A 902357-nucleotide genomic window follows, 5' to 3' on the forward strand; every position below is an offset into this window, starting at 1 on the left:
GTTCGCCGAGGAATACGGCCTGCCGATCGCGATCAAGGCGGCGTACGGCGGTGGCGGCCGCGGGATGAAGGTCGCGCGCACGCTGGAGGAGGTGCCGGAACTGTTCGAGTCCGCGACGCGTGAGGCCGTCAGCGCGTTCGGACGCGGCGAGTGCTTCGTCGAGCGGTACCTGGACAAGCCGCGCCACGTCGAGACCCAGTGCCTGGCCGATGCCCACGGCAACGTTGTGGTGGTGTCGACGCGGGACTGCTCGCTGCAGCGCCGGTACCAGAAGCTGGTCGAGGAGGCTCCGGCTCCGTTCTTGTCGTCGGAGCAGATGGAGACTTTGTACTCGGCGTCGAAGGCGATCCTGCGGGAGGCCGGGTACGTCGGGGCCGGCACGTGTGAGTTCCTGGTCGGGCAGGACGGGCTGATCTCGTTCCTCGAGGTGAACACCCGGCTGCAGGTCGAGCACCCGGTCTCCGAGGAGGTCACCGGGCTGGACCTGGTCCGCGAGATGTTCCGGATCGCCAACGGCGAGGAGCTCGGGTACGACGATCCCGTCGTGTCGGGGCACTCGATCGAGTTCCGGATCAACGCGGAGGACGGCGGGCGAGGATTCCTGCCCGCGCCGGGTACGTTGACCCGCTGGCACGCGCCATCCGGTCCCGGCGTACGGCTCGACGGCGGCTACGACCAGGGCGAGACCGTGCCCGGCGCCTTCGACTCCTTGGTGGCCAAGCTGATCGTCACCGGTCGCGATCGGACCCAGGCGCTGGAACGGTCCCGCCGGGCCCTGCGCGAGTTCGTCGTCGAAGGCATGCCGACGGTCATCCCGTTCCACGCGGCCCTCGTGTCGGACCCCGCCTTCGTGGGCACCGACGGCTTCAAGGTCCACACCCGCTGGATCGAAACCGAGTACGACAACCAGCTCACGCCGTACGAAGGCCCGACCGCCGAGGCCGAGGAGACCGGCGAACGCGAGCGGGTCACCGTCGAGGTCGGCGGCAAACGCCTCGAGGTCGTCCTGCCCGCCGGCCTCGGCGCCAGTGCCGCACCCGCCGCCGGCAAGAAGAAGCCGGCCCGCCGAGCCGGCAGCTCGGGCAAGGGTGCCGCCGCCTCTGGCGACTCCCTCACCTCGCCCATGCAAGGCACCATCGTCAAGATCGCCGTCGAGGAAGGCGCCACCGTCGCCGAAGGCGACCTCATCGTCGTCCTCGAAGCCATGAAGATGGAACAACCCCTCAACGCCCACAAATCCGGCACCATCACCGGCCTGACCGCCGAAGTAGGAGCCACCGTCTCCGCCGGCGCCACCCTCTGCGAAATCAAGGACTGACAACCAGGCACCTGAACACCTCCAAACCACCGCTCCGCGGCGGCAGTCCTTCAGCGGCGCGCGGCCGGATCACGAACCATTGTGACGGGCGCCGAGCAATGCCGACAGGTGCGTGGGAACACACAAAGGACACCACTCCGCGGCGACTGTTCCTTTCGCCGCCTTCAGCGTGGCGCAGACCTTCATCCCGGGCCAACGCGGTGTCGCCAGAGACTGCCACAGGTGCTCACCCGGACGACGCACATCCGGTGAGCGCAGGTTGGTGCCGAACTAATTCAAGCCGTGCGCGTGGAGCACAAGTGTTAGTCGGCTGATGACAGGGTGGGTTTCGAACCCGTTGAGGATGCCTGGAGACCGAAGTCGAAGGTGTTGTCGTGCTCGGCGGCGTACTGGGTTGCAGCTACGGTGTCGAGCGCCAGATTGTGGTCGTCGGACCGGAACTTCCAGCCCCGCAAGCAGGTGACTCCCGAACGCCTGCCCCAGCCACGGATGCCGAGTGAGCCTCCCGTGCAATCCGACCGCCATTGCCGTCGCCGCTGTCCGCCAGTCCAGCGGCCTCGAGATCGGACAACTCGATCTCCGTCCAGACCGCGTCCCCCGCCAACTGCACCAACTCGTCCTTAGTCTTGACATGCCAGTAGATCGCCGTCGCCGCGGTACCCAGCCGCTGCCCGAGCGCCCGCATATTCAGCCCGTCGAGCCCATCGCTGTCGAGCAGTCGATAGCAGCCGCCAGATCTGTTCGACCGTCAACACCGCCACAAGCGACGGCACGTCCAGTAGCAGCCCGATGCAACATCGAAGCCCCCGCACAAGTAATGCTTGCTTGAGGCAACGTCTGACCGTTGTCCACAACATCTGACGCTTGTGGATAGTCGCAGCGCATCTGTGGATGACTAGAATCCCTTCAAAACAAGGGTTTCTAGGTTTGAGAACTGTCGGTGGCTGTGTCTAGAGTTGACGGCATGGAACTCCTCGGCGAGCGACCGGTGTGGTCGATGAGCGGCAGCGAAAAGCTGGCGGCTCTCGACGCCCTCGAGGCCGACCTCGCCCGCCGACAGACCTACCGCCTGCACCTCATCGCCGGCCTCGACCACGACGGCTACGCCCAAGAAATCGGCGCCCACGACACCACCCAACTCGTCGCCTTCCGCTACCGCCTCGACCGCCCCCAAGCCCGCCGCGACGTCCGCCTCGCCCAAACCCTGTCCAAGTACGCCGCCGTGTCGGCCGCCCTCCCCGCCACCAACCGCCCAACCGCCGTACGCAACGCCTCGCCAGACCCAACCGACGACACCCCAGAGCCAGCCGACGACGCGCGAGAGCCAACTGACAACGCGCGCGAACTGGCCAACGCTCCAGATGACCCGGCCGAGGCGAATGGCGCGGGTACGGCGGACAGGTTCCTGCACCCGGCTCAGGCCGAGGCGATCGTGACCGCGCTCGAGAAGGTCCCCGACACCGTCCCGGTCGAGGACCTCGACGTGGCCGAACGCGAACTCGTCGGCCTGGCCCGCCACCTGTCCCCGGCCGAACTGCGCAAGGCCGGCCAACGCGTCCGCGACGTCCTGGACACCGACGGCCCCGAACCCGACGAACACCAGGCCTACGCCCGCGAATCCCTGACCCTGACCGGAGCCGACCGAGGCGTGAAGTTCCGCGGCTACCTGGCCAACGAAAACGCCGAACTCCTCCGCTCCCTCATCCACGCCGGCGCCCGCCCCCACCGCACCCGCACCGGCGACCTCGACCCCCGCCCCCGCGACAAACGCCAAGCCGACGCCCTCACCACCGCCCTCACCCTCGCCGCCACCGCCTACGACACCGGCACAACCCCACCCGCCACGACCCCAGCACATACGGCTGGTGCCGATCTGGCGGGCATCGGTACGACCGGTGCCGATCCGGCCGGGGCTGGTACGGCGGACGTGGTCGGGGCGGCCGGGACTAGTACGGCGGCTGTGGTCGGGGTCGGTGGGTCTGGGCGGATACCGGGGTTTGGGGCGAAGGCGAACATCACTGTGACCATTGACCTGCAGGATCTGAAGTCGGCGACCGCCGACGCCATCGGCGACGTGGTGTATGGCGACGGGCTGTCGGCGGCCACGATCCGGCGGCTGGCGTGTGATGCGAAGGTCATTCCGTTGGTGTTGGGGTCGAAGTCGGAGCCGCTGGATGTCGGGCGGGCCGAGCGGCTCGTCACCGGCGCGATGCGCCGCGCGTTGAACGCCCGCGACAGGGGTTGTGTCGTGTGCGGTGCGCCGCCGGTGCAGTGCGACGCTCACCACTTGGAGTCCTGGATCGACGGCGGTGCAACCGCCGTGCACAACCTGTGTTTGCTGTGCCGCCGCCACCACGTCGACCTGCACGCCGGCGACTGGATCATCACCATCACCGACGGGGAGGTCCACGTCGCCCGCCCCACCTGGGCCGACCCACCACCACAACACACCGCCCGACCAGCCCGCCAAACTCACAGGATCCGCCAGACTCAAGCGGAGCCCGGCGCGGCATCATCACCAATGCCCAAGCCACAACGCGGCACAGCATCACCGCCGTTGTCCGACGTCGAGCGCAGCATGGTATCGCTCGGCGGCCCTGGCGTGCCGGCTCCGCTCGCGCTGGTTGCCGCGTCTAATGCGGTCAGTTCCGCGAGCCGTCGTACGGCAACCGGGGCAGAAGTTCTTCAGCGTCTGCTTGCAGCCAAGGGCGAGAGCACCGGATCCATCGCAGCCTTGCCACTTCGCGAGGCGGCCAACCTCGCCATCTGGGGCGAGCCCTCCACCCCACCTGGCACACGTTCGACCAAGGAGGCCCGCACCTCCGACCGCGATGAACCACTCAGCCCCATGGCGATCAAACCATCCGAATCACGGCATGGACTTCATGACGATCAACGGACCGAAGGCTCCCGGGCCTTGACCACCTCCGGACCTGCACAGTGGCCCGATGCTCAATCGGGGAAGACCGAGTCAATTGATGCTCGGCCGAGTGCTGACGTCTCGCGCTTGAAGTGGCCGGCCTGAAGTCGCCCGCGCTGTCAGGTCGAGGTCACTCAGATAGATGAACACCGGCGGGGCCTGCCGATTCAGTGCGTCTGTCCCGCCTGCCGTAGACGACGAAGTCTCCCAAGGCTCGATACGTTGGGGCATTTCGTCGTTGGTCTACAGGTCGCCGGTCTGGTCGGTGCAGAGGTTGTGGATCGCGGCGAAGGCAACCACCCTTGCCGTCTTGATCTGCTCCGCGGTCTGGCCAGACTCGTCATGTTGTCGACCAGGAGCTGCACCGACCCCCGCTTGTCTCGGAACGCCTGGCATGTGGCCGGCGCCGGGGATTCAGCTCACCCTGCCAGGTCTAGGGCACACGGCGATTGCTGTCGCAGGCGCTGGATACGGCGAACATGCAGATGGGCCGTGGTCAGCGCTGTTGGGTCGAGGTCGCTCTGTTGTTGGGGTTGTCCGCGGCGGCCTTGGGGGTGGCTAGTTGGAGTGGAGGGTCGTTATCAGGGACTCGATGTGGGTGCGGATCTCGTCGCGGATCTCGCGTACGGCGGGGAGGGGTTGGCCGGCTGGGTCGGGGAGTTCCCAGTCTTCGTAGCGTTTGCCTGGGTAGAAGGGGCAGGCGTCACCGCAGCCCATGGTGATGACGACATCGCTGGACTGGACGGCTTCGGTGGAGAGGCGCTGCGGGACGGCGGCGGTGATGTCGATGCCGACCTCTTGCATCGCCTGGACGGCGACCGGGTTGAGCTGGTCGCCGGGTTCGGATCCGGCGGACAGGACGGTGACCGTGTCGCCGGCCAGGTGGCGTAGCCAGCCGGCGGCCATCTGGGAGCGGCCGGCGTTGTGGATGCAGACGAACAGGACGCTGGGCTTGTTCACGAGGTAGCTCCAGCAGGTCTCAGTGCGCGGTCGCCGGTACGGCGAGAAGAGTCGAGATCCACTGGATCCGTTCGGGCACGGGCCAGTAGTAGACCCACGTGCCGCGGCGCTCACAGTCGACCAGACCGGCCTCGCGCAACACCTTGAGGTGATGGGAGATGGTCGGCCCACTGACGTCGAACTGCGGTGTCAGCTCGCACACGCAGACCTCCCCATCGGCGGACGTGATCATCGACAGCAGTCGCAGCCGGATCGGGTCGGCGAGGGCTTTGAAGACCGCGGCGCCCGCGACCGCTCCGCCCGAGTCGAGGGCCGCGTCGGAGATCGGCGTACAGCAGGTACCACCGGGGGCCGGCGTCAGCGTGATCTCCTGTTTCGACATGTTTCTATCTTGACGGCTATCTAATCAAGAGGCAAGGTAGACATCGCTGATTAGATGAACTTCAAGATAAGGAGGGATCGTGAGCGAGCCAACAGCAGCCCCGGTCGTGGTCATCGGCGCCGGTCCGGTCGGGCTGGCCGCGGCGGCGCATCTGGCTGAGCGCGGCCTGGACTTCGTCGTGCTCGAGTCAGGTCCGAGCGTGGCCGCGGCGATCGAGGAATGGCGGCACGTGAAGCTCTTCAGCCCGTGGCGCTACGACCTCGACAGCGCGGCGCGGCGCCTGCTGGAAGGTGCCGGCTGGACCGAACCCGACCTCGGCGCCCTGCCGACCGGCGGAGAGCTGATCGACGCCTACCTGGAGCCGTTGACCAAGACTCCGCAACTCAACGACCGGATCCGGTACGGCGCTCAGGTCGCAGCGGTGACGAGGATCGGCTTCGACCGGATCCGCACGGCCGGGCGCGAGGCCGCGCCGTTCCTGATCCGCCTCGCCGACGACACCGAGCTGCTCGCCTCGGCCGTGATCGATGCCGCCGGCAACTGGCGCACACCGAACGTCCTCGGCGGTTCCGGCATCCCGGCACGCGGCGAGACAACCGCCGACGGCATCGCGCACGCGCTGCCCGACGTGCTCGGCGCCGACCGGGATCGCTATGCAGGTCGTCGTACGGCGATCGTCGGCGCCGGCCACTCGGCGGCGACCACCCTGCTCGACCTCGGCGTACTCGCTCAGGACGCGCCCGGCACGGAGATCGTCTGGGTCGTCCGTGGCACCGACCAGGCCCGCACCTACGGCGGCGGTGAAGCCGATGAGCTTCCCGCACGTGGCGCGCTCGGCTCTCGGCTCAAGAAGCTCGTGCAGTCCGGCCAGGTGGAGCTCGTCGGTTCGTTCCGGATCGAGGCAATCGGCCGCACCGCCGACGGACGCGTCGAGCTGACCTCCGGCGAACGGACCGTCGTCGCCGACACCGTTGTGAACTCCACCGGATTCCGCCCCGACCACGAGATGGTGTCCGAGCTGCGCCTCGACCTCGACCCGATCCTCGGCTCCACCCGCGCGCTCGCCCCGCTGATCGACCCGAACAAGCACTCCTGCGGCACAGTCCCACCCCACGGCGTCGACGAACTCGCTCACCCCGAGCCCGGGTACTACGCCATCGGTGCGAAGTCCTACGGCCGGGCACCGACGTTCCTGCTCGCCACCGGGTACGAACAGGCCCGATCCGTGGTCGCCGCACTGGCCGGAGACTGGACCGGCGCCCGCGACGTCCAGCTCGACCTGCCGGAGACGGGCGTCTGTTCGTCCAATCTCGCGTACGGCGACAACACCGACGAGACAGGCGGTTGCTGCGGCCCGACACCCGTCGCACCGCCGACCGGCCGCCAACTCCTGACCATCACTGAAAACACCCGCGCGTCCTGCTGAGCCCCCACAACCTCTTGAACAAGGTGCAGGACGGCTGCGGAGTTCGGCATGCCTGGGGTGTCGCTCACCAACGCCGGCCCGGACGGGTACAGCTTCAACCAGTCGGTGGTGCGACCGTTCGGTAGCACGGATTGACAGACAGTTCTCAGGTTGAGGCTGTAGGTTCCCTGCAGGCATCTCGGTGAGGAGGGTACTGCATGTCCAAGAAGACCCATCAGCATCAGCTGGCGCAGCGCAAGGCCAAGCGGCAGGCCGAGCGGGAAGCTGAGCGGCGACGGCAGCGGCGAAACCTGGGGATCACCATCACGGCGATCGCCGCGGTGGTGGTGGTCGTGGTCGGGGTCTTCGTGGTGATCGGGACCGGCGGCGGCAGCGATACCCCGGCGGCCGCGCCGACTGAGCTGCCCTCGTCGGCCGGGCCGGACAACAAGGCGACGAACATCCCGACCGCGCTCGCGGCGCCGCTGAAGCGGCCGACGCCGTTGCCGGCGCAGGTGAGCTGCACGTACAAGAAGAGCGCCGAGCCGGCCAGCAAGCCGGTGAACCCGCCGGCCAACGGCAAGACCAAGGCGTCGGGAACGTCGAAGGTCAGCCTGAACACCTCGATCGGCGACCTGCAGCTCACGCTGGACAGCGCGCTGGCGCCGTGCACGGTGAAGAACTTCCTCAGCCTGGTCGGGCAGAAGTTCTTCGACAACACCAAGTGCCACCGGCTCACGGTCGGCGAAGGCCTCCAGGTCCTGCAGTGTGGCGACCCGACCGGCACCGGTGGTGGCGGCCCGGGGTACAGCTTCGCGGACGAGGTCTTCCCGACGCTGAAGTACGGCCGCGGTGTGCTCGCGATGGCGAACTCCGGGGCGAACACGAATGGCAGTCAGTTCTTCATCGTGTACGGCGATGCGTCCGGACTAGGCCCGCAGTACACAGCCTTCGGCACCGTCGACGAGGCCGGCCTCAAGCTGATCGACAAGGTCGCGAAGACGGGCGTCACCCCGCAGAACGGTCCCACGGACGGGACGCCCATCACGCCTGTGGAGATCAAGACGGCAACTGCGGCTGCCTGACAAACAACAACAACAACAACAACAACCGCGCCGCCCATCCCCTGCCGGGGACGGGCGGCGCGGTGCGTTCCGGATGGGTCAGGCCAGGAGGTTGTACTTGGAGCGGGGCCAGGATAGGAGGGCGTGGACTTGGGTGATGCCGGCTTGCTGGAGGAGTTCGACGGAGCCGTCCTTGAAGTGGTACAGGTTCGTGGCCGGGTCGCGGGTGGTGTTCCAGTTGTAGTCGGCGTACGCCTGCATGGCCTTCCGGTAGCGCGGGTCCGGCGCCACCGAGTCGAGGATCAGCAGGTTCTTGAACCAGATCGAGTTGAAGGCCGCACCCTGCTTGGCCAGCATCTCCTGCGTGCTGTAGAACGCCAGCGACGCCTTCGCGACGGACTTGGCGTCAGCCAGGTACTGCCGGTTGCCGGTCGCCTTGAACAGCAGGACGCCCGCACCGAGCATCACGCCCTGGTTGTAGCTCCACTGCGTCTTCTCGACATTCCCGGCCAGGTCGATGTGGTCCCAGTACAAACCGTTCGGCGCCAGCATGCAGTCCTGCGCCCACTTGTACATCGTCTGAGCCCAGGTCAGGTACGACCGGTCCCGCGTCAGCAGGTACAGATGCGCACCGAGCTCAGCACCCGGCCCGTTCGACACCGTGTTGCGGTCCTGGCTCCACGGCGCCTGGGTCCAGAACACGCCACCGGCACAGGGGTGCGACGGATCCGTGTCCCACCCGTGCACAACGAGCGTGAAGATGTCTTTGGCCCGAGCCAGCGCAGCGCGGTCACCAGTCCGCTTGTATCGCTGGATCAGGTTCAGTCCGATCCACTCGTTGTCGTCGTAGAACTTGTCCCCGCCTTGACCCAGCGGCGGGCGGACATACGAGTCGTAGCCCGTCGGCGTCGTACCGGCGTTCCAGTACGGCTCGTACGCCGCGATCCGCCGGTCGGCCTCCTCGGACGCCTTCCGCCCGGCGCCCGGCACACCCGCCAGGTCCTCCGCGGCGATCGCCGCCTGCGAGTACGGCCAGACATACGAGTACGGGTTGGTCTGCGTGTTCGGGTACTCCTCGAGCAACAGTCCGTTGCCCGCGTCGAAGTACTTGTTGATCGCGTCGTACGACGCCTGCGCACGAGCCGCCGGATTCGTCCCGGCGTCGGCCGCGGTCATGGTCAGTGACCCGAGGACGGCGACCGCGAGCACCCCGGCCGCGACCCGAGTTGATATACCAATTTTCCTGCGCATCGACTGTGATCCTCCTGGGCGGTGGTGATTGACATCGATGTCACGTTCTAACCGGCCCAGCGATGCGCCGTCAATGGCTCAGCGACCGGTGTCCGCGACGGGATCAGTTGGCATACCAAGAGGACTGACCGGGAACGCGATCCAGGCCGACCGCAGATGCAGCCGGATCCGCACCTGATCGGCGGTCAGCACCCGCCGCCCCTTCGACCCGACCGCCTCCACCGTGAGGGCCCGGCCGCCCGGCGGGCCGACGCCGGTTCGCTTCAGCACCCGCAGGCTCCGGATCGACCCCACGTCGAAGACCGCCTGCACCTCCGCCGCCGTCCGGGTCACCGTCCAGGTCACGTTGGGATTCCCGTTGTTCGGATACGCGTCCCAGCCGTCCGCCTTCAGCACCTGGTACGGCACGTCGCCGACCGCCGTCGCCCCTCCGTTCGAGGAGGAGAACTCGGCGATGATCGGCTTCCCCTTGTACAACCTGATCTGCCCCGCGGTCGCCGCGACGGCCGTATTCGTCGACGCCTTCTCCGAGTCGTACCCGCCGTACACCTGGCACGACGTGGTGTCGCACAGGTCGTACGCCTTCCGCGCGGCCCGGCTCCGGTGGAAGGCCGAATAGGTGCGTGCGGCAACGGCCTGCGCCTGCAATGCGGCCGGACGCCAGCTGGACAAGGCTTCTCGCGGTACGACGCCACGTAGGTAGTAGTCGAGCGACACGACATTCACCGTGTCGAGGTGTGCACCGGAGACGTCGATGGCCCGGAGCGCGCCGCGATACCGGCGTACCGCTCCACTCGGCAGGATCAACCCGGTCACGGCCGCACCCTCGAACTGCGTCATGCCGGTGAACGTCTTCCACAGCGTCCATTTCCGGGTCTTCGCGTCGAACGAGCTGACCTTGGTGCCGTGATCGCCGTACGGATCGATCGACCACTGGTTCCGGGTCGATGCCTTGGGCAACGTGTAGACCTTGCCGGCGGTCAGGTCACGGACGCGCAGGTGGTTGACCGTGCCGACCCGGACGCCGTCAGTGGTGTCCGCGCTGATCCGGACCCGGATGCTGCCGGTCGCCTTGCCGGTCGTCGTGCCGGGGTAGTAGAAGTCGAGGATCTGCCGGACCGACTTCCCGGCGATGGCCGCGCCCTGGGCGCCGTACTGCGACATCCCGCGGCCGTGCCCGAATCCGCGGCCGCTGATGGTCGTGCCGGCGGTAGCCGCCTTCGGCTCGACCGGACTCGCCTGCGCGCTCGCGCTGATCAGGGCGGAGGACAGGACGACGGCGGCGATCGCACGCTTCTTCATGACGCTCTCCCGTACTGGACGTAGATCTTGCCCTGGGGTTGGTTGTAGATGAGCCAGCCGCGCTGGAACTTCTGCTTCAGGCCGCCCTTGACCGCGTACAGATCAGTGACCGGCAGTCCGAGCCGCGCGCTGCCGGCGCCGAGCCGCCGATAGCGTGTCCGGAACACACCGGCCGTGGAATGCGTGCCGCTGGCAACGGAAAAGAAGACGTCGCGGGTGGCGAAGTACGTCGCCCAGCCGGTCCTCGTCCGGTGCTCACCCCAGAACGGCTGCCCCAGATACGTGAAGCCGATCCCCCGCGCGTACCGGTAGATCGGGGTCGAGACGCTGCCGCCGATCAACGTGTTGATTCGTTGCTTCAACCAACCGAGTTTGCTGTAGAGCTGCTGACCCGGGCACGCGGTCGCCTTGGTGTCGCGGTGCCCCGAGACCGTGTGCAGCCGGCTGCCGTCGAGCACGATCGTCGCATGCGGCGACCGATAGTTCGCGTCCAGCTTCCAGGCGATCACGCGGGCCGTCATCTCCAGCATCGCCGCCGGTGGCGCGGTGTTCTCGAAGTTGCCGATCACCGCGACACCGAAGGAGTTCGAGTTGAACGCAGCAGTGTGCGCACCGAGCACCGGCAACTGTGCACCGCCGTACCGGCCCTCGAAGGCGCGGCCGAAACGGTCGACCAGGAAGTTGTAGCCGAGGTCGCACCAGCCGCGGCTCTTCACGTGGTACGTGTACATCGCCCGCACCATCGCCGGGACCTGAGTCCGCGTGTAGTCGTTCCGATCGGCGGTGTGGTGCACGAACGCCGCCTGCACGGTGGTCGTGTACTTCGGTCGCGCGCAGGCCGCGCCGTTGTGACTGCGCAGCCGCTCGTCGGCACCCCACCGCTTCCGGCTCACCATGGCCGGCATCGGGTACGGCGCTCTGCTCGCCTCGGGCTGGATCACACCGGACGCCCGGGGCTCGTCGGCGTCGGTGTCGAGGACGCCGGGCTGGATCAGGATCACCTTGGCGTCGCTGACCGTCGTACCGCTGCTGGTCACGGCACTCGCCTGCACACCGGTCGCGTTGCCGACCCACAGCGGGTCGGTGCCGGCGCGCTCGATTCCTTCAGGAGCCGATGGATCGGGGCCGTGGTCGTCCTCGACCTGGAGTGCCTGCCAGTCGGTCCAGGAGCCGTCGCGCTGGACGCGGACCTTCGCCGACACCGGCTGCGTGCCCTGCGGCCAAGTGCTCTGTGACCAGGTGATGGCCACCATCGAGAACGGCTTCGTTTCGGCCTGGATCGAGGGCCCGTCGAGCGCGAGTTCCTGGTACGACGGCTGCGCCGGGGGCGACTGTGGTTGCGGAGTGGGAAGGACCAGGCTGAGGCCCGTCGCCGCGAGGGTGAGGAGTCGGGAGGTCTTGCCCATGGAACAGCCTTCCGGCGGGGATACGACGGTTCGCTGGGCGGCGCTCATCGATTATGCGCGCTGGGTGATCGCTTTCCCGGCATTGCGTCACCCTGCGTGGCGAGGATGCCTTGCGGAGGTGGATAAGCTCTCCCTAAAGCCATTGAGAGAGGCCCGACATGGACTTCATCCTGATCATCGCCATCGTGGTGATCGCGGTGCTGGCGTATCGCTCGTACCGTCGGACCCAGCTGCAGTCCCGCAAGCAGCACGAGATCACCGCCGGTGAACTCGAGTCGGTGAAGCGCACCGCCGACGAGGACATCACCCGGTTCGGCGAGGAACTGCAGGACCTCGACCTGGAAATGGTCGGCAAGGACCTCGGTGACGGAGCGCGGCAGGACTACCAGCGCGCGCTGGACTCCTACGAGTCCGCCAAGCAGGCGGTCGGTCAGGTCACCCACGCCGATCAGATCAAACACGTGATCGAGATCCTCGAGGACGGCCGGTACGCCGCGACCTGTGTGCGCGCCCGCGTGGCCGGTGAGCCGCTCCCGCAGCGTCGCCCGTCGTGCTTCTTCAACCCGCAGCACGGTCCGTCCGTCGAGGACGTGATGTGGTCGCCGCCCGGTGGCGCACCGCGTGAGGTGCCGGCCTGTGCGGCAGACGCCGAGCGGGTGAAGGCCGGCGCCGAGCCGGACGTCCGCAAGGTGATGGTCGGCCCGCAGCGGGTGCCCTACTGGGAGGCCGGCCCGGCCTACTCGCCGTACGCGCAGGGCATGTTCGGCGGCATCGGCGGGATCGCCACCGGTCTGTTCCTCGGTACGGCGCTCGGCGGGATGTTCGCCGGCGGCGGCTACGGCGACTACGCGGCCGGCTACGACGCCGGCATGGCGGACGGCAGTGACGGTGGCGGTGACGGTGGTGGCGACGGCGGCGACTTCAACATGGGCGACTCCGGCGGCGACTCCGGCGGCTGGGACTTCGGCGGCGGCGACATGGGCGGCGGCGACTTCGGCGGAGACTTCTGAGCCCTGACGTCCAGAGCCCCGGCAATCAGATGATGGATGCCGGGGCTCTGTCATTCCGCCGAGCTCAGTCGCCGTTGAGGGGTGGGTTTCCTTCGGCGGTGTTGAGGTAGTAGACGGGGTCTTTGTAGGTGCCGGGGACTTTGCCGAGGCCCTTGATGACGGTGGCGGTTCCGTTGGCGTGACTGACGGCGTACAGGTACGCCGCGCCGGTGTCCTTGTCGATCGCGGTCAGCAGGGTGCTCTGGTTGCCGCAGCGTTCGGCGACGAGCGACTCGAAGGTCTGCCAGGTCGAGGTGCGGACCTGCTTCACGATCGGCTTCATCGGCGAGGTGCGCGGAATGCGGATGGTGTAGAGCGCACCGCCGCGGGTGTTCGCCAGGAAGGTGTCGTAGGCCTTGGTCTCACTGATCAGCGCCATCGTCTTGACCGCGGCGAACCCGCCGGCGACCTGGCTGTGCCAGACCCCCTTGCTGTCCAGCACCCAGCGATAGAGGTCGCCGCTCCCGCCCTTCAGGCCGTACCGCGCGCCGGCCCCCGGATAGCCCGGGCCGGGCTGCCAGAACGAGTCTTCGACCATGGTGAAGTACGTCCAGCCGGAACCGATCTTCTTGAGACCGGTCGGCGGGACCCCGGACGTGTCGGAGTAGTACGCCGAGTACAACGTGTCGTTCAGTACGACGCGGCCGGTCGTCGTACTCCCCGCGGGGACGTCGAGCGACTCGGTCCAGGTCGAGCTCGCCTTCGCGATCCCCGGGGTGAACAGATGCGGGCCGGTGCCCTGCTTGGCCGTCGGCGGCGCCGAGGCGGTGATGTTCGAGTAGCCGATGTCGCCACCACTCGTGACGGATCCCACGGTCAGCTGGCATGCCGCGGTGGTCGCCGCGGTCGCGGTGCCGGCCGGCACCGTCGCGAGGCCGGCCAGCAGTACGGCGGAAGCCGCAGCAGCGGAGGCTCGTTTCACACTCATTCGGGAAGTTCCTCTCGTAGGGACTCTCGACGAGCTTGATACGGCCCCCGCCGCGGAAGTTGCGGCTATCTGGTGATCTTGATGGGGACGGACAGGGCGGACGGAGCCGTGGTCGGGCCGAGGAGCAGCTCGCCGTTGTAGCTCTGGCCGGGTGTCATCGCCTTGTTGTAGTCGACGTGCAGCGTGACCGTGGTGCCGGCCGGGACCGGACCGGTGGGCACACCGCTCACGGTCAGGTCGTTGCCCTGGATCGCGTTGACGTTCAGCGTGAACGACGGCGTACCGGAGACCGAGAAGCCGTGCACCCAGATCTGGTAGTTGCCGTCCGGCGGGTTGACCAGATCGACCGCTTCGTTCGCCGTACCACCGGCGGACGAGGCAACGATCTCGGACGGCGAGAACACGCCGTCGTTGTTGGCGTCCCGGAGCACGTACAGGTCCAGGTCGTTGCTGTCCAGTGCCGTGCTCACGCTCAACCGGGACGCGTGCGCGAGCGTGATGTTCTTCTTCACACTCGCCGTGGACGGGTCGTTCGGGTCGTCCTGGTGGGCGACCTCGGTCGTCGTACTCGGCTGGCTGAGACCGTAGGCGGACGCCTTCAGCCCGTCCAGCGCCACGCTGGAGTCGAACTTCACGTCGAACCCACCGGTGTCCCCGGTCGCGGTCTGCACGACCGACGACGGCGAGACGGACGCACTGCCCAGTTGCACCTTGAACGGGGTGTTGAACTTGTCACCCTGCCAGCTGACCTGGTGCAACGCGAGCGCCTGCAGGCCTTCCTGCGCCGGCGCGGTCACCACGTCGGCCGGACCACCGGTCGCCGTGTCGAACCGCCAGACACCGGTCCGGACGTTGGTGTTCGGACTCTTCCCGACCGTGTCGATCGTGTACGGCGCGCCGTACACGGAGTCCGGCTCGAGCTGGAAGTGGTTCACCGAGCGCCCCATGATCAACGTGTCCAGGTCGGTGTACGGACCGGAGTCCTCCCAACTGGTGTTGGCCAGGAACTTGGTGCCTTCCGCGGGTGTCTTCGGTACGTCGAGGTAGAAGAACCGCCAGTCACCGGACTCGGCCCGCCAGGTCCAGTCGTTCGCACCGAACACCGAGCCGTTGTTGTAGGTCAGGTTACGTTGCGACTGAGCGACGTCGTCACCGCCGAAGGTGATCGCCCCGGTGATCTTGCCGGTCGCGTCCTGCGCCGCCTTCGCCGCGACCGCCACGGACACCGGCACCACCATCGAGTCCGAGCCCCGGTTCAGCACGACGGCGCCGGAGTACATCCCGTACGGCGTGCTGGTCGGCACCTTGATCGACGCGGTGAACGAGCCCTTCGCGGTCTTCGGTGTGCTGACCCACTTCCAGTCGCTGTTCTTGTACCAGTCGATCGAGACCTTGAAGTCGGTGACCGGGATGGCCGTGTTCTTCGCCGAGTGCTGCAGACCGAGGAACAGGCCGTCGGCCATCCGCTTCGCCGGGTCGGCGACGTACGACTGCAGCGCGTTCGAGCCGGCCCGGTGGTACATGAACCGCTCGTACTCGCCCTGCTCCATGTCCGACTTGGCGAAGTCCAGGTCGAGGAAGCCGTCGATGTTCGAGCTGGTCGTCTTGTCGGTGTGGTTGACGACGCCGTTGTGGTTCTTGTCGGTCCACAGCTTGCCGTCGTGGTTGACGTCGGTCCAGTTGTAGGTGAGCAGCCGCCAGGCCTGGTCCTCGGTCAGGTTGTTGTCACCGTCGAACTCGGACCGTGGGTACTCGAGCTTGACCACCATCAGATCGGCGTCCCGATGCTGTTTGACCTGTTTGGTCAGGTCGATCAGGTAGTCCGGCGCGTTGAAGTTCGACGTGCTCTCCTGGCTCAGATCCTTGCTGCTGAAGGAGAGGGTGTCGGTGTCGGTCCGGACGAGTTGCCGGTCGCTGACCTGCCACGTGCCGGGGCCCTTGAGGTCGAACTTCTGGGTGTCGATGCCACCGGGCGAGATGATGTTCGCGAACACCGGGTACTCGGTGCCGCGGTAGTCACCGACCCGCCATTCCGTCGGCGACACGGTCGCACGGCTGCCGAGAGCACCCGCCACCGCCTTGCCGGCGTCGATCGAACCCGAGCCCTGGACGTTGGCATCGTACCCGAGGTCCTTCGAGGTCGACTTCAGGATGTCCTGCGCGGTCGAGTAGAAGCCCACCGGCACGGAGCCGCCGTGCGCCTTCTCGTAGGCCTGGTAGACCAGGGCCGTCGCGCCCACGGCGACCGGGGTCGACCGGCTGGTGCCACCCCAGGTGACCCAGGCGTTCCGTCCGTCCAGGATGGTGTTCAAGGTGGCGTCACCCGGTGCATAGGCGCCGTCGGCAACGACATCGACGCCGTTGGTGGCGTTCGCGCCGAAGCCCCGGTTGGACCACACCATCACGTCGTTGTCGGTGATCTGGCTGGTCCGCACGATCGAGTCCCAGCCGGTTCCGCCGAACTGGGTGGACGCGCCGACCTCGATCGCGGTCGACGGCGCCGCGGCCGTCGCCGTACCGAAGCCCGGAGCGCCGTTGCCGGTGGAGAACAGTGCGGTGGTCTTGTGGCCGTCGTGGATCACGTCGGCTTCCTGGCTCGCGGCGTCCCAACCGTCGTTGTCGGTGGTCGACTCGCCGTAGGAGTTGGACGTGACGTCGACCCCGCCCCGGGTGGACAGGAAGTACCCGAACTGGGTGGAGAAGTCGAAGCCCATGTAGATGTCGCCGAACGGCGCCAGCTTGGCGTGCGGAGCACCACCGAGCACGGCACCGGCGTACTTGCCACCCGGGATGTCCTTGAAGGTCGGTGCCTTCCCGTTGATCACCGCCTGGCCGACGATGTTCGACGCGGTCAGTGTGCCGTGGCCCTCGATCCCCGGGTCGAAGTCACCGGTCCACGCGACCAGCGCGCCGGGTCCGTACGACGTGTCCTCGACGCCGAACGCGTCCAGGCCACCCGGGATCGGGGTCTTGCCGTCGGAGATGTAGTACAGCAGGCCACCGGACAGGTCGGTGTAGCCGTCGCCGTTCATGTCCCGGTACGACGCCGGCGACGACTTGGTCACCGGCTTCTCGTCGGCGAACGAGTAGTCGTCGTCCAGGTCGACGTACGCGGTGTCGTAGACGCCGGCGGTGTGCGGGTCGGTGAGCAGGAATCCGGGCCGCTCGCCGTACAGCTCGAGCATGTAGTCGTCCGGGTGGCTTCCGAGCATGACCTTGCCGGACTTGCTCCACTTCGCCGGGAACGTGTAGGTGTGCTGCTTGGTCCCGGCCGGCAGGTTGAAGTTGCGCGACGGACCGGTCTTCGTGGCGAAGTCCACCGAGCAGGTCGCGCCGGACTTGGCGCAGGTCGCGGCGGTGGTCTTGGTGTACCAGGACAGGCCCTGGTCGACCTGGCTGGGGTCGGCCAGCCACTGCAGTGTGCCGAACGGGTCGAACGCCTTCGGCCAGCCGTTCCAGCCGGCCTTCGCGCCGGTCTGGCCGGTCCAGGTCTGCCAGGTGTTCAGCAGGTCCGGGTGGCCCCAGTCGGTGCCGCCGTCGAGGACGCCGACGGTCACGCCCTGACCGGTGAAGCCCGCGTTCCAGGCGCCGGTGAAGTTGTGCGTCTTGGCGTCCAGCAGGTTCTGCTTGCGCAGCTTCTCGAAGTTGGAGCCGCGCAGTGGCGGGGCTTCGGTGTAGGGGACGTCGTCCGCCTTGACCTTCGTGAGCGCGGCCTTCTTCTCGGCCGCGGTCGGGGCCTTGTGCAACTCGGGGTCAGGATCGTTCAACGGCTGGCCGGTCTTGGCCAGCTCGATCGGCTGGATCGCGACGACCCCGGGTACGGCGGCCAGCTTGGGCAGCGCCTGGACCGGGATCGATCCGAGCACCAGGGCGGCGTCACCGGACTTCGCCACCCGGGCGTTGTCGAGTACCGCGCGGGCCCGGGTGGTGTCGCCCTGGACGGTCGCGAACACGGCCACCGGGGCGGTATCGCCCTTCTTGACCTTCGCTTCCAGCTTGGGGTCCAGCTTCGACAGGACGGCGTCGGTCGCGGACTGCACCTGCATCGTGCCCGGCCCTTGGCCCGGCGGCGGATCCTTCTTGGCGGCGGCCTGCACCGGCGCCGACAAGGACGCGAGGAACAGGCTGGTCAGGGCAACGAGCGCAGCAGAGTGCTTCAGGCGTCGTCTCATGCTTCCCCTCCGGACACGGGCGGTCCCCCCTCGACCGCAGGCTGAACATCCGGAGCGTATGACTGTCCCCCACCTGTGCGGTAGCGACTGTGCCGACCGATTTCCGGACCCTCCCGCTGGTTGCTTCAAGCAACGGTAACTATTCGTCACCGATGTAAATCCGGCCGTAGCCGGCGGCTGCCGTTTTCCGCCGGAACGACGCTCAACCGGGCCTCACCGGACCCGGTCACACCCCGTGTCCACCCACCCGCTGCGGACGTGCAGGTTTTCCCGTGTCTTCGGGCCTTGCCGGGCCCGGACGGCCGCACCTACCGTCGAGAGCGTGCACGAGCTCGCCATCACGGAGAGCATTGTCGATGCGATCGTCGAGAAGATCGGCGACGGACCGGTCGCCGCCGTCCGGCTGGAGATCGGCCGGCTGTCCGGGGTGGTGACGGACTCGATCCGGTTCTGCTTCGGGATCGTGGCCGACGGCACCGGGCTGGCGGGCGCCCGGCTGGACATCGACGAGCCGCCGGGCCGGGCGTACTGTCGGGACTGCCGGCGGGAGTTCGCGCTCGACGATCCGATCATGCTGTGCGACTGCGGCAGCGCCGATCTCGAGATCCTGGCCGGCCGCGAGCTGCGGATCGTCTCGGTGGAGGTGCAGTGACATGTGCAGCACCTGCGGCTGTTCCGACGAGGCCGCCACCCGGGTATCCCTGGTCGACGGTCCGGAGCCGGTCCACACGCACGACCATCCACACGACCACGAACACGAGCACCCGCACGAGCACGAGCACGGGACCAGGACAGTGCTGCTCGAGCAGGACATCCTGGCGAAGAACGATCTGCTCGCCGCGGCCAACCGGCACCGGCTGGCCGAGCACGCGGTCACCGCGATCAACCTGATGAGCTCACCGGGCTCCGGAAAGACGACCCTGCTGGAGCGCACCGTCCGCGACCTCGCCGGTCGCCGCGAGACCCTCGTCATCGAGGGCGACCAGGAGACCTGGCTGGACGCCGAGCGGATCCGCGCGACCGGCAGCAGGGTGGTGCAGATCAACACCGGCGCCGGCTGTCACCTGGACGCGGAGATGCTCGACCGCGGCCTGCTCGAGCTCGCCCCGCCCGACGGTTCGCTGGTCTTCGTCGAGAACGTCGGCAACCTGGTCTGCCCGGCCCTGTTCGACCTCGGCGAGTCGGCCCGGGTGGTGATCATCTCGGTCACCGAGGGCGCGGACAAACCGGCGAAGTACCCGTACATGTTCCGCACCGCCGACCTCGTCCTGCTGAACAAGATCGACCTGCTCCCGTACGTCGACTTCGACGTCGACCTGTGTCTGGACCTGATCCGGCGGCTGCAGCCGGACGTCGAGCTGCTCCCCATCTCCGCGACCCGCGGCGACGGCCTCGACGCCTGGCACAGCTGGCTGGCAGCCCGCTAACAGATCCTCGGCAGCTGTTCCCCGATCGGTGTGTCGACCACCCGAGTCGCACCGAAAGCCGTCTTCGTCACGACCATTCCCGGATGCGCCTCCACGCACTCGCCGATCACCGCTGCGTCCGCACCCAGCGGGTCCGCCCGCATCGCCGCGAGTACGGCGTCCGCGTCGTCCCGGGCCACGATCGCGAGCAGCTTGCCCTCGTTCGCGACGTACAGCGGATCCAGCCCGAGGAACGCGCAGGCGTTGGCGACCGTCTCCGGCACCGGCAGCGCGCTCTCGATCAGCTCGATGCCGACCCCGGCCGCCTTGGCGATCTCGTTCAGCGAGGTCGCCACGCCACCCCGGGTCGGATCGCGCAGGACGTGCAGATCGGTGCAGGCAGCGAGCATCGCCGCCACCAGCCCGTTCAGCGGGGCGCAGTCGCTGACCACCTCGGTGCCGAACGAGATCCCCTCGCGCACGCTCATGATCGCGATCCCGTGGACGCCGATCTGGCCGCTCACGATGACGACGTCACCGGGGGCCGCCCGCTGCGGGCGGATGTCCACGCCGGCCGGGACCAGCCCGACGCCGGCGGTGTTGATGTACACGCCATCGCCATGACCCGCGTCGACGACCTTCGTGTCGCCGGTCGCGATCGTGACGCCCGCCCGGCGCGCGGCGGCCCCGAGGTCCGTCGCGATCCGGCCGACCACCGTCAGCTCGACGCCTTCCTCGAGGATGAAGCCGCAGGACAGGTACGCCGCCTGCGCGCCACTCATCGCGAGATCGTTGACCGTGCCGTTGACGGCGAGGTCACCGATGCTGCCGCCCGGGAAGAACAACGGCTGCACGACGAACGAGTCGGTCGAGAATGCCAACCTGGCCTCGCCGAGCGTGAACACGGCAGAGTCCGTCAGTCCCCCCAGTACCGGATTCGCGAACGCGGGCAGGAAGAGATGCTCGACCAACTCGCCCGACATCTGTCCGCCGCCCCCGTGGCCCATCACGACCGCAGGGTGATCGCGTAACGGCAGCGGACAGGTCCATCCGTCGAAGTCCGGCGGATGGGGCATCGCGGGATCCGGCAACATCACCTGTTCAGCCACCGGTCGTCACCACCTCGGCAGGCATCTCGAGCCGGCGGTAGAGGTAGTACGCCGCACACGCGCCCTCACTCGACACCATCGTCGCGCCGAGCGGATTGCGTGGTGTGCACAGCGTCCCGAACGCCGAACACTCGTGCGGCTTGATCAGCCCTTGCAAGACCTCACCACTGCGACACACCGTCGACTCCTGCGTGGCGATGTCGCGCACCTGGAAGCGGTACTCGGCGTCGTACTCGCGGTACCGCTCGGACAACCGCCAGCCGCTCTGCGGGATCATCCCGATCCCCCGCCAGGCCCGGTCGGTGGTCTCGAACACGTCGGCCAGCATCGCCTTCGCGGCCGGGTTGCCCTCGTCGCGGACGGCGCGCCGGTACGCGTTCTCGACCACGTGCTCGCCCTTCTCGAGCTGGCTGACCGTGCGCAGGATGCCGGCCAGGATGTCCAGCGGCTCGAACCCGGTGACCACGATCGGTACGCCGTACCGGTCCGCGAGCTCGGGGTATTCCGCCGTACCCATCACGCTGCAGACGTGGCCGGCGGCGAGGAAGCCCTGAACCCGGCAGCTCGGCGACTGCATGATCGCCTCGATCGCCGGCGGCACCCGGACGTGCGAGACGAGCAGGCTGAAGTTCGGGATGCCGAGCTTCTTGGCCTGGTAGACGGTCATCGCGTTCGGCGGCGCGGTGGTCTCGAAGCCGATGCCGAAGAAGACCACCTGCTTGTCCGGGTTCTGCTGGGCCAGCCGGAGCGCGTCGAGCGGCGAGTACACCACCCGGACGTCGCCGCCCTGGCTCTTGATCCGGAACAGGTCGCGGCCGCTACCGGGCACCCGCAGCATGTCGCCGAAGGAGCAGAAGATCACGCCCGGCTGGGAGGCGATCTCGAGCGCCTTGTCGATGATCTCCAGCGGGGTGACGCAGACCGGACAGCCCGGGCCGTGGATCATCTCGACGCCGTCCGGCAGCAACTGGTCGATGCCGTGCCGGACGATCGTGTGCGTCTGGCCGCCGCAGACCTCCATCATCGCCCACGGTTTCGTCGCCGTGGCGTGGATCTGGTCGACCAGCTTCCTGGCCAGGACCGGATCGCTGAACTCGTCGAGGTACTTCATCCCGGCACCTCCCCCAGCTCGTCGGCGCGCTGCCACTCGGTTCCGGGCGGGCGGCGCTCGCCGGCCTGCCGCGCCGCCAGTCCCCACTGGTCGCCGAACTCCTCCTCCAGCGCGCCGAGCTTGCGGTACAGCTCGAGCGACTGCATCGCGGATTCCTCGTCCAGGCGCTGCAACGCGAAGCCGACGTGGACGATGGTGTACTCACCCACCTCCAGATCGGGCAGATACTCCAGGCAGACGTCCTTCAGCACACCGCCGAAGTCCACCCGGCCCATCCGGGTACCGTCCTCCTCCCGGATCTCCACGACCTTCCCCGGTACGGCTAGACACATGATGTCCCCTCCCTGCGGGCGCGGGCCGCGACCGCCAGCTGTCCCAGCGCGAGTCCGGCGTCCGTCGGGGGCACCCGGCGGTGGCGCAGGACGGTGAAACCGGCCGCGGTCAGTGCGGCGGTAGTTGCCGATAGCAACACTCGGTTGACGAACACACCGCCGGACAGGGCGACGGTGGACAGATCCCGGGCGGCGCGGGCCCGCTCGGCCAGCGTCACCATCAGTTCGGCCAAGGCCCGGTGGAAGCGGGCGCCCACGACGCCCGGCGCCACCCCGGCCAGCACATCTCGGACGACGCCGGCCAGCACCGGCGCCGGATCGATCTCCTCCCCCGCGATCGCGAACTCGTACGCACCGAGCCCCCGACCGGCCGAGGTCAGTCCCTCCAGTTCGATCGCGGCCTGCGCCTCGTACCCGGCCCGGTGACACACCCCGGCCAGCGACGAGACCGCGTCGAACAACCTGCCCATGCTGGACGTCGGCGCACACGCGATGTCCTTGGTCAGCTGGGCGTCGAGCAACTCCAGCTCCGGCCCGCCGCAGGCGCGCACCGACGGCAGACGGGGATCCCAGGGCAGCGCGGCGGCGCGCAGATGCGACAACGCCATCCGGCACGGATTGCGGACCCCCGCGTCGCCGCCCGGTAGCGGCACGTACTTGAGGTGTGCGTCCCGGACGAATCCGTCATAGTCGGCCAGCAGTACTTCGCCACCCCAGACCGCACCGTCGTCCCCGAACCCGGTCCCGTCGAAGGCGAACCCGATGACCTTGCCAAAATGGCGATGCTCAGCCATCACCGACGCGAGGTGCGCGTGATGGTGCTGGACCCCGATCACCTCTCGACCGGCCGCGTTCAGCTGTGCCCACTGCCGGGACCGGTACGACGGATGCTTGTCGGTCACGAGCACCTCAGGCCGGACGCCGGTCAGTTGCTCGAGATGCTGCTCAGCCCGTTCGAAGGCCTCCAGCGTGGCCAGGTTGTCCATGTCTCCGACGTGCGCCGAGAGCCAGGCGTACTGCCCGTCGCCGAGGCAGAACGTGTTCTTCAGATCCCCACCGACCGCCAGCGCGGGCCGGACCGGGACCGGGAGGTCGATCGGGAACGGCGCATACCCGCGCGACCGCCGAACCGGCAGCTCGGTCCCGTCCACGATCCGTACGACGGAGTCGTCGCACGGCACGTGGATCGGGCGGTCGTGACCGAGCCAGGCGTCGGCCAGGCCGGCCAGCCGGGTCTCGGCTTCCTCGTCGTCCGTGACGATCGGCTCACCGGACAGGTTGCCGCTCGTCATCACCAGCACACACGGGCCGGGCTGGTCGAACAGCAGCTGGTGCAACGGGGTGTACGGCAGCATCACTCCGAGATCGGGGTTGCCGGGGGCAACGGCTTCGGCGACCGCCGCACCCGGCCGGCGCCGCAGCAGCACGATCGGGTGCCGGATGCCGGTGAGCAGTTCCTCCTCCGCGGCGTCGACCAACGCGATCCGCCGGGCCGCGTCGAGATCGGCGGCCATCACGGCGAACGGCTTGTCTCCGCGGTCCTTACGCTTCCGCAGCGTGGTCACCACCGCCTGGTCGCCGGCGTCGCAGACCAGGTGGTAACCGCCGAGCCCCTTGACCGCCAGGATCGCGCCGTCGATCAGCAGCGCGTGTGCGGCCGCCAGCGCATCCTCGTCGTACGCCGTCTCGAGGCCGGGCTGGACCAACTGCAACTGGGGCCCACAGGCGGGGCAGGCGATCGGCTGGGCGTGGAACCTGCGGTCGGCCGGATCGGCGTACTCGCGGGCACAGTCCGGGCAGAGCGGGAAGTCGGCCATCGTGGTGGCCGGCCGGTCGTAGGGCAGACCGGTGATGATCGTGAAGCGCGGACCGCAGTTCGTGCAGCTGATGAACGGATGCCGGTAGCGCCGGTCGGACGGGTCGGCGAACTCGGCCAGGCAGTCCGCGCAGGTGGCGACATCAGGCGAGACCAGCGTCCGGCCGGGGCCGGCAGTGGAGTCGAGGATGACGAAGTCGGTCCCCCCGGCGGGCGGCAGCGGCTCCGGCGTCACGGTCGAGACCACGGCGAGCGGCGGGGCGTCGGTGCGCACGCGCCGGCCGAACGCGGCTACCGCGCCCGCGGGTCCCTCGACCTCCGCGATCACTCCGCCCGCGGTGTTGGCGACCTGGCCGGACAGCCCGAGCTCACGGGCCAGCGAATAGACGAACGGTCGGAAGCCGACGCCCTGGACGACGCCGGTGACCAGCACGCGGCTGCGAACACGCTCTGAATCGTTCGTTAGACCCACCCCGGCGGGCGAATAAATGACGAATTCCACGATCAGCGGATAATTCGCACACTAAACCCGGACCCGGACGCACGCCAGATCACGGACCGAAGATCTCGTGCACCCTGCGGAGGTCCCGCAACCGCGGTTCGGTGTCGCCGCGCAGCCACCGGCTGATGGTCCGCACCGACACCCCGATCCGCTGCGCGGCCGCCTGCTGGGACAGTCCCTGACCGCGCAGGACGCCGTTCAGCCAGTCGGCGAACGGCTCCGAGGCGGGCTGCACCCGGCGGACGCCGGCCCCGTGCAGCACCTCGACCTCCACGCCGTCGGGGAAAATCCGCACGGTCACGTCGAAGACGCCGTCCTTCGGCCCGGCGGCGGCCAGCAGCGCGGTGGTGATCGCGTCGTACAGGGCCCGGTTCTCCTCGGGTTCGAGGGTGACCGGGTCGAGGGCCTCGCGGACGAACTGCTCGGCGTCCGGGATCGAACCCGGGCGCGCCGGGAACGCGTGCGACACGACGACCACCGGCGAGACGAACACCTCACGGCCGGGATCGTCCATTGATCAAGAATACGGGCCGGAACGGTGCCTGAAAGCCGCTCAGAAATGTCCTGGAATCGGGGAATCCCGGATTTCCGGACACCGCCATAAATACCTGACACAAGTGTCTGTCGGACCGATCGTGACCGACGTACGGTCGAAAAGGGCCGGGCTGTCCCCGGCCGAGGAGGGCGGGTCGTGTCCACCACACTGGAACCGGATCAGGCGCAGGAGACCGACGAGGGTGTGGTGCACATCCTCTGGATGAACGGCGGACTGAGCTGCGACGGAGACTCGGTCGCACTGACCGCGGCCACCCAGCCCAGCATCGAGGAGATCGTCCTGGGCGCCCTGCCCGGGCTGCCGAAGATCGCGGTGCACTGGCCGCTGATCGACTTCGAGTGCGGCCCGGAGACCGGCGCCGACAACTTCATCGCCTGGTGGCACAAGGCCGACCGCGGTGAGCTGGAGCCGTTCGTCCTGGTGGTCGAGGGCTCGATCCCGAACGAGGCCATCCACACCGACGGCTACTGGGCCGGCTTCGGCAACAACCCGGCCACCGGGCAGCCGATGAAGACGTCCGAGTGGCTGGACCGCCTCGCCCCGAAAGCCACCGCGGTGGTCGCCGTCGGCACCTGTGCGACGTACGGCGGGATCCACGCGATGGCCGGTAACCCGACCGGCGCAATGGGCGTGCCCGACTACCTGGGCTGGAGCTGGAAGTCCAAGGCCGGCCTGCCGATCGTCTGTGTGCCAGGTTGCCCGATCCACCCCGACAACCTGTCCGAGACGCTCGTCTATCTCCTGTACCAGGTGGCCGGGCAGGCCCCGATGATCCCGCTCGACGCCGAACTGCGACCGCAATGGCTGTTCGGCCGGACCGTGCACGAGGGCTGCGACCGGGCCGGGTACTACGAGCAGGGCGACTTCGCCAAGGAGTACGGCTCGCCCAAGTGCCTGGTGAAGCTGGGCTGCTGGGGCCCGGTGGTCAACTGCAACGTGCCCAAGCGCGGCTGGATCAACGGCGTCGGCGGCTGCCCGAACGTCGGCGGCATCTGCATCGCCTGCACGATGCCCGGCTTCCCGGACAAGTTCATGCCGTTCATGGACGAGCCGCCCGGCAGCAAGGTCTCCACCGCCGCGAGCATGGTCTACGGCACGGTGATCCGCCGGTTGCGCAAGTTCACCCAGAACACCAGCAACAAGGAACCCAAGTGGCGGCGCAAGGGGTCCGACCTCGCCACCGGCTACGAGAAGGTCTGGTGACGCCATGACCACCACCGACCCGAAGGTCAAGCCCGCCGCGAGTGACTCGAGGAGCTCCGACGTCGTCGAGATGGCGTGGGACCCGATCACCCGGATCGTCGGCAGCCTGGGCATCTACGCCAACGTCGACTTCAAGCAGAAGACCGTCCAGGAGTGCCACAGCACGTCGTCGATCTTCCGCGGCTACAGCATCTTCATGAAGGGCAAGGACCCGCGCGACGCCCACTTCATCACCAGCCGGATCTGCGGGATCTGCGGCGACAACCACGCCACCTGTTCGGTCTACGCGCAGAACATGGCGTACGGCGTCGCGCCGCCACACCTCGGCGAGTGGATCATCAACCTCGGCGAGGCCGCGGAGTACATGTTCGACCACAACATCTTCCAGGAGAACCTGGTCGGGGTGGACTACTGCGAGCGGATGGTCAAGGAGACCAACCCGGGCGTGCTGGAACTGGCGAACCGGACCGAGGCGCCGCACGCCGGCGACCACGGCTACCGGACCATCGGCGACATCATGCGCTCGCTGAACCCGCTGGAGGGCGACTTCTACCGCGAGGCGCTGCACGTCAGCCGCTACACGCGCGAGATGTTCTGCCTGATGGAGGGCCGGCACGTCCATCCGTCGACGCTCTACCCCGGCGGGGTCGGCACGGTCGCCACGATCCAGCTCTTCACCGACTACCTGACCCGGCTGATGCGCTACATCGAGTTCATGAAGAAGGTCGTGCCGCTGCACGACGACCTGTTCGACTTCTTCTACGAGGCGCTGCCGGGCTACGAGCACGTCGGCGAGCGCCGGATCCTGCTCGGCTGCTGGGGCAGCCTGAACGACCCGGCGATCTGCGACTTCAAGTACCAGAACATGGAGGCGTGGGGCCGGCGGATGTTCGTCACCCCAGGCGTGGTGGTGGACGGCAAGCTGGTCACCAACAGCCTGGTCGACATCAACCTCGGCCTGCGGATCCTGCTCGGCAGCTCGTACTACGACGACTGGGCCGACGGCAGCCACGAGAAGTTCGTCGACATCGACCCGCTCGGCAACCCGATCGACGTCCGGCACCCGTGGAACCAGCACACGCTGCCGAAGCCGCAGAAGCGCGACTTCTCCAACGCCTACAGCTGGACGATGTCGCCGCGCTGGTTCGACGGCAAGGACCACCTCGCGCTCGACACCGGCGGCGGCCCGATCGCCCGCCTGTGGTCGACGGCGCTGTCCGAACTGGTGAACACCGACTACATCCAGGCCACCGGGCACAGCGTCAAGATCCAGCTGCCGCGGACGGCGCTGAAGCCGGCCACGGAGTACGAGTGGAAGATCCCGCAGTGGAGCAACGCGATCGAGCGGAACCGGGCCCGGACCTACTTCCAGGCCTACGCGGCCGCGCTCGCGCTGCACTTCTGCGAGAAGGCGATGGCCGAGGTCCGGTCGGGCCAGACCGAGACCTGGACGCCGTTCAAGGTTCCGGACGAGGCGATCTCCTGCGGCTTCACCGAGGCGGTCCGCGGGGTGCTCTCGCACCACATGGTGATCCGCGACGGCAAGATCGCGAACTACCACCCGTACCCGCCGACGCCGTGGAACGGCAGCGTCCGGGATTCCTACGGCACGCCCGGCCCGTACGAGGACGCGGTCCAGAACACGCCGATCTTCGAGGAGAACCCGCCGGACCGGTTCAAGGGCATCGACATCATGCGGGCGGTCCGCAGCTTCGACCCCTGCCTGCCGTGCGGTGTGCACATGTTCGTCGGCAACGGACGGGAGAAGACCCACCTGCATTCCCCCTCGATCGCGGTCAAGCCTTACTGACCTGGAGCTGATATGGACCGGCACGACGTCCAGGAGCTGAGTGAACGGATCGACGTCCTGCTGGACGAGGTCCAGCGGCGCGCCGATCCCGCCCTGGCCGCGAAGGTGGAGGAACTGGTCCGCGCGGTGCTCGCATTGCACGGCGCCGGCCTCGAACAACTGCTGAACCTGCTTGACGAGCCGCAGGTTCGGCAGTTGGTCGGGGACGACCTGGTCGCCGGGCTGCTGTTGCTGCACGACCTCCACCCCGACGACGTCGCGACCCGGATCCAGGGCGCGCTTGACTCCGTCCGGCCGTACCTCGGCTCGCATGCCGGCGGCATCGACTACCTCGGCATCGACGACGACGGCGTCGTCCATCTGAGCCTGCAGGGCAGCTGTGACGGCTGCCCGGGTTCGACCGCCACCGTCCGGCTGACGGTCGAGAACGCCGTCCTGGACGCCGCGCCGGAGGCCGTCGCGGTCGACGTCGCGGGCATGGTCAAGGAGAAGCAGAGCCTCCTGACCATCGAGCCGTTCCGCCCCCACCGGGACGGCTGGCACCAGCTGGACCTGGTCCCACCCCTCGACCAGGTCCAGCATCTGTCCGTCGGTGGACTCGACGTGCTGGTGGCCAACCTGGCCGGCACATTCTTTGCCTACCGCAACAATTGCCCGATGTGTTCGTCCGCCCTGCACCACGGGGAGTTGGACGGCGACCGGCTCACCTGTCCACGCTGCACCGCCGAGTACGACGTACGCCTGGCCGGGCGGGCGCTCGCACCTGAGGGGGCGCCGCCACTCGAAGCGCTGCCGCTGCTGCCGGAAGGCGCGGGCTGGAAGGTCGCGATCCCGGGGGTGCAGCCGGCGTGAGACCGTCGCCGACGCTGCGATCACTCGCGCAGAAGAAGCAGCGGCCGACTGTCGATCCGGTCGCGGTGCTCCGTGAGTTCACCGGTGGGGTGCGCGAGCAGGCCGCGCCGGGTGAGCAGTGCGAGATGTGCGCCGTACCGATCGGACCTGAGCACTCGCATCTGGCCGACGTGCCGGGGCACCGGCTGCTGTGCACCTGCCGCGCCTGCTACCTATTGTTCACCGAGGGCGGCGCGTCGCACGGGCACTACCGCGCGGTCCCGGATCGCTACCAGTCCAACCCGGACTTCACGCTGTCCCCGGCTCAGTGGGACGCGATGGGGTTCCCGGTGAACTTGGCCTTCCTCTTCTACCAGTCCGATCAGTCCCGGTACGTCGCCTTCTACCCGAGCCCCGGGGGTGCCACCGAGTCGCTGCTCGACCTGGCCGGCTGGGACGAGGTCGTGGCCGGCGATCCCCGGCTGCAGGAGCTCGTCCCGGATGTCGAGGCCGTACTGTTGCGCCGGCTGGACGACGGGTTCGCGTGCTACCTGGTCCCGATCGACGCCTGCTACGAGCTGGTCGGGCTCGTGCGCCAGTACTGGGAGGGCTTCGCCGGCGGCGAGGACGTCTGGCAGCGGATCGACGACTTCTTCGCGCGGATCCAGGAGCGCAGCCGTGGTTGACCTGGACTTCACCTGCACCGGCGCGGAGGCCGACCGGTACGCGGCCACCCCGGCCATCCGGATGCGGCTGCGGATCGAGGAGACGACCGGTACGCCGGTGCACGCGCTGGCGTTGCGCTGCCAGATCAGGATCGAGCCGATCCGCCGTCGCTACAACGACGAGGAGGCCGAGGGGCTCGCGGATCTGTTCGGCGACCGCGCTCGCTGGGGCGAGACCTTGAAGCCCCTGCAACTGGCGTTCGTCACCCAGATGGTGCCGGGCTTCACCGGCGCGACCGAGGTCGACCTGAATCTGCCCTGCAGCTACGACTTCGACGTCGCCGCGAACAAGTACCTGTACGCCGTGCGCGAAGGCGGCGTGCCGCTGCTGATGTTGTTCAACGGGACGATCTTCACCGGCCGTCCCGGCACTCTCTCCGTGACGCCGGTCGCCTGGCAGAAGGAGACGACGTACCAGCTGCCGGTGGCGGTGTGGCGGGACGCGATGGACCAGCACTTCCCCGGTGCCGCGTGGTTGCGGTTGCGGCAGGACGTTTTCGACCGCTTGTACCGCTACCGCGTCCAGGAGGCGTTGCCCGGTTGGGACGACGCGATCGAGCGGCTGCTGAAGGAGCAGCTGGAATGAACGGGTTCGACGCGGTCCAGCAGATCGCGGACGCGTTGTTGTTCGAAGGCTATGTGCTGTATCCCTATCGCGCGTCGGACGGGAAGAACCGGGTGCGCTGGCAGTTCGGCGTGCTGATGCCGCCGGACTACTGCGTGGTGGATCCGTCCGAGCGGGGCTGGTCGCAGACCGAGTGCCTGCTCGACGGCGACGCGGCCGTGCTCTCGGTGCGCGTACGGTTCCTGCAGGCACAGCGCCGTACGGTCCTCGATGCCGACGAGGTCGAGGTCGCCTCGCTGCAGACCGATGAGGCGACCTACCTGCCGTGGGACGAGGCCGTGGTGCGGACCGTCGATCTGCGGGTGGACCTGACGGAGCTGCCGCAGCTGGTGCCGTTCCGGATCCCCGGCGGCACCGAGACCGAGGCCGTCGGGACGGCCGGCTTCCTCCGCCGGACCCGGTTGCCAGTCACCGGGATCGTTGCCTTGAGCATCGCACAGCTGCCCGGCCCGTACGGCGCCGCGCGGCTGCGGATCCGGGTCGAGAACAGCACGCCGGACAGCAGCTCGGAGCGCGTCGGCGCGCTGCGGCAGGCCTTGATCGCCCACCACGTCCTGGTGGCCGCCGAGGGTTGCCGCTTCCTCTCGCTGCTGGAACCACCCGAGTGGGCCACCGCCTACGCGGCCGGTTGCGACAACGTCGGCCTGTACCCGGTGCTGGCCGGCGACCTGCTGCTTTCGTCGCCGATCATCCTGTACGACCACCCGCGGATCGCGCCGGAGAGTCAGGGCGATCTGTTCGACGCCACCGAGATCGACGAGATCCTCAGCCTGCGCGCGATGACGCTGACCGACGACGAGAAGCGCGAGGTCCGCGGCACCGACCAGCGCGCGGCCGAACTGCTGGCCCGGGTCGACTCGATGCCGCCGGAGCTGATGGACCGGCTGCACGGCACGATCCGCTACCTGCGCAAGGTGACCGAGCCGGAGCCACCGCCGCCCGACACGCCGTGGTGGGATCCGGGCAACGACAGCACGGTCTCGCCGGAGACGGACACGGTGCTGGTCGGCGGGGTTGCCGTTGGCAACGGTTCCCGGGTGCGGCTGCGGCCCGGGATCCGGCGGGCGGACGCCCAGGACATGTTCCTCACCGGCCGCCTCGGCACGGTGGTCGCCGTACTGTCCGACGTCGACGGTGAGACCCACGTCGCGGTCGCGCTGGACGGCGAGGAGGGCGAGGTCCAGCGGTCGCACGGCCGCTACCTGTACTTCAGCCCGGACGAACTCGAGCCCTTGGTAGGTGCAGGATGACGATTCTCGTGGCCGGACTGGGCAACGTGTTCTGCAGCGACGACGCCTTCGGTGTCTCGGTCGTCGAGGAGCTGGCCCGGCGGACTCTGCCGGCCGGGGTAGAGGTGCGGGACTTCGGGATCCGCGGCATCCACCTGGCCTACCAGCTGCTCGAGCCGTACGACCTTGTCGTCCTGATCGACGCGGTCGAGCGGGGCGGCCCGCCGGGGACGTTGTACCAGATCGAGGCCGAGCCGGCTGCCGAGCCGGCTGCCGAGCCCGGGCCGGAGGTGAGCATGGACGCCCACGACCTCGGTCCGGACGCCGTGCTCTCGCTTGTACCGCGACTCGGTGGCACCGTGGGACCTGTGGTCGTGGTCGGGTGCGAGCCGGCGAGCATCGACGCCGGGATCGGGCTGTCACCGTCCGTGCAGGACGCGGTCGGGACCGCGGTACAGCTGGTGATCGACCTGGTCACCGGACACGTCGCCGTACCGGCTGACGGGCCGGTCGGCGTGACGGAGGGGAAGTTGTGATGCGCTGGATGCTGTTGGCAGTCGTCGTGGTGATTCTCGTCGCCGTCGGGTACTACGGGATCGAGGATGTCCGCCGCTACCGCCGGTTGCGGGGCATGTAGTCCGATGTGCCTGGGCATCCCGGGCCGGGTGGTCGACTGCCCGGAAGGCGCGGACCTCGGCCAGGTCGAGGTGGCGGGCGTCGTCCGGGAGATCAACCTGTCCCTGCTCGACGGCCCGTTCGTCCCCGGTGAGTACGTGCTGATCCACAGCGGCTTCGCGCTCGAGCGGATGTCGCGGGAGCGGGCCGCCGACGCGCTGGCGTTCTTCGGGGCCGAGCTGTGACCGGACCGGCGCTGTTCGTCCGGTACGCGTTCGCGCCCAACCGGCTCGGGTACTGCGGCCCCGCCGACGCCGGCGCCCTGCTCGAGTACGGCGCCCTGGGCCGGGCGGACAACGGCTTCCGCGCACTGGCGCAGCAGTTCGAGGGCGCCTGGCCACAACTGCGCCTGATCGCCGCGGCCACCGGTACGGCGGATCCGCTCGACCGCGAGGTGGTCGAGGCGTACTGGATCGGCAACCGGCTGCTCGACCGGGCCGGCGACGCCGGTGGCGGCCTGCCGCATCACAGCTTCGCGGTGTTCTGCCTGTACCCGTGGGCAGACCTGCTCGACGACGAACGCAGTACGGCGCAAGCCCTGCGCGTGCTCGACCAGTGCCGGATCCGCTGGGGAGAGGTGGTCGCGGACACCGGCGAGCAGGTCGTGGTCGAGTCGCGCCCGCTGGAGTGGGACGGGTTGCGACTCCTCCTCGGTCCACCACGCCAGGAGACCGCGATCCGCGGCTTCGACGGCGTCGACCTGATCGAGCCGCTGGCCCCGGGCGACTGGGTCTCGCTGCACTGGGGCTGGGTCTGCGACCGGCTGACGCCGGCCCAGTTGGTTGCTCTACGCCACTATTCGGGCCACCACCTGCGGCTGGTGAACGAGCGGTTGGGTCAGCGGCGCGGTGGGCGCGCGGGGATATCCGGGCCAAGAATCCAGTGACTGTCCGGCTGGCCGACGACGCCCGCTGAGTTCAGCACGGCGGGCCGGGCCACCGATCGGTTGGCCGGCAGGCTGGACCGGTCGGGCTCCCAGCGGGCCGGATCCTCGGTCAGGCCGAGCAGGTAGGTGACCGTGCAATCGAGTGCGACGGCGAGCTCGGGCAGCCGGACCACGTCGACACCGGCGCCGTGCTCGAAGCTGGACAGGGTCTTGTTGGTGGTGCGGATGCCGCGGCGGGCCAGTCGGCTGACCAGTTGCTTCTGGGTCAGGCCGAGTTGTAGCCGGCGGGCACGGAGCCGATGGCTGACGACCAGATGCCGGTCGACTGCGACCTCGCTGCGATCCTCGAACATGGGCTACCCCCTGCAGCCACGATCCACCGGCCCCCGCGACCGCGTCAATCGCCCGGACGCCCGGAATCCATCTCGGCGAGGGCATGCACGGTGTAGCGGGCGAAGTTGAACACCGGCGCCCGGCCGAGCAGGCGCTCGAACTCCTCGTGCGAGTCCACCTCGTAGATCCACGCACCACCATGCGATCCGACCACGTGATACCGCGCCAGCACCTTCCCCTCCCGCTCGAGGCGCTCGCCGTACTCCGGCATGGCACCGACCGCCCGGGCCATCTCCGGGGAGAGCAGGCTCAGCTCCATCTGCCAGAGCACCAGGAACTTCATGAGCGGAGGTGCAGCCTTCGGGCGGCCTCGGCGACCGAGCCGGAGACGGACGGGTAGACGGTGAAGGCCTGGGCGACCTGGTCCACGGTGAGGCGGGCGCCGACGGCCAGCGAGATCGGGTGGATGAGTTCGCTGGCGCGCGGGGCGACCACCACGCCGCCGACCACGATGCCGGTGTTGGGCAGGCAGAACAGCTTCACGAAACCGTCCCGGACGCCCTGCATCTTGGCCCGGGCGTTGTCGGCGAGCGGCACCTTCACGACCATCGCCGTACTGCCGCCGGCGTCGACCACCGCCTGGGTCAGGCCGACGGTGGCGATCTCCGGGGCGGTGAAGACGTTCGCCGACACGGTCGACTGGTCCAGCGGGGTGACCGCGTCGCCGAGCGCGTGGGCCATCGCGATCCGGCCCTGCATGGCCGCGACCGAGGCGAGCATCAGTACGCCGGTGCAGTCGCCGGCCGAGTAGACGCCACGGGCCGTGGTCCGGGACACCCGGTCGACCTGGACGAAGCCGCCCTCGGTCAGCGACACGCCCGACTCGACGAGATTCATGTCGTCGGTGTTCGGCAGCGATCCGACCGCGAGCAGCGCATGCGAGCCCTCGACCGTCCGGCCGTCGGTCAGGGTCACCACGACGCCGTCGCCCCGCCGCTTGACCGACTCGGCCCGGGACTTGCTCAGCACGGTCAGGCCACGCCGCTTGAACACATCCTCCAGGACCGCCGCCGCGTCGGCGTCCTCGCCTGGGAGCACCCGGTCCCGCGACGAGACCAGGACGACGTCGCTGCCGAGAGCGTCGTACGCGCTGGCGAACTCCGCGCCGGTGACGCCGGAGCCGACCACGATCAGCCGCTCGGGCAGCTCGTCGAGCTCGTAGACCTGCTCCCAGGTCAGGATCCGCTCGCCGTCCGGCTCCGAACCCTGGAGGATGCGCGGCCTTGCACCGGTGGCGATCAGGATCACGTCCGCGTCCAGCCGCTCGTCGCCGACCACCACGGCCTCCGGCCCGTCCAGCCGGCCGCGGCCCTTGACGATCCGAACCTTGTCGCGGTCCAGCCGGCGCTCGATGCCCTCCGACTGGGCGGTGGCCAGCGCCTTCACGCGCTTGTTGACGACGGACAGATCGACCCGCACCGAGTTCGCCGGGTCTGCATTGTCACTGGCCCCGTCGCCTGTAACTCTGACGCCGAGCTCGCCGGCCTCCTCCACCTCGGTCATCACCTCCGCGGTGGCGATCAGGGTCTTGCTCGGGACGCAGTCGGTGAGCACGGCGGATCCGCCGATCCCGTCGGAATCGACAACCGTCACCTCGCCCCCGAGCTGGGCGGCCGCACTGGCCGCTTCGTACCCGCCGGGACCGCCTCCGATGATCACAACTCGCGCCACGGGAGGTCATTCTTCCGTATCCTGTGTCTCCGTGACCCTGTACGCCGCGTTTGCGTCGAATCTGGACCCGAACCTGATGGCCGAGCGGTGCCCGTACTCGCCCCTGCGCGGGACCGGCTGGCTGCACGGCTGGCGCCTCACCTTCGGCGGCGAGGAGCTCGGCTGGGAGGGCGCCATGGCCACCGTCGTCGAGGACCCCTCCGACCCGGCCAACCAGGTCTTCGTCGCGCTGTACGACGTCCACCCCAAGGACGTCGAGCGGCTGGACGAGTGGGAGTGGATCGACCAGGACGTCTACAGCAAGATCCAGGTCCGGGTGCAGACCCTCGACGGCGAGCAGCTGGCCTGGATGTACGTGCTGAACGCCTACGAGGGCGGCCTGCCGTCGGCCCGCTACCTCGGCATCCTCGCCGAGGCCGCCGAAGCTGCCGGCGCCCCGGACGACTACGTCGCCGACCTCCGCGCGCGCCCCTGCCAATCGTCAGGTCATTAGCTATCGTGCGGAGGTGACCGTTGACCTCCGTACTGCGGCCGAAGCCTGGCTGAGCGAAGATCCCGACCCCGACACGCGCGCCGAGCTCCGGCAGTTGCTGGAGGCCGGTGACACCGCCGAGCTGGCCGACCGGTTCGCCGGCACCCTCGAGTTCGGTACGGCGGGACTCCGCGGTGCCGTCGGCGCCGGACCGAACCGGATGAACCGGGTGGTCGTGATCCGCGCCGCCGCCGGTCTCTGCGCCTATCTGAAGGGCAAGGGCCTCACCAACGGCCCGGTCCTGATCGGGTACGACGCCCGCCACAAGTCGGACGTGTTTGCGCGGGACACGGCCGCCGTGGTCCGGGGCGCCGGGCTGGACGCCGTACTGCTGGACCGGCCGACGCCGACCCCGGTGATCGCCTTCGGGATCAGGCATCTGAAGGCTGTGGCCGGAGTGGTCGTGACGGCGTCGCACAATCCGCCGCAGGACAACGGCTACAAGGTTTACCTGGGCGACGGGTCGCAGATCGTCCCGCCCGCAGACGCGGAGATCGCGGCCGCCATCGCGGGGGTCGGCCCGCTGGACTCGGTGCCGCGCGGCAAGGACTGGCAGACAACCGGCGACGACCTCCTGAACGCCTACCTGGACCGGATCGCCGAGCTGGTGCCGGTGGACGCGCCGCGGGACCTGAGCGTCGCCTACACGCCGCTGCACGGGGTCGGCCGGCTCCTGGTCGAGGGCGCGGTCGCTCGCGCGGGGTTCGCCGTACCGGCGGTGGTGGCGTCGCAGGCGGACCCGGATCCGGACTTCCCGACCGTCTCCTTCCCGAACCCGGAGGAGCCGGGCGCGATCGACGCGGCGCTCGAGCTGGCCCGGTCGATGAACGCGGACATCGCCGTCGCGAACGACCCGGACGCCGACCGGTGTGCGGTCGCGATCCCCGATGCCTCGGCCGAGGCCGGTTGGCGGATGCTGCGCGGGGACGAGCTGGGCGCGCTGCTCGGTGAGTTCCTGCTGTCCGCACGGCCCGACGGGGTCGCCGCGTGCTCGATCGTCTCGTCGTCCCTGCTCGGCAAGATCGCGGCGTCGTACGGCGTGCGGTACGTCGAGACGCTGACCGGGTTCAAGTGGATCGGGCGGGTGCCGGACCTCGTCTTCGGCTACGAGGAGGCGCTCGGGTACTGCGTCGACCCGGCCGCGGTGAAGGACAAGGACGGGATCTCCACACTGGTCCGCGTCCTGCAACTGGCCGCGCGGGCCAAGTCCGAGGGGCGCACGTTACAGGATCTGCTGGACGACCTCGCGGTCAAGTACGGCCTGCACGCGACGGACCAGCTGTCCGCGCGGGTCGAGGACCTGTCGCTGATCAAGACCGCGATGGACCGGCTCCGCGCCACTGCGCCCGCGTCGCTGGGCGCCTACACGGTCGAGCGGATCGACGATCTCGGCCAGGGCTCGGAGTCACTGCCCCCGACCGACGGACTGCGGTACACGCTGTCGGATGGCGCCCGGGTCGTCGTCCGGCCGTCAGGCACCGAGCCGAAGCTGAAGTGCTACCTGGAGGTGGTCGTCCCGGTCACCACCGACGTGGCCGCCGCGCGCACCCAGGCGGCCGTCGCCTTGGCCGGCATCAAGGCCGACCTGGCCACCGCGGCAGGTATCTGACAACGCGTGAAACGCCAGCCGCTGGCCGTCGTGGTCAGCGGCTGACGTTCGAAGGAACGAGAGCACCTGGCGGGTGGCTCCCGCGGTGGGTCAGCGGGCGGCGGCCGCCGCGGCCTCGGCCTCCTCGCTGCGCAGCGAGCTCTGCAGCGAGGAGTGCAGGATCCGCAGCGTGCTGGTCGACTGCATCAGCGCGTCCCGCTCGTCCGGGTTCCGGTTGGCGAGGTTGGAGATGTCGTTGATGCTCGCCTCGATCCGGGCGATCCGGTCCGCGACCGAACCCTCCTGGCTGCTGGCCTTGCGGATCGCGTCGGACGTGACCGTCCAGACGTCCTCCTTGTCGTTGGTCCGCCGGGACATGTCGACCATCTGGGCCAGCGCGGCCAGGTCGTGGTCGACCTGGGTCCGCTCCACCGGCACGATGATCCCGGCAGTCGCCTGGCGCAGGCGGGTGACGTGACCGGACAGCTCCGACCAGCTGCACCGACCGCTCTTGATCTTGTCCAGCACCTTCGCGTACTCGGTGTTGAACTCGTCGTAGTTCACTGTCCTTGACTCCTGCCGTTCGACGCTCGACTCGGAAACTCTACGGCGTGCGTCCCGAAACAAGTAACCACACGATCGCAGATCGTGCAGGTGTCTCCAAAACGCAACAGCCGCCCGGTACGCCAACGCGCACCGGGCGGCTGAGTTACGAACCAGCGGACGGGCGCCTGGTCAGGCGACGTACGCCGAGCTCGCGTTGAAGGTGTTGCAGTTGCCCGCGACGGTGTAGCTGTGCTTCGCGTTGAAGCCGGCGGTCGACCAGAACGCGTGGTTCTTCGTCGAGCCGTGGTCACGAACGCCGCCCGGCTGGTCGCCCATGTGGCTGACCAGGTAGTTGAACTGCACCAGCAGGCCACCGCTCATCGGGTAGTACCGCTTGTTCGCGCCGATGTAGGCCGCGCCCAGGCAGGAGGCCTGCAGCTCGCGGCGACGGCTCTCCTCGAGCCGCGCGGCGTTGGTACTGAAGGCGTTCTGACGCGTCCACGAGGCGTTCAGGATGCCGGTCAGGAACTGGACGTGGTGACCGTACTCGTGCGCCATCATCTGCGTCGCCCACGCCCGCGCGTAGGTCGGGTTCGACTTCCACTGCGCGATGATCTGGGACGCCGGGATGTAGATGACGCCGTTGTTGCCGCTGCAGTAGTAGCCGGTCGTGTTGCTCACCGTGCCGCAGAGGGTGGCGATCTTGGTGGCGGTGGTGACGACCAGCTTCGGCTTCACCTTGTAGGCCGCACCGGCCGCCTTCAGCGGGACGGCCCAGGCCGCGTACATGCAGTTCCACAGCTGGGTGTCGTAGGCCTGGACGCCCGCCAGGGTGCGGAGCGAGACGTTGACCTCCTTGCACTTCGACGGCGTGATCGCGGGGGTCTTGTAGAGCCGGTTGTAGCGCACGATGTTCGTCGTCGAGGACTTCGTCGTGAGGGCGTCACCGGCCGGCGGCGTACCGACCACCTGGGCGGGCGTGTCGCCCGGGGTGGGCGTCGCGACGGTGGCGGCCGGCGCAGCCTGCGCGTTCGGCAGCGCCAGAGCTGCGAAACCGGCCAGCGCGGCGACGCCGGCCAGGCCACGCAAGGTGGTGCGGGAGAGGTTGAACATGAGCTCCACTCTCGATGATGAAGGGACTGTCAGAAGTCATCCTGGGGCGAACAGGGGTTCATTCCCGGGCTGGACGAGGGCTCTGACGCCGAACATCTCGCGCCAGTTCCCGTCACCCCGCAAGTTCCCCGCCGAGAAACCGCAAGTGGTCAGGAAGCATGCGCCGCCAGTAACCGGCGGTGTGCGCCCCCGCCTGCTCTCCACCCGCCGCCCGCAACTCCACCCGCAGGTCCTCAGCCGCCCCGGCGAACGGATCGTCCCGCCCACAATCGATGCGCACAGCAACATTCTTGAAGTCGTCCGGGTGACCCAGAACCTGGTTGTCGCCGAAGTCGCCGGCCCCGTCGAACGCACCCGGGGCAGCGTCGCCGAAGTGATGCCAGAGCGCCGGACTCAGCGCACCGACCGCAACCGCCGTCCGATCCACCGGAACCTCTCGCTGGAAGAAGTCGCGCGCGGCGAACAGCAGGGCGCCGAAGCCGCCCATGGACCAGCCGAGCAGGCCGTATCGCTCGGTGCGTAGTCCGCGCTTCGCCAGCAACGGCAGCAACTCCTGGTCGAGCATGACGATCGGGTCGTCCCCGGTGAGCCGCGCGTGCCAGTAGTTGTCCTGCCCACCGTCCACGGTCGCCAGCGCGAACGGCGGAGCACCCGCCTGGACGGCGGCGGTCAGGTAGCGGTCGATGCCGAGGTCGTTGATCGCGGACGTATGGTCGCCGCCACGACCGTGCAAGACGAGTACGACCGGCAACTCCGCCGTCGGACTCTGGCCGCGGGGATAGATGACGCTGTAGCCGACCGTCGTACGGCGAGCAGCGGACGCGAACGTGTCCGACACGACCGGTCCTGCCGGAACGTCCGGGACTGTGCCGTCGGGGCCGGTCAGGCCGAGGGTTCTGTGGATGCCGGCTCGGCCTGGGAGGGCTCCTGTTTCCAGGGCGGTGACTGCTGCGGCGCCGGTGACGGCAGCGGCGGCTGCCGTGCGGAGGAGCGCACGGCGGGACAGCAGCGGCATCAGCGCAGCAGCGCCGCCACCACGGCGACGACCGCGAGGACTCCGATGGCGATCAACTCCGGGCGGGCCCAGGTGGTGACCACCTCGCCGCCGGCCTGTTCGCCGTACTGGCTCATGTGGGTCTCGATCCGGTCGACGACGAAGTCGGCACGGGAGATCGAGCTGTCTTCCGGGAGCCTCGCGCCGCCGACCCGTTGCTTGCGAACGTCACGCATGACGAGTACGACGCCAGGAGCCCGGAACTTGTTGTCGCCGGCGTGCACCCGCAGGATGTCGGCGACGTCGACCCCCGTCACCTTCGACCAGGGGATCTCGTAGTCGCGCAGGTGGTTACGCAGCAGGATGTGCTCGGGGCTGAGGGTGACCGACGGGCGGATCAGGAAGACGTAGGCGAGCACCATCAGGATGCCGATCACACAGGCGACCAGGAGACCGCTGGCGCTCCGCCACTCCACCACGATGTCGATCAGCGCCAATGCGCCGATCCCGACCACCAGGAACCCGGTGATCCGGTTCGACGTCGACAGGTACCGCTCGGTGTCCGATGACTTCGACTTCACCAGCACAAAATAACCGGCTGTCTGGAACAGCACTAGACTGCCCAGGGTGACCACTCTCGACAGCGGCGTCGACTCGTTGGCCGACGTGACCTCGTCCGAGGACCGGCTGCGCCGGTTCCTGCTCGGCCTGCCGGGCGTCGACCAGGTCGGCGCCGAGGCCAGGGCCGCCACCCTGAGCACCCGGTCGATCAAGACGACCGCCAAGGCCTACGCACTCGACCTGGCGATCCGGATGATCGACCTGACCACCCTCGAGGGGCAGGACACCCCGGGCAAGGTGCGGGCCCTGTGCGCGAAGGCGAAACGGCCCGACCCGGCCGATCCGACCGCGCCGCCGGTCGCCGCGGTCTGTGTGTACCCGGACCTGGTGGCCACGGCCAAGCACGAGCTGCGCGGCTCGGGGATCAACGTGGCGAGTGTCGCAACCGCCTTCCCCAGTGGGCGTTCCAGCCTCCCGATCAAGATCCAGGACACCAAGGACGCGGTCGCGGCCGGCGCCGACGAGGTCGACATGGTGATCGACCGCGGCGCCTTCCTGTCCGGGCGGTACGCCCTGGTCTTCGACGAGATCGCCGCGATCCGCGAGGCGGCCGGCGACGCGCACCTGAAGGTGATCCTGGAGACCGGCGAGCTGGTCACCTACGACAACGTCCGGCGCGCGTCCTGGCTGGCGATGCTGGCCGGTGCGGACTTCATCAAGACCTCGACCGGCAAGGTGTCCCCCGCGGCGACCTTGCCGGTGACGCTGGTGATGCTGGAGGCGGTCCGCGACTACCACGAGGCCACCGGGCTGCACATCGGCGTCAAGCCGGCCGGCGGCATCCGGACCGCTAAGGACGCGATCAAGTACCTGGTCACGGTCAACGAGACGGCCGGACCGGACTGGCTGGATCCGGAGCTGTTCCGCTTCGGGGCGTCCAGCCTGCTGAACGACCTGCTGATGCAACGCACCAAGCTGGCCACCGGGCACTACCCCGGCCCCGACTACTTCACGCTGGACTGAGGCATGAGCAGATTCGAGTACGCACCGGCCCCGGAATCGCGGGCCATCGTCGACATCAAGTCGTCGTACGGGCTCTTCATCAACGGCCAGTTCGTCGACGCGACGGACGGGAAGCCGTTCAAGTCGATCAGCCCGTCCTCGGAGGAGGTGCTCGCGGAGATCAGCGAGGCCGGTCCGGCCGATGTCGACAAGGCGGTGAAGGCGGCCCGCAAGGCGTTCGAGAAGGTCTGGGGCCCGATGGCCGGGCGGGACCGGGCGAAGTACCTGTTCCGGATCGCGCGGCTGATCCAGGAGCGCGCGCGGGAACTGGCGGTGCTGGAGTCGCTGGACAACGGCAAGCCGATCCGCGAGTCGCGTGACGTCGACATCCCGCTGGTGGCCGCGCACTTCTTCTACTACGCGGGCTGGGCGGACAAGCTCGAGTACGCCGGGGCCGGCGACGACCCGCAGCCGTGGGGTGTCGCGGGCCAGGTGATCCCGTGGAACTTCCCGATGCTGATGCTGGCGTGGAAGATCGCCCCGGCGCTGGCCGCCGGCAACACCGTCGTGCTGAAGCCGGCCGAGACGACGCCGCTGACCGCACTGGCATTCGCGGAGATCTGCCAGCAGGCGGACCTGCCGCCGGGCGTGGTGAACATCGTCACCGGCGCCGGCCGGACCGGTCAGGCCCTGGTCGAGCACGAGGGCGTCGACAAGGTCGCGTTCACCGGGTCGACCGAGGTCGGCCGGGCGATCGCCAAGGCGGTCGCGGGCTCGGACAAGGCGGTCACGCTCGAGCTCGGCGGCAAGGCGGCGAACATCGTCTTCGAGGACGCGCCGATCGACCAGACCATCGAGGGCATCGTCAACGGCATCTTCTTCAACCAGGGCCACGTCTGCTGCGCGGGTTCGCGGCTGCTGGTCCAGGAGAGCGTGTACGACGAGGTGCTGTCCCGGCTGAAGCGCCGGATGGGCACGCTGCGCGTCGGCGACCCGCTGGACAAGAACACCGACATCGGCGCGATCAACTCGTCGGCCCAGCTGGCCAAGATCCGCGAGCTGTCCCAGATCGGCGAGGACGAGGGCGCCGAGCGCTGGTCGCCGGAGTGCGAGCTGCCGCCGCAGGGCTACTGGTTCCCGCCGACCGTGTTCACCGGCGTGACCCAGGCGCACCGGATCGCCCGGGAGGAGATCTTCGGCCCGGTGCTGTCCGTGCTCACCTTCCGCACCCCGGCCGAGGCCGTGGAGAAGGCGAACAACACGCCGTTCGGGCTGTCCGCCGGGGTCTGGACCGACAAGGGCTCCCGGATCCTGTGGATGGCCAACCAGCTGCGCGCCGGCGTGGTCTGGGCCAACACGTTCAACCGCTTCGACCCGACCTCGCCGTTCGGCGGCTACAAGGAGTCGGGCTACGGCCGCGAGGGCGGTCGCCACGGTCTGGAGGCCTATCTTGCCCACTAAGGACAATTCGAGGCTCGAGGTGCGCAAGACCTACAAGCTCTACGTCGGCGGCGCGTTCCCGCGCAGCGAGTCCGGCCGGTCGTACGTCGTGAACGATGCCAAGGGCAAGTTCCTGGCGAACGCGTCGCAGGCCTCCCGCAAGGACGCCCGGGACGCGGTGGTCGCGGCCCGCAAGGCGTTCGGCGGCTGGTCGGCGCGCACGGCGTACAACCGCGGCCAGGTGCTCTACCGGATCGCCGAGGTGATGGAAGGACGGCACGAGCAGTTCAGTGCCGAGGTGGCGTCGTCGGAGGGCCTGTCGATCAGCAAGGCCCGCGCGGTCGTGGACGCGTCGATCGACCGCTGGGTCTGGTACGCCGGCTGGGCCGACAAGCTGGCCCAGGTGGTCGGATCCAGCAACCCGGTGGCCGGCCCGTACTTCGACTTCTCGTTGCCCGAGGCAACCGGTGTGGTCGCGGTGCTGGCGCCGCAGGACTCCAGCCTGCTCGGCCTGACCAGCGTGATCGCGCCCGCGATCGTCTCCGGCAACACGGTCGTCGCGGTCTCGTCGTACGCGCGTCCCTTGCCGGCCGTGACGCTGGGCGAGGTGATGGCGACGTCCGACGTACCGGGCGGCGTGGTGAACATCCTCACCGGCTCCGCGTCCGAGGTCGGCCCGTGGCTGGCGTCGCACATGGACGTCAACGCGATCGACCTGTGCGGGATCGAGGAGCCGGACGAGGCCCGCGACCTGGAGGCCGCGGCCGCCGACAACCTCAAGCGGGTGCGCCGCCCCGCCGAGGAGGACTGGACCGGATCCCCGGGCCTGTCCCGCCTCACGCAGTACCTGGAACTGAAGACGGTCTGGCACCCGATCGGCGTCTAAATCGATCCCGTCCGGGCCGGAAGCGTCGTACAGTCGCCGCATGGTTCAGCCTGGTGACAAGGTCGCGATCGTCTCACCGTCCCGTGGGCTGCCGGAGATCTTTCCGGGGCCCTACGAGCTCGGCCTGCGGCGGTTGCGCGACGACTTCGGCCTGATTCCGGTCGAGTATCCGACGACCCGTGTGCTCGGGGCGTCCCCGCAGGCGCGGGCGGCCGACCTGCACGCGGCCTGGTCGGACCCGTCGATCCGGGCCGTGATCGCGTCCATCGGCGGCGACGACCAGCTCACTGTGCTGAAGCACCTCGATCCCGGGGTGTTCCAGGCGGACCCGAAGCCGTTCTTCGGGTACAGCGACAACACGAACCTGCTCAACTTCCTGTACTCGTTGGGCTTGCCGGCCTTTCACGGCGGCAGCGTGATGGTCCAGTTCGGCCGCGGCGGCGCGATGCACCCCGACTCCGAGCGGTCGCTGCGGGCCGCGCTCTTCACGCCCGGCGAGTTCGAGCTGACGCCGGCCGCGGAGTGGACCGACCACGACCGCGACTGGGCCGATGCGGCCACCCTGGAGACCGAGCCGCCGATGTTCCCGGGCACCGGCTGGACCTGGCAGGGCACGGAGCCAGTCAGCGGGAAACTCTGGGGCGGCAACCTGGAGATCCTCGACTGGCAACTGTCCGCCAACCGCTGGATGCTGCCCACGAACTCCTACGGCGGCGTGCTGTTCCTGGAGACCAGCGAGGAGATGCCCGGCTCGGAGATGGTCTACCGGATCCTGCGCAATCTCGGTGAACGCGGCCTGCTCGAGCGCTTCGACGCCGTCCTCTGGGGCCGCCCGAAGTCCTGGTCGCTGGAGAACCACTGCACGCCCGAGCAGTCCGTCGCCTACATCACCGGTCAGTACCTCGCGGTCGACCGGGCCTTCGCCGAATACAACCCGAACGCGCTCGTGGTCAAAGGCCTCGACATCAGCCACACCGACCCGCAGCAGGTCCTCCCGTACGGCGGCCAGGTCCACATCGACCCCACCGCCCAGCGCATCACCGTCACCTACTAACGGACGGCCGTCCTCGTCAGGGCCGCTCCCCCGTCTCACCGACCGAACAGGAACCAGCCGCCGACGCTCGCTGCCACGAAGACCACCGGCAGCGAAAGCAGGAACCAGGCCCGGTTGCGGCGCCGGCGGCGTACGGGCGGGTCGGTGGCGACGGTCGTCGGGGGGTCGTCGTCGGTGATGCTCGTCCGCTCCTCGGCGCGCAGCGGCGCTTCCTGCTCCAGCCGGTAGGCCTCCGCCTCGAACCGCTCGGCGAGCGTGTCGGCACGCTCCCAGCGGTCGGGGACCCGGTACGCGAGTGCCCGGGTGAGGATGTCGTCGAGCTGACCGACCGCGTCGTGCAGCATCGGCCGCAAACTCGGCGGCGGCAGGTCCGGATCGCGGTTGAGCACATCCCCGATCGAACCCGCGGAGTACGGCGGATGCCCGGTGAGCAGCGCATACGTCACCGCACCGACCGCGTAGATGTCCGCCCGCTCGTCGAATCCACCGTCACCGCGACCCTGCTCAGGAGCCATGTACGACGGTGTGCCGACGGCCTGGGTCAGTCCGGACGCCTCCGCGGCGCGCTTGGCCAGGCCGAGATCGGCGAGCACTATGCGGTGCGTACCGCCGCCGGACTCGTCGCCCTGGCTGGGCCGGAGCAGCAGGTTCGCCGGGGTGACATCACGGTGGACGACGCCCTCGCTGTGCAACGCGGCGACCGCCCGCGCCAGGTCCGCTCCCCACCACAACGCGTCGACGGCATCGAGCGGCCCCTGCCTCAGGACATCGCCCAGCGTGCCACCGCCGACGTAGTCCATCACGAAGTACGGACGGCCGTCCGGGAGCTTGCCCAGGTCGAACACCCGGACCACCCGGTCGCTGGCGATCCGGCGCATCAGCCGCGCCTCGGACAGGAAGCGTTCCCGCACGTCGGCGCGCGACGCCCAGTTGTCGGCGAGGACCTTGACGGCCACGTCCACGTCGAGGTCGTCGTCGTACCCACGCCAGACGGTGGCGAACGCGCCCGCGCCGATCTTGTCCTGCAGCCGGTACCTCCCGATGGCATCCATCCCGGCTATTGTCGTGCACAGTCGAGCCAAGCGACGACACATACACTCTGGGGGAGCATGAACGAGGATCTGGAGCATCTGGCGACCCGCGCCGCCGCGGGTGACCAATCCCTGCTTCCACAGATCCTGCAGGCGATCCGGCCGCAGGTGCAGCGCCGGGTGGCCAAGTTCCTGCCGTACCGCGAGGACGCCGAGGAGGCGGTCCAGGACACCCTGCTCCAGGTGGCCAACAAGATCCACACCTTCAGAGGCACCGGCACCTTCGCCGGATGGGTCACGATCGTGGCCACCAACCAGGCCCGGCAGACCTACCGATCGCTGAAGCGGCGCGCGGTCGAGCAGTCCGCCGAGGTCCTCCCGGAGTCCGTCGACCCGCGGACGACGTCGGTGATCGCGGGCTCCCGCCTCGACCTGCTCGAAGCGCTTGAGTCACTCGAGTCCAGCCATCCCCAGCTGGTCCAGCCGCTGGTCCTGCGCGACCTGGGCGCGCTGTCGTACGCCGAGATCGCCGACGAGCTCGATGTCCCGCTCGGCACGGTCAAGGCCCGCATCCACCAGGCCCGCAAAGCCGTCGCCGAACACCTCACGGTGACCTGACCCGAGGGTGAGCGGTTCGAGCAGCGCTAGCCGAACGTACGGCGTACCTCCACCGCGCGCCGGAGATCGTCGAGGAAGTTCGCCGTCTGCCGGCGGATGCCCGGGACCACGCTCTCGTCCGCGATCAGCGCCTCGGCCGGCCCGATCAGCTCGGCGTCGATCGCGAACCGCGGCGCGATCCGGTGCACGGTCAGCGAGACCACCATGCCGGCCCGGATCTCCCCGGTCTGCGCGATGTCGGTGAAGAACCGCCGGACGTACGGCGCGGTGATCGCGGCCTGACCCGGATGCCAGAAACCCTCGGCCGCGGCCAGCAGTTCCTTCACCCCGACCGACGCGTCGGTCATGATCCGCGTCCAGGCCGCTTCCTTGCCGTCGGGCAGAGCCGCCCGGCAGCGTGCGGCCTGGTTGACACCTTCGGTCGACTTGTCGCGCGCCAGCTCGGCATCGATCTCCTCCGCCCCGAGCGCGTTCAGCCGCACGAGTCGCAGGACGAGCGACCACCGCAGATCCGCGTCGATCTCCAGTCCGGCCGGGATGCCGGCACCGTCGAGCCACGACGTCAGCAACTCCGCGTCGTCCGTGGTCGCGATGAATCCGCGGGCGGTGACCAGCTGCAGGCTGCTGCCCGGTGCGGTGCTCGCGAGCTTGTTGCGCAGGGCATCGGCGACGCGACCGCGGTACTCGTCGTAGTCCAGGTAGCCGCCGAGGACCCGCTCCTCCAGCCAGCGCACGAGCGAGCCGACGGCGATGTCGCTGTCCTCGTGCTGGATGGTGGCGAGGAACAGGTCGAGCGCCGCCCGCGGATCGAGCTGCGCATCCGCGGTCGTGTCGCGGATCGAGTTCCAGATCACGGCCCGCGTGGTGCCGTCGTCGATCTTCGGGAGCACCGCCGGGAGATTGGCCAGGCTGGTGGCGTCGAGCCGGATCTTGGCCCAGGTGTCGTCGTTGGCATCCGGCACGATCACGGCGCTGTCGTCGCTGAGGGCAACTTCTACGGTGTCCTGGTCGAGCACGACGTCGACCAGGGTCGCCGCGCCGGTTCCGTCGTACCCGCCGATGCTCAGCTTGTGCAGGCGGCGCGAGGCGTCCGGGCTAGTGCGGTGCAGGACGACTCCACTCGCCGTACGTTCGACCGTGATCGTGTCCAGGCCGGACGTGCGCAACCACTGCTGGGACCAGGTGTCCAGGTCGTCGGCGCCGGCCTCGGTGAGCTTCTCGATGAACTCGTGCAGGTCGGCGTTGCCGTACTCGTGCGCCTCCAGGTGCGCGTTGACGCCCTTCAGGAACACGTCGTCGCCCAGGTACTTGGCCAACTGCTTGAGGACCGCGGCACCCTTCGCGTACGAGATCCCGTCGAAGTCGTCGAGCGACTGGCGGGCGTCCTTCAGGCTGTCCGGCGCGACCGGATGCGTCGAGCTGCTCTGGTCGGTCTGCAGGCCCCACCACTTGCGGACGAACGCGAAGTCGGTCCAGTTACCGCCGTAGCTGGTCACGTCCTCGGACACCCGGTGCGCCATGTACTCGGCGAACGACTCGTTCAGCCACATGTCGTTCCACCACTTCATGGTGACCAGGTCGCCGAACCACATGTGCGCCATCTCGTGCACGATGATCCGCGCCCGCGTGCTGCGTTCGGCCTCGGTGGCCTGGCTGCGGAAGACCAGGTGGTCGGCGAACGTCACGCAGCCCGGGTTCTCCATCGCGCCGAGGTTGAAGTCCGGCACGAACGCCTGCCAGTACTCGCCGAACGGGTACCGCTGCCGGAACATCCGGTGGTACTCGTCGAACGCCTCCCGGGTGGTCCGGAACAGGTCCTCGGCGTCGCGGTCGAGGTGCTGCTTCAGCGACTGCCGGCAGGCCAGTCCGAGCGGGATCCCGTCGTGCTCACTCCGGATCAGGTGATACGGGCCCGCGACGATCGTGACGAAGTACGTCGACAGCGGCTTGGTCTCCGCCAGCGCCCACTCCCCCGGGGCGACCTCCGTGGCGGCGCCGTTTCCCAGCACCACCCAGTCCTCGGGGCACTTCACAGTGATCGTGTACGGCGCCTTGAGGTCAGGCTGGTCGAAACACGGGAAGTAGCGCGGCGCCGACTCAAGTGACGACATGCCGTAGGTGTAGACCCGCCCGTCGGCCGCGTCGACGGACCGCTGCAGTCCCTCCCCATCTGCGGAGTACTTCAGTTCAGCGGTCACCACCAGTTCGTTCTCCGCCTGCAAACCGCTCAGCGGAAACCGGCCGCCGTCCAGCAGGGCGACGTCGAGCGATGCGCCGTTCAGCTCGACCGCGTGCAACCGTTCGGGTTTCACGTCCACCCAACTGCTGTCACTCGCCGCGCCGAAGCGGATCCGGCTGGTCGCCACGAACGTGTCACCCGATCCGGTCAGGTCGAACTCCACCTGGTACGACCGCACGGTCAGGTCCACCGCCCGTCGCCGGGCCTCCTCAACAGTCAAAGCGCGCATGCGGAGAACGCTATCTCTCCGACCCAATCACTGGTTGCGAACCGCGGCCGCCGCCAGTGTCGCCACCGCCCGGATCTGCTCGTCCTCGGTGCTTTCCAGCACCTTGGCGATCAGCTCCGCATCCTCCGGCTCCGCCAAGCTCGTCAACACATTCAAGGCACTCAGATGATCGAACCCGGCCCGGATCTCCTCGTCCGCTTCGACCGGTGGCCGCGACAGGATCTCCCGCGCGACCACCCGCACCTCACCACCGAGCGGCTCGAGTGGATTCCCACCACTCAACCGCGTGTACGACGCCGCCACCTGGTACATGTTCAGCGCTCGGCACACAGTCGCCACGTTGTCGCTGTGCAACAACGCCGCAAACGCCTGCAGCGGAATATCCGGCCCACTCATGCTTGCACCGTATTCGACGGCTACCCCTGGAAGAACTTCAGCATCTGCTGCGCCGCGTCCGGTCCGCTCATCAGCTGCGCCACGGCAGCCGACCGCTTGGCGACCGCGGCGCAGCGGGTCTGCATGACCGGCTCGTAAACGGCCACCGCCTTGTCCAGATCGTCAGGGTTCGCGGCGACGGCACGGCCGAGCTCGGCCGCGTCGAGCATTGCCTGGTTCGCCCCCTCTCCGACCGGTGGCATCAGGTGCGCGGCGTCGCCGAGCAGAGTGATCCCGGGCCGCGGCGCCCAGGTCATATCGATCGGCAGCACGTGGGTCTGACGGAGCACGAACGGCAGCTCACAGGCCTCGATGAGGCGGTGGAAGCGCGGATGCCAGCCGTCGAGCAGCGCGGCAATCGTCGCGGGATCGGCGTCGAGCACCGGCTCCGAGCGATGCACCACCAGGCCGACCCGGATGGTGCCGTCGCCGTTGCGCTGGGCCGCAAGGGTCTGGCTCGAACCGACGGCCCAGTAGTTGCCCCGCCCGACCATCGCCGCCAGCTCCGGCTGGGTCCGATCGGCATCGCGGATCAGGCTCTCGAGCGCCGTCGTACCGGCGTACGTGGGACGTACGTCGGTGAGCAGGGCGCGGACGCCGGAGTTTGCGCCGTCGGCGCCGACGAGGAGATCGCACTCGGCGGACGTGCCGTCGGCGAACCGGACGACGTACCCGCCACCGGGTCGCGGGTCGGCGCCGGCGAAGCTTCGGCCCCAGCAGATCGCGCCGGCCGGAAGCGAGTCGAGCAGCAGGTCGCGCAGGTCGCTGCGATCGATCTCGGGCCGCGCCATCGGCGCATCGTCCGGAGTGTCCTCCTGCAGCAGCAACGTGCCGGTGTGATCCAGCAGGCGAAAGTCCTGGCCCTCCCGGCGGGCGACGGCGAGGAACTGCTCTTCCAGACCGGCTTCGCGGAGCGCGAGCTGCCCGGTGTCCGTGTGCAGGTCGAGCATCCCGCCTTGAGTCCGTGCGGCCCGGGAGGCGTCGCGTTCGTACACCACCGCGTCGATGCCGTGGACGTAAAGGGTCCGCGCGAGGGTGAGACCGCCGGGACCGGCCCCGATGATCGCGATCATGCCTCTTCCTTTCGATACACCGTATCTGACCGATACACCGTATCGCACGATGCGATGTATCGTCTCCGTGTGACGAATGAACCGGTCTGGGAGCGGCCCGAGCCGGCCGAGCGGCGCGCCCTGAGCCCGTTGAGCCGGGAGCGGATCGTGCACGCCGCGCTGACCCTGGCCGACGCCGAGGGTCTGGAGGCGGTGTCGCTGCGCAAGGTGGCCGCCGCCTTGGACGCCGGCCCGATGCGTCTCTACCGGTACGCCGGCACCAAGGAGGAGCTGCTCGAGCTGATGGCCGACGCGGTGTACGCCGAGATCCCGGCACCGACCGGTTCGACCTGGCGGGACATCTTCCGCTCCATCGCCCACAGCAGGCGGCAGGCCGCCCTCCGGCACGAGTGGTTCGCGGACCTGCTCGGCGGCCGCCCGCAGCTCGGCCCCGCCGCCCTGGCCAGCCTGGAAGCATCCCTCGCAGCCCTCCGCGCGACTCGGGCGTTTCCTGATGCGACCGCGGTCATGAATGCCCTCGAAGCCCTGTCCTGCTTCCTGGTCGGCGCCGTCCGGAAGGAGATCACCGCCCTGCGCGACGAACGCGCCACCGGCCTCGACGAACACGGCTGGCGGGTCTCGACCGGCCCTTACCTCACCCGAATGCTTGCCACCGGCAATTACCCGGCGCTGGCCGGGACGATCCGCGAGGCCGGCCACCTCGACGCCGCCGCGGCCTTCGAGCTCGGGCTCGACTACCTCCTTGACGGCATCGAGGCCAACCTGTCTTAGGTCGTCTGTCTTAGGTCGTCGCGGCGGCGTGCAGATGGGTCGCGAGCAGGTGGGCGGGCTCCGGGGTGTTCGCGGCGTAGCAGAGTAGATGCTGGCGGATGGACCAAGAGTCCTGGAGCGGGCAGATGTCGAGCGGGGCGATCGCCGCGACGGCTCGGCGCGGGACGATGGCCAGGCCGGCGCCGGCCGTGGCCAGCGTGATCAGGGTGTGCAGGTTCGGTACGACGGTGCGATAGCGGGGTGCCGGGGCATGCGGGCCGAGGCGTTCGTCCATCCACTGGGTGAGTGGTGAGGTGCGGTCGAGACCGACCAGGGGATGTTCGGCGACTTCGGCGTACGCGATGGAGGTGCGGCCGGAGAGGGTGCCGCCGGCCTGGCCGATCACGACCAGGGAGTCGTCGGCGAGCGGTTCGGTGCGGAGGTCGGTGGGTTCGTCGTCGAGGATGACGCCGAGGTCGGCCTCTCCGGCGGCGAGGATGCGGACGCTGCGGACGGTCCGGCGTTCGCTGACGTTCACGTCGTACTCCGGATGGTCGCGGAGGAACGTGGCGAGCGCGACCGGGACGAGTTGATGCATGGCCGAGCCACCCGCGACCAGGCGGATCGGCGCGGACCGGGAGACGGCGTACGACGCGACGGCGCTGTCCAGGCGGGTGGTCTCGGCGAGCACCTCGCGGGCGTGCCGGGCCAGGGTGGCGCCCGCGGGAGTGAGCCGGACGCCACGGCGCTCGCGGACCAGCAGGGCGACGCCGGCCTGCGCTTCGAGAGCTCTGACCCGCGCACTGGCCGAAGGCAGACTGAGGTGCATCACCCGCGCGCCGCCGGTGATCGAGCCCTCTGCTGCGACATGTGTGAAGAGCCGGAGGTCGTCCAGGTCGTACCGCATGGGCTCAGCCTACGTCTCCGCCTTAGGCTGGCTACGGGGATCGCGCATTGTGGAGTGCCGGCTGAGCCGTGATCCTCGAAGGGTGCTGCTGATCCTTCTGGCCGGTGTCGCGGCCGGCGCGCTGAACGCCGTCGGTGGCGGCGGGAGCTTCGTGGCGCTGTCCGCCCTGGTCGCGGCCGGGATGCCGCCGGTCACCGCGAACGCGACCACCACGGTCGCGCTGCTACCCGGGAACGCGACCAGCGCGTGGGTCTACCGGCGCGAGGTGGAGGGCTTCGCCCGGCCGTCCCCGCTCCGGCTGACCCTGGCGAGCGTGCTCGGCGGGGCGATCGGCGCCGGGTTGCTCCTGTTGTTGCCGTCGGCATCTTTCGAGGCGGCGGTGCCGTGGTTGCTGGCGTTCGCGACCGTGGTCCTCGCGTTCGGCAAGCGGCTGACGCAGGCACTGCGGCTCGGCACACCTGAGCCGGCAGCGATCCTGGCCGGGCAGTTCGTGCTGTCGATCTACGGCGGGTACTTCGGTGGCGCGGTCGGGCTGATGATGCTCGCGTTCTGGACCGCGACGACGACCCTCGACCCGGCCCGCGGCAACCCGCTCCGCGTCATCCAGGTCGGGGCCGTCTACCTGACCGCGGCCGTCATCTTCTTGTTCGCCGCCGACGTCCTGGCCCAGCCCTTGCACCTGGTCGCCCTCCTCGCCGGCGCCATCCTCGGCGGCTACACCGGAGCTCACCTGGCCCGCAGGCTTCCGTCCGCCATGCTCCGCGCGCTCGTCCTCACCACGGCCGTCGCGATGACCGCGCTCTTCTTCGTCCGGGCGTTCCGATGAACCGGGCCCAGCTCGCGATGGCCTACCAGGCGTGCGAAGTGGCTGACCTGGCCCGGGACGCCGTCATGCTCGACGATCCCGCCGAGGCGATCGCCCAGGCCGAGCTTGTCCTCGCCGCCGCACAACAGCTGTTGAGGGCTGCGACTCGGCTCGCCCAGTCCGGGCGTCCCACCGACGCCTTGCAGCTCTTCGCCTACGAGCATCCCGAGGAGGCGGCCGCCGACATCACCGACTGGCTCCGCCGCTCCCCGGCTCACGACCCGGCAGACGGTCCCGCTCATGGCGGAGGTAGAGACCCGTCGCCGTCGACACACTCGTGAGCAGCCACACCGCCACACCCGCGTCGTCGGCCACCCCGAGAACGGGCAGCAGGTCCGGCAGGATGTCGATCGGCGACACCAGGTACACCAGCGCCAGTACCCACAGGAACATCCGGCGCTGCGGCAACTCCCCATAGGTCCCCCGCCGCGCGGCCCGGATCAACCGCGGCAACGCCTTTGCCCGGTCGACCACGTTCCCGACTGGCACCGGCTCGCCGCGGGCGATCTTCCGCCGCCGCACCTGCCGCCGCCGGACCACCCCCAGCGCACCGATCACCAGGCCCAGCACCAGCAGGCCCACTCCGACCCCGACAGCCGGCAGCCCGACGACATCCCCGTCCTCGAACACGAGCGTCAGGAGCCCGAGCAAGGCCAGCAGTCCACCGAAGTACGCCATCCACCAACTGTAGGGGTCCTCGGCCTTACAAGCCCGTCACGACGGAGCCAGGGGCTCAGGGTAGGCGTGAGAACCACAGGAGGGAGGCGAGGGCGGCGAGGAGGGCTGCGGCCAGGGCGGCTCCGGCGACCAGGTTGGTGATCTCGCGGGCTTCGGTGGTCCAGCCGATGGAGGACTGGAGGTCGGAGTAGACGTCCCGGAGTTGCTGGTCGCTCGCGGCGGAGTACGACGAGCCGTCGGTCGCGTCGGCGAGGCCCTGGAGCGCCTCGGTGTCGGCGGGGACCTGGATGGCGCGGCCGCCGAGGTTCACGGCGCCCTGCGGTGTCCCGTACGCGATCGTCGAGACCGGTACGCCGGCCTGCTTCGCCTCCTGCGCCGCCTCGTCGATCGGACGGCCGGCGGTGTTCCCGCCGTCCGAGAGCAGCACGATTCGGCTCGGCGGCGGGTCATCCGGGTCGATCGACCGAACGGCCTGCAGGCTCGTGAGGACGGCTTCCCCGATCGCGGTGCTGTCACTCAACTGCAGCCCGTTGATCGCGTCGACGGTCGCCTGGTGGTTCGTGCTCGGCGTCGCAACGACCGTCGCCGTACCAGCGAAGGACACCAGCCCAACGTTGAACTTCGCCGGCAGGTCCTGGACGAACTGCACCGCCGCCTGCTTCGCGACCTCGAACCGGTTCGGCGCCACGTCCGTCGCCGCCATCGACTGGGAGACGTCCATCGCGACCAGCACGGTGGCACGCTCCCGCGGAACCCGGACGTCGGCGACCGGGCGAGCGATCGCGGTCGTCAGGACCGTCAGCGCGGCGAGAAAGGCCACGGCCGGCGCGTGCCGGCGCCAGCCGGGCCGCTTGGGAGCGACCTTCTCCAGCATCGGGAGGGTCGCGAACCGTACGGCGTACTTGGTCCGGCGGCGCTGAACGACCAGGTACGCCGCGACCAGGGCGGCGACCAGCACCAGCAGCCAGAGCCACAGTGGTTGCTCGAATCTCATCGGATACCGGTCCTCCCGGTCGGGTGCCGCCGGACGCCGGCCCGGCGACGGGCGGTGGCGAAGGCGGCGACGTCGCGGACCCAGTCGGTGTCGGTGCGCAGTACGAGGTGCGCGGCGCCGGCGGTCCGGATGGCTTGAGTGGTCTGGTCGCGGTGGGCAGTCATCGCCTCGGCGTACCTGCGCCGCAGTTTGCGGCTGGCGGTCTGTATCTCTCGCCGCCGGCCGGTCTCCGGATCGACCAGGGTCAGCAGTCCGACCTCGGGCAGCTCGAGCTCCCGCGGGTCCAGGACCTCGACCGCGAGCACCTCGTGCCGCGCGGTCAGCCGGCGGAGTGGATCCGCCCAGCCGTCGTCCTGGAAGTCGGACACGACCACGCGCAGACCGGGGCGAGGGTGCTCACGGTTCAGCCGCGTGATCGCCCGACTGAGGTCGGTGCGCGGATACTGGCCTGGTGTTGCCCTAGGCAACGAGAGCAAGGTGCGCAGGGATCGGCGGAGCTGCATCGCGCTGGCGGCGGCCGGGAGCCGGCGCAGTTCGTTGCCGATCGCAACGCGAACACCCAGGCGGTTGCCAGGACGATCGGCCAGCAGACCGACCGCGCCGACCACTGCGATGGCGAGATCGCGCTTCTCACTCAGCGCGGTGCCGAAGTCCATGCTCGCGGACGCGTCGAGCAGCGCCCAGGTCTCCAGTTCGCGCTCCGCCAACGGTGCCCGGACATGCGGTTCCAGCGACCGCGCGGTGACGTTCCAGTCCATCCGGCGTACGTCGTCCTGGCCCACCTGATACGGCCTTGCCTCGTTGGGTTCGCTGCCGGGACCGCTGCGCAGGCCGGTGATCTCGCCGTGCAGGAACCCTTCCAGCTTGCGCTTCACCGACAACTCCAGCGCGCGCAACGCCCGCTCCCGGCCCGCCAGCAGATCCATCACGCGGCCGATCCCTGCTCGTTGTCCGAGGGGACAACGTGTGGTTGCTCGATGGTGTGCAGGATCCTGGCGACGACCGCCCGTGGGTCGACGCCGTCGGCGAGGGCGTCGAACGTGAGGACCAGCCGGTGCGCCATCACATCGAGGGCGACGTCGTACACATCGGCCGGCAGCACATAGTCGCGTCCGCGCAGCAACGCCAGCGCCCGCCCGGCCGCGACCAGCCCGAGGGTGGCGCGTGGGCTCGCACCGAACTCCAGTACGCCGGCCAGATCGTCGATGCCGTACTGCCGCGGCTCCCGGGTCGCGTGCACCAGGCGTACGACGTACTCCGCCACCGCGTTGTGGACGAAGACGTCATCCGTTGCCTCCTGCAACTGAGCGACCTGCTCCGGGGAGAGCACAGCGCCGGCGTGCGGCCGGTGCGCGCTCATCCGGTGCAGGATGGTCAGCTCCTCGATCGGACTCGGGTAGTCGACCGTGATCTTCAACAGGAACCGGTCCCGCTGGGCTTCGGGCAGCGCGTAGACGCCGTCGGACTCGATCGGGTTCTGCGTCGCGAGGACCAGGAACGGCTCAGGCAGCTGGTAGCTGGTGCCGCCGATGCTGACCTGCTGTTCGGCCATTGCCTCCAGCAGAGCGGATTGCACCTTGGCCGGCGCGCGGTTGATCTCGTCCGCGAGGACCAGGTTGGCAAAGACCGGGCCGAGCTCGGTGTCGAAGCCCTCGGTCGACGGCCGCCAGATCCGCGTACCCATGATGTCGCCTGGAACCAGGTCGGGGGTGAACTGCAACCGGGCGAACTTCCCGCCGATCACCTCCGCCAGCGTCCGGACCGCCAGCGTCTTCGCGACGCCAGGCACTCCTTCCAGCAGACAGTGCCCACGTGCGAGCAGGCCGACCAGCATCCTTTCGACCAGGTGATCCTGCCCGACGACGACCTTCTTCACCTCGAACAGCGCCTGTTCGAGAGTTGCCGCGGTCATGCGTCACCAGACGGGTTGCCGCCGCTCTTCTCCGGGCAATCAGTCGTCGGCGACGGCGTGGTGGCGTCGTTGTCGACCCTGACGTAGCCCTGCTCGGGTGCCGGGTCGTCGGTCGCGGCGTACGCGACTCCGCCCGCGCCGAGCGCCGCGACCACTATTGCCCCGCCGAGAACCAACCGCTTGACGTTCATCGCAGCTCCTTCGATCGATGGATCCACAGCTCATCAAGAAGGTGCGAAAACGACCGGAAAGGAGAGCGAAAGTCCGCCGAAAGAGCAGACCTGACCTCGAGGATCGCCCCGCTACCTTGGTTGCGTGCGACTACTGGTGGTGGAGGACGAGGAAGGTCTGGTCAGTGCGCTGCGCTCCGGACTCGGCCGGGCCGGGTACGCCGTCGACGCGGCGACGACTGGGGCCGAGGCGATGGAGAAGCTCGCGACCACGGCGTACGACGTGGCGATCCTGGACATCACGCTGCCGGACACCAGCGGCCTGGACCTGTGCCGCGCGGTCCGCCGGGGCGAGATCGAGGTGGCCTCCGGCCGGGAGCTACGGGTGCTGATGCTGACCGCGCGCGCCTCGCTGGCCGATCGGGTCCGCGGGCTCGACGAGGGCGCGGACGACTACCTGACCAAGCCGTTCGCACTGGTCGAACTGCTCGCCCGGATCCGCGCGCTGCTCCGTCGCGACGTCACGAACGGCAGCACGCAGTTGCACGTCGGCGACCTCGTCCTGGACTCGTCCCGCCACCTCGCGACCCGGGGCGGCCGCGAACTCCCGCTGACGTTGAAGGAGTTCGGCGTACTGCGTTATCTGATGTCGCGGCCTGGACACGTCGTCTCGGCGGAGGAACTGCTCGAGCACGTCTGGGACGAGAACGCGGACCCGTTCACCCAGAGCGTCCGGGTGACCGTCGGCACCCTTCGCCGCAAGCTCACCCAGAACGGCGAGGAGCCCGTCCTGGAAACCGTGATCGGCCGGGGCTACCGGCTCCGAGGTGACTCATGAAGCTCAAGCGCCCGCCGTGGACCCAGACGATCCGGTTCCGCCTCACGCTGACGTATTCCGCCGTACTGATCGCGTTGTCGGCGTTGCTGCTGGGTGGGGTGTACCTCGCGCTGTCGCAGATCCTCGATCCCAAGCCGCTGAACCAGATCGAGGTCCAGAAGTACTACAAGGACCACGAGGGCAACCTTCATCTCAAGCAGGGTCAGGTGATCCAGGCCGCCGAGATCTCCAGCTTCCAGTCCGCGGTGAACTACCAGACCCTGCAGAGCCTGCGGAACTACTCGGTCGCGGGCATGGCCGGTCTCTTCCTGGTCAGTCTCGGCACCGGCTGGTGGTTGTCGGGCCGAGTACTCCGGCCGGTACGACGGATCACCACGACAGCGCAGGAGATCTCGGCGACCGACCTGTCCCGCCGGATCGCTTTGGACGGACCGCATGACGAACTGCGGAACCTGGCCGACACCGTCGACGACATGCTCGGCCGGCTCGAGTCGGCGTTCGTGGCGCAACGCCAGCTGGTCGACGATGCGTCGCACGAGTTGCGCAATCCGCTGGCGGTGATCCAGGCGAACGTCGACGCCGTACTCGCGCACGACGACACGCCACCGGAGGATCGCGCGCAGGCGACCGCGATCGTGAGCCGGGCGATCCAGCGGATGACGCGGCTGGTCGAGGATCTGCTCGCGTCGGCGCGACGGTCGTCGCCGGCGTTCGTCGACGCGGACGTGGACCTCGCCGCGATCGCGGGTGAGGCTGCCGAGGAGTACGAACTGCTCGCGGCCGATCGCGAGCTTCACGTCGTACGACGGCTCGCACCCGGACCGACCGCGGCCGGGGACGCGTCGGCGCTCCGGCGCGCGGTCGACAACCTGCTCTCGAACGCGGTCCGGCTCGCCCGCGGCGGAAGCGAACTCGTCCTCGCCGTGGGGAGTCGCAACGGCTGGGCGTGGATCGCCGTCCGCGACGAGGGCCCGGGGATCGCCGCTGACGATGCCGATCGCGTGTTCGACCGCTTCTTCCGCGCCGGCCACCGGCAGCACCCGGCGACCGTCCCCTCTACCGGCGAACGCCGAGCCGGCCTCGGCCTGGCGATCGTCCGCCAGATCGCCGAATCCCACGGCGGCACCGTCGCCCTGCACTCCGAACTAGGCGTCGGCAGCACCTTCGTCCTCTGGCTCCCCGAACGCTCCCTCACCAACACCACCCGCCGATCCCCCACCCCACCCCCCGAAGACCCCCTCGGCCCCCGCTCCTAACCCGATCTCCGCGGCCGTCTGGCGTGGTTGGTAACGCTCGGGCGCGGTGGGCCGATAACCGGGCACACCGCCCGATCACCTGGAGACCGCGTGCCGAAGCTGAAGTTGGGTGCTGTGGTCTATGGGATCGTGGCTGTCGTCTGGGCCGTCGGTATCGTCCTGACCCTTCGGCACTACGGCCCGTATGCCGAGGTCGATGGCGCACCAATTGCCGCAACGGTCGTCGTGCTCGCGGCAACGGCTTTGCTGTTGGCGGTCGGCGCGGTGACCCGGCGTGGCCTCATCGCCGACGACGGACCGTGGATCTGCCGGAACGGCTGGATGGTGCTGTTCGGGTTGACCGCCGCTGGTTGGGTCGTTGCGTTTCTGAGCAAGCAGGACGTCCCGATGTGGCCGACAGGCCCTACCGCGTTCCTCCCCCATTTCATCCGCAGGCTGCAGGAGTCGTACTACGACGGCGTTGCCGAGGCGGAGCGGGAACTTACAGCAGCGCCTGACGAAGTGCGTGGGCCTGGGTCTTGAACCAGTGGTTGGTTCGGTCGGTGAGTTCGGCTTCGCCGGTCGTCCAGCGTTGATGAAACCACGGGTGGCCGGTCTCGGCGCCGTGGCGGACGTAGTCCATGCACCAGATGTGGTTGTGCGCGGCCGCGTCGACCAGGCGGAGGCGGTCGGATCCGGTCAGCCCGTAGGCGTCGGCGAAGCGCCGGAGGCGGATCAGCGTGCGGCCTCGTCGTACGTCCGCGATGTCGGAGTCGGGCCGCAGCGGAGCCCACAGCCGGACTGCCGTGGCGACGTCCCACAGCGCCGACCCCGGGCCGGCCAGGTCGAAGTCGATCAGCGCGACCGCGACGCCGTCCCGGAAGACGACGTTGTCGAGGTTCGGGTCGTTGTGGCTGATCAGGCCGGACACGTACGCCGGCGGCACGGGCTCGGCCCACTCCAGCCCGGACGGCGTGAAATCGGCGACCGCTTCGTGGTACGAGCGCAGCAGAACGGCGACGCTGTCGAGTGCATCATCGGTCATCGACCACGCCGGGTACGGCGCGGTCACCGTCTCTCCAGGCAGATAGGACAACACCTCGCGCCCCTGCGAATCGACGCCCAGGAACGTCGGCGCACCGGTGAATCCGACGTGTTCCAAGTGCTGGAGCAGCGCATGCGTGGCGGCGCTGCTGGCGCGCAACGGCCGGCGGACGGTATCGCCGACCCGCACGACCAACCCACGGTTCGCGGTACCGCCGAGCAGCAGAGTCTCGACCTCGGATGGCATCGCCGGTCAGTGTGTCTCGTCCAGGAGCGCGTTCGCCAGGGGTGAGTGGGTAACGATCCCGTTGACCAGGCCGCTACGCACCGCGGCCCGAACCGCCTCGACCTTCGCCAGGCCGTACGGAATCGCGATCACCTCGTCGATCTTGTCCATCTGCTCCGCGTTGATCGCGATCACCCGGTCGGTCACCCGGCTCTGCACCGCTTCGCCGGCCGCATCCACGAACACCCCGGAGATGTCCGCGACCACCCCTTGCTTGCGCAACTGATCACAGGCCTTCTCGTCCATCGCGTCATACAGCGTGGACTGTCCGGCCGCCCACGACCCGAGCCCGACGACGGCCTTGGTCACCGAGTCGAAGTGGCCGATCGCCGCGGCCACCTCCGGCTGCTGACGCAATGCGCGCGCGGTGGCCGCGTCCGGCACGACCAGCGGCGCGTAGAAGAGGTACGCCGGTCCGCCCGACAACCGAGCCGTGTGCCGAACGAGCTCGACCGAGTTCGCCTCGACATCCGGCCGGGTCAGCGCACCGGTCAACTGCACAACGGGAACGGGAGCCAGCGTGGTCAGCTCCTCGGTCATCGCCGTGACCGCCCTGGCCCACGCGAGCCCGAGGACGTCTTCGGCCGTGACGATCTCGGACAACAGATCCGCGGCCGCCTTGCCGAGCTGGGTGCGCAGCGCGGCCTCGTCCGCCTCCGGGGTGTCGACGACGATCGCGCGGCGAAGACCGAGCGACTCCTGCAGCCGCGCCGACAGGTCGAGGTCGATGGCGCCCGGGTGGCTGATCTCGATCCGCACGAGCCCGCTACTGCGGGCCTGGTCGAGCAACCGCGCCACTTTGAAGCGACTCAGCCGGAACTCGTCGGCGATCTCCACCTTCGACCGGCCGTCGACGTAGTACCGCCGCGCGATCGACGCCGTCAGCACCAGCTGCGCCGGACCGACGCTACCCCCACTCGGCTCCATTCTGCCTCCACAGATTCAGCCCGCTCATATGAGCATGCCTGCGCCCTAGTGTTGCACACACTCTTGACAAGGCGCTCGGGCAACAGTTCACTCATGTATGAGCAGCGTGATGCTCATCTGAGCGAGGAAGAGCCATGCCCGAGAAGACGCGCGCGGCCTTCGCGAGAGATCAACATCAGGTGGAGGTAGCGGCTATGCGCAGCAAGGTCACGAAGTTGTGGACAATCGCCCTGGCCCTGCCGGCGGCTGCTGGGCTGGCGCTGTCCGGCTGCGCAGGTGCCGGTGGCGGTGGCAATGACAGCGGTGGTGGCGGCGGTGAGAAGTCCATCAACGTCCTCATGGTCGGCAACCCGCAGATGGTGGACATCCAGAAGCTCACCGCGGACAGCTTTACCAAGGACACCGGCATCAAGGTCAACTACACCGTCCTGCCCGAGAACGAGCTGCGTGACAAGGTGACGCAGGACGTCGCGACAGGGGCCGGCCAGTACGACATCGCCACCGTGGGCGCCTACGAGGTACCGATCTGGGCGAAGAACAACTGGCTGCACGAGCTCGACTCCTACGCGGACGGCGACGCCGGCTTCGACAAGGCCGACCTGCTCAAGCCGATGGTGCAGTCCCTGTCCGGTGAGGACGGCAAGCTCTACGGCCTGCCCTTCTACGGAGAGTCGTCGTTCCTCATGTACCGCAAGGACATCTTCGCGAGCAAGGGCATCACGATGCCCGAGCGGCCGACCTGGCAGCAGGTCGCCGACATGGCCGCGAAGGTCGACGGCGCGGCGCCCGGCATGAAGGGCATCTGTCTGCGCGGTCTGCCTGGGTGGGGCGAGCTGGGCGCCGCCCTGACCACGGTGGTCAACACGTTCGGCGGCACCTGGTTCACCAAGGACTGGCAGGCACAGGTGAACAGTCCCGAGTTCACCGAAGCGACCAGCTTCTACGTCAACCTGCTCAAGGCGCATGGCGAGGCGGGTGCCTCGCAGGCGGGCTTCACCGAGTGCCTGAACGCGATGAGCCAGAGCAAGGTCGCGATGTGGTACGACGCGACGTCGGCCGCCGGCTCGCTCGAGGACCCCAATGTCAGCAAGGTCGCCGGCAAGGTCGGCTACGTCTTCGCCCCCGTGAACAAGACCAAGGTCTCCGGGTGGCTGTGGACCTGGGCGTGGGTCATGCCGAAGACCACGAAGAAGGCTGACGACGCCGCGAAGTTCATGCTGTGGGCGTCGGGCAAGGGCTACGAGCAGTTGGCGGGCCAGAAGCTGGGCTGGTCGCGTGTTCCGGCCGGAAAGCGGGCCAGCACCTACCAGATCCCGGAGTACCAGAAAGCCTCCGCCGCCTTCGGACAGATGACGCTGAAGTCGATCGAGGAGGTCGACCCGACCAACCCCGGCGTGCAGCCCCGGCCCACGATCGGCATCCAGTTCGTCGACATCCCGGAGTTCCAGGACCTCGGCACCAAAGTGACGCAGGACGTCGCTGCGGCCATCGCCGGACGAGGCACGGTCGAGCAAGCGCTCGCGAACGGTCAGAAGCTCGCCGAGCAAGCGGCAGCCAAGCAGAAGTAGACCGCCCGGGGCGGACCGCGCCATCCGGTCCGCCCCCAGCCCGGGACCTCCGTCATCTGCGGAGGTCCCGCACCTGGAGGAACCATGACGGCTCTGGCATCTGAAGTGGCGCCTACCGCGCCGACGACCCAGCCCCCCACCGCGCGCGACAGGTGGCGTCGTAGGGGGCCGCTGCTTCCCGCGCTGGTCTTCACCATCATCATCACGCAGATCCCGTTCCTGCTGACGATTGCCATCTCGACGCTCCACTGGAACATCCTGCAACCCGGCGAGAAGAACTTCCTGGGGCTGGGGAGCTACCAGTCGTTCGCCGGGCTGCAGAACTATGCCACTGTCTTCAGCGACGCCAGGCTGAGGAACGCGGTGGTCAACACCGTCGTCCTGACTGCGTCGGTGGTGGTCATCAGTGTGCTGCTCGGGCTCGGGCTGGCAATCCTGCTGGACAAGCGGTTCCCGGGACGCGGGCTGGCGAGGACGCTGCTGATCGCACCGTTCCTGGTGATGCCGGTGGCTGCGGCGCTGCTGTGGAAGCACGCGTTGTACAACCCCGACTATGGCCTGTTCAACGGTGTCCTCAACTGGATCTGGCAACTCTTCGGTGCCGAGCAGGGGCCGACCGTGGACTACGTGTCGCGCTGGCCGATGCCCTCGGTGATCGCGGCGCTCGTGTGGCAGTGGACGCCGTTCATGATGCTGATCCTGCTGGCCGGGCTGCAGTCACAGCCCGGCGACGTGCTCGAGGCTGCGAAGATCGACCGTGCCGGCAGTTTCCAGACCTTCCGTTTCATCACGCTGCCGCACCTCCGGCAGTACATCGAGCTCTCCGCCCTGCTCGGCTCGATCTACGTCCTGCAGACGTTCGACGCCATCTACACGATCACCCAGGGTGGACCCGGGTCCGCCACGACCAACCTGCCGTACGAGATCTACCTGACCACGTTCCGCAAGTTCGAGTACGGCGAGTCCGCTGCCGCCGGCGTCGTGACGGTGATCGCCACCATCATCGTCGCCACCTTCGCCCTTCGCACCATCTCGTCGCTGTTCAAGGAGGAGATCTCCCGATGACCACCATGGTGGACAAGCCTCAGACGACCGGGCCAAGGACCAGCCGGCGCGGCCGGCGACGCGTGCACCAGGCCGAGCCGAGGAGATCGGGGTTTCCGTGGTGGGCAGTGGGCACCTGGATCGTCACTTTGATCTTCTTCCTGCCCGTTGCCTGGATGGTGCTCACCTCGTTTCACCACGAGGCCGACGCGGCAACGAACCCGCCGTCCGTGTTCGCCCCGATCACCTTCTCCAACTACAGTGACCTGTTCAGCCGTGATATCGGCCCGTACCTGATCAACTCGGCGACAGCCAGCATCCTGTCGACGATCCTGGTGCTGGTCCTGGCGGTGCCGGCGGCGTACGCGTTGTCCATCAGGCCGATCGAGAAGTGGACCGACGTGCTGTTCTTCTTCCTGTCGACCAAGTTCCTGCCGCTCGTCGCCGCGCTGCTGCCGATCTACCTGATCGTCAAGTACCTCGGGATGCTGGACAACATCTACACCCTGGTCATCATCTACACGTCGATGAACCTGCCCATCTCGGTGTGGATGATGCGCTCCTTCCTGGCCGAGGTCCCCTTCGAGATCCTCGAGGCCGCGCAGGTGGACGGCGCGGGCTTCACCCGCACCGTGGTCTCGATCATCACGCCCATCACGATGCCGGGGCTCGCGGCCACCAGTCTGATCTGTTTCATCTTCAGCTGGAACGAGTTCATGTTCGCCGTGAACCTCACCGCGGTGCGTGCCGCGACCTCCCCGATCTTCCTGGTGGGGTTCATCTCCAGCCAGGGCCTCTTCCTCGCCAAGCTCTGCGCAGCCGCGACCATCGTGTCGCTCCCGGTCCTCATCGCCGGCTTCGCGGCTCAGGACAAGCTCGTCCGGGGACTCTCGCTGGGAGCGGTCAAGTGACGGCGCTGACACAGGAGACGCTGGACAAGCTCGAGGTCGCCGTCCCGGAGTACGACCGTGCCCAGGTCCGACCCGGCATCGTGCATTTCGGGGTCGGCGGCTTCCACCGGGCCCACCAGGCGATGTACCTCGACCGGCTGATGAACGACGGCAAGGCGCTGGACTGGGGCATCGTCGGCGTCGGCGTACTCCCGCAGGACCAGCGGATGTACGACGTTCTGGAGGCGCAGGATCACCTGTACACACTGGTGATCAAGCACCCGGACGGGACCCTCGAGCCGCGGGTGATCGGGTCGATCGTCGACTACCTGTTCGCGCCCGACGACCCGTCCGCCGTGCTGGACCGGCTCGTCGACCCGGCCACCCGGATCGTGTCACTGACGATCACCGAGGGCGGGTACAACGTGAACCAGGTGACCGGTGAGCTCGACACCTCCGATCCCGGGCTCACCGCCGATCTCGTCCCCGGCGCCGTGCCGGTCAGTGTCTTCGGGTTCATCGTCGAGGCACTGGCCCGGCGGCGGGCGGCCGGGATCCCGCCGTTCACGGTGATGTCCTGCGACAACATCCCCGGCAACGGTCACGTCGCGCGGAAGATGCTGGCCGGCTTCGCCCGGCTCAAGGACCCGGAGATTGCCGACTTCCTCGAGACCGAGGTGCGGTTCCCCAACTGCATGGTCGACCGGATCACGCCGGTGACCACGGACGCCGACCGGTCCGCGCTGGCCGAGCGGTTCGGGGTCGAGGACGGCTGGCCGGTGGTGTGCGAGCCGTTCACACAGTGGGTGCTCGAGGATGACTTCGGCGGCGATCGGCCGCCGTACGAGGATGTCGGCGTACAGATCGTCGGCGACGTCGAGCCGTACGAGCTGATGAAGCTGCGGCTGCTGAACGCGAGTCACCAGGCGCTGTGCTACCTCGGGTATCTGGCCGGCTACCGGTACGCGCACGAGGTGTGCCAGGACAAGCTGTTCGTCGACTTCCTGCTCGGCTACATGGACGACGAGGGGACGCCGACGCTGCCGCCGGTCCCCGGGGTGGACCTGGACCGCTACAAGCACCAGCTGATCGAGCGGTTCGCGAACCCCGAGGTCCGCGACACCCTCGCGCGGCTGTGCGCCGAGAGCTCGGACCGGATCCCGAAGTGGCTGCTCCCAGTGGTCCGTGAGCAACTGGCGGCCGGGCGGGAGATCAAGCGCTCGGTCCTGGTGGTCGCGTCCTGGGCCCGGTACGTCGAGGCCGTCGACGAGGACGGGCAGTCGATCGAAGTGGTGGACCGGTTGCGCGACAAGCTGGTGGAGCGGGCCCAGCACAACCGCGAGGACCCGCTGGTGTTCGTCTCCGACCCGGATCTCTTCGGTGATCTCGCCTCCGACGATCGGTTCGTCACGCGGTACAAGGCCGCCCTCCAGTCGCTCCACGAGATCGGCGCCCGCGCCACGCTCGAGGCGATCTAGTCTGGGAGCCATGACTGAGCAGAGACTGGTGGCCGGTGTGGACTGCTCCACCCAGGCGACCAAGGTCGTCGTATGCGATGCCGAGACCGGAGCCGTACTGCGGGAAGGCCGGGCACCGCACCCGGACGGGACCCAGGTGGATCCGGCCGAGTGGTGGAAGGCGTGGGAGATCGCGTCCGACGGGCTGCTCGACGGAGTCGAGGCGATCTCGGTCGGCGGCCAGCAGCACGGCATGGTCCTGCTGGACGAGGCCGGCGAGGTCGTCCACCCGGCGGTGTTGTGGAACGACACCAGCTCGGCGGACGCGACGGTCGAGCTCGTCGACGAGCTCGGTGGCCCGGGCGCATGGGCCGAGGCGGTCGGTTCGGTGCCGGTGCCGAGCTTCACGGTGACCAAGCTGCGCTGGGTGCGCGACAAGGAGGCGGCCGCCCGGGCGGCGGCCGTCGTCCTGCCGCACGACTGGATGACGCAGCGCCTGGCGGCAGACCGGCACGGTATCGAGGGCATCACCACCGACCGTGGCGACGCGTCCGGGACCGGCTGGTGGTCCCCGGCCACGAACAGCTACCGACCCGACCTGGTCGAGCTCGCCTTCGGCAGGCAGCTCGCCCTGCCGCGCGTCGCCGGCCCCGCCGAGATCGTCGGCCGGACCGCTTTCGGTGCGGCCATCGCGGCGGGCACCGGAGACAACGCGGCCGCCGCCCTCGGCCTCGATCTGCAGCCTGGTGACGTGGCCGTCTCCCTCGGCACCAGTGGTACGGCGTTCGCCCGGTCGGCGCACCCGACCGCCGACCCGACCGGCCTGGTGGCCGGCTTCGCCGACGCCACCGGCGAGTACCTGCCGCTGGTCTGCACCCTGAACGCCGCCCGGGTGCTGTCCGCCACCGCGGAGCTTCTCGGCCTCGACCTCGATGCCTTCAACGACGCCGCCCTAGCCTCCCCCGGGAGCAACGGTCTGGTCCTGCTGCCCTACCTCGACGGTGAGCGCACACCTGACCTGCCCCACTCGACCGGCCTGATCTACGGCCTCACCCGCGCCACGATGCAACCCGCAACGATGGCCCGCGCTGCCGTCGAAGGTCTGCTCTGCGGTCTCGCCGACGCCGTCGACGCGCTCCGCGCGCAGGGCCTGCCCGTCCAGCGGGTCCTCATGCTCGGCGGGGCAGCCAAGTCACGTGCCGTTCAAGCGCTCGCTCCGGCGCTGCTCGGAGCGGAGGTCACGCTCCCTGAGCCGGCCGAGTACGTCGCCTTGGGCGCCGCCCGGCAGGCCGCCTGGGCGCTGTCCGGTGCGGACGCCCCGCCGACCTGGCACGTCCCGGTCGGCAAGCCCGAGCCCTCGGTCATGACGGACGCCCAGGCCGCCGAGGTTCGGGCCCTGTACGAGCAGGTCCTGACGAACACCCGGCCGTTGCTGTCGGCGCCGTACCACCAGTAGCCGGGGCGAGTGTCAGAATGCTCCGGTGAGTTCACGGGTGGTGCTGCTGGCCGGGCCGTCGGGGGCGGGGAAGTCCCGGCTGGCCGAGCAGGTGGCCCTGCCCGTGGTCCGGCTGGACGACTTCTACCGCGACGGCGACGACGAGGCGATGCCGCGCTCACCGCTCGGCATCGTGGACTGGGACGACCCGCGCTCGTGGGACGGTGACCGCGCCGTCGCCGCGCTCGAGCAACTGTGTACGACGGGCACCGCGGAGCTGCCGATCTACGACATCGCCGCCGACGGCACGGTCGGTCACCGGCCGGTCACCACCGCGGGATCCCCGCTGATCGTTGCCGAGGGCATCTTCGCCGACCAGATCACCGGTGCGCTGCGCGAGCGCGGCCTGCTCGCCGCCGCCATCTGCGTCCGGCACCACCGCCTGGTCACCTTCGTCCGGCGGTTCCAGCGCGACCTGCGCGAACACCGCAAGCCGCCGCTGACGCTGCTCCGGCGCGGTCTGCTGCTGCTCCGCGACGATCCGCAGGTGGTCCGCCGCTGCGTCGAGGCCGGCTGCGAACCCCTGCATCCCAAGGCCGCCCGCCGCCGGATAGAGACGCTTGTCACGCAAGCCCGGTCGGGCTGATTCCGGATCGTTCTCCTGGTGTTCACCTTGCTCTGATGGCATCTGGCTCGCAACCAGCTGTTGTCCTCGGGGCGAGTAGCCGGACGGAGAGGGACCGTGACGCGGACTGCGCCAGGAATCGCCGCTGTAGTGGCCGCGCTCTTGCTCGGCGCGACGGCCTGTGGGAACGACACCGGCGCCACGGGCGGCAGCCTGCAGACTCCCACCGCGAAGAAGTCGGCCCTGGCCGCGCCGGCGGACAAGAAGCCGAAGAGCGCCCTCGCCGGCCTGGTCGTGCTGCCCCGCGGATACGTCGACGACACCCAGAACTCCACCGGCCCGTTCACCGCGACCGCCTTCCTGGCCAGCTGGTCCGCCGAGCCCGCGACCGACCGGGCGCTGCTGCTCAACGCTGCCTTCACCGAGGGCTACCGCGCGACCCGGCTCAGCCCGGACAAGAAGAAGCGGTTCACCCTGCAACTGTTCAAGACCGGCTCCGTGGCCAAGGCGAGAGTCCTGCAGCGAGGCTTCTGGAGCCAGGAGACCCACGAGCGCTCGTTCGACGTACCGAACGCGCTCAGCGACGCCCGGGTCGCGTACGACGGCGGTCTCAACCAGTCCGTGGCCATCGCCGAGGTCAGCTTCGTCGTCGGCGCCCTGGTCGCCGAACTCAGCGTCCAGCAGACCGGTGCCCTCGGCACCGACCTCCGGCCGGACACCGGCCTGCTCACGAGCCTCGCCAAGGAGCAGCGCGCCCGCCTCACGGCGACCTCGAGCTGAGCTCAGCCGATCCGCTCGATCACCAGCGGCCCGTGCTCGTACGCCGTTGACACCTCGACGGCATCGGTCAACGCCTCCAGGGCTCGCTCGAAGCGGGCCGGGTCATCCGCGTGCAGGGTGAGCAACGGCTGCCCCTCCCGGACCTCGTCGCCCGGCTTGGCGTGCAACTCGACGCCGGCGACGGCGGATACCGGGTCCTCCTTGCGAGCCCGGCCGGCGCCAAGGCGCCAGGCCGCGACGCCGACCGCGAGCGCGTCCAGCTTCGAGAGCACTCCGGAGGCAGGAGCCGGTACGACGTGCTGCTCGGGGGCGACCGGGAGTTCGGCGGACGGGTCGCCGCCCTGGGCCGCGATCATCGTGCGCCAGACGTCCATCGCCGTACCGTCGCGAAGCTTCTCGGCCGGATCCGCGTCGGTGACGCCCGCTGCGGCGAGCATTTCGGTGGCCAGGGCCAGGGTCAGCTCGACCACGTCGGCCGGACCACCGCCGGCCAGGACCTCGACCGACTCGCGGACCTCCAGGGCATTCCCGGCGGTCAGGCCGAGCGGAACCGACATGTCGGTGAGCAAGGCAACGGTCTTCACGCCCGCGTCGGTGCCCAGGGCAACCATGGTCTCGGCGAGCTCCCGCGCGTCGGCCAGGTCCTTCATGAACGCGCCGGAGCCGACTTTCACGTCCAGCACCAACGCGCCCGTGCCCTCGGCGATCTTCTTGCTCATGATCGAGCTGGCGATCAGCGGGATCGCCTCGACAGTGCCAGTCACGTCCCGGAGCGCGTAGAGCTTCTTGTCGGCGGGCGCGAGACCGTCTCCGGCCGCGCAGATCACCGCGCCGACCTCGTCCAGCTGGCGCATCAGCTCGTCGTTCGAGAGCGCCGCCCGCCAGCCGGGGATCGACTCGAGCTTGTCCAGCGTGCCGCCGGTGTGACCGAGACCGCGACCGGACAGCTGCGGCACCGCCACGCCGCACGCGGCCACCAAAGGGGCCAATGGCAACGTGATCTTGTCGCCGACACCGCCGGTCGAGTGCTTGTCGGCGGTCGGCCGGGACAGCTTGCCGAAATCCATCCGCTCGCCGGACGCGATCATCGCCGCGGTCCAGCGGGCGATCTCGCGACGGTTCATCCCGTTCAGCAGGATCGCCATCGCCAGTGCCGACATCTGCTCGTCCGCGACACCGCCGTGGGTGTACGCGTCGATCACCCAGTCGATCTGGCCGTCGCTCAGCTCGCCCCGGTCCCGCTTGGTGCGGATCACGTCGACAGCGTCGAAGCTCATCAGTTCTCCAGATCGTCCGGCCCGAACGCGTCGGGCAACAACTCACGCAGCGGCCGCGGTCCGGCCGGCGTCTCGAGCAGGAGGCCGGGCCCACCGTTCTCGTGCAGCAACTGCCGGCAGCGCCCGCACGGCGTCAGCAGATCACCGTGCCGATCCACACAGCTGAACGCGACCAGCCGCCCACCCCCGGATCGGTGCAGCTCGGACACCAACCCGCACTCCGCACACAGGGTCAACCCGTACGACGCGTTCTCTACGTTGCACCCGGCAACAATCCGGCCGTCGTCGACCAGCGCCGCGGCCCCTACCGCGAACCCGGAGTACGGTGCGTAGGCGCGGCCCATCACCTCGACGGCGACGGCCCGCAACGCTTCCCAGTCGATCTCATTCGGTGACGTAGGGCTCACCATCCGCCTTCGGGGCTCTGACGCGGCCGACCAGGCCGGCGACCGCGATGATCGTCGCGAGGTACGGCGCCATCAGCAGGAGCTCGCCCGGGATCGGGGTCTGGATGATCTGCAACTGGGACTGCAACTGGGTGGCGAAGCCGAAGAACAGCGCCGCGACCATCGCGCCGATCGGGTGCCAGCGGCCCATGATCAGAGCGGCCAGCGCAATGAACCCGTTGCCAGCGGTCATCTCCTTGCTGAACGAACCGGCGTACCCGACCGTGAAGAACGCACCGCCGAGCCCGGCCAGCACACCGCCCCAGAGGACCGCGGAGTACCGGACGCGCTTGACCTTGATGCCGACCGTGTCGGCCGCCTTCGGGTGCTCGCCGACCGCACGGACCCGCAGGCCCCACCGGGTCTGGAACAGCACGAAGGTGACCACCGCGACCGCGAGGTAGGTCAGGTAGACCAGGATCGTCTGGTTGAACAGGATCGGCCCGATGAAGGGGATGTCGCCCAGACCGGGGATCTTGATCGCGGACAGCACGGTCGGCGTGTTCAGCTTCTCCGCGTTCGACTGCAGGAACTGGTCGAACAGATAGCCGGTGATACCGGTCGCGAACACGACCAGGACGACGCCGAGCACGACCTGGTTGACCAGGTACTTGATCGAGAACACCGCGAGCAGCCAGGCCATCACCACGCCGGTCACGGCCGCCGCGATCAACGCCAGCGCGGCGCTGTTCGTCGTACTCGAGACCACCGCGGCCGTGAACGCGCCGACCAGGAACTGGCCCTCGATGGCGATGTTGATGACACCGGACCGCTCGCACAGCACACCGCTGAGCGCGCCGAGGATCAGCGGGGTCGCGAAGTTCAAGGTGCCCTGGAACTGGTTGGCCAGCGGGAACGTCTTGCCCGCGGCGGCCCAGCACAGGAACGAGCCGATGAAGCAGATCCCGAGCAGGGCGGCCAGGTAGCCGGAGTACGACTGCGGGACGCGGCGCAGCAGGTACGCGCCGGCGGCGATCACACCGAGGATGCCGAGCACCAGCGCGGCGAACTGGGCGGGAATGCCGAGCAGGTTGTGCTGCAGGTCGCCGGAGGTCAGCTGGAACGTCGCCTTGCCGCCCTTGGTGAAGATCGCCAGGGCGAGCCCGATCAGCGCGAACACCACCATCAGGCCCCCGACGCGCAACCGCCGGGTTCGTTCGGCCGGCGCCTCGATGACCTGAGGCTTGGCCGGCGCCGCCGGTACGGCGTCGGGTGTCGTCTCGGTCATCCGTTCCAGCCTTTCGCGAGGACGGGCCCCGTTCCGCGTTCCTTCGGCAGGAACCGGAAGATCGAGCGCACCAGCGCCGGAGCCGCGACGAACAGCACGATCACGGCCTGCAGCACCGTGGTCAGGGTCAGCGGGGTCTGCGTGATCAGCTGCATCTGCAGACCGCCCGCGTTCAGCGCGCCGAAGAGCAGACCGGCCAGCACGGTGCCGACCGGCGTACCGCGACCGAGCAGCGCGACCGTGATCGCATCGAATCCGATCGACGCTGCCACACCGTCGGTCAGCGGCAGGTCGGTGCCCAGCACCTGCTGGGTGCCGGCCAGACCGGCCAGCGCGCCGGCCACGACCATCGCGACGATGTACGCGCGGCCCACCGACATCCCCGCGGTCCGGGAGGCGTCCGGGTTCGAGCCCACGGCCCGCAGTTCGAAGCCAATGGTGGACCGGTTGAGCAGCCACCAGACGAAGATCGCGGCGAGCACCGAGAGGATGAAGCCGCCGTGCAACCGGGTGTCGCCGAACTGCGGGTACTGCGCGTTGTGGTCGACGATCGGCGAGATCGGGTCGGTCCGTCCCGGTCGCCGGAAGGTCGTGGTGGTGAGCAGCCAGGCGAGCAGGTAGATCGCGACGTAGTTGAGCATGATCGTCACGATCACCTCGTGCGCCCCGGTCCGGGCCTTCAGCAGGCCGACGACACCGCCCCAGAGCGCGCCGCCGAGCAGACCGGCGATGATCGCCACGATGAGGTGCAGGACGGGCGGCAGATGCCAGGCGAAACCGACGTACGCGGCGAGGATCGCGCCCATGATCAGCTGGCCCTGGGCACCGATGTTGAACAGACCGGTGCGGAACGCCAGCGAGACCGCCAGGCCGCCGCAGATCAGTGGTGTTGCCTGGGTCAACGATTCGCTGATCGGGGTGATCCCGCCCAGCGCGCCGACGGCGAGCGCCTTGTAGGCCTCGCCGACCGCGGACGCGGCCGCGGTGACCGTGTCCATCGGCGCGGCGCCGAAGTACCCGACGGCCGCCTTCACGCCCTCGTCACCGATGATGATCAGCACGGCGCCGACGATCAGCGCCAGGACGATCGCGCTCAGCGAGACCAGCCCCTGGACCGCCCAGTTCGGCAGGCCGGAGAGCCGCTCCTTCGGGGCGGGGGCCGGTGCTGGCGCCGGTGGCGGGGCCGGCTCGGTGGTTGCGTCAGTGCTCATCTAGATGGTTCCCAACGTGGTCGGGTTCTCGATCGCGACGTCGTGCGCCTCGGACCTGGAGGCGCCGGCCATCATCAGGCCGAGTTCGTCGCGCGGGGTGTCGGCCGGTACGACGCCGACGACCTTGCCGCGGTACATCACCGCGACCCGGTCGGTGAGCGAGGCGATCTCGTCCAGCTCGGTGGACACGATCAGGACGGCGGTCCCGTTGTCGCGTTCCTTCACGATCCGGGCGTGCAGGAACTCGATCGAGCCCACGTCCACCCCGCGGGTCGGCTGCGACGCGACCAGCAGCTTCAGCGGCCGGGACAGCTCGCGGGCCAGCACCACCTTCTGCTGGTTGCCGCCGGACAGCGACGAGACCGGCAGTTCGATGCCCTGGGTGCGGATGTCGAACTCTTCCACCCGGGCCTGCGCGTTGCTGGCGATCTCGTCCGTCCGCAGGGCCAGCCCATTGCCGAACGGTGCCTTGCGGAACAGGTCGAGGACCAGGTTCTCGGCGACCGTGAACGAGCCGACGAAGCCGTCGTGTGCGCGGTCCTCCGGGACGTAGCCGATCCCGGCGTCCAGCCGCTGTCTGGTCGTCCGCCCGGTCAGATCCACGCCGTCCAGCGAGATCTTGCCGGCCGCGATCTCGGTCAGCCCCAGCAGCGCCTCGGCGAGCTCGGTCTGACCGTTGCCCTGGACACCGGCCACAGCGAGGATCTCGCCGGCGCGCACCTCGAGGCTGACGTCGTCGACCGCGGTGAAGCCACGCTCGTCGATCACGGTCAGGCCCTCGACCCGCAGGACGACGTCCTGCGGCTGGGCCGGCGCCTTGTCGACCACCAGATCGACCGCGCGGCCGACCATCAGCTCGGCGAGTTGCTCCTCGGTCTCGGACGGCTCGGCCTGGCCGACCACCTTGCCGCGGCGGATCACGGTGATCTTGTCCGCGATCGCCTTCACCTCTTTGAGCTTGTGGGTGATGAAGACGATCGACGTGCCGCTCTCCTTGAGCTGGCGCATCACGCCGATCAGCTCGTCGATCTCGGCCGGGGTGAGCACCGCGGTCGGCTCGTCCAGGATCAGCACGCTGGCCTCGTTGGCGAGCGCCTTGATGATCTCCACCCGCTGCTGCACGCCGACCGGGATGTCCTCGACCAGCGCCTCGGGGTCGACCTCGAACCCGTACCGGTCGGACAGCTCGGTGACGAGCGCGTGCGCCTTCTTCCGGTCCAGGACGCCGCCGGCGTGGGTGTTCTCCCGGCCGAGCATGATGTTCTCGGCGACGGTGAACACCGGGACCAGCATGAAGTGCTGGTGCACCATGCCGATCCCGTGCTGGATCGCATCGCTCGGCGAGGTGATCCGGACCTTCTCGCCGTCGATCACGATCTCGCCCGAGTCGGGCTGCAGCAGCCCGTAGAGCATGTTCATCAGCGTGCTCTTGCCGGCACCGTTCTCACCGAGCAGGCAATGGATCTCGCCCGGTTCGATGACGAGATCGATGTGGTCGTTGGCGACCAGCGAGCCGAAGCTCTTGGTCAGGCCGGACAGCTCCAGGTGCATGCGGGCAGCCTCCCCTTCAGACGGCGAGCCAGGAAGGCGGACCGTAGGTCTGCTGCCTTCCTGGCTCGCACCGTACTACGCGAATGCGCCGTGGTTCAGGACGCCTTGGGCTGTACCTTCGACTGAATCATGATCTTGCCGCTGATGATGTCGGCCTTGATCTGGTCCAGCTCGGACTTCACGTCCGCCGGGACCTTGCTGTCGAAGTCGTGGAACGGCGCGATCGCCGTACCGCCGTTCTGCAGCGTTCCGGTGAACTGGGTGTTGTCGAACTTGTTGTCGACGACCGAGAGGACCGCGTCCTTGACCGCGACGTCCATGCCCTTCTCGACGCTGCTCATCAGCACCGGGCAGTACTCTTCCGCGCTCACGCAGCCGTCGGTGTCGACCCAGATCGCGTTCACCTTGCCGTTGCTGGCCTTGGCCGCCTGCAGACCGCCCAGACCGGACGGGCCGGCCACCGGGAAGAGAACGTCGGCGCCCTGGGTGATCAGGTTCTGCGCGTTGTTCTGGCCCTTGGCCTTGTCCTCGAAGTCGCCGGTGAACAAGCCCTTCTGCTTGGCGTCGTCCCAGCCCAGCACCTGGACGTTCTTGCCCTTCTGCTGGTTGTAGTAGCGCACACCCTCGGCGAAGCCGTCCATGAAGATCGTCACGGTCGGGATGTTCAGACCGCCGAACGTGCCGACCTTGCCGGACTTCGTCATCGCAGCGGCCAGGTAGCCGGCCTGGAAGCTGGACTGCGCGGTGTTGAACAGCAGCGGCTTCAGGTTCGCGATCGGTGCCTTCGGCGCCGAGTCGACGATCGCGAACTTGATGTCCGGATTCGCCTTGGCGGCCGCCTCGGTGGCGTCCTCGAGCTTGAAGCCGACGGCGACGATGACGTTGCACTTGGCGTTGACCATCGCGGTCATGTTCGTCGTGTAGTCGTTGTCGGACTTCGACTCGGCCTTGACCTCGGTCAGGCCGCGCTCCTTGACGGCGTCCTGCAGACCCTTGTACGAGGTCTGGTTGAACGACTTGTCGTCGAAGCCACCCGAGTCGGAGACCATGCAGGCCTTGAAGTCCTTGTTGGCGCTGCTGCCGCCAGAGCTGCTCTCGGTCGGCTTGCTGCCACACGCGGCGACGGCGAGCGTCAGTACGCCCACGATCGCCGTACCCCGCACGTACTTCTTCACCGGATGTCTCCTTCGTCAACCAGAGTTGTTCCCGGCACGCCTTCCCCCACGTGCCGCATCCGCAGACTATAGGGTGCGGTCCGACCTTCTTTGAACGTCAAGAGGGCCTCGATACCGGAAAGTGACCGGCAGTTCCGTCACATTTCGACAACTCCTCCGGTCTGGTCACCGCCTGCTGAGCGGGCGTCACGGTGTGCACGCTCCGTGCTTGCGTTCACGGTCCGTGGTCGTCGCGGTCGGTGATCGGCGTGGACACCTCCCGGAGTACGTCGTACCTGGATGTCACAATCGCGGGATGAGTCATCAGCTGCTGGTCGCCGACGTCCTCGCCCGCGTCGAGGCCGTGCGCGAGGAGATGGTCGAGGTACGGCGGGATCTGCACGCGCACCCGGAGCTCGGCTGGCGCGAGGTGCGTACGACGGAGATCCTCGAGCGGAGGCTGGTCGAGGCGGGGCTGTCGCCGCGGGTGCTGCCGACCGGGACCGGACTCATCTGCGACGTCGGCTCCGGCGACAGCTGTGTCGCGCTGCGGGCCGACATCGACGCGCTGCCGGTGCCGGACGCGGTGGAGGCTCCGTGGCGGTCGACGATCGACGGAGTCGCACACGCGTGCGGCCACGACGTACACACCTCTGCCCTGCTGGGCGCGGGCCTGGCGCTGGCGGGGATGGCGCGTGACGGGCAACTGGACCGGCGGGTGCGGCTGATCTTCCAGCCCGCGGAGGAAGTGATGCCGGGCGGAGCACTCGGCGTCATCGCGGCCGGCGGACTCGACGGGGTCCGCCGTATTTATGGGCTGCACTGCGATCCGCGTCTGCAGGTCGGCCAGATCGGCCTGCGTGTCGGCGCCCTGACCGCGGCCGCGGACCGGATCCTGGTCCGGCTGACCGGGCCGGGCGGTCATACGTCCCGACCGCATCTGACCGGCGATCTCGTCTACGCGCTCGCGACCCTGGTCACCGAACTTCCGGCCGCCCTCTCCCGGCGTGTCGACCCCCGCGCCGGCATGTCCCTCGTCTGGGGCCGCATCACCTCGGGCTCCGCCGCCAACGCGATCCCCGCCCGCGGCGAGGCCGAAGGCACCCTCCGCTGCCTCGACGTCAACGCCTGGCGCCTCGCGGCCGAGCTCATCCCCTCGCTGGCTTCCCAGCTGGTCGCGCCGTACGGCGTCGAGGTCGACACCGAGGTCACCCACGGCGTGCCCCCGGTGATGAACGACGCCACCGCGATCGACGTCCTCCACAACGCCGTCCACCAGACCCTCGGCTCCGGCGCGATCGCCCCGACCGACCAGTCCCTCGGCGGCGAGGACTTCGCCTGGTACCTGGAAGACACCCCCGGCGCGATGGCCCGCCTGGGCGTCCGCCCACCCGCCCAGGAAACCGCCGCCGACCTCCACACCCCCGGCTTCGACCCCTCCGAAGAAGCCATCTCCCTCGGCACGACAATCCTCACCTCGGCCGCCCTGCTGGATTGACTTGTCCACAGGACGAGCTCAGCGCGGTTGCCCGCGCGCAGCTGCCCAGGCAGGCTGACGACACGATCAGCCGTGGTGGATATTGGTGGGATAAGAGTAGGATGATGGTGTGACAGAGAAGAACAAGCTCTCGGTGACGGTTGACCAAGAGGTCGTGGAGGCCGCACGGGTTGCTGTGTCTTCGGGGCGGGTTGGCAGTGTGAGCGCCTGGGTGAACGAGGCTTTGCACCGGCAGATGGATCACGAGCGGAGGCTTCGAGGGCTGGACCGCTTCCTGGCCGCCTACGAAGCCGAGCACGGGGAGATCGAGCCGGCAGAGATGGCGGAGGCTGTCCGCTCGACGCGAGCTGGGGCGACCGTTGTCCGAGGCAAGCATTCGCACGGCGCCGCATGACCCTGATTCTCGACGCGGGCGCGTTCGTGGCCGTTGAACGTCGCGACCGGACAGTCATGGCTCTCCTCAAAGCCGAACTGCTGGCCGGGCGTACGCCGGTGACGCACGGCGGTGTGGTCGGACAGGTCTGGCGTGGAGGCTCCGGCCGTCAGGCACCAATAGCCCAACTACTTGACGGCGTCCGGGTCGAGCCGTTGGACGACGGCCTCGGCCGGAGAGCCGGCGTACTCCTGAAGCTCACCGGTGGACGAGACGTGATTGACGCAGCCGTAATTCTCCTGGCACGGGACGGCGACCTCGTCCTCACGTCCGATCCCGGCGACCTCACCACGCTGGCTGCTGAGGCGGACATCCACCTGGATCTTGCGACTGTCTGATCAGAAGGTGTCGGCGGGGACGTAGGTGCCCCAGACGTCTCGGAGGGTGTTGCAGACTTCGCCTACGGTGGCTCGGGCCTTGAGGGCTTGTTTCATGGGGTAGAGGCAGTTGTCGGTGCCTTGGGCGGCCTTCTTCAGGGCGGCCAGGGCTTCGTCGACGGCGGACTGATCGCGGTCGGCGCGGAGAGCGGCGAGGCGGTCGACCTGCTGGGCCTCGATGGCGGGGTCGACGCGGAGGGGTTCGTACGGCTCCTCCTCGGCGATCCGGAACTTGTTCATCCCGACGACGACCCGCTCGGCCGAGTCGATCTCCTGGGCGATGCGGTACGCGGACCGCTCGATCTCCTGCTTCTGGAAGCCCTTCTCGATCGCGGCGACGGCACCGCCGTACTCCTCGACCTGGTCCATCAGCTCGACCGCGGCCGCCTCGACCTCGTCGGTCAGCGACTCGACGACGTACGAACCGGCGAAGGGGTCGACGGTCGCGGTGATATCGGTCTCGTACGCGAGCACCTGCTGAGTACGCAGCGCGAGCCGGGCCGCCTTCTCGGTCGGCAGCGCGATCGCCTCGTCGTACGAGTTCGTGTGCAGGGACTGCGTGCCCCCGAGTACGGCGGCCAGCCCCTGGATCGCGACCCGGACGAGATTGATCTCGGGCTGCTGCGCGGTCAGCTGCACGCCGGCGGTCTGGGTGTGGAACCGCAGCATCAGCGACTTGGGGTTCTTGGCAGCGAACGTATCCCGCATCACCCGCGCCCAGATCCGCCGCGCGGCGCGGAACTTCGCCACCTCCTCGAGCAGCGTGGTCCGGGCGACGAAGAAGAACGACAACCGCGGCGCGAACTCGTCCACGTCCAGCCCGGACGCGACCGCGGCCCGGACGTACTCGATCCCGTCGGCGAGCGTGAACGCGATCTCCTGCGCGGGCGTCGCCCCGGCCTCGGCCATGTGGTAGCCGGAGATCGAGATCGTGTTCCAGCGCGGCAGTTCCGCCTGGCAGTAGGCGAAGATGTCGCTGATCAGCCGCAGCGACTCCTTCGGCGGATAGATGTAGGTGCCGCGGGCAATATATTCCTTCAGTACGTCGTTCTGGATCGTGCCGGTGAGCTTGTCACCGGCCACCCCCTGCTCCTCGGCGACCAGTTGGTACAGCAGCAACAGCACCGAGCCGGGCGCGTTGATCGTCATCGAGGTGGACACCTGGTCCAGCGGGATCTCGTCGAACAGCACCCGCATGTCGTCGATCGAGTCGATCGCCACCCCGACCTTGCCGACCTCACCGTGCGCGATCGGCGCGTCGGAGTCGTACCCCATCTGGGTGGGCAGGTCGAACGCGACCGACAGGCCCATGGTGCCGTGGTCGATCAGCTGGTGGTACCGCTGGTTCGACTCCGCCGCCGTCCCGAAGCCGGCGTACTGGCGCATGGTCCAGGGCCGCTGGGTGTACATCGTCGGGTACACCCCGCGGGTGTACGGGAACTTCCCCGGCTCGCCCAGCTTCTCGTCCGGCGCGAACCCGTCCTGCGCCTCGGGTCCGTACACCGGCGCGATCTCGAACCCCGACTCACTCCGATGACTCATCCTCCAACCGTAGGCCGAACCACACCACCACTGGTATGCAACAGCCTGGTGAGATCGAGCACGCCGTGTGACCGTCGTCTCCAGTTCGCACAGGACTCACCAAGTACCGCCCCGTGGTCACCTGACGGCCATCCCCCGGCCCCGGACCCGTCGACAGGGCATCGACGCCGTGTCACGAGAGTGTCGCCGAGGGTTCATGCGCGCTGGGGAACCTCCGAGGTGTGCGCATCGTGATGGTGGCTGAGACCTTCCTGCCGCAGATCAACGGCGTGGCGAACACGGCTCGCCACGTCGCCGATCGGCTGCGTGCCCGCGGGCACGAACTGCTGATCATTGCCCCCGGCCCCGGACCCGGCAGCTACGCGGACGTGCCCGTGATCCGGGCCCGCAGCTTCCGGACCCCCGGCTACAAGGAGTTCCCGGTCGGTCTGCCCGATCCCTCGATCGAGCGGGCGATGGCCGAGTTCAGGCCGGACCTCGTGCACCTCGCGTCGCCGTTCATCATCGGCGCGTACGGGCTGCGCAGTGCGCGCAAGCTCGGGCTGCCGACGGTCGCGATCTTCCAGACCGACATCGCCGGCTTCGCCCGCCAGTACCCCTGGTTCGCTGCCGCGGACCGCGGGATCTGGCGCTGGGTACGGCGTACGCACTCGCGGGCCGACCGCACACTCGCACCGTCCACCGCGTCGGTCGAGGCGCTGGTCCAGGGCGGCGTACCCCGGGTCCATCTGTGGGGCCGTGGCGTGAACCTGGACCTCTTCGATCCCAAGCACCGCGACGAGAACTGGCGCCGGGAGATCGCCCCCGACGGCGGGCCGATCGTCGGGTACGTCGGCCGGCTGGCCGCGGAGAAGAAGGTCCGCCGGCTCGCCGAGCTGACCGACCTGGGCTGCCGGATCGTCATCGTCGGCGACGGCCCCGACCGCGCCTCCCTGGAGAACTCCTTGCCTGACGCAACCTTCCTGGGAATGCGCCGGGGTGCCGACCTGGCCGCGATCTTCGCCGGGCTGGACGTCTTCGTGCACACGGGCGAACACGAGACGTTCTGCCAGACGATCCAGGAGGCGCAGGCGTCCGGTGTCGCGACCGTCGGCCCGGCCGCGGGCGGCCCGCTCGACCTGATCAAACCCGGCGAGAACGGCCTGCTGTTCGATCCGGGTCGGCCCGGATCGCTGCGGCAGGCGGTCAAAACCCTGCTCGACTACCCGACGGCCCGCGGCCGGATGGCGGCGAGCGGCCTGGAACGCGTGCAGTCCCGGACCTGGCCGGCGGTGGTCGACGATCTGGTCGACCGGCACTACGCCGAGGTCCTGCGCGAGGCCGCAGCCCTCCGGCGGGTCGCATGAATGGGTTGCGGATCGCCCAGCTGGCCAACTTCGTCGGCCCGACGTCCGGCGGGATGCGGACCGCGATCGAGCATGTCGGTCAGGGGTACGTCGAGGCCGGCGCCGAGCGGATCGTGATCACCCCGGGCGAACGGGACGTCGTGATCGAGACCGAGTTCGGCACCGTGGTCCGGATGAAGGCCCCGAAGGTCGGCGGCGGTTACCGCCTGATCACCGACCCCTGGAAGGTGATCGAGACCCTCGAACGCTTCCGGCCGACCACCGTGGAGATCTCGGACAAGTCGACGCTCCTGCCGGTCGCCCGCTGGGCCCGCAAGAACGACATCGGCTCGATCCTGTTCAGCCACGAACGCCTCGACGCGATGCTCTCCCTCCGCACCGGCCGCCAGCTCGGCGTGGCGGCCGGCGTCGGCGCGCTCTACAAGCTCCTCAGCCGCACGTACGACGCGGTCGTGGTGACCTCGCGGTACGCCGCGGCCGAGTTCGACGAGGTGACCACCCCGCTCGTCCGGATCCCGCTCGGGGTCGACCTCGACACCTTCCACCCGTCACTCGCCGAGCCGGCGGACGACGGCGTACTCAAGCTGGTGCACGCCGGCCGGTTGTCTCGCGAGAAGAGCCCCCACCTGGCCGTCGCCACCGCCGCGGAGCTGTACCGCCGCGGGGTCCGGATGCGGATGGACGTCTACGGCACGGGCCCGCACCTCGACGAGCTGGTTGCGATCGCCGGATCCGGGCCGATCACCTTCCACGGGTACGTCGACGGCCGCCGTACCCTCGCCCGTCACCTCGCCGAAGCAGACATCGCCTTGTCCGTCTGCCCCGGCGAGACCTTCGGCCTGGCCGTCCTGGAGGCACTCGCCGCGGGTACGCCGGTCGTGACGGCGAACACCGGCGGCGGCCGCGAACTGGTCGACGAAACCTGCGGCCGCTGGGCCCCCGCCAACCCAGCCGCCCTGGCGGACGCCGTCCTCCAGCTGGCCGAGCTCCCCGGCCGCCGAGCCGCCGCCCGCCGCCGCGCCGAGCTCTACGACTGGAACTCCTGCATCCACCACATGCTCGCCCTCCACACCCGCCTCGCCGAGGCCCGCCTCGCCGCCTGATTGCACGAAGCTGCAGCCGGGTTGCGGTGAAGACCGCAATCGCGATATCTCTTTCCTTTCTCGTCGGTGTGTCTCGGGGCGCGCCGGAATCCCCTGCCTGGAGATTTGATGCGCCGCGCCCGCATGCCCGCCCTGTCCCGCCCTGCCCTCTTCCGCACCGCCCTGGCCGCCGCTCTCGCGGCCATCACCATCCCCTTCATCGCCCACGCCGCCTTCGGCGAAGAGGCCGTCACCGCCCCTACCGCCCAGGTCTTCCCGACCCGCACCGGCATCGGCGTCACCTGGGACACCACCGATGCCACGTCGTACCGCGTCGAACGCAAGACAGCCACCGACTGGCAGGACGCGAGCGGTCCCCTCACCGGTACGACGACCTGGGTCGACGACACCATCGCGGCGGGCGCCGCCGCCGACTACCGGGTCGTCGCCAGCTCCGATGCCGAGTCCGCCACCAGCCCCGAGGTCCACGCCAGCCGCCCCACCGAAACCCCGGCGACGGGTGACATCGACGTACTCGCCCTCGATGCCGGCCACGCCGGTGAGGTGACGTGGCTCCAGGACGAGACTGGCGGTCCGGTGACCGCATCCGCCGCCGCGGATGGCTCCCGGACGCTGTCCGCCGGGTCGCTCAAACTCAGGATTCCGGCGTACTTCGCCGGCCCGGGGTACTACAACCTGCCCGCGCTGAACGCCGTCACGCTGACCCAGGGCGAACGCAGCTGTGAGTCCGCCGCCACGTTCCGCGTCTCGGCTGTCACGTACACCGCCGACGGGCAGCTCGAGACCCTCGCTGCCTCACTCGCTGCGGGCACCTGCTCCGGCGCGGAATCGGTTGCCTGGTACGAGATCCGCTACCGGAGTGCGGTCGACTACCAGACGCTGGTCCTCACACCGAAGACGCTCGACGCCGGCCGGGTACCGGTCGGTACCTCCAAAGCCCTGACCCTGACGCTGAAGAACACCGGCACCGAGCCGATCCACTTCGGCAACATGACGCTGAACGCCACGAATCCGTGGACGATCACGCGCGATTGCGATCCGGACCTTGCCGCCGGCGCATCATGCCGGCTGACCCTCACGTTCGCACCGGTCCGCAGTGGCGACTTCGGGGCCAGACTGACCATCCTCGACCCCACCGCATCGCAGTCGCATCAGGTGCTGATGACCGGCACCGGTACTTCGCTACCGCCAGATCCGGGGATGCCGGCGCTGGCGAGCACGTACCGGGGCGTCACGCTCTACTGGCCGTCCTGGAAGACCGCCGGTGGCACCGCGGTGAAGGGGTACTTCGTCCACCGGTACGTCGGCGGCGTCGAGACCACGAAATGGGTCGACGAGGACGCCACCCACACCACCACGTCATGGGCGGAACTCGAGCCCGCAGCAGGTACCGAGTACGCGCTGTCCATCGTCAGCGAGCTCGGCGAGGGACCGGTCGGCCCGCGCACTGCCCTGCCCCGGCCGACCCAGCAGATCGCTCTCACCGACGGCGTCAAGACCGAACTGATGGCGGCCGGCCTCGGCGGATACGCCGTACCGCAGGATCTGGACAACCCACTTCCGCGGGCGGCTGTCGCCGCGTCGCCGGACGGGCGGACGCTCGCCTTCGTGACGGCCGGTTCCGGCATGGCTCTGTGGACGCAACGCGTCGAGCCGGCCGGAGTCGGCACCCCGGTGCAGCTGTGGACACCGCCGGCAGCGCTCACGCACCTGTCCTGGTCACCGGACGGCACCCGGATCGCGTTCCAGGCATCCGAGAACGGGACGCCGTGTGTGTATGTGATCGCATCCTCCGGTGGCACGCCGGAGAAGGTCGCGTGTGACCTCAGCAGCCCGAGCTGGACGCCTGATGCGAGGACCCTCGTGGTGGTCGACCGCCGGTTCGACGGCGCCGACCGGTTCGCCCGGGTGGAGGCCGCTGCCGGCGGCGCGCGGGTCGCGACCCTGCCCGTTCCGGCCGCCGCCGCGGACGGGATGCCGGTCCGCGTGTCGCCCGACGGGCGTACGGTCGCCTACGGGGACGGGTACACCGTGAAGTACGTCGGCTTCGGGTCGGACAAAGTGACAACCAGCCGGCCGCTGAACGCCTCGGTACGCTCACTCAGCTGGAACCCGGACGGCCGCGTGCTGTACGCGACGACCGCCGCCGGCCAGCTGGTCCGCCTGGACAGCGAGCAGCCGGGTCTCGAGCCACAGGCCCAGCCGCTCAACTCGCTGCTCCGCGGCGAGCTCGACCTCGCCTGGCAGCGGCTCGGTGTCACGATCGCGCCGACGCCGGCCGCCGTCGGCACCTCGGCCTCGGTCGCGTTCGACGGTTCGGCATTGCTCCCCGGTACGACGTACACCTGCTCGTCCACGTACACACCGGCGACGCCGTGCACGTCGCCGTATCAGGTCAGCGGCCTGGCCACTGGAGAGAACCTTGTCCGGATCACCGCCACCGAGCCCGACGGGCGGGTGACGACGGCGTACCGGACTCTGGTCGCCGACGCGACCGTGCCGGTGGCTCGGGTGACCGGGCCGAACTACCAGTCATCCGTTGCGGCGACGGCGAACATCACGGTGTCGGCTACGGATGCGTCCGGCGTGGCGTCGTACGACGTTCGGTATCGGCGGGCGTCGTTCGCGGGGCCGTACAGCGCCTACGTCCAGCCGTGGACGAACACCACCACGACCTCGATGAGTCTCGCGGTCGCGGCCGGGAACGAGTACTGCGTGTCGGTGCGGGCGAAGGACAAGTTCGGGAATATCGGGGACTGGAGTGCGGAGCGGTGTTTCTCGCGGCCGTTGGATGACCGGTCGATGACGATGGCAACGACCGGGTGGGCGCGGGGTGCGTCCTCGAAGTTCTACTTCGGGACTGACACGCAGACCACGGCGTCCGGGAAGGCGCTGACGCGGACGGTGCAGGGCAAGCGGTTCTTCCTGATCGCGACCCGCTGCCCCACCTGTGGATCGGTCGCGGTGTACGCCGGCAACCGGCTTCTGACCACCGTCAACCTCGCCTATCCGACGACCCACTACCAGGTCGTCCTCGGGCTGCCGGTGCAGAGCACACTCTTCAGCGGCACGCTGACCTTCAAGACGGTCTCAACCGGCAAACTCGTCCAGATCGACGGCCTCGCGGTAGGTCGCACCTGACGTGCAGCTCGACAGGACGTATACGCCCACTCGGGCCCTTCGGCAGCGCATCCTGAGCGTGCCTGCCGGCCCAGTGGGCGTATACGTCCTGTCCTCCTGCACAGGATCAGGTCAGGTGGTCGTAGTCGCCGCGGACCCAGGCGGCGTGGCGGTCGGCGGAGCGGCGGACGACGGCCTTGGCGTCGACCGGGATCACCGAGCCGAAGTTGTTGTAGAGGCGGTCGTAGGCGAACGGGTCGAGTGACTTCGCGACCCGGTCGACGACCGCGCCGGACAGGGGGATGCGGTTCGGGTAGCTGCGCATGAAGCTGACCGAGGTGCGGTCGGGGTTGGCGAAGATGGTGTCGCCGGACAGGATCACACCTTTGCCGTTGGCACCGTTCGCCCAGTGCACCACCGCGCTGCCCGGGAAGTGCCCACCCGGCTGGATCAGGGTCACACCGGGCAGCGGGGTGAGCTTGCCCGACCAGGTCCGGATCACCGGGTCCTGCCGGGCCACCCACCCGGCATCCGCCTCGGACACGTAGACCGGCACATCGCCGAGCCGGTGGCTCCACTCGACCTGGACGCCGTACATGTGCGGGTGGCTGGCGACGATCGCGACCACGTCGCCGAGCTCGCGGACCCGGCGTACGGCGTCGTCGTCGACGTACCCGATCGGGTCCCAGAGCAGGTTGCCCTCGGCGGTCCGCACCAGCATCGACTGCTGGCCGATCCCGACCGGCGGCTTCGACCGGACGCCGTACAGGTCCGGCTCCACCTCCTCGATGGTGACCTCGGTACCGGCCGCGGCCAGCTCCTCGAGCGTGGTCCAGTGCTGGCCGTCGGCCGGCACCCACTGCCGCTCGTCGGCGCAGATCGCGCAGACCTCGACCTGCTCGGAGTGCTCGACCGCACAGGTCGCACAGATCCAGAAACTCACCGTAGTTCTCCCCTCAGTCACGCACCGACGCGACCGACATCACACACATCGCGATCGATGTCACATCTGTCAGGACATTTCACCTCAAGGAGCGGGTCTAGCATCAAGACGACCTGGTGTTTGCGAGGAGGAGGATCTGGTGCCCAGCAAACCAGCCGGCACGCTCTACCGCGGCCGGGAGGGTATGTGGTCATGGGTCGCGCACCGGATCACCGGCGTGGGGATCTTCTTCTTCCTGCTGGTGCACGTGCTGGACACCGCGCTGGTGCGGGTCTCCCCGGAGGCCTACAACGAGGTCATCGGCACCTACAAGAACCCGATCGTCGGCCTCCTCGAGGTCGGGCTGGTGGCGGCGATCCTGTTCCACGCGTTCAACGGCATCCGGTTGATCCTGGTGGACTTCTGGGCCAAGGGCCCGCGCTACCAGCGGCAGCTGATGATCGGCGTCGGGGTGATCTGGGTGGTGCTGTTCGTGCCGTTCGTCATCCGGCATCTGACCCACGTGTTCGGAGGCTGAGATGTCTGACAGCTCGGGCATCGCGGCCCCTCGATCCAGCACCCGCAGCCGTTCGCTGAAGGGCGGCGGCCGGAACCGGTCCGGCCAGACCAACTTCGAGCTGTACAGCTGGCTGTTCATGCGGCTGTCCGGGCTCGCCCTCGTGATCCTGGTGCTCGGCCACCTGTTCGTGAACCTGATGCTCGGCGGCGGGATCACCGCGCTGGACTTCGGCTTCGTGGCCGGCAAGTGGGCCAACCCGCTCTGGCAGGTCTGGGACCTGCTGATGCTGTGGCTGGCGATGCTGCACGGCAGCAACGGCCTGCGCACGATCATCAACGACTACGCCGAGAAGGACCAGACCCGATTCTGGCTCAAGGCCCTGCTGATCACGGCGGCGCTCGTGATCGTCGTCCTCGGCACGCTGGTGATCTTCACGTTCGACCCGTGCCTGGACCCCAACTCCACATTGTCTGTCTGTAAGTAAGGAAGTCATGCAGCAGCATCAGTACGACGTCATCATCGTCGGAGCAGGTGGCGCCGGCATGCGCGCCGCCCTCGAGTCGAGCAAGCGGACGCGCACCGCAGTACTGACGAAGCTCTACCCGACCCGGTCGCACACCGGCGCGGCCCAGGGCGGCATGTGCGCCGCGCTGGCCAACGTCGAGGAGGACAACTGGGAGTGGCACACCTTCGACACGGTCAAGGGTGGTGACTTCCTGGTCGACCAGGACGCGGCCGAGGTGATGTGCCGCGAGGCCGTCGACGCGGTCCTCGACCTGGAGAAGATGGGCCTGCCGTTCAACCGGACCGCCGAGGGCAAGATCGACCAGCGGTTCTTCGGCGGCCACACCCGCAACCACGGCGAGGCCGTCGTACGGCGTTCCTGCTTCGCGGCGGACCGCACCGGCCACATGATCCTGCAGACGCTGTACCAGCAGTGCATCAAGCAGAACGTCGAGTTCTTCAACGAGTACTACGTCCTCGACCTGCTGATGACCGACGGCAAGGCCAGCGGCGTGGTCGCGTACGAGCTGGCCACCGGCGAGCTGCACGTGTTCTCGGCCAAGTCGGTCATCTTCGCGTCCGGCGGGTTCGGCAAGGTGTTCCGGACCACGTCCAACGCGCACACGCTGACCGGCGACGGGATGGGCATCGTCTGGCGCAAGGGCCTGCCGCTGGAGGACATGGAGTTCTTCCAGTTCCACCCGACCGGCCTGGCGGGTCTCGGCGTACTGCTGTCCGAGGCCGCGCGTGGTGAGGGCGGCATTCTGCGGAACAAGGACAACGAGCGGTTCATGGAGCGGTACGCCCCGACCGTGAAGGACCTGGCTCCGCGGGACATGGTCGCCCGCGCGATGGCGAACGAGGTCCGCGAGGGCCGCGGCTGCGGTCCGGACGGCGCGTACGTGATGCTCGACCTGACCCACCTGGAGCCGGCGCACATCGACGCGAAGCTGCCGGACATCACCGAGTTCGCGCGGACCTACCTGGGCGTGGAGCCGTACACCGAGCAGATCCCGGTGTTCCCGACCGCGCACTACGCGATGGGCGGCATCCCGACCAACATCAAGGGCGAGGCGCTGGCCGACAACGACACCGTGATCCCCGGCCTGTACGCCGCGGGTGAGGTCGCCTGCGTGTCCGTGCACGGAGCGAACCGCCTGGGCACGAACTCGCTGCTCGACATCAACGTGTTCGGCCGGCGGGCCGGGATCGCGGCCGCCGAGTACGCCGGGACCGCGGTCTTCGAGGAACTGCCGGACGACCCGTCGGCGTACGTCGTCGACCTGGTCGAGGGACTGCGCAACTCCACCGGGGGCGAGCGGATCGCGGCGATCCGGGCCGACCTGCAGGCGACGATGGACCTGAACGCCCAGGTGTACCGGACCGAGGGCTCGCTGAAGCAGGCGCTGGTCGACATCGAGGCGCTCAAGCTGCGGTTCACCCAGGTCGGCGTCCAGGACAAGGGCAAGCGGTTCAACACCGACCTGCTGGAGGCGGTCGAGCTCGGCTTCCTGCTCGACCTGGCCGAGGTGCTGGTGGTGTCCGCGCTGGCCCGCAAGGAGTCCCGCGGCGGTCACTTCCGGGAGGACTACGCGACCCGCGACGACGTGAACTTCATGCGGCACACGATGGCGTACCGCGAGATCGATGGCGAGGGCAACGAGAACATCCGGCTCGACTACAAGCCGGTCGTCCAGACCCGTTACAAGCCGATGGAGCGGAAGTACTGATGGACGTCAAGGTCAAGATCCTCCGCTACAACCCGGAGGTCGTCGACGAGGCCGAGTGGAAGACGTACGCCGTCACCCTGCAGCCGACCGACCGCGTGCTGGACGCGCTGCACAAGATCAAGTGGGAGCAGGACGGCACGCTGACCTTCCGGCGGTCCTGCGGGCACGGTGTCTGCGGCTCGGACGCGATGCGGATCAACGGCCGCAACCGGCTGGCCTGCAAGACGCTGATCAAGGACCTGAACCCGGACAAGGAGATCACCGTCGAGCCGATCAAGGGCCTGCCGGTGCTCAAGGACCTGGTCGTCGACATGGAGCCGTTCTTCGACGCATACCGCGCGGTGATGCCGTTCCTGGTCACCAGCGGCCACGAGCCGACCCGGGAGCGGATCCAGTCGCAGGCCGACCGGGACCGCTTCGACGACACCACCAAGTGCATCCTGTGCGCCGCCTGTACGACGTCCTGCCCGGTGTTCTGGTCCGACGGCCAGTACTTCGGCCCGCAGGCGATCGTCGGCGCGCACCGGTTCATCTTCGACAGCCGTGACGAGGGCACCGAGCAGCGGCTGGAGATCCTGAACGACAAGGAGGGCGTCTGGCGCTGCCGGACCACCTTCAACTGCACCGACGCCTGCCCCCGCGGCATCGAGGTCACCAAGGCCATCCAGGAAGTGAAGCGAGCGCTCATTTTCCGACGGGTGTGACGGGACACTAGACTTCACTGCGCAACCAGCCTCTGGCCCCGCGACGTCGAAGGGTCGGAGGCTGATCGCTACCCCGGGGGTGACATTTGCTGCGTCTGCGCGAGTACTTCGACCGCTCCTACCCTCGCTTGATCGAGCGGTTGGAGCGCCTCGGCGTACCTCGGCGCTGGCCGCCGTTGCTCATCGTCGGCGTCGTGGCGGCCACGATGTCCGTCGTCCTCGCGGCTGGCGTCTGGATCACCGGCCGGAGCGGGCCCAGTGATCCGCCGATCGCCATCCTGCCCGCGGCCGCGGTGAAGGACGGGACCTCCGTGGTGACCGCGGGGACGGCACAGCTGCGGTCGGTCGCGATGGTGACGCGGAACCGCTGGGCGGCCGGCTGGGCCGAGTGCGCAACGGGTCCGCAGTGCCGCTACTCGGCGGTGCTCGACCGCGACGGCGTGAAGGCCACCGCGCCGGAGTGGCCGGTGCCGTACGCGACGCTGCGGACCGGGGACGAGGCGATCGCGGTCGCCCCGCCCGCGGAGGGCACCCTGACCGGGGACGCGACCTTGCTGTTCCGGTTGACGTACGACGGTCCGGTGACGTCGAGACTGCAGTACGTCCTGCCCACCCGGACCTTCCGCAGCGGCGAGATCCTCACCGATCGGATCGTGCCCGGCCGGATCGTCGTGGTGAACGTCGAGGACTCGACCGTCCGGATGCTGGAGACCGCGGCGACGAGGTCGCCGGTCTGCGACACCGGCGGACGGTGCTGGGCGCTGACCGGGATCGGCCGGACGGACATCGTCTGGACCGACGACGGCGGCGCGACCTGGGGCTCGGCGCCACTGGACGCGAAGAACCAGCGCGGGCGGCTCGCGGTCAGCCCGGACGGCAAGACCCTCGTGGCGACCGCGGTCACCATCGGCAGTCTGTCCGAGACGGTCTCGACGATGCGGATCTCGACCGATCGGGGCGCCCACTGGACGACGGTGCGGAACACTCCGTGGAGCCTGAACGCCGGCCCCGTCGTCTTGAACGACGGCACTGCCATGGTGCTCGGCGGCCGCTTCGGCGACCCGACACCGCACCTGTACCGGATCAGCGACGGCCTGGCGCGCCCCGACCGCGGATCCCCCGGCGTGCTCGCCCACCTGGCCGGCGACGCCCACCTCCTCTACGGCCCCGAGGTCTCCAAGCGCCACACGACCCGCCTCGCCCTCAGCACGGACGGCGGCACCACCTGGGAGTACGTCGTACCCCGCTAGCTGTACTGACCAGGCACGTTGGTTGAGAAAGTGTGACGACACGCGGTGAGTGTTGTTGAAGGGTGAAGACCTCCCGGCGTGGAGTGGAGCTGTCTAGGAACCAGTTCCAGCACTCAGGAGGTCTTCGTGTCCCACGCTAACGCTGCCTTGACTCCTCGCGCGCGTTTACGGCTGGCGCGTCTGGTGGTGGACGACGGCTGGCCGATCGCGCGGGCCGCGGAGTTGTTCCAGGTGTCGTGGCCGACCGCGAAACGCTGGGCCGGCAGGTACCGTCACCTCGGCCCGGCCGGCATGGGTGACCGCTCGTCTCGGCCCCACCACCAACCCAACCGGACCCCGCCACACCTGGTCCGCCGGATCGTCAGCCTGCGCCGCCGTCACCGGCTCGGGCCGGTCCAACTCGCCGATCGACTCGGCCTGGCGTCCTCGACCGTGCACGCCGTCCTGACCCGGTGCCGGCTGCACCGGCTGTCCCACCTCGACCGGTACTCCGGCGAGCCGATCCGCCGCTACGAACACCCATACCCCGGCGCCCTGCTCCACGTCGATGTGAAGAAACTCGGCAACATCCCCGACGGCGGCGGCTGGCGCTACCTCGGCCGCGCCCAGGGCAACAAGAACCGGGTCGCCACCGGTGGCAAGCCCCGCAACGCCTACTACAACAACAAGATCGGCACCGCGTTCGTCCACACCGTCCTCGACGACCACTCCCGCGTCGCCTACGCAGAAATCCACGACGACGAAACCGCCACCACCGCGACCGCCGTACTGCGTAACGCCGTCGCCTGGTTCGCCGACCGCGGCGTCACCACCGAGCGGGTCTTGTCCGACAACGGCTCGGCCTACCGCTCCCACCTGTGGCGCGACACCTGCCTAGCCCTCGGCATCACACCCAAGAAGACCCGCCCATACCGGCCCCAGACCAACGGCAAAATCGAGAGATTCCACCGCACCCTCGCCGACGGCTGGGCCTTCAAACAGCTCTACCCCACCGAACAAACCCGCCGCGACGCACTACCCGCCTGGCTCCACCACTACAACCACCACCGACCCCACACCGCAATCGGCCAACTCCCACCCATCACCCGCCTAACCAACCTCCCTGGTCAGTACAGCTAGCTCAGGGGTGTTTGGTGGCGCCCTTGAGGACCTTGTCGACGGCGTTCTTCGGGCCGTAGACGGCGATCCCGACCAGGTCGAGCTCACTGGTGGACACTGCCTTCACGGCGGCGCGGTTGTCGCGGTCGTTGCCGGTAGCAAACAAGTCCTGGGTGAAGACCGAGTGCTCGATCTCCCGCTGGAGCGCCCGCTGATGCGCCGTCGCCATGAACTCCTTGCTGCCCTCGAACACCATCACCGGCTGCCGGAACATGGGCAGATACCGGGTCCCGTCGGCGTCCTCGTAAGGCTCCCCGACCACCTCGGGACGAGTCCCGGCGATCCCACTCACCAGGAACGCGGCGACGTTGAGGCGCTGCCACACCGCCAGGTCGTCACGCAGCAGCACCGCGATCTTCGTGTCGAACCGGATCGACTCAGCTTCGTCAGTCATAACACCAGCCTGGCCCGGCACCCCACCGGTCGGCTTGTACGTTCTTGACCAATGTCGCTCACCCGGACGCCTTCCGCAGGAGCTTGAGCAGCGTAACCCGCTCTGCAGGCGACAATCCGCCGACCGAAGCGGTCAGGACGGTGTCGAGGATCCGGTCACCCGCCTTGCGGATCCGCTCACCGTCCGGGGTGAGCCGATGCCGGACCGCCCGGCCGGATCCCTCCAGGCGCTCGAGCAGGCCGCGCGCCACCATCCGGGCGGCCAGCGAACCCATCGACTGATCGGTCTGGAAGGTCAGCTGGGCGAGCTCGTGCAGCGAGGCATCGGGACGTTCGTGCAGCCGGCGGAGCACGTCCCACTGGGGCAGCGAGACACCGAGCTCGGCCAGACCTTTGCTCGCCTCGGTGTGATGCCGCCACTGCAGCCGCTTCACCGCGATCCCGACGTCCTGTACGGAAGGTTCCACCCCCGCACCCTACCATTGCTTATATAAGCTTCCTGATCTAAGGTTCCTTATATGACACCTTCGATCGTCCAGTACGGCACCGGCCGGCCAGTCCTTCTGCTCCACGGCGGAGGCGGGCCGCAGACGGTCAGCGAGTTCGGCGCCCGGCTCGCCGCGGAGCTCCCGGCGCACGTCGTCGTACCCACTCACCCAGGGTTCGGCGGGACGCCCAGGCCGGACGAGCTGACGACCATCTCCGGACTCGCGAAGGTGTACGCCGAACTGCTCGACGAGCTCGCGCTCGACGACGTGACGGTGATCGGCAACTCGATCGGCGGGTGGATCGCGGCCGAGCTGGCACTGCTCGGGTCACCACGGGTCGGGTCCGTGGTGCTGGTGGATCCGGTCGGCATCGTCGTACCGGACCATCCGGTGGTGGACTTCTTCGCCCTGACGTTCCCGGAGATCGCCGAGCTCAGCTACTACAACCCCGACGGCTTCCGGATCGATCCGGCGGCGCTGCCACCGGCGGCCCAGGAGCAACTGGCGGCCAACCGCGCCGCGCTCGCCGTCTATGCCGGCGAGATGGTGGATCCGGCCCTGCGCGGCCGGCTGGCCGCGATCACGCAGCCGGCGCTGGTGATCTGGGGTGACAGCGACCGGATCGCCGACCCCGGCTACGGGCAGGCGTACGCGGACGCCATCCCGGGCGCCGACTTCGAGGTGCTCCCGCAGACCGGCCACCTCCCACAGTTGGAGAGCCCAGACCTGCTGCTCTCAGCCTTGCGGAGTTTCAGCAGTACGGCGGGTTCGAGGTGACGGCGGTCGCCACGCGGAGGAAGAGGTTGAAGAGGCGGTAGAGGTGGAGCATGTCGCCCTCGACGGCGACCGTGCGGTCGTCGCGGCGGGTGACGCCGGGGATGGCGGTCAGGTGGGAGGCGACGGAGGCCGATTGCCAGCGGACCGCCAGGTGACGGGTCGTGGTCGAGTCGGTGGTGATGCCGGGGAGGTTGCGGAGCGCTTCGCTGGTGGTGCCTTCGATCGCGGCACGGGCTTCGGCGATAGGGACCAACTGGGCGGCGAAGCGATCCTTGGCGAACTTGACCGGGACGGTGGCGACCGCTGGGTCCCACGCCTTCATCTCGGCGCACGCGGTGTCGTCGCCGGTGAGGAGGGCGACGGGTACGCCGTACGCGGACGAGGCGGCGTGGAGGAGGCCGATCTCGCCGGTGGGGTCGTCGTCCAGCCAGATGTCCTCGATCTCGTGGCCCATGAAGCTGTGGCTCAGTACGCCGAGGACGCCGGCGCGGGCGTGGAAGCCGACGCAGAGGACGGCGTCGTACTCGCCGGTCAGGCCCTCGATCATGCCCATCGGCTTCGGCCGGCCCTTGATCAGCGTCGCGCGCGGGTCGAGCAGGTCCGGGAGGATGTTGCGCATCGGGCCGTGGGCGTCGTTCACCAGGACGGCCGTCGCGCCGGCGTCGTACGCTCCCCGGACGGCGGCGTTCACGTCCTCGGTCATCAGCACGCGGCCGCGTTCGTAGTCCCGGCCGGGCGGCTGGACGTCCTCCGCGTCGACGAGTCCGGTGATGCCTTCCATGTCCGCGCTCAGGTAAACCTTCACGGGACGCAAGCGTATGTTCTTGGGTATGAGCGGCGGCGCTGAGGTCCGGGCGTGGCGGCCCGGGCTGAGCGGGGTCGTCGAGGTCCTGCACGCGCATTTCCCGTCGCATGCGTACCCGAGCCACACCCACGACGCGTGGACCGTGCTGATCGTCGACGAGGGTGTCGTCCGCTACGACCTGGACCACCGCGAGCACGGCTTGGCGCAGGCGCAGGTCTCACTGTTACCGCCGCATGTGCCGCACGACGGGCGGTCGGTCCGGCCGGAGGGGTTCCGCAAACGGGTGCTGTACCTCGAGCCCGATCGGCTCGGCGACAACCTGATCGGCGCGGCCGTCGACCAGCCCGAGTACGTCGATCCGCTGCTCAGGCACCGGATTCATCAGTTGCACGGCGTACTGCTCGACGGCAAGGAGGACATGGAGGCGCAGAGCCGGCTGACGCTGATCGAGGAACGCCTGACCCAGCACCTCCGCCGGAACGTGCTCGATCCGCCGGATCGGAGTGATCCCACGGTCGCCTCACGGCTGCGCGACGTACTGGATGCCAACGTGCCGGCCGGGATCACGCTGGACGACGCGGCCAAGTTGGTGCACGCGCACCCGGCCCATCTGGTCCGGGCGTTCAGCCGCGAGTTCGGGATGCCGCCGCATCGGTATCTGACCGGGCGGCGCGTCGATCTGGCCCGGCGATTCCTGCTCGACGGCTGTCCGGCCGCCGAGGTCGCCGCGCTGGCCGGCTTCTACGACCAGTCCCACCTGAACCGGCACTTCCGGAAGATGCTCGGGGTCACACCGTCGAGTTTTGTGAAGCGTTGACCCGTGCCGCCTTGTAGGCCCGGACACCCCAGGTGCCGAGCAGGGCGGCGATCAGCAGGTTGACGACGATCAGGATCGTGTGGGCCACGTAGTACCCGGTCGGACGGCCCTCGGTGTCGGCCAGCGCCTTGATGAAGCGCAGGTACGTGACCACGTTCCAGACCGCGATGCCGAGCAGGATCAGTGCGTGCTTGCGTTCGAGTTTCACCCACTCATTGTCCCCGAGCGTGAGAACGGGGCGGCCGCGCCTCACTCGGTCGCCCCGCCGGAGCGGAGATCTCACCCCACCGACCCTCGTCCATGGCTCGTCGAGCAGCAAGACATCGCAAGCTACTCCCGGGTCACCACAAGGGTTTCCCTGCGGACTCAGGGGTTGGGGCGGTCGACCATCCGGAGGAGCTGGGTGCGGTTGGCGACACCGAAGCGGCGGTAGAGGCGGGTGAGCTGGGACTCGACCGCCTTCACCGACAGGTACAGCGCGGCGGCGATCTCGCGGTTCGTGGAGCCGTCGCGGACCATCGCGACGATCTGCTGCTCGTTGTCGGTCAGCTCCGACGGCTGCCGGCTGCGGCTCGGTACGTCGAGACGGGCGAGCTCGGTCTCGGCGACCTCGCGCCAGGCGGGAGCGCCGTACGCCTCGAACTGCTCGATGGCGTCCAGGAACGCCGTCCGCGCGACCGAACGGCGGCGGGCCTGCCGGGCGACTCGCCCGCGGGTGAGCTCACAGCGGGCCAGGTCCAGCGGGTAGACGCGGTCGCCCGCCGTACTGATCGTTTCCTCCAGCAGGTCCAGGGCGGCGGCTGGATCGCCCTGCTTGGCGATCAGCAGCGCCTCGGACCGGGCCAACCCCACCCGCACGACCGCGCGGTCCAGGTTGTCCGCGCGGGTCCGGATGTCGGCGATCAACGCGGCGGCGTCCTCCAGCCGGCCGGCCGCGACGAGCGCCTCCGCGTAGTCCGCGTGCCACGGGATCACCGCCGGGTCGAACGGCATCGCCGCCTCCCCCGACTCCGCGATCGCGTCGAACGACTCCACCGCACGCTGCGGATCCCCGGTCAGTACGGCGATCAGCCCGAGGCTGGCCAGCGCCGGGCCGGTCCATTCGTCGTTCCCGACCAGTCGGACACCCTCGAGCGCCGCCTCCGCCAGCTGCCGGCCCATCGCCGCCGCACCACCGGCCCACTCGGCGCGGCTCGCGATGATCATGCCGACCTCGGCCTCTTCGCCGATGTCCTGCATCAACTGGTAGCACTCGTGCCCGGCGGCCAACGCGTCCGCACCGCGCCCGCTGCGCTCGTAGATCGCGGTCGCGGAGATCAGGACGGACGCCAGCCACCGCATCGCGCCGTTGTCGCGGACCTCGTCGACCAGTGCGGTGATCGCGGCGATCGCCTCGTCCGTGCGGCCGCGGAACAGTTCACGCATCGCGGCCATCTGCCGCGCGTTCACCACGGTCTTGGTCAGCGGCAGCTCACCGGCCAGCTCGGCGGCCTGCTGCAGCAACGCGTCCGCGGTCTGCTCGGCGTCGCGCGCGATCTGCACCGAACTCGCGGCGCTCAGCGCGTCCACCAGCGCCTCGGTGTCATCGGACGCGCGGGCCAGAGCCTCAGCGACGCGCGCGTCCTCCTGCGCCTCGTCGAGCCGGCGATCGAAGTACTCGCTGTGGCTGCGCATGATCCGCACCCGCGCCTCGAGCCGCTGGTCGCCGAGCGACGCCTGGAAGGCCTCGTCGAGCAGTTCGACGCGACGGTCCCGGTCGGGCCAGGCCGCGTCCGCCAGCAGCAACAGCGCGAGCACCTTGTTCTCCGGTGTGGTCGCCGCCTGTACGGCGAGCCGCGCCATGTCGGCCGACTCCGCGAGATGACCGGCGGCCGCGGCGTCGTCAGCGGCCCGGGTCAGTCGTCGGGCCCGCTCGTCCGGCAGCGTGCTCGGCGTACGCTCCGCCGCCAGGCGCCACAGCGTCGCGGCAGCGCCGGGCGCACCTCGGCCGGCTGCGACCGTCGCGGCCTCTTCGATCGTGGCGGCGAGTTCCGGGTCGGCCTCCTGGGTGGCGAGCGCGCGGTGGGTCGCGTTCTCCACCGGCTCGTCGACCACGGCCGCCAGCTGGGCGTGGGCCTGACGACGGGCTGCTGACGTGGCTTCGGCGTACACGAACTCCCGGAGCAGCGGGTGGGAGAACCGCAACCGCTCGGAGGAGACGTCGATCAGTCCGAGCGCCTCCGCCTCCGCGAGCTCGGTGTCGATCGGCCGGCCCAAGGACTGCGCGAGCTGGGTCGTGGTCGGGCGTGGCGACGACGCCGCGTGCAGGAGGAGCTCATGCGTGGCGGTGCTGAGGTCGGACAGACGGTCACCGAGGAGAGTCTTGAGCCGGCTCGACACCGGCAGCGGGTCGTTGGGCGAGACGCCTTCCGGATGACGCAGTACGGCGCGTCCGAGCTCGAGCGCCATGAACGGGTTGCCGGCACTCGCGGTGAAGATGCGCCGCGCCGTACGCACCGGGAGCGGGCTGGACAGGCGCTGCCGGAGCAGGCCGAGCACGTCAGGCTCGGTGAGCGGTGGGACCTCCAGCTGGAGGACCGGCTCAGGGCAGGCCTCGGCCATCATCGGGAGGTCGCCGTCGGCCACCTGCTCAGTGGCGAGCATGTGCACGCCCTCGGACAGTCGCCGGGCACAGAACGTCAGCACTTCCAGGCTCGACGGATCCACCCACTGGATGTCGTCCACGACGAGCAGGACCGGTCCGCCCGCGGCCAGGCGGCGGAGGACATGCAGTACGGCGAGGCGCACAGCCAGCTCGTCACGGACGGTGTCGGGCGCACTGGCCTTGAGCAGGGCGACCTCGAGCGGCTGGCGGAGGTGGTCGGGCAGCACCTGCCAGGCGAGCTCGAGCTGGTTGGAGAGGAGGTCGAGGAGGGTGACGTACGGGAGGCCGGCTTCGGACTGGGACGGCGCGGCGCTGAGAATCCGGCAGCCGGCCCGGGCCCGGTCCGCGACGAGGGCGCGGCCGAGGGCCGACTTGCCGATCCCGGTCGGGCCGTAGAGCAGCACACTGCCGCTGGTCTCGAGCTGCTTGTTCGCACGCTCGACCAGCCCGGCGCGCCCGACCAGCTCGTCGTCAGTCATCGATCACTAAATCCCCTCGAAGGCCGCTCGACCTTTTTGTTGGCCCTCGCCGATTATCACAGTCAACGACCGTCCGACACGGCGAGTGTCACATGAGGAAACCATCCCGTCACCATCCTGTCACCCGACGCTGCCCAGATCAGAGCAGTCAGGGCGGCACGATCGTGCCGGGGCACTGATGGCCCACGTGGTTGCGACAAAGTTCAACCGCCTGCCACGCAAGAGCACGACAAGCGATTGAAAGTTGCTGGAATTGAGACGGATTCGAGATCGCACGCGATGGTGCCCGGCCAGATCGCGTTCGTTGGCGTCCGGTCCGGTGGTTGATCTTGTGCCAGAACGACGACCCCGCAGCCGGTGAACCAGGACCATCAGGCGAGGAAGGCTCTCAACAGGGTGGCGGTTCCGGACAGGTGCTCTTGCATCGCGTGGCGTGCTGCCTCGGGATCGTCGGCGAGGATGGCGTCGACGATCGCCTGATGCTGGTCGTTCGAGTGCTGGATATTCCTTTCCAGCAAGGGGATCGCGTCCAGGAGTTCGTTCAGGCGCATGCGGACGTCGGCGGTCGCGGACGTCAGCGACGGAGAGCCGGTCACCTCCGCGATGGCCAGATGCAGCCGGGAGTCGAGCCGGCGGTAGTCGGCCAGCGTCGCGGCGGACGTCTCCGCCAGGCAGCGGCACAAGTGCTCCCGCTCCGCCTCCGACAACGCCCGCGCGGCGGCGGCTTCGGCGGCACCGGTTTCGAGCGCGGAACGCAGTACGAGCGCGTCCTCCAGCCCATCGCCCAACTCCCGGGCCAGACGTTTCGCCGGGGTACGGCGGGGCTTCGGCAACCGCTCGTTGACGAAGGTACCGCCGTACCGGCCACGCCGGGATTCGACGTACCCGGCCTCCGCGAGCACGTGGATCGCCTCGCGGAGGGTGACCCGGCTGACGTTCAGGCGGGCGGCCAGGTCGCGTTCGGACGGCAGCCGGTCGCCCGGCACGACGACGCCGAGCTTGATTGCCTGCAGCAACCGCTCGACCGCCTCCTCGAACGGGTTCCCGGTCCGCACCGGCCGGAACACCGCGTCGTCTGCCTGGCCAATCATGACCGCAGCCTAGAGCGGAGTCACGTAGGCGCCCGAGATTCCCCCGTCGACGAGAAACGTGTTGGCGGTGATGAAGGAGGCGTCGTCGCTGGCCAGGAAGGCGACCGCGGCCGCGATCTCCTCCGGCTCGCCGAACCGGCCCATCGGGACGTGCACCAGCCGGCGCTGCGCCCGCTCCGGGTCCTTCGCGAACAGCTCGGCCAGCAGCGGCGTGTTCACCGGTCCCGGGCAGAGCGCGTTGACCCGGATCCCCTGCCGGGCGAACTCGACCCCGAGCTCCCGACTCATCGCCAGTACGCCGCCCTTGGACGCGGAGTACGAGATCTGTGACGTCGCCGCGCCCATCACCGCGACGAACGATGCGGTATTGATGATCGAGCCCTTGCCCTGCCGTTGCATGTAAGGGATCGCCGCCTTGCAGCACAGGTACACCGAGGTCAGGTTGACCTCCTGGACCTTCCGCCACGCCTCCAGCCCGGTGTCCAGGATCGACGCGTCGTCGGGCGGCGAGATACCCGCGTTGTTGAACGCGATGTCCACACTGCCATAGGTGTCGAAGGCCTGCTTGAAAAGGTTGTCCACCGCGGCCGCGTCGGTGACGTCGGTCGCGACGAACAGCCCGCCGGCCTCGTCCGCGGCGGCCTTGCCCGCGTCCGGGTCGAGGTCGCCGACCACGACCTTGGCTCCCTCGGCGGCGAGCCGCCGTACGGTGGCCAGGCCGATCCCGCTCGCGCCGCCGGTCACCACCGCGACGCGGCCCTCGAGCCGGCTCGCCTTCACGTCACTCATTCAGTCCTCCGTGCTGATGAAGATGTTCTTGGTCTCGGTGAACGCGGCCAGCGCGTCCGGCCCGAGCTCGCGGCCGAGCCCGGACTGCTTGTAGCCGCCGAACGGCGTCGAGTACCGGACCGACGAGTTCGAGTTGACCGACAGGTTGCCGGCCTCGACGCCGCGGCTCACCCGCAGCGCTCGGCCGACGTCCCGAGTCCAGATCGAGCCGGACAGCCCGTACTCGCTGTCGTTCGCGATCCGCACCGCGTCCGCCTCGTCCGCGAACGGGATGACCGCGACCACCGGCCCGAAGATCTCCTCCCTGATCGCACGGTCGCCGGCAGGTGCGAGGACGGTCGGTGGGAACCAGAACCCCGGGCCAGTCGGCGCCGTCCCTTGGATCGCAGGATTGTCGACAAAGGACGCGACCCGCTCGAGCTGACCTCTGGAGATCAACGGCCCCATCTCCGTCAACGGATCACTCGGGTCCCCGACCTTGAGGTTCTTCACCGCCGGCTCCAGCAACTCCATGAACCGGTCGTACGCCGACCGCTCGACCAGGATCCGCGACCGCGCACAACAGTCCTGCCCGGCGTTGTCGAACACGCCGTACGGCGCCTGGGCCGCGGCCTTCTCCAGATCCGCGTCGGCGAAGACGATGTTGGCCGACTTCCCGCCGAGCTCCAGCGTCACCCGCTTCACCTGGTCGGCGCAGCCCGCCATGATCTGCTTCCCGACCACGGTCGACCCGGTGAAAACCACCTTGCGTACGGCGGGATGCGTGACGAACCGTTGCCCGACCACCGTTCCCTTCCCCGGCACGACCTCGAACACACCCGGCGGGAGTCCGGCCTCCACCGCGAGCTCCCCGAGGCGGATCGCGGTCAACGGTGTGAGCTCGGCCGGCTTGAGGACAACAGTGTTGCCGGCGGCAAGGGCCGGGGCGAATCCCCAGCCGGCGATGGGCATCGGAAAGTTCCACGGCGCGATCACGCCGACCACGCCGAGCGGCTCCTGGAAGGTGATATCGATGCCCCCGGCAACAGGTATCTGCCGGCCGAACAGGCGTTCCGGCGCGGCCGAGTAATACGTCAGCACGTCGCGGACGTTGCCCGCTTCCCAACGGGCGTTGCCGATGGTGTGACCGGCGTTCTCGACCTCCAGTGCGGCGAGGTTCTCCAGGTCGGCGTCGACCGCGTCGGCGAACCGGCGGAGCAGCCGGCCGCGATCCGCCGGGGTGACGTCCCGCCAGGTCTCGAAGGCCCTGGCGGCACGGGCGATCGCCTCGTCCGTCTCCTGCTCGGTAGCCAGGGCGATCGTGCGGACCACTTTCTCGGTGGCCGGGTTGATCACGTCGTACGTCATGCTGTGCTCCTGGTTGCGGCGATCAGTGCGGTGAACAGCCGCAGATCATCGGGGTTCTCCTCCGGGTGCCACTGCACTCCGAGGGCGAAGGCGTGGCCGTCCACCTCGACCGCCTCGACGGTCCCGTCACCGGCGCGGGCGGTGACGGTCAGGCCCGGCGCGAGTACGTCGATGGCCTGGTGGTGATAGCAGCGCACGCCGGCGCGGTCGCCGAGGATCCGGCCTGCGAGCGAGTCGGGCTCGAGCTTGACCTCGATCGTGCCGAAGACCGCGGGCGACGGGCGGTGCTCGTCGTGCGTGATCACGTCGGGCAGGTGCTGGTGCAGCGTCCCGCCGAGCGTGACGTTGAGCATCTGCAGGCCGCGGCAGATCGCGAGGAGCGGGAGATCCCGGTCGAGTGCGCCCTGGATCAGCGTGCGCTCATGCTCGTCCCGGCCGGGCCTGGTGTCGACCGTTTCCGGATGCGGCGTCGCGTCGTACGACGCTGGATCGACGTCGCACCCGCCGGCGATGATCAGGCCGTCCAGGAGATCCAGGACGGTCGGATCGGTCCCGACCGGCGGCAGGAGCAGCGGCACCCCTCCGGCCGCGGCCACCGCATCCAGGTAGACGCGCGGCAGCAGCGCGGCGTCACGCTCCCAGATCCCCCAGATCGTCGGCTCCAGGTACGTCGTGATGCCGATCCTCGGATGGCCGACGGTCCTGTTGTCGACGGGCAGATTGTCGACAACAGGACGATCAGAGTCGTTCGAAGCCACGGATCCGCTCCCAGTCGGTGACGGCGGCGTCGTACGCGTCGAGCTCGACCCGCGCGGTGTTGGTGTAGTGGTCGACCATCTCGTCGCCGAATGCCTCCCGGGCGAGCTTCGAACCGGTGAACAGCGCGGCCGCCTCGCGCAGCGTGGACGGGACGTGGTCCTTGTCGGACTCGTACGCGTTGCCCGCCAGCAGCGGCTCGAGCTCGAGGTCGTTCTCGATGCCGTGCAGGCCGGAGGCGATGATCGCGGCGACCGCGAGGTACGGGTTCACGTCGCCGCCGGGGAGGCGGTTCTCGACCCGGAGTGAGTCGCCGTGACCGACCACGCGGAGCGAGCAGGTCCGGTTGTCCAGCCCCCAGGCGACCGCGGTCGGCGCGAAGCTGCCGCGGACGAATCGCTTGTAGGAGTTGATGTTCGGCGCGAGCAGATAGGTGAACTCGGGCAGGCAGGCGAGCTGGCCGGCGATGAACCGCTCCATCAGCTCGGAGAACCCGTGGTCGCGGTCTCCGGCGAGGACGGCGTCACCGTCGGTGGAGCGGAAGCTGAGGTGGATGTGACACGAGTTGCCCTCGCGTTCGTCGTACTTCGCCATGAAGGTCAGGCTCTTGCCGTGCTTCGCGGCGATCTCCTTCGCACCGGTCTTGTAGATCGAGTGGTTGTCGCAGGTCACCAGGGCCTCGTCGTACCGGAAGGCGATCTCGTGCTGGCCGAGGTTGCACTCCCCCTTCGCGGACTCGACGTACAGGCCGGCGCCGGTCATACCTTTGCGGATGTCTCGCAGCAGTGGTTCGATCCGCGCGGTGCCGAGGAGGGAGTAGTCGACGTTGTACTGATTCGCCGGGGTGAGGTCGCGGTAGCGCTTGTCCCAGGCCGACTCGAACGTGTCGTCGAAGACGATGAACTCCAGTTCGGTCCCGACGTACGCCCGCAGATTCTTCTCGGCCAGGCGCTCCAGTTGCTTGCGCAGCACCTGCCGGGGCGACGCCACCACGGGCGTCCCATCCAGCCACTGCACGTCACACAGCACCATCGCCGTACCTTCGAGCCACGGCACCAGCCGGAGCGTGTCGAGATCAGGCCCCATCACCATGTCGCCGTACCCCCGCTCCCAGGACGCCATCGCGTAACCGCCCACGGTGTTCATGTCCACGTCGACCGCGAGCAGGTAGTTGCACCCCTCGGTCCCGTGCTTCAGCACCTCCTCGAGGAAGTACCGCCCACCACACCGCTTCCCCTGCAACCGCCCCTGCATATCGGTCATGGCCACCAGCACGGTGTCGATCCGGCCGGTGCCGACCAGATCCCGCAACTCCTGCACAGTCAACTTCCCAGTCGCCACGGCCACTCCCGAATCTATTGGTCTACACCCAGCCCATTGACTCAAAGCCCAGGTATCGCTGTCAACAGCCTCACCCGAGCCAGGCAGCCACGGAAGACGCGGCGTGGTGGTGCCTTGGCACTGGGGGGACAGGGAACGGCTAGGCGGGGTGCGGGATCGTGGGGAAAATCGCGGGATTCGGCCGCACCGCCCAAGCGGCCCGATCTCGGAGGACGCATCATGCGGTTTTCAATTCCTTCCCCGCCCCACCGCCCCGGTCCTTTCATCACCCGTCCCCGCGCCCTGGCTGTGTTGATGGCCGGTACGGCGCTCGCGTTCAGCCCACTCGGAGGCCAGGCAACCGCGCAGTTGCCGGCCGACCAGGTGGGGAAGCCGTGTCTCACGCCGGCCGAGGGTCCCTCGGCGCGTGGTGGGTTCGGCGCCGACCACCGGGAGTTGTCGGCGGCCGAGCAGAAGGCGATCGATGCCAAGACGGCGGAGATCCTCAAGGCCAAGGCGGCCCGTGGACTGGCTCCCCAGGCCGGCAAGCTGGCCGCGGCGAGCGTTCCGGTCTACATCCACGTGATGCGGAGCAGCTCCGGCGCCGGCGACGTGACCGCGACCCAGATCAACCAGCAGATCGCCGAGCTGAACCAGGACTTCGCCGGCGGCGAGTCGTCGCAGGCCGCGAACACCGGCTTCACGTTCTACCTGGCCGGCACCGACCGGTTCAACAACAACACCTGGCACCGCGACGGCCAGAGCACGACGTACCGGTCACAAACGCGCAAGGGTGGCAAGAACGCCCTGAACATCTGGCTGGTCGACTTCTCCTACCTCGGCATCGCGACGTTCCCGTGGGACTACGCGAGCAACCCGTCGATCGACGGCATCCGGGTGCAGTACAGCTCGCTGCCCGGCGGTTCGGCGACCAACTTCAACCTCGGCAAGACCGCGTCCCACGAGGCCGGTCACTGGTTCGGGCTCTACCACACGTTCCAGGGCGGTTGCACGAGCACGAACGACTCCGTGTCCGACACGCCGGCCCAGAGCAGCGCCAGCAGCGGCTGCCCGACCGGCCGGGACTCCTGCTCGCTGCCGGGTGTGGACCCCATCCACAACTACATGGACTACTCCTACGACTCCTGCTACAACCAGTTCACTCCGGGCCAGAGCACCCGCATCAGCACCATGTGGACTGCCTATCGGGCATGAGACCCGACTGTGACATCTGCCCCACGAGGCAACTAGAGTGCGGCCGATGCGTTTGCTTCTGACGGGCTGCGCGGCCGCCGCACTGGTGGTCACCGGACCTCTGACAGCGACCGCCGCCGACCAGGGCTCACAAGGCCCGGTCGGCGGCGACCTGCTGACCGCGAAGCCGACGGTCGTCGCCGACGGGGCGGCACCGCCGGCCGTCCAGGCGTCGGCGTACGTCGTCGCCGACCTCGACACCGGCGCCGTACTCGCCGCCAAGGCACCGCATGCCAAGCTGCGGCCCGCCAGCACGCTCAAGACCCTGACGGCCCTGGTCCTGCTGCCGCGGCTGAAGAAGACCGACCAAGTAGTCGGTACAGACGCCGACGCCGGGATCATCGGCAGCAAGGTCGGTGTCTACCCGGGACTGACCTACACGGTCGACCTGCTCTTCCAGGGCATGTTCCTGGCCTCCGGGAACGACGCGGTGCACGCACTGTGTGCGCACGACCAGGGCGGCATACCGGCGACCATCCAGCGGATGAACCAGAAGGCCGCCGAGATCGGGGCCCTCGACACCCACGTGACCGACCCGACCGGCCTCGACGCCGACGGGCAGTACTCCAGCGCCTACGACCTGGCCCTGTTCGCACAGAACGGCCTGGGCCGCCCGGACTTCGCGAAGTACGCGTCGACGAAGTACACGGCCTTCCCGAACGCAGGCAAGGGCAAGGGGACCTACCAGGTCGCGAACCAGAACAAGCTGCTGTTCAGCTACGACGGCGCACTGGGCGTCAAGACCGGCTACACCACGCTCGCCCGCAACACGTTCGTCGGAGCGGCCCGACGCAACGGGCACACGCTGGTGGTGACCATGATGAACGCGCCACATGGCATCACCGAGGACGCCAGCAACTTGCTCACCTGGACGTTCGACAACTACGGCAAGCTCAGCCCTGTCGGCAGCCTGGTCAAGCCCGCGGTGAAGCCCAAGTCCGCTCCCGAGCCCGCCGCCGGCAAGAAGACCCAGTCCTCCGGTACGACGCACCCGCCGCGCAGCCGCACAGTCCTGAACCCTGGCCAGGCCGTGCAGTCCCTGGCCTTCCGAGTCCCCGCCTGGGCGTACGCCGGCCCGCCCGTACTGCTCCTGGGTCTCTTCCTCCGCCGCCCACGCACCCTGCGCCGGCGCCGTCACTGAGGCCTAACGCCGAAGCGAGCGAGCGGCCCTGCCGACCTGCGCGGCCAGAATGGACACGGTGACGCCCAGCACTGCACCGGCGGCGACCGCCACGGTGTCGGCTTTCCGCTGCGGCACCGGCACCACTTTGTAGCGCTTCCCAGGCGGCCCCAGCAGCAGTGGCTCCTCCACCAACTCTGGCTCCGCCGGCTCCGGCTCGGGCTCGGCCTCGCCCGGAGCCTGGGCGTCCAGGGTCGCCTCCTTGGTCCACGCCGCGATGACCATGATCGCGCGCGTCAGCAGGTAGATCCACACCAACAACGCCAGCGGCAGGGCCAGAGTGCCGTACGCCGCGTTCGTCCCGATGACGTGGGTCACATACAGACTGCCGAGCTTCTGCGCGAGGTAATACAGGATGCCGCCGGCCAGTGCCGCGATCAGCGCGACCTTCCCTGGCAGGATGATCCGCGGCAGGGCCGTCTGCAGGTAGAGGATCAGGATGGCACCTGTCACGATGCCTAGCACGACGCTGAGGACGGTCAGAAAGCTCCCGTCCAGATTCGTCCGGTCGACGATCCGCTGCGTCAGCGCGGACAGGACCGACGAGGCACCGGCGGAGATCAGTCCGATCAGGCCCAGCCCGACGAGGGCAACGAAGTCCCAGAGCTTCACCAGCACGAAGTTGCCGGGCTGGTCGTCCAGTTCGTGCATCGACCGGATCGAGGCCCGCATCGAGTCGATCCAGCCGAGCCCGGTGAACAGCAACGTGACCGCGGAGATCAGTCCGATGGTGCCGGCGTGGGCGATCAGCGAGTCGATGTCGATCTGGTTGTCGATGCCGGGGAGGTTCTGGTGCAGAGTGTCCTTCAGCGTGTCGACCGCTTCGTCGCCGAGCAGCGCACCGGTGATCGCCGCGGCCAGCACGATCAGCGGGAACATCGACAGGAACCCGAAGAAGGTCGTTGCCCCGGCCAACCGGTTGCCCCGGCAGTTGCCGTACCGCTGCCAGGCCCGCCACACCTGGGTCTTGCCGAACCACTGCCACGCCGCCTTGATGGTCCCCATACCGCTCCTGTACCCGAGAGTGCCGGACCTAGCCTGCCAGCGAGCTAGGCCGCGAGTGGGAAGGCGCGCTGCGGCCGCCACACGCCGTCGGCGCCGTGCTCGTAGCGACTGAAGAACTCGACGTCGAACGAGCAGTCGTATTCGGCCAGGGCGTCGTACGCGCGGTCCAGCGCATCCTTGTCCAGGTCATGGGCGATCGTGACATGGGGGTGGTACGGGAACCGCAGATCGACCTGGAGCGGGCCGGACCGGACCTGGGACTGCAGCACCTCGCAGGACGAGATGCCCTCGGCCAGCGGGACGAACACGACCGGCGAGATCGGCCGGAAGGTCGCCGTACCGCGCAGGCGGATCCGGAAGCTCGGGAACCGGGCCGCCACCGCGAGCAGGTGCTCGTCGACCCGGCCCAGGTCCGCGTCGTCGATCTCGGTCGGCGGCAGCAGGGTCACGTGGGTGGGGATCGACGCGGCCATCGGATCGCCGAACTCGGCCCGGTACTTCTGCAGCTCCGAGCCGTAGGGTTCCGCGATCGGGATCGCGACACCGATCGTCGCCATCCGGGGCCTACCGGCCCACTGCCGGACCGGGTACGAAGCCCAGCCGGTCGTAGACCCGCTGCAGGGTCGGCTCGGTGACCGCGCGGGCACGTTCGGCGCCGGCGGCCAGGATCCCGTCCAGCTGCGCCGTGTCGTCGAGATAGCCCAGCGTCTTCTCCCGGAACGGCGTGACGAACTCGACCACGACCTCGGCCAGATCCTTCTTGAAGTCGCCGTACCCGCGGCCGGCGTACTCGTCCTCGAGTTCGCTGATCTTGCGGCCGGTCAGGGCCGAGTAGATGGTCAGCAGGTTGGCCACGCCGGCCTTGTTCTCCGGGTCGAACACGACGTCGCGGCCGGAGTCGGTGACGGCGGAGCGGATCTTCTTCGCGCTCACCTTCGGGTCGTCGAGCAGGTCGATGATGCCCGCCGGTGAGGACGAGGACTTACTCATCTTGGCGCTCGGGTCCTGCAGGTCCGCGATCTTCGCGGTCTCCTTGACGATGTACGGCTCCGGCAGCCGGAAGGTCTTGCCGAACCGGTGGTTGAACCGCTGGGCCAGGTCGCGGGTCAGCTCCAGGTGCTGGCGCTGGTCCTCGCCGACCGGGACGCGGTCGGCCTGATAGATCAGGATGTCCGCGGCCTGCAGGATCGGGTACGTGAACAGGCCGACGGTGGCGCGGTCGGCGCCGCCCTTGGCGGACTTGTCCTTGAACTGCGTCATCCGGCTGGCCTCGCCGAACCCGGTCAGGCAGCCGAGCACCCAGGCCAGCTGGGCGTGCTCGGGCACGTGCGACTGGACGAACAGGGTCGAGCGCTCCGGATCGATGCCGGCCGCGAGCAGCTGCGCGACCGAACGACGGGTCCGATCCCGCAGCGCCTTCGGCTCGTACTCCACCGTGATCGCGTGCAGGTCGACGACGCAGTAGAACGCGTCATGGTCGTCCTGCAGGGCCACCCACTGCCGCAACGCGCCGAGGTAGTTGCCGAAGTGGAAGGAGTCCGCCGTCGGCTGGATCCCGGACAGCACCCGAGGGCGACGCTGGGAACCGGCTGCGGAGGGGTCAGACGCAGCTAGGGACATACCCCAGATTCTGCCAGCGTCGTCAGTCCACCCCACACCGGGGCGGGTCCCCCCGACTCATAGACTGCGGCCTATGACTTCGCGCACAGCCGTGGTCCTGCCCGGCGGCCAGAACGGCCCGGCCGCCCCGCTGCCGATGTTCGCCTCCGACGCGGCCGAACAACGTGGTGCCCGCGTCCTGCCGGTGTGGTGGGACGAGCCCGACCGCCCGCCCACCCTGAAGGAGGAGGAGCGCGGCCCCTGGGTCCTGCCACAGGTCGCCAAGGCCCTCGACGGTGTCACCGGCGACGTGGTGCTGATCGGGAAGTCACTCGGCACCTTTGGCGCCGCCCTGGCCGCCGAGCGCGGACTGCCGGCGATCTGGCTCACACCTCCGCTGACCAGCGACTGGGTGATCGACAGCCTGCGCCGGTCGACCGCGCCGTTCCTCCTGGTCGGCGGTACGGCGGACGGCCTCTGGGATTCGGCGCTCGCTCGTGAGCTCACGCCGTACGTGCTGGAAGTGCCGGACGCGGACCACGGGATGTATGTGCCGGGCCGGCTCGCGGAGTCGGCTGCCGTGCTGGGCCAGGTGGCGACCGCCGTCGAGGACTTTCTCGACCAGGTCATCTGGCCTTAGGTCACCAGGACCAGCCGCGGGACGCCAGCTCCTGTTCCTCGAGCCAGCGTTTCGCTTCGCCGCGCTTCAGGTCGGCCTCCTCGGAGACGCCGGCCATCCGGCAGGCCTCGTCGAGGAGGTCGTCGTACGCGGCCTCGAGAGCCATCAGCTTGTGAGCTTTCGCGTACATCCGGGTGGCCTCGACCCGGCGGATCTCCCCGGCGAGATGACCGAGCCTGGTCTGCAGACGCAGGGTTTCGAACGGATCGGGCTCAGGGACGGGCCGAGGGCGGATCCGCGCCGCGAGACCGTCCACCGACCGCCGCAGACGGCGGCGCCAGCGCGAGGGCGGCGGCTGCGGCAGCAGGAGGTTGAGCAGCACGCAGAGCCCGAGGAACACGAGCAACACCACTACCCACGCCATCGATTTCACCTACCCTCTTCGAGAGTAGTTCGACTCGCCGCCGACGGCGAGATCTTTTGCCTGGTCAGAGGCAGGTTTGCGGGGTTCCGTCGCTCGCCGTGTCGGAGCCCTACGGGCTCGTAGTCAGAGGGCCCTGAGCCCTTCAGTCCCGGCGGTACTTGGTGACACTTTTGTCGTGTTTGGTCCGGTCGGCGGCGGACTGGATGCGGGCGGTCCACTCGGACAGTTGCAGGCCGCCGGCGAGGAACTGGCCGGTGGCCTGGGCGGCGGTTTCGGCGAAGGCCGGGTACCAGGTGTCGAAGTACCAGGTGATGACCTGGTCGCCGGCCGCGCTGAGCAGGTCGCGGGCCGAGCGGAGCGCCGTACCGATCTCCAGGCCGTCGGCCGCGCCGCGGACGATCGTGAGCTGGTTGGACTCCGAGGTGACCTGGGCCGCGACGTCCTTCGAGAGCGTGGCCCGCAGGTACTCCAGGCCGCCGGCCTTGTTCTTCGCCTGCTCCGGCACCAGGTACGGCGCGGTCGCCGCGACGTGGAGACCCCGGCCCAGCGCCGCCGACCCGTCCAGGGCTGGTACGGCGATCAGGGTCAGCCCGAAGTTCTGCGGGATCAGCGCCTTCATCTCGTTCTCGAGCCAGTTACCGCACGGCAGCAGACCGGCCTTCGAGGCGAGGAAGCGCTTCTGTGAGCCGATGTGGTCGAAATCGGCGCTGCCCGGCGCGATCAGCCCGCGTTTCACGAGCTCGCCGACCGCGGTGATCGCGCGGGTGAGACTCTCGTCCCTCCAGGCGCCGTCGTCGAGGTTGTCGATCCGCTTCACCACGTCATGGCCACCGGCCTTGGCGGCGAGGGTGAGCACCATTTCGAGTACGTAGTACGGATGCGCGCCCGCGTAGACGAACGGGCCGAGGCCGGCCGCCTTCATCTCGGTGCCGAGGGCAAGCAATTCCGGCCAGGTTCGCGGCACGTCCCAGCCGTTGCGTTGGAACAGACTGGCCGAGTACCACACGCCGTACACGGTGGCGACGTAGTTGACGGTCCGCTGGGTCCCGTCGTACTGCCCGGCGGCCAGCATCCCCGGGAGCAGGCTGTCCTCGACCGTCGCGTTCGCGTTGTCCCAGGCCGGTGCGTTGAGCAACGATCGCAGATCCGCCAGCTGGTTCTCCTTCACCAGCCGGCCGAGCTCCAGCGCCTGGTCCCCGGTGCTCAGCACCACATCCGGCGGATTCCCCGCCGCGAACCGCGGCAACAGCGCATTCGCGAGCTGCGCGTTCACCGTCGGCGACACCGTAGTGCTCGCGTACTTCTTCCGGTACGCCGCGGCCGCGAACCCGCCGTACTCCTCGCCGATCGCGACGTCGACGGGCGCGGATCCGTCGACCATGAACGGGTTGCCGGGCGACACGGCCGGGCGGGTGCTCGCCGTACCCGACGAGCACCCGCTCAGGACCGCTCCGGCCAGCGCGCTCTGCAACAACGTCCGCCGTGTCAGCACCACGGCAGGCTATTACGTCCGGTTACTTCACGCCTCCGGCGGTGACGGAGACCTGCAGTTGACGCTGGAAGATGATGTAGACCACCAGAACCGGCGCCACAGTGATCACCACGGCCGCGAACAGGGCGCCGAAGTCCACCGCATAACCGGCCTGCGATGCGAACGAGGCCATGCCCTGCGAGAGCACGTAGTTTTTCGAGTCGGTGTTCAGGGCGACGGGGAGCAGGAACTGGTTCCACAACCCCAGGAAGTTGAAGATGGCGACCGACGCCATCCCTGGCCGCGCCATCGGCAGCATCACCGAGAAGAACGAGCGCCACTCACCTGCCCCGTCGATCTGCGCCGCCTCGTAGACCTCGCCCGGCAGCGCCTTGAAGAAGCTGTGCAGGAAGAAGACGGTGAACGGCAGGGCGAACGCGACGTAGGTGATGATCAACCCGGGCAGGGTGTTGAGCAGCGCGAGGTTCTTCAGCACGAAGAACAGCGGCACGATCGCCAGGAAGACCGGGAACGTCAGCCCGGCCAGCATGGAGTAGTAGATCAGCCGGTTGCCGCGGAACGAGAACCTGGCCAGCACGTACGCGCACATCGCACCCAGGATCATCACCAGCACCAGCGCGGAGCCGACGACGACCACCGTGTTCGCGAAGTAGCGACCGATGCCGGCCGTCGTCCAGGCGCTGGCGTAGTTGCTGAATTGCAGTTTGCCCGGCAGCGACAGTGGGTTGCCCAGGATCTCCTGCGTCGTCTTGAACGAGGACAGCAGCGTCCACAGCAGCGGCAGGATCACCAACAGGGACCACAGGATCAGCGCGATGTGGGCGGTCGTGGCAACGCGCCTGCCCTCTGGTGCCTGCTTGTCGGGCGCGCGGGACCCGGCGACGAATTCGGCCCGGTCGGCGGTGGTTGTCATCGGCGTACCTTCACCTTCCGCTCACGTCCGCCGGTCAGGGCGTTCACCACGAAGACCACGAGCGCGAACAGCAGCGTCACCGTGGCCAGGACCACGCCCATCGCCGTCGAGTAGCCGAACTGCCCCTTGGTGAAGGCCGTGGTGAACAGTTGCTGGGGCATGACCAGCGTCGAGTTCTGCGGGCCGCCGCCGGGGTTCAGCGCCTGCATGTAGACGAAGGCGTCGAGGGCGGCGATGCCGAGATAGATGTACGCCGTCTGCACGTTGTCCCGGATCAGCGGCACCGTCAGGAACACTGCGGTACGGAACCGGCCGGCGCCGTCGATCCGGGCCGCCTCGAACACCTCGGGGTCGATGCCCCGGATGGCCGCGATGAACAGCACCATGTAGAAGCCGACGAAGCCCCAGATCATCACGAACATCGACACCGGCATCGCGGTCCGCGCGTCACCGAGCCACGCGTAGTTCTCGAACTGGTGCAGCCCGATCTTCGACAGCACCGCGTCCAGCAAGCCCGAGCCCGGCGTGAACACCTGGGCCCAGATCAGGCCGATCACGATCGCGGGGATCACGTACGGGAAGAACGAGACGATCCGGTAGAAGCCGGAGTTGCGCAGTCCGCGGACGGTCCCGGTGCCCGAGCCGCCGATCGTCACCAGCGTGGCCAGGGTCAGCGCCAGCACGATCGTCACCAACGGCACGACGATCGCGAGCTCGACGTTGTTGCGCACGGCCTTCAGGAAGATGTCGTCGTGAAACAGCTTGACGTAGTTGTCGAAGCCGACGAAGTTCATCCCCGAGCTGAACCCGGACCAGTCGGTCAGCGAGTAGTACAGCGCCTGCACGAACGGAGAGATCACGAAGATCACGAAGATCGCCAGCGGCAGGCCGAGGAACACGACCATGAAGCTGACCCGGTCGAAGGTCAGCGGCCGGCGGCGCCGCCGGGCGGCGGACCGCTGGGGTCCGCCGCCCGGCACGACATCTGGCGTCATGGTCACTTGGTGACCGGGATCTTCTTGACGGAGCTGTCGTTCCGCACCTTGTCCGTGATCTGCTGCAGGCCCTTCGTCAGGCCCGCTGCGTCGATCTGGCCGGACAGGAACGAGTTCCAGACCACGAGCTGGTCGGTGTTCATGCCGTACAGGCCGAAGACCTGGTAGTCGAAGACGTTCGTGCCGGCGGCGTCCAGCATCGCGGTCTGCGACTGCAGCGCGGTCGAACCGAAACCGTCCGCGGGCACCAGGCCCTTGACGATCGTCGGCGCCAGCCGGGTCTTGGCGAAGTTGGTCGCCGCCTCCTTGGACAGCATGGCCCGCAGCAGCTCCTTGCCGCCGGCAACGTTCTTGCCCTTGGACGGGACGATGAACGGCTCACCGGCCGCGCTGCGCAGCGACTCGTATGGCAGCTTCGGGCTCTCGGTGAGCGTCGGCTCCGGGACGCCCTTCATGTCGAAGCCCGACTTGGTGGCCTTCTTCATCTCGTTCTCGATCCACGAGCCTGAGGGGTAGAGGATGGCCTGCTGGTCGTTGCTCCACTTCGCCTGCGCGGCGGTGAACTGGGTACCGGCGCCACCGGGGACGAAGTACCCGTTCTTGACCATGGTCTCCAGGGCCTTGAAGATGCCCTGGAACTGCGGCATCGACCAGCAGTTCTCCTTCAGGTTCTCCAGCGCCAGCCGGACCTCGTCGCCGCCCTCCTTGATCGCGCCGTCGACGGCCATCGTGTGGTAGTAGGTCGCGGCTTCCTTGCCCCAGACGAACAGGTACTTGCCCTTCGCCTTGGCCTTGGCGCCGAGGTCGAGGAGCGCGTCGTACGTCTTCGGCGGCTCCCAGCCGTTCTCCTTGAACAGGCTGTCGGAGTACCAGATGCCGTACAGGGTGAGGACGTAGTTCATCGCGACGAACTTGCCGTCGAACGTGCCGGGGTTCTTGGCGCCCGGGTACAGGGTGTCGGCGATCTTCGTGCCCTCGTAGTTGTTGGCCTCGAAGACGTCGTCCAGCGTCGCCAGCTGGTCCAGGATCGTGTTGAAGCCGATCTGGTTCGCGCCGGAGTTGTCGATCAGGTCCGGCGGGTTGCCGCCGACGAAGCGCGGCTGCAACTGCTGGGCGATCTGGGTGGACGGCGCGACCTTGAACGTCGAGCCCGCGAACTTCTTCTGCGCGATGTCGGCCGCGAACTGCACGTAGTCGTACCCGTAACCGCCGTTGAAGATGACCGCGTCGACGGTCGCCTTGTCGGCCATGCCGAACGGGTTGTCCGCGGTCTTGTCGGCGCCGCCACCGCTGGAACCGCTGTCGTCGCCGCCGGTGCTGGCACAGGCGGCCAGCAGCGTGCTGCCGCCGGTCGCCAGCAAGGTGCCGACCGCTGCGCGCTGCAGGAACAGGCGCCGCGACAGGTTGTTGGGAGTGGTCATTGTCCTGCCTTCCAAGGAGTGTTTCACGCAGTACGCCGGATGCGACCGGCATACCGTGCTTCAAGGGCGTGGTTGTGTTCGTCGCCACCGGGGATGTTCGCGGACAGGTAGACCGGCGGCGCCTCGCCGGCGTCGGTCATCCGGCGCAGTACCTCGGCGACCAGCATCTGGGCGATCAGCGCGGCGGTGATGGACGACACGCCGCAGACCTTGCCACCGCCGTCGGGCAGGTCGAGCACGGAGTCGCCGTACGGCGCGTGGTTGTCCAGCACGACGTCGGCGAAGTCGATCAGCTTCTTGCCGGACGGGTGGCGCGAGTCCATCCCGCCGGTGTGCTGCAGCGACGTGATCGCGATCAGCGGGTGGCCCTTCTCCTTCACCACCGACGCCAGCTCGACGATCGAACCGTTCACGCCGGAGTTGGAGGCGATCACGAACAGATCGCCCGGCCGAGCCGCGGACAGCTCATAAAGCTTGCGGGAGTACGACGGGTCACGCTCGAGCTCGGCGCTGCGGAGCAACTCGGGGGGCTCGCCGCCGAGCAGGACCAGGTCGCGCAGCGCGATCCGGTTGGTCGCGATCAGGCCGCCGGCGCGACCGGCGATCTCCATCGCCAGCGCCTCGGAGTGGCCGGAACCGAACGCCTGGATGACGCCGTCGGCGCGCAGTGCGGTGGTCATCAGGTCCGCGGCCTGCTGGATCGGTCCGTCGATCTGCTCGGTGACCGCGGCCAGGATCGGCGTCAATGTGTGCACATAAGCCTGCGCGCTCACACCACCGGGCTCTCCCGGTCCCCCGTGCTTACTGCTGGCCATCAGCGGCCCCACCCCTCGATTAATCTGTTCGCTACGACACTCCTGGTGCCGACAAGTGCGCAAGTTTGCGGTTTGCTGGACAGAACTTTTCTTACCTGGCAGCTAAAGTCAAGGCTCATCTCACCCTTCTCGCCGGATCGGAACCGTTGCGTGACCTTGTTCTCTTGTGCTTGCTAAGAGGCTCTTTTGAGCAGTTTGGAGCATTGCGTATGTCCGTCGAACGCCCGCTGCCGGAACCTGCCGACCCAGTGGTCTTGATGCCAGCTACCGCACTGGTGCTGGGCGGCGACCTCGGCGGCACCTCCACCCGGATCGTGATCGCGGACCCTGACGGCAACGTAGTCGGCCGAGGTGCCGCCGCAGGCGGAAACCCGACCAGTCATCCCGCAAGTGCGGCGGCCAACTTCGGTCAGGCGCTTCACGCGGCACTGGCCGGACTGGACCCGACCGCGGTCAAAGCAGCGGTGGTCGGTGTCGCCGGCGGCTCGGCGCTGGCGCGGCCCGACGTGGCAGCACAGTTCGACGCCGCCTGGTCCGGCGTAGGTCTGACCGTCAAGCCCGACTTCATCGGCGATCTCGAGGTGGCCTTCGCCTCCGGTACGGCGGAACCGGACGGGACCGTGCTGATCGCGGGGACCGGGAGCAACGCCGGTCTGATGCGCAACCACCAGCTGGTGCGGACCGCCGACGGGCACGGCTGGCTGCTCGGTGACGACGGGTCCGGATTCTGGCTCGGCCGGGAGGCAGTGCGCAGTGTGCTGCTCGCACTGGATCTGGGCGAACCACTCGGCCTGCTCGGGCAGTCCGTCGTACAGGCGATCCTGCCGGATCGGGATGAGCACGCGATCGCGCTGCGCGAGGGATACGACGTACTGCGTGACGATTTGATCCGCACAGTGAACAGCCGGCCACCGGTCCTGCTCGCAGAGTTGGCACGGACCGTGGTGGCGGCGTACGAGCAGGACGACGAGACGGCACGCGCTCTGGTGAAACGCGCAGCCGAACTGCTCACAGCGACAGTCGGCCGGCTCAGGACAACGTCGGACAAAGGTCCGATGGTGCTCGCGGGCAGTGTCGCGGGCGAAGCCTCACCGGTCGGCCGGCTGATCCGGGAGGCCATCCATCAGCACTTCTCCGGTGAGGTCCTGACCGCCAGGGACGGGGTCGGTGGCGCCACCTGGCTGGCCCTCGGCGCCCTCGACCCCGCCCTCGCGACCGGGCCCAACCACACCCGGCTGGTCAGTTAGTCGAAGACCGAGGCCGGGCGGACCTCCACCGCGACGAACTGAGCCTCCGGGATGGTCGCTGCGATCTCCTCGGCCCGCTCAGGGGTGGCGACATCGATGAGGAAGACGCCGGCGAGTTGCTCCTTGGCCTCGGAGTACGGGCCGTCGGTGGTCGCCCGGACGCCCTTGCGAACCCGGACGACCCGAGTGCTCGACGGCGGCTCGAGCGGCACGGCCGTGACCAGCTCACCGGAGGTGTCCAACTCGTCGAGAAGGCTGTTGAGCTGAGCCTCCAGGGCATCGCGGGCCTTCTTCGGCAGCGCCCGGCCCTCGTCGGTGTACAGGAACGACGGGTGTCCCCAGGTGATCGGGTTGCTGTGGATGAGCAGCAGGTACTTCATGACTGGTTCCTTTCGGAGTCTGAGTGGATCTTCGCAGCAGAGGTCGGAGGCGGCCGGCAGGACTCGACATTTCACCTCCGGCCAAAACTTCGCCCGGAATGTCGACTCCGTCCGCGGGCCTCCGACGTACCGCTCGCCAAGACCCCGACGAACCTAAGGTGAGCGATATGGACGAGACGGACCTCCAGTTGGCGGACGGCCGGACCCTGCACGTGTACGACAGCGCGCCCGGCGACACCGCCCGGCTGACGGTGGTCTGGCACCACGGCACGCCGAACCTGGGCGTCCCGCCGGAGCCGCTGTTCGAAGCCGGCGACTGGCTGGGCATCCGCTGGGTCTCGTTCGACCGGCCCGGATACGGCGGTTCGACGCCGGCACCCGGACGCACGATGGCCTCGGTCGCGGCCGATCTGACCACAGTCGTGGACGCACTCGACGTCGGCACCTTCGCGCTGATGGGCTACTCGGGCGGCGGCTCGTACGCCCTCGGCTCGGCCGCGGTCCTCGGCGAGCGGATCGAGGCCGTCACCACCTTCGCGGCCATCGCGCCGTACGACGCCGAAGGTCTCGACTGGTACGACGGGATGATCCCGTCCGGACTGGCGTCACTCCGGGCCGCGGCCGCGGGGCGTTCGGCGAAGGAGCGCTACGAGACGTCGGGAGTGGAGTACGACCCCGAGTTCACCGAGGCGGACCTGGCCATGTTCGACGGGCCGTGGGGCTGGCTGGGGTCGGTCGCGGGTGAGAAGTCGATGCCGAACGGTCCGGACGGGCTGATCGACGACGACTGTTCTTATGTAGTGCCCTGGGGCTGCGACCCGGCCACGATCACCGCTCCGACCCTCCTCGTCCACGGCACCGACGACGGCATCATCCCCAGCTCCCACGGCCGCTGGCTGGCCGATCACCTGCGGACCGCCGGCCTCGACCTCCGTCCCGGCCTCGGCCACATCTCCGTCCTGGCCCACGCCGAGGACGCCCTCGAGTGGATCCGCGAACAGACCGGCTGACATTCCAAGCAACGGCTTGACATCTGATTCATCGCGGCGCATATTCCAAGCATGTCTTTGGAGAAGGATCCGCGGCGGACGCGGTTGCTGGCCGATCCGCTGGCTATTCGGGCGATGGCCCATCCGGTCCGGCTGGACCTGCAGTCGCTGCTCGGGCGGGAAGGACCGATGACCGCGGCCGACGCGGCCCGGCGGCTCGGCATCAGCCAGGCGCTCGCTTCGCATCACCTGCGGCAGCTGGCGAAGTACGACTTCGTCGAACCGGCGCCGGGCAAGGACAACCGGGAGCGGCCGTGGCGGCTGGTGTCGACCTCGCAGTCGTGGCGCGACGCCGCCACGACTCCCGAGGGTGCGGCGGCAGCCGACGTCCTCGAGCAACTGCTGGCAGAGCGGGCGTTGGAGCGCCTCAGCCAATGGCAGCAGGAACGCACGACCGAGGACGCGGTCTGGCGGGACAACTCGGGCATCGGGCAGAGCGGGTTCTACCTGACCGCCGAGGAACTGTCCGAGCTCGTCACCCAGATCGACGCCTTGCTGCAGCGGTACGTCGACGAGCGGCCGATCGACGACAAGTCCACCCGCCCGCCGGGCAGCCGCCATGTCTCGATCACGCAGATCGTCACCATCACACCTGAGGAGCAGTGATGAAGGACTTGTGGGGCGTCCTCGCACGGCAGCGCGACTACCGGCTGATGCTGAGCGCCGGGCTGATCTCGCTGATCGGCGACTGGCTGCTGCGGACCGGGCTCGCGTTCCAGGTGTACGTGCTGACCGGATCCACGCTGGCGTCCGGCGGGCTGCTGCTGGCATCGTTCGTGCCGCCGGTCGTGCTCGGTTCGCTGGCCGGGGTCTTCGTCGATCGCTGGGACCGGCGGACGACAATGATCGTGACGAACGTGCTCAACGCGCTGGTGCTGCTGCCGTTGCTCGCCGTCCGCGACGAGAGCGCGATCTGGATCGTGTACGGCGTCGTCCTCGCGCAGAGCTGTTTGCAGCAGTTCTTCAGCCCGGCCGAGCAGTCGTTGGTACCGGTGCTGGTCGACTCCGAGCAACTGGTGACGGCCAACGCCTTGAACGGGCAGATCCGCGACATCGCCCGGTTGGTCGGCGCCGCCCTCGGCGGTGTGCTCGCGGCGCTCGGTGGTCTCACCCTGCTCGCGTTGGCCGATGCGGGCACCTTCTTGATTGCCGTCGTACTGATCGCCGGCATGCGGCACCGCCGCGGCTCGACACCCCAGCACGACGAAGCGACCGCGGCCGAGGAGGCCGGCGGGGCGATCCGCCGCCTGCGGGCCGAGTGGACCGAAGGTCTGCGGCTGTGCGTCGCGGGCCAGGCGATGCGGCTGTTGTTCGTCTTCTGCCTCGTCACCGGTGTCGGCGAAGGGATCATGAGCACGCTGTTCGCACCCTTCGTCAGCTCCGAGCTGGGTGGTGACGGTACGGCGTACGGCCTGATCGTCTCGTCGCAGGCGATCGGCGGCATCGTCGGCGGCCTGGTCGCCGCGGCGATCGGGTCACGGTTGCCTGCAGCAACAATGTGGGGTGTCGGCGCGTTCTTCTTCGGCCTGGTCGACCTGACGCTGTTCTGCTACCCGCTGATCTCGGACAGCCTGATCCCGGCCTTCGTCTGCATGATCGTCGTCGGACTGCCTGGAGCCTTCACGGTCGCCGGCATGATGACGGTGTTCCAGAACCTCACCCAGGACGGCACCCGCGGCCGCATCTTCGGCGCGATCACCGCCACCGAGTCCGTGGCCGTCCTGGTCGGCATCACCTCGGCCGGCTTCCTCGGCGACGCCGTCGGCATCATCCCCGTCCTGGTCTTCCAGGGCCTCGGCTACGTCGTCGGCGGCCTGGTCATCCTCAGTCGGCGGCAGGTGCTGGCTCCTCGACCGGAACCGGCTCCTCCCCTGACGGTTTGATGCGATGGATCCGGACCCGGGCGACCCGGCGGCCGTCCATCTCGATGACGGTGAGCGTGTGACCGTCGACCCGGGCCTCGTCACCGGTCGACGGCACCTTGCCGAGCTGGGCGGCGAGGAAGCCGCCGACGGTTTCGTAGGGGCCGTCAGGCAGCTCGACGCCGGTCTCGTCGGCGAAGTCGTCGAGGTTGAGCAGACCGTCGACTTCGATGTCGCCGCTGCGCAACCGGGTGGTCTCGCCGGACTCCTCGTCGTACTCGTCCTTGATGTCGCCGATCAGTTCCTCGACCAGGTCCTCCAGCGTGACGATGCCCGCCGTACCGCCGTACTCGTCCAGGACGATGGCCAGGTGGGTCGACACCCGGCGCATCTCGGTCAGCGTGGGCAGCAGCTTCGCGGTGTCCGGCAGCATCAGCACCTCGCGGGCCAGGTCGCCGACCCGGACCGAGCGGGACGCGACCGCCGGGTCGAACAGGTCCCGGACGTGCACGAAGCCGACGATGTCGTCGGCCGAGCCGTTCATCACCGGGTACCGCGAGTGCGGCCGCTCGGCGGCGAACTTGACCGCCTTGTACGCCGGCATCTCCGCGTCGACGAAGTCCACCTCGGTGCGCGGCAGCATCAGCTCGCGGAGCTGCCGCCCGCCGGCCTCGAACACGTCGTCGACGATCCGGCGCTCCTCCTCGCCGAGCGACTCGTGCGCGGAGACCAGGTCGCGCAGCTCCTCGTCGGACATCACCTCGCGGTTCGCGTTCGGGTCGCCGCCGAGGGCGCGGACCACCAGGTCGGTCGACCTGGACAGCAGCCAGATGACCGGGCGGGCCCCGGACGCGATCTTGTCGACCAGCGGCGCCAGGCCGAGCGCGAACGTCTCGGCCCGCTGCAGCGCGAGCCGCTTGGCCGCGAGCTCGCCGATCACGATCGAGACGTAGGAGATGCAGATCGTGATCAGCACGAGGGCGACCGTGTTGGCCACCGACTCGGGCAGGCCCAGCTTCTGCAGGTGCGGGGACAGGCCGTCGGCGAGCGTCGCGCCACCGAAGGCGGCGGACAGGAAGCCCATCAGGGTCACGCCGATCTGGACGGCGGACAGGAACCGGTTCGGGTTGGCGGCCACCTTGGCCACGATCTCGCCGCGCCGGCCGCGGTGCGACAGCGACTTGAGCTGGCTCTCGCGCAGCGAGACCAGCGCCATCTCGGCCGCGGCGAAGACCCCGCCGATCAGCACGAAGACCAGGATCAGGACGATGTTGAGCAGGGTTTCGTTCATGGTTCGGAGTTCCTAACGCCCTCTCGTCGTACGTCGAGAGGGCGTGCGTTGGGCGTAGTCGTCCATCCAGTAAGCCTAGCGGTGGCCCGTATCATGCTGCATGTTCGAGTTTGTTGGTTTACGATGATTCCTGGCCGTCCATGTCGTACGGCCGGGAGGGTCAAACGATGAAGACACCGCGCGGGGTACGCCGGACCGACACCAGACTGTCCGACGGACGCGAGCTGATCTACTACGACCCGGCCGACGCGCCGGCCCGGGTGCCGCTCGATGACACCCGCGGACTGCCCGCCCCGCAACCACAGGTCGAGCTGCGGACCGATCCGCTGACCGGTGATGTGATCACCTACGCGACCCACCGCAACACCCGAACCTACCTGCCGCCGGCCGACCAGTGCCCGCTGTGCGCGAGCAAGCCGGGCAACCCGACCGAGATCCCGGACCACGACTACAACGTCGCCGTGTTCGAGAACCGGTTCCCCTCCTTCGCCGGCCCGGGCCGAACCGAGGTGGTCTGCTTCACCAGCGACCACAACCAGTCGTTCACGCACCTGTCCCAGGGCCAGGCCCGGCTGGTGGTCGACACCTGGGCCGACCGGACCGCCGAGCTGGGCGCCCGCGACGACGTCGAGCTGGTCTTCCCGTTCGAGAACCGCGGCCGTGAGATCGGCGTGACGCTCAGCCACCCGCACGGCCAGATCTACGCCTTCCCGTTCCTGCCGCCGCGGATGCGCACCCTGATGGCGCGGGCCCGGCAGCACCAGGAAGTTGCCGGCAGCAACCTGTTCACCGACGTCCTGGCCGCCGAGCGGAAGGAGGGCAGCCGGGTGATCGCCGCGAACGGCAACTGGACCGCGTTCGTGCCCGAGGCCGCCCGCTGGCCGGTCGAGGTGCACCTCTACCCGCACCGCCAGGTCTTCGGCATCGACGAGTTGTCGGTCGGCGAGCGCGACGACTTCGCCGAGCTGTACCTCGACGTACTCCAACGACTCGACGGCCTGTACGGCGATCCGCTGCCCTACATCGCGGCCTGGCACCAGGCCCCGGTCCGGATCGACCGCGAGCTCGGCTACCTCCATCTCGAGGTGTTGTCGATCCGCCGGGCCGCGGACAAGATCAAGTACCTGGCCGGCTCGGAGTCCGGGATGGGCGCGTTCATCAGCGACACCCGGCCCGAGGACGTGGCCGAGACCCTGCGGAAGGTGGGTTCGTGAGTTTCCAGGACGTTTTCGGTACGGCGCCGGACGGCAGTTGGAGCGCTCCCGGCCGGGTCAACCTGATCGGCGAGCACACCGACTACAACGACGGCCTGGTCTTGCCGATCGCCCTGCCGAACCGGATCGTGGTGACCGCCTCGCAGCGCGACGACGGCCGGATCGCGGTCGCGTCCAGCGGGCACAAGGGAATCACCGAGTTCGCCATCGACGAACTGACTCCGGGCTCCGTCAGTGACTGGGCGGCGTACCCGGCCGGTGCGGCCTGGATACTGCGCGAGTCCGGCTACGCGATCGGAGGCGCCAACCTGCTGGTCGACTCCGACCTGCCGTCCGGCGCCGGCCTCTCGTCGTCCGCGGCACTCCTCTGCGCGACCTCCGTCGCCCTGCTCGGCCTGCGTGGCATCGAGGTCGACCCCGCCGAGGTCGCGCGGCTCGCCCAGCGCGCCGAGAACCAGTACGTCGGCGCCCCGGTCGGCCTGATGGACCAGATGGCGTCGATGTGCTGCACCGCCGGTCATGCCCTGTACTTCGATATCCGCGCGATGTCCACCGACCAGATCCCGTTCGACCCGGCGGCCGACGACCTCGCGCTGCTGGTGGTCGACGTGAAGGCGCCCCACCGGCACGTCGACGGCGAGTACGCCGCCCGCCGGAAGAGCTGTGAGCAGGCCGCGGCCGAGCTCGGCGTACCGGCCCTGCGGTCGATCGCGTACGACGACCTCGACGACGCACTCGCCCGGTTGAGCGACGACGTCGTACGGCGAAGGGTGCGGCACGTGGTCACCGAGATCCGCCGGGTCGAGGACGCGGTGGCGTTGATGCGGGCCGGTCGGCTGCAGGAGGTCGGGCCGTTGTTCACCGCGTCGCACGCGTCGTTGCGGGACGACTTCGAGATCACCGTGCCCGAGCTGGACGTCGCGGTCGACACCGCGCTCGAGGCCGGTGCGCTCGGCGCCCGGATGACCGGCGGCGGCTTCGGCGGCTGCATCATCGCGCTGGTCGCGGCGGACGCGGCCGAGTCCGTCCTCGCGGCGATCGAGAAAGCCTTTGCGGAGCACGGTTTCACCCCACCCAGCGCCCTCGCGGCAACCCCTTCAGCCGGCGCGTCCCGCCTCACCTAGGTGGCGATGACGAGCTCGCATCCCGTGTCCCGCATGGCTTTGCGGGCGGCGGTGGACAGGCCGTTGTCGGTGACGATGACGTCGAGGTCGGCCCAGGTGGCGAACGTGCTCAACCCGACCGTTCCCCACTTGGTGTGGTCCGCGACCACGACCACCTCGCGGCTCGCGGCGATGAAGGACCGGTTGGTCTCGGCTTCCATCAGGTTAGGCGTACTCAGTCCGTGCTCGGCGTCGACGCCGTGCGCGCCGAGGAACAACAGATCCAGATGCAGCGAGGCCAGCGCGGCGGTGGCGATCGGGCCGACCAACGCGTCCGAAGGAGTGCGGATGCCGCCGATCAGGACCACCGTGCGATCCGAGCGGCTGTTGCCGTGGAACACATCCGCGATCCGCGCCGAGTTCGTGACAACTGTCAAGTTCTCCACCCGCAGCAACTGACGAGCCAGCGCGTACGTCGTCGTACCGGCACCGATCCCGATCGCACTGTCCGGCTGGACCCGGCCGGCCGCCTCGGCCGCGATCGCCTGCTTGGCCGCGGACTCCTGCGTCAGCTTGGCGTCGAACCCGGGCTCGTGCGCACTGCGCAGCCCGACCGACGTGGCGCCGCCGTGCACCTTGTGCAGCAGCCCGCTGGAGTCGAGCGCGTCCAGGTCGCGCCGGATCGTCATGTCCGACACCCCGAACCGATCGACCAGCTCGGCGACCGTGATCGCGCCGCGACTGTTGACCTCGGCAACGATCGTGGCCTGCCGCTGGGCGGCCAGCTGCCCACCCCGGCCCCGCGACGGCTCCGTTCCGGCTGCGTTCACGTCCACAGCCTAGTGTCGAAACCGGCCGCTGTCAGGGAAATGACGTTGCCTCGCCGGTGGCACCGCGTCACCCTGAAGCATGCGATTTCCCGAGGACGTTCCGGTCCTGACCGACGGGGTGGTGACCCTGCGTGCGCACACGAACGACGACATCGAGTGCGTCTACGACATGTGCCAGGACCCGGAGATGCAGCGCTGGACCACCATCCCGGTGCCCTACGACCGCCAGAACGCGGTGAACTTCGTGACCGAGATCGTGCCGATGGGCTGGCGGGACGGTGGCTCCTGGGCCTGGGCGATCGAGTACGACGGTCGCTTCAGCGGCACCGTCGACCTGCACGACGGGCAGGGCGGGGTCGGTGAGATCGGGTTCTCGGTCGCGCCCTGGGCCCGGGGCGCCGGGGTGATGACGCGGGCGGTCAAGCTGGTCGTGCGGCACGCGTTCGACGTCTTCGGCTGGGACCGGGTGATCTGGCGGGCGTTCACCGGCAACTACGCGTCGCGCCGGGTCGCGTGGAAATGCGGGTTCCGCGGCGTGGTCGTCGTACCGGGTGGTGGGCTGGCGCGAGACGTCCGGCGGGACGAGTGGATCGCCACGATCGGCCGCGACGACGAGCTCGAGCCGCAGGGCAACTGGTGGTCGGTGCCGGAGCTCGAGGGCGGCGGGATCCGGTTGCGTGCGTTCCGGCCGGCGGACGCACCGCGGATCACGGAGGCGTGCAACGACGAGCGGACGCAGTACTGGCTGGCCGGCATGCCGTCGCCGTACCAGCTGAGCGACGCCGAAGGGTTCATGCGGAGCCGTCTGGACAACCTCGCAGCCGGCGAAGGAGTGTCGTGGGCTATTACCTACGCACCCACCCCACCGCCCCGGTCAGGCGCCGATGCGGCCTCGGATCAGCTGCTCGGGTGCGTGAGTGTCTTCGATCTGAACAACCGGATCGACAAGACGATGGGCGAGATCGGCTACTGGCTGCACCCCGATGCGCGCGGCCGCAAGGTGATGTCGACCGCGGTCGGGCTGGTGATCGAGCACGCGTTCCGGCCGGTCGCCGACGGCGGTCTGGGCCGGCGCCGGCTGGTGCTGTTCGCTGCCGAGGGCAACACCGCGTCGGCGCATGTTGCCGAGGTCAACGGCTTCACCGCGGTGAGCACCGAGCGACAGGCCTCGCCACGGCGCGACGGCGAGTTCCTGGACATGCTCGGCTTCGACCTGCTCGCCACCGACCCGCGGCCCTGACCGCACGTCCCCCTTTCAGGGGTCGACCCCCGACCTGGTGGGTTGGCCCCCGAAAATACGGGTCCGCAACCCACCGCTTGAGGGGTTGACCCCTGAAAGTGGTTTGGCGGGGCCTGGGGGTTGCGGCGGACGGGAGCGGTCGTGGTGACCCCTTGGAAGCGACGGAATACGGCCAGTTGGTGACAGACGACACAAGTTCCCCTCGCCGTGGCGCGATCCGGCTGCTTGAATCGACGGGTGAGAGATCGTGAGGAGCTCGTCCGCCGCTGGCAGGCCGGGTGGTCGGTTTCGAGGGGCTGGACCACCGTGGAGGACGACAACGACGGCATTCTGACCGTCCGTGCGGGTGAGGAGAACCGCCCGACGGAGTACGTCGTTCTGGATGCCGATGACAAACCCGAACGAGTCGAGCGTGCCGCCGAGCTGGCGCAGGCCGGCGGCGGCGGTCGCGGGGCCGGCTGGATCACGCTGGCCACCGACGACAAGGAAGCCCGGATCGAGCAGCTCGAGGATCTCGGTCTCGAGGTCCAGCAGGACCAGGACTGGCTGATGACGATCCAGCTGTCGGAGCAGCCGGCCCTGAAACTGCATGAGCGCTATGCCCTGCACACCGAGCTCGAGTCCGACCTGATCATCACCCGCGCGACGTTGCACGGCGGTGTCGTGTCGAGCGGACGGATGGCCGTGGTCGGCGAGGACGCCGTCGCGGACCGGATCGAGACCGACCCGGCGCACCGGCGGCGCGGTCTCGGTAGTGCCGTGATGGCCTCGCTGGTCGAGACGGCCGCGGCCCAGGGCGCCAAGCGCGGCATCCTGATCGCGTCGATCGACGGCCTGCGGCTGTATCGCAGCCTGGGCTGGAAGGTCGTCGCGGACATCGTCATCGCGCGCTCACGCTGACACGCAGGCGTTTCAAACGGCTGAGATAGTCAAAGGTTCGTGAAGTGCGGCCCGGCCCGGGAGTGCGCAAGCGCCGACCTGGGCAAGGCTGCTCACCATGACGAACCACAAGCGGTCACTTGGTAGTGGGGTGGCCGGACCTCTCATCGCTTCGCTGTCGGCCTTGGTCCTGTCGGCGGGCATCGGATGGTTCGTCCTGCGTGACACCGGCGGGCGTCAGGTCACCAGCCAGGCGAGCCCGGTGACGTCGGTCACCTCGGCATCCGACGACGCCCCGCTGTCGACCCCGGTGACCCCGATCCGTCCGACCACTCCGTCGTCCACACCTCGCCGTACGACGCCGACGCCGACACCCACCCGGTCGAAGACGAAGAGCCCGACGCCGACACCGACCCGATCGAGTACGGCGCCGAGCCGGGGCGGCACACGGACCCCGAAGCCGTCGCCGAAGCCGAGCCACACCGCCACCCCGCCACCGAAGCCGAGCAACCCTTCCGGTGGGTCGGGCACCGCCGAGGCGCAGGTGCTTGACCTGACCAACCAAGAGCGCGCCAAGTCCGGTTGTGGGCCGCTGCGGATGAACAGCGCACTGACGAAGGCGGCCGAGGCACACGCGGCCGACATGGTCGACGAGCACTTCTTCGCGCACGACAGCCTGGACGGCCGCAGCCCGTTCGACCGGATGAAGGCGGCCGGATTCAAGGGCGGCGCGATGGCCGAGAACATTGCCGTCGGCTACTCCAGTGCCGCGGCGGTCGTGAAGGGCTGGATGAACAGCCCGGGCCACCGCCAGAACATCCTCAACTGCACCTACACGATGATCGGCATCGGCTACGACAGCGGCCAGGTGAAGCCCGAGTGGGGCAACGGCAGTTGGGTGCAGGACTTCGGCGGCTGACCGCCGTACCAGCAGTGTTCGTCAATCGTTGGCGGAAAACCTTCGGGGAACGTTAAGAGCCGTCGTGTACCTGTAACAGTGACCTTACCCATCGGTTAAGGTCGCTGTTCGGTGACCAGGGGGGACCTGGCAGCAACCACGGGGAACGACGAAGAAGCGCTCGGTACGACGAAAACGAAGAGGATTCGCCCACCCATGACGGATTCGCCTACCCCCCGGCGACACCGCGGCAGCCGACGCGCTCCCCGACGCAGTCGTGGCCTGATCGGCCCGACCGTCAGCGCGCTGTCCGTGCTGCTCGCCATCGGCCCGGTGGTCTGGCTGATGTCTCGCGACCACTCGACCGTGGACGACGCGGCCAAGGTGCTGAACGTCTCCGAGGACACACGCAACGACTCCGCCCCGTCTGAGGTCGACGGCACCACGACCTCCGCCGTACCCGGTGCCACTGTGACGAAGACTTTGCCGAACGGCGTGGTCACTTCCATCGTCGGTACGCCGGCCCTCGGGTCGGCGGCGTCCACGTCCACATCGGGCACCCCGGCCACCAGCGGCACCCCGCGCAACACCCCCACGAGTGTCGTCACCACCCCGGTCCCGACCGGCGGCGTGCCGACCGTGACGCCGACGGCGCAGCGGACCCCGAACAGCACCAGGACGAAGCCGAAGCCGTCGCGCAGTACGCCGACGACGACGCGGACCACCGAGCCGACGCCGAGGGACACCACGCAGCCGCCGACCAGTGGTGGCGGCACCAGCGCGCAGGAGCGCCAGGTGCTCGACTACACGAACCAGATCCGTGAGCAGCAGGGCTGCGGCCCGCTCCGGCTGGACAGCGCGCTGGTCAAGGCGGCCGGGAAGCAGGCGTCGGACATGGTCCGTCGCCACTACATGGACCACACGAACCCCGACGGGCAGGATCCGGGCGACCGGATGGCGGCCGCCGGGTACCGCGGTTCCAGCTGGGGCGAGAACATCGCCGCCGGGTACGACACCGCACAGAAGGTCGTCGCGGCCTGGATGCAGAGCGACGGCCACCGCAAGAACATCCTGAACTGCCGGTTCACCTCGATCGGCATCGGCTACGACCCCGGCCAGGTCAAGCCGGACTGGGGACCGGGCAGCTGGGTCCAGGACTTCGGGCGCAGTTGAGTGGATGCGCCCGATGAGCCTTCGAGATTGTCATTGTGCCGAACACACCGAGTGTGGCGGAGATGTTGTCTCACGGCCACAATGTCCGGCCGGTTCATGGTCGGTCACTGCGGGTAGATCCGTCCTTGTCATGTCGCCGGACCGTCCTGGGGGGCTCCGGTGAGACGAATGACGAGGCACGTCTTGGGGGCGAGACAGTGAAGGGAACAACGAAATAATGTCCGACTCCGGCAGCAGCCGGTACAAGCCACGCAGGAAGGCGACCCGCGCCGCCTCGCGCTCGTCGCGGTCCGGCAACCGGTCCACCCCTGCGGCGGAAACCCCGCCACCGGCCCCGCCCGAACCACCCAGGTACGCACCTCGCGGCAGTGACGAGTCCCCGTTCTGGGCGACCGCACAGTCCGCGGGCGCCGCCAACGAGTCCCCGTTCTGGGCCGACGCCCAGTCCCGCCCGGCCACACCGCAGTACGCGCCGCGACCGTCCATCCCCAGCTACACCCCACCGGACGCGGACTCCGGCCTGGGCGCCCGCTCCCGCCCCGCCGGCGGCAGCCCCTCCTGGGTCGCTCAATCCATCGCCGGCACCGAGCCCAAGCAGGCCCCCCGCCCGGGCCGCCGAGCCGCCGGCCGCCGAAGCCGGGGATCAGCCGACGCGGACGCCCCAGCAGGCCTCGGCGAAACCGCCGGCACCTGGTCCTCGCGCCGCGCCGGTACGCCCGACCCGCAGAGCTCCGGCCTCGGCGACGCACGAACCGCAGGCCTCGGCGACACCGCCGGCACCTGGTCCTCTCGCCGCGCCAGTACGCCGGAGACCGCCGGCCTGGGCGACACGGCTGGGACGTGGTCGTCGCGTCGTGCTGATAACGCGGCTGACGGTCGGAGCTCGCGACTCGGTGGTGTGAGCGACGACTGGGCCTCGCTTGACAGCCCGACTGCTGGTGCTGCGTCTGCCCTAGCCGCTGCGGGCACGGCCGACGCGTCCGGCCTCGACAGTAGGTCGGCCTCGACAGGCGACGGCCGGACCTCGGGTTCCTCGGGTGATGCTTGGTCCGCTGGGCTCGGCACCGCTGCCGGCACCGGGATCGCCGGTGCTGAGTCGGCGACCGCGGCGGCCTCGACCGGCGGCCGGACGGCTGCTGGTCTGACGACTGGTTCGGCTGCAGGTTCGACGGGCGGCTCTGGTAGTCGCGCGGGTGGTCGTGGTGGGTCCGGCGGCGGTTCTGGTTCCGGCGGGCGTGGGCCTTCCGGGCCCGGGCGCGGTGGATCGCGCGCGGCCGCGAGGTCGGCGGCGGCCGGGAAGTCGGCGCGGACCCGCCGGACGGTGATCGCGATGGCGTCCGTGGTACTGGTCATCACGCCGATCTCGTGGATCCTCCTGCACCAGCCGCAGAACGACCCGGCCGACGCCTCGGTCCCGATCGTCACGCGCACCGACGACACCTACATCACGCCGACCACCAAGCCCGTGGTCGCTCCCCCGACCACCCACCCCAGCACCCCACCCACGGCGACCCCGACAGCGACGCCAACCCCAACCCCGACGGACTCGGCCACCCCCACCGAAACCCCGTCCACCGCCGGCCCGACGGACGACCCGACCGCAACCCCCACCGGGGGCCGCAAAACCACAGAACCAACCACAGGCCCAACCTCCCCGGACCGCACGGTCAGCACCAAGCGGCCGACCACCCCGCCAACCACCACCGCCCCACCGCCGCCGCCTGTCGCGGACGGCGGGATGAACCCCGATGAGCTGCAGCTGTTCAACCTGATCGACAACGCCCGCGTGAACAACGGTTGCGCACGTCTCGAGCAGGACCCCGGTCTGACAAACGGTGCGCGCGCCGACGCCGGCAACCGTGCCGAGTCCGGGTCGACCAACAGCTTCAGCGGGTCGGTGTCGACAGCGGGCGGCGACAACTGGAGCGCTCAGCAGGCCTTCAACCAGATGATGACCCAGAGCAGGAGCACGGTGCTGAACTGCGGCCTCACGACCTTGGGAGTGGGCAGAGACACCGCGAAGTACTGCAAGGGTGGTCTCAACCTGCTCGGCATCTGCCTAGGCTCCAAGCCGACGCGCGTCGCCTGGGTGGCTGACTTCTCGTAAGACCGGCGGACTTTCGCGCAGGGTTGGTGCGACCATGGGGGGACAGCTCATGGTCCACCTACCTGCGGAGGCTGGATGTTCGGGGAACGTGATGATCTGGATCCGGCTCTCCCCGCGCACTTCGGGATTCCGCCGGACGCGTTGGCGGACGAGCGGCCGGATCCGCGCCCGGAGGAGGCCCGCAAGATGGGCTTGAGCCGGCACACCGAGGAAGGCGCCGTCCTGTACTTCGCGTCCTCGCTCGACCGCGACAAGCCCCGGCACCGGATGATCGCCTGGATCCTCCTGATCACCTTCGCGGCCCCGGCCGTCTACATGCTGCTCCTGCTGCTATAGCGCGCCGAACTCCTGCCGGTGCCGCTGCGGCGTCGTGCCCAGCAGCGCGTGGAAGTGGTGCCGCAGCGCCGCGCTGCTGCCGAACCCGCTCTCGCCGGCGACCCGCTCGACCGGATGGTCGGTCGTCTCCAGCAACAACCGGGCCCGGTCCAGCCGCTGGCGCAGCAACCACGCCTGCCCGGAGATCCCGGTCCGCGCGCGAAACTGCCGAGTGAACGTACGCCGCGACAACGCGACCGCAGTCGCCCATTCGTCCAGTGTCACGGGCTGATCGAGCCGCGCGCGAGCCCACACCATCGCCTTCTCGATCACGTCGTCGCTGGGATCGGGCGGCACCGGAACCGGGATGTACTGCGCCTGCGAACCACTGCGATGCGGCGCGACCACGATGTCCCGGGCCAACCGCTCGGCCACCTCGACCCCGTGGTGCGTCCGGACGAGGTGCAGACAGCAGTCGAGCGACGCCGCCGTACCCGCGGACGTGATGAGGTCACCCAGATCCGACCACAGCACGTCGGCCCGGACCGTGAGCTCCGGATGCCGTGCTTGCAACTCGTCCGCCCACCGCCAATGCGTCACCACCTCCCGCCCGTCCGCGATCCCACTCGCCGCGACCAGGAACGCCCCAATACACAGACCGACCACAGTCGCTCCCCGCGCGTGCGCCCGGCGGATCGCGTCGATCAGTACGGCGGACGGCTCGCGACCGGGATGCCAACTCGGCAGCACCACCACATCCGCCTCGTCCATCACGTCGAGCCCGCGATCGACGGTGACCCCGAAGCCGGCGTTCGTCCGCAGCGATCCCGGCTCCTCGGCACAGACGAGTACGTCGTACTGACTCGGCGGACCGTGGCGATCGCCGAGGACCAAGCAGGGCACGGACAGGTGGAACGGACTGATCCCGTCGTACGCGAGGACGGCGACTGTGCGCATGGGACCAGTATGGCCCGATCTTCAGGAACTGTGGCTCGCGGGCCAATGGTGGATCGGCGCGCCGGAACCGAGGATCGTGGACATGAAGATCACGCACATCGGCGGCCCGACCGCCGTCATCAGCCTCGGTGGGCTGACGTTCCTGACCGACCCCGCCTTCGACGAACCCCGGGACTACCAGCTGCCCGGCCGGGTGATGACCAAGCTGACCGGCCCGGCGATCCCGGCCGCGGAGCTCGGTCCGGTCGACGTCGTCCTGCTCTCGCACGACCAGCACAAGGACAACCTCGACGACGCGGGCCGCGCCCTGCTCCCGTCGGTCCCGACGGTGCTGTCGACCCCAGGGGCGGCCACCCGGATTCCCGGCGTACGAGCGTTGGAGAACTGGGAGTCCATCGACCTGCCGCGTCCGGATGGCGGCGTCGTCACGGTGACCGGCGTACCCGCGCTGCACGGACCGGAGGGTGCCGAGGCGGTACTCGGTGTCGTGACCGGATTCGTGTTGAGCGGCGAGGACCTGCCGACCGTGTACGTGTCCGGCGACAACGCGTCGATCGGCCTGGTCAAGGAGATCGCCGATCGCTACGCGCCGATCGACGTGGCGGTCCTCTTCGCCGGTGGCGCCCGGACCACGCTGCTCGACGGCGCGGCGCTCACGCTGACCTCGGAGTCCGCGGTCGAGGCCGCACGCCTCCTCGGCTCCGCGACCATCGTCCCCGTCCACACCGAGGGCTGGGCCCACTTCACCGAGGGCCCGGACCAGTTCCTCAAAGCCTTCCACGAAGCCGGCCTGACCGCCCGCGTCGCACTACTCGACCACGGGGTCGCGACAACGGTTGGTTGAGCCCTTGACGAGCACGCAGCGTGACGACTACCGTGCGACGGCCGGGGGGAACCGGCAGCCATGTTGATCGGGCCCGGGGGGAATTCGGGCCCACTGCCCAGGGGGAATCTTTTGTTCGCACGACGCTTCAGCCTGCTCGTTTCCGGCTTCGCCGCTGCCGCGGTGACCGTCGCCGCGGCGGTGGTCGCACCGTTGTCCGCGTCGGCGGCGATCACGGTCGTGCTGAGCGGGATCCAGTACGACCCGCCCGGTCCGGACTACCGCACCAACGCGCAGCTGAACCAGGAGTTCTTCACGATTCGCAACATCAGCAGCAGGCCCATCAACCTGTCCGGGTTCCGTGTGCTGGACGTCGCGAACCACGTCTTCGTCTTCCCGCGCGGCTACGTTCTGGCCGGCCGGACGACGGCGATCGTCCGCACCGGCAAGAACCGCAACCGCGCGCAGACTCTGTACTGGAACCAGGGCAACTACATCTGGAACAACACCGGCGACACCGCCCGGTTCCAGACGCCGGCCGGCAAGACGTTCGACACCTGCACCTATAAGGCTGTCACCGGCCGCGCCCGCGTCGCCTGCTGAGCTCAAGTCCGCGGGCTAGCGGCGGTTCGGGGCCGGGTCGGGGCCGGCCGGGATCCATTCGTGCACGCGGATCTCGTCGCCGACGTGAAGGGTGCCTTCGGCAAGCACCGCGGCCTTCATACCGAAGCTGACCCCGCCGCCGTAGTCGGGCTGCCGCCGGTACGACGCGAGCGTCCGGGTCGGCTCGGGACCACGTTTCTCGCCGGTCGACTGGTCGACGGTCGGAACCGCGCAGCGGATCGAGCGGGCCGAGTAGCCGATCTCGACCGAGCCCGCGGACATCCGCAGGACCTTGTCCTCGGTATGCGGTTCCGGCCAGCCGGCCACGACGATGTTCGGGCGGAAGCGGTTCATCGGGATGGCGTCGCCACCTCGCTCGACGATCCGCTCGTTCAGCCCGTCCAGCGACGACAGGGACGTGATCATCAGCGCGTGCGCGTCGCCGAACCCGGTCTGGCCGCGATGCACACCCCAGCCGGGCCGATCGTGCTCGGGCGTCACCCGGACCAGCGCGGCCGGCTTGCCGAGCCGCTCGGTGAACCACTCGTCCGCGGCCGGGTCCTGGACGACACCCAGCCCGAACCATTTGCCGAACAGGCTGACGTCGCGCCGCTTGCCGTCGTACTGGATCGGGATCTCGAGGTCCGGGGCGCCGGGGCCGGATAGCCGGATGACATCGCCAGCGAGCTCCGCGCGCAGTGCTGCCATCATGGGCAGGCTGCGTTGACTGAGGAACGTGCCGTCGGGCTCGACGAGCATGAAGCTCCGGTCGTTCCGCAGTCCGGCCGGCCCCACCTCGACCTGATCCACGGACACCCCGGAGAGCCCTTTGACGGGGTAGTAGGTCAGTGCGGCAACCCTCGCGACGGACATTGGCCAATCGTAACTTGACTACTGTCACTTGATTTGTTTGTTCATGTTGAATTATGTTTGATCGCGAGGAGGTCGCCATGGACCTGGAAGCATTCGCGAGCGCCCTGCAGCGCGTCCGGCGGCAGGCCGGCCTGACCTATCGAGAGCTTGCCGATCACGCGCACTACTCACACGCGCACCTGGTCCGCGCGACCAGCGGCCGGCAGTTGCCGTCCTGGGACGTGACGACCGCGTTCCTGACCGGTTGCGGTGTGCCGGACGAGCTGCTCCCGCTGTGGCGACGGCACTGGGAGGCCGCGAGCCGCGATCCCCAGGACGTGAGCGAGCTACTGCGAACAGCACAGACACCCGAGCACCTCGGCGCAGCCCTGACCGCTCTCGCCGGGCCGCGATCGCTACGGACCCTGGCGCGGCTCACCGGCATCCCCCGGGCCACCATCCAGGCGTGGCTCCGCGGCACGCGGCTGGCTCAGCGCGACCGCCTCGACCAACTCGTCCGCGCGCTCGGCGCGACGGCGGAGGAGCGCGCCGCGTTCGCCGGCACCCTCGACCGGCTCAGCTCCGGAAGACTGCGGGCGGCGCCTGCGGCGTGACGAACCCTTCGGCATCACTCAGCGGCGCCGCCTTCCCGGCTAGCTCGCTCAGCGGCATCACGTCGTACGGCGGCTGGGCCCGGCCGCCGGCCGTGGTCAGGTCGGGGACGGGCTGGGGCGACGCGACCAGGATGACGTTCCCGAATCCCTTGCCCCGCAGGATCTTCCGCTCCGCGAGCACGACACCGTCTCCGATCACGGCCCGCACGGTCGCCGCCGTACGACGGATGAACGGCAGGCCGGCGGTTCCGTCGATCAGGTTCGCGACCAGTACGCCGGTGGGCCGCAGGACGCGGGCGCATTCGGTGAAGAACTCGGTGGTGACCAGGTTCGCCGGGACGGCCTCGTGCTCGAACGCGTCCAGGATCAGCAGGTCCATCGAGTCGTCGTACAGCTCGGTGATCCCGGCCCGGCCGGTGACGCCGCGCACCTTGATGCCGGAGCGCTTCGGCAGCGGCAGCACCTCGCGGACGAACTCGGTCAGGTCCTCGTCGGGTTCGAGGACGATCTGCCGCGAGCGGGGGCGCGTCGTGGCGACGTACCGCGGCAGGCTGAGCGCCGCGCCGCCCACGTGCACGACGGCGACCGGCTGACGCCGGGGCGCAACCGCGTCGACGACGTCGCCGATCCGGCGCATGTACTCGAACGACAGATGGGCGGGATCCGCAAGGTCGACCTGAGACTGCAGGGATCCGTCGACCCGCAGCACGAACGTGCCGTCGGCCGCTGCCTCGACGCTGGCGATCCCGGAGCCGACCCTGTGTTCCACCCGCCCATCCTTTCAGCTAGCGGGCCTCAGCCTCCTGCGCCACCGCGATGTCGGTGTTGTCGGTGAACAGCCCGTCGACCCCGGCCTTCCGGTACGCCGCGATCTCGCCGAACAGATTGCCCGAGTCGGTCTGCACCGCGGAGCTGTCGAACTCGGCCGGGAGGAAGGAGTTCTCGACCCGGAACGTGTACGGGTGGACGACCAGGCCGGCCCGATGCGCGTCGGCGACCAGGCTGGTCGGCTGACCGAGCTTGCCGGCCGCGTCGAGCGGGATGATCTGGTCCTTCGAGGGACCGAGGCCGTAGGCGTACTTCGCGACCTCGCGGAGACCGGACGCGCTGACGATGTCGGCGTACGTGCGCTTGTCACCCGCAGCGACGAAGTCGTACGGCGCTCCGGCGGAGCTCGTCAGCTGGACCAGCGGGACACGGAGTTGCTTGTGCAGGGCCTTGAGGTTCGACACCTCGAAGGACTGCACGAACACCTTGGCGTCCTTGCGGTTGAGGCCGTTGCGGTCCAGGACCTTCACCAACTCGGGCTCGAGCGCCAGGCCCTGCTGCTGGAAGTAGGTCGGATGCTTGGTCTCCGGGTAGATCCCGATCGGGCGGCCGAGTTCCTTGCTGAGGCGACGGCTGAGGTCGATCACTTCCTGGAAGGTCGGGATCTGATAGTGCCCGTCGAAGACCGTGTTGTGCTGCCGGATCGCCGGGATCCGCTCCTTGGCCCGCAGCGTCCTCAGCTCGGCCAGCGTGAAGTCCTCGGTGAACCAGCCGGTCACCGCGACGCCGTCGAGCAGCTTCGTCTTCTTCCGGCCGGCGAACTCCGGGTGCGCCGCGACGTCCGTCGTACCGCCGATCTCCGGCTCGTGCCGGGCGACCAGCACCCGGTCCTTGGTGGTCACCAGGTCGGGCTCGATGTAGTCGGCTCCCATCCGCGCCGCCAGCTCGTACGACGCCAGCGTGTGCTCAGGCCGGTAGCCGGAGGCCCCGCGATGCCCGACGATGACGAAGCTGTCGCGGTGATGGGTGGCTTCGACGGTCTGGGACTGTGGGACGAGGAACGAGGCGGCGAGGGCGAGAGCCGAGGCCGCTACCGGTACGAACCGGCGGGGCAGCACCGTTCGCTTCATGAAAGTCTCCTTACCTGTCAGGAATTGGAGTCAATCTCGGGTACGGCGGCGGCCCCTCGACGTACGCCGAATGGACGCTCGATGAATGATGCATCGGGATGTGAGCTATTCCGCGCGGCCCCAGCGTTGGGCTGGGGCGCGGGGCTTGCTAGCGTCCGAAGCACACAGTCGATGAGTTCTAGGAGCGTGTCGTGAGCACTACACCGGTGAAGGTGGCCGTTACCGGGGCCGCTGGTCAGATCGGCTACAGCCTGCTGTTCCGGATCGCGAGCGGCGCACTGCTCGGGCCGAACACGCCGGTCGAGCTGCGGCTGCTGGAGATCACCCCGGCGCTGAAGGCGCTCGAGGGGGTCGTGATGGAACTCGACGACTCCGCGTTCCCGACGCTGGCCGGCGTGGAGATCGGCGACGACCCGAACGTCATCTTCGACGGTGCGAACGTCGCGCTGCTGGTTGGCGCGCGGCCACGGACCAAGGGGATGGAGCGCGGCGACCTGCTCGAGGCGAACGGCGCGATCTTCACCGTCCAGGGCAAGGCGCTGAACGAGCACGCCGCGGACGACATCCGGATCACCGTCACCGGCAACCCGGCCAACACCAACGCGCTGATCGCGAAGAGCAACGCGCCGGACATCCCGGCCGAGCGGTTCGCCGCGCTGACCCGGCTGGACCACAACCGCGCGCTGGCCCAGCTGGCGAAGAAGACCGGTACGCACGTCACCGACCTGAAGAAGATGACGATCTGGGGCAACCACTCCGCGACCCAGTACCCGGACATCTTCCACGCCGAGGTGGCCGGCAAGAACGCGGCCGAGGTCGTGAACGACCAGAACTGGCTGGAGAACGACTTCATCCCGACCGTGCAGAAGCGCGGCGCCGCGATCATCGAGGCGCGCGGCGCGTCGTCGGCCGCCTCCGCCGCGGCCGCCACCATCGACCACACCCGCGACTGGCTGCGCGGCTCGGCCGACGGCGACTGGCTGTCGATGGCGGTCGTCTCCGACGGCTCGTACGGCGTCCCCGAGGGCCTGATCTCCTCCTTCCCGGTCACCACGAAGGACGGCAACTGGGAGATCGTCCAAGGTCTCGAGATCGACGACTTCTCCCGCGGCCGCATCGACGCCAGCACCACCGAGCTCGGCGAGGAGCGCGACGCAGTCCAGGCGCTCAACCTCCTCGGCTGACCAAACAACACACCGCGTGCCCCGGGCTTTTGCCCGGGGCACGCTGGACCTCCGGGGTTGCGTCTGCCCTGCTATCGGAGCGGGTAGGCGCCGATGACGGTCAGGTCGGTGATGTTGCCTGCGGCATCGATCAGCCGGTCAGCCACTCACCGTTTGATGTCTGGACCAGACCCAAAGGTTGCGGGAACCGGCTGCCACGGCATGAAGTTGCCTGCTTACTCGCTGTGGCTATCGTTAAAGCGCCGCGGGTGGTGCGACCGACGCGTCCGCCTGGCCGGAACGGACCAGTGCGTCGGCGACGAAACCGTCGGCCTTGAGCTCCTCGACCAGACCGTGGAGGTAGGCAACCGTCTCGGGAGTGCGCGTCTTCGTGGTGCCGACGGCCTGCCGGATCTCCATGAATCGTTCGTCGATCAGCCGGACATCTGGGTTCTCGGCAACGAACCGCGCGATCGGCTGCCGGATACCGGCGGTCGCCTCCAGCCCCTCGGTGCGGAAGATGTCGACCCCTTCGTCACCTCGCACAACCGTTGCCTGCTGCAGCGTCCGGGTCAGGTACAGGTCGTACGCCGATCCCTGCTTGACGCCGATCCGGACACCAGGGCTGTCCACCTCGGCGACCGCAGTCAGCGCAGAGTCCGCCGGAACGGCGAAGACCCCTTCGATCACGACGTACGGCGCGGTGAACGCGACCTCGCCGGCCCGTGCGGGGTCGATCGCCAGGAAACAGATGTCCGCCTGCCCGGAGGTCATTGCCTCGAAGGACTTCCGGGCCGCGTCGAAGCAGACCAGCTCGAGCGGAACGTCGAGTCGCCGCGCCAGCTCCCGCGCGATATCGACGGTCACGCCGGCCGGCTCCTCCGGCGTCCCCTGCGCCAGCACCGGATTCCCGAGATTGATGGACGCCCGCAACACCCCGGACGGCGCCAGATCCTCACGAACACTCGTCATACCCGCGACCTTAGTCGGCGGTGAGGAGGCGTACGCCGAGGGTGGCGACCAGGAGCTCAGTTCGGGACGATGAGGCCGAGGGTGGCGATGGACAGGCCGACCAGGACGAGGAGCGCGGTGTCGAACATGCGGCTGCGGACGTGGAGGAGGCCGGCCGCGTTGTCGCTGAGGAACGCGCGGAGGAAGCCGGCGAGGACGACGCCGCCGGCGAACACGAGTACGCCGTTGCGCCAGTCGTAGAACGTGAGTACGACGAGGCCGGTCAGGCCGACCAGCAGCGACAGCGCCAGAGGCCATTCGCTCCGGCGTCGAGCCTCTCCCGCCATCAGCACGTCACGCCCGCTTCGGTCGGCCGGGTCATCAGGCCAGGCTCGCTTCGGCGGCCTCGACGACGTTCGTGAGCAGCATCGCGCGAGTCATCGGGCCGATGCCGCCGGGCATCGGGGCGATCCAGGCCGCCTGCTCGCGGGCGGCGGGCTCGATGTCGCCGACGATCTTGCCCTCGGCGCTGCGGCTGGTGCCGACGTCGAGCAGTACGGCGCCCGGCTTCACCATGTCCGCGGTGACCAGCCCGGCCGATCCGGCCGCTGCGATCACGATGTCGCCGGTGCGGACCACCGCGGCGAGGTCGGTGGTGCCGGTGTGGCACTGCGTCACGGTCGCGTTCTCGGACTTGCGGGTGAACAGCAGCCCCATCGGCCGGCCCGCGGTCACCCCGCGGCCGACGACGACCACGTGGGCTCCGGCGATCGGTACGTCGTACCGCCGCAGGATCTCGACACAGCCCTTCGGGGTGCACGGCAGCGGACCGTCCTGGCCGAGCACGAGCTTGCCGAGGCTGACCGGGTGCAGACCGTCGGCGTCCTTGGCCGGGTCGATCAGGCCGAGGATCTCGTTGGTGTCGACATGCTTCGGCAGCGGCAACTGGACGATGAAGCCTGTGCACTCCGGGTTCTCGTTGAGCTCGCGAACCTTCGCGGCGATCTCGTCCTGGGTCGCGGTGTCCGGCAACTCGACCTGGATCGACGAGATCCCGACCGCCGCGCAGTCGCGGTGCTTGCCGGCCACGTACGCCCGGCTGCCCGGGTCGTCCCCGACCAGGATCGTGCCGAGCCCGGGCACCACACCCTGCTCGGCCAGCTTCGCGACCCGGACCTTCAACTCGTCCTTGATCGCCGCCGCCGTGGCCTTACCGTCCAGAATCTGCGCCGTCACGCCATCAGAGTCTGCCATGCGGCGGCCGGCCGTCCGACGCAGGTCCTGCAGACACCCGCCGATGTCTGCAGGACCTGACTGTCAGCTGATGAGTTTGTAGACAGTCGTACTGCCGACGGTTGTCGCGGTGTAGGTGGACTCGACCCAGGACTGGATCTGGCCGGCGGCGGACGAGTGGCCGCCGGCGCCGCCGCCTTGGCCGCCGGAGATGTAGTAGGCGATCTTGCCTTCGGCGACCCATTCCTTGAACTGAGCCAGGGTCGGCGCGTCGTCGCTGCCGCTGAAGCCACCGATCGCGATGACGGCCTTCCCGGTGGCAAGCTCGAGCGACGCCGCCGACTGAGACCCGCTCGTCGCCGCAGCCCAAGTCGTCGTGGTCTTGGCCAGTAGGGCAGTCAGCTCGCTGCTCGCAGAGGCGTCACTACCCTGCGGCTGGGTCGTTGTGGTTGAACCTGAGCGGCTGGGTGGGGTCCCACCAGATCCGCCGGGGCCACCGCCGTCGCCGGCGCGCATGCCGCCGCCCATAGCGCTGGTGCTCGGACCCGACGTCGGGATCGAACCGCTGTGCGTCTGCGAAGCCGTCGACACCGCGTACGCCGTACTCCCCAGACCGACCGACACCACGAGCGCGAGCACCACGGCCGGGAGCAACCGCCGCACGTACCGGCCGGCGATCACGAGCGCCGCACCGATCACGCCGGCCGCGAGTACGACGTACTTCGCCCACGGGACGAAGTCCGCCGTACGGGCGAGCAACACGTAGTCCCACGCGCCTGTTGCCAGCACCATCGCGGCCAGGGTCAGCCGCGCCGGCAGCAAGGCCCGTTGCTGCCAAGCGATCCACACACCCATGGCCACCAGCCCGGCGATCGCCGGTGCCAGCGCGACCGCGTAGTACGGATGCACCGTCCCACTCATGAAGCTGAAGACCGCCGCGGTCACGAGCAACCACCCGCCCCAGAGCACAATCCCGGCCCGCACGCGATCTGTCCGCGGTGCCCGACGTGTCAGCCACAAGCCGCCGACCAACGCGATCAATGCCGCAGGCAACAACCACGAGATCTCGGACCCGAACGCGTCACCGAACATCCGCGTGATCCCCGCGCTCCCACCGAAGCCGGTGTTCCCACCACCCCCGCCCCCGCCACCACCGTTGCCCTCGCCACCCAACAGTCGCCCGAGCCCGTTGTAGCCGAGCGCAAGCTCCAGTAGCGAATTGTTGGTCGACCCACCGATATAGGGGCGACTCGACGCGGGCCACAGTTCCACCAGCGCGACGTACCAGCCGGCACTCACGATCACCGCGCCCAACGCACCCAGCAGATGCAGCAACCGGCGACGCAGCGACGTCGGCGCCGCGATCAGATACACCAGTCCGAACGCCGGTAGCACCAGGAACGCCTGCATCATCTTGGTCAGGAACGCGAACCCGATCGCCACCCCGGCCAGCGCGAGCCACCGCGCCGACGCCTTGTCCAGCGACCGTACGACGAAGTACGCCGCCGCCACCATGAGCAGCACGAGCAACGCATCGGGGTTGTTGAACCGGAACATCAGTACGGCGACCGGAGTCAACGCGAGCGTGGTCCCGGCGATCAGCCCGGCCGCCGGCCCGGCGAGGCGCTTCACCGTCAGATAGAGCAGTCCGACGGCGGCGATCCCCATCAGCGCCTGCGGTGCCAGCACAGTAAAGCTGTTGAACCCGAAGATCCGGGCGAACGCGGTCGCGACCCACAGCGCAGCCGGCGGCTTGTCGACCGTGATCGCGTTGCCCGCATCGAGCGACCCGAACAGCCACGCCTTCCAGCTCTGCGTCCCGGCGAGCTCGGCCGCGGCGTAGAAGCTGTTGCCGTCACCGGAAGCGGTCAGATTCCAGAGGTAGAGGAAGGCCGTGCCGATCAGCAGGCCGAGTGCGGCCGGCCGGACGTACGCCGCTTGTCCGGCCGGCCCGCGGATGACCCGACGGACGCGACCCGGTGGACGCGCCGGCGGGTCGGGGCTCACGCTGTGGGTGCGGGGTGGGTCGAGCAGGCTCGTCATCGGTCGTCTCCAGTCACGTCGAGGGGTTCCACTGGAACGATGGCAAGCGGGTCTTCGGTCACCCTGCGCGTTCGCTGGGAGGTCGCTGTGAGCCGGGAATGCCCGCAGTCTTGCCGCGGTTGGGCCAGATAGTTTATTCTTGAACTACCCGAGCGAGGAGAAGACCATGCCCGCCGTGACCGTCAGCGACATCACTGTGCTGCCCCGCGTCCATCAGCCCGATCCGGCCGTCGCGCACGAGCGCGCGGTGAAGTCGGTGACGTCGGCGCCGAGCGGCTACGAGGGCGAAGGATTCCCGGTCCGGCGGGCGTTCGCCGGAGTCGATCTGCGCGACCTCGACCCGTTCATCCACATGGACCAGATGGGAGAGGTCGAGTACGCGCCGGGTGAGCCCAAGGGCACGCCGTGGCACCCGCACCGGGGCTTCGAGACAGTCACGTACATGCTCGACGGAATCATGGAGCACCAGGACTCCAACGGCGGTGGCGGTGTCATCTCCAACGGCGACACCCAGTGGATGACCGCCGGCAGTGGGCTCCTCCACATTGAGACCCCGCCGGAGCATCTGGTGCTGAGCGGTGGCCTGTTCCACGGCATCCAGCTCTGGGTGAACCTGCCGAAGGCACTGAAGTGGGCTCCGCCGCGCTACCAGGACATCCGCGGTGGTGACTCGGCCCTGCTGTCCACCCCCGACGGCGGTGCGCTGATTCGCGTGATCGCGGGCTCGGTCGACGGCCACGACGGCCCCGGCTCGACCCACACCCCGATCACCTTGGTGCACGCGACCGTCAGCCCCGGCGCCGAACTGGTGCTCCCGTGGCAGCCGGACTACAACGCGCTCGTCTACGTCCTCGCCGGTCAGGGCACGGTCGGCGCCGAGCGGCGCCCGATCCGCAAGGGCCAACTCGCCGCCTTCGGGCCCGGCGACACGATCCGTACGGCGGCCGGTACGACGCAGTCCCAGGCCGAACCGAATCTCGACGTACTGGTCCTCGGCGGCCGCCCGATCCGCGAGCCGGTCGCGATGGCCGGTCCGTTCGTGATGAACACCCGCGCCGAGGTCATCCAGGCCTTCGAGGACTTCCAGGCCGGCAAGCTCGGCAGCATCCCCGCCGTCCACGGCGCCCCGACGGAACTGCGCAGCACCGACTAGTCGTTGGCTGGACAACCTGAAACCCCGGATCTACCTTCAAAACAAGGGGATCCGGGGATTTCAGGGGGCATCATGTGGCGTTTCGGGAAACTTGCGCTGATCGTGTCCGCAGTGGCACTGACGGTCGCCGCGGCCGCACCGTTCCCGGCATCGATTCCGGTGCCGGTCGACTTCCAGCCCGAAGGCATCGCCACCGGGCCGTCGCACACGTTCTACACCGGCTCGCTCACGACCGGTGACATCTATCGCGGCAACCTCCGCACCGGAAAGGGAGCGCTCTTCGTCGATGCTCCGCCGGGGCGGTCGGCCACCGGGATCAAGGTCGAGCGGTCCGCCCACCGGCTCTGGGTGGCCGGCGGTGTGACCGGACACGCGTACGTCTACAGCACCCGGGACGGCTCGACGCTCAAGGATCTGGTGCTCAACCCGGCCGGCGACAGCTTGATCAACGACGTGATGGTGACCAAGTACGGTGCGTTCTTCACCGACACCTTCCACTCGGTGATCTACAAGGTCCCGCTCGGTCCGGGCGGCCGGATCGGCAGCCCGCGGACGATCCCGCTCAGTGGACCGGCGGCGGTCGTCGGCGAATTCCCGAACCTGAACGGCATCGCCGCCCCGAGTGACGGCCACGTGCTGATCCTCGGCCATTCATCGCGCGCCGAGCTGTACCTGGTGAATCCGTGGACCGGCTCGAGCCGGACCATCGCGCTGAGCGGCGGAGCCCTGACACCCGGTACCCCGGACGGCATCCTGCTCGACGGCCGGACGCTGTGGGTGGTGCAGAACTTCGCCAACCAACTGGTCGAGATCAAGCTCAGCCCGGATCTGAGTCGCGGCCGGATCGTTTCCACGACGTCCAATGCGCTGTTCCGAGTGCCGACCGCGGTCGCCGAGGACGGCCACCGGCTCGCCCTGATCAACGCCCGCTTCGACCTCGGCTTCCCGCCGCCGTTCGGCCCGGGCGCTCCGCCCGGCACCGACTTCAACGTGGTGCAGCTCGACAAGCCCTGATCAGCCCTCGGGGTAGAAGAGGAACAGGGTGCAGCCCTGGGTCGTCTGCGGGACGTGGGTCGACCCGGCCGGGCAGTGGATGAAGGAGCCGGCCGGGTAGTCGCGCGTACCGTCGTTGAACACGCCGTCCACGACGAAGACCTCCTCCGGTCCGGGGTCGTGGACGTCGATGCCCTCCCAGCTGGTCCCGGGGTCCATCTGCAGGACGTACGCCGCGGCGACCGGGCCGCGCCACAGCGGACGCAACCGGATCCCGGGGAAGAGCTCGCGTACGGGCGCATCGTGGACAGAGGCCGATTCGAAGGTCTGCATACCTCGATCATGCAGTTGTCCACAGGCTTGTCCCCAGTGTCTGGATAGTCCTGATCGGGTACTTTTCTGCCATGGGTCCGCATCGCGTCGTCGCCCTCGTGACGGCACCCCAGGCGAGCTTCGAGCTGGGGTGCGCGGCCGCGGTGTTCCGCGACGAGCGCTACCGCTTCAGCGTGTGCACCGACCGGCCCGGCGCGATCCGGACCACCGAGGGCTTCGACATGCTGGTCGCGTCCGGCCTGCGCGCTCTCGACCGCGCGGACACGATCATCGTGCCGGGCTGGTTGCCGATCGACCGGGAGCCGTCGATCGCCGTACTGCGTGCACTCGGCCGGGCGCATCGACGCGGCGCGCGACTGGTGAGCATCTGCTCGGGGGCGTTCGCGCTGGCCGCGACCGGGTTGCTCGACGGCCGCCGGATCACCACCCACTGGCGGATGGCCGACGACCTGCAGCGCCGGTTCCCCGCCGTCCAGGTCGATCCGGACGTGCTCTACATCGACCACGGCGACATCGCCACCAGCGCCGGCTCCGGCACCGGGATCGACCTGTGCCTCCAACTCGTCCGCAACGACCACGGCGCCGCGTACGCCGCGCAGGTCGCGCGGCGGATGGTGATGCCGCCGCATCGCGAGGGTGGCCAGGTCCAGTACCGGACCGAGGCTCCGCAGTCCACCCAATCCCTGGGCGTCGTGCTCGACTGGGCCACGGACCACCTCGGCGACCCGATCACCGTCGACGACCTGGCGGCGCGGCTCAACGTCTCACCACGCACCCTCGCACGCCGCTTCGACGAGCAACTCGGTACGGCGCCGGGCCAATGGCTCCTCGCTCAGCGCATCGCCAGAACCCGTGTCCTGCTGGAGGAAACCGAGCTTGCGGTGGAGACCATCGCGGCCCGCGTCGGGTTGTCCTCGGCAACCAACCTCCGCCGCCGCTTCCGGGCCGCCCTGCGGACGACGCCGAGCGCCTACCGCCGGGCGTTCCGGGCTCAGAAGTCACCGGAGTTGTCGAGGTCGATGTAGTAGGCGATCCGCGGGTCGTCCGGGTCGGCGCCGTACGTCTCGACGAAACGACGGGCGGCCGGCAGTCCGCCGTACTGGGGATTGAGCTCGCCGCGGAGGCTCTTGAACATCAGCGCGAGGTCGAGGTAGCGATCCCCGGTGCCGAGGCGGCTGAGGTCCAGGATGCCGGTGAAGCGCAGCGTCGACGGGTCGATGAAGACGTTGGGCGCCGCGTAGTCGCCATGCGTGACAGCGTCGCCGGCGCCCGGGAACGGCGAGCTGAAGGGGCAGTCGGTCAACTGGTCCAGCGCGCGCAGTCCGTCGGCGATCGCAGTCAGCACGCCCGGCCGATCGCGGGCCGGCCACGGCTGCGACGCATCGCGACCGCTGAGCTCGGTGGTCAGCAGCCAGTTGTTGCCGCGGTCAACGATCCGCGGGCACGGGAAGCCGGTCGCACCGAGCCAGGCCAGCCGGTCGGCCTCGGCGTCCAGGCCCGGGCCGGCCTTGTAGAACAGGCGTTCCGGGCCGCGATCGAGCCGGACGACGGTCGCCGCGGAGTTACCGAGGTGGATCGGCTCGGCCCTGTCGGCACCGAACCGATCCACCAGAGCATCAAGATCCACTCACCGAAGGTTACGGTGCAATGCCGAGATCAGCTCCCCATTTCCGGTGTCACCATCGAGCGACCAGATCATCGCGCCGCCGAGATCGCGCTGCGAGATGTACTGCGCCTTGCGCTTCATCTCGACCGGGTCGTCCCAGGTCCAGAACGTCGTACCGTCGAACAGCCAGGCGAACCCGGCCTTCTGGTCGCGGTAGACCGTGAAGTCGGCCAGCTTCGCCTTGAGCAGGCGGTAGTCCTCGGTGCCGGCTTCGTACGTCGCCGGTGCGGGACCGGTGGAAGGCTGGAACAGGCCGTGGTTCTGGTCCGTGACGCCGGTCCAGCCGTGGGAGTAGAACGGCACGCCCATCACGAGTTTGCTCCGCGGCGCACCCCGGGACAGGTAGGAGTCGATCGTCACCTGCGAGCTGAACTCCGGCGTGGTCGGATCACCCTTGGGTCCGTCGATCGCGGACTGCTGGTTCGTCAGCTGCTCCCACGGACCGTGGTAGTCGTAGCCCTGCGTCGTACCGAAGGTCAGGTCCTTGAACAGCTGGCGGACCTCGAAACCCTTGTCGATCATCGTGGGATTCGCCGGCAGGAACGCGGTCAGGTTGTAGAGACCGGGCCGCGACAGGCGGTCCAGCTGCTTGCGGTACTCGTGCACCAGGGCGGTGAAGTTCTGCTTGTCCTCGGGCCGGATCACGTTGCCCGGGTTGCCCTCGCTGGCGGGCCACTCCCAGTCGAGGTCGACGCCGTCGAAGATCCCCTTCGCCGCGCCCGCGGGCAAGCCGGGCAGGTTGCCCTTCAGCCACATGTCCAGGCAGGACTTCACGTGCGCGGCTCGCGACGCCGGCGTGAGTGCCGCGTCGGAGAAGTGCGCCGAGCCGGTCCAGCCGCCGAGCGAGATGCTGATCCGCAGCTTCGGGAACTTCTGCTTCAGCTGCTTGAGCTGGTTGAGGTTGCCGTTGAGCACCTGACCGGGCTCGTCGGCCGTGCCGTTCACGCTCTGCTCGGCGCTGAACGGGCGCTGGTAGTCGGCCCACGGATCGCTGCTCACGCAGTTCCCCTGGGCGTCGAGGAATCCGAACGCGTAGTTGATCTGGGTCAGCCGGGCGGCGGACCCGTTCTTGACCAGATCGCTGACCAGGAAGTTCCGGTCGTACCCACTCCAGTTGGTGTAGTACCCAACGACTCGCCTGCTGCTGTGCGCTTCGGCCGGTACGGCGATGGCCCCCGCCATCACGACCGCGGCCGTCACCAGCAGCCCCACACTCCGACGCTTCATCGAACCCCCATCGGACCACCTCAGCGGGACAGATGCGGTCACCCTAGGCCCGTTCCGATGATTTACACAATGTCTCTGCGAAAACTAGTCTGACCTGGTGATCAGACCCGCCACCGAGGCCGACGCCGACGTCGTCACAGCCATCGCCCAAGCGGCCTTCGAGCACTACATCCCACGCATCGGGGTCCCACCGATCCCGATGCTGCTCGACTACCCAGCTGCGATCCGCGCCGGCAAGGTCTGGGTCGCGACCGACGACGCCGTAGTCGCCGGCTTCGTCCTCCTGGAAGACGAGCCGAACGCCCTGCTACTCGACGTACTCGCGGTCTCCCCGGCGGCCCAGGGCCGTGGCATCGGCACGCACCTGCTCACCTTCGCCGAAACCGAGGCCCGCCGCCGCGGCTACACCCGCATCACCCTCTACACCAACGAGGCCATGACCGAGAACCTCACCTACTACCCCCGCCACGGCTACATCGAAACCACCCGAGAAACCATCGCCAACCGCCACCGCGTCTTCTTCCAAAAGACCCTGTGAGGCCCTTGCGTTAGTGGAAGAAGTGGCGGGTGCCGGTGAAGTACATGGTGATGCCGGCTTTTTGGGCGGCTTCGATGGCTGCTTCGTCGCGGATGGAGCCGCCGGGCTGGACTACTGCTTTGACGCCGCCTTCGATGAGGACCTCGAGGCCGTCGGGGAAGGGAAAGAAGGCGTCGGAGGCGGCGACGGAGCCGGTGGCGCGGTCGCCGGCGCGGGAGACGGCCAGGCGGCAGGAGTCGACGCGGTTGACCTGGCCCATGCCGACGCCGACCGAGGCGCCGTCCGAGGCGAGCAGGATCGCGTTGGACTTGACCGCGCGGCAGGCCTTCCACGCGAAGGCCAGGTCGGCCAGGACCTCGGGCGAGGCCGGTGAACCGGCCGCGAGCGTCCATGCGGACGGGTCGTCGCCGGGAGCCTGGAACCGGTCGGTGTGCTGCAGCAGCAGGCCGCCACTCACCGCGCGCATCTCCACCTGCTCGGCCGAGGACAGCGCCGGGGCGACCAGCAGCCGGATGTTCTTCTTGCCCTGCAGGATCTCGACCGCACCGTCCTCGTACGCCGGCGCCACCAGCACCTCGGTGAAGATCTCCGCGACCTGCTTGGCCATGTCCACCGAGACCGGCCGGTTCGTCGCGATCACACCGCCGTACGCCGAGACCGGGTCGCACTCGTGGGCCCGCCGGTGTGCCTCGGCGATGTCCTTGCCGATCGCGATGCCACACGGGTTCGCGTGCTTGATGATCGCGACCGCCGGCTCGCTGAAGTCGTACGCCGTACGGCGAGCAGCGTCGGCGTCGACGTAGTTGTTGTACGACATCTCCTTGCCGTGCAACTGCTCCGCGGCCGCCAGACCACCCCGGCCGTTCACGTACAACGCGGCCGGCTGATGCGGGTTCTCGCCGTACCGGAGCACGGCCGCCTTCTCCCAGGTCGCGCCGACCCACTCCGGGAAGCCGGTGCCCTCGGAGGTGTCGGTCAGCGAGCTGCCCATCCAGGACGCGACGGCAACGTCGTACGACGCCGTGTGCACAAAGGCATCCACCGCCAGCCGCTGCCGCTGCTCCAACGAGAAGCCACCCGCGGCCAACGCCTCCAGAACCTCGCCGTAGCGCGACGGAGACACCACAACCGCGACGTTGGCGTGGTTCTTCGCGGCACCGCGGACCATCGAGGGACCGCCGATGTCGATCTGCTCGATGCACTCGTCCACCGACGCGCCGGACGCGACGGTCTCGGTGAACGGGTACAGGTTGCTCACCAGCAGATCGAACGGCTCGACCCGCATCTCGGCCAGCTGCTCGACGTGCTCGGTCTTGCGGACGTCGGCCAGCAGACCGGCGTGCACCTTCGGGTGCAGCGTCTTGACCCGCCCGTCCAGGCACTCCGGGAACCCGGTCAGCTCCTCGACCTTGGTCACCGGTACGCCGGACGCCGCGATCCGGGCCGCCGTGGAACCGGTCGACACGATCTGGACGCCGGCCTCGGACAGTGCCTTCGCGAGCTCCTCCAGACCGGTCTTGTCGTAGACGCTGATCAGCGCCCGGCGGATCGGCCTGCGGTCGGTGCTCACTTCAGTCGAACCTTTCGTCCGGTGATGGTCCAGCCCTCGCGGACGAGGCGGCCGACCCACTCCACCAGCTGGCGGCGTTCGACCTCCTTGATCCGCTCGGTCAGGGTCTCTTCGGTGTCGTCGTCCTCAACCGGTACGACGACCTGCGCGATGATCGGCCCGGTGTCGACGCCGCCGTCCACGAAGAACAGCGTCGCCCCGGCCACCTTGACGCCGTACTCGAGCGCGTCCCGGGGCCCGTGGATCCCGGGGAACGCGGGCAGCAGCGCGTTGTGGGTGTTGATGTAGCGGTCGCCGAAGGCGGCCAGGAAGTCGTCACCGACCAGCTTCAGGAACCCGGCCGACACCACCAGGTCGGGCTTGTGCTCGGCGACCGACGCGGTCAGCGCGCGGTCCCAGTCGGACCGCTCGGCGTACTCCTTGACCTTGTGCACGAAGGTCGGCACCCCGGCGTTCGTGGCCCGGTCCAGCCCGGCGATCCCGTCCCGGTCGGCGCCGACGCCGACGACCTGAGCGCCGTACGCCGGATCGGCGCAGGCGTCGAGCAGGGCCTGCAGGTTCGACCCCGAGCCCGACACGAGCACGACGAGGCGCGCAGGATCGGGAGTGGGCGCAACGGGGTCTGTCACGCGGGAAACCTTATCGCTCGGCGTCGGCCTCGCTGTCGGCCGGTCGGCGGGACGCGGCCACCGCGGCCGTGATCGAGGCCCCGATCGCCATCCCCGCGGCCAGTACGCCGGCCGCCGCCAGCGCCCCCGGGATCCCGACAACAGACATCCGGCCGGGCCCCGCCGAGCCACCGGACAGCGCCATCAGCACGTACAGCAACACGGCGGCGAGCAGGGCTGCCATACCGCCACGCAGGGCGAACGCATCCCAGCCCAGCGCCTCAGCGTCCTGATCCGCGAGTCCACGCCGGACCACGACCAGTCCGGCGACCGCACCGGCGACCAGCGGCACCCCAGCAGTCAGGACGAGCAGGTACGACGGTGTCGCCCCATCCGCGGGTACGGCGGCCAGCAGCGGAAGCGCAGGCAGGTTCCCGACATCCACGCCGGTCGGGGCGATCGTCGTACCCACTCCCAGCTGGAATCCGGGTCCGGCGAGGAAGGCGACGACGTACAGGATCATGTTCGGCACCAGCATCAGGCAGATGGCGAACAGCACCACCGACCCGATCACACCGGCGTCCAGGAGCTCCAGCATCCCGGTGATCCGGGAGAAGTGGATCGCCAGCAGTACGGCGTACAGGATCGAGGCGATTGCGATCACGGTCAGTACGGCGGCGACCGCGGCCGGCACGGCGTCCCGCAGACCACTGGGAGTCGCGTCGGCGAGGTCGGCGCCCGCACCGGACTCGACCAGTACGCCGATCGTCCCGGCCACCAGCGCGATCGACCCGGCACCGAGGAACGCGGACAGCGGACTGACCTTGAGCGGACCGTCCGCCGTGAGCAACGCCACCACGAGCGCGCCGAGGCCGTAGACGACGGCGAACGTCCCGGACAGCAGGATGAGGTCGCGGGTCCGGTCCGCGGCGCTCGTGCGGGCGGCGGACTTGCCGCCGCGATACAGACACCAGCCGAAGAACAGGGTCAGGCCGAGCGGCGCGACGGTGAGAGAACCGGAGCCGAGTGTCACACCGGCCTTGTGGGCGACCAGCCAGGCCGATGCGCCCGCGCGGATCGCTCCGGAGGCGCCGCCGAAGGTCGCGGCCAGCCAGCCGATCACAGCGACCGCGGCACAGGTCAGCAGGCCGGTCAGCAGGCAGGCGCCGGCGGAGATCACGGCCGACACGACCACCGGCTTGGTCGGGGCGGCGACCGGATCCGAAGCGGGGGCGGGCCCGGGCGCCTGGTGTGGTCCGCCGTCACGGGCGCCCGGACGGCTCAGCATGTCGGTCATCTGACTCCCATCGTCACCCCGGCGCTGGACACCACTCGTCCTGACACGCCGGATATGGAAGACTTCAGCCCGCTTGTTCACGCTCGGTTCGCAGGCCTCGGCTGCGAGTAGCTGACTGTGGGCGGCGAGGGTCCACCGGGTACTGTCGGGTGGAATCAGTCAGGAGGTCGAGCTTTGGCCGGTTCCCACCGCGCACAGCGCGGCGGCGGTCGCGCCGCTGCACGGGAAGCGCGCCGGCAGAAGGCGCGCAAGCGGAACCAGACGATCGCCGCGGGAGCAGCGGTCGTGGTGCTGGTCGGCGGCGGCGGAGTCGCGGCGCTGAACGCGTTCGGCGGCGACAACTCGCCCGGCCAGAAGGTCGGCAGCGGCCCGTCCGACGACAAGTCGTCCGACGCGAACGTGCTCGCCGACGCCAAGGTGCTGCTCGACGCCGCCACCGCGAAGCCGCTGGCCGCGACCGGCGCCTGGGCGGTCGCCAAGACCTCCGACGGCAGCACCGCGCCGGAGAAGGCGTTCGTCTGCCAGTCCCAGCGGTTCGCCGACCCGGCCGGGCTGCGCACCTGGGTGCGCACCTTCCAGAACGCGACCACCAAGGACACCGCGGTGCAGTACGTCGAGGTGTCGAACGACAAGGCCGCCGCGAGCAAGGCGTACACCTCGGTCGTCGGCTGGCTGAGCCAGTGCTCGGTCCCGAAGACCCGGCTCACGACCAGCTACGTCACGACGGGGGTCGGTGAGCGCGGCGTGATCGCGGTGTTCGGCCAGCCGTCCGGCACCAAGACGCGGTACAAGACGATCGCGGTCACACTGGCCGGTCAGGCCACGATGGTGCTCGAGCACGACACCCTCGCGGCCACGCCGCCCCCGCCAGGGCCGATCCTGGCCACGGCGAACGTCGCGGCCAAGCGCATCTGCGCCCAGTCCGGCGGCTGCGGCACCGGGGCGGCGGTGGCGAGACCCGGCCTGCTGCCGAGCAACGAGGCGCCCGGGTTCATGGCGCCGGTCGACCTGCCGGTGCTGGACGGGATCGACAAGCCCTGGGTGAGCGCACCGGCCAAGTCCGGCGGCGGCACCGGCTGCGAGCGGATGAACTTCACGAAGGCGAAGGCGACGAAGTACGGCTCGCTCACCTACGTGACGCCGGAGGCGGACGTGCCGACGGAGTTCGGCCTCGACGACACGATCGCGAAGTTCGCCACGCCGACGGCGGCGAGCGCCTTCGTCGCACAGGTCCGCAAGAACGTGGACGGCTGCGAGAAGGACGTCTCGACCGCGAAGGTGAAGTCGACGGGCTCGATCGCGACCACCACGATCAAGGGCGAGAGCTGGCAGGCGTCGTACGACACCGGCGGTGGGAAGAAGTTCACCTACCGGATCGGCATCGCCGGGTCCGGGGACCGCGCGGTCTACCTGGTGTTCCCGGTGCTCAAGGACCTGGACATCTCCGACACGGCGTTCAACGAGACGCTGACCCGCGCGGCCGAACGCTCCTTGACGTACAAATAGACAACGGGACCCGCGCCGCGGGTCCCGTTCTCTGAATACCTGGGGTTACTTGGTCAGGCCCTGCATGATCTCGCGCATCAGGTTGGCGGTCTCGCTCGGCGTCTTGCCGACCTTCACGCCGACGGCCTCGAGGGCCTCCTGCTTCGCGGCCGCGGTGCCGGACGAGCCGGACACGATCGCGCCCGCGTGACCCATCGTCTTGCCCTCCGGCGCGGTGAACCCGGCCACATACCCGACGACCGGCTTGGTCACGTTCTCCTTGATGAACGCGGCCGCCCGCTCCTCGGCGTCACCACCGATCTCACCGATCATCACGATCGCGTCGGTGTCCGGGTCGTCCTGGAACGCCCGCAGCGCGTCGATGTGCGTCGTCCCGATGATCGGGTCACCACCGATCCCGATCGCGGTCGAGAACCCGAAGTCCTGCAGTTCGTACATCATCTGGTAGGTCAGCGTGCCCGACTTCGACACCAGGCCGATCCGGCCCTGGCCGGCGATGCTGGCCGGGATGATGCCCGCGTTCGACTCGCCCGGCGTGATGATGCCGGGGCAGTTCGGCCCGATGATCCGGGTGGTGCCGGACGCCTGCGCGGCGGCGAAGAACGCGGCGGTGTCGTGCACCGGCACGCCCTCGGTGATCACCACGACCAGCGGTACGGCGGCCTCGATCGCCTCCAGCACCGCGTCCTTGGTGAACTTCGGCGGCACGAAGACGACCGACACGTTCGCGCCGGTCTCCTTGACGGCGTCCGCGACGGTGCCGAACACCGGTACCGGCTTGCCGTCGAAGTCCTGGCTCTGGCCGGCCTTGCGCGGGTTCACGCCGCCGACGATGTTGGTGCCGGAGGCAAGCATCCGGGTGGTGTGCTTGGTGCCCTCGGAGCCGGTCATGCCCTGGACGATGACCTTGCTGTCCTTGGTCAGGAAGATAGACATTGTTCGGCGATCCCTTACTTCGCAGCCAGCTCGGCGGCGCGCCTGGCGGCGCCGTCCATGGTGTCGACCCGCTCCAGACCGGCCAGGCCGGCCTCGTCGAGGATCCGGCGGCCCTCCTCGGCGTTGTTGCCGTCCAGCCGGACGACCAGCGGCTTGCCGACGTGCTCGTCGCGACTGGCGAGCAGCTCGAACGCCTGCACGATGCCGTTCGCGACCGCGTCGCAGGCGGTGATGCCGCCGAAGACGTTGACGAACACGCTCTCCACCTGCGGGTCGGAGATGATGATCTCCAGGCCGTTCGCCATCACCTCGGCGCTCGCACCGCCGCCGATGTCCAGGAAGTTCGCCGGCTTCACGCCGCCGAACTCCTCACCGGCGTACGCGACGACGTCGAGCGTGGACATGACCAGGCCGGCGCCGTTGCCGATGATCCCGACCGAGCCGTCGAGCTTGACGTAGTTCAGGCCCTTGGCCTTGGCCGCGGCCTCCAGCGGGTCGGCCGCCGAGATGTCCTCGAACTCGGCGTGGTCCGGGTGCCGGAAGTCCGCGTTCTCGTCCAGGGTGACCTTGCCGTCCAGCGCCTCGACGTTGCCGTCCTCGAGCTTGACCAGCGGGTTCACCTCGACCAGCGACGCGTCCTCGGCGAGGAAGACGTCGTACAGCTTGACGATCTCCGGTACGACGGCGTCGATCACGTCGGCCGGGTACCTCGCGGCCTCGGCGATCTCACGGGCCAACGCCGCGTCCACCCCGGTGGCCGGGTCGATCGAGATCTGCGCGACCGCGTCTGGGTTGGTGTGCGCGACCTCCTCGATCTCCATGCCGCCGGCGGCCGACGCGATGCACAGGTAGTTGCGGTTCGCCCGGTCGACCAGGAAGGAGAAGTAGTACTCCTCCGCGATCGCCGCGGCCGGGACGATGTTCAGGATCTTGACGACGTGACCCTTGATGTCCAGGCCGAGGATCTCGCGGGCCTTCTCCTCCGCCTCGTCCGGGCTGCTCGCCAGCTTGACGCCGCCGGCCTTGCCGCGGCCGCCGGTCTTCACCTGGGCCTTCACGACCACCCGGCCACCGATCTTCTCGGCCGCCGCGCGGGCTTCCTCCGGAGTCGTCACGACCTCACCCACGGTCGTCCGCACTCCGTGCTTGGCGAAGACCGTCTTCGCCTGGTATTCCATCAAGTCCACGACTGTGGTCCCTCTCTCGCACCTGTTCGAGTAGGCCGCGGCAGGCGGGCTGTTCCCGGAAGAGGGCACGGTCGCCGGCGCGTTCCGTCGGCCTGAGACTAGCCACCTCGGCGGCCGCGGCAACAGCCGGGGTACACGCTGAGACGACCGTCACAGCAAACGTCGCGGCCCGTGCGAGGCTTGGACGCATGACTGATCCCGCAACCAGACCAGCTGACGACTGGTGGCGTAGCGCCGTCGTCTACCAGGTGTACCCGCGATCCTTCGCCGACGCCACGGGTGACGGCACCGGTGACGTGAACGGCATCCGGGCCCGGCTGCCCTACCTCGCCGACCTCGGCGTCGACGCGATCTGGATCAGCCCCTGGTACCCGTCCCCGCTGCTCGACGGCGGGTACGACGTGTCCGACTACCGGGACATCAACCCCGAGTTCGGCACCCTGGCGGACGCGGACGCCCTGATCACCGAGGCGCACGCGCTCGGGCTCCGGATCCTGATCGACCTGGTGCCGAACCACTGCTCCTGGGAGCACCCGTGGTTCAAGGCCGCGCTGGCGGCCGGCAAGGGTTCCGTGGAGCGCGACCTGTTCTGGTTCCGCGACGGCAAGGAGGGCGGGCTGCCGCCGACCAACTGGCCGGCCGCGTTCGGCGGCGGCGCCTGGCAGCAGATCGAGGACGGGCAGTGGTACCTGCACCTGTTCGACATCTCGCAGCCGGACTGGAACTGGGACAACCCGAAGGTGGTCGAGGAGTTCGACTCGATCCTGCGGTTCTGGTTCGACCGTGGCGTCGACGGCTTCCGGATCGACGTGGCCGACTCGATGGCGAAGGACCCGGCGCTGCCCGACGTACCGCTGCACAACGGTCAGCCGACGCGGGAGAAGTACGTCGGCAACCCGTTCTACGACCAGCCGGGTGTGCACACCATCCACCAGCGGTGGCGGGCCATCGCCGACGAGTACGCCGATACTCCGCAGGGCCCCCGGGTGTTCGTGGCGGAGGCGTGGTTGTCGCCGGCCGAGCGGCTGGCGCGGTACGTGCGGCCGCACGAACTGCACTCCGCGTTCAACTTCGACGTTCTGCGCTGTGCGTGGGACGCGAAGGAGTTGCGCGAGGTCATCGACCACACCACCGAGAACCTGTGGGCCGTCGGTGCACCGGCGACCTGGGTACTGAGCAACCACGACACGATCCGGCACCGCACCCGGTACGGCCGGGACCAGCGGGATGCGTTGGAGGGTGCGGGCGTCGTACCGACCGATCTCGAGCTCGGCCGCCGCCGCGCCCGGGCCGCCGCGCTCCTCGAGCTCGCTCTTCCAGGCGGCGCCTACATCTACCAAGGCGACGAGCTAAGCCTGCCCGAGGTCGAGGACCTGCCCGAAGACGTCCTCGACGACCCCAGCTGGGAGCGGTCCGGCCACACTGTCCGTGGCCGCGACGGCTGCCGAGTCCCGATCCCGTGGTCAGGTTCGGAGCCGCCGTACGGCTTCGGTCCCGGCTCCGGCCAGCCCTGGCTCCCCCAGCCGGCCGACTGGTCCGCCCTGACCGCCGAGGCACAGGCACCCGAACCGGACAGCCACCTCAACCTCTACAAGACGGCCCTGCGCATCCGCCGCGAGCACCCGGCCCTGGGCGAAGGCCGCCTGGCGTGGGACGAGGAGGCCACTCCCGGCGTCCTCTCCTTCACCCGCAACCCGGGCTTCCGCTGTGTGGTCAATCTCGGCGACACCCCGGTCGAGCTGCCGGCCCACCAACGGATCCTGCTCAGCAGCGAGCCGGTCCCCGACGGGCAGCTGCCAACGGACGCCGCCGTCTGGCTCGAGCTCTGAAACGCGCTGAAAAACAAGAAAACGGCCGCAGGGACCCGGCCGTTTTCTTGTAGCTGCTAGCGGAACCGAGCGCGATCCTCACGATCCCATCGGTCCCGGTCCTCCCGGTCGCGGCGGTCCCGCTCCTCGCGGTCCCGCCGATCCCGGTCTTCGCGATCCCGCCGGTCCCGGTCCTCCCGGTCCCGGCGGTCGCGCTCCGCCGCCTGCCGGCGGAACCAGCTCACTTCACGCCACCTGCCGTGAGGCCGGCCACGATACGGCGCTGGAACAGCAGTACGGCGATCACCAGCGGAATCGTCACCACCACACCGGCGGCCATCTGGCTGCCGAACGGTTGGTCACGTCCCGACGCACCGGTGAACTGCGAGATCACCACGTTGGCGGTCTGGTACTCCTTCTTGTTCACCATGCTCAGCGCGATCAGGAACTCGTTCCAGGCCGCGATGAAGGTGATGATCGCCGTGGTGAACACACCCGGTGCGGCCAGCGGGAGGATCACCTTCCGGAACGCCTGGGCCGGCGTGCAGCCGTCCACCATCGCGGCCTGCTCGAGCTCTCGCGGCATCTGCCGGAAGAACGCGGTCAGGAGCCACACCGCCAGTGGCAGCGCGAACGACAGGCTGGGCACGATCATCGCCTGGTAGGTGTTGATCCAGTTGATGTTGACGAACAGCTTCTTCAGCGGGATCACCAGGGCGATCCCCGGGAACATCGAGGTGACGATGATGATCCCCAGCACCAAGTTCTTGCCCCGGAACTCGAGCCGGGCCAGCGTGTAGGCCGCCACCATCCCGATGACCAGCGTCAGGACCGTCACCGTCCCGGCCACGATCAGGCTGTTCAGCAGACCACGCTGGAACCCGGTGCCGGGCTTGAAGACGTCCGAGTAGTTGGTAAACGAAATGGGCGACGGAATGACCGAGTTGTCGAACTGGTCGGTCGGCCGGCGCAGCGACGACACCACCATCCAGAAGAACGGCAGCAGGCAGTAGAGCACGATCAGCGCTACACCGAGCAGCGGCAGCCAGCGCCGCCACCACGGCGCCTCGGCCGCCTTGACGTCGATCACCCTTGGGGCCTTCTCAGCAACAACAGTCATCATTCACCTCCTAGGCCGCCACCGGCGGTCAGTCCGGCCACCGGGGCGCCTGGGTCCGCCTGCTTGGCCCGGCCTCGCCCGGTCCTGCCGTTCTTCTTCGGCTTCCGCTGGATGTTGTCACCGAACACGTCGGCACCGAGCAGCTTCACGAACACGTACGCGACCACGGCGACGTAGATGAACAGCAACGTCGCGTACGCCGCCGCCGGCCCGTACCGGGTCTGGTTGGCTTCGAGGTATGCCAGGATCGACAGCGTCTCGACCGACTCCTTGTTCGGGCCGACCAGCACGAACGGCAGGTCGAAGATCCGCAGCGTGTCGAGGATGCGGAACAGCACTGCCACCAGCAGTGCCGGCTTCACCAGCGGCATGGTGATCCGGCTGAACGTCTGCCAGACGGAGGCGCCGTCCACCTTCGCCGCCTCGTACACGTCGGTCGGAATCGTCTGCAGGCCCGCGAGCACCAGCAGCCCGATGAACGGCGCGGTCTTCCAGGTGTCGGCGACGATGACTGACACCACCGATTGCCAGCCCTCGGTGGACCACAGGATCTGGGTGCCGAGCACGTTGTTGGCGATACCGTCGGCCTGGAAGATCCACTTCCACAGGATCGCCGAGACGACGGTCGGGATCGCCCACGGGACGAGGATGCTGGCGCGCACGACGCCGCGGCCCCTGAACGCCTTGTGCATCACCAGGGCCATCGCGACACCCAGCACGGTCTCCAGGACCACACACGCGACGGTGAAGAACGTGGTGTTCCAGAAAGCGTTCCAGAATCGGGTGCCGGTCTCGCCGGAGAAGATCGCCGTGTAGTTGTCGAGACCCACGAATTTGGAGCCCTGGACGATGAAGCCCGACGCGTCGATCTGTTGACCGCTCGTGTACAGCGACTCACGCAGCGCCGCGAGGATCGGCAACCCGACGACGAGGATGAGCACGATCATGGTCGGCGACAACAGCAACGCTGCCAGCCGGCCGGTGCCCTCGTTGAACGAACTCCGCTTGGGCTTCTTGGTGGTCTCCGGTATCGGTCGCTTTGCGACCGGTGCGGATGTAGTCACCTCTGCCTCCTTCTTCCTGCCCGCCTCCGGCGGGCAGCGACAGGCCGGGGCCGGCACGTAGCTGTGAAGCTGCGCGCCGGCCCCGCCGCTTCGGTCATTGCGTGATGAGCGAGCTCAACTTGGTCTGCAGCTGGGTCAACGCGTCCTTCGGCGTCGTCGTGCCGGTCAGAGCGCCGTACGCCGCCTCTTGGATCGCGGTGGTGACGTCGCCGTACTTGACCACCTTCGGCCGCGACTTCGCGCCCTCGATCGAGGCCTTCAGCGGAGCCAGGTACGGGAACTCCTTGTTCAGCGTGGGGTCGTCGTACAGCGAGGCCCAGGTCGGCGCCTGCGACGTCTTCTCGATGTTCGCCTTCTGCCGCTCCTCGCTGGACATGAACTTGATGAAGTCCGCCGCGGTCGCCTTGTTCTTGGCGAACTCCGAGATCGCGTAGTTGTGACCACCCAGGGTGGACACGCCCGGACCGGTCTGGCCCGGCAGCGGCGCGACCGCGAACTTGCCGGCGACCTTCGACGAGCCGTCGGTCTTGCCGGCCAGCGCGTACACGTACGGCCAGTTGCGGTGGAAGAGCAGGTTGCCCTCCTGGAACGCCCGGCGGCCTTCCTCTTCCTTGTAGGTGATGGCGGCCTTCGGGATGAAGCCCGTCTTGAAGCCCTCGGTCAGCGCGGTCAGACCGGCCAGCGCCTCCGGGGTGTCCACGTTCGGCTTGCCGTCGTCACCGACGACGACTCCACCGGCACCGTTGACGGCCTCGGAGAAGTTGACGGTCAGGCCTTCGTACTTCTCGAACTGGCCCGAGTAGCAGCCGATGTTCTTGCCCTCCGGTAGTGCCTTCACCTTGGCACAGGCGGTGACCATCTCTTCCCAGGTCTTCGGCGGCTGCAGACCGGCCTTGTCCAGCAGGTCCTTGCGGTAGTACAGCAGACCGCCGTCGGACGTGACCGGGATGCCGTACAGCTTGTCGCGGTACTTCGCGGTGTCGACCGTTGACGGCAGCAACTTCCCCAGGTCCGGGAACTGGCTCGGCTGCAACTCGGTGACCCAGCGGTTGGCCGCGAACTCGGCGGTCCAGACCACATCCAGGTTCAGCACGCTGAACGCGTCGGACTTGTTCTGCGCGTTCGAGATCATCTGCGCGCGCTGCTGGTCCGCGGACTCAGGCAGCTCCGACACAGTGACCTTCTCGTCCGGGTGCTGCGAGTTCCACGCGTTGACCTGGTTCGTCAGGTTCCCGGACGTGTCCTTGCCGGTGGCAAACGTAATCGGGCCGCGACCCTCAAGCGCTCCCCCGGTCGAGGTACCTCCGCTGCTCTCATCGTTCCCGCCACCACACGCGGACGCCAGCAGCACCAGGCTGCTCGCGGCGGCCACGAAGGCCACCCTGCGTGTGTGTGATCGTTCAAACCTCATCGTTTACCTGCCCTCTCCGATGGGACATCGCTTGGTCCTGCGTCAGTGGGCCCACAGTTCCCCACCACACTGCGATCCGCCCTGTCCGGACAGTAACCGAGATCGGGGCCGATGTGTTCTGAGCCACACACACGTTCCCTGCTCGCGGTCTCTGAAACGGACAGCCGCATGGCTGTATGCGACCGCGATTCGACAGTCCGCACAACCGGGTAATTCTTAACGATTCGGTATTACCGACAAGTAACCTAGCTGAACACCCCGTAACCGTTCAGAACGACTCCGGGCAGTCGCCATCACGCTCCGGAGCGGATCCGCGCCCCCGGTCCGACTCAGCCAGGACTCAGGCAGGCGAGGCCGATGCGTCGCCGACGTTGCCGCGGACCCACTCGACGATCTCGGTGGTCGTGGCGCCGGGGGTGAAGATCTTGTGCACGCCGAGCTCGGCCAGCGGCGCCAGGTCGGCATCCGGGATGATGCCGCCGCCGAACACCACGATGTCCTCGGCCTCGCGCTCGACCAGCAGCTCGCGGACCCGCTTGAACAGGGTCATGTGCGCGCCGGACAGCACCGACAGCCCGATCGCGTCGGCGTCCTCGGCGATCGCGGTCTCGACGATCTGCTCCGGGGTCTGGTGCAGGCCGGTGTAGATGACCTCCATGCCGGCGTCCCGCAGCGCCCGGGCGACCACCTTCGCGCCGCGGTCGTGGCCGTCCAGGCCAGGCTTGGCGACGACGACGCGCAGAGGACTCGTAGCAGGCATGTTGGCAGGCTAACCGGTCCGTACCTCACGGATAAGACACGGAGGTGTGTGTTCCCCGCCACGCGCGAAGGGATCCGGTTACCGTGGAAGAGATCGGACCGTTCGGGGGGTCTGGTTTTGGTGTGAGGAGTCGCCCATGACTACCTGGCAGGACGACGTCCGCGGCGCGCTCGACGGACTCGCGTACGGCGCCCGCTCCGCCCTCTCGCCGCGCGTGCTGCACGGCGCGGCCGTGGAGATCGGATGGCTCACCACCCACCTGGCGATGTATCCGCTCGGCCTGGTCGGCAGCTCCGGCGCCCCGGCCCAGCGACTCACCCTGGCCGGCCTGACTCCGGCCCAGCGCAGCCTGCTGGTCAGCGACGTCCGCGCCGCCGGTACGCCGATCCTGCTGGCCCACGGGATCATCGACAACCACACGATCTTCGCGCTGATGCGCCGGCAACTCCACCGGCGCGGGTTCAGTCGCATCCACACGTTCTCGTACTCACCCCTGACGCTGGACGTACGCCGTACCGCCGAGCGGATGGGTGAGGAGATCGAGGCGATCTGTGCGGCGTCCGGGTCGGACCAGATCCACGTCATCGGGCACAGCCTGGGCGGACTGATCGCGCGGTACTACGTCCAGCGGCTCGGCGGTGACGAGCGGGTGCACACCTGCGTCACGCTCGGGACGCCGCACCAGGGCACGATGGCGGCCCGGCTGCTGCCGTGGCCGCTGGTCAAGCAGGTGCGGCCGGACAGCGACCTGATGGCCGAGCTGGCCGAGCCGGCGCCGGCCTGCCGGACCAGGTTCGTCGCGTTCTACAGCGACGTCGACCAGTTGATCGTGCCGCAGCGGCGGGCCCGGATCCGGCACCCGGATCTGGTCGCGAGCAACGTGCGGGTCCACGGCGTGGGCCACCTGTCCCTGCCGTTCCACGGCGACGTCGTACACCAGATCACCGCGGCACTGGCCCACCTGGACGAGGTCGAGGCACCTGACCGAACCGCCTGACCAACTTTCCTGACCAGGCAGCCAACCGGCCGCCAAGAGCCGATGCACGTGCAGGCGCTCATGCAAAAGTTTCGTGAAGGTGGCGAGGAAAAGTGGGCGGCGGGGTTTGTGGCCTCGTGACTGATCCGTTATCGTGCGTGAGTCCCCAGCGGGAATAAACCCCCGCCGAGGACGGACGAAGCCCCTCCCCTGTGACCGAAAGGCCACGTTGTGTCCCAGCACGGTGTCGCGGGAGACCGCGTCACGCCCGGCAACGCTGCGCGCAAACCCGGCGCAGGACGTCACAGTGCCAAGCATCGCGTCGCCAGGCGTAATACTCCGAGTAGTACCCAGATCGTCGGTCTGACCGCAGCGCTTGCTGCGGCGGCGGGAGCTGTCGGTTTCAGCCACAGCACGCTCGCCTCGCCGACCCAGGCGAACTCGGCGGTGAACCTCGCCGCATCGAGCTTGGACAACGGGCAACTGTCCGGCATCACCACCGCGCGCATCCAGGCCCGTCAGCTCGCCACCCGGGACTCCTCCCGGGTCCAGCTGGCCGGCAACGACACGAACAAGAAGCAGGCCGCGGCCGCCCAGCTGGCGAAGGCCCGGGCCGCCAAGCTCACCGCGACGCAGGCCCTCACCACCAAGCGCGCGACCGCGCTGGCCGCCGCGAAGGCCAAGGCCGACGCCGCCGAGAAGAAGGCCCGCGAGTCGGCCACCCGCTGCGAGATCATGGTCACCGGCTACCACATCACCGCCACCTTCGGTCAGGGCGGCAGCCGCTGGGCCCACAACCACACCGGCCTGGACTTCGCCGCCCCGATGGGCACGCCGATCCACAGCGTGATGAAGGGCGTGGTGATCTTCGCCGACTGGGCCGGGCCTTACGGCCGCCAGGTCCAGGTCCGGCACGAGGACGGCACCGTCACCTGGTACAACCACATGTCGAAGTTCAGCGTGTCGGTCGGCGAGACCGTGTACGCCGGTGACCAGGTCGGCGCGATCGGGATGACCGGCAACACCACCGGCCCGCACCTGCACTTCGAGGTCCACCCGGACGGCGGCGACGCGATCGACCCGACGCCGTGGCTCCGCAACCACTGCGGGCTGGACCCGTACACCGCGGGCTGACCCGGTAAACCTCAGCGCTACCACGTCGTACCTGACTAAGCTGCGGCGCATGCGTCCGGCACCTGGCGAGGTCCTGCATTTCTCCGAAGACCCGACCATCGAGGTCTTCCGGCCGTACGTCGCGAAGACGGCCGGGCAAGTCACTCCCTACGTGTGGGCCGTCGGCCACGACCGAGCCCCCGACTACTGGTTCCCGAGGCAGTGCCCCCGCGCAATGGCCGGTGTCCAGCTCCGTCTGCTGAATCGGCTGCACGACTTCTGGGCCGAGACCGTCGCCAGCACCCTCGAGTGGAGCGGCATCCGGCTCCGCAACGCCCGGCCATGACGTCGTACGCCGGACTCGCCGAAGTCGCGTGGACCTGGGTGCTCGACCAGGTGCAGTGGGACGACGACGGCCCGTGGATCCCGGAGGCGGCCGGCGGCGAGAAGCCGGACGAGTACCGCGACGGCATGCACAGCGGCATCGGCGGGCTCGCCCACACCCTCGCGGAGATCAGACTCACCCGCCCGTGGTCACCCGGCGAACAACACCTGGCCGACGCCATCGCCGACCGCCTCCGCACCACCATCCCGCGCGATACGAGCATCACCTACTTCGACGGTCTGGTCAGCGCGATCGGCGTACTGACCGCGCTGAACGAGCCCGGCTCGGCCGCAGCCGTGGAGCGGTCCGCCGAGATCGCCACTCCCGACGGCTGGCCGGAGAGCTTCCTCCAGAAGGACACGTACCTCCCGGATGCCGTCGCCAACGACGCGACGCTCGGCACCGCGGCCGCTTTGCTCGGCGGTCTCTGGGCGCACCGCCACGGCGAGGACGCACAGCCGCTGGCCGATCGGGCCGCCGACCTCCTGCTGGGTGAGCAGGAGGAGCTGCCGACCGGTCTCAACTGGCAGTTCGTGTCCCGTCGGTTCCTTCACGAGGAACCCCTGCAGATGCCCAACTTCTCGCACGGGCTGGCGGGGGTTGCGGCTGCTCTGGCGGTGGCTGGTGTGGAGCTCGAGCGGCCGGAGTTGGTGGACGCGGCCGGGCGAGGAGCCGAGCACCTCGTCACTCTGGGAATCCTTGACGACAAGGGATTCCGGGTGCCGCGGGTGATTCCATGGTCGGAGCGGCACGGCGACGAGTTCACCTACAACTGGTGCCATGGCGGCGCTGGTACGGCGTTGCTGTTCAGCGCACTCGAGTACGCCGGAGTCGACCAAGTGGCTGGTGAGTCGCCGCTGACCTGGCGCCGGCGCTGCCTGGACAGCGTCCGGTACTCCGGGATCCCAGAACGCCTCCACCCGGGCTTCTGGGACAACGACGGACGCTGCTGCGGTACGGCGGGAGTCGGCGATGCGTTCCTGGACGTGTGGCACCGCGACGGCGATCCGCAGGACCTGGAGTTCGCCGTCCGGCTCGCGGATGCGGTGGTGGAGCGGGCGATCCAGGACGGCCCGTCGGCGTACTGGCGTTTCATCGAGCACCGCAATGACGAGCCGCTGTTGCCGCCGGGCGTCGGGTGGATGCAGGGCGCGGCCGGGATCGCGGCGTTCCTGTTCCGGATCGAGCGGGTGCTCGACGGCAGCCACGAGGCGGTCGAGCGGATGGACAACTGGTGGGCACTCAGACGGTGAGGACCACCTTGGCCCGGGCGTGCTCGGCTTCCAGATAGCGGAGCGCGTCGGCCGCGGCCGACAGCGGGTAGGTCCGGTCGATGGCCGGGACGAGCTTCCCGGACTCGGCCAGTTCGGACAGCGCCACGAGGTTGGCCTTGGTGATCGTCGGCTTCAAGAGGACCACGCGCTGGCTGACGAACGGGGCCGAGACCATGCCTTTGACCATCAGGCCGACCGGGCCGAACAGGCTGCCGCCGGTGAACACGCCACCGCCGGACAGCACGAGGGTGCCGTTCCGGACCAGAATCCGCCGGAGGGCGGTCAGGGACCGATTGCCGACGAGATCGAGCACCACGTCGTACCGGCGGCCGGTGCGGCTGAAGTCGGCGGTGGTGTAGTCGATGACGTCGTCGGCACCGATCGACCGGAGGAGCTCCACATTTCTGGTGCTGCACACGCCGGTCACCTCGGCGCCCAGTGCCTTGGCGATCTGGACCGCGAAGGTGCCGACGCCACCCGAGGCACCGTTGATCAGGATCTGCTGCCCTGGCTGGAGCTTGGCAGCGTCACGCAGGCCGACCAGCGCGGTGGTCGCGGCCAGCGGAATCGCCGCCGCCTGCTCGTAGCTGAGGTTGGCCGGCTTCACCGCGACCGCATCCTCCGGTACGGCGACATACTCGGCGAAGGCGCCGATGGCATCGCCGTAGACCTCGTCGCCGACGCGGACGCCGGTCACCGACGGGCCGACCGCCTCGACCCGGCCGGCGAAGTCGGTCCCCCGGATGCGGACGTTCGGCCGGCGCCAGCCCAGGTCGGCTGACGGGCGGACGATGTACGGGTCGCCTCGCAGGACGTGCCAGTCGCGGGCGTTGAGCGCCGCGGCGTGAACCCGGACCAGCACCTGCCGGTCGCCCGGTACCGGCTGGTCGACGTCGGTGAACTCCAGGACGTCTGGTGATCCGTACTGGTCCTGAACGATAGCCTTCATGTCCGCCCCTTACGTTGTAAGTCTTACGTCGTAAGGCTGACTTACGGCGTAAGAATCGTCAAGGGCTCGGGGTGGGAAGTTCAGCGGAGCCGGTCGAGACCGTCGAGGATGAGATCGAGGGCGAACTCGAACTCGGCCTGGTCGTCACACCAGCCCAGGGTGGAGTCCGGATCGTCGTGGGCGATCTCGCCCAGCATGCCGACCAGGTTCGGGAGCTGATCGGCCAGGTCCACGAGCATCCGGTCGGACTCCGCGCCGGCGCCGGCGGACGGATCGAACAGTTCCTGCGAGAAGCCCAGAGCCCTGCTGCCCAAGGCATGCAGCGCGTGGTGGACGAGGTCGTAGGAGAAGCCGCCGGCGTGCATCAGCCCGACCAGCCGGTCGTGGTAGCGGACGACCTCCGGACTCATCGTCGTCCGCGTCTCGAAGAGCCGTGGGGCCCACGGGTGCCGCAGCATGATCTCGCGCGCGGACAGGATCCGCCGGCGCATGGCCGCCTTCCACTCCGCCGCCGGAAGGTCGATGCGGTCCACGACGTCGTTGATCTGCGTCATCACCAGCTCGACGATGCCGTCCAGCAAGGCTGCCTTGTTGGACACGTGGTAGTACAGCGACATCGCCTCGGCGCCGAGCGCGTCACCGATCCGGCGCATCGTGACGGCGTCGATCCCGTCGGCGTCGGCGATCGCGACCGCGGCCCGGAGCACCCGGTCCCGGCTCAGCGGAGTCCGCGGCTCAGACGCCTGGGTTGCCACCGGTATCCCCTTCCCACGCTGGATTCGTACAGCGTAAGGCAGGGTCAGCGCTGCCAGACCTCGGCGGTGGTCAGGAACGCGGACGAGCCGGGCTTGTCCGGGGAGCCGTCGACCTGGACGAAGCCGGGGACCGAGGCGCCGCCGATCGAGACCGTCGCGGAGCGGACCGGGGCGATCACCAGGCTCAGGCTGTGGTTGCCGTCGGCGAGCGGGAAGTTCTCGGTCGCGAACAGCCGGCGGTCGAGGACGCCGCCCATCTCGATCTGGATGTCGGCCGCCTTGGCGCTGAGGCCGACGGCGAGGTTCATCGAGACCTGGACCAGGTCGCGCTCGACCGCGGGCTCGTGCCAGGGCAGGCCCTGCACCTCGAGGAACGAGCGGACGAAGTACCGCTCCAGCCAGGACGCCAGGTCGACGTCCTCGGACACCACCCGGACGATCCCGTCGAACCAGAGGACCACCGCCGTACCGGAGCCGCGGATGGACCAGTCGACCATCCAGATCGACGCGTACGCGGTGACCTTGCCGGTCTCGTCGAACAGCCGCAGCCCAGGATTGGACCCCGCCAGGATGATCCGGCGGTTGCTACCCGAGGACTTCGACATGAGGGAGGACGCTTCCGGGAGGGACCGAAGAGCCTTGATTGTCTCAATCTCCGGCCGGGACGCAATGTAAACTTCCAAAACCTTGACGGAGATATGCCCCGGCCGTCAGATCTTCTCCACGGGTGCGTACCGCAGCAGCAGTCGTTTGACACCCTCGGACCCGAAGTCGATGTCTGCCTGGGCCTGCTGACCGTCGCCGCGGACCACCACGACGGTGCCCATGCCGAAGGTGTCGTGGACCACGCGGTCGCCCGGGTTGAGGCTGATCACCGGCTTGTCGGACGCCGTCCGGCGCGGTGGCTCGTAGCGACTCGAGATGCCGCTGCCCCGGGTCGTCCCGGTGCCGGACCACCGCGTGATCGCGGACTCGTCGCGGCGCCAGTCGAGCAACTCGGCCGGGATCTCCTCGAGGAACCGGGACGGCGGGTTGTGCTGCGGAGCGCCGTACGCCGAGCGCACAGCGGCTCGCGAGATCGCCAGTCGCTGCCGGGCCCGGGTGATGCCGACGTACGCGAGCCGGCGCTCCTCCTCGAGCTCCTTCAGGTCGGTCAGCGACCGCGAGTGCGGGAAGACGCCGTCCTCCATCCCGGTCAGGAACACCACCGGGAACTCCAGGCCCTTCGCGGTGTGCAGCGTCATCAGCGTGACCACGCCGCCGTCGTCGGCCGCGTCCGGGATCTGGTCCGCGTCGGCGACCAGCGCCACCCGCTCCAGGAACGCCTGCAGGTCGGCGGCCTCGCCGGCCGCGGTCCGCTCCTCGACGAACTCGCGGGCCACCGAGATGAATTCGTCCAGGTTCTCCAGGCGGGTCTCGTCCTGGGGATCCGGTGACTTCTGCAGCTCCTCGTAGTACCCGGAGCGGTGCAGTGCGACGTCCAGGATGTCGTCCGGCGGGGCGCCCGAGTCGACCATCGCGGTCAGCTCGTCGACGATGTCGATGAAGGACTGGACGGCGTTCACCGAACGCGAAGCCATCGCCGGGGCATCCTCGGCGCGGCGCAGCGCCTGGGCGAACGAGATCCGGTCCCGCGCGGCGAGCGCCTCGATCGCGGCCTCGGCCCGGTCGCCGATGCCGCGCTTGGGCACGTTCAGGATCCGGCGCAGCGAGACGGTGTCCTCGGGATTGGTGAGGATGCGCAGGTACGCGAGCGCGTCGCGGACCTCCTTGCGCTCGTAGAACCGGACGCCGCCGACCACCTTGTACGGATGGCCGGTGCGGATGAAGACCTCTTCGAAGACCCGGGACTGTGCGTTGGTCCGGTAGAAGACCGCGACGTCGGACGGCTTCACCCCGTCGGCGTCGGTCAGCCGGTCGATCTCGTCGGCGACGAACTGGGCCTCGTCGTGCTCGTTGTCGGCGACGTACACCGCGATCTGCTCGCCCTGGCCCTGGTCGGACCAGAGGTTCTTCGCCTTGCGGCCCTCGTTCCGGCTGATCACCGCGTTGGCGGCGGTCAGGATGGTCTGGGTGGAGCGGTAGTTCTGCTCCAGGAGGACTGTCTCGGCGCCGGCGAAGTCCTCCTCGAAGGCGAGGATGTTGCGGATCGTCGCACCGCGGAACGCGTAGATCGACTGGTCGGAGTCGCCGACCACCATCAGCTCGGCCGGCGGCGCGGTCGGGCCGTTGTAGTTCGGGTCGTCCTCGCCGCAGAGCTCGCGGATCAGCGAGTACTGCGCATGGTTGGTGTCCTGGTACTCGTCGACGAGCACGTGGCGGAAGCGGCGGCGGTAGTACTCACGAACTTCGGGGAAGGCCTGCAGCAGGTTGACCGTGGTCATCAGCAGGTCGTCGAAGTCCAGCGCGTTCGCCTGGGCCAGCCGCTCCTGGTAGATCCGGTAGCACTCGGCGTACGTCTCCTCGAGGTGGTTCGAGGTCTTCGACGCGGCCGTCTCGTGGTCGATCAGCTCATTCTTCTGGGTGCTGATCCAGTTCAGCACGGCACGCGGGTTGTACCGCTTCACGTCCAGGTCGAGCTCGCGGCAGACCAGCGTCATCAGCCGGCGCGAGTCGGTGTCGTCGTAGATCGAGAACGTCGAGCTGATCCCGAACCGCTTGATGTCGCGACGCAGGATCCGGACGCAGGACGAGTGGAAGGTGGAGACCCACATCAGCTTCGCCCGCGGACCGACCAGCTCCACCACGCGCTCGCGCATCTCGGCGGCGGCCTTGTTGGTGAACGTGATCGCGAGGATCGACCCGGGGTGCGCGTCGCGGGCCGCCAGCAGGTAGGCGATCCGCCGGGTCAGCACCCGGGTCTTGCCGGATCCCGCACCGGCCACCACCAGCAGCGGCTTGCCGGAGTGCACGACGGCGGCCCGTTGCTGCGGATTGAGCCCGTCCAGCAGCGATTCCGGGTCGGTCCGATGCTTGGTGGGCTCCTCCAGCGGCACCGGGAGCTCGTCAGGCGAGAACAGCGTAGTCATCACCCAACACCTTAGGCGCTCGCTCCGACAGTTACCGAACGCCGGTTCGAACCGCGCGTCACACCCCCTATCGTGGGTGTTCATGGCGCACCCGGTTTTCGCTCGGTTGTACGCGCGAGTGCGGCCGACGCTGGACGAGCAGGGCGTGGCCGAGCACCGGCGGCGGCTGCTGCGCGACCTGGCCGGCCGGGTGCTCGAGGTCGGCGCCGGCGACGGCGGCAACTTCGCCCACTACCCGCCGGAGGTGACCGAGGTGGTGGCGGTCGAGCCGGAGGCGTACCTACGCGCCAGGGCCGAGCGGCACGCGACAACGGCGCCGGTCCGGGTGGAAGTCGTCAACAGTACGGCGGAACGGCTGCCGCTCGACGACGGCGCGGTCGATGCCGTGGTCGCTTCGCTGGTGTTGTGCTCGGTACCGGACCAGGCGGTCGCGCTCGCCGAGGCCTTCCGGGTGCTGCGACCGGGTGGCGAGCTGCGATTCTACGAGCACGTCGTCGCCACATCCGGCCGGCTGCGCGGCGTACAGAAGGTCCTCGACGCGACCATCTATCCACCCCTGTCCGGCGGCTGCCACCTGCACCGCGACACCGCCGCCGCCATCACCACGGCCGGCTTCACCATCACGACCCTCGACCGCTTCAACTTCCCACCTACCGGCCCCAATCCGGCCGCCCCGCACATTCTCGGCCGCGCACTCCGCCCGGACAGCTGAGCGGGATCTTCTGTGGGCAGACTTGCCGTCAGCAGAAAAGCTGGGGTGAGGCCGGTCCGCCCGGTCAGGGTTGAGGACATGGCAGAAGACAACAAAGCACCGCTGTTCAACGAGGCGGCCCGGCAACGGTTGTTCGGGCAGCGGATCGTTGTACTGGACGGAACCCTCGACGACGACAACGGGACCTTGCTGGCGACCCAGATCCTGACCCTGGCCGCCGAGGACCCGGACGCCGACATCGCGCTGTGGATCCACTCGCTCGGCGGTTCGGTGCCGTCGATGCTCGCGATCCGGGACGTGATCCGGCTGGTGCCGTGCGACGTCTCGACGCTGGCGATCGGACTGGCCTGCAGCGCCGGGCAGTTCCTGCTGTCGGCCGGTACGCCGGGCAAACGCTACGCACTGCGTCACGCCAGGGTGCTGATGCACCAGGGATCGGCCGGGATCGGCGGGTCCGCGGTGGAGATCGAGATCCAGGCCAACGACCTGCGGCACATCCGGGACACCGTCCTGGCGCTGATCGCCGAGGACACCGGGCAGCCGTTCGACATCGTGCACGAGGACTCCCTGCACGACCACTGGTACACCGCCGAACAGGCCCGTCAGTACGGCTTCATCGACCACATCGTCGAGTCGTTCGACCAAGTGATGCCCCAACCGAAGGCGGCCGCGTGATGAGCTCCTACACGATTCCCAACGTGATCGCCCAGCACCCGCGGGGCGAGCGGATCATGGACGTCTACTCGCACCTGCTCAGCGAGCGCATCATCTACCTCGGGACGGCGATCGACGCCGGCGTCGCGAACGCGTTGATCGCCCAGCTGCTGCATCTCGAGGTGGACAAGCCGGAGCAGGAGATCAACCTCTACATCAACTGCGAGGGCGGCGACATGACCGCGATGCTCGCGATCTACGACACCATGCAGTACATCCAGTCGCCGGTCGCGACGTTCTGCGTCGGTCAGGCGATCGCGGCCGGTGCGGTCCTGCTGGCCGGGGGTGCCGACGGGCGTCGCGCCGTACTGCCGCATGCCCGGGTCGTGCTGCACCAGCCGGCGGCCCGGGGGCAGGGCACGATCCCGGATCTGATCCTGCAGGCCGACGAGGTGGTCCGGGTCCGCGGGCAGGTGGAGTCGATCCTGGCGCGCCACACCGGGCAGACGGTCGAGCGGCTGCGGCACGACACGGACCGGGACCATGTGCTGACGGCTGACGAGGCACGGGAGTACGGCATCGTCGACCATGTGATCGTGGAGCGGGCGCCGATCGCGGCGCTCGCGTGATCAGCCGGCCGCCGGCGTGATCAGCCGGCGGCGGCGAGGACCTTGTCGGCGACGGCGGCGTGGTGGACGTGGTCGGCCTGCGGGCGGCCGACGCGATTGGTGAGGTAGGCGTAGGCGATCCGCCGGTCGGGGTCGGCCCAGCCGATGCAGCAGTAGCTGCCGTTGTGACCGAACGTCCGCGGGCCGCTCGTCGTCCCGAGCGGTGTGGTCCCTCCGGGGACCGACCGCGGGCCGCCGAGCTGGAATCCCTGTGACCACCGCACCGGTGCCCGCGCGGTCCGGTCGATCTCACCATCGCTGCTGGGCTCGACCGCGAGCGCGATCGACTCCGGTCGCAGGATCTGGCCGGCCGGCCCGACTCCGCCGTACAGCAGGGCCTGGTACAGCGCGGCCAGGTCCCGTGCGGTGGTGGAGATCCCGGCCGACGGTATGACGGCCGCGCGCGTGCTGTAACGGTTCACGACGGACTGCACGAACGGGCCGACGGGTCCGCCGGCCCGCACCGGGACATGCCGGGGCCACTCGTCGGAGGGGAGCCCGAGGAACGTGTCGGTGACGGCGAGTGGTTCGAGCACTGAGCGCCAGAGCAGCTCGTCGATCGGTTGGCGGCTGCAACGCTGGGCGACCTCGCCGAGGATGAAGCCGAAGGCCAGCGGGCTGTACGCGACCGTGTCGATCGGCCACTGGAGGCGGGCCTCCTCGATCCGCTGCAGTGACCGATGCCAGTCGGCCATCGCGCGGGCTTCACCCAGATACGAGCCCGCATGGGACAGGCCGGACCGGTGCCGCAGCACCTGGCGGACTGTGATCTCCCGCTTGCCGTTGTCCGCGAACTCGGGCCAGTACGCCGCCACCGCGTCGTCCAGGTGGAGCAGACCGGACTCGACGAGCTGGTGGATCACGATCGCGACGTACGGCTTGCTCGCGGAGAAGAGCCAGAACAGTGCGTCCGGCGGACAGCCGAAGCTCCGGTCGATCACCACCTGCCCGTCGCGGAGGACACACAGCTGGGCGATCGCGCCACGGGCCTCGACCAGCTCGATCGCCTCATCCAGCCGGGCAGCGTCCAGCCCGACGTCTTGTGGTTCGCACGCGCCGCCGAGTTCCATCGATCCCTCCCACGAACCAGCTTGCCGTGCCAGGCAAGCGGCTAGGGTCGGTCACGTGAGTGTGCCTGAGGGGAATCCGCGACCGGACCATGAGATCGAGCGAGTGCTGGCGGTGGTCGCGCACCCGGACGACATCGACTTCGGCGGGGCCGGCACGGTCGCGTTGTGGACCAAGGCCGGGATCGACGTGCACTACTGCATCGTCACCGACGGTCAGCAGGGCGGCTTCGAGCCGGAGCGGGACCGGGCCGAGATCCCCGCGGTCCGCCGGGCCGAGCAGACCACGGCCGCGAGGCACGTCGGCGTCACCGACCTGCACTTCCTCGGGTACGCCGACGGATCGGTCGAGCCGACGCGCGACCTGGTCCGGGACATCAGCCGGCTGATCCGCCAGGTCCGCCCGCAGCGGCTGCTGACCCAGTCACCGGATCGCTGGTGGGCCCGGCTCCCGGTGTCCCACCCCGACCACCTCGCGACCGCGGAGGCGACCGTCCGCGCGTTCTACCCGGCAGCCGGGAACCCGTACGCCTTCTCCGAGCTCACCGAGGAGGCCTGGGACGTCGGCGAGCTCTGGATGTTCGGGCACCCCGAGCACAACCACTACGTCGACATCACCGACACCTTCGACCAGAAGATCGCCGCCCTGATGTCCCACACCAGCCAGCACCGTGACCCCGCCACCCTTCCCGGCCACATGCGCTCCTGGTCCGCCCAGACCGCCGCCAGCGCCGGCCTCCCACCGAGCCACTACGCCGAAGCCTTCACCGTCATCCGCCTGCCCTAATCCCATTTGCACCCGCACGCCGGACCAGCGAGGGTGCGTGCATGACGATTTCTCATGCGGTGGTTGGTGACGGGCCTGCGGTGTTGCTGGTGCATGCCGGCGTGGCGGATGCGCGGATGTGGGCTCGGCAGGTGGCGGAGCTGCAGCAGGACCACCGGGTGATCACGGTCGATCTGCGGGGGTACGGCGAGACCCCGTTGGAGGCCGGCGCCAAGTACTCGGACGCGGGTGATGTGCTTGAGCTGCTCGACGAGTTGGGCGTCGACTCGGTGCAGGCCGTGGGAGCGTCGTTCGGCGGATACGTCGTGCAGCAGATGGCCAGCCGGGCGCCGGAGCGGTTCAGCCGGCTGGTGCTGATCTGCGCGCCGACCGACAACGTCGAGCCGACCGAGGACCTGCGCGCGGTCTGGGCCGAGGAGAACAAGCTGATCGAGGCCGCCGATGTCGACGGCGCGACCGACCTGATGGTGCGGAGCTGGATCGGGCCGGACGCGGATGACGACGCGCGAGAACTGCTCCGGACGATGCAGAAGCGGGCCTACAAACTCCAGCTGGCCGCTGGCGACGACGTGGAGAACGAGGAGTACGCCGTCGAGCCGGAGAAGATCAGCGCGCCCGTGCGATTGATCACGGGCGCGCATGACTTCCAGTTCTTCGCGGACTGTGCGACGTACCTCGCCGAACGCCTGCCGGACGTCGAGCGGATCGATCTCCCGTGGGCCGGCCATCTGCCGACCCTCGAGCGTCCGGACGAGGCGTTGCGGCTGATCCTCTAGTCGGCCAGGGCGCCCATCGGATCCCAGGCCGGGAGCACGATCGGCTCGTCGTCGAGTCGCGCCTGCAACTCGGCCGGCAGGGCGGACCGCCGTACGGCGATCTCGAAGACGTGCTCGCCGAACCACGAGTCGTTCATGGTCCAGAAGCCGCTGTCCGCCTTCTCGTCACCCCAGCTGTTCTCCACCCGCCAGCGCCGCGGCTCGCCGTCGACCACGTCGACGCCGGTGAACAGCATCGCGTGGGTCATCAGCGTCTCGTGGTGCACCAGGCGCTCGGCCTTGTTCAGGCTGAACTCGGTGTCGTAGACCGAGCCGTAGTCGTAGAGCTTGGCGTCCCAGTAGCCGAGGTCGGCGTTCATCTGCTTGCCGACGTCGCACCCGAACCAGACCGGCTCGCCGCCGACGATCGCGTCCTGGGTGAGCTGCTTCATCAGCTCGATGTCGACGTTGAGGTACACCACGGGCGGGGCGTCGATGACGTTGCCGAGGTAGTCCACGGTGAAGGTCCGGCCGATCGGGCTGGTCTCGCGCGGGTCGTTCACCAGGCAGACGTACTCGTCGACCGGCAGTTGCACGTACGCCGCGGCGAACTCGGCCGGCGTGGTCCAGCCGTCACGGTGGAAGCCCTTGTCGCTGTCCTTCCACTGCCACAGGAACTTCTGCGGCGGCGTGCCGAGGTGGATGCTGAGCACCCGGTGCACCGTGGTCAGGATCTCCTGCTTGCGATCGCGCCGCGCCTCCGCGCCGTCCAGCGCCCGGAGGTCACGCGCACCCTGCCTCAGCACCTTGCGCAGGATGTCGTTCATCTGCGCGGTCGAGGACGAGCTCTCGGTCTCCGGCATCGCCGTCTTCGGCACCAGGCCGTGCTTGCGGACGACCGCGATGAACATGTTCCACTGGCCGCCGTCACCGATCGGGTCGGACAGCAGGTGTGCCACCGTCCGGTCGTCGGCGTCGCGGTCCGCGGTGTCGATGATCGCCTCGAGGAAGAAGTTGGCCCGCTCGAACTTGTCCCAGAACAGCACGTAGTTCTGGGAGAACTCGAAGTCCTTGACCCCGAGCTTCGCGGCCGCGCCGGCGCGCAGCAGGTTGAGCCCGGCGAACAGCCAGCAACGGCCGCTCTTCTTCTGGTGCGTCACCTTCCAGTCATCCAGCAGGTGTGACACCGAGTGGTCGATCGAGGTGACCACCTGACGGTCCAGGGCGATGGCGTTGACCGGCGTCTGCGTGACGGCGTTCTGCATCACCCGGTACTGCGGGTTCGACGCGAACTCCTTCTCGAAGAGCGCGAGCTGTTCGGCTGTGAGATTCCGCTCCATAGCAGTCGACGGTATAACAGCGACCAAGCCGGTACCGCTTCAGCCGGGGTGGCGAATCCACGCCCTGTCCGGAACCCGCCACCGGCGAGCCCTTGCGTTATGCTAAATGAAAACGACATTCAACAAAGGAGAGGTGTCCCATGCCTCGTCGCCCGGCCCCTACCGGCAAGCGCAAGCCGAAGCAGAATCCGCTCGATCGCGACGGCATCACCTACATCGACTACAAGGACACCGCGCTGCTGCGGAAGTTCATCTCCGACCGCGGCAAGATCCGGTCCCGGCGGGTGACCGGGTTGTCGGTGCAGCAGCAGAAGCAGATCGCGCGCGCGATCAAGAACGCGCGCGAGATGGCGCTCCTGCCCTACACCTCAGCGAACCGCTGACCGATCAGACCAGCCGGCGGTCGGTGGCCCACCGGGTGAGCTCGTGGCGGTTGGAGAGCTGGAGTTTGCGTAGCACCGAGGAGACGTGGGTCTCGACCGTCTTCACCGAGATGAAGAGCTCGCGGGCGACCTCCTTGTAGGCGTAGCCGCGGGCGATCAGGCGCAGGACCTCGCGCTCGCGCTGGGAGAGGCGGTCGAGGTCCTCGTCGACGGAGGCGATGTCAATCGCACCGGAGAAGGCGTCGAGGACGAAGCCGGCCAGCCGCGGCGAGAAGACCGCGTCACCGTCGGCCACGCGATTGATCGCGTCGACGAGCTCGGTGCCGCTGATGTTCTTCGTCACATAGCCGCGCGCGCCGGCCCGGATCACGCCGATCACGTCCTCGGCCGCGTCCGACACCGACAGCGCCAGGAACTTGATGTCCGGGTGCCGCTGGTGCACCTGCTTCATCACCTCGATGCCACCGCCGCCGGGCAGGTGCACGTCCAGCAGTACGACGTCGGGCTCGGTACCCACGATCGCCTTCACCGCGGTGTCGACGTCTGATCCCTCCCCGACGATGTCGACCGACGCGCCGATCTCGCTGCGCACCCCGGCCCGGAACATGTCGTGATCGTCGACGACGACAACGCGCCTGCTGCTCATCTGTCCATCTCCAGTCGCACTTCGGTCCCTGTCTCCGGATCGGACCGCACCGTTGCGCGGCCGCCGTGCCGTTCCATCCTGCCCATCACACTGTGCCGCAGTCCGAGCCGATCGTCGGGCACCTCGTCGACCTCGAAGCCCTTGCCCCGGTCCCGGACGAACATCTCCGCCCGGTCGCCGTCCACCTCGACGAACACGTCGATCTTCGCCGCACCGGAGTGCTTGGCCGCGTTCACCATCGACTCCCGCGCGGCCCGGACCATCGCCGACAGCCCTTCGGTCAGGTCGCAGTCCCCGACCGTGACCACTTCGACCGGTACGCCGTGTGAGTCCTCGACCTCGGCAGCGGCCCGCTTGGCGGCGCCGGCGAGTGTCTGGTCGGTGTTGTCGTCCTCGTCGTACAGCCAGGACCGCAGTTCACGCTCCTGCGAGCGCGCCAGCCGGGCCACGGCGCGCGGGTCGTCGGCCTGCTTCTGGATCAGCGCCAGCGTCTGCAGCACCGAGTCGTGCAGATGGGCGGCCATGTCGGCGCGCTCCTGCGACCGGACCCGCTCGGCACGCTCCGTGTTCAGGTCGCGGGTCAGCCGGTGCACCCAGGGCCCCGCGATGACACCGATCCCGACCACGGCCAGCAACAGCGCGACCAGGACGTCGCCGACCATCGAGAGCCGGCCGTTCTGCACCAGGAACACGGTGATCGCGGTGCCGATCAGGATCAGGCCGACGGCGATCCGGATCAGCGACTTCCAGCCGCCCTTGCCGAGCACGACGCCGAGGATCGGGACGCGGACGTCCCGGGCCCACTGGGCCTTCTGGCTCTCGTCGGCCTGCCGCCAGATCAGGGCCAGACCGGTGCCGGCGAACACCAGCGGCCAGAACAACTTCCCGGCGATCCCGAGCCCGGCGACCTGCAGCAGGAGCAGCAGCCCGATCCCGATCGCCACCAGGGCCGTCACCTGGCCGCGGCTCTTCTCCCGCTTCCGCGCCTTGGCCTCGGTCACCGGCGGCGGCTCGTCGGAGCGCATCCCGCTCCGGGTGTGCGCGGCCAGCCCCGGCGCGGCCGGCACGGTCGCCGGCGCGAGCGGCATCAGGAACCACAACGCCGCATAGATCAGTACGCCGAACCCACCGAACACCGTGGTCGCGATCAGCACCAGCCGGACGACGGTGTCGGACACACCCAGGTGATCCGCGACCCCGCCGGCCACACCGGCGATGACCCGTCCCTCGGTACGGCGATACGCCCGGCGGACCGGTGGCGCTTCGGACGGCTGCCGCGGTTGCCCAGGTTGACCTGGTTGCCCGGCCGGACCGGAGTACGCCGGCCCAGTCGGCCCGCCGTTCGCCTGCCCGGCGGATCCCTGTCCGGGCTGGCCGCCGAAAGCCTGACCACCGGCACCTTGTCCCGTCTGAGCGCCGGCTGCGGCCTGGCGGGCGGCGTACGCGGCGTATGGGCCCTGGTACTGCCCAGGTCCCTGCGGACCCCACCCCTTGTACTGCCATGGGCTCGCGTCGGGCGTGCCCTGCCCAGGCGGCGACGCGGGAGGGCCTCCGTTCGCGGAGGTCCCGCCCGAAGGCGCGGCTGCTGGCTGGCTCATCACAACGATCGTCACACGCCGCGAGGGCCGACACCAGCAGGCTTGTCCCCGGCTGTCTCCTCAGCAGCCGTCCGGCGCGGTCAGGGTCCCCTCGGGGAGAACCCCGAACCGAGGGTCTCGTGGCACCTGTCAGGCCCAGGACTCCGGGGTGCTCAGGGGGCATCCCCGATGTGATCAGGCCGCCGAACGCGCCACTATCGATGACATGGAGCAGAACCAGAATGAACCCGGTGGGTTCGACCGCAGCCGCCTGCAGAACGTGCAGAGCTGGCAGCGGAGCCGGTCGGACCGGTGGGTGGCCGGCGTCTGCGGCGGTATCGGCCGCGCGCTGAACATCGACCCGGTCCTGGTCCGCGTGGTGATGGCGGTTCTCATCATCAGCGGTCCCGGGGTCATCTTCTACATCGCCGCCTGGGTGCTGATGCCCGACGAGGGCAGTGAGCGCTCGGCGGCGCAGGGTCTGCTCGGCGACCGGGTCCGGCCCGACCACCCGTGGCTGTGGCCGATCGTGATCGGCGTCTGTGTGTTCGTCGCCATCGCGATGATGTCGTCGTTCAACGTCGGCCGGTTCGTCCCCGGCCCGCTGATCGTGCTCGCCGTGATCTGGCTGGCCGCGAAGCATCGCAAGGGCGAGCGCCGCCGCGGCCAGGGGAACGGTCCGGGCACCACCTGGACCGCTCCTGGGACGAACTGGACCGGCCAAGGCCCGAACTGGACCGGTCGCCCGCAGGACACCGCACCGTCGACCGGTGCCTCCCCGGCCGGTCAGCAGCCGGCCGCTTCGGCGTACACGACTCCCCAGAACGGCCCGTCAGCTCCCCCGGCGGGCCCGTCGTCCTCGGCCACACAGAGACCCCAGGACCGCACCGTCGAACCGGTCCAGGCTGTGTGGACCGAGGACGACCCCCTCGGCCTGTACGTCGACGAGCCGCCGACCGCACCGCCGACGCAGGCGAGGACCGCCGAGCCGCCGGCGAAGGGTGTCCGCGGGATCAAGTCGATCATCGTCGTACTGACCGGGATCGCGATCGGGATCGCCGCGCTCGCGGGTGCCCCGACGGCGACCATGCTGATCATCGGACTGGCCACGCTCGGCGCCGGCATGCTGCTCGGTGGGTTCGTCGGCCGCACGCTGGCTCTGCTGCCGCTGGGCATCCTGCTCGCGATCGGTGCCATGGTGAGCACCGTCTTCCCGAACGGCCCGCGTGACTTCGCCGACGTGAACTTCACCGCGACGAGCACGGACACGGTCACGGCGACCAGCAACAGTTACAACTTCGACGCCGGGCAGGTGACGCTCGACCTGACCAAGGCGACTTTCGCCCAAGGTGCCAGAGTGGACGTGAACGGCGGGGCCGGCGAGGTCATCGTCAAGGTCCCGCCGAACGTGGACGTCGAGGGCCAGATGTCGGCCGACCTGGGTGAGCTGGTCGGGCTGAACAACCAGAGCAAGGACGGGCATAATGTCCAACTGACGTTGGACGACCTGGGCGCGGATGCCAAGCCCGGCCCGTCGACGGTCACCCTCGACCTGCACCTGAAGCTCGGCAGCATCACAGTGGAGCGCGGATGAGACAGCCTCGACGCACGACGAAGGCGGATGTCCCGGGCGTCGTCACGGGGACCATCCTGACCGGCGCCGCGACCATCTGGATGCTGAACGACAGCGGCGTCCTGCAAACCGACGACCTCGGGGTCACCGGCGCCCTCCTGCTGGTCACCGCCGGCGTCATCGGCCTGGCCGCCTCGCACCGCGGCTGACTCCGGCGGACCGCGCGTAGTTGCCAGCGGCATCTTGTCGCCGGCAACCTCCGGACCGGCCGGGCCCGGGCCCTCGGCTAGGCTTGTGGACTGCCTGCCGGCGTCTGCCGGGGGGCGAGTACCCGAGGGGTCCGGGTGAAGCGGGCCCCGTGGTCAAGGAGTTTCGATGGTGCGCGGCACCGTGAAGTGGTTCAACGCCGACAAGGGCTACGGCTTCCTCGCCGTCGACGGCCAGGACGACGTGTTCGTCCACTGGAGCAAGATCGTCTCCGACGGTTACAAGACCCTGGAGGACGGCCAGCAGGTCGACTTCCAGATCGTCGACGGGCCGAAGGGCCGCGAGGCCGACACCGTCACCCCGATCTGAGGGGTTCTCCGCCGCAGCAATCGGTTGCCACCGGACCCGGGTTTCCGGACTGCACCGGGAGTCGGCAACCGGTAACCTGTCGTCTCACCGTGTGAGGGGTGGAGATGTGACAGAGCCGGTACCCGTGATCCGGAAGCTCGAGCAGGCGCTCGCCGACGACGACTTCGCCTGGTCGCTGCTGCTCGTCGGCGAGGACCAGACCGACAAGCTCGCCACGCTGACCGGCGACCTGCGCGGCCCGTTCTCGAAGACGGGCGACGGCAAGCAGATCACCTCGGGTTTCTCGTACTGGGGCATCGGGCCGACGATCGCCTGGGCGAACGCCACCAACGACCCGTTCTACCTGGTCATGAAGGTCGGCGCGGAGTCATTCCTGCGGCACTGGCGCAAGGTCCTGCCACACGTCGAGAACGGCGGCTTCCACCTGGTCAGCCTCGGCGTCGGCACCGGCGTGAAGGACCGCACAATCCTCGGTGACATGCGCCGGCACCACCGGGAGATGTACTACATCCCGGTCGACATGAGCTCGGAGATGCTGCGGATGGGCACGCTGGAGCCGGTCCGCGGCGCCCGGTTCCCGATGTCGCAGGTGCTGCCGGTGCAGCTGGACTTCTCCATCGCCGACAACATGGACGAGCTCGCCCAACTGCTGGCCCGGCTGATCGGCGACGATCCGATCCTGTTCACCTTGACCGGCAACACGCTGGCCAACTTCGAGAGCGACGAGGAGCTGCTCAGCACCCTCACCCGGGTGCTGCGCCCGCAGGACCGGCTGCTGCTGGAGGTGGCCACCACCAGCAGCCTGGACGCCGACGCCGCGAAGGCCGCCGCCGACGAGTACCACCAGACCCGGGCGTTCGCGGAGTTCGTCACGAGCGCGCTGCGCTACAACACCGACCTGACCATCGACAACGACCGGATCGACTTCCGCGGCGAGGTCGAGAACGACGACGCCCTGCGCGTGAAGATCGTCTGGCAGAACAACACCGGTGCGCCGATCGTGATGGGCCTGCCGGACCACACCGAGGTGGTGCTCGAGCCGGAGGACACGATCCTGCTCTACACCACCCGCAAGTTCTCCACCGAGCGGCTGAAGAAGCTCACCGCGGCCTGCGAGCTGACCCCGATCGAGCACGCCCACTCCGCCTTCCGCCACACCCGCCGCCCGAGCCCGTTCGGCCTCGACCTGCTCCTGCTCGCCCCCGGCACCGCCGAGGTCACCACCGCCACCACCCTCGCCGACGACATCTGGTCGACATGACCTCAGCCGGCGCGCCAGACCCCGGCCTGCCGAGAGAGCGGCGGCGGGTGCTGGCCCGGTTGCGGCGGCTGCGGCTGGTGTTGCCGCCGGTGGACTCGCGGTGGGTGGCGAACCGGCGGATGATCGTCACCGCGCTCAGCTACGGCCTGCTCGCGCTGGCGTTCGTGCTGGGCGTGGTCTGGTTCATCTCGCCGGGCAACTCGCGGTGGGAGCCGGCGGTCAACTCGCTCACCCTGGTCGCCGGGCTGACCGGCATCTTCGTCGAGCGGCTGACGGCCGATGCGGAACGCCGTACCGAGGTGCTGCGCGCAGTCGCGGACGAGCTGCGGGAGAACACCCGGCTGCTCAGCGACGAGCGGTTCTCGCCGAACACACCGACCACGCGGCAGGTGTACCCACGGTTGGTCGTGTCCGCGGTCGACCTTGCGCTGGTCTCGGGGGCGCTCGGGCTGCATCGCGACGCCGAGCTGGTCGGGCTGCTGCACCGGTGGCGTGACACTGTGCATCTGTTCAACCGGCGGCTCGATCTGACCGAGATCAGCACGTTCTCGAACACGATCTCGGCGGCCGAGCTGGCCGCGTTCCACCGGGCCCTGCACCGCGAGAACAGCTACTTCGCGGCCACCCGGGAGATGCTCGAGAACCTGCTCACCCGGCTTCCCACGACGTAACGGCCGAGGCCGTAACCCGGGCTCGTTTTGCCACTACCGGCAAATCCGGCTGAGCGGTTGACTTCGTCGCGCCGGGAGGGATTCACTTTCGGACAGGACCGTAAATACGGCACCCGGAGGCACTCGCATGCGACCAGTCCGCTCCCTCGTCGCGGTGGCACTCGCCGCCGTTCTCCTCACCACTCCGACTACTCCTGCCCAGGCTGGGCACAATCCACCGGTGGGCACGCTCGTCTCACTCGGTACGCCGCTGTCCGACGTACTCCTGATCGGTGGCACCGTCGCGCCCGGACCGAACGGCAGGACCGCGATCTGGAACGTTTCCACCGGCAGCCCGGCGTACCTGAACGCCATCGACCCGGCCACCGGCGCCAGCCTGCTGTCCGCCGCCCTGCCCGGCGCCGACGGCAGCTACGCGGTCGGCGCGACCCCGGACGGCACGATCTACGCCGGCACCTACAACAACGGCCACCTCTACCGCCTGCGACCCGGTGGCACGGTCGAGGACCTCGGCCGGCCGATCGCTAGTGAGACGTTCATCTGGCGCATCACGACCGATGACCAGGGCAACGTGTACGGCGGCACGTTCCCGAACGGCAAGGTGTTCCGGTACGACGACAAGACCGGCGCCGTCCGCGACTACGGCACGGTGAAACCCGGCCAGACGTACGTCAAGAGCATCGACTACGCGGACGGCAAGATCTACACGGGTTCACTGCCGGATGCGCACATCATGGAGCTCGATGTGGACTCCGGCGCGATCACCGAGCTGCCCTCGCCACCCGGGCTCGGCGACCCGGCCGACAAGGTCGTCTACGACCTGAACGCCCGCGGCGGCCGTGTCTACGCCCGGATCAGCACCGCGTTCCCCGGCCCGCTGTACGTCTGGGACATCGCGAGCCGGACCTGGGTCGACGAGATCCCGAACGCGCACGGCCTGGACATCTCGCCGATCGGCGCGGACGGCTCGCTGTACCTGATCCAGAACAGCGAACTGACGAAGTACGACCCGGCCACCAAGACGCTCACCGGCACCGGCCTGACCTTCACCGGCCGGATCCAGAACGCTCGCTCGATCGGGTACGCCGACCTCGGCCTGCCCGACTACCCGGGCACGAGCGTGGTCGGCACGCTCTGGCGCGGCGAGGAGTTCCGCTACAACCCGCAGACCGGCAAGTCGGAGATCTTCCAGACCCAGGTACGCCGGGAGCCGATCGAGATCCTGTCCGTGGCCGGAGGCAAGGACAAGATCTATGCCGGCGGCTTCCTCAACGGCGGCGTGTCCGTGGTCGACCCGTCCACCGGCGCGGCCACCTTCAACCGGTTCTCGCAGGTCGAGGCGCTGATGGAGGGCTCCGACGGCAAGCTGTGGATCGGCGCCTACCCCGAGGCCCGGCTCTACGCCTACGACCAGACCCAGCCCTGGAGCAGTCCGGAGTACTCCCCCGGACCGCCCGGTACGTCGGACAATCCCACCCAGCTGCTCAACCTCAAGCCGGACCTCCTGCAGACCCGGGCCCGTGCCCTGGCCGAGGTGAACGGAAAGATCGCGGTCGGCACCGTCCCCGACGGCGACCGGCTCGGCGGCGCACTGGTCATCTACGACCCGAATACCAACACGGCGCAGAAGTACCGCAACGTGGTGCAGGACGAGTGCGTCTTCGGCCTGACCGCCCGCCAGGGCATCGTCTACGGCGGTACGTCGATCGTCGGCGGACTCTCCACCACGCCGCCGACCCGGCACGCGGGCACCGTGTTCGCCTGGGACGTGGCCAAGTCCAAGAAGCTGTGGGAAACCGTCCCCGTGCCCGGCGCGGTCACGGTATCCTCCGTGACGTTCGGCCCGGACGGGCTGCTCTGGGGCGTGGCCGGCAAGACCGTCTTCGCCGTCGATCCACACTCCGGCAAGGTGCTCAAATCCTTCGTGCTCGGGACCACCAACTCCAGCGGCGACATCGTCGCGACCACGGACGCGGTGTACGTGAGCATCGACCTGAACAAGATCTACCGGATCGCGCCGGGGAAGAAGCAGACCCCGACGCTGTTCCTCGAGCACGCGCACCGGCGGCTCGGGGTCCGGGGCGATGACCAACTGCTGCTCACCAACGGCTCCGAGCTGTTCCGAGTTGATATCAGCCGTTGACAGCCGAAATTCGACCCGGCTACTTTCGGTCCTGACCGTTATTAGGTCTCCAACCTTTCCGGCCCTGACTTCCGGACACCCTGGGGGTGCCATGAAAACTGCGCTGCAACTCTCCGTCCGCCGCATCGCGGCTCCATTGACCGCGCTCGTGCTGGCCGCCGCCCTCTCCTCGTGCGGCGGCGGCTCGGGCGACTCGTCGGACGCCAAGAAGAGCGTCACGCTCTGGATGTACCCGGTGATCGGCGACCAGGCCGCGAGCGACGCGTACTGGAAGAAGGTCGAGACCGACTTCGAGGCCGCCAACTCCGGCATCGACCTGAAGGTCGAGGCGCAGCCGTGGGCGAACCGGGAGGAGAAGGTCGCGGCGGCGTTCTCCGGCAAGAAGGGCCCGGACGTCCTGCTGATGATCCCCGACCAGATCCCGCAGTACGTCGCGAGCGGCTCGCTGGAGCCGGTCGACGACGTGGTCGAGCCCGACAAGGACAAGTTCCTGCCGGCTGCGATCCCCGGTCTGACCGTCGAGGGCAAGGTCTACGGCGCGCCGATCTACCACACCGTCACCACGACGATGTACAACAAGACGATCCTGACCAAGGCCGGGATCAGCAAGCCGCCGGAGACCTGGGACGAGATCAAGGCGGCGGCGCCGAAGATCAAGGCGGCCGGGTTCTCCACGCTGGACTACTCCGCCTCGCCGGAGGCGTCGCTGAACCTGAACTTCTACCCGTTGCTCTGGCAGGCCGGCGGCAAGGTGTTCGCCGACGACGGCAAGTCCGTCGCCTTCAACCAGGCCCCGGGCCTGGACGCGCTCACGTTCCTGAAGTCCCTGTGGGACGAGGGCGCCGTACCGAAGAGCGCGCTCAGCAACGGGAACGTGATCGCCGACCAGCCGCTGGGCAAGGGCCAGGTGGCGATGGCGTTCACCAGTACGCCGGCCGACGCCGGCACGGTCGCGAAGACGTGGGGTGCCGGGAACGTCGAGATCGGTACGCCGCTGACCGGCAAGAAGCAGGTCGGTTTCGGTCTGCCCGGTGGGCTCGTTCTCAACGCCGCCTCGGAGAACAAGGACGCCGCGAAGAAGTTCCTGTCGTTCATGATCCAGGCGCCGCAACTGGAGGCGCTCAGCAAGGCGTCCGGCTTCTACACCCCGCGGACCGACGTGAAGGCGGCGGTGACCGACCCGACCGCGGCGAAGTTCGCCGACGCGCTGCAGTACGCCTTCCCCGGTGAGCCGAACCCGGCCGCCCGGCAGGTCAACTCGCTGCTGAGCGTCGAGATCCAGGCCGTCCTGACCGGCAAGAAGCAGCCCCAGCAGGCGCTCGACGACGCCGCCAAGCAGGCCAACGACCTCCTCTCGAGACAACGTTGACCGAGGCACTCCGGCAGCCCGCGTCCGCCGTACGGCGGCGCGGGCCTCGCCGCAGACCATGGATCGGGCTGCTGTTCGTCGCTCCGATGCTGGTGTTGTTCCTGCTCTTCCGGTTCCTGCCCGTGCTCGGCGCGGTGCTGCTGTCGCTGACCGACTACCGGCTGAGCGGCAAGTGGACTTTCATTGCCGTTGACAACTACACCCGGCTGCTGTCGGACAGCCTGTTCCACCAGGCCCTGATCACCACCCTGATCTACACGGTGATCTTCGTTCCGCTGACCGTGCTGCTCTCGCTCGGCACCGCCGTACTGCTGCATCAGGTGGTCTGGAAGCGCGGCTTCTTCCGGGGCGTCTTCTTCCTGCCGTACGTGACCAGCATCGTGCTGGCCGCGGTGATCTGGAAGTGGATCTACGACGCCCAGGACGGCCTGCTGAACGGCGTACTCGGGCTGGTGAGCATCGGCCCGGTCGACTTCCTCGGCCAGTCCGGCTCGGTGCTGCCGTCGATCGCGGTCACCTCGGCCTGGAAGGGCTTCGGCTACTCGATGCTGATCCTGCTCGCAGGGCTGCAGGCGGTGCCGAAGTCGTACCTGGAGGCCGCGATGATCGACGGCGCCGGCACCTGGCAGCGGTTCCGGTACGTCACGCTGCCGCAGCTGAGACCGGTGCTGTTCTTCGTGCTGGTGATCGAGACCATCGGCGCGTTCCAGGTCTTCGACGCGATGTACGTGATGACCGGCGGCGGCCCGGTCCGCTCCAGCTACTCGCTCGTCTACCTGCTCTACGACAGCGGCTTCAAGTACTTCGACTTCGGGTATGCCAGCGCGATCGGTCTGGTGCTGTTCCTGATCGTGCTGATCGTCTCGCTCGTGCAGCGCCGGCTCGTCGGGAGGGACGACTGATGGTGAACGTGCTCGAACGACCGCCGGTGCGCGAGCTGACCGAGGCCCCGACCGCCGCGCGGCGTCAGGTCGCCCGCCTGACCCTGCCGACCTTGCTGGCGCTGACCGCGATCGTCACGATCGTGCCGTTCGCGGCGATGGTCCTGGTCGCGTTCGCGCCCCCGAGCGGCCAGACCTTCCCGGACGCGCTCAACCCGGCCCGCTGGACCTTCGAGAACTTCTCCAGGGTCTTGTCCAGCTCGGACATCCCACGCTGGACGGTCAACTCGCTACTGTACTCGCTGGTCTCCGTCGTCTGCGTGCTGCTGTTCGCCTCGATGGCCGGCTACGCGTTCGCCAAGAAGAAGTTCCCCGGCCGGGAGATCCTGTTCTGGGCCTTCCTGGCCACGCTGATGGTCCCGTTCCAGGCGACGCTGATCCCGTCGTACATCCTGGTCTCGCGGCTCGACTGGGTGGACAGCTACTGGGGCCTGATCGTGCCCACGCTGGCGAACTCGCAGGCCGTGTTCCTGATGCGGCAGTTCATCAGCCAGTTGCCGGACGAGCTGTTCGAGGCGGCCGAGATCGACGGCGCCGCGGAGTGGCGGATCTTCACGATGATCGTGCTGCCACTCATCCGCCCGGTGCTCGCGACCCTCGGGATCTTCGTGTTCCTGTGGCACTGGAACGACTTCCTCTGGCCGCTCGTGATCGGCCAGTCCGGCAAGATGCAGACCCTCACCGTCGGCCTGGCCACGCTGCAGACGCAGGCAGTCCCGATCAACCAGATCATGGCCGGCGCCACCATCACCGTCGTACCGAGCCTGCTGGTGTTCGGCCTCCTCCAGCGCTACCTGACCGACAGCATCGCCATGAGCGGCCTGAAAGCCTGAGCCCTCCCCCGCACCCCACAGCGCGCTGTGGGGTGCGTCGATCGCGACGTGGTCGGAGTCTCAGTCGAAGAAGTAGGGATACGGGACCGGGTCCGGGTGGCTCGCGCTATCGAGGCGTTCCATCTGCTCAGTGGTCAGCGAGAACTCCGCGGCACCAAGGAGATCGTCGAGGTACGCCGGCGTACGCGGACCGATGATCGGTGCGGTGACGCCCGGGCGCTGCATCAGCCAGCGGACGGCAACCTGCGGGAGGGTACGGCCGGTCTCCGCTGCGACCGCGGTCAGTTCGTCGATCACGTGCCAGGTGTGCTCGTTGCCGTACCGGTCCCAGGAGTGCGTCCCGGGAGTCGAGACCTTGCTGTCCGCGGGCGGTGCGGTCATGCCGCGCCGGAACGCGCCCGACAACCACCCCGAGCGCAGGGGGGACCAGGTGATGACGCCGAGGCCCTCGTTCCGGCAGACCGGGAGCAGCTCCCACTCAGGAGAGCGATCGAGCAACGTGTAGAGCGGCTGGAGGCTGGAGAGCGGCTCCCAGCCGTGCTGGGTGCACAGGTCGACCGCCTTCTGCAGTTGCCAGCCACTGAAGTTGCTGGCCCCGATGTAGCGCACCTTGCCGGCCCGCACGAGACCGTCGAGCGTCGACAGGGTCTCGGTGAGCGGAGTGCTGTCGTCCCAACGATGAAGCTGGTACAGGTCGATGTAGTCAGTGCCCAGTCGCCGCAGGCTCGCGTCAACGGCATCGAGAATGTGCTTCCGGGAAAGGCCCTGATCGGTCGGCTGCGGTCCGACAGGTGCCCAGACCTTCGTCGCGATGACGTAGTCCGAACGCCGCTGCGTCTTCAGCCACCGCCCAAGAACCTCCTCCGACGCGCCGTCGCCGTACACGTTGGCGGTGTCGATGAACGTGCCGCCCGCATCGGTGAACGCCTGCAGGATCTTCCGGCTGTCGCTCTCGTCCGTCCGGGCGCCGAACATCATCGCGCCCAGACACAGTTCGCTGACCTTGAGCCCGGTGGCTCCGAGATTTGTGTAGTCCATTCCCCGACGCTAGGTGCTGGAGTGCACTCCAGCTCAAGTCTCTTTTCCGTCCGCGCGCGGCTCGGCCGCGGACCTGCGCTCGAGCATGATGCGCATCTCGTCGCCGTGGACGGTGAGGGCCCAGATGACCAGGACGTCGACGGCGATCGTGATGGTCGACCAGATCGGGTACGCCGCGAGGAAGGCGATGTTCACCAGGATGCTCAGCACCGCGACCACCACCCCGACGATCCGACCCCACCGGCGGCCGTTGAGCAGCGCGATCCCGGACCCGAGCACGAACAACGCGACGACCAGATGGATCCAGCCCCAGACCGTGTAGTCGAGGTGGATCGCGAGACTTCGTGTCCGCACCAGGAAGTACGTGTTGTCGAACAGCGCGATGAACCCCTGAAACGCGTGGATCATCCCCAGCACGATCATCATCACGCCGGCGAACAGGATCCACCCGACCCAACGACTCGGCCACTCGGGAACCTCGACCTCCCCCGGCCGCCGGTGCGTTCCGAGGCTGTCCTCCTGCTCCGACATCGCGACCCCCTCCAGGTGGAAACCCTCTCAGGCTACGACGATCCGGCGGGTAACGACCGCCCCGCCGCCCGCAAGCCGGCAGCCGTCCCGCGGGGTCTGGGGGCTACTACAACAGCTCGCCGAAGGATTCGATTGCTTTGAGGGCGGCTGATTGGGGCATGCCGGGTGGTTGGATGCGGAGGACGATGCCGTCGGCGCCCAACTCCTCGTAGTGCGCCAGCCGCTCGGCACACTCGGCGGGCGAGCCGATCACGCTGCGGGCGGTGATGTCGTCCCAGCCCTGGGTGTAGCGGCTCGCGTCCGCCGACGTACGTTTCCAGCCGGTGTAGGCGTCGTACAGGTCGCGCAGCGGCTCTTCGAGCGCCTGCCGCGCGTCCTGCGACGTCGGCGCGCAGAAGCCCTCCCGGCAGAGGATCACCTCGGCGCCGAGCGTGCCTTCGCCGCGCGGGTAGGAGTGGTACTCGGCGATCTTGGCCGGGAGGTCGGAGTCGAGTTCGTTGAACGACGTCGTCCAGCCGTCGCACATCCGCGCGGTGCGCTCGAGCATCGCGGACACCCGGCCGCCGTTCCACAGCTTCGGGCGCGGGCTCTGGACCGGTCGCGGGGACAGGAACGCTTCCCGGATGCTGGTGAACTTGCCGTCGTACGTGACCTCGTCCTCGGTCCACAACCGGGTCAGGATCGTCAGGCACTCCTCGAACCGCGCGACCCGCTCGGCCTGCGTCACGCCGTACAGGGCGAACTCCTCCGGCCGGTAACCGAGCACGAAGCCCGCGGTCAACCGACCTCCCGACAGTACGTCGATGTGGGCAAGCGTCTCGGCCAGTACGACTGGGTCGTAGAGCGGCGCGACGATGCCGGCGGTGGCGATGCCGATCCGCTCGGTCCGGGCGGCGAGCCAGGTCAGTGCGGTGAGGATCTCGTGGTACCCGGGCCGGTGCAGGTGCCGCTCGCCGAGCACGATCCACTCGAAGCCGGCCTGCTCGGCCAGCCGCGCCTGCTCGACCGCGTCCTCGAGCGACGGCCGCTCGTCGGGGGTGCCGTAGAGGTTCAGATAGAGACCCAGCCGCATCGGGGGTGCCGCCTTCCGTTGACAGAGAGCGCTCGCGGTATTTACGGTCTTGACCGTAAATGCTTTCGGATCAGATTGCGACCCTAGGAGCCGGAATTGAGTGTTGCATCGCATCCGGTCGGGTTGCCGACCGGCTCAGAATCAGCCGTAGGGTCAGCGGCCAGGCGGATCAGCGCGATCGAGACCCGGGTGGTCAGCGCGCGGTACCGCCGGCCGTTCCAGATCAGCAGCGGGATCAGCACCGAACTGGTCAGCCTGGTCGTCGCGATCCACACCGCCGACGGCGCGATCGGGATCGGCGAGACCTCACCGATGACGGCGTACACCGGCGAGACGCTGGCCGGGGTCACCGCCGCCATCGAGGAGCATCTCGCGCCCGCCCTGATCGGTCGTGATCCGCTCGACCGGGCCGGTGCGCACGTGGTGATGGACACCGTCCTGCGTGGCCAGCAGGTGGCCAAGGCCGGCCTCGACATCGCGCTCTACGACCTGGCCGGGCAGCTCAGCGGGTGGCCGGTGCACGCGCTGCTCGGCGGCAGCATCAGAGAACGCGTGCAGACGACCTGGGTGGTCGGGCTCGGCACGCTCGACGACATGGCCGCCGAGGCAGCGGAGTACGCGGCCAGAGGCTTCCGGCATCTGAAGGTCAAGGGCGGCCATGAGCCGGCCAAGGACCTCGAACTGATCCGCGCGGTCCGTGCGGTCATCCCCGCCGACGCAGAGCTCTGTTTGGACGCCAACGAGGGGTACGACGCGACCACTGCGCTGCCGTATCTCGCCAAGATGACCGACGCCGGCCTGACACTGCTGGAGCAACCGCTGCCGCGCTGGGACCTTGCCGGGCTCGTGCGGCTGCGTGAGCGTCTCGACGTACGCGTCATGGTCGACGAGAGCATGCACTCGCTGCATGACGCTCTGGAGATCGCGCGGCGGGGTGCGGCCGACGTACTGAACATCAAGATCCTCAAGGTCGGCGGACTGCATCGGGCCCTGCAGATCGCGAACGTGGCCGAGGCGGCCGGGCTCGCGGTGAAGGTAGGCTCCATGCCGGAGCTGGGCGTGGCCACACTGGCCGCGGTCCACCTGGCCGCCGCCGTACCGGGCGCCACCGTCGCGGCCGATCTGGTCGGGCCGTTGATGGTCGACGAGGACCCGCTGGCTCCGAGCGTGTTCGCCGACTGCGACGGCTGGATCGACGTACCGAAGCGCCCAGGCCTCGGCCACGACGTCTGAGAGGTCCACATGCACCCACTCGTCGAGCAACTCCGCGGCACACTGCTCCCCGCGGTCGTCACGCCGGTGGACTCCGACGGCGTCGTCGCGTACGACGCTCTGACCGCGTACGCCGGCGCGCTCACGGCAGAGTCCATCGGTGGGGTCGCGGTGTGGGCCCATACCGGGCGTGGGCTCTACCTGTCTCCGGGTGACCGGTCGAAGGTGCTGGAGACGTGGCGGGAGGCTACTGACGTCCCGATTGTCGCGGGAGTCGGCGTACCGCGGTCTTCTTCGGCGCAAAGCCTGCAGGAGGCGGCAGACGCGACTGTGGCGATGGCGCTGCAGGCCGCTGCGGGTGGGGCCGACGCGGTGATGGTCTATCCGCTGGCTGCACTGGGTTTGTTGCCGGATGGGCATGCACAGGCCGTGGCACTGCACGAGCGGGTGGCGGCGGAGAGTGGGCTGCCACTCGTCGGCTTCTACCTTCATGGCGATGCTGGTGGGTATCCGTACCCGCCGGCGCTGATCCGCGATCTGTTGAGCCTGGACTCCATGCTCGGGGTGAAGACGGCGACGCTGGATCGCGCTATCGGGTGTCAGGACGCCATTTGGGCGGGACGCGGGACGGGCAAACTTCTGATCACCGGTGAGGACCGGATGTACGGCCCTTCGTTCATGTGGGGCGCGGATACGGCGCTCGTCGGGATCGCCGCGGCCCAGGTCTCGTTGTCGGCCACTGTGCTGTCGACCTGGACCTCAGGAGACCACAGTGGCTTCCTGACGGCGTCCGACCGGCTGGACCGGTTCGCGGCCGCGACCTTCTACGCACCCATCGAGGGCTACGTCCAGCGCATGCTCTGGGCCGCCGTGTGGGAGGGGCTGATCCCGGAGGAGGCGTCGTACGACCCCTACGGACCTCCGCTGCCGGCCGGCGAGCGCGACGTGGTGACTCGCTGCCTCGAGGACCTCAGCAACTAGGCAGTGGGGTGGCGCGCTCCCTCCATCGCTCCACCACACCGACGCCGTCGCGACCGCCTCCGGGTGGCGGCAATTGTGGTCTTGACCGAAACTAGGAGAGACCGGCTTGAACGTCAAGTGCCCGGGGTCGGCTGCGCTATTCTGCGAGTTGAGGGCCAGACCAGAAGTCGAAGGAGTGCCGTGCAGATCAGCTCAGCCTCGGGCGCGGTGGCCTGATGGCACTCGTGGTCGGCGTCGTCGGCCCGGAGGACCTGGTCCAGCGCGTGATCGCGGTCGGCCCGCCGAGCGGCGCGACCCTGCTCGCACTTCCCTACCGCCACGAGACCGAGGCCGTCGAGCTGGTCGAGCAGGCGCACGAACAGGTCGACGCGCTGCTGTTCACCGGCGTCGTGCCGTACACGATCGCCACCGAGGCCGGCGTGATCGACCGGCCGGCGATGTACGTGTCGTACGACGGGGCCACGCTGCTCCGGGCCCTGGTCGAGCTGCTGCGGCTCGGTCACAACGTCACCCAGTTCTCGATCGACACGCTGCGCCGCAGTGAGGTGCTGGAGACGCTGATCGAGGCCAAGCTGCCGACCGACCAGATCCACGTGCTGCCGTACCGGCCTGGCCTCACCTCCGACGACATCGTCGCGTTCCACCGGATCGCGCGCGACAAGCACGACACGAAGGTCGCGATCAGCTGCCTGGGCTCGGCCTTCCACCTGCTCGAGAACGAGATGCCCTCGGTCCGGCTGGCCCCGTCGCGGTACTCGATCCGCTCGACCCTGCAAGCCTTGGTCCTGACCACGACCGGGCAACACGTCGGGGACGCGCAGGTCGCGCTCGGCGTGATCGCCCTGCCCGAGCCGGACGACGCCCTGGCCGGCGACCTGATCACGCTCGGCGGCAGCCTGGCCGCGCTGCCGGACGGGCGGCACCTGGTCGTCACCACCCGCGGCCTGCTCGAGCAGGCGACCGAACAGTTCACGCGGATGCCCTTACTCGACCACCTCGCGGCGCGGCACAGTACGGCGTACGTCGGTTTCGGCGTCGGACGTACGGCGGCGGAGGCGGAAGCGCTCGCCCGTCGCGCAGTCAGCCGGGCCGAGTCGATCGGCGCGGTCGCCGGCGTCGTGTCGATGTCCGACGACGTCGAGATCGTGATCGAACCCACCGGCGACCAGCCCGCCACCACCCGCGGCACCGAAAGCCTCCCGCTCCTGGCCCGCCGCGTCGGCCTCAACACCCAAACCCTGGCCCGCATGCGAGAACTCACCGCCACCCTCCCCGACGGCCTCACCACCCAAGACGTCGCCGATCACCTCGCCGTCCAACTCCGCACCGCCCGACGCGTCCTGAAACGCCTGGAACGAGCCGGCCTAGCCGCCCCCACCGGCACCCAACAACACGGCCGCACCGGCCGCCCACCCACGGTGTACTTGATCCGCCTCTAACAACTGTGGTCTGACCCACGCGTGCTACGCAGCCACTCCTACGTCGCGCCCGCTACGCGCGCTCCCGCCCGCCCCCCGGCTCAGCGCCGGTGCGTCCTTGCGGGGCTACCGCCCGCGTGATTGCGGGGCTACCGCCCACGTGATTGCGGGGGTACCGCCCGCGTGATTGCGGGGGTACCGCCCGCGTGATTGCGCGCTCCTGCGTCGCGCGCGATCGACTGCTCGGCTCGGCGCTGTCCGCAAGACGAACCCCCGTCACGCCGACCGAGTATCCGGCCGGGTCGGGTCGTCACGACTCATTGGTCGGGCAGGCTGCCAGGGGACAGTTCGTGGTGGGCTGGGACAGGCTATTCCTTGTCTAAGCACCCCAAAAGGTCTCCCAACCCACGGGAGCACGCGTAGCAGGCACGGCGGACGAGTGCCTGCACAGCACGCGTGGGTTACGCAGTTGGCTTGATGATGGTGACGCCGGCGGGGGTGCCGTTCGACAACGCCGCAAGAGCCGCTGGGGTTTGTTCCAGCGTGATGGTGCGGGTGATCAGGTCGGCTGGCTTTAGCTTGCCTCGGGCAACTAGATCCAGCATCTCCGGGTAGGCGTGGGCGGGCATACCGTGGCTGCCTAGCCACTGGAGTTCTTGGCCGATGAGACGGCTCACGTCTAGATGGACGCCGGAGGGGAGGAGGCCGACCTGGAGGTGGCGGCCGCGGGGGCGGAGGGCTTGTAGGGCTTGTTGGACGATGTCGTTGGAGCCCAGGGCGTCCATCGTCACGTGGGCGCCGCCGGCGGTGAGGTCGCGGATCTCCTGGACGGTGTCCGGTGACGCCACCAGCAGGTCGGTGGCGCCGTACTCGCGGGCCAGCTTCAACGCCGACGGGTTGGTGTCGACTGCAATCACCCGGGCGCCCAGGGACGCGGCGATCATCACGGCGGAGAGGCCGACGCCGCCGCAGCCGAAGATCGCGACGGTTTCGCCGGCGGTGAGCCGGCCGACCTGGCGGATGGCGCGGAACGACGTGGCGAAGCGGCAGCCCAGCCCTGCCGCGGTGGCGAAGTCCAGCTCATCGGGCAGGCGGACCAGGTTGACCTGTGCGTACGGCACGGCGACGTACTCGGCGAAGGAGCCCCAGTAGGTGAAGCCGGGCTGCTGCTGGCGAAGGCACACCTGCTGGTTGCCCTCGCGGCACTGCTCACACGACCCGCACGCGCAGATGAACGGCGTCGTCACCCGGTCGCCGACCTGCCACCCTGTGACTCCCGCACCGACCGCGGCGATCGTCCCGGCGAGCTCATGACCAGGCACGTGCGGCAGCACGATGTCCGCGTCGTGGCCCATCCACCCGTGCCAGTCACTCCGGCACAGCCCGGTCGCCTCGACCTTCAGGACGACCGCACCCTCCGCCGGCCCGGGCCGCGGAACCTCGTGTACGACGGGCAGAACGCCGTACTCCTCGATGACGACAGCGCGCACCAAGGCATCGTAGTCAGCCGACGCAGAACTCGTTGCCCTCGGGATCGAGCATCACGATGTGGCCGAGGACGTCGGGACCGTAGAACTCCTCGCGCACCTCGGTCGCACCGAGGCCGACGAGTTCCACAGCCTTGGTCCGCATCCGCTCGGCCGCGGCGGAATCACGAAGAGGCCCCGCCACGCGGATGTCGATGTGGAGCCGGTTCTTCGAGGTCTTGGGCTCGGGCACCCGGAGGAACCCGATCGCCGGCCCGACGTCGTCGGGGTCCACGATCGAGGCTCCGTCTGGATCGTCGTACCCGGGCTCGATGATGTAGCCGAGCGCCGCCGCCCAGAACTCCGCCAGCCGCTGCGGCTCGGCCGCGTCCCCACCAAGGGTCCAGTTGGTCGCCATGGCGGGAACGTTAGCGCCCATTCCGGACGATCCACGCCCGGAACAACAGATCAGCCGCCGGCGACCGCCGGGATGATCGAGACCTGCCCACCGTCCTTGATCGAGGTCTGCAGGCCGTCGGCGAAGCGTACGTCGTCATCGTCGACGTACACGTTCACGAATCGGCGCAGCTCGCCCGACTCGTCCAGGACCCGGCCCTTGATGCCCGGGTACGAGCCGTCCAGCGAGTCGAGCACCTCGATCAGCGTGGAACCCTCGGCGGACACCTCGGACACGCCCTGGGTGTAGGGCCGCAGGATGGTCGGGACGCGAACGCTCACACTCACTGCAGGCCTGCCTTCACGAAGGCGTCGTACGACGCGGGGATGGTCACCTTGGGGCCGACCCGGTCGGCCACGGCGTCGAGCGTCTTCAGCCCGTCGCCGGAGTTGATGATCACGGTCTCGGCCTCGGGGTCGAGCTGCCCGGTGGCGATCAGCTTCCTCAGCGTCGCGACCGTCACGCCGCCCGCGGTCTCGGCGAAGATGCCCTCGGTCCGGGCCAGCAACTGGATGCCCTCGATGACTTCCTCGTCGCTGACGTCCTCGATCGCTCCACCGGTACGGCGGGCGACGTCGAGCACATACGGTCCGTCGGCCGGGTTCCCGATCGCCAGCGACTTGGCGATGGTGTCCGGGCGAACCGGCTTGACCACGTCGTGGCCGTCCCGGAACGCCTGCGCCACGGGCGAGCAGCCGGTGGCCTGAGCGCCGTACACCTTGTAGTCGGTGGCGTCGACGAGGCCGAGCTTGCCGAGCTCGGTGAAGCCCTTGTCGATCTTGGTCAGCTGCGAGCCGGACGCGACCGGGATGACGAGCTGCTGCGGGATCCGCCAGCCGAGCTGCTCGGCGATCTCGAAGGCGAGGGTCTTGGAGCCTTCGGAGTAGTACGGCCGCACGTTGACGTTGACGAACGCCCAGCCCTCCTCCTCACCGGCGATCTCGGAGGCCAGCTTGTTCACGTCGTCGTAGTTGCCCTCGACGGCGACCAGGGTCCCGCCGTACACGGCGGTGGTGATCACCTTCGGGCGCTCGAGGTCGTGCGGGATGAACACGACCGAGCGGATGCCGGCGCGGGCGGCGGCCGCGGCGACGGCGTTGGCCAGGTTGCCGGTGGAGGGGCAGGCGAAGACCGTCATGCCGAGCTCGCGGGTGGCGCTCAGGGCGGACGCGACCACGCGGTCCTTGAAGGAGTGGGTCGGGTTGCCGGAGTCGTCCTTCACCCACAGCTTGCGCAGCCCCAGCTCGCGGGCCAGGTTCTGCGCGTCGACGAGCCGGGTGTAGCCGGGCTCGGTGTTCGGGAAGCTGGCCACGTCGACCGGGACGGGCAGCAAGGGCTGGTAGCGCCAGATGTTCTTGGGACCGGCCTCGATCTGCTCCCGCGTGATCGTCGGGTACTCGTACCCGACCTCGAGCGGACCGAAGCACTCCATACAGGCGTAGAACGGACCGAGCGGCGACTTCGCCCCGCAGGCGCGACAGCTCAGGTGCGTACCGTTGCCGAAGGCACCTTCGCGGATCGTGTGGGTGGCGGCGGTCAGGCTCATGAGTGAGGTTCCCCTCTCATCTTCCCCGGAACCGGATCTCGGCACGGGACGGATTTGGCACCGTTCCGCCGCGAGGGCCCCGGACTGGGACCTCAACGGGGAGGGTTGCCGGGACTTCAACGGGCCGTTTCCCTCAGTCCCTCTGGATGAGCTCCCCCGAGATTACCCAATAGGGTCCATATTGTGTCTTCCGTTCCCACTATCCGAGACGCTCGATCTCAGCCGGCCCGGTCCCGACGCCGGTCGAGCATGCGCATCATCGGTGTCGCCGCGACGCCGTGAACGACCACGCTCAGTACGACGGTGAAACCGACCGTCGCCCACAACCAGGGCAACTCGGTGTGGAACTCGGCCCCGGCGTACGCCAGATAGAACACCGACCCGACACCACGGACTCCGAACGCGGCCGTCACCCATCGCTCGGAGCGGCGCATCGGGGTCCCGGCCAGCGCGACCCACGCGGTCACTGGTCGGATCACCAGCACGAGCAGCAGTCCCAGCGCGGCGCCGGTCGCGGTCAGCGGGCGGAGCAGCCCGGCCGTGATCGCCGATCCGAGCAGCAGCAGAATCCCCCAGGTCAGAATGTGCTCGAGCTGCTCGACGAATCCGTGCAGTTCCTCGTGGAAGTCGTGCTGCCGCTCGGCCGCCCGGAGCGCCAGCGCCGCGACGAACACGGCTAGGAAGCCGTAGCCGTGGAGCACCTGAGCGAGGCCGTAGACACCCAGCGTCATCGCGAGGGCCAGCACGGGTTCCCGTGAGTCGGCCAGGCGGAAGGTCCGCGAAGGCGCGGAAAAGGCCATCCGGCCGAGCAACCAGCCCACGCCCGCACCGACCGCCACGCCGATCGCGATCCGGCCGACCAGGTCCCAGGCGAACCACTCGAGCGCCCAGTTGCCCACGGATCCCTTGGTGACCGCGAACACCGCGGCGTACACGAACGGGAACGCCAGACCGTCGTTCAGACCCGCCTCGGAGGTGAGTGCGAAGCGGACCTCGTCGTCCTCCTCGGGCTCGGCGCCCGCGCCGGTCGACGGCCCCTGCACCTGGACGTCCGAGGCGAGCACCGGATCGGTCGGGGCGAGGACTGCGCCCAGCAGCAGAGCGGTCGCCGGGGCCAGCCCGAGCAGCCAGCCGGCACCGGCCACCGCGGCGATGCAGGCGGGCATGGCCACGAGCAGAAGACGCCAGGTCACCATCCATCGGCGCCATCCGATCGGCCGGTCGATCGCCAGGCCGACGCCCATCAACGCGACCAGGATCGTCAGCTCGGCGAGGTGCTTGACGATCCCGGTCTCCACGATCGGGCTCAGGTGGGTGCGGTCGACGGCCAGGCCCAGCAGTACGCCGGCGCCGAGGAACCCGATCGGCGCCGAGACGGCGTACCGGCGAAGCATGCGGGGCAGGACCGCCCCGAGCAACAGGGCCAGCCCTGCCACCAGGTAGAGCCCGTCCCCGTTGATCGTCATGGTGGCGATCCTGTGCCCCTGGCGGAGTTACCTCAAGCGATGCGTCGCGCCGGGCGTGTGCGTGGGCAGCGCCATCCGAGGGCCGTAGCGGGGATGACCGATTCCGGTGAGCTCCAACAGGCGCTGGACACGGAAGCGATGACCGCGGTAGGGCTCGATGAGTTCGGCACAGCCCTCGTCGTCGAGCTCCTCGCCGATGAGGGCGTAGGAGACATCGCGGGACACGTGATAGTCCGCAAACGAGAACGCGTCGGCGTCGCCGTGGGCGCGCTGCCGCACTTCGGCCGCGGTCCACACCCCGACGCCGGGGAGTGATCGCAGCCGCCGCTCGATCTCGGCCGAGTCGGTCAGCTCGAGCGTCCGCTCCAGCGCCTTCGCCCGGGTCGCGGCTGTCACGACCACGCGGGACCGACGATTCTCCACGCCGGCCCGCAGCCACTGCCACGACGGAATCAGCCGCCACTCCTCCGGTGCCGGCGGCACCATCATCACGCGGCCGTCCGGCGCAGACGGGCCCGGCGCGGGTTCGCCGTACTCACGGAGCAGAACCCGCCAGGCGCGGAACGCCTCCTTGCCGGTGACAACCTGCTCGATCCCCGCGGCCGCCATCGCCTCGAACACCGCCCGCGTCCGCGGCACCCGGACATGCGGGAACCGCCGCGCCGCATCCACCAGCGCGCGATGCTCCGGCAACGGCTCGAACCCGTCCCAACTGTCCGCGTCGCCCAGCAGCTCCGGCACCCCGTCGAGCGCCCACGCAGCCCCCGGCCCCCAGGCCTCGGCCTCCACCTCCCCGGCGTACGGCGTCAGCCGCAGAAGCACCGGTCCATCCGGCGTCCGCGTCGCCCGCCACACGGTCCGTCCCCCCGGATCGAACACGTACGCCGGGTCCCCCGGCCCCTTCCGCAGCCCTCCGATCACCGAATGCGGATCCACCACCCGCCCAGCCCGCCAGACCCGCACCACCGAACTCACCCGCCAAGTCTTACTCACCCCGCCGACAACTAGCGGATCGGCGTCGGCGCCGCGGCCAACCGCTCGCGCATCCACGGGTAGGGATCGACCAACGGCTCGCGGGTGGAGAGTGCGTTCTGCACGAGTTCGGCGAGGCGATCGCCCATCACGTAATGCCGTCCTTTGGTCTCACCGACCGAGCGCAGCAGCCCCAGTTCGGTGAGCCTCGCCAGGTCGCGGCTGGCTGTCCGCTCCTCGATGCCCGCTCGGCGGACGTACGTCGAGCGGCGCATACGGAAGCCGAGCGACGCGTCGAACAGCTCGTCAGCGACGCGCTCCGCCAAGCCGAACTGCGAGATCAGCTCATCGAAAGCCAGCCACAACTTGCCCGCTTCGCGATACCGCCGCCGTACCGTCTGCGCCTGGATGTGATGCGCGCGCAGGTTGAACTTGACCCAGAGTGCGGCCGACCGCTCGGGATGCCACGCGCCGGCGCCGGTCGCGGCCAGCACTCGGTAGTAGTCCTCGGTGTTGCTGCCCAGCCACTCCTCGATGCTGGAGAACGCCGGCTCGCCAATTCCTCCGCGGGACAGAACAAGCGTCTGCAGGGCTCTGGCCATCCGGCCGTTGCCGTCGCGGAACGGATGGATCATCACCAGGTTCAGGTGCGCCATCGCGGCGTCCACGAGGGGATCCACCGCTTCGTCGGCGTCCAACCCGCCCATCAGCTCGGCCACGAGATCAGGCACCTCGTCCGCAGGTGGACCCTCGTAGACGTTCTCGCCGGTGGTCTCGTCATGCACGTAGACGACGCCCTGCCGATAGCTGCCCGGACTCTTGGCCAGGTCGTGGCTCAGCATCATGAAATGCATGCCGCGGACAGCCGACACGTCCAGCCGGAAGTCCGCGTCCTTCGCCATCGCCAGCACGTAGCCGAGCGCCTGCCGGTATCCCCGGATCTCGGCGAACGTACGCTCGTCGGTGCTCAACGCCTCCTCGTCATCCAACGCGGCCACCGCGTCGTCGAGCTTGACGTCGTACCCCTCGATGCTGTTGGAGCCCTGGATCGCCCGCGCGAGCATGCTCCGCCGCAACCCGCCGGCCCAGCGCCGAGGCACGCGGAGGATGTCGGCGAGCTCGGATCGGAACGCGTGGATCTGCTCGAGGACCTGTCGATCCTCGAGATCCGGCTCCGGCGTGCTGAAGATGGTCACTGGCCTCGATGCCCCGATGTCTCAATGTCTTAATTCTTAGGACATCGTACGCCGAGGTCCTAATGATTGCGACATCGAGACAAAGCGCAGTCACCGAGCCGATACTGAGGCCCATGACCGGGTGGGAGCGGGTGAAGGTGGTGGGGAACTTCGTCAATCTGACGACCTTGGTCGGGCTCGCGGTCGGGGTGATCGGGCGGGCCAGGGTCAGTCGGGGGCCGCGGGGGTTGTACTTCGCGAACGGGTACAAGCTGGGGTTCCCGATCGCGGGGGCGTTCACGATCGGGAACGTCGTCCTGAGCAAGAACGAGCGCACGTACTTCGACGACGCGGCGCTGGTGCGGCACGAGGAGCGGCACTCGTGGCAGTACTTCTGCCTGCTCGGGTTGCCACTGTTCCCGCTGTACGTCGTCGGCGTGGTGATCTCGTTCCTGCTCACCGGCGATCCGGCGTCGCGCAACCCGTTCGAGCGGCTGGCCAACCTCAAGGACGGCGGCTATGTCGAACGGCCGATCCAGCCGATCGGCAAGACCGTGACGCAGGCGTTCAGCGTGCTGCGATCGCGTCCGAAAGGGCCGTGAGGACAGTCACCACGCCCGTGGGGTCGTCCACCACGATGTCCGCGGCCTGGATCAGCTCGGTCGCGTCCGACGAGCGGGTGGCCAGCAGTACGGCGCGCAGTCCGGTCTTGCGATGCTCTTCGACCGCCCGGAACGCAGCCAGGTCACCCAGGTCGTCACCGGCGTACAGGATCGACCGGGCATCCGTGGACTCGATCAGCCGTCGGAGCGCGACACCCTTGTCGATGCCCGGTGGCCGGAGCTCCAGGACCAGGTTGCCGGGCTCCAGGCGCAGCTCGGTCGACTCGGCCAGCTCGGTCAGCGGCGTACGCAGCCTGTCCAGCGCACCGGTCGGATCGGCGAGCCGGCGCGTGTGCACGGCCAGCGAGCTTTCCTTGTCCTCCACGTGAGCGTCCGGTACGCCTGCCTCGCGCAGCAGCTCGGGCAGCCGGGCGCGTGCTTCTTCAACACCAGCCGGGACCGGGTCACTGGTCACCATGCCGGTCGCCGCGTCCCACCGCTCCAGCCCGTAGTGCCCCAGTACGACGAGGCCCCCGAGGCCGGGATGGCCCGTCACGCCGGTGAGCTCGGTGGCCACGAGCGCCGGACGGCCGGTGACGATCGCCACCTGCTTGACCGAGCGGGCCAGCCGTGCCAATGCGTCGAGGGAGCCCTCGACGGGCCGGGACATGGCCGGGTCCTCGACCAGCGGCGCGAGTACGCCGTCGAAGTCGGTGGAGATCACCGCGGTGGCCGGGTCGGCGACGATCGCCTCCCACCCTTCGCGACCGGCGTCGGTCTGGATGACCGGAGTACTCATCCCGCGTAGTCCGAGGTCAGGATCACGGTGAGGCGGTCCTTCTTCATGTTGTCCAGCGCGCCCTTGGTCCGGCCGACGCCGATGTCACGGGCGAGCTCGTTGGCAGCGTCGAGCATGCCCGGCGGGTAGTAGACCGTGCTCTCGGCGATCTTGCCGTGCCAGTTGTCGGCGCCGGCCACAGTCCAGCCAGCCTGCCGCGCCCGGCCCGCGACCGAGTCGGCCAGGCCCTTCCGCGAGGTGTTGTTGTAGATCTCCGCGGCCGGTCGCTCAGCCGCCGGGATGGTCGTCGGCTGCGTCGCCGGCGGCTGGGTCGGCTGCGAGCTCGGCTCGGTCGTGGGCGCGGTGGTGGGCGTGGACGACGGGGCCTGCGGAGGCGTGGTGGCCGGCTCGGTCGGCTCCGACGACGGCCCGGGGATGCTGGCGGCGATCGTCGACGGCCCGGACGTGGGCTTCGTGCTCGGCTTCGGGGTGGTCGCGCCCGACGGCTCGTCGGCCTGACTGTCGTGCCCGCGGGTGCCGAACAGCACCAGCAGGCCCGCCACGATCGCGACGACCGCGGCCACGGCGACGAGCGACGAGAGGACCTGGCCCCGATCGCCCTTCGGGCGGGACATGGTCAGACCTCGATGCCCAGCCGGCGTGCGGAGCGGGCGCGCTGCCGGGCCGCGCGGAGGCGGCGCAGGCGCTTGACCAGCAACGGGTCGTGAGCGAGGGCCTCGGGCCGGTCGATCAGCGCGTTCAGGACCTGGTAGTAGCGGGTGGCCGACATCTGGAACTGGTCCCGGATCGCCTGCTCCTTGGCACCGGCGTACTTCCACCAGTGCCGCTCGAACGCGAGGATTGCCCCGTCACGCTCGGTGAGTCCGGCAACGGCCGGCGACGCAGCTTCGGCTGGGCCGGGAGAGCTGGCGTTGGCGCTGTCCATTTGCTGGTGACTCCTGTGCGGTCGGTGATCGTCCGTCCGGGCTCCACACTACGGTTGAACAACAGCGATGTCATTCACCGGTCGGGCGACACGAAGCGTGTCGTTGAGCGGACAGCCAGACGCGGTCAACTCTGGCAGGATCGAGGGGGTGAGCTCAACTCTCTCCAGCATGGCGCTGGTGGAAGAGCTGCAGGCCAAGAGCCGTGAGGTGGACCCGCTGGTCAACGCCATCTGCACGCCCAACCCCGCCGCTCTCACCCAAGCCGCCCAACTCGACACGGAGCGTCGCGAAGGCCGGGTCCGTGGCCCGCTGCACGGCGTACCGGTCCTGGTCAAGGACAACATCGACACCGCCGACCTGCCGACCACGGCCGGCTCCCTGGCACTGGCCGATCAGCCGCCGCCACCGGACGACGCCCCACTGGTACGGCGGCTCCGTGAGGCGGGCTGTGTCGTCCTGGGCAAGACCAACCTGAGCGAGTGGGCCAACTTCCGCGGCTCGGCGTCCTCCTCCGGCTGGAGCGCGTACGGCGGTCTGACACGCAACCCGTACGCGTTGAACCGTTCGGCCGGCGGCTCCTCGAGCGGATCGGGCGCAGCGGTCGCCGCAGGACTCGCCGAGTACGCGATCGGCACCGAGACCAACGGTTCGATCGTCTGCCCGGCCGCACTGAACGGCATCGTCGGCCTGAAGCCCACAGTGGGCCTCATTCCGCAGCAGGGCATCGTCCCGATCTCACACTCGCAGGACACCGCCGGACCGATGACCAGGACGGTCACCCAGGCGGCAGCGCTGCTCTCGGTGATGACAGGCAGCAGGACCGACTACACCGAGCATTGCCGTGGTGCCGACCTCCGCGACATGCGGATCGGCGTACCGCGCGGTCCGCTCTGGGGCTACTCGATCGGCCTCGACCAGGTCACCGAGCAGGCGCTGGAGACGCTCAGCCGCTGTGGAGCCACCCTGGTCGACCAGCTGTCGTTGCCGACGCCCGGTGGCGACGAGGACCAGCTCCAGGTGCTGGCCCACGAGCTCAAGGTCGACCTGACGGCGTACCTGGCCACCCGGGTGCCCGGCGGTCCGCGGACGCTGGACGACTTGATCGCGTTCAACCGGGAGCATGCGGACGTCGAGCTTCAGTGGTTCGGCCAGGAGCTGTTCGAGCGGGCCGCGGCCACGGAGGGGCTGAGTTCCCCGATCTATGTCGCCTCCCGGCTGACGGCTCTCCGGGCCGGCCGGGACGGGATCGACGGTCTGCTCCGGGACAACCAGCTCGACGCGCTGGTCTGCCCGTCGTACTCCCCGGCCTGGGCCATCGACCTGGTCAACGGCGACCACGTGCTCGGTAGCTCGTCCTCCCACGCCGCCCTGGCCGGCTACCCGCTGCTCTCGGTGCCGTCCGGGCTGGTTGCCGGATTGCCGGTCGGGATCACGTTCAGTGGCACCGCGCGGAGTGATGCCACGCTCATTCGCTTGGCTCACGCCTTCGAAACAGCGAGAATCGCAGCAGACGGACCGTTCCCGACCCCGGAGTTAACCCAGTGGGTGTAGATCGCGTCAGGTGGGGCATCGTTGCTACGGGCAACATCTCCACGTCGTTCACGAGGGATCTGAAGCTGCTCGCAGACGACGCCGAGGTGACCGCGGTCGCGTCCCGTTCCCAGACCAGCGCGGACCGGTTCGCCGCCGAATTCGGCATCGAGCAGGGGTACGGCGACTACCGCCGGATGATCGATTCGGGCACCGTCGACGTGATCTACATCGGTACACCACACCCACAGCACTACGCGATCGCCCGTGCCGCGTTACAGGCCGGAGTCGCGGTCCTCTGCGAGAAGCCGGTCACGCTGACCGCCGAGCAGGCCCGCGACCTGATCGCGGTCGCCACCGAGCACAAGACACTGTTCGCCGAGGCGATGTGGATGCGGACCAACCCGGTCATCCAGGCCTTCTTCAAGGAGCTGGACAGCGGTGTGATCGGCGAGCCACAGCAAGTGGTCGCGGACTTCGCCTTCTACAAGCCGTCGTTGCCCACCCGCCTGCTCGACCCGGCGCTCGGTGGTGGCTCGCTGATGGACGGCGGCATCTATCCCATGACGTTCGCCTATATGGCTCTGGGTCGCCCGGCCGAACTGAAGGCCGTCGGCTCGCTCAACGACGACGGCATCGACCTGAACGTGGCGATGGCCTGGCGCCACGACTCCGGCGCGGTCGCCGCGCTCACCTGCGGGCTGCGATCGCAGAACCCGTGGGTGGCGTCGGTGAGTGGCCCGGAGGGCAGTCTGCAGTTGCCACACCGCTTCCACCACCCCGAGTACTACGTGCGCAGTACGGCTGCCGGCGCGGAGCGGATCGACGTACCGGTGCATGGCCTTGGGTACCACTACGAAGCCACCGCAGTGATGCAGGCGCTGCGCGACGGACGGACCGAGGTGCCGTCGCTGCCGCATGCCTCGACACTCGAGATCCTCGAACTGCTCGACGAGACCCGGAGCCAGATCGGGGTCCGCTACCCCGGTGACGACGACGACCTGAGTGGATGAGGCTGATATGCCGAACGGACGAAGTTCCTTCGTGGTGGTGGCCAACCGGCTGCCGGTCGACCGGATCGAGATGCCCGACGGCAGTACGGCGTGGCGCCGCAGCCCCGGCGGACTCGTCACCGCCCTGGCGCCGGTGATGCAGCGGCACCACGGCGCGTGGATCGGCTGGACCGGGAGCGCGGACGAGAAGGTGGACCCGTTCGAGGCCGACGGGATGCAACTGGTGCCGGTGATGCTGTCGGCCGAGGACGTGCAGCTGTACTACGAGGGCTTCTCCAACGCCACGCTCTGGCCGCTGTACCACGACGTGATCGTGGCGCCGGAGTTCCACCGTGAGTGGTGGGAGTCGTACGTGGCGGTGAACCGCCGGTTCGCCGAGGCCGCCGCGGACGCCGCCGACGACGGCGCGGACGTCTGGGTGCACGACTACCAGCTGCAGCTGGTTCCGGCGATGCTGCGCCGGCTGCGGCCCGACGTACGGATCGGGTTCTTCCTGCACATCCCGTTCCCGCCGACCGAGCTGTTCGCGCAGATGCCGTGGCGGCGGCAGATCCTGGACGGGCTGATGGGCGCGGACCTGGTCGGCTTCCAGAGACCCGGCGCCGCGTCGAACTTCGCCCGCCTGGCCCGCAACCGGATGGGCCTGCGCACCCGCGGCGACCGCATCCACCTGCCCGACGACCGGATCGTCCGGGCCAAGGCGTTCCCGATCTCCATCGACGTCGGCGAGCTGGAGAACCTCGCCCGCAAGCCGGAGACCGCGGCCCGCGCCGCCGAGATGCGCCAGGAGGTCGGCAACCCCGCGCACATCCTGCTCGGCGTCGACCGGCTCGACTACACGAAGGGCATCCGGCAGCGGCTGCGCGCGTTCGGCGAGCTGCTGGACGAGAAGCGCGTGTCGGTCGACGATGCCGTGTTCATCCAGGTGGCGACGCCGTCGCGGGAGCGCGTCGAGCAGTACCGCGTACTCCGCGACGAGATCGAGCTGCTGGTCGGCCGGATCAACGGCGAACACGGCCGGATCGGCACGCCGGCGATCAACTACCTGCACACGTCGTACTCGCGGACCGAGATGGCCGCCCTGTTCCGGGCCGCGGACGTCGCCGTGGTGACCCCGCTCCGAGACGGCATGAACCTGGTCGCCAAGGAGTACGTCGCCACCCGGTACGACGACACGGGCGCATTGGTGCTGAGTGAGTTCGCCGGCGCGGCGGACGAGTTCCGGCAGGCGTTCCTGGTGAACCCGCACGACATCAACGGTATGAAAGACACCATCGTCGATGCGATGAACACCGACGACCGCCAGCTCGGCCGCCGGATGAAGGCGATGCGCAAGCACCTGGCCGCGCACGACGTGAACGTGTGGGCGGCGAGCTTCCTGAAGGCGCTGCATGACGAAGACTGACAGCCGGGTTCCGGCCCGATGAGCACGATCGACGGCCGGGTACTGGCGCTTGACCTGGGTACGTCGTCGGCCCGCGCGCTGGTGTTGTCCGTCGACGATGCAGCACCGGTCCCCGGCGCCCTGGCCCGGCACAAGATCTCGCCCACCTACGCCACCGGCGGCTCGGCGACCCTGGACCTGCACGGGTACGTCGAGGGCCTGCTGGGCTGCCTCGACGAGCTCCAGCAGAACGGTCACCTGGACGGCATCGCCGCGATCGTGCTGTCCTCGCAGTGGCACTCGATCGTTGCCCTCGACAACAAGGGCTACGCGCTGACGCCGGTGATCACCTGGGCGGACACGCGATCCGTCGATCTCGACCTGGGCTCGTCGTTCGACGAGCATGCCTTCCACGCCCGCACCGGCGCCTGGCTGCATCGGCTCTACTGGACCCGGCGGATCCCCTGGCTGCTCTCATCGTCGTCCCCGGCGACCTTCGCCGGCCTTCCCGACCTGGTGCTGGAGCGGCTGACCGGCGAGCGCGTCACCTCGGTATCGGTCGCCTCCGGGACCGGCACGCTCGACCTCGCCACGGGCTGGTACGACGACGAGGCGCTCGAGATCGCCCGGGTCAAGGCCGACCGGCTGCCACCGATCGTTCCGACCGGATGGACCGGGACGTTGTCCGCCGAGTACGGACGCCGCTGGCCCGGGCTGGTCGGCGTACCGGTGCATCCGCCGACCGGGGACGGCGCCGCGTCGAACGTCGGGTCCGGTGGGTACGACGAGACCACTGCGGCGGTGACCGTGGGGACGTCGGCCGCCGTACGCGTCGTGCATCCGATCGACGATGCACCGGAGCTGCCGTGGGAGCTGTGGCGCTACCGGGTCGACGACAAGCGGGCGGTGACCGGGATGGCCTTCTCCGCGGCCGGGAACCTGCATGCGTGGCTGACCGGCGTACTGCAACTGGAGTCCGACGAGCCGTCCGGCGTACCGATCGGATCGTCGCGGGTGATCGCGATCCCGTTCATGGCCGGGACCAGGCCACCGGCCACCGTGCCGAGCGGCTCCGGGGTGTACTTCGGACTGTCCTTCGACGACGACGCCGCCAACCTGCTGGCCGCGTCGTTGCAGGGTGCGTCGCTGGAGATCGATCGCGGGCTGCGGATGCTCGATGCGCTCTTCGGGCGGCGGCTGGAGGTCGTACTGGGTGGCGGCGGCATCGACGCGTCGGCCTGGTGGCGGCGCTGCCTCACCGCGACGTTCGGCCGACCCACGACTGTGTGCGCGGAGGCCGAGGTCGGTGCCCGCGGCGCCGCGGCCGTGGCCCTCGGCCTGTCCCCCGAACCAGGCGGCGAACACCTCACCCCGGTCGACGCCGAGGTCGAGCGGATCGCAGTCCTCCGACCACGCTACGAGCAGCTGCGAGAGCTCGCCGTGCAGGCCTCACGCATCTAGCCTCCGCCCCACTGAGACCTTCCTGACGTGACCACGGCCACTGACAGGCCGGGGCGGTGACTGGATCATGGCGCGCATGCTGCGGGAGATGATGAAGTCGAAGGTGCACCGGGCGACGGTGACGCAGGCCGATCTGGATTACGTCGGGTCGTGCACGCTGGACGCCGAGCTGATGGCGGCGGCCGACCTGCTGCCCGGCGAGAAGGTGGACATCGTCGACATCACCAACGGGAACCGGTTGTCGACGTACCTGATCGAGGGGCCGCGCGGGTCCGGGGTGGTCGGGATCAACGGGGCCGCGGCGCACCTGATCCATCCGGGCGATCTGGTCATCCTGATCGCGTACGGGATGTTCGACACCACGGAGGCGAAGGTGTTCGAGCCGAGCGTAGTCTTCGTGGACGAGCACAATGCGATCACCCGCATCGGCTCGGACCCCGCCGAGGCGCTGCCCGACAGCGGCACGCTCCGCGGTGACCATTTGCACACCAAGCGCTGAACGCAGACCCCGCGCCGAGATGAGGACTGGTCGACCATGACCGACACGACCGAGACGACGACCGCAGCTGACACCGCCGCCGAGCCGGGCACCGCTACGAGCACCCCCGCCGGCAGCGCCGCGACCGAGAGTGCCGCCCCGAAGACGGCGTCCCACGACAACGAGCCGAGCCCGAAGCTTCGCGCGTTCATGAACTCGGGCTGGGCCGACTCCGAGCGGCAGGACGTGACGCTCAGCGACGTGGGCGTGTGGGCGGCGAAGCGGCGGGACGCGCTGTCGCAGGCGTTCCCCGGGGAGCGGCTCGTCGTCCCGGCGGGCACCTACAAGGTCCGCTCGAACGACACCGACTACGTGTTCCGCCCGCACACCGACTACGTCTGGCTGGCCGGCGACCAGACCTCGGACGCCGTGCTGGTGCTGGAGCCGAACGGCACCAGCGGCCACGACTCCGTCCTGTACTTCCGCCCGCGCTCCGACCGTGGCGAGGGCGAGGAGTTCTGGCGCGACCGGATGTACGGCGAACTCTGGGCCGGCCGGCGCCCGTCGCTGACCGAGACCGCCAAGGAGTTCGGCATCGAGACCCGGCACGTCGACCGGCTCGCGGACGCGCTCAAGGGCGATGTGCCGACCCGCGTCCGGCGCGGTGAGGACGCCTCACTCACGTCGGTGCTCAGCGGCGCGAAGACCGACGCCGACCGTGACCAGGAACTCGCCGCGACGCTGTCCAAGCTCCGGCTCGTCAAGGACCCGTTCGAGCTCGAGCAGCTCCGCGACGCGGTCGCGATCACGCACCGCGGCTTCTCCGACGTCCTCGCGGAGATGGACAAGGTCCGCGAGTACGGCGAACGCTGGATCGAGGGCACGTTCTGGCGCCGGGCCCGGGCCGAGGGCAACGACGTCGGGTACACCTCGATCGCCGCGGCCGGACAGCACGCGACCACGCTGCACTGGATCGAGAACGACGGCGCAGTGACCGACGGCACGCTGATGCTGCTCGACATGGGCGTGGAGAACCGCCGGCTCTACACCGCGGACATCACCCGCACGCTGCCGGTGAACGGCGAGTTCACCCCGCGCCAGCGCGACCTCTACCAACTGGTGCTGGACGGGCAGAACGCGGGCATCGCCGCGGTCCGGCCGGGCGCCGCGTTCCGCGCCGCGCACGAGGCCGCGATGGAGGTCATCGTGCACGGCCTCGACGCGATGGACCTGCTGCCGGTCTCGGCGGAAGAGGCGCTGGACCCGGAGAGCAGGCTCTACCAGCGGTACACGCTGCACGGGGTCAGCCACATGCTCGGTCTCGACGTCCACGACTGCGCCTCGGCCCGCGACGAGGACTACCGCAAGGGCGAGCTGGAGACCGGCTACGTGCTGACGGTCGAGCCGGGCCTGTACTTCCAGGCCGACGACCTGACCGTGCCGGAGGACCTGCGCGGTATCGGCATCCGGATCGAGGACGACATCCTGGTCACCGACGACGGCGCCGAGAACCTCTCCGAAGCCATGCCCCGCGACATCGAAGGCCTCCGGAACTGGATGGCTTCCTAGAAGGAACTGCCGAAGGGGCGCACGAAGTCTGTGCGCCCCTTCGCCATGTTCGGCCTACTCCGGCGCCTCAAGCTGCCAGGCGCAGCCGCGGTCGAGTGATCCGGTGAAGGCGCGGACGCTGTGCGGGCGTAGCCGGAAGATGCCGCTCGTGACCGGCTCAGGCTCGAGCCGTCCGTACTTCGCGCGCCAGGCCTGGACCACACGGCCGCCGAGCTCGGCCGAGGTCGTCTCCAAGTCCTCCACCCGCCCGTCGAGGATCACGACGTCGTCGGCGCTCTCGAGGTGCACGGCCGCCTGCGGATTCGTGGCCAGGTTACGACCCCACCGAGTCGTCGGCAGACCGTCGAAGTACAGCCCGCGGTCCACCCACACTCCCCACAACGGCGTCACGTGCGGCCGGCCATCCGGCCGCACCGTGGCCAGCCAGTAATTCTTCGCCTCGGTCAGCCGTCCCTCGACGTCCGACCACGACAGAAACCCTTCGCCGGACCGCGGAAACCGATACACCGTCGGCGCCTGCAAGGCTCGCACACTGGGCTCGTCCACCGTCACGACCCGACCCTACGACCACCCACCGACAAACTCCCCGAAACCGAGACGGCGCACAGGCGACCTCAGCTACCACCCGGCAGCCCGCCGCGGGCGGCGGGCTGCCGGTTCGCTTGTCACCAGATGCGGACGCGGTCCTCGGGAGACAGCCACATCCCGTCGGCCTCGGTGATGCCGTAGGTCTGGTGGAACTCGTCGATGTTCTTCACCACCGCGTTGCACCGGAACTCCGGCGGCGAGTGCGGGTCGATCGCGAGCCGTCGCGCCGCCTCCTCGGGCCGCGTCTTCGTCGACCAGGCGTGCGCCCACGACACGAAGAACCGCTCGCTCCCACTCAGCCCGCCGACCTCCGGCGCCTCGCCACCGTCCAGCGACAACTGGTAGGCGACGTACGCGATCGACAGCCCGCCCAGGTCGCCGATGTTCTCGCCGAGCGTGAGCTTGCCGTTCACGTGCTGCCCGGGTGTCTCGTCCGGCGACAGGACGTCGTACTGCGCGACGAGCTTGTCGGTGCGCTGCTCGAAGGCCGCGCGGTCCTCGTCGGTCCACCAGTCGTTCAGGTTGCCGTCGCCGTCGTACCGCGAGCCCTGGTCGTCGAACCCATGGCCGATCTCGTGCCCGATCACGGCACCGATCGCGCCGTAGTTGATCGCGTCGTCGGCCGCCAGGTCGAAGAACGGCGGCCGCAGGATCCCGGCCGGGAAGACGATCTCGTTCATCCGCGGGTTGTAGTACGCGTTGACCGTCTGCGGCGTCATCTTCCACTCGGTCCGGTCCACCGGCTGCCCGAGCTTGGCCAGATCGCGCGCGGTCTCCACCGCGACCGACCGGCGCACGTTGCCGAACAGGTCGGCCGGGTCGACCTCGAGCGCGTCGTAGTCCTTCCACTGGTCCGGGTAACCGATCTTCGGCACGAACGTCCCGAGCTTGTCGAGCGCCCGCTGCCGGGTGTCCGGACCCATCCAGTCCAGCGCCTCGATCCGCTGCCGGTACGCCTCGACCAGGTTCTGCACCAGCTCGACCATGCGGGCCTTCGCGGCCGGCGGGAAGTGCTCGGCGACGTACAGCTTGCCGAGCGCCTCGCCCAGCGCGGACTCGACCGCCCCGACGCCGCGCTTCCACCGCTCGCGCAGCTCGGGCGCACCGGTCAGCGTCTTGCCGTAGAAGGCGAAGTTCTCGTCGACGAAGGCCGCGCTCAGCAGCGGCGCCGCGCTGTGCACGATGCGCCAGCTCAGCCACTCCTTCCACCGGTCCAGCTCGACCTCCTGCAAGGCCGCGGCGGCCGCGGTGAAGAAGTCGGGCTCGCGCACGACGACCTCCGCGAAGGCGCTCTCCGGTACGCCGGCACCCGTCAGCCACGTCGACCAGTCGAAGCCGGGGGTCAGCTCGTCCAGCCCGGCCCGGTCGACCTTGTTGTAGGTCAGCTGGACGTCGCGGTTCTTGACCCGGTCCCAGTGCGCGCCGGCGACCCGGGTCTCCAGCTCCATGATCCGCTCCGCGGCACCCGCCGGATCGGGCAGCCCGGCGAACTCGAGCATCCGCGTCACATGCGCGACGTACGCCGTACGCACCTCGGCGAAGCTGTCCTCGCGGTAGTACGACTCGTCCGGCAGGCTGAGACCGCCCTGCGTGAGGTAGACGATGTTCTCGTCGGACTTCTTGGCGTCGGCGTCGACCCAGTAATGGAAGACCCCCGGCACGCCCTGCAGCTCGAGCTGTCCGAGGGCCGCGACCAGGCCGGGCAGATCCTCGACCCCGCGGACCAGGGCGAGCTGCTCGGCGATCGGCTCGGCGCCGAGTCGCTCGATCGCCTCCTCGTCCATGAAGCTGCTGTACAGATCAGCGATCTTCCGCGGCTCGCTGCCCTCGGGGTGCCCGGCTGCGACGGACTTCTCCACGATCGCGCGGACGTCCTGCTCGGCGGTGTCCCAGAGCGCGTGGAAGGCGCCGTAGATGGCCTTGTCCGCCGGAATCTCGTGCTCTTCCAGCCACGGCCCGTTCGCATAGCGGTACAGGTCGTCCTGCGGCCGCACCGTGCCGGACAGACTCGAACTGTCGATCCCTGCTGTCATCCCTGCCCCTTGTCGCGTGTGGAGTATCTGCCAGCGAACATACCCGGTTGCCGACCGGGCCGTTGTGAACTTTCCACAGGCCCGGCTCGTTGTCCTGGTAAGGACCGGATCAGGAGGACCCCGCCATGTTGCACCTCGTCCGCCGCCTCGCAACGCTGGTGAGCGTGCCCGCACTGATGCTGGGCCTGGTGAGCACCTCGGTCGCCGCCGCCGCGCCCACAACCGGAGCACCCACCAAGCTCAACCTGCCCGACGGGTTCCAGCCGGAAGGCATCGCGATCGCCCGTGGTACGGCGTACTTCGGCTCCCGCGCCGACGGGGACATCTTCGCCGTCGACCTGAAGACCGGCGCCGGCAAGGTGATCAGCCAAGGGCCGGGCACCGGCTCGCTCGGAATGAAGGTGGACCGCTTCGGCCGGCTGTTCGTGGCCGGTGCCGCCGGTGGCAACGGACGGGTGATCGACACCCGGACCGGCCGCGTTCTGGCCAGCTACACCTTCACCACATCGGCGACCACATTCGTGAACGACGTGATCCTGAGCAAGAACGCGGCCTGGTTCACGGACTCGCGGCAGCCGGTGCTCTACAAGCTATCGCTCGGCCGGCACGGCAAGCTGCCCGCGAAGCCCCAGACCATCCCACTGAGCGGCGACTACCAGCACACCGCCGGCAACAACGCGAACGGCATCGCCCTCACCCCGGACGGCCGCGGGCTGATCATCGTGCAGTCCTCGACCGGCTTCCTCTTCCGGGTCGACCCGCGGACCGGAGTCACCAAGCGGATCGACATCGGCGCCGCCGTGATGACGAACGGCGACGGCCTGCTGCTGATCGGCCGGACCCTGTTCGTCGTCCAGAACCTCCTGAACAAGGTCGCCGTCCTCACGCTGAACCAGTCCGGCACCAAGGGCACCTTGGTCCGGGAGGTCACCAGCCCGGACTTCGACGTACCGACGACCGCCGCGGCCTTCGGGGACCGGCTCTACCTGCCGAACGCCCGGTTCACCACGCCGCCGACACCGACCACGGCGTACTGGGCCACCGCGATCTCAGCGACGACCAAGCCGATCAAGCACGCGGTCGACGAAGGTGAGTGCGACCGCATCCGGTTCCTGGCGCCGGCGCAGTAGCCAGGTCAGGAGACAGTGCGGAGGTCGCCCCGGGCCGCGGCTTTGAGGCGACTTCCGCAGGACAAGCGGACGGAGTAGTTGGCCGGGATCGAGAGGGGCTCACCGGTCTGCGGGTTACGGCCGGTGCGCGGGGCGCGCAGCACGCGCTCGATGCTCAGCAGGCCGGTCAGCGAGACCTTGTCGCCCTTGTGCACGGCCTCGGTGACGACATCGCCCAGCGCGTCGAGAACCTTCTCGGCCTGGTTCCGTGGAATGCCCGCCTTCTGCGCCACCCCGGCGACCAACTCGTTGCGGTTCACAGCTCTCCTCAGACTCGACCAACCCTTCGATCGGCACCTTAAACCGAAATGATTGTCGTTAGCGAGAAGCATCCGCATTCCGGTCAACCCCGGAGGCAAGGGAACTTTGCCGCCTGAAAGACCGTCTTCAGAGGCCGTCCTGGTCGTGCCAATGGTTCTGCCAGCGCCGGTCGATGGCGTCGTCCGCCAACTGGTAGCGGATGTCGGTCGACAGCCGCATCTCGGTCGACACGTTGTCCAGGGCCGCGTGAATCGTGTGGGCGGTGTGGATGACCACGTCGCCGGCCGCGTAGTCGGTGACCAGCCAGTCGGCGTCGCACTGCTCGGCCAGGCCGGGTAGGTCCGCAGTCATCGACGCGGCGGGGCGCTTGAGCGTGCCGGCGGCCTCCTCCGCGAGCACCCGGTGGTGGCTGCCCTCCAGATAGGTCAGACCGCCTCTGCTGACCGGACAGTCGCCGAGCGGGATCCAGGCCGACAGCACCTGGTCACTGCCCCCTCTGAGGTACACCAGGTCGTAATGCGCCTGGGTCGCCGTACCGATGCCGTTCTCGCCCGGCGCGGTCTGCCGGATGATCTTCCGCTTGTGCAGAAACGGCTCCCCGCCGAGGAACCACTCGAACCACCCCTTGAGCGCCGGCTGCGCACAGAAGGCGGCGTACTCCGGTCCAGGCACGATCTGGTCGATGAGCACCTTCCGGTACGACGGTCTGTCGGCAGCGGCACCGGTCAGCCCGAAGTAGTACTCCCGGAAGCCCTGCACCACCTCAGCGTCCAGCAACCCGGTCAGGTACAGGTATCCGTCCCGCCGCAACCGCTCTCGCAACCCCTGCAGCTCCCCCCGCTCCCGCTCCGGTACGACGCTCAGTTCCCCGACCCGCCGTTCATCCAGCACGTACCCATTCGAAGTCAGCACGTCGACAATTCCACCCCACGCGGTCAGTCACCGGAATGGACATCGGCGACCACTTCTTGGACTCTTGTTCCGTGCCGAACTGGTCGATCTACCTGACTCCAGGCGCGACTGAACGCCAACTTGGACTCTGCTGCCTCGGTGTCGGCGAGCAGGACAACCGGCCCGGCGCCACACCGGAACGCGCCCTCGGTTGCCATGCCCTGGTCTGGCTCAAGGAGGGCCGCGGCCAGTTGCTGCACGGCCCCGATCGTCAGCTCTACGATGTGCGAGCACCTGCGATGCTCTGGCTCTACCCCGGCGTTCTGCACGGCTATCGGCCGACGACTCGCTGGCGACAGGTGTGGACACTCTTCAGCGGTCCCGCGACCACAGCGCTCACAACACTCGGCCATCTGGACATCAGCCAACCGGTCCGCCGGTACGCCGACCCACGGCCGGTCGATCGCGCTTTCACTCGACTCCTACGCGTCAGCACGACGCACAACGCCGTACAGACCGTTGCAGCGTTGTATGACCTGATATCTCAGGCGGCGCCGTCGTCTGGCGATGGAGTTGCGGCGCAGCTGGCCGAGCTCGCCTGTACGCCGCTGAGTGTTCAGGACTATGCCGCCCAGCTCGGACTCAGCGTGAAGGAGTTGCGCGAGGCAGTGCGCCGTACCACTGGCTCAACACCGCAGGAACTGGTCTTGACCACAAGACTCAACACTGCAAAGAGTTTGCTCGTCGAGGAGGACCTGTCGGTCGCCGCGATCGCCCGGCAGGTCGGGTACGACGATCCCGCCTACTTCACCCGCTTGTTCACCGCACGAGTAGGGGTTTCGCCGCGCGCGTTCCGGCGGTTTGGTTCGGTCTCGGGGCGAAAATCCTCCTTCTGAAGGAGGCGGGGCCGACTTTCCGACGTGTAAAACCGTTCAGTGGGGTGACGTGCGCAGGCGCCGGACACCGATACGGTCGTGGGTATGAGTCAACCGCAGCCCATCGACCCGCGATACGCGAACCGGCCGCCGCAGGCCCGCCCGAAGAAGCGGCGCAACTGGTTCCTCCGCACCGTCGGACTGATCGTCCTGCTGTTCATCCTCATGCTGGTCGCGGTCCCGCTGTACGCGTGGAGCCGGATCGACAAGATCGACGCGATGCCGACCGGCAGCAGGCCGGCCGAGACGTCCGGTACGACGTACCTGATGGTCGGATCGGACGCCCGCGAGGACCTCACCCGCGCCGAACGGGCCCGGCTCCACACCGGCTCGGACGCCGGGCCGCCCCGGACCGACTCGATCATGGTCATGCACGTCCCCGACTCCGGGCCGACGGTCCTGATCAGCATCCCGCGCGACAGCGCGGTCAACATCCCAGGGGTGTCGGGCAAGCAGAAGATCAACGCCGCCTTCAACAAGGGCCCGGCGCTGCTGATCGAGACCATCGAGAACGTGACCGGCCTCCGGATCGACCACTACGTCGAGGTCGGCTTCGGCGGCTTCGCCTCGGTGATCGACAGCATCGGCGGCATCAACATGTGCTTGCCTAAGGCAATGAAGGACCCGCAGGCGCACATCAACCTGCCGGCCGGTTGCCAGGAGCTCAACGGCGTGAACGCGCTCGGCTACGTCCGCTCCCGGCACGCCGACGGCAACAACGACTTCGGCCGGGTCGAGCGGCAGCGCGCGATGGTCGGCGCGGTGGCGAAGAAGGCCAGCTCGCCGACGACGTTCCTGAACCCGATCCGCTACTACAGCGTCGCCACCAAGGGGGTGGACGCGCTGACCGTCGACAAGGACATGAGCCTGTTCGACTTCATCCGGTTCGCCCGCGGCATGCGGGCCGTCTCGGGCAGCGGCGGCATCACCCTGACCGTCCCGATCAGCGATGACAACTACCAGTTGGGGAACGGCCGGGGCGTCGCGGTGAAGTGGGACACCGCCAAGGCCAAGGCTCTCTTCAACGCCCTCAAGTCCGGCAACACCACGGGCCTGAAGAGCAGTTGACCGTCCTCGTCCATGCCGTGGTGAGCCTGGGCATGCTCGTCGTCGTACCGCTCGGGCTCACCCTCCTGCCGACGCGAACCACCAGCCCCCGCTGGTGGTTCGCGTTCGCTGTCCCCGGGGTGATCTCGCTCTGGCTGCCGCGCGGCGCCGTGTCCATCACACTCGCGGCGATCTATCTCGCGGGCACCCTCGTCCTGATCACCCTCGCTGCTCGTCACTTCCTTCATCACAAGGTGATCCGGCCCCGCGAGATCGCGCTCTACACCGCACTCGCGACTCCATCGATCGCCGCACTCGCACTGGTTGCCGAGCGTTCGTCGTACGAACTGTTCGGCTTCAGGCTGACCGTCCTGTCCCTCACCGTCGCTCACTTCCACTTCGCCGGCTTCGCGGCCGCGCTCATCGCCTATCTGGTGGCGGACTCACGGACTCCCGCGACCACTGCGGCCGCAATCAGCGTTCCCCTCGGCACTGGCGTCGTACTGCTCGGCTTCTTCCTCGGTGACCCGGTGGAGCTCGCGGGAGCCGCCGTACTGACGGCGGGCATGTGGCTGGTCGGCTGGAACCTCTGGCGACGGTCACAGCAAGCAGACCGAGCCACTGCGGCCCTCCTGATCGTCTCGGCATCCGTGCTCGTGGTCACGATGCTGCTGGCGCTCAGTTGGGCCTTGGGGCATGTCGTAGACACGCCCTATCTACCGTTGGAGTGGATGGCCGCCACGCACGGGCTGGCGAACGCGATCGGGTTCGCACTGTGCGGACTGCTGGCCTGGCGACGACTTGGGGAGGGTGTTCGATGAAGCTCGACGACTTGGCGACACTGCGGTTCAGCTACGACGTGGTCGGCTCCACCCGGTACGACGAGACGCCGCCGGGCTACCACCGACTCGAGTACCGGACCCGGATCGGTGCGGGGAGCGAGGTCTTCGCCCGAGCCGGAGAGGCGCTGCTGAACTGGCGCATGCACCGGGCCGCCGGCGTGCCGATGACGGCGACCGACACACCCCCGACGATCGGCACCAACAGCCTCGGCCGCCTCGGCGCCGGCATGCTGATCGGCCGCCTCCGCACCATGACTCCGCTCGGCATGGTCGGCCTCCCGGTCCCCTGCCGAGTCGTCTGGACCGTGGACGAGCCCGACCGCATCGGCTTCGCGTACGGCACCCTCGAAGGCCACCCCGAGTCCGGCGAGGAGTCCTTCGTCGTCACCAGCGACCCCGACGGCATCCACTTCACCATCCGCGCCTACAGCCGCGCCGCCACCTGGTACACCCGCCTGGCCGGCCCCGCCACCCGCACAGCCCAACAACTGGCCGCCCGCCGCTACGCCCGCGCCCTCCAAACCCTCGCCACCCCATAGCAAAGGCCCCGCAAGCTCATACCTTTGCGGGGCCGGCTCCTTTGTACCAGTCGCTTCAAACGGATCAGATGACCAACACGCCAACAAAACAAGACGATCGACCACCACTCGCCCCTTGACCCCACCGAACCGAAGCCAAGGTCGGCGGCTATCGGGGCGATGCGGCGGCTGCCCGCACGTTTGACACGTAGAGGCCGTTCTCGGAGCTGACGTGAGCAGCTCACCCACCGAGCGTCGGCTGCGACAGTGCTGCTCGCCACTGGCGGACAGCGGCCTTTGCCGGACCGACATCGCTGAGCAGGAATTCGTTGCCGGCCATGATCATGTCTCCATCCCGCTCGGTCTGCCCACGCATGGACTGCCACCGGACGAACCACAACCGGCAGACCTTGTCGCCCACGGCCACCTTGATCCCAATACCGAAGTACAGCTTCGGGAACCGAGCGCGCACCGCCGGCACCGGCGCCCGAAAGATCGGGCCGTGAGCATCGGAGGTAAACGTCAGGATCCCCTCTGACAGACTCAGCTCACCGAGATCGAACTTTCCCCACGGCCCCAGACGCCCGCCCAGGCACGCCAATGTCCTAAGCCCACCCTCCACGCGAGCACCCCCTGAGCACTTCCAGACGGCAACATCGTGCGCCGCCCAGGTCGCGCCGCACAAGTTGCACTGCAGGTCAGAGGCGCATTCAGCCCCCGCACCCATCCTGGTGCGGCGTGCGAGATAGGTCTTGTTGTCAGAGGTCATCGGCGACCTGGCGGACGGTTCGGCAGGGAAGGTTTGAGCGGCGTACACCTGGTCGACGTGAGCCGGCGGCCAGCTGGCGACTGCACGTGGATGACGCCTGCAAACCTCTCCGCGCCGGCTTCGCAGCTATCGGAAGTGCTGCACGGGTGGTTGCAAACACCTGACGACAAACCGGGATGCGGTGGGGCTTCACCGCTGATACTTGGGGGTGTGGAGGAGTCTCGGGGTGGGATGGTGCGGGTGGTGTCTTGGCCGTTTTCGGGAGGTGAGTTTCCGGCGGAGCTCGGAGCTGTGGTGATGAGGACGGTGCTGGACGGAAGCCGGCCGGCGTTGCAGGTTGCGCACTTTCCTGACGGGGAGTGGGCGATCGGAGATGGTGACGATCCGAATGCGCCTGAGGCCTGCGTGGCGACGCACATCTGGCATGCGATCGAGCGCAACTCGTCCATTCGGCAGCTCGCGTCGATGCCGCCTGGACATGTGGCTGATCGCGGGGCGCCGGGGCAGCCGTGGGTCGTGTCGGAGTTCCGGCCCGAAGACTGAACCCGGGGTGCACTTCAGCTCGGCGGGCTGCAATGCTGTGGCGGGTGAGCCCGAAGACGTTGTCGGATTTGGTTGCGGCGGACTGGGCGGACGCGCTCTCGCCGGTTGAGGATACGGTCGCCAGGATGGGTGAGTTTCTGCGTGGCGAGATCGCCGCCGGGCGCCCGTACTTGCCGGCGGGGGAGAACGTGCTGCGGGCGTTCAAGAGGCCGTTGGGGCAGGTGAAGGTCCTGGTGGTCGGGCAGGATCCGTATCCGACGCCGGGGCACCCGGTCGGGCTCAGCTTCTCGGTGGCGCCTGATGTGCGGCCGATCCCGCGGAGCCTGGCCAACATCTACCGCGAGTTGATGGCAGACGTCGGCGTACCGGCTCCGTCGAACGGCGACCTGACGCCGTGGACCGAGCAGGGCGTGCTGCTGCTGAACAGAGTGCTGACCGTGCAGCCGGGCAAGTCGGGCTCGCACCGCGGCAAGGGCTGGGAGACCGTCACCGAGCAGGCCATTCACGCACTGGTGAAGCGCGGCGGCCCACTCGTCGCGATCCTCTGGGGCCGCGACGCCCAGACGCTCAAGCCGATGCTCGGGAGTACGCCGTACGTCGAGAGCGCGCACCCGAGTCCGATGTCCGCCGACCGCGGCTTCTTCGGCTCCCGCCCGTTCAGCCGCGTCAACGCCCTCCTGGTCGAGCAAGGCGCCACCCCGATCGACTGGCGCCTCCCGTAGTCAGTGCCATGCTGCGGGCATGGCACGTTACGTGATTGACGCCCCCACTCTTCTGCACCTCGTGGCCGACGGCGCGACCATCGATCCCACTCATCGACTGGTGGCACCCAACGCGATCCGGTCGGACGCCCTGCAACTGCTGCTGCGCGAGGTCCAGCAAGAGGCGCGCTCCGTGAAGGAGGCGCTGCAACTGCACGAGCGCATGACGGAGCTCAAGATCCGCACGCTGGGCGACCGGGTGTCCCGGCGGACCGCCTGGGACATCGCCCTCGAGCGTGACTGGGACACCCTCCGGGACGCCGAGTATCTGGCCGTGACCAAACTCCAGGCCGACGCCCTGATCACCGTGGACCCCGAGTTGGCCGCCAAGGCGGACGGCGTCGTCCCGCTCGCGGACCTCCGGGACCTGCTCAGCCACGGGTAATCGCTCTCCCCCGAGGCAAATTTGTTCGAATGATGCATTGCAGGATCGTTCAACAATCTCCTAAGGTGGGCGGAATCGCGCCAAACCTGAGCACACCGTCCGTCCCCGGGAGGAACCATGTGGGTTCTGCTCGCCATCGCGGTGGTCGTCGTCGGCTTCGCCCTCCGGCTGAACTCGATGCTGGTCGTCACCGCCGCCGGTATCGTCGCCGGCCTGATCGGCGGCCTGTCGCCGGTCAAGATCCTGAACGCCTTCGGCGACGGTTTCGCCGGCAGCCGATCCGTCACCGTCTTCATCGTCACGCTGCCCGTGATCGGGCTGATCGAGCGCTACGGGCTGCAGCACCAGGCCCGCAAGCTGATCGGCAGGCTGAAAGTCCTCACCAGCGGCCGGCTGCTGGCCATCTACCTGCTGATCCGGCAGGGCACGGCGGCGCTCGGCCTGACCAGCATCGGCGGTCCCGCGCAGGCGGTCCGGCCGCTGATCGCCCCGATGGCCGCCGGCGCCGCGGAGCGCCGCTACGGCAAGCTGCCGGAGAAGATGCAGGAGAAGATCAAGGGCTTCGCCGCCAGCGCTGACACGGTCGGGCTGTTCTTCGGTGAGGACATCTTCGTCGCGATCGGCTCGATCCTGCTGATCACCGGCTTCGTCGACACGACGTACGGCCTGCACCTGGAGGCGATCGACATCGCGCTCTGGGCGATCCCGACCGGTATCTGCGCGCTGCTCATCCACGGGGTCCGGCTGATCCTGCTGGATCGGCAACTCGACAAGCTGGCCGCCGAGGCCGACGCGGACGCCGAGGAGGTGGCGCGGTGATCAAGGTCGAGTGGTTCTACTGGCTGTGCGGCCTGTTCTTCGTGCTCATCTCCCTGCAGGTGATCAACGACCGCAGCAACCCGAAGCGGATCGGCAGTGCGGCGTTCTGGGGCATCCTCGGCCTCTCGTTCGGCTACGGCACCTTCGTGGTGAACAAGCAGGCCCCGTCCTGGCTGCTCGGCATCGCGGTGATCGGCCTGGCCGTCCTGGCCGGCTCCGGCTTCCCGGGGCGCGGTCACGAGCGGACGACCACACCCGCCGAGCGGGCCAGGTTCGCCGATCGCTTCGGCAACAAGCTCTTCCTGCCGGCGCTCGTGATCCCGGTGGTCGCCGCGATCTTCGGCGCCTGGCTGGCCAAGGTGAAACTGGGCAACGGCAAGCTACTGCTGCAGAGCGGCTCCGCGACCATCATCGGCCTCGGCGTCGCGTCGCTGCTCGCCCTCGCGGTCGGCATGCTCATCCTCAAACCGAGGTCGCCCGCGGTCCCGCTGCACGAAGGACGACGGCTGCTCGAGCACATCGGCTGGGCGGCGATCCTGCCGCAGATGCTGGCCACACTCGGTCTGCTGTTCAACGCCTCCGGCGTCGGCAAGGCGGTCGGCCGGGTCACCGACCACCTGGTCCCGAAGGGTTCACTGATCGCCGCGGTCGCGCTGTACTGCATCGGTATGGCGGTCTTCACGATCATCATGGGCAACGCGTTCGCCGCGTTCCCGGTGATGACGGCCGCGGTCGGCTGGCCGCTGCTCGTGCAGCAGTTCGACGGTACGCCGGCGGTCGTGTTCGCGATCGGCATGCTGGCCGGCTTCTGCGGCACCCTGTGTACGCCGATGGCCGCGAACTTCAACCTGGTCCCGGCTGCACTCCTGGAAATGAAAGACCAGTACGGCCCGATCAAGGCACAGGTCCCGACCGCGGTCCCGCTGCTGGCCTGCAACATCGTCCTGATGTACGTGTTCGCGTTCTAAGGAGTCCTCTTGAAGTACGCCGCCGCCTGGGCCGCCATCGCCTGTGAGGTGCTCGAAACCCCGTACCCGTACGGCGCCGCGCACGCGTCCAGTGGTCCGGACGACGTCGACGTGACCCCGCAGCTCCTGCACCCGGCGTTCCACGGGTCCTACGACTGGCACTCCAGCGCACACATGCAGTGGTCGCTGGTCCGGTTGCTCACGCTGGCACCGGACCAGGCCGGCCGGCGCCCGATCGAGGTCCTGGACCAGCGCCTCACCCCCGAGGCGATCGCCACCGAGGTGGCGTACCTGCACGACCGCCCGGCGTACGAACGCCCGTACGGCTGGGCCTGGGCGGCGATGCTGGTCGCCGCCGCCCATAAGTTGCCTGGGGCAAAGAACTGGGCGGCCGCCCTCAGCCCGCTCGGCGACATCATCGCCGACCTCGTCCTCGGCTGGCTGCCACGCCAGGCGTACCCGGTCCGCCACGGCGTCCACCTCAACAGCGCGTTCGCCCTGGCCCTGCTGCTGGAGGCGTACGACGACCTGCGCCGGCCGGACGTGGTCGACGCGATCCGGTCCCGTGCGCTCGAGTGGTTCGGCCAGGACACGGCGTACGACACGCGCTTCGAGCCGTCCGGCACCGACTTCCTGTCGCCGGCGCTGACCGAGGCGGAGTTGATGCGCCGAGTCCTCCCGGCCGACGAGTTCAGCACCTGGCTGTCCGCGTTCCTGCCAGGTCTCGGCACCGATGCACACCGGCATCTGCTCGACGTGCCTGTCACCGACAACTCCGGCGATGGTCAACTGGCGCACCTGTCCGGCCTGGCCTTGTCGCGGGCCTGGCAGCTCCGCACCATCGCGCCGGCACTGCCCGACGTCGCAGAGGTGCTCCGCAAGGGCGCCGACCGTCAGATCGAGGCCGTGCTGCCGACGGTGACCGACGGAGACTTCATGTCGACGCATTGGCTGGTGTCGTTCGCCCTGCTCGCCGATCAGGCGTAGTCACTCCGGAGCAACTGTCACTGACTCACCCTCGCCGATTGACACCCGCGTCGGTCCGCCGTACGGTCTCGCCTTAATAGGAAACCTTCCTAACAGTTCGGACGGACCGCGAGCCGACCACACGCGGGCGACGGCGGGAGGCAGGGTTAGCTCATGGCAACGACACCCGGAACGCCGCGCCTGCTCCGCGCGATGAACGACCGCGCCGCCCTCGACCTGCTGCTCAGCCAGGGCCCGCTCTCCCGCACCACCCTGGGCAACCTCACCGGCCTGTCCAAGCCGACCGCGTCCCAACTGCTCGCGCGACTGGAGGCCGCCGGCCTGGTCCGCGCCAGCGGCACCTCCGCCGGCCGCCCGGGGCCGAACGCGCAGCTGTACGAGATCAACGGCGGCATCGCATACGTCGGCGGCCTCGACGTCACGCCGGCCCGGATCCGCTCGGCCGTCGCGGACCTCACCGGCAAGGTCGTCGGCACCTACGAGCTGCCCACCCCCGGCCGGAGCGCCAAGGGCACCGTCGACCGCGTGATCAAGGCACTCGACGGAGCGGCCGGCGAAGCAGGCCTGAACCGGGAGCGGCTGCACCGTGTCTCGATCGGCACCCCGGGCGGCTTCGACCCGACCACCGGCCGGCTGCGGTACGCGACCCACCTGCCCGGCTGGCACACCCCGCATCTGCTCGAGGAGCTGGCCGCGGCGATCGCCGTACCGCTGGAGGTCGAGAACGATGTCAACCTGGCCGCCATCGCCGAGCAGCGGGTCGGCCATGCCCGCGACAGCGACAACTTCGTGCTGCTGTGGGGCGAGGAAGGCATCGGCGCGGCGATCGTGATCAACGGCCGGCTGCACCGCGGCGCCACCGGCGGCGCCGGCGAGGTCGCGTTCCTGCCCTTGCCCGGTACGCCGCTGGTCCGCAACGTCGGCCGCAACAACGCCGGCGGTTTCCAGGAGCTCGCCGGTGGCGAACCCGTGCTGGAGCTGGCCCGCGCACACGGACTGAAAGCGCGTACGGCGGAGGCCGCGATCGCAGCCGCGTTGCAGACCGAGGGCGCCGGCGATGCGGTGCTGAGCGAGTTCGCCCACCGGCTGGCCGTCGGTCTGGCCGCGATCGTCGCGGTCGTCGACCCCGAACTGATCGTGCTCGCAGGCGGCGTGATCACCGCCGGCGGCGAACGCCTGCGCAGTCTCGTCCAGGACGAGCTGGCCGATCTCGCCGTACCGCGGCCGCGGTTGGTGATGACCGCGCTCGGCACCGACCCCGTGGTCTCCGGAGCACTCCAGTCCGCCCTGAGCACCACCCGCGACGAAGTCTTCGACACCGCGGGTCCACCGATCCCCTAGGAGTCAAACGGTGAAACTCACAGTCGTTGGTGGCGGATCCACCTACACGCCGGAACTCGTCGACGGCTTCGCACGACTGCGAGACACACTGCCGGTGTCCGAGCTGGTGCTCGTCGATCCAGCGCCAGATCGGCTCGAGCTGGTCGGTGGCCTGGCGCGCCGGATCTTCGCAAAACAAGGGCATCCCGGCCGGGTGATTACCACGTCCGACCTAGACGCGGGCATCGACGGTGCGGACGCCGTACTGCTGCAACTGCGCGTTGGCGGACAGGCCGCGCGCAACGAGGACGAGACGTGGCCGCTCGAGTGCGGTTGCGTCGGCCAGGAGACGACCGGGGCCGGTGGTCTGGCGAAGGCGCTGCGGACGGTTCCCGTCGTACTGGACATCGCCGAGCGCGTACGGCGTACCAACCCGGACGCGTGGATCATCGACTTCACCAATCCGGTGGGGATCGTGACGCGGGCGCTGCTGTCGCACGGGCACAAGGCGGTCGGGTTGTGCAACGTGGCCATCGGGTTCCAGCGGAACTTCGCGCGGATGCTGGGGGTGACACCTGAGGAGGTGTCGCTGGACCACGTCGGACTGAACCATCTGACCTGGGAGCGGGCTGTCCTCGTCAACGGCGAGGACATGCTGCCGAAACTGCTCGCCGAGCAGATGGCTGAACTGTCCGACGACCTGTACATGCCGGCCGAGTTGTTGCAGCAGCTCGGCGTCATACCGTCGTACTACCTGCGCTACTACTACGCACATGACGAGGTTGTGCAGGAGCTGTTGACGAAGCCGTCTCGCGCGGCTGAGGTGGCAGCACTCGAGAAGCAGTTGCTGGACATGTACGCCGACCCGATGCTCGACGAGAAGCCCGCACTGCTGGAGAAGCGAGGCGGTGCGTACTACTCCGAGGCGGCCGTCGCACTCGCGTCCTCGCTGCTGAACAACACGGGTGACGTTCAGGTGGTGAACACACTCAACAACGGCACGTTCCCCTTCCTGTCTGATGATGCCGTCATTGAGGTGCCGGCGACGGTCGGCGCCGAGGGTACGACGCCTGAGCCGGTGAGCGCTCTGGAGCCCTTGTACGCCGGTCTGGTCAGTCATGTGACTGCGTACGAGGACCTGGCGCTGGAGGCTGCCGTCAAGGGTGGATCGGAGCGAGTGTTCAAGGCTCTGCTCGCGCATCCGCTGGTGGGGCAGATCTCCATCGCGCGCGAACTGACGGACAAGCTGCTGGCGCACAACCGGGCGTACCTGCCGTGGGCGTGATGGTGCCCGGAGGCGTGCTCGCCTTCGATGCGGGGAACAGCAAGACGGACGTGGCCCTGGTGGCGGCGGACGGGACAGTCCTCGGTACGGCGCGTGGTGGTGGGTTCGAGCCGCAGAAGGTCGGACCCGACGCCGCGGTGGCGGGCTTGGAGGCGGTGGTCCACGCCGCGGCCGCCGAGGCCGGTCTGCGACTGGGCTCGGTGCCACTGGTGCAGCAGATCTCCGCATGCCTGGCGAATGCAGACATGCCGATCGAGGAGCAGTGGCTGACCGCCGCCTTCGAGGCTCGCGGCTGGGCGGAGTCGGTATACGTCACCAATGACACGTTTGCTTTGCTGCGCTCGGGTGTGGACGAACCGCGGGGTGTCGCAGTGGTGTGTGGTGCGGGGATCAACTGCTCCGGGATGCTGCCGGACGGGCGGACCGCCCGGTTCCCGGCGTTGGGCAAGCTGACCGGCGATTGGGGCGGTGGAGCCCAGTTGGCCGAGGAGGCGTTCTGGTCGGCGTCCCGGGCCGACGACGGCCGTGGTCCGGCGACTGCGCTGCTCACCGCGCTGCCGGCGCACTTCGGGCTCGCTTCGCTGGCCGCGCTGATCGAGGCGTTCCACTTCGGTGAGCTGCCGGAATCGCGACAACTGGAGGCAGCGCCGGTGCTGTTCAAGGTCGCGGCGGCCGGGGATGTCGTTGCCCTTGGCATCATTCAGCAGCAGGCCGAGGAGATCGTCGCGATGGCGCTCAGCGCGTTGCGCCGGCTCGATCTGCTCGGCGAACCGGTCCATGTGATCCTCGGTGGCGGCGTGCTTGCCGGAGGACACTCGGTCCTGCTCGATCGCGTCGTACGCCTGCTGGCGGAGGCGGCACCGAAGGCGATCCCGCGGGTGGTCGACGTACCACCCGTTGTCGGGGCGGCTCTGCTGGGACTCGACCACACCGCCGCCGGATCCGCGGCCCAGGCCCGGCTCCGGGCCACCTTCGTTGTCCGGGTGGCTTGAAAAGGGGTTTGGTTGAGGTGTAATCATGATTACATGAGTACAGAGCATGAGAAGGTGCGGGGCTGGCTGACCGGCCGGCTGCCGAAGGAGTGGTTCGAGGGCGAACCGGAGCTGAGCGTCGACCGGGACGAGATCCTGATCGTCGGGCGGATCCCGGCGCCGGAGCAGGCCGACGGTGTGAGCGACGCCGAGCGGTCGGCGGCCGAGGACGGCCGGATCAAGCAGTTCCGCGAGGACACCCGGGAGCGCCGGATCGAGATCGCCCGCGAACTCGAGCACTCCACCCGCCGCAAGGTCGCCTGGGGCGTCCGCTGCGGCGACACCAAGACGGTCTTCACGTCCCTGTCCGCCCCCGTGATGACCCGCCTCCGCCAGCCCGAACGCCAGGTCCTCGACACCCTCGTCGACGCCGGCGTGGCCCGCTCCCGCAGCGACGCCCTCGGCTGGTGCGTCAAACTCGTCGCCCAGCACAGCGAAACCTGGCTCGCCGACCTCCGCGACGCCATGACCAAGGTAGAAACCGTCCGCCAAGCCGGCCCCGACACCCAGAACTAACCACCCCGCATCACCCACCCGCGCGCGGCCATTTCGCCACCGCCACCATCTGAACGGGCGGCACCCCGAGGATGCCGCCCGTTGATGGTCTTCTGTTGTGGTTACTGACCGCCCGGCCAGTTGCCGTTGGAGGGGGTGCTGTTGGACCAGCCCTGGGGTGCGCCGTGGGTGGCCGGCGGCTGGGGGTCGGTCGGGTAGGCGGCTTGCGGCTGGGCCTGGTAGCCGGCCTCGGCTTCGTAATCGCCTTGCGCCAGGTAGCCCGCCGTACCGTTCGAGGCCATGCCGTTCGAACCCGTCGTGCCGTTCGAGCCCGACGACTTGATCATCGTGTCGCGGTCGAAGAGGCTGGTGAGCGCACGGCCGGCCATCTCCCGGCCCCCGAGGCCGAAAGCGAGGCCGAGGGCGAGCGCGGCGCCGGCGAGCACGATCAGCAGCGTGTTGCCGGTCAGCTGGACGGCGATCCCGAGCTGGGTCAGCGCGGCGAAGGCGGCGTACACCAGGATCGCGTACTTCCCGACCTTGGCCAGCGTCTCGTTGCCGGTGGCACCGCGGATGATCGCGGCCAGGAAGTTCGCGAACAGCGCGGCCAGGCAGATGATCACGATCGCCGCGAAGATCCGCGGGATGTAGCCGAGCATGTCGCTCATGAAGTTCGAGATCTCCGGTACGCCGAGCGCCGAGGCGAACATCGTGAAGCTGATCAGGAACACGAACCAGAACACGACCTTGCCCAGCATCGCCGAAGCGGTCAGCCCCGTGCCGGACCGCTGCAGCACGCCGGACACGCCGGCTCGTTCCATCCACTGGTCGAACCCGACCCGGCCGAGCAGCTTGCCGACGAGCTTCCCGAGCACCTTGGCGACGAAGTAGCCGACCACCAGGATGACGAGACCGCCGAGCAGGTTCGGGATGAACGACAGCAGCTTGCTGAAGGCATCTTCGAACGGTTGGGTGAAGTCGATCGCTAACGCGAACATCGGATCTTCCTTCCGGACTGGGCCCGCATCCGCTGCCGCGCAACACCGCACACGACCCCGGCACGGGCGGATGCAGTGGTGTCCAGTATCACTCGTACCCTTCGTTGCGTACGGCAAACAGTCGCCGCCGGCGCGTATCCCAACGAAAAGTGTTTGCATAAGGCAATTACCGTCCAGGTGCTTCGGTGGTTACCCCGATCGCTGAACCGTTTCAGCCGCTTGAGATCCTGGTGGCATGACCGATGTTGTGATCCGCCGCGCCACCGCCGCCGACGTCGCCGGGATCGTGGCGATGATCGCCGACGACCAGCTCGGCGCCGTCCGCGAGTCCGTCGACGACCTGACGCCGTACTTGCACGCGTTCGAACTCATCGACGGCGACCCGAACCAGGTCCTGGTGGTTGCCGAGCGCAACGACGAACTGGTCGGCACGCTCCAGCTCACGATCATCCCCGGCCTGTCCCGCCGCGGCTCCTCCCGCGGCCTGATCGAGGCCGTCCGCGTCGCCGCCCCGGCCCGTGGCTCCGGCCTCGGTACGACGCTGATCGAGTGGGCGATCGAAGAATCCCGCACCCGCGGCTGCACCCTGGTCCAACTGACCTCCGACAAAGCGCGCACCGCCGCCCACCGCTTCTACGACCGCCTAGGCTTCACCAACTCCCACGAGGGCTTCAAACTCAAGCTCAGCTGACCTTCTTCGCCGGCGCCGCCCAGGTGTTGCACGCTCCGGGCCTCTCGGCCCTGAAGGCGGCGCGTGCCCATGTCCTGTTGGTCTTCGGAGATCCGTACCCGCGTTCCGTCGCGGGCGCGCCGGCGTCGTCACCACTGAACGCTTGGTACTCGTAGTCTTCGAGCCGTTCGCCGTACACCTGGAGCGTCTCCTGGTTGGCCCCGAAGAAGGCCACGGTGTCCTTGCCCATCGACCCAGAGGGTGGAGTTCCGCGCGGTGCCGCCGTACAGCTGGTTCCGCCGCAGTACTTGCTCGGTCTCCATCGCCAATCCGTCGTCCGTGGGGACGGCCTCCGTGGGAGTTGGTCTGGCTGCGGGTCTCGGTGTGCGCGATGGGATTGGCGTCGGGGTCGGCGTGGTGGTGTACGAGGGTGCTGGGTTCGCGGCGGCGGGAGTGGTGTGGTGTCCGCACGCTGTGGTGACGGATGCGGCCAGTACGGCGAGCAACACGAATGCGGCTGTTTTGGGCGTCAACTGACGCGCTTTGGGGGTGCCGTGAAGGTGTTGCATGCGGCGGGGGCGGTGGCGGTGAAGGCTTTGAGGGTCCAGTAGGCGTGGCTTTTGCGGCTGCCGTGGTCTCGGATGTGGGCGTCGTTGTACTCGTCGCCTACGTGGCGGACGATGTTCTGCCAGATGGCCAGGCGGCGGCCGGTGAGTTGGAAGGTCGTCTTGTTGGCGCCCAGGAAGGCGGCGCCCAGGCAGCTGGCCTGCAGTTCCTTGCGGCGTTGGACTTCCAGTTGGCCGGCTTGGGTCCTGCCGCGGTAGAGCTCGTTGTACAGCGTGAGGATGCCGACCGAATGCTGCACGTGGTGTCCGTACTCGTGCGCCAGCAACTGCTCGAAGTCGATCAGGTTCTCGACCGGGTCGTCCGCGCCGAGGAAGGTGTCGTAGTCGAAGCAGATCTGTCCGGTCAGCCCGCCCTGGCGGTAGAAGGCGTCGACGTTCGCCAAGGGATTCGCACACTCGGGCGTGGCGGAAAGGTGGTGCAGGCTGTAGGCAAAGATCTTCGGCGGCACGAGGTACGCGTCGGAACGCTCGACCACCGGCGCCCAGGCCTTGTCCATGCAGGTGACGAACACCCGGGCGTACGCGAGCATCCCTGCCTTGGTGGTCAGGTTCGGCCGCGGCAACACACACCGCACCGCCGGCACCTTCCCCGCCAGGTACAGCTTGTTCTTCAGCACCCCGTCACTCAGATCCATCGTCCGCGGATCAGAAGGACTCGACACCGAAGCGGTCGGCGTGGGCGAAGGCGTCGGGGTCGGCGTAGAGACGACCGAGGGCGCAGCATCCGCCACGACAGGCTTGGTCGCCTGTCCACACCCCCCAGCCACCACCACAGCGAGTACGGCGACAACCGCCAGCCCGGCGCGCTTCGCCGTACCGGACATCAACTCACCTTGCCGGCGGGGGCCACGAAGGTGTTGCAGGAGCCGGGGTTGGCGGACTTGAAGGCCGGGCCGGCCCAGAGCCACTGGCTCTTGCGGGAACCGTGGTCACGGACCTTCTTCGGGTTGTACTCGTCTCCGGAGTGCTTGGTCTGCCACTCCCACATCTCAAGCTTGGCCCCGGTGAACCCCAGCGAGCTCTTGTTGGCCCCCAGGAAGACAGCCGCCAAGCAGCTCGCCTGCAACTCGAACCGCCGGTTCTCCTCCAGCTTCGAGGCCTGAGACTTCATCCAGCCCTCGCGGGATTCCGACGACACCGCGATGTTCGTCAGCACCTGCACATGGTGGCCGTACTCGTGCGCCAACGTGTCCAACAGGTCGGTCCGCGCCCCCAGGTGATCCTGCTTCTGGGCGTCGAAGTACCACTTCCAGTCGATGTTGACGGACTCGTCGGACCCGCAGTAGAAGGCCCGGGTCGGTTCACCGCCCGTGCAGTCCGACGGCTGCTGCTTGCTGATGAGCAGCGTCTTGGCCGGCCGGAACGGGTACCCAGCCTTCTTCACCAGTGGCCCCCACGCCTTGTCCAGGCAGAGCACCACGGCGTGTGAGTACTTGAGGATGTTCGACTGGGTGGTCAGCGGGTAGCTCGGCTCGGCGCAGTTGACCGAGGGGACCTTGCCCACGGTGTAGAGCTTGTTCTGCTTCACCCGAACGGCGTCCGGGACCGTGGGAGCGGTGACGGTGACGGTGGGGTCTGGTGGGATCGGGATCGGGACTTGCGACTTCTTGACCGACGGTTGGGACAGGGGGTTGTCCACGGTGTTGCCGTAGGAGTCGATGAGTTTGAAGCCGGCGATGGTGGCGCCGGTGAGGATGACGAGGACGAGAGCGGAGAGGCCGGCGATGACGGCTCGCGAGTAGTGGCGCGGGGGTTTGACCGGCGGGGGTTCGGTGGAGAACTGGGCGGCCGCGCGGGTCGGATTCGAGTGCCAGCCGATCGGGCGGGGGCCGCCGGTACGGCGGGTGCCCTGCAACGAGGTCCAGGGAGCACCCGTGAGCGGGGCCACCGGCGGACCGCTGTAGTCGCCGGTCGCGTCGGGGTCCGTCGGGAGCGGGCGGGCCTTGTGGCGGAGCGTCGAGTCGGGCGCGGAGATCGAGCGGGCCTTGCCGAGGCCGAGGGGCTGCTGGCGGCGGTTCGCGGCGAGCGGGCGCGCCGCGGCCAGGTCGCTCTCGGTCAGCACATCACCGGCTCCACCCGGCAGGAAGTGTCCCGGTTTGGGCGAGCCTCCCGCCGTACCCACGCCGCCGGCCGGTCCGGCGGCGGGTGAGGCGCCGGTGTCCGCGTTCTCCTCAGGCATCGGTGGTCCTCATCGTCGTCTCGTCAGCTGACCTGGGCGGGTGCCGCGACGAAAGTGTTGCAGGTCGCGGGATCGGTGCTGGCGAAGCCCCGGTTCATCCACAGGGTGAGGCTCTTGGCGGAGCCGTGGTCGCGGACCTTCTCCTTGGTGTTCTCGTCGCCGCCGTGCTGGATCAGCGAGGTCCACTGCCGGAGCAGCTCGCCGCGCAGCGGGAAGCTCGCCTTGGCCGCGCCGAAGAAGGCGGCCGAGAAGCAGTTCGACTGCAGGGCCCTCCGCCGGTCCTGCTCCAACTGCCCGGCCGGGTTGGCCGCGGTGTCGCGGAGGTTGTCGGAGGCATCGAAGATACCGGTCAGGTTCTGCAGGTGCGCGCCGTACACGAACCCGAGCGACTGAGCCATGTCGGCCCGGGCCAGCGCCTTGTGCGTCGGGTAGTGGTCCATCAGGTCCTGCCACGGCATGGTGACGCTGCCGCCCTGCTCGTCCGGACAGTACGACGAGACCTCCTTCTGGACGCCGCAGGCCGTCTCCTGGCCTTCGTCGAAGACGATCAGCCGCGGCGACCGGAACTCGAATCCGGCCTTGGTGACGATCGGCTCCCAGACCTTGTCCATGCAGGCGATCAGGGCCTGGTAGTACGAGCGGACGTTCTCCTTGGAGGTCGGCCGGTACGCGGGCTCCTGGCACTTGACCACCGGCAACTTGCCGGCCGTGTAGAGCGGGTTCTTCGTGAGCACGTCGGCATCCGGCGTGACCTTGCGCGTCGGTTCGGTGGTGGCCCCGTCGCTCGGGCGGACGGATGGCGAACCCATCGGGTTGGCGACGAAGTCGTCGTACGACGTGAGCACCTTGGCGGCGAACGCGACCCCGCCTCCGACGATCAGCAGCGCCGCGACGACGACCGCGGCGACCAGCGCCTTCGACCGCTTCTTCGGGACGAACGGGATCGGCTCGGGGTGGAAGACGGCCCGGTACGCCGCGGCCGCCGGGTCATCGGGTGGCGGCGGACCGAGGCGGGTGCCGGACAGGCGCTTCGAGTCGATCCGCGAGCCGGACAGCTGCGGGGGCGTGGGTGGCGCCTCCCCACCCAACCGCGGCGTCGGCGCGGCCAACGGCGCCGCCACGGCGGGCTTGGATTCGGTGCTGTCGGCCCCTTGCGCACCCTCGCCGCCCGGCAAGAAATGGCCAGGCTTGGGCGCCGGCTTGTCCGCCATGATGTCCCCGCTTCTCCCCAGTACCGGACTCCGCCGGTCCCACCCACATGTCAATCTGGCCGGGGGCACCCCCTGTCCCGCACCGACGCAAGATGCTAAGCCCTCAACCGGCGCCCGGGATACCGCTTTGCAGCGATTGACATCGTTCCGCTACCCACCCCGACCGAGAACTCACTCCCAGTAACCACACGCAGGAGCCGCGCATGAACGTCTTGGAAACCTTTGCCCTCACCGGCAAGCGGGCGCTGATCACCGGTGGGAACCGCGGTCTCGGCCGCGCGTTCGCCCTCGCGCTGGCCGAGGCCGGCGCCGACGTCGCGATCGCCGCCCGAGACACCGACCGGAACGCGGCGGTCGCCGCGGAGATCGAGGCGCGCGGGCGGCGTGGTCTCGCGCTCCAGGCCGACATCACCGATCCGGACGACGTACGCCGTCTCGTCGCCGACGTCACCACCGAGTTCGGCGGCATCGACGTCCTGGTGAACAACGCCGGGATCGCGATCCATCGCCCGTCGCTCGACGTACCGCCGGAGGAATGGCAGCAGGTCCTCGACCTCAACCTGACCGCGCTGTGGAACTGCAGTACGGCGGTGGCCCGCGGGATGATCGAGGCCGGCGGCGGGGCGATCGTCAACGTCGGCAGCATGTCCGCCCAGATCGTGAACCGTCCGCAGTGGCAGGCGTCGTACAACGCGTCCAAGGCGGCCGTGCATCACCTGACCCGCAGCCTCGCCGCCGAGTGGGCGCCGTACGGGATCCGGGTGAATGCGTTGGCGCCCGGCTATGTGAAGACCGAGATGTCACCGGTCGACGAGCCCGAGTTCCAGCAGCACTGGATCCTCGACGCGCCCCAGCAGCGCTATGCCACGCCCGAAGAGATCGCTCCGTCCGTCGTCTATCTGGCCAGCCCCGCGTCATCCTTCATGACCGGCTCGGTGCTTCTGGTCGACGGCGGTTACTCGGTCTACTGACGCCGGCGGTGCGACTCTTGGAGTGTGGAACCGGCAGAGGCACTGGCGTTGTGGGACGACTTCCCGGTTGACCGTCAGCCGCGGCCGATCGTGTTGATGAGTTATGCGATCGGGCCGGGCGCGCTCCCGATGGTGGAGGACAAGGTGTCCGTCCTCCACCATGCGGCGGTCGTGTCGGACGTCGAGCTGCCGCCTGGCCTGCTGGAGGCGCTCCAGCCGAACCCCGCGCCGCACTGGCACGTCGATCCGGTCCGGGTGCGCTCGGTCCGGCGGGTCTACCCGGAGTTCCGCACGGATCGCGGGCACCGGCCGCTCCCGGCGTACCGCATCGAGCTTGACGGCGTCGCAACCCGGCGCTCACTGGAGCCGAAGTTCAAGGGATCCGGAGTCCGCTCGATGCTCGCACTCGATCCGGACGTCGAGGCAACCACCTGGTGGCCGGCCGTTTTCGATTCGTCCTATCGCGGTGGACTACGCGGCCTTCCACCCGCCGTCCTGACCGATGGCGGCCGAACGATCAGACTGATCGTCCACGGGTCGCCGCCGGCCTACACCGACGTCCAGGTCTCCGCAGTCCTCGAAACTCCCGCCGCCGTCCTCCTCCAAATCCAGCACACCACGTACGACTGGGTCGACGGGATCCCGCTGGTCGCCGTGGGACGCCTGGTCACTGCCACCCTCACCAAGCCCTTGGGCGCCCGAGTACTCCTCCAAGCAGACGGCATCCCCATCAGCGTCGTCCCCGGATGACGACAGATGCCGGAGGCAACCATCCGGGGCGGAAAATGCCGGCGACATCCGGTTTTGCCGGGTCTAGGGTGTGGCGATGGTGGAGTTGAGGCGGGACGGGTATCCGCGGTCCAACGGGTATGACGCCGATTGGGTGCTGGCTGGCGACATGGGCCCGCATCCACTGTGGTTGTTGGAGGACCTGGCGCGGGATCTCGAGTTGCGGCCGGGGATGCGGGTGCTGGATCTCGGGTCGGGAAAGGGGGCGACGTCGGTGTTCCTGGCCCGCGAGTACGGCGTACACGTGTGGGCCGCGGATCTGTGGGTCGACCCGACCGAGGCGGCCGCGCACATCGCGGCGCAGGGCGTCGACGGGGTGGTGACGGTGAAGGCGGAGGCGCACACGCTGCCGTTCGCGCACGGGTTCTTCGACGCGATCGTGTGCATCGACGCCTACGAGTACTTCGGGACCGCGGACGGCTATCTCGCCTACATCACGCAGTTCCTCAAGCCGGGCGGGCAGCTGGGCGTCGCCACCCCGGCGCTGCGGAAGGAGATCCGCGAGCTCGGCCACATCCCCGGCCACATCAAGAAGCTGGTCGGCTGGGAGGCGCTGGCTTGGCACACGGCTGACTGGTGGCGGTTCCAGTGGGAGATCACCGAGCTCGTCGAGGTCACGGCGGCGCGGCTGCAGGAGTCGGGGTGGGCGGACTGGCTGGCCTGGTCGCAGGCGGTCTCGGAGTACCGCGGCACGCGCGACGCCGCACTCGACATGCTCGAGGTCGACCAGGGCGAGTTCCTGACCTTCGCCCTCCTCGCCGCGCGCAAACCGTAGCCGCCTGTCGCTCGTAGGCCCGCGGTGAGGGATGCTGGGGGCATGAGTTGGGCTGTGTACGCGGTGCGAGGGCCAGGAGGCGTACGTCGCCTCGACGACATGCCGGTCGACTACGAGCCACCATCGGTCGGTACGGCGACCGACGTGATGGCCGTGGTGCGCGAGCTGGTGCCGGACGTGGACACGAGCAAACCGACCTGGCTCGCACTGCGGAGCCCGGAGTACGACGTCGAGATGACCATCGGCAAGGGCGTCGAGGTCCGCGACATCACGTTCTACCTGAACGACGGCCCGCGCTCGATCCCGATCGTGATGGAGATCAGCCGGCGGCTCGGCGTCACGCCGTACGACACCGAGTCCGGCAACTTCCTCACCGAGGAGTCCCGGCCGCCGGTGCCGCCGCCGCTCAGCGACGACGAGATCAAGATGAACAAGCCGAAGTGGTGGAAGTTCGGCCGCAAGTAACGCTCACCCGCAGTGCCCGCGTGAACTGTAACCGAGGGATCGCACAGGGTGATTGCCCCGGAAGGATCGGCCGTCGCCGGGTCCTTCAGCGTCCGGCCGGACGAGTGGCGACGAGGGTGCCGATCTTGTTGATGCGGTGTTCGGGGTTGCCGAGTTCGTCGTGCCAGAAGTTGCCCGCGGCGTGATCCTCGGGGGTGGCACAGGTGGAGATCGTGATCATCGCCCGGGTCGGCGTGACGCCTGGCCGGCCCGGCACGGCGGCGTTCTGCTGCGCGAGCTCGGCCGGCTTGCGGAACGAGATCGTCATCGTCCGGTTCACCACGTAGTCGTACACGGTCCCGCCCGCGGTGATCAGGATGTGGTCCCCGTTCACCAGCTCGGTCGCTCGGCCGAGTGGCCGCCCGTGACTCGTCCGATGCCCGGTGATGATGAAGTTCCCCACGTCGCCCGGACCGACACCGCCCCTCGGCCCGCGCGGACTGGCGGCGACGCCGCGATTCTGGATCACAGTCCCGGGCCGATCGTCCGCCGTACCCACATACGGAACCACCCGCAGTCCGCGGACCCCGATCGCCGGAATCGTCATGGCCGCCACACCTGACGCCGTGGGCTTGGAGGTGGGCGAAGGCTTGGTCGACGGAGGGTCGGACGGACTGCTGGGCGGCGCAGCAGTCGGCGCCGAAGACGAGCGGGTGGGCGTGGGCGTAGGCGACGCGCCGCCGGTCGGCGCAATATCACTGCACCCGACCAGCCCGGCCGCCGCGACGAGCAACCCTGCCACCAGCCTCACCCTCCGACGGTAAGCCGTCATACCGAAAGCCGCCCGAAACGCTCAGAGGAGGGTGAGGACGCCCGGGCCGAGCCGGAGGGTGCCGGAGGTCAGCGGGGTCGTGCGTACGCCGCCATGGCCGCGGAGAGCCCGGAACGCGCCGGGAGCGAGGACAACGTCCATCCAGCCGCACGGATTGGCGGGACGGTTGGCCTGGAAGGTGATCGCGCCCGCGCCGGAGTCGAGGGTGAAGCGGCGGCCGTCGACGCCCGTGCCGTCGGGCGTCCGATGGGCGGCGAGGGTGTCGATCGGGAAGCCGCGGACCACGATGTTGCGCCGCATCAGCAACGGATCAGGCGCTGCCGGCAGTCCCAGGTCGCGAGCCAGCTCGTCCAGCGAGGCGGCGTCCAGGAAGGTGACCGCCGCGTTCCGGTGCACCTTCTGCGCGAAGTAGCGATCCCCCACGATCCCCAGTTCCGCCCGGATCTCGACCTCCGCCCGCCCCACCGGCTCCGGATCCGGCCGCGGTCCGTCCTCCGGCCGCCCCTCGAAGGCGTGCGCAGGCGAGACCATCAACGCGACGATCTCGACCGGGATGCCCACGCGGTCAACGGTACGGCGGTCAGCCCCAGGTGAGCGGGTCGAGGAGGCGGTAGAAGTACAGACGGCGCTCGTCGGGCTCCGGAAGTCCGTACGCCGCGAGGAACGGCGCGGGATCGGCCGACCACTCGTCGTGCAGCTGGATCGTGGCGAGCGCCAGGTCGGTGTAGCGGTCGGCGATGCCGAGGCGGCCGAGGTCGATCAGGCCGGTGACGTCCAGCGTCACCGGGTCGAAGAAGACGTTCGGGAGGCACGCGTCGCCGTGGCACACGACCGGTTCCGCGACCGACTCGATATAGGGGCGTTCGGCAACTACTTGCACCAGGAGCTCGGCCGGCTCCAGCAACCGCCACTCGTCGGTGAGGAAGGCCGGGTTCACCGCGTCCCGCCGTACGACGTCCTCGGCCAGCGCGACCACCGACGACAGCGGGCGCTCGAACGGGCAGTCGGTGAGCGAATGCAGGTCGCGCAGGACGCGACCGAGACTCTCGGCAGCCGCCAGATGAGCCGCCGGCGGGAGGGAATCGCCGGGAACACCAGGCACCGCGGTCGTCATCAGGCGCGCGCCATCCGCCGACTCCACCCAATCCACCACCGTCGCACCGGGCAGACCCGTGCCGGCGAGCCACTCCGCCCGGTCACGCTCGGCCCGCAACTCGGCCACATCGGCCACCCCACAGCACTTGGCGAAGAGGTCGCCGCGCCGGTACACCGACATGGCGGACTCCCCCACCGTCACCGGCTCCCAGCCGATCAAGCGGGGTCCACCCTGGAGGAGTCGCGGACGATGAGTTGCCAGGGGAAGTCGAAGGTTTCGCCGGGGGCGCCTTCGCGGTCGGTGAGGCGGCCGACGATGATCCGGGTCAGCGCCTCGTTGAAGCCGACCGGGCCGACCGTCGACAGGGACGGGTCCAGATGCTCACCCTCGGGCGTGTTCCCGACGCCGACCACGGCCAGATCCCGGGGTACGTCGATCCGCAGTCGATGGGCTGCCCGGACTGCGGCGATCGCGGCGAAGTCCGTCGTACAGTAGAGCGCCGTCGGGCGGTCGGGCCTGCTCAGCAACGCCATCGCGGCCCGGTAGGCGCCCTCCGGGTGCTGCTCGAACACCTCGATGTCGTCGTCGCGGATCGGCTTGCCGGCGGCCCGGAGCGTGTTCAGATAGGCGTCGAAGCGGGCGAACCCGGAGGTCCGCGAGGTGAGCGCGCCGACCCGGTCGTGGTGCTCGAGCAGGTGTTCCACGGCGAGGTGACAGCGCGGCTCGGCGCCGGATCGGATGACGTCGAAGCCACGCGGCTCGAGCGTCTCGCTGAAGGCGACGATCTGCACACCCTGGGCCGCGAACGCGTCGAGCTCCGCGATCTGCGCCGGATCCGTACTGACGCTGTCGATGAAGATCACGTCGGGCGTCCGGTTCGACAGCACTGTCCGCCAGTCACCGTCGGCCACGATCAGCGCAGTCTTGCCGAGCGGGCTTACCGCGGCGCTGACGGTCTCCGCGACCGCCTGCGACCAGGGGTCGGCCAGCACGCTCAGTGACAGCAGGACCAGGTCGGACTTGCCGGTCCGGATCGCGCGGGCCGCGTCGTTGCGGCGGTACCCGAGCCGCGACGCCGCCTCGCGGACCCGCTCCGCGGTCGAGTCCTTGATGGTGTGGCTGCGGTGCCGCCCGGACAGCACGTAGGACACGGTCGCGACCGAAACGCCCGCTTCCTTCGCGACCATCCGGAGAGTCGGCCGGTCCTGTGTGTGCCCCATCGACATACGGTCGATTCTCGCAGACGGCATCAGCCCTTGACGGCTCCCGTGATGACGCCCTTGGTGAAGTGTCGCTGCAGGAACGGGTAAACCATCGCGATCGGGACCAGCGCGACCACCACCACGGCCATCTGCAGCGACTGCGGCTGCGGCAGCGGTTCCACCCCGAGCTGATCCGCCGAGAGCGACTTGCCTTGCAGGACGTAGGTCCGCAGGATCACCTGCACCGGCCACTTCGACGTGTCGTTCAGGTAGAGCAGCGCGTTGAAGAAGGCGTTCCAGAACCCGACCGCGTAGAACAGCCCGACGACCGCGATCACCGCCTTCGACAACGGCATCACGATCCGCCGCAGGATGGTGAAGTCGCTCGCGCCGTCGATCCGCGCACTCTCCAGCAACTCACCCGGCACGTTCATGAAGAAGGTGCGCAGGACAACGAAGTTGAACGCGCCCAACGCGCCCGGCAGGATCAGCGACCACAGGCTGTCGAGCAGCCCGAGTTGCTTCACCACCAGGAACATCGGGATGATCCCCGGCGCGAACAGCAACGTGAACAACACCATCAGCAGCACCGGCCGGCCGAACAGCACCGGCCGCGAGGTCGCGTAGGCCAACGCGATCGTGACCGCCAGCGCGATCGCCGTACCGACGAGCGTCACGAAGACGCTGACCAGGATCGCCCGGCCCATCAACCCGCCGCTGAACAGCGTCTGGTACGCCTTCAGCGTCGGATGCGACGGCCACAACACATAGCCGCCGGCGTCGATGATGTCCTTGTCACTGGCCAGCGACGTCGAGATCACCACCAGGATCGGGATCACGATCACGAGCGCGAATCCGCCGAGTACGACGCCCTTGATCGACTGGTAGAACGGCGCCGGCTTCTCTTTCCACACTGGTCTCACGAGTCACCACGCTTCTGGAAGATCCCTGGTTCACCGAGCCGGTGCGCGAGCGAGTTCGCACCCCACAACAGCAACGCCCCGACCACGCCCTTGGCCAACCCGGCCGCGGCTCCACTGCTCCAGTCGCCGCCGACGACACCCGCGTAGTACGTGAAGGTGTCCAGTACTTCGGCCGCACCCGGGCCGACCGAGTCACGCTGCAGGATGAACTGCTCGAACCCGACGCTCAGGATGTCGCCGATCCGCAGGATCAGCAGCAGCACGATGACGGTGCGCAGCGACGGCAGCGTGATGTGCCACAGCCGCCGCCAGCGGCCGGCGCCGTCCGCCGCGGCCGCCTCGTACAGCGAGACGTCCACGGTGGTCAGCGCGGCGAGGAAGATGATCATCGCCCAGCCGGCGTCCTTCCAGACCAGCTGTGCGACCACCAGCAGCGGGAAGGTGTCCGGGTTCGTCATGAACGGAATCGGGTTCAGGCCCGCGTTCCGCAGCAGATTGTTGACGAACCCGGCTCCGCCGAGCGACTGCTGGAACAGCGTGACAACCAGCACCCACGACAGGAAGTGCGGCAGGTAGGCGATCGTCTGGAACCACCGCCGGAACCGGTTGCTGACCAGCGAATCGACGATCAGCGCCAGCCCGATCGGCACCGGGAAGAACAGCAGCAGTTGTACGGCGGCCAGCAGCAGCGTGTTCCGCAACGCGTCCCAGAAGTCCGGGTTGCCGTACAGGTTGACGAAGTTCTGCAACCCGTTCCACTCGCTGTGCATGATGCCGAGGTACGGCTGGAAGTCCTGGAACGCGACCACGTTGCCGAGCACCGGCAGGTAGAAGAACACCAGCAGGAACACGACACCCGGGATCATCAGCAGCACCATCTGCCAGTCCCGGCGCCACTTCGCCGCAAAGGGCAGACCGGCCTTGACCGGCCTGGTCGAGGCAGCTCGCTTCAGCATCGATCAGGACACCGGCACACTGGCGGGCAGGACGGCGGCGAACTCGTCGCGCATCTTGTCGCCGCCACCGGACTTCCAGCGCTTGAGGGCCGCGTCGTACGCGTCGATCTTCTGCCGGCCGGTGACGATGTCGACGATCGTGTCGCGGAACGCCGCGGTCAGCTTCGGGCCGAGCTTGCTCGACGTGTCGGAGTACGTGCCGGCGGTCGGGTTGCGCATCGCGTGCTCGAGCAGCTTCTGCTCGGTCGCGTAGATCTTCTTGGTGTCCTCGGGGTACGCCGGGTTGAAGATCACGCTCTCCGGTGCGTTCATGATCTGCAGCGCGCTGACCAGACCGGGCGCCTGCTGGGTGCCGGCCTTGGTCAGCACCGGGTTCTGCTGCGCGTCCAGCTGGTACTGCTGGCCCTCGACGCCGAAGTTCTTCTGCAGGTACTCCTTGGTGCCGAACGGCGCGGACAGGTAGTCCATCAGCGCGAGCAGTTCGCGGATCCGGCCCTCGTCGGTCTTCTTGAACGGCGTGAACCCGACCGTGCCGTAGCCCATGTCGTAGACCGGCTTCGCCTTGCCGTCATGGCCGAACGGGATCATCGTGTCGACGAACAGCGTCGGGTCCAGTGCGCGGAAGTCCGACGTCGCGCGCGGGCCCACTGTGACCTGCGCGGCGATCTGGCCGTTCACGGTTTTCGGAGTGGCGTCGGCCAGGTTGAGGTCCGGGTAGAACACCTTGGCAGCCCACAGCTTGGCGGCGTACTCGACCGCGGCCCGGTAGTTGTCGGTCTCGTACAGGTGGGTCAGCGAGCGGTCGGAGTTCACCCGCCAGCTGTTCGGGGCGCCGAACCACTCGCCGAACATGTGCAGCATGTTGATGATGGCCGGCTCGAGCGCGTAGTTGGTGCCGTTCGTCAGTTCCTTGCACTTGGCAAAGAACTCGTCCGCGCTGGAGCACTGCAGGCCGCCGACCTTCTCCCAGGTCCGCGGGTTGCCCATCATGACCTGACCGAACGGCGTCGACGGGATCGGCGCGCCCCAGATCTTCCCGTTCACCACGGCGGTCCGCCACGAGGCCGGCTTCAGCGCGGCCAGGTTCGGGTACTCCAGGACGGCGTCGCCGGACAGGTACTTGGTCAGGTCCTGGAACTTCGCCTCGAGCATCGGGCCGATGTTCGGGATGCCCTGGTTGGGCGGCAGCCACATCAGGTCCGGCAGCGAATCGCTCGCCAACAGCGTGGCGAACTTCTCCGGGTAGCCCGGGTCCGTCCCGATGGTGAGCCGCAACTCGGCGCCGAGCGCCTGGTTCAGCGACTGCCACATCCGGTTGCTGCCCATCGGCGGCGGGGGCGTCGCGAACGTCTCGGTCAGCGCGGTCACCGCGTTCTTCAGCGGCGGCGTCTTCACGCTCGAGATCGCGTCCGCGGGGAACTTCAGGAACCCCGGCTCGAGCCCCGACTCCGCGCCCGGCAGATCGGGCCGCAGCCCTTCGAAGGGCTTGTACGTCGGGAGCTTGAGCTCGCTGGACGCCTTCGCACCGCCGTTCGCCGTACCGCCGTCACCGCAGGCAGCGAGCGTGGGCCCGGCAACCACGGCGGCCCCGGTCACCTGCAGGAATCGCCGACGACTGATCATAGCTGCTCCAAGTCATGAACAAGTGCTCAGTAACACTCACTTAAACGTTAACCGGGACCGTAAACCGGACTCGCCCTTCGATGCAAGGCGCAAGCACGAACTTTTGTCGGCGACGCCCAAAAGCCGGCGGCCGCGGGTCCGAGAACCCGCGGCCGCCGGCCGGTTACTACCTCAGTACGTCGTCAGCAACGCACGAGCAGGCTGGTCAGCGCCGTGCAGGTGTGACTGTCGCTGTTGTTGCCCGCGGCCGGGTCGTTCGGCGAGCTCGCCGACAGCTGAGCCGTCGCGATCAGCCGGCCGACCGTGAGCAGTCTGGCGTCGGCCGTGAACGTCCGGGTGACGCTGGCACCACTGGCCAGGGACGGGACGTCACAGTTGACCGATCTGGTCGTCCCAACCCGGGCGCACGTCGTCCCGACGTACACCAGCGGGGACGGGAACGTCCCGACCACCCGGATGCCGGTCGCATCGGCCGGCCCGTTGTTCTTGATCGTGACCGTGTAGGTGATCCGCGAGCCGACGAGCGTCTTCACCGATGCGCTCAGCGACACCGCGACGTCGGCGTCCTGCTGGGCCGGCTCGATCGTCAGCGACGGTCCGTCGATGATCTCGAACGCGTAGTTCTCCCCGATGAACTGGTGCTGCAGCTGGATGGTCCCCGCCGGAGCGTCGTCCTTCACCCGGAACGTCCAGTTCAGCGTCACGGACTGGCCGGCCTTCACCTCGTGGAACCCGCCCCGGATGCTGCTGCCCAGGACGTCGCAGGCGTAGGCCTCCGGGCAGGACACGATGTCGATCAGGCCGGGCAGCGAGGCCGGCTCCTTGGCGTACAGCCCCGCCTTCGCGCCGATGATGTCGAAGTCGCGGTCGTTGTTCAGCGTCTGCGTGATCGTGAAGGTCTGCCCCGGCGCGACCGAGGTTGTACTGACCGAGATCACACTCGACGGTGGCGCGGCCACCGCCATCTGGGTGCCGGTCACCAGACCGGCCCCCACCAGCGCCGTTACCAGCGCAGCACGAAACGTCCTCAAAGCATGCATAGTAAAGCCCCCCGCTTCCATGAACCCCAGTTAGACTCCTGCCCCCACAGACCGCCGATGGCGGTGAGAGCAGTATGGAGTCCCCTCACGGCGCGCACAACCGCTCGGCGGGTCTGATCCTTGCGGGAGGCAAGGATCACGCCTGGATCAGCCGACCGGGAGGCGGTTGAGGAGATCCTCGACCCGCTCGGAGCGGCCTTCCCGCCGGTGCCGCTCCCACTCCTCGCGGGTCAGCGCGTCGCCGACGAGCTCGAGCGCCTCCGCGAGCTCCTCCTCCAGGTACGGGTTTGCGATCTCCAGGCGCTCACCCATCGCCTCCTCCGCTCCGAACAACCGGGCGGCGCGGACCGGATCCCCCTGCCGCAGCAGGATGTTCATCGCGGTGTTCGAGAACGCCATCGTGAGACTCGGGCTGCCGAGCGCCACGATCGTGGGGACCAGTTCGCGAGCCAGCTCACTCGCCTCGTCGACCCGGCCGGCGAGCGCGAGCAGGAAGGCCAGGTTCTGCCCTTGTACGGCGGCCTCGTGGACGTCACCGGTCGACTCCGTGATCGCGAGCGACTCCCGGAGCAACTCCTCCGCGCGATCGAAGTGCCCGAGACCCTCCTCGATGCCGGCGAGGTGGCTGAGCACCCGGGCCAGCCGCCAGGCCTCGTCGAGCGGGCGGAGACGATCGACGCCCTCGGCAAGAGTCAGCCGCGCCGCCTCGAGGTCCCCTTGCTGGCGTTGCACCGAACCGAGCACAGTCATCCCGAACGCGATGGCGGCCGGGTCCTCGAGCTCCCGGGCCATCTCCAGGCTGCGCGTCGCGACCTCGTGGGCGCGGCTCGTTTCGCCCTGCATGAGAAGGAGATTGGTCAATCCGCGAAGACAGGCGGCCAGCTCCGGCGAGGCCGTGTCGCCGGCTGCGGCGACGACGCGCTCGTGCCACCGGCGGCTCTCGGCGAGGTACCCGCCGAGTACCCAGACCCACCCCAGCGCCGAGCAGAGGCGGAGGGCTGTCCGCACGTCGTGCTCGGTGGACCAGTCGAGCGCGGCACGGAAGTTGTCGAGGTCGGCTTCGGCGCGGTCCTGGGCCGCGCCATGCGTCGACTTCTTCAGCGCCTCGAGGTGCTCGGCCAGGTCGGCGTAGTAGGTCGCGTGGTTGGCGCGCACGGCGCCGGCCTCGTCGGTGGCTCGCAGTTCGTCGTCGGCGTACTGATGGATTGTCTCCAATTGGACGATCCTGGTCGTACTCTCGGGGCCTTCGGCGAGCGTGATCAGGTTCGCATCGTGGAGTTCGGCGATGGCGTCGAGCGGATCGGTGCCGGTGGCAACGGCTTCGACCGCGGCCAGGTCCGCGCCGCCGGAGAAGACGGCCAGCCGGCGGAACAGTTGCCGTTGCTCGGGACTGAGCAGGTCGTAGGACCACGCGATGGTCTCGCGCAGCGTGCGCTGCCGCTGCGGCGTCACGCTGCTCGTCGAGGCGATGTCGAGGGTCTGGTCGACGCGGGCCAGCAATTCCTTGACGCTCAGCACCCGGATCCGGGGCGCGCACAACTCGATCGCGAGCGGGAGCCCGTCCAGCCGGCGGCAGATCGCGACCACGTCGGCCACGTTGCCCGGCGTCAGCGTGAATCCGGGCTGCACGGCCTGTGCGCGCTGGACGAAGAGTTGTACGGCAGCGGATTTCTCGGCGAGCGTCTCGTCGTACGGTACCGTGAGGGGCGCCACGGAGTGCTGATACTCGCCGACCAGCCCGAGCGGGCGCCGCGACGTCACGACGACCTTGACATGTGCCGCGCCTTCGATGATCTCGGCAACGATCTTGTCGGCGCCCGCGAGTTGCTCGAGGTTGTCGAGAACGAGCAACAGCGTGCGTTGGGCCAGGTAGGCGACGATCCGTCCACGCTCCCGTGGCGGTATGTCGAGCGCCTCGGCGATCGACGTCCACATCACCTGCTCGGACGTCACGGAGGCGAGCGGGACGAAGTACACGCCGCCTGGGAACCGGCGTGTCAGTCCGCCGGCGATTCCCACGGCCAGTCGCGTCTTGCCCGAGCCACCCGGTCCGGTCAGCGTGACCAGCCGGACGTCCGGTTGGTCGAGCAGGTCCATAACGCGGGTCAGATCCGACTCGCGGCCGAGGAGTGGAGTGGCCGGGACCGGCAGGCTGGTCGCCGTACCGAGGCTGCGCGGTGGCGGGAAGTCCGACTGGAGTCCGGCGACGGTGACTTGCAGCAGGTGCTCTGGTTCGGGGATGTCCTTCAGGTGGTGGGTGCCAAGATTGCGGAGGGTGACGCCGTCGGGGAGTTGGGTGAGCTGACCCGTGACCGCGGACACGATCACCTGCCCACCGTGCGCCGCGGCCGCGATCCGGGCCGCGAGGTGGACGTCCATCCCCCAGTAGTCGCCCTCGTGCACCCCCGGCGTACCGGTGTGAATGCCCATCCGCACCCGCAGCCGCTCACCGCCTGGCCAACACTGCGCCTCGAGCCCCCGCTGGCCCTCCACCGCCGCCGCGACCGCGTGCCCAGCACCCGGAAACACGACAAAGAAGCTGTCCCCCTCGGTCCCCTGCTCGACCCCGCCGTACGCCGTCCACACGGCACGCAGAATGCGCCGATGACTCTCCAGCGCATCCAGATACCTGTCCCCCAAGCGCCGCAGCAACACGGTCGACCCCTCGATGTCCGAGAACAACATCGCCACCATCGCCCCACCCATGCCGCCCAGTCTCAACGGTCAGACCACTCGCCGTCGAGAGTCTGCGCTCTGCGTACGCCGCACAACTTCACGTCACCGCAACAGCCGGGCAACTTATCCCGGTCACGCTGGAGGCATGGAACCGTTGCGTACGGCGCTCACCGGCGGACTGGCGTGTGATGTGTGCGGGCGACTTCCGCATCCGCGACGACTCCGGTTGACGGTCGCCAAACTGCTGGCGATCTTCCCCGTCGAGTTCGCACTGCACGCGATCGTCCTGGCGCTGCACCCGTCGTACCTGATCGCGGTGAGCGTGCTGGTGGTCGTGACGACCGCCCTGGTGATCTGGGTCATCGAGCCGTCCACGATGCGGCTGTTGCGATCCTGGTTGCACGCGCCACGCACCCGGCCGGCCGCGGTACTCGGCGCGCTGTGGCGGATCCGCGTCACGCTCGACGACCGGACCGGCGCGCTGGAACGCCTGACGCACCACCTGACCGACCTGGACGCGAACATCCTCGGCCTGCACATCCACCCGCTCGACGACGGCGTCCGCGACGAACTGGTCGTCTCGACCCCGGATCCGATCGACGCCGACTCGTTGCTAACGGCAATCGAAGCCGCCGGCGGCCGGGACGCCCACGCGTGGCCGACCACCACCCTCGCCCTGGTCGACGGCCAGACGAAGGCGCTCAGCCTGTCGGCCCGTGTGGTCGGCGACCCGGGCGAACTCCCGCACGCGGTCGCCGAACTCCTCGGCGCCCGCCTCGTCACCGACCACGTCACGTTGGCCGCGCCGCTCCCCGCCGACGGCACCGTCCTCAAGATCCCGTCCCCCTGGACCGGCCTGTTCGCGTTCACTCGCACAGGCGAGCCGTTCACCCCCGCCGAGTCGGCCCGGGCCCACCGCCTGGCGGAGCTCGCCGAGCTCGCGCTCACTAGGCGCTGAGCGGGTTGGTCGCCTTGCCGTCGAGCCAGAGGACGTTGGTGGGGTCGCCGTGCGCGCCCTTGCGACCGACGTGCTTGTCGCTGATGCCCGGACCGTTCTTGATCACGTGGACGATCGCCATCGCATGCCCGCGGCCGAGGTCGTAGTCCTCCTTGAGCCAGTCGCAAATCACTCCGGCCTTCACGTCGGCAGCGTCGTACCCGCGCGCCTTCGCCTTCTCGACCAGCTCCCGCGGCGTCAGGCCGGTCTTCTCCTCGATCTTGTCCAGATACGCCTGAAACGACATCTCGCTGCCTCTCCCTTGTGGTCGTCGTACACACCTGCGTCGAGCGACCACCCCGGAAATCGACAGGCCCGGTCAAGAAGTCTGCAGGCCGTACTTCTGCAGCGCCGCAGTCAGCTGTCCCGAGTCCTGCGCCGCCACCAGCTCGATCGATACCTCCCGGAGCTTGACGTTGGCGTCCATCGAGCACCGCTTCAGGACCTCGAACGCCACACTCGACGCGAGCCCGTACCGGTGCATCAGGATGCCCTGGGCCTGACCGATCACCGTCCGGGTCGTGATCGCGGACCGTAGCTGCTCGACCAGAGTCCGGCTGTCGTTGAACAGCTGCACGTTGTCGAACGCGACACCGGCGTGCAGCGCGAACAGGAGCACGACGTCGTACGACGTACTCCCGAAGGCGTCCGGTGTCGCCGAGAACAGGCTGAAGGCGGCCGCGGACCCGGTCACCGCGGGCAGTGGGAGGAAGAGGCAACTGCGATAACCCGCGTTGATCGCGCTCGCGGCGAACTCCGGCCACCGATGGTCCGACGCCAGGTCGCCGATCCGGTGCGGTTCGCCGTACGCCATCGCGTCGTACACCGGACCGTCCACCGCGATCAGCCGCTCGGCGAGGGCGGCCCGGGCCGGCTCGGAGAGCTCGTCCGCGGTGCTGTGGTAGCGCGCGACCATCTCCGCCTTACCGTCGACGAGCACGCTGATGCAGGCCTCCTCGCAGTCGGGCACGGTCCGCACCACCCGGTTGACGAACCGGCCCAGTGTCGTGGCGACATCGTCGTCCTCGACCAGTCGGCTGACCTCGGCCAGCTCTTGCGCCAGTTCCAGAATCCCCTCCGCCATGACCCCATCATGGGGCATCCGGGCCGTTCTGGGTCCGACGCCCCAAACGGCGCGCTAGTGTCGATGAATGGCCGACGATCGACTGACTGCGAAGGGGCGGGCCACCCGCGCCCGGATCCTCGCGGCCGCAGCGGATCTGGTGCATCGGCGCGGCGTCGCCGGCACCCAGCTCGAGGACATCCGGCGCGTCGCCGGGGTGAGCGGTTCGCAGCTGACGCACTACTTCCGCGACAAGCCGACGCTGATCGACGACGTCATCGGCTGGCAGGCGGAAACCCTGCTGGATCGCGAGCCCGCGCTCGACTCGATCGAGGCCTGGCATCGTTGGGCCGACCGCGTCGTGGCGCGGCAGACCGCCCGCAAGTTCGAGGGCGGCTGCGACTTCGGATCACTCGCCGGTCAGCTCGCCGAGTCGCGCCCCGAGACCCGCGCCCGCCTCGCCGCCGGCTACCAGCGCTGGCTCGACCGCTTCCGGACCGATCTCCGGACCATGCGCGACAACGGCGTACTCCGGCCGGACGCCGATCCCGATTACCTGGCCAACACGATCCTCGCCGCGATGCAGGGCGGCGTACTGCTGACCCAAACCCTCCGTCGGCCCGCCCCGCTCCGTGACTCACTCAAGGCGGCCTTGGCCACGCTCGACTCCTTCAGCAGTCAGTACGGCGGCAGCTGAGCGATCGATGTCCGCCTCGTCGGTTGTCCAGTTGCTGACCGAGATGCGCATCGCTGCCTTGCCCTGCCAGGTGGTGCCCGACATCCAGCACGTGCCTTCCCGCTGGACCGCGCTCACCACTCGCCGGGTCAGCGCGTCGTCGTCGCCGAAGCGGACCAGCACCTGGTTGAGTACGACGTCGTTCAGTACGGCGACCCCGTTCGCGGCCAGCGTGTCCGCGAACCGGCGAGCCATCGCGTGACACCGATCCACGATCTCGGCGATCCCGGATCGGCCGAGCGCGCGAATCGCGGCGTACACAGGGAAACCGCGCGCCCGCCGGGAGAACTCGGGGTTGAAGTCGAGCGAGTCACGGCGCCCGTTCTCGTCCTGGATCAGGTACGCCGCTCTGATCGACATCGCGGCGCGGTGCGGCTCGGGATGAGCGCAGAGGACGAGGCCGGAGTCGTACGGGACGTTCAGCCACTTGTGCGCGTCGGTCGCCCAGGAGTCGGCGCGGTCGATGCCGGCGACCAGCGGGCGCAACTCGGGACTGACCGCGGCCCAGAGACCGAAGGCGCCGTCGACGTGGACCCAGGCGCCGGCCGCGTGCGCCAAGTCGCAGATCTCGGCGATCGGGTCGAAGGCACCGGTGTTCACGTTGCCGGCCTGGGCGCAAACGATCTGCGGGCCTTCTGTTTCCAGCGCGGCCGCCAGCGCATCCGCCCGCATCCTGCCCTGATCGTCGACGTCGATCGGCACGATGCAACTGGTCCCCAACCCGAGGAAGCGCAGCGCCCGGTCGATCGTGTCGTGCCGCTCGGCGCCGGCGAGCACCCGGATCGGCGGTGCCCCGATCAGGCCGTCCCGTTCCACGTCCCAGCCCGTGCGCCGCAGTACCTCGTGGCGGGCGGCCGCCAGACCGGTGAAGTTCGCCATCTGGGCGCCGGTGACGAAGCCGACCGACGTACCGGATGGCAGTCCGAACAGCTCGACCAGCCAGTTCGCCGCGACTTCCTCGACGACGGCCGCGGCGGGTGCGGCGGCGTACAGGCCCGCGTTCTGGTCCCACACCGTGGTGAGCCAGTCGGCGGCCAGTGCCGCGGGTGTCGCGCCGCCGAACACGAACCCGAAGAAGCGGCCGCTGCCACTCGGCAACAGGCCCTCTTCGACTCCCTTCGCGAGGTGGGCGACCACCTCCCGAGCGTCGGTCGGCCCGGTGGGGAGCGCGCCGCCGAGAGCCTCGTGAAGCTCGTCCGCGGTCGCGCGCGGGCCGACCGGACGCTCGGGGAGCCCGGTCAGGTACGTCGTCGCCCGCTCGAACGCTTCCGTGAGCGGCCCTTCCCAATCCACCATGCCTCCTTTGTACGCCGGGATCGTGTGATGCAGCGTGTGACGGCATTACAGTTCGCTCAGGCCTTGGGAGGATGCGTATGGCGCGGGTGGTCACGGGGAGTCGCTGGACGGCGATTGCCGGTTATGCGCTGGTCGGCGCGGCGACCCAGCTGGTCTGGCTGAACTTCGCCGGCGTGACCACGGTCGCGGCCGCCCGGTACGGCGTCTCCGAAAGCGCGATCGGCTGGCTCGCCCAGGTGTTCCCCCTGCTGTACGTCGTACTCGCGATCCCCTGCGGTCTGATCCTGGACCGCTGGTTCCGGGCCGGCCTGATCGCCGGCGCCGTACTGACCGCGCTCGGTGCCGGCGTACGGCTGATCGGTGATGACTTCGGCTGGCTGCTGGCCGGGCAGATCATCGCCTCGATCGCCCAGCCGCTGGTGCTGAACGCGATCACCGGCATCACCGGCCGCTACCTGGTCGAGAAGGACCGCCCGACCGGCATCGCGGTCGGCACCGCCAGCATCTTCTTCGGCATGGTGATCGCGTTCCTGCTGTCCGCGGTCTTCACCACGGCTTCGTCGTTGCCGACGATGCTGGCCGTGACCGCCGTGTTCTGCGCGGTCGCGGCCCTCGTCCTCATTGTTGCCTTACGCAAGCAGGGTTCCTTCGAGATGACCAGGCAACGACCGGATCGCGGCGCGCTGCAGATCGCCTGGGGCGATCCGCTGATCCGCCGGCTCTGCGTGCTGGCGATCTTCCCGTTCGGCGTCTTCGTTGCCATGAGCACCTTCGCGCAGGCGCTGCTCGAGCCGGCCGGGGTGAGCAGCGGTACGGCGAGCGTGATCCTGCTGGTCAACGTCGTCGCCGGCGTCCTCGGCAGCGCGGTGATCCCGATCCTGGTCGTACGGCGCCGCGCCGAGTCGGCCCTCCTCGTTGTGAGTCTCAGCTGCACCGCGGCCGCCTGCGTCCTGCTCGCACTGGCGCCCGGCGTCGTGACGGGCTTCGCCGCCATCACGCTGATCGGGCTGCTCCTGCTTCCGGCTCTTCCGATCGTGCTCGAGCTCGTGGAACGCCGTACCGGGGAGGCCGAAGGGACCGCGGCCGGCCTGATCTGGATGGCCGGCAACCTGGGCGGCCTGCTGGTCGCGGTCGTCGTCGGGCTGCTCGTCGACCACCCGTCCGCGGCGTTCCTGGTGATGGCGGCGATCGCGCTCATCGCCGTACCCGGGGCTCGCGCTCTCCGCCGGCCGATCGCCGAACTCCGAGCGCTGTCGCAGCCGTAGCCAGCAGTCCACCGACGCCGGCGGCAACGAACGTGACGCGTGCATTCGTGTGCTGAAGGAGGAGGCCGCCGAAGACATACGAGATCCCGGCTGCCAGGCCGATCGCGCCGTACAGATTGCCGAAGACGCGGCTCCGGAGGTGCGGGGGGACGATGCGTTGCAGGTGCGTGTTGATCCCCACGTCGACGCCGGCGATGCCGAGCCCCCGGATGACTTGCAGCGCCAACGCGGCCCAGATCGCCCAAGCCAGGCCGGTGAACAAGTTGCCGACGCTGCTCACGGCGAACCCTGTGATCATCAGTACAGGCATGCTGAATCTGGTCGCGTACTTCGCCAGGAGGGCGAACCCCGTCACGAGCCCGATGCCGACTCCGGCGTACAGGATCGCCGCGGCCGAGTCACTGCCGTGCAACTCGTCCTTGCCCAGGAACACCATCGCAACGTCGTCGACCCCACTGAACGCGACCACCGCGAAGAACCCCAGCCCGATGACGCGGACCGCTTTCGTGCGCCAGATGTAGCCCAGGCCGTCGCGCGCATCTCTTAGGAGGCCGTGGCCCGAACTCTCTGCTCTGGGCATCGCCGGCAACCGACTCAGCAGTACCGCCGACACGAAGAACGTCGCCGCATCGATCAGCAGGATCCCGCGGACATCAGTGATCAGGAACAACGCCGCCGCGATCAACGGCCCGACGGCCTCCAGCCCATTGGTCCCCGCCCCCAACGCCGAGTTGGCCGCCTCCAACTCCTCATCCTTGACCAACGCCGGCACCGCACTCCGCGAACTCGCCTGGAACACCTGCGCGGTGATGCTCATTACGGCGACCAGCACCAGCAACACCGGCAACGGCGGCAACACCACCGCCATCACCACGACCAGCGCCCCCTGCACCAGATCGCACGAGACCATCACCCTCTTGAGGTCGAACCGGTCCCCGACGGCTCCCGCGAACGCCCCGAACAACCCCGGCGTGAAGTCCCCCGCCAACAACAGCAACGCCACCGCCAGCGCCGCCCCCGTAGCCCCCTCGACGTACAAGAGCAGGGCCACCAGCCCGATTGAGTCCCCCAAAAAGGACACCGACCGAGCCACCCACAACACCCGAAACCCCACCGACCCCCGCCACACCCCCCACACGATCCCTTACTATGGTCCGGCACAACACCCGCCGGTGTGGCGCAACTGGCAGCGCACCGCTCTTGTAAAGCGGTGGTTAGGGGTTCGAGTCCCCTCACCGGCTCTCTGACCTGCGAGGATGCTCCGCCGGGCATCCTCGTGAGGGGTCCAACTGACCGCTTATTGACCGCTTTGGCATCCTGTTCACTCCATCGCAGGTCCTTCCGTCGGTTGCCGATCCTGCTCATGAATGCCCCTTAGCGCCTCATCCAGCAGGCTTGCTGCCTCGGGGTTTCGAGCTCGCCGACCGACGTATTCGTCGACTGTGGTCGAGATCCTCGAGTGCCCGAGCTGGTCAGCAATCTTCCGCGGCGTCTGCCCAGAGTCCTCAAGGATCGTCGCTGTCGTCTTCCGGAAGACGTGGGCAGTGACCCAAGCCATCTCGTCTGCCAGTGACCGCATGCCGGCCAGCTCGGTCAGCTCCAGCAACACTGCCCGGTCGCGCTTGTTGAGCCGGTATGCGTCGGACAACGCGACCGCCTCCTCCGGCTCCAGTCTCACCCGGCCAGTCTCGATCAGGCTGATCCGGGTCTTCCGCCAGCCGAGCTTCCCGACGATCTGCGTTTGCGTGAAGCCAGCGCGCCGCCGATGTGCTTGCAGCATCTGCCCCAGTTCCGTTCGTCGCTGACCACCGACTGGCCGCCGGGCGTTTCGCAGCGCACGCTGGACGTTGTGCGAATCCCGGAATCCGCCCTTGGAGTCCGGAAACACTGGGGAGTCGAGGGCCGTCCCGGGCTTCCAGCGCACGAGCACCATCTCCAGAGCCCATCGCGGCAGCTCAAGAACCCGCTCACCAGCGGCAGACTTGACCCGACGGCGAACCAGGCCCTGCCCCTTCAGACGCTGAACCTGGTAGCTGCAGTCGACCTGTCCCGTCTCGCGATTGATGTCGTTCCAGGTGACAGCCAACGCCTCACTGATCCGCTCGCCGGTTGCCAGCATGAACTTGCACAGATCCACCAGATCAGCGCGAACTGCCCGCTCATCCTGTCGCAGCAACTGGAACCAAGCCTCCCTCTCGTCCTCCTCCAACGCCCGCGGCGCCCGACGCCGCGTCTTCCCCCGAATCTTGACTTCCCGAACAGGATTCGCCGCCAACGCCCCATGCCGCACCGCCAACGAAAGCGATCCTGACAAGATGCTCTTGCAGGTCTTGGCACTCGCCACCCCGACCTCGTTCCGGATCGCCTGAATCACGTCGTTCACCCGCGGCGTCGTCAACTCAACCAGCCGAATCTCGGCAATCCGAGGCACAAGATTCTTGTCGTACTGACACCGGTACGTCTGATGCGTCCCAGGCGCCAGAACGTCCTGCTCCCCAAGCTCCTTAACCTCAGCCAGGAACAACTCAACCGCCACCGCCACCCGACTCTCAGGCTTGATCTCTGGGCCTGACCCGTTTTGACGGACATCCGAGATCAGGAGCTGGTGCTCCGGAAGGATGTTCATCATGGAGTCTATGGGCAAGAAGAAGCCGCGGCCTCGGCGTTCGTTCACGTCCGAGTTCAAGGCCGAGATCGTGGAGTTGTGTCAGCGCGGTGACCGGTCGGTGGGTCAGGTCGCGAAGGACTTCGACCTGACCGAGACCGCGGTGCGGGAGTGGCTGCGGCAGGCCGAACGCGATGCCGGCACCGGTGATGGCGGGTTGACCACGAGCGAGAAGGACGAGCTGGCGGCGTTGCGGCGGGAGAACCGCCGGCTCCGGGAGGATGTCGAGATCCTCAAGCGGGGAGGCTGTCGCACGAATCTGAGCCAACGCGTGCGTTTCGCGGCCGGTTGGTGGGTCCTGGCTCGGGAGAATCGTTGTGTGGGTTACAACTTCACGCGGGTGGATCGTGAGCAGTTGATGTTGATGCCGCCGTCGGTGGCGGACTGGTTGCCTGAGGATCATTTGGCGTGGTTCGTGTTGGATGTGGTGGCTGAGCTTGATCTGTCGGGGTTCCTGGCCGGGTACCGTGCCGATGGCCGGGGTGGGGCTGCCTATGACCCGGAGATGATGCTCGGTGTGCTCATCTACGCCTACTGCGTGGGGGAACGGTCCAGCCGCAGGATCGAGAAGCGGCTGGTCGAGGATGTGGCATTCCGGGTCGTTGGTGCGAACCAGCAGCCCGATCACGCGACGATCGCCCGATTCCGCGCTACTCATGAGACCGCGATTGCGGGGGTATTCGGTCAGGTCTTGTCGCTGTGTGCTCGTGCCGGGCTGCTGCGTCCGGGGTTGATCGCGATCGATGGCACCAAGTTGTGTGCGAACGCCTCACGCGACGCCAACCGCACGGCAGTGCAGATCGCTGAGGAGATCCTCGCCGAGGCGGCCGCTGCGGATGCAGCCGAGGACGCAAGCGCTGACCAGGACCAGGACGGGCCCGCCGGCGAGCTGCGTGAGCGTGGCGGTCGCCGAGCCCGGCTACGTGCTCTGCTCGACGAGCTTGAGGCCGATGCGGCGGACAAGTCGTTCGAGGCGCATCTGGCCAGACGCGCAGAAATCGAGGCGACGACCGGTAAACCGATCCGCGGACGGCGGCCCTCGCCGACCGCCGCGACGCACAGGTCACGGCGGGAGGCCAACGTGACCGATCCGGACAGCAGGATGCTCAAGACCAAGGATGGTTACCTGCAGGGCTACAACGCCCAGGCGGTCGCGACCGAGCAGCAGTTCGTGATCGCAGCCGAGGTCACCAACCAGGCCAACGACGCGCCGGCCTACGCGCCCATGATCAGGGCCGCGAAGAAGAACCTCCGCACCGCAGGCGAGAAGCGACGGGTCCGCAGGGTCGTCGCGGACGCGGGCTACTGGAGCACCGACAACGTCAACTTCAAAGGCGTGGAGTCCTTCATTGCTCCCGGCCGCGCCAGGGAACTCAAGCGGATCGCCGAGACCGAGACACAGCGCACCGACATCCTTCAACGTGCTGAAGCCGGCGAGATCGACGCCCTCGAGGCCTCCAAACAACTGGGCGTGACCCGAGCGCGGGTGAACCAGCTGCTCCGTCGACGCCGTGGCGGAGACCCCGACCCATTGACGACCACGATGATCGGCAAGCTCGACACCCCACGAGGCCGCAAGACCTACAAGAAGAGAGCCGCGATCATCGAACCCGTCTTCGCCCAGATCAAGCACAACCGCAAGATCCGCGACCTCTCACGCCGTGGCCTGGCCGCCGTCGACAGCGAATGGAAGCTGATCTGCGCCACCCACAACCTGCTCAAGGTCTACCGGCTCACCTGACCGGCCCGGCCCGGCTCCGATCCAGCAGCTGGACACCGCTCGGATCGAATGGCTCCAGATTCGTGCGACAGCCTCCGGGCGACGGCTTTCTTCGTGAAGGAGACCCGGTGAACTGTTACCCGTTCATCGAGGCGGAGAAGCGAGGCGACCACAGCGTGAAGCGGGCGTGTGAGTTGCTGCAGGTCTCTCGTTCCGCCTACTACGCCGACCGCACCGGCGGCCCTCGGTGCGCGCGCAGCGCGACGCCGTCCTGACCGCAAAGATCGTCGAGATCCACGACGAGTCCCGCCTGACCTACGGCTCGCCGCGGGTCCACCGCGAACTCCGAGCTCAAGGTGAGAGATGTTCCCGCAAGCGGGTGGTGCGGCTGATGCGAGCCGCCGACCTCCATCGCCGGATCCCGAGACGCTCGAAGAAGACGACGATCCCTGACCCGGGCGCCACCACCAGACCGGACCTGATCGGCCGCGACTTCGGCATCGACCCCGACCACCCCGGCCAGCTGGACCGCCGCTGGTGTGGCGACATCACCTACATCCAGACCTGGGAAGGTTGGCTCTACCTGGCCACCGTGATCGACCTCGCCTCGCGGCGGGTGGTCGGCTGGGCGACAGCCGATCATCTGCGCACCGGCCTGGTCGCCGAGGCGCTCACCGACGCGGTGAATCGGCGCCGGCCGGCGCCCGATGTGCTGTTCCACTCCGATCGCGGCTGCCAATACACCTCGGCCCAGTTCGCCAACCTGGCCAGGGATCTCGGTGTCAGACTGTCAGTCGGCCGCAAGGGCCAATGCTGGGACAACGCGGTCGCCGAATCCTTCTTCGCCACCCTGAAAACCGAACTCATCCACCGCCGCACCTGGCCCACCCGCAAGGCCGCCAGCAGCGCGATCTTCGACTACATCGAGGGCTGGTACAACACCCGCCGACGCCACTCGACCCTCGGCTACCTCAGCCCCGCCACCTTCGAATCAACCCAACCCACCACCCTCGAACAGGTAGCCTGAACCGACCTCACACCAACCGTGTCCGTCGAACCGGGTCAACCCCACTCCGCAGACCCACTCAGCCGCGTACGAGTCTTCAACATCGCCCGGAGTTTGTTCTCCGCCTCAGTCGCAGACTTCCCCCATGCAGCCACCCGCCGAGTCCGGCCATCGACATCCCGATACCGGGCCTTAGCTTCGAACTTGCTCGGACGCCCCCTGCCATCGCTGCGTACTGCCCGCGAGGAAATCTTCCCCCACGTCCCCAACGGCAACCACTGCTTCGCCATGCGCACCCTCCACCTGACATCGGCACGCCACCCGTCCGGGTCATGCCTGCGCAGGCTCAACGAATGACGCGGCGCGACTAATGACTGCGCCCAGGTCGACCCGTTGCCGAGGGCGAGGGCTTAGAGCGCGAGCGCGACGTGGTCGACCTGCGCGCAGACCTGCTCGGCGGGCCGAGACCGTGCGCGTCGGTCAACTATCAACCACGGATTGAAAATGCAGGCCCGCTCGGACGATGCAGGCGCTTCAGCACAGACTCGCGATCGCACGGGCCGCGGGCGCCGGCAACGGTCGAGCAGCGCTTTACAAGTGCGAGCGTACGCAGTGTTGTCTACAGCCGGAAACTATGGCATCCAGGCTGTCTCCGCTGTCAGATTTGCCTTTGAGATGACTGGGGTTTCATTGACATAGCCATTGACAGACCGGCGGGCCTGCTCGGGTGGACCCGGCTGCGCCGAACCAGGTCCGTCGCCTTCACCCCAGTCGACTGCACTTCGCGTCACGACCAGCGTCACGCGAGTGTGGCGATCCTCCATGCATGGGTGCGCCTTGCCCCACCTTGGTGGGAATGTGCAAGTGATGTTCGGCCGATGCCGTCGGCTGGGACGGACCGCAGCACGCTGTCAATCGCCCGCCTGCCGCGCGAGTATGGCCGCGTCGTCGTACGTGGCTAGCTGACGGAGTACGTCCGGCTCGATCACTGCGAGGACGATCAGCGGAGCCTCCCATCTGCCCTCGAGCCAGGCTCGAGCGATTAGCCGACGGGACCGGTCGGGCTCGCCGATCACTGCCATCGCCCAAGCCAGCTCGACCAGCGCCGGGGCTTTCATCTCCGGGTCGGTGATGGTGACGGCTTCGCCCTCGGCGTCATCGGCAACCTGAATTGCTCGCACACGCTGACCGGCCGCGGCCAGCGCGGGAACCAGCGCGATCAGTGCTCCCGCCTTCTCCCAATCCGAGTCGCCAAGAAGGGCGGCGGCAGCGGCGTCCTCGGCCACCCTCGCTGCTCGCTCAAGCTGCCCAATCCGGGCCAGGGCGCCGACGGCGACGGCCAGCGCCTTGGCCTTCCAGTAGGAGTCAGTGATGGTGGCGGCGGCGGCCAGAGCGCGGTCTGGCGGCCATCCTCGCTCAGCGCTGTGACCAGGTCGGTGGAGACCTGCCCCATCCGATATGGGTCGGCGATGGCGATGGCGAGGGATTGCGCGCGGTCGTATTGCCCGAGGTCGACCAAGACCGCGAGCAGGCTGGACACCACCTCGGCTTACCTCATCGAGGCTTCCAGGGCAGCAGCCGCAGTCGCGGCTCGGTCGGCCAGCACGAGCGCACGCCTCCGCTTGCCGATTCCGTCAAGCGCTTGGACAAGGATGGTCTCCGCTTGAACCCGAGCGGCCGAATCGGCGATACCGATGGCCGCCGCCACAGCCGAGTCGATCTTGCCAGAGTCGACCAGGGCGCCGACTACCGCAACCTGCGCCTGGCCACGCCGTTCGGGGTCACTGATGGTGGCGGCGGTGGCCGTGGCTCGGTCGAGCTCGCCGGCGCCAGCCAACGCTCGCACAGCGCTAACTAGCGCATACGGCTGGAAGAACCAGTCCATGCCGTCAGGGCGGCTGTCGGAGATAGCCTCAGCAATATCTGCGGCGTCCTCGGCCAGCCGCACCGCTTGCCTCCGCTTGCCGGCCTCAGCAAGTGTGGTGACCAGGTCACACATGACATCGACCTTGACGTATGGGTCGGTGGCAGCGGCCGCAGCAACCACGGCGTCGTCGGCTAGCTGTTGTGACCAGCAGGTTGTTGACGGCGTGGTGGCTTGATCGTGGGAGGACCTCCGGGCGGAGTGGATGTGTCTGACGCATCGACTTCGACCACGGAGGTCCTCATGGCCCACGCTAATGCCCGGACAAACTTGTTTGGTCGCAGGCTGATCGTTGAGCGGGTCGCGGCCGGGTGGCCGCCGGCGCAGGTGGCCGAGCAGCTGGGCATTTCGCGGGCCACGGTGCACAAGTGGCTGCGCCGCTACCGACAGGCCGGAGACGCGGGCCTGGTCGACCGGTCGTCGCGGCCGCGACGCTCACCGAACCGGCTGCCGGCCCGGACCGAGCAGTCGGTACTGGCCGCGCGCCGGCACCGCCGCCGCGGCGCGGTCGTGCTGGCCGCCGAGCTTGGCCTGAACCCATCCACCGTGGGCCGGGTCCTGTCCCGCCACCAGGTTCCGCACCTGGCCACACTCGACCCGATCACCGGCCAGCCAGTCCGTTCACCACGCCACTCCCAGATCCGCTACGAATACGACCGCCCCGGCGCGATGATCCACGTCGACGTGAAGAAACTCGCCCGGGTCCCGGCCGGAGGGGGCTGGCGCCTGCGCGGCGCCGAGGCCACCGTCGCCCACAAGCACAAGAAGACCCTGATCGGCTACGACTACGTCCACACCGCCATCGACGACCACACCCGCCTGGCCTACTCCGAAGTACTGCCCGACGAACGCGACCCAACCTGCGCCGTGTTCCTGCACCGCGCCCTGACCTGGTTCACCACCCACGGCATCACCGTCGAACGCGTTCTCACCGACAACGCCATGGTCTACCGACGCGGCCACGGCTGGGCCGCCACCTGCACCACCTGGCACCTCAAACGCCGCTACACCCGACCCCGCTGCCCCTGGACCAACGGCAAAGCAGAACGCTTCAACCGCACCCTGCTCACCGAATGGGCCTACGCCCAACCCTGGACCAGCAACACCGACCGCAACCAAGCCCTCGACAACTTCCTCGACCACTACAACAATCGACGCGGCCACTCCGCCCTCGCAGGCAAACCACCCATCACCCGGCTCAACCCGCGTCAACAACCTCGCGGGTCATAACAGCTAGCCGCACCGCCTGCTTCCGCTTCCCGACCGCGGCAAGGGCGGTGACGAGGTCAGCCAGCGCGCGGGCTCTCACATCCAGCTCGTGGCTGCGCCGGCTGCGGTCACGGCGTCGTCGGCTAGCCGCACCGCCTGCTTCCGCTTCCCGACCGCGGCAAGGGCGGTGACGAGGTCAGCCAGCGCGCGGGCTCTCACATCCAGCTCGTGGCTGCGCCGGCTGCGGTCACGGCGTCGTCGGCTAGCCGCACCGCCTGCTTCCGCTTCCCGACCGCGGCAAGGGCGGTGACGAGGTCAGCCAGCGCGCGGGCTCTCACATCCGGGTCGGTGATGTTCTCTACAGCGATCGCGGCGCGGTCAAACTCCCCGGCCGCGACCAGTGCGTTAACCAGCGTGATCAAGTGCTTGGGTTGCTCAGCTGCATCAGTGATTGCGGTCTCGGCGGTAGCGGCGGCGTCTTCGGCAAACTGCACTGCTTGCTCGCGCTCGCCTGCGCTGACCATCTCCCCCACTAGAACTGTGATCGCTTGATCTCGCTCGTATGGGTCGGTGATGGCTTCAGCGGCGGCCTTAGCGTGGTCGTATTCCCCGGCATCGCCCAGAGCGGTGGCCAGGGCTGCCAGAGCCTCGGCCTGCCAGCGGGTGTCGCTGATATCCGTGGCGGTGTTCGCGCCTTCCGCGGCCACCTGCCGTGCTCGCTCAATCTCGCCGGCTCCGAAAAGCGCGATGACCAAGTTGGTCAGTACCTGAGCCTTCAGAAACGGTGCGATGACGGCATCGGCCTGAGCAACTGCGTCGGCAGCGAGTCCTCGTGCACGTTCGCGCTTCCCTGCGGCGGCAAGCGCTGTGACCAAGCGAGTCAGAGCCTGGGCACGGAGGTAGGAGTCGTCGATGGAAGCGGCATCGGCGACGGCCTCGTCGGCCAGCCGCTCAGCTCGCGCATCCTCCCCATCGGCAGCAAGCGCAGGCACCAGGACTGCCTTCGCCCCGGACCGCGCGTACGAGTCGGTGAAGGTGGCGACGATGGTCGCAGCCCGGTTGGCCTGGCCAACGTCTGCTAGCGCAGTGGCCAGAGCTGTCAGTATCGGTCGCTGTTGCTGCGAGCTGGTGACGGCGGCAACGGCAGCGGCAGCCTCATCGGACACGCGCACAACCCGCTCACGCTCCCCAGCATCGGCCAGCCGGGTGACCAGCGCGGCCACCATCTCGGCCTTCGAGATTGGGTCTGCGACGCTACCGACGATGGCGATGGCGCCATCGAACTCCCCAGCATCCATGAGCGCGGCGACCACAGCACCTAGAGCCTCGGTCTGCATGTACCGGTTAGTGAGGACCGCGGCGGCGCTCGCGGCTTCATCGGCGATCCGCACCGCGCGCTGGCGCTCCCCACCAGCGGCCAGCGCAGCGACCAGAACCGCCAATTCCGTCGCCTTCCAGTACGAGTCGGTAATGGCTGAGGCAGCCGTTGCGGCATCGTCTGCCAACCGCAACGCGCGGTCACGCTCACCAACAGCGAAAAGCACGGCAACCAAGCCGATCAACGTGTGCGCCCGGCTAAGCGGGTCGATGATGACGGCGGCCTCGGTTTCGGCTTCCTCGGCCACCTGCGTTGCCCGGTAACGCTCACCGACGCGAGATAGCGCAGTGACTAGGGCCGTCACCCACTTAGCCTTCACGTCCGCGCCGATAGTGGAGATGGCGGGCGCTATGTCCTCGGCCAACCGCACGACCAACTCACGCTCCCCGAGGCCCCCCAGCCCGGTCACCAGCGCGGCGATCGCTTGAGCATTCACGTACGGATCGGCAACAGTGGCGGCAGTGTCCGCAGCGTGTTCATACTCCCCGGCCTCGACCAGCGCGGTCACCAAGGCGATCAGTGTTCGGGCTTGCGAGTCCGGGATGGTGATGGTGGCGATGGCGGCTGCGGCATCATCGGCGAGCCGCCGCACCTGCTGGTGGTCCCCTGCAGCAGCCAGCGCGGCGATCAACGCGATCATCGCCCAGGCCCGTTGATCGCCGTCTGGGATGGCCCGTGCCATTGCGATGCCGCGGTTCGGTTGGCCAAGTGCAACCCAGGCGGCGGGTAGGTCGGTGGGCGTGGAACGGTTGCGGTCGGAGATCTGATCCCCGGTGGCGAGCAAGCCGGCCGATAGTCGCGAGATCTGGTTCATCGGAGCTCAGCAGAAGGCTCTGGGCGGCACGGATCTCGTTGAGCGCGTTGGCATCGCCGTCGGTGAGGACGAGCTGCTGATGGTGACGACGCGCGTCGAGGGCGAGGACCGCCATCCGCGCGGAGTCATGCAATCGTGTCAGTAATGCGGGGTATCCGGTCAGTAAATAGGGCGGTGTGTCGGTCGGCCAGCCGCGCTTGCGGTAATCGTCAGCCCACGAATGGAGCTCGCGGCGAAACGCGGCGATCGTCGTGGCGAACCTTGCCTCTGCGGCGTCCCGTAGCGTCTCGTGGGTGAACGTGAGAATCTCCGCGCCAGGTTGGTCCGAGTCCTTGCTGATGCGGATTGTCCGGTGGAGCCAGCGACGAGCCTGACTCGTTAGATACTCGGGCAGGACAGAGTCTTGGGCCCCGTTTCGCCGCTCAAGCCATATTCCGAGGTCGTCAGTCGAGATTGTGCCTCCGCACGCCGCGAGGCATGCCGCGATCTGGTGCTGTAATTCATCCGTTCGCTCGAGCGCTCCATCAAGTTCCTGAATAGCCAATGATCGGATTTCGATCGCTGCGGCTGAGGGGGCGAGACCATCGATATGGGCTGATAGCGGATGCGCTGCGGCGAGCGGTATAGGGATGCCGGCCCGGCTTGACACCAACAGCGCCACACCCGCCGGCAAGGTGCTGGGGAGCCATGAACTTAGAGGCGATGTCTCCTCTCGGCTGTACTCGTCCAAGCCGTCGACAATGATGAGCAGCCGACGAGCCTGCTGTCGGGCAACGGCCGCTGCTGCCGGCAGCAGATCGCTGAGCAGGTCGGGGATGCGGTCCCAGATCTCCGCCGGAGACGCGTAGTTGTCACGGCCTGCGAGTACCGCCAGTTGCGAGTTCAACACGTCAAGCGCATAACTGGCGGTGTTGTTCGCCATTGTGGCCTGCAGGAAGCAGGCTGCCACATCGACCGTCTCTGGTGGATGGAGGGCGAAAGTAGCCAGCAACGCGGACTTTCCAGCGAAGGCCTCAGCCTGGATCCACCGCCAGCTCTGGTCCGGGGAAACGCTGAAGTGAGCGAGTCGATCGAGGTCGTTCTCCCGCCCAACAAGGACTCGCGGAGCGAGAGGAGTGACCAGGACCTGCGCACGGCTCGCCGCCAGCTTCCGCGTCGTGGGCGGGGTTACCACCGGCAGCTCCTCGCGCAGTTGCGGCAGCGCATCCGCCCAGGTTCGCACCGCATCAGTCGGAAGGTCCAAGTCGTTATTCGGCGGGAGCTGCAGCAACCGTACGGTTAGCGTGCCGAGGCCCTCGCCGCGGTGGTGCTGACCAACCACACCGACCAAATGCCCCGAAGCGAATACGGCGGCTCCGGACATGCCCTCCCACGGCGTGCGATTCGGATCAGGGTGCCGGGCGGGTGGGTCATCAATCACTGGAAATTCCAAGGTTCCAGTCCTCGGGTTCGAGCGTCCATCGACCAACGCTTTCGCATAATGAGCCTCGCGGACGATCACCTGGTCGCGGCCAGGCGCGGGGCGCGCAACTTGAACCATGGAAACCCCGCCGCGACCGCCGGCATATCTGCCGCCGATTGTCGGTCCAGCGCGCCGAAGGGTGCGGGGACGAAACCCGATGGCCTTCCGGGCACTGCCATTAGGGCCAGGTCCAACTCCGGGATCACTCGCACCGCCGCTAGGTCAACCGCGAGCCCGTTCTCCTTGCGCTTCCTCGACGGCACGCCGAGCCACACCGAGATCCGGGCGGCACCCGACACCACATGGGCCGCAGTGAGCACCCAACCAGACGCGACCAGGTATCCAGACCCACGCGACTCCTCACCGCTTAGATCTACTACCGCGATCTCGGCGAGGTATGCCTGAAATGGAACGTCCATCTGCGAAGCCCACGAACTTGACGGATCTCAGCGCTCAGTTCGCGGTGGCTCGGGCAACTCGGGTTGCTCCTCCTGCTGATCGACCTGTCCGTGCACATCCAGCACGCGGATCTTCGTCGTTGCAACGCCCTCGGCGTCGACTACGGTCCCCTCCAGCCGCGGGGTCAACAGCAGCTTCAGATGTTGCGTACGGACATGCTCCGAACGAATCGAGCCGGATAAGCCCGCCTCTCCAAACTCCAACACCCAGAACTTCGCCTTTACCTTCGCGTCAGCACCGCCGGATCTCTCAAGCGTGTAAGCCACCTCCAGCGTCAGCTCCATCTGCCCAACCCCGAGCCGGAGAGAATCCCCCTCTGCGCGCCGGTGCGCTTCCGCCAATTCCCCCCGCAGAGCCGTTAAGAAGTCCGCCAGCCCAAGCTCGCCCATTGCGCCCCCTCCACCTCAGCCTGCCGCGACGCCGTCTACCAGCATCCCGGCTGACCGCCGACCGCACAATGCCTCCCTGCTCATGCGTTAGACGTGCGCAGCATTGTGAACGCTGCCACCCTCACCAACCCGGATCATCATTTGCAGAGGTCTGCTTGTTATCGAGGCGAGCGGATGACTTGCTGAGAATCGATCGTTTGGTGGGCCTGCGGCATCAGTCAGCTCTCGGTCTGCCGAGCTGTGGTGTCGAGAATCGATCGTTGCCTCGACCCGAAGAGTAGGCATAGGCCCCTCGCTAGCACGGTTGGTTGCGGGCCGCGGTGAATTGCTCGGGCGGCAGCCCGTACAGCTCCAGCAGGCGGTCATCACCGACCCCGCACCCCTGCCCACGCTGCTCAAACCGGGCCAGCAGCGAGCACTGCAGTAAAGCAGATACCCAGAACCTATGTTCCCTTAAGCATTCGTGACGATGTCCACGACGTAATCGACGGGACCAACCTCTCTGAGTAGCTGCGGTCACTGAGTGTCGTTCTCTGGGGGTGTTGTCAACATACCGGGACGCTATCGATCCCGCCCGGGAGGCTCACCGGTGCGAGGTCCGTGGAGGCAGCACTACTGCCGCGCGCTCGGGGTAGCGCTGGCGTCCCTCATTCAATGACCGGTATCAGGTAATGCGTGCACTCGAACGGGTTCGAGCGGCTTGACGCCAGTAGGTCAGTCCCGTCAAACCACGGCTGCACCCAGAGCTTCTGACCATCGGGCCCGGTGAAGTCATTGCGATTGACCGAGAACGATCCACCGGGCTGAATAAGGCATCGACCCATTGGCCCGGCACGGCTGGATCATCGACCTGCAGCCGAACGCGCACCCGGAGCGGGAGGTTGTCGCTCAAGTCGACCTGCTGGTCAGTGTCCAGGCTGACCTGCCCCGTAGATCGAGAGGTCGCTCTCATACCGGTCCGCCTTGTATATCTCGGTGCGAGTCCGCACCCGCGGCCGAATGAAATAGAAGCAACTCCCCCACTGCTCGTCGGTGTCCTCTGCGATCCGCCAGGCTGTCAGCCGAAAGCCCTGGTCGTTGGTGCAACCGGGCCGGATGATGCTCTCGTCGAGCGGGAGGCTGCACTGGAAAACGGCCGAGGTCCCCGGTGGGATGTCGGCCTGGCCAGGCGTCACCTCGAGGGTCGCTCCCCACGGCCGCCAGTACGGGCTCAGGTACGCGGTCTCGGTAACCACCGCATCGTTTTGCACTTGGAACCGGAACTCGATGGGGTCGTACGGACTCATGTCACCGCCTCGAAGTCGGTCACGTTCTTCTGGGCCATGTTGTTCTGCAGTAGGACGTCATCGGACGACAATGCGACGGTGTCGCCCGTCGCTGGGTCCACGGTCGACGGAATCGTCCAGTCGATGATTTCGGCTCGCAGGCACAGGTGGGAGTTGGTCCCCGAGTCAACGTTCCACGTGAACGGTGCAATCTCTGTCGTGTTCGGGCCGATCTGCGCCAAAGTCCGGGTGTCACGCTGCTGCCAGCGGTTATCCTCGCCTCCGCCCGGAGGGTCGCAGATGAACCAGCGAACCTCACATCCTCGGCCTGCACGCTGCCTGCATTATGCAGGCGGGCAACCACGAAGTGCGGCTCGACGCCACTGCTCGGGAAGCGCACGACCTCACCCTGGTCGGTGGGCTTACCCACCGGGTACACGCGCGGCGTCGTCGTGTCGGGGTTGTCACCCGGCCAGTCGACCCAGATATCAGAGCTGCGCCACGACGGCACGTTGTCCTCGAAGAACAGGTCGATGAACTCGGCCACCTCCCGTTCAACCTTCACGCGACAGATGGGGATGGCGCCGCCCAGGATGCTACGCAGGTCCACAATCTCCGCCACGGTCCCCTTGACCGGAAATTCCCGTCCCGATGCAAAGTCCCACGTGTCGCCGACCGCGGTCAGCTCGTCGCCGTCGTTGAGCAAGTGCACGCTGCGTCGATAGAGGCCGTTCACGGCCCATCGACGGTCGGTGCCGGGCTGGAGGATGTTCGTGACGATGACCGCCGGCGTCGGCGGGAGCTGCTGGGAGAAGCTCGCCCCTCGGGCTCGAAGCTCGACTAGGTCAACGATGCCGCCGTCACTGCCCAGCTGGACCTTCATCATCTGGCCGACAGGGACACCGGTGCCGACCACAGCTTCGACGTCGGCGCGCATCGAATCATCCCAATACTCGACCGGAACCAGCCAGGCCTCGGTCGTCGTAGTGCCGGAAGGTGACGGCATCGGCACATCGATGACTCGGTTCAAGGACGTGTTGGGGCTCTCAGCGATCCAGCCGACCGACCACTTGGAACAGGCGCAGAAGTGGTTGAAGTGAGAGTTTCCGCTGGCCATCTGGCACCACCGGTCCACATACGCGACGTCGTCACGGAAACCGGTCGCCGAGTACAGGTCGGGCAACCCAAGGCCGTGGCCGACTTCGTGCGACATGACTCCAGGGTCGAACTGGTTGAACCGTTGACCGATATGAGGTCTGTACCCCATCGTCACCGGATCGTTGGGAGTCGGGTTGTTCAGGTCGGTGGCTTGGTGGTAGCGCACAAACATGCGCAGGCGACCGAAGTCGACGCATCAACACTGTTCCACCGGTCGGCGGCGGGCACAGTGGTCGGGCAAGCTCCGACGAACCCAATCATCATCGCGTCGAAGTCATCGAACTGGTTGCGAGCCGCGGCTGGGCTCCGGTGCCCGGTGGCCCGAAGGTGGTCCATGGCCGCCGTGATCGGCGAGCGCCTGGTGATCTCGCATCGTGTTCTGGTTGTTCGCTTTGCTTGCGCTACCCGGCACCGGAATGGCCGCTGACCATCCACTCGCTGTCAGACCACTGCTCGATAGGAGGGTAATCTCGGCGCCGGCGCCGCCCTTGTCTGTAGAGAGCTGAATTCGCACCGCGACTGTCTGCGCCGCTCCGTCCTCGGTCGTCAGGACGGCGGCGCTCAAGTGCGGGTCGCTCAGACCCTCACCCTCCCCGGCGTCGAAGCGAGCTGCGTGGAGACACTCGGCGAAGTAGTCGACGATCTCGTTCCTGCTGTCGAGTACACCGTCGCGGCGAGTCGGGTCCGTGAAGCCGATTGCGACGAGGCCGGCGGGCATCGGCGCCGCTGGCGGCGTGATGGTCACCCTGCCCTTCTGTGTCGCGCCGGTGCCTACGGCCACCCGCAATTGGGCTTGTAGTCGGCCGAATTGGGCGTCGTCGTCGTTTCCTCGGATACGTCGGAAAACGATGTCTTGAAGAATCTGAGGCGCTCCGGCCGCGGCTTCTGCGGCGCGCACCGCGTTGGTGGCGTGCTGTCCCAGCACGGTGAGGAATGCGGCTTCATCGTCGCCTTGCACGTGGTTGAGGTTGAGCGGTCCGAAGTCGAGGGTCAACGTCCGGTTTGTGCCGGTCTGGTCGAGAACGTCGAGCTGGAGCGTTTCGGTGCCGGTGAGTTGACGACGACCGGGCAGGTGTTGTGAGTCCGTGAGGTCCACATGCCTGCGAACGGGATGGGGTAGTCCTTGCCTGTCCCTACAGCCGGAGCGGTGTGTGGCATCATGGCCTCGGTCCAAAGATCACCAGCGCACCTTTCGGAATGTCTATGCGATCTCGCGCAGGGGCCGAGGCGCCAGTTCACAGCAGGTCGCGTCATCTCCGCGTTGTCAGAGCGTCATCAACCTCGATCATTGATCGAGGACGCCAGCAGATCCCGACTCCAAACCGGCGGCGCCTCATACCGCAGCATTTGCATAGCGCGCTCCAGCACGTGATGAACAGTGCCCACAAGGCAATATCCGAGGCAGCCGCCCCATCTCGAAACCTGTGCTTAAAGGGAACAGACGCCGGGTTCGCCGTATTGAGCTTTTGGGGTTGTGGCGGTAGGGAGCACCATGATCCAAGTGAGCGTCAGCCTGGTTCTGGGAGGTGGACCTATGTCCTCGAGGATGCCGATCTCGGCGGTGCCTCGGCTTGTCGGTGCGATCCTGGCCGGTGTGGTCGTCGCGACGATCGTCGGCCTGACCGTGAACCCGGCAGCGGCGGCCCTCGTGGGGATCGCCGTCGCGGGTGCCATTTTCGTCGGGACGGGGTGGATCGTCCTGTGGCCGATGGACGCCGAACGCACACATCGCAATGCCCGCCGCGAAGACTTCAAACCACTGCTGGAAGAACTGACCGTCACCGCGGCTGCTTTGTTCGCCCTGGCCGGCGTCGTGACCCTGATCATCGGTGGATCGGCGCAGGGGAAGGGATCGGCGGCGGTGGCCTTGATCGGCGTGTTCCTGTCCTGGGGAGCGCTGCATCTCATGTCTGCCCGATGCGCGTTCCTGTACTACGAGGGCCCGGATGACACCGCCGGAGGCGGGGGGATCGACTTCAACTCGAAAGCGCCTCCCGCGTACCGCGACCTTTTTCTACTTCAGCTACAACCTCGGAATGACCTACCAGGTCTCGGACACCGCCGTGTCGAGTTCGATCGTGCGCGGAGTGGCACTGCGCCACTGCCTGCGGTCCTATGTGTTCGGCGTGGTCATTCTGGCCATCGCGGTCAATCTGGTCGTCGGCGTCATCGCCGCCTGAGCGAGTGTTCCGTGGCTGGAGAAAGAGGAGAGCCTGGGCCGCCACGCCCACACGATCTCCTAGCCCGGATCTTTCGTGACTTGGTCGCGCGCGTTGGCGGTGGCTTGGGAGCCGATGTTCGGGGTTGGTTCTGGCAGCCGGGGACGGTGTTGGCCCGAGTGTCGTCTCGGGTGGGCGCGGTTCCACGGGCCGGTTCGTTTCGGGTCGCGGGGACGGGGGGCCAGTGGGTCAGCCGGGTGCGGTGAGGGCGCGGAGCCGGGTGAGCCTGACGTGCAGCAGGGTGGTCCAGGCGCCGTCGCGGGCGAGGTGCACGACGCTGCGGCGTCCGGTTCGGGCGTCTCGCGGCGGTCGAGAACAGCCGTAGTCGTAGGCGTTGGGTTCCCATCGGCTTGCCTCGTGGTTGTTGCCATCGGCATCGGTGAACGCGAGTAGTTGCATCCAGACTGTCAGTTCGCAAGCCAGTGCGACGATGGCGCACCAGATCTGGTTTTGGGTGAAGTCGTGCAGTGGCAGGTTCCGCAGTCCGGTGTCTTTGGCGGTTCGGATCCGGTCTTCGGCGCGGGCCCGGCGCCGGTGCCGCAGCTCGAGATCGGCGAGCTGGCCGCGGGGCGTGTTGGCGGCGAACGCGGTGACGCGGTGCCCGTCCACGTCGGTGAGGCGCAGCTGGGCACCGGGGTGTGGGCGTTCCTTGCGTACGATCACCCGCATGCCGTTAGGCCACCTCGACAAGTCGAGCAGGGCGGTGACGTCGGCGACCCAGGCGCCGTCGCGGACCCGGCCGTCGGCGTCGATCGCCGGTGTCCATGCCTGCTTCGGGATCCGCGGCAGCGTCTGGGCGAAGTCGTCGGGCAGGGTGAACCCGACCGAGTGCGACAGGCGCTGCGACACGACCCAGTCGAGGAACTCGTGGGTGCAGCCGGCCGCATCGGTGCGGATCAGCACCTTGCGCCCGGGCCTGGTCCCCGACCGGCGGCCCGGGAGCTGTTTGAGCGCGTCGCGGACCACGGTGATGTGGTCGGCGGCGGTGTTCGAGCCGGCGTTCCCGGGCCGCAACAGCACCGCCAGCGGCTCGCCAGATCCGTCGGGTCCGTGGTCGACGAACGCACACAACGGATGGAATCCGTAGCCCCGCTTGAACGTCGGCGCCGCGCCCTGCTTGTCCGAATGTGCGGTCAACAGCGTCGCGTCGGTATCGATGATCAGCGGGTTGTCGGCATCGCAGTCGGCGTCCGGCGCGTGCCTGCCGGCCAGCGTCCACACCCGCGCCCGGCCGCGGCCCGGGCGACATTGATCACCTTCGGCACCCGCTCGACGTCGCCGGCCAGCGCGTCGATCGTGCGGGACACCGCCGGATCCGACCCGACCAGACCGAGCAGATCCGGCTCGGCGCGCAGCACCGCGATGTCGGCCAGGCAGTCCCTACCCAGCGAGCACGATCGCGAGATCGGTGACAATTTTGGCCCGGTCGTGCCGGGGCCAACCGCTTGTGCCACGGCGCCAACACCTCCGACAGCTCCGCGACCAGGCCACTCGCCCTGACCGCCTCGGTGAGCAACAGGCCACCGGCCCGCGACACCGCCCCCGAACCCGCAGCATCAACCCGAACACGCGGATACAACCCGGTAGTCTTCATCACCTGGAAGGTGCTCCTCGGCTCCGCACGACATGGTCCTAGTACTCCAGCCGTAGTTTGTGATCTGGCGGTGCGGCGGTCCCAGACGTGGCGCAGCCACCGGTTGATGATCTCGGGTTGTGTGGACTCAAGACGGTCGCGCGGTGGCTGCGGGCCATAGCGTAGACGCTGATCGTTGGCGGCGTGGTTTCGACGAGTTGGTGGGGCGGATCGCGTTGCGGTTCGTGCGGGTCGAGCCGCGGCGGCGGGTGGGGTTGTTGTTGCTGGGGTTGCTGGCCGGGTTGCCGCGGGTGAATTGCTGGATGATCGCCGAGCATGCCGGCGAGGCTCTCCGGACGGCATGCAGCACCTGCTGGCTCGGGCGGTGTGGGATGCCGACGCGGTGCGGGACGACCTGCGTGACTACGTCGTGGATCACCTCGGCGCTCCGGGTGCGGTGCTGGTGGTGGATGAGACCGGCGATCTGAAGAAGGGCACCCGCACGGTCGGGGTGCAACGGCAATACACCGGGACCTCGGGTCGGATCGAGAACGCGCCCAGGTCGGGGTCTCACTGGTTTATGCCGCCGACCGTGGGCATGCGTTCATCGACCGGGCCTTGTATCTGCCGAAGTCGTGGACCACGGATGCCGACAGGTGCCGTGCTGCAGGGGTTCCGGAGGACACCCGGTTTGCCACCAAGCCTGCGCTCGCACGAGAGATGATCACCCGCGCGCTGGATGCCGGTGTCCCGGCGGCGCGGGTGGCCGGCGACGAGGTCTACGGCACGGACTCCAAGCTTCGCGCTGGTCTGCACGAACGAGCGATCGGTTACGTGCTGGCAGTGGCCTGCGACCATCAGATCACCACGGCGGCCGGCAAACACGCCGCCAAGACCCTGGCCCGCCGGTTGCCCGCCCGGGCCTGGAACCGGCTCAGCGCGGGCGTCGGCGCGAAGGGAGACCGTTGGTACGACTGGGCGCTGATCGACATCACCAAACCCGACGCTCCCGGCGATCACGCGTTGCTGGTCCGCCGCTCGATCAGCACCGGTGAGCTCGCGTTCTGCCGCTGCTACACACCTACCCCGGTCCCGCCGGCCACTCCCGTCGCGGTGGCCGGGCGCCGGTAGACGACCGAGGAGTCCTTCCAAGCAGGTAAGGGATTGACCGGGCTGGACGAGCACCAGGTCCGTCGCTGGACCTCGTGGCACCGCTGGACCATCCTCGCCATGCTCGCCCACGCGTTCCTCGCCGTGATGACTGCCACCGCACGCCGAAACCCCTTCACCACAGGGGCTCATCGCGCTCACCGCCAACGAGATCCGCCACCTGTTCACCCGACTCGTCAACCACACCCAACACGGCATCCGACACCTGCTGCACTGGTCACGATGGCGACGCCGCCACCAAGCCCGCGCACGCGACAGCCACCACCGCCGTCAAACGGTCCAACTCGCCTGATCACGAACTACGGCTGTAGTACTAGGCACGCAGAGGGCACGCTGGCGCACTTCGGAAGCCCGCCGTCGAGAAACGCTTCGATGCCAATGGACGCCTACTTCCCTTGACCCGCACCGGCTCGACTACGCAACCAGAACGCTTCGAGCCTGCCGCGAGGAGGAATCTCGCCGACGGCGCAAGGCGCTCCTGTCCCCTCCCTTGACCCAGCCGCACTGCCGGGGGAACTCAGCCCCCTCCGGCGTGGTCGGCGATCCGGCTACGGAGCGGCAGTTCCATCAGGGCAGCCAGATCGACAGGCGGGGCTGCGACGGCGGACCGCGGCTGGGCCGCGCCACGGCAGCCCTGAATAGGGGTCGCCGTGCTCTGGCCAACACGGGTGACCATTCCTTCGAGCTTGATGGTGACGAAATCCGCTATCTGGGCGCCATACTCGATGGCTCTGCCCGCGCTCCTCATGTCCCCAACAGCGTAACCGCGACTGGAAGGCACTTCGAAAACGGCACGCACGAAGTGATCGTCACTTCCCCGAATGAACGACCAGAACTTGCGGGGATCCTCGCCGTCTGGCGTCGTCCACCCGACCGGGTTGAAGTCATGGAAATAGAGGCCCACCGGGTTGTTGATCGTGATATCGGCCTTCTGCCTGGCGAGGACATTGACCTGCTCTCCGATGAACGGGTCGCTATTGCGTCCGGCCTCGCCGAAGCGAGAGCAATTGATCAACTGCTGCGCGCCCATAATCTCCTGTCCATTACGAATCCGGCGAATCGTAGCGGCGGCGCCAAGCTCGATCTCTGCACCCAGTGTGTTCGCGGGCTGGATCAAGTGCATCGCCCCACGGGTGGTGCCGTCGTTGAAACGGTTGCGAGGGTTGTACGCGCCATTCGAAAAGAGGTCTTCGCGCACGATCGCAGGTGAGATGAACTTCCGGTAAAGCTCCAGCACCATATCCGGATTCAACCGTGCCAGCACGTCCCAGTACTCAGGTCCCTCGCAAGTGAAAGTGACACAGGTGATCTTGCGAGTGACCGGGTCGCGGATCACGCTCCACTCACAATACTCGTCTTGCAAAGCACGGTCCGAATCGGCACGGCGCCACCGGTGCCTGTCGCTCGGCGAACTGCTCCTGACTCGTCGCGGGAAGGCGTTCCAGGAGATGACGGCCACGTGCGCGTCATCGGCAGGTGGATTGGTAAGCGGATTGAAAAACTGAGCGCGGGGGCCATCATTTTCATTGGGCCTTCCCTGTCTGGCCTTGTCGAGCCAGTTCGACACGATCTGGCTCCACTGGCCCTTCTGTGCGTCGGTCAAGTCATCGAGAAACCCTGGAGCATCCAATCGATTCACATTAGCCCCCTTTGATAATAGAGTGTGAACGATGAAAGGGATTCCGTTCATCACTTCGTCCTAATCGGTTCCGCCCATCCGCGCGTAGACATGCGGAGGGAAGGTGCGTCTCGCGGTATGTTGGTGTGTGGGGTCGTAAGGAAAAATTCAGCCAGTGGTCGGCGACGGAAGCGTCGCCGCCTGTATTCCATCAACCTGAACCAGCCGTCCACCGCGACGGGGTCCGCAATATTTGCCTTTAACGCGAGAAAGTAGGCAGTGATTCGTTGGATGAATGCCGCCTCGAAATCAGACGTGCGCCAGTTTGACAGGAACTCTCTCTCTGGGCTGCCCACCTGGTCGGCGTCATTGTCGCCTGCCGAAATTGCTGTCCGAACCGCTTCTACGAAGCGGCTCTCCAGAGCCTCTCCTGGATTTGCCCCGTTGACCTCCTCGGGCAGATAACGAAGCAACGCTGCTCGTCGGTACGAGAAGACGGGATTCGCGAAATCTGTCATCGACAGGCAAGCCAGGAATCGCCGTGTCAGCAGTCCAGCCTCGAGCATTGCATCGATTAGGTGCGTGTCTTCAAAAGCGGGCTCAGGCACCAGGAAGGCGAATGGCGCGTCGCCTTCGATGCGCATGCTTCCGTCCGTTCGATGCACGTCGTACCGCCGGAGGCAATCCAGGTAGAGCTTGCCTGAAATGGCGATGTCGGTAGTGTCTTGGCCATCCGGCTCGTACCCAAGTGTGTCGAATAGGGTGTCCCGATTCACAAAGAAGGAGAGCGGAGGGTGGAGGACAGACGCATCCGTCAGAAGGCCGCTCGCAGTCTCGGAGGTCGCCAAGTTTACAGTAGTGTCGGTTACCGCCTGCCGGAGAAAGTGGTGCACATGCCGCCAGACCCCATCCTGTCCTACCGCCTTGCGCACGCGGGCATCATTCCAGCGGCGGATCCCTGGGCGTACGACCTCGATCTCCAATCGCTCGGCAGTCACTCGGCTATTGAATAGTGGCTCGAAGCGGAGAGGATCGTCGGGCGCGAGCGCTTCCGTATTGATGCCTGCCTGCGGGGCGTGCCAGTGGACCCACGGCGAGCGCATCTCTTTCATCACCATCGAGCCGTTCACGTGACTGTCGAACGGTCCCTTGCCCCGTGTGCCATCCATCAGGGCGTGGTGGGACATACCCGCCCAGAAGAATGTCCCTTCCAAGCGTTCGTAGTAATTGTACACCTCGTGGACGGCATCCCAGCTCAGAACCTGTAGAAATGAACCATTCATCGAGGAATCAACGGAAGTGCTGGTAGAGATGAACAACTGGAACTCGCCGTCTCCACGCGCTACAGCGAAACGGAAGGACCGCTTCAGCCGGTCGGTCTCGCGGCTCCAGGCAATGTGGCCACCATCGGCGACGAGAAAGACCAACTGGTCAGGTAAAGCATCCGGCGTTCCTTCAAGGCCGTCAATGGCCGTCAGTAGTTGCCGAAGGGTGAGTGGAAAAGGATTGCCCGAACGCAGCAGACGCCCAAACGGGTCCTCCAGGCGCCTCAATTCGTCCGGCGTCATCGGCCGCGAGTGCGTATCCACCCCGACCACTCGACGATAGAGCGTATTGGGCTTCGGAGGCTCAGGCGGAATCGCGTCCGGAGACTCTGCTTCCCTTCGCGCTGCGGCCCGGTAGGGATAGTTCCGCGTCGGAAACTGTTGCTGTTCTCTAAATACAGGCACTTTGGAGCTCCTCTCATGCCACCTGTCCCCGATAGAGAGCTGCCGGAGCGGTATCCGAGGCTGCAGCGTAGCCCGCCAGCCGCAACTTAGCGCCCGTTCGGATTGAAGGCTTCAGCGTCGCTTCGCCCGCCGCGTTCATATCGAGGTCCCTGGTGGCCTGAGGTCGATCATCAATGAAGAAGTCTAGCCGCTTCAGACCTTTCGTCTTGATTGTGATTTGACGCATGTTGGGGTTGCCCGCCTCCAAGGGTCCAATCGTCACCTCGATTCCGCGCACCGACTCTGACGCGAGGAGTTCGAGCGCTTTGGCCAGAAGTTGTTTATCACCTTGCATCAGGTCCTCGCGGGTCGACTGGTGGACCGCGTCGGGCGTGACGCCAAAGTCCTCCAGAAGCGCGCCCGTGCGAGGGCCGACGCGAAGGCACTGGCGGATGGCTACTCGCATGCCCGCTTGATTGGGCAGCGACTTGAGGCCCCAGCCCGGTGGCAACACCTCGTTCAGCAGCCAGTGCTCCCACACGTTTGCACCGCCCGCTCCGGTGTTGGTGCCAACACCCAGAATCTTGCCGATCTGATGGTCCTGGAATCCGGCCGCGAATATGTCGGTGGCGGAATAGCAATTTCCGTCCACGATCAACACCACTGGCCCGTAGTATCGCTGACCTATGGTGTTGCAACTCTCCTTGCTTGTCAGCGGGAATGCGTGAGAGTAGACTGAACCGGTCTCGACAGCTTCTTCTAGGGATGGGCGCCAGAGGTCGAGCGGAACTTGCGAAGTCGACGGGTTGTTTCGGGAGAGCTCTACCGTGCCGGCCGTGACGATAAACTGCATTCGCTCCGGTTCTATTTCTGCGGGTGACAAGGTTTGCAGGAGGCGCTCTGCTGCCCGGATGTTCCCGCCGCCGTTCCCACGAACGTCCAGGATCAACCCGCTCTCCGGCATCTCCTCCAGGAGGCGAAGGAACTCCTGGAGGAATCCGTCCGCGTCTTCTACGTAAAAGGTTCGGATCTGGATATGCCCGCAGACAGCACCGTCGATATGGACCGTGCTGGCCCGGAAGGCAGCATTCCACGGTACCTTCACGGCTATCTCCTGCCCAGTAACTGTGTCGTTCACCGATGCCGGCGAAGCGCTCGCCCGGGTTCCGTAGACTTCATCGCCGACGTTCGCACACTGCGCCTTCCGCAGGGCGGTCGACTCGAAGATGAGTTGGCGGGCTTCCCGGACGGCATCGGCGGCGATATCTACACCCAGTGTGGCGGCCAGGGCGAGAGCCGGCCTCGAGGCTCCCTCACCTGCTGCGGCCGGCGTGACTGCGGGCAGGCTCGCTGGCACGGCCGAGGACGTTGAATCCCCAAAGAGGAGGTCGCTCGACCGGGCCGTGCTTTCACGGGTCATATCTATGGAACTCTGGGCGGCAAACGAGATAGCTGGGGGTAAGCCGCTCGTGGGCTGCTGCGCGCCCCCGGTTGCCGCAGGAGCAGAAGCTAGAGGTGCTACCCCTCCGACGGTCGTCGGAGCGTATCGCACGAACCACTGCTGCCGCATTGATCGACGCGCCGCCGGGTCGTTCGCATCGACCCCAAGAGGCAAGTACTCCAAATCAACGAAGTCCGCATCCGGCGGGAGGGTCGTGTTCATAGGTCGTATCGTCAGCGCGTTCACGCCTCGTGCGTGGCGCGCCGCTTCGTTGCTGCCAGCGGTCTGGTCGGCGTTCACTCGCGTGGCTCGCTCAATAGCCATCCCGTTCCAGTAGAACAGCTCTGCCCCAGGCGCAAAATCAGCGGCGGCGAAGGCGTAGCCCGGAACCACGCGTGTAACTAGGTAGCGTCTATAGCCTCCTTCGTAGAACGACGCCACTTCGAAGGGAAGGTAGGCTATATAGTCCCGATAGGGCCGTGGGAGCTGGTAGCGCGTGTGTAGGTCCCGCACGGAGTCGAATATCTGGGTCAGCGTGTTGTGGAATGTCAGTTCATCCAGTTCAGCGACGGGGATGTTGGATTCCTGCTGGAGCCTGCGCTGGAGCACACGCAGGCGCTGGATGGGTCGAACGGCGTATATTGCTTCCTTGAGGGGTCGATGGACGTAGAAGTTGTCTAACATCTGGATTGCTTGCGCGACGATTAGAATCCGGTCGCTTTGGGTTAACGTGCCTTCCGCGGTTTCGCGGAACAATCGGAGAGTCTTGTCGCCGGCGGCGGGTGGCTGCTCCCCAGGAGGAACCGCCGCAGCATCAGCCTGTGCTTCCGCATCGAACACGGCATCCCATGAGATGGGGCCGTCCGGCTCCTGCGGCAGGACCATCTGGCTCATGCGACGCCGAACGCCATGGAGTGACTTTGTGGCTGGCCCCTCCGGCGCAGGGTGGCCGTCAGGTCTCGGTGGTGACTCGGCAGGCAGCGTCTCGCTGCGGCGTCGCAATGCCTCCGCGACGGCGGCCTCAGCATTCAGGAAGGCCCCAATCGGCCTGCCAGGATCCTCGGTGACCGGCGAGCCAGTGCCCGCCAGGACCTCGCGGATATCATCATGTGAGAGCAATGGATTTACCGATAGCATCAGGGCGACCGTGCCAGCGACCTTGGGCGTAGCGCCCGAAGTTCCGCCGAATGCGTTGCGGTATGCGTTGTCGGCCGATTGCCCGCAAGTCACGTCGTGAAGCGGGTCTCCCGGCGCGGATACGACCACACGGCTTCCGTAGTTGCTGAACCAGGCGCGCTTGTTCAACTTCTCGTCATATGCGGTCGCGCCGACCAGGATTGAGCCGGTTGGGTCAAAGGGATCGCCGCCATCGGTGCGGTCGGCGGGACGGTTGCCGTTGCCCGCGGCAACACACACGACGCAGTCGTCCGCGATGGCGGCGCGGACGGCGCGGTGCACCGACGGAATTTGCTCGTAGTTGCCGCCCACCGAGGTTTGCACCTCGAGGATGATCACCTTGCGCCGAGTACTGGCGTCGGCACGCCGTACGAAGTCAATGGCCTCGGCCCACGGCTCCTCGAAAACGCGTGGGTTAGGTGCACTATCGCCCTGTATCGCCCACAGGGTCGCTTCAGGCGCGTAGCCGGCGACTCCGAGATTGTTCGCCCGCGCCCCAGCGATTCCGAGCACCGCGGTACCATGCGCGGCGGTATCGCCATGGGTGACGACGCTCCCACCATCTACTGCGTTGTAGGTTCGTTCTGTGGCGTTTTGAAACTCCTGGTGTGTCGTCCGGAAGCCCCAGTCTATGTCCGCTATAACGACGTTGGCGCCGCGTGCATACCGCCACGCCTGGGGGACACGCGTTCGGTGGAGGTACCACTGCGGCTCCAGATTGGTGTTCGGGTCCGCCGCGATGGGGCCGTCGTCGGTGCCGACTAGCGGATCGGTGGGAGCGGAAAGGCCGGTGTCCGGAGGCGCGGCCCGCGGCACCACTACAGCTTGGGTGACTTCGGGCAACTGCTTGAGGGCAGCGGTGACCTCGGCCGGAGCCGTGCTGGATGGGAAGCGCAGCCGCACGAAACTCGAGAGAGAGGGCAGCCTCTCTAACGCGCTGACCTGGTCCTGTGAGGCTGCGCCGAGAGCAGCAGCCGCCCGCAGGTCCGCGGTGCGGGCCTCGTCCGCTTGGACCTGCTCAGTTGTAAAGACGGGCCGTGCCTCTGTAACCGCGTATTGGCGCAAGATGGCGCTCAGCCCGGTATCTGAAGGTGTTGTACTACCGCCCGTCCCGGCTAGATACCCAGCCATGTTGTCGATTAGAGCAGAACCGATATTGGTCGTCCCGGGCGCGAGTTCGACCTCTACAGTCAATTCCTCGGTCGAGGGTGCACCGCCCGCCGCGTCAGCGCCTCCGGGAGTAACTGGAGTCTTTGCATCCTCGACCCCAGTCGGAATGAATGGTCCCCCAGCCCCCAAGCTGTCCAGCGCCATTGAGGCATCGCCGACGTTTGCGGGCGGATTCGCTGCCCCTGCATGCGGCGCTTGCCCTGTCTTTCTTGGCAGCCTTTCATTGGCCGAATCTGCCATTATGTCCCTCCCAAGGAAGTAGGTTCTGATTCGACCCTTGCCTGCCACATCCGCCCAGATCCTCACCATGCGGTCTGGCAGTCCAGGGACTGGGGCTCCGGTGGGGCGCACGTCCAGGCGTATCCGTCTCTCCCAGCCTGGTCTGGCCCTGGAGCACCGAGAGGAGCCTGCTGTCCAGAACAGCCGGGGCGTCCCCATCGAGCATGGAGGAGTCGGCATCGACGAACAGCCGGACCGTCGCCTGCGTGGCGGCGGAGGTCCCGACACGGTCAGCGATGCCCACCCGCAGTGCGACGTCGCGGCTGCCCCGCCGGCCTGGCCGGCGAACGCGCCACCGTTGTCGCCGAACGACTCGACGAAATCGAGATAGCCGATCATCAGGACCCCACCAACTCCTATGAATACAGACCGCGGCGCTCCCCGCCCTGATACAAGGTCACAACAGTTCGGCGTGAGCTACTCAGTCGGAGGATGTGAGAAGATTCGACGGCGACCACTGAAAGCTCGATCATGCGCCGCGCCCGGGTGGCGTCGTGCAGTCCGGTAGCGAGCGATGCATCGAGCATTGGGGCGCTACCGCCAAACGCTCTCCGCTTCGTACCGCGGCACAAGGCGTGACGGACCCCGTCACGATGGGAGGGTCGTCGACCACTCCACGCACGAAGTGACTGCGCTGTGTGGTGGCTCTCCGCCATCCCGCATCCACGGGAATACCTGTTCACGGCTCGACGACGACAGTCACAATCCGGCTCACGGATGAGCGCCATGGGTCGCCGATGACAACATCGATCGCGGCCCGGCCCGGCTTGCCGGCGTGGAAGAGGACCGCATTTGGCGGCCCAGCCGGGGTGAGGACCCGGCCATCGGTCCCTAGGACGCTCACAACGAAGATTCCGACGATCTCGACTGCGGCGCCCTCGCGCACGTGACCGCCGGAGGCGGCGAACTGGAGCACATCGCCCACGGCGACCGTCAGGTCCGTCGAGAGATCCTGCGAGGCGGGTTGAATCTCGATCAACCGGCTCACATCGGCTACTCCTTTCTGCCCGCGGCAGGCGTGCCTCGGGCAGGCCACATCAGGCCGGCACCAGCACGTCCTCCGAGGGGTCCCAATCGTCTTCGGACCGAGTTGCGGCATACTCCGGCGTGAAAGACAGCTTCGGGTAGATGAGTGCGGCGAACGCAAAGTCCGTGGCGTTGATGTCGGTCCCGCCCTGGATCGGGAGCCCGTCAAAGGTGATCTGAGCGGGCAACTGGTAGCACATAATCGAGTCCTGGTCCGGCCGCGTCCCGAAGATCGACGAGTCGTCAAGAGGTGTCAGCACCTGCTGGTCCACCATCACCTTGTCCCAACCCTGCGTCGCGAGGAAGTAGGGATATGCCTTCGCCGGATCGATACGAGCCACTAGCTCCTTGCGCATGTGCTCGTGCGGGAAGCCGAGGGTATGCCCCGTCTCGTGCCGAACCACCCGCCGGAACTCGGACTCGGGATGGCTCATCGTGAACCCTTCCAGGTTCATCGTCTGCCGGTTCTCCGGGATGAGCGCGATGTCGGTCCCGAGGTAGGAGTAGTACCCTCCCGGACCGCGCGAGATCCGCACCTCACCGGTTCCGGAGGTCTCGGCGAAGGACAAGTCCGCCGTTGCTGTCCACGCGTTCATATGACTGACGATGCGAGCCCGGAGATCCGCCGGGGTGCTCTCCAGGAAGCTGACCGAAAACTGGCGCGGTGACGGGCCCCAGTACTTCGCAGTGAGGAGGGTGAGGCTCAGGGGTGCGAGCGCACCGCCTGGGAGCAGCTCGTGCAGCGGAGAGTTGACCGGGTTGATCTGGGCGGCGAACTGCGCGGCCTTCTCACGAAGTCTGCCCGGGAGAGACTTGATCCGACAGCTCGGAACACTATCGCCCATGCTGCGGCTAACGACCTCCTCACCTCCTTCGGCGCCCTGGGAAGCCGATCCCGCAATCCGGGCGATCTCGGTCAGTGCTGCCAGCTGTCGATCTTCATTTTTCGCCATTACATCCCCCACGTGCACAATTGAAGCGCCGAATTTCCTTTGGGGCGCAGCAGTCATAAACGACGGTCTTTCGCCGGCGCGAAATGAACCGTGAACGACGGTCAAGGGCCGAGCATTGCAGAATTTGACCTGCAACGATCAACTCACCGACGCTGCTTCGACATCTCACATTTTAGATGACAGAACGGCTGTCAAACGTTTCACTCAACAGACCACAATCAAACCCTTGCGCGGCTGCCTATCACCTTGGGTCAGCCTCCCCGTCGATCAGACGTCCCGGTGGCTCACCTGAGCCAGTCTTGTTGTCCACACCTCGCGACGCACTGCGCCGAATTTGAGCGTCTCACCGACGGTGACACTGCGCAAGGGGCACCGTTCAACTACCACGTCCATCCATTTCGTTCCCTAGCGCCCAACAAACTCATCGATCTCGACCTACATAGGCGATGGGCAGGCCTTAGCGCGCCCGGCAGCCGCCTTCGCCGCACCAACTGCGTTATTTCGCGTGCCTCGTCGCGGACATCTGGATCGAGACCGTAGGTTGATGACTTACGATCGTTTCCTGAGCTTCGGATCGTCCTGGCCATGCGGGGACGATCACGTCGAGATCGCAACACCCGCGCTGGCGACTGTCGGCAGCCGCTCAGACGTTGAGCCCGTAGGCGCGTGGCTAAGGTGCGTATTCCTCCCCGGATGTAGCCCCCTCGATTCGTTGGGCGAGCTGCTACAGGCTGGCGGTCCGCAGGCGGTCGCGAGTGTCCCAAGACTGATCGAGGGCCTGGCGGCCACGTACTTGTAGCGGTGCCAGAGTGCATTGGCGCCGGATCTCAGGGTTAGTAAGCGGTGGGCGTGGATCCTGGCGATCTCGGGGCGGTTGCGGAGGTCGGTGATGACGCTGGGGACGAGGACTAGTTGTACTCGGTCATGAGGTTGGTGGCAGCCGGGTGATGGGTGGTTGGCCTCCGAGTGCGCTGTGGCGGCGTTGATTGTTGTAGTGGTCGAGCCAGGGTGCAAGGGCTGCTGTTCGGGCGGTGTTGGTGGTGAAGGGCCGGCGGTAGGCCCACTCGGTGGCGAGGGTGCGGTTGTAGCGCTCGACCTTGCCGTTTTGCCAAGGGCAGTGGGGTTTGATGAACAGGTGTTTGGCGCCGAGGACGGTGAAGGCGTCGCGCATGTCGTTGGAGCGTTTGTAGCTCATGTGGTTGTCGGTGATGACGCGCTCGATCACCGCGATGCCGGCCTGGGTGAACGCCTGCGCGGCGCGGACCAGGAACGCCGCGCAGGTGGCGCCTTTCTCGTCGGGTAACACTTCGGAGTAGGCGAACCGGGAGTGGTCGTCGACCAGTGAGTGGATGTAGTCGTAGCCGATCTTGGCCCGCTTCTGTTGCGCGGTCTGTCCGTGCTCTCGGCCCTTGGCCTTCCAGCCACCACCGTCGTGGATCCGGCCCAGCTTCTTCACGTCCATGTGCACCAGCTCGCCCGGACGGTCCCGCTCGTACCTCACCGCGGTGGTCTTGGACGCCCGAATGACCTCCCCGGTCATCGGGTCACACTCGCGCAGATACGCCACCCGGTGGCGGCGCAGGATCCGCGCCACCGTCCGTGGCGCCACACCGAGCTCCGGCCCGATCCAGTCCTGCCCACGCCGCGCCGCACGACGCAACTCCACCACCTGCTGCTCCACCCCGGCACCGGTCCGCCGCGGCGACGTGTGCGGCCGCGACGACCGGCCCCGCAACCCCGCCTCACCCTCGGCAGCGAACCGCTCGATCCAAGTCTTCACACACTTACGCGACACCCCCATCGCCGCCGCGATATGCGCCTGCCTCCAGCCGGCACGATGCCGCTCAACAATCAACCGCCGACCATGAACAGTCAGCCGCGCACTACCGTGGGACACGAGAACCTCCGGTTGCTGCAGTGGGCCCTAGACAAGCCACACCCCAACCGGCGGTTCTCCTCACGTCAACCCCAAACCACCGCCACCAACCTCATGACCGAGTACAACTAGTTCTCGGATTCGGCGGAGGGTTGGCCAGGAGGGAAGGTGGTGACATGTAGGCCGCAGGTGGTGGCTAGGGCTTGGTGGTCTTGGATGGCGCCGAAGCGGAGGGCGCTGACGGCGACCAGGTCGTAGGCGAGGGGGCCGATGCTAGGTCCGTCGCAGTCGCAAAGGACGAAGCGACCTGACGGTTCGCGCAGCAGGTTGCCGAAATGGGCGTCGCCGTGGAGTAGGCCCATCTGGAGATCGGGCATCAGGGCGTGGTAGTCGACTTCAATGTCGGCCTATTGTTGAGTGAGCCAGGCGTGGTCATCGGCGGAAAGGCCATCGGCCATGGCTAGTCTGCTGCTGGCGCTGCCGAAGGGATCCCAGTGCTTGAGGCCGGCCAGTGGGTGAGTGCGTGACAGCCGAGAAGTGGGGCTGCGAGTTCGGCGCCGTACAGGTTGGGTTTCCAGCATCAAGAAGGCGCCCAATCGTGGCGGAGTAGCTCTTCGAAGAGGACGGGCTGCGTGAGGCCGGGGCGAGCTCGACCTGACGGTCCTCTTCGGTCTCCACCTGTCCGATCTTGGCTCGGGTTGCCCGATCGGCAACTCGCTCGACTTGGTGACGGCGAGCGTCACGCATGGCCTTGGCCATCGACCACCGATGGGAAGGCCGCGCTCTGAGGACCGCCGCCAGTACTGGGAAGTGCGCACCATCGAGCACACCGACGATCGCCGGATACAGCTGGTGCCTGACCGCACCAGCACCGAGCAGCAGTTCCGGTCGCCGCAACGCGCCACACCCGCACACCCGCACACCCGCACGCCCGCACACCTGCACACCTGCACACCTGCACACCCGAAAACGATTCTGACCGGACCACCATCGCGATCCTGTTCCCGGTGATCATCATCCGCGGCAAGCTGTTCGAGACTGGTTCGACGGCGAGGAACTCGTGGTCCAGCCAATCAGGCGAGGGCACGTACTGTGGCGGCACGTTCCTCCACAGACTCCCGACCTCGTCGATGTCGTCACGGAGGATGCATTCGAAGCGTCGCGGATGCTTCCAGGAGAGCCCGCTCGACATCGTCTCCCAGGGGAAGGACCATGCGAAACTGATCAACATCCGGAATCTCTGGTGACTCCCCGCGCCAGCAGCCATCTGGCATTGCGCGGATCTCCTCGTTGTGCGTTGCACCGACAGCGGCATGGACGTGTAGGTGGCGGGGTTGGTGGGAGCGTCCGAGGATAAGGCGCGTCCCCTTGGCGGCCGCGGCCACGTCGCCCTACTTTGTCGCCTGCCTAGCTTGCTCTCTCATTCTCATCGAGACCGAGCAGTTCAGGTCATGGGTTGGCTTGCGTGCGAGGAACTCTGCCGGTGACGCCGCAGTGACGGGCGCGTAACGCGAGCACCGCAGACTCATATAGGTGGTGACGTTCACCGATCGGCTACTTGTCCATCTCGCCGACCCAGCCAACCTGACCGGGTTCCTGGCCGGCGCGGACCTTGGCGGGTTCCTCACCGCAGACTTCCAGCGCCGCCTCAATACAGGGTTCTGGCAGATCCAGCAGGTGACAGCGGGAGCGGCCACGGTACGCGAACTCGAGTTGCCGTACTGGCAACGGCTGCGCGTCCTGGGACGCGAGGAGGAACAAGGCAGCACGCCCAAGCGCACCACGGTCGACCATTCGATCTACGGCTTCGAGACCGCCCGGTGGATCGACATCTCGTTGGACGTCGATACGACGTGGACCGTCGACCAATTCCCCGGCACCGTGGACATTACCCCGACCGCCCCAGTGCGCCTCAACAACACAGCAAGCCTGCTGTCGGTACTGCGGGTCGACGCGGCAAACCACCCGTTGGACCGGGCAGGCGCCCCAGTGACCACGGTGACCGTGGACGGCCAGGGCCGGCTCGAGGCCGGCCAGGACATGCTGAGCCTCGACCCGAACGGCGGGGTACTGCGTGGCCCGGACGGCCGGGCACGCGACCAGGTGCTGCTGGAGTTGTTTCCGCGCCCCGAGGTGCCAGGGCTGGGCGTGCCGCTCGGCGATGACGGCCAGCCGCTGGCCGACCTTCGGGTCGATTCCAGCGGTACATTCACGGATCTGGCCGGTGCTCCGGCCAGAAACGATCCGCGCACCGGTCTTCCGCTGGATGGGTCGGGCCAGCCCGTGCGGCCGGCCCGACCAGCAGTGCCTGGCGGCGATGGCGCTGACTACCGATTCCGGCTCTCGGTGCCGGTACGCACCGACACCCTCACCCTCAATCTGGTCACTCGGCTGCAACTGGCGGTCGCGGGCGCTCCCGATCTGATGACTGACCTGCGCGGCCTGGTCGCGATCCGACGCATGCTGGAGCCTCGCACGGACTATCTCACCAACCTCGACGACCTAGACGGCAAGGCACCGCAGGCGTTCGGGCTGGTGTACGAGCAGAACGCATTCGACGGGAGCGGACTCGACAGCGCGAGCATCCGCCAGCTCGGCGCGCGGATCGGCGTGCTGGTGCATTTCTTCGCCATCCCGTAGCCCTAGGAGCATAGATGAGCATTCAGTACGTGACGGTCAGGGTCGACACGACGGGCCTGTTCCAGCCGTCGACGATGGCTCAGGGCGTGATCGGAGTGATCGGGCCGGCGATCGGCACGACGGCGTCGACCCGCAATCCGGAGCTGTTCACCCAACCGTTGGTCGGTGCCCGCGGCGAGCCGTATGCGCAGGTCGTGCGGGTGTTGCCGATCAGCGCCGCGAACGAACCGCTCGGCCTGGCCGGCAACCCACTCGGCGGCAGCGGCGGCAACCTCGTCGACTCGCTCGGCCGCGACCGCGACGCGGAAAACAAGCCGGTGGCGGTTCCCGGGCTGAAAGTGGACGCCACCGGCGGGTATGTCGGAGACGACGGCACCACGCCAGTCGCCACGGACCGGTCCGGCCGCCCGCAGCGTTTCGACGGCATCGCCTACCAGCAAACCTACCTCTGGTACCCACCGGCTGAGCAACCCGCGCAGGTGCGGTTCGGCATACCCGTCGACGGCCGCGGCCGACCGATCCCGGACCTGCGCATGGACACCGACGGCACGTTCACCAGCCTCGACGGCCAGACCGGGTTCCCGGTCAACCCAAACAGCGGCTACCCCGAGCGCCCGGCGGCCGGCGGGAACCCGGCCCAGCCGATCACTACGCTCGACTACGGGCTGGGCGATCTCGCCCGCGCGGTGAACCTGGCGCTCAACAACGGCGCGGTACGCGTGTGGGCGTTCCGTACCGACCGCGGCGGCGGTGTGCCTACACGCGACGATGCGTTCACCGACTTCGCCGACCGGCAAATCAATGTCGTGGTGCTGGCGAACAACACCGACGCCACCGCGATCAGCGACCTGCGTACGCACGTCGAGGCGGCCTCGCCCAACGACGCCGGTGGCGGTGGCACCCGCCCGCGGATCGGGGTGGCCATGCTGCCCCGCGAGGGCTGGACCAGCAACGGCGGCGGCAACCCACAGCCCAGCCAACGGCTGTCCGACTTCGGCATCGACTGGACTAGCAGCCGGATGGTGCTGTTGGCGCACAAGTCGCGCGACGACGTGGCCGCCGCGGTCGCCGGGCGGATCGTTCGGTACGACCCGTGGATCAGCCTGACCATGAAGGAGCTCACCGGGATCTCCCAGACCGACAGGTTCAGCGACAGCGAGGTCGCGGTCTGGGTGGACCCCGAGGCGCAGGGCATCGCGCAGGCCAGGGTCAACCCGATCATCGACCCGGAGTTCCTGCCCGGCGCGGGGCTGGTGATGGGCGAGAGCTATACCGCTGATGGCACCGGGCAGCGGCTCTACATCGACATCGTGCGCAGCATCGACGATATCGCGTTCCGGCTCAAGGCCAACCTCACCAACCCGAGCGTGATCGGAACGCTGCGAGTCAACCGAGTGGGCCTGACCGGGCTACGCACGCTGGTCAGCGCGCTGCTCGACGCCCGGGTCGCCGCCGGCGAGATCGATTCGTACGCGGTGGACATTCCAGTGCTGGCGCCGCTGCAGAAGGACCCGGCGCAACGCACCGCCGAAGAGACCCAGCAGATCAACGACGTGCAGAACAGCCGCCGCCTCGAGTTCAGCGTCTCGGTCGATTACGCCGGGGCGATCCACTACCTGATCGTCACCCTCCGGTTCGTCTAGTCGGGCCGCCAGACCAATAGGAGCGCCATCGTGACTGACTGGGACACCAAGCTGGCGGTGACCGTCGACACCGACCTGGTGACGCCGATCGAGAACTTCAGCTCGTCGCTGACCACGACGTTCCGGCCCCAGCACTCGCTGGAGGTGGACAACGTCGGCTTTGTCCGGCAGAACTTCTCGTTCACGTTCACGTTCAACGTCCGGGCGATCGGCATCGCGGGACAGTCGAACGCGGTCGCCAAGCTGACCAAGCTCGCGCTGGAGGGCACCGAATTCCAGATCTCGATAGTGCGCGCAGAGGGCAGCCCGGGTGACCAGTGGGGGTTCCAGGAAGTGCTGTTCAAGCGCTGCTTCGCCACCTCGATCCAGCCGAGCAACCTCACCCTGCAGGACTCGCCGATGGCAACCGTCAACGGCATCTGCCTGCAATACCAGCTGACCGACCGCGCGGGCACGGTCGTCAAGAACACCAAGTAGGTCCACTGTGGACGGACTCGAGCCGCGCGGCGAGGGGTTGGTGCTTCCAGATCTCGCGGTGGCGCTGGACGAGCTGACGGAGCGCGAAGAGCCCCGCCGGCCGACGGAAGCCGTGGTCACCGAGATCGTGCTGGAGTGTCCCGTGATCATCGAGTTCATCGGCGAGGACATATCCACGGCCGCCACCGAGGCCGTGACCACCGCGTTGCTGGACGGCCTGGCCGGGGTGGTGCGCGATGCCTGACACCCGGGTGCGGCTGCACCTGCCGGTGACCACGCGGGTGCGCGGGAGGCCCGCGCATGACCAGCTGGACGTCACCACTGCAGCCGCGGCGCGCGCGGTACGCCGTGCGGTGACACAGGCGCGCGCACGAGCCGAGCAGGCCGGCCGGCTGCTGGTGGCCGGCCCGCACACCCGAGTCGTGGTCCGCATACCGCCCACCGAGTCCGCGTACACCCCCATGCTGTCCCTGGTGGACAACGCGGTGCGCGCCGGCGTGCGGCTGGGCACCGGCCAGGCGCTCTTCGACTTCGGCGTACAACCGGCCCTGCCGGACCTCGCCCACACGCCTGCCGGTGTGCCGCTACCCGACGCCGAGGATCCGCCCAGGCTTGCCGTCTTCGCCACGGTGGACGACCTGCAAACCGCGGCGCTGGAGGCCTTCCCCGAACCCGGTGCGTTGCTGCCGAACGGTGTGGTGCGCACCGGCGTCTACGGCGTGGCCAAGGGCAGCATGACACCCGCGCTGTTCTGGGTGGCCGGCGCGGTGACCGCCGGGATCGACCGGGGCAAGCCGCTCTGGCAGTCGATCACCGTGGTCATGGGTGACGTCAAGGGCGACCAGTGGGTCGCCCGCGGTGCCGGCAACGAGCCGGCCGCGTTGCTTCCCGGCCACCGTTACCGACTGGACGCCCGGGTTCCCGCGCGCCCACGCAAGAAGACGAAGCGACGGCCGGCGCCGCGCGCATACCTTGAGGAAGAGGGCGGCGGGCGGCGGCGCCCGCTGCATCTCAGCGACGGGGCGTACGAGATGGTGCGCGGTCGGGTGATCCGCTTCGCGGTTGCGTTCGGGGCCGAGGCCGAGACGGAGGAGCCACCACCGAAGCCGCCACTGGCCGAAGACGTGCGCCGTCGGCGCGGAGACGTGTGGCGGCTGCTGCACGGGGACACCGCGCTGTCCGCCGAGTCCCAGGGCGAGCCGGAGTGGTTGTGGGAGTGGTTCGGCTACCTCAACATCCAACCGGCCTCGGTGCGGGCCAACCCGAACGTGCGCGCGGCGATCATGCACCTGATCAAACACCACGGCGAAAGTTCGATCATCGACATGGAGCTGAGCCCGGTGCACAGCAACAACCTGTGGAGCTGGCGGCGGCGCTTCCTCAAGGCCTTCTGCCTGTCGCTGGCTATCTCGATGCTCGCCGAGAGCCGCAGCCGGATGGAACAGTTCCGGGCAACGGTGGCCGCACCCGATTGGCAGATCAGGTTCGCCACCTTCCTCAAGTCGTTGTCCGGAACCGCGGCGACCGTCAACGAGTACCGGCGCCTGGAACGCCTGCTGCGCCTGGCTGACAAGTACGCGGAGGCCATCAAGAACGACCCGGACTCAAACGCGACCGACGAGGAGATCGAGCGCGCGGTGGCAGCGCTGTACGGCAGCCGGGAGGAGATACGCAAGGCACTGGCGGGTATGCAGGCGCCCACCGCCGCGGAAGAGACGCTGACCCTGGCCGGTGAGCTCCAGCCGCTCCTCATCATGCTCACGATCCACCAGCACGACATCCTGTTCCTCGACCCGAGAACGCAGGCCGAGCAGATCGCCGAGGCTGTCGACGATTTCGCGCAACTGGGCCCGGAAGGGCTGAGCCACGTCGTCGACGACGACCTGCAGCGCCTGATCGGCAAGACGATCGAGGCGAACAACCGGCTGATCGCCAAACCCGACGACGCGTACCAGCTCGGCGTGGTCCAACACGAGGCGCGCTGCCAGCTGCTGCCCTGGTTCCAGACGGTGCCCCCGGTCACCCGGGACTGGGACCAGCTGGTCGACCACGACTGGGTCAGCTGGCTCGGTCTCGGCCTCGGCCTGCTGGTGCTGGCGTTCGTCTTCCCGCCGCTGGCGGGTGCGATCGCGGTGGCGGGGTTCGGCATCGGCACGTACACCGCGTACACCTCGATCTCGAAGGCGATGCGGCTACGCGCGCTGTCCCGCGCCCGGTTGGCCCAGTTCGGCTTCCAGCAGTTGGTCTCCGACGAGGAGGTCAACACGGCGATCGTGGCCGCGGTCGTCGACACCTTCTTCACGGTGCTGGACATCGGGCCGTCAGCGCGCGCGGTGACAAGAGGCACGACGGCCGTGGTGCGCGGCACCGGCATAGTGGCCCGGCGCGCCGCGAGCGCGCTCGGGCTACGGCTGGAGGAGGCGGTGTTCCGCGCCGGGGACCTTGCCGCCTGGCCGCAGCTGCTGAACAACCGGACCTTCACCCAGCTGAGCTCGGCGATCGAGCGCCACCGGGCGCTGCTGACCCGGGCCGGCACCGAGGTCACCGACGCCGAACTGCTTGCCGGCGAGCTGTTCGACTCGGCCCGTCAACAGATGGTCGCGCGCTACGAACAGCACCTGGTCGGCGTGCGCGCCAGGTTCGGTGAGGCGCTGGAGGCCGGGCAGCTCACCGCCGACGACATCCGGGCACTGCAGGACTGGCTGGCGAAGCAGCGGCTGCGTCCCGACGACTTCCTGCACCAGCTCACCGAGGACCCGCACTTCTTCGACGAGCTGGTGGCCCGCCAGGTACGCGGCGAGGCGGCCGGCACGGCGGCGCGGCAGGTGAGCTTCCTGCCTGTCGACATCGAGCTGGCCGCGGTCACCGAGGAACTGGGCGTGCTGGCCGAGCTGCTCGGTCCGGAACGGATGTTCGCATTCCGGGAGGCGGCCGGCCTGGGTGGGCTGACGTACCTACGGCTCGCCAACCGGCTCGCCACGATCCTGCGCCGCGTCGACGCACCCGAGGAGGTGCTCGCCGCGCTCGAGCGCCTGCTGGCCGGCCGGTCGGACGCGGCGCACATTCTCGAATCGCTCGGCGAGCTGGCCGATCCGCGGGCCGCGCTCCGGTCGCTCACGCCCGAGCTGCTGACTCAGGTCGAGTCGGCCGACCTCGTGCGTGCGCTCGGGGAGTCGCCGGGCGCGGGCGAGGTGGTCGAGCGGATCGCGGTCGCCGTCGAGGGCGAGGTGGCGGGTCAGCTCGTCCGCGGGGTGCGCCACGCCGACGGCTCCCAGTACGTGCAGCGCTGGAACCACGCGACTGCGAGCTGGGAGACCGCGCCTCGCCGGGCACTACCCGAAGGCGAGCCGGCACCGGCACCCGGCGAACCGGCACCGCGGCCACCGGAGGAGCGGCTGGAGCTGGAGTTCGAGGAGTTCGCGCTCGAGGAACCGCCGCCGCTCGACCAGCCGCTCGCGGCTCCGCCAATTCCGGTCGGCCAGGCGGCCAAGCCGGCTCGCGCGTTCCGCCAGGTACTGGACTCCGTCCAGATCACGCCGCAGGAGATCGCCGCGTACCGCCAGCGGTACAACCAGTATGTTCGCCAGCGCGGCGCGAGCCGCCGGCTGCGCACGCTGGACGACTACGCCCGCTGGCGGCACGGACTGGCAACCCGGCAGTTCAGCCGGGGCGACATCCGGAGCGCCGTGGAACGCAGCTGGGAACAGTTCAACGCCGCGATCCAACGCGTGCAGTCGATTCCACCCGCGGACCTGGCCCGACTGCAGGCGCAGTACCGGGCGAACCTGTCCGGCCCGTGGCGCGATGAGCCGTTCCGGATGCTGAGCGAGGACGAGTGGGTGCGCTGGCGCTACGGCGTCGAGAGCGGCCGGATTTCTCCGGTCGAGGGGCCACCGGTGCCGCTCGGTGAGCGGATCGGCCAGCTGGCCGGACACGAGCTCGAGCGGGTGGTCAACGGCCGGCTACCGGCCGGATCTGCCAACAGCCGCGATTTCAAGATATTCGGTGTCGACGAGGGCTTCCGACCCGACCACCTGCCGCCCGGCTCGCAGACGCGGTACATCGATCCCGCCGGACGGATCCATGCGACGCCTGGCCGGAACCGCATCCCGATCTCGGCCCGGTACGTCGGCGACTCGAAGTACCTGGAAGGGGTCGTGGCATTCGACGCACAGACCGAGGCGTTCGTGCGGCTGGCCGCGGCCACCGACGAGAAGGCGGTGGTGTTCTACGTGCGCTGGCGCAACACGTTCCCGCCCTCGGAGGGGCTCACGGCGGGGCCGTTCGGCATTGGGTACGAACTGCCCGCCGCCGCCCGCAGCGGGGTGGTGTCGAGCAACCTGCTCGACTTCGCCAAGGGGCGCGGCATCGGGGTCCGCATCGTGTCCGACCCGAACTGGAAGTGACCCGACATGGCAGCCTCCGACATCATCGAACACGACCAGTTCATCCTCATCGGTGCCGTGCCGCTATTCGCCGTCACGTCGATGAGCCTGAACGCTTCCTACAAGCTGCCGGAGCTGGGCAGTGGCCGCAACCAGTGGCTGGGCGAGGTCGGCCGGACGATCGCGATCGACGGCGTACTCCTGGGCCCGTCGCGGTTCGCGTACAAGGCGGCGCTCGAGGCGCTTGCCGACGTCTCGATGCTGTTCGCCGCGCGCTTCGCGATCCCGACGCTGACCGGCGTACCTGTGGTGTCCGGGCTGGTGGTGCTCACCGACATGCAGATCACCTCGCTGAAGTTCAGCCAGACCAGTCAGGACCACGGGGTGATCACCGTGCATGTCGACCTCAAGCACTGCCCGAAGGGCTTCGTCGCCGAGCTGATCGGCCGCGGGCTGAACATGGCGGGCTCGCTAGCCGGGTCCGCGGTGGCCGAAGCCGGCGTGCGGATCCCGCTGATCGGTGGTGCGGTATGACGCTAGGGTCGGTGCCCATCCGTCCGGACGACGGCTTCCCGCAGTCGTTCCTGATGTCGGTCGGGGAAAGGCTGTACCGGCTCACGTTCAGCGTGAGCTTCCTGACGTTGGAGCCGTTCACCCCGCTGCCGCCCGATCCCGAGCCGGTGCCGGCGGCAGAGCTGCTGCCGCCACCGGTACCACCCGACCTGCCCGGCGAACGGGTCACCCTGCCCACCCCTACCAGCCGCGGCGCCGGCCTGTTGTATCTGCTGCCGCAGCCGGACCTGTACCTGGTGCTGAAGGTTGAGCGGGAGGACCTGCCGCCGGACCGGCGGGTGCTTGGCATCACCCGGCCGATGCTCGGGCTGCCGGTGCAGTTCGGCGAGCTGCAGCTGACGTTCACCGAGATCGAGATAGCCCGGGGAAACCTGCAGGGGCCGGCCGAGTTCGGCTCCCGGGTGGTGGCGGAGGTGGACACCGTTGGATAGCCGCTTCGTGCCGTTCTTCCAGGTGCGCTTCGAGCCGCTGCCGCCGCGCCCTGCCGCCGGCGGCGGCGGAGGCCTGACCGGGGCCGCGGCGGGTGCGGTCTCCGCCGTCGCCGGCGCCCTCACCACGCTGATCCCGATCAGCCGCGACTTCTACGAGGCCGACATCAAGGTCGAGCTGACCTACGCGATCACCACCGGCAACACGTTCGAGGTGACCATCGCGGGCCTGACCGGCGTGGTCTTCGACGCGATCAAGGTGGACAAGACCGTCATCAAGATCGAGCTGGGGTACTACGCCGGCAACACGGCACAGGTGTTCGAGGGCGTGGTCCAGAAGAAGAGCGCCAAGGCCGGCCAGTGCTTCTACGAGACCACGTTGAGCGGCATCGAGCGCGCCACGTACCAGCTGCAGCGCACCTGTCTGCACAAGGGCGACGTGCGCTACGCGGACAACACGCTGATCGTCGACCTACTCAAGGCGATCGCGAAAAAGGCGGGGTTGGCCACGCCGCGCAGCCCGAACACCGCGAACGCGCTCTCGGCGAAGTTCGCGCGCCGGTGGAGCTTCGAGGAGCGCACCGCACAGGACGCGGTTCGGGACCTGCACCTGCGGGCGCGCGAGCTGCCCGGGCTCGCGCTGTTCGTGCGCGACAACCAACTGTGGTACGACGGCGACACCGGCGCCGAGTATCCCAAGCCGATCTCCCCGGACAACTTCCTGCTGTCGGCGAAGCCGGTCGCGGAGAGCCGCGCCGGCGAGCGTACCGGCTGCCCGGCCGAGCGGGCCGAGCCGCCGGTCGGCTACGACTTCGAGACGTTCGGCGACCCGGCGCTGCGGCCCGGCGACACCATCACGCTGCTGGTGGAACAGAAGGACGGTACGCGGAAGCCGGAGCGGCTAACCATCGAGAAGGTGGTGCACGACTTCTCCAGGGAGACGGGCTACCGCTGTACTGGGCGAGGGCTTCGCGCCGAGACATTCCTCAAGGACGTGTTCCGCGCGATGTCGGCAGGCACCGGCGCGGTCGGCGAGGAGCTCAACAACATGCTCGCTCGCAACCAGGACCGCTACCCCGCCGTGCAGGTCGGCGACGTCACGGCCTACAACGCCAACGGCCACTTCACTGACGCCAAGCTCGGACTGAAGTTCGAGCCGACCGTGACTTCGCCCAGCGTCGAGGTGCGCCCGGGCGCCGAGGGCTACACGCTGGAACGCCGGCCGATGGTCGCGCCGTTCGCCTGGAACCGGTGCGGGCTGGTGGTTCCGGTGTACCCGGGCATGCGCGCGGTGGCCGTACACAACCGGTACCTGCGCGAGGACGCGCTACTGAACGGGTTCATCTGGACCGAGGAGATGCACCCGCCGCCGAACGAGACCGGCGACTGGTGGCTGTGCCTGCCGGTGAACCCCCCGTCGAACCGTGCGCCGGACACCGGCGACGTCGCCGTCAACGACCTGACCGCCGCCGACGGCAGACGGGTGATCGAGGTGAAGGGACTGCGGATCCTGGCCGGCCCGGGCGGGAAGCTCGATACCCGGCCCACGCTCGGCACCGACGACACCGTCGAGATCGAACACAGCTCGGGCGCGAAGGTGACCGTCAAGAACAACGAGATCTCGTTGAAGGTCGGCGGTCGCACGCTCAAGGTGACGTCCAGCGCGGTGGAGGTGACATGATGCCCAACGTCCTCGTGGTCGGCGGTGTGCTCGCCTGCTCACACCAGGGCCGGGCCAAGCTCTCGTCGGGCGATAGTCGGCTGACGGTCGACGGGAACGATGCCGTGGTGCGCGGGCAGGAGGTCGGGATCTCGTTCGCCACCGGTTCGCCGGGCGTCGAGGCGCCGTGCCCGTTCAGCACGAACGCCGGGCCAAGTCCCTGTGCCGCAACGCTGGCCGCGACCGCCGGCTTCTCCAGCAAGCTCACCGTGGGCGGCGTCCAGGTGCTGCTGGACACTGCCTTGGGCAACGCGACCAACCCGCAGGACTCCAGCGCGACCTGGAGCGTCGCGGATCCCGGCCAGCGCAAGCTCACAGCGGACGAGTGAGGTCAGGATGGTTGAGCAGCTAAGCACGCGAGCGGCACTCGACCCGTTCGGGCGCAGCCTGTATGTGGACGAGCGCGGCGACCTGGTCCTCGACCGCAACGATGCCGGTCTGCTGGACCTGCGGCCGTCCGACGGTGTGTTCAACCTGGCGCAGGGCCTACGGATCACCGTGGAGACTCCACTCGGGACGGACCTGTTCAACCAGCTGTTCGGCTTCGACCTGCTGAGCATCCTGCGCGCCGGGTACCCGCTGACGCTGACCCAGCAGCTCATCCGGCTGCACCTGGTCCGCACCATCACCGGCGACGACCGGGTGTTGCGCATCGAGGAGCTCGCCTTCACCGACTCGCCGCCGCCCAAGGTCACCCGCCGCTGGCGGCTGGACGCACTCATCCAGCCGATCGCCGGGCGACCGGTGGCCGTGCCCGTACAGGTTTCCGGGATCTGAGGAGGGGCCGTCATGGACTTCGGGGTAACGCCGGCCGGGTTCGTAACCAAGCCCCTCGCCACGCTGTTGGAGGAGTCGTTCGAGCGGGCCCGGCAGGCGTTCGGTCAGGACGTCGACCTGCGCTCGTCGAGCCCGATGCGCAAGATCCTGGAGCTGTGCGCGGCCGAGGACGCGCTGCTGTGGATGCGGCTGGAGGACTCGTACTACGCCAACTTCATCCCGACTGCGGTCGGCCGTCAGCTCGACCAGCTCGGCACGGATCTGGGGCTGCAGCGGCGGTTCGGCTACGCCGGCGGGAGCGTGACGTTCACCCTCGGCGGCGAGCCGAAACCCGGCTGCGCGTACGTGCTGCCGCTGGGCACCGTCGTGGAGTCCGCAGCCGGTACGCAGTTCCGCACCACCGGGCGTGCCGCGCTCACCATGGCCACACCGGCCGCCACGGTCGAGGCGGTGGCGCTGCGCCGCGGTCCCTCCGGCGACGCCCGCCCGGCCGAGATCAACCGGATCAACGCCGAGTACCAGCGGCGGTTCGTACACTTCCCGCCGGCCGGCGGCGACGTGTCGGTCAGCGTGGCCAACCAGGCGCCGTTCACCGGCGGCAACGCACTGGAGGACGACCTCGCGTTCCGGCGCCGACTGATCGAACGGCCGCGCACGATCTGGACCGCCGAGTCGCTGCGACAGTCGACCCTGGACGTCGACGGGGTGCGCGACTGCGTCGTCTGGGACCCGTACGGCGGGCTGGACCGTACCGCCGACTGGTTCGGTAGCTTCACGTTCAAGCAGCGGATGCTGTCCACCGAGCGCGACCTGTGCTCGCCGTACTTCTTCGACCTCGTCGTGGCACCGGAGCCTGGTGCGGTCTGGCAGGGCAGCGGCAACCTGCCCGGGGTGCGCGACGACGTTGAGGCCGCACTTGCCGACAAGCGGCCGATCTCCATCTTCCCGAACATCCTGCGGGCCTGCGAGCTGGAGATCGCGGCCACCGCGCGGGTGCTGGTGGCCGCCGGATACGACCCGCCCGCTGTGCTTGCCGAGGCGCGCCGCAGGGTCGCCGGGTACATCCTCGGGCTGCGCCTGGGCGACGACATACTGGCGGCCGAGGTCTCGTGTGCGGTGATGGGCGTGCCCGGCGTGGTCGACGTGCAGGATCTGCGGCTGTCACGCTGCCCGCCGCGCTTCGGCGTGGTGGTGTTCTGCAAGCAGCTGAAGTTCCAGGACCAGCCGATCATGGGCGGCTGCGGGGGGGAGAACCTCACGCTGGCCACCCGGGAGATCGCCGAGATCGCGCCCGACGGGCTGGACTTCACGTTCGAGGTGGTGGCCGGCCCGTGAGCGCAGTGGAGTCGTGGCGGCGGATGGAGGGATGATGACCGCACTGGAGTCGATGGTCGCGAACCTCACGCTGCCCTACCGCAACGGTGCGTACCTGCAGGAGGTCGCGCTCGGTTCGCCGACCACAACCGGGGTGACCCCGGTGCCGCAGTACTCGGTGGACGAGTACGCGATCCGCTCCGGCGTCGAGCTGCATGACGTCGTGCCGATGTACCTCGTCGCACCACGCTCCACGGTGGACACCGATATCTGCCTGTACTTCACCGTGGCCGGCCGGCCGGCCGGGGAACCCGGGCCACAGCTCGCGATCCCGGCCGGCACGCCGGCGTGGACGTCGTTCGTCGTGCCACTCGGCCACTGGGTGAGCGGGCACACCCGGTTGACCGCGCTGCGGGAGTGGCCGGTGCCGCCGGGCGACTCGCCCGGCTCGGAGCGCTGGCGGCTGCAATTGGTGATCGGCAACCTGGGCCGACTGCTGTGGGTGCTCGGGCACGAGCGGGCCCAGTTGGCCGGCCTCGCCGCCGATGTCGGCGCGCAGCGCAACCTGGCCACCGCCCGCGGCCGCAGCCTCGACCTGGTCGGACAGGAGGTGCAGGTGCCGCGGCTGTCGGCCGCGCCGCACTTCCCGGATCCGGGCACGCTCGCGGTCTACCACCTCGACGACGACCCGGACGCTCCGGTGGGTGGGCTGCCCGGCCAGCCCGACCGGGTCGAGGACGCGATGCGCAACCACCCGGCGCAGAACCAGGGTGCGCAGCCCGGCGCGCCGGGTCGGTTCGATCGCGCGTTCGCGTTCCGGAGTGGCGGGTTGCCGCAACCGCAGTGCGGCGCCGAGTACGAGTTCCAGCAGCGGCTGCGCCGCGGCGACTGGGACGCCGGCGTCGGCGAGCGGGAGGTGCGCGCCGGCCCGTACCGCCGCTACGGCTATCGGGAGGGCGCGATCAGCGTGCCCGGGCCGGACGGCGCGCCGGCCCCTGTATGGGTGAACGACGAGGCCCGCGAACGCGTCATGCGCGGCCAGGTGACCACGGCGTGCTTCGGCTTCCGGCCCAACGAGCTGCCGGAGACGCTGCGCCGCTTCGCCGAGCTGGGCCGGTCGGTTCAACAGGCGATCGACTACTACGGCGACTGGTGGGGGCTGGACGACCAGTGGTTCAGCGCTGCCTACCAGCGCTACGAGGTCAGCACGCCGCTGGAGCGCTGCCCGGTGCAGGCGACTCCGCTGAGCTACCTGCGCATCCCTGACGACCGCGACCTCGACGTGCCCGCCGAGCAGGGCTTCACCGTCGAGGCGTTCGTGCTGCCCGAGCCGACGCAGGACCAGCGGCTGCGGGTGGTCGCGGCCAAGTCCCGCGAGATCTTCTACGGTGGGCCGCTGCAGTTCCACTGCCTGGAAGGCTGGGCGCTATCGCTCGGGCCGTTCGACTGCATCGCCAACAACGTTTCGTTCGCGGTGTCCGACTTGGCCGACCGGCCGCGCACCGATGCGCACCACGAGCACGTGGTCAGCGTCATCGGCGATCTGGACCTCGGCGACGGCCGCTGGCACCACCTCGCCGGCGTGATCGACCGGCAGTACCAGGTACTGCGGCTCTACGTCGACGGTGTGCAGCGCGGCTGCTCGAGCCTGCGCGGCGTCGGTGCCATCGCCAACCAGGAGGACGTCCTGATCGGCAACGTCGACTACCACTACGACGCGCCGTACGACGGGCTGATCGACGAGGTGCGCCTGTCCAGTGTGGGCAGGCACCAGTTCCAGCCGGTGCTCGGCGAGGCCGACCACCGCTACCGCTCCCGGCTGGAGATCTACCGGCGCTGGCGCGTCCCCACCCGCGACGAACTACAGGCCGGGCTCCGTGAGCTGCTGGACGACTCGCCGTACGACCCGGAGATTCCGGTGCCTGCGTTGCCCGCCATCGAGGTGTCCGAGCAGGTGGCGTCTCGAGTCTGCGTGGAGCGGCGGCTGGTGATCCGGCCGCTGTCGCTGCCACCCGGTGGGCACATGGACCTCGAGGGCAGCCGCAGCACGACCGAGGACGCCACGTGCGGCCCGCGCGACCCGGCCTTCCACGAGTGGCAGCTGGTGGAGCACTCCGACTCCCGCGCCGGCTATGCCGATGCCAATGCCCATCGGATGCAGCTGGCCACCGCGCGCTGCCTGGACACGCTGCTCGCGCTGGTCACCCCCTGGCTGGCGCAGACGTCGTCCACCGTGGACGTGATCGGGGGGTACGAGCCGGGATCCGACGAACGGCGCTCGGTCGGCCGCGCGGTGCTGTTGTCCGCGGCCGCGCTGCCGCCCGGTGTGCTGGCCGCGTTCGCACACCAGGCATGCTTCGACTTCGTGCAGCACGGGCCGGGGGCGCTGGTTCGGGCGGCGGTGCGCGAGGAGTCCGACAAGCTCGAGGTGGCAACCGCGGCCGAGGTCGCCGCGGGAATCCATTCCGGCCCCGGTGCGGTCGTCGAGCTGGAGCTGGGTGATGAGGTACGGCTGACCGTCTCTCGCCCCGCCGTACCGTCCGGCGGTGATCTCGGTTGGGTGCTCACCCGGTGCGGGCCGGCCCGCGCCACGCTGACCACGGTGCCGGACGACGACGTGGCGATCGAGCTGTCGCCGACCGCGGCCGGCCGGTTGATCGTGCAGGCGGAGGTGCGCCGGCTCGGCAGCACCGTCACCGGACGGCGCGAGGTGTGGATAGTGCCGCGCACCGTGCCGCCGTGTACCAGCATCGGCGCCGACGGCGCACTGAACGTGGACGAGGCGACCGCGGCCGGCACCCCGGACGGATTCTTCACCGAGGCGTTCCTGCTCACCGTCGACGATGGGCGAGTGGACTTCCCCGCCGGTGCGGACTCAGCGCGGACGCAGCTCGGGCCACGCGACGCGCTGCTCCGACTGCTCGACCTCGTCGACGCCGAGCCGAACGTCACCGGGCGGCTGGTTGTACTGCGGGGATACGACCCGCAGGCCCGCGACCTGGCGCGGGTGGGCCGCAAGCTGATGCTCGCCCACGAGAGTGTTCCCCTCGGCCGACTTGCGGCCCTCGCCCACCGCGCCGGTTTCGCCTGGGTCGAGCACCCACCGTACCCGGACGGCATCTTCGTCGCGACCGGCGCCGAGCCGCCGCTGTCCGTCCAGGTCGGACGGATCGAGCGGCTGGCCAAGAACGCGGTGGTGAATTGGCTCGGCATCATGCGCCCGGACCTGCCCGAGGCGCCGGTGCCGACCGGTGCGACCTTCGACCCGACCGATCCGGCTAACAAGCACAGCGACCCGTCCGGACGGGTGGTGTACGACGAGCCGGCGGCGAACCTGATGAGTCCGCCCACCCAGGCTGCGCTGAACGATCTGCTCGACCGGCTGGAGGCCGACGCGGCCACGGACAAGCTGCACGTAGTCGCCGGCTACGACGACCAGGCACCGGACCGGCGGCGGATCGGCTGCGCACTCCGCCTACGGCACGAGCAGATACCGCTGGAGCGGCTCGGCGCGCTCGCCCACCTGGCGGGCTTCGACCTCGTCAAGCACGTCACCGTGCCGAGCGATCCGGCCGCGCGGTACGCGTACGCCTCGCGGTGGCGCGGGGAGAACCTGTCCGGCGAGGTGCTCGACGATCCGGCGCTGCTGGTCGACTACGGCCTGATCGGGCCGGACGAGCTCGCCGAGGAGGCGGTCACGCGGATACGCATCGCCCCGGACGTACTGGCCTGGCAACCACCTCCGCCCCCGGCGGGTGAAGGCGGCGACGGGCAGCCGCCGCCTCCGCCGCAGCCGGTCGAGGGCGGCTACGACTGGTGCCTTACCCGCTACGGGCCGGGCGCCGGGCGGCTGGACTCGCTGCCCCCGCCTGCGGCCAAGCTATTCACAGCGGCGAAGCCCGGCGTGGTGGGCGTACGGGCCGAGTTGATGCTCGCCGACGGCGTCGCGCCGTACCGGTGCGAGCTCGTTGTCGCCGCGGACGACGACGTGCCCAAGCTGGTCTACGACGACGTGTTGAACTTCGTGGCAGCGCACCTGCCGGTCGGCGTGGAGGCGCGCACGCTGCGGCTGCGGGCCCGGGTACCCGAGCTGATGGCCGACCCCGACAGGCGCGACCTGGGCACGATAGCGACATACCCGAGCTACCGGCAGCCTCGCCGCACCGGCGAGCCGGCGGCGTCGAGCGTGGATATCGCGGCGAACTCGTGTGGATGCCCGCCGTGGCCGGGCCCGGAACAACAGGAGGACGGACATGACTGAGATGTTGCAGAGGTCGTTCGAGTCGGTGGCGCCCAGCGGGGTGCGCGCCGAAATCATCAACGCGATTGCGGACCTGGCACTGGCCGCGCGCGCTGGCACCCTACTTAGGCCGTACCATCGCGATTTCTCGTGGGTGGATCAGGAGAACTACCGCGACCTTGTCGACGCCGACACGTTCAACGCGGCGTTCCACGACATCGAGCGGGAGTTCGACAAACTGACCGAGATCCTGGCGCAGGGCTCGGGGCCGAGCATGGAGCCGGACTTCCAGCAGGTGGTCACGCTCAGCGAGGGAACCACCTTTCTGACGCTCGAGCACGGCCTAGGCACCATGAATCTGCTTGTAGACCTACAGGCCGGCGTGTCCACTGATCCGGTGGCGCGCCGCGCCGTGCCGGGCTTTTCGACGCTTCCCGCGACGACCCAGCAGGTGTGGTCGAACTTCCTCAAGGGCGTCGCGTACGCGTTCGCGCTGGTAGACGACGACCACATCATGCTGGTGCGGGGAAACATCGACGCCGCGGGGGTGCCGTTTGTCGCGCTGTTCGACGGCGATCTGATGCTGCAGATACGGGCCTGGAAGCTCGGGTGAGCGGCATGCTCTACCAGCTCGTCTACGACACCCAGACCCGGCGGATCGTGGCCGCGCGGCCGACAGCCACGCCGCGCGTCGGCCTTGTCTTAGGCCCGTCGCAGGCGCTCGCGTTCGCCGATGTCGATTTCGGCGACCGTCCGATGGCAAGCTACGTGTTCGACCCAGAACTACGCGCGCTGGTGCCGCGCGAGGACTGGAACCCGCCGGAGGCGGGCGTTCGCCTCGAGCTGACCGTCACCACGCCAGCTCGCAGTCCGATCGACGACGTGCCCGAACTGTCGGCCGACGGCACATCCGAGGCAACCGTCGCCGTGCAGAAGCGCACGCTGGACTCCGACCGCGCGCTGACGGCAGCGTCACACCGCAACCTGCTCACCATCCGCACAACCGCAGGGACCCTGTCCGACCGACAGCTGTCGCTGGTCCGTGGCCGGGCCGCATTCACGTTGCGCAGCAGCACCGAGACCGTACTGGCCGAGATCCGGGTCAGCGCTGAGAGCATCAGCGAGCCCGCGATCGCGCTGATCGAGTTCGCGCCGGTGGTGTCGTGAGGTCAGGAAACCACCGGGAGCGAACACGACGAGATCGCCCTAGCGATCGAACTCCTGCGAGCCGACGGACGCCGGAACCTGGCGAGGATCTTCGGGCAAGGCAACCGGGGTGATGCCAATGACCTCTACCCCAGCGCGGGGAACGCCAAGATCGGCAAGACGACCACTCCCGGGCTCAACCTGCCACACGACAAGTGGTCAGGCGTCAGCATCACCGTCGACGACACGACCGGTGCCGACACGATGCGGGTCGGCACCGGGATCTCCACCACCTGATGTGCAACATCACAAGCAATCCGCCCTCGCACCGACACTCGATCAGTACCGGAGGACAAATGTCATATCGATCGCCCGGCCCCACGCAGACCCTGGGGAGTGACTGGCCAGCGGTTGTTGTAGCCGTCGGAATTCTTTTGCTTCTAGGTGCCATCCTGGTCACCGCCACGGCCCGCTGGAGCGCCGACGACGTCCGCGACTTCGTCGGCACGCTCAGCCCGGTGATCGGCGTGGTGACAGGTGCCTTCGTCACGTACTTCTTCACCAGGCAAGCAACGGCTGCCGCCACGACGAGCGCCCAAGCAGCGACCCATGCGGCTACGCAGCGCGCGGACGCCGCAGAGTCTCAGCTGAAGTCTGAATCCGAGAGGTTTGCTACCCAACTGGAGTCCGAATCCGAGAGGTTTGCTACGAAGTTGCAGGCCGAGGTCGATAGATTTGCTTCCGAGCGGCGGCGGGCCGCCACCCTGCACAACGCCCTGACCGTGGCCATGGCGATCACCGACCCCGCCACGAGCGAGAGAATGAGGCAAGACCCGGCCATCAAGGCCGCCATCAATCCTGCGGAGCCGTGGCAGAATGACCGGGGCGCCGGTTGAGCGGGAGTGAACGTGGAGTTCTTGCTCGTTCGCCACGGAGCTCGGGTTCAGGACCCGGCGACGGCCGACGCCGTCTTGACCGAGCATGGCCGGCACCAGATCGACACTCTGGCCCGGGCACTCCGACTCCGGAAGAGCCAAATCGACTGCTACTTCAGCAGCAGATCGGGGCACGCACAGGAGACAGTGAGCATTCTGCAGGAGCGTCTCGGGGACGCCGAGCAGCCGGTCCACCTCCTCGAATGCCTGACACCGTGCCACGGGCCGGGAGACGTCGTGACTCTCGTCGAGCAGGCCCGGGCCGTGGTTCCCGATCTCTGGCAACACTCGGGCATCCTTCTGGTCGGACACGAGGGGCGGCTTAGCGATTTGGTCGCGGAACTCACGGGAAGTCGCATCCGACCGCTGGGCCACGGGGAGGTTGTTTGCATCCAGGCCGACTCGCCGGCCGATTGCATCGGCGGAAAGGCACGGCTCCACTTCCGCTACCCGGCGTTCGATCATCAGGAAGATCCGCTCCGGTCCAAAGTGCAGTCGAAGATGACCGTGTCGACGTTCCTGGCCGGCTTCGTCTTCACCGCCCTCAGCGGACTGCTTCTGCTGGCGCCGGGAAGATGGACGCTTGAGCAGGTGATCGCCGTGATCGCGCTCGCGTCGTCCCTCGCGTTGTTCGTCGCCTGCGTCTACATCTACGACCAACTGGGCATGCCAGCGGGCTTCTGGACCGACGCTGCCCGCCCAAGGTTGTGGGCACGGTTCTTCGAACGGACCGAGCGCCGGCGCGAGGAACGGTGGCATGCGATCGCAACTGTCGACAGCGTCGAGGCGGCCGACGAGGATCTCCGCCCCTGGCTCCAGGATGGTGCGCGATACCACCTGATGCTCAGAACGTCGAGGCTGCTGTTCACCCCGGCGACGTGGCTGGCCCTGGTCGGATTCCTTGCGCTGATCAAAGGAACAGGAGACCTTCGCGTCGTCGTCGGAGCAGCCATCGGCATGCTGATTGCCGGTGGCTTCGCACTGTACCGCCGACCTCATCTGGGTGCGGATTGAGAGACTCCTATGTCGCAAGTCCCGAATGCGCCACCAGCCTTGCCGTCGATCGACCGCGCTCGGCTGTGGGCTCAGGCTTCGTCCACGATTCGCGGTCCCGAACAACCGGTCAACGAGTTCGACCTCTTCCTGGGAACCCTCCTCGCAGGCCCCGAGGCGCACGGCGAGATGCGGACGTTGATCGGATACTTCGGTCTGACCGCCCGGGATCTGCTCCCGGACTATTTCCCCATCGTGACTGTGGAGAATCTGCGCCGCGCCGCTGCCACGATTGATCCGGCCAGTACACCAAGGCAGGAAGCGAATGTCCTCGAGATCATCGGAGCTGTCCGGCAACGACCAGACCGTGCTCCGGCCCTGGCCGATCTGATCGGCGAACTGCTGATGAGAGCGACGCCGTTCCAGCAATCCCTGGGGCGCGCACTCGAGCGGTTCGGCGTCTCCGTCACCGAGCTCGCAGGCGCCTGCCAGTCCTTCTTCTTGAACCTGGACGCGCAGGCCAACGCCGGCGAGGAACTCGGCAAGATGCTGGCTCAACGGTTTCCCCTGAAGCCGGCGAGTTTGCCTGCGTTCAGCAGCGACGCGGTCGACCCGAAGGTCGATTTCATCGGACTCAGGCCCGGAGCCGACGCCTTCGCGTACCTGATCTCCTCCCGGGCGTTGGTACCGCCGCTGGCGATCGGTCTCTTCGGTCGTTGGGGCAGCGGCAAGAGCTTCCTGATGGCGAAGATCCGGTTTCGGATCATGCAGCTCAGCGATCTGGCGGCAACCAAAGGTGGAAGCAACCTCCACATCTTGTCGCGTATCGCACACAACGGTCTCCTGGAACAGACGCGCAGGGACCTCGTCACGGCGACAACGGAGGCGACCGCAGCACACGAAAAGGGGCCAGGCTGGAACAGAAACATGATTCCTTGACGGCAGGAAACGTCCTCGCCGGCTTCTTGGCGGATCGTCGTACCAGCGATGACTACCGCAGAAAGCTGGGCCTAATCAGCCGAGTCAACCAGGACCTGACTGATCTCACCCAGCTGACGCGTGAGTTCAACCTGGTGCCCTCCCCGTCGGTTGGGCCGCCGAATCGGATCGTGCTCTACGTCGACGACCTCGACCGATGCCCGCCGGAGAAAGTGCTCGAGGTGCTCGAGGCCGTCCATTTGCTGCTCGCGTTCGAGCTGTTCGTCGTTGTCGTGGCGGTTGACACACGGTGGCTCCGATCAGCGCTCCACGAATCGCTGCCGACGCTCCAGCAGGCATCGAAAGAATCGGACTCCATGCCGACTGCCATGGACTACGTGGAGAAGATCTGCCAGATCCCGTTCTGGGTCGAGGAGCTCGATGACGAAGGTCGACGCAGACTGATTCGCGGCCTCCTGCTCCCAACGGTGTCATCACAGTCCACACAGGTCGTCGGCGACGGAGACGCGCTCAGCGTCGGCCAGAGCGAAGAGGAGCTGGTCAACTCGATGCTGACCGGATTCGGCTCGGGACTCGACCTCGACGCACGGCAACTCTCACTCGCACCCGACGAGCTTGGCTTCATAGAATCCCTCGCTCGGCTGGTGGGTGGGACTCCACGCCGGGTCAAACGGTTCGTGAACATCTGCCAGCTACTGCTCGCTATGACGCCGCCACTACCATCCGAAGCGGAGGCACAACTGACCGAACGGATGGCGACGTGCTTCATTGCTGCGCTCCACGAGGGGTGTCCTCGCCTGGCGAATCGCCTCGTGGACACCTACAACGAACTGTCGGCGACACCCTCGCCAACCCTCCGCAGTACGTTGAACGCGGTCGGACCTGGCGAACTGACGGCGGACCGCCGGACATCGGCCGCCTGGTTGAAGGTACAGCAAAGACGCACAGGCGGTCTCGGGCCGTTCGACCAGGCGCCGATGAGCACGCTCGCCTCTCGCTTTGACATGATCCGCCGGCTGCGATTCGACCCCGAACCGGCCAACACGCCGTTTCCTCCACGCGAAGCCCAGCAGACAGACATCGTCCCCGGAAACGACCAATAGTCCCGGGGCCTGAGGAGCTCCGGGACGCGGACGATCGATCTCGCATCAGGCAGGATCCTCACGCGAGAAGGTACATGAGACGTCGATGGAACCAACCAGGAAGCTCCGCGGGACTTGCGCAATGCTGCTTTCTATCTTACGTGTCGCAATCGCCCTCGGTACGTGTTGGCAATGAGAAGCAAAGCCGCTCCGAAGACCTGGAGGAATACAAAGGAAAATGCTTGCCGTGCAACGCGGTTGCCCATGTCGGATGCACTGAGCGGAAGGGGGAAGCTGGTCGGAAGAGATCGGCGCCGGGGCCACTCTGCCCCGCGCGGCCATGCTGACCTTCAATGCAGCCTACAAACGAGCACGCGAGGAGAACACCACTGTCGCACCGCAGATTTGTGCTGGACTGCCTCAAACTAACGGAAGGGGTGGAGCGGGCCGGCGACCGGACGTATCAGGCGCGAGCGACTCAGACTATCGGCGCGGCAACGAAGAAGCGTCTAGCCATCGCACTCGACCCGCCCGGCACGCTGAACTGCGGCTCGGCGGACGTCGGCGCAACGATCACCTGCGACAACGTCACGATCACGAGCATTGGCTGGTCGGCGTTGGACATGACCAGGGTCAGGAAGAGCGGGATCTTCGAGAAACGACTTCAAGGTCGGCGACGACGAGTGCCTGGACAACTGGCCACTCGCTCCAGAGGAGAGTTGCAAACTGATGGTCGAGTTCAGTCTTTCTGCAATTGGCGACCGAAACGCAACATTGGTCATTCAGCAGAACATCCCACTGCCGGATTGCGGCACCCCACTGAAGCTCGTCGGCACCGGCACGGGAGGATCGGCGCAGCGCCACTCCCTCTCAGTAACCATCGATACGTCGACGGATGAGTTCCGAGTGGTCAGCACTCCTCCCGGCATCGACTGTCCTGAAAGATCCATGGCAACCTTCGATGACGGCACCGACGTCATACTGCAGGCCGTCCACGACCAACGCGACGGCGAACTCGATTGGGACAACTGCGACACGGTCTCCGCGTTCAGTTGCAGGCTGCAACTGAACGCGGACCGGTCGGTTAGGGCACACCTGTCCGCCTGACCGCCCAGCCGTCACCGGCCGGCCGGGGTCAGTGCGTCCAGCCAACTCTCGACCAACGCCAACACCTCTGCCCGGCTGGTGACGACAACTGTGCTTACCGCCCCCTGGCGCAGCGTGGTTGAACTCGTGACGCGCATGCATACGCGATCCCCCGGTTCGATCCAGAGCCCGACGACGATCAGACCCGCCGGCCCGAAGTCCTCGGCGTCCACAAGACAGTCATCCGCCTGACACCGTCACGATGCTGTCAACGCCCCTCGCCTGCGGCAGAAGCTGGGTCAGCCGCGGCGAAGGCTCCAGCCCCAGCTCGCGGAACAGCAGGTCGCGGAACACTCGATACTGATGGATCGCATCGGACACATTGCCCTCTGCGAGGTACACCGACATCAGCACGCCATGCGCGGTCTCGCGCAAGGGCTCCGCGCGCACAGCCTCGAGGGCGAGCCGCAGGGCGACATCGAACTGACCGCTCTCGACAAAGAGCCGGGCCGCAACCTCCAGAGCGCGGAGACGAAGCTGGCTGAGTCTCACCCGCTCCCACATCACCCAGTCGTCGTACCACCCGGACAGTAGCTCAGGCTGACACAGCACTCGCAGAGTTGAACCGTCCACCATGTGCGAGCCCAACACTTCGTCGACGACCCGCTCCTGGGCCGCGCTGTCCACCGACGTGGTGGGCGACAGGCAGAGGCCATCGCCGACGATCTCGAGCACGCCCGGTGCCAGCCGATTCATCCGCCAGACGCCGGTACGCAGACTGGCCAGTGCTTGCGGTTCGGGCACCTCGGGCCACAACGACCCGGCTATCAGGCTCCGGTGCGAAGGCCCGCGGAGGCCAAGGAATGCAGTCAGGCGCTGCGTGCTCAGCGGCAACTCAATGGCACGGCCGGCGCGCCCGCAAGTAAAGCGCCCGAGCAAATGCAGACGTAGTCCTTCCATCGCGCAGCCCCCTGCCCATAACCCCCTGATGGGCCCGGCTGTGCCAAGCAATGACGACCGGCTGCCAGGCCACCTTCCACTCTGGCATGGCTAAACCACGCGCGCCAAGGACCAAACGGTTCCACCCAGACTTTATTCTCGCCCATCCGGTTCTCCGCTATAGCGAGTTGCCCGACACACCTTCAGCACGCATTCCAACGATTGCTTAAGTTGCCGGAGTCAGCCGCCCCGACGCATGCTTAAAAGGTTCTGATCATCATCTAACCGAAGAGCAACTACTTGAATGAGGATCGCACCGCTGTTTCAACCATGGCTCCGATGTTGTCGATTTCGTTGAGGTGAGGGGTGGGGGGTGAAGCCGAAGACTGCAGGTTCTGGGTCAGCGGTGGGATGGGCGGACTTCACGGGGACGGCTGCGTCGTGGTGGAAGCTCCAGCGGAGGACTATCTCGGGGACTCAGCAGGCGTGGTCGTCGGCGATCTTGTGCGAACGGTGTGGTGTGGTCGTGCTGCGGAGGGGGATATGGGCGCTGAGGATGCCTCGCTCGCGTATCGCGGCGGCGAAGGCGTGTCGCAGTCGGGTGTGCCGACTGGAGCTGGTTCACGGCTGTATAGACCCCTTCGCGTCGCGCAGGGCGTCGATCCGATCGATCGAGCAGCAGCTGACGCCGATTGCCCGGAGCAGTCCTTCGTCGCGCGCTCGGATGAACCCGGGCCAGCTGGTCATTCCCGGGTAGGCACCGGACGGTCAGTGGATCAGCCACAGGTGTCGACGTAGTCGAGCCCCAGCGCAGCAAGGCTCTGCCTGAGGGTGAGGCGTTCGCGGCCGACCTGGTTCGGCGGCATCTTGGTGGTGCCGAAGAAGTCCGACCGAGGTACGTCGGCTTTGTGGCCCCCTCCATCGTCCGGGTGACAAGGAGCCGTATCGGTACAGTGGCAGGACGAATTGTTCTTCAAGTTCGGCCTCCGCTTCGACCTGCTCACCAACCAACTCATCGACTCGAACGTCAACCTCAACGTCTTCGAGACCAACCCGCTGCTGATCGCTCGTATGGACCAGCTGTCTCGCAACGAGCAACTGCGGGCCCAGCTCCGCGAGTCCGAATGGGACCTGGTGATCGTCGACGAGGCCCACCGCATGGGCGCCCACTTCTTCGGCGGCAAACTCCAGAAGACCAAGCGATTCCAGTTGGGCGAACTGCTCGGGGAGATCACCAGGCACCTTCTCCTGATGACTGCGACGCCGCATTCGGGCAAGGAAGAGGATTTCCAGCTCTTCCTCACACTGCTCGACCGGGACCGCTTCGAGGGCAAGAACAAGACCACCGCCGACACGAGCGGGATCATGCGCCCCATGATCAAGGAGGACCTACTCACGTTCGAGGGCAGGAAACTGTTCCCCGAGCGGATCGCCGAGACCGTTCCGTACGAGCTGACCGCGCTGGAGTACGAACTGTACGAGCAGGTCACCGCATGTGTCCGCGAGGGGATGAACCGTGCCGACCGGGTCGGCGGCAAGCGCAAGAACACCGTGGGTTTCGCTCTGACCGTCCTCCAACGACGCCTTGCGTCGAGCCCGGAGGCCATCTACAGAAGTCTCGTACGGCGGTCGGAGCGGCTCCTGCGCAAGAAGCAGGGCATTCTCGACGGCACCTACACCGACGATGAGCCGAGTGTCGACCTGGACAACATCGATGCTGGCGAGTTCAACGCAGAAGAGATCGAAGAGCTCGAGGAGGAACTGCTCGATGCCGCCACGGCAGCCCAGACGGTTGCGGAACTCGATGCAGAGCTGCTCGAGCTGAGCGACCTCACCGATGTCGCCAAACAGGTCCGCGATCTCGGCGCAGACCGCAAGTGGACCGAGCTGTCGACGATTCTCCGAGACCATGCGCTCACAACTGACAGCAATGGCTGGCCGCGCAAGTTCATCATCTTCACAGAACACCGGGACACCCTCGAATACCTGCGTGCACGTATCAGCTCGTTGATCGGCAGCCCCAACGCCGTCAAGGCGATACACGGTGGCGTGCGGCGTGGCGACCGGCGGCAGATCACCGAAGACTTCACCAAGAATCGCGACTGCCAGATCCTGATCGCCACTGACGCCGCCGGCGAGGGCCTGAACCTCCAGGCCGCACCTGATGGTCAACTACGACCTGCCATGGAACCCGAACCGCATCGAACAGCGCTTCGGCCGGATCCACCGTATCGGCCAGGCGGAAGTCTGCCGCCTGTGGAATATCGTCGCAGCGAACACTCGCGAGGGGGCAGGTCTTCAACCGACTGCTCGAAAAGATCGAGGAGCAGCGAAAGGCGTACGGCGGCAAGGTCTTCGACGTCCTCGGTGAGGCGTTCACAGAGACCCCACTACGCACTCTGCTGCTGGATGCCATCCAGTACGGCGAACGTGCTGACGTGAGGGCCAAGATGCGCGAGATCATTGATCAGTCCGTCGGCGACGGACTGAAGGAGCTGCTGGAGGAGCGCGCTCCCGCATCGGAGCATTTGTCCGTTGCCGATCTCACGGCGCTGAGGTCAGCGATGGACGAAGCACGCGCTCGCAGCCTTCAGCCTCACTACATCGAGCTGGCCTTCAGAGCGGCGTTCACACGGCTTGATGGACGCATTGCCCGGCGGGAGGCGGGACGCTGTGAGATCGCCAATGTGCCCGCGCACGTCCGGGCCAGCACGTACGGTCCCGTCGCGACTCGCTACGACCGTGTCACCTTCGACCTACCGTACGTCCAGCCCGACGGCATGTCTCGGGCCGACTTGCTGGCTCCCGGCCATCCTCTCCACGACGCCGTGATGGACGAAGCCACCCGCCAGTTCGGCCGGCGCCGAACTCCGGCACGGTGCTTGTGTCGCCGACCGTCAAGGAGCCGCATCTCATGGTCGGTGTCATCGAAGAGGTCGCCGACGGTACCGGCGAGACCGTGTCCCGACGATTCGGCTACGTTTACGTCGACAGTCTCGGCACTGTCACGCCAGCCGGCCCGGCGCCCTACCTGGATTGCCTCGCGGCTCCCGACAGCCCGACCCTCTCCGCAGCCCGGTCGCTTCCCTGGTTGGCGGACGCTGAGGACAAGGCGATGAGCTGGATCATCACCAACCAGTTGCCTGGATATCTCGCCGAGGTCCGGCCCCGGCGTGCCGCTGAGCTCGCGAAGACCCGCGAACTCGTCGTCAAGCGACTCGAAGGGGAGCGAGAGCGTCTCGTCCTCGATGCCCGAGTTGCGTCCGAGAAGGAGCGTGCGGGCGAGCGGCCGAAGGAATCTGCCGACAGTCTCAATCGCAAAGCTGTCGAACTCGATCACAGACTGCGCCGGCGCCTGGAGTTGCTTGACCAGCAAGCCCTGATGTCCACCAAACCGCCGCTCTTGCTGGCTGCGGCTCTCGTTCTCCCGATCGCGATGTTCGAAGACCAACTGTCCACTGCGACCCCGATCCACGCCAGGGGAGACACGGGAAATCGAACGCCGCGGTATCGACCTGGTCCTCGCCTGCGAGCGTGAGATAGGGCGCGAACCCGTCGAGCAGGTCGGCAACCACAACGGCTTCGACATCCTCTCCACCGCCCCAAACGGCGACACCTACCGCATCGAGGTGAAAGCCGGTACCGGTGGCGGAGAAGAATTCTTCGTCACCCACAGCGAGGTCATCACCGGCAAAAACGCGGTCCCGCACTACCGCTTGGCACTGGTTCGGGTCGACCATCGAGGCGCGCAATATGACGAGGTTCGCTACATCGAGAACCCATTCGCGACGACAGACCTCGGTGACTTCGAAGCCACTGGTATCCGTTGCGACTGGGCCAGGTCATGGACCAAGGGCAAGACACCCTTCTGACTCTGAAGGCAGAGAAGGTCAGGGTCGGCCGGCAAGGCATCAGGACACCGCGCGTGTTAGTTGGGACGACCAGGCCCGGCGACCCGGCCGGCGACCTCCACACTTGTCAATGGTCATTCCGCACTCGAGGTTCGCGCACTACAGGAGCCAGAGGAGACTCTCATGATCGACCAAGGGACTCGCCGTATTCGGCGGAGGACCCCAGTTGCACAATCCTCGCCTCTCGAGCTGCGACCCAGGTCGCCGACATGAGACTGTGAACGCTTGCGACAATGGCTCGCATCATCTCGCCAGCGGTACCTCGTACAGCTCCTGAGCAGTTGATCACAGCCGTCGGCTCGTACGACCGCAGGAGCTCGACTAGCCTTGGGTTAGCTGTTATGACCCGCGAGGTTGTTGACGCGGGTTGAGCCGGGTGATGGGTGGTTTGCCTGCGAGGGCGGAGTGGCCGCGTCGATTGTTGTAGTGGTCGAGGAAGTTGTCGAGGGCTTGGTTGCGGTCGGTGTTGCTGGTCCAGGGTTGGGCGTAGGCCCATTCGGTGAGCAGGGTGCGGTTGAAGCGTTCTGCTTTGCCGTTGGTCCAGGGGCAGCGGGGTCGGGTGTAGCGGCGTTTGAGGTGCCAGGTGGTGCAGGTGGCGGCCCAGCCGTGGCCGCGTCGGTAGACCATGGCGTTGTCGGTGAGAACGCGTTCGACGGTGATGCCGTGGGTGGTGAACCAGGTCAGGGCGCGGTGCAGGAACACGGCGCAGGTTGGGTCGCGTTCGTCGGGCAGTACTTCGGAGTAGGCCAGGCGGGTGTGGTCGTCGATGGCGGTGTGGACGTAGTCGTAGCCGATCAGGGTCTTCTTGTGCTTGTGGGCGACGGTGGCCTCGGCGCCGCGCAGGCGCCAGCCCCCTCCGGCCGGGACCCGGGCGAGTTTCTTCACGTCGACGTGGATCATCGCGCCGGGGCGGTCGTATTCGTAGCGGATCTGGGAGTGGCGTGGTGAACGGACTGGCTGGCCGGTGATCGGGTCGAGTGTGGCCAGGTGCGGAACCTGGTGGCGGGACAGGACCCGGCCCACGGTGGATGGGTTCAGGCCAAGCTCGGCGGCCAGCACGACCGCGCCGCGGCGGCGGTGCCGGCGCGCGGCCAGTACCGACTGCTCGGTCCGGGCCGGCAGCCGGTTCGGTGAGCGTCGCGGCCGCGACGACCGGTCGACCAGGCCCGCGTCTCCGGCCTGTCGGTAGCGGCGCAGCCACTTGTGCACCGTGGCCCGCGAAATGCCCAGCTGCTCGGCCACCTGCGCCGGCGGCCACCCGGCCGCGACCCGCTCAACGATCAGCCTGCGACCAAACAAGTTTGTCCGGGCATTAGCGTGGGCCATGAGGACCTCCGTGGTCGAAGTCGATGCGTCAGACACATCCACTCCGCCCGGAGGTCCTCCCACGATCAAGCCACCACGCCGTCAACAACCTGCTGGGTCACAACAGTTAGCCGGCCGTCTGCGGCCACAGCGAGCTTTGCGGGCTGGGGGCGGGAAGTGCAACGGCGCGCCCCCAGCCATGCGCCAGCTGTGCCGGTCTACGACCACTTAGCTCAGACCTCTGCGGTCGCGTCGATCGGCCTTTCGCCTGTGGATTCATGGACCAGAACACTATGCTTGTGATCGCAATGATATGACATTGTGGTCATTTTGTGTTGACCAACTTCGACACAGTGTAGTTGTAGCTATGGGCCGGAGTTGATTGGAGGCAGCGCGTGTCCGTACGTTGCGTCACCAACGCGCGCTGCCACCGAGACGGCGTTTCACGTGAGTTAGAATCAAGCAATCACTTGATTAACGAGCATGATCTCACAGGGTGTAACGCAGCCGCACATGAGCGCGATGATGCTTGTGCCAGGCAAGGGAGACTGGCGCTGGCGCCGAATCGCCCGCGAACCCTCCATCTCCGTTCCCAGCCTGCGCAGACAGGTGTTCGGGATCAGGGGGACAACGTGAGGCTAGCTGTACTTGGTGCATTCATCATTGTTGTAGGCGCCGCCATTCTGAGCATTCGGGGCAGCACTACAGCTGAGGGGGACACCACACAGTTCGCGACAACGCTGATCCTGGCCGCAGCCGTCGGTGTGCAGCGTCTCAACGGCGTTCAGAAGTGGCTGTCAACTCCCAGAGATCAGCGCAAGGAGCATGCCGAGCGCCTCGCCCAGCAGACCCTCATCCGGCTGTGTGACAGTCGGCCGGTATCCGAGGACATTCTCAGCATCCGCGTCCACGTCTGGGGAGTGCCTCCGTGGTATCGCCGGCTCTTTCCCCACTCGATCCGCATGCGCCTCCGCGAACTCGTCAAATGGCGGAGACTGACTTGGCTCGCTTGGTTCAAGATCCGCCCGAAGCTTCAACGTCTGGCGGCAATCGGTCTCGTCAAAGAGCCGCCGAGCGGCGTGCCTTTCCGAATGGGCAAAGGCCTCATCGGTGTATGCCTCTTGAATAACGACCGCGGCGACACCCTAAAACTGCGAACATCCGACCGGGAATATAAGGAAGCGCTGGACTCAGCAACCGAGAAGGAGTGGGAGAACAAGGGGCCCGGGATCACACACAACCTCTCTCTGGCCGATGCCAACAGGCTCGCAAAGCTTTATGGCCAGGTGGTAAGTAAAGTCGTCAAAGATCAGAGATCCGGCGAAGCTATTGGTGTCGTGACGATCAGCGTGAAGGATTCCAATCCACGGATTGGTAATCAACAGCTATACCTGATCAACCTCCGCGACCTTGCGTTAACCGTTGGTGACTTTATCTAGTCAAACATGACCCTCTTGTTTCAGAATGGAAAGAGTTATGCTTCGTATTTCGAGACCACTCCCCGGCGAAATCTCAGGACAGATCAAGCCTGAAGATTTCGGGTTCGAAGTCATCGAAGACGAGCCGTTGACGCCGGAGGAAGAAGCGGAGATAAAAGCGTCTCTATATGGCGACATGAAGGAACGCACAGGCACCATTATCCCCGAACTCGAGCCCTATCTTGGGAAGACTACCGCCACTTCGGCAGGCGAGGAATCCGATCCCCCCGATCCGCCTAAGAACGGCAGCGGGGACCACAGCGAGTGAAGCCAGGCTCTTCCAGCCTGCATCGCCTCTATGACGCCGGGCCGGCGCAGGCTCTCATCGACAAGCATGATGCACTGAGCTACCCCTTCCAGACCACATTCGGCCTCGCTGACCTGGTGATCGCGGAAGGAGTCTTCTGCCCAACCCTCACCAGGGTCTCCCCCCTGCTCCAACGCGAAGTCGAGTATCGGTCTCACGAAAGAGTTCTCGACGCCTTCACAGGCAGCGGAGCATTTGCGATCGAGGCTGCCCTGCACGGCTCGTCGGATGTAGTCGCGTTCGACAATGAGCTCGTGTCGGTAAGGTGCGCGCGCCAGAACGCCATCCGCAACGGCGTTGAACGGGTCGTCGACGTTCGTTACGGCACAGCGGAAGAGGTGTTAGCGGTCGACGAGTCGTTTGATCTGGTGATTGCGAACCCACCTCTATTGCCGGGCGATTCTCGCGGGCCGCTCCGTGGCGCCATCTTCGATCCTGGGCTGCGCGCCACGACGGACTTCGTCCGCCGTCTGCCGACCTTCCTCGCTGAGTCAGGACGTTGCTACCTGGTGACGTCAGACGTGCTCGATCGCGCCAGCGTAGATCTCGATCGGATGTGCACCAAGCACGGCATGGTCGCTACGCTGCAAACCAAAGATGAGTACGAGCACGAGACATACAGGGTGCACCTTATCCGGCATGCATAGCGTCAGCGAGGCCACGGTCTGTAGACCGAACGAATCCTGAGCCGTTCGATCTGAGGGCTGCCCAGCTGCTGGATCGGAATCCGGCCGCGCCGGTCAGGTAAGCCGGTAGACATTGAGCAGGTTGTGGCAGATCGCTTCCATTCGCTGTCCACGGCGGCCAGGCTGCGTCGTGAGAGGTCGCGGATCTTGCGGTCGTGCTTGATCTGGGCGCGGACAGGTTCGATGATCGCGGCCCTCTTCTTGTAGGTCTTGCCGCCTCGTGGGATGTTGAGCTTGGCGATCATCGTGGTGGTCAATGGGTCGGGTCTCCGCCACGGCGTCGCCAGAGCAGCTGGTTCACCCGGGCTCGGGTCACGCCCACGTGTTGGGACCTGACTTGGGTCACGTTCGTGCGGGCGCGAGCCGGGCGTGCGCTGACCTGCAGGTTTGCGATGAGCTGGTCGCGAATTTGCGCACTAATCGCGGCGCGATTCTGCTGATCAAGGCCGATCACCGCTAGTGTCGATAGTTGCCCCGAGCAACCATCGGTGCAGCCAGGTCGCCCTCAACCGGGTGTCAGGCGAGCCGCTCGAGATCCGAGGCCTACGCTGGCGGTCTCCGCGCTCGAAGTTCAAGACGACACGCGGTATGCCCGGCTCTACCCGGGTCCCGCACGCGCGATCGAGGCCGAGATCTGCATCAGCCGCGGTGCAAGAAGCCGCTCAGGGTGCGCACTAAGTTGACCCAACTCGGGGGGGCGCGCCCAGATGTTGGGATCGATCTCGCCGGCTTCGACGCGTTGAAGGATCTCGGTGCGTTGTGTCGGGGTCTCGCCGATCCGCTTGGGTTCCCGGGAGCGATGAAGGACTCCACGCCTTTGAAGTTGACGTTGTCGGTGCTCCAGTAGCCCGCGTCCGCGACGAACCCTGCGTGCCCGTCGTTTCTCGCCGGCGGTGCGGAGGTTCCTCGTCGCGGCGGTGATCGTTGGCGCGTAGGCCGGGCGTCGTTGGCCTGGTTGGTGACCTCGGCTGCAACCACGAACTACTGCTCGGTCGCGACCGCTTGGGCGTTGTAGGTAGGCCTCCAGGTAGCCATCCTTGGTCTTGAGCGTCCTGCTGTCCGGGTCGGTTACGTTGGCCTCCCGGCGTGACCTGTGCGTCGCCGCGGTCGGCGAGGGCCGCCGTCCGTGGATCGGTTTACCGGTCGCCGCCTCGATATCCGCGCGTCTGGCCATGTGCGTCTGGTACCACTTGTCCGCCGCGTCGGCCTCAAGCTCATCGAGCAGAGCACGTAACCGGGCCGGCGACCGCACGCCCACGCAACTCACCGGCAGGCCCGTCCCGGTCCTGGTCAGCGGTTGCGTCCTCGGCTGCATCCGTCGCGGCCGCCTCGGCAGGGATCTCCTCAGCGATCTGCATCGCCGTGCGGTTGGCCTCGCACGAGGCGTTCGCACACAAGTTGGTGCCGTCGATCGCGATCAGTCCCGGACGCAGCAGCCCGGCACGAGCACCCAGCGACAAGACCTGACCGAACACCTCCGCGATCGCGGTCTCATGGGTGGCGCGGAACCGGGCGATCGGGGCGTGATCGGGCTGCTGATTGGCCGCCACAACCCGGAATACACACGTCCTCGCCAGCGGCTTCTCGATCCTGCGGCTGGACCGTTCTCCCACGCAGCAGGAGTAGATGAGCAGACCGAGCAGCACCTCCGGGTCGTAAGCAGCCCCACCCGGCCATCGGCACGGTACCCGGCCAGGGAATCTGACGGACAGATCAAGCTCAGCCACCACATCCAGCACGAACCACGCCAGATGGCCCTCGGGCAACCAGTCCGCCACCGAGGGCGGCATCAACATCAACTGCTCACGATCCACCCGCGTGAGGTTTAAGCCACGCAACGATTCTCCTTGGCTACGACCCACCAGCCGAGGGCGAACCCGCTTGCGTTGCCTCCAGCTTGGAGGGACAGCCTCCCCGCTTGAGGATCTCGACGTCCTTGCGCAGCCGGCGGTTCTCCCGCCGCAACTGCGCGAGCTCGTCTTTCTCGCTGCTGGTCAACCCGCCGTCACAGATGCCGGCGTCGCGTTCGGCCTGCCTCAGCCACTCCCGCACCGCGGTCTCGGTCAGGCCGAGGTCCTTCGCAACCTGACCCACCGACCGGTCACCGCGCTGACACAGCTCGACGATCTCGACCTTGAACTCAGGCGTGAACGAACGACGAGGCTGCGCTTCTTCTTGCCCATCGACTCCATGATGAACATCCTTCCCGAGCGCAAGCTCCCGACCTCGGATGTCCGTCAAAACGGGGCAGTCCCAGGCGGATCGGTTCGCGATTACAGATCCGAGATCCGGAGACCACTGACCGCTTTGAACGGCAAACGATGCTCGACGACGCGATCCGATGACAACCAATCTCCGAACGTTCCGCCGGTCACGGGCATATTTGGCCAGTGTTGCGACATTTGACGCGGCGCCGACGGCAAAGCGGTGGTTAGGGGTTCGAGTCCCCTCACCGGCTCTCTGTGATCTCAGGAGATCCCGGACAGACCGGACCCCTAACTGGGGTCCGGTTTTTGTTTTTTGGGTGGTCCTGGGGGTCTGCCGAGGGGTTGGTAGTCGAGGGTGAGCTCGCGGAGGAGTTCGCCGGTGGCGGCGTTGACGATGCGGATGTGGAGGTCGTCGACGAGCTTGAGGACTGGGGTTCGGGCGTGTTCGGTGCCGATACTGATGTGGTGGAGTCGTCCGGCGCGGCGCAGGGTGAGTTTGCCGGCTGGGTCGGCGATGTCGTGGAGTACGCGGTGGTGGGTGTCGGTGCTCCGGTCGCTGCTGGGTCCTGCTTTGGGACGGGCCTGGTAGGCGGTGGCCGGGGTCGCGCGGTGCGGTAGCGACCGGTGGGGCCAGGTGTGGTTGTAGGTGTCGACGAAGGTGTCGATGCGGGCTTGGAGCTGGTCGAGAGTGGCGGGCTGGTCGGGTTGAGCGGCCAGCCCCTTCTTCATCGTCTGCTGGAACCGTTCGACCTTGACGCAGGTGGTGGGGTGGTTCGGGGCGGGAGTTCTTCTGGACGATGTGGAGTCGGCGTAGTTCGGTCTCCAACCCGTTGCGGCTGTTACGGCCGCTGCGGCCGCCGGCGAAGCGGGTGGTGTAGACGAGGCCGCTGTCGGTGAGCACGGAGGCTGGATAGCCGTGCAGGGCTGCGGTTTCGGTGAAGGTGGCGAGCACGATCCGGCCGGTGATGTGCAGGTGCGGTGAGACGTGCAGGGCGTAGCGGGAGTGGTCGTCGAGCCAGGTGACGGTCTCGGTGTCGGTGCCGTCGGTCAGTGGGTAGTGAGTGAAGTCCAATTGCCAGGTCTCGTTGGGCTGCTCGGCCTCGAACCGCAGGTAGGAACTCTTAGGTCGCTTCTTCGGCTGCGGGACCACCAGGCCCCGGCGGGTCAGGGTGCGAGCGACAGTGCTGACCGAGACTGTGACCTGATGGCGGTGGCGCAGATGCCACGCGATGGCGTCCGGGCCGTCGTCCAGACCGGACTCGACCAGCTGCTTGCGGACCTTGATGATCAGATCGACGGTCGGCTGTGGCGTGGCGGTGGGGCTGGTGTTGGGCCGGCGTGATCGCGGATCGAACGCCGCCTGCCCCTCCGCACGGTAACGGGCCAGCGGTTCGTAGACCCATGAGCGGGACACGCCGTACGCGGCAACCACCTCGGCCACCGTACGACCCTCGACATCGATAGCGGTGACCACCAACCGGGCTTTGGACACACTCGCAGCCTCAACGCAGCCTGCTCGAACCCGCAGATTCAGTCCGGCATGTCTTGACAGACCTGTCCGGTATGTCCTGACGGAACACACCCTCACCGGCTCTGAAGTCCTCCCCCGCCCCCGGCTGCCGCCGGTGCATCCTTTCCGACTGTCGCCGGCAACTTGCGAGCTGCCGCTCGCGGATGACTGCTCGGGCCGATGCCCGCACCCGAGCGGAAAGTGGTGATTGGGGACTGTGACCAGCCCCACGCACAGGGTGGTAGAACGAGCCGGCAGGCAACAGCGAGCCCGACACTGAGCAGGGTGGTGCACGACGGGTAGCGCGGTGCTGCGTTCGGGGTGAGCCTCCGGCGGGCGAGAATTTTCGGGTGCGACTCGTTCTCATGAGCTGTGTGGTCCTGGTGGCTGTTGCGTGCGGTCACAGTCCCAAGCCGCTGGATGCCGACTATCACGGCACTGAGCTCAGCGCGAACAGGAAGGCAGCGGTAGAGGTGCATGCTGAGCGGGTCGCCGCGCTCCGGGCGGCGGTTCCGGGGCTGGACGAGTTGGGTTCATCCAGGCACGACGAGTGCGTTGGCGGACAATGGTTCGCCGAGGACCGGTACTACCTGCCGTACGTCTGCCGATCCACCCGTACGACGTTGCTGTCGTTCGCCGGTGGCTTCGAGGATGGCGCGGCCAAGCTGACGGCAGCGATGGAGGCGAACGGGTGCGCGGACGGCCTCCAGAGCAGCCTCGAGAACTCGCTACAGACCGGGCATCTGGCCGACGTGACGCAGCTCGAACGCTCCGGCGGCCGGCCGTGCGATCCGTCTGGTCCGTTGGAGGAGGCGTGGCGCTGGATCTCGTGGTCGCAGGCGCACCCGAACGAGCAGCAGCGAGAACGCGCGCTCAGTGAGGTCGAGGTCTGGTGTGAATCGAAGGTGTGCGAGGCCGAGCCGCTCGTGCTGGGTGACGTGCTGGGCAAGGTGCCTCAGAGCGACCGGTGGATTGCGGCGGTCACATCTCGCACCACCTACTGGCACGGCAAACCGATCGACGGCTGAGACGACGCTGCACGCCGCCGAGCCCGAGGCTTGTGGTTGAGGAGTATGGGATTAGGGCGCCGCTTGGGCCGTATGCGGTGGGTTAGGGCTTGCGGGGGCGGCGGGCTACTTGGTGGCCGGATTGGGTGAAGAGGTGTAGGCGGGTGGGGTCTACGGCTGCCCGGATGGGGGTTGGGGGGCGTAGGGAGGTCGGGGCGTCTAGTTGGACTATGAGGTCGGACCGGCGGTGGGTGGGGGTGCAGGGCGGGGGTTCGGGGGGTTGGGGGCGGCGGGGGGATCGGAGGGAGCGGCGGTGGGGGGTGGGGGGTGCGACGAGGGTGGTGGGGAGGGTGGGAGGTGGTTGGCCGACCAGGTCGGGGTTCACGAGGTTGAGGTCGGATTCTATGAAGGCGAACCATTGGTTGCCGTGGAATTCGAGGGCGCGGAGGCGGCCGGTGAGCCAGTTGTCGGTTTCGGTGGTGGGGGTGAGGGTCAGGGCGTCGGGGCGGATGCCGACGATGACCGTGGCGCCGTCGTGGTGGCTGAGGATCAGGGATCTGCGGTCGACCGGGGGCAGGGAGATGGACTGGGTGCCGAAGTCGAGAGCTACGCGGTGGTGGGCGGTGACGCGGACAACCGCGGAGATCAGGTTGATCCTCGGCGTACCCAGGAAGCCTGCGACGAACGCGGTGCCCGGGTCGGCGTAGACCTGCTCGGGGGTGCCGGCGTCCTCGATCCGGCCGTTGCGCATGATCGCGATCCGGTCGGCGAGCGTGAACGCCTCGACGTGGTCGTGGGTGACGTAGACCGTGGTCGCCTTCAGGTCCTTGCTCATGGCACCGATCTCCTGGCGGAGCTCGGTGCGCATCGTCGCGTCGAGATTCGACAGCGGCTCGTCCATCAGGAAGATCTCCGGCCGGCGGACGATCGCCCGGCCGATCGCGACCCGCTGGCGCTGGCCGCCGGACAGGGTCCACGGGAGCTGGTCGATCGCGTTCTCGATGCCGAGGATCCGGGCGAGCTCGGCGGCCTTGACGCTCGCCTCGGCCGGCTCCTCCCCCGCGACCAGCAGCGGGAACATGATGTTCTCGCGGACCGTGCGGTTCGGGTACAGGGCGCCGTTCTCGAAGACCATCGCGACGCCGCGGTCCTTGGGCTGCAGCCGATTCGCGTGGGTCCGGCCGAACCACAGGTCGCCGGCCGTGATCGGCTCCAGGCCCGCGATCATCCGCAGTACGGTCGACTTGCCGCAGCCGGACGGCCCGAGCAGCACCATGAACTCGCCGTCCGCCACCTCGAGGGACAACTCGTCCACCGCGAGATGGTCCCCGTCGTACACCTTGGACACCGAGTCCAGCCGAATCCCCGGCATGTGCCCCCTCCGAGAGGTCGATGGGGACCGAGTACACCGTTCCACCCGCATCTTGTCCAGTGCCTCCGGCGGCACGGCGTACCGTAGGCGGGTGGAATCGAGGAAGTCGCCGCGGGACAAGTGGATCACGGTGTACGGGCGGAAGCCGGTGCTCGAGGCGCTGCATGATCCCGGGCTGTCGGTGGCGAAGGTGGTCCTGGCGGACAACGCGACCGGGCAGTCGATGCAGGAGATCCTGCGGGCCGCGGAGAAGTACGGCACGCCGGTTGAGCGCGCAACCGCCAGCCGGGTGAAGTGGCTGGCAGGGAACGGGAAGCACGACCAGGGTGTGGTCGCGGACGTCGACGCGCCGCGGATGACCCCGCTGGAGGAGTTCCTGCGCGAACGCGGCAAGCGGCCGACGAACGTCTTCCTGCTGGACGGCGTCACCAACCCGGGCAACGTCGGCATGATCCTGCGTACGGCGACCGGCGCCGGGTTCGACGGCGTGATCCTGCCCCGAGCCGGTACGCCGCATGTCGGGCCGCTCGTGATCAAGGCATCTGCCGGGGTTGCGTTCCAGGCGCCGATCGTGAACACCTCGACCGCGAAGACGGCCGTCGATCTGCTCCGCACGGCCGGCTATCACGTCTACGGTCTGTCGGCCCGCTCCCAGGACTCGCTGTTCAAGGCCGACCTCGCGCCGCGCGCCGTCTACGTGCTCGGCGGCGAGACCAACGGCATCACGGTCGCCACCGACTCCGACCTGCAGATCCCGCTGCACGCCGGGGTCGAGTCGCTGAACGTCGCCGTGGCCGCAGCGGTCGTCGCCTTCGAAGTCACCAACCGCTGAACCTCAACCGCTGAGCCGCGCAGCGGTCAGCCGGTGATCTGGCTTGCCAGGGCTTCGGCGTCCTTCTTGCTGTAGTTGCCGCTGATCTGGACCTTGCCGGCGGTGATGGCGGACGTGACCGTCGGAGCCGCCGCGACCTGGCCGCCGACCACGATCGCCAACTGATTCTTCGGCGGTTGCAGGGCGGCCAGCTGATTGGTTAGCGCGGCGAAGACCCGGGTGCCCTGCTCATCGAGGGTCAGAGTGATGTACCAGCCGGGCTGGTCGGGCGACTGCGCCGCCTTGACCTCGGAGACGTGGCTGCCGTCGAGTTCGACCTTGCCGACGGTGTAGCGCATGCCGTTCGGATCGCAGACGATCCCCTTCGGCAGCGGGCTGGCGCAGGTGCCTTGCGCGGCCGTCAGCACTCGCCGGAACTCAACCGCCCGCGGAGTCGCGGCCGCCGCCGGCTTGTCGTCGACAAGGCGCAGTACGACGACCACCCCAGCCACCACCACCGCGACCAGCACGAGCACGAGTACGCCGACCAGCACCGCAGGACCACGGCGCTGACTCGTTGGCTGGTACTCCGGAAACGAGGGCTGCGTCATGACAGCCGATGCTATGCACTCATCGAGTCACGCAGCCGGACTGCAAGCTCGGCGTTGCGTTGGGCAAACGACTGCCACAGGACCGGCGTCGCCGCCACCCGATCGCGAGCCGTCGCCTCCGACACCGCGCGCTGCGTCCAGGTGCGCATTCGCCCGCCGCGGACCTGGAAGTGCACGAGTACGCCGTCCGCCCAGCCGTACACGTCCGCGTCGCGAGGTTCGAGCCAAGCGACCTTCTGCTCGGCGACGATCCACTCGAGCGCCGCGAGCTCGTCCTGCACCTTCGCCGCGAACTCGAACCGGAGCTCGCCGGCCGCCCGATCCCGCCGCCGGACCAACTCGTCGCGCAGCGCGGCCACCGCGGCCGGATCCCTTTCGAGTACGGCGATCGCGGTCCGAGCCAGCGCAGCACGGTCCCCCGGCCCGATCCCGAACAGCCGGCCGAACTCCTGCGCCGAGCCGTCGCCTTCGACCGTGTACTGCAACGGCAGCACGCGATGCAGACCGGAGATCGCCTGCCGGATCCGCAGCCCACCGAGGTACGGCCCGAAGTGTGGCGCGGTCCCACTCACCGTGTGCTCGAAGCGCAGCCCAGGCTTGGATCCGTCGTCGAACCGGATGTAGCCGACCACCTCCGCTCCGCCCTCGGTCCGGTTCCACCGCGGCTTGGAATGCTCGAGCAAGTTGCGTTCCAGCCAGGCGGCCTCGTGCTCGGAGTCGCACCAAACCCCTTCCACGCGGGCGATCCGCCGTACCATCCGCGCGAGCCGCGGCCGGTCGCCGAGGTGGTTCCAGTACGACTGGACGCGCCGGCGGAGGTTACGGGCCCGTCCGATATACAGCACTTTCCCGGTCTCGTCACGGAAGCGGTACACCCCCGCTTCGGCCGGTAACTGCCGCACATCACGCCTCATGACCACAGTGTGCATGCACCGACTGACTGCGTGTCGACCAACCCGTGGAGTGTTTGAAACGAATGGATATCCGGTCTTGCGCCGAGGACGGCGACATGGTCATGCTGGCGGCCACTTCGAGTGCTCGCAGGGGTAAGTGAGGCCGGGCGCCGGGGTTGTGGGCCTGGGGGCTTGATGAGGTTTACCGCCATGTGGGTGCGTCGCGTCCTGTCCGTGCTGTGTGTTCTCTTGTTGACGCCACTGGTCGCGATCGAACCGGCACGGGCCGCGGTCACGCCGACCGGCTTCACCGAGCAGACCGTGTTCAGCGGGCTGGTCAATCCGACGAACGTCGCGTTCTCGCCGGACGGCCGGGTGTTCGTCGCCGAGAAGAGCGGCCTGATCAAGGTCTTCGACTCGCTCGACGATCCGACGCCGAGTGTGTACGCCGATCTCCGCACGGAGGTCTACAACTATTGGGATCGTGGACTTCTCGGTCTCGCCTTGCACCCCGACTTCCCTGCGGATCCACGCATTTACGTGCTGTACACGCACGACGGCCTGATCGGTGGACCGACGCCCAAGTGGGGTACGCCGGACACGACCGACGACCCGTGTCCGTCGCCGCCCGGCCCGACGAGCGACGGCTGCCAGGCCAGTGCGCGACTGTCGGTCATCAACGGCACCGGCGCCGAACAGGTGCTCGTCGAAGACTGGTGTCAGATCTTTCCGAGTCACTCGATCGGCTCGATCGAGTTCGGGCCTGACGGCATGCTCTACGCCGGCGGTGGTGACGGTGCCAGCTTCAACTACACCGACTACGGCCAGGACAGCTTCCCGGCCTCGGACGTCACTCCCGACAACGCTTGCGGCGATGGGCCGGCGCCTGTCGGCGCGACGCTCACGCCGCCGACCGCCGAAGGCGGCTCGCTACGGTCCCAGGACATCCGCACCGGTGGCGATCCGGCCGGCCTGGACGGATCGCTGATCCGCATCGACCCCGACACCGGCCAGGCCGCGCCTGGCAACCCCGCCCTGAGCAGCACCGACCTGAACACCCGGCGGATCGTGGCGCACGGTCTGCGCAACCCGATGCGCTTCGACTTCCGCCCGGGCACCAACGAGATCTGGATCGGCGACGTCGGCCAGAAGACCTGGGAGGAGATCGACCGGGTCGTCAATCCGACCGCGGGCGTCACCAACTTCGGCTGGCCCTGTTACGAAGGCGCCGGCCGGATGCCCGGGTTCGACGCGGCCAACCTGAACATTTGCGAGAACCTGTACACCGCCGGTACGTCCGCGGTGGCCTCGCCGTACTACACCTACAACCACGCCGATCACATCGTCACGAATGAGACCTGCAGTGTCGGCAGCTCGTCGATCTCCGGGATGTCGTTCTACCGGGGCGGAAACTACCCGCCCGAGTACGACGGTGCGCTGTTCTTCGCCGACTACAGCCGCAAGTGTGTGTGGGCGATGATGCCGGGCTCCAACGGACTTCCGGATCCGGCGAAGATCGTGCAGTTCGCGTCTGGCTACGGATCCACGAGACTGCAGAGCGGACCGGGTGGTGACCTGTTCGCGGTCGACTACGACAACGGCCGGATCATGCGGTACGTCTACGACGCCACGAACAACCCGCCCACCGCGGTGATCAACGCCGACCCGTCCAGCGGCCCGACACCGCTGACCGTGACGTTCGACGGGACCGCCTCCAACGACGCCGATGGCGACGCGCTGACGTACGCCTGGGACCTCGACGGCGACGGCCAGTACGACGACTCGACCGCGGCGACCGTGCAGCACACGTACACCACCAGCGGCACCGTGACCGCGCGCCTGAAGGTGTCCGACGGCCATACCACCGGCGCGACCTCGACCCAGATCAATGTCGCCAACACGGCACCGACGGCGCTGATCACCTTGCCCGGACCTGCGACGACGTGGAAGGTCGGCGACAAGATCACCTTCGCCGGCTCGGCCACCGATCCGGAGCAAGGCACGCTGCCCGCCTCGGCGCTGAGCTGGGCGCTGATCATGCACCACTGTCCGAGCGACTGCCACTCGCATCAGATCACCGCGGTGACCGGCTCGAGCGGCACGTTCACCGCGCCCGATCACGAGTATCCGTCGTACCTCGAACTCAAGCTGACCGCCACGGATGCCAGTGGACTGACCGACACCAAGAGTGTGCGGCTGGATCCGAAGACGGTCGGGCTCACGTTCGCGACCCAGCCGGCCGGACTGCAGCTGACCTACCTCGCCAAGACCGCGAAGGCTCCTTGGACCGGTACGACGATCGTCGGGTCGAGCGGATCACTGTCCGCGGAGCAACTGCAGGCGCCCGCGAATCAGCTGTACCGGTTCGCGTCCTGGTCCGACGGCGGCGCACGCACCCACAACTTCGTCGCGCCGGCAACACCAGCCACCTACACGGCGACGTACGTACCGAAGCGCAATCTCGCCCGCGGCCACCCGGCGCTGGCGTCGAGCGTCTACCTCGCCGGGCGGGAGGCGTCGAAGGCGGTCGACGGTTCGATGGCGACCGCGTGGTCGAGCGCTCGCACCGATCCGCAGTGGTTCCGGGTCGATCTCGGGTCGGTCCAGCTGGTCAACCGGGTGCTGCTCAACTGGCTGTCGACGGCGTACGGGAAGGCGTACCAGATCCAGGTCTCCGGGAGCGGGCGGACCTGGAAGACCGTGTCGTCGACTACCACTGGGGACGGTGGCACCGACAGCATCGTTTTCAGCCCCAACTACGCGAGGTACGTGCGGATCAACGCGACGGCCCGTGGTGTGGCCGGGAGCTACTACTCGCTGTGGGAGTTCGGGGTGTTCCAGGACACCGGTCCGGTCACCGGTATCGCCGGGAAGTGCGTCGACATCTACCAAGCCGCAACCGCCGACGGCACGCCGACCACGCTCTACACCTGCAAGGGTGTGGCGAACCAGCAGTGGACGCCGTCCTCGGATGACGGCACCCTGCGTTCGCTCGGTAAGTGCCTGGACGCTCGCGGTACGGCGATCAAGACCGCCGCGGTGCTGTGGACGTGTAACGGCAGTCCCGGGCAGAAGTGGACGCCACGGTCGGACGGCACGCTGCTCAACGCCGCGTCCGGACTGTGTCTCGACGCGTCCGGTGCTTCGAGTGCGAACGGCACCAAGCTGATCATCTACACCTGCAACGGCGGGACGAACCAGAAGTGGGTGCTGCCGTAAATCAGTCGTTGGTGCCGAACTCCGCGACATACAGTGACTCCGCCTTGGACCGAAGGACGGAGATCATGGACAGCGGCTGGGTGGACGAGGGATTCGGCGCGGTCGCCGACACCTTCGCGGAGAATTTCGACCTGTTCCCCGAGCTCGGTGCGGCGGTCACGGTGTACGTCGGTGGCCGCAAGGTCGTCGAGTTGTGGGACGGCGAGGCCGCTCCTGGACGACAATGGGACCGCGAGACCGTCGTCCCCGTGTTCTCTTGTGCCAAAGGGCTGGTGAGCCTGGTCGTCCACCTGCTCGCCCAGGAGGGGCGGCTCGACCTCGATGCGCCGATCGGCGCGTACTGGCCCTCGTTTGTTGCTGCTGGCAAGGAGAAGATCACCGCCCGGATGGTGCTCGGGCACCGGGCCGGGATCCCGGTGCTCGACCAGACGCTGTCCTTCGAGGAGATCGCGGCCTGGACACCGGTGATCGCGGCGATCGAGGCGCAGAAGCCGCTGTGGGAGCCGGGGACGTCGTACGAGTACCACGGTCATGTGTTCGGTTTCGTCCTCGGCGAGGTGGTCCGCCGGATCACCGGGCTGCGGCCGGGCGCGTACTTCCGTTCCGTCGTGGGCGATCCGCTGGGGCTGCGGGCGTGGATCGGTCTGCCCGTTGACGAACTGGGATCACTGGCCCGGCTGACCGAGGCCGAAGGACGACCGCCGATGCCGGGTCCCGAGCATCTGCTCACGCGGATCGTGACGATGAACGGCGCGCTGGTCTTCCCGGGTCTCGACGTACCGCACGGCTGGAACGATCCCGCCCTGCTGGGAATGGAGCTTCCCGGTGCCGGCGCGGTGGCGTCGGCGACCGGCCTTGCCGGGCTCTATGCGGCAGCCGTGACAGGTATCGACGGGAGTGCGCGGCTGCTGACGGCCGACACCGTGACGGATGCGGTCCGGGAGGTGTCGTCGGGACAGGGCTTCCTCGGCTTCGACGCCGGCGCGCGCTGGGGCTCGGGCTACCTGCTCGACTCCGCGACCTTCCGGCCGCTGCTGGGTGCGCGAAGCTTCGGGAACGACGGAGCCGGCGGGCAGTTCGCCTTCGGCGACGACGAGTACGGCGTCGGTTTCGGGTACGTCGCCAACCGCATGGTCGGCCACGGTGATGCCCGGGCCAACCGCCTGATCACCGCCGTACGCGACTGCTTGGGCTGACAGACCGGCTCCGACCCGCGGTTGTGCGGGCCGGAGCCGATTTCGGCCCGTCGCGCACGGTTTCGGTCTGCTCCGAAAGGGGTTGCCGGACGGGGGTTTCCCGCTAGCCGGCGAACATCTCCCGCAGCGCCTCCTCCTGCTCGGTCGACAGGTTCGACTGGATGAGCTGCGGCTTCTGCAGCCCCGTCGCGTCGAAGGTTTCCTTGATCTTGTCCCGGACCGCGTCGCTCGACATCAGGAACAACGCAGAGGTGCCGGGCGTGATCTGATCGCGGGCGGCCTTGATGAAGTCGTCGTCGATCCCGACATCGGCCAGCGATCCCGCGAGGGCACCCGATGCGGCCCCGATGGCGGCGCCGGCGAGCGGCATCAGGAAGATCATCCCGAACAGCATCCCCCAGAACATGCCGCCCAGCGCACCGACTCCGGTGAAGTTGCGCAACTGCCGGGTCCTCGGCCTCCTCGTCTCCGGCTGCCACGACACCGACGCGGCGTCGTGCAGCTTGATCAATCCCTGCTTCGACAACGCCTCCAACGTGCCGATCGCCTGGTTGGCGCCGTCCCAGGTCCCGAACTTCCACGCGGTCAGTGTCGCCATCGTGCGTCTCCCATCGCCTGCACCGGTGCTCGCTGCCAGCCTCCCGCCACGACCGCACGATCACCTCACCTCAGTCGGGTGATCCGGCACCACACCGCCGGTCGAGCCATCAGCAAACGCTCTCTTCCTCTTCGCGTCGCTCTCCGCGCATGGACAGCTCCGTATTCGAGGCACATGCTGGGTTGGGGGTTGGTCACATGGATGCAATGGCTGGCAGTCAACACAGCAGCGAGACAACAGAAGCGCCCGCCGCGGAGCCTTTGGTCGCTGGGAGTGGGCGCACGACGGCTCGAGTTACGGGCACTTTGTTCATTGTGTCCACGCTCGCGTTCATGGTCGCGGCGACGGTGTTGTCGATGACCTTCGACTGGCCCGACATTCTTCGTCAGCCTGCCGATGTGGTCCTGCCCGAGTTCGCGTCCGGTGGGACGAGTCTGGTGTGGACCTGGTTCGCGGTCGCCTGGACGTACGCGCTCCTGGCCGTGCCGATTCTGCTGCTGCCGACGGCCTTGGGACGGCGTGGAGACACAGCATTGCGAGTAGCGACTTATCTCGGGGCCGCGTCGGTGTTGTTGGCGCTGATCGGGTTTCTGCGCTGGGTCTTCGTCGTACCTGCGTTGGCAGACTCCTACACGAGTGGTGACGAAGGCACTCGTTCGGCGGTCGCGGCCGCATGGATCGCTCAGCACCAGTACGGCGGTGCGCTCATGGGCGAGCACCTCGGGCAACTCCTGGCCATCATCTGGTCGGTCGTGGTCTGCGTCGTCATCCTGCGCGCCCAGGTCATGCCGGGTTGGGTCGGCTGGTTGGGTCTTCTCGCGAGCGCGCTGTATCTGGTCAACCAGGGAGACATCCTCTCCACGGCGGTCTCCGGATTCCCGGTTTGGGACCTGGGCGGTCTGCTTGGCAGCTACCTCTGGGCGATCTGGCTGATCGTGCTCGGCGTCCTCCTGCTGCTTCGGCGACCGGCGGCGGGGGTTGGCGCGGAGGGGTAGACTTGGTTAATTCCGGAACGATGGCATTCCAGGCGGTCTGTCAGGAACCGGCAGGGCCTGTGAGGCGATGCCTGATGTCCGTCCGACCACAAGCCGACAGGCCCGGGATCCAGTACCGCTCGGCAGCCGATCTCGACCTTGCGCACCTGCTCGCCGAGGTCCGGTCCGCCCGCGCGGCCGATCGACTGGCCCGCAGCGCGGGACGCCGGGACGACACCTTCCGCAGCGACTCCGGCCGGCTCGCCGCATCGCTCCTCGCCTACGCCAAAGCCCTGGAGGGCTACCGGCTCCCCGTCCCGCGGGCGATCCGCGACGAACTCCGCCTGCGTCGCAAGCTGTCGTAACGCCGGACCGCCCGCCGTGCGGCAGGTTTATCGCAGTACGTCTCCGGTCTCCGTCGTACCGGTCGGCGTGGGTGCGTCGCCCGAGGCCGGCGGGACGACCAGCGTGGGGTCGCTGCCGCCTTGGTCGAGGCGGAAGGGCGGATAGACGTCGGTCATCAGGGCCGCATAACCAGCGACGCGCAAGGCCCACCGGTTCATTCCGAGGATGAAGTCGTACAGCGACCCTGGATAGGCGCCCGTGAACAGGAGAATCACCGCGGAGATGGCCACCAGGACGCCGACCAGACCGCCGCCACCACTGACGGTCCACTGCCAGCTTTCGGTCCGGTTCACGGCCCATGCGCCACCGCCGAGGAAGATCCCGACGATGATGTAGTGCGGGATGGCCAGCAGCCACCACTTCACCAGGACCAGGCCGCGGGACAGGTGCGCCGGGTAGTCGACCGCCAGGTGCGCGGGATAGTCCTCGACCTCCTTCAGGGTGAACGGCGGGTACCGGTCCGTTCCGAGCGCGCCGTAGGCGTAGTACGTCACTCGCCAGGACCACCGCATCACACCGACGTTGTAGTCGAAGATCGCGCGTGGATAGCGAGCGGTGAAGAGGATCGCGAAGAACGCGATGATCGACACGATCAGGAAACCGAGCCACAAGAACGCCAGTACGACGTAGTGCGGGATCACCAGGATCCACTTGACCAGCCACAGCCACCTGGACAACTTCGGATCCAGCGTGGCGTTCACGTGCACGGGATAAGTCACAGATGTTGCCACAAACAACCATCTCCCAGCGGACTTGCTCAAGGAGAGTGGGGATCCACCCTCGCCGGCTGCTGCTCAGCTGAGCGGCAGCGGTGTCTTTCCTTCGGCCTCGGGGGAGCTGATCGCGGCGATCGCCGACGGCTTGAAGCCCTTCGCGATCATCCAGATGGCCACGCTGACCTCCCACGCGAACACCGGGAGCGCCAGCACTGTGTGGGTGCCCTGCCCATAGACCCCGAACAGCATCGCGGTCGCCGACGCACACACCAGCGCGCCTCCGGCCATCCCCAGCACTGTGATGGCCCGCGGCACCAGGTCCATTCGATACATCAGATACGCCAGCAGGAAGCTGTTGATTCCCAGGATCCAGCTCGGCCCGATCAGGAAGGTCCAGTCGTGGATCGCCACCAGGGACTTCTCGACGGCGGCGACACCGGCACCGCCGCTGTCCGCCGTACCGGCCAGGTCCTGCCTGAGCGTCACGACCGTGAGGACGCTGACGGCGCCGACGACGATGATCGCGGCCTCCAGAAGCCGGCCGCAGACGTAGCCGAGCGCGATGCTGTGGTTCTGCCGCTTGACGACCGGATACAGCGTCACCGCGGTGCCGATGACGGTGACGACCAGTAACAGCTCGAGGAGTCCGCCCAGCAACACGCGGTTGTCGGCATCAGCCCCGGCAAGGTAATTGCCGTCGCGTAGAACGGGCTGGTAGAGCAGCAGCGCCGGGATCGACGTGACCTCGGTGCCCAGGAAGAACACGCCCGCGACCAGCGCGGTACGTCTCATTGCACTCATGTTCGCCATGCGAGTACGGCCCCCTGCAGCAGCCCCCGGGCCACTCATAGGTGTCTGCGACGAACAGGCTTGGGTCCACCACCCGCATACGCACTGTGCCGCTCACCATCCTCGCGTGACCACTCCTTGTCAACGCCTATCCTTAGTGGCCAGGTCAGGTGGTACGGCGGCGCGAGTGGGTTGCCTCGCGGACTACTGACCAGGCGTCCGCGACCGGACCCATGTGGGCCAGCTTGTCGGGATTGAGGACGGTGCGGATCGTCTGGATCCGGCCCTCGAGGATGTCGAGCGTCCAGGTGTTGAGGACCTTGCCGTCGCGGTCGCGGAAGATGGCGCCCGGCTGGCCGTTCAGCTGGTGTGGCTCCACAACTCCGCCGATGTGGGCGAACGGCGCGATGAGGGCAGCGACCGTGCGGGCCACGTTCGCGGCACCGGAGATGCCGGTGCCCCAGTTCGGGGCCTTGCCGCCGCTGTCACTGACCATCTGTACGTCGGCCGCGAGAAGCTCCCGCAGTCCGTCGACGTCCCCGTCGCGGACCGCGTCGAAGAACCGCTCGGCGAGTTCCTCGCGTTCGGCCTGGTCCGCCGCGAAGCGAGGCCGGCCCTCGTCCATGTGGCGGCGAGCCCGGACGGCGATCTGGCGGCAGGCGGCCTGGGACCGGTCCACGGCCGACGCGATCTCGGGGTAGTCGAACCCGAACACCTCGCGCAACACGAAGACCGCACGCTCGAGCGGGCTGAGTCGTTCGAGCAGGAGCAGCGCCGCCATCGACAGCGAGTCGGCCAGCTCCGCCGACCGCTCCGGATCCTGATAGGGATCGGTCAGCAGCGGCTCCGGGAACCACGGCCCCACGTAGTGCTCCCGCCGTACGCGGGCCGAGCGGAGTACGTCGATCGAGATCCGGGTCACCACGGCCGCCAGGAACGCCTTCGCCGAGGCCGGTGGCGTCGGCGAGGCGTCCCAGCGCAGCCAGGTGTCCTGGACCGCGTCCTCGGCCTCACTCACGCTGCCCAGGATCCGGTACGCGATCGAGAACAGCAGCGGCCGCAGCTGCTCGAACTCCTCGGCGCGAGTCATGCCAGCTCGGCCTTGAAACCCTGCCGCCACGACGGGTAGCGCAGCTCCCAGCCGAGCTCCCGCTTGGCCTTGGCGTTGGAGAACCCGCGGCCCTCGGTCATCATCGTCACCGCGACCTCCCCGGCCAGTGGACGGGCGAGCCAGACGGGGACTCGCATCGGGCGCTTGGCGCCGGCGACCGATGCCAGATAGGGCAGCCACTCGCTGGCCGGCGCCGGGTCGTCGTCGACGATGTCGAACACACCCTTCGCCCCTAGCTCCACAGCCAGCACAGTAGCGCTCGCCGCGTCGTCCAGATGCACCCACGAGCAGTACCCGGCGCCACTCCCGACCACCGGGAACTGGCGCTTGCGCACCGGCTCGACCAGGTCGTCGTTGGCGCCCGGCCCGTAGAACCAGCCGTACCGCAACACGGCGCCCCCGGCCTTGACGACCACGTCCTCGACATGGCTGATCGCCTTCATCCCAGGCTCCGCCGGCGTACCGGTCATCGGGTCCACCGGGTCCTGCTCGGTCTTCACCCAGCCGCCTTCGCGGCGGCCGTTCCAGGCACCGTAGCCCTGCGCAACGAAATGGGTCACGCCGGTCGCCTCCGCGGCGGCGAGCAGATGATCCGTCCCCTCGGTACGCAGCCGGTTGGTGCCGGCGAACCACCGATCCATGTGCTTCATATCGGGCTTGCCCGCGTGCGCCGCCGAGATCGCAGTCATCTGGTGCACGATCACCTCCGGCTGCGCCTTGGCGACCGCCTCACCGACCGCCGCCGCGTCCAACCCGTCCATCACGACCGCCTCGGCGCCGAGGTGCTCCAGCACCTCTAGCTTGGCCGAGCTCGTCGTTGTCGCCGTTACCTGGTGCCCCCGGGCCACCAACTGCGGTACCAGTCGCCGCCCGAGCACTCCGCTCCCGCCGGCCACGAACACCCTCATGACATTCACCTTCCGATCAACAGTGGTCTCTCACCCCGAGACGAGACAGCTCGGCGGGCTGTGACGTGTCCTTCGTCACGTCACACCGTCCGCGTCGGCGGCGTCTTGTGTGTATTCGGTACGCCAGCAACAAGACGAGGACCATCATGAATTCAGCAGTGGAAACCCTGCGCCGCGAGTTCGGCGGCGACATCATCGAACCGGGTGACGCGGAGTACGCAGCAACCAGTGGCTCGATCCTGGCGCCGGGCAGTCCGGCGTACGTCGTTCGGCCCGGGAGCGTCGCGGACGTGCAAGCGGCCGTCCGATTCGCGGCCGACACCGGGCTCGAACTGTCCGTGCGCGGCGGCGGCCATGCCTTCGCGGGCTTCGGTACGAACGACGACGGGGTCGTGATCGACCTCGGCAAACTTGCGGCCGTCGAGGTCATCGACAAGGACCGTCACCTCGTCCGGATCGGCGGCGGAGCCACCTGGGGACAGGTCACGGCGGCCCTGGCGCCGCACTCCCTCGCGATCTCCTCCGGCGACACCAGGAGCGTCGGCGTCGGTGGACTGACGCTGAGCGGCGGCCTCGGGTGGAAGGTCCGGAAGTACGGCCTGGCGTTGGACAACGTCGTCGCCGCCGAGGTGGTCACGGCTGACGGAGACGTCGTACGCGCGACCGCGGAAGAGAACCCGGAGTTGTTCTGGGCGCTGCGCGGTGGCGGCGGCAACTTCGGCATCGTGACCGCGTTCGAGTTCGCGGCACACCTGACCACCGACGTCTTCCACGGCAAGATCGCATTCCCGGCGGCGGAGGCGGCCGAGGTGCTCCAGGGCTGGGCTGACTACCTGCGCACCGCCCCCGAAGAGCTCACCTCGATCGTGAACTTCGCCAACCCGTTCCTCGGCGGGCCCAACGCGCCGGTCGACGTCGTCGTCGCCTTCGACAGCGACGACGCGGACCGTGCCGCCGAGGCCCTCGACCCGATCCGCCGGCTCGGCACCGTGATCGCCGACGACGTCGTACTGAAGCCGTACGCCGACGTGCTCGAGGACGGCGCGGTCCCGCCGCCCGGCATCCAGCTGGTCACCCGAAGCGCCTTTGCCGACAAGGAATCCGTCCCCGACGTCCTCCGGATCCTGGCCGAGGTCGGGGCGTCGGAACACCCGCCGGTGATCTCCGTCCGCAGCGTCGGTGGTGCGGTGTCCCGGGTCCCTGACGACGCCACGGCGTACGCACATCGCCAAGCGGAGTTGATGTTCGTGACCACCACGATCGGTCCGGCGCCGGTCATCGAGGCCGGTCGGCCTGCCCTGGAAGCGATCTGGGCACGACTCGCCCCGCACGCCACCGGCGCGTACGCGAACTTCCTCGCGTCCGCCACCGAGGACGACGTCGCCGCCGTCTACCCGGCGGAGACCTACGAGCGGCTGGCGGCGGTCAAGCGCGAGTACGACCCCGGCAACCTGTTCACCCGCAACCACAACGTCCGGCCGTGAGCGAAGGAGCGTCATGAGCAAGGTCTGGTTCGTCACCGGTTCGTCGCGCGGCCTGGGCCGCGCCTTCGTCGAGGCCGCCCTGTCCCGTGGTGACAGGGTGGCCGCCACCTCGCGGAAACCCCCCGAGGACCTGCTCACGGCGTACGGCGACGCCGTACTCCCGCTCGCCGTGGACGTGACCGACAAGGCCGCAGTCTTCGAGAGCGTGGAGCAGGCCAAGGAACACTTCGGCCGTCTCGACGTGATCGTGAACAACGCGGGCTACGGCGTGCTCAGTGCGGTCGAGGAGCTCACCGAACAGCAACTGCGCGACGTGCTGGAGACCAACTTGTTCGGCCCGCTGTGGGTCACCCAGGCCGCGCTGCCGATCCTCCGCGCGCAAGGCGGTGGGCACATCATCCAGATCTCGTCCGTCGGCGGACTGACCGCGATGGCGCTCGGCGGCGGGTACCACGCCTCCAAGTGGGCGCTGGAGGGCCTGAGTGAGTCCCTCCAGCAGGAGGTCGCCGCCTTCGGCGTCAAGGTGACCATCGTCGAGCCCGGCTTCTACGCCACCGAAGGCAGTGCCGGCGCCGTTCACGCCGAGGTCAATCCGCTGTACGCCGATCTCCGCGAGAGCTTCGCTTCGCTCACGAAGACCCTCGAGGCTGCCGACCCGGCCGCCGCGGGTCGCGCGATCCTCACGCTCGCGGATGCCGCCAACCCGCCGCTGCGCGTGTTCTTCGGCACCCAGGGCTACCCGATGCTCCAGCAGACGTACGCCGAGCGCCTCGAGCTGTGGTCCGACTGGCAGGACCTCGCGGCGGAGGGGCAAGGAGTCTGAAGCAGGCTCAGTCGGGGCGGCCCGGAAGGTCCATGGACGCGAGGCGTTCCGGGTCGCGGATCGACAGGATGTCGACGATCCGGCCGTCGACCACGGTGCACGCCATCACGCCCACCGGCCGGCCGTTCGGATCCCATGCAACAACCCCGGGGTCGCCGTTGACGAGGACCGGGGTGGCGGTCACTGTGGCCCGGGCGCCGCGCTGGGCCATGGCGGCCACCTCGGTCGCTCCCAGCCGGACGGTCACGCCTCGCGAGCTGTAGGTCCGCCACGTCACCTCCGGGTCGAGCACCCGCAGGAGGCCGTCGAAGTCGCCTTCCCGCGCTGCCGTGATGAAGGCATCGACGACCGCGCGCTGCTGCTGCCGTTCGTTGGTCGGACGGGGTGTGCCCTGGACCTTCCGGCGGGCTCGGCTGGCGAGCATCTTGGACGCGTTCGCGGACTTGCCGAGGATCTGGCCGATCTCCTCGAACGGCACCGCGAACATGTCGTGCAGCACGAACGCCAGCCGCTCGGCGGGACCGAGGGAGTCGAGCACCATCAGCAGTGCCAGCCCGACCGACTCGGCGAGCAGCGCGCCCTCCTCCGGCGCACCGCCGTCGTGCTCGGTCACGACGAGTTCAGGCAGCTGGTCGTCGTACGACGCCTCGGGCCGGGCCTTGCGCGAACGCAGCATGTCGATGCAGACCCGGCCCACCACGGTGGTCAGCCAGCCGCCGAGGTTGTCGATCGCGGCCGGGTCCTGGCGGGCGAGCCGCAGCCAGGCCTCCTGCACCGCGTCCTCGGCGTCCGCCCGCGACCCGAGCATCCGGTAGGCGACCGCCACCAGGCGCCCACGCTGCTCCTCGAAGGCACCCGCCACCGCATCATCCGGGCCGGTTCCCGTCATGTCGTTACCTTCCTCCAGCATGGTCCGTCATGAGAGTGACGAGCCCGGAAGGGCCGAGGTAACCGATCGAGGAGCACTCTCATGAACATCGCCCTGTGGATCATTGCCGGTCTCCTGGCCGCAGTCTTCCTGATCGCCGGCGCGAACAAGCTGTTCATCCCGCGGCAGAAGCTGGCCAAGGCGCCTGGCGGCGGATGGGTCCTGGACTTCAGCGGCAGCTTCGTCAAGACGCTCGGAGCGGTCGAGATCGTCGGCGCCGCCGGCCTGATCCTGCCCGCGGCGCTCGACATCGGACCGATCCTGGTCCCGCTGGCGGCCCTCGGCCTGGCCGTGATCATGACCGGCGCGGCCACCGTGGAGTTCCGCCGCCAGGAGTTCAAGCACATGGTCCTGAACCTGACCTACCTGGCCCTGATCATCTTCGTAGCTTGCGGCCGCTTCGCCTCCTTCAGCTGACCAATCAGTCGCCTAACTCAGTGGGCGTGGACCGGTCCTGTCGCGGGCTTGAAGGTGGGTACGACGACCAGCGCGAGGACGCCCGCAACCACGGCAGTGATCGCGGCGAACGTGAACCCACGGGTGAACCCGGTGCTGACCGTCCCGGCCAGACTGGCAGCAGCGACACTCGACACCACCGCCACCCCGACCGACGCGCCGAACTCGTGGAAGGTGCTGAGCAGCCCGGACGCGAGCCCGGCCTCGCGGTGGTCGATCTGCGCGAACGTCGTCGTCGAGGCCGCGACGAACGCCGCACCCAGCCCGACGGTGCTGACGGTCATCCCGGTCACGATCACGGCAGCACCCTCCCAGATAGCGGGGATGGCCATCCCTACCGCCGAGATCGCGAAACCGGTCAACGCGACCGCACGGGCGCCGAGGTGCCCCACGAGCCGGCCGGCGACCTGCGCCCCGACGATCGCGGCCAGCGCGACTGGCAGGAACAACAGTCCGGTGCGGAGAGCGCCGTACTGCTCGAAGTGCTGCAGGTAGAAAGAGCCGAGGAAGAAGGTCGCGATCATCAAAGCGGTCGCGACCAGGATCATGAAGATGCCTGCGACAACCGGTCGACGGGTGAAGATGCGCAGGTCCATCAGCGGCGATCGGACGGACCGCTGCACCCAAGCGAAGACGCCGTACAGGACGATCGCGGCGGCCAGGGTGCCGAGCGTCGCGGCTGAGAGCCAGCCGCGATCGCCGGCGTTGATCAGCGCGTAGATCGCCGTACCGGTGCCGGCCGTGACCAGCAGAGCACCCGGTACGTCGAGCCGGCCGGTACTCGCGGCCGGACGGTCGGCCGGCAGCATCCGGAGCAGGACGGCGAACACGATCACGCCGATCGGCACGTTCAGGTAGAACACCCACTGCCATCCCGGGCCGGCGGTCAGCAAGCCACCGAGCAGTACGCCGATCGCCGAGCCGCCACCGCCCATCGCGGACCAGATGCCGAGTGCCTTGTTCCGCTCCTCGCCGTCGAAGGTCTTGGTCACCACCGACAGCGCGGCCGGAGACAGCATCGCGGCGCCGATGCCCTGGGCGACGCGGCCGGCGAGCAGCAGCTCGGGACCGTTCGCGAGACCGGTCGCCAGCGAAGCGAGGGTGAAGACGAACAGGCCGGACAGTACGACGCGGCGGGAGCCGAACAGGTCGGCCGCGCGACCGCCGAGCAGCATCAGGCCGCCGAACATCAGCGTGTACGCGCTGACCACCCAGGTCAGGGTCTCGCGCTGCAGGCCGAGGTCGGTCTCGATGTTGGGCAGCGCGATCGCCACCACGGTCACGTCCAGGATCAGCATGAACTGCGCGACGGCGAGCAGGCCCAGCAGCCGCCACCGCCGCGGGTCGGGTTCTTCCATGATGAGAGTCCTTAAGTCGAACAGTGCTGTTCAGGTTAATTCGAGTACAGTAACTCGTACAGCGGTGTTCGACAAGAGGAGTGTGGATGGCGCAGACCACCGGCAAGCGGGCGGACGCGCAGCGGAACATCGCCGCGATCGTGGCCGCGGCGACGGAGTGCCTGAGCCGCGATCCGGCCGCGAGTACGAGCGAGATCGCGAAGGCGGCCGGCGTCGGGCGGGTCACGCTCTACGGGCATTTCCCGGCCCGGAGCGACCTCGTCGACGCGGTGTTCGTGCATGCCATCGAGAGCGGCGAGGAGTCGCTCGGGCAGGTCGACCTGAGCGGCGATCCGCGCGCGGCGCTGGCCCGGCTGACCGAGTCCAGCTGGCAGCTGGTCGACCGGTATCGCTCACTCCTGATCGCGGCGCAGGACACGCTCCCGCCCGGCCGGGTGCGAGAGTTGCACGCGGACCCGATGGCGCGGGTGGAGCGACTGATCGAGCGCGGCCGGAAAGAAGGTGTGTTCCGCACCGACCTGCCCACGTCGTGGCTGGTCAGCGTGATGCACAACGTGATGCACGGCGCCGCCGACGACATCCACGCCGCCCGCATCACCCCCGACCAGGCCGCCCCCTACATCACCACAACCCTCCTGGCCGCCTTCACCCCACCCGGGACACGCGTGCCCGGGTGACGAACTACTACTCCAGCCAGATGGTTTCGAAGGTGGGGTTGGCGTGGATGTGGACGGCTTCGTAGCCGCCGGGGCCGGTGCGGAACTTGTGCGGGGTGTCGGCGGGGACGACGAGGATCTGGCCGGCCTTGCCGACGATCTCCTCGGTGTCGACGGTGAACGTCGCCGTACCGCGCCGGATGATGAAGGTCTCGGCGTACGGATGCTTGTGCAGCCGGGGGCCGACGCCTTCCTGCGTGGTGGACTCGAGGATCAGCGAGACGTTCGCACCGCCCGGAAGCTCGGTGTAGTTCTCGGTCCAGTCCTCGCCGTCGTCCCGCCCGTCCGCGCGGCTGATCACCGCGGCGCCGGAGTTCGCGATCTCGGTCATGAGTACCCTCCCTCGGTCAGGCTGCCACCGTAACCTCGCACCGGGTCCTTTCCCACTGCTTTGTCCCGCTCCCCCGACCTAGGAGACGTTGCGGTCCAGGGGGTTGTGGTCCATGGGCAGGCGCATCCCCAGGCGCCAGAGGACGGCCGCTCGTGAGTTCGGCCGTTCGGCGGTTTCGCGGCGCATCGAGGTCGCGAAGCAGGAGGGGAATCCGTGCCGCGGGTATCTGCCGACCACCTCGCGGATCGTCTGCCGGGGCAGGTCGCCTGCCCGGGTGCCGCCGACGTCGAGGTGGGCGCCGGCCTGGAGCAGGCGGGCCTCAGGTCCGCCACCGGGCCGGATGTTCATGTGCAACGCGATCGCTTCGGCAACCACATCGGCGTACGACGAATCCGCGCCGAGTGACGTCAGCGTCGTGCGGGCGACTTCGCCGCCGTGGACCGCGAAACACCCGACCGACTCGTCCGGGCGGAAGCGGTCGGTCAGCGCGATGTCGTGCAGGAGCGAGGCGACGTAGAGGAGTTCGGCGTCCGGGGTGATGCCGTCAAGACTGCCGAGCAGGTCGCCCCACAACCACGTCCGCAGGCAGTGGCCGAGCAGCGGTTCGGCGTACGACGCGTGGGCCAACTCGAGCACGTCACGGGTCAGCGGTGTGTCCGGCGGCTCGCGGTCGGTCAGGAGTGCCGGCGTCCGCGGGCCGTTGGTCAGATGTGCGCGGATCAGGCTCGGCGCGCCGGTCAACTGGGCCAGGACTGCCTGGCGGGCGAAGTGGAGTTTGGCCCGCAGGTCGAGCTCACCAGGTTTCATCCGACCTCTTCGACCGTGGCGGCGTGACGTTGGGCGAGGTTGTGGTAGACGGCGGCGTTGTGGTCCACGAAGAGCTTGGCCGTACCTTCGAGCGGGACGATCTTCTTGGCGGGGCTGCCGAGGGCGACGGATTCGGGTGGGATCACCGCGCCGGGCGTCACGGTCGACCCGGCCGCGATCAGGGATCGTGCGCCGACGACCGCGCCGTCCAGGACGATCGCGCCGTTGCCGACCAGGGCCTGTTCGCCGATCGTGCAGTCGTGCACCAGGCACTGGTGGCCGACGGTCGCGTTCGGGCCGATCTCACATCCGTTGCTGCCGACATGGATCACGGTGTTGTCCTGGATGTTCGCCCCGGCCCGGATCGTGATCGTGCCCAGGTCGGCCCGGATCACCACGCCGTACCAGATCGAGACGCCCGCCTCGACCACGACGTCGCCGACCAGCGTCGCGGTCGGCGCGATCCAGGCATCCGGGTGAATGCTCGGGCTCTTTCCCTCAAACGAAAACAGCGGCATACGCGGCACCCTACGCGCGCCAGCGGTACCGGCGTTCGGGCCGCCCGGTGGTGCCGTAGCGCAGGGCCACGTCGGCCTGGCCGCGAGTACAGAAGAACTCCAGATAGCGGCGCGCGCTGACCCGGGAGATGCCGACCTTCTCGGCGCACTCGGCGGCGGACAGGTTGCGCTCGGCGGTCCGGAGCGCCGCGGCCACCAGGTCCGCGGTCTCCTGACTCAACCCCTTCGGCAGTCTGTTCACTGAGGACCGTGCCGGCGCCAGCACGCGATCGACATCGGCCTGGCTGGTGACCCGATCCGGTACGCTCGCCCGCCGCCGCGAGTACTCCTCCAGCCGCGACCGCAGATCCTCGAAACCGAAGGGTTTCAGCAGATAGTTGACGACACCCTGCCGGACAGCTCCTCGTACGGCGTCGGCCTCGCGCGCCGCCGTGATCACCAGGATGTCGCAGTCCGGCTGCGCGGTCCGCATCCGCCCGATCAGGTCAAGCCCGAACACGTCGGGCAGGTAGAGATCCAGCAGCACCAGGTCGGGGCGCAGTTCGCGCAGCGCGTCCAGGGCCTGCTCACCGGAGTTCGCCGTACCGACGACTTCGAAGCCGTCCACCCGGTCCACGAAACCGCGGTGGATCCGGGCGACCATGAAGTCGTCGTCGACGACCAGGACCGTGATCATCGGGCTCCCTCGGGCAGGCGCTGGACGGACATCCGGGCGATGAATGCGGCACCGCCGTCCTCGGTGTTGGTGACCGCGACCTCGCCGCCGCGGCGGCGGCAGACCAGGCGGGTCATCGCCAGCCCGATCCCGCGTTCGCCCTCGGCCGCGGCCTTGGTGGTGAACCCGTGCGCGAACACCTCCTGCACCAACTCCGGCGCGATGCCCGGACCGGAGTCGCGGACCACAATCTCGACGCTGCTGGCGTCCTGCCGCAGTTCGACCTCGACCCAGGCGGGAGACAGTGGCGTCCCCGAGTGGGCGGCAGCGTCGATCGCGTTGTCGACCAGGTTGCCGATCACGGTCGCGACGTCGGCGGACAGCTCCGGATCGAGCCGGAGCAGCGTGGTGCGTTCGGACACCCGGAGCTCGACGCGGCGTTCGGCCGCGACGGAGGACTTCGCCATCAGCAGGGCGGCGACCGCGGTGTCGTGGACCCGCCGGGTCACGGTCAGGTCGAGCGACTCACGATAGCGGTTGAGTGCACCGACGTACGTGACGACCTCGTCGTACTCCCCGATCTGGATCAGCCCGGAGATCGTGTGCAGCTGGTTCGCGAACTCGTGCGTCTGGGCCCGCAGCAACTCGGCCGAACTCCGGAACGACCCCAGCTCCCGCTCGAGCTGAGCCAGCTCGGTCCGGTCCCGCAGCGTGGTCACCGATCCGAGCGACCGCCCGTCCTTCAGCACGTCCATCCGGTTCATCACCAGCACGCGACCCCGCCGTACGACGACCGCGTCGCGGGCCTCGTCACCGTCGTGCTCCCCGGCCAGCACCTCCCGCAGCCGGCCCTCGATCCCCAGCTCCCGCAGGCTCTTGCCCACCGCCTTCTCCGGCAGGTCGAGCAGTCGCCGGCCGACGTCGTTCACCAAGGTGACGCGCAGCTGCGGATCCAGCGCCACGACCCCCTCGGCCAGCCCGTAAAGCATGGCCTCGCGGTGCTCGGCCAGCCCGGCGATCTCCCGCGGCTCGAGTCCGAGTGTCTGCCGCTTGATCCGGCGCGCGAGCAGCCACGACCCGAGCAGCCCGAGCACGCACGCGATCCCCAGATAGATCGCCAGGTACGACGATGCGCCGCGGAGCCGCTGCCAGATCGACGGCGCCCGCTCACCGACCATCACGGTCCCGATGTGATCGCCGAGCGTCCCGTCGTCGACGCCGTCGCTGAGCACCGGAACCTGGGAGACCAGCTCCTTCCCGTCGTCGACGCGCAGCTCACCCGACCAGCCACGACCTTGCGCGACGGTGGCATCACCCAGCACCAGCGCGCTGCCGATCGACGTCGGGTTGGTCGCCGCGATCACGCGGCCCTGCGCGTCGGCGACCGTGATCGACGTGACGCCGGACTGGGTCAGCGTGGTCTGGAGCAGCGGCGCGAGGACCTCGGCCGGCGCCGGATGCCGGATACCGAACCGCAGCGTCTGGTTACCGGACAGCTGCTCGGCCAGCGCGGTCACCCGGCGGCCCTCGACCCGGTTGAAGGTGGCGGCGGACTGGGCGAGCGAGACCGCGGCGACGGCGACCAGCACCACCACCACGATCGCCAGCTGCAGCACCAGCAGCTGGCCGGCCAGAGTCGGCCTCCTACTCAGTTTCAACGCCATGCCGCATGATCACCGTGTTCCGCACCCGAGGGCCACCCTTCAACCGAATTCCGCCTGTGACCACAATGAACTCAACCTCCGCTGCTGACACAACGCAGACGTCCACCCGCCGGAAGGCCACGATCGCTGCCCAGACAACCCTCGCGAAAGGACTCCCGCCGATGAGGTCCAGGCTCTTTGCCGGCACAGCACTCCTCGCGCTGCTCAGCGTGACCGCCTGCGGCGCGACCGCGGACAAGAAAGACAGCGCCGACGCCGGCAACGGTAAACCGGCGACCGGCCTGCGGCTGATGGTGCCGAACGCGGCCGGCGGCGGGTACGACACCACCGCCCGGGTCGCCGCGAAGGTGATGGAGGACGCGAAGATCGCGTCCGGCGTGCAGGTCTTCAACCTGCCCGGCGCCGGCGGCACGGTCGGCCTGCAGCGGACCGTGAACGAGAAGGGCAACGGCAAGCTCGCCATGCAGATGGGGCTCGGCGTGGTCGGCGCGACGTACACGTCGAAGTCGAAGGCGACACTGACCCAGACCACCCCGCTGGCCAAGCTGATCGAGGAGGCCGGCGCGATCGTCGTACCGAAGGACTCGCCGTACAAGACGATCGGCGACCTGGTCACCGCCTGGAAGGCGAACCCGAAGGGGCTCGCGGTCGGCGGCGGCTCGTCGCCCGGCGGACCCGACCACCTGTTGCCGATGCAGCTCGCGCAGGCCGTCGGCATCAACCCGAAGGACGTCAACTTCGTCTCGTACGACGGCGGCGGCGAGCTCCTCCCCGCCTTGCTGGGAAGCAAGATCGCCTTCGGGGCCAGCGGATTCGGCGAGTTCCTGGACCAGGTGCAGAGTGGTCAGGTGCGGGTCCTCGCGGTGACGAGTGAGCAGCCGGTCGAGGCGCTGCAGGACGTGCCGACGCTGAAGTCGTCCGGGATCGACCTGGTGTTCACCAACTGGCGTGGCATCGTCGCGCCGCCGGAGATCAGCGCCGAGGACAAGACGGTCTGGATCGACGCGCTGACGAAGATGCACGACTCGGCGGAGTGGAAGGCCGAGCTGACCAAGCACGGCTGGACCGACGCGTTCGTCACCGGTGACGAGTTCGGGAAGTTCCTCACCGACCAGGACAAGGCGGTCGCGGACATCCTGACCAAGCTGGGCCTCGCGGCATGACCACCGCCGAGCCTCAGGTCGAGACTCGGCGGGATCGGGCGCAGTACGGCGTATGTGGGTTCCTGGCGGTGGTCGGTGTCCTGGTGATCACCGACGCCGCCCGGATCCGGCACATTGCCAACAGCAACGACCCGATCGGGCCGAAGCCGGTCCCGATCGTGCTCGGCGCGCTCCTGCTGCTGATCGCGATCCTGTACGCCGTCGACGTCGCCCGCGGTGGGACCGGGGAGGCCGAAGGCGGCGAGGACATCGACGTGACCTCACCGGTGGACTGGCGGACGGTGCTGCTCCTGGTCGGGGCGTTCGTGGTCAACCTGGCGCTGATCGAGCCGCTGGGCTGGGTGATCAGCGGCGGCATGCTGTTCTGGGGCTCGGCGTTCGCGCTCGGCAGCCGGCATCACATCCGCAATCTGTTCATCGCGGCGGCGTTGTCGCTGACCACGTTCTACGCCTTCGCGATCGGCCTCGGCGTCAACCTTCCGGCCGGCGTACTGCAAGGGATCCTCTGATGGACAACCTGGTGAACCTGCTCAACGGGTTCGGCGACGTGCTGACGCCGCTGAACCTCCTGCTCGCACTGCTCGGGGTCACGGTCGGTACGGCGGTCGGCGTACTGCCGGGGATCGGGCCGGCGATGACGGTCGCGCTGCTGCTGCCGATCACGTACGGGCTGGAGCCGGTGCAGGCGTTCATCATGTTCGCCGGCATCTTCTACGGCGGCATGTACGGCGGCTCGACGACATCGATCCTGCTCAACACACCGGGCGAGTCGTCGTCGGTGGTGACGGCGATCGAGGGCAACAAGATGGCCCGGGCCGGCCGGGCCGCGCAGGCGCTGGCGACGGCGGCGATCGGGTCCTTCGTGGCCGGCACGATCGGGACCGTCCTGCTCGTCCTGGTGGCGCCGCAGGTGGTGAAGTTCGCGATCAGCCTGGGTGCGCCGGACTACCTGGCGATCATGCTGCTCGCGTTCGCCGGCGCGACGTCGGTGCTCGGCTCGTCGCGGATCCGCGGTTTCGCCGCGCTGCTGCTCGGACTGGTGATCGGCCTGGTCGGGATCGACAAGGTGACGGGCCAGGAGCGCCTCACCTTCGGCATCCCGCAGCTTGCCGACGGCATCGATGTCGTGGTGGTTGCCGTCGGCATCTTCGCGGTCGGCGAGGCGCTGTGGGTGGCCGCGCACCTGCGCCGCAACCCGGGCACGGTGATCCCGGTCGGCCGACCGTGGATGGGTCGTTCGGACTGGCGCCGTTCGTGGCGGCCATGGCTGCGCGGAACGGCGTACGGGTTCCCGATCGGGGCGCTGCCGGCCGGTGGTGCGGAGATCCCCACGTTCCTCTCGTATGCGACGGAGAAGAAGCTCTCCAGGCATCCGGAGGAGTTCGGCCATGGCGCGATCGAGGGCGTGGCCGGGCCGGAGGCAGCCAACAACGCCTCGGCCGCTGGGACCCTGGTGCCGATGCTGGCCCTCGGGTTGCCGACGAACGCGACTGCCGCGGTGATGCTGGCGGCGTTCACGTCGTACGGGATCCAGCCGGGGCCGCTGCTCTTCCAGCGCGAGCCGAAGCTGGTCTGGGCGCTGATCGCCAGTCTCTTCATCGGCAACCTGATGCTGCTCCTGCTCAACCTGCCGCTGGCACCGGCCTGGGCGAAGCTCCTGCAGATCCCCCGTCCGTACCTCTACGCCGGGATCATCTTCTTCGCCTCGATGGGTGCATACGCCGTGAACGCGCAACCGCTCGACCTGCTGCTGCTCCTGCTGCTGGGCCTGCTCGGTTTCGCGATGCGCCGCTTCGGTCTGCCGGTACTGCCGCTGATCATCGGCGTCATCCTCGGCCCGATCGCCGAGCGCCAGGCCCGGATGTCCCTGCAGCTGTCGAACGGCGACCCGTCCGGCCTGATCGGCGGCCCGATCGCCTACCTCATCTACGCCGTCATCCTGGCCATGCTGGCCTGGCCGCTGATCGCCGGGCTCCGCCGCAAAATCATGACGAAAGATGTCGTATATACGGCCGGACAGTAGGTAGGTGACCACTACCTCGCAACCTGAACGAGCCTGGCTGGGTGTCGTGTCGGCGGACCACGCCCGGCGCGCCGCCGCCGGCGGCTTCATCCAGCTCAACCACGGGAAACGGCCAGGCGTAGCCCGGCTGAGGCTCGGAGACGGCTTCGTCATCTACTCGCCGACCGATCAGTACGGCGGGAAGACGCCGCTCCGGGCCTTCACCGCGCTCGGGGTCGTCGCCGATGCCGAGCCCTACCAGGCGGAGCCGATGTCGATGGGTGCCCACGGCATCGTCAGCCCCTGGCGGCGCCGGATCGACTTCGACCCGGTCGAGCCTGCCGCACTGACCGACCTCAGCGCTGAGTTGATCCTGACCCAGCAGCCCAACTGGGGCTACCAACTCCGCCGCGGCCTGGTGACTCTCGCTGTCGAGGACTTCCTGCTGCTGCGGAGTGCGATGGCTCAGCGTTGACGGTAGCCGTCGAGGAAGGTGGCGATCCGGGTCAGCGCATCCTGGAGCTGATCCTTGTGCGGGAGCGTGACGATCCGGATGTGGTCCGGTTCGGGCCAGTTGAAGCCGGTGCCCTGGACGATCATGATCTTCTCGGCGCGGAGCAGGTCCAGCACGAACTGACGGTCGTCGGTGATCCCGAACACCTTCGGGTCGAGCCGCGGGAACACGTACAGCGCGCCCTTCGGCTTCACACACGTCACGCCGGGAATCTGTGTCAGCAGTTCGTACGCCGTGTCCCGCTGCGCCAGCAGCCGACCACCGGGCAGGACGAGATCCCGGATCGACTGCCTGCCACCGAGCGCGGTGGCGATGGCGTGCTGGGCCGGCATGTTCGCGCACAACCGCATGTTCGACAGGATCGTCAGGCCCTCGAGATAGCTGGTCGCCTGGTGCTTGGGACCGCTGACCGCGAGCCAGCCGCAGCGGTAGCCGGCCACCCGGTACGCCTTGGACAGTCCGTTGAAGGTGAGCGTCAGTACGTCGGGAGCCAGTGACGCGACCGGGATGTGCACGGCGTCGTCGTACAGGATCTTCTCGTAGATCTCGTCGGCGTAGATGAGCAGACCGTGCCGGCGGGCGATGCCGACCAGCGTCACCAGCAGGTCGTGGTCGTACACGGCGCCGGTCGGGTTGTTGGGGTTGATGATCACCAGCGCCTTGGTGCGGTCGGTGATCTTCGCCTCGATGTCGGCCGGGTCCGGCATCCAGTCGGACTGCTCGTCGCAGCGGTAGTGCACCGGCGTACCGCCGGCCAGCGCGACCGCCGCGGTCCACAGCGGGTAGTCCGGCGCGGGGATGAGGACCTCGTCACCGTCCTCGAGCAGCGCTTGCACGGCCATCTGGATCAGCTCGGAGACGCCGTTGCCGATGTAGATGTCGTCGATGTCCAGGTGAACGCCCGCGGGCTGGTAGTGCTGCACGATCGCCCGCCGGGCGGACGGCAGGCCCTTCGCGTCGCCGTAACCGTGCGCGTCGGCGAGGTTACGGACGATGTCCTCGAGGATCTCCGGCGGACATTCGAACCCGAACGGCGCCGGATTCCCCGTGTTCAGCTTGAGGATCCGATGCCCCGCCGCCTCCAGCCGCTGCGCCTCCTCCAGCACCGGGCCGCGGATCTCGTAACAAACGTTCGCGAGCTTGGACGACTGCATCACCGACATATCCGAAACCATATCCGCGGCATGTCAGCCTAGGTACGACGCTCGGCCCGTGCCTGCGTGGTCAGCGGGAGGAACACCTCGTCGACGATCTCGGTCAGGACGCTGGCGGGGACACTGGTCGCACCGTTCAATGCGTACTCGTTGCGGAGCAGATCGACGGCGACCGTGGCGACGCGGGGTGTGAGCGCGGCCGGGTCGACCTCGCCTCGGCTCGCCGCCCGGGCCAGCACCGTCAGCCACACGCCGATGCCGGCTCGGGCCATCTGGTCTCGCAGCTCACGTAGCCGCTCCGGGTCGGACTGGATGTCGGTCAGCAACTCTCGGAGGATCCGTCCGACCGGGGACGACAACCGGTCGTTGGCACGGGTGAGCAGGGCGAGCGCGTCCCCACGGAGCGAACCGGTGTCGGGTGTTTCGTCCGGGTTGGTCGGCAGCATCTGCCGGTAGGCCGCGATACTGAGCGCCGCACGGCTCGGCCAGCGCCGGTAGATGACGTTCTTCGCGGTCCCGGCGCGGGCGGCGACGCTGTCCATGGTCAGGCGGTGATAGCCGACCTCGTTGAGCTCCTCGACCGCCGCATCGAGGATCGCCTGCTCGAGCGCGGGGCCTCGCCGGCGCGTCACCTGGGTCATCCAACCTCCCGTGAGAGATACCCAGAGTATCCCATGACATCTGACCTAATCGCGCTCGTCCCGCACCTCTTAAGCTACTGGCAGTATCTTAACTGACCGAGAGAGGTTCTGATGGACAAGCGGAAACTCCTGCGGGGGTTGCTCTGGGATGTCGGCCTGCCGGCCGTCGTCTACTACGGCGGACGAGCCCTCGGGTACGACGTCCTCCCGGCCCTGGCCGCGGGCGGCGTCGCAGCCCTGATCCGGGTCGCGTTCGTGGCCGTCGTACACCGTCGGCTGAACGGACTCGGAGCGTTGGTGGGTGCGAGCTTCGCCGTGCTGCTCGTGTTGTCGCTGCTTACCGGCGACCCGCGGATCCTGCTGGCGCGCGAGTCGGTCCTGTCCGGCGCGGCCGGCCTGCTGCTGGTGGGCTCGTGTCTGACCGGCCGCCCGCTCATCTACACGCTGGCCCGGAAACTCAACGCCGGCAAGCCGGAACTCCTCGCCGAATGGGACGAGCGCTGGCGCACTCAGCCGCAGTTCCGCCGCCGCTTCGTGAAGCTGAGCGCCGTGGTTGGCGGTGTGCTCCTGGCTGATGCGATCGTCCGCCTGGTGCTCGTCTACCTGCTGCCGGTCGACGTCATGGCGAACCTGTCACCGGTGCTGCACGTCGGCTCTCTCGCAGTGCTGGTCGGCTGGGGCCTTTGGTACCGCAAACGTGCAGTGGAGCAGGCTCCTGCGCGGTAGCGTTCGGGGGCATGGCGGCGGTTGGTGATGAGATCTCGGTGGAGGTTGCGCGGCGGATCGCCCTGAATGCGCAGGGGTTCGCGGAAACGCGGTCTGGCGGGCGTGCGGATGTGCGGCGGGTGCGGAAGGCGATCGGCTGGGCCGGGGTGCTGCAGCTTGATTCGGTGAACGTGTTGTGCCGCTCGCATTACCTGCCGGTGTTCGCCCGGGTCGGGGACTACGCGCGTACGACGCTCGACCGGATCAGCTGGGGAGACGGCCGGGAGCTGTTCGAGTACTTCTGGGGACACAAGGCCGCGCTGCTGCCGTTGAGCTACTACCCGTTGCTGCGCTGGCGGATGCGCGCGGCGGAGCGGCAGGTGTGGGACCAGGAGCTGAGCCCTGACGTGACCGCGCCGTGGTCGGTGGTTGCGGGGATGCGGCGGCTGAGCGCCGAGCGGCCCGGGTACGTCGACCAGGTGCTCGCGATCGTCACCGAGAAGGGCCCGCTCACGGCCGGCGAGGCCAGTCCGGACGGCGTACGGCGGAAGCGGACCGACGCGGATCCGGATCCGACCACCGGACGGATGTGGAACTGGCAGGACGCGAAGATCGCCATCGAGTACCTGTTCTGCACGGGTCAGGTGACGATCGCGGGACGGCAGAACTTCGAGCGCGTCTACGACCTCCCCGAGCGCGTGCTGCCGGCCGACGTACTCTCCGCGCCCGAGCCGACCGCGGACGAGAGCCGCCGCGAGCTCATCCGGATCGCCGCCCGCGGGCTGGGCGTCGCGACAGCCAAAGACCTCTGTGGCGCCGGCCAGGGCCACTTCACGTTGCCCACAGCAACAGCACGCCAGGTTGTCGGCGAACTGGTCGAGACCGGCGACCTGATCCCCGTCCGGGTCGAAGGCATCACCCAACAGAGCTACCGCTGGCACGAAGCCAAGGACCGCCCCATCAACGCCCGAGCACTCCTCTCCCCCTTCGACCCGCTGATCTGGAACCGCGACCGCACCCACCACTTGTTCGACTTCTTCTACCGCATCAGCATCTACACCCCCGCCCCTCAACGCACCCACGGCTACTACGTGCTTCCGTTCCTGCTCGGCGATCGCCTGGTCGCCCGAGTGGACCTGAAGTCCGACCGCCAAACCTCCACCCTCGTGGTCCCCACCCTCACCCCCGAGCCCAACACCCCGGACCCCACCGAACCCCTGGCCGCCGAACTCCACCTCATGGCCGCCTGGCTGGGCCTCAACCACATCAAGGTCACCGCGACCAGCCCCCTCGGCCGCTCCGTCGCCCGAGCAGTCGCCACCTGACAGCTAGGCAGATGGCGTAGCGGCGCGAGTGAGGCTGTCCTCGATGCGCTGAAGGACCACCAGCGCCTCGGCTTGTTCGGCCGGGGTGAGATCGCCGGTTGCGCTCTCTTCCAGTTGGGCCCAGATGCGTTCGACCTCGCGGCGCACGGACTGACTGGCCGGCGTGGGCTCGACGACGGTGGCGCGCTTGTCGGTGGCGCTGGGTGTGACCCGCACGAAGCCGGCTTGCTCCAGGCGGCGCACGGTCCGCGTCATCGTGGCGGAGTCGGAGCCGAGCGTCCGGACCAGCAGCGGCTACCTCACCGGCGTGCTCGGGCCCACGCTGCTCATCGCGATCGGCATCGGACTGACCTTCCCGACCCTGATGGCTGCCGTGACCGCCGACGTACCCGAAGGTGATGCGGGAGTGGTCGGCGGGCTGGCGAACACCGCAAGTCAGGTCGGCGGATCCGTGGGTCTGGCAGTCCTCACGACACTCGCCGGCGCCAGAGCCGGCGGGAATTCTCCAGCCGCTCTCGCGACCGGGTACGACCTCGTCTTCATCGTGGCCGCCGGGCTCGGCGTAGCCATCGCGTTCGTCAGCACCCTGTTGCCGCGAGAACGGCGGTCAGTCGACTGAGCGGATCTGGCGGACGAGTACGGCGGCCAGGGCGGTGACGGCGGAGGCCAGGAGGTAGAGGACGGGGTAGCCGCCGAGGTGTTTGACGATCGGGGCGGCGATGGCGGGGGCGAGGACCTGGGGAAGCGAATTGGCGATGTTGATGACGCCGAGGTCCTTGGCGCGGTCCCGGGCGCTGGGGAGGACCTCGGTGAGCAGGGCGAAGTCGACGGAGAGGTAGACGCCGAAACCGGCGCCGAGGATGATGGCGCCGGTGATGGCGCCGGGCCAGGTCGGCCAGATAGCGAGGACGACGCCCGCGGCGGCCATCACCAGGCCCGAGCCGGTGACGAAGACCTTGCGCCGGGCAACGGAATCCGACCACTTCCCGCACCCGATCGCGGTGCACAGCACGCAAACGCTGTAGATCGCGGTCAGGATCAGTACGCCGGTGTCCGGATCATCGATGCCGACCTCGTCCTGCAGGTAGTAGAACAGGTACAGCGTCCCCAGCGCGTTCCCCACGTTGAACAGGAAGCGGGTCAGCCACGCCCACCCGAAATCCGGATACCGCCGCGGGCTGATCCAGAACCCGCGGAGGAAGTCCCGCACCACGAGCGGCGGCCGCTGCGCCAGCCGGGAGTCCCCGCTCCGCCACAGATACGGTACGACGGACAACAGCAGGAAGATCGCGCACGCGACGTACCCGAGGCCGATCCCGCCCGCGGCGGTAGCCAGCGCGGTCCCGACCAGCGCACCGAGCACCTGCGAGATCGCCACCCACCCACCGACCACGCCACGCTGCGAGACCGGAACGCGGTCCGGCACAGTCGCGGTAATGGCCGCCAGCAGCGCGTTCCCGAACAGTTGCATCAGGCACCAACCGAGCAGCATCAGCCCGATCACGTCCGCCCCGGCCAGGACGAACAGCCCGGCTGCGCCTCCCAGCGCGCCCGCCACCACCCACGGCACCCGGCGCCCGTGCCGCGACAGGGTCCGGTCCGAGATCGCCCCGAACGCCGGATTCGCGACCACCGACACCGCCGCGCCGACCCCGGTGACCAGCCCGAACACGAACTCCTTGTTGCCTGGAGCAACCGCCTCCGACTGCTTCGCCAGCAGCACCTGGATCGGCCCGAGCCACGCCGCGAACACCCCCACGTTCGCCAGCACGACGGCCGCCGTCCACCGCGCCCGGACCGGTACGGTCGGTTCCGCGAGAGCCGCCGGCACCACCCCCGGCTCCGGAATCACGGCCGGCTCTGGGCGATCACGTCACGGAACCAGTGGTACGACGCTTTCGGAGTCCGCACCTGCGTCGCGAAGTCGACGTGCACCAGGCCGAACCGCTGCGAGTACCCCGCGGCCCACTCGAAGTTGTCCAGCAACGACCACTGGAAGTATCCGCGGACGTCGATCCCGTCATCCATTGCCGCGCGCAACGATCGCAGATACCCGTCCAGATAGTCGATCCGCCGCTGGTCGGACACCACTCCGTCGACGGGGTCGTCGTTGATCGCGCACCCGTTCTCGGTGATGTAGACGGGTGGCAGCCGATCGCCGTACCGGTCCTTGAAGATCCGCAGGATCTCGCCGAACGCGGCGGGCACCACCGGCCAGCCGAAGTCGGTGGTCGGGTAGCCGGTGAGTTGGCGTGGTTCGAAGGGCAGGCCGGGCGGGAGTTGGATGCCGTCGGTCGCGGCGGTGTCGGCCTGGCCGGTCGCGGCGCCGACGGACACGGGTGCGTAGTGATTGATGCCGAAGAAGTCGATCGGCGTGGAGATGACGGTCAGGTCGTCCGCGACGGGTTCGGGCATCGCGGCCTCGAAGCCCGACGGATACGTCCCGAGCAGGACCGGATCGGCGAACAGCCAGTTGATCAGGTTGTCGTACAGCCCGGCCGCTTCCTTGTCCTCGAGGCTGTCACTGGCCGGCCAGGTCGGCGCATGGTTGGAGGCGATGCCGATCTCGATCGCCCCACCCGCACGCAGCGCCTGGACCGCCCGACCGTGCGCGAGCAACTGATGGTGCGCGACCGGGAGCGCGTCGAAGAGTAGTTCCTTCCCGGGTGCGTGTGCACCGAGCGAATAGCCCATCAAGGTGAGCACCATCGGCTCGTTGATCGTGATCCACTGCGGCACCCGGTCCGCGAACCGCGCGGCCAGCAGCGCCGCATAGTCCGCGAAGCGATCACAGATATCCCGGGACAGCCACCCACCCGCGTCCTCCAGCGGCTGCGGCGTGTCCCAGTGGTACAGCGTCGGAGCCGGCCGGATCCCGGCGCCGAGCAGCGTGTCGATCAGCCGGTCGTAGAAGTCCATACCGGCGGCCGCCGCCGGCCCGGTCCCCGACGGCTGGATCCGCGGCCAGGAGAACGAGAACCGGTACGTGTCCACCCCCAGCTCACGCATCAGCGCGACGTCCTCGGCGTACCGGTGGTAGTGGTCGCAGGCGACCGCGCCGGTGTCGCCGTTCAGGATCCGGCCGGGCTCGGCGCAGAACGTGTCCCAGGTGGAGGGACCGCGGCCGCCCTCGGCCACGGCACCCTCGATCTGGTACGCCGACGTCGAGACCCCCCATCGGAATCCGGGCGGAAACGGCTGCGTCGGTTTTTCGCTCGCTGCGCTCGCAGGTTCACCTGTCATTCGCATCATCCTCATCGGGCTTGCTGTCCTGGACCCGCGGCGGCTCGACCTTGCGCACGATCACGGCCGTGCCGTACGCCGCCACCTCACTCATCGTCTGCGCGATCTCGTTGCAGTCGAACCGCATCGCGAGGATCGCGTTGGCGCCCATCTGCTGTGCCATCTGGCACATCCGCATCACCGCGACGTGCCGCGACTCGGCCAGCATCTGGGTGTACTCCGGCACCTCGCCACCGCCGAGCGACCGGAAGCTCGCGGTGAAGTTCGACCCGAAGTCACGGCTTCGCACGGTCAGCCCGAAGACCTCGCCGAACACCTTGTCCGCGGTGTACCCGGGCAGGTCGTTCATCGTCGAGACGAGCACCGGGTACGGCGAACCCTGCGGAGCCACCCGCGGCGGACCCTGCTGGTACCCCTGCTGCGGCGGCGCATAGCCCGGAGGCGGACCCTGCTGGTAACCCTGCTGCGGCGGGTACGGCTGGTTCGGGTTCGGAGGATAGTTCTGCGTCATGCCCTAATCATTGCCTCAGGACTTGGAGTTCGTAGAGGGAGTACCCGTACGACGTAGCCCGGACAGTCCCCGTGACCCGCACGTACCGAGCCGCGACGGCCCCGAACCGGACCACGTCCTCGCCCCCGTTCCCGGTCGTCGTCGCGTACACCTGCTGCCAGGTCGCCCCATCGCGCGACACCTCCACCCGGTACGACTTCGCGTACGCCGCCTCCCAATTCAGCACCACCCGCCCGACCGGCTGCTCGTTGCCGAGGTCAACCTTCAGCCACTGCGGGTCCGACCAGTCGCTCGCCCACCGGGTGTCGAGCTTCCCGTCGACCGCCTGCGCCGGCGGCGAGTTGAACCATCCCGTCTCGTAGCTACTCGCGGTCGCAGTCTTCCCGACAGCGAGATTGCTGACATCGTCGCCGCGCCGCGCCGGGAACTCGACCACCTGCTGGTACGTCGGCCGGTTGACCCAGGCGATGCGGTCCTGGGTGATCCCGCCCATCGGCTGGTGCACGATCTGGTCCGCGCAGAACTGGTCGCCCGCCGCACTGTCCGCGGTCGCCGGGTACGTCGTCGCCGCCGGCACCTTGGTTGCCGCCAGCAAGGAGTCCGTGAGGACCGACCGGCACGCGGCCAGCGAACCACCGCCGCAGAACGTGACCGGCTGTGGTGTCTTCACCGGATCCCCGAGCACCTTGCGCAGGTCGCGCTGAACGAAACCCCACCACCCGCTCTGGAACGCGGAGCCCTGCGCACTCGGCCGCTCGTCGATCTTCAGGTTCGCGACCAGAGCGCCGTACAATTCGGGCCCGAGGTCTTTGAACTCGGCCGGGACCAGCAGCGGCCACCACGCGTCGAGGATCCGGATCGCGTCGGCGTTGCCGTACGTCTTCGAGGACGCGTTCGGCGTCTTGCGGTGGCTGCCGGCCTGCTGCCACGCGGTGAGCTTGGCGACCGCGTCGGCGACGGCTGGATCTGTGATCGGGGCCGACTTCAGTACACGAAGTAAGTAAGGCAGCACTTGATCGCCGCGGAGGTCGACGGTGGCAGCATCCTCCATCGCCTCCACCAACTTGCCGCGGGTGACCTTCTGGCCGCTGTTGATGACCGCCTTGATCCGGTCGTCGAGCGGCTGGCTGCGATAGACCGAGTTGTATCCCCACTGACCGTCGGACGCCGAGAACCCGGGCGCCTGCTTGTTGTTCCAGCTGGTCAGGTAGTCCTGGTTGACGACCTGCGGGTGCTGCGCGGGCGGGGTGTACGTGGCCCGATTGGTCACCGGGTTCCAGCCCTGCCACTCGTAGGAGCTCCAGGTCGGCAGGTTCGGGTCGGCGCCGGTCGCGCGGACCGGGTTGTCACCGGAGTTGAAGTACGCGATCGAGGACTTGTCCGCGTAGAACCAGTTGAACGTGTACCCGATGTTGGCGGCGGCCTGCTGGAAGTCTGCCGCCGAGTGAATGCGGTCGGGGTCGTTGAACTGCATGAAGCCCAGCGCGGACCCGGCCTCGTTCCCGTACGTCGACCGGTTCTTGGTGAACACCACCGGGCGGCCGCCGACCGTGCCGCGATGCGTGACGATCCCGTACTTGGTGCGCAGGGCAACCAACGTGTAGGACCCGGCCGGCTCCGACGATCCGAGGCTGGAGTACCACGCGTTGTGCCGCTCGAGCCGCTCGATCGGGACACACTGCCCGCGGAACTCGTAGTACTGCGAGTTCTTCGTCGGCGTCCCACCGCCCGGCTCACACAGTGGTACGGCGAAAGTGTCGGTGATGTCCTGCCCTGCCGACGTCGCGCTCCACGAGTAGTCGGGGCCGCGCCCGATCAGCGTGTAGAAGTTGAGTCCGGCGAATGCGATGCCGCGCGAGCTGACGCCCGGCCCTTGGAGCTCCTGGCGCATCAGCAACTGTGGCGCGAAGTACCCGGTCTGTGGGCCGTAGACCGCGACCGGGTTCCCGCTCTCGGTGTGCGCGCCGGAGACCAGCAACGCGTTCGACATGCCCTTCTCCCCGAAACCCTCGGGGAACAGGCCGCCATCGAAGATCCCCTGGAGCGCTTCCGAGCCCTGCGGTGCGGGCTTCGCCGCCGCCTTGGCGTTGACGGTCTGGTCGATGACCTCGGGCTCGGGCGTGACCGAGCCACGGTCCGGCATCGCGCGACCGGCCGGGTCCGGTCCGGTCGTGCCGTACGGGAACGTCGTACCGTTGTGCACCGTCGTACTGGCTTCCGGGTCGTTCTGCGAGCGGAACGACTCCCACACCTTGGTGCCTTCGGCAACGCCGTACTTCGCCTGTGCCTCGAGCAACGCCAACGCCGACGTCACTTCCTGGCCGCCGCCGGTGCCGAAGATGCCCGCGACCACAGCGGCCGTGGCGACCACGTCGGTCACCTTCCACGGCTGGGTCGGCCAGTCGAGGCCGAGCGCGACGTACTCACCGGGGTAGGCGATGCCGACCGTGTTGATGTAGTTGTTGACGCCGTCCACCCAGGCCTGGATGTCCTGCTGCATCTTCACGCCGTCGGCGCCGTACAACTCGTCGGCGTCGTCGTACTGCCGCTGGAGATCGGCTTCGGTGTACGGCGCGGTCCGCCAGAACTCCTGCTCGAACGCGCGGTTCGCCGCCGCACCACCCGCGAACGGGGTCAGCTGACCGCGGCCGAGGTGCCGGAACACGTCCATCACGAACAGCCGGTCCTGCGCCCCGGCGTACCCGGCGCCGAACATCACGTCCTGCCGGGTGGTACCGGTGATGTGCGGGATGCCGCGGGACTTGTCCCGCACGATCGTGACGTCCGCGCGCGGGTGGATCGTGCTCGCGACGTCGCCCGGTTTCACCCCGAACGACGAGTCGTCGTAGTACGGCGCGAGGCCGTCGTCGGTGATGCCCTGCGAGTTCCAGACCAGGTCCTGGTACGGCTTCACGGTGTCGCTGAAATGCGCCGGTCTGATCCCCAAAGCCTTGAAAGCAAGGAGATCCGTGAAGGTCGCGTTGCCGTTCTGCCCGGGCGGCAGGATGTCGCGGCACTGCCCGGCGCAGTAGTCGGCCGGGGTGGTGGCGGCCGCTTCCGGCGTCGCGTGGGTGGGGGTCGGCAGGGCGGCCAGTACGGCGGTGACCGCCAGCGCGGCGATCGTACGAAGGGCGCGGGTTCTGGGTGCGGGGCGGGGCACGGAATCCTCCCTCGGTCGGGGTGAAAATGAGAATGACTCACCAGTAGCTTCGGGTCAAGAGGTCGGTTTGGCTCAGGTACTGTCCAAGTACTGACAGTGACCACTACTGTGAGCAGCACCATGAGCATCCATGAGCGTTATCGGTTGAGTGTGGTGATCAACGCCAAGGGGACTTTCACGCCACTGGGGGTGTCGCGGAGTTCCGACGGGGTGGCGACGGCCGTCGCACAGGCACTACCCGAATTCTTCGTGATGGACGAGCTCGGCGACCGCGCCAGCGAGGCCATCGCCCAGGTGACCGGCGCGCAGGCGGGCGCGGTCGTCCACTGCACCGCGGCCGGCATCACGCTCGCGGTCGCGGCCACCATGACCGGCGGTGACGCGCGCCGGATCGCGGCGTTGCCGGACGCAACGGACATGCACCACCGGGTCGTCCTGCCGGCCTGCCACGTGGTCGACTACGGGCATTCCAACCTGCAGGGCATCCGGCTGTCCGGCGCGCACGTGGACCTGGCCGGCGACGAAAACCGTTGCAGCATTGGGGATCTGGAGGAGGAGCTTGACGGGCCGGATGTCAGTTGCCTGTTCCTGGTCTCGTCCCGGCTGACGCAGGGCGGGCCGCTCGACCTGGTCGCCGCCGTACGGGCCGCACACCGTCGCGGCGTCCCCGCGATCATCGACGGCGCCGCCCAGTTCCCACGGATCGCGGACCTGCTGGCAACCGGCGCGGACCTGGTGCTGGTCAGCGGACAGAAGTACCTCGGCTCCCCCACTGCCGGCCTGGTCGCCGGCACCTGGTCGCTGGTCCAGGCGGTGCGTGCGCAGGAGAAGGGCATCGGCCGGGTGATGAAGCCGACCAAGGAAGCCATCATCGGCGTCATCGCGGCGCTCGAGGAGTGGCAGGCCTTCGATCGGATGAAGTGGGAAGCCGACGAGCTGGCCAAGGTGCTCGCGTTCGCCGAGGCGGCCGCGCGGATCCCGGAGCTCTCGGCCGAGGTGGTCCAGGATCCCACCGGCTTGCAGGTGTCGCGCGTACTGCTGAAGGTGAAGGACGCCAAGCGGGTCGCGACCGAACTCGAAGCCGGCGTGCCGCCGATCTACGTGATGACAGACCGGGTCGCCGACGACGAGTTGATGCTCGAACTCATCCCGCTCGACGCGGACGAGATCGCCACCGTGCTGGCCAGGCTCTGGGCGATCCTCACCTAGGCAAAGGGCCCGGTTCCCCTTGAATTGCAGGAGAACCGGGCCCTTTCAGTTACCTCAGTGCTGGTAGGACTTCCGCTCGGTACGGCGGGGTCCGTTGCTGCCGCGGTTGCCCGGACGGCCGCTGCCGTAGCGCTTGCCGCCCTTGCCGCCGCCCTTGGAGAACCGCTGCGGCTTCGGGGCCGGCAGCTTCACCGGGTACCCGGACGGCTTGGTGCCGCCGGTCAGCTCGGTGACCAGGTCGTCGCCCGGACGGGCCCGAACCGGCTCGGCCTTGACGCCGGCGGTCTCGGCCATCCGCATCATCCCGCGCCGCTGGTGCGGCAGAACGAGCGTGACGACGGCGCCCTTGCCACCGGCGCGCGCGGTCCGGCCGGCACGGTGCAGGTAGTCCTTGTGCTCGGCCGGCGGGTCGGCCTGAACCACCAGGCCGACGTCGTCGACGTGGATGCCGCGGGCGGCCACATCCGTTGCCACGAGCACCGGCACCGAACCGTCCTTGAACTGGTCCAGCGTCCGGTTCCGGACCCCCTGGGTCAGGCCACCGTGCAGCGCCGCGGCCATCACGCCACGGTCGCGCAACTGGGTGGCGACGCGGTCGGCGCCCAGCTTGGTGCGGACGAACACGATGGTCCGGCCGTCGCGGCTGGCCAGCTCGGCCGTCAGCGACTGCTTGTGCCCCGGCTCGATCACCAGCAGGTGGTGCTCCATCGTGCTCACCGAGGCCTGGCCGGACTCGGTCGAGTGCTGCACCGGGTCCTTCAGGTAGGTCTTCACGATCTTGTCGACGTCGTTGTCCAGCGTCGCCGAGAACAGCAGGCGCTGGCCTTCCGGCGGCGTCATGTCGAGCAGCGTGGTGACCGCCGGCATGAAGCCCATGTCGCACATGTGGTCGGCCTCGTCGAGGACGGCGATCTCCACCGCGCCGAGGTCGGCCGCGCCCTGCTCGCACAGGTCGATCAACCGGCCCGGCGTCGCGATCAGCAGGTCGACACCGCGGCGAAGCGCGTCGATCTGCTTCGGGTACGGCAGACCGCCGGCGATCAGCTTGATCGACACGTTCATCACGTGCGCCAGCGGCTCGAGCGCGTCGTGCACCTGCATCGCGAGCTCACGCGTCGGGACCAGTACGACGCCGCGCGGCCGGCGCGACTCCGTGTGGCCACCGGCCAGGCGCATCAGCGTCGGCAGACCGAAACCGAGCGTCTTGCCCGAACCGGTCTGACCGCGGCCGAGGACGTCCCGGCCGGCCAGCGCGTCCGGGATGGTCGCGGTCTGGATCGGGAACGGGGTGGTGATCCCGTCCCGCGCCAGCCGCTGCACCAGCCGCGGCGCCAGGCCGAGCGCGGCGAACTGGTTGTCCGCAGCAACGGTCCCCAGGTCGATCGGCTCGTCCCGCTTGGTCTCGGTGAACGACGGACGCTCCCGCCGCTCGTACTGCTTGTCGTCCCGCCGGTACGGCGCGCGATCGCTCCGCTCGAACTTGGGGCGGTCGTACTGCGGCCGGTCGCTCCGCTCGAACTTGGGCCGGTCGGCGCGGTCGTACTGCGGGCGATCGGTCCGCTCGAACTTCGGGCGGTCCGTGCGATCGGTGCGGTCGTACTGCGGGCGGTCGGTGCGGCTGGTCTGCGGGCGGTCGCCGTACTGCGTCCGCTCACCGCGGTCGGTGCGGGTGCGATCGCCGTACTGCGGACGGTCGTCGCGGTTGTAACGAGCCGGCTGGGTCGCGCGCTCGGCGCGGTAGCCCTTCACCGGGCGACGGTCGTTGTCGGACCGGCTGCCGTTGCGGGCGCCACGGTCGGAGTACTGCGACGGGCCGCCGCGGCGCTCACCGCGGGCAGCGTCGTTACGCACCTCGCCGGTCGGCGTGGTGGCGGCGTCCGCGGCCATCCGCTCGCCGTACGACTGGGTCTGGAACTTCTTGTGCCGCGGCTTCTTGATCCGTCCGTCGGCCTGCTCGCCGGCGGTCGGCTGATTGTCCTGGTGGTGCTGGGTCACGCAAACTCTCTCTCAACGTCACGGACGAATGGCCGGATCGCAACCGCACGCGAGCGCCGGTCACGGACGTGACCGGACGGAACGTGCTGAGCAGGAGACGGGCATCGACCTGCGGGTGCATATCGCGTTGCACCCATGTCGCCGGGGACCTTCAGCGGGATGCTGAAACCGACGGGTCGGAGCGCCTGGGAAAAACTCTGGTGACGCGACGCGCGCACCGACGCTGAAAAGTATACCTGACCGGGACCTCGGTCCTGACCACCGGGGCGAATCACCAAACCACTCGCCAACTGGTGCCTTCCGCCCCGATCGGCCGCAGTTCAAGTGAGCTTGAGTTTCTGGTGCCTCGTCCTAGGGTGGCCGTATGGGAGAGGTGAACGTCCCCAGCAAGGAGCATTGGCTCTCGATCGGGGAGATCGCACAGCGGTCCGGAGTGGCGGCATCGGCGTTGCGGTTCTACGAGGATCAGGGCCTGATCGACTCACGGCGGACGGCCGGCAACCAGCGGCAGTACCAGCGCAGCACGTTGCGGCGGATCGCGTTCGTCCAGGCGGCCCAGCGGGTCGGCCTCGCGCTCGCCGAGATCAAGGAGGCGCTGGACTCGCTGCCCGACGACCGGACCCCCACCCGGGCGGACTGGAGCCGGTTGTCGAAGGCGTGGCGCAGCCGGCTCGACGAGCGGATCTCCGAGCTCGAGCGGCTCCGCGACGACCTCGACAGCTGCATCGGCTGCGGCTGCCTCAGCCTCCAGCGCTGCAACCTCTACAACAAGGCCGACCGCCTCGCCGACCGCGGCCCCGGCGCCCGCCTCCTCAACGTAGGCATCCCCGGCGAGTCCTGACCCTCCCCACTCGTGCTACGCAGTCGCTCCTTCGTCGCGCCCGCTCCGCGCGCGCTCCCGCCCACCCGATCGTGACCTGCGGAGCTACCGCTCCTGCACCACCCTGCTACCGCAGGGACTTCCGGCTACCGCCCGGCTCTTGCGGGCTTATCGCCCGCGATCGACTGCCGGATCGGCGCCCGCGAGTTCGACGACTGGTGTTGACGGAGAGCGGCCTCAGCCCGCCCGCGCTCCTGCCCGGTCGGCCGCACCTAGCACCTGCCTCCGCCCGGTAATCCTGGTCATACCCGCGTGGTTATGACCGGCATAGAACGGGTGCTGGGATTCGCGGGTTATCCCCTGGGTTTTCCGCGACCGGGTGCGTAGAAGCTGGACTCTTGGCAGCATCCGGGGGTAGCGAACGGTAATCCGCCCGTCGCTATCCGCCACCGACCCGGAGTGAGGCCCTCCATGTCGCATCGCCGTATCCTGAGTTCGCTCGCGGGGCTCGCCGCCGCAGCCCTGGCCGTCCCCACCTTCGCCGCAGCGTCCCCCATCGCCTCGGCACCGGCCACCGACTCGTCCGTCTCGACCGCCGCCAGCCGGGCCGCGTACGTCGGTTCGCCGCAGGACGAGGCGGCCACCAAGGCGTTCTACGACGCCGTGATGAAGTCCGCCCAGGCCAAGATGGCGCAGCAGGCCAAGGCCGGCCGCAAGGTCACGGCCGTCACCGTCACGTACGCCGTCGATGCGCCGAGCTTCCAGTCCCAGATCAACTCGAGCACATCGATCTGGAACTCCTCGGTCAGCAACGTCAAGCTGGTCGAGGGCAGCAACTACGACTTCTACTACACCGAGGGCAACGACCCGCGCGGCTCGTACGCGTCCACCGACGGCCACGGCAGCGGTTACGTCTTCCTCGACTACGCCCAGGCGCAGCAGTACGACCCGACCCGGATCACCGCCCACGAGACCGGCCACGTGCTCGGCCTGCCCGACCACTACTCGGGCCCCTGCTCCGAACTGATGTCCGGCGGCGGCCCCGGCCCGTCCTGCACCAACCCCTACCCGGACGCCACCGAGCGCTCCAAGGTGAACGCCCTCTGGGCCAACGGCAAGATCAGCCTCCCCGCAGCCGCCTTCCACATCTCCAAGTAGGAGGTCACTCTCCAAGTAGGAGGTCACATCTCCAAGTAGGAGGTCACATCTCCAAGTAGGAGGTCACATCTCCAAGTAACCGCCCCGAGGCCCCCGGCCCGGAACCCGCCCGGCAGGGGACGGGCTTCCGGGCCGGAGCTCTGTGTACGACGCCCCTCCCGCCTCCTACCCTGATCCAGTGCGTAGAAGGGTGGGGATCTGGGGCGTCGCGACAGCCTGCTGTGCGGGCCTTACCAGCTGCACGGTCCCGCCGGGCGGAGTCGTCGGCGTGACGGTCGACGCCCAAGGCGCAGCCGTGATCGTCGTCCAGATGTGCGAGGGGCACATCGACGGCGCGACGCTGTACCGGGATGACAAGACGCTCGGCAAGTGGGAGGTCAGCTCTCCGGTGACCGGGTTCTCGCAGTTCACCCTGGACACCGGCGGGAACGGCTGGGCTGTGGTCGGGGAGCTCGAGGGGCGGGACCCGGAGCAGCAGTACACGATCTACGGGTGGTCGAACGACAACAGCTGGTCCGCGAACCACCTCGACTTCAGTGACCGGGACCTGTCCGGCCTGGAGCCCGGCACCGTGCTCGTGCCGGAGCGCGAGCAGGAAGGAAACAGGTCCGAGTCCCTCGAGGACTTCAAGACCAAGACCTGCGAGGACTGGGCCTAGCGCGCCGGCCCGGTGGATCCCCGGACGACGAGCTCCGGCCGGAACAGGAACTCTGTGTGCGGCGTGGTGTGGCCGCGGACTTCTTCCAAGAGCGACTGGACGGCGGCGAGGGCCATGGATTGGACTGGTTGGCGGATGGTGGTCATCGGGGGGTCGGTGAACTCCATCATCGGGGCGTCGTCGTAGCCGACGACCGAGATGTCGCCGGGGACGGACAGGCCGCGCTGGCGGGCGGCCCGGATGACGCCGAGCGCCATCATGTCGGAGCCGCAGATGACCGCGCTGACCTGGGCGTCCAGCAACTGCTGGGCCGCCGCGGCGCCACCCTCGACGCCGAACATGCTCAACGCGACCAACGGATGCAGGTCCTCGTCGGAAACGCCCAGCTGGGCCTTCATCGAGGTGCGGTAGCCGGCCAGCTTGCGCTGCACCACGATGAACCGCTCGGGCCCGGACGCGAACCCGATCCGGCGGTGGCCGAGGGCAACCAAATGCGAGACGGCCAGCTCCATCGCGGCGTACTCGTCGGACGACACGAACGGCGCCTCCACCCCGGGCAGCCAGCCGTTCACGAACACCACCGGCAGCCGGCGGTCCACCAGCGCCTGGTAGCGGGCGTGGTCGGCGCCGGTGTCCGCGTGCAGGCCGGAGACGAAGATGATCCCGGAGACACCGCGCTCGAGCAGCAGCTCGACGTACTCTTCCTCGGTCGCGCCGGACGGCGACTGCGTGCACAGCACCGGCGTGAAGCCGCGCTGCGACAGCGCCGACTCGATCACCTGGGCGAACGCCGGGAAGATCGGGTTGATCAGCTCCGGCATCACCAGCCCGATCAGCCCCGCCGACCGCCGCCGCAACCGGGTCGGCCGCTCGAACCCGAGGACGTCGAGGGCGGTCAGGACCGACTGTTTGGTCTCCTCCGCCACCCCCGGCTTGCCGTTCAGCACCCGTGAGACCGTCGCCTCGCTGACCCCCGCCTTGGCCGCGATGTCCGCCAGCCTCGCTCTACTGCTCACGCGGGGCACTGTACCTATCGGCGGTTGACGTTGCAGCAAGATCCTGCAAGAACTTGCAGACTGAGACTGCGCACAGTTGTCCACTACGTGAACAGAATGGACACGTCACACGCCGTACGGCTTGTCAGGACGAGCGGGGCGGGCGAGGATGAACGCACCCCCGCCCGGGGGCCTTTACTCGGATCGTCCGGCACGTTCCTGCCGGTGAAGGGAAGTAATCGTCATGGCCACTGTGTCTTTCAAAGCGGCAACCCGGATCTACCCGGGTGGTGACACCCCCGCCGTCGACAAGCTCAACCTCGAGATCGAGGACGGCGAGTTCATGGTTCTCGTCGGCCCGTCGGGGTGCGGCAAGTCCACCTCGCTCCGGATGCTCGCCGGCCTCGAAGAGGTCAACGAGGGTTCCATCTACATCGGCGACCGCGACGTCACGCACCGTCCGCCGAAGGAGCGGGACATCGCGATGGTGTTCCAGAACTACGCGCTCTACCCGCACATGTCGGTCGCGGACAACATGGGCTTCGCGCTGAAGATGCAGGGTGTCTCCAAGGAGGACCGCGCCAAGCGGGTCATGGAGGCCGCCAAGCTGCTCGGCCTGGAGGAGTACCTGGAGCGCAAGCCGAAGGCGCTGTCCGGTGGTCAGCGTCAGCGTGTCGCCATGGGCCGCGCGATCGTGCGTAACCCGCAGGTCTTCCTGATGGACGAGCCGCTGTCGAACCTCGACGCCAAGCTGCGCGTGCAGACCCGCACCCAGATCGCCGAGCTGCAGCAGCGCCTCGGGGTCACGACCGTGTACGTCACGCACGACCAGGTCGAGGCCATGACGATGGGCGACCGGGTGGCCGTCCTCAAGGACGGTCTGCTCCAGCAGGTCGACACCCCGCTGAACCTGTACGACGCCCCGAAGAACAAGTTCGTGGCCGGCTTCATCGGCTCGCCCGCGATGAACCTGCTCGAGGCGGACCTGGTCGAGGGTGGCGCCAAGCTCGGCGACTACATCGTGCCGGTCGATCGCGCCATCCTGGCGAAGGCCGGCAATGACAAGACCCTGACCCTGGGTGTCCGGCCGGAGGCCTTCAAGGTCGCCGACCAGGGCCTGCCGGTTCACGTGGCCGTGGTCGAGGAGCTCGGCGCCGACGCGTACCTGTACGGCACCGCGGAGCACAACAACGAGCACCAGCAGATCGTCGCCCGGATCGACGCCCGGATGCCGGTCGAGAAGGGCGCGACCATCCACCTCGCGGCCGTGCCGGACAAGCTGCACCTCTTCTCCACCTCCACCGACGAGCGGCTGACCGCCTGATCGCCGGTACGACGTAACGCAGCGGCCCCGGGTGGTTCGTCCACCCGGGGCCGCTGCACGTTCTAAGGAAGCTGCCGGCTGCGCGGGGTCTGGGTGGCGGGGCGGTCGATCGGGTCCATGTTGCTCTGCTTGAGCAGGTAGTGCGGCCGGTGCTTGGTCTCGTAGTAGATCCGGCCGATGTACTCGCCGATCACGCCGAGCATCACCATCTGCAGCCCGCCGAGCCCGGTGATCGCCGCGATCAGCGTGACGTATCCGGGCATCTGGACGCCGTTCAGGACCGCGTTCACGATCACCCAGACGGCGTACCCGGCGGCGACCGCGGTGAGCAGCAGGCCGACGTAGATCGCCAGCCGCAGCGGCCGGTTGTTGAACGACAGCAGCCCGTCCAGCCCGTACTCGAGCAGGCGCCGGAACGTCCACCGGCTCTTCCGGTCCGGCTGCTTCACGTTGTCGTACTCGAACAGGATCGACTCGAACCCGATCCAGGCGAACAGCCCCTTGGAGAACCGGTTGTACTCGCCCAGTTCCAGCAGCCCGTCGACCGCCCGCCGCGACAGCAGCCGGAAGTCGCCGACCCCGTCGACCAGCTCGACGTCGGCCCAGCGGTTGATCAGCCAGTAGTACGCCCGCGCGAAGAGGGTCCGGGTCGCCGGGTCACCGGTCCGGGTCCGGCGCGCGATCACCTGGTCGAAGCCGCGCTCGTACTGCTCGAGCATCCGGCCGATCAGCTCCGGCGGGTGCTGCAGGTCGGCGTCCATAATCACCACCGCGTCGCCTCCTGCGTACCGCAGGCCGGCCAGCATCGCGGCCTCCTTGCCGAAGTTGCGGCTGAAGGACAGGTAGCGGACCGCGTCGTCGGCGGCTGCCAACTTCACCAGCTCGTCGAGCGTCCCATCAGTGCTGCCGTCGTCGACGTACACGATCTCGTACGAGCGGCCGGTCGCGACCAGCTCACGGCTGAGCGCCTCGTGGAACCGCGTGACCACCTCGACCTCGTTGTAACAGGGCACCACTAGGCTCAGGCGCATCGTTGTGGTCATATGCACCATCCAGGGCAAGCGGAGGGGCGGCCAGTGGGATCGGACGGCAGCACGGTACGACGGCGCTCGGCAGTACTCCCCGCGCTCGTCGCCGGCGTGCTGGTGGCGGCCGTGTTCATCGCCTCCGGAATCATCCGCGAAACCTACCCCTTCGGCTCACTGTCCCGCAGTACCAACGATCTTGGCACGCAGTACATCCCTTTCTTCGCCCATCTGTGGGACATCCTGCACGGTCGCGCCCAGGGCGACCTGCTGTTCAACTGGCAGAGCGCGTTCGGCGTCGGCTTCCTGGCCGACTACGGCGTCGACCTCGGCAGCCCATTGTCCCTGCTGGTGGGCCTGTTCCCGCGCGACCAGATCGACCTCGCGGTCTATGTCATCACCGTCCTCAAACTCAGCCTGGCCGCGGCCGCCATGGCGGTCCTACTCCTGAAGATGCACAAAGGACCCCGTTGGGTTGCCGCGATCCTGGGAGCGTCGTACGGCGTCTGCGGCTGGGCGCTCGACGACGGGGCGTACGTGCCGATGTGGCTGGACGGCCTGATCGCCCTGCCGATGTTCTTCCTGGTAGCCGAGTGGTCACTGCGCCGGACCAACCGGCTGCTCAGCGTGCTAGTGGTCGCCGTCTTCTGGCTGTCCAACTTCTACACCGCCTACATGGCAACGATCGCGGCTGGGATCTTCCTGCTCGCTCGGGTGCTGACCAGTGACCTCGGCTGGCTGCTGCGGCTCCGGGTGGTGCTCCGGCACGGCATCTCGTTCGTGCTCGGCATCGCTCTGGTCGCGCCCATCCTGCTACCGGTCTTCGCCGCCAACGACGCCGCAACGCCGTCGCCCTCCGGCGTGTTCAAGGCGTCGGCGATCGACCTGTTCCTGTCCCGCCTGCTCCCGCTGTCCGAGGGTGTCGGCCGGACCGCCAGCCTGTACGTCGGGACGGTCGCCCTGCTGCTCGCCCTGACGATGCCGTTCAACCGCTTCGTCCCGCTCCGGACGAAGGCGGTCTGGGTGGTGACGACGGTCCTGCTCGCGCTTTCCTTCCGGTGGGCGCCGACGCAGGAGATGTGGCACGGCTTCGACACCCCGAACGGCAGCCAGTACCGCGAGGCGTTCGTGCTGTGCGGCGTGATCATCGTCCTCGGCTGGCTGGCGGTCGCGTACGGCCTGCCCAGCCCGATCGCGGTGCTGTGCGGCGGCGCGCTGCTGGCCGTGATCGCGGTGGTGTCCAACGGCAGTCCCCTGCTGACTCGGCACGCGATGACGGTCCTGATCGCATCCGGAGCCGTGACTTTGGTTGTGTTCGGCACCATTTGGGCCGTCCGGCGTTCCGCGGCTCTGCGACGGACGAAGTGGCCGGTCGCGGTCGCCTTCGCCGTACTGATGGTCGTCGTCGCCGTGGAGACCACGTGGACCGCGGTAGTGACCGACGAGGGGCGCGCGAAGGTGCTGAGCGCGACGGAGGGTCCCTGGGACGCCGCGCAGACCAAGCGCCGCGACACGGTCGCGGCGGCTCAGGACTGGCCGCAGTACCGGACCGAACCGGGGACGTCGATCACGCCGAACGACCCGATGCTGCTCGGCGGCCAAGGCGCCGGCCTCTACAGCAGCCTGCTGCCGTACACGCTCAACCAGACGCTGACCGAGCTCGGCTTCGGCTGGTCCGGCTACGGCCGCGCGTCGCACGCGCTCGACAACCCGGTGACCGACGCGATCTTCGCGATCGGGGCCAAGTTGCAGTTGCGCGCCAGCGGCCCGAAAATCATCCGGTCGGACGCACCCCCGCTCGTCACGGTCCGGCGGAATCTCGGCCTGACCGACACCTCGACCGCCTACGCCGCCCAGGAGCGGCTGCTCGGCACCAAGGTGTACGAGGTGCCCGACTACAAGGGCACCAGGTTCGCCACCGGTAACGTGAAACTGGTCGGGGCGTGCACTCCCGGGACGACCGCGTTCCTGAACCTCCCGCGGGTGGGCGGCCGGGCGCGGCTGGCCGACGGCGCCTGGCACGAGCTGTCGGCGACTCGCCGGCCCGGCATCAACACGAGCAGCGCGATGGTCCGACTGGGCACCGTACCGAAGTCCGGCGTCGTGCTGATCGAGATCAACTTCGGCGAGGCTCCGCAGGGCATCCCACCGAGCGGAGCGGTCGGTTGCCTTGATCAACAAGCCCTGGCGAAGGTGATCCGGCGGCTGCAGGCGAGCGGGGCGACCCATGTGGAGGCCGGCGGTCACTCGATCCGCGCGACGCTGCCGCCGGGCAGCAAGGGGTACGCCGTGGTGTCCGTACCGCGGGTGTCCGGCTGGCAGTGCTCGGCCGGGGACGGAAAGGCTCAGACCCCACGGGACTACGGCGGTCTGGTCGCCGTACCCCTGACCGGCGCTGCAGACCGGATCGAGTGCACGTTCATTCCACCGGGCCTCCGGCGCGGCCTGGCGATCGGCGCGGCGTCCGCCCTGCTCACGCTCGGGATCGTGCTGTTCGGGTGGCGATGGCGGCGACGCGTCAGGAGTTGACGTCGCGGCGGTGGAAGACCGCGGCGCCGAGCAGGATCAGGGCGGTGGCCACGAGAGCCATGTACCAGGCACCGTGCTCGAAGGACAGGGTCTTCTCGCCGATCGCGGCCGCGGTGCCGCAAGGTACCCCCTATGGGTATTCGCGCAGGACTTGCGCTGGATACCCGTAGGGGGTACTTTCTGTGTGTCGACATACCCCCGAGGGGTAGATGAGGAGCTTGTGATGACCACCGACGCCGACGGCCACGTGCACGGATACACCGCCGAGAAGAGCAGCCACCTGAAGCGGCTGCGGCGGATCGAGGGCCAGATCCGCGGCCTGCAGCGGATGGTCGAGGAGGACAAGTACTGCATCGACATCCTCACCCAGGTGTCGGCCGCGACGAAGGCGCTGCAGTCGTTCTCGCTCGAGCTGCTCGACGAGCACCTCTCGCACTGCGTGGTCGAGGCCGCGCAGAAGGGCGGCGCCGAGGCCGAGGAGAAGGTCCGCGAGGCCTCCGACGCGATCGCCCGTCTCGTTCGTAGCTGAAAACTCTCAAGGAGTCCGATATGACCACCACCACCTACTCCGTCACCGGGATGACCTGCGGGCACTGCACCGCCGCCGTCACCGAGGAGCTGACCAAGCTTCCCGGCGTGCGGGAGGTCAGCATCGACCTGAACGCCGGCGGCACCTCCGCGGTGCACGTGACGAGCGAGTCCGTTCTCGAGGAGACCGCCGTACGCGAGGCCGTCGACGAGGCGGGCTACGAGCTGGCGGCGTCGTGAGCCGGGCCGCCGCGCTCCGGCTCGGCGCGTTTGCCGGTGCGCTCGCGCTGGCCTTCGGGGCGGCGTTCGCGATCGGCTCCGCGGTCGACCCGGTCGCGGCGGCCGATCCCGCGCCTGCCGCGGCTCACGGCAACGAGGAGATGGGTGGCATGGCGGAGGAAGCAGGACACGACGCGGGTGGGCAACTGCCCGGGCTCGCGGTGTCCGACGCCGGCTACACGTTGAGCCCGGCGGCCACGTCCTTCCGGTCCGGCGCCAAGACCCAACTGCGCTTCACGATCCAAGGCCCCGATGGCAAGCCGGTGACGACGTACACCAAGACGCACGAGAAGGACCTGCACCTGATCGTGGTCCGGCGTGACCTGTCCGGCTTCCACCACGTGCATCCGACGATGGACGCGACGGGCGCGTGGAGCATCCCGTTCACCTTCACCACCGGCGGGACCTGGCGGCTGTACGCCGACTTCCAGCCGGCCGGCCTGGACAAGAAGCTGACCCTGGGCACCGATGTCAGCGTCTCCGGAAGCTTCACCCCGGTCCGGCTGCCGAAGCCGGCCGGCACCGACAGCTTCAATGGGTACGACGTGACACTCGAGGGCAACCCGGTTGCCGGACACGAGTCCGAACTGACGTTCCGGGTCAGTCGCGGCGGGAAACCGGTCATGGACCTGCAGCCGTACCTGGGCGCGTTCGGCCACCTGGTGTCGTTGCGCAGTGGCGACCTCGCCTACCTGCACAACCACCCAGCGCAGCACGCCGAGCCTGGTATGAAGGGCGGCCCGTCGATCAGCTTCGGCACCACGTTCCCGACCGCGGGGACGTACCGGCTCTACCTCGACTTCCAGCACGCGGGTGCGGTGCACACCGCGGAGTTCACCGTGCGGGTGGGATCATGACCAACACAGAAACCGGTCGGTCTGTCGAGCTCATCATCGGCGGCATGACCTGCGCCTCGTGCGCCGCCCGCGTCGAGAAGAAGCTGAACCGGATGGACGGCGTCTCGGCGACCGTCAACTACGCCACCGAGAAGGCGAAGGTGACCTACTCGGACGGCATCAGCACCGACGACCTGGTCGCGACCGTCGAGAAGACCGGCTACACCGCGACACTGCCGGCGCCGGCCGTTGCCGAGAGCAACGTTGCCGAACCCGACGAACTGAAGCCGTTGCGCGAGCGGCTGATCGCGAGCATCGTGCTGGCGATTCCGGTGATCGCGTTCGGGATGATCCCGGCGCTGCAGTTCGACTTCTGGCAGTGGGCGTCGCTGACGCTCGCCTTCCCGGTGGTGACGTGGGCGGCCTGGCCGTTCCACAAGGCCGCCTGGACCAACCTGCGGCACGCCGCCACCACGATGGACACCCTGATCTCGCTGGGCGTGGTGAGCTCGTTCCTCTGGTCGCTGTACGCCTTGTTCATCGGCGGTGCAGGCGAGCCGGGGATGAAGATGCCGTTCACGTTGATCCCGTCGCGTGGCACCGGAGCCGAGGAGATCTACCTCGAGGTCGCGGTCGCCGTGACCGCGTTCATCCTGGCCGGGCGGTACTTCGAGGCCCGCGCCAAGCGCCGGTCAGGCGCCGCGCTGCACGCGTTGCTGGAGCTCGGTGCGAAGGATGTCGCCGTACTGCGGAACGGTGCGGAGACCCGGATCCCGGCCGACCAACTGGTCGTGGGTGACGAGTTCGTCGTCCGGCCGGGCGAGAAGGTCGCGACCGACGGGGTGATCGTGACCGGCAGCAGTGCGGTCGACGCGTCGATGCTGACCGGTGAGTCCGTGCCGGTCGAGGTCAGCGAAGGTGATGCGGTCGTCGGTGCGACCGTCAACGCCGGCGGCCGGCTCGTCGTCCGGGCGACCCGGGTCGGAGCGGACACGCAGCTGGCCCAGATGGCCCGGCTGGTCGAGGACGCGCAGAACGGGAAGGCCGCGGTGCAGCGGCTGGCGGACCAGGTGTCCGGGTTCTTCGTGCCGATCGTGATCGGGCTGGCGCTGGCCACGCTGGGTTTCTGGCTCGGCAACGGTTCCCCGGTCGAGGTCGCGTTCACCGCGGCGGTCGCTGTACTGATCATCGCCTGCCCTTGTGCGCTCGGGCTGGCCACACCGACCGCGTTGATGGTCGGCACCGGGCGGGGTGCGCAACTGGGCATCCTGATCAAGGGCCCGGAGGTGCTCGAGTCCACGCGCCGGGTCGACACCGTCGTACTGGACAAGACGGGCACCGTGACCACGGGCCGGATGGAGCTGGTCGACGTACTGCTGGCTCCTGGGCAGGAGCGGGCCGACGTACTGCGGCTGGCCGGGGCGCTGGAGCACTCCAGTGAGCACCCGATCGCGCAGGCGATCGCTCGTGGCGCGGCCGCAGAGGTCGGCCGGCTGCCCGAGGCCGAGGACTTCGGGAACGTCGAGGGCCTTGGCGTCCAGGGCATCGTCGACGGTCACGCCGTACTCGTCGGTCGGACGCGGCTGCTGGAGGAGTGGAGCCAGCACCTGCCGGACGACCTCGCGCATGCGAAGGAGCACGCCGAGGCCGAGGGCAGTACGGCGGTCGCCGTCGGCTGGGACGGGATGGCGCGGGCCGTGCTGGTGGTTGCGGATACGGTCAAGCCGACGTCGTCACAGGCGATCCGGGACCTGAAGGCCCTGGGACTGCGGCCGGTGTTGCTGACCGGTGACAACGAGGCGGTGGCGTCGAAGGTGGCGGCCGAGGTCGGCATCGACGAGGTGATCGCGGAGGTGCTGCCAGCCGACAAGGTCGACGCGGTGAAGAAGCTGCAGAGCGAGGGCCGGGTGGTCGCGATGGTCGGCGACGGCGTGAACGACGCGGCCGCCCTCGCCCAGGCCGACCTCGGCCTGAGCATGGGCACCGGCACCGATGTGGCGATCGAGGCCAGCGACCTGACCTTGGTCCGCGGCGACCTGCGCGCCGCCGCGGACGCCATCCGCCTGTCCCGCAGCACGCTGCGGACCATCAAGGGCAACCTGTTCTGGGCCTTCGCCTACAACGTGGCTGCACTGCCGCTGGCCGCCGCCGGCCTGCTCAACCCCATGCTGGCCGGCGCCGCAATGGCCTTCAGCTCCGTCTTCGTCGTCTCCAACAGCCTCCGCCTCCGCCGATTCAAGGCCCTCAGTTCATCCTGATGCCTCGATATGGTCGTACGGCGACATCCGCAGATGTCGTCGTACGACTAAATTCTGGATTGTCGCCGTATGGCAACATTTGCTAATGTCGCCGTACGACGACTTTTCGAGGTGGGAGCGATGGAGATCCATACGACTCGGGATCTCGGCGCAGCTGTCCGCGACGCGCGGACGAAGCGCCACCTGACACAGTCGCAGCTCGCTCAGCACGCGGGTGTCTCGCGCGACTGGCTCGTGCGTCTGGAGCAAGGGCATCCGCGGCTTGAGCTTCGGCTGGTGCTCGACACCGTCGCGGCTGTCGGGTTGAGACTGCTGACCGACGATCAAGATGACGCCGTCGAGGACGATACCGAGGCGGCTTGGAACGACGTGTTCAGCAATCTCGGCGGAGATCGGCCGGCAACGGGAAAGCCGTCCGAGGATGGCTGAGGAACGGCTCGCCGTGTACCTCGATGGCAGTCGGGTGGGCGCACTTCATCAGAGCGCACAGGGACGTCTGTCGTTCGGGTACGACGACGCCTACCGCAACCGGGCCGCGAGCGTGCCGCTGTCCTTGTCGATGCCGAAGCACGCCGCCACCTACCCCAACAAGGTGGTTCTGGCCTTCATCAGCGGTCTCCTCCCCGACAGTGAGCCGGCATTGCAACGGCTCGGGCGAAAGTACGGTGTCTCGGCCAACAACCCTTTCGCGTTGCTGCGGCACATCGGCAGAGACGCGGCCGGCGCCGTACAGGTGTTGCCCGAGACGGCCACCTGCCACGACGCCGCCAACCGTCAGGGCGACATCGACTGGCTCAGCGACGAAGCAATCGACCAGACTCTCGTGGACCTGGCGCGGAGTCCTGAGACTTGGGACCCGGGCCGCAACGCGGGCCGGTGGAGTCTCGCGGGGGCGCAGAGCAAGATCGCACTCTTTCGTTCGCCCGAAGGACGCTGGGGTGTGCCCCAGGACTCGACACCGACGACTCACATCCTCAAGCCGTCGATGCCGAACTACCAGGGGCATCACCTCAACGAGCACCTCTGCCTGCGCGCAGCTCAGCTCTGTGGCCTCCCCGCAGCTGACACAGAGCTCCTGACCACAGATCGGTACGAGGTGCTCATCTCCCGACGCTACGACCGGGTCCGCGACGGCGATGGACGCTGGCGGCGACTCCACCAGGAAGATCTGTGCCAGGCCCTCTCGGTGCCGCCGAGCAAGAAGTATCAGAGCGACGGCGGTCCCGGTGTACCGGAGATCGGCCGGCTCCTGACAACCAGCGGGCTGCAGTCATCACGGCAAGAGAACCTCCGCAGGATGTTCGACTACCTCGTCTACAACGTGGCGATCGGCGCGACAGACGCTCACGCGAAGAACTTCTCCATCCTGCTGAGTTCTCGGGACGTCCGGCTGGCGCCGCTGTACGACGTGGCGTCGATGGTGCCGTACGACCAGGAATCCCATCTGCAATCGGCCATGAAGATCGGCAACACGTGGCGGATGGCCGCTGTGGCGAACACCGATTGGGCAGCGGTCGGCAAACACTTCGGCCTCACTGCGGACGACGCCGCCAACCGAGCGGCGGCGCTGCGCGCACGGATTCCGGCGGCCTTCGCCCAAGTCGCAAGCGAGGCCGGAGTCCCCGAGCCACTGCGCCCTCGTGCGCAGTGGATCGCGGACCTGGTCACCGCTCACGTCGAGGGTCGACGTGATCGCTGGGGACGAGTCGACGTCCCCAAAGTGTGAGCTCAACGAATCCAGGCCGTGCTGTCGCCGGCCAGTAGTCCGTCGTCGAGCGGGGTGCTGGTGAGCAGCAGTTCGTCGTGGGGCGGGAGGTCTACGGGGTGGGGGGTCAGGTTGGTGATGCAGGTCAGGTTTTCGCGTCGGAAGGTGAGTACACCGGGTGGTGAGTCCAGCCAGGTGAGAGTGCCGTCGCCCAGGTAGGTGCGGCGGAGCTTCAGGCCGGTGCGGTAGAGGGTGAGCATCGAGTTCTGGTCGTCGTGCTGGGACTCGACGGTGAGGTTCTTCCAGTCGGCGGGTTGCGGGAGCCAGGTGGAGCCGGCGCCGAAGCCGAACGGCGGTTCCTTGCCGGACCACGGTAGGGGGACGCGGCAACCATCCCGGCCGCGGTCGGTGCCGCCCGAGCGGGTGAAGATGGGGTCCTGGAGGAGCTCGTCGGGCAGGTTCTCGACTTCCGGAAGGCCGAGCTCTTCCCCCTGGTAGACGTACAAGCCGCCGGGGAGGGCCATGGCGAGCAGGGCTGCGGCGCGGGCGCGGCGTTCGCCGAGGACGAGGTCCGTGCGCATGCCGTGCTTGCGGTCCTGGTGCGAGAACGACGTGTCCGGGCGCCCGTACTTCGTCACCGGGCGGGTGACGTCGTGGTTGGACAGCACCCAGGTCGGCGGCGCGCCGATCGGGACGTGGGTCGACAGCGTGAGATCGATGGACGCCTTCAGTTCGCCGGCCTCCCACGGGCGGGACAGGAAGTCGAAGTTGAACGCCGTGTGCATCTCGTCCGGCCGCAGGTACAGCGCGAACCGCTCCTGGTCCGGCATCCACATCTCGCCGACCAGGAACCGGGCGTCGTACGAGTCGGTGATCTGCCGCCAGCCGCGGTAGACGTCGTGCACCTCGTCGTGGTCGGTGTACGACTCCTCGACGCTGTCCAGATCCTTGAACAGTACGGCGGCACTGTCGATCCGGATCCCGTCGACGCCACGATCCAGCCAGAACCTGAGGATGTCGTGGAACTCCTCGACCACCTCGGGGTTGCGCCAGTTGAAGTCCGGCTGCTCGGGGGCGAACAGGTGCAGGTACCACTCGCCGTCCTCGACCTGCGTCCACGCGGGTCCGTTGAAGATCGACTGCCAGTCGTTCGGCGGCAGGTCACGGCGGCCTGGCCGGAAGATGAACCGCTCCCGCTCGGGTGAGCCCGGGCCGGTCCGCAGCGCCTCGACGAACCAGTCCTGCTGGTCGGAGCCGTGGTTGGGCACGATGTCGATGATCGTGCGGATGTTCAGCGCGTGCGCCTCCGCGATGTACGCCTCGGCCTCGGCCAGCGTGCCGAAGGCCGGGTCGATCGCACGGTAGTCGGCGACGTCGTACCCGCCGTCGGCCATCGGGGACGGGTACCACGGGTTCAGCCAGATCGCGTCCACGCCGAGCTCGGCCAGGTACGGCAACCGCTGCCGAAGCCCGGCCAGATCGCCGATCCCGTCCCCGTTCCCGTCCGCGAAACTCCGCAGATAGACCTGGTAGATCGCAGCTCCACGCCACCATTCGTCGGCCATCGAATCTCCTTAACCTTTCAGGCTTCCGGCGGTGAGCCCGGCCATGATGCTCCGCTGGAAGACGAAGAACACGAGGATCGTGGGAAGGCTGGCGATCACCAGTGAGGCGATCAGCACGTTCTGCGGCATCTGCGCGGACAGCGACGCGATGCCGACACTGATCGACATCTTGTCGGTCTCCGGCAGCACCAGCAGCGGCCAGACGAAGTCCTTCCACACCGTCACCACGGACAGGATCGACACCACCCCGAGGATCGGCCGCGACACCGGCAGCACGATCGACCAGAGGATCCGCAGCGGGGACGCGCCGTCGATCTCCGCGGCCTCCAGCAGTTCGCGCGGGATCGAGTCGAAGAACCGCTTGAGCAGGAAGACGAAGAACCCGTTCGCTGCCGCCGGCAACCAGATCGCCCAGGGGGTGTTCAGCAGACTGGCGTGGAAGATCGGCAGATCCTTCGCCACGAGGTACGTCGGCAGCAGCAGGACCATCGGCGGGATCATCAGCGTCGCCAGCATCGCGCCCAGGATCAGCTTGCCGAAGAACGGGCGGAGCTTCGACAACGCGTACGCCGCGGTCACGTCCACCGCGAGCGTGAACAGCCACGCGCCACCGGCGTACAAGGCGGTGTTCTTCAGGAAGATCCCGAGCTGGAGTTGGTCCCAGGCGTCCTTGTAGACCCCGAAGTCGACATGCTTCGGGAAGAAGCTCGGCGGGATCTGGGCGATCTCGTCCGGCGACTTCAGCGCGCCGGTCACCATCCAGTACAGCGGGAACACGAAGGCGCCGGTGAATCCGATCACGACGACGACCAGCGTGGTCCAGTAGATCACTCGTCCTCTCGGAGTCCGGAGCGAGAGGGGCGACACCAGAGTCCTCATCGGGCGTCCTCCTCGCGCGAGACCCGCAGATAGACGGTGGAGAACACCAACAGCACGATCATCAGCATCAGGCCGAGGGCGCTGCCGCCGCCGAAGTCGCCGAAATTGAACGCGTACTGGTACATCAGGTAGGCGACCGTGACGGTCGCGTTCTCCGGGCCGCCGCCGGTCAGCAGGTACGGCTCGATGAACACCTGCATGGTCGCGACGATCTGCAGGAGCAGCATCACCAGCAGGATCAGCTTGGTCTGCGGGACCGTCACGTGCCAGACGCGCCGGAACAGGCCGGCGCCGTCGAGCTCGGCCGACTCGTAGAGGTCGCCGGGGATGCTCTGCAGGGCGGCCAGGTAGATCAGCGTGCCGGTGCCGAGGTTCATCCAGGTCGACACGAGCACGAGGCTGACGAGCGCCGTACTCGTGGAGTCCAGCCAGCTCAGCGGCGGGAGGTGGAAGACGTCGAGCACCTGGTTGAACAGGCCGTTGCCGGGGTCGTAGAACCACTTGAACAGCAGTACGGCGACCGCCGGCGGGAGCATCACCGGCAGGTAGACGACGAACCTCAGGTACGCCTTCGCGTGCCTGAGCTCGTTGAGTACGACGGCCAGCACGAAGGGGACCGCATACCCGATGACCAGCGCGAGCCCGCTGAACGCGGCCGTGTTCAGCCACGCCGACCGGAACGCCGGATCCTCGATCACCGTCCGGAAGTTGTCGAACCCGACCCAGACCCCCGGATCCACGAAGTTGTTCTGCTGGAAACTCAGAACCACCTCTCGAATCATCGGATACCAGGAAAACAAGGCAAAGCAGATCAGTGCACCGCAGAGGAACCCGTACGCAGTGAGGTTGCGCCCAACCGCCCGGCGGAGAGCGCCGTGGTCGTCCGGTGATCGCGGGTCCGTCGCCCCCACCGCGTGGGGACGACGGACCTGCTGCTCGGTAACAGCCATCAGGTGTTCTTGGCCAGGATCTTGTTGGCCTTGCTCTCCGCGTCGGACAGCAGCTTGTCGATGTCGGCGTCCTTGCGGGTCAGCACCGCGGACATCGCCACGTCGAGGACGGCGTACAGCTCCTGCGCCTTCGGCGGTTCGAGCTTGTTGGTGATGTTCGGCTGCGCGGCGACGTACGGCGCGAAGTGGTCGACCGGAACAGTCGCGTACTGCTTGCGCAGGTCGACGATCTGCTTGCCCGGCGCGGTATCGCCGTACAGGTCCGGGATCGGCAGTCCGACCGGACGGCCCTGCTCCTTGGACCGCGCGTAGTTGAACTGGCCCTGACCCGGCGTCAGCTCGTGGAACTGCAGCCAGAGCAGACCGGCCTTGATCTTCTCCGGCGTCGCCTTCGGGTTGAACATGTAGCCGTCGCCACCGCTCAGCGACGCCTTGCCGTCGGACTCCGGTACGGCGGTCACGCCGTAGTCGTCGAACTTGCCCTGGAAGTCGTTGTTCACCGACTGCACGACGTCCGGCGCGCCGATCATCATGCCGAGCTTGCCGGAACCCATCATCCGCATCAGGTCCTCCCACTGGAGGAGCTGCTTGCTGCCCATCGAGTTGTCGTCCCAGCGCATCTTCTTCAGGTTCTCCAGCACCGCCTTGCCTTCGGCGCTGTTGAACGCGGCGGTCTTGCCGTCGTCGCTGACCATCGAGCCGCCGCGGGCGTAGAGCGAGGCGGCGAAGTGCCAGCCGCCGGTGTTACCGGCCGAGTACTCGCCATAGCCGACGTACCCGGCGCCGAGCGCGGCGATCTTCTTCGCGTCCTCCTGCACCTCGGACCAGGTCGTCGGCGGGCTGTCCGGGTTCAGGCCGGCCTGGGTGAACAGCTTGCGGTTGTAGACCAGGCCCATGTTGTAGTTGTTGCGCGGCAGGCCGTAGGTCTTGTCGCCGTCCTTGAACACGCCCATCACGTCAGGACGCAGGTCCTTGACCGCGCCGACGCTGCCGACGTACTGGCTGATGTCCGCGGCCTGCTTGGCTTTGATGATCTTCTGGACGTCGGTGTAGTAGACGTAGAAGACATCCTCCTGGGTGCCGCCGGCCAGCTTCGCCTGGAAGGTGTCCGGGTTGATGCAGGGGAACGCGTCCTTGCTCTGGATGGTGATGTTCGGGTGCTGCTTCTGGAAGGCGGCCACATCCGCGTCCCAGGCCGTGCGTTCCTTCGGATTGCTCTTCGGCGGCTGGCAGCCGACCGTGATCGTCACCGGCCCGTCCGCCGATCCCTCGGCGGCCGGCTTCTTCGCCTCCCCCGATCCGCAGGACGCGGCCACCAGCCCGAGTCCCATCACCAACACCAGGCTGAGCCCGCGGCGCGTTGTCCTCATCGATCCACCCTCTCCCTCGATCTTGCGGACACCGTAGGCAACTCGACACCGTCGCGCAATACTTCGATTTGAGATTGCAAAATCGTGACTTCAGATGGGAAGGTCAGCGCTGCGTGCACACACGACAGCAGCCGCCGACCGGGGTACGGTCAGCGGCTGCGGGTGGGAAGGGTCAGATCCGAGCGCGGGCGGTGGAGGCCCGGACCACCAGCTCGGGCTCGAAGAGCAGTTCGTCGGCGGGTACGGCGGCCCGCTCGATCAGCGCGACCAGCATGTCGACCGCGGCCCGGCCCATCGCATCGATCGGCTGGCGGACGGTGGTGAGGGGCGGGTCGGTGCAGTTCATCATCGCGGAGTCGTCGTACCCGATCACCGAGACCTCGTCGGGGACGGAGAGGCCGGCCCGGCGGACCGCGCGGATCGCGCCGAGGGCAAGGATGTCGCTGGCGCAGACGATGCCGGTGACGCCGTTGTTGACCAGCCGGGTGGCAGCCGCGTGCCCGCCCTCGAGCGAGAACATCGTGTGCTCGACCAGGTCCGGATCCGCCTCCTCCGAGGCGAGGAACGCGTCCAGCTTCCGCCGCGACGGGATGTGGTCGCGCGGCCCGAGCACCATCCCGATCCGGCGGTGACCGAGCGCGCGCAGGTGCCCGATCGCCATCTCCGCGGCGACGACGTCGTCCGACGACACCTGCGGGAAGCCGAGGTGGTCGACGGCCGCGTTCACCAGCACGGTCGGCAGCTTGCGCTCCTGGATCAGCTCGTAGTGCTGATGCGGCGCGTCGGCCTGCGCGTAGAACCCGCCGGCGAAGACGACCCCGGACACCTGCTGCTGCAGGAGCAGATCCACGTAGTCGGCCTCGGACACCCCGCCGAGCGTCCGGGTGCAGAGCAAGGAGGTGAAACCTTGCTGCGCGAGCGCGCCACCGACGACCTCGGCGAACGCGGGGAAGATCGGGTTCTGCAACTCCGGCAGCACCAGCCCGACCAGCCTCGCGCGATCGCCGCGCAGCTGCGTGGGACGCTCGTACCCCAGCACGTCCAGCGCGGTGAGCACCGCTTCCCGGGTCGCCTCGGACACTCCGGGCTTCCCGTTGAGGACCCGGCTCACGGTGGCTTCGCTGACGCCGACCTTCTTGGCCACCTCTGCAAGTCGTCGTGTCATGACGCAAACTCTACGCCACATCACGCAAGTTTTTGCAACGACTTACGTACCTCGCTGAAGCCTCAGGATTCCTGACAGACTGGGCGTCGTGCCCCGATTCGTCGCCACTCGCCCGGACACCGGTCTGCTGTCGCTCCCGTGGGATGTGCCGCTGGAGGACTGGCCCGAGGACCAACTGGTCGCGCTGCCGCGCGGTATCTCGCGGCATGTGGTCCGGTTCGTCCGGGTCAACGGCACCGTGTACGCGATCAAGGAGGTGCTCGAGCATCTCGCGATGCACGAGTACCGGCTGCTGCGCGACCTGGAGCGGCTGGAGGCGCCCTCGGTCGAACCGGTCGGCGTGATCACCGACCGGCTCGACCGCGACGGCGAGCCGATCGACTCGATCCTGATCACCCGGCACCTGCAGTTCTCGCTGCCCTACCGCGCGCTGTTCTCCAGCACGCTGCGGCCGGACACCGTCAACCGGCTGATCGACGCCCTGGTCGCGCTGATCGTGCGGCTGCATCTGCTCGGGTTCTTCTGGGGCGACTGCTCGCTGTCCAACACCTTGTTCCGCCGGGACGCCGGCGCGTTCGCGGCGTACCTGGTGGATGCCGAGACCGGCGAGCTGCACCAGGACATCTCCGACGGGCAGCGCGCGCACGACCTGTACACCGCCGAGATCAACCTGTTCGGCGAGCTCCTCGACCTGCAGGAGGGTGGCCTGCTCGACCCGGACATCGACCCGCAGGAGACGGTCCAGTCGATCAACGACCGGTACGACGCTCTGTGGGCGGAGCTGACCGCACCCGAGGAGTTCGCCACCGACGAGATCCACCGGCTGGACTCGCGGATCCGGCGGCTGAACGACCTCGGCTTCGATGTCGCCGAGATCGACATCATCACCGACTGGGACGGCAGCCAGGTCCGGATCCAGCCGAAGGTCGTGGACGCCGGCCACCACTCGCGCCGGCTGCTCCGGCTGACCGGCCTCGACGTCGAGGAGAACCAGGCCCGCCGGCTGCTGAACGACCTGGACTCCTACGCCGCCTCGACCGACCAGCAGAACGAGGACGAGGAGATCGTCGCGCACGAGTGGCTGACCGAGGTCTTCGAACCGGTCGTTCGCCTGGTCCCGCGCGACCTGAAGCGCAAGCTCGAGCCCGCCGAGGTCTTCCACGAGGTGCTCGAACACCGCTGGTTCCTGTCCGAGCAGGCCGGCCACGAGATCGACACGATGGAGGCGGCGCGGTCCTACGTGGACGACGTACTGAGCGCGAAGCCGGACGAGAAGCTCGCGCTGCCGACCCCGGCCATCTCCGAGGCCGACTGAGGCTTGCAACGTCCGGCCGCCCGCCAGCGTGGATAAGGGTGGGAGGTGCCGGATGGAAACGCCCGACTTCGACGAGTGGGTGGCGCAACGGGGTGCCGCGCTGTTGCGGTTCGCGTACCTGCTCACGCGCGACCATGCTCGCGCCGAGGAAGCCGTGCAGGACGCGCTGATCGCCGCGTACTCGCGGTGGACCCGGATCTGTCGTGGTCAGGACCCCGAGGCCTACGTCCGCCGGTCGATCGTGAACGCCGACATCTCCCGGTGGCGCAGGTTCCTCCGTCGGGAGACTCCGACCCCGGACCCGGCGGCGGAGTCCGTCGGCACGGACCTCGCGGACGCGCAGGCGGAGCACGACGCGGTCTGGGCTCTGTGTGCGACCTTGCCGACCAAGCAACGCGCCGCGGTCGTCCTGCGGTACTACGAGGACCTGCCCGACGCCGAGATCGCCGAGGTCCTCGACTGCTCGCCCGCCACCGTCCGCTCGCAGATCCACCGGGCGCTGGCCACCCTGCGCACCACGCTGACCACGGCCGAGGAGGCCACCTGATATGGACGCAACCGAGGACCTGGTCGCGGCGAGCCTGTCGAGGCACGCGGCCGACGCACCGTCCGACGACCACCTGTTGTCCGATGTCCACCATCGCCTGCGCCGCCGGCGTACCGGCCGCACCATCGGTGCCACCGTCCTGGCCTGTGCCGCGGTCGCCACGGCCATCACCGCGGCCCACTCCCTCACCGAACTCCGGACCGACCCGCCGATCGCCCGGCCCGGCGCGGCTGAGCCCGGCTGGCGCTGGGAGTCGTACAAGTTCGCGCAGGTGCAGGTCCCCGAGTCCTGGACGCAGTACATCTCCGGCGCGGCGCCCTGTACGACGTTCTCGTCGTCGAGCCAGCCGGTGATCGGTCGGTTCAACGACTGGCTCGGGAAGTCGAGCCACACGTGTGAGGACGCCGTACTCCCGCTGGATCGGCGGGTCCCGTACCTGTGGTTCAACGACGTCCAGGCGCCCGGGATCAAGCAGTACGACGGGGGCTGGGCCGAGGAGACACGCTATGTCGGCGGGACGAAGGTCAGCGTGCTGACCAACGACGACGCACTCCGCCGGCGCATCTTCGACACCGCCCGCCCGATCACCGGCACCGACGACAACGGCTGCACTCCCACGGACTTCCGGCCGCCCGGCAGCAGTACGAGCGATCCGGTCACGTCAGCCGGCATCTGCGAGTACTGGAACGGCTCCCTGGTCGCGGGGTCGAGCGTTCCCCCAGAACAGGCCGTCGAACTCGCTCGTCTCCTGCGCACCGCGCCCGAGGGCCGGCCGCCGGACTCTCCACCCGGCTGCCAGGACCCGTCTTCCCGCACCTACGTGGTCATTCTCCACACCCGATCCACCTCGTGGCCGGTCCGCGTCACCTACTCCACCTGCAACCTCGGCCGCCAGTTCCCGGCCGACGACGGCACGACCCGGCGCCTGATCGGCTACCCGGCCCTGGACCTCATCCGCACCGGCGTCCACAACCCCAACCAGCCCAGCGACCTCTTCGACCCGGCCCGCCCTCTCACCCCATCACCTCGATGAAGGACTGCCTCACTTGATTCCGGATGTGGAGAAGCCGCTGACGAAGCGGCGTTGCATGAACATGAAAAGGACCAGCACCGGCAGCACGTACATCACCGCACCGGCCGCGACCAGGTTGTTCATCGGCAGGCCCTTGTCGTTGACATAGCCGGTCGCCATCGCCACGGCCAGCGTCGTGCTGTCCTGGCTGAGGAACATGGCCGGCCCGACGAAATCACCCCAGGCGCCGGTGAAGGACAAGATCACACTGGCCGCGATCACCGGCCAGGACTGCGGCAGGAAGATCCGCCAGAAGATCCCGACGTACCCGCAGCCGTCGATGATCGCGGCCTCCTCCATCTCCCGCGGGATGCCGGCGAAGAACTGCCGGAACAGGAAGATCAGGAACGCGCTGCCGCCGAGCCCCCAGGCGACCCACGGCCAGTAGGTGTTGACCATGTGCAGCTTCGCGAAGATCAGGTACGTCGGAACGAGCGTCACGATCCCCGGCAGCATCATCGTGGCCAGCAGTACGACGAACAGCTGCTTCTTCCCGGGCGCGGTCAGCCGGGCGAACCCGAACCCGACCCAGGCCGAGCTGAGCGTGGTCAGCGTGGTGGTGATGAACGCGATGGTGAGCGAGTTCTGTGTCGCGCCGAGGAAGTTCACCTGGCTGATCGCGTCGGTGAAGTTCGCGAACCGCGGCGCGGACGGCCACCACGTCGGCGGGAACGACGCCATCTCGGCCGGCGACTTCAGCGAGGTCGACACCAGCCAGAGGATCGGGCTCAGCATCACCAGGACGACGGCCAGCAGCACGATGTACAGCGCCCAGCGGTTCGTCCTGGTCATCGCTTGCCCTCCGGCTCGACGGTGTAGAAGACCGTCCGCGCGCTGACCTTGATGATGAGCAACGTGACTAACAGGATCACCGCGAACAGCAGCCACAGCATCGCCGAGGCGTACCCGAAGCGAGAGGCGCTGAAGTACTGCGCGAAGACGTGGATCATGTAGAGATAGTCGCCCTGTGGAACCGTGCCGGCCCCACTCAGCGACCCGGACGACAGCAGCAACGGCGCGAACGACTGCAGCGACCCGATCACCCCGGTGATCACCTGGAACAGGATCACCGGCGACAACAACGGCACGGTGATCCTGGTGAAGGACCGCCAGTACGACGCTCCGTCCACCTGGGCCGCCTCGAGCAACTCCCGCGGAATGTCCTGCAATCCGGCCAGCGAGATGATCATCGACCCGCCACAACCCCACAACACCAGCGCGTACAGCACGTAGCGCACGTTCGGATCCACCAGCCAGGTGATCGGATTCGACCCGAGTCCACTCAGTACGCCGTTCGCCGCGCCGGCGTCTCGGTCGAAGATCAGCCGAAAGGTCAACGCCGCCCCGACCGGCGGGACCACGGCCGGCAGGTAGATCAGTGCCCGGAACAGGCCGCGCCCCTTGAGCGGCTGGTTCAGAATCACCGCGAGCAGGAGCCCGGCGAAGATGGAGAGCGGCACCGTGACCAGTGCGAACAGTCCTGTCCTGCCCAGTGAGCTCAGAGTCAGCGGGTCATGGACGATGTCCACGTAGTTCTGGAAGCCGACGAAGTGGGTCCTCGGCGACAGCCCGTCGGAGTCCGTCAGGCTGAGCCAGAACGCGTAACCCAGCGGGAACACCGTCAGCGCGACGAACCCGATGATCCACGGCGCGACGAACATGTAGAACGTCCGTGCCTTCCGCAGGCTGGGCGGCTTCTTCCGACGGTCCGCGCGGTCCGCGGTGGCTTCCGCGGCGGGACGTCGTACCTCGGTCAGTGCCGAGCTCACCGCAACCGCTTCTTTCCATCGGTGAGCTGCGCGTTGATCTGGGTGTTCAGGGTGTCGGCGAACTGGGCCGGCGACAGGGTCCCCTTGATTGCCTTGGGCAACTCTCGGCCGATCACGCCGTCGATCGCGTCCAACCGCACGTACGGCGTGAACGTCATGACCGAGAAATACTTCTGCTCGGCCATCTGGACCTGGTAGGCCTCCTTCTGGAATGGCTGGGTCTGCGGCATCAGCTTCTGCAGCGACTTCAACGGCGGGATGCCCCAGCCGCCCGCCGCCCGCGCCTTGGCGGGGTCGCCGGCCAGGAACCACTCCATCACCGCCCAGGCGGCGTCCTTGTTCTTACCGGCCTTCGGCATCCACAGGCCGGTCGCGCCGTAACAGGGACTGATCCGCGCCCCGGTGCCGAACTGCGGCGCGGGCAGCAGATGGGCGAGTTTCGCGTTCTTCGCATCGGTGCCGAACAGACCGCCGAACCAGTAGCCGTCGGTCGCGACCGCCATCCGCCCCGCCTGGAACGTCGGGCCGTCCCAGCCGTTCGGGTCGGGGTTGAGCACGGTCGGGCCGATCCCGGCCTTGGCGTAGTCGAGGTACCAGGTGATCGCGCGCAGCGCTTCCGGACTGGTCAGGTCGACCGAGGCGAGGTCGTCGGCGAGCACCTTGCCGCCGGCCGAGGCGGTCATCCCGCAGAGCGTGACGAACACGCTCAGGCCGTTCGCGTTGAGGCCGTACGCACTGACCTTGGCACCCTGCCGCTTTGTCAGCCGCTTACCGAGGTCGAGCAACTCGTCGAACGACAACGGCTCGGCCGAGGTCGGATGCGGCACCTTCGCGGCGTCGAACAGCGCCGAGTTGTACCAGAGCATGGCGTCCTGCGAGTAGTCCTTCGCGAACCCGTACCGCGGGCCTGAGCCCTGCTTCTGCCCGTCGAACCGCCACAGGTCGTTCACCGGGTCGATGTCGTCGGCCTTGATCAGCGTGCTCTTCGCGAAGTACGGGTCGAGGTCCTCGGCCACCTCCCGGGCGGCGAGGTACGCCGTGTCCGTCGCACCCATCCCGCGGACGACGTCGGGCGGGTTGCCGCTGGCAAGCATCGCGGTCAGCTTGGTCAGGTCGTATTCGACCGTCTTCACGGTGAGGCCGAGCGCCTGCGCGGCCGCCTTGGCCTCCTTCGGGCCGAACTCGCCCGACTGCGACATGACGGTGACCGTCCCCTTGGCGGCCGAGCCCGAGCCGGCGGCGGCCGGGGTGTTGGTGGACGATGCCGGGGAGCACCCGACCGCGAGCGCACCGCCGGCGGCCGCACCGCTCAGCGCCAGGAACCGGCGGCGGGAGAGCCCTGCGTTCGTAGTGGTCATGGCCAACCTCTCAATCTGAAGTTTCCGGATCGAAGAGCCGGCAGACCGGGCCGGAGGAGGGTCCGGCCTGGTCTGCCAGCGCTTCGCTGTCGTCCTCGGGGCGATAGCCGAGCTCGTGCCGCGCCGAGGTGATGTCCCAGTGGTTCCGGGTGTTCGCGGAGACGCCGAAGTGCACGCCGTACCGCTCGCCGGCCCGCAAGGCCGCGAGAACCAGCCGGCCGGCGTCGTCGTCGGACAGCCACTGCCCGAGGTAGCGCCGTTCGGTCGGCGGCCAGCCGGTCAGGCCGAGCCGCAGACAGGTGACGGACGCGCCGGAACGGTCCGCATGCGTCCGGCCCAGCGCCTCCAGCACGACCTTGCCGACCCCGTACGGACAGCACGGGCGCGGGTCGAGCCGTGGATCGACCGGCCAATGCGCCGGGCGGTTGTACTCCCCGAGTGCGTGCAGTGAGCTGGCCAGGACCAGCTTCGGTACGTTGTGGGCCGCGGCAGCCTCGAGGACAGCCTGGGCTGTCCGGACGTTGGCGGCGTACACGCTGTCCCAGGTCTGCCAGGGGCTGCTGTTCGCAGCCAGGTGCAGGATCGCGTCCGCTCCCGCGAACACCCGGTACGCCGCCTCGGGATCACTGATATCGGCCTGGGCCACCTCGTCGACGGGCGCGGTCGAGGTGGCCCGATCGACCAGCCGGAGCCGGTAGTGTTTGCGTAGCCACGGCAGCAGCACCGTGGCGACGCGCCCCAGCCCGCCGGTGATCACCACCAGCGGTGCGTGGTCGTTCCGCACAGCGTCCATGTCGTCATCCAGGTCGCCGGGCCCGGGACCGATGCCCGAACTGTGGGCGAAATTGTTCGAGCACTTCCCTGTCTGTGTCAAGAGTGTGAACACACCATGTCAGTTTTGTTGACGGCAAGACGATGCTCGGTTGATACTCGTCCAGTGGCTGCGAAGGACACCGGATCACTGCGGGCGCTGCGGCGCACCAACTCCGAACGGATGCTGTCGGCCCTGATGGAGCACGGAGCGTTGCACCGGGCCGAACTGGCGCGTATCTGCGGCGTGTCCCGGACGACCGTGTCCACGATCGTGGCCGACCTGATCACCGGCGGCGTCGTGATCGAAGTGGTCGGCGACCAGGTCGCGCAGGCCGGCATCGACGCTTCCGAGGTCGACGGCCGGGCCCGCGGTTTCCTGCAGGCCAACCCGGCCTCCGGCACAGCCGCCGGCCTGGACTTCACCCTCGAACGCGTCTGGTGCCACCTCACCGACCTGTCCGGCCGGACGCTCGCCAGCGAAGGCGTGACCGCCGCCCGCGACACCCCGTGGCAGGAGCGGCTCACCGCTGGTCTCGCGCTGCTCGACGACCTGCTCGGCCGCGCCGGACTCGATCGCGACAGCCTGGTCGGGGTCACGATCGGTGTCCCCGGGCCGCTCGACCTGCAGACCGGCGTGATCGGACCGTCGTTGCCGGGCCAGGCGTGGGCCGGGGTGAACGTCGCGGCCGAGTTCCGCCGGCATCTCGCCGTACCGGTGCTGGTGGACAACAACACCCGCCTGGAGGCGGTCGCCGAGTTCACCTGGGGCGCGGGCCGCGGTGCGCGCGATGTGCTCTATCTCGGCTTGTCCACCGGCATCGGGTCCGGATTGCTTGTCGACGGCAACCTTCATCACGGCGGCGCGCGCGGTGGTGGCGGCGAGATCGGTCACCTGTCGGCGGACTCGACCGGCGCGGTCTGCCCGTGTGGGAACCGTGGCTGCCTGGTGCAGTACGCGTCGCTGCCCGCCGTACTCGCGGCTCTTGCGCCGGTGCTCGGCGCGGACGCCGGTCTCGACGACCTGCTGGCGGCCGCCGCGGAGGGTCAGCCGGACACCGTGCGGGTGCTGCGCGAGGCCGGGGAGCAGACCGGGCGGGTGCTGGCGAACATCTGCAACCTGCTCAACCCGGAGCGGATCATCGTCGGCGGCGAGCTCGCCCGCGCCGGTGACCTGGTGCTGGAGCCGATCCGCGCCACTCTGCGCCGGACCGCGATGGCCCTCACCCGCGACGCCGAGGTGGTCGCCGCCGAACTCGACCTCGGCGCTCGCGCAGGCGCGTCCGGCGCCGCCGCCCTGGTGCTGCGACAGACCGACCAGCTGGTCACCGCCTTGCTGACCAGCACATACCTGCGAGCAAACGAGGCAATGTGAAGATCGTCGGATACGAGACGTTCCTGGTGGCGCCACGGTGGCAGTTCCTGCGGATCGACACCGACGAAGGGATCAGCGGCTGGGGCGAGCCGATCGTCGAGGGTCGCGCGGAGGCAGTCCAAGGCGCGGTCGCGGCGTTGATGGAATACCTCGTCGGTACTGATCCGCTGCGGATCGAGGACCACTGGCAGACCATGGCCAAAGGCGGTTTCTACCGTGGCGGTCCGGTGCTGTCGAGCGCTCTGGCCGGCATCGACCAGGCCCTGTGGGACATCAAGGGCCGCTACCACGAGACTCCGGTGCACGAACTGCTCGGCGGCCCGGTCCGTGAGCGGGTGCGGATCTATACCTGGGTCCACGGCCGCGACAACGCCCAACTCGTCGACGAGGCGCAAGCCAAGGTGGCCAAGGGATTCACGGCCCTCAAGCTCAACCTCTCCGAGGCGCTGCCGCCGATCCCGTCGCCCGCTCAGCTCCGGGCCGCGGTGAGCCGGGTCCAGGCGTTGCGTGACGCGCTCGGCGACGGTGTCGACATCGCCCTCGATTTCCACGGCCGGTTCAGTACGGCGGCCACCCGCCAGATCCTGCCCTTGCTCGAGCCACTGCTGCCGATGTTCATCGAGGAGCCGGTGCTGCCCGAGTTCGCCCGGGACCTGCGCCGGATCACCGAGTCGACCAGCATCCCGATCGCAACCGGCGAACGGCTCTTCTCCCGCTGGGACTTCCGCGACGTGCTCAGCACCGGCATCGCGGTCGCGCAGCCGGACATCTCGCACGCGGGCGGCATCTCCGAGGTCCGGCGGATCGCCGCCATGGCCGAGGCGTACGATGTGTCCGTCGCGCCGCACTGCCCGTTGGGCCCGATCACGCTCGCTGCCAGTCTGCAGGTCGACCTGGCGATACCGAACTTCCTCATCCAGGAGCAGAGCCTCGGCATCGAGTACGGCGGTGGCAACGCACTGCTCGACTACCTGGTGGACCCGCAGGTGTTCTCGTTCGTCGACGGCCACATCGAGCGGCCGACCGGTCCCGGGCTGGCCATCGAGGTCAACGAGGATGCCGTACGCGCGGCTGCCGCCGAAGGGCACAGCTGGCGGTCACCGGTGCTCCGGCACGCCGACGGCTCCTTCGCCGAATGGTGACAGCACAGGACGTGAGTGAGTGGCACCTCGAGTACGCCGTTCCAGCGCATGGTGTGCGGCTCACCTAGGTGGCATGCGGAGGGCGCCGTCGAGGCGGATCACCTCGCCGTTGAGGAGTTGGTTGTCGAGGATGTGGGCGACCAGGGCGGCGTATTCGGAAGGGTGGCCCAGCCGGGACGGGTGCGGGACCTGCTGCTCGAGGATGGTGCGGGTTTCCTCCGGGAGGCCGGCCAGCATCGGCGTCTCCATGGTGCCGGGGGCGATGGTGACGACGCGGATCCCCTTGTCGGCGAGATCTCTGGCGGCGGTCAGGGTAAGACCGACGATGCCGCCCTTGCTGGCCGCGTACGCCGCCTGGCCGACCTGACCGTCGTACGCCGCGATCGACGCCGTCATCACCACGACGCCGCGATCACCGTCCTCGCCGGGTTCCTGGGCGATCATCCGCTCGGCGGCCAGCCGGAGCACGTTGAAGGTGCCGACCAGGTTCACCTCGACGACCTGCCGGAACGTTGCCAGCGGCAACGGACCCTTGCGGCCGACGACCCGGCCCGGCGTCGCGATCCCGGCGCAGGTGACGACCACCCGCAGCGTCCCCAGCGCGGCGGCCGCGTCGAGGGCAGCGGTCACGGCGGCCTCGTCAGTGACGTCGGCCGGGGCGAACACGACCCGATCGCCCAGCTCGTCCGCGACGGCCTTGCCGGCCGAGGACGGCAGGTCGACGATCACGACCCCCAGTCCGTCGGCGGCGAGCCGTCGTACCGTCGCCTCTCCGAGCCCGGAACCACCACCGGTGACCAGCGCGACGTCGGCCGGGCTGAATTTCATCAAACGCTCCTCAGGAGGTCGCGGCTGATCACCAGCCGCTGGATCTGGTTGGTTCCTTCGAAGATCTGGGTCACCTTGGCCTCACGCATGTACCGCTCGGCCGGGAACTCGCGGGTGTAACCGTACCCACCGAGCACCTGCACCGCGTCCGTGGTGACCTTCATCGCCGCGTCGGTGCAGATCAGCTTGGCGATCGCCGCCTGCTGTGTGAACGGCCGGCCGAGGTCGCGCCGCCGGGCGGCCTGCAGGTACGTCGACCGGGCGGACTCGACCGCGGCCGCCATGTCGGCGAGCAGGAACTGGATCCCCTGGAAGTCCGCGATCGGCTGCCCGAACTGCTGCCGCTCCTTCGCGTACGCCGCGGCCACGTCGAGCGCGGCCTGGGCCAGGCCGGTCGCGCACGCGGCGATCCCGAGCCGGCCGGAGTCCAGCGCGGACAGCGCGATCCGCATGCCGTCGCCCTCGGCGCCGATCAGGTTCGCGGCCGGGATCCGGACGCCGTCGTAGTTGACCAGCGTGGTGGTCGACCCGGTCAGGCCCATCTTGCGCTCGGGCGCGCCGAAGCTGAGCCCCGCGGCCGACGCCGGCACGTGGAACGCGGAGATCCCGCGCTTCGGGTCGTCCGATGTCCGGGCGAAGGTGGTGTAGAAGTCGGCGTGCGAGCCGTGGCTGATCCAGGCCTTCGTCCCGTTCAGGACGTACTGGTCGTCATCGCGGACGGCGCGAGTGGTCATCGCGCTGATGTCGGACCCGGCCTGCGGCTCGGACAGCGCGTACGCGCCGAGCAGGTCGCCGCCGACCATGTCGGGCAGCAGGCGGGCCCGCTGCTCCTCGGTGCCGAACGTCGCCATGGCGTAGCTGGTCATGGTGTGGACGGAGACCCCGACGCCGACCGACATCCAGGCGGCGGCGATCTCCTCCAGCATCTGCAGGTACACCTCGTACGGCTGCTCGGCGCCGCCGTACTGCTCCGGGTAGGGCAGGCCGAGCAGGCCGGCCTTGCCGAGCGTGCGGAACGCATCCCGCGGGAAGGTCTCGCTCTCCTCGGCCCGGGCCGCGTGCGGCGCGAGCTCGTGCTCGCACAGGTCACGGACCAGGGCGAGCAGGTCAACGGACTCATCGGTCGGCAGAAGACGGTCGACAGCCATCAGGCACCCCTCTCAACGGCTGACGAAATGATACTCGCAATGATACTGGAGCACCTAGTTCCGTATCGTTCTATGCTGTCTCGATATGACAACAGTCGTTCCGGGGCGCCGTACCCGCCGGCAGTCCGAGTTGCTCGACCGGCTCCTGGTCCTGTTCCTCGAACAAGGCTTCAGCCGGTTCACCCTGGACGACCTGGCCGCCGAGCTGCGCTGCAGCAAGACGACCCTCTACGCGCTCGCGCCGAGCAAGGAACAGCTCGCCGTCGAGGTGGTGAAGCACTACTTCAAGAATGCCACCGCGCAGGTGGAATCGGCGGTGGCCCGGCAGACCCGGCACGACCGGCGGATCGCGGCGTACCTGAACGCGGTCGCGGACGCGCTCCGGCCGGCCAGCCGGACCTTCCTGGACGATGTGGCCACGTTCGCGCCGGCCCGGTCGGTGTACGAGCGGAACACCCGGATCGCGGCCGAGCGGGTGCGGTCGCTGATCGAGGACGGGATCAACAACAAGATGTTCCGGCAGGTCGACATCGCGTTCGCCGCCGAGATGATCGCGCACACCATGCAGGCGATCCAGCGCGGTGACATCGCCCGCCGTACCGGCCTGAACGACGCCGAGGCCTACCGCGAGCTCGCCTCCTTCGTCCTGCACTCGCTGCGGCTGGACTGACCTTGTAGCTTTTCCGGATGGAACTCAGGCTGGGACCGCTGCTGCGGTACGTCGACGAGACCCGGGCGACCGTCTGGGTGGAGACCGATGGACCGGCCGAGGTCGAGGTCCTCGGCCATCGGGCGCGGACCTGGTCGGTGCACGGCCATCACTACGCCCTGGTCCGGATCGAAGGACTCGCGCCCGACAGCATCACGCCCTACGAGGTGACGCTGGACGGGTCGACGGCCTGGCCGCCGGCTGACAACTCCTACGGTCCCAGCGTGATCCGGACGCCTCGGGCGGACGGGACCTTCCGGCTGACGTTCGGGTCGTGCCGGCGGTCGGCGCCGTTCGACCCGCAGGGTTTCAAGGAGTTCGGTCCGGACGCCCTGGTCGCGCTGGCCGAGCGGATGGCGGCCGGAGACGGCGAGTTGCCCGACGCTGTGCTGCTGCTCGGTGACCAGGTGTACGCCGACGACCCGTCCGACGCCGTACTGCAGCGGCTGCACGACAAGCACGGCGGCCGGCAGGGATCCGAGGTGGCCGACGAGATCGGCAACTTCGAGGAGTACACGTGGCTGTACGACGACTCCTGGACGACGCCGGCCGTGCGATGGCTGTTCTCGACCGTCCCCTTGTGCATGCTGCTCGACGACCACGACCTGCGCGACGACTGGAACACCTCGATGACCTGGCGGCGCTGGGCGACCGCGCAGCCGTGGTGGCGGGACCGCGTGGTCGGCGCGTACGCGTCGTACTGGGTCTATCAGCACCTCGGCAACTTGTCGCCCGAGCAACTCGACCGGGATTCGACGTACCACGCGATGCTGTCGATCGAGGACGACGACGAGCGCGCGGCGTACCTGGACCGCTTCGCCTGGACCGCGGACGAGGACCCGGCGTCGTGCCGGTGGAGTTTCTACCGCGACTTCGGTGACGCCTCCCGCGGCGTCCGGCTGGTCGCGGTCGACTCGCGCTGCTCACGGCATCTCGAGCCGGACGAGCGGGCGATGGTGGATGCCCACGAGTGGGAGTGGGTACGACGGCACACCGTCGAGGCCACGCGTCCGATCCACCATCTGCTGCTCGCATCGACCTTGCCGTTCCTGCTCGCGCCCGGGCTGCATCACCTGGAGGGATGGGACGAGGCGATCTCGTCCGGCGCATGGGGACCGCGCAGCGCCCGGATCGGCGAGAAGGTCCGGCAAGGGATGGATCTGGAGCACTGGGCGTCGTTCCGGAAGTCGCTCGACGACGTGACGTCCTTGCTGGCCGAGCTGGTCAGTGGCGAGGATCCGCCGGTGTCGATCCTGATGCTGTCCGGCGACGTGCACTGCAGCTATCTCGCCGAGGCTTGGCTGACCGACGTACCGCATCCTGGTACGGCGATCCGGCAGTTGACCATGTCGCCGTTCCGGAATCCGGTGCCGCGGTACATCCGATGGGCGAACCACTTGCTCGGCACCCGCTTGATGACAGCCCTGCTGCACAAGCTCGCCCGGATGGCCGGGGTCCGGGATGTGGCGGCCGAGTGGCGGCTCGCGCACGGGCCGTGGTTCGGCAACGGCGCGATGACGGTGACGCTTTCCGGCGAGGACTGGACGGTCGACGTCGACCACGCGGAGTTGCGTGGTGACCGGCAAATGCTCGAGCGGACGTTGACCTATGGACGCCTAGACTCCTCAAGCACTCGATTGACGTCCTGAAGATGCCGCTCCGCTCATCAGAGCCGCACGCCCCGGAAGGCTGATGGCCATGAAATCGTCCACCCTTCGACGCACGGCGGCGGTGCTCGCCGCCACTGCGCTGACCCTTGTCGCGACCATGCCGGCCAAGGCCGATCCGGTGAAGCCGCCCCGGCTGTCTGCCAAGGCGATCACCTCGGCCCTGAACGAGGAGGTGAACACCCCGGGCACCGCCTGGATGACCAAGCCGGACGGCACCGTCGTGGTCTCCTACGACACCACCGTCACCGGCACCAAGCTGACCGCGCTCACCAACGTGACCAAGCGGCTCGGTCAGGGCATCACGATGGAGAAGCTGCCCGGCAAGCTGACGAAGTACATCAGCGGCGGCATGGCGACGTACGGCGGCGACGTCAGGTGCTCGGTCGGCTTCAACGTGCAGCGGCGTGGGAAGTACTACTTCCTCACCGCCGGTCACTGCGGCAACGAGGCCGCCCGCTGGTACCAGGACGCCAACCACCAGGTCTTCACCGGCGCGGTGCACCACTCCAGCTACCCGTGGAACGACTACTCGCTGATCGTCTACCGCACCGACATCAAGATGAAGCCGCCGGGCGGCAGCGTGTACCTCTACAACGGGCACTCGCAGGACATCACGACGGCGATGAATCCGGGCATCGGGCAGTACGTGTACCGCAGCGGCTCCACCAGTGGCCTGCACAGCGGCCGCGTCACCGGGCTGAACGCGACGGTCAACTACGGCGACGGCCGGGTGGCCGGCCTGATCCGCACCAGCGTGTGCGCGGAGCCGGGCGACTCGGGCGGTCCGCTGTTCTACCGGCAGTGGGCGTTCGGCCTGACCTCGGGCGGCTCCGGCGACTGCACCTCGGGCGGTGTCACCTACTTCCAGCCGGTAGTCGAGGCCCTCAACGTGTACGGCGTCTCCATCTACTGAGCGCAGGTTTCCCCTACGCTCCGAATTCACCTGAATACTCAGGGAGAGACCGGGGTAGGAGTGGTCACGGTTTAAGTCAAGGACGCACCCGCCCCGAGCGCGTCCTCATCGTGAGGAGGCTGAAACCGTGACATTTTCGCCTATCCGCCGTACCACCGCGATCCTGGCCGCCGCCGGGCTCGCTGCCGCCGGACTGCTGGCCACCCAGGCCTCGGCCGCGACGATCAACCCGTCGACGCTGTCCGCATCCGCGATCACCGCGACCTTGAGCAAGGACGCGTCGATCCCGGGCACCGCCTGGCAGACGAACCCGGACGGCCGGATCATCGTCTCGTACGACGACACGGTCACCGGTGCCAAGATGTCGGCGCTGACCGGTGTCACCAAGCAGTTCGGCAACCGGGTCACGCTGGAGAAGATCCCCGGCAAACTGACGAAGTACATCGCCGGCGGTGACGCCATCTACGGCGGGCAGTACCGCTGCTCGCTCGGCTTCAACGTCCGTAGTGGCAGCACGTACTACTTCCTGACCGCGGGACACTGCGGCAACATCGCGTCCAGCTGGTACGCGAACTCGAGCAAGACCACGCTGCTCGGGACGACCTTCGGGTCGAGCTTCCCGGGGAACGACTACGCGATCGTGAAGTACAGCACGTCGTACACGAACCACCCCGGCACGGTGGATCTGTACAACGGCTCCTCGCAGGACATCACGTCCGCCGGCAACGCGTCTGTCGGTCAGGCGGTCAAGCGCAGCGGTAGCACCACCGGTGTGCACAGCGGTTCGGTCACGGCGACGAACGCCACGGTGAACTACGCCGAGGGCACCGTCACCGGTCTGATCCGCACCAACGTCTGCGCCGAGGGTGGCGACTCCGGCGGCGCCCTGTTCGCGGGCTCCGTGGCCCTCGGCCTCACCTCCGGTGGATCCGGCAACTGCTCCTCCGGCGGTACGACGTACTTCCAGCCCGTCACCGAAGCCCTCTCGCGCTACGGCGTCAGCGTCTACTGACACCTGAGGTCTTCAAGCACACGAACGGCGCCCTGGATCTACCAGGATCCAGGGCGCCACTAACGTCCACTTCAGCTCGCGCGGCGGCGGGAGATTTCGTAGAGGGTCACGCCGGTGGCGATGCCCGCGTTGAGGGACTCCGTCGCGGTGGTCATGGGGATGGAGACGATGAGGTCGCAGTTCTCCCGGACCAGGCGGGCCAGGCCCTTGCCTTCGGAGCCGACCACCAGGACCAGGGGTTCGGTGGCGGCGTCCAGCGCGGGGAGCTCGATGGCGCCGTCCATGTCCAGGCCGATGACCAGGAGGCCGGCTTCCTTGTAGGACTTGAGGGCACGGTTGAGGTTGGTGGCTCGGGCGACCGGGATCCGGGCCGCCGCGCCGGCCGACGTCTTCCACGCGGACGCGGACATGGACGCCGCACGACGCTCCGGCACGAGTACGCCGTGGGCACCGAAGGCGGCCGCGGACCGGGTGATCGCGCCCAGGTTGCGCGGGTCGGTCACGCCGTCGAGCGCGACGATGAGCGGCACCTCGCCGGCGTCGTACGCCCGGGTGAGCAGGTCGTCGGGATGCGCGTACTCGTACGGCGGGATCTGGATCGCGACGCCCTGATGGGCCCCGCCGGCGGTGACCCGGTCGAGCTCGGTCCGGGGCACCTCGAGCACCGAGATGCCGTGCTCGACCGCGATCAGCAACGCCTCCCGCAGCCGGGCGTCCCGTTCGGTGCCTTCGGCAACATGCAGCGCGGCGGCCGGGACGCCGGCCCGCAGCGCCTCGACCACCGGGTTGCGGCCGTAGACCCACTCGACACCGGTGTCCATGGACTTGCGGGCCGGGCGGTTGCGGTCACGCTCCTTGGCGCGCTCCTGGGCCTTCGCCCGCTTGTGCGCGGGGTGCTTGACCCGGTCCACCGCCTTCGGAGTCGGGCCCCTGCCCTCGAGACCGCGGCGGACCCGGCCACCGGATCCGGCCGTCGGGTTCCCCTTCGGCTTCTTCCGGATGGCGCCCTTGCGCTGGCTACTGCCTGGCACGTCAGTTTCCTTCGTCGGTTGTAATCGGTGCCGCGAGCGACCAGCGTGGTCCCTGCGGCGTGTCCTCGACGACGACGCCGAGTGCCTTCAGCCGGTCGCGGATCGCGTCCGACGCGGTGTAGTCCTTGCGTTCACGGGCGGCCTGCCGCTGCTCCAGCAGCGCCTTCACCAGCCCGTCCACCACCTCGGTGAGCTCGTCGCCGACCGCGGCCCGCGAGGCCCACGGCTCCGCCAGCGGGTCCAGCCCGAGCACGCCGAGCATGGCGCGCACGGCGGCCAGCGCTTCCCGCAGCGCGGGCGAATCACCGTCGGCGACCAGCTTGTTCCCGTCGCGGACGGTGTTGTGCAGTACGGCGACCGCCGCGGGCGTGCCGAGGTCGTCGTCCATCGCGGCGACGAAGTCCGTCGGCAGCTCCACCGCCGGCTCGACCCCACCCGTCACCTCGTCGGCCCGGGTGACGAAGCCCTCGATCCGCTGGAAGCTCGTCGCCGCCTCGTCCAGCGCGGCGAACGAGAACTCCACCACGGACCGGTAGTGCGACTGCACCAGGTAGTACCGCAGCTCGATCGGCCGCACCCGCTGGACCACGTTGCGCACGATCGCGCCGTTGCCCATCGACTTGGACATCTTCTCGCCGGCCGTGGTGACCAACGCGCTGTGCATCCAGAACCGGGCGAACTTCTGCCCGACCGCGGTCGACTGGGCCAGCTCGTTCTCGTGGTGCGGGAAGCGCAGGTCCAGCCCGCCGCCGTGAATGTCGAACTCGTCACCCAGATACTTGCCCGCCATCGCGGAGCACTCCAGATGCCAGCCCGGGCGGCCGCGGCCCCACGGCGTCGGCCAGGAGGCCGTCCGCGGTGTGCCCTCGGTGTAGCCCTTCCAGAGCGCGAAGTCGCGCGGATCCCGCTTGCCACGCGGGTCCGCGTCCTCGGCGGGCTCCATGTCCTCGATCTTCTGGTGGGACAGAGCGCCGTACGACGGCCAGGACCTGACGTCGAAGTAGACGTCGCCGGAGCCGTCCGGAGCGACGTACGCGTGCCCGCGCTCGATCAGCTCGGCGATCATCTCCAGCATCTCCGGGACGTGACCGGTCGCGCGCGGCTCGTACGTCGGCGGGCGGCAGCCGAGCACGTCGTACGCCCAGTGCAGCTCGCGCTCGAACTCGTAGGCGTGCGCCCACCACGGGACGTGCCGCTCGGCCGACTTGGCCAGGATCTTGTCGTCGATGTCGGTCACGTTCGCGATCACGGTGACCTGGTAGCCCGAGCGCTCCAGCCAGCGCCGCAGGACGTCGAAGACGACCTCCTTGTAGATGTGCCCGACATGCGGGGCACCCTGCACCGTCAGCCCACAGTGGTAGATCCCGATCTGGCCCGGATGGACCGGCACGAAATCCCTCACTGCTGCCGTTGCGGTGTCGTACAAGCGAAGTGTCACCGGTCAAGGGTAACGGGAAGTGGCACTCCTCCTTGACAAGATGTCCCCAAGCGCGCTCATCCAGGAGGACTCTTGTCGAACCAGGGCCCGTACGGACCGCCACCCGGGCAGTACCAGGGGCCGCCACCGCCCCCGCCGTACGGCCCCCCACCGGGTGGTCCGCAGTACGGCCCGCCGCCGGGCGGTCCGCAGCACTGGGGCCCGCCGCCACCGCACGGTCCGGGATTCGGCTGGGGCTCGAACGGATTCCCGCCGCCCAAGAAGAAGAGCAAGGCGGGCTGGATCATCCTGCCGATCGCCATCGTCGGGCTGGCGGTCGTCGGGTTCGCGGTGATCAGCTCGGTGCTGAAGCACAACGACAGCGACTACGCCCAGCCACAGCCGACCTCCACGGCGACCGACGGTCCGACCGAGGAACCGACGTACATCGCGACGACCAAGGCCCCGACGGCGCCGGCCACCACCCGGACGACTCAGCCGCAGCCGACGAAGACCACGCCGCCCCCGCCCTCGGACACCGACATCGTCGCGAAGAACCGGATCTACAAGACCGGCGTGCAGAGGACGGTGAACTGCCGAGAGTCCGGCGCCCGCGCGAACGGCGCCACCAACGCGCGCAAGTACTACAACGCTGTGCTGGCCTGTCTGGTCAAAGCTTGGCCGAAGCAGGTCGCGCTGGCCGGCGGGCGGTTCGTGCCGCCGCACCTGGTCGGCTTCGCCGGGACGGCCCAGTCCCCGTGTGGCGGGAGCTCGCCGAGCTCCTTCTACTGCTCGTCGAACCGGACCATCTACATGGACGTCAACAGCGACCTGAAGTGGTACCAGCTGTATCTGACCTACCCCAACAAGACCCAGGCGATGGCCTGGTTGCGGGCGGAGATGACCGACACGGTCGCGCACGAGTTCGGTCACCACGTGCAGAACATGACCGGGATCCTGGCGGCCACGGACAACCTGCAGTACGAGTTCAGCGGTGACAAGTCGCTGGAGATGAGCCGCCGGCTGGAGATCCAGGCGACCTGTTTCGGCAACGTGTTCATGGGCGCGAACAAGAGCAGCTACGGGATGACCGGGCTGCTGAAGTCGCAACTGGACTACCTGCACTCCCACCAGGGCGACGAGTACATGACCCAGCCGGACCACGGCAGCCGGGAGATCATCCCGCGCTGGGCGAACGCCGGTTTCGTCACCCGCAGCCCGTCCGCCTGCAACACCTACACCGCCTCGCCGAAGTACGTGCGGTAATTACTCACCATTCGACCCAGATTGAATGGTTGATTCTTACCGAAGCCGGGTAAAACCTCCGCCGAGCGCTCTGTCCGCCCCTCATCGCTCTGTGGAGGTCCACCGTGAAGTCCGCCCTTTTCACGGGTGCCGCCGTCACTCTTGGTCTGCTTCTGGCCTCGATCGGCTCCGCCCAAGCCAGCACCACCTCGCCCGCATCCCACCAGCCAACGCCCCAGGCCCGTCAGCACGGCATCGACAAGGCCGGCGACGCGTACATGGGCTGGCTGTCGAACACCACGACCAGCGCTGCTCCGGCAGTGATGGCCCCCGCCGCATCGGTCGAAGGTATCGACGTCTCCAGCCATCAGGGCAACGTCAACTGGGCCTCGCAGTGGACTGCCGGCAAGCGGTTCGCCTACGTGAAGGCGAGCGAAGGCAACTACTACACCAACCCGTACTTCGCCCAGCAGTACAACGGCTCCTACAACGTCGGGATGATCCGCGGCGCCTACCACTTCGCCACCCCGAACGACTCCAGCGGCGCCAACCAGGCCAACTACTTCGTCGACCACGGCGGAGGCTGGTCCCGGGACGGCAAGACCCTGCCGGGCTCGCTCGACATCGAGTACAACCCGTACGGCGCAACCTGCTACGGGCTGAGCCAGGCCGCGATGGTCAACTGGATCCGCGACTTCCTCAACACCTACAAGGCGCGGACCACGCGGGACGCGGTGATCTACACCAACCTCGACTGGTGGAGCCAGTGCACCGGCAACAGCACCGCGTTCAACGCCACCAACCCGCTCTGGGTCGCCCGGTACGCCTCGGCGCCCGGCACCCTGCCCGGCGGCTGGCCGTTCCACACGATCTGGCAGTACAGCTCCACCCCGATCGACCAGGACCGGTTCAACGGCGACCAGTCCCGGCTGGTTGCCCTCGCCAACGGGTGAGCCGGGGGTAATTGGGTTGCGGCGGTCTCATAGTCTCGATCGGTGAGCTTTTCGCTGCCGATCGAGACCGACCGCCTGACCCTGCGCCGCTATCTCGCCACCGATTACGACGACCTGCTCAGGCTGCAGTCCAGACCGGATGTCGCCCGGTTCCTGCTGCACGGCCCGAGGACCCCCGAGCAGGTGAAGGAGGCCCTCGCCGGCCGGCTGACCGACGTACCGATGGACACCGACGGTCAAGCGCTCACCGTCGCTGTGATCCTGCGGGAAACCGGTCAGCACGTCGGCGAGGTCACCTTGTTCGTGCACAATGCCGAGCAGCGGACCGGGGAGATCGGGTTCGTGTTCCACCCGGACTTCCACGGCCGCGGGTTCGCCGCGGAGGCCTCGATCGAACTGCTCCGGCTCGGCTTCGAGGAGCTCGGCATGCACCGGATCATCGGCCGGCTGGACGCCCGCAACACCGCCTCGGCGAACCTGCTGAAGCGGCTCGGCCTGCGCCAGGAGGCGCACTTCGTCAAGAACGAGTTCCTGAAGGGCGAATGGACCGACGAACTGGTCTTCGCGATGCTCGCCGAGGAGTGGGACAAACGCTCGTAAGTATTTGACAGCAGAAATGGCTGTCGCGGCACGCGTTCACCGCGACAGTCGCGGCCGGTACGTCTACCGTCGAAACATGATCGCCGCCCGTTCCTTCACCGCCCTGATTCTCGGTGTGGTCGTGCTGAGCGCGGGCTCGCTCCCGAGCGAGGCCGTCAAGGTAGCCCCACCGCGTCAGATCGCCTACCGCACGTGGACGTCGACCACCGACTTCCTCGCCGGTGCCCAGTACGGCACCACCGTCGCCGACGGTGCCCTGACCTTCGGTACGTCGACCGGCACCACGGCGTACGTCGATCCGTTCGGGGACGGCACCGCCAAGAACTACGACCAGACCAGCTGGATCTCGCCGATGGTCAGCAGCGGCTTCGGGTTGACCGAGCTGGTCGCGTCCTGGAACGCGACCACGCCGCCCGGCACCTGGATCGAGGTCTCGCTGGCAGGTACGACGGATCTCGGCACCACGACCAAGTGGTACGTGCTCGGCCGCTGGTCCGGCGGCGACGACACCGCCGCCGGCGACATCCACCGCACATCCGTGCCGGCGCAGGGTGACGCCGACGGATCTGTTGCCGTCGACACCTTTACCGCCGCGACCGGCCATTGGCTGGATCGCTGGCAGCTCAAGGTCAGCCTGTACCGGCTCAGCGGTACGACGCAGTCGCCGGTGGTGCGGTCCGTGGGTGCGATGGCGTCCCGGCTGCCCGCCGACAAGAAAGTTGCCGTGAGCCCCCTTGGTGGCGCGGAGGGCGTCGTACTGGATGTGCCGACGTACTCGCAGGAGACGCATATCGGGCAGTATCCACAGTGGGACGGCGGCGGTGAGGCGTGGTGCTCGGCGACCTCGACCGCGATGGTGCTCGACTACTACGCCGCCGGGCCGACCGCGGCGGAGACGGCGTGGGTCGATCCGTCCTACACCGATCCGCAGGTGGACCACTCGGCGCGCTCGGTGTTCGACTACTCCTACGACGGCGCCGGGAACTGGCCGTTCAACACGGCGTACGCCGGGAGCCGTGGAGTGGACGGGTTCATCACCCGGCTGCGGTCGCTGACCGAGGCGGAGCAGTTCATCAAGGCGGGGATCCCGCTGGTCGCGTCGCTGTCGTTCAAGAAGGGCGACCTGCCCGGCGCGGGCTACGGGACCAACGGGCACCTGATGGTGATCGTCGGGTTCGACCAGGCCGGCAACGTCGTCGTCAACGATCCAGCCTCGCATCTGATCGCGAGCAACGACCAGGTGCGGACGACGTACGACCGGGCCGCGTTCGAGAACGCGTGGGTGCCGCACTCCGGTGGGCTCGTCTACGTGATCCACCCGGCGGGCATGCCGTTGCCGGCGCCGCCGGATCCGCAGCACAACTGGTGAGAGCGACAGTGCCCGCCACACCGGGGCGGTGTGGCGGGCACTGTTCTGTCTGTGGCCCAGCTTTGCGGCTCAGCGGGCGAAGAGTGCGCCCGTCAGGTTCGTGGTGAGGTTGCGGAGCGAGTCCGGCAGGTACTGCAGGTGCCAGCCGCGCGGGCCGCGGTACCAGGTGAAACCTTCGTCCTCCTCGTCCGGAGTGCTGTCGGTGGCGACCAGTGCGTCGATCCAGCGCTCCGATCCGCCGAGGACGACGGCGTACGGGAGGGCACGCGAGCAGAGCTCGGCGTGCTGGTCGACCGGCAGTTCGCTGACGTCCATCTCGAGCAGCTCACCGCGGATCGCGGCGACCTGGCCGAGCACCCGGCCGGCGGCCGGCGCCTTCGCCGGCATGTAGCGGCCGACCACGATCAGGCCGATGCCGACCAAGGTGACCGCGAGACCGACCAGACCCCAGGTCGACAGCAGTGCGAGGACGACAGTCAGCGCGACGCCCAGGACGGTGATGACGATGCCGATGGTCGCCCACAGCGACCGGGTGCGGTCCGGGCGCTCGTTGAACCAGCCGCGCTTGACCACACCGTCGTACAGGGCGTCCTGGACCTGGGCGAGGTTCGCCCGCACCTGGCGGCCGAGCTCGGAGACCAGCACCGAGTCCGAGTCGCCGAAGATCGCGCGGATCAGGACGTTCTCGTACCGCTGCAGCTCCTCCGACGGTGCGTTCGAGACGCGGCGCAGCTCCCAGTCGGGCCGCGCGTACTCGGTCTCGTGCTCCAGCTCGATGATCGTGATGTGCCCGCGGACGGCCAGGTCGATGATCGTCGCGGTGACGTCCACCGGGTCGATCCGCTCGTCGATCAGCGTGCCCACCTCGCCGGGCCGCAGGTCGGACGGCGGACTGAAGTCGATCCGGGTGTCGGTGCCCAGGCTGAACAGCGACGCCGGTACGACGCGCCGCGGGTCGACCCGGTCGCGTCCGCGCAGCCGGTAGAGCACCAGCAGTGCGATCACGCCGAGCAGCAGGATCGCGAGTGCGGTGAGCAACTGCGCGGTGTCGGTGGAGAAGGCCCGCTTGAAGGTCTTGCGGTACTCGACGATCGAGTTCGCGGCGATCTCGCCCTCGGGGAAGCCGATCACCATCCGGACCGTGTTCCCCGGCGGCAGCATCTGCTGCTGGAAGGTCGGCCCGGACGTCTCACCGATCTGCGCCAGCGTGCACGGAGTGTTGCTGTCGATCGCGCCGGCGAAACAGGAGACGTGCGAGACCTCGGGTGTGCTGAAGAGGATGTTCGCCTGTGTGACGGGCAGGTTGATGCCGGTCAGCGGGGCGAACCGGACCTCGGTGCCGTTCAGCGTCTTGGCGACCGCGCCCTTCACTGTGTAGGTGAAGTCCAGTTGAGTGGTGCCGCTGACATCCGCGACCGCCACCGAGGTGACGTCGCCGTCGGTCTTCACGTCGGCCTGCTTGTCCTGACCGCCGGCCTTGACGGTCAGGTCCCCGATCTCCTGGACGTGATCGACGTCGTCGGGAAGGTGATCGCGGGTGACGATGAACCGGGTGAACGTCCCGCTCACGTTGCTCAGCTTCCAGGTCTCGGAGACCCTGAGCAGGCCATCGCGTTCGACCCGGACCTGACTGTCGAAACTGGTCACCGCCGGGTCGGCCGCGGAACCCGAACCGGCCGCGCCGGCCGGCGCGGCGGTCAGGCCCATCAGGCCGAGGGCACACAGGGAGAGCCCGAGCACACGTAGACGCATCGCCCAATCACACCGTAAAGAGAGGGTCAGGTTGACACGGGCACGATAGCCCCTGGCGCGTGTCAGGCCACCAGTGGGGACCAGCGTCCGGTCAAGTTCGGTTGAGCCTGGGCTCGGATAGCGTCTTCGGTGTGTCAGGCAACCAATGGGGTCCACCGGCTGCCCCGCCGTACGGGCAGCCGCAGTTCGGGTGGGGCGCACCGCCTGGTGGACCGCGGCCGCCGAAGAAGAAACGTGGCGGGCTGATCGCGCTGTTCGTCGTACTGGGCATTGTCTTGCTCGGTGTGATCGGGCTGAAGGCGGTCTCCAACACGCTGAAGCACAACGGTGACCCCTACACCAGCCAGCCGGCCCCGACGTACTCCTCGAGCTACAGCCCCACGGCCGAGCCGTCAGAGACGCCATCCGCGGCGCCGACCCGGCCTGTCACCAACCGGCCCACCACGACCCAGCCGACCACCACACGTCCGACCGCGCCTCGGACGACCACGACGCCGAAGAGCAATCCCGGCCCGTCCGACACCGACCTGGTACTGCGGAACAAGCTGTACAAGGCCGGAGGGATGGGCTCGGTGAGTTGCAAGGAGTCACGGTCGCGCCCGTCCAACGTGGCCGGCGCCCGGGCGAACTACGTCAACCTGCTCCGCTGCCTGAACAAGGCCTGGCCCGCGGTAGTGACGAAGGCGGGTGGGCGGTTCCGGTCGCCGAAGGTGCAGGTGTTCAGCGGGACCATCAGTACGCCGTGCGGGATGTACAGCGACACCGGTCCACCGTTCTACTGCGGCAGCACCGAGACCATCTATATGAACCTCAGCGAGGACATCGGGAACTACAACCGGTACCCGGAGGCCTATCAGAAGGTCTGGGCGCGGATGTGGATGCTGCACCAGTTCGCGCACGAGTACGGCCACCACGTGCAGAACATGACCGGGATCCTCGCGGCCAACGCCCGGATGCGGTACGACGCTCCGACCCAGGCGGCCGAACTGGAGGGCAGCCGGCGGCTGGAGTTGCAGGCGTCCTGCTTCGGCGACATCTTCATCGGGTCGAACAAGCGGACCTACCCGGTCACCGGGCAGGCGCTGTTCCAGTGGAAGTGGCTGATCCTGCACTGGACCGACTACAACAACGACCACGGCGACGGAGTGAACCACCAGTACTGGGCCACCCGGGGGTTCACCAGCCGCAACCCGAACGTCTGCAACACCTTCGCCGCGTCGGCCGCGAAGGTGCAGTAGAGGCCCGGATTCCGGTCGGCTGAGAACCGACTGGCCGGGGTGGCTAGCCTGGTGGGTCCGGATCACGCAAAGTATGTCCGGAGGGTGCGCGGTGTCCGGGGGGAAAAGAACCGACCTGGCGCGCTTCGGCACCCGGAACAGCGCCGGATGCACCACGTTGACGGCTACACCAGCGAGGTCGTGAGGAGTATCGATGTCGGACAACTGGAACCCACCTCCGGGGAACGAACCGGCTGACGGTGAGCAGCCGGCCGGCCCGCCGGAGCGGGGTCCCGGGGGTGGCCAGCCGCCCAAGTGGTGGACCGGGGACACCGCGGCCAAACGTGAGTTCCAGGACCCGGCGCAGGGCGAACGTCCGCCGAACAAGTGGTTCGGCGAGGGCTGGGCGAACCGCCGTCCGGAGAACCCCGACGAGCCGTCGTGGCAGACCAGCCCCGAACAGTCTCGCCCGACTCCATCCCAGTCCGGCCCACCCCAGCAGCCCGGTCCACAGCCCGGTTGGGGCCCACAGCCGGGCCCGCCGTCACCACAGTCCGGTCCGTCACCTCAGGCCGGTCGAGGTCCGCAGCCCGGCCCTGCCCAGCAGTCGGGACCGCCGCACTCCGGTCCGACGTCGCAGTCGAGCCCAGCCCAGTCCGGCCCAGCCCAGTCCGGCTCAGCTCAGTCCGGTTCAGCACAGCAGTCTGGTCCGCAGCCGTCCGGGCCGCAGCAGTCTGGTCCAGCTCAGTCCGGATGGGCGCAGCAGTCCGGTCCGCAGACTGGTGGGGCTCAGTCCGGGTGGACGCAGCAGGCTGGCCCGCAGCAGCCCGGTCCGGGTCGGCCGGGGCAGTCTCGGCCGCCGCAGCAGCCCAGCACGGACCAGTCGCAGTCCAGTGCGTGGCACTCGGCTCCGTCCCAGTCCAATCCCGAGCAGCCCGGACCGTACTCCGAGGGCTCATACCTGTGGGGTTCGCCGCAGTCGGCGCCTCAGCAGTCGGCCTCGCCGTGGAGCAACGCCCTGCCCCCACAGCAACCACAGCAACAGCGCATGCCCCGCCACGCGACTTCGTCCGGCAACCAGCTCGGCCCGATGGGCCAGCCGGTACAACAGGCGCCGAACTGGCAGTACCCGCCGATCCCGATCCCCCAGCCGCCCGGCGGGCGCAGGCGCAAGCCGAAGCGGACTCCGCGCCTTCTCCTGATCGGCCTGGTGGTGCTCGCCGTCCTGGTCGTCGGCACCGGCGTCACACTGCTCGTCCGCAACACCGGCAACGACGCCCCACAAACGACGGGCACCCCGTCGGCCCCGGCCTCGGAGTCCCCGTCCGAGTCGCCCTCCGAGTCAGCGTCCAGTGCGCCGACCCCGACGAGGCCACCCGGCCCGACGGTCGACGAGGTCGTCAAGGCCAGCAAGCTCTACAGCATCGGCCCGATCGCGGCCTCGAAGTGCGCGGAGCCGCTGATCGCCCCGGTGAACTTCACCGGGGCGAGGACCTACTACAACCGTCTGCTGCCGTGCCTCAACCGCACCTGGTCGCTGGCGATGAAGAAGGCCGGCCTGCCGTTCCGCGCCCCGAAGGCGGTCGTGTACGCCGGCAAGCTGCCCTCCCCGTGTGGCATCCAGCGCAGCGTGCGAGCGGCGTACTGCGGTGCGAACCAGACCATCTACCTGCCCTTCGCGGTGGACCTGCGCTACTACCAGTCGAACCCGATGTACGCGCGCGCGATCATGCTGAACACGTTAGCGCACGAGTACGGCCACCACGTCCAGAACCTGGCAGGCATCCTCGGGGCGTCGGTGACGCGGCAGCAGCAGATGACGCCGAACCAGAAGCTGCAGGAGAGCCGCCGGCGTGAACTGCAGGCGACCTGCCTGGGCGCTGCCTACCTCGGCGCCAACGCGGCGTTCACGCCGATGCGTGGCCCGTTGCTGCAGAACTGGAAGTTCCTGATCTCCCACACCGGCGACGACTACGCCCGCCCGCGCATCCACGATCACGGCAACCGGGTGAGCAACTACCAGTGGTCGATCGCCGGCTACAACAGCAAGAAGCCCGACTCCTGCAACACGTTCACCGCCGTGGATGTCCGAGTGAACTAGGCGGTGTCTGACGGTCCCGCGCCGTAGCGAGCAGGTGCGGGACCGTCAGACACCGCCTTGCCCGCGTTCAGAACAGGCGGCGCGCTGTGGTCAGCGTGCCGCCGAACGCGGTGACGAAGTTGCTGAGCGACTCGCCGATGTCGGACAGGTGCCAGTTGTCCGGGCCGGCGTACCAGCCGATGCCGGCGTCCGGGTCGTCGTCGTCATCGGTCGCCGCGATCTCCAGCGCCCATTTCTCGGTCAGTCCGAGCACAGCGGCGTACGGAAGGCAGCGGGACGCGAACTCGAGGCGGTGGCTCTGCGGCAGGTCCGCCGACGTCTCGTCGACCAGGTACCGCTGCAGGCCGGCCACTCGACCCAGTACGGCGGCTCCGCGCGCAGTGCGTGCCGGTGCGACCTGACCGATCAGTGCGAGCACCAGACCCGCCGCCATCACCGCGAAGCCGACCAGGCCGAACTTGCTCACGATCGCGAGCACGACGGTCAGTACGACGCCCGCACCGAGCAACACCAAGCCCGCAGTGGTCCAGCGGTTCCGGACGGCGTCCGGACGGGAGGTGAACCAGCCCTGCGTCACCACATCGGCGTACAGCTGCTCGCGGACCAGGTTGAGGCGCGGTCGCAGCGACGGGCCGAGGTTGGACACGACCACTGAGTCGCCTTCCGCGAAGACCGCGTCCAGCAATGCCTTCTCGTACGGCAGCAACTCGTGGCCGCCCTGGTGGAGCCGGTGCAACTCCCAGTCCAGCCTGCCGAAGTGCGATTCCCGCGGCAGCTCGACGATCGTCAGATAGTTGCGGACGGCAAGGTCCAGCAGGGTCGCGGTGATGTCGACGACGTCGGCCGTCTCGTCCACCACCGTGCCGACCTGGCCCGGCCGGATCCCGTCCGGTGCGGCGAACTGCGGACCGTCCGAGCCGTTCAGCACCGGCCGCTCCGGCGCGCCTTCGCCGACCTTGGCGGCGTCACGACCGCGGAAGAACCACAAGGCCACGGAACCGAGCAGTCCGATGCCGAACACGATCACCGCCAGGCCGATCGTGCTGGAGTCGGCAGTGAACGCCCGCCCGAGCGTCCAGCGGGTCTCGTACTGCGCGTTCGGCTGCACGGTCGCCTGGTCGCTCAGCCCGGTCAGGAACGTCACCCGGCCACCCGCGGGTACGCCGTTCTGCTCGATCTGCAACCCGGCCGACTCGGCCAGCTGCGACGACGTACACGGCATGCTCGAGCCGACCCGGCCGGCGAAACAGGTGACCCAGGTGGCGAACGGGATGCTGACGCTGAGCTCGGCCTTCGGGATCGACACCCCGAAGCCCTGCACGACCGGCCAGCTCACCTCGCGGCCCTCGGTCGAGTCGGCCACCACGTTGTCGACGGTGTAGCTGTAGACGATCTTCGACTGGCCGGACACGTTCACGGTGAGCTTGCGACCGTCGTCGGTGCGCTCGTTCTTCAAGCCCTGGGCCGGTTGGCCGTTCACGGTCGCCGACACGTCACTCAGGCCGTAGGTGCGGTCCCGCTCGGCGTCGGACCGGACCCGGGTGGCCAGCGTCCGGCTGAACGTCGTACCGCCGGCGGTCAGGTCGACCGTCTCCTTCACCTGCAGCTTGCCGTCCTTGGTGAGCGTCGCCTCGGCGGAGTACGCCGTGATCTGATCGTCGGCGGCCTGGGCCGGCAGCGTGCTCAGGGCAACTATCGGGGCGGTCAGGGACATCAGCAGGGCAGCCGGAAGGAGGCGGCGCTTCAGTGACATGGGTCGAGAGTAGTCTCGTGCCGGTTCGCCCAGCGAACCCGACCGAACCCGATCACGGCGCAGGAGGCCAGACCTGTGAGCAGTCCGTACGGCTACGGTGGCCGTCCCCAGGACGGTCCGTCCGGACCGCCTCCCGGTGTGCTGCCACCGCCGCAGTCCGCGCCGTGGCCGCCGCAGGGGCCGTACTCCACTGGCCCCGGTCCGATGCAGCAGCGAGCGCCGTACCCGGGCCAGCAATACCCGGGGCAGTGGGCGCAGCCGTACTACGGCGGTCCGGGTCAGTTCAACGGGTTCCAGCCACAGCGTCGCCGGGGCGGTCCGGTCCGGCTGATCGTGCTGGCGTTCGTGCTGCTGATGTTCATCGCCGTGTCGGTGGCGGTGCTCGGCAGCCTGCTGGGCAAGAGCGACGACAACACCGCCCAGCCCGGGGTGACCGGTCCGTCGATCGTGCCGACGCCGACCATCAACCCGCAGAAGGGTACGGCGGAGGACTACCTGCTCAACGCCGACATCTACCGCACCGGTCCGCTGGCCGAGCAGAACTGCCCGGCCGCGAACCTGCGTGACGGCAGCCTGGCGGCGCAGAAGGTGTACTACCAGAAGCTCTTCAACTGCCTGAACGACGCGTGGCGGCCGATCTTCAAGGAGCTCGGCCAGGACAAGCCGGACCCTGGTCTGGTCGTGTTCGACAAGCCGGTGACGACACCGTGCGGCCGCTTCGAGCCGCTGTCCGGCCGGGTGCTCGCGTTCTACTGCTACGGCAACCAGGTCATGTACACCGACGTCAAGCAGATGAACCGGGCGTTCGGTCCGCAGCAGGATCTGGCCTACTTGATGACGATCGCGCATGAGTACGGCCACCACGTGCAAGGCGTCAGTGGGCTGTTCTATGCCCGTGCCGTCTATCTGCAGGACCATCCGGATCAGGAGCTCGAGAGCTCACGCCGCAACGAGCTGCAGGCGTCCTGCTTCGGCGGTGTGTTCAGCAAGGCGGTCGAGAAGTCGTACCCGCTGACCAACCGGCTGGCCGAGTTCAAGGAGCAGTCGAGCAACAGCTTCGGTGAAACGCCTGACACCCCGGAGGACGAGCGTACGCACGGCTTGGCGACCAGCCAGGGCTTCTGGATCCAGAACGGCTTCAACATCGGCGCGGACAAGGCCTGCAACACCTCGCAGTATCGGCCGACCTGGTGAAGTGACGAGTCCCTGCCAGGCGGCGACCGCGCGGGGCCTGACTCAAGTCGACGACAGCACCCCATGATCAACTGCCTTTGGTGATCCACTGGACCATGCACTACTGCCAGCGCTGCGAAACCCCAGTCCACCTCCTGCCGAACGGCGACCACGCGACCTGCCCCATCGGCCACTACAACGAGCCCGCCAGACGACTCCCGCTCTTCGTCGTCACAGGCGCCTCCGGCTCAGGCAAGTCAGCCGTCTTTCCCTTCCTGGCTGCAGAACTGCAGGAGTACGCCGTCTTCGACGCAGACCTTCTCATCGACCCATTCGGCCTCGCCTGCGCACCCGATCCGATCAACTGGCCCGCCTTCCGCGACGCCTGGCTGGCCGTCGCCCACTCAGTCGCCCAATCCGGCCGCGCAACCGTCCTCCTCTCTCCTTTCATGTCGGAGCAACTCGAAGACCTCCCCGCCCGCCGCTGGATCAGCGACATCCACTTCGCCCTCCTCGACTGCACCGACACCACCCGCACCGAACGCCTCGGGAACAGACCCAGCTGGCGCGAACACAACCCCGCCCAACAACTCGCCTTCGCCAAACACCTCCGCACCCAAATCCCCACCGTCCTCCCAACAGACAACACCACCCCCACAACCACAGCTCTAGCCATCGCAGACTGGGTCCGCAACCTCTCCCGGACCTGATTCAGCGGCAGTGGCGTGTCGAGGGGTTGGCGGATAGGTTTTGTTATGCGGGTAAGGGGAAATCTGGCCACCGAGCGCTTGCTGGAGTGGGCCGCCGGCGCGGTTGGTGGCGGGGCGCGGGTCGGCACGGTGCAGGCGTTGCACGGTGAGCAGGGGCCGTGGCGGGTGGGCGTCGAGTATCGTGGGGTGACGACGGAGGTCGTGTTGCGGGCGCCGACGCCGCGGATCGACGGTTCGATGATCGCCACCGGAGCCGCCGCGCTGGAAGTGGCCGAGCGGCATGGCTTGCCGGCTCCTAGGCTGATCGATGCTGATCTGTCGGGCGATGTCGCCGGAGTGCCTTCGACGATCGAGACCGTCGTACCTGGCACGAGCGACTGGCCGGCGCCGACAACGGTTGAACGGTTGCAGGGCGCTGGGGCTGCCCTGGCTCGGGTCCACGCCGTCGCGATGGCACCCGGGGAGCACCTTCCCTTCCGGCCGCGACCGATCGCCGTGGACGACTTCGCCGCCGACCGCCGCAACGACCGCATGCCCACAACACCTTTACTGCAAGCGGCTGACGAGCTCATCGCGGCGTACGGCGTCCCGCCCAACCAACTCGTCTATGTCCACGGCGACGTGTGGCCCGGCAACCTCATCTGGAACGGCGACGACGTCGCCGCGCTCATCGACTGGAAGACCGCCGGCGTCGGCGCGCCCGGGGTCGACCTCAGCGAACTCCGCGAGCAGGTCGCGATCACCTTCGACCCAGAAGCACCAGCCCATGTACTCGACGGCTGGCAACGGGCGACCGGTACGACGGCGAGCGATGTCGCCTACTGGGATGCCGTCGCCGCGCTCAATACACCCACCGAGCTGGACGGACCGGCGACCGCCCGGCGTGACGCCTTTCTTCGCGAGGCGCTAGGCAGTCTTGGGTGAACCGCGACTCACATCGTCTGGCCGATAGCCGCGCCGAGGAAGGCGCCGCCGAGGCCGGCGATGATGCTGGCGGCAACGTTTGCGGCGGCGAAGAACTTCGCGTCCTGCTCGATCAGCCGCAATGTCTCGTAGGAGAAGGTGGAGTAGGTGGTCAGCGCACCGCAGAACCCGGTGCCGACCAGCAGTTGCACCGAATGCGGCACGCTCGACGTCGTCGCAGTACCGGCGACCACCCCGAGGATCAGCGAGCCGACGATGTTCACGGTGAACGTGCCCCACGGGAAGACGGTGTCGTGGCGGGCCTGGACCGCGCGGTCGGTGAGGTAGCGCAGCGGCGCCCCGACAACGGCCCCGGCAATCACCAGGAGCAGGTTCACCTCGACTCCCCCTTGGAGTCCGGGGCGGTGTCACGTCCGGCGTACCGGATGACTTCACAGTCGTCGAGGATCACCAGGCCCTCGGTGACGAGTTCGTCCAACTGGGGCAGGAAAGCGTGGATGCGGTCGTGAGTGTCGACGATGACGATCACCACGGGCAGGTCCTCGGACAGGCTGAGCAGACGCGTGGTGTGGATGCGGTTGGACGCGCCGAAGCCTTCGACGCCGTGCAGCACGGTGGCGCCGGCCAGCCCGGCCTTGTGGGCGCGGTGCACGATCTCGGTCGACAGGGGCTTGTGGTGCCAGCGGTCGGACTCGCCGATCATGATCGTGAGTCGAAGAGCAGTGCCGGTGAGTCTCATCGCTGCCTCCGGTGGATCAGGCTTCGCGTCGCGCTGGCTGTCGCCCAGACCGCGATCAGCGCCGCGGCCGCAGTACTGGCGAGATAGATCAGCGCCGTGCCGGGGTGCCGGTCGGCGATCAGGCGCTGGATGTCGAGGGTGTAGGTGGAGAACGTGGTGAAGCCGCCCAGGATCCCGGTGCCGAGGAACGGGCGCAGGTACCGTTGCCGGGCCCACACATCGGTGACCAGCACCATCAGGACACCGATCAGCGCGCTGCCGGCGATATTGATCACCAACGTGGCCCAAGGGAAGCCGCCCGCCGGAGTCGGCCAGGCCAGGCCGATCAGGTAGCGCGCGGTCGCACCGATCGCGCCGCCGACGGCGATGACCGCGAGTACGGCGGCGTCGGTCGCCAGATGCCGGGTGGGTCGGGCGAGATGCAGGTCGACGTCGGGATCGCTGGGTTCCTGCGGAGCCGGATCGGTCTGCTCGCGTTGCTGCACCGGGTGATGCCTCCTACCTGGACAAGTACCCCGCGGCAGGCGCGCCACGGGGTCGGACAGGTAGGGACTGTTGGCCATCCCGCGATCGGGTGACGGTTCGGGGCCGGCGAGCCCCACCGCCGGTCGTACACCACCAAGCCTAACCGCTGCCCCGCCCACGCGCCCAAGGGCCGCCTAGCCGGGCGAGCTCAGCTCCACGATGAGATCGTCGAAGGCGCACCGCGAAAGGAGGACCTTGCCATGTCACCCGTTCCGAAAGCGGGCGCGCGGTACGACGGCCTCGCTGACTGGTACGACGAGCACAACGCCGCCGCGGCTGACGACAACCGTGGCCCATTGCTGGAGTTGCTGGGCCCGGGAGACGGACTGTGTTTGGACCTCGGCTGCGGGACCGGACAGAATCTCCTGGCCCTCCGCACCACGGGACGCACCGTCATCGGGCTCGAGTACTCCGCCGACCAACTGCGCCTCGCCCGGCGACGTACCGCCCGCGGCGAGGCGCTGGTCCAGGCCGACGCCGCCACGCTGCCGTTCGCCGACGCAGTCTTCTCCACCGTCGCCGCGCTGTGGCTCTCCACCGACGTCGACGACTTCGCCGCCGTACTTCGTGAGGCCGCCCGCGTACTGCGTCCGGGCGGAGTGCTGGCGTACTACGGGGTCCACCCGTGCTTCAACGGTCCACACACCGAAGGCCGCGTCGATGGGGGGCGCGTCGTCCACCCGACGTACCGCACCGTCGGCTGGCATCCGCCCGCACCCTGGTGGGGCGACGGCGGTATCCGCCACCGCCTCGGCATGCGACACCTGCCGCTCGCCGACCTGCTCAACTCGTTCACCGCGGCGGGCCTGACGATCACCCGGACCGTGGAGCCACGCACCGACCCGGTGCCCTGGATCCTGGCCCTACGCGCCGAGAAGCGCTAACCGTGGGTCGGGTGGGCCCAGGTGGCGTGGGAGAATCTCCGGGTGCAGATCGGGGTCCTTGGGTCATTTGAGGTACGCGCGGACGACGGCAGCTTGGCCGACGTGCCGGGTGCTCGGTTGCGCGCGCTGTTGATCGCCCTGGCGCTCGAGCCGGGGCGCGTCGTGTCGAAGGCGACGCTGGTCGACTGGATCTGGGGTGAGCGTCCGCCCGCTGATGCCGCGAATGCCCTGCAACGCTTGGCTTCCCGGCTGCGGAAGGTGCTGCCAGGGGTGATCGAGGGACAGACGGGCGGCTACCGGTTGACGGTGAGCGCCGACGCTGTCGACGCCCTGCGGTTCGAGCGTCTCCTCGCTCAGGCTCGCCAGGAGGAGGGTTCCGGGCGGCTCCGGCTGTTGCGCGAGGCCCTCGCTTTGTGGCGCGGCGCAGCGATGCAGGATGTCGGGTTGGAGGACAGCGAAGCGTTCGAGTCGGCGGTGACGCGGCTCGAGGGGCTGCACCTGACCGCGATGGAGGATCGGTTCGAAGCAGAGGTCAGCCTCGGTCATGGCGCGGAGGTGGTCGCGGAGCTGACCGACGCGGTAGCCGCGCACCCGCTGCGCGAACCGCTGGTGGCCGCGCTGATGCGTGCCCTGGTGGCGGCCGGTCGCGATTCCGAGGCCCTGCTCGCCTACGAGCGCACGAGGGAGGCCCTCGCGGACGCCCTGGGCGTCGACCCCTCGCCTGAGTTGTCGGCCTTGCACGTCGCCTTGCTGCGGGGCGAGTTGGGACGCCGGGAGGAGAACCGGAAGACCAACGTGCGGGCCGAGCTGACGAGTTTCGTCGGGAGAGACGCTGACGTCGCCGTGGTCCGCGAGCTGATCGCGGAGCATCGGCTGACCACGCTGGTCGGGCCGGGCGGCTCGGGCAAGACCAGGCTGGCCACGGAGACCGCGCGTACGCTGCTCGGCGACCTGCCGGACGGGGTTTGGCTGGTGGAGCTCGCCGCGATCGGCGCCGACGGTGACGTCGCGCAGGCGACGCTCACCGGGCTCGGGCTCCGGGACGCGCTACTCGGCTCGGGACCGGGCACCGACCTGGTGGACGGGCTGATCGCCGCGATCCGCGAGCGGGAGGCGCTACTGATCCTGGACAACTGTGAGCACGTGATCGAGGCGGCGGCTCAGTTCGCCGATCGAGTCCTCGGAGAGTGCCGACTGCTGCGGATCCTGGCGACGAGCCGGGAACCGCTCGGCATCACGGGCGAGGCGCTGTGGCTGGTCGAGCCGCTGCCCGTGCCCACCGACGCCGGCGCCGGCGAGATCGCGTCCTCTCCGGCCGTCCGGCTGCTGCGGGACCGCGCGGACGCCGTACGCAGGGATCTCGCGGCCGACGAGCACACGTTGGCGACTATGGCGCGCATCTGCCGGGCGCTGGACGGCATGCCACTGGCGATCGAACTCGCCGCGGCCAGGTTGCGCACCATGTCCATCGATCAGCTCGCCAACCGGCTCGACGACCGGTTCCGTCTCCTGACCAGCGGCAGCCGTACGGCGTTGCCGCGCCACAAGACGCTGCGCGCGGTGATCGACTGGAGCTGGGAGCTGCTCACCGATGCCGAGCGGATGGTGCTGCGCCGGCTGTCGGTGTTCTCGGGCGGGGCGAGCCTGGAGGCGGCCGAGCAGGTCTGCGTCGGCGCTGACGTCGAACCGTACGAGGTGCTGGAGCTGCTCACCTCGCTGGTCGAGAAATCGCTGCTGGTCACGGACGGCGACGGCGCCCCGCGCTACCGGATGCTCGGCACGATCAAGGAGTACGCCGCGGATCGGCTCGCGGACGCCGGGGAATCGGACCTGGCCCGGCAGGCGCATCTCTCCTACTTCACCGAGTTCGCCGAGACCGCGGAGCCACATCTGCGTCGCGCCGAGCAACTGGACTGGATCGCCACGCTCGAGGCCGAACACGACAACATCAGTGCCGCGCTGCGGGCGGCGATCGCGGCCGGCGACGCACCGGCGGCGATGCGGCTCGCGGCGGCCACCGGCTGGTACTGGTGGCTCAGCGGGCGCCGGGGCGAAGGCATCGAGCTGATGATCGCGGCCACCGAGGTTCCCGGCGAGGTGACCGATGAGGTTCGGGCCATGACGTACGCGCTGGTGGTGCTCTTCGTGACCTCGGGGCGGGGCGGCGAGCAGCAGGGCGTGGAGTGGATCCACAAGGCGTATCGATTCAGTCAGCAATCCGAGCACCACAACCCGCTGCTGGATCTGGTGATCCCGCTGGAACGCCTGCTGGAGGACCCTGCTGCCGTCGTGCCGGCGTTCGAGTCGTTGCTGGACAGCGTCGACCCGTGGGTACGCGCTCTGGCCCGCTGGCAGGTCGGCAAGATGCGGACCGTGCTCGGCGAGAGCGGCCCGGAGGCGGAGGCCCAAATGGAGATGGCGCTCGCGGAGTTCCGGACGCTCGGCGAACGGTTCGGGATGTCGTTGGCCCTCTCAGAGCTGGCGGGCCAACTGGCCCTGCGTGGCGAACTCGCCGGTGCCTCCGAGTACTACGAACAGGCGATCACCGTCGTCACCGAGGTCGGCGCGATCGAGGATGTCATCCGGCTGCGGACTCTGCAGGCGCTGCTGTACTGGCGGAACGGCGATCAGGAGGCGAGCGCGGCCGCCATCGCCGAGGCGGAGAAGTGCGCCGAAGGCGTCACCTGGACGTATGCACTGGTCGACCTGGCGTTGACGAAGGCGGAGCTCGCTCGCTGGGGCGGCAACGCCGAGGAGGCCCGCCGCCAACTCGCCGTCGCGACCAGCTATCTGGGCGACGACGCGAAGCAGGCGAACATCCGGGCCGGGATAGAAGACACGCTCGGCTACCTGGCCGACGATCTCGGGGACGCTCGTACGCACCGCGTGGCCGCCTGGCAGGCGGCGGCCGAGGCGGGCCACCCGCCCTTGACCGCTCAGGTAGTAGTCGGGATCGCGGATCTCGCGGTTCGCCTCGACCAGTACGAACAGGCGGCGCGATTGCTCGCGGCCGGCGACGGACTCCGCGGACTGCCGGATCGCTCCAGCCCGGATGTGGCCAGGATCGAGCGGGACGCACGACGTCACCTCGGCGAGGCACGGTTCGCCGAGGTGACGCAGGAGGGTGCGGAGGCGAGCTGGTCCGAGCTGGTCGAGGCCACGCTCGCTTCGTGAGGCTCAGCTCGCCGCGCGCTGAATGATGATGTCGCCGTGCCGCGTACGGGCATGCACCATGACCTTGTCGTCGGACGGGCCGGCGTCGCCCTGCGATGAAACGAAGTTGTGCACCGCTCCCCGCTCACTGTCGACGTCGACGGAGGCCGCGGCGCCCTCGCTGATGCCGACCTCGATGTTGCCGGAGCCGTTCATCAGTTTCGCCTGACCGTGCGTCATCCGGCCGATCCGAATGGCGCCGCTGGCCGTCTTGGCGGTAATGCTGCCGTCGGCGCGGTCGATGTCGAATCCACCACTCGCGCTGCTCAGATCGAGGGCGGCCGAGGCGTGGCCGATCCAGGCCCGGCCGCCCGAGCTCGAGATCCCGACGACGCCCTCGACCTCGCCGATCCGCACCTCGGGCGCCGCGCCTTCGATGTCGGCGCGCCCGGAGATGTGGCCGACCACGACCTCGCCGGCCGAGATGTTCGCGTGCAGGGCGTCGATGCGATCCAGCTCGACCCGGCCCGATGCCATGTGCAGCTCGCATTCGCCGAACGATCCGTCGGCCCGGACGCTCGAGTACGCCAAGTAGGCGACCAGGCTGGACCCGGCGGGCAGCTCGATCGTGATGGCGACCGAACCGTTCTTGCTGCCGGCGGCGGTCGTCTTGACCGACAGCTGACCGTCGGCGAACTCGACCTTGGTCTTGCCGGCCACCTTGACGTCAGACCGGCTCGCCGCGTCGATGGGTTCGACCAGCACGACGGTGTCGGCCCGGTCGGTCGCGGTGACCCGCACCCGAGCACCGGCGACCTGAACGGTGGCGGCGATGGGCCCTGGCGTGACGAATGTAGGCATCACAACTCTCCTCGTACGTCGATCTCGTTGATGGGCTCGACCGCCCGAATTGGTCAGGCGCGCTTCTTGAAGGTGGAGAGCGACCACACGAACCCGATCGCGGCGATCCCGACGCACCAGACGATGGCCTGGACCGCGCTGCTCGTCGAGGCCGGTTCACCGGCCAGCAGACCGCGCAGGGTTTCGATGATCGGGGTGAAGGGCTGGTACTCCGCGAACTGCCGTACGCCGGCGCCCATCGTTGCAGCCGGCACGATCGCACTGCTCAGGAACGGCAGCATGATCAGCGGTACGCAGGCCATCCCCGCCGATTCCGGGGTCCTGGCGAACAGTCCCAGCGCGACCGTGATCCAGCTGGTCGCGAACGAGACCAGCACGATCAGACCGATCGCACCGAGCCATTCGGCGAAACTCGCGTCCGGCCGGAATCCCACCGCGAACGCGACACCGATGATGGCCGCGACGGCGATCAGGCTGCGGAGCAGGGTCTCGGCGACGTGCGCGACCAGTACGGCGCTGCGGGAGATGTCCATCACCTTGAACCGGTTGATGATCCCCTTGGTCATGTCGGTGTTCACGGCCGTCGCGGTCGCGCTCAGTCCGTAGCAGATCGCCAGGATGATCATGCCCGGCGTCGCGTGGTCGATGTACTTCTCACCGACGTCGAACGCGCCGCCGATCACGAAGACGAACATCAGCAGGAGCACGATGGGGAGCAGGATCGCGTTGAACACCGCGACCGGGTTCCGCACAGTGTGCTTGAAGTTGCGACCGAGCATGGTCGTCGAGTTGCTCATGATGCGTTCACCTTCGTGTTGGTACGGCCGGTCAGGGAGAGGAAGACGTCGTCGAGGTCCGGGGTGTGCACCGAGAACTCCTCGACATCGATCGAGTAGGCATCGAGCTGGTCCAGCAGGTCGCGGACCGATTTCGCCCGGCCGTCACTGGGGACCCGCAAGGTCAGGTCGTCCTCGGCGTCCCGCGTCGAGTCGGTCAGGACCTGCTGCGCGGCGTCGAGTTCGGCGTCGCCGGCGAACCGGAGCCGGACATGGCTGCCGCCGATCAGGCGCTTGAGCTCGGCGGGCGTGCCCTGGGCGACCAGCTTGCCCTGGTCGAGCACCGCGATCCGGTCCGCGAGCCGATCGGCCTCGTCCAGGTACTGGGTGGTCAGGAAGATGGTGACGCCCTCGGCCACCAGCTGGCGGATGATGTCCCACATCGTCCGCCGGCTGCGCGGGTCCAGACCCGTCGTCGGCTCGTCCAGGAAGATGATCCGGGGCTTGCCGACCAGGGTCATCGCCAGATCCAGCTTCCGGCGCATCCCGCCGGAGTACGTCGCCACCATCTTCTGCGCCGACTCCGTCAGGTCGAACCGCTCGAGCAAGTCCGCGACGATGCGCTTGCCCTCGGCGGATTCGATGCGCTTGAGATCCGCCATCAGCTGCAGGTTCTCCTGGCCGGTGAGCAGCTCGTCCACCGCCGCGAACTGGCCGGTGACCCCGATCGCCGCGCGGACGGCCTTGGTCTCGGTGGCCACGTCATGACCGGCGACACGGACTATGCCGCCGTCGGCCTTCATCAACGTGGTCAGCACGTTGACCGTCGTCGTCTTGCCCGCGCCGTTCGGCCCGAGCAGGGAGAAGACCGTACCCGCAGCGACCTCCAGGTCGATGCCGTCGAGAACGACCTTGTCCTTATAAGCCTTGCGCAGCCCCGAGGCCGCGATCGCTGAACTAGTCATGCGACTACCTTCGCCGCCCCACCAGCCACCACCCTGACACGCCCCTGACACCACCTGACGCGGCGGGCGGGCCGGTCAGCGAGGCCGACCCACGGTCCCCTGAACCGAGCCTCCAGGCGAGATTCAGTGCCTGGCTGTCACCGCGGGAGCAACACCTCAGTCACCCGGCAGTCGCTTACGCCGAGATCACCAGGCTTCGTTGGGCTTTTACTAAGCGCGCGACGGCAGGAGCCCGCGTGCCGGAGGGCGGGTGGGAGCGGTGCGAGTGAGTGACGAAGGAGCGAACGTAGATGCCGCGCGGGAACAAACACCCACAGTCGCCCGGCAGATGGTTACCCGAGATCACCAGGTTTCGTTGGGCTTTCACTAAGCGCGCGACGGCAGGAGCCCGCGTGCCGCAGGGCGGGTGGGAGCGGCGCGAGTGAGCGACGAAGGAGCGAACGTAGACGCCGCGCGGGATGGATGCTGGTGGTGCGAAGGCTTTGGTTGGGGTTATCTATCTGGTAACTGGGCGGCGTAAGATCCGGCCGTGACGTTGCGACGTGGTGACCTGGCGCCACCCGCGCGGACGCTGGTGGATGTGTTGCAGGAGACGGCGAGCAAGTACGCCGATGAGCCTGCGCTGGACGACGGCCATGTCAGTCTGAGTTATCGCGAACTGCTCAACCAGACGTCCAAGTTCGCCGCGCGTCTCACCGAGGCCGGGATCGGGCCGGGCGACCGGGTCGGGGTGCGGATCTCGTCGGGGCACAACGATCTGTACGTCGCGATCCTCGGGACCATGCAGGCCGGGGCGGCGTACGTCCCGGTGGACGCCGACGACCCCGACGAGCGGGCGGAGCTGGTGTTCGGCGAGGCCGATGTCGCGGCTACGGTCGGCGACGACCTGGAGCTCACCCTCACCCGCCCGCAAGCCGCGCCGATCCCGAGCGACGACAACGACAACGCCGACGGCTACTTCGACTACCCGTACAGCGCCCGGATGGACTCCTCCGGTACGACGGACACCCCCAGAGCCCACGGCGGTCCGGAGCCGACCGACGACGCGTGGATCATCTTCACCTCGGGCTCGACCGGCGTACCCAAAGGCGTCGCCGTCACCCACCGGTCGGCCGCGGCGTTCGTGGATGCGGAGGCGCGGCTGTTCCTCCAGCAGGAGCCGATCGGGGCGGACGACCGGGTGCTCGCGGGCCTGTCCGTCGCGTTCGACGCGTCCTGTGAGGAGATGTGGCTCGCCTGGCGGCATGGTGCGTGCCTGGTGCCGGCGCCGCGCTCGCTGGTCCGGACCGGTATGGACCTCGGACCGTGGTTGGTTGCCCAAGGCATCACTATCGTCTCGACCGTGCCGACGCTGGCGGCGCTCTGGCCGGCCGACGCGCTCGACCAGGTCCGGCTGCTGATCTTCGGCGGCGAGGCCTGCCCGCCCGAGCTCGCCGAACGGCTCGCGATCGACGGCCGCGAGGTCTGGAACACGTACGGACCGACCGAGGCCACGGTCGTCGCCTGCGGCGCCCAGCTGACCGGCGAGGGCCCGGTCCGGATCGGTCTCCCCTTGGACGGCTGGGATCTGGCCGTGGTCGATGCTGCGGGCAACGAAGTGCAAGAGGACGAGATCGGCGAGCTGATCATCGGCGGTGTCGGCCTGGCCCGGTACCTCGACCCGGCCAAGGACGCCGAGAAGTTCGCCCCGATGCCGAGCCTGGGCTGGGAGCGCGCGTACCGCAGCGGCGACCTGGTCCGCAACGACCCCAAAGGCCTCCTGTTCCAGGGCCGCGCCGACGAGCAGGTCAAGCTCGGTGGCCGCCGGATCGAGCTGGGCGAGGTCGACGCCGCACTCCAGGCCCTTCCCCAGATCTCCGGCGCCGCCGCCGCGGTCCGCAACAGCGCCGCCGGTAACCAGTTGCTGGTCGGGTACGTCGTACCCGAAGACCCGGCAGCGTTCGACCAGGCCAAGGCGACCGCGAGACTGCGCGAGGAACTGCCCGCGGCGCTCGTCCCCCTGCTGGCCGTCGTCGACACGCTGCCGACCAGGACGTCCGGCAAGGTCGACCGCAACGCGCTGCCCTGGCCGCTGCCCGGGATGGACAGCGACGGCCCGGCGGCCGAGCTCAGCGGGACCGAGGGCTGGCTGGCCGAGCGGTGGACGAAGGTCCTCGGCGCGACCGTCACCGGCCCGGACAACGACTTCTTCCTGCACGGCGGCGGCAGTCTGGCTGCCGCCCAGCTGGTGTCGGTGCTGCGCGAGCGGTACCCGGACGTGACCGTCGGCGACATCTACGAGTACCCGCGCCTCGGCGCGCTCGCGGACCGGCTCGACGAGTCCCAACCAGTGGCGTACGTGCCGGTCGAGATCCGGGACATCCGGCCGACGCCGAAGAGCACGCAGCTCCTGCAGACCGCGCTCACGCTCGTCCTGCAGACTGTGGTCGGCGTTCGCTGGCTGGTCTACCTGTTCACGCTGAACAACGTGCTCGCCGAGCTGGCGGGCCCGCTGCCCTGGGCCAGGACGGTCTCGTGGTGGTGGATCCTGGTCGGCTGGCTACTCCTGATCACCCCCGCCGGCCGGATGGGCATCGCCGTCGTCGGCGCGCGCATCCTCCTCCGCAACCTGAAACCCGGCACCTACCCCCGCGGCGGCACGGAGCACGTCCGGCTGTGGGCCGCCGAGAACCTCTCGGACGCTGCCGGCGCGGCCAACCTGGCCGGCGCCCCCTGGATCGCGTACTACGCCCGCGCACTCGGCGCGAAGGTCGGCCGCGGTGTCGACCTGCACACCCTGCCGCCGGTGACCGGCATGCTCACGATGGGCCGCGGCGCGTCGATCGAGCCCGAGGTCGACCTCGCCGGCTACTGGATCGACGGCGACCGGCTGCACGTCGGCCCGGTGACTGTCGGCGCGGAGGCCGTGGTCGGTTCCCGGAGCACGCTGCTGCCCGGCGCCGAGATCGGCCGGAACGCCGAGATCGCGGCCGGCTCGGCCGTCTCCGGCAAGGTCCCCCCGAACGAGCGCTGGTCCGGCTCCCCCGCGAGCCGCGTCGGCCGGGCCCGGCACCCGTGGCCGGACCACCGGCCCGATCGTGCCCCCTGGTGGGTGCTCGCGTACGGCGTTCAGTCCGCCGTGATGTCGCTGATCCCGGTGGCCGCGGCCGCCGCGGCACTCGTCGTACTCGGCAACGCGATCAAAGGCACCGAGACGCTCCAGGCAGCCGCACTCAAGGCGCTGGGCGCGATCCCGCTGATGACCCTCGTCGGGTTCGTGACGCTCGCCGTCCTGACGCTGGTCGGCGTCCGCCTGCTCGGGATCGGCATCAAACCCGGTCACTACCCGGTCCGCAGCCGGATCGGCTGGCAGGTGTGGGCGACCGAGCGGCTGCTGGACACCGCGCGGACCCTGCTGTTCCCGCTGTACGCGAGCCTGCTCACGCCCTGGTGGCTGCGAGCCCTCGGCGCGAAGATCGGCCGCGACGTCGAGGCGTCGACGGTCCTGCTGCTGCCGAAGATGACGACCGTCGGCGAGGGCGCGTTCCTGGCCGACGACACGATGATCGCGTCGTACGAGCTGGGTGGCGGCTGGCTGCACGTGGCCGGCGCGAAGGTCGGCAAGCGCGCCTTCCTCGGCAACTCCGGCATGACCGCGCCCGGCCGGTCCGTGCCCAAGAACGGCCTGGTCGCGGTGCTCTCCGCGGCCCCGAAGAAGTCCAAGGCCGGTACGTCGTGGCTCGGTTCGCCACCGGTGAAGCTCCGGCGGCAGGCGGTCGAGGGCGACCAGAGCCGGACCTTCAACCCGCCGTTCAAGCTCAAGGTCGCCCGGGCGCTGGTCGAGCTGTGCCGCTTCGTCCCGATGATGTGCACGGTCCTGATCGCACTCGGCGTCCTGTTCGCGCTGCAGGCGCTCGACATCTGGCTCGGGCCGTGGGTGACCCTGCTGCTGTCCGGTGCGGTGATCCTGGCCGCGGGCGCGGTCGCGGGCGGCATGGCGACGGTCGCCAAGTGGCTGATCGTCGGCCGGACCCGCGCGGTCGAGTATCCGCTGTGGAGCTCGTTCGTCTGGCGCAACGAGGTGGTCGACAGCTTCGTCGAGCTGGTCGCGGCGCCCTGGTTCGCGAACGCCGCCGCGGGTACGCCGGTCCTCAACCTGTGGCTGCGGTCTCTCGGGGCCAAGATCGGCAAGGGTGTCTGGTGCGAGACGTACTGGTTACCCGAGGCCGATCTGGTCACCCTCGGCGACGGTGCGGCGGTGAATCGCGGTTGCGTGCTGCAGACGCACCTTTTTCATGATCGTGTTCTCTCCATGAGCACAGTCACCTTCGGACCAGGAGCAACCCTCGGGCCCCATGGCATCGTCCTGCCCGCCGCCAGTGTCGGGGCAGGAGCTACCATCGGCCCGGTGTCTCTCGTGATGCGTGGTGAAGGAGTGCCGGCCGGGACGCGCTGGGCTGGGAACCCGATCGCTCCCTGGCAGGGCTGATGGTTGGCCCGCTCAAACGACAGCTGGGCAACGGGCAGCCGGGAGCGACGACGGCCGGCGACCGGTACGTGCCCACCCACGGCAACGGCGGCTACAAGGTCGAGTCGTACGAGCTGGACCTGGACTACCGGGTCAGCAGCAACCGCCTGAGCGGCAAGGCGACGATCACCGCCTTCGCCACCGAGGCACTCTCCCGGGTCAGCTTCGACCTGACCGGCCTCCGGGTGTCGAAGGTGTCGGTGAACGGCCGGCGGCCGCAGCGGTATGTGCACCGCCAGGGCAAGCTGCACGTCACCCCGGCCGCGGCGATCATGGACGGCGCCGAGTTCACCGTCGAGGTCCAGTACGCCGGCAACCCGAAGCCCGAGGACAGTCCGTGGGGCGAGCTCGGCTGGGAGGAACTCACCGAGGGCGTGATCGTCGCCAGCCAGCCGAGTGGCGCGGCCACCTGGTTCCCGTGCAACGACCACCCCGGCGACAAGGCGCACTACCGGATCACGGTCACCACCGATTCGCCGTACCAGGTGGTGGCGAACGGGCGGCTGGTGTCGAGGCGGGTGAAGGCCAGCCGGACCACGTGGGTCTTCGACCAGGCCGCGCCGATGGCGACGTACCTGGCGACCGTCCAAATCGGCCGGTACGAGGTGGTCGACCTGGCCGCGTCGCCGGTGCCGACCCGGGCGGTGTTGCCGGGGGCCCAGATCCGCGAGTTCAAGACGGACTTCGGCCGGCAGCAGGACATGATGAAGCTGTTCTGCCGGTTGTTCGGGCCGTATCCGTTCGGCGGGTACACGGTCGTGGTGACGGACGACGACCTCGAGATTCCGCTGGAGGCGCAGGGCATCTCGGTGTTCGGCAGCAACCATGTGGACGGCCGTCGTACCTCGGAGCGGCTGGTCGCGCACGAGCTCGCGCACCAGTGGTTCGGCAACAGCCTGACCCCGTCGAGCTGGCAGCATATCTGGCTGAACGAAGGTTTCGCCTGCTACGCCGAGTGGTTGTGGTCTGAGGAGTCGCGCGGCCTGACGGCGGAGCAGCAGGCGGCCAAGGCTCACGCGCGGCTGCGGGGCCTCCCACGGGACCTGATGCTGTCGGATCCGGGCCCGGAGCTGATGTTCGACGACCGCCTCTACAAGCGCGGTGCGATCACCCTGCACGTTCTCCGCCGCCACCTCGGCGACGTGGCCTTCTTCGATCTCCTCCGTGCCTGGACCAAGACCTACCGGCACGGCTCGGTGACCACCGCCGAATTCATCGCGCTCGCCTCCACCTTCAGCCCCGACGAGGAGGCCCTACGCCACCTCTTCGCCGCCTGGCTGGACACCTACGATCTGCCGCCGCTACCCCGGACCCGGCTGCACTAGCCGTCTGCCGGTGTGCGGGCCACCTCGGCGGCGGCCTTCAGGAAGCGTTCGGTGAGAGGCGTTCTGGTGGCCCAGGCGGCGCCGGTCCACCAGGTGGCGGCGCGGCCGGGCAGCGGGATCAGGCGGACCTCGGGCGGCGCGATCCGCTCGGCGGTCTGCGGTACGACGGCGGGCCCGGCACCGGCCGCGGTCAGGGCCAGGACGGTCTGCAGGTCGCCGGCCTCCTGAAGTACTTGCGGGTGGCAACCGAGTTCGGCGTACAGGCTGTTGATCTGGGCGGTCAGGCCGGGCCCACGAGCCGGGGTGAGGCGGACCAGCGGGCGGGCGTCGATCCAGCTGACCAGATCGCGCGGGACGTCCGCGCTCGCCGGGACCGCGAGGGTGAGCCGGTCTCGTCGTAACCGAAGGTGTTCGAGGCCGGCCGGGACGGGGAGCCGGACGAAGCCGATCTGGAGACTGCCGGCCAGCAGCCGCTCGCACTGGACCACCGACGACATGTCCTCGAGCGAGATCGTGACGCCGGGCCAGCGGCTGCGGAACAGCGCGACCGCGTGCGGCGCGAGCTCGATCCCGGACAACCCGAACCCGATCGCCAGGGAGCCCTCGGCCCCCGCCGCGACCTGGGCGGCCCGCCGATCGAACGCCTCGGATCGGTCCAGCAACTCCAGAGCGTCAGGAAGCAGCAGCTCCCCGGCCGGGGTCAGCCGGGCACCATGCCGGCCCCGGCTGAACAGCACCGAACCGACCCGACGCTCCAGCACCTGGATCTGCTTGGTCAGTGCCGGCTGACTGGTCGACAACTCTTCGGCCGCGGCACCGAAGTTCCGCAGCCGGGCGACGGTGACGAACGCCCGGAGCAAGCGCAGATCCATAACCCCAGGATATGGAATCGTATCGAACGGCTATTGGACGTCATCAATGCCCGGGCGTTTCGATGGTCGTATGACAGCCTTCCGCGCCGCCGTCGTCCAGTTCGAACCGACTCCCGATCAGCCCGCGATCAATCTCGCCACGGTCGAGCGGCTGGCCCGGCAGGCGGTCGCGGACGGCGCCCGGCTGGTCGTGTTCCCCGAGCTGTGTCTGCTCGGTTACTGGCACCTGCGCCGGCACACCGCCGAGCGGCTGCACGAACTGGCCGAGCCGGCTGACGGGCCGCTGATCAGCCGGATCCGTGCCCTGGCGAAGGAACTGGACGCCGGTCTCGGTGCCGGCTTTCTCGAGGATGCCGATGGCAAGCTCTTCAACTCGTACGCCGTCTGCCTGCCGACCGGCGAAGTCCACGTTCACCGGAAGATGCACGCGTTCGAGCACGAGGCGATCGCGAGCGGGTCGTCGTACACGGTGTTCGACACGCCGTGGGGGTTCCGGGCCGGGGTGCTGATCTGCTGGGACAACAACCTGGTGGAGAACGTCCGGATCACGACGTTGCTCGGCGCAACCGTCCTGCTCGCGCCGCACCAGACCGGCGGGACGAACTCCCGCAGCCCGCACGGCATGAAGCCGATCCCGCAGGAGATCTGGGATCGCCGGGAGCAGGATCCGGAGGCTGTCCGGGTGGCCTTCGACGGGCCGAGCGGGCGGGGCTGGCTGATGCGGTGGCTGCCGGCGCGGGCTCACGACAACGGTCTGTTCGTCCTGTTCAGCAACGGCGTCGGCCGGGACGACGACGAGCTGCGCACCGGGAACGCGATGATCCTCGATCCGTACGGCCGGATCGTCGCCGAGACCCCGGTGCCCGACGAGGCCGTGGTGGTCGCCGACCTGGACCTCGACCTGGTGCCGATGGCAACCGGCCGCCGCTGGCTCCGCGGCCGCAGGCCGGAGCTCTACGGCCTGCTCACGCAGGTCATGGGAGACGAGCTGGACCCGAGGGCCGCACGCTTCTCGACGGATCCTGTCAGCCTGCCGGGACCGGAGGGTCAGTAGATCAGGGCGGTCGCGATCGCCGCGATGCCCTCGCCGCGGCCGGTGAACCCCAGGCCGTCAGTGGTTGCGGCGCTGACCGACACCTCGGCATCGCAGGCCGCGCTGAGCACCTTCTCCGCCTCCTGCCGGCGGGCACCGATCCGCGGCCGGTTGCAGACGATCTGGACCGAGACGTTGCCGATCTCGAATCCTGCCGCCCGCACCCGCCGAGCCGCCTCCGCCAGGAGCGCGACTCCGGCGGCACCGGCCCACTCAGGCTCGGCCGTGCCGAAGTTCGATCCCAGGTCACCCAACCGCGCCGCACTCAGCAGCGCGGTGCAGATCGCATGCGCTGCCGCATCCCCGTCCGAGTGCCCCGAAAGCCCGGAAGTCTCATCCGGCCAGTGCAAACCGGCCAGCCACATCGGGCGGCCTTCCTCCAGCGGGTGTACATCGATGCCGTTCCCGACCCGTGGGACCTTCACGCCAGCCGCCTCTCCGCCAGCAACGCCTCGGCCAGCAGCAGGTCCTGCGGTCGCGTCACCTTGAACGCGTCCGGCGACCCCTCGACCGTCATCACGGTGACTCCGAGGCGCTCACACAGCATCGCGTCGTCGGTCGCCCCGACCACGCCGGCGGCATGCGCACGACGCAGTACGGCGGGATCGAACCCCTGTGGCGTCTGTACGGCGACCAGCGACGACCGGTCGGGTGTGTCGACCACTTCACCCGTCGGCGCGACCCGCTTGATCGTGTCGGTCACCGGCACCACCGGTACGACGGCCTGGGCTCCACCGCGGACCGCCGCGACGACCCGCTCGATCACATCGACCGGGACGAAGGCGCGCGCCGCGTCGTGCACCAGGATGCAGTCGATCCCGTCGACCGGGACCACGTCGAGGGCCGTCCGGACCGAGTCGGCCCGCTCGGCGCCGCCCGGGACCACGAGCAGCCGGGCGTCACCGGCGTACGGCTCGAGTTCCTTGCCGACGGCCTCTTCGGTGCCCGGCGGGACGGCGATCACGAAACAGCTGAGGCCGGCGGCGGTCGCTGCCTTCAGTCCACGAACCGCGTGGACCAGCAGCGATTCGCCACCGACCTCTCGAAACGCTTTGGGTGTCTCACCACCGAGCCGCAACCCGAGCCCGGCCGCCGGAATGATCGCCGCGGTGCTCATGCGAACTCCGGGCAGGACGGCAGGATCACGTGTTCCGACTCGACCTGATCGTGGTGCTGATCAGGAGGCGAGGACCTCGTCGAGGATGGCCTCCGCCTTGTCCTCGTTGGTGTGTTCGGCCAGGGCCAGCTCGGAGACGAGAATCTGGCGAGCCTTCGCCAGCATCCGCTTCTCACCGGCGGACAGACCACGGTCACGCTCACGGCGCCACAGGTCGCGAACGACCTCCGCCACCTTCATCACGTCACCGGAGTGCAGCTTCTCCAGGTTCGCCTTGTAACGACGCGACCAGTTGGTCGGCTCCTCCGTGTGCGGCGCCCGCAGCACGTCGAAGACGCGCTCCAGACCGGCCTGATCCACGACGTCACGCACGCCGACAAGATCGAGGTTGCACGCGGGGACCCGGACGACCAGGTCGTTCTGAGCGACGATCCTCAAGACCAGATAGGTCTTGTCCTCACCTTTGATCTGACGGGTCTCGATGTCCTCGATGACGGCCGCACCATGGTTGGGGTAAACAACCGTCTCGCCGACTGTGAAAGTCATATGTCACGTGCCCCTTTCCGAGTCCTATCCTACCACGGGGCCGGTGGTCCGGTCGGACGTTTGCGCTGGTCAGAGGCCACTTCTCGCCTTGACAAACGCTCTCAGCCGTGCCTCGCGCGTGCGTGAACTGTTGCCCAGGACATCACTCCGGGACCTCCGTGACACCCGGTGAGACCCCTCCCGCCGTCGGGTCCGGGCCAGGTGCGGGCTACGCTTTGGTGCGCCGGAGGCCGCTGCCTGACGGCCTCGAACAGCTTGTACGAGAGGGATTCCAGTGCCGATCACGTTGTCCTCGCGGTCCGTCCGGCGTACCGCGCTGGCGGGTGCCGCCGCCACTCTCAGTATCGCGCTGGCGGCGTGCAGCGCGAGCTTCGATGCGCAGACCCAGAAGCCGTACCAGGCGGCCGAGGGCACCAACGCCGACTCCGGCTCGCTCCACGTCCGCAACATGCTGGTGCTGGCGGACGCGGACGGCAAGGGCGAACTGCACACCGTCATCGTCAACGACGGCCTCGAGGACGACACCCTGGTCAAGATCTCGCAGGCCCCGGCCGGCACACCGGACGGCCAGGCCGGCGGCGACCAGCCCGCCCTGGTCACGTTCAGCGAGATCAAGACGCCCCTGGACCTGAAGGCCGGGACGTCGACGCTGCTGCCGCCGGCGACCGGTACGGAGACCGACAGCGGCGAGGCGAGCGGCGACCCGATCACGGTCACCGGCGGCAAGCCGGGCCAGGTGGTCAACGTGACCATCACCTTCGGCAAGGCGGCGCCGATCACCTCCTACATCCCGGTGCTGTCCGACGACTACTACTCACCGGGCCCCCTGGGCGACCAGTAGCCGTCCGGCACCCTGTCAGCCCTTGGCCTGGGCCGCCTTGGCCAGGCCCGGCAGCATCTTGTCCAGGACCCACGGGACACTCAGCACGCTGACGGCGCTCATGCCGGAGATGACCTGCTGGTCCTGCAGGGCGTAGGCGCCGCCGCGCTTCACCGCGCCGAGCGAAGAGAAGACCGGGTCGGACAGGAACTTCTGCGTCCCGATCCCGTCGACGTACGCGACCAGGACGTCGGCGTCGACGTCGGCGATCTTCTCCTTGCTGATCGCGAGGGAGAACTCCTTCTTCGTGTTGGTCTTCTCCAGCGCCTCGACGCCCGGCGCGTTCTTGAAGCCCATCTCGTTCAGGATCTGCACCCGCGGATCACCCGGCATGTAGACGTAGTTGTCCGGGCCGAACGAGCCGACCGCGATCGTCTTGCCCTTGAACTCCGGGTGCTCGGTCGCGACCTGGGCGATCTCGTCCTGGACGCCGGTGATCAGCTTCTCCGCGTCGGCCTTCTTGCCGAGCGCCTTACCGACCAGCAGCGTCTGGTCCTGCCAGGTGGTCTGCCACGGCGCCCCCGGGTACGCGACCGTCGGCGCGATGCCACTCAGGGTCTTGTACGTCGCCTCGTCGAAGCCCTCGTACGGCGCCAGGATCACGTCCGGCTTCAGCGCCGCGATCTTCTCGAACGGGTACTTGTCGCCGGTGTCGAGCAGCGTGGTCTTCGCCGGGTCGAACTTGTCCGCGCCCCAAGCGGTGGTCCCCGCCGCGGTTTGGCCGTACGTGACCTTCGGCATCCCGACCGGGGTCTCACCGAGGGCGTAGACCACGTCCTGTGCGTTCCAGCCGAGCGTGACGATCCGCTCCGGCTTCTCGGTGATGGTGGTCTCGCCGAACGTGTTCTTCAACGTGACCGGGAACCCGGCGGACGCCGCACCGGCCGAACTGCCGGTCGACTTGTCGGCGTCGCTGCCGCACGCGGCCAGCGTCGTCGCGACCAGTACGGCGGTGACGGCCGCACCGATCACGCGGGGACGGGACCAGGACATGGTGACTCTCCTCAGAAAAGCGATTGCCTCAACTAAGGGGAGCCTAAGCTAACCCCGAGGTCGTGGCGACCTGCGGGGATGTGACTCAGGACTCGAACTTGTAGCCCAGACCACGCACCGTGACCAGGTGCTGCGGGGTCGACGGGTCCTTCTCGAGCTTGGAACGCAGCCGCTTGACGTGCACGTCCAGGGTCTTGGTGTCGCCCACGTAGTCGGCTCCCCAGATCCGGTCGATCAGCTGCCCGCGGGTGAGCACCCGGCCGGTGTTGCGCAGCAGGATCTCGAGCAGCTCGAACTCCTTCAGCGGGAGCCGGATCTCGGTCCCCGACACGGTCACCACGTGCCGCTCCACGTCCATCCGGACCGGGCCGGCCTCGAGCGTGTCCGGCAGCAGTTCGACATCCTGACCGCGGCGCAGGACGGCGCGGACACGAGCCAGCAGCTCCCGCGGGCTGTACGGCTTGGTCACGTAGTCGTCCGCGCCGAGCTCGAGGCCGACGACCTTGTCGACCTCGGTGTCCTTGGCGCTGACGATGATCACCGGGACGTTGCCCCGGCTGCGCAGTGCCCGGAACACCTCCGTGCCGGACAGACCCGGTAGCATCAGGTCGAGCAGGACGATGTCCGCACCGGCTCGGTCGTACTCGTCCAGCGCGTCCGGTCCGGTCGCCGCGACGGCGACCTCGAACCCTTCCTTGCGCAGCACGTACGACAACGCGTCGCTGTAGCTCTCTTCGTCTTCGACGACCAGCACTCGGGTCACGAAGCTGCCTCCTTGGTCCTGTCTGACGGGGTGGGCGTCAGGTAGCTGGCCGGCTCGTCCTGGCTGGAGGAGTCGGTCTGACCCGCGGCGGGCTCGAGCCGCAGCGGTAGTCTCACGGTGAAGGTGGATCCTTGGCCCTCGACGCTCCAGACGCGCACATCGCCACCATGGATGGAGGCGATGTGCTTGACGATCGAGAGGCCGAGTCCGGTGCCGCCGGTTTCGCGGCTGCGGGCCCGGTCGACCCGGTAGAACCGCTCGAAGATGCGTTCCAGGTCGCTGCTCGGGATGCCCACGCCCTGGTCGGAGACGGTGACCTCGACCAAGTCGCCGATCGGATGCGAGGCGACCGCGACCCGCGTGCCGTCGGGGCTGTAGTTGACCGCGTTCTCGACCAGGTTGCCGATGGCGATGGACAGTTGGTCCTCGCTGCCCATCACCTCCAGGGCCGGCTCGGTCTTCACCACGATCTTGATGTCGCGATCCTCGGCGTCGACCCGGCAGCGATCCACCGCGCTCTCGATGACGGCGTTGATGTCGACCGGGCCGGGGTTCTCCAGCGGGTCGTCACCCTGCAGCCGGGAGAGCTCGATGATCTCCTTGACCAGCCGGCTCAGCCGGGAGGCCTCGACCCGCATCCGGTCGGAGAACCGCTGCACCGCCTCAGGATCGTCGGCCGCCTCGGACACCGCGTCGGCGAGCAGGATCAGCGCGCCGACCGGGGTCTTCAGCTCGTGGCTCACGTTGACGGTGAAGTCCCGCCGGATCGCCTCCAGCCGCCGCTCCCTGGTCCGGTCCTCGACCAGGACCAGCACCAGCTGGCTACCCAGCGGCGCGACCCGGGCGCTCACGTACTGCGTGGCGCCGAGCCGGCCGCGGACGATCTCGAGGTCCTGCTGGCGGATCTCGCCGTCGCGGCGGACCGCCCGGACCATGGTCAGGATGTCGTCGACCACCAGCCGCTCACCCCGGACGATGCCGAGGACGTGTGCCGGGGCGCTGGCCTGGAGCACCTGGTCCTCCGGACCCATCACCACCGCGGACGAACGCAGTACCGACAGGACGGTGGCGACGCCGTTGGGCACGATAGGGTCCGGAGACACCGGGATCTTGCGCTGGGCCTGCTCGGACAGCATCATCGCGCCGAGCGAAAGCAGGGCCAGGGCTGCGCCGATGACGCCGCCCAGCACCGCCGCCAGCGTGGGGTCCACGGCAACGATGCTACGCGGGCAACCAGCAGGGAAAGACCGAATGATCACCGGATGACCGGGACACGACCTAACTGTTCATCGGTCGTTCACCACTCGTCGCCATCCGGCAACCTCGACGGCATACGGTCACCGGTGGGCGGGTACAGGCATATGTCTGCACTGCGCGCACCGTGGCACCGGACACCACAGATCGGACTCGAACACAATGCGTGACAGCTACCACGAGCAGCTCGACGACATCCTCGCCGAGCTCGAACGGATGACGCGGACGGTGTCGACCGCCGTACGCCGATCGACGGCCGCCCTGCTGGAGGCGGACATCCGCCGGGCCGAAGAGGTCATCGCGGCCGACATCCAGCTGGACGCCGCCGGTGAAGGTGTCGAGGAGAAGGTCTTCGAGCTGATGGCGCGGCAGTCGCCGGTCGCCAACGAGCTGCGGATGCTGGTCGCGGCGCTGCGGATGGTGGCCGACCTGGAGCGGATGGGCGACCTGGCCGCGCACGTGTCGAAGATCGCCCGGATGCGCTACCCGGCCCCGGCGATCCCGGCCGAGCTGCACGACGTGATCGAGGAGATGGGCGCCGTCGCGGGCAAGATGGTCGACGCCGCCGGTGACGTGATCTCGTCCCGCGACGTCGAGGCGGCCGGCAAGCTGGAGGCCACCGACGACGAGATGGACAAGCTGCGGACCAACCAGTTCCGGCTGATGATGGACGAGGCCTGGCCACACGGCGTCGAGGTCGCGGTCGACATGGCCCTGCTCAGCCGGTACTACGAGCGCATCTCCGACCACGCGGTCGCGATGGCCCGCCGGGTCGTCTACCTGGTCACCGGCGAGCTCCCGGTCGCCGTCGGCGGTACCGCCGCCGGCTCCGGCGCCGGCGCCTCCACCCCCAACCCGAACGGCAACTGAATCCGACACAACGGAGCCCCCGGCAATGAACTGGTCCCCGAAAGTTGGACTGGTTAAGTAAGAGGTTGAGGGGTTTCTAGGCAACGAGGGCTTGGGCCCGGTATTGCACCGGGCTCAGGCCCTCGAGTCGTGTGGAGACGCGGTGGTTGTTGTACCAGGTGATGTAGTCGTGGAGCGCGGTGACGAGTGCTGTGGTGTCGGTGTAGATGGTGTGGTGGAAGAGTTCTTCTTTGAGGTGTCCGAAGAAGTTCTCGATGACTGCGTTGTCGAGGCAGTTGCCTTTGCGGGACATCGACTGGATCGCGCCGGCGGTGGCTAGCTGTGCTCGCCAGGAGGCGTGCTGGTACTGGAATCCTTGATCGGAGTGAACCAGGGGCGCCTGGCCGGGTTTGAGAGTGGCGAGGGCGTCGCGCAGTGAGTTGTTGGTCAGGGCCAGGTTCGGTGAGTGGTCGATCGCGTAGGCGATGATCTGCCGGTCGAACAGGTCCATTACCGGCGACAGGTAGATCTTGTGGTTGCTGATGCTGAACTCGGTGACGTCGGTGACCCATTTCTGGTTCGGGGCGGTCGCGGTGAAGTCGCGGGCCAGCAGGTTCGGGGCGGTCTTGCCGGCCTCGCCTCGGTAGGCGTTGTACCGGCGGCGCCGCCGTACCGGGCATTCGAGCCCGAGTTGGCGCATCAGCTTCAGGACGGTCTTCTTGGCCACCCGCCATCCTTGCCCGGCCAGTACGGCGTGGACGCGCCGGTGCCCGTAGCGGCGCTGAGCTGTGTGGAACGCGGTCGTGATCGCGGTCTTCAAGTCAGCCTGTGGGTCCGGTCGAGCCAGGCGGGCGCGGTGGTAGAAGAACGTGGACCGGGCCAGACCCGCGGCTTGCAGCAGCGCGTCGAGACGGTGTTCTGCCTTGAGGGAGATGACGGCCTCGACCTTCATTGCCGTGGTTGTTCCCTCAAGGCCCGCAATTTTCCCAGGTAGGCGTTCTCTGCCCGCAACCGCTCGTTCTCCCGGCGAAGCTGCTCCAACTCCGACTCCGGGCCCGCCGCCGCGTCCGGATCCCTGGGCCGCCTGCCCTTCGGCTTGGGCCGCAACCCACCAGCACCCTCACGCCGATACGTCCGCACCCACGTCTGCACCAACTGCGGCGATGACAGCTCGAGCTCGGCCGCCAACTCCGTCGCCGGCTCACCAGCCACGAACCGCTCCACCACGGCCAGCTTGAACTCGAACGAGTACGACCGCTTCGTCGGCCTGCTCACCAACGCTCCTCTGCCCCAGATCTGCCAGCGCCGATACAACAGCTTCACCGGCCAGAGCGCCACACCCAGCAGCCTCGCCACCGAGCGATACCCCCGGCCCCCCTCGAACCACGCTACCGCCCGTTCACGCTGCTCCACGGACAAAGAACTACGTCGATCCAAAACGAACACTCCCCAGGAGTCGGAACTGATTTCTCGGTCCAACTACCGGGGAGCGGTTCACAACCACCTGGTTGCCGGGGGCTCCTTGTGTTCGAACGGACTCGATCAGGCGGACAACCCGGTGGGCGGCGGGCGGGTCTCAGGTGGAGGTTTCCGGTAGCTTCCCTGGCGTGGACGAATCTCTCACCGACCGACTGACCAGCACCGACCTGTCATCCATGAACGGTGCCGAGTTGCTCGCGCATCTCGACGCGGTGGAACAGCACATGAGAAATCTCCAAAGGGCCAAACTCGCCCTCTTGGAGGACAACCCTCAGATCGTCGCCCAGCGCCCCGAACTACGTGCCCTGCTCGAGCAGCTTCGCAGCCTGAACCTTGACGACACCAAGGGCACCTAACTGTCTCGACGGCAACAGTCGGCGCCTTCCGGCAGTCCGCGGATCGAGGCTCGCCTGGGCACCCATGGGCTTGAACAAGCCGGCTGGCTCGGCGGTCCATGTTCGCCGAGCCAGGTGACCCGGGTGCTCGACGCCGGTTGCGCCGACTCGTGAACACGAGCCGCGCCCCCGGCGAAGCCGGGTAAAAGGCTGCCGCGCCGGAGGCGTGTCCTTTGCGCGCCGCTGGCCTGCTTAGCGGCCCTGGTTCTTGACGGCTTCGATGGCTTCTTTGGCGGCCGTGGGGTCGAGGTATTCGCCGCCGGGGGTGAGGGGGTGGAAGTCGTCGTCGAGCTCGTAGTAGAGCGGGATGCCGGTCGGGATGTTCAGGCCGACGATGGTCTTCTCGTCCAGGTTGTCCAGGTGCTTGACCAGCGCGCGGAGCGAGTTGCCGTGTGCGGCGACCAGGACGGTCTTCCCGGCCCGCAGGTCCGGCACGATCGCGTCGTACCAGTAGGGCAGCATCCGCTCGACGACGTCCTTCAGGCACTCGGTCGCGGGCAGCAGCTCCGACGGCAGCCCGGCGTACCGCGGGTCGCCGGCCTGGTCGTACTCCGAGCCGCGCTCGATCGCCGGCGGCGGGGTGTCGTACGACCGCCGGAACAGCATGAACTGCTCCTCGCCGAGCTCCTCCAGGGTCTGCTTCTTGTCCTTGCCCTGCAGCCCGCCGTAGTGCCGCTCGTTCAGCCGCCACGAACGGCGGACGTCGATCCACTGGCGGTCGGCCACCTCGAGCGCGATGTTCGCGGTGCGGATCGCCCGGCGCAGCACCGAGGTGTGCAGCACGTCGGGGAGCAGGTCGCGGTCGCGGAGCAGCTCGCCGCCGCGCTGCGCCTCCTCGACACCGCCCGCGTTCAGGTCGACGTCGACCCAGCCGGTGAACAGATTCTTGGCGTTCCAGTCGCTCGTGCCGTGGCGGAGCAGGATCAGGCGATAGGTCATGGCTGCCAGCCTACTGGGGCTCCAGCCAGCCCTTGAACGCGTCCAGGTTTCGAGTGGATTCGCCTCGGGCGATGCGCCACTCGTACTCCTTGCGGATCGACGACGCGAACCCGAGCTCCAGGATCGTGTTGAACGACGTATCGGCGTACTCCAGCACCGCGCCGAGCAGCCGGTCCACCTCCGTCGGCGTGATCGCGTGCAGTGGGACCCGCCCGTCCAGGTGGATGTCGCCCAGATGGTCGACGGCGAACGCGACGCCGTACATCTTCAGGTTCCGCTCCAGGAGCCAGCGGTAGACCGCGGCGTGGTTCTCGTCCGGGTGCCGGGCCACGAACGCGTGCACCTGCACCGACTGCGCCCCGACCGTCAGCGTCACCGTGGTCTTCAGCTTGCGCTCGCCCGGCAGGTCGGCGGCGAAGACGCCCGGCTCGCTCTCGGTGAACTCGAGCTCGTTCTCGGTCAGGACCTGGCGGATCACGTCCGCCGCCGACACTCTCACCCAGCCACCTCCGCCGCGATCTCCGCGGCCATCGTCCGTGCGGCGGTCCGGTACGCCGCCAGCGTCTTGCGGGCGGTCAGCTCCCAGCCGAACCCCTGCGCGTGCTTGACCGCCGCCCGGCTCATGTTCTCGCGGGTGAGCGGATCCGTCGCGATCCGGCCCAGCGCGTCGGCGAAGTCGTCGACGCTGTGCCCGCGCACCAGCAGCCCGGTCTGCCCGTCCAGCACCGCCGTACTCAGGCCGCCGACCGCCGCCGCGACCACCGGCGTACCGCAGGCCTGCGCCTCCAGCGCGACCAGCCCGAAGGATTCCGAGTACGACGGAACGCAGACAACCGATGCGGCTCGGTACCAGTCCGCCAGCAACGGCCGCTCCATCGGCTTCACGAACCGGGTCACGTCATCCACCCCGAGCGCCCGGGCCAGCTCGGCGTGGGCCTCGGGGTGCTCCATGCCATTGCCCGACGGCCCGCCGATGATCGCGACGATCAACCGCTCCCGCAGCGACGGGTCGCGCTCGAGCATCCGCGCGGCCGCCCGGATCAGCAGATCGGGCGCCTTCAACGGCTGGATCCGTCCGACGAACGCGAGTACGACGGCGTCCGCCGGCACCCCGAGCGTGTGCCGGGCCGAGGCCCGATCACCGGGGCTGAACATGTCCAGATCCACGCCAGGGTTGACCACCTCGACCTTCGCGGGCTGAGCGCCGTACAGCGTGATCAGCTCCTGCGCCTCGTCGTCGGTGTTGGCCAGGAGGCGATCCGCGGACTCGACCACCTGCTCCTCGCCGATCAGGCGCGCCGGCGGTTCGGGTACGTCGTCCTCGGCCAGGCTGGCGTTCTTCACCTTGGCCATCGTGTGCATGGTGTGGACGAGCGGGACGGCCCAGCGGTCACGGGCGAGCAGACCGACCTGCCCGGACAACCAGTAGTGCGAGTGGATCACGTCGTACCAGCCGGGCTCGTGGATCGCCTCGGCCCGCAGGACAGCCCGGGCGAACGTGCACAGCTGGGCGGGCAGTTCGTGCTTGGTGAGTCCTTCGTACGGCCCGGCCGCGACGTTCCGAACCATCACGCCGGGCATCAGCTCGACCCGGGCGGGCAGCGCGGACGACGTCGCACGGGTGAAGATGTCGACCTCGATCCCCAGGCCGGCGAGCCGCTTGGACAGCTCCACCACGTAGACGTTCATGCCGCCGGCGTCCCCGGTGCCCGGCTGGTCGAGCGGTGAGGTGTGCAGGCTGATCATCGCGACCCGCCGCGGTGGACGGTCTGCGGACGGTTCGGTCACGTGGTCAGGGTAACTCCGGCGTCTGCGTCGGGAATCGGGACTTCTCCCTATCCGCCGGACCGCTCACCTCGGGCTCCGGCGCCGCCCAGCTGGCGAGCAGCCGCAGCGCCTCCTCGGACGGTGACCCGGGCTCGGTCGTATAGGTCACCAGCAGCTGATCCGGCTCGCCGGGAGGCTGCAGGGTCTCGTACTGCACGGTGATCTCGCCGACCAGGTGGTGGTGCTGCACCTTCGTCCCGAAGGTCTTGTCCTTCACGTCGTGCCGGGCCCAGTGCTGACGGAACTCGGGGCTGTGGATCGACAACTCCCCGACCAGTTCGGCGAGCTCCGGGTCGTCCGGGTAGCGACCGGCGTACATCCGCAGGTAGCCCACGGTCTCGTCCGCGACGGCCTCCCAGTCCGGGTAGAAGTCGCGCGAGGCCGGGTCGAGGAAGACCAGCCGCGGGATGTTCCGCTCCTTGGGCTCCAGGGTGCCGAAGTCGGCGATCAGCGCCGCGGCCAGCCGGTTCCAGCCGAGCACGTCCATCCGGCGGCCGAGCACGAACGCGGGTACGTCGTCCATCGAGTCCAGCAGCCGCTGCAGTCCGGGCCTGATCCGTTGCGTCGCCGTACGGCGTCTCGTCGTACGACGGACCGGTTTCGCCAGCCGGGCCAGGTGCTTGCGCTCGTCAACGGTCAGGCCGAGCACGTCCGCGACCGCGTCGAGGATCTCCTGCGAGACGTTGTCGGTGCGGCCCTGCTCGAGCCGGACGTAGTAGTCGGCGCTGACCCCGGCCGCCTGGGCGAGCTCCTCACGACGCAGCCCCGGCACGCGGCGCCGGCCGCCGAACACCTTGAGTCCGAGGTCCTCGGGCTGCACCCGGGCCCGCCGCGACTTCAGGAACTCGGTCAGCTCCGCACGACGATCCATGACTCCAGTATCCAGATCGGCCGGGTCCGGAGCCTGGTCCTGCCAGAACCAGGTTCAGCAGACATCTGGGTAGCGTCCGGCGGGCGCCACAGGATCGGTGTCATCAACCTTCGCAACCACTTGGAGAACACGATGACGAACCTTCCGCTGGCCGGCCGCAACGCTGTCGTCACGGGTGCCGCGAGCGGTATCGGCGCCGCGATCGCCGAGCGGCTGGCGGCCAACGGCGCCGCGGTCGCGCTGGTCTCGCGACGGCAGGACCGGCTCGACGACCTGGCCGGCAAGCTGGGCCCGCAGGCGTTCGGAGTCGGGATGGACGTGACCTCACCGGACTCGGTCGATGCCGGCGTCGCCCAGATCCACGAGCGGCTCGGCCAGGCCGACCTGCTGGTGAACGCCGCCGGCGTGATGCTCGCGGCCCCCGTCGAGCAGGTCCGGCTGGACGACTGGACCCGGATGATCGACACCAACCTGACCGGCGCGCTGCGCTTGATCGGCGCGTTCACGCCGGACCTGATCGCGGCCGGCTCCCAGGGCCGGACCGCCGACCTGGTGAACATCTCGTCGATCGGCGCACACCTGGTCTTCCCCGGGTACGGCGTCTACGGCGCGACCAAGGCCGCCCTGACCCACCTGTCCACGTCCCTGCGGGCGGACCTTTCGCCGTACGACGTGCGCGTCACCAACATCGAACCCGGGCTGACGGACACGGAGCTGGCCACTCACCTCGACGCCGACGGTCAGGACCTGATCGCCGCGATGAACGACCAGATCGGAGCACTGACCGCCACCGACATCGCCGACGTTGTCACGTTCGCGGTCAGCCGCCGTCGCGAGCTCAATCTCCGCCAGATCATCGCCCTCCCGACCCGCCAGGCCTAGGCCTCACGACCACCGAGGTAGACCGCGACCGGGCCGGCCAGCGCCGTGATGTCCTCGGTCGGGTCACCGTCGACGAGCAGGAGATCCGCGTCGGCCCCGGCCCGGATCCGGCCTTTGCGAGCGCCAAGACCGAGCGCATCGGCGGCGAGGGCGGTCGCGGTGGTGAGTGCCACGATCGCCGGAAGGCCCGACTCCACGTACTCGGCGAGGGTCGCGGGCAGGAGTCCGTGGGGTTTGGCCGGTCCGATCCCGCCGTCGGACCCGGCGACCAGTCGGACTCCGCCGTCGTACAGCCGGCGAACGACCTGCTGCAACGCGGCCTCGGTGATTCCGGCCCGGGCGGACGCGGCCACGATCTCCGGCGGTACGACGATCGACCTATCCGACCCGAGCGTTCCGCAGACCGCGATCCCGGAGGCGGCGAGTGCGGCGAGCAGGTCGTCGTCGATCGTCACGCCGCCGGCCGTCAAACAGGTGCAGTGCTCGATCCCGTCGACACCGGCGGTCACCGCCTGACGTACGGCGGCCAGCGCGTGCGCGTGTGCGGTGATCGGAAGGCCGACCGCGTGGGCCTCCGACACGGCTGCCGCGAGTTCGGTCGGGGTGAACTGCGGGCTCAGCGCGTCGCTGCCGGGCGTCACCGGACCGCCGCTGCCCATGATCTTGATGACATCGGCACCCTTCTCGGCGCGACGGCGTACGGCCGCGCGGATCTGCTCCGGGCCGGCCACCTCACCGCCCAGCCACCAGCAGTGCCCGCCCACGCTGGTGAGTGGGGCGCCGGCCGCGATGATCGTCGGCAGCCCGCTGACCCCGCGGTTCCGCCAGTCCAGGACGGCGTCGTTCGAGTCACCGAGGTCACGGACAGTGGTGACCCCGGCGTCGAGGTGGATCCGCAACGACTGCTCGATGGTGGCGAAGATCGTGTCTTCCGTCGCGTCGCGCAGCCGGTCGAGGGCTCCCGGGCCGCTGTCGCCGGTGAGGTGCACGTGGGTGTCGAGCAGTCCGGGGAGGATGGTGCCGCCCGGCAGTTCGCGGATCGGCCAGTCGCGCGGCGCCTCCCGGTCGGTGCCCGTGATCCGGCCGTCCTCGACGAGAACCACGTGGTCGTCGAGCATCCGCTCGCCGTCGAAGATTCGGTCTGCCCGCAGCGCGATCCTGGTCATGTCGGCAGTTTGTCCTGAGACGCGGTTCAGCGTCAGGGCACGTGAGTGGAAGACTTGGCGCCATGACTTCCGACCGACCTCTTGCCGTGGTGACCGGAGCGAGCAGTGGGATCGGGGCCGCGTCGGCGCGGTACCTGGCCCGCGAGGGTTTCGAGGTGATCTGCGCCGCGCGGCGGCTGGATCGGATCGAGGCGCTGGCCAAGGAGATCGACGGGCGCGCGGTGCGATGCGACGTCACGTCGGCCGACGACGTGGCCGCGCTGGCCGCCGCCGTCGGTGACCGGCTGGCGGTGCTGGTGAACAACGCCGGCGGCGCCTTCGGGTTCGAGCCGGTCGCCGAGGCGGACCTGGACGCCTGGCGGCAGATGTTCGAGGTGAACGTGATCGGCGTCGCGGCCGTCACCAAGTCGTTGCTGCCGGCCCTTATCGCCGGCCACGGCACGATCATCGTGATGGGCTCGACCGCCGGCCAGGTCGCCTACGAGGGCGGCGGCGGGTACGTCGCCGCCAAGCACGGCGCCAAGGCGGTCGTCGACACACTGCGGCTGGAGCTGTTCGACCAGCCGGTCCGCGTCTGTGAGATCGCGCCCGGCATGGTCCGCAGCGAAGGCTTCGCGCTGACCCGCTTCGACGGCGACCAGGCCAAGGCCGACGCCGTGTACGCCGGAGTCGCCGAGCCCCTCACCGCCGACGACATCGCCGACATCGTCGCCTGGATCGCCACCCGCCCGTCCCACGTCAACATCGACCGCCTGACCGTCCGCCCCCGAGCCCAAGCCGCCCAGCACAAGGTCCACCGCGTTCAGTAGGGCCGCGTCGCCGTCACCTCGCGGGTGTGCAGCAGCACGTCGAACCAGTCGGAGAGGCTGTCGCCGGTCATCCACGAGGACGTCCCGAGCCCCGGGAGCCCGCGGGTCTTCGCCGTACGATTCAACACCTTGCGTGCAATGGTTTCCATGCCACCCCACTCTGGCCGTGGCGCCTCTCCACAGGCATCCGCCACGGGACGGCTTCTCAGGTACGCCGCCTGTCGTACATGCGTGCCGTGATCACTTGGCGCGGAGGCGGTCCACCGGGGGTGAGGGGATCGGAAGTGGCGCGGCGGGCATGGGGAGGTTGTAGCCGGCGTACAGGCGACGGCGGATGTCTTCGACGGGGAAGGTCTCGCAGTAGATCGCGAGTTTGACCGTCACGCCCTCCAAGGTTGCTCTGAGCAACATTTCCTCGACGGCGGGGTCGGCCGCGCCGCGGGCGGTGAAGATGGCACGGATCGCGTCCTCGACCAGGGCCAGGCGGGCCGACTTGGCGGTCTCGACCCGGGCGAAGACGTCGTGCGTGCCCGGCTGCATCATCAGGCTGATCGCGAGCCGCTGGATCGGGAGCGTGGTGGCGGCCGCCATCAGGCCGCCGTCGATGATGCCGGCGAGTCGCTCGTCAGGCGTCCCCGGGATGGTGAGGATCGCGGCGATGCCGTCCAGCCAGCGGTCCAGCAGCTCGGCGGCGAGCTCTTCCTTGGTGGCGAAGTAGTACGCAACCAGGCCGCGGGAAACGCCCGCCTGGGCGGTGATCTGGGAGATGGATGCGGCCTCGTAGCCCTTGGCCGCGAAGACCTCCAGCGCGGCCGCCAGGATGCGCTCCCGGGAGCGCTCTCGCAGCTCCTGGTTGACGGTGGCCGACCGCGGCACGATCCCTTTCCTTTGGTCAAGGCCCTGAAGCGCCGGACAATCCCCGTCCTTCTGCCCGGCGCTCCCGGGCTGACCCCCCGTTATTTCAGGCCCCTCCCCAGGCGCCGTCTATAGACTGGACGTCCAGTCAACAAAAGTCAAAGGGGCTTCCGATTCGTGGACACGAACGGTCACCGGTAGGATGAAAGTGCTGCGCCCTGCGTCGAGTGGCCTTCTCGAGCGACACAACACGCCGTAGCCACCGCCTGACACTCAGTCCTATCTGCTTGGAGCGCTTCCCCATGCCTGTCCGTAACGACCTGCGCAATGTCGCGATCGTGGCCCACGTCGACCACGGGAAGACGACCCTCGTCGACGCGATGCTCTGGCAGTCCGGCGCGTTCGGCGCACACCAGCACGTGGACGAGCGGGCGATGGACTCCGGCGACCTGGAGCGTGAGAAGGGCATCACGATCCTCGCCAAGAACACCGCCGTACGGCACAAGATGGCCAACGGCGAGCAGATGACGCTGAACATCATCGACACCCCTGGCCACGCCGACTTCGGTGGTGAGGTCGAGCGCGGCCTGTCGATGGTGGACGCGATCGTGCTGCTGGTGGACGCCTCCGAGGGTCCGCTGCCGCAGACCCGGTTCGTGCTGCGCAAGGCGCTGGCGCGGCAGATGCCGGTCATCCTGGTGGTGAACAAGGTGGACCGCCCGGACGCGCGGATCGCCGAGGTCGTCGACGAGACCTACGAACTGTTCCTCGACCTGCTCGACCACGACGCCGACCAGTCCGCGCTCGACTTCCCGATCGTCTACGCCTCGGCCCGGGCCGGCCGCGCCTCGCTGAACGCGCCGGCCGACGGCGGGCTGCCGGACTCCGAGGACCTCGAGCCGCTGTTCGAGGCGATCCTGGCCAACGTGCCGGCCCCGGAGTACACCGAGGGCGCGCCGCTGCAGGCGCACGTCACCAACCTGGACGCGTCGCCGTTCCTCGGCCGGCTCGCGCTGGTCCGCGTGCACGAAGGCACCCTGAAGAAGGGCGCCCAGGTCGCGTGGTGCAAGCACGACGGCACGATCCAGAAGGTCAAGATCACCGAACTGCTGATCACCGAGGCGCTCGAGCGGGTGCCCGGTGACTCGGCCGGACCGGGTGACATCGTCGCGATCGCCGGTATCCCGGAGATCATGATCGGCGACACCCTGGCCGACCCGGACGATCCCAAGCCGCTGCCGTTCATCACCGTGGACGAGCCGGCCATCTCGATGACCATCGGTACGAACAGCTCGCCGCTGGCCGGGCGGCTCAAGGGCACCAAGGTCACCGCCCGCCTGGTCAAGGACCGGCTCGACCGCGAGCTCGTCGGCAACGTGTCGCTCAAGGTACTGCCGACCGAGCGTCCCGACACCTGGGAGGTGCAGGGCCGTGGTGAGCTGGCGCTGGCCATCCTGGTCGAGCAGATGCGCCGCGAGGGGTACGAGCTGACCGTCGGCAAGCCGCAGGTCGTCACCCGCGAGATCGACGGCAAGCGGCACGAGCCGGTCGAGCGGCTGACGATCGACTGCCCCGAGGAGTACCTCGGCACGGTCACCCAGCTCCTCGCGGTCCGCAAGGGCCGGATGGAGCAGATGACCAACCACGGCACCGGCTGGGTCCGGATGGAGTTCCTGGTGCCGGCCCGCGGCCTGATCGGCTTCCGCACCGAGTTCCTTACCGACACCCGCGGTACGGGTATCGCGCACCACGTGTTCGAGGGCTACGAGCCGTGGTTCGGCGAGCTCCGCACCCGGCCGTCCGGCTCGCTGGTGTCGGACCGGTCCGGCGCCGCCACGTCGTACGCGATGATCAACCTGCAGGAGCGCGGCACCATGTTCGTGGAGCCGACCACCGAGGTGTACGAGGGCATGATCGTCGGCGAGAACTCGCGCTCCGACGACATGGACGTCAACATCACCAAGGAAAAGAAGATGACGAACGTCCGCTCCAACGCGGACGAGTTCGAGAAGCTGGTCCCGGCCCGCAAGCTGTCGCTCGAGCAGTCGCTGGAGTTCTGCCGCGAGGACGAGTGCGTCGAGGTCACCCCCGACGCGATCCGGATGCGCAAGGTCGCCCTCACCCAGATCGAGCGGTCGAAGCTGGGGCGCAAGAGCAAGAGCTGAAGGCCTGCCAGAGCACGAACTGGAAACGGTCGCCGGAACAGCGCGAACCGAATGACATCGGTGTGATACACCATTCTTCGGCCGGTCGCGGGGGCTGCGTCGGTCGCAGGTGAGGAAGTTCCGGATCGTTACCAACCAGGCGCCAGGTACTGACGTCTGTCTTAGTGAGAGCAACTCTGTTTTGGGGGAAGGACAAGGAAACATGGGCATTCTGCGTAAGCTCGGCGCTACTCTGACGGCTGCCGCGTTCGTGGGCGTCGGCGCACTTTCCGCCACCACGACGGCCGATGCCGTCACGGTCGCACCGAAGGTTGCGCCCCAGGTCGTGGTCGCGCCGCAGAAGGCGGCCACGGTGGCGTCGTCCAGCGCGGTGGTGGGCAAGTACCGCCTGGACAAGCGTTGTCTGACGAAGGGCCGGGTCCTCTGCATCAACAAGAAGACCCGGAAGCTGGTGTACGTCGTGAACGGCAAGGCGGTCCAGGTCGCGGACGCCCGCTTCGGCGCCCGCAAGACGCCGACCCGCAACGGCGTCTTCAAGGTCTACCGCAAGTCGAAGAACCACGTGTCGTCGCTGTACCACTCGAAGATGCCGTACGCGATGTTCTTCAGCGGTGGCCAGGCCGTGCACTACTCCTCGGACTTCAAGGCCCGTGGCTACAACGGCGCCTCGCACGGCTGCGTGAACATCCGTGACAAGAACAAGATCGCCTGGATCTTCGCCCGCATCAAGGTCGGCGACAAGGTCGTCGTCTACAGCGGCTGATCAGCAAGCGCTCAGCAGCGGCCGGGGAGTCACTCCCCGGCCGCTGTCGCGTTCTGGAAGGCCTTGTAGAGCCGCGGTTCCACCAGACAGAAGGTCGCTGTGGCGACGCCGGTCGCCGTCCGGCGCAGCGTCTGTACGGCGATGTCCGCGGCGGACCCGGCCGGCCAGCCGTAGATCCCGGCCGACACCGCCGGCAGGGTGAGCGTCTTCACGTCGAGCTCGTCCGCGATCCGCAAGGCGTTGCGGTAGCACGACTCGAGCAGCGCCGGATCCCGTTGGCCCGCGGTGTAGTTCGGCCCGACCACGTGGATCACGTAGGACGCGGGCAGCGAGCCGGCTGTGGTCCAGACCGCCGTACCGGTCGGGGTGCCGTTCGGGTACCGCTCGATCAGCTCTGCGAGGATCTCCGGGCCACCCGCGCGATGGATCGCGCCGTCCACGCCGCCACCGCCACGCAGGGCGTGATGGGCCGCGTTCACGATCGCATCGGCCGGCATCGTGGTGATGTCGTTGGTGCTGAGAACGATCTCCATACGGAGTTCCTCCGGTACGCTGAGCCAACCGAAAGACCGGTGAGGACGTCCCACAAGTGTAGGGACGGGTCGATCAGAGGGGTGTCCGATGCGTGGGCTGATCATTCGCAACGTACTGACCGGACTGGTCACGGGCGCCATTTTTGCTGCCCTCCTCAGTTCCGGAACCAGTGCGACGGCGGCCCCGAACGACTTCAAGACGGTGCCGTTCGAGGTCAGCGGTGAGCTGCCGATCTACCCGAAGGCGCTGTGGAAGAACGGCTCCACCGGGACCAACGTGCGCAAGGTCGAGGCGCGGCTGGTGCAGCTCAAACTGCTGGAGAAGCGCTACCAGGACGACGAGTTCGGGACGATGACCCGGTCCGCGGTGAAAAAGTTCCAGCAGTCCAAGGGCATTCCCCAGCTCGGATACATCGATCAGAACACGTTGACCAAGCTGGCCGCGGTCACCCACGAGCCGACGCAGACCGAGCTCTTCCCGCCGGCGCCGGTGGTGAGCGGCAAGAAGCTCGACCCGCGCTGCGCGACCGGCGCGGTGATGTGCATCGACAAGTCCACCCGCAAGCTGCGCTACGTCGTCGACGGTGTGGTGAAGATGCAGCTGGACGTGCGGTTCGGGGCGGTGAAGACGGCGACCCGCGAGGGCAGCTTCACGGTCGGCTGGAAGAGCCGGAACCACGTCTCCAAGCTGTACGACTCGGCGATGCCGTTCGCGATGTTCTTCAGCGGCGGCCAGGCGGTCCACTACTCGTCCGACTTCGCAGCCCGCGGCTACAACGGCGCCTCGCACGGCTGCGTGAACGTCCGGGACCTCGGCAAGATCAAGGTCCTGTTCAGCGAGATCAAGGTCGGCGACAAGGTGATCGTCTACCGGTCGTAGTGCGGCGTCGCCGTACGGCGGGGTGGGTCAGAGCGGGCGTGGGCCCCGGCGGCGGCGGATACCCCAGCCGCCTCGGCCGCGACCGGCGGCGGCACGCAGGGCCGGCCGGGCGTCGACCAGGTAGACGGCGGATGCGACGATGCCGATCAGGCCGAAGAAGCTGAGCCAGCCCTGGAAGATCTGACTGAGCGTGAACACGATCAGGATCAGCATCCACCCGGGCTTGGTGAGCTTGTCCGCGGCGACAAACACCGCCCGTGGCCGGAAGGCCGCGTCGATCAGGGCGACCAGCTTGAGGCCGAGCAGCACCCACCAGATGATCTCGAGCGGACCTGCGAACCCGGGAAAGAGGTTCGGGAACGTAGCGAGTGGGAGCATGCCTACGAGCCTAACCGAAAGTCCGGGTGGCCCACCTCTGCTCGGTCGCAGATCGGGGCCACCCGGCCGGAGGATTCACCCACAGGTGGGCTGATCGTTACCGTCAGTCGCCGAGCTTGCCGGCGGCGTCGGTGGCGGCCTTGGACGCGGTCTTCGCGGTCTTGCGGGCGCTGGTCGCGGTCGCCTTGACGTTGCGGGTCGCGCTGTCGGCGGTCTTCTTGGCGGTGGTCCGAGTCGCCTTGGCCTTGCTCACCGTGGTCTTGGCCTGGGTGACGAAGTCCTCGGTGGCCTTCTGACTGCGGATCCGCTCGACCAGGTCCTTGCCGCGGCCGGCCAGGTCCTCGTAGGTCTCCTCGGCCTGGCCGAGCACGGTGGTGAAGCCGTGCTGCGCGACGGCCGGCAGCTCACGCAGCTTGGCCGGGGCGGTCCGCGCGTCGGCGACGAGGGTCTCGAAGCGCTTGGCGAACTCGGTCTGAGCCTTGGTGAGCTCGGTCTGCAGGGTCTTCTGGTCCAGCTTGGCGAACCGGGCGGTGACGTCCTCGCTGACCGCGCGGAACTTCTCGACCGCGAGGTCGCCGGCGCCGGCGATCGCGTAGAACGGGGTGACAGGCGTACGGGTAGCCATCAGGCTTCTCCTCGGATTTTCAGCAGGAAACAGTTACTTGGTGGTGCGCTTGCTTGCAGGGGTCTTCTTGGCCGTGGTCTTCGCAGCCGGTCTGGCAGGAGCCGGCTCGTCGGCGTCGTCAGGGGACGTGTTCTCACGGACGAAGGACGCGTAGACGTCCAGCAGGACACGCTTCTGCCGCTCGTTCAGCGCGGGGTCGAGCAGGACGGCGTCGACCACGCCTGCGGCCCGCCGGCCGTCCGAGCTGTCGTCCGGATCGAGGATGCCGGCCCGTACGTACAGGGTCTCCGCGGAGATCCGCAACGCCTTCGCGAGCTGCTGCAGCACATCGGCCGACGGTTTCCGCAGGCCGCGCTCGATCTGGCTCAGATACGGGTTCGACACACCGGCCAGGTCCGACAGCTGCCGCAACGACAACTGCGCGTGCCGCCGCTGCTCGGCGAGGTACTCCCCGAGGGAGCCCACTGCCCCAGCCGCACGATCACTCAACTTGGCCATGCTCCATTGTGCTAGCAACCTGCTTGCAATTGCAAGCAGGCCCACCGTGAGCCCGCTCACGCGGGCCGTGAACTAGCTGAAAGTCGAAGGATGCGGCTGGACGGCGCCGACCTGGACGCCGCCGCCGAGGAGGGGGAAGTGGAGGTGGCGCTCGATGGTGTCGTTGGTGATGCCGAGGCGTTGCAGGGTCGCGGCCATGACGACCTTGCGGGCGCGGGCCTGGCCGTCCTCGAGCTTCAGGGCGACGCCACGGCCGTCCGCGAGGCCGACGGCGTACACACCTTCGGCGCCGGCCTTGCAGAACAGGCCGTCGACGGCGTGCATCAGCTCGGCCTCGTCGCGCGTACTCCCGCTGGCGTACTCGGGGTGTGCGCGGAAGGCTTTGACGACGCGGGCCTCCAGAGTCTCCGGGGACGCCGCGGCGAACAGGCCGAAGGAGCGCGCCAGGCCGGACAGTGTGAGGGCGAAGATCGGCGCACCGCAGCCGTCGACGGCGATGTACGAGGCCTTCTCGCCTGCGGAGTCCTCGATCGCGGTCCGGATCTCCTTCTGCAGTGGGTGATCCGGCGAGCGGTAGTCGTCCAGCGGCCAGTCGTTGACCTGACAGGTCAGGATCATCGCGGCGTGCTTGCCCGAGCAGTTCATCGTGATCGGCTCGGGGCCGTGGCCCGCGCGTACCCAGGCGTCCCGGGCCGCATCGTCCAGCGGATACTGCACCGGCGTCCGCAACGCCGACTCGTCCAGACCGGCCTTCGCGAGGATCCGGCGTACGCCGTCCAGGTGGAACTGCTCACCGGAGTGCGACGCGCCCGCGAGCGCGAGCAGCTCGCCGTCCAGGTCCAGGCCGTTGCGGAGCATCCCGAGCGCCTGCATCGGCTTGTTCGACGAGCGGGGGAACATCGGCTGGTCGACGATGCCGGCCGACCAGGCCACACTGCCGTCGGGGTTCGTCACCACGACGGAGCCACGATGATGGCCCTCGACGAAGTCGCTGCGGACGACGTCGGCCAGGATCACAGGTTCGGTCACGGCTGAACTGTACAGGTGCAAAACGCGGTGTTGCGAATGATCCGGCTCACAGCCGGGCGCGCACGTGCAGCCCTGCCTCGGGGTCGACCAGGATCTCCTGCGTCGCGGTCACGGTCGGCTGATCCTCGGCCACGACCTCCAGTACGGCGTCCGGGTCCACGTTCCGCTTCACCATCGCCAGCGCGATCGGGCCCAGCTCGTGATGCCGGCCCGCCGATCCCACGAACCCGACCTGCTTCTCCCCCGCGCGTACGGCGTACCCGTGCGCGGGCAGGTGGTCGACCGAACCGTCCAGATGCAGCCGCACCAGCCGCCGCGGCGGACGGCCGAGGTTGTGCACCCGCGCGACCGTTTCCTGACCGCGATAGCAGCCCTTGTTCAGGTGTACGCCGACGCCGAGCCAGCCCACCTCGTTCGGGATCGCGCGCTCGTCGGTGTCGAGACCGAACCGCGGGTTGCCGGCCTCGATCCGGAGCGCCTCGTACGCCCAGATCCCGGCCGCCGGACCCTCGAGTCCGGCCAGCTCCGCCCGCGGCAGGAACACCTCGTGGCCGCCGAGCGAATCCGCACCACTGCGGGTCAGATGCCCGTTGGCCGAAGCCGGTCCAGGCCGCCAGACGATCGCATAGTCGTCGGTCACGTCCGCGATCTCCACCCGGGACATGAACACCATCTTCTGCAGCCAGTCGACCATCGCCGCGGCCGCGCCCGGCTCGGTGTGCAGCCAGAACGTCTCGCCGTCGTCGACGCCGTACATGACGTGCTCGATGTGGCCGGTCGGTGACAGCAGCAGCGCGGTCGTCGATGTGCCGGGCTTGAGGCCCTCGAAGTACTGCGTGGTCAGCGCGTGCAGCCAGGTCAGCCGGTCCGGGCCGGTGATCGTGACCACGTCGCGGTGCGACAGGTCGACGAACGCCTCGCCGGCGACCAGGGCCCGCTGCTCGCGCAGATCCGACCCGTAGTGGGCCGCGACCCCGGCGTCGAATCCGTTCGCCTCGACCGCGCCGGGGCGGTCCAGCAGTGGGCTGCGGTTTCGTGACATGTCACCAGAGTACGTCGAGCGGCGTACGGCGATCGCCTCCCGGGGTGGGATGTGGACAACCCCGGGTCGCGGCCACGCTTGAGGTATCAGAACCCGAAGGGAGCAAGGCGATGAGCGACCGGCGATTCCGGTTCGGTGTGGTGGGCAGCCCGACGACCGGCGACGACTGGATCAAGACCGTCCGCCGAGCGGCGGACCTCGGATATTCGACCGTACTGATGCCCGACGGACTCCAACTGCCGTCGCCGTTCCCCTCGCTGGCGATGGCCGCCGCGGTCGCGGACATCCGGGTCGGCACGTTCGTGGCGGCGGCGCCGCTCCGGACCCCGCGGGCGGCCGCCTGGGAAGCGCACACGCTGACCGTCCTGACCGACGGGCGGTTCGAGTTCGGCATCGGCACCGGGCGGCCCGCGGTCGAGCAGCAGGTCGAGGAGATCGGTCTGCGCTTCGGCTCGGCCAAGGAGCGACGTGACCAGGTCCGCGAGACCCTCGACCACCTGGTGCGGCTCGACGGCGAGCGCCGTACGCCGATCATGCTCGCGGCCGGCGGACCACGGGCGCTCGCACTGGCCGCGTCGCGGGCCGACATCGTCTCGCTGGCGAAGGACGCGATGACGCCACGGGCCGAGATCACTCAGCTGGTCCGGGACCTGCGTGAGCTGGCCGGATCGCGCGCGGACGAGATCGAGCTGGCGATGAACCTGTTCGCGGCCGGGACGCGCGAGCTGCCGCCGTGGACGAAGCGGGCGGCCGGCGTCGAGCCCGAGGAACTGGAGGCGAGCGACTCGCTGATGATGCTCCGCGGTACGCCGCACCAGATGGCGGACGAGCTGCAACGACGGCGGGACGAGTTCGGTACGACCTACATCAGCGTCAACTCGACGTACCTCGAGGACCTGGCACCGGTGGTGGTGATGTTGAGCGGGAAGTAGCCCGCTCCAGGGTTTGCGTGCAGATCGACAGGTAGAGCACCTGCGATACACCGTACGCACTCTCTGTCCGACGCTCGGGTGCACTAGGCAGCGCAGCACACTACCTGTCGATCTGCACCCCTCAACAACACAGCACTGCCCGCCGGTCTGTGGCCCGGCGGGCAGTGCTGGGAGGGGTGGGAAGGTGGCTAGCGGGCTGGGCTTTCGGAAGCAGTGACTTCGGGGACGTCGCCGGCGTGGGTGTCGCCGGCCGCGAACGCGGCCTCGTCGAACGGGTCCTCACCGGCGAAGACCTGCCGGGCCTGGTCCTTGTCGAACTCCCCGACCCAGTGCCCGACCAGGACGGTCGCGACCGCGTTGCCGGCGAAGTTCGTCAGCGCCCGGGCCTCCGACATGAACCGGTCGATGCCGACGATCAGACCGACGCCGTCGACCAGGTCCGGGCGGTGCGACTGCAGACCGCCGGCCAGCGTGGCCAGGCCGGCGCCGGTGACTCCGGCGGCGCCCTTCGAGGCGACGATCATGAACAGCAGCAGGGAGATCTGCTGACCGATGGAGAACGGCTCGTTCATCGCCTCGGCGATGAACAGCGACGCCATCGTCAGGTAGATCGCCGTACCGTCCAGGTTGAACGAGTAGCCGGTCGGGACGGTGATGCCGACCACCGTCTTGTCCACACCGAGGTGTTCCATCTTCCCGATCAGCCGGGGCAGGGCGGTCTCCGACGACGAGGTGGACACGATCAGCAGGAACTCGCGACCGAGGTAGCGCAGCAACTGGAAGATCGAGATCCCGGTGACCACCCGGAGCAGCGTGCCGAGCACGAGGATCACGAACAGCAGGCAGGTGGCGTAGAAGGCGAGCATGATCTTGCCGAGGCTGACCAGCGCATCCGTGCCGGTGGCGCCGACGACGGCCGCGATCGCACCGAACGCGCCGATCGGGGCGGCCCACATGATCATCGACAGCACCTTGAACACCAGCCGCTGGATGTGCCCGATGGCGCCGAGGATCGGCTGACCCTTCGAGCCCATCGCCTGCAGCGCGAAGCCGATCAGCAGCGCGACGAACACGGTCTGCAGCACTTCGCCCTCGGTCAGCGCGGACAGCATCGACTTCGGGATGATGCCGAGGAGGAAGTCCGTCGTACCCTCATGCGCCCCGGCGGCCTGCTTCTGGCCGCTCTCGCGCAGCTTGTCGGTCAGGTTCAGACCGGAACCGGGCTGGACCAGGTTGCCGACCACCAGGCCGATGGCGAGTGCGACCGTCGACATCACCAGGAAGTAGACGAGCGCGAGACCGCCGACCTTGCCGACGCTGGCGGCCTGGCGGACCGAGCCGATGCCGAGCACCAGCGTGCAGAAGATGATCGGGCTGATCAGCATCTTGATCAGGTTCACGAACCCGGTGCCGAGCGGTTTCAGCTCGACGGCGAAGTCCGGGAACAGGAATCCGACACCGATGCCGAGCAGGACGGCGACGATGACGGCGATGTAGAGGAAATGGGTCCGGTCGTTGCGGACCGGCGTCGGTCGGGGTTCGGTCGGGCTCGACATGTGGGGACTCCCTGGATCGGCCGGGCGGGCTGGTCTGGAGTAACTGTGACGTGACGCACAGGGAAACTGCTCATTTCGTTCATATCGTTCTCAGTGCACACTGTCCGTTGTGAAACACCGGCCGTGGGAACTGCGCCGCCAGGTGCTCTGGCTGCAGACGGTCACGGTCACCGTCCTGATCGCGATGGCCTGGATCACGCTCATCAGCCGGTCCAGGGCCCAGGCCGAGCGGGACGCGGCGGCCGCGGGCATCGCCCCGCCGGGTTGGTGGGAGCTGATCCGGCTCGATGTCCGCTCAATGCTCGGCATCGCCAGTCTGATGCTGGGCGTCGCGATCGCCGGCAACGCTCTCGTCTCCTGGCGGGTACGGCGGGCCACACGTGGCATGGGCACCCAGTCGCTGGCCCGGATGCTCGACTTCTACGAGGGCGTTCTGCACGCCGCCCGGGAGGGCCTGATCCTTTTGGACGCGGACGGTCGCGTCCAGCTCGCCAACGACGAGGCGCTGCAACTCCTCGGCCTACTCGAGGTGACCCCGGGGACACCGATCGACGAGCTGCACCTCGGGCCGACTCTTGCGGAGTTGCTCCAGGGCGGGAGAACGGCGTACGACGAATTGCACCTCGGGGCGCGCGGAGTCGTGGTGGTGAACCAGCAGCCGGCTCGGTCCGGACGGATCGTGACACTGCGGGACCACACCCAACTGCAGCGCTTGCTCGGCGAACTGGACGCCGTACGCAGCCTGGCCGAGTCGCTGCAGGCGCAGAACCACGAGGCGTCGAACCGTTTGCACACGGTCGTCAGCCTCATCGAGATCGGCAAGCCGGAACGTGCTCGTGAGTTCGCGGTATCCGAGCTGCAGTTCGCGCAGGCGATGACGGACCGGGTGGTCGGGACGGTCGGCGATCCGGTGCTGGCGTCCCTGCTGCTCGCGAAGCTGTCGCAGGCTCAGGAGCGTGGCGTCGTACTGACGCTGGAGCTTGGTTCCGAGGCTTTGAACACGCGGCTCCCGGCCCAGGACGTCGTGACCGTCGTCGGCAACCTGCTCGACAACGCGATCGAGGCCGCGCGCGGCGGACCGGCTCCGCGCCGGGTCGAGCTGCGCGCCGGTACGACGCCGGACGCGATCGACCTGATCGTCACGAACACCGGCGCCGAGCTGGGCGCGGTGGAGCTGGCGCACATGTTCGAGCGCGGCTGGTCGACGAAGGCCGAGCCGGGGCACGGCCTCGGTCTCGTGCTGGTGCGGAGCACGGTCGAGCGGTGGCAGGGCACGCTGATGGTCGACCCGGATTCCGAGCTGGACGACGTACCGGCGCTGACCGTCCGGGTCCGGCTGCCGCGGGCGGTGAGTGCCAGTGCCTGAGCTGCGGGTGCTGGTCGTCGAGGACGACCCGGTCGCCGCCGAGGCGCATCGCACGTACGTCGAACGCCTGCCCGGCTTCACGTGTCTCGGTGTCGCGGGTACGGCGGCTCGCGCGCTGCAGGTGCTCGCCCGTGGCGACGTCGATCTGGTGCTGCTGGACATGCATCTGCCGGACGGGCACGGGCTGGACGTGGTCCGCCGAATGCGGGCCTTGGGCAACCAAACGGATGTGGTCGCGGTGACGTCGGCGCGGGAGGTCGCGGCAGTGCAGGCGGCGGCGCGGATCGGCGTGGTGCAGTACGTGCTGAAACCCTTTGCCTTCGAGACGTTGCGGGACCGGTTGACGGCGTACGCGCGGCAACGGCGGGCGGCCGCGCTGGGTGAAGTGGTCGCGGATCAGGACGAGGTCGACCGGTTGTTGCATCCAGCAACCGTCTCGTCAGTACCGAAGGGGCTGGCCGGATCCGTGCTCGACCGCGTCGTCCAGCTACTCGGGAACCGCGAGGGCTGGACCGCGGAGGAGGTCGCGGCGTCGCTGGGCACGTCCAGGATCACGGCGCGCCGGTATCTGGAGCACCTCGCCGATCAGGGGCAGGCGCTCCGGACGCAGCGGTACGACGGGCGCAGTGGGCGACCGAAGGTCGAGTACTCCTGGGTGGCGGAGAGTTAGGAACGCACGAGGGTTGCCCACAGGTGGGGCTGGAGGGCCTGACCCTCGGCGGCCATGTCGTAGGCCCAGAGCAGCTCGCCGTCGACCAGGCCGTACAGGCGGTGGCCGGCGGTGACCTCCTTGGCGGTCACGGTGCGGGCGACGACATCGGTTTGCAGCTCGATCTTGGCGCCGTCGATCTCGCCGTACCAGATCTCCGCGATGCCGGTCGGGTGGGCCAGGATGACCTCGACCTTGTTGTCCGGCTTCGGGCGCCAGAAGCCGGTCTCGACGGCCAGCGGGCGTTCCTTGGTGCCGTCCTCGCCGACCACGTAGGTCTGGCTGACGTAGTGCAGGTAGGGCTTGCCGTTGTGGCTGAAGTCGATCTGCTGGCCGAACTCGAACTTCTCGATCGTCGGGTAGTCGCCGTGCCCGCGACCTTCCCAGCGGCCCAGCAGCCACGCCAGCGGCACCAGGTCGGGGTGCAGGTCCTGCGGGATCTCGAACGCCATCGGTCACTCAGCTCGCATTGCGGCCGCGGTACAGCCGGTAGACGACGAACGCCGAGAACCAGGCCATGAACACACAGACCAGGATCAGCAGCATGGTGAAGATGACGTGCAGCACGTCGGCCAGTCTAGGGGATGCGCCTGCCGAGGCTTCGGCTACCGTGGCGTGATGTCCCGCACGCTGGTGATCAAGCTGACCGCAGGCGCCGAGGAACCCGAGCGCGCCAACCAGGCCTTCACCGTCGCCGCCACCGCGATCGCCGCCGGCGCCGACGTCTCCCTCTGGCTCACCGGCGAAGCCGTCTGGTTCGCCGTCCCCGGCCGGGCGGAGTCGTTCGAGCTCCCCCACGCGGCGCCGCTGGCCGATCTGCTGGCCGCGGTGCTCGAGGGTGGCCGCCTCACGGTCTGCACCCAATGCGCCAAACGCCGCGACCTCACGGAGACCGATCTGCTGCCCGGCACCCGCGTCGCCGGTGCCCCCGCCTTCACCGAAGAGATCCTCACCGACAACGCCCAGGCCATCGTGTACTGACCGCCGTGCCCGCCCGGTCGCCGTGCACTGACAGCTCTGCCCGCCCGGGTCGTCGTGTGTTGGTTACCCGGGCGGGGTCGTTGGCCGCAGGCGCTGTCAGTGATCAGCCGCCTAGACCGGGGCCGTCGTTGCTCGGGCCGCTACGGCCGGCGCCTTGTTTGTGCAGTTCGCCAGGAGTCCGTCCACCGCGACCACTACCTGCCAGCTCGGCCGGGTCGGGGGGACTGGCCGCACCCGCCGCGGGCGTGTTTCCGTCGGTGTACACCGCGTGGCTCTTGGCCATCTCGTCCTGGGACATCGTCCTCTGGCCCGCGCCCTGCCGCTGACCGGCCTGCTGATTCTGAGCCCGGGTCTCGGCCAGCACCTGGTTCACCGGCCGCTCTCGGTCCGCAGCATCCTGCCTGACCTGCTGCCCGTTCTGCCCCGCCTGCTGCCCGTTCTGCCCCGCCTGCTGCCCGTCCTGGCCAGCCTGCAGCCCGTTCTGCCCTGGCTGCTGCCCGTCCTGGCCGTTCTGTCCGAACTGCGCGCTCTGTTCCACAGCCGGCTGGGCATCCTGGCCAACCTGCTCGGCATTCGCCCCGTTCTGCTGAGCCGCACGGTTGGCATCCGCCCGATCCTGGGCCGTAGGCAACGCCGGCTGCGCCCCGGCATCGCCTTGCTCCTGCCCCTGCTCAGCCCGCACACCTTGCTCCTGCTCAGCCCGCAGACCTTGCTCCTGCTCAGCCCGCAGACTTTGCTCCTGCCCCTGCTCAGCGTCCAGATCTTGCTGCTGCCTTTGCTCAGGCTGCTGCTCCCCAGCCGCACGAATCACACCATCGTCACCGAGCTCCGGCGCCTGCTCGCCCTCCGGTGAATCCAGATCCCGATCCTGCCGCTCTGGTGACTCTTCACCAGCCGCCCGAATCACACCGTCATCACCAAGCTCCGGCCCCCGCCCAACCTCCGGCCCATCCTGATCAACCTCCGGCGCACCCTCATCCAGACCCCGCCCAGGCTCCTCACCAACCGCCCGAATCACACCGTCATCACCAAGCTCCGGCCCCCGCTCAACCTCCGGCCCATCCTGATCAACCTCCGGCGCACCCTGCCCCTGGGCGTCCTCGGCGCGCTCTTCCAGCCGATCGGCTTCTTCGGCCGCGCCCAGCGCCGCACCAGCGGCAGCGCCTTCCACCACACCGGCGTCGACGCCGGGATCAGCAGCCTCGCGCTGGTCCGCCCTCGCCCGCTCTTCCCGCCGCGTCTCGGCCTCGGCGTCCTCGCGCTGCTGATCCCGGCGCGCGTCATCCGTCTCCGCCTGCTCCGCACGTTCACCGGCGTCGTCGACCTCGGCCTCTTCGCGGTCGAGCCGCCCGTCGTGGTCGACGTCGCCGTCGAACTCCCGGACCTCCGGGATGCCGTTGTCGTTGGGGTCGGTGAGCCGCTGCTCGGTCTCCTGTACCTGCTGCGCCTCTCGCAGCTCCGCTTCGGCCGCATCGACCTGCTGCTGGAGCTCGTCGCGGAGCCGGCGTTGCTCCTCGACCTGCTGCTCCAGCATGGCTGTCCGGTCGGCCGGGTCCATCCCCCGCACCTGCTCGTCGAAATCCTGGTCGAACCTCTGCCGGTTCAGGAGCTGCTCCATCGTGGCCCGCCGCTCCCTGTTCGCCCCCATCCGCTGGAGAGAGTTCTGGAGCTGACGCAGTCGCCTGTACAGACGCTGGATCTCGGCGACCACCGACTGCACGACCTCGTGCGCCGGGTCATCGTGAATCGCCATCACGCCACCTCACTTGCATAGACGGAGTAGGCAAAGCCGGCCGCGGTGTCCTCGGGCCCGGGTTGGGTCGCGTACAGGTGGAACTCGGCGCCCGGCTTCAGCCAGACGGCCAGGTGGCGTCGGCGGTCCCGCCACTCCGGCGGAATGCGCGCATCCGACCCCGGCCCGACGAAGACCGGTGCACCCCAGTGTCGGCGAGCCAACTGGAGCTGCCCGGGCCAGTGCGCATCCAGCCCTTCCTCGGCGTCAGGCAGCTCAGCCGGACCGATCTCGTACGCCGACCAGCCACTGCGCGGGCTCTCCGGCAGTACGGCGTCCGGCAGCACGAGCATCACGGTCTCGCGCGGGGTGACCAGCCCCCAGGTGTAGCGGTCGGGGTCGATGTTGCCTGGGGCCCACGGGCGCCAGCCGGTGGCGGCGGTGACGCGGGAAACCAGCGCGCGGATCGCGTCCACACCGGTGCCCTGCGGTCCCCAGATCGATCTCCAGTCGGAGACCTCGGCCAGATCCGCCATGGCACGCTCGTCATCACTCGACGACCGCTGCTGCGTCTTCACCCCGCCACACTCCTCTCCTCAGTCCGCCCAGCCTAAGCCTCCGCCGGTGCCACCACCTCCCGAATGACGCACACCTGTGGACAACGGATCCCTCTACCTCCCGTCCTCAGGTACGTCGTTCGCGAGCAGTAAGCGATGGACGACGTACGCACATCTCGAACTGGGCTGTAGTGGAACCATGAAGCTCCCGGCCCCTCCGACCGAGAAGTCCTTCCCGTCCGCGCTGCACCACCCGCGCACGGCGACGGTGATCGGCCGCTGGCTCGGGCTCGCGGTGGCGATCTGCTTCCTAACCGGGCTGTTCAGCCACTTCCAGCAAGACACTCCCGCCTGGCTACACATCCCGAGCCGGCCGGCGTCCCTCTATCGCGTCACCCAGGGCCTGCACGTGCTCAGCGGAACCGTCGCGATCCCGTTGCTGCTGGCAAAGTTATGGACCGTCTATCCGAAGCTGTTCGCCAAACTCCCTTGGCCACCGAGCCGCAAGGCCCTCACCACCGCCCTCGGACGCGGCTCGATCCTCGTCCTCGTCTCCGCGACGGCCCTCGAACTGTTCACCGGCTTCCTCAACACCCTGCAGTGGTATCCGTGGCCGTTTCCGTTCAAGCAGACCCACTACGCACTCGCCTGGATCATCGTCGGCGCACTGCTCGTCCACCTCGCCGTCAAACTCCCGCTCATCCTCACCCACTGGCGCCGTACTCCGGCCGACCGCGCCCCGATCGCGGACTCCTTGCCCCCAGCAATCACCGGCCTGACCCGCCGCGGCCTCTTCCGCACCGTCGCAGGCGCCGCGACTCTCGTAGGCATCACCTCGGTCGGCCAATCCGTCCCGGCCCTAGGCCCGATCGCCGTACTGGCGCCACGCAAACCGAACGTCGGCCCGCAAGGTCTGCCGATCAACCGTACGGCGAGGGACGCGGGCGTCTCCGGGATCGACGCGGACTGGCGCTTCACGATCACGGGCCTACGGCAACTGTCGTACACGCTCGACGAGCTGCGGCAGCTCCCGCAAAGCCGCTCCGACCTGCCGATCGTCTGCGTCGAGGGCTGGAGTCAGGGCGCGAGGTGGCAAGGCATCCGGATCCGCCTCTCCGGCGCACCGCCAGGCTCCCGGGTCCGCGTCGTCTCGATGGAGAAGGGCGGCTTCTACGCCACCAGCGAGCTACCACCTGAGTTCGCCGACGACCCGCTCACTCTCCTGGCCCTCCGCCTGAACGGCGCCGAACTCGCCCTCGACCACGGCTTCCCCGCCCGCATCATCGCGCCCAACCGCCCCGGCGTCCTCCAAACCAAATGGGTCCACCACCTGGAGGTCATCTCATGAAACGGAGAACGAAAGCCGCCAGTCACGGCATCCTCGGCACCCGGGCGGCCCTCGCTGCGGCCGGAGTGTGCTTCGGGCTCTGGGGGTTGTGGTTGCTGCTCGACGCCATGGAGCCACCAGCGCTCGTCCGGTTGCCGATCTGGCTGGGTGGTGCGGTGGTCGCCGACGACTTCTTCCTGGTGCCGCTGACGCTGACCGTCGGCTGGCTCGTCACTCGGTGGTCCACCGGGCCTGATCGGCATCGGACCGTTGGCGCCGTGCGGACCACCTTGTTGTACGTCGGTCTCACCACGCTGATCGCGATCCCGCTGCTCGTGCGACAGGGCACAGGCGTCAACCCGACCGTGCTCCCGCGGGACTACCTCCGCGACTGGTTATTGCTTGAGGCAACGATTGTGGTGGCCGGCGCGGTGGTGTTCGTGGTTCAGCGGTCCCGCTTCACGTTCAGCAGGTCGCGGGCCTCGTCCGGCGACATCGGCGGCCGCTGAGCCAGCGTCGCGAGTGCGGCGGCCCGCTCGACCAGCTCGGCGTTGTGGTTCACCGGCTGACCCTTCGCCAGCGTGAGCGTGTCCTCCATGCCGACGCGGAGGTTCCCGCCCTTCGCCAACGCGGCCAGCGCGACCGGGAGCGCCGTACGCCCGATACCCGTTGCCGACCACGACGTCACCGCGGCGGGCAGCGCGTTGACGGCTGCCACCAGGGCGTCCGCCGTACCAGGCATGCCGCCCGGGACGCCCATCACCAGGTCGCAGTGCACGCGTCCGCCGTACGGCAGGCCGAACTTGTCCAGCAACCGGTGCAGCGCGGCCACATGCCCGAGGTCGAACAGCTCGAACTCCGGCACCACCTCGCGCTCCTGCGTGAGCTGGTAGAGCTCGGTGACGAACGGCCACGGGTTCATGAACACGTCGTCGCCGAAGTTGACCGTGCCCATGGTCAGCGAGCAGGAGTCGGGTACGGCGTCGAGCACGCGGAGCCGGTGGTCGTACGGATCGGTGACTGCGCCGCCGGTGGACAGCTGCACGATCAGCGCCGTGTTCGCCCGGATCGCGGCGACCGTGTCGGTCAGCCGGCCGAGGTCCAGCGTCGGCTTGTGCTCGCCGTCGCGGATGTGGATGTGGATCATCGCCGCCCCCGCGGCCTCGCACCGCTTCGCGGTCTCGACCAGCTCGTCGAGCGTGGTCGGCAGCGCCGGGCAGTCCGCCTTCGCGGTCTCCGCACCGGTGGGAGCAACTGTGATCAGAGTCGACGCCATGGACGAATCCTGCCAGATGTCCGCCCGCAACGAGATATTTGCCGGTCAAGGGGTTCGATCACCGGACGATCTCCGGCACGAGAGGATGTCACTATGAGAGCCGTTGTACAGCGAGTCAGCCAGGCATCGGTCACCGTCGAGGGCGAGGTGGTCGGCGCGATCGACGGCCCCGGCCTGCTGGTCCTCCTCGGCGTCACCCACGACGACACCCCCGAGAAGGCCGCCGCCCTGGCCGCGAAGATCTGGACCCTCCGCATCCTCCACGACGAACGCTCCGCCGCCGACGAGCAGGCCCCGATCCTCGCGATCAGCCAGTTCACCCTGTACGCCGACACCCGCAAAGGCCGCCGCCCGTCCTGGAACGCCGCCGCCCCCGGCCCCGTCTCCGAACCCCTCTACAACTCCTTCTGCACCGCCCTCGAATCCCTCGGCGCCAAAGTAGAACGAGGCCGCTTCGGAGCCCACATGGACGTCACCCTCACCAACGACGGCCCAGTAACCCTCATCCTCGACGCCTGACCACAACAAACACCGGCCCCCGGATCCATTGGATCCGGGGGCCGGTGTTTGGTTCTGGGTCGGTGAGGTTCGACTCAGAGGGGTGTCGAGCTGGATCAGCTGACGACGCCGGCGGCCGAGTGGCCGACGATGACCTTGGTGTTCAGGCTGTAGACGTCGATCACCAGAGCGTTCACCGAGATGTAGCGGTACTGCTTCAGGACCTGGTTGAAGGTCAGCCGGGCGACACCCGGGATGTCCAGGGTCTGGTTCACACCGGTCTTGACCGGGTAGGTCTTGTTGCCGACCTTGATCGAGGCGATGCTCGAGGACGAGCTCACGCCACCCTTGCCGTCCTTGGTCTTCCACGCCGAGGCGGAGGATTCGATGGCGCCGATGGACAGGTTGCCCACCTTCACACCCGCGACGTGCGAGGTGAAGTTGATGTAGGACTTGTTCTCGCCGATGGCGCCGTTCTTGGTGGTGTAGACCCCACCGACGTAGGCGACCTTCGGGATGTTCACCTCGCCGACCGCGACCCTGACCGTCTTGCCCTCAGTACCCTGGCAGGTGGTCTGAAGCGACGTCGGCCCGGACACGACCAGCTTGTCGGCGTTGGCCTTGGTGCCGTACGCGTCACCGATCACCAGCGCGGTGGCCGGCTTGGAGATCTCCGCGCGGGTCTTCAGCACCGCGACGTCGACGCCCTCCGGGACGTACTGGTTCTTCACGTTCGCGTGGATCACGACGGCCTGCGCGTACGAGTAGATGCCGGAGCTGGTCTTCACGCCACCGACACGGTTCAGCACGATGTAGCCGAGGCCCGGTACGGCGACCTTGGTGTTCCACTTCGGCGCGAGCAGCGACGGCACCGAGATGGCGCCGATCTTCACACCGGCGAACGTGGTGTTGCCCGTGTAGGACAGCTTGCCCTTGTAGTACCGCGCCGTGGTGGTGGTCTTCACACCCGTCAGCGTCAGCAGGTTGCCGACCTTGATGTCGACCGCGGTGGCGTTGCTGGTCACGCCGGTGCCGCTCTTGTCGTTGAACGCGTGCGTGTCGGTGCGCACGCTGCGCGCGATCGCCTGGTTGTTCACGTTCGCCGTGGCGATGTCGTTCTTGTCGGCCTTGGTCGGGTCCGTGGTGCAACCGAACTTGCTCACGACCTGCGGGCCGCTGTTCGCCAGCCCGGATTCAACGTCGGTCCCGTACGAGTAGCCGCTGTATCCGAAAACCGGCGAGGCGGACGCAGAACCCGAAGTCAGCGCGATCGTAGAAGCCACGCCGACAACCGCCGCAACACCGACGGCAGCGAGCTTCTTGTATCCGATGCGGGGTCGCATTGACCCCTCCTCCCTGAGTGATGACGTGACCCGAAGTGCGGGTCAGGACACAGACACAACTCAGCCGGTTGCGGTAGGTGACGAGCAGAATGCGCTCCGAGACCAAACCGTTACATCCGTGCTCGTTCCGCAAGATTCGACCGCCGACCCGTAACTCCGAAGCGATGCCCGCAAACCCCAGTCCCGCAGGCGTTTCCGGACATGCCGAAGGGCCCGGACGCGCAAGGTCCGGGCCCTTCGGGGCTACCTTCAGGGTGGGCCACCTTCGGGTGGTGGTGGCACCATCAGTAACGAACGACAGGTCAGACGGTGACGGCCACTTCCGCGACCGCGCCGTACTGCGCGACCACCTGGCGGTCGACCGGGTCGGCCTTCGGCGCCAGCGTGCGCAGCGTCCAGCTGCCCGGCGCCGCGAAGAACCGGAAGTGCCCGGTCGCCGACGTCGGCACCTCGGCGGTGAACTCACCCGTTGCGTCGAGCAACCGTACGTACGCGCCGCCGACCGGCTCCTCGCCGCGCAGCACCTGGCCCTGGATCACTGCTTCCTTGTCGACGTCGACACCCTTGAGGTCGAGGCCGCCCTTCTTCGCTCCGCACATGTCAGGCCTCCCCTGGCTCGTCGCCGAGTGCCACGGGTACGCCGACCAGCGAACCCCACTCGGTCCAGGAACCGTCGTAGTTCTTCACGTTCGGCTGGCCGAGGATCTCGTGCAGCACGAACCAGGTGTGCGCCGAGCGCTCGCCGATCCGGCAGTACGCGATGGTGTCCTTGCCGAAGTCCACGCCGGCGTCGGCGTACAGCGTCTTCAGCTCGTCGTCGGAGCGGAACGTGCCGTCGTCGTTGGCCGCCTTGCTCCACGGGATGTTCGCCGCGGTCGGGATGTGACCCGCGCGCTGCGCCTGCTCCTGCGGGAGGTGGGCCGGGGCGAGCAGCCGGCCGGCGTACTCGTCGGGGCTGCGCACGTCGACCAGGTTCTTCACGCCGATCGCGTCGCCCACCTCGTCGCGGAAGGCGCGGATGGCCAGGTCCGGCTCCTGCGCGGTGTAGTCGGTGGCCTCACGCTTGACGACCTCGTCGGTCAGCTCGCGGCTGTCCAGCTCCCAGCGCTTGCGGCCGCCGTCGAGCAGCCGGACGTCGCCGTGCCCGTACAGCTTGAAGTACCAGTACGCGTACGCCGCGAACCAGTTGTTGTTGCCGCCGTACAGCACGACCGTGTCATCGCTCTTCACACCGCGGTCGGACAGCAGCGCCTCGAACTGCTGCTTGTTGACGAAGTCCCGCCGGACCGGGTCCTGCAGGTCGTCCTTCCAGTCCAGCTTGATCGCGCCGGCGATGTGGCCGGCGTCGTACGCCGAGACGTCTTCGTCGACCTCGATCAGGACGACCCCGGCGTCGGTCTTGTGCTCCTCGACCCAGTCGGCCGAGACGAGCGCGGATTCCCTGCTCATGTGTGCTGCCTCTCAGTTGGTAGCGGTGCTGGTGTCACGGGTTGGCGTACGAATGCGGTGGATCAGCAGATAGGCCTCGCAGCCGAGGCAGAGCCCGACGGCGGCGTTCACGAACGCCGCCACCAGGGCGAATCCGGTGGCGACCACGCCCAGCACGGTCGCGCCGGTCAGGTACCCGATCAGACCGGCGACCGCGAAGACGAGACCGACCAGCTGGGCGAACCGCGGCGGGGCCGCGTCCTCCAGCTCCTCGGGGGGACCCAGCCGGGGGCGGATCAGCCGCTTGAACAACAGCCCGTACGGCGACGCCTGGACGCCGAACGCGACCGAGATCGCGAACACCACGGCTTGCACCGCGAGCGGCCAGGGGTTGTTCAGTACGAGCGTCAACGCCAGGACGACCGTGGTCACACCGGCCGCGAACCGGAGTCCCCGCGGATCAACCTGGAGGCTTTGCTTCGCCGTCTGTTCGGACATGACGACTCCCGGAGGAGAGAAGATTCGAGCCCAACCCGCCCGGGTCTGCGGGAGGCGACGTACGCGAAACCGTGCTCAGCGACCGGTCTCGCAGCGCTCGGGACGCCGCCTGGTCAGCGGCGACGACACAGCGACGAGCGCATCCGGCAGTTGTCCACTGCCCTGCGCTTGGTCAGCCACGTCGTGTACGCCACGCATCGAGAGTACGGAAACCGGGCGGGCTAGCCAGCCGTGGTCCCACTGAGTGAGACAATTGATCAGAGTGCGGACAATCAGGTCCGGACCACGTTCGTGTGGGCGACCTTGTCGTGCAGCGCCTGCTTCTTGTCGTCCCAGAGCGGCCAGAGGTAGTTGATCAGAGCAATAAAGCTGAACAACGTCCCGACCAGCGGGATCGTGGCCAGCAGGCTGAGTCCGATGATGAAGCCGTACCGCTTCGCCACCGCGGGCCCAGGCGGATTACCCGGCACGTCCCGGAGCCGGACGCCGATTCCGAGCGCCATCTTGCCGGGCGTGGCGCCCTTCCTGGTCAGGAACAGGTACTCGTAGACGAACGACACCAGGAGCCCCAGCAGCACCGCCGGGATCATCCACTTGTACGCCTCGGGCGGCAGCGCGGTGCTGGTCGTCGGGGTGCCGGCCTCCGCGGCGTTCAGCGTGTCTTCGAAGTACTTCCAGATCACCTGGGAGTACTGGTAGTAGAAGTAGCCGGTCAGCGGTAGGCCGATGAGGCCGACGATGATCGAGTCGATGATGAAGGCGAACACCCGGCGCCACCAGCCCGACAGCGGCTGCCCGTCCGGCGTCGTGGCTACCCGCTGTCCGGGGTAGCCGTAGCCCTGCTGCTGAAATCCCTGCCCGTACTGCGGCTGCGGGTGACCGTACTGCTGCTGCCCGTACGGCGCTTGACCTGTCTGCTGCGGCTGCGCGCCGTACTGGCCGTACTGCGCCGGCGCTTGCTGGCCGCCGCCGTACACCTGACCGTGCTGGGCGGGCTGGCCGTACTGCGGCTGGCCGGCGGCCGTGGGCTGGCCGAACTGACCCTGGTACGGCGGCGGGCCCTCCTGGGCACGGCGCTGGTCCGTCCAGGCCTCGCCGTCCCAGTAGCGCTGCTGGGTCGGGTCCTGGGGGTCGTCGTACCAACCGGCTGGGAAGCTCACTGCCATAGCATTGCCTACGTATGAGGGCATCCGCCATTGAGTTGCCGTCAGCGGACGGACTCAGTTGGGCTGGCGCTCGATCGCGGTGGCCAGCGCGGCGATCACGTCAGGCTTGCGCGGCGCACCACTGGCCCGCTTGACGACCGCACCGGTGCTGTCCAGCACCAGCGTCGTCGGGGTCCGCAGGATGTCGAGCCGCCGGACCAGCTCCAGATGCGACTCCGCGTCGAGCTCGACGTGCCGCACTCCCTCGACCATGCCCTCGACCTCGGCCAGCGTCCGCCGCGTCACCCGGCACGGCGCACAGAACGCCGACGAGAACTGCAGCAAGGTGGCGCGCTCGCCGAGCTCGCCACCAACCTCGGCCGCCGACACCCGCTCCACGTCCTCGACCTTCCCCCGGAACCGTCCGTCAACCCACGTTTTGAGCGCACTGAGCAGCACGCCGGCGCCTACCGCGCCGACCAGCACCCAGATACCCAAGCTCACAACAATCCACAGTACGGCGGTGTGTTTACGATTCAACCGCGCGTTTCACTCCTCGGACTGGACAATGGGATCCGTGGAGAACGGGTTGACGGTCCGAGGCGGGGTAGTGATTCCCGAGGCCGAGCTGGAGTGGCGGTTCTCGCGGTCCGGCGGGCCGGGCGGGCAGTCCGTCAACACCACGGACAGCCGGGTCGAGCTGAGCTTCGACGTGGCCGGCACGACGGCGTTGAGCGACGTACTGAAGACTCGGGCGCTCGAGCGGCTGAAGTCGCGGCTGGTCGGGGGCGTGGTGACGATCGCGGCGTCGGAGTACAAGTCGCAGTGGCGCAACAGGGAGGCCGCCCGGGAGCGGCTGGCCGTGCTACTGCGGGAAGCGATCGCGCCACCGCCCCGGCCGCGGCGGCCGACCAAGCCGAGCAAGGCCTCGGTCCGGCGCCGGCTCGACGCCAAGAAGCGCCGGGGCCAGACCAAGCGCCTCCGCGGCCGCCCGGACGACTGACTTCGCGTACATCTGGAAGTTGCCGAAGGCCCCTAACTGCTCACGCAGGTCGAGTGCGAGGGTCAGGCGTTGGCGTCCGCGGTCTCGCGGGTTGTGGTCGGCGGGATGACGAAGCGGTACCCGACGTTTCGTACGGTGCCGATCAGCGACTCGTGCTCCGGGCCGAGCTTCGCGCGCAACCGCCGTACGTGAACGTCCACCGTCCGTGTGCCGCCGAAGTAGTCGTAGCCCCAGACCTCCTGCAGCAACTGCTCCCGGGTGAACACCCGCCCCGGATGCTGCGCTAGGAACTTGAACAGCTCGAACTCCTTGTAGGTCAGGTCGAGCGCCCGCCCGTTGAGCTTCGCCGTGTACGACGCCTCGTCGATCACGACATCGCCGCTGCGGATCAGCGTGGAGTCGGGCTCCTCGTTCCGCACCGCGGCGAGCCGGCCGATGACGAGGCGCAGCCGTGCCTCGATCTCCGCCGGACCGGCCGTGTCGAGCAGTACGTCGTCCGCACCCCAGTCCGCGTTCACCGCGGTCAGACCGCCCTCGGTGACGACCAGGATCAGCGGTACGTCGATTCCCGTCGTACGGATCAGGCGGGACACCCCGCGGACGGCGACCAGGTCACGCCGGGCGTCGAGCAGGACAGCGTCCGCGTCCGGAGCATCGACCAAGGCGGCGACCTCGGCGGGCAGGATCCGGATCTGGTGCGGCAGCAGGGCGAGCGACGGCAGGACCTCTGTGGAGGCCTGCAACGCGTTCGTCAGCAGAAGCAACGTGCTCACGCTGTCTCCTTGTGCTGATCATCGGATCCTCGGTGAGCGACCCGGTCCTTGTGCACATCAGGCCCCAGCGGCGTCATTGCCGGGGGCCCGAGACACACTGGAAGCAACAGCAAGCTGACATAATAGCGGAAGACTTAACCGATAAGTGAGGCCTGCGACCACATGCCGGAAGTGACCATCAGGTACTTCGCCGCCGCGCGCTCCGCGGCCGGCCGGTCCACCGCGACCGCCGAAGCCACCTCGATCCGCGACCTCGTCACCACCGTCTCGGCCGACCGCCCCGAACTGGCCCGCGTCCTCTCGATCTGCACCTTCCTTCTCAACGGCGAACGCGCAGACCCCACCACCGCCCTCTCCGCCGGCGCCCAAGTAGACGCCCTCCCACCCTTCGCCGGCGGCTAACCCCGACCTGATAGCCAGCGGCTGACCCCTGCTCGACGGCTGACCACTGCGCCCCGCGTCGGACTCGTCGCCGACGGCTGCACCTTCGCTCCCGGTGCTGATTCAGCAGATCCTTCGCCCTCGGGGTGCTGATCAGAGGAAGAACTTCAGCAGTACGAAGGCGAGCGCGACAGCGGTCGTCAACGCCGCCTTCCCCGACCCGAACCCCCGCCGGAACGCGGTCACGAACACTGCCACCGTCAGCGGAACCAGCATCACCAGCAACGTGATCCCCGCCGCGTGAACGCCCACATGCGCCCGCCCGGTCAGCACCAGCCCCACCACGAACGCGAACGTCAACCCCAGCCAGGTAGTGACCTGGATCGGCCCATCCTCACTGCGATGCCCGCGATGCGACGCCCGGGCCGCACGGCGATGCGAAGTCGGAGCAACGTGCGACATCGGTCACCTTCCGAAAAGAACCGAATACGCAAGGTAGCAGCAACCTCACACGAACGTAAAAGCCACAACCTGCGCCACCGCACAACGCGACCCACCAAACCCAGGAGCCTCAGAAGCCCCACCTGTAACGAGACTCGGAGCGACTTAGGCCCCTGGCGACGAACCGTCTGCGGCCGATTAGCTGTTATGACCCGCGAGGTTGTTGACGCGGGTTGAGCCGGGTGATGGGTGGTTTGCCTGCGAGGGCGGAGTGGCCGCGTCGATTGTTGTAGTGGTCGAGGAAGTTGTCGAGGGCTTGGTTGCGGTCGGTGTTGCTGGTCCAGGGTTGGGCGTAGGCCCATTCGGTGAGCAGGGTGCGGTTGAAGCGTTCTGCTTTGCCGTTGGTCCAGGGGCAGCGGGGTCGGGTGTAGCGGCGTTTGAGGTGCCAGGTGGTGCAGGTGGCGGCCCAGCCGTGGCCGCGTCGGTAGACCATGGCGTTGTCGGTGAGAACGCGTTCGACGGTGATGCCGTGGGTGGTGAACCAGGTCAGGGCGCGGTGCAGGAACACGGCGCAGGTTGGGTCGCGTTCGTCGGGCAGTACTTCGGAGTAGGCCAGGCGGGTGTGGTCGTCGATGGCGGTGTGGACGTAGTCGTAGCCGATCAGGGTCTTCTTGTGCTTGTGGGCGACGGTGGCCTCGGCGCCGCGCAGGCGCCAGCCCCCTCCGGCCGGGACCCGGGCGAGTTTCTTCACGTCGACGTGGATCATCGCGCCGGGGCGGTCGTATTCGTAGCGGATCTGGGAGTGGCGTGGTGAACGGACTGGCTGGCCGGTGATCGGGTCGAGTGTGGCCAGGTGCGGAACCTGGTGGCGGGACAGGACCCGGCCCACGGTGGATGGGTTCAGGCCAAGCTCGGCGGCCAGCACGACCGCGCCGCGGCGGCGGTGCCGGCGCGCGGCCAGTACCGACTGCTCGGTCCGGGCCGGCAGCCGGTTCGGTGAGCGTCGCGGCCGCGACGACCGGTCGACCAGGCCCGCGTCTCCGGCCTGTCGGTAGCGGCGCAGCCACTTGTGCACCGTGGCCCGCGAAATGCCCAGCTGCTCGGCCACCTGCGCCGGCGGCCACCCGGCCGCGACCCGCTCAACGATCAGCCTGCGACCAAACAAGTTTGTCCGGGCATTAGCGTGGGCCATGAGGACCTCCGTGGTCGAAGTCGATGCGTCAGACACATCCACTCCGCCCGGAGGTCCTCCCACGATCAAGCCACCACGCCGTCAACAACCTGCTGGGTCACAACAATTAGCCCCTGGCGCCGCAACCGTCCCCCGCCGAGGCCGGTACGCCGCGCACAACGGCGTACCGGCCGGGTCACGGCGTACCGACTGATGCGGCGTACCGGCTGGTTGTCAGGAGCCGATGGAGATGCGGTCCGTGGCGACCGGGGTGTAGGGGTCGTGAGCGGTCAGGTAGTTGGCGAAGGCGTCGATGTCGAGGCCGCCGAAGAACTTGTTCGTCGCTGTGGTGAAGGCGGGGAAGCCGTCGCCACCGTCGGAGAGGAAGTTGTTCGTCACGATGCGGTACGACGTACCGTCCACCAGCGGCTGGCCGGCGATCCTGATCGAGTCCGCGACCACCTTCGAGCCCGCCGCGGCGGCCGGGTTCCAGGTGTAGGTGATGCCCGCGACCTGGAGCACCTTGAACTTCGGCGCCTCCGGACCGTTCACCCCGGAGAACTGCTGCTCCAGCAACGCCTTGATCTGCGCCCCGGTCATGTCCATCGACACCAGGAAGTTGTTGAACGGCTGAACGGTGAACGCCTGCCCGAAGGTCACCTGACCGTTGGTCGACGCCAGATCGGCACGGATGCCGCCCGGGTTCATGAACGCGACCACCGGCGTCTTCCCGCCCGTCACGACCGACGGATCGGCGAGCTGAGCGTCCGCGATCAGGTTGCCCAGTGGCGACTCGAGCGAGTCGTCGGGCGTCCGCACGACCGACGGCGTGGTGATGTGACCGATCACCTTGTTCGCGATCGGGTCGACCAGCGTCTTGTACTTCGCGATCAGCTCGGCCGTCTTGCGGTCCTGCACCACGTCCTGGGTGACGATCTGGTTGTTGGCCAGCGTGTTCACCCGGTCGACGTCACCAGTCGCGTTGTTGATGCTCAGCCGGACCTCGGTCACGAGCCGGCCGAACGACGAGGCACTGGTGACGAGCCGCGGCTGCTTGGCGCTGTCCAGCAGGGAGCAGTTGTACGCCTGGTGGGTGTGGCCGGAGATGATCGCGTCGATCTCCGGGTCCAGGCCGGCGTTGATGTCGACCACTGGACCGGAGATGCCCGGGCAGCTGTTGTACGCCTTCGGGTCGGCCGGGAACCCGCCCTCGTGCAGCAGCACGACGATCGACTTCACACCCTTCTTCTTCAGGATCGGGACCAGCGCGTTCGCCGTCTCGACCTCGTCCTTGAAGGTCAGCCCCTCGACACCGGACTTGGTGACGATGTTCGGCGTGTTCTCCAGCGTCATGCCGATGAACCCGACCTTCTGGCCGTCATCGAAGGTCTTGATCGTGTACGGCGCGAACAGCGTCTTCTGCGTGTTCTCGAAGAACACGTTCGCGGACAAGTACTTGAACTTGGCACCCTTGAACGGGTGCTGCGGGTCCGGGCAGGAGTTCTGGTTGTTCTGCCCGTCGCCGTCCGGCAGGCAGCCGCCGGTCTGCATCCGGAGCAGCTCGTGCCAGCCCTCGTCGAACTCGTGGTTGCCGACCGAGGCCGCCTCCAGGCCCATCCCGTTCAACGCCTCGATGGTCGGTTCGTCGTGGAACGCGGCCGACAGCAGCGGCGATGCGCCGATCAGGTCACCGGCGGCGACCGTGACGGAGTCCTGCCCCTTGGCCTCCGCGGCCGCGCGCAGGTCCTTCAAGTGGGTCGCGAGGTACGCCGCGCCGCCCGCCGGGATGCCGTTGATGTTGCCGCTCGAGCCCGTCGCCGGCTCCAGGTTGCCGTGGAAGTCGTTGATGGCGAGCAGTTGGATCTGGGTGTGCGTCGGCTTGGGTTTCGCCGGCGCCGCCTGGGTCACGGTTCCCCCCGTGGCCATGGCGAGCACCGCGACCGTCCCGGCGGCGAGCAGGCCAACGGCCCGTCGTCCCCCCAACCGCGTCTTGTCTCGTCCTGTCAGGGCCATGTCTACTCCGTCGTCGTGGCGGTCACCGCGGGTGGCGGTCCCGCGAAAAGCTCCGCGGTGCCGCGAAATTACCCGGCCCGGCGTGACCCCGCCAAGGACTTGAGCATGAACTGACCAGGACCTTTTACGGTATTCCCGTGACTCTCGAAGCCGTACCCTCACCGTTGCCCTCGGCTACTGCCGCCGCCGTCACGGAACTCGCCCGCTCAGCAGCACAGAGCGACGGCGTCCACCCGCTCTCCGAGCGCACCCTGCTCCACCTCGACGGCGAACACCCGGACGACCTGCACGTACTCGCGTACGAGGGCGAGCCGGGCACGATCGAGGTCACAGGTCTGCAGAGCGCCCGAAACCTCATCGGGTACGGCGCCCTCGCACCAGACGGCTCGGCCGAGTTGGTGGTCGCCCCAACAGCCAGACGCCATGGCACCGGTACGGCGCTACTCCGCATGCTGCTCGACCACGGCGGCCACCGGACCCGCGTGTGGGCACACGGACGACTGCCTGGCTCCGACGAATTGGCGAATCGACTCGGTCTGGAGGTCACACGAGAGCTCTACTTCCTTCGCCGTACCAGGGCATCTCTCCCCGACCCGGTGTGGCCGGACGGGATCGCCGTACGGACGTTTGTGCCCGGACAGGACGACGCGGCCTGGCTGAAGGTGAACAGCGAGGCGTTTGCGGACCACCCCGAGCAGGGCAGCTGGACGGCGGCCGACTTGGCGGAACGCCTGCAGCAGCCGTGGTTCGACCCGAACGGCTTCTTCCTGGCCGTGGACTCCAGCACCGGAGCTCTGGCCGGCTTCCACTGGACGAAGGTCGAGGACGGTGTCGGCGAGGTTTACGTGGTCGGCGTCTCTCCCGCCCACCAGGGCAGCGGCTTGGGCAAGGCCCTCACCCTCCAAGGCCTCCACCACCTCCAGGAAGACCGCGACCTCGACACCGTCGTCCTCTACGTAGACGGCACCAACACCGCAGCCCGCTCCCTCTACAACACCCTCGGCTTCACCACAGCCGCCCTGGATGTCCAGTACGCCCCCTCCAGCGCCCTGTGAACGACATCACAGCGAAACCACTCGCTCACTTCACGTCATAATCCGCTGGCCGACCCGTCCCATCACCAACCAGGAGCCGTCTGCGCCTCTAACCCCCCAGCCGGACGGCTCCTGGCCCGCACCACTTATCCACACCTGCACCTTTTGACATCCCCACCCGCTCCCACCCGACTACGATCAGGTCGACTACGGAGAGGTGACAAAGGTGACTAACCGCAACAGGCCAGCCGCCCCACTACTGACCTGCCTAGCAACAACCCTGCTCCTAACCGCCTGCACCTCCCCCAGCCCGGACGCCGGGCACCCCGACGCGACGGCATCGACATCCGGTGCATCGAGCACAGCGCCACCCACCTCGACCTCCACCAGCACACCAACTGGAGTCCCCACACCCTCGGCACCGCCGACGCGGCCTGCAAACGCGGCGGGACTCAGCCTCTCGGCGGCCGAAGCATTCATCGGCTACTACGTCTCGCTGCAGAACTATGCATACGCAACGGGCGATTCGCAGTACTTCATGGCTGAGAGTGATGACGGCTGCATCGGTTGCAAGGCGATCAGCGACTTCGTCAAGTTTTCCAACGCATCGAATGGCGGCCTCAGCGGCGACTACTTGGACAAGCTCATTTCGGTCAAGGAGATAGTCCGCGGGAGTTCAGGGAAAGTCGGTGGATCTGCGGAACTGCGGAGCGGCGCCTATATGGAGCGGCCGTCACCGTCGGCCAAGCCTGTGGCTCGGCCCGCAAGCTCGGCCGTCATGGAGTTCACCCTGTCGACTCAAGGCAGCAACTGGGTCATGTACGAGCTGGAAATCAAGGAATGAAGCGCACGAGCTGGTTGCTCCCGCCGCTTGCGGTGACGATCGTCGCGAGTGTGACCGTCGCCGGACCCAGCCAGGCCCTCGGCTCGGGCATCGTTCATCAAGGGACAACCACGAGTGCCGCCTCACCTCGTCCGCCGGTCGTCGGCGGGAAACCCGGCAAGCACGGCGTCAAGCTGACAGCCGAGCAACAGCGGCGTCAGCAACAGCGTCGCCGACTCGATCCGTCTCTGCCGCCAAGACCGCCACGCCAACCGCGGAAGAACCATCCTGCCGCCGAAAACGTCATTCGAGATCCTCGGGTGACTTCCCAGCGGCCATTCCGCCTCAACATCGGGATCTGTGGGCGGATGCAGCCGGATGGGACTGTGCCTGGGCCGGCTCGGTGTATGCCGGATGTGCATCAGGAGACGACGGCTGGTAGGCGGAGGTTGCCGGGGGTGGTTGTGCGGGCTCGGCCTCAGGATGTGACTTGGGGGCAGGTTTTGGCGGAGTCGAAGGTGGTGTTGTTTCCGGCGTTGGCGGTGAAGGTGCAGCCGCGGGGGCGGACTTTGGTGAATCTGGACACGATTGTTTACACCGATGAGAGCAAGGTGTCGACGAGCACCGTTACTTTGCTGGGGTTTCCCGTTGTGGTTGAAGCTACGCCGGTCAGCTATAGCTGGAATTTCGGGGATGGTACGCCGGCGTTGACGACTAGTACGCCTGGTAAGCCCTACCCGGCGAAGGAGATCACGCATAAGTACATCAAGCGTGGCGCAGTCAGGCTGACCTTGACGACCAGCTATGCGGCTCGTTTCAACGTTGCCGATACCGGGTGGCAGTACGTCGACGGCACGGTCCCGGTCACCGGACCCGCCACTCCACTGCAGGTTCGTGAGGCGGTCCCTGTGTTGGTGGATCCGCCTGGCTAGTGCAGTACGGACTTCAGGTGGTTGGTGAGGTGGGTGTGGGCTTCTCGGGTTGTGCCGGGGATGTTCAGGAGGTTGGCGTAGCCGTGGGTCAGGGAGGGGTGGGGGACGTGGGTGAGGTGGTTGCCGGCGGACTTGAGGGCTTGGGCGTACTCGTTGCCTTCGTCGCGGAGGGGGTCGAAGCCGGCGGTGGTGAGATAGGTCGGGGGCAGGCCGGTGAGGTCCTCGGCCAGCATCGGGGAGACCAAGGGGTTCGGGCGGATCTTGGGGTCCGGCGTGTAGTGGTCTCGGTACCAGATGATGTCGTCCTCGGTGAGGATGAAGCCCTCGGGGAAGAGGTCCCGGCTGGGGCGGCGGCCGACCAGGTCGAGGCCTGGGTAGAGGAGGACCTGCAGGGCGGGCTGCGGGAGGTTGCGGCGCACGGTCTGCTGGGCGACGACCGCGGCCAGGTTGCCGCCGGCGCTGTCGCCGCCGACCGCGATCAGGGACGGATCGACGCCGAGGTCGTCGGCATGCTCGACGGCCCAGGTGAAGGCGGCGATCGCGTCCTCTGCGGCGGTCGGGGCCGGCGCCTCGGGAGCGAGGCGGTAGTCGACCGCCAGGACCCTGATGCCGGCATCGGCGGCCAGCGCCCGGCAGAGCGGGTCGTGGGTTTCGAGGTCGCCGACGACCCAGCCGCCGCCGTGGAGGAACACCAGCAGGCCGCGGCCGGCGTCGCGCGGGACGTACAGCCGGGCGCCCAGCTGGCCGTCAGCGCCGCGAACGGTCAACTCGGTCACGCGCTGTAGTTCGACCGGGCGTCCGGCCACGAGCAGGCACAGGTACTTCAGGTGCGCACGGGCCACGGCCGCGTCGGACTTCGTTGTATCCGGCAACAAAGCCTTCACCCGGAGGAGCAGCTGCAGCTCGGGGTCGAGCGTGTTGCCGTCGATCTGGATCGGCGGGCCGGCCAGCCGGCGCCGGACGGCGGTCGGCAGCGCGAACAGCGGGGTCAGGGCGTTCGCCTGTACGGCGGTCACCGCGCCTCGGAGCACCGAGTCCAGTCTTTGGTTCACAAGGAGTGACGCTAGCAACAGCGACCACGGACACGGGCGTCGAGGCAACGGGAACGTCACATCCGTGGACCCGCGAGACGGCTACCCCTTGTTCACCAAAGGATGGGATGCTGGTCGATGTGGCTGGAGACTTGCTGGCGTCGCATAACCGGGAGTACGACGTCGAGCCGCCGTACGACATCGCGGCGGCCGGCGACCTTCCGGCCGACCGTTTTTCCGATCGCGAGCTCAGCTGGCTCGCGTTCAACCAGCGAGTCCTCGAACTGGCCGAGAACGACCGGATCCCGCTGCTCGAGCGGGCCAAGTTCCTGGCCATCTTCGCCAGCAACCTGGACGAGTTCTACATGGTCCGGATCGCCGGTCTGAAGCGCCGGATCGCGGCCGGCGTCGCGGTGCGGGCGGCCAGCGGGCTGCTGCCGCGCGAGGTGCTCGACCGGAGCCTGAGCCGCAGCCGCGAGCTGATGGACCGGCAGGCGGAGACCTGGCGGAAGGTGGTCCAGCCGGCACTGACCGAGCAGGGCATCGACATCCTGCGCTGGGACGAGCTCGAGCACGGCGAGCGCGAGGAGATGACCCGGTTCTTCCGGGACCGTGTCTTCCCGGTGCTGACCCCGCTGGCAGTCGACCCGTCGCACCCGTTCCCCTACATCTCCGGCCTGAGCCTGAATCTGGCTGTCGTGGTCCGCAACCCGGACAGCGGCGGCGAGCACTTCGCCCGGGTCAAGGTGCCGCCGCTGCTGCCGCGGTTCGTGCGGGTCGCCGAGGGTCGGTTCGTCCCCCTCGAGGACGTCATCGCCACGCACCTGGGGCAGCTGTTCCCGGGCATGGAGGTCACCCAGCACCACACCTTCCGGGTCACCCGCAACGAGGACCTCGAGGTCGAGGAGGACGACGCCGAGAACCTGCTGGCCGCGCTCGAGAAGGAGCTGCTGCGCCGCCGGTTCGGTCCGCCGGTCCGGCTCGAGGTCGAGGAGTCGATCGACCCGCAGGTGCGGGCGCTGCTGCTGTCGGAGCTGGGTGTCACCGAGGCCGAGGTGTTCGAGCTGCCCGGCCCGCTGGACCTCCGAGGCCTGTTCACGATCGCGAGCCTGGACCGGGCCGAGCTGAAGTACCCGGGCTTCGTGCCGTCGACCCATCCGCACCTGTCGGAGGTCGAGACGGCCAACCCGGCGGACATGTTCTACGCCCTGAAGCAGCGCGACGTCCTCGTGCACCACCCGTACGACTCCTTCTCGACGAGTGTGCAGCGGTTCATCGAGCAGGCCGCCGCCGACCCGCATGTGCTCGCAATCAAGCAAACGCTCTACCGGACCTCCGGTGATTCACCGATCGTGGACGCGCTGATCGACGCCGCCGAGTCCGGCAAGCAGGTGCTGGTGCTGGTAGAGATCCAGGCCCGCTTCGACGAGCAGGCGAACATCAAGTGGGCCCGTCAGCTGGAGCACGCCGGCTGCCACGTCGTGTACGGCGTGATCGGCCTCAAGACGCACTGCAAGCTGTCGCTGGTCGTGCGCGACGAGCCGGACGGCCTGCGCCGCTACGCTCACATCGGCACGGGCAACTACCACCCCAAGACCGCACGCCTGTACGAGGATCTCGGTCTGCTCACCAGCGACAAGGTCGTCACCGAGGACATCGCGCATCTGTTCAACCACCTGTCGGGCTTCGGTCGCAGCGCCGGCTACCGGCGGATCCTGGTCGCACCTCAGTCGGTACGGCGGGGGCTCGTGGAGCGGATCGAGCGAGAGATCCAGCACCACCTGGCGGGCCGGCCGGCGAGGGTCCGGATCAAGGTGAACAGCCTGGTCGACGAGGCCCTGAGTGACGCGCTCTACCGGGCGTCGCAGGCCGGCGTACCCGTGGAGCTGTGGATCCGGGGCATCTGCACGATCCGGCCCGAGATCCCGGGCCTGTCCGAGAACATCAAGGTCCGCAGCATCCTGGGCCGGTTCCTCGAGCACAGCCGCGTGTTCCTGTTCGAGAACGGCGGTGAGCCGGAGGTGTGGATCGGCTCGGCCGACCTGATGCACCGCAACCTGGACCGCCGGGTCGAGGTACTCGTGCAACTGAAGGAGCCCGATCACGTCACCGAGCTCGACGAGATGTTCGACCTGGCCATGGACGAGGGCACCGGCTCGTGGTGGCTGCACTCCGACGACACCTGGCAGCCCAGGCTCACCGGGCCGGACGGCGAACCACTGCGCGACCTTCAGGAAAGACTCATCGCCACGCGTGGGCGACGGCGAACAGCAGACCCCATTCCGTAGGGTGAATTCATGAGCAACCCGGCGACCGTCATCGCCGCGGGTGGTGTCGTCTGGCGCGAGAGCCGCGGCACCAGGCAGGTGCTGCTGGTGCACCGGCCGCGGTACGACGACTGGTCCCTCCCGAAAGGCAAGCTGACCGCGCACGAGCACATACTGCTCGCCGCACGACGTGAGATCGAGGAAGAGACCGGCCTGCAGGTCGTACTCGGCCCACCGCTGGGTGTGCAGCGCTATGTGGTCCGGAAGAACGGCGGCACCGCGCCGAAGCTGGTCCACTACTGGTCTGCCACAGCGGCCGACGACAGCGCCTTCGAGCCGAACGACGAGGTGGACGAGATCACCTGGCTCCCGGAGGACAAGGCCCGCGGCAAACTCAGCTATCCGCGTGACGTCGAGATCCTGGACGCGCTCGACCGGGTGATCCCGGTCGTCGCCACGCTGGTGGTGGTCCGGCACGCCGAGGCCGTGAAACGGAAGGACTGGGACGGCAAGGACAACGCCCGTCCGCTCACCGACTCCGGTGCGGCGGTCGCCGAACGGCTCAGCGACGTGCTGGCCGCTATCGGGGCCGACCGGTTGATCAGCAGTGACGCGGATCGGTGTGCCGCGACCCTGGCGCCGTACGCCGTCTCGATCGACCGGCACATCCACTTGTGGCCGGAGATCTCCGAGCGTGGGTACGACGCCGATCCGGACGGCCTGCGTGGACTGGGCGAGAAGGCGTGGAAGCCGGGCAAGGTGACGGTGCTGTGCTCACACCGGCCGGTGCTTCCCGCGCTGGCCCGGGAGCTCGGGCTCAAGGTCGGGAAGTTCGCCACCGGGGCCTTTCTGGCGGCGCATCGACTGGCCGACGGCAGCGTGGTTTACGAGCGATTCGGTGCACCGTGACACGGGTCGGTGACGATCCAGGCACAGGAGATGGTGTCTCCGGGTGACACTGGAACTGACGGGTATGTTCCTGTTCGAGGAACCGGCGCCCTACCGGGTGCCGGTCTGAGGAGAGGTTCGGGGCGCACCATGACGATGATGCGAGAACTGACACTGATCGGGATCCGGATGGAATCGCCCAACCGGGCCCCGGTGATGATGCTGCGCGAGACCGAGGGCTACCGCTACCTGCCGATCTCGATCGGCTCGGTCGAGGCGACTGCGATCGCGTACGAGGAGCAGGGCCTGCGTCCGTCGCGGCCGCTCACCCATGACCTGATGCGCGATCTGATCCAGGCGTTCGGCGTACAGATCGAGGCGGTCGAGATCGTCGAGCTGCGCGACGCCGTCTTCTATGCCGAACTCGTGCTCGCCAACGGTGCCCGGGTCTCGGCCCGGCCGAGCGATTCGGTCGCCCTGGCGGTGCGTCTCGGTACGCCGATCCGCTGCACCGAACAGGTGCTCCGCGAAGCCGGTGTCGCCACCCCCGAGGAAGAACAGGCCGAACTCGAACGCTTCCGCAAGTTCCTCGACGGCGTCGCCCCGGAGGACTTCTCCAGCTGATTGCAGGAAGCTGCAATCGGGGTGAGGGAACTCGCCGCGACTCCCCTGGATGCGCTATTTTCTAGCGCACGCTGACGGCAGGGGTGACCGCCAGGCGTCCAGACCTGGGGGTTCCCGCATGCGAAAAGCCGTCCTGGCGACGTCGATCGTCGCCGCCCTACTCGCCGGCAGCCAGACCGCCGCCTGGGCGGCCCCCGAGGCGCCGACCGACGTTCAGGTGGGCTGGGCGGCGGACGGCAAGCTGCGGGTGTCCTGGCAGGACAGTGGCACGGCCAACTTCGTGCGCGTCGAGTATCCCGACCTCACCCAGGTGCTCGAACTCACGGATGCGGGCGGGCCGAACGAGGTTCTGCTTCCGGGGCTGGCCGAGCGGGACCGGGTGCGGTTGACGGTGACCAGCCGGGTCGACGGAGTGGAGAGCGCCGCGACGCCGTCGGCCTGGTTCGACACGTTGCAACCGGCCGCGCCGAAGGTCGAGGACGCCAACCTGCTCGCGAATCTGTCGACGACCATCAGCTGGTCACAGGCCGCCGCGGCCCAGGACACCACGCCGAATGATCCGCTCGATCGGCCTTCGTCGTACGGGTGGATCAAGGCCACGATCTCCGGCCCCGGCACCGACCAGCGTGAGGTGGTGTCGCTGCCGGCCGGCACCACGACGATGACGATTCCGTCCCGTCCGCGGCCGTACTCGGTGGCGATCTCCGGTGGCAACGAATGGGGTCTTCAGATGCCTCAGGTGCCCACCCGGCAGCGAGTCGTCGTCGGCACGATGGCCGCCGGGATCGCCGTACCGGCGCAGGGCAGCTTCGGGGACTACCTCGGGATCGAGAGCAGGCTCGACATGTACAAGTGTTCCTGCGCCGAGCACCGCACCAGCGGGATCCCGGTGGACCTGCAGGCCCGGCCCACCGCGACCACGACCTGGAAGACCGTCGGCCGGTTCTCCGGTGACACCGTCGCGCCGTTCAGGACGCCGATCGGATCGGTGGGCGGGCGTCAGTTCCGGCTGTACGTGCCGGCCACGAAACGCGTCGACCAGCTCGAGATCATCCTGACCCCGGCCTCCTCGACCTCCGCACGCTCCTCCAAGACACTGGCCAAGTTCGACGTCGCCGGGTTCAACGTGACGAGTGCTCAGGTCGGCCAGATGGTGAAGCTGACCGTCGCCGTGCGGCCGGGCGGGACGGTCAAGGGCGCGTTGCAGCGGTGGGACGGGAAGTACTGGCGGAGTGTGCTGACGGTGCCGGTGACGAAGGGGAAGGCGGTCATGTACGTGCGGGCTGCCGGCCGTGGGACGACCACCTACTACCGCGTGGCTGTGCCTGGGATGACTTACTACGGGCTGCCGATCGAGACGACGGGCAGCCGCACCTTCAAGTTGACCGTGCGCTGATGCGCCGGGGAGCGGTTGTCGCCGCGACCACGCTGGCTCTGCTGACTGGCGCGCAGGCCACCGCCTGGGCGGCCGGTCCGGACACGCCGACCGATGTCCAGGTCAGCTGGGCCGATGCGGCCACCGGCCTGATGCGAGTGACCTGGTCGGATGCCGGCGCTGCGAACAAGGTCCGCATCGAGTACAAGGACGGCGGCAGTCCGTCGGACTGGGTGAGCCAGTCGTCGAACGTCCTCAACACCCGCTGGACAGTCCGAGGCGGAACAATCGCCCGGATCGCCGTGGTCACGACCAATGGAGACGGCGACAGCGCACCGGCGGTGTCCCCGTGGTTCGACACCGACGGACCGGGGGCGCCCAAGCTCACCGCCGCGGCACCACAGACCGACGGCTCTCTCCGACTCACCTGGACGAACACGCCGGCTCCCGCGGACACCACTCCGAACGATCCGCTGGATCTGCCCGCCGGTGCCGTCGGATGGGTCGGTCCGAAGATCTGGACACCGTACGACGGCCCGAAGATGGAGATCTTCAAGCATCCGCTGGGTACGACGACCGCCGTCATCCCGGCACGCTCACGTCCTTATCCTGCGTGGGTCCTGGCAATGAACGAATGGACCTCCTCGGCGTCCGCCCGGATCGACTTCAGCACCATGAAGATCGCCATCACGACCGTTCCCGCGTTCGGCGTGTTCGGCCGACCGATCACGATCGCCGGCACGGCAGGCGCGGACACCTGCCTGTGGCCCGACGACGTGCCGTGCGCACTGTGGCAGGGCGGCGGCATTCCGATCACCATGCAGACCCGTGCGGCCGCCTTCAAGCCATGGGAGTACGCCGGCCGCTACACGGCGTACACCTTCGGCTTCCAGGCCCAGCCCGTTGCCGTTGGCGGTCGTGAGTACCGGTTCTATGCTCCGGCCTGGCAGTACACCTCGGGGGACTGGGTGGTTACTACGCAGGTGATCTCGAGTCCGAAGTACGTCCCGACGCTGGCGAACTTCGCTGTGGCCGGGTTCAACGTGGCCAGTGCGCAGGTTGGGCAGATGGTGAAGTTGACGGTGGATGTGCGGCCGGGTGGGACCGTCAAGGGTGCGCTGCAGCGGTGGGACGGGAAGTACTGGCGGAGTGTCCTGGCGGTGCCGGTCACCAAGGGCAAGGCGGTGATGTACGTGCGGGCCGCGGGGCGTGGGACGAAGACGTACTACCGTGTGGCTGTTCCGGGGATGTCGTACTACGGGTTGCCGATCGAGACCACGGGGAGCCGGTCGTTCACGTTGACAGTGCGCTGAGCGTTACCGAAACGTGAGCCAACAGGCGTTTGGGTCGACGGAGAGTGACGGCACCTAACTCAGTTCACCTGTTGGCCGCCTGGCGGCACGCCAAGCGTCGCACACCCTACCGGAACCGTTCACCACTCGTTCACCGACGACGGACCGGTCGGTCACTTCGTCTCCTTAGCGTCTGTGGAAGTTCAGAAGTCTGATTCCCGCAGAAGGGCAACACTCTCGTGTCCGTCAATCGCCTGCTCCGCGTCGGCTCGGTCGCCGTGGCATCCCTCGGCGTCCTCGCTCTGAGCGCCTGTGGCAGTGACCCGGAACCGACCGGTTCCTCGAGCCCCGGTGGTTCGTCGTCCTCCGCTGCCGCCGACTGCCCGCAGGGCACCCTGAACGCTGAGGGCTCCTCGGCGCAGAAGAACGCCATCGACGAAATCATCAGCAAGTACAACGAGCAGTGCGCCGACGTCACGGTGAACTACAACCCGACCGGCTCCGGTGCGGGCATCAAGCAGTTCAACGCGGCCCAGGTCGACTTCGCCGGCTCCGACTCGGCGCTCAAGACCGCGGCCACCGATGGCGGCGCGAGCGAGATGGCGCAGGCCACGAAGCGCTGCCAGAACAACGCCGCGCTCGACCTGCCGATGGTGATCGGCCCGGTCGCGATCGCCTACAACGTCGACGGCGTGGACAAGCTGATCCTCGACGGCCCGACCGCCGCGAAGATCTTCCAGGGCACCATCAAGACCTGGAACGACCCGGCGATCGCCAAGCTGAACCCGGGCGTCACGTTGCCGTCCGCCCCGATCTCGGTGTTCTTCCGGTCCGACGAGTCCGGCACCACCGAGAACTTCACCAAGTACCTGGCCGCCTCCGGTGGTGGCGCCTGGACCGGTACGCCGGCCAAGAAGTGGACCGGCACCGGCGCCGGCAAGGAGAAGTCCGCGGGTGTCGCGGAGGGCGTGAAGAGCACCAAGAACTCGATCACCTACGTCGAGTGGTCGTACGCGGTCGACAACAAGCTCGGCATCGCGCTGATCGACAACGGCTCGGGCACCCCGATCGAGCTGAGCGCCGACTCCGCCGGAAAGGCGCTGGCCGCGGCCAAGCCGGCGAGCGCCGGCGGCAACGACCTGTCGCTGAAGCTGGACTACGCGACCAAGCAGCCGGGCGCCTACCCGATCATCCTGGTCACCTACGAGGTCGCCTGCAGCAAGGGTCTGCCGGCCGAGAAGACCGCGCTGGTGAAGAGCTTCCTGAGCTACTTCGCGAGCAAGGACGGACAGGCCGCGCTGACCGATCTGAACTACGCGCCGCTCCCGGAGGAGATCCGGACCAAGGTCGACGCGGCGATCCAGTCGATCAGCTGACGACGGACGCAAACTGATGCGAGCCCCGGCCGGTCCGAGTCATCGGAGGACGGCCGGGGCTTCGCCTCGTCGGAACCGGAGCAGTTCGGACGAACTGGGCTGGACCGCAACGGACGAGACCGTGGCGGACCTTGACCGGGCCGGCGCAGACCGTGCAGCAGACCTGACCACCCGACCCAGGCGCTTGGAGCACCATCGATGAGTAGTCCAGACGGCACGGCACCGCCCGACCGGCCGGACGGCACAGCCGCCGACCAGGCGGCGGCCGAGACCCCGGAGCAGGCGGCTGCCGGCACCCCGACCGCGGACCAGGTGGCCGCGGACCGGACGGCGGATCCGGCAGCCCAGGCAGGCACGGGCGGACCCCGGATCGAAGATCTCGTCCACGAGGCCGCCACGCCGGCCCCGCGGTTCGAGGGCCTGGCCGATGAGCACGCGGAGCACGAAGCCGCCGAGACGCTGACCGAGACCGGCGTCGAGACGGGGACCGGGACCGCACCGGCCGACGCCGGCGCGAAGGAACCGAAGCTCGACCTCGGCCCGGTCGGTCACCTCGGCGACCGGCTGTTCAGCGGACTGGCCCGCGGGTCCGGCGGCCTGGTCGTCGCGATCGTCGCGTTCGTCGGCATCTTCCTGCTGGCGCTGGCGATTCCCGCGCTGGCCGACGACAAGAGCAGCTTCCTGTTCTCCCGGATCTGGGAGCCCGGCGGCGACAATCCCCGGTTCGGTATCGCCGCGATGTTCTACACCACCGTGATCAGCTCGATCATCGCGATGCTGATCGCGGTCCCGATCGCGATCGGGGTCGCGCTGTTCGTCACCTACTACGCGCCGAAACGCCTGGCCCAGCCGGTCGCGTACGCGGTGGATCTGCTGGCTGCCGTCCCGTCGATCATCTACGGCCTGTGGGGCATCCTGTTCTTCGCCCCGATCCTGCTCCCGGTGATCAACGGCCTGTCCGACGCGCTGGGCTGGATCCCGCTGTTCGAGAAGCCGCCGGGCGACAACGTCGGTGTGGTGTTCACCGCGTCGGTGGTGCTGGCGATCATGATCCTGCCGGTCGTCACAGCGATCAGCCGCGAGATCTTCCAGCAGACCCCGATCACGCACCGCGAGGGCGCCCTCGCGCTCGGCGCGACCAAGTGGGAGATGATCCGGATGGCGGTCCTCCCGTACGGCCGGTCCGGTGTCGTCAGCGCCTCGATGCTCGGTCTGGGCCGTGCGCTCGGTGAGACGGTCGCCGTCCTGATCATCCTGTCGGTGCCGAACGGCAACGACCCGTGGAACTCGTCGATCTTCGCCGGTGGCGAGACGTTCGCGTCGAAGATCGCCAACAACGCCGCCGAGTTCGATTCGCCGGAGAAGACCGGTGCCTACATCGCGGCGGGCCTGGTCCTGTTCGTGGTGACGTTCCTGGTCAACTCCGCGGCCCGGATCATCGTCGAGCGCAGCGGACCCGGTGGCCGGCGCCCCCGGCGCAACCGCCGCACGAGCGCGCCCGCCGCAGCCGAAGGAGCCAAGTCATGACCGCGATCGCTGAAAACAAGCCGGCGTTCGAGGGCCAGGCTCTGGACCTGTCCGGGAAGTCGGGCGCACGGGCCTTCAAGAACACGCTGGCCACCGTGCTCATCGGGCTGGCCTTCATCCTCGCGATGATCCCGCTGGTCTGGATCCTCGTCACCGTGATCAGCAAGGGCTACCACCTGCTGCTGAGCGCGGACTGGTGGACCCAGTCGCAGCGCGGTATCACGGTCCGGCGTGAGGGCGGCGGCGCGTACCACGCGATCATGGGCACGCTGATCATGGCCCTGATCACCGCCCTGATCGCGGTCCCGATCGCGGTCATGGGCGCGATCTTCCTGGTCGAGTACGGCAAGGGGACCAAGGCCGCCCGCGTGGTCAGCTTCATGATCGACATCCTCACCGGCGTCCCGTCGATCGTCGCCGCGCTGTTCATCTACGCAGTCTGGATCACGGTGTTCGGCTTCAACCGGGTCGGGTTCGCGGTGTCGCTCGCGCTGGTGCTGCTGATGCTCCCCGTCGTACTGCGCTCGACGGAGGAGATGCTGAAACTCGTCCCGGACGAGTTACGCGAGGCGTCGTACGCACTCGGCGTACCGAAGTGGAAGACGATCCTGAAGGTGGTCGTGCCGACCGCGTTCGGCGGCATCGTCACCGGCGTGATGCTCGGTCTGGCCCGCGTGATGGGTGAGACCGCGCCGCTGCTGATCCTGGTCGGCTACTCCAAGAACATCAACCTGAACCCGTTCAACGGGTTCATGGGTGCGCTGCCGACGATGATCAACCAGGACCGGACCGAGCTGGCACTGCAGCCGGCCGCTGACCGGGTCTGGGCGGCCGCGCTGACGCTGATCCTGCTTGTCCTTGTCCTCAACGTGCTGGCCCGGCTGATCGCCCGGTTCAGCGCGATCAAGTCGAAATAGTCACGAGAGGTACTGAGTCGATATGGCGAAGCGCATCGAGGTCAGCGGCCTCAACGTCTACTACGGTGACTTCAAGGCGGTGGAGGACGTGTCGATGACGATCGAGCCCCGCTCGGTCACCGCGTTCATCGGCCCGTCCGGCTGCGGCAAGTCCACCTTCCTGCGCACTCTCAACCGGATGCACGAGGTGATCCCCGGCGCCCGGGTCGAGGGCAAGGTGATGCTGGACCAGCAGGACCTGTACGCGACCGGGATCGACCCGGTGGCGGTCCGCCGCGTGGTCGGCATGGTGTTCCAGCGACCGAACCCGTTCCCGACCATGTCGATCTTCGACAACGTCGCGTCCGGCCTGAAGCTGAACGGTGTCAAGGACCGCAAGAAGCTCACCGAGGTGGTCGAGCAGTCCCTGCACGGCGCCAACCTCTGGAACGAGGTCAAGGACCGGCTGGACAAGCCCGGCGCCGGGCTGTCCGGTGGTCAGCAGCAGCGGCTCTGCATCGCCCGGGCGATCGCGGTCGAGCCGCAGGTGATCCTGATGGACGAGCCGTGCTCGGCCCTCGACCCGATCTCGACGCTGGCGATCGAGGACCTGATCGAGAAGCTGAAGGACAAGTTCACCGTCGTCATCGTCACCCACAACATGCAGCAGGCGGCCCGGGTGTCGGACCAAACCGGATTCTTCAACCTGGCCGCGACCGGTAAGCCGGGCCGGCTGATCGAGATGGGTTCGACCAAGATGATCTTCTCGAACCCGAACGAGAAGGCGACCGAGGACTACATCACCGGCCGCTTCGGCTGATCCGCCGTACGACGGAAGCCCCCGGGCGGACCGTTCGATCTGGTACTTCTCCTGCCGCCGCGACAGCACGTCGCGGCGGCGGGACTCGTTCGAGGCGTTCGGGATCCGGTGAGGGTGCGTGACCGAGAACCCCTGGAAAAGATAGCCTTCGGAGATCCTCGACGTTCTCAGAAGGGACCGCGGTGAGCACTCCGACGCCTCCGGGCGACGACCAGAACGACCCGAACCGGCCGCAGGACACCCCCGAGACCCCGGGGCAGCAACCGCCGAGCCAATACGGCCAGCCGAACCCGTACAGCCAGCCGGGTCCGTACAACCAGCCCGGCCAGGAGCAGCCCGGTCAGTACGGTCAGCCGGACCAATACGGTCAGCCGGACCAATACGGTCAGCCGGGCCAGTACGGTCAGCAGCCCGGCTACGGGCAACCGCAGCAGCCTGGTCAGTACGGCCAGGGCGGCTACCCGGGACAGCCGGGTCAGTACGGGCAGCAGCCGGGCTACGGTCAGCAGCAGCCCGGCTATGGCCAGCAGCCTGGTTCCTACGGCCAGTACGGTCAGCAGCCCGGGTCGTACGGCCAGCCCGGCGCCTACGGGCAGTACGGCCAGCCCGGCGGCTACGGATACGGCGCTGCCCCGCAGAGCAGCACTCCGCAGGTGCTCGCCATCATCGGCATCGTCTGCTTCGTCATCTGCACCCCGGCCTCGGTCGTCCTCGGTCTGATTGCCCAGAGCAAGTTCCGCGAGCAGGGCCGCTCGGACACCCTGGCCAAGGTCGCCTGGATCGGCGGCGTCGTCCTGATCGGCCTCGGGATCCTCTTCTACCTCATCGGCTACCTCGCGAGCTGACGTCCCGCCGGGCCGTGGCACACCACACGGCCCGGCGACGACTCAGTTCAGGTTGCGGGCGACGCCGTACACGAGCAGTAGGGCGATGACTCCCTTGATCAGCCAGTCGGCCACCCGCGGGCTCATCGTCAGCCGTGGCAGCCGGACCAGCCGGAGCGATTCGAGCGACCAGGCAAGCAACTGGTAGCCGACGGCAACACCGACGAGCGGGCCGAGGACCAGCACCACCGGGTTGAAGTGCCAGGCGGCGTCCAGATCACCGCGCAGTAGAGCCGCCGCCATCCTGGTCGACCCACAGAGCGGGCAGTTCAGCCCCGTGGTCGCGTGCAGAATGCACGGAACACCGATCTGCCCACCCGACAGTTGGTAGACGGCCGCCAGCCCGAACCCACCCACTCCCACCGCGGTCAGGCCCCACACGCGCCGGTCCAGTGGCTGGACCGGACCGGTCGGCCGGAGTACGACGCTCAGCGAAAGGCTCACCGGACAACGGTAACCCTCATCTCGTGGGATCCGTTGCCCGGTCTGAGCCGTCCGACGACTAGCCTGCAAGTCCCCTCAACAGCAATCAGGAGAAAGGACCGTCGTGAGCAATCCGACGCCGCCGCCGGGTTACGGCCCTCAAGACTCACAGCAGCCGGGTCAGTACGGCCAGCCTGGCCAGTACGGACAGCCCGCGCAGCAGCCGGGCCAGTACGGTCAGCAGCCCGGCTATGGCGGCCAGCCGCAACCTGGCTATGGGCAGCAGCCGGGGTACGGCCAGCCGCAGCCGGCGCAGTACGGGCAGCAGCCGGGCGGCTATCCGCAGCAGCCGGGTCAGCCTGGTCAGTACGGTCAGCAGCCGGGCTACGGGCAGCCGTACGGCCAACCGGGCTACCCCCAGGGCTACGGACAGCCGGGTGGTTTCGGCGGGATCCCGGGCAACCTGGCGGCCTGGCCGAACCGGGTCGGCGGTGTGCTCATCGACGGCCTGATCGCCGGTGTCCCGTACGGGATCGGTAGCGCGCTGGCCAGCAGCAACAACTCCGGCCTGTCGATCGTGGCCCTGATCTTCTACCTGATCGGCATCGGTCTGGGGATCTGGAACATCGTGATCCGTCAGGGCAGCACCGGCCAGACCGTGGGCAAGCAGGTCCTCGGCCTGAAGCTGGTCGGCGCCGAGACCGGCCAGCCGCTCGGCGCGGGTAAGACGTTCGTTCGCCAGCTCACTCACTTCCTGGACGGCGCGGCCTGCTACATCGGCTACCTGTGGCCGCTGTGGGACGACAAGCGGCAGACGTTCGCGGACAAGATCAACAACACCTACGTCATCAAGCTCTGACGTCGTAGCGCGATCTCCCGGACGCCGTGGCCCCTCGAGGCCGCGGCGTTCGGCATCTCGGCCGCAGAAAGGACCCCGCAGGTGACCACCCCTCCGTACAACCCGCAGTACCCACCGGGACAACCGGGCCAGTACCACCAGCAGGGCTACAACCCTTACGGACAAGGTAGTCACGGGCCGGTGGGGTACGGGTACGGCTACGCGCCGCCCGGACAGCCGGCCGGATGGCCGATCCGTGTCGGCGCCTCGATCCTCGACTCGCTGATCGTCTCGATCCCGGCGATCGCCGGCGCGATCCTGTCCCTGGTCATCGACGGCGACCAGGAGCAGCTCGGCCCGGGCGGCGGAATCGCCATCGGCGCCGGCTTCCTGCTCGCGTTCGTGGTGTGGGTCTGGAACCGGGTCATCCAGCAGGGGCGCACCGGCCAGTCCTTCGGGAAGAAGCTGACCGGCCTGAAGGTCGTGCACTCGCAGACCGGTCAGCTGATCGGCATCGGTCCGAATCTCGGCCGTGAGATCCTCGCCCAGATCTTCAACCAGCTCTGCATTCTCAACGTGCTCTGGCCGCTCTGGGACGACAAGCAGCAGACCTGGCACGACAAAGTGGTCAACGACATCGTCATCCACTCCTGAGCACTGGACGCGATCTAGTGCGACAGCAGGAAGCCGGCGCATGTCACCGCCCACAGGACGCTGGTGAACGTGCCGATGATGAACCGCTCGGCGACCGCCTGCGGGGTGACCGAGGCCGGCTGGTCCGGGCTACGCAGCTCGGGGTAGCGGGCCAGTCCCTTGATCGCCAGCACGACCGCAATGCCCTCCGGCCAGCCGGAGACCAGCGACGCGAAGATCGCGGCCCGCTCGAGCGAGCCGATCAGCGCGCCACCACGCAGTACCTCGCCGGCCTTCTGTGTCGACTGGGCTCTCGTGTTCCCCCGGTCCACCAGCGACAGCACTGAAGTCGTCAGCGGCCCGCCACCAGTCACTGCGAGTCCCCCGGACAGCAGGAGCAACACGTCCCACCAGCGTTCGCGCCAGCCCTCCACACCGTTGCCTGCCAGCAGTAGGAGGCCGACCGCGACCAGACAGGCCAGCATGACGCCACTGATGACGATCTCGAGGGTCGAGCCGGCTTTCGGCACCCACGCCAGTCCGGCGAGGATCAGGGCGGCGCCGGTCAACGACAGGACCAGCGCCGTCACGCAGCCACTCCAGCGCCGAGCAACTCGGCCGCCAGCACCCGTCCACGCTGCTCCTCGGCGAACCCGGCGGCCTGCGCCCGCTGTGTCACCGCCGACTGGCTGATCCCCAGCTTCACGCCGATCTCCCGCCTCGTGAGTCCTTCGGCCAGCAGGTCGGCCACTGCCCAGCCACGGTCGCTCCGGCGCCGCAGTACGGACGCCATCAGCCACAGCACGGTTTCCACCTGCTCTGCCCGGTGTGGATCCGGACCGACCACGTTGACGTGGTGGGGGCTCGACTTGGCCCGGTTGACCGCCTCCCGCGCGTACACGAACGCGTCGCCGCTACCCGCCCTGGTGCTGCGCGGCAGGGGCTGGGTGACCTCGCCGACGCCGAGTCCGACGTACCAGGTGTCGGTGCGGAGCAGTTCGACGATCACGTCGATGGTGGCGCGAGCCTCCGAGAGGATGCCCTGCACTTCGTCGCCGGCGGTCCGCTCGAACTTCCGGAGCAACCCGGCCCGTCGCGGCCGGCGGTTCAGGGAGTTCAGTAGCTCGGGTACGAGATCGCTCATGCTTCGGCTGCCGCGCTGATCTACCGTGAGAACGAAGACCATCGCCCTGCACCTCCTTCCGAACGCCTTAAGGCTACAGTCTTATTCACGTAGAGTGAAGGAAGAAACCTGAATCGGTTCACCCAGTCACTCCCAGTGATCGCTCCGTCGGTCCACCGATTCCCCCAATTCTCCGCTCAATCCGGCGACCTCGGCATCTCGACTCGCCCCCGGCACTTCACACGCAGTCAACACGCTTCCGGCCCGGAGTACGGCGTACTGCGGGCCGGATCGTGCCTCAGTCGGCGAGCGGCAGATAGAGCTTCTGGTCGTTCGCCGCGCGGATGTCGGCGGTGATCCGCATCGAGCAGAACTTCGGGCCGCACATCGAGCAGAAGTGGGCGGTCTTGGCCGGCTCGGCGGGCAGGGTCTCGTCATGGAACGAGCGGGCCGTGTCGGGATCCAGCGAGAGGTTGAACTGGTCCTCCCAGCGGAACTCGAACCTTGCCTTGGACAACGTGTCGTCCCAGGCCTGCGCACCCGGATGTCCCTTGGCCAGATCGGCCGCGTGGGCGGCGATCTTGTAGGTGATCACGCCGGTCTTCACATCGTCGCGATCCGGCAGCCCGAGGTGTTCTTTCGGCGTGACGTAGCAGAGCATCGCCGTACCCAGCCAGCCGATCTGAGCCGCACCGATCGCGGACGTGATGTGGTCGTAGGCCGGCGCCACATCAGTTGCCAACGGCCCCAATGTGTAGAACGGCGCCTCGCCGCAGAGCTCCTCCTCGAGCCGCACGTTCTCGGCGATCTTGTGCATCGGCACGTGGCCCGGCCCCTCGATCATCACCTGGACGTCGTGCTCCCAGGCGATCCTGGTCAGCTCCCCGAGCGTCCGCAGCTCGGCGAACTGCGCCGCGTCGTTGGCGTCCGCGATACACCCCGGCCGCAACCCGTCGCCCAGCGAGAACGTCACGTCATAGGTGCGCAGGATCTCGCACAGCTCCGCGAAATGCGTGTACAGGAAGGACTCCTGGTGATGTGCCAGGCACCAGGCGGCCATGATCGCGCCACCCCGGGACACGATGCCCGTGATCCGGCCGGCGGTCAGCGGCACGTACCGCAGCAGTACGCCGGCATGCACCGTCATGTAGTCGACACCGTGCTCGCACTGCTCGATCACCGTGTCGCGGTACACCTCCCACGACAGCGCGGCCGGATCACCCTTCACCTTCTCGAGCGCCTGATAGAGCGGGACCGTCCCGATCGGCACGGGAGAGTTCCGCAGGATCCACTCCCGCGTCTCGTGGATGTTCTTGCCGGTGGACAGGTCCATCACCGTGTCCGCGCCCCACCGGGTCGCCCAGACGAGCTTCTCGACCTCTTCCTCGACCGAGCTGCTGACGGCCGAGTTGCCGATGTTCGCGTTCACCTTCACCAGGAACTTCTTCCCGATGATCATCGGCTCGCTCTCCGGGTGCCGCCGGTTCGCCGGGATCACGGCCCGGCCCCGGGCCACCTCGGACCGGACGAACTCCGGATCGAGGCCCTCCCGGACGGCGACGTACCTCATCTCCTCGGTGATTGTCCCGGCCCGCGCGTGACCCAGCTGGGTCAGTGGTGCGCGCCCGGCGATCCAGTCCCGCCGGAGTGCGGGCAGTCCGGCTTGTACGTCGATCCGCGCCGACGCGTCGGTGTACGGACCCGACGTGTCGTACAGGTCGAAGTGCTCGCCGTTGGTGAGGTGGACGCGGCGGGCCGGGACGCCCAGCTCACCGCGGTAGATCTTCTCCGACCCCGAGATCGGGCCGGTGGTGACAGTCGGTCGAATCGTGCTGACATTCACCCTTGCTGCTCCCTACGCCGGAATTACCCGGACAGGTTCGGCGGTCGGCGGCGCCGGTTCACCCAGCCGCCCTCTCAGCCCACTACGGTGCGAGCTCCCGCGATCTCCAATTGTCACCGTCACCTTAACCCGCCGTCTTGACCGGCCGGGTAGCGTCGGGGGATGCGTGACCTCGTGTACCCACCGGTGATCGGCTTCGCGAAGACGGCGTTCAAGGTGCTCGACCTGAAGTTCCAGCTGACCGGGACGGAGAACGTGCCGCGGACCGGTGGCGCGGTGATCGCGCTCAACCACATCAGCTACGTCGACTTCGTGCTCGGCGGCTTCGGCGCGGTGCCGAGCAAGCGGCTGGTGCGGTTCATGGCCAAGGAGGTCCTGTTCCGCAACCGGTACTCCGGGCCGCTGATGCGCGGGATGCACCACATCCCGGTGGATCGCGCGGCCGGGATGGCGTCGTACCGCGAAGCGCTCCGGTATCTCGGCCAGGGCGAGGTCGTCGGCGTGTTCCCGGAGGCCACGATCAGCCGGTCGTTCGAGCTCAAGGAGTTCAAGTCCGGCACGGTCCGGATGGCTGCCGCGGCCGGCGTACCGATCATTCCGATGATCCTGTGGGGCACGCAGCGGATGCTGACCAAGGACCATCCGCGCGACTTCTCCCGGCACCGCACGATCGCGATCACCGTCGGCGCACCGATCACCGTCACCCGGGGCGACGACGCGACCGACGCGACCGCGCGCCTGCACTCGACCATGGCCGGGATGCTCGACCAGACCATCCGCGCGTACCCTGAGCAACCGGCCGGTGCCTGGTGGCTGCCGGCGTCGTACGGCGGTGCCGCGCCGACTCCGGCCGAGGCCGAGCGGCTGGATCAGGAGGAGCTCGCCCGCCGGGCCGCGCGGCGGACCAAGGAGGACCGGTAACGCGGACAAGACCTTGACCCTCGGGCGGGAACGAGGGTACGAAGACTTGTCGTTGTTGACAGAACAGGAACCTGGGGGGTCCCTGTGCGGCGAGCCGGGTAGTGGAACGCGCGGCCGCGGTACTCAGGCGGGCGGGGAAGGTTTTGTTCGAATCACCGGAAGAGCTCCATCTGTTCGAGCCGGGACAGATGACTCCAGCGCCGCACGTGGCGGAGCACATCCCGGACGCCGGGACGTTCTTCGTCGACTGGGCGACCCGGGGCCTGTCCGCGGACCGCGCCCGGGAGATCGAATCCGCGGTGAACGGACGCCGCTGCCAGAACGGCTGGTTCCCGCTGGAGAGCCTGGACAGTATCGGCAGCCGGGGCTTCTGGCGCGGTCCGCTGACCTATCTGGCCAGGATGACGTCCGACGACACGGCGATCATGCAGCGCTGGGCCTGTGATGGCCTCAGGGGCGAGAACCGGGACCGGATCGAGGCGACCGTGGACCACCTGCTCCACCAGCAGGGCCACGCGGCCGCCGCCACCTGGGCCGTGGCGGTGCGCCCGAGGATCTATCTGGACGCGAGCGTCCTCGGCGGCAAGCTGGCCGCCGCATGGGAGTACAACCTCGGCTCCATCCGCTCCAAGGACGTGGCCAAGTCGGTACGGCGCTGGAACCGCTGACGACCCGTACGACGGACAGCCCTCGAGCGGACCGTCCGTCGTACGCGTGTCAGTGGAACTGCGGAATGATCAGATACAGCCCGTAGAAGAGCGCCGCCAGGCAGGCCGCGAAGCAGAGCGCGGCCACCGAGGTGTCCACGATCGACGGCGGCTTCTTCTCCTCGATCGCCACCGCCCGCCGCGACATCGCGGTCACACCGAACGCGAACACGATCGCCAGCCCGACCCCGAAGAGCAGGCTGACGAGGGCCACCTGCCCGAGTGCGCTCCAGTGGATGTGCATCGCCGTACTCCTCTCAGATCACCGCGGCCGTGGTGGCCGGGGTGGAGGCCGGGTCGTCGTTGACGTTCTCCGGCGTCACCGGCCGGCGCCGGGAGGCAGCGTAGATGCCGGAGCTGGCCACGACCGCGAGGACCGCGACGATGACGACGCCGAAGGTGCCGGAGCTGGCCACCTGGCCGGCGAGCGCGCCGACGACCGCGGCAGCCGGGAGCGTGAACAGCCAGGCCATCGCCATCCGCCGGGCAACCGTCCAGTGCACCTCCGCGAGCCGCTTGCCGAGGCCGGTGCCGAGGATGCTGCCGGAGCAGACCTGGGTGGTGGACAGCGGGAAGCCCAGGTGGGACGAGGCCAGTAGCACCGCGGTCGAGCTGCTCTCGGCGGTGAAGCCCTGCGGCGACTCGATCTCGGTCAGGCCCTTGCCCATCGTCCGGATGATCCGCCAGCCACCGAAATAGGTGCCCAGGGCGATCGCCAGGCCGGCCGAGAAGATCACCCAGGTGGGCGGCTTCGAACCCTCCGCGAGGCTGCCGGAGGTGATCAGCACCAGCGTGATGACACCCATCGTCTTCTGCGCGTCACCGGTGCCATGGGCGAGCGAGAGCATCGACGCGGACACGATCTGCCCCTTCTTGTACCCGGCCTCGACCGACTTCTTCCGGGCCCGCCGGGTGATCAGGTAGGCGAGGAAGGTGCCCAGCAGCGCGACCGCGCCGGCCACGATCGGCGCGGCGATCGCGGGGAGGATGATCTTCTGCACCACTGTGTCGAAGTTGATCGCGCCGCTGCCGGCCGCGATCCAGGTGGCGCCGATCAGGCCGCCGAACAGGGCGTGCGACGAGGAGCTCGGCAGGCCGAAGTACCAGGTCACCAGGTTCCACAGGATCGCGCCGACCAGTCCGCCGAAGATGATCGGCACGGTCATCTTCGAGTCGTCGACGAGGCCGCTGGAGATCGTCGTGGCCACCGCGGTGGAGATGAACGCACCGACCAGATTGAGCACCGCGGACACGGTGACCGCGACCTTGGGTCTGAGCGCGCCGGTGGCGATGGACGTCGCCATCGCGTTGGCGGTGTCGTGGAAACCGTTGGTGAAGTCGAACACCAACGCGGTGATGATCACCACGACGACAAGGAAGGACAGGTCCATCGCGATCACTTCCCCCCTGGGCCGGCGATGTACAGCGTGGGTCGACGGTAGGGCCAGTTGGTGAATTCGAAGTGAACAGATCGAGGGAACTCACTCCGAGATCAGATGGGCCACCCCGTAAAAGAGCGCCGCGATGATGCCGGCCGCCGGAATGGTCAGCACCCACGCGATGACGATGCTCCTCGCGACTCCCCAGCGAACCGCCGACAGCCGCTTGGTCGCACCGGCGCCGATCACCGCCGACGTGATCGTCTGGGTCGTGGAGACCGGTGCGTGCAGACCGATCGCCATCACGTACAGCGCGGTCGCGGCGACCGCCTCGGCGGCGAAGCCGCGGGCCGGGTCGAGGTGGATGATCCGGCGCCCCAGGGTGCGCATGATCCGCCAGCCGCCGGAGTAGGTGCCGAGCGAGATCGCCGTCGCGGCGGAGAGCTTGACCCACAGCGGGATGCCGTCGCCCGCGTCGACATAACCGGCGGTGAGCAGCGCGAGGAAGATGACGCCCATCGTCTTCTGCGCGTCCTGCAGGCCGTGCCCGAGCGCCACCGCCGCCGCCGACAGCGATTGCGCCATCCGGAATCCGCGGGTGGTCTTGGCAGGGTTGCTGCGCCGGAACGTCCACAGGATCGCGATCATCAGCGCGAACGCGCCGAAGAAGCCGATCGCGGGTGACAGCACCATCGGGATGACGACCTTGTCGAGGATGCCCGACCACAGCACGATGCTCGACGAGGCGACCCCGGCGCCGATCAGACCGCCGATCAGCGCGTGCGACGAGGAGCTGGGCAGGCCGAAGTACCAGGTGATCAGATTCCAGGTGATCGCGCCGAGCAAGGCCGCGATCACGACCACCAGGCCCTTCTCGCCACTCGGGGCGCTGATGATGCCCTTGCCGACTGTCTCGGCCACCTCGGTGCCGAGGAATGCGCCGACGAAGTTCATCACCGCCGCCATCGCCAGCGCCACCCGCGGGGTGAGCGCGCGGGTGGAGACCGAGGTCGCGATCGCGTTGGAGGCGTCGTGGAAGCCGTTGGTGTAGTCGAATCCGAGGGCGATGACGACGAGGGCGACGATGAGCGCGAGCTCCACGCTCAGCTCTCCTTGACGGCGATCTGCTCGACCGTGTGGGCGACGTGCTCGAACGCGTCGATCGCGGCCTCCAGCAGGTCCACCACGGTCTTGAACTTCATCACGGTCAGGGCTTCGTACTCGCCGCTGAAGAGCTTGGCGATGATCCGGCGGTGCACCGCGTCGCCGGTGTTCTCCAGCCGGTTGATCTCGATCCAGTACTCGGCCAGGTCCTTCATCGTGCGCAGCCGGGGCATCGTCTCGGCGGTCAGCTGCGCCATCCGCTGGAGCACCTCGATCTGCTCGGCGATCTCCTCCGGCAACTTGTCCAGTTTGAACAGGTGGACGGCGTCGACCGCCTCCTCCATGAAATCCATCACATCGTCGAGAACGGAGGCCAGTCGGTAGATGTCCTCGCGGTCGAACGGAGTGACGAAGGTGGAGTTGACCCGGCGGATGATCGAGTGGGTGGTCTCGTCGGCCGCGTGCTCGGCGTCCTTCATCTCGGCGGCGATCTGGTGACTCGAGGAGAGGCCGGTTCCCGCCGTACTGCCGAGCAGCTCGGCCAGGATCCGGGCTCCGTCCACGAGGTGGTTGGCGGACTCGGTGAAAAGGTCGTAGAACGTCGGGTCGTTCGGACGCAGACGTAACGGCACTTCAAGCTCCGGGTGAACGAGGGACAAACCGTGAACATGCTAGGGGGAGCAGGCGGTTGACGCGGCATCCGCCTGATCAACGTAGCGCGTCGGAATGAACTCGGCCGGGCCGAGACGGACGGTAGGTGACTGATCGGTTTCAGTGAGTGATCACGGCGTACAGGTCGAAGAGGCCGACGACCAGGACCAAACCGGCGGCGACGCGGAGCACTCGGTCGTGGCCGAGGGCATGCACCGCGGACCCGCCGCTACGGCGGTACACCGCGCTGACCGCGGCCCAGCAGGACAGCGCGAGCACGAGTACGACGATGCCGAGGCCGGTGCGGACGTCGGAGGAACCGTGGCCGGAGGCAATCAGGAGGATGCCGTTGGCGATCAGGCCCAGCGCGGTCCGGCGCCAGGCGAGCAGGGTGCGCTCGGGCTGCAGACCGGGATCGGGTGTGCTCATCGCCACAGTGAGAAGAGCAGGGCGATCAGGCCGACCGTCGCGATTGTTGCCCCGAGCATCAACGGCAGCCGGGTGACCGGGAGGCTGGCACCGGTGCGCATCGCAGTCAGGTTCAACTGCCAGCGACGGAAGGCGCCCGCGGTGGTGACGATTCCGGCAGTGACCAGAACCACACCGATGATCCGGGCCGGCCAGCGATCCGGACCGAGGTCGAGGAACTGCACCGCCGACAGACCGCCCGCGTAGCAGGCCAGCGAGGTCCGCAAGTAGGCCAGATAGGTCCGCTCGTTCGCCAGGGTGAAGCGGTAGTCGGGCTCCTGCTCGTCCGTCATCCGCAGCTCACCAGGCCGTGGTCCTGCTTCAGCGTCAGCACACGCCTCACGCTACTGGTCAGCTTCGCGGCGAACGCCTTGTCCTGCTGGGCCTTGACGACCAGCGCGTTCACCATGGTGGCGGTCAGCCCGGCCTTGGCATTGATGACGACGTCGCCGCCCGCCGCGACGAACCGGGTCGCCCGCTGGCCCACCGGCACCGACGCGACCTCGGCGGCGGCCCCGACGTCGTCGGTGATCACGACACCGTTCCAGCCCAGGTCGCCGCGCACCATGCCTTGGATGACGGTCGGTGAGAACACAGCGCGGTTCTCGGGATCGATCTTGGTGTAGGTGACGGTCGAGATCATCACCATGGCGGCGCCGGCTTTGATCCCGTCGGCGTACGGCTGCAGGTCGGCATCACCGCGAACCGTGACGTTGTCGACCACACCGGACGAGAAGTCGGTGTTACCGCGCACTCGGCCGAGTCCTGGGAAGTGCTTGACCGTCGTCATCACATCGGCCTTCTGCATCCCCCTGACGAACGCCTGCACCGGCGGCCCGACTTCCTCCGGTGTGTTGCCGTACTCGCGGTCGAGACTGCCGATGGGCGCATTCTGGGACTTCAGCGATGTGGGTACGACGTCGGCCACCGGCGCGAGGTCGACGTTCACCCCCGCCTGCTTGAGTTGCCCGCCCCACTGCTGGGCACGCGCGGTGAGCTTGTCGGTGGACCAGCTGCCTTGCACGGTCGCGGCCGGGATCCGATCGAAGCCCGCGCCCTTCAGGCGCTGGATCTGGCCGCCCTCCTGGTCAGCGGCGATCAGCGGGCGGACGCCCTTCACCGTGGCGGCGGTGTTCGCTGCGGCCATCGCCGTACGCGTGTGGGACAGGCTTCCGCTGTTTCCGAGCAGGAAGACGCTGCCAGGCTTCTCCTTCTGCACGATGGCACGTTGTGCAGATGTCATGCCGCTGGCGCTGATGCCGGTCATGATCAGCTGGGCCGCTCGCTCCCGGAGGGTGAGGGTCTGGAGCTTCTCATCGATGCAGGTGGGCGTTGACGTCGGGGTTGGTGTCGGCGTCGGTGTCTCGGCCGGAGTGCTGGGCTGCTCGGTGGTGGGGTGGGTCGTCGGCAGTGGCACCGACGATGACGGCACTGTGCTCGGGCCTGCGGTCGGCGGGGACTGATTGTCGCTGCAGCCGGCGACGACTAGTGCCGTCATCGCGACCAAAGCGACCGGCCGCCTCATCTCAGCGACGCTCCCAGACGGCGCGATCGACCGTGTCGCCGGAGTGCCGGGCCAGCGTCGCGCAGACGTCGTACAGATGCTCGACCTGCTCCTCGGTCAGCGCGTCGAAGATCGACTTGCGAACTTCGTCGACGTGGCCGGGCGCGGTCTCCACGAGCTTCTGCCGGCCGAGGTCGGTGAGGATCGCCACCTGGCCGCGACGGTCGGACTCGATGCCCTCCCGCCTGACCCATCCGTTCTGTTCCAGCCGATTCACCGCGTGCGACAACCGGCTGCGGGAGCCGAGGGTGGCGACGGCGAGCTCACTCATCCGCAGGCGGCCGTCCGGCGCTTCGGACAGCCGGACCAGGATTTCGTAGTACGTGTGCGGGATTCCGGCATCGCGCTGCAGCTGCTGCTCGATCCGGCTGTTCACTACTCGCTGTGCCGCGATGAACGCGCGCCAGGCCTGTGCTTCCGTCTGGTCCAGCCACCGGGGTTCCGCCATCCCCGCAGCGTACTGGTTGCCGGACCCTGATCAGGAGTACGGCGATGGCACATCCGAGCATGCCGATCACGGCCAGCAGGCCGATGGTCTCGCCGAACATCAGATAGGCGAAGACCATCGTCGTCGGGGGAACGAGGTACAGCAGTGAGCTGACGCGAGTCGCGCCGGAAAGCTTGAGGTTGACCAGGTATAGACCCCAACCACCACCTGTTGCCAGGAGCACCAGCCAGACGACGGCGCCGTAGAAGCCTGGCTGAGCCGGCACGGTCAGCTGATGGGTCGAAGCAGCAAGTGCCGTGAACAGGATCGCGGACACGAGGCTCTGCACGCAGAGCGCATCGAGAGAGTTCGTGGCCGGCTTTCGCTGCCGGTCCAGACAGGTGCCGATCACCAGGCCGAGCAGACCGCCGAGAGGGACCAGGAACAGCAGCAAGGAACCATGGCCTGCGTTGAGGTCATCGGCGACGACCAGTCCGACCCCGGCGAGGCCCAGGAACAATCCGATCCACTGGCGCCGGCTGACGCGTTCCCCGAGCAGCGGGCCGGCCACGGTGGCGATCAGGAGTGGTTGCAGCGAGCCGATGAGTGCGGTGACGCCGGCGGTGATGCCGTGGTCGATGCCGGTGAAGATCAGGCTCAGGTAGACGAACTGGGTCAGGACCGCCATCCACACCTGGGTCACGAGGTCTCTGCGGGAGATCGCCGGTCGTCTGATCAGCAGGACCACTGCGGCAAGCGTGCCGGCGAGGAGGAAGCGCCAGGCGAGCAGGTCGAACGCATTCGTGTACTGCGTGCCCCACCGGGCGCCGATGAATCCGCAGCTCCAGAACACGACGAACCCGGCTCCCGCTCCGGCTGCGGCGAGGCGGTGGCGCGGCGTACGTCGTACCTGGAGAATCGTCATGGGAGACAGTAACCACACCGGTCGGTATACTGTCAGTATGCTCGATCAGCAGATGAGACTGTTGGTGGGTCGGCAGCTGCCCGAGGCCACCACCCTGACACCGGCCGGCGAGCGCATCCTGACGGCCGCGTCGACGCTGTTCTACGAGCAGGGGATCCGGACGGTCGGTGTGGACACGATCGCGTCGGTGGCCGACGTGACGAAGAAGACGCTGTACGACCGGTTCGGCTCGAAGGATCGGCTGATCGCGGCGTACCTGGAGCGGCGGAACCTTGTGTGGCACGCGTTCCTAGACGAACAGCTGGCGGCCCGCGCGCCGAGCACTCCGGAAGAGGTGATCCTCGCGCTGTTCGATGCGCTGACGGATTGGCTCGCGGGGTCGCGGAACGGGTGCGGCTTCATCAACGCGAGCGTGGAGCTGGCGGCGCCGGACCACCCGGCGATGCCGGTGATCGTCGGGCAGAAGCAGTGGATGCGGTCCGAGTTCGAGGCGCAGGCCAGGCTCGCAGGCATGGCGGATCCCGGGGAGCTCGCCGACCGGTTGCTCCTGCTGCATGAGGGTGCCCTCGTCAGCTATCGCGTGGCCGCGATGGAGCGCGCGCCCCAGGTGGCCGCCCGGGCGGCGGCCGACCTGCTGGCCGGGTGGCCGCGGGTCTAGGTGTTGCTGCTGCGTCTCGTGATGGTGAGGCCGACCAGGCGCGACACGACCATGGCGACGTACCCGAGACCTGCCAGCTGCTCGAGCATGACCACCGATCGGCTCCATGAGGTGATCGGGATGACATCGCCCAGGCCGGTGCTGGAGAGCGTGGTGAAGCTGAGGAACAGCAGCTCCATCCAGGTGCGATCGTTGCCTGGGTCAACGGCTGCGGTGAAGCTGCCGGGAACCAGCACCTGGACGAAGACGTAGAGGTAAGCGAAACCCCAAGCCACCAAGGTGAAAGTCGCACCGGTGGCGTAGAGCTCGTCGGCGGTGACGTCGTGGTCGGAGAGCATGTAGCGGAGGAGGCTGTACGCCGCGTAGAAGTAGAAGGCGGCGTGCAGCACACCGGAGATCGCGATCACGGGCTCGGTCGGGTTGAACGCGTCGACCAGTGAGAGCGCTACTGCCGGCAGGCCGAGGCAGATGCTGACCCAGGTGAGGCCTGGGGTTGCGCGGACGGAGAAGACGGCGAGCGCGAGTACGACGATCCCGAGGATCTCGAACGCGACGCGGCCGCCTGGAGAGCCTTCCATCGCCGGGTAGACGAGTACGCCCAGCAACTGCACGACCAGGAGGATGGCCGACGGGTGCCGTCGGGCGCTCCCGAACACGCTCACCGGGTGTTCTCCTGAAGGGCTGCTTCCTCGGTTCCCGCATGCTCGGCTTGCTCACGCGCGGCTTCCTCGCGGGCGGTCTCTTCGCGGGAGGCGATGATGGCGGCGCGGCGGGCCAGGCGATGGCTTCGGCGGATCTCGGCCTCGCGCATCCGCCGGCGTTCCTCATCCGTCTGCGGGACGACCTGCGGCACCTCCCGCGGCCGGCCGTCCGCATCGACCGCGACGAACACCAGGTACGCCGACGCCACATGGACCTGAGGCCCGACGGAATCCCACCGATCAGCAGTGATCCGTACGCCGACCTCCATCGAACTGCGCCCGGTCCAGTTCACCTGCCCGCTGAAGTGCACGACGTCGCCCACCCGCACCGGTACCAGGAACACCATCTCGTCCATCGACGCCGTGACCGCCGGCCCACCGGAGTGCCGCGCCGCGACCACTCCCGCGACAGAGTCGACCAGCGTCATGATCACGCCACCGTGCACGGTGCCGAGCAGGTTGGTCTCGTTCTGCGCGGTGATGTGCGACAACGACAGCCGTGTCTCAGAGGTCGGCCGCGACGACGGACTGCTGGACATGCTGACTCCTTCGGACTCGCCTGCTGGGATCTGCGCAGACTATCCCGGCGAGTTGTCCACAGGTTCGAAATCGCAGGCTGCGGCGGGCGCCGATCCTCGTACTTTCTCTGGCGAGGAGGTGGCCCCGATGACCATCGACAGCTTCACCGAATATGCCCACAGCAACCACTCCGACTGGGCCGACCCAGTCCTGACCCCTCTGACCCGCAGCCAGGCCGCGCGCTTGGTGCACCTCGGCCTGACCGCCGCGACCCGGCTCGGGCTCGACCTCGCCTACGAGGGCGGCGCGGCCCTCGTACCGGTCGAGCCGTCCGCCGAAGGCCCGGTCCTCGGCCTGAGCAACCTCGCGCGCACCCTGTCGCGCTACGAGGAGCAACGCTGGCCGAGCCTGGTCGAGGAGCATTTCGTCCAACTCCTCGACTGCCTCCGCAACGGCCCGCCGCCTCCACCCGAAGACCCCGAACGAGAGCTGATCCAACGCCTCGTCCCTCGCGAAGCGCTCCCCACCCACTGGAGCGAGGACCGCTCCGACTTCGTACCCGGCCTGATGTCCGTCCCCGCCACCATCAAAGACGGCACGGTCACCATGTACCTCGAACCACCCGACCTCGGCCTCACCTGGCCCCAAGCCGAACGGTACGGCCTGGCCAACCTCCGCCGCCTCACCGACCACGTCGAGTACCTGGACCACGACGACATCAGCATCGCCGTCGTCACCGGCACCCCCTTCGCCGCCTCCCGAGCCCTTGTCCTGGACACCGTCCTCCGCGATTCCCTCCACCTGGACCACCACCCACCCCACGGCCTCCTCGCCGCCGTCCCCGCCCGAGACCTCCTCCTACTCCACGTCATCAAAGACCTCTCCCTCATCCCCGCCCTAGGCCTCCTCATCAACCTCGCTGCCCGCTCCCACATCCACGACCCAGGCCCCCTATCCCCCGAAGTCCACCTGGTCACCCCCACCGAAGCCAGCCCCGACCCCAACCCCAGCCACCGCCCCTTCACCTGGCACCCAGCCACCACCACCTCCCCCGACAACACCCCCCTCCGCCTCTCCCCCCACCTCGAATCCCTAACCAAACTCCTAGCCACCCACGAACCCCCACCACCCCCGCACTAACCGCCCCCCTCGGCCCCACACACCCAGCCGTCCAGCCCTCCACCAGGCTGCGCAAAAGCACGGCTGCACGGCCCACGGCACCTCAGCACCTGACCGACCACCTCGACACAGCGAGCACGACCGCACCGCCGACATCGCAGCGACAGGACAGGACAACGGGCACGGCGGCACGGCGGGAACGCATTCAGCCGTACAGACGGCATCAGCCGACCAGGAGCGCTCTCCCACGAGCACACCACGCCGGAAGGCTTTCGACACGTACTCGCGCAACCCAACAGACCAGCGGTTGCCGAAAGGTGCCCTTAGCAACCATGGGATAACTGAGCGGGGCCTGCTAAGGAACACGAAGGACCTGCGTCACACGGAGGAAGCAGGTGGGGATCGAGCCGTCGGAACGGATCAGGAGGAACTGTTGAACACGGTCGAGCCGGACGCGTGCCGGAGGGGCAAAGCCGACGTACTCCCACATCGGACACAGCTGGGTCCGACCCGCTTTGACGGACACCCAACATCAGGGGTTGTCCCCGGCAGGTTGTCCGACCTTGGAAAGCATGGGGAAGCGCCGCAGGCGCCGCTCGTTCACGCCCGCGTTCAAGGCCGGTGTCCGCGGCAAATCGTCCAGGCGGTGGCGCAACACCACCATCCCTGCCGGCCGCCGCGCATCTCCGCTACCGCGGCCTGCCGAAAATACGAGGGACAGAAAGAGATCGCGAATGTAGTCTCACCAAGTCATGGAGATGTCCGAGGTCACGCGTGCGGTCGCGGCTGCGACTTCGATTGCCGCGTCGCTCGACCTGGCAGTCAACGACGCGATCGTTCTTCACAACTCGAACAAGCTGGCAGTACGACTGACACCGTGCGAGGTCCTTGCCCGGGTCGCACCGGTCGGGCAAGAGGTTGCACAGCTCGAAGTCGAGCTCGCTCAACGGCTCGCCGAGGTCGGATGCCCGGTGGGCGCCTTGGAGCCTCGGGTGGACCCGCTTGTGTACACGCGCGATGGCTTCGCAGTGACGCTGTGGACCTACTACGAGCCCGTGACACCCGACGTCTCACCAGTCGACTACGCCAAGGCGCTGGAGCAACTGCACGCCGGCATGCGCAAGGTTGATGTCGCGAGCCCGCGGTTTACGGATCGAATCGCGGAGGCGGAAGAAATCGTCGCCAACCCGGATCTCTCGCCGGAGCTCGCCGACGCAGACCGCGTGTTCCTCAGCAGCAGACTACGGAACCTGCGACGGGCGATCGACGACCGCGGCGCCGCGGAGCAGCTGCTCCACGGAGAGCCGCATCCAGGCAATCTGCTCAGCACGAAGAGCGGCCCGTTGTTCATCGACTTCGAGACGTGCTGCCGTGGACCCGTCGAGTTCGATCTCGCCCATGTTCCCGAGGCGGTCTGCGAGCACTACCCGGGCGTTGACCAAGGTCTGCTGGACGAGTGCCGGCAGCTCGTTCTCGCGATGGTCGCAGCGTGGCGTTGGGATATCGGCGACCAGTTTCCGAACGGAAGACGATTCGGACACGAATTCCTGCGCGCACTACGCGAGGGTCCTCCCTGGCCGACACTCGACACGATGTCCAAGCGACTGGATGATCTGTAGAAATCGCCGAAGCTCACCTGAAAGCGGCAAGGCACCAAGCGGCAAGACAGTCGCCGTTGCAACCCACGTCATCGCCGGCACGAGGCTCTCGGCCCCACATGGAGGTCGAGGGACTCGATGGCGAGCACGAGGCTGCTCGAACGGGCATCGGTGGCAACACTCTGGCGACTACCGCAATACGCGGCGAACGCCTCGGCCTGCAAACCATCGCTGAGATGAGCGCTGACCGGGCGGAGCGCTTCCACCCGCGCTATGGCACGGCGTGCAGTGGTGGCGTACATCGGCTAGGACAACGGCGCCTGGCTGCACAGCACCCTCGGCTACCGCAGCCCCGCCGAATTCGAGGAACAGAACAGGATCGCGAATGTAGCCTGACCAAGTCATCAGCCCCGTCCGTCAGAGCGGGGCAGCCCCGCGGCCGGGGTCAGGTGGTGGGGGGTGTGAAGTGGCCGGGCCAGTCGGAGTGGCGGATTCGGGTGATGGAGCGGACCTCGCCGAGGGTCGACCACTCGTTTTTGCCGAGGCGGGCCAGGGGGCGGAGCAGTTGGATCTCCGGGTGATCGCCGACCATGACTGACGCGTCGATGGCGAGGTGGCGGACGCGGCCGATGACGAGGGTGCAGTCGCCGAGTTCGAGGGTGGCGTGGAGGGTGCATTCGATCGCTACCGGCGACTCCGCGACCCGAGGTACGGCGACTGTCCGGGACGGCTCGGTGTGTACGCCGACCGCCTCGAACTCGGACACCTCCGGCGGGAAGTTGGTCCCCGACGCGTTCACCTGCTCGTACAAGGGTTCCGCGGCGAAGTTCACCACGAACTCGCCGGTTGCCTCGACGTTGTTGAGGCTGTCCTTCCGCCCGACCGACGTGAACTGGACCATCGGCGGCTGTACGCACGACACCGTGAAGAACGAGTGTGGGGCGAGGTTCAGCACCCCGTCGGCGGACCGGCTCGACACCCACGCAATCGGCCGTGGGACCACCACGGAATTCAGCAGGGCGTAGAACTCCCGCCGGCCCACGACATCCGGATCCACATCGACACGCACGGTCGCAGTACATCAAATCCGGTGGACGCCACCGCACCCCGGCACAAGGATCGAACCGACGGATCGCCCGCGAACCACGGAGGCACAGCTTGGACGAACACAACAAGCCCCCAGCCGATGTGACCGACAAACTCCCGGACCAGACGCGCAAGACCCTCGCCGACCAAGTGAGAGGAATGCGTTCGGAGCAGGTGCCGGACGCGCCCCCAGAGCAGGTGGCGGACGCAGGCTGGGAGCAGGTGAGGGGCGTGCGCCCGAAGGTGCGGGAGCAGCTCGCCGACCGGGTGGCGGAGGTGGTTCCGGAGCAGGTGGTGGCGGAGGTGCCGCCGGAGCAGGTAGTGGCGGAGGTGCCGCCGGAGCAGGTGTTGGGCGTGCGCCCGGAGGTGCGGGAGCAGCTCGCCGACCAGGTGGCGGAGGTGGTTCCGGAGCAGGTGGTGGCGGAGGTGCCGCCGGAGCAGGTAGTGGCGGAGGTGCCGCCGGAGCAGGTGTTGGGCGTGCGCCCGGAGGTGCGGGAGCAGCTCGCCGACCAGGTGGCGGAGGTGGTTCCGGAGCAGGTGGTGGCGGAGGTGCCGCCGGAGCAGGCGCTGGCGGAGGTGCCGCCCGAGCAGGTGGCGGCGGAGGTGCCGCCGGAGCAGGTGGCGGACGCACGCTGGGAGCAGGTGCTGGGTGTGCGCCCGGAGGTGCGGGAGCTGCCCGCCGACCAGGTGGCGGAGGTGGTTCCGGAGCAGGTGGCGGACGTGGTTCCGGAGCAGGCGGCGGACGTGCCGCCCGAGCAGGCGGCGGACGTGCCGCCGGAGCAGATGCTGGCGGAGGTTGCTGGACGGGCGGCGGGGGCGAACGGAGTGGGGGATGTGGTTTTGGGGTGGGTGGGGGTGGTGGGGCGGCGGTTTGGGGTGGGGGCTGGTGGGGTGGTGGAGGTTGTGGGTGGGGTTGCTAATCGGGGGTTTGTGGTTGGGGAGAGATTGTTCTTGCGGGTGGCGCGGCCGGGGTTCGAGGGGGATTTGCGGAAGGAGATCGCGGTGATCCCGGTGGCGCGGGCGGCGGGTGTGTTGACGCCGGCCGTCGTTGAGTACGACGAGAGCCGGACGGTGATCGGTGCGCCGTACGTCGTGATGGAGCGGGTTCACGGCAGCGAGCCGATCGACGTGCCGACCGGGCTGGGGGAGCAACTGGCGCGGTTGCATCGGGCTCAGGGGGTCCAGATACCGGGCCTTCCGGAGGATGGGTGGGGTGATCCGTGGCGGACGGTCGACGACCTGGCGGACCGCGGCTACTTGGATCTCGGTACGGCGAAATGGCTGGCAGCGTGGTTCACGCGGTTGGCGGGTCGGTTCGATCGGGATCGGCCGAAGGTGCTGATCCATGGAGATGTTGCCGCGCACAACCTTCTCGCCACCCCGGACGGGCGACTGACCGGCCTGATCGACTGGGGTGACGCGGCGCTGGCTCCGGCGGAGGTGGACTTCGCCAAGCTGCCGCTCGAGCACGTGGCCGCGATCCTTCCCGAGTACGTCCACCACACCGAGTCCGCCGTACCGGAGGAAGAACTGGCGGCGGCAACCGTGTGGTTGCACCTCGAGTGGGCGCTGGGGAAGTTGCCGGCCGACCCCTGGCCCGGGCAACGGCACTGGACTGCACCACCCGCGAGTCGCGTCCTCGGAATCCTCAGGTTCTTCGCGTCCGCTCCGCCTGCACCATGGTCCACCCTGACTTGAACGGATCAAGAAGATGGGGTTCTGGGTGTCAGCGATGGGATTTCTGCTGTAAAACAAGGGGTTTTGCACTTGTTGTGCCATGGGGCAGACTGGGGTTCCGTGACTGACTATGTGGCGGCCGAGGGCCGGTATGACGACCAGATGGCTTATCGGCGGACAGGGCGGAGCGGGTTGGAGCTGCCCGCGATCTCGCTGGGGCTGTGGCACAACTTCGGCGACGACAAGCCGTTCACCACGCAGCGCGACATCCTGCGGCGGGCGTTCGACCTCGGCGTCACGCACTTCGACCTGGCCAACAACTACGGTCCGCCGTACGGCTCGGCGGAGACGAACTTCGGGACGCACTTCGCGCGTGACTTCAAGAAGTACCGCGACGAGCTGATCCTGTCGACCAAGGCCGGATACGACATGTGGCCGGGGCCGTACGGTCAGGGCGGCGGCTCGCGGAAGTACCTGCTCGCCTCGCTGGACCAGTCGCTCAGCCGGATGGGCGTCGAGTACGTCGACATCTTCTACTCGCACCGGTTCGACCCGGACACGCCGCTCGAGGAGACGATGGGCGCGCTCGACACCGCGGTCCGCTCGGGCAAGGCGCTGTACGCCGGAATCTCGTCGTACTCGGCGGATCGGACCCGGGAAGCGGCGCGCATCCTCGGCGAGCTGGGGACGCCGCTGCTGATCCACCAGCCGTCGTACTCGATGCTGAACCGGTGGATCGAGGAGGACCTGCTCGACGCCGTCGGTGAGCTCGGCGTCGGCGTGATCGCGTTCTCGCCGCTGGCCCAGGGCGTACTGACCGACCGATACCTGGACGGCGTCCCGGCGGACTCCCGCGCCGCGCAGGGCAAGTCGCTGAACCCGGACTCGCTGACCGAGGACACCCTGAAGCACGTCCGCGCGCTGAACGAGATCGCCAAGGAGCGCGGCCAGTCCGTCGCTCAGCTGGCCCTCGCCTGGACTCTGCGCGACGACCGCGTCACCAGCGCCCTGATCGGCGCCTCCAGCGTCGCGCAGCTCGAAGACAACCTCGCCGCCGTCCACAACCTGAAGTTCTCCGCCGACGAGCTCGAGGCCATCGACGCCGACGCCGTCGAGGCCGGCATCAACCTCTGGAAGAAGAGCTCGGACTCCTGACCCCCAGCCCCGCCTGGCCTGCTCGCGCAGGCGGGCGGGGCCCAGGTGTCAGCGAGCCGCGGCTCGCCAGCGGGCGAGTATGTCGTCCGAGGCGACCAGCCGGTCGGGCTGGTTGTACCGGAGGAAGTCGCGTACGGCGCGATTGTCGGTCTCGTCCCCGAAGTCCTGACCCGACACCAGGTCGGGTGGCACGACATAGTCGTACCCGCGCTCCTGAGCGCCGAGGATCGCGTACAGCACACAACACACCAGTTCGACCCCGCAGATCACCAGCCCGTCGATGTCCGCGGCCGTCAGCCACTCGACGAACGGCTCACTCTGCCAACTGTCGAACCGGTCCTTCACGATCACCTCGGCGCCGGCCACCGGCGGGATGAACAGCTCGGCACCCCAGGTACCCGCGGCACACAGCCCGTCGGCCTTTTCCCAGCGGCGCTGGCGCTCCGTCAAGCGATCCAGGTCGAGAACCTGACGCGTGTACACCACCCGAGCCCCGAGCTCGGCCGCTTCCCCGGCGAAGGCGTTCGCCCGCAGGGCCGCGGCGGCATTGTTCGTGTTCGTCACCGGTCCGTCGCCCGCGGCTTCGGGGCTACAGAAGTCGTTCTGGAAGTCGATCAGGACCACGGCGACGCGCTGGAGATTGAGTCAAAAGAAGGATTCAGCCATGCCCGGCAGCCTACGACGGCGCCGGGCGCACCCGCTCGACATTTTCCGGACCGTCACCGCGTGCGAGACGTCGGGCGAACCCGTCGGTCACGGAGTGAGTACGGGTGGTTGTGGTTCTCCAGGGACGGGCACAGGCTGGGATGAGACCCTCCTGGAGGTGGTTGCCATGACCGCTTCGACGCTCGAAATGGCCCTGACTTACGAACATGCCCGGATTCGGGAGCTGGCCGGGCCGGCTCACGACCCGGCCGCCGCGCACCCCGAGCGCAGGCATGAGACGGACTGGTTCTACGCGATCGCGGCCCAGCATCTGGCCGCCGCCGAAGATATCCTCCTCCCCCATGTACGCCGCCTGCCCGACGGCGAGGAGCTGGTCACCAGGTACGTCGGCAACGCGAAGGAACTGGAGCGCTCGCTGCGGTTCCTGAAGGGACGTCAGTACGGCGACAGCCGGTTCCTGGACCTGCGCGTCGACGAGATCTGGCAGCAGATCGACCGGCTCCTGATGCGGCACGAGACGATGGAGACGGAGTACAGCCAGCGGATCTCCGAGCTCCTCGACGACTCGGAGGTGAACAAGCTGACCGAGAAGCTCCTCGAGGCCGAGGAGATCGCGCCGACCCGAGCGCATCCGTTCTCCCCGCACACCGGGATGGCCGGCCGGATGGCGCACCGCATGTGGCGGATGGCCGACACCGCGTGGGACAGCGCCGAGGGACGCGTCGTACCGATCAAGTACCACGCCCACCCGAAGCGCGACTCCGCGCTCTCGCACTATCTGTACGGCACTCCCATGTCCCCGGAGGACGACCAGCAGAAGTGACCGGGCCCGGCCCTCGGATGCCTCCGAAGGGCCGGGCCCGGTCTGCCGGCACTCACTGCGCCTGGTTGTGGGGCCGGCATGGTCCCACCTCCGCTGCGCCTGGTGTGCGAAGGTGGGTCCCTTTGCGTCCTCCCCCGCTGCGCCTGGTGTGCGGAGGAGGACGGTCCGTGGTCTACTTCAGTCCGTCGATCGCCTTCTTCGCGCCGGGGTGCAACGGCACCGGGTCGGTCTGGCCGGCGTTCTCCAGTGTGATGCCCTTGGCCGCCACGTTCACCGCGACCAGCGCGTCCTGGTTGTCGTAGATGACCTTGGTGAGCTGCTCGGCCAGGTCGTCCTTCATGTCCTTGCGCACCAGCAGCACGTTCGGAACGACGATCGTCGCCACGTCGGCCGGCTGCGTGTACGTCGCCGCCGGGATCGGCGCCTGGGTGTAGACGGTCCCGTATTTCTCCTGCATTTTCGGCAGCAGATCCACGATCGGCAAGAGCTTCACGTCCTTGCCCAGGCTGGTGGTCAGATCGGTGATGCCGCCGGTCGGCAGTCCGCCGGACCAGACCAGCGCGTCGATCGATCCGGACTTCATCGCGTCCACCGACTCCGGCAGCCCGAGCCGCTGCGCGGTGACGTCCTTGGCCGGGTCCAGGCCGGCCGCCTCCAGCAGCCGGCGCGCGATCACCTCGGTGCCGGAGTTCGGCGAGCCGGTCGAGACGCGTTTGCCCTTCAGGTCGGCGATCGAGGTGATCCCGGCCGAAGTGCGGACGGCGACCTGCGTGTAGTTGTTGTACAGCCGGGTCAGCGCGGCCACGTCCTGCGGCGCCTTGAAGCTGTTCACGCCCTTGACCGCGTCGGCCGCGGTGTCACCGAGGGAGAACGCGATGTCGTAGTTCCCCGCCGCCAGGCCCTGCACGTTCTGCACCGAGGCTCCCGTCTCGCTGGCGGTCGCCCGGTAGCCGGAGACCTTCTGCGAGATCACCGACGCCAGCGCACCGCCGAGCTGGTAGTAGACACCGGTGGTGTTGCCGGTGGCAATGGTCAGCCGGCCGCCGGCCGCCGTACCGGAACCGGTGGGTTCGCGCTGGCCGCCGCAGGCGACCAGCGAGACGACAGCGGCGAGCGCCACCGCGGCGGCGGGGAGGCCACGGATTCTCATGGGGCGACGGATCCTTCCGGGCGGCCGGTCTGGCGTTGCCGCCGGACCAGATTGATGACGACGGCAACAAGTAGCAAACAGATCCCGGCCGCGATGGTTACGGGCGCGAGGTAAAGCAGCAGGAGCGCGGCCGGTACGCTCACCAGGCGTTCGAGCCAACCCGCCGCGACCACGATCCAGCCTCCGGTCACCACCGCGAGCGCGGCGACGGCCAGCATCGACACCAGCGTCGTCCACACCATGCCGGCGAACGATCCCTGACCGAGCAGGTGTGCGCCGTTGTCGGTGAGTACGAACGCGAACGGCACCAGGAACGCCGGCAGCGTGTACTTCCACGCCTGCCACATCGTCGGCATCACCTTGCCGCCGGTGATCGCGGCCGTTGCCACCGCGGCCAGCGCGGTCGGCGGCGAGACCTCGGACAGGACGGCGTAGTAGAAGATGAACATGTAGGCCTCGGGCTGTGTCACCCCGAGCTGCACCAGCGCCGGCGCGATGATCACCGCGGCGATGATGAACGACGCGGTCACCGGCACTGCGAGTCCGAGGATCAGTACGGCGAGCCCCGACAGCACCACGGTCAGGATCAGTACGACGGTGTGGTTGTCGGTCAGTCCACGGGCCGCGCCGACGATGATCTCGGCCAGGTTCAGCCCGAGGCCGGTCTGGGTGGTGACCGCGACGATCACCCCGGCGGTCGCGCAGGTCGCCGCCACCGGCAGCACCGAGCGGGTGCCTTGGGCAAGCGCTTCGAACAGCCGCCCGGCGGTGAGCCGGTGCTCGCGGTCCAGGAACGACAGCGCGAACTGGATGATCACCGCGTAGACCACGGCCTTGAACGGCGGTACGTCGACCGCCATGAAGCCGATGATCACGAACAGCGAGAGGAAGTGGTACCCGAACCGCACCAGCAACCGGAGCGCCGAATCCGAGGAGGTCTCCGCCGACGTGGTCCCGTGCCGGCGGGCGTCGATCTCGATCGCGAGCAGGATGCCCAGGTAGTACAGGATCGTCGGGATGACGGCGTACCCGAGGACGGTCAGGTACGAGACCTGCAGGAACTCGGCGATGATGAACGCGGCCGCGCCGAGCGTCGGCGGCGACAGGATCGCGCCGATGCCGGAGGCGGCGAGCATTCCACCGGCCGGTTCGGCCGGGTAGCCGGCCCGGCGCAGGATCGGCCACGACACCGTGCCGAGCGACACGGCGGTCGCCGTACCCGAACCGGAGACGCTGCCGAGCAGGAAGCCGGCCAGGGTGACTGTGCGGCCGGGCGCCGTGCGGCTGCGTTTGAAGGCGGCGAAGGACAGGTCGATGAAGAACTTGCCGGCGCCGGAGTAGTCGAGCACCGCGCCGTAGATGGTGAACAGCACGATGTAGCTGGCCGCCACACTCAACGGCGTGCCGTAGAACCCGGCCGTGCCCATCGTGAACTGCGCGATGATCGCGTCGAAGTTGAAGCCCTGGTGCGCGAGCGACCACGTGTAGGGCAGATAGCCGCCGTAGTACGCGTAGGCGATGAACACCAGGCTGAACACCGGCAGCACCCAGCCAGTGGTACGGCGACACGCCTCGAGCAGCAGGATCAGCAGTACGGCGCCCGCCACCACATCGAGCCCGGTCGGCGTCTGCCGTCGTTCCAGATAGCCGTCGAAGTCGAAGAGCGGGTAGATGCACACCGCGAACGCGACGGCGGCCAGGATCCAGTCCGTGATACTCGGGTCGTCCCCGGCTCGATTCCTGAGCGGATTGAGGAACGCTGGGACCTTCCAACCGCGGTAACACAGCAGCGTGATCGGCAAGACCGCTGCGAGAAAGATCACCAGGTAAAACTGCGTGCCTTGTGGTAATGGGAAGAACACCTGTGCGAGCACGCCGACGCTGATGATCGCGCACCAGACCCCGATCGCCAGGTCGAGGACAGGCCGAAGCCGCCGAGCAGGCCGTTCTTGCTCGTACTCGGCGAGCTCTTCCTCGGAGGGCGTGGTCAAGCCACCCCCCGTGCCGATACCGACAGTCATCGATCGGTTCCCTCCTGTGTTCGGAAGGCTAATATCGGCGAACACGGCGTGGAGTCACGTGATTACGTCTTTACCAAGATCTGACACACATGAGCGTCTCCTGGCCTACGATCACCGCATGAGTGGCGCGGTACGGATTCTGTTGGTCGAGGATGATCTCGATATCGCCAATGCCCTGATACCTGCGCTGCGGCGCTACGGCCTGATGGTGACGCATGTCCGGACAGCCGCGGACGCCCTCGCGGCGGACCCCGGCGACCTGGTCCTGCTGGACCTCGGACTGCCGGACGGGGACGGTATCAACGTGTGCCGGCAGATCCGGACGGTCTCCGACGTCCCGGTGATCGCGGTGACCGCGCGGGGCGAGGCGGCCGACCGGGTCCGCGGGTTGCGCAGCGGCGCCGACGACTATGTGGTGAAACCGTTCGCGATTTCCGAGCTGCTGGCCCGCATCGATGCTGTACTTCGTCGTACCGGCCTCCTGCAACCCCGCCCCCGGGTGACCGTCGGCGACCTGACCGTGGACATCGAGGCCCGGACGGTACAGGTGGCCGACAAGCCCATCAGTCTGACCCGCAAGGAGTTCGACGTGCTAGCTGTGCTGGCCGCTCACCACGGCCGGGTGGTCCCCCGGGAACAGGTGGCCCTGTACGCCTGGCAGTCCGTGTTCGAGGCGTCGTCGCGGACCATGGACGTGCACGTGGCCAGCCTGCGTGCCAAGCTCGGCCGGCCCGAGCTGGTGCAGACGATCCGCGGTGTCGGCTACCGCCTGGGTTCGGACTGACCGTTGCGCCGTCGCCTGCTGCAGTCCCTCGTTCCGATGGTGATCGCACTCGCCATCGTCGCCGTCGTACCGCTGGCCAACTACATCGCCACGAGTACGTCGCGCACGCTGTTCCTGTCCCGCAGCAACGACGCGGACTGGTTCGCCACGATGGCGGAGTCCCCGCTGCAGACCGGCGACATTGCCAACCTGCGTGAGCTCGCGGTCCGCTACCACGAGCTTTACAACACCCCGGTATTCGTCGTCGACGCCGACTCACGGGTGATCGCCACCTCGGTGTCCGGCGTGAACGTGAAGGAACCGGACATCGAGGCCGCACTGCACAGCACACTGGCCGGCCGCTTGCCGGCCGAGCCGCCACCGCTGTGGCCGTGGCGCTCCGGCGAGATGGTGGTGTCCCGCCCGGTCGTCAACAACGGCAGCGTGCTCGGTGCCGCCGTACTGCGGGTGCCGACCGACAAGGCCCGTGACCAGGTGCAGAGCGGCCTGCTGCTGCTTCTCGGCGGCCTGCTGATCAGCATCGGCGCGATCATCATCGGCATCGTCCGGCCGATCACCCGCTGGGTGCTGCGGCCGCTGAAGGACCTCGACAACGCGACCCACCAGATCACCCGCGGCGCCCTCGACACCCGGGTGTCGACCGACGGACGCGCCCCGGAGCTGCGCCGGCTCGGCGACAGCTTCAACTCGATGGCGCTGAGCCTGCACCAGGCCCGGCAGCGCGAGCGTGAGTTCGTCGCGGACGCGTCGCACCAGCTGCGGACGCCGCTGACCTCGGCCCGGATCCACATCGAGGGCCTGTCCCGGTTGTCGCCGACCGCTCGGTTCGCGCTCAGCGACATCGACCGGCTCGGCCGGATCGTCCAGCGGCTGTCCCGGCTGGCCGGCTCGGACCGCCCGGGAGCCGATGCCGAGGGCAACGAAGAGCCGCTGGACCTGGCCCAGGCCGTGAAGGAGCGGCTGGTCGGCTGGAAGGCCGTGTACTCCGCCGACGACCTGGAGCTGATCATCGGCGAGATGGTCCCGGGCGGTGTCGCTCCCGAGCTCGAGGTGGACGACATCCTCGACGTACTGCTCGACAACGCCTCCAAGTACGGCGCTCCGCCGGTGGAGGTCTCGGTCACCAGGGACGGCACCGAAGTGGTGATGTCGGTGCGCGACCACGGGCTCGGGCTCGGGTCGCGCGACCTGAAGAAGGTCGGCGAGCGGTTCTGGCGCAGCGCGCACCACCGGGAGATGCCGGGCACCGGCCTGGGGCTGGCGATCGTCCGCTCCGAGGCGGCCCGGGTCGGCGGCCGCGTGGTCGCCCGTCCGCCGATCGGCGGTGGCCTGGTGATCGAGGTCCGCGTCCCCCTGATCGACGACTACGAGGTCTGAGCGTGCCGCTCCAGGCAACATTCCGGCGCGCCGTCGTGGGGCCTCCCGGCCTGGACTGAGGAGCGTAGGGAGCGAAGCGACTGAAGCGACGAGGAAGGCCGGGAGTCGAGGCCCCACGACCCCCGCGCCGGAGGCGCGGCAATGTGTGTAGAGCTCAGATGTGGTTGTTGCGGTACCAGCGCTCCGCGGCGGGGTGCAGCGGGATCGGCATCGTCGCGATCGCGGAGCGCGGGTCCAGCGAACCGGCCTCGGGGTGGTTGCTGTTGACCAGATCGTTCTGCCGCCGGAACAGCGTGTTGACCGTCCACCAGGCCCACGAGTCGGACAGCCTCGGCGTGGCCACCAGGTAGTTCGGGATCGCCAGTGTCGGCACCGAGCTGGCGAGCCCGTACTGCGACGGCGGGATCGACGACACCACATAGCCACCGAACCGCGTGAGTGCGATCTTCTCGGCCACCGCACCGATGTCGAGCAGCCGGAACCCGATGGACGTCTGCAGCGCCTTGATCGGGTCGGTCGGAACACCGCCGCTCCAGATCATCGCGTCGATCCCGTTGGGGTTCTTCCCCTCGGCCTTGTCCTTCAGCTGCTTGACCGACTCCTCGAGCGTCAGGTACCGCTTGGTCACCGTGATGCCGGCGGTGGCCAGGATCAGGTCCGCGACGACCCTGGTGCCGGACGTGGACGGCCCGACGCTGACCACCATGCGCTTCTTGTCCGGCTTCTTCGGGTCCGGCTTCAGATCGTCGAGCGTCGACGCCGGCGAGGCCATCGGGACGACGAAGTGGACGTAGTTGTCGTACACGCGGGCCAGCGCGGTGAACTTCAGCCGGCCGCTGTCGAACATCCCGGTGCCCTCGTAGGCGGCCAGCGCGGCGTCCGAGGTGCAGAAGCCCAGGTCTGCCTTGCCGCTGTCCACCTTCATCAGGTTGTCCACCGACCCGTTGGTGATGATCGGTTTGAGCTCCATGCCGGTGACCTCGCTGACCAGCCCGCTCAGGGCGGCGCCGAACGTCGCGTAGACACCGCCCTCGTTGCCGGTCGCGAACGTCGCCGACCCGGCCGGGGCCGGCTCGTCGGCACGACCGCGGGAGCAGCCGGGCAGCAGCAGGGACGACGCGGCGGCGGCACCGAGACCGAGCACGCTGCGCCGGGTCATCCCAGTCGGCCGGGCAGGGGTCAGCAGGCGGGGGCGATCCATGCAGGACAACCTAGACAACAAGAGGTGCTCCGGGGTAGCCGAGCCGCGGCCTGCAACCGAACCGCTACCCGCAGGTACGACGCCGGCGGGTGGCGATCCGACCGCGGAAGCTACCTGGACTGCGTCTGGACGGGTTAGGGGTGGGTGTGACAGCGTTGTCATGCAGCGGCCGCGTGGGTCGCGCGACAAGGCACGGCCCAACCCCCCGGAGGATGATTTCGTGCACGACGACCGTCAACTCATCGAGGAGCGGCTCCAGCGCGCCCTGCGGGAGCGGATCCGCCCCGCGATCTACGGCGCGGCGGTCCCGCTGGACATCGAGGTGTGGCACGCCCCCGGTGAGCCGGTGTCCCCCGCCGAGGCCCTCGCCCAGACCTTCGAGCCGGCCGCGATCGGCCTGCCGTGGGGTCCGGCCTGGGGAACCGCGTGGTTCAGGTTCAGCGGGCAGGTGCCGGCCGAGTGGGCCGGCAGCGAGATCGAGGCCGTCATCGACCTCGGCTTCAGCGGCGGCCCCGGGTTCTCCGCGGAGGGCCTGGTTCACACCACGTCCGGCGTACCGCTGAAGGGTCTGCACCCGCGGCAGACCTACGCCCCGCTGTCGATCCTCGGCCCCGACGGTACGGCGGCCTCGCCTGGCGACACCATCGAGTTCTACGTCGAGGCGGCCGCCAACCCGGAGATCCCGCTCGACAACGCCTATGCGAAGACCGACATCGGCGCCAAGCTCGGCGAGACGCCGATCTACGCGCTGACTCGCGCCGACCTGGCCGTGTTCAACGCCGAGGTGTGGGACCTGATCCTCGACCTCGAGGCGCTCGACAGCCTGCAGAAGGAGCTGTCCCTGCAGGAGCCGCGCCGCCGGGAGATCCTGCGGGCACTGAGCCGCGCGCTGGACGCCCTGGACTACGAGAACGTCGCCGGCACCGCGGCGGACGCCCGCGCGCAGCTGACCGACGTACTGAGCCGGCCGGCGCATGCCAGCGCGCACCAGCTGTCCGCGGTCGGGCACGCGCACATCGACTCGGCCTGGCTCTGGCCGCTGCGGGAGACCCGGCGCAAGGTGGCCCGGACGGTCTCGAACGTCGCCACCCTGGCGCAGGAGTACCCGGAGCTCGTCTTCGCGTTCTCGCAGGCCCAGCAGCACGCCTGGGTGAAGGACAACTACCCGGAGGTCTGGGAGCGGCTGAAGAAGGCCGTTGCCGACGGCACCATCGTTCCGGTGGGCGGCATGTGGGTCGAGTCCGACACCAACCTGCCCGGCGGCGAGGCGCTGGCCCGGCAGTTCGTGCACGGCAAGCGGTTCTTCCTGGACGAGTACGGGATCGACACCCAGGAGGTCTGGCTGCCGGACTCGTTCGGCTACACCGCGGCGCTGCCGCAGCTGGTGAAGCTGTCCGGGTCGAAGTGGTTCCTGACCCAGAAGATCTCCTGGAACAAGGAGAACAAGTTCCCGCACCACACCTTCTGGTGGGAGGGCCTGGACGGGACCCGGGTGTTCACCCACTTCCCGCCGATCGACACCTACAACTCCGACCTGTCCGGCCGCGAGCTCGCCCACGCGCAGCGCAACTTCGCCGAGAACGGCGCGGCGACCCGGTCGCTGGTCCCGTTCGGGTACGGCGACGGCGGTGGCGGCCCGACCCGCGAGTTCGTCGCGACCGCGCGCCGGGTGGCGAACCTGGAGTCCTCGCCGCGGGTGACGATCGAGTCCCCGACCGAGTTCTTCGCGGCCGCCGAGGAGGAGTACGCCGGGCACGCGCCGGTGTGGTCGGGTGAGCTCTACCTGGAGATCCACCGGGCGACGTACACCTCGCAGGCCAAGACCAAGCAGGGCAACCGGCGCAGCGAGCACCTGCTCCGCGAGGCCGAGCTGTGGTCCGCGGCGGCCGTCGTGGCGGGCAAGCTGGACGCGTACCCGTACGAGGACCTGGACCGGATCTGGAAGGCCGTGCTGCTGAACCAGTTCCACGACATCCTCCCGGGCTCGTCCATCTCCTGGGTGCACCGCGAGGCCGAGGCGACGTACGCGAAGCTCGCCGCCGAGCTGGAGGCGATCATCGCGACCGCCCAGCAGGCGCTAGCCGGCGAGGGTTCGGCGCAGATCGTCTTCAACGCCGCGCCGCACAGCCGGAGCGGGATCGCCGGCCTCGGTGCCGGTGTCGCCGCCGGCGAAGGCCAGTCCGTCACCGTGCAGGACGGCGTACTGGACAACGGGCTGCTCCGGGTCACCATCGACGAGCGGGGTCTGATCACCTCGCTGTACGACGTCGAGGCCCAGCGCGAGGTGATCGCGCCAGGTGCCGCGGGCAACCTTCTGCAGCTGCACGTGGACACTCCGAACCACTGGGACGCCTGGGACGTCGACTCGTTCTACAAGAACAACGTCCGCGACGTGACCGAGGTCGACAGCGTCGACTTCAGCACCGTCGAGGGTGTCGCGACCGTCGTGGTGACGCGGTCGTTCGGCCGGTCCAGCGTGACCCAGACGCTGCGGCTGCGGCCGGGCGCGAAGCGGGTCGACATCGAGACCACGGTCGACTGGCACGAGGCCGAGAAGTTCCTCAAGGCGGCGTACCCGGTCGACGTGCATGCCGACCGGTCGGCGTCGGAGACCCAGTTCGGGCACATCTTCCGGCCGACCCACCAGAACACCTCGTGGGACGCGGCGAAGTTCGAGATCGCGGCGCACCGCTGGGTGCACGTCGGCGAGCCCGGGTACGGCGTTGCCGTGGTCAACGACTCGACGTACGGCCACGACATCAACCGGACCGCCCGCGAGGACGGTGGGACGACGACCACGATCCGGACCTCGCTGATCCGGGCGCCGCGGTTCCCCGACCCGAAGACCGACCAGGGCGTGCACACCGTGAACCACGCGCTGGTGGCCGGCGCCGGGATCCCCGAGGCGATCGAGGAGGGCTACCGGATCAACCTGCCCGAGCGGGTCGTCACCGGAGCCGGCGGGGTCGAGCCACTCGTTGCCGTTGACAACGACAACGTGATCGTCGAGGCGATCAAGCTGGCCGACGACCGGTCCGGCGACGTCGTGGTCCGCCTGTACGAGTCCTCCGGCGGCCGCTCGCGCGCCACCGTCACGCCGTCCTTCGGCGCGGCGTCGGTGACCGAGGTCGACCTGCTCGAGCGCCACCTGGCGGACCGGGACCTGCGGGACAACGGAGTCTCCTTCGAGCTCCGCCCGTTCCAGATCCTGACGCTGCGCTTCACCCGCTCCTGATCCACCCCGCGAAGGGCCGCCCCGACCGGGGCGGCCCTTCCGCAGTTCGACGCCCGGTGTTCACCGGCCTGACGTAGCGTGAAGCCATGGCTCCGACACCTTTGCTCGGTTCCCGGACGCTCGACCGGCAGACGGCGCGCACGCTGCCGCCCGGTCCGCGATGGCCCACGCTGGCCCAGACCGTATTGTTCGCGAGTCATCGCCGGACGTTCTTCCCCCGGATGCGGGCCAAGTACGGCGACGTGTTCACGATCCGCCTGGTCCCGTCCCGCCGCGTGTGCGTCGTACTGAGCCGGCCGGACCACATCCGTGAGGTGTTCGGCAGCCCGCCGTCGGTGATGCATGCGGGCGAGGGCAACACGGTCCTCGAACCGATCATGGGCTCGCACTCGCTCCTGCTCCTGGACGACGAGGACCACGTCCGGATGCGCCGGCAACTGATGCCGGCCTTCTCCGGCCAGGCACTGCGCGGGTACGCCGGGATGGTGCACGAACTGGCTCGCGCCGAGGTCGCCAAGTGGCCCGTGGGCACGCCGTTCAAGGTGCACGAGCGGATGCGGAACCTGACCCTGGAGATCATCCTCCAGGTCATCTTCGGCGTGACGGACACCGACCGGCTGAACACCCTCCGGCCGCTGCTGGACAAGATCGTCTCGGTGTCGCCGGTGATCATGCTCGGCGGGTTCTACCCGGCGCTGCTCCGGATCCGGCCGTGGCGGACCTACCTGACCACCCAGCAGCAGGTCGACGAGATCCTGTACGACGAGATCGCCAGGCGCCGCGGGAACTTGGCAGGACGCAACGACGTACTGTCCCGACTGCTTGCCGCAGGCAACTGGACGGACGAGGAGCTGCGGGACCAGCTGGTCACGCTGCTGCTGGCCGGGCACGAGACGACCGCGACCGCGCTGGCCTGGACGTTCCACGAGCTGGCCCGCCGCCCGGAGGAGCTGGCCTTCGGTCAGCGGGCCGCGGACGCCGATGCCGACGACGAGCTGGAGGCGATCGTCAAGGAGGCGATGCGGCTGCACCCGGTCGTGTACCAGGTCGGACGCCGGCTGACCGAGACCGCGGACGTCGCCGGTTACCGGTTGCCGCGCGGTACGACGATCATGGCCGCGATCGGACTCGTGCACCGCGACGGGGAGCACTTCCCGCTGCCGATGGACTTCCGGCCGCAGCGCTTCCTGTCCGACGATCCGCCGGCGCCGGGGACGTGGATCCCGTTCGGCGGCGGAGCACGGCGGTGCATCGGAGCAGGCTTCTCCCTGATGGAAGGCACCGAGATCCTTCGCGCCGCGCTCGCCGCCTACGACTTCCAGGCTCCCGACCCCAAGCCCGAGCCGGCTCAGGCCAAGAACGTCACTCTGGTCCCGCGCCGCGGTTCCGTCGTGCGGGTCACGCCCAGGTAAGACTCAGTCCTCGGGGTCGCCGACGTCGCCCAGGTCGACGTTCTCGTAGGACTCCAGGTCCTCCTCGTCGTCGTCCTCGAGCTCGAAGGAGTCCTCGTCGTCGACGACGTGGACGGCCGCCTCCTCGGCGGAGGCCGCGGCGCCGTCGAAGCCGACGTCCTCGGCGACCAGTTCGTCGTCCGCGTCGTCGTGCGCGCCCTCGTCCGGAGCGACCAGGCGGCCGGAGCGCTGCACCCCGACCTCGGGACCGCCGACGTCCTCACCGTCCTCGGCGTACGGGTCGACGTCCGGCTCCTCCTGGGCGATCCGCTGGTCCAGCGTCTCACCCTCCAGCGCCTCGTCGGCCGTCGTACCGAATCCTTCGCCCGCGGACCACTTCTCCGGCGGCGAGTAGCCCTCGTCGAGCAGATCGTCCACACCCCGGTCGTTCAGGGTGTCCTCTGCCTGCAGCTGGTCCTCGTCGTCGACGCTGTAGCTGCCGTAGTCCTCACGGTTGTTCTCGGTCATGCAGCAACCTTGACCTCCGGGCGCGGCCGAAGCAAGCCGGAGGGCCTGTGCCGCAGAATGGGGCAGGTGGATCCGGTCAGGTTGACGTTGGACCAGTTGCGGGAACTGCGCGACGACATCGCGCCGTACGCCGCCCGCCGTTCGCGCGACTCGATCCGCCGCCGGGTGGACCGCCTGCGGAGCCGGTCCTTCTTCATCGGCCAGTGCGCCCTCGCCGCCGGCGTGGCGTGGGCCATCGCCCGGTACGTCGTCGGCCACCCGCAACCGTTCTTCGCGCCGGTCGCGGCGATGGTCTGCCTCGGGTTCAGCTTCGGTCAGCGACTGAGCAGGGTCGCCGAGTTGATGGTCGGGGTGGCGGTCGGAGTCGGGGTCGGGGACGTGTTCGTCCGCATCTTCGGCACCGGGGTCCCCCAGATCGTGTTCGTGGTCGCACTGGCCATGAGCATCGCCCTCCTGCTGGGCGCGGGCACGCTGATGAGTACCCAGGCAGGCGTTCAGGCCGCGCTCGTCGCCACCCTGCTGCCGAACCCGAGCGCCGGCTTCAGCCGCTGGATCGACGCGGTGGTCGGCGGTCTGGTCGCATTGGCCGCCGCCACGATCGCCCCGGCCGCGGCGATCAGCCGTCCGCGGCAGCAGGCCTCCGCGGTGCTGAACGAGCTGTCCGAGATCCTGGTCGAGACCGCCGACGGTCTCCGATCGCGCGCGGAGGACGCGGTCAGCGACGCGCTGCGCCGGGCCCGCGCCAGTGAGTCACTGCTCGACGACCTGCGCAGCGCCGCCAACGAGGGCGTCGCGGTGGTCCGGCTGTCGCCGTTCCGTCGCCGGCACCGTGGCCGGGTCCAGGAGATCGCCGACCTCGTCGTACCCCTGGATCGCGCGATCCGGAACATCCGGGTCCTCGTCCGGCGCTGTGCCGTGTCCGTCTGGCGCGACGAGGCGATGCCGGCCGAATATCCCCAGCTCCTCGAACGCCTGGCCGAAGGCACCCGGCTGATCGGCGAGTCGCTGTTCGAACCGCACGCCGACGTCGCCGCGCACCGCGTGCTCGGCGAGCTCGGCCGCCGTACGGCGGAGATGCCGCCGCCGACCGGACTGTCGGCGGTCGTGGTGCTCGCCCAGATCCGGTCCACCGTGGTCGACCTGCTCGAGCTGACCGGGACGACGTACGACGAAGCCCGCAAACTCGTCCCCCTCCGCCTCGACGGGCTGGATGAGAAGTAGCTCACACCAAAAGATCTGCCGGATTCCCGTCATAGCCGGGGTCGGGGCGCGTCTCACCGGCATGACGATCCACCGACTGATGACCGCGATGGCCACCGAGCAGGGCCTGCCCGGTGACGAGCAGGTCGTCGAGACGACCTCCCAGACCACAGACGACCGGAGCGACGCCGCCGCCGAGCAGTAACTGGCGCGAACCGGACGAACGGATCCCGGCAGCGCACCCGGACGGTCTTGCCCACCGAGCTAGACCGCACGGATGTCGCACACCAACGCAGAGGCGCCCCGTGCGAGGCGCCGCCGGATCCGTCCGGTGCACCACCACAGGGGTGCACCCCAACCACCCGCCGGCTGTCCTGACGCCGCTTGCGCGAGGCTCAGGCCGGACCGGCGGGTGGTTTTGTTTGCAGGTGAGAGGTTAGTTGCTGTTGGCCACGATTACTTCGGTGGTGACCGAGTTGGCGATGAAGCACTCCTGGTGGGCCAGGTGGTGCATCCGCTCCAGCACCTCCGCGTCCGGCTCCGGGCCGGCCCAGACGATCTTCGGGTTCAGCCTCACCTGGGTGATCGCCAGCCGGCCCGCGTCGTTCCTCGCCAGCACGCCGACCGCGTGGTCGTCGTACGCGTCGACGACCAGGCGCTTGCGCGCCGCGATCGCGAGGAACGTGAGCATGTGGCAGGACGACAGCGCCGCCACGAACGCCTCCTCGGGATCGACCGGGCCCGGGTTGCCGAGGTACGTCGGGTTGGCCGAGCCGGGCACGGTGATCCCGCCGTCGAAGCGCCACTCGTGGTCGCGGTTGTAGACGTCGTAGGTGAACTCGTGCTCACCGCGACTCCAACTGACATCGACCACGTGCTCCGACATGCTCAGCTCAACCCTCCGATACGGCCGTCTTGGCGGTCGCCGTGACAGGATTGCATCGTACGGGAGTGTGCCCAGGCAGCTTGGCGACGAAGTCGCTGTCGTAGCGGGCGGCCATCCCGGCGACCGGGAAGTCCGTGGTCACCCACTGCGCGCCGCTGGCCAGCCCGATCCCGAGCCGGGTGTAGTCCTTGTCGCGGATCGTGGCCATCGGCTCGTCCGACCGGGTCCGGACCAGGTAGCCCTTCGTCACCAGCCGCTGGATCTCGGCCTGGTTTGCGCCACGCGGGTCGTTCACCTCGGTGACCGCGGCGTCCGGCGCGCCTTCCGGACCGCGGGTGAAGACCGCCCGGCCCTCCAGGTTCGGCTTGCCGGCGGTGTAGATGTCGCGGATCTCACCGGGTCCGCCGTTGTCGAAGTAGAACATCACCTCGCCGCGGACGCTGCTCAGCTTCGGCCAGCCCTTGGTCAGCACCGACTGCTCCAGCGTCAGGCCGGGCTTGCGTACGTCGTCCGGCGAGAGCAACTCGTCCGCGGAGAACACCGAGCGGATCTCGGTGTCGACGCTGTCCAGGTTCGCCGCATCCCACGGCGGCGCCTTCACGCCGCCGGCCGCGACTACGTTCGGGTCGGACTGCTTGAGTTCGAGGTTGATCGCGATCGGCACGTGATTCGGGTGCTGGTCGGACCAGGTCTTCACCTGCCGCAGACAGAGCACGAACGTGTCGCAGCTGGTGTTGTAGTCGAAGTCCGGGATGTGCATGACCTTGATCCCGGGCTGCGCCATCGCCGGGTCGGTCAACGGACCCTGGCCGGTCAGCTTCCGGATCAGCGGGTAGGTGTAGAGCCCGCCCTGCGGGTCGGGGAACAGGTCGAGCTCGAGCGACCGGACGTTCTGGTCCTCGAGTTGCTGGCTGATCGGGGCGTGCGAGTACCAGAGGTCGACCGAGCCCGGGTTCTGCTGCTGCTGGACCTTCTGCTCGTTCGGGCTGAGCTCACGGTGGTAGGAGTTGTGCGAGCCCACCACCTGCATCTGGTTGAGACGCAGGCTGCTCCCCGCGGCGGTGTGCGGTTCGTGCCGGGTGATCGCCGTACCCGCGAGTCCGGACGCCGCGACCGCGGTGGACGCGAGGCCGGCGACCACTGTTCTGCTCAAGCGCATGTCGTTCCCCTCCTGTGGATGACACCGATTGACGGCAATCTGTCACAGGAAGGTGGCAACATTGTCCCCCCGAAGCATGGACAATGAGCAACATGGTGACATCGGGGGCGTATCCCTTGCGCCGGACGCCGACGCAGGACCGGGCCAGCCGGCAGGTCGAGCGGATCCTGGACGCAGCCTGCGCCGAGGTGGTCGAGCGCGGGTACGACGCCGCGTCCACGAGCGGGATCGCGAAGCGCGCCGAGATCGCGGTCGGCAGCGTGTACCGGTACTTCCCGGACAAGCGCAGCCTGATCCAGGCGATCGAGCGGCGCAACCAGGCCCGCTACATCGAGGCGGTCCGCGACCGGCTGGCGTCGGTGACCAGCTGGCGTGCGGCCGTCGACGTCACCCTCGACACCTTCCGCGAGATGCACCGCACCGACCCGGGCTTTCGCGCCGTCGTCCTCAGCGGCCTCGGCGACCCCGACCTGGAATCCAAGCCCGGCGAGTTCGACGACCAGCACGCGGGCGAGTTCGCCGAACTCCTCACTGCCCGCTTCGGTGCCCGCGACACCCTCGAGTTCCGCCTGGCGGTCACCCTCAGCATCACCATGGGCGAATCCCTGGCCCACCTGGCCGACCGGCTGCCCCTGGACGAGGCGGAGTACGTCCTGTCCCAAGGCCGTCCGGTCCTCTACAACCTGCTGTCACCGCACCTGCCGTCGTGACGGCAGGTGCGGCGGAAAACTGAAAGGCCCCCGCCACTCGGGCGAGGGATAGCGGATCACTCCAGTAGCTGCTGACCGCGGTCGCGGCTGCTCTCTAGGGCTGTGGAACCGGGTCCGCGCTGCGCGGGCCGAGGGTGGGCCAGTGGCTGACTCGGCCGGCGATGCGGGCCCGGCGGGGCGTGCGAACGTCGTAGCTGACGATGACGCGGTCGCCCTTGGCGTAAGTAATGCGGCTCCCGGCGGGAAGTTTGCGAGTGACCTCGAACGGTCCCTCACCCCGGCGGGTGTAGTACTCGACGGTGACCTCGGTGTATTCCGCCGGGGCCCCGCTGTCCAGCTGGCCGCGGACCGGGCCACGAACCCGGATCACCCGTCCAGCCGTCTTCTCCTCCGTGCCCGACGGGGTCTCGTTCCGCCGGAGACCGGCGATCACGTCCGCCGCGATGCATGCCGTGACCAGCAGCACCAGGCCGAACCCACCGAGCACAACGATCGTCAACATGGCACTCACCCCCGACGCGCCGCCCGCGAGCGACGCGGTCGTCGTAGTCGAACTGCCTGCGCGGCCCTTGCCGCACACTGGTGAGACGCCACCCGGACCCGATCGGTTCCAGGTCAGGACAAAGAATTCGCCACGTCAGTTTCCGCCCATGCCGAACTGGTACTGCGGGGGCACCGGCCGGTTGGTTCCCAGCGCCTCCTCGGCCTCATGCCAGTAGTCCGTGAGCGGGTTGGCGCCCTCGCGAACGGTGGCGAGCTGGATACCTGCGGCCAGCAACTCGTGGGCACCCTGCGGGTCGCCGGCCTGCACTGCGTGCCGGACGCGCAGCAGCCGGATCCGCGGGTCGTCGGGAGCACTCTCGAGCATGCGCTCGGCCCGTGCGACGTCCGTGTCCAGCGCTGCGGCCACAGCCTCCGCGACCAGCGGCACCAGATCGGGCTGCAACTCAACCGCCCGCTCGTAGTACGACAGGTCGCCGGTCACCAACCCCAGATTGCGCAGCGCCCACGGGTTGTCCCCGGACTGCAGCCACGCCGCGACCGCTCCGTCCACATCACCGTCGTAGTGCCGCGCAACACCCCGGTGATACCAGACCAACCAGTTGTCCTCGGCCTTCTCCAACGACTCCCGCCAGCCAACCAACGTCCCATCCGGTACGCCGTCAACCGCAGCCAATCGCCCGTCCAGCAACGGCAACCACCCCCGCTCCCGCGACGTCATCGTGTCCTCGGCGAACGGCGTACCCTCCGACACCGACCACCCCGTGCGAGCCAGCTCCAGCGCACCCCACCCCGACCCGACCGCGAGCCGCTCGACCGGCGCAGCATCCACGACCGCCAGCCACTCCCGCTCCCGCACCGGCAGCTCGTCGAGCACCGGACGCAGCGCCTCGGTCCCCGCACCACGCGCCGTCCGCCAGTCGTCCGAGTGCGCAGCCTCCGGATCAACCGACATCCGGCCGTAGGCTTCCATCCAGTGCCAAGAAGTTGCTGCGGGCAACTTCAGGTGCTCCATCTGTGTCCGCGCCAGCCCTGCCTGGATCTCGGCGTACCCCGACCCTGTGAGCCCCGGCGCCAACCACTCCTGCCACCGTCGTCCACCGTCACCCTCACCCCACACGAACAACTTCCGCCCCCGCAACCGCTCCGTCGACGCCTGCGCCAGCCCCTGGCCGGAAGCGTCGACAGACGCGATCCACGGCCGCTCGCCGGCCAGCGGCTCGAAGAAGAAGTCGACTGCCCGCCCGTGCCGCATCGGATAGGTCAGATCCGAGTCCTCATACCGAGGTACGTCGATCAGGTCGAGCCGGCGGCTGTACCCGTACCGCCACGCCTGATCCGCCGGCACCAGCACCCGCGTCTCCGCCGACTGCTCGACCGCGATGTTCGACCACCAGTACGCCGGGACCTCGGACTCCGACGGGTTCTGCAGTCGGACCCCGACGTACAGGAATTCCGAGTCGGATGGCAGCCAGAAGTCGAGCTGCGTGATCAGGTTCCGTGTGCGCTCGAGCTCCCACAGCCGGAGCACCGGCGTACCGTCCGGACCCTCGACCCGGGCCGCGTGCATCGAGGCACAGGTGCCGGTCCAGTGGCCGGTGCTGCCGACGTTCCACTCGACGCCGCCGGCGAACCACGCGTTGCGCAGCGCAAGGTTCGCGGGCTGGAAGACGGGGTTGCGGTAGAGCAGTTCCTGCCCGCTGGCCTTGTGGACGAGCGAGTAGAGCCGGCCGCCGAGGCTCGGCAGCAGGGTCGCCCGGAGGTGGTCGTTCTCCAGCACCAGGGCCGGGAACGTGGTGTCGACCAGCGAGCGGTCGTATCCGTCCTGGTTCAGGCACGGCAGCGTGCTGTGCAGGCGCCCGTACCGGATGTTCTCGCGCAGCTCGTCCGGCAGCCCGGCGAGGTTCTCGACCTGGTGGAGTTCCTGCTGGGTGCGCAGCGGGGCGAGCGGGTTCTCCGGCCCGAGGGAGGCGGCGGGCAGGACAAGCTCAGTTGCGGAAAGGATCGTCACATCCCTCATCCTTTCAATTGCGCTATACATGGACACCATGGACGCCGATGTGATCGTTGTCGGGGCGGGACTGGCCGGGCTGGCCGCCACGGCCGAGCTGGCCGACGCGGGCTGGAAGGTGCTGCTGCTGGACCAGGAGCCGGAGGCGTCTCTCGGCGGCCAGGCGTTCTGGTCGTTCGGCGGCCTGATGTTCGTCAACTCCCCCGAGCAGCGCCGGATGGGGATCAAGGACTCGCGCGACCTCGCGCTGCAGGACTGGCTCGGCTCGGCCGGGTTCGACCGGCTGGACGACGAGGACAAGTGGGCCCGGCAGTGGGCTGAGGCGTACGTCGATTTCGCGGCCGGCGAGAAGCGCCCGTGGCTGCATGCCCAGGGCGTGCGGTTCTTCCCCGTGGTCGGCTGGGCCGAGCGCGGTGGCTACAACGCCGACGGTCACGGCAACTCGGTCCCCCGCTTCCACATCACCTGGGGCACCGGGCCGGGGCTGGTCGCGCCGTTCGAACGGCGGGTCCGGGAGGCGGTCGCGAAGGGGCTGGTCGAGTTCCGGTTCCGGCATCGGGTGGACGAGCTGACGGTCACCGGCGGTGTGGTCGACGGCGTCGCGGGCAAGGTGCTGGAGCCGAGCGACGTCGAGCGCGGAGTCTCGAGTTCGCGCGTCGAGGTGGGCGACTTCAGCCTCACCGCCCAGGCGGTGATCGTCACCTCCGGCGGCATCGGCGGCAACCACGATCTGGTCCGCGCGCAGTGGCCGAAGCGGATGGGCGAGCCGCCGAAGCGGATGATCTCCGGCGTCCCCGCGCATGTTGACGGGCGGATGCTCGCGATCACCGAGAACGCCGGCGGCCGGTACGTGAACCGCGACCGGATGTGGCACTACACCGAAGGCATCCAGAACTGGGACCCGATCTGGCCGATGCACGGGATCCGGATCCTGCCCGGTCCGTCCTCGCTCTGGTTCGATGCCACCGGCAAGCGACTGCCGGTGCCGCTGTTCCCCGGCTTCGACACCTTGGGGACGCTCGAGTACATCATGACGACCGGGTACGACTACACCTGGTTCGTGCTCACCCAGAAGATCATCGAGAAGGAGTTCGCCCTCTCCGGCCAGGAGCAGAACCCGGACCTGACCGGCAAGGACATCAAGGGTGTGCTCGGCCGAGCGCGTGGCGGCGCGACCGCACCGGTGCAGGCGTTCATGGACAAGGGTGCCGACTTCATCGTCCGCGGCAACCTTCCGGACCTGGTCCGCGGGATGAACGACCTGACCGGCGACAACCTGATCAACCTGGACGACCTGGAGCGGCAGATCGTCGCCCGTGACCGCGAGCTGACCAACACGTTCACCAAGGACCTGCAGATCACCGCGCTGCGCGGGGCCCGGAACTACCGCGGCGACAAGCTGATCCGGGTCGCGTCACCGCATCGCATCCTCGATCCCAAGGCCGGCCCGCTGATCGCCGTACGGCTGAACATCCTCACCCGCAAGTCGCTCGGCGGCCTGCAGACCGACCTGGACTCCCGCGTGCTGCGCGCCGACGGTACGCCGCTGCCCGGTGTCTACGCGGCCGGCGAGGTGGCCGGCTTCGGCGGCGGCGGCATCCACGGCTACCGCTCGCTCGAAGGCACCTTCGTCGGCGGCTGCCTGTTCACCGGCCGAACGGCGGGACGCGCGGCCGCGAAGGCCACCTCTTGACTCACGGCTGGAACGACGACGCCCAGTTCGTCATCCGGCTGCCGCAGGCGATCAGAACACCATGCTGAGCAGATCGGCGAACAACTCCTGTTCGTCGATCTCCAACCCGCGGTTGGTGAACCAGGTCGCCATGTTGTGGCAGTCCCGGAGCAGGAACTCCATACCCTTCGGATTGCCGACGATGTCGATCACCTGCGGCAGGTCGATCATCACGATCCGGTCCCCTTGGGCGAGGACGTTGTACGGCGACAGGTCGCCGTGGGCCAGCCCCGCCCGGGCCAGCTCGCGCATCGCGTCGCGGAGCTGCTCGAAGTACTGACCGAGCAGTTCCTTCGACGGCCGGACCTGGGCGAGCCGTGGCGCGGCCCCGCCCTCACCGTCGTCGATGAACTCCATCAGCAGCTCGGTGCCGTCCACCTGCACCGGGTACGGCACCGGGACGCCGGCTTTCCACAGCCGGCACAACGCGTCCCACTCCGCATAGGCCCACTGCCCCGCGGCGACGCTGCGACCGTGCCCGGTCTTCTTCGCCATCGCGCGGCTGTCGCGGCTGTTGCGGGTACGGCGCCCTTCGACGTACGCCGTACTGCGGTGGAAGGACCGGTGTTCCTCGCTGCGGTACCGCTTGGCGGCGAGCAGCGAGGAACGGGCCGGGTTGCCGCCGATGGCTTCGACGGCACGCTCGACCAGGAAGACGTCGGCTTCCTTGCCGGTTTTGAGGACGCCGAGCTCGGTGTCGATCGCGGCCTGTTCCGTCACGACCCAGTCGGGTCGTGGATCCGGGCCGCGAGAACCGCGCTCGACGTCCAGCCAGGTGGACCACCGCTGATCCGATCCCAGCGTCTCTTCCACTTCCTGGAAGTGAAAGACGAACGCGTCGGCGGGATCGGGTTCGGACTCGTCGCGGGTCAGATCGGCCCAGCGGGAGTCGAAGTCGGGGAAATTGTCAGAAAGGTCGTGCTCGGTACGAAAGACGTCGGAAGACATCCGGAGTGCTCCTGAACCTCGAGGTGAGACTGACGCGGGCAAGCCGCAGCACAGTGATGGCCATCCGTCAGCCCTCCTTAGGTCCAGGCGGCGCTCGTCGCCGCTCGGCTGCACCAGCATGCACGCCCGCTCCGGGGCGCGCAACGTATTTATCGCAGCTGCGACCGCGCGGTCGGCCGGAGCCGGAGCTCCTGGGCCGGCGAGACCGACCGGCAGACCAGCTCCGGCAGCACCTGCCGCTGCCACACCTCCGACGCCGCGAGCCGCCGGCGATGCTCGTCGTACGCCGCCTCGTCGTCGAACCGGGCGAACCACGCGAGCACGACCTCGTCCCGCAGCGGCAGCGCCGGAAAGTTGTTCTCGGCAACCAAAGTCTCGAAGGTCGCGACCGGCTCGGCACCGGTGGCGATCAGCACTGGTACGACGTGATCGGTGAAGAACTCGACGAAGCCGTCGTCCGGCGAACCGCGGTGGTACACGGCTCCGGCGACGATCGAGCCGGGGACCTCCGTCGTACCTCTTGGTGGGCGGGGTGAATCCAGGCGCGGGTACGCCGGGCCGAGGTGCAGCGGTTCGAGGAGGAGCGCGTTGTCGGAATCGATCATCGTCTTGTTCGCGGTCGCGGCGTGCTCGCGCCAGACCGGGCCGTAGTAGAACGCGTTCAGCGCCTCGGCCCGAGTGGGCAGGTCGGCGAAGCCGCGGATCCAGACGAACCGGTCGGGGTCGTCAAGGTCGCGGAACTGACCGACGATGTGCATCCCGGCCGCTTCCTGCCCCTCGACGAAATGGTCGTCGAAGACCTCGATCAAGGTGTCACGCTGCCCGGGATGCAGCGTGTACTGACGCAGGTCGACCACGGCGCAGCACTCGTCCATGGGCGTGAGTCAACCAGGGAAACCTGACAGATGCTGTCAGGCTTCAGCGAAACTTCCGCACCGCCTGGTCGAGCCGTTCGACGCCGCGGACGATCTCGTCGGGGGACGCCGCGGCCGCGTAGCTGAATCGCAGGTGCCGGGTCGGGCCGCCGGGGAGATAGAAGTTCCGCCCCGGGCTGACCGAGACGCCTTGGCGAACTGCTTCGGCGACGACCTGATCGTCGACCATTCCGTCGGGCAAGGTGGTCCAGAGGTGATACCCGCCAGGCCGGACCGCGTCGATCGTCAGGTGCGGACTCCGCTCCGCCAGGCTCTGCGTCAACGCCTCCCGTCGCTCCCGCAATGCCGCCGCCAGTCGGCGGAGGTGCGTCGCGTAGGCCGGTGACGTCATCAGCTCCAGTGCGGTCTCCTGCATCGGCCTGGGTACGAAGAAGCTGTTGATCACATGGGTGTCGCGGAGCCGCGCGTACGCCGCTCCGCGCGCGGTGAGACCGGAGATGCGCAGGCTCGGCGAGGTGGGTTTGGTCAGCGACCGGATGTGGACGACGTGACCGTCGGGGTCGTCCGCGGCCAGCGGTTGGGGCAGGTCGGGCGCGTCGTCGTGGACCAGGCGGCGGGTGAAGTCGTCCTCGATGACGAAGGCGCCGGCTGCGCGGACCGCTTCCATCAGGCGCGCTCTGCGCGGCGGCGCGAGTACGGCTCCGGTCGGGTTCTGGAACAGTGGTTGGCAGACCAGCACGCGGGCGCCTGAGGTTGCGAAAGCCTCCTCGAGGAGTTCGACGCGGAGGCCGTCCGCGTCGACCGGGACGGGGACGGCCCGCAGGCCGACCGCGGCGGCGGCCGCGAGCGTTCCCGGGTACGTCGGGGCTTCGACCAGCACTGCTTGACCAGGATCGGCCAAGGCTCGCAGCGCGGTCACGAGCGCGGTCTGGCCACCGGAACTGATCAGCACGTCGTTCGCACCGAGAGGGCCCTCACGTCCACTGATGTCGGCGGCGAACCAGGCCCGCAGCTCAGGAAGCCCATCGGCCGGCGCACGCGTCCAGGTCCCGGGCCGGCGTCCCGCCCGTCCGATCGCGTCCGCCAGCGCCTTGCTCGGCTGCAGCGACTCGTGCAGGTAACCGGTCGACAGATCGACAACCCCTTCGGTGGGAGCCGCCAGCATCAGCATCATCGGCGCAATGTCGGGCCGGCTCGTCCTGAGCGCCTCCTCCTGCCACGACAGGTCAGCCGACGTCGCCGGTCGGCGCGGTGCCCGCTCGCTGACGAACACACCCGCCCCGGGCCGCGAGCTGACCAGCCCTTCAGCCATCAGCACGGTGACCGCCCGCGACAACGTGACCGGACTGATCCCCCACCGCCGTACCAACGCACGGCTGGACGGCAACCGCCCACCCGGCCCGGCGGTCGTCACCTCCGCCCGCAACCGGCCGACCACCACACCCAGACTGCTATCGTGGTCCATGACAGACAACGATAGCGCTACTGCCCCGACGCAGAAAGCGATACCGCCCACCGGGGTCGGGTCGGCGGGCGAGGCCCGGACCGGCGGGGCGGGGACCTTTGCGGCTTTGGTGGGTGTTGCTTCTTTTTCGCTCAGTTTTCCGGCCACTGTGTGGGCGACCAGGGGTATGGGGCCCTGGACGGCGACGGGAGCGCGTGGTCTGATCGCCGGCGTGCTGGCCGCCGGGCTGCTTGCGGTGCTTCGGGTGAGGTGGCCGCAGCGGCGGGATCTGGCGGGGCTGCTGGTTGTTGCGGGTGGGTGTGTGATCGGGTTCCCGCTGCTGACCACGCTGGCGTTGCAGACGTCGACGACTGCGCACTCGGCGGTGGTGGTCGGGCTGCTGCCGATCGCGACAGCCTCCGCCTCGGCGGTGATGACGCGGAAGCGGCTGCCCGGGATGTTCTGGAGTGCGGCCGGCGTCGGCGCGGCGGCGGTCGTCGTGTTCACGCTGACCCAGCACCACGGCAGCGTGTCGATCGCCGACCTGTATCTCGTGGCGGCGCTGCTGGTCTGTGCGCTCGGATACGCCGAGGGCGGCCGGCTCGCCGGGCATCTGCCGGGATGGCATGTGATCGCCTGGGCCGTGGTGCTCGCCCTGCCGATCAGCCTCGCCATCACGCTGATCGCCGTACCGCACGAACGCTTCGCTCCGACACCGTCGAGTCTTGTCGGCCTTGCTTACATCGCTGGGATTTCGCAACTCGGCGGGTTCGTCGTCTGGTATCGCGGCATGGGGATCATCGGCGTCGCGAAGGCCAGTCAGCTGCAGCTCGCCCAGCCCCTGCTCACCCTGGTGTGGTCGGTGCTGCTGATGAACGAGCACCTCCCGCTGACCGCTCCGATCACCGCGGTCGTCGTACTTCTTTGCATCGTCGTCACACAACGCACTCGTTTCAAACACGTGTAACAGCTGAGTACTTGAAAGCGGCGGCCGAGTTTGATCTGGTGGAGGTAGTGGCTCAGCCGTGATGCCACCGACCTGCACGACGACACGACGAGGTTTCTCCCGTGACGACCGCAGCTCCCAGCGCTGAGGACTCCAAACAGCGCATCGCCGACACCACCCACGAACTCCTACTCGAAGCCGACAACACGCCGGACCCGCGCCACCAGCAACTCCTGGACGAGGTCGTGATCCTGAACGCCCCCGTGGCCCGATCGATCGCGTCGCGGTATCGCAGCAAGGGCGTGGACTCCGACGACCTCGAGCAGGTCGCGTACCTCGGCCTGGTCAAGGCCGCGAACGGCTACAAGATCGACGCGTCCACAGCCTTCCTGTCGTACGCCGTACCGACGATCAGAGGCGAGCTGAAACGGTACTTCCGCGACTGCGCGTGGACCGTCCGGCCGCCGCGGCGGGTCCAGGAGATGCAGGGCAGCATCGCCGCCGCCGAGCCCGAACTCATCCAGCGCCTCGGGCATGTCCCCACCGACGAGGAGACCGCGGCGGCACTCGGCACCGATCCGGCCGAGATCGCCGAGGCCAGCTCGGTCCGCGGCTGCTTCAGCACGCTGTCGCTGGACGCGCCCGGTGCGCCCGAGGGCGGCACCAGCCTGCTCGACACGGTCGCCGACGCCGAGGACGGGTACGACCTGGTCGAGAACGTGCACACCCTGACGCCGGCCGTCGCCGGTCTCGGCGACCGGGACAAGCGCATCCTCGAGCTGCGGTTCCGCAACGGCTTCACCCAGGAAGAGATCGGCCACGAGCTCGGCGTCAGCCAGATGCAGGTGTCCCGCCTGCTGCGCGGCATCCTCGACCGGCTCCGCACCGACCTGGCTTCACCGGACGGCATACCGAAGAACGGGTAGTGGCCGTCGTCGGTGCGGTAGCGTCGGCAGCGTGGACTTCGAGGAGGCGGCGGATGCGCTCTACGCGGCGCCGGCTGCCGATTTCATTGCTACTCGCAACGAGCTGGCCAAACAGCTGAAGGCTGACGGCGATCAGCTCGGGTCGACCCGGCTGAAGGCGATGCGCAAGCCGACGGTCGCCGCCTGGGTGGCGAACCTGGTCGCCCGGAGTCTGCCGGACGAGCTCGACGACCTGCTCGCGCTCGGCGACGAGTTCCGCGAGGCGACCGCCGATCTCGACGGCGACCGGCTCCGGGACCTGACGCCGAAACGCCACCAGCTGCTGGACAAGCTGTCCAAAGAGGCTGCCCGGCTGGCCTCGGACGAAGGCCAGAAGGTCAGCGCCGACGTCGGTCAGAAGCTGCGCGAGACACTCGACGCCGCGTTGATCGATCCGGCCGCGGGTGACGCGCTGCGCGAAGGCCGGTTGAGCAGCGCGCTGCGGCACGTCGGTTTCGGCGTCGTCGACGAGAACGGCGAACCCACCAACGTCACCCCGCTCACCGACGAACGCCGGCAGGCCGCCCGCGACCGCCGGAAGGCGCAGCAGGCCGAGGCCGACAAGGATTCGGCCGCCACCCGCAGCAAGCAGGAGGCGGCGGAGCGCGAAGCGGAGGAACGCGAGGCCGCCGAGAAGGCGAAGGCCAAGCAGGCGTTCGAAGACGCCGTCACCGCGGCCCAGAACGCCGAGGCGACGGTCGAGGACCTCGACAACCAGCTCGACGACGCCCGCGAAGCGCTGGCCGAGGCCCAGGAGCTGGTCAAACGACTCGGCGGCGAACTGGACGAAGCCCGGCGAGCCGCCCGCGAGGCCCAGAAGCTCAGCCGCGAGGCACGGAAGCGATACAACCGGCTCTGACCTGGGTACCGGCCGGGGCGGTATGGAGAGGAGCCTCCGATGGCGCGGTCGATCTGGAGCGGGTACATCACCTTCGGGCTGGTCACGGTACCGGTCGGGCTGTACAGCGCGACCCAGGAGCACGAACTGGACTTCCACCAGTTCCAGAAGGGGACGTCGGACCGGATCCGGTACAAGCGGGTGAACGAGCGGACCGGTCGCGAGGTGGACTTCGACAAGATCGTCAAGGGCCACGACGTCGGCGGCGGCGAGTACGTCATCGTCGAGCCCGACGAGCTGGACAACATCGCGCCCGGCAAGTCGCGCTCGCTGGAGATCGACACCTTCGTCGAGCTGGACGAGATCGACCCGATGCATTTCCAGAAGAGCTACTACCTGGGCCCGAAGGACTCCGAGAACGCCTCGTCGTACGGCCTGCTGCGGGACGCGCTGGCGAAGACGAACCGGGCCGGGATCGCGAAGTTCGTGATGCGCGGCAAGGAGTACCTGGCCACGATCCGGGCCGACGGCAAGGTTCTGGTGCTGGAGACGATGTTCTTCGCCGACGAGATCCGCGACCCGGACCAGGAGGTCGGCGACCTGCCCCGCAAGTCGGCCGCCGGGAAACAGCTGTCGATGGCCGTCGACCTGATCGAGGCGATGAGCGGTGAGTGGAAGCCGGCCGCCTACAAGGACACCTACACCGAGCGGGTCCGCAAGCTCGTGAACACCAAGCGCAAGGGCAAGGAGGTCGTCTTCACCGAGGAGGAGCCGGAGGCCACCACCCCGACCGACCTGGTCGCCGCGCTCCGCGCCAGCGTCGAGTCGGCCCGCAAGTCCCGCACCACCAAGAAGACAGCGGCGAAGAAGCCGGCAAAGAAGACCTCGGCCAAGAAGTCGTCCACGAAGAAGAAGGCAGCCTGACGCGCTGGTCAGAGGGGTGTGGGGCCGTCTCCCGGCGTCGGCAGCAGGTAGCTGCTCGGGTTGGCGGGGGCGCCGGCGTCGAGCCAGCGGTGGAAGCCGTCGGGGTTGCGGCGCTCGAATTCGTCCAGGCAGATCCGGCGTACTTCGGCGACCGCCTGCCGATCCCGTGGTCCCGCGCCCTGGGCGAGCTGGGTGGCCGTCTCGGTCCAGACCCCGCAGAGCTCCTCGATGCTGAGCGGGCACTTCAGCGACGCGATCAGCGCCTCGTCCTCGAAGAACTGGGTCTCACTCATCCGCGCGAGCTTCCGCTGCTGCCGTGACCGCCGCGGCCGCCGCTCCGGTACGACGAGGTCGATCAGCACGAACACCGCCGCGAGGACCAGCGCCGCCGCCAGCCCGAGCGCACCCCAGGCCAGCAACCGCACGAGCCCCGGCAGGCACAGCACGGCGGCCGCTGCCGCGGCCGCGACCGTCACCGGTGATTGGTACGGCGCTTCGTCGTTCACGTGCCGGATCACCGCGGCGAGCGGCCACACCAGCGCGAACACCACGACCAGCAGGATCGACGCAGCGAGCGGACCCAGCAGCAGAACGCCGGCCAGCACCCCGGTGGTCCCCACCCCCAGACCAGCCGCGATCGCCATCCGCCGCACGACCGGGGAAAGACGCATCACCACTACTCACTCACCGCCGACACGAACACCTCACAGACACCCGCTACCCCGGAGAACGAACCACCCCCCGTCACGGTTCCCGGAGACCGCCCCACCAATCCACTCCTCATGGACCCGGGCTGGGTCGACCATGGGTGCTCAGTCCGTGGGCCAAGCTGTGGTCCGGGCGTTCTTCGCCGATCATGGAACTGATGAGGAGCTTGGAGTGGTGCGCGTGAACGCGGTCGACGAGCGGTTCGCCGAGCGGGTGCGTGGGCTCATGCCGGCCCCGTGGGATCAGCCCACCGAGCTGCTGCGGAGCCTGTACGACGCTCAGCTCGGGAGTCGTCATGCCGACCTGGCGGCGCGCTGGATGCAGTCGCAGGGCAGCGGGTTCTACACGATCGGCTCGGCCGGCCACGAGGGGAACGCGGCCGTCGCCGCCGCTCTCCGACCGACGGATCCGGCGCTCCTGCACTACCGGTCCGGCGCCTTCTACCTCACCCGCGCCGACCAGTGCGGCTCGAAGGAGGGCCTCCGCGACATCCTCCTCGGCGTCGCGGCGGCGACCACGGAGCCGATCGCCGGCGGCCGGCACAAGGTGTTCGGGCGGCACGACCTGGCGATCATCCCGCAGACGTCGACGATCGCGTCCCACCTGCCGCGGGCGATGGGCGTCGCGTTCTCGCTGAACCGGTCGGGGAAGCTCGGCGTACCGTCGCCGTGGCCGGCCGACGCGATCGTGGTGACCAGCTTCGGCGATGCCTCCGCGAACCACTCGACCGCGACCGGCGCGATCAACGCCGCCCTGCACGCGTCGTACCAGGGGCTGCCGATGCCGCTGCTGCTGGTCTGTGAGGACAACGGCATCGGCATCAGCGTGCGCACTCCGGACGGCTGGATCAGGCAGGCGTACGGGCAGCGACCCGGCCTGCGGTACTTCGACGCCGACGGCACGGATCTCGCGGCAACGCTGACCATCGCGACGGAGGCGGCCACCTTCGTCCGGCGCAACCGGCGACCGGCCTTCCTGCGGCTGCGCACGGTCCGCCTGCTCGGCCACGCCGGCTCCGACGTGGAAGCGGCGTACCGGAGTCCCGCCGAGCTGGCTGCGGACGAGGAGCTCGACCCACTCCTCGGTACGGCGCGCCTGCTCCTCGGCACCGGGCTGACGGCGGACGACATCATCGAGATTTACGAGGACAAGCGGTCCGAGGCGATGCGGATCGCGGCCGAGGTCGCGGGCCTGCCACAGCTGTCGTCGGCCGAGGCCGTCGCCGCGCCGCTGCGCTTCCCCGACCCGGAAGCCGTCGCGACCACGCTGCCCCAGCGGTCGAAGCCGGCGGAGCGGCTGACCCTCAGCCAGTCGATCAACCAAGCCCTGAGCGACGTACTCGCGTCCTACCCGGAGGCGATGGTCTTCGGCGAGGATGTCGGCCGCAAGGGCGGGGTGTACGGCGTCACGCGCGGGCTGCAGAAGTCATTTGGCCCGGCCCGGGTGTTCGACACCTTGCTGGACGAGCAGTCCATTCTCGGCCTGGGGTTGGGCGCGGGCGTCTCTGGACTGCTGCCGATCCCGGAGATCCAGTACCTGGCTTACCTGCACAACGCCGAGGACCAACTCCGTGGCGAGGCGGCGTCGCTGAAGTTCTTCTCCCAGGAGCAGTACGCGAACCCGATGGTCCTGCGGGTCGCCGGCTACGGCTACCAGAAGGGCTTCGGCGGCCACTTCCACAACGACGACGCGATCGGCGTCCTCCGCGACATCCCCGGGATCGTGATCGCGTCACCGTCGCGGCCGGACGACGCGGCCGCGATGCTGCACGCGTGCGCGGCGGCCGCGCGATCGTCGGGCACGGTCAGCGTGTTCCTCGAACCGATCGCGCTCTACCACCGGCGCGATCTGTACGACGACGGGGACGACCAGTGGGTGGCGTCGTACCCGAGTGAGCCGGTGCCGATCGGGCGCGGCCGGACGTACGGCGACGGGACGGAACTGACCGTCGTGACGTTCGGCAACGGCGTGCCGATGAGTCTGCGGGTGGCGGCCCGGGTGCCGGGCATCCGGGTCCTCGACCTGCGCTGGCTGGCGCCGCTGCCGGTGGACGATCTGTTGCGCGAGGCAACTACAACCGGCCGGGTGCTGGTCGTCGACGAGACCCGGCGGTCCGGCGGTGTCTCCGAAGGCGTCCTGGCCACCCTGATCGACCACGGCTACACCGGCCGGCTGGCCCGGGTAACGAGCCACGACTCCTATGTCCCGCTGGGCGCGGCAGCCCACCACGTCCTGCTCAGCGAACAGACCGTCGAGACCGCGGCCCGCGAACTGCTCAGCTGAACAGCCGCTGCCAGAACGACTTCTTGGCCGGCCGCTCGGCCTCGGCGACCGACTGTGGGCGGGCCGGCTCCGGGCGCTCGGCCCTCCACTGCGCCAGGACCGCCTCCTCGTCGACCGTGCCGGCCGGAACGACCGGGCCGGTGGTGTCGCGGATGCTGACCAGGATGCGCTTGTTCAGATCCGCGAGGTAGTCCCGCACCTCTGACTCGCGCCGCATCCGCGCGACGGTCTCCTGCACCTTCTGCTTCTCCTTGCGGAGCAGCACCGCCGGCGGCAGCAGCGCGTCGGCCTCGATCTGCTCGCGGCGGATGAAGTCCTTCACCCACCAGTCCGGGTCGTGCGGGGCGGCCAACTTGGTCAGCGGCTTACCCGCCAACGACAGGTTGTCGAACTCGCCCGCATTCGCGGCCTGCTGGACCTGGGCCCGGACCCAATCCTGGGTACTCATGCCCGGTGGCTTGCGCTCGGTCATACCCACACCCCATCTGTCCTCATCGACAGTTGCTTCGCGCGGCTCAGTTTATCGGCTTGTGAATGCAATCACAAGACATACTGGGGAGGTGGACCTGACCGACGAAGAGATCGCGGCGATGACGCCGGCCGAGCGACGGGACCTGATCCTGCGGCTGGCGCCCCGCCCGCCCGGGATGCCGTCGCGGCGCGCGTTCGACCGGATCCGCAAGTTCCGGACCGCGCTGATGCTGGTCTGCGTGGCCGCCCTGATCCCGTGGACCGTCTACCTGGCGATCACTTTGCCCAGCCACTACGTCGCCCGGAACTGGGTCGCGACCTGGGTCGGGTTCGACATCCTGCTGGTCGCCATGCTGACCCTGACCGCCCTCGCGGGCTGGAAGCGCAAGCAGTTCGTCTTCCCGGCCGCGTTCGCCTCCGGAGTGCTGCTGATCTGCGACGCCTGGTTCGACGTGATGACGAGTCAGCGCGGCGGCGACCTCACCCAGGCGCTGCTGAGTGCTTGCCTGGTCGAGGTCCCGCTCGCCTTCCTCCTGATCGCCGGACCGCTCCGCCTGCTCCGGTACGTCGCTGTCCGCCACGGCATGATCCACCCGAAGTCCGGCCTCTGGCGGATGCCCATCCCGATCCCGGATCTCTACCCCGACCGCAAGGTGCCGCCCCGCGCATAAGGTGGAAGCTCCTACCAGGAAGGGGATGCCGCATGGCCGTCGAGGTGCTGTCCGTTGTCGGTGGCGAGCGAGTGGCGGAAGCGGTACGGCGTACTCCGTCGACCAACCCGGCTCAGCTCAGCGATGTCGTGGGGACGGTCGGCAGTGCGGGGCCTGAGGTGTTCGTGCGCGCGGCCGAAGCGGCCCGGGCGGCCCAGGGTGCATGGGCTGCGACGCCGGCGCCACAGCGTGGGCAGGTGATCGCGGCGGTCGGCCGGCTGATGACCGCGAACAAGGAGCGGCTCGCGGCACTCGTCACGCGGGAGATCGGGAAGCCGATCGCGGAGGCGCGCGGCGAGGTCCAGGAGATCATCGACACCTGCGACTTCTTCATCGGCGAGGGCCGCCGGCTGTACGGGCAAACGGTCCCGTCCGAGATGCCCGACAAGCAGCTGTTCACGTTCCGCCGCCCGGTCGGCACGGTCGCGGTGATCACGGCCGGCAACTTCCCCGTCGCCGTACCGTCCTGGTACATCGTCCCCGCGCTGCTCTGCGGCAACACGGTCGTCTGGAAACCGGCGGAGTACTCCGCGGTGGTCTCCGACGCGTTCTACGAGATCTTCGCGCACTCCGGCGTACCCGCGGGCGTCTTCAACGTCGTGTACGCCGACGGGCCGGACACGTTCACCGGACTCGAGCAGGCCTTGCAGGCCGGGTTGATCAACAAGGTCGGCTTCACCGGGTCGAGCGCGATCGGCAGCCGGATCGGCGAGCTCTGCGGCCGGCACCTGCAGACCCCCTGCCTGGAGCTCGGCGGCAAGAACCCGATGGTGATCACCGAGGACGCCGACCTCGACCTGGCCGTCGAGGGCGCCCTGTTCTCCGGCTTCGGTACGGCGGGTCAGCGGTGCACCTCACTCGGTACGGCGATCGTCCACCGGTCGGTGCACGACGAGTTCCTCGACCGGTTCGGCCGGGCGGTCGCGAGTGCGGCGATGGGCGATCCGACGCAGGACGTGCTGTTCGGTCCGTTGCTGGACGAGAAGTTCGCGGCCGGGTTCGAGAAGTCGCTGGGCTGGATCGCGGCCCACCACCGGGTGATCGGCGCGACCGGACGGGTCACCGCGGACCACCCGCGGGCCGGTTTCGTCGGCGATCCGTCGGCCGGGTTGTTCTATCACCCGGTGATCGTGGCCGGCGTGCGGCCGGACGACGAGTTGTTCATGAACGAGACCTTCGGTCCCGTCGTCGGGGTCGCGACGTACACGACGCTCGACGAGGCGATTGCCCTTGGCAACAAGTCTGGGTACGGCCTGTCCAGCTCGATCTACACCACCGACCCGAACAAGGCGTTCCGGTTCGCGCAGGGGATCTCGGCCGGGATGGTGAGTGTGAACAACTCGACCTCCGGCGCCGAGGCGCACCTGCCGTTCGGCGGCAACGGCAAGTCGGGCAACGGTTCCCGGCAGAGCGGGATCTGGGTGCTCGACCAGTTCACCCGCTGGCAGTCGATGAACTGGGACTACTCCGGCAAGCTGCAGAAGGCGCAGATGGACGTCGAGACCGTCGAGGCCGACCTGACCTACCAATTGCCGTGATGGCGGCCGACCTCCCGACCACCGCCGACGTGGTGATCGTCGGCGGTGGCGTGATGGGCACGAGCATCGCGTTCCACCTCGCCGAAGCCGGCGTGGCGAACGTGCTACTGCTGGAACGCAACGAGCTCGGCTCGGGCTCGACCTCGAAGGCGGCCGGCGGAGTGCGGGCCAACTTCTCCGACGAGCTGAACATCGCGCTGGGCGCGCGCAGTCTGGAGGCGTTCGCGCGGTTCGGCGAACGGCCCGGCCAGGAGATCGACCTGCAGCGTGTCGGCTACCTGTTCCTGCTCGAGACGGCCGACCAGCTCGAACTGTTCCGCGAGAGCACCCGTCTGCAGAACGCGGCCGGCCAGCCGACCCGGATGATCGACGTCGACGAAGCGGTCGGCCTCGCCCCGATCCTCGCGCCGGACGGCCTGGCCGGCGCCTGCTTCTCCCCGGCGGACGGGCACTGTACGCCGGAGTCCGTCGTCCTGGGCTACGCGACCGCGGCCCGCCGGCTCGGCGCCACCTTGGTCACCGGGTGCGAGGTCCTCGGCATCGATGCCCTCGGCGACCACATCACCGCGGTCCGGACCAGCCGTGGCGACGTACGCACCGGCACGGTCATCTGCGCGGCCGGCGCCTGGTCGGCGCCGCTTGCCGAGTTGGTCGGGGTCGAGTTACCGGTCACGCCGTTGCGGCGGCAGATCGTCGTCACCGAGGCAATCCCGGACCTTCCGGCCCGCCTCCCGATGACGATCGACTTCAGCAGCACGTTCTACTTCCACCGCGAGGGTCCCGGCCTGCTGGTCGGGATGTCGGACCCCGACGAGCAACCCGGCTTCCACCTGAACCGGACCGACACCTGGCTCCCCCGGCTGACCGAGGCGATGACCAGGCGCGCACCCTCGTTGCTCGACGTCGGCCTGACCGGCGGCTGGGCCGGCCTCTACGAGGTGACTCCGGATCACAACGCGCTCATCGGCGAAGCTGATGGGGTGTCCAGATTCCTTTATGCCACAGGGTTTTCCGGCCACGGCTTCCTGCAGGGACCGGCCGTCGGCGAGATCATCCGCGACCTCTACCTCGGCCACGAGCCGTTCGTCGACATCAGCCCACTCGACGCCCGCCGCTTCCAGTACGACGGCCCTCGCGCCGAGTGGAACGTGGTCTGACTCAGTCGACGACCGCACCGGCCGTGAGGTTGAGGGCTGTGCCGGTCATCGATCCGGCCAGGTCGGAGGCGGCGAAGGCGGCCAGTGCGCCGACATCGGCGAGCGTTGCGGCCCGCTGGAGCATCGTGCGTGCGGCCGCGTCCTTGGCCAGGCTCTGTTTGACCTTCTCGCCGTAGCTGTCCGGAATCGCCTCGGGGATGCCACCGGTCTGCAGCGTGAGCACCCGGATGCCGTGTGGGCCTAGCTCGCAGGCGAGACTGCGGCGGAGCGCTTCGACCGCGCCGAAGCCGACCTGGAACGCGCCGAGGTTCGCGGTCGGAGGGCCGTACCCGCCGAAGGTCAGGATGACGCCCGAGCCGCGCTCGGTCATGTGCCGGGCGGCCGCGCGCGAGGTGAGGTAGAAGGTGCGGACCATCGTCGACACCGGCAACTCGACATCCGCGAGGGACATCTCGATCAGCGGCGTGCCGAAGAACTGCCGGTGGCCGATCAGGTTGAAGGAGATGTCGATGCCGCCGGCCGCGGCCGCCACCGCGTCGGCGTACTCGTCCACCGACCGCTCGTCGAGCGCGTCGACGACTCCGGTCTCCGCGGTGCCGCCCGCGCCGCGGATCTCGTCCGCGACCAGGTCGAGCTTGTCCGCCGTACGCCCGGCGAGATACACCGTCGCGCCCTCGGCTGCGAACGCCTTGGCGACCGCGGCGCCGATCGGGCCGGCCGCGCCGTACACGACCGCGTTCTTTCCGGTGAGCATCATGAGTGGCCCTCCTTGGCCAGTTCGGTGACGAGGTCGTCGAGTTGTTGCATCGACGCCCGGATGCCGCGTTCCATGCCGCCGGCGACGTACAGGTCGCGGTCCTCGACGGCGAAGAACACGGTGTTCTGCCGCAGCGTGGTGATGCCGTCGGCCTCGTCGAAGGTGATCAGATTCAGATAGACGGTCCCGGGCTGCTGGTCGAACTCGTACGTCTGCACGATCCGCTCCGGTGTGGGCGTCCCGTGGTACAGCCCGTGGAAGACATACCCCTTGCCGTCGGCGTCGTAGTGCGTCCAGCGCCACCTACCGCCGTGCTGCGGATCCAGTTGGTTCACGATCAGCTCGAGTCCGGCCGGGCCGAGCCAGCGCGCCACCAGGTCCGGCTCGGTGTACGCGCGGAACAGCAGCTCTCGCGGTGCTCTGAAGTCCCTGGTGACGATGACCTGCGGTACGCCGGGCTCCGCGATCACCTGCATCTCGCTCATGACTCGTCCTTCAGTTCGTCGAGCAGTCCGTCCAGACGGTCGAAGCTCTCCGCCCAGTAGGCGCGATAGTCCATCAGCCAGCCGACGGCCTCCCGCAGCGGTTCGGCCTCGAGATGGCTCAGCCGGGCGGTCGCGCGCTGCGTGCGGCTGATCAGGCCGGCCTGCTCGAGCACCTTGAGGTGCTTGGAGACGGCCGGCTGCGACATCGTGAACGGCTTGGCGAGTTCGGCGACGGTCGCGTCACCGTCGCGGAGCTGTCGCAGGATCGCCCGCCGGGTGGGGTCCGCCAGTGCCGCGAACACCCCACTCAACTGATCATAACCATCTGGTTTTGAAACCATATGGTTAACAATGCGGCAAGAGCTCCACTCTGTCAACCGGAACGACGGGACTCAGGGACCGTTGCGGGGATCGTCGGCCGGGTCCCGGGGCCAGTTGTCCGGGTCGCACCACTCCGGGTCCCAGCCCTGCTGGACGCAGTACTGCCGCAAGATCTCTTCCCGCGTCGGCGGCGTGCTCGTGCTCGTGCGCGGCTTGGGGGTCTTCTTCGCCGTGGTCGTCCTGGTCGGCGTCGGGTCCGGCTGCTCTTCGGTGCGGCGCTCGGTGGTCTTGGTCCTGGTCGGCTGCTGGGTCGGTCGCTGCGTGGGCTTCTGGGTCGGCGTCACCGTCGTCCTCGGCACCAGTGGCGGCGTGGTGGTCTGCGGTACGACGGGCGACGGGCTCGCGGAGGGTGTCGGCGTACTGTCGTCGACGACTTGGACGGCCTGCGGGTCACCGGAGTCGCCGCCGAACAGGCCGAGCGCGGACACCGCCCAGATGTTGACTCCGAGGAAGAGGACCAGTGCGCCGGCTCCGGCGTACATCACCCGGCGGGACGGACCGCCGTACCGGCCGATCGGGCCGCGGACCGGTTTGCCCTTGCCGTCGACCCAGAACCGCCAGCCCTCGGGGGCCGGTGCCCAGGACGGATCGGGACGCCAGGTTTTCGGTGGGACCCAACTGCGGCGGGGCGGCGACGGCCAGGTCGGCGGGACCACGAACCGCTTCACGAAACTCCCCCATCTCCGCCTCGGACCCTGGTCAGGCTAGTGGATCGGTCGAACCCTGACTGCCTCCGCCGCGTCAGTTCTTGGTTGAGATTCCACGCGCCCGCACCCAGACCAACGACACAGACCCCACGCAGGCTACTTGCGGCTTGGAAGCGGACGGCGTGTCGCGCTGGCTTTTTCGATCAACCAAGGCCTGTAGGTCAGAGCACCTCGTCCAGCAGTCTGGTGAGGTCTTCGCCGAACGGACGATCCGCTTCGATCGGAGGTACGACGGCATCGACAGCCCGCATGAGGTTGCGGAGGCCGGCCGGGATCGGGCGGTTCGACAGGGCGAACGCCTGGCGGACGGCCAGGAGTTCGCAGGCGGTCGTCTCGCGGGTGAGGCGGATCGCCTCGGCGAGGACGCCGACGGCCTCCCAGGAGAACGACTGGACGTCCTCCTGGCCGTTCGAGGTCTCCGCCGTACTGATTGCCGTGGGCAACGTGAGGCGGCGGAGATAGTGGGTGGTGGCGACGGCTCGCTTGTGGACGGCGACGAGCCCGGCCTGCGGACCGGGCTCGCGGGCCAACTGGGCAGGCAGGCCGGTCACTCGCGGGTCGAGCAAGCGGTGCAGCCGGGCGGTCGAGACCTCGGCGGCGTGGGCGAGTGAAGCGGTCAGGTGATCGCAGTGCGCGGCCAAGTCGATGCCGTGGAACCCGGCCGTCCCAATGAACTCATCGTCCAGGTACGCCGGTGAGTCCGTCACACCGTTGAACGTTCGCTCGACCGCCTCGTCCAAGGCCCGCAGGGACCGCCGGACGTGCGCGATCACGTGACCCGCAACGCGAAACGACACAGGTGCTTGAAGGGCTTGCGGCTCAGCCTCGGGCCCGGCGAGCTCGCGGATCCGGACGAATTCGGCGGCCAGGAGATCGTCACCCCGGCCAGCCGCCGGCTGGTACGGCGCGCGGTTCGCGCCGACCACAGCGATCGCCCCGGCAGCAACCGCACTCAGGTTGTCGGCGAGACGGCGTACCCGCGTGGTGTGGAGAGCAGCTCGTCCGGTGGCGCCGGGGATCCCGGCGAGCAAGGCGATGCCCTCCTTCGGGCCGAGCTCGAACGCGACCGGCCCGGTCACCAACGGGGCGAAGGCGTGGGCGAGGGGGATGATCTCGCCGGCTGAACCTGCTCCTTCGGCGGGGATCTTCGGCACCTGTCCGCTGTTGATGTAGTCGACCAGCTGTCCGATGAGCTCGACCGAGACCCCCGCGTCGCCGGTGAGGAAGGTCTTCAGGCGGCCGATGAGGACGGCCCGGGCTTCGTCGGCCGGGAGCCAGGGCGGGCCGCCGACCGCGCGGCCGAGCAGCAGGTTGCGTTGGTGGATGCGCTGCTCGTGCTCGGACAGCCGGACCTTGCTGAGGTTGCCCATTCCCGTGTTGACGCCGTAGACGGCATCGCCGGTCGAGAGAGCCCTCAGGACGCTGGAGCGGATCGCGGCCAGGCGATCCAGGAGGGGTTGGGCGATCGCGATCGGCTCGGTGGAGGCCGGATCGAGATCCGCGGGTTCGTTGATCATCAGTGGAAGCGCAGCATCGTGCCGACGTCCGCGGTCTCGGCCTTGCGCAGGATCAGGTGGGCGATCGCGACGTCGAGCAGCGACAGGCCGCGGTGCCAGAAAAGGTTGCGCTCGGCATCGTTCTCTCGCCCCTGCTTGCGACCGGCCACGATCTCACCGAGCTCGGCGTACAAGGTCGCCGGCGACAACCGCCCGGTGTCCACGTGCCGCCGCAATGACCCGAATCGGCCCGACTGCGCCTCCCGCCAGTCGTCTACGACAACCTTGTCCATCACGTCCAGCAGATCCAGCTCGACCGCGCTGATCGTCCCGTACGGTACGACGAACGCACCCGGCTTCACCGCAGTCGTCCGCAACAGCGGCTCCGGCTCGGTCAACCGCGTCGCCTCGACCAGTACGTCGGCCCCGTCGAATGCCTCCTCCGCCGTCGCCACCACCCGCACCGGCGTGGACAACTCGGCGGACAGCTCGGCGGCGAACTTCTCTCGCGACTCGGGTCGCTTCGAGGTCACCCGGATCTCGTCCAGGTCGAAGAGGTCGTCGAGCATGGTCACGTTCCACCACGCCGTACCGCGAGCACCCGCGTGGGCGAGGATCTTGCAGTCCCGCCGGGCCAGGTGGCGGGCGCCGACCGTGGTCATCGCGCCGGTCCGGGCCGCGGTGATCATGGTCGCGTCCAGCACCGCGAGCGGTACGCCGGTGGTCGGGTCGAACAGGGTCGCCATCGCCAACTCGCTCGGCAGGCCCTTCTGGTAGTTCGGAACGAAGTCGCCGACCACCTTCACCCCGCTGATGCCGTGCTCGCCGAGCCTGTCGAGGTGACCGCGCAGGACGTTGAAGTGGCCGATGCCGCCGTTGTCCGGCATCAGGTGCACCCGCGGTTCGAAGCTGGTTCGCCCTTCGCCGTGCTCACGCACCGCATCCTCGACCGCGTCCACGATCTCCAGCCGGGTCAGCCCCAGCGAGTCGATCTCCGGCCCACTCAGAAACCGCAACCAGATCCCGTCCGTCACCTTCAAGACGGTACATACGAACAGGAGGTAGTCCACCTACCGCCCACAAGGCGGGACCGCCTGAGCGTGCCGAGGGGATATACGCAGACATGTACGTCCTGTTCGTCTGCACGCTGCTGCTTCTTCCAGGCACAGCTGTCGAGAGGCAACATGGCCGTGTGGACCTGACAGCTGTTCCAGTCACCAAGCCCGACGACCTCAATGTGATCATCGGGCAGTCTCACTTCATCAAGACCGTCGAGGATCTGCACGAGGCCCTGATCGGGGTCAGCCCTCACCTGCGCTTCGGGCTGGCGTTCTGCGAGGCATCCGGGGTGCGGCTGATCCGCCACTCCGGCAACGACCCCGACCTCGTCGACCTCGCGGTCGAGAACGCGCAGGCCATCGCTGCCGGCCACTCATTCATCGTGTTCCTGCGCGAGGGTTATCCAGTCAACGTCCTGTCAGCCGTGCGGCAGGTGCCGGAGCTCTGCGGGATCTTCTGCGCCACCGCCAACACGGTCGAAGTCCTGGTGGCCGAGACCGACCTCGGCCGCGGGATCATCGGTGTGATCGACGGGCAACCGCCACTCGGCGTCGAGAGCGAGTCAGACCAGACCGACCGCAAGCTGCTGCTCCGGCAGATCGGCTACAAGCTGTAGGAACCGTCACGCACCCAGGAGATGGATGACGGCCTTGGCGTAGGCCTGTTCGGCGTCTTCGGCGGTGTGAGTGGAGTCGGTGAGGCCTACCCGAAAGCCGCCGGGGACTGCCTCGAGGGTGTGGAAGTGCTTGCCGAGGAGGGCGCGGAGCTGCTCCTCGCGGGGGAGCCAGATGACCTCGCGCTGCTCGATGCTGTCCAGGGCCCACTCGGTGGTGCCGTTGAAGCCGATCACCTTGCTGCCCTGGTAGTCGTGCACCTCGACGGTCATGTCGCTCACCACGAACACGTCCTCGTCCATGTCCCGGTCCGGTACGACGAAACGATCCCCTGCCGCGGGCGCCCACAGCACCCCGGCCTTGCGCAGTCGCCCGGCCTGCTCGATCGTGATCACCCCTCCATCCTCCCCACGGCACGCAAACCTCGCAGGTCCGCGCGCGCCGCGGGGGTGGTGGTGCGGGGCGCGCGCGTCAGTGGCGGAGGGCGGCCCGGAGCTCCTCGGCGCGGTGGGCGATCCGGTCCCGGCAGTCGTCGGTCAGCGGCAGGTCGACGAGTGCGGACGCCTGCAGCTGACTCAGCCCGAGCCGCACGCGCAGCCCGCTGACCGCGGCCTGCCGGTCGGCAGCGGCGGCCAGGACCGCGGCCACCTCGTCCCGCCGCTCGAACGCGGCCAGCACGCCGTCATAGATGTCCAACTGCGTGTGCGCGGAGCGATCCGGCTCCCGCACAATCGTCTCGCCTGACGTCTCACCGCCACGAATCACCTGTCGCCACAAAGCGGGGACAGCGAGCCGCGCACGCGTGTAGCGCCGGGGCAGCGGTTGGGCGTAGGTCATCGTCATCGTCAGCTCCCGTTGGGTGTCGGATCAGTCGGCCTTGGCCACCGCGTGTGGTTCACGCGGTGGGCACTTCGTGCCGGGCGCGGTGAGCGCCTCGAAGTGCCAGGGTTCGTTGTCGTAGCGGCGGCACACGCCGTACCGCCAGCCGTTTCTGTTCAGCCAGGTCATGGCGGCCGCCGGACCGATGTCCACGGCCTTGCCCAGCACGTGCGCGGAGTACTTCGGCGGCAGCACCCACCGCGTCGCGAGCTTGTACGAGCCGTACTTCTTGATCGCCTCGTTCAGCAGCCGCTGCTGCTTGGCCGCGCTCCGCCGGGCCGAGGTGATCCGGATCGTGACGCCGGCGGCCTTCGCGGCCGCGATCGCCTTCGTCAGCCGCCCCTTCAGCTTCGGAGACAGACCATCGATGCTCTCCTCCCGCGTCGGCTTGTGCACCGTCTTCTTGGGTGGCTTCGGAGTCGTCGGCGTCGCGGATGGGGTGGACGGCGAGTGAGTCGGGCGACGGGTCGGCGTCGTGGTCGCCAGGTTCGTCGCGGGCGGCGCGCCGACTGCCGGTGCGCTCACGCTCGACACCACCGGCTCCTTGTCCGCGGCCAGCCCGAGCATGTCCCCCAGCTGCGCATGCCAGATGAGCAGCGAACCGGTGACCACCCCCACGACGGCCACGCCGATCACGGACAGCAACCGCGTCCGCACCGCACCGGTCGGGCGCGGCGGCAGGTCGTTCCTCATGGGGTACAGCCTTTCGGATCGGGACGGTGAAACGCATCGGTCCCAGGGACTGTCCTCGGGCCCCACCCGTAGCCCCTGAGTATCAATTCGGACGCCGAGCCTCCTCCAAAAGTTGGAGAGCCTGCCCCTCCGGGCAGATGAAGCTTCGGCGAACACCGGCTGACTACGCTGGGCGACGTGATGAGTATCTGGCGCCGGTTGGCGCAGCCGCAGCAGGATCTGCTGCTCGCTGCGCTCATCGGGCTGGTCTGGTTCACGGCGCTGAACCTCATCAACGACAGCGGGCTGCGGCCGCAGAACCCGGCCGTCTCGGTGGTGACCGGCGTCTTCCTGGTCGCCACGGTCGCCTTCGGCCGGCGGGTCCCGCGCACGATGCTGGTGATCGTCTCGGTGCTCTACCCCTTCCTGTACGCCGCGGTCGGCACCGGCCTGGCCGCCCAGGTCGGGATCACGGTCTTCGGCCAGCCCGAGATCAGCGACGCCGCGCTGCAGTCCGAGATCCACCTGGTCCCGCTCCTCGTCGTCGGGTATCTGGCGGCATCGAGCGGCGTACGGCGCTTCACCTGTCTGTTCTTCACCATGGGCAGCCTGGCCGCACTGATGATCGGCCTGCCGACCGTGGTCGCGATCGTCCTCAGCCACGCGAACCGCGCGATCCTGTACGGCGATCGGTACCAGAAACTGCCCAGGGATCTGTCGAGCCTCTACAGCTACATCGACGTGTCGCTGTTCGTCTTCGCCGAGGCGCTGATCTGCGGCATGGTGCTGCTCGGTGCGGACGCCCGGCGGCGGCGGAAGTCGGTCGCCCTGCTGGAGCAGCGGAACGCCGAACTGGTCCGGCTGCGCGCCGTCGAGGCCGAGCGGGCCGCCGTCGCGGAGCGCACCCGGATCGCCCGCGACCTGCACGATGTCATCTCCCACCACGTCAGCGCGGTGGTGATCCGGGCCCAGGCCGCCGACCGGGTGGCCGACCAGCGGCCCGAGGTGCTGCGGGAGGCGATCCGCTGGATCATTGCCAGCGGCAAGGAAGCGCTGACCGCGATGCGGGAGACGGTCCGGGTCCTCAACACCGCCTCGCCGGGCGTCGACGGAGCCTCGCCGGGCTCCGGCGGCGGGACCACTCCGGTCCCGGATCTGTCCGACGTCGCGCGGATGGGCGACCGGCTGAAGGCCGTCGGCATCGACGTGAGCATGAACCTGCCGTCGCGGCAGCGGCAGCTGACCTCGGCCACCGACCTGACCGCGGTCCGGATCATCCAGGAGGCGCTGACCAACGTGATGGTCCACGCCAAGGCGACCGCCGCCCGGGTCACCTGGCAGAGTGGACCGCAGGGCGAGCTGCTGACCATCGACGACAACGGCAGCGGTGGGCCGCCGCCGGTGAACGTGCTGGAGACCGCCCGCCGGAGCGAGAGCGGCCGCGGCAACGGACTGATCGGGATGCGGGAACGGGCGACGGCGGTCGGCGGCACACTGGCCGTCGCGGCCGGCCCCTTGGGTGGATGGAGGGTGCAGGCATGGCTGCCGCCGCAGAACTGAACGAGCCGGAGTCCGGGCAGATCCGGATCCTGGTCGCCGACGACCAGGGCGTGATCCGGATGGGTCTGGCGATGATCCTCGACCACGAACCGGACCTGACCACGGTCGCCCAGGCCGGGGACGGCGAGGAGGCGCTCCGGCTGATCGAGCAGTACGACCCGGACGTGGTCCTGATGGACATCCGGATGCCGGTGATGGACGGGCTGGTCGCAACCGAGCGGATCACGTCCGCCAACAAGGCGGCCGGCCGTTCGCGTCCCGCCGTACTGGTGCTGACGACCTTCGACGACGAGGCGTATGTCCTGAGCGCGGTCCGGGCCGGGGCGTCCGGGTTCCTGCTCAAGGACACCGATCCGGACCTGCTGGTGTCCGCGGTGCGCGCGGTGTACCGGGGCGACTCGCTGGTCGACCCGGCGTCGACCCGGGTGCTGCTGGAGCGCTGCATGGAGCTCGAGCGCCAGGTCGGCGGTACGGCGGAACCCGCGCCGGCGCAACCGGATCCGCGGTGGGTCGGGCTCCTGGGACACCTGAGCGAGCGCGAGCGGGAGATCCTGGTCTGGATGGCCCGCGGCCTGTCGAACCGGGACCTGGCCACCAAGCTGTTCGTCAGCGAGACGACGGTGAAAACCCACGTCAGCAGCGTGCTGTCGAAGCTGGGCCTGTCCAGCCGGGTGCAGGCGGTCGTGGTCGCCTACGAGGCCGGTGTGGTCCGGCCGGGCGAGGCCGACGTCCGCTGGGATTCCTAGCTGAACAGATAGGCAGCCAGGCCGACGACGGCGAGCACGATCACGACGGTCAGGGCCTGGCTGAGGAGCGACGCCTGCCGGCGCCGGGGGAGGAAGTCTCCGGTCATACCTTCAAGAGTGCTTCGCGAACCGCCGCCGACCATCGGCCATCAGAATGGTTCTGTCCTACTACCAGGGGATGAGATGGTTGCCCTGGGCCCAGACTTACGACTTGCCGAAGTACTCGGCCCGGACCTTCTTCGGGACGCACATCGCCCAGGCGTCCAGGATCAGCTCGCGGAGTTCGTCGAACTCGAGCGCGGCCAGCCGCACCTCGATCCACTGGAACCGCTCGTCCGAGGGCCGCGGCGGGAGGAACTTGTCCGGCTCGGCCGCCAGCGCCGCGGCTCGCTCCTCCCGCGGGAACCCGATCCCGATCGTCTGCTCGTCCGGCGCCACCGCCAGGTACACGATCTGCCCGACCCGGAACTTGATCCGGTCGCGCACCAGCACCTCGTAGCTGCGCGGCAGGTCCGCCGCGACTGCCCTGATGTCCGTGAGATCGACCACGATCCAACGATAGACCGCTATCACTGACACCTGTTGTCAGTGATTCCGGTTGTACCTTGGTCGGATGCCTGCTGTGCTGAGTGCGGTCGAAGGGGCCGAGGTGGTGTTCCGCCTCGGCGACCCTTCGCATGCCTTCACGGGGGTCCGGCTCTGGCAGGAGCTCGGACTCGCGGCCGAGCTGCTCGAGTTCAAGCCGGTCGACTACGGGTGGGAGCTGCGCCTGCCGCGCCCGTCCGTGCACCGGATGGAGTACCTGTTCGACATCGCCGACCTCGGGATGCGGACCGATCCGACCAACCCGCGGCTCGTCGGCGGCGCCTTCGGCGAGCACTCCTGGCTGCCGCTCCCCGGGTACGTCGAGCCCGCCTGGATCGCGGCTGAGTCGATCGCGTCGACGCTGACCCCGCTGACCGTGGAGTCCCCGCTCGGGCTGGTCGACGCGCAGGTCTGGGCACCGGAAGGCATCGCGCCGACCTTCGAGCTCCCGCTCCTGCTCGCCCACGACGGTCCCGAGTTCGCCGCGTACGCCGGTCTGACCCACTACGCCGGCGCGATGGTCGCCTCTGGAATCCTGGCGCCGTTCCGGCTCGTCCTGATCCACCCCACCGCCCGGAACCTCTGGTACGCCGCCAACCCGCAGTACGCCGAAGCCCTGACGCAGCACGTGCTCCCTGCCGTACAAGCGCAGTACCGGAGCCGGAAGCCGGTGATGATGGGCGCGAGCCTGGGAGCGCTCGCGGCGCTGCACGCGGAATGGCACTATCCCGGCACCTTCGACGGGCTGTTCCTGCAGTCCGGGTCGTTCTTCACACCGGAGACGGACCCGCAGGAGTCGAAGTTCGAGTTCTACGCCCGGGTCACCGGCTTCGTGAAGCAGGTGCTGACGGCAACCACGGCGCCGAGTACCCCGCTGGTCGGGATGACCGCCGGGACGGCCGAGGAGAACGTGCACAACAACCGGGTGATGGCGGCGAAACTCGCCGATCTCGGGCTCACCGTGGCGTTCGGCGAAACGCCGGACATGCACAACTTCACAGCCTGGCGTGATGTGCTGGATCCTGATCTCACGGATCTACTGCGACAGACCTGGGGTGGGGCTGATGGAGCGGGAGCAGGTCGAGTTGGAGGCACCGGGGCTTGACCGCCGCGGGACGGTGATCCGCTACGGGCATTTCGGCCGCCCGGTGCTGGTCTTCCCGAGCGAACAGGGCCGGGCCTGGGACTACGAGAACAACGGCATGGTCGACGCGGTCGCGGACCTGATCGAGGCCGGCCGGGTGAAGCTGTACTGCGTGGACTCCTTCGACCACGTCAGCTGGTCGGACCGGAGCATCCAGCTCGAGGACCGCGCCCGCCGGCACGGGCTGTACGAGTCGTGGATCGTCGATCAGGTGGTCCCGACGATCGGCTCGGACTCCCCGGGCGTGAGTGACATCATCACCACCGGCTGTAGTCTCGGCGCCTTCCACGCGCTCAACTTCGCGTTCAAACGGGCGGATCTGTTCCCGATTGCGATCTGCCAGTCCGGCAACTACGACGCGGCCAGCTGGCACGCGTGGGGTGAGCGCGGCGAGGCGACGTACTTCAACAACCCGGCCGACTACCTGCCGAACCTCGAGGGCGACCACCTGCAGTGGCTGCGCGACCGGATCTTCATCGTGCTCACGGTCGGTCAGGGCGACTGGGAGACCAACCCCACCGGCTCGCTGCCGTCGGCTCGCGCGACCGCCGCCGTACTGGAGGCGAAGGGCATCCCCCATGACTTCGACCTCTGGGGGTACGACGTAGCGCACGACTGGCCCTGGTGGCGCCGGCAGATCGCCCACCACCTGCCGCGGTTCTGCTAGGAGAAGGAGATTCGCCGTGAGCGACTGGAACACGAAGACCATCGAGGAGTTCCGGGCGAACGAGGGCAGGGTCGGCGGGAATTTCGAGGGCGCTCCGATGACCCTGCTGCATACCCGCGGTCGCACGAGCGGCCGGGAGTACGTCACCCCGACGATGTACCTCCCGGACGAGACCGAGCCGGACACGATCTACGTCTTCGCCACCAAGGCCGGGGCACCGACCAACCCGGACTGGTACCGCAACCTGACGGCCGCCGGCGACGGCACCATCGAACGCGGAACCGAGACCTACAAGGTGAGCGTCCGCGAGTTGACCGGCGCCGAGCGGGACCGCATCTACGCCGAACAGGCGCGACGCTACCCGGGATTCGCCGAGTACGAACGCCGGACTGCCGGGGTCCGCACCATTCCCGTGCTCGAGCTCAAGCGGGCGTAGCGCGTCCCTGGGCACCGGTGCGGTCGACGGGCGGGCGGAACGTCCCTACCCTCGAAGCACGCCGACGTACGGAGGATGACTGTGGCTGATCGCTCGCGGCATTTGATCGGGTTGTTGCTTGGAGCCGAGGAGGACTGGCCGCAGGCGTTCGAGGCGCTGCTGCAGCGGGTCGGGCCGGTCAGTCTCGACGGGCACGAGCACGAGTTCGGGTCCCGGCGGCTGACCATCGAGCCGTTCGACCTGAACGACCCGGTCCGGGTCGGGCTGGTGATCGACCGGCTCGCGTACTGGTACTACCACCCGCGCGAGTGGCTGAAGAAGGCCGCGCTGATGAACGGCACCTACCTGCTGAACTCGCCGTTCACGTTCCAGTCGATGGAGAAGCACTCGGCGTACTGCGCGATGCTCCGGCTCGGACTCAAGATCCCGCGGACCGTGCTGGTGCCGTACAAGAACCCGCTCGACAACGTCCGCTGGGCCTACACGTCGGCGAAGTACAACAAGTCGTTCGACCTGGACGCGATCGCCGCCGACCTCGGCTACCCGCTGTACATGAAGCCGTTCGACGGCGGCGGCTGGCGGGGCGTCTCCCGGATCAACAATCAGGACGACCTGCACACGGCGTACGACGAGTCCGGCGAGATGCTGATGCACCTGCAGGCGACCGTCGAGTACGACAAGTTCGCCCGGGCGCTGTCGATCGGCGCCGAGACGATGGTGATGGACTTCCGCCCGGACGAGCCGATGCACAACCGGTACGCCGTCTCGCACGACTTCCTCAACCCGTCCGCCGGGCACCAGGCCGTGGCGATCAGCCGGATCGTGAACGCGTTCTTCGGCTGGGAGTTCAACTCCTGCGAGATGCTCGTCAAGGGTGACGACGTCTACCCGATCGACTACGCCAACGCCTGCCCGGACGTCGCGGTGACCTCGCTGCACTACTACTTCCCGTGGGCGATCAGCGCGCTGGTGAAGTGGTCGGTGTTCTCGCTGGCGACCGGCCGGCGGAGCAAGGTCGACCTGCACACCGAGCGGTACTTCGCGATCGCCGACGACGAGTCGCTCGACTACGACGCCAAACTCGACGGCTATCTGGCTCTGGCCGACGAGCACTTCGAGACCGCGAAGTACCACGAATGGTGTGCCGAGCACCTGCCCGACTTCGACGCCCGCGTCCGCGAGTGGGTCGCCGGCGCCGACTTCGACCGCCTGCTCCGGGAGACGGTCGCGGGCACCTACCCCGCTCACGAGCAGGAGGAGTTCCTCACCCATTTCAAGGGACTCACCAACCTCTGGCTGTCCGATCAGACCTCGTGGAGCCGCGAGACCTGATAGTGCGCGATCAGCCAGGAGTCACCGACCTGGCGCAGGATCACGCTCAGGTACAGCGGCAACGTCGGCCGGTCGGTGAACGAGAAGTCGACCGCGGCGTACCCGAGGATCAGGTCGTCGGCCAGCCGCCGGTGCTCGACGATCCGGTACGACGCGCTCATCCCGAGCGGCTGTGAGTCGTAGTACTCGGCCACGTCGTCCGGGCCCACGCCGTACGGGTGCAGGCCCTGGAAGATCGCGTCGTCGGTGAAGGTCGACGCCACCCGCTTCGGCTCGTGGGCGTCGACACCGGCCTTCCACTCGTCGAGGACGGTGTGCAGGATGTCGAGTTCGGTCATGAGAGTTCTCCTAGGTTGGGTTGGGGGCGGACGAGGGCAGCGGCGGTGGCGGCGAGTGCCACGACGCCGGCGCTGACCAGGAGCGCCTGGTGATATCCGTGGTGAAGCAATGGGCCGACAGCCAGCGGGCCGACGATCTGTCCGAGGCTGTAGCCGGTGGTGAGGATGGCGACGGCCCGCGGATGCGCACCGATCGCCAGCGTGATGCTGGCAACGCCGAGGAACGTGACGCCGAACAGCGCGGCGGACAGGACCGCGGCAATCGGGCCCTCGAACAGCGCCGGCAGCGCGATGCCCACGCTCTGCAGGAGAAGCGCGGTCAGCAGTAGCGCGGGCCGCGACCACCTCCTGCCGAGCCAGGCCCACAGCGCCGATGACGGCAGGGCGGCCAGGCCGACGACGACCCAGGCCCCGCTGCCGACTCGTGCGGACGCGGTCTCGTTGATCGCGGCAACGAGGAACGTGCCCGCGATGATGTAGCCGACGCCTTCCAGCGAATAACTGGTCAGCAATGCGCCGAACCTGCTCGGCTCGGCCGGCTTGAGGGCTTCGGCTGGTGCAGCGCTGGGCAGGTGCCAGGCCGGCACTGTGCAGGCGAGCGTGAGTGCGGCCGTGATCCACCACGCGTGCTGCCAGTTGTCGGTGAGTACGGCGCCGGACAGCGCGATGCCCGCGCCGATACCCCCGAACGACCAGCCCACGTGATGGCTGTGCAGCCGCGTGAGCATTGCACTGACGGCGATCACGAAGACCAGCGCGCTAGCGATCCCCGCGACGAGCCGCAGACCCAGCCAGAGCGGACCGCTCTGGCTGAGCGGCATGAGCCCGAGAGTCGCCGCCAGGATCAGCAACGACAGCCGCAGGGTCCAGCGGGAGTGGGTCAGTCTCGGGGCGACGATCGCGGCTACCGCACCGGCCAGGTAGCCGGTGTAGTTGGCGGTTGCGAGTGCCGCTCCGAGCCGGGGCGACAGGCCCGCCTGGGTGTGCATCATCGGGAGGATCGGGGTGTAGGCGAACCTCCCGATGCCCATGCCACCGGCCAGCGCCGCCGCACCTTGACCCGCCAACCGCCAGGCCTTCATCGTCAGTGGCCCGCCAACTGGCCGCCGTCCACGTGCAGGATCTCGCCGGTCACGAACGCGGCGCCCTCCAGGTAGATGACGGCGTCGACGATGTCCTCGATCTCACCGAGCCGGCCGACCGGGTGCAGCGTGGCCAGGAACTCATGCGTCTCGTCCGGGTGCATCGGCGTACGGATGACACCGGGGGCAACGGCGTTGACCCGGATGCCCTGGGAGGCGTACTCGGTGGCGAGCGACTTCGTGACCGAGTTCAGCCCGCCCTTGGTGAGCGATGCCAGTGCGGACGGCACGGTGCTGAGGGCGTGATCGGCCAGGGTGGTGGTGATGTTGACGATGTGACCGCCGCCCTGGGCCAGCATCGCCTCGGCGGCGCTCTGGCTGAGCTCGAAGAACCCGCGCAGGTTGACCCCGAGGACCAGGTCGTAGTCGGCGGCCGTGTATTCGGTGAAGGGCTTGGCGAGGAAGACGCCGGCGTTGTTGACCAGCGTGTCGATCCGGCCGAACTCGTGCAGTCCGGCCTCGATGATCCGGGCGCCCAGGCCCGGCTCGGCGACGTCGCCCGGCACGGTCAGCACCAGCGGGTCGTCGGACGGTGCGATCGTGCGGGAGTTGGCGACGACGGCATAGCCGAGCTTGCGGTACGCCGCGACGAGGGCCGCACCGATGCCCTGGGACGCACCGGTCACGACGGCGACTTTCTGGGAACTCATGGTTCTCTCTTTCTCGAAGGTTTGTACTTCGATAGTTGTCGAACCATGTGAGGTTTTCCACGACCGGTTTTCTCTCAGCTGAGAGGCCCGGCCTACTACGATCAGCGAGTGGAACTGCGGCAGTTGCGGTACTTCGTGGCGGTGGCGGAGGAGCTGAACTTCGGCCGCGCCGCCGCCCGGCTGCACATCGCCGGGCCGTCGCTGTCGCAGCAGATCAAATCGTTGGAGCGCGACCTCGGTGTCCGGTTGTTCGAGCGCGACCGCCGGACTGTGACCCTGACGGCCATCGGTGAGACGCTGCTTCCGCAGACGCGCGCCATGCTCGAGCAGGCCGACGCGTTGCGTCGTACGGCGGCCGGCTTCGCGGCGAGTGAGCCCGTGCGGCTCGGATACGTCAGTTGGCGTCCGGCCGATCTCGCCGAGCGCACCTCCGGGGTCGCGCAGCTGCGGGTCGACGCGTGGGTGATGCCCTCGCACACGCAGGCGGGCCGGGTCGCCGATGGCAGCATCGACCTGGCTATCTGCTGGGTCCGAGCCACCGACCTGGCCGAGCAGGATCTCGACGGCCGGCTGATCGGCGCGGACCGGTTGTCCGCTGTGTCGTTCGGTCCGGACGAGTCCGCCGTACGCGCGAAGGACACAGCGGTCCTGCTGGACACCGACACCGCGACGTGGGCGTCGTGGAACATCTACGCAGTGGAGTTCGCCCGGGCGACCGGCGCCGAGCTGGTCCGGATCGACGATCACGGGATCACCGGACCGGCGTTCTTCGACCACGTACGACGTCTGCGCCGGCCGATCGTCAGATCGCCCAAGCGAGATGCGACGCCGCTGCCCCGGGATATGGTCCGTCGGCCGGTGGCCGATCCGGTGCCGGTCTGGACGTGGGCGCTGGTGTCCCGCCGCGACGAGCCGCGCGCCGCCGTACGGGCCGCGCTGTCGGCGCTGACCGATGACGTGGCGATCGACCTGGCCGATCCAGCCATCTGGCTCCCCGCCGACGACCCGTTCCGTCCGCACGGCGATAGACCTGTGCGAGAAGGCTGATAGAGGTCGGCAAGAACCGCTGCGAGTGGCCGGTGGTCCTCCTTAGGATCACGGCGGCTCGAGGAGGGGACCTTGTCGATCGACGAGCGCGTGCGCTCGCACACCGTCCGACCGCAACACGTCGTCGCACCGGCGGGCAGACGCAGGTTGAACACGCCGCAATGGATGCGTTTGCTGGGTGCGGCGTGTTTGGTCGCGACGATCGGGGTGGTCGCGATCTGCCAGGTCGCGGTGGGGAACGTCCGGTCCGGGTGGAACCAGATCGGGCACCAGATGGCGCCGCAGGTCGTCAGCACGACCGGTGTGACGTTCGCCCTGAACGACATGGACGCTCAGCTCGCCAACATCCTTCTCGTCGCGTACCGCGGCGACCTCGGTGTCACCCGGCAGCAGTCGCTCGACATCTACGAGAGCGACCGCCGGACCGTCAACAGCAACCTGCAGCAGGCCGCCGTACTCGCGGGCACCGACCCGGCCGCGGTGGAGCGGATCCGAACCGTGCTGGACGGACTCGGTCGGTACGAGGCGCTCGCCGCTCAGGTCATCCTGCTCGAAAGCCAGGCCGACCCGGCCGTGCTGGGCCGGCCTCCGGCGGCGGCGCTGACCTTGTTCAGGCAGGCGGGCGATCTCATGCACGACGACCTGCTGCCCGCGGTCGCGGCTCTGACCGAGGCCAACTCGGCCGCCCTCGATCACACCTACGACGACCGCCGCGCCGGAATCACGGACGGCCGGCTACTCCTCCTTCTCGTCGGGCTGATCCTCATCGGCGTCCTCGTGTGGCTGCAGGTCTTCCTTGCCCACCGCATGCATCGCCTCATCAATCCGGCCCTGCTGGCGGCCACTGTCATCTCCGCCGCGGTGGTCATCGGCGGATCGGTTGTACTGACGCACGAGGCGCAGCACCTGACGGTGGCCAAGAAGGACGCCTTCGACTCGATCCTTGTGCTCACCCGGGCCCGGGCGGTGAGCTACGACGCCAACGCGGACGAGAGCCGCTACCTGCTCGATCCGCAGCGCGCCGCCCGGTACGAGCAGGCGTTCCTGGAGAAGTCGTCGCAGGTCGTCGGGATGCCGGGCGCGACGATCCCGACCTTCGACGCGTTGTACGACGACGCGATCAGGTCCTATCGGACCGACCACGACGATCTGCGGTTCACCGGGCTCCTCGGGACCGAGTTCCGCAACATCACCTTCAGCGGCGAACGGGCGGCGGCGGAGGCAACACTCACCGCGTTCCAGGTCTACCAGCGCGACGACCGCCGGATCCGCGCACTGAACACCGCCGGCGACCTGAACGCCGCCATCCAGCTCTGCACGAGCTACGCACCGGGCGGGTCGAACGCTGCCTTCAGCGCCTACGACAAGACGCTGGTTCAGGTGACCGCCATCAATCAGAACGCGTTCGACGACGCGGTGACCGCCGGTGAGCGGGATTTACGCGGTTGGGGTTTGATCCCGTGGGGCGCGGGTGCGCTCGTCGTACTGCTGGTTCTTGCCGGACTCCGGCCGCGACTGGCCGAGTATCGCTGACCTAGAATCGCCATCCGTGGGAAGGGTCCGCACACTCGCTCAGGTGTATCGGCACTTTGGTGAGGTCGACGCCGCCGGCACATCGCCGCTGTACGAGCGCGTCGCCGTGGCCCTGAGCGAGTCCGAGGAGGCACTGCGCGCCATCGAGGCGGCGCCGGCGCGCAAGCGGCACCCCACGGTGATCCTCGCCGCGCTGCACGACCTCGCCCTCGCCGGACGCGCCCCGGCGCTGACCGCGGCCTATGCCGCTGCGGACGGCGACGCTGCCGCCGGCGCGGCGATCGACACATTGCTGCGCATGACCGACTCAGTCGTGACCGTCGCTGTACGCCGGAAGCCGTGGACCAACGAGACCGGGCGCGGCGCCGTGTTGTATCCGGCCATCGCCGAGGCGGCGCGACGGGTCGACGCGAACGCGGTCGGGCTGATCGATGTGGGCTGTTCGGCCGGGTTCAATCTCACTGTCGATCGGGTTGGCATCGCGTACAGCAACGGGCAAGCGCTGGGCGATCCGTCGTCTCCCGTGCAACTGTCGGCTTCGATCGTGGGCGACCGGCCAGTTCCGGCGCGGGCGCTGCCTGAGGTCGTCGGCCGGGTCGGCGTCGACCTCGATCCGGTCGACGTGACCGACGCGGATGAGGCCCGATGGTTGCGCGCCTGCGTGTGGCCGGATCAAGCAGAGCACCTCGCGAGGCTCGAGGCAGAGTTGGCGTTGGCGGCGAGTGCGCCTCCGCTGCTGATGCGAGGTGACGCCATCGAGGTGCTGCCCGACGCCTTCGCGAGCGTGCCCGCGGACGCCCTGCCTGTCGTCACCACGACGTGGGCGCTGTCGAAATTCTCGCTCGAGAGCCGGCTGCGCTTCCTGCACCGCCTCGACAGAGCGGCCACCAACCGGCCGGTGGCGTGGGTGTCCGTGGAGGGGGTCGGGGTCGCGCCGGCGATCCCAACGTTCGGCGACCGCCCCGCCTCCGGCCACAGCATCATCGGCCTGGCCGTCTTCGACCACTCAACCCTCCACGCCGAGTCCCTAGGCCGCTCGTGGTCCCAGGGCCGCCTACTCTCCTGGCTCGCGGACTCCTGACCTCTCGACCTGGTCAGCCGAGCAGCAGCCGCAGCCCGGCGGCCAGGGCGATGCCCGCGGCGACCGCCGGCAACAGCGGAACTCTCAGGACAGAAAGGATGCCGGCGGCACCGACTCCGGCGAGTTGTGTCCAGTCCAGTCGCTTGCCGCCGAGTTCTGTCACGATGAGACCCGCTAGCAGTACGGGAGCTATCAGACCTACCACCCGGATCGCCGCCGGCGGCAGCCTGCGTTCGCCGATCGACAGCGGGCCACCGGCCTTCATGAGCCAGTTGACGACGGTGACGGCCAGCGCGGCCAGCCAGAGCCTCATGACGTCTCCTCCGTGAGCTTCGCGGGCTCGGAGTCATGCTCCGGAATCAGGCCGATCAGTGCCGCGGCCGTGGCGCCGAGCAAGGCGTAGCCCGGATCGGTCACCAGCAGCAAGACCGCTGCGATACCGGCACCCAGCAGTGACGCGGCGAACGCTCGACGGGACCGCCTCAGTTCGTCCAGCGCGAGCACCAGGAAGAACGCCGGGAACACCACGTCCAGCCCGAGCCTGTGCATCAGCTCAGGCGATGGAGCGGTCAGTGCGCCGACCGCGGTCCCGAGCACCCAGGCGATCCATTGCGGCAGGCTGACGCCGATCAGCCGGGAGACGTCGTACCGTCCATCGTCGCGGTGAGCGAAGACGAACGAGGCGTCCACCAGGGCCTGGGCCTGGAGAGCCCGGGACAGCCGGCTGCCGTGGAGGCTGTCGTTGAGGGCGATGCTCATGACGAGATAACGCCCGTTGATCAAGGCCGCCGAGGCGATGGCGGCCGCCACAGTCCCTCCGGACAATGCCGTCAGCAACGTGAATTGGGCGGATCCGGAGAATGCCAGCGCCGAGAACAGGACAGGCAGCCCGAGTCCCCAGCCCCGAGCCTCGGCTTCGGCGCCGAAGCTGAGCGCCAGGACGAACCCCGCACCGGCCGGTCCGAGTCCGAGCCGGACTCCAGCGGCGAAGGAGGTCCGGTCGATCGCGATCATGCCGGCGCTCCGGAGTGACGCTGGTAATGCCTGCGCGCCCGGGCCCGATTGCCGCAGTCCGCCGAACTGCACCACCGCCGCGAACCGTTCTTGCTGCGGTCCAGGAACAACCAGCCGCAGTCGTTGTCGGCGCACTGCCGTAACCGGTGCAGGTCCTCATCCTCGAAGAACCTCCACACGGCCAACCGCACCTGGCCGGCGACGGTCCCGGCGCGCCAGGTCAACGGCCGCGCGCTGACCAGGGTGGCGTTGCGTACGGCGTCCTCGGCCACCTCCCGCAGTACGGCGAGATCGGCGGCGCGAGGCTCGTCGCCGGCCGCGAGCGGACGCAGGACGGCATAAGCCGTCTCACGGCATCGCACCAGCGTGCGGCGCAGCTCACCTGGATCTTCTCCGGCCGGATCGAGGCCCGTGGCTGTCAACCACCTCCGGAGGCCGACCGGATCCGCGATCCGGTCGATCCTGCGCCGATCGTCCAACCGCCACGCCACGGTGTTGACCAGATCGAGCGCGAGATGTCCGCCGACCAACTCCGGCCGATAGTCCATGACCCTGCCTCTCGTTTCTAATGCCCAAAACTCACTATGGGTCGTTAGGTATTCGCCGCGCAACCGCACCGCGTGTCTAGGCTGGGCGCGTGCGCGACGAAGACGTTCCAGGCTGGTGGCAGCGGTTGGGGCTGGACGGGCTGGTGGATGTGCATGTGCACTTCCTGCCGGACCAGGTGATGAACGCCGTCTGGGCGTACTTCGATCACGCCTCCGAGTACTACGGCACCGACTGGCCGATCGCCTACCGGACGCCGGTCGAGGAGCGGCTGAAAACCCTTCAGACGTTGGGGGTTCGGGCGTTTCCCGCGCTCGTCTATCCGCACAAGCCGGACATGGCCGCGTGGCTCAACGCCTGGGCGCGAGACTTCGCCGCGTCGACGCCGGGTTGCGTGCCCAGCGGGACGTTCTATCCGGAACCGGGCGCGGCCGCATATGTGCGCGAGGCTTTGGAGCTGGGCACCCGGATCTTCAAGGTCCACCTGCAGGTGGGCGACTACGACCCGCGATCAGGCCGGCTCGATGACGTGTGGGGTCAGCTCGCGGAGGCCGGCGTACCGGTCGTCGTGCACTGCGGCTCCGGGCCGATCCCCGGCCGGCACACCGGTCCGGGCCCGTTCGGCGAGGTACTGCGGAAGCACCCACAGCTGACCGCAGTCATCGCCCACCTGGGCATGCCCGAGTACGCCGAGCACCTGGCACTGACGTCGTACCCGAACGTCCACCTCGACACGACGATGGCGTTGACCCCGTTCACCGAGTCGCTGATGCCCTTTCCCCGCGACCTGGTCTCCAGCCTGGGTGAGTTGGAGGACCGCATCGTCCTCGGCACCGACTTCCCGAACATCCCGTACGAGTACGCCGTGCAGCTGTCATCCCTGGAGTCCCTGGGCCTGGGCGACGACTGGCTCCGCGCCGTGTGCCGAGACAACGGCGCTCGCCTCCTAGGTCTGTAGGCACTGTCACTTCGATGCTCGACGGGTGCGGGTGAGGACGTAGGCGGTCGGGGTGGCGCCGTTGTATCTGAGCAGGCGTTGGCGGATGACCTTGAGCGCCTTCTGGTGGTCGATCGCCTCGCGTAGCAGGCGTTTGTCCTCGGTGAGGAGGACGGCTCTCCCGTCGATCGCGAGTACCCGATCGATCTCGGCCAGGACGGCCGGGTAGAGCGTCCGGTTGGCGCGGTGGCTGCCGACCTGTTTGCCGAACGGGAGGTTCGTGACGATCCGATCCACGCTGCCGGGCGGGAAAGGGAGAGCTTCCGCCTTGCCTCGAGTCAGATGGACCGAGCCCGTCGTGTTGCGCTGGGCCATCGCGATCGCCCGTGGGTCGTGATCGGCGCCGACAACGTGTGCAGTCGGCTCACGCCGTCGTACGGCGAGGAGGATCGTGCCCGTCCCACAGAACGGGTCTAGGACCCGGTGATCCTTGTGTACTTTCGCCAGCCGGACGAGGACCTCGGCAACGAGCGGAGTGGTTGACCACGGCAACCGTTCCAACCGCCCGAACCTTCGCATCCACGAGAGCGGACCGACCTCGGCGACCCAGCCGTCTCCCGTCCGCGTGAGGTTGACATCCCAGCCGCCGGGCCGATTCACCCACCCGAGGTGGTGCTCCACGGCCGCGATGAGGTCGGGTCTGCCCTCGTCAGCGCCGACTCGAAACCCGGACGGCTTCAGCGTCGCGAGTACGCCGTACTCCATCGACTGCTCGAGTTGTCGCAGCAAGCCGGTTGTCCTGTCCGGCAAGACGATCGCGGCGGTCGAGTAGAGCGGGCAGGCCGCGAGTTCGTCGAGCCGACCGTCCACCGCACACTCCACGGTGACGGCAGACGTCTGACGGATGGAGTGAAGCGAAGGCAGTGCTCGAAGGTCCTGCAGAAGCAGGTCTACCGCCCCGTCCAGCGTACGCAGGACGAGGCGATCGGAGATTCTGGACACGATGATCCTCTGAAGGTCGCGATCGACAAATGGCCGAGATCGCGGCGCACGCGAATCACGTCAGGGATGCACCCACCTGCCGCATCGCGCACACCTTCAGAAACGCATCATCACGACAACCTTAGGCGACCACGCCACCCCGATCACCTGGTTTTTCCGCCCACCGCAGGCGAGCCGCCGAGGGACATGCGGCAAGCCCGCGCGAATCCCCCGCCCCACAGCCGCGCTCATCACCCGGCAGCCACGGCCCGACGCACGATCCACATCCCGCGACCACCCGCCCGTCACGCGTTCTCCAGCACCCCACACCAGCCCTCCCGAACCCCGGCAACCCCGCGACCACCCGACCACACCAGCCCTCTCAGGCCCCGGTACGCCGCGACCACCCCGCCCTCACGCGTGCGACGCAGGAGCACGCACACCAAAGCGCGCCAGCGCGTCGTGAAGCGCGCCAGCGCGTGATCAGCGCGGCAGCGCGTCGTGAAGCGCGGCGGCGCGTCGTGAAGCGCGGCAGCGCGTGGGGGCAAAGGGTGGGTGGGGCGGCCGGCGGGCGAGCGGAGCGGGGCGCGAGGGCTCGACCACAGTTCGTCGCGAAGGGGGTTCACAACAGTTGGTGGGGCGAGCCGTTGCCGGGGGTATTCCAACGTTGTACTGTGCTTGTCGACCGCTGCACTTCAGCTTCCGGGAGTACGAATGAGCCAGCCTCGTGCCGAGTATCCGCGTCCGCAGTTCGTCCGGGCGGAGTGGGTGAATCTGAACGGTGAGTGGCAGTTCGAGGTCGACCGGTCGGACTCCGGGCTGGAGCGCGGGGTGCGCGAGCGCGACCTGGCACAGCGGATCACCGTCCCGTTCGCGCCGGAGACGCAGCTGTCCGGGATCGAGAACGTCGACTTCCTGGAAGCCGTCTGGTACCGGACGACCGTGACGATCCCGGCCGAGTGGTCCGGCAAGGACGCCGTACTCCACTTCCAGGCGGTCGACCACGACGCGACCGTGTGGGTGAACGGCGTCGAGGTGGTCCGGCACCGTGGCGGCTTCACGCCGTTCAGTGCCAACCTGAGCAAGGTCGCCCGGCCGGGCGAGGAGGCCACGATCGTGGTCCGCGCCCGCGACACCCACAAGGGTCCGCAGGCGCGCGGCAAGCAAAGTCAGCTCTACTTCAACCACAGCTGCCTCTACACCCGGACCACCGGCATCTGGCAGACCGTCTGGCTCGAGGCCGTGCCGACCGTGCACCTGGGCCGCCCCCGGATCACCCCGGACGTGGCCGGCTCCAGCTTCCACCTCGAAGTACCGGTGTCGGCGAACAAGCCGGACTGGAAGATCCGCGCGACGCTGAAGGACAGCGACGGCGAGGTCACGCAGGCGGAGGTCCGCGCCGACCTCGACCTCGCGCCCCGGCTCACGCTGCAGATCCCGGCCGGCCGCGTCCGCCTCTGGGACACGGCCGACCCGCACCTGTACGACGTACTCCTCGAGCTGATCGATGCCGACGGCAACGTTGTGGACACCGCGGACAGCTACGCCGGACTGCGCTCGGTGTCGATCAACGGCAAGGCGATCCTGATCAACGGCAGGCACGTGTTCCAGCGGCTCGTGCTGGACCAGGGGTACTGGCCGGAGAGCCTGATGACGGCGCCGTCCGACGAGGCGCTGGTCCGCGACATCGAGTTGAGCATCGCGGCCGGGTTCAACGGCGCGCGACTGCACCAGAAGGTGTTCGAGGAGCGGTTCCTGTACCACGCGGACCGGCTCGGGTACCTGGTCTGGGGCGAGTTCGGCGACTGGGGCTCGGGAGTCGGTGACACAGGCAACGACAATCAGCAGCCGACGGCGTCGTACGTCGCGCAGTGGCTGGAAGCGGTCGAGCGTGACTACAGCCACCCGTCGATCATCGGGTGGTGCCCGCTGAACGAGACACACCAACTCCTGCACGACCGGATCACCCAGCTGGACGATGTCACCCGCGCGATGTTCCTTGCCACGAAGGCCGCCGACACGACCCGGCCGGTGCTGGACGCGTCCGGCTACTCGCACCGCGTGCCGGAAACCGATGTCTGGGACTCGCACAACTACGAGCAGGACCCCACCGAGTTCGCGAAGCAGATGGCCGACCTGGTGGACGACAAGCCGTACGGGAACGTCGGCGGGCACGACGGGCGACCGATCTCCCAGCCGTACGCCGGCCAGCCGTACTTCTGCAGTGAGTTCGGCGGCATCTGGTGGAACGCGGAGGCGGCGGCCGCGGGCAAGAGCGGGCGCAGCGAGGACTCCTGGGGCTACGGACAGCGCGTCGCGGACGAGGAGGAGTTCTACACCCGCTTCGCCGGCCTGGTCGATGCGTTGCTCGACAACCCCCTGATGTTCGGCTACTGCTACACGCAACTGACCGACGTGTTCCAGGAAGAGAACGGCATCTACCGCTTCGACCGCACCAGCAAGCTCGACGTACCACGAATCCAGGCGATCCAGACCCGCCAGGCCGCCTACGAGAAAGACTGAAGTCCGAGGCTGCCGAGCGCGACCAGGATCCAGAGGATTGCTCCGAGGAGGAGCGGTCTGGGTCCTGCGTCGCGCAGTTCTTTCGGCCGGAGTGAGAGGCCGATTGCGACCAGCGCGGATGTGATCAGGAAGGTGCCGATCAGACTCAGCGTCGGCAGCCAGGTCTCGGGTACGGCGCCTGCACTCCGGAGACCCGCTGCCGCGATGAAGCCGATCAGGAACAGCGGGACCAGCTTGCGCCAGGGCAGCTTGGTCTTGGCGCCGGCTACGCGGGAATCGCGGCGCGACTTGAGGAAGACCAGCACCAAAACGATTGGCACAAGCGTCAACGAGCGCGTCAGCTTGACGACAAGGGCCTGGTCGCCGGCGCTCTGGCTGTAGGCGTACCCGGCCGCGACCACGGACGACGTGTCGTTGATCGCCGTACCGGCCCACAATCCGAAGGCTTCCGGGCTCAGACCGAGCAGGTGGCCGAGCGGCGGGAACGTGAGTACGGCGACCACGTTGAAGGTGAAGATCGTCGCCAGTGCGTAGGCGACGGACGAGCGTTTCGCTCCGATCGCGGCTGTTGCCGCCGCGATCGCGGATCCGCCGCAGATCGCCGTACCGACGCCGATCAACGTCTGCGTATCACCGCGGACACCGAGCAGCCGGCCGAAGAGCCAGGCGCCGCCGAGCGCGATCGCCAGTGTGCCGAGCATCACGGGGAGCGAGGACGCGCCGACGCGAGCCACCTGCTGGAGAGACAGGCCGGTGCCGAGGATGACGATCGACAGTTGGAGCAGGTTCCTCGAGGCGAAGTCGTAGCCCGGCCGGCACCGCTCGGCGCGCAGCGCCGGGATCAGCAGGCCGCCCAGCACGCCAAGCACGATCCCGAACACGGGTCCGCCGACGACCGGAACGAGTCGACCGAGCGGGAGCGCGATCGCGGCGAGGGCCAGCACGACGAGCAGACCGAGCGCCCGCTGGGTCACTCCGGACCAGACAGCGTGCAGCCGCGGGTGGTGAAGAGCAGCGACCGGGGTGACGGTTGGCCTAACCTCGACCTGCACCATCGGGCCGGCTCCTTTCGCAGAAATGTACGCACATTTAAGCTAGGAGATGACCGGACATTTGGCAAGCCCACTGGGAGGACACCCCGAGATGACCGTGCGCAGGCTCGACCGCTCCGGCGGCCAGCCGCTCTGGAAGCAGTTGCAGCAGGATCTCGTCCGGCGGCTGCGGTCCGGGGAGTTCGACGAGGCGTTCCCCGGTGAGCTCGCGCTTGTCGAGGACTACGAGGTGAGCCGGCACACGGTCCGGCAGGCACTCGGCCAACTGCGCTCGGACGGCCTGATCGTGGCCGAACGCGGCCGCCAGCCCCGGGTCGCGGCCGCGCCGGAGATCCGGCAGCCGATGGGCGCGCTCTACAGCCTGTTCTCGTCCGTCGAGGCATCCGGTCTGTCCCAGCACAGCGTCGTACGGGCGCTCGACATCAGAGCCGACGGCGTCATCGCGGCCCGGCTCGACCTGGAGGCGTCGAGCCCACTGCTGTACCTCGAGCGGCTCCGGTACGCCGGTGACGAACCGCTGGCCCTGGACCGGGTCTGGCTCCCCGCATCACTCGCCGAACCACTGCTCGACGCCGACTTCACCCACACCAGCCTCTACAACGAACTGTCCGTCCGGACCGGTCTCAGCCTCGACCACGGCCGCGAGGACATCCGCGCCATCAACCCGACACCGGCCGAGCGGGTGTTGCTGCACTGCCCGGCCAACGCCGCGGTCTTCTCCATCATTCGCCAGGGCACCACGCAGAACCGTCCGGTCGAGTGGCGCCACACCGTGGTCCGCGGGGACCGGTTCGCCCTGTCGGCCGAGTTCTCGGCGAACACCGGCTACCGCCTCACCCCGGCACCGCGGACCACTGCCCTCGCCCAGGGCTGGTAGCTCCTGTCAGGGACCGATACTGAAGCCATGACGGTCAAGGAACTGCGGTTGGTCGTGACAGCGGACGACTACGACGAGGCGGTGGCGTTCTACCGGGACGTGCTCGGGCTGCCGGAGCGGGCGTCGTACTCCTCGGAGAACGGACGGGTGACGATCCTCGAGGTCGAACGGGCCACGCTCGAGATCGCCGACCCGGGCCAGGCCGACTTCATCGACGAGGTCGAGGTCGGCCGCCGGGTGGCCGGCAAGTACCGCGTCGCCTTCGAGGTCGACGACTCCGCGGAGACGACGCGCAGACTGGCCGCCGCCGGCGCCTCGGTGATCGCCGAGCCGACCCGCACCCCGTGGAACTCGCTGAACGCCCGCCTGGAGACCCCCGGCGGCATCCAGCTGACCTTGTTCACCGAGCTTGACCTCAACTGAACTCGAAGTGTTGAGGTAGGCGTCATGTGGCAGATCGAAGACCTGGACCTGGACGCCTACCTGCAACGGATCGGGCACGCCCGGGTGGAACCGTCGGCGGACAGCCTGCACAGCCTGCATCGGGCCCATGTGCTGGCGATCCCGTTCGAGAACATCGACGTGATCCTCGGCACGCATCCCGGCCTCGGCCTGGACGCGATCCAGGCCAAACTCGTCGGCCGGCAGCGTGGCGGCTACTGCTACGAGCACACCCTGCTGTTCGGCGCCGCACTCGAACGTCTCGGCTTCGAGGTGGTACGACGAGTCGCGCGCGTGCAGCCGCACAAGTCCGGTCCACGGACGCACGCTCTCCTCAAGGTCGGTGTGGATGGGCAGGAGTTCCTGGCCGACGTCGGTTTCGGCGCGGGCCAGCTCTACCCCACTCCGCTCAAGGACGGCGTGGTCGTCGACCAAGGCGGATGGGATCACCGGCTCACCCTCGACGGTGACGTGTGGACGCTCTCGAAGCACACCGCGGACGGCTGGGTTCCGCAGCACGCCTCCAACGACGAGCCGGTCCGCCCGATCGACTACGACGTCTACCACCACTACGTCTCGACCCACCCGAACTCGCCGTTCACCGGCCGTCCGGTGGTGATGCGCGTCGCCGACGGCGTCGTCCGCCGGCTGGTCGGCGACAAGCTCGCCGTCGAGTACGCCGACGGCCGGACGACAGAGCGCGTCGTACCGGCCACGGAATTGCCCGAAGTGCTGGCGAGTCTGGACGTCGTCCTCAGTGACGAGGAAGTCGACCGCTTGCGCCACGTTTAGGCGTCTCGGTGCGGAAGGATTCACCGAGCTCCGAGCCGAGACCGAAGTAGTGCCGGAAGTTGTAGATCAACGGCGACCACGCGTCCGGATCGACGTACGACGTGCCCGGTACGACGATCCGGTCGTCGGCGTGCACGCGCAGCACCTTCGCCTGGATGATCAAGAAGGTGCCTCCGGCATCGAATTCGACCTCGACCGCGGTGGCCTCGAACTGCAGTGGACACTCGGCAACGCGCGGCGGCGCGACCCGCTCGGACGCCACCGGAGTCAGCCCGGCCGCCTTGAACTTCTCCCGCTCGAAGCGGAACCGGGCCTTCTTCGCGTCCGGCACCGGATGGCGGCCGGTGAGGCCGGCGATCCGCTCGACCGCCTCCCACTGCGCCGGCGACGGGTAGTTGATGACCAGCTCGGGCCGGAGTTGCAGATTGTGGGCGGTCTGACCGGATCCACCCACGCCGAGTACGACGACGTCGCCGAGCGCCCAGGCGGACGACATCGGGGCGAGATTGCTCGTGCCGTCGTCGTTCACCGTGGACAGCAGTGCGACCGGCGTACCGACGTACAGGATGGACGGTTCGATCGTCAGGTGAGTCATGGTTCCGACGCTAGGCGGCGGTCGCTTCGGCGCTGACCGAACTGTCGGAGCGGCATGATGAGGTCATGAGCATGCAGGCAGAGGGACAGGAGTTGGCTGCTTGGGCTCGCATGTTGGCCGACGGGACCCGGGCGACGGTGTGCCTGGCGTTGCTTGACGGGCGGGCCTGGACGGCTACCGAACTGGCGCGAGTGGCGCAGGTGTCGCGGCCGACGATCAGCGAGCATCTCAACCTGCTCGTCGAGGGCGGGCTGCTGACCGAGGTTCGGCAGGGCCGGCATCGCTACGTGAAACTCGCCGGCCCGGACACGGCCGAGTTGATCGAGGGACTCGCCGCGCTCGCACCACGGCGTACGGAGGTCGCGAACAGCCTGTCCGCGGTCAGCAAACGAGACGCGTTCGCGCGAGCCCGGACCTGCTACGACCACCTGGCCGGCAAGCTCGGCGTGGCGCTCGCGGATGCGATGACCGAGCGCGGCCTGCTCGACTGGTCGGACGGGATCGCTCTGACGCCGGCGGGACTGGCCTGGCTGGCGGATCTCGGCATCGAGGTCGAGCCGAAGCGCGGACGGGCTGTAGTCAGATCGTGCCTCGACGTGACCGAGCGGCGCCCGCATATCGCCGGCGCGGTGGGTGCGGCCTTGTGTGGACATGCGTTGCAGCACGGGTGGGTGAGCCACATCCCCGGCGGGCGAGCGCTGAAAGTGACCGGCTCAGTACGCGAACTGGGGCTGCCTGTTGGCGTCGTACGAGAACTACTGCCCAGAGTCTGAGAACTCTATGAGGGAACACGCTTCCATGAGGCGCGGAGCGCCGAAACCACCTAGCCTTCGGCCATGACTGAGTTCGAGCCCGGCACCGATCTGGTGTCCCGCCTTCCGTTGCCCAGCCACGTGATGGTCCTGGCGGACGGTCAGTGGCGTCGCGGCTGGCTGATCGGCCGCGAGCACGAGGAGACGGGATGGACGGGTCTGGTGCAGTACGAGGTCGACGGGACGGAGCGGACGGAACGCCTGCCGGCGGACCGGATCGCGCTGCCCGCGTCGGACGGCCCAAGCGAACGAGCGTCGTAGCGCACCGAAAGCGTGCGTTGAGCTGAGGAGGGGATAACGCATGAAGGCCCCCGGGGTAGTCGACCGGGGGCCTTCGTGCGTAACGCTGCCGGGGCGCCTCGCGTCGAACGAGAACCCCGTCCCAGGCCCTTCGGGCGGTTGACCTGGGACGGGATCCTCAGTGGCGTTACACAGGGTGTATCGCTGGTGACGGGCCGAGTGTTACAGAATCGACGGAAATTCTTTGGGTACGGCGGCCGCCTGGGACACGCGGCTCCCGGGGCAAGCGGCGACCCCGGTGCACGTCCCTGAACACCGGGGCCTGGATCGGGGGCCTCTCGAGCGACCGCCGCTCTTGAGTGTCAGGTGCCCTTCTGTGCCACCGGCAATCATGCCGACAGTGATCAGAAATGCACGGCGAGCAGAACTCGTCCGGATTCCGAGCTACGGATGTCCAGTGCCTGGATCTCGCTGCGCTGCAACTTCGTGGTGGCGGCCGGTTTCACGGTCGTACCAGGCGACGACGTCCAGCTCGCGATCAGCTGTGACTTGCCGGACGTGTCTGTGACGTACAACTCGTATCCCCGGGCCCGTTCGCTCGGCGTCGCCAAGTCGTCGTACCGGCAGCTGATCTCGATCGTCGTACCCCAGCGCTCCGGCACCAGCCGCGCGTCCGCGGACAGCTTGCTGGCCACGGTCTGCGCGAGGACGACGTAGTCCCCCTGCGGTTGCTCGTGGGTGAGCGGGATCGCGATCACCGCGCCGATCGCGGCCGCGACCAGCGCGACCCCGGTCATCAGCGCGCCGAGGCGCACCCGCTGCCGGCGCTGTTCCCGCTGCACGTTGCGGACCAGTCCGGGCAGCAGGTTCGGCGGGGCGGTGGTGATGGTCGCGAGCGCCCGGTCGTCCGGCAGCGCGGCCAGCGTCCCGGGTACGCCGGCCAACGACGCCATCTCCGCCGAGCACTCGTCACACGTCTGCAGATGCTCCTCGTACGCGCGCCGATCCTTCGCCGACAACGCGCCGAGCAGGTACGCCGCGTCCCAGTCCCGGTACGGATCACTCACTGACTCGTCACCCCCTTCTCCTGCAGCGCGAGCTTCAACGCCCGCAGCCCGTAGTGCAGCCGCGACTTCACGGTGCCGGACGGGATGTCCAACTCTTCGGCGATGTCGGTGACCGTCCGGCGTCCGTAGTACGCACGAACGATGACCTGCCGATGTTCCTCGGACAGCTGGGCGAGTGACTCCGCCACCAGCCAGGCGTCCAGTACGGCGTTCGCATGGTCGGCGCTCGGGTTCTCCGGCAGGTCGTCGCTGGCGACCTCGCGGCTGACCCGGGCACTGCGCCGGTCGTCGATGACGAGATTGCGTGCCACCGTGAACAGCCAGGCCCGAGCCCCCGCCTCGTCCTCGGTCAGGATCTGCGGCCGGCGCCACGCCCGGAGCAGGGTCTCCTGTACGACGTCCTCCGCCAGCCGGTCGTCACCGGTCAGCCGCACCACGAACCGCCACAGCGACGGCGCATGGACGTCGTGCAGCTCACGCAGCAGGGCCGCCCGGTCATCGGCCATCGGCACTCCTGCTCAGTTGGCTGCTGTTCTCGCCACCATTCTGTACCGGATCGAATCACAGTCCACAGCCCTTGCAGGGATTGCGAGTGCGGCGGTGGTAGCCGTAGGCGGCCAGGGTCAGGCCGACGCCCCAGAGGAGATAGGCCGGGACCGCGACCCAGAAGAAGGCGTCCGGCAGACCGACATCGCCGTACGCGGGCTTGCCCTGGATCGCGTTGCCGATCATCTGGAGAAGCCCGACACCGAAGTACGCCGTGATCCCCGCACCCAGGCCGAGTCCCGGGAGGAGCAACATCCAACGGGGGAAGAATCGGCCAGGCCGATACACGAGCAGCAGGGGTATGGCGACGCCCGCGAGCACGAAGCCGCTTTCGAAGAAGATCCGCGAGAGGTTGCGGTCGTACGGCGTACTGCCGAATCCGACCGCAGCCTGGGCGGCCAGCCGGGTCAGACAGCCGATGACGGCGAGCCAGGCGGGCCAGGTCGGTGTCGAGGTGGGACGCGGCCGACCCGTGCAGCGAAGGCAGGTCGGGTCGAGCCTTCGCTGATAGGCCAGCGCTGTCGCCCCAAGCAGCGCGGCGCCTCCCAGCGCAGTGAACCTACTGAGCATCCCGAGCAAATCGAAGGGAATCCCGAGTCCGGGCAGGAGACCTGCCACCAGATCGAGCAGAGCGAAGCCGGCCGCGGCAACCCAGCCTGCCGCAAGCACCCACAGCAACCGGATCAGGGTGCGGGAGCGCGGCCGTCGACCGAGCGTGATCACCCAGGCAGCAGTGACGAGGCACCCGGCGACTGCAATCCAGTCCGGAACGAGGAGATCGCGCCCGGGAAGCTTCCAGACCGGCGCGTTCCCGGCGGCGAACCACACCCGCAGACAGCCGTACGCCGCCGCCCACACGAGCGCAGCCGTCGGCACCCGACTGTGTGCAACTCGAACCGGTGCCTCCACGCTCGATGCCATGCAGCCAGTCTCTGCGGCGTGACCCGCCGGACGGATCACTCCCGCGAGTGAAAGCCCTCCATCGCAAGACCGACGTCACCGCGTTGCGTCGCGGGCCTCGTGGAGGGCGCGCAGTACGCGGAGGAACGCTTCGCGGTCGGCTCGGGGGACCTTGGCGAGGAGGCGGTCCTCGCGGGCGCGGATGTCTTTGCGGACGGAACGTCGTACGCGACGCCCCTGGGTGGTGATCGAGAGCAGGCGGACGCGGCGGTCGTCCGGATCCGGGGTGCGCTCGATCAGGCCGGCGTCCTGGAGCTCGTCGAGGGTGCCGATGATCCGCGACTTGTCGGCGCCGATCGTCTCGGCCAGCGCCGCCTGGGTGCGCACCGGAGTCTCGTCCAGCACGGTGAGCACCGAATATCCCCACATCGAGACCTCGTGTGCGGCGAGCACCGGCATCTCGGCCGCGATGAGTGCCCGCACCAACGGGTACAGCATCGCGGCGAGGTCGGGACGCTCGCCTGGGTCCTCGCTCGGCATAGCCGGAAGATAACACTGGCACAATCATAAGCTGGCGCATACGATATGCTCATGCCTACAGTTGATTACGCATCCCTGGACGCCGCCGCGGTGCGGACCAGCATCGACGTCGTTTCCCGCGCCACCTCCGCCGACCTGGCCAAGCCGACGCCCTGCCGCGCCTGGACCCTCTACGGCCTGCTCGCCCACATGGCCACCCAGCACTACGGTTTCGCGGCCGCGTCCCGCGGTGAAAGCGACACGGAGCTCTGGAAACTCCGCGACCTCGGCGACGACCCGGTGAAGGCGTACATCACCTCCGCCGAACACGTCCTGACCGCCTTCGCCGAAGACGGCGTCACCGAGCGCCAGTTCCCCCTCCCCGAATTCGGCGCCGGCCTGTCCTTCCCCGGCCACCAGGCCATCAGCTTCCACTTCATCGACTACGTCGTTCACACCTGGGACGTCGCCAAGTCCCTGGGCACTGGTGTCACCTTCACCCCCGACGTCCTGACAGCCGCCCAAACCGTCGCCCAGATGGTCCCCACCGGCGACGTCCGCCTCGTCCCCGGCGCCGCCTTCGCCGCCGACCTCCCCTGGACCGGCGACAATCCGCTGGACCAGATCGTCGCTCTCCTGGGCCGCTCCCCCGACTGGCCCGCCTGACCTTGCCCGAGGCTTGTCGTGGAACAGGCCTGACACTCGGCGGCCGTGTCTCGTCGTACTGGCATGACAATGACGACGAAGCTCAGCGAGCTGACCGGGGACTACGTTCTCGATGCCGAGCGGACGCGGATCGGGTTCGTTGCCCGGCACCGGATGGGGACCAGGGTGCGAGGGCGGTTCGCCGTCTTCGAGGGAGTCGTGCGCCTGGATGGTGACGACCCGAGCGCCTCGAGCGCTCGGCTCACGATCCAGGCGGACACCGTTGACACCGGCAACGACCAGCGGGATGGCCAACTCAGCAAGACTTTCCTCGTGGCAGCGACGTACCCGGTCGTCTCCTTCGTGTCGACGAAGGTCGAGCAGACCGGCGCGACCACGTTCGACGTCACAGGAAACCTGACCATGCGGGGCGTCACGCATCCGGTCACGGTCCCGTTCGAGCTGATCGAGGCGGACGGCGACGTCACGTTCAAGGCGACTCGGACGATCAGTCGCATGCAGTGGCAGGTGAACTGGAACGCCCTGACCACCGTCATGGTCAGCCCGGACGTGATCCTCGACCTCCAGCTCACCGCCACTCGCCGTTGAGCTGTCTCAGTCCTCGCAGCCGATGCCGTCACCATCGCGGTCGAGGCCGTAGACGTCATGGCCGATCACAGTGACCGGACCTTGGACGTACGCCGGACCGTTGCCAGTGCCACCTGAGCAGTCGACATCGCTGGCGATCGGGACGCAGCCGCTGTAGTTCGGATCGCAACCCGACGACCCGCTCTCCTCCTCGACCTTGGTGCCGAGGACGGTCACCTGCGTCCGCGGTTGCTTGGAGACCTCTTGCCGCAGCAGCTCTTTGGCCGTCTGTACGCCGTTCACGTACGTGACCTCGTAGGTCAGTTTGCGTGTCCCGTTACTGCCTGTGGTCCGGATGGTCTTCTCGCCCTTCGGAAGCGAGCTGTCCGTGACCGTCTTCTTCTTGAACGGGATGGTCTTGAACTCGACGACCTGCCTCTTGGTCGTCACCCGCACCGGCGTCTTCGCGGTCGGCGCCTTCGTCGTCGGCTCCGCGGTCGTTGCGGGCTCGGTCGTTGTGGGCTCGGTCGTCGTTGGCGCCGTGGTCGACGTCGGCGTGGCGGCGGTCCGGATGCTTGCGATCGCGGCCGGTTCGCCGGCGTCCGCCGAACCCGATGACGATCCGCAACCGGTGGCGAGTGCGCCGACGGCCAGCAGCGCGATCGGCGCCAGCGCAGCACGAATGAGATGCACGATTCCCCCCAACCCGCCGTCGGTTCCCCCCGCGGCGGGATTGTCAGCGCCCGGAATTCCCGGGCAAGTTCCGATCCATACCACCGGGCCGCGGCGTCAGGCGAGGGGTCGGCGCGGATCAGTCGCGAACCGCATCGGTTTCGTGACCTACTGTCGAGTCAGCCGTGGGATCCGGTGAGGATGTGGGTCCCGATCGGGCTGATGGTGTGGCGCACGGCGTTGCCGGCGCGGCGGGTCGTGACCAGGCCGGTGCGGTGCAGGACGCGCGTGTTCGCTGGCCGAGGCGAGTGAGATGCCGGCCCGGGCGGCCAGTTCGCTGGTGGAACAGGCGCCGGCGGAGATGGATCGCAGTACGGCGGCGCGCGTACGGCCGAGGAGGTCGGCCACGGCACGCTCCTGGTCGGCGCACGGCTCGGCCCGCGCGGACCAGGCGGGGTCGTGGTGCACCGGATAGACGAGGACCGGCGGGACCTCGGGGTCGGCGGGCATGATCGGGTGCCGCCAGCAGAAGAACGACGGGACCAGGCGGATGCCACGGCCGCGCAGGTCCAGGTCGCGGTCGATGTGCCGCATGTCGACGTGCAACACCGGCGGCCTCCATTGCAGAGCCGGATGCAGGGTCTCCGCGAGGGTCTCGAAGCCGCCGGTCGTCACGGTGTCACTGTGCTGCTTCACGTCGCGGTCGATCGTGGTGGCGATCGCCGACACCTGCGGTGCGATCTTGGGTCCGGTGGAAGTGCTTCAGGCCGCGACAGACCTTCGTCAGTACGGCGGGTTCGCCGGCGGCGAGGCCACGGGTCCAGCGCGGCAACCGGACCTGTTCGGCCAGGCGGCTGAGTTGAGCGTGCAGCTGACGCCGCGGGGTCGCCGCCACCGCGGCCAGCCCGGCGTCGAGGCCGTCGGCGGACTCCGCAGGGGTGAGGAAGTCAGGCGAGTAGCCCAAGGGTGGCGCGAGTACGAGCAGCTCGCGTTCGATCGGGGTGAGCCGGGCACGGGTCCGCTGGCGCCACGGACCGAACACCGCCGGCTCGTCGTCGGTCTGCAGCATGTGCATGCCGAGCAGTACTTCCCACAACGGATCCGGCTCGCGGCCGATCGTCGTACGCGCCAGATCGGCGCACCCGAAAGAGATCCGGAAACCCATCGCCATTCCTCCCCCGAGGAAGCGGCACGCCAGTCGACTCCCCCAGCGTCACCGCCTTGACCTGTGTGCAGCACACAGCGTAGGCGACCTCAGGGTCAACCGGCGCTCAGCTTGTGCCGGCGCCGACCCCGACCAGCATCGCGAAGACGATCCCGGCGATCAGCCCGCCGACTCCCAGCATGATCAACGGTCCTGCGCTGATCGGTGGCTCCGGGACCCGCTGCTGGAAGACGGCGAACAACCGCTCCTCAGCCGGCCGCACCTCCCGCAGCATGACCACGGACGGATGCTCGTCGACGCCGAAGATCTCAAGCGCCTGCAGCCCGGAGTGAGCAGCGATCACCGCGGCCCGGACGACCCCGATGATCACGGCACCCGCCGCCACTGTCAGCACGCCGATCAAGGCCACGGTCGTCTGCGCCATCCCCGCCGTACCCACGTCCGCGGTGAACGCCTCCTTCAGCGCCTCGAACGACCACCACCCGAAGAACCCCAGCCCCGCGGCCGCCACTCCGACACCGCAGAACCCGGCAGTCAGTGGATTCTGTGTCTTCACCGCCGCCGCGAACGCCCGCGCATCGCCGGCCAGGTCCCCCGCGTCCCGGACCAGCCCTTCGTACGTCGCCAGCGCATCGGCCCGCGCCTTGAGCTTGACCCCGATCACGATCCGATCGGCCAGCCCCAGCGTGCTCGCCTGCCCGACGATCTCCCGCCAGGCATCCACCACCTCGCGATGCACCCCGATGATCGCCGCCCGCTCCACAACCCCCATGTGCGTGCCCCCTTGATCCCCCCTGAGCCTGAGAGTACGCCGACCACTCCACTCCGAACAGTGATCACTTCGCGATCCCGATCCCGCCCCCACCGACCAAACCCCTCGACAAACCTGACACACTGTTCCCCTCACCCCTCGTGAGAGGGCCTCTAGCTCAACTGGCAGAGCAGCGGACTTTTAATCCGCGGGTTGTGGGTTCGAGTCCCACGGGGCCTACCGGCAAGAACATAGCTCTGACCTGCGGGTTTTGCATTCGAGGCCGAGTCGCGACTATCGGCTGTTCGCAGGTCGTGGGATCAAACGTGGTGCGAATCGCTACGATACGGCCCATGGGATCAGCTGAGCGTGCCCCCAAGCGCCCCAAGGGCAGCGTGGAGACCTTGCCCAGCGGAGCACTGAGAGTCTCGGTCTACGCTGGGATCGACCCAGTATCCAAACGGCGGCACTACCTGCGGGAGACGATCCCGGCCGGCACGCCGAAAGCGAGCCGCGAAGCCGAGAAGGTGATGCGGCGCCTGCAAACACAGATCGATGAGCGGCGTCAGCCGCGGACGAGCGCAACTGTCAGCCAGCTCGTAGAACGCCACCTGGACCTGGTCGACCTCGAAGAGACGACCGTCCGGACCTACCGCGGCTACATGAAGCATCACATCGTGCCGATCATCGGTCATGTCAAAGTCGGTGCAGTCGAAGCGGACCTCCTCGATTCCTACTACGCCGAACTGCGCCGCTGCCGGCTGCACTGCGATCGCCGAGCCTTCACCGAGCACCGCACGGAGCGCCTCCACGAATGCGATAGCCGATGCAAACTGCATGAGTGCCGTCCGCTCGGCGCCTCGACGATTCGTCAGATTCACTTCATCCTCAGCGGCGCATTCCGGCAAGCAGTCCGCTGGAAGTGGGTTGGCGTCAACCCGATGCCCACAGGCCAGCCACCGGCCGCGCCAAAGCCGGATCCAAGACCACCCAGCGCGGCCGAGGCCGTAAGGCTCTTAGAGGAGGCGTTCAGAGACCGCCCCTGGGGCGCGTTCATATGGCTAGCCATGACGACCGGCGCGCGCCGGGGAGAGCTCTGCGCGCTGCGGTGGTCGAGGGTTGATCTCGACAACGGCACGATCGTCATCGATTCCAGCGTCGCGCAAAACAGTAGTAAGAAGTGGCTCAAAGACACCAAGACACACCAGCAGCGCCGGCTCGCGGTTGACGCCGGGACCGTGGCACTCCTTCGTGCCCACAAGGATGAGTGCCAGGCGCAGGCTGCCCTTGTCGGCACGAAGTTGTCCCCGGACGCATTCGTGTTCTCACTCGCGCCAGATCATAGCGAGTTCCTCGTGCCAGACAGCGTCAGCCAGCGCTATAGCAAGGCGGCAGCCCGGCTAGGGATCGACACACACCTGCACAATCTGCGCCACTACTCGGCAACAGAACTGATCGCCGCGGGCGTCGATATCCGCACAGTGGCAGGCCGCCTCGGCCACGGTGGTGGTGGCACAACCACCCTGCGCGTCTACACAGCTTTCGTGTCCGAATCGGACCAGCGGGCGGCGCAGACCCTGTTCGCCCGCCTCCCATCCAGGCCGGAACAGCGGACCGAATCCGAGCGAGCGCGCGTAGACCCACGCTCGCCATACGAGCATGTAGCAGCCGCGATCAGCGCGGCGGTCACCGCTGGCGAGTTCTCGCCTGGCTCAGCTTTGCCACCTACAGCTGAGCTTGCCCAGAACCACAACGTGTCGCCTGGGACAGTTCGCCGTGCCATCAAGCTTCTTGCAGACTGGGGCCTCGTCGACGACGCCCGCAGGATCACGCAACCCGAATGAACGCCTGAGCCCGGCAGCCCTCGTCCTGATCACCTCGCTGGGAAGGACGGCGGATTTCTGCTCTGGCAGCGTGGACGGCACAATCGGGGGAATCCAGGGGCAGGGCACAAGGAAAGCAGGACCGGTGGATCAACTGAGATTTGACGACCAGCTCGGTATCTACAGCGTGAGCGTTGCTCCGGAGTCGATAGGCATCCTCAAAGGAATGGGCACTCACTGCCTTCAACTTCAGATCGCGGTCGGCATTCCGGAGCTCGGCCCAGACGCTGGGCGGTTGTTGTACCTGGAGACCGCCCTCTGCGCCCCTCAGCCGGCGGGTCCAACCGTACCGATCGCCTTCGCGAACATGTCCGTACCCTTCAGGCCCGCTGGCGAGATTCGCCGCCTGACTCCGCAGTACCTCATCACGAACGCTCAACTACTCGCCTTGGAGCACCACCGCGTGGGCGACCTGCGCCTAGAGCTGCACGTCCGTGGCTTTCTTCCACAGGCAGCCGGTTACCCCGGCTCAAGTGACCTCGTCGAGTACGTCGGTATCGCCGAGAGCAGGTGGCGTCAGCAGCTTGCCGGTCTTGGCCGCTCTGTCGGTGCGGAGATGCTGATCCCGTTTCCGGCCGACGACGAGCCGCGTCACGCCGTTGCCGAGTTCCTGCGCGAGGCTCAGCGGCTACTTGGCGGCAACGAGATCGACAGCGCGATGCTTTATGTTCGCAAGGCCCTTGAAGGGATCAGGACGATCTGCGATTGGGGCTGGCCGGGCAAGAAGGGCGAGCGCGAGCGGACCGGGGGCGAGCGGTGGGCGTGGATCCGTGCGGCGCTTGAGCACCAGGCGAGCGGAGCGCTTCACGATGACGCCGGCACCAAGGACTACCGCTACAGCCGAGCGGAGGTGGAAGCCCTGATCGCCATGACCGCAGCCCTCTTAACCATCGTGACTTGAATTCAATGTCGGCCAGGCTTCCCAACCGAGCCGAACCCGCGACCTTCTCATTACGAGGAGGAAGGTCACCGTCACATCTGCCGTCTTCAGGCGTGATTCGTTGCAAGGAACCTATCTCCGATGCCCGAATTCTTCATCGGTATCGGGCAGTTCGCTCCATGAATGGCTCCACGCCGCCGCTACAACTCCCCCGTCCGCTGGCCCATCCGACCCACGATCGGGGGCGGTCTGCCCCGCCGCGGGCGTGAAACCCGACCACTACTGCGTCTGGGCGCACGAGACCGGAGGCGACCGCACCGGCCGCCTCATGCGCGGCCTCCTTTCGAGACGTTTGGCCTGGGGCACCTGTGAGAGGTCAGCTGGCGCCGTTCTCGAGGGGGAGCCAGCTCGCGCTGGTGGGAGGGGGCCAGCGTCGGGCCGCAGATCCTTCCGGCCGGCCAAGTAGTTCTGGGGCCTACGGGGGAGTTGGCCGGGAGGATTTGCGGTTGACGGTTTCGTGTCAGGCAGTGATTGCGGGGCCGGTAGCGTTGGACGGAGCTGGTTGCGTGTCCACCCCCGACGCGAGCCGGTCAGGCTGACCCGCGCCATCCCCGGCCGGGATCAGCCGTGACGAACGACCAGACGGTGGGTCTGGGTGGCGGGTTCGAGTTTCGGGCGTGCCGAACGGGTGGTAGCCACAGCCGATGCGGTAGCAGCCGACCACCCGGTCGTTGTCGTAGTTGCCCGCCGGTTCCAGGAGCAGAACGAGGGTGTACTCGTCGCCGGGTTCGACAGCGGTGTGACACCAGTCATGGCCGCCGGGGTGATCGGCGGCGTCCCAGTCACACTGGACCTCGTGATCAGCACGCTGGTGGTGGCATGTCCGTGGAGGTCATTAGGGTCTGGAGCGTGTGGCGAGACGGTGCAGTGCCGACTTCGGAGGAAGCTACGCAGGCGGTCATCTTCTATGGGAGCACGACTCGTATCAACCTCACGCGTAGGTCATTAGTAGCATCCGCACATCGCCATGAGCGCGCGGATCGCGGCTAGATGAGTGCGTTCGTCCCTACGCTTTAGCCATCGACCAGACCGCACTTCTGCGAGCGCTGGTAGGCAGTTCAGGGCGATGCCGTCTGGGTGCCCGGGGATCTAGGCACCGACTGGACGGTTCGCCGAGCCGCGTTGGCCATCCTGATTCCCGGGAGCGGCTTCGGCAATCAATGGCCGGGCTTTTGTGCCGGGGAGATTGCGTGTGTCGATGAGTTGCTGGGCGACGTCGCGGAGTTTGGTGTTGGTGTCTTGGGAGTAGCGTCTCAGGACGGTGAAGGCCCGGTCGCTGTCGAGGTCGAAGCGCTCCATCAAAATCCCCATCGCCTGTCCGACCAATTTGCGGGCGTCGACGGCTTGCGCGAGGTTCGCCTCGTGGCGGGCGCTCGCCAGCGCAACCGAGGCGTGCCGCGCCAGAATCTGCGCGACCGCAATGTCATCGGGCCCGAAAGCGTCGGGTGTGGTGCTGTACAGGCCGAGCATCCCGACGGTGCCGATGGCGGTGGTGAGCGGCACATCCAAGACGGCGCGGACGCCGAGTTCGCGCACCTCGACAGCCCATTGGGGCCAGCGACCGTCGGTGGCGGTGTCTCGGATCAAAACGTCGTGGCCGGTTCGCATCGCCTCGACCAGCGGCGCGTGCCCCGTTGCCATGGCGTGCTGGAAGATCTCGCAGACCAGCGGGTCGGTTGCCGCCGGCACCTGCGGCCGTCCGCGGCTGTAAAGGGCAATGCCGGCATGGGAACAGTCCATGGCCTGGAGCGAGAACTGCACGACCGCATCGACGGTCTCCTCGAGTCCGCCCGCGCCATGCAACTCGATCGCCAACCGGGCAAACGCCTCCGCGGCGCCTGCACCGGCAGGGTCAATCGTCGCCATCTCGGCCTCCCGGGGCGGCTCGGTGCGAGCACCCCGCTGACCGGTGTGATCTATGCCATCCATCATGGCACTTATCGTGCCGTGCGCCCACGATCCTCTCAACGTGACCGGCGGGACGCCTCAGGTGACAAGACTCGGGCGTCTGCCTGGGGGGCAGGGGTCGCCTCGCCCACTTCCGCGACGCATGCCGTCGCCCACCAGGAGTAGCGGACTGGCGCGTACCGGAATCCGCTCGAGGATCCAGGGGTCATACCGAAGGGCCCAGGCCCGGAGCGTCACCCTCCCACGCACCGCTGGGCCCTTCACCCACCGGCCCTCGATCAAGCCACTTCGAACGATGTCGCTCTCACGATGAGCAGGCGACTGAGTTCTCATGCGCTCAAAGCACCTCTCGCCCAGGAAGCGCAGGAAGGTCTTCTGGACGCAACTCCGCCCGAACCCGGAGATACCGCATGCCGTGGCGGACTTGTCCAGCTTGGGTGGCGGCGTCGGCAGTGACCTCGGCGCGAGCCTTCGCCTGTCGGAGTCGAACCGACGACCTTCTCATTACGAGGAAGAACGACAGCGTCGCATCCGCTCTCTACCAGCGCTTCTAGCAACACGGCCGCCCCCAGCGAGAGCGAGATTCCCCATGCGTATCCGTCGTTTCGTGCCACGAGTCATGCCATGCATCTCGACCACCCCTAGGTTGCGGCGATCGTCCACGTGCGTCCGCTTCTCGTGAAGTGCGAGTCGGCCGCCGCGCGCTTAGCTTGCACGTGGATGGAGACAACGTGGCCGCACTGCGGCTGTACCTCGGCCCAGGTTCGTCGACCACCATCAAACCGGTGGCGGCATAGTGATGGTCAAGCAACTGGACGGCTGACGCCGTCGCCACGCCTGGCTTTCTAGGGGCAGGTTCGGGTGATCGCCTGGGCGGCGTTGCGATCGGCCCCGGTGATCGGCAGCGCGTACTTGCGGGCGACTTGGAGGTACCGCAGGACGTAGGTGCATCGGTAGCTGCGGTTGATCGGCAGCCACTCGCCAGGCCCAGCGTCGTTCTTTGACGCGTTGGCCGGTCCATCAACAGCCAGCAGGTTCGCTGCCTGGTCGTTCGCGAAGTCGACGCGTCGCTGGAGCGGCCATCGCGCCGCGCCCATGTCCCACGCCAGCGCGAGCGGATACACGTGGTCGATCTGCACCTTGTTAGCGGCGGCCTTGCGGAACTCGACCCGGCGACCGGTGTAGGGCTCGACGGGGAGGGTGCCGGCGATGACCACGCATCTGGAGCCGCTGCGGTACTGCACCGCGGTCAGTTGGGCCGTGAGTATGTCGTTGCGGGTGTCGCAGCCGTTGTGGCCACCGCGGCCAGCGTGGTCGTCGGTCCAGGTCTGCCCGAACTGGTCTCGCTTGTATCCCGGCACCTCAGGCCGGGCGGCAATGACTCGGAGCTCGCGGAGTTCGGCAGAGATCAACTTGGCCGTGCCGGCCGCTGGCTGAACGGGGACAGGACTGCTGGTGGGTGTGGCTCGCGGAGGTGGGTTCGATTTGGCTGGGTTGGCTCCGGCGACTGGATAGGCGCACCCGGTGATGACGACGGCGAGGACGGTCAAGGCGACAAGGGGGTTGCGCATCACGTGACCTTAAAGTATGGCTGAGGTCTCGCGCGCCTCAGGTCATGGCTCGGGCTCCTCTCGGACTCACCAGCTGCGCGAGCTGGGCAACGCTCAGCGGTTCAGCATCGACCTGATCGAGAGCCGAAGAGAACGGCACCTGATCACGCTGGGCGCCACAGCGTGAGCAGGAACGTGAAGGAGACGCTGCAGACACAACGAAGCCCAGGCCACTGTTGCGACCTGGGCTTTGTGCGCCGCCAGGGACTCGAACCCCGAACCCGCTGATAATCGGACTGATCTGCTTGACGTTGCCGATCGTCGTCCGAAATTGCCGTCTGACCTCGGGGTTTGTGCCGAGCTCGTGGTTCGTCGATGCCTCTCTGTTCCTGACGGTGCGCGATGAATCCCGACCCGTAAGTCGCACTGGATCCCCGTCGCGCTCGGTGTCCCAATCGGCCACGGATGGCGGTTACACCGCGGCGTCGATGAGGTTCGTGGCGAGGAACTCGGCCGCTGGCACACCCCGCTTGAAATCGACACCGTGTCGCCAACGCCGTATCGATCGAAGTCGTCCGGTTGGGGTGATGGCGCGGGCCGAGCAGCGGGTTAGCGTCCTGTGGCAAGACCGACCGGCGCAAGGGCGTTCGAGCGTTGGTGATCCGTGCCGGTGGATGGGGGAGAAGATGACTGATGAGCAGACCCGAGCGGCGGCCGGAGGAGATGGTCCCAAGTTCGATCACGTTGTATCGGTGATGTTTGAGAACCGGTCCTTCGACAACCTGCTCGGTCGGTTGTACCAGCCGGGTGAGGTGGCGTCCTTCGAGGGCGTGCTCGGCAAGGAGGTGACCAACCCGATCCCGCCCTGGGCGGAGCATGGCGCGGACCGCAGGTTCGTGCCGTACGGGGTCGCGGCGAGCATGGATGTCCCCAACCCGGATTCGGGCGAGGAGTTTCCCCACATCAACACCCAGCTGTTCGGTGTGATCGACCCACCCGGCAATCGGGGCATCCTGTCCGAACACATGGCCGCGCCGTTCAACGCGCCCGGCGATCCGGACACGACGCCGACGATGGACGGGTTCGTTGCCGACTACATCAGTTCGTTCACCGCCGAGATGGGTCGCCAGCCTCGCTATGAGGAGTACGCGCAGATCATGACCGGCTTCACCCCCGAGCAGGTGCCGGTCATCTCGTCGATCGCCCGCGGGTTCGCCACCTTCGACCACTGGCACTGCGAGGTGCCTTCGCAGACGTTCTGCAACCGGTCCTTCTACCACGCCGCCAGTTCGTCGGGGCTTGTCATCAACGCACCGTACGACGCATTTCCCCTCCACAACGACGCAGAGACCATCTTCGAGAGGCTGGAAGCTGCTGGCCTGTCGTGGCGGGTGTATGTGGATCCGGGGATGCGGATGTCGGCGACCGGGATGATCCACGCCCCCCGGCTGTCTCGGTACTTCGCCACCAACTTCTCCACCCTGGCCGACTTCTTCGACGACGCCGAACACGGTCGACTGCCGGCCTACTCCTTCATCGAGCCCTGCCTGATCTACGCCCACAACGACTACCACCCCGCCATCAACGCCGTGCTTCCACAAATGTCGGTCGATCCGCCATCGTCCGTCCTGGGCGGGGAGGATCTGCTCGCGCGCATCTACAGCGCTGTGCGGGTATCGGAAACCGTGGGTGGGTCCAATTTCGCCAACACTTTGTTCATGGTCTCCTTCGACGAGCACGGCGGCACCTTCGACCACGTCGTACCGCCCCGGGCGGATCCGCCTGACAAGGCTGCCCCGGCTGGTCAGATGGGCTTCCGTTTCGACCGGGCCGGGATTCGCATCCCCACCCTGGCCGTGTCCGCCTACATCGACCCTCAAACGGTCATCAACAACGGCTACCGCAACACGTCGCTGATCGCGACCTTGCGGGAGCGCTGGGACCTAGGGCCTCCGCTGACCGCTCGGGACGCGACCGCGCCCAGCGTCGCGCCCGTCCTCACCCGCGCCACCCCTCGGGCGCAGGAGGATTGGCCCGAGGTCACGCCTCTGCCGGTGCCGCAACTGGCCGGCACGCCCGTGCCGCTGGACAAGCCGCTCCCGCCGCTGGGCAAGTACCTGCTCGGCACGGCCATCGCGCTCGACACCAAATACACCGGCCACCAACCCGCTATCGACCCCAAGACGGCGACCGGCCAGCAAGCCGACGACTACATGAACGATCGGACCGCCAGAATCTACCCCGGCCTCGTCACACACCCCACCTGACCAGACCGCGCCACGGCGACCCTCCCGCCGGACACGGATCCGTGTTGCCACGCGGGCCCGGGGGCCCCTGCCGACAAGGCTCGCGGAGTGACAGCCATCCCAGTACTCGCCCGAGATTCTTGACAGTTACGTGTCAGTCGCGCGGTCAGTCCTCCGCATCGCCCCGATAGCTGCCGACATTAGGTTCGGTGCGGTGCGGGTCAAGGGTCGAGCTTGCTCGATCGCGGAGCGACGCCGCAGGCGCCCTTGAGGCGTGCTGGGCCGAACCGCACTTTCCCATGATTGCTAGCGGGGCGATGCGGGAGCCTATGGTCAGTCGGCGGACCGACCTCAGCCGCGGACTGCGGCAGCCGGCCGATGGAGACAGCAACGCAAAGGACAGGGTGCCGATCGTTGATGGCGAGTTCGGCTGTCTTCGACCTGGCACCCTGTCGGCACGTGCGCGCCAAGCCAAGGGACGCGCCCAGAACGCAGCGAAGCGGAGGGGCGGGCAGGCGTCCCGCCCTGCGGTGGCGGCGCGCTTTCGGGGCCCTGAAGGGGCCCGTCTTGAAGACGTAGAGAAACTTGTCAGGAGGGGATGGAGTCATCGGCTGTCCTGTGCCGGGTGATGCTTGACAGTCGTGTGCCACCTGATGGTTGACGCTCGCCTTTGTTCGGTCAGTCTGTGTTCGACGTTTCCGTGGGGCGTCGGTGACTCAGGAGGCCGGGATTGGCGCTGGTTGCGTTGTCGGTGGTCGAGCAGCGGTTGGACGTGGTGCGGGCGGTTCTGGCGGGTGCGCGGGTGACGGAGGTGGCGGCCTCGGTGGGGGTGTCGCGGCAGACGGTGCACTCCTGGATGACCCGGTATCTGGTCGAGGGTGTGGCCGGGTTGGCGGATCGGTCGCATCGTCCGGTGTCGTGTCCGCATCAGGCGCCGGTTGAGGTTGAGGTGCGGGTCGCGGAGATGCGCCGGACGCATCCGAGGTGGGGCGCGAAGCGGATTCGGCTGGAGCTGCTGCGCAACCGCTCTGAGCTGGCGGTGCCCTCGGAGCGGACGATCAACCGGATCCTTGCCCGGCAGGGGTTGCTGGTCGAGCGACCACGGAAGAGGAGCCGGGACGCGTATCGGCGCTGGGAACGGCCTGGTCCGATGCAGCTGTGGGGGATCGACATCGTCGGTGGGGTGATGATCGTGAACCCGGTGACTGGTGAGGTCCGGGAGGCCAAGGTGGTGACCGGCGTGGACGATCACTCCCGGTTTTGTGTGATCGCGGCGGTGGTGGAGCGGGCAACCGGTCGGGCGGTGTGTTTGGCGTTCGCCCAGTCCCTGCAGCGTTTCGGGGTTCCCGACGAGGTGCTGACCGATAACGGCAAGCAGTTCACCGGCCGGTTCGGCAAGGGCGGTGAGGTGTTGTTCGACAAGATCTGCCGCAAGAACGCGATCACGCACCGACTGACCGCGCCGGCCTCACCGAATCAGAACGGCAAGGTGGAGAGGTTCCACCTGACGCTGCGCCGCGAACTGCTCGACGATCACCAGCCCTATCTGTCGGTGGCGGCCGCACAGGCCGCGGTGGATGGGTTCGTTGCCCGATACAACACCGACCGGCCGCACCAGGCCCTCGACGAGCGAGCGCCGGTGATGCCGGCCGACCGATTCCGCCCGGCTCCGCAGGATCAACGCGAGCTGCTGGAGCTGTGGCTCCCACCGCACCTCGCACCGGCAGAGCCCAGCGATCACGAGGTCGTCACCGACGATGCCGAGGTGCTGCCGGTGAGGCAGTCGTGGGCCGGTGGCCCGATCGAGTTCGACCGGATCGTGCCACCAAGTGGGAACCTGCAGGTCGCCGGGAAACAGTTCTGGCTCGGGCCACAGCGGGCCGGGCAGACGCTGCGGTTCTGGGTCGACGTGAACCTGATCCACCTGCTCGTGGGCGGTGCCCGGATCAAGACCGTCCGCTCACACCTGACCGTGAACGACCTGGCGAGACTGGTCGCCGACGGCGCCACCAACGCCGGGCCATCGCCGCTGCCGCAGATCGAGGGCAGCGACGCGATCGAGGTGGAGCGGATCGTCGCCCGCGGCGGCACCGTGTCCCTGGCCGGACACGTCCTGGTCGCGGCAGAACTCCTGGGCGGTCGCCGAGTCGGGATCCGCATCGAACCATCAACGCTGATGTTCTACGACCTCGACACCCGCGAACTACTCCGGGTCCGACCCAACCCGCTGACCATGGACCAGGCCCGCCGACTGCGCGGCAGCCGGCCCGCCGGACCACCCCCACGCCCATCGGTCGAACCCGTCCGGGTCCAGCGCCGCGCATCCAACTCCGGCGTGATCATGGTCTGCGGCCAAAAGGTCTCCCTCGGCCGCGCCCACAAGCATCAGACCCTGACCATCTGGGTCTCCGACACCACCCTGGCGATCGAGCTCGACGACGAAGAACCCCGCGTGGTCCGCCGCACCACCACCCTGCCGATCCGTAACATCAAGGCAGACCGGCCCCGGACGGTCCCCTCAATTTCCTAGGCGAGGCGTCAACCATCAACTGGCACGAAATCGTCAGGCATCAGGTGGCACACGACAGGGATGCGGGCGGTGCGTGGATTCGGCGTAGCATGCCGCAGAAGGTCACCGGTCGGCGCTGGTTGTCCGGCTTGGTCGAGCCGCACGAGTCAGGGCACCAGAAGCAGATGACGCGACCCCGGCTGTGAGGAGGTCAGCCGGGGTCGTTTGGTGGTGAGCGGGACGGGCGCGGATGCAGGGATCAGCACGCCGGCCCCGCCGATCAGGGGGTGATCCTCTGCCGCGGCTGAACGTGACGCCACTCCAGTCGGCGGTAGTTGCGGGTCGACATGCGAGGCGTGATCGGGCCGCGGGCCAGATAGGCCTCAACGCACCAAGGAAGGATCTGGCCAACGTGGCGCGGGTCGTACCCGTTCAGCCACACGCCGTTCCGCCGGTCGACCGCCACGGCTTGCCATGCCCACCGTCGCAACTGCCGATCACGGACGTTCCTCCGCCTAGTCATCGAGCCACTCCGCCCCCGTGTCGTCGCGGTGGTAGCCCTGGTGGTAGCCCAGCCGACATAGCCGCTTGGTCATCGGGTTGCGGCCTTCGCACGGGTCCGGCGGGGCGCTCCGGAGCTCCGGCCAACCGAGTCCGCTCTGCCGCTTGGGCTCGTCGCTGTCCCCTGCTCACTCGACGACGTCACCTACCGCCGACTCGACCATCGCTGTGTCAGCCCCTTCTGCCACTGGTACCTTCGTTCTGGGGTGTTGACTCGCCGCACCGCCCAGGTAACAACAAGTAGTTCGGGGCTTGGTGGGGCAGAAATGAGGCATCAGTGGGGCAGGCGCGACGGCTCTCGCTGGCTCAACGCCGTAAATCGGTCGGGCTGAGCCAAGACGGGCTCGCCCATGCCCTCGGCGTCGAGCGCTCGACGGTCGTTCGCTGGGAGGGCGGCCGAACCGAGCCGCAAGCGTGGGTGCGGCCTCATCTCGCGCAGGCGCTTCAACTGTCCGAGGAGCAGCTAGACGACCTGCTCCGCGCGGACACCGGTGGTCACGAGGCGGTGGATCGGCGCGTCTTCGCCGGCCTGGCGACTGCGCTTGCTCTCGCGCCACTCGCTCGGGCGAGGATGGGCAGTCAGGTCGGCGCAACGCAGATTCGCCAGCTCCGGCAGCGGACCGCGCGCCTGCGACGACTGGACGACCATCTCGGCGGCATGGACACATACGAGGTCTACACGTCTGAGATGGATGCGACGGCCAAGCTGATCAAGACGGCCAGCTACAGCACTTCAACGGCCCGGGCACGGACGGGCGTTTTCGCCGAGCAAGCGCAGATGGCCGGATGGGCCGCCTTCGACGCCGGCCGCTACGTCGAATCGCGACGGCACTACAAGACTGCGTTGTCGGCAGCAAAGGAGTCCGGCGATCCCGGCTTGGAAGGCAACTCGCTCGCGTTCATGGCCTACGAGAAGGCCGACACCCAGACCGCCGCAGAGTCAACGCGCGTCGCCGGCACTCGCACGACACCTCGGGTTCGCGCCTTGCTGCACGGGCGGCTTGCCTGGACCTACGCCGTCATCGGGCAGGTATCCACCACGGCGCGTGCCCTCGACGCCGCCGTAGCCGCGGTCAACGAGGCTTCACACTTCCCGGAGCCGGACTGGGTCTTCTGGGTCGACCCGCTGGAGATCGACATCATGGCAGGCCGCTGCTACGCGGAACTTGGCCGGCCAGCGCGCGCAGTTCCTTTGCTGGACGATGCTCTTTCGCGCTACGATGACAAGCATTCCCGTGACAAGGCCCTATACAGCACCTGGCTTGCTCACGCCTTGATGGATGCCGACGATCCCGAGCGGGCGGCGTACGTGAGCGAACACGCTATCGACCTCGCGTCGGGTGTCGGCTCAGTCCGTCCCGGCGAGCGACTGCGAGGCGTCCTTAGTCGCTTGTCCCGCTACGGCGGACCTGAGGTCGCAGCCGTGCTTGAGCGCGCCCGCGGCTAAGCTCTTCGTCGTTCGATCAAGCCAGTCGAGGTAGCCGGCGGAACCTGTGGTGATCGGGACGGCGCTCACCTCGGGATTGCCCCACGGATGGTTCTCCAACAGGTGGGCCTCAAGGTCGGCGTACCGGCGCTCCGTGGTCTTCAGCAACACCTGCCACTCCTCGCCCTCGCCGTACTGACCTCCATGCCAGAAGACCGAGACGACGGGGCCTACAACCTGCGCTCCCGCCGCGAGGCCAGCGCCCACCGCTGATCCGGCGAGCTGAACCGCCTCGTCACGATTCGCCGTGGCTGTTGAGACCTGCAAGTACCCAGACATGGCTCCGAGTCTAAGTCCAGGGGATCAGGTCGGGCTTCGTCTCACGGCCAGGCCGATCCGGTCGCACGGGTGCGGATACGGAAACTCGACCGTTCCCATAACCACCGGAGGTTGGTTGAGCAACTGTCTTAGCCCTCGTGGCAAGATAGCTTGCACGCCGCATCTGGGCCGCTCGCGCGGCTGCTGATCTCGCAAGGAGACCAATGACCGCAACAGCCCAGCAGACCTTGGCAGAACACTATCGCGCGCTGGAAGAACGGTGGCTGGTCTCCGACCGCAGCGGCGACTACAGCAGACTTGTTGTCCCTCAGGGCAACCTGGACGAACCATTTCACCGCTGGTTCCATCTGAAAGAAGCGTACTCCTCACAGCTCTTATCACGCCTCCTAAAGGACGCTGGCGTTAGCACGTGCAGTACAGTCTCCGTTCTAGATCCCTTCGTGGGCAGCGGCACTACAGTGCTGAGTGCAATCTCCCTCGCGAATCAATTTGATGTTGAGGTCACTGCCACAGGAATCGAGCGAAATCCGCTCATCTATACAGTCGCAGCGGCGAAGACGGCCGCGATAGTGCGCGGGACGACGCTCGTTGATAGCGTCCGAAAGGGCGCCTTGGCCGTCGAGAAACGATACAAAAAACTGCTATCTAAGCCGTCAGATCTCACGACACCATCAGTGACTCTCAACAACACCGCATACTTCCCTACCGAGAACCGAGTTAGCCTCATAGCGCTCGCACGAGCTATCGACGTCGAGTCGGACGAAGACGTGCGGAACATCCTGCGAGTGGCCCTTGCCGGGGCGGTCGAGCCAGCGGGACGAATGCGCAGAGATGGGAGGGCATTGCGGTTCATGCGTGAACGGAAACCATTGGATCCCAAGAAAACCTTCGATCAACTGCTCAGCCACTGTCTGACAGACCTCGAGGCACGTGCACCGATGGGAGCCGGAGTCACGGCGAACGTGGTACACGGCGATGGACGCTCCCCAGAGGTGCATGTTTCTCCGGCCAGCGTTGATTGGACCGTTTTCTCGCCACCATATCCGAACAATATTGACTACACCGAGGTCTACAAAACTGAGGCCTGGGCATTGGGTTTGTACGAAAGTACTTCACACATGAGAGACCAACGCCTGTCCACAGTGAGAAGCCATCCGAGCATCCAATTTCCGGACATCTACGCGTACCATGATTCCGACGCAGCCAGGGGAATTGGCGAGATAATATCTCCGGTGCTAGACGCCGTGCCGTCCGGCCGCTACGAAAAGGGTCGACGCCAGGTGATTGAAGGTTACGCCGACGACATGTTCGCCGTCCTGGCCGCATCCCGGCGTCTCACCAAAGAGAATGGCCGGTTGGCGTTCATAGTGGGAAACTCAGCCCATGGAACAGGCAACGAGAAGTTCGTTATAGCGGCGGACCTCCTGATGAGTGCCCTAGCGGAATTGGCCGGCTGGACAGTCGAGGAGATTCGGATCGCACGCTGGCCTCACAGGCGTGGTGAGGACCATAATCTGCGCGAGAGCGTCGTGAGCCTCGCACCCGCCCCTTAAGTAGCAACTTGTCAGCTAGATCGCAGCTCTCTCACCAGCTGTAAACCCTGTACGTCGTGACAACCTATCGCTAAGCTCTTAGCTGACCACAGTCGGCGCAGATCGCGCGGCGCAGATCCTTCCGCCAGGAGGCTCCCTTGCCGACCGAAACAGGTGCTATCCACCTCCCGAACGTGGACCGCCTCGTTATCAGACATATGACGTTGTATCGGGAAATGCCACTGGTCGATGTCGAGTTTGGCAATGGCGTCTTTTGCCTATCTGGCGCAAACGGCCTAGGTAAGTCAACATTTCTTGCCATTCTAAACTACGCCTTAACGGGCATCGTGGCCGACCCGGACCAGAAGTTCGCTTCACTTAAGGAATACTTTAGACACAGTCTCTCGTTCAGTCGGGATTACTTCACTGGACGAGTTAGTGAGCTTGATCGCGATACCGCCGAGGTGACAATTGAAGTCTCGGTCAACGGTGCGCACTACGTCGTCACACGGGGCATGTTCAGCCCCACATCCCTGCGCGCACTCACAATCGCAGGCGCCGACGGATCAGAGTTCGATGGCACCGCGGAGGACGAAGAAGACGCGCGGACTCTGCATGACCGATTCGCGGAATCGATTGTCGAGCGGTCTGGCCTCGCCACCTTCGAACAGCTGGTTTTTCTTCAACACTTCTTGCTAACTTTTGATGAGCGGCGACATCTCTTGTTCTGGGATCCAGAGGTTGCTCGACAAGCTCTGTACCTAGTATTCGGAGTAGATGGCACCCTAGCCAGCCAAGCGGACGAGTGGCTTCGCAGATCAGATCGGCTCGAATCTCAGGCGCGAAACGCTCAGTATCAAGCAACAACTGCGGCTCAAAAGATCAAGGAGCTGAGAGGACGCGTCGCTTCAGCCGCGCCAGAAGATGACGGACTGATCGAGCTGTATCAGGAGATCGTCGCGGTCTGCGACACCAGCGCGAATCAAGTTCAGGCAAAACTGCGCGCATCTGACGACGCGCGGCAAGCGTACACATCGGCGGCAGCGCGTCTCCACGCGATGAATGCGGATTACGATCGACTATTCTCATCGCAGTTTGTGCCCGGGGTTGATCCGCACGACCATCCCATCATCCAATCCCTGCTTGACGATGGAAAGTGTTCAATCTGCGGCAACAAGGGGAGCTCACTCGCAGACCACGCCAGAACTTGTCTCGACGAACGTAAATGCCCACTCTGTCTGTCTCCGATTGAGGACCACAGTCGTCGGAGCAACGAGGCATTCGAGCAGTTGGAAGAGCTAGACACAAAGATCACAGAAGTTCGTGAGGGCCTGAGGTCGGCGGAGGAAACGCTGCAGCGGACGCTATCAGAGGTGGATGAGGCCAAGGCGGAAAACGATCGCGCGCTTGCTTCGCGAGCGGAATTCGAGCGTCTTCATGGAGATATCACATTAGCGACCGACGACCACGGTCCGTCTGCGGTCACTGCGTTGATAGGACAACTGGAAGCGGAGCGTGCCGCAGCAGTCCAGCGGCGCAACGAGTTCCGTCGTAAACGCGATGAGTTTCGCGCCATGCTAGAACCCGTTCAGCGAGATCTGGCAACGAGGTACCTAGACGCTGAGAGAACCTTTCTTCCGCGATTTCAGCATCTTGCACATGAGTTCCTAGGCCTCGACCTCCAAGTTCGGATGGAGCAACGAGCCCGAGGGCCGGAGCTGGCGTTGACTATCAACGGCACGGCTCGCAGAATGACGACTCAGCTTTCTGAAAGTCAGCGATACTTTGTTGATATCGCGCTACGTATGGCATTGGCAGAGCACCTAAGCGGCGACGATGGGTCTGCTTGCTTGTTAATCGACACTCCCGAGGGCTCACTAGATATTGCCTACGAGAGTCGGGCCGGACGGATGTTTGGAAAGTTTGTTCGGGGCGACAATCGTCTCATTATGACCGCAAATATAAACTCAAGTAGGTTGGTCCAAGAGCTCGCGCGAGTCTGCGGTCCCACACTCATGCGGGTGGAGAGAATGACGGCGTGGACAACGCTATCGGAGGTCCAAGCGGAGTCCGAAACGTTGTTCGATGAGGCATTTGATGAGATCGAGCGGGCTCTCGCGTCCGGGGGACAGTCATAATGAGCGACAATACGGATGCCTCGTTTGATGCGCTCGCGATAACCGCTGCTCTCTCAGAGCGATTCGACTCCGCGAGCCTCGCAGAGGTCCAGACAGTTGCATACCTCGCGTGTCTCTTGAGTGTCTACGATGGTCGCCCAAGTGCAGAATGGGGCTACGGGTTTGCAACAACTGACACGATGACACCATTCTCGCCCGATCTGCTTGAGGCAATAGAACGACTGCGGAACTCGGGCCTGGTAAATCAGGATGGCGTGCGATACGCACCATCATCCCTGGGATCCGGGTGGCTGCAACGCTGGGCGAGTATGCGCAGGTTCGAATCTCGGACGCGTTATATCTCGGGAGCTACAGGCGCCACGGACGCTTTGCCATTGCCAGCACTGTCAAATGGTTTGCGAAAGGAGCCGCAAATTGCCTCCTCAATAGCGACAGACAGTCCGCGTGCACTCTTAGATGACTATGGCCGCATGACGCTCCACCAATACTTTAGGACATTGGAGGAGTCGCTGGGACCAGGTTCTGACCTGCTTATCCCGGCGGTTGTGTGGCTGACATTTCTTCTGAATGAAGATGAGACGGACCTGGCCGCAGCGGATGGGATTAAGGCATGATGCGAGATCTGGCCGCCCTATCAGACCTCGCGCGCGATCATTACCTAACTCAAATACGCGACAGGTTCGGCCAACCGGGCATCGATACTGTTCGCGCGCTGCATCCAGTCCTGAAGGACATATTTGAAGCAATCGATTACGAGTCAATAAGTGAGTCGCTGATTGTCTTCAAACTTCTCGGCGAGCAATCCGATCCATTAGACTTGGCGTCGGCGACTCTACTCGAGTCACCGATTGAAATTGCGGCCCTCAACACAGGCACTCTAACCATTCAGGTCCTAGCCGACGGTCGCTTAGCCGCCTGGAAGATTGAAAGCAACCCAGAGAATCTACCCCAGGATGCGATCATCTATAGGTACACCAAAACCGACGGAGAGCGCTTCTGGATTAATGGCTCAGAAGCCGAAGTCGCCTGGGGTCGTGGATACCCTCTGTTTGGTCTGCCCTTATTCAATGATCTTCAGACAGCACTAAGGCGCTACGCGACCATGGTTGCCCGGTCGAGTGAATGCCCAATCCTGCCCGAGGCGTGGCGCGAGCCAGCTAGAGTGATGTGGAAGGCAGGTCCAGAGTCACACATGCGTCGCTCTCTTTATCACTATCTCCGGGCAACCCTTCGAGACGGCAGGCCAGATGTAAATCAGGAATCGCCCGCTGATGATCGCAACCCCGTTGACATCACGGTTCGATGGGCTGATTCGAACCGGATCGGGCTTATCGAAATAAAGTGGCTGGGGAAAAGTGGTGAGCTAAATCCGCCGAAGCAGACCACGGAGTACACAGAGGCGCGCGCGAAGGATGGTCTCCGTCAATTGGTCGATTACCTAGAGCTGACCCGGGCTCGGGCGCCGCTTCATGATCGGCGAGGCTATCTGGTTGTATTCGACGGACGAAGAGCGAAGGTTAAGGCAGAGACTGTCGTCTGCGGACGAGACGACGGATTGAAGTATCAAGACAGCGAGATTGCCTTTGATCCGGACCACCTAGCACGGCATGATATGGGCGCACCAGTCCGTTGCTTCTGTGAACCAAATTGGGTTCACACGGCACCGTCGAAAGGCGGCGGCAAGAGTCCCGAGGTTGCATAACTTGCGGCTGGCTGGTGACCTGCGTGGTCAACGCCGATGCGGAAAGCACCGGCTCACATGCCACCAGATTCCTCGCTCGGCCGGAGCCTGGTCAGTTGGGTTGGCTCCCCGACCTCTGGGATAGCGCACCGGATGGGTAGTCGGCGAGGCCAAGCGTGCGGACGTGCTTGAAGCCGTTGTGGAGGTAGTAGTTGTGGAGGCCGACGTTGTCGGTCCAAACGTCGATGCGGAGCCAGTGGAGGCCGAGGCGATGGGCTCGGTGGCTGGCCCAGTCCATGATTTCGGTTCCTAGACCTGCGTGCTTGCGGCGGACGATGAGGCGGTGCATGTACATCGCCGGGTCGGCCTGTTCCTCGGGGGTCCAGAGGCGCGGGTCCGAGAAAGTGTCCAGGGCGACGGTGGCCATCGTGGCTTCGTTCTCGTCGCGGATCACCCAAGTCTCGCCGGCCTCGATGCTGGCGAGGATGCGGCGGTTCTGCTCCTCGGGAGTCGGCCAGGCGACCGCCCACTGATCGATGCCGCGTTGCGCGAGCCATTCGCTGGCCTCGGTACGTAAGGCCAGAATGACGCCCAGGTCGTCAGCGTCGGCTCGCTCGATGATCATGCTTCGGCACCCTCTTGCGCCAGGTACGCGCGCACGTCGCCGAGTTCGTAGATGACCCGGTTTCGGTCGCTGGCAAAGGTCGTCAACGTCAGCCGAAGCGGGCGCTTGTCGCTGTAGGTCGTGCGCGCATAGACGATGACCGGTGTACCCGAGCCGAGCTGGAGCTTGCGCGCCTCGTCCGGCGTCGGCATGCGAGCTGTGATCTCGTCGCGGTAGCCGATCTCTTCATGCCCGACCTTGGCCATCGCTCGAATCGCACCACCGGGGATGTCGTTCGGTACGACTAGGCCGGCCTGCTGGGCGATGTCCATCGGGTAGTAGCTGACCTGGATGCTGAGGGGCTGGTTGTCGGCGTACCGGACGAAGCCGCGGGACACGAGCGCGTCACCTTCGGCGACTTGGAGCCGGTTGGAGAAGTCGGGGCCGGCAACTTCGAGGCTCATGGCGAAGTCGCGGTACTCGGCATGCCGACCCTGCTCGGCCATCTCGGATTGAAAGGCGTCGGCCTGGTCGCTGGCGCGGCGATCGCGCGTCTCGGCCCACATGGCGTGGTAGTCGGCCATGATCCGCTCGCGCACGATGGTACCGCGCCCTGGCGTGCTGGTCACCATGCCTTCGTTCTGGAGCATGCCGAGCGCTAGCCGGGCGGTGTTTCGCGACACGTCATGCGCCGCCATGAGGTCTTGCTCGGTCGGCACGCGTTCGCCGGCCTTGATCTTGCCCGTGCGGATCTGCTCGCGCAGCTCGGCTGCGATGCGCTGATAAAGCGGTGCTGACGGTGCCATTCGAGGGAACCTCCTGGTTTGTACCAACCAATGGTCCCATCTTCCTCGACTTCACGCCCACCCCAGAGTAAAGATTGGTCTCGTACCAAACATTGGTATGAATCCAATGAAAGGATCAGAACCATCATGTATGCCGAGAAGGATCGTCGTTGAGTTCGGTGACACGTTCCCCACGGTCTGTTCGCGGTCTCCGAGGTGACTGCGGCTCGGGACTTCGAGAAGTCCACCAAGACCAACGCCGTTCAGACGATCGACGAGGACTCTGGCCTTCCGGTCTGGACCCTCGACGTGATGGACGGTGACCCCGAGGCACGCAAGGCGGACCGGACGTTCACGATCCGGATCATCACCAAGGTTCAGCCGGTCCTCCCGCCGGCGCTGCCGGGTCTGCCGTTCACGGCGATCGAGATGCAGGGGGCATGACCGCCGCGCCGTGGGTCGACACGCGGAGCTGCTCGGCTCCGGACGAGGGCCGTTCCCACCGCTGCCGGGCGCGGCAGGGCTGGAGCTTCCGCTGCATGGGCATCCGCGCGCCGAAGAACGTGCCCGGCTCGGGCGCGGCCGAGCAGAAGGCGGCCTGACCATGAGCGTCGCGGAGAGCGTCGACCCCGGCCAGTACCTGGCCTACCAGAACGGGCGCGCGGCATTCCTGCTGAGCGAGTTGCTGACGGGTGAGCCGAGCAAATTCGTTCGCTCCGAGGCGCGTACTTGGCTCAACCAGTACCAGGCGTGGCTCGCCGATTCCGACGAGGAGGGAGACGCCTGGGAGGACGGCTACGAGGACGAGGAAGACGAGATCCCCGCCGATCGGTCGGTCAACAAGGTCCTCTACTCGGAAGGGTGGCTGTGATGACCCCGTGGCGTGAAGCCACGCCCGGGGAGCTCTGCACCTGTGGGCGGCAGGCGCGGGAGGTCTTCGTTCGTGCGGACGGCGACGAGATCGGCTACTGCGGTATCGCGGACGGCGGGGAGAAAGACGGTCCATGCCCGTTCTGCGGCCTGCGCCGCCACTCCCCGGGTCCGTGTCCGAGGTACACCCTCCGGCCGCAGGTGATCCGTGATGACTCGCGACCGAACGGCGGCTGATCGACATGACGAAGATCAAGGGCAAGGAGGTCGGGACGGGTCCGGTGAACTTCCGGGCCCCCTCGGTCGCCATCCGGCTCAAGTGGGTCGTGATCTGGTACTGCTTGCGTGCCATGATCCGCGCGGCGGGCTGGCTGATCCGGCACCCGCTGTTCGTCATCGTGCCGTTGCTCGGGCTCAAGGCGTATCAGCTCTGGACTGGCGGCGATGCCTGGTTGGTCATTGCGACTGCGGCCGTACCGGCTTACCGGCCTGGCAGGTTGGCGCTGGCGGTGGCCCGACTCATTCGCGCAGCGGATCGTCTGGCGACTGCGTGGCTCACGGCGACGATTCTTGGAGTACCGGACCTGCTGGGATACGACGATGCGGGCGCTCAACCTCACGGTGCGCCTGGACGAACGGACGTATGTACCTCGGATCGTCAAGGTTCGATCGTCGGGCACTGTCGATCAGGTGACGGTCCGGCTGTTGCCGGGTCAGATCCTGACCGACTACGCCGAGCACTCCGAACGGCTGGCGCGTACCTTCGGCGCTGAGGACTGCCGCGTGCGTTCCGCGGCCTCGATGATCCCGGCATGGTGGCCGGGTGGCGCTGAGGGCTGGATGGCTCGCCTGTTCGCGTGGGCGTTGCCTCGCCGGACCGATCGTCTCGTGCTGTGGTTCCTGACCAACGATCCGCTACGCGAGGTTGTCGCCCCGATTCCAGCAGCCGATCCACCGAACTTCCAGGCGCTCGAGGTGGCGCGTCGGGAAGACGGCCTGATGTTCCGGCTTCGGCTGCTCTACACGCATCTGCTGGTGGCCGGCGTGACTGGCGCGGGTAAGGGCTCGGTGCTGTGGTCGATCATCGCGGCGCTCGCTCCGGGCATCCGGTCGGGGCTGGTTCAACTGTGGGTCCTCGACCCCAAGGGCGGCATGGAGCTCGCACCTGGCCGGCGGTTGTTCCACCGGTTCTGCTACGGCTCCGATCCAGCGATGGACGGCGCTAGCGATGCTGAGTATGAAGAGGCATTCGCCACCCTGCTTGAAGATCTGGTGGCGATCATGCGTCGGCGGCAGGGCAAGCTCCGCGGCTTGTCTCGACTCCTCAAGCCGAGTCGCGATGAGCCGTTCATTGTTCTGATCGCGGACGAGCTCGCGTCGCTGACGGCGTACGTCACTGACCCGGCAATGAAGAAGCGGATTGCCAAGACCTTCTCGCTGCTGCTGTCGCAGGGCCGTGCGGTTGGCATCACGGTGGTTGGCGCGCTGCAAGACCCTCGCAAGGAAGTGCTTCCGTTCCGGGACCTGTTCCCGACTCGGCTTGCGCTGCGGATGGCAGAGGCCGAGCAGGTTCGGCTGGTCCTCGCCGACGGTGCCCGCGAACGGGGCGCGCGTTGCGACAAGATCCCCGAAACCCTGCCCGGCGTCGGATACGGCGCCGTCGACGGCGAGACCGAACCCGTTCGAGTCAGGTTCTCCCACATCACCGACGAGGACATTGCCGACCTAGTCAACACCTACGCGCCGGACCTGCTCGGCGCCAGCGAACGCATCTCGACACCGGAAGGAGTAGCAGCATGACCGCACGGCGGCAGATCCCCTGTCAGCTCGTTCTCCCGCTGGTTCCCGGCCAATCTAGGAAGTCGCGGGCCTCGCTTGTGCAGCGGATTGACGTTCGCTGGCAGGAGAAGGCGTACTGCGCCGGCTACCTCGACACCGACGACTTCTACCCCGAGGACGAGGCGCGACGCGGCGTTCGTCGTCGACGGATCCCAAGGAACTCTGCGCCTTCTGCCCGGTCGTCCGGTCCTGCCTCTTTGCTGCGATCGTCGCCGACGAACAAGGCGTGTGGGGCCGTACGACGGAGGCCGAGCGGGATGCCAACCGAGAAGAGCTTGCCTTCGGCACCGATGTTGACCGCGCGCTGAGCGTCGTCCTCGACGGCCCGGCCGCACTGTGGAGGACAGCGGCATGAACCTCACCGCACAGACCACTCTCGACCGATTCCCGCTGGACGTTGTCCGGGACTTGGCCGTGACCAACGGCGTCTGCGTACGCCCGGTGCTCAACAGGGTGTTCGACACACAGACCGGCACCGACCGAGTGGTCGGGGTGTCGTGCGGTTCCACGCTGGTCAGCAAGTGCCCTCCCTGCGCCGAGGCGAACCGTCGTCTCCGCATGCAGCAGTGCCGCGAGGGCTGGCACCACGACACCGAACCCAAACCGCCGGCGGAATCGGCCGACGAACCCCACGACGAATCGAGCGCGGACGACGACGCGGAATCCACCCGTCGTGTTCGGTCGACCCGTCGACGCCAGGACGCCGCCGAGCTGCCCAAGGTCGAGATGGACAAGCGCACGGTCGGCGCGACGTTCACGGCTCCGAACGGCAGAACCTACCGGCCGTCGATGTTCATTACCCTCACGCTGGGCTCATATGGTGCGACGCACCGGCTACCCCACCATGTGCAGGGCAAAGGCATGGCGCCGTGTGAGTGCGGTGTGGTCCATGGCCGAACCTCGCCTCTGCTCTCGACCCCGGTCGACCCCGACACCTACGGCTACCGCCGAGCGGCCCTGGACGCGTTGCACTTCCCGAAGCTGGTCGATCGCTTCATGCAGAACCTTCGCCGCTGCGCGGGTTACAAGGCGCAGTACTTCGCAGTGGTCGAGCCGCAGAAGCGTCTAGCGCCGCATCTGCATGCCGCCGTCCGGGGCACTGTCGCCCGTGACACGGTGCGCGAGGTCGCCAAGGCGACGTACCACCAAGTGTGGTGGCCGAACCATCAGCGACCCGCCTACGGCTGCGCCTCAAACCCGGACATGCCCGATTGGGATGAGATGGCCGGCGCTTTCGTGGACCCGTCGACCGGTGCTCTGCTGCCGACCTGGGATCAGGCCCTGGACGACCTCGGCGCGGACCCGACCGCCCAACCTGCTCACGTCGTTCGCCTCGGCTCGCAGATCGATTACCAAGGCATCATCGCGGACTCTGACGCCAAGGTCGGCAAGGCAGTCGGCTACCTGACCAAGTACCTCGGCAGGGCGATCAGCGAGACCTACCGCGACGACCGGGACGAAATCCACCCGGCCCAGCTGCCCACATGAACAAGCTGCACGCTCACGTCCGGTCCTGCCCTGCTCGCCCGAGTGCGCCAACTGGCTCCGGTACGGCATCACCCCGAAGGACGCAGACGGCCACGTCGTACCCGGCGAATGCCCCTCCAAGGCGCACGACCGCGAACACCTCGGCCTCGGCGGTCGCCGCGTTCTCGTCTCCCGCCAGTGGACCGGCAAGACCCTCACCGAACACCGCGCCGACCGATCCGAGGTCGTCCGCCAGACCCTCGCGGCCGCCGGCGTCGATATGGAAGACCAGAACGAACTAGCGACTCACACCGACGACGCTGAGGCACCTCGCTTCATCTGGCAACCGATCCGGCCCGGCGAAGAACGCGGACCCCCTCGCATCCCGACACACAAGGAAGTCCTCGCCCAGGCCATCGCCACCCGCATCCGGTGGCGGACGCAGTACGAGCAAGCCAAGCAACGCGCCAACCCGCCAGGTGCACCACCGGACCACACCAATTCGGCAACTGACACCGCCGCGTCTGCGGCCTGAACATGAGGGATCACCATGCAAGACGTCAAGCTCCTGTACCGCGTCCCTGAGGTGGCCGAAGCACTCGGCGTCAGCAGGGCGAAGGTCTATCAACTCATCCAGTCCGGCGCTCTGCGCTCGATCAAGATCGACAGCTCTCGTCGGGTCAGACAGGCCGACCTCATGGAGTTCATTGCTGACCTGGACCGGGCCGCCTGATGGGGAAGCTCAAGGACGGCGTCATGAAGCGCGGCAAGACGTGGTCGTACGTCATCCGCGTGATCGATCCGGACACCGGGCTGAGCAAGCCCAAGTGGGTGGGCGGATTCGCGACCGAAGACGAAGCCAAGGAAGCCCGCGACGACGCTAGACGGGCGGCACGACGAGGTGAGTACGTCGACCGTTCGGCAATCACCGTCAAGGAGTACCTCGGCGATTGGCTCGACGCTCACGCCTTGGAGACCAAGCCGCGAACGTTGGCCGGCTATCGCTGGCTCATTCGGCAGTACGTCGAGCCGCGCATTGGCCGTCAGCGTCTCCAGGCAATCCGGCCCACCACGTTGACGAAGCTGTACCAGGATCTACTCAAAGGTGGTCGAGCCGATGGCAAGCCCCTCGCTAGGGCAACCGTCGACAAGGTGCACGCAGTACTGCGAAAGGCGTTCAACGACGCCGTGAAGTTCGAGGGTGTGCTCTCGAGCAACCCGGCTGACCGTGCGAAGCGTCCACGGCGCACCGCTCGGCCGTCTGTGGAGGTCTGGAACGCTGACGAGCTGCGCCTCTTCCTCGGCTTGATGGCGAACCACCGACTCCGGGCCTTCTATCGGCTGGCGGCGTATACGGGCGCGCGGCGTGGAGAGCTGCTCAACCTGCGATGGGCTGACATCGATTGGAACGCGCCGGCGGTCCGAATCCGCGGTTCGGTTGGCATCGTGGAGGGCGAACGGGTCGAAGGAACGACGAAGGGCGGTCGGGAGCGGATCGTGAGTATCGACCCCGACACGGTCAGGGAACTCAAGGCGCACCGACGACGCCAGATGGCGGACCAAGCCAAAGTCGGGGATGCTTGGCCTGACACCGGGCATGTGTTCACGACCGGGCTCGGGGAGCCGATCTACCCGGACACGGCTACCCAGCTCATGGGCAAGGTCATCCGTGCGTACAACACTCCTGATCCGAACGAGCCGACGAAGACGCACCTCCCACATGCGCGGCTACACGACCTGCGGCATGTTCACGCGACGTTGCTCCTCATCGCTGGGGTGCCGATGCATGTCGTCGCCGAGCGGCTGGGGCACGCTGACCCGGCGATCACTCTTCGGATCTACGCCCACGTGATCCGGACCCACGCGGCCGGGGTTGCCGGCATCTTCGCCGCTGCGGCGGCCCAGTCGGATTCTGCTAACGCCGAGCAGAACGAGGACGACGAGACTGACGAGGACGACGGGCCAGAGGCGTCCGCGCTGGTGCCCAGTTAGCAAGTGCGTTAGCAAACCTGCACCGTGAGCCGCGCCACGAGACAGCCCGGACATGCAGAACCCCAGGTCATCAGCCCTCTGACCTGGGGTTCCTCCGTGTGACGGAGTGGAGCCGCCTGTCGGAATCGAACCGACGACCTTCTCATTACGAGTGAGACGCTCTGCCGACTGAGCTAAGGCGGCGGGTGGCGCGGACGCCGAGGCAAGAGTGTAGCGGGAGGGTGGGGGTGATTCCGAATCGGATACCCCGCCCGGGCGGATCTGTCGGGAGCGTAGCTGAGTTGTGGCGGTCCGTGGAGGGACCCGGGAGCCGGTTGGCGGGCGGAGTCGGAGCGGACTGGGGCGGACTGGGGCGCAGAACTTGAGGGGGCCGGTCCACTGTGAAGTGGTCCCCGATTGTTGGACTGGCTGGGTAGAAGCCTAGGCCGAGGGCCTGGGTCCGGCATTGCACCGGGCTCAGGCCCTCGAGTCTTGTTGAGATCCGGTCGTTGTTGTACCAGTGGATGTAGTCGTGCAGCGCTGTGGTCAGGGCGTCGAGGCTCAGGTGGCGGACGTGGTGGAAGGTTTCTTCCTTGAGGTGTCCGAAGAAGTTCTCTATCACGGCGTTGTCGTAGCAGTTTGCCCTTGCGAGACATCGACTGGGTTGCCCCGGCCTGAGTCAGCAGGCGCCGCCAGGAGGCGTGCTGGTACTGGAATCCCTAGTCGGAGTGCACCAGCGGGGGCAGCGCCGTCGTCGAGGGTGGCCAGTGCTGCTCGCAACGAGCTGTTGGTCAGTTGCAGGTTGGGTGAGGTCTGGAGCGAGTAGGCGATGATCTGCCGATCGAACAGGTCCATCACCGGTGACAGGTAGAGCTTGTCGTCGCCGATGCGGAACTCGGTGACATCGGTGACCCATTTCTGGTTCGGTGCGCCGGCGGTGAAGTCGCGGTCCAGCAGGTTCGGGGCGACCTGGCCGGTCTGGCCTTGGTAGGAGACGTATTGCTTCTTGCGCCGGGATCGGCAGATCAGCCGGAGTTGTCGCATCAGCGTGAGCACGGTCTTCTTCGCGACCTGCCAGCCGGCCCTGACCAGCTCGTGGTGGACACGGCGATGCCCGTAGCGGGCGTGGCTCTTGGTGAACACGTCGGTGATCGCGGCCTTCAGCTCGGCTCGCGGGTCAGGGTCTTGCAGGCGGGCCTGGTGATAGAAGAACGTTGACCGGGCAAGCCCGGCAGCCTGCAACAACACGTCGAGGCGATGCTCGGCCTTGAGGGAGACGACGGCGCGAACCTTCACCGTCGTCCTTGCGCCCTCAAGGCCCGCAATTTTCCCAGATACGCGACCTCGGCTCGCAGCCGCTCGTTCTCTTCCTACAACCGCTCCAGTTCGCCCACCTCGCCTGGCACCGCGGCGGGTTTCGGGCGCCGGCCCGCCGGTTTCGGCCGCAATCCTGCCTCGCCCTCATAGCGGTACTTCCGCGCCCACGTCTCGATCAGCTTCGGCGAGGACAAGTCGAACTCACGGGCCAGATCCAGCTTGGTCTCACCAGCCAGGAACCGTCGCACCACATCCAGCTTGAACTCGAACGAGAACGAGCGCTTCGTCGGCTTGGTCACCAACGCTCCACCTCCACGCACCCGCCACCGGTCATACAGCCGGTGGACAGCATTTGCGCTCACCCGCAACCGCTTCGCGACCGCACCCCACGCCCACTCGGACTCGAACAACACTATCGCCGCGGCACGCTGCCGCTCCGACAACGAACTATCCACACGCACGAAACCGCTCCCCGGAAGCCGGAACTGAGAAAATCAGTCCAACTTCCGGGGAGCAGTTCAAGGCGGGGTGAGGCGCAGAACCTGAGGGGCCGCGAGGGCCGGGGTGAGGCGCAGAACCTGAGAGGCCCGGGGGCCGGGATGAGGCGCGGAACCTGAGGGGGCCCGAGAGCGGCGGGTGAGGCGCAGAACCTGAGGCCGGCGGGAGGTCCGAGTGGGCGCGGACTCGAGGGCCCGGGCGTCGGGGTGGGTGGGGAACCTGTGGGGGGCGGCGTACGTCGGAGGGGTGGTTAATAGGGTCGGGAAGAATTGGTGTGGGAAATGCGTTGACTTGGTTGTGTGGGATGGGTGAGACTAATTCCCGCAACGACTACGACATCTAGGAGACATCGTGTACGGCACGCGGAACCCGAGGAAGGCATGGCGGCCTGGCCCCATGGTTTTGTCGGCATGCCTGCGATCCGTCTGCGAAGACGCCTTCTACCACCAGCTCGACAGCGAGCTGAGCCCGCGTGCGGGCGGCCCACCTGGGTGATCTCCGAGCGGGAGATTCTCCCAGGAGCCGTCTGAGCCGGGTGTCCGGCAGCAGGCGGCTCCTTTTTCTTTGCCGTTTCACCCCACGTCGGTGCGCAATGGTCGCGGACCGGATTCCAAACCCGTGTCACGAGGGTTCGATTCCTTCCACCGATGCTTTCCGGTATTCACGAATACCGGTACGAACAATTGACAACTGGACATTCATCGCATTTTCTCCCGGGCCGCGGACGGTCCGGGAGACCTTCCCTGCGGCGCCGCCCGTGCGCCGGGGAAGACGCCCGGGCGCGACCCGGGCAACCGTCCCCGGGGCCGCAACGCCCTGGGGACGTCACCAGCTGTCGGCCAGCGGCTAGGCCACCTCATTTGGGATGAGGACGTCGGGGGTTCGAGTCCCTCCAGCTGGACCAGGCGCCCGCAGGATGCTTGCTACCGGCCGAGCGGGCGCCACAGACGTGCCCTGCGACGGAAATCCGCACCACATCCAGCGCAGGGCACCCGACGCCCGTGGCTCAATCGGAGAGAGCGCCTGCCTACGAAGCAGGAGGGTGCAGGTTCGAGTCCTGCCGGGCGTGCTGTGTCCGAAGCGGAAGTGGGCGATGCGCCGGGATGTGGACCCGGAGGAAGCGGGTTCGAGCCCCGCCGGACACCCTCACCACGACGATCCACTCAGTACGACGATCGCTCCGTACGACGGCCGGCCGGGCGGTCGCCGTACGTCACAAAACGCAGTACCCGCGGCTCTGGCCCAACCGGGAGAGGCGCCTGGCTTAGGACCAGGAGGTTCAGGGTTCGAATCCCTGGGGCCGCACCGACTGACCGACACCGAGATCACCGACCTGACGGCGCGCGGTCGGGCACACTGGAGGGGAGGAGGAACCACATGAGCGGTGTGATCGTGCTGAACGCCTCGTACGAGCAGCTCCATGTCGTGTCGATCCCGCACGCCATCCGGATGCTCGTCCGGGAGGTCGCCGTCGTCGAGGAAGCGCACGACGGCGCCAGCATCGGACCGTTCCCTCTTCCTCGAGTGCTGCGCCTGGTCCGGTACGTGGTGACGAAGTGGCGGTACGCGTCGGGACGGCTGCAGTACACGCGAGTCGGCGTACTGAAGCGGGACAAGTACATCTGCGCGTACTGCGGCAAGCCGGGCGCGACCACCATGGACCACGTGGTCCCGCGCTCACGTGGCGGACGCGGCGAGTGGCTGAACGCCGTCGCCGCGCACGCAGCGTGCAATGAGAAGAAGGGCTCGCGTACGCCGGAGGAGGCCGGGATGCCGCTGTTGTGGCAGCCATGGATCCCTTCCCGTGCCGAGTTAGCGCTCTGACGCGACACCCATCCGGCGTCGCGGCGGAGTGCGATGCCAGGTGGGCGACGGTGACCCACCCTCGGTTCTGACCCGAGGCCCCGCAGGTTCGACCCCTGCCCTGGCAGCTGTACGCCGTACTGCGAGGAGAGTGGGGAGATGAACGTCGAGTTTCCGGTGGAGTTGAGTGGGGCCAAGAGCTCTACGCTCATGTGGGCGGTCGAGCACGAGGTCGGGGCGCAGGCGCTGCAGCAGCTGCGGAACATCGCGGCACTGCCGTGGGTGCATGGGGTCCGGGTGATGCCGGACGTGCACCTCGGCAAGGGCGCGACCGTGGGGTCCGTGATCGCGATGAAGCAGGCGGTGTCGCCGGCCGCGGTCGGGGTCGACATCGGGTGCGGGATGGAAGGCGTCCTGACCTCGCTGACGGCCGCGGACCTGCCGGACGACCTGGCGGCGATCCGGTCGCGGATCGAGGCCGCCGTACCGGTCGGTTTCCGGGCGCACGTAGACCCGGTCGGGGTCCGCCGGCTCGGGCTCGACCCGCGGCCGTGGGATCGGCTGTGGGGTGGGTTCACCAGCCTGCACGACGGGGTGCAGGACCGGGAGCGGAAGGCCAAGCAGCAGATGGGTTCTCTTGGTGGTGGCAACCACTTCATCGAGGTCTGCCTCGACGACGAGGACCGGGTCTGGCTGATGCTGCACTCGGGCAGCCGCAACATCGGCAAGGAACTCGCCGAGCGGCACATGCGGATCGCCCGGGACCTGCCGCACAACGCGGAGCTGCCGGATCGCAATCTGGCGGTGTTCCTGTCCGGTACGCCGCAGATGGACGCGTACCGGCGGGATCTCACGTGGGCGCAGGAGTACGCATCGCGGAACCGCGCGGTGATGCTGGCGCTGGTGATGCAGGCGGTGCGGGAGTCGTTCCCGCAGGGGGTGCGGTTCGAGCAGCCGATCTCGTGCCACCACAACTACGTGGCCGAGGAGCACATCGACGGGCTCGACCTGCTGGTCACCCGCAAGGGCGCGATCCGGGCCGGGCTCGGGGACCTCGGCCTGATCCCGGGGTCGATGGGCACCGGGTCGTACGTCGTCCGTGGGCTCGGCTCGGCGCGGTCCTTCTACTCGGCCTCACACGGGGCAGGCCGGCGGATGAGCCGTAACGAGGCGAAGCGCCGGTACACGGTCGACGACCTGGTTGCGCAGACCGCGGGCGTCGAGTCCCGCAAGGACGCCGGGGTGATCGACGAGATCCCCGCGGCCTACAAGGACATCGAGTCCGTCATCGCCGCCCAGTCCGATCTGGTCGAGGTCGTCGCCCACCTCAAGCAGCTCATCTGTGTCAAGGGCTGACGAAGGTCCTGCCGTGATCAGGGGACACGGCAGGACCACTGGTGAGGTCCGCCTGAAGGCAGGGGCAGCGGTTTGCTAAACCGTCGGTCGGGATCACCCGGCCCGCGAGTTCGAATCTCGCTCTCACCGCTGGGGACGGCCGGGTCGAACTGGCCGTCCCTGCAGGTCCCGTTGGTCTAGTGGCAGGACGTCCGGTGCGGCAGAGACTAGCGACCGGGTGGCTCGTTGACGCCGGCGTCCTGCACTTTCCGCCTCTGGGGTACCAAGAGTTCGATGCGGGTGACCTCGTCCCGCATGAAGGGCAGGTCGGCGACGACCTCCAGGTACCAGTGCTGCGAGTTGTACTTCGCCTCCCAGCACGGGGCGGGGTCCGCAGGGCCAGCGATCTCGAAGGGCGAAGAGATCGATTCGCCCGGCCGCAGATCAGCTTCGCCGGTCAGCGTCACGACGGCCTCGACGTCGCGCTCGACGATGCCGTCCTGCTCGTGGCGCTCGCTGACCAGTTGAACACGCAGGCCCCGCGTGATCCCTTCGACGGTCGGGTTCGCGGTCACGGTGCCGGCCAGAATGCCACCGGGCCGAAGCTCTCGTGTCGTGAGCTCGACGGTCATCGGTATCTCGGTCGAAGACTCCGTCGGAGTCTTCATGCGATGTGCCAGCACACCGTGGGCGGCTTGGACGACCAGGGGCACATCCTCCCAGGTGTCGAGGCCCCGACGACGGTCCACGGTGGCCCAGACCTCCCACTCGACGGTGTCTTCGACGCTCGGGGGTGCGTCCTTGGGGAGGCGCAAGCGGAAGACCCGCTGCCCGGGTTCCGGGGGACCGGCGAACAGTGGGACCGTCTGGACCATCACCGCCTCAGTGGACGTGCTGTCCCCGTCGCTGTCGCGCTGAGAGTAGGTGTTCAGATAGGAGAGCCCGACCAGGCCACCTTGAACCTTGGCGTCGATCTCCCCGACGTCAACGCGGCAAATGATCTCCTCGCCGGCGGTGACCGTCGACGGCTCGACGGTCAGCTGGACCGGAGTCTTCCGGCCGAACGGCACCATAAATCGACATTACGCCGCACAGCCGGCCCCCGCGAGACCTTCCGAGTGCTGCCGGCCTTACCGAGAGGTAGGGCGTGGGCACGCTCCGAGGTTGTCGATGCTGCCCGCAACTTTTCCTGCCGACTGACCATCGTGGCGGGTGACGGGGTTGTCACCGCCGCCTGGGGGCCGCGGATTAGTGGTGGGGAACATAAATGGTTCGATGGATTCTGGTGCTTGGGCTGCTGGTCGCGAGCGCGGCTGGTACTGGCGGGACAGCCGCCGCGGGACCGGCGGCGGCAGGGCCGGGGATCGCGGTCGCGGCGGATCTGCCGGAGCCTCCGGGGGCGCAGTTCGTGCCGGGGGCAACAAATGTGATCGCGGCGACCGCCGCACCGGCGAAGGACATCACGACGCGGCGCGACGCCAAGACGACCGCCGGGGTGGCAACTGCCGGCACGTATACGTGCCCCGGGTTCAGCACCGTCGACGATGCGACGCCGTTGTCATCCGTTATGCAGGACGTCTATTCCTGGGGCGGGTTCAAGCCGTACAAGGTCGGCAACGGCAGCGGCAACATCAACTGGAAACTCAACCCCTACAACAATCCCAGCTGGTACATGTGGTTCCACTCACTGCGTTGGCTGGGGCAAGGAATCACCGCGGCCGGCCAGGGTGACACGAACGCCCTGGCGCATGTGACGACGATCGTGCACGACTGGGTGCTCGACAATCCGTACTCCTGGAAGGCGGACGTCGGCGCCTGGGAGTCGACGATGCACCGCACCAACGTGCTCATCTGCACCCGGCAAGCGGTCCTGGCCGGCTTGAACGTCACCACACTCCCGGCGCAGTATGCCTGGCTCGACAGCGCCCTGCTCGACCACGCCACGTTCCTGGTCAACAACTGGAGCGGTGCGTGGAATCACGGCACCGACGAGAGCATCGCTCTGTTCGGCGTCGGCTGCACACTCGATCGCGCGGACTACAAGACGCTCGCCCAGAACCGTCTCGCTGCCGCCATCACCACCTCGATCGACGCGCAAGGTTCGACCAACGAGCAGTCGACCGCATACGCGCAGTTCAACTACTCCCTCTGGGGCCGTGCGGTCGACGTACTACGGGCGTGCGGCGCCGACCCCGGTACGACGATCACCACGCGACGCGCCCTGATGGCGGACTGGCTTGCCCTGGCGACGAACTCACTGGGCAATCTCCACCAGATCGGCGACTCCGAGGTCGTGCGTACGGCGCCCATCGCCGGGACACCACTCGAGTACGCCGGATCCCAGGGCGCATCCGGGATCGCACCGACCCAGCGCGTGGGGGTGTACTCCGCGGGCTACGTGTTCGGCCGCTCCGGATGGGGCACGAACGCTACGTTCGCGGACCAGTCGTCGTACAGCATCAGGTACGGGCCGGCGCGACAGTTGCACGGGCACAGCGACCACACGTCGCTCACGTACACCGCTCGCGGCCGCGACATCGTGATCGACGGCGGCCACGCCGGCTACCAGAACGACGTCTGGCGGACGTGGGCGAAGAGTCCGTTCGCGCAGAGCTCGATGACGACGCCGCTGTCGGCCGACCTGCTTCCGGCCACCAAGCTGACGCGGTACGCGCTGAACCCGACGTCTGACTTCTACGAGTTCTCAGACGTCCCCGGGACCGGGATCAGCCGCGTCCGGGCCACGCTCGTGCTCAGGAACCCGGATCTGGTCGTCACGCTCGACCGCGCGTCGGCCAAGAAGGCACAGCAGTTCCAGACGCTGTGGCACCTGCCTTCGGACCAGAAGGCGACGGTGTACTCGCGGACGACCGCACTGGCGATGCGGCCGGGCGAGAACACCCGGACGATCCTGTTCCAGGTGCCGTACCGGCAGCCGCTGCCGCCCGGGGCGATTCTGCTCAAGCAGGCACAGACCAACCCGATCCAGGGCTGGACCTATCCGAACATCACCACGCGGCTGGCGGCGCCCACGCTGATGTTCGCGCGGTCCGGGACGACGGCGTCGATCCTGTCGTTCATCGCCCCGGTGCCGGCGACCGGTGCAGTCACGTACCGCACCCGCTGGTCGGGTACGACCTACGTCGTCGACCTGACCGTGGCCGGCGTACAGACCTCGATCGGCATCACCGCCGGCGGCTCCCTGGTCCGCCTGGCCTGAACTGTCGGCACCCCCTGAATACGTGGTTTCTCGCAGCCCGAGGTGTCCTCGGGCTGCGAGGTTCTTCCGAAGCGAAGGACCGCGGCTGGTGCCTAGGGTCAGGGGTGAGGTGAGCAATGGAGCACAAGGCGCGGGCGCGGCTGCTGCGGGGCCTCGCCGTCGAGGAGCGGCGGATCGAGGTCAACGGCATCGGTACGACAGTGCTCGAGGGTGGGGACGGTCCGCCCTTGCTTCTGCTGCACGGGGGAATCGAGTGCGGGGGAATCTACTGGGCACCAGTGATCTCCCGCCTCGCGCAGGACCACCGGCTCATCGTCCCTGACGCACCTGGCCTTGGGGAGTCCGAGCCGGACCGGGAGGGCTTCACCGGCTGGATGAGCGCGCTGCTGCGGCTGACGTGCGAGGAGCCTCCGACTCTGGTCGCGCATTCGTTGCTCGGCACCCTGGCCTTGCGGTTTGCGGCCGACCACGGCGAGCGGCTGCGACGATTGGTGATCTATGCGGCTCCCGGTGTCGGGCCGTACCGGATGCCGATCGGGCTCCGCGCCGTGGCGATCAGGTTCGCGTTGCGTCCGTCCGAGGCCAACATGGTGCGCTTCGAGCGCTGGGCGTTCGCCGACCTCGATCGGGTACGACGCCTGGACCCGGACTGGCTCGACGCGTTCACCGCCTATACGCGGAGCCGAGCACTCGTGCCGCACGTCAAGCGCACGATGCGCCAGCTGGTAGCCACCGGCACCAAACAGGTCCGCGAGCGCATCGACGTGCCGACGACACTGCTCTGGGGTGCGCAGGATCGGTTCGTACCGCTGGACCTCGCCACAACGGCAAGCAAACGACTCGGCTGGCCTCTAAGGGTGATCGACGACGCCGGACACGTCCCCCACATAGAACAGCCGGACGCCTTCGTCCACGCGCTCGAGGAAGCCACACGAACACAGAGCTGACCGCCGTACTGCGGAACTTCCCGATCCCCGAGGCCAACCTGGCCGGGATCGCGGCCGGGTTCGCGCTGGAGCAGGTACGACCGTGGCGGTTTCACGCGGTACGACGATCTGCCGGCTGGCCGATCGTCGCCGCGGGAAGCATGCTCATCGCGCGATCGTTGAAAGCAGCGAGGAGCACAGAGCTGAGCCGGCCGCAGAGACTCGTGACCAGCGGTCCGTACGCCACGACGCGCAATCCCATGTACGTCGGTTGGGCCTTGCTCCACCTCGGGATCGGGGTGGCCGCCAGGTCCGGGTGGACTCTGGCGACCTTGCCGTTGGTCGCCGCCGCCGTGCATCGCGACGTTCTGCGTGAGGAACGACGGCTCACCGAGACGTTCGGGGATGAGTACGAGCAGTACTGCGCGACCGTCGGTCGCTACCTCCCCAAGCGATGAGCAGGAGCGCCACCGTGGCCTCCTGCGTCAACCAATGTGACAAGAGAGGAGGACCGGCCATGGCCGACCTCAGGAATCGAAAGCGAGTGCCCGGCGGTAGGACCGGTGCTCCAGTGAAGCAGGGTCACGCGTTGCGCCGGGTGCGGCTTGCCTGTGGGCATGTGCAGCGTGATCGGATCGCCCGCGCGGGCGATCACGTCTGGTGTGAAGCCGACTGCTCCGACTGGACCCGCGTCGTCTCGGTCGAGGAGTAACACCGCGAAAGGTACGCCGCATCAGGTGGCGGCGTACCTGACCCTCTGGTGACGGATGCACGCTCGGCCCTCCGAAGGCCGGGTCCCTGGTTCGACTCCAGGCAGGGGGACTGTCAGATGGTCGGGTCGTAGTGAAGGGACAACGCTGCGGTCGCTTCGGCCCGCGATGACAGGATGCGCAGGCGTACGGCGCTCACCGACACCGGCTCGTCGAGTGGGATCAGTCGCCGGTGGCCGATCGTTGTACCGGCGGCGATCTGCGTCCACTCGCCGTCGAGCAACGCATCGACGGCGAAGGACTCGACCTGTTGGCCGTGTGAGATGTCCTCGCGCAGGTCGATCACGTTCACCGTTCCCGGCAACGACACATCGGTCTCGTAGTACTCGCGGACCGCGGCGCCGAACTCGGCCAGCCGGGCAACGTCCGGTGGGGCGAAGAGCCCGCGGCGGTCGGGCGGGATGTTGAGAAGCAGTACGGCGTTGCGGCCAACCGATTTGCGATAGATGTCCAGGAGCTCCGGCAACGACTTCACGGCCGAGTCCTCAGCAGCGTGGTAGAACCACCCCGGCCGGATCGAGACGTCGACCTCGGCCGGATACCACCGCAGCTCGTCAGCCTTCCGCAGTAACGAAGGGCCGGCCACGTCGGACGCGGTCTGCTCGGCGACCATCTGCCGACCGGCGAACGGTACGACGCTCCACTCGGTCTCACGGGCGAAGCCGTCCTCGTTACCGACCCAGCGCACGTCCGGTCCGCCGACCGCGATGGTCGCGTCGGGCGCGAGCCGCCGGACCAGATCGAACCACGCCTCGTACGCGTAGGCCTGCGCAGTGCTCGTCGGGTTGGCGCCGTCCAGCCAGACCTCCGCGATCGGCCCGTACTGCGTCAGCAGTTCGTACAACTGGTTGAGGTAGAACCGGTTGTAGTCATCGACGTCGTACCGGAACCGTGGCAGCGACTCGTCGACGACCAGCGAAGGGATCTCCGACGACACCACCGGGCTGCCGTTGCCGTAGTACCCGCCGTTGGCCTTCTCCTGGTACAGATCGGCCGGAGACAAGTAGAAGCCCAGCCCGAGCCCGTGCTCCTGACACGCCGAGGCCAACGAGGCCACGACGTCACCGCGATACGGGCTCGCGGCAACAGTATGTGGAAGGTAGCGGCTCGGCCACAGGCAGAAGCCGTCGTGGTGCTTCGCCGTCAGGATCACACTCTTGAAGCCTGCCGACACCAACGTCCGCACCCACTGCGAGCAGTCGAGCGCCGAGGGGTCGAAGACGGCCGGATCATCGACACCGGTCCCCCACTCCAGATCGGTGAACGTGTTCGGCCCGAAGTGCACGAACGCGGTCAGCTCCTGTCGCTGCCACGCGACCTGCCGCGGCGACGGCCGCACCGAAGACGCCTTGCGACGCAGGTCATCCAGGGATGAGCCAACGTCGACCCGCATCAGACGAGGACCTTGCCGGGATTGAGCAGGTTGTCCGGATCGAAGGCCTGCTTGATCCGCCGGTGCAGTTCCAGACTCACCGGACCGAGCTCGGTCTCCAGCCAGCGCGCCTTCAACGTGCCGATGCCGTGCTCGCCAGTGATCGTCCCACCCAGCGCCAGCCCGAGCTCCATCACCGCACCGAAGGCCTCCAGCGCCCGCGCCTCGGCCGCCGGGTCGTCGCGGTCGAAGACGACGGTCGGGTGCATGTTGCCGTCACCCACATGCCCAGGGCAACAAATCAGTACGTCGTACTTCGTGCCGATCTCCGCGATCCCGCGCAGCAACGCGACCAGCTTCGACCGCGGTACGGCGACGTCGTCGATCAACGTCACCCCGAGCGGCTCGAGCGCGGAGTTCACCAGCCGGCGCGCCTCGAGCAGCATCCGCGACTCCTCGGCGTCGGATGCCTCGGCGACCTCGACCGCGCCATGCGCCGAACAGATCGCCGCGATCCGGGCAACGTCCTCGGCCGCACGAGGGCCACGGTCCGACTGCGCGATCAACAACGATCCGACGTCCGCGGGCAACCCCATGTCGCGGTAGTCCTGAATGGCACGCGCGGTCGGACCATCGATGAACTCGAGCAGGGAGGGACGCAGGCCGGACGCCATCACCGCAGCCGCGGCGGCGATCCCGTCCTCGATGGACAGGAAGGTGGCAGCCGCGGTCAACGCAGCCTCCGGCGCAGGACGCAGCGCGAGTGTCGCCTCGGTGACGACTCCCAACGTGCCCTCGGATCCGACGATCAACCGCGTCAGGTCGTAGCCAGCGACGCCCTTCGCCGACCGCCGGCCGGTGCGGACGACCTCACCCGACGCCAGCACCACCTCCAACCCGCGCACGAAATCTGCCGTCACGCCGTACTTCACACAACACAGCCCACCGGCGTTGGTCGCGATGTTTCCACCCACCGTGGACATTTCCCACGACGACGGATCCGGCGGGTAGAACAGGTCCTGCGCCAGGACGGCCCGGGAGAGATCGGCGTTCACGACACCTGGCTGGACGACCGCCACTTGATCCTCGACCGAGATCTCCAGGATCTGGTTCATTCGCGCGGTGGACAGCAACAAACATCCGTCGATCGCGTTCGCCGCTCCGGACAGCCCGGTCCGGGCTCCCTGGGTCACCACCGGAACACCGAACGACCCAGCCGCCCGCAGAACCTCGACCACCTCAGCGGTCGACGAGGGACGCGCCAGCACGCGCGGCACCCCGGCCGTACAGAAGGTCGCGTGATCGTTGCGATGACTGTCCAGTACGTCGGGATCGTCGACGACCGCCGCGTCACCGAGCGCCGAGCGGAGCCGAGCTACCAGCGGATCATTCATCCCTCATCCTGTTCGGCCAGCAGCCGCAGGATCAACTCCGCCCGGCGGACCCGCTCGCGCCCGAGGGCTTCCGCCGTACCGGAAAGGTGCGCACCGACCGGGTAGATGTTCGGCGCGTTGCGCAGACCCATCTTCAGATACACCGGCGCCGCGACCCGGACGATCTCCGGTACGTCGTAGAACCGGACATGTCCGCCCTGGTCGTCCGGCACCTCGATGTACATGTCGATCGGCACGGTCGTCACGGACCGGATCTCTGCCAGCACCGGCACGGGCAGGTCCGTCGACACGTTGAGGCTCGTCGCACCCAGCCGCTCGTACAGCCGCGCAGTCGGTGCGTTCGGCAACGGCATCAGCACCGACGTCTTCAGCACCAGATCGGCCGGCAGCTCGCCTTCCACCTTCAACGCACCCAGGATCTCCAGGACGCCGATGTCTCCCACCAGCAGACTCCGGACGCCGAGCTCCACCGCGCGGTAGGCGTCACACAGCGACGCGGCAACCATCTCGTTGCCTCGCGCTACACCACCGACCGCGGCCGACACCTTGGCCTGGCCACCGATGTCCCACGCACCACGCGGCCCGAGGAACAGGCAGACCTCGACCCCGGCCGAAGCGCCGAGCGATAGCATCTCCTCGATCTCGGCATCGGTCAGCATCATCACACCACTGCCCTGTGACACCCGGTCGATCGTGATCCCGCGGGTCTTCGCCTCCTCCAGCACCGCGGTCATCACCCGCGGCCCTTCACAGGAAGGGATCTCCACCTTGTACGGCGATCCGTCCGGAAACGTCCGCGTGGACACCTCCCCCGGGCGGAAACCACGATCGGCCAGCAGGGCGCGCGCTTCGCGAAGGTTCATCTGTCACTCCAGGGTCGAAGCCGGCCGGCCGACGTCAGGTCCCGCGCCGTACCGGTGATCTCCAGGTCGAAACGCTCGGCCGACTCGGTCAGCAGGGCCGGCGTCACCATCAACTCGTTCGGGGAAAGGGTGTCCTTGATCCGGGCCAGCCGGAGCTCCGACCAGTCCCGCCGGCCGCACATCGTCACCGCGGCGAGTACGGCGGCCTCGTCGTCCTCCATCACCATCGGCATCCGGGACCGCCGCGCACCGCCCGCACCGGAGGTCAGCGCGTTCACGTAACTCACCTGCAGGTCGATCTGCTCCAGCATCCGGGCCGGGATGACGTCGGCCAGACCGAGACCGGACGCGTTCCCGTGCGACGCCGGCGACAGTGAGTGGACGGTGATCGCGGCGATCGACGGCGAGTCGAACTCCGGGATCCCGTGCACCCAGCACCGGCCGATCACGTTCGTGTCCATCCCGGCGCCGGACTTGTCCTTGCCCATCTCGTCCACGACCAGCACGTCCAGCTCGTCGAACGGCAATCGCCCGAGCAGGCTGCCGGCCCTTTGCAGCAACGCGTTCTCGGCCGGGCCGGCAATGCCGTCGGGCTCGACGAACTCCACCGCCGCGGTTCGTTCCAGGGCGTTCTCCAGGATCGCCAGCCCACCCAGGATCTTGCCCTGCGCAACGACCATCCGGGCCGCGGCCTCGATCGCGCCGCCCAGCGACGGGATTCCGCCGGCGTGCAGGGCGGCAGCACCCTTGTGGTTGCCGAGCCCGATGGCGAGGACCTTCGCCACGCCACTCTCGATCGGACCACGGAAGTCGGTGTGCGGCTTGACGCGGTTGACCAGGAGGACGCCGTCCGCCTTCGCGGCCAGCGCGTCGTGGTGCACCGGCGTACCGTCGGGAAGGGTGCCGATGACAACGGTCTCCATCGTCGCCTCGACCGGGCAACCGACCGACTCGGAGGTAATCCCGAGACCGGCGAGCATCTCGAGCTGACCGTCCGCGGTCGCACCGCCGTGCGAGCCCATCGCCGGTACGACGAACGGCGCAGCACCGACCGCGGTCAGCCAGTCCACCGCCGCCTTCACCACCGGCACGAGATCGTGGATCCCCCGGCTGCCCGCGGTCACCGCGATCCGGGCGCCGGGCAGGATCCGCTCCCGCAGCGGATTCAGGGCCGCCTGCGCGGCGGCGTACGGGTCCGGCGAGGTCGGCAGATCCGAGATCAGCCGCCGGATCGGTGTGACCTGCGGGAGCACCCCGGCCGGCCGCAAACCGCGGATGGCCTCGAAAGGACCCAGAGAACGCCTCGCTTCGCTCGGCGGTTGGGGGGAGAGCGGCGGCTGTGCGGATGTCATCAGTGACTCTGTCTCGCTACGGCGGAGCCGGTGCGGCCGATCAGGAAGTCGAGGTCGCAGCCTTGGTTCGCCTGCGTGACGTGGTCGACGTACAGGCGGGCCCAGCCGCGATCCGTCGGTGGCACCGGCGGCTGCCAGTCGGCACGTCGCTTCTCCAACTCCTCTTCGGACACATCCAGATGCAACCGCCGAGCCGGTACGTCGAGCTCGATCCAGTCACCCGTCCGCACCAGCGCCAACGGCCCACCGACAGCCGCTTCCGGCGTGACATGCAGTACGACGGTGCCGTACGCCGTACCGCTCATCCGCGCGTCCGAGATCCGCACCATGTCGTCGACACCGATCTCGGCGAGCTTGCGCGGGATCGTCATGTTCCCGACCTCCGGCATGCCCGGGTAGCCGCGCGGACCGGAGTTCTGCAGCACGAGCACCGTGTCCTCGTCGACGTCGAGCTCCGGATCGTCGACCGCCTTGTCGTACTCCTCGATGCTGCTGAACACCAGTGCCTTGCCGCGGTGCTGCAGCAGTCGCTCGGACGCCGCCGACTGCTTGATCACGGCACCGTCCGGCGCCAGATTCCCCTTCAGCACGGCGGTCCCCGCACCGCTGCCCAGTGGGTTGCCGACCGGCCGGATGACGGCGGTTGCCGGCTGACCCTCCTGACCACTCCAGTCGGTCCGCTCCGCGGTGGCGACGTTCTCGCCCATGGTCTTGCCGGTCACGGTGATCGCGTCGGCCTTGAGCAGCGGCAGGATCTCCTTCATCACGGCGGGCAGGCCACCGGCGTAGTAGAAGTCCTCCATCAGGTACTTGCCCGACGGCTGCAGGTCGACGAGCCACGGCACCCCGCGGGCCCACTCGTCCATGTCGTCCAGTGTCAGGTCGACGCCGACCCGGCCGGCGATCGCAAGCAGGTGGATGACGGCGTTCGTCGAGCCGCCGATCGCCGCATTCGCCCGGACTGCGTTCGCGAACGCGTCGCGCGTCAGGATGTCGCTGGGCTTGAGATCCTCCTCGACCATCTTCACGATCCGCTGACCGGCCTGCTGGGCGATCGAGTAGCGGCGCGAGTCGACGGCCGGGATCGCCGCGGACCCGGTCAGTTGGAGCCCGAGCGCCTCGGCCATGCAGGCCATCGTGGACGCCGTGCCCATCGTCATGCAGTGGCCGTTGCTGCGGGACATGCCGGACTCGGCCGCCGCGTAGTCCGCCTCCGACATCCGGCCGGCGTTGCGGTCCTGCGTGAACCGCCAGACCGCCGTACCGGAACCGATGTCGCAGCCGCGGAATTTACCGTTCAACATGGGACCGCCGGTGACGACCAGGGTGGGGAGGTCGACGCTGGCGGCGCCCATGATCGAGCCCGGCGTGGTCTTGTCGCAGCCGGTCAGCAGGATGGCGCCGTCGATCGGGTTGCCGCGCAGCGACTCTTCGACGTCCATGCTGAGCAGGTTGCGGAACAGCATCGCGGTCGGCCGGAGCATCGTCTCGCCGAGCGACATCACCGGGAACTCCAGCGGGAAACCACCAGCCTGCCAGACACCGCGCTTGACCGAGTCCGCGAGCCGGCGCAGATGCGCGTTGCAGGGCGTGAGCTCGGACCAGGTGTTGCAGATGCCGATCACCGGGCGGCCGTCGAACACCTCCTCGGAGAAGCCCTGCGCCCGCATCCAGGACCGGTGGATGAACCCGTTGCGGTCCTTCTCACCGAACCAGTGATCAAAACTCCGCCGCCCGATCGGCGCATCGGGCCGCCCCGGTTCACCGGTCGTCCCGGTCTTCTCGGAAGTCGGCTCTCCGGCAACATCCGCCGGAAGCTCGACGTCACCCGGGTCATTGGTCGGGGGAAGATCGCTCATCGAGACACCTCACCTGTGGTTACGGTCCCGTTCAGCCGGCGGGTGATGCCGGCCGGGTTCGAGTCCTTCAGTACGTCGGGCAGCACGGCGTCGGGGGCGTCTTGGTACGCGACCGGCCGCTGGAATCGGCGGGCGGCGGTCACCCCGACGCTGGTGTGGATCGAGCCGACGGTCGCCGGGTACGGACCGCCGTGGTGCTGCGCCCACGACACCGCGACCCCGGTCGGCCAGCCGTTCCAGAGCACGCGGCCGGCGCGGGCCGTCAGCAACGGCAGCAGCTCACGCGCCAACTCGGCGTCCGCGTCCTCAGCGTGGAGCGTCGCGGTGAGGTTCCCCTCGAAGGCCTCGACAGCCGCCTTCAACTCCTCCACCCCGTCGTACTCCACGACGATCGAGACGGGGCCGAAACACTCTTCCAGGATCTCGTCCCGCCGAGCCAGCAACTCCGCGACCGTGGTCTGCAGCAGAGTCGCACCACCCGAGGCCCAGACGCGGATGCCGTCGACCTTCTGCAGGCGGTCGAGCCCGGAGCTGAATCCGTCCTGGATCCGGTCGTTCAGCATCGGCGCCTCGGCTACCCCGCCGGTCGCCTCGGTCAGCTGCTCCTGGAGCCCATGACCGCCCGGGAGGAACAGCAATCCGGGCTTCGTGCAGAACTGACCGACGCCGAGTGTGAACGAACCGACGTACCCCGTCGCGATGTCCTTGCCCCGGGCATCGATCGCCGCCTGGGTGACGAACACCGGGTTCAGGCTGCCGAGCTCACCGTAGAACGGGACCGGCTCCGGCCGGGTGACCGCGATCTCGTGCAGCGCCTTCCCAGCCGGCACCGAGCCGGTGAACCCGGCCGCGGTGATCCGCGGGTCCTTCAGCGCGGTGACGCCGACGTCGAAGCCCTGGATCAGCCCAAGCGAACCATCCGGCGCACCAGCGGTCCGCAGTGCCTCGGCCATCACCTCGGCGGTGCGCGCGGACAGCTCAGGATGACCCGGGTGCCCCTTCACGATCACTGGACAGCCGGCCGCTAGCGCGGAAGCCGTGTCACCGCCGCACACGCTGAACGCGAACGGGAAGTTGCTGGCGGCAAACACCAGCACCGGCCCGAGCGGCACCAGCACCCGCCGCAGGTCCGGACGCGGCACCGGCTTCGCCTGGGCGTCTGCGGTGTCGATGATGACCTCGAGCAGCGAACCCTCCTCAAGGACGTCGGCGAACATCCGCAGCTGACCTGTGCTCCGGGCGACCTCGCCCCGCAGCCGTGCCTCGGGCAGCGAAGACTCCCGCATCGCGATCGGCACCAGCTCGTCCGCGGCCGCGTCGAGCGCGTCGGCGGCAGCGCGGATCCACCCGGCCCGGACCGCGGGCTCGGCCGCACCCAGCGCCGGCGCGGCCGCTGTCGCGGCGACCAGCGCCTGCTCCAACTCGGCGGGGGTGGTGTCCTTGGTCATCGCTTCTCCTCCAAGTTGTCGGTCGCCAGGAACGTAAACGGTTCCCGGCCGACGGCCACCGTATTCGTCAGCGTGCCGACCTCGGCGATCGTGATCGTGATGACGTCGCCCTCGGCCAGCGCGAAGTCCAGCTCGGGCACGATCCCGGTGCCGGTCGCCAGGATCACGCCGTCCGGGAAGTCGTTCGGCAGGAACAGCACGTCGATCAGGTCCTGCAGCTCACGCACCAGCTTCGCGGTCGACGTCGTCTCCGCGAACACCTCGTCGCCCGCTCGCTCGATCACGACGCCGATCTCGAGGTCCTTCGGGTTCGCGACCTCCCACGCCGGGCGGATCCCGGTCGCCAGCGCGCAGCCGCCGGCGAACAGCTTGGCCTGCGGGACGTACAGCGGGTTCACGCCCTCGATCGACCGCGAGCTCATGTCGTTGCAGACCGTGAACCCGACGATCTCACCGTGGCTGTTCGCGACGACCGCGAGCTCCGGCTCGGGTACGTCGTGACCCGAGTCGACCCGGATCCCGACCGGCTCGCCGTCGGTCACCACCCGCCAGGCCGGTGCCTTCTGGAACAGCTCGGGCCGGTCGGCCGTGTAGACCTTGTCGTACACGGACTGCTCGGTGCTCTCCTCCATCCGAGCGCCACGAGACCGCTCGTAGGTGACTCCGGAGCACCACACCTCGCCCCGCCCGTCCAGCGGGGGCAGGAACTTCACGCCGTCGACCGGGACCGCCTCCCCGACCTTGGCGACCGCCGTCTGCAACTCGTCCAGTCGGAGTCGCAGCAGCTCCGCGACGCTGTTGACGCCTTCGAGCGGAGCCACGGTGTCGCCGGTGCGTACGCCGACCACCGGCCGGCCGGCCGGGGACTGGTAACGGACCAAATGCATGGAGAGACCCTTCATTCAGAGTGCACAGTTACATCGAGGTGCCGAGCAAGCCACGGGTGATCTGGAAGCCAACGTTGCCGGAGGCAACTGCCTTGGGAACGAGCTGCCGGCTCGCCACCATCGCGATCGTGTCCAGGCCGATCCGGGCCTGGTCGGCCGCGTCACCGGTGGCGACCGCGTCGAGGTCGTCGCCGTACGTCGCGACCGTCTCCGGATCGTTGCTGATCTCGACGACCGGCACGAACCGCTGGGCGGACACGGTGCCGCCGGCAACGTGCGCGAGGATCTGCTGGACGCCACTCGCGCCGAAGCCGGTCGCGGTCTCCATCCAGTCGGTGCCGGGCATCCGCATCACGTGCCAGCCCGGCTGCGCCAGCCGCTGCCCGTGCGCGATCGTCGGACCCACTTCATCCGCCGAGCCGAAGGCAGCCGCGCGGAAGCCGGCATGCCCGAGCAAGGCACCGCGCGACGACAGTACGACGGAACCGCCGGAGCCCACGATCTCGCGGCCGATCAGGGCCAGCGCCTCCGCAGTCGTGTCCGTCAGCGGGCCGCGCGCCTCCAGGCCGACGGTGAGTGCGCCGAGGTTGCCGCGCTGCTCGACCGGCTTGTCCAGGTCGAAGCTGTCGAACCAGTCCTTCACCTTGTTGCCGACAGCATCGAGACCGCCGTCGGCCTGGATGCTGGCCCAGCCGAAGCGGGACGGGTCCTTGCCGGCCTCGACCAGACGCGAGCGGAAGTAGTCGTTATGGGTCTTCTCGCAGCCGTGCTCCAGGAGGAGAGCCATCCGCGTGTTCGGATGCAGGAGATAGCCGACCATGATGCGGGCGAACGTCTCCTCGGACGCGCCGCCGCTGCTGCCGCACCCCTCGGTGTGCGGGAGCGCGACCATCCGCGTGACCGCGTCACCGGCCCACTTCTCCACCTCCGCCTGGGCTGCGAGCCGCAGGGCGATCTGGCCGGAGCACAGGCTGGTCGGCAGGATCAGCCCGACGGCCTCGGGCACGAGACGGTCGTCGACCTGCAGCAGGCGTGCCGCCGTGCGTGCGTCGGAGCTGAGCCCGGCCAAGGGGAGGCCATCGAGGGGCGCGTCACGATCCTCGGCCGGGAGGTCGCCCAACTGGCGGCTCATCCGGCCGTCCGTGCTGATCGAGATGCCTTCGCGCGGACCGCTCTGCTTCCAGTTCCGCCAGATCGACACCTGGCTGTGGCCGGCCCGCTCCCCCGCGCTCGGTTCGCCGGACGCGACCCGGACGGTCAGGTCGAAGGTCTCCGCGGTCAGGTCGGTCATCGGCGTACCGGTCAGGTAGCGGCCCGCGTCCACGTCCATCTCGGCGTGCAGACGCTCGTACCGGGCGCTTGTCGTGACGAACTTGAGGGTCGGGACGAACGGGAAGTTGGTGATCGAGCCGTTCCCGGTGGTGAAGAAGATCAGGTTGCAGCCACTGCCGATCTGGCCGGCCACGGACTCGAGGTCGTTGCCGGGGCTGTCCATGAAGATGTAGCCGTTGCCGGGCAGCGGTTCGCCGTAGTCGATCACGTGGTCCAGCCGCACCTCGCGCGGCAGCTTGCGGGCGGCGCCGATCGACTTCAGCACGATGTTGTAGAGGCCGCGGTACACGTTGCCGCCGGACGGGTTGCCCTCGGCGGTGTGGCCGTGCCAGCCGACCCGTTCCTTGAACGAGCGGATCGTGGCGAGGAACCGCCGGGCGGTGGCGAGGTCGCGGACGTTCTTCAGGACGTACGGCTCCGCGCCGATCAGTTCGTCGGTCTCCGCGAGTACGGCGGTGCCGCCGTGCTTGATCACCTCCGCACCGACCAGACCGGCGAGCGGGTTGGCAGAGATGCCCGAGAACGCGTCGGATCCACCGCACTGCAAGGCGATCTTCAGATCCGCGAGCGGGACCTCGGTGCGCGTCTGATTGTCGACAATCGGCAGCCACGGCTCGACCAACGCACCGGCTTCGGTGAGGTCGTGCTCGAAGCCGGCCCGGCGGGTGAAGAACGCGTGCGGCACCTTGATCGCCGGGTAGTCGTGCTCGACCATGAAGTCCTTGATCGCCTGGCCGGAGACCACGTCGTCCTCGGTGTCGACGATCAGGACGGCGCCGACGTTCGGGTTCAGCGTGAAGCCGGCCAGGGTGGCGAGCAGGAAGTGCAGGTTGTTCGGGACCTCGTCCTCGCCGCCCTCGGTGTGCGCAACCGGTACAACGCCGTCGCCAGCGGCCGCGCCGTCGAAGCGCCGGGCGAGTTCGGTGACGAAGCCGCTGCTGCGGGAGCTGGTCGCCATCAGCACGACGTGGTTGCGGGTGCCGGCCGCGCCCTGCTCGCGGGGGTAGCCGAGGAAGGTGCCGGGTTGCTCGACGCTGGTCACCTGCCGGCCGAAGTTCAGCGCGGACTCGTCGAGCTCGTACGGGTCGAGCGGCTCGTTGGTGGCGGACGGCTCGGACGGAAGGCCCTCGACTCCGCGCGCCGTGACCGCGGCCAGGCTGGTCGGCGTACAGACGTAGTCGCCGGGGAGGAGATCGCGGGAGGCGCGGGCGAACGGCGTGTTCCAGGATGTGAGCGCCTCGCCGGGACCCACCGGGTCGATCACGAAGCGATGCCCTTCGAGCACGGTGTGTGGCAGCGTGACCGTGGTGCCCCCGAGCTCGATCTCGGTGCCGGCCTCGAGCCGGCGGGAGGCGATCGCGACGTTGTCCCCCGGCTCCGGCCGTACGCCGACCTCGTCGAACCTCACCATCGTTTCTGCCTTCCCGTAGCTATGCCGGGGCCAAATCGTGCATGATGCATGATTACCAGTGTCACCCTGCCGAACCCGACCGGCTGGGTCAAGGCCGCGACCAGGATCCGGAGAGAGCCGATGACGGAACCCACGCACCTCGTTGGGACTCCTCAGCCGCAGGACCGGCGGTTGCTCCGGCGGCAGATGCTGGTTGACGACGTGTACGAGGCGATCAAGACGATGCTGATGGACCACGTCATCCGGCCCGGCGCGCGGATCTCGATCGACGGGCTGGCGCGGGAGTTCCAGGTGTCGTCGACGCCGGTGCGGGAGGCGCTGGCGCGGCTGGAGTCGGAGGGGCTGGCGGTCAAGGAGCCGCTGAAGGGGTACCGCGCGACGCCGCTGCTCTCGCTCGCGGAGTTCGACGACCTGTACCGGTTCCGGCAGTTGCTGGAGCCGTGGGCGGCGCGCCGGGCGGCCGAGCTGATCGACGACGAGGGCCGCGCGCGGCTGAAGGCGGAACTGGCGAACGCGGTCGAGCCGACGTCGGTGGACTACGCCGGCTACAAGTCACTGACCGCGCACGACAACCGGTTCCACCTGCTGATCGCGGCGCTGTCGGGCAGCGAGCAGGTCCGGCTCGCCTTCGAGCGCACCCACTGCCACCTGCACATCTTCCGCCTGCACTACGACCGCGACATCGGCCCCGAGGTCCTGACCGAACACCGCACCCTGGTCGAGGCGATCACCTCCGGCGACCCCACAGCCGCCGAGTCCGCCATGACCCAACACATCAAGAACTCCATGTCCCACCGCCTCCGCCGAATCTACGAGTGACCCACCACCCCTTCCCCCTAGCCCACCTGGTCCCCCCAGCCCTACGCCCGTACCTCCTCGATTTCCACTGGGATGTCGCCGTACTCCATCGCCTCGACCTCCCCACGACCCAGGTCCCACTTGCCGATCTGGCGCCGCACCTCGACCTACCGTTCTGGCTGTACGACGGCCGCCCGTTCCAGGTCACGCCGCATCAGGTCGCGGCGGATCCGGCGCGGTATCACGAGCAGTACCAGCGGACGATGGCCGCGGACCTCGAGCACCCGCTGGACGTCGTACGGCGAACTGATGGGCGGCTCACGGTTCTGGATGGGGTCCATCGGCTGTTGCGGGCGGAGTTGGAAGGGCGGGTGATGGTGGCGGTCCGGATCCTGGCGTGGGAGGAGGTGGACGTGATCGCGGTTCGGTGAGGCGGGTTTGGGGGCGTGGGGTTCGGGCACCGCTTCGGGATGAAGGCGCCGGAACTGCCTGCCCCGCGTCCGGTTCTCTGGCCGCTGCGACCGCTCGAGTCGGCGGCGGTGTCGATGTCCTCGGACAACAACCGGACCATCGTCACGATCACCCACGCACCCCTCGAACAGGTCACGCCGGAGATGCTGGCCTGGTGGTACGGGCACATCTCCGGGACGATGCAGTACGCCGGAAAGACCTGGCCGCGGTATCTCGTCTGGCACCCGCTCGACCACATCTCGTACGAGCTGATGAGCCCCGGCGCCGTCGTCGGCCCCGGTTCGCGGCTGCGTCTCACCGAGGCGTTCGGGCGCGATCCCGGCAAGGTGATGGACCTTCACGTCACCGTCGAGACGGTCGACAGCCAGGCGGCGATCATGACCAAGCGCCTGCTCGGCAGCTCGATGGTCCGGCTGGAGAACGAGTTCGCGCCCACCAGCGGTGGCTCCCGGTACACGACCCGGCTGACCGTCGGCGACACCACTCCGCTCGCGACCTTGTTTCTCAACCGGATCGCCCACGACCGCGCGTTCCCCGCGCCGACGCTCGCCGCCTGGACCCGCCACCACGTCGAGGAGATCGGCAACCTGGAGAACTTCCTCCCCGACCTCTTCCGCTACCGCGCCGACCACGAGCCCTGAACAGCCGCGCCCGATCATGCGGTTACTCCACCGGGGCGCCGCCGTACGAGACCTCGTTGCCGTCCGGGTCGTAGTACGTGACATGCCGTACGCCGTTCTCGTACGTCTCCCGCACCGCCGGCTCGATCCCGCGCTCGGCGATCGCCCGAATCACACCCTCGAAGTCCTCGACGAACAAGGTGTGCTGAGCATGACCGGCATGCTCAGGCACCACCTCGATGTAGAGGAACTGGTGCTCGCCGACCTCCCAGACCGCCTCGATGTCGTTCGGCAGGAAGCTCGGCGGCGCTCCGAGCAACTTCTCGTACCAGGCGACCGCGGCCGCGTAGTCACTCACCGAGATCCCGGCGAACAGATCCAGAGCCATACGCGATCCTACAAAGCATGAAGGTGAATCGACTCGACCATCTGGTGCTCACCGTCGCTGATCTCGAGGCGACGACCCGCTTCTACCAGCAGGTGCTGGGGATGGAGGCGGTCACGTCCAAGGGTGGCCGGCGGGCGCTCGCGTTCGGGACGAGCAAGATCAACCTGCATCAGGTCGGGCACGAGTTCGAGCCGAAGGCGGCGCGTCCGGGGCCGGGGACCGCGGACTTGTGCTTCATCGTCGACGAGCCGATCGAGCAGGTGCGGGCCGAGCTGATCGCGCACGGCGTCGAGATCGAGGAAGGCCCGGTCGAGCGCACTGGCGCGACCGGGCCGATCCTCAGCGTCTACCTGCGTGACCCCGACGGAAATCTCGTCGAGCTCAGCAACTACCTCTAGGTGGGCGCGTCCCCGTGGTCGGGGATCTCGAGTTGTACGCCGCCCTGCAGAGCGGACTGGTGTGCGTAGATGCCGGGGAGGGTGTAGCGGGCGGCGACCCAGGCGTTGACCGGGGGAAGGGCCTTGTCTGCGACCGCGCGGACGAAATCGTCGGCGAGGAAGTGGTGGGAACCCTCATGGCCGTTGTGCATGCCGGCGAACTCGGCCGGGAGGCGGCTCCGGTCGTGCACCGGCGACAGCCCGGATCGGAACGCATCCCGTAGCGCCGGGTCGACGTTCGCCAGGTCGGCGTCGTCGAGGGAGCTGCTGGGCTTGGTCTCCATCAACTGGCTGACGTCCTCGACGCCCTCCTTGGTCTGCCACAGCGTGGTCGTCGCGAGCTGCTCGAAGCTGCCCTCGGTCCCGAACACCCGCAGCCGGGATTCACGAATGTGCGACGGGTAGCCGACGCGGCGCATCTCGTTCGTCCGCATCACGCCGCCGTCCGCGAGCTTGAACAGCGCGGTCGCGTTGCTGAAGTCGTTGTCGAACTGGCTGACGTCCTTGTCGAACACACCGTCGCCACGGTCGTCCTTCACCCCGATGCAGGACACATGCGTGGCGTGCTGCCCGGTCACCGAGAGAACGTTGCCCACGGCATGCGTCGGGTAGAGCATGGGCGGGAACGAAGCGGTCTTCTTCCACTCCTCGCCACCGCTGTACTGGTACGCGGCGTAGAAGCCGAGGTCCATGTCGTGGACGTAGTCGCCCTCGGAGTAGAAGACCCGGCCGAACTCGCCGGCTTCCAGCTTCTGCCGGCAGTACACCGACGACGGGTAGTAGTAGCTGGTCTCGCCCATCATGTACGTCAGGCCGGTCTCCTTGACCAGCTCGATGATGCGGGCGATCTGGTCCGCCTCGATCGCCATCGGGACGGTCGAGTACACGTGCTTGCCGGCCTCGAGCGCCCGGATCGCCATCTCGCCGTGCAACCACCGCTGCGTGAAGATCGCCACCGCGTCCACGTCGGACGCGAGCATCTCGTCGAACGACTGATAGGTGATCGAGATGCCCTGCTTGGCCGCCATCTCGGCGGTCCGTTCCGGCAGTACGTCGGTCAGCCGCACGTCGGACACGTCCGGGTGCGCAGACCACAGCCGCAGGAACGAGGGCGCGAACTGGCCGGCTCCGACCACACCAATGCTGATTCCCATGCGAGAAGGCAATCACACATTTATCTTCTACGGAAGAACAAATTCACACGTTGAAACATGTGTCAAACACCACTCCCACCCACCCACCAGATCCATACACGCAGCACCCCCCACGCCGCGGACCTGGCACACAAAGTCAACCAGACCCAGCCGCACAGCAGGCAAGCCCCACGGCGCGGGCGGCGCCGATGGCACGAGGCGGAGCCGGGGGCACGGCGGACCCGGGACGCGGCGGACCCGGGACGCGGCGGACCCGGAGCGCGGTGCCGGGGGGTGGGCGGCGGGGCCGGGCGCGGCGCCGGGGCTCGACTCGGCGCACTTTGTGCACCACGTCCGTACGCGCGGCACCCCCACGATGCGGATCTGGTGCACAAAGTCGATCAGACCCAAGCGCGGGGCCGGCGGCGAGGCGCGGGGTTGGGTTAGGGCGGGGCGGGCGCGGGGGCGGGCGCCGCCGGGGCGGGGCTTGGGGCGCGACTCGGCGCAGTTTGTGCACTACGTCCGTACGCGCGCCACCCCAGGGTGCGGACCTGGTGCACAAAGTTGACCGGGCCCGAACGCGGGGCGAGCGGCGAGGCCCGGGGGCCGAGTTGAGTTAGGGCCGGCGGGGGCGGGGCTCGGACGTGTGGGCGGGCAGGCCCCGACTTGGGCGGGTCGCCGAGGCGGGGCTCGGACGAGACCGGCGCACCTTGTGCACCACGTCGTACGCGCGTCACCCCACAACGCGGATCTGTGCACAAGGACAACCAGGCCCGAACGCAGGGGCCGCGCGGGCGCCGGGTCGCGGGCGGCGGCCGAGGGCGCGCGGCTCCGGGGGCCGGGGGGCTCGGGCTGCCCGTCGCCGGGGGCGGCGCTCGGACGCGCGGGGCCGGGGGTCGGGCGTGCCTTGACGCAGTTTGTGCACCACGTCCGTACGCGCGGCACCCCACGATGCGGACCTCGTGCACAAAGTCAGCCAGGCCCGAGTGCGTGGAGCAGGCGTGCGCCAGGTCGCAGGCGGCGAGGCCGCGCGGCTCCGGGGGGCGTGCCTCGGCGCACTTTGTGCACCGCGTCCGTACGCGCGGCACCTCCAGGGTGCGGATCTGGTGCACAAGGTCGACCAGGCCCGAACGCGGGGGCGGGCTGCGAGGCGCGCGGGTTGAGTTAGGCCGGCGGGCGGGCCCTGGCGCGTGGACGGGCGGGCGCCGGGTCGCGGGCGGGGAGCCCGTCGCCGGGGCCAGATCACCGGGGCGGGGCTCGGGTGGGACTCGGCGCACTTTGTGCACCGCGTCCGTACGCGCGGCACCCCCGCGGTGCGGATCTGGTGCACAAAGTCGACCAGGCCCGAAACCGGGAGTGGGGCGGGCGCGGGGCGCACGGCGTGGGCGCGGGTGGGTTGGGTTGGGCGGCGGGCGCCGGGGGGCCGGGGCGGGGCTCGGGCAGCGGGGGGTTAGGGGTGGGGTGGGGTTAGGAGGTGGGGGTTGTCTGTGGTTATGCCGTTGACGGCGAGGGTGACCGCTTGGGTCAGGGTTTGCTGGTCGGGGACGGGCCAGGCGGTGACGTCCAGGCCGGCGGAGTGGAGGGTGGCGACGGTTTCTGGGGTTAGGCCGGCTATGGCGCAGAGGGCTGTGCCGGCGTCGGCTTCTCGGGTGAGGGCGATGAGCTCGGCGGCGGGCGGCGTGCGGCCGAAGATCCGGCCGGTCGCCGCGGCTGGGAAGGCACGGCGAACGGCCAGCAGGATCTCGGGGTGGAACGACGTCACCAGCGTCCGGTCGGCCAGCGACGGATCCGCCTTCAGCGTCTGTGCCAGCAGCGGTACGGCGTCCGCCGCCTTCACCTCGGCCTGGAAGCGGACGTCGATCTCAGCCACCGTCTCCGCCCAGGTCGGCACCACCTCACCGAGTCCCGCGTCGAGCGACCGCAGGTCGTCGTACGACATCGCCGCGACCTCCCCCGATCCGGACGTCGTCCGGTCGACAGTCGCGTCGTGCAGGATCACGAGCTCACCGTCGGCGGTCACGCGAAGATCGAGCTCGATCTCGTCGCATCCGTCGGCAACCGCGCGCCGAAACGACCGCAACGTGTTCTCCGGCTCGGTGCCCAGCGCACCGCGATGGCCGGTGATGATCACAGGACCTTCTCCTCGTAGAGACGTTTGACTTCGGCGCCGATCGCGTCGAGCCGGCCGGCGACCGAGGCGAACACCTTCTTGGGGGCGGCGTTGTCGGCGTAGATCTGCTGCAGGGCGGTGTAGATGACGACGTTCGCGTTGCGGCCGTAGAGGCGGATCGCGTCCTGCTGGCGGGCATTCGCGAGCTGGGCGATCGCGACTCCGTAGTTCGGCTTCTCCGCGATCAGCTTCTTCAGCTCGGGGTCTTCGCGGGCCGCGTTCACCACCGGCAGATAGCCGGTCTGGGTCGTCCAGAAGGCCGAGTTCTCCGGCCGGGCAAGGAAAGCGAGGAACGTGGCGGCGGCCTGCTTGCGTTCGGTGGAGATGTTCCGCAGCATCCCGATCCCGCCACCACCGGTGGCGAGCCCGGAGGCCACCTCGGACGGGATGAATCCGGCTCCGACCTTGAACTTCGCCTTGCTGGAGATGGTCTTCATGCCGCCGGTCGATTCCTGGATGACACCGACCAGCCCGTTGGCGAAGTCCGTGCTCGGGCTGCTGGCCATGTAGGCCGCTCCCAGGTCGTGCACCATCTGCCGCTGCCACTCGCCCGCGGCGACCGCGCCGTCCTGGTCGATGGTGACGTCGAGGCCCTTCGAGTACGCGCCGCCGAACTGCCACACGTTGCCCTGGAACTGCCAGTCGCCGTCGATCTTCGCGAAGGCGATCGTCCGCAGCGAACGCCCGCCGGACTCCACCTTGGCGAGCTCCGGCGCCCAGGACCGCAGTTCGCTCCAGGTCCGCGGCGCGCGATCCGGCAGCCCGGCCTTCGCGAACGCGTCCCGGTTGTAGTAGAGGATCGGCGTACTGCGGGCGAACGGAACCGCCCAGCTCTGCCCCTTCACGACGTACTCGCCGAACAGCTTCTGCTGATAGACGGCCGGACCGAAGCCGTCGGTGAAGTAGCCGTTCAGCGGCTCGAGCGCCTCGTTCAGGAAGAAGCGTTCCCACGTGACGTCGGAGAGGATGGCCAGATCCGGCGCCTGCTTGGCGACCAGCGCCGCGGCGACCTTCTGGGCCACGTCGTCGTAGCTGCCCTGGAACTGCACCTCGACGTACACGTCGGCTTGCGAATCGTTGAACTTGGCAACGAGCTTGTCGACCGCCTTGCCATTCGCCCCGCCGTACGACGTCCAGAAGACGACGCGGACGCGGTTCGCGTACTGCTTCGGCACGGATCCGGCCGGCTGCGAGTAGATCGCGTCGACCGAGCGGTAGCCGCAGCCCGCCAGCGTCGCGCCGGCTGCGAGCCCGAGGAACATCCTGCGGTGCATTCTCATCCCTTCAGAGCTCCCTGGGTGATACCGCCGACGATGTAGCGCTGGGCGATCAGGAAGATCAGCAGCATCGGCGCGAGCACCAGCAGGGTGCCGGCCATGATCGTCCCCCAGGCCGCCAGGCCTTCCTCGTCCTTCAGGATCAGCAGGCCGACCGGCAGGGTGCGCATCGAGGCGGAGTTGGTCACGATCAGCGGCCAGACGAAGTTGTTCCACTCCTCGACCGCGGTGATCACGACAACCGTGATCAGCATCGGCTGCGACATCGGCAGGACCACCCGCCACAACGTGCGCAGGTGCCCGGCGCCGTCGACCGCGGCCGCGTCCGTCACCTCCGTCGGCAGGGTGAGGAAGTGCTGCCGCATCAGGAACGTCGCGAACGCCGATCCGATGCCCGGGATGATCAGGCCCGCGTACGTGTTGATCCAGCCGAGTGTTGCCACGGTCAAGTAGTTCGGCAGCAGCGTCACGTGACCGGGCACCATCATCGCGCCGAGCACCAGGAAGAACAGCACCTTCTTGAACGGGAACCGCAGATAGGCGAACGCGTACGCCGTCAGCACGGCGTTCGCGACCTTCAGCACGGTGCCCGCGACGGTGATGATTGTGGAGTTGAGGAAGAACCGATCGAACGGCGCGGCCTTCCAGGCCAGGCTGAAGTTCTCCCAGGTGAAATGCGGCCACCATGCCGGCGGCCATTGATAGATCTCGGACGGTTGCTTGAACGCCGTCGACAACAGCCAGTACAGCGGGCCGAGGAACACGGCCGTCACACCGATCAGTACGACGTACTGGATCGCGCGGACCTTCATCGGTAGTGCACCCGCCTCTCCATCACCCGGGCCTGCACCGCGGTGACGACCAGCAGGATGACGAACATGATGATCGACAGCGTGGCCGCGCGGCCCGCGTTGAACGCTTGGAAGCCCTCGTTGTAGATCGACCAGCTCAGCGTGGTGGTGGCATCACCAGGGCCACCGCCGGTCATCACCGCGATCACGTCGAAGGCCTGGAAGGTGCCGATCACCGTGGTGATCAGCAGGAAGAAGGTGATCGGGGCAAGCAACGGGAGCTTGATCGCGCGGAACCGGGTCCACGTCGAGGCACCGTCGATCGCGGCGGCCTCGTCGAGATCCTTCGGCAGTCCTTGCAGACCGGCCAGGTAGATCAGCGCGGCGAAGCCGACGTTCTTCCACAGGTAGACGATGACGAGGCCCGGCAACGCCCAGTCGGAGTTGTTCATCCAGTCCGGCGGCTCGGCGCCGAACGGCTCGATCAGCGCCCGCATCAGCCCGTAACCGGGGTCGAAGATGAAAGCCCAGATGGTCGCGACCGCAGCGCCGGACAGAACGTGCGGTGCGAACGCGATCGTCCGGACCGCACCGCGGCCCTTCAGCGGCAGGTTGAACAGGAAGGCGAGCGCCAGTCCGATCACCAGGCTGCCGACCACGATCAGGCCGGTGAACACGATGGTGATCCACAGCGTCTTGTGGAACGCCGGGTCGGTCAGCGTGCGGCCGTAGTTCGCCAGCCCGACGAAGGTCGGCCGGGCCGCGATCATGTTCCAGTCGGTCAGGCTGAGGAAGGCGTTGTAGATGATCGGCCAGTACGCGAAGACCGCGATCACCAGCAGGTTCGGCGCCACCAGCAGGGCGAACAGCCCGTACTCGCGGCGACGCCGGCGCCGTCTGTGGTCGACACCGGCGGCCAGCCGGCGCTCGTCCGGATGAGTCCGGACCGGCAGGTCCAGTGTGGTCACACCGACCTCCTCAGGGTTGATGGGGCGAGTAGTTCGACAAGGGCGACGGCCAGCGCGGGCGCGGCCGCCAAGATGCCGTTCGGGAGCGCGGTCCCGGGTCCGCCGATGGTGGCGGCGCCGGCCTCGCGCGCGATCAGCGCTCCGGCGGCGATGTCCCAGGGCTGGATCACGTGCTCGTAGTACGCGTCCGCCGTACCGTCGGCGACCGCGCACAAGTCGAGCGCGGCCGAGCCGCCACGCCGTACATCTCGTACGGCGGGCAGCACGCGGCGGAGGTGGTCAGCCTGTTCGGCCCGACGCTCCGCGAGGTACGAGAATCCGGTGCTCACCAGAGCGGCTGCGAGTCCGACCTCTCGTGGTGGTCCGAGTACGACGCCGTCGCGGCGTGCACCGCCGCCACGGATCGCGGACCAGGTCATGCCGGTCCGAGGCTGGTGGACGACGCCGGCCAAGGCACCGGCTTCGTCCTGCACGGCGATGGAGACACACCAGTCGAGGCGGCCGTAGAGGTAGTTCACCGTGCCGTCGAGCGGGTCGATCACCCAGGTGAGGCCGGTGTCGGACGGGCGGGTGGCGCCTTCCTCGCTGAGCAGGCCGTCGCCGGGCCGGGCCGCAGTGAGACCATCGGTGATCAGCTTCTCGGACGCGCGGTCAGCCGCGCTGACCGGGTCGCTGGCGGAGGTCTTGGTCTCGACATCGGGTGCGTCGATCGAGAGTCTCTGCTGGCGGGCCAGCAGTTCTTCACCAGCCGCGGTCGCCAGCGTCGCGGCCAGCGCGCACAGGTCGGCGAGTGGCGGGATGTTCAACACGCCGGTGAAATTATCACCGTTCTATGGTGTCGTATAGATGATCAGTGTGAATTTCTCACGAAAATCACATCACCGAGCAGGATGACAGCAATCCCACCGACCAGGAGGCCGAGTCGGTGCAGGCCGGCGTCGCTGGCCGGGCCGGCGAAGACCAGCGCGATCGCGGCCGACGCCAGATTGGCACCGACGTACTGCGAGGTCCGGAACAGCCCGGCCGCGGCACCAGCGGCCTCGGGCGGCGCGGCGCTGTAGACGGCCAACTGGTTGCCGAGTCCGTTGAACCCGTTGGGTACGCCGAGAACCGCGCTGATCAGGACGAGTACGACGATCGGCGTACCGGCGTGGACGCCGAAAGCGAGAGCGGCACCGCCGACCAGAAGGCCGGCCGAGCCGATCACCAGCAGGAGCCGTGGACCGTGGTTGCGGGCGAGTCTGGTGGCGCCGATGACGGTGATCGCCCCGAGGGCCGCGATGGGGAGAACCACCAGGCCGACCTGTGTCGGATCGAGCCCGCGCGCTTGCTCGAGCCAGCCGGGGAGGCCGTAGAAGATCGCGTAGAACGCGACATACGTGAGCATCGTGCGGAGGTAGCCGAGGGAGAGCGGTGCACTGCGGGCGAGGAGCCGGACGTCGACGAACGGGGTGGCGGCCCGCCGTTCCCACAGGACGAACAGCACGGCGACCGGGACTGCTACCGCCAGCAACCACCACGTCGGCCGGCCAGTGAGCGAAAGCAGGACCAGCATCATCGCGGTCATCGCCAGGGTGAACAGGAACAGGCCGGCCAGGTCGATCTCACGCCACAACTTGCGGCCGTCGTCGGCCGGTCGCGGCGGGTCGGCCGGCACGAGGCGCAGGACGAAGAAGCCGGCGATCGCGGACACCGGCAGGTTGACCAGGAAGATCGCCTGCCAGTCGAAGGTGCCGACCAGGAAGCCGCCGACGCTCGGACCGAGGGCGGCGGACGTCTGGGCGAAGACCGAGATCAGTCCGAGTGCGCCGACCGCGGAGGCCTTACGCCGGTCGGCAATCCGGCGGATCATCGCGACGCCGGAGGGGAACTGCGCGCCCGTCCCGATGCCGAGCAGCACCCGCGCCGCGATCAGCCAGCCGAGACTCGGCGCGAGCGGAGCCAGCGCGGAGACCAGAGCCACCAGTCCGAGCCCGGCCAGGAACACGCGCCGCGCACCGAGAAGATCGGCCAGCCGCCCAGCGGTCGGCGCGGAGATCGCGGTCGCGAGATAGAGCCCGGACACCAGCCATTGAGTCTCGGTGCCGGCGTGAAAGGCGGTCCCGATTGCCACCAGGGCAACCGCGATCATCGACGAGTTGAGCGGCTGCAGGAGCGTGCCCAACCCCACCGAGGCCGCATACTTCGCCGGCAGCCCAGGCTGTGCCTGAACCTCCTCGGCAGCGCGCGACTCTTCGACAGCCTTCGTCATTCGTGGACCTCGGAGAGTTTGTCCATCAGGCCGGCGGCCAGCCGGAGGAGCTCTCGCTCGGTGGGGGTCAGGGTGCTCGCCATCGCCTGGGCGAGGAAGGTGTCGCGGCGGCGGCGGTCCTCGCGGACGAGGGTGGTGCCGGCCGGGGTGATCTTCAGCAGCACCTGGCGTCGGTCGGTCGGATTATCAGTACGGCTGATGAGTTCGGTGGCGACCAGGTCGGCGGTCGCGCGCATCATCGTCTGTGGGGTGACGCGCTCGGCGGCAGCCAGGTCGGCGTTCGTCATCGGGCCCTCGCGCTCGAGCCATCCCAGCACGTTCAGCTGGGAATAGCTCAGCTCCCCCTCGGGTCGCTCCTGACGCAGCCGGCGGACCAGCCGGAACAGGCTGGTGCGGATCTCGTGGGCAGCGGCATCGGACGAGCTCATACCATCAGCTTAGCTGATGATCTCAATCGTCGTCGTCATCGTTCCGCAGCCGCACTCCGGTGACCCCGTCCAGATCGTCGAGCGCGAGCACCAGGTGCTGCACGCCTGGGTGTGCTGGCTACGCCGAGACCAGTCCCACGGGGTCCTTCCCGGTGAGATACGCGGCGACTGCCTCGGCGGCGATCGAGCCGGCGCGGTGAGCGGTCTGCCGGGTCGCGCCCGCCAGGTGCGGCGTCATCACCACATTGGGAGCGGTCAGCAACCGTGACCCCGCCGGGACCGGCTCGGCCGGGAACACGTCGAAGGCGGCCGCACCCAGCTGACCGGATTCCAGCGCGTCCACAGTCGCGTCGTAGTCGAGCAGCCCGCCGCGCGCGGTGTTCACGAGTACGGCGCCTCGCGGCATCAACGCGATCTGGTCGGCGCCGATCAGGCCGCGGGTCTGGTCGGTCAGCCGGGCGTGCAGGCTGACCACATCGGACCGTCGCAGCAGGTCGTCGAGCTCGACCAGTTCGATGCCTTCGGGAGCCTCGTCGATGTAGGGATCGGCCACCAGAACCTGCGCGCCGAAGGCAAGCATCACCCGGGCGACTCGCTGCCCGATCGCGCCGTACCCGATCAGTCCGACCGTCGATCCGTCCAGTTCCCGGCCGCATTCGTCGTACGCGTAGAGGTCGCTGCGCCACTCGCCCTGCTCGAGCGTTCGCTGCAATCGTGGCAGGTTGCGCAGGGCACCCATCGTCAGGGCGACCGCATGCTCGGCAGCCGCGACCGCGTTGCGGCCGGGGGTGGACGCGACCATGATCCCGCGTTTGGTTGCCGCGGGCACGTTCACGTTCACCGGTCCGCCGCGGCACACGACCAGGAACCGCAGCTCCGGTGCGGAGTCCAGCACCCGCTCGGTGAACGGGCCCATCTGAGTGATCGCCAGTTCGACCCCGTCCAGCGCATCGATGAGCTGGTCCTCGGCGTCGCTCGCCTCGTCCACCTCCGCCACCCGCCCGTATGGCGTCAGCGGCCAGGGCAGCGTGATCTCGCGGAAGTCGAAGGTGACTCCGCGGATGGTGGACAGTGCCGAGGCGAGCAGGTCGTTGCGAACGAAGTGGTCGCCGGCGAGCAATGTCTTGACGGTTCTCATCGAACTCCTGAATGAAGGCGGTGCGGGTCAGCGCTGCTGGTCGAAGGTCGGTGCGGGGTCGGACCAGCGCGGGCGGGCCGCCTCGATCCGGCCTAGGTAGTGGGTGTAACCCTCGGCATAGAACGCCGCGCGGGCCGGGTCGGGATCGACCTGGCGGGTCTCCGCGATCCACTCCGGTCCGGCGCTGTCCGGATCGATCGCGCGGCGCGCGCAGATCACCGCGCCGCGGGCGGCGACCTGCTCGGCCTCGGCCGTGTGCAGCGGCGCATTCAGCACGTCCGCGAGGATCTGGGTCCATTCCCGGCTGCGGGCACCGCCGCCGCAGACGGTCACCCGGCCGGTCCACCCGGCCGCCTCCAGACAGTGGCGAGCGGCGTACGCGATCCCTTCGCAGGTCGCACGGACCACGTCAGCCGCCGTCGTGGACAGCGAGATCCCGTCGATCGTGCCGCGCGCCCGGGTGTCCACGAACGGCGCACGCTCGCCGGCTTCGGAAAGGTAGGGAAGAACCGTCACGCCCTGTGCGCCGACCGGGCTCTCCGCGAGCAGTTCGGGCAAGCGGTCCGTGCCGGCACCGACGAGGGCGAGCACCCGATCGAGTGCCGCCGTACCGACCATCGCGGGCATCGCCCGGAGCCAGACTCCGGGAGTCCAGGTGCCAAGGAACAACCCTGCGGGCTCGCCGTCCACGGGGAGCTCGCGCGTCACCACTTGGCAGGCAAGCGTCGTACCGACGGTCAGGAGAGCATCGCCGGGCCTGGAGACACCGGCGCCGGCGGCTGCGGCCGGGAGGTCGTACGGACCGGCTGAGACCCTGGTCCCGCGGGCCATTCCGGTCGAGTCGTCGCGCAGCTCACCGACTGGTCCGGCCGGCTCCACCGGTGCGAGCAGGTGCTTCAGCTCCGAGAGACCGGTCGCCTTCAGCGCCTCGTCGTCGTACTGATTCGTCCGTGGGTCGAGGAACGGCGCGGATGCGTCCGACACATCCGTCGCGCGAACGCCGGTGAGCTGCTGCATCACGACGTCCTTGCAGTACGCCGCTGTCCCGGCGCGACCGATGACGTCAGGCTCTTCCGCGAGTACGGCGGCCAGCAGCGGACCGGAGGCGCCCGGGAACATCCGGTTGCCGGATCGGCGGAACACCCGCTCGGCGACACCGTCGGTGGTCCAGCGATCGAGGATCGCACTGCTCCGCGCGTCCAGCCACGAGATCGCCGGGCGGACCGCCGTACCGGCCGGATCGACCAGCCACAGGCCGTCGCCCTGCGCGGTGATGGCCAGGACGCCGGGCCGGTCCCCCACGGTCCCAGCCAGCTCACCGACCACCTCGTTGACCGAGGCAACGATCTCCGCGGTCTCGTGCTCGAACCGCCCGATCCCGGGCCGCACCAGCCTGGTCGGCCGGGATGCCTCGGCCACCGGCCGCCCGTCGCCGTCGAACGCGACAGCCTTGGTGACGGTGGTCCCGACGTCGACTCCGACGTCCATGCGTACCCCTCCTTACCACTCCAGCTCAGGTGTCCTTCGGTCAATTGAAGGAAGGAAAACTGAGCTGGAAGGATTCATAGTTTGGCAACCTCCACGGTGGCGCCGTGGTCGCGCAGCGGGGTGATCAGGTCTTCCGGGGTCTTCTCATCGACGACCACGATGTCGAAGTCGGTCAGTGGGGCGAGCCGGTGCAGGGCGGTGCGCTGCAGCTTCGCGTGGTCGACCAGCAGCACCTTGGTCCGCGCCGACCGCAGCATCGCCCGCTTCACCAGGACGATCTCCTCCTCCTGGTGGAACGCGTGCGTCGGCGACACCGCGGAGACCGAGCAGAACAGCAGGTCGGTGTGCAGCGCCTCGACCGCCTCCGCGCACGGCATCCCGCCGAACGAGTCGTGCGTCGCGGAGTAGATCCCGCCGAGGGCGACGAGCGTGATGTCCCGGAGCTGGGTCAACTTGCTGATCGCCGGCAGGAAGTTCGTTGCCACAGTCAACGGAGTGATGTCCTCGAAGAGGTCGACCAGGGCCAGCGCGCTGGTCGAGTCGTCGAGCATCACCGACATGCCGGGCTCGATCATCGCGCGGGCATGCCGGGCCAGCGCGGCCTTCTCGGCGGTCGCGGTGTTCAGCCGATAGGCCACATTGCTCTCGAACACGCTGGTCGGCTGCGCGCTGACGCCGCCGCGGTACTTGCGTACCACGCCCTGGCGCTCGAGCTCGTCGAGGTCGCGGTGCACCGTCATCACGCTCACCCCGAACGCCTCGACCAGATCGTTGGCCGAGACCGAACCGTGCTTGACGACGTAGGCCGCGATCTCAGCTTGCCGGCGCGCGGGACGGCTCAGTTCGGTGGTGTCACCGTCGACATCCGATGTCATGCCAGGGTCTCCATTCGCACTGCGGGAAGGTTGTACGCCTCGAGACCCACTGTGCCGTCCTCCCACCGGAAACGCACCAACGCCGCGGGGCCGAGTGCAGGTAGCAGTCTGCGGTAGTCGTTCAGCCGCAGTCCGAGCGCCCTGCACACGAGCAGCCGCAGGAGGGTGTTGTGCGCGACGACGAGCACCTTCTGACCGTCGTGCCTCCGCGCGATCTCCTGGAAGACCTCGTGCACGCGATCGGCGGCGTCGGCGGGATGCTCACCGCCCGGGAAGTGGTCGCGCACCGGATCCAGCTGGAACGCCTTGGCCACGGCCGGCGGGAGTTCGCCGAGCATCTTGCCCTCGGCCGAGCCGAAGTCGACCTCGCGCAGCCGCGCATCCAGCGTCGGCTCGAGCTTCAACGCCTCGGCCGTCGGCGCGATGCTCTGCCGGGCCCGCAGCATCGGGGAGCACCAGAGCGCGTCGGGCGCGTAATCGGTGGCCCACTCCTTGAGTTGCTGCGCCTGTCGTACGCCGACCTCGTCGATCGGGAGGTCCGTCGAACCGGTGTACCGGTTGCCGTGATGCCAGGCGGTCCGGCCATGGCGGGCCAGGACGATCGTGGTCCTCATCCGCGGTACCCCCGGCGGTCCAGCTCGGCGACGAACTCGCCGTACAGGTCGTCGAGCGGCTGTTCGCGCGGCTCGAGGATGCGGTCCACGCGGACCATCCTGCGCGCGGTCGCGGTGACCTCGGTCCCGGCCGAGGCAGCGAGGACGGCCATGCCGTACGCCGGATCCGGGACGGCCGGGAGCTCCACCGGTACGCCGAGGACGTCGGAGCGGAGCTGATTCCAGTAGCCGCTGCGCGTCGCTCCACCCGTCAACGACACGGATCGGACCGGGTCGGCGCCGAGCTTCTCGAGGTGCTCGAAGGCGAGGCGCTCGATGAAGGCGACTCCTTGCAGGACGGCGGCGTACGTGTGCAGGTCGTCCGGGGTGGCGCCGAGGGTGAAGCGCTCGGCCCGCGGCGCGACGAAGGGGAAGCGTTCGCCGGCCTTGGCGAGCGGGTAGGTGACGGCGTCGATCGGGCCCAGTGCGCGGGCGGCCTGGTCCAGCGCGTCGAGGTCTGCGCCGGGCAGGAGCTCGGTGAGTACGCCGGCCCCTGTGCTGGACGCTCCGCCGGGGAGCCAGCCGCCGTCGGGGTGGCGGTGGCTGTAGACGGCACCGGTCGGGTCGTCGAGGAGGTCTTTGCTGACGCCCTTGAGGACGAGCGTCGTACCGAGGACCGAGTTCCACGCGCCGGGGGCGAGGGCGCCGGCGGCGATCTGGGCGGCGCAGCCGTCGGTCATGCCGGCGTAGACGGGGACGCCGGCCGAGGTGCGGCCGAGCTCGGTGCCGGGAAGGACGACGTCGGGGAAGGCGCTGATCGGCAGACCGAGCTTCTCGAAGGCGGCGGTCGGCCAGGTGTCGGCGATCAGGTCGTAGCCGGTCTTGAGGGCGTGACTGGTGTCGGTGGCGACCGGGTGACCGACCAGGTGGGCCGCAACGAAGTCGGCGCTGTGGACGACGCGATGGTTGGCGAGGTCGTAACCGTCTGCTATGAGCGCAAGGATCTTGGGGAGAGCCCAGGTGGGCTGCATGGCGGTCGACCAGCGCTCCGGATCGGCGTCCACGATGCGGTCACGACGGTCGGCCGCGCGGGCGTCGTCGTACATGAGCGCGGGGGTGACCGGGCGGCCGCTCAAGTCGGTGAGGAGGAACGTGCCGGAGGTGGAGCAGATGGAGATGCCTTCGATCCTGCCTTGGGTCACCTCGGCCAGCACTCCGTCGACCGCGTCGAGCCAGGCCTGTGGGTCCTGCTCGTGCCGTACGCCGTCGCGGTGGCTCGTCAGCGGGCGGGTCGCGCGCGCCAGGACAGTGCCGTCGGCGTCGGCCACCACGGCACGCACGCTCTGCGTACCAAGGTCGACGCCGATCCAGCCGGGTCCTGCCACGATCACGCCTCCAGGTCGGGTGTTATCTGCATTGATAACATAACACCAGAAGGCGATAAGAACGCGCCACTCCACGTCCGAACTCGGTCACCCCACCACCCCGACCCTCCCTGAAGGCGGCTCCCGCTGGGCCCACCCCAGAGCCCGCCGAAAGCCGGGGGCCTCGGACAGCAACCGGAGCCCCACGACAGGTTATTTCCTGTTCAAGGCCCACGGGAACCCACCCACGCCCGACTCGGCCTAAGCCCGGCAACTCCACGGACGGCGGCCCACCGACTCGGTGGCTTCGCGGACGGCGGACGCAACGCGGCTCCCGCAGCCGGAGGCGTGCGGGAGCCGAGTACTCCCGGCGACTGCGCTCAGCCGACAGGAGAGGTATGGGAGCCGCACCCAGAGGGGCCGGGCTGCGGCTCGACGGGTGTCAGGAGTGCATCAGGACCAGGGCGGGGTCGGCGGTGGCGAGGTCCAGGCGGCCGGCGTCGATGGCTCCGTAGGCGCCGATCGGGCCGCTGGACCGACGGCCGTTGCGGTTGACCCAGAAGCCCCAACCGGCCGGCGCGTCCGGCCACTCGGGGTCGGGCTCCCAGCCGGCAGGTGGGCGCCAGGTATCACTCGGCGGCTCCGGCCAGTCGGGCGGCGGATTGAATCGGTACACGAGCGGTCCCTCCGGATTCCCCAGCGATCCGCTGATCGCGAACTGTCTGACAGATCAACGACCTGGCGCGCCGAACGTCACGGCTAAATCTTCGTAAAGTTTCGCCCGGTGCACGGTCACCTATCAGACCACCGGCACCGGTCGGCGGCAACCATCCGCTCACCAGGCGGACTGCACGTGCATCGGCATCCGCAGTCGTTGCCTTGTCCACAGATTCCGTTGCCTTGTCCACAGCCGAAGCGCGAGTTATCCACAGATTCACCGGTGATTACAGAGTGTCGTCGAAACGTCACTCGCACGCCACGCCGTCATGGTCGCGATCCAGGTGTGAGTCGTAGCCCGGATCCCCTGCGTACAAAGGCGCTTTGCCGGCCGCCCGCACCGCCGAGCAGTTCGCGTAGTACGCCGCTGCCGGGGGTGCTGTCGTCTTCTTCGGCTTGACGGCCTGGGGCAATTGCACGAGCGGCAGAGGTTCCGTCACCGTGGTAGTTGCCTGCGGCGCCTTGATCGTCACGGTCCGCGCCGGCAGCGGGGGCTGCGTGATCGTTGCCGTCGGCCCGGGAACCGTCTGCCGCACCGTGACGGTCGTGGTCGGCCCGGCGACCGTCACGGCAGGCCCAGGGACCGACGAAGCGGCAGTCGACGCCTCGCTGCCGCCACCACCGATCGCCGCCAGGATGATGAGGAACGCCGTCCCGCCGGCCACCCAGCCCGCGACCAGTTTCAGCAGCGGCTCAGCGCCGTACCGGCCACTTGGGCCGCGGGAGCGGAGGCCGCGCACGTTCAGCCAGAAGGACCAGCCGGGAGGTGCCGGCGGCCAGGACGGGTGGGGCTGCCAGCCCGCTGGTGGTTGCCAGTCGAGCGTCGGCGGCGCAGGCCAGCCCGGTGGTGAGTTGAATGTCGCCATGATGAGTTCCCCCTCGGGGGTTACATCCAGTCACCGTGACGGAGTGTTACAGGTCGGCCAGCCGGGCGGCGACGCGGTGGTGATCGGTGAGGGACTGGGTCAGCGCGTAGCCGAGGGCTCGATAGGCCTCGAAATCCCACTCGTCGTAGAACTGGTCGCCCGTGGTCCGGCGCGGGAAGTCCGAGTGCTCGACGGCGTACTGCTCGAGATCCCACCCGAGTTGACCGGCCAGCACCGCCTTCACGAAGAAGATCTCGGTCTTGTACTGCTTCTCCTCGCCGTCCTTCAGCGGATGCGTCGCGATGCCGTACGTCCAGGCCCGGTCGGCGCGCGGCTTCGATCCGCGGATCATCGGTGCCGGGTCGATGTCGATCTGGATGCCGTGGTCCATCCGCGCGGTCGCGATCGCCTCCGCCAGCGCGGTGAACCGGTCCTCGGCGTCGTTCGACGCGTCGATCACGATCACCTGGGCCGGCTTGCGGCGGAGCGCCTCGACCAGCCCGAGATTGTCGTAGTGACCACCGTCGGTCACGTAGATCCGCCGTTCGTACATCGACGGCGACCCGACCGCCTCGTGCAGCAGCCGGTACGGGCCGGGCTTGTCGATCACGCTGCCGATGTAGCGCCGGACCTTCGGCACGAAGCCGTGCTGCTCGGGGAAGGCGGGCTCCGCGCGGTTGTTCCAGTACGGGTTCGGCAGCCACACACCCAGGCGGGCATTGAGTACGGCGAGCAGCAGCCGGACCGGCCTGGTCCGGCCGTTCACCCGGCCGGTGAGTGGGCTGAGCGCCGCGCCGCTGATCGCCATCGCCGCCGGCACCGTCACCTCGCGCTTCAGTACGTCGGCCTCGCGCTCGTAATCGTCCGTCGTCCGGCGCCCACCGTCGGGCAGCGACCGGTCCCCCACGATCCCGATCTGCTTGGCATCGAAGATGAACGGGACGCAGTCCCGCTCGGTCGGCACGAAGTCCGGGTCGTCGACGTTCGCGACCCCGGCGATGACGAGTTGCGGACCGCCGTTGACCGGCTTCGCCCACTCGGAGTACCGCAGGCGCAGGTGGTAGTCGAGTGCGACCGCGGCGCCGTTGTCCTTGCGCGTCACCAGGAACGCGCGCGACAGCCGCTCCCGGTAGAAGGAGTGCAGCGACGTCCGGTTCGCATCGGTGAGCACCTTGATCGCCAGCGCGATCGCGGCCAGGACCAACGCGACGTTCCAGTCCTCCTGATAGGAACGGTCGGTCGCGTAGCCGCCGGTCCAGCGCAGCAACACGATGACCGCGGCAACGATGATGATCGCGCTCCCAACCCAGGGCGCCAGCTTGGTCCGTGCGAACGCGAGCAACCGGGCCCGCATCCCGGGGGCCGACTTGCCCTCGACGGCGAGCCCGTTCCACACCGCTTTGCCGAGCCCGATCAGTACGACGACCAGCGTGCTGAACGCTGCGAGCCCCTGCTTGGTTGGGTCGACCAACGCCAGCAAGGCGGACGGCAGACTCGGCTGATCGGACGAGTCACCAGGCAGTTTCCCCAAGAGATAAAGGCCTCCCGGTACGCCGAGGAGCAGCACCGCAACGGGTACGCCGTACCGGAGGGTGACGTTCCCGATCGTCGTCAGGACCGTGCGGACCGCGTCCGGCATCCGGGCCCAGCGATCCCAGACCTTCTCGATCACGAACATCGCGGCGCTGACCGCGAGCAGGCCGACCGACAGGCCGACGAAGAACCACGAGTCGTTCGGCCGCCAGTCGACCCGGATCTCGGAGTACCCGGGCAGGATCACCTGCTGGTCGGCCAGGAACCAGCCGAGCACCCAGGCGATCGCACGGAGCATGATCCCGATCAGCAACAGGTTGACGACCAGACCGAACAGCACCGACAGCGCCGCGCGGAACATCGCCCGGCCGCCCGACAACAGGTAGCGGGTCTGCCGGCGAAGCCTCGCCAGCTCCGGTGAGCCGGGTGAGAACGGGTCGGTGCAGGTCCGCCGCAGGACGTGGAAGGCCGCCGCCATGTAGCCGCCGCCGCTGACGCCGATCACCGTCGAGGCCTTGTCGTACAGGCCTCGCTCCCGCAGGAGTTGCAACGCGCCGAGACAGAACGACGCGGACCGGATGCCGCCGCCAGAGCACGCGATCACGAGCCGGCCGGAATCCTTGCCGTCGTCCGTCGGCCGCTTGAACGTGGCCGGTGGGTCGAGCCGGACGCCGTACAGCTTCCGCTGGCCGAGCCGGCTCGTGGCGAACAAGGAAACCGCGAGTACGAGCGCTCCGGCCAGGGCGACCGCCCGCATCAGCCAGGTCAACCAGCCCGTCGAGAGATCGGTGCACGCGCCGGTCGACGCGCCGAACTCACTCCACAGCCGGACGTCTTCGACCACATCGAGCCCGGCCGCGCCGAAGACCAGCCACGAGCCGATCGTCGCGATCCCCAGCCAGGATTCACGATTGAGCAAGGACTGACGGGTGAGGAACTTGACGTACTTGTAGGCCCGGAACGCCGCGTAGACGTAGGCCATGATGAACATCGCGTCGACCAGCAGCGACAGCCGGCCGGGCACCTCGCACGCGATGGCCGAGCCGGCCGCGTCGTGGACCGCGGCCCGCATCGGCCACTGGACCACCGCGAGGATGAGCGCGAGTTGGAGTGTCGTGGTGAAGGTCCGGCGCCGGCCGACCTGCTCGATCGTGGCGTTGCCTGTCGTGCCGTCCGATTCCCCGAGCATCGCCCTATGCTAGGCGGCCGCGGTTCCACCGCGGGCCGGGATCTCGCTGATCCGGCGGGGAAGAGTGCCCGCGGCAATCGCCTGGTCCAGTGCCGCGAGCTGGGCGCACGCGGCGGTGATGGCCTCGGCCTGCGTGCGGCAGCCGTCGGCGTACCAGTAGGGATCGTCGGGCTGGCGATCGTCCGCGTCATCGATGTCGGCGTACCAGCAGTCGCGCCCCTGACATCGATAGTGCACGACCCGGACCTTGAGCTTCATGTGCGGTACGACGCCCGCCGGGGAGTCCCGGTTCCGGCCCGAACGGCGACAAGAACCCAGCCTCCACCAGCACCGTGATCAGCTTGGAACGCATCGAGATCTCCTGAGAACGGGCTATCCCTTCAGGCCGGACGAGAAGCCGCGGATGACGTAGCGCTGGAGGATCAGGAACACCACCAGGATCGGTAGGGCCGCGAGCACCAGGCCGGCCGCGACGAGTCCGTAGTCGGAGGTGTACTCGTTGACGAAGGCAAACACTCGGACCGGAACCGTCTCCCGGCCGGAGCCGCCGAGATACAGCAGCGGGGTGAAGAAGTCGTTCCAGATGTGGACCGCGTTGAGGATCAGCACGGTCCCGGTGATCGGCCGCAGCAGCGGGAAGATCACGTGGCCGAAGGCCTGCAGATGCGAGGCGCCGTCGATCAGCGCCGCGTTGGTGTAGTCGGCCGGCAACGACCGGATGAATCCGGTATAGAGGAACACCGTGAACGGCAGCTGGATCCCCGTGTAGAAGAGGATCATGCCCTGGTACGTCCCGAGCAGGCCCAGGTCGTTGACCAGCTGATACAGCGGGATCATCCCGAGCTGGAACGGCAGGATGATGCCGACCAGGAACAGGATGTAGAGGCTGTAGCTCAGCCGGGACGCCGTCCGGGCCAGGAAGTACGCCGCCAGCGACCCGAGCACGATCAGGATCAGGACACTCGACACGGTGATCAGCGTGCTGTTGAGCAGCGCGGATCCCAGTGAGGCCGACTGCCAAGCCTTCGAGAAGCTGCCGACGGACGGCGGGTCGGGCAGTGACAGCGGCTTGTTCGCGATCTGTTCCGGATCCTTGAAGGCCAAGGTCACCAGCGCATAGACCGGGAAGAGGAATGCGACCGCGGCCGCGATCATGACGACCTCGCGGACCAGGGTCCGGGGCCGGTAGCCGGTCCTCATGCCGTCGTCTCCCTCGAGCGCAGATACCCGATCTGGATGAAAGACACCGCCGCCACGAAGATCGCCAGGACCAGCGCGACCGCGGTGCTGTAGCCGAACTTCCCGTACACGAAGGCCTGCTTGTACAGCACGGTCGACAAGGTGTCGGTGGCGTACCCGGGCCCGCCGTTCGTCATCGCGATGATCTGGGTGAACAACGTCAGGCCGCCGACCGTCGACAACATCACGTTGATCGTCACCGCGGGGGCGAGCAGTGGCCAGGTGATGTGCCGGAATCGCGCGACCGTCCCGGCGCCGTCCACCATCGCGGACTCGTGCAGCTCCTGCGGAACGCCTTCCAAACCGGCCAGGAAGATCACCATCGAGTAGCCGGCGCATTGCCAGATCACTGTGAAGGCGACCGACCAGATCGCCAGTGACGGGTTCCCGAGCCAGTCCTGCCGCAACGAACCGAGACCGATCGCATCGAGTGCGGCGTTGAGTCCCGCGTCCGGCGCGGGGTTGTAGACGTACTTCCAGAGGAACGACACCATCACCGGGCTGACCACGACCGGCGCGAAGAACACCACCCGCAGGACCATCCGGCTCTTGATGCCGGTGTGTACCCCGAGCGCGAGCAGCAGCCCGATCCCGTTCTGCACAACGACGATCGCGATGGTCAGGAACAGCGTGTTGCGCAACGCGCCGAGCGCCTGGTCGTCGTGGAAGAGCTGCTTGAAGTTCTCCAGCCCGACGAAGGAGCGCGACTCGCCGACCCCTGACCAGTCGGTGAACGCCGAACCCGCGCCGACGATGCTCGGGTAGAGCATCACCAGCGCGTAGACGACCAGGGCGGGAGCGGCGAACAGCCAGGGCGGCGTGATACCACCCCGGCGACGCCGCGATACTTCCACGGCGTCGCGGCGTACCGCCTCTGCGGTGATGGTCATGCGGACTTCCGGTAGGCCTCGTCCATCTTCTTGAGAGCGCCGTCGACCGTGGTCTTGCCGCCGAGCAGCTCCTGGACGACGGCGAAGTGGGTGGGCTGTACTTCGGCGTTCGGCCAGCGCTGATCCATGAACGGAACGGCCTTGTTGTCCTTGAGGTACGGCAGGAACGGCGTCAGCACCGGGTCGACCTTCGCGTCGCCATCGGAGTACAACGGGACGCATGCGACCGCCTCGGCCCACGCGTTCACGGTCTCCGGCTGACCGCAGTACTCGATGAACTTCTTCGCCTGCTCGGCCTTCTTGCTCTTCGCGCTGACCGCGATGCCGACCACCACGCCGCCGGGAATCCAGTTGTCGGCGGCAACATCCGTCGCCGGGAACGGGAACATGCCGAGGTCGTCCGGTGCCGGCGACGCCTCGCGGAACGCCTGCAGCACCGCGGACACCTGGACGGCCATCGCGGCCTTGCCGGTGCCGACCATCGAGGTGGCCTGCTCGTACGTCGTACCGTTCGGGTTGTCGTTGAAGAAGCCGCGCTTCTGCAGTTCCAGGTACTTCGTCATCGCGTCGGCCCAGCCGGAGTCCGCGAACGACGCGTTGCCGGCGATCATCTTGTCGTCGAAGTCGGGTGTCTTGGCGTAGACCGTGCCCGGGACCAGCGCATAGTCGATCAGCTGGGTCACCCACGGCGTCTGCGCGCCGAGTGCGATCGGGACGATGCCCTTCTTCTTCAGCTTGTCGCAGACGGTGAGCAGCTCCGACCAGGTGGTCGGCGGCTCGACGCCGGCGGTGGCGAACGCCTTCTTGTTGTAGATCGCGCCGAGGACGCTGGTGCCGGGCGAGAAGATGTAGGTCTTGCCGTCCTGCCCGAACGCGCCCTTGAAGCCGGTCGGGACCTTCTGGGTCCAGGGCTGGTCGCTGAGGTCGGCGAGCAGGTTCGCCTTGCTCAGCTGGACCATCGACATCGCGCTGCCGTTGCCCGGGTAGACCGCGTGCAGGTCGGGCGCGTTGCCCGCCGCGAGCTGGGCGCGGAGCGCGGTCTGCAGCTGGTCGGCGGGTGAGAACGAGAGATTGAAGTCGAAGTCCGAGTGCGCCTTCTTGTAGTCGTCGAGTGCCTTGCGCAGACCGGCTTCCTGGCTGCCGGCGCCGATCACCTTCAGCTGACCGCCGGACGACGCCGAGCCGCTGTTGCCGCCGCAGGCTGCCAGCGTGCCGACAGCTGCGGCGCCACCCATCAGCTGCAGGAGCCGCCTTCGGCTGACGGACTGATCGAGTGTCATGGATCCTCCTGAGCGTGGAACGCTGAGATACCGCCGGGAGATGTGAAGTAACCGCAGGATGGTGTTACTTTTGACACGCGGGACGCTACGGACGCCCCCGGAGGGTGTCAAGACCTCATTGAAAGGATTCAGTCTGGATCGGTGTGAAAAGCCGTCCGCCGCGGATTTTGCGCCGCGGCCCGCCTCGCCTGAGAAGATGTCACCGTGCTCACGACCGCCTTTCCCGACCCGGCCCGTACGGCGTACGCCGTACTGCCGACCGGCGGTCCTGCCCTGCCCTCTCCACGCACCGCGTCCGTGAGTCCAGGACCGGTGCCCGGGTGAAACGACTACTCCTGACCGGTCTGCTCCTGCTGGCCGTAGCCCTTGGCGTCACCGGCGGCTACTTCACCGGTGACTACCTCGGCACCCCGCTCCCCACCGCCTCCGGCAACGCCGTCCCCATCGGCGACGTCTCCCCCAGCGAGCCGTCCCTGCCGGTCAAGACCCCCGTGCCGAACAACGTGCCCGCGCTGACGGTGGACGACCTGGACTTCCGGAAGCAGACGTTCACGGTGCACCAGGAGTCGTTGCCGCCGGTGCGGTTGTCGGTGCGGGTGCCGGCAGGCTGGGAGAAGTCGGTGAACAAGAAGACGCCGGGTGAGGTGAAGTTCCTGGATTCCCTGCGCGAACGCGGGGTGCGGGTGGAGTCCGGCTTCCGGGTCGAGCTGACTCCTGCTGAGCAGCGGGACCGGCTGATCGCCCAACTGAAGTCGAGCCTGCCGTACGAGGACAACTTCCAGATCGTCTCGCAGACCGACGACACCGTCACCGGCGACGACGGTCAGTCGCGGCCGATCTCGACGCTGATCTACACCTACATTCCGACCCAGACGGTCCGCTACGTGATGGTCCGCTGGGTAGCCACCGCCGGCGACGGCCTGGCCAACGTCGAGATGTCGATCACCGGCCTCCCCCAGGACGCCAAGGCCCTCGAACGGGTCGCCGACGAAGCAGCCCAGTCAGTGACCCCGGAGGACTGACTCGTCGGGGTGGGTGTTTTCACGGAATTGTTATCTGGGGGATGCAACCTGGGGCTGGGTTCGCGGGTCCTTGGTTTAGGGAGAGCTGGGGAGGTGGGGCAGGCGTGGCTGGACGGGGGAGTGTTGGCGCTCTGCTGGCGTCGGGGCTGGTGGCCGTCATCGCCATCGGCGGCGCCGGCGGGTACGGCGTCGGACTGTTGACGACCGCCGAACGGTCGGACGCGGCGACCGGCGCGGCCGCCCCGCTCGGAAGCCTCCAGCCGGCGACACCATCACCCACGGTCTCTTCGACGCCGACCCCGCCGCCGAAGAAGATCGTGCCGGACAACAGCGAACCGCTGAACGCGGACGATCTCTACTACAAGACCCGCCAGTTCACCGCGACCAGCGTGGTCCGCTCGAAGGTCAGCCTCCGGGTCCCGGGCAACTGGAGCTTCACCCAGCCGGATCCCCCGAAGATCGGCCGCTACACCGACCCGACCGGCAAGCGCTGGCTGCGGATCGAGGCAGGGTTCACGATCCGCCGGTCCCCCGCCGACTCGATGGCCGCGAAGCTCGTGGATCTTGGGACGGTCCCCGCCAACCAGATGCTCTCGATCAAGTCCCAGACCGTCGATCCCGACACCCACGACGCGACCCTCGTCTACACCTACGTGCCGGACAACTCGGTCCGCTACGTGGTCGTCCGCTGGGTTGCCAACGGCGACGGTCTCTGCACCTTCGAGATCGCGGTCACCGGACTCCCCCAGGACCAGGCCGCGCTGGAAGACGTCCTGCAGCACGCCAGTGACTCGGCCGTTCGCGACGATTCGCCGCTCTAGGACAACTCGACGAGCTTGCCGAGCTCCTGCCGCCCGGCTGGGGTGAGCGCGACCGCTCGGGCGTACGCGCGACGCTCGAGCCACCCACGGTGGAACAAGCTGGTCGTGACGGCCTCGCCGAGGCGGCCTGCCAGGTGATGGCGTTGTTCGCTCCAGTCGACGCAGAAGCGCAGGAGTTGCCGGCGGGAGTCCTGGGCGGACAGGTCGACTCCGAGGTCGCCGAAGACATCGGCAGCCACGGGGCCCAGGACGTAGGGGCCGTCCGGGAGTTGCTGGGCCAGTGGGTCGTCGGGGCGGCGTTCGGCGCCTTCGCCGCCATCCGTGCGTTCCAGCGCGTCCCGTCGTACCAGGCCTTCAAGCAGGGTGACGCCGAGGCGGCCGGCCAGGTGGTCGTAGCAGGTGCGGGCCTCGCGGAGTGCTGCGGCCTTGGTGCTCTGCCGCAGCGAGCGGATGGGTTGCGGCTTCGCTATCCGGGCTACCGCCTCCACTGCCTGAGCCACCTCGGGGCCTGCGAGCTTGTAGTACCTGTGCCGGCCGGACCGCTCGACCTCGAGCAGACCACCGTTCAGCAGCTTGTGCAGGTGTGAGCTGACCGTCTGCGGCGACACACCAGCCTCGGTAGCGAGCAGGGAGGCCGGCAGCGCACGCCCGTCGGCCAGGGCCATCAGCACCTTCGCCCGAGCAGGCTCAGCCAGCAGCGCGGCCGCGCCTGCGATGTCGGCATCTCCGATCATGTCTCCATGCTGACACCGCCATACTTCGACGCAGCCCGAAGTTTTCCGGTGGAAGCGTTGGACGCATGCTGCTCGCCCTGCTCTGCATCGGAATCTTCCTGGTCCAGCTGGACGTGACAGTGGTCAACGTGGCCCTGCCGTCCATCCGGACCGGACTCGACACCAGTCTGACCGGGCAGCAGTGGGTTGTCGCCGGATACATGATCACGCTGGCCGCACTGCTTCTCGTCTTCGGCGCATTGGGCGACCGGATCGGCCATAGGCGCGTGGTGCTCGCAGGTCTCGCTGTCTTCGGCCTCGCGTCGCTGGCTTGCGGTGCGGCCCCGAACATAGAGCTGCTCGTGACAGCAAGAGCAGTGCAGGGCATCGGCGCCGCACTACTCCTCCCCGGCACCCTGGCGGTCATCACCGACCTGTACGCCGACAGTGGGGCAAGAGCACGTGCAGTCGGCATCTGGGCCGGCGCCGGAGCACTTGCACTCCCGTCTGGACCTCTCCTGGGTGGCGCACTGGTCAGCGGGCTCGGTTGGCGTGCGGTCTTCCTTATAAATCTGCCAATCATCGCCGTCGGACTGCCGGTCGCGTGGCGGCTCGTTCCCCGAGTGCAAATAGCACACAAGCGTGCCCGGACCCGACTGCGCATCGGCGCGGACTTCATCGGCGCCAATGTGGTTGCCGGACTGATGAACTTCGTCGGCCTCGGCACAGTGCTCGTGATGACGCTCTACCTGCAGGAACACCTTGCCCACAACGCGTTCCGGGCCGGTCTGGAGCTCATCCCCCTCTTCCTCCCGCTCGCAGTACTCGGACCGGTGTCCGGCCGGATCACCGCCCGCTACGGTCCACGCCTGCCCATGACGATCGGACTGCTCCTCGGCGCCACCGGATCGCTCTGTCTGCTCGGCGTACGTGATGGCTACGCGGCGGTCGTACCAGTGGAGCTGGGTCTTGGCCTCGGCATGGGCTTCCTGACAGCCGCTGTCGTCAACGCGGCCGTTGCATCCCTTCCGCCAGACCGGGCCGGCCTGGCCAGCGGCGTCAACAACACCTGCCGCCAGGCGGTAGGTGCGCTAGGCGTCGCCGTGTACGGCGCAGTCGTCAGCCACAACGTGGTCAGCGGCCTGCACACCCTGGCCTGGCTCGGAGGCGGGCTCTGGCTCCTCGCCCTCGCAATCACCTGGCTCACCGTGTAGCTGATGGTTCAGTCGATCGGCCAGATGGTGCGGAAGATCGTGGAGCGGAGGCGGTAGAAGCGGCGCCGGGCCGACTGGATCAGCGCAGGGGACGGCCGGAGCCGTTCCGTCGGGATTCGCACCAGGGATTCCTCAAGCGTGCTGGGACAACAGGGCCGGTACTCATCAGCCGGTGTACTGGACCGATTCGGCGATCTCGCGGGCGCGGTCGGGCTGGTTCTTCGGCAGCAGGACCTGGATGAGCATCGAGCCGGTAGTCCCCGTGTCCACGACTCGCTGGAAGAGCATAGCGCCGCCGTCCCCACAGCCGCTGGAAACCTGATCCGTCACCGCCCGCCCGTCGCCGGTCGACGGCATCGGATCCCCCAGCGTGTTGCAGTTCAACTGCGGACTGGCGACCAGGGCGAGCTTGACGTCGCGCGCATCGGTGACACCGACGAAGACGCCCGGAGTGCGCGTCGACCAGTCGCCGTCCTGGCTGAGCCGGAGCGCCGGATACGACTTGGAGCTGCCCGGCGGCTGCCACTCCGAGTCGGCCACCGACTTCGCCCAGCCGCGCGGGAGGGTCAGCGAGAACCCGCTGTAGTTGACGCCGATCAGCTCGCGCTCCGCCAGATAGCGTTGCCCCTCGAAGCCCGCGCCGCCGCCCACGATCAGCGCGAGGACGGCCGCGATCACCCACCGGCCGCGCCGCCGCTTCCGCGGGCCAGGGGTCTCCGGCTGCGCCGCGGCGGTCCCGGTCGACGACTCCGCCGTACCTTCAGCTGCAAGCTCTGCGGCCGCGGACTCGACGGCCGCCGCCAGCGCCCCGACACTCGAGTCGGCGTCCGGAGCGGACGACGTCTTGACGATGGTCGGCGTGTTCGCATCGCTGAGGGCGGTCTGCTCGCCGTCCTCCTCCGGGCCCGCGGGTACGGCGACGGTCACCGACTCGCGGATGGAGAGCGGGAAGTCGTGGGTCGTCTCGTCCAACGCGCCGACGAGCTCGCGGGTGAACGACTGGACGTCCGGCCAGCGCTTCTCCCGATCCGGGTCGAGTGCGCGGACGATGGCGGCGTCGACCAGATCCGGCAGGTCGAACCCGAGCGAGCTCGGCGGCGGCGCGACCTCGACCCGGCTCGCCGCGCCCAGCCCGTCCACCTGATGCGGTGACCTCCCGGTCAGAGCGGCGTACGCGACCGCGCCCAGCGAGTACTGGTCGGCGCGCTGGTCCAGCCGCTCACCCATCGCCTGTTCGGGAGCGACGTACGACGGGGTGCCGCCGGGCATTGTGATTCGCGACACCTCGTCGAGGGACTTGCCCAGGCCGAGGTCGGACAGTACGGCGCGCTCGCCGTCGTCCGTGCTGCGAAACAGTACGTTCGCCGGTTTCACGTCCCGGTGCAGCAGGCCGCGGCGGTGCAGGGCCTGCAGGCCACGTCCGACCTGGACGACGACGTCGACGGCCTCGGCCACCGGCAGCGGCTGTTTCTTCAGTCGATCGGCCAGCGTGCCGCGGTCGGCGTACGTGAGCACGAGAAAGGGCCGGCCGTCCTCGAGTTCGCCGACGTCATGGACCTGGACGACGTGCTCGGACTCCACCCGGCGCAGGAACCGGCCTTCCTCGAGGAACCGCTGCCGGACCGAGTCGTCGTGCCCCCAGTTGTCGGCGAGGACCTTGATCGCCACTTCGGCATCCAGTTGCTCATCGTGAGCAAGCCATACCGTAGCGAAACCGCCCGAGCCCAGACGTCGTCGCACGACGTAACGGCCAAGTCTGGTTGGGACCCCCATACAGGGCATTATGGATCACTGGGAGTCCCATGCCGGGGGCCGATTGACAGCGAAGGCGCAGATGAGCGAGAGCACCAGCCCGACCGACGACCTCGGAACCCTGGCCGAGCAGGCCCAGGCGGGCGACAAACACGCGATGGACGACCTGCTGCGGCTGGTCTACCCGCGTGTACTGCGGATCTGCCGCAGCGTGCTGCCGTACTCCGCGGACGCCGAGGACGCGGCCCAGGAAGCGCTGCTGAACATCGCCACCAAGATCGGAACGTACTCCGGCCGGAGCAGCTTCTCCACCTGGGTCCACTCGGTCGCGGCGAACTCGGCGCGCTCCACGTACCGCAAGCTGAAGCGTACGGCGCAGGCCGCGCACAACCCGGAGACGATGGACAAGCCGGACCCCCGCACCACCAGCGTCATCGCCGGCACTCGCCTCGACCTGCTCGAGGCCCTCGAAACCCTCGAACGCGACCGCCCGCAGATGGTCACCCCGCTGGTCCTCCGCGACGTCTACGGCCTCTCGTACGAGGAGATCGCCGCTCTCGTCGGCGCCCCGCTCGGCACCGTCAAGTCCCGCATCCACGACGCCCGCGAGGTCGTCCGCCCGCTCCTCCGCCCCAAGGACTGACCGCGAGGGCTCCGAGAGACCGCTGCTCACTCTTGGATCGATCCTGCTCACGGTGAGCCGATCGAACCGGTCGATCCGGTTGGTGCCGACGGTGGCGCCTGAGCGAGGGACTCCCGTTCCGGGCGGGCGTGTGCTCAGATGGGTGGCATGAAGAAGCTCATCAACGAACCTGGTGATGTTGTGAGTGAGGCGCTGCAGGGGATGGCGGCAGCGCATCCGGATCGGTTGCGGGTGGATCTGGAAAACCGGATCGTGTACCGCAAGGACGCCCCGAGGCCGGGCAAGGTGGGACTGATCTCCGGCGGTGGGTCGGGACACGAGCCGATGCACGGCGGGTTCGTCGGGCCCGGGATGCTCGACGCGGCCTGTGCCGGTGAGGTGTTCACCTCGCCGGTGCCGGACCAGATGATGGCCGCGACCAAGGCGGTCGACGCGGGTGCGGGCGTCCTGCACATCGTGAAGAACTACACCGGCGACGTGATGAACTTCGAGATGGCCGCCGAACTGGCCGCCGCCGACGCCGGCACCGAGGTGTTGTCGGTGGTGACGAACGACGACGTCGCCGTACAGGACAGCCTCTACACCGCAGGGCGCCGCGGCGTCGGTGTGACCGTGCTGCTGGAGAAGATCGTCGGTGCGGCCGCCGAGGAGGAGCGCCCGCTGCAGGCGATCGCGGACCTGGCGAAGAAGGTCAACGACAACGGCCGCAGCATGGGCATGGCGCTCACGTCCTGCACGGTCCCGGCGGCCGGCAAGCCGACGTTCGACCTGGCCGAGAACGAGATGGAGGTCGGCATCGGCATCCACGGCGAGCCCGGCCGGCAACGGTTGCCACTGGCACCGGCTCGCGAGATCGCCGCGATGCTCGTCGACCCGGTGGTGAGCGATCTTCCTTATCAGCAAGGCGACTCGGTCATTGCCTTCGTCAACGGCATGGGCGGTACGCCGCTGCTCGAGCTGTACCTGATGTACAACGAGGTCGCCAAACTGCTCGACCGCGCCGGCATCACCGTCGCCCGCTCCCTGGTCGGCAACTACATCACCTCCCTGGAGATGGCCGGCTGCTCGGTCACCCTCCTGAAGGTGGACGACGAACTGGTACGTCTCTGGGACGCCCCGGTCAACACCCCCGGCCTCCGCTGGGGCGCGTGAGCATGGGAGTCGACAGTTTCGTTGATTGGTTGCGGGATGCCGCGAGTACGTTGCACGAGAATGCGGCGTACCTGACCGAGCTGGATTCGGCGATCGGGGATGCGGATCACGGGGCCAACATGGACCGTGGGTTCCAGGCGATCGTCGCGGTGCTGGACGAGACCAGCTTCGGGTCGGTCGACGAGCTGATGAAGAAGGCGGGGATGACGCTGGTCAGCAAGGTCGGCGGGGCGAGCGGGCCGCTGTACGGCACGTTCTTCCTGCGCTTCGGGACCGCGCTGGCCGGCGCCGAACTGACCCCGGCGACGATCGGGGAGGCGTTCAGGGCCGGGGTCGGTGGGATCCTCCAGCGAGGCAAGGCTGAGCTGGGCGACAAGACCATGTACGACGCCTGGGCGCCGGCCCTCGACGCGTACGACGCTGCCGTGACGGGCGGATCGGATCTCGCCGGGGCACTGACCGCGGCGGCGGAGGCATCCGCCAAGGGCCGGGACGCGACAGTGCCGCTGGTGGCGCGGAAGGGCCGCGCGAGCTACCTCGGCGAGCGCAGCGCCGGCCACCAGGACCCGGGTGCGACCAGTACTACGTTGCTGTTGGAGTCGGCTGCTCGCACGCTCCCATGATCGGGATCGTGGTGGTGTCGCACAGCCGAGCGCTGGCTGAGGCGGCGGTGGGGCTGGCGTCGGAGATGGTTGCTGAGGACAACCGTCCGGTGATCGCGGTCGCGGCCGGGCTGGACGAGACGACGTTCGGCACGGACGCGGCGGCGGTCTCCGAGGCTCTCACGACCGCCGACAGCCCGGACGGCGTACTGGTCCTGCTTGACCTCGGCAGTGCCGTGTTGAGCGCCGAACTGGCCTTGGAGTTCGTCGATCCCGAGCTCGCCGGGCGAGTCCGGTTGACCAGCGCGCCATTGGTCGAAGGCCTGGTCGCCGCAGTGGTGACTGCGTCCACCGGCGCCTCTCTCGATGCGGTGGCGGCCGAGGCCGAGCGCGGGTTGCTCGGAAAGCAGGATCACCTCGGTGTCGGCGGTGCTGCCGAGTCGACTGCTGTGGTTGAGGCCGACCAGACGGTGGAAGTTGCGGTGAGCAATGAGCACGGGCTGCATGCGCGACCGGCTGCGCGACTCGTTGGCCTGGTCAATGGTTTCGATGCCACGGTCACGCTCACCGATCTCGACACCGGGCGTGGGCCGGTTGACGCCGGGAGCTTGAGCATGGTTGCGACGCTGAACGCTCAGCAGGGTCATCGGTTGCGGGTGGGGGCGAGCGGTGCGCAGGCTGCCGAGGTCTTGGCGGCGATCACCAAGCTGGCCGGGGAGAACTTCGGCGACACTGCCGGAGGCGGCGCGCCGGAGCCAGGCTCGGGTCGATCCGCGGGGACCGGTGGGTCAGGGCTGGATGTGGCGATCGGGCCGGCGGTCCTGGCCGGAGCGGCGGTCGACCTGAGTGATTACGTTGCCGGGAACGACGAGTTGGGTCGGCTCGACCAGGCGGTGGCGACAGTTGGGGACGAGCTTCGCGGGTTGCGCGACGGTAGCCCGGACCATGGCGAGATCTTCGCTGCGCATCTCGCGCTGCTGAACGATCGCAGGCCGTTGGAGGAGATCCGGGCGGCAATCACCGCGGGCACGTCGGCGCCCGTCGCGTGGAAGCAGACCTACGACGAACTGGCGGCCGCCTTCGACGGACTGGACGACGCCTACCAACGGGAGCGGGCGCAGGACGTGCGAGCCGTCCGCGACCGCGTACTGCGCGCCCTCACCGGGAGCGCCACCGACGAACCCACGTCGGCCGGAGCTACCCCGGACAGCGGGAGCATCCTCGTCGTGCCCGAGTTGGATGCGGCGACGGCTGCCACGCTTGACGCCGGGCGGGTAGCGGGAGTTGCTGTGCGGGCGGCGGGGACGACCGGGCATGGGGTGATTGTGGCTCGGTCGCGCGGGATTCCGTTGATCACCGGGATCGGGGACGTCGAGGTGCCGGCGGGCGTGGTGGTTGCGTTTGATGCGCGGGTCGGGTCGTTCGAGGTTGCGCCGGACGAAGACGCCGTACGGGCCACGATCGCTGAGCGGCAGGGTGAGCGGGAGCAGGCGTTGACGCGAGCCGATGAGCCGGCGACGACCGTGGACGGGCGGACGATCGGCGTGCTCGTCAACGTCGGCGCCGTCCAGGATGCGGTGGACGCGCGGGGTGCGGACGGGTCCGGGCTGGTGCGGACCGAGGTGTTGTTCGGTGATCGGCGTACGGCGCCGACCGTGGACGAGCAGGTCGAGCAGTTCCGGGCGATCGCGCGAGCGTTGGACGGCAAGCCCATCACGATCCGGACCTGGGACATCGGCGGCGACAAGCCGCTGCCGTTCCTGCCGCAGGACCGGGAGGCGAACCCGTTCCTGGGCGAGCGCGGGATCCGTGTGTTCCGACGGCGTCCCGAACTGCTGCGCGATCAACTCGAGGCCGTCCGCCGGGTCGCGGCCGAGACTCCGGTGCACGTGATGTTCCCGATGGTGACGACCGCGGACGAGGTCGCCTGGGGGCTCCACGAACTGGACGATCTCGGCCCACGGCCCGACGGCCTGGAGGTCGGCATCATGGTCGAGGTCCCGGCCGCCGCACTCCGGATCGCCACCCTCGCCACCGGGCTGGATTTCGTCAGCATCGGCACCAACGACCTCACCCAGTACACAACCGCCGCAGACCGCACCAACACCGCCGTCGCCCCACTCGCCGACGGCCTCGACCCCGCAGTACTGCAGCTGATCGACCACGTCGTTCGCAACGCAGGCGTTCGCGTCGCGGTCTGCGGTGACCTCGCCAGCGATCCGCAGTCCGCCGTACTGCTCGCTGCTCTCGGGGTGGAGGAGCTCAGCGCGGTCGGTCCGCAGGTCCCGCTGGTGAAGGCACGCCTACGGCAGGCAGTTCTCAGTGAGGTCGACACGGCCGCAGTGCTGGCGGCACGGGACGCTGCTCAGGTGCGCGGCTTGCTGTAGTACAACAGCTCGACCAGGTTGAAGCCGGCGGTGCGGTTGGGCTTCGCGGGGAGGGTGAAGGTCTCGCCGGGCTCCAGGTAGGTGACTTCGGGGTTGTCGAGGTCCAGGTCGACCACGAGGGCCGGGTAGGCGCCGGTATGCCAGGTGTAGGACTCGCCCGCATCCGGCGTGACGTGCTGGACGCGTACGTCGTCCTCGTCGACGACCACCTTGGCCGGGATCTCACCGACCTCCTCGAACCCGGCGTCGGCGGGTACGCCCGCGACCAGGAAGTACGGGTCGCCGGACGCCTCCTCGCCCAGGTCGAGGATCTCGATCAACCGGTTGAGGTAGAGCGCCGTACCGTCGTTGGTGAGCATGTGCACCGGCGACACCGGGCGATACACCGAGCCGCCGACGGTCTCGCTCAGCTGCCGTGCCGGGCTGCCGTCGAGCCAGTCCATGTGACAGGGGGACGTCGACAGGCACAGGACGACGTACGGGTTGTGGTGCAGGTGCCAGCCCTGTGCCTCGCCGGGTTGCAGTGACACCTCCCAGACGCGGACGCGGGAGTTCTTCAGCAGCACTCGGGTCCCGATCTCGCCGAGGACCACCTCGGTGCCGTCGGGGGCGGAGACTTGGGTGCCTGCGGTCATGCGTGCTCCTCCAGGTCGATCGGTCGTTCCATGGCGACTCCCTCGAGGACGACGCCGTCGGGCATGGGGAGGTCGACGGGCTCCACCTCGGTGAATCCGAAGGCCTTGTACAGCGGTACGCCGGGCAGCGTCGCCATCAACGCGAGCCGGGTGAACCCCTCCGCCCGGGCCGCGTCGACACAGGCGGTCAGGATCCCCCGCCCGAGTCCGCGCCGGGTCCAGTCCCCGCGGACGAACATCGCCCGGATCCGGGCCGGTTCGGTGGCCGGATCCAGCAGTCGCTCGTCGGCGCCCGCCGTACTCGCGTTGAACAGCTTGTTCCGCCGGCTCCATCCACCGCACGCGACGATCTCGCCGGCGACCTCGTACACGTAGTAGGTGCCGTCATCGATCAGCGCGGTGTCCAGAGTGGTGATGTGTTCCGCGGCGCTCGCGGTCTGCACCTCGTCGTGGTACGCCGGGAACACCTCCCGCACCGAAGCCCGCGCCAACTCCGCGATCGCCGGCCCGTCCGCCCCCACCGCCAGCCGCAACCTAGCCTCCACACCGCACAGGCTAGTTCAGCCCCGGTCCCGCCCGTCCTCAGGTGCGACCCAGTCCGTGCCGTCCGTGGATACCTGCGGGAAGGAGGTGATCCGGAGCCGCGCGGCGCCCATCGGGATCAGAGTCACCGTCTCGACCGGTTCCGACGAACGCGCCGGGCTCGGCTGCAGCAGTCCGACTACATCCTCAATGTCGGTCTCCCACTCCGGGATCCGCCGAGCCTGCGTGGTCAAGGCGAGCGGCACGCCCTCGGTGGTGAACGGGTTCTCGCCGGCGTCCCGCCGTACGACGTCGAACTGCGCATCTGGCACCAGACCGTAGTTCCACGGAGACTCCGGATAGACAGCCAGCTCCGGCCAGTCCTCGGTGCCGCCGATGCGCTCGTAGCGTTCGTCGATCTTGAGCGAGTAGGTCAGCGGACCACGGTCGACGGAGATGGAGTCGTGGTTGTCGTTCCACGCCCGGGTGGTGGTCCGCATCGGCAGCACCAGCTCGAGGCGGTCGCCTGAGTGCCAGGTGCGATCCACCTTCATCCACTCGCCGGCAGTGCGGACCAGCTCGCCGTTGACCTGCACGGAGACGTCTTGCGCCCAGCCAGGACGCCTTAGATAGAAGGGGAATCGCACAGCGCGCGCAGTCTGCACCGTGAAGGTGATCTTGTCGGAGAACGGGTACTCCGTGTCCTGCACGATGCTCACCACTTCCCCCGCACCGACGCGAGCGGTGACCTTGCTGGCGGCATACATCGACGCCGCCAGTCCGTTGTCTGTCGTCGCCAGCCACAGCTCCTGCGCGTAGTACGGCCAGCCCATGCCGTAGTTGTGCGGGCAGCACCGATACTGATGCACGCCGTACTTGTAGGCCAGCATGGCGAAGGGATTCTCGAACTGTCCGTGCTTCGGCCGATCGTCGAGCTGCACGCTGTTGGCACAGGTGATGTAGTGCATGACCTGCTGCTGCGGATCGTACGACGCCGGCAGCGAGTTGAACGCCAGTTCCTCACACCGGTCCGTCCAGACCGTGTCACCGGTGAAGCGGGTCAGCAGTTCGCAGCTGTGCATCAGTTCGACGATCCCGCACGTCTCGAACCCCTGCCGCGGATCACCGAACCCGGGCCGCGAGTTCTCGTCCCCCGCGAACCCACCCCCCGGGAACTGACCGTAGAGCCCCATCACCGTCGCATAGTTCCGGTACGTCGCCGCCCGGTGCTGCACGTCGCCACTCAGAAGCCAGTACTGCAACGGTTCGCGGAACCCCTGCGCCAGGTTGACGTTGTGCCAGGTAGGAATGCCAGTGGTGTAGTCGGCCGAGCCGGAGTGCATCTTCGTCACCAGGTCGAGCAGCCACTCGTCGCCGGTGCGGTTGTACAGCCAGTACGCGGTGTCGATGTTGTCGCCCCACCGGAACGCACCCCACGAGCGGTTGAACACCTCGGCGGGCTGCGTGTTCTGGAACTGCAGGTACTTCGTCATGAACGGGATGACCCGGTCGTCGCCGGAGTACTCGTACCAGGACCGGAACGCGGCCAGCAGTGGCATGCCGGGCCAGAAGTCCGGACCGTCCTCCAGTGAGGTCCGCAGTCGTTCCGGACCGAACCAGCCGTCCGGAGTCTGGGTCGCGAGGATGCCGTCGATCCAGCGCTGCGTCCTGGTCAGTACGCCGGTGTCGCCGGTCACGTAGCCGAGATCGCCGAAGCCGCGGAGCCAGTACGGCAGCTCCTCCCAGGCGCCCTGGGCCGGATCGACCCAGCCGTTGGTGTCGTAGACCAGGAAGTCCGAGATCTCGTCGTACCGGCCGCAGAGGCCGTTGACCTGCAGCTCGAGCTGCTGCGCGAGCCAGCCGCGGGGTTCGATCGCGCCGGGTGGCAGCTTCTGGAACGGGACCGGCTTGAGCGGCGCCCGCTGCGGGACGTAATGCCCGCCTGGAGTAGCCGGCGGCCCACCAGCTTGCTCAACGGCGACGGCGGGGGCGGATTCGGGCATGGCGGCGCCTTTCGGGTGACGGGCGGGGGTCGACGCTAGCTTCCTGACCGACGGCGCTCTTCGCGCTGCGGGCGAGAAGCCCAGCGGTAGGTGAAGAACACCCAGGCCAGCGCGGGCAACCCGAAGATCGCGGCCGCGATCTCACGGCCGAAGACCATCAGCACCAGTCCGGTCAGCGCGAACGGCAAGGCCATCCACACAGCGCCCGCGAACGCGGCCCACCGCCACTTGCCAGGCTTCTTCGGCTCGGGCCTGTAGAGCGATGGAGCCGGGAGGTCGGCGAAGATCGGCTGCAGGTCGGCATGCGTCACCGCGTCGTTCAGCCGGTCGACCCGCCGATGCAGCTCGACCTCGTCGAGCCGACCGACCGCGAACTGCTCGGCCAGCTCGTCGGTACAGATCCGCCGCTCTTCATCGGTCAACCGCAAACCAGCCATCCGGCGCCGCGCAGCCGCAACCCGGGCCTCCTGCCCGGCCGCCGCCGCGAGCCCCATCAGCTCACTCGGCTTGACCGGCCGCCGCTCCGCCATCCGCTCACCTCACTCGTCCCCTTCGAGTGTGCCAGACGCTCGGTGGCCCGACCGCCGAACGGCATTTGGTTGCCGGGTCGGGCGGAGACGTTGCTCACAAGATCGGCGCTCAACCGCGGGCGGGCACCAAGGCATCTCAGGTCACGAAGGGCCGAACGGAGCCCCTGGCCATGAAGGACGGAAACATGAAGAAGACCACGCTTCGCGTACTGGTCGGCACCGCGATCATCGGTGCCGTGGGGCTCGTACTGGGTGTCGCGCCGAGTGACGCCGCCGCGCCGGCCCGCACGAGCGTCGCGGCCCACGCCAAGCCTGCGCTCAACCCGGCAACCCTCAGCTACAAGTACAAGTGCTGGGGTCACGTCGGCAACTGCAACGTCTCGGTGTACGCGCCGACCGGCTGGAAGTTCACCCGGCTCGGCATGTACGAGGCGAAGTTCACCGACAGCTCGAACACCTGGATGCTCCGGGTCGACGGCGGCCTCGACGGCAAGGTGAGCCTGAACACCGCCTCCCAGCAGCGGGTCAAGGCCCTGCACGGCGTCCCCGGCCTGAAGATCGTCGCCCGCGCCCACGGCACGGTGAAGTCGAAGGTGCCGTGGACCGCGCCGCCGGTCGCCTACACGTCGATCACCTACACGTACCGCGACGGGGCCCGTGGCCAGCGCTGGGTCTCCACGCGCTTCATCGACACCCTGGACCACGGCAAGCGTGCCTACATCGAGGTCACGGTCGCCGGTCGTCGGCAGGACCAGGCCGGCCTGAACCGCGTCCTGGCCGAGGCGACCCAGCGGGTGGCGCTCGTCGGCTGACGCGTGCGACATTCTCGCCGTACCTGACGACGATCAGCAGGTCGTCCTGATGGCTCCAGACCCGGGCACCCATACGGCCCGGGTCTTCGAGCGTCCGGTCAGTTGAGGGCAGCCGGGAGCGTCTGCGTCCAGGCCGTCCGCAGCTCGGTCAGCGGCACCTCGAACTGGTCCTGGACGTCGAGGGTGTCGCCGGTGATGACGCCGATCTTCGCGTGCGGGAAGCGGCGGGCCGTGCACATGTCGGTGAACCGGACCTCTTCGGTGCGCGGTACGGCGACGACCGCGCGGCCGGCCGATTCCGCGAACAGGAAGAGGAACGGGTCGAGCCCGTCCGGCGCCCACACCCTCGCACCCACACCGCCGCGGAGCGCCGACTCGACCAGCGTCTGCGCCACGCCGCCGTCGCTGACGTCGTGCGCTGCGTCGATCAGGCCGTCGCGGGACGCGTTGATCAGGATGTCGGCCAGCTGCTGCTCAGCCGCCAGGTCGATCGCCGGCGGCCGTCCACCGAGGTGGCCGTGGATGACGTGCGCCCACTCCGACCCGGACAGCTCCTCCTCGGTCTCACCGAGCAGGTACAGCTGGTGGCCCTCCATCTCGGGCGTGAAGCCGATCGGCGTACGACGGGTGACGTCGTCGATAACGCCCAGTACGCCGACCACCGGGGTCGGCAGGATCGGAGTGTCACCGGTCTGGTTGTAGAACGACACGTTGCCACCGGTGACCGGGATACCGAGCTCCTTGCAGCCGTCGACCAGGCCGCGGATCGCCTCGGCGAACTGCCACATCACCGCCGGGTCCTCGGGCGAGCCGAAGTTCAGGCAGTCGGTCACCGCGGCCGGCCGAGCGCCGGTGGTCGCGACGTTGCGGTACGACTCGGCCAGCGCGAGCTTCGCGCCGGTGTACGGGTCGAGCTTGGCGAACCGCCCGTTGCAGTCGGTCGACACCGCGACACCGAGCCCGCTGGTCTCGTCGACCCGGATCATCCCGCTGTCCTCGGGCTGCGCGAGCACCGAGTTGCCCAGCACGTAGCGGTCGTACTGGTCCGTCACCCAGGACTTGTCGCACAGGTTCGGCGAGGCGACCAGCTTCAACAGGGTGTCTCGCAGCTCCGCGGGCGTGGTTGCCCGCGGCAACTTCTCCGCGCCGTCGGCCTGCAGCTCGTCCTGCCAGTCCGGCCGCGCGTACGGCCGCTCGTAGACCGGCCCCTCGTGCGCGACGGTCCGCGGCGGTACGTCGACCACCCGCTCACCGTGCCAGTCGATCTGCAGCCGGCCGGTGTCGGTGACCTCGCCGATGACGTCCGCCTGCACGTCCCACTTGGCGCAGATCTTCAGGAACGCCTCGACGTTGTCCGGCGTGACGACCGCCATCATGCGTTCCTGCGACTCGCTCATCAGGATCTCTTCCGGCGCGAGCGACGCGTCCCGCAGCGGCACCTTGTCGAGCGACACGTACATGCCGCCCTCGCCCGCGCTCGCGAGCTCGGACGTCGCACACGACAGGCCCGCGCCACCGAGGTCCTGGATGCCTTCCACCACGCGCGCGGCGAACAGCTCGAGCGTGCACTCGATCAGCAGCTTCTCCATGAACGGGTCGCCGACCTGGACCGCCGGCCGCTTGGTCGGACCGCCTTCGGCGAAGGTCTCCGACGCCAGCACCGACACTCCGCCGATCCCGTCGCCACCGGTCTTGGCGCCGTACAGGATGATCTGGTTGCCGACGCCGGTCGCGTTGGCCAGGTGCAGGTCCTCGTGCCGCATCACGCCGACGCAGAGCGCGTTGACCAGCGGGTTGCCCAGGTACGTCGGGTCGAAGACGACCTCACCACCGACGTTGGGCAGGCCGAGGCTGTTGCCGTAGCCACCGACGCCGGACACGATCCCGGGCAGCACGCGCTTGGTGTCCGGCGCGTCCAGCGGGCCGAACCGCAGCGGGTCCATCACCGCGACCGGGCGGGCGCCCATCGCGAGGATGTCGCGGACGATGCCGCCGACCCCGGTCGCCGCGCCCTGGTAGGGCTCGACGTACGACGGGTGGTTGTGCGACTCGACCTTGAACGTGACGGCGTACCCCTCGCCGATGTCGATGACGCCGGCGTTCTCACCGATGCCGGCCAGCATCTTCCCGGCCGGCGTCTCCTGCGGGATCTCGCCGAACTTGCGCAGGTGGACCTTGGACGACTTGTACGAGCAGTGCTCGCTCCACATCACCGAGTACATCGCCAGCTCGCAGCTGGTCGGCCGCCGGTCCAGGATGTCCCGGATCCGCTGGTACTCATCCGGCTTCAAGCCGAGCTCCGCCCACGGCTGCTCGACGTCAGGGGTGCTACTGGCGTTGCTGACGGTGTCGGTGGACACGTTAGGACTCCTGCACTAGGTGGGACTCAGGTGAAACGGTAGCGGGCTGCTCAGTGCTCACAAGGTGAGCCACCAGCAGTGGTACGGCGAAACCGGCCATGATCGCGGGTAGGGCGACACCGGCGTCGTTCAGCAGCATGCCGACCAGACCGCAGGTCGACAGGGCGAGGAGGGTCGGCCGGATCATCGGCAGACTGGTGTAGAAGCGGCGGTACGACTCCGAGGGCACCTTCTCGGGCAGCACGGTGGCGAGCATGCACAGCACCACTGCCACGAGCATGGCCCAGCCGGACGGACCGGTGAAGAACTGCACCGCCATCTGCAGCTTGCGGATCAGTACGTTGCTCACGTCCCCGTCGAGCAGCCGGGCCACGAACGTGCCGAAGTGGCTCCGCTGGTCCGGCGGCCGCAGATAGTCGAGGTAGGCGACAGCGGACACCGCCAGTACGCCGGTCAGACCCACACCGATCAACGCACGCAGTGAGATGCTGCCGCGCCAGGTCAGCCAGGCCATGAGCAGCACAGCCGGGGTCAACGCGATGATGCCGCCGAAGTCGGTCCCCCAGCCCGGCCGGCCGTCCACCACGACCGCTGCGCCGCCGATCGCGAGTACAGCGAGCGCGGCCTGCACTCTGCTCTTGTCGATCAGCTTCTGCGCCGCCCAGCCGGCAGTGACGAGGGCTGCGACCGCAAGCGTCGCGAAAGTGGAGTTGCCGAAGCCATAGAACCGTCCACCGATCACCGGCCCGTCGGTGAACATGCTCCCGAACTGCAGCGGCGTCCCAAGCACGCCATCCACCAGCAGGATCAGGTACGCCGTCAGCGCGATCCCCAGGAACGCATAGCGCTTCAGCACGACCTGAGCCACACCTGCCAGGATCACGCTGATCCCGAGAACCACGCAGTACAAGGAGAAAGCGGGCGCGGGCCACCGCCACCACACAGTCGCTGTGGACAGGAACACCGCGATGAAGAATCCACCCTGCGTCAACAGCGTGAACACGAACGTACGACGGGACCGTGGGCTGCGCTTGATCCAGAACCACGCGAGCGCGAGGAGTTCCGCGGCGAGGATCGTCATCGAGACCGCGACCAGCATCGGCCGTGGCTGCTCGAACCGCTGATTGGTGTCCAGCCGGTTCTCGATCACCGCGGCCGCATCGGTGTGCACGTCACCGGTGGAGTGGATCTCGTTCCCGTCCAGCGGCCCTGCTTTCGCCGCACCCGCCGGATCCACCTCTGCGGCTGTGCGTCCGCGCAAGATCGTCGCCGTGATATCGGTCAGCTGGATCAGACCCGGTCGGCGGGTGCTGTCGCTCGTCAGCCAGCGCGGACCGTTGTCCGGCGGGAGCTGCATCGCAACGAGCGGCTCCTGGTGGGTGTTGGCGAGCTCCTGGCTGACGCCGACCAGCAGAACCCATCCGCCGGCCGCCCGGGCCTGGGCGACCAGATCCGCGACCTTCTTGCGGGCCTCGGCTCGCCCCTCACGGAGTGGTAGCGCTCCGGCGTCGACGATCGCATCGCCGCAGTCCGGGCTCGCCAACCGGGCCTCGTCGAACGCTGGTTGCCAGTTGGTCACCGAGCCGTCGGTGTGAGCCAGTGCGATCGCCGCACCCGGTCCGAAGCCGCACATCGGGTAGCCGGCCTGACCGAGACGGCCGATCGGTGCGTCCGTGTGGTGCTCCGCCTGTCGGTCGACGTACGTCTGCCAGCCGGCGATCTTGCCGTCCACGACGGGAGGCAGGTCACCGCAGGGCAGGTCGGCGACGCTCCCCCACGCCCGGGTGCCGGCGCTGATCGTCAGCCAGCCGTCGACCGGGCAGGTGTGCGGGCCGGCGGTCTTCACGGTGATGGAGCCGACGTTCGACTGGTTGACCAGCGCGGTCAGCTCCGGCGACGCCTTCACGTCACTCCACGTCAGACCGGAGACGCCGATCACCACGACCTTCGCCATCAGGCTCGCCGGCTGGGCGTTCGCCGTACCGGTGGCGGCGAGCACGGCCGCCGCGGTCAGAAAGAGGCTGCGGGCCAGGAGGCGCCGCAACCTTGACGACTTCATCAGCTGGAGACGACGGCCTTCAGCACCGAGGTGAAGAAGCCCAGGCCGTCCGTACTGGGGCCGGTCAGTGTCTCGACGCAGTGCTCCGGGTGCGGCATCAGGCCGACCACGTTGCCGCGCTCGTTGGTGATCCCGGCGATGTCGCGGTACGAGCCGTTCGGGTTCTCGTCCAGGTAGCGGGCGACGACCCGGCCCTCGCCCTCCAGCCGGTCCAGGGTCGCCTCGTCGGCGACGTACGAACCGTCCTGGTTCTTGAGCACGATGGTGATCTCGTGGTTGGCGTCGTAGTCGCTGGTCCAGGCGGTGCGGTTGTTCTCGATCCGCAGCGGCTGGTCCTTGCAGATGAACTTGCGGTGGTGGTTCTTGATCAGGGCGCCCGGCAGCAGGTGCGACTCACACAGCACCTGGAAGCCGTTGCAGATCCCCAGCACCGGCAGGCCCTCGCCGGCCCTCTTGATGATCGTGTCCATCACCGGCGCGAACCGGGAGATGGCACCGGCCCGGAGGTAGTCGCCGTACGAGAAGCCGCCCGGCAGGACGACCGCGTCCACACCGTGCAGGTCGGCGTCTCCGTGCCAGAGCGCGACGGCCTCGGCACCGGCCACGGCGGTCGCGCGGCGGGCGTCGACATCGTCGAGCGAGCCGGGGAAGGTGACGACCCCGATCTTCACTGCGCGTCCTCGACGTGGAGGGTGTAGTCCTCGATCACGGGGTTGGCCAGCAGCGTGTCCGCGGCCTTGCGGATCTCGGCGACCCGTTCCTCGGTCGCCTCGCCGTCCAGGGTGATCTCGAACCGCTTTCCCTGCCGGACATCGGCCACGCCGTCGAAGCCGAGCCGGCCGAACGCGCCGTGCACCGCCTTGCCCTGCGGGTCGAGGATCTCGGGCTTGAGCATGACGTCGACGACAACGCGAGCCACTGACTTACTCCAGGTCTCGTTCCGGGGTGACGCCTGAATCCTACCGATCCAGCCCCAGAACTCCGCATCGCGGACTATTCACTCAGTACATACACGCAGTGTATAGTCGCTGCCATGGCAACCGCCGAGCTCGTCCTGGGGCTGCTTTCGACCGGCCCGGCGCACGGGTACGACGTGAAGCGCGGCCACGACACGTGGTTCCCGGACAGCCGGCCGCTGGCGTTCGGGCAGGTGTACACGACACTCGGCCGGCTGGAGCGGGACGGACTGGTCGAGGTGGTCGACAAGACCTCCGGCGGCGGCCCGGATCGGACGGTCTACGCGCTGACGGCCAAGGGCCGCGACCACCTCACGGACTGGCTCAGCGACCCGGTGCCGCCGGCCTGGGGCAGCGCCGACGAGGTACTGCGCAAGCTCGTCGCGGCGATCCGGACCGGTGGTGACGTGGCGGCGTTCCTGGCCCGGCAGCGCGCGAGCCACCTGCGCCGGATCCGCGAATTGCGGGAGACGCCGGCCGAGGACGACCCGACCTCGCCGCTGGTCCGCGAGTACATCGTGGCCCACCTCGACGCCGACCTGCGCTGGCTCGACAGCGCCCTCGAACGCATCTCCGAGCAGAAAGGAGCTCGCCCATGAGTACGTCGCAGCCGGTGCTGCAGCTGGACGGTGTCGAGTACTCGTACCGGCGCAACACAGCGCTCAGAGGCGTGTCTCTGCAGCTCAGGCCCGGTGAGGTGGTCGCCGTGACCGGCGCCAGTGGGTGCGGCAAGTCGACCTTGTTGCACTGCGCCGCCGGCATCCTCAGTCCGGATGCGGGGACGGTCCGAGTAGACGGTCAGGATCTGGCTGCTCTTGCGGAAGAGCAGCGCTCTCGGCTGCGCCGTACGAAGGTCGGCATCGTGCTGCAGTTCGGCCAACTGGTTCCTGATCTGCCGTTGATCGACAACGTCGCGCTCCCGCTGCTCCTGGATGGTCATGAGCGCGGCGAGGCGCATCTGAGTGCGCTCGACTGGCTGAAGCAGGTAGGGATCGCGGACGAGGCGGATGCGGTTCCGGCTGAGCTGTCCGGTGGTCAGGCGCAGCGGGCCGCTGTGGCGCGCGCTCTCATCACTGGACCGTCCGTCGTTCTGGCGGACGAGCCGACCGGCAGCCTGGACAGCCGCGCCGGGCAGGAACTGCTGGAGGTGCTGCTGCAGGCCGCGCGGTATCGCGGAGCCGCGCTGCTGATGGTCACGCACGACAACCTCGTCGCCGCCTCGGCGGACCGCGAAATCAGACTGCGCGACGGCCTGATCCAGCACGAGGTGACGCTCTGATGACCCTCGAGACGCTGGTGCGACTGGCCCGCTCGCGGACGCCCGCCGACCGCGGCCGAATCCAGCTGGCCACGGCAGCGTTCGGGCTCAGCGGAGCGTTCTTGCTCGGGGATTTCCGCATCGCCCGGCTCGGCAAGGGAGAGCTGCCGCAAACCGTCTACAGCAACTACATCGCCGAGACCGGACTACGGTCCGGATTGCTCGCAATCTTCCTCATCCTCGCAGTACTCACCGCCGGACTCGCTGTCCAGGCGTTGCGACTCGGTACGGCGGCTCGCGAGCGCCGACTGGCCGCACTGCGATTGGCCGGCGCTTCGCGGAAGCAGGTGCGGCAGCTGTCCGTGACTGACGGAGCCATGGCCGGGCTGGCCGGCGGACTCCTCGCGGGACCGATCTATCTGGTGCTCAGCTTGCTGCTGGGAGCGCTGCCGCGAATCGCCCAGATCCTGCCGGGTGTGGAGGTGCTGGACGCGCTGAGCTGGATTCCGGTGGTGGCGATGATGACGGCAGCCGGTGCGGTGATCGGCAGTCTTCTACAACGCGAGCAACCCCACGAGGAGCCGCCGGCCGACCAGCGCCGTACGGGCATCATCGCCGGACCGGTGATGGTCATCCTCGGGCTGCTCACCTCCCGCTACCTCGGGTACGTCGCCTCCACGGTTCTGATCGCCGGACTGGCCTTGCTGTTCCTGGGCGCCTCGGTGGTGTGGATCAGAGCCATCGGCCGGCGGCTCCAGCGATCCGGTGACCCGGCCAACCTGCTGACGGGCGTCCGTCTGATCGCAGACTCCCGTCCGTCCTCGCGGATGAGCGCTCTGCTGGGCTGCTGCGGATTCCTGGTCGGCACCCTGGCCATCGCGCTGGTGAGTGCGCTGACCGAGCCCAACGCGGAGACCGGGAGCTTCTTCGCCACCGGGTTCGGGCTGGGCATCGTCGGCGTGCTGCTGCTGGTGGTGACCGCCATGGCCGCCCTCGTCGTCGGCGTCGCCGACCAGCTGGTTGACGAGCGCCGCCAACTCGCCTCGCTCACAGCACTCGGGGTGGACGAGCGGTTCCTCCGCCGCGTCATCCGCCGCCAGTTGACCGCGGTCGCCGCACCCGCACTCGCCGGCGGCCTGCTGCTGGGCACGATCATCGGCGTCGGCCGGATGTCCGGCGGCGCGGTCGGTCCGCTCGACCCGCGCACGTTGCTGACCGCCGCCGGACTGACCGCCGCGGGCTGGCTGCTCAGCCACCTCGGCGCCGTCGCCGCCGGCTTCCTGCTGCGCAACCAACTCCGGGACGCACTCGACCCAGAAAACCTGAGGGCCGCCTGATGACTGTGCTTTTGGCCGGGCCTTCGGCGCCGGCAGTGTCATGGGGCCTTGGTTCCCGGTCTTCCCTCGTCGCTCCAGTCGCTGCGCTCCTCAGTCCAGGCCGGGAGGCCCCATGACCGACGTGCTCGTCTTCCGACCGGTACTCCTGCTGGGTGTCCCGAACCGGATCACCCTGGTCCGCACTGTCGTTGCGATGGTGATCGCCGCCATCGCGTTCCGCACCGGCATGCTCAGCTGGCTGGTGATCGGGTACGCCGCCTACTGGCTGGGCGACATGGCCGACGGCGCGGTGGCGCGCTACCGGAACGAGGAGTCCGTCGCCGGTGCGGTGTTCGACATCGTCTGCGACCGGGCGTGCTCGTTCCTGCTGGCGGCCGCGTTCATGGCCACGTTCCCCGCGACCATCGGGCCGCTGGCGATCTTCCTGGTGCAGTTCGGCGTACTGGACACCATGCTGTCGCTGGCGTTCCTGCTCTGGCCCGGCACGCTCAGCCCGAACTACTTCTACAAGGTGGACCGGCCGATCTGGATCTGGAACTGGTCCAAGCCGGCCAAGGCGATCAACACCGCGGCAGTGGTGCTCTCGTTGATCGTCGCGCACCAGACCGGCGCGCAGTGGCTGCCGTACTCGATCGCGATCGCTGCGTGCGTGGTCAAGGTGGTCTCGTCGTACCGGCTGACCGCGATCCTGCGTGGACGGCGGCTCGCCGTACCCAGTCAGCCGTGACTGTCAAGGGGGCGACGGCCCGGCTCGGGTGGGACCCTGGCTCACCCCGGGTGTGGGGCTGAGTTGCGTGGCAACGTTGGCCGCTGCGCATAGCCTCGGGGTCATGTGGGTCTGGCAGCTCGTGCTGGCGGTGGGCTTCGGGATCGGGTCCGCCGTCGTACCGGTGCTGAACGCGGAGGCGTACGTCCTCGGCGTCGGCGTCTCCGGCGCGCTGGACCCGGTGGTGGCCGCGATCGGGGTCTCGATCGGACAGACCATCGGCAAGGTCGCGATGTTCCTCGCCGTCCGCTACCGGCCGGGGTACGCCGCCCGGAAGGCGAAGGAACCGAAGCCGGTCAACCTCGGGACGCGCTGGGGCCGGTTCGTGCAGTGGAACCGCGACGTCAGCAAGCGGCTGCTCGACGCGATGAGCGATCGCCGCTGGGGCATCCCGGTCACGCTGCTGAGCGCCTTCGTCGGCATCCCACCCCTGTACGGCGTCGCCCTGATCGGCGGCGCCTCCCGGATGGGCGTCCTCACCTTCAGCCTGTCCGTACTGGCCGGCCGAGCCGGCCGCTTCGTCCTCCTGGCCCTGGGCGTCGGCCTCTTCTAGCCCTCGAACCTCCGGCCGGGCGTCCCCCACCCCGCCGCCGAAGGCAGCTGCTTTTCTCTCAGCCTCGAACTTCCGGCCGGGCTTCCCCCACCCCGCCGCCGAAGGCGGCTGCTTTTTCTCTCAGCCCTCGAACTTGCGTCCGGTCAGCTGCTCGTAGGCGCTGATGTACGCATTCCTGGTGCGTTCGACCACCTCATCGGACAGGGGCGGCGGCGCTTCACCGGAGTGACGGTCCCAGCCGGAGTCGAACTGGAGCCAGTCACGGACGATCTGCTTGTCGTACGACGGCTGCTGCTTCCCCGGCGCCCACTGGTCAGCCGGCCAGAAGCGGCTCGAGTCCGGCGTCAGCACCTCGTCAGCCAGCACGATCGTGCCGTCCGCCCGCGCACCGAACTCGAACTTCGTGTCGGCCAGGATGATCCCGCGCTCCTCCGCCATCGCCCGCGCCCGGGTGTAGACGGCCAGCGTCAGGTCCCGCAGCGCAGCGGCGGTCTCCGCGCCGACGGTCGCCACGACAGCGTCGTACGAGACGTTCTCGTCGTGCTCGCCGAGCTCCGCCTTGGTCGCCGGGGTGAAGATCGGCTCGTCCAGCCGGGAGCCCTCGACCAGACCGGGCGGCAGCGGGATGCCGCAGACCGCGCCGGTGTCGTTGTAGTCGAGCAGACCGGAGCCGCTCAGGTACCCGCGAGCGACGCACTCGACCGGGAACATCGCGAGCCGCTCACACACCACTGCGCGGCCCGCGACGTCGGCCGGTACGTCGGTGGACAGGATGTGGTTCGGCATGTCCAGTTGCTCGAACCACCACAGGCTCATCGCGGTGAGCACCTTGCCCTTGTCCGGGATCCCCGGCTCCAGGATCCAGTCGAAGGCACTCATCCGATCGCTCGCGACCATCAGCAGATCGCCGGACTCCAGCTCGTAGAGGTCCCGGACCTTGCCGGAGTGGACGTGCTTCGCACCGGGGATCTCGGGCGCCTGCGGAAGTGTGGTCACGGACGCGATTGTTTCACCTTGTTCTTCGGCTTCCGCAGGGACACCAGCTTGCCGCCGAGGGTGAACAGCCCGTTGCGGATCGCGCACACCACTGGGTTCTCCACCTGAGCCAGCCGGCCAAGACCCCGGGACCGCTTGACCAGCTTGGTGGTCGCGGGTCGGCGCTCCGCGTCGTACCGAGTGAGAGCAGTGATCAGATCAGTGCTCTCGCCGAGGTGCCGGGCGAGGGCGCCGGCGTCCTCTATCGCCGAGCATGCACCGCGCCCGAGGTTCGGCGTCATCGCGTGTGCCGCGTCCCCGAGCAGCACCACCCGCCCCTGCACGAACGGCACGAGGGGCAACGTCAGGTCATAGATGTCGTTCTGCAGCACCTTCTCCGAGCCGGCCAGCAGCTTCGGGATCGGGTCGTGCCAGGTCTGGAACGCCGCCGGCTCACTCCGGGCACCGGCGGGCTGGTTCGCCGTCGCGTACCAGTAGTAGCGACCGTCGATCAGCGGTACGAATCCGAACAGTTGCCCTCGGCCCCAGGTCTCCCCGCTACCGTCGTCGATGTTCACGTCCGCAATCCCGCGATACGCCGTGTACCCGGAGTACCGCGGCCCGTCGTACGCCGGATACAGCGTGGTCCGGATCGTGCTGCGGATCCCGTCCGCGGCGACGACCAGGTCGGCCCGCAGGTCGTCGTTGATCGTCACGCCGGTGTCGTCCTGGCTGATCGTGGTGACGTCGTACCCCGTGCGGACCGTGATCGCCGGACCGAACTCGGCCGTGATCAGGTCGTGCAACTGCGCCCGGTGGATCATCACCGGGATCTCGACGCCGAGATCGGCCGCCGCGACGACCCATCGGCCATCGGGTTTGCGCATCCCGGCCGGCTTGGAGACCGCGGACGCCTTCTCGACGCCCTTCACCCCGAGCTCCTCGAGAACGGCGACCGCCGACGGCCAGACCGAGATCCCGGCTCCTACCTCACCCAGCTCCGGAGCACGCTCCAGGACTGTGACCTGCCACCCGCACCGTTGCAGCGCGACGGCCGCCGTGACCCCGCCGATGCCCGCTCCCACCACGATCGCCGTACTCATGTCTGAGACTCTACATCTGTAGAGTCGGGTTGGGAAGTGCGAGACTGACCGGCGTGACGAAGCAGGTTCCGCTGGGCGCGGATCGCCGGGACGCCATCGCCGACGCCGCGATCCACCTCGTCGCGACCCGCGGCCTGCGCGGGCTCACCCACCGCGCGGTCGACGCCGAGGCCGGCCTGCCGCCCGGCTCGACGTCCTACTACCTCCGCACCCGCAACGCCCTCCTCACCGCCTGCGTAAACCGCATGCTCGCCCGAGACATGACCGCCGCCGCCCCCACCGGCGCACAGGCGCCAAGCGATGTGGAGGCACCAGGTCGTGAGGCGCCGGATGCTGTGGAGGGGCGGGGCCGCGGAGCGCCGGGTGCTGTGGAGGGACAGGGCCGCGAGACGCCGGGTGCTGTAGAGGGGCGGGGTCGTGGGGGGCCGGGTGGTGTGGAGGTGCCGAGTGGTTTGGGCGTGCCGCCGGTGGAGTTGTTGGTGGGGATGACGGTCGGGCTGGCCCGGGATCGGCCGGACGATCTGGTCGCGCGGTACGAGTTGTCGCTGGAGGCAAGTCGTCAGCCGGAGCTGCGGGCCGCCATCGATGAGGGCGGACGGCAACTACGTGCTCTGCTCGCACAGTCGCTCGACGGACTCGGCGTACCAAATCCGTCGGAAGCGGCCTGGCCGGTCGCCGCGATGATGGACGGACTCCTGTACGACCGCGTCGCGGGGGCGGGTGCAACGCTCTCACCAGAAGCGTTCGAGGCCGGCGTACGGCGTTCTGTCACGGCGCTGATCGAGGGTCTCAGAAGCGGTCGGTGACGGCGATGAAGGTGAAGTAACAGACGCCGACGAGCATGCCGACGTGGCCCAGGACGGACAGCCCCGCACCGGAGCCCCACGCGTCACTCTGTTTGTCCTCGGAGTGTTTGCCACCACTGGGAAGCCAGCGGGCCAGGAGCAACAATCCGATGATTGTCAACAGCCACCATCCGATCAACATGACTAGCGCGATCTCGCGATGACCGGTGACCAGGGCAACGACCCAGCCGATCAGCGTGATGACACCGACGACGGTGTGCAGCCGCAGCAGGGCAGCTGAGTACCCGTGCCGGCCGGCGCCGTGACCGGTGCCGTCGACAACGGTGCCGCCGAGGCGAACGCGCGTCAGCAGTACGACGACCGCACCGAGGGCGGTCAGGAACCAGGTGACGTTCGACCATTCCACGCCCCGATCCTTACCCCACCCCACCACCCCCCGAACCGTCCAACCGTGCCGGAACCTGCCATCACGACACCAAACCCCACTTGAACGCCACTCCCACCAACCAATCCACGAGCGACGCAAGCGTGGCCGCTCAAGCTGAATGCCCAGCGCTCCAGGCAGTTCCCGACCGCGAGTGCCCTGCGGGCGGAGCGGTGTGCGAGGGCGAGTGCCCTGCGGCCAGGCGATCTCCCGCGGGTCAGTGCCCGGCGCTCCAGGCGGTCCCCGAGCGCGAGTGCCCTGCGGGCCTAGTGGTGTCCGAGGGCGAGCGCTCCGCGGCCAGCGGTCTCCCGCGGGTCAGTGCCCCGCGCTCCAGGCGGTCCCCGAGCCTGACTGCGCGGCGGCCCGCGTGGTGTCCGACGGAGAATGCCCGGCGGTCCAGGCGCTCTTCCTCGGGTCAGTGGCCGGCGGTCCAGGCGGTCGTGAGTGCCCGGCGGGCCGAGTGGTGTCCGACGGTGAGCGCCCGGCGGTCCAGGCGGTCTCGCTCGCGTGAGTGCCCGGCGGGCCGAGTGTCCGCTCGGGGCCCGCCGGGCTGCTTTCGCGGGCCAACTGGGTCTGGGCTCAGCCGTTCTGCGTTCCAGTGCCGGGCTGGGTGCCCTGCCCCTGCTGCCCAGGAAGCGTGCCCTGCCCCGTGCCCCCTTGCCCCGTGCTGCCCTGGCCCGTGCTGCCCTGGCCCTGTCCCTGACCGGGAAGCGTGCCCTGGCCTTGGCCGGAGTTTCCCTGACCGGTCGTGCCTTGACCGTTGCCTTGTCCCGGGAAGCGGCCGAAGCCACCACCGCCGGTGCCGCCGAACTGGTTCTGCTGCGTAGAAGTCCCGTCCCACGAGTGGCCAACCGCCATGCCACCAAGGAAAGCCAGCACCGCAAGCAACGAACCTGCTCCAGCCAACACCACATTGCTCGGCCGCCCGCCGCCCTTCCCAGCCCCCTCAGCCGCCGACGCCGCGCCAACCGCACCCGCGGAAGCCGCGCCCCCCGGGGCGTACTGCGGGCCGGACCCGTCGGTCGGGTGGGGTACGGCGCCTCGCGTGTACTGCGGGCCAGCGCCGGCGGTGGGTTGGGGTGAAGCAGCGCCACCGCCGGACTGCGCTGCAGCACCTGTGGCGTACTGCGAGCCAGGCCCGTCGGTCGGGTGAAGTGCCGCGCCCGCTGGGTACTGCGAGTCAGACCCGTCGGCCGGGTCGGGCAACGCGCCTCGGGCGTACTGCGGGCCAGGGCCGGCGGTCGGGTCAGGCAAGGCGCCTGGGGCGTACTGCGGGCCAGGGCCGGCGGTGGGCTGGGGTGAACGGGCGCCTCCGGTGGACCGCGGTGCGGCACCTGCGGCGTACTGCGAGCCAGGCCTGTCGGTCGGGTGAGGCGCGGTGCCGGATCGCGGGTCGGACGCGGCCTGCGGGTTGCCTGGGACGTACTGCGGACCGGGGCCAGCCGTGGGCTGGTGTGAAGCAGCAGGGCCGGCGAACCGCGATGCGGCGCCTGCGCCGTACTGCGGGCCGGCGTCGGCGGCGGACTGCGGGGCGGCGCCCGCGCCGTACTGCGGGGCGGGGTTGGCGGCGGACTGCGGGGCGGGGTTCGCGCCGTGCTGCGGGGTGGGGTTGGCGGTGGACTGGGGTGCGGGGTTTGCGGTGCGGCGCGGGTGGGGGGCGGCCGCGCGCGCCGTTTGACGTTGGGCCTCCGGAGTGGTGCCTGGGTTGGAGGTGGGGTTTTGCTTCATAGGGGTGCTCCGGTTCTTAGCTTGTTGTGTTGGTGGTGAGGTCGTAGACGGTGGTGTTGCCTACGGTTTGGGACTGGAAGTTCTCGGATACCCAGGTGGAGATCTCGCTGGAGGTGCCGCCGCGGGCGCCGCCGAAGCCGCCTCCACCGCTGCCGATGAAGTAGTGGATCTTGCCCTGGGCAACCAGTTGCTTGAACTCGGTCAGTGAGGGCGCCGGGTCGGTGCCGTTGAAGCCGCCGATCGCCATGATCGGTTCGCCGGACGCGATCTGCAGTGGCGCGGCGCCGTTCGCCGTGACCGCTGCGGCCGCCCAGGTGTAACCCTTCACACCCTGCTGCAGCAGCGTCACCAGGTCGGTCGACACTCCACTGATCCCGCCACCACCAAGGAATCCACCGACTCCACCGCCGCCCCCACCAGGCCCGGTCGTCCCGTTACCAGTAGTCCCCGGCACACCAGTCGTCCCGTTGCCGGTCGCACCGTTCCCAGTCGCCGGCCCACCCGTCGTACCGTTGCCCGTCGTACCATTCCCAGTCGCCGGCCCAGTCGCCGGTCCACCCGTCGTGCCGTTGCCCGTCGTCCCATTCCCGGTCTGTCCAGGCGGCGTACCCATCCGGCCACCAAAGCCACCACCACCAGGCCCGCCCCGCATCCCGCCGGCCCCAGCCGGCCCAGCGGACGGCAGTGCACCCGTATGCGCCGTGCTGATCGTCGACAGCGAGTACGCCGTCGGCCCGGCCAATGCGCTCACCGTCAGCAGCGCGCCCGCGAACAGCCCGGCCCGCCGAGCCGCCGTCCGATGCAGCTTCAGCTCCGGCAGCAACACCAGTGCACCGGCCGCCATCACACCGGTCAGCAGAACCACCCATCGCAGCCACGGGTGCCACGTCGCCGTCTGGTTCAGCAGCGCGAAGCTCCAGCCGGCGGTCAGCAAGATCCCACCGGACAGCGTTGCCCGCGGCAACCACTGGTCCCGGCGCCGCCAGAGCACCGACATCGCCGCGCCGATCAACGCCCCGATCGCCGGCGCCAGGGCGATCATGTAGTAGCTGTGGATGATCCCCTGCATGTAGCTGAAGACCAGCCCGGTGCCGACCAGCCAGCCACCCCACAGGACGGCGAACGCCCGCGTCCGGTCCGTCCGCGGAGCCTTGCCCGCAGCAACGACCAGGACGATCGTCGCGAGCAGAGCAGCCGGCAGCAGCCACGCGATCTGCGACCCGAACTCACCGCCGAACAACCGCTGCACACCGGCCGCGCCACCCCACCCGGGGTTGCCCTGTCCGCCGCCGACGGAGCCGGTCTCGTTGCCGCTCAACCGCCCGAGCCCGTTGTACCCGAGCGTCAACTCGAGAATGCTGTTCGTCGACGACCCACCGATGTACGGCCGCGCCGACGCCGGCAGCAACTCGACGATCGCGACCCACCAGCCGGCGCTGACGATCAGTGAGACCAGCGCCAGCGCACTGTGGACCAGCCGCTTGCCCAGCTTCGGCTTCCCGGCGATCAGGTACGCCAGCCCGAAGGCCGGCAGGATCAGGAACGCCTGCAGCATCTTTGTCAGGAACCCGAACCCGACCAATGCCCCGGCCAGCATCATCCACCGAGCCGCATGCTGCGACGAGTCGATCGCCCGCGTCACCGCCCACGCACCGGCGCACAGCAGGAGGATCAGCAGCGCGTCCGGGTTGTTGAACCGGAACATCAGTACGGCGACCGGCGTCAGCGCGAGGATCGCGCCGGCCAGCAAGCCGGCGTTCGCGGAGAACCACCGCCGCACCGACACGTACACGAACCCGACACTCGCGACGCCCATCAGCGCCTCGGGCACCAGCATGCTCCAGGTGTTGAACCCGAAGATCCGCCCGGACAGCCCCATCACCCAGAGCGCTGCCGGCGTCTTGTCCACGGTGATGAAGCTCGATGCGTCGAACGACCCGAAGAACCAGGCCTTCCAGCTCGTCGACCCGGCTTGCACCGCGGCCGCGTAGTACTCGTTGGCATAGCCGTTCTTGGACAGTCCCCACAGGTACGCGATCGCGGTCAGCACCAGCAGCCCGCCGTACAGGACCTTGTCGCGGCCGATCGTGTACTGGGTACTGATCGTCCGAGCCCGGCGTGGTGTCGCCTGGACGGGGTCGGTCAGGGTTGCCATGTCAGTTGCTCCGGGTCTGGTCGAGAACCGCCGGGGGTTCGAAGGCGGGCAGGGTCGGCGCGTCGTCGTCGAAGACCCACGCCTGGAAGAGGCTGAACCGGACCAGAGTCGCGGCCAGGTTCGCGATGGTGAGGACGGTGATCTCCACCGCCTGATGCGGTACGGCGATCGCCGTGTGCAGCAGCCACAGTGAGCACGCGGTCAGGCTCCAGCCGATGCCGAAGGCAACGAGACCGCGCAGCTGATGGCGCCACCGGTTCTCCAGACCGTGGACCCCGAAGGTGATCCGCCGGTTGAGAGCGGTGTTGCCGACCGCGGTGATCAACAGCGCCAGGACGTTCGCGACCTGGGCCGGCATACCCTGCCGCAGCACGAGATAGAGCAGTGCGTACGCCGCGGTGCTCAGCACTCCGATCGCACCGAACCGGAGTACGCGCGCGGCCATCGCCGTACGGGGATCGAGGATCCGCGGGCGACCGTACTTCTCCCGGATCGGCTCGAGATCGATCCGGCCGCGGCCGAGACCGCGCATCAGCCGCGAGATCCCCCGCAGATCCTCGCCGACCGTCTTCGCGATCGAAACCCGCGAATCGAGGTCGTCGACCCAGTCGACCGGCACCTCGTGGATCCGCAGCCCGGCCTTCTCCGCGAGAACCAGCAGTTCGGTGTCGAAGAACCAGCTGGTGTCCTGGATCAGCGGCAGCAGTTCCCGCGCGACGTCGGCGCGGATCGCCTTGAACCCGCACTGGGCGTCGGAGAAGTGTGCACTCAAGGTTGCCCGCAGCAACAGGTTGTACGAGCGCGAGATGAACTCCCGTTTCGGCCGCCGGACCACGCGGGAGCCGTTCGACAACCGGGTGCCGATGGCGACATCGCTGTGCCCCGCGAACAGCGGTGCGACCAGCGGCAGCAGCGCGTTCAGGTTGGTGGACAGGTCGACGTCCATGTAGGCGAGCACGTCGGCCGTGCTCTCGGACCAGACCTGCTTCAGCGCCCGGCCGCGCCCGGACTGCTCGAGCCGGACGATCCGGACTCCGGACAGCTCGGTGGCGAGCAGCATGCCGATCTCGTATGTCGCGTCCGTGCTTCCGTTGTCCGCGATGCAGACCTCGGCCGGAAACGGGAAGGCGGTGTCCAGGAACGCCCGCAGCCGCCTGATGTTCGGACCGAGGTCGTGTTCCTCGTTCTTGACGGGTACGACGATCTCGACCCGAGGATGACCTGGAATCTGCATGCCACCGATGCTGTCCGGTCAACCTGAGTCAGCCCCTGTGCACGGCTGGCAGTTCGCTGGCAGTCCGCGACATGCACCCATCCGCGAACGCCTGGCCGCCGAAATAGAGTTGTAGTTCCGTCATCACTGCCCGGGGGCTGGTCATGGTCGCGTCCGCTGCGCAACGCTTCGCCCGCATCGCCACCGCGGAGCGCCCCAGGGACACCAGGATCCTGATGCGGCGCGCGATCGTACTCGGGGCAAGCATGGCCGGCCTGATGGCGGCGCGGGTGCTCAGTGACCACGCCGACGAGGTGCTGGTGATCGAGCGGGACACGTCCGAGGAGTCCACTTCGCCGCGGCCCGGCGTACCGCAGGGCAGCCAGGTGCACGCCCTGTTGCCGGCGGGCCACGCGCAGCTCGACCGCTGGTTCCCGGGCTTCACGGCCGAGGCGACGGCCGCGGGGGCGACCAATCCGCCGCCGGAAACGATCCGGAACTACGTGAACGGCGCCCTGCGCCCGCTGCCACCAACGGACGCACTGGGGATCCTGCTGGTCAGCACCCGGCCGTTCCTGGAGTCGCTGGTACGGCGGCGGACGCTGGAGATCGCCAACATCCGGCTCGTCCACGGCCGAGCCGACGGGATCGACTTCACCGGCGACCGGGTGAGCGCGGTCCGCTACCAGCCGACCGGGGACGGCGCGCTCGTCACCGAGCCGGCCGACCTTGTCGTCGACGCGACCGGACGGTCGAGCCGCCTCAGCGACTGGCTGAGCGCGGCCGGCTGGCCGCAGCCACCGATGCGGCGGATGCCGATCAAGCTCAACTACGCCAGCGCGCTCTTCCAGCAGGACCCGGCGATCTCTGACATCGGCATCTCGATCGCGCAGAACCAGCCCGGCAGCGGACGGCCACCGCGGCAGGGCGGCGTGCTGGCGGTCGAGGGCGACCGCTGGCTGGTCCTCGTTGCCGGGTACGCCGACGACCGGCCGACCCGCGACCTCGAAGACTTCCGGAAGCGCTGCCGCGAGGACTTCCCGGCCGCCTTCGGTCAGATCGCCGATCACGCCGAGCCCATCGGCGAGGTGATGACCTATCACCAGGCCGACAGTCGGCGCCGCGACTACGACGAACTGGAACGTGTCCCGGCCGGCCTGATCGTCGCCGGGGACGCGGTGGCGTCGTTCAACCCGGTCTACGGCCAAGGGATGACGTCGGCGACACTCCACGCGTCCTGCCTGTCGGCGTACCTGCGCTCCGGCCCTGCCCTCGATCAGCCCGCGAGGGCGTACTTCGACGAGGTCAGGGTCGTCGTCGACGCGGCCTGGCAGGTCTCGACGCTCGCCGATCTCGAGCTCCCGCACGTGGATGGGCCGTACCCGCGCGGCTACCGGCTGGTGAAGTGGATCTCGGGCCTGGTCTTCCAGGCCGCGGCCGGCGATCCCCACGTCAACGTCCAGTTCAACCGGGTGACGACGATGCTCGACCACCCGAGCGCCCTCGCCCGCCCGCACACGGTGCTCCGCGCGCTGCGCTGGAAGCTGTTAGCGGGTACGACGTAGCCAGAGCAGCCCGAGGACCGGAAGAACCACCGGGACGAATCCGTACCCCTGCCCGAAGTGCGACCACACCGTGGCGTCCGGGAAATCGTCCGGTGCGAGGTAGCTGAACCCCCCGATGGCCAGGACCCCGGTCAGCTCGATCGCGATCGCGACCGTCGCCACCTTCCGGGAGACCTTCGTTGCCTTGGCCAACGCGTACGTCGCGGCGCAATAGATGACCGCGGCAACGGCCGACAGGATGTAGGCGATCGGCGCCTCGTGGAACTTGGTGGCGATCTGCACACCGGCCCGGGCGGTCGCGGCCAGCGCGAACACGCCGTACACCGCGATCAGGATGCGGCCGGGACCGTGCCGGGTCGCCTCGGGATCATGGGTCGTCTCGGTCATCTCAGGCCGTCCAGACTTCGTGCAGGCGCAGCTCGAGGATCGGGATCACCAGGCACGCGACAGCCAGCGCCCCGGCGCCCCACCGGCTGCTCTCCGCGAGCGCCCACAACGCACCCAGCGGCAGCACGATCAGCGAGCCGATCAGATATCCGACGAAGAACGGCCCGGACACGTCCCGCTCGGTCCCGGCCAGTTGCACGATCCCCACGACGAGCTGAGCCAGCAACAGGACCTCGACCACCCCGAGGACGCCCAGCAGCGGCCAATCGATCCGCTTGTCGCGCGCTGCCAGCACGACGGCGTACACCATCGCGGCGAGAGAGAGCGCCACCAGCGCCCACGTGAGCGGTTCGAACACGAGCTAGAGAATGTCACCCGGCGTGTAGGCGGCGGCCTCGGGGTGGCGTTTGGCGAGTTCGTCGATCTGGGCGACGACGGTGTTCACCTGGGCGACGGCCGCGCCGGTGAAGGACAGGGGCTCGCCGACGATGCCGATGATCTGCTCCTCGGTCAGGCCGAGGCGGCCGTCCGCGCCGAGCCGGTGGAACAGGTCGTTCTCCGCCAGACCCTTGCGCAGGTCCAGCGCGGTAGCGACCGCGTGTTCCTTGATCACCTCGTGCGCGGTCTCCCGGCCGACGCCGTTCTTGACCGCCGCCATCAGCACCTTGGTCGTGGTCAGGAACGGCAGGTACCGCTCCAGCTCCCGGCTGACCACGGCCGGGTACACCCCGAACTCGTCCAGCACGGTCAGGAACGTCTCGAACAACCCGTCCAGCGCGAAGAACGCGTCCGGCAACGCAACCCGCCGTACGACGGAGCAGAAGACGTCACCCTCGTTCCACTGGTTGCCGGCCAGCTCACCGGCCATCGAGGCGTACCCGCGCAGGATCACCGCGAGACCGTTGACCCGCTCGCAGGACCTGGTGTTCATCTTGTGCGGCATCGCCGAGGACCCGACCTGGCCCTCCTTGAACCCTTCGGTGACCAGCTCGTGCCCGGCCATCAGCCGGATCGTGGTCGCGAGGCTCGACGGCGCCGCGGCCAGCTGCACCAGCGCCGAGACGACCTCGTAGTCGAGGGACCGCGGGTACACCTGCCCGACGCTGGTCAGCGTCCGGCTGAACCCGAGGTGCGAGGCGATGTCGCTCTCCAGCTTGTCCAGCTTCGCCGGGTCGCCGCCGAACAGGTCCAGCATGTCCTGCGCCGTACCGACCGGGCCCTTGATGCCACGCAGCGGATAGCGCTCGAGCAGTTCCTCGATCCTCGCGATCGCGACCAGGAGCTCGTCCGCCGCGGAGGCGAACCGCTTGCCCAGCGTGGTCGCCTGCGCGGCGACGTTGTGAGACCGGCCGGTCAGCACCAGTGCCGCGTGGTCGGCCGCCTTCTGCCCCAGCCGTACGGCGGTCGCCACGGCACGATCGCGGACGAGCTCGAGACTCGCCCGGATCTGCAGCTGCTCGACGTTCTCGGTCAGGTCCCGGCTCGTCATGCCCTTGTGGATGTGCTCGTGCCCGGCGAGCACGCTGAACTCCTCGATCCGCGCCTTCACGTCGTGCCGGGTGACCCGCTCGCGGGCCGCGATCGACTCCAGGTCGACCTGGTCGATCACCCGCTCGTAGTCCTCGACGACACCGTCCGGCACGTCGACCCCGAGCTCCTTCTGGGCCTTGAGCACCGCCACCCACAGCTTCCGCTCGAGCACGATCTTGTGCTCGGGCGACCACAGCTGCGCCATCGACAGACTGGCGTACCGGGAGGCGAGAACGTTGGGGATGCGGGGCTTGCTGGGCTTCGACACCCGTCCATTCTCCCTCGGGCTCGTCAGCTACTCACCCACCGGTCCAGCCCGCAGCCGCTCCCGCACCCACCGTGGCCCGGGATTCACCCGGCTCACGCCGTCGGCCACCACGGTCGGAACCGTCTCGTTGCCGCCTGCCACCGCCCGCACCGCCGCGGCGGCCTCGGGGTCCGTCCAGATGTTGACCCAGGACACGCGACCGGCCACACCGATCAGCGCCAGCCGCAGCCGCAGGCAGTACTGGCACCCAGGTCGCCAGTAGACGATGGGTTTGTCCCCGACGGCCGCCTCGGCGGCGCTCACCGATCGCGGGAACACCAGCGGCGAGAACAGGAACGCGAGAACGACGAACACCGCCAACTGGACGACGGCGAGCCCACCGGACCCGGCGGACGCAGACCACGCTGCGAGCCCGACTCCGATCAGCAGGGCGAGCAGGGCGAACTTCCAGCTGCGCAGCACCCCGTCATCCTCGCAGGCAGGATCACCGGCCGTCGCCCCGGCTCGCGAGGTGCGACGAACCGGGGCGGCGCGGGACCGCCGTCAGGGCAGCCAGTTCCAGACGAGGGCCAGCTGACAGGTCTTCGGATCGGGCATTCCCGGAGCAGGGTGATCGGTGGACATGTCACCGGCTGCCTCGAGTCCCGGCCCGCTCCAGGCCAGGTACGTCTTGCCGGTGGGATCCAGGACGCACCGGGCTTGACGGGCCTTCCGCTCTGCGACGGTCCTCGGGCTCGTGTACATCAGCTTGCCGTTCCCGTCGTACGCCCGGATGACGTACTCCAACGGCGTACTGTCCGTGCGCTTCTTGTTGAACGGGACCTCGGGCACCGACGTGAAGTAGAAACCGTGCCGGAGTTCCGCCTCGTACGTCTTCCCACCATGCGGGGTCACGGTGACGCGAGCGACGCCCTGCACGTAAGCCCCGCTGCCCCTTCCGTAGTCCTCGATCGGATCGTGGATCGCCTGGCCAGGCATCCGGGGACCCCTGCCTCCGGCCCGGTTGCCCTTCGGATCGAACCCGCAGTAGCTCCAGCCGTGGAGCTCGGACAACACCACGAAGCTCGTCGCGGCGGCGTTCTCGGGCGGGTTCACGACCCGCCAGCCGTCGAGCACCTTGGCCGGTGGGTCTTGCTTGACCGGCCCGATGCACTTCGCCATCAACGCCGCCTTTTGGGCAGCGTCGAGCGGTTCGAAGACCGTGCGTACTCCCAGCGCTGCGGGCGTCGGATGCCCGGCCGACGATGCCGACTTGTCGCTGCGCAGCGCCGGTACGGCGATCGCCGCGCCGACGACCAGGACGATGGCGGCGGCCGCCGCGAGAGGGACGAACAGGCGGCGCCGGCGAGGTACGGCGGACTCGTGGTCGACGATGGCCATCAGCTCGTGACGTTGACGGGTTCGGGTAGCGGCGGGCAGATCCCGCTCCGGCGGCAGCGTGTTCATGACTGGTTCTCCACGACAGACGGAAGATTGAGTTCGCGCAGCCGCTTGCGCGCGCGGGAGAGGCGGGACTTCACGGTGCCGATCGGGACGTCGAGTGCGACTGCGGCGGCGGCCTGATCCAGGCCGGCCCAGACACAGAGCTCGATGATCTCCCGCTCATGGCGGCGCAGGTGCTTCAGCGACGCACGGGCGGCCCGGATCCGCTCGTCGTCGTCGATCCGGCCGACCACGTCGTCGGCGTGGTCACCGATCTCGGTGGGCAGTCGCTCCGCGGCGGCCAGTGCGCGGCGGTACCGCATTTTGGAGCGCCAGTCGTTGCGCACCGTGTAGTCGGCAGTCCGGAGCAACCAGGGCAGGGCCGACTCGCGGTCGAGCACCACCTCGGATCGCCGCCGCCACGCCTGCAGGAAGACCGCCGAGGTCAGGTCCTCGGCGTCGCTCCAGGATGCGGTACGCCGATACAGGAAGTTGTAGATCGCCCGGGCATGCCGGTCGTACAGTTGCGCGAAGGCGTCAGCGTCGCCCTCCACGGTCCGGTCCCACAGACTCCGGTCCGAACTACCGGACACTCTCGCTCCGTCCTGGTCGACCAGTAGGCCGCTCACGCGACCGGTCCACTCATATCGCAGCGCATCCGCGCTCCTTCCGACCTCACGACGGTCATTCACCGTGTATGTGTCGGCCGGAGCGGAGAGGTTCCCGCGAGATTTCAGGTCAGACCGCGATCAGGCCTCTGCGCAGCACGCCCGCCATCGTCCCAGAGCCCGAATCGATCTGGTTCCCGAGTGCTTCGGGTCCATCGGCCTGCGGATCAGGGCCGTTCGGTGCATAGCCGCGACGGGCCGCCGGCCGAACACTCGAAGTAGCACTCCTCAACACTCAGCAGCCGCACCCCGCGGCTTGAAAGGAACCGATCATGCGCCGCAAGACGTTCGACGCGCTGCTCACCTCCGCCGGGCTCGTCCTCGCGATCGTCCTGGTCGCAGCGGGCGGTCTCATGCTGTGGGCACACAACTTCGTCGACGACCAGGTCCACAGTCAGCTCGCCGCGCAGAAGATCTTCTTCCCCAAGGCGGGCAGCGAATCTCTCAACGACCCGGCCGTCAAGCCCTACCTGTCCCAGTACGCCGGCCAGCAACTGGTGACCGGCGCGCAGGCCGAGGCCTACGCCAACCACTTCATCGCCGTCCACATCAACGAGATGGCCGGCGGCAAGACGTACTCGCAGCTGTCCCAGGAGTCGCTCGCGAACCCGACCGACGCCAAACTGGCCGGCCAGGTGCAGACCGTCTTCCGCGGTGAGACGCTCCGTGGCCTGCTGCTCAACGCCTACGCCTTCGGGAAGATGGGCGAGATCGCCCTCATCGGCGCCATCGCCGCCTTCGCGGCGGCCGGGTTCCTGCTGATCCTGTCGGCGCTGGGCATCGCCCACCTGCGGCGGGTCCCTGCCGAGGCCGAGCTGATGCCGAAGCTGAGCGGCGCGGAACCGCGCCTCGCCTGACCCAGGCAAACGGAACCGCCGGCCCGTCCCGGGGCCGGCGGTTTCTTCATGCCCCCGGACGAAGGCTCAGGACGGTGACCTCGCCGCGCGCGGCCTTGAGGGCGATGTCGGTGCGGTGCTGGGAGCCCTTGATGCGGATCTGGCCGACCGCGGCGTAGGCGCGCTGCCGGGCCTCGTCGAGGTCCTTGCCGGTGGCACTGACCGCGAGGACCCGGCCGCCCGACGTCACGAGTTCGTCGCCGTCGAGCGCCGTACCCGCGTGGAAGACGCGGACCGCGCCGGCCTCCGCCTGGTCGACACCGCTGATCACGTCACCACTGCGCGGGCTGGACGGGTACTTCTTCGCGGCAACCACGACCGCTACCGAGGCGGCGCTCTGCCAGCTCAGTGGTCCGTGATCGGCCAGCTTCCCGGTCGCGGCGGCGTACAGGAGGCCGGCGAGTGGGGTCTTCAGCAACGGCAGCAGGGCCTGCGTCTCCGGGTCGCCGAAGCGGCAGTTGAACTCGATCACCCGGACACCCCGCGAGGTCAGCGCGAGACCGGCGTACAGCAGGCCGCTGAACGGCGTACCGCGGCGGCGCAGCTCGTCGATCGTCGGCTGCAGCACCTTCTCGGTGATCTCGGCGACCAGGTCGTCCGGTGCCCAGGGCAACGGTGTGTAGGCGCCCATGCCGCCGGTGTTCGGGCCCTCGTCGTTGTCGCCGAGGCGCTTGAAATCCTGGGCCGGCTGCATCGGCAGCACGGTGGTGCCGTCGGTGATCGCGAACAGCGACACCTCCGGGCCGTCCAGGTACTCCTCGATCAGCACCTGCTCGCACTCGGCGGCATGCGCCAGCGCCTCGTCCCGGTCGGAGGTGACCACGACCCCCTTGCCCGCGGCCAGGCCGTCGTCCTTCACGACGTACGGCGGCCCGAACGCGTCGATCGCCTCCGCCGCCTGCTCAGGCGTCGTACACACATAGGCCCGGCCCGTCGGCACGCTCGCCGCGGCCATCACGTCCTTGGCGAACGCCTTCGAACCCTCGATCTGGGCGGCGTCCCTGGACGGGCCGAAGACCGCGATCCCGGCATCCCGCAGCGGATCAGCCAGCCCGGCCACCAGCGGCGCCTCCGGTCCGACCACGACCAGGTCGGCGCCGAGCTCCTTCGCCAGCGCGACCACCGCATCGTGGTCGGAAATGTCCACCGAACGGCAAACGATCGTTTGCCCGTCGTACGCCGGGCGCAACACGGCGATGCCAGGGTTCCCCGGGGCCGCCACGACCTGCTCGACATCGGGGTCCTGGGCCAGCGCCCAGACCAGTGCATGCTCGCGGCCGCCGGAGCCGATCACCAAGACCTTCACGGGCCATCAGCCTAGCGTGCTCCGGCCGGAGGGACCCCCGGGCGGTGTAAGACTGCGCTTTCACTGGAAGTAAGCGATTGACTACAACCACTGCACCGGCGGCGTCAAGGTCGCGACCTGGTACCAGCAGATGGTCAAGCAGGGCCTGATGCCGAACACCGGCAAGAAGACCGATGACGCTCAGGCCCTCTTCAAGGCCGGCACGTCTGCGATGCACCTGGAGTCGACCGGTTCGCTGCGCGGCTACCTGGACGCGGCGAAGGGCAAGTTCACGGTACTCACGGCGCCGTTCCCGCACCTGACCGCGTCGGACTCCGGTGGTCCGATCATCGGCGGCGCGTCGCTGTGGATCGACGGCCCGGGTCACTCCGACGCCGAGAAGCGCGCGTCCTGGGAGTTCGTGAAGTTCGCCTCGTCGCCGGAGCAGCAGGCCGCGTGGCACACCGGCACCGGCTACTTCCCGATCAACTCCAAGGCCCTTGACCAGCCTGACGACAAGGCCTGGGTGGCGCAGTACCCGCAGTTCACCACCGCGATTACCCAACTGCACAACACCAAGCCCACCAACGCCTCGTCCGGCTGCATCCTCGGCGTCATGCCCCAAGCCCGCAAGGCCGCCGAAGACGGCATCGAAAAAGCAGTCCTCGGCACCGACCCCACCCAGGCCATGAAAGCGGCCGCCGACTCCATCAAGCCCCAGATCGACCAATACAACAAGACAGTCAAGAAGTAGCTCTTACTGCCCGCGGCCGCCCGGAGAGGTTCCTCCGGGCGGCCGTCGTACACCCCACGTCCGCTACTTCGCGGTCCGCTCCGAGCGCGCCCGGCTCAGGAAGTCGACGACCAGGTCTGTCGTCGCCTGCGGCTGCTCTTCCGTGATCCAGTGCCCGCAATCCGGGATGACCGCGTGTTCGACGTCATCGGCGACACACCGCAGTACCGCGCCGATGCCAGGGCCGAAGGTGGCTTCGCCTCCGAAGGCCAGGACCGGCATCTGAAGTTTGCCCTGGGCAAGAAACTTCTCGTTGTCGTCCGCATCCTGGCCGAACGTCAGGAACTGCGCAAAACTCGCTCGCATCGCGCCGGGTTGCGCATAGAGCGCCGCATAGTGCTCGCGCTTCGCTTCGTCGAACCGCGTCGGGTCCACGGAGAGTTCGTTCCAGAAGCGGTCGAGATAGATGCGCTCGCGGCCGGCGACCAGGCGCTCCATGTCGTGACCACCGAAGCCGAAGTGCCACATCGTCGGATCCTGGGTGATCTGATCCCAGGGCCCGATGCCGGGCAGCGGCGCATCGATCGCCACCCATCGGCTCACCCGCTCGGGGTGGGTGGCGGCGACTGCGTAGCCGACCATGATGCCGATGTCGTGCGTCACCAGTTCGATCGTCTGCACCCCCAGGGCGTCCAGGACGCCCCAGATGTCCACCGCCTGATTCTTCTTGTCGTAGCCGCCCTCAGGCTTCGCCGAGAGACCCAACCCCCGCAGGTCGGGCGCGACAACTGTGTGGTCTTCGATGAGTGCGCTCGCCAGATGACCCCACATGTCGCCCGTTGTACCGAAGCCGTGCAGCATGACGACCGCCGGACCATGCCCGCCGATGCGTACGTGGATCTTGACGCCGTTGGTTTCGATCTCACGCGACTGCATACCGGCTGGGAAGGGGTAGATGCCATCCTGATGTCTGTCGTTGTTCATCGCTGTACTCCGGGTTTGAAGGGAACCTGGTTCCGACTGCCGGGCATCGAGTCGGTCATTCGACGATGTACACGGCGAAGGAGACTCCGTCGGGCTGGCGGCCGGCGACGACGGTGAACACACCGAGGTTGAGCCAGTTCAGCTCCGGTTGAGTGGTTTCAATCTGTGCGCTGGCGCGGAACACATACTCCGAGGGGTCGACGTCCGCGCCGGCCGCCAATCGGGCGAGCACCTCGGGCGGTCCGTGGCGTACCGCACGCATCTGCAGGTAGAGGTTGGCTCCGGAGGTTGCGTGCAGGCCCATGCGGATGTCACCGACGCTGGATCCGTCCGGGTTGATCGTCTGCCAGTCGCCACTGACGCCAGGCACAACGCTCCCGGTCAGTTCCGGGCCGGTGAAGGTGCCGCCGACGTGGGGCACGATTCGACGCCGCCGACCGTCGGCGGTCTCTCCTAGATCGACGGGCGTGCCGATGACCGCATCGATCTGGAAGACCAGCCGAAGCTTCGGGGGTGGTAGTGGTGCGGTGGTCATGATGTGAACCTCTTACTAAACGAGAAGATCGTGTCGGACCGTAGACGATCCCTTGACCAAGGATCTCGTTCTGGACGGCAGGTTCGAAGGACCTTTTGCCTACCAGCTGGGAGCTCAAAGCTCATATCCGCCGAGCTTTACCTCCCATAAAGTGGCGGCCGTGGACCTGCGTCAGTTTCGCTACTTCCTCGCAGTCGCCGAGGACCTGACCACGATCCGGCGCGGATCCGACCGAACGCTTCGACGGGACAGGCACCTGACGTCGTACGGCGCGTGCGCAACGGTCTTGCTGTGGCTACGTGGACACGGCAGTTGACCCGGCGCATTGGCCGACGGGCGGAGCGAGCTAGGCGCGGGTCTTGCGGGCGTCGGCTGCGGCTAGTGCGGCGCGCATCGCGTCCCGCACCTCGGGCTCCCAGGGGCCGGTGGCGGTCAGCGGGATCTCGGTCATGAATCGCCGGTCGGCCTCGGGGATCCGCGCGACGACGAGATCGGGGTCATTGGCCACGGTCGCGTAGAGGTTCGGGCCGTCGGCGCCGAACAGGTCGATGGCGACGATCCGCCCATCCGCGGCGCGCATGACGTTTTCGGGATTGTCGTCCAACTCGGATCTGAACCAGGGCAACTCTGCCCGGGCCCGCTCATGGATCCGGCGTACGACATCAGCCAGCTCAGCAACCTCCGGCTCTCGCCTGGCGATCGCCTTGTGGAACGCGACGGCCTCGGGCTCGGGGACGGGTTGGAGCCATTCCATGATCTGGAGGTCGCCGCCGCCTGCCAGACGACGGTGCGCGAACAGTTGCGGGACCTGCCGGGTGTGCGCGGCCTCTCGGTATAGAGCCACGGAGTACGAGCTGGCCGGATCGAACGGGCTGATCCGCGCTGCGGCGGTGCCGTCCGGTGATCGGAGCGCGATCGCCCAGTCGCCGGCCCCGCATCGGGTCCACCCCGCCGCGAGAAGCGTCTGCTCCGCGTCCCGGTGATCGGCTTGCGCTTCCAGTTGAGCGAGCGTCTCGCGGTGCGGGTCGCCCTCCTCCGACGTCATGGCGCCGAGCATAGCCAGACGGGTCCTTGTCGATCTCGGCATTTCTCATTCGTGTAGGGGTAAAGACGGAAGGAGTTGTGTAATGACTGAGGCCTTGTTGACTGGGCTCGTTATTGGCGAGTCGGCGCGGTGGCATGACGGGCGCTTGTGGTGCTCGAACTGGGGGACGCAGGACGTCCTGGCGGTCGACGCGACCGGGCGACGAGAGGTGATGGCCCGGGTGCCGACTACTCTCCCGTTCTCCATCGACTGGCTGCCGGACGGGCGCCTGCTGGTGACTTCCGGTCAAGAAGGGCTGCTCCTGCGCCAAGAACCCTCCGGCGAGTTGGTGGTCCACGCGGACGTCTCGTCGTACGGCAGTCTGAACGAGATCGTCGTCGACGGCCGCGGCAACATCTATGTGAACGGCGGCTGCGACTTCCACCCCGACGAAGGGGAACGCCCCGGCTTCATCCTGCTGATCACTCCCGACGGTTCGGTACGACGGGTCGCCGACGAGCTGGCCTTCCCCAACGGCATGGTGATCGCGCCCGACAACAACACCCTGATCATCGCCGAATCCTTTGCCCGCGTGCTGACGGCGTACGACATCTCCGCAGACGGCTCGCTGTCGAGCCGCCGCGTCTGGGCACCTCACACCGGCGACGGCATGGTGATGGATGCCGACGGCGCCATCTGGACACCCGGCTGGGCCGACGACGCCCCCGCCTGCCTCCGCATCGCCGAAGGCGGCAAGATCCTCGAAACCGTCCCGCTCGAACACGCCGGCTTCGCCTGCACCCTCGGCGGCCCCGACGGCCGGACCCTCTACATCCTCACCGCCGACTGGCACATGCAGGAGTCCTTCGAGTCCAACCTCGACCGCCTACTCGCCACCCCCACCGGCCGCGTCCTCACCCACCCAGCCCCAACCCCACCCGCCGGCTGGCCGTAAACCCCTTCGACACCGACAGATCCAGACAACTCACGATCGCAGCCGCAGCAATCGCGTGCCGATGATTGCCGCCAGCAACCACAGCAGGAGGACGCCCGGCGCCTGTGCGCTAGTAATGCCAGTAGTAGCGGGCGTCTGCGTTCCAGGGGAGGGGGACTGTGGTGTGGTTGGTGAAGGCCATGCCTAGGCCGCGGGCGAGTTCGACGGTGCGCGAGAGCTGGAGTGAGTACGGGTGCTGGTTGTCGTCCCACCACTGTTCGAATTGGGTGATGCAGGTCTGGCCGGAGTAGTACGGGTTGGAGCAGGGGTGCGGCGGGAGCCACTTCTGAAGGTGGCGGAAGGTGACGGTGGTGGACCCGCTCGGGGGCTTGATGGTGCCGACGGCCTCCAGGCAGTAGCCGGTGCTGGGGATGTTCCACTTCACGTAGTGCTGGCGGCCGCTGGCTGACGGGATCGGCTGCAGGTTGGCGCAGTTGGCGTCGCCGATCTTCTCGGACGTGACCCGCTGGATCTGGGTCAGCGGTCGGCCGGCACCATCGTTGTAGCCGTCAAGCAGGACCCACTCGCCGTCATGGATGAAGTGCTCCGCCGACTTCGGCGGCCACGTCTTGGGGTCACCCCACGAGATGTCGGACTCGGTCGCGCTCAACGGCGTCCACGCCCACTGCCCCGCAGCGGTCTGCCCGGCAAAGTACTGCCCGGCCGACCGCTCGAACATCAGCGAGTACTGCCCGTAGTCCTCAGCCGCTACGCCCGACGTACTCGCGTCCGCCGAACGGGAATCGACGACAGCAACAGCAGCAGCCGCCGCCACAGCGACCGCACCGAATACAGAAGTGAGTTTCTTCAGCACAGAGTGTGACGTTAGCCCTCAAGGGGTCAGCGGGCGAGCACCTCCCGGAGCTTGGCCGCGAACTCCTCCGGCTTCCCCGGCTGGCCGTACTCGTTGCCGAGGAAACCACCGTGCCCACCGGGGAAGACGACCGGCTCGAGGTCGAGGCGAGCAGCCGCCGCCTTGCCGCCACGAGCCGCCATCTGGTTGCCGGACTCCTCACCGACGCCGATCACGATCCGGTCCTTGGCCTTGCCGAGAGCGTCGAAGTCGGGCTGGTACGACGTACAGCCGCGAATGTTCTGCCCGAGCAGGGCGTCGTCGCGGGAACCGTCGTCCTCGGTGGGCAGGCCGAACATGGCCGGGTCGGGCGCCGGCTGCTGCAGGTAGTCGGCTGTGAACTCGCCCTCGTAACCGACCAAGGCGATGAACTTGGCCATCCCCGCGCCCATGCCGTCGCGCTGGTACGTGTCGTAGGTGTCCGCCACCGCGGCCAGCGCGGCCTCGCTGTCCGGCACGACCGCGGCGAGCGGCGGCTCGTGCGCGACCAGGGTGTTGATCAGGTCGGGCCGCTTCGCGGTCAGGGCCAGCGCGTTCACCGCGCCGCCACTGCTGGCGAAGAGGTCGACCGGGCCGGCATCGAGCGCCTCGATCAGCGCGACCAGGTCGTCGGCGTGGTCGTCCGGTGTCAGCTCACTCAGGTCGTCGCTGCGAATGCTCCGCTCCACCCCGCGTGGGTCGTAGGTCACGACCGTCCGATCGGGGAACTGCGACGCCAGCGTGGGGAAACCGCTCGCCCCCATCGGCGAACCGATGATCAGCAACACCGGCCGATCGGCGAGATCGCCACGGACGTCGTACGTCAGGGTGGCTCCAGGCACACCGATCGTGTGGGTGACGGGATCCGTCATGACAAGCTCCTCTGGTCGGGCCCATCCCCCTAGGTTGGGCTCGTGACCGTGAGCCTAGACCGCTTCGCGTCGCACCGAACAGGTCCTCAACCGGCATTTACCCGGAACTCTCCGCGCACCGCCTTGGGGCCGAATGAACCGATCTGCTTAGCTTGTGACATGACTGAGAAGCCAGAGATCGACTTTCCGGACGGGCCGCCGCCGGCGGATCTCGAGATCACCGACATCACCGTGGGCGACGGCGACGAGGCCAAGGCCGGTTCCCGGGTCAATGTGCACTACGTGGGCGTGGCCCACTCGACCGGCGAGGAATTCGACGCGTCGTACAACCGCGGTGCCCCGCTGGCCTTCCAGCTCGGCGTCGGCCAGGTCATCCAGGGCTGGGACACCGGCGTCCAGGGGATGAAGGTCGGCGGCCGGCGCAAGCTGGTCATCCCGCCGCAGCTCGGGTACGGCGACCGCGGCGCGGGCAGCGCGATCAAGCCCGGCGAGACCCTGATCTTCGTAGTCGACCTGATCAGCGTCAGCTGACCCTCTGTCCGGGGCCCCCGCGATCCGCCACAATGGCGGTATCGCGGGGGTCTTTCGCGTAGTTGTACTCATCCGCCTCGCCCAGCGGTCGGTTTGACTGAGAGGCATGACGACGATGGTTGCCACGACCACCCCGGCGGTGCGGGTGAACGCCATCCGGTACGCCGCTCTGGCCGCGAAGGTGCTGCTCTTCGCTTTGTTGCTCTCGGCACTGATCTGGCCGGACCTGAGCGGGATCAAGGGGAAGGCGTCGACCGCACGGCTGATCGTCTACCCGATCGGCGCGATGGCGCTGCCGCTGTGGTGGTGGGCTTACGGTCGGGCGAAGAGCAAGCTGCACGACCACTTCCCGTGGCCCGCCGACCTGCTGATGACTCTCCCGTGGCTGATCGATCTGATCGGCAACCGGCTCAACCTGTTCGACACGGTGAACTGGTGGGACGACGCGATGCACTTCATCCTCTGGGGATTCCTCACCGCCGGCGTCCTGCTCGCCTTCGCACCCCGCAACCTCTCCCGCGGTCTGACGGCCTTCGTAGCCCTCGGCTTCGGCGCTACCGCCGCCGTGGTGTGGGAGATCGGTGAGTACTTCGCCTTCGTCCGCAACTCGACTGAGCTCCAGACGGCGTACACCGACACCCTCGGCGACCTCGCCCTCGGCACCCTTGGCGCCCTCCTGGCGGGTCTGATCCTGTACCAGACCCGCGCCAGAGTGGCGCGATGATCTAGCGGCCGGACGGGCGGCAGACTCCGTTGGCGGCGGCCGATGCGGCGAGCGCCGCGGCAGCCGGAGATGTTCTTGCAGCTGACGGCCGAGTCTCGACGGCGTCGGCGCGGGTCGTCTGGCGGCCGATCGGGACGACCATCGGGCTGCCGGCGACAGGGTCGGGGACGATCTTGACCGCCAGGTCGAAGACGTCCTCGACGACCGCCTCGGTGACGACCTCGCGCGGGTTGCCCTCGGCAACGATGGCGCCGTCCTTCATCGCGATCAGGTGGTCGCCGAACCGGCAGGCCTGGTTCAGGTCGTGCAGGACCAGGACGATCGTCCGCTCCTCGGACTTGTTCAGGTCGACCAGCAGATCGAGCACCTCGAACTGGTGGGTCAGGTCGAGGAACGTCGTCGGCTCGTCCAGCAGCAGGATGTCCGTCTCCTGCGCGAGCGCCATCGCGATCCACACCCGCTGCCGCTGACCGCCGGACAACTCGTCGATCGGCCGATCCGCGAGCGAGAGTACGTCGGTCGACGTCATCGCGGCCGCGACCGCTTCGTCGTCGGTCCTGGTCCACTGCCGGATCCACCGGGTCCGCGGGTACCGCCCGCGTCCGACCAGGTCGGCGACCGTGATCCCCTCCGGTGCGATCGGTGACTGAGGCAACAATCCGAGCTTGGTCGCCACCTCCCGGGTCGGGATCGACTGGATGCTCTTGCCGTCCAGCAGCACGGTCCCCCGCGACGGCTTCAGCAGCCGGGCCAACGTCTTCAGCAGCGTGGACTTGCCGCAGGCGTTGGCGCCCACGATGACGGTGATCTTCCCGGTCGGGATCCGCACCGACAGGTCGTGGATGATCTCCCGCTGGTCATAGCCGATCGCGAGCTCGTCGGCAGCCAAGCTGTGTTCCACAGAGTTCTCCATCTCTCAGCCACCACTCCCGACCCGGTTGGCCCGGGCCAGCAGGAACATCAGGTACGGCGCACCCACCACGCCGGTCACCACGCCGACCGGCAACTGCGTGTCCCCGAACGCGTGCTGTGCGATCAGGTCCGACAGCGCCACCACCAGCGCGCCGAGCAGCGCGGACGCGATCATCGCCGGCCCCGGTGATCGCGTCACCCGCCGCGCGATCGGCGCCGCGACGAACGCGACGAACCCGATCGGCCCGGCCGCCGCCGTCGCCACCGCGGCCATCAGGACCGCGATGACGATCAGCCCAAGCCGCGAGCTCTCCACCCGCAACCCCAGCCCGTACGCCGTCTCGTCGCCGAGCTGCAGAATGCGCAGCCGATGCACGAGGAACGCCGTCAGCGGCGCCAGGACCACAAGCGTGATCGCAAGGGACCGCACGTTCGACCAGTCCCGCCCGTTCAGGCTCCCGGTCAGCCAGATCAGCGCCTGCTGCGCGATCTCGACCCTTGCCTTGGTCAACAGGTACGACGTGATGCTGGTGGCAATCGCACCGGTCCCGATCCCGATCAGGATCAACCGGTAACTCGACACCCCCTGTCGCCACGCCAGCACGTACATGATGAACGCGGTCAGCACCGCACCGACGATCGCGAGGCCCGACACCGCGACCCCGGTCAGCCCCAGCGTGACGATGGCGAACACGGCGAACGCGCTGGCGCCGTACGTGACGCCGATGATGTCCGGGCTGGCCAGCGGGTTGCGGGCGATGCTCTGGAAGATCGCGCCGGACATGCCGAGCGCGGCCCCGACCAACAGGCCGGTGAGTGCCCTCGGCAACCGAAGCTGGTTGACGATGAACCCGGTCGCCCTGTCCCCGCCACCGAACAGCGTCTTCACCACCTCGAGAACCGGGATCTTGAAGTCACCCAGCGACAGCGAGACGCAGAACGTCGCGAAGACGACGACCGCGAGTACGACGATCACCAGCAGCGATCGTGCCTGCCGAGCCGCCCGGGCTCGGGTGATGACCTGAACCGCCTCAGCCGTCGTCGTCATAGGTCGGCCAACTTCCGTCGCCGTACCAGCGCGATGAAGAACGGCGCACCGATCACCGCGGTGACGATGCCGACCTGCAGCTCACCGGGCTGCGCGACGATCCGGCCGAGGACGTCGGCACCGAGCAGCAGGATCGGCGCCAGCAGCATCGAGTACGGCAGGATCCAGCGGTAGTCCGGACCGGTCACCAACCGCGCGACGTGCGGGATCGTCAACCCGATGAAACCGATCGGTCCCGCCGCCGCCGTGGCCGCTCCACACAGCAGTACGACGACCACCGCGACGAACAACCGGGCCAGGCCGACCCGTTGACCGAGCGACTTCGCCACCTCGTCACCGAGCGACAACGCGTTCAGCAACCGCCCCGAGACCAGCGCCAGCACGATCCCGATCAGGATGAACGGCGCGACCTGCCCCGCGATGTCCGAACCGCGGCCGGCCAGCGACCCGACCGACCAGAACCGGAACTGGTCGAAGGTGTCGACGTCACCGATCAGCACGGCGGTGGTGAGCGACCCGAGCATCGCGGTCATCGCTGCCCCGGCGAGCGCCAGCTTCACCGGCGTCACCCCCTCGCGGCCGAGCGACCCGAGCAGATAGACGACGACGGACGCGGCCGCCGCACCCACGAACGCGAGCCAGACGTACGCCGTCAGACTCGACAACCCGAACCAGTAGATGCCGCCGACAACGAAGAGCGCGGCGCCACCGTTGACCCCGAGGATGCCGGGATCGGCCAGCGGGTTCCGGGTGACGCCCTGCATCAGCGCCCCGGACAACCCCAGGGCGGCACCGACGAGCAGACCGATCACGGTCCGCGGCACGCGCAGTGAGCGGACGATCACCTGATCGGTGTCCCCCTCGTTGTAGTGGCGCAAGGCATCGATCACCGTCGGCAACGGGATCTGCTTCGACCCGACCGCGATGCTGAGCAAGGTCACCAGCACGAGCAAGGCGATGCAGCCGATCAGGCCGAGGACGAGTGTCGCTCGCCTGGTACGCCGAGGGCGCGACGAGACGGCGACAGCGGGGTCGGCCGAGACGACAGTGGGCGGGGGCATTGGACTTCGGCATCCTCTTAGGTAAGGCTAACCTCTAGACGCCACAGAATAACCCGGTCGTCCACGGGTCCGCATCTGCGGAGTTTCCTGACCGGGGCGGTGGGGCGGGGTAGCCAAGACATGGAGAAACCAAAGCATGACGACTGTGCTCGAGCGGCCGATCGTGTTCGATTCCGTCCTCGCCACCGTGGCGGCCGTCGACGACCTGAGCCCGCACCTGCGCCGCGTGACGTTCGTCGCACCGCGGATCGCGGAGGCGGTCACCGCCGGACCGGACCAGCGGATCAAGGTGCTGCTCGCGCCGCCCGACGCCAGCGACATCAAGCTCCCGTCCGGCCCTGAGTGGTACCCGGAATGGTGTGCGCAGCCGGTCGAGGAGCGTTTCATCATGCGGACGTACACCGTCCGCGCGCTGCGTCCCGAGGTCGCCGAGCTCGACGTCGAGTTCGTCCTGCACGGCGTGAACGGCCCGGCCTCGGCCTGGGTCAGCGAGGCTCGGCCGGGCGACCAGGCCGGCCTGATCCTGCCCTTCGCGGTGGACACGACCAGCACCAAGGGCCTGCTGCACTCCGGGGTCGACTACGTCCCACCGGCGACCAGCGTGCGCCGCGTCCTGGTCGCCGACGAGACCGCGCTGCCGGCCCTCGCCGGGATCCTCGAGCAGCTGCCCGCCGCCGTCCACGCGACCGTCTTCGTCGAGGTCCCCGGCGCCCGCGACATCCGGCCGCTGCCGACCCCAGGCTCCGCCGACATCACCTGGATCACGCCCGGCGGTGACATGTCGTTGCTCGAAGCCCTCAAGTCCGCCGGCCTGCCGTACGACGCCGACTACGCCTGGGTGGCCGGCGAGTCGTCGATGATCAAGTCGGTCCGCCGCCACCTGGTCAACGCGGTCGGCATGCCGAAGGCGGCCATCTCCTTCCAGGGCTACTGGAAGCGCGGCGAGGCCCAGATCTGAACTGCTCCGGGAGAGCTGAAGGGCAGAGTTCCAGCTCTCCCGGAAGCCTTGTTATGAAGGGTTCTCGGCGTGGGTCAGGGTCTCCCACGCGACGAACAGGTTGTTCGAGCCGGCCGGGCGGCGCGACTCGGTCAGAGCCTGGGTGTTCGTCATCGCGATGCCGAGGCGGGTGTGCAGGGCGTTGTAGCCGACCTCGGTGATCGGGCCGAGGCCGCGGTTGACAGTGCCGTTGCACAGCCAGGACGGCACCGGCTCGAGGTTGCGCTCCCACCGGGACTGGAATCCGAGCGCCTGCCGCAGCCGCTCACCGAACTCCGGGTAGAGGTCGATCCCCTGGATCCGGGACGTCTCCAGTACGTGCGAGATCGACGAGATGCCGTAGCCGGTGTGGGTGAAGTCGCGACAGGTCTCCTGAGTCAGACCGGTCACGAAGGTCCCCTGGCCCTGCCAGTACGCGACGATCTTGTCGCGGGTGTCGAGGTTCTGGCTCGGCTTCGTCTTCGGCAGCGCACCGTCCGACTCCAGGTACACGTACGCCGGCACCCGGACCCGGTACAGCGCGATAGCCTTGTCGTACACGGTCTTGTCCTCGAGAAACACGCCGATGCCCTGGATCGCCTCGGTCATGCTCAACTCCCAGTTCCCGTTGGAGTTCGAGCCGTTGATGATCTCGGGCAGGTACACGTTGCGCAGCATCGTCGCGAACCGGCCCGAGTTCGGCCAGTTCCCGTACACGTACCTGATGATCTCCGCGGCCTTCGGCCAGGACGACGCCGACCACGCGGTCTGCAGCGGCGCATTGCTGTTCGTGTGGTCCTGGATGGTCGCCGACCACGCGTCCATCAACTGGATCGCCTTCTGCGCATAGCGATCGTCACCGGTGAGGTACCAGAGCAGGGCGTCGGTGTACGCCGCGATGGCGTCCTCACGCTCGTTGGTACAACCGAGGTTCGGATTCGAGTACGGGCCGCATTCCACGACCGCGCGTGGGGTCGGCGTACGCGAGAGAGATGCGTACGAACTGCTCTTGGCCTGGTTGAACGCGTTGGTCCACGGCTGTGCGCCGGCCTGCACCTTGGCCCGGACGAAGTCCAGTTGAGCCCGGCTCACCCCGACACCAGGATGAGTGAACGTCGCAGGTGCATCGACAGCTGCTGGTACGGCGGAATGCGGTGAGTCGGCGCTGGACGCGGCGACCGCTGGGCTGCTGAGGGCTCCGGCCACCAGCGCTGCACACGCTGTGGCCAGGAGCAGGGGTTTGGTTCGCATGGGCGGATGTCCTGTCTTCGGGGGCGGTAGGACACTGCGCTCCCCCGCGTGCCCGGAGGCACTAGCGCAGGGTCTTTGCGAAAGTTTGACGACGGACGGTGAGCGCGTCAATATCCCGGCGGAAATCAGCTTCACAACGGAACAACCGCACGGCTTTTCCCAGCTCAGTGGAACAAAGTGAGAACTTGTCCCATGATCCCACGCCAGCTCCCGACCGCCGGAGCCGCGGTCATGACCACCCCGGCACTACCCTCCGTCACGGGTGTCCCAGCTGACTCGTGATGCGTTCGACGATGACGCTGGTGGCGTATCGCGTGGTGCCCGGCGGCTCCACGTCCGCCCACTCGCCGGCGTACTTCCGGGCGATCGCCTGCTCGAGCGCGAACTCCGGGTCAGGGACCAGATCGTCGATCCGGCCGCGGAGCTCGACGTAGTGCGTCGGGCGGGCCGGGTCGACGATCACGACCGAGATCAGCGGGTTGCGCTGGAGGTTACGCAGCTTCTGCCGGCCGTCGACCAGGCTGATGCGCACCCGTTCGCGGTCCCAGAGGAACCACAGCGGCGTGACCTGCGGCTCGCCACGCTTGCCGATCGTGCCCACCATCGCGACCGCTGTCGAGGACAACAGGTCGTGAAACGCCGCCGGGATCTCCACTCGCGCCTCCTCCATCAGGACAAGGCACTGAGCCTACGTGCGGGCGGGATCAGCTCAGCTGCGTCGCCAGGTCGCCGGAGCGAACGCCGGCCGCGTCCAGCAGCGCGGCCGCGGTGGTGACGCCGATGCCGCCCAGCGGCTGCGCCCGTACGACGGATCGCGCGCTCGCACCGTCGAAGATGATCGTCAGCTGGATCGCCAGCGTGCCAGGATCCTCCGCGCCGGCCTTCACCAACTCGCGGTGGAAGAAGTCGGTCAGCTGCTGCTTGAAGTGCCGCGCGACCACCGACCCCGGGTGCTCGGGATTCTTCAGCTCCACCGCCGTACTCACGTACGGGCAGCCCAAGAAGTTGCCAGCAGCAACCACAGCGTCCTGTCGCTCGAACACCTCCAGGATCCGGTCCCGGGCCGGCCGGTCATCCTCCGCGCCGGGATGCAGCAGGGTCTGGTACACCGCCCCGCGGTTGGCCAGGCTCTCCGCGATCAGCTCGTCCTTGGACCGGAACAGCTGGTACATGGACTTCTTCGACACCCCGGCCGCCTTGCAGAGCGCGTCCACTCCGATGTTGACGCCGTCGCGGTAGAAGAATTCGCCCGCGGCGTCCAGGAGCCGCTCGCGGGGGGTTGCCGAGGTGGTCATGGAACGAGGGTACCGGCTGGATTTGCGCGAGGAAACCGATCGGTTTACAGTCATGGAAACAGATCGGTTTCTATCTAGGGAGTTTCAGATGACCTCACTCGCAGGCGCCGTCGTCCTGGTCACCGGCGGGCAGCGCGGCATCGGCAAGGCAATCGTCGACAATCTGCTCGACCGGGGTGTCGCCAAGGTCTACGCGACCGCTCGCAACCCGCAGGACAGCTCCGACCCGCGCGTTGTCCCGCTGCCGCTGGAGATCACCGACGCGGCATCGATCGAGGCGCTGGCCGCGGCCGCTACCGACGTCACCGTCCTGATCAACAACGCCGGCGCCAGCTCGCCGGACACCTACCTGGGCGCACCGGCCGCAGAGATCCGGGCGGTCTTCGACGCGAACTTCTTCGGCCCGCTCGAGCTGACCCGGGCCTTCGTCCCGATCATCGAGCGGAACGGCGGCGGCCACATCCTGAACGCCCACTCGGCCCTGTCCTGGGTCGCCCGGCACGGCGCGTACTCCGCGACCAAGGCCGCGTTCTGGCTGCAGACCAACGCCATCCGGCTCGAACTGCGCAACCGCGGCATCGGCGTCACCGGCCTGCACATGGGGTACGTCGACACCGACATGACCACCGCGGTCACCGCCCCGAAGTCCCGTCCCGAGGACATCGCCAAGCAGGCCCTCGACGGCATCGAGTCCGGCGCCCACGAGGTCCTCGCCGACGACACCGCCCGCGGCGCGAAGGCCGCCGTCTCCCAGGACCTGACCGTGCTCTACCCCGAGCTGGTCAACTAGCCGGACGGGAGATCAGGCCAGTACGTCGGTGGCCTTGTGGGTGCGGTCGACGCCCTCGACGAAGATCACCACGCCGTCGGAGTTGCGGGTGCGCAGCGGGAGGATCTCGAGGTAGGCCGGCGACTCGTACCAGCCGCGCAGGTGGTCGTAGTCCGGGAACTCGATCACGATCGGCGCACCCTCCCACTCGCCCTCGACGGACTCCGGGCGGACCCCGTGCACGATGAAGTGGCCGTCGTACGGGGCCAGCGTGTCGTCGATGCGCTCCAGGTACTCGACGATGTCCGCGCCCATCCGGACGTTGCGCAGGTAGGCGATCGCGTAGGCCTTCATGTCTCCTCCTCGGGTGGTTGATGCGTTCAGCTTCGGGCACGAGGAGAATTCAGACGATTACCTCAGAGGTCATCACGGTTGCTTGGTCTGCTGCCGACGTACCGTAGATGCCATGTCAGTCTCAGGGGGGCCGCCTTCCACACCCGTCGAGGAGGTGGAGGAGCGGGTCGGGCCGTACCGGTTGATCCGGCGGCTCGGGCAGGGCGGGATGGGTGTCGTCTACCTGGCCGAGGGACCGGAGCGCCAGGAGGTCGCGCTCAAGGTGCTGCGCCCGCATGTGGCACACGACCCGATCGCACGGGCCCGGTTGCAGCGCGAAGCGACCACACTGCAGAAGGTGAGCCACCCTGGCGTGGCAGGCATCCTCGACCACGACCTGGAGGGCGACCAGCCCTATCTGGTCACCCGATTCGTGCCGGGGCGGCCGCTGGACGAGCAGGTAGACGAGCGCGGGCCACTGACCCCGCGGAAATGGCTGCCACTGGCTGGATGCCTGGCGGAGTCGCTGCAGGCCATCCACCTGGCCGGAGTGATCCACCGCGACCTCAAGCCGGGCAACGTGATGATGTTCAACGGCAAGCCGGTGATGATCGACTTCGGCATCGCCCAGGCCGCTGACGACCTGCGTCTCACCCAGACCGGTCTGGTGATCGGTACGCCGGGCTATCTGGCACCGGAGCTCATCGAGGGCGAGATGGTGTCGGAGTCGGCCGACTGGTGGGGCTGGGCGGCCACTGTGACGTTCGCCGCCACCGGACGCCGGCCGTTCGGCAAGGGCCCGTTCGAGGCGGTGCTGCACCGGGTGCACACCGGGCAGGCCGACCTGGACGGTTTGGACCCGCGGCTGAAGCCACTGCTCGCTGCGGCGCTGTCGCCGGCCAAGGGCGATCGGCCGACGCGGGACGAGATCATGACCGGCCTCAACCGGTACGCCGAGGGCCGTGACGCGCTGCCGCCGCGCGAGACGCCGACGATCACCGCGGTACCGCCGACTGTTCAGCTGCACCCGCAGACCGCGCTGATGACGCGGGAGCTGCCGTCGGACGAACCGTCGCCGACGGATGTCGCGCAGTTGGTGCCACCGGTCCTTCCGCCGATGTCGGCGTTCGCTCCGATCCGGGACAAGCTGCGGGAGGCGGCCGCGGCGAAGAAGGCCGCTCAGCCCGTGCCGGTGGCTCCGATGCACCCCGCGACGTACAGTCCGGCTCCGAACGCGGCCGCACCTGCGGCGATGCCTTTGCCGTATCAGGGCGGTCCGGTTTCGCCGTACCAGAATCCGGCGCCGTACCAGAGTCCTGCGCCCGCGCCGTACCAGCAGGGCTCGGCTCCTGCGCCGTACCAGCAGGGCTCGGCTCCTGCGCCGTACCAGCAGGGCCCGGCTCCGGCGCCGTACCAGCAGCCTGGTCAGCCGGCGAAGCCTGAGAAGGCTCCGCCGACCGGCCGGCGGACTGCGATGGTGGTCGGCCTAATGGTCGCGCTGACTGGCCTGACCGCTCTCAACCCCGGCCTTGGTGCCGCTGTCGCGATCATCCTGCTCGTGATCGCTCGGACGGTCGACCGCACCAGCACTGCGCTCATGCGCCGCCGTCAGCTCCGCGGCCGGTCCGGGCGATCGGACGGCGTGGTGGCCGCGGCGTCCAGTCCGCTGCAACTGGTGACCGCAGCCCTGATCACTCTGCCCTGCCTGATCCTGCCGCTGGTGATGGGCGTTGTCGTCGGCGGCATCGTCACCGCCGTCGCCGCCACTGCCTACGGACTCGACTGGCAGCCCTTGTCGGCCGTCGGCTTCGGCAGCGCGGCCATCACCGCACTCTTCACCGCCTGGTGGGGCCCCGGCGGCAGTTCACTCCGTCGCGGCGCCCACATCGCGGCCCGCAACACCTTCCGTCCCCACTGGCTCTCGGTACTCCTGGCCGCCGTACTGCTGGCCATCGGCGGCTTCACCTTCTACCAAGCCACCCAGGGCCAAGGCGCCGCCTGGGCCCGCACCCCCATCGAGGCCCCCACCCTCAACCGCCCCACCATCGGCGACCTCCGCAACGCCCCCCTGATCCGCGACCTCCCCTTCATCGGCAACTGAAGCGTCGCGAGCTGAAGGGGAGGCCGCCCGGGCTCAGAGCTGGACGATCTGGGAGCGTTCGGGGCCTACGCCGATGGCGGAGATGCGGGCGCCGCTGAGGGATTCGACGGCGCGGACGTAGGTCTGGGCTTCCTTCGGGAGGTCGTCGAAGGAGCGGCAGCCGGTGATGTCGTCGGACCAGCCGTCGAACTCCTCGTAGACCGGCGTCGCGTGGTGGAAGTCGGTCTGGGTCATCGGCATCTCGTCGTGGCGGACGCCGTACACGTCGTACGCGACGCAGACCGGGATCTTGTCCCGGCCGGTCAGCGTGTCCAGTTTGGTGAGGACGAAGTCGGAGACGCCGTTCACGCGGGCGGCGTACCGGGCGATGACCGAGTCGTACCAGCCACACCGGCGCGGCCGGCCCGTCGTCGTACCGAACTCGAAGCCCTGCTGCCGCAGCCACTCGCCGTCGGCGTCCAGCAGCTCGGTCGGGAACGGGCCCTCGCCGACGCGGGTCGTGTACGCCTTCACCACGGCCATGACGCGGTCGATCCGGGTCGGCGGGATGCCGGTCCCGGTACAGGCGCCCGCGGAGATCGCGTTGGACGATGTGACGAACGGATACGTGCCGTGGTCGACGTCCAGGAGCGTCGCCTGGCCGGCCTCCATCAGGACCGTCTTGCCGTCGTCCAGCGCCTTGTTCAGCAGGAGGCTCGTGTCGGCCACCATCGGCTTGAGGCGGTCGGCGTACCCGAGCAGCTCGTCCAGCACCTCGCGGATCTCGACCGCACGCCGGTTGTACACCTTCACCAGCAGCTGGTTCTTCTGCTCCAGCGCGCCGGTGACCTTCTGCTCGAGGATCTTCTCGTCGTACAGGTCCTGGACCCGGATGCCGACCCGGTTCATCTTGTCGGCGTACGTCGGGCCGATGCCACGGCCCGTGGTCCCGATCTTGCGGCTGCCGAGGAACCGCTCGGTCACCTTGTCCAGCGTGCGGTTGTACGGCGGGATGACGTGGGCGCTCGCACTCACGACGAGCTTCGACGTGTCGACCCCGCGGGCCTGCAACGCGTCGAGCTCCTCGAAAAGGACGCTCAGGTCCACCACGACGCCGTTGCCGATCACCGGGGTCACACCCGGCGTGAGGATGCCACTCGGGAGCAGGTGCAGCGCGTACTTCTCGGATCCGATCACGACCGTGTGGCCGGCGTTGTTGCCGCCGTTGAACTTGACCACGTAGTCGATGACCTCGCCCGTGTTGCCGAGCAGATCGGTCGCCTTGCCTTTGCCCTCATCGCCCCATTGGGCGCCGACGAGCACGATTGCGGGCATCTCAGCCCTCCTCTTCACGCGCGGGGCCCCTGACGCGATGAGCTGTCCCAAAAGGAACGGCCTCACACCCCGTGGCTGCCGACGCTGGAAACGGTGAAGCCCGGAGACGTTCACCGGACATTCATCCGGCAACGCATCCAGGCTCTTGCGACCAAAGCCTACCGGACCGGGGCGGCACCGGTTCGGCCTGCCCAGCAGGCCGAAACGCTCACTTCAAGTCACTGTTTCATCAACTGACGGGTTGCCATTTTCCGTGATCGCGTGCACACTCTTAGTCAGCGGCCCGCCGAAACTGCCGCAGGGGACGGTTCCGGCGGGCCGCTTCCTCGTGCTCATCCGAGGAAGCGCCTTGTGCACAAGGCTTTCTGGACTACTCCAGCCCTTCCGGGTTCGAGGCCAGCCACTCCTTGACCCGGCGGTCGGCCTCCTCGCGCGACACGTCCTCGACCTTCGTCAGGATCGCCCAGCGGTGGCCGAACGGGTCGATCACGGTGCCGAAGCGGTCACCGGTCATGAACGTCTGCACCTCTTCCACCGGCTTCGCACCGGCCGCGACCGCCTTCGCGTACGTCGCGTCCACGTCGGGCACGTAGTGCACCAGCGACGAATGCACCCACTCGCCGTTCGGCGCGCGCAGCCCGAGCTGCGGCATCTGGTCGCTGAGCTGCAGCATCGAGTTCCCGAACTTCAGCTCCGCCTGACCGACCCGCCCGTCCGGCATGTCCTGCCGGCTGATCACCTCGGCCCCGAACACCGACTGGTAGAACTCGATCGCCTTCGCGCCGTCCGGTACGGCGAGGTACGGGGTCAGCGAGTGATAACCGTCGGGGATGGGGTTTACCGTGTTCGTCGTCATGACAGTCAGTCAACGGCAAGGACGCCGTACCGGTCTTGTAAGAAAGCGACAGCCAGTGTGAGCACACCACCGCCGGACAGCGAGAAGGGCATCCTGCACCCGCGGGAGCAGGCCCGCCACCGCTCGCTGAGCCGCCTCGCGGCCGGCCGGGAGGTCGGCCGGTTCGTGGAGTGGTACTGGATCGTCGAGTGGGACCTGGACGAGCCGTACACGGCCGAGGTGCTGCCGTTCCCGAGCGTCAACGTCACCTTCGAACAGCCGGGCGGCGCGTTCGTGAACGGGGTCTGCACACGCAAGTTCGAGCGCGAACTCGTCGGGCGGGGCCGCGCGTTCGGGGTGAAGTTCTGGGCTGGTGGATTCGGTGCGGTGACCGGGCTGGACGTGGCGTCGTTCCGCGACCAGGTGCTGCCGCTGACCGCGGTATTCCCCGACGGCGACCGGCTTGCGGACCTGGTGTTCGCCGAGGAGTCCGACGTACGGCGTCGTGCGGTGATCGAGGCGTTTCTCCGGGACCACCTGGCGCCGCCGGATCCGTCGTACGAACTGGTCCGGGAGATCGTCACGGCGATGTCGACGGATCGGTCCGTGGCGCGGGTGGACCAGATCACCGAGCGGTTCGGCATCCCGATCCGGACACTGCAGCGGTTGTTCCGTCGCTATGTCGGTGTGGGTCCGAAATGGGTGCTCCGCCGCTACCGCCTGCACGACGGCGCGGAGTTGCTCGCCCAGGGCGAAGTAGTCGAGCTGGCGGAGCTGTCTGCCTCACTCGGCTACTTCGACCAGGCTCACTTCTCCAAGGAGTTCAAGCAGCAGATCGGCCTGACTCCGGCCGAGTACGCGACCAGAGCCGCGGCCGAACGCCAGATCACCTACCGCTGAGCTTTACCGTCACAGCCGTCGCCGTCGCGACCAGCGTGGCCGCCAGCGCGACAACGAAGCCGTACTGCGCACTGTGGCTATCGACGACGCGACCTGCGAACGCTGCTCCGAGAGCGATCCCCGCCGCGGCCCCTGAGTTCAGCCAGGTGAACGCCTGCGTGAGTACGGCGGGCTCCACCGAGGACTCGGCCAAAACGGCCGAGAGCGTCTGGAACGGCGCAATCGCCAAGCCAGGTAGTGCCAAAGCGAAAGCCGCGGCGAGAGGACTCTGCACCGCGATCAGCGGCACGCAGGCCACGGTGAGACCGACCAGCACGATGACGAGCTGCGTCTGCGGAGCTGTACGCCAGCGCCTTGCACCATAGGCGAGTCCGGCGAACAGGCTGACCAGACTGGTGATGCTGTAGAGCGGTCCGGCCAGACCCGGCGTGCCTCTCGCGACTGCGAAGGCCGTGACCGACACCTGCATGCTGCCGAAGAAGAGGCCGATGCCGATGTTCGTCCCGACCAGTCCCGCGAATCGCTTGTGTAGCAGGCGTTTTGAGCGTTCGTGCTGACTACGTGGGCCGGCCGGTGGCGCCGTACGACGTTGCACCGCCAGCAAGAGGCCTCCCGTCAGCAGGAGACTCGTCGCGAGTACAGACCCTGCGACCGGACTGCCGAAGGCACTGACTGTGCCGACGAGGCCTGGGCCGACCATGAACGCGACTCCGACACTCAGCGATTCCAGAGCGAAGGCTGACGAGAGCAGTGGCGTGCCACGCAGTGCATGCGACCAGCGAGCTGCAGTCTGCGCACCCAACTGCGGGAGTGATCCGCCTGCCACGACACCCGCCATGATGAGCGACCAGAGTGGTGCGTCCGAGACAGTGAGGCCGATCAACAGAGCGACTGCGGCGGCGTGAGCGAGCAGCGTGATCGGCAGCATTCGGGTCTGCCCGAAACGGTCGATGAGGCGGGCGACCTGCGGACCTGCCAGCGCCTCGGCGACCGCGAACCCACCCGTCACGCTGCCGGCCGCGGCGTACGAGCCGGTCGATCCGTGGACCAGCCAGACGATGCCCAGGCCGGTCATGGCGATACCGATGCGAGCCGGTGCCGCCGCCAAGTAGAACTTCCACGCCCCGGGGGTACGCAGTACCGCTGCGTAGGTGGTTGTGGGCGTGCTGATCCGTCCGGTGAGTGCCGGCACGGTGAGACCTTCCGCTGCCCGAAGGGGCGGGGACCCGACCGTGGGCGTCCTGCTTCACCGGTCTGTCCGTCCGCCTACAACCGTCCATGTTCGGCAGGAAGCGGGGACGCTCGCCGCCTGCCGGCTCTGTCAACGGGCAGAAACCTCGTGGTTCAGGTTGACGTGCTCATCTTACCGTCCCGCAGCACGGGCACTGACCGACTGCTGTCGACCTCGGCCGCGATCGCCACATCCTCGGGGAAGCCGTACTGCGTGAGTTCGCGCCCGCCGGCGCAGTCGTGCAGCACAACCGGGAGCTCATTCGCCACAGCGTCGTACGCCGCCTTCGCCGCCCGCGCCTCCGGCGACAACCCGTCTAACTGCAGAGCGCTCAGGAAGCCGCCGGCACCCCAGAGATCCTCGACCGCCGGCCTGAGTGAGCCGTCCTTCCACCGCTCACCTGCCGCGATGGCGACCACCTTGAGGTCCGGGTCCTCGGCGCAGCGCTCGTTCACCCACGCGGCGGCCGCGGCCCGGTTGCGCAGCGACACCGCGATGACTGTGGCTCCGCTGTCACTGAGTTGTTGCGCGATGGTCGAGCCGTTGGGCGACGGCAGCACCAATCGCTGGACTCCGGTTGATTGGCGGATGGTGACCGGCGACAAGCTCACGTCACCCGGTCCCGCCTCGGATCGTCCGACTGCGAGCACGGCGTCGTACTGCTTGGCGTAGGCAACGGCGGTCTCGTCGCGCCAGCGGTACGGGTATACCTCGATGCCGCGATCGGCCGCGACCGTCACGGCCGTGGTGAACGACAGCACGTCCACGACTGCGACGAGCGAGCCGGCGACCACCTCAGCCCCTACCGGGCCCCAGTCGAAGCCGACTCTGAATCCGTCCTGCGCATATGGGCTGATCACTCGACGGATCATGCCGTCGAGTGATCGGCCCGACAACCAGGTTCAGCTCAGGACATCGGCCGCGGTGGGTGACGAATCGCGCAGGAAGGTCGCGCAGCGCTCGGCCTCGTCCTTCTCGTCGATGAGCGCGGCCGCCTTCCCGAGCGCGGCCAGGCAGCGCAGGAACCCGCGGTTGGGCTCGTGCTCCCACGGGACCGGCCCGTGACCCTTCCAGCCGTTGCGCCGGAGCAGGTCCAGGCCGCGGTGGTATCCGGTCCGCGCGTACGCGTACGCCTCGATCGTGCGTCCGTCTGCCAGCGCCGCCTCGGCCAGCACCCCCCAGGCCAGCGACGAGGTCGGGAACTTGGCGGCGACGTCCACTGCCGCTGCCCCGGCGGCGAGTTCCGCCGCGGCCGGGTCGACGGGGAGTAGTGTCTCGGGAGGACCTGAGAGCAGATTGTTCAATTCCATAAGCACATCTTCGCCGATCACGCAGCCGTACCGGAACGTGACCGTCTGACGAAATCCGTTGACCGTTCACCGACCGGCCACGGATGCTTGAGACCCTGCGTCATAGCCGCCGTGGTTCCCAGCTACGGCCGGAAGGAGGCACCGGATGAGCGTCATAGTCCTGAACGCGTCATACGAGCCGCTGCACACCGTGTCGATCCAGCACGCCATCCGGATGCTGGTCCGCGAGGTCGCAGTGGTGGAAGAGGCGCACGGCGAGCGGACCATCGGCCCTTTTCCGGTTCCACGCGTGCTGCGCCTGGTCCGGTACGTCGTCACCCACTGGCGGTACGCGGCCGGCCGGATGAAGTACAGCAAGCACGGTGTGCTGCGGCGGGACAAGTTCCGGTGTGCGTACTGCGGTCTGGACAACGCCGACACCATGGACCATGTCCAACCCAGATCCAGGGGCGGCCGCACCGAGTGGCTGAACGCCGTGGCCGCCCATGCCTCCTGCAACGAGCGGAAAGGCAATCGCACACCCGCCGAGGCCAACATGCCGCTCCTCTGGCAACCCTGGGTACCAACCCGCGCGGAGCTCGTCATAGACAAATGACGGGCTTTTTTCATGCCCGAATCCAGCCCCCTACTGCGCTCAGGGCACTCCGCCATCGGGGATCCCCAGGTTCTCCACAGATTTGAAGTCGTTGTTCTGGGCGGGGTTCGATCACGGCAGTTTCTAGGGCATGAACCCTCAACTCTCCGTCATGGCCTCCATCCGGGGCGGCGTGTTCACCCGTGCCGATGCGCGGGCCTGCGGCTACCCCGACCCCGATATCGACTCCCTGCTGGACAGCGGCGGCTGGCGCCGGATCCGGCCGGGCACCTATGCCGAGCGTCGTTCCCTGATCCTCGTCACCGATGAAGTTCTCCACCTGCGCAAGGTGCATCGCGTGCTCCGCTCAGGCGGGCCCAACGTCTACGCCAGCCACCAGTCCGCCGCGGCACTGCATGCGCTGCCACTCTGGGGCCTCGACCTGTCCCGCGTGCACGTGACCGCGTCGGCCGGCCGATCGGGCTGCGTCGGCGGCGTCCACCGCCACATCCGCGATCCCGTCGGCCCCGGCATGCAGCTCTGGAACAAGCTCCGGATGGTCTCCCCCGCCCGCGCGATCGTCGAGGTCGCCGCGACCGCCCCCACAACGCCCGCCGTCGTCCTGACCGAAGCCGCTCTGTACTCCGGTCTCGTCACCAGACGCTCGCTGAAACGCGCGGTCCAAGACCACGGGGACGAACGCGCCCTCGCGGTGGTATCCCACGCCTGCACGGAATCGGCGTCCGTCGCCGAATCACGCCTCCGCTTCATCCTCGCGGAAGCCGGATTCCCGGCCCCCGCGCTGTGCCCGACCCCGGACGCGCCTGACCCGGCCGATCCGGAGACCAGCTCGCTGTGGTTCCCCGAGGAACGCACCGTGCTGGACTTCGAGCCGCGTTTCCCCTTCTGGTGCGACGAGTTCGAGCCGGATGAAGACGAGCCACCAGCACCCGCACCGATCTCCGATCCGACCGCTCCGCAACCGGTCGAGCGCTGCTGGATCTCCTGGGCCGACCTCAACGACCCACCCGCCGTCATCGACCGAGTCCGCGCCACCTTCACCCGAGCATCCCGCCGTACCGGCGTCCGGCAGTTCCACCTCGCCCGCGCCCGGATGTGAGTGAGGGGGCCCACCGCACGCAGCGGTGAGCCCCCTCGAAGACCCTTAGGAGGATCCGATGTCAGCCGTTCAGCGACGTACCCGTGGAGCGGAGGCTCTCGCAGGCCTCGCCGACGCGCTTCGCCATGCCCTCTTCGGCCAGCTTGCCCCAGGCGCGCGGGTCGTAGGCCTTCTTGTTGCCGACGTCCCCGTCCACCTTCAGCACACCTTCGTAGTTGCTGAACATGTGGCCCGCGGCCGGCCGGGTGAACGCGTACTGCGTGTCGGTGTCGACGTTCATCTTGATCACGCCGTTGTCGACCGCGGCCCGGATCTCCTCCAGCGTCGAGCCGGACCCACCGTGGAACACCAGGTCGAACGGGCGCTCCTTGCCGACCTTCGCGCCGACCTGGTCCTGGATCTCCTTCAGGATCTCCGGCCGGAGCTTGACCGCGCCCGGCTTGTAGACGCCGTGCACGTTGCCGAAGGTCAGCGCGGTGATGTAGCGGCCGTTCTCACCCGTGCCGAGCGCCTCGACCGTGGCCAGGCCGTCCTCGACGGTGGTGTAGAGCTTCTCGTTGATCTCGTTCGCGACGCCGTCCTCCTCGCCACCGACGACACCGACCTCGATCTCCAGCACGATCTTCGCCGCGGCCGCCTTGGCCAGCAGGTCCTTGGCGATCTCCAGGTTCTCGGTCAGCGGGACCGCCGAGCCGTCCCACATGTGCGACTGGAACAGCGGGTTCTCGCCGCGGGCGACGCGCTCGGCGGAGATCTCCAGGAGCGGCCGGACGAAGCCGTCCAGCTTGTCCTTCGGGCAGTGGTCGGTGTGCAGCGCGATGTTCACCGGGAAGTTCTTGGCGACCTCGTGCGCGTAGGCCGCCAGCGCGACCGAACCGGTGACCATGTTCTTCACGGTCGACCCGGACAGGTACTCCGCACCGCCGGTGGAGACCTGGACGATGCCGTCCGAGCCCGCCTCGGCGAAACCGCGGATCGCGGCGATCAGCGTCTGCGAGGAGCTGACGTTGATGGCCGGGTAGGCGAAGCGGTTCTGCTTGGCCTTGTCCAGCATCTCGGCGTAGACCTCAGGGGTGGCAATAGGCATGTCTCGCGGTACTCCTCACAACAAAAGAACTGTGGGTTGAGCTCCAGTATGGCCACCGGGTACTTCGTCGGATCCGGCGGCCCGCCTGCCGAGCCGGCCAGGCGGCCAGGGAGCGATCGGCAGCGATGCAGACCAGTTGATGAACAGGACAGATCCAGTTCGTTGCGGCCGCATGTCCAGGATGTGACGGCCGGTCCGGGAGTCGGCCCCGGTTCCGGCGTCGTTCCCGCAACCGGCCGCTGTCGCTCAGGCGGACCCGGTTCTCGGGCCGCGCGGGGTCAGGGCCATGTGCAGCCGGTAACGGTCGGCGCGGTAGGCCGACCAGGACAGTTCGACGACCTTGCGGCCGGCGAAGGTGGTGCGCTCGAGGACCAGCAGGGGTGCCCGCCTGGCCACGCCGAGCACCCGGGCGACATGACCGTCGGCGTTGTCCGCCCGGACGGTCTGCTCACCGGAGGTGACGACGACGTCGTACTCGCTGGCGAAGACGTCGTACAGGGTGCCGAGCTCACGGCCGAGCAGGCCGGGGAAGAGCGCGGACGGGTAGTAGCCGACCTCGTACGCCATCGGCGAGGCGTCGGCGGTGCGGAGCCGTTCGACCCGGATCACCTTGGTGCCCTTGGCGACCCGCAGGCCCTTCGCGGTCTCGTCGGAGGCCTCGATCTCGGTAGCCGACAGCACGACCGTGCCGGGCTCCAGGCCGCGGGCGCGCATCTCCCGGGAGAACGAGGTGAGGTGCAGCTGGGAGTCGACCTGCGGACCGGTGACGAACGTACCCTTGCCGTGCACGCGTTCCAGGGCGCCGGACTCGACCAGGTCGCTGATCGCCTGCCGGACGGTCACCCGGGAGACGTTCAGCTTGTCCACCAGGGCCCGTTCGGAAGGGATCGGGTCCCCGGGGTGCAGCTCGACATCGATCAGCCGTTCCAGTACCGATCGGACCTGGGCCCGCTTGGTCGCCACCATCGAATCTCGATCCTCCAGACCTGGGCGGCCCTCGGGGGTGCCCCGGGACGCCGCTCACTGCTATCGTGCGCAGCATACCTGTTAAGACCAGATAGGACCAGTGATCGTAGTGGTGTCTGTCCCCGCCCAGGAAACTCAGATGGCGCGCGAGATCGCCGAGCAGCCGGCCGCGCTGGCCGCGACGTTCGAGCACGTTCTGCCGCTGCGGCACGACATCACGCGACTGGCCGCGGGACGCCGGCACGTGATCTTCGTGGCCCGGGGGTCGTCGGACAACGCGGGTGTCTATGGCCGCTACCTGACCGAGATCCACGCCGGCCGGCAGGCGTCGCTGGCCGCTCCCTCGGTGGCCACTCTGTACGGCGCCAACCTCGACCTGTCGAACTCCCTGGTGGTCGCGGTCAGCCAGTCGGGCGCGACCCAGGAGATCGTCGACACCGCGGAGTGGGCCAAGCGCAACGGCGCCGCGATCGTCGGCATCACCAACGACGGCGACAGCCCGTTGGCGTCGACGGCCGACGTCGCGCTGATCACCCAAGCCGGGCAGGAGCTCGCCGTACCGGCGACCAAGACCTATACGACCCAACTCGCCGCGATCACGGTTGCCGTCGACGCGCTGGCACAGCGGCCCGGGACGCTGGACGCGGACATCGCCCGAGTTCCGGACGCGGCGTCGAAGATGCTGTCGGGGTCCGTCGAGGCAGCCGCGGACCTGCTCGCCGGAGCGCACGACGTCCTCGCGAGCGGACGCGGACTCACCTTCGGCACGACACTCGAGGTGGCCCTCAAGCTGGAAGAGACCTGTCTGCAGCCGGTCCGTGGCCTGTCGTACGCCGACCTGAAGCACGGCCCGATCGCGGTCGTCGACGCCGACCTGGTCACCATCCTGGTCGCAGCTGGCGAGGGTCCCGCCCTGCCTGGCATGACCGAGCTCGCCGGCATCGTTCGCGAGAAGGGCAGCAAGATCCTCGGCATCGGCGGCGACTCCACCTTCGCGTCCCGATGCGACGTCAACCTCCCAGGCCCGGACCTCCCCGAGACCCTCGCCCCGCTCGCCCTGATCATCCCGGCCCAACGAGCCATCGAATCCCTCGCCCGCAAACTGGGCCTCAACCCCGACGCCCCCCGAGGGCTCCGCAAGGTCACCCAGACCGACTGACGCTCTCGCAGAAGTCTCCGGTCAAAGTGCTCATTCGGTGAGCACTTTGGCTGGGAGGGTGGTGGTCATCAACCGGGAACACCGAGGAAGGGCCACCGAGATGTTGCGAGGATTTGCGACCGTCAGTTTTTACGCCGCCGACGTGAAGGCCGCGCGGGAGTGGTACTCGAAGCTGTTGGGGATCGAGGCGTACTACGCGGTGCCGTCGGCGGAGGAGCCGGCGTACGTCGAGTTCAGGTTCGGTGACTTCCAGTGTGAGCTGGGGATCATCGACGCGAAGTACGCACCGCACCAGGTGGGCAACGGGCCGTCGGGCGCGATCGTCTCGTGGCACGTCGACGACCTGGAGGGCGAGCTCGAGCGCCTGCTGGAGCTGGGGGCCAGACTGAACGAGGGGATCGTTGAACGTGGCAACAACACTGGGTTCCGCACCGCGTCGGTGGTCGATCCGTTCGGTAACCTGATCGGGATCATGAGCAACCCGCACTACCTCGAGATCCTGGCCGGTCTGAAAGGCTGATCGCGAAAAGGCTTGACCTGGAGTGCACTCCAGGGGGAAAGCTGGACGGCGTGAACGATCAATCACCGAACGTGGAAAACTGTGGGATCGACGAACTCGTCCCGAAGGTCGGCGGACCGCTCACCGTGGGGCAAGTCGCCACGATGACCGGCTTGTCGATCGACACACTGCGCTGGTACGAGCGTGTCGGCCTGCTGGAGGGCGTCGCCCGCGACCACGCCGGCCGTCGGCAGTACGCGCGGACCGACCTGCGGCGCCTGTCTGTCCTGATGCGCCTGCGTGCAACCGGCATGCCGATCAGTGAGATGCTCCGCTACGCCGAGCTCGCCAAGGCCGGCGACGCCACCGAGCCACAGCGCATACAGCTGCTGGAGGAGCACCGCGACCGGGTCCTGGACCACATCGCCAACCTCCACAGCGACCTGGACATCATCAACCGCAAGATCGCCGCCTACCGCGGGTCCCGCCAGTCCCCCGCAGTATCGGCCTAGCATCTCCGAACCGAGGGAGTAATGCATGTTGTACAGAACCATTGGTGGCCGGCGGACCGTCAGTGCGCTGTGTCTGGGGACGATGAACTTCGGTACGTCGACGGACCCGGACACGGCGACCACGATCCTCGATCGATTCGTCGAGGCCGGCGGGACGTTCGTCGACACCGCCAACAACTACGGGCAATGGGGTGGAGACGCCGGCCGGAGTGAAGAGTTGCTCGGGCACTGGATGAGTTCCCGAGGCACTCGCGACCAGTTGGTCATCGCCACGAAGTGCGGCGCCAGGACGACCAAGCCCGGCGACCCGGGCGACGCGCACTGGGAAGGACTCAGCGCGCCGGTCATCGAAGCTGCCGCCAAGGAGAGTCTCACCCGGCTGGGCGTCGACCGCATCGACCTGTTCTACGCGCACATCGACAACCGCTCCACTCCACTCGAGGAGACCGTCGGTGCGTTCGGGCGGCTCGCTGCTGAAGGCGTCGTCGATGTGATCGGCTGCAGCAACACCACCAGCTGGCGGCTGGAACGCGCACGCCGGCTGGCCCAGGACCAGGGTGTCGAGCCGTATTCGGTGATCCAGCAGCACTACACCTACCTCTGGCCCAGTCCGTTGCCACTGACCGGCGTCGAGCGCCTCGGTACCCCGCACTTCTCGCACGCCGGGATCGAGCATCTCGACTACCTCAGCGAACACCGGGACATGACCCTGGTGGCCTACAGCCCGCTCCTGGCCGGGGCTTACAGCCGTCCGGAGCGGCCACTCCCGGCTGTGCGCGGCTACGCGCATCCGACCGCCTCCCTGCGGTTCGAGGCGCTCCGCCAGGTCGCACAGGAGCTCGGCGTCACCACGAACCAGGTCGTCCTGGCCTGGATGCTGCACCAGGACCCGTTCGTCATCCCCCTGTTCGGAGCCTCGTCCGTAGCGCAGCTCGACGAGGCGCTGGACGCCGTCGAGATCAGTCTCGACGCCGAACTGCTGCACCGGCTGAACAACGCCTGACTCCTACAGATGGCCGCGGTGCGTCAGTGCCGTGGTGATCTGGTCGGCGGCGGCTTGGAGATGCGGCAGGACGTCGGCACGGAGTGACGCGGGCGTCGAGCGAGACGCGTGAGCCGAGACGTTGAGCGCGGCAATGGTGCGCCCACGGGAGTTGTGGATGGGCGCGGCGATCGAGCGGAGACCGAGCTCCAGCTCCTGATCGACCAGTGCGAACCCATCCGCACGGGCTCGGCTGACGGTCTCGCGCAGCTTGTCGGCAGACGTGACCGTGCGGGCGGTGAGGGACTCGGCCTGGAGGGTTGCGAGGTACGCCGTGAGCTCGTCGTCGGCGAGGCCTGCGAGGAGGACTCGGCCCATGGAGGTCGGGTAGGCGGGGAGGCGGGCGCCGACGCCGAGGGCGACGGTCATGATGCGGCTGGTCGGTACGCGGGCGACGTACACGATGTCCGGGAGGTCGAGGGTCGCGATCGAGCAGGACTCGCGAGTCTTGGCGCTCAGCTCCTCCATGAACGGGCCGGCGAGTTCGCCGAGGTCCAGCGAGGCCAGGTAGGCCCAGCCGAGTGCGAGTACGCGCGGAGTGAGCGAGAACCGGCGGCTGTCGCTGCGGACGTATCCGAGCTCCTCCAGCGTGAGCAGGATCCGCCGGGCCGTCGCGGGGGTGATCCCGACGGAGCGCGCCACCTCGCTCAGCGTCAGCGACGGCGCGTCGGCCGAGAACGCGCGGATCACGGCGAGCCCGCGCTCCAGGCCTTGGAGAAACGTGCCTGTAGACGCCTCACTCGCCATCGGCTAGCCTACTTTTCGTTGAAAGAAGAACTATTCGCTCAGCGAAATCCTAGCGGAGCAGCAGATGCCACGTCCAGTTCTCCTCCCTGACGCCCTCGGGGTGATCGCCCTGCGCCGACTCCTCCGCCCAGAGGTCGTCGATGGGTGAGTCGGGTTTCGTGCACACGTTCCTGCCAGGGCGGGTGGTGTTCGGCGCGGGGACGCTCGACCAGGTCGCCGGCGAGGTGGAGCTGCTGGGCGTCCGGCGGGCGCTCGTGGTGGCGACCAGGTCGGCGCGGGATGCGGCTGACGTGGTCGAGGTGGAGTTGGGCGATCGGTTCGCGGGGCGGATAGATGGGGTGGCTCAGCATGTGCCGACCGAGGTCGCCGAGGCAGCCCGGGACAAGGCGCGGGAGATCGGTGCCGACGGAATCGTGGCCATCGGCGGCGGATCCGCAATCGGCCTGGCCAAAGCAGTCGCACTGACCAGTGGGCCGGCAAGCGGCGAGACCCCAAGCGGGCCGGCGGCCGGCAGCCCCAGCGGGGCGACTGTTGGGCCGGCGTCCGGGTTGACCGGTGAGCCAGCGGGCGCGCCGGTGGGCGGCCTGACCGGTGAGCCGGCAGGTGCCCCGGTGAGCGGGCTGACCGGTGGGGCGGCCGGTGGGGTGGTGATTGTTGCGGTGCCTACGACTTATGCGGGGTCTGAGATGACGCCGGTGTGGGGTGAGACGGCGGGTGGGAGTAAGACGACGGGGACGGATCTGCGGGTGCTGCCGAGGGTCGTTGTTTACGATCCTGTGTTGAGCCAGCATCTGCCGAAGAAGGTGACGGCGGCGAGTGTGGCCAATGCGATCGCGCATTGTGTGGAAGCGGTCTGGACTCCCAAGGCCGATCCGATCACCGAGACGACGGCGGTCGAAGGCCTCCGGGCCCTCACTCTAGGACTCAAGCAGGTCCTCGCGGACCCGACCGATTTGGATGCTCGGAGCAACCTTCTGTACGGCGCTTGCCTCGGCGGATCCGCGCTCGCGACAGCCGGCACCGGACTGCATCACAAGCTTTGCCATCTGCTCGGCGGCACCTACAACCTCCCGCACGCCGAGACCCACGCCGCGGTACTCCCCCAGGTCACTCACTTCAACGCGCCCGCAGTACCGAGAGCCAAGGCACGTCTGGAGGAAGCGCTGCAGACGGACGAGCTGGCCGGCGGTCTGTTCGACCTGTTCGCCGCGGCGGGAGTCCCGACGAGCTTGCGGGAGCTGGGGCTGAGCCGGGAGCAGGCGAGGGAGGCCGCGCGCGCGTTCCAGCCGACGGCCAACCCGATCCCCGTGACCGAAGAACTCGTGGAAGAGATTCTCACCCGCGCCTGGGCCGGGACCCGGCCAGGCAGCCGAGAGCCAGGTAGCCGAGAGGTATGAGGAGCAACCGGATGGATCTGCAAGGCGACGACCTGACCGAGGCGGTGGTGGCCAGCTTCGGCGGCAGCGCGAACCCACGCACCAGAACCGTGATGAGCGCCCTCGTGCGGCACCTGCATGCTTTCGCGCGGGAGGTGGACCTGACCGAGGACGAGTACTTCACCGCGATCGACTTCCTCACCCGGACCGGCCAGATCTCCACCGGCACCCGGCAGGAGTTCGTGCTGCTGGCCGACGTCCTCGGGCTGTCGATGCTCACCGTCGGCCTCGGCAACCGCAAGCCGCCGGAGGCCACCCAGTCGACCGTGTTCGGCCCGTTCTTCGTCGAGGGATCGCCCGAGGTGCAACTCGGCGGCGACGTCGCGAACGGCGCCCCCGGACAGCCGTGCCTGGTGAGCGGCCGCGTCCTGAACACCAAGGGCGAGCCGATCGCCGGAGCTCTGGTCGAGACCTGGCAGGCCGACGAGGAAGGCTTCTACGACGTCCAGAAGGATGTCGAGGGACCGCAGAACCGCGGCCATCTGACAACCGATGCCGACGGCAACTATTCGTTCTGGGCGGTGAAGCCGGTCGCCTACCCGATCCCGGACGACGGCCCGGTCGGCGAGCTCCTCCGGGCCGGCGGCCGCGGTCCGATGCGCCCGGCCCACATCCACTTCATGGTCACTGCACCCGGGTACGCGCGGCTGATCACGCACGTCTTCGTGGCAGGTGACGAGTACCTCGGCAACGACGCGGTCTTCGGCGTCAAGGACTCGTTGATCGCTGAGTTCACCGAGCACCCGGCCGGCAGCCGGGCACCCGATGGAAAGACCCCGGACCAGCCCTACTACTCCGTCAGCTACGACCTGGTGCTCGCCACCACCGAGGAGACGCAGCAGTGATCACCACAGATGTCCTCATCGTCGGCAGCGGTCCGGCCGGCGGCGCCGCCTCGCTCTTCCTGTCCACGTACGGCGTCGACAACGTCGTGCTGTCCCGCTACGGCTGGACCGCCAACACACCCCGCGCGCACATCACCAACCAGCGCACGATCGAACTGATGCGGGACATGGGCATCGAGGACCAGGTCGTCGACAAGGGCACCGCCCATCACCTGATGGGCGAGACTGCGTTCTGCACCAGCCTGGCCGGCGAGGAGATCGGCCGGATCCGCACCTGGGGCACGCATCCGCGCCGACTGGCCGACTACACCGAGGCGAGTCCGACCCTCCCCTGCGACCTGCCGCAGACACTGTTCGAGCCGATCCTGGTCAGTACGGCGGCCAGCCGTGGTGCCCGACTCCGGTTCAACACCGAGTACCTCTCGCTGGAGCAGGACGACGACGGAGTGACCGCCACGGTCCGGGACCGGCTGAGCGACACGACATACCAGATCCGCGCGAAGTACCTGATCGGCGCGGACGGCGGGCGCAGCAAGGTCGCCGAGGACATCGGGCTGCCGATGGCGGGCTCGATGGACATTGAGGGCTCCATGAACATCGTCTTCGAGGCCGACCTCTCCCGGTACGTCGCACATCGCCCGAGCGTCCTGTACTGGGTGCTCCAGCCGGGTGCCCAGATCGGCGGGATCGGGGCCGGCCTGATCCGCATGGTCCGGCCGTGGAACGAGTGGCTGATCGTCTGGGGCTACGACATCACCCAGCCCGCACCGATGGTCGACGAGGCGATGGCGACCGAGATCGTGCACAAGCTGGTCGGCGACGACACCATCGACGTGAAGCTGAAAGGTACGTCGGTCTGGAGCGTCAACCACATGTACGCCGAAAGGGCCAGCGTCAACCGCGTGTTCTGCATGGGCGACGCGATCCACCGGCATCCGCCGAGCAACGGCCTCGGCTCGAACACCTCGATCCAGGACGCGTACAACCTGGCCTGGAAACTCGCGCTGGTGCTGAAGGGCCAGGCCGCGCCCGAACTCCTCCGGACGTACGACGAGGAGCGGACACCGATCGCGCGGCAGATCGTCGAACGGGCGAACAAGAGCCGGACCCAGTTCGGCCAGATCTTCCGCGCACTCGGGATGACGCCGGACGCGCCGGCCGGACGGACGATCGAGTCGCGCAAGGACGACACCCCGGAAGGCACCGCGCAGCGCGAGGAGTTGCGCACCGCGATCGAACTGAAGGACTACGAGTTCAACGCGCACGGCGTGGAGCTCGGCCAGCGGTACCACTCGGCCGCCGTGATCGGCGATGGTACGCCGGAACCGGCGTACGACCGGGACGAGGAGCTGTACTACCACCCGACGACGTGGCCCGGCGCCCGGATCCCGCACTGCTGGCTGACGCGCGGATCGGAGACCGTCAGCACGCTGGACGTGGTCGGCAAGGGCCGGTTCACGCTGCTCACCGGGATCGGCGGGGGCGCGTGGGTGAAGGCCGCGCAGACGGTGTCCGAGCAGCTCGGCGTACCGGTCGAAGCGTTCGTGATCGGCCCGGGCCATGAGCTCGAGGACCTGTACGGCGACTGGTCACGGGTGCGCGAGATCCCGGACGGTGGCTGTCTGCTGGTCCGGCCGGACGCGCACATCGCCTACCGCGCCTTCGAGCAGCCCGACGAGCCCACCGAAGCCCTGCGCCAGGCGCTCGGCACGCTGCTAGGCCGCTGACGTCTGCTGGGCCTCCCGGAGAATCCGGTCGAGGATCGCCGAGATCTCCGCGGTCTCGGCGTCCAGCAGCGTGATCAGCGCGACCCGGGACGTTTCCGTGCGCGCCTCCAGAGCCGCCGCGCTCAAGGCGCGCACGGTCCCTAACTCATGAATCAATTCGTCCCACAAAGCATTCATCAACAACCCCCATGTTCCCGTCACAAACCCAGTACGACATGCACGATGCACGCCGCCCCGCCCGAGTTGGGGCTGACTTTGGTCGAGAAGCCTCACTTCTGTCGTACCGGGACAACGCGGGACCCCGGGCGGAGGTTACGGACTCGTCAGGAATCTCCAGCTGTGCGCCGGCACCAGCAACGGATCACCCTCAGGTACACCGGCCTCGGGTTGCGCGCCGACCGTCAGTCCGGTCGCATCCACCGGGAACCGCTCAGCCTGGTCCGAGATGTTGAGCAGGAGCACCACGGAGCCGGAGTCCCCGACGGTCCGCAAGGCAACCAACTGGTTGGTTAGATGCTCGACCGCCGTCCGACCGCGGGTCAGCCACGCGTTGCGCCGCCGTACGCCGATCAAGCGCTGGTGCAACCGGTACGTCGGCCAGCCGTACGACGCCAGTCCAGCCGGCGCATCCGGGAAGGCCGGCCGGATCGCGTCGTCACCGCCGGCCCGGTCCTCCTTCAACCCCTGGAACGCCTGCTCGTCGCCGTAGTAGATGCTCGGTACGCCGCCGACCGCGAACAGGATCGCCAGCGCATGACCGAGGTGCCGCTCATCCTCCAGCCGGGTCGCGATCCGGGTCACATCGTGGTTGCCGACGAACGTCTGCGGCACGAAGCTGTCGAGCAGTTCGTCATGCCGGCCAAGGGCGTACGAGAGCTCGAAGAAGTTGCCGTCGTTGAGCGAGCTCCAGATCGCCTTCCACAGCTCGTACTGCGTGACCGAGTCAAGGCCGCTCTTGGCGACGTATCCGACGTAGTCGCCGTGGATCACCTCACCGAAGAACCACGCGTCCGGGAACCGCTCACGCGGCAGCACAGCGCGCCAGAAGTCGGGTGGTACGGCGTACGCCGCGTCGAGCCGCCAACCGTCCACACCGCGATCTAGCCAGTGCGTCAGAACGTCTCTCACGTACTGCGCGACCGCCGGCTGACTGTGGTCGAGCGCGACCAGGTGCTCGTGACCTTCGAAGGTGTCAACCGTGCCGTCCGGCCCGCGACGGAACCAGTCGGCCGGCGCATCGAAGGAACGGGCGACGTGGTTGAAGACTCCGTCGAGCGCGACGCGCAGACCGCGAGCGTGAGCCGCGGCCACGAGCCGGTCGAAGTCCTCGTCGTCACCGAGCCGTGGGTCGATCCGGAAATGATCCACGGTGTCGTACCCGTGCGTCTCCGACGCGAACACCGGCCCAAGTAGTAGCCCTGAGCAACCAAGCTCGACGGCGTACTCCAGCCAGTCCTCCAGCTTCCGCAAGCGATGAGCGGCCGCCCCCGAGAACCCGAGCGGATAGACCTGCCACCAGATCGCATGATCAGCCCACATCAGGTCTCCTGACTACGCTCGGGACGACTGACCGAAGGTGTGCCGCCGGATCCACGCGTGCATGGCGATCGCGGCGGCGGCGCTGGCGTTGATCGAGCGGGTCGAGCCGAACTGGGCGATCGAGAGGACGGCACTGCAGGACTCGTGGGCCTCCGGCGTGAGACCCGGCCCCTCCTGGCCGAAGAGGAGCACGCAGCCGCGCGGCAGCTCGAAGGTCTCCAACGGGACAGCGCCAGGCAGGTTGTCGATACCGATCACGGGCAGCTCACGCTCAGCGGCGTACGACGCGAGGTCCGCCAGGCGAGGGTGGTGCCGCACGTGTTGGTAGCGGTCGGTCACCATTGCGCCGCGGCGGTTCCACTTCCGGTTGCCGACGATGTGTACCTCGGCGGCGAGGAATGCGTTTGCTGTCCGGACGACCGAGCCGATGTTCAGGTCGTGCTGCCAGTTCTCGATCGCGACGTGGAACGGGTTCCGCTGCGTGTCGAGGTCCGCGACGATCGCCTCGAGCTTCCAGTACCGGTACCGATCCACCACGTTCCGCCGGTCGCCGGCCGCCAGCAGCTCCGGATCCAGGCGCGGATCATCCGGCTGCTCGCCCTGCCACGGGCCGACACCGACCTCGTTCGGACCGACCGTGTCCGCACCGCGAAGATCATCGCCACTCAGCTGTTGCACAGTTCGGGACGCTACCCTGTCCGCGTGCTCTCTCTTGCCGCGATGCTGATGCCGAACTGGATGGATCCGGAATACCTGCTGCACTGGCTGGGTGACTGGGCCCTCTGGGGGACGGCTCTGGTCGTGTTCATCGAGTGCGGGTTGCTGTTCCCGATCCTGCCCGGCGACTCACTGCTGTTCGCCGTCGGCCTGTTCATCGCGGCCGGGACCATCAACGTCCCGCTGTGGCTCGCCTGTGTGATCCTGACCGTCGCCGCGTTCCTCGGCAACGTCTCCGGCTACTACATCGGCCGAGCGCTCGGTACGACGCTGTTCACGAACCCGAACGCCCGGTTCCTGAAACCGAAGTACCTCGTGCAGACGCACGAGTTCTTCGAGCGGTACGGCCCGCGCGCCCTGGTGCTGGGCCGGTTCGTGCCGATCGTGCGGACCTTCATCACGGTCGTGGCCGGCGCGGGCAGGATGGAGCCGAAGAAGTTCTTCCTCTGGACCGGCATCGGAGCCGTCCTGTGGGCGACCGGCATCACCCTGCTCGGCCACGCGCTCGGCAACGTGAAGTTCATCCACAACCATCTCGAGTCGGCGCTGATCCTGCTGGTGCTGATCTCGCTGATCCCGATGGTCGTGGAGTACTTCCTCGCGAAGCGCCGCAACCGCACGGCCACGCCGGCGGAGGATGCCCCCAAGCACGCCGCCCCGAAGAGCCCGGTCACCAACCACACCAACGACTGAAGGTCACTGCCCGAACGGGAAATGGGGCTCGGACCAGACCCAGTCATTGCTGAGCACAGCGAGGTCCGCGATCTCGACCGCACCGTTGAGTAACGGGCCGACCACTTGACCGGATCCGAGCGCACAAGCCACCCGGATCCGGTCTGCCGCCTGGTACCAGACCAGCGCCCCCCGTGGCGCAACCCCTTCGTGCAGCAGGGTGTGATGGTCGAGCCACCGCACCGCATCGGCCGCGTCGTGCCAGCCGCTGTCCTGGGCATAACCGAAAGCCATCCGCTGGAACTTCAACGGCCAGTCCTGCCAGGCCGTCGAGCCCACCCGTTCCAGCTGCCAGTTCAGCGCCGCCTCCGTGTCCCGCGGGTTCGAGACCCGCGGGACGATCGGGCGCTCCACAGCAACCTCCCCCCAGGCCATAGGTGTCCTCCCCGTTTCCCCCGAACCCCCGGCCTGTGTGCCGTGGCAGAGCCAATCCTGTCGAACCCGAATACACCCGCCGTACATTGGCGAATGTCAAGCACACAAGGTGATCAGCCGGCTGCGACCCCGGGGTCGAAGGCAGCCAGCTCGCGGCGGCACTCGGCGGCGCGGACGTCGTTGCCGGCCTGTTGCCAGACCCGTGCGGCGCGGTCGAGGGTACGGCGGGCGGAGTCGAGGTTGCCCGTGGTCACGTACAACCGCCCGAGGTGCTGCGCGGCCTGTCCCTCGACGCTGCGATCACCCAGCCGGTGGCCGATGTCGATCGCGTCCAGCAGCATCTTCCGGGCCGCGGCCACCTCGCCGCGGGCCATCAGCGCACGGCCGAGCTCGGCCCGGGTGTACGCCGCACAGTGGTCGTCTCCGATCCCGTTGAAGATCGCCAACGAGGTCCGCAACTGACGGACCGCCTGGTCGTAGCGCTCCTGGTGGATGCGGAGCGCCGCGATCCGCCGCCGTACCTTGGCTTCGCGGTGGTTGTCGCCGAGCCGTACGCCGAGCAGGAAGGCCTGGGCCAGATACCGCCCGGCCGTGACCGTGTCGTCGCGGGCCAGCCAGATCGACGCGGCCGCGGTCCGGGCGACTGCCTCGCCGTTCGCGCTGCCGACCTCGACGAACGCCTCGATCGCCTTCTCGTACTGCGCCAGTGCCTCGTCGGGCCGCCCGCGTTCGCGCAGCCAGGTGCCGAGTCCGACGGCGGTGATGCCGTCGCCGAGCCGGTCACCGGCCTCGGCGAACCCACTGGCTGCCTCGCTCAGGTGCCGCCACGCGGGGTCCCAGTCGTCCTGGTAGAGCCCGAGCTGGCCGAGGTTGCGATGCATGATCGCCTCCGCGCGCCGGTCGCCGCAGGCGATCGCGCTGAGCAGGCCCTGCTGGTGCGACCCGTTCCAGTCGTCGAAGCCGGCCCGCATGTCGAGGTACGGCCCCCAGGCGGCGGCGATCCGCCAGGCGTACTCGTGCAGCCCGTTCTGAGCGGCGGCGCGGATCGCCGGCACGAAGGTGCTGCGCTCACTGTCGAACCACGCGATCGCGTCGGTCTCCGTGAACGGCGCTGGGTCCGGCGCAGTCAGCGGCCCGGTGTGCTCGAGTACGCCGAAGTACTCGAAGGCCAACGCGTTGTTGGCCCGGCGGATCTTGTTCAGGATGGCGTCGAGCACAGCCTCCACGTCCCGGACCGCCTCCGCCTTCTGCTCCTCGTCACCGACGCCGAGTGCGTGCAGACGCAGCAGGTCGTGGACCCGGTAGCGAGCCGTCCCGCGGTGGTCGACCGAGCTGATCCGGACCAGGTTCACCTCGATCAGCCGGTCGAGGCTGCGTCGTACCGAGGCCGGCGATGCGACCGCCTCCAGGGCCCGCGCCGAGAAGACGCCGACCGCGAAGTGGCCGATCAGGCGGTACAGCCGGGCCTCCTCCGGGTTCAGCGCGCCGTAGCTCAGGTCCGCACTCGTGCGGACGGCGAGCTCGCCGATGCTCAGCTCGTCCAGCCGCGAGGTCTCGTCGCGCAACCGCCGGGCGAGCTCCCGCGCGCTGAGGTCGGGACGCTGGGCCAGCCGGCTGCCGACGATCCGGATCGCCAGCGGCAGGTTCGCGCAGGCGGCCAGGATCTCCTCGGCTTCCGGCGAGGTCTGGTCGAGCCGGTCCACGCCGGCCACCGAAGCGAGCAGCGCGGCGGCCTCGCGGTCGTCGAACGTGTCGAGCGGCAGGCTGTCCGCGCCGGCCAGGTCCATCAGCCGGTTGCGACTCGTGATGACGACCGCAGACGCGCCGGTGCCCGGCATCAGCGGGGTGATCTGACCGGCGGTGGCGACGTCATCGAGGATGATCAGCACCCGGCGGCTGGCCAGCTCGGACCGGAGCATCGCCGAGCGCCGGTCGGGGTCTGTGGGGATCGCATAGTCCGGCAGGTTGAGGCTGAGCAGCAGATCGGTCAGTGCCGCGGCCGGATCCCGGGGCTGCGTCGCACCGTGCATGTCCAGATAGATCTGCCCGTCCGGGAACGACTCGCGGACCAGATGCCCGAGCCGTACGGCCAAGGACGTCTTGCCGGTCCCCGGCGCTCCGGAGATGACCGCTACCGGCGGACGCACCGGGTCGCGACCACAGACGAGGTCACGCAACTGTTCCAGGTGTTCCCGCCGGCCGCTGAAGTCGGCCAGGTCGAGCGGCAACTGACTCGGTGGCCGCTGCGGATCGGTCAGCTCCGGCGCATCCCATCGGCCCTGCGGTACGCCGACATCCGGTTCCGGGCGTTCCGGCGTACGGGCCGCGGGGATGCCCGGGTTCGGCCAGTTGGCGGAGCGGCCGTTCTCGGCGCGGGCGCCGGCGGCCTCGAGGTCGGGGCCAGGCTTGATGTCGAGCTCGTCGGCGAGGGTCTGCACGGCCTTGGTGTAGGCGGCCCGGGCCTCGCCGACCCGGCCGGCGGCGAGCAGGGCGTCGACCAGGCGCCGCCAGAGTTGCTCGTCGTACGGATCCTCGGTCAGGCGTGCGCTGAGGAGTACGGCGGCCCCACTCGCGTCGCCGTACTCGAGCCGCAGGTCGAGCAGGCTGTCGACCAGCCCACGGTGCTGCGCCTCCAGGCGGGCGATCGAGCCCTCCCAGGCGGCCGGGATGGACAGGTCCTCGAGCGGGCGGCCACGCCAGAGCGAGTAGGCCCGGGACAGTACCTGCATCGCCTGGCGGCCGTCACCGGCGTCGCGGAGGTGCCCGCCTTCCGCGAGCAGCGACTCGAAAAGGCTGGCGTCGAGCTCGTCGACACCGACCCCGATGCTGTACCCGGCGGTCGATGTGTCGATCGGCGCGTGCAGTCCGGCCTCCTGCAGAACACCGCGGAGCGCCCGGACGTACGTGCGGATGTTCGCGGTCGCGGAGCGCGGCGGATTGGTCTCCCACAGCGCGTCGGCGATCAGATCGGTCGAGACGAACCGGTTAGGGTGCAGCAGCAGGGTGGCCAGCAGTTGGCGGGGTTTCGCGGCCTTCAGCGGCTGGCCCGGGACGTGCATGAGGCGCAGGGGTCCGAGGATGCCGTACCTCAGACTGTCCACTCGCCCTGACCTCCTCACTCTGGAACCGACCTATCGTGGCATCCGCCTGTACCAGGCGGGAAGCCCGATGTACGCCGGATGTATCTCGTTGCGGCACTGTTGACACAGGTACCGGGGGGAGGGCAGGCCCGGAAGTGGCGACTTGACCGCCGTCACAACCGGGTCTGGCACTGGCAGAGAGTTCGGGGTCGGGGGTCCTGAGCTACGGGGAGCCGGTGCCCTATTGGCCACCGGTGAATGGCGGCTGACCGTCCTGCGGTGCGGGGGAACCCGCAGGCGGGCCGCCCACCGGTGGCTGGCCCTGTCCCTGACCCGGGTACTGGCCCGGCTGCCCCTGGTACGGCGGCTGACCCTGGTAGCCCGGGAACTGCGGCTGACCCTGGTAGTTGCCCTGGTCACCCGGCATCTGCGGGTGGATCTGACCCGAGGACGGCCCACCCTGCTGCATCTGCGGCGGCGCCTGCTCACCGGCGACCGAGCCGATGGTGCCGAACGAGACCTGCGGGACCGAGCGCACCTGCTCGTCCTTCACCTCGAAGTAGCCGGCCTTCTCGAACTTGAATCCACCCGCGATCAGGTTCGACGGGAACGCCTCGATCCGCGTGTTGTAGTCGCCCACGTTGGCGTTGTAGAACCGCCGCCCGGCCGCGATCCGGTCCTCGGTGTCGGTCAGCTCGCGCTGCAGACCGAGGAAGTTCTGGTTCGACTGCAGCTGCGGGTAGGCCTCGACCGAGATCATCATCTGACGCAGCGCGCCGGACAGCTCACCCTCTGCGGCGGCCCGCTGCTCGGGGGTCGCGCCCTGCACGTTGACGGCCTGCGTGCGGAGCCGGGCGACCTCCTCGAACACGTGCCGCTCGTGCGCGGCGTAGGCCCGGACGGTCTCGACCAGGTTCGGGATCAGGTCGTACCGGCGGTGCAACTCGACGTCGATCTGCCGCCAGGACTCCTGAATCAGGTTCCGCTGCTTGACGAACCGGTTGTACGAGGTGATGAGCGCGACGGCCAGAATCACGACGATCACCACGATCGCGATGATGACGAAAGTCATTCCCTGCTCCCGAGTGTCGGTAATGCTGTCTGCGACTCTACGGGTAGCCGGGGCCGAGCGGCGGTTGCCGCAGGCGGGGATCGACGCCCGCGTAGTCACGCCAGACGTACGGCGGAACCTGCTCGACGATCTGCTGGAGCAGGGCGAGCCGGTTCATGATCTCGGTGGGGTTGTGAGCGCCCTTGTCCCAGCCGACCAGCGAATGGCCTTCGATCCGCCAGCCGATCTCGCCGCGGGCCAGCAGCAGCTCCATCATCCGCGGCGTCACCACCGCGTGCCCGAACCGCTCGTCGTCCGCCTTCACCCGGAACGCCCGATTGAACTGCTCGCTCTCGAACTGGATGTCGCGGAACCCGAAGGCGTTCGCGACCGCGCCCCCGAAGATGCCCTCGTGGGTCACCTCGAGATGCGGCAGCGCGCCCGGCAACTGCACGACGACCACGCCGAACTTGTGAGTGGTCGTCGTACGCCGGCCGTGCGAGTCGGTCGAGTGCGTCTGGTAGCTGTAGTCGAAGGCAACCATCTGGTGGCCGTTGAACGCGCCGGAGAGCACGTTCCGGACCTGGCGGTTGTCACCGGCCTGGAACGGCGTACCCGACCACTGCCCGGCCAGCGTGTTGTCGGACGGCAGATAGGCCCAGCCCTGCTGCGCGGCGAACCCGGCGAACAGCTCACGCCGCTTCTTCGCGGCAAGGTAGTTGAGGTAGAAGAGGCCACCGCCGACGAGAACGGCGAGCAGGACGATGAGGACGGTGCCGCCCTGCATCAGCCGAGCCCCAGGTCCTCGAGCCCGAACACCGCCCGGTACTCGAGGCCCTCCGACTCCACCCGCTCGCGCGCGCCGGTCGAACGGTCCACGATCACCGCGACCGCGACCACCTCGGCCCCGGCCTCGCGCAGTGCCTCGACCGCGGTGAGCACCGACCCGCCGGTGGTTGAGGTGTCCTCGACCGCGAGCACCCGGCGACCCTGCACCTCCGGCCCCTCGATCCGCCGCTGCAGGCCGTGCGCCTTCTCGGCCTTGCGTACGACGAACGCGTCGAGCGACCGTCCGTCCCGCGCGGCCGCGTGCAGCATCGACATCGCGACCGGGTCGGCGCCGAGCGTCAGCCCGCCGACGGCGTCGTACTCGAGGTCCTTGGTCAGCTCGAGCATCGCCGGGCCGATGAGCGGCGCGGCGGCCGCGTCCAGCGTGATCCGCCGCAGGTCGACGTAGTAGTCGGCTTCCTTCCCCGACGCCAGCGTGACCCGCCCGTGCACGATGGCCTTGCTCTTGACCTGCTCCAGCAGTCCGTCCCGGTCGTAGCTCATGAGCCTTGAGCTTAGAACAAGGGTGAGTCCACGGATGTTCAGTGGAACTGCAAAGCCTGTGCACGACGTGTCGATGGACGCCGGTGGTTGCCCGGGACGACGATGTGGACGATCGTCGAAGGTGGAGGTGTGCCGTGAAGGCGCTGGTCAAGGCCGAGGCTGGGCCCGGTCTGTGGTTGCAGGACGTTCCGGAGCCGAAGATCGAGGCCGACGAGGTCCTGATCAAGGTGCTCCGCACGGGGTTGTGCGGCACCGATCTGCACATCCAGAGCTGGGACCACTGGGCGCAGAAGAACGTGCCGGTGCCGATGGTGACCGGGCACGAGTTCTGCGGTGAGGTGGTCGAGGTTGGCGTCGGTGTCCGCGACGTCGCGGTGGGTGACGTGGTCAGCGGCGAGGGCCACCTGGTCTGCGGCCGCTGCCGCAACTGCCGGGCCGGTCGTCAGCACTTGTGCATCAAGACCCGCGGCCTCGGTGTCCACGTGCCCGGCGCGTTCGCGGAGTACGTCGCTCTGCCCGCGAGCAACGCGTGGGTCCACCGGGACCAGGTCGACCTGGACGTCGCGGCGATCTTCGACCCGTTCGGCAACGCCGTACACACGGCTCTGTCGTTCCCCCTGGTCGGCGAGGACGTGCTGATCACCGGAGCCGGGCCGATCGGCGTGATGGCCGCGGCTGTCGCGCTCCACGCCGGCGCGCGGAACGTGGTGATCACGGACCTGTCGGAGTACCGGCTGGATCTGGCCCGCAAGATCGGCGTCACCCGCGCGGTCAACGTCGGCGCCGAGACCATCGCGGAGGCGCAGCGCAGCCTCGGGATGCGGGAAGGGTTCGACGTCGGGATGGAGATGTCCGGGCAGCCGGCCGCGCTGCGGGACATGCTCGCGAACATGACGCACGGCGGGAAGGTCGCGATGCTCGGCCTGCCGGCCGACGAGATCGCGATCGACTGGAGCACGGTGGTGCTCAACATGCTGACCATCAAGGGCATCTACGGCCGGGAGATGTTCGAGACCTGGTACTCGATGTCCGTGATGCTGGAACGCGGCCTGGATCTGACCCCGGTGATCACCCACCGCTTCGGGTACGGCGACTACGAGCGGGCCTTCGACGTGGCCCGGCAGGGGCAGTGCGGCAAGGTGATCATGGACTGGACGACGGAATCCCTGGAGGAGAAGCACTGATGTTCGGGCGGATGCGGGACGACCTGACGGCGACCATCGGCGAGATCCGGGACGCCGGGCTGTACAAGTCCGAGCGGGTGATCACCTCACCGCAGCAGTCTCTGATCTCCGTTGCGTCCGGCAACGAAGTTCTGAACTTCTGCGCGAACAACTACCTCGGTCTGGCCGACCACCCCGAGGTGATCGCGGCTGCCCGGGACGCCTTGGACCGTTGGGGTTTCGGGATGGCATCGGTGCGCTTCATCTGCGGGACGCAGCAGATCCACAAGGATCTTGAAGGTGCCCTGAGCAACTTCCTCGGCACCGAGGACACCATTCTCTACAGCTCCTGCTTCGACGCGAACGGCGGCCTGTTCGAGACGCTGCTCGGCGCCGAGGACGCGATCATCTCCGACGAGCTCAACCACGCCAGCATCATCGACGGCGTCCGGCTGTCCAAGGCCCGGCGCTACCGGTACAAGAACCGCGACATGGCCGACCTCGAGGCCCAGCTCAAGGACGCCGCCGACGCCCGCTTCCGGCTGATCGCCACCGACGGCGTCTTCTCGATGGACGGGTACGTCGCTCCCCTCGACGAGATCTGCGACCTGGCCGAGCGGTACGACGCCCTCGTCATGGTCGACGACTCGCACGCGGTCGGTTTCGTCGGCTCGGACGGCGCCGGTACGCCGTCGCTGTTCGGCGTGAAGGACCGCGTCGACGTCGTCACCGGCACCCTCGGCAAGGCGCTCGGCGGCGCGTCCGGCGGCTATGTCTCAGGCCGTCGCGAGATCGTCGAGCTGCTCCGCCAGCGCTCGCGCCCGTACCTGTTCTCCAACTCGCTGGCGCCGTCGGTCACCGCCGCATCACTGAAGGCGCTCGAACTCATCGGCGGCTCCAGCGACCTGCGCGACAAGCTCGCCGCCAACACCAAGCTCTTCCGCACCAAGATGACCGAGGCCGGCTTCGACGTCCTCCCCGGCGACCACCCGATCTCCCCGGTGATGATCGGCGACGCCGCCGAGGCCGGCCGGCTCGCCGACAAACTCCTCGACCTGGGCATCTACGTGATCGGCTTCTCCTACCCCGTCGTACCCCACGGCAAGGCCCGCATCCGCGTCCAACTCTCCGCCGCCCACTCCACCGCAGACGTCGAACAAGCCATCACCGCCTTCACCGAGGCCCGCGCCGCGCTCGGCTGATCCCTCGCCGTTGGTGCCGGACATGGTACCGCTCGCGGTACCGTGTCCTCGTGGCCATGAATCTGAGACTCAGTCCTGAGACCGCGACGGCGCTCCAGGCCGAGGCTGAGCGCACCGGCAGGTCACAGCAGGAGATCGTCCGGGAAGCTGTCACCCGTCATCTCCACTTGGTCGAGGACGATTCCCTCGCAACCGATCGAGACCAGGCGAGGTCGGCGAACGTCGTACGTCCGGCGCGGGTGGCCTATCGGAAGGTGACGCCACGGCTCCACCTCCCAGAGGACACCAGCAGTCTCGACCTGCTCGATCGGGACGACCGCTTCTGATGCGCGTGTACATGGACAGCAGCGCCCTCATCAAGCGAGTGATCGTGGAGCAGGAATCCACCGATCTGGTGGACTTCCTCGATGCGCACTACCAGCAGGCCGACCTCTTGGCGTCGTCTTCGCTCGCCTGGGTCGAGGTGTCCCGCGCCGTACTCGCGCGCGCCAAGGCGCCGGCGACTGCCGGCGATCTGATCGATGGGGCGATGTCCGGTATCGACGAACGGCCGATGACAGCCGAGGTCGTCAGCGTCGCTCGCCGGATCGAGCCGCTGCGGAGCCTCGATGCCATCCACCTTGCGACGGCAGTGTTGATCGACGCCGACCTCGTCGTTACGTACGACGACCGACTGGCGGACGCTTGCCGCCGCAACTCCCTCGCCGTCGCGTCACCCGGCCGCGAGTGACGTCACCCTTCATCGAGGCCCGCGCTGTGCTTGCGGGGTAGCCGGCTCGCGGGGTAGCAGTCGTCAGTCGAGCGGGGTTCCGGCTCTCAGGACCTGGTCGAGGTGGGCGGCGATCGCGTCCAGGTCTTGGGTCATCGTCTCCTGTCGGCCGGCTTGCAGCAGGGCCTGGATCTGACCGCGTGCTGCTCGTACGGCGTCTCGGAGGTCGAGCGCACGGTCTCGAACGACTTCGTCCGGTGCCGACGGCGCCAGCGCGGTCAGCCGGTCCTCCGCCGCGGCAACTCGGCTTTCGGCGAGGTTCCAGGCACCGGCGACTTCCGCGAGCGAACCCAACTGGCGGAGTTGCGGGATGAGCCCGCGGGCGAACCACGCCACCTCGTCCTCGGCCGACGCGAGTTCATCCCGCCACTCCCGCCGGTGGCTGGCTCTCACCAGCAGCGGAATGGCCACGGCAAGCGCGACCACGAGCGCCGCCAGCAGCCACCACAACCAGGTGGGCGCACCGTCCGATTCGGCCGAGGTGGGCTGGACCGACGCCGACGCCGAGGTCGTCGGTGGTGGGGCAGCGGTTGATCGCGTCTCGGTCGGCGACGTGGGCTCCTCGGGTGTCGATGACTCGGTGCGGGTTGGTTCCGTCTGCGTCGGCTGCGTCGGCTGCGTCCGCTGCGTCGGCGACGCGGCCGCCTCGGCCTGAGATGACCGGGTCGGTTCCGGCGCCGTCTCGGTGGGCGAAGACTGTTCCCCGCGCTCCGGTGACCGGGTGGCTTCGGAGGCGGTTGACGACGTTTGCTCACGCTCCGGCGTGCGAGTGACTTCCGGGATCGTCGCAGTCGGGGACGGTAGCGAGGAGGTCGGCGTACGTGTAGACCCTGGGGACGGCCGCTCGGTGGAGCCGTTGTCAGCGCACGAGGTCAGGAGCAGGACCGCTACAGCCAGACCAACGGCTCGCATCATCGTGTGGGATCCCCTCCTGCGGTCTGCCCTCACGAGGAAGATCGCATCTTCTGTCCGGGCCCGACTCATCCGCGTGGGGCGATATTCGGACTTTGCCGGTGCCGCCGGCAGGATGCCTCGCTACGGTCTGTACCTTCAGTTCCGGAAAAGCCTGTCGCGGTCGCGGTCACCTGCCGTCGCAGATCCGCTACGCTCTTCCTGCAGGCCGAACCGCAACGGAACAGGGAGTTCATCGATGGCCGAAGGCGAAGAAGCCACCATGACCGAGCGGCTCAACATGGACCGGCCACATCCCGCCCGTGTCTATGACTACTTCCTGCACGGCAAAGACAACTTCGCGGTCGACCGGCAGGCGGCGGAGCACCTGCTGGAGGCATTCCCCGGGTTCCGCACCGCGGCGCTGTCGAACCGGATGTGGATGCATCGCGCCGCCCGGTACGCCGCCGAGCAGGGCATCACCCAGTTCCTCGACATCGGCACCGGCATCCCGACCAGCCCCAACCTGCACGAGGTCGTGCAGGAGATCGTGCCGTCGGCGCATGTCGTCTACGCGGACAACGATCCCATCGTGCTCGCCCACTCCCGCGCCCTGATGGCCAGCGGGCCGGAGGGCAGGACCGCGTATCTCGAGGCCGACGTGACCGACCCGCAGTCGATCATCGGCTCGGAAGAGGTCAAGGACCTGCTGGATCTGAGCCAGCCGGTCGCCCTGAGCCTGGTCGGAGTGTTCCACTACCTGCCCGACGCCCTCGAGCCGTACGACCTGGTCAAGCAACTGGTCGAGCCGCTCGCACCGGGGTCGCTGCTGATCTTCTCGCACTGCACGCCCGACTTCGCGCCCGACCTGTGGGAGCGGGCGATCCAGGTCTACAAGGCGGACGGCGGTGACGCCCAGGTCCGCAGCAAGGAAGAGGTCACCCGGTTCTTCGACGGTCTCGAGCTGGTCGAGCCCGGGGTGTCCGCTCCGTTCCGCTGGCACCCGGACGCCGAGACCGAGGCAATGGTCGCGAAGGACGAGTTCAACGACGTGATGTGCAGCCTCTGGGTCGGCGTCGCCCGCAAGCCCTGACCGTCAGCACAGAGCACCGGCCCGGGCCTGTCCACGCCGCAGCCTGACGTTGTCGGCTGAGTCCGGCAGGATGCCTGCATGGTGCTGATGAGTGCGCGGGCGGTGAATCGGGCGACGTTGGCCCGGCAGATGCTGGTGGAGCGGGCCGACGTGTCCGGGGTAGAAGCGGTCGGGCGACTCGTGGGGATGCAGGGGCAGGAGCCCAAGCATCCGTACGTCGGGTTGTGGTCGCGGCTCGACGGGTTCGAAGAGGCCGAGCTGGATCGCGCGGTCGCAGAGCGAGACGTGGTGCGGGCGACCATGTTCCGGGGGACGCTGCATCTGGTGACCGCGGCGGACTACTTGCGATTCCGGACCACGGTGAGCCCGGTGTTGGAGGCCGGGCTGAAAGTGCTGGGCGACCGGGGCGAAGGGCTGGATCCGGCGAAGGTAGTCGCGGCGGCCAGGAAGTTGCTCGCGAAGGAGCCGTTGACGTTCACCGAGGTGCGGGATGCGCTGCAGCAGCAGTTCCCGGAGGTGAACGAGCGCGCGCTCGGGTTCTGCACACGGATGCTGGTGCCGTTGGTGATGTACCCGACGGACGCCCGGTGGAGCTGGTCCGCGAACGCTCGGTTCACCCCTGCGGAGGACTGGCTCGGCGCCAAGCTGCACACGCGCGCCGAGCCCAAGGAGCTGGTGACCAGGTATCTGGCCGCCTTCGGACCGGCCACGCCCGCGGACTTCCAGACCTGGTCCGGGCTGCAGAAGGCGAAGCCGTTGTTCGACGACCTCGAGCTGGAGACCTTCACGGACGAGGCCGGCAAGACGTTGTACGACGTACCCGACGGGCCGCGGCCGGATCCGGACACGCCGGCGCCCGTGCGGTTCCTGCCGGAGTTCGACAACCTGCTGCTCTCGCACGCGAAACGGGAGCGGATCATCGCGGACGAGCACAAGCCGGCGGTCTACACCAAGAACCTCCGGGTGAAGTCGACGTACACCGTGGACGGCCTGGTCGCCGGGCTCTGGACGGACGAGAAGAAGCGAGGTGTGGCGACTCTCACCCTGACGCCTTTCGGCCGGATGCTGAAGAAGACGCTGACCGAACTGGAGCGGGAAGGGACCGCGTTGCTGCGGTTCCTGGAGCCCGACGCGAAGACCTATCAGGTGGTTACGAACGGTTGATGAGGTTGTTGTCACACGTCGGATGACTGGGCCAGAACGGTTCGGCCCGGTGGAATGGGCAGATGAGCACAGTCCCCACCATCACTCTGGACAATGGCGTCGAGATCCCGCAGCTGGGTCTGGGGGTCTGGCAGGTCGAGGACGAGATCGTCACCGACGTCGTCACCACCGCGTTCGAGGCCGGCTACCGGCACGTCGACACCGCGGCCATCTACGGCAACGAGGCCGGCGTCGGACGGGCGATCGCGGCGTCGGACCTGCCGCGTGACGACCTGTTCATCACCACCAAGGTGTGGAACAGCGACCAGGGCTACGACAGCACGTTGACGGCGTTCGACACGAGCCTGGAGCGGCTCGGCCTCGAGTACGTCGACCTGTACCTGATCCACTGGCAGTCGCTGCAGCGGGACAAGTACGTCGACACCTGGAAGGCGTTCGAGCAGTTGTACGCCGACAAGCGGGTGCGCGCGATCGGGGTGTCGAACTTCCACGAGCCGGCGTTGCGGCGACTGTTCGAGGAGACAACGATCCGCCCTGCGGTGAACCAGATCGAGCTGCATCCGGCGCTGCCGCAGGACGAACTGCGCGCGTTCAACGCGGAGAACGACATCGTCACGCAGGCGTGGAGCCCGCTCGCCTCGGGTGAGCTGCTCGCGAACGCGACGCTGAAGACGCTCGGCGAGAAGCACGGCAAGTCGCCGGCGCAGGTCGTGATCCGCTGGCACCTGCAGCTCGGCAACGTCGTGATCCCGAAGTCGAAGACCCCGAGCCGGATCCAGGAGAACTTCGCCGTCTTCGACTTCCAGCTCGACAACGACGACATGGCCGCCATCGCCGACCTCGAGACCGGCGTCCGCACCGGCGGCGACCCCGACGTCTTCGGCTGACCCGACGTCGCTCAGAGCAGTTCGAGGAAGCGGGCGAGGATTGGGGAACGGTTGTCCGGCGACCAGGCTACGGAGAGTGGCCAGGGCGGTAGGTCGTCGGACAACTCGCGGTAGACGACCGCTTCGGGGTTGGACAGCGGGGTCGGGCTGATCAGCAGCGAGACGCCGAGGCCGGCGGCGACGAGCGACACGATCGTCTGTACGTCGGCCGCCTCCTGCTCGATCCGCGGCATGAACCCGGCCGCCAGGCAGAACCCGACGATCGTGTCGTACACCGCGGGGCCGCTGGGCCGCGAGTAGAACACGAACGGCTCATCCGCGAGCTCGGCCAGCCGGACCCGCTTCCGCCGCGCCAGCCGATGCCGCGCCGGCAGCGCCGCCACCAGTGGATCCGCCGAGACCGCCTGCGACTCCAACCCCGGCGCGAGCCGCACGACGACCGTCCCATCACCCGGCGCGTCGCCTCCTCCACCTCGGCTCCCGGCCCGTCCCCCGACCGGCGCCGGAGCGTTCGGCCGGAGCAGGCCGACGTCGATGCGGCCGTCCCGCAGCGCCTCCGTCTGGTGGAGAGTCGTCATCGTCGCCAGATCCAGGACCACTTCCGGATAGGCCTCGCGGAACGTACCCAGCAACCGCGGCAGTGCCTCGTGGGTCGCGGACTGGACGAACCGCAGTCGCAGCGTCCCGAGCTCACCCCGCTGCGTTCGCTGCGCCGCGCGTACCGCCTCGTCGGAGCGCCGGAGCAGGTCGTGCGCGTCGGCCAGGAACGTCTCGCCGGCGGCGGTCAGCACGAACCGGCGGCGGATCCGGGCGAACAGTTCCACACCGAGATCGTGCTCGAGGGCCGCGATCTGCCGGCTGAGCGACGGCTGGGTGAGATGCAACCGGAGCGCCGCCCGGCCGACGTTGAGCTCCTCGGCCACCACCACGAACGACCTGAGCTGCCGCAGTTCCATACCCACGATCATGCACCAGATGCATGAACTCTGTGAAGAACTTTCATTGGACGTATCACCGTGCTGCTTCTTACTGTCGAAGGGACGAAAGGAACGACCATGCAGTACGTACCGTTCTCCGTGATCAAGTCGATCCACGAGCAGACTCACTCCGCCATGCCGGACGCGCCGGTCCGTCCCCATACCTCGCGGCGTCGCCCGCTCCGCACCGCCGTACGACGCCTGCTGCAGCAGCAGGCGCAACCCGCACCCGCCCCGCAGCCCGCACCGGCGCCGATCCAGCCGCGCACAGCGCTGACCCTGGTCCCGTCCGCGGCCGGCCCGAGCGATTCGGCCGACGAGCTGTGCGAAGCTGAGGTCCGTGATCGAGGTACGACGCCTACGGGTGTTGCGCGCGCTGGCTGACCACGGGACTGTGACCGCGGCCGCCGAGGTGCTGCATCTGACGCCCTCGGCGGTCTCGCAGCAACTGGCCGCACTGGAATCCGAAGTCGGCCAGGAGTTGCTGGAACGCCGCGGCCGCCGGGTCGCGATCACCTCGGCCGGCCGCCTGCTCCTCGCCCACACCGACGCCATCCTGACCGAGATCGAACGCGCCGAAGACGCGATGCGGCTGCACGCGAACGGCACCACCGGCGAGGTCCGCGTCACCGCGTTCGCCACCGCGATCAGCCTGCTGGTCGCCCCCACTCTGACCCGGCTGCGCGAGACCAGCCCCGGCCTCGACCTCGTCGTCCGCGACGCCGAAGGCCATCAAGGCATCACCCAGTTGCTCGATGGCGACGCCGACATCGCGATCGCCGTCGAACACCGCGGCTCACCCCGCCCCGACGACCAGCGGTTGATCCGGATCCCCTTGTACGCCGAGCCTTTCGTCGCCGTACTCCCGCCGTCGCATCCGGCCGCAACACACGACACGATCGAGCTCTCCCTCCTCGCCGGCGACGACTGGGTGATGACAGCTCCCGGCAATCCGATCCGGGACGTCGTACTCCTCGCCTGCGAGCAGGCCGGTTTCCAGCCGCGCGTCGTCCATCAATCCGACGACTTCCAAGCAGTCGCTGCGCTGGTGGCAGCCGGCGGCGGAGTCTCGCTTGTCCCGCGTCTCGCCGTGCCGCCTCCGGCCCTCGCGGTCATCCGCCCGCTCCCCGAGCCCGTGCCGACCCGGCGCGTGTACGCCGCCGTACGCGCAGGCCGGGCCGACCATCCGCTGGTCACCGCAACTCTCGACGTCCTGACCGAGGTAGCCGAGAAGCTCTGAGCGGTCATCACCTTTCGTTGTTGACGGGCAGTTCCTGCTTGGGGACGGCGACCCGCATCGCTGCGACCGTGTCCACCGGCGGCTGGATCGTCCCGCGGCCGACCCAGTCGGCGATGTTGTTGACCATAATCGTCACGGCCTGCTGTGAGGCTGCCGATGGTGCGGTGACGTTCCAGTTGGACGGACAGCGGCGTACCAGGAAGCAACCGTAGGCGAAGGTCGAGCCGTTGAACACCCGGGCGCCCGACGGTGCGCTGAACGCGGTCGCGTGCATCGGCGTCGCCTGACCGTTGGTCCGGCAAGTACCGGTGCCGCTGGCAACGATCGCCAACCCTGGATGCTTGTACAGACCCGGCCAGACGAAGTCCACCTCGCCCGCGAGGAACCCTGGTATGGCGGTCCCGGCCGCGATGCCCTGGAACAACCAGCCGCTTCCAGCCGTGAGGGTGTGGCCCAAGTCGGCGCAGAAGTACTCGGCCCCGAGCAGCGGCTGCGACGCATAGGCATCACCCAGGTAGCGCCAGGTCGTCGAGTCGAAGCCGGCGGTGTACCGGTCGATGTCCCAAGCCCGCCGGGTGCCGTCCGTGAACGTGATTCGCCGGAACGCCGCGTTCGCTCCGAGGTTAGCCACATTCACACCGCGCGTGATCGACTGGCTCAGCGCTGCTCGCATCCCGAGCGAGTAGTACTCGTCATGCCCAGGCAGGAAGATCGTCCCGGCCCGCAACGGCAACTGACCACCGAACTCGTCCAGGTCGTTGTCGGTCCAGTACGTGACGTCCAGCCCCTTGGACTCAGCCCAGAACACCAGTCCCTGCTCCAGAGGCAGGTATTGTCCGGAACCTTGCCCCTCGCCGTACGGACGGTCGAAGGTCAGGCGGCCCGATCCGGTGTCCAGACCGGAGTAGAAGCTCACGCCGCCGTAGCTGTTGTACGCCTCCCAGGTCGTGTTCGCCTGCTGGATCAGCAGATCGTGCTTGGTCCCCGTATCGTCGCGGACCGTCAGCGGAACGTAAGACGCGAACCGGCCGTCGCTGACCCGGATGAGATACGTGCCGGGCACCCAGCCGCTCGTCACCGGAATGCTCAACGTCTTCGACCACGATGCTGCCGACGTCATCCGCAGCGGGTGACCGTTGGCCGTACCACCGGTTGTCGGGGCGGGTTGCACAACTGTCGGCACGTTGTCCTGACGCCACACCTCACGCGCTCCGAGGCCGGCATAGTGCCCCATCCGGTAGGCAACCACGCTGACCGGATTGCCGGACGTCACCTTGATGTCCACGGTGTCACCGCACGTCGCGGAGACGTCGGTGAGGTACGCCGCCAGCGTTCCGTTCATGCTTTCCGGGATGACCCACGCACCCGTGCCCGCCTTCACGTTCTCGGCAGTCGTCGACGGCCAGGAGGACGGACAACCTGCCGGGATCGCGCGGAACGGCGCGACTGCCACCGCCGGCATCGGCGCGGGTGGTGCGATCAGGGCCAGGGTTCCCGAGCCGGACATCATCAGGCCGCCGGCCGTGTTCGTGGCCGACACCGCTAGCGTGAAGATGCCGCCGTACTTCGACAACACCGCTCCGTTGATCGGGATCGCCAGTCGAGCTCCGGCCGCAACGCTGCGAGGAGTGGCCGCGTGCCAGGTCGCGTAACCACCCGAGGTCGTCAGCGTTCCGTTGATACTGGTGACAGCTCCTGTTGTGCCGGTCGGCAGTTGCATCCGAACGGCGGAGAGGATTCCCGGGCTCGTGAGTGTGCCGTAGTAGTACAGCGTGGTCTTCTGACCCGGGATCGGGTTGCTCGCGGTGATCGCTACGTTCGGCGAGATCGTCACCGGTCGGGTCAGTTGTCCGGTGCCGGACGACAGCGCCACTCCCGTGGTGCCGGTCGCCGTGAAACTCAAGGTCCACGGCCCACCGCTCGGCAGCGTTAGACCATAGAACGGAATCGCGAAACGGGCGCCTACGGCAACCTTGACCGTCGTGCTGGGCGTCCACCGCAGTACGCCGGTCGCGACCGTGCGGACCGTGCCGTTGACCGAGGTGACCCGCCCACCGGTTCCTTGCGGGATCGTGACGGTGATGTCCCGCACAGTTCCCGCTCGGGTCGCCGTGGCTCGGTAGGTCAGTGTGGTTGTGCCATTCGATACCGCGGTCCCTGTGATCGTCACATTGGCCACGACGGCCGTCGCCGGTCCGGCAGCGACCGTCAGAGTCGCCGCCGCCAAGAGGACTGCCATGCCCGCCGCGCCGAACTTGCGCCGAATTGACGAGAATCTCCTACCCACCCGGAGTCGTACGGCATCGCTGATGTCCATCGTGCATCCCCCTACCTCCGCGGAGGAATGCACGCCCCGATCCGTAATCCCCCCGCTCGCACGTGCCCGCCCCCCGGCAGTCCCTTCACGTGCGAACTACCAGCAACATCGCACAAGGTCAGCGATGCTCCTAGGGATCGATGACCGATAACTGGCCACGATCTCGGCGCGACTACGTTGAGCCGTAGAACCGTCTCGTTCGGTGACGGAATTAGTTGGCTACGACAACGGTCTTCCGGATCTCTTCGGCGCCTGCTTCCAGCGCGGTTTCGAGGTCAACTTCACCGGCATCGACAGGTCGGAAGAGGAGCGGAACGCCTACGCCGGCGCGCTGGCCAAGACTCTGTACGAGTCCCTCCAGCCGGTCAAGGGCGGCGGCGGCCGTCCAGGCCTACGGTCGAGACCCGTGCGATGAGGGCCCGGGGGATGAAGCGGGTCACACCGACGATCAGTTTGTAGCGGCGGCTCGGGACCGAGACCGGCTTGCCGCGCATCAGGTCCTTCCACGCGTCCTCGACCAGGTCTGACGCGTCCAGCCACAGGAACGACGGGATGATCGTCTTGTCCATCCCCATCCGTTCATGGAACTCGGTGTGCACGAAGCCCGGGCACAACGCCATCACCGCGACACCCTTCGCGTGCAGCTCGACCGCGAGACCGGCCGAGAAGTTCGTCACCCACGCTTTGTGTGCGCTGTAGACGTTGCGCTGCATGAACCCGGCCACCGACGACACGTTGATCACCGCACCGGATCCGCGCTCGATCATCGGGAGTACGGCGGCATGCGTGAGCCGCAGTACGACGCGGACCAGCAGGTCGAGCTGCTTCTCCTCGACGTCGACCGGGTTGGCCCAGAAGGGCTTCTTCTGCCCGAAGCCGGCGTTGTTCACCAGCACCTCGATCGGTCCGGTCCGGAACCGTTCCTCCACCCGGGCCAGGTCGTCCGCATCGGTCAGGTCCGCGGCCAGCACCTCGCACGCGGCCCCGTGGAGCCGGGCGATGTCGGCCGCGACCTCCTTCAGCCGCGCCTCGTCTCGCGACACCAGCACCAGGTCGTAGCCTTCGCGCGCCAGCTTGTCCGCGAACGCACGGCCGATCCCGGTCGCCGGCCCGGTGATGAGCGCAGTCGCCACGTTCAATCCTCCCGTCGGTGACGCCCCCAGTCTGTCACTACCCTGGCCAGATGCGGCCTGACGTCGACACCTGGATCCTCGACCTCGACAACACGCTGTATCCCGCCGGCTCCGCACTGGCCGCGCAACTCACGCACGGCATCCTCTCGGCCGTCGCCGGCTTCTACGGCACGGACCTGACCGGTGCCCGGCGAATCCAGGCCGAGCTGGTTGCGCAGTACGGCACCTCGCTGCGCGGTGCCATGGTCACTCGCGACATCGACCCGCACGAGTTCCTCGGCTTCGAGCGCCGGATCGACTATTCGGTGCTGACTCCGGATGCCGACCTCGCCGCCGCGCTCGAGGCGTTGCCCGGACGGCGCTTCGTCTACACGAACGGCTCCGTCTACCACGCCGAGCAGGCGCTCGGGCGACTCGGGCTGACGACCCACTTCGACGGTGTCTTCGACATCCTCGCCGGCGACCTGATCCCGAAGCCGTACCCGGAGAGCCTCGACGCGTTCCTGACCCGGTTCGCGATCGACCCCGCGCGGGCGGCGATGATCGACGACCTCGAGGTGAACCTCACCCTCCCCCACGAACGCGGTATGACGACTGCATGGGTGACACACGAGCCGTCTGCGGACCGGACGCCGTACCAGCGGATTGCGCCGAAACGCTGGCAGGTCCGGGACCTGCCCGCCTTCCTCCGGCATCTGCCGACAGGCATCTGACCACAGGCATCTGACGACGTAGGTGTCCCGCCGGAAGGCCGACCGTGGTGTCACCACACGCTTCCAGCTCGGCCTCCTGACATCTGATGAATCGGTCGGCGCCTCGCGGCGCACGGCCCGGACACAGGGCAATGTGACCGCGATTGGTCTGAGGACTTACCCTGCACGTGTATCGACAGGGACGGGGAGGTAGCGAGTGGCAGCCACCGACAAGGCATTGGCCGGCCTGCGCCAGATGATTGCGTCCGGGGAGCTCGGGCCGGGGGCCAAGTTCCCGCCGGAGCCCGAGTTGTGCGACCACCTCGGGGTTTCGCGCAGTTCGTTGCGCGAGGCGGCCAGGTCGCTGGCCGCGCTCGGCGTGATCGAGTCACGGCACGGTTCGGGCACCTACGTGTCGGCGCTGGATCCGGCCGAGATCATCAGCCGGTTCTCATTGTCGGTCGAGCTGATCCCGCTCGAAGGCGTCCTCGAGTTGCTCGAGGTCCGTCGCGTGCTGGAGTCCCACGCCACCGCCTCGGCCGCGGCCCGCCAGGACCCGGACCTGCAGGCGCGGCTGAGTGACATCCTCGACCGCCTCGAGTCGACCACCGACGCGACCGAGATCCAGCACCTCGACGCCGAGTTCCACAACGCGATCTGTACGGCGGGCGGCAACCCGACCGTCACCGCCCTGACCGGCGTGATCCGGGGCCGCGGTGGTCATTACCGCATCTTCGAGCCCGGCGCGGACTTCGACGCCATCAAGCAGACCAGCGACCGCGGCCACCGCGCCATCCTCGCTGCCATCGCGACCCGCGACCCGGCGGCCGCCGCGACCGCCGCCTCCGCGCACATCGCCCAGACCGAGCTCTGGCTCCGGGCCCTCCGCCCCGTGCCCCAGGTCGACCTGCCGGCCGAGGCGGTGCCGGCGAGTTGACGATGGAGACTGAGGTGGCCCAGACCTCGGAGTGGGCCGTGCGCGCCGTGGCTACCACCGACATCGAGCCGCTCGCCGATCTGCGCGCTGTGGTCATGCGTCCGGATCTGGAACGCCTCGGACGGTACGACGAGCACCGTGTGCGGCAGCGGTTGCGGGATTCGCTCTCCGCGCAGCACACCTCGATCATCCTGGTCGACGGCGAGTTCGCGGGCTCCATCACGCTCCGCCCGACCGCCGACAGGCACTGGCTCGAGCACTTCTACCTCGCCCCACACTGCCAGGGCCGAGGGCTGGGATCGGCGATCCTGCGCTCGATTCTGGCGCAAACCGACGCCCAGGGCGCGACCGTCGGCCTGAACGTCCTGCAGGGCAGCGCGGCCCGCCGGCTGTACGAGCGGCACGGTTTCGTCATGGAGTCCGAGGACCCGGTCGACGTCTTCATGGCACGTCCGCCGAGCCCTCGCTCCTGAAAGGAATTTTCTTTCTTCTGTCGAGATATTGCAGACGCGTGCTCGACTACATACTCTCCAGGCAGTTCGTCTGGAGGGGATCCGCCAATGTCCCGATCACACCTGCGCGCCGTCGCGGTCGCGCTCACCACCGCACTCCTGGGTGCCGTCCTCACCACTCCCGCGGTCGCCACTCGCCCGGCGCCGCGGATCACCCGCGCCGGGCTGGATCCGGCGCTCGTCTCCGGTCGTGGAGCGGAGGTCGCGTTCCTCGAGCAAGAAGCCGAGAACGCTGACTACACGGGCGAGAAGATCGGCCCGGGCCGGGAGGCCTACACGTTGCCGGCCGAGGCGTCCGGACGGACCGCCGTCCGCCTGCAACCTTCGCAGTACGTCGAATTCACGCTGACCCGGCCGGCCAACGCGCTGACGCTTCGCTACAGCATCCCGGACGCACCGGGCGGCGGTGGGATCACGGCGCCGCTGGACGTGACGGTCAACGGGAAGCACAAGCGGACGATGACGCTGACGTCGCAGTACGCCTGGCTCTACGGGATGTATCCGTTCTCGAACGACCCGAACGTCGACCCGATCCCGGGCTGGTGGAAGCCCGAGCCGGATCCGGTCACCAAACCGTTCCGGCCGAACCACTTCTACGACGAGCAGCGCCTCCTGCTGGATCGGACGTATCGCGCCGGCGATCGCGTCCGGTTCGCCGTACCGAAGAACTCCAACGCCGCCTGGTATGTGCTGGATCTCGCCGACTTCGAGCTCGTGAACGCACCGCTGAAGCAACCCACGCGTTCCCTGGACGTGCGGCTGTTCGGCGCCGATCCCACTGGCCGGCACGACGCCGCACCCGCCATCGATCGGACCATCGCAGCCGCCAAGCGAATCGGCTGGTCGGTGTTCATCCCGCCGGGCACGTACCAGGTCAACCGCCACATCGTCGTCGACAACGTCACCGTCCGCGGCGCCGGCAACTGGTGGACGATCATCAAGGGCACGGTCCTGCCGCTGGCCGAACCCGCGCCGGACAAGTCGGTGCACAGCGCCCCCGGCTTCTACGGCAAGTACGCCGCCGACGGCGGGAGCACCCGGGTTCACCTGGCCGACTTCGCGATCGAGAGCGACGTACGGGAACGGATCGACACCGATCAGGTCAACGGGATCGGCGGCGCGATCGGCGGCGGCTCGACGATCGAGAACCTCTATCTGCACCACACCAAGGTCGGCATCTGGCTCGACGGCCCGATGGACGGGCTGCTGATCCGCAACAACATCGTCACCGACGCGGTCGCCGACGGGATGAACCTGCATCTCGGCGTCTCGAACGTCCGGGCGACCAACAACTTCGTCCGCAACAGCGGTGACGACGGCTTGGCGATGTGGTCGGAGTCCAACCCGGACGGCCTGGTCAACCACAACAACGTCTACGACCACAACACGGTCCAGACGCCAGTACTCGCGAACGACATCGCCATCTACGGCGGTCGCGACAACGCGGTCACCGACAACCTGGTCGCCGACCCGATCCGGGAGGGCAGCACGTTGCACGCGGGCTCGCGGTTCAACGCGACGCCGTTCGAGGGGAAGCTGACGTTCGCCCGCAACACCACGGTCCGCGGTGGTCCGCGCGACCTCAACTGGGACATCGGGCTCGGCGCGATCTGGCTGTACGCGTTGCAGTCCACGATGTCCGGGTCGATCGAGATCATCGACAGCTCGTTCCTCGACTCGACGTACAACGCGATGATGTTCGTCGTCGACTGGCCGGTCAAGGACGACTACGCGATCACGAACGTTGCCGTGCGCAACATCAAGGTCGACGGCACCGGGACCAACGTGGTCAACGCCCGGGTCGGCGGCTGGGCGACGTTCGAGAATGTCGACGCGCGCAACGTCGGGGCGCCGTTCGTCAACAACTGCGGAACGTTCCACTTCAACGGGCCGCCGGAGTTCGACGTACGCCTGCTGGCCGGCAACGACGGCGGCTGGACCGGAGCAACGTGGTGCGAGGACCGCCCCGCCGTCGTACCGCCGCCGCCACCGTCACCCTGGAACTGACCACCCAGGATCCCGGCCGCTGGGGACGAGAAGGCCACCCACTCGTCCCCAGCGGCCTGCTCACACCTCGACGGTGGTGGGCTCGGGTTCGGCCGGGACCTCCGGCGTACGTCGGGCCACGCGGAATGCCAGCGTGAGTACTACTGCGCCGAGGAAGACGATGCCGGCGGCAACCGCTGCTGCGGTGTGCATCGCGTGGACGAAGGTGTTGTTCGCGACGTGCACCAGGTCCGGCCGGCCGATCGTGCCGGCGGCATGCCGGGTTGCCTCGGCGGACGTCCCCGCGGCTTCCCGGAGGTTGTCGGGAAGGCCGGCCAGCGACGGCGCGATCCGATGCTGGTACGTCGACGACACGATCGTGCCGAGGACGGCGACACCGAGAACGCTGCCGACCTGACGCAGCGCATTGCTGACGGCCGAGCCGGCGCCGATGCGATCCATCGGCAGAGTCGCCATCACGGCCGCGGTGGTGGGCGCGACGGTCACACCGATCGCCAGGCCGGCCAGTGCACCGACAATACCGATCCACAGCAGCGGTGTGTTCACGTCGTACGTCAGGTTGAGACCGAAGCACAGTGCGAGCGCGACTACCGCCGTACCGGACACTCTCGCGACGCCGAAGCGAGCGGCGAGCCTGGCACCGAGCGGCGAGCCCACGACCACTCCGGTCGCGCCGGGCAGTGACATCAGCCCGGCCGACAGAGCGCTCATGCCACGCGCGCCTTGCAGATAGAACGCCAGGTAGAAGCTCTGCCCGGTGATCGTCAGGAAGACCGCGGCGAGGGCGAAGTTGCCCGCGGCGAACCGGCGGTTGCGGAACAGGCGCGGGTCGAAGCTCGGGTCGCTCTCGCGCGATTCCGAGTACAGGAAGCCGGCGAGCAGGACCAGACCGGCCGCGATACTGGCCCAGACCTGCCAGCGGTTCCAGCCGCCTTGGTGGCCGCCCTCGATCAGCCCGTACGAGAGACCGAGCAGACCGAGGGTGGACAGGCCGAGGCCGACCGGGTCGAGCCTGCGGCGCCGCGGGCTCTTCGGGTTCGGGAGGACGAGCGCGGCGCCGACCAGGCCGAACGCGACGATCGGCAGGTTGATGGTGAAGACCGATCCCCACCAGAAGTGGTCGATCAGTACGCCGCCCAGCACCGGGCCGACGGCGACACCGACGCCAGCCGACGACGACCAGGCTGCGATCGCTCCGGCCCGGCGCTCCGGCGGGAACGTCCAGCCGATGATGGCCATCGACGTGGGCATGATCAGCGCTCCGCCCAGACCCATCGTCGCGCGGGCCAGGATGAGCTCGACCGGACCGCCGGCCCAGGCGGCCCAGGCCGACGAGCCGCCGAAGATGAGCAGGCCGGCCATCAGCACGGTCCGGTGACCGTATCGATCACCGAGCGCGCCGGCCGCGAAGAGTGCGGTGGCGAAGAGCAGCGAGTAGATGCCGATGGCCCATTGCAGCTGGCCCGGCGTGGCGCCGAGACCGTCGACCGGGTCGGCGAGGCGTTCGAGGGCGATTCCGAGGACAGTCGAGTCGATCCAGATCAGGACGGCCGACACGACCAGGACGGCGAGAATGCGGCGTTGCCGCGAGGGGTCGATCGAGGACACGAAGTCTCCTATAATTGACAGGACCCTGACGAGGTTTCCATCGTCGTCGATTGACAGGAACCTGTCAATGTCCTTTTTCGTACCGGCGTGCCCAGGGACCCCGGCAGAATGTGATGCATGGACCCCAGCGACCCGACCGGCTGCGTCACCTTCCTCGTCCGGCACGCCTGGCTGAGCATGCGCTCGGTGCTGGCCGTCGCCCTGGACGAGCACGGGCTCTCCGTGCAGCAGTACGGCACGCTGCTGCTGGTCCGGGAGAAGCCGGGCCGCACCGTCGCCGAGGTCGGCCGCGAGGTCGGTACGGCGCGCCAGTCCGCGAACGAGCTGATCGCCGGCATGGAACGAGCCGGCCTGGTGGAGCGCCGCCCCAACCCGTCCGACCGTCGAACTCAGCAGGTCCACCTCACCCCGGCCGGCGAACAGCGGCTGGCCGACGCGGCCCCCGCCGTACGCAAGGTCGAGGCGGAACTCGAGGCGTCGTTCAGCGCCGGCGACCGCGCGACCGTCCGGGCCTGGCTCGGCCATATGGTCACGTCGGTCGAGAGCTAGGGTCTTGAGGCATGCGCGCACACGCTGAGCGGTTGACCGGCCTCGGTACGACGATCTTCGCCGAGATGTCCGCCCTCGCGGTGGCGACCGGCTCGGTCAACCTCGGTCAGGGGTTCCCGGACCGCGACGGGCCTGACTCGCTGCTCGAGGATGCGATCGCGGCGATCCGCGCGGGCGCCAACCAGTACCCACCGGCCCGCGGCATCCCGGCGCTCCGGCAGGCGATCGTCGACCACCAGAAGCGGTTCTACGACCTCTCGTTCGACCCGGACACGCAGGTCCTCGTCACCACCGGCGCCACCGAGGCGATCGCCGCCGCGCTGCTCGCGTTCGTCGAGCCCGGCGACGAAGTGATCGCGCTCGAGCCGTACTACGACTCGTACGCGGCCGGCATCGCCTTCGCCGGCGGCCGCCGGGTCCCGGTCACCCTGCGCTCCCCGTCGTACCGTCTCGATCTCGACGAGCTGCGCGCCGCGGTCACCCCGCGCACGAAGGTTCTGCTGATCAACTCGCCGCACAACCCGACCGGCACCGTCCTCACCGACGAGGAACTGCGGGGCATCAGTGCGGTCGCCGTCGAGCACGACCTGGTCGTCATCACCGACGAGGTCTACGAACACCTCGTGTACGACGGACTCGAGCACCGGCCGCTGGCGTCGTACGACGGGATGGCCCAGCGGACGGTGTCGATCAGCAGCGCCGGGAAGACGTTCGCGGTCACCGGCTGGAAGATCGGCTGGGTCACCGGATCGCCGTCGGTGGTGACGGCGGTGACGACCGCCAAGCAGTTCCTCACCTTCACCTCAGGTGCGCCGTTCCAACCCGCCGTCGCGAAGGCGCTTGCTCTAGGCAACGACTACTTCGACGCCCTGCGCGCCGACCTGCAGTCCCGCCGCGACCTCCTCTGCGACGGCCTGGCCGACCTCGGCTTCGAGGTCCACCGCCCCCAGGGCACCTACTTCGTCACCACCGACATCCGCCCCCTCGGCCACACCGACGGCATCACCTTCTGCCGCCAACTCCCCGAACGCGCCGGCGTCGTAGCCATCCCCCACCAGGTCTTCTACGACAACCAGGACTTCGGCCGCCCCCTGGTCCGCTGGGCCTTCTGCAAACAACCCGAAGTCCTCCAAGAAGCCCTAACCCGCCTCCAAAAGCTCTGACCCGGCGGGTGGGTCTTCGGTCAGGGGTGGTGGAACCAGAGCCTGGTGGGTTGTTGGAGCATCAGGATGAGTAGGGTGACGTGGATTGCCAGGCCGAGGATGCTGGCGGGGAGCGCCATGGCACCGCCGGCGATGCCTATCGCGGCGACGCCGATGAGCAGGTAGCGGGCCCACGGGCGGCGCTTGCGGAGGTAGATCGCCGGCAGCAGGTACACGAAGCCGCAGATCAACGCCGCCGCGACCGCAACGCCTTGGTTGCCCTTGGAGCCGGTGAGGACCTCGGAGACCTGCTCGCCCGCGGATGTGAGCGCGACGGCAGCGAGCAGTACGCACATCGCACCGAGGCCGAGTGAGATGACCGCGGCGATCGTGACCTGCTTCGGCGGGTTCGCCTGATACGCATCCGCGCCGGCACCGTAGACACCGCCGAACGCTGCCGGACTATCGCCGTACGCACTCGGGCGGTCGCCGTACGGCGTCGTGCCGGAAGACGGTGGAGCGTCGGCGGAACCGAAGACGCCTCGGTACGGGCCGGGTCTGTCCTCGGTCGGGTCGTCGCCGTGCTGCTCGGTCATGCGGTCAAGTGTTCCTTCCAACTGCCCCCTGCCCACGATCCTCGCAGATCGAGCAAAACCGGCGTTGCGATCAGCCCGTCGTAACGGTGATGTCGAGCTGCGGGAAGGTCAGGTACGGCGCCAGGCCGGCAGCAGTGAGCCTGGTCGGCGCGAAGTACGCAGGGTCGGGGTGGAAGCGGACAGTCGTACCCGTCGAGTTGCTCGGTTCGAGGGCTTCGAGATCGGTCACCGGGATGCCGTGTTCGTAGCGCTGGGTCCACGAGCCGTTGCGGCGCCGGTTGGTGTGGGCGAGGTGGTCGCTGAGGGCCGCGACGACGGACATACCGCGGCGCGGCCGGCCATCGGGGAGCAGCGGCGCGGCCGGGTCCTGGAAGAAGCGGAGGTCCTCGGTGGCCATCACCGGCTTCTTCACGACGTTCCCGTGTTCGTCGACGCGAGTGTCGGTGCCGCGCCCGTCATCAGCGATCGAGATCGAGCCGTCGGAGTGGAGCGTGACCGTACAACTCCCCCGCTGTCCAGCCGCCTCCGCCTCGTCGTCCGGGTACGCGATCACCTCGAGCACGAGATGGAGTACGCCGCCCGGCGCATAACCGTCGGCGTCGTCGCGGATCCGCTGCAGGTGAGCGTGATCGACCGACCCGGCCCAGTCGTGCGTGGTGTTGACCCAGTCGGCGCGAGGTTGTGTCACCCGCCCATTCTCGCCGATTCCTATCGGGTTTCCTGCCGGTCTACAAGGCAGTTCACGGAAGGAGAACCATGCGCAAGATCACCGCGTCGACCTTGATGACGCTGGACGGTGTCGTGGAGGACCCGAGCGGGTTGAGCGGTACGGCGTTCGGCGGCTGGGCGTCGCCGTACTTCGATGCGGAGGCCGTCCAGCGGTCGATCGAGAAGTTGTCCGGATGCGACTACTTCCTCTGCGGGCGCCGTACCTATGAGATGTTCTCCGCGGCGTGGGCTGACGCGCCGGGCCCGTACGCCGATCGGCTGCGGAGCCTGCCCAAGTTGGTGGCATCCACCACTCTCACCGGCGAGCTGACCTGGAACGCGTCCCTGCTCAAGGGGGATGCAGTGACCGCGCTCAAGCAGATCAAGCAGGAGCCGGGCGGCGACATCATGATGTACGGCAACCCGACCCTGCTGCGCGCGCTGCTGAACAACGGCCTGGTCGACCAGTTGGACATCGCGCTGCACCCGCTGGTCCTCGGCGCCGGCGCCAAACTCTTCCCCGACGGCGCACCCCGAACCGAGCTCACCCTCGAAGCCCAATCCCAGCTCCCGAGCGGTGTCATGCTGCTGACCTACACCACAGCCTGACGCAGAACAGCCGGACCGGTTCATCAAACCGGCCCGGCTGTCGGGGTTTGCTAGGCGGGGGCTACTTCCAAGGCGTCCTTGGATTCGTTCAGCGTCACCTTGACGGTCTCGCCGTCGCGGACAGTGCCGTTGAGGATGCCTCGGGCCAGTTCGTCGCCGATCGCGGACTGCACCAGGCGGCGCAGCGGACGGGCGCCGTAGACCGGGTCGTAGCCGGTCATCGCGAGCCACTCCATCGCACCTTCGTCGACATCCAGGGCGATCCGGCGGTCCGTCAGGCGGCGCTGCAGAGCCTGGATCTGGAGGGCGACGATCTGGGTCAGTTCCTCGCTGCCGAGCGCGTCGAACAGCACGATCTCGTCGAGCCGGTTGATGAACTCCGGCTTGAACGACTGCCGCACGACCGCCATCACCTGGTCCCGCTTGGCGTTGTCGTCGAGCCGGACGTCGGCCAGGTAGGCCGAACCCAGGTTGCTGGTCAGGATCAGGATGACGTTGCGGAAGTCGACCGTCCGGCCCTGGCCGTCGGTCAGGCGACCGTCGTCCAGCACCTGCAGCAGGATGTCGAACACCTCGGCGTGCGCCTTCTCGACCTCGTCGAGCAGGATCACCGAGTACGGACGGCGGCGGACAGCCTCGGTGAGCTGGCCACCCTCCTCGTACCCGACGTAGCCGGGCGGGGCGCCGACGAGCCGCGCGACGCTGTGCTTCTCCGAGTACTCCGACATGTCGATCCGGACCATCGCCCGCTCGTCGTCGAACAGGAAGTCCGCGAGCGCCTTGGCCAGCTCGGTCTTACCGACACCGGTCGGACCGAGGAACAGGAAGCTTCCGGTCGGCCGGTCCGGATCCGAGATGCCCGCACGGGCCCGGCGTACGGCGTCGCTGACGGCCTTGACCGCCTCACGCTGACCGATCAGCCGGTGACCCAGCTCGTCCTCCATCCGGAGCAGCTTGCCGGTCTCGCCCTCGAGCAGCCGGCCGGTCGGGATGCCGGTCCACATCGCGATCACCTCGGCGATCTCGGTCGGGCCGACCTCCTCGTTGACCATCGCCTCCGGGCCTTCGGCCACCTCGGGTTCCGCGTCGGCGGCCTCGAGCTCCTTGGTCAGCTCGGGGATCTCGCCGTACAGGATCCGGGCCGCGGTCTCCAGGTCGCCGTCACGCTGGGCGCGCTCGGCCTGGCCGCGCAGTTCGTCGATGCGCTCCTTGATCTCACCGACCCGGTTCAGGCCGGACTTCTCGCGCTCCCAGCGGGCCTCGAGCGCGCGCAGCTCCTCCTCGCGGTCGGCGAGGTCGGCGCGCAGCCGCTCCAGCCGCTCCTGCGACGATGCGTCGTCCTCGCGGGACAGCGCGAGCTCCTCCATCTTCAGCCGGTCGACGGTACGGCGGAGCGAGTCGATCTCGACCGGGGACGAGTCGATCTCCATCCGCAGCCGGGACGCGGCCTCGTCGACGAGGTCGATCGCCTTGTCCGGCAGCTGCCGGCCGCTGATGTAGCGGTGCGACAGTGTGGCCGCCGCGACCAGGGCGGAGTCGGAGATGGCGACCTTGTGGTGCGCCTCGTAGCGCTCCTTCAGACCACGCAGGATCGCGATCGAGTCCTCGACCGAAGGCTCGCCCACGAACACCTGCTGGAAGCGGCGCTCCAGCGCCGGGTCCTTCTCGATCCGGGTCCGGTACTCGTCCAGGGTGGTGGCGCCGATCATCCGGAGCTCACCACGGGCCAGCATCGGCTTCAGCATGTTGCCGGCATCCATCGCGCCCTCGCCGGTCGCACCGGCGCCGACGACGGTGTGCAACTCGTCGATGAACGTGATGATCTGACCGTCGGACTCCTTGATCTCGGTCAGCACGGCCTTCAGCCGCTCCTCGAACTCGCCGCGGTACTTCGCACCCGCGACCATCGCACCGAGGTCGAGGCTGATCAGCCGCCGGCCGCGCAGCGACTCGGGCACGTCACCGGCCACGATCCGCTGGGCCAGGCCCTCGACGACGGCGGTCTTGCCGACGCCTGGCTCACCGATCAGGACCGGGTTGTTCTTGGTCCGGCGGGACAGGACCTGCACGACGCGGCGGATCTCGGAGTCACGTCCGATCACCGGGTCGAGCTTGCCGTCCTTGGCCCGCTCGGTCAGGTCGACGCCGTACTTCTCCAGCGTCTTGGTGGTGCCCTCGGCCTCCGGGGAGGTGATCCGGCGGTTGCCACGCATCTGGTCGAACGCCTGCAGCAACGCGTCGGCGCCCACGCCGAGCGCCGACTTCGCGTTGCCCTCGACGGTCGCCAGCGCGATCAGCAGGTGCTCGGTGGAGACGTACTCGTCCCCGAGCCCGAGGGCCCGCTGCTCCGCCTGCGACAGCACGTCGCTGGTCTTCGGCGACAGGCTCGGCGCCTGCACGCTGCCACCGCTCGCCTTCGGCAGCCGGCTCAGCTGCTCGGCGGTCTTGCGGCGTACGGCGTCCACGTCGGCACCGGCGGCCTCGAGGAGACCGACCGTCGTCCCCTCGGGCTGCGCGAGCAGCGCCGACAGGAGGTGAATGGGCTCCACGGTCGGGTTGCCCGCCGCGGAGGTCTGACGGATCGCGACCGACAGGGTTTCCCGGGCCAGCGTCGTCAACCGCTGAACGTCCATCGAGTTCCAGCCTTTCCAGCTCAAGTTACAACAGTCACTGGATACAACTTATCCAAACTTGAGTCCATTCCACTCAACTCTGAGAAATCCTGGGGAAATCTCAGGGTTCCGAGTGCGGGTAGCGAGGTTCGACGGTGGTGGCGACGCGTCCGGTGGTGATGTCGTACACGTGTCCCGAGACGCTCACTTTGGGTGACAGGGCTGGTGAATCGAGCAGCCGCTCGACATCAGCCTTGACGGTGATCTGCGGGTCGGCGACGGCGGAGGCCTCCAGCGCCACCTCGGAGAGGCCGGTCGCCTCGGCGGCCCGCCGGCGGAACTCGGGGTCGGCCAGGAAGGCCGTCCCGCACTGCGTGTGATGGATCACCGCGACCTCGAAGAGCGTCTCGACGGGACCGCCGCGCAGCTGCTCGGCGAGGAACGCGAGGTAGGCGATGTCGTCGATGACGGCCGGCGTGACACGTCCACCGGCGTTGCGGATGACGGGGGCGTCCCCGAGTTCGAGCCCGAGAGCAAGAGCCGGGTCGATGCGGTGGTCGAGACAGGTGACGACGACCACCGGTACGGCGGGCAGGCCGAGCGCCGCCGGGGAGTAGGTCCGGGCGAACTCCGCATTGCGTTCGAGCAGGGGAAACAGCTTGGTCATCGGTGCTCCTTCGAAAGGTCGGGACGGACGCCGACACCGTGACGCGAGGGGATCTCGCGGATGGCGTCGGCGAGCAGGTCCGGATACTCGCTGGTGGTCAGGTGACCGCCAGGAAAGGTCAGTACGTCGGCGCTCGGCACACGGATCCGGGCGGCGGCGACCTGGCGGTGTTCGTAGCGGTCTTCCTCGCTGCCGCCGACATACAAGGCCACGGTGTCCGCCAGGTCACGTGCGACAGCGGCGAGATCCCAGCGCTGGGCATGGCGGCGATGTTCCTGGACGAACCCGGCGGCTCGATGGAGGAAGGCCGCACCCTCCCGGCGCGTGACCGCCGACCGCAGTTCGGCGAGCTCCTCCGGGCTGGGGCGGTAGCTGCGGGAGTACAACCGTGCGCCGAGCATCGCCGAGTCGAACATGTCCGGCGAGCGCTGCGCCCGGCGCATGGCCAATGCGCCCAGCGGGCTGCGCAGCATCGGCGTGACCTGCCACGGGTGCGTGTGCGAGTCGGCGAACAGGCCGCCGTTCATCATGAACACGGCCACGATCTCCGGCAGTGCGCCGGCCCGCTCCGACGTACGGCGAAGCAGTTCGAGCAGCGCCAATGACGTGTAGTCGAAGGTGACCACGACCGTGCGGCGTACGGCGTGGTGGCGCCACAACGCCTCGACCAGGTCCGCGCGCTCCATCGTGGAGTGCCGGTAGTTGCCCGGCTTGTCCGAATCCCCTTGCCCGACGGGCTCGACGTACAGCCGTGGACCGAGGTCCTCGCCGAGCATCCGGTCCACCTGCGCCCAGCCGTACGAGCCGTCCGGGAAGCCGGGCAGCATCGTGAGCCAGGTCGCGTCGAGATCCTCAGACGCACCGACGACGCGCTCGAAGACCCGCAAGGCGCCAGGGGTCGCGGCCGCCTCCTCGGGCAGGACCCGCGCCGGATCCGGGTGATACAGGATCCGCTGCCCGCCGGCGTACCACTGGTCCGCGGTCACCAGTACTGCCGTGTCACTCTTCTCCATCGCCCCTCCTCGTTAGTGGACACTGTCCACATTAACGCGACAAGTGGACGGTGTCCACTAAGTTAGTCTGTTGCCCATGACACCAGAGGCGACGCGGCGGAGGGTGCGGGGCGCGGTCCGCGACGGCCTCGTCGCCGCAGGGCTGGAGCTGGCCCGGACCGGTGGCCCGGACGCGGTCCTGCTACGCGAGGCGACCCGATCGGTCGGCGTCGTGCCCAACGCCGCCTATCGGCACTTCGCCGACCGTGACGAACTGCTCGCCGCGGTCTGTGCGGCGGCGATGCGCGAACTGGCCGACCGGATGGCCGCCGGTGTCGGTCGGGTGCGCGGCAAACATGGCGATGCCGCGGCTGCCGGTCGCCGTCTCGGCGCGATCGGTGCCGCGTACCTGGATTTCGCTCGCGAGGAGCCCGGACTGTTCGCCACGGCGTTCGCAGTGCCGGCGCAGCATGAGTACGCCGCCACGGTCGACGGGACCGGGCAGGACCAGTCACCCCTCGGTCAGCTGCGAGCCGTCCTCGACGAGCTCGTCGTCGCCGGTGTACTCGCGCCCGGACGCCGGGACGGCATTGAGTACCCGATCTGGTCCACGGTGCACGGACTCGCTGTCCTCACCGGCCAAGGACCCTTGCGCGACGCCCCCGACGCCACCCGCCGGAAGTTCGAGCAGCTCACCCTCGGCTTCATCGCCGGCGGACTGTGACGGGGTCACCCAGTCGCAGCCGCTGGTTGCTTCAGGCCCTGAACTCCGAGGCGCGGATGCGGTAGACCTGCAGATTCAGGTCGTAGTACTTGTCGGTCTCGCCGACCCACTGCATCTCGAGCCGGCGGGCCGTGGCGATGGCGCGTTTGTTGTTCGGGCGGGCGACGGCGAACAGCTCGTCGACGGCACCTTCCTTGAACGCCCAGCGCATCAGCTCGCGGCTGGCCTCGGTCGCGTACCCATGACCCCAGGCGCTCGGCCGCAGCTGCCAGCCGATCTCCAGGTCCTCCTCGTACGGCGGGAGCAGGCGGATCACCAGTGCGCCGACGACCTCACCGTTGTCCCGGCGGGCAACGGCCCACCGGCCCGCGGGGAGGACGAAGTTCGGCTGGGCCTCGATCCAGGCCTGCAGGATGAGCCGCATGCTGGCGACGTCGGGGACCTTCTCGATGGCCGGCGACAGCCAGGGCGCCACATCGGCCGAGCCGTAGATCTCCAGCGCGGCCTCGGCGTCGTCTTCTTCCCAGTCCCGGATGATCAGCCGGTCTGTCTGCAGACTGAGTGTCACCTCGCCAGAGTAGGCGGTGAACGGCCGCAGACAACATGGCCCGCGGTGACCGGGAGATGAACGCGCGGAGCCCCGGCCGTGCGGCCGGGGGCTCCGTTGCGAGCGAGCCGCAGGGCGGTCCTGGAACGGACCACCCTGCGGGGGCCGAAGGGCGCTGGGGGGGATAGCGCGCCTTCGACGGTGGAGGCGTCGGGGGGACGACGACCTCCACGGACCGGAGGATCCGAAGGGTGGGTTCGGGAATCCTCCGGTGGTCGGAGAATGCTGGGTCAGCGGGGACCCAGCTCCAGTGGCTGGGTCCGGATCCAGCGGGTCGTGGTCTGCTGCCGGCCCATGGCGATCACGTCGCCGGCCGGACCGGCTGAGAACACCCGGCTGTTGGTGCTCTGCCGGGACACACCGACACCGCGCTGGACTTCTGCGAGGAGCTGGTTGACCCGCCTTCGCAGGTCCTCCACCTCCGACTGTAGCGCGAGGATGTGCCGAATTCCCGCCAGGTTGACGCCCTCTTCCTGGGACAGGTGCTGCACGTAGCGAAGCCTCGCCACGTCGTACGCCGAGTACCGCCGGCCGCGGCCGGACGCCCGGCTCGGCACCACGAGGCCGAGCCGGTCGTACTGGCGCAGGGTCTGCGGGTGCATGCCGGCCAGCTGGGCCGCCACCGAGATCACGTAGATCGGGGTGCGGTCGTCCCAGGTCGGCACCTGGCTGAACGGGAGGCCCATCACGAGCTCCCGAACAACCCGGCCCGCAGGTCAGGGTGGTCCGACGCCGAGTTGAACTCCTGCAGCTTGGCGCGCTGCTCGTCGGTCAGCTCGTGCGGGACCTGTACCTCGAGGGTGAGCAGGATGTCGCCCTTGGTGCCGTCCCGCCGGACCGAGCCCTTGCCACGGACGCGCAGCTTGCTGCCGTTCGCCGTACCGGCAGGGATCCGGACCGTGACCGGCATGCCGTCCAGGGTCGGGACCTTGATCTCGGCGCCCAGCGCGGCCTCGGTGAAGCTCACCGGGACATTCAGCGTCAGGTGCTCGCCCTGGCGGCCGAAGATCCGGTGCGACTTCACATGCACGGTGACGTAGAGGTCGCCCGCGGGGCCACCCCGTTCGCCCGCCGCGCCCTTGCCCTTCAGGCGGATCCGCTGACCGTCCTGCACGCCCGCGGGGATGCGGACCTGCATGGTCTTGCTCGACTGGCCGCGGCCGGAGCCGTGGCAGGTCTCGCACGGCTCGTCGACGACCAGGCCGCGCCCCTTGCACTCGGTGCACGGCTCGGTCATGGCGAACACGCCGCCCTGGACCGAGGTCTGCATGCCCGTGCCCTCGCACTTGAGGCAGACCTTGGGCACCGTGCCGTACTTCGCGCCGGTGCCCCGGCAGGTCTTGCACGGCTCGTCGCTGGTCATCCGCAGCCCGACGGTGACACCGTTCACGGCCTCGGCGAACTCGATCGTCGCCTCGGTCTCGATGTCCGCACCGCGCCGCGGCCGGGCCGTCGACGTGGTGGTCGTGGTCCGGCCACCACCGCCGAACATGCCGCCCAGGATGTCGCCGAGACCGCCGCCACTGCCACCGGAGCCACCGCCGCGGTTGAACAGGTCGCCGACGTCGAAGTTGAACCCGCCGCCGCCCTGACTGCTGCCACTCGGCATCCGGAAGCCGCCGCTGCCGAACAGCCGGCGGGCCTCGTCGTACTCCTTGCGCTTCTTCGGGTCGCCGACGACGTCGTACGCCTCGGAGACCTCCTTGAACTTGGCCTCCGCGGACGCGTCACCGGCATTGGAGTCGGGGTGGTACTTGCGCGCCAGCTTGCGGTAGGCCTTCTTGATCTCATCGGCCTCGGCGGTCTTGGAGACGCCGAGAACCTTGTAGAAGTCCTTCTCGAGCCAGTCCTTCGTGCTCACTTGACGCCTCCCCTCCCGTCGTGGTCGTTACTCCGCGGACCTGTCCGCGTCTTCATCTGTGCTCTCCACCGGTACGTCGGCCTTGGCGGCGTCGGCCGGCAGTTGCTCGGTCGGCTCCGACACGGCCACCCGGGCCGCCCGCAGGACACGCTCGCCGAGGCGGTACCCCGGCTGCATGACCATGGTCGCGGTCGGACCGTCCACCTCGTCGGAGTAGTTGTGCAGCAGGGCCTCGTGGATGCGCGGGTCGAAGGTGTCACCCTTCTCGCCGAACTTCACCAGGCCGAGCTTCTCGGTGACCCGTTCCAGCGATTCGGCGACCGCCTTGAACGCGCCCTCGAGCTCACCCGCTTCCCGGGCCCGGCCGACGTCGTCCAGGATCCCGAGCAGCTCGGTCAGCACCGAGCCGATCACGAGCTCCCGCGAAGCCTCCCGGTCCCGGTCCACCCGGCGCTTGTAGTTGACGTACTCGGCCTGCAGTCGCTGCAGGTCCGCCGTACGCTCGGCGAGCGCCTCGGTCAACAGTGCCTCCTGGGCGGACGGGCCGATCAGATCGGACGGGTCCCGCGGCGGCTGCGCGCCCGGGGTGCCCGGCATGCCCGGTGCGGCGCCGGCCGCGGGAGCCCCGGAAGGCTCCCGCGCCGCGCCGGTGTCCGGGTCGATCCGGCGCTTGTCCCGGACGACGGGCTCGCCGTCGCCGAACTCGCTGCCAGTCGGTCGATCCGTCACTTGTCCTCCGTCTTGTCCTGCGGCCGGTCCTCGTCCACGATCTCGGCGTCGACGACGTCGTCGTCGCTGCTCGAGCTGCTCTCGTCGGACGCGGAGCTGCTGTCCTCGGAACTGCCGGCGGCCTGGGCGTTCGCGTACATCGCGGCACCCATCTTCTGGCTGGACTGGGCGAGCTTCTCCGACGCGGCCTTGATCGCGTCGGCGTCGTCACCCTCGAGGGCCTTCTTCAGCTCCGCGACGCCGTCCTTGACCTCGGTCTTGACGTCGTCGGGGATCTTGTCCTCGTTCTCCTGCAGGAACTTCTCGGTCTGGTAGACCAAGCTCTCCGCCTGGTTGCGGGACTCGACCGCCTCGCGGCGCAACCGGTCCTCCTCGGCGTACTGCTCGGCGTCGCGGACCATCTGGTCGATGTCGGTCTTCGGCAGCGCGGAGCCACCCGTGACCGTCATCCGCTGCTCCTTGCCGGTGGCCAGGTCCTTCGCGTTCACGTGCACGATGCCGTTCGCGTCGATGTCGAAGGTGACCTCGATCTGCGGCACGTTGCGCGGCGCCGGCGGCAGGCCGGTCAGCTCGAAGTTGCCGAGCGACTTGTTGTCGCGCGCCATCTCCCGCTCGCCCTGGTAGACCTGGATCATCACCGACGGCTGGTTGTCCTCGGCCGTGGTGAAGATCTCCGAGCCCTTGGTCGGGATCGTGGTGTTGCGCTCGATGATCTTGGTGAACACGCCGCCCTTGGTCTCGATGCCCAGGCTCAGCGGGGTCACGTCGAGCAGCAGGACGTCCTTGACCTCACCCTTCAGCACACCGGCCTGCAGGGAGGCGCCGACCGCGACGACCTCGTCCGGGTTCACACCTTTGTTCGGGTCCTTGCCACCGGTCAGCTCCTTGACCAGCTCGGCCACCGCGGGCATCCGGGTGGAGCCGCCGACCAGGATCACGTGGTCGATCTTCGACACGTCGATGCCGGCGTCCTTGATGACGGCCTTGAACGGGGCGCGGGCGCGCTCCAGCAGGTCGTTGGTCATCTTCTGGAACTCGGCCCGGGAGAGCTTCTCCTCCAGGTGCAGCGGGCCGGACTCGGTCAGGCTGAGGTACGGCAGGTGGATCGTGGTCTCGGCCGCGGCGGACAGCTCGATCTTGGCCTTCTCGGCGGCCTCGGTGAGGCGCTGCATGGCCATCTTGTCGCCGGACAGGTCGGTGCCGTTCTTGTTCTTGAACTGGGTCACCAGCCACTGCACGATCCGCATGTCCCAGTCGTCACCACCGAGGTGGTTGTCACCGCTGGTCGCCTTCACCTCGAAGACGCCGTCGCCGATCTCCAGCAGCGACACGTCGAACGTGCCACCACCGAGGTCGAAGACCAGGATGGTCTGCTCGGTGCCCTTGTCCAGGCCGTAGGCGAGCGCGGCCGCGGTCGGCTCGTTGACGATCCGGTGCACCTTCAGGCCCGCGATCTCGCCGGCCTCCTTGGTCGCCTGGCGCTGCGCGTCGGAGAAGTAGGCCGGCACGGTGATGACCGCGTCGGTGACCTGCTCCCCGAGGTACGCCTCGGCGTCCCGCTTCAGCTTCTGCAGCACGAACGCGCTGATCTGCTGCGGCGTGAACTTCTTGCCGTCGATGTCGACGCTCCAGCTCTCGCCCATGTGACGCTTGACGGAGCGGATGGTGCGGTCGACGTTCGTGGTGGCCTGGCGCTTCGCCACCTCGCCGACCAGGACCTCGCCGTTCTTGGCGAAGGCCACCACCGAGGGCGTCGTACGCGCTCCCTCGGCGTTGGGGATGACGGTGGGCTCGCCACCCTCGAGTACGGCGATGACGGAGTTCGTCGTACCCAGATCGATACCGACCGCGCGGGCCATGCTTTACCTCCACAGAGTTGAGTGATGCAGACTCAATGTTGCCGTTCGCCGGCCTCGGTTTCAAATCCGTGACTGAACAAACTTGAGTTCACTAGACTCAACATGGCACACCGCACAGGTCATTCCCAAGGCAGGCCCCCATTTTCCGGGTCCTGTCCAGGGTCGGGCCAGGGAGCACCCGAACTGACCCCTGCCGCAGAAAAGGTTTTCCGTGGGAGGGTGTCACCGTGAGACTCCGCCCTATGACCGCCGCTGACCTCGCCGCGGTACTTGCGCTCAACGCCACCGCGGAGGGTCTGGTCGAACCACTCGGCCCCGACCGCCTTGACTGGCTCCGCCTGATCGCCGCCCACGCGGCCGTGGTCGACCTCGACGGCCGTCCGGCCGGCTTCCTGCTCACCTTCACCCCGGGGTCGGCGTACGACGGCCTCGAGTTCCAGTGGTTCGCGGCCACGTACGCGAGCCGCTTCCTGTTCATCGAGCGGATCGTGATCGCCCCCGAGCACCGCCGCGAGGGCCTCGCCTCGCAGGTGTACGGCGCGATCGAACGCGCCGCCAAACCCTTCGAGCGCGCCGCCACCCGGGTCCGCACCGACCCACCCGACCTCGCCGGCCTCGCGTTCCACACCAACCGCGGCTACGTCGAGGTAGCCAAACAACGCCTGGCCAACGGCACCACCACAACCCTCCTCACGAAGGACCTCACCTAGACCGGTCGGCCGCCTAGGAACGTCTGGGAGATCAGGGGGACTCCCGGGCGGTAGGAGAGGTGTAGGTGGGTGGGGGCGTTGAGGATGGTCAGGTCTGCCTGGGCGCCGGGGGCTAAGTGACCAATGTCACTTCGGCGGAGGGACGCGGCGCCGCCAGCTGTGGCGGACCAGAGGGCCTCGGCGGGCGTCATGTGCATCTCGCGGACGGCCAGGGCGATGCAGAACGGCATCGAGGACGAGTAGCCGGAGCCCGGGTTGCAGTCGGTGGCGAGGGCTACGGTGACGCCGGCGTCGAGGAGGCGTCGGGCGTTGGGGTACGGCGAACGCGTGGAGAACTCGATCGCCGGGAGGAGACCGGCGACCACGCCCGTGGAAGCCAAGGCGTCGACGTCGACGTCGGTGAGATAGGTGCAGTGGTCGGCCGCTGCGGCGCCGACCGAGCACGCCAGCTGGACCCCGGGACCCTCGCCGAGCTGGTTGGCGTGGACGCGGGCCTCCAGGCCGCGCGCCAGGCCGGCCTCGAGGATCGCGCGACCCTGGTCCTCGTCGAAGGCACCGCGCTCGACGAAGACATCGATCCACTTGGCGTGCCCCACGACTGCCTCGAGCATCGGCCCGGTCACCAGCGACACGTAGCCCGCCGGGTCGTCGGCGTACTCGGCGGGTACGACGTGCGCCCCGAGGTACGTCGTCTCGTCGGTGAAGTGCCCCGCGATCTCCAGCGCCCGCGCCTCGTCGCCCACCGTCAGCCCGTACCCGGACTTGATCTCGACCGTCGTCGTGCCCTGGCGCCGCATCTCCGTCACCAGCCGGGCGACGTTCGCCGTGAGCTGCTCATCCGTGGCCTGCCGGGTTGCCGCGACCGTGGTCCGGATCCCACCGGCGGAGTACGGCGTACCCGTCATGCGGGCCGCGAACTCCTCGGCCCGGTCGCCGGCGAACACCAGATGGGAGTGCGAGTCCACGAAACCGGGGATCACCGCACGCCCACCCAACTCCAGGACTTCGTCAGCTGCGGGCGCCTCGCGCCGGCTGCCGACCCACGCGACCTTGCTGCCCTCGATCACCAGGGCCGCGTCGTGCAGCTCACCGAGCAGGTCGCCACGCGCTGGGTCGTTCGTCACCAGCGAACCGATGTCCGTCAACAGTAGAGAAGTCACCGTGTCACCGCCGCGATCGAGGCCGCCAGCTCGGCCGCCACATGAAGGTTCGTATGCTTGCCATCAGCAACCAAAAGCTTGCCGGACACAATCACATCACTCACGTCAGCAGCCGATGCCGCGAACACGGCGGTCTCCACAGTCCCGCCGGTTCCCGCCGTACGCACGCTGTCCAGCCGGACCGCGACCAGGTCGGCACGGGCGCCCACCGCGATCACGCCGGCGTCGTCGAACCCGATCGACCGGTGCCCGTCGGCCGTTGCGGCTTTGAGGAGTTCCGCTGCCGACCAGTGGCCGCGCTCCTGGGAGGCGAGCCGCTCGTCCAGTTCCACCGCGCGCATCTCTTCGAACAGGTCGATCACCGCGTGGCTGTCGGACCCGAGCGTCAACGGCGACCCGGCGTCGCGGAGCGCCACCGACGGGCCGATCCCGTCGGCCAGATCCCGCTCGGTGGTCGGGCAGAAGCACGAGTACGTCGCCGAGCTGCCGAGCAGCCGGACATCGACATCGGTGAGATGCGTCGCGTGGACGGCGCTCGTGCGGCCGCTGAGGAACCCAGCCTCGTCGAGCACCTGCGCGGGCGTCCGGCCGTACGCCTCGAGGCAGGCTGCGTTCTCCGCGACCTGCTCGGACAGGTGCACATGGAGTGGTACGTCGGGGAACGCCGACGCGACCGCACCGATCTGCTCCGGCGGCACCCCGCGGACCGAATGCGCCGCCGCACCGATCACGACGTCATCGGATCCGGACAGCGAGGAGACCCGTGCGGCCCAGCTCGCGGCGTCGCCGTCGCTGAAACGTTGCTGCACCTCGTTGAGCGGTTGGTCGATGCCGCCGGCGAGATAACAGGTGTCCAGCAAGGCGATCCGGATCCCGGCGTCGCGAGCCGCCGCGATCAGCGCCGTACCCATGGCGTTCGGGTCGTCGTAGTGGCGGCCGCCCGGGGCGTGGTGCAGGTAGTGGAACTCGCCGACCGCGGTGATCCCGGCGAGCAGCATCTCGCCGTAGACGGCGCGGGCGAGGTCGTAGTACGTGTCCGGCCTGAGTGCCGCGGCGACGGCGTACATCTGGTCGCGCCAGGTCCAGAAGGTGCCGCGCTCGGTCTGCGTCCGCCCGCGGAGAGCCCGGTGGAACGCGTGACTGTGACAGTTGGCCAGCCCTGGAAGCACGAGGCCGTCCAGCCGTACAGCGTCGCCCGGATCCACATCGGTCTCGATGGAAGCGAACCGCCCGTCGGCGACCGTCACCAGCACGCCCTCGGTGATGCCGGTTGGTAGCAGGGCGGTCGAGCACCAGTACGACGTCACGTGGCGAGATCCTTCAGTACGGCGGCCAGCGCGTCGACGCCGGCGAGACAGTCGTCCAGCTCGGCGTACTCGGCGGGTGAATGGGACACGCCGGTCGGGTTCCGGACGAACAGCATCGCGGTCGGGATGCCGGCCGCGGAGAACACCCCGGCATCGTGACCGGCACCGGTCGGAAGCACGGGCGCACCATTCAGTACGCCGACCAGCCGGTCCCGTAGCCCGGTCGGGAAGTCGACGATCGGCGAGACCGATTCGGCGACCACCTCAAGCGTCGTACCGTCCCGCTCGGCCCGCTCGGTTGCCTGCTTGGTGATTGCTGCCAGCAACGACTGCAGGATGTCGTCGGTGGCGGCGCGGGCGTCCAGCCAGGCGGTGACCTGCGACGGTACGGCGTTGGTGCCGTTGGGCTCCACGGACAGCCGCCCGAACGTCGCGCGGGCACCGGCGAGGCGGGCCTGCTTGTTCGCGGCCAGCGCGGTCATGGCGTACGTGAGCATCGGGTCGTGCCGGTCCTCCATCAGCGTCGTACCGGCATGGTTGGCCTCCCCGCCGAACGTGAACCGATACCTGCCATGCGGCCAGATCGAACTGGCCACCCCCACCGGAGCCGTCAGCCCCCGCCCCTGCTCCACATGCAACTCGACGAACGTCCCCATCCGCTCCAGCAACGGGGACGGCCCGACTCCAGCAGGATCAGTGCCGGCCGCCTCCAACGCAGCACTGAGCGACACCCCGGCCCGGTCCTTCAAACCAAGAGCCTTCTCAGCCGGCAACACCCCGGCAGCCACCCGGGACCCCAGGCAGGGCATCCCGAACCGCGACCCTTCCTCCTCGACAAAGGCCCCGACTCCGATCGGCACCGACGGCACGAACCCCTCCGCCCGCAACTGATCGACCGCGACCAGCGCGGACACCACCCCGAGCGGCCCGTCGAAGGCCCCACCATCGATCACCGAGTCCAGGTGGCTCCCGGTGACGACTCCCGGCCGGTGGGCCGACTCGCCACGCCGGTCCAGCGGGTCCCACCAGGCGACGAGGTTGCCGATGCCGTCCGACTCGACGTGCAGCCCGCGGGCGACGCACTGGTCTTGGAACCAGTGCGTCGCGTCGCGTTCGGTGGGGGTCCAGCCGCCTCGGTGGTAACCGCCGGTGTCGGGGTCACGGCCGATGGCGGACAGGTCCGCCCACAGGGATTCGAAACTCAAGACAGCGGGTTCTTCGACAGCCAGTCCTTGGCCACCGCGTCCGCGCTCTCCTTGCCGACGTCGATGCGCTTGACCAGATCGGTCAGGGTATCGGTGGTCAGCTTGGCGTCCACCGCGTTCAGCGTCGCGGCGATCTCGTCCGACTTGTGGTCGGTCCGGATCAACGGAACGATGTTGTTCGGCGGCAGGATGTGCTCCGGGTCGTCCAGCTGGACCAGGCCCTGCTCCTTGATGACCGACTGGGTGGTGAACAGGTTCGTCAGCTGGATCTGGTTGTCCAGCAGCGCCTTGATGCTCAGCGGGCCACCGGCGTCCAGCGTCTTGTACTCCTTGAACTCGACGCCGTACTTCTCCTTCAGGCCCTTGAGGCCGGCGGACCGGACCTTGAACTCCGAGCTACCGCCCGCGACCATCTCCTTGCCGACGGCCTTCAGGTCGGCCAGCGACTTCAGGCTGTACTTGTCCGCGGTCGCCTTGGTCACCACGATGGTGTCCTCGTCGGCGGCCGGCGACTTGTCCAGCACCTCGAGCCCGGGCGTGAGCGCCTTCTTCAGGGCCTCGTACGCCTTCTCCGGGTCGGTCTCGGTGGAGTTCTTGTCGAAGTACGCCAGCGAGGCGCCGGTGTACTCCGGGACCAGGTCGACCGAGCCGTCCTTGATCGCGGCCATGTAGGTCTCGCGGTTGCCGATGTTCGGCTTCTTCTTCACCTCGATGCCCTTGGCGGCGATCGCCTGCCCGTAGATCTCCGCCAGCAGCTGGCTCTCGGAGAAGTCGGCGGACCCGACGGTGATACTCGACACCTTGGACGGCGCGGGCGAGGAGCCCGCGTTGTCGCTGCCGAGCTGGTCGCCCCCACCCCCGCAACCAGCCAGGCCGAGCACCGCCACCCCGGCGATCGCAGTACGGATGAGTGTGGATCTCAACACGAGAGCCTCCAGAGTCTCGTCAGCCACCGGCCGGTGCCGATGGATGTTTCGATGGGGCGGTTCAGCAGATTCATCAGATCGTCAAGTTCATCAGATACGTCGGACAAAACCGGTGTCACCTGGCCTTCAGGCCCTCCGACACCGTGAGCCGGGCGATCGCCGCGAAGATCGCGTCGAGCCCGATGGCGAGCAGGGCCACCAGCAGGGCGCCGGTGAACATCTGCGGGAAGTCGCGGAGCTTCAGCCCGTCGACCACGTAGCGGCCGAGGCCGCCGAGCGACACCAGTGCGGCGATCGTCGCTGTCGAGACGATCTGCAGGGTGGCGCTGCGCAGACCGGAGATGATCAGCGGCAGCGCGATCGGGATCTCCACCTTGGTCAGGATCTCCCGGCCGGTCATCCCCATCCCCCGGGCCGCGTCGATCGTGGCCGGATCGACACCGGACAGACCGGCGTACGTCGAGGCCAGGATCGGCGGGATACCGAGCGCGACCAGCGCGATCAGCACCGGCAGGAAGCCGATCTGGTTGGTCAGCAGGACGGCGATCATCAGCAGGCCGAGGCTCGGCAGGGCGCGGGCGGCGTTACCCAGGTTGATCGCCAGGAACGCGCCGCGCCGGGTGTGGCCGATCCACAGGCCGATCGGCAGCGCGATCACCGCGGACAGCCCGAGCGCGGCGAACGTGTACCAGAGGTGCTGGACGATCCGCGCCCAGATCCCCTCATTGCCGGACCAGTTGTAGGAGTCGGTGAGGTACTGCCACATGTCAGGCCACCCCCGCCACCGGAGTCGCGACGCGCGCCCACGGGGTGAGGAGCCGCTGCGCCGTGACGATGATCAGGTCGCAGCACAGCGCCAGCAGCAGCGACAGCACCACCCCGACCACCACCGGGGTGAGGAAGTCCTTCTGGAAGCCGAGCGTGAACAGCTCCCCCAGGCCGCCGATGCCGATCACCGCGCCGACACTCACCATCGAGATGTTCGCCACGGTCACGACGCGCAGCCCGGCGAAGATCACCGGTACGGCGATCGGCAGGTCGACCGCGACCAGCCGGTGCAACGGGCTGTACCCGACCGCGATCGCCGACTGGCGCACTTCGGCCGGTACGGAGCGGAGTCCGTCGATCACGTTACGGATCAGCAGGGACACCGTATAGAGGGTCAGCGCGACGATGATGTTGACCGTGGACAGCACCTTGGTACCGAGGACCGCCGGGATCACGATGAACAGCGCGATCGACGGCAGCGAGTACAGCACGCCGCCGAACGCGACCAACGGATTGGCCAGCCACCCGTACCGCGTGGCGATATACCCGAGCGGCACCGCGATCAGCAGCCCGAGGATCACCGGGACGATCGACAGATAGACGTGTTCGCGCAACTGCTCCCAAATCAGCCCGGAGTTGTCGCCAATCCAGGTCATGGGCGCAACGCCTCGGCTACTGTGCCTTGATCGACTACGCCGATGGCACGGCCTTCGTCGTCGACGCAGACGCCCAACCCGCTCGGGGAGGTCAGGACGGAGTCGAGGGCGGCGCGGAGCGAGTCGCCTCGCTTGAAGACCGCGCCGACCGGCAGCAGAGTCTCCGCGCTGCCGTTGCGCCAGCCGACCGGTACGCCGTCCTTCAGCGCGAGCTCAGGTGGCAACGGCTTGACCGGCAACTCGTCGGGATGCACGAACGTGAGAGCCCGGTAACCACGATCCTGTCCGACGAACCCCCGGACGAAGTCGTCGACCGGGTTGGCCAGCAGCTCCGCGGGCGGAGCGAACTGGGCAAGCTTGCCGCCGACCTTCAGCACGGCGACGTTGTCGCCGAGCTTGATCGCCTCGTCGATGTCGTGGGTGACGAACACGATGGTCTTGCCGATGTCGCGCTGCAGCCGGAGCAGCTCTTCCTGCAACTGGTGCCGCACGATCGGGTCGACGGCACTGAACGGCTCGTCCATCAGCATGATGGCCGGATCGGCGGCCAGGGCGCGGGCGACGCCGACTCGTTGCTGTTGGCCACCGGACAGCTGGGCCGGATACCGCTGGGCCAGCTTGGGATCCAGGCCGACGCGCTCGAGCAGCTCCATCGCGGTGTCGCGGGTCCGGCGCTTGTCCCAGCCGAGCAGCTTCGGCACGGTGGCGACGTTGTCGACCACCGTCTTGTGCGGGAACAGGCCGGCATGCTGGATCACATACCCGATGCCGCGCCGCAGCGTGACCGGGTCCTTGCTGTTGATGTCCTCGCCGTCGATCGAGATGCGGCCGCTGGTGCGTTCGATCGTGCGGTTGATCATCCGCAGTGACGTGGTCTTGCCGCAGCCGGACGGCCCGACGAACACGGTGATCTGGTTGCTCGGGATCCGCAGGGACAGGGTGTCGACGGCGACGGTGCCGTCCGGATACCGCTTGGTGACGTCCTCGAACTCGATCATTGCGCCCCTTCGCGCTCGTCGTCGGTCGCCCGATCGACCCTAGCGGACCGCGAGACCGATGCCACGTGATCGCACGGTTTCTCGATCCCCGAGAAAGTGCACCATAGCGGTAGGCATTGCTACGATCGCACTGTGCTATCTCCAGCCCTGTCGCACCGCCCCGGCCAGGGGAGTCAGCTCTCCCGCATCGGGATCCGGACCCCTCGTTCGTCGGCGACCTCTACTGCCTTGTCGTAGCCGGCGTCGACGTGCCGGATGACACCCATCGCCGGGTCGTTGGTGAGAACCCGCTCCAGCTTCCGCCGGGCCAGGTCGGTGCCATCGGCAACCGATACCTGGCCGGCATGGATGGACCGGCCGATGCCGACGCCGCCGCCGTGGTGGATCGACACCCAGGACGCGCCGCTGGCCACGTTCACCATTGCGTTCAGCAACGGCCAGTCCGCGATCGCGTCCGAGCCGTCCAGCATGCCTTCGGTCTCCCGGTACGGCGACGCGACGCTGCCGGTGTCCAGGTGGTCCCGGCCGATCACGATCGGCGCCTCGAGCTCACCGGAGGCGACCATGTCGTTGAACCGCACCCCGGCCTTGTCCCGCTCGCCCTGGCCCAGCCAGCAGATCCGTGCCGGCAGGCCCTGGAACGCGACCCGCTCGCCGGCCAGCGTGATCCAGCGCCGCAGGTGCTCGTTGTCCGGGAACAGGTCCAGGATCGCCTGGTCCGTCTTCGCGATGTCGGCCGGGTTGCCGGACAGCGCGGCCCACCGGAACGGGCCCTTTCCCTCACAGAACAAGGGCCGGATGTACGCCGGCACGAAGCCGGGGAACTCGAACGCACGGGAGTACCCGGCCTTGCGGGCCTCGTCGCGGATCGAGTTGCCGTAGTCGAACACCTCGGCCCCCGCGTCCTGGAAGCCGACCATCGCGGCGACGTGCCGGGCCATCGAGGCCTGCGCGCGCTCGGTGAAGCCGGCCGGGTCCTTCTCGCGGGCGGTGGTCCAGTCGTCGAAGTCGATGCCCACCGGCAGATACATCAGCGGGTCGTGCGCCGAGGTCTGGTCGGTGACGATATCGATCGGCGCACCCAACTGCAGCAGCTCCGGGACGATCACCGCGGCGTTGCCCAGGACACCGATCGACAGCGGCCGCCGGGCCTTCTTGGCCTCCTCGGCCAGCCGCAGCGCGTCGTCCAGCGACTTGGCGCGGACGTCAAGATACCGATGCTCGATCCGGCGGTCGATCCGGCTGGAGTCGACGTCGATGCAGATCGCGACGCCATCGTTCATGGTGACGGCGAGCGGCTGAGCGCCGCCCATGCCACCGAGACCCGCGGTCAGCGTGATGGTGCCCGCCAGCGAACCGCCGAACTTCTTCTCCGCGACCGCACCGAACGTCTCGTACGTGCCCTGCAGGATGCCTTGCGTGCCGATGTAGATCCACGAGCCGGCCGTCATCTGGCCGTACATGGTCAGACCCATCGCCTCGAGCTTGCGGAACTCCTCCCAGGTGGCCCAGTCGCCGACCAGGTTCGAGTTCGCGATCAGTACGCGCGGCGCCCACTCGTGGGTCTGCATGACGCCGACCGGCTTGCCGGACTGCACCAGCATCGTCTCGTCGTCCTTCAGCGTGGTCAGCGTCCGGACCATCGCGTCGAACGAGTTCCAGTCCCGGGCCGCCTTGCCGGAACCGCCGTACACGACCAGTTCGTCGGGGTGTTCGGCGACCTCGGGGTCGAGGTTGTTCTGCAGCATCCGCAGCGCGGCCTCCTGCTGCCAGCCGCGGGCGGTCAAGGTGGTACCGCGGGGCGCGCGCACAGGACGGGGTCCGGACATGGGTGATCCAGCCTTTCTAGGACAGTGGGCCGGTGACGGCCTCGGCGACGGTGAGATAGGTGCCGTCGGCAACAAGCCGGACGGAGTGCTCGAGCTCGGGGGCGAGATGCCGGTCGGTGCCCGGCCCCTCGACGTACTCCCGGAGGGCGGTCCGGACGGCGGCGGTGGCCGGCGCCGGGGTCAGTGGCGCGCGCAGGTCCAGCGCCCGCGCGGCGGTGAGGATCTCGATCGCGAGCACCCGCTGGAGCCCGTCGATCGACTTGCGCAGCTTGCGGGCAGCCGACCAGCCCATCGAGACGTGGTCCTCCTGCATCGCGCTGCTCGGGATCGAGTCCACGCTGGCCGGTACGGCGAGCCGCTTCAGCTCGGACACGATCGCGGCCTGCGTGTACTGCGCGATCATGTGACCGCTGTCGACGCCGGGATCGTCGGCCAGGAAGGCGTTCAGCCCGTGGTTACGCGCGACGTCGAGGAAGCGGTCGGTACGGCGTTCGCTGATGCTGGCCACATCCGCCACGGCGATCGCCAGGAAGTCGAGCACGTAGCCGATCGGGGCGCCATGGAAGTTGCCGTTGGACTCGACCCGTCCGTCGGGGAGGACGACCGGGTTGTCGATCGCGGCGGCCAACTCATATCCCGCGACCGTGGCCGCGTGGGCGGCGGTGTCGCGCGCGGCGCCGTGCACCTGCGGTGAGCAGCGCAAAGAGTAGGCGTCCTGGACGCGGTTGCAGTCCGGCCCGCGATGGCTGGCGACGATCGCGCTGTCGGCGAGGATCGCGCGCAGGTTGGCGGCGGCGAGCGCCTGGCCGGGCTGCGGACGCAGCGCCTGCAGGTCGGCGGCGAACGCCCGGTCGGTGGCGAGCTGCCCCTCGACGCTCATCGCGGCGGCGATGTCGGCGGTCTTGAAGAGGCGGTCGAGATCGGCCAGCGCGAGCACCAGCATGCCGAGCATCCCGTCGGTGCCGTTGATCAGCGCGAGGCCTTCCTTCTCGGCCAGCACGACCGGGGTCAGTCCGTGGGCGGGCAGCGCGTCGCGGGCGTCGAGAAGGTTGCCCTCGGCATCTCTCACCGGGCCTTCGCCCATCACGGCGAGCGCGACGTGGGCCAGCGGTGCGAGGTCACCGGAGCAGCCGAGGCTGCCGTACTCGTGGACCACCGGAGTCAGGTGCGCGTTGAGCAGACCGGCGTACGCCTGGGCCGTCTCGACCTTCACGCCGGTCCGGCCGGTGGCGAGGGTCGACAGTCGCAGCAGGGCGAGCGCCCGTACCACTTCTGTCTCCACCTCGGGCCCGGAGCCGGCCGCGTGCGACCGGACCAGGCTGCGCTGCAACTGGGCCCGCAACTCGGGCGCGATGTGCCGGGTCGCGAGCGCGCCGAAGCCGGTCGAGACGCCGTAGTGCGGGGTGTCCGCGTGGGCCAGGGCCTCGATCGCGGCGCGTGACTTCGCGATCTCCTCGAGGGCCTGGTCGTCGATCTCCACCCGGGCTCCGTGCCGTGCCACCGCGACCACGTCGGCCGGTGTCAACGGCCCGACGCCGACGGTTACCTTGCTGGTCTCTTCCACTCGAACATTGCACCGCGCGGCACCCGCAACCGACAGCAGCGCCGTGCACTTTCTGTCTCGGATCTGAGACATCTGTGAACCCTCAGCCACCGTAGAGTTCAGGAATGGTGTTCGAGATCCGGACGGCGGCCCCGGAGGACGCGGCCGGAATCGCCCGGCTCTGGGCCGTCACGATGCCGCAACTGGTGATGACGGCCCGCGGTGTCGAAGCCGGACTTCGCCGTGCGAAGAGCCGCGTCGTCCTGGTCGCGGTCGACGGCCCGGAGGTGGTCGGCTACGCGAACATCTATCGACCCGACCCGGCGGAGCAGGCACCGCGGGTACGGATCACCGTCCACGTGGCGCCCGCGTCGCGGCGGCTCGGGATCGGGAGCGCGCTGCTCGACCAGGTCACTGCGCGCGCCGCCGAGGCCGGCGCGGCACGATTGCTGGTCGTGGTCGGCGATGACGACGAGTCGAAGGGATTCGCGACCCGGCGCGGCTTCACCATCGGCCGCCGGATGAGCCATTCCAAGGCGGAGCTGAGCGCGGCCCGCGAGCCGGTCGCGGCACCGTCCGGGCTTCGCGTTGCCGACTACGAGCAGGTGGATCCGCAGCAGCTCTACCTGGCCGAGGCCGCCGTGCGTGACGACGACCCCAGCGGTCTTTCGGGCGGTCCGGCGTACGACGAGTGGCTGGAAAGTGCTTGGAACCATCCGGACCTGCGGCGCGATCTCAGTATCGCGGTGCTCGACGGCGACACCGTGTTGTCCTTTGTGACGACGACTGCAGACCCGGAGCGAAGCATGATCTGGTCGAACCTGACGGGGACGATCCCGTCGGCCCGTGGACGTGGGCTGGCGAAGGTGGTGAAATCGCACGCGCTGGCGCGGGCCCGGGATGCCGGGTTCCGGATCGCATCCACCGGGAACGACGCCGGGAACGCGCCGATGCTCGCCGTGAACGAGTGGCTCGGGTACCGCGTGTCGTCGGGCGCCTGGACGGCGGAGAAGGCGCTGTGATCCGGTTCGCGCTGACGCTGGTGTTCTTCGGCGTCCTGTCCCTGGTCGTCGGTTCGCTGGTGTCCGGCGACGACTATTTCGACTGGGGCGTCACGGGTGGGCTGTTCGCGCTGGCCGTGGCGGGCGAGTGCGCAAGGTTCTGGTTGAAGCGGAGCCGCGCCAAGAAGCGGCAATCGTCCGGAATCTGAGACCGGGGCGGCTAGTCTGCCGTTGTGAGCGGCAACGTTCCCGCCTCGACCCGCACTCTGCGGGTGCTGACGTTCCTGGCCACCCAGCCCGGACCGGTACCGATGGAGCGCATCGCGTCCGCGGTCGGCCTGCCGCGCTCGTCGACGTACCACTTGCTGCGGGCAATGATCGACGAGGGCTTCGTCGTCCACCTGCCCGAGGAGAAGCGGTACGGGTTGGGAGTGGCCGCGTTCGAGATCGGCTCCGCCTATCTGCGGCACGACCCGCTCGAGCGGCTGGCGCGGCCGTTGCTCGTCCAGCTCGTCGCGGAGGTGGGGCAGACCGCGCACCTCGGCGTACTGCATGGTCGTGAGCTCGTCTATCTGCTGAAAGAGCAGCCGCCTCGCCCGGTCACGTTGGTCACCGACGTCGGCGTACGACTCCCCGCCACCCTCACCGCCTCCGGCCGTGCGCTCCTGGCCGAGCTCCCACCGGCCCAGGTCCGCGCGCTCTTCCCCACCCCGGAGAGCTTCGTACGACGCACCGACTACGGACCGCAGACCCTCACCCAACTCCGCCGCCTCCTGGCGGACGAGAAACGTCAGGGCTTCGCGGTCGAGGACTCCTTCATCACTCCCGGCGTCGCGTCCGTCGCCAGCGCTGCCCTCGACCACGCCGGCCACCCGGCCGCCGCCATCAGCGTCACTTTCCGCACCGACGCCGTACCCGCACCCGACCGCCACCTCCTGGCCCACCGCATCCGCCAAGCCGCCACAGCCCTGACCCGCCGCCTCCACGGCTGAACGTACGACGACCCTCCGCGGAGCCGGTTGGCTTCAGGAGGGTCGTCGGGGGCGACGTCGCGGTTGCGGAAAGGCTTACCGCTCTTCGCGGAAGTCGACGTGCTGGCGGACCGACGGGTCGTACTTGCGCATCACGAGCCGGTCGGGATTGTTCCGCCGGTTCTTGCGCGTTACATAGGTGAAGCCGGTGCCCGCCGTGCTGCGGAGCTTCACGATCGGGCGGAGGTCGTTGCGCTTGGCCATACTGTCCTTTCCTGGATCACCTGGCGGGTGACCCTCGCTCAGGAGAACACCGGTGGGGTGGCGGCTATTCCGGTTCGGAGGGTACTTTGTACTGGTTATCGTTTTCAATAAGACGGGAGTGCGGATGCTGCCGGTGACCTTGCTGACGGGTGTCGACGAGGAGTTCCGTGGCGCGGTCGCGGGGAACACCCTGGCCGCCGCCGGACCGGCCGGCGTCCTGATCGAGTACGACGTCAGCGGCCTGACCGAGGGCTCCGTCGTACGGATCGCCCGTACCGCCACCGGCGTGATCGACCGCGAGGTGATCCGGATGGACCACCCGTGCGTCTCCTGCGCGATGCGCGGCTCGCTGGTCGAGTTGCTGCTCAGCATCGCAGCCGTCGAGCAGTACGGCGTCGCGATCGTGGACCTGCCGTCCGCCGGAGACACCCAAGCCCTGACCGAGGAGATCGCCCGGGACGGCGCCGGCGAGCTCCGGGTGGATGCGGTTGTCACGACGGTCGACACGGGCAGCGTGATCGACGACCTGACCGGCGACCAGTTGATCCAGGATCGCGGTATTCCGACCGCCGCCGAGGACGGCCGGGCCATCGCCGAGGTGGTCGCGCGCCAACTGGAGTACGCGAACGCGGCCGTCCTCAGCAGCGACGACGACACCGTCCGCGCACTCGTCCGGGCGATCAACCCGCAGCTGCTCGTCCGGACCACGCCGGCCGGGCTCCTCGGCGTACGCCTGCAAGCTCCGGACGCGACCGAGCCGGGGTCGATCACGGCTCCGCAGGACGACGGGCCGGTGCGAACGCTCGTCTGGCAGTCGGACCGGCCGTTCCACCCCGAGCGGCTGTACGACGCGTTGGAGGATCTGGTCGTGGGTACGGCGCGCGGCCGGGGGACGCTGTGGATCGCGACCCAACACCGCAACCGGCTCAGCTGGGACAGCTTCGGCACCAACATCGCGCTCGGCGTCCTCGGTCCGTGGCTGGCCGATCTGCCGGCCGACCGCTGGTCCACGGTCGGGCAGCAGCATCAGGCCCGCTCGGCCCTCGAGTGGCACCCCGAGTACGGCGATCGCGCGTCGTACCTGTCCATCACTGGAGTCGGCCTGGACGTCCGGGAATTACGGGAGCGCCTCGATGGTTGTGTCCTTCGTGCGGATGAAGCGGTCCACCCCCTGACCGATCCGTTCGCCCCCTACTTGGAAGGAAGTACCGCAGCATGAAGAACGCCATTCACCCCGACTACCGCCGGGTCGTCTTCCGGGACAAGTCCGGCAACTTCAGCTTCCTCACCGGGTCGACGCGCGAGAGCAACGAGACCATCGAGTGGCACGACGGGAACACCTACCCGGTCGTCGACGTCGAGATCTCGTCCGCCAGCCACCCGTTCTACACGGGCCAGCAGCGCGTGATGGACACCCAGGGCCGCGTGGAGAAGTTCAAGAAGCGCTACGGCCAGAAGTAATCCTGGCTTCCAAACCCGCCGATCACCCGATCGGCGGGTTTTTTGTTGGCGGATATGTGCAGCTCGACAGGACCTGTCCCTCGGAAAGCGCCTGCCGAGGAGGGCCTGAGCCTGGCAGCGGCGACTTGGGCCGATGACCTCCTGTCGAGCTGCACGCTGACCCAGATGTCTCGGATTCGAGATGGCGGCTGGGTGGGGGTGCTATGTGGGTCGAGTGCCGGGGATCACACTGTGCCCATGGAACCGGTGGAGCTCACGGGTGGTGGGTTGACGCCGCTCGAGGCGGTGGCGCTCGGGCAGCGGCGGACGGCCGTGCGGCTGGGTGACGACGCGCGGAAGCGGATGCACGAGTCGGCCCTCGCGGTGGCCGAGGTCGCCCGGTACCGGCCGGTGTACGGGCGGACCACCGGGGTCGGCGCCAACCGTGACGTACTGACCTCCGACCCCGAGCACGGCGCCCGGTTGCTCGGATCGCATTCCACCACCGGTACGACGTCGTACCCGAAGGACGTGGTCCGGCTCGGGCTGCTGATCCGGGTGAACCAGCTCGCGGCCGGCGGGTCGGGGCTCGAGCCCGCGGTCGCCGACGCGATCGTTGCCTTGCTCAACGATGACGAGCTGCCCGACCTGCACCGCGGCGGCGCGATCGGGACCGGCGACCTCGGACCACTGGCCGAGCTCGGGCTCGCACTCGGCGACGTCATCGACGGGACCAGCGCACTCCCTCTGCTGTCCAGCAACGCCATCACGCTGGCCGAGTGCTGTCTCGCGTACGTCGAGGCCACCACACTGATCAACGTCGTACCGCTCGTCGGTGCCCTCTCGCACGTCGCCCTGCGCGGCAACGCCGAGGTGTACGACGTCCGCGTGCACGAGGCTCGTCCGCAGCCGGGGCAGGTCCGGGTCGCACGCCGGATGCGCGGACTCCTCGACGACCTGCCGCTACCACCGGCCCGGATCCAGGATCCCTTCGGACTCAGGGCTTTCGCACAGGTGCTCGGCCCGGCCGTCGACCATGTGGATGCCCTGGGCAACAGTATTCGGATCGACATCAACGCCTCCGCGGAGAACCCGCTCGTGGCCGGCGACACCGTGCTGCACAACGGCAACTGGCACGCGATGCCGATCGCGCTGGCCCTCGACTCGCTCCGGCTGAGCCTGCACAGTGTCGCGACCCTGTCGACGTCCCGGGTCGCGAATCTGGTCGACCCGGAGTACACCGGGCTCAGCCGGTTCCTGGCCAGCGGGGCCGAGGCGAGCTCCGGCGTGATGATGATCGAGTACGTCGCCCACGATGCGCTGGCCGCGGTCCGGTCGTCCGCCCAGCCGGCCACTCTCGGTACGGCAACCCTGTCCCGGGGCGCCGAACACCATGCCAGCTTCGCGCCACAGGCCGCCGTACTGACGGCTCAGCTCCTGGACGCGTTGCGGGAAGTCCTCGCGAGTGAGCTGGTCACCGCGGTCCGGGCGATTCGCCTGGCCGGGTTGACGCCTGAGGATCTCGCACCGGCCGCCGTCGGCCCGTGGCTGGCCGACGCGCTGTCGGCGCTACCGAGTGATCTCGCCGACCGTTCGTTGCGGGAGGACCTGGAGATCGCCCGCGGTCTGATGACCCAATGGGGCGACCGCCAGGTCGAACATCCCGCCGAGTCCGGCTAGAGCCTGTTGTAGGCCTTGAGGGTGCGGAGTGCGCCGAGGGTGACGATGCCTCGGTACGCGAGGGTGGACGCGGGGCCCGGGGGCTCCCAGGTGATGGCCCAGCCGCCGTCGGGTTGCTGGTCGGCGAGCAGGCGGTCCAGGTGGGCTTCCAGTTGGGCCTCGGTGAAGAGCGGGCGCCAGAAGCTGTCCGGGGCGGGGGCGAAGGACAGCGGGGTGACGCCGTACGTCGGGTCCGCGGCGTCGGCCCGGAACCACTGCAGCTTGGGGAGCCAGTCGCGGACGCGATCGAGGTCGACGTCGTCGGTGTGCTCCAGGAACTCGAGGACCTCGCGCATCCCGTGAGCGTCCTCGGGGAAGCCCTTGGCCACTTCCGCGCTGCACCAGGCGCCGGCCTTCTCGCGCCAGGGGTGCTCGAAGCCGAGTTTGTGCAGGCGGCCGACCAGGCCCGCGGTCGGGTTGAGGCCGGGCTGGTAGGTCCATTCGGTGATGTGTTCGGCGCGGGGATAGTCCTCGACGGCCGGTGCGCACAGCGAGACCGCGCCGTCCTGATTCGCCGTCAGGTCCAGCCAGTCGACCGCCCGGCGGACCATCAGGTCGTCCCGGGCTCCCGCCGCGAGCAAGGTGTCGAATGCGACCTCCACGTCGAGCGCGAGGCTGTCCGGGCACCGCTTGTCCGGCTCCAAGCCGTGACCGAAGCCGCCGTCGGCGTTCTGATAACCGCGGAGCGCGTCGACCACGCCCTGCGCGTCGGCGTCCTCGAAGAGTGTGGCGAACAGCCGGCTCTCGAGCAGCCGGGCGTCCCGCCGTACGAAATCACGACCTGCGGTGAAGATGTCCATGGGTCTACCTTGGCGCAGATCGCACCGCACGTCTTGAACGAATCGGACACCGGCATGAGGCGCGTGTTGAAGTTCGTGCGGGCGGCATGAGGATGCTGTGAGGATCGGGTGTCGAAGCCGGCCCCGGGCCTGAGAGTGGGGGGCGTGAGTGTCTCCGCGGACGAACGGCATCGGCTCGGTGTGATCGGCGGCCTGGCGGCACTGTCGCTGGACGCGATGGCCTCGGTGGCCTACGGGCCGGAGGCGATCGTTCTGGTCCTTGCTCTCGGCGGGGCGAGCGCGATCGGGCTGACGCTGCCGGTGACACTCGCGATCGCGGGCCTGCTGCTCGTGCTGGTGCTGTCCTATCGGCAGGTCATCGCGGCCTTCCCGGACGGCGGCGGTTCGTACGGCGTCGCGAAGAAGTACCTCGGTCGGCGCGCGAGCCTCGTGGCCGGCGCCTCACTCGTGATCGACTACGTGCTCAACGTCGCCGTGTCGGTCGCAGCCGGGGTCGCCGCGCTGACGTCCGCCGTACCAGGGCTGTACGGCTACCGGGTGTGGATCGCCCTCGCGGTGCTCGCCCTGGTGACCGCGGTGAATCTGAAGGGCGTCGCGCACAGCGCGCGGATGTTCATCGTGCCCACGGCCGTGTTCGTCGCGGCCATCCTGACGGTGATTCTGGCCGGTCTGCTCCGCGGCGAAGCCGCGGTCACCACCACGAGCGCGGAGCAGGCCGGTCAGATTCACGCCCTCGGGATTCTCCTGCTGCTGAAGGCCTTCGCGAACGGTTGCGCGGCACTGACCGGGGTCGAGGCGATCGCGAACGCCGTACCGAGCTTCCGCAAGCCGCGCGTGATCCGGGCCCAACGAGCCGAGGTCGCGCTTGGCGTTCTGCTGGCGACGATGCTGATCGGGCTTGCAGTCCTCATCAAGAAGTTCGAGATCAAGCCGGTCGAGGGCGTGACCGTCCTATCGCAGCTCGCCGACGCGTCCCTCGGCCACGGTTTCGGGTACTACGTTGTGCAGTTCTCGACCGTGATACTGCTGGCCCTGGCGGCCAACACGTCGTACGGCGGACTCCCGGTGCTGGCGCAGTTGCTGGCGAAGGACCACTACGTACCGCACGTCTTCAAGCTGCGGGGTCAGCGGCAAGTGTACCGCTACGGGATCGGGTTCCTGACGCTGGTCTCGGCGGTGCTGCTGATCGCGGCGCGCGGCGACATGAACACGCTGGTGCCGCTGTTCGCGATCGGGGTGTTCGTCGGATTCACGTTGTCGCAGGCCGGCATGGTCCGGCACTGGTGGCACGCGCGCCCGGCCGGGTGGCGGTTCAAGCTGGCCCTCAACGGATTGGGCGCCGTCCTCACCGGAGTGGCCGCGATCGTGGTCACGGCGTCGAAGTTCACCGACGGGGCGTGGCTGATCGCGATCGCGCTACCGCTTCTGGTGGTGTTGATGCAGGCCGTGCAGCGGAACTACCGGCGGATCGGTGAGCGGCTCGAGCTCGGCCGTGTTCCGGATCGTCCCGAGGCCCGCCGGTCGCGTGTCGTCGTACCGGTGAACGGCGTGAGCAAGCTGACCCGGGACGCGCTCTCGGTGGCGTCCGGGCTCGGGCACGACGTGGTCGCCGTTCACGCGGTGAACGCGAGTGACCCCGACGACGTGCGCGCGTTCAACCGGCTGCTCACGGACTGGGAGCGCTGGAATCCCGGCGTGCCGCTGGTCGCGCTGGCCGACGACCGGCGCCGGCTGACCGACCCGATCGTGCGCTACATCAAGCACACCGAGTTCGAGACCGTCTTCGTCCTCATCCCCGAGGTCGAACCCGAGCACCTGTGGCAGCGCCTGCTCCAGAACCACCGCGGCGCCCTGCTCGCCCACGCCCTCCGCCGCGACACCAACGCGATCGTCTGCCGCCTCCGCTTCCGCATCCGCGCCGACGAGCCGGCCCCGGCCGACCCCACCCCGACTCTGGTCACCATCAGCCAGGGTTAAGTCGTACCGAAGAACAGGACGTAGTCGTCTACGTAGATCGCATTCCTCGCCTGGGCACACCTGCCGCAGGGGTCAGTGATCCCACTACCTCCTGTCCTTAGGTACGGATCAGGGCTCGAAGCGGTAGCCCATGCCTGGTTCGGTGAGGAGGTGCTTGGGGCGGGCCGGGTCTTCTTCGAGTTTGCGGCGGAGCTGGCCCATGTAGAAGCGCAGGTTGCCGCTGGCGGTTTCGTAGCCGGGGCCCCACACCTCGGTCAGGAGCTGGCGTTGCGACATCAGCTTGCCGGGGTGGCGGATCAGGACCTCGAGCAGGTGCCACTCGGTCGGGGTGAGGCGGATGTCCTCGCCGGTCTCGAGAGTGACCCGCTTCGCCGCCAGGTCGACGGTGGCGCCGCCGACCGTCACCACCGGCTGGTCCTGCGCGATGTTGCTCCGGCGGAGTACGGCGCGCATCCGCGCCAGCAGCTCGTCGATCCCGAACGGTTTGGTCACGTAGTCGTCCGCGCCGGCGTCCAGCGCCTCGACCTTGTCGGTGCTGTCGGTGCGCCCGGACAGCACCAGGATCGGCGCCTCGGTCCAGCCGCGCAGGCCGCGGATCACGTCGACACCGTCGAAGTCCGGCAATCCCAGGTCGAGGATCACCAGCTCCGGCGGGTGCTGCGCCGCCACCTTCAGGGCCGACGTACCGGTGCCGGCCAGATGCACCTCGTAGCCGCGCGCCTTCAGGTTGATCTGCAAAGCCCGGACGATCTGCGGTTCGTCGTCGATCACCAGGACCCTGGTCATTCCTGCCCCTCTGACATCTGTGGTATCTCCGGCTGAGGTACTTCGGACCGTTCGCGGGCGCCCGGGACCGGCGCGTCGGCCGGTCGCAGGGTGGCGGCCGGCATCGCCACCACCATGGTGAGCCCGCCGCCCGGGGTGTCCTCGGGCTGCAGCGTGCCGTGCATCGCCTCGGTCAGACCGCGGGCCAGCGCCAGCCCGAGGCCGACGCCGACCGTGTTGTCCGTGTCGCCGAGCCGCTGGAACGGCGCGAACACCCGGTCCCGGTCCTCCCGCGGGATCCCCGGTCCACGGTCGATCACCCGGATCTCGACGGTGTCGCCGAGCGCGCTGCCAGTAATCAGCGGCGGCCGTCCGGGCGGCGAGTAGCGAAGCGCGTTGGCCAGGAGGTTCGCGATCACGCGCTCCAGCAGCGCGGGGTCCGCCTCGACCAGCGGCAGCGTGTGCGGGATGTCCACCGTCACTTTGTCACTGTCGTCACCCAGCTCTGCCAGCACACCGGGCAAGACCTCGTCCAGAGCCATCGGCCGGGTGAAGACGGGCAGGACCCGGGCCTGCAGGCGACTGAGGTCTAGCAAGTTGTCCACGAGTCGCGACAACCGGTCCAACGACTCGTCCGCCGTTTCCAGCAGCTCCTCGCGCTCGGAATCGCTCCACTCCACGTCGTCACTGCGCAGGCTGGTCACCGACGCCTTGGCCGACGCCAGCGGGGACCGGAGATCGTGGCTGACCGCACGAAGAAGCGCCGTCCGCAGCTTGTCGGCTTCGGCCAGCGGCTTCGCCTCGGCGGCGGCCTCGCTCAGCCGGGCCCGGTCCACCAGCGCGGCCGCGTGCGCGGCGAACGCCCCGACCAGCCGCCGCTCGTCCGCGGCCAGCTGATGGCCTTGCAGAACGAGGACCAGGTCGTCGCGGGCCGGGACCTCGGCGTCGGCTTCCTCCGGCCGGCTGCACGTCAGCGTGCCGGCCGAGGCCAGCGGGCGCCAGACCTCGGTCAGCTCGTCGTCGTCCACCCGCTCCATCAGGCAGGCTCCGGTCATCCCGAAGGCCTCGCGGACCCGTTCGAGCAGGGCGGGCAGGGCGGTCTCGCCACGCAGCACGGAGCCGGCCAGCGTCGCCAGCGTCTCGGATTCCGCAGCCGCACGGGCCGCCTGTCTGGTCCGACGGGCCGCCCGGTCGACGACCGAGCTCACCATCGCCGCGACCAGCACGAAGATCGCCAGCGCGAGCGCATTGTTCAGCTCCGCGATGGTGAACGTCCGGGTCGGCGGTGTGAAGAAGTAGTTCAGTACGACGGTGCCCCCGATCGCGGTGAGCAACGCAGGCCAGAGCCCACCGACCAACGCAACCACGACGACGGCCAGCAGGAACGCAAGTACGTTGCTGGTCAGGTTGAGGTTGTCCCCGCCCAGACCAAGGAGCAGCGCGAGCAGTGGCGGCAGGACGACGGCCAGGATGAAGCCCTCGATCTTCCGGCGCCGTGACAGGCTGCCGCGCAACCGGGGCAGCCGGCCGCGGCCCATCAACGAGTGCGTGACGATGTGTACGTCGATGTCGCCGGAGTCGCGGATCGTGCCGGACCCGATCCCCGGGCCGGTGATCAGGGACGACAGCCGCGACCTCCGCGAGCCGCCGAGGACCAACTGGGTCGCGTTCTCGGCGCGGGCGAAGGTCAGCAGCGCGGCCGGGATGTCGTCGCCGACCACCTGGTGATAGGTCCCACCGAGGCTTTCGACCAGATTGCGCTGGTCGGCGAGGCGCTTCGGGTCGGCGCCGGTGAGACCGTCGGAGCGGGCGACGTGAACGGCGAGCAGGTCCCCGCCGGAGGAGCGGGCGGCGATGCGGGCGGCACGCCGGATCAGGGTCTCGCCTTCGGGGCCGCCGGTAAGTGCAACCACCACTCGTTCCCTGGCTTCCCAGGTCGAGTCGATGTCATGTTGGGCACGGTACTGCTGCAGGCCGGCGTCCACCCGGTCGGCAAGCCAGAGCAGCGCGAGTTCGCGCAGGGCGGACAGGTTGCCGACGCGGAAATAGTTGCCCAGGGCAGCATCGATCTTGTCCGCCGTGTAGACGTTGCCGTGGGCCATCCGGCGGCGCAGCGCCTCCGGGGTCATGTCGACCAGTTCGATCTGGTCGGCGGCCCGGACCACGCGGTCCGGGACGGTCTCCTGCTGTGGTACGCCGGTGATCTTCTCGACCACGTCGTTGATCGACTCGAGGTGCTGGATGTTGACCGCCGAGATCACGTCGATCCCGGCGGACAGCAGCTCCTCGATGTCCTGCCAGCGCTTCTCGTTCCGGCTGCCCGGCACGTTGGTGTGCGCCAGTTCGTCGACCAGCGCCACCTCCGGCCGCCGGGCCAGCACGGCGTCGATGTCCATCTCGGTGAAGCTCGCGCCGCGGTAGTCCAGGATCCGGCGGGGTATCACCTCGAGACCCTGCATCATCTCGGCGGTGTGCTCACGGCCGTGGGTCTCCACGAATCCGACCACCACGTCGGTGCCCCGGGTCAGCCGTCGCTGACCCTCGCCCAGCATCTTGTAGGTCTTCCCTACGCCGGGCGCGGCACCCAGGTAGATCCGCAGATGCCCACGGCCGCTCTTACTCATACCCCCATGCTCTCAGTTCAGCCCAGCGCCGCTAGGGCGTTGTTGAGCTTCACCACGTTGACGCGGGGTTCACCCAGGAAGCCCAGGGTGCGACCCTCCGTGTTCTCCTTCACCAGTTGCTGGACCTTGGCCACGTCCAGGCCACGCTCCCGCGCCACCCGGTTGACCTGCAGAGCGGCGTACGCCGGGCTGATGTGCGGGTCCAGACCGCTGCCGCTGGCCGTCACCGCGTCCGGCGGGACCTGCGACGGGTCGACACCCTCGAGCGCCGCGACAGCCTTGCGCCGCTCGTCGATCAGCGCGACCAGGTCGGCGTTGTTCGGCCCGTACTGCGAGGCCGCGCTGCCCATCGCGTCGTAGTCGACCGCGGACGGCCGGGTCTGGAACCACTTCGGGTCCGCGACCATGATCGCGTTGCCGTCGGAGTCCTTCTTGCCGCTGTCCTGGGTGTACGCCTGGCCGATCAGGTCGGAGGACGTGTCCTTGCCGTTGACCTGGACGATCGAGCCGTTCGCGTTGCCGTGGAACAGCACCTGGGAAACACCGGTCATCACCAGCGGGTACGCGATGCCGAGGATGACGGTGAGCACGAGCACTGCCCGGATCGCCACCCCGAACTGCCGGACCGAGCCGGGGAGATTGCTTGCCATGAACAACTACCTTTCAGCGGATGCCCGGGATCAAGGAGATCACCAGGTCCAGGAGTTTGATGCCGATGAACGGGGAGATGAGGCCACCGACGCCGTAGATCAGCAGGTTGCGCCGCAGCATCGCGGACGCCGACGACGGCTTGTACTGCACACCCCGCAGGGCGAGCGGTACCAGGGCCACGATCACCAGTGCGTTGAACACGACCGCGGACAGAATCGCCGACTCGGGCGAGTACAGGTGCATGATGTTCAGCTTGTCCAGGCCCGGGTAGGCCGCGGCGAACAGAGCCGGCAGGATCGCGAAGTACTTGGCCACGTCGTTCGCGATCGAGAACGTGGTCAGCGAACCCCGGGTGATCAGCAACTGCTTGCCGATCTCGACGATCTCGATCAACTTGGTCGGGTTGGAGTCGAGGTCGACCATGTTGCCGGCCTCCTTGGCGGCCGACGTACCGGAGTTCATCGCCACACCGACATCGGCCTGCGCCAGCGCCGGGGCGTCGTTCGTCCCGTCACCGGTCATCGCGACCAGCCGGCCGCCCTCCTGCTCCTTCTTGATCAGCGCCATCTTGTCCTCGGGCGTTGCCTCGGCCAGGAAGTCGTCGACTCCGGCCTCCTCGGCGATCGCCTTCGCGGTCAGCTGGTTGTCACCGGTGATCATCACGGTCCGGATGCCCATCGCGCGCATCTGGTCGAACCGCTCCCGCATGCCTTCCTTGACCACGTCCTTGAGGTGGATCACGCCGAGCGGGCGCGCCGTCCCGTCGATGCTCTCGGCAACGACCAGCGGCGTACCACCGGAGGCCGAGATGCCGTCGACGATCTCGCCGAGCTGCGGGTCGGTCGTGCCGCCCTGCTGGTTGATCCAGGCGTTCACCGCACCGGCCGCACCCTTGCGGACGTGCCGGCCGTCCACGTCCACACCGCTCATCCGGGTCTGCGCGGTGAACTGCACGAAGGTTGCATGCGGCAACTCTCCGGTGTGCCGCTCGCGCAGTCCGTAGCCGGTCTTCGCCAGTACGACGATCGACCGGCCCTCCGGAGTCTCGTCGGCCAGGCTGGACAGCTGGGCCGCGTCGGCCAGCTCGGTGTCGGACACGCCCTGGACCGGAATGAACTCCGACGCCTGCCGGTTGCCCAGCGTGATGGTGCCGGTCTTGTCGAGCAGCAGGGTGTTCACGTCGCCCGCGGCCTCGACCGCACGACCCGACATGGCCAGCACGTTGCGCTGGACCAGCCGGTCCATCCCGGCGATGCCGATCGCGGACAGCAGTGCACCGATCGTGGTCGGGATCAGGCAGACCAGCAGGGCCACCAGGATCACGATGTTCAGGTTCGTGTGCGCGTAGTTCGCGAACGTCGGCAGCGTCACCGTGGCGATCAGGAACACGATGGTCAGGCTGGCCAGCAGGATGTTCAGCGCGATCTCGTTCGGCGTCTTCTGCCGCGACGCGCCCTCGACCAGCGCGATCATCCGGTCGATGAAGCTCTCACCCGGCTTGGTGGTGATCTTCACGACGATCCGGTCCGACAACACCTTGGTGCCGCCGGTGACCGCACTGCGGTCGCCGCCGGACTCCCGGATGACCGGGGCGGACTCGCCCGTGATGGCGGACTCGTCGACACTGGCGACACCCTCGATGACGTCACCGTCGCCGGGGATGATCTGGCCGGCCTCGACGACGACGAGGTCGCCGAGCTGCAGCTGGGTCGCCGGCACCATTTCCTCGCGTTCACCGACCAGTCGCCGGGCGGTCGTCTCGGTCTTGGCCCGCCGCAGCGTCTCGGCCTGGGCCTTGCCCCGGCCTTCCGCGACCGCCTCCGCCAGGTTGGCGAAGACCACGGTCAGCCAGAGCCAGACCACCACCCACCAGACGAAGACGCTGGAGTCGGTGACGGCGATGATCGTCGACGCGACCGCGCCGACCTCGACCACGAACATCACCGGGTTCTTCACCATCACCCGCGGATCGAGCTTGCGCAGCGCGTCCGGCAGGGAGGTCCAGAGCATCCGTGGGTCGAACAGGCCCGACGGCGCCTTCTTCGCCACCGTCCCCGGGTCCTTCTTGGCACCCGGCGAGGGGGTCTTCACGAGCGTGGTCACAGTCCCTCCGCAAGAGGTCCGAGAGTAAGAGCGGGGAAATAGGTCAGGCCGGTCACGATCAGGACGACGCCGACGAGCATCGTCACGAACAGGGCCTTGTGGGTGGGCAGCGTGCCCTGCGTCACCGGCACCGGCTGCTGCTGGGCGAGCGAGCCGGCCAGGGCCAGCGCGAGCACGATCGGCACGAACCGGCCGAACAGCATCACCAGCCCGAGAGCGGTGTTGTAGAACGGGATGTTCGCGCTGAGACCGCCGAACGCACTGCCGTTGTTGTTGCCGGCCGAGGTGAACGCGTACAGCACTTCCGAGAACCCGTGGGGGCTGTCGGTGTTGAAGATCGAGGCACGCGCCACGGCAAGCCCCATCGCCAGCGACGCACCGACCAGTACGACGGCCGGCGTCGTGAGGATGTAGAGCGAGACCAGCTTCATCTCGCGGGCGGTGATCTTCTTCTTCAGGTACTCCGGCGTCCGGCCGACCATCAGGCCGGCGACGAATACCGCCAGGACGGCGAGGATGAGCATGCCGTAGAGACCCGTACCGGTACCACCGGGTGAGACCTCACCGAGCATCATGTGGAACAGGACGGTGCCGCCACCGAGTGGTGTGAACGAGTCATGCGCCGCGTTCACGGCACCGGTCGACGTACCCGTCGTGGACGCCCCGAACAAGGCCGAGGCCCAGATGCCGAAGCGGGTCTCCTTGCCCTCCAACGCGGCACCCGCCGCGTGCGTCGCCGTACCGGCGCCCAGGTTTTCGAAGAGGGTGGCGGAGAAGGCGAAGGCGGCCCACAGGACACCCATCACGCCGAGGATCGCGTAGCCCTGCTTCTTGTCCTTGACCATCAGGCCGAAGGTCCGGGTCAGGCAGACCGGGATCAGCAGCAGCAGGAAGATCTCGAACAGGTTCGACAGCGGGTTCGGGTTCTCGAACGGGTGGCCCGAGTTGGCGTTGTAGAAACCGCCACCGTTCGTGCCGAGCTCCTTGATGACCTCCTGGCTGGCCACCGGCCCGCCCGGGATGGTCTGGGTCTGGCCGACCACCGAGGTGACCTCGTGCCCACCGGAGAAGTTCTGTACGACGCCCATCGCGACCAGCACCAGCGTGCCGATGATGGCGATCGGCAGCAGGATCCGCAGCGAGGTCCGGGTCAGGTCGACCCAGAAGTTGCCGATCCGGTCGGTCTTGGCCCGGGAGAAGCCGCGGATCAGGGCGATCGCGACGACGATGCCAACGGCCGCGGACACGAAGTTCTGCACCGCGAGGCCGGCGAACTGGACCAGGTGGCCCATCGTCACCTCGGGCGAGTACGACTGCCAGTTGGTGTTCGTCACGAACGACGCGGCGGTGTTCCAGGCCAGCCCCGACTCCACGTTCGGCAGCCCGAGCGACAGCGGCAGGTAGTGCTGCAGGCGCTGGAGCAGGTAGAGCAGGACCAGGCTGACGGCGGAGAACGCGATCAGCGACCGCGCGTAGACGCCCCAGGTCTGGTCGGCCTTCGAGTCGACCCCGAAGAGCTTGTAGGTGCCGCGCTCGATCGCCAGGTCCTTGTCGGACGAGTAGACCCGGGCCATGTACCCGCCCAGCGGCCGGTAGACGGCGGCCAGGAGCACGAGCAGGAGGCCGACCTGCAACAGGCCGGCTGCGGTGTCGGACATCAGAACCTCTCGGGGAAGATCAGGGCGGCGACCAAGTAGAGGATCAGGGCCGCGGCGACCACCAGGCCGGCGATGTTCTCGGCGCTCACAGCTTCTCCACTCCACGCAGCGCGAACCAGATGGCCGCGAACACGACGACGGTGACGACCAGATAGATGACGTCAGTCATGACGCCACCACCTCACGGCAAAAGTGCTCATGAGTTCACTGCACACCGCTCACTGCCTGGTCAGGAGTGTTCTCACAGGCCTCTCACACCCGCTGACAGACCTCTCACAGGCTTCTCACAGGTAGCTCATTGCTGGCAGAAACTTCGCGAGAGCGCCGCCAGTCCGCATACTTACGCGTGGCAATCACAGCCCACGGACAAGGGAAGAACACCTAGTGACCGACATGGACATCGCCCCCGCCGAGCAGTTCTTCTCCACGGAGACCCGGGACGCACTCGCCGAGGCGAGCCGCAAGCTCGCCGAGCGCCTCCAGGCCCACACCGAGGCCCTGCTCGCGATGACCGGCGACGAGGAGCAGGCCGCGCTCTACGAGCAGAACACCGCACTCGAGGAACTCGTCGAGGACTGGAACGACGCCGTCTTCGAGCACACCGGTACGGCGCCACTCCTGCTGGACGACGCGGTCGACGAAGAGGACGACGAGGACACCGAGCAGGACCAGGTGATCAGCGTGGTGTCGCGGTTCGACCTGCGCGTGATCGACCTGGACGCGCTGCTCGAGGCCGGCCGGGCAGCACAGGAACGGCACCCGGCCGAACTGGACGAGGCCGTCGAGCAGGATCCGGTCGACTCCGCCGAGCAGGCCATCTACGAGATCAGCCGCGAGGTCGGGGAGGCGTGGTTCGAGCTCCCGGGCATCGAGATGGTGGCCGGCGCCCGCGCGTACGTCGTACCGGAGCACCCGTTCGAGCCGCTGGACGCGGACGCCGAGGACGTCGTCACCGAACTCATAGCCCCGAACGGCGTGGCCACCCACGCGGAAACTTGGGCCTAGACCAGTAAGTCACCGTCGAGTGTGGTGATCGCCTGACCACTCAGGTGGACGCGATCGCCGACGGTGGCGACGCGGACGACACCGCCTCGGGCGGACGCCTGGAATCCGACCAGTTCGTTCCGTCCGAGGCGCTCGGCCCAGTACGGCGCCAACGCGGTGTGCGCGCTGCCACAGACCGGGTCCTCCGGGATCCCGGCGGCCGGAGCGAAGAACCGCGACACGAAATCGAAGCCGGAGTCCGCGGGGCGGTCACGATCGTGCCCCGGTTCCGCTCGCGCTGATTGATCGCCTTCACCTGACCCAGGTCCGGCGCCAGCGCGCGGAGCGCCGACTCGTCGGGCAGGACGACGAACACGTCGGTCAGCGCGCCCGTGCTGTGCACACTGACCGGCTCGACCCCGAGCGCCGCGATCAAGCCCGCCGGCGCCTCCGCCTCGACCGGTCGGTTGACCGGGAAGTCGAGGGTGATCCAACCGTCGTCGACCGAAGCTGTCAGCACCCCGCTCCGGGTCAAGAAGCCCACCTTGCCGCTGGCCAGCCCGTCCGACAGCAGCGCGTGCGTCGTCGCCAGGGTCGCGTGACCACACAGGTCCACCTCGATCGTCGGTGTGAACCAGCGAAGCTCCCACTCCGCGTCACCACCCGGAGACGGCTTCACGAACGCGGTCTCGGCGTGCTGCAGCTCCGCCGCGACCGACTGCATCCAGGCGGCCTCGGGCCAGGCCCCGGCGGGCAGTACACAGACACCCGCTGGGTTCCCGGTGAAGGGACGATCGGCGAACGCGTCGACTACCCGGATTCTCATGCTCATCACGCTAAGACGGCGTACGCACGCTTTCCATAGCCACTCGGCGCGCGGTGGACCGGTCAGGCCATGGCGACGGCGTCGATCTCGAGTAGCCAGTTCTCGGCGTAGATGTCGCAGATGATGACGGTGAGGGCCGGCACGTGCTGGCCGAGCACCTCCTCGCGGATCTTCGAGTTCAGCGCCCGGTACTGCCGGTCGGACAGGTACGTCGTCACCTTCACCAGGTTCCGGATCCCCATGCCGGCCTCGGCCAGCACCGACAGCACGTTCCGCCAGACCATCCGGCACTGTGCCTCGAACGTCTCCGGCACCCGGCCGTGCTCGTTGCCCCACGGCACTTGTCCGCTGACGAACACCATCCGCTGGGCTCCGTCCACCTGGACGCCGTGCGCGTAGTTGCCGGTCGCCGGCGGCAGGATCTCCGGATTCAACGGCTCGATCGCAAGTCCTGACATGTACTCCCCCTCCTACTCACCAGTGCATTCCCCACCCCGAGTTCTCCGCCATGTTTACCCTGCGGCGATTGAACCGCCTACCCCACCCACCCGTATCGATGGTGTTCCACATCCAGATGGAGGGGAAAGAGTCATGCCGCTTCTCGCCAAGAGCCGTCCACTCGCCATGACGACCGCGCTCATCGGCGGTCTCGCGCTGATCGCGCCGTCCACGGCCAGCGCCCACCAGTCCCACCACCACCCACTCGCCGTACAGCAGGTCAACCTGGTCTCGGACCAGAAGGGCAAGGCCTCGCTCCAGGACGACGACCTGGTGAACCCGTGGGGTCTGTCGCTCGGCGCGACGACGCCGCTGTGGGTGTCCAACAACGGTACGTCGTCGTCCACGCTGTACTCGACCGCGCCAGGCTCGACCACCGCGAGCAAGGTGCAGACAGTCCGGGTGGACGTGCCGGTTCCGACCGGGCAGGTCAACAACCCCGGCACCGGGTTCGTGATCACCAACGGGACGGTGAGCACGCCGGCCCGGTTCATCTTCGCCACCGAGACCGGACAGATCGCCGCCTGGGCTCCGCCGGTCACTCCGGCGATCGGCGCCGCCCAGATCAAGGCCACCACCCCCGGCGCCATCTACAAGGGCTTGGCGATCGCGACAACCGGAGCAGGGGACCGGTTGTACGCCGCCAACTTCACCCAACGCCGGATCGATGTCTTCGACACCACGTTCACCCTGGTGAAGAAGCCGCGGTGGGCGTTCCGGGACTTCCACCTGCCGAAGGGGTTCGGACCGTTCAACGTGCAGACGCTCAACGGCCGGATCTTCGTCGCCTACGCCAAGGTGAACCCGAAGACCGGTGACGAGATCGCCGGCCGCGGCCTCGGGTTCGTCGACGAGTTCACCGTGGACGGAAGGCTGGTCGCCCGCGTCGCGTCGCGCGGCACGCTGAACGCTCCTTGGGGTCTGGCGTTCGCGCCGGCCGCGTGGGGTCAGCCGGCCGGCACTCTCCTGGTCGGCAACTTCGGGGACGGCCGGATCAACATCTTCCAGCCGAAGTCCCACGGCGGGTACAAGTTCGCCGGTCAGGTCCGCAACACGCGCGGCAAGACGCTCGTGATCGACGGCCTCTGGGCGCTCCTCCAGGGCACCGCCACCACCGGCGGGACGGACTCGCTGTTCTTCTCCGCCGGGCCGGACGAGGAGTCCCACGGCCTCCTCGGCGTACTCCGGGTTCACTAGGAAAGAAGGGATTTCTCGAACCAGTGGTGGGCGTAGGGCTCGGTGTTGAAGGCCGGCACCTCCCGGTAGCCCGCGGCGCGGTACAGGGCGATCGCCTCGGTCAGGTTGCGGTTGGTTTCCAGCCGTACGGCGGGGGCACCGTGGGCGATCGCCTCGCGCTCGAGCTCGGTCAGCAGCCGGCGCCCGAGCCCGAGGCCCCGCGCCTCAGGTGAGACCCACATCCGTTTGATCTCGGCCGGCTCGGCACCGTGCAGCTTCAACCCGCCGCAGCCGACCGGCTCGGTACGGAGTGTTGCCATTAGCAACAATCCGGCGGGCAACGTCAACTCGGCGTTGTCCGCCGAGATGCTGCGGGTGTGATCGAACCCGGCGTCGAACCTCCGGCCGAGCTCGGCGAAGTACGACTGCACGCAGTACTGCGCGTCCGGCCGCCGCGGATCGACCACCCCGACGCGCACCATCGACGCGGTCAGCAACCGCGACACCTCGTCCATCGCGGCGACCAGCCGCTCCTGCTGCCGCTCACTCAACGGCTCCAGGATCGACACCGCCAGTTCGTCCGACCGCCGATCCAGCACCTCCCGCTCGGCGACACCCGCCTTCGTCAGGCGCGCGATCCGGACCCGCCCGTCGCCACCGCTCCGTTCGACCCGGACCAGCCCACTGCTCTCCAGCGATCGCAGCAGCCGGCTCAGATACCCCGAGTCCAGCTCGAGCCGGGCCCGCAGCGACCTGACATCACACCCGTCGAGCCCGATCTCCCACAACACCCGGTCCAGCCCCAACGACCGCCCCCGAGCCAGATAGGTCTCCTGCAACGCCCCCACCCGCTGCGTAACCACCCGATTGAACCGCCGAACCCCACCAATCTCCATTCTCTGACTTTAGTCAGAGATCCAGGATCGCGTCGACCGGGTCCGATCACTCAGTCGAGGGGGCGGAGTTCATCGGCGTAGGAGACGGAGATCCGGCGGAGGACGCCGTCCTTCACCGAGTACTGGCCCATGCGCCACAGGGGTGGGCTGTAGGCGTGGACGGTGACGCTGCCCTTGTCGAGGCCGGTGAGGCGGTGGATGTGGTCGGGGCCGAAGCCGTAGACGTCGCCGGCCTCCACCTCGGTCTCGACCGACTCGGTGCCGATGGCCAGGTTGTGCTCGACCAGCTTGCCCTTGGCCACCGCGACCGCTCCGGACGAGACGTCGTGGTCGTGCCAGCCGGTGTCGTTGACCGGGGTCCAGCAGATCAGCCAGACGTCGACGTTCGCGTCCCGGTGCAGCGAGGCGAACACCCGCTCCTCGTCGCTGTAGGCGACCTTGTCCTCCCACAGCTGCGGCTGCGCGGCGATCGACGCGGCCAGCTCGGCCAGCTCGGCGGGATCGAGGTCGCGGCCCGGAAGGTCGTCCAGCGACAGACAGTTGTTGAGCTCCACGAGCCGGCTGGCTTGGCGCGCGGGCACCGGAACGTCGGTGATGGGCTGAGCAGTCACTGCACTCCCCTCTCAGGAGTCGGTGTACCGGCGCCGAACAGCAGCCGGTGTGGATTGTCGTGGCGGATCACCGCGGTCGCGGCGCCGCCTTGGCGGAGGTCGGTGATCCCGGCGTACGGCCGGTCGGTGCCGTGCACGACCTGGTCGATGCCGAGGACCCTTGCGACCGCGTCGATCCCCTGCGGGCCGTAGCTCGAGGTGTCGACGTACAGATTCGGGTCGATGGTGCCGAGCCGGCCGCCGCGCGCGGCCAGCCGCTCGTGGTGCACCGGCGCCAGCCCCGCCGCGGCCGCGAAGCACAGCCGCAAGGCCGGGTACGAGCGTCGCCCGCCGAACGCATGCCATGACCACCAAGCGGCCTGCAACTGGCTCGTGTAATCGACCACCGGCGCCCACCAGCACAGCGCCTCGTCGACCGGCTGAGCCACACCCGGGTGGACGAGGATCGGCTTGTTCAGTCGCTCGACCGCAGCAAGCAACTCACCCAGCGCGGCCCACCCGGCCGGCGTGCCGAGCACATGGGCAGGCAACTGCAGCCCGAGAAAACCCTTGTCCAGAAGGGATTCCAGACCCTCGACATCAGGGTCGAGCAGATCGACGGCCGCCCAGGCCTTGAACGGCGCCGGGAACTCCACGGCCCCGGCGTGCCAGGCATCGAGCAGCGCGGCGTCCCCGAGATGCTCGATCCCGAGCGGACTCGACAGCGAGACCACGGCGAGTTTCGTCCCACTGTCCTGCTCCAGCGCGACCCGCTTGTCGACCGCGTGCGCGGCCGGATCCACGTCGTACGGCGCCTCGCTCGCGGTGTGGAGCGTCCAGCCGTCGAGGTACGGCGGCTCGGAGCGGGCCCGGAGGCGGTCGACGAACCCGACCGGCCACAGATGCTGGTGGACGTCGATCATCGGACCCTCCCCCCAGCGATCTGATCAAATTGAAGCGCTTCAGGATGAGTAGAGTGAAGCGCTTCAATGGTCCTCTTGTCAAGCTTTTGTCCGAGGTCTGCCCTAAGGTCGTGGACATGTCCGGAACCGGCCGGAGGCCAACCCTCAAGGACATCGCCGCCGAGACCGGGCTCTCGATGGCCGCTGTGTCGTACGCTTTGCGCGGCCTGCACGGAACGCCGGAGACCAGGCAGCGGGTCCAGGACGCCGCCGACCGCCTCGGCTACCAGGCCGACCCGGTCGCCCGGGCCCTCGCCTCGGGCCGCAGCGGTTCGATCGGAGTGCTCTGCGCGTCGCTGGAGGATCTCTGGCAGCAGCGGCTCGCGGCCGCCCTCGGCCGGGAGTTGCTCGCCCCGGACCGGAACGCGTGGATCATCGACTCGGCCGGCGACGCCGACCGCCAGCTCGAGCTGGCCCAGCACCTGGTCGACCACCGCGCCGACGCGATCGTGGTGGTCCCGATCAATCCGGCCGCGAAGGGCTGGGCCGAGATCGCCCGGCAGACGCCGGTGGTCGCGATCGGCGACGCGCTGCCGGGCGCGAAGGCGAAGTCCGAGGTCATGCTCGACAACGAGAGTGGTGTCAGCACGGCCCTGCGCCGGTTGGCCGACGCCGGCCACCGGCAGATCGCCGTACTGAGTCCGACCCGCCGCTTCGAGGTGGAGCGGCCGGCCGAGGGGATCGCCCAGCGCGTCGGCGTCGACCTCAAGCTGGAGATCCGCATCCTGCAATGCCCACACGACCTGGCCGGCGCGACCGAGGTCGCCAGAACCCTGCTCACCAGCGCCCGGCGCCCGACCGGCATCCTCGCGCTCGCCGACTCGATGGCCTTTGGTGTGTACGCCGCCAGCCGCGAGCTCGGCCTCCGCGTCCCGGACGACCTCTCCCTGCTCGGGTACGACGACCAGCCGGTGTCGCAGCTGCTCACGCCGCCACTGTCCACCTTCCACTGGCCGCTCGACGAGCTGGTCGCCGACGTCGTCGCCCGCGTCACCTCGACCGTCGACACCAACCGCCGGGTCCGCCGGACCACGATCGCGCCGGTCCTGATCGAGCGCGGCTCGGTCGCCGCCCCGCCCGGCTGAGCGGGACGGCGACGGTCGAGCGGCAACATCCACACCGCGAAACTAGACTAATTCACTACACTTACTTCCCGTTGTCCACGATGTGGGCCCTCCTTGGTAACGGGCCCGAGCTGGACGATCGTCTTCACGGCCTGATGCCGTTCAGGCCGAGGGCGCCGGTCAGAACCCGGTCGCGCAGGCCCGCGGGGAGTTTGGTGAGGACGGCACCCAGCGTGCGGGTGTCGCCGATGCTGTAGCGGCGCTTCGGCCGCGAGGCCTCGACGGCACGAACGATGACCTCGGCAACCTTGTCGACCGGCCCGGGCTTGAAGCGCGCACTGGCCTTCTCGTACGCCGCAAGATGTCCTCGATAGAGCGCCACCTGATCAGCCCCGATCCGCCCCTGCGCCGCCCGCTCGGCCTCCCCGGCCTTCGCGAAGATCGCCGTCTCGGTGGACCCCGGCTCGATCATCACGACCGGGATGTCCCAGGCGGCGAGCTCCAGCCGGAGCGCGTTCGACAACGCCTCCAGACCGGCCTTGCTCGCGGACAGCGCACCGAGCAGCGGGAACGCGATCCGCCCGGTCGCCGCACCCACGTTGATGATCCGCCCGGCGCCCGCGCGCACCAGCGGCAGGAACTCCCGGACCACGGACGCCGGCCCCAGCGTGTTCACCTCGAGCTGCCGCCGCCACTCGTCGGCCGGTACCAGTTCGAGCGGCCCCTGCACGATCACCCCCGCGTTGTTGATCACCGCCCGCAGCCCGTCGACCTCCCCCGCGACGCGCTTGGCCGCCGCGGCGACGCTCTCCGGATCCGCCACATCCAGCGGGACCACGTGAACCCCCTCCCCGAAGTCGGCCGGCCCGCGCGCCCCGGCGTACACGGTGAACCCGCGACGCCGGAGCAGCTCGACCGTCGCCGTCCCGATGCCGCCGGTCGAACCGGTGATGAGTACCGCCCGTCTGTCCGCCATATCGACTCCCTCACGCCGTGATGTTCCATAGGACATGTCCCTAGGGACATAAGCGAGCATGCACATGTCCGCAGGGACATGTCAAGATGCTTCTGGACGTACGACGCGATGCGAGGAGACGGCATGTCGTTGCGGCACGGGCTGCTCGGGCTGCTCGCCGAGGGACCGGCGAGCGGCTACGACCTGGCCCGCCGGTTCACCGAGGTGCTCGGATCGATCTGGCCGGCCCAGCACCCGAAGATCTACGCCGAGCTCGGCAAGCTCGCGGCCGAGGGCCTGGTCGAGGTCGAGAGCGAGGGACCGCGGCGGCGGAAGGCGTACCGGATCACCGATGCCGGGGTGGCGGAGGTCAAGCGCTGGCTGACCGAGGTCGACGTCGACCACACCATGCGTCTGCAGCCTCTGCTGCGATCACTGTTCTTCTGGCTGATGGACACCGTCGATCTGCAGCGTCACCTCCAGGCGGAGGCGCGGTATTACCGGGACCTGGCCGAGCAGTACCGCGTCCTCGCAGAGGCCAAGGACCGTGGCGACTTCGGCTACAGCCCGCAGACTCAGTCCCTGCGCGTAACCGTCGAGGCCGCCATCCGCCTCTATACCTCCCTCGCGGACTGGGCCGACTGGGCCCAAACCGTGCCACCGGCCGCGCCGTCCACCGACCGCTGAAACGCCGGAAGGCCGGCCGAGCGGGTGCTCGGCCGGCCTTCGCGGGAGGGGCTGTTACTTGGTGCCGAAGACCTGCAGTTCGGTCATGTCGGTGAACTGGCAGCCACCGAACGCACCGGCCGGGCAGTTGTTCTCGAAGTCCGGGACCTGCGGGCTGAGCATCCAGAACCGCACGTACTGAACCCCGGTCGCGTTGCCGGTCGGGGTGACCAGGTTGTACTTACCGCGGTTGGCGGCCGTGAACTCGCCGGTCTGGGCGACCGACCAGGCGGTGCCGTCGACCGAGGTCTCGATCCGGTACTTCCCGGTCGATGCGCTGCCCGGGTCGCCACAGGTGTTCGACGGGTCGACGTTGAAGGCGCTGATGTTCACCTTTGCCGGCAGCTTGATGTCGACGTGCTTGTCGATCATCTTGTTGGTCGGCGTGCCGGCGTCGTCACCGGTGGTGCTGCCCCAGCCGGTGCCCTGCGCGTTGTCGATCGCACCCGCCGGGCCACAGCCGAAGTCGCTGAAGTCCGGCCCGTTGAAGCCGGCCACCGTACCGCCGCCGGAGGCCGCGGCCCAGTTGCGGCGGGGGACGAAGTCCGCCTTGGCGCCGGGGCTGACCTTGACTGGCTGGACGATGAGCTCGTAGCCCGGAGCGGCCACCACGACCTTCGGGTACGTGCCCGGGGCGACACCGGTGATGGTGTACTTGCCGGTCGCGTCGGTCGAGGCGGCGTAGTCGCCGGCGTAGCCGGACGAGTGACCGCCGATGTAGACGAGCGCGCCGGCTACCGGAGCGCCGGTGTCCTTGTCCTTCACGGTGCCGGTCAGGGACGTGGTCGCACCTGTCGGCGGCTTGTGGAAGTCCTCGGCCGGGAAGGCGTCGCCGCCGTCGACGACACCGGCGTACCAGCCCATGCCGCGGTTGGCGAAGACGGTCCAGATGATGTCGGCGTTCTTGCCGCCGCTGGCGACCAGGTCGGCCTGCACGATCGCGTTGCGCATGTCGAGCATGGTCGGGTCGGCCGGCGACAGCTCCATCGCGCGGGTGATGATGCTCATCGCGTAGCTGCGGCCGAAGCGCTCCCGCAGGTCCCACAGCGTCTGCGCCCAGACCTCACCGGAGGCGTGCACCTCAGGTGTGCCGCCGATGGTCGGGAAGTCGGCGTAGGTGTAGCCGCCCTTCGAGCCGTCGGGCTGGATGCAGTTCGCGCTGACCGCCTTGACCCGGCAGTCGATCGCCTGGGTGCGGAACAGCTCACCGTGGGCGACGTACTTGCCCTCGAGCACCTCGCCCGGTGCGGTGGTGTCCTTCTCCAGGCCGTGCGAGACCAGGTAGTCCATCGCGTAGAAGTCGCTCCACGCCTCGCCCATCGAGCCGGCCTGGATGCTGTTCAGCGTGCTGTTGCCGGTGGCGTCGACGACCAGGCGGTTGGACAGACCGTGGGTGTACTCGTGGTACAGCACGCTCGCGTCGTTCGCGCCGCTGGCCGGAACGAACGGGTCCTGCTCGTCGGTCGCGCCGGGCTGGTGCCACAGGTACATCTGCATGGTCGGCGGGGTGCCGTCCGGCGGAGTGGACATGTTGGCGTTGTCGATGTGGTTCGCGTCCGGGCCGCCGTTCGCCGCGGTCGCCGCGCCGTCCAGCGCGTTCAGCAGCACCGGGTCGCGGCCTGCGGCGTCGAACGAACCGGCCGCCGGGGTGAAGCTGATCGGCGGCTTGGCCAGCCAGTCGTGGAAGTTGCTGGCCAGGTAGAACGCGTTGGTGACGTCCTGGTTCATGTTCGTCTTCCAGGAGTCCGGCTTGGCCGGGTCCCAGGTGCAGACGAAGGTCGCCGAGCAGAACGAGGAGGAGTTGTTCTGGAACGGCACCAACTTGTACTCGGCGCCGGTCTTCGTGCCGGGCACCTTGACCGTCTCACCGGCGTTCGGCTGGTTGTCGTCGTTCACGTCCGCCCAGGCCGCGACCGACGTACCGTCGAGGAGGGTCTTGGCGTTCTTCGGCAGCCACTTGTTGAAGATCAGGTTCTCGACCCGCTGGGTGCCGCCCTTGGCCGCGCCCGGGTAGTTGTCCTGGACCAGCGCGTCGCCGTTGCCCTCGCTGACCAGGTCCTTGCGGTAGAGCAGGCTGCCGGTCTGGGCGTCGATCACGTGGTTGTAGATCTTCATGCCGCCGGCGTTGACGTAGGTCAGCCAGCCCTTGCGCAGCCCGTCGGCGGTATGGAACCACACCTGCTTCGCGGTGTCGCCGTTGCTCCACTGGGTGCTGACGCCGGACGCCTTCGCGGTGGCGGACTTCGGCGTACTGCCGAGGTCCTCGGCAGCCGCGGTGCGGGCCGCGGCGGCGGTCACCTTCGGCGCGGCCGCGGCGGCCTCGGCCTGGGCGGTGAGACCGGCGACCGGCGAGCCCATGACCGAGATCAGCTGGCCGTTCTTGGTGACGTTGGCCTTCAGGCCGTTGCCGAACACCTCGACACCGTCGACCACCTGCGACCAGAACACGTGGTGGGTGCCCAGGTCGTCGACGTAGTCCTTGCGCAGCTTCAGCGTGGCCAGGTCGGCGTCGGAGAGCTTGAAGACCTCCGGGTGCGCCTTCACGTAGCCGAGCGCGACGTCCGGCGCCTTCTTCGCGCTCTTGCCGGTCAGGAAACCGTTGAGCTTGGTGACCTGGGCCGGGGTGCCGGTGTTCGGGTCGAGCTCGACGACGCCCTGGGTGCCGAGCGAGTTGCGGAACTTCTCCGAGGCCGCGGTCTCCTTGCCGGCCACCTTGGCGGCGCGGGCGTTGGTGACCTTGGCGCTCGGCGTCCGGGCGTCGTAGTTGCCCTTCCGCTCCTTACTCGACGCGTTCTCGGACTGGGCCGCCTTGCCCTTGCCCTCGCCCGGTCCGGCGGTCTGGGCGGCGGTGGCGCCACCGGCGGCCGTCACGGCCAGCACGGTGGCGGCGGAGACGGCGGTGGTGACTGCTAGGAGCCCCCGCCCTCTGCGTGATGTTGTCACAGCAAATCTCCATGGAGTTCGTGTATGCGGGTCGCCCTCCACGACCCGTCCGGGGGCGACCTTAGGCGGGCAAGCGCTCGCTGGGAAGGGAAATCACCGGAATGACGTGGAGACGAGGGTTGTCCTTCGTGCCCGGAAGAGTACTAGGAGCGACAGGCCAACAGTCGCACCCAGCCACCAACCCACCGCGGCGTGTGTCGCCGCGGCGGTGGTGGACCTGGTTGGAACGGGCGAACCCCAATCGCGGTAGGGGTCCGCCCGTTCGATCAGAAGGCGCCGGCGCCGTTCGGGGTGCCGAGGCCGGTCGGGCCGTCCCAGCCGGTGCGTGCGTTGCACCATTGGGTCGTCGGGCAGGAGCCGTTGCTCCCGCTCGTCACGTCGAACAGCGAGCCCGGGTGCGCGTACGGCAGCGCGTTCGCGTAGCCGCTGGTGTTGCCGGACAGCGCGTAGACCGCGGCGATGATCGGGGCGGCCTCACTGGTGCCACCGAACTGCGCCCAGGTCGACGCCGTCTTGCTCGTCGGGTAGTAGATCGCCATGCCGCCCTTGCCCGGGTCCGCGGCCGCGGACACGTCCGCCATCGCCCGCTTCGAGCAGCCGGTGTTGAACGACGACGCGGCGCTCAGTGCGGTGTTGTACGTCGAGCAGCCCGAACCGGCACCGCTCCACACGGTCTCGCTCCACCCGCGTGAGTTGCTGGCGGCAACAAGCGACGTACCGCCGACGGCCGTCGTGTACGACGAGGACGCCGGGTAGCTGCCACCCTGGTAGCCGTTGTCACCGGTCGACGCGGTGACGGCGATGCCGGGGTGGTTGTAATAGGTGCCGTACGTCGCGTCGGACGCGTCACCACCGCCGTAGCTGTTCGAGATCGCGACCACACCGGCCTGCTTGGACGCGGTCACCACGGCCGTGCCGAGGTCGGCGAAGCTGGCCGAGTTGGCCTGTACGACGACGATCTTCGCGTCGGGCGCCGCGGCCGAGACCGCGTCGACGTCGAGCGCCTGCTCACCGGCCCAGCCCGCGTTGAACCTCGGCAGCGAGGTCCCGCCGGTCTGGTTGATGACCCGCAGGCAGCCGTTGGCCGTCGTACACGCGGACAGGCCGAACTGGGAGCGGTAGACGCCGAGGTCGCGCTCCAGGTTCGGGTAGCCGTACGCATCGACGATCGCGACCGTCCGGCCGCCGGCGCTCAGGCCGTTCAGCTTGTAGGCGTCGCGCAGGCCCGCTGGGGTGAGCCCGGTCGACGGCGGCGTGGTGGAGGCCGGTGCGACACCTTTGTCGTTCACCAGTTTGATGGCGTTGCAGGCCGCGGTGTGCGCGGCCTTCGGGGCCGAGCAGACCTTGGCGGCGTGCTTCCCGGCGGTGTACGGGGTGGGGGCGGCGATGGCCCCTTGGGCGGTCAGTCCCGCGACGGCTAGTGCGCCGGCGCCCAGGGCGGACACGAGAATCCGTTGCCTCAACAGAACTCCTCGAGCTGGGCAGGCCTCCGCCCCAGTTCCCTTTGCGGTGGGGCGGAGACCGGCGTGGGTGGGTTCCAAAGATCGTCCGTCCGCAGCACCGCCCGAGGCCAGCGATCGGCACCCTGACAAATGTCATGGGTGCACCCATGACAACGGCCCTTACCGAGCCCGATTTTCCGCGCGCACACGCGGTCCGCCACCCCCCGCCGACCCCCGAAGGTTCCCCCCTGAGTTTCAGCCTCCTGACCCTTGAGACGGTTTCGGCCGCCCTGCAGAAATCGATTCCCATGTCGGAGGTCTCCGATGGAACCGCTACCACGGAACGCGCTGCGACCCGTTCAACCCGATCGAGTGCGGCGACCACTACATCCGCAACGCCGCCCGCTGGTCCGGGCACCGGCTGGGACACAGCCACCCGTAGTACTCTCCGAAAACTCTTGGTGATCCCATTGACTTGAGCCCTACCGTCAGACCATGTCCCTCGTCGACCGCGCCAGGGAACTACAAGCCGAAGCGCGCGAGCTGTTCACTCGCCTGGACCTGGAAACAGCCTTTCCTTGGCCGCCCACCCTCATCGGAAGCGCCCTGTCGGGAGTGATGGTGGACCGCGACCTGGACGTCATGTTCAACGCCCCCGACGCGAATGCGGGAACCATCCTGCATGGCCTGACAACCCTGACCCGCCGAGTGGAGCTCCGCAGCATCGACCTCCGCGACGAGCGGGGTGATCGCAGGCCGACAGCCGCGACGACGGACGAGCGGTTCTACGCGGTACTGCACACCGACACCTGGAAGATCGACCTGACCTTCTGGCTCCACGTAGTGACCCGCCCGCACGTCGAAGATGCCTTGAGGGTGCGAGACGCGACCGCCGAGCAGCGCCTACAAATCCTCCAACTGAAGAACGCCCAGCCCACCCGGGACAGCTCAGCCATCTACCGCGCTGTTCTCGGCGACGGATGAGGAAGCGCGCGATCACCGTTATGGTCGTGGACATGAGCGACAGCGACGCAGATGGATCTGATTCGACCGACGGACCACGCCGCGGGCTGCTGACGCAAACCGTCTACAAAGTCCTGGCATCGGGTGCCCATCCAATGCGCAGTTCGGAGGTCTTGTCCCGGGTCGCCGAGCTCATTGACTTCACCGCGCGAGAACTGAGCACGAACGCAAGTGGCCAGGTGCGCTGGCGAACTGCTGCGAACGCCGCGCTGTCCTGGTCCACCTTCGGTGGATGGCTGACGCGGGACGAGAACCAGGCCTATTCCTTGACAGAGAGCGGGGCGGAGGCGCTCGACGAACTGCCGCCCGACGAACTGTGGCTCGAGGTCACCCGTCGCTACCACGCGTCGAAGCGTGAAGATGCTGCACTAGGCGTCGGTTGGGAGCCGTTTCTCCGGTGGGCCCGCGAGCTGGTCCCGGACGTCGACCTAGACAAAGAAGAGCGCGATTACAAACTGAAAGCGGCGGAAAAGTGGGCCGCGGCGGGTGCCGCGTGCGCGGCCGGCAGCGCCGACTGGGCGGAGCGGCTCAGGCAGGCGGCGGCGGCAGGAAATTTCGTTGATCAGTTCGCCCAGACATGGCTGCGCAACCGCATCCAGGACCACCCCGATGAGGTCCGGGCAGCCTTCGGGCAGCTGCACACGTCCGGCGTGGTCGATGCCATCGACGCCTTCGGAGAGGAACTCGGCAGCTGGGGCGCGTACGCCAGCCCGGGCGATCGAACGGTCTTCGCGTCATGCCTGCTGCTCGGAGTCGACCCGACTTCGTTCCCGCCGTACCGACCAGCTCTTGGAACAGGCTGGGCAGCTCGGGTTGGCGAGACTCCCGGGACGTCACCTGGAGAGCGCTATTCGGCGCTGCTGTCGCTGTGCGACGACTTGCTCGACAGGTGGGGCGACGAGCAAACCCGGCTCCGGGATCGACTGGATGCCCAAGGCCTCGCGTGGCTGGTCCTGCAGTGGGCGCCACCGGACACCTGGCCGCCGATGAAGAGTGCCGAGCTGCAGCACTGGCGTAAAGGCAGCGCTGGCGAGGTTCGCGTCGATCGCGGTTCCGGGGTCAGCCCCATCATGGAGAGTGCGGCCTGGGACGTGTTGTCCGCCGGCCTGCGGGGCGAGACCTCGGCGCTCGTCAGCGGAGTCCGGAGCTGGTCCGTCGATACCGCGCAGGAGCTGGCCGACCGCTTGACGAGGGGCCAGGGTGGTCTGCGCTTCTTCGAACGGCTGGTCCAGCAACTCGAGGGCGCAACGGACGAGGTGCTGTGCCTCGCTGCCGAGTTCCTCTACATCAGGGACGCGCCGCTGCACGACATGAAGGCCTCGACCAAAGCCGACCGCATCGGCGTCCTTCTCGCCTCGATGTCAGGCGCACCCGGATTGCCCGAGTCACAGGTAACCGCACTGGACGACGGCCACGCATTCGCCGGCGGGCAGGGTTACCACGTCAAGGCGCCCGAACACCTGCAGTGGCTCTGCCGGTTCGTGCTGCACTGGCTTGAACAACCCCGAGACGTCGTCAACGAGGCGCTGCGGGACCCGTTCGCGTTCCGGGAGGTGACCACCGGCGTACCGGAAGACTCACCATCCATCCGGTACGCCGTCGAGTACCTCGCGTGGCCCGGCCTCTTTCCGTCGATCGTCAGCGCAGACCACCGTCGACGGATCCGTAACGGCTTGATCGCGGATCTCGGCAAGCCGAGCGGCAACCACGACGACGAGGTCACCCGTGATCTGGTCGCCCTCCGAACACTGCACGAACGGAAGAACAAGAACTTCGACTCCTGGTACGACCCGCCCTACGTCAACAGGTGGCGGCCCGGTTCGTCGGCCAGGCCGCGGGCCTGGCTCATCCGCACAGACACACCGAACGATGTCACCAGGTGGCTCGAGAAGGGATGTGTCGATCTCCGGGACCAAGCCGGGCTCGCGCTGGCCCCTGACATGTCTGCCAGGGCTGTCGCACGCCTCGTGAGCGATGGTTACGCGCATCTCGCACCGTCCCAGCGCGAAGAGCTCGCCGCGGCCCTTCATACGTTCCTCGAAGGCGTGCGGCCGCAGGACCTGGTGGTCGCCCTGACGGACGAGCAACTCATCATCGGCACGGTTGACGAGCCTTCGCCGGACGACGAACCGTCGCCACCGCTGACCCGCCCAGTCATCTGGTCTGCGTCGCGGAGACCGCTGGAGACGCTCCCAGCCAAAGTCAGCGCCGCCCTGGAGCAAGAGGGCCACGTCGTTGATCTCACCGCGGTGAGCGATCTCCTGAGCGCGCTCCTGGAGGACGAAACCCTCACGCCCGCCGAGCCCCGCCGGCCGCAAGCAGTCGAGCGGGTGCTGCTTCCGCCCGTGCCGCAGGACCTGGCCGACGAGTTGTACATGCCGGTCGCGCCACTCCAGGAGCTGGTCGAGCTACTCAACCGGCGCCGGCAGCTGATCGTCTACGGACCGCCCGGTACCGGCAAGACGTACGTCGCCAAGAAACTCGCGGAACGGCTTGCGGGGGCTCAGGATCCCAGCAGGGTCCGGCTCGTGCAGTTTCATCCTTCCTATGCCTACGAGGACTTCTTCGAGGGGTTCCGACCTGTCGAGGGGGATGGGAACCAGCCCTTCGCCCTGCAGGACGGTCCGCTCAAGCTGATGGCGGCCGAGGCAGCCAAGGCGGAGAACCGGGACAAGGCCTACGTGCTCATCATCGACGAGCTCAACCGCGCGAACCTGCCGAAGGTCTTCGGCGAGCTCTACTTCCTGCTGGAGTACCGAGAGGAGACCGTGCGGCTCCAATACCGGCCCGACCAGCCGTTCAGCCTCCCCGACAACATGCTCATCATCGGCACCATGAACACCGCGGACCGCTCGATCGCCCTCGTCGACGCAGCCATCCGGCGCCGGTTCCCGTTCTACGAGATGCACCCGCGCCGGGAGCCGGTGAGTGGGGTTCTCGCCGCCTTCGCGAAGCGTCAGCAGTTGACCGACGATCGGGTCGAGCTTCTCGCGGAGCTCAATCTGGCGATGGGGCAACCCGGCCACGACCTGCACATCGGTCCGTCGTACCTGATGCGGGACGGGCTGGATGCGCCCGGAGCACTGGAGCTGGTCTGGCGCTACGACATCCTGCCGCTGCTGCACGAGCACTTCTACGGCAGCAAGTCCCCAGAGCTGATCGACGAGGAGTTCGGGCTCGCAGGGCTGCGGAGACGGATCGCGCAACGCGCCAGGGCACAGGGGACCCCGGACGACGCGGACGCCTGATGAGTTTCAGGTACGAATCGCTCGACGAGCTCGCAGCGGACGGCATCGAGGTTCAGCTGGACCCCAACCAGGCGGTCCTGCTCGAGCGATCAGAGCTCGTCGATGTCCGGCGCGTGGACGACGGAACCTACCAGCTGTTGCCGAACGGCCGAGTCGGAGCCGTGCGCTTCGATAACCTCCAGATCGAGGTGACTCCGAAGCAGAAACTGGGAGTGGCGCATCTGATCTTCCTGCTCGGCTACGCCAAGAACCCGGGCTTCCGGCCGGAGACGGTAACCGCCGCGACGTACGGCGATCTGTGGCCGGCCATGGCCGAGTCGCTCATCGCGTCGGTCGAGCAAGCGTTGACGATGGGGCTGCTGCAGGGCTACCGCACAGAGCAGGAGGCTCTGCTGACGGTTCGCGGACGCATCGCGTTCGCGGACCAGCTTCGTCGTCGGCCCGGTTACTTCTTACCTATCGAGATGCGGTACGACGAGTTCAGCCCCGACATCGCTGAGAACCAGATACTGCTGGCCGCGATTTACCTCATGCTCGGCGTACCTCGCCTGCAGCCGGAGACCCGACGACGGCTGCTCCACCTCGCGGCGAGGTTCGCGGGTGTGACCCGGCTGTTGCCAGGTACGCCTGCTCCGGCCTGGCAGCCCTCGCGCCTCAACGATCGATATCAGTCCGCGCTAGGCCTGGCAGAGATCCTGCTGCGCCACAGTTCTACGCGAGTGTCGGCAGCAGGTGCCGAGATGTCGGCCTTCGTCGTCGTCATGTGGGAGGTCTTCGAAGACTTCGTCACGGTCGCCCTGAAGGAGGCCCTGGCCGGCTACCCTGGATACCTGGAGAGTCAGCTGGCCGCCTATCTGACCGGCGACGGAGACTGGACCAGAGGCGGCGGTAACTCCCATGGCGACGTGTTCATGCGGGTGGACGTCGTACATCGGGACGAGGCCGGCAACCCTGACGTCGTCTTCGACGCCAAGTACAAACTCGCCTCGAGCACGGGTACGAATGCCAACGCCGACCACTATCAGATGCTCGCCTACTGCACGGCCCTCCAAGTCCCCGTCGCCTGGCTCATCTATGCCGGCGGAGGAAAGGACATCCGGCGTAGCATCAAGAACGCGGGAGTCGACGTCGTCGCGGCCCCGATCAACCTGCGCCAGTCACCGCACGAGGTTCTGGCTCGAGTCCGCCAGATCGCGCTGACCGCGGTCAACGAGCCGGCCGTTTCGGTGTAGGCGTCGCCGCGTGACCACGAGGCGGTCAACCGCGAAAGCACGCGTGGGTACGTACAAGAGTGCCGGCCGTCCGGCAACGCCACCGGACGGTCGGCACTCGCTCAGAGGAGTCCCAGCGCCGCGGACTCTTGGTCGGTGAAGACGCGGGACCGGATCAGGAAGCGGACGCCCTCCGGTGCCTCCACCGAGAATCCGCTGCCGCGGCCCTTCACCACATCGACGGTGAGCTGTGTGTGCTTCCAATACTCGTACTGATTCGCAGACATCCAGAACGCGATCGGCCTGTCGAGGCCGTCGACGACCAGATCACCGAGATGCACGTCCGCCGACCCCGTTCGAAATTCCCCGTCCGGGAAACACATCGGCGAGCTGCCGTCGCAGCACCCACCGGACTGGTGGAACATCAGCGGACCGTGCATGTCGGTGAGACGGCGGAGCCAGTCCGCCGCCGCATCCGTGAGCAGCACCTTCTCGACCATGCTCAGAAGAACCCGAGCTTCGAAGGGCTGTAGCTGACCAGCAGGTTCTTGGTCTGCTGGTAGTGGTCGAGCATCATCTTGTGGTTCTCCCGGCCGATGCCGGAGTTCTTGTACCCGCCGAACGCCGCGTGCGCGGGATACGCGTGGTAGCAGTTCGTCCAGACCCGGCCGGCCTGGATCTCCCGCCCGGCCCGGTAGGCCGTGTTGATGTCGCGGGACCAGACCCCGGCGCCGAGGCCGTACAGCGTGTCGTTCGCGATCTTCATCGCGTCGGCGTAGTCGTCGAACCGGGTCACCGACACGACCGGGCCGAAGATCTCCTCCTGGAAGATCCGCATCTTGTTGTCGCCCTCGAAGATCGTCGGCTGGATGTAGTACCCGCCGGCCAGGTCCCCGTCGAGCTCGGCCCGCGCGCCACCCGTGACCACGCGAGCGCCCTCGGACCTGCCGATGTCGAGGTAGGACAGGATCTTCTCGTACTGGTCGTTGCTGGCCTGCGCACCCATCATCGTGTCGGAGTCGAGCGGGTTGCCCTGCTTGATCGCCTGGGTCCGCGCGGTCGCGTCGCCGAGGAAGTCGTCGTAGATCGACGACTGGATCAGCGCCCGGGACGGGCAGGTGCAGACCTCGCCCTGGTTCAGCGCGAACAGCGTGAAGCCCTCCAGCGCCTTGTCGTAGAACTCGTCCCGGCCGGCCGCGACGTCGGCGAAGAACACGTTCGGGCTCTTGCCGCCGAGCTCCAGCGTGACCGGGATGATGTTCTCCGAGGCGTACTGCATGATCAGCCGGCCGGTCGTGGTCTCACCAGTGAACGCGACCTTGGCGACTCTGTTGCTTGAGGCAAGCGGTTTGCCGGCCTCCACGCCGAATCCGTTGACCACGTTGAGCACGCCGGGTGGCAGCAGGTCGTGGATCAGCTCGAGCCAGACATGGATCGACGCGGGCGTCTGCTCGGCCGGCTTCAGGACGACCGCGTTGCCGGCGGCCAGCGCGGGCGCCAGCTTCCAGGTCGCCATCAGGATCGGGAAGTTCCACGGGATGATCTGAGCGACCACGCCGAGCGGCTCGTGGAAGTGGTACGCGATGGTGTCGTCGTCGATCACCGAGACCGAGCCCTCCTGGGCCCGCAGCGCACCGGCGAAGTACCGGAAGTGGTCGATCGCCAGCGGCAGGTCGGCGGCCAGCGTCTCCCGCACCGCCTTGCCGTTGTCCCAGGTCTCGGCGACCGCGAGCAGTTCGAGGTTCGCCTCCATCCGGTCGGCGATCTTGTTCAGGATGTTCGCGCGCTCGGCCGGTGAGGTGCGTCCCCACCCGGGCGCGGCACCGTGGGCGGCGTCGAGAGCGCGCTCGACGTCGTCCGCCGTACCGCGGGCGATCTCGGTGAAGTTCTGTCCGGTGACGGGAGTGGGATTCTCGAAGTACGCACCCTTGGCCGGCGGCACCCACTCGCCGCCGATGTAGTGCTCGTAGCGCGACTTGTACGTGACCGGGCTGCCATCCTGCCCGGGAGCTGCGAAGATCGTCATAGGTCCTCCTTCAGATCGGAAACCCACGTTTGACCGAACGTAGGAGGATGGACGTTGCACCGACGTTGCAACGTGGAGCGAGGCGGCATGGACGCATCGGAGCAGGCTCGCCGGTTGAGCGCGTTGTACGACGAGGTGCTCGGTGGCGGCCGGGTGCCCGGTGCGCCGCGCCCACTGGTCGCCGCGTCCTGGGAGCGGTCGCTCGCCGCCGCGGTCGATCCCGAACTGGACGCGCCGCCGGTGATCGTCGACCCCGAGGTACTCGAGGCGATCCGGGAGAACCACCCCCTGCGGGCCGTCCTGCCGGTCCTGCGGCAGACGCTGACCACGATCGCCGACGAGGCGTCGCACATCATGATCATCACCGACGCCCAGGGGATGATCCTCTGGCGTGAGGGTGCTTCCGACGTCAAACGCCAAGCGGATCGGATCGCCTTGTCCGAGGGCGCGGTGTGGTCCGAGGACCAGATCGGCACCAACGGCATGGGTACGTCGCTCGCCGTCGGGGAGCCGGTCCAGATCCACTCGGCCGAGCACCTGGTCCGTCGCATCCACGACTGGACCTGTGCCGCCGCGCCGGTCCACGACCCCGACACCGGCAAGGTGATCGGCGCGGTCGACGTCTCCGGTCCGCTGCGCACGGTCCACCCCGCGATGGTCGCGCTGGTGACCGCCGCGGCCCAGCTCGCCGAAGGGCAACTGCGGGTCCGGATGGCCGCGGCCGACGAGAGGCTGCGCGCCCGCAACATGCGGCACCTGATGGCACTGGACGGTGCGCCCGGTGCGTTGCTGACCCCGTCCGGCCGCGTGCTCGCCGTACAGCCGCTCGAGTGGTTGCCCGACCGCCTCGTCGTCCCGGACGGCGCTGACCGCATCGACCTCGGCGACGGCCGCGAGGGGTTGATCGAGCAACTCGACGAGGGCTACCTGCTCCGGATGCCCGGTACGCCGGTCCGCCGCAGCCGGCCGTCACTCCGGCTGAAGCTGCTCGGCGCGGGTCAACCGATCGCGGTCGTCGGCGGCCGCGAGATCGCGCTCACCCTGAGGCGGGCCGAGGTACTCGCACTGCTTCTCCTGCATCCGTCCGGGCTCACCGCCGAGCAGCTGATGCTCCAGTTGTACGGCGACGAGGGCAACCCGACGACCGTGCGCGCGGAGATGCACCGGCTGCGGACTCTGCTCGGTGGTGGAGTGCTCGACACCAAGCCGTACCGGATCATCGCCGACGTCACCGGCGACGTGACCGACGTCCAGGCCGCCCTCCGCAACGGCGACCTCGACGCCGCCCTCGACCTGTACGCCGGCCCGCTGCTGGCGCGCTCCGACGCGCCGGCTCTGCGCGCCGAACGTGACGAGCTGGACGCCACCGTCCGCCGCGCCGTCCTCGACGCCGACGATCCCGACGTCCTCTGGCGCTTCGCCCAGACATCGACCGGCGCCGAGGACCTGGAGATCTTCGAGGCGCTCGACACCGGTCTGCCGCCGGACGACCCGCGCCGTCCGGCGGTCGCCGCCCGGCTCGACCGTCTGATCAGTTGACCGACTGCGGTCACAACGGGATCCAGGTAACGCTCTGTGTCGATCTGCTCACCACCACATCTCGGGCGTGACGAGGGCCGCATCGACATGACTCACGGGTAACCGACCAATAACATCGCTGGTATGCAGATCCTCGCCATCGTCGTCTCGCTCGCGATCACTGCCGTCGGTGTCGCGCTGTTCGGCAAGACGATCGGGCACATGGTGTCCGTCATCAAGCTGGGCCAGCCGGCCGGCCGCACCGACAACCCGGGGCGGCGCTCCGCCACGCTGGCCAAGGAGACCCTCGGCCACACCCGGATGCTGCAGTGGAGCCACGTCGGTGTCCTGCACTGGTTCGTCGCGTTCGGATTCATCGGGCTGTTCCTCACCCTGGTGACGGCGTTCGGCCAGTTGTTCGACCCGCACTGGGTGCTGCCGGTGATCGGCCACTGGTTCGTGTTCGAGTGGGTCAGCGAGTTCCTCACCTGGACCGGCCTGGTCTCGATCATCGGGCTGATGGTGATCCGGCTGCGCAATCTGCCGCGGGGCGAGAAGGGCCGCTACAGCCGCTTCTTCGGTTCCACCGCCTGGCAGGCGTACTACGTCGAGTACACGATCCTCGGCGTACTGATCTGCATCCTGCTGCTACGCGGACTCGAGTACGAGCTCGGCGGCGGGACGAAGTTCCACTTCCCCAGCACGTTCTTCATCGGAAACGCTCTGTTCGGTGGCATGTCCGAGCAGGCCCTCGAGAACACCGTCTATCTGATCGCGATGATCAAGATCCTGATCTCGTTCGCCTGGATGATCACGATCTCGCTGAACGCCACGATGGGCGTGGCCTGGCACCGCTTCACCGCCTGGCCGAACATCTGGTTCAAGCGCGAGGCCGACGGCGGTACGGCGCTCGGCGCCCTGCAGCCGATCATGGTCAAGGGCGAGCCGATCGACTTCGAGAACATCGAGGAACTGGACGAGGACGCGGCCCTCGGCGTCGGCAAGGTCGAGGACTTCACCTGGAAGGGCCTGCTCGACTTCACCACCTGCACCGAGTGCGGCCGCTGCCAGTCGCAGTGCCCGGCGTGGAACACCGACAAGCCGTTGTCACCCAAGCTGGTGATGATGAACCTGCGCGAGCACGCGTACGCCAAAGCGCCGTACCTGCTGGCGTCGTCGGACGACGAGCGGAAGTCGCTGCCCGAGCTGGTACTCGCGGAACAGGACAAGCCGCTCGTGGGTCCGGCGGACGTCGCGGTCATCGACGAGGACGCGCTGTGGGCGTGCACCTCGTGTGGTGCGTGCGTGCAGCAGTGCCCGGTCGACATCGAGCACGTCGACGCGATCATGGACATGCGCCGCTACCAGGTGCTGATCGAGTCGTCGTTCCCGTCCGAGCTCAACGGCCTCTTCAAAGGCCTGGAGAACAAGGGCAACCCGTGGAACATGAACCCGTCCGGCCGGATGGACTGGGCCAAGGACCTTCCGTTCGAGGTCAAGCAGGTCGGTACGGATGTCGAGACGCTGGCTGAGGTCGAGTACCTGTTCTGGGTCGGCTGCGCCGGTGCCTACGAGGACCGGGCGAAGAAGACCACCCAGGCGGTCGCTGAGCTGCTCAACATCGCCGGCGTCAGCTTCGCCGTACTGGGTGACGGCGAGACCTGCACCGGCGACCCGGCCCGGCGGTCCGGCAACGAGTTCGTCTTCCAGCAGCTCGCGATGCAGAACGCGGAGGTCTTCAAGGAGACCGGCGCGAAGAAGGTCGTCTCCACCTGCGCGCACTGCTTCAACACGCTGAAGAACGAGTACTCCCAGCTCGGTGTCGAGCTCGACGTCATCCACCACACCCAGCTGCTCAACCGGCTCGTCCGCGAGGGCAAGCTGACCCCGGTCGCGCCGGCCGACAGCTCCCTCAACGGCCAGAAGATCACCTACCACGACCCGTGCTACCTCGGCCGCCACAACCAGGTGTACGACGCCCCGCGCGAACTGCTCGACATCATCCCGGGCGCGGAGTACGCCGAGATGCCGCGGAACCAGACCAAGTCGTTCTGCTGCGGCGCCGGCGGCGCGCGGATGTGGATGGAGGAGAAGCTCGGCAGCCGGATCAACCTGAACCGGACCACCGAGGCGGTCGAGACCGGCGCGGACAAGATCGCCACCGGCTGCCCGTTCTGCCGGGTGATGCTGTCCGACGGCCTCACCGCCAAGCAGGCGGACGGCTCGGCCCGCGAAGCGGTCGAGGTCCAGGACGTCGCCCAGCTCCTGCTCGCCTCGGTCAAGCGCGGCGAAAGCTGATCATTGCTGCGTTAAGCCGGGTTGCAACTAGCTGCAAAAGACTTCCTCTCCAGGCGGTCCAGACCATAAGATCCGACGGTTTGTACATCTGGGGAGGAATCAACACCATGAAGCTCCGCACGGCGATCGCCGCCGTCGCCACCGTTCCGCTTGCTCTCGGCCTCGCCGCCTGCGGTAACGACGCCAAGCCCGAAGCCACCGGCTACAAGCCGTCCGCTCCGGCCTCGACTCCGGTCGCCACCAACACCGCCGCGCCGGTCAAGCCGGCCCCGGTGGCACACCTGAACCGCGTCACCTTCGTCCCGGCGATGAACGCCGCGATCAGCAAGCAGAAGTCCTGGCGCATCATCGGCAAGATGACCGCCAACGGCAGCACCGTGCTGACGATGGACGGCTTCCAGACTGCCAAGCCACTGGCCATGTCGATGACGATGACCGGCGCTGCCTTCCAGGGCAAGACGGCGAAGATGGTCATGATCAAGGGCACCGGCTACCTGTCGATGCCTGGCCTCACGCCGGCCGGCAAGTACCTGAAGATCGATATCGGCGAGCAAGGCCAGCTCGGCGAGATGCTCCAGGGCGGCGACCCGACCAAGATCTTCAACTCCTTCGACTCGAGCGTGGCCGGCGTCAAGTTCGTCCGCACGGAGACCATCGGCGGGGAGAAGCTGGACCGGTACGCCGTCACCGTCAACGCCGCGAAGGCCCTTGCCGCACAGGGCAAGAAGGTCCCCGCGGGCGTGCCGAAGACCCTGACCTACACGATGTGGATGGACAAGTCCCACCTGGTCCGCCGCCTGTCGTTCGACCTGAGCGGCGTGTCGATGGTGATGTCGATGTCCGACTACAACAAGCCCGTCAGCATCACCGCACCTCCCGCGAGCAAGATCGTCTCTCGCTGAGACCGGATCCGGACAGATCCCACCCGATCCTGAGAACTTCTCGTAATCTCCCGTTACGGAAGTGATCACCTACGGATGATCGGGTGGGGCCTGTGCCGATGCGCAGTAGTCGACGAACCTTTCTGACCGTGTCCGGGACGGCGGCCGCGCTGGCGCTGACCGGCAAACTGCCCGAGATCGGGAGTGCGACGGCCGGGTCGACCGGCCGGCCCGATCGGCGGGATCCGTTCACCCTGGGAGTCGCGTCCGGCGATCCGTTGCCGGACGCGGTGGTGATCTGGACCAGGCTCGCGCCGGAGCCGCTCACGCCGTTCGGCGGGATGGACCGGCGTCCGGTCGAGGTCCAGTGGCAGGTCGCGGAGGACGAGCACTTCCGCCGGATCGTCCGCGACGGCGTGACCCAGGCCCGGCCGGAGGCGAGCCACTCGGTGCACGTCGACGTACGAGGACTGCGGCCGTGGCGGCAGTACTGGTACCGCTTCCGCGTGAACGGCAGGCTCAGCCCGGTCGGCCGGACCAAGACCGCACCGCCGGCCGACGCGAACCTGTCCCAGCTGTCGCTGGCCTTCGCCTCCTGCCAGGCTTCGTGGGAGGGCTGGTACACGGCGTACGCCGACATGGCCAAGCGGGACCACGATGTGGTGTTCTTCCTCGGCGACTACATCTACGAGTTCGGCATCGACCGCGGTATCCGGCCGGACTCGAACGAGCCCTACATCACCCAGCAGACCGTCACGCTGGACGAGTACCGCCTCCGGTACGCGGCGTACAAGCTGGATCCGGATCTTCAGCGAGCACATGCGGTCGCGCCGTGGATCGTGACGCTCGACGACCACGAGGTGGTCGACAACTGGGCCGACGAGGCGCATCCGAGCGCGCCGCCCGCGCAGTTCCTGGTCCGGCGGGCCAACGCGTTCCGCGCGTACTGGGAACACATGCCGCTGCGGCTCGCGCAGTTGCCGAAGGGCCCGGACATGCAGCTCTACCGGCGGTTCGAGTTCGGCCGGCTGGCCGAGTTCAGCGTGCTCGACACCCGGCAGTACCGCTCGGACCAGGCGTACGGCGACGGCACCAAGGCGCCCGGTCCGGAGACGAAGGACCCGGCCCGCACGATCACCGGCGACGCCCAGGAGAAGTGGCTGCTCGACGGCTGGACGGCCTCGCGATCGCGCTGGAACGTGATGGCCCACCAGACCGCGATCGCCCGGCTCGACACCAAGGACGGTCCCGACGTCCTGGTCCCGATGGACACCTGGGACGGGTACGAGGCGTCCCGCGACCGGGTCCTCGGCGGCGCCGCGCAACGGAAGATCCGCAACCTGGTCTCGATCGCCGGCGACCTGCACCGCAGCGTCGCGTCGGACCTCAAGCTCGACTTCACGAACCCCGACTCGCAGACCGTCGCCGCCGAGTTCGTCGGTACGTCGATCACGTCAGGCCTGGACGGCATGGACATCGATCCCGGCGGCCAGACCCTGCTGAACGAGAACCCGCACATCAAGTTCGGCAACTTCCAGCGCGGTTACGTGAGCTGCAGCATCACGCCGCAGCAGTGGATCTCCGACTACCGGGTGGTCGACAAGGTCACGGTCCAGAACGGCACTGTCAGCACCCGCGCCAAGCTCTTCGTCGAGGACGGGCGCCCGGGCATCTCGGAGGTGCAGCGATGAAGATCCGCTGGCAGTCGGCCGTCGGCTTCGGTGCCGCGGTGGCGGCGACCCTGGTCGCGTCCAGTTCGGTGCCCCAGGCAACCAACAGTCATCCGCAGACCGACGTACAGGTCTCGGTCGAACCGCAGCAACTGAGCGTCGTCGGCCTGCCCTGCTTCCCGGGCAACCTGACGCTCACCATGACCAACACCGGCAGCCAGGACCGGTACGCCGACCTGAGGCTGGCCCCGAGTGGTCCGTTGCAACTGTCCCGGGAGCTGTTCTCGTCCTGGCTGCCCGCCGTCGACCCTGACCAGCCGGTGTCCGCACCGGTCGAGGTCCGCGTCCCGCGCGACACCAAGCCCGGCTCGTACAAGATCGACCTCGAGGTCGACAAGACCAGGCTCACCGTCCCGGTCCAGGTGAACCCGCTGCCGTCGAAGGATCCGGGCAGCAACGTCGCCCTCGGCGAGCAGGCCGCCGCCTCGTCGACGCACGGCAACTTCTTCCTCTGCGGTGCGGTCGACGGCGACAAGGACTCCGAGCACTGGGACACCCTGACCGGCTGGAACGACGGCACCCGCGCGGTCTTCCCCGACAACTACGACGTCACCCTCGCCCAGCCGGCCACCATCAACCGCGTCGAGCTCTACACGCTCAACTCGGCCAAGTACCCGGCCGCGACCAACGGCCTGCGCGACTGGGACGTCCAGGTCTCGGCCAACGGGACGTGGCAGACCGTCGCCCAGGTCCGCGGCAACACCGCCGGCCACGTCACGTCCACCTTCGCCCCCGTCCAAGCCACGGCCGTCCGCATCCTCTGCCTCGACGGCAACGACCACACCTACTCCCGCATCGTCGAACTCGAGGTCTACGGCAACTAGTGCAGGTAGGAGGCGCCGTTGAAGTCGAGGACGGCGCCACTGGACCAGATGGCCTGTGGGGAGGCGAGCCAGACGATGGCGTCGGCGACCTCCTCGGCAGTGGCGGTGCGGTTGAAGGGGCTCTGGGCGCGGATCGCATCGCCGGCGGGACCGGACAGGATGGTCTCGGTCATATCGGTGGTGATGAATCCCGGCGCGATTGACGTCACGGTGATGTCATGTGGCGCCAGCGAGACGGCCAATGACTGGCCCAGGGAGTGCAGTCCGGCCTTCGCGGCGCCGTACGCGGGCACGTCCGGCTCTCCGCGGTAGGCGCCGCGCGACCCCACATTGACGATCGCACCCCGCCGTACGCCCTCGGCGGGCTCCTTGTCGAGCATCTGCCGGGCCACACACCAGGTCACGTGCGCCGCCCCTTCCAGATTCACCGCGAGAGTACGGCGCCAGGCCGCGACCCACTCGTCGTACGGCGTCTCGGCCGGCGGATGCCCGATCCGACGGGACCCGGCGACCGGCTCGTCGACGAACAGGGCGGCGTTGTTCACCAGCACGTCGATCCGGCCGAGCGCGGCGGCCGATTCCTCAACCAGGGCAGGGATTGCGGCCGAATCGCCGAGGTCGGCGGCGACCACCGCATGACCGTCGCCGGGCAGTCCGGCCCGGACTTCCTCGGCCAGGTCGACCGCGCCACGGCAATGCAGCACGACCCGGTCGCCGGCCTGCGCGAAAGCCCGCGCGGCGGCCGCACCGACACCCCTGGACGCGCCGGTGACGAGTACTCCTCTGGACACGGTTCCTCCTGTCGACGACTGGCCCTCATTCTGCCCGTGCCACCACCATGACATCAGAAGGGGTTGACAGTGACGTCATGATGACGTCATGCTTGCTGTCATGGAACTTGATCACTACCTCGAGTCGGTCCGGCGGAGCGTGGAGAACGCAACCGCCCTGGCCGACGACCAAACTCGCTCCGTAGCACAGCGCCTCGGAGCCACGCTGGATGACGCGGGCCGCCTGGCCCTCATCTCAGCCCTGTCCGACGCCGCCGGGGAGATCAGCCGCGAGCTGTCCCCCGGTTCGGTCGAGCTCCGGATGGCCGGTGGCCGTCCCGAGTTCGTGGTCACGCCGGCCCCGAGCCAGCTGACCGGTCCGGACGAGACCGACGACGACATCGACGACGAGACCGACACCGACGTCACCGACCAGCTCACGCTGGACGCCGACGAGCCGACCGCACGGATCACGCTGCGGCTGCCGATGTCGATCAAGAACAAGGTGGACGAAGCCGCCACGGCCGAGGGCATCTCCTCGAACGCGTGGCTGATGCGCACCGTGATGACCGAGCTGAGCGACCGCCGCCGCGGTGGCCCCCGCCCGCCCCGGCCGCCGCGCCCGCCGCGCGGTGGGGTCTTCGGACCGGACGGACCGCTCGGCCCGAACGGCCCGCTCGGACCCGACGGGGTCTTCGGACCGGACGGCGTGTTCGGCCCCGGTGGACCCTTCGGCGAGGAAGGCGTGTTCGGCAACGACCGCGGCCGGCGTGGCCGTGACCGCGACCGGGACCGCCGGCGCGAAGACAAGGATCAGCGCCGCGAGGAGCACCAGCGGCGGCGCGAGGAGCACCAGCGCCGTGGTGGCCACGGGCCGGGACAACGGATGACGGGATGGGTCCAGTGAGCGGCTTCAGCAGCCAGATCGTCGAGGACGCGGGCAAGATCGACCGGGTCCGGATCGAGATCGGCTCCGGCAAGGTCGAGATCGTGCCGAACGACGGCACCGAGACCGTGGTCAGCCTGGACGTCGACAGCGGCCCCGAGGACGACGTGGTCTTCACCGTCGAGGACGGCGAACTGATCGTCGAGGGTCCCCGCAACGTCCGCGGCCGCGGCCCGGAGATCCAGGTCAAGATCGCCACCCCGGCGACTCTGGACGCGCGGATCAAGACCGGCTCCGGCGACATCGACTCGCGGATGCCGCTGGGTACGGCGCGGTTGGCGACCGGCTCCGGCGACGTCCAGCTCGACCGGGTCGAGAGTGACCTCGGAGTCAGCACCGGCAGCGGCGACGTCAAGGTCGAGCACGCGGCCGGCGCGGTCCGGGCCAGCACCGGCTCCGGGTCGATCGACATCGGCGAGGCCGCCGACCAGCTGGGTCTGAGCACCGGCTCCGGCGACGTCAAGGTCGGCGACGCCGGCGGTCCCACCACCGTCAAGGTCGGCTCGGGTGACATCACCATCGAGCGGATCCGCGACCACTCGGTCGCCACCTCCGGCTCCGGCGACGTCACGGTCGAGATCGCCGACGGGCCGAGCGTCCAGGCCGAGACGGCCCGCGGTGACGTCCAGATCGGGGTTCCCGACGGCGTCCCGGCGTACCTGGACCTGAAGACCGTCACCGGACGGATCCGGTGCGAGCTGGAGCCCGGCGAGAAGCCGGCCGAGGGTGAGCACGCGCTGATGCTGCGGGCCCGCACCGTCTCCGGCGACATCACCGTCGTCAAGGTCTGAACCACACCACCCAGGAAGGTCCCGCACGTCTTCGGTCTGGCGGGACCTGGGCGAAGCATTGCCGAAATCACATCAGTACGGGGACAACGTGAGGGGAGCATGGACATGATCACCGAATACGAAGAAGTCGCACGCTACCGGGTCGCCGAGCAGTTGCGGGCCGCCGAGGCCAGGGCTCAGCGCCACGACCGCAAGCCGGAGGGCAACGGCCCGCGGCACGGACTCGCCACCGCCCTCCGCCGGCTGGCGGACCGCCTCGAGCCGGCCTCCCGCCGGCTGGCCGAACCCCAGCCCCGCCACCGCGGGACCGGCCTGTCGATCGTCCGATGACCGGCGTACCGATGACCGGCCAACCGCTGAGCGGTGCAGCCGCCGCACTCTGCAGCGTGCTGCACCGCCTGGGACTGGTGACGGTGGGGACCCGGAGTCACAGCTGAGTCTGCAGGTTGGTGCAACCCCTGTGGATAACCGCGATCGGGGACCCGCGAACACTGCTAGCGTTCAGGCGATCATTCTCGGTCGAGACCTGGGGAGAGTAACCAACGATGCTGCGTCCGATGGTCGCAACAGCCGCCGTCACCGCCGCCGTCGTCCTGCTGGCCGGCTGCGGCGGAGACGACAAGAAGTCCGACGCGAGGTCCGCAGGCGGAGAGTCCTCGGCCCCGGCCACCCCGTCGGCACCACCCGTAGCGTCCTTCGACCCGCCCAAGGGATTCGCCGCGGTGTCGGCGTTCGGCGTCCCCCGCAACGCCAAGGACAACGAGTACAGCCTGACCTCCGGCATGGTCGGCCAGACGTCTCTGATGGCCGGCAAGTTCGGCATCACCGGACGGAACATCGCCGCCCAGGGGCAGCCGTGGACCGTCCCACCCGCGGAGTCCGAGACCACCACCATCACCGCGATGACCGAGCCGATGCCCGTCCAGCTGGACGGCAAGGACGTGGTCGCGATCGCCTACGTCCAGTCCGTCACCGGCAGCGGCACGCAGAAGGCCAAGGGCCAAGTGCTGTTCCAGTGGATCGACGCGGCCGACGGCAAGAAGATCGCCGAAGTGGCAGCGGACCTCACGCCGCTCCTCGGCGCCGGCCAGACCGGCGACAACATCGTGAGCCAGGCGTACGACGCCGCCACCGGTCAGATCGTGGTCGGCGTCCATCCCGACACACCGACCCCGCAGTCCGGCGGGATCTTCAGCGTCTACGCCGACCCGAAGACACAGAAGTCGAGCCTGATCCCGTCCTTCGAACCGGCCGGCGTGCTCAACGGGGTCGTCGCCGGACTGAACGGCGGCGACGCGGGCGGCCGCGGCGCCGCGACGATCCTGATCGCCGACGCCGCGACAGGCAAGATCACGAAGCAGTTCCCGACCAAGCAGGCCACCCTGTACGGCGCCGGCCACGGCTCGAAGCGCGCCTATGTGTCCGGAAGCACCGTTGTGAACGACAACTACAACAACGTTCTGTACTCGATCGACATCGCGACCGGTGCGGTCGTGCCGATCAAGGCTCAGGTCGTCGATCACCCGATCAAGTTCAGGTGCTTGGGCGACGAGGCCAACGCGGTGGTCTGCGCCGAAGGCATGGGCAACAGCAGCGAGATCCTCGGCATCGACGACACGACCGGCAAGAAGACTTGGGGATACACCGACAAGGCTGCGAACCGGCTCGTCCCTGACGTCACCGCCGCCTTCCATGGCGTCATCTACGGGCAGACCGAGGCCCAGCCGGTGCTGCTCGACGCAGCCACCGGGAACGACATCCCGGCCGGCGCGCCGACGCCCTCGGAGAGCACGAGCCCGTCGGACGGCAGCACCCCGTCGGAGAGCAGCACACCGACCGAGGGTTCGACCCCGAGCCAGGATCCTGGCTTGGGGGCGACTGACCCGGGCAGTGCGAACGGTTCGGACATGTCCCTGTACAACAACAAGCCGGAGTCGCCGACCGCGGTGACGAAGTACGGCGGCGTCTACACGCAGGGAGCGGGCGACTCGAGCTTCCAGACGGTGCTCATCGCGCTCAAGCCGACTGCCTGATCGAAGGGCTCCTGGGGTGACCCGGGAGCCCTTTGCGTTGCGGCGTACTAGACGTCGGTGCGGTGGAAGTTCTGGTACGAGCGGGACGGGGTGGGGCCGCGTTGGCCCTGGTAGCGGGAGCCGTACTTGACGGAGCCGTACGGGTGTTCGGCCGGGGACGAGAGCCGGAAGAAGCAGAGCTGGCCGATCTTCATGCCGGGCCAGAGCTTGATGGGCAGCGTGGCCACGTTGGACAGCTCCAGCGTCACGTGCCCGGAGAACCCGGGGTCGATGAATCCGGCTGTGGAGTGCGTCAGCAGCCCGAGCCGGCCCAGCGAGGACTTGCCCTCCAGCCGCGCCGCCACGTCGTCGGGCAGCGTCACCAGCTCGTACGTCGACCCCAGGACGAACTCACCGGGATGCAGGATGAACGGCTCCTCGCCGTCCGGCTCGACCAGCCGGGTCAGGTCGGGCTGTTCCTCGGCCGGGTCGATGTGCGGGTACTTGTGGTTCTCGAAGACCCGGAAGAACCGGTCCAGCCGTACGTCGACACTCGACGGCTGCACCATCGCAGCGTCGAACGGATCGAGCTGGACCCGCTTCGCGTCGAGCTCGGCCAGGATGTCACGGTCGGAGAGCAGCACGGTCGCACGTTAGCAGCGCGCTGCTCATCCGCCCAGTTCCCGCCTCACTCCGCCGGTCGTCCGGCGGACCTGTCCGTGGGCTGGTGGTGGATCGTCCGGAGCCCTCAGCTCCCCGGCGAGACCTCACCACCAGACTTCACGGGTGCGGTTCCGATACCGTTGCGGCGTACCGAAACCGGGCCTGAGGCAACTAACTCAGCCGGCCAGTTTGTTGAATCTCGCCACCTGGGTGGCGAAGGTCTTCACCTGCGCAGGCGACCAGTCCTTGAGCAGGTCCTCGATCACCTTGTGCCGCTTCTTCCGGGCCGCCGCCAGCTTGCGCTTGCCGGCCGCCGTCAGTGTCAGCAGGGTCGCCCGCGCGTCCGACTTGTCGGCCGCCCGCTTCAGCAGACCTTCCTCCTCCAGCCGCGCGCAGGCCCGGCTGACCGGACCCTTGTCCACCTCGAGCGCCGCGACCAGGTCGGCCATCCGCACCGGCGCCAGCTCCTCGACGTGGTTCAGCAACGCGTACTGCGCCGGCTCCAGGTCCGGGTGCGCCTCGTCGGACAGCGTCCGCTGCAGACCGCGCAGCCGCCGTGCCATCGTGACGAGCTCCTTCTCCAGGTTCTCCAGCGCGTCACTTGTCTCTGTTGCCACCGTTCACCCCTTCATCCAGTTGCCCCGCAACCATCTTGTCCGGTCCTGACGAGGACCGCATCCTCACGTTGCGTCAAATGTTGCCCCCGGCAACGCGTTCTAATCTGCCAGAAGATGACGGACCTGCCCAGTCCTGGGCGTGCCCTTTGTGGAAAACTCCCCAAGAACCCCGATCGCAAACCGTCCGGGTCCCCCTTTTCGATGCATCCGGCACCTGATCTCCTGACCCCGCAACAACCACCCCACCGGTCCGGCCCCGAACGACGCACCGAGGTGCCCGCCCGGTCAGTGCACCGCGCTCGACCGTCCGTTCGCGCCGCGCTGCCGGGCAGTGCGTCGCGGTCGGCCGCCCGTTCGCGCCGCGCCGCACCCGTCGTGCTTTCGCCCCCACCGATCGGCTATGCTCTTCTGCGCCTGCCGGTTCCACCGGCTCCGCGGGTGTAGTTCAATGGCAGAACATCAGCTTCCCAAGCTGACAGTGCGGGTTCGATTCCCGTCACCCGCTCCAGATCAAAGCCCCAGGTCAAAGGCAAGTTTCTGACCTGGGGTTTCGTCATCTCAGTGGCCGGTTGCCCCCGTCGTGCCCGTTACGTGCCCGATGCCACCGGGAGACCGTCGTCGGGGTCGTCCCGCAGACCTTCAGCGACGAGTTCTGACATCGCCTGGGCGACGCCCTTGTGTCGTCCGTCGTTGGTGTGGAGGTAGATGAGAGCTGCCCTGCTGCTGGCATGACCCATGCGCTCCATCAGTTCCCGCAGGGTCGCGCCGGACTCGGCCGCCCAGGTGTTGCCGGTGTGTCGCAGGTCGTGGAAGTGGACTCGTCCGGTAAGAGATGCTCCCTTGAGTCCCTTGCTCCAGTTCCGTTGGAACGTTGACCGACGCAACTGTGCACCCTTGGCTCCCGTGAAAACGAATGCTTCAGGCAGTCGTTTGACATAGATGTCGAAGTGCACGCGCAGATCCTGCATGACGATCTCCGGGAGATACACAGTCCGGCGGCCGGCAGCGGTTTTTGGTGGACTGATCTGCAGTTCACCGGTCGGCAGCTCGACGGCGGCCTGGCGAATCCTCAGCACCCCATCGACCAGGTCGACGTGTCGCCGCTGCAACGCTGCCAGCTCGCCCCACCGAAGGCTGCCCAATGCTGCGACCAGAATCAGGGCGCGGAACGTCGGGTGCATCGCGTCGGCCAGCTTGTAGACCTCGGCAACAGTCAGCACCGGTCGTTCCGGACTGCGCTCCACGGCGGCTCCCTTGATGTAGCACGGGTTGGTTTTGATGAGTCGGTCTTCGACTGCGGTCGACAGAATTGACCGCAGCAGCCGGTACGCCTTGGCCGCTGTAACCGGTCCAAGACCACCGTCCAGCAGTGATTGCCGCCAGCCCCGCAACATCGGCGCGGTGAGTTCACGGAGCGGCTTGGTGCCCAGCGTCGGGGCAATGTGATTCCGCAGCAGACCGCTGTAAAGGACGAGCGTCTTGGACCGGAGGCCGGGTCGCTCGCGGATCCACTTCTGCGCGAACTCGCCGAGCGGCTTCTCTCCGGCAGCCGGATCGATCCACTCGTCTTGAGCCAGCTCGGCTTCCTTCAGCGTCAGCCACCGAGCAGCCTCCGTCTTGCTCGCGAATGTGCTCGGAGCGGGCCGGTCGATCCCATCCGGGCCGGGATATCGAGCCTGGAACCGGCCGGACGGCAGCTTGCGGACACGTCCAAATCGTCTCCTGGCCATCAGGCGGCTTTCCTTTCGAGAGCTACACGGATCGGCTCGACGGTGTTCTGTTCGATCAGCTCGCGGATCGCGGATTCAGGGATGCGCACCATGCGGCCGATGCGCACGAACCGGATACGACGCTCGGAGATCAGACGGCGGGGGAAGCGCACTCCGCTTGTCTTGAAGGTGCCGAGCATGACGGCCGCCTCCTGGACGTCAAGCAGTCGGTCAGTGTCGATCGCGGGGGTGGTCAACGTCGTTCTCCCTTGGGTGGTGGAGCTCTCGGTTGTGGTCATGCGCAGTTGGGATGGGTGCGGGTTCCGTCGTCGTGGGACAGTGGCTGTCGGCAACGGATGCAGATGGGCTGTCCGGGACTGTGGGGGTGATCCGTCCCAATCGTCCCGTCCGTCCCTGCCCAGGTCAGGCCGGGGACGGATGGCTGGTCGGGACGCATCGAACCGTCCCGGTCGGGCGAATCGTCCCCGGCGTGACCTGCGATGCGACGCTTGGGACGGTTCGGTACGGGTTGTGACTCAGAGCGGTTCTGGAGCGGTTGAGGGCAGTACCGCGACCAGGCGTCGGAGAAGTCGTCGCGGCTGTACCCCTTGGACTGGGTGCCGTCGTACCAGCGGTGGTTTCTCGGAGTGATGTCGTACTCGCGCAGCATCGCGGCCAGCCGCCGCACGGTGAGCCCGGTTGCGGCCAGGTCTCCCCATGGTGCTTCGTCGTGCGGCATCGGACCAAGCGCGCGAGACTGACGGCTGGCACGGCTACGTCACCTACCTCGAACGGCGCCCGCTGAACCCCGGCCGATGGGCTGACGCCTCGGCCTTGAGGCGTCTGAGAGAGGACGAGCTTGAGGCATTTGTCCAACGGCCGGCTACCCATCGACCGGACGCGTAGGTCTTCCCCTCGGCTTCCGCGCACCGCCTGACCTACCTATCATCGTTGAATGCGGAAACGCCGTGGTAAGACAAAGGGCTTCGACGAGACCTATATCGAGGCGATCGCCGAGGGCATCAAGCGTTTTATAGCAGCGGGTATGGAACCCGAAGAGGCGCTCGCGCAGGCCGCAGAAGCGGCGGGAACGACGCTTAAAAATCTCGCCCCCACATACGCGGCTACGCTGATCCAGACGTCCCCACGAATGCTCCGCCAGCATCGCAGGATGCACCAAACCTTCGAGCGTCATATACGGAAGCATTGGGGCAAGCCGCTCGACTTGTACTACTCCGTTCTCGTTTGTGCGGAGGAGATGGGTCGAGAGTTCGATACTCGAAACTCTCCGGAGAGCGGAGAAATGGGGGACGACGTTTTCGAGGTTCTCACGGGCCTTCATGCTCGTGCGGTCCGGACGGCCGCAGAAGTACATGCAATGCTATCCGGCGGATTCCCACTCGGTGCATTGGCTAGGTGCAGAACGTTGCACGAACTCGCAGTCACCTCAATCATCATCGCGGACTTCGGTAGATTCGAATCACGCCGATCTTGCCAGGCGCTTCCTAGACCACCAGCACATCGGGCAGACTGCAGATGCAGAGATCTTCCAATCGAACGCAGGAAGGCTCGGCATGGATCCATTTACCGACGCTGAGATGAGCCAGTGGCGCTCAGAGCGAGAGAGGCTATTGCAGCAATACAGCACCGACTTCAAACGTGACTACGGATGGGCAATTCCACTGTTCGGAAGGTCGCCGAATTTTCGAGAGCTTGAGGAGCTTGCAAGCCTCAAGCACCTGCGTGGATATTATCGATGGGCGAGTCATGAGGTGCACTCTGGAAGCAGAGGTCTGGACCTGAATATCTTTGAGCGTGGAGATGGGGCGCACTACAGGTTGACCGGCCGCACAGACGAAGGTTTCGCCGAGCCGGGAACGATGGCACTGGTCTCACTGAATCAGACCTTGAACAGCTTGATTGGATCGGGATCAGACGGCGATTTCTCGCCTCGTGATCTTCTTGGTTGCATGGCCATTCAGGTGCTCTTGAACGAGTGCGATGATGCATTCGTCGCTGGAGATGCGGTTGTAACGGAAGCGCATGAACGCCATGCCATGCGGACCGGTGGACGATGTTCTAACCGCGTGATCCTCCTTGCTGACGGCTTCAGATCGCGCGCGGAGTCAATCGCAGGACGGATCTCGCGCGCAGCTCGGCGGTGACGCGGGCCGGACCAACGTCGCCCGACCTGGCGCGCCACAGTAGCCCGCTCAACGGGCGCAGGATCCGTCTCACTTTCCGTCTCATTCGTCATCGTCCGGGGGCGTTCAGGACCAACCGAGTCGCCCAGTCGCCAGACGGAACGAACGTCCTGACACGCCAGGCGAACGGACCCCCGAGGAACTGGAATGCGTGTTGGGTCCGGACCTCGGGCACCGTGCCCGCTCCATGCCCGATCGGACGGCACCCGGCGTGAACCACTGGTCAACAGCGGTCAATTCAGATCGGGCGACCAGTTCGCCGCCTCTCAGACTGAGCCAGCTACGGCTGACAATTCTGTTCCCAAGCCGACGTTGCCGAGTTGGGCTCTTAATACACCTATCGCCGCGCCCATCGCCAGCAAACGGGCACCCACCTCCGCGCGCGTCGCGAACGCTTCCCGCGCGGGCCGCATTGTGGTGATCGTTCACGGCTACAGCCGCATGACCAATAGGAACATGGCCGCGATGGCCGCTCCAACGATGATGACCCAGCCGATCACGCCAAAAAGACCATTCACCCTGTCGAACAGCTCGCTCTCGATGTGCGCCTCCTCGGGCCGTTCGGGATCGAACAGCACATCGACGTGCTCGCCGATATCGGGAACGAAGCTGCCGCCGAAGTCGGTGCGCGCCGTGACGAGGCGACCATCCGGCGCTTGGAACTGCACCAGTGGGTACGGGGTCGACTCACCATCCGCGTCGTCCTCGTACTCGTAGCGCACGACCACGGCGGATGCCTTTTGCCCGACTCGCCTCAGGCGTTCAACCTTTCGGCGCATCAGCCGTCCGTGGACGACGAACAGCGCGCCGAAACCCATCGCAGCTACGGCGACGAGAAAGAGAAACAGGCTGTCTGACACCCAAGGCCTCAATCGATACGATGCTGTCCTGTCGCCAGGAGGCATCACACCCACCATTATGCGCTCGTTGCGCCGCCGCGCGCGCGATCAGCGAGCGATTACGACGGGGCAGCCGGGGTCAGGTGGGTCACTCGGAGGGCACGATTCGATCAACCTCGGCGTTCACCGGCCAACTCGCCCAGGCCCGGTAGTTCTCTGACGATCACCAGCCGAGTTATCCGGACCCCCGGCGGTCTGGGGCGCTGCTTCGTCCCCAGGCCGCCACCTGTCGTGCCGCACCGCCTCTCCGCAAGCGCCACCACCTCGACACCGTGTCCCTGGGCGCACCGGCGAAGCAGGGCTACGAGTGTTCGGCGAGCGCGTGCGCCTGGCTGATGAGGGCCTTGGCCTGCGTGATGAATGCTTCCGCCTGCTGGTTGTTCAGTGCCTTCCCTTCGAAGGCCGCATCGTCGAGCGCGGTGCGGATCTGTCCGGCGAGCAAGTCGCGCGCAGACGTGAGTGACTCGATCTGATCCTCGATCGAGGCGTAGCTGGTGTCATCGACCGCACTTCCGCTCCTCAGCGCCCGTGTGGAGGCGACGAGCACGTCCGTCGAGAGCTCGCCGAAGGGCGCATTCAGCTGCTTGTAGATGGCGCCGAGTTGCAGCAGCTTGTCGCGGTGGGCCCGGAGCGCCCGAGGCACCGCCCAGGAGAAGAGCGGTTCGACGACCACGCGTCCGTCGTGGAGGTAGCTGTCGTCGAGTCCGAGCAGGCTGAGGATCGTCGGTCTCCAGTCCGTGTGATCGGTCCACGTCGAGTCGTCCTGCCCGAGGTTGCGAACGCCCGGACCGACGATGCCGAGCCATGTCTGAGCGATCTCGGGTTGGATACCTCCATGGTTCCAGGCGAACGTCGGTGGCGTCGTGGGCACCGTGATGCACGGCGAGTTGCAGTTCGGTGCGGCGGCGAACAGGAAGTAGTCGGGGTGGGCGAACATCGTGAACGTCGGTGTTCGTTGTGGGTCGGCGGTGATCATGTGCAGCGTCTTCATCGCCGCTGGGTCCGCGAGCGCCGCGGTGAGCTGGTCGGTCTGACCGGTGTAGGGGTTCACGGCCGTGAGCTTCCCTACGGCGCGCTCGAAGTCGCGGGTGACGAGCGCAGACGACGCCGGTTTGCCAGTGAGGTAGAAGGTCGGCGCCATGTCCGCGTGAACTGTGAATGGTGTCGTGATCCCTTGTTGCGTGGCGAGCAGCCCAGCGAGGTTGCCGTTGATCTCGCCCAAGAGGCTGTAGTTGCACGGTGTGGTCACGCCGTCGCATCCGGCTGGCGTCGGCGCCGCGCCGGCGAAGTGGTCGCCTTCCTCGACCGTGACGACGAACAACGTGTTGTCCTTCGTGAGCCCGTCGGCGGTCAGCCGGTCGAAGAACTTCTCGAACGCCTGGTCGTAGGCCCTCAGTTGGGCCACGTAGCCGGGCTCGCCTGGTCCGTAGGCGATGTGCTGCTCGCCGTGGAGCCCGTGACCGTCGTGGGCGTCCGAGATGTAGCCATAGGTGATAGGGATGCCCGCTTCCTGCATGGTCGCGATGTACGAAAGCGTCGTGCTGGCGAACAACCCGTCGAAGCCGGGAAAGCCAGGCTGGTTGAACGGATCCGTGATCGGCTGGCCGTCGAGGTCGTTCAAGGTGGCGCTGCCACCGGCGATCGCCGGGTTGACGTACTTCGCCCCGAACAACCCGCTGAACCCGTCGTAGCTGCCTGGCTCGTCTGGCAGCAGATCAGGCCTGGCGTGCGAGTTACCCGTACAGATGCCCCCGCCAGAGGCGCAATGTACGGCGATCCCGACGAAGTCGGTCTGGGCGAGCGCCCGTGCTGCAGTGCCTGCCGGCGCGGCGTTGGAGGCCACGGCCTCATTCCACTCGGCAGAACCCTGGCCGAACACCTTTGTCATGTCGCCGTTTGGGCCGGTGCCCGTGTTTTCCAACACGACGTTGGCGACGGCGGCAGCGCCGAAGTCGCAGCCAGCGCGCGTGTACGGGACCCACGGTGCGGGTGTTGTCTTGGGTGTGCCGCTGTCGCCGTTGACCATGTTCGGAGTCGGGTCCGCCGGCGGAATCCCTACGTCGTCGACCAGGTCGGTCCAGTACTTGAACGACGAAGAAGACGCGGTCGTCCCGTCCGCCCTGAAGTAACGATAGGAGTTGGAGACCGCCTGCCCGTGCCGATCGGGGTAGAGACCAGTGAGGGTGGACAGGATCCCCCCGCCCGTGTGCGAGATGAGCATCGTGTGGTCGTTCGTGAAGAATGTGCCCTCGCCCCGAAGGAAGTTCAGCAGGTGCGGCATCTGCTCGAGGTCGGACGGCACGTTCGGGTCGTCCCGTAGGAAGTGGGTGTTGTCGAACTGCAGGTAGATGACGTGCTTGATGTCGCCTTTTGCGGAGCTCAGTTGACAGCCAGCGGCTGCGGCGCCCTGCTTGGCCGAAGCGGCCCCCTCCGGAGCAACCGCCAGCACCCCGGCCGTGAGCGCCGACGCCGCCACCACGGCAAAGAACCCGCGTCGAGTAGTCATACCGATACCTCCTCCTCCTCGACCCGGATGGACCGGGCGAGATCCTCCACCATCGGGAAGGCCGATCAATTTGATGCTCGCACTCCGCCACCAACTCCACCACTGGTCACGACGTCCAGCGCCCCACGGGAGTGGGTGTCCCCGAACCGCCTCTCCGGTGACGGCACCGACGCCGATGGCTCCTGGCCGACTTCGTGCCCGTCGCATGCCCGTTCGGGAGGTCTCTGCGAGCAACCACCGGACACTCACGGTCAGAATGTCGACGGACGATGCCTTCAGCGCGCAGGCAGAGGATGTTCGACCGAACAAGTCTGTTCCCAAGCTGACAGTGCGGGTTCGATTCCCGTCACCCGCTCCAGATGTCAAAGCCCAGGCCTACGTTCGGGACCTGGGCTTTGTTGTGTGCTCGAGGCTGCATCAAACGGTTGACCTAGGTGCGGTCCAGACCGTTGCCATGGTCAACCGTGCGCAGCTCCGGGTCGCGATCGTCACTCCTGGGCGAGGTAGGGCCCGATTGTCAGGTCCAGTTGGTCGGTCAGGAAGTCGTGGAGCGAGCCCCAGTCGTTGACGGCCCAGACCTGGAGGGCGCCGGCTAGGCAGACGAGGGTGTGGCGGGCGAGAGCGGGTACGTCGATGTTGGGGCGCAGCTCACCGGCTTCGACGGCGGCTTGGTAGAAGCGGGCGCAGGTGTCCACGATGGCGGCGGAGTGCGCGAGCGCGTACTGCCGGAACTCGGGGTCGGCCACGTCGAGCTGCACGAACCCGTTGCCGAGCTCCTCACGGTGTTTGATGTGGGCAACGGCCGTCAGCGCGAAATCCCGCAGCGCGGCCAGTGGGGATGTGTTCCGTGCCTCCGCTTCCTCGGCCGCACGGAGCAGCATCGACGGCGATCGGGCGGCCGAGGCGAGCAGCAGGCCGCGCTTGGAGCCGAACCGTTGCAGCAGCGTCGGCGGCGCGAGACCGGCCCGGGCACCGACCGCCGCCAGGGTCAGTTTCCCCGGCCCCAGCTCGGCGAGGACCTCGCGGGTCGCGTCCAGGATCACTTCGTCACTCACGAGCCGCGGCCGGGCCATCCGGCCACCTCCGAGTTTGTGAATGGCCATTCGTTAATTGATGAAACAGTAACAGATTCTTGTGCGCTCAGTTATTCAGTGGCAACGGGTGATCGTCGGGCCACTGAGGGTCCCGGCGGGGGTCCCGTTGCCCGGTCCACCCGCCGCGGGCTGGGTTTTCGTCGTACAACGGGAGCCTTTTCATGCGTTTCGCCCGCACCGCCTTGGGCCTGCTGCTGAGCTTGGCCGGTCTCGTGGTCACCGTCGCCGGAGCCGTGGCGGCCTTCTGGCTGGTCGGCCCGGACAACACGATCTCCACGTCCGCCCGGGAGCTGACCAGCGAGGGCCTGGCCGTCATCACCGCGCCCGACTTGCTCGACCGGCACGGCCCGACCCTGCACGTGACCGCGACCGGCGGCAAGCCGCTGTTCGTCGGGGTCGGGCAGGACCTCGACGTCCGCGACTACCTGGCCGGCGCCGCGCACACGCGGGTGATCCGCTTCAACCCGCCGGCCACGTTCGACACCCAGGACATGCGCGGCCGCAGCACCAAGCTGACGCCTCCGGGCGACCTCGACTGGTGGGTCGCGAAGTCTGGGACAGGACAGTCGTCGGTCGCCTGGCCGATCCAGGACGGCCGGTACGACGTGGTCGTGATGAACGCGGACGGGAGCCCGGCGGTAGGCGCGCAGGTCCGCTTCGGCGTCGAGGTGCACCGAGCGTTCGGCATCAGCCTCATCACCCTGGGCGCCGGCATCGTGGTCCTCGCCCTAGGCCTGACCCTCACCCTCCGCCGCCGCCCCGCCGCTACGATCACCGACTTCCCGGTGGTCGCCCTCCGCGCAACCCGTCAGACTACCCCCACTCCCGCCGGATTTGCCGCGGCCACTGCCACTGGATCTGGCGCCGCCGCTAGGGCTGGCGCTGCCGCCAGGGCTGGAGCTGCCGCTGAGGCTCGCGCTGGCCAGACTGTGGCGATCGCCGAGCCTGCTGCCGCCTTCCAGCCCGCAACAGCACTCGAGTTTGCGCCGCTCTCCTCCACCTTGGCACCCACCTCCACCCCGGCATCCACTTTCAGCCCGGCCTCGTCCGCGGCGTCCACCTTCGCGCCGGTGCGCGTCACGTCGAGCCCGTTCGCGCCCGCGCCGCCGCCCCCGGCCGTGCCGGCCGCTCCGATGTTCATGTCGGCGGCCGCGGTCGCCAGGGCGAAGTCGCCCGGACTCCTGGTCGGGGTCGGCGCGACCACCTACGGCGAGCCGAGGTACACCGAACACTCCGACAAGCGCGGGTACGGCGAATCGCGCAACGACCGGTCGCCGTCCAACGAGCCGCCCTACGACGGACCGACGTACGCCGGACCCGCGCACGACCGACCGCCATACGAGCAGCCGGCGAACGAACAGGCGAAGGAGCAGTCGGCACACGACCGACCGGCACACGAGCGGCCGGCACACGACCGACCGGCACACGACCGAGCGACGAACGAGCTGCGAGCGAACGAGCGGCCGTCAAAGGAGCAGCCGGCGCGCGACGGCGCGACGAACGGGCAGCCAGCGCACGACCGACCGGCGAACGAGCGGCCAGCGCACGACCGACCGTCATACGACCAGACGGCCGACGAACAGCCGACGAAGGAGCAGCCGGCACACGCCCGCGCGACGAACGGGCAGCCAACGCACGACCGACCGGCGAACGAGCGGCCAGCGCACGACCGAGCGACGGAGGAGCGGCCAGCGCGCGAGCGGGCGTCGTATGACCAGGCGGCCTACGAGCAGCCGGCGAAGGGGCGGCCGGCGCACGGCCGGGCGGTGAATGGGCAGCCGGTGGGACCGCGGGCGGTGGAGCAGGGGGGCGTTGGGGTGGGGACTGTTTCGTTGGTGGAGTCGCCGGAGTTTGAGAAGAGTGATGAGGCGGTGCGGCGGACGGCGGCGCTGCTCGCCAGTGGTGCATTGTTGCTCACGACAACGAGTTGCGGCCTGCTGCCGGCCCAGAACAGCGACGCCGCGCCGGAGCGCCGCCCGGCCGTGACGCTCGCCGACGCGCAGGCCGTCGTCCAGCGCTACAACCAGATCAACAACCAGGCGAACCAGGCCCGCGACACCGACCTGTCCGAGACGATCGAGGCGGATCCGACCCTCGCCCAGACCCGGGCCGGCTTCCTGATCGGGCGGAAGCTCGACGCGCCCGGCAAGGACAAGGACAAGCCGTTCACGTACACCGACCCGCAGATCGGCGCCCCCGAGTTCGGGGCGTACCCGATGCGGTTCGTGGTCAGCTCCGGCGTCTCGAACGCCCCGGGAAGCCGCCAGCTCGGCGTCTGGCAGCGGCAGAGCGCGGGCGCACCGTGGCTGCTGACGAACTCGGTCTACCCGTCGAAGACGATGAAGCTGCCGCCGCTGGAGGGCCTGCGCACTCCGGCCAAGGCCGACCTGGACAAGCTGGCCAGCTTGCCGGCTGCGGCCGGCACGAGCCTCGCGGCGTACCTGACCGGCGGCGTGAAGGCGCCGCAGGCGAAGTTGTTCACGCCCTCCCCTGGGATGTCGAAGCTGCTCGAGCTGCGGGCCAAGTCCAAGGTCGCGGACACCGCCGAGACGTACATCGCCAGCGTCGCCGACACCTTCCAGCCGTCCGGCGACCCGCTCACCTTCATCACGTCGTCGGGCGAGGCGCTCGTGTTCCTCTCCCTCACCGAGCAGTACCTGCAGCGGGTCGAGCCGGGTTCGAACGCGTACTGGACCAGCGGCGAGGCGACCGCCTTCAGCAGCATGGTCAAGTACACGCAGACCCTGCACCAGGACTACCTCCACCAGCTCGCGCTCGTGATCCCCACCAAGGCGACCGGCGGCCCGATCCGCATCCTCTCGATGGACGGCCAGCTAGTCGGCGCCGGAGGCTCGTAACAACCACCGCCACCGCGGCTGCTCCGTCACGACACACGTAACCGCAAGCACGCTGACGAGGACTGCGACCACCATCGGCCACGCAAACCAAGTGGCGACAACCGCGGCGACCAGCTGGAGCAGCACCAGCAGAATGGTCACCACCCCGGGCACCGCGACGATCACGCGCGGCTTGTCCCCTGGGGTCTGGAAGATCGTCGGCAGACCTATCAGTACGACGACGGACGCGACAGCGAGCGGGATCGAGTACGGGGCGAGCGCCCACGGAGTGGCGACCCACGCGATCAGCTCACAAGCAAACCGGACGGCCGAGGCGAGCCGGCTGTCCGGCGCGGTCTGCGTACTCACGGCGGAACGATGTCACAGCACGAAGCTGAGAAGTCAGCGGCAAGCGGTTGCTGAAGGATAGTTTCGACTGGTTGACTCCGGGGGTGAGGTTTTTCCCATCCGCCCGGGAGTACCAGTGGACATCACCCGCCGCCGCCTGCTGTCGTTCGTACCCGCCACCGCCCTGCTGACCGCGGTCAACCCCGCGCCGGCCGCCCGAGCTGCCACCCTGAAAGCCATGGCCGATGCGAGCCAGTTGCTCGCCAACGCGATCGCGATCTACGCCGGTACGGCGGAATCGAACGCGCGCCCCGAAGTCGCCGCCAAGCTCGCGGCCCTCGACAGCACCGCACGGACCTGGCTCGCGGCCCTCGACCGCGCCGGCGCCGGCGAGCTCTTCGCCGGGCTCCCCCTCGGGACCAGCGATCCGAATCTCAGCGCGTCGTACCAGCATCTCTGCGAGATCGCGCTCGCGACCAAACGCCCCGGCCCGGCCTCGGACCTGCAGGGCAACGAACAGGTTCGGGCCCGCGTCGCGGAAAAGTTGGTCTGGCTGCACGAGAACTACTACGGCGACCAGTCGAAGGGGTACTACGGCAACTGGTTCACGTGGGAGATCGGCATCTCGACGTACGTGTCGAAGACGCTCGCCCTGCTCGATGCGCCGGCCGCGCTGATCGCGCAGTACGTGCCCTCGATGGACGCCTACCTGCGCAACGGCAAGGACGGCGACGTCGACCTCGACTCGCGCTTCCACACCGGCGCGAACCTCGTCGACATCACCGCGAACCGGGTCCTCCAGGGTGCGCTGATGGGGGACGACGCGCGCATCCGGAAGGCGCTGCAGGACCAGTTCACCGTGTTCGCGACCGTTGACCCGTACAACCTCCGGCACGGCGTCACCGACGGGTACTACGCGGACGGCTCGTTCATCCAGCATTCGTCGGTCGCGTACACCGGGTCGTACGGGAAGGCCCTGCTCAGCCGGGTCCTGCAGACCATCAAGGTGCTCGACGGCACCGAGTACGCGCAGAGCGACGACCTGGTCGGCGTGGTCCAGGGCTGGGTCGAGCACGGGTTCGCACCGCTGATCTTCGAGGGCTGGTTGATGGAGATCGTCAAGGGTCGCGCCGTGTCCCGGACGGCGACCGGGTACGACGACGTCGCGGTCGTGGTGGAGGCGATCGTCGACCTGGCCGACTACGCGACCGGCGCGGACGCGACCCGGCTGAAGTCGTTCGCGAAGTTCACCGCGCGGCCGACGATCAACCCGACGACCTTCGTCTCCCCGGTCAGCGTCGCGCGGTTCGCCGACATCAAGGCCGACCCGGCAATCGTCGCGGCCGACCTCAACCCGGCCGCGAGCAGTACGGCGTTCAACGCGATGGACCGCACTGTGCACCGGCGACCAGGGTTCGCGTTCGCTCTGGCCCGGAACTCGGAGCGGATCAGCAAGTACGAGTACATGAGCGGCGAGAACCTGATGCCGTGGTTCCAAGGCGACGGCGCGCACTACCTCTACCTGGCCGGCCAGGACCAGACCACGTCGTACGGCGTCGACTACTTCACGACTGTTTCGCCGTACGCGCTGGGCGGTGTTACCGCGCCGGTCGAGGCCCGCAAGACGATCCCGGAGCTGTACGGGACGCAGTACTACGACAACCCGCCGACTTTCACCGCCTCGTCGGAGTCGCAGAACACCTATGTGTACTTCCCGATCGGGACCAACGCCTACTCCGGCGGCGCGACGCTCGATGCGTACGGCACGGTCGGTTGGGTGCAGTCAGATGACTTCGCCTACGCGTCGCGCGACAGCCTGCCGGACGACTTCGTGGTCTACCGCAACGCGTCGGCGACCAAGTCGTGGTTCCTGCTCGACGACGAGATCGTCGTCCTCGTGGCCGGCGTAGGTGACCCGGATCGAGCAGTGACCACGACACTCGACACCCGGATCGCGGCGACCGGGGACGCTGTCGCGATCACCGGCGTACGGCGGGATGGCCGGACGTGGGCCGGGACGGGGACGGTCGATCCGCGGTGGCTGCGGTATGCGGGCGGCAGCGTGTCGCTCGGCTACTACTTCCTGCAGCCGAGCCAGGTTTCGGTGGACCTGCAGCAGGTGACGCGGAGCCGGCGCGTGGTGCGGATGTCGAACCCGGACACCGCGGTGACCAAGCAGGTCTTCGGTCTGACCGTCGCGCAGCCCGCCGGGGTCACGCGGTCGATGGCCTACGCATTGGTGCCTAACGCAACGGAATCCGGGCTGCGTTCGTATCAGCACGGGCGGATCGCGGTGCTGTCGAACACTCCACGCATGCAGGCGATCCAGCACCTCGGTCTACGGCTGACCGGCGCCAACACCTTCACGCCTGGCGCTCACAACCTGCCTGGACTGACGATCGACGGGCCTGCTTCCGTACTGCTCCGACGCCAGTCCAGCGCGGTCACCGTCGCCGTGTCCGACCCCACGACCGCCCGCGACACCATCACGGTCAACCTCTGGGCTCAGTATCTTCGGCCCGCGTCCCCGGCCCCCGGCGTACAGGTGGTGCGGACCGTGGCCGGGACGCGGCTCACCTTCACCACGCACCACACCAACGGTCGCAGTCTGGCGGTCAGGCTTCTTCCAGCTTGGTGATCAGGGCCTGCATGGTGGCGAGCGTCGTACGCAGGTCGTCGAGGTCGACGGACTTGCTCAGCTTGGCGGACCACGGATGCTGGGCGACGGAGATCTGCCGGATCGCCCAGTAGCCGGCCTCGGTACAGGCGAGCAGTTTGGCGCGGCGGTGCGCCGGGTTCGGGCGGTACTCGGCGAGGCCGCGGCCGACCAGGAGGTCGGCGATCCGCTGGACCGCCTGCCGGCTGACGCCCATGATCCGGCCGACGTCGGCGACGGAGCGCGGCTCGTCCAGGACGCCGCCGAGGACCTGCCACCATGCAGCCGTCAGTCCACCGTGCGCGGCCAGGTCCTGGGCTGCCTCCATCAGCCGCGCGTTCAGGCGGAAGGTGGCGATGATGACGTCGGTCAACAACGCACCACCTTCCGTCTGCTTGGCCGGCTTCGGCCAGTCGTCGCGAGGTGGAACCGTCATCCGACCAGGATCGGATAGTCGGCCGCGTCGGCCCGGTGGAACACGCCCTCGTACGCGTCCAGCTTCCGCTCGTCCGCGAGCCCGAGCCGCTGCAACGTCGCCCGCGCGAACTGCACCGGCGAATCCGGCCCGGCCGTGATCAGGTCGCCGTCGACGACGGCCCGCTCGTCCAGGTAGTTGTCACTGCCCTGATAGCCGGTGGCCTGCAGGTACTCCTTCGCCGCGCTGGTGTGCTTCCGGTCGTCCAGCAGACCGGCCCGCGCCAACCCGGACGTCGCACCACAGATCGCCGCCACCGGGATCCCGCTGTCGAGGAACCGCTGCGCCAACTTCGCGAACGCGTCCCCTTGCCCGGTGTCCCAAAGCCCGGATCCCGCGAGTACCAGCAGATCACCGTCGGCCGGCTCGACATCCGCCAGCGCCATGTCCGGCACGATCCGCAGCCCGCCCATCGTCACCACCGGCTCCGTTGACTCCCCCACCGTCACCACCTGCCACGGCACCCCGGTGAACCGCCCGGTCCGCAACTCGACCAGCAGATGCCCGATCTCCCAGTCCGCCCACGTGTCATACACCGCTGCATACGCTGTCCTCATAGACAACACCTTGTCATCTCGACAACATATTGTCAATAGTCGCTGCTGGGATGCCATACTCACGTCAGGGGGCATCATGACGACAGCCGCACTCGGTGGGTCTGTCGGGCGACTGCGGCAGTACTTCGGCGACCGCCTGATTCGCCCGCGGATCGCAGAGGCGCCGTACGACACCAGCATCCGGCTCGGCGCGGCCGCGCTGGTCTCGGCCGGCCTGGCCCTCGTCGCGGGCATCTACGAAATCGGGCCGACGGAACCGCAGGTGTGGTTCTACAGCACGCCGATCGCCGACGCGACGGTCCTGCTGATGCTTGCGTCGCTGGCCCTCGGCGCCTGGTCGGTGGCGACCGTCGCCTCGGTCGCGACGAACGCCCGCCCGTTGCTCGGAGCAACGGCATTGCTCACCTGTGGCGTGAGCTTCAGCGTCCTGGACGGTGCGACCCGGTTGGCGCGCAGCATCGCACTGGTCGCCAAGGATCTCCCCTCCTTCCGGGTCGAGTGGAGTTCCGTGCCGCGGTGGACGCTCGGCCTCATGGTCGTGTCCAGTCTCGTCCCGGCGGTGTGGCTCCTCTTGCCGACCAGGCGACTCGCCAGGTCACCGGTGACGACCGGCTTCATCATCAGTCTGCCGCTGTGGGTCACCATCGCCGTCTGGGCGTGGTCCAGCCACGTCACGAACGTCATCCCGTTCCATCTCGCCGACGGATTGCCGCCCGACGTCACCGCGTCCCTGCGGGCGCCTCGATCCGCGTCGGCGCTGAAGCTCTTCAGTGGGGTCGCGGCCGCCGGACTCGCCGGTTGGCTGGTCATCCTGATCCTGCTGTCCGGTTCGGAGTTCGCCCGGGCGCAGGTGTCGCTGGCCGGCCGTGTCGCCAGGTTGCGGGTCCTGCACCGCCGCGGCGTGGTGATCGCGGCCGCCGCACTCATTCTGGCCGTCCTGACACTCGGCTACCTCGGTGCCTTCGGCTCCACCTCGACAGGTATCTGGCGGGTCGGCTCGATCTGGCAGTGGGCGTACTGCGTCCTGGTGGCGGCAGTCGGTGTGGTGGCACTGCGATGGGAGTCTCGCAACCCGGTCGTTCCCGGCAGATTGCGCAGTACCGTGGCCGTCGCGATCGCCGCGCTTGGTCTGCCCTCGGTGTTGCTGGTGGCCGGATCCCTGCTTCAACTGGTCGTCGGTCCGATCGTCCGCGGAAACTGGGCATCGACGGCCTTGGACTGGGGTCTGTGGTTCCAGCGGTACGACGGTCTCGCCGCGATCGTGCTCGTCGCCTGGGTGACCAGTGTGTATCTGCGGTCCGATCGCCGGCTGACGACGGGGACGGCGTTCGGACTCGCCTTCGTCTTCTGGGCGCTGCCGAGCGCCGTGCAGGTTGCCGTCGGCAAGCACAGGATCTCCAGCGACCAGCTCCTTGCGTCTCCGCAGCGCCTCGTGGTGTGCGTGTGCATCGCCGTACTGGTCGCCGCGATCCGCGTCCGCGACATCGGCGCGGCCTCGCCGCTACTGGTGCAGACGCTGATCGGGTCGACGATCTCGGCCTTCGGTATCGACGCGTTGCTGTCCGGATCGCCGGCCACGGCCGCCGCCGTACTGCTGGTGATCCTGCCGGTGGCGTGGCGGTTCCTCGTCGACACCCGGGAGGAACGGGAGAAGCCGGCCTGGAAGTCGGTGCTGGCGATGGCGACGTGGGCGACCCTGCTCAGCCTGGCGGCTTTCACGATCGGGGCCGGCGCGGGGATCGGCCTGTTCGACAACGGCTCGAGGGTCGAGTGGAACCTGCTGATCGTTCCGTTGACGTTCGCGCTGTTATGCCAGACCGAGCCGGTTGAGCGCCCGATCGGTCCAGGGTGGAAGGGTGGGACCCCGGTCACCGTGGTGCCCGCCGGTGGTCCGATCAGATTCGCGGCCGGCGCGGTCGCGGCCGTGGTGATCGCGACCTCGGCGATCCTCAGCATCGCGAGGGTCCCGGACGCTGTCGCACGGCCGCCGGGTCATCAGGTGACGGTCAGCGTGCCGTCCGGCTGGACACCGGGCCAATGCGACCGCACCGACGCCGAGATCGCAAGCATCAACTCGTCCGACCACAAGACCGTTGTCATCGTCGCGAACGCACCCGAGCAGGCGCTGCGTACGGCGAGTACGGACGAGGCCTGCCAGGAGGCAGCCCTTCTTCAGCAGACGCTGGACGGCCATTGGTGCAAGACAGCCCCGTCAGCCCCGCTGGCCGACCTCCCTGACTTCTCCTGGTACTCCTGCACGCTGCAGGGCACCACCTTGCGCTACGCCTTCAACCACACCGCCGGAGACATCAAGGCTCTTCTCTTCGTGACGCTCCCCAACGCGTCCCCACCCGACGCCACCACCGCCGAGGCCACCCTCACCACCCTGACCTTCAACTGAGCGCAAAAAACCAGGTGTCTCTACATCGACCGGCCTGCCATCCTGCCAGTCATGCCCGTACGACGCTTGGCTCTGGACGACTGGGATGAGCTGTGGCCGCTGGTGCAGGGGTTCGGCACAGCGCTGTCCGAGGCGGTGACCCGCCCGCTCTACGAGGAGCTGGTGGATGATCCCCGCTGGGCCGCCTTCGGGTACGACGACGGTCGGCTGGTGGGCTATGCGGCAGTACAGGACTACGGACCGCACCTCCGCGCCGGCCGCGTCCATCACGCCCGCCTCCACGACCTCTACGTCGACCCGGCCAACCGCCGTACCGGCGTAGGTCGCGCCCTGATGGCCGCCGTCACCACCTGGGCCTCCACCCGAGTCCGCCACCTCGAATGGCAGGCGCACCACGAACGCTCCGCCCCCTTCTACGAAGCCCTGGGCCACCAAGGCGCCCCCTGCCCCCAACCCGACTACCCCACCTTCGAAATCGAGTTCCCGGCCTGACCTTCAGGCGGGTGCGTCGACAGTCAGCCCGGCGACGCGAGCAGCGTCGGCGAGTCGCTTGTCGTAAGTGATGAACGAGGTGAGCCGGGGCTCGACGCGCAGTGCCGTGGCCAGGTGAATCGCATCCAGGCTGCGCACCGTCGGCGGCCTCACGGACTGCGCAAGGATCCTCGTGCCGGCATCCAGGTCGATCAGATCGACGAGGTCGAGGACCAGGTGCAGTCGCGCCACGGCAGCGGGCGCATACCGCGCGAGCGCCCGAGACGACTCGATCTCGGCAAGGACAGAGCTGATCCACCCCACCTCGGCTCGTTCGTCGAGCCAGTCGCGCAGCGCCTGTGACTCGGATTCGGCGTGCACCAGCTTCGCGATGGCAGCCGAATCGAGGTAGATCATCAGCGCTCTCCCTCGCGATCGCGGGAGATCTCGGCGGCAACATCGACGCCGTCCGGTTCGCCGAGCGGCATCCTCAGCACTGCCCGGCGCATCGCCGCAGCGCGCTCCTTGCGCAGGGCGGCTTCCAGCACGGCTTGCCTGATCACCGCGGAGCGCGAACTGCCGTCGTGGGTCAGCACGTCCAGCGCGTGCTCGGTCTCCGCGTCGGTGCGAATCGTGATGGTGTCTGCCATGCAACCAATGTAAGACACAACGTCTTACGACACCAGGCTCCCGAGGTGATCGCGGATTTGTTCGGCGGCTGATTGGGCTGGGTGTTTGGTGGTGTCTATGACCAGGTCGGCTGCTGGGAGGAGCCAGGGGCGGGCGGATTGGTAGGCGGCCACGTGGTTGTGGCGCCACGGGCGGATGTCGTGGCCCTCGGGGTCGGCGTCGATGCGGGTGTGGAGGGTTTCGGCGTCGGCGTCCAGGACGACGTGGACGATGTCGTGACCGCGAGCGCGGAGCCCCTCCTCAAGCTCGCGCCAGTAGGACTCGACGAGGACCGTTTGTACGGCGATCAAGTGGTCGCCCGTGAGCCGGGCGATCTCGTCCATGACGACGGGGACGAGCATCCGCCATGGCGGAAGCTGCTGGAAGTCGGTGAACTCCTGGTCACTCAGGTTGGCCCTCAGCATGTAGCCGACATGCTCCGGATCAAACAGCCGTGTCCCCTCACTCAACCCGACCAACACCCCAGCCGTAGTCGTCTTGCCGGCCCCAAAAGTCCCATTGATCCAGATAACCGTCACGTCCCGGTACGACGCTCCACAACTCCCACTGGTTCGCCCCAGACCAGCCCGGTTCACGCATCCAGCCGGACGGGCATTACCAGGGTGGTGAAGGTGCCCTGGTCGGCTGAGCGTATGACGACTGGACGGTCCTGGGCGCAGATTTCCAGGAGCACGTCTGGTCCGACGCTCGCCTCCAGCGCGGCGCCCAGCAACTCCGCGGTGAACCCGATGCGCGCCGCCCCCGACCCGATCACCTCGAGCGTCTGATCACCGTCGACCGTCAGCTTGCCCGAACCGATGTCGAAGGCAACCACGTCACGGCCCTCCAGCGCCGCCCGCAACGCGGTCCGGTCCACAACCACCCGACAGACCGGCGCCGCAAGCCCATCCAGAATCCCTTGGTACGCCGGATAGTCCGCCGCCACCACGCTGATCTGCCGGACCTCGTCCCCGCGCACCAGCTCGGCACCCCCAGCGCCGACCTCCACCCGCACAGTCTCCCCAGCCGCCGCCCACCGCCCGAGCTCGGCCAACTCATCCGCCCGCACCAACATCCGCGCGCTCGGTCCTGTGAAGTCCATCGCCCGCACAGTCCGCACCGCCAGCCGGTACCTGTCAGTCGCCACGAATGTCACCTCGTCGGGCGCCAACTCGATCAACACACATCCAAGCGCAATCGCCAGCTCCGCCTCCACCCCGCTCGTGCCGGCGGCGGTTGCGGCGGGGGTTACCTGGCGGAGGGCGCTGGCGAATTCGGGACCGCCGAGCAGCACGGTTGTCTGTTCGGTGAGGAGCTGGGTCAGGAGGTGCTCGGCAGCCGCGCGGGCGGCGGCTGTCTTGGACTCGACCGTGCGGAGGTGGGCTCTGACGACGTCCGCGAGTACGGCGGGATCCGCGTCGAGGGCGACGCGGACGTCGGCCAGCGGGAGGTCGATTTCGCGGAGGTCGCGGAGGAGGCGGGCGCGGGGTTGCTGGGACAGGCTGTAGTAGCGGTAGCCGTTCGCGCGGTCCACGTCCGCGGGCGGCAACAGGCCGCAGTCGTCGTAGAACCGCAGCGCACTCGGCGCCAGCCCCACCAGCCGGGCGAACTCACTGATCGTCAACATGAGCCCGACCCTCACCCCTGAAGCAACTCGAAGGTCAACTCCGGAGCCGTCCCCAGAGGTTCAGCGGGCGGCCGAAGCGTTCGCCGCGGAGCCACTCGAGGATGCTCTTCGCGCACCGCTCCGGCGCGACGTCACCCCGCACCGACCGCGGCACGTGCTTGCGGAGCTCGGCCGCATCCTCCAGCGCCTCCTCGATCTGCGCCGCCGGCCAGCCTCGCCCGGCGAGCCGTTTCCGCCGGACCGCGTCGGGGCAGTCCAGATGCAGCCACCGCCCCTCGGGCAGCTCGGCGGGCAGCAGCGGCGACAGCAACAGCACGGGGATCCCGGACCGCCGGACCAGCTCGGTGATCCGCAACCACAGCGCGTTGTACGCCGGCCAGATCGGCACCGCGGTCGGACTCGCGATGTCGATCCCGAGCAACCGGCCGTGGTCGTCCAGTAACTCGTCCATGTCCATCACGACCAGGTTCCCCGGACTCAGCCGGAGCAACTCAGGCACCACTGTCGATTTCCCAGAACCGGGCGCACCGGTCACCACGAACAACCTCGTCACAGTCCTAGTGTCGCGCGAGTGGTGGAGCTTGAGCGATGGTGGCGTCCAGGTGCGTGCATCGGGGTGCTTGAGGAGCGTCCTCGATGCGGAGCATCGTGGATGCTGCTCAAGTGCCCCGAGGTGCGTGCATGGGCGTCAGCAGCGCCAAGCTCCACCACTCGCGCGACACTCAGTGCGGTCAGCCCACCACCAGCCGCACGGGAGGCCGCACGTCGGCCGGAACAACCGGCAGGCCGCGCAGCCCGGGAGTGACCGACCCGAGCACGCTCGAATGCCCCGCGCCCGTGCAGCTCGGCACCGTCCCGCCGAGCCCATGGGTCGTCAGGAAGCCCAGTACGGCGAACGCGTACGCCTCCTTGGCCGCCGACGGGAGCCCGAGCTCGTCGGTCGTCCGCACCGGGACGCCGACCTCCGACGCGAGCAGATGCATCAGCACCGGATTCCGGATCCCACCGCCGGACGCGATCACCTCGGTCCCGCCGTACCGTCGCACCGCGTCGCCAACGGTCCGGGCGGTCAGCGTCGTCACCGTGGCGACCAGATCGTCGGCCGGGATATCCGGCAGCCCCTCCAGTGCGCGCGCGAGATACGCGAGGTTGAACAGTTCCTTCCCCGTCGACTTCGGCGCCGGCCGGCCGTAGTACGGCTCCGCCAGCAACCGCCCGAGCAACTCCTCGTTCACCCGCCCGCGTGCGGCCATCACCCCGTCCGCGTCGAACGCACGACCGGTCAGCTCCGCCACCACCGCATCGATCAGCGCGTTCGCCGGACCGGTGTCGAAGGCAACAGGTTCACCATGCACCACGGTGATGTTCGCGATCCCGCCGAGATTCAGCGCGATCGGTACGCCGCTACGCCCGCGCAACCAGAGCACGTCGAGGATGCTGACAAGCGGTGCACCCTGGCCGCCCGCCGCCACATCACGCGACCGCAGATCCGACACCACCGAGATCCCGGTCGCCTCCGCGATCCAGGCCGGCTGCCCCAGCTGCAGCGTCCCGCGCACCGACCCTCCGTCGACCCAGTGGAACATCGTCTGCCCGTGCGACACGATCAGATCGGCGTGCCCGCCACACAACTGCTCGACCGCCTGCCGCGCGACGTCGGCGAACGCCTGCCCGATCCCGGTGTCCAGCCGGCACACCTGCTCCATCGTCGTACTTGCCGGAGGCAACGAACTGGCGACGGCGGCCCGCAGCTCGTCCGGATAGGGCTGGCTCAGCAGGCCGAGCGGCGTCAGCACCAACTGATCGCCGTCCAGCCGAAGATCCGCCGCGGCGGCATCGATGGCGTCGTACGACGTCCCGGACATCAGGCCGATGACTCGCATGTCAGTCCCGCAACTCCCGTCGGTAGTCGTCTCCACGCAACGTGAGCAGCGCTGCCACGCTCACCGCACACGTCACGGCCACATACCAGGCCGGGATGTCGACGTTCTTCGTCCGCTTGATCAACTCGGTGATGATGAGCCCGGCCGACCCCGAGAACACCGCGTTGGACAACGAGTACGCCAGCCCGAGGCCGGTGTAGCGCGCCCGGGTCGGGAACATCTCCGCCAGCATCGCAGGACCCGGACCGGCCATCAACCCGACGACCAGACCGGCGGCGAACACCGCGACGCCCTTGGCAACGTTCCCGGACTCCTCGTCCTGCAGGAGATTCATCAACGGGAACGCGAGTACGACGACGAGCGCGGCGCCGGTCACCATCACCGGCCGCCGCCCGATCCGGTCGCTCAGCCAGCCGGCCGGAATGATCGACGCCGCGAACCCAGTGTTCGCCAGGACGGTCGCGACCAGCGCCTGCTGGAAGGTCGCGTGCAATGTCGCCTGCAGGTACGACGGCATCACGACGAGGAACGTGTAGCCGGCCGCGGACCAGCCCATCAACCGACCGATGCCCAGGGCAATCGCCTTCGCGACCTCCCGTGGCTCCGCCGGTTGTGGCTCCTCCTGGGCGGCGCGGGTGAAGTTCGGCGTCTCGTCGAGCTTCAGTCGCAGCCACAACGCCACCAGGCCGAGCGGCAACGCGACCAGGAACGGCACCCGCCACCCCCAGTCCGACAGCGCCTCCTGGCTCAGCGACGTGGCCAGAATCGCCGCCAGCCCGGCCCCTGCGAGCAGTCCGAGGGCCACGGTGAACGACTGCCAAGCGCCGTACAGGCCGCGCTTCGTCTTCGGCGCGAACTCGGTCATGATCGACACCGCACCGCCGAACTCACCACCCGCCGAGAGCCCCTGCAGGGCCCGCACCACGTACTGCTGAAGAAGTTGGCCGCGATCACGGTCGCGAAGAACCCGTACGCCCCGAACTCGTACCACTCGACGAAGTTGCCGACCGTCCCGGCGACCAGCGACCGCCGGATCCGCGGGGTGTCGACGACGGGCGTGGTTGGTGCGCTCATCGGAAATCCTCTTCCACTCGGCGTCGGCAAATTCCTCCCACCCCACGACCCATCTTCGTCTATTTGTTCCCGTTCCCGCGACCCGGAATGCAACCTTCCCCGCGCCGCCGGTGTCATTCTCGGTAACGGCCACCTGATCAAGGAGGGGCGGATGGTCTCCCGGGGAGACGATTTCGACGAGTTCGTCCGCGGCAGCGCGACCCGGCTGCTGCGGACCGCCGTACTGCTCACCGGCGACCGGGCCGCGGCCGAGGACCTTGTCCAGGAGACGTACGAGCGGATCTACGTCCACTGGCCGCGGATCCGGACCGGCCTCCCCGAGGCCTACGCCCGCAAGACGCTGGCCAACCTGGCCGCCAACCGGTGGCGCACCAGGCGCCGGCGGCCGGCCGAGGTCGCCCTGGCCGACGACCACGATCGGCCCACACCGGACGGTTCCGAGAGCTACGCCGTACGGCATGAGTTGCTGGCGGCGCTGCAGACGCTGCCGCCGCGGCAGCGCGCCGTGATCGTGCTGCGGTACTACGAGGATCTGACCGAGATCCAGACCGCCGAGGCGCTCGGGTGCGCGGTCGGCACCGTGAAGAGCCAGACCTCGCGCGCCCTCGACCGGCTCCGCCTGATCACCGAACCCGCGATCCTGGAGGAACTGCGATGACCGAGACCGAGCTCAAGCGGCGACTGAGTGCCGGCGTCGACGACATCGAAGCCCCACCGGACCTCCTCGACCGCGCCCGCGTCGGTGGTGACCGCCGGCTGCGCCGGCGCCGGCTCACCGCACTCGCCGCCGGCGTACTGGCCGTGACCGCACTCGCCGGCGCGGCGATCGGCGTACCGGCGTTCCGCGACCGTGCCGATCAGGCTCCGGTGGCGACGTCGACGCCGTGGATGGATCCGGTGACGCCGGCTCCGGACGATCCCTACGCGTTCCTGATGAAGGACGAGACCCGCGGCGACCTCGCCGGCACTCACTTCATCGACGAGGTGCAGGCGGCCTGGCGCCGCGCGAAGGTCGAACAGCACGGCAAGTTCGGCGGCATCAGGGGGAACTTCTGGGATTCCTTGCGCGGGAGCGCGAGGATCTACTGGGCCGGGAACACTCCGGCCGGCCGCGTCGCTATCGTGCTGCAGCATTATCAGGCACCGACCCCCGACCCGAAGGTCAAATACGCGCTGCACGGGATCTACACCGCCATCTCCCTGGTATCCGAGCGCGGCGAGAGCCGGCCGGAGGTGGGAACGACCCTGTTCCCGAACCCTGACCGCTATCCCGTCTTCGTCGTCACCAAGGGAACGACGAGCGTGCTCGTGGCCCTGGACATGGGCAAGCCGGCCGGCTGGAGCACGATAGGCGGCAGGCCCACCACCCCGCTCCACTACAAGGATGGCGTGGCCGTCGTGGCGCTGCCGCTGAACGTCACGCCCGAGGAAGTGGTGGCCTTCCCGCTGGGGTCCCGGTAGCTCTCCGCGGCGAGCCCTTGACACTGGGTTCGGGACCGATCGATGATCGGTGTCGCTATACCGGTTTATCTCCTCTCACCGCCTGGACCCCCGGCCGGGCGGTGGTGGGTACTTAACCGCTATAGCGCACCGCCCATCTTTGACGAGGAGTCGATCGTATGAGTCCACAACCCATGCGCAGAAGGACCCTGTTGTTAGCTCTGGCCGCCGGTGCCGCCGCGGCCACCACCGGTGTCGCGCTGCCCGCCCAGGCGCAGGGGAAGCACTGCCGCGCGGCGAAGACCGGCCCGGTCACGGTCGCCTATATCGAGGTCAACGACCACAGCATGCTGAGCGCCGGCAAGTACACGCTGGCGAAAGGCGGCGCCCAGGTGATCGACGTCGCGGTGATCTTCGCGGCGAACATCAACTACGACGGCTCGAACGCGTACCTGTCCTTCAACCAGCAGGTGCAGAGCGTGCTCGACAACGTCGCGACCCAGGTCCGGCCCCTGCAGCAGAAGGGCATCAAGGTCCTGCTGTCGATCCTCGGCAACCATCAGGGCGCCGGCTTCGCGAACTTCCCGTCCCAGGCAGCTGCCGACGCCTTCGCCCAGCAGCTCGCCGACGCGGTCAACCAGTACGGCCTGGACGGTATCGACTTCGACGACGAGTACGCCGAGTACGGCAACAACGGCACCGGCCAGCCGAACGACTTCTCGTTCGTCTACCTGGTCCAGGCGCTCCGCGCCAAGCTCCCGAACAAGCTGATCACGCTCTACGACATCGGCCCCGCCGCGGACCGCCTCACCTACAACGGCCAGAGCATCGCCAACACGTTCGACTACGCCTGGAATCCGTACTACGGCACCTGGGGCGTCCCAAGCGGACCGACTTCCAAGTCCCGCCTCTCGCCGGCCGCCGTGTCCTACACCGCGACGAGCTCGGCCACCGCGGCCACTCTCGCCCAACGGACGGTCAGCGAGGGGTACGGCGTCTTCCTCACCTACAACCTGACCGAGTCGGACACCTCGTCGTACATGACCGCCTTCACCCAGAAGCTCTACGGCAGCGCGACGGTCTACACGCCTTAGTGCAACGGGATGGCCGGCCGCAAGAGCCGGCCATCCTTCGCTCAGCGACTCTGACCGCTGTTGCCGCCCTTGCCACGACTGCGCCTGTCGGCCAGTACCTCTGGCGAGTCTGCCCGGCCGGCATTCCTGGTGATGTTGTCTGCCGCCGCTTTCTTGCCTTGCTCATCGAGCTTGCCGACTACCTTGCCGAAGAGCCTGGACTTCTCCTCGACCACTTCGCCGGCCATATCGTCCTTCGCCTTGTTGCTCCCAGTTCCAAATCCCCAGGCCATCGCCATCTCCAGTACGACTCGTGAGGCCGTGCGCGACCTCCTGCTCATTCCGCAGCATCCTAGGTCGGGACAAGGTCTTCGACTCGGGGCTCAGGGCTACAACTCGTACTCCCAGCCCGGTTGCCAGTTGAACGGGGCAACGATCAGCTCGGCCATCGGCGCGCGGCTGCCGAGGAGGTGTTCCAGCGCCCACCGGTTGGCGGAATGTGCCACGACAAGGACGGTTGCGTGGTCGTACCACCGCTTGACGTCGGCCAGGAACGAGCGGGTCAGCTCGACCACGTCGTCGTAGCTCTGCCCGCCGGGGAACGGTTCGTGGACGCGCTCGATCCGCGGGTCGAGCGCGTCCACCGGCGCGCCGTTCAGTTCGCCGTAGTTGCATTCGCGGAGCCGCCAGTCGACGAAGTGCGGGGCGGCCAGACCGGCCAGCTCGACCGTGTCGACCGCCCGCCGCAGATCGGAGCTGAACACGACGTCGACGTCCTTCCGTCGTGGGCCCAGCTCCGCGGCCAGCCGGAGCCCTTCCGCCGACAGCTCGCCAGGCAACCAGCCGGTCGCGATGCCGCGTTCGTTGTCGAGCGTGATCGAGTGCGTCTCGTAAATCAGCTTCATACCTCACACCCAATCGCACTTTGCCTTCATTACCGGCGGGTATATACTTAAGTTACTCGTGAGTACAATGCTGCGAAGAGGTAGGGGAGCCCCTGTGAGCCACTACAAGTCGAATCTGCGGGACATCGAGTTCAACCTGCTCGAGGTCCTGGGCCGTGACGAGGTGCTCGGGCAGGGCCCGTACGCCGACATGGACGTCGACACCGCGCGCGAGGTGCTGGCGGAGATCGACCGCCTGGCCAAGCACGAGCTGGCCGGGTCCTTCGCCGAGGCCGACCGCAACCCGCCGGTCTTCGACCCGGACACGCACGAGGTCCGGATGCCCGAGGCGTTCAAGAAGAGCTACCACGCCTACATGGATGCCGAGTGGTTCAAGCTCGAGCTGCCCGCCGAGCTGGGCGGCCAGCCGACCCCGCCGTCGCTGCGCTGGGCCGCCGCGGAGCTGGTGCTTGGCGCCAACCCGGCTGTGCACATGTACGCCGCCGGCCCCAACTTCGCGCACGTGCTCTGGCGCAACGGCACCGAGCGGGACCAGAAGATCGCGCACCACATCATCGAGCGCGGCTGGGGCGCCACCATGGTGCTGACCGAGCCGGACGCCGGATCCGATGTGGGCGCCGGGCGGACGAAGGCGACGCTGCAGGAGGACGGCAGCTGGCACATCGAGGGCGTCAAGCGGTTCATCACCTCGGGCGAGCACGACCTGACCGAGAACATCATCCACCTCGTCCTCGCGCGGCCGCAGGGCATCGACGGTGTCGGTGGCCCGGGGACCAAGGGCCTGAGCCTCTTCGTCGTCCCGAAGTACGACTTCGACCTGGAGACCGGCGAGCTGACCGGGGAGCGCAACGGCGCCTTCGTCACGAACGTCGAGAAGAAGATGGGCATCAAGGTCTCCACGACCTGCGAGATCACCTTCGGCGACGGCGTACCGGCCAAGGGCTGGCTGCTCGGCGAGGTGCACGACGGCATCGCGCAGATGTTCCAGGTGATCGAGTACGCGCGGATGATGGTCGGCACGAAGGCGATCGCCACGCTCTCCACCGGCTACCTGAACGCGCTCGAGTACGCGAAGGAGCGGGTGCAGGGTGCCGACCTGACCCAGCCGGCCAAGGACGCACCGCGGGTGACGATCACGCACCACCCGGACGTCCGCCGTTCGCTGATGACACAGAAGGCGTACGCCGAGGCGCTGCGGGCGCTGGTGTTGTTCACCGCGACGTACCAGGATCGCGCGGAGCAGGCCCGGTACGCCGGTGAGCACGACGCGGTCGCCGAAGGGGTGAACGACCTGCTGCTGCCGCTGGTCAAGGGCTACGGCTCGGAGAAGTCGTGGACGCTGCTCGGCACCGAGTCGCTGCAGACCTTCGGTGGGTCCGGCTTCCTGCAGGACTACCCGATCGAGCAGTACGTGCGGGACGCGAAGATCGACACGCTCTACGAAGGCACGACCGCGATCCAGGGCCAGGACCTGTTCTTCCGCAAGATCATCAAGGACCAGGGCAAGGCGCTGGGCCACCTGGCCGACCTGATCCAGGGCTTCGTCGCCTCGGAGGCGGGCAACGGCCGGTTGAAGGAGGAGCGGGCGCTGCTGGCGAAGGGCCTGGAGGACACCCAGAAGATCCTGGGCGTGATGGGCCAGGCGCTGATGGCGAGCAACCCGCAGGCGGAGAACGGCGACCCGCGCAACATCTACAAGGTCGGCCTGAACACGTCGCGGCTGCTGTACGTCCTCGGTGACGTGGTCTGCTCCTGGCTGATGCTGCGTCAGGCCGAGGTCGCGCTGAACGCTCTCGGCGGCGAGCTCTCCCCCGCCGACCAGGACTTCTACTCCGGCAAGGTCGCGGCGGCCCAGTGGTTCGTCCGCTCCACGATGCCGACGGTCCGGGCCGAGCGCATCAAGGCCGAGCTCACCGACCTCGACATCATGGACCTGCCCGAGTCCGCGTTCTGAGTTTCCAGCCCCTCCGGCTCGACCACTTGCGCGGGTCGAGCCGGAGGCTCGAAACCCTCGGGGCAGATTGATCTGCCCCGGTCTGCCCCACGATCTGCCCTGGTGAGGACGTGGCTGGTGTAGCAACGTTTCTGCCGGTGGCAACACCACGACCCTGGCTTGGCTTCCCCTGTCCGAGCCAGGGTCGCGTCACGCCCGGCGATGTCCACCCGAGCGACGCCGGCGCCTGGTCCGCGAGAACACCGACGTCCTGCTGGACAAGGCGCGCCGCGAGTACGACGTGTCCGTGGCGTTCGCGGCCGGTCGTACGGCGAACGCCCGTACCGGAGTTGTGCGCCTTCAATCCCTTGCACGGAAGGGCCGGCCGGAAGGCGACGCAGGTCGAGGCCGACGGGACGACGCTGACGCTGCCGTTGTGTGCCGAGTGCCGTCAGGCGCTGAAGCGCGGGACGGCGCCGGCGTCGTTGCCGGGCGACGACGGGCCGTACTGGTACGACGACACCCTCTGGGCCCGGACGTTCTACGGCACGACCGGCGACGAGCTCGCCGCGGCCACCTCCCGGGGCGAGCTGCACCGCTGACTCAGGCTTCCCTGAGGAGCCGCTCAGGGAAGCCTCCGGGGGTCTGCCGGATCCTCCGCCACCGCGCCCGCGCCTACTGTCGAGCCGACAAGGGTGGGCGGGGTACGAGAAGAGGCGGATGATGGCGGAGACCAAGCAGCTCGGGGCGATCCTTCTGGTGGCTGCGGCGGGGCTGGCGTTCTGGCAGTTCGGGGACCGGGACTCCGACGACACTCACCAGGTCGACGAGCGGATCACCACGGTCCAGCTGGCCGCCGAGAGCGCCGACATCACCATCAAGGTGTCCGACGACGACAAGACCACGGTCCAGGAGAAGCGCACGTACTGGCTCTGGAAGCACGGCGACGCGTACTCCGTGAAGGACGGCGTCCTCAAGCTCGACGGCGACTGCGGCTGGCAGTGCAGGTCCGACTTCGTGGTGACGGTCCCGCGCGGCACCAAGGTGACCGGCGACAACGGCAGCGGCGACCTGTCGATCTCCGGCGTGAGCGGGGTGGACGCGAAGTCGCGGTCCGGCAAGATCGAGCTCGACGATGTCAGCGGCGACGTGAAGCTCGACCTCACCTCGGGCGACGTCGAGATCGGCGATCTCACCGGCAAGCTGGACGTCACAGCGAACTCCGGCGACATCACGGCCTCCGGTCTGAAGGGCGGCCCGGTGAACGTCCAGACCAGCTCCGGGGACATCGAACTCGGGCTGGCCGAGGCGAACGACGTACACGCCAAGGGCACCAGCAGCGATATCGAGGTGACCGCTCCGTCCGGCGGTTACAACGTCAGCACCGACACCCGCAGCGGGGACGTCGACAACGAGCTGGGCGACGACCCGAACGGGTCCCACACCATCGACGCGAGCACCGTGAGCGGCGACATCGACCTCCGCACCAACTGATCAGTCAGGTTTGGCGGCGGGTACCAATTGAGTGCCGGGTGGTGCACAAGACACCGGTGTTGATGGATAACGCCGTCTCGGCGGAGTAGCGTCGGGGCATAGGGGACGTCACTAGGAGGCTCGCGTGAGCATCGGTGTGGGGATCTTTCTGATGGTCGTCGGCGCCATTCTGGCGTTCGCCGTCCGGGACTCATGGGACGCCGTCAACCTGACGGTGGTGGGCTACATCCTGATCCTGGCCGGTCTGGCCGGCATCGCGTTGTCCTTCTACATCACCAACCGGCGCCGTCGCGTCGACACCGACGCGATCGACCCAGCGGTCGAGGAGGAGTACCGGGTCGTCGAGGAGCACCACCGCGACATCCAGGAGTAGAGCTCAGGCGGTCGCGCCTGACAGCACCAGTTCCAGCCGGGCGGGGCCGTCCGCCGTGACGCGGATCGGCAGGCCCCAGTCCTGCCGGTGCATGTGGCATGCCGGGAACTCGACCTCGGCCGAGTCGTCGCAGGAAGCAGCCTGTACGGCGACGTGCAGCACCCCGTCCCCGACCCGCTCATCGATGACGAGCCGGCGCGTCAGGTCGGTCGAGTCGCCCGCGCCCTCACGGAGCAGGCTCTCCGGCGTGGACGACACCAGTAACCGCGTCGACGGTCCGTACCGGTTGTCCAGCTTCTGCCCGGGCGGCGGCGTGAACACGACCTCCAACGTCACCTCGCCGCCCGCGAGGTCCATCGGCGGCCGTTGCGTCCGGGTGCTGAACTCGTCCACCGTCGCCGACGCGCCCAGCGGGACCCGGGTCAGCCGGTGCGCGGCCGACTCGACCACCAGCAGTTCGTTGCCCACGACAACAGCACCGCTCGGCTCGGCCAGGCCGGTCGCCATCGTGTCGACCACGTCGGTGCGCGGGTCATAGCGACGTACGGCGCCGTTGTAGGTGTCGGCGATCGCGATCGAACCATCGCGGAGCACGGTCACACCGAGCGGATGCTGGAGCAGCGCCTCGCTCGCCTTGCCGTCACGCAGCCCGAAGTCGAACAGGCCGGTGCCGACCGCGGTGTGCACCTCGGTGTCGATCCAGCGCAGCGCGGAGATCTCGGAGTCGGCCAGCCAGAGCCGGTCCCCGTCCACCGCGAGACCACTCGTCTGCGCGAACCACGCCTCGGCGAGCGGGCCGTCCTTCAGCCCCTCGTTCGTGGTGCCCGCGGCAACTTCTGTGACCTTGCGGAACGGATCGTACGTCCACAACTGATGGACGCCGGCCATCGCGATCCACACCTTGTCCTGCCACCACGCGACATCCCACGGTGAACTGAGGACGTCCGTGCCGTCGCCGTCCATCCATTGCTTGCCGGTGCCAACGAGTGTCGTCACCTCGCCGGTGTACAAGGTGATCCCGCGCAGTGCGTGGTTCACCGTGTCCGCGACCACGACGTCGTACCCGACCCTCGCCGCCACCTCGTCCGGCAGCAGGGTCAACCCGTTCGGCTCGGAGAACCGCGCCTCGGACGCGCCGCCGTCGACGAATCCACGCTCACCGGTGCCGATCCGCCGGACGACGGTCTCCGCGTCGGCTGCGAGCTCGACGAGGCTGTGGTTCCCGGCGTCCGCGACCAGGAATCCGTTGTCCAGCGCAACGATCTTCGCCGGGAAGCGCAGATCCCTGGGCTCCGGGGTGGGAGCGACGTACGGCGAGTTGCCTCGGGTCAGCGTGCCGGCCTGCTCGTGCTCGGCGATCAACTCGGTCAGCAGCGCGTCCAGGGCGTGCGCGTGGCCCTCGCCCGAGTACTGCGCGACGATGTAGCCGTTCGGATCCACCAGTACGAGCGTCGGCCAGGCGCGGGCCGTGTAGTTCTGCCAGGTGATCAGCTCCGGATCATCCAGCACGGGGTGACCCACCTCGTACCGCTCCACGGCAGCCCGGACCGCGGCTTCCTCCCCCTCGTGCGCGAACTTCGGCGAATGTACGCCGACGATCACCAGCGCATCGCCGTACTTCTCCTCCAGCGGCCGCAACTCGTCCAGCACATGCAGACAGTTGATGCAGCAGAACGCCCAGAAATCCAGCAACAGAAAGCGGCCCCGGAAGTCCGAGAGCTTCAGCTCCCGTCCCCCGGTGTTCAACCACCCACGACCCTTGAGCTCCGGCGCACGCACATGCATGGTCCCCATTGTCCGCCGCCGCACAACTCCCTCCGGTCCACCCAGGAGGTGCGGACCCGGGCTCCAGAGCTGCTCCAACGGCAGGGGATTCATCAGCAGCCAGGTGGCCGACCTGCGACTTCTGCTGTCAGCCGGTCCAGGTCCTCCGGCGAGAGCACGCGGGACGCCAGCCGTCGATCGAAACGGGGGTGCAGTCGGTCGCGGAACGGCCGCCAGACCGTTCATCCACGGCGGAACCGAGCGCGCCGATCAACTCCCCCACCGAGCGGGCGGTTCGACTGGACAGCCGAACTGGACTCGTGTGGTGTCTGCGGCTGATTTCATCGCGGCCTCGGCCTGGCGTTGGTAGACCCGCTCGCAGTCGAGCACGTTCGCGCCGGCTGGATCATGACCGGCCGTCGCGACCTCGCTGACGGACGAGCATCACGAACCTCCGTCTCTCCCGTGGCGATATGGACGCGCAGCTTGCCAAGGTGCTAGTCACGGACCTGCGCGATCCCGGGCCGATCCGCGAGCAAGTCGAGCGCGACCGCTTCGCGGACCCGAACACCTGCAACCTGCAGGACGCGATCCACTTCTGAACTCGCTTCGCTTCTGGCGACTCCAACGCGGCCCATGCCGCCTACGACCGGGCACTCGGACACGAGCCCTTGCGTACGCCACCGTCATGATCTGTCGCCGGAGATCTGATGAGCCCGCACCTGAGCCTGCTACTACATAACGCTGATTACAAGCAACTGGGTATCCAATTGCCACGCTTGAATCCCGTGATACAAGCGATTGACCGCCACCTATTCTGATCCGATTACGGGAAACGTCTCGTGGTGTGTAGACTCCACCTCGGTCCGGCCACTCGCTCGACCCCGGCGGGTCGGGCAGAACTGATAATGGCGACTTTTGTCGTTCACCTCTTGAGGTGAGGCTCTTCATGGGCGGTGATTGATTTGCGACGCGGTCGAAAGCGGCCAGTGGCCGGACCAACTCACTCTGGAAACTTGGCCGATGCGGTCGAGCGGCTTGAGGAGAGAGCCTTTAAGACCTACAAATCGAGGCTCGCGGCGCATCATCGTCTGAGCAGCAGGAACAACGCCTGGAATGCATCTCTGATTGCCCTCTCAACAGCAACTACGATTGCCTCCGTCGGCCTGCTGAGCGACGCCGCCATGTATGGCGAACGAGGCGAGACGCTCCTCGCGGCACTTGCCATCCTTGCCCTGGTCGCGTCGCTCGTCGTGGCGAACATGAACTATGGCGCTCGAAGCCGGAGCATGGAGGCGAACTACAAACGCATCCAGCAGATCTCTATGGATGCCGAGAACCTCAGGCTTGGGACCATGGAGCTAACTGAGAAGGCCTTCCTCACGCTCCAACGGGAGTATGGCATTGCGGTAGAATCCTCGGAAAATCATTCCCAAGGTGACTATGGGCGAACCTCCAAGGTGAAGAGCCTTCGCGGCGAACAAAGGCGCGACACAGCGATCACGCTCGCTCCATACCTATCCATCATCGCACCGATCCTGATCGTGATTCCATTCGTCCAATGGATCGTCAATGGCTGGTAGGAACGCAGCCAGAGTATTTCAGAGCGTAACCGCACCCAGAAATCTTCGGCGAATCTACAGGGATCATGTTGAGTCCAGCAATGCCCGTGGGCGCGATGGCATAGACGGACCCGCCTTGCGGGACGAGATCCGAGCCATCTGCAGTAGCTTGTCGCGCAACTTGAGATCGGGAACGTTTCGCTTCACGCAGTACCGCTTGCTGCTCGTTTCCAAGGGTCCAGGCAAACCGCCCCGTGAAATCGCCGTGCCGACCGCAAGAGACCGGATCGTCCTTCGCGCATTGGCCAATTTGATCATTGAGATATATCCGGGCACTCGCGGCGAAATTCCGCAGGCAAAGGTCCAGAACGTCCGAAACTATCTTGATTCTGGCCAGTTTGACACGTATATCCGCATTGATATAGAGAACTTCTATCCTTCGATCCGACATAGCGATCTATTCAAAGCGCTGAGCGGCAAAGTGCGAAAGAAGGTCATCGCTCAAGCTCTACGAGACGCTCTTGAGACACCGACGGTGCCCGACGGTTCACCGAAGCGCCCCGCGAGCGGCCGGAACAAGCACGGAGTTCCTCAAGGATTAGCGATTTCGAACCCACTCGCCGAGCTAATCTTGGCGGACATTGACCGGATCTTCGATGCTCGACACGATGTCGCCTACGTTCGGTTTGTCGACGACATACTCATCTTGTGCCAAGACGCAGCCTCTAAATCGATCGAGACGGACTGTGTTGATCGCCTGAGGATGCTAGGCCTAGAGGCTCATCATTCATCACCCAAGGGTGGCAAATCTTCTCACGGTCCGGTGGCAGACGGATTTGACTACTTAGGGTACAAATTTCACCCAGGATTAACCACGGTACGTCAGTCGAGTGTTGCGCGAATTGAATCGTCGCTCGCCCGAGCATTCACAGCCTACAAGAAACACAGCCAGGAGCGTCCGAGCGAAGAACATCTCGCGTTCCAGAGATGCTTGTGGCAAGTGAACCTCACAATCAGCGGCTGCATCTACAAGACCGCTGCCCGCGGCTGGTTACAGTACTACCGACAGATGGATGACCTGATATTGCTGAACAAACTTGATGCGACCGTCACTCGCTTCGCTAAGAGATTCGGCCTTGCTAAGCAGTTCACCCCCAAGAGATTCTTGCGAGCCTATTGGGAAATTCGCCACCCGCGTTCTGGATCAAAGTATGTGCCGAACTTCGATACATATACGATCGATGAAAGGCGCACCGCCCTCCTAGACCTTGGCATCGGGCGGGTATCGGCTATGAGCGATAAGCAGGTCAATGCGACATTCTTCACGATCGTCAACAAGGCAGTGTCGCGACTTGAGCACGATATCGGCCTTACATCGTGAGGGAGTGCGGGGATCTTAGCGGGGGAGGATGAGGGTGTCGGTGAGGAGTTTGGCGGTTTTGCGGAGGGTGGCGGGGGACGAGGAGAGGTCGGCGGCCAGGGCGTAAGGGGTCAGGGTCTCGCCGGGGCCGACGAGGCGGTGGCGGTGGGCCAGGAGCCAGACGATGGCGCGGGGCCAGGTCGAGAGGCGGGCCTTGGTGAGGAGGTCGGGGGCGTCGCGGACCAGGCGCTCGGCGATGTCGAAGGCGTCGGGGGCGTAGGCGTTGCCCAACGTCTCGCCGGCCATCAGCCAGGCGTGTGGGGCCAGGACCGAGAGGGTGGCGGCCTGGGACTTGTCCAGGCCGTGCAGGTCCGGCTGCGGTGGTGAACCCAGGCCGGAGAGCGCTCGGTAGGCGTCTTCCAGGTCGTTGGTGGTGTCGTCGAGGAAGACCCGCTCGCCCGGCTTGGAGCCGATCGGGTCGATCATCGCGGCAGCCTCCAGAGCCGGCGTCCAGACGTCCACCGCGTCGACCGCCTCGTCGATGGCGTCCAGCGGCAGGTGGGTCCGCTCCCCGGCGAACTCCAGCCACGCCTTCACCGCCACTGGAACCGCTTCGAAGTAAGTGCTGTCGGCGAGCACCTTGCGCGGCAACCAGTGCGCCAGGAAGAGCTCCACCAGTACGGCGCTCACCCGCAACGGACCGCCGACGGTGTGATCCACCGCGTGGTCGATCCACAACCGGATGATGTCCGCGGCGTCCTCCGACAACCCCATGGCGTGCCGCGATTCGAGGAACTCGTCGACCAGATGATCCCGCTGCCGAGGTGACAGCAACGGCCGGATCGGCGGCCTGATCGGGCGCTCCGGCAACTGCGTCAGCCGGTTCACCAGCAGTCCGGAGAAGAACTCGAAGTCCTCGCTCACCGGCGGATCGTCGTAGTCATCAGTCTCGCCGAGCGCCTGCAGGATGATCCCGGCCGCGGTCGACGGGCGCACGGTCCGGATCGTCACCCGGCCGCCGCGCTGATACGCCTCCAGCACCCGATCCACCGGCGGCCCGACGAACACGTCCTTCACGATCGCGCCGAGGTTGTTGTCGATGAAGACCACCACGGTGTGCGGATGCTGCTCGTCGTCGTAGTCGAGCACGACGCTCAATCCGTCGCCGGTGATGTCTTCCGACACGATCGCGCTGGTCAGCCGGAACCCGGCGATCCGGGTCACCCACTCCGGCACCTCGGCCTGTGTGCGCAAGCGGGACAGATGGGCCCGCTGCAGCGGCAGCCGCCCGGCCGGACCGACCGTGCGGGCCAGGCTCGTCAACAGCACGAAGGAGTCCACATCGCGGCGCTCACCGAGCACCCGGGCGGCGTCGGCCCAGAAGAACCGCTCCACCTCGCCGATCTCGTCCGGACGCCCGGCCGGCCACAACTGGTCCGCGAGCATCGCGGCCGATCGCGCGACCGAGGCCTCGGCGATCACCGGGTGCAGTGCGCGGGGCGCGGCGGCGAGGTCGAGGGAGAGCGTTTCCTGCAGGGTCTCCAGCACGGCGACGCTGGGCGTGATGTCGACATCGACACCTGCCGTCGGTCCGTGGGGTGAGCCGGGTGTCGAGCCGACCAGCCGCAGATGGCTGCGTCGTCCGTCCCGGCCGCGGGGAGACTTGGTCACGTTCGTGAGGTTACCGTCCGGCGACAGTCCCCCGCAGGCCCCTGCGCGCGTCCTGTGGACAACTGTGCCTTTGGCCGCGCCTCCGGCACGGCGGGTCATGGGGCCTTGGCTCCCGGCCCCATGACCACACCTGACCGCCTAGCCCTTGAGGGCGCCCGCCATCAGGCCGCCGATGAACCAGCGGCCCAGCAGGATGTAGACCAGCAGGGTCGGGAACGACGAGATCAGCGCACCCGCCATGCTGGCCGCGTAGTCGACCTTCTGCCCGCCTGCCAGTGCGGCCAGGCCCAGCGTGACCGGGCCGTTCTGCTGCGTGGTGAGGAACAGGGCGAACAGGAAGTCGTTCCAGACCGAGGTGAACTGCCAGATCAGCGTCACCACGAACCCGGAGATCGAGATCGGCAGGATGATCCGGGCATAGGTCTGGACCAGCCCCGCGCCGTCCACCCGGGCCGACTCGATGATCTCGTTCGGCACGATGGTCGCGTAGTAGTTCCGGAAGATCAGCGTGCAGATCGGGATGCCGTAGATGCAGTGCGCGATGATCAGCGTCGGAATACCCCGGGTGACGTTCAGGTCGGTGAAGGTCACCCGCAGCGGCAGCATCACCGCCTGGTAGGGGATGAACATCCCGAACAGGATGAACGCGAACACGATGTTCGCGCCCGGGAACCGCCAGCGCGCCAGCACGAACCCGTTGACGGACCCGATCATCGACGAGATGATCGCGGCCGGGATCGCCAGCGACAGCGACCGGACGAGGTACGGCTGCAGTACGTCCCAGGCCTTGCTCCACGGCTCCAGCGTCCAGACCTGCGGCAAGTTCCACTGCGCGGCGGCAGTGGTGTCACTGGACGTCTTGAAGCTGCCGACCACCACGACGTACACCGGGATGAGGACGAACAGCAGGAAGAGCAGCAGCAGGAGGTACTTGATCGACCGGCTCAGCCGGGTCGTCCCATCGGCACCGGTCCGTGGCTTGTGACGGATCGCTGCCGCAGTGGTGCCGGTGGCGGCATCGACGGCGGTCATTCGTTGGTCTCCTGCCGGACGGTGTACGCGACGTACGGAATGACGAGTACGGCGACGACCGCGAGCATCACGATCGCGATCGCGGCCGCCTTGGCCTGGTCGCCGCGCAGCAAGGTGTTCCACATCAGGATCGAGGGCACCTCGGTGCGGAACTGGTTCGGCCCGGTGATCGCGTAGATCAGGTCGAACAGCTTGAGCGACATGTGGCCGAGGATGATCAGCGCCGACAGCGCGATCGGCGACAGCTGCGGGAACAGCACGTGCCGGTACAGCTTGAACTCCGACGCACCGTCGACCCGCGCCGCCTCGCGCAGCTCCGGCGGGATGCCCCGGAAACCGGCCAGGAACAGCGCCATGATGTATCCGGACAGCTGCCAGACCGCAGGCAGGGCGATGGAAGCCATCGTCGTCCATCTGCTTCCGGCGGTCCACCAGGCATTCTCCAGGAAATGCAGCTGGAGAAGCTCGAACAGCCGGTTCAGCCCGCGCGCGTCGTCACCCTGGGACGGGTTCAGCAACCAGCCCCAGACGACACCCGAGGCGATCATCGAGATCGCCATCGGGAAGAGGAAGATCGACCGGAACACGCCCTCGCCGGTGACCCCCTTCTCCAGCAGCAGCGCCCAGACCAGGCCGAAGATCAGCGTGCCCACGATGAACAGCACCGTGAGCACGCCGAGGTTCTTCAGCGAGTTGAGGAACCGGTCCTCATGGAACAGGTTCGTGTAGTTCTCGAACCCGACGTAGTCCGCCGAGCCCTTGCGGGCGGTGTGCCGATCGGTCAGAGACGTGTTGAACGTCCAGGCGATCAGCCCGTACACGAAGTACCCGAGCAGCAGCACCGTCGGCAGCAGCACCAGGGCACCGGGTCCCCAGGTGCGGATTCTTCCGTGCATGCTCAGCCCTCCACCACGACGACAACCACGTGACCGGTCCTCAACTCGCAGCGCATCAGCTCGTCTTCATCGCGTTACCGAGCGCTGTCTGCAGCTTGGCGACGTCCGGGCTACCGCTGAACTGGCTGATCGCGGACAGGATGTCGTTGTTCTGGCCCAGCGTGCACGCAGCACCGTGAGCGCAGGACGGGACGATCGTGTCCTTCTTCCAGTCCGCCATCGCGCCCTGCTGGTACTTCGGGTAGTCCGCCGGGTCGGCGTCCGAGCGGGCCGGGATCGAGCCCTTCTTGGTGTTGAACGCCTTCTGGCCCTCGGCCGAACCGACGGTCTTCAGCCAGCACTTCGCACCGTCGGGGTCCGCGCCGTTGGTCGGCAGCGTGAACGAGTCCGCCAGGAACTGGAAGTTGCCCGCGGTACCCGGCGCCGGCCAGTAGGTGTACGCCGAGTCCGGCACCTTGTCGGCCAACTGCTGCGCGGCGACCCAGTCACCCATCAGCGTGTAGCCGGCCTGGCCCTTGTTCACGTACCCCAGCGCGTCCGGCCAGTCGATCGCCTCGCGGTCGGCGTTGGTGTAGGTCAGCAGCGTCTTGTACTTGTTCAGCGCGGCAGTCACGTCCGCACCGGACCAGTCGGTCTTGCCGTCCCACAGACCCTTGAACTTGTCCGCGCCCAGATCGGCCAGCAGCACGGCCTCGACCAGCATCTCCTGGGCGAAGCCCTTGGAGATGGCCAGCGGCGCCTTCACACCGGCGGCCTTGAGCTTTTCCATGTCCGCGATCCACGCGTCCACGGTGGCCGGCGCGGTGGCACCGTCGATGTTGGCCTTCTTCAGCACGGCGGGGTTGGCCCAGACCACGTTCGCCCGGTGGATGTTGGCCGGGATCGAGTAGATCTTGCCGTCGACGGTCAGGTTGTCCACCAGGTTCTGCGGGAAGGCTTTGTCCAGCCCGTAGTCCTTGTACAGCTGACTGACGTCGTCGACCTGACCGGCGTTGATGTAGTCCTTCAGCTCCGCACCGGCGTGCGCCTGGAACGTCGACGGCGGCTTGCCCGCCTGCAGGTCGTTGGCCAGCACCTGCTTCGCGTTCGACCCGGCGCCACCAGCGACCGCGGAGTTGACGAACTTGAAGTCCTTGCAGTCGGTGCCGAACACCGACACGAGGCCGTCCAGACCGGCCTTCTCACCACCGTCGGCCCACCAGGTGAAGACAGTGACGTCCTTGTTCGCGGACGAGTCCCCGCCGCCGCTGCTGTTGTCGTCGCTGTTCCCGCAGGCGCTGACTGCGAGAAGACCCGCTGCACCCACCAGCGCCAGGGTCTTACTCAGACCACCACGCATGATTCACTCTCCGATCATTGGATGGAGCCGCCTGTGACAACGATGCCCCCTTGACGGTGCAACTCTGGGCACGCCGCGCGCCGAGTGTCAACGCTCCGCGCAGGCGCGTTGCGCAGACGTGACCACGAGTCCTTCGATGGTGTGAGAGCGCGCACATTCGACGCGCGATCGAGCACCGCGCGCAGTCGCGCTGTTCATTCAGGGACGCAGCAGAACCTTGATGGCCCGCCGTTCGTGCATGGCTTTGTAGCCCTCGGCCACTTCTGCCAGCGGCAACTCCGAGTCGAAGACCCTTCCGGGGTTGATCTCACCGGCCAGCACGTCGGCCATCAGATCCGGCAGATAGGCCCGCACCGGCGCCGCTCCACCGGCCAGTCCGACGTTGCGCCGGAACATCGTCGGGATCGGCGCCTCGACCCCGTGCGGCACGCCGACGAAGCCGACCGTGGCCCCGGCCCGGGCGACGTCGAACGCGGTCGTCATCGCCTGTCCGGTCCCGACACATTCCAGTACGGCGTCCGCCCCGACCCCATCGGTCAGTTCCAGTACGGCGTCCCGCGCGGCATCACCACGTTCGGAAATGATGTCCGTGGCACCGAATTCCGCCGCAAGCTTCTGCCGGGGTTCGTGCCGCGACATCGCGACCACCCGCTCGGCACCCATCCGTGCAGCCGCGAGTACGCCGCACAGCCCGACCGCACCGTCGCCGACCACGACGACCGTGTCGCCCGCCTTCACGCGAGCGGCCCGGGCGGCGTGCCAGCCGGTGCCCATCACGTCGGAGAGTGTGAGCAGTGACGGGACGAGCGAATCGTCCGGCACCTCGGGCGTTGCCACCAGCGTGCCATCGGCGTACGGGAGCTTGACGTACTCACCCTGGCCACCGTCGGCCTGGTCGCTGCCGTAGCCGACCATGTTCTGGCAGGCGGTCTGGTAGCCGGCCAGGCAGTGCGGGCAGGTGCCGTCGCTCACCACGAACGGCGCGATGACGAAGTCGCCGGGCTTGACCGTGCGTACGTCGCCGCCGATCTCCTCGACGATGCCGACGAACTCGTGCCCGATCCGCCGGCCCGGGGTGACCTTGTTCTCCCCGCGGTACGGCCACAGGTCGGACCCACAGATGCACGAGGCAACGACTTTCACCAGTGCGTCGGTCGGCCCGTCGATCGTCGGATCCGGCACGTCTTCCAGCCGGATGTCGTACGGCGCATGAATCGTGGTGGCACGCATGAGGTCACCTTAGATCGTGACGTAGCGACCTCGGCGGTGGACCAGGGGTGGGATCTCGTCGGGGGTGAGTTCGACGTGGGCGATCTCCAGTTGGACCTGGAGCGCCCAGCCGACCTCGGGCGGATCGGGGGTGACCAGGGTGCACCCGGCCCAGGTGCTGACACCGACCGGCGCGGGACCCCACTCGGTGTCGGTCCAGTCGATCAGGCGGAACGGTCCACCCGGTGCGGGAGCGACGTATCCGAACGCGTCCGCGAGCTGTTGATGGGGCGCGCCGAGCAACGACACGACCGCAGTCCTTGCCTGACGCAACGTTTCCCACAGGTCCGACTCCGCGTCGATCAACCCGATCACGAACCCCGGCTCGCCGTCGGCGACCAGCATCGACGACACGGTGAGCCCGGCGCGCTCCCCGTCGTACGCCGTCGTCCACAGGCCGACCGGCGACGGCAGTCGCCCGCGGAACCGCCGTACCGGACTCCGCTCGGACTCGGGCGGCAAGAACGGGTGATCGCCGTGGATCGTCATACGGGCACGGTACTTAGGTCCTCGTGACGCGGTCCGGGAGGGTGAAGCGGTCGAGGGGGTGGAGGGTGAGGCCGCTGGAGCCGCGGATCGTCTCGACCTGGCCGTCGGAGTCGAAGGTGAAGCGATAGGACTCGCCGTACGAGCCGTAGCCGGAGCCGCCGGTGACGCGGAGGGTGTCGCCGTCGGCCTCGAGCGGCTGGGGCTCGGTGGTCGGATCCGGGGACGCCGGGTCGGTCGCGTACAGGCGGCCGCCGAGCAGGGCGAAGTCGGTCACGCCCCACAGGTTCGCGAACCGGCCGGTGAAGCGGGCCAGGCCGGTGGCGTCACCGCGCTCCTTCGACGAGGCCAGGTCGATCAGCTTGAGCGCGCCCTCCGCGAGCGGGCCCGCCGTACCGTCGATCGTGTTGGTCAGCACGGACACCACCAGCCTGCGCTCGCCGTCGACGAGCGTCCGGGTGATGTGGCCCGGATACCCGCCGCCGTGGCCGAAGAGGTCGCGTTCGCCCACCTTGGACACGCCCAGGCCGAGGCCGTACCGCGAGTTCTCGTCCCGGCCGGTCGACCACAGCGGATGCTGCATCTCCCGCTTCGACTTGTCCGACAGCAACCGGTCGTCACCGGGCAGGTGAGCGGAGAAGTACGTCACCAGGTCGCGCGCGTTGCCGAAGAACCCGGTCGCCGAGGCCAGGGCGCGCGTGTCGACGTGCTCGATCGGCACCCGCTGGTCAGCGTACGACAGCGCGCTGTAGCCCGCGGCGTACTCGCTCAGCCGGGCCGGATCCAGCTCCGGACCGAGGCCGGTCAGCCCGAGCTTGTCCACGATCGCGGTCTGGACATACGCGTTGTACGACGTCCCGGCAGCCGCCTCGACGACGAGACCGAGCAGGCCGTAGCCGATGTTCGAGTACTTGAAGCGATCGTTCTCCGGTACGACGACCGAGGTGTCGAGCCGCAGGATCGCGAGCAACTCGTCCCGGTCCGGGAAGCTGGTGGCGAGCTGCCACCAGTCCGCGTCCAGGCTGTCGCGGGTGATACCGCCGGCATGTGCCAGCAGCTCCCGGATCGTCCGTTCGCCCAGCGGCGTACCGACGATCTCGGTGACGTGCTGGGACGCCTTGTCGTCCAGCCGCAGCCGCCCCTGTTCGACGAGCTGGAACACCGCAGTTGCGGTGAATGTCTTCGAATGCGACGCGATCCGGAACAGATGCTGCTCGGTCAGCGGTACGGCGTTCTCCACGTCCGCCAGACCGTACGCCGCGGAGAAGGCGATCCCGTCTCCGGCGAACACGGCAGCCTGGACTCCGGGTATGCGCTGATAGCGCTGGTTGAACGCCAGCCAGCTGTCGTAGTAGGTGAGCGCTTCGCGCAGGTTCTCCGGATCCATGGCCTCAGACATGACGCCTAGATTGAATGACGCGGAAGCGACTCGCAACGTAAGCGCCGTCGGTGTATGTCGCATTGGCGGCCGGATTCGCGCCAGTACCGTGGAAATCGCTGAAAGCAGCCGATTGATTGACGAACACCTGACCGGTCAGGTTCTCCGACAGGGCGACGCCGGCGTCGAGTGCGGCCTCGCGCGCCTCGTCGAGCACCTTCGCGTCGGTCGAGTAGATCCCGGCCGTCATCGCGCCGCCCTCGGTGACCGTGGTCCGGAACAGCTCGATCGACTCGTTGGTGTCGGCCGTCTTGACCAGGAACGAGACCGGCCCGAAGCACTCGCGCCCGTACACCTCGGCGTCCTTGGCCTCGATCGCGACCAGCAGCGGCGTGCGGACCACCGCGTCCGGGAAGGCCGGGTGCTGGATCGCGCGCGACTCCAGGACGACGTCGCCGTACTCCGGGGCGAGCTCGAGCCGGCTGATCACGGCCTGGTTCACGATGCCGCCGAGGATCTCGACCGCGCGCGCGTCGTCGCCGAGCAGCTTGCTCATCGCTGTGGCGATCCCGGCGCCGACCTCCTCGAAGGACTTGTGTCCCTCGTCGGTCTCGATCCCGCCGGCCGGGACGAAGAGGTTCTGGGTGGTCGTGCACATCTGGCCCGAGTAGAGGGACAGGGTGAAGGCCAGGTTCCCTGTCAGTGCTTTGAAGGCGTCGGTGGAGTCGATGATGACCGCGTTGACGCCGGCCTTCTCGGTGAACACGGTCGCCTGGGTCGCGTTCTGCTCCAGCCACTCGCCGAACTCGGTCCCGCCGGTGAAGTCGATCAGCTTCACCTCGGGCCGGGTCGCGAGCGGCTTGGCCAGGCCGTCGCCGGCCCGCTCGACGGCCAAGGTGACCAGGTTCGGGTCGAAGCCGGCCTCGGCGAGCACCTCGCGGCAGACGTCGACCGTGATCGCCAGCGGCAGGACCGCGAGCGGATGCGGCTTGACCACCACGGCGTTGCCGGTGACGAGGGAGGCGAACAGGCCGGGCCAGGAGTTCCAGGTCGGGAAGGTGTTGCAGCCGATGACCAGCGCGACGCCGCGGCCGGTGACGGTGAACGTCTTCTCCATCCGGATCGGGTCGCCCTTGGCGGGCTTCTCCCAAACCGCCTCGGCCGGGTAGCGGTTCATCTCCTCGTACGCGTACGCGACCGCCTCGAGCGCCCGGTCCAGCGCATGCGCGCCGCCGGCCTGGAACGCCATCACAAACGCTTGACCGCTGGTGTGCTGGACCGCGTTGGCCAGCTCGAAGACCCGCTTGTGCAGCCGGTCGAGGATCTCCAGCGTGACCCCGGTGCGGGCGTCGATGCCGGCCCGGCGCCAGTCCGCGAGACCCTGCTGGGCCGCCGCGAGCAGGTCATCCAGCCCGTCCTCGACCGTCCGCGGGTAGGAGACGTCCATGGTGATCCCGTACGGCGACTGCTCGGTGACGACCGTGCCCCGGGAACCCGGTGTCTCGACGGCGTACGTCGTACCCAGATGAGCCTCGAACGCCGTCTTGCCGTCGGCGGCCGCGGTCTCGCCGTACACCCGTGGGCTGGGCGACTCTGGGAACGCGGAGAAGTAGCCGCGCCCGTGGATCGCTTTCAGGGCATCGTCGAGTCGCTCGCGGTGGGTGGCGAGCAGGTCGGTGCCGGTCGTGGTCATGGGTTTGCGCTCCAAGCCTCGGGGTCTCACCAGTGATGTTACAGTCGTTGACGCAATCGTCGGTAGGGTGTCACAAGCCAACTTCACGATCGGGCAGATCTATGGGTGATGAGCTCGCCGGCCGGGTGGCCGCGGCGATGTGGGCGGAGGACACCGCCAGCGCCGGCCTGGGCATGCGGCTGGTCGATGTCGGTGAGGGTACGGCGCGAGTCGAGATGCCGGTTCGCGAGGACATGGTCAACGGCCACGGGATCGCGCATGGTGGGTTCGTGTTCAGTCTCGCCGACTCCGCGTTCGCCTTCGCCTGCAACTCGCGCAACCACGTCACCGTCGCGCAGGCCTGCGACATCGTCTTCGTCGCCCCGGCCAAGCGCGGAGACCTGCTCGTCGCCGAGGCCCAGGAGCGGACGTCGTTCGGCCGGAACGCGATCTACGACGTGACGGTCCGCCGCGGCGACGACGTGATCGCCGAGTTCCGCGGCCGCAGCCGCCAGTTGTCCGGCACGATCATCCCCTCGGAGGAATCATGAGCCGCGAGGCGTTTCTGGTGGACGGCGTCCGTACGCCGATCGGCCGGTACGGCGGTGCGCTGTCCGCGGTGCGCCCCGACGACCTGGCGGCGCACGTCGTCTCGTCGTTGCTGAACCGGCAGGCCGTCGACCCCGACCTCATCGACGACGTGATCCTCGGCTGCGCGAACCAGGCCGGCGAGGACAACCGGAACGTGGCCCGGATGGCGGTGCTGCTCTCGGGACTGCCGGTCTCGGTGCCCGGTACGACGATCAACCGGCTGTGCGGCTCGGGTCTGGACGCGGTCGCCTCGGCGGCCCGGTCGATCATTGCCGGGGACAACGACATCGTCATCGCCGGCGGCGTCGAGTCGATGTCGCGGGCACCTTTTGTGATGCCGAAGGCAACGACCGCGTTCTCGCGGCAGGCCGAGATCTTCGACACCACGATCGGCTGGCGGTTCGTGAATCCGGCGCTCAAGGCGCAGTACGGGATCGACTCGATGCCCGAGACCGCCGAGAACGTCGCTGCGGACTATGGAGTCTCCCGCGAGGACCAGGATCTCTTCGCGCTGCGGAGTCAGCAGCGGGCGGCCAAGGCGCAGGCGAACGGGCGGCTGTCCGAAGAGATCGTGGCGGTCGACGTGCCGGGCAAGCGTGGCGCGATCACCGTCGTCGACACCGACGAGCATCCGCGCGAGACGTCCTTGGAGGCTTTGGCGGCATTGAAGACTCCGTTCCGCTCGCCGGGGACGGTCACTGCCGGCAACGCGTCCGGGGTGAACGACGGCGCGGCCGCACTGCTCGTGATGAGCGGCGACGCGGTCGAGCGGCACGGCATGACACCGCTGGCCCGGATCGTCGGTACGGCGGCTGCCGGGGTGCCGCCGCGGATCATGGGCATCGGCCCGGCACCCGCCACCCGCAAACTCCTCGACCGCACCGGTGTCGCACTGTCCGACATCGGCGTGATCGAGCTGAACGAGGCGTTCGCCTCGCAGTCCCTCGCCGTACTGCGCGAGCTCGGGCTGCCCGACGACGCCGAGCATGTCAACCCGAACGGCGGCGCCATCGCCCTGGGCCACCCACTGGGGATGTCCGGCGCCCGCCTCGCTCTCACCGCCGCCCTGGAGCTTCGCCACCGCGACGCCGGGTATGCGCTGGCCACCATGTGCATCGGCGTAGGCCAGGGCATCGCGACCCTGCTCGCCCGTCCCTAGGAGTCTTCATGCTCGGTGATGCGTTGCCCGAGGAACTGCGGGACGCCGGCGAACGGCTGTCCGTCGACGAGCTCCGGTCCCGTCAGCTGTCGTTGCTGCAGTCAACGATCAGGACGGCGTACTCGAAGGTGCCGCACTACCGGGCCGCGCTGGACAGCGTGGGATTCGCTCCGGACGACTTCAAGTCGCTCGAGGACCTGAGCCGGTTGCCGTTCACGGCGAAGAAGGACCTGCGGGACAACTATCCGTTCGGGATGTTCGCCGTACCGCGGTCCGAGGTGGCGCGCGTGCACGCCTCGTCGGGTACGACGGGACGGCCGACCGTGGTCGGGTACACGAAGCGGGACCTGGACAACTGGGCCGACCTGATGGCCCGGTCGATCCGGGCGGCCGGCGGGCGTGCTGGCGATGTGTGTCATGTTGCCTATGGCTACGGTCTCTTCACCGGCGGGCTCGGCGCGCATTACGGAGCCGAGCGGCTCGGGTGCACCGTCGTACCCGTGTCGGGCGGGATGACCGAGCGGCAGGTCGACCTGATCCGGGACTTCGGGGCGCGGATCATCATGGTCACCCCGTCGTACTTCCTGGCCATTGTGGACGAGATGGAGGCGCGCGGGCTCGACCCCCGGGACACGTCGTTGCGGATCGGCATCTTCGGCGCCGAGCCGTGGACCGAGCAGATGCGCACCGAGGTGGAGCAGCGGACCGGCATCCACGCGGTCGACATCTACGGGCTGTCCGAGGTGATGGGGCCGGGCGTCGCGCAGGAATGCGTCGAGACCAAGGACGGGCTGCACATCTGGGAGGACCACTTCTACCCGGAGATCATCGACCCGGTCACCGGCGAGGTCCTGCCCGAAGGCGCCGAGGGCGAGCTCGTCTTCACCACGCTGACCAAGGAAGCCTTCCCGGTCATCCGCTACCGCACCCGCGACCTGACCCGCCTCCTCCCCGGCACCGCCCGTCCCGGCATGCGCCGCATGGAGAAGATCACCGGCCGGACCGACGACATGATGATCGTCCGCGGCGTCAACGTCTTCCCCACCCAGATCGAGGAACAAATCCTCCTCGTCGACGGCCTCACCCCTTACTACCTGTGCGTCCTCACCCGCCCCGGCCGCCTGGACGAACTAACCGTCCAGGTCGAAGCCGCCCCCAACCTGGCCGACCGTTCAGCGGCCGCCGCCCACCTGGCGCAACGCGTGAAGGAGCGCGTCGGCGTCACGGTGTCCGTCGAGGTCGTCGACCCCCACGCCCTGGAACGCTCCCTCGGCAAGGCCAAACGCATCAAGGACAACCGCAAGACCTAGCCGTGCAGCTCGACAGGTAGTGCACCGCCGGAACGCCGTACACACCTCAATCACAGGAAGAGGTGCACTAGGTCGTTACCCCGTACTACCTGTTCATCTGCACGGGAACCCGCTAGAGGAGAGGTTGCGCCGGGGCTGGGGCGTGGCGGGTTTTGCGGGCGGCGGGTGGGCGGATGTGGGGGCGGACCAGGGCCTCGACCTCGTAGTCTTCGAGGGCGAATTTGGTGGCTATCTCGCGGTTCGACGAACCCGTGCGGACGTGGTCGACGACGTCTTCGACGAGGACGTCGGAGCCTTCGACGAGGGGTTGGCCGTGGGCTCGTTCGGGGTCCACGATCACGTCGATGTCGTGGTAGATGACGAGCCGGAGGGTCCCGGCGTACCCGTCGTCGGACCAGCCGATCGCCGCTGAGCCACGCAGCAGGACGCCGGGGAGGCCGCCCTGGCTGTCGCGGATGCGTTCCCAGCCCTGCTCGCGGCCCTCGGCGGCGATCTCGATCAGCAGATCGCGCCCGTCGTGGGCCAGACCGGACCACGCCAGCGGATAGCGCCGCCCGGCGCGTGATCGCAACGCGACTGCCGCTTCGCCGATCGCCTGCAGGGAGAGGCCGGCGTGCCGCAGCTGCCGGAGCATGTGGGTCTCGACCAGCCCGGCGAAGGTGATCGTCGGCTCCCCACGTCCACCGCTGCCGGCCTCCAGCGCACCCGACCGTAACCAGTCGCCGAGCGTGGTCGGAGGTAGTCCGAGCTGGAGCGCCACCTCGGCACGCGTGTAGAGCGGCAGGTCGAACCGTGGGTCCACGTCTCACCTCTTCGCGCGGTGCGGGCGCTGTCAGACCTAGAGTGCCAGAAACCTGGTTTCGCGCCTGGGCAGCATTCGGGTAGGTTTCTCGTGCCGGTGGGCTCGACACCCCCGGCGGCGGAGAGGAGGTGAGCGCGATGTCGAGTCACAATGTCGTGCTGCCCGTCCGCCGTACCCGCGGCTGAGACCGGGCGGCTCCTCATCAGTACAGGAGCATTCGAATGACCGAAGTACAACGTCCGCCGCTGACCGCCGACGAGCGGGTCCAGCTGATCGGATGGCTCGACCTGCAGCGTTCCTTCGTCCGGATGAAGTGCGAAGGGCTCAGCGAAGAAGATGCCCACCGCAAGGTTCTGGAGACCTCGCCGTTGATGACGATGGCGGGACTCGTGGCGCACCTGCGCTGGAACGAGTACTCGTGGTTCCAGCTCAACCTCATGGGCGTCCCGAACACCGGACAGACCCCCTGGACCGAGGGCGGTCACGATGATGCGGAGATGTTCGTCGACGACATCCCGCTCGCCCAGTTGCTCGACGAGTACGACGCCGAGTGCAAGCGATCCAACGAGACCATCGCCGAGCTCCCGCTCGACGCCGTGGAACAGGGCCCGTACGCCGCCAAGGGTGAGGCCGCCTCACTCCGCTACATCCTCTGCCACATGCTCGAGGAGACCGCGCGCCACCTGGGGCACATGGACATCATCAGAGAGCTCGTCGACGGCAAGACCGGCTACACGACGATGAGCGAAGCATGAGGCCGCCACTGACCGCCGACGAGCGGACCCAGTTGACCGGTTGGCTCGACCACCTCCGCTCGCTCGTCCGGACCAAGTGCGAGGGCCTGAGCGAAGCGGACGCCCACCGGAAGGTGCTGCCGACCTCACCGCTGATGACGGTGGCCGGCCTGGTCTCCCACATGCGCTGGGTCGAGTACTCCTGGTTCACCCAGAATCTCCTGGGTACGCCGGACCACGGCGAGACCCCGTGGACCGAGGGCGGCCACGTCGACGCGGAGATGTTCGTCGACGACGTACCGCTCACCCAACTGCTCGACGACTACGACGCCGAGTGCGCGCGATCCAACGAGATCCTCGCCGGCGTCTCGCTCGACGACGTGGAGCGGGTCTCCTTCCGGGAGGCCGGCGCGGCGTCGACGCGCTACATCCTGTGTCACATGATCGAGGAAACCGCCCGTCATCTCGGCCATCTCGACATCATCCGGGAACTCCTGGACGGCGCGACCGGCTACGAACGAATGAACTGACCTCTTGCCGAATAGTCTTCGCGGAGATCTTCTCTGCGAAGACTGTTCAGGAGGGCGCAGGTGCTCAAAACCCTGGAAAACAAGGGCGCGGCGGTCGAGGCCGTCGACGCGGACTTCTTCACCGCGGTCAACAGCACCACCCTCACCCGGACCCTGAACCGCCTGATCGGTTAACCCGGTTACACCCGCGCCGAAGGGTGGATAGGATGTCCGGCATCTGGCACGGGGTAGCGACAAGAGGTGTGATGAGGGAACCCTCCGTACGCCGTTATTCCGGGCGATCCGTCGAGGAGTGGAAGGCCGCGCGCCGGGAACGCTTGCTGGCCGCGGCGCTGGAGTTGTTCGGGACCGAGGGCTATCCGGCGACCTCCGTGGAACGCCTGTGCACACAGGCGAAAGTGTCCACCCGGCACTTCTACCACGAGTTCCAGAACAAGGAGGCCGTGCTGCTCGCGGTGCACGCGCAGGTGATCGAACTGGCCGTCCGGACCACCGGCGACGCGCTGCGCCGGACCGCCGACCGGCCGGTCCGGGAGCGGATCACCGCCGCCGTCGACGGCTACCTGCGGACGATCATGACGGACCTGCGCCGGGCGCGGATCTCGTTCGTCGAGGTGGTCGGCACGAGCCCCGCGGTCGAGGAGCAGCGGATCGCGTTCCGGGAACTGCTGATCGGGAGCGTGCGCGACCTGGGCGACACGGCGGTGGAGCGGGGAGAGATCAAGCGCAAGGACTTCCGGTTCCTCGGGCTGGCGTTCTTCGGTGCGGTGAACACCGTGGTCTACGACTGGATGCTGACCGATCCGCGACCACCCGAGCAGAAGGTGCAGGACTCGTTGCGCGAGCTGGCGGTCCAGCTGATCACGAGCTGACCGGCGTCACGACGAGCTCAGGCGCTTGCGGAGCTCCGCCACGGCCTCTTCCGTGGTCAGCGCCGCGCCGGCGTCGTACGCGGCGTCGAACGCTTCGTTGCCCAAGGCATCATGTAGCCGGTCGTAGGTGCTCCGGACGTCGGCGTCCGGGACCGTCCGCATGCCGCGCATCGCCGCCGCCAGGCCCAGTGTGCGCGCGGCCTGCTCGGTCTCTCCGGACCGCAACTGCACGTCCGCGGAGGCCTCGATGATGATCGAGGCCAGCGGCATGTCCTCGGTGGTGAGGGCGAGTTCGACCGCGTGCCGGTCATAGCGCTGGGCCGTCTCGAGCTCGTCCCTGGCGACGTGCACCCGGCTCAGGTTGGCCAGCAGCATCGCCTGGCCGTGCGGCGCCATCCGCTCCGCCTCGAGGTCGAGCATCGAGTACGCGCGTTCCGCGAGTTCCTTGGCCTCGTCCAGCCGGCCGGTCCGGCGGGCGATCCGCGACATCCCCAGGTAGCCGAGCGCCTGGCCGGCACGGGAACCGGTCTCCTCGGACAACTGCATGGCGCGCTCCAGGTCCGCGCGGGCGCCGTCGAGGTCACCGAGCTCGATCCGGCTGGCCGCGCAGGAGCCGAGCAGTTGCGCGAGGCCCTCGGTGGTGCCGAGCTCCTCGACCAGCCGGATCGCCTCGTGCAGTGAGGCAAGTGCGCCCTCGTGGTCGCCGAGATTGCCTTGGTAGCTGGCCTGGCCGCGCAGTGCCAGCGACGTACCGAAGCGGTCGCCGATCGCGCGGAAACCCTCGAGCGCGATCGCCAGATCGGCCGCCATCTGCTCGACCTCGCCGTCGTTCTCGCGGAACATCGCCGTCATCATCACGCCCATGTTCCGTGTCCACGGGTCGTCGTGCTCGCGCGCCGCCTCGAGCGCGCGGAAGCACCCGGCCTTGTCCCGCCGGATCGCCGCCCACACCGCATTGGTGAACAGGCCGACCCCGGACTCCGCGACCTGCGCGTGCCGCCGGCTGAGCCAGCGGACCTCGGCCAGTCCGCGGATCACTCGGGGGAACGACCCGGCCTGGTCGTCACCACTGGACAAGGTGCCGAGCGAGAGCAGCATCACCGCCATCGCCCGGTCGATCGGAGAACTCGGACCAGGTACGGCGAGAGCCGCCTGCATCCAGTTGACCGCCTCGGCCGGGCGGCCACTCATGTTCCAGTACTCACCGAGCGCGGCGACCATCTGGACCGCGCTGCGCGCCGAGCCGCTGTCGATCGCGGTCCGGAGCGCGTCGAGCAGGTTCTCGTTGTCGGCGGTCAGCCGGGCGATCCACTGGATCTGTTCGCCGGTGAACAGCTTCGGCCGGGCCCGCCGCAGCATCCGGCTGAAGTACGTCGTATGCGCGTGCCGGAACCGGTCGTACTCACCCGAGTTCTTCAACTGCTCAGCGCCGTACGCGCGGACTGTCTCGAGCATTCGGTAACGCACCGACCGGTCGTCGGCCGCGGCCTCGACGAGCGATTTGTCGACAAGGGACGCGAGCACACCGAGGATGGCCTCGGCCGGGAGGTCGTCGTCGCTGCAGACCTGCTCGGCCGCGTCCAACGTGGCGCCGCCGGAGAACAACGACAGCCGTCGGGCGACCGCCTGCTCGTCCCGATCGAGCAGGTCCCAGCTCCACTCGACCACCGCTCGCAGGGTCTGGTGCCGGGGTAGTGCCGTCCGCGAACCGCTGGTCAGCAAGCGGAACCGGTCGGTCAGCCGATCGACGATCGCGAGCGGAGTCAGCGCCCGGAGCCGCGCTGCCGCCAGCTCGATCGCGAGCGGCATTCCGTCCAGCCGTCGGCAGATCTCGGCGACCGCCTCGCGGTTGCCGTCGGTGAGCTCGAAGTCGGGCCGAACGGCGCGGGCGCGGTCGACGAACAACTGCATCGCCGGGTACTCATCGTCCAGGCTGTGCTCCGGCGGGAGGCCGAGCGGACCGACTGGGTGCAGGTGCTCGCCTTGAATGCTGAGGGGCTCACGGCTGGTCGTCAGTATCCGAAGCCGCGGACACGCGGCGAGCAGGGAGTCGACGAGTCCGGCGACCTCTGCCACCAGGTGCTCGCAGTTGTCGAGGACGAGCAGGATCCGGCGGTCGCCGATCACCTCGACCAGTCGCAGCGTCGCGGCCCGGCTGGTCGGGAACGGCTTGCTGAGCGTCCTCGGCGGCAGATCGACGTACTCGCTCGCGCCCAGCGTGGACAGCACTGCGGGAGCCACATCGGCCGCGTCACCGAGCGGTGCGAGTTCCACGAACCAGATGCCGTCGCCACTGTGGTCCACCAGGGTCCGGCCGGTCTCTGTCGCCAGTCTGGTCTTCCCAGCGCCACCGGGGCCGACCATGGTGACCAGACGGGTCCCGTTGCTGAGCAGCCGCGTCAGCTCGGCTACGTCGTCACGCCGCCCGACGAAGCTGGTCATCGGCGCCCTGAGGTTGCTGCGCGGCGCCGACGGCGCTGCGACGGGTGCGGCGGTGGCCTTGGCTACCGGATCGAGCGAGTCCCCGCGTAGTACGGCGACATGCAGGTCGCGGAGGCGAGTGCCCGGATCTGCACCGAGTTCGTCGGCGAGAGTGGTCCGGACACGTTCGTACGCCGCCAACGCCTCGGCTTGCCGGCCATCGGCGTACAGGGCCCTGATCAGGAGTTCGTGGAGGCGCTCGCGGAGCGGGTGAGCGGCGGCCAGGTGTTCGAGCTCGGTGATCACTTCGCGGGCGTGGCCGCAGGTCACGGCAGCTTCGGCCAGATCCTCCGCGGCGGCGAGCCTGAGCTCGGTCAGGCGGTCCGCTTCGATTGCGGCGAACGGCAGGTCGCGCAGGTCGGTGAGCGCCTCGCCACGCCAGAGCCGCTCGGCCTGGGTGAGCAGAGTGTGCGCCTGCTCCGGGTCGGACGCGAGCAGCCCGCGACCACGCCGTACCAGGTCCTCGAACTGGAGGGCATCGACACAGTCCGGACCGATGGTCAGCGTGTAGCCGGCCGGGCCGGACTGGACCGAGATGCTCGACTCGGTCACCGGGAGGCTCGCGCGGAGGCGGGACACCAGCGACTGCAGCGCGTTCGCGCTCGGGGCCTCGCTGCCCCACAGACCGTCGACCAGCGTCTCGACGCTCACCGGGCGGCCGGCGCTCAACGCGAGCCGTGCGAGCAAGCCGCGCAGCCGGACTCCGCGGACGTCCAGCGGAGTCCCGTCAGCCGCCCACATCGCGAGAGGCCCAAGCACCGCTATGCGCACTCCACCAGCGTCGCACATGACCCGTCCCAACACCCCTGCCTTTTGTCATTTGGTGCCGTTAAGGTCGGACGTTGTGACAGATATCGCCGCGCAGACGCAGACCGCTCTTTCTCGCATCGTTGCCGACCGTCAGGCCAAAGGCCGGGTCCCCGGAGTGGTGGGCGCCGTCGCCCGCACGGGGTCGCTGGCCTGGTCGACGGGCGTCGGGTCGGCCGACCTGGAGAATCCGGGCGTACCACCGACAGCCGACTCGCAGTTCCTGATCGCGTCGCAGAGCAAGACGCTGACCGCGGTCGCGGTGATGGCGCTGCGCGACGAGGGCAAGCTGAGCCTCGACGACACCGTCGAGAAGCTGATCCCGGAGAGCAAGCACGAGGGCATCACCGTCCGGCAGATGCTCAGCCACGCCAGCGGCATGCAGCGGGAGCCGGTCGGCGACGTCTGGGACCTGATGGAGTTCCCGGACCGCGCCGAGTTGGTCTCGGGCTGGAACGAGGCCGAGCGGGTCGGCAAGCCGCACCACCGGTTCCACTACTCGAACCTCGTCTTCTCGCTGCTCGGCGAGATCGTCGCCCGGCTCGACGGACGGCCCTGGTACGACGCGATCAAGGCCCGGATCCTCGACCCGCTGGAGATGCGCCGGACCACGGTCGGGATGGACGGCGGACCGGCCGCCACCGGGTACTACGTGCCGCCGTTCTCCGACGTACCGGTGAAGGAGCCGCTGCTGAACCTCGGCGCGATGGACGCCTGCGGCGGGCTCGCTTCGACGGCTGCGGATCTGGCGAAGTGGGGCATGTTCGTCGCGAACCCGATCGACGAGGTGCTGTCGAAGGACACGCTGGACGAGATGTGCCAGGTGCAGATCATGGCCGACGTGGACCGGTGGCAGCTCGCCTTCGGGCTCGGGTTCATGATCCTGCGCCGCGGCGACCGCTTGTTCGTCGGCCATGACGGCGGGATGCCGGGTCACATCACGTCGACGTTCGTGCACCGCGAGTCGGGTACGGCGGGGATCGCGCTGTTCGGCGCGACCGCGTCGCCGGCACCGAGCGCGCTGGCCACGGACCTGGTCATCAAGGTCCTCGAGGACGACCCGCTGCCCACCGAGCCGTGGGTCCCGGGCACCGCCGTCCCGCCCGAGCTCGCCGGCGTCCTCGGCACCTGGTTCTCCGAGGGTCACCCGTTCGACTTCTCGGTCAAGAACGGCGTACTCCAGGCCAAGGCCCCGATCGCGCCCGAGCACCTGGCGCCCGCCGTCTTCGAGCGGATTTCCGAGGACGTCTACCGCACCGTCTCCGGCCGTGAACGCGGCGAACTCCTCCGCATCACCCGCACCCCCGACGGCACCCCCGAAAAGTTGCACTGGGCAACCTACCTCTGCACCCGCCAGCCCCTCGCCTTCGCCGACCTCGGCACCGCCTGAGTCGTTTGCCCCGGGCCGGTCCGTCGGCTAGCCTGTCAACATCCCCCCAGTTGCTTCGGTGGCTGGGTGCGAAGCCCCACTTCGGTGGGGCTTCTGCTTTTTCACCACTCCGCCGGCTTCCGGATCACCGAGCCGGATCCGTCCACCAGCTGCCGCGGGAACTGACTGGCGCCCAGGACCCCCGACCGGATCTGCCGCGCGAAGGTCGGTCGGCAAGTCAGCAGCCGCTGACTCGCCACCGGCTGAGGATTCAACAACCCCACCACCTTCCCGAGCTCATGTCGCACGATCCGGATCGGCTCGGTCAGGTCCGAGTCGTTGCTGACCACGGCGAACGCCTCGGCATCGTCCCGGAAGGCGTCCACCAGTAGATACGTCGCCAGGTTGACGTCAGAACCCTTCTCCTCGGTCTTGATCACCTCCACCGTCCGCGGCCCGACAGCGGGCGGATCGGCCAGCATCATCCGTGTCGGCTTGGTGAGGAAGCTGCCGTAGTGCACCTCGACGCTGGGCAGCGTGCCGAGCGCCCTCAGGTACGCCTGTTGCCGGACCGGGGCCTGGACATTCTCCGGACGTTCCTTGACCAGTGCGGTGAAGTACCGGATGCGCTGGACCTCGAACCGGCGGAGCAACAGCTCGCACATCTTCTCGAGGTTCAGCCATTTGTACGGCCGGCCCTTGAGGCAGCCGTAGTACAGGTTGAAGCCGTCGATGTACACGTTGATCCGCACCGCACAAGGCTAGCGACGGCTACACCGGATTCCTGCACCTCGAATGCCCTTGTGGACAACAAGATTCGATCTGCCCCGGGATGGCCTCGGTTGCCCCGCGGAGTCGGATCAAACGACGCAGAAGTCGTTGCCTTCTGGGTCGTGCATCCAGAGGTGGTCGAGGGTGGTGGTGTTGTCGACGGGGACCTCGCGGACGAGGGTGGCGCCAGCGGCGAGGAGGGATTCGGCGGTGGCGCGGATGCGTTGTTCGCGGAGGTGCTGTGGTTCGGCGCGGCCGCCGCTGACCTGGAGGTCGAGGTGGAGGCGGTTCTTCGCCGTGCGCGGCTCGGGGACCTTGAGGAAGGAGAGGGCGGGGAGTACGCCGGCCGGATCGGTGATGCTCGCGCCGTCATTCCACTCGTCCGCGGGGACGTTCTGGTCGGTGAGGAACGCTTCCCAGCTGTCCCAGCCCTTCGGCGGATCCGAGTCCACGTAGCCGAGCGCCGTACACCAGAACCGCGCCACCAGCGCCGGGTCGGCACAGTCGATCGTGATCGTCCACTTCGTCGTCATGCCGCCACTCTGACGGACGGCACAGACAAAAAGGGGCGCCGGGGAAGTTCCCCGGCGCCCCCAAAGGATCTGTCAGGTACGGCGGCGGTAGGCGCGGATCGCCAGCGGGGCGAAGACCGCGATCAGGCCGACCATCCAGGCGAGCGTGATCAGCAGCGGCTTCTGCAGATCGCCGCCCAGCATCAGGGCCCGCATCGTGTCGACCAGGTACTTCACCGGGTTCACCTTCACGAACGCCTGCAGGAAGCCCGGCAGCGTGCTGGTCTGGACGAACACATTGCTGCCGAAGGTGAGCGGGAACATCACCAGGAACGCGACGCCCTGCACGCCCTGCGCGGTCTTCAGCGACAGCCCGAGCCACACCCAGATCCAGCACATCGACAGCGCGAACAGCAGCACGATCACCAGCGCCAGCAGCCCGTTGCCGATCCCGTTCTGGAACCGGAACCCGAGCACGAACCCGGTGGTCATCAGGATCACGATCGACAGCGTGTACCGCACCGCATCCCCGAGGACCGCGCCGATCAGCGGCGCCACCCGGGCGATCGGGAGCGACCGGAACCGGTCGAACACCCCCTTGGCGAAGTCGTCGTTCAGCGCCACTCCGGTGCCCATCGTGGAGAACACCACGGTCTGCACGAGCAGGCCCGGCAGCAGGTAGGGCAGATAGTCGTGCCAGTCCCCACCCTGGGCGATCGCGCCGCCGAAGACGAACAGGAACAGCACCAGGAAGATGATCGGCTGGAACGTCACGTCCGCCAGGGCTTCGGGGTTCTGCCGGATCCGGACGATGTTGCGCCAGGCCAGCGTCAGGCTCTGCGTCGCCCAGGCGAACGGCCGGGTCCGGCGGCCCGCGTGGGCCGGGGTCTCGAGTGTTGCAGTGGTCATCGGCCCACTCCTTCCAGGACGGCGTCCTGCGGACGCTCTTCGGCGGCGTGACCGGTCAGGGCGAGGAAGACCTCGTCCAGACTCGGCAGCCGCAGGGACAGTTCGGTGACGGCGATCCCGGCCTCGTCCAGGCGCCGTACGACGACCGGCATCGAGCTGCCGTCCGTCACCGGCACGCTGACCAGCGTGTTCACGACGTCGACGGTCGGCCGCGTGCCGACGGACTCGGCGACGATCGCGGCGACCCGCTCGATGTGCGCGGGCTCGGCCGGGCGGACGTCCAGCGACTGCTTGCCCGCCTGGGCTTTCAGCTCGGCCGGCCGGCCGGAGGCGACCACCGAGCCCTTGTCGAACACCACGATCGAGTCGGCCAGCGCGTCGGCCTCCTCCAGGTACTGCGTGGTGAGGAGCACCGTGGTCCCGTCGAGCACCAGGTTGCGGATCGTCTCCCAGACGCCGTTACGAGCGTGCGGGTCGAGACCGGTGGTGGGCTCGTCCAGGTACAGGATGCTCGGGTGGCCGACCAGGCTGGCGGCCAGGTCGAGGCGCCGCCGCATACCGCCGGAGTACGTCTTGGCGATCCGGTCACCGGCGTCGGTCAGCTCGAACCGCTCGAGCAGCTCGACGGCGCGGGCCCGGGACTGCTCCCGCGAGTACCCGAGCAGCCGGCCGATCATGATCAGGTTCCGGCGGCCGGACATGTCCTCGTCGACCGAGGCGTACTGCCCGGTCAGCCCGATGATGCCGCGCACCTTGCCCGCGTCCCGGACGACGTCGTACCCGCCGACCGTGGCGCGGCCGGCGTCGGGCCGGAGCAAGGTGCCGAGGATGCGGACCGCCGTGGTCTTGCCGGCGCCGTTCGGGCCGAGGACGCCGAGGACGGTGCCGGTCGGCACACTCAGGTCGACGCCGGCCAGGGCGGTGGTGTTGCCATATTTCTTGACCAAGCCGGTTGCCTCGATGGCGACCTGGTTCGTTGTGGTCATCGGTTCCTCCCAGTGGACTTCGCTGGGACTACCGTGCTGCACCACCCTGGCACCGCCCTGGCACTCGGCTGTCAGCCCGTGTCAGCGCGCTGGTATCAGCCTTTCACCGGGACGATCTGGTTGGCGATCAGGGCCTGGTACGCCTCGGGGTTGTAGCGGGCGAGGTGGCCGCGGGCCTTGCGGCGGTACTTGAGGATCTGGCGGGTGCCGATCGCCCAGAGCACGTACTGGAAGGCCAGCGCCCACTTGAAGTCGGTGATGGTCTGTGGCGCCCCACCCGACGACGCGTCGAGCAGGATGCCGACCATGCCGATGCAGATCAGCGTGGCGATGAATCCGCCGGTGTTGACCATCCCGTTGGCCGCACCGAAGCGAGTCGACGGGTTGAAAGTCCGCGCGTAGTCCAGCCCGAGCATCGAACCCGGGCCACCAGCAGCCTGTACGACGATCAGCAGCAGGAGCACCGGCATCGGCGCCTGCCCCGGCCAGAGCAGTACGACGGTCCACATGAGTACCGAACCCGAGATCACCGCCAGCACGATCCAGGACCGGTAGAACGGGAAGCGGGCCGCGTACCTCCCGACCAGCGGGCCATAACAGAGCCCCGCGAGCACGGGGAGAATCAGCATCGCCGCAGCGGTCGTCGGAGCCAGGCCTTGGCCCTGCACCAGGAACGGGTACCCCCAGAGCAGACCGAACGTGCTGCCGGAGAAGCTCGTGGTGAAATGCGTCCACAGCCCCAGCCGGGTGCCCGGCTCCTTCCAGGCTCTGCGCAGGTTGTTCCGCACCTCACCGAGCGACTGCTTGGCCCGTCGCAGCGGCTCGTCGTACGGAGTGTCCTTGATCAGGAACAGGACGGCCACACCCGTCACCAGGCTCAGGACGCTGGCACCGGCGAAGGTGCTGGTCCATCCGAAGGCGTGGAAGGCGGCAGCCATCGGCACAGTCGACATGATCGCGCCGAGACCACCCAGCATGCCGGTCGCCTGCGACATCACCGGCTGCCGCAGCGCCGGGAACCAGGACATGACGACCCGCAGCACGCTGATGAACACCAGTGCGTCTCCGACACCCAGTACGGCGCGTGCCGCGAGGGCGGCCGGGTAGGAGTCGACCAAACTGAAGGCGGACTGCGCGACGAAGAGCAGACCGGACGCAGCGATCAGCAGCCGCTTCGATCCGTACCGATCGAGCAAGATGCCGACAGGCACCTGCATCGCGGCGTAGACGGTCAGCTGTACGACGGTGAAGCTGGCCAGCGCGGATGCGGAGATGTGGAAGCGCTCCGCGGCCTGCAACCCGGCCACGCTCATCGAGCCGCGGTGCAGCACGGTCACGAGGTAGGTGAAGACAGCAGTAGCCCACACCGCCCAGGCTCGCCGTCCGCCCAGGGGAAAGAGGAGTTCGGTCACCGAGTGCTCCGCAGGTCCGCCGCGGCGGTGTCGATGTGGGAGACCACGAGTTCGCGGAACCGCTTCACGCTGTTCCCACCGAGGGCGTCGATCATCTCCTGGTGCGCCGTGATCGACTTGTCCATCCGGGCCGGCTGCATCTCGATGCCGGGCACGCCCATCCGGACCTGGCGGTCGCGCAGGCTGTTGTAGAGCTTGGAGAGGATTTCGTTGCCGGCGGCACCGACGATGGCCTCGTGGAAGGCCCGGTCGGCCTCCAGGAAGGTCTTCGCGTCCCCGGCCTTGCGGTGCGCGCGCATCTCGTCGACGCGCTGGGTGAGGATCTCGATCAGCTGCTTGCGGCGCGGCCACACCTTGGCGGCAGCGTGCGTCTCGATCAGCTCGCGCGCCTCCAGGACGTCGTCGATCTCCTGCGGCAGCACCGGCAGGACGAGGGCGCCCTTCTTCGGGTAGAGCTTCACCAGGCCGGACTCCTCCAGCCGGAGCAGCGCCTCCCGCACCGGGGTGCGTGACACCCCGACCGCGGTGGCCAGCTCACCCTCGGTGAGGAGTTCGCCGCCCGGGTACGTACGGTCGAGGATCGCGGCCTTCACGTACGCGTAGACCCGCTCCGCCGCGGGGATCTTCTCCACCCCCGGCGCCGCCTCGACCACCACCCGCGCGATCTCCGCGGTCTCGTCGCCCAACTCCATTACCGCCCTCGCCGGCTCGTGCTCCGGCACCCCGCTGGTCACTGAACTCCCACCCATACGACTCGTATCTTTGTTGTATCTATCCTACACACACAGGAAATCCACCGCCCGTCCCCACCTTGTCCACCAGTTATCCACAGGGCAATCCACAGATGTGGGCAACTGGCTGTGAACAAGCGAACCGCCTGTAGTGACGGATGCAGGGTTTCCCCTGCGTTGTGGAGGAAGGACTCCGCCGGTCCGGAATCGGCTCTAAAGTCCGGGGTACCGAGCTTGGGCCCGTCCGCCCAGGCCCTGCACCGAGGAGGCACCGTGTCCCGAAGTTCCCGTCCCCGCCGCCTGACCGCCGGCCTGGCCGCGGCCGCACTGGCCCTGACGACACTCGGTGCCGCGACCGCGCACGCCGTACCCAGCTCCGACTCCTCAGCAGCGGCCACGCCCGGGCCGCTGATGAACTACGTGGTCAACACGAAGGCCACCCCCGGCCACGTCCGCAAGGTGGAGCAGGCGGTGAAGGAAGCCGGCGGCACGGTGCTCAGCTCGTACACACAGCTGGGCGTGGTGGTGGCGCAGTCGACCAACGCGGACTTCCGGACCGCCGTCCGCGCCGGGCACAACGGACGTGAGGTGCAGTCCGTCGGCGCCACCCGCACCGCCGCGGTCAGCGAAGGCCCAGCCGGCGCCGGTACGGCGTCCGCCGGTGCCTCGTCCGCGGCCGGGCTGAAGGCGGTCGACGAGGCCCAGGCGACCCCGGTCCTCGACCCGCGCGAGGGCGAGCAGTGGGACATGGTCCAGATCAAGGCGGATCAGGCCCACCAGATCACCGACGGCTCCAGGCGGGTGCTGGTCGGCATCAACGACAGCGGTGTCGACGACACCCACCCGGACCTCGCGCCGAACTTCGACGCGCAGGACTCCGTCAACTGTGTCGACAACGGCGTACCCAACACGACTCCCGGCGCCTGGCGCCCGACGACCAGCTCGCACGGCACGCACGTCGCCGGCACGGTCGCCGCGGCCCGTAACGGCGTCGGCATCGTCGGAGTGGCCCCGGGTGTCCGGATCGCGTCGGTCAAGGTGGTCAACGACGACGGCTTCATCTACCCGGAGTACTCGATCTGCGGCATCGTCTGGGCCGCCGAGCACCACATGGACGTCACCAACCACAGCTACTTCATCGACCCGTTCGAGTTCTGGTGCATGGACAACGGCGACCAGGGCGCGGTGCAGGAAGCGGTACGGCGCGCGTACGAGTGGGCCGCGGATCGCGGCACCCTGTCCGTCGCGGCGGCCGGCAACTCGAACTACGACCTGGCCAACAAGACCACCGACAACGGCAGCCCGAACGACACGACCCCGGTCCCCCGGCAGATCAACAACAACTGCCTGGACATGCCGACCGAGCTGCCCGGCGTGATCACCGTCGCCAGCACCACCCAGGCCGGCGCCCGCAGCAGCTTCTCCAACTTCGGCCTCAACAAGATCGACGTCGCCGCGCCCGGCAGCTCGATCCTGTCCACGCTGCCCGGCGGCAGGTGGGGCCTGATGAGCGGCACGTCGATGGCGTCGCCGCACGTGACCGGCGTCGCGGCTCTCATGAAGTCGGTCCACCCGTGGTGGGGCCCGAGCCAGCTCGAGGCGGCCCTGCGCAAGGAAGCCGACGACAAGGCCTGCCCGGCCACGCCGGACGCCCGCTGCACCGGCACCACCGCGAACAACTCCTTCTTCGGTGAAGGCATCGCCGACGCCCTCGACGCAGTCCACCCCTAACCCAAGCTGAGTGGGGGTCCCCCGCCCGGGACCCCCACTCCTCCACCCGCAGTCCGGCCCACATATCTTCAACAACCGTCAACCGGGGCAGGCACTCGAGCCGTTGCCAGCGTTGTCTCGCTGGAGTCAGTGTTGTGCGTTGCGCTTGGCGTTGTACTGGTTGAGGGCTGCGACGAGGGCTAGCCCGGCGGCCTCCACGACGTCCGTGGACGACGCCCGGACCGCGACCCTGCGGCCCGGCAGCTCCACCTCGAGCTCGACTTCTCCGACGGCCTCGCTGCCCGGGCCGACTGAGTACGCCCGGAATGCGACTACCCGTGCCTCCACGCCCGTCGCCTGCGAGATCGAATTGCACACCGCGTCGACGAGCCCGGTGCCAGAACCCTCGGCTTGCACCTGTTCCCCAGCCCGGGACAGCTTCACGTTAGCGCGCGGCCCGTCCTGGGTGCCCCCGGAGTACGTGATGGCGTCGAGCTGCCAGCTGGTGGACGCCTCCGTCATGCGATCCCCCCTTGATGTCCAGCAAAGCCAGGGTCGGTACGGTCCTCGAAGTATGAACCCCGGCGAGACGGAACCGCCACAGCAGGTGGCAGTCGCATCCCGCAAGCGCTCATACCCGCACGGTGGCCACGTCCCTTCGCCACGCCCGGAGCAGCCGCAGACAGTAAGGCGCGGGCATGCCGCTGACAGGGTCGCCACGGACAGCCGCGCGGAAGCGTCGCTCGGTACGGCGGGGTTGTCGTTCCTCTCCTGAACTGTGACGGCACGGACCGCCCGGCGTACAGTCTGACCAGGATCGAACGACCCGGGATGCGATGTGGGCGTTGAGTGGCAGCTGTTCGAGTCAGGTCCGGCGGACGCCGAACATACCGTGCTGTTGCTTCCCGGCGGCATGTGCAGCGCGCGCTCGTACCTGGAGTTGACGCAGCAATCCAGTCTGTCCGGGCTGCGGCTGGTGGCGGCGACGATGCCCGGACACGCCGGCGCGCCGTCCCCGGACAACTACAGTCACGAGGCCTATGGCCGAATGACGGCGGACCTCGTGGCCGAGAAGGGTGCGGATGTCGTCGTCGGGTTCAGCATGGGCGCGAACGTGGCGTTGGAGCTGGCGGAGAAGAAGCTCTTCACCGGCCCGACGGTGCTGCTCGGCATCAGCTTGTCGTTGCCGGACGAGTCGGCGTTTTTCATCAACGTCGTCCGATCGTCCAAGGTGCTGGGCGGCGTGCCGCTAGCGCTGATGAAGAAGGCCGTCGGGCCGATGGTGAAAGGCATCCCGGTACCACCGGAGCGGCAGGCCGAGCTTGCCGCCGACTTCCGCAGGACCAGCACGCGGGACATGCGCCTCGGACTTCGCGAATACTTGAAGTGGTTGGAGAGCGGCGAGGACCACGCCGCGATGCTGTGCCGCTCGGGCGTACCGACGTGGGTCGTCCACGCAGAGAAGGGCGACGGCGGGCTCACCGTCGCCGAGCGGCAAACGCTGGAAGCGTGTTCGACGGTCAAGATCGTGACGATTCCGGGCAGCGTGTTCTTCCTGCCGAACGAGGTGCCCGACCAGATCGCGTCTGTCATCAACGATGCCGTCGCCGCGGTCAACGCGTGATTTCCAGAGCCGGAGACCGACGCCAATAGCGCCCGGACCTGCTCGGGTTGGGTCCTAGGCGGCGGGCTGCACGGCTCCCGTCAGAGCTCGGCGCGCAGGATCGACGCCGCGCCGGCCATGGCACGCATCTTTCCCTGCGCACTCGCGCGCGGCAGATACTTCATCCCGCAGTCGGTGGCGATTGTGATCCGGTCCGGTGAGGTGTAGGGGAAGGCTCGCCGGACTCGATCGGCGACCAGCTCGGCGGACTCGACCTCGGGGTCGGACAGGTCAATGACGCCCAGGATGATGGCCTTCTCGCTGAGGTCCTTCAGGACGCCGAGATCGAGACCTGACTGTGCGGTCTCGATCGAGATCTGGTCGGCCGGGCAGCCGGCCAGCTCGGGCAGGAACGAGTACCCCTCGGGCCGTTCGTGGATGATCGCGGCGTACCCGAAGCAGATGTGGACGGCGGTGGGGCCGGTGACGCCGTCGAGCGCGGCGTTGAGCGCGGCGAGACCGTACTCGCGGGCCGCCGCGGGCCGTGCCTGCATGTACGGCTCGTCGATCTGGACCAGGTCGGCGCCGGCGGCGTGCAGGTCCTTGATCTCGGCGTTGACCGCGGCAGCGTACGCCAGAGCCGCAGACGCAAGGTCGGGGTAATGGTCGTTCTGTGCCTGCTGCGACATCGTGAACGGGCCGGGCACGGTCATCTTGACCGGGTGGCCGGTGTTCGCCTTCAGGAACTCCACGTCCCGGACGCCGACGGCGTGCGGCCGCACGATCGGGCCGGCGATCCGCGGCACCGGGTTGGGATGCCCGCTGCGATCGAGGGCCGTCCCGGGGTTGTCGATGTCGATGCCCTCAAGGGCGGTGGCGAAGTGGTTACTGTACGACTCGCGCCGCATCTCACCGTCGGTGATGATGTCGAGTCCCGCCTGCTCCTGGGCGCGGATGGCCAGCAACGTGGCGTCGTCCTGCGCCTGCTCGAGGTACTCCGCGTCGACCCGCCACAGCTCTTTCGCCCGGACCCGCGGGGGGAAGCGGCCGGCGAGCTTGGCCCGGTCGATCAGCCAGTCCGGCTGGGCGTAGCTGCCCACCAGTGAGGTCGGCAGGATCGGCAGCGAGGTCGGTGTCGCAGTCATTCTCGTGACTCTAGACCTGCCGCCGCCCATTGAGGAGGCGTCCGCTTGCCGCACGGGGTTCTGCAGGCACCACGACTGAACGGGCTCGATCTAGCCGCCACCGGCCGCCGGTGGCAAGTCCATCGACGCCCGCAGGTCCAGCAAGGCCGTGTACGGGACCGTGATGAGGCCTCGGGTCGGCCGGTCGAGGTCGAAGGTGACCAGCAACAGGAGCGACACGAACACGGCGGCGAGCATGATGGGGAGCATGCCCCGGCCAAGCACGGTGAGGTAGAGGCCAAGCAATCCCAACGCCACCGCTGCGCCGACCACTTCGAGAACCAGGACCGGTGTGGGCACACGGTTGCCGAGTGCCGCGATACGCGAGCTCTGGCTGTCGATCATCGAGTTCAGGCTGTCGACGTACAGACGTGGAGCGCTCGCCTCGGGGGCCTCCCGCAACGAATCAGCGGCGAGCGCCCACAGCTGACGCTGGATGGCCCCGCCGTCCGCCACGTCGCGGCGCGCCGCCGCGGAGCCCGGTCGCGTCGCCGACAAACGGATCTCCACATCCGTGTAGCGCTTCAGCAACTCCAGCGACTGGCTGCGGACGGGCTCCGACAGGGTCTGCGCCCGGAGGTAGGTGGTGCCGATCGCGTTCGCTTCCGTCACCAGTTCGACCCGCCGGGTCTCGTACCGACCCACCGCCATCGTCAATCCGAAGGCGAGGATGAGCGCCACGAACCCCAGCAGCGCCGCCTGCACGACTCCGATCGGCTCTCGCCAGGTCTCGTGGCGACCGCGCAACTGGCGCGCGACCAGCACACCGATGGCGCACGATCCCAGCACGATCAGGAACAGAACGACACCGAGCACCAGGCTGGGAAGGGCGAAGAACATCTGGTCCCCCAAACAAGGCAGCCCTCGCTGGATGCGCGGCTCGATTGTGGCTCCGGTGGGTACGCCGCCACATCGTCCTGGCCGGATGACCTATGCCGTGGTGATCAGGATGATGCCGGCGACCACTACGGCTGCGGCGAAGGCTCGGCGGGGGCCGAAGCGTTCGCCGAAGAAGATGGCGCCGATGATCGCGCCGAAGATGATGCTGGTTTCGCGGAGCGCGGCGATCGCGGCGAGTGTGCCGCGGGTCTGAGCCCACAGGACCAGCCCGTAGGCGGCCATCGACACGACGCCGCCGGTGAGGCCGGACAGGATTGCACCGCGCGGGAGGTTGAAGACGCGGGGGCCGCGCCACCAGATCACGACCAGCGGGACCGCGAAGCCCTGGAGCATGAAGACCCAGCCCATGTACGTCGCGACCGGCATCTTGTGGACCGCCACCCCGTCCACGACCGTGTACGCCGCGATCATCAGCCCGGTGCCGAACGCGGCCAGCAGCGCCGGCGCCTGTCGCCGACCGGGCCGCCCGATGAACACGAGCGCGATGAGCCCCGCCGAGACCAGCAACACGCCCGCCAGCTCGAGCACGGCCAGCGCCTGATGCAGTACGACGATCGACACCACCGCCACCACCCAGGGCGACGTACCGCGGGCCAGCGGATACATCTGACTGAACTGACCGAGCTGGTACGACGCCAGCAACCCACCCAGATACGCCACGTGCAGCAACGCCGACGCGATGATGTATCCCCAGGTGCCCGCCGGCGGCAGGCCCATGACGAGCACCGCGACCAGCCCGATGACCCCGGCCGCCACCTCGAACAGCGCCAGCCCAGCCACCCGGTCCGGTGCCCCATGCGCCATCGCGTTCCACGTGGCGTGCAGCACCGCCGCCCCCAGCACCACGATCATGACCAGCACCGCTACACCCTCTCACCGGTCCAGCACCCGCCGAGGTGATTTTTCGCCGAGCGGACTCCGCACATGCGATCCGGTCGCGCCGATGTGCCAGGTGCCGGGTCAGATGCTGGCGGGCATGCCGAACGCAGCAACGTGGTGGGACCCGACGAAGGCGTTGCTCGTCACGATCTTGCCATTCTCGATGGTGAGAACGTCGACCACCAATGCGTCGTACTGATCGCTGCCGGGGCGTCGGAGATAGCAGATCAGGGCGGGCCGGCCGTTGGCAGCGGACGGGAACGTGCGCCAGTCGAGCGGCCTCGCCAGGAACTCGGCCGCCGCCGCGCTCCCGAAGACTGGTGGATCCGGTGGCATGGTGATGCGCACGTCTTCGGCCAGCAACTCCCGGAAGCTCGCGGGATCGGTAGCTGCGGCGTAGCGACGCAGGATTTCCTCGTCCTCGCTGGTCAGCACCGGCCGGCGCCAGTGCCGGGAGTCACCGGGCGCATAGTGCCGGAGCGTCTTCCGGGCCCGCTGGATCAAGCTGTTCACCGCGGGCACCGCAAGCCCGAGAGCGTCGGCGATCTCGGCCGGTGTCCAACCGGAGACGTCGCGCAGCACGAACGCTGCCCGTTGTCGTGGCGGCAGGTACATCAGCGCGGCGATCAGCGCGAGTTCGACGGTCTCCCGTGCTACCAGATCTGCCGGCGGGTCGTCGCCCAGCAGT

General features: G+C 68.3%; 883 protein-coding genes, 10 tRNA genes, 8 pseudogenes and 1 riboswitch (2 of these 902 cut by a window edge). Of the genes and pseudogenes, 428 read left to right on the plus strand and 473 right to left on the minus strand.

The features are described 5' to 3' along the window. Window positions 1-1318, plus strand: the 3' portion of a protein-coding gene (locus tag OG876_RS06065; protein ID WP_328523774.1) for an acetyl/propionyl/methylcrotonyl-CoA carboxylase subunit alpha. 452 nt of this gene lie to the left of the window's left edge; 1318 of the gene's 1770 nt are visible here — the last part of the coding sequence; the start codon falls outside the window, past its left edge; its stop codon occupies window positions 1316-1318. Window positions 1319-1718: 400 nt separating this feature from the next. Here the strand turns inward: OG876_RS06065 and OG876_RS43965 are convergent, their stop codons facing one another. After that, window positions 1719-2003, minus strand: coding sequence for a hypothetical protein (locus OG876_RS43965; protein ID WP_442914105.1), 285 nt, complete (start codon window positions 2001-2003; stop codon window positions 1719-1721). Window positions 2004-2282: 279 nt separating this feature from the next. Between OG876_RS43965 and OG876_RS06070 the strand changes: the two genes are divergently transcribed. Next, window positions 2283-4343, plus strand: a complete 2061-nt coding sequence (locus OG876_RS06070; RefSeq protein WP_328523775.1) for an HNH endonuclease signature motif containing protein — start codon at window positions 2283-2285, stop codon at window positions 4341-4343. Window positions 4344-4796: 453 nt separating this feature from the next. Here the strand turns inward: OG876_RS06070 and OG876_RS06075 are convergent, their stop codons facing one another. Together OG876_RS06075 and OG876_RS06080 are read right to left on the minus strand one after the other, a co-directional pair. Next, entirely contained in the window at window positions 4797-5198 is a 402-nt protein-coding gene (locus OG876_RS06075; protein WP_442914106.1) for an arsenate reductase ArsC, read from the minus strand. Between the two features lie 19 nt (window positions 5199-5217). Continuing rightward, on the minus strand, window positions 5218-5580 hold the full coding sequence (locus OG876_RS06080; RefSeq protein WP_328523776.1) for an ArsR/SmtB family transcription factor: 363 nt from the start codon (window positions 5578-5580) through the stop codon (window positions 5218-5220). 79 nt (window positions 5581-5659) lie between these two features. Between OG876_RS06080 and OG876_RS06085 the strand changes: the two genes are divergently transcribed. Beyond that, the gene (locus OG876_RS06085; protein ID WP_328523777.1) at window positions 5660-7006 is read left to right on the plus strand and encodes an FAD-dependent oxidoreductase; all 1347 of its coding nucleotides are present in this window, start codon (window positions 5660-5662) and stop codon (window positions 7004-7006) included. Window positions 7007-7203: 197 nt separating this feature from the next. Continuing rightward, window positions 7204-8070, plus strand: a complete 867-nt coding sequence (locus OG876_RS06090; RefSeq protein WP_328523778.1) for a peptidylprolyl isomerase — start codon at window positions 7204-7206, stop codon at window positions 8068-8070. 78 nt (window positions 8071-8148) lie between these two features. Here OG876_RS06090 and OG876_RS06095 read toward each other — a convergent pair whose 3' ends face one another. The 3 genes from OG876_RS06095 to OG876_RS06105 form a co-directional block, all read right to left on the minus strand. Then, on the minus strand, window positions 8149-9300 hold the full coding sequence (locus OG876_RS06095; protein WP_328523779.1) for a glycoside hydrolase family 76 protein: 1152 nt from the start codon (window positions 9298-9300) through the stop codon (window positions 8149-8151). 78 nt (window positions 9301-9378) lie between these two features. Beyond that, window positions 9379-10602: a SpoIID/LytB domain-containing protein gene (locus OG876_RS06100; protein WP_328523780.1), complete on the minus strand. Its 1224-nt coding sequence runs from the start codon at window positions 10600-10602 to the stop codon at window positions 9379-9381. Beyond that, the gene (locus OG876_RS06105) at window positions 10599-12008 is read right to left on the minus strand and encodes a peptidoglycan recognition protein (protein ID WP_328523781.1); all 1410 of its coding nucleotides are present in this window, start codon (window positions 12006-12008) and stop codon (window positions 10599-10601) included. Before OG876_RS06105 ends, OG876_RS06100 begins: the two co-directional genes overlap by 4 nt. 158 nt (window positions 12009-12166) lie before the next feature. Between OG876_RS06105 and OG876_RS06110 the strand changes: the two genes are divergently transcribed. After that, window positions 12167-13018: a hypothetical protein gene (locus OG876_RS06110; protein ID WP_328523782.1), complete on the plus strand. Its 852-nt coding sequence runs from the start codon at window positions 12167-12169 to the stop codon at window positions 13016-13018. A gap of 64 nt (window positions 13019-13082) precedes the next feature. Here the strand turns inward: OG876_RS06110 and OG876_RS06115 are convergent, their stop codons facing one another. Both OG876_RS06115 and OG876_RS06120 read right to left on the minus strand, forming a co-directional pair. Continuing rightward, window positions 13083-13985, minus strand: coding sequence for a hypothetical protein (locus tag OG876_RS06115; RefSeq protein ID WP_328523783.1), 903 nt, complete (start codon window positions 13983-13985; stop codon window positions 13083-13085). Window positions 13986-14050: 65 nt separating this feature from the next. Further along, a complete protein-coding gene (locus tag OG876_RS06120) occupies window positions 14051-18157 on the minus strand; it encodes a S8 family serine peptidase (RefSeq protein WP_328523784.1) in 4107 nt (1368 codons plus the stop codon). 322 nt (window positions 18158-18479) lie between these two features. On the opposite strand from OG876_RS06120, the gene OG876_RS06125 reads away from it, so the two are divergent. Beyond that, the gene (locus OG876_RS06125) at window positions 18480-18809 is read left to right on the plus strand and encodes a hydrogenase maturation nickel metallochaperone HypA/HybF (protein WP_328523785.1); all 330 of its coding nucleotides are present in this window, start codon (window positions 18480-18482) and stop codon (window positions 18807-18809) included. A gap of 1 nt (window position 18810) precedes the next feature. Next, entirely contained in the window at window positions 18811-19584 is a 774-nt protein-coding gene (hypB, locus tag OG876_RS06130; RefSeq protein WP_328523786.1) for a hydrogenase nickel incorporation protein HypB, read from the plus strand. Here the strand turns inward: hypB and hypE are convergent. From hypE to OG876_RS06155, 5 genes are all read right to left on the minus strand, one after another. Then, window positions 19581-20672 (minus strand): hydrogenase expression/formation protein HypE, encoded by a 1092-nt coding sequence (gene hypE / locus OG876_RS06135; protein ID WP_328523787.1) that lies wholly within the window; start codon window positions 20670-20672, stop codon window positions 19581-19583. The two genes, hypB and hypE, sit on opposite strands and share 4 nt — an antisense overlap. Next, window positions 20665-21783 (minus strand): hydrogenase formation protein HypD, encoded by a 1119-nt coding sequence (hypD, locus tag OG876_RS06140; protein WP_328523788.1) that lies wholly within the window; start codon window positions 21781-21783, stop codon window positions 20665-20667. Before hypD ends, hypE begins: the two co-directional genes overlap by 8 nt. Beyond that, the gene (locus OG876_RS06145; RefSeq protein ID WP_328523789.1) at window positions 21780-22115 is read right to left on the minus strand and encodes a HypC/HybG/HupF family hydrogenase formation chaperone; all 336 of its coding nucleotides are present in this window, start codon (window positions 22113-22115) and stop codon (window positions 21780-21782) included. Before OG876_RS06145 ends, hypD begins: the two co-directional genes overlap by 4 nt. Then, on the minus strand, window positions 22106-24364 hold the full coding sequence (gene hypF, locus OG876_RS06150) for a carbamoyltransferase HypF (RefSeq protein ID WP_328523790.1): 2259 nt from the start codon (window positions 24362-24364) through the stop codon (window positions 22106-22108). Before hypF ends, OG876_RS06145 begins: the two co-directional genes overlap by 10 nt. 118 nt (window positions 24365-24482) lie before the next feature. Then, the gene (locus tag OG876_RS06155) at window positions 24483-24947 is read right to left on the minus strand and encodes a helix-turn-helix domain-containing protein (protein ID WP_328523791.1); all 465 of its coding nucleotides are present in this window, start codon (window positions 24945-24947) and stop codon (window positions 24483-24485) included. 177 nt (window positions 24948-25124) lie between these two features. Here OG876_RS06155 and OG876_RS06160 point away from each other — a divergent pair, with 177 nt between their 5' ends. The 9 genes from OG876_RS06160 (at window position 25125) to OG876_RS06200 (ending at window position 32973) form a co-directional block, all read left to right on the plus strand. Continuing rightward, window positions 25125-26192 (plus strand): hypothetical protein, encoded by a 1068-nt coding sequence (locus OG876_RS06160; RefSeq protein WP_328523792.1) that lies wholly within the window; start codon window positions 25125-25127, stop codon window positions 26190-26192. A gap of 4 nt (window positions 26193-26196) precedes the next feature. Next, complete coding sequence (locus tag OG876_RS06165; protein WP_328523793.1) at window positions 26197-28002, plus strand: nickel-dependent hydrogenase large subunit; 1806 nt, start codon at window positions 26197-26199, stop codon at window positions 28000-28002. A gap of 12 nt (window positions 28003-28014) precedes the next feature. Next, window positions 28015-28854, plus strand: a complete 840-nt coding sequence (locus tag OG876_RS06170) for a NifU family protein (RefSeq protein ID WP_328523794.1) — start codon at window positions 28015-28017, stop codon at window positions 28852-28854. Next, window positions 28851-29519, plus strand: a complete 669-nt coding sequence (locus OG876_RS06175; RefSeq protein WP_328523795.1) for a DUF5947 family protein — start codon at window positions 28851-28853, stop codon at window positions 29517-29519. Before OG876_RS06170 ends, OG876_RS06175 begins: the two co-directional genes overlap by 4 nt. Then, window positions 29512-30144 (plus strand): DUF6084 family protein, encoded by a 633-nt coding sequence (locus OG876_RS06180; RefSeq protein ID WP_328523796.1) that lies wholly within the window; start codon window positions 29512-29514, stop codon window positions 30142-30144. Before OG876_RS06175 ends, OG876_RS06180 begins: the two co-directional genes overlap by 8 nt. After that, entirely contained in the window at window positions 30141-31433 is a 1293-nt protein-coding gene (locus OG876_RS06185; RefSeq protein WP_328523797.1) for a hypothetical protein, read from the plus strand. The genes OG876_RS06180 and OG876_RS06185 overlap by 4 nt, the downstream gene beginning before the upstream one ends. Next, window positions 31430-31948, plus strand: coding sequence for a hydrogenase maturation protease (locus OG876_RS06190; RefSeq protein ID WP_328523798.1), 519 nt, complete (start codon window positions 31430-31432; stop codon window positions 31946-31948). The genes OG876_RS06185 and OG876_RS06190 overlap by 4 nt, the downstream gene beginning before the upstream one ends. Window positions 31949-32053: 105 nt before the next feature. Further along, the gene (locus tag OG876_RS06195) at window positions 32054-32272 is read left to right on the plus strand and encodes a HypC/HybG/HupF family hydrogenase formation chaperone (protein WP_328523799.1); all 219 of its coding nucleotides are present in this window, start codon (window positions 32054-32056) and stop codon (window positions 32270-32272) included. Continuing rightward, window positions 32269-32973: a DUF6390 family protein gene (locus OG876_RS06200; RefSeq protein ID WP_328523800.1), complete on the plus strand. Its 705-nt coding sequence runs from the start codon at window positions 32269-32271 to the stop codon at window positions 32971-32973. Before OG876_RS06195 ends, OG876_RS06200 begins: the two co-directional genes overlap by 4 nt. On the opposite strand, the gene OG876_RS06205 is transcribed toward OG876_RS06200, so the two are convergent. The 3 genes from OG876_RS06205 to OG876_RS06215 are packed head-to-tail and all read right to left on the minus strand — an operon-like array spanning window position 32925 to window position 35037. Continuing rightward, on the minus strand, window positions 32925-33326 hold the full coding sequence (locus OG876_RS06205) for a helix-turn-helix domain-containing protein (RefSeq protein ID WP_328523801.1): 402 nt from the start codon (window positions 33324-33326) through the stop codon (window positions 32925-32927). The two genes, OG876_RS06200 and OG876_RS06205, sit on opposite strands and share 49 nt — an antisense overlap. Window positions 33327-33370: 44 nt before the next feature. Beyond that, window positions 33371-33649, minus strand: coding sequence for a muconolactone Delta-isomerase family protein (locus OG876_RS06210; RefSeq protein WP_134123154.1), 279 nt, complete (start codon window positions 33647-33649; stop codon window positions 33371-33373). After that, the gene (locus OG876_RS06215; protein WP_328523802.1) at window positions 33646-35037 is read right to left on the minus strand and encodes an NAD(P)H-quinone dehydrogenase; all 1392 of its coding nucleotides are present in this window, start codon (window positions 35035-35037) and stop codon (window positions 33646-33648) included. Before OG876_RS06215 ends, OG876_RS06210 begins: the two co-directional genes overlap by 4 nt. 31 nt (window positions 35038-35068) lie before the next feature. Between OG876_RS06215 and OG876_RS06220 the strand changes: the two genes are divergently transcribed. Continuing rightward, window positions 35069-35530 (plus strand): gamma-glutamylcyclotransferase, encoded by a 462-nt coding sequence (locus tag OG876_RS06220; protein ID WP_328523803.1) that lies wholly within the window; start codon window positions 35069-35071, stop codon window positions 35528-35530. A gap of 13 nt (window positions 35531-35543) precedes the next feature. After that, complete coding sequence (locus OG876_RS06225; RefSeq protein WP_328523804.1) at window positions 35544-37178, plus strand: phospho-sugar mutase; 1635 nt, start codon at window positions 35544-35546, stop codon at window positions 37176-37178. A gap of 90 nt (window positions 37179-37268) precedes the next feature. Here the strand turns inward: OG876_RS06225 and OG876_RS06230 are convergent, their stop codons facing one another. The 4 genes from OG876_RS06230 to OG876_RS06245 all read right to left on the minus strand — a co-directional run bounded on the left by OG876_RS06230 (window position 37269) and on the right by OG876_RS06245 (window position 40391). After that, window positions 37269-37721: a hypothetical protein gene (locus OG876_RS06230; protein ID WP_328523805.1), complete on the minus strand. Its 453-nt coding sequence runs from the start codon at window positions 37719-37721 to the stop codon at window positions 37269-37271. 171 nt (window positions 37722-37892) lie between these two features. Beyond that, the gene (locus OG876_RS06235) at window positions 37893-38816 is read right to left on the minus strand and encodes a neutral zinc metallopeptidase (protein WP_328523806.1); all 924 of its coding nucleotides are present in this window, start codon (window positions 38814-38816) and stop codon (window positions 37893-37895) included. A 112-nt stretch (window positions 38817-38928) separates the two neighbouring features. After that, window positions 38929-39831 (minus strand): alpha/beta hydrolase, encoded by a 903-nt coding sequence (locus tag OG876_RS06240; RefSeq protein ID WP_328523807.1) that lies wholly within the window; start codon window positions 39829-39831, stop codon window positions 38929-38931. Further along, entirely contained in the window at window positions 39831-40391 is a 561-nt protein-coding gene (locus OG876_RS06245; protein ID WP_328523808.1) for a PH domain-containing protein, read from the minus strand. The genes OG876_RS06240 and OG876_RS06245 overlap by 1 nt, the downstream gene beginning before the upstream one ends. Window positions 40392-40437: 46 nt before the next feature. Here OG876_RS06245 and deoC point away from each other — a divergent pair, with 46 nt between their 5' ends. Genes deoC through OG876_RS06265 form a run of 4 tightly spaced genes read left to right on the plus strand, consistent with a single transcriptional unit; the run spans window position 40438 to window position 44753 of the window. Then, window positions 40438-41394 (plus strand): deoxyribose-phosphate aldolase, encoded by a 957-nt coding sequence (deoC, locus tag OG876_RS06250; RefSeq protein WP_328523809.1) that lies wholly within the window; start codon window positions 40438-40440, stop codon window positions 41392-41394. Window positions 41395-41397: 3 nt separating this feature from the next. Further along, entirely contained in the window at window positions 41398-42834 is a 1437-nt protein-coding gene (locus tag OG876_RS06255; RefSeq protein ID WP_328523810.1) for an aldehyde dehydrogenase family protein, read from the plus strand. Continuing rightward, entirely contained in the window at window positions 42824-43699 is an 876-nt protein-coding gene (locus OG876_RS06260) for an aldehyde dehydrogenase family protein (RefSeq protein ID WP_328523811.1), read from the plus strand. The genes OG876_RS06255 and OG876_RS06260 overlap by 11 nt, the downstream gene beginning before the upstream one ends. Before the next feature lie 40 nt (window positions 43700-43739). After that, window positions 43740-44753 carry a S66 family peptidase gene (locus OG876_RS06265; RefSeq protein WP_328523812.1) on the plus strand — a complete coding sequence of 338 codons (1014 nt, stop codon included), beginning with the start codon at window positions 43740-43742 and terminating at the stop codon, window positions 44751-44753. A gap of 35 nt (window positions 44754-44788) precedes the next feature. On the opposite strand, the gene OG876_RS06270 is transcribed toward OG876_RS06265, so the two are convergent. Next, on the minus strand, window positions 44789-45805 hold the full coding sequence (locus OG876_RS06270; protein WP_328523813.1) for a serine/threonine-protein kinase: 1017 nt from the start codon (window positions 45803-45805) through the stop codon (window positions 44789-44791). A 57-nt stretch (window positions 45806-45862) separates the two neighbouring features. Between OG876_RS06270 and OG876_RS06275 the strand changes: the two genes are divergently transcribed. Further along, window positions 45863-46402: an RNA polymerase sigma factor gene (locus OG876_RS06275; protein ID WP_328523814.1), complete on the plus strand. Its 540-nt coding sequence runs from the start codon at window positions 45863-45865 to the stop codon at window positions 46400-46402. Window positions 46403-46428: 26 nt separating this feature from the next. Here OG876_RS06275 and pepN read toward each other — a convergent pair whose 3' ends face one another. From pepN to OG876_RS06290, 3 genes are read right to left on the minus strand one after another with little or no spacing between them, the layout of a single operon-like run. Beyond that, window positions 46429-48870 carry an aminopeptidase N gene (gene pepN, locus OG876_RS06280; RefSeq protein WP_328523815.1) on the minus strand — a complete coding sequence of 814 codons (2442 nt, stop codon included), beginning with the start codon at window positions 48868-48870 and terminating at the stop codon, window positions 46429-46431. A gap of 27 nt (window positions 48871-48897) precedes the next feature. Continuing rightward, window positions 48898-49266 (minus strand): hypothetical protein, encoded by a 369-nt coding sequence (locus tag OG876_RS06285; protein ID WP_328523816.1) that lies wholly within the window; start codon window positions 49264-49266, stop codon window positions 48898-48900. Between the two features lie 20 nt (window positions 49267-49286). Next, complete coding sequence (locus tag OG876_RS06290) at window positions 49287-50378, minus strand: FAD-dependent oxidoreductase (protein WP_328523817.1); 1092 nt, start codon at window positions 50376-50378, stop codon at window positions 49287-49289. Between the two features lie 69 nt (window positions 50379-50447). On the opposite strand from OG876_RS06290, the gene OG876_RS06295 reads away from it, so the two are divergent. After that, window positions 50448-51149 carry a TetR/AcrR family transcriptional regulator gene (locus OG876_RS06295; RefSeq protein ID WP_328523818.1) on the plus strand — a complete coding sequence of 234 codons (702 nt, stop codon included), beginning with the start codon at window positions 50448-50450 and terminating at the stop codon, window positions 51147-51149. A gap of 10 nt (window positions 51150-51159) precedes the next feature. On the opposite strand, the gene OG876_RS06300 is transcribed toward OG876_RS06295, so the two are convergent. Next, window positions 51160-52035, minus strand: a complete 876-nt coding sequence (locus OG876_RS06300; RefSeq protein ID WP_328523819.1) for a LysR family transcriptional regulator — start codon at window positions 52033-52035, stop codon at window positions 51160-51162. A gap of 82 nt (window positions 52036-52117) precedes the next feature. Here OG876_RS06300 and OG876_RS06305 point away from each other — a divergent pair, with 82 nt between their 5' ends. Then, on the plus strand, window positions 52118-52861 hold the full coding sequence (locus tag OG876_RS06305) for a sulfite exporter TauE/SafE family protein (protein ID WP_328523820.1): 744 nt from the start codon (window positions 52118-52120) through the stop codon (window positions 52859-52861). Window positions 52862-53086: 225 nt separating this feature from the next. On the opposite strand, the gene OG876_RS06310 is transcribed toward OG876_RS06305, so the two are convergent. Genes OG876_RS06310 through OG876_RS06330 form a run of 5 tightly spaced genes read right to left on the minus strand, consistent with a single transcriptional unit; the run spans window position 53087 to window position 56675 of the window. Beyond that, on the minus strand, window positions 53087-53578 hold the full coding sequence (locus tag OG876_RS06310) for a YkvA family protein (protein WP_328523821.1): 492 nt from the start codon (window positions 53576-53578) through the stop codon (window positions 53087-53089). A 55-nt stretch (window positions 53579-53633) separates the two neighbouring features. Continuing rightward, window positions 53634-54572 (minus strand): VWA domain-containing protein, encoded by a 939-nt coding sequence (locus OG876_RS06315; protein WP_328523822.1) that lies wholly within the window; start codon window positions 54570-54572, stop codon window positions 53634-53636. Next, entirely contained in the window at window positions 54569-55498 is a 930-nt protein-coding gene (locus OG876_RS06320; protein ID WP_328523823.1) for a DUF58 domain-containing protein, read from the minus strand. The genes OG876_RS06315 and OG876_RS06320 overlap by 4 nt, the downstream gene beginning before the upstream one ends. Continuing rightward, a complete protein-coding gene (locus tag OG876_RS06325) occupies window positions 55498-56484 on the minus strand; it encodes an AAA family ATPase (protein WP_328523824.1) in 987 nt (328 codons plus the stop codon). Before OG876_RS06325 ends, OG876_RS06320 begins: the two co-directional genes overlap by 1 nt. Continuing rightward, complete coding sequence (locus tag OG876_RS06330) at window positions 56481-56675, minus strand: hypothetical protein (protein ID WP_328523825.1); 195 nt, start codon at window positions 56673-56675, stop codon at window positions 56481-56483. The genes OG876_RS06325 and OG876_RS06330 overlap by 4 nt, the downstream gene beginning before the upstream one ends. A 124-nt stretch (window positions 56676-56799) precedes the next feature. Between OG876_RS06330 and OG876_RS06335 the strand changes: the two genes are divergently transcribed. The 3 genes from OG876_RS06335 to OG876_RS06345 all read left to right on the plus strand — a co-directional run bounded on the left by OG876_RS06335 (window position 56800) and on the right by OG876_RS06345 (window position 59270). Then, window positions 56800-57492, plus strand: a complete 693-nt coding sequence (locus OG876_RS06335) for a response regulator transcription factor (RefSeq protein WP_328523826.1) — start codon at window positions 56800-56802, stop codon at window positions 57490-57492. Next, window positions 57489-58748: a sensor histidine kinase gene (locus tag OG876_RS06340; RefSeq protein ID WP_328523827.1), complete on the plus strand. Its 1260-nt coding sequence runs from the start codon at window positions 57489-57491 to the stop codon at window positions 58746-58748. The genes OG876_RS06335 and OG876_RS06340 overlap by 4 nt, the downstream gene beginning before the upstream one ends. 90 nt (window positions 58749-58838) lie before the next feature. After that, window positions 58839-59270: a hypothetical protein gene (locus OG876_RS06345; protein WP_328523828.1), complete on the plus strand. Its 432-nt coding sequence runs from the start codon at window positions 58839-58841 to the stop codon at window positions 59268-59270. Here OG876_RS06345 and OG876_RS06350 read toward each other — a convergent pair. After that, window positions 59230-60018: a phosphotransferase gene (locus tag OG876_RS06350; protein ID WP_328523829.1), complete on the minus strand. Its 789-nt coding sequence runs from the start codon at window positions 60016-60018 to the stop codon at window positions 59230-59232. The genes OG876_RS06345 and OG876_RS06350 overlap by 41 nt on opposite strands. A gap of 6 nt (window positions 60019-60024) precedes the next feature. Continuing rightward, window positions 60025-60984: a sugar-binding transcriptional regulator gene (locus tag OG876_RS06355; RefSeq protein WP_328523830.1), complete on the minus strand. Its 960-nt coding sequence runs from the start codon at window positions 60982-60984 to the stop codon at window positions 60025-60027. Between the two features lie 194 nt (window positions 60985-61178). On the opposite strand from OG876_RS06355, the gene OG876_RS06360 reads away from it, so the two are divergent. The 7 genes from OG876_RS06360 (at window position 61179) to OG876_RS06390 (ending at window position 68783) form a co-directional block, all read left to right on the plus strand. Beyond that, entirely contained in the window at window positions 61179-62552 is a 1374-nt protein-coding gene (locus tag OG876_RS06360; protein WP_328523831.1) for an ABC transporter substrate-binding protein, read from the plus strand. An 84-nt stretch (window positions 62553-62636) separates the two neighbouring features. Then, window positions 62637-63617: a carbohydrate ABC transporter permease gene (locus OG876_RS06365; protein WP_328523832.1), complete on the plus strand. Its 981-nt coding sequence runs from the start codon at window positions 62637-62639 to the stop codon at window positions 63615-63617. Then, window positions 63614-64507 (plus strand): carbohydrate ABC transporter permease, encoded by an 894-nt coding sequence (locus tag OG876_RS06370; protein ID WP_328523833.1) that lies wholly within the window; start codon window positions 63614-63616, stop codon window positions 64505-64507. Before OG876_RS06365 ends, OG876_RS06370 begins: the two co-directional genes overlap by 4 nt. After that, window positions 64504-65964, plus strand: coding sequence for a mannitol dehydrogenase family protein (locus OG876_RS06375; RefSeq protein WP_328523834.1), 1461 nt, complete (start codon window positions 64504-64506; stop codon window positions 65962-65964). The genes OG876_RS06370 and OG876_RS06375 overlap by 4 nt, the downstream gene beginning before the upstream one ends. A 10-nt stretch (window positions 65965-65974) precedes the next feature. Next, window positions 65975-67399: a xylulokinase gene (xylB, locus tag OG876_RS06380; RefSeq protein ID WP_328523835.1), complete on the plus strand. Its 1425-nt coding sequence runs from the start codon at window positions 65975-65977 to the stop codon at window positions 67397-67399. A 25-nt stretch (window positions 67400-67424) separates the two neighbouring features. Then, window positions 67425-68024, plus strand: a complete 600-nt coding sequence (locus OG876_RS06385) for a uridine kinase family protein (protein WP_328523836.1) — start codon at window positions 67425-67427, stop codon at window positions 68022-68024. Between the two features lie 96 nt (window positions 68025-68120). After that, window positions 68121-68783, plus strand: a complete 663-nt coding sequence (locus OG876_RS06390) for a hypothetical protein (RefSeq protein WP_328523837.1) — start codon at window positions 68121-68123, stop codon at window positions 68781-68783. Between the two features lie 2 nt (window positions 68784-68785). On the opposite strand, the gene OG876_RS06395 is transcribed toward OG876_RS06390, so the two are convergent. The 6 genes from OG876_RS06395 to OG876_RS06420 form a co-directional block, all read right to left on the minus strand. Continuing rightward, window positions 68786-70060: a thymidine phosphorylase gene (locus OG876_RS06395; RefSeq protein ID WP_328523838.1), complete on the minus strand. Its 1275-nt coding sequence runs from the start codon at window positions 70058-70060 to the stop codon at window positions 68786-68788. Then, a complete protein-coding gene (locus OG876_RS06400) occupies window positions 70060-70470 on the minus strand; it encodes a cytidine deaminase (protein ID WP_328523839.1) in 411 nt (136 codons plus the stop codon). The genes OG876_RS06395 and OG876_RS06400 overlap by 1 nt, the downstream gene beginning before the upstream one ends. Further along, the gene (locus tag OG876_RS06405; RefSeq protein ID WP_328523840.1) at window positions 70445-71734 is read right to left on the minus strand and encodes an ABC transporter permease; all 1290 of its coding nucleotides are present in this window, start codon (window positions 71732-71734) and stop codon (window positions 70445-70447) included. The genes OG876_RS06400 and OG876_RS06405 overlap by 26 nt, the downstream gene beginning before the upstream one ends. Next, window positions 71731-72945: an ABC transporter permease gene (locus tag OG876_RS06410; protein ID WP_328523841.1), complete on the minus strand. Its 1215-nt coding sequence runs from the start codon at window positions 72943-72945 to the stop codon at window positions 71731-71733. The genes OG876_RS06405 and OG876_RS06410 overlap by 4 nt, the downstream gene beginning before the upstream one ends. Then, on the minus strand, window positions 72946-74496 hold the full coding sequence (locus OG876_RS06415) for an ABC transporter ATP-binding protein (RefSeq protein WP_328523842.1): 1551 nt from the start codon (window positions 74494-74496) through the stop codon (window positions 72946-72948). Between the two features lie 95 nt (window positions 74497-74591). Beyond that, window positions 74592-75671 (minus strand): BMP family lipoprotein, encoded by a 1080-nt coding sequence (locus OG876_RS06420; RefSeq protein ID WP_328523843.1) that lies wholly within the window; start codon window positions 75669-75671, stop codon window positions 74592-74594. A gap of 295 nt (window positions 75672-75966) precedes the next feature. Between OG876_RS06420 and OG876_RS06425 the strand changes: the two genes are divergently transcribed. From OG876_RS06425 to OG876_RS06435, 3 genes are all read left to right on the plus strand, one after another. Further along, a complete protein-coding gene (locus OG876_RS06425; RefSeq protein WP_328523844.1) occupies window positions 75967-77148 on the plus strand; it encodes an amidohydrolase in 1182 nt (393 codons plus the stop codon). A gap of 109 nt (window positions 77149-77257) precedes the next feature. Further along, window positions 77258-77542: a hypothetical protein gene (locus OG876_RS06430; protein ID WP_328523845.1), complete on the plus strand. Its 285-nt coding sequence runs from the start codon at window positions 77258-77260 to the stop codon at window positions 77540-77542. Continuing rightward, complete coding sequence (locus tag OG876_RS06435; protein ID WP_328523846.1) at window positions 77539-77919, plus strand: PIN domain nuclease; 381 nt, start codon at window positions 77539-77541, stop codon at window positions 77917-77919. Before OG876_RS06430 ends, OG876_RS06435 begins: the two co-directional genes overlap by 4 nt. On the opposite strand, the gene OG876_RS06440 is transcribed toward OG876_RS06435, so the two are convergent. Further along, window positions 77920-79500 (minus strand): acyl-CoA mutase large subunit family protein, encoded by a 1581-nt coding sequence (locus OG876_RS06440; RefSeq protein WP_328523847.1) that lies wholly within the window; start codon window positions 79498-79500, stop codon window positions 77920-77922. It lies immediately after the preceding gene. Between the two features lie 233 nt (window positions 79501-79733). Here OG876_RS06440 and OG876_RS06445 point away from each other — a divergent pair, with 233 nt between their 5' ends. The 3 genes from OG876_RS06445 to OG876_RS06455 all read left to right on the plus strand — a co-directional run bounded on the left by OG876_RS06445 (window position 79734) and on the right by OG876_RS06455 (window position 85090). Then, window positions 79734-80846 (plus strand): glycosyltransferase family 4 protein, encoded by a 1113-nt coding sequence (locus OG876_RS06445; protein ID WP_328523848.1) that lies wholly within the window; start codon window positions 79734-79736, stop codon window positions 80844-80846. After that, on the plus strand, window positions 80843-81949 hold the full coding sequence (locus OG876_RS06450; RefSeq protein ID WP_328523849.1) for a glycosyltransferase: 1107 nt from the start codon (window positions 80843-80845) through the stop codon (window positions 81947-81949). Before OG876_RS06445 ends, OG876_RS06450 begins: the two co-directional genes overlap by 4 nt. A gap of 108 nt (window positions 81950-82057) precedes the next feature. Next, entirely contained in the window at window positions 82058-85090 is a 3033-nt protein-coding gene (locus OG876_RS06455; protein WP_328523850.1) for a choice-of-anchor D domain-containing protein, read from the plus strand. Between the two features lie 106 nt (window positions 85091-85196). On the opposite strand, the gene OG876_RS06460 is transcribed toward OG876_RS06455, so the two are convergent. Then, window positions 85197-86012: a hydrolase gene (locus tag OG876_RS06460; RefSeq protein WP_328523851.1), complete on the minus strand. Its 816-nt coding sequence runs from the start codon at window positions 86010-86012 to the stop codon at window positions 85197-85199. Window positions 86013-86151: 139 nt separating this feature from the next. Between OG876_RS06460 and sdhC the strand changes: the two genes are divergently transcribed. The 6 genes from sdhC to OG876_RS06490 all read left to right on the plus strand — a co-directional run bounded on the left by sdhC (window position 86152) and on the right by OG876_RS06490 (window position 91818). Beyond that, a complete protein-coding gene (sdhC, locus tag OG876_RS06465) occupies window positions 86152-86529 on the plus strand; it encodes a succinate dehydrogenase, cytochrome b556 subunit (RefSeq protein WP_131352855.1) in 378 nt (125 codons plus the stop codon). Window position 86530: 1 nt separating this feature from the next. Next, the gene (locus OG876_RS06470; protein WP_328523852.1) at window positions 86531-86995 is read left to right on the plus strand and encodes a succinate dehydrogenase hydrophobic membrane anchor subunit; all 465 of its coding nucleotides are present in this window, start codon (window positions 86531-86533) and stop codon (window positions 86993-86995) included. A 7-nt stretch (window positions 86996-87002) separates the two neighbouring features. Continuing rightward, window positions 87003-88745, plus strand: a complete 1743-nt coding sequence (gene sdhA / locus OG876_RS06475) for a succinate dehydrogenase flavoprotein subunit (RefSeq protein WP_328523853.1) — start codon at window positions 87003-87005, stop codon at window positions 88743-88745. Then, window positions 88745-89449, plus strand: coding sequence for a succinate dehydrogenase iron-sulfur subunit (locus OG876_RS06480; protein ID WP_328523854.1), 705 nt, complete (start codon window positions 88745-88747; stop codon window positions 89447-89449). The genes sdhA and OG876_RS06480 overlap by 1 nt, the downstream gene beginning before the upstream one ends. An 86-nt stretch (window positions 89450-89535) precedes the next feature. Then, window positions 89536-90699: a sialidase family protein gene (locus OG876_RS06485; protein ID WP_328523855.1), complete on the plus strand. Its 1164-nt coding sequence runs from the start codon at window positions 89536-89538 to the stop codon at window positions 90697-90699. A gap of 126 nt (window positions 90700-90825) precedes the next feature. Continuing rightward, entirely contained in the window at window positions 90826-91818 is a 993-nt protein-coding gene (locus tag OG876_RS06490) for an IS481 family transposase (protein ID WP_328523856.1), read from the plus strand. A 1-nt stretch (window position 91819) separates the two neighbouring features. On the opposite strand, the gene OG876_RS06495 is transcribed toward OG876_RS06490, so the two are convergent. Then, window positions 91820-92251: a DUF2000 domain-containing protein gene (locus OG876_RS06495; RefSeq protein WP_328523857.1), complete on the minus strand. Its 432-nt coding sequence runs from the start codon at window positions 92249-92251 to the stop codon at window positions 91820-91822. A 58-nt stretch (window positions 92252-92309) separates the two neighbouring features. Further along, complete coding sequence (locus tag OG876_RS06500; protein WP_328523858.1) at window positions 92310-92717, minus strand: MarR family winged helix-turn-helix transcriptional regulator; 408 nt, start codon at window positions 92715-92717, stop codon at window positions 92310-92312. 51 nt (window positions 92718-92768) lie between these two features. Here OG876_RS06500 and OG876_RS06505 point away from each other — a divergent pair, with 51 nt between their 5' ends. Then, complete coding sequence (locus tag OG876_RS06505) at window positions 92769-93515, plus strand: alpha/beta fold hydrolase (protein ID WP_328523859.1); 747 nt, start codon at window positions 92769-92771, stop codon at window positions 93513-93515. Here the strand turns inward: OG876_RS06505 and OG876_RS06510 are convergent. Then, the gene (locus tag OG876_RS06510) at window positions 93490-94320 is read right to left on the minus strand and encodes a M55 family metallopeptidase (RefSeq protein ID WP_328523860.1); all 831 of its coding nucleotides are present in this window, start codon (window positions 94318-94320) and stop codon (window positions 93490-93492) included. The two genes, OG876_RS06505 and OG876_RS06510, sit on opposite strands and share 26 nt — an antisense overlap. Window positions 94321-94345: 25 nt before the next feature. Here OG876_RS06510 and OG876_RS06515 point away from each other — a divergent pair, with 25 nt between their 5' ends. Then, window positions 94346-95137, plus strand: a complete 792-nt coding sequence (locus tag OG876_RS06515) for a helix-turn-helix transcriptional regulator (protein ID WP_328523861.1) — start codon at window positions 94346-94348, stop codon at window positions 95135-95137. Here the strand turns inward: OG876_RS06515 and OG876_RS06520 are convergent. The 7 genes from OG876_RS06520 to OG876_RS06550 form a co-directional block, all read right to left on the minus strand. Further along, the gene (locus OG876_RS06520; RefSeq protein ID WP_328523862.1) at window positions 95109-95345 is read right to left on the minus strand and encodes an SCO4848 family membrane protein; all 237 of its coding nucleotides are present in this window, start codon (window positions 95343-95345) and stop codon (window positions 95109-95111) included. The two genes, OG876_RS06515 and OG876_RS06520, sit on opposite strands and share 29 nt — an antisense overlap. A 158-nt stretch (window positions 95346-95503) precedes the next feature. Then, window positions 95504-98260 (minus strand): AAA family ATPase, encoded by a 2757-nt coding sequence (locus tag OG876_RS06525; protein WP_328523863.1) that lies wholly within the window; start codon window positions 98258-98260, stop codon window positions 95504-95506. Between the two features lie 371 nt (window positions 98261-98631). Continuing rightward, window positions 98632-99351: a FadR/GntR family transcriptional regulator gene (locus OG876_RS06530; RefSeq protein ID WP_328523864.1), complete on the minus strand. Its 720-nt coding sequence runs from the start codon at window positions 99349-99351 to the stop codon at window positions 98632-98634. A gap of 9 nt (window positions 99352-99360) precedes the next feature. Beyond that, entirely contained in the window at window positions 99361-100140 is a 780-nt protein-coding gene (locus tag OG876_RS06535) for a 3-oxoacyl-ACP reductase (RefSeq protein WP_328523865.1), read from the minus strand. After that, window positions 100141-101487: an aldehyde dehydrogenase family protein gene (locus OG876_RS06540; protein ID WP_328523866.1), complete on the minus strand. Its 1347-nt coding sequence runs from the start codon at window positions 101485-101487 to the stop codon at window positions 100141-100143. After that, window positions 101484-102245, minus strand: coding sequence for a gamma-glutamyl-gamma-aminobutyrate hydrolase family protein (locus OG876_RS06545; protein ID WP_328523867.1), 762 nt, complete (start codon window positions 102243-102245; stop codon window positions 101484-101486). The genes OG876_RS06540 and OG876_RS06545 overlap by 4 nt, the downstream gene beginning before the upstream one ends. Beyond that, window positions 102226-103584 carry a glutamine synthetase family protein gene (locus OG876_RS06550; RefSeq protein ID WP_328523868.1) on the minus strand — a complete coding sequence of 453 codons (1359 nt, stop codon included), beginning with the start codon at window positions 103582-103584 and terminating at the stop codon, window positions 102226-102228. The genes OG876_RS06545 and OG876_RS06550 overlap by 20 nt, the downstream gene beginning before the upstream one ends. A 219-nt stretch (window positions 103585-103803) precedes the next feature. Here OG876_RS06550 and OG876_RS06555 point away from each other — a divergent pair, with 219 nt between their 5' ends. Together OG876_RS06555 and OG876_RS06560 are read left to right on the plus strand one after the other, a co-directional pair. Continuing rightward, window positions 103804-104778, plus strand: coding sequence for a zinc metalloprotease (locus OG876_RS06555; protein WP_328523869.1), 975 nt, complete (start codon window positions 103804-103806; stop codon window positions 104776-104778). A 46-nt stretch (window positions 104779-104824) separates the two neighbouring features. Next, complete coding sequence (locus tag OG876_RS06560) at window positions 104825-105958, plus strand: D-alanyl-D-alanine carboxypeptidase family protein (protein ID WP_328523870.1); 1134 nt, start codon at window positions 104825-104827, stop codon at window positions 105956-105958. A 3-nt stretch (window positions 105959-105961) separates the two neighbouring features. Here OG876_RS06560 and OG876_RS06565 read toward each other — a convergent pair whose 3' ends face one another. The 3 genes from OG876_RS06565 to trpS are packed head-to-tail and all read right to left on the minus strand — an operon-like array spanning window position 105962 to window position 108622. Continuing rightward, on the minus strand, window positions 105962-107002 hold the full coding sequence (locus OG876_RS06565) for a YihY/virulence factor BrkB family protein (protein ID WP_328523871.1): 1041 nt from the start codon (window positions 107000-107002) through the stop codon (window positions 105962-105964). Between the two features lie 44 nt (window positions 107003-107046). Further along, entirely contained in the window at window positions 107047-107559 is a 513-nt protein-coding gene (locus tag OG876_RS06570; RefSeq protein ID WP_328523872.1) for a 2'-5' RNA ligase family protein, read from the minus strand. Between the two features lie 7 nt (window positions 107560-107566). Then, on the minus strand, window positions 107567-108622 hold the full coding sequence (gene trpS, locus OG876_RS06575; RefSeq protein WP_328523873.1) for a tryptophan--tRNA ligase: 1056 nt from the start codon (window positions 108620-108622) through the stop codon (window positions 107567-107569). A gap of 73 nt (window positions 108623-108695) precedes the next feature. Here trpS and OG876_RS06580 point away from each other — a divergent pair, with 73 nt between their 5' ends. Next, window positions 108696-109241 (plus strand): alpha/beta hydrolase, encoded by a 546-nt coding sequence (locus tag OG876_RS06580; RefSeq protein WP_328523874.1) that lies wholly within the window; start codon window positions 108696-108698, stop codon window positions 109239-109241. Window position 109242: 1 nt separating this feature from the next. On the opposite strand, the gene OG876_RS06585 is transcribed toward OG876_RS06580, so the two are convergent. The 6 genes from OG876_RS06585 to OG876_RS06610 form a co-directional block, all read right to left on the minus strand. Next, window positions 109243-109644 (minus strand): hypothetical protein, encoded by a 402-nt coding sequence (locus tag OG876_RS06585; RefSeq protein ID WP_328523875.1) that lies wholly within the window; start codon window positions 109642-109644, stop codon window positions 109243-109245. Window positions 109645-109786: 142 nt separating this feature from the next. Continuing rightward, window positions 109787-111136: an N-acetylglucosamine/diacetylchitobiose ABC transporter substrate-binding protein gene (ngcE, locus tag OG876_RS06590; protein ID WP_328523876.1), complete on the minus strand. Its 1350-nt coding sequence runs from the start codon at window positions 111134-111136 to the stop codon at window positions 109787-109789. 22 nt (window positions 111137-111158) lie between these two features. After that, complete coding sequence (locus OG876_RS06595; protein ID WP_328523877.1) at window positions 111159-112049, minus strand: carbohydrate ABC transporter permease; 891 nt, start codon at window positions 112047-112049, stop codon at window positions 111159-111161. Continuing rightward, window positions 112046-113044, minus strand: coding sequence for a carbohydrate ABC transporter permease (locus tag OG876_RS06600; RefSeq protein WP_328523878.1), 999 nt, complete (start codon window positions 113042-113044; stop codon window positions 112046-112048). Before OG876_RS06600 ends, OG876_RS06595 begins: the two co-directional genes overlap by 4 nt. A 2-nt stretch (window positions 113045-113046) precedes the next feature. Continuing rightward, entirely contained in the window at window positions 113047-114465 is a 1419-nt protein-coding gene (gene ngcE / locus OG876_RS06605; protein ID WP_328523879.1) for an N-acetylglucosamine/diacetylchitobiose ABC transporter substrate-binding protein, read from the minus strand. Window positions 114466-114488: 23 nt separating this feature from the next. Next, window positions 114489-115280, minus strand: coding sequence for an SIS domain-containing protein (locus OG876_RS06610; RefSeq protein ID WP_328523880.1), 792 nt, complete (start codon window positions 115278-115280; stop codon window positions 114489-114491). A 257-nt stretch (window positions 115281-115537) separates the two neighbouring features. Between OG876_RS06610 and OG876_RS06615 the strand changes: the two genes are divergently transcribed. Further along, the gene (locus tag OG876_RS06615) at window positions 115538-116527 is read left to right on the plus strand and encodes an N-acetylglucosamine kinase (protein ID WP_328523881.1); all 990 of its coding nucleotides are present in this window, start codon (window positions 115538-115540) and stop codon (window positions 116525-116527) included. On the opposite strand, the gene OG876_RS06620 is transcribed toward OG876_RS06615, so the two are convergent. Beyond that, a complete protein-coding gene (locus tag OG876_RS06620) occupies window positions 116524-116907 on the minus strand; it encodes a YciI family protein (protein ID WP_328523882.1) in 384 nt (127 codons plus the stop codon). The genes OG876_RS06615 and OG876_RS06620 overlap by 4 nt on opposite strands. Before the next feature lie 167 nt (window positions 116908-117074). On the opposite strand from OG876_RS06620, the gene OG876_RS06625 reads away from it, so the two are divergent. From OG876_RS06625 to OG876_RS06635, 3 genes are read left to right on the plus strand one after another with little or no spacing between them, the layout of a single operon-like run. Beyond that, window positions 117075-117917, plus strand: coding sequence for an alpha/beta fold hydrolase (locus OG876_RS06625; RefSeq protein WP_328523883.1), 843 nt, complete (start codon window positions 117075-117077; stop codon window positions 117915-117917). Between the two features lie 51 nt (window positions 117918-117968). After that, on the plus strand, window positions 117969-118562 hold the full coding sequence (locus OG876_RS06630; protein ID WP_328523884.1) for an ArsR/SmtB family transcription factor: 594 nt from the start codon (window positions 117969-117971) through the stop codon (window positions 118560-118562). Then, window positions 118562-119839, plus strand: a complete 1278-nt coding sequence (locus tag OG876_RS06635) for an MFS transporter (RefSeq protein WP_328523885.1) — start codon at window positions 118562-118564, stop codon at window positions 119837-119839. The genes OG876_RS06630 and OG876_RS06635 overlap by 1 nt, the downstream gene beginning before the upstream one ends. On the opposite strand, the gene OG876_RS06640 is transcribed toward OG876_RS06635, so the two are convergent. Next, window positions 119781-121109, minus strand: coding sequence for a hemolysin family protein (locus OG876_RS06640; RefSeq protein WP_328523886.1), 1329 nt, complete (start codon window positions 121107-121109; stop codon window positions 119781-119783). The two genes, OG876_RS06635 and OG876_RS06640, sit on opposite strands and share 59 nt — an antisense overlap. 167 nt (window positions 121110-121276) lie before the next feature. Here OG876_RS06640 and galT point away from each other — a divergent pair, with 167 nt between their 5' ends. Further along, window positions 121277-122323, plus strand: coding sequence for a galactose-1-phosphate uridylyltransferase (gene galT, locus OG876_RS06645; RefSeq protein ID WP_328523887.1), 1047 nt, complete (start codon window positions 121277-121279; stop codon window positions 122321-122323). Beyond that, a complete protein-coding gene (gene galK / locus OG876_RS06650; RefSeq protein WP_328523888.1) occupies window positions 122320-123447 on the plus strand; it encodes a galactokinase in 1128 nt (375 codons plus the stop codon). The genes galT and galK overlap by 4 nt, the downstream gene beginning before the upstream one ends. Here the strand turns inward: galK and OG876_RS06655 are convergent. After that, on the minus strand, window positions 123444-124256 hold the full coding sequence (locus OG876_RS06655) for a DeoR/GlpR family DNA-binding transcription regulator (protein WP_328523889.1): 813 nt from the start codon (window positions 124254-124256) through the stop codon (window positions 123444-123446). The genes galK and OG876_RS06655 overlap by 4 nt on opposite strands. A gap of 79 nt (window positions 124257-124335) precedes the next feature. On the opposite strand from OG876_RS06655, the gene OG876_RS06660 reads away from it, so the two are divergent. Together OG876_RS06660 and OG876_RS06665 are read left to right on the plus strand one after the other, a co-directional pair. Continuing rightward, window positions 124336-125496, plus strand: coding sequence for a GNAT family N-acetyltransferase (locus OG876_RS06660; RefSeq protein WP_328523890.1), 1161 nt, complete (start codon window positions 124336-124338; stop codon window positions 125494-125496). A 237-nt stretch (window positions 125497-125733) separates the two neighbouring features. Further along, the gene (locus tag OG876_RS06665; RefSeq protein WP_328523891.1) at window positions 125734-126396 is read left to right on the plus strand and encodes a GNAT family N-acetyltransferase; all 663 of its coding nucleotides are present in this window, start codon (window positions 125734-125736) and stop codon (window positions 126394-126396) included. A gap of 216 nt (window positions 126397-126612) precedes the next feature. Here OG876_RS06665 and OG876_RS06670 read toward each other — a convergent pair whose 3' ends face one another. Next, a complete protein-coding gene (locus OG876_RS06670) occupies window positions 126613-126906 on the minus strand; it encodes a hypothetical protein (RefSeq protein ID WP_328523892.1) in 294 nt (97 codons plus the stop codon). Between the two features lie 13 nt (window positions 126907-126919). Between OG876_RS06670 and OG876_RS06675 the strand changes: the two genes are divergently transcribed. The 4 genes from OG876_RS06675 to OG876_RS06690 all read left to right on the plus strand — a co-directional run bounded on the left by OG876_RS06675 (window position 126920) and on the right by OG876_RS06690 (window position 130889). Beyond that, window positions 126920-127294 carry a CAP domain-containing protein gene (locus tag OG876_RS06675; protein WP_328523893.1) on the plus strand — a complete coding sequence of 125 codons (375 nt, stop codon included), beginning with the start codon at window positions 126920-126922 and terminating at the stop codon, window positions 127292-127294. Between the two features lie 195 nt (window positions 127295-127489). Next, complete coding sequence (locus tag OG876_RS06680; protein ID WP_328523894.1) at window positions 127490-128446, plus strand: CAP domain-containing protein; 957 nt, start codon at window positions 127490-127492, stop codon at window positions 128444-128446. 217 nt (window positions 128447-128663) lie between these two features. Beyond that, on the plus strand, window positions 128664-130553 hold the full coding sequence (locus OG876_RS06685; protein WP_328523895.1) for a hypothetical protein: 1890 nt from the start codon (window positions 128664-128666) through the stop codon (window positions 130551-130553). A gap of 75 nt (window positions 130554-130628) precedes the next feature. Then, entirely contained in the window at window positions 130629-130889 is a 261-nt protein-coding gene (locus OG876_RS06690) for a hypothetical protein (protein WP_328523896.1), read from the plus strand. On the opposite strand, the gene OG876_RS06695 is transcribed toward OG876_RS06690, so the two are convergent. Beyond that, a complete protein-coding gene (locus tag OG876_RS06695; RefSeq protein ID WP_328523897.1) occupies window positions 130884-131825 on the minus strand; it encodes a GlxA family transcriptional regulator in 942 nt (313 codons plus the stop codon). The two genes, OG876_RS06690 and OG876_RS06695, sit on opposite strands and share 6 nt — an antisense overlap. Window positions 131826-131907: 82 nt before the next feature. Between OG876_RS06695 and OG876_RS06700 the strand changes: the two genes are divergently transcribed. Beyond that, entirely contained in the window at window positions 131908-132669 is a 762-nt protein-coding gene (locus OG876_RS06700) for an MBL fold metallo-hydrolase (protein ID WP_328523898.1), read from the plus strand. 111 nt (window positions 132670-132780) lie between these two features. After that, a complete protein-coding gene (locus OG876_RS06705; RefSeq protein ID WP_328523899.1) occupies window positions 132781-133251 on the plus strand; it encodes a lamin tail domain-containing protein in 471 nt (156 codons plus the stop codon). A gap of 15 nt (window positions 133252-133266) precedes the next feature. Here the strand turns inward: OG876_RS06705 and OG876_RS06710 are convergent, their stop codons facing one another. After that, window positions 133267-134124, minus strand: a complete 858-nt coding sequence (locus tag OG876_RS06710) for an MOSC domain-containing protein (RefSeq protein WP_328523900.1) — start codon at window positions 134122-134124, stop codon at window positions 133267-133269. 77 nt (window positions 134125-134201) lie between these two features. Between OG876_RS06710 and OG876_RS06715 the strand changes: the two genes are divergently transcribed. Further along, window positions 134202-134717, plus strand: coding sequence for a helix-turn-helix transcriptional regulator (locus tag OG876_RS06715; RefSeq protein ID WP_328523901.1), 516 nt, complete (start codon window positions 134202-134204; stop codon window positions 134715-134717). On the opposite strand, the gene OG876_RS06720 is transcribed toward OG876_RS06715, so the two are convergent. Both OG876_RS06720 and OG876_RS06725 read right to left on the minus strand, forming a co-directional pair. Continuing rightward, complete coding sequence (locus OG876_RS06720) at window positions 134680-135486, minus strand: spermidine synthase (protein ID WP_328523902.1); 807 nt, start codon at window positions 135484-135486, stop codon at window positions 134680-134682. The genes OG876_RS06715 and OG876_RS06720 overlap by 38 nt on opposite strands. 16 nt (window positions 135487-135502) lie before the next feature. Beyond that, entirely contained in the window at window positions 135503-136615 is a 1113-nt protein-coding gene (locus OG876_RS06725; protein WP_328523903.1) for a glycerophosphodiester phosphodiesterase, read from the minus strand. Between the two features lie 191 nt (window positions 136616-136806). Between OG876_RS06725 and OG876_RS06730 the strand changes: the two genes are divergently transcribed. Next, window positions 136807-137799: a malate dehydrogenase gene (locus tag OG876_RS06730; protein WP_328523904.1), complete on the plus strand. Its 993-nt coding sequence runs from the start codon at window positions 136807-136809 to the stop codon at window positions 137797-137799. Window positions 137800-138033: 234 nt separating this feature from the next. Here the strand turns inward: OG876_RS06730 and OG876_RS06735 are convergent, their stop codons facing one another. From OG876_RS06735 to OG876_RS06750, 4 genes are all read right to left on the minus strand, one after another. Beyond that, window positions 138034-138750: a transporter substrate-binding domain-containing protein gene (locus tag OG876_RS06735; RefSeq protein WP_328523905.1), complete on the minus strand. Its 717-nt coding sequence runs from the start codon at window positions 138748-138750 to the stop codon at window positions 138034-138036. Window positions 138751-138806: 56 nt separating this feature from the next. Further along, window positions 138807-139076 carry a DUF3017 domain-containing protein gene (locus OG876_RS06740; protein ID WP_328523906.1) on the minus strand — a complete coding sequence of 90 codons (270 nt, stop codon included), beginning with the start codon at window positions 139074-139076 and terminating at the stop codon, window positions 138807-138809. A gap of 34 nt (window positions 139077-139110) precedes the next feature. Beyond that, the gene (locus OG876_RS06745) at window positions 139111-139965 is read right to left on the minus strand and encodes a bifunctional methylenetetrahydrofolate dehydrogenase/methenyltetrahydrofolate cyclohydrolase (protein ID WP_328523907.1); all 855 of its coding nucleotides are present in this window, start codon (window positions 139963-139965) and stop codon (window positions 139111-139113) included. Between the two features lie 81 nt (window positions 139966-140046). Next, window positions 140047-142005 (minus strand): glycosyltransferase family 39 protein, encoded by a 1959-nt coding sequence (locus OG876_RS06750; protein WP_328523908.1) that lies wholly within the window; start codon window positions 142003-142005, stop codon window positions 140047-140049. A gap of 166 nt (window positions 142006-142171) precedes the next feature. On the opposite strand from OG876_RS06750, the gene OG876_RS06755 reads away from it, so the two are divergent. Both OG876_RS06755 and OG876_RS06760 read left to right on the plus strand, forming a co-directional pair. Then, entirely contained in the window at window positions 142172-143158 is a 987-nt protein-coding gene (locus OG876_RS06755) for a pirin family protein (protein ID WP_328523909.1), read from the plus strand. A 72-nt stretch (window positions 143159-143230) separates the two neighbouring features. Further along, window positions 143231-144172: a hypothetical protein gene (locus OG876_RS06760; protein ID WP_328523910.1), complete on the plus strand. Its 942-nt coding sequence runs from the start codon at window positions 143231-143233 to the stop codon at window positions 144170-144172. On the opposite strand, the gene OG876_RS06765 is transcribed toward OG876_RS06760, so the two are convergent. Continuing rightward, window positions 144173-144484 carry a cupin domain-containing protein gene (locus OG876_RS06765; protein WP_328523911.1) on the minus strand — a complete coding sequence of 104 codons (312 nt, stop codon included), beginning with the start codon at window positions 144482-144484 and terminating at the stop codon, window positions 144173-144175. 71 nt (window positions 144485-144555) lie between these two features. On the opposite strand from OG876_RS06765, the gene OG876_RS06770 reads away from it, so the two are divergent. After that, complete coding sequence (locus tag OG876_RS06770; RefSeq protein WP_328523912.1) at window positions 144556-145509, plus strand: helix-turn-helix domain-containing protein; 954 nt, start codon at window positions 144556-144558, stop codon at window positions 145507-145509. Here OG876_RS06770 and OG876_RS06775 read toward each other — a convergent pair. Together OG876_RS06775 and OG876_RS06780 are read right to left on the minus strand one after the other, a co-directional pair. Continuing rightward, window positions 145476-146111 carry a phosphotransferase gene (locus OG876_RS06775; RefSeq protein WP_328523913.1) on the minus strand — a complete coding sequence of 212 codons (636 nt, stop codon included), beginning with the start codon at window positions 146109-146111 and terminating at the stop codon, window positions 145476-145478. The genes OG876_RS06770 and OG876_RS06775 overlap by 34 nt on opposite strands. Next, window positions 146112-147377 carry a glycoside hydrolase family 18 protein gene (locus tag OG876_RS06780; RefSeq protein WP_328523914.1) on the minus strand — a complete coding sequence of 422 codons (1266 nt, stop codon included), beginning with the start codon at window positions 147375-147377 and terminating at the stop codon, window positions 146112-146114. A 97-nt stretch (window positions 147378-147474) separates the two neighbouring features. Between OG876_RS06780 and OG876_RS06785 the strand changes: the two genes are divergently transcribed. Then, window positions 147475-147915: a GNAT family N-acetyltransferase gene (locus OG876_RS06785; RefSeq protein WP_328523915.1), complete on the plus strand. Its 441-nt coding sequence runs from the start codon at window positions 147475-147477 to the stop codon at window positions 147913-147915. Between the two features lie 10 nt (window positions 147916-147925). On the opposite strand, the gene purH is transcribed toward OG876_RS06785, so the two are convergent. Genes purH through OG876_RS06800 form a run of 3 tightly spaced genes read right to left on the minus strand, consistent with a single transcriptional unit; the run spans window position 147926 to window position 151390 of the window. Beyond that, on the minus strand, window positions 147926-149485 hold the full coding sequence (gene purH, locus OG876_RS06790; RefSeq protein ID WP_328523916.1) for a bifunctional phosphoribosylaminoimidazolecarboxamide formyltransferase/IMP cyclohydrolase: 1560 nt from the start codon (window positions 149483-149485) through the stop codon (window positions 147926-147928). Next, a complete protein-coding gene (gene purN, locus OG876_RS06795) occupies window positions 149482-150114 on the minus strand; it encodes a phosphoribosylglycinamide formyltransferase (protein WP_328523917.1) in 633 nt (210 codons plus the stop codon). Before purN ends, purH begins: the two co-directional genes overlap by 4 nt. Window positions 150115-150124: 10 nt before the next feature. After that, complete coding sequence (locus OG876_RS06800) at window positions 150125-151390, minus strand: cell division protein PerM (RefSeq protein WP_328523918.1); 1266 nt, start codon at window positions 151388-151390, stop codon at window positions 150125-150127. 174 nt (window positions 151391-151564) lie between these two features. Between OG876_RS06800 and OG876_RS06805 the strand changes: the two genes are divergently transcribed. Further along, window positions 151565-152896, plus strand: a complete 1332-nt coding sequence (locus OG876_RS06805) for a hypothetical protein (protein ID WP_328523919.1) — start codon at window positions 151565-151567, stop codon at window positions 152894-152896. A 45-nt stretch (window positions 152897-152941) separates the two neighbouring features. Here the strand turns inward: OG876_RS06805 and sucD are convergent, their stop codons facing one another. Both sucD and sucC read right to left on the minus strand, forming a co-directional pair. Continuing rightward, complete coding sequence (sucD, locus tag OG876_RS06810; RefSeq protein WP_328523920.1) at window positions 152942-153832, minus strand: succinate--CoA ligase subunit alpha; 891 nt, start codon at window positions 153830-153832, stop codon at window positions 152942-152944. A gap of 14 nt (window positions 153833-153846) precedes the next feature. Continuing rightward, entirely contained in the window at window positions 153847-155019 is a 1173-nt protein-coding gene (sucC, locus tag OG876_RS06815) for an ADP-forming succinate--CoA ligase subunit beta (protein ID WP_328523921.1), read from the minus strand. Between the two features lie 188 nt (window positions 155020-155207). On the opposite strand from sucC, the gene OG876_RS06820 reads away from it, so the two are divergent. Further along, window positions 155208-156848, plus strand: coding sequence for a glycoside hydrolase family 13 protein (locus OG876_RS06820; RefSeq protein WP_328523922.1), 1641 nt, complete (start codon window positions 155208-155210; stop codon window positions 156846-156848). Window positions 156849-156904: 56 nt separating this feature from the next. Here OG876_RS06820 and OG876_RS06825 read toward each other — a convergent pair whose 3' ends face one another. The 5 genes from OG876_RS06825 to OG876_RS06845 form a co-directional block, all read right to left on the minus strand. Next, window positions 156905-157072 carry a hypothetical protein gene (locus OG876_RS06825; protein ID WP_328523923.1) on the minus strand — a complete coding sequence of 56 codons (168 nt, stop codon included), beginning with the start codon at window positions 157070-157072 and terminating at the stop codon, window positions 156905-156907. Beyond that, window positions 157069-157947 carry a carbohydrate ABC transporter permease gene (locus OG876_RS06830; RefSeq protein ID WP_328523924.1) on the minus strand — a complete coding sequence of 293 codons (879 nt, stop codon included), beginning with the start codon at window positions 157945-157947 and terminating at the stop codon, window positions 157069-157071. Before OG876_RS06830 ends, OG876_RS06825 begins: the two co-directional genes overlap by 4 nt. Beyond that, the gene (locus OG876_RS06835; protein WP_442914107.1) at window positions 157947-159011 is read right to left on the minus strand and encodes a carbohydrate ABC transporter permease; all 1065 of its coding nucleotides are present in this window, start codon (window positions 159009-159011) and stop codon (window positions 157947-157949) included. Before OG876_RS06835 ends, OG876_RS06830 begins: the two co-directional genes overlap by 1 nt. Before the next feature lie 94 nt (window positions 159012-159105). Further along, on the minus strand, window positions 159106-160383 hold the full coding sequence (locus OG876_RS06840; protein WP_328523925.1) for an ABC transporter substrate-binding protein: 1278 nt from the start codon (window positions 160381-160383) through the stop codon (window positions 159106-159108). Window positions 160384-160762: 379 nt separating this feature from the next. Next, the gene (locus OG876_RS06845; protein ID WP_328523926.1) at window positions 160763-161182 is read right to left on the minus strand and encodes a cobalamin B12-binding domain-containing protein; all 420 of its coding nucleotides are present in this window, start codon (window positions 161180-161182) and stop codon (window positions 160763-160765) included. Between the two features lie 136 nt (window positions 161183-161318). Between OG876_RS06845 and OG876_RS06850 the strand changes: the two genes are divergently transcribed. The 4 genes from OG876_RS06850 to OG876_RS06865 all read left to right on the plus strand — a co-directional run bounded on the left by OG876_RS06850 (window position 161319) and on the right by OG876_RS06865 (window position 164909). After that, window positions 161319-162179 carry an esterase/lipase family protein gene (locus OG876_RS06850; protein WP_328523927.1) on the plus strand — a complete coding sequence of 287 codons (861 nt, stop codon included), beginning with the start codon at window positions 161319-161321 and terminating at the stop codon, window positions 162177-162179. A 210-nt stretch (window positions 162180-162389) separates the two neighbouring features. After that, a complete protein-coding gene (locus tag OG876_RS06855; protein ID WP_328523928.1) occupies window positions 162390-163292 on the plus strand; it encodes a M23 family metallopeptidase in 903 nt (300 codons plus the stop codon). Window positions 163293-163341: 49 nt separating this feature from the next. Beyond that, window positions 163342-163617, plus strand: a complete 276-nt coding sequence (locus OG876_RS06860) for a DUF6886 family protein (protein WP_328523929.1) — start codon at window positions 163342-163344, stop codon at window positions 163615-163617. Next, window positions 163614-164909: a lanthionine synthetase LanC family protein gene (locus OG876_RS06865; RefSeq protein WP_328523930.1), complete on the plus strand. Its 1296-nt coding sequence runs from the start codon at window positions 163614-163616 to the stop codon at window positions 164907-164909. The genes OG876_RS06860 and OG876_RS06865 overlap by 4 nt, the downstream gene beginning before the upstream one ends. On the opposite strand, the gene OG876_RS06870 is transcribed toward OG876_RS06865, so the two are convergent. From OG876_RS06870 to pcrA, 4 genes are all read right to left on the minus strand, one after another. After that, entirely contained in the window at window positions 164899-165879 is a 981-nt protein-coding gene (locus OG876_RS06870) for an NAD(P)-dependent alcohol dehydrogenase (protein ID WP_328523931.1), read from the minus strand. The genes OG876_RS06865 and OG876_RS06870 overlap by 11 nt on opposite strands. A gap of 80 nt (window positions 165880-165959) precedes the next feature. Next, the gene (locus OG876_RS06875) at window positions 165960-166634 is read right to left on the minus strand and encodes a TetR/AcrR family transcriptional regulator (protein ID WP_328523932.1); all 675 of its coding nucleotides are present in this window, start codon (window positions 166632-166634) and stop codon (window positions 165960-165962) included. A gap of 44 nt (window positions 166635-166678) precedes the next feature. Then, complete coding sequence (locus OG876_RS06880; protein WP_328523933.1) at window positions 166679-167239, minus strand: hypothetical protein; 561 nt, start codon at window positions 167237-167239, stop codon at window positions 166679-166681. A gap of 105 nt (window positions 167240-167344) precedes the next feature. Further along, on the minus strand, window positions 167345-169663 hold the full coding sequence (pcrA, locus tag OG876_RS06885) for a DNA helicase PcrA (RefSeq protein WP_328523934.1): 2319 nt from the start codon (window positions 169661-169663) through the stop codon (window positions 167345-167347). 82 nt (window positions 169664-169745) lie between these two features. Here pcrA and OG876_RS06890 point away from each other — a divergent pair, with 82 nt between their 5' ends. From OG876_RS06890 to OG876_RS06900, 3 genes are all read left to right on the plus strand, one after another. Beyond that, complete coding sequence (locus OG876_RS06890; protein WP_328523935.1) at window positions 169746-170375, plus strand: class I SAM-dependent methyltransferase; 630 nt, start codon at window positions 169746-169748, stop codon at window positions 170373-170375. Window positions 170376-170453: 78 nt separating this feature from the next. Next, window positions 170454-171050, plus strand: coding sequence for a ClpP family protease (locus tag OG876_RS06895; RefSeq protein ID WP_328523936.1), 597 nt, complete (start codon window positions 170454-170456; stop codon window positions 171048-171050). After that, window positions 171050-171658, plus strand: a complete 609-nt coding sequence (locus OG876_RS06900) for a ClpP family protease (protein WP_328523937.1) — start codon at window positions 171050-171052, stop codon at window positions 171656-171658. Before OG876_RS06895 ends, OG876_RS06900 begins: the two co-directional genes overlap by 1 nt. A gap of 20 nt (window positions 171659-171678) precedes the next feature. On the opposite strand, the gene OG876_RS06905 is transcribed toward OG876_RS06900, so the two are convergent. Continuing rightward, window positions 171679-172767: a serine hydrolase domain-containing protein gene (locus OG876_RS06905; protein ID WP_328523938.1), complete on the minus strand. Its 1089-nt coding sequence runs from the start codon at window positions 172765-172767 to the stop codon at window positions 171679-171681. Window positions 172768-172822: 55 nt separating this feature from the next. On the opposite strand from OG876_RS06905, the gene OG876_RS06910 reads away from it, so the two are divergent. Further along, complete coding sequence (locus tag OG876_RS06910; RefSeq protein ID WP_328523939.1) at window positions 172823-173551, plus strand: PIG-L deacetylase family protein; 729 nt, start codon at window positions 172823-172825, stop codon at window positions 173549-173551. Between the two features lie 41 nt (window positions 173552-173592). After that, the gene (locus OG876_RS06915) at window positions 173593-174327 is read left to right on the plus strand and encodes an alpha/beta fold hydrolase (protein WP_328523940.1); all 735 of its coding nucleotides are present in this window, start codon (window positions 173593-173595) and stop codon (window positions 174325-174327) included. Here OG876_RS06915 and OG876_RS06920 read toward each other — a convergent pair. Continuing rightward, the gene (locus OG876_RS06920) at window positions 174324-175646 is read right to left on the minus strand and encodes an aminopeptidase C (protein ID WP_328523941.1); all 1323 of its coding nucleotides are present in this window, start codon (window positions 175644-175646) and stop codon (window positions 174324-174326) included. The genes OG876_RS06915 and OG876_RS06920 overlap by 4 nt on opposite strands. A gap of 140 nt (window positions 175647-175786) precedes the next feature. On the opposite strand from OG876_RS06920, the gene rpsR reads away from it, so the two are divergent. After that, window positions 175787-176029: a 30S ribosomal protein S18 gene (gene rpsR / locus OG876_RS06925; protein WP_328523942.1), complete on the plus strand. Its 243-nt coding sequence runs from the start codon at window positions 175787-175789 to the stop codon at window positions 176027-176029. A gap of 4 nt (window positions 176030-176033) precedes the next feature. Here rpsR and OG876_RS06930 read toward each other — a convergent pair whose 3' ends face one another. Beyond that, on the minus strand, window positions 176034-176675 hold the full coding sequence (locus OG876_RS06930; RefSeq protein ID WP_328523943.1) for a response regulator transcription factor: 642 nt from the start codon (window positions 176673-176675) through the stop codon (window positions 176034-176036). Continuing rightward, a complete protein-coding gene (locus tag OG876_RS06935; protein WP_328523944.1) occupies window positions 176672-178273 on the minus strand; it encodes a PspC domain-containing protein in 1602 nt (533 codons plus the stop codon). The genes OG876_RS06930 and OG876_RS06935 overlap by 4 nt, the downstream gene beginning before the upstream one ends. Window positions 178274-178478: 205 nt before the next feature. On the opposite strand from OG876_RS06935, the gene OG876_RS06940 reads away from it, so the two are divergent. The 9 genes from OG876_RS06940 (at window position 178479) to OG876_RS06980 (ending at window position 187619) form a co-directional block, all read left to right on the plus strand. Beyond that, the gene (locus tag OG876_RS06940; RefSeq protein WP_328523945.1) at window positions 178479-179846 is read left to right on the plus strand and encodes a PspC domain-containing protein; all 1368 of its coding nucleotides are present in this window, start codon (window positions 178479-178481) and stop codon (window positions 179844-179846) included. Beyond that, on the plus strand, window positions 179843-180034 hold the full coding sequence (locus tag OG876_RS06945) for a hypothetical protein (protein ID WP_328523946.1): 192 nt from the start codon (window positions 179843-179845) through the stop codon (window positions 180032-180034). Before OG876_RS06940 ends, OG876_RS06945 begins: the two co-directional genes overlap by 4 nt. A 166-nt stretch (window positions 180035-180200) precedes the next feature. After that, complete coding sequence (locus OG876_RS06950) at window positions 180201-180401, plus strand: cold-shock protein (protein ID WP_328523947.1); 201 nt, start codon at window positions 180201-180203, stop codon at window positions 180399-180401. Between the two features lie 106 nt (window positions 180402-180507). Beyond that, on the plus strand, window positions 180508-181662 hold the full coding sequence (locus tag OG876_RS06955; RefSeq protein WP_328523948.1) for an L-histidine N(alpha)-methyltransferase: 1155 nt from the start codon (window positions 180508-180510) through the stop codon (window positions 181660-181662). Further along, window positions 181659-182333 (plus strand): hypothetical protein, encoded by a 675-nt coding sequence (locus OG876_RS06960; RefSeq protein ID WP_328523949.1) that lies wholly within the window; start codon window positions 181659-181661, stop codon window positions 182331-182333. The genes OG876_RS06955 and OG876_RS06960 overlap by 4 nt, the downstream gene beginning before the upstream one ends. Window positions 182334-182553: 220 nt before the next feature. Continuing rightward, on the plus strand, window positions 182554-184476 hold the full coding sequence (locus OG876_RS06965) for a hypothetical protein (RefSeq protein ID WP_328523950.1): 1923 nt from the start codon (window positions 182554-182556) through the stop codon (window positions 184474-184476). Window positions 184477-184567: 91 nt separating this feature from the next. Continuing rightward, a complete protein-coding gene (locus tag OG876_RS06970) occupies window positions 184568-185845 on the plus strand; it encodes an ABC transporter substrate-binding protein (protein ID WP_328523951.1) in 1278 nt (425 codons plus the stop codon). Further along, window positions 185842-186747, plus strand: a complete 906-nt coding sequence (locus OG876_RS06975; RefSeq protein WP_328523952.1) for a carbohydrate ABC transporter permease — start codon at window positions 185842-185844, stop codon at window positions 186745-186747. Before OG876_RS06970 ends, OG876_RS06975 begins: the two co-directional genes overlap by 4 nt. Further along, entirely contained in the window at window positions 186747-187619 is an 873-nt protein-coding gene (locus tag OG876_RS06980; protein ID WP_328523953.1) for a carbohydrate ABC transporter permease, read from the plus strand. Before OG876_RS06975 ends, OG876_RS06980 begins: the two co-directional genes overlap by 1 nt. A 60-nt stretch (window positions 187620-187679) precedes the next feature. Here the strand turns inward: OG876_RS06980 and OG876_RS06985 are convergent, their stop codons facing one another. From OG876_RS06985 to OG876_RS06995, 3 genes are all read right to left on the minus strand, one after another. Continuing rightward, window positions 187680-188657, minus strand: coding sequence for an aldo/keto reductase (locus OG876_RS06985; protein WP_328523954.1), 978 nt, complete (start codon window positions 188655-188657; stop codon window positions 187680-187682). A 33-nt stretch (window positions 188658-188690) separates the two neighbouring features. Beyond that, window positions 188691-189188 (minus strand): DUF7144 family membrane protein, encoded by a 498-nt coding sequence (locus tag OG876_RS06990; protein ID WP_328523955.1) that lies wholly within the window; start codon window positions 189186-189188, stop codon window positions 188691-188693. Between the two features lie 106 nt (window positions 189189-189294). Beyond that, complete coding sequence (locus OG876_RS06995) at window positions 189295-190260, minus strand: LLM class flavin-dependent oxidoreductase (RefSeq protein ID WP_328523956.1); 966 nt, start codon at window positions 190258-190260, stop codon at window positions 189295-189297. Between the two features lie 96 nt (window positions 190261-190356). Here OG876_RS06995 and OG876_RS07000 point away from each other — a divergent pair, with 96 nt between their 5' ends. From OG876_RS07000 to OG876_RS07010, 3 genes are all read left to right on the plus strand, one after another. Beyond that, complete coding sequence (locus OG876_RS07000; protein WP_328523957.1) at window positions 190357-191493, plus strand: mandelate racemase/muconate lactonizing enzyme family protein; 1137 nt, start codon at window positions 190357-190359, stop codon at window positions 191491-191493. Window positions 191494-191502: 9 nt separating this feature from the next. Continuing rightward, window positions 191503-192453, plus strand: a complete 951-nt coding sequence (locus OG876_RS07005) for a dihydrodipicolinate synthase family protein (RefSeq protein ID WP_328523958.1) — start codon at window positions 191503-191505, stop codon at window positions 192451-192453. A 215-nt stretch (window positions 192454-192668) separates the two neighbouring features. Next, window positions 192669-193892, plus strand: a complete 1224-nt coding sequence (locus OG876_RS07010) for a hypothetical protein (RefSeq protein ID WP_328523959.1) — start codon at window positions 192669-192671, stop codon at window positions 193890-193892. Between the two features lie 440 nt (window positions 193893-194332). On the opposite strand, the gene OG876_RS07015 is transcribed toward OG876_RS07010, so the two are convergent. The 7 genes from OG876_RS07015 to OG876_RS07045 all read right to left on the minus strand — a co-directional run bounded on the left by OG876_RS07015 (window position 194333) and on the right by OG876_RS07045 (window position 200974). Then, window positions 194333-195361 carry a zinc-dependent alcohol dehydrogenase family protein gene (locus OG876_RS07015; RefSeq protein ID WP_328523960.1) on the minus strand — a complete coding sequence of 343 codons (1029 nt, stop codon included), beginning with the start codon at window positions 195359-195361 and terminating at the stop codon, window positions 194333-194335. A gap of 13 nt (window positions 195362-195374) precedes the next feature. Continuing rightward, a complete protein-coding gene (locus OG876_RS07020; protein ID WP_328523961.1) occupies window positions 195375-195755 on the minus strand; it encodes a VOC family protein in 381 nt (126 codons plus the stop codon). A gap of 50 nt (window positions 195756-195805) precedes the next feature. Next, window positions 195806-196081 (minus strand): ubiquitin-like small modifier protein 1, encoded by a 276-nt coding sequence (locus tag OG876_RS07025; RefSeq protein WP_328523962.1) that lies wholly within the window; start codon window positions 196079-196081, stop codon window positions 195806-195808. Further along, window positions 196078-197340: a threonine synthase gene (gene thrC / locus OG876_RS07030; RefSeq protein ID WP_328523963.1), complete on the minus strand. Its 1263-nt coding sequence runs from the start codon at window positions 197338-197340 to the stop codon at window positions 196078-196080. Before thrC ends, OG876_RS07025 begins: the two co-directional genes overlap by 4 nt. 13 nt (window positions 197341-197353) lie before the next feature. Further along, window positions 197354-197493: riboswitch (SAM riboswitch) on the minus strand. A 65-nt stretch (window positions 197494-197558) separates the two neighbouring features. Next, window positions 197559-198806: a cation:proton antiporter gene (locus OG876_RS07035; protein WP_328523964.1), complete on the minus strand. Its 1248-nt coding sequence runs from the start codon at window positions 198804-198806 to the stop codon at window positions 197559-197561. Between the two features lie 27 nt (window positions 198807-198833). After that, the gene (locus tag OG876_RS07040; protein ID WP_328523965.1) at window positions 198834-199781 is read right to left on the minus strand and encodes a DNA-3-methyladenine glycosylase family protein; all 948 of its coding nucleotides are present in this window, start codon (window positions 199779-199781) and stop codon (window positions 198834-198836) included. A 29-nt stretch (window positions 199782-199810) separates the two neighbouring features. Continuing rightward, window positions 199811-200974, minus strand: a complete 1164-nt coding sequence (locus tag OG876_RS07045) for a Fic family protein (RefSeq protein WP_328523966.1) — start codon at window positions 200972-200974, stop codon at window positions 199811-199813. Between the two features lie 113 nt (window positions 200975-201087). Here OG876_RS07045 and OG876_RS07050 point away from each other — a divergent pair, with 113 nt between their 5' ends. Further along, window positions 201088-201555, plus strand: a complete 468-nt coding sequence (locus tag OG876_RS07050; protein WP_328523967.1) for a hypothetical protein — start codon at window positions 201088-201090, stop codon at window positions 201553-201555. On the opposite strand, the gene otsB is transcribed toward OG876_RS07050, so the two are convergent. From otsB to OG876_RS07065, 3 genes are read right to left on the minus strand one after another with little or no spacing between them, the layout of a single operon-like run. Next, a complete protein-coding gene (otsB, locus tag OG876_RS07055; protein WP_328523968.1) occupies window positions 201521-202354 on the minus strand; it encodes a trehalose-phosphatase in 834 nt (277 codons plus the stop codon). The genes OG876_RS07050 and otsB overlap by 35 nt on opposite strands. After that, window positions 202351-202968, minus strand: a complete 618-nt coding sequence (locus OG876_RS07060; protein WP_328523969.1) for a LytR C-terminal domain-containing protein — start codon at window positions 202966-202968, stop codon at window positions 202351-202353. Before OG876_RS07060 ends, otsB begins: the two co-directional genes overlap by 4 nt. A 2-nt stretch (window positions 202969-202970) precedes the next feature. Then, complete coding sequence (locus tag OG876_RS07065; RefSeq protein WP_328523970.1) at window positions 202971-203279, minus strand: DUF3263 domain-containing protein; 309 nt, start codon at window positions 203277-203279, stop codon at window positions 202971-202973. A gap of 169 nt (window positions 203280-203448) precedes the next feature. Between OG876_RS07065 and OG876_RS07070 the strand changes: the two genes are divergently transcribed. The 6 genes from OG876_RS07070 (at window position 203449) to OG876_RS07095 (ending at window position 210715) form a co-directional block, all read left to right on the plus strand. Beyond that, window positions 203449-204831: an amidase gene (locus OG876_RS07070; RefSeq protein WP_328523971.1), complete on the plus strand. Its 1383-nt coding sequence runs from the start codon at window positions 203449-203451 to the stop codon at window positions 204829-204831. Further along, window positions 204822-205823 (plus strand): Gfo/Idh/MocA family protein, encoded by a 1002-nt coding sequence (locus tag OG876_RS07075; RefSeq protein WP_328523972.1) that lies wholly within the window; start codon window positions 204822-204824, stop codon window positions 205821-205823. Before OG876_RS07070 ends, OG876_RS07075 begins: the two co-directional genes overlap by 10 nt. A 7-nt stretch (window positions 205824-205830) precedes the next feature. Next, window positions 205831-207228 (plus strand): alpha,alpha-trehalose-phosphate synthase (UDP-forming), encoded by a 1398-nt coding sequence (locus tag OG876_RS07080; RefSeq protein ID WP_328523973.1) that lies wholly within the window; start codon window positions 205831-205833, stop codon window positions 207226-207228. 18 nt (window positions 207229-207246) lie between these two features. Continuing rightward, the gene (locus OG876_RS07085; RefSeq protein WP_328523974.1) at window positions 207247-208668 is read left to right on the plus strand and encodes an FGGY family carbohydrate kinase; all 1422 of its coding nucleotides are present in this window, start codon (window positions 207247-207249) and stop codon (window positions 208666-208668) included. A 76-nt stretch (window positions 208669-208744) separates the two neighbouring features. Further along, a complete protein-coding gene (gene panD / locus OG876_RS07090) occupies window positions 208745-209167 on the plus strand; it encodes an aspartate 1-decarboxylase (protein ID WP_328523975.1) in 423 nt (140 codons plus the stop codon). Between the two features lie 36 nt (window positions 209168-209203). Continuing rightward, a complete protein-coding gene (locus OG876_RS07095) occupies window positions 209204-210715 on the plus strand; it encodes an aminopeptidase P family protein (protein ID WP_328523976.1) in 1512 nt (503 codons plus the stop codon). Window positions 210716-210769: 54 nt separating this feature from the next. Here OG876_RS07095 and OG876_RS07100 read toward each other — a convergent pair whose 3' ends face one another. Both OG876_RS07100 and OG876_RS07105 read right to left on the minus strand, forming a co-directional pair. Beyond that, window positions 210770-211267 (minus strand): pyridoxamine 5'-phosphate oxidase family protein, encoded by a 498-nt coding sequence (locus OG876_RS07100; RefSeq protein ID WP_328523977.1) that lies wholly within the window; start codon window positions 211265-211267, stop codon window positions 210770-210772. A 113-nt stretch (window positions 211268-211380) separates the two neighbouring features. Further along, window positions 211381-213336: a M13 family metallopeptidase gene (locus OG876_RS07105; RefSeq protein ID WP_328523978.1), complete on the minus strand. Its 1956-nt coding sequence runs from the start codon at window positions 213334-213336 to the stop codon at window positions 211381-211383. A 125-nt stretch (window positions 213337-213461) separates the two neighbouring features. Here OG876_RS07105 and OG876_RS07110 point away from each other — a divergent pair, with 125 nt between their 5' ends. After that, entirely contained in the window at window positions 213462-214466 is a 1005-nt protein-coding gene (locus OG876_RS07110; RefSeq protein WP_328523979.1) for an SMP-30/gluconolactonase/LRE family protein, read from the plus strand. 5 nt (window positions 214467-214471) lie between these two features. Here OG876_RS07110 and OG876_RS07115 read toward each other — a convergent pair whose 3' ends face one another. Both OG876_RS07115 and OG876_RS07120 read right to left on the minus strand, forming a co-directional pair. After that, window positions 214472-214765 (minus strand): HU family DNA-binding protein, encoded by a 294-nt coding sequence (locus OG876_RS07115; RefSeq protein WP_328523980.1) that lies wholly within the window; start codon window positions 214763-214765, stop codon window positions 214472-214474. A 127-nt stretch (window positions 214766-214892) separates the two neighbouring features. Continuing rightward, a complete protein-coding gene (locus OG876_RS07120) occupies window positions 214893-215678 on the minus strand; it encodes a phytanoyl-CoA dioxygenase family protein (protein ID WP_328523981.1) in 786 nt (261 codons plus the stop codon). 71 nt (window positions 215679-215749) lie between these two features. On the opposite strand from OG876_RS07120, the gene OG876_RS07125 reads away from it, so the two are divergent. The 4 genes from OG876_RS07125 (at window position 215750) to OG876_RS07140 (ending at window position 219020) form a co-directional block, all read left to right on the plus strand. Beyond that, entirely contained in the window at window positions 215750-216553 is an 804-nt protein-coding gene (locus tag OG876_RS07125; RefSeq protein WP_328523982.1) for a helix-turn-helix domain-containing protein, read from the plus strand. 84 nt (window positions 216554-216637) lie between these two features. Next, a complete protein-coding gene (locus tag OG876_RS07130; protein WP_328523983.1) occupies window positions 216638-217660 on the plus strand; it encodes an LCP family protein in 1023 nt (340 codons plus the stop codon). Further along, complete coding sequence (locus OG876_RS07135; RefSeq protein WP_328523984.1) at window positions 217657-218460, plus strand: YndJ family protein; 804 nt, start codon at window positions 217657-217659, stop codon at window positions 218458-218460. Before OG876_RS07130 ends, OG876_RS07135 begins: the two co-directional genes overlap by 4 nt. After that, on the plus strand, window positions 218457-219020 hold the full coding sequence (locus tag OG876_RS07140; protein ID WP_328523985.1) for a DUF1990 family protein: 564 nt from the start codon (window positions 218457-218459) through the stop codon (window positions 219018-219020). Before OG876_RS07135 ends, OG876_RS07140 begins: the two co-directional genes overlap by 4 nt. Before the next feature lie 220 nt (window positions 219021-219240). Here OG876_RS07140 and OG876_RS07145 read toward each other — a convergent pair whose 3' ends face one another. Then, on the minus strand, window positions 219241-219768 hold the full coding sequence (locus OG876_RS07145; protein ID WP_328523986.1) for a hypothetical protein: 528 nt from the start codon (window positions 219766-219768) through the stop codon (window positions 219241-219243). 297 nt (window positions 219769-220065) lie between these two features. Here OG876_RS07145 and OG876_RS07150 point away from each other — a divergent pair, with 297 nt between their 5' ends. The 10 genes from OG876_RS07150 (at window position 220066) to OG876_RS07195 (ending at window position 228383) form a co-directional block, all read left to right on the plus strand. Further along, the gene (locus OG876_RS07150; RefSeq protein ID WP_328523987.1) at window positions 220066-220311 is read left to right on the plus strand and encodes a hypothetical protein; all 246 of its coding nucleotides are present in this window, start codon (window positions 220066-220068) and stop codon (window positions 220309-220311) included. A 32-nt stretch (window positions 220312-220343) separates the two neighbouring features. Beyond that, complete coding sequence (locus OG876_RS07155; RefSeq protein WP_328523988.1) at window positions 220344-221033, plus strand: uracil-DNA glycosylase; 690 nt, start codon at window positions 220344-220346, stop codon at window positions 221031-221033. A gap of 19 nt (window positions 221034-221052) precedes the next feature. Further along, window positions 221053-221457, plus strand: coding sequence for a hypothetical protein (locus OG876_RS07160; protein ID WP_328523989.1), 405 nt, complete (start codon window positions 221053-221055; stop codon window positions 221455-221457). 117 nt (window positions 221458-221574) lie between these two features. Continuing rightward, a complete protein-coding gene (locus tag OG876_RS07165; RefSeq protein ID WP_328523990.1) occupies window positions 221575-222276 on the plus strand; it encodes a DUF969 domain-containing protein in 702 nt (233 codons plus the stop codon). Next, window positions 222273-223244, plus strand: a complete 972-nt coding sequence (locus tag OG876_RS07170; protein WP_328523991.1) for a DUF979 domain-containing protein — start codon at window positions 222273-222275, stop codon at window positions 223242-223244. Before OG876_RS07165 ends, OG876_RS07170 begins: the two co-directional genes overlap by 4 nt. 9 nt (window positions 223245-223253) lie before the next feature. Then, window positions 223254-224231: a DUF2891 family protein gene (locus OG876_RS07175; RefSeq protein WP_328523992.1), complete on the plus strand. Its 978-nt coding sequence runs from the start codon at window positions 223254-223256 to the stop codon at window positions 224229-224231. 153 nt (window positions 224232-224384) lie between these two features. Next, window positions 224385-225572 carry an ROK family transcriptional regulator gene (locus OG876_RS07180; protein WP_328523993.1) on the plus strand — a complete coding sequence of 396 codons (1188 nt, stop codon included), beginning with the start codon at window positions 224385-224387 and terminating at the stop codon, window positions 225570-225572. 10 nt (window positions 225573-225582) lie between these two features. Continuing rightward, window positions 225583-226836: a 6-phospho-beta-glucosidase gene (locus OG876_RS07185; protein ID WP_328523994.1), complete on the plus strand. Its 1254-nt coding sequence runs from the start codon at window positions 225583-225585 to the stop codon at window positions 226834-226836. Between the two features lie 14 nt (window positions 226837-226850). Next, on the plus strand, window positions 226851-227828 hold the full coding sequence (locus tag OG876_RS07190; RefSeq protein ID WP_328523995.1) for an N-acetylglucosamine kinase: 978 nt from the start codon (window positions 226851-226853) through the stop codon (window positions 227826-227828). Window positions 227829-227861: 33 nt separating this feature from the next. Next, window positions 227862-228383, plus strand: a complete 522-nt coding sequence (locus tag OG876_RS07195; RefSeq protein ID WP_328523996.1) for a hypothetical protein — start codon at window positions 227862-227864, stop codon at window positions 228381-228383. A gap of 101 nt (window positions 228384-228484) precedes the next feature. On the opposite strand, the gene OG876_RS07200 is transcribed toward OG876_RS07195, so the two are convergent. Beyond that, on the minus strand, window positions 228485-229360 hold the full coding sequence (locus tag OG876_RS07200; RefSeq protein WP_328523997.1) for a mechanosensitive ion channel family protein: 876 nt from the start codon (window positions 229358-229360) through the stop codon (window positions 228485-228487). Between the two features lie 235 nt (window positions 229361-229595). Here OG876_RS07200 and OG876_RS07205 point away from each other — a divergent pair, with 235 nt between their 5' ends. Beyond that, window positions 229596-230051 (plus strand): GNAT family N-acetyltransferase, encoded by a 456-nt coding sequence (locus tag OG876_RS07205; protein WP_328523998.1) that lies wholly within the window; start codon window positions 229596-229598, stop codon window positions 230049-230051. Here the strand turns inward: OG876_RS07205 and OG876_RS07210 are convergent. Further along, a complete protein-coding gene (locus OG876_RS07210; protein WP_328523999.1) occupies window positions 230044-230280 on the minus strand; it encodes a hypothetical protein in 237 nt (78 codons plus the stop codon). The genes OG876_RS07205 and OG876_RS07210 overlap by 8 nt on opposite strands. Window positions 230281-230414: 134 nt before the next feature. On the opposite strand from OG876_RS07210, the gene OG876_RS07215 reads away from it, so the two are divergent. Then, on the plus strand, window positions 230415-230567 hold the full coding sequence (locus OG876_RS07215; RefSeq protein WP_328524000.1) for a hypothetical protein: 153 nt from the start codon (window positions 230415-230417) through the stop codon (window positions 230565-230567). Here the strand turns inward: OG876_RS07215 and OG876_RS07220 are convergent. From OG876_RS07220 to OG876_RS07230, 3 genes are read right to left on the minus strand one after another with little or no spacing between them, the layout of a single operon-like run. Then, entirely contained in the window at window positions 230560-231480 is a 921-nt protein-coding gene (locus OG876_RS07220; RefSeq protein WP_328524001.1) for a neutral zinc metallopeptidase, read from the minus strand. The two genes, OG876_RS07215 and OG876_RS07220, sit on opposite strands and share 8 nt — an antisense overlap. Beyond that, a complete protein-coding gene (locus OG876_RS07225; RefSeq protein WP_328524002.1) occupies window positions 231480-232835 on the minus strand; it encodes a neutral zinc metallopeptidase in 1356 nt (451 codons plus the stop codon). The genes OG876_RS07220 and OG876_RS07225 overlap by 1 nt, the downstream gene beginning before the upstream one ends. A 23-nt stretch (window positions 232836-232858) precedes the next feature. After that, window positions 232859-234046, minus strand: coding sequence for a neutral zinc metallopeptidase (locus OG876_RS07230; RefSeq protein ID WP_328524003.1), 1188 nt, complete (start codon window positions 234044-234046; stop codon window positions 232859-232861). 203 nt (window positions 234047-234249) lie between these two features. Between OG876_RS07230 and OG876_RS07235 the strand changes: the two genes are divergently transcribed. The 4 genes from OG876_RS07235 (at window position 234250) to OG876_RS07250 (ending at window position 237046) form a co-directional block, all read left to right on the plus strand. Further along, window positions 234250-235017 (plus strand): SDR family NAD(P)-dependent oxidoreductase, encoded by a 768-nt coding sequence (locus OG876_RS07235; protein WP_328524004.1) that lies wholly within the window; start codon window positions 234250-234252, stop codon window positions 235015-235017. A gap of 24 nt (window positions 235018-235041) precedes the next feature. Next, window positions 235042-235767, plus strand: coding sequence for a hypothetical protein (locus OG876_RS07240; protein WP_328524005.1), 726 nt, complete (start codon window positions 235042-235044; stop codon window positions 235765-235767). A 76-nt stretch (window positions 235768-235843) separates the two neighbouring features. Beyond that, window positions 235844-236581, plus strand: coding sequence for an SAM-dependent methyltransferase (locus tag OG876_RS07245; protein ID WP_328524006.1), 738 nt, complete (start codon window positions 235844-235846; stop codon window positions 236579-236581). Between the two features lie 42 nt (window positions 236582-236623). Then, the gene (locus OG876_RS07250) at window positions 236624-237046 is read left to right on the plus strand and encodes a hypothetical protein (RefSeq protein ID WP_328524007.1); all 423 of its coding nucleotides are present in this window, start codon (window positions 236624-236626) and stop codon (window positions 237044-237046) included. An 85-nt stretch (window positions 237047-237131) separates the two neighbouring features. On the opposite strand, the gene OG876_RS07255 is transcribed toward OG876_RS07250, so the two are convergent. Continuing rightward, on the minus strand, window positions 237132-237632 hold the full coding sequence (locus OG876_RS07255) for a class E sortase (RefSeq protein WP_328524008.1): 501 nt from the start codon (window positions 237630-237632) through the stop codon (window positions 237132-237134). On the opposite strand from OG876_RS07255, the gene OG876_RS07260 reads away from it, so the two are divergent. Beyond that, a complete protein-coding gene (locus tag OG876_RS07260) occupies window positions 237631-237849 on the plus strand; it encodes a hypothetical protein (RefSeq protein WP_328524009.1) in 219 nt (72 codons plus the stop codon). The genes OG876_RS07255 and OG876_RS07260 overlap by 2 nt on opposite strands. Window positions 237850-237878: 29 nt before the next feature. Here OG876_RS07260 and OG876_RS07265 read toward each other — a convergent pair whose 3' ends face one another. The 8 genes from OG876_RS07265 to OG876_RS07300 form a co-directional block, all read right to left on the minus strand. Beyond that, on the minus strand, window positions 237879-238418 hold the full coding sequence (locus OG876_RS07265) for a molybdenum cofactor biosysynthesis protein (protein ID WP_328524010.1): 540 nt from the start codon (window positions 238416-238418) through the stop codon (window positions 237879-237881). 19 nt (window positions 238419-238437) lie between these two features. Beyond that, on the minus strand, window positions 238438-239133 hold the full coding sequence (locus tag OG876_RS07270; RefSeq protein WP_328524011.1) for an aminoglycoside 3'-phosphotransferase: 696 nt from the start codon (window positions 239131-239133) through the stop codon (window positions 238438-238440). 35 nt (window positions 239134-239168) lie between these two features. After that, a complete protein-coding gene (locus OG876_RS07275; protein ID WP_328524012.1) occupies window positions 239169-240173 on the minus strand; it encodes a LacI family DNA-binding transcriptional regulator in 1005 nt (334 codons plus the stop codon). 29 nt (window positions 240174-240202) lie between these two features. Next, window positions 240203-241078, minus strand: a complete 876-nt coding sequence (locus OG876_RS07280; RefSeq protein ID WP_328524013.1) for a carbohydrate ABC transporter permease — start codon at window positions 241076-241078, stop codon at window positions 240203-240205. Then, window positions 241075-242034, minus strand: coding sequence for an ABC transporter permease (locus tag OG876_RS07285; RefSeq protein ID WP_328524014.1), 960 nt, complete (start codon window positions 242032-242034; stop codon window positions 241075-241077). The genes OG876_RS07280 and OG876_RS07285 overlap by 4 nt, the downstream gene beginning before the upstream one ends. A gap of 3 nt (window positions 242035-242037) precedes the next feature. Further along, window positions 242038-243657 carry a sugar ABC transporter substrate-binding protein gene (locus OG876_RS07290; RefSeq protein ID WP_328524015.1) on the minus strand — a complete coding sequence of 540 codons (1620 nt, stop codon included), beginning with the start codon at window positions 243655-243657 and terminating at the stop codon, window positions 242038-242040. A 182-nt stretch (window positions 243658-243839) separates the two neighbouring features. Further along, the gene (locus OG876_RS07295; RefSeq protein WP_328524016.1) at window positions 243840-244688 is read right to left on the minus strand and encodes a DUF11 domain-containing protein; all 849 of its coding nucleotides are present in this window, start codon (window positions 244686-244688) and stop codon (window positions 243840-243842) included. Window positions 244689-244844: 156 nt separating this feature from the next. After that, window positions 244845-247403: an ATP-binding protein gene (locus OG876_RS07300; RefSeq protein WP_328524017.1), complete on the minus strand. Its 2559-nt coding sequence runs from the start codon at window positions 247401-247403 to the stop codon at window positions 244845-244847. Window positions 247404-247518: 115 nt separating this feature from the next. Here OG876_RS07300 and OG876_RS07305 point away from each other — a divergent pair, with 115 nt between their 5' ends. Further along, window positions 247519-248331: an ACT domain-containing protein gene (locus OG876_RS07305; protein ID WP_328524018.1), complete on the plus strand. Its 813-nt coding sequence runs from the start codon at window positions 247519-247521 to the stop codon at window positions 248329-248331. Here OG876_RS07305 and OG876_RS07310 read toward each other — a convergent pair. After that, the gene (locus OG876_RS07310; protein ID WP_328524019.1) at window positions 248321-248617 is read right to left on the minus strand and encodes a DUF4287 domain-containing protein; all 297 of its coding nucleotides are present in this window, start codon (window positions 248615-248617) and stop codon (window positions 248321-248323) included. The genes OG876_RS07305 and OG876_RS07310 overlap by 11 nt on opposite strands. A gap of 72 nt (window positions 248618-248689) precedes the next feature. Next, entirely contained in the window at window positions 248690-249454 is a 765-nt protein-coding gene (locus tag OG876_RS07315) for a GAF and ANTAR domain-containing protein (protein ID WP_328524020.1), read from the minus strand. Window positions 249455-249521: 67 nt separating this feature from the next. Here OG876_RS07315 and OG876_RS07320 point away from each other — a divergent pair, with 67 nt between their 5' ends. Further along, complete coding sequence (locus OG876_RS07320) at window positions 249522-250130, plus strand: TetR/AcrR family transcriptional regulator (protein ID WP_328524021.1); 609 nt, start codon at window positions 249522-249524, stop codon at window positions 250128-250130. Here OG876_RS07320 and OG876_RS07325 read toward each other — a convergent pair. After that, a complete protein-coding gene (locus OG876_RS07325; protein ID WP_328524022.1) occupies window positions 250071-251465 on the minus strand; it encodes a pyridoxal phosphate-dependent decarboxylase family protein in 1395 nt (464 codons plus the stop codon). The two genes, OG876_RS07320 and OG876_RS07325, sit on opposite strands and share 60 nt — an antisense overlap. A gap of 77 nt (window positions 251466-251542) precedes the next feature. On the opposite strand from OG876_RS07325, the gene OG876_RS07330 reads away from it, so the two are divergent. After that, window positions 251543-252730, plus strand: coding sequence for an MFS transporter (locus OG876_RS07330; RefSeq protein WP_328524023.1), 1188 nt, complete (start codon window positions 251543-251545; stop codon window positions 252728-252730). Here the strand turns inward: OG876_RS07330 and OG876_RS07335 are convergent. Continuing rightward, window positions 252660-253868, minus strand: a complete 1209-nt coding sequence (locus tag OG876_RS07335) for an MFS transporter (RefSeq protein ID WP_442914108.1) — start codon at window positions 253866-253868, stop codon at window positions 252660-252662. The two genes, OG876_RS07330 and OG876_RS07335, sit on opposite strands and share 71 nt — an antisense overlap. Window positions 253869-253898: 30 nt before the next feature. On the opposite strand from OG876_RS07335, the gene OG876_RS07340 reads away from it, so the two are divergent. Then, window positions 253899-253971: transfer RNA gene (locus tag OG876_RS07340), tRNA-Thr, on the plus strand. Window positions 253972-254051: 80 nt separating this feature from the next. On the opposite strand, the gene OG876_RS07345 is transcribed toward OG876_RS07340, so the two are convergent. Next, the gene (locus OG876_RS07345; protein WP_328524025.1) at window positions 254052-255416 is read right to left on the minus strand and encodes a helix-turn-helix domain-containing protein; all 1365 of its coding nucleotides are present in this window, start codon (window positions 255414-255416) and stop codon (window positions 254052-254054) included. Here OG876_RS07345 and OG876_RS07350 point away from each other — a divergent pair. From OG876_RS07350 to OG876_RS07360, 3 genes are all read left to right on the plus strand, one after another. After that, entirely contained in the window at window positions 255358-257136 is a 1779-nt protein-coding gene (locus OG876_RS07350; protein WP_328524026.1) for an IS1182 family transposase, read from the plus strand. The genes OG876_RS07345 and OG876_RS07350 overlap by 59 nt on opposite strands. 107 nt (window positions 257137-257243) lie before the next feature. After that, entirely contained in the window at window positions 257244-257390 is a 147-nt protein-coding gene (locus OG876_RS07355) for a hypothetical protein (RefSeq protein WP_328524027.1), read from the plus strand. Further along, entirely contained in the window at window positions 257363-258142 is a 780-nt protein-coding gene (locus tag OG876_RS07360; RefSeq protein WP_328524028.1) for an IS3 family transposase, read from the plus strand. The genes OG876_RS07355 and OG876_RS07360 overlap by 28 nt, the downstream gene beginning before the upstream one ends. Before the next feature lie 890 nt (window positions 258143-259032). On the opposite strand, the gene OG876_RS07365 is transcribed toward OG876_RS07360, so the two are convergent. Together OG876_RS07365 and OG876_RS07370 are read right to left on the minus strand one after the other, a co-directional pair. Further along, complete coding sequence (locus OG876_RS07365; protein WP_328524029.1) at window positions 259033-259407, minus strand: hypothetical protein; 375 nt, start codon at window positions 259405-259407, stop codon at window positions 259033-259035. Between the two features lie 263 nt (window positions 259408-259670). After that, window positions 259671-260120: a hypothetical protein gene (locus tag OG876_RS07370; RefSeq protein ID WP_328524030.1), complete on the minus strand. Its 450-nt coding sequence runs from the start codon at window positions 260118-260120 to the stop codon at window positions 259671-259673. Between the two features lie 168 nt (window positions 260121-260288). Here OG876_RS07370 and OG876_RS07375 point away from each other — a divergent pair, with 168 nt between their 5' ends. After that, window positions 260289-261275 (plus strand): IS481 family transposase, encoded by a 987-nt coding sequence (locus OG876_RS07375; protein ID WP_328521197.1) that lies wholly within the window; start codon window positions 260289-260291, stop codon window positions 261273-261275. Between the two features lie 75 nt (window positions 261276-261350). Here the strand turns inward: OG876_RS07375 and OG876_RS07380 are convergent, their stop codons facing one another. The 8 genes from OG876_RS07380 to OG876_RS07410 form a co-directional block, all read right to left on the minus strand. Then, complete coding sequence (locus OG876_RS07380) at window positions 261351-261473, minus strand: hypothetical protein (RefSeq protein WP_328524031.1); 123 nt, start codon at window positions 261471-261473, stop codon at window positions 261351-261353. Beyond that, a complete protein-coding gene (locus OG876_RS07385; RefSeq protein ID WP_328524032.1) occupies window positions 261470-263272 on the minus strand; it encodes a hypothetical protein in 1803 nt (600 codons plus the stop codon). Before OG876_RS07385 ends, OG876_RS07380 begins: the two co-directional genes overlap by 4 nt. Then, on the minus strand, window positions 263205-264878 hold the full coding sequence (locus OG876_RS07390) for an NACHT domain-containing protein (RefSeq protein ID WP_328524033.1): 1674 nt from the start codon (window positions 264876-264878) through the stop codon (window positions 263205-263207). Before OG876_RS07390 ends, OG876_RS07385 begins: the two co-directional genes overlap by 68 nt. A gap of 65 nt (window positions 264879-264943) precedes the next feature. Next, window positions 264944-265327, minus strand: coding sequence for a S1 family peptidase (locus tag OG876_RS43970; protein ID WP_442914109.1), 384 nt, complete (start codon window positions 265325-265327; stop codon window positions 264944-264946). A 27-nt stretch (window positions 265328-265354) separates the two neighbouring features. Further along, window positions 265355-265756: a trypco2 family protein gene (locus OG876_RS07395; protein ID WP_328524034.1), complete on the minus strand. Its 402-nt coding sequence runs from the start codon at window positions 265754-265756 to the stop codon at window positions 265355-265357. Between the two features lie 905 nt (window positions 265757-266661). Next, window positions 266662-266991 (minus strand): hypothetical protein, encoded by a 330-nt coding sequence (locus OG876_RS07400; protein ID WP_328524035.1) that lies wholly within the window; start codon window positions 266989-266991, stop codon window positions 266662-266664. A gap of 70 nt (window positions 266992-267061) precedes the next feature. Beyond that, on the minus strand, window positions 267062-268351 hold the full coding sequence (locus OG876_RS07405) for a hypothetical protein (protein WP_328524036.1): 1290 nt from the start codon (window positions 268349-268351) through the stop codon (window positions 267062-267064). A 102-nt stretch (window positions 268352-268453) separates the two neighbouring features. Further along, window positions 268454-269275, minus strand: coding sequence for a hypothetical protein (locus OG876_RS07410; protein WP_328524037.1), 822 nt, complete (start codon window positions 269273-269275; stop codon window positions 268454-268456). 450 nt (window positions 269276-269725) lie between these two features. On the opposite strand from OG876_RS07410, the pseudogene OG876_RS07415 reads away from it, so the two are divergent. Together OG876_RS07415 and OG876_RS07420 are read left to right on the plus strand one after the other, a co-directional pair. Beyond that, window positions 269726-270103, plus strand: a pseudogene (locus OG876_RS07415) (DUF1345 domain-containing protein); the annotation flags it as partial. Between the two features lie 22 nt (window positions 270104-270125). Beyond that, window positions 270126-270359: a DUF1345 domain-containing protein gene (locus OG876_RS07420; protein WP_328524038.1), complete on the plus strand. Its 234-nt coding sequence runs from the start codon at window positions 270126-270128 to the stop codon at window positions 270357-270359. Between the two features lie 228 nt (window positions 270360-270587). On the opposite strand, the gene OG876_RS07425 is transcribed toward OG876_RS07420, so the two are convergent. Further along, window positions 270588-271775, minus strand: coding sequence for an IS1380 family transposase (locus tag OG876_RS07425; RefSeq protein WP_328526865.1), 1188 nt, complete (start codon window positions 271773-271775; stop codon window positions 270588-270590). Window positions 271776-272135: 360 nt separating this feature from the next. Between OG876_RS07425 and OG876_RS07430 the strand changes: the two are divergent. Further along, window positions 272136-273450: pseudogene (locus OG876_RS07430) on the plus strand (IS701 family transposase); the annotation flags it as partial. A gap of 208 nt (window positions 273451-273658) precedes the next feature. Here the strand turns inward: OG876_RS07430 and OG876_RS07435 are convergent. The 7 genes from OG876_RS07435 to OG876_RS07465 all read right to left on the minus strand — a co-directional run bounded on the left by OG876_RS07435 (window position 273659) and on the right by OG876_RS07465 (window position 284766). Continuing rightward, window positions 273659-274780, minus strand: coding sequence for a hypothetical protein (locus OG876_RS07435; RefSeq protein WP_328524039.1), 1122 nt, complete (start codon window positions 274778-274780; stop codon window positions 273659-273661). A 50-nt stretch (window positions 274781-274830) separates the two neighbouring features. Continuing rightward, a complete protein-coding gene (locus tag OG876_RS07440; protein WP_328524040.1) occupies window positions 274831-276327 on the minus strand; it encodes a hypothetical protein in 1497 nt (498 codons plus the stop codon). Window positions 276328-276502: 175 nt separating this feature from the next. Continuing rightward, the gene (locus OG876_RS07445) at window positions 276503-280564 is read right to left on the minus strand and encodes a S8 family serine peptidase (RefSeq protein WP_328524041.1); all 4062 of its coding nucleotides are present in this window, start codon (window positions 280562-280564) and stop codon (window positions 276503-276505) included. 649 nt (window positions 280565-281213) lie between these two features. Continuing rightward, window positions 281214-281522: a hypothetical protein gene (locus tag OG876_RS07450; RefSeq protein WP_328524042.1), complete on the minus strand. Its 309-nt coding sequence runs from the start codon at window positions 281520-281522 to the stop codon at window positions 281214-281216. Window positions 281523-281571: 49 nt separating this feature from the next. Continuing rightward, the gene (locus OG876_RS07455; RefSeq protein ID WP_328524043.1) at window positions 281572-282618 is read right to left on the minus strand and encodes a hypothetical protein; all 1047 of its coding nucleotides are present in this window, start codon (window positions 282616-282618) and stop codon (window positions 281572-281574) included. Window positions 282619-283435: 817 nt separating this feature from the next. After that, the gene (locus OG876_RS07460) at window positions 283436-284410 is read right to left on the minus strand and encodes an IS481 family transposase (RefSeq protein ID WP_328524044.1); all 975 of its coding nucleotides are present in this window, start codon (window positions 284408-284410) and stop codon (window positions 283436-283438) included. Between the two features lie 107 nt (window positions 284411-284517). After that, the gene (locus OG876_RS07465) at window positions 284518-284766 is read right to left on the minus strand and encodes a phosphotransferase family protein (RefSeq protein ID WP_328524045.1); all 249 of its coding nucleotides are present in this window, start codon (window positions 284764-284766) and stop codon (window positions 284518-284520) included. 1156 nt (window positions 284767-285922) lie between these two features. Between OG876_RS07465 and OG876_RS07470 the strand changes: the two genes are divergently transcribed. The 20 genes and pseudogenes from OG876_RS07470 to OG876_RS07560 all read left to right on the plus strand — a co-directional run bounded on the left by OG876_RS07470 (window position 285923) and on the right by OG876_RS07560 (window position 308788). After that, window positions 285923-287029: a hypothetical protein gene (locus tag OG876_RS07470; RefSeq protein ID WP_328524046.1), complete on the plus strand. Its 1107-nt coding sequence runs from the start codon at window positions 285923-285925 to the stop codon at window positions 287027-287029. Window positions 287030-287043: 14 nt separating this feature from the next. Next, complete coding sequence (locus OG876_RS07475; protein WP_328524047.1) at window positions 287044-288672, plus strand: hypothetical protein; 1629 nt, start codon at window positions 287044-287046, stop codon at window positions 288670-288672. A gap of 30 nt (window positions 288673-288702) precedes the next feature. Beyond that, complete coding sequence (locus tag OG876_RS07480) at window positions 288703-289149, plus strand: hypothetical protein (protein WP_328524048.1); 447 nt, start codon at window positions 288703-288705, stop codon at window positions 289147-289149. Between the two features lie 7 nt (window positions 289150-289156). Then, entirely contained in the window at window positions 289157-289393 is a 237-nt protein-coding gene (locus tag OG876_RS07485; protein ID WP_328524049.1) for a hypothetical protein, read from the plus strand. Then, window positions 289386-293555, plus strand: a complete 4170-nt coding sequence (locus tag OG876_RS07490) for a hypothetical protein (protein WP_328524050.1) — start codon at window positions 289386-289388, stop codon at window positions 293553-293555. Before OG876_RS07485 ends, OG876_RS07490 begins: the two co-directional genes overlap by 8 nt. Before the next feature lie 6 nt (window positions 293556-293561). Continuing rightward, entirely contained in the window at window positions 293562-294068 is a 507-nt protein-coding gene (locus tag OG876_RS07495; RefSeq protein ID WP_328524051.1) for a hypothetical protein, read from the plus strand. Between the two features lie 11 nt (window positions 294069-294079). Beyond that, window positions 294080-294538: a hypothetical protein gene (locus tag OG876_RS07500; protein WP_328524052.1), complete on the plus strand. Its 459-nt coding sequence runs from the start codon at window positions 294080-294082 to the stop codon at window positions 294536-294538. Beyond that, window positions 294531-296216: a hypothetical protein gene (locus tag OG876_RS07505; RefSeq protein ID WP_328524053.1), complete on the plus strand. Its 1686-nt coding sequence runs from the start codon at window positions 294531-294533 to the stop codon at window positions 296214-296216. Before OG876_RS07500 ends, OG876_RS07505 begins: the two co-directional genes overlap by 8 nt. Continuing rightward, window positions 296213-296584 (plus strand): hypothetical protein, encoded by a 372-nt coding sequence (locus OG876_RS07510; RefSeq protein ID WP_328524054.1) that lies wholly within the window; start codon window positions 296213-296215, stop codon window positions 296582-296584. Before OG876_RS07505 ends, OG876_RS07510 begins: the two co-directional genes overlap by 4 nt. A gap of 7 nt (window positions 296585-296591) precedes the next feature. Continuing rightward, window positions 296592-297032 (plus strand): hypothetical protein, encoded by a 441-nt coding sequence (locus OG876_RS07515; RefSeq protein ID WP_328524055.1) that lies wholly within the window; start codon window positions 296592-296594, stop codon window positions 297030-297032. Window positions 297033-297044: 12 nt separating this feature from the next. After that, window positions 297045-298367: a baseplate J/gp47 family protein gene (locus tag OG876_RS07520; RefSeq protein ID WP_328524056.1), complete on the plus strand. Its 1323-nt coding sequence runs from the start codon at window positions 297045-297047 to the stop codon at window positions 298365-298367. A gap of 34 nt (window positions 298368-298401) precedes the next feature. Next, the gene (locus OG876_RS07525) at window positions 298402-302607 is read left to right on the plus strand and encodes a LamG domain-containing protein (protein WP_328524057.1); all 4206 of its coding nucleotides are present in this window, start codon (window positions 298402-298404) and stop codon (window positions 302605-302607) included. Then, entirely contained in the window at window positions 302600-303199 is a 600-nt protein-coding gene (locus tag OG876_RS07530; RefSeq protein ID WP_328524058.1) for a hypothetical protein, read from the plus strand. The genes OG876_RS07525 and OG876_RS07530 overlap by 8 nt, the downstream gene beginning before the upstream one ends. Before the next feature lie 5 nt (window positions 303200-303204). Continuing rightward, window positions 303205-303753: a hypothetical protein gene (locus OG876_RS07535; protein ID WP_328524059.1), complete on the plus strand. Its 549-nt coding sequence runs from the start codon at window positions 303205-303207 to the stop codon at window positions 303751-303753. A 335-nt stretch (window positions 303754-304088) separates the two neighbouring features. Continuing rightward, a complete protein-coding gene (locus OG876_RS07540; RefSeq protein WP_328524060.1) occupies window positions 304089-304628 on the plus strand; it encodes a hypothetical protein in 540 nt (179 codons plus the stop codon). 12 nt (window positions 304629-304640) lie between these two features. Beyond that, a pseudogene (locus OG876_RS43975) lies at window positions 304641-304868 on the plus strand (histidine phosphatase family protein); the annotation flags it as partial. A 36-nt stretch (window positions 304869-304904) separates the two neighbouring features. After that, window positions 304905-305681, plus strand: coding sequence for a hypothetical protein (locus OG876_RS07545; protein WP_328524061.1), 777 nt, complete (start codon window positions 304905-304907; stop codon window positions 305679-305681). Between the two features lie 9 nt (window positions 305682-305690). Then, the gene (locus OG876_RS07550) at window positions 305691-306599 is read left to right on the plus strand and encodes a P-loop NTPase fold protein (protein WP_328524062.1); all 909 of its coding nucleotides are present in this window, start codon (window positions 305691-305693) and stop codon (window positions 306597-306599) included. A 170-nt stretch (window positions 306600-306769) separates the two neighbouring features. Beyond that, window positions 306770-307702 (plus strand): P-loop NTPase fold protein, encoded by a 933-nt coding sequence (locus OG876_RS07555; protein WP_442914161.1) that lies wholly within the window; start codon window positions 306770-306772, stop codon window positions 307700-307702. A 708-nt stretch (window positions 307703-308410) separates the two neighbouring features. Continuing rightward, the gene (locus OG876_RS07560) at window positions 308411-308788 is read left to right on the plus strand and encodes a hypothetical protein (RefSeq protein ID WP_328524063.1); all 378 of its coding nucleotides are present in this window, start codon (window positions 308411-308413) and stop codon (window positions 308786-308788) included. Window positions 308789-309007: 219 nt separating this feature from the next. Here the strand turns inward: OG876_RS07560 and OG876_RS07565 are convergent, their stop codons facing one another. Further along, window positions 309008-309727, minus strand: a complete 720-nt coding sequence (locus OG876_RS07565) for an AfsR/SARP family transcriptional regulator (RefSeq protein WP_328524064.1) — start codon at window positions 309725-309727, stop codon at window positions 309008-309010. Between the two features lie 1050 nt (window positions 309728-310777). On the opposite strand from OG876_RS07565, the gene OG876_RS07570 reads away from it, so the two are divergent. The 3 genes from OG876_RS07570 to OG876_RS07585 all read left to right on the plus strand — a co-directional run bounded on the left by OG876_RS07570 (window position 310778) and on the right by OG876_RS07585 (window position 313578). After that, on the plus strand, window positions 310778-312148 hold the full coding sequence (locus OG876_RS07570; protein WP_442914162.1) for a helicase-related protein: 1371 nt from the start codon (window positions 310778-310780) through the stop codon (window positions 312146-312148). Window positions 312149-312620: 472 nt separating this feature from the next. Beyond that, on the plus strand, window positions 312621-313244 hold the full coding sequence (locus tag OG876_RS07580) for a hypothetical protein (RefSeq protein ID WP_328524065.1): 624 nt from the start codon (window positions 312621-312623) through the stop codon (window positions 313242-313244). Window position 313245: 1 nt separating this feature from the next. Beyond that, window positions 313246-313578 carry a DUF3883 domain-containing protein gene (locus tag OG876_RS07585; RefSeq protein ID WP_328526868.1) on the plus strand — a complete coding sequence of 111 codons (333 nt, stop codon included), beginning with the start codon at window positions 313246-313248 and terminating at the stop codon, window positions 313576-313578. A gap of 378 nt (window positions 313579-313956) precedes the next feature. Here the strand turns inward: OG876_RS07585 and OG876_RS07590 are convergent, their stop codons facing one another. After that, on the minus strand, window positions 313957-314943 hold the full coding sequence (locus tag OG876_RS07590; RefSeq protein ID WP_328521197.1) for an IS481 family transposase: 987 nt from the start codon (window positions 314941-314943) through the stop codon (window positions 313957-313959). A 611-nt stretch (window positions 314944-315554) separates the two neighbouring features. On the opposite strand from OG876_RS07590, the gene OG876_RS07595 reads away from it, so the two are divergent. From OG876_RS07595 to OG876_RS07605, 3 genes are read left to right on the plus strand one after another with little or no spacing between them, the layout of a single operon-like run. Further along, complete coding sequence (locus tag OG876_RS07595; RefSeq protein WP_328524066.1) at window positions 315555-316361, plus strand: hypothetical protein; 807 nt, start codon at window positions 315555-315557, stop codon at window positions 316359-316361. Between the two features lie 37 nt (window positions 316362-316398). Then, the gene (locus OG876_RS07600; protein ID WP_328524067.1) at window positions 316399-316668 is read left to right on the plus strand and encodes a hypothetical protein; all 270 of its coding nucleotides are present in this window, start codon (window positions 316399-316401) and stop codon (window positions 316666-316668) included. Further along, window positions 316665-317354, plus strand: a complete 690-nt coding sequence (locus OG876_RS07605) for a methyltransferase (protein WP_328524068.1) — start codon at window positions 316665-316667, stop codon at window positions 317352-317354. Before OG876_RS07600 ends, OG876_RS07605 begins: the two co-directional genes overlap by 4 nt. Window positions 317355-317356: 2 nt before the next feature. Here the strand turns inward: OG876_RS07605 and OG876_RS07610 are convergent, their stop codons facing one another. From OG876_RS07610 to OG876_RS07620, 3 genes are all read right to left on the minus strand, one after another. Then, complete coding sequence (locus OG876_RS07610) at window positions 317357-317638, minus strand: hypothetical protein (RefSeq protein ID WP_328524069.1); 282 nt, start codon at window positions 317636-317638, stop codon at window positions 317357-317359. Window positions 317639-318607: 969 nt separating this feature from the next. After that, on the minus strand, window positions 318608-319255 hold the full coding sequence (locus tag OG876_RS07615; protein WP_328524070.1) for a transposase: 648 nt from the start codon (window positions 319253-319255) through the stop codon (window positions 318608-318610). Next, entirely contained in the window at window positions 319245-319745 is a 501-nt protein-coding gene (locus tag OG876_RS07620; protein WP_328524071.1) for a transposase, read from the minus strand. Before OG876_RS07620 ends, OG876_RS07615 begins: the two co-directional genes overlap by 11 nt. Before the next feature lie 34 nt (window positions 319746-319779). On the opposite strand from OG876_RS07620, the gene OG876_RS07625 reads away from it, so the two are divergent. Further along, window positions 319780-319851 (plus strand) — tRNA-OTHER (locus OG876_RS07625). Window positions 319852-319888: 37 nt separating this feature from the next. On the opposite strand, the gene OG876_RS07630 is transcribed toward OG876_RS07625, so the two are convergent. Both OG876_RS07630 and OG876_RS43980 read right to left on the minus strand, forming a co-directional pair. After that, window positions 319889-320329: a hypothetical protein gene (locus tag OG876_RS07630; RefSeq protein ID WP_328524072.1), complete on the minus strand. Its 441-nt coding sequence runs from the start codon at window positions 320327-320329 to the stop codon at window positions 319889-319891. 157 nt (window positions 320330-320486) lie between these two features. Continuing rightward, window positions 320487-321404: pseudogene (locus OG876_RS43980) on the minus strand (helix-turn-helix domain-containing protein); the annotation flags it as partial. Window positions 321405-321460: 56 nt separating this feature from the next. Between OG876_RS43980 and OG876_RS07635 the strand changes: the two are divergent. Continuing rightward, a complete protein-coding gene (locus OG876_RS07635; RefSeq protein ID WP_328524073.1) occupies window positions 321461-322138 on the plus strand; it encodes a hypothetical protein in 678 nt (225 codons plus the stop codon). Between the two features lie 82 nt (window positions 322139-322220). Here the strand turns inward: OG876_RS07635 and OG876_RS07640 are convergent, their stop codons facing one another. Continuing rightward, window positions 322221-323489, minus strand: a complete 1269-nt coding sequence (locus OG876_RS07640; protein WP_328524074.1) for an ABC transporter ATP-binding protein — start codon at window positions 323487-323489, stop codon at window positions 322221-322223. A gap of 91 nt (window positions 323490-323580) precedes the next feature. On the opposite strand from OG876_RS07640, the gene OG876_RS07645 reads away from it, so the two are divergent. After that, window positions 323581-324321 carry a TrmH family RNA methyltransferase gene (locus OG876_RS07645; protein WP_328524075.1) on the plus strand — a complete coding sequence of 247 codons (741 nt, stop codon included), beginning with the start codon at window positions 323581-323583 and terminating at the stop codon, window positions 324319-324321. 26 nt (window positions 324322-324347) lie between these two features. Here OG876_RS07645 and OG876_RS07650 read toward each other — a convergent pair whose 3' ends face one another. After that, window positions 324348-324911, minus strand: a complete 564-nt coding sequence (locus OG876_RS07650) for a SecDF P1 head subdomain-containing protein (RefSeq protein ID WP_328524076.1) — start codon at window positions 324909-324911, stop codon at window positions 324348-324350. 11 nt (window positions 324912-324922) lie between these two features. Continuing rightward, a complete protein-coding gene (locus OG876_RS07655) occupies window positions 324923-325825 on the minus strand; it encodes a GIY-YIG nuclease family protein (RefSeq protein WP_328524077.1) in 903 nt (300 codons plus the stop codon). Between the two features lie 189 nt (window positions 325826-326014). On the opposite strand from OG876_RS07655, the gene OG876_RS07660 reads away from it, so the two are divergent. Then, the gene (locus OG876_RS07660; protein ID WP_328524078.1) at window positions 326015-329023 is read left to right on the plus strand and encodes a ricin-type beta-trefoil lectin domain protein; all 3009 of its coding nucleotides are present in this window, start codon (window positions 326015-326017) and stop codon (window positions 329021-329023) included. Window positions 329024-329088: 65 nt separating this feature from the next. Further along, complete coding sequence (locus tag OG876_RS07665; RefSeq protein WP_328524079.1) at window positions 329089-330219, plus strand: serine hydrolase domain-containing protein; 1131 nt, start codon at window positions 329089-329091, stop codon at window positions 330217-330219. Between the two features lie 103 nt (window positions 330220-330322). Here the strand turns inward: OG876_RS07665 and OG876_RS07670 are convergent, their stop codons facing one another. Next, the gene (locus tag OG876_RS07670; RefSeq protein WP_328524080.1) at window positions 330323-330817 is read right to left on the minus strand and encodes a DUF1269 domain-containing protein; all 495 of its coding nucleotides are present in this window, start codon (window positions 330815-330817) and stop codon (window positions 330323-330325) included. Between the two features lie 206 nt (window positions 330818-331023). Between OG876_RS07670 and OG876_RS07675 the strand changes: the two genes are divergently transcribed. Next, entirely contained in the window at window positions 331024-331812 is a 789-nt protein-coding gene (locus OG876_RS07675; RefSeq protein WP_442914110.1) for a DUF4386 domain-containing protein, read from the plus strand. 74 nt (window positions 331813-331886) lie between these two features. Beyond that, the gene (locus OG876_RS07680; protein ID WP_328524082.1) at window positions 331887-332156 is read left to right on the plus strand and encodes a hypothetical protein; all 270 of its coding nucleotides are present in this window, start codon (window positions 331887-331889) and stop codon (window positions 332154-332156) included. A gap of 27 nt (window positions 332157-332183) precedes the next feature. Here OG876_RS07680 and OG876_RS07685 read toward each other — a convergent pair whose 3' ends face one another. From OG876_RS07685 to OG876_RS07700, 4 genes are all read right to left on the minus strand, one after another. Further along, complete coding sequence (locus OG876_RS07685) at window positions 332184-332897, minus strand: DUF4389 domain-containing protein (protein ID WP_328524083.1); 714 nt, start codon at window positions 332895-332897, stop codon at window positions 332184-332186. Window positions 332898-332990: 93 nt separating this feature from the next. Next, window positions 332991-333704 carry a DUF4386 domain-containing protein gene (locus OG876_RS07690; RefSeq protein WP_328524084.1) on the minus strand — a complete coding sequence of 238 codons (714 nt, stop codon included), beginning with the start codon at window positions 333702-333704 and terminating at the stop codon, window positions 332991-332993. Window positions 333705-333867: 163 nt separating this feature from the next. Next, window positions 333868-334791, minus strand: a complete 924-nt coding sequence (locus tag OG876_RS07695; protein WP_328524085.1) for an RNA polymerase sigma-70 factor — start codon at window positions 334789-334791, stop codon at window positions 333868-333870. Continuing rightward, window positions 334788-335720 (minus strand): NAD-dependent epimerase/dehydratase family protein, encoded by a 933-nt coding sequence (locus OG876_RS07700; RefSeq protein WP_328524086.1) that lies wholly within the window; start codon window positions 335718-335720, stop codon window positions 334788-334790. Before OG876_RS07700 ends, OG876_RS07695 begins: the two co-directional genes overlap by 4 nt. Before the next feature lie 146 nt (window positions 335721-335866). On the opposite strand from OG876_RS07700, the gene OG876_RS07705 reads away from it, so the two are divergent. Together OG876_RS07705 and OG876_RS07710 are read left to right on the plus strand one after the other, a co-directional pair. After that, a complete protein-coding gene (locus tag OG876_RS07705) occupies window positions 335867-337204 on the plus strand; it encodes an FAD-binding oxidoreductase (protein ID WP_328524087.1) in 1338 nt (445 codons plus the stop codon). 13 nt (window positions 337205-337217) lie between these two features. Continuing rightward, window positions 337218-338027, plus strand: a complete 810-nt coding sequence (locus tag OG876_RS07710; RefSeq protein ID WP_328524088.1) for an SDR family NAD(P)-dependent oxidoreductase — start codon at window positions 337218-337220, stop codon at window positions 338025-338027. Window positions 338028-338034: 7 nt separating this feature from the next. On the opposite strand, the gene OG876_RS07715 is transcribed toward OG876_RS07710, so the two are convergent. Next, complete coding sequence (locus OG876_RS07715) at window positions 338035-338916, minus strand: sigma-70 family RNA polymerase sigma factor (RefSeq protein ID WP_328524089.1); 882 nt, start codon at window positions 338914-338916, stop codon at window positions 338035-338037. Window positions 338917-338997: 81 nt separating this feature from the next. Between OG876_RS07715 and OG876_RS07720 the strand changes: the two genes are divergently transcribed. Then, a complete protein-coding gene (locus tag OG876_RS07720) occupies window positions 338998-339372 on the plus strand; it encodes a DoxX family protein (protein ID WP_328524090.1) in 375 nt (124 codons plus the stop codon). A gap of 17 nt (window positions 339373-339389) precedes the next feature. On the opposite strand, the gene OG876_RS07725 is transcribed toward OG876_RS07720, so the two are convergent. Then, window positions 339390-340769 carry an MFS transporter gene (locus OG876_RS07725; protein ID WP_328524091.1) on the minus strand — a complete coding sequence of 460 codons (1380 nt, stop codon included), beginning with the start codon at window positions 340767-340769 and terminating at the stop codon, window positions 339390-339392. Window positions 340770-340855: 86 nt separating this feature from the next. Here OG876_RS07725 and OG876_RS07730 point away from each other — a divergent pair, with 86 nt between their 5' ends. Next, window positions 340856-341446, plus strand: coding sequence for a TetR/AcrR family transcriptional regulator (locus OG876_RS07730; RefSeq protein WP_328524092.1), 591 nt, complete (start codon window positions 340856-340858; stop codon window positions 341444-341446). A 7-nt stretch (window positions 341447-341453) separates the two neighbouring features. Here OG876_RS07730 and OG876_RS07735 read toward each other — a convergent pair whose 3' ends face one another. The 5 genes from OG876_RS07735 to OG876_RS07755 all read right to left on the minus strand — a co-directional run bounded on the left by OG876_RS07735 (window position 341454) and on the right by OG876_RS07755 (window position 345460). Further along, window positions 341454-341816 (minus strand): cupin domain-containing protein, encoded by a 363-nt coding sequence (locus OG876_RS07735; protein ID WP_328524093.1) that lies wholly within the window; start codon window positions 341814-341816, stop codon window positions 341454-341456. 78 nt (window positions 341817-341894) lie between these two features. Beyond that, window positions 341895-342623: an HD domain-containing protein gene (locus OG876_RS07740; protein ID WP_328524094.1), complete on the minus strand. Its 729-nt coding sequence runs from the start codon at window positions 342621-342623 to the stop codon at window positions 341895-341897. Next, the gene (locus tag OG876_RS07745) at window positions 342620-343141 is read right to left on the minus strand and encodes a gamma carbonic anhydrase family protein (RefSeq protein WP_328524095.1); all 522 of its coding nucleotides are present in this window, start codon (window positions 343139-343141) and stop codon (window positions 342620-342622) included. The genes OG876_RS07740 and OG876_RS07745 overlap by 4 nt, the downstream gene beginning before the upstream one ends. Window positions 343142-343151: 10 nt before the next feature. Continuing rightward, window positions 343152-343817 carry a response regulator gene (locus OG876_RS07750; RefSeq protein WP_328524096.1) on the minus strand — a complete coding sequence of 222 codons (666 nt, stop codon included), beginning with the start codon at window positions 343815-343817 and terminating at the stop codon, window positions 343152-343154. After that, a complete protein-coding gene (locus OG876_RS07755; RefSeq protein WP_328524097.1) occupies window positions 343814-345460 on the minus strand; it encodes a sensor histidine kinase in 1647 nt (548 codons plus the stop codon). The genes OG876_RS07750 and OG876_RS07755 overlap by 4 nt, the downstream gene beginning before the upstream one ends. Window positions 345461-345621: 161 nt before the next feature. Between OG876_RS07755 and OG876_RS07760 the strand changes: the two genes are divergently transcribed. The 4 genes from OG876_RS07760 to OG876_RS07775 are packed head-to-tail and all read left to right on the plus strand — an operon-like array spanning window position 345622 to window position 349100. Beyond that, entirely contained in the window at window positions 345622-346623 is a 1002-nt protein-coding gene (locus tag OG876_RS07760) for a Bug family tripartite tricarboxylate transporter substrate binding protein (RefSeq protein WP_328524098.1), read from the plus strand. Next, window positions 346620-347132 (plus strand): tripartite tricarboxylate transporter TctB family protein, encoded by a 513-nt coding sequence (locus tag OG876_RS07765; RefSeq protein ID WP_328524099.1) that lies wholly within the window; start codon window positions 346620-346622, stop codon window positions 347130-347132. The genes OG876_RS07760 and OG876_RS07765 overlap by 4 nt, the downstream gene beginning before the upstream one ends. Next, window positions 347132-348646 carry a tripartite tricarboxylate transporter permease gene (locus OG876_RS07770; protein WP_328524100.1) on the plus strand — a complete coding sequence of 505 codons (1515 nt, stop codon included), beginning with the start codon at window positions 347132-347134 and terminating at the stop codon, window positions 348644-348646. The genes OG876_RS07765 and OG876_RS07770 overlap by 1 nt, the downstream gene beginning before the upstream one ends. 4 nt (window positions 348647-348650) lie before the next feature. Further along, window positions 348651-349100 (plus strand): EVE domain-containing protein, encoded by a 450-nt coding sequence (locus tag OG876_RS07775; protein WP_328524101.1) that lies wholly within the window; start codon window positions 348651-348653, stop codon window positions 349098-349100. On the opposite strand, the gene OG876_RS07780 is transcribed toward OG876_RS07775, so the two are convergent. Together OG876_RS07780 and OG876_RS07785 are read right to left on the minus strand one after the other, a co-directional pair. Then, complete coding sequence (locus OG876_RS07780; RefSeq protein ID WP_328524102.1) at window positions 349091-350302, minus strand: pyridoxal phosphate-dependent aminotransferase; 1212 nt, start codon at window positions 350300-350302, stop codon at window positions 349091-349093. The genes OG876_RS07775 and OG876_RS07780 overlap by 10 nt on opposite strands. A gap of 29 nt (window positions 350303-350331) precedes the next feature. Then, window positions 350332-350934 (minus strand): TetR/AcrR family transcriptional regulator, encoded by a 603-nt coding sequence (locus OG876_RS07785; protein WP_328524103.1) that lies wholly within the window; start codon window positions 350932-350934, stop codon window positions 350332-350334. Between the two features lie 111 nt (window positions 350935-351045). Between OG876_RS07785 and OG876_RS07790 the strand changes: the two genes are divergently transcribed. Both OG876_RS07790 and OG876_RS07795 read left to right on the plus strand, forming a co-directional pair. Continuing rightward, the gene (locus OG876_RS07790) at window positions 351046-351660 is read left to right on the plus strand and encodes a VC0807 family protein (RefSeq protein ID WP_328524104.1); all 615 of its coding nucleotides are present in this window, start codon (window positions 351046-351048) and stop codon (window positions 351658-351660) included. Between the two features lie 11 nt (window positions 351661-351671). Next, window positions 351672-352964 carry a winged helix-turn-helix domain-containing protein gene (locus OG876_RS07795; protein WP_328524105.1) on the plus strand — a complete coding sequence of 431 codons (1293 nt, stop codon included), beginning with the start codon at window positions 351672-351674 and terminating at the stop codon, window positions 352962-352964. Window positions 352965-352967: 3 nt separating this feature from the next. Here the strand turns inward: OG876_RS07795 and OG876_RS07800 are convergent, their stop codons facing one another. Beyond that, complete coding sequence (locus OG876_RS07800) at window positions 352968-353219, minus strand: MarR family winged helix-turn-helix transcriptional regulator (RefSeq protein WP_328524106.1); 252 nt, start codon at window positions 353217-353219, stop codon at window positions 352968-352970. A gap of 1 nt (window position 353220) precedes the next feature. Here OG876_RS07800 and OG876_RS07805 point away from each other — a divergent pair, with 1 nt between their 5' ends. Further along, complete coding sequence (locus tag OG876_RS07805; RefSeq protein ID WP_328524107.1) at window positions 353221-353583, plus strand: hypothetical protein; 363 nt, start codon at window positions 353221-353223, stop codon at window positions 353581-353583. On the opposite strand, the gene OG876_RS07810 is transcribed toward OG876_RS07805, so the two are convergent. Genes OG876_RS07810 through OG876_RS07825 form a run of 4 tightly spaced genes read right to left on the minus strand, consistent with a single transcriptional unit; the run spans window position 353572 to window position 359878 of the window. After that, window positions 353572-354816: an MFS transporter gene (locus OG876_RS07810; RefSeq protein ID WP_328524108.1), complete on the minus strand. Its 1245-nt coding sequence runs from the start codon at window positions 354814-354816 to the stop codon at window positions 353572-353574. The genes OG876_RS07805 and OG876_RS07810 overlap by 12 nt on opposite strands. Next, complete coding sequence (locus OG876_RS07815; protein WP_328524109.1) at window positions 354813-356207, minus strand: GH1 family beta-glucosidase; 1395 nt, start codon at window positions 356205-356207, stop codon at window positions 354813-354815. The genes OG876_RS07810 and OG876_RS07815 overlap by 4 nt, the downstream gene beginning before the upstream one ends. Then, window positions 356197-356718, minus strand: coding sequence for a YbjQ family protein (locus OG876_RS07820; RefSeq protein ID WP_328524110.1), 522 nt, complete (start codon window positions 356716-356718; stop codon window positions 356197-356199). The genes OG876_RS07815 and OG876_RS07820 overlap by 11 nt, the downstream gene beginning before the upstream one ends. 7 nt (window positions 356719-356725) lie before the next feature. Further along, complete coding sequence (locus tag OG876_RS07825) at window positions 356726-359878, minus strand: penicillin acylase family protein (RefSeq protein WP_328524111.1); 3153 nt, start codon at window positions 359876-359878, stop codon at window positions 356726-356728. 120 nt (window positions 359879-359998) lie between these two features. Between OG876_RS07825 and OG876_RS07830 the strand changes: the two genes are divergently transcribed. Further along, window positions 359999-361087, plus strand: coding sequence for an aminotransferase class V-fold PLP-dependent enzyme (locus OG876_RS07830; protein WP_328524112.1), 1089 nt, complete (start codon window positions 359999-360001; stop codon window positions 361085-361087). A 54-nt stretch (window positions 361088-361141) separates the two neighbouring features. Here OG876_RS07830 and OG876_RS07835 read toward each other — a convergent pair whose 3' ends face one another. Further along, complete coding sequence (locus tag OG876_RS07835) at window positions 361142-363082, minus strand: DEAD/DEAH box helicase (RefSeq protein WP_328524113.1); 1941 nt, start codon at window positions 363080-363082, stop codon at window positions 361142-361144. Window positions 363083-363446: 364 nt separating this feature from the next. Between OG876_RS07835 and soxR the strand changes: the two genes are divergently transcribed. The 3 genes from soxR to OG876_RS07850 all read left to right on the plus strand — a co-directional run bounded on the left by soxR (window position 363447) and on the right by OG876_RS07850 (window position 365718). Continuing rightward, a complete protein-coding gene (gene soxR / locus OG876_RS07840; protein WP_328524114.1) occupies window positions 363447-363923 on the plus strand; it encodes a redox-sensitive transcriptional activator SoxR in 477 nt (158 codons plus the stop codon). Between the two features lie 450 nt (window positions 363924-364373). Then, a complete protein-coding gene (gene snpA / locus OG876_RS07845; RefSeq protein WP_328524115.1) occupies window positions 364374-365060 on the plus strand; it encodes a snapalysin in 687 nt (228 codons plus the stop codon). A 178-nt stretch (window positions 365061-365238) separates the two neighbouring features. After that, window positions 365239-365718, plus strand: a complete 480-nt coding sequence (locus OG876_RS07850; protein WP_328524116.1) for a hypothetical protein — start codon at window positions 365239-365241, stop codon at window positions 365716-365718. Here the strand turns inward: OG876_RS07850 and OG876_RS07855 are convergent. Further along, a complete protein-coding gene (locus OG876_RS07855) occupies window positions 365715-366734 on the minus strand; it encodes a LacI family DNA-binding transcriptional regulator (protein ID WP_328524117.1) in 1020 nt (339 codons plus the stop codon). The two genes, OG876_RS07850 and OG876_RS07855, sit on opposite strands and share 4 nt — an antisense overlap. A gap of 223 nt (window positions 366735-366957) precedes the next feature. On the opposite strand from OG876_RS07855, the gene OG876_RS07860 reads away from it, so the two are divergent. Further along, window positions 366958-368037, plus strand: coding sequence for an ABC transporter ATP-binding protein (locus OG876_RS07860; RefSeq protein ID WP_328524118.1), 1080 nt, complete (start codon window positions 366958-366960; stop codon window positions 368035-368037). A 62-nt stretch (window positions 368038-368099) separates the two neighbouring features. On the opposite strand, the gene OG876_RS07865 is transcribed toward OG876_RS07860, so the two are convergent. Further along, window positions 368100-369068 (minus strand): glycosyltransferase family 2 protein, encoded by a 969-nt coding sequence (locus tag OG876_RS07865; protein WP_328524119.1) that lies wholly within the window; start codon window positions 369066-369068, stop codon window positions 368100-368102. 45 nt (window positions 369069-369113) lie between these two features. Between OG876_RS07865 and OG876_RS07870 the strand changes: the two genes are divergently transcribed. From OG876_RS07870 to OG876_RS07900, 7 genes are all read left to right on the plus strand, one after another. Then, window positions 369114-371591 carry a YfhO family protein gene (locus OG876_RS07870; RefSeq protein WP_328524120.1) on the plus strand — a complete coding sequence of 826 codons (2478 nt, stop codon included), beginning with the start codon at window positions 369114-369116 and terminating at the stop codon, window positions 371589-371591. A gap of 223 nt (window positions 371592-371814) precedes the next feature. After that, window positions 371815-372120: a metal-sensitive transcriptional regulator gene (locus OG876_RS07875; RefSeq protein WP_405071092.1), complete on the plus strand. Its 306-nt coding sequence runs from the start codon at window positions 371815-371817 to the stop codon at window positions 372118-372120. A 20-nt stretch (window positions 372121-372140) separates the two neighbouring features. Further along, a complete protein-coding gene (locus OG876_RS07880) occupies window positions 372141-372359 on the plus strand; it encodes a heavy-metal-associated domain-containing protein (RefSeq protein WP_328524121.1) in 219 nt (72 codons plus the stop codon). Next, the gene (locus OG876_RS07885; protein WP_328524122.1) at window positions 372356-373255 is read left to right on the plus strand and encodes a hypothetical protein; all 900 of its coding nucleotides are present in this window, start codon (window positions 372356-372358) and stop codon (window positions 373253-373255) included. The genes OG876_RS07880 and OG876_RS07885 overlap by 4 nt, the downstream gene beginning before the upstream one ends. Continuing rightward, window positions 373252-375492 carry a heavy metal translocating P-type ATPase gene (locus tag OG876_RS07890; RefSeq protein WP_328524123.1) on the plus strand — a complete coding sequence of 747 codons (2241 nt, stop codon included), beginning with the start codon at window positions 373252-373254 and terminating at the stop codon, window positions 375490-375492. The genes OG876_RS07885 and OG876_RS07890 overlap by 4 nt, the downstream gene beginning before the upstream one ends. Window positions 375493-375612: 120 nt before the next feature. Continuing rightward, window positions 375613-375921: a helix-turn-helix domain-containing protein gene (locus OG876_RS07895; RefSeq protein WP_328524124.1), complete on the plus strand. Its 309-nt coding sequence runs from the start codon at window positions 375613-375615 to the stop codon at window positions 375919-375921. Next, entirely contained in the window at window positions 375914-377218 is a 1305-nt protein-coding gene (locus tag OG876_RS07900; protein ID WP_328524125.1) for a type II toxin-antitoxin system HipA family toxin, read from the plus strand. The genes OG876_RS07895 and OG876_RS07900 overlap by 8 nt, the downstream gene beginning before the upstream one ends. Window positions 377219-377220: 2 nt before the next feature. Here the strand turns inward: OG876_RS07900 and OG876_RS07905 are convergent, their stop codons facing one another. The 5 genes from OG876_RS07905 to OG876_RS07925 form a co-directional block, all read right to left on the minus strand. Then, window positions 377221-378762, minus strand: a complete 1542-nt coding sequence (locus OG876_RS07905; protein WP_328524126.1) for a glycoside hydrolase family 13 protein — start codon at window positions 378760-378762, stop codon at window positions 377221-377223. A gap of 9 nt (window positions 378763-378771) precedes the next feature. Beyond that, entirely contained in the window at window positions 378772-379641 is an 870-nt protein-coding gene (locus OG876_RS07910) for a carbohydrate ABC transporter permease (protein ID WP_328524127.1), read from the minus strand. After that, the gene (locus OG876_RS07915; protein WP_328524128.1) at window positions 379638-380411 is read right to left on the minus strand and encodes a carbohydrate ABC transporter permease; all 774 of its coding nucleotides are present in this window, start codon (window positions 380409-380411) and stop codon (window positions 379638-379640) included. The genes OG876_RS07910 and OG876_RS07915 overlap by 4 nt, the downstream gene beginning before the upstream one ends. Before the next feature lie 179 nt (window positions 380412-380590). After that, a complete protein-coding gene (locus OG876_RS07920; protein WP_328524129.1) occupies window positions 380591-381961 on the minus strand; it encodes an ABC transporter substrate-binding protein in 1371 nt (456 codons plus the stop codon). Window positions 381962-382133: 172 nt separating this feature from the next. Then, window positions 382134-383126: a LacI family DNA-binding transcriptional regulator gene (locus OG876_RS07925; RefSeq protein ID WP_328524130.1), complete on the minus strand. Its 993-nt coding sequence runs from the start codon at window positions 383124-383126 to the stop codon at window positions 382134-382136. Between the two features lie 67 nt (window positions 383127-383193). On the opposite strand from OG876_RS07925, the gene OG876_RS07930 reads away from it, so the two are divergent. Genes OG876_RS07930 through OG876_RS07940 form a run of 3 tightly spaced genes read left to right on the plus strand, consistent with a single transcriptional unit; the run spans window position 383194 to window position 386021 of the window. Beyond that, complete coding sequence (locus tag OG876_RS07930) at window positions 383194-384441, plus strand: DUF4032 domain-containing protein (protein WP_328526869.1); 1248 nt, start codon at window positions 383194-383196, stop codon at window positions 384439-384441. Window positions 384442-384493: 52 nt separating this feature from the next. After that, a complete protein-coding gene (locus OG876_RS07935) occupies window positions 384494-384988 on the plus strand; it encodes a SigE family RNA polymerase sigma factor (protein ID WP_328524131.1) in 495 nt (164 codons plus the stop codon). A gap of 1 nt (window position 384989) precedes the next feature. Further along, entirely contained in the window at window positions 384990-386021 is a 1032-nt protein-coding gene (locus tag OG876_RS07940) for a hypothetical protein (RefSeq protein ID WP_328524132.1), read from the plus strand. Window positions 386022-386030: 9 nt separating this feature from the next. Here OG876_RS07940 and OG876_RS07945 read toward each other — a convergent pair whose 3' ends face one another. From OG876_RS07945 to OG876_RS07960, 4 genes are read right to left on the minus strand one after another with little or no spacing between them, the layout of a single operon-like run. Further along, on the minus strand, window positions 386031-386852 hold the full coding sequence (locus tag OG876_RS07945) for a carbohydrate ABC transporter permease (protein ID WP_328524133.1): 822 nt from the start codon (window positions 386850-386852) through the stop codon (window positions 386031-386033). Then, entirely contained in the window at window positions 386849-387829 is a 981-nt protein-coding gene (locus tag OG876_RS07950; protein WP_328524134.1) for a carbohydrate ABC transporter permease, read from the minus strand. Before OG876_RS07950 ends, OG876_RS07945 begins: the two co-directional genes overlap by 4 nt. Further along, entirely contained in the window at window positions 387826-389187 is a 1362-nt protein-coding gene (locus tag OG876_RS07955) for an extracellular solute-binding protein (protein ID WP_328524135.1), read from the minus strand. The genes OG876_RS07950 and OG876_RS07955 overlap by 4 nt, the downstream gene beginning before the upstream one ends. 10 nt (window positions 389188-389197) lie before the next feature. Then, window positions 389198-389980 (minus strand): NAD-dependent epimerase/dehydratase family protein, encoded by a 783-nt coding sequence (locus OG876_RS07960; RefSeq protein WP_328524136.1) that lies wholly within the window; start codon window positions 389978-389980, stop codon window positions 389198-389200. Between the two features lie 144 nt (window positions 389981-390124). On the opposite strand from OG876_RS07960, the gene OG876_RS07965 reads away from it, so the two are divergent. Continuing rightward, complete coding sequence (locus OG876_RS07965) at window positions 390125-391372, plus strand: ROK family transcriptional regulator (RefSeq protein WP_328524137.1); 1248 nt, start codon at window positions 390125-390127, stop codon at window positions 391370-391372. Continuing rightward, complete coding sequence (dgoD, locus tag OG876_RS07970; protein ID WP_328524138.1) at window positions 391369-392514, plus strand: galactonate dehydratase; 1146 nt, start codon at window positions 391369-391371, stop codon at window positions 392512-392514. The genes OG876_RS07965 and dgoD overlap by 4 nt, the downstream gene beginning before the upstream one ends. A 60-nt stretch (window positions 392515-392574) precedes the next feature. On the opposite strand, the gene OG876_RS07975 is transcribed toward dgoD, so the two are convergent. Further along, window positions 392575-393342 carry an SDR family NAD(P)-dependent oxidoreductase gene (locus OG876_RS07975; protein WP_328524139.1) on the minus strand — a complete coding sequence of 256 codons (768 nt, stop codon included), beginning with the start codon at window positions 393340-393342 and terminating at the stop codon, window positions 392575-392577. Beyond that, window positions 393342-394490: an acyl-CoA dehydrogenase family protein gene (locus tag OG876_RS07980; RefSeq protein WP_328524140.1), complete on the minus strand. Its 1149-nt coding sequence runs from the start codon at window positions 394488-394490 to the stop codon at window positions 393342-393344. Before OG876_RS07980 ends, OG876_RS07975 begins: the two co-directional genes overlap by 1 nt. 85 nt (window positions 394491-394575) lie before the next feature. On the opposite strand from OG876_RS07980, the gene OG876_RS07985 reads away from it, so the two are divergent. The 4 genes from OG876_RS07985 (at window position 394576) to OG876_RS08000 (ending at window position 398794) form a co-directional block, all read left to right on the plus strand. After that, window positions 394576-395160 carry a TetR/AcrR family transcriptional regulator gene (locus OG876_RS07985; protein WP_328524141.1) on the plus strand — a complete coding sequence of 195 codons (585 nt, stop codon included), beginning with the start codon at window positions 394576-394578 and terminating at the stop codon, window positions 395158-395160. Between the two features lie 17 nt (window positions 395161-395177). Then, complete coding sequence (locus OG876_RS07990) at window positions 395178-396848, plus strand: DUF7800 domain-containing protein (RefSeq protein ID WP_328524142.1); 1671 nt, start codon at window positions 395178-395180, stop codon at window positions 396846-396848. Between the two features lie 49 nt (window positions 396849-396897). Continuing rightward, window positions 396898-397782: a S1 family peptidase gene (locus tag OG876_RS07995; RefSeq protein WP_328524143.1), complete on the plus strand. Its 885-nt coding sequence runs from the start codon at window positions 396898-396900 to the stop codon at window positions 397780-397782. A gap of 127 nt (window positions 397783-397909) precedes the next feature. After that, on the plus strand, window positions 397910-398794 hold the full coding sequence (locus OG876_RS08000; RefSeq protein ID WP_328524144.1) for a S1 family peptidase: 885 nt from the start codon (window positions 397910-397912) through the stop codon (window positions 398792-398794). Between the two features lie 71 nt (window positions 398795-398865). On the opposite strand, the gene rlmB is transcribed toward OG876_RS08000, so the two are convergent. Together rlmB and cysS are read right to left on the minus strand one after the other, a co-directional pair. Then, window positions 398866-399825: a 23S rRNA (guanosine(2251)-2'-O)-methyltransferase RlmB gene (gene rlmB / locus OG876_RS08005; protein ID WP_328524145.1), complete on the minus strand. Its 960-nt coding sequence runs from the start codon at window positions 399823-399825 to the stop codon at window positions 398866-398868. 1 nt (window position 399826) lies between these two features. Beyond that, window positions 399827-401263, minus strand: coding sequence for a cysteine--tRNA ligase (gene cysS / locus OG876_RS08010; RefSeq protein WP_328524146.1), 1437 nt, complete (start codon window positions 401261-401263; stop codon window positions 399827-399829). 72 nt (window positions 401264-401335) lie between these two features. Between cysS and OG876_RS08015 the strand changes: the two genes are divergently transcribed. From OG876_RS08015 to OG876_RS08030, 4 genes are all read left to right on the plus strand, one after another. Continuing rightward, a complete protein-coding gene (locus OG876_RS08015; RefSeq protein WP_328524147.1) occupies window positions 401336-402508 on the plus strand; it encodes a neutral zinc metallopeptidase in 1173 nt (390 codons plus the stop codon). A 104-nt stretch (window positions 402509-402612) separates the two neighbouring features. Further along, window positions 402613-403440, plus strand: coding sequence for a lysozyme (locus tag OG876_RS08020; protein ID WP_328524148.1), 828 nt, complete (start codon window positions 402613-402615; stop codon window positions 403438-403440). A gap of 42 nt (window positions 403441-403482) precedes the next feature. Further along, the gene (locus OG876_RS08025) at window positions 403483-404040 is read left to right on the plus strand and encodes a GNAT family N-acetyltransferase (RefSeq protein ID WP_328524149.1); all 558 of its coding nucleotides are present in this window, start codon (window positions 403483-403485) and stop codon (window positions 404038-404040) included. Window positions 404041-404116: 76 nt separating this feature from the next. Continuing rightward, window positions 404117-405409 (plus strand): peptidase C39 family protein, encoded by a 1293-nt coding sequence (locus tag OG876_RS08030; protein ID WP_328524150.1) that lies wholly within the window; start codon window positions 404117-404119, stop codon window positions 405407-405409. Between the two features lie 69 nt (window positions 405410-405478). Here the strand turns inward: OG876_RS08030 and OG876_RS08035 are convergent, their stop codons facing one another. Then, on the minus strand, window positions 405479-407161 hold the full coding sequence (locus tag OG876_RS08035) for a DUF2207 domain-containing protein (RefSeq protein WP_328524151.1): 1683 nt from the start codon (window positions 407159-407161) through the stop codon (window positions 405479-405481). Window positions 407162-407292: 131 nt separating this feature from the next. Here OG876_RS08035 and OG876_RS08040 point away from each other — a divergent pair, with 131 nt between their 5' ends. Continuing rightward, the gene (locus OG876_RS08040) at window positions 407293-408399 is read left to right on the plus strand and encodes a neutral zinc metallopeptidase (RefSeq protein WP_328524152.1); all 1107 of its coding nucleotides are present in this window, start codon (window positions 407293-407295) and stop codon (window positions 408397-408399) included. A 670-nt stretch (window positions 408400-409069) separates the two neighbouring features. On the opposite strand, the gene OG876_RS08045 is transcribed toward OG876_RS08040, so the two are convergent. Then, window positions 409070-409282, minus strand: coding sequence for a hypothetical protein (locus OG876_RS08045; protein WP_328524153.1), 213 nt, complete (start codon window positions 409280-409282; stop codon window positions 409070-409072). 144 nt (window positions 409283-409426) lie between these two features. Here OG876_RS08045 and OG876_RS08050 point away from each other — a divergent pair, with 144 nt between their 5' ends. Beyond that, window positions 409427-410479, plus strand: coding sequence for a neutral zinc metallopeptidase (locus OG876_RS08050; RefSeq protein WP_328524154.1), 1053 nt, complete (start codon window positions 409427-409429; stop codon window positions 410477-410479). 67 nt (window positions 410480-410546) lie between these two features. On the opposite strand, the gene OG876_RS08055 is transcribed toward OG876_RS08050, so the two are convergent. Beyond that, window positions 410547-412232, minus strand: coding sequence for a DUF2207 domain-containing protein (locus tag OG876_RS08055; RefSeq protein WP_328524155.1), 1686 nt, complete (start codon window positions 412230-412232; stop codon window positions 410547-410549). 75 nt (window positions 412233-412307) lie between these two features. Here OG876_RS08055 and OG876_RS08060 point away from each other — a divergent pair, with 75 nt between their 5' ends. The 3 genes from OG876_RS08060 to OG876_RS08070 all read left to right on the plus strand — a co-directional run bounded on the left by OG876_RS08060 (window position 412308) and on the right by OG876_RS08070 (window position 415039). Further along, window positions 412308-413426, plus strand: coding sequence for a neutral zinc metallopeptidase (locus tag OG876_RS08060; protein ID WP_328524156.1), 1119 nt, complete (start codon window positions 412308-412310; stop codon window positions 413424-413426). A gap of 80 nt (window positions 413427-413506) precedes the next feature. Further along, window positions 413507-414115 carry a hypothetical protein gene (locus tag OG876_RS08065; protein ID WP_328524157.1) on the plus strand — a complete coding sequence of 203 codons (609 nt, stop codon included), beginning with the start codon at window positions 413507-413509 and terminating at the stop codon, window positions 414113-414115. A gap of 45 nt (window positions 414116-414160) precedes the next feature. After that, complete coding sequence (locus OG876_RS08070) at window positions 414161-415039, plus strand: aminoglycoside phosphotransferase family protein (protein ID WP_328524158.1); 879 nt, start codon at window positions 414161-414163, stop codon at window positions 415037-415039. An 8-nt stretch (window positions 415040-415047) separates the two neighbouring features. Here the strand turns inward: OG876_RS08070 and crcB are convergent, their stop codons facing one another. The 3 genes from crcB to OG876_RS08085 are packed head-to-tail and all read right to left on the minus strand — an operon-like array spanning window position 415048 to window position 416263. Beyond that, entirely contained in the window at window positions 415048-415416 is a 369-nt protein-coding gene (crcB, locus tag OG876_RS08075) for a fluoride efflux transporter CrcB (RefSeq protein WP_328524159.1), read from the minus strand. Continuing rightward, window positions 415413-415778 (minus strand): DUF190 domain-containing protein, encoded by a 366-nt coding sequence (locus OG876_RS08080; RefSeq protein ID WP_328524160.1) that lies wholly within the window; start codon window positions 415776-415778, stop codon window positions 415413-415415. The genes crcB and OG876_RS08080 overlap by 4 nt, the downstream gene beginning before the upstream one ends. Next, on the minus strand, window positions 415775-416263 hold the full coding sequence (locus tag OG876_RS08085) for a fluoride efflux transporter FluC (RefSeq protein WP_328524161.1): 489 nt from the start codon (window positions 416261-416263) through the stop codon (window positions 415775-415777). The genes OG876_RS08080 and OG876_RS08085 overlap by 4 nt, the downstream gene beginning before the upstream one ends. Window positions 416264-416503: 240 nt before the next feature. Between OG876_RS08085 and OG876_RS08090 the strand changes: the two genes are divergently transcribed. After that, window positions 416504-417187 (plus strand): class I SAM-dependent methyltransferase, encoded by a 684-nt coding sequence (locus OG876_RS08090; protein ID WP_328524162.1) that lies wholly within the window; start codon window positions 416504-416506, stop codon window positions 417185-417187. A gap of 21 nt (window positions 417188-417208) precedes the next feature. Then, window positions 417209-420361 carry a BTAD domain-containing putative transcriptional regulator gene (locus OG876_RS08095; protein ID WP_328524163.1) on the plus strand — a complete coding sequence of 1051 codons (3153 nt, stop codon included), beginning with the start codon at window positions 417209-417211 and terminating at the stop codon, window positions 420359-420361. 3 nt (window positions 420362-420364) lie between these two features. Here OG876_RS08095 and OG876_RS08100 read toward each other — a convergent pair whose 3' ends face one another. Genes OG876_RS08100 through OG876_RS08110 form a run of 3 tightly spaced genes read right to left on the minus strand, consistent with a single transcriptional unit; the run spans window position 420365 to window position 422942 of the window. After that, complete coding sequence (locus tag OG876_RS08100) at window positions 420365-421201, minus strand: DUF4097 family beta strand repeat-containing protein (RefSeq protein ID WP_328524164.1); 837 nt, start codon at window positions 421199-421201, stop codon at window positions 420365-420367. Between the two features lie 53 nt (window positions 421202-421254). Continuing rightward, the gene (locus OG876_RS08105) at window positions 421255-421998 is read right to left on the minus strand and encodes an ABC transporter permease (protein WP_328524165.1); all 744 of its coding nucleotides are present in this window, start codon (window positions 421996-421998) and stop codon (window positions 421255-421257) included. Further along, window positions 421995-422942 (minus strand): ATP-binding cassette domain-containing protein, encoded by a 948-nt coding sequence (locus tag OG876_RS08110; protein ID WP_328524166.1) that lies wholly within the window; start codon window positions 422940-422942, stop codon window positions 421995-421997. Before OG876_RS08110 ends, OG876_RS08105 begins: the two co-directional genes overlap by 4 nt. 529 nt (window positions 422943-423471) lie before the next feature. On the opposite strand from OG876_RS08110, the gene OG876_RS08115 reads away from it, so the two are divergent. Beyond that, complete coding sequence (locus OG876_RS08115) at window positions 423472-427410, plus strand: Pls/PosA family non-ribosomal peptide synthetase (protein WP_328524167.1); 3939 nt, start codon at window positions 423472-423474, stop codon at window positions 427408-427410. Further along, window positions 427410-428774 carry a M1 family metallopeptidase gene (locus OG876_RS08120; protein WP_328524168.1) on the plus strand — a complete coding sequence of 455 codons (1365 nt, stop codon included), beginning with the start codon at window positions 427410-427412 and terminating at the stop codon, window positions 428772-428774. Before OG876_RS08115 ends, OG876_RS08120 begins: the two co-directional genes overlap by 1 nt. Here OG876_RS08120 and OG876_RS08125 read toward each other — a convergent pair. Then, a complete protein-coding gene (locus OG876_RS08125) occupies window positions 428771-429646 on the minus strand; it encodes a LysR family transcriptional regulator (protein ID WP_328524169.1) in 876 nt (291 codons plus the stop codon). The two genes, OG876_RS08120 and OG876_RS08125, sit on opposite strands and share 4 nt — an antisense overlap. A 70-nt stretch (window positions 429647-429716) precedes the next feature. Here OG876_RS08125 and OG876_RS08130 point away from each other — a divergent pair, with 70 nt between their 5' ends. Beyond that, a complete protein-coding gene (locus tag OG876_RS08130) occupies window positions 429717-430700 on the plus strand; it encodes a nitrilase family protein (RefSeq protein ID WP_328524170.1) in 984 nt (327 codons plus the stop codon). Here OG876_RS08130 and ispF read toward each other — a convergent pair. From ispF to OG876_RS08145, 3 genes are read right to left on the minus strand one after another with little or no spacing between them, the layout of a single operon-like run. Continuing rightward, window positions 430694-431164, minus strand: coding sequence for a 2-C-methyl-D-erythritol 2,4-cyclodiphosphate synthase (gene ispF / locus OG876_RS08135; RefSeq protein ID WP_442914111.1), 471 nt, complete (start codon window positions 431162-431164; stop codon window positions 430694-430696). The genes OG876_RS08130 and ispF overlap by 7 nt on opposite strands. Beyond that, window positions 431161-431856 carry a 2-C-methyl-D-erythritol 4-phosphate cytidylyltransferase gene (gene ispD / locus OG876_RS08140; protein ID WP_328524171.1) on the minus strand — a complete coding sequence of 232 codons (696 nt, stop codon included), beginning with the start codon at window positions 431854-431856 and terminating at the stop codon, window positions 431161-431163. The genes ispF and ispD overlap by 4 nt, the downstream gene beginning before the upstream one ends. 60 nt (window positions 431857-431916) lie before the next feature. Further along, window positions 431917-432402 (minus strand): CarD family transcriptional regulator, encoded by a 486-nt coding sequence (locus OG876_RS08145; protein ID WP_012918679.1) that lies wholly within the window; start codon window positions 432400-432402, stop codon window positions 431917-431919. A 274-nt stretch (window positions 432403-432676) separates the two neighbouring features. On the opposite strand from OG876_RS08145, the gene OG876_RS08150 reads away from it, so the two are divergent. Further along, window positions 432677-433243, plus strand: coding sequence for a hypothetical protein (locus OG876_RS08150; RefSeq protein ID WP_328524172.1), 567 nt, complete (start codon window positions 432677-432679; stop codon window positions 433241-433243). 15 nt (window positions 433244-433258) lie between these two features. On the opposite strand, the gene OG876_RS08155 is transcribed toward OG876_RS08150, so the two are convergent. From OG876_RS08155 to OG876_RS08165, 3 genes are all read right to left on the minus strand, one after another. Continuing rightward, a complete protein-coding gene (locus tag OG876_RS08155; protein ID WP_328524173.1) occupies window positions 433259-434275 on the minus strand; it encodes an iron-siderophore ABC transporter substrate-binding protein in 1017 nt (338 codons plus the stop codon). An 85-nt stretch (window positions 434276-434360) separates the two neighbouring features. Further along, on the minus strand, window positions 434361-435038 hold the full coding sequence (locus tag OG876_RS08160; RefSeq protein ID WP_328524174.1) for a response regulator transcription factor: 678 nt from the start codon (window positions 435036-435038) through the stop codon (window positions 434361-434363). Continuing rightward, complete coding sequence (locus tag OG876_RS08165) at window positions 435035-436249, minus strand: sensor histidine kinase (protein ID WP_328524175.1); 1215 nt, start codon at window positions 436247-436249, stop codon at window positions 435035-435037. Before OG876_RS08165 ends, OG876_RS08160 begins: the two co-directional genes overlap by 4 nt. Window positions 436250-436454: 205 nt before the next feature. Here OG876_RS08165 and phoU point away from each other — a divergent pair, with 205 nt between their 5' ends. Further along, window positions 436455-437162: a phosphate signaling complex protein PhoU gene (phoU, locus tag OG876_RS08170; RefSeq protein WP_328524176.1), complete on the plus strand. Its 708-nt coding sequence runs from the start codon at window positions 436455-436457 to the stop codon at window positions 437160-437162. A gap of 76 nt (window positions 437163-437238) precedes the next feature. Here the strand turns inward: phoU and OG876_RS08175 are convergent, their stop codons facing one another. Beyond that, entirely contained in the window at window positions 437239-438093 is an 855-nt protein-coding gene (locus tag OG876_RS08175) for an IS3 family transposase (RefSeq protein ID WP_328522496.1), read from the minus strand. Then, window positions 438090-438497, minus strand: coding sequence for a helix-turn-helix domain-containing protein (locus OG876_RS08180; RefSeq protein ID WP_328522495.1), 408 nt, complete (start codon window positions 438495-438497; stop codon window positions 438090-438092). Before OG876_RS08180 ends, OG876_RS08175 begins: the two co-directional genes overlap by 4 nt. Before the next feature lie 251 nt (window positions 438498-438748). Here OG876_RS08180 and OG876_RS08185 point away from each other — a divergent pair, with 251 nt between their 5' ends. Beyond that, window positions 438749-438976: a hypothetical protein gene (locus OG876_RS08185; protein ID WP_328524177.1), complete on the plus strand. Its 228-nt coding sequence runs from the start codon at window positions 438749-438751 to the stop codon at window positions 438974-438976. Between the two features lie 231 nt (window positions 438977-439207). On the opposite strand, the gene OG876_RS08190 is transcribed toward OG876_RS08185, so the two are convergent. Genes OG876_RS08190 through OG876_RS08205 form a run of 4 tightly spaced genes read right to left on the minus strand, consistent with a single transcriptional unit; the run spans window position 439208 to window position 442652 of the window. After that, the gene (locus OG876_RS08190) at window positions 439208-439954 is read right to left on the minus strand and encodes a phosphoglyceromutase (RefSeq protein ID WP_328524178.1); all 747 of its coding nucleotides are present in this window, start codon (window positions 439952-439954) and stop codon (window positions 439208-439210) included. Between the two features lie 10 nt (window positions 439955-439964). Continuing rightward, the gene (locus OG876_RS08195) at window positions 439965-440453 is read right to left on the minus strand and encodes a YbjN domain-containing protein (protein WP_328524179.1); all 489 of its coding nucleotides are present in this window, start codon (window positions 440451-440453) and stop codon (window positions 439965-439967) included. Further along, a complete protein-coding gene (mshA, locus tag OG876_RS08200) occupies window positions 440450-441742 on the minus strand; it encodes a D-inositol-3-phosphate glycosyltransferase (RefSeq protein ID WP_328524180.1) in 1293 nt (430 codons plus the stop codon). Before mshA ends, OG876_RS08195 begins: the two co-directional genes overlap by 4 nt. A 4-nt stretch (window positions 441743-441746) precedes the next feature. Then, window positions 441747-442652: a helix-turn-helix domain-containing protein gene (locus OG876_RS08205; RefSeq protein WP_328524181.1), complete on the minus strand. Its 906-nt coding sequence runs from the start codon at window positions 442650-442652 to the stop codon at window positions 441747-441749. 132 nt (window positions 442653-442784) lie between these two features. Between OG876_RS08205 and OG876_RS08210 the strand changes: the two genes are divergently transcribed. Next, window positions 442785-443534: an SDR family oxidoreductase gene (locus OG876_RS08210; protein WP_328524182.1), complete on the plus strand. Its 750-nt coding sequence runs from the start codon at window positions 442785-442787 to the stop codon at window positions 443532-443534. On the opposite strand, the gene OG876_RS08215 is transcribed toward OG876_RS08210, so the two are convergent. Continuing rightward, window positions 443531-444700 carry an amidohydrolase family protein gene (locus OG876_RS08215; protein ID WP_328524183.1) on the minus strand — a complete coding sequence of 390 codons (1170 nt, stop codon included), beginning with the start codon at window positions 444698-444700 and terminating at the stop codon, window positions 443531-443533. The genes OG876_RS08210 and OG876_RS08215 overlap by 4 nt on opposite strands. Before the next feature lie 62 nt (window positions 444701-444762). Here OG876_RS08215 and OG876_RS08220 point away from each other — a divergent pair, with 62 nt between their 5' ends. Then, window positions 444763-445509, plus strand: coding sequence for an SDR family NAD(P)-dependent oxidoreductase (locus OG876_RS08220; protein WP_328524184.1), 747 nt, complete (start codon window positions 444763-444765; stop codon window positions 445507-445509). Here the strand turns inward: OG876_RS08220 and OG876_RS08225 are convergent. Then, window positions 445503-445658 (minus strand): hypothetical protein, encoded by a 156-nt coding sequence (locus tag OG876_RS08225; protein WP_328524185.1) that lies wholly within the window; start codon window positions 445656-445658, stop codon window positions 445503-445505. The genes OG876_RS08220 and OG876_RS08225 overlap by 7 nt on opposite strands. Window positions 445659-445749: 91 nt before the next feature. Further along, window positions 445750-446385 (minus strand): TetR/AcrR family transcriptional regulator, encoded by a 636-nt coding sequence (locus OG876_RS08230; protein ID WP_328524186.1) that lies wholly within the window; start codon window positions 446383-446385, stop codon window positions 445750-445752. A 281-nt stretch (window positions 446386-446666) separates the two neighbouring features. Here OG876_RS08230 and typA point away from each other — a divergent pair, with 281 nt between their 5' ends. After that, the gene (gene typA / locus OG876_RS08235) at window positions 446667-448529 is read left to right on the plus strand and encodes a translational GTPase TypA (protein WP_328524187.1); all 1863 of its coding nucleotides are present in this window, start codon (window positions 446667-446669) and stop codon (window positions 448527-448529) included. A gap of 202 nt (window positions 448530-448731) precedes the next feature. Further along, window positions 448732-449292 carry a L,D-transpeptidase gene (locus tag OG876_RS08240; protein WP_328524188.1) on the plus strand — a complete coding sequence of 187 codons (561 nt, stop codon included), beginning with the start codon at window positions 448732-448734 and terminating at the stop codon, window positions 449290-449292. Between the two features lie 29 nt (window positions 449293-449321). Here OG876_RS08240 and OG876_RS08245 read toward each other — a convergent pair whose 3' ends face one another. Further along, the gene (locus tag OG876_RS08245) at window positions 449322-449825 is read right to left on the minus strand and encodes a macro domain-containing protein (protein WP_328524189.1); all 504 of its coding nucleotides are present in this window, start codon (window positions 449823-449825) and stop codon (window positions 449322-449324) included. Between the two features lie 88 nt (window positions 449826-449913). Between OG876_RS08245 and OG876_RS08250 the strand changes: the two genes are divergently transcribed. Then, the gene (locus OG876_RS08250; RefSeq protein WP_328524190.1) at window positions 449914-450705 is read left to right on the plus strand and encodes a L,D-transpeptidase family protein; all 792 of its coding nucleotides are present in this window, start codon (window positions 449914-449916) and stop codon (window positions 450703-450705) included. A gap of 27 nt (window positions 450706-450732) precedes the next feature. Here OG876_RS08250 and OG876_RS08255 read toward each other — a convergent pair whose 3' ends face one another. From OG876_RS08255 to ygfZ, 5 genes are all read right to left on the minus strand, one after another. Next, window positions 450733-451083 carry a DUF2516 family protein gene (locus OG876_RS08255; RefSeq protein WP_328524191.1) on the minus strand — a complete coding sequence of 117 codons (351 nt, stop codon included), beginning with the start codon at window positions 451081-451083 and terminating at the stop codon, window positions 450733-450735. 103 nt (window positions 451084-451186) lie between these two features. Then, entirely contained in the window at window positions 451187-451708 is a 522-nt protein-coding gene (locus OG876_RS08260; RefSeq protein ID WP_328524192.1) for a hypothetical protein, read from the minus strand. A 33-nt stretch (window positions 451709-451741) separates the two neighbouring features. Then, window positions 451742-452206 carry a helix-turn-helix domain-containing protein gene (locus OG876_RS08265; RefSeq protein WP_328524193.1) on the minus strand — a complete coding sequence of 155 codons (465 nt, stop codon included), beginning with the start codon at window positions 452204-452206 and terminating at the stop codon, window positions 451742-451744. Between the two features lie 72 nt (window positions 452207-452278). Further along, entirely contained in the window at window positions 452279-453235 is a 957-nt protein-coding gene (locus OG876_RS08270; protein ID WP_328524194.1) for an asparaginase, read from the minus strand. A 46-nt stretch (window positions 453236-453281) separates the two neighbouring features. After that, complete coding sequence (gene ygfZ, locus OG876_RS08275) at window positions 453282-454277, minus strand: CAF17-like 4Fe-4S cluster assembly/insertion protein YgfZ (RefSeq protein ID WP_328524195.1); 996 nt, start codon at window positions 454275-454277, stop codon at window positions 453282-453284. Window positions 454278-454387: 110 nt separating this feature from the next. Here ygfZ and OG876_RS08280 point away from each other — a divergent pair, with 110 nt between their 5' ends. Beyond that, entirely contained in the window at window positions 454388-455209 is an 822-nt protein-coding gene (locus tag OG876_RS08280) for an LLM class flavin-dependent oxidoreductase (protein ID WP_328524196.1), read from the plus strand. Between the two features lie 188 nt (window positions 455210-455397). Here the strand turns inward: OG876_RS08280 and OG876_RS08285 are convergent, their stop codons facing one another. After that, window positions 455398-456765, minus strand: coding sequence for a cation:dicarboxylate symporter family transporter (locus OG876_RS08285; protein WP_328524197.1), 1368 nt, complete (start codon window positions 456763-456765; stop codon window positions 455398-455400). A gap of 109 nt (window positions 456766-456874) precedes the next feature. On the opposite strand from OG876_RS08285, the gene OG876_RS08290 reads away from it, so the two are divergent. Together OG876_RS08290 and OG876_RS08295 are read left to right on the plus strand one after the other, a co-directional pair. After that, a complete protein-coding gene (locus OG876_RS08290; RefSeq protein WP_328524198.1) occupies window positions 456875-458131 on the plus strand; it encodes a sensor histidine kinase in 1257 nt (418 codons plus the stop codon). After that, window positions 458124-458801 carry a response regulator gene (locus tag OG876_RS08295; RefSeq protein ID WP_328524199.1) on the plus strand — a complete coding sequence of 226 codons (678 nt, stop codon included), beginning with the start codon at window positions 458124-458126 and terminating at the stop codon, window positions 458799-458801. Before OG876_RS08290 ends, OG876_RS08295 begins: the two co-directional genes overlap by 8 nt. Here OG876_RS08295 and OG876_RS08300 read toward each other — a convergent pair. After that, on the minus strand, window positions 458798-459292 hold the full coding sequence (locus OG876_RS08300; protein ID WP_328524200.1) for an FABP family protein: 495 nt from the start codon (window positions 459290-459292) through the stop codon (window positions 458798-458800). The two genes, OG876_RS08295 and OG876_RS08300, sit on opposite strands and share 4 nt — an antisense overlap. Before the next feature lie 166 nt (window positions 459293-459458). Between OG876_RS08300 and OG876_RS08305 the strand changes: the two genes are divergently transcribed. Next, window positions 459459-459821, plus strand: a complete 363-nt coding sequence (locus OG876_RS08305) for a DsrE family protein (protein WP_328524201.1) — start codon at window positions 459459-459461, stop codon at window positions 459819-459821. 103 nt (window positions 459822-459924) lie between these two features. Here the strand turns inward: OG876_RS08305 and OG876_RS08310 are convergent, their stop codons facing one another. Continuing rightward, the gene (locus OG876_RS08310) at window positions 459925-461574 is read right to left on the minus strand and encodes a hypothetical protein (protein WP_328524202.1); all 1650 of its coding nucleotides are present in this window, start codon (window positions 461572-461574) and stop codon (window positions 459925-459927) included. Further along, a complete protein-coding gene (locus tag OG876_RS08315) occupies window positions 461574-462131 on the minus strand; it encodes a hypothetical protein (RefSeq protein ID WP_328524203.1) in 558 nt (185 codons plus the stop codon). Before OG876_RS08315 ends, OG876_RS08310 begins: the two co-directional genes overlap by 1 nt. 178 nt (window positions 462132-462309) lie before the next feature. Here OG876_RS08315 and OG876_RS08320 point away from each other — a divergent pair, with 178 nt between their 5' ends. Together OG876_RS08320 and OG876_RS08325 are read left to right on the plus strand one after the other, a co-directional pair. After that, a complete protein-coding gene (locus tag OG876_RS08320; protein WP_328524204.1) occupies window positions 462310-463458 on the plus strand; it encodes a molybdopterin-dependent oxidoreductase in 1149 nt (382 codons plus the stop codon). After that, window positions 463455-463946, plus strand: a complete 492-nt coding sequence (locus OG876_RS08325) for a hypothetical protein (protein WP_328524205.1) — start codon at window positions 463455-463457, stop codon at window positions 463944-463946. The genes OG876_RS08320 and OG876_RS08325 overlap by 4 nt, the downstream gene beginning before the upstream one ends. Here OG876_RS08325 and OG876_RS08330 read toward each other — a convergent pair. After that, a complete protein-coding gene (locus OG876_RS08330; protein WP_328524206.1) occupies window positions 463883-464713 on the minus strand; it encodes a 3-keto-5-aminohexanoate cleavage protein in 831 nt (276 codons plus the stop codon). The two genes, OG876_RS08325 and OG876_RS08330, sit on opposite strands and share 64 nt — an antisense overlap. Before the next feature lie 93 nt (window positions 464714-464806). Between OG876_RS08330 and dtd the strand changes: the two genes are divergently transcribed. Next, on the plus strand, window positions 464807-465232 hold the full coding sequence (gene dtd, locus OG876_RS08335) for a D-aminoacyl-tRNA deacylase (protein WP_328524207.1): 426 nt from the start codon (window positions 464807-464809) through the stop codon (window positions 465230-465232). A gap of 95 nt (window positions 465233-465327) precedes the next feature. Here dtd and OG876_RS08340 read toward each other — a convergent pair whose 3' ends face one another. From OG876_RS08340 to OG876_RS08365, 6 genes are all read right to left on the minus strand, one after another. Beyond that, a complete protein-coding gene (locus OG876_RS08340; protein WP_328524208.1) occupies window positions 465328-466554 on the minus strand; it encodes a choice-of-anchor P family protein in 1227 nt (408 codons plus the stop codon). A 302-nt stretch (window positions 466555-466856) separates the two neighbouring features. Continuing rightward, window positions 466857-467153: a DUF1416 domain-containing protein gene (locus OG876_RS08345; RefSeq protein WP_328524209.1), complete on the minus strand. Its 297-nt coding sequence runs from the start codon at window positions 467151-467153 to the stop codon at window positions 466857-466859. Window position 467154: 1 nt separating this feature from the next. After that, window positions 467155-468003, minus strand: coding sequence for a sulfurtransferase (locus OG876_RS08350; protein WP_328524210.1), 849 nt, complete (start codon window positions 468001-468003; stop codon window positions 467155-467157). 12 nt (window positions 468004-468015) lie between these two features. After that, a complete protein-coding gene (locus tag OG876_RS08355) occupies window positions 468016-468480 on the minus strand; it encodes a DUF4395 domain-containing protein (protein WP_328524211.1) in 465 nt (154 codons plus the stop codon). A gap of 272 nt (window positions 468481-468752) precedes the next feature. Next, window positions 468753-469640: an RDD family protein gene (locus tag OG876_RS08360; RefSeq protein WP_328524212.1), complete on the minus strand. Its 888-nt coding sequence runs from the start codon at window positions 469638-469640 to the stop codon at window positions 468753-468755. A gap of 60 nt (window positions 469641-469700) precedes the next feature. Further along, window positions 469701-470129: a TlpA family protein disulfide reductase gene (locus tag OG876_RS08365; protein WP_328524213.1), complete on the minus strand. Its 429-nt coding sequence runs from the start codon at window positions 470127-470129 to the stop codon at window positions 469701-469703. A 64-nt stretch (window positions 470130-470193) separates the two neighbouring features. Between OG876_RS08365 and arfB the strand changes: the two genes are divergently transcribed. Next, window positions 470194-470628 (plus strand): alternative ribosome rescue aminoacyl-tRNA hydrolase ArfB, encoded by a 435-nt coding sequence (gene arfB, locus OG876_RS08370; RefSeq protein WP_328524214.1) that lies wholly within the window; start codon window positions 470194-470196, stop codon window positions 470626-470628. Between the two features lie 62 nt (window positions 470629-470690). Here arfB and OG876_RS08375 read toward each other — a convergent pair whose 3' ends face one another. Next, window positions 470691-471401 (minus strand): response regulator transcription factor, encoded by a 711-nt coding sequence (locus tag OG876_RS08375; protein ID WP_328524215.1) that lies wholly within the window; start codon window positions 471399-471401, stop codon window positions 470691-470693. Window positions 471402-471563: 162 nt separating this feature from the next. Between OG876_RS08375 and OG876_RS08380 the strand changes: the two genes are divergently transcribed. Beyond that, the gene (locus tag OG876_RS08380; protein WP_328524216.1) at window positions 471564-471803 is read left to right on the plus strand and encodes a MoaD/ThiS family protein; all 240 of its coding nucleotides are present in this window, start codon (window positions 471564-471566) and stop codon (window positions 471801-471803) included. A 132-nt stretch (window positions 471804-471935) separates the two neighbouring features. Here the strand turns inward: OG876_RS08380 and OG876_RS08385 are convergent, their stop codons facing one another. The 3 genes from OG876_RS08385 to OG876_RS08395 all read right to left on the minus strand — a co-directional run bounded on the left by OG876_RS08385 (window position 471936) and on the right by OG876_RS08395 (window position 475407). Next, entirely contained in the window at window positions 471936-472244 is a 309-nt protein-coding gene (locus OG876_RS08385; RefSeq protein ID WP_328524217.1) for a hypothetical protein, read from the minus strand. Window positions 472245-472428: 184 nt separating this feature from the next. Then, entirely contained in the window at window positions 472429-473415 is a 987-nt protein-coding gene (locus OG876_RS08390; RefSeq protein WP_328521197.1) for an IS481 family transposase, read from the minus strand. 213 nt (window positions 473416-473628) lie between these two features. Further along, complete coding sequence (locus tag OG876_RS08395; RefSeq protein ID WP_328524218.1) at window positions 473629-475407, minus strand: bifunctional metallophosphatase/5'-nucleotidase; 1779 nt, start codon at window positions 475405-475407, stop codon at window positions 473629-473631. 137 nt (window positions 475408-475544) lie between these two features. On the opposite strand from OG876_RS08395, the gene mshD reads away from it, so the two are divergent. The 3 genes from mshD to OG876_RS08410 all read left to right on the plus strand — a co-directional run bounded on the left by mshD (window position 475545) and on the right by OG876_RS08410 (window position 478196). Beyond that, window positions 475545-476462 (plus strand): mycothiol synthase, encoded by a 918-nt coding sequence (mshD, locus tag OG876_RS08400; protein ID WP_328524219.1) that lies wholly within the window; start codon window positions 475545-475547, stop codon window positions 476460-476462. A 205-nt stretch (window positions 476463-476667) separates the two neighbouring features. After that, window positions 476668-477285 (plus strand): DUF6318 family protein, encoded by a 618-nt coding sequence (locus OG876_RS08405; protein WP_328524220.1) that lies wholly within the window; start codon window positions 476668-476670, stop codon window positions 477283-477285. Between the two features lie 497 nt (window positions 477286-477782). After that, on the plus strand, window positions 477783-478196 hold the full coding sequence (locus tag OG876_RS08410) for a PKD domain-containing protein (protein ID WP_328524221.1): 414 nt from the start codon (window positions 477783-477785) through the stop codon (window positions 478194-478196). On the opposite strand, the gene OG876_RS08415 is transcribed toward OG876_RS08410, so the two are convergent. After that, window positions 478193-479248 (minus strand): alpha/beta hydrolase, encoded by a 1056-nt coding sequence (locus OG876_RS08415; protein WP_328524222.1) that lies wholly within the window; start codon window positions 479246-479248, stop codon window positions 478193-478195. The genes OG876_RS08410 and OG876_RS08415 overlap by 4 nt on opposite strands. A gap of 107 nt (window positions 479249-479355) precedes the next feature. Here OG876_RS08415 and OG876_RS08420 point away from each other — a divergent pair, with 107 nt between their 5' ends. The 10 genes from OG876_RS08420 (at window position 479356) to OG876_RS08465 (ending at window position 491137) form a co-directional block, all read left to right on the plus strand. Beyond that, entirely contained in the window at window positions 479356-481515 is a 2160-nt protein-coding gene (locus OG876_RS08420; protein WP_328524223.1) for an RNA degradosome polyphosphate kinase, read from the plus strand. Window positions 481516-481524: 9 nt separating this feature from the next. Then, window positions 481525-482403 carry an NUDIX hydrolase gene (locus tag OG876_RS08425; RefSeq protein WP_328524224.1) on the plus strand — a complete coding sequence of 293 codons (879 nt, stop codon included), beginning with the start codon at window positions 481525-481527 and terminating at the stop codon, window positions 482401-482403. 129 nt (window positions 482404-482532) lie between these two features. Then, entirely contained in the window at window positions 482533-483006 is a 474-nt protein-coding gene (locus tag OG876_RS08430) for a bifunctional nuclease family protein (protein ID WP_442914112.1), read from the plus strand. Window positions 483007-483124: 118 nt separating this feature from the next. Further along, on the plus strand, window positions 483125-484402 hold the full coding sequence (locus OG876_RS08435; RefSeq protein WP_328524225.1) for a hypothetical protein: 1278 nt from the start codon (window positions 483125-483127) through the stop codon (window positions 484400-484402). After that, window positions 484402-485694 carry a hypothetical protein gene (locus OG876_RS08440; protein ID WP_328524226.1) on the plus strand — a complete coding sequence of 431 codons (1293 nt, stop codon included), beginning with the start codon at window positions 484402-484404 and terminating at the stop codon, window positions 485692-485694. The genes OG876_RS08435 and OG876_RS08440 overlap by 1 nt, the downstream gene beginning before the upstream one ends. 218 nt (window positions 485695-485912) lie before the next feature. Next, on the plus strand, window positions 485913-487049 hold the full coding sequence (gene pstS, locus OG876_RS08445; RefSeq protein WP_328524227.1) for a phosphate ABC transporter substrate-binding protein PstS: 1137 nt from the start codon (window positions 485913-485915) through the stop codon (window positions 487047-487049). A 564-nt stretch (window positions 487050-487613) separates the two neighbouring features. Further along, window positions 487614-488576: a phosphate ABC transporter permease subunit PstC gene (gene pstC, locus OG876_RS08450; RefSeq protein ID WP_328526872.1), complete on the plus strand. Its 963-nt coding sequence runs from the start codon at window positions 487614-487616 to the stop codon at window positions 488574-488576. Next, complete coding sequence (gene pstA / locus OG876_RS08455; RefSeq protein WP_328524228.1) at window positions 488573-489493, plus strand: phosphate ABC transporter permease PstA; 921 nt, start codon at window positions 488573-488575, stop codon at window positions 489491-489493. Before pstC ends, pstA begins: the two co-directional genes overlap by 4 nt. Before the next feature lie 22 nt (window positions 489494-489515). Further along, the gene (gene pstB, locus OG876_RS08460) at window positions 489516-490292 is read left to right on the plus strand and encodes a phosphate ABC transporter ATP-binding protein PstB (protein WP_328524229.1); all 777 of its coding nucleotides are present in this window, start codon (window positions 489516-489518) and stop codon (window positions 490290-490292) included. Window positions 490293-490474: 182 nt separating this feature from the next. After that, complete coding sequence (locus tag OG876_RS08465; protein WP_328524230.1) at window positions 490475-491137, plus strand: DUF4190 domain-containing protein; 663 nt, start codon at window positions 490475-490477, stop codon at window positions 491135-491137. A 42-nt stretch (window positions 491138-491179) separates the two neighbouring features. Here the strand turns inward: OG876_RS08465 and OG876_RS08470 are convergent, their stop codons facing one another. Both OG876_RS08470 and OG876_RS08475 read right to left on the minus strand, forming a co-directional pair. Further along, complete coding sequence (locus tag OG876_RS08470; protein ID WP_328524231.1) at window positions 491180-491620, minus strand: DUF2752 domain-containing protein; 441 nt, start codon at window positions 491618-491620, stop codon at window positions 491180-491182. A gap of 145 nt (window positions 491621-491765) precedes the next feature. Then, window positions 491766-492005, minus strand: a complete 240-nt coding sequence (locus OG876_RS08475; protein WP_328524232.1) for a hypothetical protein — start codon at window positions 492003-492005, stop codon at window positions 491766-491768. 57 nt (window positions 492006-492062) lie between these two features. Here OG876_RS08475 and OG876_RS08480 point away from each other — a divergent pair, with 57 nt between their 5' ends. Together OG876_RS08480 and OG876_RS08485 are read left to right on the plus strand one after the other, a co-directional pair. Next, complete coding sequence (locus OG876_RS08480; protein ID WP_442914163.1) at window positions 492063-492458, plus strand: RDD family protein; 396 nt, start codon at window positions 492063-492065, stop codon at window positions 492456-492458. Between the two features lie 81 nt (window positions 492459-492539). After that, window positions 492540-493091 carry an RDD family protein gene (locus tag OG876_RS08485; protein WP_328524234.1) on the plus strand — a complete coding sequence of 184 codons (552 nt, stop codon included), beginning with the start codon at window positions 492540-492542 and terminating at the stop codon, window positions 493089-493091. A gap of 14 nt (window positions 493092-493105) precedes the next feature. Here OG876_RS08485 and OG876_RS08490 read toward each other — a convergent pair whose 3' ends face one another. The 3 genes from OG876_RS08490 to thiC all read right to left on the minus strand — a co-directional run bounded on the left by OG876_RS08490 (window position 493106) and on the right by thiC (window position 496036). Further along, window positions 493106-493660: a hypothetical protein gene (locus OG876_RS08490; protein WP_328524235.1), complete on the minus strand. Its 555-nt coding sequence runs from the start codon at window positions 493658-493660 to the stop codon at window positions 493106-493108. Beyond that, entirely contained in the window at window positions 493657-494214 is a 558-nt protein-coding gene (locus OG876_RS08495; RefSeq protein WP_328524236.1) for a transposase, read from the minus strand. Before OG876_RS08495 ends, OG876_RS08490 begins: the two co-directional genes overlap by 4 nt. A 277-nt stretch (window positions 494215-494491) precedes the next feature. Next, window positions 494492-496036, minus strand: a complete 1545-nt coding sequence (gene thiC, locus OG876_RS08500; protein ID WP_328524237.1) for a phosphomethylpyrimidine synthase ThiC — start codon at window positions 496034-496036, stop codon at window positions 494492-494494. Between the two features lie 162 nt (window positions 496037-496198). Here thiC and OG876_RS08505 point away from each other — a divergent pair, with 162 nt between their 5' ends. Continuing rightward, on the plus strand, window positions 496199-496957 hold the full coding sequence (locus tag OG876_RS08505) for a lysophospholipid acyltransferase family protein (protein ID WP_328524238.1): 759 nt from the start codon (window positions 496199-496201) through the stop codon (window positions 496955-496957). 188 nt (window positions 496958-497145) lie between these two features. Then, window positions 497146-497625 carry a hypothetical protein gene (locus OG876_RS08510; RefSeq protein WP_328524239.1) on the plus strand — a complete coding sequence of 160 codons (480 nt, stop codon included), beginning with the start codon at window positions 497146-497148 and terminating at the stop codon, window positions 497623-497625. Window positions 497626-497674: 49 nt separating this feature from the next. Here OG876_RS08510 and OG876_RS08515 read toward each other — a convergent pair whose 3' ends face one another. From OG876_RS08515 to OG876_RS08555, 9 genes are all read right to left on the minus strand, one after another. Continuing rightward, window positions 497675-497908 (minus strand): hypothetical protein, encoded by a 234-nt coding sequence (locus OG876_RS08515; protein WP_328524240.1) that lies wholly within the window; start codon window positions 497906-497908, stop codon window positions 497675-497677. A gap of 13 nt (window positions 497909-497921) precedes the next feature. Beyond that, window positions 497922-499055 (minus strand): inorganic phosphate transporter, encoded by a 1134-nt coding sequence (locus tag OG876_RS08520; protein WP_328524241.1) that lies wholly within the window; start codon window positions 499053-499055, stop codon window positions 497922-497924. 90 nt (window positions 499056-499145) lie between these two features. After that, window positions 499146-500144 carry an inorganic phosphate transporter gene (locus OG876_RS08525; protein ID WP_328524242.1) on the minus strand — a complete coding sequence of 333 codons (999 nt, stop codon included), beginning with the start codon at window positions 500142-500144 and terminating at the stop codon, window positions 499146-499148. Window positions 500145-500146: 2 nt separating this feature from the next. Beyond that, window positions 500147-500779 (minus strand): DUF47 domain-containing protein, encoded by a 633-nt coding sequence (locus tag OG876_RS08530; RefSeq protein WP_328524243.1) that lies wholly within the window; start codon window positions 500777-500779, stop codon window positions 500147-500149. 139 nt (window positions 500780-500918) lie between these two features. Next, window positions 500919-501227, minus strand: a complete 309-nt coding sequence (locus OG876_RS08535) for a DUF202 domain-containing protein (protein ID WP_328524244.1) — start codon at window positions 501225-501227, stop codon at window positions 500919-500921. Further along, window positions 501224-501559 (minus strand): YidH family protein, encoded by a 336-nt coding sequence (locus OG876_RS08540; protein WP_328524245.1) that lies wholly within the window; start codon window positions 501557-501559, stop codon window positions 501224-501226. Before OG876_RS08540 ends, OG876_RS08535 begins: the two co-directional genes overlap by 4 nt. Continuing rightward, window positions 501556-502791: a glycoside hydrolase family 3 N-terminal domain-containing protein gene (locus OG876_RS08545; protein WP_328524246.1), complete on the minus strand. Its 1236-nt coding sequence runs from the start codon at window positions 502789-502791 to the stop codon at window positions 501556-501558. The genes OG876_RS08540 and OG876_RS08545 overlap by 4 nt, the downstream gene beginning before the upstream one ends. A gap of 1 nt (window position 502792) precedes the next feature. Continuing rightward, window positions 502793-503206, minus strand: coding sequence for a MarR family winged helix-turn-helix transcriptional regulator (locus OG876_RS08550; protein WP_328524247.1), 414 nt, complete (start codon window positions 503204-503206; stop codon window positions 502793-502795). Then, on the minus strand, window positions 503094-504182 hold the full coding sequence (locus tag OG876_RS08555) for a DMT family transporter (RefSeq protein WP_328524248.1): 1089 nt from the start codon (window positions 504180-504182) through the stop codon (window positions 503094-503096). The genes OG876_RS08550 and OG876_RS08555 overlap by 113 nt, the downstream gene beginning before the upstream one ends. A gap of 52 nt (window positions 504183-504234) precedes the next feature. Between OG876_RS08555 and OG876_RS08560 the strand changes: the two genes are divergently transcribed. Continuing rightward, entirely contained in the window at window positions 504235-504840 is a 606-nt protein-coding gene (locus OG876_RS08560; protein WP_328524249.1) for a TetR/AcrR family transcriptional regulator, read from the plus strand. Here the strand turns inward: OG876_RS08560 and OG876_RS08565 are convergent. Both OG876_RS08565 and OG876_RS08570 read right to left on the minus strand, forming a co-directional pair. Continuing rightward, window positions 504837-505502 carry a potassium channel family protein gene (locus OG876_RS08565; RefSeq protein ID WP_328524250.1) on the minus strand — a complete coding sequence of 222 codons (666 nt, stop codon included), beginning with the start codon at window positions 505500-505502 and terminating at the stop codon, window positions 504837-504839. The genes OG876_RS08560 and OG876_RS08565 overlap by 4 nt on opposite strands. After that, complete coding sequence (locus OG876_RS08570) at window positions 505499-506080, minus strand: acyl-CoA thioesterase (RefSeq protein ID WP_328524251.1); 582 nt, start codon at window positions 506078-506080, stop codon at window positions 505499-505501. The genes OG876_RS08565 and OG876_RS08570 overlap by 4 nt, the downstream gene beginning before the upstream one ends. 127 nt (window positions 506081-506207) lie before the next feature. On the opposite strand from OG876_RS08570, the gene OG876_RS08575 reads away from it, so the two are divergent. Then, window positions 506208-507200, plus strand: a complete 993-nt coding sequence (locus OG876_RS08575; RefSeq protein ID WP_328524252.1) for a hypothetical protein — start codon at window positions 506208-506210, stop codon at window positions 507198-507200. 731 nt (window positions 507201-507931) lie between these two features. After that, window positions 507932-508798, plus strand: a complete 867-nt coding sequence (locus OG876_RS08580) for a phosphotransferase family protein (RefSeq protein WP_328524253.1) — start codon at window positions 507932-507934, stop codon at window positions 508796-508798. A 424-nt stretch (window positions 508799-509222) separates the two neighbouring features. Here OG876_RS08580 and OG876_RS08585 read toward each other — a convergent pair whose 3' ends face one another. Next, window positions 509223-509846, minus strand: coding sequence for a flavin reductase family protein (locus tag OG876_RS08585; protein ID WP_328524254.1), 624 nt, complete (start codon window positions 509844-509846; stop codon window positions 509223-509225). A gap of 89 nt (window positions 509847-509935) precedes the next feature. Between OG876_RS08585 and OG876_RS08590 the strand changes: the two genes are divergently transcribed. Both OG876_RS08590 and mgrA read left to right on the plus strand, forming a co-directional pair. Next, window positions 509936-511561 carry a phosphotransferase family protein gene (locus OG876_RS08590; protein ID WP_328524255.1) on the plus strand — a complete coding sequence of 542 codons (1626 nt, stop codon included), beginning with the start codon at window positions 509936-509938 and terminating at the stop codon, window positions 511559-511561. Between the two features lie 99 nt (window positions 511562-511660). Continuing rightward, a complete protein-coding gene (gene mgrA / locus OG876_RS08595; protein WP_328524256.1) occupies window positions 511661-512695 on the plus strand; it encodes an L-glyceraldehyde 3-phosphate reductase in 1035 nt (344 codons plus the stop codon). Between the two features lie 48 nt (window positions 512696-512743). On the opposite strand, the gene OG876_RS08600 is transcribed toward mgrA, so the two are convergent. Next, window positions 512744-513319, minus strand: a complete 576-nt coding sequence (locus tag OG876_RS08600; protein WP_328524257.1) for a cysteine hydrolase family protein — start codon at window positions 513317-513319, stop codon at window positions 512744-512746. A gap of 208 nt (window positions 513320-513527) precedes the next feature. On the opposite strand from OG876_RS08600, the gene OG876_RS08605 reads away from it, so the two are divergent. Continuing rightward, the gene (locus OG876_RS08605) at window positions 513528-514184 is read left to right on the plus strand and encodes a hypothetical protein (RefSeq protein WP_328524258.1); all 657 of its coding nucleotides are present in this window, start codon (window positions 513528-513530) and stop codon (window positions 514182-514184) included. A gap of 172 nt (window positions 514185-514356) precedes the next feature. Here OG876_RS08605 and OG876_RS08610 read toward each other — a convergent pair whose 3' ends face one another. Further along, window positions 514357-515334, minus strand: coding sequence for a TAXI family TRAP transporter solute-binding subunit (locus tag OG876_RS08610; protein ID WP_328524259.1), 978 nt, complete (start codon window positions 515332-515334; stop codon window positions 514357-514359). After that, a complete protein-coding gene (locus OG876_RS08615) occupies window positions 515331-517355 on the minus strand; it encodes a TRAP transporter permease (RefSeq protein WP_328524260.1) in 2025 nt (674 codons plus the stop codon). Before OG876_RS08615 ends, OG876_RS08610 begins: the two co-directional genes overlap by 4 nt. A 118-nt stretch (window positions 517356-517473) precedes the next feature. On the opposite strand from OG876_RS08615, the gene OG876_RS08620 reads away from it, so the two are divergent. Together OG876_RS08620 and OG876_RS08625 are read left to right on the plus strand one after the other, a co-directional pair. Further along, window positions 517474-518139: a response regulator transcription factor gene (locus OG876_RS08620; RefSeq protein WP_012918592.1), complete on the plus strand. Its 666-nt coding sequence runs from the start codon at window positions 517474-517476 to the stop codon at window positions 518137-518139. A 36-nt stretch (window positions 518140-518175) separates the two neighbouring features. Next, window positions 518176-519516 carry a sensor histidine kinase gene (locus OG876_RS08625; RefSeq protein ID WP_328524261.1) on the plus strand — a complete coding sequence of 447 codons (1341 nt, stop codon included), beginning with the start codon at window positions 518176-518178 and terminating at the stop codon, window positions 519514-519516. A gap of 154 nt (window positions 519517-519670) precedes the next feature. Here OG876_RS08625 and OG876_RS08630 read toward each other — a convergent pair whose 3' ends face one another. Further along, window positions 519671-520717 carry a TAXI family TRAP transporter solute-binding subunit gene (locus tag OG876_RS08630; protein ID WP_328524262.1) on the minus strand — a complete coding sequence of 349 codons (1047 nt, stop codon included), beginning with the start codon at window positions 520715-520717 and terminating at the stop codon, window positions 519671-519673. 220 nt (window positions 520718-520937) lie between these two features. Between OG876_RS08630 and OG876_RS08635 the strand changes: the two genes are divergently transcribed. Together OG876_RS08635 and OG876_RS08640 are read left to right on the plus strand one after the other, a co-directional pair. Continuing rightward, the gene (locus OG876_RS08635) at window positions 520938-523952 is read left to right on the plus strand and encodes an alpha-mannosidase (RefSeq protein WP_328524263.1); all 3015 of its coding nucleotides are present in this window, start codon (window positions 520938-520940) and stop codon (window positions 523950-523952) included. Between the two features lie 86 nt (window positions 523953-524038). After that, a complete protein-coding gene (locus tag OG876_RS08640) occupies window positions 524039-525364 on the plus strand; it encodes a cytochrome P450 (protein ID WP_328524264.1) in 1326 nt (441 codons plus the stop codon). 3 nt (window positions 525365-525367) lie between these two features. Here the strand turns inward: OG876_RS08640 and OG876_RS08645 are convergent, their stop codons facing one another. Further along, window positions 525368-525871 (minus strand): DUF5709 domain-containing protein, encoded by a 504-nt coding sequence (locus OG876_RS08645; RefSeq protein WP_328524265.1) that lies wholly within the window; start codon window positions 525869-525871, stop codon window positions 525368-525370. 57 nt (window positions 525872-525928) lie between these two features. On the opposite strand from OG876_RS08645, the gene OG876_RS08650 reads away from it, so the two are divergent. Next, entirely contained in the window at window positions 525929-527092 is a 1164-nt protein-coding gene (locus OG876_RS08650; protein WP_328524266.1) for an FUSC family protein, read from the plus strand. 61 nt (window positions 527093-527153) lie between these two features. Further along, window positions 527154-527276: a hypothetical protein gene (locus OG876_RS08655; RefSeq protein WP_328524267.1), complete on the plus strand. Its 123-nt coding sequence runs from the start codon at window positions 527154-527156 to the stop codon at window positions 527274-527276. 231 nt (window positions 527277-527507) lie between these two features. Here OG876_RS08655 and OG876_RS08660 read toward each other — a convergent pair whose 3' ends face one another. Then, window positions 527508-527957, minus strand: a complete 450-nt coding sequence (locus tag OG876_RS08660; RefSeq protein ID WP_328524268.1) for an OsmC family protein — start codon at window positions 527955-527957, stop codon at window positions 527508-527510. A 7-nt stretch (window positions 527958-527964) separates the two neighbouring features. Then, the gene (locus OG876_RS08665) at window positions 527965-529116 is read right to left on the minus strand and encodes a phosphatidylinositol-specific phospholipase C1-like protein (RefSeq protein WP_328524269.1); all 1152 of its coding nucleotides are present in this window, start codon (window positions 529114-529116) and stop codon (window positions 527965-527967) included. Window positions 529117-529208: 92 nt separating this feature from the next. On the opposite strand from OG876_RS08665, the gene OG876_RS08670 reads away from it, so the two are divergent. Beyond that, entirely contained in the window at window positions 529209-529826 is a 618-nt protein-coding gene (locus OG876_RS08670; RefSeq protein WP_328524270.1) for a TetR/AcrR family transcriptional regulator, read from the plus strand. A 94-nt stretch (window positions 529827-529920) separates the two neighbouring features. Here OG876_RS08670 and OG876_RS08675 read toward each other — a convergent pair whose 3' ends face one another. Together OG876_RS08675 and OG876_RS08680 are read right to left on the minus strand one after the other, a co-directional pair. Continuing rightward, complete coding sequence (locus OG876_RS08675) at window positions 529921-530328, minus strand: DUF3592 domain-containing protein (protein ID WP_328524271.1); 408 nt, start codon at window positions 530326-530328, stop codon at window positions 529921-529923. A 135-nt stretch (window positions 530329-530463) separates the two neighbouring features. After that, the gene (locus OG876_RS08680; protein WP_328524272.1) at window positions 530464-532347 is read right to left on the minus strand and encodes a DUF5107 domain-containing protein; all 1884 of its coding nucleotides are present in this window, start codon (window positions 532345-532347) and stop codon (window positions 530464-530466) included. Between the two features lie 19 nt (window positions 532348-532366). Here OG876_RS08680 and OG876_RS08685 point away from each other — a divergent pair, with 19 nt between their 5' ends. Next, complete coding sequence (locus OG876_RS08685; protein WP_328524273.1) at window positions 532367-534031, plus strand: FAD-binding dehydrogenase; 1665 nt, start codon at window positions 532367-532369, stop codon at window positions 534029-534031. A 51-nt stretch (window positions 534032-534082) separates the two neighbouring features. Here the strand turns inward: OG876_RS08685 and OG876_RS08690 are convergent, their stop codons facing one another. From OG876_RS08690 to OG876_RS08700, 3 genes are all read right to left on the minus strand, one after another. Next, window positions 534083-535018 (minus strand): serine protein kinase RIO, encoded by a 936-nt coding sequence (locus OG876_RS08690; protein WP_328524274.1) that lies wholly within the window; start codon window positions 535016-535018, stop codon window positions 534083-534085. A 149-nt stretch (window positions 535019-535167) separates the two neighbouring features. Continuing rightward, the gene (locus tag OG876_RS08695; RefSeq protein ID WP_328524275.1) at window positions 535168-535893 is read right to left on the minus strand and encodes an NIPSNAP family protein; all 726 of its coding nucleotides are present in this window, start codon (window positions 535891-535893) and stop codon (window positions 535168-535170) included. Between the two features lie 43 nt (window positions 535894-535936). Next, on the minus strand, window positions 535937-537358 hold the full coding sequence (locus OG876_RS08700; RefSeq protein WP_328524276.1) for an aminotransferase-like domain-containing protein: 1422 nt from the start codon (window positions 537356-537358) through the stop codon (window positions 535937-535939). Window positions 537359-537398: 40 nt separating this feature from the next. Between OG876_RS08700 and OG876_RS08705 the strand changes: the two genes are divergently transcribed. From OG876_RS08705 to ku, 4 genes are all read left to right on the plus strand, one after another. Continuing rightward, a complete protein-coding gene (locus OG876_RS08705) occupies window positions 537399-538304 on the plus strand; it encodes a DMT family transporter (protein WP_328526873.1) in 906 nt (301 codons plus the stop codon). A gap of 101 nt (window positions 538305-538405) precedes the next feature. Continuing rightward, the gene (locus OG876_RS08710) at window positions 538406-539209 is read left to right on the plus strand and encodes a sigma-70 family RNA polymerase sigma factor (protein ID WP_328524277.1); all 804 of its coding nucleotides are present in this window, start codon (window positions 538406-538408) and stop codon (window positions 539207-539209) included. A gap of 31 nt (window positions 539210-539240) precedes the next feature. Next, on the plus strand, window positions 539241-540107 hold the full coding sequence (locus OG876_RS08715; RefSeq protein WP_328524278.1) for a hypothetical protein: 867 nt from the start codon (window positions 539241-539243) through the stop codon (window positions 540105-540107). Between the two features lie 39 nt (window positions 540108-540146). Beyond that, window positions 540147-541010, plus strand: a complete 864-nt coding sequence (ku, locus tag OG876_RS08720; RefSeq protein ID WP_328524279.1) for a non-homologous end joining protein Ku — start codon at window positions 540147-540149, stop codon at window positions 541008-541010. An 8-nt stretch (window positions 541011-541018) separates the two neighbouring features. On the opposite strand, the gene OG876_RS08725 is transcribed toward ku, so the two are convergent. Then, entirely contained in the window at window positions 541019-541681 is a 663-nt protein-coding gene (locus tag OG876_RS08725; RefSeq protein ID WP_328524280.1) for a hypothetical protein, read from the minus strand. A 208-nt stretch (window positions 541682-541889) separates the two neighbouring features. Here OG876_RS08725 and OG876_RS08730 point away from each other — a divergent pair, with 208 nt between their 5' ends. Further along, the gene (locus OG876_RS08730) at window positions 541890-544001 is read left to right on the plus strand and encodes a thiamine pyrophosphate-dependent enzyme (RefSeq protein ID WP_328524281.1); all 2112 of its coding nucleotides are present in this window, start codon (window positions 541890-541892) and stop codon (window positions 543999-544001) included. On the opposite strand, the gene OG876_RS08735 is transcribed toward OG876_RS08730, so the two are convergent. Next, window positions 543994-544473 (minus strand): J-domain-containing protein, encoded by a 480-nt coding sequence (locus tag OG876_RS08735; RefSeq protein WP_328524282.1) that lies wholly within the window; start codon window positions 544471-544473, stop codon window positions 543994-543996. The two genes, OG876_RS08730 and OG876_RS08735, sit on opposite strands and share 8 nt — an antisense overlap. Window positions 544474-544561: 88 nt before the next feature. Here OG876_RS08735 and OG876_RS08740 point away from each other — a divergent pair, with 88 nt between their 5' ends. From OG876_RS08740 to OG876_RS08750, 3 genes are read left to right on the plus strand one after another with little or no spacing between them, the layout of a single operon-like run. Further along, the gene (locus tag OG876_RS08740) at window positions 544562-545143 is read left to right on the plus strand and encodes a hypothetical protein (protein WP_328524283.1); all 582 of its coding nucleotides are present in this window, start codon (window positions 544562-544564) and stop codon (window positions 545141-545143) included. A 32-nt stretch (window positions 545144-545175) separates the two neighbouring features. Then, entirely contained in the window at window positions 545176-546720 is a 1545-nt protein-coding gene (locus OG876_RS08745) for an aldehyde dehydrogenase family protein (RefSeq protein ID WP_328524284.1), read from the plus strand. Next, window positions 546720-547877 (plus strand): NAD(P)/FAD-dependent oxidoreductase, encoded by a 1158-nt coding sequence (locus OG876_RS08750; RefSeq protein ID WP_328524285.1) that lies wholly within the window; start codon window positions 546720-546722, stop codon window positions 547875-547877. The genes OG876_RS08745 and OG876_RS08750 overlap by 1 nt, the downstream gene beginning before the upstream one ends. A gap of 1 nt (window position 547878) precedes the next feature. Here the strand turns inward: OG876_RS08750 and OG876_RS08755 are convergent, their stop codons facing one another. The 6 genes from OG876_RS08755 to OG876_RS08780 all read right to left on the minus strand — a co-directional run bounded on the left by OG876_RS08755 (window position 547879) and on the right by OG876_RS08780 (window position 552737). Next, a complete protein-coding gene (locus OG876_RS08755) occupies window positions 547879-548634 on the minus strand; it encodes an SDR family NAD(P)-dependent oxidoreductase (RefSeq protein WP_328524286.1) in 756 nt (251 codons plus the stop codon). After that, the gene (locus OG876_RS08760; RefSeq protein WP_328524287.1) at window positions 548631-549119 is read right to left on the minus strand and encodes an SRPBCC domain-containing protein; all 489 of its coding nucleotides are present in this window, start codon (window positions 549117-549119) and stop codon (window positions 548631-548633) included. The genes OG876_RS08755 and OG876_RS08760 overlap by 4 nt, the downstream gene beginning before the upstream one ends. Then, window positions 549116-549421 (minus strand): ArsR/SmtB family transcription factor, encoded by a 306-nt coding sequence (locus tag OG876_RS08765; protein WP_328526874.1) that lies wholly within the window; start codon window positions 549419-549421, stop codon window positions 549116-549118. Before OG876_RS08765 ends, OG876_RS08760 begins: the two co-directional genes overlap by 4 nt. A 90-nt stretch (window positions 549422-549511) precedes the next feature. After that, window positions 549512-550168, minus strand: coding sequence for a hypothetical protein (locus OG876_RS08770; protein ID WP_328524288.1), 657 nt, complete (start codon window positions 550166-550168; stop codon window positions 549512-549514). 200 nt (window positions 550169-550368) lie between these two features. Then, complete coding sequence (locus OG876_RS08775) at window positions 550369-551724, minus strand: aromatic amino acid lyase (RefSeq protein ID WP_328524289.1); 1356 nt, start codon at window positions 551722-551724, stop codon at window positions 550369-550371. Next, the gene (locus OG876_RS08780) at window positions 551724-552737 is read right to left on the minus strand and encodes an ornithine cyclodeaminase family protein (protein ID WP_328524290.1); all 1014 of its coding nucleotides are present in this window, start codon (window positions 552735-552737) and stop codon (window positions 551724-551726) included. Before OG876_RS08780 ends, OG876_RS08775 begins: the two co-directional genes overlap by 1 nt. Before the next feature lie 158 nt (window positions 552738-552895). On the opposite strand from OG876_RS08780, the gene OG876_RS08785 reads away from it, so the two are divergent. Then, complete coding sequence (locus tag OG876_RS08785; protein ID WP_328524291.1) at window positions 552896-553378, plus strand: adenosine-specific kinase; 483 nt, start codon at window positions 552896-552898, stop codon at window positions 553376-553378. 6 nt (window positions 553379-553384) lie between these two features. Here the strand turns inward: OG876_RS08785 and OG876_RS08790 are convergent, their stop codons facing one another. The 3 genes from OG876_RS08790 to OG876_RS08800 form a co-directional block, all read right to left on the minus strand. Next, window positions 553385-553771 carry a pilus assembly protein CpaE gene (locus tag OG876_RS08790; protein ID WP_328524292.1) on the minus strand — a complete coding sequence of 129 codons (387 nt, stop codon included), beginning with the start codon at window positions 553769-553771 and terminating at the stop codon, window positions 553385-553387. 76 nt (window positions 553772-553847) lie between these two features. Next, on the minus strand, window positions 553848-554219 hold the full coding sequence (locus OG876_RS08795) for a hypothetical protein (RefSeq protein ID WP_328524293.1): 372 nt from the start codon (window positions 554217-554219) through the stop codon (window positions 553848-553850). Between the two features lie 24 nt (window positions 554220-554243). Then, on the minus strand, window positions 554244-554948 hold the full coding sequence (locus OG876_RS08800; RefSeq protein ID WP_328524294.1) for a M15 family metallopeptidase: 705 nt from the start codon (window positions 554946-554948) through the stop codon (window positions 554244-554246). A 180-nt stretch (window positions 554949-555128) separates the two neighbouring features. Here OG876_RS08800 and OG876_RS08805 point away from each other — a divergent pair, with 180 nt between their 5' ends. Both OG876_RS08805 and OG876_RS08810 read left to right on the plus strand, forming a co-directional pair. Next, entirely contained in the window at window positions 555129-556487 is a 1359-nt protein-coding gene (locus OG876_RS08805) for a sensor histidine kinase (RefSeq protein WP_328524295.1), read from the plus strand. Continuing rightward, a complete protein-coding gene (locus OG876_RS08810; RefSeq protein WP_328524296.1) occupies window positions 556466-557233 on the plus strand; it encodes a response regulator transcription factor in 768 nt (255 codons plus the stop codon). The genes OG876_RS08805 and OG876_RS08810 overlap by 22 nt, the downstream gene beginning before the upstream one ends. Before the next feature lie 204 nt (window positions 557234-557437). Here OG876_RS08810 and OG876_RS08815 read toward each other — a convergent pair whose 3' ends face one another. Next, window positions 557438-557782, minus strand: coding sequence for an MmcQ/YjbR family DNA-binding protein (locus tag OG876_RS08815; protein ID WP_328524297.1), 345 nt, complete (start codon window positions 557780-557782; stop codon window positions 557438-557440). Between the two features lie 64 nt (window positions 557783-557846). On the opposite strand from OG876_RS08815, the gene OG876_RS08820 reads away from it, so the two are divergent. The 4 genes from OG876_RS08820 (at window position 557847) to OG876_RS08835 (ending at window position 561397) form a co-directional block, all read left to right on the plus strand. Then, entirely contained in the window at window positions 557847-558923 is a 1077-nt protein-coding gene (locus tag OG876_RS08820) for an alpha/beta hydrolase (RefSeq protein WP_328524298.1), read from the plus strand. Further along, the gene (locus tag OG876_RS08825; protein ID WP_328524299.1) at window positions 558883-559629 is read left to right on the plus strand and encodes an esterase family protein; all 747 of its coding nucleotides are present in this window, start codon (window positions 558883-558885) and stop codon (window positions 559627-559629) included. Before OG876_RS08820 ends, OG876_RS08825 begins: the two co-directional genes overlap by 41 nt. Window positions 559630-559645: 16 nt before the next feature. Next, the gene (locus OG876_RS08830) at window positions 559646-560065 is read left to right on the plus strand and encodes a nitroreductase family deazaflavin-dependent oxidoreductase (RefSeq protein ID WP_328524300.1); all 420 of its coding nucleotides are present in this window, start codon (window positions 559646-559648) and stop codon (window positions 560063-560065) included. A gap of 81 nt (window positions 560066-560146) precedes the next feature. Further along, window positions 560147-561397, plus strand: coding sequence for an ATP-grasp domain-containing protein (locus OG876_RS08835; protein ID WP_328524301.1), 1251 nt, complete (start codon window positions 560147-560149; stop codon window positions 561395-561397). Here OG876_RS08835 and OG876_RS08840 read toward each other — a convergent pair. From OG876_RS08840 to OG876_RS08850, 3 genes are read right to left on the minus strand one after another with little or no spacing between them, the layout of a single operon-like run. Continuing rightward, window positions 561370-561735 carry a YybH family protein gene (locus OG876_RS08840; protein ID WP_328524302.1) on the minus strand — a complete coding sequence of 122 codons (366 nt, stop codon included), beginning with the start codon at window positions 561733-561735 and terminating at the stop codon, window positions 561370-561372. The genes OG876_RS08835 and OG876_RS08840 overlap by 28 nt on opposite strands. Next, window positions 561732-562817, minus strand: a complete 1086-nt coding sequence (locus OG876_RS08845; RefSeq protein ID WP_328524303.1) for a YbfB/YjiJ family MFS transporter — start codon at window positions 562815-562817, stop codon at window positions 561732-561734. The genes OG876_RS08840 and OG876_RS08845 overlap by 4 nt, the downstream gene beginning before the upstream one ends. Before the next feature lie 2 nt (window positions 562818-562819). Beyond that, window positions 562820-563527: an SDR family NAD(P)-dependent oxidoreductase gene (locus OG876_RS08850; RefSeq protein ID WP_328524304.1), complete on the minus strand. Its 708-nt coding sequence runs from the start codon at window positions 563525-563527 to the stop codon at window positions 562820-562822. Window positions 563528-563635: 108 nt separating this feature from the next. Between OG876_RS08850 and OG876_RS08855 the strand changes: the two genes are divergently transcribed. From OG876_RS08855 to OG876_RS08865, 3 genes are all read left to right on the plus strand, one after another. After that, window positions 563636-564574, plus strand: a complete 939-nt coding sequence (locus tag OG876_RS08855) for a LysR family transcriptional regulator (protein ID WP_328524305.1) — start codon at window positions 563636-563638, stop codon at window positions 564572-564574. Window positions 564575-564739: 165 nt separating this feature from the next. Continuing rightward, window positions 564740-566107, plus strand: a complete 1368-nt coding sequence (locus OG876_RS08860; RefSeq protein ID WP_328524306.1) for a hypothetical protein — start codon at window positions 564740-564742, stop codon at window positions 566105-566107. Window positions 566108-566150: 43 nt separating this feature from the next. Further along, on the plus strand, window positions 566151-567188 hold the full coding sequence (locus tag OG876_RS08865; RefSeq protein WP_328524307.1) for a DUF2332 domain-containing protein: 1038 nt from the start codon (window positions 566151-566153) through the stop codon (window positions 567186-567188). A gap of 13 nt (window positions 567189-567201) precedes the next feature. Here the strand turns inward: OG876_RS08865 and OG876_RS08870 are convergent, their stop codons facing one another. From OG876_RS08870 to OG876_RS08880, 3 genes are read right to left on the minus strand one after another with little or no spacing between them, the layout of a single operon-like run. Further along, window positions 567202-567501 carry an AzlD domain-containing protein gene (locus OG876_RS08870; protein ID WP_328524308.1) on the minus strand — a complete coding sequence of 100 codons (300 nt, stop codon included), beginning with the start codon at window positions 567499-567501 and terminating at the stop codon, window positions 567202-567204. After that, complete coding sequence (locus OG876_RS08875) at window positions 567498-568202, minus strand: AzlC family ABC transporter permease (protein WP_328524309.1); 705 nt, start codon at window positions 568200-568202, stop codon at window positions 567498-567500. Before OG876_RS08875 ends, OG876_RS08870 begins: the two co-directional genes overlap by 4 nt. Next, the gene (locus tag OG876_RS08880) at window positions 568199-568750 is read right to left on the minus strand and encodes a CGNR zinc finger domain-containing protein (protein ID WP_328524310.1); all 552 of its coding nucleotides are present in this window, start codon (window positions 568748-568750) and stop codon (window positions 568199-568201) included. Before OG876_RS08880 ends, OG876_RS08875 begins: the two co-directional genes overlap by 4 nt. 89 nt (window positions 568751-568839) lie before the next feature. On the opposite strand from OG876_RS08880, the gene OG876_RS08885 reads away from it, so the two are divergent. Beyond that, complete coding sequence (locus OG876_RS08885; protein WP_328524311.1) at window positions 568840-569706, plus strand: amidohydrolase family protein; 867 nt, start codon at window positions 568840-568842, stop codon at window positions 569704-569706. Between the two features lie 6 nt (window positions 569707-569712). Here OG876_RS08885 and OG876_RS08890 read toward each other — a convergent pair whose 3' ends face one another. Then, window positions 569713-570555 (minus strand): TRM11 family SAM-dependent methyltransferase, encoded by an 843-nt coding sequence (locus OG876_RS08890; RefSeq protein WP_328524312.1) that lies wholly within the window; start codon window positions 570553-570555, stop codon window positions 569713-569715. 825 nt (window positions 570556-571380) lie between these two features. On the opposite strand from OG876_RS08890, the gene OG876_RS08895 reads away from it, so the two are divergent. Then, on the plus strand, window positions 571381-573189 hold the full coding sequence (locus tag OG876_RS08895; RefSeq protein WP_328524313.1) for a glycoside hydrolase family 2 protein: 1809 nt from the start codon (window positions 571381-571383) through the stop codon (window positions 573187-573189). On the opposite strand, the gene OG876_RS08900 is transcribed toward OG876_RS08895, so the two are convergent. Then, window positions 573174-574244: a YeiH family protein gene (locus tag OG876_RS08900; RefSeq protein ID WP_328524314.1), complete on the minus strand. Its 1071-nt coding sequence runs from the start codon at window positions 574242-574244 to the stop codon at window positions 573174-573176. The genes OG876_RS08895 and OG876_RS08900 overlap by 16 nt on opposite strands. Before the next feature lie 88 nt (window positions 574245-574332). On the opposite strand from OG876_RS08900, the gene OG876_RS08905 reads away from it, so the two are divergent. The 3 genes from OG876_RS08905 to OG876_RS08915 are packed head-to-tail and all read left to right on the plus strand — an operon-like array spanning window position 574333 to window position 576351. After that, a complete protein-coding gene (locus OG876_RS08905; protein ID WP_328524315.1) occupies window positions 574333-575118 on the plus strand; it encodes a GntR family transcriptional regulator in 786 nt (261 codons plus the stop codon). Between the two features lie 27 nt (window positions 575119-575145). Further along, window positions 575146-575541, plus strand: coding sequence for a VOC family protein (locus tag OG876_RS08910; protein ID WP_328524316.1), 396 nt, complete (start codon window positions 575146-575148; stop codon window positions 575539-575541). 24 nt (window positions 575542-575565) lie between these two features. Continuing rightward, window positions 575566-576351 carry an arylamine N-acetyltransferase family protein gene (locus OG876_RS08915; protein ID WP_328524317.1) on the plus strand — a complete coding sequence of 262 codons (786 nt, stop codon included), beginning with the start codon at window positions 575566-575568 and terminating at the stop codon, window positions 576349-576351. On the opposite strand, the gene OG876_RS08920 is transcribed toward OG876_RS08915, so the two are convergent. Next, complete coding sequence (locus OG876_RS08920) at window positions 576314-576946, minus strand: flavin reductase family protein (RefSeq protein ID WP_328524318.1); 633 nt, start codon at window positions 576944-576946, stop codon at window positions 576314-576316. The two genes, OG876_RS08915 and OG876_RS08920, sit on opposite strands and share 38 nt — an antisense overlap. A 65-nt stretch (window positions 576947-577011) precedes the next feature. Between OG876_RS08920 and OG876_RS08925 the strand changes: the two genes are divergently transcribed. Further along, a complete protein-coding gene (locus OG876_RS08925) occupies window positions 577012-577719 on the plus strand; it encodes an ArsR/SmtB family transcription factor (protein WP_328524319.1) in 708 nt (235 codons plus the stop codon). 63 nt (window positions 577720-577782) lie between these two features. Further along, on the plus strand, window positions 577783-578019 hold the full coding sequence (locus OG876_RS08930; RefSeq protein WP_328524320.1) for a hypothetical protein: 237 nt from the start codon (window positions 577783-577785) through the stop codon (window positions 578017-578019). Window positions 578020-578402: 383 nt separating this feature from the next. Here the strand turns inward: OG876_RS08930 and OG876_RS08935 are convergent, their stop codons facing one another. The 4 genes from OG876_RS08935 to OG876_RS08950 all read right to left on the minus strand — a co-directional run bounded on the left by OG876_RS08935 (window position 578403) and on the right by OG876_RS08950 (window position 581051). Continuing rightward, entirely contained in the window at window positions 578403-579065 is a 663-nt protein-coding gene (locus tag OG876_RS08935) for an anti-sigma factor family protein (RefSeq protein WP_328524321.1), read from the minus strand. After that, window positions 579062-579571: a sigma-70 family RNA polymerase sigma factor gene (locus tag OG876_RS08940; RefSeq protein WP_328524322.1), complete on the minus strand. Its 510-nt coding sequence runs from the start codon at window positions 579569-579571 to the stop codon at window positions 579062-579064. Before OG876_RS08940 ends, OG876_RS08935 begins: the two co-directional genes overlap by 4 nt. Window positions 579572-579626: 55 nt before the next feature. Then, entirely contained in the window at window positions 579627-580532 is a 906-nt protein-coding gene (locus OG876_RS08945; RefSeq protein ID WP_328524323.1) for a hypothetical protein, read from the minus strand. A gap of 75 nt (window positions 580533-580607) precedes the next feature. After that, window positions 580608-581051: a MarR family winged helix-turn-helix transcriptional regulator gene (locus OG876_RS08950; protein ID WP_328524324.1), complete on the minus strand. Its 444-nt coding sequence runs from the start codon at window positions 581049-581051 to the stop codon at window positions 580608-580610. Window positions 581052-581102: 51 nt separating this feature from the next. Between OG876_RS08950 and OG876_RS08955 the strand changes: the two genes are divergently transcribed. Both OG876_RS08955 and OG876_RS08960 read left to right on the plus strand, forming a co-directional pair. Then, window positions 581103-581696: a TIGR03086 family metal-binding protein gene (locus OG876_RS08955; protein ID WP_328524325.1), complete on the plus strand. Its 594-nt coding sequence runs from the start codon at window positions 581103-581105 to the stop codon at window positions 581694-581696. A 63-nt stretch (window positions 581697-581759) separates the two neighbouring features. Beyond that, window positions 581760-582284, plus strand: a complete 525-nt coding sequence (locus OG876_RS08960) for a YceI family protein (protein ID WP_328524326.1) — start codon at window positions 581760-581762, stop codon at window positions 582282-582284. A 6-nt stretch (window positions 582285-582290) separates the two neighbouring features. Here the strand turns inward: OG876_RS08960 and OG876_RS08965 are convergent, their stop codons facing one another. From OG876_RS08965 to OG876_RS08980, 4 genes are all read right to left on the minus strand, one after another. Next, window positions 582291-582956: a G5 domain-containing protein gene (locus tag OG876_RS08965; protein ID WP_328524327.1), complete on the minus strand. Its 666-nt coding sequence runs from the start codon at window positions 582954-582956 to the stop codon at window positions 582291-582293. 147 nt (window positions 582957-583103) lie between these two features. Beyond that, window positions 583104-583664 carry a hypothetical protein gene (locus tag OG876_RS08970; protein WP_328524328.1) on the minus strand — a complete coding sequence of 187 codons (561 nt, stop codon included), beginning with the start codon at window positions 583662-583664 and terminating at the stop codon, window positions 583104-583106. Beyond that, window positions 583615-584100, minus strand: coding sequence for a hypothetical protein (locus OG876_RS08975; RefSeq protein ID WP_328524329.1), 486 nt, complete (start codon window positions 584098-584100; stop codon window positions 583615-583617). Before OG876_RS08975 ends, OG876_RS08970 begins: the two co-directional genes overlap by 50 nt. Window positions 584101-584206: 106 nt before the next feature. After that, window positions 584207-584872 (minus strand): hypothetical protein, encoded by a 666-nt coding sequence (locus OG876_RS08980; RefSeq protein ID WP_328524330.1) that lies wholly within the window; start codon window positions 584870-584872, stop codon window positions 584207-584209. A gap of 146 nt (window positions 584873-585018) precedes the next feature. On the opposite strand from OG876_RS08980, the gene OG876_RS08985 reads away from it, so the two are divergent. The 3 genes from OG876_RS08985 (at window position 585019) to OG876_RS08995 (ending at window position 587635) form a co-directional block, all read left to right on the plus strand. Next, window positions 585019-585091, plus strand: a tRNA-Lys gene (locus OG876_RS08985). Window positions 585092-585204: 113 nt separating this feature from the next. After that, window positions 585205-586695: a tyrosine-type recombinase/integrase gene (locus OG876_RS08990; protein ID WP_328524331.1), complete on the plus strand. Its 1491-nt coding sequence runs from the start codon at window positions 585205-585207 to the stop codon at window positions 586693-586695. Between the two features lie 124 nt (window positions 586696-586819). Next, the gene (locus OG876_RS08995; protein ID WP_328524332.1) at window positions 586820-587635 is read left to right on the plus strand and encodes a hypothetical protein; all 816 of its coding nucleotides are present in this window, start codon (window positions 586820-586822) and stop codon (window positions 587633-587635) included. 1128 nt (window positions 587636-588763) lie between these two features. On the opposite strand, the gene OG876_RS09000 is transcribed toward OG876_RS08995, so the two are convergent. Further along, window positions 588764-589540 (minus strand): GAF and ANTAR domain-containing protein, encoded by a 777-nt coding sequence (locus OG876_RS09000; RefSeq protein ID WP_328524333.1) that lies wholly within the window; start codon window positions 589538-589540, stop codon window positions 588764-588766. An 887-nt stretch (window positions 589541-590427) separates the two neighbouring features. Then, a complete protein-coding gene (locus OG876_RS09005; protein WP_328524334.1) occupies window positions 590428-591153 on the minus strand; it encodes an HNH endonuclease family protein in 726 nt (241 codons plus the stop codon). A 284-nt stretch (window positions 591154-591437) separates the two neighbouring features. Here OG876_RS09005 and OG876_RS09010 point away from each other — a divergent pair, with 284 nt between their 5' ends. The 3 genes from OG876_RS09010 (at window position 591438) to OG876_RS09020 (ending at window position 597895) form a co-directional block, all read left to right on the plus strand. Continuing rightward, window positions 591438-593399, plus strand: a complete 1962-nt coding sequence (locus tag OG876_RS09010) for an alkaline phosphatase family protein (RefSeq protein WP_328524335.1) — start codon at window positions 591438-591440, stop codon at window positions 593397-593399. A gap of 709 nt (window positions 593400-594108) precedes the next feature. After that, on the plus strand, window positions 594109-595908 hold the full coding sequence (locus OG876_RS09015) for an IS481 family transposase (protein WP_328522428.1): 1800 nt from the start codon (window positions 594109-594111) through the stop codon (window positions 595906-595908). An 817-nt stretch (window positions 595909-596725) separates the two neighbouring features. After that, the gene (locus tag OG876_RS09020) at window positions 596726-597895 is read left to right on the plus strand and encodes a helix-turn-helix transcriptional regulator (protein ID WP_328524336.1); all 1170 of its coding nucleotides are present in this window, start codon (window positions 596726-596728) and stop codon (window positions 597893-597895) included. Here OG876_RS09020 and cutA read toward each other — a convergent pair. Continuing rightward, window positions 597797-598213, minus strand: coding sequence for a divalent-cation tolerance protein CutA (cutA, locus tag OG876_RS09025; RefSeq protein ID WP_328524337.1), 417 nt, complete (start codon window positions 598211-598213; stop codon window positions 597797-597799). The two genes, OG876_RS09020 and cutA, sit on opposite strands and share 99 nt — an antisense overlap. Before the next feature lie 203 nt (window positions 598214-598416). On the opposite strand from cutA, the gene OG876_RS09030 reads away from it, so the two are divergent. The 3 genes from OG876_RS09030 to OG876_RS09040 all read left to right on the plus strand — a co-directional run bounded on the left by OG876_RS09030 (window position 598417) and on the right by OG876_RS09040 (window position 603585). Then, on the plus strand, window positions 598417-599766 hold the full coding sequence (locus OG876_RS09030) for a hypothetical protein (protein WP_328524338.1): 1350 nt from the start codon (window positions 598417-598419) through the stop codon (window positions 599764-599766). Between the two features lie 215 nt (window positions 599767-599981). Continuing rightward, window positions 599982-601883 (plus strand): AAA family ATPase, encoded by a 1902-nt coding sequence (locus OG876_RS09035; protein ID WP_328524339.1) that lies wholly within the window; start codon window positions 599982-599984, stop codon window positions 601881-601883. A gap of 610 nt (window positions 601884-602493) precedes the next feature. Further along, on the plus strand, window positions 602494-603585 hold the full coding sequence (locus OG876_RS09040) for a hypothetical protein (protein ID WP_328524340.1): 1092 nt from the start codon (window positions 602494-602496) through the stop codon (window positions 603583-603585). Between the two features lie 91 nt (window positions 603586-603676). Here the strand turns inward: OG876_RS09040 and OG876_RS09045 are convergent, their stop codons facing one another. Together OG876_RS09045 and OG876_RS09050 are read right to left on the minus strand one after the other, a co-directional pair. Beyond that, on the minus strand, window positions 603677-604189 hold the full coding sequence (locus tag OG876_RS09045; protein WP_328524341.1) for a GNAT family N-acetyltransferase: 513 nt from the start codon (window positions 604187-604189) through the stop codon (window positions 603677-603679). Beyond that, window positions 604186-604974 carry a GntR family transcriptional regulator gene (locus tag OG876_RS09050; RefSeq protein WP_328524342.1) on the minus strand — a complete coding sequence of 263 codons (789 nt, stop codon included), beginning with the start codon at window positions 604972-604974 and terminating at the stop codon, window positions 604186-604188. Before OG876_RS09050 ends, OG876_RS09045 begins: the two co-directional genes overlap by 4 nt. 195 nt (window positions 604975-605169) lie before the next feature. On the opposite strand from OG876_RS09050, the gene OG876_RS09055 reads away from it, so the two are divergent. The 10 genes and pseudogenes from OG876_RS09055 to OG876_RS09090 all read left to right on the plus strand — a co-directional run bounded on the left by OG876_RS09055 (window position 605170) and on the right by OG876_RS09090 (window position 611121). Then, window positions 605170-605397, plus strand: a complete 228-nt coding sequence (locus OG876_RS09055; RefSeq protein ID WP_328524343.1) for a hypothetical protein — start codon at window positions 605170-605172, stop codon at window positions 605395-605397. Between the two features lie 10 nt (window positions 605398-605407). Continuing rightward, the gene (locus tag OG876_RS09060) at window positions 605408-605824 is read left to right on the plus strand and encodes a hypothetical protein (RefSeq protein ID WP_328524344.1); all 417 of its coding nucleotides are present in this window, start codon (window positions 605408-605410) and stop codon (window positions 605822-605824) included. Continuing rightward, on the plus strand, window positions 605824-606060 hold the full coding sequence (locus OG876_RS09065) for a hypothetical protein (protein ID WP_328524345.1): 237 nt from the start codon (window positions 605824-605826) through the stop codon (window positions 606058-606060). Before OG876_RS09060 ends, OG876_RS09065 begins: the two co-directional genes overlap by 1 nt. A gap of 5 nt (window positions 606061-606065) precedes the next feature. Next, window positions 606066-606596: a hypothetical protein gene (locus OG876_RS09070; RefSeq protein WP_328524346.1), complete on the plus strand. Its 531-nt coding sequence runs from the start codon at window positions 606066-606068 to the stop codon at window positions 606594-606596. A gap of 115 nt (window positions 606597-606711) precedes the next feature. Further along, window positions 606712-607623: an FtsK/SpoIIIE domain-containing protein gene (locus OG876_RS09075; RefSeq protein WP_328524347.1), complete on the plus strand. Its 912-nt coding sequence runs from the start codon at window positions 606712-606714 to the stop codon at window positions 607621-607623. A 115-nt stretch (window positions 607624-607738) separates the two neighbouring features. Continuing rightward, the gene (locus OG876_RS43985; RefSeq protein ID WP_442914164.1) at window positions 607739-608017 is read left to right on the plus strand and encodes a WhiB family transcriptional regulator; all 279 of its coding nucleotides are present in this window, start codon (window positions 607739-607741) and stop codon (window positions 608015-608017) included. After that, a complete protein-coding gene (locus OG876_RS09080) occupies window positions 608014-609150 on the plus strand; it encodes a replication initiator (RefSeq protein WP_328524348.1) in 1137 nt (378 codons plus the stop codon). The genes OG876_RS43985 and OG876_RS09080 overlap by 4 nt, the downstream gene beginning before the upstream one ends. Window positions 609151-609166: 16 nt before the next feature. Then, window positions 609167-609664 (plus strand): annotated as a pseudogene (locus OG876_RS43990) (replication initiator); the annotation flags it as partial. A 15-nt stretch (window positions 609665-609679) separates the two neighbouring features. Further along, window positions 609680-609862 carry a helix-turn-helix domain-containing protein gene (locus OG876_RS09085; protein WP_328524349.1) on the plus strand — a complete coding sequence of 61 codons (183 nt, stop codon included), beginning with the start codon at window positions 609680-609682 and terminating at the stop codon, window positions 609860-609862. Beyond that, window positions 609862-611121: a tyrosine-type recombinase/integrase gene (locus tag OG876_RS09090; protein ID WP_328524350.1), complete on the plus strand. Its 1260-nt coding sequence runs from the start codon at window positions 609862-609864 to the stop codon at window positions 611119-611121. Before OG876_RS09085 ends, OG876_RS09090 begins: the two co-directional genes overlap by 1 nt. 107 nt (window positions 611122-611228) lie before the next feature. Here the strand turns inward: OG876_RS09090 and OG876_RS09095 are convergent. The 4 genes from OG876_RS09095 to OG876_RS09110 form a co-directional block, all read right to left on the minus strand. Then, window positions 611229-611304: transfer RNA gene (locus OG876_RS09095), tRNA-Thr, on the minus strand. After that, complete coding sequence (locus OG876_RS09100) at window positions 611267-611722, minus strand: integrase core domain-containing protein (protein ID WP_328526875.1); 456 nt, start codon at window positions 611720-611722, stop codon at window positions 611267-611269. The genes OG876_RS09095 and OG876_RS09100 overlap by 38 nt, the downstream gene beginning before the upstream one ends. Further along, window positions 611719-612396, minus strand: a complete 678-nt coding sequence (locus OG876_RS09105; RefSeq protein WP_328524351.1) for an IS3 family transposase — start codon at window positions 612394-612396, stop codon at window positions 611719-611721. Before OG876_RS09105 ends, OG876_RS09100 begins: the two co-directional genes overlap by 4 nt. Before the next feature lie 74 nt (window positions 612397-612470). Continuing rightward, complete coding sequence (locus OG876_RS09110) at window positions 612471-612878, minus strand: helix-turn-helix domain-containing protein (RefSeq protein ID WP_328524352.1); 408 nt, start codon at window positions 612876-612878, stop codon at window positions 612471-612473. Window positions 612879-613743: 865 nt separating this feature from the next. On the opposite strand from OG876_RS09110, the gene OG876_RS09115 reads away from it, so the two are divergent. From OG876_RS09115 to OG876_RS09145, 7 genes are all read left to right on the plus strand, one after another. Beyond that, window positions 613744-613819, plus strand: a tRNA-Pro gene (locus OG876_RS09115). A 91-nt stretch (window positions 613820-613910) separates the two neighbouring features. Then, window positions 613911-613984, plus strand: a tRNA-Arg gene (locus tag OG876_RS09120). Window positions 613985-613986: 2 nt separating this feature from the next. Next, window positions 613987-614060 (plus strand) — tRNA-His (locus OG876_RS09125). An 86-nt stretch (window positions 614061-614146) separates the two neighbouring features. After that, a tRNA-Leu gene (locus OG876_RS09130) sits at window positions 614147-614220 on the plus strand. Between the two features lie 72 nt (window positions 614221-614292). Beyond that, window positions 614293-614739, plus strand: coding sequence for an HNH endonuclease (locus OG876_RS09135; RefSeq protein WP_328524353.1), 447 nt, complete (start codon window positions 614293-614295; stop codon window positions 614737-614739). A 138-nt stretch (window positions 614740-614877) separates the two neighbouring features. Further along, the gene (locus tag OG876_RS09140; protein WP_442914113.1) at window positions 614878-616074 is read left to right on the plus strand and encodes an RtcB family protein; all 1197 of its coding nucleotides are present in this window, start codon (window positions 614878-614880) and stop codon (window positions 616072-616074) included. Window positions 616075-616114: 40 nt separating this feature from the next. Further along, window positions 616115-616203 (plus strand) — tRNA-Ser (locus tag OG876_RS09145). A 77-nt stretch (window positions 616204-616280) separates the two neighbouring features. Here OG876_RS09145 and OG876_RS09150 read toward each other — a convergent pair. Continuing rightward, on the minus strand, window positions 616281-617126 hold the full coding sequence (locus OG876_RS09150; protein WP_328524354.1) for a hypothetical protein: 846 nt from the start codon (window positions 617124-617126) through the stop codon (window positions 616281-616283). 194 nt (window positions 617127-617320) lie between these two features. On the opposite strand from OG876_RS09150, the gene OG876_RS09155 reads away from it, so the two are divergent. The 4 genes from OG876_RS09155 (at window position 617321) to OG876_RS09170 (ending at window position 620911) form a co-directional block, all read left to right on the plus strand. After that, window positions 617321-619273 carry a heparinase II/III domain-containing protein gene (locus OG876_RS09155; protein WP_328524355.1) on the plus strand — a complete coding sequence of 651 codons (1953 nt, stop codon included), beginning with the start codon at window positions 617321-617323 and terminating at the stop codon, window positions 619271-619273. Between the two features lie 116 nt (window positions 619274-619389). Then, a complete protein-coding gene (locus OG876_RS09160; RefSeq protein ID WP_328524356.1) occupies window positions 619390-620220 on the plus strand; it encodes an alpha/beta fold hydrolase in 831 nt (276 codons plus the stop codon). A gap of 140 nt (window positions 620221-620360) precedes the next feature. Further along, window positions 620361-620657, plus strand: coding sequence for a methyltransferase family protein (locus OG876_RS09165; protein WP_328524357.1), 297 nt, complete (start codon window positions 620361-620363; stop codon window positions 620655-620657). 113 nt (window positions 620658-620770) lie between these two features. After that, a complete protein-coding gene (locus OG876_RS09170; protein WP_328524358.1) occupies window positions 620771-620911 on the plus strand; it encodes a hypothetical protein in 141 nt (46 codons plus the stop codon). A 113-nt stretch (window positions 620912-621024) separates the two neighbouring features. Here the strand turns inward: OG876_RS09170 and OG876_RS09175 are convergent, their stop codons facing one another. From OG876_RS09175 to OG876_RS09210, 8 genes are read right to left on the minus strand one after another with little or no spacing between them, the layout of a single operon-like run. Further along, a complete protein-coding gene (locus OG876_RS09175) occupies window positions 621025-622362 on the minus strand; it encodes an alpha-L-fucosidase (RefSeq protein WP_328524359.1) in 1338 nt (445 codons plus the stop codon). Then, a complete protein-coding gene (locus OG876_RS09180) occupies window positions 622362-623735 on the minus strand; it encodes an FAD-binding oxidoreductase (protein WP_328524360.1) in 1374 nt (457 codons plus the stop codon). Before OG876_RS09180 ends, OG876_RS09175 begins: the two co-directional genes overlap by 1 nt. Then, on the minus strand, window positions 623732-624598 hold the full coding sequence (locus OG876_RS09185; protein WP_328524361.1) for a U32 family peptidase: 867 nt from the start codon (window positions 624596-624598) through the stop codon (window positions 623732-623734). Before OG876_RS09185 ends, OG876_RS09180 begins: the two co-directional genes overlap by 4 nt. Beyond that, on the minus strand, window positions 624595-625950 hold the full coding sequence (locus OG876_RS09190; RefSeq protein ID WP_328524362.1) for a DUF2088 domain-containing protein: 1356 nt from the start codon (window positions 625948-625950) through the stop codon (window positions 624595-624597). The genes OG876_RS09185 and OG876_RS09190 overlap by 4 nt, the downstream gene beginning before the upstream one ends. Further along, complete coding sequence (locus tag OG876_RS09195) at window positions 625950-627809, minus strand: IlvD/Edd family dehydratase (RefSeq protein ID WP_328524363.1); 1860 nt, start codon at window positions 627807-627809, stop codon at window positions 625950-625952. Before OG876_RS09195 ends, OG876_RS09190 begins: the two co-directional genes overlap by 1 nt. Then, complete coding sequence (locus OG876_RS09200) at window positions 627806-629257, minus strand: aldehyde dehydrogenase (NADP(+)) (protein ID WP_328524364.1); 1452 nt, start codon at window positions 629255-629257, stop codon at window positions 627806-627808. Before OG876_RS09200 ends, OG876_RS09195 begins: the two co-directional genes overlap by 4 nt. Further along, a complete protein-coding gene (locus OG876_RS09205) occupies window positions 629254-630144 on the minus strand; it encodes a fumarylacetoacetate hydrolase family protein (protein WP_328524365.1) in 891 nt (296 codons plus the stop codon). Before OG876_RS09205 ends, OG876_RS09200 begins: the two co-directional genes overlap by 4 nt. A 28-nt stretch (window positions 630145-630172) precedes the next feature. Further along, the gene (locus tag OG876_RS09210; protein ID WP_328524366.1) at window positions 630173-632887 is read right to left on the minus strand and encodes a UxaA family hydrolase; all 2715 of its coding nucleotides are present in this window, start codon (window positions 632885-632887) and stop codon (window positions 630173-630175) included. Between the two features lie 48 nt (window positions 632888-632935). Between OG876_RS09210 and OG876_RS09215 the strand changes: the two genes are divergently transcribed. From OG876_RS09215 to OG876_RS09225, 3 genes are read left to right on the plus strand one after another with little or no spacing between them, the layout of a single operon-like run. After that, entirely contained in the window at window positions 632936-633706 is a 771-nt protein-coding gene (locus tag OG876_RS09215; RefSeq protein ID WP_328524367.1) for a GntR family transcriptional regulator, read from the plus strand. After that, window positions 633703-634116, plus strand: coding sequence for a hypothetical protein (locus tag OG876_RS09220; RefSeq protein ID WP_328524368.1), 414 nt, complete (start codon window positions 633703-633705; stop codon window positions 634114-634116). The genes OG876_RS09215 and OG876_RS09220 overlap by 4 nt, the downstream gene beginning before the upstream one ends. Before the next feature lie 15 nt (window positions 634117-634131). Beyond that, window positions 634132-634797: a hypothetical protein gene (locus tag OG876_RS09225; protein WP_328524369.1), complete on the plus strand. Its 666-nt coding sequence runs from the start codon at window positions 634132-634134 to the stop codon at window positions 634795-634797. A gap of 22 nt (window positions 634798-634819) precedes the next feature. On the opposite strand, the gene OG876_RS09230 is transcribed toward OG876_RS09225, so the two are convergent. Then, window positions 634820-635164, minus strand: coding sequence for a VOC family protein (locus OG876_RS09230; RefSeq protein WP_328524370.1), 345 nt, complete (start codon window positions 635162-635164; stop codon window positions 634820-634822). A 17-nt stretch (window positions 635165-635181) separates the two neighbouring features. On the opposite strand from OG876_RS09230, the gene OG876_RS09235 reads away from it, so the two are divergent. After that, window positions 635182-635562, plus strand: a complete 381-nt coding sequence (locus OG876_RS09235; RefSeq protein ID WP_328524371.1) for a VOC family protein — start codon at window positions 635182-635184, stop codon at window positions 635560-635562. On the opposite strand, the gene OG876_RS09240 is transcribed toward OG876_RS09235, so the two are convergent. The 20 genes from OG876_RS09240 to OG876_RS09335 all read right to left on the minus strand — a co-directional run bounded on the left by OG876_RS09240 (window position 635559) and on the right by OG876_RS09335 (window position 657791). After that, window positions 635559-636755 (minus strand): Gfo/Idh/MocA family protein, encoded by a 1197-nt coding sequence (locus OG876_RS09240; RefSeq protein WP_328524372.1) that lies wholly within the window; start codon window positions 636753-636755, stop codon window positions 635559-635561. The two genes, OG876_RS09235 and OG876_RS09240, sit on opposite strands and share 4 nt — an antisense overlap. A gap of 1429 nt (window positions 636756-638184) precedes the next feature. Further along, on the minus strand, window positions 638185-638865 hold the full coding sequence (locus OG876_RS09245) for a glycerophosphodiester phosphodiesterase (protein ID WP_328524373.1): 681 nt from the start codon (window positions 638863-638865) through the stop codon (window positions 638185-638187). Beyond that, entirely contained in the window at window positions 638862-640184 is a 1323-nt protein-coding gene (locus OG876_RS09250) for an ABC transporter substrate-binding protein (RefSeq protein WP_328524374.1), read from the minus strand. The genes OG876_RS09245 and OG876_RS09250 overlap by 4 nt, the downstream gene beginning before the upstream one ends. Beyond that, window positions 640181-640993 carry a carbohydrate ABC transporter permease gene (locus OG876_RS09255; protein WP_328524375.1) on the minus strand — a complete coding sequence of 271 codons (813 nt, stop codon included), beginning with the start codon at window positions 640991-640993 and terminating at the stop codon, window positions 640181-640183. The genes OG876_RS09250 and OG876_RS09255 overlap by 4 nt, the downstream gene beginning before the upstream one ends. After that, window positions 640990-641940, minus strand: a complete 951-nt coding sequence (locus tag OG876_RS09260) for a carbohydrate ABC transporter permease (RefSeq protein WP_328524376.1) — start codon at window positions 641938-641940, stop codon at window positions 640990-640992. The genes OG876_RS09255 and OG876_RS09260 overlap by 4 nt, the downstream gene beginning before the upstream one ends. Next, entirely contained in the window at window positions 641937-642749 is an 813-nt protein-coding gene (locus OG876_RS09265; RefSeq protein WP_328524377.1) for an inositol monophosphatase family protein, read from the minus strand. The genes OG876_RS09260 and OG876_RS09265 overlap by 4 nt, the downstream gene beginning before the upstream one ends. Window positions 642750-642790: 41 nt before the next feature. Continuing rightward, window positions 642791-644191, minus strand: a complete 1401-nt coding sequence (locus OG876_RS09270) for an MFS transporter (RefSeq protein WP_328524378.1) — start codon at window positions 644189-644191, stop codon at window positions 642791-642793. Further along, on the minus strand, window positions 644188-644619 hold the full coding sequence (locus tag OG876_RS09275) for a MarR family winged helix-turn-helix transcriptional regulator (RefSeq protein ID WP_328524379.1): 432 nt from the start codon (window positions 644617-644619) through the stop codon (window positions 644188-644190). Before OG876_RS09275 ends, OG876_RS09270 begins: the two co-directional genes overlap by 4 nt. Before the next feature lie 118 nt (window positions 644620-644737). Next, entirely contained in the window at window positions 644738-645757 is a 1020-nt protein-coding gene (locus OG876_RS09280) for a 2-hydroxyacid dehydrogenase (RefSeq protein WP_328524380.1), read from the minus strand. 27 nt (window positions 645758-645784) lie between these two features. Beyond that, window positions 645785-647245: an FGGY-family carbohydrate kinase gene (locus OG876_RS09285; protein WP_328524381.1), complete on the minus strand. Its 1461-nt coding sequence runs from the start codon at window positions 647243-647245 to the stop codon at window positions 645785-645787. 74 nt (window positions 647246-647319) lie between these two features. Next, complete coding sequence (locus tag OG876_RS09290; RefSeq protein ID WP_328524382.1) at window positions 647320-648120, minus strand: DeoR/GlpR family DNA-binding transcription regulator; 801 nt, start codon at window positions 648118-648120, stop codon at window positions 647320-647322. Next, window positions 648117-648734, minus strand: coding sequence for a histidine phosphatase family protein (locus tag OG876_RS09295; RefSeq protein ID WP_328524383.1), 618 nt, complete (start codon window positions 648732-648734; stop codon window positions 648117-648119). Before OG876_RS09295 ends, OG876_RS09290 begins: the two co-directional genes overlap by 4 nt. Then, window positions 648731-650098, minus strand: coding sequence for an FGGY-family carbohydrate kinase (locus OG876_RS09300; protein ID WP_328524384.1), 1368 nt, complete (start codon window positions 650096-650098; stop codon window positions 648731-648733). The genes OG876_RS09295 and OG876_RS09300 overlap by 4 nt, the downstream gene beginning before the upstream one ends. A 421-nt stretch (window positions 650099-650519) precedes the next feature. Further along, window positions 650520-650753, minus strand: coding sequence for a hypothetical protein (locus OG876_RS09305; protein WP_328524385.1), 234 nt, complete (start codon window positions 650751-650753; stop codon window positions 650520-650522). Between the two features lie 289 nt (window positions 650754-651042). Then, window positions 651043-651660 (minus strand): excalibur calcium-binding domain-containing protein, encoded by a 618-nt coding sequence (locus OG876_RS09310; protein ID WP_328524386.1) that lies wholly within the window; start codon window positions 651658-651660, stop codon window positions 651043-651045. Between the two features lie 46 nt (window positions 651661-651706). After that, window positions 651707-654382: a hypothetical protein gene (locus OG876_RS09315; RefSeq protein ID WP_328524387.1), complete on the minus strand. Its 2676-nt coding sequence runs from the start codon at window positions 654380-654382 to the stop codon at window positions 651707-651709. Between the two features lie 9 nt (window positions 654383-654391). Further along, window positions 654392-654640: a hypothetical protein gene (locus OG876_RS09320; protein WP_328524388.1), complete on the minus strand. Its 249-nt coding sequence runs from the start codon at window positions 654638-654640 to the stop codon at window positions 654392-654394. Window positions 654641-654754: 114 nt separating this feature from the next. Next, window positions 654755-655582 carry a carbohydrate ABC transporter permease gene (locus tag OG876_RS09325; protein ID WP_328524389.1) on the minus strand — a complete coding sequence of 276 codons (828 nt, stop codon included), beginning with the start codon at window positions 655580-655582 and terminating at the stop codon, window positions 654755-654757. Then, a complete protein-coding gene (locus tag OG876_RS09330; protein ID WP_328524390.1) occupies window positions 655579-656511 on the minus strand; it encodes a carbohydrate ABC transporter permease in 933 nt (310 codons plus the stop codon). The genes OG876_RS09325 and OG876_RS09330 overlap by 4 nt, the downstream gene beginning before the upstream one ends. Next, entirely contained in the window at window positions 656508-657791 is a 1284-nt protein-coding gene (locus OG876_RS09335) for an ABC transporter substrate-binding protein (protein WP_328524391.1), read from the minus strand. The genes OG876_RS09330 and OG876_RS09335 overlap by 4 nt, the downstream gene beginning before the upstream one ends. A 320-nt stretch (window positions 657792-658111) precedes the next feature. Between OG876_RS09335 and OG876_RS09340 the strand changes: the two genes are divergently transcribed. Both OG876_RS09340 and OG876_RS09345 read left to right on the plus strand, forming a co-directional pair. Beyond that, window positions 658112-658813, plus strand: a complete 702-nt coding sequence (locus OG876_RS09340) for a hypothetical protein (protein ID WP_328524392.1) — start codon at window positions 658112-658114, stop codon at window positions 658811-658813. A gap of 104 nt (window positions 658814-658917) precedes the next feature. Further along, a complete protein-coding gene (locus tag OG876_RS09345; RefSeq protein ID WP_328524393.1) occupies window positions 658918-659634 on the plus strand; it encodes a hypothetical protein in 717 nt (238 codons plus the stop codon). On the opposite strand, the gene OG876_RS09350 is transcribed toward OG876_RS09345, so the two are convergent. Then, a complete protein-coding gene (locus OG876_RS09350) occupies window positions 659631-660368 on the minus strand; it encodes an ArsR/SmtB family transcription factor (RefSeq protein WP_328524394.1) in 738 nt (245 codons plus the stop codon). The two genes, OG876_RS09345 and OG876_RS09350, sit on opposite strands and share 4 nt — an antisense overlap. Before the next feature lie 65 nt (window positions 660369-660433). Here OG876_RS09350 and OG876_RS09355 point away from each other — a divergent pair, with 65 nt between their 5' ends. Continuing rightward, window positions 660434-661561, plus strand: a complete 1128-nt coding sequence (locus OG876_RS09355) for an MFS transporter (RefSeq protein ID WP_328524395.1) — start codon at window positions 660434-660436, stop codon at window positions 661559-661561. A 165-nt stretch (window positions 661562-661726) separates the two neighbouring features. On the opposite strand, the gene OG876_RS09360 is transcribed toward OG876_RS09355, so the two are convergent. Then, entirely contained in the window at window positions 661727-663343 is a 1617-nt protein-coding gene (locus OG876_RS09360; protein ID WP_328524396.1) for a serine/threonine-protein kinase, read from the minus strand. Window positions 663344-663395: 52 nt separating this feature from the next. Here OG876_RS09360 and OG876_RS09365 point away from each other — a divergent pair, with 52 nt between their 5' ends. The 5 genes and pseudogenes from OG876_RS09365 to OG876_RS09385 all read left to right on the plus strand — a co-directional run bounded on the left by OG876_RS09365 (window position 663396) and on the right by OG876_RS09385 (window position 668097). Next, window positions 663396-663956, plus strand: a complete 561-nt coding sequence (locus OG876_RS09365; protein ID WP_328524397.1) for an RNA polymerase sigma factor — start codon at window positions 663396-663398, stop codon at window positions 663954-663956. 147 nt (window positions 663957-664103) lie between these two features. Beyond that, on the plus strand, window positions 664104-665108 hold the full coding sequence (gene dhaK, locus OG876_RS09370; protein WP_328524398.1) for a dihydroxyacetone kinase subunit DhaK: 1005 nt from the start codon (window positions 664104-664106) through the stop codon (window positions 665106-665108). Between the two features lie 2 nt (window positions 665109-665110). Beyond that, complete coding sequence (gene dhaL / locus OG876_RS09375; RefSeq protein WP_328526877.1) at window positions 665111-665731, plus strand: dihydroxyacetone kinase subunit DhaL; 621 nt, start codon at window positions 665111-665113, stop codon at window positions 665729-665731. Next, window positions 665728-666138: pseudogene (gene dhaM / locus OG876_RS09380) on the plus strand (dihydroxyacetone kinase phosphoryl donor subunit DhaM); the annotation flags it as partial. The gene dhaL and the pseudogene dhaM, both read left to right, overlap by 4 nt. Before the next feature lie 54 nt (window positions 666139-666192). Next, window positions 666193-668097 (plus strand): HPr family phosphocarrier protein, encoded by a 1905-nt coding sequence (locus OG876_RS09385; RefSeq protein ID WP_328526878.1) that lies wholly within the window; start codon window positions 666193-666195, stop codon window positions 668095-668097. Here the strand turns inward: OG876_RS09385 and OG876_RS09390 are convergent. From OG876_RS09390 to OG876_RS09405, 4 genes are read right to left on the minus strand one after another with little or no spacing between them, the layout of a single operon-like run. After that, a complete protein-coding gene (locus OG876_RS09390) occupies window positions 668076-668732 on the minus strand; it encodes a hypothetical protein (RefSeq protein ID WP_328524399.1) in 657 nt (218 codons plus the stop codon). The two genes, OG876_RS09385 and OG876_RS09390, sit on opposite strands and share 22 nt — an antisense overlap. Then, entirely contained in the window at window positions 668729-669277 is a 549-nt protein-coding gene (locus OG876_RS09395) for a GNAT family N-acetyltransferase (RefSeq protein ID WP_328524400.1), read from the minus strand. Before OG876_RS09395 ends, OG876_RS09390 begins: the two co-directional genes overlap by 4 nt. Window positions 669278-669292: 15 nt before the next feature. After that, window positions 669293-671257 (minus strand): beta-L-arabinofuranosidase domain-containing protein, encoded by a 1965-nt coding sequence (locus OG876_RS09400; protein WP_328524401.1) that lies wholly within the window; start codon window positions 671255-671257, stop codon window positions 669293-669295. A gap of 35 nt (window positions 671258-671292) precedes the next feature. Then, on the minus strand, window positions 671293-671787 hold the full coding sequence (locus tag OG876_RS09405) for a DUF1707 SHOCT-like domain-containing protein (RefSeq protein ID WP_328524402.1): 495 nt from the start codon (window positions 671785-671787) through the stop codon (window positions 671293-671295). A gap of 185 nt (window positions 671788-671972) precedes the next feature. Here OG876_RS09405 and OG876_RS09410 point away from each other — a divergent pair, with 185 nt between their 5' ends. Next, complete coding sequence (locus OG876_RS09410; protein ID WP_328524403.1) at window positions 671973-672599, plus strand: hypothetical protein; 627 nt, start codon at window positions 671973-671975, stop codon at window positions 672597-672599. A gap of 98 nt (window positions 672600-672697) precedes the next feature. Here OG876_RS09410 and purL read toward each other — a convergent pair whose 3' ends face one another. Genes purL through purS form a run of 4 tightly spaced genes read right to left on the minus strand, consistent with a single transcriptional unit; the run spans window position 672698 to window position 677937 of the window. Further along, window positions 672698-674959 (minus strand): phosphoribosylformylglycinamidine synthase subunit PurL, encoded by a 2262-nt coding sequence (gene purL, locus OG876_RS09415; RefSeq protein WP_328524404.1) that lies wholly within the window; start codon window positions 674957-674959, stop codon window positions 672698-672700. A 1-nt stretch (window position 674960) separates the two neighbouring features. Next, window positions 674961-677018, minus strand: coding sequence for a hypothetical protein (locus OG876_RS09420; protein ID WP_328524405.1), 2058 nt, complete (start codon window positions 677016-677018; stop codon window positions 674961-674963). After that, window positions 677018-677689, minus strand: a complete 672-nt coding sequence (gene purQ, locus OG876_RS09425; protein WP_328524406.1) for a phosphoribosylformylglycinamidine synthase subunit PurQ — start codon at window positions 677687-677689, stop codon at window positions 677018-677020. Before purQ ends, OG876_RS09420 begins: the two co-directional genes overlap by 1 nt. Beyond that, a complete protein-coding gene (purS, locus tag OG876_RS09430) occupies window positions 677686-677937 on the minus strand; it encodes a phosphoribosylformylglycinamidine synthase subunit PurS (protein ID WP_132156044.1) in 252 nt (83 codons plus the stop codon). Before purS ends, purQ begins: the two co-directional genes overlap by 4 nt. A gap of 114 nt (window positions 677938-678051) precedes the next feature. Here purS and OG876_RS09435 point away from each other — a divergent pair, with 114 nt between their 5' ends. The 5 genes from OG876_RS09435 to OG876_RS09455 all read left to right on the plus strand — a co-directional run bounded on the left by OG876_RS09435 (window position 678052) and on the right by OG876_RS09455 (window position 681888). Further along, complete coding sequence (locus OG876_RS09435; RefSeq protein ID WP_328524407.1) at window positions 678052-678573, plus strand: PadR family transcriptional regulator; 522 nt, start codon at window positions 678052-678054, stop codon at window positions 678571-678573. Further along, complete coding sequence (locus tag OG876_RS09440; protein ID WP_328524408.1) at window positions 678570-679253, plus strand: ABC transporter ATP-binding protein; 684 nt, start codon at window positions 678570-678572, stop codon at window positions 679251-679253. The genes OG876_RS09435 and OG876_RS09440 overlap by 4 nt, the downstream gene beginning before the upstream one ends. Beyond that, the gene (locus tag OG876_RS09445) at window positions 679253-680569 is read left to right on the plus strand and encodes an FtsX-like permease family protein (RefSeq protein ID WP_328524409.1); all 1317 of its coding nucleotides are present in this window, start codon (window positions 679253-679255) and stop codon (window positions 680567-680569) included. The genes OG876_RS09440 and OG876_RS09445 overlap by 1 nt, the downstream gene beginning before the upstream one ends. A gap of 112 nt (window positions 680570-680681) precedes the next feature. Beyond that, entirely contained in the window at window positions 680682-681296 is a 615-nt protein-coding gene (locus OG876_RS09450) for a CDP-alcohol phosphatidyltransferase family protein (RefSeq protein ID WP_328524410.1), read from the plus strand. A 103-nt stretch (window positions 681297-681399) separates the two neighbouring features. Next, window positions 681400-681888: a hypothetical protein gene (locus OG876_RS09455; protein ID WP_328524411.1), complete on the plus strand. Its 489-nt coding sequence runs from the start codon at window positions 681400-681402 to the stop codon at window positions 681886-681888. Window positions 681889-682008: 120 nt separating this feature from the next. Here the strand turns inward: OG876_RS09455 and OG876_RS09460 are convergent, their stop codons facing one another. Together OG876_RS09460 and OG876_RS09465 are read right to left on the minus strand one after the other, a co-directional pair. Continuing rightward, window positions 682009-682884: a phosphoribosylaminoimidazolesuccinocarboxamide synthase gene (locus OG876_RS09460; protein ID WP_328524412.1), complete on the minus strand. Its 876-nt coding sequence runs from the start codon at window positions 682882-682884 to the stop codon at window positions 682009-682011. Beyond that, window positions 682881-683966, minus strand: coding sequence for an FAD-dependent monooxygenase (locus OG876_RS09465; RefSeq protein ID WP_328524413.1), 1086 nt, complete (start codon window positions 683964-683966; stop codon window positions 682881-682883). Before OG876_RS09465 ends, OG876_RS09460 begins: the two co-directional genes overlap by 4 nt. A gap of 53 nt (window positions 683967-684019) precedes the next feature. Between OG876_RS09465 and OG876_RS09470 the strand changes: the two genes are divergently transcribed. Beyond that, complete coding sequence (locus OG876_RS09470) at window positions 684020-684772, plus strand: TetR/AcrR family transcriptional regulator (protein WP_328524414.1); 753 nt, start codon at window positions 684020-684022, stop codon at window positions 684770-684772. Here the strand turns inward: OG876_RS09470 and OG876_RS09475 are convergent. The 4 genes from OG876_RS09475 to OG876_RS09490 form a co-directional block, all read right to left on the minus strand. Continuing rightward, window positions 684756-685178, minus strand: coding sequence for a hypothetical protein (locus OG876_RS09475; RefSeq protein ID WP_328524415.1), 423 nt, complete (start codon window positions 685176-685178; stop codon window positions 684756-684758). The genes OG876_RS09470 and OG876_RS09475 overlap by 17 nt on opposite strands. Before the next feature lie 597 nt (window positions 685179-685775). Further along, window positions 685776-686924: a hypothetical protein gene (locus OG876_RS09480; RefSeq protein ID WP_328524416.1), complete on the minus strand. Its 1149-nt coding sequence runs from the start codon at window positions 686922-686924 to the stop codon at window positions 685776-685778. 16 nt (window positions 686925-686940) lie between these two features. After that, window positions 686941-689079: a glycosyltransferase family 39 protein gene (locus OG876_RS09485; protein ID WP_328524417.1), complete on the minus strand. Its 2139-nt coding sequence runs from the start codon at window positions 689077-689079 to the stop codon at window positions 686941-686943. Window position 689080: 1 nt separating this feature from the next. Continuing rightward, complete coding sequence (locus OG876_RS09490; RefSeq protein WP_328524418.1) at window positions 689081-690313, minus strand: bifunctional glycosyltransferase family 2/GtrA family protein; 1233 nt, start codon at window positions 690311-690313, stop codon at window positions 689081-689083. 143 nt (window positions 690314-690456) lie between these two features. Here OG876_RS09490 and OG876_RS09495 point away from each other — a divergent pair, with 143 nt between their 5' ends. Further along, entirely contained in the window at window positions 690457-691857 is a 1401-nt protein-coding gene (locus OG876_RS09495) for an FAD-dependent oxidoreductase (RefSeq protein ID WP_328524419.1), read from the plus strand. Here the strand turns inward: OG876_RS09495 and OG876_RS09500 are convergent. The 6 genes from OG876_RS09500 to OG876_RS09525 form a co-directional block, all read right to left on the minus strand. After that, on the minus strand, window positions 691840-692244 hold the full coding sequence (locus OG876_RS09500) for a hypothetical protein (protein ID WP_328524420.1): 405 nt from the start codon (window positions 692242-692244) through the stop codon (window positions 691840-691842). The two genes, OG876_RS09495 and OG876_RS09500, sit on opposite strands and share 18 nt — an antisense overlap. A gap of 1 nt (window position 692245) precedes the next feature. Beyond that, complete coding sequence (locus tag OG876_RS09505) at window positions 692246-692602, minus strand: hypothetical protein (RefSeq protein WP_328524421.1); 357 nt, start codon at window positions 692600-692602, stop codon at window positions 692246-692248. A 3-nt stretch (window positions 692603-692605) separates the two neighbouring features. Then, entirely contained in the window at window positions 692606-694042 is a 1437-nt protein-coding gene (gene purB, locus OG876_RS09510) for an adenylosuccinate lyase (protein WP_442914114.1), read from the minus strand. 27 nt (window positions 694043-694069) lie between these two features. Then, window positions 694070-694504 carry a glutaredoxin domain-containing protein gene (locus OG876_RS09515; RefSeq protein ID WP_328524422.1) on the minus strand — a complete coding sequence of 145 codons (435 nt, stop codon included), beginning with the start codon at window positions 694502-694504 and terminating at the stop codon, window positions 694070-694072. Window positions 694505-694585: 81 nt separating this feature from the next. Continuing rightward, window positions 694586-695488, minus strand: coding sequence for a hypothetical protein (locus OG876_RS09520; RefSeq protein WP_328524423.1), 903 nt, complete (start codon window positions 695486-695488; stop codon window positions 694586-694588). Continuing rightward, complete coding sequence (locus tag OG876_RS09525; RefSeq protein WP_328524424.1) at window positions 695485-696093, minus strand: RNA polymerase sigma factor; 609 nt, start codon at window positions 696091-696093, stop codon at window positions 695485-695487. The genes OG876_RS09520 and OG876_RS09525 overlap by 4 nt, the downstream gene beginning before the upstream one ends. A gap of 311 nt (window positions 696094-696404) precedes the next feature. Here OG876_RS09525 and OG876_RS09530 point away from each other — a divergent pair, with 311 nt between their 5' ends. Then, window positions 696405-696989, plus strand: a complete 585-nt coding sequence (locus tag OG876_RS09530) for a hypothetical protein (RefSeq protein WP_328524425.1) — start codon at window positions 696405-696407, stop codon at window positions 696987-696989. Window positions 696990-697035: 46 nt separating this feature from the next. Here OG876_RS09530 and purD read toward each other — a convergent pair whose 3' ends face one another. Continuing rightward, on the minus strand, window positions 697036-698334 hold the full coding sequence (gene purD / locus OG876_RS09535; RefSeq protein WP_328524426.1) for a phosphoribosylamine--glycine ligase: 1299 nt from the start codon (window positions 698332-698334) through the stop codon (window positions 697036-697038). Between the two features lie 76 nt (window positions 698335-698410). Between purD and OG876_RS09540 the strand changes: the two genes are divergently transcribed. Next, window positions 698411-699067 carry an extracellular solute-binding protein gene (locus OG876_RS09540; RefSeq protein ID WP_442914165.1) on the plus strand — a complete coding sequence of 219 codons (657 nt, stop codon included), beginning with the start codon at window positions 698411-698413 and terminating at the stop codon, window positions 699065-699067. A 63-nt stretch (window positions 699068-699130) separates the two neighbouring features. On the opposite strand, the gene OG876_RS09545 is transcribed toward OG876_RS09540, so the two are convergent. From OG876_RS09545 to OG876_RS09555, 3 genes are all read right to left on the minus strand, one after another. Continuing rightward, entirely contained in the window at window positions 699131-700030 is a 900-nt protein-coding gene (locus tag OG876_RS09545) for an alpha/beta fold hydrolase (RefSeq protein WP_328524428.1), read from the minus strand. Window positions 700031-700085: 55 nt separating this feature from the next. After that, window positions 700086-700565, minus strand: a complete 480-nt coding sequence (locus tag OG876_RS09550) for a DUF3237 family protein (RefSeq protein WP_328524429.1) — start codon at window positions 700563-700565, stop codon at window positions 700086-700088. 346 nt (window positions 700566-700911) lie between these two features. Further along, window positions 700912-701610 (minus strand): hypothetical protein, encoded by a 699-nt coding sequence (locus tag OG876_RS09555; protein WP_328524430.1) that lies wholly within the window; start codon window positions 701608-701610, stop codon window positions 700912-700914. Window positions 701611-701692: 82 nt separating this feature from the next. Here OG876_RS09555 and OG876_RS09560 point away from each other — a divergent pair, with 82 nt between their 5' ends. Further along, entirely contained in the window at window positions 701693-702544 is an 852-nt protein-coding gene (locus OG876_RS09560; RefSeq protein WP_328524431.1) for an SMP-30/gluconolactonase/LRE family protein, read from the plus strand. A gap of 109 nt (window positions 702545-702653) precedes the next feature. On the opposite strand, the gene OG876_RS09565 is transcribed toward OG876_RS09560, so the two are convergent. Both OG876_RS09565 and OG876_RS09570 read right to left on the minus strand, forming a co-directional pair. Beyond that, complete coding sequence (locus OG876_RS09565; RefSeq protein WP_328524432.1) at window positions 702654-703397, minus strand: hypothetical protein; 744 nt, start codon at window positions 703395-703397, stop codon at window positions 702654-702656. A gap of 26 nt (window positions 703398-703423) precedes the next feature. Then, entirely contained in the window at window positions 703424-704287 is an 864-nt protein-coding gene (locus OG876_RS09570) for an alpha/beta fold hydrolase (RefSeq protein WP_328524433.1), read from the minus strand. Window positions 704288-704446: 159 nt separating this feature from the next. Here OG876_RS09570 and OG876_RS09575 point away from each other — a divergent pair, with 159 nt between their 5' ends. Then, a complete protein-coding gene (locus tag OG876_RS09575; RefSeq protein ID WP_328524434.1) occupies window positions 704447-704818 on the plus strand; it encodes an FKBP-type peptidyl-prolyl cis-trans isomerase in 372 nt (123 codons plus the stop codon). A gap of 106 nt (window positions 704819-704924) precedes the next feature. After that, window positions 704925-705542: a hypothetical protein gene (locus OG876_RS09580; RefSeq protein WP_328524435.1), complete on the plus strand. Its 618-nt coding sequence runs from the start codon at window positions 704925-704927 to the stop codon at window positions 705540-705542. Window position 705543: 1 nt separating this feature from the next. Here OG876_RS09580 and OG876_RS09585 read toward each other — a convergent pair whose 3' ends face one another. From OG876_RS09585 to OG876_RS09595, 3 genes are read right to left on the minus strand one after another with little or no spacing between them, the layout of a single operon-like run. Then, a complete protein-coding gene (locus tag OG876_RS09585; protein ID WP_328524436.1) occupies window positions 705544-706455 on the minus strand; it encodes an ABC transporter ATP-binding protein in 912 nt (303 codons plus the stop codon). A 3-nt stretch (window positions 706456-706458) separates the two neighbouring features. After that, window positions 706459-707502: a FecCD family ABC transporter permease gene (locus tag OG876_RS09590; RefSeq protein ID WP_328524437.1), complete on the minus strand. Its 1044-nt coding sequence runs from the start codon at window positions 707500-707502 to the stop codon at window positions 706459-706461. Then, complete coding sequence (locus OG876_RS09595) at window positions 707499-708563, minus strand: FecCD family ABC transporter permease (RefSeq protein ID WP_328524438.1); 1065 nt, start codon at window positions 708561-708563, stop codon at window positions 707499-707501. Before OG876_RS09595 ends, OG876_RS09590 begins: the two co-directional genes overlap by 4 nt. Before the next feature lie 136 nt (window positions 708564-708699). Here OG876_RS09595 and OG876_RS09600 point away from each other — a divergent pair, with 136 nt between their 5' ends. Further along, complete coding sequence (locus OG876_RS09600; RefSeq protein WP_328524439.1) at window positions 708700-709521, plus strand: siderophore-interacting protein; 822 nt, start codon at window positions 708700-708702, stop codon at window positions 709519-709521. A 51-nt stretch (window positions 709522-709572) separates the two neighbouring features. Here OG876_RS09600 and OG876_RS09605 read toward each other — a convergent pair whose 3' ends face one another. The 3 genes from OG876_RS09605 to OG876_RS09615 all read right to left on the minus strand — a co-directional run bounded on the left by OG876_RS09605 (window position 709573) and on the right by OG876_RS09615 (window position 712085). Continuing rightward, window positions 709573-710790 (minus strand): alginate lyase family protein, encoded by a 1218-nt coding sequence (locus OG876_RS09605; RefSeq protein WP_328524440.1) that lies wholly within the window; start codon window positions 710788-710790, stop codon window positions 709573-709575. 256 nt (window positions 710791-711046) lie between these two features. Beyond that, window positions 711047-711460 carry a TIGR03618 family F420-dependent PPOX class oxidoreductase gene (locus OG876_RS09610; protein ID WP_328524441.1) on the minus strand — a complete coding sequence of 138 codons (414 nt, stop codon included), beginning with the start codon at window positions 711458-711460 and terminating at the stop codon, window positions 711047-711049. Window positions 711461-711494: 34 nt separating this feature from the next. Further along, window positions 711495-712085 (minus strand): TetR/AcrR family transcriptional regulator, encoded by a 591-nt coding sequence (locus OG876_RS09615; protein WP_328524442.1) that lies wholly within the window; start codon window positions 712083-712085, stop codon window positions 711495-711497. 88 nt (window positions 712086-712173) lie between these two features. Here OG876_RS09615 and OG876_RS09620 point away from each other — a divergent pair, with 88 nt between their 5' ends. Next, window positions 712174-712875: an SDR family oxidoreductase gene (locus OG876_RS09620; protein ID WP_328524443.1), complete on the plus strand. Its 702-nt coding sequence runs from the start codon at window positions 712174-712176 to the stop codon at window positions 712873-712875. A 12-nt stretch (window positions 712876-712887) separates the two neighbouring features. Here the strand turns inward: OG876_RS09620 and OG876_RS09625 are convergent, their stop codons facing one another. Further along, window positions 712888-713208 carry a DUF1330 domain-containing protein gene (locus OG876_RS09625; protein WP_328524444.1) on the minus strand — a complete coding sequence of 107 codons (321 nt, stop codon included), beginning with the start codon at window positions 713206-713208 and terminating at the stop codon, window positions 712888-712890. 112 nt (window positions 713209-713320) lie between these two features. Here OG876_RS09625 and OG876_RS09630 point away from each other — a divergent pair, with 112 nt between their 5' ends. After that, on the plus strand, window positions 713321-715288 hold the full coding sequence (locus OG876_RS09630) for a serine/threonine protein kinase (protein ID WP_328524445.1): 1968 nt from the start codon (window positions 713321-713323) through the stop codon (window positions 715286-715288). Between the two features lie 33 nt (window positions 715289-715321). Here OG876_RS09630 and OG876_RS09635 read toward each other — a convergent pair whose 3' ends face one another. Beyond that, window positions 715322-716602: an adenylosuccinate synthase gene (locus OG876_RS09635; RefSeq protein WP_328524446.1), complete on the minus strand. Its 1281-nt coding sequence runs from the start codon at window positions 716600-716602 to the stop codon at window positions 715322-715324. Window positions 716603-716972: 370 nt separating this feature from the next. Continuing rightward, the gene (locus tag OG876_RS09640; protein ID WP_328524447.1) at window positions 716973-717458 is read right to left on the minus strand and encodes a VOC family protein; all 486 of its coding nucleotides are present in this window, start codon (window positions 717456-717458) and stop codon (window positions 716973-716975) included. 57 nt (window positions 717459-717515) lie between these two features. Here OG876_RS09640 and OG876_RS09645 point away from each other — a divergent pair, with 57 nt between their 5' ends. Further along, window positions 717516-718337: an AraC family transcriptional regulator gene (locus OG876_RS09645; protein ID WP_328524448.1), complete on the plus strand. Its 822-nt coding sequence runs from the start codon at window positions 717516-717518 to the stop codon at window positions 718335-718337. Here OG876_RS09645 and OG876_RS09650 read toward each other — a convergent pair. From OG876_RS09650 to OG876_RS09660, 3 genes are all read right to left on the minus strand, one after another. Then, on the minus strand, window positions 718324-719529 hold the full coding sequence (locus OG876_RS09650) for an MFS transporter (RefSeq protein ID WP_328524449.1): 1206 nt from the start codon (window positions 719527-719529) through the stop codon (window positions 718324-718326). The genes OG876_RS09645 and OG876_RS09650 overlap by 14 nt on opposite strands. Before the next feature lie 152 nt (window positions 719530-719681). Then, the gene (locus OG876_RS09655; protein ID WP_328524450.1) at window positions 719682-720428 is read right to left on the minus strand and encodes a 2-phosphosulfolactate phosphatase; all 747 of its coding nucleotides are present in this window, start codon (window positions 720426-720428) and stop codon (window positions 719682-719684) included. A 42-nt stretch (window positions 720429-720470) separates the two neighbouring features. Further along, window positions 720471-720878, minus strand: coding sequence for a DUF3151 domain-containing protein (locus OG876_RS09660; protein WP_328524451.1), 408 nt, complete (start codon window positions 720876-720878; stop codon window positions 720471-720473). A 145-nt stretch (window positions 720879-721023) separates the two neighbouring features. Between OG876_RS09660 and OG876_RS09665 the strand changes: the two genes are divergently transcribed. Both OG876_RS09665 and OG876_RS09670 read left to right on the plus strand, forming a co-directional pair. Beyond that, window positions 721024-721473 carry an HNH endonuclease gene (locus OG876_RS09665; RefSeq protein WP_328524452.1) on the plus strand — a complete coding sequence of 150 codons (450 nt, stop codon included), beginning with the start codon at window positions 721024-721026 and terminating at the stop codon, window positions 721471-721473. Window positions 721474-721624: 151 nt separating this feature from the next. After that, the gene (locus OG876_RS09670; RefSeq protein WP_328524453.1) at window positions 721625-722572 is read left to right on the plus strand and encodes a type IV toxin-antitoxin system AbiEi family antitoxin domain-containing protein; all 948 of its coding nucleotides are present in this window, start codon (window positions 721625-721627) and stop codon (window positions 722570-722572) included. Between the two features lie 61 nt (window positions 722573-722633). Here OG876_RS09670 and fbaA read toward each other — a convergent pair whose 3' ends face one another. After that, window positions 722634-723659 carry a class II fructose-bisphosphate aldolase gene (gene fbaA, locus OG876_RS09675; RefSeq protein WP_328524454.1) on the minus strand — a complete coding sequence of 342 codons (1026 nt, stop codon included), beginning with the start codon at window positions 723657-723659 and terminating at the stop codon, window positions 722634-722636. A 246-nt stretch (window positions 723660-723905) separates the two neighbouring features. Continuing rightward, a complete protein-coding gene (locus tag OG876_RS09680; protein ID WP_131363764.1) occupies window positions 723906-724625 on the minus strand; it encodes a GntR family transcriptional regulator in 720 nt (239 codons plus the stop codon). Between the two features lie 139 nt (window positions 724626-724764). Between OG876_RS09680 and OG876_RS09685 the strand changes: the two genes are divergently transcribed. The 4 genes from OG876_RS09685 (at window position 724765) to OG876_RS09700 (ending at window position 727798) form a co-directional block, all read left to right on the plus strand. Continuing rightward, a complete protein-coding gene (locus OG876_RS09685) occupies window positions 724765-725784 on the plus strand; it encodes an SIS domain-containing protein (protein WP_328524455.1) in 1020 nt (339 codons plus the stop codon). A gap of 100 nt (window positions 725785-725884) precedes the next feature. Continuing rightward, window positions 725885-726304 carry a VOC family protein gene (locus OG876_RS09690; RefSeq protein ID WP_328524456.1) on the plus strand — a complete coding sequence of 140 codons (420 nt, stop codon included), beginning with the start codon at window positions 725885-725887 and terminating at the stop codon, window positions 726302-726304. Between the two features lie 50 nt (window positions 726305-726354). Beyond that, window positions 726355-726795: a MerR family transcriptional regulator gene (locus OG876_RS09695; protein ID WP_328524457.1), complete on the plus strand. Its 441-nt coding sequence runs from the start codon at window positions 726355-726357 to the stop codon at window positions 726793-726795. 25 nt (window positions 726796-726820) lie between these two features. After that, complete coding sequence (locus OG876_RS09700; RefSeq protein ID WP_328524458.1) at window positions 726821-727798, plus strand: aldo/keto reductase; 978 nt, start codon at window positions 726821-726823, stop codon at window positions 727796-727798. Window positions 727799-727801: 3 nt separating this feature from the next. On the opposite strand, the gene OG876_RS09705 is transcribed toward OG876_RS09700, so the two are convergent. Next, window positions 727802-728584, minus strand: a complete 783-nt coding sequence (locus tag OG876_RS09705) for an IclR family transcriptional regulator domain-containing protein (protein ID WP_328524459.1) — start codon at window positions 728582-728584, stop codon at window positions 727802-727804. A gap of 140 nt (window positions 728585-728724) precedes the next feature. Between OG876_RS09705 and OG876_RS09710 the strand changes: the two genes are divergently transcribed. From OG876_RS09710 to OG876_RS09720, 3 genes are read left to right on the plus strand one after another with little or no spacing between them, the layout of a single operon-like run. Continuing rightward, complete coding sequence (locus OG876_RS09710) at window positions 728725-729981, plus strand: maleylacetate reductase (RefSeq protein ID WP_328524460.1); 1257 nt, start codon at window positions 728725-728727, stop codon at window positions 729979-729981. An 11-nt stretch (window positions 729982-729992) separates the two neighbouring features. Beyond that, window positions 729993-730865, plus strand: coding sequence for an intradiol ring-cleavage dioxygenase (locus OG876_RS09715; protein WP_328524461.1), 873 nt, complete (start codon window positions 729993-729995; stop codon window positions 730863-730865). Beyond that, window positions 730862-732592, plus strand: coding sequence for an FAD-dependent oxidoreductase (locus OG876_RS09720; protein ID WP_328524462.1), 1731 nt, complete (start codon window positions 730862-730864; stop codon window positions 732590-732592). Before OG876_RS09715 ends, OG876_RS09720 begins: the two co-directional genes overlap by 4 nt. Here the strand turns inward: OG876_RS09720 and OG876_RS09725 are convergent. From OG876_RS09725 to OG876_RS09735, 3 genes are all read right to left on the minus strand, one after another. Then, the gene (locus tag OG876_RS09725; RefSeq protein WP_328524463.1) at window positions 732581-732718 is read right to left on the minus strand and encodes a hypothetical protein; all 138 of its coding nucleotides are present in this window, start codon (window positions 732716-732718) and stop codon (window positions 732581-732583) included. The genes OG876_RS09720 and OG876_RS09725 overlap by 12 nt on opposite strands. Window positions 732719-732904: 186 nt before the next feature. Continuing rightward, on the minus strand, window positions 732905-734131 hold the full coding sequence (locus tag OG876_RS09730) for an alpha-amylase family glycosyl hydrolase (protein ID WP_328524464.1): 1227 nt from the start codon (window positions 734129-734131) through the stop codon (window positions 732905-732907). Window positions 734132-734143: 12 nt separating this feature from the next. Further along, window positions 734144-734809, minus strand: a complete 666-nt coding sequence (locus OG876_RS09735; protein ID WP_328524465.1) for a TrmH family RNA methyltransferase — start codon at window positions 734807-734809, stop codon at window positions 734144-734146. Window positions 734810-734833: 24 nt separating this feature from the next. Between OG876_RS09735 and OG876_RS09740 the strand changes: the two genes are divergently transcribed. Further along, window positions 734834-735541: a DedA family protein gene (locus OG876_RS09740; RefSeq protein WP_328524466.1), complete on the plus strand. Its 708-nt coding sequence runs from the start codon at window positions 734834-734836 to the stop codon at window positions 735539-735541. Between the two features lie 3 nt (window positions 735542-735544). Here OG876_RS09740 and OG876_RS09745 read toward each other — a convergent pair whose 3' ends face one another. The 5 genes from OG876_RS09745 to pyrE form a co-directional block, all read right to left on the minus strand. Beyond that, window positions 735545-735955, minus strand: a complete 411-nt coding sequence (locus OG876_RS09745) for a hypothetical protein (RefSeq protein ID WP_328524467.1) — start codon at window positions 735953-735955, stop codon at window positions 735545-735547. Window positions 735956-736068: 113 nt separating this feature from the next. Then, a complete protein-coding gene (locus OG876_RS09750; protein WP_328524468.1) occupies window positions 736069-739056 on the minus strand; it encodes an AfsR/SARP family transcriptional regulator in 2988 nt (995 codons plus the stop codon). A 220-nt stretch (window positions 739057-739276) separates the two neighbouring features. After that, on the minus strand, window positions 739277-740107 hold the full coding sequence (locus tag OG876_RS09755) for a LemA family protein (protein WP_328524469.1): 831 nt from the start codon (window positions 740105-740107) through the stop codon (window positions 739277-739279). A gap of 37 nt (window positions 740108-740144) precedes the next feature. Further along, window positions 740145-740873 carry a DUF3137 domain-containing protein gene (locus OG876_RS09760; RefSeq protein WP_328524470.1) on the minus strand — a complete coding sequence of 243 codons (729 nt, stop codon included), beginning with the start codon at window positions 740871-740873 and terminating at the stop codon, window positions 740145-740147. Next, on the minus strand, window positions 740873-741418 hold the full coding sequence (gene pyrE, locus OG876_RS09765) for an orotate phosphoribosyltransferase (protein WP_328524471.1): 546 nt from the start codon (window positions 741416-741418) through the stop codon (window positions 740873-740875). The genes OG876_RS09760 and pyrE overlap by 1 nt, the downstream gene beginning before the upstream one ends. Before the next feature lie 134 nt (window positions 741419-741552). Here pyrE and tdh point away from each other — a divergent pair, with 134 nt between their 5' ends. From tdh to OG876_RS09785, 4 genes are read left to right on the plus strand one after another with little or no spacing between them, the layout of a single operon-like run. Beyond that, a complete protein-coding gene (tdh, locus tag OG876_RS09770; RefSeq protein WP_328524472.1) occupies window positions 741553-742602 on the plus strand; it encodes an L-threonine 3-dehydrogenase in 1050 nt (349 codons plus the stop codon). Window positions 742603-742613: 11 nt separating this feature from the next. Beyond that, on the plus strand, window positions 742614-743783 hold the full coding sequence (locus OG876_RS09775) for a glycine C-acetyltransferase (RefSeq protein WP_328526880.1): 1170 nt from the start codon (window positions 742614-742616) through the stop codon (window positions 743781-743783). Between the two features lie 56 nt (window positions 743784-743839). Further along, entirely contained in the window at window positions 743840-744109 is a 270-nt protein-coding gene (locus tag OG876_RS09780) for a ribbon-helix-helix protein, CopG family (protein ID WP_328524473.1), read from the plus strand. Beyond that, window positions 744109-744513: a type II toxin-antitoxin system VapC family toxin gene (locus tag OG876_RS09785; protein WP_328524474.1), complete on the plus strand. Its 405-nt coding sequence runs from the start codon at window positions 744109-744111 to the stop codon at window positions 744511-744513. Before OG876_RS09780 ends, OG876_RS09785 begins: the two co-directional genes overlap by 1 nt. A gap of 63 nt (window positions 744514-744576) precedes the next feature. Here the strand turns inward: OG876_RS09785 and OG876_RS09790 are convergent, their stop codons facing one another. Beyond that, window positions 744577-745002, minus strand: a complete 426-nt coding sequence (locus OG876_RS09790; RefSeq protein WP_328524475.1) for a hypothetical protein — start codon at window positions 745000-745002, stop codon at window positions 744577-744579. Between the two features lie 4 nt (window positions 745003-745006). Here OG876_RS09790 and OG876_RS09795 point away from each other — a divergent pair, with 4 nt between their 5' ends. The 4 genes from OG876_RS09795 (at window position 745007) to OG876_RS09810 (ending at window position 748587) form a co-directional block, all read left to right on the plus strand. Continuing rightward, window positions 745007-745207 carry a hypothetical protein gene (locus OG876_RS09795; RefSeq protein ID WP_328524476.1) on the plus strand — a complete coding sequence of 67 codons (201 nt, stop codon included), beginning with the start codon at window positions 745007-745009 and terminating at the stop codon, window positions 745205-745207. Between the two features lie 495 nt (window positions 745208-745702). Continuing rightward, window positions 745703-746536, plus strand: coding sequence for an SAM-dependent methyltransferase (locus OG876_RS09800; RefSeq protein WP_328524477.1), 834 nt, complete (start codon window positions 745703-745705; stop codon window positions 746534-746536). A 78-nt stretch (window positions 746537-746614) separates the two neighbouring features. Next, window positions 746615-747700 carry a winged helix DNA-binding domain-containing protein gene (locus OG876_RS09805; RefSeq protein WP_328524478.1) on the plus strand — a complete coding sequence of 362 codons (1086 nt, stop codon included), beginning with the start codon at window positions 746615-746617 and terminating at the stop codon, window positions 747698-747700. 62 nt (window positions 747701-747762) lie between these two features. Next, window positions 747763-748587 carry an aldo/keto reductase gene (locus OG876_RS09810; protein ID WP_328524479.1) on the plus strand — a complete coding sequence of 275 codons (825 nt, stop codon included), beginning with the start codon at window positions 747763-747765 and terminating at the stop codon, window positions 748585-748587. 11 nt (window positions 748588-748598) lie between these two features. On the opposite strand, the gene OG876_RS09815 is transcribed toward OG876_RS09810, so the two are convergent. Next, on the minus strand, window positions 748599-749543 hold the full coding sequence (locus OG876_RS09815; RefSeq protein WP_328524480.1) for a LysR family transcriptional regulator: 945 nt from the start codon (window positions 749541-749543) through the stop codon (window positions 748599-748601). 99 nt (window positions 749544-749642) lie between these two features. Between OG876_RS09815 and OG876_RS09820 the strand changes: the two genes are divergently transcribed. Both OG876_RS09820 and OG876_RS09825 read left to right on the plus strand, forming a co-directional pair. Beyond that, entirely contained in the window at window positions 749643-749948 is a 306-nt protein-coding gene (locus OG876_RS09820) for a hypothetical protein (RefSeq protein ID WP_328524481.1), read from the plus strand. Continuing rightward, window positions 749905-750804 (plus strand): LysR family transcriptional regulator, encoded by a 900-nt coding sequence (locus OG876_RS09825; protein ID WP_328524482.1) that lies wholly within the window; start codon window positions 749905-749907, stop codon window positions 750802-750804. The genes OG876_RS09820 and OG876_RS09825 overlap by 44 nt, the downstream gene beginning before the upstream one ends. 7 nt (window positions 750805-750811) lie before the next feature. Here OG876_RS09825 and OG876_RS09830 read toward each other — a convergent pair whose 3' ends face one another. After that, on the minus strand, window positions 750812-753121 hold the full coding sequence (locus OG876_RS09830; RefSeq protein ID WP_328524483.1) for a N,N-dimethylformamidase beta subunit family domain-containing protein: 2310 nt from the start codon (window positions 753119-753121) through the stop codon (window positions 750812-750814). 202 nt (window positions 753122-753323) lie between these two features. Here OG876_RS09830 and OG876_RS09835 point away from each other — a divergent pair, with 202 nt between their 5' ends. Beyond that, the gene (locus OG876_RS09835) at window positions 753324-753536 is read left to right on the plus strand and encodes a hypothetical protein (protein WP_328524484.1); all 213 of its coding nucleotides are present in this window, start codon (window positions 753324-753326) and stop codon (window positions 753534-753536) included. Here OG876_RS09835 and OG876_RS09840 read toward each other — a convergent pair. Further along, window positions 753487-754254, minus strand: coding sequence for an SDR family NAD(P)-dependent oxidoreductase (locus OG876_RS09840; RefSeq protein WP_328524485.1), 768 nt, complete (start codon window positions 754252-754254; stop codon window positions 753487-753489). The two genes, OG876_RS09835 and OG876_RS09840, sit on opposite strands and share 50 nt — an antisense overlap. Before the next feature lie 50 nt (window positions 754255-754304). Between OG876_RS09840 and OG876_RS09845 the strand changes: the two genes are divergently transcribed. The 4 genes from OG876_RS09845 to OG876_RS09860 all read left to right on the plus strand — a co-directional run bounded on the left by OG876_RS09845 (window position 754305) and on the right by OG876_RS09860 (window position 758402). Further along, a complete protein-coding gene (locus OG876_RS09845) occupies window positions 754305-754967 on the plus strand; it encodes a pyrimidine 5'-nucleotidase (protein ID WP_328524486.1) in 663 nt (220 codons plus the stop codon). 196 nt (window positions 754968-755163) lie between these two features. Further along, window positions 755164-755883 carry a FadR/GntR family transcriptional regulator gene (locus OG876_RS09850; protein WP_328524487.1) on the plus strand — a complete coding sequence of 240 codons (720 nt, stop codon included), beginning with the start codon at window positions 755164-755166 and terminating at the stop codon, window positions 755881-755883. A gap of 2 nt (window positions 755884-755885) precedes the next feature. Continuing rightward, a complete protein-coding gene (locus OG876_RS09855) occupies window positions 755886-756356 on the plus strand; it encodes a GNAT family N-acetyltransferase (protein ID WP_328524488.1) in 471 nt (156 codons plus the stop codon). A gap of 87 nt (window positions 756357-756443) precedes the next feature. After that, window positions 756444-758402, plus strand: coding sequence for a glycosyl hydrolase family 28-related protein (locus tag OG876_RS09860; protein WP_328524489.1), 1959 nt, complete (start codon window positions 756444-756446; stop codon window positions 758400-758402). Between the two features lie 60 nt (window positions 758403-758462). Here OG876_RS09860 and OG876_RS09865 read toward each other — a convergent pair whose 3' ends face one another. Continuing rightward, window positions 758463-760010, minus strand: a complete 1548-nt coding sequence (locus OG876_RS09865; RefSeq protein ID WP_328524490.1) for an MFS transporter — start codon at window positions 760008-760010, stop codon at window positions 758463-758465. 117 nt (window positions 760011-760127) lie between these two features. Between OG876_RS09865 and OG876_RS09870 the strand changes: the two genes are divergently transcribed. Together OG876_RS09870 and OG876_RS09875 are read left to right on the plus strand one after the other, a co-directional pair. Continuing rightward, the gene (locus OG876_RS09870; protein ID WP_328524491.1) at window positions 760128-760559 is read left to right on the plus strand and encodes a MarR family winged helix-turn-helix transcriptional regulator; all 432 of its coding nucleotides are present in this window, start codon (window positions 760128-760130) and stop codon (window positions 760557-760559) included. An 11-nt stretch (window positions 760560-760570) separates the two neighbouring features. After that, on the plus strand, window positions 760571-761722 hold the full coding sequence (locus OG876_RS09875; RefSeq protein ID WP_328524492.1) for a pyridoxal phosphate-dependent aminotransferase: 1152 nt from the start codon (window positions 760571-760573) through the stop codon (window positions 761720-761722). A 20-nt stretch (window positions 761723-761742) separates the two neighbouring features. Here the strand turns inward: OG876_RS09875 and OG876_RS09880 are convergent, their stop codons facing one another. Then, the gene (locus OG876_RS09880; RefSeq protein WP_328524493.1) at window positions 761743-762297 is read right to left on the minus strand and encodes a hypothetical protein; all 555 of its coding nucleotides are present in this window, start codon (window positions 762295-762297) and stop codon (window positions 761743-761745) included. A gap of 70 nt (window positions 762298-762367) precedes the next feature. Beyond that, window positions 762368-762985 (minus strand): hypothetical protein, encoded by a 618-nt coding sequence (locus OG876_RS09885; protein WP_328524494.1) that lies wholly within the window; start codon window positions 762983-762985, stop codon window positions 762368-762370. 68 nt (window positions 762986-763053) lie between these two features. Between OG876_RS09885 and OG876_RS09890 the strand changes: the two genes are divergently transcribed. Then, window positions 763054-763614, plus strand: coding sequence for a dihydrofolate reductase family protein (locus OG876_RS09890; protein WP_328524495.1), 561 nt, complete (start codon window positions 763054-763056; stop codon window positions 763612-763614). A gap of 50 nt (window positions 763615-763664) precedes the next feature. On the opposite strand, the gene clpB is transcribed toward OG876_RS09890, so the two are convergent. The 3 genes from clpB to OG876_RS09905 all read right to left on the minus strand — a co-directional run bounded on the left by clpB (window position 763665) and on the right by OG876_RS09905 (window position 767906). Beyond that, on the minus strand, window positions 763665-766247 hold the full coding sequence (gene clpB / locus OG876_RS09895) for an ATP-dependent chaperone ClpB (RefSeq protein WP_328526881.1): 2583 nt from the start codon (window positions 766245-766247) through the stop codon (window positions 763665-763667). A 100-nt stretch (window positions 766248-766347) separates the two neighbouring features. Then, on the minus strand, window positions 766348-766893 hold the full coding sequence (locus OG876_RS09900) for a carbonic anhydrase (protein WP_328524496.1): 546 nt from the start codon (window positions 766891-766893) through the stop codon (window positions 766348-766350). After that, window positions 766890-767906, minus strand: coding sequence for an alpha/beta fold hydrolase (locus OG876_RS09905; RefSeq protein WP_328524497.1), 1017 nt, complete (start codon window positions 767904-767906; stop codon window positions 766890-766892). Before OG876_RS09905 ends, OG876_RS09900 begins: the two co-directional genes overlap by 4 nt. 76 nt (window positions 767907-767982) lie before the next feature. On the opposite strand from OG876_RS09905, the gene OG876_RS09910 reads away from it, so the two are divergent. Beyond that, window positions 767983-768609: a TetR/AcrR family transcriptional regulator gene (locus OG876_RS09910; RefSeq protein WP_328524498.1), complete on the plus strand. Its 627-nt coding sequence runs from the start codon at window positions 767983-767985 to the stop codon at window positions 768607-768609. Between the two features lie 31 nt (window positions 768610-768640). Here the strand turns inward: OG876_RS09910 and OG876_RS09915 are convergent, their stop codons facing one another. The 5 genes from OG876_RS09915 to dnaK form a co-directional block, all read right to left on the minus strand. Beyond that, on the minus strand, window positions 768641-769177 hold the full coding sequence (locus OG876_RS09915) for a GNAT family N-acetyltransferase (protein WP_328524499.1): 537 nt from the start codon (window positions 769175-769177) through the stop codon (window positions 768641-768643). A 269-nt stretch (window positions 769178-769446) separates the two neighbouring features. After that, window positions 769447-769902: a heat shock protein transcriptional repressor HspR gene (locus tag OG876_RS09920; protein WP_328524500.1), complete on the minus strand. Its 456-nt coding sequence runs from the start codon at window positions 769900-769902 to the stop codon at window positions 769447-769449. Further along, the gene (dnaJ, locus tag OG876_RS09925) at window positions 769902-771077 is read right to left on the minus strand and encodes a molecular chaperone DnaJ (protein WP_328524501.1); all 1176 of its coding nucleotides are present in this window, start codon (window positions 771075-771077) and stop codon (window positions 769902-769904) included. The genes OG876_RS09920 and dnaJ overlap by 1 nt, the downstream gene beginning before the upstream one ends. A 27-nt stretch (window positions 771078-771104) precedes the next feature. Continuing rightward, window positions 771105-771806 carry a nucleotide exchange factor GrpE gene (grpE, locus tag OG876_RS09930; protein WP_328524502.1) on the minus strand — a complete coding sequence of 234 codons (702 nt, stop codon included), beginning with the start codon at window positions 771804-771806 and terminating at the stop codon, window positions 771105-771107. Next, window positions 771803-773665, minus strand: a complete 1863-nt coding sequence (dnaK, locus tag OG876_RS09935; RefSeq protein ID WP_328524503.1) for a molecular chaperone DnaK — start codon at window positions 773663-773665, stop codon at window positions 771803-771805. Before dnaK ends, grpE begins: the two co-directional genes overlap by 4 nt. A gap of 242 nt (window positions 773666-773907) precedes the next feature. On the opposite strand from dnaK, the gene OG876_RS09940 reads away from it, so the two are divergent. After that, window positions 773908-774375 (plus strand): GNAT family N-acetyltransferase, encoded by a 468-nt coding sequence (locus tag OG876_RS09940; protein WP_328524504.1) that lies wholly within the window; start codon window positions 773908-773910, stop codon window positions 774373-774375. On the opposite strand, the gene hutI is transcribed toward OG876_RS09940, so the two are convergent. The 9 genes from hutI to hutH all read right to left on the minus strand — a co-directional run bounded on the left by hutI (window position 774372) and on the right by hutH (window position 784788). Then, on the minus strand, window positions 774372-775535 hold the full coding sequence (gene hutI, locus OG876_RS09945) for an imidazolonepropionase (RefSeq protein WP_328524505.1): 1164 nt from the start codon (window positions 775533-775535) through the stop codon (window positions 774372-774374). The genes OG876_RS09940 and hutI overlap by 4 nt on opposite strands. After that, entirely contained in the window at window positions 775532-776842 is a 1311-nt protein-coding gene (locus tag OG876_RS09950; RefSeq protein ID WP_328524506.1) for a formimidoylglutamate deiminase, read from the minus strand. Before OG876_RS09950 ends, hutI begins: the two co-directional genes overlap by 4 nt. Beyond that, the gene (locus OG876_RS09955; protein ID WP_328524507.1) at window positions 776839-778047 is read right to left on the minus strand and encodes an allantoate amidohydrolase; all 1209 of its coding nucleotides are present in this window, start codon (window positions 778045-778047) and stop codon (window positions 776839-776841) included. Before OG876_RS09955 ends, OG876_RS09950 begins: the two co-directional genes overlap by 4 nt. Next, a complete protein-coding gene (locus OG876_RS09960) occupies window positions 778044-778973 on the minus strand; it encodes an ABC transporter substrate-binding protein (RefSeq protein WP_328524508.1) in 930 nt (309 codons plus the stop codon). The genes OG876_RS09955 and OG876_RS09960 overlap by 4 nt, the downstream gene beginning before the upstream one ends. A 115-nt stretch (window positions 778974-779088) precedes the next feature. After that, on the minus strand, window positions 779089-779739 hold the full coding sequence (locus OG876_RS09965; RefSeq protein WP_328524509.1) for an ABC transporter permease: 651 nt from the start codon (window positions 779737-779739) through the stop codon (window positions 779089-779091). Between the two features lies 1 nt (window position 779740). Further along, window positions 779741-780397 carry an ABC transporter permease gene (locus OG876_RS09970; protein WP_328524510.1) on the minus strand — a complete coding sequence of 219 codons (657 nt, stop codon included), beginning with the start codon at window positions 780395-780397 and terminating at the stop codon, window positions 779741-779743. After that, the gene (locus OG876_RS09975) at window positions 780394-781395 is read right to left on the minus strand and encodes an ABC transporter ATP-binding protein (protein WP_328524511.1); all 1002 of its coding nucleotides are present in this window, start codon (window positions 781393-781395) and stop codon (window positions 780394-780396) included. Before OG876_RS09975 ends, OG876_RS09970 begins: the two co-directional genes overlap by 4 nt. A 173-nt stretch (window positions 781396-781568) precedes the next feature. Next, window positions 781569-783224 (minus strand): urocanate hydratase, encoded by a 1656-nt coding sequence (hutU, locus tag OG876_RS09980; RefSeq protein ID WP_328524512.1) that lies wholly within the window; start codon window positions 783222-783224, stop codon window positions 781569-781571. Window positions 783225-783240: 16 nt separating this feature from the next. After that, on the minus strand, window positions 783241-784788 hold the full coding sequence (hutH, locus tag OG876_RS09985; RefSeq protein ID WP_328524513.1) for a histidine ammonia-lyase: 1548 nt from the start codon (window positions 784786-784788) through the stop codon (window positions 783241-783243). Window positions 784789-784892: 104 nt separating this feature from the next. On the opposite strand from hutH, the gene OG876_RS09990 reads away from it, so the two are divergent. Genes OG876_RS09990 through OG876_RS10000 form a run of 3 tightly spaced genes read left to right on the plus strand, consistent with a single transcriptional unit; the run spans window position 784893 to window position 786760 of the window. After that, the gene (locus tag OG876_RS09990; RefSeq protein WP_328524514.1) at window positions 784893-785789 is read left to right on the plus strand and encodes a GNAT family N-acetyltransferase; all 897 of its coding nucleotides are present in this window, start codon (window positions 784893-784895) and stop codon (window positions 785787-785789) included. Continuing rightward, window positions 785786-785977: a hypothetical protein gene (locus OG876_RS09995; protein ID WP_328524515.1), complete on the plus strand. Its 192-nt coding sequence runs from the start codon at window positions 785786-785788 to the stop codon at window positions 785975-785977. The genes OG876_RS09990 and OG876_RS09995 overlap by 4 nt, the downstream gene beginning before the upstream one ends. Window positions 785978-786001: 24 nt before the next feature. Next, on the plus strand, window positions 786002-786760 hold the full coding sequence (locus tag OG876_RS10000) for an IclR family transcriptional regulator (protein ID WP_328524516.1): 759 nt from the start codon (window positions 786002-786004) through the stop codon (window positions 786758-786760). 75 nt (window positions 786761-786835) lie between these two features. Here OG876_RS10000 and rpmG read toward each other — a convergent pair whose 3' ends face one another. Continuing rightward, a complete protein-coding gene (gene rpmG, locus OG876_RS10005; RefSeq protein ID WP_328524517.1) occupies window positions 786836-787003 on the minus strand; it encodes a 50S ribosomal protein L33 in 168 nt (55 codons plus the stop codon). A gap of 124 nt (window positions 787004-787127) precedes the next feature. Between rpmG and OG876_RS10010 the strand changes: the two genes are divergently transcribed. The 3 genes from OG876_RS10010 (at window position 787128) to OG876_RS10020 (ending at window position 790123) form a co-directional block, all read left to right on the plus strand. Then, on the plus strand, window positions 787128-788222 hold the full coding sequence (locus OG876_RS10010; RefSeq protein WP_328524518.1) for a GTP-binding protein: 1095 nt from the start codon (window positions 787128-787130) through the stop codon (window positions 788220-788222). After that, window positions 788219-788464 carry a type B 50S ribosomal protein L31 gene (locus tag OG876_RS10015; protein ID WP_328524519.1) on the plus strand — a complete coding sequence of 82 codons (246 nt, stop codon included), beginning with the start codon at window positions 788219-788221 and terminating at the stop codon, window positions 788462-788464. Before OG876_RS10010 ends, OG876_RS10015 begins: the two co-directional genes overlap by 4 nt. 237 nt (window positions 788465-788701) lie before the next feature. Continuing rightward, entirely contained in the window at window positions 788702-790123 is a 1422-nt protein-coding gene (locus tag OG876_RS10020; protein WP_328524520.1) for an aromatic amino acid lyase, read from the plus strand. Here the strand turns inward: OG876_RS10020 and OG876_RS10025 are convergent. Beyond that, the gene (locus tag OG876_RS10025) at window positions 790120-790962 is read right to left on the minus strand and encodes a hypothetical protein (RefSeq protein ID WP_328524521.1); all 843 of its coding nucleotides are present in this window, start codon (window positions 790960-790962) and stop codon (window positions 790120-790122) included. The two genes, OG876_RS10020 and OG876_RS10025, sit on opposite strands and share 4 nt — an antisense overlap. Before the next feature lie 144 nt (window positions 790963-791106). Here OG876_RS10025 and OG876_RS10030 point away from each other — a divergent pair, with 144 nt between their 5' ends. After that, window positions 791107-792939: an APC family permease gene (locus OG876_RS10030; protein WP_328524522.1), complete on the plus strand. Its 1833-nt coding sequence runs from the start codon at window positions 791107-791109 to the stop codon at window positions 792937-792939. 108 nt (window positions 792940-793047) lie between these two features. On the opposite strand, the gene OG876_RS10035 is transcribed toward OG876_RS10030, so the two are convergent. From OG876_RS10035 to kdpF, 6 genes are read right to left on the minus strand one after another with little or no spacing between them, the layout of a single operon-like run. Further along, entirely contained in the window at window positions 793048-793725 is a 678-nt protein-coding gene (locus OG876_RS10035; RefSeq protein WP_328524523.1) for a response regulator, read from the minus strand. After that, the gene (locus OG876_RS10040) at window positions 793722-796328 is read right to left on the minus strand and encodes a DUF4118 domain-containing protein (protein WP_442914115.1); all 2607 of its coding nucleotides are present in this window, start codon (window positions 796326-796328) and stop codon (window positions 793722-793724) included. The genes OG876_RS10035 and OG876_RS10040 overlap by 4 nt, the downstream gene beginning before the upstream one ends. Window positions 796329-796345: 17 nt before the next feature. After that, window positions 796346-796978, minus strand: coding sequence for a K(+)-transporting ATPase subunit C (gene kdpC / locus OG876_RS10045; protein WP_328524524.1), 633 nt, complete (start codon window positions 796976-796978; stop codon window positions 796346-796348). 13 nt (window positions 796979-796991) lie between these two features. Next, window positions 796992-799028, minus strand: coding sequence for a potassium-transporting ATPase subunit KdpB (gene kdpB, locus OG876_RS10050; RefSeq protein ID WP_442914166.1), 2037 nt, complete (start codon window positions 799026-799028; stop codon window positions 796992-796994). 50 nt (window positions 799029-799078) lie between these two features. Further along, window positions 799079-800740, minus strand: a complete 1662-nt coding sequence (gene kdpA / locus OG876_RS10055; RefSeq protein WP_328524525.1) for a potassium-transporting ATPase subunit KdpA — start codon at window positions 800738-800740, stop codon at window positions 799079-799081. Beyond that, window positions 800740-800829 (minus strand): K(+)-transporting ATPase subunit F, encoded by a 90-nt coding sequence (gene kdpF, locus OG876_RS10060; protein WP_328524526.1) that lies wholly within the window; start codon window positions 800827-800829, stop codon window positions 800740-800742. Before kdpF ends, kdpA begins: the two co-directional genes overlap by 1 nt. A 304-nt stretch (window positions 800830-801133) precedes the next feature. Between kdpF and OG876_RS10065 the strand changes: the two genes are divergently transcribed. Continuing rightward, a complete protein-coding gene (locus OG876_RS10065) occupies window positions 801134-801745 on the plus strand; it encodes a hypothetical protein (protein WP_328526884.1) in 612 nt (203 codons plus the stop codon). On the opposite strand, the pseudogene OG876_RS10070 reads toward OG876_RS10065, so the two are convergent. Continuing rightward, a pseudogene (locus tag OG876_RS10070) lies at window positions 801742-802556 on the minus strand (PhzF family phenazine biosynthesis protein). The gene OG876_RS10065 and the pseudogene OG876_RS10070 sit on opposite strands and share 4 nt — an antisense overlap. A gap of 56 nt (window positions 802557-802612) precedes the next feature. Continuing rightward, window positions 802613-803008: a RidA family protein gene (locus tag OG876_RS10075; protein ID WP_328524528.1), complete on the minus strand. Its 396-nt coding sequence runs from the start codon at window positions 803006-803008 to the stop codon at window positions 802613-802615. 133 nt (window positions 803009-803141) lie between these two features. On the opposite strand from OG876_RS10075, the gene OG876_RS10080 reads away from it, so the two are divergent. Continuing rightward, entirely contained in the window at window positions 803142-804245 is a 1104-nt protein-coding gene (locus OG876_RS10080; protein WP_328524529.1) for a TIGR03118 family protein, read from the plus strand. Here OG876_RS10080 and OG876_RS10085 read toward each other — a convergent pair. Genes OG876_RS10085 through OG876_RS10095 form a run of 3 tightly spaced genes read right to left on the minus strand, consistent with a single transcriptional unit; the run spans window position 804242 to window position 806633 of the window. After that, window positions 804242-805120: a bifunctional helix-turn-helix transcriptional regulator/GNAT family N-acetyltransferase gene (locus OG876_RS10085; protein WP_328524530.1), complete on the minus strand. Its 879-nt coding sequence runs from the start codon at window positions 805118-805120 to the stop codon at window positions 804242-804244. The two genes, OG876_RS10080 and OG876_RS10085, sit on opposite strands and share 4 nt — an antisense overlap. A 50-nt stretch (window positions 805121-805170) precedes the next feature. Continuing rightward, complete coding sequence (locus tag OG876_RS10090) at window positions 805171-805731, minus strand: cysteine dioxygenase (protein WP_328524531.1); 561 nt, start codon at window positions 805729-805731, stop codon at window positions 805171-805173. Then, the gene (locus OG876_RS10095; RefSeq protein WP_328524532.1) at window positions 805728-806633 is read right to left on the minus strand and encodes an amidohydrolase family protein; all 906 of its coding nucleotides are present in this window, start codon (window positions 806631-806633) and stop codon (window positions 805728-805730) included. Before OG876_RS10095 ends, OG876_RS10090 begins: the two co-directional genes overlap by 4 nt. Before the next feature lie 116 nt (window positions 806634-806749). Between OG876_RS10095 and OG876_RS10100 the strand changes: the two genes are divergently transcribed. After that, window positions 806750-807757, plus strand: a complete 1008-nt coding sequence (locus OG876_RS10100) for a LacI family DNA-binding transcriptional regulator (RefSeq protein ID WP_328524533.1) — start codon at window positions 806750-806752, stop codon at window positions 807755-807757. 124 nt (window positions 807758-807881) lie between these two features. Here OG876_RS10100 and OG876_RS10105 read toward each other — a convergent pair whose 3' ends face one another. After that, window positions 807882-808712 (minus strand): SDR family NAD(P)-dependent oxidoreductase, encoded by an 831-nt coding sequence (locus OG876_RS10105; protein ID WP_328524534.1) that lies wholly within the window; start codon window positions 808710-808712, stop codon window positions 807882-807884. A 123-nt stretch (window positions 808713-808835) separates the two neighbouring features. Here OG876_RS10105 and OG876_RS10110 point away from each other — a divergent pair, with 123 nt between their 5' ends. Beyond that, entirely contained in the window at window positions 808836-809378 is a 543-nt protein-coding gene (locus tag OG876_RS10110) for a helix-turn-helix transcriptional regulator (RefSeq protein WP_328524535.1), read from the plus strand. Window positions 809379-809432: 54 nt separating this feature from the next. On the opposite strand, the gene OG876_RS10115 is transcribed toward OG876_RS10110, so the two are convergent. Then, a complete protein-coding gene (locus OG876_RS10115) occupies window positions 809433-812360 on the minus strand; it encodes a M36 family metallopeptidase (RefSeq protein WP_328524536.1) in 2928 nt (975 codons plus the stop codon). Window positions 812361-812626: 266 nt separating this feature from the next. Continuing rightward, the gene (locus tag OG876_RS10120) at window positions 812627-813823 is read right to left on the minus strand and encodes a S53 family peptidase (protein ID WP_328524537.1); all 1197 of its coding nucleotides are present in this window, start codon (window positions 813821-813823) and stop codon (window positions 812627-812629) included. A gap of 474 nt (window positions 813824-814297) precedes the next feature. On the opposite strand from OG876_RS10120, the gene OG876_RS10125 reads away from it, so the two are divergent. From OG876_RS10125 to OG876_RS10135, 3 genes are all read left to right on the plus strand, one after another. Further along, on the plus strand, window positions 814298-814786 hold the full coding sequence (locus OG876_RS10125; protein WP_328524538.1) for a hypothetical protein: 489 nt from the start codon (window positions 814298-814300) through the stop codon (window positions 814784-814786). A gap of 134 nt (window positions 814787-814920) precedes the next feature. After that, a complete protein-coding gene (locus OG876_RS10130) occupies window positions 814921-818073 on the plus strand; it encodes an AAA family ATPase (RefSeq protein ID WP_328524539.1) in 3153 nt (1050 codons plus the stop codon). Continuing rightward, entirely contained in the window at window positions 818073-819305 is a 1233-nt protein-coding gene (locus OG876_RS10135) for an McrC family protein (RefSeq protein ID WP_328524540.1), read from the plus strand. Before OG876_RS10130 ends, OG876_RS10135 begins: the two co-directional genes overlap by 1 nt. 101 nt (window positions 819306-819406) lie before the next feature. On the opposite strand, the gene OG876_RS10140 is transcribed toward OG876_RS10135, so the two are convergent. Continuing rightward, on the minus strand, window positions 819407-819784 hold the full coding sequence (locus OG876_RS10140) for a DUF779 domain-containing protein (RefSeq protein ID WP_328524541.1): 378 nt from the start codon (window positions 819782-819784) through the stop codon (window positions 819407-819409). 2 nt (window positions 819785-819786) lie between these two features. Next, entirely contained in the window at window positions 819787-821310 is a 1524-nt protein-coding gene (gene adh / locus OG876_RS10145; protein ID WP_328524542.1) for an aldehyde dehydrogenase, read from the minus strand. An 87-nt stretch (window positions 821311-821397) separates the two neighbouring features. On the opposite strand from adh, the gene OG876_RS10150 reads away from it, so the two are divergent. The 5 genes from OG876_RS10150 (at window position 821398) to OG876_RS10170 (ending at window position 828561) form a co-directional block, all read left to right on the plus strand. Further along, window positions 821398-822849, plus strand: a complete 1452-nt coding sequence (locus OG876_RS10150) for a GAF domain-containing protein (RefSeq protein ID WP_328524543.1) — start codon at window positions 821398-821400, stop codon at window positions 822847-822849. Window positions 822850-822972: 123 nt separating this feature from the next. Continuing rightward, complete coding sequence (locus OG876_RS10155) at window positions 822973-825126, plus strand: (Fe-S)-binding protein (protein WP_328524544.1); 2154 nt, start codon at window positions 822973-822975, stop codon at window positions 825124-825126. A 107-nt stretch (window positions 825127-825233) separates the two neighbouring features. Further along, on the plus strand, window positions 825234-826028 hold the full coding sequence (locus OG876_RS10160; RefSeq protein ID WP_328524545.1) for a hypothetical protein: 795 nt from the start codon (window positions 825234-825236) through the stop codon (window positions 826026-826028). A 128-nt stretch (window positions 826029-826156) separates the two neighbouring features. Beyond that, entirely contained in the window at window positions 826157-827698 is a 1542-nt protein-coding gene (locus tag OG876_RS10165) for an alkaline phosphatase D family protein (protein ID WP_328524546.1), read from the plus strand. Further along, window positions 827695-828561, plus strand: a complete 867-nt coding sequence (locus OG876_RS10170) for a galactose-binding domain-containing protein (RefSeq protein ID WP_328524547.1) — start codon at window positions 827695-827697, stop codon at window positions 828559-828561. The genes OG876_RS10165 and OG876_RS10170 overlap by 4 nt, the downstream gene beginning before the upstream one ends. On the opposite strand, the gene OG876_RS10175 is transcribed toward OG876_RS10170, so the two are convergent. After that, the gene (locus tag OG876_RS10175; RefSeq protein ID WP_328524548.1) at window positions 828558-829352 is read right to left on the minus strand and encodes an SDR family NAD(P)-dependent oxidoreductase; all 795 of its coding nucleotides are present in this window, start codon (window positions 829350-829352) and stop codon (window positions 828558-828560) included. The two genes, OG876_RS10170 and OG876_RS10175, sit on opposite strands and share 4 nt — an antisense overlap. A 100-nt stretch (window positions 829353-829452) precedes the next feature. On the opposite strand from OG876_RS10175, the gene OG876_RS10180 reads away from it, so the two are divergent. The 4 genes from OG876_RS10180 (at window position 829453) to OG876_RS10195 (ending at window position 833101) form a co-directional block, all read left to right on the plus strand. Beyond that, window positions 829453-830238 carry a hypothetical protein gene (locus OG876_RS10180; protein WP_328524549.1) on the plus strand — a complete coding sequence of 262 codons (786 nt, stop codon included), beginning with the start codon at window positions 829453-829455 and terminating at the stop codon, window positions 830236-830238. Continuing rightward, the gene (locus OG876_RS10185; protein ID WP_328524550.1) at window positions 830226-831068 is read left to right on the plus strand and encodes a DUF4097 family beta strand repeat-containing protein; all 843 of its coding nucleotides are present in this window, start codon (window positions 830226-830228) and stop codon (window positions 831066-831068) included. Before OG876_RS10180 ends, OG876_RS10185 begins: the two co-directional genes overlap by 13 nt. Before the next feature lie 105 nt (window positions 831069-831173). Next, a complete protein-coding gene (locus tag OG876_RS10190) occupies window positions 831174-831398 on the plus strand; it encodes a hypothetical protein (RefSeq protein ID WP_328524551.1) in 225 nt (74 codons plus the stop codon). A 227-nt stretch (window positions 831399-831625) separates the two neighbouring features. Next, on the plus strand, window positions 831626-833101 hold the full coding sequence (locus OG876_RS10195; protein ID WP_328524552.1) for a hypothetical protein: 1476 nt from the start codon (window positions 831626-831628) through the stop codon (window positions 833099-833101). A 47-nt stretch (window positions 833102-833148) separates the two neighbouring features. Here OG876_RS10195 and dcd read toward each other — a convergent pair whose 3' ends face one another. After that, window positions 833149-833724 carry a dCTP deaminase gene (dcd, locus tag OG876_RS10200; protein WP_328524553.1) on the minus strand — a complete coding sequence of 192 codons (576 nt, stop codon included), beginning with the start codon at window positions 833722-833724 and terminating at the stop codon, window positions 833149-833151. Between the two features lie 195 nt (window positions 833725-833919). After that, window positions 833920-834360: a MarR family winged helix-turn-helix transcriptional regulator gene (locus tag OG876_RS10205; protein ID WP_328524554.1), complete on the minus strand. Its 441-nt coding sequence runs from the start codon at window positions 834358-834360 to the stop codon at window positions 833920-833922. Window positions 834361-834794: 434 nt separating this feature from the next. On the opposite strand from OG876_RS10205, the gene OG876_RS10210 reads away from it, so the two are divergent. After that, a tRNA-Gly gene (locus OG876_RS10210) sits at window positions 834795-834868 on the plus strand. Between the two features lie 79 nt (window positions 834869-834947). Here OG876_RS10210 and OG876_RS10215 read toward each other — a convergent pair. From OG876_RS10215 to OG876_RS10225, 3 genes are read right to left on the minus strand one after another with little or no spacing between them, the layout of a single operon-like run. Next, window positions 834948-836090, minus strand: coding sequence for a tyrosine-type recombinase/integrase (locus OG876_RS10215; RefSeq protein WP_328524555.1), 1143 nt, complete (start codon window positions 836088-836090; stop codon window positions 834948-834950). Beyond that, window positions 836090-836326 (minus strand): helix-turn-helix domain-containing protein, encoded by a 237-nt coding sequence (locus tag OG876_RS10220; protein WP_328524556.1) that lies wholly within the window; start codon window positions 836324-836326, stop codon window positions 836090-836092. The genes OG876_RS10215 and OG876_RS10220 overlap by 1 nt, the downstream gene beginning before the upstream one ends. Window positions 836327-836364: 38 nt before the next feature. After that, entirely contained in the window at window positions 836365-836808 is a 444-nt protein-coding gene (locus OG876_RS10225) for a DUF3631 domain-containing protein (RefSeq protein ID WP_328524557.1), read from the minus strand. A 519-nt stretch (window positions 836809-837327) separates the two neighbouring features. Here OG876_RS10225 and OG876_RS43995 point away from each other — a divergent pair. Both OG876_RS43995 and OG876_RS10230 read left to right on the plus strand, forming a co-directional pair. Continuing rightward, window positions 837328-837522 (plus strand): annotated as a pseudogene (locus OG876_RS43995) (DUF5677 domain-containing protein); the annotation flags it as partial. Next, window positions 837443-838234 (plus strand): DUF5677 domain-containing protein, encoded by a 792-nt coding sequence (locus OG876_RS10230; protein WP_328526885.1) that lies wholly within the window; start codon window positions 837443-837445, stop codon window positions 838232-838234. The pseudogene OG876_RS43995 and the gene OG876_RS10230, both read left to right, overlap by 80 nt. Before the next feature lie 470 nt (window positions 838235-838704). Here OG876_RS10230 and OG876_RS10235 read toward each other — a convergent pair whose 3' ends face one another. From OG876_RS10235 to OG876_RS10245, 3 genes are all read right to left on the minus strand, one after another. After that, window positions 838705-839133: a DUF3592 domain-containing protein gene (locus OG876_RS10235; RefSeq protein ID WP_328524558.1), complete on the minus strand. Its 429-nt coding sequence runs from the start codon at window positions 839131-839133 to the stop codon at window positions 838705-838707. A 340-nt stretch (window positions 839134-839473) separates the two neighbouring features. Then, window positions 839474-841678, minus strand: a complete 2205-nt coding sequence (locus OG876_RS10240; protein WP_328524559.1) for a hypothetical protein — start codon at window positions 841676-841678, stop codon at window positions 839474-839476. 488 nt (window positions 841679-842166) lie between these two features. Next, window positions 842167-842751 (minus strand): TetR/AcrR family transcriptional regulator, encoded by a 585-nt coding sequence (locus OG876_RS10245; protein ID WP_328524560.1) that lies wholly within the window; start codon window positions 842749-842751, stop codon window positions 842167-842169. 182 nt (window positions 842752-842933) lie between these two features. On the opposite strand from OG876_RS10245, the gene OG876_RS10250 reads away from it, so the two are divergent. Then, window positions 842934-845630 (plus strand): hypothetical protein, encoded by a 2697-nt coding sequence (locus OG876_RS10250; RefSeq protein ID WP_328524561.1) that lies wholly within the window; start codon window positions 842934-842936, stop codon window positions 845628-845630. On the opposite strand, the gene OG876_RS10255 is transcribed toward OG876_RS10250, so the two are convergent. Beyond that, a complete protein-coding gene (locus OG876_RS10255) occupies window positions 845607-845978 on the minus strand; it encodes a hypothetical protein (RefSeq protein WP_328524562.1) in 372 nt (123 codons plus the stop codon). The genes OG876_RS10250 and OG876_RS10255 overlap by 24 nt on opposite strands. Window positions 845979-846093: 115 nt before the next feature. Between OG876_RS10255 and OG876_RS10260 the strand changes: the two genes are divergently transcribed. After that, entirely contained in the window at window positions 846094-848595 is a 2502-nt protein-coding gene (locus OG876_RS10260) for a polysaccharide lyase family 8 super-sandwich domain-containing protein (protein ID WP_328524563.1), read from the plus strand. On the opposite strand, the gene OG876_RS10265 is transcribed toward OG876_RS10260, so the two are convergent. Together OG876_RS10265 and OG876_RS10270 are read right to left on the minus strand one after the other, a co-directional pair. After that, entirely contained in the window at window positions 848573-849049 is a 477-nt protein-coding gene (locus OG876_RS10265; RefSeq protein WP_328524564.1) for a MarR family winged helix-turn-helix transcriptional regulator, read from the minus strand. The genes OG876_RS10260 and OG876_RS10265 overlap by 23 nt on opposite strands. After that, window positions 849046-849645 (minus strand): DJ-1/PfpI family protein, encoded by a 600-nt coding sequence (locus OG876_RS10270; protein ID WP_328524565.1) that lies wholly within the window; start codon window positions 849643-849645, stop codon window positions 849046-849048. Before OG876_RS10270 ends, OG876_RS10265 begins: the two co-directional genes overlap by 4 nt. Before the next feature lie 76 nt (window positions 849646-849721). On the opposite strand from OG876_RS10270, the gene OG876_RS10275 reads away from it, so the two are divergent. Then, window positions 849722-852046 (plus strand): hypothetical protein, encoded by a 2325-nt coding sequence (locus OG876_RS10275; protein WP_328524566.1) that lies wholly within the window; start codon window positions 849722-849724, stop codon window positions 852044-852046. A 51-nt stretch (window positions 852047-852097) separates the two neighbouring features. After that, window positions 852098-852538, plus strand: a complete 441-nt coding sequence (locus tag OG876_RS10280; RefSeq protein WP_328524567.1) for a GNAT family N-acetyltransferase — start codon at window positions 852098-852100, stop codon at window positions 852536-852538. 3 nt (window positions 852539-852541) lie between these two features. Here OG876_RS10280 and OG876_RS10285 read toward each other — a convergent pair whose 3' ends face one another. The 8 genes from OG876_RS10285 to OG876_RS10320 all read right to left on the minus strand — a co-directional run bounded on the left by OG876_RS10285 (window position 852542) and on the right by OG876_RS10320 (window position 857770). Next, the gene (locus OG876_RS10285) at window positions 852542-852934 is read right to left on the minus strand and encodes a type II toxin-antitoxin system VapC family toxin (RefSeq protein WP_328524568.1); all 393 of its coding nucleotides are present in this window, start codon (window positions 852932-852934) and stop codon (window positions 852542-852544) included. After that, the gene (locus OG876_RS10290; protein ID WP_328524569.1) at window positions 852934-853167 is read right to left on the minus strand and encodes a hypothetical protein; all 234 of its coding nucleotides are present in this window, start codon (window positions 853165-853167) and stop codon (window positions 852934-852936) included. The genes OG876_RS10285 and OG876_RS10290 overlap by 1 nt, the downstream gene beginning before the upstream one ends. A gap of 24 nt (window positions 853168-853191) precedes the next feature. Then, window positions 853192-853782 (minus strand): AAA family ATPase, encoded by a 591-nt coding sequence (locus tag OG876_RS10295; protein ID WP_442914116.1) that lies wholly within the window; start codon window positions 853780-853782, stop codon window positions 853192-853194. Further along, window positions 853779-854813 carry a DNA polymerase III subunit beta family protein gene (locus tag OG876_RS10300; protein ID WP_328524571.1) on the minus strand — a complete coding sequence of 345 codons (1035 nt, stop codon included), beginning with the start codon at window positions 854811-854813 and terminating at the stop codon, window positions 853779-853781. Before OG876_RS10300 ends, OG876_RS10295 begins: the two co-directional genes overlap by 4 nt. Window positions 854814-854847: 34 nt before the next feature. After that, window positions 854848-855366 (minus strand): AAA family ATPase, encoded by a 519-nt coding sequence (locus OG876_RS10305; RefSeq protein ID WP_328524572.1) that lies wholly within the window; start codon window positions 855364-855366, stop codon window positions 854848-854850. Between the two features lie 178 nt (window positions 855367-855544). Continuing rightward, entirely contained in the window at window positions 855545-856696 is a 1152-nt protein-coding gene (locus tag OG876_RS10310) for an anhydro-N-acetylmuramic acid kinase (protein WP_328524573.1), read from the minus strand. A gap of 1 nt (window position 856697) precedes the next feature. Further along, entirely contained in the window at window positions 856698-857621 is a 924-nt protein-coding gene (locus OG876_RS10315; RefSeq protein ID WP_328524574.1) for an MFS transporter, read from the minus strand. After that, window positions 857558-857770 carry a hypothetical protein gene (locus OG876_RS10320; RefSeq protein ID WP_328524575.1) on the minus strand — a complete coding sequence of 71 codons (213 nt, stop codon included), beginning with the start codon at window positions 857768-857770 and terminating at the stop codon, window positions 857558-857560. The genes OG876_RS10315 and OG876_RS10320 overlap by 64 nt, the downstream gene beginning before the upstream one ends. Before the next feature lie 151 nt (window positions 857771-857921). Here OG876_RS10320 and OG876_RS10325 point away from each other — a divergent pair, with 151 nt between their 5' ends. The 3 genes from OG876_RS10325 (at window position 857922) to OG876_RS10335 (ending at window position 860304) form a co-directional block, all read left to right on the plus strand. Beyond that, window positions 857922-858428 carry a SigE family RNA polymerase sigma factor gene (locus tag OG876_RS10325; RefSeq protein ID WP_328524576.1) on the plus strand — a complete coding sequence of 169 codons (507 nt, stop codon included), beginning with the start codon at window positions 857922-857924 and terminating at the stop codon, window positions 858426-858428. Beyond that, window positions 858425-859231 (plus strand): hypothetical protein, encoded by an 807-nt coding sequence (locus OG876_RS10330; RefSeq protein WP_328524577.1) that lies wholly within the window; start codon window positions 858425-858427, stop codon window positions 859229-859231. Before OG876_RS10325 ends, OG876_RS10330 begins: the two co-directional genes overlap by 4 nt. A gap of 173 nt (window positions 859232-859404) precedes the next feature. Continuing rightward, window positions 859405-860304, plus strand: coding sequence for an endo-beta-N-acetylglucosaminidase H (locus tag OG876_RS10335; RefSeq protein WP_328524578.1), 900 nt, complete (start codon window positions 859405-859407; stop codon window positions 860302-860304). A 41-nt stretch (window positions 860305-860345) separates the two neighbouring features. On the opposite strand, the gene OG876_RS10340 is transcribed toward OG876_RS10335, so the two are convergent. Both OG876_RS10340 and OG876_RS10345 read right to left on the minus strand, forming a co-directional pair. Beyond that, entirely contained in the window at window positions 860346-860582 is a 237-nt protein-coding gene (locus tag OG876_RS10340; RefSeq protein ID WP_328524579.1) for a hypothetical protein, read from the minus strand. A gap of 90 nt (window positions 860583-860672) precedes the next feature. Further along, the gene (locus tag OG876_RS10345; RefSeq protein ID WP_328524580.1) at window positions 860673-861188 is read right to left on the minus strand and encodes a histidine phosphatase family protein; all 516 of its coding nucleotides are present in this window, start codon (window positions 861186-861188) and stop codon (window positions 860673-860675) included. A gap of 94 nt (window positions 861189-861282) precedes the next feature. On the opposite strand from OG876_RS10345, the gene OG876_RS10350 reads away from it, so the two are divergent. The 4 genes from OG876_RS10350 (at window position 861283) to OG876_RS10365 (ending at window position 864988) form a co-directional block, all read left to right on the plus strand. Then, window positions 861283-863142, plus strand: coding sequence for an acyl-CoA dehydrogenase (locus tag OG876_RS10350; RefSeq protein WP_328524581.1), 1860 nt, complete (start codon window positions 861283-861285; stop codon window positions 863140-863142). A 347-nt stretch (window positions 863143-863489) separates the two neighbouring features. Then, a complete protein-coding gene (locus OG876_RS10355; protein WP_328524582.1) occupies window positions 863490-863723 on the plus strand; it encodes a hypothetical protein in 234 nt (77 codons plus the stop codon). Between the two features lie 118 nt (window positions 863724-863841). Continuing rightward, complete coding sequence (locus tag OG876_RS10360) at window positions 863842-864615, plus strand: DUF4097 family beta strand repeat-containing protein (RefSeq protein WP_328524583.1); 774 nt, start codon at window positions 863842-863844, stop codon at window positions 864613-864615. Window positions 864616-864739: 124 nt separating this feature from the next. Then, a complete protein-coding gene (locus tag OG876_RS10365; protein ID WP_328524584.1) occupies window positions 864740-864988 on the plus strand; it encodes a DUF6458 family protein in 249 nt (82 codons plus the stop codon). 3 nt (window positions 864989-864991) lie between these two features. Here the strand turns inward: OG876_RS10365 and OG876_RS10370 are convergent, their stop codons facing one another. Then, entirely contained in the window at window positions 864992-866773 is a 1782-nt protein-coding gene (locus OG876_RS10370; protein WP_328524585.1) for an NHL domain-containing thioredoxin family protein, read from the minus strand. A 452-nt stretch (window positions 866774-867225) separates the two neighbouring features. On the opposite strand from OG876_RS10370, the gene OG876_RS10375 reads away from it, so the two are divergent. From OG876_RS10375 to OG876_RS10385, 3 genes are all read left to right on the plus strand, one after another. Next, window positions 867226-867354, plus strand: a complete 129-nt coding sequence (locus OG876_RS10375) for a hypothetical protein (protein WP_328524586.1) — start codon at window positions 867226-867228, stop codon at window positions 867352-867354. Window positions 867355-867768: 414 nt separating this feature from the next. Next, the gene (locus OG876_RS10380; RefSeq protein WP_328524587.1) at window positions 867769-868335 is read left to right on the plus strand and encodes an SLATT domain-containing protein; all 567 of its coding nucleotides are present in this window, start codon (window positions 867769-867771) and stop codon (window positions 868333-868335) included. Window positions 868336-868450: 115 nt separating this feature from the next. Then, window positions 868451-869695 (plus strand): RNA-directed DNA polymerase, encoded by a 1245-nt coding sequence (locus OG876_RS10385; protein ID WP_328524588.1) that lies wholly within the window; start codon window positions 868451-868453, stop codon window positions 869693-869695. 15 nt (window positions 869696-869710) lie between these two features. Here the strand turns inward: OG876_RS10385 and OG876_RS10390 are convergent, their stop codons facing one another. The 8 genes from OG876_RS10390 to paaN form a co-directional block, all read right to left on the minus strand. Next, window positions 869711-871345 (minus strand): hypothetical protein, encoded by a 1635-nt coding sequence (locus OG876_RS10390; protein ID WP_328524589.1) that lies wholly within the window; start codon window positions 871343-871345, stop codon window positions 869711-869713. A gap of 138 nt (window positions 871346-871483) precedes the next feature. Continuing rightward, the gene (locus tag OG876_RS10395) at window positions 871484-872377 is read right to left on the minus strand and encodes a carbohydrate ABC transporter permease (RefSeq protein WP_328524590.1); all 894 of its coding nucleotides are present in this window, start codon (window positions 872375-872377) and stop codon (window positions 871484-871486) included. Beyond that, entirely contained in the window at window positions 872374-873273 is a 900-nt protein-coding gene (locus OG876_RS10400; RefSeq protein ID WP_328524591.1) for a carbohydrate ABC transporter permease, read from the minus strand. The genes OG876_RS10395 and OG876_RS10400 overlap by 4 nt, the downstream gene beginning before the upstream one ends. Before the next feature lie 55 nt (window positions 873274-873328). Then, entirely contained in the window at window positions 873329-874612 is a 1284-nt protein-coding gene (locus OG876_RS10405) for an ABC transporter substrate-binding protein (RefSeq protein ID WP_328524592.1), read from the minus strand. A gap of 198 nt (window positions 874613-874810) precedes the next feature. After that, the gene (locus OG876_RS10410; RefSeq protein WP_328524593.1) at window positions 874811-875842 is read right to left on the minus strand and encodes a zinc-dependent alcohol dehydrogenase family protein; all 1032 of its coding nucleotides are present in this window, start codon (window positions 875840-875842) and stop codon (window positions 874811-874813) included. A gap of 9 nt (window positions 875843-875851) precedes the next feature. Next, complete coding sequence (locus OG876_RS10415; RefSeq protein ID WP_328524594.1) at window positions 875852-876370, minus strand: flavin reductase family protein; 519 nt, start codon at window positions 876368-876370, stop codon at window positions 875852-875854. Window positions 876371-876383: 13 nt separating this feature from the next. After that, entirely contained in the window at window positions 876384-877766 is a 1383-nt protein-coding gene (locus OG876_RS10420) for a serine hydrolase domain-containing protein (RefSeq protein WP_328524595.1), read from the minus strand. Beyond that, window positions 877759-879438, minus strand: coding sequence for a phenylacetic acid degradation protein PaaN (gene paaN / locus OG876_RS10425; RefSeq protein WP_328524596.1), 1680 nt, complete (start codon window positions 879436-879438; stop codon window positions 877759-877761). Before paaN ends, OG876_RS10420 begins: the two co-directional genes overlap by 8 nt. A gap of 101 nt (window positions 879439-879539) precedes the next feature. On the opposite strand from paaN, the gene paaI reads away from it, so the two are divergent. Genes paaI through paaK form a run of 3 tightly spaced genes read left to right on the plus strand, consistent with a single transcriptional unit; the run spans window position 879540 to window position 882477 of the window. Then, window positions 879540-879968: a hydroxyphenylacetyl-CoA thioesterase PaaI gene (gene paaI / locus OG876_RS10430; RefSeq protein WP_328524597.1), complete on the plus strand. Its 429-nt coding sequence runs from the start codon at window positions 879540-879542 to the stop codon at window positions 879966-879968. Next, complete coding sequence (gene pcaF, locus OG876_RS10435; RefSeq protein WP_328524598.1) at window positions 879965-881167, plus strand: 3-oxoadipyl-CoA thiolase; 1203 nt, start codon at window positions 879965-879967, stop codon at window positions 881165-881167. The genes paaI and pcaF overlap by 4 nt, the downstream gene beginning before the upstream one ends. Window positions 881168-881175: 8 nt before the next feature. Then, window positions 881176-882477, plus strand: a complete 1302-nt coding sequence (paaK, locus tag OG876_RS10440) for a phenylacetate--CoA ligase PaaK (protein WP_328524599.1) — start codon at window positions 881176-881178, stop codon at window positions 882475-882477. Window positions 882478-882589: 112 nt separating this feature from the next. Here the strand turns inward: paaK and OG876_RS10445 are convergent, their stop codons facing one another. After that, complete coding sequence (locus tag OG876_RS10445; RefSeq protein WP_328524600.1) at window positions 882590-883279, minus strand: DUF433 domain-containing protein; 690 nt, start codon at window positions 883277-883279, stop codon at window positions 882590-882592. A 221-nt stretch (window positions 883280-883500) separates the two neighbouring features. Between OG876_RS10445 and OG876_RS10450 the strand changes: the two genes are divergently transcribed. The 3 genes from OG876_RS10450 to OG876_RS10460 all read left to right on the plus strand — a co-directional run bounded on the left by OG876_RS10450 (window position 883501) and on the right by OG876_RS10460 (window position 885415). After that, window positions 883501-884034, plus strand: a complete 534-nt coding sequence (locus OG876_RS10450; RefSeq protein WP_328524601.1) for a DinB family protein — start codon at window positions 883501-883503, stop codon at window positions 884032-884034. After that, entirely contained in the window at window positions 884031-884543 is a 513-nt protein-coding gene (locus tag OG876_RS10455) for a DinB family protein (RefSeq protein WP_328524602.1), read from the plus strand. Before OG876_RS10450 ends, OG876_RS10455 begins: the two co-directional genes overlap by 4 nt. A gap of 245 nt (window positions 884544-884788) precedes the next feature. Continuing rightward, entirely contained in the window at window positions 884789-885415 is a 627-nt protein-coding gene (locus tag OG876_RS10460; protein ID WP_328524603.1) for a TetR/AcrR family transcriptional regulator, read from the plus strand. A gap of 6 nt (window positions 885416-885421) precedes the next feature. Here OG876_RS10460 and OG876_RS10465 read toward each other — a convergent pair whose 3' ends face one another. Next, complete coding sequence (locus tag OG876_RS10465) at window positions 885422-888655, minus strand: BTAD domain-containing putative transcriptional regulator (protein ID WP_328524604.1); 3234 nt, start codon at window positions 888653-888655, stop codon at window positions 885422-885424. Between the two features lie 85 nt (window positions 888656-888740). Between OG876_RS10465 and OG876_RS10470 the strand changes: the two genes are divergently transcribed. Next, on the plus strand, window positions 888741-890093 hold the full coding sequence (locus tag OG876_RS10470) for a serine hydrolase domain-containing protein (protein WP_328524605.1): 1353 nt from the start codon (window positions 888741-888743) through the stop codon (window positions 890091-890093). A gap of 101 nt (window positions 890094-890194) precedes the next feature. On the opposite strand, the gene OG876_RS10475 is transcribed toward OG876_RS10470, so the two are convergent. The 6 genes from OG876_RS10475 to OG876_RS10500 form a co-directional block, all read right to left on the minus strand. Next, a complete protein-coding gene (locus OG876_RS10475; RefSeq protein ID WP_328524606.1) occupies window positions 890195-890824 on the minus strand; it encodes an NYN domain-containing protein in 630 nt (209 codons plus the stop codon). A gap of 108 nt (window positions 890825-890932) precedes the next feature. Beyond that, the gene (locus OG876_RS10480; RefSeq protein ID WP_328524607.1) at window positions 890933-891376 is read right to left on the minus strand and encodes a VOC family protein; all 444 of its coding nucleotides are present in this window, start codon (window positions 891374-891376) and stop codon (window positions 890933-890935) included. Between the two features lie 72 nt (window positions 891377-891448). Beyond that, on the minus strand, window positions 891449-892264 hold the full coding sequence (locus OG876_RS10485) for an ABC transporter permease (protein WP_328524608.1): 816 nt from the start codon (window positions 892262-892264) through the stop codon (window positions 891449-891451). Next, window positions 892261-893250, minus strand: a complete 990-nt coding sequence (locus OG876_RS10490; protein WP_328524609.1) for an ATP-binding cassette domain-containing protein — start codon at window positions 893248-893250, stop codon at window positions 892261-892263. The genes OG876_RS10485 and OG876_RS10490 overlap by 4 nt, the downstream gene beginning before the upstream one ends. Window positions 893251-893345: 95 nt before the next feature. Continuing rightward, window positions 893346-894662, minus strand: coding sequence for an MFS transporter (locus OG876_RS10495; RefSeq protein ID WP_328524610.1), 1317 nt, complete (start codon window positions 894660-894662; stop codon window positions 893346-893348). Continuing rightward, complete coding sequence (locus OG876_RS10500; RefSeq protein WP_328524611.1) at window positions 894659-895354, minus strand: GntR family transcriptional regulator; 696 nt, start codon at window positions 895352-895354, stop codon at window positions 894659-894661. The genes OG876_RS10495 and OG876_RS10500 overlap by 4 nt, the downstream gene beginning before the upstream one ends. Before the next feature lie 312 nt (window positions 895355-895666). On the opposite strand from OG876_RS10500, the gene OG876_RS10505 reads away from it, so the two are divergent. After that, window positions 895667-897124 (plus strand): S8 family peptidase, encoded by a 1458-nt coding sequence (locus OG876_RS10505; protein WP_328524612.1) that lies wholly within the window; start codon window positions 895667-895669, stop codon window positions 897122-897124. Between the two features lie 126 nt (window positions 897125-897250). Here the strand turns inward: OG876_RS10505 and OG876_RS10510 are convergent, their stop codons facing one another. Continuing rightward, the gene (locus OG876_RS10510; RefSeq protein ID WP_328524613.1) at window positions 897251-897625 is read right to left on the minus strand and encodes an alpha-isopropylmalate synthase regulatory domain-containing protein; all 375 of its coding nucleotides are present in this window, start codon (window positions 897623-897625) and stop codon (window positions 897251-897253) included. Window positions 897626-897941: 316 nt separating this feature from the next. Between OG876_RS10510 and OG876_RS10515 the strand changes: the two genes are divergently transcribed. Continuing rightward, complete coding sequence (locus tag OG876_RS10515; RefSeq protein WP_328524614.1) at window positions 897942-898727, plus strand: alpha/beta fold hydrolase; 786 nt, start codon at window positions 897942-897944, stop codon at window positions 898725-898727. Window positions 898728-898807: 80 nt separating this feature from the next. On the opposite strand, the gene OG876_RS10520 is transcribed toward OG876_RS10515, so the two are convergent. The 4 genes from OG876_RS10520 to OG876_RS10535 form a co-directional block, all read right to left on the minus strand. Continuing rightward, window positions 898808-899851, minus strand: coding sequence for a hypothetical protein (locus OG876_RS10520; protein WP_328524615.1), 1044 nt, complete (start codon window positions 899849-899851; stop codon window positions 898808-898810). 90 nt (window positions 899852-899941) lie between these two features. After that, entirely contained in the window at window positions 899942-900730 is a 789-nt protein-coding gene (locus OG876_RS10525; protein WP_328524616.1) for a bestrophin-like domain, read from the minus strand. A 90-nt stretch (window positions 900731-900820) separates the two neighbouring features. Further along, the gene (locus OG876_RS10530; RefSeq protein ID WP_328526886.1) at window positions 900821-901642 is read right to left on the minus strand and encodes an EamA family transporter; all 822 of its coding nucleotides are present in this window, start codon (window positions 901640-901642) and stop codon (window positions 900821-900823) included. Between the two features lie 108 nt (window positions 901643-901750). Further along, a protein-coding gene (locus OG876_RS10535; protein ID WP_328524617.1) for an RNA polymerase subunit sigma-70 crosses the window boundary here: on the minus strand, window positions 901751-902357 show its 3' portion. 413 nt of this gene lie beyond the right edge of the window; 607 of the gene's 1020 nt are visible here — the last part of the coding sequence; its start codon lies beyond the right edge, outside the window; the stop codon is at window positions 901751-901753.

The sequence above is a fragment of the Kribbella sp. NBC_00359 genome (assembly GCF_036097425.1).
Taxonomy (GTDB): domain Bacteria; phylum Actinomycetota; class Actinomycetes; order Propionibacteriales; family Kribbellaceae; genus Kribbella.

What these genes read in the sequence shown, in the direction of transcription:
- OG876_RS43965 (WP_442914105.1), bottom strand. Translation starts at nt 2,003, where the DNA reads ATGCGGGCGCTCGGGCAGCGGCTGGGTACCGCGGCGACGGCGATCTAC.
- OG876_RS06070 (WP_328523775.1), top strand. Translation starts at nt 2,283, where the DNA reads ATGGAACTCCTCGGCGAGCGACCGGTGTGGTCGATGAGCGGCAGCGAA.
- OG876_RS06080 (WP_328523776.1), bottom strand. Translation starts at nt 5,580, where the DNA reads ATGTCGAAACAGGAGATCACGCTGACGCCGGCCCCCGGTGGTACCTGC.
- OG876_RS06090 (WP_328523778.1), top strand. Translation starts at nt 7,204, where the DNA reads ATGTCCAAGAAGACCCATCAGCATCAGCTGGCGCAGCGCAAGGCCAAG.
- OG876_RS06095 (WP_328523779.1), bottom strand. Translation starts at nt 9,300, where the DNA reads ATGCGCAGGAAAATTGGTATATCAACTCGGGTCGCGGCCGGGGTGCTC.
- OG876_RS06100 (WP_328523780.1), bottom strand. Translation starts at nt 10,602, where the DNA reads ATGAAGAAGCGTGCGATCGCCGCCGTCGTCCTGTCCTCCGCCCTGATC.
- OG876_RS06105 (WP_328523781.1), bottom strand. Translation starts at nt 12,008, where the DNA reads ATGGGCAAGACCTCCCGACTCCTCACCCTCGCGGCGACGGGCCTCAGC.
- OG876_RS06110 (WP_328523782.1), top strand. Translation starts at nt 12,167, where the DNA reads ATGGACTTCATCCTGATCATCGCCATCGTGGTGATCGCGGTGCTGGCG.
- OG876_RS06115 (WP_328523783.1), bottom strand. Translation starts at nt 13,985, where the DNA reads ATGAGTGTGAAACGAGCCTCCGCTGCTGCGGCTTCCGCCGTACTGCTG.
- OG876_RS06120 (WP_328523784.1), bottom strand. Translation starts at nt 18,157, where the DNA reads ATGAGACGACGCCTGAAGCACTCTGCTGCGCTCGTTGCCCTGACCAGC.
- hypB (WP_328523786.1), top strand. Translation starts at nt 18,811, where the DNA reads ATGTGCAGCACCTGCGGCTGTTCCGACGAGGCCGCCACCCGGGTATCC.
- hypD (WP_328523788.1), bottom strand. Translation starts at nt 21,783, where the DNA reads ATGAAGTACCTCGACGAGTTCAGCGATCCGGTCCTGGCCAGGAAGCTG.
- OG876_RS06145 (WP_328523789.1), bottom strand. Translation starts at nt 22,115, where the DNA reads ATGTGTCTAGCCGTACCGGGGAAGGTCGTGGAGATCCGGGAGGAGGAC.
- OG876_RS06155 (WP_328523791.1), bottom strand. Translation starts at nt 24,947, where the DNA reads ATGGACGATCCCGGCCGTGAGGTGTTCGTCTCGCCGGTGGTCGTCGTG.
- OG876_RS06165 (WP_328523793.1), top strand. Translation starts at nt 26,197, where the DNA reads ATGACCACCACCGACCCGAAGGTCAAGCCCGCCGCGAGTGACTCGAGG.
- OG876_RS06170 (WP_328523794.1), top strand. Translation starts at nt 28,015, where the DNA reads ATGGACCGGCACGACGTCCAGGAGCTGAGTGAACGGATCGACGTCCTG.
- OG876_RS06185 (WP_328523797.1), top strand. Translation starts at nt 30,141, where the DNA reads ATGAACGGGTTCGACGCGGTCCAGCAGATCGCGGACGCGTTGTTGTTC.
- OG876_RS06190 (WP_328523798.1), top strand. Translation starts at nt 31,430, where the DNA reads ATGACGATTCTCGTGGCCGGACTGGGCAACGTGTTCTGCAGCGACGAC.
- OG876_RS06195 (WP_328523799.1), top strand. Translation starts at nt 32,054, where the DNA reads ATGTGCCTGGGCATCCCGGGCCGGGTGGTCGACTGCCCGGAAGGCGCG.
- OG876_RS06205 (WP_328523801.1), bottom strand. Translation starts at nt 33,326, where the DNA reads ATGTTCGAGGATCGCAGCGAGGTCGCAGTCGACCGGCATCTGGTCGTC.
- OG876_RS06210 (WP_134123154.1), bottom strand. Translation starts at nt 33,649, where the DNA reads ATGAAGTTCCTGGTGCTCTGGCAGATGGAGCTGAGCCTGCTCTCCCCG.
- OG876_RS06235 (WP_328523806.1), bottom strand. Translation starts at nt 38,816, where the DNA reads ATGTTCAACCTCTCCCGCACCACCTTGCGTGGCCTGGCCGGCGTCGCC.
- OG876_RS06240 (WP_328523807.1), bottom strand. Translation starts at nt 39,831, where the DNA reads ATGCCGCTGCTGTCCCGCCGTGCGCTCCTCCGCACGGCAGCCGCCGCT.
- OG876_RS06255 (WP_328523810.1), top strand. Translation starts at nt 41,398, where the DNA reads ATGAGCAGATTCGAGTACGCACCGGCCCCGGAATCGCGGGCCATCGTC.
- OG876_RS06265 (WP_328523812.1), top strand. Translation starts at nt 43,740, where the DNA reads ATGGTTCAGCCTGGTGACAAGGTCGCGATCGTCTCACCGTCCCGTGGG.
- OG876_RS06270 (WP_328523813.1), bottom strand. Translation starts at nt 45,805, where the DNA reads ATGGATGCCATCGGGAGGTACCGGCTGCAGGACAAGATCGGCGCGGGC.
- OG876_RS06275 (WP_328523814.1), top strand. Translation starts at nt 45,863, where the DNA reads ATGAACGAGGATCTGGAGCATCTGGCGACCCGCGCCGCCGCGGGTGAC.
- pepN (WP_328523815.1), bottom strand. Translation starts at nt 48,870, where the DNA reads ATGCGCGCTTTGACTGTTGAGGAGGCCCGGCGACGGGCGGTGGACCTG.
- OG876_RS06285 (WP_328523816.1), bottom strand. Translation starts at nt 49,266, where the DNA reads ATGAGTGGGCCGGATATTCCGCTGCAGGCGTTTGCGGCGTTGTTGCAC.
- OG876_RS06290 (WP_328523817.1), bottom strand. Translation starts at nt 50,378, where the DNA reads ATGATCGCGATCATCGGGGCCGGTCCCGGCGGTCTCACCCTCGCGCGG.
- OG876_RS06300 (WP_328523819.1), bottom strand. Translation starts at nt 52,035, where the DNA reads ATGCGGTACGACCTGGACGACCTCCGGCTCTTCACACATGTCGCAGCA.
- OG876_RS06310 (WP_328523821.1), bottom strand. Translation starts at nt 53,578, where the DNA reads ATGGCGTACTTCGGTGGACTGCTGGCCTTGCTCGGGCTCCTGACGCTC.
- OG876_RS06315 (WP_328523822.1), bottom strand. Translation starts at nt 54,572, where the DNA reads ATGAGATTCGAGCAACCACTGTGGCTCTGGCTGCTGGTGCTGGTCGCC.
- OG876_RS06320 (WP_328523823.1), bottom strand. Translation starts at nt 55,498, where the DNA reads ATGGATCTGCTGGCGGGCCGGGAGCGGGCGTTGCGCGCGCTGGAGTTG.
- OG876_RS06325 (WP_328523824.1), bottom strand. Translation starts at nt 56,484, where the DNA reads ATGACCGCGGCAACTCTCGAACAGGCGCTGTTCGAGGTGAAGAAGGTC.
- OG876_RS06330 (WP_328523825.1), bottom strand. Translation starts at nt 56,675, where the DNA reads ATGAACGTCAAGCGGTTGGTTCTCGGCGGGGCAATAGTGGTCGCGGCG.
- OG876_RS06340 (WP_328523827.1), top strand. Translation starts at nt 57,489, where the DNA reads ATGAAGCTCAAGCGCCCGCCGTGGACCCAGACGATCCGGTTCCGCCTC.
- OG876_RS06350 (WP_328523829.1), bottom strand. Translation starts at nt 60,018, where the DNA reads ATGCCATCCGAGGTCGAGACTCTGCTGCTCGGCGGTACCGCGAACCGT.
- OG876_RS06355 (WP_328523830.1), bottom strand. Translation starts at nt 60,984, where the DNA reads ATGGAGCCGAGTGGGGGTAGCGTCGGTCCGGCGCAGCTGGTGCTGACG.
- OG876_RS06360 (WP_328523831.1), top strand. Translation starts at nt 61,179, where the DNA reads ATGCGCAGCAAGGTCACGAAGTTGTGGACAATCGCCCTGGCCCTGCCG.
- OG876_RS06365 (WP_328523832.1), top strand. Translation starts at nt 62,637, where the DNA reads ATGACGGCTCTGGCATCTGAAGTGGCGCCTACCGCGCCGACGACCCAG.
- OG876_RS06370 (WP_328523833.1), top strand. Translation starts at nt 63,614, where the DNA reads ATGACCACCATGGTGGACAAGCCTCAGACGACCGGGCCAAGGACCAGC.
- xylB (WP_328523835.1), top strand. Translation starts at nt 65,975, where the DNA reads ATGACTGAGCAGAGACTGGTGGCCGGTGTGGACTGCTCCACCCAGGCG.
- OG876_RS06395 (WP_328523838.1), bottom strand. Translation starts at nt 70,060, where the DNA reads ATGAGCTTCGACGCTGTCGACGTGATCCGCACCAAGCGGGACCGGGGC.
- OG876_RS06400 (WP_328523839.1), bottom strand. Translation starts at nt 70,470, where the DNA reads ATGGTGAGCCCTACGTCACCGAATGAGATCGACTGGGAAGCGTTGCGG.
- OG876_RS06405 (WP_328523840.1), bottom strand. Translation starts at nt 71,734, where the DNA reads ATGACCGAGACGACACCCGACGCCGTACCGGCGGCGCCGGCCAAGCCT.
- OG876_RS06410 (WP_328523841.1), bottom strand. Translation starts at nt 72,945, where the DNA reads ATGAGCACTGACGCAACCACCGAGCCGGCCCCGCCACCGGCGCCAGCA.
- OG876_RS06415 (WP_328523842.1), bottom strand. Translation starts at nt 74,496, where the DNA reads ATGCACCTGGAGCTGTCCGGCCTGACCAAGAGCTTCGGCTCGCTGGTC.
- OG876_RS06425 (WP_328523844.1), top strand. Translation starts at nt 75,967, where the DNA reads ATGAGTCATCAGCTGCTGGTCGCCGACGTCCTCGCCCGCGTCGAGGCC.
- OG876_RS06435 (WP_328523846.1), top strand. Translation starts at nt 77,539, where the DNA reads ATGACCCTGATTCTCGACGCGGGCGCGTTCGTGGCCGTTGAACGTCGC.
- OG876_RS06440 (WP_328523847.1), bottom strand. Translation starts at nt 79,500, where the DNA reads ATGAGTCATCGGAGTGAGTCGGGGTTCGAGATCGCGCCGGTGTACGGA.
- OG876_RS06445 (WP_328523848.1), top strand. Translation starts at nt 79,734, where the DNA reads ATGGTGGCTGAGACCTTCCTGCCGCAGATCAACGGCGTGGCGAACACG.
- OG876_RS06450 (WP_328523849.1), top strand. Translation starts at nt 80,843, where the DNA reads ATGAATGGGTTGCGGATCGCCCAGCTGGCCAACTTCGTCGGCCCGACG.
- OG876_RS06455 (WP_328523850.1), top strand. Translation starts at nt 82,058, where the DNA reads ATGCGCCGCGCCCGCATGCCCGCCCTGTCCCGCCCTGCCCTCTTCCGC.
- OG876_RS06470 (WP_328523852.1), top strand. Translation starts at nt 86,531, where the DNA reads ATGTCTGACAGCTCGGGCATCGCGGCCCCTCGATCCAGCACCCGCAGC.
- sdhA (WP_328523853.1), top strand. Translation starts at nt 87,003, where the DNA reads ATGCAGCAGCATCAGTACGACGTCATCATCGTCGGAGCAGGTGGCGCC.
- OG876_RS06480 (WP_328523854.1), top strand. Translation starts at nt 88,745, where the DNA reads ATGGACGTCAAGGTCAAGATCCTCCGCTACAACCCGGAGGTCGTCGAC.
- OG876_RS06495 (WP_328523857.1), bottom strand. Translation starts at nt 92,251, where the DNA reads ATGACTGACGAAGCTGAGTCGATCCGGTTCGACACGAAGATCGCGGTG.
- OG876_RS06505 (WP_328523859.1), top strand. Translation starts at nt 92,769, where the DNA reads ATGACACCTTCGATCGTCCAGTACGGCACCGGCCGGCCAGTCCTTCTG.
- OG876_RS06515 (WP_328523861.1), top strand. Translation starts at nt 94,346, where the DNA reads ATGAGCGGCGGCGCTGAGGTCCGGGCGTGGCGGCCCGGGCTGAGCGGG.
- OG876_RS06525 (WP_328523863.1), bottom strand. Translation starts at nt 98,260, where the DNA reads ATGACTGACGACGAGCTGGTCGGGCGCGCCGGGCTGGTCGAGCGTGCG.
- OG876_RS06530 (WP_328523864.1), bottom strand. Translation starts at nt 99,351, where the DNA reads ATGATTGGCCAGGCAGACGACGCGGTGTTCCGGCCGGTGCGGACCGGG.
- OG876_RS06535 (WP_328523865.1), bottom strand. Translation starts at nt 100,140, where the DNA reads ATGAGTGACGTGAAGGCGAGCCGGCTCGAGGGCCGCGTCGCGGTGGTG.
- OG876_RS06540 (WP_328523866.1), bottom strand. Translation starts at nt 101,487, where the DNA reads ATGACGTACGACGTGATCAACCCGGCCACCGAGAAAGTGGTCCGCACG.
- OG876_RS06555 (WP_328523869.1), top strand. Translation starts at nt 103,804, where the DNA reads ATGCGGTTTTCAATTCCTTCCCCGCCCCACCGCCCCGGTCCTTTCATC.
- OG876_RS06560 (WP_328523870.1), top strand. Translation starts at nt 104,825, where the DNA reads ATGCGTTTGCTTCTGACGGGCTGCGCGGCCGCCGCACTGGTGGTCACC.
- OG876_RS06565 (WP_328523871.1), bottom strand. Translation starts at nt 107,002, where the DNA reads ATGGGGACCATCAAGGCGGCGTGGCAGTGGTTCGGCAAGACCCAGGTG.
- OG876_RS06570 (WP_328523872.1), bottom strand. Translation starts at nt 107,559, where the DNA reads ATGGCGACGATCGGTGTCGCGATCCCGATCGCGGAACCCTACGGCTCG.
- trpS (WP_328523873.1), bottom strand. Translation starts at nt 108,622, where the DNA reads ATGTCCCTAGCTGCGTCTGACCCCTCCGCAGCCGGTTCCCAGCGTCGC.
- OG876_RS06580 (WP_328523874.1), top strand. Translation starts at nt 108,696, where the DNA reads ATGACTTCGCGCACAGCCGTGGTCCTGCCCGGCGGCCAGAACGGCCCG.
- OG876_RS06585 (WP_328523875.1), bottom strand. Translation starts at nt 109,644, where the DNA reads ATGGCGTGGGTAGTGGTGTTGCTCGTGTTCCTCGGGCTCTGCGTGCTG.
- OG876_RS06595 (WP_328523877.1), bottom strand. Translation starts at nt 112,049, where the DNA reads ATGACAACCACCGCCGACCGGGCCGAATTCGTCGCCGGGTCCCGCGCG.
- OG876_RS06600 (WP_328523878.1), bottom strand. Translation starts at nt 113,044, where the DNA reads ATGACGCCAGATGTCGTGCCGGGCGGCGGACCCCAGCGGTCCGCCGCC.
- ngcE (WP_328523879.1), bottom strand. Translation starts at nt 114,465, where the DNA reads ATGACCACTCCCAACAACCTGTCGCGGCGCCTGTTCCTGCAGCGCGCA.
- OG876_RS06610 (WP_328523880.1), bottom strand. Translation starts at nt 115,280, where the DNA reads ATGGCCAGCAGTAAGCACGGGGGACCGGGAGAGCCCGGTGGTGTGAGC.
- OG876_RS06615 (WP_328523881.1), top strand. Translation starts at nt 115,538, where the DNA reads ATGCCAGCTACCGCACTGGTGCTGGGCGGCGACCTCGGCGGCACCTCC.
- OG876_RS06620 (WP_328523882.1), bottom strand. Translation starts at nt 116,907, where the DNA reads ATGAAGTACCTGCTGCTCATCCACAGCAACCCGATCACCTGGGGACAC.
- OG876_RS06625 (WP_328523883.1), top strand. Translation starts at nt 117,075, where the DNA reads ATGGACGAGACGGACCTCCAGTTGGCGGACGGCCGGACCCTGCACGTG.
- OG876_RS06630 (WP_328523884.1), top strand. Translation starts at nt 117,969, where the DNA reads ATGTCTTTGGAGAAGGATCCGCGGCGGACGCGGTTGCTGGCCGATCCG.
- OG876_RS06635 (WP_328523885.1), top strand. Translation starts at nt 118,562, where the DNA reads ATGAAGGACTTGTGGGGCGTCCTCGCACGGCAGCGCGACTACCGGCTG.
- OG876_RS06640 (WP_328523886.1), bottom strand. Translation starts at nt 121,109, where the DNA reads ATGAACGAAACCCTGCTCAACATCGTCCTGATCCTGGTCTTCGTGCTG.
- galT (WP_328523887.1), top strand. Translation starts at nt 121,277, where the DNA reads ATGAAGACACCGCGCGGGGTACGCCGGACCGACACCAGACTGTCCGAC.
- OG876_RS06660 (WP_328523890.1), top strand. Translation starts at nt 124,336, where the DNA reads ATGCGATTTCCCGAGGACGTTCCGGTCCTGACCGACGGGGTGGTGACC.
- OG876_RS06680 (WP_328523894.1), top strand. Translation starts at nt 127,490, where the DNA reads ATGACGGATTCGCCTACCCCCCGGCGACACCGCGGCAGCCGACGCGCT.
- OG876_RS06685 (WP_328523895.1), top strand. Translation starts at nt 128,664, where the DNA reads ATGTCCGACTCCGGCAGCAGCCGGTACAAGCCACGCAGGAAGGCGACC.
- OG876_RS06690 (WP_328523896.1), top strand. Translation starts at nt 130,629, where the DNA reads ATGTTCGGGGAACGTGATGATCTGGATCCGGCTCTCCCCGCGCACTTC.
- OG876_RS06695 (WP_328523897.1), bottom strand. Translation starts at nt 131,825, where the DNA reads ATGCGCACAGTCGCCGTCCTCGCGTACGACGGGATCAGTCCGTTCCAC.
- OG876_RS06700 (WP_328523898.1), top strand. Translation starts at nt 131,908, where the DNA reads ATGAAGATCACGCACATCGGCGGCCCGACCGCCGTCATCAGCCTCGGT.
- OG876_RS06710 (WP_328523900.1), bottom strand. Translation starts at nt 134,124, where the DNA reads ATGTCCGTCGCGAGGGTTGCCGCACTGACCTACTACCCCGTCAAAGGG.
- OG876_RS06715 (WP_328523901.1), top strand. Translation starts at nt 134,202, where the DNA reads ATGGACCTGGAAGCATTCGCGAGCGCCCTGCAGCGCGTCCGGCGGCAG.
- OG876_RS06725 (WP_328523903.1), bottom strand. Translation starts at nt 136,615, where the DNA reads ATGAAGCGAACGGTGCTGCCCCGCCGGTTCGTACCGGTAGCGGCCTCG.
- OG876_RS06735 (WP_328523905.1), bottom strand. Translation starts at nt 138,750, where the DNA reads ATGACGAGTGTTCGTGAGGATCTGGCGCCGTCCGGGGTGTTGCGGGCG.
- OG876_RS06740 (WP_328523906.1), bottom strand. Translation starts at nt 139,076, where the DNA reads ATGGCGGGAGAGGCTCGACGCCGGAGCGAATGGCCTCTGGCGCTGTCG.
- OG876_RS06750 (WP_328523908.1), bottom strand. Translation starts at nt 142,005, where the DNA reads ATGACGAGCCTGCTCGACCCACCCCGCACCCACAGCGTGAGCCCCGAC.
- OG876_RS06755 (WP_328523909.1), top strand. Translation starts at nt 142,172, where the DNA reads ATGCCCGCCGTGACCGTCAGCGACATCACTGTGCTGCCCCGCGTCCAT.
- OG876_RS06760 (WP_328523910.1), top strand. Translation starts at nt 143,231, where the DNA reads ATGTGGCGTTTCGGGAAACTTGCGCTGATCGTGTCCGCAGTGGCACTG.
- OG876_RS06765 (WP_328523911.1), bottom strand. Translation starts at nt 144,484, where the DNA reads ATGCAGACCTTCGAATCGGCCTCTGTCCACGATGCGCCCGTACGCGAG.
- OG876_RS06770 (WP_328523912.1), top strand. Translation starts at nt 144,556, where the DNA reads ATGGGTCCGCATCGCGTCGTCGCCCTCGTGACGGCACCCCAGGCGAGC.
- OG876_RS06780 (WP_328523914.1), bottom strand. Translation starts at nt 147,377, where the DNA reads ATGAAGCGTCGGAGTGTGGGGCTGCTGGTGACGGCCGCGGTCGTGATG.
- OG876_RS06800 (WP_328523918.1), bottom strand. Translation starts at nt 151,390, where the DNA reads ATGACCGACATGCTGAGCCGTCCGGGCGCCCGTGACGGCGGACCACAC.
- sucD (WP_328523920.1), bottom strand. Translation starts at nt 153,832, where the DNA reads ATGTCTATCTTCCTGACCAAGGACAGCAAGGTCATCGTCCAGGGCATG.
- OG876_RS06820 (WP_328523922.1), top strand. Translation starts at nt 155,208, where the DNA reads ATGACTGATCCCGCAACCAGACCAGCTGACGACTGGTGGCGTAGCGCC.
- OG876_RS06830 (WP_328523924.1), bottom strand. Translation starts at nt 157,947, where the DNA reads ATGACTGTTGTTGCTGAGAAGGCCCCAAGGGTGATCGACGTCAAGGCG.
- OG876_RS06845 (WP_328523926.1), bottom strand. Translation starts at nt 161,182, where the DNA reads ATGCCTGCTACGAGTCCTCTGCGCGTCGTCGTCGCCAAGCCTGGCCTG.
- OG876_RS06850 (WP_328523927.1), top strand. Translation starts at nt 161,319, where the DNA reads ATGACTACCTGGCAGGACGACGTCCGCGGCGCGCTCGACGGACTCGCG.
- OG876_RS06860 (WP_328523929.1), top strand. Translation starts at nt 163,342, where the DNA reads ATGCGTCCGGCACCTGGCGAGGTCCTGCATTTCTCCGAAGACCCGACC.
- OG876_RS06865 (WP_328523930.1), top strand. Translation starts at nt 163,614, where the DNA reads ATGACGTCGTACGCCGGACTCGCCGAAGTCGCGTGGACCTGGGTGCTC.
- OG876_RS06870 (WP_328523931.1), bottom strand. Translation starts at nt 165,879, where the DNA reads ATGAAGGCTATCGTTCAGGACCAGTACGGATCACCAGACGTCCTGGAG.
- OG876_RS06880 (WP_328523933.1), bottom strand. Translation starts at nt 167,239, where the DNA reads ATGTCGAAGTCCTCGGGTAGCAACCGCCGGATCATCCTGGCGGGGTCC.
- pcrA (WP_328523934.1), bottom strand. Translation starts at nt 169,663, where the DNA reads ATGACTACGCTGTTCTCGCCTGACGAGCTCCCGGTGCCGCTGGAGGAG.
- OG876_RS06890 (WP_328523935.1), top strand. Translation starts at nt 169,746, where the DNA reads ATGGCGCACCCGGTTTTCGCTCGGTTGTACGCGCGAGTGCGGCCGACG.
- OG876_RS06895 (WP_328523936.1), top strand. Translation starts at nt 170,454, where the DNA reads ATGGCAGAAGACAACAAAGCACCGCTGTTCAACGAGGCGGCCCGGCAA.
- OG876_RS06900 (WP_328523937.1), top strand. Translation starts at nt 171,050, where the DNA reads ATGAGCTCCTACACGATTCCCAACGTGATCGCCCAGCACCCGCGGGGC.
- OG876_RS06905 (WP_328523938.1), bottom strand. Translation starts at nt 172,767, where the DNA reads ATGGAACTCGGCGGCGCGTGCGAACCACAAGACGTCGGGCTGGACGCT.
- OG876_RS06915 (WP_328523940.1), top strand. Translation starts at nt 173,593, where the DNA reads ATGACGATTTCTCATGCGGTGGTTGGTGACGGGCCTGCGGTGTTGCTG.
- OG876_RS06920 (WP_328523941.1), bottom strand. Translation starts at nt 175,646, where the DNA reads ATGGAGCGGAATCTCACAGCCGAACAGCTCGCGCTCTTCGAGAAGGAG.
- rpsR (WP_328523942.1), top strand. Translation starts at nt 175,787, where the DNA reads ATGCCTCGTCGCCCGGCCCCTACCGGCAAGCGCAAGCCGAAGCAGAAT.
- OG876_RS06930 (WP_328523943.1), bottom strand. Translation starts at nt 176,675, where the DNA reads ATGAGCAGCAGGCGCGTTGTCGTCGTCGACGATCACGACATGTTCCGG.
- OG876_RS06935 (WP_328523944.1), bottom strand. Translation starts at nt 178,273, where the DNA reads ATGAGCCAGCCAGCAGCCGCGCCTTCGGGCGGGACCTCCGCGAACGGA.
- OG876_RS06940 (WP_328523945.1), top strand. Translation starts at nt 178,479, where the DNA reads ATGGAGCAGAACCAGAATGAACCCGGTGGGTTCGACCGCAGCCGCCTG.
- OG876_RS06945 (WP_328523946.1), top strand. Translation starts at nt 179,843, where the DNA reads ATGAGACAGCCTCGACGCACGACGAAGGCGGATGTCCCGGGCGTCGTC.
- OG876_RS06950 (WP_328523947.1), top strand. Translation starts at nt 180,201, where the DNA reads ATGGTGCGCGGCACCGTGAAGTGGTTCAACGCCGACAAGGGCTACGGC.
- OG876_RS06960 (WP_328523949.1), top strand. Translation starts at nt 181,659, where the DNA reads ATGACCTCAGCCGGCGCGCCAGACCCCGGCCTGCCGAGAGAGCGGCGG.
- OG876_RS06970 (WP_328523951.1), top strand. Translation starts at nt 184,568, where the DNA reads ATGAAAACTGCGCTGCAACTCTCCGTCCGCCGCATCGCGGCTCCATTG.
- OG876_RS06980 (WP_328523953.1), top strand. Translation starts at nt 186,747, where the DNA reads ATGGTGAACGTGCTCGAACGACCGCCGGTGCGCGAGCTGACCGAGGCC.
- OG876_RS06985 (WP_328523954.1), bottom strand. Translation starts at nt 188,657, where the DNA reads ATGGACTACACAAATCTCGGAGCCACCGGGCTCAAGGTCAGCGAACTG.
- OG876_RS06990 (WP_328523955.1), bottom strand. Translation starts at nt 189,188, where the DNA reads ATGTCGGAGCAGGAGGACAGCCTCGGAACGCACCGGCGGCCGGGGGAG.
- OG876_RS06995 (WP_328523956.1), bottom strand. Translation starts at nt 190,260, where the DNA reads ATGCGGCTGGGTCTCTATCTGAACCTCTACGGCACCCCCGACGAGCGG.
- OG876_RS07005 (WP_328523958.1), top strand. Translation starts at nt 191,503, where the DNA reads ATGCACCCACTCGTCGAGCAACTCCGCGGCACACTGCTCCCCGCGGTC.
- OG876_RS07010 (WP_328523959.1), top strand. Translation starts at nt 192,669, where the DNA reads ATGGCACTCGTGGTCGGCGTCGTCGGCCCGGAGGACCTGGTCCAGCGC.
- OG876_RS07020 (WP_328523961.1), bottom strand. Translation starts at nt 195,755, where the DNA reads ATGGCGACCAACTGGACCCTTGGTGGGGACGCGGCCGAGCCGCAGCGG.
- thrC (WP_328523963.1), bottom strand. Translation starts at nt 197,340, where the DNA reads ATGAGCCTGACCGCCGCCACCCACACGATCCGCGAAGGTGCCTTCGGC.
- OG876_RS07035 (WP_328523964.1), bottom strand. Translation starts at nt 198,806, where the DNA reads ATGACGATCAACGGGGACGGGCTCTACCTGGTGGCAGGGCTGGCCCTG.
- OG876_RS07050 (WP_328523967.1), top strand. Translation starts at nt 201,088, where the DNA reads ATGACCGGGTGGGAGCGGGTGAAGGTGGTGGGGAACTTCGTCAATCTG.
- otsB (WP_328523968.1), bottom strand. Translation starts at nt 202,354, where the DNA reads ATGAGTACTCCGGTCATCCAGACCGACGCCGGTCGCGAAGGGTGGGAG.
- OG876_RS07060 (WP_328523969.1), bottom strand. Translation starts at nt 202,968, where the DNA reads ATGTCCCGCCCGAAGGGCGATCGGGGCCAGGTCCTCTCGTCGCTCGTC.
- OG876_RS07065 (WP_328523970.1), bottom strand. Translation starts at nt 203,279, where the DNA reads ATGGACAGCGCCAACGCCAGCTCTCCCGGCCCAGCCGAAGCTGCGTCG.
- OG876_RS07070 (WP_328523971.1), top strand. Translation starts at nt 203,449, where the DNA reads ATGGCGCTGGTGGAAGAGCTGCAGGCCAAGAGCCGTGAGGTGGACCCG.
- OG876_RS07080 (WP_328523973.1), top strand. Translation starts at nt 205,831, where the DNA reads ATGCCGAACGGACGAAGTTCCTTCGTGGTGGTGGCCAACCGGCTGCCG.
- OG876_RS07085 (WP_328523974.1), top strand. Translation starts at nt 207,247, where the DNA reads ATGAGCACGATCGACGGCCGGGTACTGGCGCTTGACCTGGGTACGTCG.
- panD (WP_328523975.1), top strand. Translation starts at nt 208,745, where the DNA reads ATGCTGCGGGAGATGATGAAGTCGAAGGTGCACCGGGCGACGGTGACG.
- OG876_RS07095 (WP_328523976.1), top strand. Translation starts at nt 209,204, where the DNA reads ATGACCGACACGACCGAGACGACGACCGCAGCTGACACCGCCGCCGAG.
- OG876_RS07105 (WP_328523978.1), bottom strand. Translation starts at nt 213,336, where the DNA reads ATGACAGCAGGGATCGACAGTTCGAGTCTGTCCGGCACGGTGCGGCCG.
- OG876_RS07110 (WP_328523979.1), top strand. Translation starts at nt 213,462, where the DNA reads ATGTTGCACCTCGTCCGCCGCCTCGCAACGCTGGTGAGCGTGCCCGCA.
- OG876_RS07130 (WP_328523983.1), top strand. Translation starts at nt 216,638, where the DNA reads ATGAGTCAACCGCAGCCCATCGACCCGCGATACGCGAACCGGCCGCCG.
- OG876_RS07140 (WP_328523985.1), top strand. Translation starts at nt 218,457, where the DNA reads ATGAAGCTCGACGACTTGGCGACACTGCGGTTCAGCTACGACGTGGTC.
- OG876_RS07145 (WP_328523986.1), bottom strand. Translation starts at nt 219,768, where the DNA reads ATGACCTCTGACAACAAGACCTATCTCGCACGCCGCACCAGGATGGGT.
- OG876_RS07150 (WP_328523987.1), top strand. Translation starts at nt 220,066, where the DNA reads ATGAGGACGGTGCTGGACGGAAGCCGGCCGGCGTTGCAGGTTGCGCAC.
- OG876_RS07155 (WP_328523988.1), top strand. Translation starts at nt 220,344, where the DNA reads ATGCTGTGGCGGGTGAGCCCGAAGACGTTGTCGGATTTGGTTGCGGCG.
- OG876_RS07160 (WP_328523989.1), top strand. Translation starts at nt 221,053, where the DNA reads ATGGCACGTTACGTGATTGACGCCCCCACTCTTCTGCACCTCGTGGCC.
- OG876_RS07165 (WP_328523990.1), top strand. Translation starts at nt 221,575, where the DNA reads ATGTGGGTTCTGCTCGCCATCGCGGTGGTCGTCGTCGGCTTCGCCCTC.
- OG876_RS07180 (WP_328523993.1), top strand. Translation starts at nt 224,385, where the DNA reads ATGGCAACGACACCCGGAACGCCGCGCCTGCTCCGCGCGATGAACGAC.
- OG876_RS07195 (WP_328523996.1), top strand. Translation starts at nt 227,862, where the DNA reads ATGAGTACAGAGCATGAGAAGGTGCGGGGCTGGCTGACCGGCCGGCTG.
- OG876_RS07200 (WP_328523997.1), bottom strand. Translation starts at nt 229,360, where the DNA reads ATGTTCGCGTTAGCGATCGACTTCACCCAACCGTTCGAAGATGCCTTC.
- OG876_RS07205 (WP_328523998.1), top strand. Translation starts at nt 229,596, where the DNA reads ATGACCGATGTTGTGATCCGCCGCGCCACCGCCGCCGACGTCGCCGGG.
- OG876_RS07210 (WP_328523999.1), bottom strand. Translation starts at nt 230,280, where the DNA reads ATGGGCAAGGACACCGTGGCCTTCTTCGGGGCCAACCAGGAGACGCTC.
- OG876_RS07220 (WP_328524001.1), bottom strand. Translation starts at nt 231,480, where the DNA reads ATGTCCGGTACGGCGAAGCGCGCCGGGCTGGCGGTTGTCGCCGTACTC.
- OG876_RS07225 (WP_328524002.1), bottom strand. Translation starts at nt 232,835, where the DNA reads ATGCCTGAGGAGAACGCGGACACCGGCGCCTCACCCGCCGCCGGACCG.
- OG876_RS07230 (WP_328524003.1), bottom strand. Translation starts at nt 234,046, where the DNA reads ATGGCGGACAAGCCGGCGCCCAAGCCTGGCCATTTCTTGCCGGGCGGC.
- OG876_RS07235 (WP_328524004.1), top strand. Translation starts at nt 234,250, where the DNA reads ATGAACGTCTTGGAAACCTTTGCCCTCACCGGCAAGCGGGCGCTGATC.
- OG876_RS07245 (WP_328524006.1), top strand. Translation starts at nt 235,844, where the DNA reads ATGGTGGAGTTGAGGCGGGACGGGTATCCGCGGTCCAACGGGTATGAC.
- OG876_RS07250 (WP_328524007.1), top strand. Translation starts at nt 236,624, where the DNA reads ATGAGTTGGGCTGTGTACGCGGTGCGAGGGCCAGGAGGCGTACGTCGC.
- OG876_RS07260 (WP_328524009.1), top strand. Translation starts at nt 237,631, where the DNA reads ATGGCCGCCACACCTGACGCCGTGGGCTTGGAGGTGGGCGAAGGCTTG.
- OG876_RS07255 (WP_328524008.1), bottom strand. Translation starts at nt 237,632, where the DNA reads ATGACGATTCCGGCGATCGGGGTCCGCGGACTGCGGGTGGTTCCGTAT.
- OG876_RS07270 (WP_328524011.1), bottom strand. Translation starts at nt 239,133, where the DNA reads ATGTCGGTGTACCGGCGCGGCGACCTCTTCGCCAAGTGCTGTGGGGTG.
- OG876_RS07275 (WP_328524012.1), bottom strand. Translation starts at nt 240,173, where the DNA reads ATGGGGCACACACAGGACCGGCCGACTCTCCGGATGGTCGCGAAGGAA.
- OG876_RS07285 (WP_328524014.1), bottom strand. Translation starts at nt 242,034, where the DNA reads ATGCTGAAGCGAGCTGCCTCGACCAGGCCGGTCAAGGCCGGTCTGCCC.
- OG876_RS07290 (WP_328524015.1), bottom strand. Translation starts at nt 243,657, where the DNA reads ATGATCAGTCGTCGGCGATTCCTGCAGGTGACCGGGGCCGCCGTGGTT.
- OG876_RS07300 (WP_328524017.1), bottom strand. Translation starts at nt 247,403, where the DNA reads ATGGGTGGGGCGATGGTGGCGATGTTGTTCTCGGACATCGAGGGGTCG.
- OG876_RS07305 (WP_328524018.1), top strand. Translation starts at nt 247,519, where the DNA reads ATGGAACCGTTGCGTACGGCGCTCACCGGCGGACTGGCGTGTGATGTG.
- OG876_RS07310 (WP_328524019.1), bottom strand. Translation starts at nt 248,617, where the DNA reads ATGTCGTTTCAGGCGTATCTGGACAAGATCGAGGAGAAGACCGGCCTG.
- OG876_RS07315 (WP_328524020.1), bottom strand. Translation starts at nt 249,454, where the DNA reads ATGGCGGAGGGGATTCTGGAACTGGCGCAAGAGCTGGCCGAGGTCAGC.
- OG876_RS07320 (WP_328524021.1), top strand. Translation starts at nt 249,522, where the DNA reads ATGGCCGACGATCGACTGACTGCGAAGGGGCGGGCCACCCGCGCCCGG.
- OG876_RS07325 (WP_328524022.1), bottom strand. Translation starts at nt 251,465, where the DNA reads ATGGTGGATTGGGAAGGGCCGCTCACGGAAGCGTTCGAGCGGGCGACG.
- OG876_RS07330 (WP_328524023.1), top strand. Translation starts at nt 251,543, where the DNA reads ATGGCGCGGGTGGTCACGGGGAGTCGCTGGACGGCGATTGCCGGTTAT.
- OG876_RS07350 (WP_328524026.1), top strand. Translation starts at nt 255,358, where the DNA reads ATGGAGTCTATGGGCAAGAAGAAGCCGCGGCCTCGGCGTTCGTTCACG.
- OG876_RS07370 (WP_328524030.1), bottom strand. Translation starts at nt 260,120, where the DNA reads ATGTGTGACCTGGTCACCACACTTGCTGAGGCCGGCAAGCGGAGGCAA.
- OG876_RS07375 (WP_328521197.1), top strand. Translation starts at nt 260,289, where the DNA reads ATGGCCCACGCTAATGCCCGGACAAACTTGTTTGGTCGCAGGCTGATC.
- OG876_RS07385 (WP_328524032.1), bottom strand. Translation starts at nt 263,272, where the DNA reads ATGATCGCGTTGATCGCCGCGCTGGCTGCTGCAGGGGACCACCAGCAG.
- OG876_RS43970 (WP_442914109.1), bottom strand. Translation starts at nt 265,327, where the DNA reads ATGGACGTTCCATTTCAGGCATACCTCGCCGAGATCGCGGTAGTAGAT.
- OG876_RS07395 (WP_328524034.1), bottom strand. Translation starts at nt 265,756, where the DNA reads ATGGGCGAGCTTGGGCTGGCGGACTTCTTAACGGCTCTGCGGGGGGAA.
- OG876_RS07405 (WP_328524036.1), bottom strand. Translation starts at nt 268,351, where the DNA reads ATGTTTGTGCGCTACCACCAAGCCACCGACCTGAACAACCCGACTCCC.
- OG876_RS07420 (WP_328524038.1), top strand. Translation starts at nt 270,126, where the DNA reads ATGACACCGCCGGAGGCGGGGGGATCGACTTCAACTCGAAAGCGCCTC.
- OG876_RS07440 (WP_328524040.1), bottom strand. Translation starts at nt 276,327, where the DNA reads ATGACGCCGGACGAATTGAGGCGCCTGGAGGACCCGTTTGGGCGTCTG.
- OG876_RS07445 (WP_328524041.1), bottom strand. Translation starts at nt 280,564, where the DNA reads ATGGTGAGGATCTGGGCGGATGTGGCAGGCAAGGGTCGAATCAGAACC.
- OG876_RS07465 (WP_328524045.1), bottom strand. Translation starts at nt 284,766, where the DNA reads ATGCCCGATCTCCAGATGGGCCTACTCCACGGCGACGCCCATTTCGGC.
- OG876_RS07475 (WP_328524047.1), top strand. Translation starts at nt 287,044, where the DNA reads ATGAGCATTCAGTACGTGACGGTCAGGGTCGACACGACGGGCCTGTTC.
- OG876_RS07490 (WP_328524050.1), top strand. Translation starts at nt 289,386, where the DNA reads ATGCCTGACACCCGGGTGCGGCTGCACCTGCCGGTGACCACGCGGGTG.
- OG876_RS07495 (WP_328524051.1), top strand. Translation starts at nt 293,562, where the DNA reads ATGGCAGCCTCCGACATCATCGAACACGACCAGTTCATCCTCATCGGT.
- OG876_RS07510 (WP_328524054.1), top strand. Translation starts at nt 296,213, where the DNA reads ATGATGCCCAACGTCCTCGTGGTCGGCGGTGTGCTCGCCTGCTCACAC.
- OG876_RS07515 (WP_328524055.1), top strand. Translation starts at nt 296,592, where the DNA reads ATGGTTGAGCAGCTAAGCACGCGAGCGGCACTCGACCCGTTCGGGCGC.
- OG876_RS07520 (WP_328524056.1), top strand. Translation starts at nt 297,045, where the DNA reads ATGGACTTCGGGGTAACGCCGGCCGGGTTCGTAACCAAGCCCCTCGCC.
- OG876_RS07525 (WP_328524057.1), top strand. Translation starts at nt 298,402, where the DNA reads ATGACCGCACTGGAGTCGATGGTCGCGAACCTCACGCTGCCCTACCGC.
- OG876_RS07530 (WP_328524058.1), top strand. Translation starts at nt 302,600, where the DNA reads ATGACTGAGATGTTGCAGAGGTCGTTCGAGTCGGTGGCGCCCAGCGGG.
- OG876_RS07535 (WP_328524059.1), top strand. Translation starts at nt 303,205, where the DNA reads ATGCTCTACCAGCTCGTCTACGACACCCAGACCCGGCGGATCGTGGCC.
- OG876_RS07540 (WP_328524060.1), top strand. Translation starts at nt 304,089, where the DNA reads ATGTCATATCGATCGCCCGGCCCCACGCAGACCCTGGGGAGTGACTGG.
- OG876_RS07550 (WP_328524062.1), top strand. Translation starts at nt 305,691, where the DNA reads ATGTCGCAAGTCCCGAATGCGCCACCAGCCTTGCCGTCGATCGACCGC.
- OG876_RS07560 (WP_328524063.1), top strand. Translation starts at nt 308,411, where the DNA reads ATGGTCGAGTTCAGTCTTTCTGCAATTGGCGACCGAAACGCAACATTG.
- OG876_RS07565 (WP_328524064.1), bottom strand. Translation starts at nt 309,727, where the DNA reads ATGGAAGGACTACGTCTGCATTTGCTCGGGCGCTTTACTTGCGGGCGC.
- OG876_RS07570 (WP_442914162.1), top strand. Translation starts at nt 310,778, where the DNA reads ATGGACCAGCTGTCTCGCAACGAGCAACTGCGGGCCCAGCTCCGCGAG.
- OG876_RS07580 (WP_328524065.1), top strand. Translation starts at nt 312,621, where the DNA reads ATGGTCGGTGTCATCGAAGAGGTCGCCGACGGTACCGGCGAGACCGTG.
- OG876_RS07590 (WP_328521197.1), bottom strand. Translation starts at nt 314,943, where the DNA reads ATGGCCCACGCTAATGCCCGGACAAACTTGTTTGGTCGCAGGCTGATC.
- OG876_RS07600 (WP_328524067.1), top strand. Translation starts at nt 316,399, where the DNA reads ATGCTTCGTATTTCGAGACCACTCCCCGGCGAAATCTCAGGACAGATC.
- OG876_RS07610 (WP_328524069.1), bottom strand. Translation starts at nt 317,638, where the DNA reads ATGATCGCCAAGCTCAACATCCCACGAGGCGGCAAGACCTACAAGAAG.
- OG876_RS07630 (WP_328524072.1), bottom strand. Translation starts at nt 320,329, where the DNA reads ATGAAGAAGGGGCTGGCCGCTCAACCCGACCAGCCCGCCACTCTCGAC.
- OG876_RS07640 (WP_328524074.1), bottom strand. Translation starts at nt 323,489, where the DNA reads ATGCCGGGGATTCGGCTGGACTCGGTGTCCAAGGTGTACGACGGGGAC.
- OG876_RS07650 (WP_328524076.1), bottom strand. Translation starts at nt 324,911, where the DNA reads ATGACGCAGCCCTCGTTTCCGGAGTACCAGCCAACGAGTCAGCGCCGT.
- OG876_RS07655 (WP_328524077.1), bottom strand. Translation starts at nt 325,825, where the DNA reads ATGAGGCGTGATGTGCGGCAGTTACCGGCCGAAGCGGGGGTGTACCGC.
- OG876_RS07660 (WP_328524078.1), top strand. Translation starts at nt 326,015, where the DNA reads ATGTGGGTGCGTCGCGTCCTGTCCGTGCTGTGTGTTCTCTTGTTGACG.
- OG876_RS07665 (WP_328524079.1), top strand. Translation starts at nt 329,089, where the DNA reads ATGGACAGCGGCTGGGTGGACGAGGGATTCGGCGCGGTCGCCGACACC.
- OG876_RS07670 (WP_328524080.1), bottom strand. Translation starts at nt 330,817, where the DNA reads ATGGCGACACTGACCGCGTGGAAGTTCGGGACCTGGGACGGCGCCAAC.
- OG876_RS07675 (WP_442914110.1), top strand. Translation starts at nt 331,024, where the DNA reads ATGGCTGGCAGTCAACACAGCAGCGAGACAACAGAAGCGCCCGCCGCG.
- OG876_RS07680 (WP_328524082.1), top strand. Translation starts at nt 331,887, where the DNA reads ATGTCCGTCCGACCACAAGCCGACAGGCCCGGGATCCAGTACCGCTCG.
- OG876_RS07690 (WP_328524084.1), bottom strand. Translation starts at nt 333,704, where the DNA reads ATGAGACGTACCGCGCTGGTCGCGGGCGTGTTCTTCCTGGGCACCGAG.
- OG876_RS07695 (WP_328524085.1), bottom strand. Translation starts at nt 334,791, where the DNA reads ATGACTCGCGCCGAGGAGTTCGAGCAGCTGCGGCCGCTGCTGTTCTCG.
- OG876_RS07700 (WP_328524086.1), bottom strand. Translation starts at nt 335,720, where the DNA reads ATGAGGGTGTTCGTGGCCGGCGGGAGCGGAGTGCTCGGGCGGCGACTG.
- OG876_RS07705 (WP_328524087.1), top strand. Translation starts at nt 335,867, where the DNA reads ATGAATTCAGCAGTGGAAACCCTGCGCCGCGAGTTCGGCGGCGACATC.
- OG876_RS07710 (WP_328524088.1), top strand. Translation starts at nt 337,218, where the DNA reads ATGAGCAAGGTCTGGTTCGTCACCGGTTCGTCGCGCGGCCTGGGCCGC.
- OG876_RS07715 (WP_328524089.1), bottom strand. Translation starts at nt 338,916, where the DNA reads ATGACGGGAACCGGCCCGGATGATGCGGTGGCGGGTGCCTTCGAGGAG.
- OG876_RS07720 (WP_328524090.1), top strand. Translation starts at nt 338,998, where the DNA reads ATGAACATCGCCCTGTGGATCATTGCCGGTCTCCTGGCCGCAGTCTTC.
- OG876_RS07725 (WP_328524091.1), bottom strand. Translation starts at nt 340,769, where the DNA reads ATGGAAGAACCCGACCCGCGGCGGTGGCGGCTGCTGGGCCTGCTCGCC.
- OG876_RS07730 (WP_328524092.1), top strand. Translation starts at nt 340,856, where the DNA reads ATGGCGCAGACCACCGGCAAGCGGGCGGACGCGCAGCGGAACATCGCC.
- OG876_RS07735 (WP_328524093.1), bottom strand. Translation starts at nt 341,816, where the DNA reads ATGACCGAGATCGCGAACTCCGGCGCCGCGGTGATCAGCCGCGCGGAC.
- OG876_RS07740 (WP_328524094.1), bottom strand. Translation starts at nt 342,623, where the DNA reads ATGAAACCTGGTGAGCTCGACCTGCGGGCCAAACTCCACTTCGCCCGC.
- OG876_RS07745 (WP_328524095.1), bottom strand. Translation starts at nt 343,141, where the DNA reads ATGCCGCTGTTTTCGTTTGAGGGAAAGAGCCCGAGCATTCACCCGGAT.
- OG876_RS07750 (WP_328524096.1), bottom strand. Translation starts at nt 343,817, where the DNA reads ATGATCACGGTCCTGGTCGTCGACGACGACTTCATGGTCGCCCGGATC.
- OG876_RS07755 (WP_328524097.1), bottom strand. Translation starts at nt 345,460, where the DNA reads ATGGCGTTGAAACTGAGTAGGAGGCCGACTCTGGCCGGCCAGCTGCTG.
- OG876_RS07760 (WP_328524098.1), top strand. Translation starts at nt 345,622, where the DNA reads ATGAGGTCCAGGCTCTTTGCCGGCACAGCACTCCTCGCGCTGCTCAGC.
- OG876_RS07765 (WP_328524099.1), top strand. Translation starts at nt 346,620, where the DNA reads ATGACCACCGCCGAGCCTCAGGTCGAGACTCGGCGGGATCGGGCGCAG.
- OG876_RS07770 (WP_328524100.1), top strand. Translation starts at nt 347,132, where the DNA reads ATGGACAACCTGGTGAACCTGCTCAACGGGTTCGGCGACGTGCTGACG.
- OG876_RS07780 (WP_328524102.1), bottom strand. Translation starts at nt 350,302, where the DNA reads ATGTCGGTGATGCAGTCGTCCAAGCTCGCGAACGTTTGTTACGAGATC.
- OG876_RS07785 (WP_328524103.1), bottom strand. Translation starts at nt 350,934, where the DNA reads ATGACCCAGGTGACGCGCCGGCGAGGCCCCGCGCTCGAGCAGGCGATC.
- OG876_RS07790 (WP_328524104.1), top strand. Translation starts at nt 351,046, where the DNA reads ATGGACAAGCGGAAACTCCTGCGGGGGTTGCTCTGGGATGTCGGCCTG.
- OG876_RS07795 (WP_328524105.1), top strand. Translation starts at nt 351,672, where the DNA reads ATGGCGGCGGTTGGTGATGAGATCTCGGTGGAGGTTGCGCGGCGGATC.
- OG876_RS07800 (WP_328524106.1), bottom strand. Translation starts at nt 353,219, where the DNA reads ATGACGCGGACCGTGCGCCGCCTGGAGCAAGCCGGCTTCGTGCGGGTC.
- OG876_RS07815 (WP_328524109.1), bottom strand. Translation starts at nt 356,207, where the DNA reads ATGACAGGTGAACCTGCGAGCGCAGCGAGCGAAAAACCGACGCAGCCG.
- OG876_RS07820 (WP_328524110.1), bottom strand. Translation starts at nt 356,718, where the DNA reads ATGACGCAGAACTATCCTCCGAACCCGAACCAGCCGTACCCGCCGCAG.
- OG876_RS07830 (WP_328524112.1), top strand. Translation starts at nt 359,999, where the DNA reads ATGAGCATCCATGAGCGTTATCGGTTGAGTGTGGTGATCAACGCCAAG.
- soxR (WP_328524114.1), top strand. Translation starts at nt 363,447, where the DNA reads ATGGGAGAGGTGAACGTCCCCAGCAAGGAGCATTGGCTCTCGATCGGG.
- snpA (WP_328524115.1), top strand. Translation starts at nt 364,374, where the DNA reads ATGTCGCATCGCCGTATCCTGAGTTCGCTCGCGGGGCTCGCCGCCGCA.
- OG876_RS07860 (WP_328524118.1), top strand. Translation starts at nt 366,958, where the DNA reads ATGGCCACTGTGTCTTTCAAAGCGGCAACCCGGATCTACCCGGGTGGT.
- OG876_RS07865 (WP_328524119.1), bottom strand. Translation starts at nt 369,068, where the DNA reads ATGCGCCTGAGCCTAGTGGTGCCCTGTTACAACGAGGTCGAGGTGGTC.
- OG876_RS07875 (WP_405071092.1), top strand. Translation starts at nt 371,815, where the DNA reads ATGACCACCGACGCCGACGGCCACGTGCACGGATACACCGCCGAGAAG.
- OG876_RS07880 (WP_328524121.1), top strand. Translation starts at nt 372,141, where the DNA reads ATGACCACCACCACCTACTCCGTCACCGGGATGACCTGCGGGCACTGC.
- OG876_RS07890 (WP_328524123.1), top strand. Translation starts at nt 373,252, where the DNA reads ATGACCAACACAGAAACCGGTCGGTCTGTCGAGCTCATCATCGGCGGC.
- OG876_RS07895 (WP_328524124.1), top strand. Translation starts at nt 375,613, where the DNA reads ATGGAGATCCATACGACTCGGGATCTCGGCGCAGCTGTCCGCGACGCG.
- OG876_RS07900 (WP_328524125.1), top strand. Translation starts at nt 375,914, where the DNA reads ATGGCTGAGGAACGGCTCGCCGTGTACCTCGATGGCAGTCGGGTGGGC.
- OG876_RS07905 (WP_328524126.1), bottom strand. Translation starts at nt 378,762, where the DNA reads ATGGCCGACGAATGGTGGCGTGGAGCTGCGATCTACCAGGTCTATCTG.
- OG876_RS07910 (WP_328524127.1), bottom strand. Translation starts at nt 379,641, where the DNA reads ATGAGGACTCTGGTGTCGCCCCTCTCGCTCCGGACTCCGAGAGGACGA.
- OG876_RS07920 (WP_328524129.1), bottom strand. Translation starts at nt 381,961, where the DNA reads ATGAGGACAACGCGCCGCGGGCTCAGCCTGGTGTTGGTGATGGGACTC.
- OG876_RS07925 (WP_328524130.1), bottom strand. Translation starts at nt 383,126, where the DNA reads ATGACACGACGACTTGCAGAGGTGGCCAAGAAGGTCGGCGTCAGCGAA.
- OG876_RS07935 (WP_328524131.1), top strand. Translation starts at nt 384,494, where the DNA reads ATGGAAACGCCCGACTTCGACGAGTGGGTGGCGCAACGGGGTGCCGCG.
- OG876_RS07940 (WP_328524132.1), top strand. Translation starts at nt 384,990, where the DNA reads ATGGACGCAACCGAGGACCTGGTCGCGGCGAGCCTGTCGAGGCACGCG.
- OG876_RS07945 (WP_328524133.1), bottom strand. Translation starts at nt 386,852, where the DNA reads ATGACCAGGACGAACCGCTGGGCGCTGTACATCGTGCTGCTGGCCGTC.
- OG876_RS07955 (WP_328524135.1), bottom strand. Translation starts at nt 389,187, where the DNA reads ATGACCACTACGAACGCAGGGCTCTCCCGCCGCCGGTTCCTGGCGCTG.
- OG876_RS07960 (WP_328524136.1), bottom strand. Translation starts at nt 389,980, where the DNA reads ATGGACGCTGTGCGGAACGACCACGCACCGCTGGTGGTGATCACCGGC.
- OG876_RS07975 (WP_328524139.1), bottom strand. Translation starts at nt 393,342, where the DNA reads ATGAAATTCAGCCCGGCCGACGTCGCGCTGGTCACCGGTGGTGGTTCC.
- OG876_RS07980 (WP_328524140.1), bottom strand. Translation starts at nt 394,490, where the DNA reads ATGGCTGTCGACCGTCTTCTGCCGACCGATGAGTCCGTTGACCTGCTC.
- OG876_RS07985 (WP_328524141.1), top strand. Translation starts at nt 394,576, where the DNA reads ATGACAACAGTCGTTCCGGGGCGCCGTACCCGCCGGCAGTCCGAGTTG.
- OG876_RS07990 (WP_328524142.1), top strand. Translation starts at nt 395,178, where the DNA reads ATGGAACTCAGGCTGGGACCGCTGCTGCGGTACGTCGACGAGACCCGG.
- OG876_RS07995 (WP_328524143.1), top strand. Translation starts at nt 396,898, where the DNA reads ATGAAATCGTCCACCCTTCGACGCACGGCGGCGGTGCTCGCCGCCACT.
- OG876_RS08030 (WP_328524150.1), top strand. Translation starts at nt 404,117, where the DNA reads ATGATCGCCGCCCGTTCCTTCACCGCCCTGATTCTCGGTGTGGTCGTG.
- OG876_RS08035 (WP_328524151.1), bottom strand. Translation starts at nt 407,161, where the DNA reads ATGCGTCTACGTGTGCTCGGGCTCTCCCTGTGTGCCCTCGGCCTGATG.
- OG876_RS08050 (WP_328524154.1), top strand. Translation starts at nt 409,427, where the DNA reads ATGCCCCGCCACGCGACTTCGTCCGGCAACCAGCTCGGCCCGATGGGC.
- OG876_RS08055 (WP_328524155.1), bottom strand. Translation starts at nt 412,232, where the DNA reads ATGTCACTGAAGCGCCGCCTCCTTCCGGCTGCCCTGCTGATGTCCCTG.
- OG876_RS08070 (WP_328524158.1), top strand. Translation starts at nt 414,161, where the DNA reads ATGCGGGTAAGGGGAAATCTGGCCACCGAGCGCTTGCTGGAGTGGGCC.
- OG876_RS08080 (WP_328524160.1), bottom strand. Translation starts at nt 415,778, where the DNA reads ATGAGACTCACCGGCACTGCTCTTCGACTCACGATCATGATCGGCGAG.
- OG876_RS08090 (WP_328524162.1), top strand. Translation starts at nt 416,504, where the DNA reads ATGTCACCCGTTCCGAAAGCGGGCGCGCGGTACGACGGCCTCGCTGAC.
- OG876_RS08100 (WP_328524164.1), bottom strand. Translation starts at nt 421,201, where the DNA reads ATGCCTACATTCGTCACGCCAGGGCCCATCGCCGCCACCGTTCAGGTC.
- OG876_RS08105 (WP_328524165.1), bottom strand. Translation starts at nt 421,998, where the DNA reads ATGAGCAACTCGACGACCATGCTCGGTCGCAACTTCAAGCACACTGTG.
- OG876_RS08110 (WP_328524166.1), bottom strand. Translation starts at nt 422,942, where the DNA reads ATGACTAGTTCAGCGATCGCGGCCTCGGGGCTGCGCAAGGCTTATAAG.
- OG876_RS08120 (WP_328524168.1), top strand. Translation starts at nt 427,410, where the DNA reads ATGGTTGGCCCGCTCAAACGACAGCTGGGCAACGGGCAGCCGGGAGCG.
- OG876_RS08125 (WP_328524169.1), bottom strand. Translation starts at nt 429,646, where the DNA reads ATGGATCTGCGCTTGCTCCGGGCGTTCGTCACCGTCGCCCGGCTGCGG.
- OG876_RS08130 (WP_328524170.1), top strand. Translation starts at nt 429,717, where the DNA reads ATGACAGCCTTCCGCGCCGCCGTCGTCCAGTTCGAACCGACTCCCGAT.
- ispD (WP_328524171.1), bottom strand. Translation starts at nt 431,856, where the DNA reads ATGAGCACCGCGGCGATCATTCCGGCGGCCGGGCTCGGGTTGCGGCTC.
- OG876_RS08145 (WP_012918679.1), bottom strand. Translation starts at nt 432,402, where the DNA reads ATGACTTTCACAGTCGGCGAGACGGTTGTTTACCCCAACCATGGTGCG.
- OG876_RS08155 (WP_328524173.1), bottom strand. Translation starts at nt 434,275, where the DNA reads ATGTCCTGGTCCCGTCCCCGCGTGATCGGTGCGGCCGTCACCGCCGTA.
- phoU (WP_328524176.1), top strand. Translation starts at nt 436,455, where the DNA reads ATGCGTGACAGCTACCACGAGCAGCTCGACGACATCCTCGCCGAGCTC.
- OG876_RS08175 (WP_328522496.1), bottom strand. Translation starts at nt 438,093, where the DNA reads ATGAAGGTCGAGGCCGTCATCTCCCTCAAGGCAGAACACCGTCTCGAC.
- OG876_RS08190 (WP_328524178.1), bottom strand. Translation starts at nt 439,954, where the DNA reads ATGACCTATCGCCTGATCCTGCTCCGCCACGGCACGAGCGACTGGAAC.
- OG876_RS08205 (WP_328524181.1), bottom strand. Translation starts at nt 442,652, where the DNA reads ATGGATCGTCGTGCGGAGCTGACCGAGTTCCTGAAGTCGCGGCGGGCC.
- OG876_RS08210 (WP_328524182.1), top strand. Translation starts at nt 442,785, where the DNA reads ATGACGAACCTTCCGCTGGCCGGCCGCAACGCTGTCGTCACGGGTGCC.
- OG876_RS08215 (WP_328524183.1), bottom strand. Translation starts at nt 444,700, where the DNA reads ATGACCAGGATCGCGCTGCGGGCAGACCGAATCTTCGACGGCGAGCGG.
- OG876_RS08220 (WP_328524184.1), top strand. Translation starts at nt 444,763, where the DNA reads ATGACTTCCGACCGACCTCTTGCCGTGGTGACCGGAGCGAGCAGTGGG.
- OG876_RS08225 (WP_328524185.1), bottom strand. Translation starts at nt 445,658, where the DNA reads ATGGAAACCATTGCACGCAAGGTGTTGAATCGTACGGCGAAGACCCGC.
- typA (WP_328524187.1), top strand. Translation starts at nt 446,667, where the DNA reads ATGCCTGTCCGTAACGACCTGCGCAATGTCGCGATCGTGGCCCACGTC.
- OG876_RS08240 (WP_328524188.1), top strand. Translation starts at nt 448,732, where the DNA reads ATGGGCATTCTGCGTAAGCTCGGCGCTACTCTGACGGCTGCCGCGTTC.
- OG876_RS08245 (WP_328524189.1), bottom strand. Translation starts at nt 449,825, where the DNA reads ATGGAGATCGTTCTCAGCACCAACGACATCACCACGATGCCGGCCGAT.
- OG876_RS08250 (WP_328524190.1), top strand. Translation starts at nt 449,914, where the DNA reads ATGCGTGGGCTGATCATTCGCAACGTACTGACCGGACTGGTCACGGGC.
- OG876_RS08255 (WP_328524191.1), bottom strand. Translation starts at nt 451,083, where the DNA reads ATGCTCCCACTCGCTACGTTCCCGAACCTCTTTCCCGGGTTCGCAGGT.
- OG876_RS08260 (WP_328524192.1), bottom strand. Translation starts at nt 451,708, where the DNA reads ATGGCTACCCGTACGCCTGTCACCCCGTTCTACGCGATCGCCGGCGCC.
- OG876_RS08265 (WP_328524193.1), bottom strand. Translation starts at nt 452,206, where the DNA reads ATGGCCAAGTTGAGTGATCGTGCGGCTGGGGCAGTGGGCTCCCTCGGG.
- ygfZ (WP_328524195.1), bottom strand. Translation starts at nt 454,277, where the DNA reads ATGTCACGAAACCGCAGCCCACTGCTGGACCGCCCCGGCGCGGTCGAG.
- OG876_RS08280 (WP_328524196.1), top strand. Translation starts at nt 454,388, where the DNA reads ATGAGCGACCGGCGATTCCGGTTCGGTGTGGTGGGCAGCCCGACGACC.
- OG876_RS08285 (WP_328524197.1), bottom strand. Translation starts at nt 456,765, where the DNA reads ATGTCGAGCCCGACCGAACCCCGACCGACGCCGGTCCGCAACGACCGG.
- OG876_RS08300 (WP_328524200.1), bottom strand. Translation starts at nt 459,292, where the DNA reads ATGGCGTTCGAGATCCCGCAGGACCTGCACCCCGACCTGGTGCCGCTG.
- OG876_RS08305 (WP_328524201.1), top strand. Translation starts at nt 459,459, where the DNA reads ATGTCCCGCACGCTGGTGATCAAGCTGACCGCAGGCGCCGAGGAACCC.
- OG876_RS08310 (WP_328524202.1), bottom strand. Translation starts at nt 461,574, where the DNA reads ATGGCGATTCACGATGACCCGGCGCACGAGGTCGTGCAGTCGGTGGTC.
- OG876_RS08320 (WP_328524204.1), top strand. Translation starts at nt 462,310, where the DNA reads ATGAAGCTCCCGGCCCCTCCGACCGAGAAGTCCTTCCCGTCCGCGCTG.
- OG876_RS08325 (WP_328524205.1), top strand. Translation starts at nt 463,455, where the DNA reads ATGAAACGGAGAACGAAAGCCGCCAGTCACGGCATCCTCGGCACCCGG.
- OG876_RS08330 (WP_328524206.1), bottom strand. Translation starts at nt 464,713, where the DNA reads ATGGCGTCGACTCTGATCACAGTTGCTCCCACCGGTGCGGAGACCGCG.
- dtd (WP_328524207.1), top strand. Translation starts at nt 464,807, where the DNA reads ATGAGAGCCGTTGTACAGCGAGTCAGCCAGGCATCGGTCACCGTCGAG.
- OG876_RS08340 (WP_328524208.1), bottom strand. Translation starts at nt 466,554, where the DNA reads ATGCGACCCCGCATCGGATACAAGAAGCTCGCTGCCGTCGGTGTTGCG.
- OG876_RS08345 (WP_328524209.1), bottom strand. Translation starts at nt 467,153, where the DNA reads ATGTGCGGAGCGAAGAAGGGCGGCCTCGACCTCAAGGGTGTCGACGTC.
- OG876_RS08350 (WP_328524210.1), bottom strand. Translation starts at nt 468,003, where the DNA reads ATGAGCAGGGAATCCGCGCTCGTCTCGGCCGACTGGGTCGAGGAGCAC.
- OG876_RS08355 (WP_328524211.1), bottom strand. Translation starts at nt 468,480, where the DNA reads ATGTCCGAACAGACGGCGAAGCAAAGCCTCCAGGTTGATCCGCGGGGA.
- arfB (WP_328524214.1), top strand. Translation starts at nt 470,194, where the DNA reads ATGGGATCCGTGGAGAACGGGTTGACGGTCCGAGGCGGGGTAGTGATT.
- OG876_RS08380 (WP_328524216.1), top strand. Translation starts at nt 471,564, where the DNA reads ATGCCGGAAGTGACCATCAGGTACTTCGCCGCCGCGCGCTCCGCGGCC.
- OG876_RS08385 (WP_328524217.1), bottom strand. Translation starts at nt 472,244, where the DNA reads ATGTCGCACGTTGCTCCGACTTCGCATCGCCGTGCGGCCCGGGCGTCG.
- OG876_RS08390 (WP_328521197.1), bottom strand. Translation starts at nt 473,415, where the DNA reads ATGGCCCACGCTAATGCCCGGACAAACTTGTTTGGTCGCAGGCTGATC.
- OG876_RS08395 (WP_328524218.1), bottom strand. Translation starts at nt 475,407, where the DNA reads ATGGCCCTGACAGGACGAGACAAGACGCGGTTGGGGGGACGACGGGCC.
- OG876_RS08420 (WP_328524223.1), top strand. Translation starts at nt 479,356, where the DNA reads ATGCTGGTCGATGTGGCTGGAGACTTGCTGGCGTCGCATAACCGGGAG.
- OG876_RS08425 (WP_328524224.1), top strand. Translation starts at nt 481,525, where the DNA reads ATGAGCAACCCGGCGACCGTCATCGCCGCGGGTGGTGTCGTCTGGCGC.
- OG876_RS08430 (WP_442914112.1), top strand. Translation starts at nt 482,533, where the DNA reads ATGACGATGATGCGAGAACTGACACTGATCGGGATCCGGATGGAATCG.
- OG876_RS08435 (WP_328524225.1), top strand. Translation starts at nt 483,125, where the DNA reads ATGCGAAAAGCCGTCCTGGCGACGTCGATCGTCGCCGCCCTACTCGCC.
- OG876_RS08440 (WP_328524226.1), top strand. Translation starts at nt 484,402, where the DNA reads ATGCGCCGGGGAGCGGTTGTCGCCGCGACCACGCTGGCTCTGCTGACT.
- pstA (WP_328524228.1), top strand. Translation starts at nt 488,573, where the DNA reads ATGACCGCGATCGCTGAAAACAAGCCGGCGTTCGAGGGCCAGGCTCTG.
- pstB (WP_328524229.1), top strand. Translation starts at nt 489,516, where the DNA reads ATGGCGAAGCGCATCGAGGTCAGCGGCCTCAACGTCTACTACGGTGAC.
- OG876_RS08495 (WP_328524236.1), bottom strand. Translation starts at nt 494,214, where the DNA reads ATGAGCGATCTCGTACCCGAGCTACTGAACTCCCTGAACCGCCGGCCG.
- OG876_RS08505 (WP_328524238.1), top strand. Translation starts at nt 496,199, where the DNA reads ATGCGTGACCTCGTGTACCCACCGGTGATCGGCTTCGCGAAGACGGCG.
- OG876_RS08510 (WP_328524239.1), top strand. Translation starts at nt 497,146, where the DNA reads ATGACTCCAGCGCCGCACGTGGCGGAGCACATCCCGGACGCCGGGACG.
- OG876_RS08515 (WP_328524240.1), bottom strand. Translation starts at nt 497,908, where the DNA reads ATGCACATCCACTGGAGCGCACTCGGGCAGGTGGCCCTCGTCAGCCTG.
- OG876_RS08520 (WP_328524241.1), bottom strand. Translation starts at nt 499,055, where the DNA reads ATGGACCTGTCCTTCCTTGTCGTCGTGGTGATCATCACCGCGTTGGTG.
- OG876_RS08535 (WP_328524244.1), bottom strand. Translation starts at nt 501,227, where the DNA reads ATGAGCACACCCGATCCCGGTCTGCAGCCCGAGCGCACCCTGCTCGCC.
- OG876_RS08540 (WP_328524245.1), bottom strand. Translation starts at nt 501,559, where the DNA reads ATGACGGACGAGCAGGAGCCCGACTACCGCTTCACCCTGGCGAACGAG.
- OG876_RS08545 (WP_328524246.1), bottom strand. Translation starts at nt 502,791, where the DNA reads ATGAGGCGGCCGGTCGCTTTGGTCGCGATGACGGCACTAGTCGTCGCC.
- OG876_RS08555 (WP_328524248.1), bottom strand. Translation starts at nt 504,182, where the DNA reads ATGACGATTCTCCAGGTACGACGTACGCCGCGCCACCGCCTCGCCGCA.
- OG876_RS08560 (WP_328524249.1), top strand. Translation starts at nt 504,235, where the DNA reads ATGAGACTGTTGGTGGGTCGGCAGCTGCCCGAGGCCACCACCCTGACA.
- OG876_RS08570 (WP_328524251.1), bottom strand. Translation starts at nt 506,080, where the DNA reads ATGTCCAGCAGTCCGTCGTCGCGGCCGACCTCTGAGACACGGCTGTCG.
- OG876_RS08575 (WP_328524252.1), top strand. Translation starts at nt 506,208, where the DNA reads ATGACCATCGACAGCTTCACCGAATATGCCCACAGCAACCACTCCGAC.
- OG876_RS08580 (WP_328524253.1), top strand. Translation starts at nt 507,932, where the DNA reads ATGGAGATGTCCGAGGTCACGCGTGCGGTCGCGGCTGCGACTTCGATT.
- OG876_RS08605 (WP_328524258.1), top strand. Translation starts at nt 513,528, where the DNA reads ATGACCGCTTCGACGCTCGAAATGGCCCTGACTTACGAACATGCCCGG.
- OG876_RS08610 (WP_328524259.1), bottom strand. Translation starts at nt 515,334, where the DNA reads ATGAGAATCCGTGGCCTCCCCGCCGCCGCGGTGGCGCTCGCCGCTGTC.
- OG876_RS08615 (WP_328524260.1), bottom strand. Translation starts at nt 517,355, where the DNA reads ATGACTGTCGGTATCGGCACGGGGGGTGGCTTGACCACGCCCTCCGAG.
- OG876_RS08620 (WP_012918592.1), top strand. Translation starts at nt 517,474, where the DNA reads ATGAGTGGCGCGGTACGGATTCTGTTGGTCGAGGATGATCTCGATATC.
- OG876_RS08625 (WP_328524261.1), top strand. Translation starts at nt 518,176, where the DNA reads ATGGTGATCGCACTCGCCATCGTCGCCGTCGTACCGCTGGCCAACTAC.
- OG876_RS08630 (WP_328524262.1), bottom strand. Translation starts at nt 520,717, where the DNA reads ATGGATCGCCCCCGCCTGCTGACCCCTGCCCGGCCGACTGGGATGACC.
- OG876_RS08640 (WP_328524264.1), top strand. Translation starts at nt 524,039, where the DNA reads ATGGCTCCGACACCTTTGCTCGGTTCCCGGACGCTCGACCGGCAGACG.
- OG876_RS08645 (WP_328524265.1), bottom strand. Translation starts at nt 525,871, where the DNA reads ATGACCGAGAACAACCGTGAGGACTACGGCAGCTACAGCGTCGACGAC.
- OG876_RS08650 (WP_328524266.1), top strand. Translation starts at nt 525,929, where the DNA reads ATGGGGCAGGTGGATCCGGTCAGGTTGACGTTGGACCAGTTGCGGGAA.
- OG876_RS08655 (WP_328524267.1), top strand. Translation starts at nt 527,154, where the DNA reads ATGACGATCCACCGACTGATGACCGCGATGGCCACCGAGCAGGGCCTG.
- OG876_RS08660 (WP_328524268.1), bottom strand. Translation starts at nt 527,957, where the DNA reads ATGTCGGAGCACGTGGTCGATGTCAGTTGGAGTCGCGGTGAGCACGAG.
- OG876_RS08665 (WP_328524269.1), bottom strand. Translation starts at nt 529,116, where the DNA reads ATGCGCTTGAGCAGAACAGTGGTCGCCGGCCTCGCGTCCACCGCGGTC.
- OG876_RS08670 (WP_328524270.1), top strand. Translation starts at nt 529,209, where the DNA reads ATGGTGACATCGGGGGCGTATCCCTTGCGCCGGACGCCGACGCAGGAC.
- OG876_RS08675 (WP_328524271.1), bottom strand. Translation starts at nt 530,328, where the DNA reads ATGTTGACGATCGTTGTGCTCGGTGGGTTCGGCCTGGTGCTGCTGGTC.
- OG876_RS08680 (WP_328524272.1), bottom strand. Translation starts at nt 532,347, where the DNA reads ATGAGGGATGTGACGATCCTTTCCGCAACTGAGCTTGTCCTGCCCGCC.
- OG876_RS08685 (WP_328524273.1), top strand. Translation starts at nt 532,367, where the DNA reads ATGGACACCATGGACGCCGATGTGATCGTTGTCGGGGCGGGACTGGCC.
- OG876_RS08690 (WP_328524274.1), bottom strand. Translation starts at nt 535,018, where the DNA reads ATGTCTTCCGACGTCTTTCGTACCGAGCACGACCTTTCTGACAATTTC.
- OG876_RS08695 (WP_328524275.1), bottom strand. Translation starts at nt 535,893, where the DNA reads ATGGACGAGTGCTGCGCCGTGGTCGACCTGCGTCAGTACACGCTGCAT.
- OG876_RS08700 (WP_328524276.1), bottom strand. Translation starts at nt 537,358, where the DNA reads ATGGACCACGATAGCAGTCTGGGTGTGGTGGTCGGCCGGTTGCGGGCG.
- ku (WP_328524279.1), top strand. Translation starts at nt 540,147, where the DNA reads ATGGCGCGGTCGATCTGGAGCGGGTACATCACCTTCGGGCTGGTCACG.
- OG876_RS08725 (WP_328524280.1), bottom strand. Translation starts at nt 541,681, where the DNA reads ATGCGTCTTTCCCCGGTCGTGCGGCGGATGGCGATCGCGGCTGGTCTG.
- OG876_RS08735 (WP_328524282.1), bottom strand. Translation starts at nt 544,473, where the DNA reads ATGACCGAGCGCAAGCCACCGGGCATGAGTACCCAGGATTGGGTCCGG.
- OG876_RS08745 (WP_328524284.1), top strand. Translation starts at nt 545,176, where the DNA reads ATGGCCGTCGAGGTGCTGTCCGTTGTCGGTGGCGAGCGAGTGGCGGAA.
- OG876_RS08750 (WP_328524285.1), top strand. Translation starts at nt 546,720, where the DNA reads ATGGCGGCCGACCTCCCGACCACCGCCGACGTGGTGATCGTCGGCGGT.
- OG876_RS08755 (WP_328524286.1), bottom strand. Translation starts at nt 548,634, where the DNA reads ATGATGCTCACCGGAAAGAACGCGGTCGTGTACGGCGCGGCCGGCCCG.
- OG876_RS08760 (WP_328524287.1), bottom strand. Translation starts at nt 549,119, where the DNA reads ATGAGCGAGATGCAGGTGATCGCGGAGCCCGGCGTACCGCAGGTCATC.
- OG876_RS08775 (WP_328524289.1), bottom strand. Translation starts at nt 551,724, where the DNA reads ATGATCAACGAACCCGCGGATCTCGATCCGGCCTCCACCGAGCCGATC.
- OG876_RS08795 (WP_328524293.1), bottom strand. Translation starts at nt 554,219, where the DNA reads ATGACGATGACCTACGCCCAACCGCTGCCCCGGCGCTACACGCGTGCG.
- OG876_RS08800 (WP_328524294.1), bottom strand. Translation starts at nt 554,948, where the DNA reads ATGAGGAACGACCTGCCGCCGCGCCCGACCGGTGCGGTGCGGACGCGG.
- OG876_RS08805 (WP_328524295.1), top strand. Translation starts at nt 555,129, where the DNA reads ATGAGTATCTGGCGCCGGTTGGCGCAGCCGCAGCAGGATCTGCTGCTC.
- OG876_RS08810 (WP_328524296.1), top strand. Translation starts at nt 556,466, where the DNA reads ATGGCTGCCGCCGCAGAACTGAACGAGCCGGAGTCCGGGCAGATCCGG.
- OG876_RS08820 (WP_328524298.1), top strand. Translation starts at nt 557,847, where the DNA reads ATGCCTGCTGTGCTGAGTGCGGTCGAAGGGGCCGAGGTGGTGTTCCGC.
- OG876_RS08825 (WP_328524299.1), top strand. Translation starts at nt 558,883, where the DNA reads ATGGAGCGGGAGCAGGTCGAGTTGGAGGCACCGGGGCTTGACCGCCGC.
- OG876_RS08840 (WP_328524302.1), bottom strand. Translation starts at nt 561,735, where the DNA reads ATGACCGAACTCGACATCCTGCACACCGTCCTCGACGAGTGGAAGGCC.
- OG876_RS08845 (WP_328524303.1), bottom strand. Translation starts at nt 562,817, where the DNA reads ATGAAGGCCTGGCGGTTGGCGGGTCAAGGTGCGGCGGCGCTGGCCGGT.
- OG876_RS08850 (WP_328524304.1), bottom strand. Translation starts at nt 563,527, where the DNA reads ATGAGTTCCCAGAAAGTCGCCGTCGTGACCGGTGCGTCCCAGGGCATC.
- OG876_RS08860 (WP_328524306.1), top strand. Translation starts at nt 564,740, where the DNA reads ATGCGTTTGCTGGGTGCGGCGTGTTTGGTCGCGACGATCGGGGTGGTC.
- OG876_RS08870 (WP_328524308.1), bottom strand. Translation starts at nt 567,501, where the DNA reads ATGAGGCTCTGGCTGGCCGCGCTGGCCGTCACCGTCGTCAACTGGCTC.
- OG876_RS08875 (WP_328524309.1), bottom strand. Translation starts at nt 568,202, where the DNA reads ATGATCGCGATCGACCGGACCTCCTTCGCCGCTGGAGTCCGGCTCGGA.
- OG876_RS08880 (WP_328524310.1), bottom strand. Translation starts at nt 568,750, where the DNA reads ATGGACTATCGGCCGGAGTTGGTCGGCGGACATCTCGCGCTCGATCTG.
- OG876_RS08895 (WP_328524313.1), top strand. Translation starts at nt 571,381, where the DNA reads ATGAGCCAGCCTCGTGCCGAGTATCCGCGTCCGCAGTTCGTCCGGGCG.
- OG876_RS08900 (WP_328524314.1), bottom strand. Translation starts at nt 574,244, where the DNA reads ATGGTGCAGGTCGAGGTTAGGCCAACCGTCACCCCGGTCGCTGCTCTT.
- OG876_RS08905 (WP_328524315.1), top strand. Translation starts at nt 574,333, where the DNA reads ATGACCGTGCGCAGGCTCGACCGCTCCGGCGGCCAGCCGCTCTGGAAG.
- OG876_RS08910 (WP_328524316.1), top strand. Translation starts at nt 575,146, where the DNA reads ATGACGGTCAAGGAACTGCGGTTGGTCGTGACAGCGGACGACTACGAC.
- OG876_RS08915 (WP_328524317.1), top strand. Translation starts at nt 575,566, where the DNA reads ATGTGGCAGATCGAAGACCTGGACCTGGACGCCTACCTGCAACGGATC.
- OG876_RS08920 (WP_328524318.1), bottom strand. Translation starts at nt 576,946, where the DNA reads ATGACTCACCTGACGATCGAACCGTCCATCCTGTACGTCGGTACGCCG.
- OG876_RS08925 (WP_328524319.1), top strand. Translation starts at nt 577,012, where the DNA reads ATGAGCATGCAGGCAGAGGGACAGGAGTTGGCTGCTTGGGCTCGCATG.
- OG876_RS08930 (WP_328524320.1), top strand. Translation starts at nt 577,783, where the DNA reads ATGACTGAGTTCGAGCCCGGCACCGATCTGGTGTCCCGCCTTCCGTTG.
- OG876_RS08940 (WP_328524322.1), bottom strand. Translation starts at nt 579,571, where the DNA reads ATGGCCGATGACCGGGCGGCCCTGCTGCGTGAGCTGCACGACGTCCAT.
- OG876_RS08945 (WP_328524323.1), bottom strand. Translation starts at nt 580,532, where the DNA reads ATGGCATCGAGCGTGGAGGCACCGGTTCGAGTTGCACACAGTCGGGTG.
- OG876_RS08950 (WP_328524324.1), bottom strand. Translation starts at nt 581,051, where the DNA reads ATGCCGAGCGAGGACCCAGGCGAGCGTCCCGACCTCGCCGCGATGCTG.
- OG876_RS08955 (WP_328524325.1), top strand. Translation starts at nt 581,103, where the DNA reads ATGCCTACAGTTGATTACGCATCCCTGGACGCCGCCGCGGTGCGGACC.
- OG876_RS08960 (WP_328524326.1), top strand. Translation starts at nt 581,760, where the DNA reads ATGACAATGACGACGAAGCTCAGCGAGCTGACCGGGGACTACGTTCTC.
- OG876_RS08975 (WP_328524329.1), bottom strand. Translation starts at nt 584,100, where the DNA reads ATGGGTTTCCGGATCTCTTTCGGGTGCGCCGATCTGGCGCGTACGACG.
- OG876_RS08980 (WP_328524330.1), bottom strand. Translation starts at nt 584,872, where the DNA reads ATGGGGGTTGTGGAGCGGGCGGCGATCATCGGGGTGCATCGCGAGGTG.
- OG876_RS08990 (WP_328524331.1), top strand. Translation starts at nt 585,205, where the DNA reads ATGGGATCAGCTGAGCGTGCCCCCAAGCGCCCCAAGGGCAGCGTGGAG.
- OG876_RS09000 (WP_328524333.1), bottom strand. Translation starts at nt 589,540, where the DNA reads ATGGCGACGATTGACCCTGCCGGTGCAGGCGCCGCGGAGGCGTTTGCC.
- OG876_RS09005 (WP_328524334.1), bottom strand. Translation starts at nt 591,153, where the DNA reads ATGCGCAACCCCCTTGTCGCCTTGACCGTCCTCGCCGTCGTCATCACC.
- cutA (WP_328524337.1), bottom strand. Translation starts at nt 598,213, where the DNA reads ATGTCTGGGTACTTGCAGGTCTCAACAGCCACGGCGAATCGTGACGAG.
- OG876_RS09030 (WP_328524338.1), top strand. Translation starts at nt 598,417, where the DNA reads ATGACCGCAACAGCCCAGCAGACCTTGGCAGAACACTATCGCGCGCTG.
- OG876_RS09035 (WP_328524339.1), top strand. Translation starts at nt 599,982, where the DNA reads ATGCCACTGGTCGATGTCGAGTTTGGCAATGGCGTCTTTTGCCTATCT.
- OG876_RS09040 (WP_328524340.1), top strand. Translation starts at nt 602,494, where the DNA reads ATGATGCGAGATCTGGCCGCCCTATCAGACCTCGCGCGCGATCATTAC.
- OG876_RS09045 (WP_328524341.1), bottom strand. Translation starts at nt 604,189, where the DNA reads ATGATCATCGAGCGAGCCGACGCTGACGACCTGGGCGTCATTCTGGCC.
- OG876_RS09050 (WP_328524342.1), bottom strand. Translation starts at nt 604,974, where the DNA reads ATGGCACCGTCAGCACCGCTTTATCAGCGCATCGCAGCCGAGCTGCGC.
- OG876_RS09065 (WP_328524345.1), top strand. Translation starts at nt 605,824, where the DNA reads ATGACCCCGTGGCGTGAAGCCACGCCCGGGGAGCTCTGCACCTGTGGG.
- OG876_RS09070 (WP_328524346.1), top strand. Translation starts at nt 606,066, where the DNA reads ATGACGAAGATCAAGGGCAAGGAGGTCGGGACGGGTCCGGTGAACTTC.
- OG876_RS09080 (WP_328524348.1), top strand. Translation starts at nt 608,014, where the DNA reads ATGAACCTCACCGCACAGACCACTCTCGACCGATTCCCGCTGGACGTT.
- OG876_RS09085 (WP_328524349.1), top strand. Translation starts at nt 609,680, where the DNA reads ATGCAAGACGTCAAGCTCCTGTACCGCGTCCCTGAGGTGGCCGAAGCA.
- OG876_RS09090 (WP_328524350.1), top strand. Translation starts at nt 609,862, where the DNA reads ATGGGGAAGCTCAAGGACGGCGTCATGAAGCGCGGCAAGACGTGGTCG.
- OG876_RS09135 (WP_328524353.1), top strand. Translation starts at nt 614,293, where the DNA reads ATGAGCGGTGTGATCGTGCTGAACGCCTCGTACGAGCAGCTCCATGTC.
- OG876_RS09140 (WP_442914113.1), top strand. Translation starts at nt 614,878, where the DNA reads ATGAACGTCGAGTTTCCGGTGGAGTTGAGTGGGGCCAAGAGCTCTACG.
- OG876_RS09150 (WP_328524354.1), bottom strand. Translation starts at nt 617,126, where the DNA reads ATGGTGCCGTTCGGCCGGAAGACTCCGGTCCAGCTGACCGTCGAGCCG.
- OG876_RS09155 (WP_328524355.1), top strand. Translation starts at nt 617,321, where the DNA reads ATGGTTCGATGGATTCTGGTGCTTGGGCTGCTGGTCGCGAGCGCGGCT.
- OG876_RS09160 (WP_328524356.1), top strand. Translation starts at nt 619,390, where the DNA reads ATGGAGCACAAGGCGCGGGCGCGGCTGCTGCGGGGCCTCGCCGTCGAG.
- OG876_RS09165 (WP_328524357.1), top strand. Translation starts at nt 620,361, where the DNA reads ATGCTCATCGCGCGATCGTTGAAAGCAGCGAGGAGCACAGAGCTGAGC.
- OG876_RS09175 (WP_328524359.1), bottom strand. Translation starts at nt 622,362, where the DNA reads ATGCGGGTCGACGTTGGCTCATCCCTGGATGACCTGCGTCGCAAGGCG.
- OG876_RS09180 (WP_328524360.1), bottom strand. Translation starts at nt 623,735, where the DNA reads ATGAATGATCCGCTGGTAGCTCGGCTCCGCTCGGCGCTCGGTGACGCG.
- OG876_RS09185 (WP_328524361.1), bottom strand. Translation starts at nt 624,598, where the DNA reads ATGAACCTTCGCGAAGCGCGCGCCCTGCTGGCCGATCGTGGTTTCCGC.
- OG876_RS09190 (WP_328524362.1), bottom strand. Translation starts at nt 625,950, where the DNA reads ATGACATCCGCACAGCCGCCGCTCTCCCCCCAACCGCCGAGCGAAGCG.
- OG876_RS09195 (WP_328524363.1), bottom strand. Translation starts at nt 627,809, where the DNA reads ATGAGCGATCTTCCCCCGACCAATGACCCGGGTGACGTCGAGCTTCCG.
- OG876_RS09200 (WP_328524364.1), bottom strand. Translation starts at nt 629,257, where the DNA reads ATGACCAAGGACACCACCCCCGCCGAGTTGGAGCAGGCGCTGGTCGCC.
- OG876_RS09205 (WP_328524365.1), bottom strand. Translation starts at nt 630,144, where the DNA reads ATGCATTTGGTCCGTTACCAGTCCCCGGCCGGCCGGCCGGTGGTCGGC.
- OG876_RS09210 (WP_328524366.1), bottom strand. Translation starts at nt 632,887, where the DNA reads ATGGTGAGGTTCGACGAGGTCGGCGTACGGCCGGAGCCGGGGGACAAC.
- OG876_RS09215 (WP_328524367.1), top strand. Translation starts at nt 632,936, where the DNA reads ATGATTACCAGTGTCACCCTGCCGAACCCGACCGGCTGGGTCAAGGCC.
- OG876_RS09230 (WP_328524370.1), bottom strand. Translation starts at nt 635,164, where the DNA reads ATGGCTCTGGATCTGTTCGCCGGGATCTCGGTGAGTGACTACGCGGCC.
- OG876_RS09235 (WP_328524371.1), top strand. Translation starts at nt 635,182, where the DNA reads ATGAAGGTGAATCGACTCGACCATCTGGTGCTCACCGTCGCTGATCTC.
- OG876_RS09240 (WP_328524372.1), bottom strand. Translation starts at nt 636,755, where the DNA reads ATGGGAATCAGCATTGGTGTGGTCGGAGCCGGCCAGTTCGCGCCCTCG.
- OG876_RS09250 (WP_328524374.1), bottom strand. Translation starts at nt 640,184, where the DNA reads ATGAGAATGCACCGCAGGATGTTCCTCGGGCTCGCAGCCGGCGCGACG.
- OG876_RS09255 (WP_328524375.1), bottom strand. Translation starts at nt 640,993, where the DNA reads ATGAAGGTCCGCGCGATCCAGTACGTCGTACTGATCGGTGTGACGGCC.
- OG876_RS09270 (WP_328524378.1), bottom strand. Translation starts at nt 644,191, where the DNA reads ATGACGAAGGCTGTCGAAGAGTCGCGCGCTGCCGAGGAGGTTCAGGCA.
- OG876_RS09275 (WP_328524379.1), bottom strand. Translation starts at nt 644,619, where the DNA reads ATGAGCTCGTCCGATGCCGCTGCCCACGAGATCCGCACCAGCCTGTTC.
- OG876_RS09280 (WP_328524380.1), bottom strand. Translation starts at nt 645,757, where the DNA reads ATGAGAACCGTCAAGACATTGCTCGCCGGCGACCACTTCGTTCGCAAC.
- OG876_RS09285 (WP_328524381.1), bottom strand. Translation starts at nt 647,245, where the DNA reads ATGGACGTCGGAGTCGACGTCGGGACCACCGTCACCAAGGCTGTCGCG.
- OG876_RS09290 (WP_328524382.1), bottom strand. Translation starts at nt 648,120, where the DNA reads ATGACATCGGATGTCGACGGTGACACCACCGAACTGAGCCGTCCCGCG.
- OG876_RS09295 (WP_328524383.1), bottom strand. Translation starts at nt 648,734, where the DNA reads ATGAGGACCACGATCGTCCTGGCCCGCCATGGCCGGACCGCCTGGCAT.
- OG876_RS09310 (WP_328524386.1), bottom strand. Translation starts at nt 651,660, where the DNA reads ATGGCGACATTCAACTCACCACCGGGCTGGCCTGCGCCGCCGACGCTC.
- OG876_RS09315 (WP_328524387.1), bottom strand. Translation starts at nt 654,382, where the DNA reads ATGCTCGGGGAATCGGACGGCACGACAGGCAACGCCACGATCGAGCAG.
- OG876_RS09320 (WP_328524388.1), bottom strand. Translation starts at nt 654,640, where the DNA reads ATGAAGCTCAAGGTCCGGGTCGTGCACTATCGATGTCAGGGGCGCGAC.
- OG876_RS09325 (WP_328524389.1), bottom strand. Translation starts at nt 655,582, where the DNA reads ATGAGGACCGGCTACCGGCCCCGGACCCTGGTCCGCGAGGTCGTCATG.
- OG876_RS09330 (WP_328524390.1), bottom strand. Translation starts at nt 656,511, where the DNA reads ATGACCATCACCGCAGAGGCGGTACGCCGCGACGCCGTGGAAGTATCG.
- OG876_RS09335 (WP_328524391.1), bottom strand. Translation starts at nt 657,791, where the DNA reads ATGACACTCGATCAGTCCGTCAGCCGAAGGCGGCTCCTGCAGCTGATG.
- OG876_RS09350 (WP_328524394.1), bottom strand. Translation starts at nt 660,368, where the DNA reads ATGATCGGAGATGCCGACATCGCAGGCGCGGCCGCGCTGCTGGCTGAG.
- OG876_RS09355 (WP_328524395.1), top strand. Translation starts at nt 660,434, where the DNA reads ATGCTGCTCGCCCTGCTCTGCATCGGAATCTTCCTGGTCCAGCTGGAC.
- OG876_RS09360 (WP_328524396.1), bottom strand. Translation starts at nt 663,343, where the DNA reads ATGCCCTGTATGGGGGTCCCAACCAGACTTGGCCGTTACGTCGTGCGA.
- OG876_RS09365 (WP_328524397.1), top strand. Translation starts at nt 663,396, where the DNA reads ATGAGCGAGAGCACCAGCCCGACCGACGACCTCGGAACCCTGGCCGAG.
- dhaK (WP_328524398.1), top strand. Translation starts at nt 664,104, where the DNA reads ATGAAGAAGCTCATCAACGAACCTGGTGATGTTGTGAGTGAGGCGCTG.
- dhaL (WP_328526877.1), top strand. Translation starts at nt 665,111, where the DNA reads ATGGGAGTCGACAGTTTCGTTGATTGGTTGCGGGATGCCGCGAGTACG.
- OG876_RS09390 (WP_328524399.1), bottom strand. Translation starts at nt 668,732, where the DNA reads ATGACCGCAGGCACCCAAGTCTCCGCCCCCGACGGCACCGAGGTGGTC.
- OG876_RS09400 (WP_328524401.1), bottom strand. Translation starts at nt 671,257, where the DNA reads ATGCCCGAATCCGCCCCCGCCGTCGCCGTTGAGCAAGCTGGTGGGCCG.
- OG876_RS09405 (WP_328524402.1), bottom strand. Translation starts at nt 671,787, where the DNA reads ATGGCGGAGCGGCGGCCGGTCAAGCCGAGTGAGCTGATGGGGCTCGCG.
- OG876_RS09410 (WP_328524403.1), top strand. Translation starts at nt 671,973, where the DNA reads ATGAAGAAGACCACGCTTCGCGTACTGGTCGGCACCGCGATCATCGGT.
- OG876_RS09420 (WP_328524405.1), bottom strand. Translation starts at nt 677,018, where the DNA reads ATGAAGTCGTCAAGGTTGCGGCGCCTCCTGGCCCGCAGCCTCTTTCTG.
- OG876_RS09435 (WP_328524407.1), top strand. Translation starts at nt 678,052, where the DNA reads ATGGCAACCGCCGAGCTCGTCCTGGGGCTGCTTTCGACCGGCCCGGCG.
- OG876_RS09440 (WP_328524408.1), top strand. Translation starts at nt 678,570, where the DNA reads ATGAGTACGTCGCAGCCGGTGCTGCAGCTGGACGGTGTCGAGTACTCG.
- OG876_RS09445 (WP_328524409.1), top strand. Translation starts at nt 679,253, where the DNA reads ATGACCCTCGAGACGCTGGTGCGACTGGCCCGCTCGCGGACGCCCGCC.
- OG876_RS09450 (WP_328524410.1), top strand. Translation starts at nt 680,682, where the DNA reads ATGACCGACGTGCTCGTCTTCCGACCGGTACTCCTGCTGGGTGTCCCG.
- OG876_RS09455 (WP_328524411.1), top strand. Translation starts at nt 681,400, where the DNA reads ATGTGGGTCTGGCAGCTCGTGCTGGCGGTGGGCTTCGGGATCGGGTCC.
- OG876_RS09465 (WP_328524413.1), bottom strand. Translation starts at nt 683,966, where the DNA reads ATGAGTACGGCGATCGTGGTGGGAGCGGGCATCGGCGGGGTCACGGCG.
- OG876_RS09480 (WP_328524416.1), bottom strand. Translation starts at nt 686,924, where the DNA reads ATGAAGCAAAACCCCACCTCCAACCCAGGCACCACTCCGGAGGCCCAA.
- OG876_RS09485 (WP_328524417.1), bottom strand. Translation starts at nt 689,079, where the DNA reads ATGGCAACCCTGACCGACCCCGTCCAGGCGACACCACGCCGGGCTCGG.
- OG876_RS09490 (WP_328524418.1), bottom strand. Translation starts at nt 690,313, where the DNA reads ATGCAGATTCCAGGTCATCCTCGGGTCGAGATCGTCGTACCCGTCAAG.
- OG876_RS09495 (WP_328524419.1), top strand. Translation starts at nt 690,457, where the DNA reads ATGGTCGCGTCCGCTGCGCAACGCTTCGCCCGCATCGCCACCGCGGAG.
- OG876_RS09500 (WP_328524420.1), bottom strand. Translation starts at nt 692,244, where the DNA reads ATGACCGAGACGACCCATGATCCCGAGGCGACCCGGCACGGTCCCGGC.
- OG876_RS09520 (WP_328524423.1), bottom strand. Translation starts at nt 695,488, where the DNA reads ATGAACACGCTGCCGCCGGAGCGGGATCTGCCCGCCGCTACCCGAACC.
- OG876_RS09530 (WP_328524425.1), top strand. Translation starts at nt 696,405, where the DNA reads ATGCGCCGCAAGACGTTCGACGCGCTGCTCACCTCCGCCGGGCTCGTC.
- OG876_RS09545 (WP_328524428.1), bottom strand. Translation starts at nt 700,030, where the DNA reads ATGAACAACGACAGACATCAGGATGGCATCTACCCCTTCCCAGCCGGT.
- OG876_RS09550 (WP_328524429.1), bottom strand. Translation starts at nt 700,565, where the DNA reads ATGACCACCGCACCACTACCACCCCCGAAGCTTCGGCTGGTCTTCCAG.
- OG876_RS09555 (WP_328524430.1), bottom strand. Translation starts at nt 701,610, where the DNA reads ATGACGTCGGAGGAGGGCGACCCGCACCGCGAGACGCTCGCTCAACTG.
- OG876_RS09560 (WP_328524431.1), top strand. Translation starts at nt 701,693, where the DNA reads ATGACTGAGGCCTTGTTGACTGGGCTCGTTATTGGCGAGTCGGCGCGG.
- OG876_RS09570 (WP_328524433.1), bottom strand. Translation starts at nt 704,287, where the DNA reads ATGACGGATCCCGTCACCCACACGATCGGTGTGCCTGGAGCCACCCTG.
- OG876_RS09575 (WP_328524434.1), top strand. Translation starts at nt 704,447, where the DNA reads ATGACTGAGAAGCCAGAGATCGACTTTCCGGACGGGCCGCCGCCGGCG.
- OG876_RS09580 (WP_328524435.1), top strand. Translation starts at nt 704,925, where the DNA reads ATGACGACGATGGTTGCCACGACCACCCCGGCGGTGCGGGTGAACGCC.
- OG876_RS09585 (WP_328524436.1), bottom strand. Translation starts at nt 706,455, where the DNA reads ATGGAGAACTCTGTGGAACACAGCTTGGCTGCCGACGAGCTCGCGATC.
- OG876_RS09590 (WP_328524437.1), bottom strand. Translation starts at nt 707,502, where the DNA reads ATGACGACGACGGCTGAGGCGGTTCAGGTCATCACCCGAGCCCGGGCG.
- OG876_RS09595 (WP_328524438.1), bottom strand. Translation starts at nt 708,563, where the DNA reads ATGCCCCCGCCCACTGTCGTCTCGGCCGACCCCGCTGTCGCCGTCTCG.
- OG876_RS09600 (WP_328524439.1), top strand. Translation starts at nt 708,700, where the DNA reads ATGACGACTGTGCTCGAGCGGCCGATCGTGTTCGATTCCGTCCTCGCC.
- OG876_RS09605 (WP_328524440.1), bottom strand. Translation starts at nt 710,790, where the DNA reads ATGCGAACCAAACCCCTGCTCCTGGCCACAGCGTGTGCAGCGCTGGTG.
- OG876_RS09610 (WP_328524441.1), bottom strand. Translation starts at nt 711,460, where the DNA reads ATGGAGGAGGCGCGAGTGGAGATCCCGGCGGCGTTTCACGACCTGTTG.
- OG876_RS09615 (WP_328524442.1), bottom strand. Translation starts at nt 712,085, where the DNA reads ATGACCACCTCGGCAACCCCCCGCGAGCGGCTCCTGGACGCCGCGGGC.
- OG876_RS09620 (WP_328524443.1), top strand. Translation starts at nt 712,174, where the DNA reads ATGACCTCACTCGCAGGCGCCGTCGTCCTGGTCACCGGCGGGCAGCGC.
- OG876_RS09625 (WP_328524444.1), bottom strand. Translation starts at nt 713,208, where the DNA reads ATGAAGGCCTACGCGATCGCCTACCTGCGCAACGTCCGGATGGGCGCG.
- OG876_RS09630 (WP_328524445.1), top strand. Translation starts at nt 713,321, where the DNA reads ATGTCAGTCTCAGGGGGGCCGCCTTCCACACCCGTCGAGGAGGTGGAG.
- OG876_RS09635 (WP_328524446.1), bottom strand. Translation starts at nt 716,602, where the DNA reads ATGCCCGCAATCGTGCTCGTCGGCGCCCAATGGGGCGATGAGGGCAAA.
- OG876_RS09640 (WP_328524447.1), bottom strand. Translation starts at nt 717,458, where the DNA reads ATGACGACGAACACGGTAAACCCCATCCCCGACGGTTATCACTCGCTG.
- OG876_RS09660 (WP_328524451.1), bottom strand. Translation starts at nt 720,878, where the DNA reads ATGGAATTGAACAATCTGCTCTCAGGTCCTCCCGAGACACTACTCCCC.
- OG876_RS09665 (WP_328524452.1), top strand. Translation starts at nt 721,024, where the DNA reads ATGAGCGTCATAGTCCTGAACGCGTCATACGAGCCGCTGCACACCGTG.
- OG876_RS09670 (WP_328524453.1), top strand. Translation starts at nt 721,625, where the DNA reads ATGGCCTCCATCCGGGGCGGCGTGTTCACCCGTGCCGATGCGCGGGCC.
- fbaA (WP_328524454.1), bottom strand. Translation starts at nt 723,659, where the DNA reads ATGCCTATTGCCACCCCTGAGGTCTACGCCGAGATGCTGGACAAGGCC.
- OG876_RS09680 (WP_131363764.1), bottom strand. Translation starts at nt 724,625, where the DNA reads ATGGTGGCGACCAAGCGGGCCCAGGTCCGATCGGTACTGGAACGGCTG.
- OG876_RS09685 (WP_328524455.1), top strand. Translation starts at nt 724,765, where the DNA reads ATGGCGCGCGAGATCGCCGAGCAGCCGGCCGCGCTGGCCGCGACGTTC.
- OG876_RS09690 (WP_328524456.1), top strand. Translation starts at nt 725,885, where the DNA reads ATGTTGCGAGGATTTGCGACCGTCAGTTTTTACGCCGCCGACGTGAAG.
- OG876_RS09700 (WP_328524458.1), top strand. Translation starts at nt 726,821, where the DNA reads ATGTTGTACAGAACCATTGGTGGCCGGCGGACCGTCAGTGCGCTGTGT.
- OG876_RS09705 (WP_328524459.1), bottom strand. Translation starts at nt 728,584, where the DNA reads ATGGCGAGTGAGGCGTCTACAGGCACGTTTCTCCAAGGCCTGGAGCGC.
- OG876_RS09710 (WP_328524460.1), top strand. Translation starts at nt 728,725, where the DNA reads ATGGGTGAGTCGGGTTTCGTGCACACGTTCCTGCCAGGGCGGGTGGTG.
- OG876_RS09715 (WP_328524461.1), top strand. Translation starts at nt 729,993, where the DNA reads ATGGATCTGCAAGGCGACGACCTGACCGAGGCGGTGGTGGCCAGCTTC.
- OG876_RS09730 (WP_328524464.1), bottom strand. Translation starts at nt 734,131, where the DNA reads ATGTGGGCTGATCATGCGATCTGGTGGCAGGTCTATCCGCTCGGGTTC.
- OG876_RS09745 (WP_328524467.1), bottom strand. Translation starts at nt 735,955, where the DNA reads ATGGCCTGGGGGGAGGTTGCTGTGGAGCGCCCGATCGTCCCGCGGGTC.
- OG876_RS09755 (WP_328524469.1), bottom strand. Translation starts at nt 740,107, where the DNA reads ATGACTTTCGTCATCATCGCGATCGTGGTGATCGTCGTGATTCTGGCC.
- OG876_RS09760 (WP_328524470.1), bottom strand. Translation starts at nt 740,873, where the DNA reads ATGCAGGGCGGCACCGTCCTCATCGTCCTGCTCGCCGTTCTCGTCGGC.
- pyrE (WP_328524471.1), bottom strand. Translation starts at nt 741,418, where the DNA reads ATGAGCTACGACCGGGACGGACTGCTGGAGCAGGTCAAGAGCAAGGCC.
- OG876_RS09775 (WP_328526880.1), top strand. Translation starts at nt 742,614, where the DNA reads ATGCGGGACGACCTGACGGCGACCATCGGCGAGATCCGGGACGCCGGG.
- OG876_RS09780 (WP_328524473.1), top strand. Translation starts at nt 743,840, where the DNA reads ATGAATCTGAGACTCAGTCCTGAGACCGCGACGGCGCTCCAGGCCGAG.
- OG876_RS09785 (WP_328524474.1), top strand. Translation starts at nt 744,109, where the DNA reads ATGCGCGTGTACATGGACAGCAGCGCCCTCATCAAGCGAGTGATCGTG.
- OG876_RS09800 (WP_328524477.1), top strand. Translation starts at nt 745,703, where the DNA reads ATGGCCGAAGGCGAAGAAGCCACCATGACCGAGCGGCTCAACATGGAC.
- OG876_RS09805 (WP_328524478.1), top strand. Translation starts at nt 746,615, where the DNA reads ATGGTGCTGATGAGTGCGCGGGCGGTGAATCGGGCGACGTTGGCCCGG.
- OG876_RS09810 (WP_328524479.1), top strand. Translation starts at nt 747,763, where the DNA reads ATGAGCACAGTCCCCACCATCACTCTGGACAATGGCGTCGAGATCCCG.
- OG876_RS09815 (WP_328524480.1), bottom strand. Translation starts at nt 749,543, where the DNA reads ATGGAACTGCGGCAGCTCAGGTCGTTCGTGGTGGTGGCCGAGGAGCTC.
- OG876_RS09820 (WP_328524481.1), top strand. Translation starts at nt 749,643, where the DNA reads ATGCAGTACGTACCGTTCTCCGTGATCAAGTCGATCCACGAGCAGACT.
- OG876_RS09830 (WP_328524483.1), bottom strand. Translation starts at nt 753,121, where the DNA reads ATGGACATCAGCGATGCCGTACGACTCCGGGTGGGTAGGAGATTCTCG.
- OG876_RS09845 (WP_328524486.1), top strand. Translation starts at nt 754,305, where the DNA reads ATGCGGCCTGACGTCGACACCTGGATCCTCGACCTCGACAACACGCTG.
- OG876_RS09855 (WP_328524488.1), top strand. Translation starts at nt 755,886, where the DNA reads ATGGAGACTGAGGTGGCCCAGACCTCGGAGTGGGCCGTGCGCGCCGTG.
- OG876_RS09860 (WP_328524489.1), top strand. Translation starts at nt 756,444, where the DNA reads ATGTCCCGATCACACCTGCGCGCCGTCGCGGTCGCGCTCACCACCGCA.
- OG876_RS09870 (WP_328524491.1), top strand. Translation starts at nt 760,128, where the DNA reads ATGGACCCCAGCGACCCGACCGGCTGCGTCACCTTCCTCGTCCGGCAC.
- OG876_RS09875 (WP_328524492.1), top strand. Translation starts at nt 760,571, where the DNA reads ATGCGCGCACACGCTGAGCGGTTGACCGGCCTCGGTACGACGATCTTC.
- OG876_RS09880 (WP_328524493.1), bottom strand. Translation starts at nt 762,297, where the DNA reads ATGACCGAGCAGCACGGCGACGACCCGACCGAGGACAGACCCGGCCCG.
- OG876_RS09890 (WP_328524495.1), top strand. Translation starts at nt 763,054, where the DNA reads ATGCGCAAGATCACCGCGTCGACCTTGATGACGCTGGACGGTGTCGTG.
- clpB (WP_328526881.1), bottom strand. Translation starts at nt 766,247, where the DNA reads ATGGACGTTCAGCGGTTGACGACGCTGGCCCGGGAAACCCTGTCGGTC.
- OG876_RS09900 (WP_328524496.1), bottom strand. Translation starts at nt 766,893, where the DNA reads ATGACCAAGCTGTTTCCCCTGCTCGAACGCAATGCGGAGTTCGCCCGG.
- OG876_RS09905 (WP_328524497.1), bottom strand. Translation starts at nt 767,906, where the DNA reads ATGGAGAAGAGTGACACGGCAGTACTGGTGACCGCGGACCAGTGGTAC.
- OG876_RS09910 (WP_328524498.1), top strand. Translation starts at nt 767,983, where the DNA reads ATGACACCAGAGGCGACGCGGCGGAGGGTGCGGGGCGCGGTCCGCGAC.
- OG876_RS09920 (WP_328524500.1), bottom strand. Translation starts at nt 769,902, where the DNA reads ATGGGCCTCCCGTTCAGCCAGGTGCCGACCTGGGACGACCGCACCCCG.
- dnaK (WP_328524503.1), bottom strand. Translation starts at nt 773,665, where the DNA reads ATGGCCCGCGCGGTCGGTATCGATCTGGGTACGACGAACTCCGTCATC.
- OG876_RS09940 (WP_328524504.1), top strand. Translation starts at nt 773,908, where the DNA reads ATGACCGCCGCTGACCTCGCCGCGGTACTTGCGCTCAACGCCACCGCG.
- OG876_RS09965 (WP_328524509.1), bottom strand. Translation starts at nt 779,739, where the DNA reads ATGTGGCAGTACCTCACCGACTCCTACAACTGGTCCGGCAATGAGGGG.
- OG876_RS09970 (WP_328524510.1), bottom strand. Translation starts at nt 780,397, where the DNA reads ATGACCTGGATTGGCGACAACTCCGGGCTGATTTGGGAGCAGTTGCGC.
- OG876_RS09975 (WP_328524511.1), bottom strand. Translation starts at nt 781,395, where the DNA reads ATGATCGAGTTCGAGGACGTCACCAAGCGGTATCCGGACGGCACCGTC.
- hutU (WP_328524512.1), bottom strand. Translation starts at nt 783,224, where the DNA reads ATGTCCGGACCCCGTCCTGTGCGCGCGCCCCGCGGTACCACCTTGACC.
- OG876_RS09990 (WP_328524514.1), top strand. Translation starts at nt 784,893, where the DNA reads ATGGTGTTCGAGATCCGGACGGCGGCCCCGGAGGACGCGGCCGGAATC.
- rpmG (WP_328524517.1), bottom strand. Translation starts at nt 787,003, where the DNA reads ATGGCCAAGCGCAACGACCTCCGCCCGATCGTGAAGCTCCGCAGCACG.
- OG876_RS10010 (WP_328524518.1), top strand. Translation starts at nt 787,128, where the DNA reads ATGCTGCCGGTGACCTTGCTGACGGGTGTCGACGAGGAGTTCCGTGGC.
- OG876_RS10015 (WP_328524519.1), top strand. Translation starts at nt 788,219, where the DNA reads ATGAAGAACGCCATTCACCCCGACTACCGCCGGGTCGTCTTCCGGGAC.
- OG876_RS10020 (WP_328524520.1), top strand. Translation starts at nt 788,702, where the DNA reads ATGGAACCGGTGGAGCTCACGGGTGGTGGGTTGACGCCGCTCGAGGCG.
- OG876_RS10025 (WP_328524521.1), bottom strand. Translation starts at nt 790,962, where the DNA reads ATGGACATCTTCACCGCAGGTCGTGATTTCGTACGGCGGGACGCCCGG.
- OG876_RS10035 (WP_328524523.1), bottom strand. Translation starts at nt 793,725, where the DNA reads ATGACCAGGGTCCTGGTGATCGACGACGAACCGCAGATCGTCCGGGCT.
- OG876_RS10040 (WP_442914115.1), bottom strand. Translation starts at nt 796,328, where the DNA reads ATGAGTAAGAGCGGCCGTGGGCATCTGCGGATCTACCTGGGTGCCGCG.
- kdpC (WP_328524524.1), bottom strand. Translation starts at nt 796,978, where the DNA reads ATGGCAAGCAATCTCCCCGGCTCGGTCCGGCAGTTCGGGGTGGCGATC.
- kdpA (WP_328524525.1), bottom strand. Translation starts at nt 800,740, where the DNA reads ATGTCCGACACCGCAGCCGGCCTGTTGCAGGTCGGCCTCCTGCTCGTG.
- OG876_RS10065 (WP_328526884.1), top strand. Translation starts at nt 801,134, where the DNA reads ATGGACATCGCCCCCGCCGAGCAGTTCTTCTCCACGGAGACCCGGGAC.
- OG876_RS10075 (WP_328524528.1), bottom strand. Translation starts at nt 803,008, where the DNA reads ATGTCAGGACTTGCGATCGAGCCGTTGAATCCGGAGATCCTGCCGCCG.
- OG876_RS10080 (WP_328524529.1), top strand. Translation starts at nt 803,142, where the DNA reads ATGCCGCTTCTCGCCAAGAGCCGTCCACTCGCCATGACGACCGCGCTC.
- OG876_RS10085 (WP_328524530.1), bottom strand. Translation starts at nt 805,120, where the DNA reads ATGGAGATTGGTGGGGTTCGGCGGTTCAATCGGGTGGTTACGCAGCGG.
- OG876_RS10095 (WP_328524532.1), bottom strand. Translation starts at nt 806,633, where the DNA reads ATGATCGACGTCCACCAGCATCTGTGGCCGGTCGGGTTCGTCGACCGC.
- OG876_RS10100 (WP_328524533.1), top strand. Translation starts at nt 806,750, where the DNA reads ATGTCCGGAACCGGCCGGAGGCCAACCCTCAAGGACATCGCCGCCGAG.
- OG876_RS10105 (WP_328524534.1), bottom strand. Translation starts at nt 808,712, where the DNA reads ATGGCGGACAGACGGGCGGTACTCATCACCGGTTCGACCGGCGGCATC.
- OG876_RS10110 (WP_328524535.1), top strand. Translation starts at nt 808,836, where the DNA reads ATGTCGTTGCGGCACGGGCTGCTCGGGCTGCTCGCCGAGGGACCGGCG.
- OG876_RS10125 (WP_328524538.1), top strand. Translation starts at nt 814,298, where the DNA reads ATGTCCCTCGTCGACCGCGCCAGGGAACTACAAGCCGAAGCGCGCGAG.
- OG876_RS10130 (WP_328524539.1), top strand. Translation starts at nt 814,921, where the DNA reads ATGCGCAGTTCGGAGGTCTTGTCCCGGGTCGCCGAGCTCATTGACTTC.
- OG876_RS10135 (WP_328524540.1), top strand. Translation starts at nt 818,073, where the DNA reads ATGAGTTTCAGGTACGAATCGCTCGACGAGCTCGCAGCGGACGGCATC.
- OG876_RS10140 (WP_328524541.1), bottom strand. Translation starts at nt 819,784, where the DNA reads ATGGTCGAGAAGGTGCTGCTCACGGATGCGGCGGCGGACTGGCTCCGC.
- adh (WP_328524542.1), bottom strand. Translation starts at nt 821,310, where the DNA reads ATGACGATCTTCGCAGCTCCCGGGCAGGATGGCAGCCCGGTCACGTAC.
- OG876_RS10150 (WP_328524543.1), top strand. Translation starts at nt 821,398, where the DNA reads ATGGACGCATCGGAGCAGGCTCGCCGGTTGAGCGCGTTGTACGACGAG.
- OG876_RS10155 (WP_328524544.1), top strand. Translation starts at nt 822,973, where the DNA reads ATGCAGATCCTCGCCATCGTCGTCTCGCTCGCGATCACTGCCGTCGGT.
- OG876_RS10160 (WP_328524545.1), top strand. Translation starts at nt 825,234, where the DNA reads ATGAAGCTCCGCACGGCGATCGCCGCCGTCGCCACCGTTCCGCTTGCT.
- OG876_RS10170 (WP_328524547.1), top strand. Translation starts at nt 827,695, where the DNA reads ATGAAGATCCGCTGGCAGTCGGCCGTCGGCTTCGGTGCCGCGGTGGCG.
- OG876_RS10180 (WP_328524549.1), top strand. Translation starts at nt 829,453, where the DNA reads ATGGAACTTGATCACTACCTCGAGTCGGTCCGGCGGAGCGTGGAGAAC.
- OG876_RS10185 (WP_328524550.1), top strand. Translation starts at nt 830,226, where the DNA reads ATGGGTCCAGTGAGCGGCTTCAGCAGCCAGATCGTCGAGGACGCGGGC.
- OG876_RS10190 (WP_328524551.1), top strand. Translation starts at nt 831,174, where the DNA reads ATGATCACCGAATACGAAGAAGTCGCACGCTACCGGGTCGCCGAGCAG.
- OG876_RS10195 (WP_328524552.1), top strand. Translation starts at nt 831,626, where the DNA reads ATGGTCGCAACAGCCGCCGTCACCGCCGCCGTCGTCCTGCTGGCCGGC.
- OG876_RS10215 (WP_328524555.1), bottom strand. Translation starts at nt 836,090, where the DNA reads ATGGCCAGGAGACGATTTGGACGTGTCCGCAAGCTGCCGTCCGGCCGG.
- OG876_RS10225 (WP_328524557.1), bottom strand. Translation starts at nt 836,808, where the DNA reads ATGCCGCACGACGAAGCACCATGGGGAGACCTGGCCGCAACCGGGCTC.
- OG876_RS10230 (WP_328526885.1), top strand. Translation starts at nt 837,443, where the DNA reads ATGCAATGCTATCCGGCGGATTCCCACTCGGTGCATTGGCTAGGTGCA.
- OG876_RS10240 (WP_328524559.1), bottom strand. Translation starts at nt 841,678, where the DNA reads ATGACTACTCGACGCGGGTTCTTTGCCGTGGTGGCGGCGTCGGCGCTC.
- OG876_RS10245 (WP_328524560.1), bottom strand. Translation starts at nt 842,751, where the DNA reads ATGGCCCGGCCGCGGCTCGTGAGTGACGAAGTGATCCTGGACGCGACC.
- OG876_RS10250 (WP_328524561.1), top strand. Translation starts at nt 842,934, where the DNA reads ATGCGTTTCGCCCGCACCGCCTTGGGCCTGCTGCTGAGCTTGGCCGGT.
- OG876_RS10265 (WP_328524564.1), bottom strand. Translation starts at nt 849,049, where the DNA reads ATGACGGTTCCACCTCGCGACGACTGGCCGAAGCCGGCCAAGCAGACG.
- OG876_RS10270 (WP_328524565.1), bottom strand. Translation starts at nt 849,645, where the DNA reads ATGAGGACAGCGTATGCAGCGGTGTATGACACGTGGGCGGACTGGGAG.
- OG876_RS10275 (WP_328524566.1), top strand. Translation starts at nt 849,722, where the DNA reads ATGACGACAGCCGCACTCGGTGGGTCTGTCGGGCGACTGCGGCAGTAC.
- OG876_RS10280 (WP_328524567.1), top strand. Translation starts at nt 852,098, where the DNA reads ATGCCCGTACGACGCTTGGCTCTGGACGACTGGGATGAGCTGTGGCCG.
- OG876_RS10285 (WP_328524568.1), bottom strand. Translation starts at nt 852,934, where the DNA reads ATGATCTACCTCGATTCGGCTGCCATCGCGAAGCTGGTGCACGCCGAA.
- OG876_RS10290 (WP_328524569.1), bottom strand. Translation starts at nt 853,167, where the DNA reads ATGGCAGACACCATCACGATTCGCACCGACGCGGAGACCGAGCACGCG.
- OG876_RS10300 (WP_328524571.1), bottom strand. Translation starts at nt 854,813, where the DNA reads ATGTTGACGATCAGTGAGTTCGCCCGGCTGGTGGGGCTGGCGCCGAGT.
- OG876_RS10310 (WP_328524573.1), bottom strand. Translation starts at nt 856,696, where the DNA reads ATGCGAGTCATCGGCCTGATGTCCGGGACGTCGTACGACGCCATCGAT.
- OG876_RS10320 (WP_328524575.1), bottom strand. Translation starts at nt 857,770, where the DNA reads ATGAGCGCACCAACCACGCCCGTCGTCGACACCCCGCGGATCCGGCGG.
- OG876_RS10325 (WP_328524576.1), top strand. Translation starts at nt 857,922, where the DNA reads ATGGTCTCCCGGGGAGACGATTTCGACGAGTTCGTCCGCGGCAGCGCG.
- OG876_RS10330 (WP_328524577.1), top strand. Translation starts at nt 858,425, where the DNA reads ATGACCGAGACCGAGCTCAAGCGGCGACTGAGTGCCGGCGTCGACGAC.
- OG876_RS10335 (WP_328524578.1), top strand. Translation starts at nt 859,405, where the DNA reads ATGCGCAGAAGGACCCTGTTGTTAGCTCTGGCCGCCGGTGCCGCCGCG.
- OG876_RS10340 (WP_328524579.1), bottom strand. Translation starts at nt 860,582, where the DNA reads ATGGCGATGGCCTGGGGATTTGGAACTGGGAGCAACAAGGCGAAGGAC.
- OG876_RS10345 (WP_328524580.1), bottom strand. Translation starts at nt 861,188, where the DNA reads ATGAAGCTGATTTACGAGACGCACTCGATCACGCTCGACAACGAACGC.
- OG876_RS10360 (WP_328524583.1), top strand. Translation starts at nt 863,842, where the DNA reads ATGATGGCGGAGACCAAGCAGCTCGGGGCGATCCTTCTGGTGGCTGCG.
- OG876_RS10370 (WP_328524585.1), bottom strand. Translation starts at nt 866,773, where the DNA reads ATGCATGTGCGTGCGCCGGAGCTCAAGGGTCGTGGGTGGTTGAACACC.
- OG876_RS10375 (WP_328524586.1), top strand. Translation starts at nt 867,226, where the DNA reads ATGGACGCGCAGCTTGCCAAGGTGCTAGTCACGGACCTGCGCGATCCC.
- OG876_RS10395 (WP_328524590.1), bottom strand. Translation starts at nt 872,377, where the DNA reads ATGACCGCCGTCGATGCCGCCACCGGCACCACTGCGGCAGCGATCCGT.
- OG876_RS10400 (WP_328524591.1), bottom strand. Translation starts at nt 873,273, where the DNA reads ATGCACGGAAGAATCCGCACCTGGGGACCCGGTGCCCTGGTGCTGCTG.
- OG876_RS10405 (WP_328524592.1), bottom strand. Translation starts at nt 874,612, where the DNA reads ATGCGTGGTGGTCTGAGTAAGACCCTGGCGCTGGTGGGTGCAGCGGGT.
- OG876_RS10410 (WP_328524593.1), bottom strand. Translation starts at nt 875,842, where the DNA reads ATGCGTGCCACCACGATTCATGCGCCGTACGACATCCGGCTGGAAGAC.
- OG876_RS10415 (WP_328524594.1), bottom strand. Translation starts at nt 876,370, where the DNA reads ATGACGATCCACGGCGATCACCCGTTCTTGCCGCCCGAGTCCGAGCGG.
- OG876_RS10420 (WP_328524595.1), bottom strand. Translation starts at nt 877,766, where the DNA reads ATGTCTGAGGCCATGGATCCGGAGAACCTGCGCGAAGCGCTCACCTAC.
- paaN (WP_328524596.1), bottom strand. Translation starts at nt 879,438, where the DNA reads ATGACCACGACCGGCACCGACCTGCTCGCCACCCACCGCGAGCGACTC.
- paaI (WP_328524597.1), top strand. Translation starts at nt 879,540, where the DNA reads ATGGGTGATGAGCTCGCCGGCCGGGTGGCCGCGGCGATGTGGGCGGAG.
- pcaF (WP_328524598.1), top strand. Translation starts at nt 879,965, where the DNA reads ATGAGCCGCGAGGCGTTTCTGGTGGACGGCGTCCGTACGCCGATCGGC.
- paaK (WP_328524599.1), top strand. Translation starts at nt 881,176, where the DNA reads ATGCTCGGTGATGCGTTGCCCGAGGAACTGCGGGACGCCGGCGAACGG.
- OG876_RS10450 (WP_328524601.1), top strand. Translation starts at nt 883,501, where the DNA reads ATGACCGAAGTACAACGTCCGCCGCTGACCGCCGACGAGCGGGTCCAG.
- OG876_RS10455 (WP_328524602.1), top strand. Translation starts at nt 884,031, where the DNA reads ATGAGGCCGCCACTGACCGCCGACGAGCGGACCCAGTTGACCGGTTGG.
- OG876_RS10460 (WP_328524603.1), top strand. Translation starts at nt 884,789, where the DNA reads ATGAGGGAACCCTCCGTACGCCGTTATTCCGGGCGATCCGTCGAGGAG.
- OG876_RS10480 (WP_328524607.1), bottom strand. Translation starts at nt 891,376, where the DNA reads ATGACGACGAAGTGGACGATCACGATCGACTGTGCCGACCCGGCGCTG.
- OG876_RS10485 (WP_328524608.1), bottom strand. Translation starts at nt 892,264, where the DNA reads ATGACCACTGCAACACTCGAGACCCCGGCCCACGCGGGCCGCCGGACC.
- OG876_RS10490 (WP_328524609.1), bottom strand. Translation starts at nt 893,250, where the DNA reads ATGACCACAACGAACCAGGTCGCCATCGAGGCAACCGGCTTGGTCAAG.
- OG876_RS10500 (WP_328524611.1), bottom strand. Translation starts at nt 895,354, where the DNA reads ATGGAGTTGGGCGACGAGACCGCGGAGATCGCGCGGGTGGTGGTCGAG.
- OG876_RS10510 (WP_328524613.1), bottom strand. Translation starts at nt 897,625, where the DNA reads ATGACGGAGGCGTCCACCAGCTGGCAGCTCGACGCCATCACGTACTCC.
- OG876_RS10520 (WP_328524615.1), bottom strand. Translation starts at nt 899,851, where the DNA reads ATGACTGCGACACCGACCTCGCTGCCGATCCTGCCGACCTCACTGGTG.
- OG876_RS10525 (WP_328524616.1), bottom strand. Translation starts at nt 900,730, where the DNA reads ATGTTCTTCGCCCTTCCCAGCCTGGTGCTCGGTGTCGTTCTGTTCCTG.
- OG876_RS10530 (WP_328526886.1), bottom strand. Translation starts at nt 901,642, where the DNA reads ATGATCGTGGTGCTGGGGGCGGCGGTGCTGCACGCCACGTGGAACGCG.